Source organism: Sphingobacteruim zhuxiongii (assembly GCF_009557615.1).
Taxonomy (GTDB): domain Bacteria; phylum Bacteroidota; class Bacteroidia; order Sphingobacteriales; family Sphingobacteriaceae; genus Sphingobacterium; species Sphingobacterium zhuxiongii.
Map to the genome: position 1 here is coordinate 3,056,591 of NZ_CP045652.1, position 922,746 is coordinate 3,979,336.

Sequence of the window (922,746 nt, forward strand, 5' to 3'; positions counted from 1 at the left end):
TACGCGATAAACCTGATAAGGATATTGAGCTTTGTCCTCTCCTCCATTCCATTGCGGCAACAATTGCATTTGAGCACATGAAAAATACAAGTACCCATCGGTACCTACACCTAATGAGTCAGGCCAAAGCAGTCTTGGATCCTGAACGATAAGTTCAATTTTTCCTTCGGGAGTAATTCTTCGTATGGAATAGTCAAGGGAATTAGTGAGGTAAACATTCCCAACAACGTCTGCAACAAGTCCATGTGTAACCCCCACTTCAGCTACGGTCTCAATTTTATCCACTAATTCTATATCACGTAAATTCTTATCGGCAAGATATTTCGTCTCAATACGATATAAATTCAACGCATTGATTGGCTTGAAATAAAACCACTTATTGTCTTTTGTTAAAGCTATCCCATTGATGTTGGAAGAAAAGGGATTGCCCTCTTTATCACGCATTTCCTTCCCTTCGTAACTCAACACAATGCTTCGATCAGACAACGTGTATTTGGAATTCGTTAATAGCGTTCTAGAACTTCCGGTTTTCAAATCTAAGACAACAATTCCTGCCTGACCCGGATCCGACAGATAGGCTAAGTCTTTGTCAGTATCTACACGAACATCATTGAGTGATGATCGTGATTTATTTAATCCCTCAAAATTATAGACATGCATTAAGCTATCATTAGATAGATCAAAACGAATTAGTTTAAACTTTCCTTCTTGATCATTTGCAGTGATGTTGGCATTCCCGAAAATAGAGTTTGATGCTGCGGGCTTGCTGTCTAAAATCCAGAGGTGATCATTTATATCAACATAGATATCTTGAACATTGACATAATGTTTCTGCTCATCCCCCATTGATAATTGCCACTTATGGTTCGGATAGGGCTTCATCTTCCCTTCAACAATCTCAGTCATTCCAAATAAATAAGGCTCTCGATGCGGGAAAGAAACAAATATTCGGTTCTTAGAAGAAACGCTCACCCCTATCGGCTGTGCTTTGTCAAAAGAAGCAACAACTTCCAAATTTCTCTGAGACGTACTGTCCTGTGCAAATCCATCTTCCATACTCAATAAACAAACAATGCTAACGTAGATTAATTTTCTCATGTAGTGCGATAAATACCAATTACTAATTAAACGTTTTGAAATGGGAATTTATGATTTACTATTGACTATTAAAATAAATATTGATGATTCCTTCCAATCCATAATACTGCAAACACGTAATGAATCAGCTAGCAACAAAAAAAGGAGCTACTGCAATGTGTAGCTCCCTTCGGTTATCTTATGTTCATTCTGTCGCCTATTTTGCGGGCGTCAGCGTGATCTTTCTGAATTCGATGGCTCCATGGTCACCTTGGATATAAAGTGGCCCTGGCTCGCCTTCTTTACTGTCTAGCGCTCCTCCAGTAATACCAGGAATTTCCTGATTATTGATAATCGTTTTGCCGTTTGCAACAATTGTCACCAGTCGACCAACAAGCGTAATATCAAACTTTTGCCATTCATTGGCTCCTAATGTTGCCATTTCATTTGGCGCAAGGAATCCATAAACACCACCAAAATATAGAGATCCTGGATGTTTATCTTTCGGCGAGTCTTCAATTTGAACCTCATAACGTCCACGTAGGTAAACGCCTGAATTACTTCCTTCAGGATAACGGAACTCCAAACTCAGTTTAAAATCTTGGAAACTTTGCTCGGATACCAAATTGGCACCAGCTCCCTGATTGGTCAAGATACCATCTTTAACAACCCACTGATTCTTTTCATTCGAAGGCTTCCACCCTGTCAAATCTTTACCATTAAACAATTCTACTGCTGTTCCCCATTCTACCGCTTTATCACGCACCAAATACGGTGCTTTTACACCCGTAAAAGTATATTTTTCACCGTTATTGGAAGTAATAGTACCCTTTAATTCACCTCCAGCTAATTCTCCTTCAATAACAAAATCACCTTCGCCACCTTCCCATTGTGGTGGAATAGCAAACGAAAACTTACCGTTCGTTAATTTAATGTGTGATATTGGACGATTACTGCCGCTATCTCCTACCCAAGATCCAACAAGTGTCGTAAATCCAGATAATTTAATTTCGATCCATGAGGGTACCGAAGTTCCTTTCTTATCAACGGTCAAATCCCATCTTCCCAATAACTCTTTCGACTCTTCGGGAATAGTCTGAGACGCTGGATTATGCACCTCCTCTTCTTTCTTCTCTTGAGTTGCATTCTTACAAGAGCTTAAACTCAAACTTAAGATCGTGGTAAAGGCCAGACCCGTTGCAAATTGTTTAATCATTTTTATTTATCTTTTTGGTTCTTTTTAAACTACATAATATTGTTCCCATCCCTTTTTAGGTGGAGGACCAACTAGTAAAGCATTCGCAAATTTATCATTTACAATTTCTTTTTTCACCGGATCGAAATCAAACTTTGTATTTAATCGTTGAGCAATTACCCCTAAACAAAAGACTTGACTCAGTGGTCCTGCAATTTCAAACGATGAACGTGTTTTCTCTTGTCCCTTACATGCTTTCAAGAAGTTTGCAAAGTGATTAGAAGGAGAAGCAGGTACTTCTGGAAGTCTGCTCGCCATATCTTTTGCTTTATCTTCTGGAATGATCGTCAATGTACTACCATGAGATCCTCCTTTGAAGGTTAAGTCTTTTCCATAGATTATTTTACCTGGGTTTAATTTTGCAGGTTCTAACTTTCCTGTACTTGGAGGTGGAATATTTGGATCTAAACCAGAAATACCATAACCAGCAGGAATTGGCGGAAGATTGTCTAATCCATCATACCACATAATATCTAGGGCTGGCATTTTCTTACGTTTTGGAAAACTAAACTTCAATGTCGAAGACATCGGGAAAAAGAACGAATTATGCCCATCTAAACGAATAGCTTCTAAGCGGGTTGGCAATCCTAAGTCCAAAAACTCGTGCGCAGCATCAAGAATATGTGCTCCCCAATCTCCTAATGCCCCCATTCCGAAATCATACCAACAACGCCATTGTCCATTTACAAAATCTTTGTTGTAGTTGTGTCCAAGAGTCTGCATTTGCCATATTTCCCAATCTAGTGTTTCAGGAAGCTTTTCAGGCGCTGGGAAATTTTTCATATTCACATCCCAACCGTGCCACCTGCGCGGCATATTCATATGTCCCACTACCTGTGTAACATCTTTAATAATTCCAGCTTCTTTCCATGCTTTAAACTGAAAATAATTCGCCTCAGAGTGCCCTTGATTACCCATCTGAGTCGCTAGTTTAGGATACTTCTTAGCCTTTTGCATCATTAATTCTACTTCCAAGAACGTGCGTGCCATTGGTTTCTCTACATAGACATGCTTCCCTAGTTCCAAAGCCATCATGGTAATTGGAAAGTGCGAGAAGTCTGGAACACCTACGGATACTGCCTCGATTTGGTTTCCCATTTTATCGAACATCTGGCGGAAGTCTTGAAATCGTGGAACATCAGGAAATTGCTTCAATATAGCTTCAGTATGTTTCGCGCCCATATCCACATCACAAAGTGCTACAATATTACATAGCCCCGTCTTATGAAACTCCATAAGAATTTCAGCAGCACGGTTTCCAATACCTACCGCAGCTAAATTGACACGCTCGTTGGGTTTTGCCATCATAACATTTGCGAAGCTACTATTTGCCAATGCAACTGCTCCTCCGGCCATGACCGACTTCTTTATGAAGCTTCTACGAGAAAAAAAATGATCCATGAAAAAATGATTAGGTTTAAATTTATTAATGATCGTATCCTAAAATTAAAAAAAAATATTAATTTCAACACGATAATCATACATTATCGTTAAACCTGTTACAAAATCAACAAAAACTTTATATGAGAAATTTCTTTAAAAAATCCATCTATTCCCTTTCTTCGTGTGCCTTAAGCTTAATGATGCTGTCGGCATCCTGTCAGAATGCAGATAAATCAGCTGCTTCTGGCGATTGGGACAACCTTTTCAATGGAAAAGACTTGACTGGATGGAAAACGCTTGCTGGCAAAGCGCCTTACACAATAGAAGATGATGCCATTGTCGGAACAATGGTAAAGGGAACGCCAAACAGCTTCCTTGTAACGGAAAAAGAATACGGAGACTTTATCTTAGAACTAGATATCAAACTTGAGGGCGCTACGACAAATTCAGGAATTCAAACACGTAGCCATTATGATGCTTCTGCCAATGATGGTAAAGGACGTGTATATGGTAGACAGCTTGATGTTGATCCAACATCTAGAGCTTGGACAGGTGGCATTTATGACGAAGGCCGTAGACAATGGTTATACCCTTTAGATCTTAATCCAGCAGCTAAATCAGCTTATAAACCTAACGAATACAATAAAATCCGAATCGAAGCCATTGGTAATGAAACCAAAACTTGGGTCAATGATGTTCCATGTGCACACTTAATCGATACCGTCGATGCTTCTGGTTTCATTGCTTTACAAGTACACGCTATTCCAGACTCTTTAGACGGCAAGAAAGTATATTTTAAAAACATTAAGATTCAGACAGAGAATCTAAAACCGGCAGACTTCCCAAGTGATATTTATATTGTTAATACTACCGCAAATAGTGTTAGTGAGGAAGAACAAAAAGAAGGTTATAGCCTACTCTTTAATGGAAAAGATGCGACAGGATGGAAGTCTGCACGTGGTGGAAATTTTCCAGAGAAAGGATGGAAGATAGAAAATGGAACTATATCGGTTCAAGATTCAGACGGTGCAGAATCAACAAATGGTGGTGATATCGTTACTGAGAAACAATACAAAGCATTTGATTTATCGTTCGATTTTAAATTAACCCCAGGTGCAAACTCAGGAGTTAAGTATTTCGTTACACTAAATGAAAAAACCGCAGGATCTGCTATCGGACCTGAATATCAAATATTAGACGATGAGTTACACCCAGATGCTAAATTGGGTAAAGATGGAAATAGAACACTTGCATCACTGTATGACCTGATTACTTCCGATAGAAATCCTCGCGCAAGAAAGCCTATCGGTGAGTGGAATCGCGGACGTTTAGTCGTAGAACCAAATAACAAAGTTACTTACTGGTTGAATGGCTTCAAAATGTTAGAATTCGTTAGAGGATCAGAAGATTTCAAAAAATTAGTTGCAGGAAGTAAATATAAAGATTGGGATAAATTTGGTGAAGCAGAACAAGGACATATCTTACTTCAAGACCATGGAGATCAAGTATCTTTCAGAAGTATTAAAATTAAAGAATTGAAGTAGGACTAAGCATCAATAAAAAAGGGTGGATTAAATAAATCCACCCTTTTTGTTTAAATAAGATCCTATTAGTTACTTGCTAATTGCGGAAAACGCATCCAATTTCTCCTGAAAAACTCGAAGTTCCTCAGTCTGTAAATTAATAAATGAGTTATCGCTCAATTTTCCAACAACAGTATCCATCTCCTCTTCTGAATTATAAACCATCATACGGAAAGGATTACTATAATCTTTAGCTCGTGTTTTTCGAATCTCGTCGCATATCCATTCCTTTACAGCTAAGGCTTCTTCGAATAGTTCATTCCAAAACATAGCATCCCAGCTGCTCGCATTTCGCCCAGTTACTTCTTGTAAAGAGACTAGAGCATGTATTAATTTATCTCCCACATATTCGCTACTTAATGCGTGATATTGCGCATGAACTGCGTCCCACGTAGCTATTTCTCCGATTCGAATATCATTTAGTAATTCGTCTAACTTTCCATTTGGCATTAATTGACCACCAACATTAACGAAAGATACGCGTTCGTTCGTTTCCAAAGAATGGCCAAATAAGCTACTTTCGAAGTCTTCTGGCTTTATATGCTCCAATACTTGACATACAGTGTAATATCGAATCAATTTTTTAAATAAAGCGTAGGATTCCCTAGGCTTTAACAAACAAACTTTACGTTTGGAAAACTCTACATTGGATAAATATATCGTTAAATCCGAATTGGAATCGCCCGTCAACCAGTCGACAGCTGTTAGATTAGCAGACAAACCTTCCCTTTCCAGGGCTGAAGAAACAGCCGACTCAATTTCTTGGAGTCCATTGAACAATTCGTTGACCGTATCCGGTGCAAGAATATCGTATTCAAAATATTGGTTCTTGAATTGACGTTTATCGCGACTTAAGAATTTATTCGTATTACGCATCAATGCGTACATATTATACATAAACCAATATCCAGGAACAATTAGTAGTTGATCATTTTTAACATCATTACTGATCAATGAAAATGGAATACGAATATCCATTTCATGTTGAAAGTCGCCTTTTACGATCAAGCTATAAGACGCAAATCGTGAATTATGTTTTAAGCTAACACAGAGTCCTGGCCAGAATCCTCTTCCCGCAACAATCTCCCCATCAGCACCTCTGGAATTATGATTCGAGCCTACGGTAGCTCCAGCGGCCATATTCGACTGCCCCATAATAAGCGATGCACATAAGAACGAATTGTTATGATGCTGCTCGTGAGCTGGAAAGATAAGAGAGTTTAAGACTTCGCAACAAGAGATAGTCGAATTGTCTCCAAGAAACGAATTAATTAATCGAGCACCATATTTCAGTTGCGAATAGGAAGATAGGATAAAACGTACTGCCTTTACCCCATAGAACACACGACAACCATAACCAATTATCCCGTTAACTAATTCACAACCCTCACCTATTTGAGTGTAGGCGTCCAAAGTCGAATTAACGGTTACATTCTTTAACTTATTTACGCCTTTTATATACGCATCGGAGCCAATCTTCACATTCTTAATCGTGTGCGAATTCTTGATTACCGTTCGATCTCCAATTTCGCTATAGTATCCCCGATCGGAACTAAAGCATTTGTTTGTCATTTCAAAAAAACGATCTTGAAGCGCCTTATCCTGTCGGTTTCTACTCCATAAATAAGCGTCGGCAGCTTGCATCCCATCGAATGGTAATACCCTTCGGTTTCCATTCTCATTGCATACTTCTAGATAGATCCGACTTTCCTCTTGATCGCCATCCTTCAGAATTCCGTTCCCAAACTTCGCGCTTGAACTCGTCTCCATCTCATTAACATTCAAGAGAATCACCTCGTTACCTACGATGAAATGTGCAATATATCGAACTTGATGCAAAGCGATACAATCGCCTAAATCACAGCTGATAATATGCGAATTATAGATACCGCAAGCTAAGCGAATATCACGATATTCCAAGTAAACCTCTTCCATATCGCCGATTCGTACCAATCCATAAAACTTAGATCGCTTGATCTGCTTTGGAAGAAATTTATCTGTCACTAAGACATCATTCCAATTGGTAGATTCATTAGCATTGATTTCTAAAATTGCAATCTCTGCAGCTGTAAGATTCCTATAGATTTTATCGTTCTTTTGTTGTTGAAAGCGATAATAATATTCATCTCTTCCCTCTTTTAAATATTGAGCAGGAACAAAATCATACCCAATACGACTTAAAGGAATTTTATTAACATATCCCATAAGTATATATTATTCTACAGTAACAGACTTTGCTAAATTGCGTGGTTTATCAACATCCAACCCACGATATACACCAATATAATATGAAAGTAGTTGTAGCGGTACCACAGTCAAAATTGGTGCAATAACCTCATCTAACACTGGAACAGTCATCACATCATCTGCAATACTATGTGTCATCTCATCGCCCTCCGATACAACAGCAATAACCTTACCTTTGCGGGCCTTAATTTCTTGCATATTGCTGATGACCTTTTCATGGTAAATATCTTTCGTTGCCACAAAAACCACTGGCAAAGTCTCATCTACCAATGCTATTGGTCCGTGCTTCATCTCTGCAGCTGGATAACCTTCTGCATGTATATAGGAGATCTCTTTCAATTTCAATGCCCCCTCTAGTGCGGTTGGGAAGTTATAACCACGTCCGAGGTAAAGTACATCATGCGCGTCCTTGTATTTATAAGCTATTGCTTTGATGTTATCCACTTCATTTTTCAATACCCACTCTACTTTCTCAGGTACACTATTAAGTTCATGTGAAAGCTCAACGAAGCGTTCCTCTGAAATAGTACCTTTCAATTTCGCTACCTTGAGTGCTAACAACATCAATACCGCAAGTTGAGCCGTATAAGCTTTCGTACTCGCCACCCCAATTTCTGGACCTGCATGTGTATAGCAACCTGCGTGAGAAATACGAGCAATAGAAGATCCAACAACATTTACAATACCAAATATCGTTGCACCGTGCTCCTTAGCGCGCTCTAATGCGACTAACGTATCTGCAGTCTCACCGCTTTGCGAAATCGCGATAATCACATCGTCTTCCGAAATAATTGGATTCCTATATCGGAATTCTGAAGCATATTCTACCTCTACGTTAATTCGACACAATTCCTCAATCACATATTCAGCAACCAAACCAGCATGCCAGCTTGTTCCACAGGCTACGATAATAATCCGGCGAGCATTCAGTAACTTATCCTGAATGGAGTCTATCCCACTTAAGATAATCTTTGAATCGTTCAAAACTAAACGTCCGCGTAAAGAATCTGCGATAGTAGTTGGTTGTTCAAAAATCTCTTTCAGCATGAAATGGTCATATCCACCTTTTTCAATAGCCGCCAATTCCATATCTAACTTTTGTACAAATGGCGTTATGGTTTCATTACCAAGATTTTTCAGAATTAACTCATCCGGACGAACAATAGCTAATTCATAATCGTTGATATAAACAACTTCTTTCGTATAGGCAAGCATAGGTGATGCATCCGAACCCAAGAAATGTTCATTATTTCCAATCCCGATAACCAAAGGGCTACCTTTTCTGGCAGCAATAATCGTATCCGGTTGATCAGCTGATACAATTAAAATCACATAGGCACCAGTAACACGCTTAAGCGCAATACGGATAGCCTCTTCTAAGCTACAATTGTTATTTAATTGAATATCTTCGATAAAGTTTAATAATACTTCAGAATCTGTATCACTCTTAAACTCATATCCTTCTTTAATCAATTCATTCTTTAGAGATGCATAGTTCTCGATAATCCCGTTATGAATCATCGCCAAATTGCCAGATTTGGAGATATGCGGGTGTGCATTTCGATCGGAAGGTTCTCCGTGTGTTGCCCAACGGGTATGTCCAATACCAGTAGTTCCAACGGTTGACTGCTCGGCAACGAATTCTTCTAAGGCAGCGACTTTCCCTTCCTTTTTATAAACCTTGATAGCGTCGCCTGTTTGTAGAGCGACTCCAGCACTATCATAGCCACGGTATTCTAATTTTTTTAAGCCATCAATAACTATTGGATAGGCTTGACGTTTCCCGGTGTAACCGACGATTCCACACATAATTGTTCTCGTTTAATTTAAGTTTTCGTTATAATATTTTTGATAAAGATAGCTATAAAATCTAGCTACGCAATCGATTGACTGCCATAAAAAACAAAAACCGGACCAAGTCCGGTTTTCAATCTTTTAAATATTTTTTTAGTTCAGTTCAAACTTATAACCAACGCCCTTAACGGTAGTGACATAGGTATCTCCTATTTTCTCACGCAGCTTTCGAATGTGTACATCGATCGTTCGGTTTGTAACGACAACAGAATCCTCCCAAATTGCTTTCAGAATCTGTTCCCTTGTAAAAACCTTATTCGGCTTAGACGCCAATAGGTATAACAATTCGAATTCTTTCTTTGCCAAGACAAACTTTTCCTCACCACGGTAGACTAGGAATGAATCTCTATCGATTACTAAATCGGAAATCTCTAATTTATCAGTTGACTGATCATCGATTACTTCTGAGGTATTTCTACGAAGGATTGCGTTAATACGGCTCATTAGTGCGCGTGGTTTAATTGGCTTAGCGATATAATCGTCGGCACCCACATGAAAACCAGCAATTTCTGAATACTCTTCACTTCTGGCCGTCAAGAAAACCATAAAGGTTTGTTTAAACTCCGGCATAGAACGCATTAAACGACAAGCTTCTATTCCATCCATCTCCGGCATCATTACATCCAAAATAATCAAGTCTGGATATACATCTTTTGCCACTTTTATCGCCTCCTTACCGTTTGCCGCGGTGTAAACTTGGTATCCCTCTTTGGTTAAATTATAAGAAATCAATTCAACAATGTCTGCCTCATCGTCAACCACTAGAATTTTCTGCTTACTGGCCATATAATGTCTTTTTTTTGCTAAGTTATGTACTTAATCATAAGATAAAGTTAACCAAATATTATATAATTGTTAACACTTAAATATAACTTAACAATGCATTATTCTTAATTTAAGGTTTTCGTTAAAAAATCTTCTAACTCTTTCCCTCTTAAGTTCTTAGCAATTATCTTTCCTGTACCATCAATTATATAAGATGTTGGAATCCCTTTAATTTGATAGTCAATCACCAACGGCGAACTCCAGGCTTGTAAATCGGATATATTCGTCCATTCCAATTTATCATCTGCAATCGCACGCATCCATGGGCCTGGGTTGTTATCTAGAGATACCCCAAGTACGGTGAAATTTTTATCTTTAAAACGATGGTATTGTTTGACGATGTTTGGATTTTCTTCTCGACAAGGCATACACCATGAAGCCCAAAAATCGATTAACACGGTTTTACCTTGAAAATCCGATAACTTCACCAACTTATTATCCTTTGTATAAGCTTGTAATGCTGGCGCAGGTTGCCCGATTGCCAATTTACGAAGCTTGTTCACTTCCCCTTTAAAATCGCTTACATAACGATTTTCGGTAAATTTATCTTTGATTTGATCAGCATAAGTAATTAATTCCTGCTCAGCCATCTCCGGATCCAGCGTGCTCATCACATAGAATCCCGCCAAGTCCTGATTCTTATCTGCAAAAGTAACCGCCTGTTGTACGTAGTTTTTAAAGAAAGGTTCAAATTTCTGGAGCATCTCCGCACGAAGATTCTGGATCTCATTAGCTCCAAGATCTGTGGTTGCTTTCGTAAACGCTTGCTGTAAAGAATCGCGAACAAAATCTATGCGAACTTTTAGCGGCGCAAAATCTTTCAATTTCGTAGAAAGCTCGGAACCTTCAACCTTATAAGTCTCGGGTTGCTGCATATCAACAGAAAACGTCAATTCGTTTCCTGGCTCTACAATTATTGGATACCTATTCTTGCCTACCGCAATCGTTAATAAACGCTCCTGAGTGGCTGGTCTTTCAAATTTAAATCGATTACCGTCTGCGATAAAAGTAGAATCCAATTTACGATCACCCTCATAAAAACTTACCACCTTCACATTTCCCGGGTTATCAATAACTCCTTTTATCTGGATACTTTCATTGTTCGAGCAAGCGCTAATTAAACTTGACAGGAACAATAAACCACATACATTTAATACGGATTTTCTCATTATATTTTACTTTACAAATTCTCTAGCGCGTTCAATCGCTTTCGGCAAGCCAGCACTATCCTTACCTCCTGCTGTTGCGAAGAATGGTTGACCACCTCCACCACCTTGGATCTCTTTCGCTAATTCGCGAACAATATTTCCCGCGTTCAAATTCTTTTCTTTTGCTAAATCATCTGAAATCATCACTGTCAGACTCGGCTTCCCGTCAAAATCAGCTCCCAAAACTAAGAATAAGCGATCTACAGCACCTTTCAACGCATAAGCTAATGTTTTGACCGCATCTGCATTTGGTAAATCAACAACCATCGATAGGAAGTTGATATCACCAATACGCTCAAATTTAGACTCCAATTCTTCGCGCATTTTTAAGGATTTTTCAACAATGTTGCGCTCAATCTCTTTACGAAGTGCCCCGTTTTCATCAATAACTTTACTTAAAGCGGAAACAAAATCTTTCGGATTGTTTAACATGCCTTTCATGTTGTCTACCAATTCGAAATATTCACGAATAACTTGCTGTGCTTTTGTTCCAGTAATGGCTTCAATACGACGAACTCCTGCTGCTACAGCAGACTCGGAAACGATCTTAAAGAAACCTATTTGACCTGTAGCACGAACATGCGTTCCACCACATAATTCTTTTGAATAGTGATCATCGAAAGTAATTACGCGAACATGATCTCCGTATTTTTCACCAAATAAAGCTGTAACTCCCGATTCAATTGCTTTTTGATAAGGAACATTGCGTTCTTCTTTTAATGGAATATCTTCACGGATCTTTGCATTTACAATATCCTCTACTTGCTTGATTTCTTCATAACTCATCTTTGCAAAATGAGATATATCAAAACGAAGTACATCTGGAGAAACTAAAGAGCCTTTTTGGTTGACATGATCTCCTAAAACTTGTTTTAAGGCAGCATGCAGCAAATGGGTTGCAGAGTGATTCGCTTCGGAGTCTTTTCTTTTTGAAATATCCACGACCGCTTCAAAATCACCCGTTAAAACAGATGGCAATTGATTCACAAAATGAATAATCAATCCATTTTCCTTTTTCGTGTCTACAATTTCAATCTTCTCGCTCGTTTCTAAAGAACGAATGTAACCTGTATCACCAACTTGACCACCTCCTTCAGCGTAGAATGGTGTAACGGATAAAACCAATTGAAACTGCTCTTTTCCCTTCGCAGATACCTTACGATATTTAACAATTTCTGTCTGACTCGACAAGGCATCGTATCCTACAAATTCTGTATCTTGATTCTCGCTAACTAAAACCCAATCACTTGTGTCGATTGCTGTTGCCGCACGTGAGCGTTCCTTCTGCGCTAATAAAGCTTGCTCAAATCCAAGCATATCAACAGTTAACCCCTGTTCGCGAGCAAGTAGATCCGTTAAGTCAATTGGAAATCCATAGGTATCAAATAATTCGAAAGCAAAATTGCCATCGATACTCTTTTGATCAACTACGTAATTTTCAAAACGTTGAATTCCTGTTGTTAATGTACGTAGGAACGAAACTTCCTCTTCCAAAACAACCTTTTCAACAAAATCTTGCTGACTGTAAAGTTCATCAAATACACCTTTAAATTGTTCTGCCAAAACAGGCACTAACTCATGGATAAATGGTGATTTAAAATTTAAAAATGTATATGCGTAACGTACTGCTCTTCTTAATATACGACGGATAACATATCCTGCTTTATTATTGGATGGCAACTGACCATCAGCAATAGCAAAACTAACCGCGCGAATATGATCGGATAATACGCGCATCGCGATATCGGTTTTCTCGTCTGTTCCGTAAACAATGCCAGACTTTGTCGCGATATATTGTATTAAAGGCTGGAATACATCTGTATCATAATTTGACGTCTTTCCTTGAATACAACGCACCAATCGCTCAAATCCCATCCCTGTGTCAACATGTTTTGCAGGCAAAGATTTTAATGACTTATCCTTCAATCTGTTGAACTGCATAAATACAAGATTCCAAATCTCGATAACTTGTGGATCATCTGCATTTACCAATTCTTGACCAGGTACCTTAGCACGTTCTTCATCCGAACGCATATCGTAGTGTATTTCTGAGCAAGGACCACAAGGACCTGTGTCCCCCATTTCCCAGAAATTATCTTTCTTATTTCCTAATAGAATTCTATCTTCCGCGATTAACGCCTTCCAAAGGTCAAAAGCTTCCAAATCACGTTGCAAACCTTCGCTCGCATCGCCTTCAAAAATCGTAACGTATAAACGATCTTTATCTAACTTGAACACTTCTGTTAATAGTTCCCAAGCCCATTCAATAGCTTCCTTTTTAAAATAATCACCAAATGACCAGTTTCCAAGCATCTCAAATAAGGTATGGTGATAAGTATCAATCCCCACTTCCTCTAAATCGTTATGCTTCCCAGAAACACGAAGACACCGTTGTGTATCGGCGACGCGTGGATATTTAATGGCGGCCTCTCCCAAAAACAAATCCTTAAACTGGTTCATACCAGCGTTCGTAAACATTAATGTAGGGTCGTTTTTCACTACCACAGGAGCTGAAGGCACGATCTGATGTCCTTTACTCTTGAAAAAATCTAAAAAAGCCTGGCGTATTTCTCTGCTAGTCATTTATTTCGTAAATATTTTGCTTGCAAACTTACTCAAAATTGACGTTAAAATAGTCTTAAAAACCAACTTTTGTCATATTCACCGATATTTTTAGTAAATTTATCTTCTTAATAAAGAACAACTCAATAAATCAAAAAGATGACTATAATCGTCCCTACCGATTTTTCGAAAAACTCGGAATTTGCGGCTCAATACGCTTGCGAACTCGCTACAAAAAAGAATGCCGATATCTTGTTACTTCATTGTTACACCAGCGCTTCAGTTGGTGAGTCCGACGAGCACAACCTTACAGATCCAATCTTGAAAGCTGATTTATTGATTGCCGAACTAAAAGACAAACTTGTTGATCAATTTCCTAGTGTTGATTTCTATATTGAATGTTCGAGAACCCTCATTATCGAAAAACTTACAGAAATGTCAAATTCTGGAAAGTTTGAGTTAATTATTATGGGGGCTTCAGGTGAAAGTAAAACAAAACCACTTTATTGGGGTAGTACGACCCTTGCTGTTGCAGCGAAGTCAAGTATTCCTGTCGTGGTCGTTCCAAACGAACCATATTCTTTCCAAAGCAATCATATTGCTTTGTTGACCAATTTCAAACATGAGGAGTTAGATACCTTAAAACAATACCTCCGATTAGTGGATCAAACCAATTCACTATCATTAATCCACGTATATAAGGAAAGTCAAAAACGTGAAAACGTATTGGAGAGTTTAGACAGTTGGGCATATAATATTAAAGAGATGACGCAAGTTACCGAAGTAAAAACCTATGCTGAACCAATCCAAAAAAGCGATGAGGAATTAGATACGGTACCAGAGGTGGTGGAGAAATTAATTCAGGATATCAATCCTGATGTGATTCTTGTCACTCCTAGCCGCAAGACTTTTTTTGAACGCCTATTTACGAGTTCCGTATCAAAGGCAATTGCATTGGAGCTTAATAAACCCGCATTTTTCGACAAAATATAAAAACTACATATTGATATCATGAGCAAATTATTAGTACCTATAGACTTTTCTGAATATTCAGCAGTCGCTGTGGAGTATGCTTGCCAAATTGCCCAACAAGCTGGTCAGTCTTTGGACTTGGCACATATATTTTCGGATCACTCCAATATTTATATCAACGCGCAAAACGACCCTTCATTGAAAGACCCTCGTGTGCCAATGGCAGAGCGTGATATGAAGAACTTAGTCGCTGAAATCAGTAAAAAATACCCCAATATTGAAGTGAATACGCTGTTCAGTGATGGTAATCTTTATGACGAGATTAAGAAAATCACAAATGCGAACGAGTATGATGCTGTTGTTATGGGAACAAAAGGTTCTTCTGGACTGGAAGCAATCTTTATCGGCAGTAATACTTACGATACGATATTAAACACCAAAACACCGCTACTTGCAATTCCTTTAGAATCTACCGAACTAAAGAAAGATCGTATCGCATTGCTTTGTAATTTTAAAGACGCCGAACTTACTTGCTTAAGTCAGGCCTTACCATTATTCCAAAAGGATTTTGAATTGGTATTAATTCATGTTAATGCAAAGGACAGGGAGATAAAGGATATCGATTCAGATTTCAAAACTTGGATTAATCGTATAGAAAATGAATTAGGTATATCCGATATTACCTACATTATTAAGCCTCAGTCATTATTTATGCGTCAAAAAGAAAGTGTGGCACAGGCTGTAACTTCTGTTTTAATTGACGAACAGATTGACGTGCTTTTGTTGACCAAGAGTCGCAAGAGTGTTTTCCGCCAACTAACTGAGCCAAACGTAATTAAGAAACTTGCGTTTGACATTAAAATACCGACATTCTTCGCTCGCGTTATCCCTACAAACGGCTAGTTCAGCTACAAGAGCGCTACAAATTTTACAGCATTTGTTGCCAAGGCGAGAGTTTTGGCAACAATTTTGCCTAGCCATTAGCAAGTGTAAAATTTAGTAACATGAAAACAAACTATATTAAAAAAGCTAGCCTATTTGCTATTGCAGGGCTTATTTCCTCGACTGCTTTTGCGCAACAAAACACAACTACAGTAGACGGTACAACGTTGTTAGGTCCTTCATCGGAATACAGAACTTGGTCTATTGGTGTAAACGCAGGTTTACTTAACCAATCAAACATCTTTGGATTTAACAGAGCTGGATTTGATAAACTTGACCACAACGTAGGATACAGCGCCTACATTAAAAAACAAATCTCTCCATCTTTTGGCCTTAAGGCACAATACTTAGGTGGTAAAGTATCTGGCACGAATGAAAATGCTGCAGCTGGTACTGTTTCTGCATTTGAAACAAAAATGCCTTGGTCTGCTGCTTTATCTGGTGAATTCACATTAGCGAATACAAACTGGAGATTTTTCAACAGCATTATTAAGCCTTATGCTTCCATCGGTCTTGGTGCATTAAACTTCGAAACAACAACAACAGTTGACGGAACAGCTTCTACTGCTGATTCTCAAACAAAATTATATGTTCCAATTGACGCAGGTTTCAAATTCGCGGTAGCGAAAGGAATCAATATCGATTTAGGTTACCAATTAAACTGGGCTAACCAAAAATTTGATGGTGTTTCTGGTGGTCAATACAAAAACGACTTATTCTCTTACGCACACGCTGGTTTAGAAATTGCATTAGGTGATGGTAGCAAACCATACTTAGGTAACAGTAACCCGGTTGGTACATTAGTGAAGAAATATGATGAATTAAAAGCTGAACGTGATGCATTAGTTGCGTCAAATGAAGCATTAAAATCTGAAATCGCAGGTATTAGCAGTGATCTAAAGGATGACGATGGTGACGGTGTTGCTAACAAGTTCGATAAGTGTCCTAATACACCTTCAGGAGTAAAAGTTGATGGTGCTGGATGTCCATTACCAGAAGCAAAACACGAAACTAAAGTTGTTGAGAAAATCGTTGTTACCGAAGAAGACAGAAAAGTAGTAGATGAAGCGATTAAAAATCTAGAGTTCGATTTAGGTAAAGCAACTATCCGTTCTACTTCTTATGAATCTTTAAACAGAGTAGCAGCTTTATTAATCGAGAAAAACTTTAGCTTAAAATTAGCAGGTCACACAGATAACACTGGTTCAATGCAAACGAACTTACGTTTATCAAAAGAACGTGCTGAATCAGTAAAAGCATACTTGGTTTCAAAAGGTGCAAACGCTTCTCGCATCGAGGCTACAGGTTACGGTCCTAACCAACCTATCGCTACGAACAAAACTGCAGAAGGACGTCAACAAAACAGACGTGTAGAGTTCACTCTTTACTAGAAATTACTAAAACTACTATAATAAAAGCAAGGGGCTATCGATTAGATAGTCCCTTCTTTTTTTCCTTGTAATCTACAGCACAAAAACTGCAACAATTATTATTGTAACTTCCTATGCCCCGCACTTGCGCTAAGGATATTCATTTTGATTACCAGAAGAACCATTCAATGCCAATCGGTTATTCCGTAGATCGCTTCAGTTCGACATTCTTGGCTAAGGCCTTAAAGCGCACATTATTAGTCTGAGTTACCGTTATCGTCCAATGCCCGGTTTTACTTAGATTTCATTCAGAAAGGAATCCAGACTTCCCCTTATGCGTACCTCCAATAACCAATACGAAGTCTCCTTCTTTCAATTCATTATCTTCCATTGCGTTTATCTTATTGATTGAAATTAAGACTAATTTCTCATTCTTAAAAATTGAATAAATCAAGAATTGCGAGGGTCTACTTCCCTTTCACTTCCCTTTCACATCCCTTTCAAACCCGTTTCAAAGTCGGTTGCAATCGGGTATAAATTGGAATTGAATAACAAGAGAATTGTCCCATATTCGAGCTAGAATAATCTAACATAGATTCTATATAGATAAAATAAGATATCCTATCGTCGGCTTTATCCATCCAAATCTTACATAAAAAAAGGCTGTATTAACGTTCGTCAATACAGCCTTTTTAAGTAATATTTCTATTAGAATAATTTGATTATTCTATGTTTCCGCCGTTAGCTCGTTCCTTTTCTTTACGCAATACAGAATTTTTATATCCGTAAGCAAAATAGAATGCTACGCCAATCGCCATCCAGATAGCCAATCGCTCCCAACTTTCAATCGGTAAAGCAGCCATCATCAACACACACACCAAAATACCTAATATAGGAACCAATGGAACCAAAGGTGTCTTAAATGGACGTTCGATTTCTGGATTAGTTTTTCTCAATACCAAAATACCGATACAAACTAAAGTAAATGCAAACAAGGTGCCGATACTAACCATATGTCCTAAATCCGAAACGGGTACAAATCCTGCAAAGATACTTACGAACACCATGAAGATGAGGTTAGTTTTCCAAGGGGTCTGACGTTTAGATAGATCAGAAAAGAACTTCGGTAATAAACCATCTTTACTCATCGAGTAAAATACACGACTTTGACCCAACAACATCACTAGAATAACCGAAGTGTAACCAGCGATAATCGTCACAATCATAGCCGTATTTAAGAAGTGATAACCTGTTTTTTCAAATGCCGTAGCTACTGGTTTTGCATCACCACTGAAGGCAGTATATGGAGCTAAGCCCGTCATTACGTAAGAGAACAATACGTAAAGGATTGTACAAATGATTAACGATCCAATAATACCAATTGGCATATCTCTCTTCGGGTTTTTAGCTTCCTGTGCTGCTGTACTTACCGCATCAAATCCGATAAAAGCAAAGAATACAACACCCGCTGCTTGAAGAATACCAGTCCAACCATAGTGACCACGGTAATCGGAATTCCAAAAATCCCAGAAACCCATAGTTCCTTGTTTCACCATCTCCTCCCCTTCGTTTGTAGGAATAAATGGTGTATGATTAGCAGGATCGATAAACTGCCAGCCTAGTGCAATAAATAATACAACTACGCCAACTTTTAAAATGACTAATATATTATTAACCGCAGATGATTCTTGCGTTCCACGCATTAATAGAAGCGACAATAAACAAACAATAATTATTGCTGGGAGATTAATCATACCGCCTTCGAATGGACCTGTTAGAAGTTCTGGCGGAATATGTAGCCCCATCATTAAGAGGAGTTGATTGAAATATTGAGACCAACTTACCGCTACTGTTGCGGCTGCAAGCGCGTATTCAAGCACTAAGTCCCACCCGATAATCCAAGCCATAAACTCCCCCATAGTTGCATAAGAATAGGTATATGCACTCCCTGCAACGGGAATCATGGACGCGAACTCGGCGTAACAAAGACCTGCAAATGCACATCCGACTGCTGCAATGATAAAAGAGAGCATAACAGCTGGTCCAGCATGATCGGCGGCAGCGATACCTGTTAAAGAAAAAAGTCCCGCTCCGATAATTGCGCCGATACCTAAGGCAATCAATCCCGTGCTGGACAATGTTCTTTTTAATGTTCCTTCGCCACTCTGTTCTGCTTCGGAAATTAACTTCGCAATTGATTTTTTATACCACATAAATTTAGATAAAATAATTAACGCTCAAACCTACAAAAAAATTAAAGATTTATCCAAATCATTAACAAATTATCAGCTTGTGGCTACAATCATTAAATTATCATCGAAGTTAAGACCAATAGATTGACAATCATTCGTTCAAGACAACATCTATTGAAATCTTATTTTATATATATTAATTTACGCCAAATATTATTTTATTGACTTCCGTCATTTTTCATAATATTAACCCCTATCGACAGTTCTCTATTTTGTGAAAAACATAGTTTAAATGACTTTAAACTATGTTTTTAGCAGGCAAAAATGTAGCACTGAGTATTGACACCTCTATTTTATCCATCCTTTCTACATCTACAAACAATAGATATTCCACTACAAATCAATAATTTATTTTCATAAATCATTGACATATAGGAAATACTAAATATTATTTCTATCTTTGCACCGCCTTAGGCAATTGTGCCTATTGTATATTTTATTTCATGAACCCATTTTTAGAACTGGGGATCCGTCATGAGATTGTTAATGCCATCACTGAGTTAGGTTTCGAAAAACCTTCTCCCATCCAGGAAAAAGCCATTCCTGTGTTACTGACTGGTAACGACGATTTTGTCGGATTAGCCCAAACAGGTACTGGAAAGACTGCGGCATTTGGTCTTCCTCTATTAGAACAACTAGACTTTTCTTTCAATCACCCTCAAGCATTGGTACTTTGTCCGACGCGTGAGCTATGTTTGCAAATCGCAAAAGACCTAGAAAAGTATGCCAAAAATTTAGACAATGTTAATGTAGTTGCCGTTTACGGTGGTGCTAACATTGGCGACCAATTACGTCAGATCCGTCGTGGAGTACAGATCGTCGTAGCAACACCTGGTCGTATGCTTGATATCATCGGTCGTAATGCGATTGACTTCTCGAAAGTGAAGTATGTTGTATTAGACGAGGCTGATGAGATGTTGAACATGGGTTTCCAAGAAGACATCAATAATATTTTATCAGAAACTCCATCTGATAAGAAAACATGGTTATTCTCAGCGACTATGCCTCGTGAGGTTCGTCGTATTGCTCAAAAATACATGACCGACCCGTTCGAGTTGACTGTAGGCACGAAGAATACTGGTAATGAAAACATCGAACACCAATACTTTTTAATTAAAGCAAAAGATAAATACGCTGCTTTCAAACGTATCGTAGATTTTTATCCAGAGATCTTTGGTATTGTATTCTGTCGTACAAAGATTGAAACACAAGAGATTGCTGAAGCATTAATTAAAGACGGTTACAACGCTGACTCTTTACACGGAGACCTTTCACAACAACAACGTGATAAGGTAATGAAACGCTATCGTGAGCGCAACTTGCAATTATTAATTGCTACTGACGTTGCTGCACGTGGTATTGACGTGAATGATGTTACGCACGTAATTAACTATTCTCTTCCTGACGAAGTAGAAAACTATACGCACCGTTCAGGTCGTACAGCTCGCGCTGGTAAAACAGGTATCTCAATTTCATTAATCAATGTGAAAGAGATGAGCAAAATTCGTCATATTGAGAAAATCATTGGTAAATCTTTCGAACGTAAACAAGTTCCACAAGGAACCGAAGTTTGTGAGAAACAATTGTTTGCCTTAGTAGACAAAGTACACAATGTAGAAGTACATGAAGAACAAATCAACACATTCCTTCCTCAAATCTTAGAAAGTCTTCAAGACTTAACTAAAGAAGAAGTAGTGAAAAGATTTGCTTCCTTAGAATTTAATAGATTCTTAAATTATTACAAAGAAGCACCAGATTTGAATATCGAAGCACGTGAATCTTCTAGAGGAGATCGTGATGGAGATAGAGAAGGCGGACGTCGTTCATCTAAAGGATTTACTCGTTTGTTTATCAACTTAGGTTCGGTAGACGAGTTCACCCGCGGTGAGATGCTAGGCTTTATTTGTAACAACAGTAAAATCTCTGGAAAATCAATTGGTAAAATTGACCTTAAAGGTGTATTCACTTTCTTTGAAGTGGAAGACGCTGAAGTCAATAAAGTATTCCAAGGTTTTGAAGGCGTTAATTACAATGGTAGAGGTGTACGTATTGAAGTATCTGGTGAAGGTAGATCTGATAGAGGATCTTCAAACGGCCGTGGCCGCTCAGGCAGATCTTCTGACAGAAACTCTGGCGGAGGACGCGGTGGAGACAGAAGAGATCGTGGTAGATCGAACGGCGGAGGTGGTTTCCGCGACTTCTCTGGAAAACGCAAAGAATCTAAAAGTAGATATTAATAAAAAAGGCTGTTCTTCGGAACGGCCTTTTTTATGCTTTGATGATATATTTGCATTTCAACTCTATCTTTAAAAAAACTGAAGACTCAGCGTTGATTGCGATATCTAGAAATATAAAAAAGCTATTCTTAGGAATAGCTTTTTTATTATATAGTTATTTTTCAGCTTAGCACTAATATGAGATTCTATCATTCGCTAATGCCTAAATAAGTCTCAGCCTATTGACTAGCGATTTTAAAATAAGATTTTACGGTTAATTCTTTACCTAAACACATTGACTTCATCGTGTCGGCTTAAAGCGTCTCTTGAGTTCGCTTCGACGCGATTTGCGAAGTCTCGAAGCCTTTATCGGATAATGCCTCTTCTTGGTAATATTATTAAATAACAGCGCCACGACGAAAAGAATCAAAGCCCCCGTAAATACAGGAGAAAGCACATACATATACCCCATACTTGATATCTTTGTACCCGAACTCACCGCAATAAGCGCAGTTGCTCCGCCTGGCGGATGCAAAGTTTTGGTAATCTGCATAAACACAATTGAAGAGGCGACTGCTATTGGTGCGGTTAGCCAAATAACATCCGGCAAGAGCTTCCCTACAGTCACACCGACTAAGGCCGATACAACATGTCCACCAATAAGATTTCGAGGTTGCGCTAAAGGACTTTGAATGGCGCCATAGACCAAGACAGCCGAGGCACCAAAGGAACCGATTAGAAATAGATTTTCTAAGTTTGGAAGTTGCAACGATTGTAAATACGCAATAATGCCAATACCTACAAATGCGCCAATAAAGGACCAAAAGTGCTCACGCACATCAACCAAGGTCTCCTTATACATAACATAGCGGTAAACCCTGTATTGCCGATTGATTGATCTTCTAAAGCGCTGAACCAAATTAGGATATATTACGTTGTCGAATAGCTTCGTAGATCACGACAGCTGCTGATACAGAAACGTTTAATGAACCAATCTCTCCAAACATTGGAATCTTCGCTAATTTATCTGAAATACGAATTAAATCATCTGATACACCAACATCTTCAGCCCCCATAATAATACAAGAAGGCACAGTATAATCTACATCATAAATCGACTCTTTCGTTTTTTCTGTACTAACAACAAGTTGGATTCCTGATTCGATTAAGAATTTAGCTGTCTTGCTAAGCGAATCATGACGACAAACAGGTATTTTAAACAAAGCACCTGCAGAAGTCTTTATCGCATCAGGATTAATCTCTGCTGATCCTTTCTTAGGAACGATAATAGCATGCACACCTGCACATTCAGCAGTACGAGCAATAGCTCCCATATTACGAACATCAGTAACCCCATCTAACATCAAAAACAAAGGAGTCTCCCCTTTTTCGTAAATCGAAGGAAGTAGATCTTCTACATTTTGATATATGATTGGTGAAATAACTGCAATAATTCCTTGATGGTTCTTACGGGTAATGCGGTTTAATTTTTCAATAGGAACTTGTTGATAAGCTATATTGTGTTCTTTAATAAGCGCTTTGAATTCAGCAAATAGCGTTCCTGACAAACCTCTCTGTACAAACAATGATTCGATTTCTCTACCACTTTCGATAGCCTCCATCACGGCACGAGTACCGAATACCATCTGATTAATTTCTCTTTTTTCAGGTCTATCCCTACGTTGAAATTGTTGCATTTGCTGATTTTTTTAAATATAGTATCCCGACTTAATTGCTATAAAGTCAGGAAAGTACAAAAGTAGAAAAGATATCGGTTAACTAAGTCCTAAATCAAAGGTTTTTCTCAATTCTTCTAACATTGGGTTCTTAGCAACCATTGCTTGATATTTCTCTTGCGCGGTATATGGTTTGCGATCTTTGGTTTTCTCAACCATAACGACATGGAGATCTAAAGAGAAGTTGCGTAGCTCAACACGTAAATAGTTAAGGATATCTATTTTCCCTAACTTTAGCTGTTCCGATTGAACTGCGTTTTCTACTTCAACCTCGATCTTCACCCCATTTAAGGTTGGGGTACTTGCAGTCATGATGGTAAACAAAGTAATTTTATTATCTGCTTTAAGTTTTTCTGCAAAGAAATTCCATTTAGATAAAAACACGTTCTGTGTTACCTCGAGGTATTCCGATCCCTCAACAAGCGCTGGTTCATCCGAATCGCCACCTTTCTTTTCATCGAATATAGTATTCAAATTAGGCAGAGAATTCGCAGTCTTAAAACTACCCCAAGCTTTAAAGGCAGGCTTACTCGTTTCCGGAGCCGTAGGAGCCGATGAAGTACTTGCTGGTGTATTTGTATTGGAAGCTGCTGGATTTGCTTGTGGAGCATTAGAACTCGTTCCACCGGGATGAGTCGTATCCATTTGCTTGGCAACAGGATTTGTAAACTGCGCAACAGCCGGAGGAGTATTCGTCGTTTTATGCGGTTCTATTATCCCTGACTCAGGGAGTTTTTTTTTTAATTCAGCTTGCGCTGGTATCCCATTTTGAGCTAAGGCTATCGCACTCGCTATATGGCACATCTTTAGTAAGGCAAGCTCGACTTGCAAACGTTGATTCTTACTAGTTCGGTAATTCACCTCACATTGATTCGCTATGTTCAAGGCCGATAACAATAGTCCGCTAGAAAGCTGTTGTGACTGTTCTAGATAACGCTTCTTAACATTCTCGCTAACTTCCAACAGTTTCAATGTAGACGGATCTTTGCTCACTAAGAGATTGCGAACATGCCCTGAAAGGCCAGATATAAAATGTCCTCCATCAAAACCTTTATTTAGTATGCTATCAAAGATAAGTAAAGCGTTTGCCGCATCTTGTTTTTGAATAGCATCCAATAGCTGAAAGTAATAGTCATAATCTAATATGTTAAGATTATCAATTACCGCTTTGTAGGTTAATTGCTTATTCGAGAAACTGACGATTTGATCGAACATTGATAAGGCATCACGAAGCCCCCCATCAGCTTTTTGTGCAATAACATGCAAACCATCAGCTTCAAAACTAATCCCCTCTTTATTCGCTATAGAAGCTAAATGACTAGCCATATCTTCTACCTTAATTCTATTGAAATCAAAAATTTGACATCGCGAAAGTATAGTAGGTAGAATCTTATGCTTTTCTGTTGTTGCTAGAATAAATATTGCATAAGAAGGTGGTTCTTCTAAGGTCTTCAGAAATGCATTAAATGCTTGCTGAGAGAGCATATGAACCTCATCTATGATATAGATTTTATATTTACCAGTTTGCGGAGGAATACGAACCTGATCAATTAATGAACGGATATCATCGACAGAGTTATTGGACGCTGCATCAAGCTCATGAATACTAAAGGAATTACCGTTTTGAAAAGACTTACAGCTATCACATTCACCACAAGCTTCATTGGTTTCAGTGATATGCTCACAGTTTATTGTCTTTGCTAGGATACGTGCGCAGGTCGTTTTACCGACACCACGTGGTCCACAGAATAAGAATGCTTGCGCTAATTGATTATTGCGAATAGCATTTTTCAGTGTTCCAGTTATGTGTTGCTGACCGACAACCGAATCAAAAGTAACCGGTCTGTATTTACGTGCAGAAACAATAAAATTATCCATGTGCGAAGATAATCATTTTTGAGGGTAAGAACAATATGATTCAGCATGGTTTAACACCAAAAAAAAGAAGCCTCGCTAGGGAGACTTCTGACAAATATTTTATTGATACAGCAGCCTATGCAGCTGAAGACTCACTATACGTTACTTTCCATAATATGGCTCCGATAATCGCGCCTAAGATAGGTGCAGCAAAGAACAACCATAATTGAGATAAGGCCTGTCCTCCCGCAAAAAGCGCTGGTCCAAAACTACGCGCAGGATTTACAGAAGTCCCGGTAATAGGAATTGCCACAAGATGAATTAACACAAGCGTAAAACCGATAGCAAGGCCTGCCATCGTCCCATTTCCTACTTTAGAAGTCGTTGCAAGAATCACAAATAAGAAAACCGCAGTCATTACAGTCTCGGTAATAAATGCCGAAGTAACATTGTATTCATTCTGATAACCTTTACCCCAACCGTTCGAGCCGAAAGCCCATTCCCCAGACGTAAAACCCGCAAGCTGCCCACTAAGTATGGTCTTTAAAACAAAAGCAGCTATAACGGCACCAATCAATTGCGCAACGATATAGACTACCGCATCCTTTACTGAAATACGTCCGGCGATTAGCACACCAATAGTGACCGCAGGATTAATATGACAGCCAGATATTCCGCCAATAGCATAGGCAAACACAACCACGGAGAATCCGAAGGCGAGCGATATACCTAACAAACCTAATCCAGATGTTTGGGCTAGCGTATCGCCACCAGCAACTGCCGCAGCACCACATCCGAATAAGACTAAACCGAAAGTCCCAATCAGTTCAGCAATGAATTTTGAAGAGATTTTTGTTTCCATAATTTAATTTTTATAACAAGTTAGTGTTTTAATTTAAGAAATAGATGTTGAATTTGTTGAAATACAACAAAGCCTGTTTTTCATTTGAATAGGCCAAGATAAGAATTGGGAATTGTAATTAAAGAGAACAAAAATAGCTTGCTAGCTACAAAAAAGAAAAGAGGCCGATTGGGGGGTCGACCTCTTTTTTGTTTACCTAATAACCTTTAAATCACCAAACAATTTATTGAAACAAATTACTTAATCCAAAGGTATCGCTATGTTGTAAATTTATAGTTAAGAGAAAATTAAATAATAAATCTAGCGCTGACTATCTTGCTTTTGCTGTTGCAAGCATATTTAAAACCTCATCTATTGTGGTTTTAGCAGCATCTTTCATTTTCTGCACGCCTTCATAATCAGCATCCAAAGTGACCGATTTAGATTTCTCTTTATAATTGAATGTTAATTTATAACGAGGAACTTTAGCTTTCGTAGTTCTTTGATCGGCTGGCGTTGTCATGTCGTCTGCAACATTCCAATAACCTAGCTCCATTGCTTTTCTATGCAAGTACAACAAATCGTCATCACGTAGTTTCAATGTATCCTTGATAAGCTCTCCTTGTTTCGTCAAATATTGATAATGATGTGTTTTAGAATCATACTGATTCAACATAGAATCTGGATAACCATATACTAACTCAATAGATTCAAAGTCAGAAAAACGGTAGGGAGCATTCTTAATCATTCCTGCGTAGTAATAGACGCAATAAATCAGGAATGGAACAATGATACAAAGTGCAATAAATATTCGTTTCGTTCTATCTTGCATGATAAATCTTTAAATTTTGGACAAAAGTAAAGATTTGTAGGGACTAAAGCGACCTTTATTTCTAATATGAGAATTCCATTACTTGTCGGTGAAGCAAGGCCAACCTTAAATTAGATTTTTGGAGTACCACAACGCGTAAAATACTTAGCGTACCAAGCATCTTTGAGATTAGAAATAATAACGCCTTTGCGCGTGGAAACGTGGACAAACTTATCGTTGTGCAAATAAATTCCAACATGATCTATATTTCGACCACCAAACGAAAAGAACACCAAATCTCCTTCTTTTAGCTGCTTATCGTATTTACGATTGATTACATCAGCCATGTCTCGCGATGTTCTTGGTAAATCTTTACCATAAGCCTTACGATACAACATACCGACAAATCCAGAACAATCGACGCCTCGTTTATCAAGCCCTCCCATTCGGTGCGGTGTACCCATCCACTCATCAATCACATAATACAAACTTTTATTATCCAGTTCTCGCTCTTTCACGCCCAGCAGTGTGGCATAGTTCGCTAGCTTATCCTTCGAAAACTCCATACCTCGAGAATCACTTGCATCACTTATTGGCGCATTCTTATTCGGGCGGCTTCCAGCAACCAATGGACCATTAGCAGATTTTTTACGAGCGCCACATGATGTTAACAACAAGGTTCCAATTAGAAAAAAAAGTACAGCAAAGGTCAGTCTCATAGCAAAAACATTTTATTCAAAGTATCTCAAAATCAACATTCTTTCCAATTGGATTTTTTCAACAGATGTGATTTAATAATTCTACGCAGCACACAATATAGGCTATAATGATTGATTAGTAAGGTTTTCGTGGAAAAAATGCTTTTTCTTTAACAAAAGAGCACCTTGGCAGATTGCTTACAAAAAGTATTATAATTGTCATATACTGTCAAATGTGGAAAATGTTACTTCAATATTGCCGTACTTTGCACACTATGAATAAGTCAAAGGGAGCAATTGCAGTATTCTTAGGCGCTGCAAGCTTTGGAATCCTCTCTACATTTGTAAAAAAAGCCTATGAACAAGGTTATTCGCTAGGCGAAGTAACAGGAATCCAAGCCTTTCTAGGAGCCCTCTTTTTATGGATCATATGGATTTTCGCATCCCGATCTAAATCTCAACAAAAATATCCTTCTATATCCCCGAAGTGGAAAATTATCCTTTCTGGAATCAGTACAGGAACAGTTAGCATACTCTATTACAAATCCGTACAATTAGTGCCGGCTTCTCTTGCTATCGTCCTACTCATGCAGTATATCTGGATTGGTCAGTTGATAGAATTCATCTTTTTTAAGGTGAAGCCTTCTATTGGACAGATTATCGGCATTGTTGGAATATTAGGAGGAACCATACTTGCAACTGGACTCCTAGAAGAACCATTATCCTCCTTTTCTGTACCTGGGATTATTTTCGGACTATTAGCTGCGACAGCGTATTCAATTTTCATGATTGTGAACGGTCGTGTGGGAACAGATTACCCTCCAATTCAAAAAAGTGCACTCATGATTACGGGTGCTTTTATCTTAATAGCAATCACTTTACAACCTTTCACCTTGCTTAACAGTGAGGTATTCCTTGGAATCCTCCCTTACGGCCTATTACTCGCGTTCTTCGGCACCGTTATACCTCCCCTATTATTTGCTTATGGCTTACCAAGCGTTGGTTATTCACTCGGAGCTGTATTAAGCGCTGTTGAACTCCCTGTAGCCGTTTGTATGTCCTACCTGATCCTTCATGAGCCGGTATCTTGGCTAAAATGGTTGGGTGTCGCATTTATTCTGCTTATCATCGTCTGGAAGAATATCATCAAACAAAAAACAACGAATTAGTCTTTTAAATAAAAGTGCTGTATTTCTTTAGATCTACAAACCCTTTAATTCTACCAAACAAATAACAATTGAACGTGTAATATGGAAAACTACCTATACCTTGTTCTTATCACGCTTGCTGTTCTAGCAATTATAGACCTAATGGTCGGCGTAAGTAATGACGCAGTAAATTTCCTAAACTCCGCTATTGGCTCAAAAGCAATCCCTTTTAAAACGATAATGATAATCGCTAGTCTAGGAATTCTATTTGGATCCATATTTTCGAGCGGAATGATGGAAATAGCACGAAGTGGCATTTATGTCCCGAGTAAGTTTACATTCGATGATGTCATGGCCATATTCCTAGCCGTCATGATTACCGATATCATTTTGCTAGATATCTTTAATTATTTTGGTTTACCTACTTCAACGACCGTATCCATTGTTTTTGAACTGCTTGGTGCGGCGATTAGTCTTGCAATTTTTAAAATTGTAATGACTGACGGTTCATGGGCGAGCCTTCCCGATTACATCAATACGGAGAAAGCATCAGAAATTGTTTACAGTATATTATTATCCGTCGTCATTTCATTTTCCATCGGGATGTTAGTGCAATACATCTCTCGCGTGTTATTTACTTTCCAATTTGAGAAAAAACTAAAGACCGTAGGTGTATTTTTTGGCGGAATAGCGATGGCAGCCATAACGTATTTCATCTTGATCAAAGGCTTAAAAGAAGTGACTTTTCTAGGCGACGATATTAAGCTTTGGATTAAAAATAACGAATTGCTATTGCTCGCGGGAAGTTTTATCGTCTGTACGATAATCAGTTTTATCATCACCCGCTTAGAGATTAATATATTAAAAGTAATTATTGGAATTGGAACATTTGCATTAGCACTTTCCTTTGCAGGAAATGATTTAGTAAACTTTATTGGTGTTCCAGTAGCTGCTATTCAATCGATCGAAATATTTCAAAACAGCCCGGGTGCGAATCCAGATACCTTTACTATGGATGCCCTCGCTAATTCAAATATCGTTGCGCCATTATGGATACTGTTATGCGCAGGTATAGTTATGGTTATAACCCTCTGGACATCAAAAAAAGCAAAAACGGTTATTGAGACGGAAATGAGCCTTTCCAATCAAAGTGACGGTAATGAGAAGTTCGAGCCTAATTTCCTTTCAAGAACGATAGTAAGAGGATTTATTCGCGTAGGTTCTGTACTGAGCTATGTGATGCCCAAAACTTTACAATCGAATCTGGATAAAAAGTTTGAGAACCCAATGATTGCTGTCGCGCAGAAAAAAGCGAAGAGCAAAGATGAGCCGATGTTCGATATGATTCGTGCTTCTGTTAACTTAATGGTCGCGAGCAGCTTAATCGCATTAGGAACTTCAATGAAACTGCCATTATCGACTACCTACGTGACTTTCATGGTCGCTATGGGTTCAGCCTTCGCCGACCGTGCTTGGGGCCGGGAGAGCGCTGTATATCGTGTCTCAGGAGTGTTCCACGTTATTGGTGGTTGGTTCGTAACGGCCGGATGTGCATTTGCGGGTGCATTTGTCTTCGCATATTTTCTTAAAGTTGGTGGAATCGTCACTTTAGTAATTGCTTTAGTGGTCTTAGCGCTTCTCTTATATCGTAACGCAAAGAGTCATGACCGAAAGATAAAAGCCAAAGCGTTGCAGGAGCTTAATTTAGAGAAATCGGATATTATTTCTTTGCAACAAGTGATGGAAACGAGTGCAAACCAGATTTCCGAAACCTTTTCCAAAGCTAACATATTCTATAAAGATGCCATTGACTCATTGATTAAAGAAGATTTGGAATCCTTAAGTCATAACAAGAAGCTGGTGAAAAGATTAATGAATGACCTCAATTCAACGAATAACTCGATGTACAACTTTATTCGGAGTCTTGATGATACATCTGTTAAAGGCAGTCGTTATTATATTATTTCTCTAGGCTATCTGCAAGATATGATTGAAAACTTAGCTGTGATTAATTCAAATGCATTAGATCATGTTGACAACAATCACAAACCGTTGCGAATTAGCCAAGCCAAAGATTTAAAGTACGTTGTGGAACAATTGGGGGCATGGTTTTCCAAAATTAATATGGCCTACAAGCGTCAAGACTTCAGTAAAATGGATTCACTAATTGAAGAAAGAGAAGGCATACAAGAATATATCAACCTTCTACTAGACAAACAAATCGATAGAATTCGTACTTCAGAAAGTAGCCCAAAGAATAGCAGGCTGTATTTCTCAATTCTGTTGGAAACAAATGAATTGCTAAGCTCAACTTATAAACTTTTAAGATTACATAAGGAGTTTGCATCTTTCCGAAGAAGAAATCAGCAATAGCGTCAAACTAGACATAAAAAAAGGAGCGATCAATGATCGCTCCTTTTTTTATGTCTTAATTATCTTTAATGCACTAATACTTCCGGAATTTCTTCGATGTCAACATCACCGTTTTCAGCTAAACTAATAAATTTGACAGGCACGACCTCATTAACAAGTAATGGATCATAGGCTGTACGAACTTTTACATAATTTCTCGAAAATGCGTGCATGTATCCATCCTTTTCATCTCCTTCAAATAGCACCAAATCAGTTTTACCTAATTGCGATTCATAAAATGCACGACGTTTCTTCTCGGAAAGTATATGCAACATTTTACTACGATCGCTACGTTGAGCTCCTGGAACTGCCCCTTCCATTTGTGCTGCAATAGTATTCTCCCGTTCTGAATACGTAAAAACATGCAAATAAGAAATATCCATGTCGTTCAGGTAATTGTAAGTGTCGATGAAATCTTCGCGAGTTTCACCTGGGAAACCTACAATGACGTCAACACCAATACAACAATCAGGCATCAAGGATTTTATCTTCGAGACTCTCTCGCTATAAAGCTCGCGTTTGTAACGACGGCGCATTTTAGCTAATACTGCATTATTACCAGATTGCAATGGCATATGGAAATGAGGAACAAAACGCTTTGATTGCGCGACAAATTCAATAATCTCATTTGTCAACAGATTAGGTTCGATCGATGAGATACGAATTCGGTCAATACCTTGAACTTCATCTAAAGCTTTCACCAGATCCACAAATTTATCTTGACGTTTTCCATCACGCACTCCAAAATCACCAATGTTAACCCCAGTCAGTACAATTTCTTTCACCCCTGAAGCAGCAATTTCCTCGGCTTGCTTAACAATATCTTCAATCTTACCAGAACGACTCGCCCCCCTCGCTAAAGGAATCGTACAGAACGTACAAGAGTAGTCACAGCCATCCTGAACCTTTAAAAAAGTCCTCGTTCTATCTCCGATGGAGAAAGCAGAAACAAACTGATTAGTTTCATCAATTGGCGCATTATGAACAACTGCTTTTTCATTCTTTGTCAGATCATTGATATGCTCTAGGATATTGAACTTTTCTGCCGCACCAAGTACCATATCAACACCTGGAATTTCGGAGATCTCCTTTGGCTTGAGTTGCGCATAACAGCCAACAATCGTGATATAGGCGTTCGGAGAGTATTTTAATGCTTCTTTTACAACCTTTCTACATTTTCGATCAGCATGATCGGTTACCGAACATGTATTAATAACATACACATCCGCTTGACTATTAAACGCTGTTGTCTCATAGCCGGCATCTTTGAAAACACGACCAATAGAAGACGTCTCTGAAAAATTCAGCTTACAGCCCAATGTGTAGAAAGCAACTTTTTTTCCCATGATATTTTGCAAAAATACACAAAAAGACGCAAAATGTGAGTTGTTGAAAAAATCTGATATTCTGATGATTTAAAAAAAGGTATCTTCGTACCTATTATAAAAAAGGAAACGAACCTATGAGACAGTATTTGGATTTATTAGAGCATGTTTATCAGCATGGTGTTGAAAAGACCGATAGGACTGGCACCGGCACGAAGAGTGTTTTCGGATATCAAATGCGTTTCAACTTGAAAGACGGCTTTCCACTCGTTACAACGAAAAAACTCCACCTTCGCTCGATCATTCATGAATTAATATGGTTTTTGAAAGGTGAAACCAACATCCAGTATTTGAAAGAAAATGGCGTCAGTATATGGGACGAATGGGCCGATGCCGACGGAAATTTGGGGCCAGTTTACGGATCACAATGGCGTTCTTGGCCAAAACCAGATGGCGGGCATATCGATCAAATCAGCCAGGTGATTAAACAATTGAAAGAAACCCCAGATTCACGTCGAATTATTGTGTCTGCATGGAACGTAGCGGAAGTGGAAAACATGGCTTTACCTCCATGTCATGCTTTCTTCCAGTTTTATGTAGCGCCTGCGCAACCGGAAAAAGGAATTTATAAGCCTCAACTTTCTTGTCAATTATATCAACGTAGTGCTGATATTTTCCTTGGTGTTCCATTCAATATTGCATCTTATGCCCTATTGACAATGATGGTCGCTCAAGTTTGCGATATGGAAGCCGCGGAATTTATCCATACTTTAGGAGACGCACACATCTATAGCAACCATTTCGAGCAAACCGAATTGCAACTTTCAAGAGATCCAAAACCTCTACCGAAATTGATAATAAATCCGGACGTGCAGAATATATTCGATTTCAAGTTTTCAGATTTCGAACTAGTAGATTACGAATTCCATCCACATATTAAAGCACCTGTTGCTGTATAATTAGTTTTAAGACACACATGAGTTACCCTACTTTGACATTGATCGTAGCTGCTTCGGAGAATAACGCAATCGGCAAGAACAACCAGATGTTGTGGCACTTGCCAAATGACTTTAAATATTTTAAAAGTCAAACCATGGATCATTCGATCGTTATGGGAAGAAAGACTTTTGAATCTATTGGCAAACCGTTACCAGGACGACGAAATATAGTTATTACACGTCAAGCGACTTTTGAAGCTGAAGACGTTGATGTCGCAAACAGTCTTCAGGACGTCTTTTCTTATTGTAGAGATGAACAAGAAGTGTTCATTATTGGTGGTGCACAAATATATCAACAAGCACTACCGTTAGCTTCAAAAGTGCTGTTAACGAGAGTACATGCGACAATCGAAGATGCGGACGCATATTTTCCGGTACTACCCAGCGACGATTGGGAGTTAATTTCTTCAGAGCCACATAGCAAAGATGAAAAACACCAATACGATTACACTTTCGAAGTTTATAATAGAATTAAAAAATAAAGGGAATGCTTCAATAGCTTCCCTTTTCTCATAAAAGATAAAAGTATGAACCGCAGTATCGATTTTCAAATCTCGTTTATCGAGCCACAGGCACATTACGTAGAGGTCGAAATGCAAATTCAAGGATTTGCGAATACCTATTTAGATGTGAAAATGCCTGTTTGGACTCCTGGATCCTATCTTATCCGTGAATTCGCTAAGAATATTGAACAAGTATCTGCGAAGACAGACAATGCGGAGGATTTGAATATCTACAAAGTATCAAAAAACACGTGGCGAATTGATAATCCAAGCAACAATTTAAAGATTAATTACCGCATCTATAGCTTCGAAAAATCTGTTCGCACAAACTTCATTGATGATTCGCATGCTTTCTTAAGCCCTGCTGGAACATTCTTGTATGTTGATGGATATTTAGAGCACGCTGTAAATGTACATATCGATCTGCCGAAATACTGGACGAAGATCTCTACAGGATTGGCGGAGATTGAAGGCCGTACCAATAGTTTTTATGCTGAAAACTATGATATCCTATTTGATTCTCCAATTGAAATTGGCAATCAAGATACGTGGACATTTGATGCCGCAGGTATTCCTCATGAGTTTGCAATGGTCGGTGTTGGAAGCTATGATAAAGATCAGCTTTCGCAAGACATAAAAAAAATTGTAGAAGAAGAGACGAAGTTATGGGGATCTAATCCAAATGACCGATATGTCTTCATTAGTCATAATTATCAGAGTGGGCATGGGGGCTTAGAACATTTAAATTCTACCGTTTTAGCATCAGGAAGAAACGCATACAGCAATTCAATCGGCTACACTAATTTCTTAAGCCTTGTGGCTCATGAATACTTCCACCTTTGGCATGTAAAAAGACTACGTCCAAAAGCTTTGGGGCCATTCAATTACGAGGAGGAGAATTACACAAGCTTATTATGGATATTCGAAGGCTTCACAGCGTATTATGATAATCTGATTACGCGCAGATGTAACTTCCGAGATGAAACCGACTATTTACAAGCATTAGTAAGTGAATTCAATATGGTATTGAACAAACCTGGGCACCTCGTTCAATCCGTTGGATTATCCAGCTTCGATACTTGGATTAAACATTACCGCCCGGACGAGAATTCACAAAATTCAAGTATCTCTTATTACAATAAAGGCGCTATGCTAGCTTGTATGTTAGACTTGAGTATAATTAGCCAAACCAATGGAGAAAAGCGCTTAGACCAAGTCCTACAGGCCGCATATAAGCAATTCTACCTAATTGAAGGTCGCGGAATTGAAGAAGCGGAATTTAAAAAGCTCGCGGAAGATATTACTGGTACTAATTTAAGCCCAGTCTTCGATGCTGTTTATAACTGTGAAGAAATTGATTACAATGCCTACTTCAATTTAGTGGGGTACCAATTTATCGATCAGAATGAAACGACACAAACGGCAAGTTTGGGAGTCAAAGTTACCCATCATGATGGTAGAACAACCATCAAAAACGTTGATAGAAATTCGACGGCTTGGGAATCCGGCCTAAACGTAGATGATGAGATAGTCGCGGTCAACGGGGTTCGAATTGATCCACAGGGGCGTGAATTAGATTTAATCATCAGTAATTCTCATGTTGGGACTGAATTGAATGTAATGATCGCTAGAGAAGGATTAATAAGAGAAATACAAGTAGTATTAAAAGCAAGCGATCGTGTATCTTATTATATTGAACGCAATCCTAATGCAACAGTAGAGCAACGAGCTCTAGGAGATATTTGGTTATCATTGAACTAGAGTCCGAGCAAAGAGAAATATAAAAGGAACTAAAATTCCTTAGAACTTATGATAATAAAAAAAGGCCCGCTAGTGCGAGCCTTTTTTTTTCTGAAAGTTATTATTGTTTTTTTTAGTAATCCAATAAAATGTTAGACCAGTGATTATTCAAGGGTCTATTCTTTTTGTCCGGATAATTTTGTTTCTGTTTCTTGTGTATGATTATTTATGATGAAATGACTTGATTAATAAAAACAAGAGTATAATTTTTTCTACGAGCTCTAAAGGCATCAACTGTTGGTTCTTAACGTCTGATATCAGTTTTATTTCCGGGGAGTCTAACCACCAAAAAAAGGTCGATCTTTTATTTGTAAGACGTGTTTTTAAGGGTACTCAATTGTTTCTGTAATCTGTCAATTCTTTTAAGTCGTCTATTTTCAAGTATTTTCTTATCCTGTGGATGCAATTGATAGGCTTCATTGTCCCTCAGGACATGGTATGCTGCAATCAAGATCTTATGTGCGATGGCTATTGTAGCCTTCTTCTGACCTCTTCGTGCAGCGATTTGATGATGCTTGACCGCAAGTAATGGATTTGCCTTGGATCTAGAGGCCACCCATGCTGCCTCCACGAGCGTCGTCTTGAGATACTTGTTTCCACGTGTTATTTTCGAGGAGTACTTCTTTCCTGCACTCTCATTGTTGCCTGGGCAAACCCCAGCCCATGAAGAAAGGTTCTGATGTGTTGCAAATTGAGCCATGTCCGTACCGATTTCTGAAACGATTCCCAGTGCCACCCTGGAAGATACTCCAGGGATAGATTCCAGTAGTTCCAGCTCCTTGTGCATGATCCTTGCGTACTGTTCCATCTGAGCCTCTGATTGTGCTATTTGTAGATTGATATGATCGATGGATTGCAGTATTAGGTTCAACATGAAGCGGTGATGATCCGTGATCTTGCCAGTAAGTGCCTTAAGTAGCTCTGCGTGTTTCTTGACCAGCGAACCCTTGGCCATGCTTGCCAATAGCAAAGGATCGAGTTGACCTTTGGCCATCGCCCGGACCATTTCCATGGCGCTTACCCCAAATACGTCGCTGACTACGCTCCTCAGTTTGATGTTGGCGGATTCAAGGATGTTCTGTAACCGGTTCTTTTCTGCGGTCCGCATAGCGATAAGCTTACGTCTATGTCGGAAAAGTTCCCTGAGCTCCCGGATATGTTGTGGTGGGATGAAGCTCCCCTTCAGTAAACCGGAAAGAAGCAGTTTAGTGATCCATTCGCTATCCTTCTTGTCGGTCTTCTGTCCCGGAACATTTTTGATATGCCGGGCATTGACCAGTAGGATGTGAAAATAGTCTTCCAGAACCGCGTAAACCGGTCGCCAGTAAACCCCAGTGCTCTCCATGGCAACCTGTGTAATGGAATGGGCCTGGAGCCATTCCACTAAATTGTACAAGTCATCCGTAAAAGTTAAGAAGGTTTTTGTCTCTGTATCAAAATCACTACCTTTAATGGTAGCAACTACTGTGTCTTTGTGGACATCCAGTCCACAACCACGGTCAAGAATAAAGGGTAATCCGCTGACAGCCATAGGTCTTATATTTATTGGTACTAAGATACCGTTTTGGCTAAATGCCTATTGGGACTATGAGCCCGTGACTTTCATGGCTGTTGGTGATACCCGATGTATCATGAACGTTTTATTAGAATGTGTACCTAACGGAAAAGCCGAAGGTGTCAAAAATTTTGAATCCAGAACTTTGTAAAAAGTCAAAGTGAGGTTTAATATCTAGTGAGAGTGCAATTGGAGCAGATGGGATTTTGTATTCCACCCCTGCTATACCATCAACACTTAATGCAAGTTCCGAATATTTATCATATCGGTTTCCTTTATCGTCCGTGTATGCTTTACCAGCGTAAGAGCCAACACTACCCCCAAAACCCCAAAACCATGAGAAATCATTGGCAATTGGCATGTGATATTCATATAATCCTACCAAACGGAATCTACTGTATTTAGAATTACTTTGAACACTCAAAATACCTTCTATGGCATTTTGCTGATTTAAGCTATAACGATACGTCACACCCGTAGCCGACCCGAAACGAGCACCAATAGCGTGTGTACTTGGCAATTGTGCTTGAGCCATATTAAGTCCCGCAAAAACGGTCAAAACTAGAATGATTGTTAATTGTAATGTTTTCTTCATAAATTTTTAAAATATCTGAACGCCCAAATGTAGCATTTATTTTTAAACGGAAAAAACCGGGTTTAGGTATACTGCTTTAAGTAAATCCTCAGGTTAATCTGATAAATCACTCATTTTAAGTCATTAAAATTAGTGGAATGCTTCTCAACCCGTCACGCGACGGGCTTTATAATAAAAGGGCAATATTCAATCAAAAACGCCTAGAATAAATTGAATTATTGAATCAAATTCCTCATGAAATTTGGCTCGATCTTAAAGGAATAGCTGCCTAAGTCGATAGATAGCATTATTAATTGAATGCAACAACTCTTCAAAAACCAGCAGTAAAATCAGAGAATGACAGAACACTGTAGTTTTATCACAAATATTAAACTAGATATCCATTTTTTTCCTAACTTATTAAACTTGCATTAAGGAAATAATTTAGACTTGAAATGAAGCTAACGAAGGTATAACGTTAGATATATTTAGGTTTGAGTTAATTATAAACACATCACCAACATCTTTAAAAAAGATGTTTAAACAAAAAAGATATTCAACTGATTTTAAACATCATGCGGATATACATAGCACAAATATTACTCTGCTAGCATAGTTTTTATTTAAAAAAAACAATATATTAGTCAGACCTAAGCTATGAAAATTATAAACTGTTATTTAAACGAAGGGAATAAAGTATGAATAAGTTCAAAAGATTATTTGATATTATCATAAACTATAAGACAGAATTTGCAAAAGACATCATGGTTGCTGGACGTTCTGGCGACAATTGGAAAACATATTCTACTGCAGACTTTGTTGATATCGTAAATAACCTGAGTAAAGGATTACTAGCTCGAGGAATTAAGAAAGGAGATCGTATCGCTATCATGTCGGGAAACCGTCCTGAATGGAATTTTGTCGATTTTGCTTGTAATCAACTTGGTGTTGCAACTGTACCTCTATATCCAACGCTCTCTAGTCAAGATTTAGTCTACATCATCAACGATGCGGAAGTTAAGATGCTATTTGTAAGTAACGAAGATCTTGCGGATAAGGCTGATATGGCGATGAAAGAGAATAATATCGACATTGAGACCTATACTTTTGACAAATTAGAGGGACGTAAATTATTTCTCGAAGTCGCAGAATTAGGGAAATCACAGGAAATTGATTTACAACCCTATAATGATGCTGTAGACGCCGATGACTTACTAACGTTGATCTACACTTCAGGAACAACCGGAAAACCTAAAGGCGTCTTCCTGTCGCATGAAAATTTACTGAGCAATGTTCAAGCCTGTAATCATTTGATCACCGATGACTACAAGAAGGCGTTAAGCTTCTTACCGCTTTGTCATATATTCGAACGTATGGTTGTATACATGTATTTCTCACGTGGTGTACAGATCTATTATGCTGAAAATCTCGATAATATCGTTGCCGATATCAATGATGTTAAACCTGATTTATTTACAACTGTTCCACGTGTACTAGAGAAGGTTTATGATAAAGTGGTTGCTAAAGGCAAAGACTTAACAGGTATTAAAAAATCACTATTCTTCTGGGCATTAGATCTTGGACTCAAATATCAAGAGCCGCTGAAGAACTCTGCTTGGTATAACTTTCAATTAGGAATAGCAAGAAAACTCATATTCTCTAAATGGCAAGAAGCCCTAGGAGGTAATATCAAAACGATCATATCAGGAGGTGCCGCCCTTCAAGAGCGTTTAGCACGTGTCTTTTGGGCAGCAGGAATTAAGGTTCTAGAGGGCTATGGACTCACTGAAACATCCCCAGTAATTGCTGTGAACTCTTGGAAAGACGAAGATGTGAAATTTGGAACGGTTGGGCGTGTCTTAAAGAATTTGGATGTGAAAATTGCGCAAGACGGCGAAATTATGGTCAAAGGGCCAAGTATTACCAAAGGCTACTATAAAAATGATGAGGCTACAAAAGAAGCATTCGATGAGGCTGGATATTTCCATACTGGAGATATCGGCGAATTGACACCTGATGGCTTCTTACGCATCACCGATCGTAAAAAGGAAATGTTCAAAACTGCTGGTGGTAAATATGTTGCCCCGCAAGTACTTGAAAATAAATTAATGGAATCCACTTTAATCGCACAAGTAATGGTCATCGGTGAGAATCAGCGTTTCCCTGCTGCATTGATAGTCCCTGCTTTCGAGGAATTGGAAAAATATTGTAAACATAAAGGCATCCCATTCAGCTCGAAGCAAGAAGCAATTAAGCAGGGGGAAGTTTTAACAAAATATGAGCAAATTATTTCACAGGCAATGGCTAACTTTGGACATTGGGAACAAGTGAAGAAATTCAAACTTCTCGATAAGGAATGGACCATTGACAACGGCGAGCTAACACCTAAGTTAAGCCTAAAACGCAAGGTTATCCTTCAGAAAAATGAAGAATTAATTAAAGATATTTATAAGGAATAATCGTACCCTATGATAAACACTATTTGGACCAAACTAAAGGAATTTTGGGAGCTATTAGTTAATGCTGTAAATGGGTTTATCGAAGACAATTGCATGAAGCTTAGTGCTTCATTAGCTTACTATACCGTATTTTCAATAGGTCCATTGTTACTGATATTAACGTGGACCTTAGGTTTTTTTTACGGTGAACACCTGGATGGAACAGTTGGAGCGCGTGATCAAGTCATGGACGAACTCAGCGATCTATTCGGACGAGAAATTGCCGCTACCCTTGAATCTACAGTCTCCAAGATATCGCTAGATAGTAAATCCAATATCGGAATTATTATAGGTACTGCGACCTTAATGTTCACATCAACGACAATCTTCGTCGATATCCAAAATTCAATCAACACAATCTGGAAAGTAAAACCAAAGCCTAAAAAAGGTTGGTTAAAACTTATTATCAACCGACTGATTTCTTTCTCTATGATTCTAGGGTTGGTATTCTTGTTAATGGCTTCTTTAATTGTAAGTAGTTTGATCGGAATCATGACAGACTATTTCAATAGATTTATTCAGAACTGGGATATCAGCTTGATCGATATGGTGAACACTACCATTACTTTCGTAGTCATTACAACACTTTTCGGTATTATTTATGCCTTCTTACCAGATGCAAAAGTTCGATTCAAAGACATTTTGGGAGGAGCAATCTTCACTTCTTTGCTGTTCATGTTAGGTAAATATGGTATTTCCGTTTATTTGAGTCAAAACATGACCGCATCATCTTACGGTGCTGCAGGATCAATTATAATCTTATTAGCATGGGTATATTACTCTTCTGCTATCCTATACTTTGGAGCCGAGTTTACTAAGGAATATGCTATCAAATATGGTAAAGGTATCCAACCGTCTTCATTCGCCGTATTAGTTAAACAAACTGAGTTAGAAATTGACCCTGAAACGGGCATTAGAGAAGTCGTAAAAAAACATAACGACCCTGTTCAATAGTTGTGGAAGAAAAAGATAGCATTAAATATATGCTGCTTGCGGGGCTATTCTTCGCCCTGATGAATGTATGTGTTAAGTATGTATCTCACATCCCAACACTCGAAGTTGTTTTCTTCCGATCGTTATTCAGTCTTATCGCCTCTTATGTTATTCTTAAAAGAGACAATATTCCAGTATTTGGAAATAATAAGCCATTACTAATTCTTCGAGGAATCGCAGGTTGCATTGGTTTAGTAGGATCTTTCTACACGCTGCAAAACATACCTTTAGCTTCCGCGGTGACGATAAACTATCTCTCTCCGTTTTTTACGGCAATACTTGGAATCTATATCGTAAAGCAACCCGTAAAGCCAATACGTTTTCTATATTTCGCAATTGCAATTATCGGCGTAATGATGCTGAAGGGATTTGACCCGCGAATTTCACCCTTAGATCTAATTATCGGATTAACCGCCGCATTGTTCTCTGGGCTAGCTTACAACATCATCTCCAAACTAAAAACGTCTGAGCACCCATTAGTTATCATCTTCTATTTCCCGCTTATTACCTTACCCTTTGTTACCGCTTACACCATATTGCAATGGCAAACTCCTATTGGATGGGATTGGGGAATACTATTATTGATTGGAATATTTACCCAAATCGCACAATATTATATGACCCTATCCTACCAAACTGCCAATCTTGCTAAAGTAGCTAGTCTAAATTATCTAGGTGTTGTCTACGCGCTAATATTTGGATATTTTTTATTTCAGGAAACATTCAGTCAATACGCAATACTTGGTTTTATTTTGATACTTGTTGCTGTTGTTCTAAACGTGAGAAAATAGAAATAAAAAAGGTTCGAAGCAGAACTTCGAACCTTTCAATATATTCAGCTAAAATTTAACTTTTAACGTCTATTTCACATTGTAATAGAAGACCTTGCGACCTACATTACCCTGAACATCATTCCCCTCTACAACGACTTTGTATTTCCCAGTACCGTCAGAATTATAGAACTCTAAGTCTATTTCTCCATTCTTACTAACTTGAATTTCTGGATTCCAGTAAACCGTTGTTCTATAGTCATTAATATTCTTGCTATCTGGAGTCGTGTATTTTGGTGTATAAAACACACGTTGTTTAACATATCCTAATGGGTGAAGATCAATTACATTTGATTTAGGAAGCATTGCCTCAATTTGCGCTGCAGTCATACGAGGTTGTTTCTTTTCCTTTTTCGTGATAATCGATACAACTCCATCATTCTGATAAATGTTACGAACAGTCCCTAAATCATCTCTTAAGAAGATTTCAATTCCTTCAATTTCCGAAACAGTAATTGAATTTAAGGAAGGTTCATCAATTGGCATACCGTTCAAAAAGAATTGAACCGGAACACGACTACCGGAGTTATAATTTCTTGTCACATAATACTTCAGGGTATTTACATCATAGGTAACCCCTGTTAAAAGCGTATTTAAACACATCGTAAGAACATTACAACCTTGAAGTCGAGAACCTTCAATACGATGGTCAGGCATTGAAAGTCCAGATAATGCAGAAAAATCTTTACTCGATTGTTTTTTCTCTTGAGTTGCTGTTACAACAACCTCATCAATCAAGATCGATGTACGAAATTCCTTCTTACTATTATCCAGATATGCCGACATGCTTTGATCTATATTCTGAATACCAGAACTAAAATAAGGGCTATTCTGATCTACCTCTGGATAGAATGTTTGATCCATATTGATGACAAGACTACGGAAGTTATCATTTCCACGCGCGTTGATTGTCGCTTTCAATGAATCTTGGAAAACAAGGTTTTCAAATTTAAACGCCCCATTCTTGTCAGTGTAAGTATCTTTCTTAATTGCTGCTCCTGGAATACTTAAAAATAGACCTCCATTAGGCTGCGGACGTCCAGTATTTAAGCGTAAAGTACCACTTAATGTAATACCTAATTCTGGCATAAAGCGCAAAGCTGGTAATTTACCTTGGACCAAATCCTTATAATCAAAGCGTCTGTACCCCTGAGTCATCATTAACGCATCAATAGCATCTTGTCTATTTGTATTCTTTTCGTTGAAGTAGTAATTAGGTTTCTCGACGTATCCTTTTAAATCAGACGTAAGCAACATACTACTCACGATAGTACGCTCATTATCCTCATTAAATGGAACCTTCGACTCATCGATTACGGAAACGGAGTAATTCCCAATCAAACTATCGATCGGACTATTAACATGAAGTTTCATCTTCACCAAGTCTTTCCGTGTATAACTGTCTTTATCTGTTTTCACCTGAATATCAATCAGTTTTTGAGGCTGTATAAAGACTAAACGTTCAGACATCGGTGCACCATCTGGCGACAATAAAGTCATCTGTACAATACCATTCGGCAGTTCCTTAATCGGAATTCGTACAGATACAGCAGCACTTTTCATTGATGCCTGCGCGGCATAAACTAAGTGTCCATTCAACTGTCCAAAAACATAGAATGGCTTATTTTGAATTTGCTGAAAATAACTGTCATTGGTCACAATTCCCAAGTTGATGAAATCACCTTCTTGTTTTACATAGACCAAATTTACCTTGTTATCCACGACAGCTGGTAAATCATATGTCTTTTGCTGACCATTTTCAAAATTAACATGCGCTTGATATTTCTCGCCGCTAACCGGAACAAAAGTAAAAGCACCCATACCAAGACCTAAATCTTCGAAAGTTGCAACCTCTTGCTTCTTACTGTCGATAATCTTACCTTTTACCTTTAAGCCTAAACCTGTTGAATTGACAGCCTTAAATGCAACTTTCTTGGAAATACCAGCTATTAAATCCCCTCCTTCAGGAAAAAATTGAACATCAGCTTCCCAAATTGCATTACGTAGAGGATATTGACCAACTAAAGTCTCTCCATCTTCCAATTTAATCACTAAGCGTCCATTCTGAAACTTCTCCTTTTCTTTCGTCGACAGGTTGACTGTCACGCGACCCAAAGCATCCGTTTCCGCTTTTCCTTTATCGAAAGGATCCCAACCGTCATTGGCTTCCCAACTCAACTTCTTGCGACTCAAAAGCTCGCCATTGCGATTCCTAAACTGAAGTACAGCCTTCGTCTTTGTCCCATCCGGTTCAAAGCTGATATCAGTGCCTAACTTCTTATTAATAGCATCGCCAATTGGAATAACCTTGTTGAAGAAGTAACCCATATCAAAATTCATCATCCACTTCGTATATGCTCGAACACGATAATTATCTTGGGACCAAAATTGCGGATCTAATACCAATTGTCCCTTTCCTGCTCCATCTTTCAATGGCACACGTAAAGTTTGCATTAAGGAGTCACGACTATTCAAGATCTCTACATAAGCAACCTTACTTGGATCATAATTGAATAGATTGGTATTCAGATAGGATTTGAACCACAGGGTATCCCCCACTGCATAGTATGGTTTATCGAAATGAAGGTGTATTTTTTCTACAGGATAAACTGTAAAGAACTTTTGCACATTCTCTACCGCGGTATTAATCGGAATTGCAGGTTTTTCTTGGGCCCTCGTGAAATTGGAAACAGCTAATAGGGTTATAATAAGGATAAGTATTCGATTTATTTTGCTCATTGATTCTTGAGTTTTTCAAAAAGCTAAATATATCTAATTTTTTAAAGAACATCCCCATATACACTGAAATTTAACAGTCTTTAGCCTATAGTAGGGGTGCCAATAAGCGACATAAAGAGTCTATTCCTCGCTTCCATGCTTTTCGCTTCTTCCAATCTTTAAGCGTCACTATTCTGCTATCCTGCTTATCTATTTCAAACTGTTCATCTAATTGCTCGCAAAAACGCTTATTCGAAATTGCTGCAGCGACTTCGTAGTTGATATAAAAACTACGGAAATCTAAGTTTACAGTACCCACATAGGCAATCTTCTTATCGATGACAGAAGTCTTCGCGTGAAGAAATCCCTTCTCATAAAGATAGACTTTTACGCCTCGTTCAAGCAACGGTTTTAAAAATGAGAAAGAAGCATGCTGCACAATCCAAGAATCCCCTGTAGCGGGAATCATTAATTCCACATTAACTCCTGCAGCAGCGGCAGTCTTCAGCGCAGTCGACAACTCTTCTGATGGTATGAAGTAGGGAGTCCAAAGCTTAATACTTTCATTAGCCTCGCCAATAGCTAGAAGCAGTGCCTCCATATTGAATGGCCCCATTGAACCTGGATCGCTGGAAACTAGGGCAACAGCGCTCAGCTGTTCTGCTACCACCGGCATATCCTTTAAATAACCGTCTTCCAAATTAAATGATTCGCCATCCGTCTGATTCCAGGAGTTCCAAAAACTAATTTGAAACATGGTACCAGCGTTCCCGACAACTTTCACTGATGTATCTCGCCAATACAAGCCGAAATTGTTCGGATTGCTATAACGATCAGAAATATTAATCCCGCCAATATAAGCTGTATAACCATCTATAACCGCAATTTTACGGTGATTCCGGTAATTGCTATTCGCTAAGGAAGTAAAAGTTACCGGCAGAAATGCTTGAAATTCAATTTTAGTCTCATTCTTTATCTTCCTCATATGCCGAACCAATTGAGGAGAGCCAAAACTATCGACTATAAGTCGCACCTTTACCCCCTCACTTGCTTTCTGTTCGAGGATATTCAAAACTTTCGTACCGATTTGATCTAAATCGAAAATATAGTATTCTAAGTGAATGGAATGGCTCGCGGACTCCAATGATTCCAAAAAATATTTAAACTTTTCTTCACCATTAACCAATAATGTAACCTCATTATTTAAGGTTGGTGATGAAAGGCGTTCGTTTTTGAGATAGGAATAGACGCGTGCAAAATCGCCTATTTTATTGTGAATATTTTGAATAGACCAAGTCATTAACGGTTCCAAGCGCTGAAATTCTTTTTTCAACCGCAAAGTTTGCTCTTGATTTAGGCGTTTGAGTTTTTTTACTTTTGAAAACTTCTGACCAAATAGATAATATAGAATCACACCGACTAATGGCAAAAAGACGATAACCATCACCCATGAGATAGTCTTCGTCGGATTACGGTTCTCTATAAGAATCGTGATTATTACACCGAGGTAAATAATAGATGAAGGCATCCATCCCCATTGCTCTAGAAATAAAATTACAGGCTGTATATATTCATTCATATGGATATTTCTCGTACTTAATTGGGAGTCCTCCAATTTAAACCAACACAGCTACCAAATGTTTGAGACCCAATAACAAGATAGAAAAGAAAAATCAATAGTAGAAATATAGCTCGTACCTGCTTCGGGAATGCTTCGAATAATAACGAAGCAGTAGAGTAAAAACTACGCGCAATTCATGGCGCCTTCCATATGTAGAAGAGGAGAAAGATAAGGGATATCCAAGTTAGCTCCGCGTAGAATAAACCACACGCCCATGAGGATAAAGAGAACCGGCAGTATGGAACTGAAGCCCTTTTTAAGAACCCGTTTAGGAAAATTCCCAACGAAGGAGAAAATTAACAATAGCGGCAATGTTCCTAATCCGAAGAGAACCATAAACATAAAGCTATTTTGGAGCGAACTCGCGTTGACTGCAGAAGCCAGCGCCATGTATACCATTCCACAGGGTAATACACCATTGAGAACGCCAGCAACAAAACTGCCGCCGGGACGATAGAGCCATTGCCCCATAAATCGAGCGAAAGGCTGTATTGCTTTCGACTGGAAACTAGCCAATTGCTTAGAATGCTTACCAAGCATGTAAAACAATCCTAAAGCCGTTAACACAATCCCCGTAACCAAGCTAAAGGCTTGTTGCCAACCTTGAACTGCTGCAGCATTCCCTATTAAACCTAGTAAGACACCTAGTAAGCCATAGGTCAAAATCCTACCAAATTGATATAGCAATTTATTGAATGTTGTCTTCCATGAAACAGCACTCCCGCCTTGAACGGCAATCAGTAAAGGTCCGCACATCACCGCACAGTGAATACTGCCTAAAAGGCCCATAAAAAATGCAAGGTAATGATAAGTCATGCCCTAATAGTAAACGTGCTGATCAATCAAATAGCTGTCGCCTGCACTAACCCAATCGATTTCGAGATTCCAATTTCCCTTTTTAAAGGTTGTTAAGGGTAATTTAAATAAATCTCCCTTAGTGGCAAATGGCAACGATATATCCAGTTTATTGTTATCTGGTCGCTTAAAATGTAATTGACCTTTATTATCTGCCGCAATAAATTGAATCAATAATGTATCTTGATTAATTCGAATCGTCGGCTTTGCGTGATTTCTATTCAAATTTTCTTTTTTACGATACGTCTCGTCATAATTAAGCCCGCGTTCGTAGTAATCGTCATCTTCCAGCGTATCGGTATTTTGAGAGACCATATAAACAGCCAAACCGACGATGAACAATATAAAGGCACCTAGGCCAAAAACTATTTTATATCCCCAATTCATTCCTTTTTATTTTGAAGGCGGAGCAATAAAGGTGGTCTTCATTGTTTCGATCACTTTACCCTCGGCCACGACATTCAATTTAATATTCGATTTGTATTCCTTTATACTTGATTTTTTAGCTATTAAGAATAAACTCAACTTAGCATTTCCCTCGCGTGGTAAATGAGAAATCGGATTTACAATTTGAATCTGTATATTCTTATCATCGCTTTCCAGCACATAATCAATATCCTTTGTAGTTTTATTGATGAGTTCTAAGGAATATAAATTTGTTACCGTTCCATCATCACGGAACTGATAGGTACTGCCTTTGGCTCGCAAAAGTCGTCCATCGACATCGGTACGACTAAAAATCATAGCACCAAAGATACCCATTAGCACGAGCAATATACAGGAATAGACAATTGCTCGCGTATTTCTTTTCTTTCCTTCAACAACAGTTTCTTTACCCTCAGCCTCAGCTTGTGTATAGAAACCGATTAAACGTTTAGGTTTATTTATCTTATCCATCACCGCGTCACAGGCGTCGATACATGCTGTACAAGAAACGCACTCTAACTGGGTTCCCTTTCGGATATCAATACCCGTTGGGCAAACATGGACACATAAGTTGCAATCGATACAATCGCCTCTAAATTCATCACTATTCTTACGAATCTTACCCCTAGGCTCGCCACGTGAAACATGATACGCCACGGTAACTGAGTTTTCATCTAATAATACGCCTTGCAATCGACCGTAAGGACAAATACGTGTACAAACGATTTCACGCACATAAGCGAATACAAAATAAAACACAAAGGTAAATGCCCATATGGAAGCGAAGCCTCCCAAATGTTGGTCTACAGGTTCTGTAATAATCTTTAGCAGCGCATCTACACCTATAATATAGGCTAAGAATAAATTCGAAATCAAAAAGGAAATCAGGATAAAGACAGCATGCTTCAAGATCTTTCGCCAGGCCTTTGCATCGGTATCTGGACCTTCGTTTAACTTCTTTTGTTTATTCCAGTCGCCTTCAATTAAATACTCGATCCTGCGAAAAATCAACTCCATAAATATGGTTTGCGGGCAAGTCCATCCACACCACACACGACCGTACACTGCTGTAAACAGAACGATACAAACCATGATGATAAGCATACCAAAGAGAAAGATGTGCATATCTTGCGGCAAGAAGATGTTTCCAAAGATGGAAAATTTACGTTCGATGATGTTAAACATCAGGAACGGATTGTCGTTTATTTTGACAAACGGTGCTACAAATAGAAAGAGCAGCAAAGAGTATCCAACAACCTGTCGATAATTGTAAAGCTTTCCGGCAGGCTTTTTCGCATAAACCCACTTTCTCTTCGATTTTTCTGGTTGATTGATATTTTCACTTCCCTTTGCTGCTACTTCCATGACTTGTAATATTTTATTTAATTTGTTGCTGTTGCTGCGCTATCTTGCGCTGCAGGTTCTGAAGAACCACCATCGGCTTGGTAACCTGCGACTTCTACACCTTCAGCTGCTTTTGGATTGGCAGGTTTGGTATCACGTAGCGTCACGATGTAGTTACTCACTTCAGCAATCTGAGCCGGTGTTAAGGTTTGCTCCCAAGGAACCATCCCTTTATCTGGCACTCCGTACTTCACCGTCTTGAAGATGTCTTTAATCTCTCCACCGTGAAGCCAAAATCTATCAGTCAAGTTCGGACCAATTGTACCCTCCCCTGCCTGACCATGACATGCTTGACAATTGGCAGTAAAAATAGCCTTGCCGTTTGCAGCCAATGTACCAGTTGCATCAATCTCAACCGTGTTTTCATCATAAGCATTTGCTGATTTAGATAAAAACTCTGCTTTCTCTATCTCCGCCTTCGCCATCTCTTTATCATATTCTTGATCTTGGTTAAGCCCAATTCCAAACACATGATAGATTAGTAAATAACCAACGGCAAAAACAACAGTTGAATAAAACAATGCATTAAACCATATTGGAATCGGATTATTTAACTCCGCAATTCCATCATATTCATGATCTTCAATTTTTAATGAATCTTCTTGTTCAATTGGCTTTAATCCAAGGAAATTATTCCATTTCTTTTGCCAAGCAACCTGCTTCGCAGATTTACGTTCTGCTTTCAAACGGGATTCCTCTTGAACAAGGTCCGGCATTGTAACCTTCAACATCGTACGTAATGCTCTATTAATCGTAACGGCTGAAAATAATACCGCGATCAACACAAGGAAAACCATGATATAGAAAATATCATTATATAAATTCCCCGTTCCCAATGTCTGTGGTACTGCTGCTGCAACTTCTGTAGCAACAGTATCTTGTAATATCATAGCAATCATAAGTCTTTTCTATTCGGGTAATTTATCTAATCCGTGATCTGACTCTTCCAACGGCAATCCTTTCATGTAGTCCACAAAATTCTTTTTCATCGTGAATAACATCACACTAACGAGGATAAAAAAACCAAGGAAGATGCATAGGGAGACGATTAAGTAAATCTCATCGCCATTTAAGTTTGTTATTTGCTTAAACATAATATGTCCTTTTTTTATGTTTGCTATTAATTATTCTTATCAATTTCCGCCGATTGCGTCTCCTCTTTCGGAGCCGACTTGATATCAGTTCCTAAACGTTGTAGGTAGGCAATCATCGCTATGATTTCCTTTGTCGGTTCTACTTCAACCTGATTTGCTGCTAAATCTTTAGCGATTACAAGCGCCTGCGCATCTGCATCTGCAACAGCATTGTTAATCTCAGCATCCGTATAAGGGACCCCTAGATTACGCATTACACGCATTTTACCAGTTAAATATTTAGTCTCTAAATCTTGATTGATTAACCAAGGATATTGAGGCATTATACTACCTGGAGAAGTAATAGTTGGATCTAACATATGGTCATAGTGCCATTTATTAGGATATTTTCCTCCAATACGATGTAAATCTGGACCTGTACGTTTTGATCCCCATAAGAATGGACGGTCATAAACGAACTCTCCAGCCTTACTATATTCACCATAACGTGCAGTCTCTGATCGGAACGGACGAATAGTTTGTGAGTGACAATTCACACATCCTTCTCGGATATATAAGTCACGACCTTGAAGTTCTAATGCGGTATATGGTTTTACCGAGCTAATTTTAGGAACGTTGCTACTTACCGTGAATGTTGGGATCATTTCAACGATACCACCAATTAATATGGCAAGTAAAGCCATCACTAAGAATAATAGTGGCTTACGCTCTAAACGACGGTGTTGAGAACGTTCTGTTACATGAACAGGCTCTAAAGCAGGTGCTTCTGCAGGTTCGTTCGCAACAAGTGTTCCTTGTTTTACTGTTTTAATTAAGTTGTAGGTCATTAAAATCACACCTACTAGGTACATCAAACCTCCGGCAGCACGCATCATGTGCATCGGTAGAATTTCCAATGTGGTCGCTAGGAAGTTAGGGTATTTCAATACACCTTCAGGAGTAAAGTCTTTCCACATTAATCCTTGTACAACCGCTGCCCAATACATCGGAATCGCATAGAATAAAATTCCTAATGTACCGATCCAGAAGTGGGTATTTGCTAATTTCTTAGAGTATAGGTTAGTTTTGTAAATTCTTGGGAACAACCAATAAAGTACCGCAAACGTCATAAATCCGTTCCATCCTAATGCACCAATGTGTACGTGCGCTGGAATCCAATCGGTAAAGTGTGCGATAGCATTTACTTGTTTTAAGGATAATAATGGACCTTCTAGGGTTGCCATACCATAACATGTCAAAGCAACGACCATGAATTTCAACATCGGCTCTGTACGAACTTTGTCCCATGCGCCGCGAAGCGTCAACAATCCATTGATCATACCACCCCAACTTGGAGCAATTAACATAATCGAGAAAACGACTCCCAATGATTGAACCCAACTTGGTAAAGATGTATACAATAAGTGGTGAGGTCCTGCCCAAATGTAGATGAAAATTAAGGACCAAAAGTGAAGGATACTTAATTTATAAGAATATACAGGGCGGTTAGCCATTTTAGGTAGGAAGTAGTACATCATCCCTAAGAATGGTGTTGTCAAAAAGAATGCAACAGCATTGTGTCCATACCACCATTGCACTAATGCATCTTGAACGCCGGAATACACATAATAGCTCTTCCAGAAACTTACTGGTACCTGAATGGAGTTGACGATGTGTAAAACAGCAACGGTTACGAAAGTGGCGATATAAAACCAAATAGCCACATACATGTGACGTTCTCTACGTTTGATGATAGTACCAAACATATTGATTCCGAACACTACCCAGATTACTGTTAGGAAAATATCGATAGGCAATTCCAACTCAGCATATTCGTGAGATGAAGTAATACCTAACGGAAGTGTAATCGCTGCGGCAACAATAACCAATTGCCAGCCCCAAAAATGAATTTTACTTAGGACATCGCTAAACATTCTTGCTTTCAGTACGCGTTGCATTGAATAATAAGCCCCCATAAAGATGGCGTTACCAACAAAGGCAAAAATTACTGCATTGGTGTGCAAGGGTCGGATACGACCAAAGGTTGTAAATTGGGTTCCGAAATTCAGTTCCGGCCATACTAGCTGCAAAGCTATTAATAGACCCACCGTCATTCCGATGATTCCCCATGTTACAGTTGCGATTCCAAAATCTCTGACAATCTTGTTGTCATAATTAAATTGCTCTACCTGCATTATTCTATTAAATTAAGTTAACCTGATTCAAAGGTACCCCTAACCACATGACATTCGAATGATAAACCGAAGCACTAAAATGTGATATGCATCACAATTGAAAGCTTGTACTCAGAAAATTTTAATAAAGTGCGATAATCGAATCGCCGGAATTGCAAGATGTCTATTTGTCAATTGGCTAGTAAAAGAAACTAGTTGTTATTTTTTATCTCATTAAACAATCTATTTTCTTATTAACATGAAATTTACAAAATATTCTAAAGCTTTTAAAGAGCCATTACTTTAATTAGCATATTTCTGTCAATACAGGGAGTTAAGACAACAGGGGTAAATAAGATTATCCCTATAAAATATGGCTAGTACAGACAAAAAAAAGGGACGTCATTTTCGACATCCCTTTCTTCAAATATTTTAGGTATTATTTTATCTCTACTAACTTGTTTCCAAAATAGTTTTCATAGAGATGATTTTATAAACGTACGCTGCGGTTTCTGCATTAAGCTTCAGGTCGTAATAATTGTCTTTTCCTTGTCTTCTTAACGAAGAACGAAGACTCCCCCCACCAACATTGTAAGCTGCTGCTGCTAATGTCCAATCGCCAAATTCATCATGTAGTGATTTTAAATATTTCGCGGCAGCATGAGTCGATTTAACAAGATCAAGACGCTCGTCTACATTGCCGTCAACACGCAATCCATAAAGTCTCGCGGTAGCCGGCATAAATTGCCAATAACCTCCAGCACCTTTATGTGATGTCGTAGATGGGCTCAAACTGCTTTCTACAACAGCAATATACTTGAAGTCTTCTGGTATACCGTAACTCTTCAGGATTTTAGCGATACGAGGGAGCAATTTGTCCGCTTTCTTGTGAATGTTATTCGAAGGCTTCTTTAAATAGGCAAACTTACTAAGGTATTTATCTAAGCGTTGTCTAAAAAAGCCCTTCTCATGTGGGATCTCTTCGTTTGCAAAGGAGATTTGACTATAGAAATCATCCTTGGAATTCTTTTTTGATAACTCCTCGGTCTCAATAACCTTGGAAATCATCGACTGATCTAGGGCCTTTCTAAAAGGATCAGTCATGGACTCTGGTTGTGGATTCGAGTATAGTTTCGACAGTAACATAACAGTCAAAAGCATACTACTACATAATACTCTTTTTTTTATCATTCATTCCCTTACTGCTACCCTATCCACGATACAAAATCGATCAAAAAATAGCTTGGTTTAAAAAACAGCCTCAAAGATACGGCAAAACAGCACTATGAACCAAATAGTTACAAAGGCAACCGATGTTAAGAAAAGTTAAAACACTTGGAAATCATTGTTTAAGCAACCGATAGCGTCGATTCAACCAATCAGCTAAAATGTAACAATTTGTCAAAAATTTGGAGCTTACTACTTTTTTTATATTACACGCATAATGTCTATTCTTTAGACTACAGAGGGCTCATTTGTCTTTATAATCTAACAATACACACCTAAATGAGATTATCTTACTTCGGTAAGAACTTTTTGACTATCTTTGTAGCTCAATTTTTTCATAATATGCCATTCAGTAGCAACAGGAACAGTCGAGAGGACAACTCCAAAAAACCAAGAAGCAGCTCAGATAGCTTCCGTGGGGATAAAAGATCATCTTTTAACTCTTCAAGAGATTCTAAATCTGGTAAACCAGACCAAGACCGCAAATTCAACAAATTCGATAAATCAGGTTCGCGCGATAATAAATTCGAGAAGTTTCCACGTGAAGGAAAATTCGACAATAGAAATCGTGATGACAAATTTGACCGCTCAAACAGAGACGGAAATTCTGAAAGACCAGCTCGAGATAACAAATTTGAACGCCCGAACAGAGACGGAAAATTTGATAGAACATCTAGAGATAATAAATTCGACAGGTCGTCAAGAGACAATAAATTTGACAGACCAGCAAGAGATAACAAATTCGACAGGTCATCAAGAGATAATAAATTCGACAGACCTGCTAGAGATAACAACTTCGATAGACCTGCTAGAGACAATAACTTTGACAGACCATCTAGAGATAATAACTTCGATAGACCGTCTAGAGACAATAAGTTCGACAGACCTGCTAGAGACAATAAGTTCGATAGATCGTCTCGAGATAATAAATTCGACAGACCATCTCGCGATAACAAATTTGGCAAACCGCAAGGGGACCGTAAATTTGGCAAACCAAGATTTGGCAGTAACGACGACAAAGGATTCGGAGACAAACGCCCTTCTCGTAGATTTGACGAAGCCGGACAAGACAGAGACTCACGCGATCGTAGAGATAATCGTTCAGATGGACGTACAAGAAAGCCAATTTCAGAAAAGAAATATAATGTAGATGCCAACGATGACGGATTAATACGTTTGAATCGTTACATCGCAAATTCAGGAATTTGTTCTCGTCGTAAAGCAGATGAACTAATTGAAGCTGGTGTTATCAGCGTTAATGGTGAAGTTGTGACTGAATTAGGATCAAAAGTAGATCCAGCTACTGATGAAATTAGATATAACGACGAGCGTTTAAAACGCGAGAAAATGGTTTATGTACTTTTAAATAAACCAAAAGATTATATCACGACTACAGACGATCCACAAGAGCGTAAAACCGTAATGCACTTAGTTTCGAAAGCAACAAAAGAACGTATTTACCCCGTTGGTCGCTTAGATAGAAATACTACAGGCTTATTATTATTAACTAATGATGGTAACCTGGCGGAGAAACTTTCTCATCCAAGAAATAATATTAGCAAAATCTACCAAGTTGAATTAAGCAAAAACTTAACACAGGGAGATTTCAATAAAATTCAGTTCGGTATTGAACTAGAAGATGGATTAATCAAACCAGACGACTTAAGCTACGTTGTAGGAGCTTCAAAACGTGAAGTTGGTATTCAGATACATTCTGGCAAAAACAGGATCGTACGCCGCATCTTTGAATCCCTAGGATATGAAGTTGTTAAGCTTGATCGTGTTGTATATGCGAACCTAACAAAAAAAGATCTACCACGTGGTCGTTGGAGATATCTAGAAGAAAAAGAGATTGTTCAATTGAAACATCTTATGAAATAAATGAAAGACGCCAAATGGCGTCTTTTTTATTCCATCGCTTTTCGGTATTTTTAACAAAAAAAAGAAACTATGACAGACCCTAAGTGTTTAAATTCGGTAGCTGAGTTCCATAAAACTTTCAAGCACCCGATTTTAGATTCACCAACCATTCCTTCAGAAGCTAGATGTAAACTACGTGTATCTTTAATTGCCGAGGAATTGAAGGAACTCCAAGAAGCAATTGACGCAAAAGATATCGTTGAAATAGCAGACGCTCTAGCGGATATACAATATGTTTTATCAGGTGCAATTCTCGAATTTGGACTTGCGGATAAATTCAATGATCTGTTTAATGAAGTGCAGCGGTCCAATATGAGTAAAGCTTGTAAAACAGAGCAAGAGGCTATCGCTACTCAAGAACATTACCTTACAAAAGGGGTAGAATCCTACTATAAAGAAATCGATGGAAAATATTTAGTATTTCGTCAAGGAGATGATAAAACATTAAAATCAATAGCATACTCTCCTGCTGATTTAAAATCAATTATTGAACGATAACGAACTAACATTACGAAATACTCTTTCACAGGGTATTACATATAATTAAAAAAGGAGAGTGAAAATCACCCTCCTTTTTTAATTATATGTATTTCATCAAGAAATATCACTCACTAAACCAGCACGTAGTCTGATCCTTGTTTGACACCTCTCAATTCCAAACCTTTGTCAATACGTGTCTGTATCCCCGATTTAGGTAAGCCCCAATTGGGTGCTATCAATAGTTCCTTATCCGCAATACCAAATACGCGCTGAATAATGATATCAGGACGTAAAAGAGGAATGAATTTGCTTAAAAACTCAGTATATTCTTCTAAACTAAATAAGTGAAACGGTTCACGTTTGTATTTAACACCCATAATCGAACCTTCAACAATGTGCAAGTGATGTAACTTTACGAATTTTATCTGTGGGTGTTTATTAATCTCATCAGCATACCGTAACATCATCTCTTCTGTTTCCCAAGGGAATCCAAAGATGGTATGAACACATAGTTCTAGCGAAGTATTCGATAACATCTTCATCGTCGAAATAAACTCATCATGTGAACAACCGCGATTGATACGTTCTAATGTATCGTTATAAATCGACTCCATCCCCATTTCTAAATCCACATCAAATCGATCCGTATAACTCTCCAAAAGAGCAATCTTCTCAAAATCCAAACAATCTGGTCTAGTGCCAACGGATAAACCTAAAGTATGTTCTGGGCAAATACTCAATGCCTCATCATACATCATCTTTAATAGATGCGTAGGTGCATACGTATTTGTATTGGGTTGGAAATAGATAATAAACTTTTCAGCGCCATAGCTATTTCGAGCACGTTCAATACCATTTTCTATCTGTTCCTTAATTGAAGGAATCTTTCTCGCAGTATCGGGGGTAAATGAATCAACATTACAATAGGTGCAACCACCATAACCCTTCGAACCATCACGATTTGGACATGTAAAATTACCATCTACAATAACTTTGAAGACCTTCTGTCCATTATACTTCTCCCTCAAATAAGCACCATAGTGATTATAAGGCTTTATTCCATTGTCAAGTTGCGTCGCCATCAGTTACAAAGGTAAAATTTTAATTAGATATTAGGGATCAAGTACAAAAGTTGTGGAGGGGATAAAAAATAAATAGATATTTGTGCTTTGAACTTTTAGAGAGATGCACGATTCATTTAAAGCTTTAATACCCCTTATCATTCCTGAAGGAGTTTCCAATTATTTTGAGATGACCCACTATTCTCAAGGCGAGGGTCGCTTAGATATTTTCCTAGAAGAGATGATTATTATCCCAGAGGAATTTGAACACAATAAACTAGTTTCAAAAGGCTTTTATGAACCTGTAACCCTGCAAGATTTTCCTATTCGCGGACAGCAGGTCTATCTTCATGTCAAACGACGCAGATGGCTTAACCAGGATACTGATCAAGTGGTTTACAGGAATTGGGAATTAGTAGCTAAAGGAACGCGGATCACACAGGATTTCGCGGCTTTTTTAAAAGGTATCAGCGGACAGCCAAGCACATAGCATCCAGACCATCAGTTCATTTTATGGAATATCAGCCAGTAAATTAAGGAGATATTACCGCAATAAACTAAGCGGTTTCCAGGATTGGGAGCATCGCGAAAATGCAAGGGATGGATTGATCTTCCCCCAAAATATCAGCGGCCATCTTTCCATTGACGAGACCTGCCTATCCCATGGGGAGCTCTATACCGTTGTTACCAACAAAGAAGCACATGGTAAAAAGGGGACTATTGTCGCTATACTAAGCGGCACAAAATCAGAGAACATTATCCCCATTCTTCAAAAGATTCCACATCGATTACGCAATAAAGTTCAGGAGATAACACTTGATCTAGCTGGTAATATGGGACTGATAGCCAAAAGATGCTTTTCCAATGCTGTTCAGGTAATAGACCGTTTCCATGTCCAGCAATTAGCCACTGAAGCGCTTCAAGAAATAAGGATAAAGCACCGCTGGCAGGCAATAGAGGAGGAAAACCAAGCTATTGAAGCGGCTAGGAAAGTGAAAGAAACCTATCTGCCAAAACTATTACCCAATGGAGATACCGTAAAACAAATGCTGGCAAGAAGCCGGTACCTGCTTTATAAGAGTGAACATAAATGGACTTTAGAACAAAGAGAAAGGGCTGGTGTACTATTTGAACGATATCCGGATGTTGAAAAGGCCTATAGGCTAGCTCAGGAACTCTCTTGGATCTTCAACACAACAATTGATAAGATCTATGCCTTTACCAGACTAGCTAAATGGGCGGATAAAGTTGAACAAGCTGGCTTCAGGTCATTCAATACCGTCTCCAGAACCATAAATATCCATCACAAAAAAATATTGAACTACTTCGACAACAGAAGTACTAATGCATCCGCAGAGTCTTTCAATGCAAAGATAAAAGCTTTCAGAAGTCAGTTTAGGGGAGTAGGGGATATCAATTTCTTCCTGTTCAGATTGACCAAATTATTTCCTTAATCCACAGGTTTTGATGCTGATCCGATATTAGACATTAGATGTTAGATATTAGACCGAAGTCCGCTACATATTTACGAGATAAATACGATTTCAAATGAGAAATGAGATTTTAGATATGAGTATTTAGATATAAGATACCAGATTTTAGACCTATGAACCAACATCTCCACTAGGCAGATACCAGCAAACACGTCCTACATCTTATATCTAATGTCTAACATCTAATATCTATAACACAAAAAAGCCCGTCATCTTTCGATAACGAGCTTTTCGTATAAAAATAGGCGCCGACCTACTCTCCCACCTGTTACGGCAATACCATCGGCTCTGGCGGGCTTAACTTCTCTGTTCGGAATGGGAAGAGGTGGACACCGCCGATATAGGCACCTGAATATCTTTATGTTCTATACTTGATTGTTCAAGCACAGTAACAATGACATGTTATTGAAAGAAAAGATTCAAAAAGAGAGAGGACAACAGACTATCTGCATTGGAAAGCTTCGGGCTATTAGTATCACTTGGCTTTGGTCTTTCAACCTTTACACCTATGACCTATCAACGTCGTCATCTACAACGACCCTATAAGGAAGTCTCATCTCGTGGCTAGTTTCGCACTTAGATGCTTTCAGCGCTTATCTATCCCGGACGTAGCTACCCTGCCGTACACCTGGCGGCATAACAGGTTCACCAGCGGTCCGTCCAACCCGGTCCTCTCGTACTAAGGTCAGATCCACTCAAACTTCCAACGCCCACAACAGATAGGGACCGAACTGTCTCGCGACGTTCTGAACCCAGCTCGCGTGCCACTTTAATGGGCGAACAGCCCAACCCTTGGGACCTTCTCCAGCCCCAGGATGTGACGAGCCGACATCGAGGTGCCAAACCTCCCCGTCGATATGAGCTCTTGGGGGAGATCAGCCTGTTATCCCCAGAGTACCTTTTATCCTTTGAGCGATGGCCCTTCCATACAGAACCACCGGATCACTATGTCCGTCTTTCGACCCTGGTCGACTTGTTGGTCTCACAGTCAAGCAAGCTTATGCCATTGCACTCCTCGTACGGTTACCAAGCGTACTGAGCTTACCTTTGAAAGCCTCCGTTACCTTTTTGGAGGCGACCACCCCAGTCAAACTACCCACCAAACAATGTCTCCCGCAATGCGGGATTAGAAACCGAATACAGAAAGGGCGGTATTTCAAGGTTGTATCCACGATTCCTAGCGAAACCGCTTCACATACTCCCGCCTATCCTACACATCCTGTACCCAATTTCAATGTTAAGCTATAGTGAAGGTTCATGGGGTCTTTCCGTCCCGTTGCGGGTAATCGGCGTCTTCACCGATACCACAATTTCACCGAGCTCATGGCTGAGACAGCGCCCAGATCGTTACACCATTCGTGCAGGTCGGAACTTACCCGACAAGGAATTTCGCTACCTTAGGACCGTTATAGTTACGGCCGCCGTTTACTGGGGCTTCGATTCAATGCTTCTCCTTGCGGATGACATCCCCTCTTAACCTTCCAGCACCGGGCAGGTGTCAGGCCTTATACTTCATCTTTCGATTTCGCAAAGCCATATGTTTTTGCTAAACAGTCGCCTGGGCCTTTTCACTGCGGCTTCTCCATCGCTGGAGGAAGCGCCCCTTCTCCCGAAGTTACAGGGCCATTTTGCCGAGTTCCTTAGCCATGATTCACTCGAGCACCTTAGGATTCTCTCCTCGACCACCTGTGTCGGTTTGCGGTACGGGTATTAATAACCTGAAGCTTAGCGGGTTTTCTTGGAAGTCTGCTTACCTGCACTATCAGCGCCCCCGAGGGTTTGCTGTACTATCAGATTTCAGCTAGACCGGCGGATTTGCCTACCAGTCCAATACCTACGTCCTTCAACGAACTATTCCGTCAGTTCGCGGCAGTGTCACTACTCCGTCACCACATCGCAGTTATTAATAGTACGGGAATATTAACCCGTTGTCCATCGGCAATCTCCTTTCGGATAAGCCTTAGGCCCCGACTAACCCTGATCCGATTAGCGTTGATCAGGAAACCTGGGTCTTTCGGTGGGCGGGTTTCTCACCCGCCTTATCGTTACTTATGCCTACATTTGCTTTTCTATAAAGTCCACCACAAGTCACCTTGCGGATTCACCCCCTATAGAATGCTCCCCTACCAGTACAATAAATTGTAATCCATAGCTTCGGTAGTAATCTTGATGCCCGTTTATTATCCACGCCCGGTCGCTCGACTAGTGAGCTGTTACGCACTCTTTAAATGAATGGCTGCTTCCAAGCCAACATCCTAGCTGTCTGGGCAACCGGACCTCGTTAGTTCAACTTAGACTACATTTTGGGACCTTAGCTGATGGTCTGGGTTCTTTCCCTCTCGGCCTTGGACCTTAGCACCCAAAGCCTCACTGCCGGCCATATCTAACAGCATTCGGAGTTCGTCTGGATTTGGTAGGATTTGACTCCCCCGCACCCAATCGGTAGCTCTACCTCTGCTAGACTCAATGCCGACGCTGTTCCTAAAAACATTTCGGGGAGTACGAGCTATTTCCCAGTTTGATTGGCCTTTCACCCCTACCCTCAGGTCATCCGGAAACTTTTCAACGTTTATCGGTTCGGTCCTCCAGTACATGTTACTGCACCTTCAACCTGCCCAAGGGTAGATCACAAGGTTTCGCGTCTACCTCATCCGACTATGCGCCCTATTCAGACTCGCTTTCGCTTCGGCTCCTTGACTTAATCAATTAACCTTGCCGGACAAGAGTAACTCGTAGGCTCATTATGCAAAAGGCACGCCGTCACAGAACTTGTCTGCTCCGACCGCTTGTAAGCACACGGTTTCAGGTTCTTTTCACTCCTCTGTTCGAGGTTCTTTTCACCTTTCCCTCACGGTACTGGTTCACTATCGGTCTCTCAGGAGTATTTAGCCTTACCAGATGGTGCTGGCAGATTCCCACAGGATTTCTCCGGTCCCGCGGTACTCAGGATACCACTATGTCTGTATTCTTTACCTGTACGGGGCTATCACCCATATCGCGCAGTTTCCCACCTGCTTCCAGTTCATAGCACAGTACAATATCGTGGTCCTACAACCCCCATATTGCCGTAACAATATAGGTTTGGGCTCTTTCCCGTTCGCTCGCCACTACTTGGGAAATCATTATTATTTTCTCCTCCTACGCTTACTTAGATGTTTCAGTTCGGCGCGTTCGCGTATTATACAATATACCTTCAGTATATTAGGTTGCCCCATTCGGAAATCTACGGATCAATTCGCATTTGCCAATCCCCGTAGCTTATCGCAGCTTATCACGTCCTTCATCGCCTCTGAGAGCCTAGGCATCCCCCGTGTGCCCTTATTTACTTTCTTCACACTATCACCCCTTTTGCTAAGTGATAGGTTGCTTTTGCTTGTTCTACAAGTAGAACAAACTTCTGTTGTCTTCTCTTGTGTCTCTTTTCTTTCAATATGTCAAAGAACTCTTTGTCTTCATTAGTGATTCAGATCTTAGTAGTTAGATATTAGATATTGTATGTCTTAATAGACCCTCTATCTAATCCCTCTTTGCTAAACACCCTCATCTTTGATGACTCGTGGAGAATAACGGATTCGAACCGTTGACCCCCTGCGTGCAAGGCAGGTGCTCTAGCCAGCTGAGCTAATTCCCCGTCCGTGTGTTGATGGTAGTCCCGAGCAGATTTGAACTGCTGACCCCTACATTATCAGTGTAGTGCTCTAACCAACTGAGCTACGGGACTAGCTTATCTTTCTCATCTTCTCTAGGACCTCATCCCAACCTTACGGTGGGTGGGTACTTTCTTCTAATGTGTTTCTCTTTTTTCTTTTAAACGATCAATTGTGGCGCAGACGAGCCGGAATCAGGCTCTAGAAAGGAGGTATTCCAGCCGCACCTTCCGGTACGGCTACCTTGTTACGACTTAGCCCCAATTACCGGTTTTACCCTAACACGCTCCTTACGGTTACATGCTTTAGGTACCCCCAGCTTTCATGGCTTGACGGGCGGTGTGTACAAGGCCCGGGAACGTATTCACCGCGTCATTGCTGATACGCGATTACTAGCGAATCCAACTTCACGGGGTCGAGTTGCAGACCCCGATCCGAACTGTGAATGGCTTTTCGAGATTGGCATCATATTGCTATGTAGCTGCCCGCTGTACCATCCATTGTAGCACGTGTGTAGCCCCGGACGTAAGGGCCATGATGACTTGACGTCGTCCCCGCCTTCCTCTCTGCTTGCGCAGGCAGTCTGTTTAGAGTCCCCACCTTAAATGCTGGCAACTAAACATAGGGGTTGCGCTCGTTGCGGGACTTAACCCAACACCTCACGGCACGAGCTGACGACAGCCATGCAGCACCTAGTTTCCTGTCCCGAAGGACGGATGCGTCTCTGCATCCTTCAGTAACTTTCAAGCCCGGGTAAGGTTCCTCGCGTATCATCGAATTAAACCACATGCTCCTCCGCTTGTGCGGGCCCCCGTCAATTCCTTTGAGTTTCACTCTTGCGAGCGTACTCCCCAGGTGGATAACTTAACGCTTTCGCTTGGACGCTTACTGTATATCGCAAACATCGAGTTATCATCGTTTAGGGCGTGGACTACCAGGGTATCTAATCCTGTTTGATCCCCACGCTTTCGTGCATCAGCGTCAATAACGGCTTAGACAGCTGCCTTCGCAATCGGTGTTCTGAGACATATCTATGCATTTCACCGCTACTTGTCTCATTCCGCCGTCTTCATCCGCATTCAAGCACTTCAGTATCAAAGGCACTGCGACAGTTAAGCTGCCGTCTTTCACCACTGACTTAAAGTGCCGCCTACGCACCCTTTAAACCCAATAAATCCGGATAACGCTTGGATCCTCCGTATTACCGCGGCTGCTGGCACGGAGTTAGCCGATCCTTATTCTTCGAGTACATTCAGCTATCTACACGTAGATAGGTTTATTCCTCGATAAAAGCAGTTTACAACCCATAGGGCAGTCATCCTGCACGCGGCATGGCTGGTTCAGACTTGCGTCCATTGACCAATATTCCTTACTGCTGCCTCCCGTAGGAGTCTGGTCCGTGTCTCAGTACCAGTGTGGGGGATTCTCCTCTCAGAGCCCCTAGACATCGTTGCCTTGGTGAGCCGTTACCTCACCAACTAGCTAATGTCACGCGAGCCCATCCATATCCTATAAATATTTAACTACTAAATGATGCCATTCTGTAGTCTTATGCGGTGTTAATCCGAATTTCTTCGGGCTATCCCCCTGATATGGGTAGGTTGCTCACGCGTTACGCACCCGTGCGCCACTCTCACCAAATGATAGCAAGCTACCATCTGGATCCCGTTCAACTTGCATGTATTAGGCCTGCCGCTAGCGTTCATCCTGAGCCAGGATCAAACTCTCCATTGTAAAATGAAGTGTAAGATCAAGACTATTTATAAAAAATAGAATTGTCTTTGTATTAATATCTGTTTCCCTGGTTCCGATCTGGTTGAATTGATTTAAAAAAATCTTCTTGTTTCAACTTTCGACTTTCGTCTACTCGCTGCGCTACTTGATCATTATTTCTTAAAGAACTTATCGCTTCCGCATCTCGCTTCTGCTTTTTCTATGTTGTCTGGTGAACGAATTCACTCTTCAAACTTTCATTTTTTGTCGGTGTCAAGCCTTGCGCTTTCCGCCGTTCCCCGTAGTTGGGACTGCAAAGGTAGAAGGTTTTTTTTAATCTGCAAAATTTATTTTAAAATATTTTTTGAGCTTTTTTTTAAGTCACATTTTCTAAAGAATAATACCCTAAAATTTGTCTACCTACCTTCCCGATGTCATGGTTGTTTTAACCGTCCCTCCCTTGCGGAGTGGTGCAAAGATAGGGACTTTAATCCCATACTTCCAAGACCTAACAACGAATATTTTTTAGGCTTTTGCGTAACTCGCTATAGATGTGATGGATAAATTTGAATAAAAGGCCTAAAGGAAAGGGATAATCGGACAGAAACAGCCGTTTTGGATACCTAAAGGCGGATTAGTAGCGCTGTTGTCGCTAAGACTTGTATCCAGCTTTTGCTAACAGAAATTAGTTAAAATAGCCGCAAGATTGTTTTCAGGGTCTTAAAAATAAGGGTTGCATGATCGTTAAGGAGGCTAAAAAACTTAAAGAATATTGCATCGCCGATAAAAAATCGTCCCATTCACTTCTATAAAACATCCCCTACCCGCTTAAGGATTACAAAAATTAGTCACTAAAAGCGGAGGTTCAGTAAAAATCAGTCACAGCTCAAGCCTTGAAACTAATCAATATTGGGTTAAGCTAGGGGTAAGCTAGGCCTAAGGTAGGCTTGAGCTCAATAGGAAACTAGCGAATAAGTAAGGTTGGGGCCAAGGGGAATGCAGTTTTGTTTTCAGCTAACTCATATAATAGAATAAGAATCTCTATTAACTAGTTAAAAGAGTAAGCTAGCTAACACTTCGGAAATGAATTACTCAAAATCAAATTGCAATCACTTGGTATTACAAAGATCCTGCTAATTACAATATACTCGAGGTTGCAACTCAAACTATAAACGGATCTCCTTTGTAAACTCTAGCATCTAAGATATAATGCAAGAGCTTAAACGAAGTGTACGCAAGGAAACTAAGTTGAGTAGGATGCTAGGAAACATCCGAATGATTTCCATAACATATAAGTAGGCTTGTTTTAAATGGAATTCTTAATAAAAAAAATAGGGAGGCTGGCGCCTCCCTACTTAATCTATTCTATTTACCCATTTATTTCCATCCCCCGCCTAAGGCTTTATAGAGAACCACTTGATTAAGCATTTTCTCTTTAAGGATGTCGACTTCAGCAACCTGAGCGACAACCAATCCTTTTTGGGCGCTGATGATGTCCAGGTAGGTGACCCGGCCTGCTATAAAAAGTTCTTCCGCCGCTAAGATTGATGATTCCAAAGCTAAAACTTGCTCCTGCACGTAGTCTTCGCGATTTTGAATAGCTCCATGTGTCTTTAAAGCTAAGGAGACTTCATTAACTGCATTAAGCACCACTTTTTCATATTCTAAGAAACTGATACCGTAGTCTGCTTTCATCGTCTCGTATTGCGACTTCAGTTCTCGTTGTCTAAAGATAGGCATCGTTACCCCAGCAAATAATCCATAGGTAACGGACTTTTCAATATTAAACAGTTTATCTAAACTAAAACCTTGCAGTCCGAGATAAGGACTAATTGCCACGGTAGGTAAGAAGGATAATCTTGAAGATTCCAATTGATGGAAATCAGCTTTTAGATCCATACCAGCTTTTCGAATATCAATTCTGTTATTAAAGAGATCTTCGAAACTTCCCACTGAAAGATCGGCAAATAGTAAATTCTCGCGCAATGGATTATTGAGTCGAACGATTGGCTGATAAACTCGACCAAGAAGTGAATTTATTTGATGCTCATAAGCCAAGATCTCTTGGATTGCATTTTCACGCCCTGCTTTGGATTCAGCCAAAATAGATTTAAACTGTTGAACTGCGAGTTCATCGGCACGACCAGCTTCCTTCTGCGCTTGTACAATCTCCAAGGCACGCTCATGTAAAGTGATATTTTCCTCGTATACGCTGATTTTCTGATCTAGGCTAATCAATTCAAAATAGGCTGATGCTATACTGCTGATTAGTTCGGTTTCCATTAAGCGCTTCATTTCGCTTTCAGACATCAACTGCATAAAGGAAGCCTCTCTCCTATTTCTAAGTTTGCCCCAAAGATCAATCTCCCAAGAAGAACGTACGCCGACAAAATAGTCAGGAATAAAAGGTTCAGGTAACTTTTCATCATCCGTTAAATTATCGGAAAAATTAGAATCATAATTACCAATTCCCGATTCCGTATAGTGCCCATACTTACGAAGGCCAGCTTCTACAGCTGCGTCAACTGAAGGATAAAGGGATGCTTTACGAAATCTAAAATTAGCTTGCGCTTTTTCAATACGCAGTACGGCTTGCTTTAAGTCTTTATTATTCAGTAGCGCCGTATCAATAAGCGCAATTAAATTTGCATCGGTAAATACTTCGCGCCAAGGCAAATCAGCAAGACTGCTAGAATCTTTCAACGCTTGTTGCGCCTCAGTAGCAAGTTTGCTTTCAATTTCCGGATTGCTCGTTTGTTTCGGCACGGTACAAGAACTTATGAAAAGTAATGCGACCACGACTACCGTTGCTTCTTTTAAGCCTTTTTTGTTTTGCTTATCGCCTTTCTTTTTCCTTCTAGAAAATAACACAATCAAACCAGGAATAACAATAACCCCGACAATCGTACCGATTACCATCCCACCGACCGCAGCCGTTCCAATTGTTCGGTTACCAATTGCGCCGGCTCCAGAAGCTAGCATCAATGGAATCAATCCTGCTGCAAAAGCAAACGAGGTCATTAAAATAGGGCGCAAACGTGCTACAGCACCCTCAATCGAAGCTTCCAAGACATCCATTCCTTGTTTACGTTTTAAATTCGCATACTCAACAATCAAAATGGCATTCTTACCCAATAAACCGATAAGCATAACAAGTGATACCTGTGCATAAATATTATTTTCGAGTCCGAATATTTTCAAAAAGAAAAAGGCACCGAATATACCTGCCGGTAAACATAAGATTACTGGGAGCGGAAGTAAGAAACTTTCGTACTGCGCACATAATAGTAGATATACGAAGACTAAACAAAGTAAAAAGATATACGCAGCTTGATTACCAGAGATCTTTTGTTCACGAGTCATACCTGACCATTCGATAACATAACCTTGTGGAAGTTCAGCGGCGATACGCTCTACAGCTTCAATCGCTTGTCCGGAACTAAAGCCAGGAGCTGCTTGTCCAGTTACCATCGCTGATGTAAACATATTGTATCGGGTGATCTGCTCAGGCCCATAGATTCGCTTCATGGTCATAAAAGATGAATATGGCACCATTTCACCGTCAGCAGTCTTAACGTACAAATTAAGGATATCTTCAGGACGCTTTCTTGAGAAAGCATCAGATTGCACCATGACCTTATACATTTGCCCATAACGAATAAAGTTAGTAGCATATTGACTTCCTAGCAAGGTTTGAAGCGTGCTCATGGAGTTTTCAACGGATATACCCTTTTTAGCGGCTAAGTCATAGTCAATTTCTAACATATACTGCGGAAAGTTCACGTCGAATGTAGAACTCACACTCTCGATCACCTCGTCATCAGTTAATTTTGCCATAAAATCTTTGACCACTTTATCTGTTGCTGAAAGATCTTCATTACCCGTTCTATCCAATACGCGCAATTCAAAACCAGACGAGTTACCAAACCCTGGCACGGTTGGTGGCGGGAAGAACTCTACATCCGCATCTGCAATATGTGCTGTTTTTTCACGAAGTACGCGCATGACGTCATCGACAGTTTGATCGCGTTCTTTCCATTCTTTTAAATTGATCATCCCCATACCGTAGGACGCTCCAGAAACCTCCGTCACGATACTATAACCTGCCAAGATTGAAACAGTTTCAACAACGTCCATTTCACGTGCTAAACCATCTACTTCTTTTAATACGGCTTCAGTTCGATCGACCGTTGCACCTGGAGGGGTAGTTACCGCGACATAAATCATCCCTTGATCCTCCGTTGGAATAAATCCAGAAGGAAGGATCACTGCTGAACCCCAAGTCAAGACGAACATAATCGCTAAGGCAGCAAGTGTAACTATCCGACGCCCTGCAATTTTACTTAACGTTCCTTTGTATCCACCGCTAATGCGATCGTATACACGGTTGAATCCTCTAAAGAACTTATCCAACCAGTTATTTGAAGGTTTTTTATCATGTGGCGATTTTAGAATAATCGCACATAGCGCTGGCGTCAAGGTTAAAGCGTTAATTCCCGAAATAACAATTGCTGCTGCAAGCGTTAGCGAAAATTGCCTATAGAAAATACCGACAGGTCCATCCAAAAAGGCTACCGGAATAAATACGGCAGACATCACTAATGTAATCGCAATTACTGCAGATCCTACTTCATCCATTGCTGCAAGCGTTGCGTCCATTGGCGAAAGATGTTCTTCTTCCATCTTTGCGTAGACGGCCTCGACGACGACAATACCGTTATCGACGACAATCCCGATGGCTAATACCAATGCAAATAATGTCAGTAAATTGATGGAGAATCCCATCATCTGCATAAAGAATAGCGATCCAATTAAACATACCGGAACGGCAAGAATTGGAATCACAGTCGCTCTAAAATCTTGAAGGAAGATAAATACAACAAGAAATACAAGTATAAAAGCTTCAATTAATGTAATTAAGACGCTGGATATCGATGCATTCAAGAAACGAGATACATCATAACCCATTGTGTAGGTCATGCCTGGAGGGAAAGTCGCACCTTTAAGTTCCTCCATTCTGTTTTTCACATTTTGGATTACCTCTTGTGCATTGGAGCCTGGCAATTGTTTCAACATGATCGAGGCTGAAGGTCGACCATCTGTTTCCGACACCATTTCATAATCCAATGATCCGAACTCAACGTCCGCAATATCCTTTACACGAATAATCGATCCGTCCACATTTGCACGAATTGGAATATTTTCATACTCGGATACTTCAGTGAACTTTCCTGGGTATCGTAGTACATATTGCTGCATATTGACCGTTTTATCGGAACTAATCCCGGTCTGCCCTGGAGCCGCTTCAATATTTTGTCTACGCAATGCGGTTACAAGTTCTTCAGTAGAGATGGCATATGCAGACATTCGATCAGGACGAACCCAAATACGCATTGCATAATCTTTCATCCCCATAATTTGGGCAAATCCTACCCCCTCGATACGTTTTAACTCCTTTAAGATATTAATATCGGTAAAGTTGTATATAAAGCGTTCGTCAGCTGTTTCGTCATCGGTATAGAGATTTAAGTACATTAACATACTATTCACCTCTTTTTCTGTCGTTACACCGGCCTTAATAACTTCCTCGGGCAATTCGTCGAGCACAGTAGTTACCCTATTCTGCACGTTTACGGCAGCGATATCGGGGTCAGTTCCTACTTTAAAGAATACTTGAATAAGTGTTGTCCCGTTATTCGTTGACACGGTGTTCATATAGGTCATCCCCGCTACACCATTGATGGCTTTTTCTAGTGGAATTGCAACAGCATTTGTACTTACCTCGGCGTTAGCCCCTGTATAATTTGCTGTAACCACCACGGACGGGGGAACAATATCAGGAAATTGGGTAATTGGCAAGGTGAAAAGAGCCAACAATCCCAAGAGGGTAATGAATATGGATATAACCAGTGATAATACGGGTCGTTTTATAAATTTTTCAAACATGAAATAGCCTTCCTCTCTTAGTTATTTACCATTTTTGGTTTAACGATCATTCCATCACGCAATGAGTTTACCCCTTCGAATACAATCTTCGAATCCTTCGGTAAACCATCCTCGACTACATAGTAATGTCCGACACGTTGTCCATTTTGGAAAGGCGTCATTTTTACGGTATCCCCTTTAAGAGTATATACATAGGCCTTATCTTGAATCTCTACGACAGACTTTTGATGCACCATCAATAGATTTCCAGTTTGCGTTGGTACGCCGATTCTGCCCGTTGCACCGTGTTTTAAGATTCCATTCGGATTAGGGAACTTCGCACGAAGCGATATAGACCCTGTGCTCGCTTCAAATTCTGATTCAACAATTTCGGCTTGTCCTCGGTGTGGATAAAGCTGTCCGTCGGCTAAAATCAATTGCACTTCTTTATTAAAATGTGCTCCTTGCGATTCTGGCGCAGTCACAATCGATAGATACTCAGGTTCGGAGATATCGAAATAAACATTGACGTTTTGTAAATCTGAGATGGATGTAATTAATGATCCTTCTTCCAAAAGAGATCCTTCTCTTAATAGAATACGGTCAATTTTTCCTTCAAATGGCGCACGGATTTGCGTATTTGCCAACTTTGTGCGGTTCTGATTTAACACAGCCTCTGCCTCTTTTACCTTCGAATGCGCTGCACGTAGTTGAACTCGTAGCAAATCATACTCTGTTCCGCTGACAATATTTTTATCAACCAACTTTTTGGTTCTTTCCATTTCTAATTCCACTTTCTTCACTTCCGCTTCAGCACTGTTAAGAGCAGCTTGCGCTTGCGCAAAGTCAGCTTTGTATTCATCATCGTTCAACGAGAATAGAACTTGGCCTTTGCGTACATGGGCACCCTCGTCTACATAGATTTTGTTTAAGAATCCAGTAAGTCTAGATCGCAATTCGACATTTTTTTGAGATTGAATGTCGGCGATATATTCTTTATAAATTATGGTATCCATGTGGATTAAGTTGGTAACAGGTACTACCTTAGGTTGTGCGGTAGATACTTTTTCATTACTGTTCGCTGTACAAGAAGCAGCAAGCAATGCCCAGCCCAGAATAGGGAGCAGCATACGATTATTTTTCATAGCAATTTTAAAATGTGGGTATATAAATAAAATAGAATACAAACAAGATTTAGGCGTAGACCGAAAGGCACACCTTATTAAAAAAACTCTAATTTGAGTTTATACGGGAATTAGAATGGGCGGTATCTATACAAAAAGCTATAATAGCCAGGGAGGCATAGCGTTTTAGATAGATAAGATGGATGTTCTTGTTCTTTGACGGGATTTAGTATTCTGGACAATAGCCATGTAAAAATCATGACTAAGGGCAGTAAGCCAATCAATAAGGCGAATATTCGATATTCGTCAAAGATAATTTCAGGAAGAGATTCGGGTAATTCAGAATGGTTGATATTTAAAACTTCACCTAATACAACTTCAACGAAGGTTTCATTGGACTCTTTCGGAGTGAGACCAAAGTAGTCACTTTGCTTGACCTCATAACATAAGATATTGAGGTAACCAAATAAAGCCAAGAAGTGAAGTATTCTGAACATATTTCGCAAAGGTAACGAACCTAGGAGGAGCAGTTGTACTTGGATTGTAAAAAAGCTGTGATAGAAAGGGTTTTAAGCCTTCTTTTCTGTCATCTCTGTGTCCTTATCGGTTAATTCGTCGTCAAATAAGATTCGAACGGACGGCGTATAGGTATCCTCATGTTGTCCATTTTTAGCAGCCCAAAAGAATGCTCCTAAGAAGAACAGTGCGATAATAACGCTACAACCGATCAACATGAATATAATGTCCATAGGTACAAATTTAAATTAATTTTCTTCGCTTTGCATAAGCACGGGTCATCAAACTTGTGAAGGATATAATTGTCACGGTGCTAATAGGCATCAAAATAGCTGCAAATAATGGTGACATCGTTCCTTGAACGGCAAAACTTAATCCGATACTATTGTAAGCAAGGGATATCATAAAGCTCATTTTAATAACTTTTACTGCATCCTTACTGAACTGAAAGAATTTCGGCAGTTTATCAAATGAAGCCCCATCCAAAATTGCATCGCAACCTGGTGAGAAATTATTGATATCATCAGAAACAGCAATTCCCAAATCTGCTTTTCTGAGCGCCCCAGCGTCATTCAGACCATCCCCAAGCATACAAATTTTTTGTTTTTCCTTTTGCCAACCGTCAATCTTATTTAATTTATCGGATGGCGTCTGGTTAAACAATAGGCATGCCTGTGGCGGGAATATTAAACTTAATGCATCCGCGCGTCGTTCATTATCGCCCGAGAGTAGATGTAGTTGGTAATGGTCAGTATTAAGCTTATTAATTACATCTGACAAACCATTTCTCCAAGATTGTTCAAGCGTAAACAAGCCCTTTACTTTACCATTAACACTAATGTAAACGATAGAGCCTTCAAACTCTTTCTTTTCTGTACCTACAAAAGAAGCGGAACCGACTTTCATTTCCCAGTCCTGATAAGTCGCTGACTGCCCCTTTCCTATTATTTCTTGATAGTTTGAAATTGGAAGAATAGTCATTTCGCCCAACCACTTATTGATTTCTCTACTTAATGGGTGATTAGAATTTCGACAGATGGAATAGAGCAGGCTTTTTTCTTGTGTAGACAGCTCCCCTTCGAAATACATACTAGACGCATTCGGAGAAGAAATTGTACCAGTTTTATCGAATACGATGGTGTCAATCGCTGCCATTTGTTCAATCGCCGCTGTATTTTTTATATACAGTTTATTCTTATCAAAAATACTGAGGGCTGCCGATAACGTGAATGGAGAACTTAGTGCTAATGCGCAAGGACAAGCAATAATCAATACGGCAGTAAATGCAGCCCAAGCTTTTTCAGCATTTCCTGTGATACCCCAAAACAAAGCTGCAACGATTGCAATTAGTAGAAGGGCAATCGTAAAGTATTTACTGATGAATCCAATAAAAGTTTCAAATTTCTTTTCTACTTGTTTGAAACTTTCATTGTTCCATAACTTGGTCAAATAACTTTGTGAAACAGCTTTAACGACTTCTAATTCGATTGCCTCTCCAATTTGTCGGCCACCTGCATAGACCACTTCGCCTAACACTTTCTCTACGGGATTACTTTCGCCCGTTACAAAACTAAAATCTACAGCCGCCTTCCCTTTTAATAAAATAGCGTCAGCAGGGATGATTTCATTATTACGCACCATTATTCGATCGCCGACTTTCAAATCTGCAATCTGTGTGGGTTTAGTTGAGTCATTCTCTAACACGGTTACCGCAACAGGGAAATACGAACGGTAGTCACGTTCGAACGAAATATGATGATAAGTTCTTTGTTGAACCCACTTTCCAATTAAAATAAAGAACACCAAGCTGCATAACGTATCCATAAATCCGGGGCCTGTTTGCGTTATAATTTCAAATGCTGAGCGGAAGAACAGTACGAAAATCCCTAACGCAAGTGGAACATCAAGGTTCAAGCGTTTTTGTTTAAGGCTATACCATGCTGATGTAAAATAATCAGCAGCAGAATACAGCAGTACTGGTAAACCAAACGCAAGGTTCATGTACCCGAAAAAACTAGTGTATTGTTGTTCAAATTGTGCCATTCCGAAATATTCCGGAAAAGAAATCATCATTGAGTTCCCGAAACAGAATCCTGCAACAGTTATCTTGGCAACTAACTTATTTTGATTGATTTTCTTACTTTCCTTAATGACATCTTGGAGCGTAATTTTAGGATCGTAACCTATCTGATGAAGCAATTCTACCAATCCACGAAGTGAGATTTCATTTTTCAGGAAGGAAATACTTGCTTGTTTTTTCATGAAATCTACTTGAGAAGACTTCACTCCAGAATTCAGCTTATATAAATTCTCTAGTAGCCAAATACAAGAAGAACAATGTATGGCAGGAACATAGAAGGTAATAATCGCCATATTATCGTCTTGATAATCGACCAATTTCGCGATAATATTAGGTTCGTCGAGGTAAGCGAGGTCTTCTTTTTGAGCGCGCTGTGATTTTCCAGGATGGGTATTATAACGATAATAGCTAGCTAGGTTATTTTCATTTAAGATTTGAAAAACTGTTTGACAACCCAGACAACAGAAGCTATGCTGATCTAATATATAGGAAGTATCTTCAATCTTGTCACCACAATGGTAACAATTGGTATCCAGCTTAATTTCATTTCCTAATTCCATGATTTCACGACTAAATTGCTTGGCTGAAAAGGTTTTCCCTTTCTTGAGTTTCATGTAATCTCAAGTCAAAAGCCATACATACATTTCTAAGGAAAGATTTTCCTATTGTTGTAATCTCTACTTTATTATTGGTTATGGTTACTAAGCCATCTTCAACCATAGGTTGTAATCGCTTAATGATACGTTCATTTTCGTTTACCGAATCTTTAAATATCACCTTTCCTTTACACATCATATCCAAGATATATTGACGAATATGCGTATCCAGCTCTGTTAGCAAGTGTCCTTTGACGACCGGTAATTTACCTTCTGCAATTAATGCATTATACTCCTCCACTGTTTTCACATTCTGAGCAAATGCTGTCCAAGCGTCGCTTATCGATGAAACTCCCAATCCAATGAGTAAAGGAGTATATCGATCTGCATATCCCATAAAGTTACGATGTAATCCACCACTTTTTGCAGCTAAATATAAGGCATCGTCAACTTTAGCAAAATGATCCATACCGACATCTTTGTAACCTGCTTGTTGTATCATTTCTTTCCCCAGTCTATACAAATTTAGCTTATCTTCTCCTACAGGTAAATCATGCTCGGTAAATCTCCGTTGTCCGGGCTTTATCCACGGCACATGGGCGTAACTATAGAAGGATATTCGATCTGGATTTAGTCGAAGTGAATGTTCTATAGTCATTTTCACCGACTCCGCTGTTTGTAGCGGTAAACCATATATCAAGTCGAAATTAATTGAATCATATCCTATTTCACGAGCATCTTTCATCACTCTATCGACATCTTCAACAGTTTGATGGCGATTAATAATAAATTGGACGCGTTCATCAAAATCCTGAATTCCAAGACTAAGGCGCTTAAATCCTAAATCGTATAATGTTTTTAAATGTTCGAAAGTGGTATTTGCTGGATGGGCCTCAAATGAGAATGAAGCTTCCGCCGCTCTTTTGTTACCAGCGAGTAGTCCATTGATTAAACGTCTCAAGTTCTCAGCCTTGAAAAAGGTCGGAGTTCCACCACCCAAATGGATTTCACTAATAAGAAGCTGTTCACTTCCTAGAATACGTTTGTACATATTCCATTCTTTGAGTAAAGATTCGATATAGGGTGTTTCTACACTATGATTTTTTGTGATACGTGTATTGCAACCACAATAGGTACAAAGGCTCTCACAATAGGGAAGATGAATATAGATACTTATACCGTTATGCTTTGAGTTTTTAAAATTCTGAGCGACATTGAATTTCCAATCATGTTCGGTGAAGACTTCATTTTCCCAGAAGGGTACTGTTGGATAACTTGTGTATCGAGGTGCAGCAACATTGTATTTGCTGATCAATTGATTTAACGCTGGATTTTCCATCTTAACTTTGTTTAGTCCTGTTTGCACAGTCCATTCTACATTGACACGCATCTCCTGCGCATCCGCCTACCATCCATTGTGTTAGATTTTGAATAGTTTGCTTAGCAATACTTTCCATTGAAGAGTCGAATGGGACATTCGCAACGTGCATTTTTAGCTCCCCTGCATATTCAAGATCAATATGATCGGTAGCTTTCGAGCGCGTTATAATACTTTTAACTCCCATTTTATACAATTCAAATAGCATTACGCGATCGAGTATATCACGTTCTGAAATTAATACAGCATCTTTTCCTGATGCGAAGTGAATTGTACTTAAATTGAGTTCATTTGAAATCAAAGTCAAATCATGCACTTTGGCATTGGCCTTCGCCAAGACTTCCTTTTCTTGATCTAATATATTGTATGCAATCACTCTCATTCCTAATTGTAGCTATTTAGCTCAAAGGTAGGCTTATTAGCAGCATGAACTAGTGAATGGCATCATGTAAAGAAGTGATATATATCACGAAACTAGGTATGGTGAGAATTGATGATATGATGGTACTAATTGTAGTAAAACAACTGAGCAAGCTGCCGATTTTGAGAAAAATAGCTTATAAATTAATTCACTAGCTATCAAACAAGTACAATGATTAACTGATTTATTATTTGAAGAAAAAGTAGTGCTAAATCTTGAACATTTTTTTAGTTTGATCTCAAATGTTTGCTGACAGCTACTCCCCTCGTTCTACTTAGAATTGTAACAAATCAGACCATATTAAGGTCTTATAAAATTGAAGAAATCATCGACGTATTTAGTTACCTATTAGAGAGATCTCCAGCGTCATAAAAGTTTAATTTGGTGAAGTTGTTTGCGGTATCATTTTAGAAAAAGAGCAGCCTGTGATTGATATACTGGTAATAAATAGAGTTTTCACAAAGGCTAGTAAACAAAGAAGCCCTAAATATTTAGGGCTTTTACTTTAGTATTTTATTTCTCAGTTACTGTTTGATATTTTTCAGCTTGGCTATCGAGTAGATTTTGATAGCGTTCCCTTCTTTTGTCAGAAGACGTTCGTCTTTAAAATCTGCTAACATTCTACTAATTGTCTCGTTTGCCGTTCCTGCCAAAGCTGCCAAATCATCTCTTGAAATCTTGATTGTCACCTCATCCATGTCGGCTTCAGATTTTTCAGCTACGTTAACTAATGCATTCGCAACGCGCTTTCTAACAGAATCATAAGCAAAACCTAGCATTTGTTCTTCTTTATCGCGAATATTCTGCGAAAGCAATTTAATAAGCTTGGTTGCAATTGCAGGTTTTTTATACATCAATTCAAAGAATGCATCTTTATGAATTAATGCGATTTCCGCGTCCTCTAGCGTTGCTGTATTATCGCCGTATTTGATATTCAACAATACAGATTCCAGTCCAAAAAACTGATCTTCAATAAAGATATTCGTTGATAATTCTCGACCATCTTTGTAGTTTAAAAAGCTTCTGACCTTTCCTTTTTTAATATAGTAAACATAAACAGGTGTATCGCCAGCTTCATAAATTGTTTGCTTTTTCTTTATTGACTTGACACGTCCATTACTTGCTAAATCTTGCAAAAGGTATGCTTGTTCCGCTTCATCTAATCTCAAGCTTTCCACACTTGGGGTAGCTTTAGCCTGCAGTTGTTGACGCTTTTTAAAGCGGCTTTCAATCGCATTCAACAATTCCATATCGTCAAAAGGCTTGGTTAAGTAGTCATCCGCGCCCATTTCCATTGCCTTTCTAAGATCAGCCTTTTCTGTTTTAGCCGTTAGAAAGATAAAAGGAATATGTTGTGTTTCTTCATGCTTTCCAAGCATATAAAGCACACCGTATCCATCTAATTCGGGCATCATGATATCACAAAGAATTAAATCAGGATGGTGTTTCATCGCCATCTCTACTCCGGTTTTTCCTTCTTCAGCGACAATGACCGTATATTCGCCTGTTAATTCTAAAATCTCTGCTGTACTCTCTCGGATATCACTATTATCCTCGATAATTAAGATTTTTCTTTTTTCCATTATAGTTGGGTAAAACTCATTTTAAAAATAGCACCTTGGTTAACTTCCGACCAATATTCCATTTCTCCTCCCATTAAGCCTACGTATCGCTTGACAATATTAAGTCCTAAACCAGTACCAGGAATATTCCCCGTATTATTAGCTCTAAAGAATGGTTCAAATAAATTCACTTGCTCTTCCGCCGGAATACCTATACCATTATCTTTGACGGTGACAATTAAATTATCATCATCAATTTCGGTACTGAATTCTATAAATGTATCCTCTCCAGAATACTTAATGGCATTGGAAACAAGATTGATTATACTATTCTTTAAGAGATTGGGATCCACATAAAAATTGGACGATTCGCCAGTATGTTGATAAACAATATGTTGATTTTTCTTACAAATCAACTGCATCTCTTCTGCAATCTCCTCGCCTAATTGAACAATGTTAGCCTCAGTTTTATTGACCACAACAACTCCAGCTTCTAATTTTTCTAACGATAGAAAATCATTTAGAATCGTATTGAGAAGCTGAACAGAGCCTTTGATTCGGGCAGTGTGTTTTTCAATTGGCGCATATTCTGATTTTTCAACATATCGATCGATAAGCGAAGCTGATAATTGCACGGAACTTAACGGTGTTCTAAATTCATGAGAAGCCATCGAAACAAAACGCGACTTCAATTGATTGAGTTCCTTTTCTTTTTCCAAAGAAACGCTTACGTCTGCCTTAGCGCGTTCCAATTCCGAAACGAGTTTAATCAGATCTTTTGTTCTTTCGCGAACTTTAATTTCTAACTCCAAAGCATGTCTTTTGAGCTCATCTTCAGCCTGCTTTTCCTTTGTTAAATCATGTACAACTCCAGTAAAAATCTTACCATTTTTATAAAAGACCTCACTTACAGATAGTCGGAAAGGAAATGTTGATCCATCTTTTTTCAAGCCACGTACTTCGCGCCCAATTCCGATAATCTTCTTATGTCCTGTCTGTTCGTAGGTTTCTATATAGCGATCATGACTGGAGCGATCAGGCTCTGGCATGAGCATCGAAATATTATTCCCAATAACTTCCTCGGCAGTATATCCAAATAACACTAAGGCAGCCGGATTTATACTCTCGACAATACCATGTGGGTCGATGGTTATAATGCCATCAATAGCATTTTCAATAATCGCTTCGAGTAATCTTGATGAGTCCAATTTTGAGGTACTATTTTACTAATTTCTTATATTTCACACGTTTTGGAGCAATATCTCCTAATCGTTTTTTACGATTCTCTTCGTATTCGGTATAATTCCCTTCAAAGAAGTATACTTGCGAATCGCCTTCGAAAGCAAGAATATGCGTACATATTCTGTTTAAAAACCAGCGATCGTGGGAGATTACAACAGCACATCCTCCGAAATTATCTAGACCTTCTTCTAACGCTCTCAATGTATTTACGTCAATATCATTGGTTGGCTCATCGAGCAATAGAACGTTGGAACCTTTTTTCAATGTAATTGCCAAGTGCACTCGATTTCTTTCTCCTCCAGAAAGTACAGCAATTTTCTTTTGCTGATCCCCTCCATTAAAGTTAAACTTCGAGACATAAGCTCTAGAATTGACTTGCTTATTTCCTAACAAGATGTTCTCATTTCCACCAGTTACATTTTCCCATACCGTTTTATTTGGATCTAGGTCGTCGTGCATTTGATCTACATAGCCCAAAACGACTGTTTCACCAACTCGGAATGTTCCCGTATCAGGTTGTTCTTGTCCCGTAATTAAACGAAATAAAGTTGTTTTACCGACACCATTGGGACCGATAATCCCTACGATACCTGCTGGAGGTAAAGAGAAACTTAAGTTTTCAAATAAAATACGGTCACCATAGGCTTTAGAAACATTATCTGCTTCGATTACGACATTACCTAACCTTGGTCCCGGAGGGATAAAGAGCTCTAACTTTTCTTCTCGTTCTTTCGTTTCTTCAGACGCTAGTTTCTCATAGTTATGTAAACGAGCTTTCGATTTGGCATGACGGGCTTTGGGAGCCATTTTCACCCATTCTAATTCTCGTTCTAAAGTCTTTTGACGTTTTGTTTCTTGTTTCTCTTCTTGTGCTAAACGTTTAGCTTTTTGATCTAACCAAGAAGAATAGTTGCCTTTCCAAGGAATACCTTCGCCTCGATCAAGCTCAAGAATCCATCCAGCAACATTATCTAAGAAATAACGGTCGTGCGTTACTGCAATTACGGTTCCTTTATATTGTTGCAAATGCTGTTCTAACCAATCAATGGACTCGGCGTCCAAGTGGTTAGTCGGCTCATCCAATAATAAAACATCCGGCTCTTGAAGTAATAGTCGACACAATGCCACTCTTCTTTTCTCTCCACCTGACAAATTGGCAATAAGCGCATCCGGTTCCGGACAACGCAATGCGTCCATGGCACGCTCCAATTTAGTATCTAATTCCCACGCATTTGTAGCGTCGATAATATCTTGTAATTCACCTTGTCTAGCCAATAACTTATCCATTTCATCGGCGTTCTCGTAAACCTCAGGCAAACCAAATTTTTCGTTGATTTCTTCATATTCTTGAAGAATTGCGGTTGTTTCTGCGACCCCTTCTTCAACGACCTGCTTTACAGTTTTTGAGGCGTCTAATTCGGGTTCTTGCGCAAGATATCCTACAGAATATCCTGGTGAGAAAACGACCTCACCTTGATAGGATTTATCAATACCAGCAATAATTTTCAGCAGGGAAGATTTACCAGAGCCGTTTAAACCAATGACTCCTATTTTCGCTCCATAGAAGAAGGATAAGTAGATATTTTTTAAGACTTGTTTAGATGGTGGGTGTATTTTATTGACCCCTGCCATCGAAAAGATGATTTTTTCGTCAGACATAATAGGAAATAAACTATTTACACAAAGATAATGGAAATACTGACAAATTGGTAGTTTTACGGCTATGGTCTAATTGTTGATAAATAATATCTATAACAAACGACTGTACCGTGTATTTTTATTACATTTATAATGTTTGTCTAACGAACGGTACATTCACTAATTGAGAAAGGTAATTTAAATGGAAGCAAAATTTTCACCCCGTGTAAAAGATGTCATTTCCTACAGTCGTGAGGAAGCGTTGCGCTTACGTCATGATTATATTGGGACGGAACACCTTTTACTCGGATTAATACGTGAGGGCGATGGGGTTGCGATCAAGATATTGAAGAATATCGGTATAGACATGGCGGCAGTTCGTCAGTCTGTGGAGGATGCTGTGAAGGGTTCTTCCGTTTCGCGTTCTCCAGTGAACAACAATATGCCCTTAACTAAGCAAGCCGAAAAGGTTTTAAAAATAACTTACTTAGAAGCTAAGATTTTCAAGAGTGATATCATCGGTACAGAGCATTTATTGCTTGCTATTTTACGCGATGAAGAGAATATTGCTTCACAAATCTTACAACAATATAAGGTTAGTTATAATACCTTCAAGTCTGAAGTTGAACAGAATGCTACAGGGATTACGGATGAGGCATCAAGCACTCCACCGAGTGGTGATGATGACTATGCAGATGAGGATTCTCAATTCTCATCGCCGAAAAAGGTTTCTGATATTAAGTCAAAAACCCCTGTTTTAGACAATTTTGGTCGCGATTTAACTAAAGCTGCGGAAGAAGGAAAACTAGACCCTATTGTTGGCCGTGAGAAAGAGATTGAGCGTGTATCACAAATTCTGTCGCGTAGAAAGAAAAACAACCCGATTCTAATTGGTGAACCCGGAGTTGGTAAGTCAGCGATTGCGGAAGGTTTAGCATTACGTATCATTCAACGTAAGGTTTCACGTGTATTGTTTAACAAGCGCGTTGTTACGTTAGATTTAGCATCTCTAGTTGCTGGCACTAAATACCGTGGTCAGTTTGAAGAGCGCATGAAGGCAGTAATGAACGAATTGGAGAAATCACCAGATGTTATTCTATTTATCGATGAGATTCATACGATTGTAGGTGCCGGTGGAGCTTCAGGTTCATTAGACGCATCTAATATGTTTAAACCAGCATTAGCTCGTGGAGAGATTCAGTGTATCGGTGCAACAACCTTAGATGAGTATCGTCAATATATTGAGAAAGATGGCGCCTTGGATCGTCGATTCCAAAAAGTAACGGTTGAACCTACAACATATGATGATACGATAGAAATCTTAAATCGTATCAAAGATAAGTATGAGGAACACCACAATGTTACTTATACTAATGAAGCTATCGAAGCCTGTGTAGCATTAACGACCCGTTATATTACAGATCGTTTTCTACCAGATAAAGCTATTGATGCGTTAGATGAGTCGGGATCTCGCGTTCACTTAAACAATATTCACGTTCCTCAAAGTATCATTGACATCGAGGAAAAGATTGAAGAGGTTAAGGTCGAGAAGAATAAAGTTGTTCGTAGTCAGAAATATGAAGAGGCTGCCAAACTTCGTGATACAGAGAAAAAACTGATTGAAGAGTTAGAGAAAGAAAAAGCGGTTTGGGAAGCGGAAACAAAAACTACACGCTATACGGTAACGGAAGATAACGTTGCAGAAGTGGTATCCATGATGACAGGTATCCCTGTTCAACGTGTTAGCCAATCTGACAGTCAAAAGCTATTGAATATGGGCGAATCCATGAAAGGCCGTATCATCGGTCAGGATGATGCCGTTCAAAAGCTCGTGAAAGCTATTCAACGTACACGTGCGGGATTAAAAGATCCTAAGAAACCGATTGGTTCTTTTATCTTCTTAGGTCCTACTGGTGTTGGTAAAACGGAACTAGCAAAAGAGCTTGCACGCTTTATGTTTGATTCCGAGGATGCATTGATTCAAATAGACATGAGCGAATACATGGAGAAATTCGCTGTATCTAGATTAGTCGGTGCGCCTCCAGGATATGTTGGATATGAAGAGGGTGGTCAATTAACTGAAAAAGTTCGCCGCAAACCATACGCTGTTGTATTATTGGATGAGATTGAAAAAGCTCACCCCGATGTATTCAACTTACTATTGCAAGTATTGGATGAAGGTCAACTGACAGACAGTCTTGGTCGCAAGGTTGACTTTAGAAATACAATTATTATCATGACTTCGAATATTGGCGCACGCCAGTTGAAAGAGTTTGGACAAGGGGTTGGATTTAATACAGCCGCAAAAGTAGATCAAGCTGATTCTCACTCTAGAGGAGTTATAGAAACTGCATTGAAACGTGCATTTGCTCCTGAGTTCTTAAACCGTGTTGATGATGTAATTGTCTTCAATTCATTAAACAAAGAGCACATCTTCAAGATTATTGACATTGAACTTAAATCATTGTTCACAAGAATTGAAGGTTTAGGACATACGATCTCACTTAGCGAAAAAGCGAAGAATTATATTGCTGAGAAAGGATATGATGCAAACTTTGGTGCTCGTCCATTAAAACGTGCTATTCAAAAGTATCTGGAAGACCCGATTGCTGAAGAGATTTTGAAAGGTGAGCTGAAGACAGGAGAAGCAATTCTCGTTGATTTTGATGAAGAAAAAAGTGAAATCACCGTTTCTCCAGCTAGCAAGAACGAGAACGATGATTCAAATTTAGCATCCGATGTTAAAGACAATAAAAAGAAAGATTAATATCATTTTTTTATAGAAAAAGGGGCTGTCTAAAAAGGTCTCTTAAAGAAAGAACCCCGTCATTAAAAAATGGCGGGGTTTTTCTGTTTTTTTGTCCTTAAGATTTTGTATCTTAAGGTGCACCCAAAAAAACAATATGGCAAACATACAATTCAAAGCGCTTCCATCCAATAGTCCGAGTCTATTTCCTGAGAATATTTTAGATCGTATTCCAATGAACCATCCGGTTCGGTTGGTGAGTCAGGTTGTTGATCAGTTGGATCTAGATCATATTATCCGTCAGTATAAAGGCGGAGGCACCACTAGTTTTCACCCTAGAATGCTCATTAAGGTGCTGTTCTACGCCTATTTAAGCAATATCTATTCTTGCCGAAAAATTGAGCGCGCCTTACAAGAGAATATCCATTTCATGTGGCTTTCGGGCAATAGCACACCTGATTATCGTACGATCAATTATTTCAGAGGAAAGCGTCTTAAAGGACAGATACAAGAGCTGTTTGCAAGTATCGTTCGTATGCTGCATGATATGGAGTATGTTAGCCTGAAAGTTCAATATGTTGATGGTACCAAGATCGAGTCGGTCGCTGGTCGTTATACGTTCGTTTGGAAGAAATCGGTCGAGAAGAATAAGGTAAAGTTAGAAGCAAACATTGCTTCGGTTCTTTCGGAAATCGAGGCTCAGATCGCCCAAGACCAATCTTCATTAGGGCATCAAGAAGTTAGCAAGGCCATTGATAGCAGTCGGTTGAAGGAAAAGATCGAAGCGATCAATGCCAAGTTCAAAGGAGCCAATAAATCTACTGATAAGCAGCTTAAGAAACTTGAAGAGGACTATTTGCCTCGACTAGAGAAATATGAAGAGCAACTGGAAGTACTGGGAGATCGCAATAGTTATAGCAAGACCGATACCGATGCTGTGTTTATGCGGATGAAAGAGGACCACATGAAGAATGGCCAGCTTAAGCCAGCCTATAATACCCAAATCAGCACCGAAGATCAGTTCATCACCCATTACAGCATCCATCAAACAACTGCCGACACCACAACCCTGCCGGAACATTTGGAAGGCTTTGAGTCCCATTACGGAAAACAAAGCGAACAGCTTGTAGCAGACGCCGGTTATGGTAGTGAACAGAACTATGAATTGATGGAAAAACAGGGCATAACTGCCTTTGTCAAGTACAATTACTTTCATGTGGAACAGAAGCGCAAGCATAAACAGGATCCTTTCTCGGTACAGAATCTGTATTACAACCAGCAAGATGACTATTATGTATGTCCGGCCGGACAGAAGCTCAGCTATATCGGTCATGCAACCAGAGTTAGTACCAATGGATATACTGCCCGGGTAAGCTGTTATCAGGCTCAGCGATGCGAAGGCTGCCCAATGCGCAGTGGGTGCCATAAAGCAAAAGGCAATCGTATTATTGAAGTGAACCACAGGCTTGATCAGCTCAAGGCTAAAGCCCGAAAAAGACTGCTATCAGAAGAGGGAATGTACCATCGAAGCAAGCGACCCATAGAAGTGGAAGCTGTTTTCGGTCAGATGAAAAGCAACAACAAGTTTACCCGGTTCACGATGAAAGGACTGGAGAAAGTCGCTGTAGAGTTCGGTTTGATGGCCATTGCTCATAACCTCAGAAAATGGGCAAAAAAGTGGGCAAACGATGTCTTGTTTCGAAATGGTTATAGCGATAAAACACTATATACGATAAAAATTGGAGTCAGGAGCGTTAAAACCACAAAATATAAACTTACTGCTTAAAACTCAAAAATGAAAACAGTAATGGAATCGCAAAAGCTATAAAACAGAAGAAGGTGCCTTTTTAGACACCTTCTTTTTAGTGGCAACATTTTTGCTAAATGCAGTTAAACTATTTAGGATATAGATTGTCTTAAACTTGAAAGGAACAGATTTTTAACAACATAATTTACCAAACATGAAAAAATTATTATTAGCATTTGCTATTGGAACCGCCTCTCTTGTAGGTTTCACTGGATGTACAAAAGAATATATCACCAACTATTTGCCAGGCATAAGTTATGTTGCTGAAGTAAACCCACAAAACTGGTCAAGAACCGGTAACGAGTTCGCTACAACCATTAACATGCCAGAGCTTGATGAGAAGTATTTTCAAGATGGGCATGTAGATATTTCAATTTCTTTCGATAGCAAACCAGAAGTTTATGAAAACATACCTTCTGAAATTGGAAACTATAAATACTCGGCTAACTATGGAGTTGGAAAAGTTAATATCTATGCGGTTTATATTGGATCTGGAGCGCCCGTTGCACCAGAAGGTAGCCTAGTAAAAATTGTACTTACCGACGCTGATAATGGCGATCAATAAGATATAAAAGCAATAAGAAAATAAAAAAAGGAGCTATATGCTCCTTTTTTTATTTTAACATTTCTTCTGCGTGTTTTATCGCGGTTGCTTCTGGATTTGCCCCACTTAACATTTGAGCGATTTCCATAATGCGTTCTTCTTTCTTTAAAAGGACAATGTTGGATTTTGTTTTCTCCCCCCCGTCTTCTTTGTATACTTTAAAATGAGCATTTCCTTGAGACGCAATCTGCGGTAGATGCGTGATGCTAATAACTTGCATATGTTCTGAAAGTTGATGCATAATCTCCCCTACTCTCAAGGCTACTTCTCCAGAAATACCTGTATCAATCTCATCAAAAATAATCGTTGGTAGCGAAGATGATTTTGCAACTAAGGATTTAATGGCCAACATAACACGAGATAGCTCTCCACCTGACGCTACTTTATGAATAGCTTGTAACGTTTGCCCTTTATTTGCGGAGAATAGAAAAGCAACCTCGTCCTGTCCCGACGATTTAAATTCAGCCTTCTTTTTCAACTCTATCTGAAGTTGTGCATTTGGCATACCTACCTTAGCAAGAACAGCCTGTACCTCTTGCTCAATATGCTGCTTTACACTTATTCGGTTTTCTGTTATTTTATTAGCTTGAATTGCTAAGGAAGCATGAAGTTTATCTATTTCAGCTTTTAAGACTTCAATTCGTTCTTCCTGCGAATCAGAATCTTGAAGTTTGTGTGATAGATCTTCTAGAAGATTCAATAAGCCTTCATTGGAATCAACACGATGTTTCTTTTGAAGTGAATACAGTAGTGATAAACGATCGCTCACAATGGTTAAGCGTTCTTCATCCATCGAAACGCCATCCGCAACTTGCTCAAGTTCTGCTGCGATATCTTTCAATTCAATTAAAGTGCTATGCAAGCGAACTTGTATACTCTCTGCTGAAGGTAAATATTTCGTTCCTGTCTGAACAAAAGAAAGAACAGATTTTAGTCCGTCTAAAACATTTTGTTCGTCGGATTGCATTAAGCTTGCAGCGCCATGAAAATACTTTTTAATCTCTTCTGCATTCTCTAATTGATTTTGCTCGGACTCTAAAGCGGCCTGTTCATCCGGTTGAGGATTCGCTTGTTCCAGTTCATTATATATAAACTGATTAAAGTCGTATTCTGCGCGAGACTTTGAAATCTCCTCTTCCAAAGCCTTTAAGGAAGCTATCGCTTTTTTATAAGCTTGATAATTTTCTTTGTATTCATTTAATAAGCTTTGCTGCTGAGCTACCGTATCCAATACCAGTAGCTGAAAGGATTCCGTATTAATTTGCAAAGACGCATGCTGCGAATGAATATCAATTAGTCGTTCTCCTAGCAACTTTAACGTCTGCAAAGTAACTGGAGTATCGTTTACAAAAGCTCTTGATTTACCGTCCGCATGGAGTTCACGTCGAATGATCGTAACGTCCTCGTAATCTAAGTCTAGACTATTAAATAATTCCTTTAAATCGTATGAAGTTACTTCAAAATGCCCTTCGATAACACATTTTGAAGACTCATCGAAGAAATGCTTGGACTCTGCACGGTTTCCCAATATAAGTCCCAATGCCCCCATAATAATTGACTTACCGGCACCAGTTTCCCCCGTAATAATATTTAATTTCTTATCGAATTCTATGTCTAAGGCATCAATTAATGCGTAGTTTTTGATGAGTAGTTTACTTAACATGCTCTATTGAAGTTCAGATACCAAATATAGTTATTTCTACATCCTCCTCGAAATATTGGTTTTCTATTCTGAATTCTGCCAATTATATAATAAGTTTGTAGTGCATGCCTGACTTTAGTAAACAATTAAGCAAGTATATTCCGGATTCTGCGGCTCCAATCATCTCACAGTGGATTAATGATACGGGCTGTCGATTTAAAGTGACTAAATCTCGCGCGTCTAAACTTGGAGACTATCGATCGCCACATCGCAATGAACCTCATCAAATCACCGTAAATCATGATTTAAACCCTTATTCTTTTCTGATTACTACAGTACACGAGTTTGCGCATTTAAAGACGTGGCAACAGTTTAAGAATAAAGTAAAACCACATGGTGGAGAATGGAAGCAGAATTTCAAAGCATTGATGGATCCATTCTTACGCTTAAATATTTTTCCAGCAGATGTAACGCTTGCATTAGTCAAATACATGAATAATCCAGCAGCTTCATCGTGTACGGACCTAACGTTATTTCGAGTTTTGCGATTACATGACAGCAAGCAATCTGAAATCTTCACAATAGAATCTATCGAGATCGATGGTTATTTTTCCATTAAATCAGGTAGAGTGTTCCAGAAACAGGAGAAGCTTCGAAAACGTTACAAATGCTTAGAAGTCTCGACACAGAGGATCTATCTATTTCACCCTATTGCGGAAGTGTTTCCTATCGAGCACGCATAACAGGTTTAAGAACCTTTCAATATTTTAGAAACCAAGAACAACATCAATTCATATGAAGACAAAATTATTTATTGGGACTGCATTTTTACTGAGCTTCGCTTCCTGTAAATCTGGTGACACAGGTTCAAAATACGATCCGAGCACCCTCGATTCAGGAGCAATTAATGCAATCACCGAAGCTGGCTATAAAACCTATGTCGAAAAGTTAGCATCCGACGAATTTATGGGACGCATGCCTTTTACAAAGGGAGATACGCTTACTGTACATTATTTAGAAGAACAATTTAAAGCACTAGGTTTAAGCCCAGGAAATGGGGACTCATATTTTCAAGAAGTTCCAATGGTTGAGATTAAATCCGAGCCTGTTAATCCCAAACTAACTTTTACAGGTAAGAACTCAAACCTTTCGCTAAACTACCTTGATGATTATGTCGTAGGTACTCCGCGCATGAGCAAAGCAATAGATATTAATAATACCGAATTAGTATTCGCAGGCTTCGGAATAGTTGCACCCGAATACAATTGGAATGATTACGCTGGTCTAGATGTAAAAGGTAAGACTGTGGTCGTGATGGTTTCTGATCCTGGTCGTTACGATAAAACTTTATTTAAAGCCGATACGATGACTTATTACGGTCGCTGGACTTATAAGTTTGAGGAAGCCTCAAGACAGGGTGCCGCTGGCGTATTAATTATTCATGAAACTGCTGCTGCTTCTTATCGGTGGAATGTCGTTCGTGGAAGCTGGTCTGGACCTCAATTATCACTCGTTCCAAAAAATAATGGAGCTGATTTAGTAAACTTTCAGGGCTGGTTGACAACCGAATCAGCAAATAAATTATTCCAACTTGGTGGATTAGATCCGAAAGTAATAGAATCAGCAAAAAAACCAGGCTTCAAAGCGATACCAATGAATGTCAAAACGACCATTGCGTTAAAAACTAAATTTAGAGAGTCCAAATCAAACAATGTTATTGCAACATTGAAAGGTAGTAAACGTCCGGATGAAACGGTAATTTACTCTGCACATTGGGATCATCTAGGAATCGGTGAGAAAAGCAATGGAGACTCGATTTTCAACGGCGCAATTGATAATGCGACAGGAGTAGCAGCTTTATTTGAAATAGCAAAGGCTTTCAAGGCAGCCAAAATTCAACCGGAGCGCAGCATCGTATTTTTAGCTGTTACGGCAGAAGAACAAGGTTTACTCGGTTCACAATACTACGCTGAACACCCGATTTATCCGCTATCAAAAACTGTAGCAAATTTAAACATGGATTCATTCAACCCTGTAGGAGCAATGAAAGGATTTCGTGTTGTAGGAACCGGACAAACCGAATTAGAAGACTATGCTATAAATTCAGGCGCTAAATTCAATAGAGAACTTCAGCCAGAGGGAAGTCCAACATCTGGCGGTTTCTACAGATCGGATCATTTTAATTTTGTTAAGGTTGGTGTTCCGGGCTTGTATATGGGAAGCGGAGGCGATTACTTAGATCAAGATACAACAGCATTAAATATTCGCAAAAAGGCATTAGCGGGACGTTATCATGCGGTTACGGACGAACTAGACGAACACTGGAATTTCGATGGGCCAATCGCAGATACGCGTCTATATTTTGATATTGGTTATACGTTGAGTATGGAGAAAACTTTTCCAAACTTTAAATCAAAATCCGAGTTTAAAGAATTAGGCGACAAACGTCTTTCAAAATAGTATATTTGCAAATCATTAATCATGACACTATGCTTACAGGAATGAAACATTTACACTCAACACTTGCTGTGGTGCTTTTAATAGCACTGATCATTGCGATCGTTATTACCCTTGTAAACTACGCTGGAAACAAAGCTTACAATCGTAAAATTGCATTAATCGGTCTTATTTCTGCCCATTTACAATTGGTTATCGGTGCAGTATTGTATTTTACTTCTCCGCTTGGCCTTTCAAGTTTCTCTGGTGAGAACATGAAAAACAGTCTTTCTAGACTTTACTTTCTAGAACACCCGCTAATGATGATTATCGCCATTGTATTAATTACAATGGGCTATTCAAAAGCGAAAAAGATTGCTGACGCAAAGAAAGCAAATCAAACAGTTTTGATTTTTTACATCCTTGGATTAATCTTTATCCTTTCTAGAATTCCTTGGTCTACATGGTCTATCTTGAACTAGATATTAAATCTTAGATGTTTAGATATTAAAAGCCGGCTAATAACCGGCTTTTTTGTTTGTTCATTGTATTTTGGAAATTAATATTCCCCCTATTACACAGATATGAATACTCCTTTTCATTTGGAATGTGCATTCCAGATAAGAATCCCCTCCTATTCTCACCAACCTCACTACAGAGCTTTAAACCCGATATGATTTAAAATAGGAATATTGAATAGATATGTTATCGACACATGTTGAAGGATTTCCTTATAGCATACAGAATTCCAGAAGGGTTATTAAAAATAAAGCACTTCCCCTGTTTATATTTAGAAGATAATAAAGTCTAATAAACAAAAAAACGCTTAGGTATTATACCTAAGCGTTTTCCAAATATTTTATAAGTTCTTAAGAACTATTTTTTGCTAAAACCTAAAATCGCAAAAACTACTTTAAAGGCTAAGAATGCTGCAACAAGAACTGCAATGTTTGCAATCCAAGAGAAAACTGAACCTAGTTGATTTAGCGAAGTAATTACATCTGGTACAAAACGAATAAATACGCCAATTAAACCGATTACGATAGCGATTGTTAAAGAAACATAATATTCTGTACGGTTTGCATTATTATCCGTATGTTTTGCTGGTCTTTCTACAGTTGTATTTTCCATAATGTTAAAATCCTTGTTAAAGCTGCACAAATGTACAAAGTTCTATGTGCTAATTAAAATAATTATTACAATTATTTATCGAGATAGCGCCTGTTCAAGGTCTGCGATCAAATCTTCTGCATCTTCCACCCCAACAGATAAACGAAGAAGATTGTCAACTACGCCGACTTTCTCTCGTATTTCCTTCGGTATTGACCCATGTGTCATCGTCGCTGGATGATTGATTAGAGATTCTACTCCGCCCAAAGATTCCGCTAATGTAAATACATTAAATTGGGACGCGATTCTAAACGTTTCATTCAGGTCGGCTCCTTTTAACACAATAGATACCATTCCGCCAAAATCACGCATTTGCTTTTTGGCAATTTCATGTCCGGGATGATCTGTGAAGCCTGGCCAATAAATCTTTTCTACTTTTGGATGGTCCTTGAGGTATTCGGCTACTTTGCGACCGTTCTCACAGTGTGCTTTCATACGCAAATGCAGAGTCTTGATACCGCGTAAGACAAGGAACGCGTCTTGTGGACCTGGCGTACCACCGCAAGCGTTATAATAAAACCATAGACGCTTATATAAATCTTCATCATTCATCAACAAAGCACCCATCACAACATCTGAGTGTCCGCCAAGATACTTCGTCACAGAGTGCATGACGACATCAGCACCAAGATCTAGAGGGTTTTGTAAGTATGGTGAAGCAAATGTATTATCGACAACATATAGAACTTGCTTTTCTTTAGCCACTTGAGCTATCGCTTCTATATCTGCTAATTTTAATGTTGGATTGGTTGGAGTTTCTACCCAAATTAATTTTGTTTGATCCGATATTGCATTACGGACGGCATCCACATCAGAGGTATCGACGAAGGTGAATTTTATCCCCATCGGTTCGTATACTTTAGTGAAGATTCTGTAAGAACCACCATAAAGATCATCTCCAGTAACAACCTCATCGCCAGGTTTCAATAAACGTAAAACACAGTCAGTAGCTGCCATTCCGCTCGAAAACGCAAGGCCGAACTGCCCGTTTTCTAAAGCTGCCATACAGTCCTCTAAAGCTTTACGTGTTGGATTAGTACCTCTTGAATATTCGAAGCCCTTGTGATCTCCAGGTGCTTTTTGTTGATAAGTAGAAGTTTGGTATATAGGGGTCATCACGGCACCAGTCGTAGGGTCAGATTGTTGCCCCGCGTGGATTGCCTTGGTTGCGAATTTATAAGACATAGTGTATAAATTTAAAAGTTACTAAGTTATCAAAAATCTAACGGTGATCGATATTTATAGGTATAATTGAGTAATGCAGGTAGTTTACTTCCATTTATAATCTTCTGAAACCTCTCTTTTGGATCAAATCCAGCAGGATATTCGAGTAAATACTTTTGCGCAGAACGCATAATGACTTCCTTTTTCGAAGGGTGTTCCGGACAAACAACATTGTAGATTCCTCCAGAAATATGTTGGTCAATTGCAGCTTCGATCAATCCCAAAACATCGTCCAGGTGAATAAAGTTTGCCGGCTGATCACCAGTGGTTACCACTTTATTTTGAAAGTATTTGGCGAAGATTCTTTGTTTACCAAATAAACCTCCTAGACGAAAAACGGTTGTTGAAGGGAGGCTTTGCATACGCTTTTCTGCCAATCTCAACCTGGAAATCATTTGTTCTTCGTCGGCATAGCTTTCATCAAATATTGCGTCAATATCAGGATAAACGCCAACAGAACTTAGATAGAAATGTCGATCATAGGAAATCGTACTTAGTAATTTGAATACCTGATAGAAACGGAACCCCAAATCTTCTATACTATTTTTTGATGTTGCAGGGATTGAATTTAACACGAGATCAAATCGAATTTCAAACGGTAAATCGAGTTCAGCTTCATCATCAAAGTTGTGGGTATAAGCAAAAATACCATCGCCTTTTAAGCGATGGTATTTTTCTTGCTGAGTTGTTGTTGCCCAGACTTGCCACCCCTTACTTTGGTATAGCTTAGCAAGCTCTTCAGCAAACCAGCCACATCCTAATATCAGTAGGTGTTTCATCATATATTAATATGCTTTTGCAAACAATACTCTTTGTTTTGAAGGCTTTCCTGTAAAAATACAGACTCCTTCTTCTTCTTTTGCATCCAAAGGGATACAACGGATGGTTGCTTTAGTTTCTTCTTTAACTCGTTTTTCTGTTTCAACAGTTCCATCCCAATGACAACTCAAGAAACCACCTTTTTCTTCCAACAATGTTTTAAATTCATCATAAGAGTTCACTTCAGTGATGTGCTCGTCACGGAATTTTAAAGCCTTTTGATAGATATTGTCTTGAATTTCATCTAATAACGTGTGAATTTTACCAGCCAAGCCAGCTTGTTCTACGGTTTCCTTAGTTTGCGTATCGCGTCTAGCTAATTCAACAGTTCCATTTTGCATATCACGAGCACCAATTGCTACACGCAATGGAACACCTTTCAATTCCCATTCTGCAAATTTAAACCCTGGACGTTGGGTATCGCGATCATCATATTTTAAAGAGACACCTAAGTTCTTTAATTCAGATGATAAGCCATCCACATAAGCATCTAAATTAGCTTTCTCCTCTTCAGTTTTGTAAATCGGAACGATCACAACCTGTATTGGAGCTAATTTAGGAGGTAAGATTAATCCTTGGTCATCAGAATGCGCCATAACTAAGGCTCCCATTAAGCGCGTGGAAACGCCCCATGAAGACGCCCAAACGTGTTCCAATTTACCTTCTTTAGATGTAAATTTAACATCAAATGCTTTAGCAAAATTCTGCCCCAAAAAGTGAGAAGTCCCTGCTTGTAAAGCCTTTCCATCTTGCATTAATGCCTCGATACAATATGTATCTAAAGCTCCTGCGAAGCGCTCATTCTCTGTTTTTCTACCGCGAACTACTGGGACTGCGAGGATTTTTTCTGCAAATTCGGCATATACATCCAACATTTGTTCCGTCTCAGCAATCGCTTCTTCTGCTGTTGCGTGAGCCGTATGTCCTTCCTGCCATAGGAACTCTGCTGTTCTCAAGAAAAGACGAGTACGCATTTCCCAACGTACGACATTCGCCCATTGATTTACTAAAATTGGAAGGTCACGATATGACTCAATCCAACCACGATAAGTATTCCAAATGATAGTCTCAGACGTTGGACGAACAATTAACTCTTCTTCAAGTTTTGCGTCTTCATCCACGATAATGTTGCCATTACCATCATTTTTCAAACGATAATGCGTTACAACTGCACATTCTTTTGCAAAACCATCAACATGTGAAGCTTCTTTCGAGAAGAATGATTTCGGAATAAAAAGAGGGAAGTAAGCATTAGAATGGCCGGTTTCTTTAAAACGCTTGTCTAGAATGGCTTGCATTCGCTCCCAGATGCCATAACCGTATGGTTTTATCACCATGCATCCTCTAACTGCAGAATACTCTGCTAAATCCGCCTTAATAACTAGATCATTGTACCATTGCGAATAATCTTCGCTACGGCTAGTAATTCCTTTACCCATTCTATAATAACTATTATTTACTAAACAAAAATACTGCTTTAATGCCCTTGAGGAGGGTTTCTATACCTTTACGAAAAATTATTTGTAAATTTGATTGGCAGATTAAACCCTGGGCACTTTGCCGGGTCTAAGATAATAATTAAAGACGTAAAATCGAATTTTAACTGTTTTAGCAACATGAAAAACAAGAAGATATTTTTAGGAGGAGCGGCACTAGGATTACTAGCGTTGATTAGCTCTTGTTCTACAAGTAGCCGTACCGTTTATCGGGATGATGTCTACAACAATCGTGATGCAGGACAAGTATACCAAAGCCCAGACTATTATTACACTGATGGGACAGCTGAAGGCACTACAACAGATGCTGAATATTATGCAGATGACTATAGTGATGACGCTTATGCAGAAGGTGGTTATGAACCATTAAATGATTTGGAATATGCAAACCGTATCAATAGATTCTATTATAACTCTCCGGGTATGATGTATTACGACCCATGGTTCGATCCATGGTATGGCTACAACGGTTTTGGCCTTGGCTGGAACTCAGGCTTCGGATGGTCTGTAGGATTTGGTTGGGGTAGTCCTTACTGGAGCATGGGATGGGGTAGCCCATATTATGGTTACGGTTATGGATACGGTTGGCCTTATTACGGAAACCATTGGGGATATAATAGCTACTACAGCCATTGGGGCAACCCATACTATGGATACGGTTATGGCGGAGGCTATTACAACAACTACAATGATAGAAACCGTCGTGTAGCATCGAATCGTAACGACGTAGCGGCTCGTCAACGTGCAAACTCTTCTCGCAGCTATGTATCGAGAGATGCAAGCGGTAGATTTGTAACAGGTCGTGCAGCGAGCAACCGAAACAGTGCGAATAGAACGTCAAGCGATCGTAACTCTGGCCGAGTAGATAGAGGTTCTACAGTTGACAGAACATCATCGTCAGGAAGAACATCATCATCTCGTTCTCAGGGCACGATTAACAGAAATGGAACTGATCGCAACAATGGTTCGGTAACAAGAAATCCAGCAACAAGATCACAAGGAACTGTTGAGAGAAATCCAGCGACAAGATCGCAAGGTACAATCAATAGGACTCCGAGCAGTAGAAACCAAGGTTCTACGCGTCAAACACCATCACGTTCAAGTGGTAGTAGCGTTGATAGAAGTTCTAGTCGTCCATCATCTAGTAGTGGTGGTTTCAGCAGAGGATCTTCAGGCGGTAGCAGCATGGGAACTAGCGGCGGCGGAGGTCGTGCGAGTGGAGGTTCATCAAGATCATCCGGCGGATCAAGACGTTAATTAATATAATATAGTTGATATAGCCAATATAGAACCTTTTATATTGGCTATATCTTTTAAATAGACCTGTCAATTCATATAATGAAGAAATCTCTACTTACTTTAAGCTTATTAGCTCTTAGCGCGGGCATGTTTAACGTATTTGCTCAAAGCACTCTAAATTATGTTTATGATGTATCCAAAGATGTAACTACTGGTAGTGCGCGATTCAAGGGTATGGGTGGTGTAAACACGGCATTAGGGGGTGATATTAGCTCAATTAGTGGTAACCCCGCTGGTTTAGGTTTTTATGGACAATCGGACATTTCAGTCTCCGTCAATTACCTGAACAACAATAACAAAACGAATTACTTTGGTAATAGCACCAATCAGAACAGTGGAAAATTTGGATTAGAAAATGTAGGAATCGTACTTCACGTTCCATCCGCAAATGGAGGTTACGGTTGGCAAAACTTAAATGTTGGGGTAAGTTACGATCGTACTAATAATTTAAACGATCGTTTGGTGTATTCAGGTGTAAATGATCAAAATACCTTGGTGCAATACCTATCCGACCAAATGTATGAATTTGCAGACTTCGCTTCGGATTTCAGCCGTTCGAATTTAGTGGAGCGCTTTAGTGATCCTTCACTAGGTTACTTCCCTACTGTTTTGGAAAAAGACCCAAAATCTCAACAAGTAGATGTTTTGAGTAGCGGGTATAAAGCAAAAACAACGCTTTCTTTTGGAGGAAATTATAATAACAGATTTTATTTAGGTGGTAGCTTAGGTTTAGTTAGTTACAAGTACGACCGTAACTACAGTGTTTATGAAACAGGATGGACTAAGACCCCAGATGAAATCAGACCAGACTCTGGACCTAATTCCGGCTTTCTAAATCCAACACATCAAAAGAATAAATATACGGACATCAACTACGATCTAACGGATTATGAAGACAACAGTCTTCGTGGAACAGGTGTCAATATTGCGATTGGTATGATTTTTAAACCTACATGGGATTGGAATATTGGTTTACATATCGTCTCCCCTACTTGGACAACAGTTAAGGAAGAACGAAATCTAGAAACAGTAGCTGATTACTATCAAGATGAAAATTCGAGTACTAAACTCCACCCTACTTACAACTCTAATGTCTCTTCAACTTCATATGATTATGGCGTGATATCTCCTCTGAAAGCTTCTGTTGGTTTGACAAAATTCTTTTCACGTGGACTAATTTCCGCAGATTTTGAAATTGTCGATTATAGTAGCATTCAATACCAAGAAACTTCTACTGAAGTTACTGATTTCAGTTTCGAGTCAGATATGAACTACGATATTAAAGATTACTATAAGAGTGCGTTTAACTTTCGACTAGGCGGTGAGATAATCTTTACCGATCGTTTAAGCGGAAGAGCAGGTTACCGTTATTTTAGCAGCCCATTTAAGGGTGTAAATGCTGCTGATCATATGACAAGCATAGGTCTTGGCTATATCATTAATCAAGCTCTTTATGTTGATATTGCAGCCATACAGTTTAAAAAATTGACTTACGATAGTAGTCCATATGGCTTATCAAATCTGTGGCTAAGTTCCCCTCCGACAGCTGAAGTGAAGAATTCGAGAACGAATGTTGTTTTAACTTTAGGAGCGAAGTTTTAAAATACCAGCGATAATTATATAAACGAAAAGAAGGTGTCTAAAAAGGCACCTTCTTCTGTTTTATAGCTTTTGCGATTCCATTACTGTTTTCATTTTTGAGTTTTAAGCAGTAAGTCTATATTTTGTGGTTTTAACGCTCCTGACTCCAATTTTTATCGTATATAGTGTTTTATCGCTATAACCATTTCGAAACAAGACATCGTTTGCCCACTTTTTTGCCCATTTTCTGAGGTTATGAGCAATGGCCATCAAACCGAACTCTACAGCGACTTTCTCCAGTCCTTTCATCGTGAACCGGGTAAACTTGTTGTTGCTTTTCATCTGACCGAAAACAGCTTCCACTTCTATGGGTCGCTTGCTTCGATGGTACATTCCCTCTTCTGATAGCAGTCTTTTTCGGGCTTTAGCCTTGAGCTGATCAAGCCTGTGGTTCACTTCAATAATACGATTGCCTTTTGCTTTATGGCACCCACTGCGCATTGGCAGCCTTCGCATCGCTGAGCCTGATAACAGCTTACCCGGGCAGTATATCCATTGGTACTAACTCTGGTTGCATGACCGATATAGCTGAGCTTCTGTCCGGCCGGACATACATAATAGTCATCTTGCTGGTTGTAATACAGATTCTGTACCGAGAAAGGATCCTGTTTATGCTTGCGCTTCTGTTCCACATGAAAGTAATTGTACTTGACAAAGGCAGTTATGCCCTGTTTTTCCATCAATTCATAGTTCTGTTCACTACCATAACCGGCGTCTGCTACAAGCTGTTCGCTTTGTTTTCCGTAATGGGACTCAAAGCCTTCCAAATGTTCCGGCAGGGTTGTGGTGTCGGCAGTTGTTTGATGGATGCTGTAATGGGTGATGAACTGATCTTCGGTGCTGATTTGGGTATTATAGGCTGGCTTAAGCTGGCCATTCTTCATGTGGTCCTCTTTCATCCGCATAAACACAGCATCGGTATCGGTCTTGCTATAACTATTGCGATCTCCCAGTACTTCCAGTTGCTCTTCATATTTCTCTAGTCGAGGCAAATAGTCCTCTTCAAGTTTCTTAAGCTGCTTATCAGTAGATTTATTGGCTCCTTTGAACTTGGCATTGATCGCTTCGATCTTTTCCTTCAACCGACTGCTATCAATGGCCTTGCTAACTTCTTGATGCCCTAATGAAGATTGGTCTTGGGCGATCTGAGCCTCGATTTCCGAAAGAACCGAAGCAATGTTTGCTTCTAACTTTACCTTATTCTTCTCGACCGATTTCTTCCAAACGAACGTATAACGACCAGCGACCGACTCGATCTTGGTACCATCAACATATTGAACTTTCAGGCTAACATACTCCATATCATGCAGCATACGAACGATACTTGCAAACAGCTCTTGTATCTGTCCTTTAAGACGCTTTCCTCTGAAATAATTGATCGTACGATAATCAGGTGTGCTATTGCCCGAAAGCCACATGAAATGGATGTTCTCTTGTAAGGCGCGCTCAATTTTTCGGCAAGAATAGATATTGCTTAAATAGGCGTAGAACAGCACCTTAATGAGCATTCTAGGGTGAAAACTAGTGGTGCCTCCGCCTTTATACTGACGGATAATATGATCTAGATCCAACTGATCAACAACCTGACTCACCAACCGAACCGGATGGTTCATTGGAATACGATCTAAAATATTCTCAGGAAATAGACTCGGACTATTGGATGGAAGCGCTTTGAATTGTATGTTTGCCATATTGTTTTTTTGGGTGCACCTTAAGATACAAAATCTTAAGGACAAAAAAACAGAAAAACCCCGCCATTTTTTAATGACGGGGTTCTTTCTTTAAGAGACCTTTTTAGACAGCCCCTTTTTCTTTACAGAAATGACGATAAATCATTTGCGTATCAATGCTAATACAATAGTATTCAAAATAGATAATATTCAATATATTTAACTATTGGTTATTTTTATTTCAGCATTAAATTATTCTCAAATGAAAAAGTTTATTTTAACCTCTCTTGGAGCAATGGTCTTGTTCGGAGTGACTTGGTATCTGTACAACAAAAAACACCCTACGGAAGCCGTTTATTGGAAACTCTTATATAGTATTTTTATAACATTTATTTTAGGCGTCTTCATCGTATTTTTGGGAAGTATGTTGAAGAGAAAAAACAGCAAGAACATTTAAAAAGAAAAGCGGCAAAGAATAAACTATTGCCGCTTTTCATTTTAAGCATTACGTTCGGACAACTTGCGAACGAACAGATTATAATTTTCATGCTTCTCAACGTATACTGCTTCTCCAGCGTCGATAAAGCCATCCAAAGCGACAGCATCATACCATACCTGATCTATTTCAATCTTTCCACTAGGACGGAGTACAGTCTTCGCAATTCCTTCTTTGTTAATCAAATTAGACTTTTGTACTGAAGATGTATATCCAACGTCCGCGCGTTGTTCATCCTCTAAGACGAGCTTCTTAAAGCTTGAAGATTGTAATATATTTTTTCCAAAAATAACGGCGAGTATAATTGACCCGACCATCGCAGCAATGACAATAATAAATGAATTCATCAGAAGTCCGGGTTGTGCAAGTTTAAAATCTAAATAATTGTTAGCCACCATGGAAAACGCAAGGCCGCAAAGTACTAATATAATTCCTGAAATTCCGGCGACACCAAAACCAGGTATCACAAATATTTCTAAGACCAGCAGAATGACACCTAGTACAAAGATGGCAATTTCCCAATGATCTGCTAATCCTTGTAGGTATAATGGAGCAAAGAAAAGTGTTGCGCATATTAACGCGACCACTAAAGCAAAGCCAATTCCAGGAGATTGCAACTCAAAATAAATCCCACCGATAATACCCATAATCAATAATCCACTGACCAAGGGGTTGATCAGTAAGGCAATGATTGCATCTACCCAAGTTGTTTGATGAATCTTAACCTCCGGCTTTGTAATTTGTAAATCGGAAAAAACATCTACTTGACTCTTTACATCCTTCTTTGCCAAACCAATCTTCACTGCCTCTTGTGTAGTTAAGGTCAATAGTTTACCATCCTCTTTCAAGTTTGGAATCGAAATACTAGGATCTACAAAGGCCTCGGCAACTTTTGGATCACGTCCTTTTGCCTCTGCAGTAGCACGCATTAAGCCCCTCATATAAGATTGGTATTTTTCCGGTAGAACTTCACCATTTTGATTTACGACTGAAGCGGCCCCAAAGCTAGAACCCTCTTGCATATAAATATAATCAGTCGCTAGTGAGATTAGAGCACCTGCAGACGCCGCATTATTGTTCACGTAGGTAATAGTCTTCATTGGAGCTGCATTTAGCAATGCAGTCCGCATAGAGTCCGCAAAATTCAATGCCCCACCGTAGGTATTTAGTTCCAATAAAAAAAAGGTTGACTTATTTGCTTTCGCTTCTTTCAATGCATTTTTCAATGTTCGCCATGAATTCGGACCGATATCATCCTTAATTTTCACAGTGTAGACAGATTGGCCATAGCTATTCGCTATAGTCATTAAACAAATGACGATAATACCTAAAATGTATTTTGTAAATTTGTTCATATAAATAATTTTATCACCGATCAGCATAGATCATCGGATGACTAAATATACAATAAATAAAGTTTTTGAACGAAGCTTTCCAGCCAATATCTGGAAAATCGAGATTGACCCAGTCCAATCCTTGATTGCTGTGGAGACTCGTGATGTTAACTCTACAATTGCCTCTTTCTCTGTTTTTGATTTCGATGGAAAGATTATTAAGGCTCCTTGTACAGCCGAAGCGAAAGAATGGACACTTGATGCCATCCAAGACGGATACTTAATCCTGAAACGAATCGGCGAACATAACCCAACACAAGAAGGTATACAAATTATTGAAATAGCAACTGAGCGCATAGTATATTCCAGCTACGAATATATATTGCTGGACGTCTACGAGGGTATCATCCATGCGAGACATCGTTCAATTTCTGGAGGTGAAACTATTGTCATTGATATTAGAACAGGGCAACAGAGCAGAGCTATCGACAAGAATTTCCAATTTGCAAACAATAAAATCCTTTATCCTATTACGTACCCTACGAAGCCAGATTTCCTCAGTCATGAGCAAATCGAAGGCCCATTATGGCTCAGCAAATGCTGCCAGCATTACGTTTGGTGTTATCATGTTCGAAATGAAGATAATTTAAATCTCATTTTAACGTTAAGTGATTTAAACCACAAACTAGACCGACAAGTCATAATAGAAGATATGGATAAATTGATTCCGCAACCCTATTTTCAGATTGACAGACAACTATTCTTTATGTCATTCAATAAGCGGAATATTATTTCATATTTAGTATAATTGCATTAAATGAAAAAACAAGCATACAAATTGCAGTCTTTTAAAAAGACTCTTATTATATATTCAACGTGTTTTGTATTGATGGGAGTGGCAACCGCGCAGGCACAAACAACAAATAGCCAGAAAACAGAAACGATCAACGGAAAGGTATTTATTATTCACACTGTTGCTGCCAAGGATACTTATTACCAATTGAGTCGCCAATACGGTGTACCGGTTAAAGCGATCATGACAGCCAACAATCAGAAAAATTTACGCCCGGGAGATTCTGTACGCATCCCATCAACTGCGACGACTGCCGAACCGACAGCTGCGAAAAAAGACAGCACTAAAGAAATAAATAATGCTGTTGTTCCAAATAATCCAACGCCACAATCAGGACAAGTCCTTACGCAGTACAAAGTTGGTTCCAATGAAACACTTTATTCTATCGCGCAACGATTTGCGACTAATGTCGAAAGCATAAAAGCGATGAACAACCTGAATTCAGATATTGTTCGTGAAGGACAGACATTGAAGATCCCAGACGGCAAGATCGCCGTACAAACGGAACCTATCCCACGCGAACCAATTGAATTACCGATTCCTGACGTCAATCGCGAACAGGAGATTGAATTCGAAACAAACCGATATGGAATTCGTGAGAAAAAAGAAAAAGGGATAGGAATATGGATGGACAATCTCGAATCCAAAGGCAAGAGCAATCTTGCATTACATCGTACCGCTCCCGTAGGAACTATACTAAAGATTACAAATCCTTTGACGAAAAATATTACCTTTGCGAAAGTTGTAGGAAAATTCTCCGATACGGCAGACAGCCGAGATGCTATTGTTATTCTTTCAAAGTCAGCAGCATCACATATCGGTGCATTTGACAAACGTTTCTTAATTGAAATTACCTACGGCGCTCCAATAGAAAATTAAGAGTAAGCATGGATAAACCTTACGTAATAGGTATAGCAGGAAGCAGTGGTTCGGGTAAAACCTTTTTCTTAAAAAGCTTTTTAGATCATTTCTCAACGAGTGAAATCACTTTGATCTCTCAAGATGATTATTATATACCCGCAAATACAAAAACGCAAGAAGAGAATAGGCTCTACAATTTTGATCTCCCAACTTCAATTGACAGAAATGCATTTTATGCAGACATCAAAGACCTCTTTGATGGAAAAACTGTCTATAAAGAAGAATATACCTTTAACAATCCAGCTTTAAAGCCAAAGATGTTAGAGATAAAGCCCGCCAATATTTTAGTTGTCGAGGGTTTATTTATATTTCACTACGAAGAAATCAATCAGCTATTAGATTATCGCGTCTTTCTTGATGCTGAAGAGTCTATAGCGCTTGAACGTAGATTACGTAGAGATTTAGTTGAACGTGGATATGATCACGACGATGTCATGTATAAATGGATAAACCACGTTGTTCCCTCCTACAATGAATACCTGTTACCGTTTAGAGAGACTTGTGATTTAGTGATTCATAACAACACTGACGAACCGGCGGTTATTCAGAGTTTTACGAATGACATTGCATCAGAATTACGTCAAAGAATTTACTAGTTATTTTTAATTAATCTAAATTATCTATATTTGTATTATGTTTGAAAGCATGATACGCTTAACGGTAATCGATTCTACTCCCTTTGATCAAAGCAAAGGCCATAATCCATTTCAGGATCATGGGGAAGTTGTATTCAAAAAATGCTGTAAGAAGTACAAACGAGGCAAACGCTGTAAAAATTGTCCCGACCGATAGTATTCCTATTCTTCAATAAAGTTCAAATCCTTATCAAAGCTCTCTTTTAACCGGCTTAAAGCGAATATTGCGATTCCTGAGAGCAGTATAATCATGATTATTGCTGCCGAAATTATTCCAAACCAATCCACGAAAACGCCATAGAGTATAGTTGATGGAATTAACGCTCCTCGAACAAAGTTGGGTGCAGTAGTCGCAACAGTTGCACGAATATTCGTTCCGAACTGTTCAGCAGCAATCGTAATAAATGTTGCCCAATAGCCAACTCCAATGCCCATGAAAAAAGCTAACCACAGAAATTCAGTCTCTGTTATCCCTTGTCTCAACAAATAAATACAAGAAAACAGGAGAATAATTAACTGATAAACCAAAACTACCTTTTTTCTAGATTTGAATACCTGCGCTATCAAACCCGCCATAAAATCGCCAAGGGAAATCCCTAGATAGGTAAACATCACTCCTTTTCCAGCACTCAATACCGTCTCAGCATGTAAGGCCTGTCCAATCTCTGGAGCCTGAGTCACTAATACTCCGACGACAAACCAAATTGGGAGTCCGATACATAGACAGTATAAATATCGAGTGAATCGCTCTCTATTATTGAAAAGGATCGAAATCTGCCCTTTCGCGATCTTCTTATCATTCATTTCGTTGAACATCCCCGACTCAAAGACACCAACACGCATCAGTAAAAGCAATAATCCCATCCCTCCACCAACGAAATAAGCTGTACGCCAACTATACCACTCCGAAATATAATAAGCTAGTATAGCGCCTAAAACACCTACTCCTGCCACAATCATTGTTCCGTATCCGCGCTTTCTTCTATGCATCGCTTCCGAGACTAAAGTGATACCAGCTCCCAATTCGCCAGCAAGCCCAATACCTGCAACAAATCGAATGATCCCGTAACTTGTGACGTCCTGTACGAATCCATTTGCAATATTGGCGATCGAATACATCAGAATCGATCCGAAAAGAACCTTTATTCGACCGTATTTATCCCCCAGAACACCCCAAATAACACCACCGATCAGTAAACCACCCATTTGCATATTGAGGACAAATTCTCCCTTGCTCCGCATCTCTTCTGGCGGTACTCCAATATCCGTAAAGGATTGAATCCTGACAATTGAAAAGATGATTAAATCAAAAATATCCACAAAGTATCCGAGGGCTGCCACGAATACCAATATCCATACATTCTTGTGCATAGGGGCTTGGTTAGTCATAGTACTAAAGTAAGCATGATGATGGCTAATTAAAAGATTTTATTACAATTAAAAAGGAAATATTCTTGTAAATAAGCCTTATTTTTGCGCCATGAGATTATCTCCGAAAACCATGAAATGGGCACTAAGACTTTATCCGCCCTTCTTCTTCCAACGGATTTGGGTGAAAACAATCTTGGATAACTATCTAGGTGCCGACCTCAAGATAAACAAGAGTATTTTCAACATCAATTCGAACGGGACTATATTCGGAGGTACCATCTTTTCTGCAATCGATCCATTCTACCCTATTCTTTTAGATCAATATTTCAAGCATCGAGGTATATTACGTACCGTTGCATGGCTGAAAACGGCACATATTGAGTATAGAAAACCTGGACGTACGAATCTTCAATTTAGCATTCGATTAGATGAAGCTGTTCTTCAGGAAGCGCTCGAATCCATTCGGACGCACGGAAAGGTCGTTAAAACTTTTGCGACGCATGTTTATGACAAGGATGGGACCCTGTGTGCCGTAGCGCATAATGAAATCTATATCCGTAATTTAGACTTTGATTTCGACAATTATTACAAACAAAAAGCTTCTGACGAGGCTATTTCTACACAACAATAATCATATCACATGAAAAATTTAGCTTTTATTGCATTAGGTATTAGTATGATAAGTGTTTCTTGTCAAAATAATCAGGAGACACAGAATCAAAAGCTAGGTGCTGAAGCCATCAGAATACACGATGAAATCATGCCTCAAATTTCAACGTTTGATAAAACGACTGTTAAAATTGACTCAATACTTGCTCATTTGGCAGATATAAAAACATTGAAAGCAGATTTAGATACTACGGCTGCCCGCGTTGAATTGACAAGTTTAAAAGATAGCATCGAAGCCGCAACGGATAATATGATGACTTGGATGAAAGATTACGATGCGACTAGCACAGATGAAACTTATCAACAAAAAGAACTAGATAAGATAACCATTATGCAAAAACAATTCGAATCTGTAAATGGTCAAATCAACAAATCGCTAACGCCTTTTAACTAATAAAGCGCAATGAATAAATTATTCGGCTTTACCTTAATTTCAATACTCTTAAGTGGTTTATTTAGCTGTTCATCAAACGAACGTAAACTACCAATTTATGGAGAACGAACGCCTGTAGAAAAAGAAGTAGATGGTAAAAAGATCGTTGATACCCTGTATCAAACAATACCTAATTTTAGCTTTCTAAACCAAGATAGTGCGCAATTGACGCAAGATTTCTTCAAAGGGAAGATTTATGTTGCTAATTTCTTCTTTACGCACTGTCCAAGTATTTGCCCAACGATGCAACGCAATTTGCTAAAGGCCTATAAAAAATACAAAGGAAATGAGAAAATCGCGTTCTTATCACACAGTATCGACTTTAAATACGATCAACCCTATATTCTGAAGGATTACGCAAATAAGTTAGGCGTAGATAATGACCAGTGGCAATTTGTCAATGGCACAAAAGCAGACATCTACGGGATGGCTGACAAATACTTAGTTTATGCCAAAGAAGATGCAAGTGTACCAGGAGGCTACGATCATCAAGGTTATTTGGTGATAATCGATCCTGAAAAGCGTATACGCGGTGCTTATGACGGAACCGATGAGACACAAGTCAACAAACTGTTGGAAGATTTAGACGTTATTCTAAACGAATACAAGTAATGCTCCAACGATCCACTTATTTGATTTTAGGTTTAATCCTCGGATTATACTTCCTTTTTTCCTGTCAATCGGGATTAAGTGTAGAGACCATGCAATATGCGACTAACGGTCAAAAAGTATATACCGCGAATTGCCAAAATTGTCACGGTGCAAATGGTGAGGGTTTGGGAAAACTTTACCCCCCGCTTAACGACACCATGTTTCTAAACCTCAACCGCGATAAGCTCGCATGCATTGTGAAAGATGGTATGTCAGGAGAAATCACAATCAATGGTGAAAAATATAATCAAGCGATGCCTGGTGTACCACAAATGAATAGTACCGACATCGCCTATGTGCTGACTTACGTCACGACCTATTTCGGAAATAGTAAAACACACTTTACTCGAGAAGAAATTGAAAAATATTTAAAGGATTGTGACTAGTAAGGTATCTCAACGCAAAAAAGGTCTTCGAAATTTCGAAGACCTTTTTTTTTATGATCAACGCTAGAAATAGCAATCTCCAGGAATAAATCCGTCCAAATCAAAATCTATAAAAAAGAAAAATATTTTATTATCGAATTTATATAGTGCCTATAAATAGTTTTACACTTAGCAAAAATCACCAAAAACAGAAAAAGTACGCTTGTACTACACAAGGATGAAACATCTAGAAAAATGGGCTGAGTGGGTCAAAAACGTGGTTTCTTTAAAAAGATAAAGGTTTTCAAACGGGGAGAATGAAAACCTTTAATAACCAATTATAAACCTAAATTATGATACTACAAAGGTAAGTGTAAAAGATACACCTGTCAAGTCTTTTTGTAAAAATTAACAATTTATTAACATTAGAATTAAGTACTGCTCAATCGCTTTAGCATATTATAACGAACATTTGACAAATCTACGGGGATAAAATGCCTACATTTGGCACCGAATGAACATTCAATTAACAGACAAACGAGAGCAAATTTTCCTTAGCACGCTCAGCCTAATCCATCATTATGGTTTTCACGGGACTCCCATGAGTATGATTGCTAAGGAGGCCAAAGTGGCCGTGGGCTCTATATATCATTACTTTCCCTCCAAAGAAGATTTAATCATCGAGCTATACTGGTATTGTAAAGAGAAATTGAATAGCGAGGTATTTTGCGGAATTACTGCAGACCAAGCTTTCGAAGAACGCTTCATTATGGTGTGGAAGCGTTGGATTCGATTTTACCAACAGCATATCGAAATCTTTGGATTTTTAGAACAGTTTTATGGCTCCCCATTTTATGAGGAAGTTCGAAGTAATGTGATCTGCCAGAAAGCAGAACGCAATAAGCTCATTAATTTTATTGATGAGGGTATTCGAGAGAAACATTTAAAGAATTTGAATGTTCGAATAATATTGTCGATCTATCTCGGAGGGGCAATCTCCCTTTTCCGTAACAGCCTCATAACTAAAGAGGAAATACAGGAAGAGGAAATGAATCAATTAGTAGAAATTATTTGGAACGGCGTTAAATTATAAGTAGAAACATGAGATTAAATTTTAAGGACATCTTAGTATTCTTTTCGGTAGCATGTGCTACAGTTGGGATTAGCCAAGCGCAGCAAGCTAATTCATTGAATAGCAATGCGACATTAGATGAGCTGATTAACTATGCATTAGGCAACCAGATTGAGCTTAAACAAGCACAAATTGACAAAGAAATTGGAGAAAGAGAAATTGCTTCCGCACTTTCCGGCTGGTTTCCACAGATTAACGCTTCAGGTAGTTACACCCATAATATTCAACTACCGACAACCAATATTAATGGACAAAACATCACGATGGGGCAAAAGAATACCGCATCGATGGTATTACAAGCTGATCAAGCAATCATAAACCCAGGTTTATTTCAGGCTTCAAGAGCGTCCAAATTTATTCGCGAGCAAAACAACCTAAATATTGAGAGTACTCGTATTAATACGGTCGTTGATGTGAGCAAAGCTTATTATGATATTCTTACTAGTGAAGAACAAATCAATATCATCAATGAGAATATTGCACGCCTACAAAGACAGTATACAGAAGCGAACGCTCGTTATGAAACAGGACTTGTGGATAAGACGGATTACAAACGTGCGCAAATTTCTTTGAACAATGCTAATGCAGAATTGAAGTCCGCAAACGAATTTCGTCGCTATAAATACGATTATCTAAAAACATTATTGGGATTAAATCCATCAGCGCCGATTAGCTTATCCTTCGAAAACCAAAATATGGAATCGAATATCCTACTCGATACGACCGAGTTAATGCAGTATGCGAATCGTGTAGAGATTAAACAACTACAAACAGTTAAGAATCTCCAAAAATTAAATACAGAGTACCAAAAATGGAATTACCTTCCTCGTCTAGGTGCATTTGCAAACTATGGATTAAACTATCGCAACAACCAATTTGGGGATTTATTCAAAGATAACTTCCCCAACTCTAGCGTAGGATTGAGTCTTTCAATTCCAATATTCCAGGGAACAAAACGTGTTCAGGAAATCCGAAAATCTGAATTACAAGAGTCGAGATTAGATTTAGAAATGGAGAACTTGGAGAACCAGATAGGGGCTCAATATTCAGCTGCAATGGCAGGCTACCGCGCTAATATGAATGAGTGGAGAAACGCAAAAGAGAACATGAATTTATCCGAAGAAGTGTACAATACCATCAAACTTCAATATGATGCCGGAGTAAAGACATATTTAGAACTTATGACGGCAGAAACAGATCTTAAAACGAGCCAACTAAATTACTTGAATGCATTATATGCTGTGTTATCAAGTAAACTAGATATTCAAAAAGCACTAGGAACAGTAAATATTAGCAACTAATCAACCAACTATTAATAATTGATATAATGAAGAGAAATCACATATTCACAGCACTATTACTAACTTCTGGCTTATTTGTACAAGCATGTGGAAACAAAGAAGCGGAGAAAAAGGATGCAGGACCTGGAATGCAGGCCCCAGCAACACCTGTAACAACAGCAGTTGTATCTCAAGAAGTCGTAACAGGCATTCGCTCCTACCCTTCCAATGTCGTTCCGTTACAAGAAACAGAAATTCGTGCGGAAGTGTCTGGTTATATTACCAATATCTATGTTGCTGATGGTGCTTATGTCAGCAAAGGTCAGCGTCTTTACGAAATTGATCGTGTAAGATACACCGCTGCTGTAGATCAAGCTCGCGCGAATGTGGAGATTGCTAAAGCAAATCTTGCCCGTGTGGAAAAAGACTTGCAACGTTATGAAAAACTAGCAGATCAGGATGCGATCGCAAAACAAACGCTAGATTACGCATATACGGACGTTAATAATCAAAAAGCACAAGTTCAAGCGGCACAGGCTGCGTTAACAACTGCTAAGACAAACCTTCAACGCTCCGTAATTGTGGCTCCATTTTCTGGAAATATTGGTATTTCTCAAGTGCGTTCTGGTGCATTAGTCAGTGCAGGTACTACCCTATTGAATACGGTAAGTTCGACCAATCCAATTGCAGTAGAGTTCCAAATTAATGAGAAAGAGATCCCTGAATTCACAGGTCTTCAGGCTGGAAAAACATCAACTACTATTAATTTAACATTGCCTGACGGAAGTACTTATGGTTCATTAGGTCGTATTTCGACCATTGACCGTGCAGTTGACCCACAAACTGGAACATTAAAGGTGCGTGCATCCTTTGACAACCCTGCGAACACGTTGCGCGCTGGATTAAACTTGACCTTGAACGTTGCGAGCACAAAAGCTCATGAAGAAATGGTTATCCCTTACCGTGCAATTTTCGAACAGTTAGGAACATTTTCAGTTTATACGGTTAATGACAGCAGTACAGTAGACTTGAAGCAAATCTCTTTAGGTCAAAAGCTTGGTGACAAAGTGGTTGTAGCAAGTGGTCTTCAATTGGGAGAACGCATTGTTGTCGACGGTGTTGCCGCATTAAAACAAGGAGCAAAAATTGTCGAGAACGATAATGCCACTGCTCAACCTAAGAAATAATATTTGCTAGTTTCCAACATATACATACATAATGATTTCAGAAGTATTTATAAAACGACCGGTAACCGCGATGGTTATCTCCATATTGATCACTATCATTGGAGCTATTTCCATCACGACCTTGCCTATCAGTCAATACCCCAATATTGCGCCGCCAACGGTTTCCGTGATGGCAAACTATACGGGTGCTGACGCGCAAACGGTAGAAAAGACAGTTACAACCCCGATTGAGAGCCAAATTAATGGTACTCCAGGGATGATTTATATGAGTTCAAATAGTACTTCAGACGGTGGTTCTCGTATTACGGTCACCTTTGAAGTAGGAACAGATATTGACATTGCAACGCTCGACGTTCAGAACCGCGTGAGTATCGCTGAACCAGTATTACCGGAAGCAGTACGACGCTTAGGGGTAACTACACGTAAAGTCAACACCGACATTTTGATGATGGTTTCTTTGACATCACCGGATGGATCACGTGACGCAAACTTCCTTTCAAACTATGTCAATCTTTACTTAAAAGACGCTTTATTGCGTGTCAAAGGTGTCGGAGACGTACAAGCCTTTGGTCAACCATTCGCTATGCGCGTATGGTTAGACGCTAATAAATTGACTAATTTAGGATTAACACCGTCAGATGTCAGTACAGCAATTGCTGAGCAGAACTCACGTATGGCTGGGGGTAGTGTTGGTGCACGTCCGCAAGAAAATGCACAAGTATTCGAATACCCTATTATCTTAGATTCAGATTTAGAAGAGGTCGAAGATTTTGAAAATATTGTCGTAAAAACAAATACAGACGGTTCGATTGTACTCTTAAAAGATGTCTCTCGTATTGAACTGGGACAATTTAACTATGGTATTACAACGAAAGTGAATGGAGAAACAACATCTGGTATGATGATTTCCCAAACACCAGGAGGTAATGCAGTTGAAACGGCCGACGGTATCTATAAATCATTAGAGGAATTGAAAAAGTCATTCCCTAAAGGTGTAGATTATGTCGTAGCGTACGAGACCGTGTCCGTTGTAAACGCGTCTATCAGTTCCGTTATCCACACGTTGATTGAAGCCCTAATCCTCGTTACGCTCGTTGTATTCTTCTTCTTACAAAGCTGGAGAGCAACGTTAATTCCTTTATTAGCGATTCCTGTTTCCATTATCGGAACGTTTATCTTCTTTACGCTCTTTGGTTTCTCTGTCAACAACTTGACGATGCTTGCCTTCGTACTTGCAATCGGAATCGTTGTGGATGATGCCATTGTCGTCGTGGAGGCCGTACAGCATTATATCGACCATTACAAAATGGATGCAAAGGAAGCAACACGACATGCGATGAAAGATATCACGGCTCCAGTAATTGCCATCGCGCTAATTCTTGCGGCAGTATTTGTACCAGTAGGATTTATTCCAGGAATGGTGGGTCAATTGTACCAACAATTTGCCATAACCATTGCTGTATCTGTTATGCTATCTGCCTTTATCGCACTATCATTAACACCGGCATTATGTTCGATTATGTTGAAACCGACAGCGATCCACAAGGATTCTAAAGGTCTTAATAAGTTTTTCTACAAATTCAATATCTGGTTTGATAAAGTAACGTATCGCTATTCTAAGGGTGTTAAGAAAGTAATAAAAGCCGCTCCTTTGGCAATGATTCTCCTAGTCTGTCTATTTGTCGGCACAGGATTAATGTTTAACAATAAAAAAACGGGCTTTATCCCGGCCGAAGACGCAGGTATATTCTTTATGGGAGTGAACCTTCCAGAAGGCGCGTCAAGTGCGCGTACAGAAGCTGTATTGAAGGAATTATCAGAAGACTTGAGAAAGACCTTCCCTGAGATTCAATATGTGACTGCCATCAATGGTATGAACTTGTTAAATAGGTCTGCAAAACCAAACGGTGCCAGTTTATTCGTTTCCCTCCATCCATGGGAGAAACGTGAAAAAACAGTAAGTGATATCACAGGTGCAATCATGGGCAAATATCGCGGATATACGAAAGCATCGGTAATCGCTGCGACGCCTCCTCCGATTCCAGGATTAGGTTCATCCGGCGGTTTCACCATGGAAATACAGGATAGACAGACTGTCGATATTAAACAATTCGAAGGGATGATTGGCAAGTTCTTAGTAGCTGCAAATCAACGTCCTGAAATTGGCATGGCTTATACCCTATTTAACAGTAATTCGCCGAATTACAAGTTGAATGTAGATCGTGAGATGGCGAAAAGAATGGGTGTTCCTTTAAATACGATTTATAGCACTATTTCTGCCTATATGGGTAGTAGCTATGTAAATGACTTCACGAAATACGGACGTAATTTCCGCGTTGTGACGCAAGCTGATACAAGCTATAGAATGCATATAGAAGATTTAAACAAACTATATGTTAAGAATGTGAAAGGGCAACCTGTACCGCTTACCAACTTAGTTCGTTATGATCTAATTACAAACCCATCGATTGTTAACCACTTTAATATTTTCCGCTCTATTCAACTTTCTGGAGAAGCAGCGCCGGGATATTCATCAGGTGACGCAATCAAAGCCTTGGAAGAAGTGGCTGCGCAAACTTTAACGGACGGCTATTCTTACGAGTTCTCGGGTATTTCTCTTCAAGAGAAACAATCCGGCAGCAAGACCATTCAGATCTTCGCACTCTGTATCCTATTCGTATTCCTACTTTTAGCGTCGCTATACGAGAGTTGGTCAGTACCATTCTCGATTCTGTTATCGGTTCCATTAGGTGTATTTGGAGCGATTCTCGCATTGACCTTATTGCCTAAATTGGATAATAACATCTTCGCGCAGATTGGTTTAGTTACTATTATTGGTTTAGCGGCGAAGAATGCGATCTTAATTGTAGAATTTGCGAAGGAACGTGTAGACATAGGGATGAACTTAGTCGACGCAACATTAGACGCGGTGAAGCTTCGTTTACGCCCTATTATCATGACCTCGCTGGCCTTTATTCTAGGTATTATTCCATTAATGCTATCGACTGGCGCGGGTGCAGTTTCACGTCAAACAATTGGGTGGACTGTATTCGGAGGGATGACTGCAGCAACATTCTTAGCTATATTCTTTGTTCCAGTATTGTTCGTTGTAATTACCCGACTAGCATACGGTAAAAAGAAACTTGCCGAGCTTGAAGCAAATTTCGACGAAGAAAAGAAAAAGAACCTGAGTGCTCACTAGTACTTGTCATCTAGAAAAGTAGATAGACGGCACAAGTGTCGCATACATAAACAAGAGAGGCTGTCCAAACATATTTGGACAGCCTCTCTTGTTTATATTTAAAGAATTCCTTTGAACCTAACGACTTGACTATGCTGTTGCAAACAACCAGAGCTAGTTCCTAAATTGCAGAGTTGCTATTTTAACCAAATTCCTACGGACAAATTGAGACTTTGATGATTCATTTTCTCCCGAAATGCGACGTAATTCAATTGTTGATAGGCGTAGCTTGCAGAGATGGTAAAGTTAGTCCGCTTTTCGTTATCATAAAGATAGAACAAGCCTAATTTTCCCATAGCTCCTTTATCGTAAATTCCGCCGAGTCTAACTGCGTAGCCCGCATTAGCTAGCGCACCAACACGTGAAACATCTCCAATATAAGCGAAAGGCAATCGTGCATCGATAAAAATTGGAAATAGATTGCGATCGTATTTAAGATTTCCGTCTTGACCTTCCTTCGGTTCAGAAAATTTATAATCCCCTCGGAGCACTTCATTTCCTAGTCCAATTCCTAGAAAAGCACGTTCATTGTAATTTCTCCCGAAAATAAAATGTAGCGAATAGCCATTAAAGTTACCATCAAAACCTGGATTTTTCACGCCAATATTTGCTCCTCCTTGCAATAGGGTATAGTATTCACGTTGTGCAAAACTAGGCTTCGCCATCAATAATAAGAGCGCCAAAATAGAAAAAACTGGCTTTAGTTTCATCCGGATTAGTTTAATATTTTATAAATTAATTCACTCATCAAATCCCCATGATTTGTCATAGGTCCTACATTCATTCCTTTGGATTTCAAATCGTATTCTTTAATTAAGTGAATAATATCGAATGTCTTTCTTCGGTTGAAATTCCGCGCAGCGTATTCATATTCTTTAACGAAGAAAGGATGAACACCTAAGGCTTTTGCCGCCGCTGCAGAGGTCTTATCTGGTAAATAATGATATTTAAGAATCTTCGTAAAATAAGTACCTAAAGAACCAATAACGACAGGAATAGGATTTGATTTGGGGTTTGCAGCGAAATAATTTACTATTTGAAAGGCTTTAAGCGAATTACGTTTTGACAATGCGGTATTCAATTCGAACACATTAAAGTCTTTACTAATACCGATGTTACGCTCAATATCTGCAGCACTAATTTCTTGTTCTGCGGATACATTTAGCATCAATTTTTCCAATTCATTGGCCACTTTGGAAAGATCCGTTCCGAGATAATCAGCCATCATTGCTGCGGCTTGTGGATGTATCTTTCGCCCGGCAGCACTCAATTGCTCATTTATCCAGCCAGAAACTTTATCCTCATATAGCTTATTTGATTCGACCACGACGCCAACCTTGTCCAAGGTTTTATAGGACTTTTTCCGCTTATCGAACTTACTGTACTTATGCGCAAAAACCAATACCGTCGTTGGAGTTGGATGCTCTAAGTATTTCTGTAATAATTCATCATCTTTCCATTTTAAATTCTGCGCTTCTTTTACAATAATCACTTGATAATCGCTCATCATCGGATAGCGCTTCGCCATACTAATTAGCGTCGAGAAATCAGTTTCCTTACCGTACACAACAGATTGATCAAACCCCTTCTGCGCTTCATCCAGCACTTGGTGTTCAATAGCATCCGAAATTAGATCGATAAAATAAGGCTCTTCGCCATGCAATAAATAGACAGGACTAAGCTTCTTTTTCTTGATGTCAGTTAAAATGGATTGGGTATTCATGTCCAACGAAATTACGAAAAAATTAACGTAATTGACACCGCAACAACAACTCGAATCAGTCGAATGTCTACCCGATATTGGAATTATCAGTATTGCTAGTACTCATCCTTTCTCTACACCCATTTCAATCCCCTTGCTCATGCCTTTCGGAGCGATTAAGAAAGGGTTTTGAATGGGGTTTGAAAGGGAACTAGAAAAAGATTGACATGGCGCTGTCGCTGAAAAGCGCGGAGGCTCAGAGGCAAAATCTAGATCATAACTGAAATTTGGCAATACGCCTTCATCAAGCATTCATGGATTCTACAAGTCCCTATGCATCTAGCAAATATTTCGTATTTTTGTACATGTTTAGGCCAGTCCCTTTAAATTTACCTCCTTTTCCGGCAAAAATTATTAAGAAAGCTGATCAGTATTTGATTTTTGATGAGTTGCGGAAAAAGCATTTATTACTGACACCGGAGGAATGGGTTCGGCAACATTGGGTTCATTATCTTCATAAGGAAAAAGGATACCCGATGTCATTAATGAAGATTGAAGGGGGTTTGTTACTGAATTCACTTCAAAAACGGAGTGATTTGGTGATTTATAATCGGGAAGGCGAACGTATTCTTTTGGCAGAGTTCAAGGCACCAACTGTCAAAATTACCGAAAACACCTTCCGTCAAATCTCAAATTACAATACTATTTATAAAATTCCGTTGCTTTTAGTCAGTAATGGACTTGAGCACCATTATTGTAGTATTGACTTTAATCATGAGAAATTCACATTTCTAACGGAATTACCAACATTCCCTCATGAGCAATAGGAGAATTTAAAATTAGTATTATATTAGTAAGTCAAAATTAGAAGGAACAAAACATGGATATCAATAAAGACGAATTCAGAAAATACGCGATTAAACATCACCGAATTGGAAGTCAACACGTTGATGGATATATTTCTCGCTTACAACAAAGTATTCCATCAAACCTGACACCTTACATTATTGAAGAGCGTTCATTAAACGTTGCTCAGATGGATGTGTTTTCTCGTTTGATGATGGACCGTATCATTTTCTTAGGAGATGGTATTAACGACCAAGTAGCAAACATCGTACAGGCACAGTTATTGTTCTTACAATCTACTGACGCTCAACGTGATATTCAAATCTACATTAACTCTCCAGGGGGTAGCGTTTATGCAGGTTTAGGTATTTACGATACGATGCAATATATCGCGCCAGACGTTGCAACGATTTGTACAGGTATCGCTGCATCCATGGGAGCAGTTTTACTAGTTGCTGGAGCGAAAGGAAAACGTGCGGCATTAAGACACTCACGCGTAATGATTCACCAACCTTCGGGTGGTGCACAAGGGGTTGCTTCCGATATGGAAATCAACCTACGAGAAATGTTGAAATTGAAAGAGGAATTGTACACGATTATTGCTGAGCACTCAGGTCAGTCTTATGAATGGGTTGAAAAATCATCAGATCGTGATTATTGGATGCGTGCTTCAGAGGCCCAAGAATTTGGAATGATCGACGAAGTATTGCTTCCTAAAAAGGAAACAAAATAAAGGAAATGAGTAAATCGAACAGTAGAGACATCCATTGCTCTTTTTGTGGCATCAGTAAGAATGAAGCCCAAATGCTTATTGCAGGCGATGGTGCCCACATCTGCGACAGATGTGTTCAACAAGCTGGAGAGATTTTGGCGGAAGAATTAAAGCAACGAAAAAACAAGTCTTTACAGACTACGTTGAAGCTTATTCGTCCAAAAGAAATCAAAGAACACTTGGATCAATATGTTATTGGTCAGGATGACGCAAAGAAAGTTATTTCTGTGGCGGTTTACAATCACTACAAGCGTTTAAATCAACGTGTCGATAATGATGAAACGGAAATTGAGAAATCAAACTTAATCATTGTTGGAGAGACAGGTACCGGAAAGACATTGTTAGCTAAAACGGTAGCAAAGATTTTAAATGTTCCGTTCTGTATTGTAGATGCTACTGTACTTACTGAAGCAGGTTATGTGGGCGAGGATGTGGAGAGTATTTTGACACGATTGTTGCAAGCAGCAGATTATGATGTTGCAGCGGCAGAGCGCGGCATTATCTATATTGATGAGATTGATAAAATTGCTAGAAAAAGCGATAACCCATCAATAACAAGAGATGTATCTGGCGAAGGCGTACAACAGGCGTTGTTGAAGATTTTAGAAGGCACGAATGTGAATGTTCCGCCACAAGGGGGAAGAAAACACCCAGATCAGAAAATGATTACTGTAAATACGAATAACATTCTATTTATTTGTGGTGGTGCATTTGACGGTATTCAGAAGAAAATAGCTAATCGTTTGCGCACGCAAACTGTTGGTTACAAGATGAACGATGAGGAACAGGAAATTGATTTAAATAATCTATACAAGTATATTACGCCTCAGGATTTGAAAAACTTTGGTTTAATTCCTGAATTAATAGGTCGTCTACCGGTATTGACTCATTTAGATCCATTGGATAAAGAGACTTTATTGAATATCTTAACCGAGCCTAAGAATGCTTTGGTTAAACAATACAAAAAGCTTTTCGAATATGAAGGTGTAAACTTGAAGTTCGATTCTGCGGTATATGAATTTATCGTGGATAAGGCATGGGAATTTAAATTAGGTGCTCGTGGTCTTCGAAGCATTTGTGAAGCTATTATGCTAGACGCAATGTTCGATATACCGACCAGTAAAGAGCATAGCAATGAGAAGGACTTGCAAATCACGCTCGATTATGCGAAGAACAAATTCGCAAAGACGGATTTCAAGAAGCTCCAAGTTGCCTAATGAATTTGACCCTCGCCTTTCGGCGGGGGTTTTTTATAATAGGTTATTTTAATGAAAGGAAGAATATGACAAAAAAGATTGTAAAAGAAGTTGATTCGCCGGTTAAAGCTGGCTTAAAAACAAAGGAAGATATCGTTAATAATTGGCTTCCACGATACACAGGTCGCCCATTAGCGGAATTTGGTCAATATATAATTTTAACAAACTTCTCGAACTATATTAAGTTGTTTTCACAGATGCATAGCGATGCTCCAATTATGGGTGAAGACAAGCCAATGCAAAGTTGTACAGCAGAAGGAATTACCATAATTAACTTTGGTATGGGTAGTCCAATGGCGGCAACGATTATGGACTTACTATCTGCTATTGCGCCAAAGGCTGTATTATTTTTAGGAAAAACTGGCGGTTTAAAAAAGAAAATTGCCGTAGGAGAATTGATTTTACCGATAGCGGCAATTCGTGGTGAGGGTACTTCTAACGATTACTTTCCATCCGAAGTTCCATCTTTACCTGCGTTTGCTCTGCAAAAGGCGATCTCTACAACAATTCGTGATCACGCTAGAGATTACTGGACTGGTACTGTGTATACAACGAATAGACGTGTTTGGGAACATGATAAAAACTTTAAAAAATACTTGAAGACAATCCGTGCGATGGCTGTTGATATGGAAACTGCAACAATTTTCAGCGTTGGCTTTGCAAATAAGATCCCTACAGGTGCATTATTACTCGTATCCGACCAACCTATGGTTCCAGAAGGCGTAAAGACAGAGATTTCGGATGTGTCAGTTACAAAATCTTACGTAGAGCAACATTTAAAAATCGGTATTGATGCTTTAAAACAACTCATCAATAACGGCTTAACAGTGAAACATTTGAAGTTCTAAAATTTGGCTACCTTTGTCTTAACAAACAAAACAGCACAAATTTTCACCTATGTGGTACAACAACATCTTAGAAACCATTGGGAATACCCCCTTGGTTAAACTGAATATAGTTACCAAACCCTTAAAAGGAACCATACTAGCGAAAATTGAGACGACCAACCCCGGCAACTCGATTAAAGATAGAATGGCGTTAAAAATGATTGAGGATGCCGAACAGGCAGGCTTATTAAAACCCGGAGGTACCATTATCGAAGGTACTTCGGGTAATACAGGTATGGGATTAGCAATGGCAGCGGTTGTAAAAGGCTATCATTGTATTTTCACAACAACCGATAAACAGTCTAAGGAGAAGATTGATGCCCTCCGCGCCTTCGGTGCGGAAGTTATCGTCTGTCCTACGAACGTAGATCCTGAGGATCCCCGCTCCTATTATTCGGTTTCTAGCCGTTTAGAAAAAGAAGTCCCAAACGCTTGGAAAGCAAACCAGTACGATAATTTATCGAATACACAGGCTCACTATGAACAAACTGGGCCAGAAATCTGGGAACAGACAGAAGGCAAGATAACACATCTTGTTGTCGGTGTTGGAACCGGCGGTACGATTTCGGGTACTGCGAAGTATTTGAAAGAAATGAATCCGAACATCAAAGTGTGGGGAATCGACACTTATGGATCTATTTTTAAGAAATATAAAGAGACGGGCATATTCGACAAAAGTGAGATTTACCCCTATATTACTGAAGGGATTGGCGAGGATTTCTTGCCCGAGAATGTAAACTTTGATGTTATCGACCTATTCGAAAAGGTGACAGACAAAGATGCAGCCCTGATGACAAGAGATTTGGCACGTAAGGAAGGTATTTTTGCAGGCAACTCGGCAGGTGCTGCTGTTGCCGGCCTACTTCAACTAGGGAATGAGCTCAAAGATGATGATGTCGTAGTTGTTATTTTCCATGATCATGGTTCACGCTATATGGGCAAAATGTACAATGAGGATTGGCTTCGTGAGCGCGGCTTCCTTAAGGATGAGAAATTAACGGCGAAGTCAATTTTAAAGCGCAGAGCTAACCAAGATATCGTAACAGTTGACGTAAAGCAATCGGTTTTGGAAACGTTTAATATTATGAAGTCCTTAAACATTTCACAAATTCCATTAACACAGCAAGGTATGGTAGTTGGAAAAGTAACCGAAGCCGATATCTTAAATGCTCTACTGGATAATCCATCTTTAAAGTCCGCCGAAGTCGAAAGCATCGCATCAAAACCTTTCCCTTTTGTCGATTTAAATATGTCGATCGATAAGATCTCTACACTAATTGATAAAGATACCCAAGCAGTGTTAGTGGAAGATGAATTTGGAAGAATAAATATTATAACACAATATGATATAATAAGCGCTATTTCAGAGATATAGATTTCTCTATTTTTTCGTTATCTTTAGTAAGATGCTAAAAATATAATGGAAAGAAATAGTACTTTAAAAAGAATAGAATATTGGATTAAAGCTAGAATAGGAAAAATTTCCTTTATAGATATAGAAGAAAAACGAGATAAACAATGGTATGGTAATGGCTATGGCGGTTTCTATGTGGACCCAAGCCTAGTTCCAGAAAATGCCATTGTTTATTCTTTTGGTATCGGAGAGGATATTTCCTTCGATCGCGCTATTATCGAAAAACATCAAGCCCAAGTTTTCGGTTTCGACCCCACTCCAAAGTCGATCAACTGGATTAACAAACAAGAGCTACCTAGCAATTTTCATTTTCACCCCTTTGGAATTGGCGAGAAAACGGGTACGGTGACTTTTCATTTGCCTAAGAATCAAGATCATGTTTCCGGTTCCGTTTATGGACACAAACTCGTTGACGAACGTAATGCTGTAGACGTACTTTTAAAGGAGTTTAAAGAGATTGTGCAAGAAAATGGGCACACGGCTATCGATGTTCTTAAAATGGATATAGAAGGCTCCGAATACGCTGTGATGGAAGGTATACTTAGTAGTGGTATTCCCATCAAGCAAATCTTGGTAGAAACCCACGAGCGTTTCTTCGAGGATGGAAAGATGAAAGGAGATTTATTATTCAAGCAGCTTTATCAGAAAGGCTATCGAATCTTTGCTATATCCGATACTTATCAAGAGATATCATTGGTAAAATCTAAATAAGAAAGCCGCCCTGATAGGCGGCTTTTTTTTTCTGAAAGTTATTATTGTTTTTTTTAGTAATCCAATAAAATGTTAGACCAGTGATTATTCAAGGGTCTATTCTTTTTGTCCGGATAATTTTGTTTCTGTTTCTTGTGTATTATTATTTATGATGAAATGACTTGATTAATAAAAACAAGAGTATAATTTTTTCTACGAGCTCTAAAGGCATCAACTGTTGGTTCTTAACGTCTGATATCAGTTTTATTTCCGGGGAGTCTAACCACCAAAAAAAGGTCGATCTTTTATTTGTAAGACGTGTTTTTAAGGGTACTCAATTGTTTCTGTAATCTGTCAATTCTTTTAAGTCGTCTATTTTCAAGTATTTTCTTATCCTGTGGATGCAATTGATAGGCTTCATTGTCCCTCAGGACATGGTATGCTGCAATCAAGATCTTATGTGCGATGGCTATTGTAGCCTTCTTCTGACCTCTTCGTGCAGCGATTTGATGGTGCTTGACCGCAAGTAATGGATTTGCCTTGGATCTAGAGGCCACCCATGCTGCCTCCACGAGCGTCGTCTTGAGATACTTGTTTCCACGTGTTATTTTCGAGGAGTACTTCTTTCCTGCACTCTCATTGTTGCCTGGGCAAACCCCAGCCCATGAAGAAAGGTTCTGATGTGTTGCAAATTGAGCCATGTCCGTACCGATTTCTGAAACGATTCCCAGTGCCACCCTGGAAGATACTCCAGGGATAGATTCCAGTAGTTCAGCTCCTTGTGCATGATCCTTGCGTACTGTTCCATCTGAGCCTCTGATTGTGCTATTTGTAGATTGATATGATCGATGGATTGCAGTATTAGGTTCAACATGAAGCGGTGATGATCCGTGATCTTGCCAGTAAGTGCCTTAAGTAGCTCTGCGTGTTTCTTGACCAGCGAACCCTTGGCCATGCTTGCCAATAGCAAAGGATCGAGTTGACCTTTGGCCATGGCCCGGACCATTTCCATGGCGCTTACCCCAAATACGTCGCTGACTACGCTCCTCAGTTTGATGTTGGCGGATTCAAGGATGTTCTGTAACCGGTTCTTTTCTGCGGTCCGCATAGCGATAAGCTTACGTCTATGTCGGAAAAGTTCCCTGAGCTCCCGGATATGTTGTGGTGGGATGAAGCTCCCCTTCAGTAAACCGGAAAGAAGCAGTTTAGTGATCCATTCGCTATCCTTCTTGTCGGTCTTCTGTCCCGGAACATTTTTGATATGCCGGGCATTGACCAGTAGGATGTGAAAATAGTCTTCCAGAACCGCGTAAACCGGTCGCCAGTAAACCCCAGTGCTCTCCATGGCAACCTGTGTAATGGAATGGGCCTGGAGCCATTCCACTAAATTGTACAAGTCATCCGTAAAAGTTAAGAAGGTTTTTGTCTCTGTATCAAAATCACTACCTTTAATGGTAGCAACTACTGTGTCTTTGTGGACATCCAGTCCACAACCACGGTCAAGAATAAAGGGTAATCCGCTGACAGCCATAGGTCTTATATTTATTGGTACTAAGATACCGTTTTGGCTAAATGCCTATTGGGACTATGAGCCCGTGACTTTCATGGCTGTTGGTGATACCCGATGTATCATGAACGTTTTATTTATCTGTAGGTTCTACTTCAGTAACGATGTAGACGTCTTCATGGTCTTTTTTCATTTTATACTTCTCTCGAGCAATTCGTTGAATTTCACTAGGGTTGTATTGCACATCCTTAATGGAATTTTCGATATTTTCGATTTCCGTCGTATAATAAGCTTTTTCTACTTCTAGCTTAGTTTTTTCCTTTTGGAAGCTAAACTGTGTTGCGAAATCATATCGATCAAAAAAACACATCCATACCACAAAGGCTACGCCTGCGATTAGATACTTATTACGAATGGTATTGATTACACGTTCCATAGACTTTGATTGCTTTCCTAAAACTTGGATAAAGATAGGGATTTTCTTATAACATTTACAAGCGTGAGGTAGGTCTCGGGTAAACGCAAAAAAAAAGGGAACCTTGAAGGTTCCCTTTTTTAAAAGAGTTATTTCTTAGGAGCGTATTTAAACGCCTTACCAATAAATTTGGCATTGCTACCCAATTCTTCTTCAATACGAAGTAATTGGTTGTATTTTGCGATCCTGTCAGAACGAGAGATAGAACCCGTTTTGATTTGTCCGCAATTTAATGCTACAGCAAGGTCAGCAATCGTATTATCTTCAGTTTCACCTGAACGGTGAGACATTACAGATGTGTAACCATTGGTTTGCGCTAAATGCACAGCATTGATAGTCTCTGTTAATGAACCGATTTGATTTACTTTAACTAAGATTGAATTTCCTGTTGCAGAGTCAATACCTTGTTGAAGGCGTTTAGTATTTGTAACGAATAAATCATCACCTACTAATTGAACGCGATCACCGATCTTCTCTGTTAATAATTTCCAACCTTTCCAATCATCTTCTGCCATACCGTCTTCAATCGAAATGATTGGGTATTTTGCAGTCAATTCAGCTAAGTAGTCAACTTGCTCTTCGATAGTACGGATAGCACCACCTTTACCTTCAAACTTAGAGTAATCGTATTTACCTTTAACGAAGAATTCAGTAGAAGCACAGTCTAATGCAAGACAGATATCTTTTCCTGGTTTGTAACCTGCTTTTTTGATTGCCTCAAGAATAGTCTCGATAGCATCTTCCGTTCCTTCAAAAGTTGGAGCGAATCCACCTTCATCACCTACAGCAGTAGATAAGTTACGGTCGTGAAGAATTTTCTTTAAGTTATGGAATACTTCAGCTCCCCAACGTAATGCTTCTGAGAACGACTCTGCACCTACTGGCATAATCATAAATTCTTGGAATGCGATTGGAGCATCAGAGTGTGCACCACCATTTACAATGTTCATCATTGGTAAAGGCAATGTATTTGCATTTACTCCACCGATATAACGATATAATGGCTGGCGGCTTTCTTGTGCTGCTGCTTTAGCTACTGCTAAAGAAACACCTAAGATTGCATTTGCACCTAATTTACCTTTGTTCTCTGTACCGTCAAGATCTATCATGATCTTATCGATTGCGTTTTGCTCGAATACATCAACACCTTCTAATGCTTTTGCAATTTTAGTATTCACGTTTTCAACGGCTTTCAAAACACCTTTACCTAAGTATTTCTTTTTATCACCGTCACGCAATTCTACAGCCTCGTGTGCTCCTGTAGAAGCTCCAGATGGAACTGCTGCACGGCCTACAAAGCCATTTTGTGTTGTAACATCAACCTCAATAGTTGGGTTTCCTCGCGAATCTAAAATTTGACGCGCATGTACATCGATTATCAAGCTCATTTTTTTCTTTGGTTTATTTTTCTTTTCTGAATACTTAGTGTATTCAGAACACTAATATAGTAATTTATATGTCGACTTCAAAAATAGGTAAAAAACTAGAATGTTAATGCTAAGCAAATAAAAGAATTTTAACGAAGTCTTTGGATAAAAAAAGCCTTAGAAAAATACTAAGGCTCTTTTAAATATTTTGATTATCCTTTAATCATCGCTACGAAATCATCGAATAAGTAACGTGAGTCATGAGGACCTGGAGACGATTCTGGGTGATATTGAACAGAGAATGCTTTCTTACCCTTAACACGAATTCCCTCAATCGAGTTGTCATTCAAGTTGATATGTGTAACCTCCACTTTATCTGATTTCTCGATATCTTCTGCTACCACGCCAAATCCATGGTTTTGAGAAGTGATCTCACATTTGTTAGCGATAATATTTTTTACAGGATGATTGATTCCGCGGTGACCATTGTGCATTTTACTTGTGCGGATATCATTTGCTAAAGCAAGAATTTGATGTCCTAAGCAAATACCAAACATCGGCTTTTCAGCAGCTAAGATTTCTTTTACAGTTTGGATGGCATAGTACATTGCTGAAGGATCGCCAGGGCCGTTAGAGATAAAATAACCATCAGGATTCCATGCTTCCATGTCAGCAAATGTAGTTTTCGCAGGAAATACTTTAGCATATACTTGACGGGAATCAAAATTACGAAGGATATTTCTCTTAATACCAAGATCTAATACTGCAATACGTGTTGGAGCTGACTCTTCACCGTAGAAGTAAGGCTCTGTTGTAGACACTTTAGATGATAATTCTAAACCGTCCATTGAAGGCACTTTCGCTAATTCAGCTTTCAAAGATTCTTCATCTAGATTTTCCGAAGAGATAATCGCATTCATAGCGCCTTTGCTACGAATATGACGCACTAAAGAACGTGTGTCGATATCCGAGATACCCACCAAATTACCGTCTTGGAAATAGTCTTGAATAGACTCATCCGCCATCTTACGGCTATAGTTGATATTGTAATTCTTACAAACTAAACCTGCAATTTGAATCTTATTTGATTCTGCATCCTCTTCGTCGATACCGTAGTTTCCGATATGTGCATTGGTTGTAACCATAATTTGCGCATAGTACGAAGGATCGGTAAAGATCTCTTGGTAACCCGTTGTTCCGGTGTTGAAACAAATCTCTCCCGTTGTGGTACCAATTTTACCCGCTGCTTTTCCATGAAAAACAGTTCCATCCTCAAGGACTAAAATTGCTGGCAATTTGCTGTAGTTGGTCATTCTTATTTCGAGTTAAATTAATTCTTCTTTCAAAAACACCTTTTCTTCGTTACAAGCACAAAAAAAGCCCAAACGGGCTATTATATCAATTTATGAATTGATCTGATTTACAGATGCGATTTGCGACGATATTGGGTAAAAGGTTTCTTTCATTTTATTGGGAGACAAAGGTACAAATAAAAACAAATTACTCGTAAATTTTTATTCAAAAAATTACAAGCGTTTTGACGCTAAGGAAGCGGCATTGACATAATGATTCGATGCTTTCATCTCATCTGCAAATCATTCCCTTTTAAGCGTATATTGACGCTATCCCTTAACTTGATTTGTCTTCTGCGTACCTACAGAATAAGAAATGTAAAAAAAGCCCCTAACGCATTTAATTACGCTAGGGGCTTTTGCAATTGTTATAATATTAATTATTTCGTCAGCTTGAAAATATCATTTCCAAAGACAAAAATCATCAACGCTACCAAGATAAAGAAACCTACCATTTGCGCGCGTTCTAAGAACTTTTCGCTTAATGGCTTTCCTTGTATCATTTCAATCAATAGGAAAATGACATGACCACCATCCAATGCTGGAATAGGTAATATATTCATGAACGCTAAAGCCATCGACAACATACCTACAAGTCCCCAGAAGCGAACCCAATCGACTTCAGTACCAAACATTGTTGCAATACCGACAGGTCCTGATAATGCCTTATCTGCTCTTACTTCGCCTTTGAATATCTTACCAAATCCTTTAATATTATCTGTAATTACTGAGAATGCCTTAGCAGCTCCGATTGGTAAAGCCTCAATAAATCCATATTTCTGTTGAACGAAAGGTATATTGCTAAAACCTAAAGTTCCTGTAGTGTCTGCTGGAGCCTTTAGTTCAATTGCAGAACCCTTACGAATAACGCCTAATACAATTTCCTTACCTTTATTCGCATCCAATTGCTTCTTATATTCATCCAATTGAACAACTGCTGTATGATTCACAGATACAATACTGTCTCCTACTGCCAATCCCATTTTCGCCGCTCTCGACCCCTCTGCAATGGTGTTCACTGGCAGCATTTTGAACATAGGCTCAACAAATTCGTTCTTCTTATGCTCAGAAACATCATTTAAGATATCAGCTGGCATTTTAATCTTCAGCTCTTGACCTGCTCTTTCTACAGTAAGTTCCGCATCGCCCATCAACACTTCAGAAGCCATAATATCCGCGTAGAAAAGTTTTGTTTCCTTTCCATTCACTGCTAGAATTTTATCACCTTCTTGAAGTCCAACTTTTTGGCCGATAATACCTGGCTTAAGACCATACAATTCTTTCGTGTTTAAATCCGTGCTACCGTAGCTGAATGTCAACATCCAGAATACAACAATACCAACAATGACATTGACGATAATACCGCCAAGCATCACGATCAAACGTTGCCATGCTGGTTTAGATCGGAATTCCCAAGGCTGCGGCTCTCCCTTCAATTGCTCAGTATCCATCGACTCGTCAATCATACCGGCAATTTTCACATAACCTCCCAATGGAAGCCAACCCACACCGTATTCACATCCTTTATAATTGAACTTGAATAACTTGAAACCCCAAGCATCGAAGAACAAATAAAACTTTTCTACTTTAATACCAAAAGCTCGGGCAGCTAAGAAGTGCCCAAGTTCGTGTAATATGATTAATAATGACAGGCCTAATAAAACCTGCAATACCATGATGATAATTCCCATCTAATTTGATTTATTATAATTTATATCTTCGTTCTATTAAACTTCGTGCCACTCTTCTACTTTCAGCGTCATAGTGCAGATAGTCTTCAAATTCTAGTTTTTCTTTTTGTTCAACCTGACACATTGTCTCTTCAATGATATCACTCATTCCCAAAAACGACAGTTCATCTTTTAAGAATGAAGCCACGACAATCTCATTTGCAGCATTCAATACACATGCTCGATTACCTCCTTCACGGAGTGCTTGAAAAGCTAAATCGAGATTACGAAAAGTCTGCACATCCGGAGTCTCGAAAGTTAAATTCGGATAGTTTAGAAAATTGAAACGAGGAAATTCGTTTTGTAGCCTATCGGGATAAGTTAATGCATATTGAATCGGTAATTTCATATCAGGTAAGCCCATTTGTGCTTTTAATGACCCGTCTTGAAATTGTACCAGTGAATGTATAATCGACTGTGGATGGATAACAACTTCAATCTGATCAACGTCTAAATCAAACAACCACTTTGCTTCAATGACTTCAAGTCCCTTATTCATCAGGGAAGCAGAATCAATTGTAATTTTCGCTCCCATTGACCAATTCGGATGCTTTAACGCCTGAGCCTTTGTTACGCGTTCCAAATCTGCCCTGCTCTTTCCACGGAAAGGTCCTCCGGAGGCTGTTAGAATAATCTTCTCAATCGGGTTGTTCTCTTCGCCCGGCAAACATTGAAAAATTGCGGAGTGTTCCGAATCGACTGGAAGTAAACGAACCTTGTACTCATCAACTAACTTCGTAATCAATTCGCCAGCAACAACTAAGGTTTCTTTATTGGCAAGTGCAATATCTTTACCCTTTTTAATCGCAGCAATTGTTGGTTTCAACCCTGCAGATCCTACGATCGCTGTCAATACAATATCAATTTCATCCAATTGAACTGCATCAACGAGCGCCTCTTCTCCACAAGCGACTTGCACATCAGTGCCTACCAGCGCTTCCTTAACTTTCAGATAAGCTTGCTCATCAGACAATACAACCAATTTAGGTCGAAACTGTAAAGCTTGTTGAATTAATAGTTCTGCATTACGTCCAGCTGTTAAGACAGAAACTGTAAACCGATCAGGAAAACAAGCGACAACTTCCAGCGTTTGTGTTCCCACGCTTCCGGTTGAGCCCAATACGGCTAAATTCTTTTTTTCCAAGGTAAATTGAATTATATAATATTATCCATTAAAGACGGCTCGGTGTCGCCTTTGTAAGCTTTCATCATGTCGATGTACACGACAGACATAACTATACTTACCACTGGAATAATAATAAATGAATTAACTAAACTTAATATTTTCGATACTAAAGGATATCCTAAATATTCTGCCCCAATTTGTAATAGATGTGTGGATGCGACAGCGACAATGATAATTAACAATCGCATCACATTTCCCTTTGTCATCGCCAAACTGAATTTATAAGACCGAATCGTATTAAAGCCATGTTCAATAATAAAAAATGGATAAAACGTTGTTCTGATTAAAACGAAAAGCATTACCAATCCTGTTAGGAACGGATGGATTTCATAACGCACCGTATCCATACTGAATCCTAGAAATAAAAGAGGAAAACATAGTACGTACATGATCATATATACGACAGCAGCGATGAAACTGTAGATTACAAGACCGAAGATATAGTTTACAAACTGTGAAAATGACGGTACAAATCCCCAGAACCCTGACTTCTTCTCGCCTTTTGCTAAAACAACAGCATTCTTTAGTAATACCAACTGCAAACTAAAGTACAAACCTACGAAGGCAAGTAAAAGCAACACTTTAATGAAGTAATTCGAGGAATCCAAATACATCGCCAGAAAGGTCGATAAGTTTGATGTAACGAATAGTAAAAAACATAAACCGGCAATCGAAACATAATTACGCAATAAAATATCGATCGCTCTAACTACAACATCATTCGCTTTAAAAGTAATGTCTTTGAGAAATTCCAACATGGCCATATTATTATTGCAAATATGGTGATTTTTTTGGTCTAAGCAATTTTTTTATCCCGATAAATCAAAAATAAAAATATGCTTTAACGCCCCTACCACACAGTCAATTGCACAAAAAAGGCTAAGATTTCTCTTAGCCTTACATTGATTATTTTAAATTCTCGGGAACGGGTTTTTCTAATAAATACTGATAATAGAATCGAACACGTTCTTTAAAATCATAGGCTTGCTTACTGCGACCAAAACCATGTCTACTTCCTGGATAAATCATCAGTTCGAATGGAACTTGTCGATCAGTTAATGCATCTACTAATTGAATTGTATTTTGCATATGTACATTATCGTCTAGGTCGCCATGCATAATACGAAGTCTGCCTTTATATTGTTTTACATACGGAAGAATAGATCCATTTTTATAACCTTCTGGATTCGCCTGAGGTGTATCCATCCAACGTTCCGTATAGTGTGTATCATATAGATCCCAACTTGTAACAGGAGCACCGGCAATTCCATAGTCGAAATAATCAGCTCCTTTAGTTAAAGCCAAACAAGTCATATAACCACCATAACTATGCCCTGTGATTAGTAATTTATCCTTTGCAACCCATGGTTTTGCTTTTAACCATTTCGCGATCGTAATATAATCTACTAATTCCCAGTTCCCCAAACTTCTATGCATCCATGCGACTCCCTGCTTACCGAAATGCCCAGAAGCACGGTGATCACATTCTATTTGAATCACACCTTCATTTGCCCAATACTGTCCATTCACACCTTTCCATGTATTTCTAACCGTACCAGCATCCGGACCACCGTAGATTGACATGATAACCGGATATTCTTTCGACTCATCAAAGTCAGTCGGATAAGTGATGATGACAGGCAAGTTGAACTTACCATCTTCTGAAGGAATAGTAAAGAAATCGCGCTTACCTACCTTGTAGTTTGCAAAATCCGCCGATTTACTGTCCGCCAATTCTTTAACCACTTTGCCATTGAAGTCCACTAAAGCAACTTTCGTTGGTGTGTATATATTGGAATATGAGGTGATGAAATATTTGCCGTCAGGAGAAACTTTAACATCATGCGTATAGTCACCAAAAGTTAGTCGTTTAAGATTCTTACCATTGAAATTAACACGATATAAATCAATCGTTGCTGAGTTTTCTTTACGAGCAGTGAAGTATAATACCTTCCCTTTTTCATCGATATGTGCAATTTCTTTCACTTGCCATTCTCCAGATGTTAAGGGGTTAATCAGTTTTCCTGTTAAGCTATACAAATAATAATGTGCCCAACCGGTCTTATCAGACTTTAGAATATAGTGTTTGTTATCCGCTAAATAAGTAATCCTTTCATCGTGATCAAGATTGATCCAAGTTGATTGTTCTTCATTATAGATCTCTGATTTTGAACCATCAGAAGGATTAACAGCATAGAATTTAAGATTCGTCTGATCACGATTCATCCATTGTACCATGATCGATTGGCTATCAAAACTCCAATAAGGCTGACCGAAATATTGATCGTCTTTTTCGTTGAAAGAAGCCCAAACTACCGGTGATCCTTCCACTTTTACAATACCAACTTTCACTTCTGGATTTGGGTCACCAGCTTTTGGATAGCGAGTCTCTTCCAAATATCCGTGTTGTCCCTTCGAAACATAAATTGGAAACATCGGTACATTGGTATCATCAAAACGCATAAAAGCTAACTGTTTACTATCTGGAGACCACCAGAATGCTTTGTAGTTTGTTGGACGACCTAAAATCTCTTCATAGTAAACCCATGATGACCAACCATTGTAGATAACGTCTGTCCCGTCTTGCGTATACCGAATTTCTTTCCCTGTACTTACCTCGAGGCTATACAAATCACTCTTACGTGTAAAAGCAACGTATTTCCCATCAGGCGACAGCGTCGGATTTTGTTCATCAAGCTCTGGCGATTGAGTTAATTGCTTCGCTTGACTTCCCGGATACTGAATATAAATGTCTTTATCTTTTACGAATACTTCGGTCGAAGTACTTGTCGGATAGGTATAACTTTTCTTTTCACCAGACTTAACATTCACTTGAAAAAGTTGATTGCCGTTACTTTCAATGTAGTTTGAAGCATCAGCCCAGCCTAAATATCCACTGATAGATTTCGTTAGTGAAGGAGCTTGTCCCCAAGACTGTTCAAAAGTTAATTTCTGCGCTTGTGCGTTCGCTACGTCCAGCGCTAAAAATAATACGGCTGTTAAAGCAACAGGTAAAATTCTGTTCATAAATAAAATTACTTAGTGAAGCTTCGAAATTAATAAAAACAAATGGTTCTTACCTCTACTCTATGTAACTTATTTAGTTAAAAAGAAAAAAGCCACTTTATGAGTGGCTTCAATTTCTATATCGACAAAATTTAAAAGGAGAAATTATCTTTTTGAATTAATTCTCCATTGCTTTCGTAGTTGGAATCGTCTTGATTAGGTTCATATCTCTTTTCTACTACTTCCTGATTAGATTTGATATATTCTACCACATCTTGCAACCCTTCAGCAAACTTCTCGAAGTCTTCTTTGTACAAAAAGATCTTATGTTTAATGAATTGTCCGTCTTCGAAACGCTTTTTGCTCTCAGTAATTGTCACATAATAGTCGTTGGAGCGAGTTGCCTTTACATCAAAAAAATAAGTACGCTTACCTGCTCTCACCTTTTTTGAAAATACCTCTTCACGCTCTTTGTTATCAAAATCTCCCATTAGATTAGTATAAAATTTAAGTTTAACCCTCTATTTTCAGTCATAAATATATAATAATTAATTTCAATCAACCAAATTTTATTAAAAAAAAATATATTTAAATTAACGGCTTAAATGCCTAGGGCTTAAAACCTTCAGAGACGCTTAAAACTATTTCACCGATTTTTTTCAGTCTTTCACCGAAAAAAAGCCCCCGAAGACCTATTAGCTATGTGCATATCCTTATATTCGCTCTACTTTTGGGTATACTTAAAAATGACGCAAAGCTATGAACACGCAACAAACGAACAACGAAAACGAACAAAAACCACCAAGGAACAATAGTTCTACAACCATGGCCGGAATGTTCATTGTATTCTTTGGAGTAGCCATTCTCTTGAAGAACATGAACATGGGTAGCATTGTACCTTCATGGATCTTTGGTTGGGAAACGATTCTTATTATCATTGGTTTAGTGATCGGAGTAAACTCAAAATTCGAAAAGAAATCATCAATTGTCCTAATTGCAATAGGTAGTATTTTCTTGTTAAAGAATGAGCTTGATCTATCTTTCGGCCGATTTATAGTCCCAATGGCAGCTATTATCCTGGGCGTTTACTTAATCAAGCGCAACAGAGTAGCTCCAAAATTACCTCCTACGACTCCAAGAGATGATGAATACGATTGGGACAAGCGAGTGGGCTATGGAGATCAAACATCCTTAGATGGTAACCCATCTGATGGAAATACAGCAAACACAACAAATTCCTATGCTCAAGCGACAAGCAATGAGCATAGGGATAGTTACTATAGAAACTATTTACCTGACTTTGAAAACTATTTGAAAGTCGATAACTTCTTTTCAGACACGAAGAAAATCATTCTTTCGAAGAACTTCTTAGGCGGAAACATTACGTCAGTGTTCGGAAGCACAAATTTAAACTTCCTACAAGCTGACTTAAAGCAACCTGTCGTGATTGATACTTTCCAATTATTCGGGAGCACGAAGATCATCGTTCCAACAAACTGGCGAATCTCTTCAAATGTCGCATCTGTTTTTGGTGAATTAGATGACCGTCGCCCAATGATCGAAGTAACGACAGACGAGAACAAGAAGATTTATATTACTGGAACTTCAATCTTTGGCGGTTTAACCATTAAGAATAGTTAATACTGATTTATGAGAAAACCGCTCAACGAACAAAGTAAAAGATCAGTAATCCACGCCTCGTCATGGATTATTTGCATTTTATACTTTCTGATAGTATATGGATTATTGTGGTGGTCAAAAGTTGCAAAAGAAGCAGCTATATACGACGCCACAATTTCTGCGTTATCCATAACCGGGATTACTTACCTGGTTTATAGCTCCCTTCAGTACTATCTACCGAATAATAAAAACTTTTGGAAGTTGTTTTCGATTGCTGCGATCTTCACTTTAATCAGCATATTGATTACTCGCTTTCTTATAATCCAGTTTGTACCTGAAGAAAATTTACTCTACCTCACTTTCAGTCTTCCTTTTCGCTTCGTTATAAATTTCTTGATTATCACATGCGTCATGATTATCAATATTTTTTGGAACATTCAAGAGGAATTATTGGAAAATAAAAAGAGAAAAGATGAAAGTGAAAAAATGGTCCGCGATGCAGAGCTCTACAATCTTAGACAACAACTTCAACCACATTTTCTATTTAACAGTTTAAACTCCATTATCGCTTTAATTGGCAGTAAACCAACTGAGGCAAGAAATATGGTCTTTCAATTATCCGATTTCCTAAGAGGTACGATGCGTAAAGATGAGCGCCAATTTAGTAATGTCGAAGATGAGCTAAATCATCTAAAACTCTATTTAGACATTGAAAAGGTTCGTTTTGGACATCGCTTATCGACCGATTTTGATTATACCGAAGAGGTCTTGCAAGCAAAAATCCCGGTCATGATCCTCCAACCCCTAGTGGAAAATGCGATCAAATTTGGATTATACAACGTTACTGATCAGGTTTTAATAAAAATAGACTTAACTTTAACGGAGAATTTACTAACTATACGAATCAGCAATCCTTTTGAAACGGATCAAACCGAACAGAAAAAGGGAACTGGATTCGGATTATCCAGTATACAACGTCGATTATATTTATTATTCGGACGGACAGATTTACTACAAACAGCAACAGAAGACCAAAACTTTATATCTACATTAAGAATACCACAATGATAAAGACGATCCTAATCGATGACGAGCCCCTAGCACGTAGCATGGTGTTAGAATATCTACAACAGCATCCTGATTTTCAAGTGATGGCCGAATGTAACGATGGCTTTGAAGGTGTAAAAGCAATACAACAACATCAACCTGATCTGATATTCCTAGATATACAAATGCCTAAATTGACAGGCTTCGAAATGTTAGAGTTGCTCGACACACATCCCCATATAATTTTCACGACGGCATTTGATGAATATGCCCTTAAAGCATTCGAAAAGAACGCTATAGACTATTTATTGAAACCTATCCGTCCAGATCGTTTCGAAAAGGCTATTGATAAATTTAAATCTGCTTTCCAAAGCAACGCTAATCCGAAGATTGAAACGGAGAAGTTGAAGGAAACCCTAGAAGAGGAATCCTTGGAACGTATCGTTGTTAAAACAGGATCACAGATCAAGATTATCCCTGTTCAGCAAATAAATTATTTAGAAGCTTACGATGACTATGTAAAGATCCATACGAATGACGGCATGTATCTGAAGAACAAAACCATGAGTTCATTCGAGAAGCAGCTCGATGCTAAGCAATTTGTTAGAGTACATCGCTCTTTTATTGTTCGTGTAGATTTATTACAGAAAATTGAACCGATGGAAAAAGATAGCTACATAGCAACCTTGAGTAGTGGAGGAAAAATAAATATCTCTAAATCTGGTTATGCACGTTTAAAACAAGTTATCGGTTTATAATTTGTTTTGTAGATTTGAACATGACTATTAAACAGATAAGCCTTTGTATAGGCATGATGTTCCTTCTGTTGCACACTGTTTTTGCACAATCTGAAGACGAGCGCAAGAATCGCGCAGTATACAACAGAATTGAATTTCTAATTAATACACAACAAGCTGATTCCATTTATGCTTTAGCAGCTCCGTCGTTCCAAGAAGCGATAAGCAAAGAAGCTTTTGTAAGCACTTCAACAAAACTATTTTCTTTAGGAAAAATTGAAAATTCAACACTTGAAAAATACAGTGCTGGAGTCGCGTTATACCGTGTTTCATTCGCAAGCGCCGAGATGGGTTTATCCCTGGCCATTGATTCCACGATGAAATACACCGGACTCATGTTTCAGCCAATCGATGCTAAACAAGGACCTAAAAAAGAAACGGTAATAGCACAAGTAGAAACAAAAAATCCGCTAGATTTTTTTGTTGATTCATTGGCTAGAAGCTATGCTGAACAACAGAATGCACAATCATTGGCCATCGCTGTTATTCACAAAAACAAGCTAAATAAATTCTTTTACGGAGAAACGGCAAAGGGCAACAACACCCTTCCTGACGGTAATACCCTTTATGAAATCGGTTCCGTAACGAAAACAATAACCGCATCCTTATTAGCCGATTTAGTAAATAAGGGTTCCATCTCTTTAGACGATACCATCACCCGATTCTTGCCTGATTCAGTCGCTATGAACCCGGCATTGCAAAAGATAACCTTCAAAACCCTTGCAAATCACACGTCTGGATTACCCCGTCTTGCAGACAATGCTGATAAAGTAGCAAAATTTAATCCCGCGGATCCATACGCTGTGTATGATCGGAAAGCGTTATTCTCTTTTCTCAAGCATGTAAAACCTTTAAGAGCACCAGAAGAAGAATTTGAATACAGCAATGTAGGATATGGTTTACTAGGCGAGCTCATCAGTATCATCAGCAAAAAGCCTTATATGCAATTGCTAAAAGAACAGATGTTAGTTCCTTTAGAGATGTCGAACACAACGGACAAAATAGATCTTAAGAATAAAAATATCGCAAAACCATATAACAAAAACGGAGAGGAAGTACCACATTGGAATTTCCAAGCTTTAGTTGGTGCTGGTGGATTGAAGTCATCATTAGATGATTTATTGCGATACACGATTGCGCAATTAACATTTCCAGAAACAGATATACAGCGTGCAATGCATTTAACTAAACAGTTCACCTATTTTATTCCTCCCAATACGGATATAGGCTTAGCATGGCGTATGAATATGATTGATGATCAAATATACTTTCATCATACTGGTGCTACTGGTGGATACAATAGTTTTGTCGGTTTTGTTCCTGACGAGAAAGCAGTGGTTATTATGTTAGCGAATTCAGAGTTGAGCGTTGGCGATATCGGCAAGAAACTTCTTGAAAAGGTATTGACAACAAAATAAGGTTGATGATGCAGCCTTAAATCGCTGCAAAATAATAGGAGGAAAGTTAAGTTTCATTGGAAGATATTCCAGTGAAACTTATTTTTTTGTAATTAAGTAAGGAAGTAACTTCTTTATTTTACCTTCCCCGTTGAAGTGTTTGATTTCTCTCTTCGTATCACCCGCATAGATATATGTAAACGGGAAATTCTTGGGATTAAAAGCAAGTATAAACTTACCTTCAGGATCATACAGAAAGTGTACGTTCGGTTTATCTATAAGTTCTTTTGCAAACATATTTAACATACCATCTACCTGCCCTTTCTCTTGCATCGCGACAAAGTAGAAATCGGTGCCTTTATCAAATTGATCTAAAGACTTTCCTATTTCCGATGCCAACTCTTGGCAATGTCCGCAGCCTGGATCGTAGAAAATCAACGCATTTATTCCTTTATTACTCAACGAATCCGATGAAAAAGGGGCGTTATTTTCCATTTTAAACATGCCATTAAAATTCGGGAGATTTTCAGGAACTTGAGCCAGCGCAGTAATGCAGGTAAAAATAAATAGGAATTGGCAATATAATATTTTCTTCATAATCGTGTAAAATCCTGTATTTCTTAGCTAAATCTACTGATTTAAGTCCAATTCTGGTGCATTCTAGCCCTTCTTTTCAAAAAAACAGCTATATTTGAATTGATTTCATTTATTAATATATCAATCTTAGAAACATTGTGAGAAAACGCATTGCTATTTTTGCTTCAGGTTCTGGTTCGAATGCTCAGAAGATTATGGAGCATTTTAAATATTCAGACAGTTCTGAAGTTGCCTTAGTACTAAGTAATAATCCTGAAGCCTTTGTATTACAACGTGCAGATAATTTTGAAATCCCAACACATGTTTTTGACCGACATGACTTCTATGAAAGCGATGAGGTTGTCAATCTCCTAAAACGTCTTGATATCGATTTAGTCGTTCTGGCTGGATTCCTATGGTTGGTTCCTGACAATTTACTGAAAGCATTCCCTAATAAGATTATTAATATTCATCCGGCCCTACTTCCTAAATTTGGTGGTAAAGGAATGTATGGAGACAAAGTGCATAAAGCTGTTTTAGCTGCAGGCGAAGAAGAGCATGGCATTACCATTCACTTCGTTAATGAAAACTTTGATGAAGGTGAAGTAATTTATCAAGCAAAGTTCCGTGTGGAACCTGGTGATACCCTAGAAGTGATTAAGTTCAATGGTCAACAGTTAGAGCATTTGCACTACCCGAAGGTTATCGAGAATTTATTGAAAAAATATAACTAAATATTCAGATCATCCCGATCAAAAAAAAGTATACAAATTGTACTTACTGGATGACAGATACATTAAACAAGAAGAGCTGCTCGATTGAGCAGCTCTTCTTGTTTATTCCCTTAAGCGTCGAGTTGACGCCCATACATTTACATTCAAATATCTTGATCACATAGTCGATTTTAAAGGGCTAAGCATCGAACGAAGTCCGAAGCGAGTCCATTCAATCGACTTTTATTCACAAGATTATTTAAAGAGTAAACTGCTAAATTGTATTAGATAATCACGCCAGTTGGACCAAGTATGCCCTCCTTCTGATTCATGATAGGTATACTTCAGGCCTAGATCATCAAGCTTTTTTCGATAGTCTTCACCCGTTTTATATAGAAAATCTGTTTTTCCCATCCCAATCCAGTATAAAGCATAACCATACTTTTTTTGCTGAAGAAGATTTTGATCGATGTTATCATAAACTGGAATACCTTGCTTGTCATTTAAGCGATAGGCCGCGGAAAATAAACCAACATAATCAAAAGTGTTCGGATTAGCAGCGGCGATAAACAATGAATGGGATCCGCCCATGGAAAGGCCAGCTATGGCTCTATTCTTTTTGCCTTTCTTTACTGGATAAGTCTTCTCGACGAATTTGATGATCTCTTGAAAATTAGACTCCATATCCCCTGATCCCACATCAGCGGTTCTAAAATTAACGGCATATTCTCCCTTCTCGGAATAACCTGGAGCAGCAGAATTCGAGCTGTGTCCGTTTGGCATAACAACAATCATCGGTTCTATTCTGCCTGAAGCGATTAGGTTATCCATGATTTGCGATACGCGACCTAAGGTAGGCCAGGCTTCCTCATCCCCACCCATACCATGTAATAAGTATAAAACTGGATAAGATTTTTTAGCACTTCCGCTGCTAGGCGGAATATACACCGTCATTCTTCGTTCAGCGCTATTAATTGATGATTTATACCATACTTTGGTTAAAGTTCCGTGTAAAACCACTTTCGTCTTATACAACTCCGCTTGTCCCCCATTCGTGATAAAATAGTTAAACACATTGCTCACATCACGGATTTGGTAGACATTGAGTGGATCAGCTATACGAACACCATCAACCAAAAAGTTATAAAGAAATAAATCACTACCTAGTTGTTCTTGCTTTGCTGTCCAAATACCATCGGCATTCTTATGCATGATTAATTTATTATCATTCGAAGCCTCCGACATTGGCCAATTGCCAATAACCGCAACTTCCTGCGCTTTCGGAGCGAAAAAATTAAAGGTAACGGTATTGTCCGCAGCTATTTCCGGAGAACGAAGGGCTTCTAACTTCCTTCCTATATTTTCCTGCGCGACGGAAAAATTATATAAGCCAAAAACAAAAAAATAGAAACAAATAATTGGAGTTGCTTTCATAAGCTTTATAATTAGTTTATCATTCTAACAACTAAGTTAAAAATATGCTTGACGATTTTATAGCCCCTAGCGAATAATTCGATATTAATCCACAAATAGTCTTTATAAATTTTTATCTTTGCGGCTCCAAACAAAATACAATGAATCATCCTGTTAAGATAAAAAATGCATTGGTTTCAGTTTACTACAAAGATAACCTTGCGCCCCTAATTCAGTTATTACATAAATACGGTGTTACATTCTACTCTACTGGTGGTACAGAAGCGTTTATTCGCGACTTAGATATCCCTGTAGAACGTGTTGAGGATCTAACAGGCTATCCTTCAATATTAGGAGGTCGTGTAAAAACATTACACCCGAAAGTATTTGGTGGAATTTTATCGCGTCGCCCTCTAGCGGACGACAAAGAACAGTTAACACAATACGAAATTCCAGAAATTGATTTAGTCATTGTTGACTTATACCCATTTGAAGAAACAGTTGCTTCAGGAGCTCCTGAACAAGATATTATTGAGAAAATCGACATTGGTGGTATTTCCTTAATCCGTGCAGCGGCAAAGAACTTCAATGATGTGGTTATTATCTCTTCAAAAAATGATTACCAAGAATTAGAAGAAATATTAAAGAATCAAGAGGGTACAACGACATTAGCACAGCGTAAGTCTTTTGCTAAACGTGCATTCAACACTTCTTCTCACTACGATACAGCGATCTTCAACTACTTTAACCTAGAAGAACCAATCGAAGTGTTCAAACAATCCGAGCAAAAATCGCAAACACTTCGTTACGGAGAAAACCCTCATCAAAAAGGTGTATTCTTTGGAAACTTAGATGCTATGTTCGATAAATTGAACGGTAAAGAATTATCATATAACAACTTGGTTGACGTTGATGCTGCAGTTGCTATAATCGATGAATTCCAAGAACCTACGTTTGCCATTTTAAAACATACAAATGCTTGTGGAGTTGCTTCTCGTAATACAATCAAAGAGGCTTGGTTAGCAGCACTAGCTTGCGACCCTGTTTCTGCTTTTGGCGGAGTTTTAATTTGCAATGCGGAAGTTGATAAAGAAACGGCAGAAGAAATAAACAATTTATTCTTCGAAGTACTAATCGCGCCTTCTTATTCAGAAGATGCTTTACAAGTATTGACTGCAAAGAAAAACCGCATTATTCTTCGTCGTAAAGAGGTAAGCTTACCAACGCAACTATTCAAGACCTTATTGAATGGAGTTATTCTTCAAGATAAAGACAATACGGTAGAAGGTCCTGCAGAAATGACGGCAGTAACGACTGTTCAACCAACTGCTGAACAATTGAACGATCTTTATTTCGCAAATAAAATTGTAAAACATACCAAATCGAACACAATTGTATTCGCAAAAGACGGTACTTTAATCGCTTCGGGTGTCGGACAAACTTCACGCGTTGATGCATTGAAACAGGCTATTGAAAAGGCACAATCTTTCGGTTTTGATATAAAAGGTAGCGTTATGGCTTCCGATGCCTTCTTCCCTTTCCCTGATTGTGTAGAAATCGCTGGTAATGCGGGTGTTGTTGCGGTATTGCAACCAGGTGGATCCATAAAAGATCAATTATCAATCGATATGGCGAATGAAAAAGGAGTTGCTATGGTAACAACTGGCGTAAGACATTTCAAACACTAATTTAACTATCACAGTTTAAATTTGAGATATTAGACCTAACCGGTCAAAAAAAGGGATGCGAAAGCATCCCTTTTTTTTGATGAATAGTTTAAAACTAGCATTTTCTCAGATTTTCAAATTACTAGTAATTGCGCTGTAAGGTAATTTAAGATATCATCACCGAATGAATAAGTGTTGTTGCAGCTATATCTTTTTTCAGCAAGAATTTATAGTCGGGCAAACTTGTTCTAGAATCACAAACGAAACATTCTTCAGCTAGCAACGTTATAAATGCAAAACAAGTCCGCTATGAAAACAAATCTATATCTTCTAATCACCCTATTGATTTTTACAGCATCCTGTCAACAGAGTAGGTCAAAGAATGAAGATAAGAATGAAAATAGTCATATCGACAGTGTAAAGATCGACCATCAGACTGTAGATACCATTCAAAGTATTCGTGATAACTACGATCGAATTCAGCAGCTAAGCGATTGGGATAAGATTGATTCCGCAGAGGTTTTAGGAGAATCTACGGAAGGTGGAATAGCTTATTTCTATTTTAAGAATCAACAGCTGGAGAAAATGGACATTAAATATTACGGCGAAGGAGGGTATACTAACGATTATTACTACTTTAAGAACAATAAAGTATCTTTTGTTCTGGAGGAGATCTACAGCTATAATGCGCATATGTATTCGCCCGAGTTTGATTACGCTAAAACGCAAAAAGCGGAGGAATTTCGATTCTATTATTACGATGGTGTTTTTGTTAAAGGATTACCAGAGCAAAGCGATCCACAATGGAAAGCAGAACTCGCAGATCGAGCAACTGTTTTGATCCAACAAATGGAAAAAATTAGTAAAATGAAAAGATATTAATCGTTTCCATGGAAATAAAGTCATCCTTCCCTCCCATAATCGCTTCTTCAGCTCGATTACTGATCTTAGGAAGTCTGCCTGGCGACTTGTCAATTCAGCAACAGCAATACTATGGGCATCCTCAGAATAGATTTTGGAAACTGATGTATCATCTATTCGCCGAAAACTTCAGTACGAATTATAGCGACAGGAAACGACTGCTAGTAGCTAATCATATTGCATTGTGGGACGTATGCGCGTCTGCTATTCGCCCAGGAAGTATGGATTCGGACATCTCGTCTGTAGAAGTTAATAATTTACCTCAGCTTTTACAGGAGTACCCAGCGATCAAACATGTTTTCTTCAATGGTCAGAAAGCATTAGCACTACACGACAAGCTATTAAAGCGTGCTGAAGGAATTAACTACATTGGGCTACCTAGCACTAGCCCTGCCAATGCGCGGTTTAACCTAGCGCTTCTTAGCGAGCACTGGAAGCAAATTCTAGAAGTGAAGTAAGCCCTTATTCTATTGAATTGGATTTTAAGGAATTTGCTCACGAAAAACTTTCGCAATAATCAAGAGGTTTGCTTATTTTTGCAAGCAAGATGTCAGATTTAAAATACAACCAAAGAGGTGTATCCGCTGGTAAAGAGGATGTGCACAATGCAATTAAAAACATTGATAAAGGATTATTCCCAAAAGCTTTCTGTAAAATTATCCCTGATATATTGGGTGCAGATGAAGCTTGGTGTAATATTATGCACGCCGATGGAGCAGGTACGAAATCATCATTAGCATACGTTTATTGGAAAGAAACTGGAGACATCTCCGTTTGGCGTGGCATTGCCCAAGACGCTATTATCATGAACGTTGATGATTTACTTTGTGTTGGAGCAATCGACAATATCTTATTATCTTCTACAATTGGTAGAAATAAGAACCTTATTCCGGGTGAAGTTATTGCGGAAATTATAAATGGTACGGAAGAAATTCTTGCCGAATTGCGTGAGCTAGGCATGGGAATTTACTCTACTGGCGGTGAAACTGCTGATGTTGGCGATTTAGTAAGAACAATTATCGTGGACAGCACCGTTACATGTCGAATGAAACGTGAAGACGTCATTTCGAATCATCGTATTCAAGGCGGAAATGTCATTGTAGGATTAGCGTCTTATGGACAAGCAACTTACGAGAAAGAATACAATGGCGGGATGGGATCCAATGGATTGACATCTGCTCGTCATGATGTATTCAGTAAATATATCGCGGAAAAATACCCTGAGAGTTTTGATCCAGCGGTTCCTTATGATTTAGTATTTGCTGGCGGAAGAGCTTTGACAGATAAAATAAAAGTGGAGTCTGGAGAGGAAATTACGGCAGGCAAACTTGTATTATCTGCTACACGTACGTATGCTCCAGTTATAAAACAAATTTTAGACAAGTACCGTTCACAAATCGATGGTATGGTTCATTGTTCTGGTGGTGCCCAAACGAAAGTATTGCACTTCGTCGACAATGTACATGTGATTAAGGATAACCTATTCCCTATCCCACCATTATTTGAATTAATCCAAAAAGAATCCAATACGGATTGGCAGGAAATGTATAAAGTATTCAATATGGGTCATCGTATGGAGCTTTATGTACCAGAAGAAATCGCTGCCGACATTATCCAAATTTCAGAATCGTTTGGTATTCCAGCACAAGTTATTGGACGCGTAGAAGCGGCTGAAAATAAGAAAGTGACAATTCGCTCTCCATACGGAGAATTTATTTACGAATAAATTTGAGGTGGACAGCAAAAAGATTATAGGTAGAACAGAAATCATAGATTTACCCGAGTTGGGTCTTTATGATATTGAGGCTAAAATAGATACGGGAGCCGAAACCTCTGTTCTACACTGTGAACAGATGGAGGTGGTTAACAAGAAAGGTCATCTTTATGTGATTGGACATATCCGTCCTAACTTAGAGAGCGAAAAAGTCTTGAAGCTTACCTTCCCTGTACATCGGGAAAGAACGATAAAAAGTTCTTTCGGACAGTCGGAGATTCGTTATATATTCCTAACCAAGATCAGAATGTTCAATGAGCTGTACGATATTAAACTCTCCTTTCGTGACAGATCATCCATGTCCTACCCCATGCTTTTAGGGCGTAATTTTATTACTAGAAAATTCTTAGTGGATGTCTCTAAGAAAAATCTAGCATCCAATTTGATATAAAACATTAGAGCCCGTTTATTCGTTATAGAAAAAAGAAGAAAGTGAAGATAGCTATATTATCGACAAATAAGTCAATTTACTCAACCCGACGCTTGGTTGAGGCGGCCGTATCGCGTGGGCATGAATGTTCGGTGATCGACCACAGTAAGTGTTATGTTGGCATACAGCAAGGGAAACCCTCTATTCACTATAAGGGACAAGATATCGCAGAAATTGACGCTATTGTACCTAGAATTGGATCTTCTGTTACATTTTATGGTTCTGCCATCGTACGTCAATTTGAAGTAATGGGTGTGATTTCGGCTAATCCAAGTCAAGCGATTACGCGTTCTCGCGATAAGCTACGTTGCATGCAGATTCTTTCTGGTGCAGGCTTAGGCCTTCCGATTACAGGATTTGCAAGAACAGCTTCCGATGTAGACGACCTAATCAACATGGTTGGTGGCGCTCCGCTAGTAATTAAATTGTTGGAGGGAACACAAGGAATCGGTGTTGTATTAGCGGAAACGAAAAAAGCAGCATCTTCTGTTATTGAAGCTTTTTACGGATTGGGAAATAACATTCTTATTCAGGAATATATCAAAGAAGCTAAAGGGACTGATATACGCGCTTTTGTCGTTGATGGCAAAGTTGTGGGAGCAATGAAACGCACAGCGAAGGAGGGCGAATTTCGTTCCAATTTACATCGTGGCGGTACTGCAGAGGTTATTAAATTGACCCGCAAAGAAAAAGAAACTGCTATCGCGGCAGCTACAGCGATGGGGCTTACCGTTGCCGGTGTTGATATGCTTCCTTCATCGCGCGGACCATTAATATTGGAAGTTAACTCCTCGCCAGGCTTGGAAGGTATTGAACAAGCAACAGGTAAAGATATTGCTAGTGAGATTATCAAATACCTAGAAAGGCAGCATGAGCAAAAGCAACTTGCAAAACCGACAACAACCAGAACGAAGATTAAGAAACAAAGTAATCTGTAATTAAGTATTAGAAATTTCTAACATCTAGTATGGATTTATAAAACAAAAAAGCCAAGATTTCAATCTTGGCTTTTTTGTTTTTCAATAAGAACTATTATTCGCAATAGGCTCTTAGAGCTCCTTAAACTCTTTTTCTGAATTATCCGCATTGTCAATTCGCTCGCCATCATTTTCCGAGTTTTCCGTCACCGAAATGCTGTTCTGATATTCGATTTCAGCAGCTGGAGATCGGACAACAAATGTCCCCCTCACCCTTTGCGAACGTGCAACATAAATTAGCCAAATAATCGACGTAATGATTCCGCCGACCATTCTAGAACTTTCTTCATTATCGATCAGTTCGGCAGGCAATAAAGTTTCAGAAGCGATTAAATCAACGATTACAAACCCTAAGAGAACGGTTCTGACAATGAAGAAGCTTTGCGGAAACAAGTCCCTTTTTTGAAAAAACAGATAGGCTATTGAGGGTAAAACAATCAAAGCGCCCAATTGAAAAAAAGTTTCAAATACAAAGATCATGCGTATGGCAATCTTCGAATTTTGGTCATAATATTCTGCGGAATTCCAGAAAGAAGTGTACAAGTAAGAATCGGGCGTAAATACTATAATTACCTGAACTATTATCGAAACAATTAATGCTAATCCAAGAAACACTAACCAACCGCCGATAGTATCATAACTTGCTTCTCGATTCATCGCAAACCTTGACAGGGGTTTTGATGGCAGATATTTTTTGATAAACCACCAGTAATAGATGGAACCGATAATTAAAAGTAAACAGAAGAGAATCCAGTTGAAATTTCCAAGACCACCTTCAGTAAGAATCAAACTACCTTGATCATCCACATAGAAAGATTGCATGGCATCATTAATAATTTTATTATAATCGTTATAATATGCCTTGGCGCGATCCGTAGGAATATAGGGGGATGCAATATCGAAATTATAGGAAACAATTAAAGTGTCTTTATGCGTATAAACATTCCTAAGGAAAGAATAATCGATTCCATTGACAATGTCATGTGCCGAATAGTTTGATAATTTCTTCTCATCAGGATTGACCACTTTAATACTGTGCATTACCTGCAGCGGGTAATCCAACGCAACGGGATTGTTAATGTCTTCATCGATAGCCGGTAGGCGTTCGAAAATACTCCTACTATAGGAAGGTATCAAAACTTTATTGGTTACCTCATCGCGATGCCCCACTTCGGTGAGATCATAGGTTTCATACACAGTAAACACGTTATCCGCTAAATTATCTTCGGTTCGGATCTTTTCTTTCGTCTTAACTGCTTTGTAGATATTTTTATAATATGATTCGTACTCTTCCTTGATTTGATTTTTTCCATTGGATTTAAAGTAAGATCGAACTTGATCAGCATGTCCTCCATAGTTGACAGTCTTCACTGTTAGTATTGCTTTATTATTCGATAGCAACTTTAGCACATCGAATATTTCAATTTTTTTAAAATGCTGAGCGGCGTCGGCATCCACAAGCTCTTTTGGAGATGCAAGATTTAACAATTCGCCATAATATGGGAAATACTTGCTTTCCAGTTTCCCCCCTTGATTAGTAGAAGTAGCATCGACATAAGTGTATAGCCCTTTTCTTTTTAAGGCGACAACCATGTGATTAAAAGCATAGGGAGAGGGTAATTGATTTTTAACTTTTGACCGCTGATAGGTATTGGCCAATACGGTAGTTGCATCGATCCCCTTCGCACGCAAAATCGATACTAACAGAACCGATTTATCTTTACAGTCGCCATAACGCTGATTAAATACCTTGTCGGCTGCATGGGCACGATGCGAATGTTGCCCAACTTCGATACCCATATATCGAATCTTATTTTGCACGAAGTCGATCGCCTTTTCGGCATATAAATCTTTATCTCGCTTAGACTCTTGCCATAAACTTTCAACGAATTTCCCAAATTCTGTGGACAGATTAATTTCCTGAATAGGATTCGCTCGTTTTGCCCATTCTCCTACTTCAGCCCAACTGGCATATTCTGAACATTCAATGTACATGTTGGGATCATACCAAGATGGCGCGAAATTACTGTATGATACAGTCTTCTTCGATGCATGCTCCCAGTAATAACTAGTAGATTCTCCCAGTTTAATCGTTTTTTCTGCCGGAGCCTTATTGAAGGTTTTAAACTTTATCTTCCGGCTATTTGGAATTAAATAATTCACATGAACTAACCCAACGGGTTCATAAGACTCCAAGGTGTAGGAGTCTGCAAATTTATTTTCAAAGACAGGGTTAAATCCAATGGTTGAGTAAGCAATGACTAGCTTATCATCTTTTCTTAGATCATCAATAATTAGATAGGCCGTATGATTACCATTGTATATTAGTCTTGATAATTCAGACTCGTTGGCTAACAAACGAAACTTCGAAATATCAAGCTTATTAAGCTCTTTGCCTTCACGAATTACTTTTATCTCGTGTATAACAAGCTTTTGATAGCTGGGATCAAAATTAATGGATACTTGCCCCGTATTCTCAATACCTGAATCTTCAAAAATTACCTTAATTGATTTGTTGTAAATAGATTTCTCACTCAGGTTGACTTGATAATCAACAAGTTCAAAGTAATATCCCAATGAAATATCATCGAGATCAACCTTAGCAGGAACGCCAGTAATTTGACGAATCCAAGTTGGAGTTGGCGCGCTGGAAAGATTAGGTTGTGCAGCTTCCACTCCTGTTAAAAACAACGTTAAGAAGCCCAATAAGAGGGTTAAAAACAATTTCATTAGGGTTAATAATTTAGCATCGAATATAACGAAATTTACAGATTAGTATAGGGTATAATAAAATAAAAAATGCCCTTCAAGAGGGCATTTTTTATTTCATAAATTCTATGTAATCTTCCTATTGAATGGCTTTACTAACTTCGATTGGTAAGTCTGACTCCAAAATAGAGGCACCATCAGCAAATACTGCTCTAAATTTTTCTGCACGTTCACCAACTGTTGGTAATTTATCAAAAGTAGGTGCCGACGAAATCATACACATGACGCCCTTCTCGTGAAAAAATTTATACATAGCTTGATTAGAAGATTTTATATCAGGCCCGATATACACAATCATACGATTGAACGGCAATCCAGATTGTACAAATTTCTCTAAATCCTGTTGAGTCCTAATATGCATCGACATATATTGCTTTGGATTCTTATCTAAATAGAACTTTGCCTGTTCTACATTATGAACAGTCACCCATACCCAAGGATATGCATCATGCTTCTTGATTATCTCGGCGGTCATTTCCATAGGTAAATCTTTCTTATCCAGATTTAATATAGTTTTTCCCTTCGCCCACTTAATCATCTCATCCAATGTATTAATCTTGTATTTTGTGGCTTCACCTTGTTTATCCTTAAGCTTTAGTTTTTTAAGCTCTTTCCACGTGAAATCAGCGACTTTTCCTGTTCCCGTAGTCGTGCGATCTAAAGTAGCATCATGAACCATCACTGGAATGCTATCTTTAGACAATCGAGGATCGATTTCAAATATGGCAATACTGTGTTGCAACACCGCTTTCATTGAGGGAATAGAGTTCTCGGGCATCTTGTTTTCGATCGTACCACGATGACCTGAGATCACTTTCTTTCCAGGAGCATACTCGAAATATGAATACATCTCCTCCGTCGTCTTGAAATTAAGTTTGTGAAGCTTTTGAGCAGATACTTGTAAAGACACTAACAAGATAGCACTGGCGATAAATAGTTTTTTCATTAGGATTTAGTTGACTATGAAATTAAGCATTTAGCTTTAACAAATTAAAACCTTTATGTTTATCTAATGTTATCAACGTTAATGCGGAATTCTCCTGTACAATCTTTCTATAATTTTTCAATGGCATGCCCAATTGATTAGACATAAATAAGCGGTTCACGCCATTATGTCCAACAACTAAAACAGTCTTTCCATCATACTTTTCAAGTAATTCATTGTAAAAACTACTTAAGCGCTCGATCACTTGCGTAGCAGTCTCCCCTGTCCGTCCGGCAGCGTGCTCTTCTGGATTGGACAGCCAATTTTCCCAAGATGCTGGATCTTCAGCGATAAACTCTTCAGAACGCTTTCCTTCCCAATTTCCAAAATCCACTTCGATCAAGCGTTCATCTGTTTGAACTCTTGATTCATCACCGGATGCAATTGCCGCCGTATTTCTCGCCCGCTTCAATGGCGAAGAAAAAATGTAATCGAAAGAATAATCCTTGAGCAATTCGTTCATACGATTCGCTTGTTGAATTCCCTTGTCAGTTAATTCAATATCTGTTCGACCGCAATACTTATTTCCGTCTGCATTAAATGCAGTCTCGCCATGTCTTAATAGACAGATTGTAATCATCTATATATAATTTAAATCGCTTAATTTTTGTTTAAATGCTCGGTATTGAGTTTCATATGCCGAGACTAAGTCTGAGTTCGGCAGGACTTCTTTTTCAATTTGTGTCATAGCCGATGCTGCTTCAATTAGCGAGCTATAAAACGTATTTGATGCCGCCATTATTGCTGCTCCAAATGCTCCGCTAGCCTCCTTGCATTTGTATATCGGAACATTCAGTACCGATGCCCTAGTCTGCAACCAAATATCAGAATTACTACCTCCACCAGCAGAATAGACTGCTTCGACTTTTTCCGAAGATAGATCTTCAATGATCTCATAAGCTAAACGCTCGATAAAAGCGACTCCCTCAAGTCCGGCAGTGAATTGCGCCGCCTGAGACACTCCTTCGGGATAAAACCCACGCGCTTGAGCCGCCATTATAGGATATCGCTCGCCTTCTTGCTTTAATGGCCAGGCAAGTAATCCTGTAGGGACCAACTGCTCCGCTTCTTCATTTAATGCCTGAAGATTATCAGCAAAGTCTAAAGAAATCCAGTCTGCACCTGTATTGCTTGCTCCACCTGGCATCCAATAACCTTCTGGATGACGGTGACTATATAAACGTCCAAGGGGATCAACAACATTAGACTTTGTCACTCCTTTGATAACTAAGGTCGTACCTATCGTTGTATTCCAATTCCCCGGTTTAACTGCTCCTGACGCCATTTGTGTTGCACAACCGTCTGTCATTCCCACGACGATTGCAATCTGTGGAATTCCCCAAGTTGACGCTAATTCAGCGTCCAGCTCCCCAACTATTGTTCCGGAAGGCACCACCTCTTGTAAGCATGAACGCTTTATACCAAGCTCCTTTATGACATATGCTGGCCATTCTAATTTCTCTAAGTCATAAGCAGATTTCAGTACATTCGTGTAATCCGTCGTTTTATAATTAGAACTAAACTTTCCTACGATATAGTCTGATGCGTGAACCCAAAGTTCAATATCTTCGGCTTTTTCAGGATACGTTTCCTGAAACCAGACCATTTTAGATATTCCTGAAGAAGCGTTAAAGCCTGTATACCCCTCTTTCACATATTTCGTTGCCACTTCTTTACAACGCTTCCCTTGCTCAGCGGAACGTGGGTCACTATACATGATTGCATTATGCAAAGGGTCGTAATTTTTATCTAGCGGTATAACGGTTCCTGAAGTTGAAGTCACCGACAATGCTTGAATGCACGATCTATCGATCGAGGAAGGAAGAGAGGCAATTAAATCCGTCATCATTTCTTTGCAGTCTTTCCACCATAATTCAGGAGATTGCTCTTCTCGAAAACAATCGTCTAATTCGAATTTTCTAGCATCAGATGCAATCAGTTTCCCTTCTTGGTTAACTAAAACAATCCTCGCCCCCTGCGTTCCCACATCTACTCCAAAAAAATAATTGTTCATCCTATCCTTGTACTTGTTTAAATGTTTTTCGTGCGTTCTTCCACTCTAAATAAAGTCTTTCAAACTCTTCGTGATTCTGTGGATGAATTTCTTCTAATAATTCTGGGCTAATATTACGAACATGTAATGCATCGTTACATACGAATACGCCTCCTAATACCGATGCTTGACGGAATGTATCTCGAATTCTAATACTCTTTCCGAATAAATTCGCTATGAATTGGCGTAATTTTCGGCTTTCTACACCTCCCCCGCATGCCCAGATATAGGATTCAGTATGCTCCGAAACAGCGCATAAAAACTTGTAGTTTTCATAGATACTGCACGCGATATCCCATAAAATAGCGAATACAAAGCTTCCGCGAGTTAATTGATGTGATACGGGAGCATTGAAGATAAAGCCTCCTTTAGTCAAAGGGACCTCTTCATCTGCAATCAATGAACCCAAAGAGGCAACACATTGTGAATATGTCGCATCCTCTAATTCGCGCTCAATAACATCGTATCCTTCATTTGGATAAAAAATCTCTTTTAAGCGTTGATAATTCAACCCTGTTACACCAGCGTTCGCTTCCAAAATAAAGTTGTGCTCATCGATATGACGACTTGTCCAAGTTCGTTGGTCTTCATCTTTCTCGTAGTTGTCTACGATTTTTATTATTGGTGTTGTTGTACCAGATACAATCACGACGTCATTTGCGGAAGGATCCATACTGCGGATTGCCAATTGCGTATCACCACCACCGACAACTATTGCTGAATTACGATCAATTCCTAAAGTCTTAGCGACCTCTGGAAGTATTGTTCCAAGTACAGTGGTCGCATCTTTTAGTTCTGGCAATATATGCGATGGCAAACTGAATAATTCCAGTAAAGTGTTGCTCCATGCCTTCTGCTCTACGTCATATAATAATGTTTCCGATGCCTGTGAATGTTCGTAGCAGGTCACTCCTGAAAACTTATATTGAATCCAGTCGCTAATGCTCATAAAACAATCTATTTTCTTAAATAGATCCGGATACACTTCGCGTACACCGACCAATTTGAAGGCTGAAAACAATGAAGTTGGATAACGTCCAGATAGGTTATAGACGGTATCTTTATCCAATAAGTCTTTCTCCCATTTACGGCCACGATGATCTATATTTGGCATACCAAGAAGGGAATTCCCTTCGGCATCAATAATGACAATTCCTTCGCGCTGACTTGTGGCAGTAATCGCGTTTATCTTCACTTCTCCAGCTTCAGCTAATGCCTCTTTCGTAAGGTGCAATATCTGACCCCACAACTCATCTGGTTTAAAGTAAATGGATTCTTCGTAGTTTGCATCCGTCTCATAATGTACGTTCTCTCGCTTGATGCTAAGGATTTCACCTGTTGGAGTCGCAACTCCAACACGCGCATTACCTGTACCGATATCTACAACTAAATAGGCTTCTCTTGCTGCCATAATTATCCGATCTGTATCTTTTCTAAAACTGCTTTATTGACCAATTGCTTAATGGATTTATTCCCATTAATAAAAAACTCACGAAGATTATTGTTCATGATAAAGGCATGATGATCTTCTACTTCATGCGTCGCTCCTGCAATATGCGGAGTTGCAATGACATTCTTATTTAAAATCATCTTGTAATCGATTTCATCGGGTGGTTCATTGTAGAAAACGTCTAAGACAGCTCCTCTAATTTTACCATTTTCAATAATATCCAATAGATCATCACGATCAACTACTGTTGCTCGCGCTGTATTGACAAAAACAGCATCAGCTTTCATTAACGACAGGTATTTCTTATCGATCATTCCTTTCGTTTCTGGCGTTACTGGCAAATGAATACCAACAACATCACATTCTGCGAAAAGCTCTGTTAATTCCACCTTCTTAAAGGTCGTATTCTCATCTGTATAATAGGGGTCGAAATAGTAAATCTCACAAGGGAAATTCACCAACATACGCGCAATATGCTGCCCTACCGCACCAAATCCGACCATACCAACGCGTTTTCCCGCTAGCTCATTTCCTTTAAATTGCAGATATGAAGTATGAGCACCTTCACCCCAGTTTTTACCTTCTAACCAGTTAATACCAGGAATCGTATTACGCAATAAGGTGATCACATTAGCGATAAACATCTCAGCGACTGCTTGCGCATTTCTGGCAGGTGTGTTAAACACTGGAATTCCCAGTTCGGTAGCGACAGTTAAATCAATGTTTGAAGGTGTACCACGACAAATTCCAACGAACTTTAAGTCAGGATTTGCACGTAATACTTCTGCAGTAATTTCATCATGTTCAGAAATCAATGCATCAACTCCAGTTTCTTTTATCAGTGCATCTAGTTCTGTAGGGTTATATGCACGTCCATGAGGTTTCCATGAACGGTAAACAACTTCATCAAAAAGGCCTTCCAACTCTTTCAAAGCTTTCTCATTCTCGTAAGGCGCTGTAAGTAATACTTTCATATTTATTCTATATTATTCTAAACTAATTTTTTAATTCTCTAACTCTACTTCTTTTGGAATGGAAATAAATTTGGTAAGGACTGCACTTACAAGATAAAGTCCCGCTAATACCCAAATAACTCCGGCACTTCCAATGGTGCTTATTAATAATCCGACAATCGCCGGACCGACAAACACAGGCAATCCAGCTCCTAAATTTAAGATGGCCATAGCTGCCCCTTTATCTTCTTTAACTAAAGAAGGAACAAGTGCTGACAATGGAACATAGCCTGCTAACAATGCCCCCCACGCGATACCTGCGGCCATTACTGCCCAGTAACTTCCGTCAAACCATATCGGTGAGTAATAAAATAATACCGTCGTGATTGCACAGCCTACGCCACCAAACCACATTATCGTATTCTGCCAACCTAAGCGATCGCCTATAAAGCCGAAGATTAAATTAAATATGATATTGCTCGTGAAAATAGTTCCCCAGATTTGTAACCATTCTTTCGTATCAAAACCATGCTCTGCCATGTAAATCGGTAAGAATACAGGAAAAGCAAATTGTGCTGTCGTATTGATGACACGTACTATACCTCCAATAAAGACTTTAGGTTCTTTTTTAACAATAGTTAACCCATTGATAAGCTCCTGCATTTTGGAGCCTTTAGAAGCTTTGGTTTCAAACTTATCCCGGTTCAGCACTAATGCAAAGAAAGCACCTACTAAGACCCACAGAATCGAACTCCAAAGGGTATTTTCATATCCCCAACGTTCTAATGCCCAACTGGAATAATATGCTCCCAATACATTTAATCCTCCTGTAAAAACAAACCAAAACCAACCAACAGCTCTTCCCAAAGTATCTTGAGGCGCTTTGTAGGTGATCCAGACCATAAATGAATAGGCAAATAAAGGATACCCAAACCCGCGAATAGCATAGAATAATAGCATTGAACTGTAATCTAATTTTGCCATTCCCAGACCAACGAAACCAATCGTACCGATGATATAAAGCAAAAGCCCCATTAACATCGCTTTTCTTGGTCCATAGCTTTCGGCAAGAACGCCAGAAAACCATGATGATATTGCAATAGTTATCCCATATACGGTAAACAGTAGAGATGATTGTTCTATACTCATCCCATGCTCAACAAGGTAAGGACTTAGCCAGCCTTGTTCAACTCCGTCACCCATCATGAAAATAAGAATACCTAAATATCCCCACTTCAACTTACTAGGAATACCTAGCCTGTTCATTAAATTGTCTTGCGCCATTGTGGTTTAGTGTTATAATTGGTTGATGTAAATATCAAATCTAAAATAAATAAAATTTAACAAAATAAAATATATTAAAAGCAATTAAGCCTAAAAAAAGGAAAAGACTGCTTGTCAGCTTGCTTTTCCAATTTTGTATTTTAAAAATTATAGATAAAAAAAGCCTTTTAGGACCTTCTTCACATCAATCCATACGTCTATCCTAGGTATAAAGGACGTCGGCAGAAAGAAACCAATGATCACTCGGAACGACACCTTTCCACAGATCTTTAATGATATGGGATTTATTGGCGGTTAATGGACCTTTAACAAAAATGAAGTCTATCTTTTTCGCTCGCGCGTTTCGCTCGCTATCATCAGGACGGAAAGCATTGGTTGTACCTTCCGGTTTCGCATCGCCGTTGCTTAATACGTAAGTATCCTTCCAACCCGCATCAATGATTTCAGGATACAAACCAGCGGCATATCCATTATTAAAATCACCTGTCATAATCTGAGGGAAATCTGCTTCATACTGAGCCGATTCTGCTAACACTAGCTTAATCTGCCCTAACTTTGCTTCATTGCTGACATGATCTAAGTGCAAGTTTATTAAACGTATTTCGCGCTTAGTTTTTTTATCCAACAACCTCACCCAACTACAATTTCTTGCTCTAGCACTACCCCAGGATATACTACCGGCAATAAGTGGTGTTTCCGACAACCAGTAGCCACCAGCGGTGATCAATTCAAAACGTTTCTTCGAAAATAAAATTGGATTCTTAGCAATGCCATGATATCCCTCCTTGAAACGATCCATCTCTGGACCATCAAATCCAAAAGCAAAGTAATCACTCAACTCACGCTTTAGATCAAGAAACTGGTTCTTTAAAACTTCTTGAAAACCGATAAGATCTGCTTTTTGATTTTTGATCACTTGTAGACAAGCCTCTCTTCGATGCTGCCATCCTAAGCCTTTCGCACTATCTTCAGGTAAATCGACACGAATATTACAGGTTAATACACGAACACTGAGATTTTTATCGGTTTTTTCAGCAGAGAACCCCTTAGCCGAACCCAAGATTGGCAAGCTAGCTAATAAACCAGCTTGCTTTAAAAATTTCCTCCTTGAAGAGTTATAGAAATCGCTCATCATCTTATTTATTAAGCGTTTTGTGTTGATTCTTCACTCAAATAAGCGCCAGCGCTTACCAATTCTGCACGTAGTTCTTCAACATTAACGTCTGCTGGAGTAACTCCATGACGAACTGCCAATTTAGCCGCACGTCCTGCAGCCTCTCCCATCGCCATACAAGGGGCCATCACGCGAATCGCTGACATTGCCTCATGTGTAGTCGAAATTGAACGACCAGCTACTAATAAATTTTTAACGCGTTTAGGAACCAATGAACGATATGGAATATCATAGCTATCACCACACCATGTCAATGTACACCCACCACCCTCAGGATGATGAATATCCAATGGATAACTCGCAACGGCAACGGCATCTTCAAAACGACGACAGCCTAAAATATCATCTGCCGTCATCACATAATTTCCTACAATACGACGAGTTTCGCGGATTCCCAAGAACGGTGCCATCTTTGTGAAATGTGAATCCTCAAATCCAGGAACGTATTCCTTTAAATAACGTTGAATTTCTTCCACTTGCTTACGCCCCTCAATCTCTCCAAAAGTAAGACTCTCTGGATTTGTACCATCAACACCATTAATACGCGACATATTCACCCAAACCTCTCCTTCACGCAATCCAGTAATTAAAATAGTACGCTCTACTGGTAAATGGTATCCCGCCGCTCTAGCTTTTTCCATTACACTTCGTAAACCAACAACTATGAACTGATTGTTTTGTCCAAAGTATTCAGCAGGAATAAAATCGGTTAAATATGTTCTAGGTTCTTCGGCAATTGACATACGTAGTTTATCAGTATCTACATTCGCCATACAGAACATCAAGGTTGGTGGTTGTGCTCCACCGACGTCATTTCCTTGCTCGCATTCAACTCCAGCTTTAAAAGCAACATCCGCATCTCCAGTACAATCAATTACTGTCTTTGCTAATATCACTTCGCGACCCGATTTGCTCTCAATAATAACCCCTTTCAGCTGATCACCTTCCATAACAACGCCTGCTGAAAAGACATATAGCAATACCTTTACGCCGGACTCCTCTAATACTTTTAGTCCAACATTCTTAACCGCTTCCGGTTCTACTAATGTCAAACTCATGTGTAGAGGACATGGACGATGCTCTGATGCGGCATCCACTTCTTTCAAACGTTCAATAAATCGTTGTGGTAATCCTTTAATAATCTGATTCCCCTTTTGACCTAAAAAGCCAAGAATAGGCAATCCGATAGTCATATTTCCGCCAACAAAGCTGCGATTATCAATTAATGCAACTTTTAATCCGTCGGAAGCAGCGGCTTGAGCAGCGATAATACCTGCTGGACCTCCACCAACTACCAATACATCAACTTCCATGCGCACCGGCGTTTCTCTCGCTGGCTCGTGAATAGTCTTTACTTCTCCCATGTCAAATTATTATTATAGTATTTTTATATTTTAATTACGCGCTTATAATTACCGATTCCTCATTCGGCTTTTCTTTTTTCACCATCGTCCAGAGAATCAAAACAGCTACAGGATGCATAAAAGCCATAGCAATAAATATGGTACCTGCCCCAAGAGATCCCATTAATTGTCCGACGAAATAGTTAAATAAAACAGCTCCTAATGCTCCAAATCCTCCAGCAATTCCTAAAACTGAAGCAACATTCTTTACAGGGAATGCCTCTGCGATCACAACGCTCACAGTAAACAACCAACTTAGACATGCAACAGCTACTAACGCAAAGATTGCGATCGTTATATACGGATTACTTACGTAAGCTGTCAAACAACATAATGGCGCTAGTACTGCTATAGTGCTCAACATGATTTTACGCGCCAACAAAGGCTCTTTTCCTTTACGAACCATTTTATCGGACCAAGCGGAAGTAGCAATAGCACCTACATCAGCAACTAAAAATGGAATCCAACCGAACATCCCGATTTTTGCAAGCGTCAAACCACTTTCCTCTTGTAAATAACCTGGCAACCAGAATAAACAGAAATACCAAACGGGGTCACTCACAAAACGAATCAATAAAATACCCCAAAGCGACTTTCTTGACCATAACTGCCCCCACGTAAAAGAACGCTCTTCAACTTGATCCACTGTCGTACCAGCAGCCTCAGCACGAATCTCTGCGGGTGGCTCGGTATATATTAAGAACCAAAGCAAGGCTATGATAAAGCCTACTACCCCAGCGACGATAAATACAGTATGAAAATTATACTGCATAGCTAACCAAGCAACCAGTGGCGGAGCGATAATCGCTCCAATGGAGCTTCCAGCAATACATAGACTATTCGCTGTCGCGCGAAGTTTGCCAGAAAACCAAACTGTAACAACCTTTAACTGTGCGGGAAAATTTGTAGGTTCCGCTGCCCCGAGCATCCCTCTAAAGAATAAAAATGATCCAAAGGTTCTCGAAAATCCGCCTCCTAAACAAGCAATAGACCAACCTAAAATACCACCCAACATGACTTTACGCTCACCAAATCTGTCTACTAACCAACCGGATACAGGATACATCAATGCATAAAATACAGTAAAGACATTAAGTACTAAAGCGTAACCATCATCTCCTAAATCAAACTCTTCTTTCAGCATCGGTTTCAATATCGAAACGATCTGACGATCATAATAATTGAAGACGATAGCTAGAAAAATTACGAATATGATAAACCAACGGCGTTTTTTAGCTGGAATCGGCAGTATAAATTTTGACATAAGGTAAATATGGTTATTGCTGAATCTTAATCTAACAATCCAAATGTAGAAAAAAAGATTATTAATGAAAGCTTTTTAAATAAAAAAAAAGAATTCCAGAAATAGTAAAAGTCATTTATATTTGTTAAACTATTAACTGATACGATGAATTATGAGGAATATTACCGATAGACACGAATTCATTCTACGAAGCTTAAAAGAGAAAGGAAAGATCACAATCGACTGGCTTTGCGAAACGATGAAAGTTTCCAGCGTAACGATCCGAAAAGATTTAAAGCTACTAGAAGAGAAAAATCTCTTATTCCGCATCAAAGGCGGCGCCTCTAACAGCAACCCTTATGCGATCGACCGTCCAATTCTGGTAAAAGAAACAATCAACAACGACGAGAAACAACGTATTGCTCAAGCTGCGTTAAAGCTGATCAAAAACAACGACTCCATTATGATTGGATCTGGCACGACGGTATTTGCGTTTGCCAAAAACCTAGAAACTACACAGGGGCTTACTGTGATTACACCTGCCCTAAAAGTAGGCTTAGAATTAAGCGGGAAGCCAAATATTGAGGTTTTACAGTTAGGCGGATTAATTCGCTCGAACAGCTCGTCTGTTGCAGGGCATTACGCGACACGAATTCTTGAGGAAATCAGTTGCGGCATCCTTTTCTTAGGAGCCGACGGTATTGATTTAGAATTTGGAATCTCCATATCCAACCTTCCAGAAGCAACCTTAAATCAAAAGATGTTACAAACATCACAGAAGGTAGCCATTCTTGCTGACAGCTCGAAATTTGGAAAAAGAGGACTTGGTAAGATCTGCGAACTTATAGACGTAGATTATATTATTACAGACCAAAAAGTATCGCCCGATACGGTCAAAGCAATCGAGGAATTAGGCATTAAAATAATTCTAGCCTAAGACATCTACCCACATTTTTTTCACGGATTTCTAAAAAAAGATTTTTAAACCCTTGTGTTTAAAAATCTTTTTTTTAATTTCGAAACATTGTTTACAAAACAATAACCAATACCAATTTATGGTAAAAGCCATATTATATGTTATTTAATCTTATAATTTAATAAGAAGAAAACACTGTGTTAACATAATGTTAATATTATAAATCTAGTTTCGAAACATTATTTAAGAAATAAAAACAAACCTTTAAAAGGGGATTCTATTTAATACATTTTACCTACGATCATTAACAAACATCTAAATGAAAAAACAATTACAACTCATTTTAATGCTGTTGATTATGCCATTAGGAATGGCATTAGCTCAACAATCATTACAAATAATGGGGAAAGTGACCAATGCAGATGGAACTCCAGTTCAAGGTGTTTCCATTAGTATTAAGGGGCACTTGAATACCATTACAGCTACTGATGAAGCAGGTTCTTATTCCTTAAAAGCCGAAAACAATGATATTCTTGTATTTAAGGGTATTGGTTTTAAAACAACAGAACGAACAGTTACTGGACAATCAACGATCAACATAACACTAGAAAACGACTTAACCAACTTAGATGAAGTAGTTGTCGTAGGTTATGGAACGCAAAAGAAAACAAATCTTACAGGATCGGTTTCAACGATTAGCGCTGCGCAATTGGAGAATCGACCTGCTGTTTCAGCCTCAACGGCATTACAAGGACTAGCACCAGGTGTAACAGTTACTTCACAAACAGGCGCACCGGGTGGTGATCAAGCGTCTATTCGAATTCGTGGTGTTAACTCTTTCTCTTCTGCGAGTGAGCCACTTGTCATTATTGATGGAGTTGCTGGGGACCTAAACTCAATCGATGCAAACTTAATCGAATCGATGTCCGTATTGAAAGATGCGGCATCTGCAGCGATTTACGGTTCGCGTGCTGCTAACGGTGTAATCTTAGTAACGACTAAACGTGCGAAAGATGCATTAAACATTACTTACAAAGGCTATACTGGCTGGCAAGATGCTACTTTCATTCCAGAAGTTACTGACGGTCGTACATTTATGCGCGTATTTAATGAGGCGAGTGTAAATGATGGAGGTAAAGAAGTCTATACGCAACAAAACTTTGATGAATTCGATCAATTATACAGCGAGAATCCAGACAATTATGACTGGCAGAAAGCTATTTTAAATGGCTCAGGTTTCACTCAGAACCATTTCGCGTCACTCTCTGCGGGATCAGGGATTATTCGCGTCAATCCATCCGTAAGTTATGTTAAACAAGACGGATTGATTAAGAACACAAACTTCCAACGTTATACATTCAGAAATAACATGGATATCAATCCGAATGATAAACTTAATATCAAGGTTGATTTATCAGTTATGAATGGTGATCGTCTTCAAATTGCGAACGAAGGAACAATTTGGAATTACTTAGGACGTATGCCGACGAACATTCCAATTCGTTATGGTGATAAATGGTCTGAAGGCTGGGTTAAGAACAATCCGGTAGCATTTATCGAAGAAGGTGGAAACAGAAGACTAAACAATATTGAATTAATCGGTAATCTTTCCTTAAACTACAAGCCAGTTGACTGGTTGTCGGTAACGGGATTAATAGCTCCACGCTATCGCACGAGAAATACACATAATTTCTCGAAAGCTTTAATGACCTACTACTCCGATGGTTCTGAAGCAGGTTCTGCAGCAGAATCAACTGAATTAACTGAGAACGCTTATCGTTATTTCTACGGAAACTATCAATTCCACGCGACAGCAAGTAAAACCTTTAATGATCACAGCCTAAGCCTAATGGTGGGTACATCACGTGAAACGTACGATGAAAAATACCTTATGGGCTATCGTCGCGATTATACGTATGACACCTATGAAGTTTTAAGCGCTGGTGCAGACACAGAAACAAAACGTAATGATGGTACACAAGATCAATGGTTATTGGTATCTGCATTTTCACGTTTCAATTATGCTTTCAAAGATCGCTACCTATTCGAAGCAAACCTTCGTTATGATGGAACATCACGTTTCGTAGGACAAAATCGCTGGGCAACCTTCCCTTCTTTCTCTGCGGGCTGGCGTGTAGACCAAGAACCATTTATGGCAAATCTTCGTTCAAAAATCAATCAATTGAAGGTAAGAGCATCATGGGGTATCCTTGGAAATCAGAACATTGGTAGCACCTACCAACCATTCTCGGAGAATCTTGCCTTGGGCGGAATATCAATGGGCGGAGCGGTAAGCCAATTAGTAACCTTAAATACGATGGCAAATCCTGACTTACGTTGGGAAGAAACGACGGCTTCAGGAGTAGGTTTAGACGCTACGATCTTCGATAAATTTAGTTTCACCTTCGATTGGTATAAAAAACACACCAACGGAATCCTGATGACTTTAAATATCTCTCCACTATATGGACTTAACCCGCCATATCAAAACGCAGCGAAAGTTGAAAACATAGGCTGGGAAGTTGGTGGTCGTTACGACAATAAATGGAACGACTTCAAGTTCGGCTTAGGATTCAACTTCTCGGATGTTAGAAATAAGATTTTAGATATGCGCGGTAGACCTTCAGGAACGTTATTGCGTCAACAAGAAGGCTATGCGATTAACTCTATCTTTGGATACGTATCGGACGGCTATTACCAAACGCAGGAAGAAATTGCAAATGGCCCGACACAATTTGGAACTCTTCAACCTGGTGACATCCTCTTCAAAGATATTGCTGGCGCATTTGATACCGACGGAAATGCAATCCCGGATGGAAAAATCACAGATGCAGATAAACAAATTATTGGCAACACAATTCCTCGCTACACTTATGGAATTAACTTAGACTTAGGTTATAAAGGATTTAAGTTTAGTGCCTTCTTACAGGGCGTAGCAAAAGTTGATGGATATTTAGACTCTCACTATGTTATTCCAGGCGCTAACTCATCTGCTATCAAACCATGGCAATTGGATTACTGGACAACAGAAAACAGAGATGCAGCACTTCCTCGCTTATCAATCACGTCGACGAATAACACTCAAAATTCTGACTTCTGGATGAAATCAGCATCATACCTACGTCTTAAGAATGTTCATCTAGGTTATGAATTCCCGAAAGAATGGTTCCAAAACACCAAGCTTGGCGGAATTTACATATACGCAAATGGACAAAACTTATTCACTAAATCCAATTTCTACGAAGGCTACGATCCAGAGATCAACTACAATGCTAGCGCAGCTCAAAACGTATCCCTGGGTGGAGGAAATTTCTACCCACAAGTTAAAGTGTACACCTTCGGATTAGATATTAAATTTTAAGACATCATGATTAAGCATACAAAAAAAATATTAGGAATTAGCATGTTATGCGCAGCATTGATGACATCATGCGAAATGGATCGTTTAAACTTAAACGGCCCTTCCACAGAAAATTTCCCATTAGACGCAAAAGAAGCAGAATTAGGCTTATTAGGAGCATACAAAGCGTTGACGCTACTAGATGCGTCTAGCACACCGATGTGGCATGTCATGGACAATATTACCGATATCGGCTATGCTCGTCCAGGCAACAACTACACTTCGCCAATTACGAGTTCGATTACCACCGATAATGCGCTTGCAACGAAACCATGGTCAGCCCATTATCAAACTATTGGCCGCGTTCATTTAGTACTCGACAATATGGATGCATTAAAAGCTACCATGGGCGAAACGGCTTACAACACAACAAATGCAGAACTACGCTTTATACGTGCCTACTGCTACTCGCAGCTTGTCGAACTATATGGTGATGTCGCTTTACTAAAGCGCGCATTGAAACTATCCGACGAACTACCGGGCAGAACGAATAAAAATGAAGTGGTAGATTTCATTCTTTCCGAATTGACGGAAATTGCTGACCACCTCCCCGTATCGCAAAAAGCTTCAGGAAATGTTAGAGCGTCGCGTGTCACAGCATATATGTTGAAAGCGCGCGTTGCGTTGAACTTTGGGAAATATGAAATCGCAGCGGAAGCTGCAAAGAAAGCAATTGAACTTTCAAATGGCTTGCACAGCTTAACAGCCTTTGATGCATCCATTGCTTACGTGAACAAAGGACATGCAGATGGTGAGCCGCAATCAGCGAATATCTTCGGACATGCAGGATATGCAAATAGTAAAGAATGGATTTGGGTTGCTGAATACAATAAAGCAATCAGTGGAAATACACACAACCAAACTTACTATATGGCCTCGCGTTTAGGGAAAGGCGTTTGTTACTGGGGACCGACTCAAAACTTTATTGATTCTTTCCAAGATACCGAAGGTAAGTACATCACCGAATCGACCATCTACGATGAAAATAATCCGTTTGCAAATCGTGACCCGCGTTTAGATATGTACACTGCTCGCCCTGGATCACGCTACTTTGGATTTCAATTTGATCCAAATGCAAAATTTGCAAAAGTCAACAATTATTGGCCCATCATTAACGGAACGGGCACAAAGCCAGGTTCACAAAATAACACAGATGCTACGAATGCATATCGTTCGTTCTCGGGTTATTTATGGCGGAAACATACCGATTTATCGGAATATGCAACAACGTCCGTATCTGGCGAATCAGATTTAAACGTCGGGATCTTCCGCTATGCAGAGCTGCTTTTAATTTATGCAGAAGCTAAGATTGAAAGTGGAAGCATAGACCAATCGGTATACGATGCGATTAACGAAATCCGCTCACGCGCAAAAATGCCAAATCTTCCACAGGGACTAACTCAAGTGCAAATGCGTCAAGCTTTACGCTATGAACGTAAAGTAGAACTTGCAAATGATGGCCTTCGCTGGTTCGACTTACGTCGTTGGGGAATTGCGAAGGATGTGATGAACGGACACATTTACTTGAACAGAGATGCAAATGCATGGACGAAAAGTGCCATTCAAAAAATCGATGAAAATGCTAATCCAGTTTACAACCATAGCATTGCCACTAAATCTTTTGGAACGCAACAAGTCAAATATCAAGTAAATAAAGACGAGTACTGGCCAATTGACATCAAAGAAATGGACGCCAATCCAGCAATGACTCAAAACCCAGGATATTAACAATGGATTTAATTCAATCACAATAGTATGTAAATATCAACAAGCGTGGCCCCCTCCAGGTCACGTTTGTTGTTTTCAAGCAACAGCATCATGAAAAACTACAAAAAACTAATCCTTCTCGGCATTGCGGCCCTAATGATTCAACCCAATTTGAGTGTCGCACAGCAGAAGGCTAAATTCCAGCAACCTGAATTAGAAAATCAACAATCTTGGTCGATGATCTTACTTCCCGATATCCAGAACTATGTGAAGTTTAAAAGAAATCAACCTATTCTAGACGTTATGATGAACTGGATTGTCGAGAATGAAGAAAAACTAAACATCAAGATGGTGATGTGTACCGGCGATTTAGTGGAGCATGATGACATTGTTAATCCGGATCGAAATAAAATGGATCAAACCGGAAAACAGCAATGGGAAGCGACTGCTACAGCCTTTGAAAAATTAGATGGAAAAATCCCGTACATAACCGCAACGGGAAACCACGATTATAACATATTCAGCTACACGCACAAACCTAAGACAACTCATTTTCCAAACTACTTCCCCGCCGATAAAAACAGTAAAAATCAACGCTTACTCCGCGATGTTGCTCCCAATATTTATGGAAATCCAAGCTTAGAAAATGCGACTTACGAATGGAAATCACCTCACGGGAAAGACTTCTTGTTTGTCTCGCTAGAATTTGCCCCTAGAGACACGATCTTAGGTTGGGCCAACCAAGTGGTCAATCAAGAAAAATATGCAAACCACAGCGTTCTATTGCTTACTCACGCTTATTTGAATTTTAAGAACGAGCATATAGAAACCGCTAAGTACGACCTCCAAGATGCAAATTACGGAACCGCGGTATTCAACCGTCTGGTAAAGCCATCTAAAAATATTCAAATGGTGTTTTCTGGACATATCGGAGCAGCGAACGATGTTAAAAAACATTTAGGATTTCGAATCGATAAGAATGCTGCAGGAAAAAAGGTTAGCCAAATGACTTTCAACGCGCAAGCACTAGGTGGAGGAACCTATGGAAGTGGTGGCGATGGCTGGCTCAGAATTCTAGAGTTTTTACCAGATGGAAAAACAGTTAGGGTACGAACCTTCTCCCCTTTCTTCGCCCTCTCATCCAATACACAGGATATGGCATGGCGAACTGAAGATTACGATCAGTTCAGTATCGAATTAAACTAATAAAAAAAACCACTCAAATGAGTGGTTTTCTTTATATCTAACAAATTGATAGCGGTTTAAAACTCTATTTTACTGCGTCTACAACTGCTTTGAAAGCATCCGGGTTATTTAAAGCTAAGTCAGCTAATACCTTACGGTTTAAGCCAATGTTTTTAGCGTTTAATTTACCGATCAATTGAGAATATGAAATTCCGTGTTGACGAGCTCCAGCGTTGATACGTTGGATCCATAAAGCTCTGAACTCGCGTTTTTTGGTTTTACGGTCGCGGTAAGCGTATTGTAAACCTTTTTCAACTGTGTTTTTAGCAATAGTATAAACTTTGCTGCGTGATCCATAATAGCCTTTCGCTAATTTAAGGATTCTTTTTCTTCTTCTTCTAGAAGCTACTGCGTTAACCGAACGTGGCATAATTTGTAAATTTTAGTTTGGTATAAGGTGTTACGTTTTTCAGCAATCTTACAACCTGATACCCGGTTAAAAAATATTGTTATTAAAAAAAAATGGTATAAAACTTATTTACCGATAGCAAGCATACGTTTTACGTTGCCCATATCAGCATCAGAAACATAACTAGTTGTTGTCAAGTTACGTTTTTGTTTCGTAGTTTTCTTTGTCAAGATGTGGCTTTTGTAAGCGTTTTTTCTTGCAATTTTACCTGTTCCAGTCAATTTAAAGCGTTTTTTCGCGCTGGAATTGGTTTTTACTTTTGGCATAATACTATAAATTTTATATCAATCTGTTAGATTCTTATTTCTTTGGAGAAGCTTTTGGCGCAATGGTTAAGAACATACGCTTACCTTCCAATTTCGGTAATAATTCAACCTTGCCATATTCCTCTAGAGCTTGAGCGAAACGTAATAATAATATTTCACCTTGTTCTTTGAAGACAATCGCACGCCCTTTGAAGTGAACATAGGCGCGAACCTTTTCTCCACTTTCTAAGAAACGCATGGCATGTTTCAATTTAAATTCAAAGTCATGCTCACTAGTATTCGGTCCAAAGCGAATTTCTTTGATTACCGTTTGCTTAGCATTAGCTTTGATTTCCTTTTGCTTCTTCTTTTGCTCGTAAACAAATTTACTGTAATCTATAATTTTACAAACAGGAGGCGTCGCATTAGGAGAAATCTCTACTAAGTCCAACTCCAACTCATCAGCAAGTTGTAAAGCTTGTCTTGTAGGATAAACTCCGGTTTCTACGTTATCCCCAACTAAACGTACTTCTGGAACGCGAATGTGCTCATTGATACGGTGTTCAGGCTCCTTTTTTCTTATTGGACCTCTGTTACCGAAATTGTTACTTTTTGCCAAATGTTTTTTAAATTAAACAGTTACTTCTTTTATTAATAATTCTTTAAATGCTTCTGGTGTCATCGACCCTAAGTCAACACCACCATGTTTACGAATTGAGATTGACCCACTTTCCATTTCCTTCTCTCCCACAATCACCATGTAAGGCATTTTCTTCACTTCCGCATCGCGGATCTTGCGTCCAACCTTCTCATCACGCAAGTCAATCAGACCGCGAATATCGGAATTATTTAGTGATTCCAAAAGTTTTTGCGCATATTCTTCATATTTTTCTGACACTGGCAAGACGATAAATTGCTCAGGAGCAAGCCATAATGGAAACTGACCTCCGCAATGCTCGATTAACACAGCAACAAAACGCTCAATAGAACCGAAAGGCGCACGGTGAATCATCACTGGACGATGCTTTTGATTATCAGAACCGGTATATTCTAGCTCGAAACGCTCAGGAAGGTTATAATCCACTTGAATGGTTCCCAACTGCCATTTTCTGCCTAAAGCATCCTTCACCATGAAGTCTAATTTTGGACCATAAAATGCTGCTTCACCATATTCAATTACGGTCGGTAAACCTTTCTCTTCTGCCGACTCAATAATCGCCGACTCCGCTAAAGCCCAATTCTCATCAGAACCGATATATTTAGTTTTATTTTCAGGGTCACGTAACGAAACCTGCGCTGTAAAATCATGAAATCCTAAAGCATTGAAAACGTATAAAACCAAATCAATTACTTTTTTAAACTCATCCTTTACTTGATCAGGACGACAGAACAAATGCGCATCATCTTGAGTAAACCCACGAACGCGAGTTAACCCATGTAATTCGCCAGACTGCTCATAGCGATAAACCGTACCAAACTCTGCAAAACGCACTGGCAAGTCCTTGTAAGAACGAGGTTTTACTTTATAAATCTCACAGTGATGTGGACAGTTCATTGGTTTCAACAAGAATTCCTCGCCTTCAACCGGAGTTTTTATTGGCTGGAACGAATCCGCGCCGTACTTCTCATAATGACCCGAAGTGATGTACAACTGTTTATGTCCGATATGCGGAGTAACAACAGGTTCATAACCCGCTGCAATCTGTGCACGCTGTAAAAAGTCTTGTAATTTCTGACGAAGCGCTGTCCCTTTAGGTAGCCATAACGGCAAACCCATCCCCACCTTCTCAGAGAAAGCAAATAACTCTAACTCTCTACCTAATTTACGGTGATCACGTTTCTTCGCTTCTTCGATAAAACGTAAATATTCTGTTAACTCAGATGCTTTCGGGAATGTTACTCCGTAAATACGGGTTAACTGCTTACGCGTTTCATCACCTCTCCAATAAGCACCAGCAACATTAGTCAACTTGATGGCTTTAATAACGCCTGTATTTGGAATGTGCGGACCACGACATAAATCCGTGAAATTTCCTTGTGAATAGAAAGTAATCTTTCCATCTTCCAAATCCTTAATCAAGTCTAGTTTGTATTCATCGCCTTTCTCAGTAAAGTAGGCCAAAGCATCAGCCTTAGAAACTGCTTTACGTTCGAAAACCTCTTTTTGCTTAGCCAACTCAAGCATCTTATCCTCAATCTGCTTGAAATCATCCGATGAAAACTCACGATCTCCAAAATCTACATCATAGTAGAATCCTGTTTCAATCGACGGACCGATACCAAACTTAACCCCTGGATAAAGTGATTCAAGAGCTTCTGCTAGCAAGTGCGCAGATGAATGCCAAAAAGTAGATTTCCCTTTGTCATCATTCCACGTCAATAACTTCACTTGTGCATCCGACTCGATAGCGCGCGACGCATCCCAAACCTCACCATTTACTTCTGCAGCTAAGACATTTCTTGCCAAGCCTTCAGAAATTGATAACGCAACCTGCATAGCAGTTGTGCCTTTTTCATACTGACGAACTGAACCGTCAGGAAGTGTAATGTTAATCATGTACAACTATGATTTTTTATTTGTGTAAAAATTTGTAAGCTCGCCAATGTTCACAATTACATTGAATTTTATAAACTTACCTGAATTAATCGAGGTACAAAAATACGGAATATTTCGGGTTAAAAAAAGAAAACTGAACGGGTATTTAACACCTTTCGAAAAGCTTTAAGAATTATTTTAGCACACTTATTTTCAGACTCCTTTAAATTGGGATCAGCATTATCAAAATACGATCAACGAACCAAATCTTAATCCCCAAAAAGAAGCTAAAAGGAAGGATGCCATAGCTTAAAAAATCTTTGCAAGATCCCTTAGAACCATCTCGAATGACCAAGCAATCCTCCGTCGTGAATTTAGCATTTTCAAATCCTTCCTGTTACAAAAATCTCTATTCGATTACAGTGAAAGCAGTAGGCAAACGAATCTATATGCTACAGATGTTGAAAGGAAACCATTCCGCAATCTTCGAAGGTGTCACGAAGGAAAGTCAAAGAATGCTCTTCCTTAGGCATTAGCGGTCCAAAGTGAACCTTCGTATTTCTATACATTTTTTCTTACTTTTGCAGCTCTATTTCAGCGTTATGTCAAATCAAGTTCCAGAAGATGGCAACATGCTTCCTTTAATGGAAGAATTCTACACAATACAAGGCGAAGGGTATCATACGGGCAAAGCGGCTTATTTTATCCGTTTAGGTGGTTGTGATGTAGGCTGCCATTGGTGTGATGTGAAAGAAAGTTGGGATGCCAATTTGCACCCGCTTACTTCTGCTGAGCAAATCGTTGCAAATGCTTTAAAATATCCTGCAAAAACGGTAGTTATCACAGGTGGAGAGCCATTGCTTTACAACCTAACTTACCTAACGCAGAAGCTTCGTGAAGCAGGAATTCAGATTTTTCTAGAAACTTCAGGAGCATATCCATTGACAGGCTACTGGGATTGGATCTGTCTTTCACCAAAGAAATTCAAAGGACCGCGTCAAGACGTCTTAGCGGCAGCTGGAGAATTGAAAGTGATTGTCTTCAACAAGAGTGATTTTGAATGGGCGGAAGAACATGCCAAATTTGTAGGTAAAAACTGTAAGTTATATCTGCAACCGGAATGGTCTAAAGCAAGCGAAATGACTCCCTTGATTATCGATTACGTAAAGGATAATCCGAAGTGGGAGATTTCATTGCAGACACATAAATACCTTAATATTCCTTAATATTTACGAATAATGCTTAGTTTTAAACTGCTATGCAGCTAAAAAAACTAAGTATTTATTGTTTTCTCTTATTGCTTTTAGCTTTAGGCGGGCAGAGCTATGCGCAAGCGCCTTCTGCCGTCCGGAAGGCTCAACAAGCCTACCTCGAAGCAGGCAAAGCACTTGGTCAAAATCAGCTGGCTCAAGCGGCAGATTGGCTGGAAAAAGCAACAAAGGCAGACCCTTCATTTGCAACCGCCTTTCAACAATTAGGTGATGTTTACAAGAAAATGGAACGATATCAGCAGGCAATTACGGCTTATGAGCACGTCCTATCAGTAAATCCTTCTTTAACTTCATTGACTTATTTTGGCCTCGGCGAATCTTACTTGGTAATAGGCAACTATACCCAAGCGAGCAACAATTTTCAACAATATCAACTGAAGGGCAAGCTTTCAGAAAAAAGCACACAACTTGTCGATAAGTACCTCGCTGATTGTGCCTTCTCCTTAAAACACCTCAACGACGAAAGTTCCGGATTAATTGCGTTATCAACAGCGATAAACACGGATAAAGATGAATATTACCCAAAGCTCACCGCAGATAATGCACGTATTATATTTACTCGGAAAGAGAATAACCAAGAGAATTTCTACGAGAGCCTTTTAACAGGCGATCAATGGAGCGAAGCCATTAAATTGCCAGAACCCATCAATACTGCGAAATTTAACGAAGGGGCTCATTGCATTTCACCTGACGGCAAATACTTATTTTTTACTGGCTGCAATCGTCCGGACGGATTGGGAAGTTGTGATCTATATGTCTCTAAGAAAGAAAACGGAACATGGAGTGATCCATTTAATTTGGGACCAGGAATCAATACACGAGGATGGGAATCACAACCAGCAATATCTGCCGATGGAAAAACCCTTTACTTTGTTAGCAATCGAGCCGGCGGACAAGGCAGTTATGATATCTGGAAAGCAACGTTATTAGCCGATGGTAAATGGTCTAGTCCAGTCAATCTTGGGCCAGAAATCAACTCACCCTACGACGAAGGAGCACCTTATTTGCATGCAGACAATAAAACCCTTTATTTTTCATCCAACGGCTGGCCTGGATTTGGAAAGAATGATATCTTTCAATCGACCCTGAGTAATAACGGCCAATGGAGTACACCCGAAAATCTCGGTCCGGCAATCAATAACTATCTAGATCAGCGATCCTTTCATGTGAGCTTAGATGGAAGCATTGCTCACTTGGCTTCACAAGATCAAGCGCAGCAATGGGATATTTATCGATTTGATTTCCCGAAGGAAAAGCGAGCTCCTGCAATTGCATATATTGCCGGATTTGTCTTCGACAAGGCAAACAAAAAACCATTGGACGCAAGTATTCGTGTGACCAACACCAACACGAAGGAGCTTGTCTTTGAAAGAAAAAGTGATTATCTAGATGGGGGGTTCATCGCAGTCCTGCCGGTCGGATCCAACTATGCTGTACATATTCAAAAAGAAGGCTACTTATTCGATTCAAAACAATACGCTTTAGATAAAGAAGAGTTCGCGAATAAGCATTTTCAGGATAGTATTTTTCTAGAACCTATTCTCGCAGGCGCTATCGCAACCCTTCGGAACATTTATTTCGACGTTAATAAATTTGAAATTCTTTCTAGTTCGGAAAGCGAGTTAGACCTCCTCCTCAAGTTATTAGAAAGCAATCCTAAACTGTCGATTGAGATCGCTGGACATACGGATAACACAGGTAATAAAAATACGAATCAAATACTCTCGGAACAAAGGGCACAGTCTGTTGCGAATTGGCTAAAGGCAAAGGGTATCGCTTCTGCCCGATTGGAGGTAAAGGGCTATGGCGATAGTAAACCTATTGCTCCGAACACTTCTGAAGAAGGAAAACAAAGCAATAGGCGTACAGAATTTATAGTGAAATAATATCGACAATTTAATTAGGTAACATGATCGTGCGTCCGGTCTTCACCGATTCGTCACACGCTACCGCAATTTGCAAACTATTGAGTGCATCTTGCATAGACTTGGATAAATCAAGATTTTCTTGAATCGCTTTTAAGAAAAAGCGCTGCTCTCTGTTACAGAGTTCCTGATGATCGGGCTCATCCGTTAAATCAATCCACTCGTCGGCACGAGTAAACTCGTTTTTTTCATCAATATTGGCGTAGTGAACTTTCAACGATTCCGCTTTTGAGTGTGCATCGATAGAGTCTGAGTTTCCAGCTTTACTACCTTCCTTCGCGACGATAGAAACGCAACCTTTCGGCCCGATAACGTCTTTGACAAAGAATGCTGTTTCACTCACCATTGGACCCCACCCTGCTTCATACCACCCAACACTACCATTATCAAAACGAATTTGCAGTTGACCGTAGTTATAGTTATCGATAGAGATATCGTCGGTAAGACGCGCACCTATAGCTGAAACTGAAATTGGCTTCGCCTCGGTCATTTGACACATCACGTCGATGTAGTGCACACCACAATCTACGATAGGACTTAAGCTTTTCATCAGATTTCTATGCACATCCCACATGTAGCCATGACTTTGCTGATTGAGATTCATGCGCATCACTAGGGGACTACCCATACTTTTGGCTACCTCAATGAATTTCATCCATGAAGGATGATGACGCAATATATAACCTACAACTAATTTCTTATTTGAACGAACAGCGGCATCTAGCACACGTTGCGCTCCCTCAACCGTATCCGCTACAGGCTTTTCGATAAACACGTGGGCACCTGCTTCAAAAGATTTAATTGCATAATCTTCATGCGTATCTGGATAAGTCGATATGCAAACCGCATCTGGTTTCGTTGCAGCTAAAGCGTTCTCAAATTCATCGAAAAGCGGATAGTCTGCTCCTAACTTTGTATTTAATTCTCTTTTGGAATTTCCACGAGACACAAGTCCTACGATTTCAAACCCCTCCATTTCATGATAGGCACGCCCATGAGACGCCCCCATATTTCCACATCCTACAACAAGGATTCTAATTTTTCCCATCAATAATATAATTAACTCTCGTGTCCTGGTCTTGGTATTTTTGCGGTGTCTAAGCCCATCTCCCAATTATAGCCATCGGATTTCGGTCCATAGGTCTTAGTTGAATTTAAGATTTGATCTAATGAAATTGCTTTCCCTGTATAGGCTGCTTCTCTCGCCCAAATAGCGAGCATTGTTGAGTCGGCCATGGTATCGCCATCGTTAATAACCTGCTTGTTGCGAATCGCTGCAAATAGTTCATCATGTTGCGTTTGATACATATTGTTCATCTTCCCTTGGAATTTCCATGGGTTTTGACCGTTTATTACATAGCTACTTAACATAGCAACTTGTAGATTGCCCTTATTTCCTATCGCTTCGACTGTATTTCTACCCTGCGTACCGTTTTGCTGGCGTCCAAAGTGGAAACCTTTTAAGCCATCTCCATAGTCAAACTCTATTGCAAAGTGATCGAATACATTTCCAAACTCGGTCCAAGGCTTACTTTGACGTCCGCCAGTTCCTGTTACAGTCTTAGGTAATTTATCGCCCAGCATCCAAGACATGAAGTCAATACTATGAATGGTTTGTTCAACGATGATATCACCAGAATAACGCTGATAATAAAACCAGTTGCGTAATTGATCTTGCAAATCAGTCCAAGATGCTTGTCTAGGTTTTTGCGTTAATTCGCCTCCTAAACGGAAAGTACTCAACGCGTAAATATCTCCGATATTCCCTGCGTGTACAAGCTTTGCCAGCTCGCGATTGGGCACTGAATATCTGAAGCAAAATCCTGCTACGATATTGAGCTTCTTCTCTTTTGCAAGTTTGACACTTTCACGAACGGAGTGAACTCCTGGAATATCAACAGCCATTGGCTTCTCACAAAAGATGTGTTTTCCTTTTTTTACGGCTTCAGCCAAATGATCGGGACGAAAACATGGAGGTGATGCTAATAAAACTACATCTACATCACTAGCAATTAGATCCTTGTAGGCCTCAAAACCAACATATTTACGCTTTTCATCGACCTTAACCTTGTCTTTGTGACCTTCTTTTAATGCCGCTAAAGCAGTTTCAATTTGGTCAGGAAAGATATCGGCAAGGGCAACAAGTTCAGCATCTGGGTCGGCTGCTAAGGCCTGAAAAGCAGCGCCAGTACCTCGACCACCACAGCCGATTAATCCGACCTTAATTTTCTTCTTAAGTTCAAATTGCGGAGTTGGGAAATCTAGTGTGGAGGTTCCTAGTAGCACACCGCTACTTTTGAGAAAATTCCTACGGTCCATTATGATATTTTTATGTAGATCTAGTTTATGATTAGTTCTTGTAAATTAAGATTTTTTGAACGATTACTCGGTAGAATTATCTAATTTCACAGCAAAATAACAATTATTACAAATTTATGCAAATTTCTACCCCTGAAGCAGAACCTCTTATCACGAACACCGCCGTAGTTTTAGGCCTGTTGATGACGATCTTAGGTCTCGTATTTTACAGTTCAAATCTGTCGAATAAATACATCAAGGGATTTTATAACATCATCCCTCCCTTGTTATTATGTTATTTCCTTCCCGGCTTATTAAACTCATTCAATGTGTTTGATGGGGAGAATTCACCGTTAACATCTATCGGTAGCCGTTACTTTCTTCCTGCATGTTTAATTCTTTTTATCATCAATTTAGATTTGAAGGAAATGTGGGCATTGCGAAAGCGTGCTGGCTTAATGTTTATCACGGGAACCGTTGGTATTGTCCTCGGAGGTCCTTTAGCCGTATTTTTAACCTCGTTGGTCGCTCCACAAGTCGTTGGAGGTGCTGGTCCCGATGAAGTATGGCGTGGTTTAGGTGCATTAGCAGGCTCGTGGATTGGTGGTTCGGCTAATCAAGTGGCGTTAAAAGAAATACTAAAGCCCTCTCCTAATTTGTTTTCTTCGATCATTGCTGTCGACGTATTTGTCGCTTATATCTGGATGGCATTTCTATTATATGGTGCTGGGAAAGTTGCAAAATTCAACGCATTCTTTAAAGCCGATGATGATGACGTCGAACAGTTAAAAGAACGAATGGATGCTAAATCAAAGGCAAACAGTAAAATTCCTGATACTAAAGATTTAATCCTCATGATCGCCATCGCTTTCGGAGGAACAGGCTTGGCAACCTTTATCTCTGAGCCATTAGCGGCCTTCATGAAGACAAATTATCCGCAACTAGAGTCCTTTTCATTGACAAGCGACTTCTTCTGGATTATTTTATTTGCAACTATAATTGGTATCGCAATATCTTTTACACCGGCAAAGAAACTGGAATACGCAGGAGCATCTAAAGTGGGGAGCGTCTTCTTATATGTATTAATTACGACAATCGGTATGCAAATGGATATTCTTGCGATCCTTAGCAACCCGGGATTGTTTGTCGTTGGAATGATTTGGATGTCGTTCCACGCATTACTTCTACTAATCGTTGGAAAAATATTTAAAGTGCCATTCTTCTATTTTGCAGTAGGGAGCATGGCTAATGTTGGTGGTGTCGCTTCCGCATCGGTTACCTCCGCAGCGTTCCACCCTTCATTAATTTCTGTAGGCGTCATACTGGCTGTATTCGGATATGCCATTGGAACCTATGCAGGATGGCTAACAGCAGTATTGATGCAATTAGTATCTCCAATCTAGCATATCAGTTTGTCTATAAATAAAGAGCCTATCTCGAATGAGATAGGCTCTTTGTTTTTACAGAACATCAATCAACATCTGACAGATTGTTTTAGAAGTTACTGAAATAAAAAGATGTTCTACATTTTTAGATAATCTTTTTAATTATTATTTTATTATTTAAGTATTTAAATTATATTTAACACATAAAACGCAAGCTTTATTTAATATACAAGAAATAAATATAGCAATGATAAGAAAATACATGTTAAATAAAACAACTATCTAATTATGCCAAACAGTCAAAAAACAAAGCTTAGTGATAAGAAGAAAAAGCTGCCCTATATAAGTCCCAAAATTACGATGCAGATAGTAGAGACAGAGTGCCTTGATTTCCTCCCATACTTTACTCAAAACAAACATACTTCCTTACGTTCAAGCGAATCACTAAACTCTAACAAAGCAGAATGTACGCTTCAGAAGAAAAAATAGATATTTAAGAACATATCTTGTTAATTGCTGCAGACTCATTCAGCGAAGCGGTAACATTTGTTATTCTAAACTTGGTAGATCTTTCTGTTTTCTAAAATTTCAATGAATTCTTCTAAAAATGGTGTTCAGTTATTGTATTATCCCTGAAAAGAACATTTCAATCACACGACTAAACCAAGTATTAATTCTTACATAATTAAACCAAAACAACAATTACCAACTCAACAGAACAACTTTATTTCTATTAAGTTTAATTTTAAAGAAATTTTTATATATTTGTATTTCTTTAAAAACACACTTATTAACTAACACAAAGTATTTCAAGAATGATTTCAGACATTCTTTACTTGCATACAAGACAACAGACGAATGAGTAGCGATATCTCCGAGATTACACAAGTTTGTAAAAAACGGCTCCAATATACAAAACCATTAATTACCATGGTTATCATAGAGATTGAAGGCAATATTGCAACGTCATCGTCCTTTATTAGTACGGGAGGATCAAAAGGGGCACCAAAAATAGAAGAATGGGTTGATGAAGAGGGTACCAGTTTTGATCTAGAATTTTAGAAAAAAACCTACGCTAAACACATGATTAGACTCTATTCCAAACGAAACCTTGTCGCTTCATTTCCACTAGTAATTCTATTGATCTCGACTGCCTGTGAGAAAGGGCAAATAAAAAATGAAGATATAGCTCCCAGCGATTTCACCTTAAGTTTTCATGTAAATGCTGTCCCATCGTCTGACTATTTTGAACCCATCACTAAAGCTGCTCGCAACCTAGCTGATAGTACATCAGTTATTAGAAGCAATCGGTCAAAACAACAAATTGAACAATACAATAAAAATGTGGCTAGTAAGTCGATTCAGATTGATGGAATCGAAGCTCGGATGACGTTATCAGAAAGCTACAGTACATCAACGTATTCGAACAACAGCTCTACACTAGACAATAAAGCGAAGTATTCGAATAGGAAAAGCGTAAGTAGTCTCCTTCAGATGAGTAATAATCGCAAATATAGAGTACTTATTTACAATACGGACGCTAATGGAAATGCGACAACTTTCGTCACGCAGGGACAAACTACCGCGGGCTCAACTTTAAATCTTCCAGTGAATCGGAACAAGAAATATAGATGGTTCGCTTATTCGTTCAATAAAGAAAATGACATCCCCCCAATAAACATCGGAGACCCCAAGATTAGTGTTAATGTATCAAACAATGGAATTGAAGAAGACTTTTTGTATTCGACCGGGCTGATCGTAACTTCTGATGTATATAATGGGCAAAATCCCATTGCTATTACATTCAGTCGACATCTTGCTTTGATACGACTAGAGATCAATTCTCGAGGTCTTTTTGCTCCCATAAGTGCTGCCGATATTGATATCGAAACCACATCTTCAGGCATTAAAAATGGTTCATTTTCGCTATTAAATGGAAACTACAGTTCGACATCGAGCGCTACGACAGTCAATAACCGGGGTTGGAATAACATAGTAAAGGATACGATACCCCTAAATTGGGCTAAATATCAAGACTTTTATAGTGTCGCAACGTCGACTGCCATGAGACTTCGAATCAAGATTAACGAAATAACTGTTATTTCTGATCGAATACTAGACGATGCCCCGAATACATCTACACAGAAACATAGAACATTTCAGAATGTCACCTTTGATTTTCCGGATTTCATAGCAAAACCTGGTCGGAAATATCAGGCACTGTTACAGTTGATAGAATCACCTATTAAAAGAGGAAGCACCTATTGGGCACGAGGAAATTTATACTATGATCCGAGTACCAAAAAGAATGAATATAGATTTCGGTACGATAACCCTTATTTCCGAAATATTAATGGTGGCATTAATAATATACTAGCGACAGATTATTGGTATGGAGGACTACGTCCAGATTTACCTGCAGACCCAACAGTAGATCCTTGCTCAGAAGTTTATCCGAAGGGCCTATGGCGCTTACCGGAAAGAGCAGAATTCACAGAGTTAATCAATTCTAGAAATCCTAGAGTTATTCGGCTGAACCAAGTTGGCGATCAAGGTTGGTTCATCTCTTGGGCTAACGCGGCAGACATTGGGTTTCCTACACATCCTCACAAACACCTAATTTTTACCGCAATCGGGAATAAGAATGCAAATGGGAAAATTCAAAACTTTAATTACAGACCAGGAAACACTACAACTGGAGTTTGGGGTGCAGTAATGGGTGACAAAGGTTATTATCGAACGAATAGTAGCTTAGATTACTTCATTATGAATTATCGGCGAAGTGTTGGTAATACAAGTCTACAATTGGTCACAGGCACTTTATACGAAATAATAGCAGCCCCCATTCGCTGTGTTAGAGCGGCCCCTCCAAATCAATAATATTGAAAAAGGGCTCGTTAAATCGAACCCTTTCCTAATATCTAATACTTAATATTACTTCTTGACATTGATGCTATCCTGTATGCTACGCCAGTCATAGTAGTGAAATACCTTTCCATTACTCATAGCGACAAGCATTCCTTTTGGAAACTTCCCTCCTATCGGGATTGATATGGCTTCCGCGCCATCACACTCAATCGCGGACACAGGAACCTCAGCAATTCTCTGATGTTGATTAGGGTTTCCTTTCGCACCTTCCCTAGGGTAAATATTGAAAGAATTATTCTGCTGGTTGGAAACAACAATATAACCTGTACTATCAGTTGATTGATAAATAGCAATTCCTTCATGATCTTCTTTAAAATCCTTTGTACCGAATACAGTTAATTCCATATCTCCATGAAATACATCCGCGTAATATTTATGAATTCCAAAGCCTTCATCTGAATAATAAACATATCCTAATTCATCATCAACGGCAATTGCTTCAATTTCTTTACCACCTTCAAACTTACCGAACTCTCTGACCTTCTTTCCAATTACCACTCCTCCTTTATCAATTAAATCATATTGAAACAAATACCTCCCCGACTCTCCGGTTTTACGACCAACAATAGCTTGAATCTTATTACCTACAGAATCAGGTTTAGTGTACAGAGCAATACCCATAGGAGAGCGTTCTTTTTCTCCTTCAAAGACCGGAATACCGCCGTCATCAATAGGTTTCAAGTCTGGAAGTGTAAATACTCGAATTTTGTCTGCTCCGCGTTCCGTAACGACTGCAATATCGACAATCCTTCCATTCAGATTAAAACCATACGCAATATCGACGTTATTTGGTCTATCCAATGGCGTCACTTTATTAACAATTTTGCCGTCCATATCGTAGAGGTACAACCCTCCTGTTTTCTCATGTTTGTCTGTTCCTAGGACAAATACTTCGGTACTGTCTTTGGGATTGACCCAAATTGCTGGATCATCTGTGTCATTTGGAACTTGCTCCGTTGTAACGGTTGGTTTTAATGCATTGGAGGCGACTTCCGCTAGTTTACCCCCTGGAGTGCATGAGTTTAACAGTAACACTAGAAATCCAAGTTTTATGATAGTTACTTTCATTTTAATTAAGGTTAGATTTTATAAGTCGAATTTAAGACCAAGATTATATCGAGGTTTATAATACTCCAATTGTCGCATTAGTCCCTCTTGACCTTGATAATAACGTAAAGGTTGGTTTGTTAAATTATTGGCTTCTGCGAAAATGCGAAACTGTCTTGTAATCTTGTAAGATGCATTTGCATCCAAAAAGAATTGCTTATCATAATAGGCGTCAGAAAATTCATTATCACCAATTTCATCCAAATAGGCCGCGGTGAAGTTTGCTGATACGCGCGCCGAGAACTTGTTATTTTCCCAAGAGAGTGAACCATTGAACATATGAGGAGCCGTACGCGGTAATCCTAAACCTTCACGTAGAACGCCTCCCTCACCTGCAATACCTTTAGCCTTGGAACCCGTATAAGTATAGTTTGTATAAATACCAAAGCCTTTCAAGAACTTGCCAGGTAGAAAGTCCAATTGGCGTTGGAAAGCAACCTCAAATCCATATACGTCTACCTTATCTCCGTTTCTAAATTGCGCAAAGTCCCAAGTCTCACCTGCAGCTATTGGGTTTTTAAGCTCAGGAAATAATGAACTATAGCGTTCCGCATTGAAACTTTGATCGTTGTACATATAGATAAAGTTCTTAAGATTCTTATAGAATAGTCCTCCAGAAATTATTCCTACATTTTGGAAATACTTCTCTACCATGACGTCAAAATTAGTAGCGTAAGTTGCTTTCAAATTGGGATTCCCGGCAAATAGCTCTTTATCTTCCATTAAGGTGTTCACGTAAGGTGCTAGGGCATAGTAATTCGGTCGCGCCAAACCCGTGGTAACCGCAGCTCTCAGAATGAAGTTTTCATTAAAGTTATGCTTCAGATTGATGCTCGGGAGAATATTGGTATAGTTGTTTTTATTTCTGATTTCTCCTACCAATTCTTCCTCATCAACCACGTTATTCCCGGTATAATCTATGCTTGTATGCTCTAAACGAACACCAAGAATCAAAGCAGTACGCTCTGTAATGTTCTGATCCCAACGAATATATTCCGCGATGATTCGTTCTTTAGCATGATAATTTTGAGACAAATATTCGTCCGGTTTATCCTCCTTTTCGAATTTCGATTTATCTGTCAAAACTAGCCCTCCTAAGAAGTCTTTACTAACAAATCCACCTGCTGCATATCGTTCTCCTTGATCCCAATTTTTTGCATCCCAAGTTTGCATTGGTAAAGTCGACAAGGCACCATATTTCGGGATAACCGTATATTCAAAGAAATTATTTTCGCGATCCTTAGACTTTAATCGAATACGAGCACCAATTCTCAAACGCCCCTTTTGCCCGGAAATGACAGACAAAGGCATACGAAAATTAATCTTGCCACCAAACTCGTCCTCATTTGTATTATTTTCATTTTCTGTCAGTTCTTTAAATGCGAACTTCGAATAATCAGTGTATTGATCCTTGATAAAGGGTAAATACGTATCTGAGATATCTTGACCTAATTCAGCCTTCTTTACTTCATAAGCTATATAGCGTTCATTTGGTCTCTTTTCCGACGCTCGCGAGTAAGAAGCTGCCCAATCAAAATCCAGCTTGGAGCTTAATAAATGTTCCCCCGTCAAAGAGAAATTCAAAACATCTTGTCGTTCTAATCTCTTTCCCTTATTCTTATCATTATCTATTCCACCCTTTGTCTGTCGGTTCAATTTACCAACATACATACCTTTATCCTCATCCCATTCCATATCCTTATAAGACACTGCAAAGCGATTTTCCAAATCATCGCGCCAATTATACATGGCGTTTAATGCGATACGATTTCGAGTATTAATATCAAAATCCCATGCTGCTGAAACCGAGCGACGCATTCGGTATACATCATACTTACGAATCTGCATTTCATTCATAAATAGTTTACCAGCATCATCCTTTGCCCACTCCCCTTCGATATTATTCGAACCAAAATCGTTACTCTGCATTGTACCGCTAAGCACTAAGCCCATTTTATTATTTAAAAATCGATTTCCGTAAATAATAGAACCATTATACATTCCTTTTTCTCGAACTGGTGAATATCCAGCTCCGATCGTCGCAGAAATACGTTGTCTATTTGGAATTGCACGGGTAATTAAATTCACACTTCCACCTATAGCATCGGCATCCATATCAGGAGTTAAGGTCTTGTTGACCTCAATAGTCGAAATCATGTCTGAGGGAATCAAGTCCATTTGCACATTTCGATTATCGCCCTCTGCCGAAGGGATACGGTCACCATTCAGGGTAACAGAGTTTAATTCAGGTGACAGTCCTCGAATAATGATATTACGGGCTTCTCCTTGATCATTTTGCATCGTAATGCCTGGTACTCGTTTTAAAGCATCTCCAATATTCTGATCCGGAAAACGTCCGACTTGATCGGAAGATATAATATTTGAAATATTACTGTTATTTTTTTGCTGATTTAACGCTTTTGCTTGACCGCGGGCGATATCGCCCATTACTTGAACCTCATCAATACTTCTTTGTGAAGGCCTCAACAAGACTTCAATGGCCGCTTGCCCAGCGCTAACAGTAATCGACTGCGAGTAATGCTCATATCCTAAATAATCAACCGTCAATTGATAAGTGCCAGTCGGGAGATTCAGAAATTCAAAATTACCATTGATATCAGAAACAGTAAAACGACCACCCTCAGTGATCCTCAATGTCGCTCCAGGCAAAGAGAAATTATCATTCCCATCCATGATCTTACCTTTTAGAATAGTCGTTTGTGCGAAGGAACATAAGCACAAGAAATTAAACAGAGTTAGTAAAAATATTCTCATATAGGTTTTAGTTTTTATCTGCGCCAAAACTAAAGCCACTAAGTAAACCACTAATTAATAAAAGATTATAAAATTGTTAAGAGATCAAACTAAAATTAAAAACACGTACTACAGATAAATAAACGACTATTTTCAAAAGAAAATTTGTTAGCTATTTCGTTACATCCGAATATCATCTTTTGGATTATTTCAATATTAATTCAATCTCTTTAGTATTTTAGGACATAATATTCAGTAAAGGTTACTTATGGAAAACAAGGTATTTTATGAAGGCCAGGTTCTTTGGTCTCAAATTGATGCAAATGTACACCTACGTCATTCTGCCTACGCAGATTTCTGTGCTCAGGCAAGAAGCAACATGCTCAATAAATTGGGTTTATCGCTTACAGATTTCTCAAGAATGAAAATTGGTCCAATACTTTTTCGCGAAGAATTAACGTATTATCGAGAGATTGGACTAGACGAGCATATTCAAGTGACTGTTGAAATCAGCAAATTCAATCGTAAAAATTCTCGATTCTCCTTTCGTCATGAGGTTATTAAAGAAAATGGCGTGCGTGCAGCCGTAGTTGTTGTGGATGGCGCTTGGATGAATCTGGTTGAACGTAAGCTAACCTCGGTTCCTGAAAATTGGCTTTCTGTAATTGATAAGATTCCGCGCTCCGAAGATTACGTCGAAGTAGATGAATAAAACAAATAATGTCTAAACAAATCACAAATCATTCTAACGCATTATTCCTTATCTTTGATCTATGTTATATATAGTCCCTACACCGATTGGAAACTTGGAAGACATGACTTTCAGGGCTATCAATGTATTAAAATCGGTTGATATTATTCTGGCCGAAGATACGCGAACCAGTGCACCTTTATTGAAGCACTTTGGTATAGATAAAAAAGTATTTGCCCATCATCAACATAACGAACACAAAGCTGTTTCTGAGATTATTCGATTAATGAAAGAAGGACAACAGATAGCCTTGATTTCTGATGCTGGAACTCCAGCGATTTCTGATCCCGGTTTCTTACTTGTTCGTGAGAGCATCAAAGAAGGACTGGAAGTACAATGTTTGCCAGGTGCTACGGCATTTGTTCCAGCACTAGTCAATTCAGGACTTCCAAATGATCGCTTCTGTTTTGAGGGATTTCTTCCTGTTAAAAAGGGACGACAAACTCGCCTAAAAGCGCTTACAGAGGAAAAAAGAACCATGATTTTCTATGAGTCTCCGCATCGTATTCTAAAAACGATCGAAGAATTTATGGTGGTATTTGGAGAGGAACGTCAAGCGAGTTTATCCAGAGAGATCAGTAAGCTATATGAGGAAACTGTTCGCGGAACTTTAACCGAATTAAAAGAGCATTTTGAGCAAAACCCTATAAAGGGAGAATTCGTATTTTGTGTCGCTGGCGCAGAATAAAGAAACAATAATTAACACATTCAAATCTTGAATCAATGGAAAACTATCAAATTGACAAGTACATACAAGACGGACAGGATCCGAAAGTCGTAGAAAAGATTCACGGAAAAATTCTCGACATGTTAACACCTGGAGAATCGATTAATTATATCGCATTGCAAAAGAAACCTGCTGTCACCCTATTGCCTGATAGCATTACCGTAAGTAACAAGCGCCTATTTCTTTGCGAATTTACAAAACTAGGGCTTGCTACAAATTTTGAAATCTTCGCTTGGCAAGAAGTCAAAGACATCGCGTTTAAAGAGGAGATATTTGGCTCTAAAGTTACTGTTATCCCTTTCACAGGTGAAAACTTAACAATTGACTATATCCCAAAAACACAAGCTAGAAAGTTATATCAATTGATTAAAGCAGCTTTAGACAATCTTCAAAATCAGAAACAAGAACCTAAAGAAAGTAAGATCATCATTGAAAACAAACCAGTTTACACCAATCCTACTCCGCCGGTGAAAGTCGAAGTCGATAAACCCGTGATACCTGCGGCACCTATTGAAGAAAAGCCTATCATTTTGGAAGAAAAACGTGAAGAAAGAATCGCGCCTGCGCCTTCACTAAATGATACCTTTCAAAAACAGGAACCAAGACCCACTTCCTTCGGTACATCTTCGTCTATTCCTTCGAGCTTTTCCAACCAAGTTGAAAAGCCAACTGAAGAGGAAGACGAAATTACATTGAAATTGAAGAAACTAAAGACACTATACGACAAACAATTGATTACACAGGCCGAATACGAGACAAAGAAAGCCGAGATATTAAGCAAATTATAAGTTCATGAGATCAAATTACCTGTTAGCTTTACTTTCCGCTTTTTTATTATGGCTAGCATGGCCGCCGATCCCTTATACTGCTGTATTATTATTGGTTGCCTTTGTTCCACTTTTGATTGCTATTGAGCAAACGATAAGAGGGGACTATAAGAACAAGGGAAGAAAAGTTTTTACACTAGCATTTTTAACAGGAGTAGTTTGGAATACTGCTTCGATCTACTGGGTATATAATGCAATGAATGCATTCCTAGATGCCATTCCATCTCTCCTTATTTCACTTGTCCCTTATACGCTGGCACCGTTACTTATGGCGCTAGCTTTCCGTCTCTATTATCAATTAAGAAAGAGGAATGGAATCCTTATTAGTTTCATGGGGCTTATATCCTTCTGGATTATTTATGAATACCTACACCAAACCTGGGATCTATCCTTCCCATGGATGACTTTAGGAAATGGATTTGCAAATACACATCAACTTATTCAATGGTATAGCATTACCGGAGTATACGGAGGAACGCTTTGGATCTGGTTAACGAATATTTGCTTGTTCTTATTGATTTGGCAAAAGAGAAATGGTATTGAAGCAATTAACAATAAAGTTCTAATTGGTTCCTTAGCAGGAATTATCTGTATTCCTGCAATTGTATCCATCGTTTGGTATAGCAAATATGAAGAGCATGTGAATCCTTCTGAAATTGTTACGGTACAACCGAATATTGATCCTTTCGGGAAATGGGGACCGATAACGCCTGAAGAGCAGCTATCTGTTCTGACCAATTTATCTCAAAAGGTCGCAAAACTCAATACGGAATTCTTCATTTGGCCGGAGACAGCTATTTCGGATCGCAATGGTGTCAATGAAGAAGAATTCAGAGACTATCCACAATATCAAAAAATTTTAACTTTTCTAGAACCTTACCACAATGGAAATGTGCTATCCGGGATTGAGAGTTATGCGCTCTACTCGGATCAACGGACACCAACCGCGAAGAAAATAGGCAATCTGTTTTGCGACAGGTTCAATGCTGGCGTATTAATCGATGGCAGTAGCAAATTGCAATTCTATCATAAGTCTAAATTAGTGCCTGGAGCTGAGCTTTTGCCATTCGGAAATACGTTAAGCTTTTTAAAACCGTTCTTCGCACATTTTGGAGGAACTACAGGTGGATATGCCAGCCAAGATAAACCCAGCGTTTTCTATTCAGCGAGCGGAATTGGTGCTGCACCTGTCATCTGCTATGAATCTATTTGGGGGAATTATGTGGCTGAATATGTTAAAATGGGGGCACAATTCATTGCTGTCATAACAAATGACGGTTGGTGGGGCGACACTTCCGGAAAAGACCAACACCTGCAATACGCAAAATTACGAGCGATTGAAAACCGTCGTTGGGTTGTTCGATCCGCAAATACCGGGATTTCCGCCTTTATCAATCAACGTGGTGATATTGTTCAAAAATCTTCTTGGTGGGTACCCACAGCTTTATCTCAAGAAATCAATCTGAATGAAGAATTAACGTTCTATACACGCTCGGGCGATCTAATTGTATATTTAAGTTTCTTAACAGGTTTGATATCAATCGGTTTAATGATTGTCAGAAAACGAAATTAATCTGTTTTATTACTATACGTTTTTTTATATTTGCCGTCATGCATGTATATTTTGATAATGCCGCTACCACTGCTTTAGACAAAGCAGTTATCGACGTAATGGTACAAACAATGAACGATAATTTTGGAAACCCTTCATCCATACATGCGCATGGTAGAGAATCCAAAACTATCGTTGAGAAAGCTAGAAGAACTGTAGCTAAATTATTGCACGCTTCTCCAGCAGAAATATTTTTTACCTCCGGTGGAACTGAAGCTGATAATATGGCTATCGTGCGAGCAATAGAGGCCTACGGAATTACTCACGCCGTATCGTCCCCTATTGAACATCATGCGGTTCTACATACGCTAGAAGAATTACAGAAAGACGGAAAAATCCATTTGGATTTCCTTCGTTTAGATCAAAAAGGGAATATTGATTTATCTCATCTGGAAGAGCTGTTAGCGAAAAACCCAAGAACATTTGTTTCGATTATGCATGCCAACAACGAGTTAGGCAATATTACTGACATTCAAAAAGTGAGTGATATCTGTAATCAATACGATGCCGTTCTACATTCCGATACGGTTCAAACTATGGGTCATTATGCCCATGATCTTTCGAAATTAAAAATTGATTTTATAACGGCAGCGGCACATAAGTTTCACGGTCCAAAAGGAGTCGGATTCTTATACATCAATAGCAGAAATAAAATTAAGCCTTTGATTCACGGAGGAGCGCAAGAACGGAATATGCGCGGCGGTACTGAGAACGTGTATGGCATTGTCGGATTAGCGAAAGCTTTAGAGATGGCCTATGAAGAAATGGAAGCGCATCAGCAGCAAATTCAATCGTTAAAAGATTACATGAAAGAGCAACTGATTCAAAATATTCCAGATATTTCTTTCAATGGCGAAACAGAAGCTAACAAGGCACTTTATACGGTGCTTAACGTTTCATTGCCATGTACGGATATGGGTGACATGCTATTGTTCAATCTTGATATCAAAGGAGTATCAGCATCAGGAGGATCCGCATGTAGCTCAGGCTCGGATATTGGTTCTCATGTACTGCGTGGTATAGGTGCAGATCCAAAACGTCCTTCAGTACGGTTCTCATTCAGTAAATTTAATACGAAAGAAGAAGTCGACTTTGTCGTGCAAACACTAAAAGAAATTTGTTCTAGAGATTAAGAAATAAAAAAGGCCATCAAATGATGGCCTTTTTCGTTATCTATCTAAAATATCTGTTACTTAACTTTCATCAAAGTATACTTATCTGCAAGATCACCTTTTATCTCCTTTCCTGACAAATCAAGTTGATTTAGCTGATTTTCAAGGATCTTGTAATTATAATCCACATTCTCTAAGGATAGGATATCTTTACTTACATCCCATTTGCCAGTCTTCTCAAACACCTCTTCACTCTTTCCTACATAAACATATCGCAAGTGGTAGTTTTTGTCTTTATCTAAGCTTAACAAAGTACTAATCATAGTACAATCTGCACAAGGCAAATTGCCCTCATATGTTCCTAGTAATCCGATACCTTTTAATGCATTATCTTCGGACGCAAGCAATTGATTGACGTTGGTCTTGTTGTTGATACAACTTATGGCGAAAATCAGTCCAATTAAAACGGTCAATATGTAAGATAACTTTTGCATAATTTTTTTACAATTATGCAAAACACAAAAAAAATACCACAATTGGCATTTTAAGAAAATTTAACATTATTCGTCTTCGTCGAGCAGACCATTTGCGGCCATATGCGCATTGCGAAGTTCACCTAAAGCATGGAAATTTCGCTTCTGTTGCGCTATTTGCATCCCCTTTTCATAAATACTGATTGCTCGATCCTGTTGATTTTTTCCTTCTAAAAATTTTCCAAAATGATAGTAGGTTCCTACATAGTCTTCATGAACTAGGATTAGATCTTCAAATCCAGCGAGTGCTTGCTCATCGTTACCTAGCTTAACATATTCCATTGTCAGCGCATACTTTAAAAACGGGTCGTTGGGACTTTCTTCTAAAAATGCTTTGAGCTGTGTTAATCTTCCTTCCATTTGACAAATTTAAGGATATTTATCAAGACGTATGCGCACTAGTTTAATTCATAGATTTACTATGCTAGCATAGAATTGACAATACTATGACAATCCTAGTTTTAGAGCGAAACAGTAATACTATCGCAAAAAAATACGCTGCTATCCTATTTTATATAAAAATTTATCAAAAAAGGTCAGGATATTTTAAAAACATTGCATTTAACAGAGTTCCGTTGTGATGTTCGAATCCTGTCATATACGCTTTGAAATACTTCACAAAAAATGTAGGTTTGTGTAAAACGCTAGATTTATGAAGATATTAGTATGTATTAGTAATGTCCCAGATACGACATCGAAAATAACGTTTACCAATGATAACACCTTATTCAACAATACTGGTGTACAGTATATTATTAATCCCTATGACGAAATTGCGCTTTCCAAAGCTGTAGAGCTTGCAGAAGGTGGTAAAGGTACCGTAACGGTTATTAACGTTGGTGACGCGTCAACCGAGCCTACAATTCGTAAGGCTTTAGCAATTGGCGCAGATGACGCTGTACGTGTAAATGCACAGCCACGCGATGCTTGGTTCGTTGCCAATCAAATTGCCAACTATGCAAAAAGTCAAGGTTTTGATTTAATCCTAACAGGACGTGAATCAATAGATTATAACGGAGCTCAAGTTGCAGCGCTATTGGGTGAGCTATTAGATCTTCCTTCCATTTCAATTGCAAAGAAGGTTGATATTCAAGGCACTGAAGCCACAATTGATCGTGAAATCGAAGGTGGTAAAGAAGTACTTAGCGTCTCACTTCCAGTAGTAATCGGTACTGCTGAAGGCGTTGCTGAACCAAAGATCCCAAATATGCGTGGCATTATGGGCGCTCGAAGCAAACCTTTACAAGTTGTGGAGCCTATTGAGGTGAGTGAATTAGCAACGATTGCTCGTTATGAAAGTCCTGCTCCTCGTGGTACTGTAAAATTGGTTGATGATGTTGACCAATTAGTTCAATTACTTCATGGAGAAGCGAAAGTTATCTAATCATTTTTAAGCAAGAAAAACACATGGCAATTTTAGTATATATAGAAAATACAGATGGCGTTTTAAAGAAATCAGCTTTTGAAGTTGCATCTTATGCAAAAGCAATTGCTGATCAGAAAGGCGATACCGTTGTTGCGCTTTCCATTGGAAATGTAGCAGATACTGAATTAGAGAAATTAGGTAAATACGGTGTTTCCAAAGTATTGAATGCAAGTCAAGATAACTTAAAAAACTTCGTCAATAAAGCTTACGCTTCCATTATTGCTGCTGCTGCAAAACAAGAGCAAGCGTCAGTGGTCGTTCTTTCAAATTCATTTAGTGGAAAAGGGTTGGCTCCTCGTATAGCGGCAAAGCTAGATGCAGGATTAGCGGACGGAGCAATTAGCCTTCCAACATGGAATGGTGATAATATTGAAGTAAAAAAGACAGCTTTTTCAAACAAAGCTTTTGCTACAGAGGTAATTTCTTCTTCGACGAAGGTAATTTCTCTTAGTCCAAATGCTTTCGAATTAAAAGAAGCAGCAACAACTGCGAATATTACCCCATTCACTCCAGAAGTTAATGCAAATGACTTCGCTGTGATGGTAAAAGATATTATTCGCGCGACAGATAAAGTTTCTCTTCCTGAAGCAGAAATTGTTGTCTCAGCAGGACGCGGCCTGAAAGGTCCAGAAAACTGGGGTATGATTGAAGAATTAGCAAATGTACTCGGTGCAGCAACAGCATGTTCTAAACCGGTTTCAGACGCAGGATGGCGTCCACATTCGGAGCACGTCGGACAAACAGGGATCGTGGTGAGTCCAAATCTTTACATTGCAATCGGCATTTCAGGTGCTATTCAACATCTAGCCGGCGTAAGTTCTTCGAAAACAATAGTCGTTATTAACAAAGATCCAGAAGCTCCTTTCTTCAAAGTAGCTGATTATGGTATTGTAGGCGACGCGTTTGAGATTGTCCCTAAATTGACAGAAGCAATCAAAAACTTAAAACACAACTAGCGAAACTAAACAATGAACGAGTGGCCTTGGATAAAAATAACAAGGTCACTTTTTTTTTGCTCCGAATATTAGCATCTTTGTAATTCCGTTAACGATTTGTCAATGAAGAAAATCAAGTTAGATATTGTAGGATTATCGTATAGCCAGACACAATCTGGGGCTTATGCGCTAGTGTTAGGGGAAGTTGCAGGGAACCGTCGACTACCAGTCATTATCGGAGGATTCGAGGCACAGTCTATCGCTGTAGAAATTGAAAAAATGACCCCCAGTAGGCCGTTAACACACGACTTATTCAAATCCTTTGCTGATACATTCGACATCAAACTTGTAGAGGTGTTAATTTACAATTTAGTGGATGGCATTTTCTTCGCAAAATTGATATGTAGCAATGAAACTAAAACGGTAGAAATAGACGCGCGTACATCGGATGCTGTTGCTTTAGCTGTCCGCTTCGAAAGTCCAATCTACACTTATGATTTCATCATGAATACCGCAGGCATCGTGATTGAAGGGAATGATTTTGCATTCCTTGAAAACATCGAAAACGTCGGAGCTTATAAGCAAACTGAGACGCCTACGCCGCCGGATCAAGAGCCTGAGCCTAAGCCAGAGCCTGAGCCAAAAGAAACGATTAAGAACAAACCTTCTCCCTATGCCTCGCTCACGATGGAACAATTGGAGAAGACCCTAGAAAAAGCGATTGAAAACGAACAGTATGAAACCGCAGCAAAAATCAGGGACGAAATTGAGAATCGAAAATCTTAATTAATTCATAGCAAATAAATAATCTCACCTAATAAGTATGTCTATTAAACTTAGGTTGACCATTATGAACTTCCTGCAATTCTTTGTTTGGGGAGCTTGGTTAATCACGATTGCCAATTACTGGTTTGGCACTAAACAATGGGACGGAACACAATTTGGTGCTATCTTCTCGACGATGGGTATCGCGTCACTCTTTATGCCCACATTAATGGGTATTATTGCTGATCGATGGGTGAACGCGGAAAGGCTGTACATCGGATTACACTTCCTCTATGCTGTATGTTTAATTTTTCTAGCGCAAGTACAAGATCCAGGTGCATTCTTCAATGTTATGCTACTAGCTATGTGTTGTTATATGCCAACGCTGGCATTATCTAATTCAATTGCCTATACCGCATTAACCCAAGGAAATTACGATTTAATCAAAGCTTTCCCTCCAATTCGAGTATGGGGAACAGTAGGTTTTATCGCAGCAATGTGGATCACAAATTTAAGTGGTAGTAAAGCCAGTGAATTTCAATTTTACATTGCCGCTGGCGGATCCATCTTACTTAGTGTGTATTCTGTGTTTAACCTTCCTAAGTGTCCTCCACAACATCACTCGAAAGAAAATGCAAGTCTTGCGCAAGTGTTAGGTTTAGAAGCCTTTAAATTGTTCGGCAATTTTAAAATGGCAATGTTCTTCATATTTTCCATGTTTCTTGGAGCAGCGCTGCAACTTACTAACGCTTATGGTGATGTATTTTTAGACGAATTTAAGTTCTTCCCGAAATGGGTAGACTCTTTTGTCGTGGAATACTCAACCATCATCATGTCTATTTCCCAAATTTCTGAAACCTTGTTTATTCTTGCCATCCCCTTCTTTTTAAAGAAGTTCGGCATTAAACAAGTGATGTTGATTGCAATGGTGGCCTGGGTGTTACGCTTCGGCTTATTTGCCTATGGAGACCCTTCTGGCGGATTATGGATGATCATACTATCGTGTATCGTATATGGGATGGCTTTCGACTTCTTTAACATCTCGGGATCGCTATTTGTGGAAACGACAACCAACAATCAAATTCGCTCATCTGCACAGGGACTCTTTATGATGATGACGAACGGTTTTGGAGCAGTTTTAGGCTCCCGCGTCTCAGGTTGGGTTATTGATAAATACTATACGCTCTCGTTTAACGATACAAGCTCGCTAGCAGGCTTTTTAGATACGACAACAGATAATCAGTCTCTATTGAAATTCATCGCCTCTCGTGGCGTAGAAATCAGTAATGGAGTATTCGATAAAGTGATTCAATTAAAAGATTGGCAACATATCTGGGTTGCTTTTGCCTTATATACGCTAGTGGTTGCTATTTTATTTGCTATTCTTTTTAGACATAAACATCAAACAGAGTCTAACAACAATCATTAGGCTGAGTTTAATATAAAGTATAAAAACACCTATAGTAACCTAAAACTATAGGTGTTTTTATTTTGACCTAACAACAACGTTCCCTCCTTTTAGCAAGGATCACTCATTGAAATAGAAAATCAGAAAAATAAGGATACACCTATAAACGCGCTTTATTCTAAATTGAGAAAAAGTTTGGGATAGCTCGAGGAAGTGTATTGAGACTCCAACATACCGTTTATGTGCGTGCTAATTCAGTGCAACGACCTGCATAATTACTGAGTATGCAAAGTTTCTTTTTCTGTCAAATAAAAGTATTGTATAGGTCGTCAGACCATTCTAATTGAAACTAAGAATACCCTACTAAATAAAATAAATTGCAATTACACATCTAAAGAATTCTAGATTTCTTTTCAACTTTTACACCTTGAATCTTTAGGACAATTCAATAAAAAAGCCTCCAATTTCTTGGAGGCTCTAAAATATGTACTATGATTAATATTTTTTTAGCTATTTGGTCTTGATTAAAATTTGTAACCAGTCCAAGTGAACGCTGAAACATCTGCACCTTTTAGGCCGTCTTTCTTAGTAATTGTAGCATTCACATCGTTCTTGATTTTACCTTTATCTAAACCGTTAGCAGGATCAATCGTGTACTCAATAGATGTACCACCATTACCCGCTCCTTTAGCATCAGTTAAATCGATTAAATCTGCAACAGTAGTTCCTGCACCGAATTTTGCGTACGCATTTTTAATCGTTGCTTTAGCTCCTCTACGGATTTTGAAGACATCATGCATAGTTAAATTAGCGTCCGCACCTGGCGCATTGTTGATAATCGTGATGCCATTGATCGTGAAATCTGATTGATTGATATCAGTTGGTGTCTCTCCATCTAAATTACCATCTGCTTCTACACCACGTGGATCTACAGTAACTGGCAAATATTTAGCCTCTCTAATCCCATATGCATTCGTAACAGTACCAGTGTAACCTTGAGAAAAATCAAACATATCATCTGTACAGTTTACAACTAAGATGTTTGAAGCATCCACTGTACCACCGAAGAATTCAATTGCGTCATCATCTCCATAAGTTAGATAGATGTTGCTTATTTTTGTTCCCTTACCAACTCCATTTAAAGTTAAACCGTTGTGTTCAGCTTCTTGATCGATACGAGCACCTGTATATTCAATTCTAACATAGTTTAAGATACCTGAGTTATCATTTACATCATCTCCACCGAATTTAATTGCGTTATTGATTTCTGTACCTGCTTCACTCTTAGCACCTTCTTTTCTTGAGATTGGCGCTTTACCATTTAGAATGATACCACCCCAGTCTCCTTGTTTTGGAGAGGATGCACTAGATGTAAAAACGATTGGCTTTGCTGCAGTACCGTCAGCGATGATTTTACCACCTCTTTCTACTAATAAATAGATATCAGTGCCACTAGCTGCTGCCTTAATGGTTGTACCTGCAGGGATAGTTAATGTTACGCCAGAGTTGACTAAAACAGTACCTGATAACGTATATTCTACGTTGGCATCTAAAGTAGTATTTGAAGTAATATTACCTTTTAATTCTGCCTTTCCACCTGGTGTTGGTTTTACTGGCTCATCATCCGTAGAACATGCTGTGAATGCGAATGCTCCTGCTGCTAAAATTGCTAATAACTTTGTTTTCATAATCATTTAATTTCTATACAAAAGAACTTGGTTAACATAACTTACACGTTATCGGTATGTTAACTTTACATTAAAACTTATAAGATAAACCTGCACTAAAATCCATACCTCTACGATAACGCTCAACCATTAACTTAGGCGCGTCATTCGAAAACTCCATTGTTAACTCTCTATATGGATTGATGATGTTTTCCGCCTTAATCGAGAAGCCAATTTTCTTATTCACTGTTCCTCTTAGATTGAAGTCAAACGTCGGAATTCCTTTCTCCATAATATTTCCAAATCCTCTTGTTCCAATAGAGAATATGCGGTCAGAGAAATAGTTGAAAACAAATGTTGGCATAAGTTCAACTTTATTTACGTTCAGCTTATAGGTTAAATCAGCGTTTAACATTAAAGGGGATGCGCCTTCCAATTGATCAGAAGTCTTTGTAAACTGCGCAAGAGGATTTTCTAACTTTTGCTTCGAATGCAAGTAGGATACATTCAATCCAGCAGATAGAACATTCTCACCATTAGCAGTTGCCGTTTTGATCAAATCCTTCTTGATTTCCATTTCGGCACCTATTACATCTGCTGCACCACCAACGTTTAAGAAGGTTAACGTATTACCACCAGATGGGATTGTCGAGCGACCGATAGGATTTTTGATATGCTTATAGAATACGCCAAATGAGATTAATTCACCATTTTCAGGATAAAACTCCCATTTCAAATCGCCATTATAAGATTCCGAAGGAATCAATCCTGAGTTACCTTCTGTATTATTATTCTGACCTGCATATCGCATTGGAGCAATTTCAATAAACTGCGGCAAGGTATATGTCTTACTTCCAGAACCACGTAAGATCATCTTTTCGCCTAAATTATATTTCAAATTCAAACTCGGTAAAAAGAAAGATTTATCAATTTTCGAGGGGCCAATAATATCACTTTGCGTCACATTGGTATAAAAGTCAACATCTTGATTCACCTTATCGTAGCGTAAGCCCAACACAGCTGTGAAGTCAGCATTGAATTGGTAAGTTGCACTCGCGATAGCGCTGTGAATATTCTTTTTACCGTTATAGTAAAATGGAAGAAATGCAAACTCATCATTCTTGCCACGCAGCGTCATTAAATTAAATATCGAACCTAATTGACCAGTATTAAAATATTGATCAGGGTTAGCAACATCTACATTATTATTGTAAGGAGGCAATAATTCATGATTAAAAATAGTTGCCTCAAACGCTCTTTTGGTCATATTAGCATTATAGCCGAAATCAATTTTCCGATCGAATCCTTCTTCATTGTCTATTTTATAGGTTAGAATTGCACGGCTAACAAAACCTTTTTCATTCATCGTCGAAAAATAACGTTCATTGGTACCTGAGGAGTTCGAATTGAAACGATATTTACCAGAATTCTCAATGAAGCTATTCACTCTTCTGTCTGGTTCATTCCCGATAACATAATTATAACCTAAAGCTACATCTGCACTCCAATTTTGATTGAACTCATATTTACCTAAGATTTGAGAGACAGAAATATGGTTATCATTGATTTGTTGTCTGCGTGCAAACTCAAGGTCTCCTTCGACTTCATTTGCATTTTTACCAGAAAACTCAGAAAAATCTTGAGCTTGATCATGAATATAAAGGGAATTAAAACTTACGCTACCTTTATCGAATGCATAACGCAGGTTAACCATTGCATTTTGCGAAACATTGTATTGGTTTTTAACATAAGTTTGATCCTGATAAACTTGGCCTGCAGAAGTTGCAGCACCGATGCGACCTTCGGCAAATCGATATTTAGAGTCCATACCGGCAGTGAAAAATAAACTTAATGTATTCCCACCTAAATTAAATCGACGGTTACCTAAAATCTTAAAATCCGAATTAACTAAGTTATTAATAGGCTTTGCTGTCCAACTATTCTTGAAAGAATAATCTTGTAAGGTGCTAATATGATGTTTTGAACCTCCATTCAGTGTGCCTAACCAGCTTGTTCCATCAATTCTCTTGAAGTTATCTTTTCCAATGGTTTGAGAATTGGCTCCCGCAGAAGCTGCAATTTCTAAACTATTGCCAGTAGCTTCTTTTGTAAAGATATCGACGTTCGCTCCAGCAACGTCTCCTCCGATAAATGGATTAAACGTTTTGTTAACATTGATACTTTGAATAACATCCGAACTGAAGAAATCTAAGGAGATATTTTTGTATAATGGGTCTTCAGAAGGTAAGGGCAATCCGTTTAGAGAAGATGAATTGTAACGATCTCCTAGACCACGAACGAAAACATTCTTCGCTCCTTCTTGTCTCGAAACACCCGCCATTTTTGTCAGTGCAGCGCGTGCGTCACTAACGCCTTTTCTAGATAGCTCTTGTGTTCCAATTGATTCGACCATCAAGTTAGATTTGCGTCTTTCCTCCAAAAGCGCAAGCTCTGTAGCTTTCTCTCTGCGTCGTGTAACAACGACTTCTTCAATCACGGCATCCTTATTTTTAAGTGCAAAAGAAATAAACTCAGTGTCTGAAGCACTTAGCGTAAATTTCAACTCTTGCCCATCATATCCCATAATACTTGCGCGAATTAAATAGTCGGCAGGTTTATTACTAGGAAGTGGAATGTAGAACTCTCCCTTTTCATTGGTAGTAGTTCCTAATTGTGAGTTAGCAATCGTAATGGTTGCTCCCTTTAATGGCTCGTAGCTTTCTACATCAACTACAACCCCTTTTACACCGTATGCTACTTGTTGAGCATGTGCAACAAGCGTTGCAACACATAAGAGCATAACCGTAAATAATGATTTAATACAATTCATAGTATGTTAATATTATGTTGCAAAACTATAAGCTAGTTGTTAGGTGAATATTAAGATTCTATTATCTTAATATGAGTCGTTCGTTAACGAATTGTTAAGCCGTGAACAGTTAGGATTAATCGGGATTAAATTGGGAGAAACGACTAAATAGTCTTAAATTGCAACAAAGTAACATTATGAACGAGTTTGTGCTACACACAGAAAGTTTGTCCTACCAATATCCAAAGGGCTCCAAACTTAACTTTGAAAACCTGAGCGTTTCCAAGCAAAAACACACGCTTATCCTAGGAGAGTCAGGCTCTGGAAAATCAACATTGTTAAATCTGATTGCTGGTTTTTCCGCTCCCACTACCGGAAAGGTTTTTATTCAAGGACAAGATATCTATCAATTACAGGAATCAAATCTAGATCATTTTCGTGCAAAGAATTTGGGCTTTATCTTTCAAGAAGCTCATTTATTGAAAAACCTCACCATTGTCGAGAATATTAAGCTTGCACAATCGTTAGCTAATTATCCCGTTAATGAAGCCGATATTATTGAGCTTTTGAAAAAACTACAATTGGATCAACTTGCCAACCGCAAGCCGAATGAGCTAAGCCGAGGACAAGTGCAGCGTGTAGCAATCGCTAGAGCATTAATTAATAAACCAGCATTACTAATCGCTGACGAACCAACCGCAGCCTTAGATGACAAGAATACTTTTTTAGTCATTGAACTAATCAAAGCCCTAGCTGACGAACAGGGAAGCACTTTGATTATCTCCACTCATGACAAAAGATTAAAGGACGAATTCAGCAATAACTATCAACTATCGCCATTATAAGATGAATACATTTCAACTAGTCTGGAAGAATATCACACAACAATGGGGGTCCACTCTATTAAGCATTATTTTAACCGCATTCGGAGTTGCAATTCTAGTAAGCATATACATAACTAGCGATACTTTCGAGAAGCAACTCGATAGCAATAGTAAACAGGTCGATTTAGTAATTGGAGCGAAAGGAAGTCCATTACAACTTATTTTAAGTACCCTCTACCATATTGACAATCCAACAGGAAACATCAAGCTTGCCGAAGCAGAGAAAATTAAAGACAACCCGTTTATCGAAACTGCCGTTCCAATCTCGCTTGGAGATAATTATAAAGGGCATCGAATAATTGGTACAGACACCAGCTATATGGGGCTTTACGAACTCTCTCTCGCAGAAGGTAAATTATGGACGAAAAGTTTTGAAGTCGTTCTAGGAAGTGAAACCGCTCGAAAGCATCAACTAAAACTCGGCGATGAAATTCAGAGTGCTCACGGATTAGCGGAAAACGCACATATTCACGACGATCATCCATTCAAAGTTGTTGGAATATTAAAACCTTCAGCTACCGTTGTTGACAATTTGATTCTTTGTGACCTCCAAAGTGTATGGGATGTACATGGAATAAAACATGATGAACATGATCACGATCACGATCACGAACATGACCATGCAACACATGAACATACTGAGGAAACGGATGAGCATGTGAACCACAACCATGAAATACAGCCAGCTGAAACCCAGCATATCCACACTAAAGAAGATGAGCACTCGCATGAGGGACATGATCACGCCACAACAGGCCATGAAGAAGCTGAACAAAAAAGCAATTCCAAAACTTCTGATAGTCTAGTAACTGAGCGTCCGCGACCGAATGTCCTGATAAAAAGTATTGCTGAGGATGTGATACAAGATCATAGCTTAGAAATTACTGCGCTACTCGTTAAATACAGCTCACCAGCAGCCATCGGAGTGGTCCCTAAGTTGATTAATCAATCAACAAGTATGCAAGCCGCATCGCCAGCCCTGGAAACTGCACGCTTATTTTCGCTATTAGGCGTAGGTATAGATTCCTTAGAAATTTTAGCTTATGTGATTATGATCATCGCTGGACTAAGTGTATTTATCAGTCTTTATAATGCATTAAAGGATAGGAAATACGATTTGGCGATTATGCGGGCACTTGGTGCTTCAAAGATTAAACTATTCATATTGCTAATTGTCGAAGGTCTGGTGATAACGACTATTGGCGGATTATTGGGATTAGTATTTGGACATCTAGGCTTGTACCTAATCGGCACGCAAACAAGTCAAAGTGCGGATATCATTCAAGCTTTTAGCATTTATAACAAGGAATGGTTAATTTTGCTTACAGCATGCCTTATCGGTGTTATTGCTTCCGCAATTCCAGCAATTAAGGCATATAATACAACAATATCGACGATACTAGGGAATAAATAAAATGAAGAGAATATTATTTACAGTTTTACTACTTACAGCCACTGTTTCTTTTTCAAAGGCACAAATCGGTAATTATAACCAAAATCAGGTTCCTGATCATACTCCAATGATGAACAGTACTTGGGAGGCAATTGACAAGATGATGTATAAAGTATCGACGGTCGGCAATAAAAAAGTCTATACTCCGAGCTATCCCGCTCCGTTGAAAAAACTGGAAAACACGATAGTTGAACTTCCTGGTTATATTGTACCATTGGTAAGTGGTCGTAACCATAGCACATTTATGCTATCAGTTTTACCAATTACACAATGTCAATTTTGCGGAACCAATGGAATTCCACCGATGGTAGAAATTTTCATGAAGAAAGGAACAGTAAAGTTTAGCGATGAGCCGATTAAGATTAAAGGTAGAATGAAGTTTAATGCAGAACCATTAAAAGGAAATGCTGAAATTCAAATTTTCGAAGCCGTATTAATTGACTAATTAACGGTTTAACAACGCAATTTCTAAGCAGGCATAAAGGGCAGCAGTTTCTGTCCGCAGTCTTGCTTCACCAAGAGATACAGGATGGAATCCAGCAGCGAGAGCTTGCTGGATTTCTTTTTGTGAGAAATCCCCCTCCGGTCCAATTAGGATTAAATATTTTTGTGCTTTCGCAAACGACTGGTTTAAATATACCTTTTCATCGTCTTCACAGTGGGCGATTGCTTTATTATAGTCTGAGTCTTTTTGGAGTGAAATAAATCGATCAAAACTAATTGCTTCGTTCAAAACAGGCATATAGGCCTTTAACGATTGTTTCATCGCCGATATAATCACTTTGTTTAACCGATCTATTTTAACATCCTTACGCTCGGAATGCTCGCTTATAATCGGCGTTATTTCTTGAATACCAATCTCCGTTGCCTTTTCTAAAAACCATTCGATGCGATCGATATTCTTCGTAGGGGCAACTGCAATATGCAGATGATAATTTGGCTTTTGGAAATCAAATACTCTTGATTTTATTTCCAGCGTACAACGCTTCGGATGTGCATCGATAATTTCTGCTTGATACATGCCCCCTCTCCCGTCAATCAGTTGAACTGTATCTGTATTCTCTAAACGTAGAACACGGATGGCATGTTTACTTTCCTCTTCGCTCAATTGGTAGTGAGAGGCCTGTTTATCTAGGTCAGGGGTATAAAATAAATGCATCTTTAGCGTCGATTAATCCTCATCATCATCATGCGCGGTTTCAATCAAATCCAATTTAACGAATTCAATATTTTGCTGCGTTTTCTTCATAATGGTAAAGCAGTAGCCAAGCTCTTCTTTACTATCGCCGACATCTGGAATACGTTCGAAAATATGACTAACCAATCCGGCTACCGTATCATAATCTGAACTCTCCGGCAATTCTAACGGTAAATAACCATTTGCATCATGAACACTAGAGCCCGCGTCAACCATGAATTCTGTTTCAGAAATCTGCTCAACAACTGGTGTTTCCTCATCGTACTCATCTTGAATCTCGCCGACTAACTCTTCCACGATATCCTCCAATGTAACCATACCGGCAGTTCCACCAAACTCATCCAGGACAAAAGCAATTTGAATGCGCTTCTGCTGAAACTCCGTCATCAAATCATTGATCTTCTTAGTTTCTGGAATAAAGTAAGGCTTACGCATAATATTCTTCAACACGACCTCCTTACCCTTAACTAATAACGGTAATATATCTTTCGTGTGAACGACACCAATAATTTGATCGATATTTTCGTCATAAATAGGAATACGCGAGTATCCTTCCTCTGTTACTGTTTCTATAAAAGCGTCAGCAGTTTCGTTTTGCTCCACTGCAATGATCTTCGTACGAGGAACCATAATGTTCTTAACAATGCGCTCGTTGAAATCAAACACATTCTTAATTAACTCATGTTCCGAGTTATTCAATGCACCGCTCTCCTTACCTTTTTCCAAGAGATATTGTAATTCTTCCGATGAGTGACTCGCTTCATGCGTACTTACCTGAACCCCAATCAATCGTAACAAGAAATTAGCAAATCCGTTTAATAAAAAGATAATCGGTTTGAAAACATAGTAGAAAAATTGCAAAGGTATAGCCACCTTCATGGTTGTTGCAACCGGCTTTTGTATAGCAATTGATTTCGGTGCTAATTCACCAAAGACAATATGCAAAAAGGTAATTATACTAAAGGCCAGTACATGTCCCAAATTGGTCGCTAATTTACCTGTAAGTTCGACATTGAACCAACCAAATACCTCATGTACAATTTGCGTCATAACCGCTTCACCGACCCAACCGAGTGCTAAGGAAGCAAGGGTAATCCCTAATTGTGTTGCCGCTAAATAACCATCTAGATGATCCGTAATGTTCTTTGCGATCTGTGCGACTTTACTACCGGACTTTGCTTGTAGTTCAATTTGAGAAGCACGAACTTTTACAATCGCAAATTCAGCTGCAACGAAAAAACCATTAGCGAGTACTAAAAAAATAGTCCAAAAAATATCAATTGCCATTTGTTAGGTCTTTATTTCCGAATTGTGTTTTGTAATGTTCTAAACTCTCTAATATAACACTTTGAGCATCAGATTGTCCAGAAATATTTTCAATTTTTACCGACTTACCGTCGATAGATTTATAGGTTTGAAAAAAATGAGAAATTTCCTTCATGATATGGGAAGGAAGATCAGAAAGATCATTGTACTCTTTTAGAATAGCATCCTGATGAGCTACAGCAATAATCTTATCATCTTGATCTCCAGAATCAAGCATACGCATCACGCCAATAACCCTTGCATCAACGAGTGAATAAGGGGCTAAATCTTGTGAACATAATACTAAAATATCTAGGGGATCGCTATCGCCACAGTAGGATTGTGGGATAAAACCATAATTAGTTGGATAGACTACTGAAGCATTCAGCACTCTATCCAACTTTAGAAGACCGGAAGTCTTATCAATTTCATATTTCGCTCTAGAACCCTTAGTGATTTCAATGACAGCAGTTACTACTTTCGGAGCTTCTTTGCCCGGAGAGAGCTGATGCCAAGGATGTTGCTGAGCATTGGCGGAAAAAATCCCGACAAATAGCAACAATGCTATGGTCCAGAGCCTATCGACGTCCATATCTAAGGTTATTTGTTTCGAATTTCTTTGTTGTACAATTCAATACTCTCTAAAATAATGTTTTGAGCGTATGAACGTCCATATAAGTTTTCAATAGATACGTTTTTATCTTCAAGAGCTTTGTAGTCTTGGAAGAAACGAACGATCTCTTTCATAGTATGCGGAGGAAGTTCTGATAGGTCATTGATGTAATTTACTGACATATCATGTTTTGCTACAGCGATAATCTTATCGTCTTGCTCGCCATTGTCGATCATATGCATAACGCCGATAACTTTAGCTTCGATCAAGCTCATTGGATAAACATCCACTGAACATAAAACAAGGATATCTAATGGATCTTTATCATCACAATAGGTTTGTGGAATAAAGCCATAATTTGCAGGATACATTACGGAAGAAAATAGGACACGATCCAACTTGATTAATCCACTATCTTTGTCGATTTCGTATTTCGCTTTTGAACCTTTAGGAATTTCGATAATAGCATTCACGGAATTAGGCAAGTCTTCTCCAGGAGAAACTTGGTGCCAGGGATGTTGTGTACTCATTAAAAATTACTGTTTGTTTATTTCGTCTTTCTTTGATTTTCTGTTAGTCAACCACTTCTTTAATAAAGCAATGACAATAGGTAAGAACGCGATGACGATCAAGCCTATAATGATATACTCTACGTAGTTGATAATGCCGGGGAACTTAATACCCAAATAGTAGCCTGTTAATGTCAATAAGGACACCCATAAAAAGGCTCCAAAGATATTATAGAATACAAATTTGCGGAAGTTAAGTTGCACTACGCCAGCAAATATGGGTGCAAATGTACGAATAATCGGAACAAATCGACCAATTATTAATGCTGTACCGCCATATTTCTGGAAAAACTCTTCAGCCATGATCACGTATTTTCGCTTAAACAAGAAGGAATCCTTCCGTTTAAAGAGCATGGGGCCCGTTCGATACCCAAACCAATAGCCCGCGAAATTACCGAGTATACCGGCCGCTAAAATCCCAAAATAAAGCGTTACAATATCAACATCAATCTTTTGCGCTGCACAGAATAGTCCAGCCAAGAAAAGTAAATAATCACCAGGTAGGAAGAAACCGAAAAATAAACCGGTTTCCGCAAAAACAATAAGACAAACGATGTAGAACCCACCGTGACTTAATAGATATTCAGCATCCAGCAATTGTTGAAAAGACAACAAATATTCTTGCATAATATATTCAATAGTTCCCTCTAAACTTAAGCTAGCCAAGACAGCGCCAAAATGCTATCTAAACTGCGTAAGTCAATATTTTATGGATTTGTAATAGCAGAAATAGCCTCGCGAATATTCTCCGCAATTGACTCCATCAATTCCTTATCCAATGTCAATTTTGGTCTTTCAAAATTCATATCCTGTACCTGATTCAATGGAATCAAGTGAATGTGGGCATGTGCTACTTCTAAGCCTACAACAGCAACACCGACTTTCTTACATGGAAATGCTTTTTTAATACCTTGTGCAACGATTTTCGCAAAAACCCACATACCCATATAATCTTCATCATCGATGTCGAAAATATAATCTGTCTCCTTTTTAGGGATTACTAATACGTGACCTTCTGTTAATGGATTTACATCTAAGAATGCTAAATAATCATTGCTTTCGGCTACTTTGTAGGCTGGCACCTCTCCAGCAACTATCTTAGAAAATATTGTAGACATAAACTTATTCTTCAATCGTTTGAAACAAAGATAATAAAATTCTGCACATATGTACGGTATAATAACCGTCATATTTCCAGTTCTATGGGCAAAAAAAAGCCCCAATCAATGGGGCTATATACTGTAAGGATGTGCGGTTATGGCATCCGCACATAACCTAATATCACTTATCTAGAGATCTCTAGGACTTCTAATTCCATCTCACCCGCCGGGACTGCAACTGTCGCTACATCACCAACTTGTAAGCCTAAAAGACCTTGAGCAATAGGCGATTTAACAGAAATCTTCCCTGCTTTCAAATCGGCCTCCGTCTCTGACACTAATTGATAGGTCATAACGGCTCCATTCTTTTTATTCTTAATCTTTACGAAAGATAATGCTAACACTTTGGAAGTATCCAAGTTCGACTCATCGATGATCCGTGCCGATGCTAATACCTCCTCTAATTTTGCAATCTTTGCTTCGTGAAGACCTTGCGCTTCTTTCGCCGCATCGTATTCTGCGTTTTCCGAAAGATCGCCTTTATCTCTTGCCTCTGCAATAGCTTTAGCTATATTTGCACGTCCTTCTGTTTTCAGGTATTGAAGTTCTTCCTTCAATTTAGTCAGACCCTCTTCAGTGTAATAAGTTACTTCTGCCATAATATTAACCTTTTACGCGTTACTATATTTTAAATTTATAAACAAAAAAAAAGAACAAGACCACACCATCCACAGGGACAACATGGTCTTGTACTTCTTACGAAGTTAAAAAATATTTTCTAATAAAACAAATTTATGAAGCCGCTTCTTCTTCCTCTTCTTCACTGATGAAGCGATACCCCAAACCTCGAACAGTTTGAAGATAATATGGCTTATCGGGATTCGTTTCTATCTTCTTGCGAAGACGAACAACGTGCATATCTAAAGTCCTGGTATTGACATTGGAGCTATATCCCCAAACAACCTCCATCAACTCTTCACGTGTGATATCTTTACCTTTATTTTGCAGAAAATGGAGTAAAATTCTATTCTCCAAAATTGTCAATTCAATTTTCTTACCATCTCGAATCAACGAGTGTACATTCGGATGGTGTTCCGTATCACCGAAATAGTAAACCTCATTTTGCACCTTCGGCACGAAGAAACGAACCTTATTCTCGATCATAGCAACCAAGACGTCCATATTAAACGGTTTGGTGATATAATCTGTTACTCCATAGCTGTAAGCGTCAATCTTATCAATATCTTGAGACTTCGCAGTCATCATGATAATAATATTTTCGAAACCCGCTTTGCGGATGCCTTCGCAAACTTCGATACCTTCTTTCCCAGGCAACATCCAATCCAAAAGAACAATATCTGGTGAGGAGGATAGAATCAGCTTTTCAGCTTCTAATCCGTCGCTACACTGAATGACATTATAATTTTCGGTTTGAAGTCTATGGCTTACAAGGAAACGTAAGTTATCATCGTCCTCTACAACTGCAATAGTTATCTCTTTGTTCATAGTTAAATACTAGGGATTATCGTGGAAATATTAACGTAAATACGGTTCCTTCACCTTCAATGCTACTTACTTTAATTTCTCCGCCCATAAATTCAGTAATCTCTTTACAAAATGCCAATCCTAATCCTACGCTTCCGCTTTGATTAAACTGGTTTTTTACTCTATAAAATTTCTTAAATATATTTTTAAGTTCATGCTTGTTGATTCCAATTCCTTGATCGGAAAACTGAATCACAAAATTCTTTTTATTTTGTTCTACACGAATATCAACAAATTTTCTCGAAACTTCGGAATATTTATAGGCATTATCAATCAAGTTCTGAAACACCGAATTTAATAAGATGGGATCGGTATATATATTACTGTCCACATCTATTTTCGATGTTAGGTTCAAATCAGGATACTTAATCCGTGTTGCCTCAAATATCTCCTCGCAAAAACTGTTCAAATCCACGTATTCTCCCTTAAATTTTAGAGACTTATTTTCTATCTGCGTGAATGACAGCAATTTATTCATCAAATTATTTAGCTTATCAGCTTCTTGATCAAGTATCTTACCATACATGTGTCTTTCTTGATCAGATATCTTTTCGGCACTCTTGATGTTATTTCCAGCAATCTTAATGACACTCACTGGTGTCTTAAACTCATGAGTCAAGTTGTTGATAAAGTCATACTGTAATTGAAATAAGCGACTATTGATCGCGATATTCCGATAAATTAAATAAACTATCAACAACAAAATAGCATACAATAAAGATACGCCTAACACTACGGGAAAGAACTGTCTGTTAATCTCTCCACGCAAGAACTGTTCCGATGAATCAAATTGCAACTTATATTCTGATAAAGCCCCAGGTAATGCCATCTCGGTACGGATGTAACCCTCTTCTTCCGTTAGGTTGGGATCAGCAATCGCAAGAACACTAATCTTCTCGAATAATCGTGGCTGAACGTTCTCAATCTTAATTTTTGCCGGATTTATCTTGTAAACAAATAAATCCTGATCGTAAGCAACAGCCGTCGTAATCGTGTCTTCCATTAGTGTTTTATAAGCACGTAAGGTATTTACACGAGGAATGTTGAGATAAGTAACTTTTCCAGGGACTGTATTATAAAATATACGATAGATGTCATTTTCCGTTAAAGATGTAGAATCATCTAAGACATCCAGAAAGTTCACCATCTTAATGGCCATATTATTGAAATCGTCCGATGTCGGTCGATTCACTGTAGCATCGATTCGATTACGCAGTAATTTATTCTGATTATCAAGTTTAAATGAATAAATAGACTGCGGAAAAATCAATAAGTTTTGAAACCGAACCCCTCGCGCTGCACTATTTTGATTAGTGAATAGTACGTCATAGAAAACAACTTCATCCACAAAAGCATTCTTTCGTAATATCTTTTCCGAATAAGTGACCGCATGCACCGAATCTAAATATCCTTGATAATTCGAAACTTCGGAAATACTATTGTTAAAAAAGTTATTAAAAGGCTTTAGTGTCGCATCAAATACATCGACCTTTCGATTATAGAATTCAGACTCTACATAGTTCGACATCATGACTCGCGCCAAGAAAACAGCAATAATATAAAGGATTGTTAAAAAGGCTACGAAGGCTACCAACAAGCCTAAATTCTTCCGGTATTTACTCGTTTTTTTGATCATGCCGAAGCTATTTCAAATTCTCAGCTAAAAACCGTTCAATCTCTTGGTAGTATTCTACTACATTTTCCTCATTTCTAAATCGCTTTCCTTCATCTTTTTTAAAGATGTAGCGCACTGGGACTTGATTAGATTTCAATTTACTCACAAATTGATTCGCATCGGTCACCGACGTGTATTTATCTTTACCCCCTTGGAAATACAAGATAGGGATACGTACTTTATCCGCATGAAATATCGGAGAGATTGCTTGAAACAATTCAGATTCCTTTTCCGGATTTCCAATAATTCGATAATAAAGCTGAACATAGTGCTTCATATGCGAAGGAATTTCTCGGAAATAAGTAAATAAATTACTATAGCCCGAAGAAGAAATGGCGCAACGATACAAATTGTTAAAGACCGAAGCATACAATGCCGAGTATCCACCGAATCCCGCACCCATAATAGCGATACGATCTTTATCTGCAATTCCTTGATGGATTAACCAAGCAACGCCATCGGAGATATCAGATTGAATCTTCCCGCCCCACTCCTTGAATCCTGCAGTCCAAAACTCCTTCCCATATCCCATCGACCCTCTATAATTGACTTGAAATACAGCATAGCCGCGGTTCGTCAAAAATTGAACTTCCGAATCAAAGCCCCATTCATTCCTCCGATTAGGGCCGTCATGAACCAGAACAACTACCGGACAATTCTTCCTTCCTGACTTGGGGTAAGTAATAAAGGCATGGATGGTTTTGTTATCTCTTGAGAGGTAACTTACCTCCTCCATAGCGTTCAGACTAAGATCTTTCAACTTTGGATTATCTTCAGAAAGCAATTTCAACACTTTATTAGATTTGTTGAAATAATATATTTCGCCGGGATGAACATCACTGTAAACGCGAAAAATATAGCCGTTCAACGATGTATCACTATCGAAAAAATCAACTTCCATTTCTGGAAACTTAGTCTTTAGATAATCGTATGCTTCTTTGTATGAAGAATTTATAATGGATTTTTTATTTCTATCGACGAAGGAACTTGTATAAAGTAGCTCCTGCAAATTGCTGGAGTATCCCTCAATGTTTAGGTCTCCCAGCTTATTTTCATATAATTTCTGCGTTTCATTGCCTTTAGCCGCGTCAAACTCAACCATAGCAAGTTTATCGCGTTTATCATTAGAAAGTGCATATATCAACTCTTTTGACCCTTTTTTAAATCCCATCGGAATAAAGGTAGTTTCAAAGTCGTTTTTCATCACTTCACGGAAAGGTTCTGTTTCAGATGCTCGGTACAAAATAGATTCCTGCACACTATCGCTCGTTAAAGCTAAACGCACAACACCGTCAGGAGATCCAATCCAATTCACTACATTCCCGGGGTTTGTATAGATAAGCTGATTTGGACGCCCATCAAGATAAACTCGATACAAGTCAAACAGCGAAGAATCCCGCTTGTTCATACCTACAACCAAACTCCCATTATTACTACGCAAAGGCCCAATCCACCGTAATTTTACATCATCTGTTTCTACAAGGGGATGTCGCTCTTCGGTATGAACATTGATCCGAAACAAACGTAAGCTGTCAGTCATGGACTGTGTATTCGAGAAAATAATTTGTTGATCATCCGCCCAAAAGAACCCTTGAACATTCAGACTAGATTGATAGGTCAGTTGTTTGGAGGAGTCGGGTTGGATTAAATCGAGAACGAAGATGTTCTTACAATGATCATGAACGCCTAAGTATGCGATTTTACTTCCGTCTGGAGACAAACGGAAATTATTCTTATCAGGTTTTACAAAGAAGTCTTCTATCGGAATAACCTTATCGCGCTTGCTTTGCGGCTTGCAGGAACCTGCCAGCATAAAAACACTTACAATAAGAACCAAAAATCTAAAATCCATATATTAACCAGCCCCTTTTACCAAATATTAGAAAAAAATGTCGGAAAGTACGTTTTGCAACCTTATTTTTACAGCAGTAAATAAATGAACAGCCGTATGTTTTTATATAATGTTTCTATAATCATTGAAGATTCTGTACACCAATCACTATTTGACTGGATCAAACAAGAACTACTATCTAACGCTCACCCCAATCTTAAATTGCTAAAGATGCTCTATTCTCCGCATGAAGGACAGACTTATTGTTTGCAAATCATGTTGGAAGACGAAGAAGCAATTGAAAGCATTAAGAACGGAATCATTCAAGACCTACAGGAACATATCGTGGTTAACTTCAGAGAGAAGGCATTCATATTTGACAGCGTGATGCAATATATCCCACATCAATAACCCATCGTCGACTTACTTTTTTAACGCTGCGTATTTCGGATTGTAGGATACCTTAGGTGATAAATAATGTAAAAGTATAAGCCTCGAATACCGATAATTGAATGGTGCGAAAATAAGTATGGTCGTAAACAACACGCCAATGTACATCCAAGGAGATTCGCTTTTCGTGATCATGGCCGTCAACAAGGCCATGCAGAGCACCTCACCAACGGAAAGTGCATAGCTCACATACATAGCCGCATAGAAATAGCCCGGTTCAATTTCGAATTTAAACCCGCAATGCGGACAATGATCGTGCATTTTCTGACGTGAAAGTCCATAAGCCGTCCCGGTGAACATCTTTCCTGTTCTACAACGGGGACATTTTGACGAAATAACAGCTTGAATTTTCGAAACCGACATTTACTCTTCTACTCCTTTTACCACAGTGAGCGAATTCGATTGATTTGTTTGACGGAACTTCTTATACCATAGGAGTCCAACCCCTGCAGCAATCAAAAATGGCATTGCTAATAGGAATAGGATACCATCATTTAGTCCTTTTCCTTGTGTATTTCCATCCTGCGTACTATTCTCCGCATTTAAAGAACACATGGCACATTGCGCAGTAGCTGTCGACATATTGGCCACATTTGAAAAAAGCAGCACAAAGACAAACAACAATCTGAAGGAATGTTTTCGAATCATATTGCAAAGTTAAGGATTTAATCTAAGAATCTTATACCTGCTCTGTCAGCAAGACATTGAATTTTTCCCAAAACCCATCTACTGGAAGAGGTGCCTTGATTAGCATATCTTCCTCTTTTATAGGATGCTCAAATGCCAACGAGCGCGAGTGTAAACAAATTGTACGCTTCAGACTACCTCTAGGATAACCGTATTTATTGTCTCCAACAATCGGACAACCCATATAAGCTAGTTGACTACGTATTTGATGGGTACGCCCTGTCAATGGATTCACTTTTAACAGATAAAAACCATCTAGCTGCCCAATCACTTCATAGTCCAATTCTGCATAGCTACCGTTCTTCACTTCTCGATTATAAGCCTTAGTAATCATCTTCTTGCGGTCCCGCAACAACCAATTTTTTAATGTTCCTTTTAAATGTTCCGGACGTTCGCGAACAACGGCCAAATAGGTTTTCTTAACTTTTCGGTCATGGAATAAACGATTCATACGATCCAATCCCTTACTAGTTTTTGCGAATAGAATCATTCCACTTACGGGACGATCAAGACGATGTATAACACCAATAAATGCACCATTGGGTTTCTGATATTTCTCAGCAACAAAGTCTTTAACCATCTCCTCCATGGACTTGTCGCCAGAATCATCTACCTGTACAATATCCCCTCCTCGCTTGTTAATCGCTATGTAATGATTGTCTTCGAATAAAACATCATGCTCGGTAATCTTTGTCATATCTCTACTTTCTGGTTTGCAACACAAACCTACCCTAAATAATCAAACAAAAAAAGCGACCAACGGCCACTTTTATAATCTATTGTAAAGCAAGTGAATGCTTATAATCTTTTTAGTTTGCAACGGAATCTTGCGCCTTTTCAGCCTCCTCTTTCGCTTTCTTCTTGAAGAATCCACGTAATAGGAAGTTACTTTGTAGGGCTTCCATATTTTTATCAAGCTTCTCCGTACCCATGTTCAGGTTCTTCAATATTTGCTTGATTTCGTTTGCCGCCTCTGCATCATTCGTCAAAACGCCAATCGCATTATCTTTATCATTTAAACGAGCGGTTGTCTCATTCAAGTTTGACATCAGTGCCGAAGCAGTTTGCGTCACGCCTTGCAATTGTGCAGCCGACTCTCTTAAGCTCGCAAAAACCTGTGTATCTGTCGATAAATCATGAATCAAACCTTGATCACTGTTTAACTTATTAGTTAACGAAACAAGGTTATTAACTGCCGTATTTGCTGTCGACATCGTCGAATTTAACGAAGTAACCGACTTTCTAAGATTATTTGCTATGTCTTCATCAGTCATCAAAGCCCCTACCGTACCTTTTCCTTCAACTAATTGTTTGGAAAGCGTAGCAAAGTTTTTAGTAATCTCCAGGAGATTTTCATTGTTGACTTGCAAAGTCGCAAGCATCGCTTCCATGCCACCTGAAACGCCCGATTTAATCACATCTCCATCCGCAACCGCAGGAATTTTCTCGCTGCCGCCAACCAAACTAATGATTGCATTACCGATTAAACCGTCGGAACTTAAGGTCGCAATGACGTCCTTACGAATAAACTGGCTTGATTTCTCCTCCACACTCATTACTACCCGTACATTCTCTACACTTTCAAACTTAATTTCTTTGATGATACCGACCTTTACTCCGGAAAACCAAACGTTGTTTCCAACTTTTAAGCCCTTTACATCTTTGAAATAGGTAGTTAATGCCAGATTCTTGCTGAATTTATTTTGCTGAGTACCCAACACTAAAATACCAGCTACCAAAATAACCAACCCTATTAAGGTAAATAAACCTACAATAATCGATCGTTTTCTATCTTCTGTTGTTGCCATAAATTGTATTATACAATAAAGTTATAATCATAGAAAGGTTTTACCCTTTCGTCATCTGTATCAAAAATTTCATCAAACTTGCCTACACGTTCAAAACGTCCATCCAAAAGCATCGCTACTCGATCACCGACCATTTTTGCACAGGCTAAATCGTGCGTGATAATGATTGATGAAGTCTTATAACGCTCTTGAACTTCATTAATTAGGGAATTAATATCCAAACATGTTATTGGATCTAATCCAGCTGTAGGCTCATCATACATCATAATATCGGGACGAAGAATTAATGTTCGTGCGATACCAATACGCTTCCGCTGACCTCCGGACAATTCCGACGGCATCTGGTTAATTGCACGTAATAATCCAACCCCCTCAAGAACATCTTCAACTTCTCTATTAATTTCCGCACGTGTTAAATTGCGCTTATTCCGTACCAGAGGAAATTCCAAGTTCTCACGAACAGTCATACTATCATATAATGCTGAGTTTTGAAATGAAAACCCAATACGCAATCGAAGTGCTCGAAGTTCTTTTTCACTCAATTGATTAACAGTCGCACCCAGTACGTTGATATCGCCTGCATCTGGCTTCAATAGACCAGAAATCAGCTTTATCAAAACAGATTTCCCTGTTCCAGAACGACCTAAAACAACTAAGTTCTCACCATTGTATAGTTCTAAATCTACGTTCCGTAATACATGCAAATCACCAAAAGATTTACTTACGCCATCCACATGGATGACAACATCGTTATAGTCAATTTGCGCTAATTTCTTATCTTCCATACCTGATTACCCCACTAAAGCTAAAACTTGAACAATCAGTAACTCTTCGATAAATACGATAAACATCGAAGCAACAACCGCAGAATTGGCTGCTTTCCCGACACCTTCCGTTCCTTTTGAAGAATAATAACCAACATAAGTACTAACGAATCCAATTGTAAAACCGAAAACGACAGCACGGAAAACCATTGCAAACACATCTTTCGGCGCAATTGCCTCAAAGACTTGCGTAATATAACTTAACACACTGAGTTGATCCTTCGAGATAATACTCAAATATCCGCCGGCTAATCCAATTCCCGAAACATAGAAACAAAGAACAGGAATCATAATAGTAGTCGCCAAAATACGCGTACTAATTAGGAATTTAAACGGATTTGTACCAGATACCTCCATCGCGTCAATTTGCTCCGTTACATTCATAGAACTTAACTCCGCTCCAATTTGCGAACCAACTTTACCTGACGCAATTAATGCAGTAACAAGTGGCGCTAAGGCTCGAACGATCGCAATAGAAATTAAATTTGGCAACCAAGAAGCCGCTCCAAATTCTTCTAAGGAAGGTCTCGATTGTTTTGTAAATACAAAACCAACAATAAATCCAGTTAAACTAATTAATGGGAAGGACTTCCATCCAACTTCATAACATTGTCGAATAATTTCTTTGAATTCATAGGGTGGACTTACTACTTCGCGGAAAAAACGCATCAGAAACCGATGCAGCTTTGCAAATTCCAGTAGTAAAGATTCTATCTTCTTCGCCATTAAAATCGTATAGTTTAAAATATTAAGCCGCGTTTCCTTCGGCAAATAACCTGGCAAATGTACAAACTTTTTAGGTATCAGCTGATGTCAACTTTAAATATTAACTGCAACAATTCAAAAGGTCAAAAAGTTTTAGAAAATTATTAATCATTAAACCTTTTGTAATGCTGTCCTGTCATAGAATAAAAATTGGTTGTAAACTTTAACAATTAAGGATATGAAAAACATAAGGACATACAGCATTTTAGCCTCCCTAATCTTAATGATTGCCGGGGTTTTTAAAACCAGCGAAGTATCCGCACAAGGATATGATGATGTCACTTTTGATGACTTCTATGATGAACTGGATCCTTATGGTAATTGGGATGATGACCCTGAATATGGTAATGTATGGTATCCTGATGTAGAAAGAGACTTCAGACCTTACGGAACCAACGGGTATTGGTCAATGACCGAATATGGAAACACATGGGTATCGAGCTACGACTGGGGATGGGCACCATTTCACTACGGTCGCTGGGTACATCGTGGAAACCGTGGATGGGGATGGATTCCAGGCTACGAATGGGGACCTGGATGGGTAAACTGGAGATCTGGTGGTGGATACTATGGATGGGCTCCAATGTCACCTGGCGTAAGTGTCAATGTGTCATTTAATTTACCAATCGATTTATGGGTATTTATTCCTACCGCACGTATCTATGATCATTATATGCCTAGATATTGGTCACATGGTTCTAGATACCATAATATTTACAACAGAACGACGGTGATTAACAACACGTATATCGTGAACAATAATCGCTATTACAGCGGTCCTTCACGCAGGGATGTTGAGCGAAACATTGGTCGTCGTGTTAATGTAAGAAATGTACGTTTCGAAAACAATCGCGGTGCAAGTCGCGCAGATAATCGCAATGTATCTATCTTCCGTCCGAATCGTAACAACATGGATCGTGTTAGAAACGAACGTGGAAACAACGGTAGAAATTCAAGAGTAGACAATAGAGGTAACTCGCGTTCTGACAACCGTGGTAATGCACGTGTAGACAATAACAGATCATCTCGTATGGAAGACCGCAGCAATAGTCGCAATGGTCGTGCAAACGAGAGCCGCGTAAATCGTAATGATCGTTCCAACTCTGATTATAAAATCAGAACAAACGAACGTGGACAACGCGAGATGCATATCGGCAATAATTCTGGCCGAAACGATCGCTCGACTGTAACAAGACAACCGAACAACGAGTCTCGTCCTGATCGTTCAGCAGGAAATATCCGCAATGAGAACAGATCAAACAGACAAAGTGAACGTCAGATTCAAAGAGAAAGACCTACTCGTGAAATAGGTAATTCTCAATCGCGTCAACCTCGTTCATCAGGTCAGGAACGCACTGCATGGGATCGCGGATCTTCATCTTCTAGACCATCTAGATCAGAAGCAACACCGCAACGTATGGAACGTAGTCCAAGACAATCGGCGCCAAGTTCTCGTGAACAAAGAGCACCACAACAACGTGCCCCTCGCATGGAACAACAACAATCACGTCAACAAAGTCGTGTGTATCAAGCGAGCAATAATCAACGCAGTAGTGTTGAAAGACAATCACGTTCATCGTCTGTACAACGTAGTGCACCAAGTGTGAGTCGTCAATCAGGCAACCGCTCAAATACTGGATCAGCACGTGCTGATCGTGGGAACGGAAGAGGCGGACGCAATTAATATTAACATTTAGTCGAAATAAATTTTTCTGAAAGAGCTGCCCAAAAAGGCAGCTCTTTCGTTTTTTGTTTGCGATAAAACCTGCACATTTGTATTTATTTTTTGTTAACTTGATAATTAGCACTAATTCTAGAGACAAATGGCGAGACTCACTTCCATCTTAGATAACGACTTCTATAAATTCACCATGCAATACGCAGTGGTTAAACTCTTTCCGAAAGCTAAGGCCCGCTATCAATTTATCAATCGGGGGAAACATGCCTTTCCCGCTGGATTTGCGGAAAAATTGCGCGAAGCAATTAACCACATGGCCGAACTAAAGCTGAGTAAATCGGAGAAGTCTTTCTTCGCCAAAACATGTCCATACATTGACCCTACCTATTTTGATTTTCTACAAGGCTACCAATACGATCCTGATGAGGTTACGATTACCCAAGACGGACCCAATCTAGAGGTACATATTGAAGGGTATTGGTATCGTACAATTCTTTGGGAAGTACCTGTGATGGCACTAATCTGCGAGTTGTATTACGAAGTTACCGGACAGGAACGTGTTTCGGATAAGGAGGTAGCACAGATTGTTAACGATAAAATGGATAAGTATGACAAGTTGAATATCACTATTGCGGATTTTGGAACGCGTCGTAGACATTCCTACGCTGTCCACGACTTAGTCATTAAAGCACTGCGAGAACATCAATCGAATACCTTTATCGGAACAAGTAATGTCCATTTTGCAATGAAATATAAAACAAAACCTATCGGCACGCATGCGCATGAATGGTTTATGTTTCACGCTGCAAAATATGGTTATAAAATGGCGAATCTTCTAGGATTAGAACATTGGGCAGATGTATATCGTGGAGATTTAGGAATTGCCCTCTCAGACACGTATACAACTGAAGCTTTCTTTAAGCAATTTGACAAGAAATTAACTAAATTATTTGATGGCGTTCGCCATGATAGCGGCGATCCAATCGAGTTTGCAAAAATGACCATCAAACATTACGAGAGCAAGGGTATCAATCCGTTAAATAAGACGATTATTTTCTCCGATGGCCTGGACTATGAGAAAGTCGTCAAGATTGTCAAATTCTGCGATGGGAAAATTGGTCATTCATTTGGTATTGGCACTGATTTCACCAACGATGTAGGGCTAAAACGCATGAATATTGTGTTGAAGATGACAGAAGCATATCCGGATGAAGGTGAATGGACGCCAGTTATTAAACTGTCGGACGAGCCGTTAAAGCATACGGGTGATCCAGAAGAAATCAAGATGGCGATGCGCTTTTTAAACATTTCCGATCATGCATAGAGACGTTTATGGCGAGGCTTTATTCGATTTTCAAGAGAAAGGCGAATTAGCAGAACCTTTATTGCTGCATAGCAGCTATGGCGATATTGAAGAGATGCCGGTCGAAGTATTTTACCGCGAAGAAGAGGATATTCCGGAGATGGAATTTATTGCTCTTTCGCTCTGCGACGGGAAGGTATTAGATGTTGGCGCTGGAACTGGAGTTCACGCGCTCTATTTACAAGAAAAAGCATTTGATGTCACGGCGCTCGAAGTTTCTGAAATTGCCTGCAACATTATGAGAAATCGGGGTGTGCAGCAGGTCAAACATGCAGATTTCTTCAAGTTCCATGGGGAACAGTATGACACCCTACTCTTCTTAATGAACGGGATTGGGATTGCCGGAACATTAGAAGGATTCCGTCTGCTACTCCAACACGCTAAAACATTAATGACCGATCGCGGTCAATTACTGTTCGATAGTTCTAATATTGACTACCTCTATGAAGAATACCGTATCGAGCGCCCTGATCACTATTTTGGCGAAATTAACTTCCAATACGAATATAAATCCCAACGGGGAGAACCCTTCAAATGGCTCTATATAGATCAGGATACACTAATTAAGATTGCGCATGAAGAAGGTTGGGTCGTACAGGTACTCTTTGAAGATGAAAATGATCAATATCTCGTTCGCATGGAACCCAGAATGAAAAGCTTATAAATAAAACACCTTTGTAGAAGCCGATTTAATGTATTATCTCACCCTATAGTGGTCAGTAATAGCAACGATTCTCGATATTTTAAGCTTGTAATCCCACTCGTAAAAACATAAGCATTCAACCCGAATAGTTTAAGACTCTTCTCGAGTTTGGTTTGGACTTTCGTCGGACATCATTCGATAGTTTCCGGCGAAAGTCCAAATATCTACTAAGTAGATCAAACGCCAAATACACCCCTTGTATTTCCAACCGAGGTAAAATCGCTGATTCGTTTTCACTAAATTCTATCTACAATCAAAAAATAATTTTCAGGCAGGTATGGAATTCTATAGTATCTTGCATCAGATAGGAAAAAGTTTAACTATCATATCTCATTAGCATGCTCTATATTATGAAAAGACTCTATTCAATCCTTCTTATGCTTATCCCTGCCCTAGTATTGGGACAATCCAAGCAAGAAAGTGCAGCGATAGCTGATAAATGGAAAGAAATTGATCGATTGATTTCAATTTTGAATTATGAGCAGACCAAGCCTTTGCTCGCAGACGTAAAAGCTTACGCCCTAAAATATAAGGATGACCCTATGTTTGTAAAAGCGTTTTTTGCAGAATCGACAACACTTCGAATTAACAAAAAGGAGGAAGAATTTTTCGAATTGGGACAAAAGCACTTTGAAACAACTATTGAAAAGACGAAAAGTCCATTAATTAAAAGCGTACTCACTAATTTCTATGCTCAATACCTCGAATCGAATATTTATTTTGAGCTCAGTGAAACGAAGAATAGCTTTTTACAGAAAAACAGAAACGATAAGCTTACCCAGATTAATTCCCTTTACGCCCTATCGCTAAAAGAAGAGCAAATCTTATTGAAAGAACCACTAACGGATTGGATTAGTGTACTGTCCCCACAGGATAACAGTTCATTGAGCCCAACGCTCTATCATTATTTAAGCTATGCTTATATTACTTACTTAGGAACGAATGAGGCAGAAAATATCGAAAAGAGGCAGAAGCTAATCGACGAATTGTTAAAGCGAAGTAGAGAAATTAACGCTGCTGATGCTATTTCATATCTGTTGTCAAAAAAAATAGATCCGAATAGAATAAATAGTAACGACAAGTTTGAAAAAGTTTATTTAGATATAATAAATAACAATAAGAGCGACTATAATGCCTATCTCTATTTTGAAATCGCGTCTGCATACCTTTCAGTTGATAATACTCCGAAAGCGCTGAGCATCATTGAAAAAGCGAAAGCTGAGTATCCAAAAAGCAAATGGATAAATGTGGTTAAGAATCTAGAAACAAACATTCTACGACCAGAAATATCCGTATCGCATAAACGTCTAGAGCCTTCTGGATTATACAGTCCTTTCAAACTTAATTACAAGAATCTCAAAACTCTATACATACGAGTTTACCAAACAACAAACACACCGGATAACCTCACGGAATACAAGGTAATTAGGGACAGCTTATCGCAACTAGTATCTGCCAATGGAAAGCTTATTAATGAAGATCAACTTTCACTGGACAAATTTCAAGATTATAAGAATCACTCGACCATATACAAATTAAATCCTTTAGAATATGGCAAATACATCGTGCTGTATTCGAATAATGCAGATTTTAAAGATGATGGTATTCTATCAAAAGTAATTCACTCTGAATTACAAATTAGTGATTTGCTTTTCGCTAACACACAAACATTGGAAAGTGATTCGAAAAACATATATAAAACGCTAATTCTAAATAAAAAAAGCGGATTACCTTACAGTAATAAGCAATTAAGCTTCTACAGTCGCCCGATAGGTGCTTCGAAAGCTAAACTTATCCAAACCCTCAAGACGGATAAAAATGGGGTGATGGAGTACGAATCTGAGGACAACACCAAGACTATTGATTATGATCTCTATGATATCTATTTACCAGAGGAAAAACAACTAATCAACTATAGCAGCTTCCGATCTTACAACGATTATTATCGTTCTGACGAACAAGAGGATGAACCAGAAATCGCTGCGCAGACGCTTTCTGATAGAACGATTTATCGCCCTGGGCAAGAAGTTTTCTTCAAGTCAATCATCTATTTACAGGATCCTCAACATGGAAAAACATTAGCCAATGAATTTGTAGAGGTAAGACTAATCGATGCAAATGGACAAAAGGTAGATTCGCTGCAATTAAAAAGTAATGCCTACGGGTCCGTAAATGGTAAGCTTAAAATACCTTCTGTTACGTTAAATGGAAACTTTACGATTGCTGTTGTTCATAAAAAATCGGATATAGATCATCGATACATTCAAGTTGAAGAATATAAACGTCCTACCTTCAAGGTTACGCTGGATACCATTCGCGAAACATATTCAAAGAAAGACACATTAGAAATTCGAGGGAAGGCATTGATGCTATCGGGGGCTCCGTTGATTGATGCTATCGTTAATTACAAGATAAATGCAAGCGCATACGCTCGTCGATATCGAAACTTTATACTTAGGGACAGCTCAAGTCGAACCGACAGTGATGGGAATTTTGTTATTAAAGTTCCCCTTGCGGACACTGCTCTCGCGGAATTCGACGACTTCAATTTAGGTTTTTCAATCGAAGTTGTTAACCAAACTGGTGAAATGCAAACTGCCGCAGGATCTTACATCTATTCGAGTAAGCCTTGGAGGTTATCTATAGAAACGGCATCACAATCGATAGAAGGTAAATGGAAAAGTTTCCGAATAGGCTCTAAAAATCAAAATGGGCAATTCTTAGCAATGAAGGGTCCGGTCAAGATCTATAAAAAAACTGCTGGAAATAAGGTTATTTCGAATTCGTTTATCCAATACTTTAACGAGGTTGAATATTTAGCATTGAGTGATCAAGAATATGAGCGTTATTTCCCTCAATATTTTGATCAAAGTACATTATCGAAATCCGTTCGAAGAGAACTGATTGCTACTTACGAATTTAATACTGCTGAGAGTGATTTAATAAAATTAGATAGTCAGCTTTATAGCCGCGGGATCTACGAGATCGTCGCTAGTAGCGTCCAAGGTGAGGATAGTATCTCTGCTCAGCGTACAGTTTGGGTAGTCGATGAAAAGACGAAGGAATATTCCGATCATAGTTTTTTCTCGGCTTACTTAGATAAAGCTGTTTATGACGTTGGTGACCGAGTAACGATCCATGTAGAATCGAAGAAAAAAGAAGCTAAGAATGTAGTCTTAGTTTCGTTTGTTGGCAATAAAATGGGGACTCCAATTCACCTGCCTTTGAAAGAAGGGAAAGCAAATTATAGCTATACCATCAATGCTTCAAATATAAATCCGCCACTTCGATGGACAGCGATATTCATGAATGACAATCAATTGGAATACAAAGAACTGGAGGCGAACATAAAAAGAACGGATAAGGAAATTGTTATTAAAACGACGACCTTTAGAGATAAACTATCGCCAGGAAGTAAGGAAAAATGGAGTTTTAGTTTGACATCGAAACAACGAGGATTGGAATCGGAAGTGTTAGCCAGCATGTATGATGCATCGCTTAACCAATTTTCAGAAAATAATTTCCCAAAAGAATTTCAATTAAATTACCGCTATTATGGAAATAACTTGCGATATATCTTAAATACGTTTAATCAAGAAACGCAAGCAAGCCAATCCTTTCCTAATCTGCTTGCATTTCCATATCAAGGCAACGAGTTACCGACGCTGATTAATTATTATTTCTGGAATAACCCTTTAATTCATTTCCCTTCACCTATGCTGTATGGTAATGAGGGTATGGTTTTCGAAGCGGCAGCAGGCATTCGTGGCGTCGCATCGTTAGACTCGCAGCAAAAAAATAGCTTATCCCCAATGCAAAGAAAGAAAGCGGAAGGTTCAGTTACTGGAACGACAAAAGGCTTTGAGGGAAGTGACGTAGAGGTTGCTACTCCTCAACCGAGTGTAAATCTAGAGCTTGTAACTTCGCGTGCGAATTTAAAAGAAACGGCGTTTTTCTTGCCAACGCTATATACCGATGCGCAAGGGAATGTAACTTTTGAATTCGATACTCCGGAGGCATTGACACAATGGAAACTTATGTTATTTGCACATGGAAAGAATTTGGAAGCCGGAACTGCTTCGTTCTATACGCAAACACAGAAACAACTTATGGTACGTCCGAATCTACCACGATATTTGCGTGAAGGAGATGAAATAATAATCAAAGCACAAATTCAAAGCTTAAGTGATGAAGAGCAAACGGGTCAAGCGAAGATTGCATTCATAAATCCTGTTGACAATAAGGATATAAGCGACTTATTTCTGCAAGAGGATTTAATTAAGCCATTCAGAATAGCGAAGAAAAGTAATCAAATAGTCGAATGGCGTATTAAGGTTCCAGCAGAATATTCAAGTATTCAAGTGAAGGTTATTGCCGCTAGCGAGGAGTTTTCAGACGGTGAGATTCAAGAACTTGCTATACTTCCGAATAAAGTATTAATTCTCGAAAGTCAAAAGGTCGCTTTAAAAGGCAATGAATCGAAGACCTTTCCATTGGAAGTTTCTGGTAAAGACAATCTAATGGCAAAAATACAAGTACAAAGTAATCCTATTTTAGAGATTATCTCTGCATTGGATTATCTAAATCAGTATCCATACGAATGTACAGAGCAAAGTAGCAGTCGCTGGTTCGGTTTGAAAATGGTACAGTATATCGGAAATCACTATCCTGCAATTGCAGAATATTTCAAAAAAATAAAAGCGAATGAGACCAAGAGTCGTTTGGAAGAAAATGAAGCACTTCATGAACTGAAGATGCAAGAAATGCCATGGCTTCGCGATATTCAAGGTGACGAAAAGAAATTGAATGCGCTTGCAGAGCTTTTCAATTCCAACATTCAAAGCGACATCAATCTACTGGAAAATAAACTTGCTAAAGCGCAGTTGTCGAATGGGGCATTCCCTTGGTTCGAAGGTGGAAATGCAGACACACATATTTCCATACGAATTCTAGAAATTGTCGGCAAAGTGTTATATCTAGACAAATCGCTGGTAGACGCCGATCTACAGGCGCAAATGAAACGCTTAACAACATACCTAGATGCGGATACGACCATTTTTAAAGAAAAAGCTTCTGCGGAACTTGCGTTAGACTATCTCTATGCAAGACATCTTTGGAATGGCTATTTTAAGCTCTCTAAAGACATATCTAATCAACTGAATAAGAAGATTGCTAAAGCTCCTTTACTTACCGCAGCAGGCCCGGCAGGTTATGCTGCTAAAGCCTGGGTGGTAAATCAATTATATGGCTCTAGCAAAGAAGCCAATGAGTTGAAAAATAGAATTCAACAGGAGGCAATATTCGATAAAGATAAAGGGACTTATTGGCCTTCTAATGATCGTTATAATGATATTAGCTTGCACACTTACATGATCGAAGCCTATAAGAGTTATGACCCTTCTAAACTCATGGAGATTAGCCAATGGTTATATTATAAGAAGGAATCTAATGCATGGAGAAGTACCTGGATGACAGTCGATGCGATTTACGCGCTCTTATATACAAATAATCCACAAGACTTTGCGATGGAAAACACCGTTCAAGTTTTAGTCGATCAACAGTCTGTCGCATTGGAGCAAGCTAGCCTAGGACAAGTGAGTAAGATTTTCAACAAAGAAGAATTGGGACAAAAAAATAGGTCGATTCAGGTTAACAACAATAATGACAGAACTATTTATGGTGGGATATATCATCAATATTTCCTTCCTGTAGAAGCGATCAAATCGAATGCACATGAGCTAAAAGTAAGTAAGGAATATTTGGTGGAGCGGAACGGTAAATGGATTGCTACGAAAGAGGCTAAACTGGGCGAACGTATTAAAGTGCGAATCAAAATTATCAATGATAAAAATTTAGCATATGTACATCTTAAAGATAGTCGACCTTCGGGAGTTGAGCCGGTTTATAAAGCTTCTGGCTATCAATGGGCAAGACCGTATCGTTGGAGCGCAGGCTATTATTTCACATTGAAAGATGCTTCCACTAATTATTTCTTCGATAGCCTTGCAAAAGGTGTTCGGGAGGTAGAATATGAGGTTAAAGCAAATAATGTAGGTGTGTTCAATTCGGGGATTACAACGTTAGAATGCATGTATGACCCAACTGTTAATTCACGGGCAGAGAATATACAACTCATCATTGTTGAATAAGTTGAACAATAAAAAACGCCGCCCAATGGGCGGCGTTTTTATTATTTAAGTTTTGATTGTTGATCGTTTATTACAATAGCTTTTTCTTTCACTTCTTGTTTTTGCTTTTTTGCTTGTTCGGCGAGATGATGTCCACCTAGAATTGGTGCAATGACCAAACCAACTAAACAAGTGAGTTTAATTAGAATGTTCATAGAAGGCCCTGAGGTATCCTTAAATGGGTCACCTACCGTATCGCCTGTTACAGCTGCTTTATGAGCATCGGAACCTTTATAAGTCATTTCTCCGTTAATCATAACTCCGGCTTCAAATGATTTCTTCGCATTATCCCATGCGCCTCCAGCGTTGTTTTGAAAGATTGCCCATAAGACTCCTGATACTGCAACACCGGCCATGTATGCTCCTAAAGCCTCGGCTCCCATTACAAACCCTACGATAATTGGTGTAATGATAGTAATCGCACCTGGCAACATCATTTCACGTAATGCTGCTTTTGTTGAGATATCCACACATTTACCATATTCTGGTTGTGCTGTTCCCTCAAGAATTCCTGGAATCTCTCTGAATTGACGCCTAACTTCATTTACCATATCCATCGCCGCCTTTCCAACAGATTGCATGGCAAGCGCAGAAAATACAACCGGAATCATACCACCGATAAATAGCGCAGCTAATACATCAGCCTTAAAAATATTGATACCATCAATACCTGTAAAAGTTACATAAGCAGCAAATAAGGCCAATGCAGTTAGGGCTGCAGAAGCGATCGCAAAACCCTTTCCTACAGCTGCTGTCGTATTCCCTACAGAATCTAATACGTCTGTCCGCTGTCTAACTTCTTTAGGTAGCTCACTCATCTCTGCGATACCACCAGCATTGTCAGCAATTGGTCCAAAAGCATCGATTGCTAGTTGCATTGCTGTTGTTGCCATCATTGCTGAAGCTGCAATAGCAACTCCGTAAAATCCAGCTAAAGCGTATGAACCCCATATCGCCAACGCAAATAATAAGACCGAAGAAAATGTGGATTTCATCCCTGTCGCCAATCCAGCGATAATATTGGTAGCAGCGCCAGTTGACGAATTCTGAACGATATTTAGCACAGGCTTTTTGCCTAGGCCGGTATAATATTCCGTGAACGATGATATTAATCCGCCTACAGCCAATCCGACAATTGTAGAATAAAAGATATTCATGCGCGGAATTTCTTTAAAGCCCTCTCCGAAAAACTTCATGTGGATAGTTTCCGGAAGCATATATTGGATCAAGAAGAAACATGAAATGACAGTAAGGATTATTGAAGCCCAGTTGCCGGTGTTTAAAGCCCGCTGTACCTGTGCTTCCTTGGCATCATTACTATTCACTTTCACTAAGAAAGTTCCAATGATAGAGGCTAGAATACCGACTCCGGCAATCACAATAGGTAATAAGATTGGCCCCATACCATTAAATGCATCTGTAAAAGTAGTCCCTGTCGCTTCCGACATATCTTTGATTATATAGTTTCCAAGAACCATGGATGCGAGTACGGTTGCTACATAGGAACCAAATAGATCCGCTCCCATCCCTGCAACGTCTCCTACATTATCGCCTACGTTGTCAGCAATGGTTGCTGGGTTACGCGGGTCATCTTCTGGAATACCCGCCTCAACTTTACCTACTAAATCCGCGCCTACGTCAGCAGCTTTCGTATAAATACCGCCGCCTACTCGGGCAAATAAAGCAATAGATTCGGCTCCTAATGAGAAGCCTGCTAGAGCTTCCAATACTACCGTCATTTCATCGTAGAACGAATTAGTATTGGTTACAAACATTTTGAGGAACAATAGAAAAAAGATGCTGAGCCCTAAGACTGCTAAGCCAGCCACTCCTAACCCCATTACCGTACCTCCAGTAAAAGAAACCTTTAGGGCTTGGGGCAATGAAGTTCTCGCTGCTTGAGTTGTGCGCACATTAGCCTTAGTCGCAATGCGCATTCCGATATTCCCAGCTAATGCAGAGAAGAAAGCACCAAAGATAAAAGCGACAACAATAATCCAATGTGTTGTTTCGACTAGGGTAGAAACAATAAACAAAGCGATTGACGCAATGACAACGAAAATGAGTAGTATTTTGTACTCGGCTTTTAAGAAAGCCATGGCACCCTCTTGGATGCTCTTGGAAATAAATTGCATTCGGCTTTCCCCCGCATCTTGTTTCCCAACCCAACTTGCCTTCGAAAGCATGAACAGCAACCCCAATACAGCTAGCGCTGCTGGCAGATAAATTACAAATTGTTCCATATAAAGTCTATTTGGTTTACTTTAAAGGTATCATTTTTTTTATATCTAAAAAAATGCGTTTTAGTACATTTTTAAGTGATATATAGACAGTTATCAGATTGGGGTGATACGAATCTACTGTCTAAAAAACCGGCCAGCTATAAAGGTTGTCTTTCAAGAGAACTTGCTCTGAATCCAATAATTCGCGTAGGACTTCGAGTCTTGTTTCTTCCTTTCCAACGCTTAAACAATCAATTAGGTCATGAAGTGTTCTTGGGTTCGCAAGGAGTATTTGTTGAATTTCTTGGGTGATTTTGCTTCGCTCGTTGTCTCGAAATGCTCGCGTAACACATAGATCGCAGACACCGCAAGCCTCATTCGTTTGCTCCCCAAAATAGTGTTGTAAAGCGAGACTTCGGCACTCTTTGGTATCTAAATAATGGTAGATTGCCTTAACTTGCTCTTGTTTGAAAGCTTTACGAGCTTGAATAAACGGCATATCGATATATAGGTTTTTATAATCTACCCGAGGTTGGAGAAACTGCAACTGTGGTTTGTCAGTTTTCGCTAGGTAAGTTCCCATTTCATATTGCTGCATCATTTTGAGCATATGAATAACTTCGTCAACTGACTTTCCGATTTTTTTGGCCAGCTCAAATTCATTAATTGGTACAAAGTAATCAAATACCCCTCCATATACACGAAGAATTGCTTTGATCAGGTTGTCATAAGCGACACTACTCACCTGAAATTTGTAGAGTTCTTGGAAACCGACTTCAAATTTGAAGCGTGCAGGTATATAGACCGCATCCGAAAGACTTAGCCATTTATCACGTTCAAGAAACTTTAAAGCACTAATGGATTTCAACAATTCCAATTTGTATTTCTTAGAAAATTCAACGACATCAAAATCAAAGACCATCCCCTGTCCTGCTCCTAAAGCAATTTGAAAATAATTACATAAATAGTGATAGCACTGCTGTATAAAGGTAAAATCAGGAAAGCTTAGCTCTACATTTTCCCATAATTCATCGCGATCGGATTGCTGGTAAAGTAATACGGGATAGGCTTTCTTTTCGTCACGTCCAGCTCGTCCAGCTTCTTGATAATACGCTTCCAGTGAATCAGGAATATCGAGATGAATAACAAATCGAACGTCTGGTTTGTCTATTCCCATCCCGAAAGCATTGGTAGCGACGATTACTCGCGTTTTATTTTTTGTCCATGCCTCTTGTTTCTTCATTCGAGAGGACATTTCTAAACCGGCATGATAAAAATCTGCTGGGACACCATGGTTCAATAGATACCGTGCTACCTCTTGCGTTTCACGTCGATTGCGAACATATACAATTCCTGTCCCTCCCATCTTCTTGATAACGCGCAGCATCCGCCCCATTTTGTTTTCCTCATTGAAAACCATGTATCCTAAGTTTTCACGTCGAAAACTTTTCTTTAGAACGTTCTCCTCTTTGAATCCTAATTTCTCCTGAATATCGGACACTACTCTTGGAGTTGCTGTAGCCGTCAGTGCTAAAAAGGTAACATCTGGATGTAATTCACGAAGTTTCGTTAACTCTAAGTAAGATGGTCGGAAATCATATCCCCATTGCGAAATACAATGTGCTTCATCTATCGCGAATAAATTCACCTTCATATGGCGGATTCGTTCTTGAACTAAATCAGAATAGAGTCGCTCGGGAGCTAGATAGAGGAACTTAATATTTCCGAAAATACAGTTATCTAAGGCAATATCGACCTCCCGCTTAGACATTCCTGAGAAAATTGCAATGGCTGGGATATCACGCTTACGAAGGTTTTCAACTTGATCCTTCATTAATGCTATCAAAGGGCTGATGACTATACAAATCCCATCTTTCAATAAACTAGGAACCTGAAAACAAAGCGATTTCCCTCCGCCCGTAGGCATCAACGCAAGCGTATCTTTACCCAATAGCACGTCGTGAATAATCTCTTCCTGCAACGGACGAAATTTCTCATATCCCCAGTATTGTTTTAAGACAGAAAGACTTGTTTGTTCCATGTTTTATCCATCCCAAACATACGCAAAATTATCCTTCAAAATATAATAGGGCTGCGCTAGACCGTCTAATTCTGTCGTATATCGTCGGATTGAAGACCATGAGTTACTCCCATCAAATACCAATAAGCTTGTCCGATTATTGGATATTAATCGGGCATCATTTCTCAGAAGAATAAATTTTGCCTGTGATGTACAATGGCTATTACAAATTGCTAAAGTATGGCGCTCTCCTAATTTCAAACTATAGTTTCTATCCTTTGTCAGCTTACGGTATTTCACCTGTTTTAATCCTGCAAATTGGGAAACATCGCGATGCACATTGAATTTTAAATTAGGTTGATTAATCGTATCCGCTGATCCGAATAAAATGACCTCCCTCCTTTGAATGTATGCTATCGCATATTCTCGACCCATTTGATAAATTCTAAGTCCTTGATAGGTATTCAAAGCTTCATTTTTTTGATAGGAATTCATTCCAAGAATCAGTACCGCGAGCATGCTTGCAAATAGCATCCATTTGTTTTTAAAGCGCAGCGCTATCAGTAAAACCATTAACAAGAAATATATTGCGAAGGTCTCCTTCCAGTTTATTGATATACCTTTAATTGAAGAAAATGGTAACGATTCTATGTACTGCAGCGCCTTATGACTGTATAGTAATACGGATTGAATATTAGTTCCCAGAAAATGGTTGATACTATTAAACGGACTAAGGGATAGGAACATTCCAGCAATTAATATTAAGCTTGAAGGAATCGCCATTATTAGGTTACCAACGAGAAAATAAGTTGGAAATTGTTGAAAGTAATACGTTGCTAACGCAGTAGTACTGATTTGTGCACCCATACTCATGTAAACGATATCAAGTATCTCTTTTACTCCGCTATTAAACGAATAGTAAAATCGTTTGAAGATGGGCATTGTACTCATTATCCCGAAAACAGCGAGGTATGATAATTGAAATCCCATATCAAATAAATTCAACGGATTCGCAATTAGTAATATGAGTGCGGAACCCGCTAAGGAATTCATACCAATTAAATCTCTTCTTGCCCACAAAGCAATTAAGAATAGACTAAACATGACTGTTGCTCTTAATACTGCCGGTACAAGTCCACAAAGCAAGGCAAATAACCAGATCAACAATAACGCTAGTACAATTGCTATCAGTCTTCCATGTTTAATCAAGCGCAACGGCATAAGTACTAAGCTTAAAAACCCAAATAGAATACCTACATGCATCCCTGAAACACTTAAGATATGTATGGTACCTGTTGTGGAGAATGTTTCCATTAGCTTTGAACTTATCTCAGTTCTGTATCCAAATGTAATCGCTGCCGCTAAAGACGCATAGGTCTGATCGGGAATATAATCATGAAATCTTCGATACAGTAATCTTCGTCTATTGGAAATTATACTTTCAAAGTTTCGTTGAGCTTGATTTGCGATAATCTTATAATCATTCGTTCGAAACCAAATTTGATACTGGACACCTTGGCTCTTTAAATAAGCTTTATAATCAAACGCATTAGGATTTCTCATCTTACTTATGTTTGTAATGCGTCCTTTTATAAGGATAGTATCCCCGAGCTCCCCATACTGATTAAGCAGACTATCTTTTTGAAGTAAACCTTGAACAGGTACAGGCTGTGCAAGCTGCTTTACTTTTTGTCGATCAATACGTCCTAGAAGGTTTAGTTTAAACCGAATTACCTTTTCCCGTTCGATTGGTTCTTCTTCCAAAATTGCTAGCCATACTTGATTATTCTCAAGATCTTCGGCATTCAATTGTGGTAGCTGATTCAAAGTCAACTGCATTCCAAAGAATAAAAAACAAATGAATAAATAGCAGGATGTAGCTGGGCTTTGATTTTTTCGATTCAGTAGGAAAAGCACTGGTAGTAAACCCAAGAGAAATGTAAAGAGATGAGTCAGTTCGCTTTGGTTTACATCATTGACGTAGACAATGATAATACCTAAACAAAATGGAATCAATAGCTTAAAGCATGGAGATTTTGCTATGCCTAATTTAAATTCAAATTGGCTCATCATTGATATCGAATTTGAAAACGAATCTCTGTACGACGGTTCTTCTCTACTAAATCAAGGCCGAACCATACGAATCCTGATCGAAATATCTTGTCCAGCCTACCTTCGCCCAGATTGCCCATTTTTTATTTAGTTTGACACGTTGATTGATATAAAGACGAGCCCCTCTATGGTAATAGAATGGAAAGGATAGAGAGTAAAGCATATCGCGTTCGAAACTGTATATTCTAGCATTGTAACTATCTATATCAAAATAGATCATGCGCACACTTGCTTTCCACCGCTTTTCAACATCTTGCCATTGAAAATCCTGATATGCAAGCACACCATTTTGCTTGTGCTCCATTGATTTTGAAAAATGGGTGAATTCAACGCGATTTGCAATCTCCCAATTAGTCGAAATTTTATAATGAAAATTTATTCGTATTTGATCCTTCTTCACCTTTGCTAATTCATCATAAACCTTAAATTTAGCAAGGTAATTCTCCTCGTATTCACGATGCTGATATCGGAGAGCAATAGCACCACGTTTATACCAAATTCTTTGTATTTGGCTATAGAATAAGCTTCCTTGACTGGGTAGCCTTGCTCGATAGCGTAAATCAGGAAATTTGTGGAAATCGATAGCAGTAGATAGATCCCAGCTTCTTGATGGATGGTATCTCAATGCGAAATATACCCCCCTTTCATTGCCGAGTGTTGATAATCTCCCATATCCTTCAGCGTAGAATTGATGATAATTCGACTGATAGTTTCTATAATTTATTCCAACTGAAAACTTTTTCCCCAAGGATACGACAGACCCCATCATATGCGCCCAGCCTGTATTTATACTGTGTGCTGTTTCCCCATAGAAAAAGGTATTGAGGGATGTGTATTGTCCATAAATTCCTAACTGTCGTAAGTGTCTACCTTTAAAGCGATATTCATTATATGCTTGCTGAGACGGCGAAACATCATGTTTAAAGTCAGTTCCTAGATAAGTGATCCCCATCTTGAGGCGAGATTTATCATATTCTGCATTCAAGCCATAGACCCTTTGCTTTACAGCCCTCCTATTCCGCAGTTCGTAGGCAGTTCGATGAAGTCCGGATGCATTGAAACCTGTAATCACCGTTGCTCCTTCCCTCGATGCCAGATTACCTGTCAATGCATTGTAAGACACAAAGGGAGTTAACTTTGTGCGTCGAAATTTTGTCGTTAACGCAATTCCTCTAAAATATCCCGACTCACGCATTCCGGTATGCTGACGAATACCTGCCCCTAAACTGGTTGTTTGCAGCACCGCATTTCCACGTGTAAACTGTCCCCCCGACCAAAGCGTTAATCCTTGTCCAAACTGGAGATTATAATCCCCAATTACGAGCTTCTCCATTCTACCAACATCTTTGGCTAAAAGGGAGCCTGAATAGTAATCAAAGCCATAGCGTTGCTTTCTATTGAAAAATGGCTCTCCGGGATCCTTCTTAGCATTAATCGATAAGTAATATCTGTTTTGAATTTTATGTCGTATTCTAACTAGTATACGATTCGGATCCCCCAAATATCGTGATCGAAGTGTATCTGAAATTTGGAAACCACGTTTGATCTCTAATTGGCGAGCGATGCTGCTCATAATATATCCCTTACCCTTACTTATGGATGAACTTGGCGGGATGAGTCGGGTAGATTCATTAATTGTGACGAGTGGCAGCAGCATTTCTACCGTTTCGATGTCAAAACCAGCAATCGCTTGTAGCTCATAAATGGAAATAAAATCACCAGCGAGCTCTCTGTGTCGTAGAAATTGCTCGATTTGATAAAAACTTAAAAAAGGTATTTTTTGAAGGCTTGCACGATCTACTTGATTTAGATTAATTGGCTTACGTCTAAGTTCTTCAAGATACTCTTGGTGCTCTATCAAACCTTCATGTATTTGCTCTTCCTCGAGACTAGAATTGGCGATATTTTCAACATAATTCTCTTCCGCCTCTTGAGCAATAACAATAGAACTGAGTCCTAAAAATAAGAGTATTAAGCCAACAAAAACTATCATAACCTGTTGATTAAGAAGAAGCAATCTAACACATCGTTTTATTTATTAAGAAATTAATTATCATTAATAATATTTAGATTACATCTCTTTAAAGAGACCATCAGCGTTAGATTTCCTCGATAATTAGGTTATCGAGGAGGATTTGCTACAAATTTTAGGTAATAACCTATAAAATTGAGCACGTTACAAATTTTTAGTACAACTTTTGATAGGTAAAACTGAAGGATTGATGAATTCTAATAAAATACCTGCTAGCTGCAGCAGCTATAGAAGTTAAGTAAAGAAAATATTGGATAGCGATGAAAATAAAAGTTTTGATAACTGGAGCAACAGGAATGGTTGGAGAAGGTGTATTGCAGGAATGCTTACAGAATGATCAGGTGGAAAAAATCTTGTTGATAAACAGAAAATCTTCTGGTTATCAAGACAGCAAAATCGAGGAAGTATTAATTGATGATTTTTTCGACTTAACTGCTATTCAAAATATCGTAAAAGGGTACGATGCCTGCTTTTTCTGCCTCGGCATCTCTTCAATTGGTATGAACGAAGCAGACTATACACGTACAACCTATGATTTGACCCTACATTTCGCTGAGATGCTTGCAAATGTTAATCCACAAATGACGTTTTGCTATGTTTCTGGTGCTGGAACCGACTCTACAGAAAAGAAAAAAACAATGTGGGCAAGAGTAAAAGGAAAGACAGAAAATGATCTTTTAAAATTACCGCTTCAAGTTTATAACTTTCGTCCAGCATTTATGAAGCCTTTCAAAAATGCCAAACATGTAAAACCATCTTTGAAGCCACTTATTGGATTTATGTCTCTTTTTCGTCCGCTTAATCCGAGTTATTTCTTGACTTTAGAAGAAGTTGGTGACGCCATGATCAATGTAAGTTTGCATGGTTACTCTAAAGATATATTAGAGACAAAAGATATCTCATTCATGTCCAGTACAAGATAAAAAAAGAAGGTGTCTAAAAAGGCACCTTCTTCTGTTTTATAGCTTTTGCGATTCCATTACTGTTTTCATTTTTGAGTTTTAAGCAGTAAGTCTATATTTTGTGGTTTTAACGCTCCTGACTCCAATTTTTATCGTATATAGTGTTTTATCGCTATAACCATTTCGAAACAAGACATCGTTTGCCCACTTTTTTGCCCATTTTCTGAGGTTATGAGCAATGGCCATCAAACCGAACTCTACAGCGACTTTCTCCAGTCCTTTCATCGTGAACCGGGTAAACTTGTTGTTGCTTTTCATCTGACCGAAAACAGCTTCCACTTCTATGGGTCGCTTGCTTCGATGGTACATTCCCTCTTCTGATAGCAGTCTTTTTCGGGCTTTAGCCTTGAGCTGATCAAGCCTGTGGTTCACTTCAATAATACGATTGCCTTTTGCTTTATGGCACCCACTGCGCATTGGGCAGCCTTCGCATCGCTGAGCCTGATAACAGCTTACCCGGGCAGTATATCCATTGGTACTAACTCTGGTTGCATGACCGATATAGCTGAGCTTCTGTCCGGCCGGACATACATAATAGTCATCTTGCTGGTTGTAATACAGATTCTGTACCGAGAAAGGATCCTGTTTATGCTTGCGCTTCTGTTCCACATGAAAGTAATTGTACTTGACAAAGGCAGTTATGCCCTGTTTTTCCATCAATTCATAGTTCTGTTCACTACCATAACCGGCGTCTGCTACAAGCTGTTCGCTTTGTTTTCCGTAATGGGACTCAAAGCCTTCCAAATGTTCCGGCAGGGTTGTGGTGTCGGCAGTTGTTTGATGGATGCTGTAATGGGTGATGAACTGATCTTCGGTGCTGATTTGGGTATTATAGGCTGGCTTAAGCTGGCCATTCTTCATGTGGTCCTCTTTCATCCGCATAAACACAGCATCGGTATCGGTCTTGCTATAACTATTGCGATCTCCCAGTACTTCCAGTTGCTCTTCATATTTCTCTAGTCGAGGCAAATAGTCCTCTTCAAGTTTCTTAAGCTGCTTATCAGTAGATTTATTGGCTCCTTTGAACTTGGCATTGATCGCTTCGATCTTTTCCTTCAACCGACTGCTATCAATGGCCTTGCTAACTTCTTGATGCCCTAATGAAGATTGGTCTTGGGCGATCTGAGCCTCGATTTCCGAAAGAACCGAAGCAATGTTTGCTTCTAGCTTTACCTTATTCTTCTCGACCGATTTCTTCCAAACGAACGTATAACGACCAGCGACCGACTCGATCTTGGTGCCATCAACATATTGAACTTTCAGGCTAACATACTCCATATCATGCAGCATACGAACGATACTTGCAAACAGCTCTTGTATCTGTCCTTTAAGACGCTTTCCTCTGAAATAATTGATTGTACGATAATCAGGTGTGCTATTGCCCGAAAGCCACATGAAATGGATATTCTCTTGTAAGGCGCGCTCAATTTTTCGGCAAGAATAGATATTGCTTAAATAGGCGTAGAACAGCACCTTAATGAGCATTCTAGGGTGAAAACTAGTGGTGCCTCCGCCTTTATACTGACGGATAATATGATCTAGATCCAACTGATCAACAACCTGACTCACCAACCGAACCGGATGGTTCATTGGAATACGATCTAAAATATTCTCAGGAAATAGACTCGGACTATTGGATGGAAGCGCTTTGAATTGTATGTTTGCCATATTGTTTTTTTGGGTGCACCTTAAGATACAAAATCTTAAGGACAAAAAAACAGAAAAACCCCGCCATTTTTTAATGACGGGGTTCTTTCTTTAAGAGACCTTTTTAGACAGCCCCTTTTTTCTATTTTATAATCTGATCTCTTTGAATTATACTTAATTCCTAGATATCTATTTTAGCATATTTCGCATTACGCTCAATAAACTCACGTCGAGGAGCAACTTCATCTCCCATTAACATAGAGAAAATGCGATCACATTCTGCTGCATTTTCAATCGTAACTTGACGTAATGTACGACGTTCTGGATCCATTGTTGTATCCCACAATTGCTCGGCATTCATCTCACCAAGACCTTTATAACGTTGAACATGTACACTATCTTCTTTACCAGCTCCTTTTAAACGTTGGATTGCCGCTAAACGCTGATCCTCTGTCCAAGCATATTCAAATTCTTTACCTTTTTTAACCATATACAAAGGAGGTGTAGCGATATAAACATAGCCACGCTCAATTAATTCCTTCATATAACGGAAGTAGAATGTCAATAATAATGTCGCGATGTGAGAACCGTCGACATCAGCATCCGTCATGATTATCACTTTATGATAACGAAGTTTATCCGTATTTAAAGCTTTCGAATCTTCTGCTGTACCAATACTAACTCCTAAAGCTGTAAACATATTCTTGATCTCCTCATTTTCGTAGATCTTATGTTCCATCGCTTTTTCTACGTTTAGAATCTTACCACGTAAAGGCATAATCGCTTGGTACATACGATCGCGACCTTGCTTCGCAGTTCCGCCCGCAGAATCTCCCTCGACAAGGAATAACTCACATTTCGCAGGATCATTGTTTGAACAGTCTGCCAACTTACCTGGAAGACCTGAACCTCCCATAACAGTCTTACGCTGTACTAGCTCCCTTGCTTTACGCGCCGCAGCACGAGCTTGGGCAGCAACAATAACCTTCTGGACGATTAACTTTGCTTCTCTTGGGTTTTCCTCTAAGTAAGAGCTTAAAATCTCACCAACAGCAACGTCAACAGCACCCATTACTTCAGAGTTACCTAACTTTGTCTTAGTCTGTCCCTCAAACTGAGGCTCGGCTACTTTTACAGAAATAACTGCCGTTAAACCCTCGCGGAAATCATCTCCTTGGATATCGATTTTTAGATTCTTCAATAAACCTGAATCATCCGCATATTTTTTCAATGTACGTGTTAGTCCACGACGGAAACCTGCAACGTGAGAACCACCTTCAATCGTATTGATATTATTCACGTAAGAGTGAACATTTTCAGAATACGTATCGTTGTATTGAAATGATAACTCAACGGGTACACCTTGTTTAACACCTTCTACATAAATAGGTTCAGCAATTATAGATTGGCGATTACCATCTAGGAACTTAACAAATTCTTGTAAACCACCTTCAGAAAAGAAGTCATCTCTTTTGAAAGAGCCGTCATCCAATATTTCACGCTCATCAATCAACGCTAAATGAATTCCTTTGTTAAGGAACGCTAGCTCGCGCAAACGATTTGCTAAAGTATCATAATTGTAAACCGTAGTTGTAGTAAAAATCTCTGGATCTGGATGGAATGTAACGATAGTACCATTCTTTTCCGATACTCCTATTTCTTTCACATCAAACTGAGGTTTTCCTTGTGCATATTCTTGAACAAAGATTTTACCCTCACGGTGTACCTCTGCACGTAACTTTGTAGACAAAGCATTAACACAGGATACGCCGACACCGTGTAAACCGCCAGACACCTTATAGGTATCTTTATCGAATTTACCGCCAGCGTGTAATATTGTCATAACCAGCTCAAGAGCTGACTTATTCTCTTTCTTGTTGATACCCGTAGGGATACCACGACCATTATCGCTTACAGAAATCGAATTATCTTGAAAAATTGTGACAATAATATCATCACAATAACCCGCAACAGCTTCGTCAATTGAGTTATCGACGACTTCATATACCAAGTGATGTAGACCTTTCACACCGGTATCACCAATGTACATGGAAGGGCGCTTACGCACTGCTTCCAGACCTTCTAATACTTGAATATTGTCTGCTGAATACGTAGATGCATTTTTATTTTCTTCGCTCATGAAAATACCTTAAAATTACGATGATTAACTTTCAAAAATACGAATTTTTAAGCTAAATATCAAACAATATCACGTTAAAAACGCTCTCAAAAACTTTAGTTTTCATAAACCCCGCAATAGAGATTTTTAACGGCTTTTAACCTTAACAACTAGAAAATTTAAATTTTTTATCTTAGGTTTGTCGTTAATAAAATAGAAATACACTATAGAATGAATAAAATAGCAAAATTGACCCTAGGCCTGTTAGCTACAGCATCAGTGGTTGCATGTAATCAACAAGGTGAAACCAAGTCGACAACTGCTACTCCAGCGGCAACAAATGCCGTAGCAGAAGCAAAAGAAGACAAGATTGTTTATGTGAATTCGGACTCATTATCGGAGCAATATCAATACTTCAAAGATATTCGCGCAAAACTAGAAGCGAAAGTGAAAAAAGCACAAAGCGATTTACAAGCGAAGGGTCAAGCATATCAACGCGAGGTTGCTGAATACCAGCAAAAAGCGGGTACTATGAGTGCTACAGACCGTCAAGCAACAGAAGAACGATTAATGAGAAGACAACAAGAGATTCAACGTTTAGATCAAAATGCTTCTCAATCTATAGCACAAGACGAAAGCACTGAATTCAATAAAGTGTATACGACAGTTACAGACTATTTAAAGAAACACGCAGAAGAAAAAGGATACAAATTTGTATTAACTTATTCTAAAACAAATCCAGCTGTACTTTATGCTGATCCAGCATCAGATATTACGAAAGCTGTAATTGAATCGTTGAATAGCGAATACAAAACAACACAAACTGCTGAAAAGAAATAATAGCACAAATATTTAAAAAAGAAAACGCCGCTAATTTATGTTAGCGGCGTTTTCTTTTTTAAATCAAGTAGAAAATGACTAACCGCTAAAAAAGCTGTTTGAAAAGCATTCAACATGGAAGCCGCTTTGTCGAAGCGTCATTTATAGATCTATCCTTATTTCTCAAAAAAGGCCTTAATTATAAGTGATCTAAAACTTTTGGTATATATATTAAAAACTTAATAACAAATACTAAATTTGATTATGGTAAAACAGATTCTAAGCAAGGAGCAAAACGGATTTGATTGGTTCGATATCAGCAACCCGACTATTGAAGATTTCAAAGAACTTAAAGATAGATACAATCTAAATGACGCTTCAATTAAGGACTGTTTAGAAACCGGACATTTACCTAAAATCGAAGAATTTGACTCTTACCATTTTTTAATTATTCGATTTATTGCAGATGATTTTCCTGAAAATTCCGATCATTTGATCGAAGTAACCAATAGAATCTCCATCTTTTATGATGAGGATTTTCTTATTACTACCCATCGCTATGATATCCCTGTTCTTCAAGAACTTATAGACATGGATAAAAACAATAAGCGATTTAAATCGAGTAAAAGCCTGGTTAACACGCTTGTTTCGTCTTCCATAAAAACGTTTGAAAACTTAGTGGTGAACAGTCTATCGACCAAGCTTGACTTATATGAGGAGATAGTTTTTCTACATAACCGCAGAAAACCTTTCTTGCGCAAGCTGTACTATCTAAAACGACAGATTGACCTTATTCGGATTATCCTCACGTTCTACAAAGATATCGTAGACTACTTTCATATGCCTGAGTATCAAAACATATATACACAGGATTTACGTGATTTGTATGCTAGAACAAATACCCTATATCGGAATATTGGAGAGAACACGGCACAACTTCTGTCGATATATTTCAATATCGAATCAAATCATACCAATGAGATAATGAGAACACTGACCATAATATCTGTGTTTTTTATGCCATTAACATTCATAGTAGGCATATACGGCATGAACTTCAAACACATGCCTGAACTGGAATGGTATTATGGGTACTCCGCTGTTTTAGGCGGTATGGGATTTTTGTCCGTAATTATCTATATCTGGTTTAAAAGAAAACAGTGGTTATAGTAAAGGAGATTTCTTCGGCGCGCTGACTACAAAATCTTTGAGGTAAAAAGGCTCAAAATAAGCGACGTCTTCGAATTGATTCTGTTGAAATTTCTCAAATGAAATCGCATCTTGGAAACTTGCCTTCGTATCGAAACCAACTTGAATTTGGATAGCAGACTGACTACTGAAAAGTTCCTCAAATTTATCCGCTCCGGACCCGAAAAAGATTAAGTTGTTACCATTTTCCAAATAAGTATTGAAAGTATCGGCATCAACTATTAACGCCTTAGTCTCTTCAATTATCTCTCCATTGAGAGAAAAGACCTGCGTATAAACCTCCTGTCTCCTCGCATCTATCATTGGAAAAAACAAGGTTGATTCATCAGCTTTCGTAGATAAGCCCCTAAAACCTGAAAACATCGCCTCTAACGTATTATTTGCGATCATTGGGATATCTAGTGCATAACATAATCCTTTAGCAACAGAAACCCCTATTCGAAGTCCTGTATAAGAACCAGGGCCTTTACTAACCGCTACTGCGGAAAGCTGACTCATATCCACATTCCCTTCTTCGAGCACGAGTTGGACGAACAATGTTAATGAAGAGGCATGCATATTTGGTTCATCGCCAACTAACTCATATACCGTACTCCCATTTTTCGATAACGAAACTGAACAAAGCGGAGTCGCGGTGTCTATTGATAAAATGTAAATGTCTGACATAGTATAATTATGGAACTGGATCATGGCCATGACCACCCCAGGGATTACAACTTGCAATTCGCTTGATCGTCAACCATCCACCCTTAAAAGGGCCATACTTCATGATTGCTTCCTTCCCATATTGAGAACACGTTGGCGTATAACGACAATTGGCACCAAGAAAAGGAGAAATAAATAGTTGATAGAATCTAATGATAATTAAGAAAACCCATTGTAGGGGTTGCTTAATCCCTTTTTCCCAGATTAGACGAAGCAAGTTCATGTGATAGTTTTTCTAGCAATATCTTCATTTTCGCATGAAGTTCGACAAAAGGTAACTCCTCTTTACCGATATACTGAATTGCTAATAACAAATGTAGGGAATAATCGCTCAAATTATCATAGAAAAAAGGCTTTTCTAAACGATAACATTCTCGAAGAAGTCGTTTTAGTCGATTTCGAGTAACTGCATGCTTAAATCGGCGTTTTGAAACCGAAATAATAGCCTGAGCTTTAGAAGGAAGAGTTTCACTTGTGTTACGATACATCAAGCGGAAAGGATACACAACAAAAGAAGAACCATTATGGAAAAGGTCATCTATTAACCTTTTGCTGCATAATCGTTCTTCTTTTGAAAATGTATATTTCTTCATCTCGATGAATAGATCCGGCAGTTTTGCGCTCGGCTCATGGATCACCGGAGACCGAATAGATTACCCTTTGTGACGGCTTTCGTCAGAAACAGTAAGACGTTTTCTACCTTTAGCTCTACGAGAAGCTAATACTCTTCTACCATTTGCAGAGCTCATACGCTCTCTGAAACCGTGCTTATTTCTTCTTTTTCTTTGTGAAGGCTGGAATGTTCTCTTCATGACGCTTTTATGCTTGTTTTAATACTTTGATTCAATTCTTTCCCTCCGAAGAGGAATGCAAAAATAAAGTTTATTTCACAATTCCGCAACACCTAAACAACAATTAATAAAAAAAGCAAATTATTTCAGTCAAATACCGTCATAATTTGCTTTGATATTAGTAAGAATACCCCTATTTATTTTTCAGGATATCACGAATTTCAGTTAATAACGTTTCTTCTTTTGTAGGTGCTGGCGCCTCTTCTGGAGCAGCAGGAGCTTCACGTTTCAAGGAATTGATACCTTTCACCACTAGGAAAATACAAAATGCAACAATGATAAATTGGATTAATACATTAATAAATGTACCATAACCAATTGCAACCTCTGCAACGCCTGCAGCCTCATTACCCTCTTTCAAAACATACTTCATGCTAGAAAAATCAATACCCCCAGTGAGCATACCAATAGGTGGCATAATAATATTATCCACTAAAGACGTAACAATCTTTCCGAAAGCACCACCGATTACAACACCGACAGCAAGGTCGACAACGCTGCCACGCATGGCAAACTCTTTAAACTCTTTTAAAAATCCCATAATTCTAAAATATATTTTAGTGCGAAAAATGTTGAACAGTTTCATTGTTCAACGACCCAATAAACACAAAAAAAAAGTTTTGACATGATATTCTAAAATATTTTTAAGAATATTCCTATTTATTGCAACATAATAATTGCTAAACTGAAAAATATTTCTAATAAATGATGTAGTAAATCGAATAAACCATTATATTTATAGCGAAGATAAATAGCGGAAACCATAAATATCCTTCAACATTATTACGTTTAATGACATTTATTTCTTCTTACTATATATTTCAAAATAAGGATGTGAGGGTGTTAAATTTATTAAATCACAATACATAATTATTCAAGAAAGTAACAGCAGATACATGAAAAAAATACTAATAGCTGATGACCATATCATTGTTCGGTTAGGAGTATCGACAGCAATTAAAGAAACGCTTAAGAACACCGAAATTGTACATGCTGAAACCTATGACGAGGTTTACGAGAAGTTAACAAACGGAAGATTTGATATGTTACTATTGGATATTAATATGCCTGGTGGCAATAATATCAAAGTAATCAAAGAACTTCTAGAAATTCAACCTGATTTAAAGATATTAGTGTTTTCATCTTACGACGAAACGCTTTATGCACTTCGATATATTGAGGCTGGCGCAGCAGGCTATGTCAATAAAACGACAAGTATGACCGAGTTTACAAATGCTATAAATAGCATTTTTGAACGCGGGAAATATATGTCTGACGCCATCAAGGATTTATACGTTCAAAAACTTACGACCAGTAAGTCAAAGATTGACAGCCTAAATCCACTTTACAAGTTATCAAATCGTGAAATGGATGTCGCAAGGCATTTAATTGAAGGACTAGGAATTATTGAAGTTTCAAGCCGTCTAAACTTGAGTTCATCAACAGTAAGTACCTATAAGAGTAGAATCTTTGAAAAACTTAATGTTCACAATATCCCAGACTTAATATCATTATTTAAGATACATGCAGAAAAGGAGTAGTTTACACTACTCCTTTTTTATTTTTCAATTAAATAAAATCGCTCAACTGACTTAAATTACAGTAACTGATCGATACTTAGTACAGGAATATCTTTCTTGTCTTGAACAACCAACTCCTTAGGGTTTACATAAGAATAACCGTCAGAATTCAAATCCCATAATAAAGGCGCTAAGAAATTAATACAGGCCTTAGCCCCTTGATTGATAGCCCCCATATTTTGTGTATCCTTTGAATTCTTCGCCTCATTCTCTATTTCAAACGGTCCGGAAAACTCGCGCTCATGTAAAACACGAACAAATGCGTTCCAATCCATATCATCCGTACCACCAAAACCCGGTAACATCGCTGTATAATGATGCCTATCCCAATCATGCTGTGGTATAGAAACACCTGCCTCCTTAGCTAATTCCGGATTAACGGATTGCATAGGATACATCCCTCCCCACTCTACGCGAGATTTCCCATAGTTTATTTTTGTAGTCTTCACGTGCACACGTTTTAAACGCTCAATGTCCATCGCTTGAATTACATCAACAGGATTTACATTCTGCCAGATATCATGGGACGGATCATAAATCTCACCATGCGCTTTACTTGGGATCATCGCATACATCAACTTACGAGCAGCAAGCACTGCCGGCAGATTATTGTAGGTGCTCGAAAAACGAGATGATCGCCATCCTTCCATTGGACAATTTTCATAAACAACAGTCACACCTAAATCCTCCGCATATTGAATAATCGGAGAAAAAACACGCTTGTACTCATCTAAATTCTTCTGGAAACCATCAATCTCATTACCTAGTGTATGATTATAACCTACAAATGTCCCCACTTTCACATCATTCTCGTCGCCCCCCAATAAGTAAGCAATACGAATAAGCTTTAATAAATGATTTTGATTTTTAATACGCTCAGCTTCATCACCTCCAATCATATTCTCAAAGGCGCCAAGAGATAGCCTCAAACCGGCTGAATTAAAGCGATCTAAGACAACCTTAGCGTCGTCTAACCCAAATCCCTCATAATCCAAATGCGTTGCTGTATGATCTTCTCTAGTGCCGTCCTTTCGGAAAACACAAAGATCAATACCTTGCGCTCCACTCGCCTTCGCAACTTCTAATAACTCAGATTGATTTAACTTTTCATACGCTGAGCTCATCAGCCATATTGGATTCTGTATTACTTTCATAAAATTGAAGATATAAAAAAATTACACATAAAAAAAAGCCCTGACGGGCTTAGAATGTAACAAGGCTTTCAGAATAACCTATTTTTTATTCTTCAAATCTTGAATGCCTAGACGTAGCGACTGCGATAAGGTCTTGATATCCTGAAGACCCTTTCTAATACGCGTACCAGCAGCACTATTGCCTTTTGAGAAAAACTTATCAGCATCTCCTTCTAAACCGTCAATTAGAGATTTCAACTCTTTAAATTTATCAATACTTGCCATAACTGTTAGATTTATTTGTTTAAAATTAGTAACTAGCTTAAAATTAACATCTTTTTCCAAGAATCAAAATCTAAAAACAAAAAAAAGGTGACCTTCACAGGCCACCCTCATTTATTAAATAGGATAAGATTAATCTACATTATCGTGTAAAAACGAATTGTTAGGTCTAATTTCTGTCTCACCATCGTCGAAAGAAAGAGTGAAACGAGAAACTTGGGATTGAGAAGAATGAGGCACATCATCCAATGTTTTTTGCTTTCTCTTGTAAGCAGGCTCATTCTCTAATTCCTGAAGACCGTTTGAAGATTTTAATTTCATGCTCAATTCTTTCAATCGCAAGATTCGCTCTTTCGTTTTCAACAATTGATCCTCAAAATTAATCTCTTCTTTTTTCGCTTCTTCAAGCACATCTTCAGCAACAGGAAACTGCTCTGAAATTTCATTTGCAAAACTTGACTCCTCTTCTTGATCAGCTGCCGGTTTATATGCATCAAACACGGTCGGCAATTTGAATTCAAATAAAGAAGGTGAAGTTTTCAATTCAAAACCGTGTGGATTTGAATCTTCCTCGACCTCTTCAATCTCCGAAGAGTTATCAAATTCCAAAGTATGACGAATGATTTTATCACCATTGTCAGCCACAGCTGCTGCACTTGGCGAAGTCACTGTCTTGTTGGAAAACAAATCTTGAGGAGGCTGAGGCGCCGGATTTTCAACAGATTGAGTAGGCTTTACAAAAGCACTTTGATCAACTGCAGGACGCTCAACAAATTGATTTTGAGAAACCGGTTTTATGAAAGCAGAAGTTTGAACCTCTGGAGTTAAGGGAATAGCAATTTTCTCTTTCTCTTTTTCTTTAACACGCTCCTCAGCTGTTTGGAATCCAGTTGCGATAATGGTAACAGAAAGTTCATCATCATAATTCTCATCGATACAGTTACCCCAAATTAAGTCCGCAGATAATCCTGCTTTCTCTTGGATATAATCTGTAACGATAGCAACTTCATCCATAGTAACTTCACGTTTACCGGAAGTTATGTTTAATAAAATATAGCGAGCACCTTCAATCTCATTATCTTTCAATAATGGAGACGCTAATGCGCCAGTTACAGCATCTAATGCACGTTGTTCACCAGTAGCAATAGCATTACCCATGATCGCAACACCACTATCGTTCATCACTGTGCGAACATCTTTGAAATCGACGTTCACATAACCAGGGATTGTAATAATCTCCGCAATACCTTTCGCTGCTGTTGTCAGTATATCATCTGCTTTAGCAAATGCAGCAGTCATTGTTAAGTTGCCAAAGATCTCACGAAGGCGATCATTTGAAATGACTAAATAAGAATCTACATATTTACGCAATTCACCAAGGCCTTCCTCAGCTTGCATACGACGTCTTTTACCTTCGAAAGTAAATGGAGTAGTAATTATAGCAACCGTTAGAATTCCCAATTCTTTTGCAGCTTTCGCCAATACCGGACTTGCACCTGTACCAGTTCCACCGCCCATACCTGCAGTGATGAAAAGCATCTTAGTATTTGTACCCAACATGCGTTTGATATCCTCAATACTTTCGATCGCTGAATTCTCACCAACATCGGGATCAGCTCCAGCACCCATACCTTCTGTTAGACTTGCACCTAACTGAACCTTATTCGGAATGGGACTAAGCTCCAATGCCTGTGCATCCGTATTACAAACGATGAAGTCTACACCAGAAATTCCTTGCTTATACATGTGATTTACGGCATTCCCACCGCCACCACCTACACCAATTACCTTGATAATTGATGAATTCTCCTTTAACATCTCAAATTGTATCGACATATATGTTATCCTATTTAATTCTTCCTCAAGCAATTACGTTATCGCAATTTGACTCAACAATTCTAAGGTAATATTACCAAAATCTTAACAACAGTTTTCCACATTTGTTAAAATGTGGAAAAAAGAGAGTGATGTTGATAATTATTTTTTGCCGATGAAAGTATCATCGTCTATATCTGCGCCATCTTTGATCCAATCGCCTAAGAAACGTGTTAACCAACCCTCCTTTTTTGATTGACCCTCCGCTATTTCTTTAACGCCTTCTTTAGACTTTTCTTTTATTTGAGGAGACTTTTTAGTTACTTTTTCTTCATTTCGCATCTCCTCCTCTTCGATAGATTGAATCCCCTTAATCAATAAACCAATACCTGTTGCATATAACGGGCTTTTAAGTTCATCAAAAGCTTGTTTATTCAACATCTCAGTTTTTGCCAAGTATTCATTTGGATAGCCAATTCGGCAATCGATACCCGTGATATACTCAACAAGTTGAATTAAATGTTTCAACTGCGCACCACCACCAGTAATAACGATACCTGCAATTAATTTATCCTCATATCCTGAAGATTTGATCTCATAGTAAACATGCTCAATAATCTCTTCCATTCTTGCTTGAATAATGTAAGCAAGGTTTTTTACAGAGATTTCTTTTGCTTCACGACCGCGGATACCAGGTACACAGATCACCTCGTTATCTTTGTTCTCATCAGCTAAAGCAGAGCCATAACGAACCTTTAATTGTTCCGCTTGATTACGTAAAACAGAACATCCTTGACGAATGTCTTCTGTAACAATATTTCCACCCAATGGTATAACCGCCGTATGACGAATAATTCCCTCGTGGAAAATAGCAACATCAGTCGTACCGCCACCAATATCAACTAAAACAACACCAGCAGTTTTTTCCTCTTCATCCAACACAGCCTCGGATGATGCAAGAGGTTCTAAGATTAATTCAGAAACTTCTAAATCCGAATTATCTACACAACGTTTAATATTTTTTATATCCGTTACTCGACCAGAAATGATATGGAAGTTTGCTTCCACACGACGACCTGCCATACCGATAGGCTCTTTAATTCCGGGCTCATTGTCGATAGTAAACTCTTGTGGCAACACATGAATAATCTCTTCGCCTGGAGGCAAAACCAATTTATACATGTCGGAAATTAAACGTTCAATATCTAAACGTCCGATTTCATCATCATCGTTCTTGGTCAAGATACCACGATGCTGAATACTTTTAATGTGCTGTCCAGCTATACCAACATTGACAACTTTAATGTCTACATTGGATTGACCTTCCGCTACGGCTACGGCCTCGCGAATACTTGTAACCGTTTTTTGGATATTTGCTACTACCCCACGGTTAACACCGGCAGATTCAGCTTTGCCTACACCTAAAAGTTCCACCTTATTAACCCCACTACGACGACCAACGGTAACACAAATCTTTGTCGTACCGATGTCCAATCCAACGATTATTGGATTTTCTTTTTCATTTTCTGCAATTCTAGGTTTCATATGCTGTGTTTGATGCTGTATATTATTTCTTCTTTCTGTTTACTTCTTATTCATTTGCATTTGCAGGCTATCGATGAACCAATCACCGTTACGCTCGCAAATAATTTGACCGCCATATTTCACATTTACCTTACTATATGCTCCAGTCCCTACACGAGGCATAATGTGTTTATAGAAGGTGGCCAATCGACTCAATTTATAGTCTAAAGAATCTGCATTCCCAATGATCAGCGTTTGCTCGCCAACTCGCGGAATCAATTCTATATCTCTATCCTCATTAACATAAAGCTGAACGATTTGGTTACTCCACAAATCGTCATGCTTTGTATGCGCTACGACATCTACTAAATCTTTCACAATAGTTGATTGCACAGGCTCAAGCGCTTTTTTATACCCTTCTTTTATATTCCCATTTGCAACCATTACATGCGGAACATATTTCAACGTCACTGGAATTTTTTGATTCTTTGAATCCACATAGAACTCTTGACCTGCCTGATTAATCACTCGTACAACAACTTCTCGTTGCATGACCTGAACTTGCATCGTACCGTCCATATCCATATGCACATCGGCTTCTGAAACATAAGGCGATTTCTTCAACTCGTTCTCTATCTTTTGCAATGGAATTTCGTTTAAACTGCGACCAACGACTCTTCCAAACTTTTCATGTATCATAGAAGAAATATCCTGCTGATCAATAAAAGTCTCTTTCCCTTCCACCAATACTTTTAAAGAAGTACATACTTGGACTTGGTCTTTTTTCGAAACCAAACTCATCAACATAAATACCCCAATCAGGGAAGAAATTCCCAGAAAAAAGTAGCCTACTTGACGCCATTGTATGTTTCTAATCTTATTAAGCATTTGTCAAAACTTCTTTAATAGGTTTCACTAACTTATCAATATCACCCGCACCAACCGTTACAATTAATTCTGGTTGTTCGGTCTTCACGATTGCAAGAACTTCTTCTGGACTTACTAAGCGTTTATTTTCTAGACGAATTTTATCCAGTAGCCATTGCGAATCGACACCAGGAAGAGGAAGTTCACGCGCGGGATAAATCTCCATCAATAGAAGCTCATCAGCAAACGCTAAAACCTCCGCAAATCCATCGACAAAATCTCTAGTGCGCGTAAATAAATGTGGCTGAAAAACAACCGTCAGCTTCTTATTCGGATATAACTTTCGCATAGAAGTCAAAAACGCTCTTAACTCTTCTGGATGATGTGCATAGTCATCTATATAAATATGCTCCGGCGATTTGAATATATATTCAAAACGACGCTTTACACCAGCAAAAGTCGACAATGCATGAACAATCTTAGTGGCCTCGATTCCTAGTAGCTTTGCTACCGTGATTGCAGCAACTGCGTTCTCCACATTATGCAAGCCTGGAATACCAAGATGGATATCCTTAATTGTCAAATCTTCCGAATGGTAATCAAAATAAAACTCACTATCTCGAACATGAACATTTTCAGCGTAAGCATCTGTATGTTCTTCACGCGCATAATTAATATCAGCGGCGAATGGCAAACCATTCTTAACGATTTTTTGTCCATCAGCAACAACTCTATCCAAGAAAAGCTGGAAAGTTTCAGTAAGCTTGCTTGCCTCACCATAAATATCCAAATGATCTGCATCTGCGGATGTCACAATTGCAATGTTTGGATGAAGAGTTAAAAATGAACGATCGTACTCATCAGCTTCAACAACAACAACGTTGTTATCACCGAATAGAACATTATTTTGGTAGTTTGTACTAATCCCTCCTAAGAAGGCTGAACAATCATATCCACTATCTTTTAAAATATGAGCAACCATTGTTGATGTGGTTGTTTTGCCATGAGTTCCAGCAACTGCTATCGTAAATCGGCTTGCCGAAATAAAGCCCAGAACCTGAGAGCGTTTGAAAAGCTCATGACCAGCTTCAATAAAAAAGGCCTTTAGCGACAAATCCGAAGGAATCGCTGGCGTAAAAATGATCAAGGTCTCTTCACCTACTTGACTAAAAGATGAAGGTATTAATGTAATATCATCCGAATAGACAATAGGCATCCCCTCTGCTTCAAGTGTTCTAGTCAACTCTGTCGAAGTGCGGTCATATCCAGCAACCTCACAACCCAATTGACTAAAGTAACGAGCAAGACCACTCATTCCGATTCCTCCGATACCTAGTAAATAAACCCGTTTAATCTTATCGATATTCATCTTTACTTTTTTATTAAATTCAAAACTTCTTGAGCAATGACAACATCCGCATCCGGCAGAGCCAGTTTGTTAATCTCATCTCCCAACGCTTGCATTTTAGACTCGTCTTTCAATAGATTCAATAATGTATCAACCAAAATATTGCGAGCCTCATTATCTTTCACCATCAATGCCGCATCCTTATTGACTAACGCCATCGCATTTTTCGTCTGATGATCATCAGACACATTTGGTGAAGGCACAAGTACAACTGGTTTGCCAATCACACAGAGCTCAGAAATAGTCCCAGCACCTGCACGACCAACAATAACATCAGCGGCAGCATAAGCGTAATCCATGCGATCCAAAAATGCCAACAGCTTAATTCCCGCTGGTAATGTGTCGCCCAATTCTGCTTTCAGTTTGTCATAATAATAGCCGCCACATTGCCAAATAACTTGTACGCCAGCTTCCACAAACTTCGAAATACCCGCTTTAATACAATCATTCAGTGTCAACGCCCCAAGACTACCACCAGTCACTAAAACCGTCTTCTTGTTCAAATCCAAGGCAAAAGCATTCATTCCTTCGGCCCTTTTATTCTCAATAGCAACTGACGATTTACGAATAGGATTTCCTGTCAACAGAATGCGCTCCGAAGGAAAAAAACGATCCATTCCTTCATAAGCCACACAAATCTTTTTTGCCTTTGCACCCAACTTCTTGTTGGTAACACCTGCATAAGAATTCTGCTCTTGAATAATCGTCGGTAAGCCCATCATGTTCGCCATCATCAATAATGGACCAGACGCATAACCTCCGACTCCAATTGCAACCTCCGCATCAAACTTTTTAAGAACACTGCGCGCTTTCAAAAGGCTCTTTAACATTTTAAAAGGAAGCGCTAAATTTTTCAATAGCGATTGTCTGTTAATACCGACAATATCTAAACCCACAATCTCATATCCGGCAGCTGGTACACGTTCCATCTCCATTTTGCCCTCAGCACCAACAAACAATATCTCGGTATCTGGTGCTAATCGCAATAATGCATTCGCGATTGCAATCGCTGGGAAGATATGTCCACCCGTACCACCACCACTTATGATTACTTTATGAGCCATATTTTTATATCGTTCCAACAACCACCTTACTTGAACGCGGTTTTTTTACGACTTCTAATTCTTCTTTATTTTTTAACTCTTCAATGTTACGACTCACACTAAGAATAATACCTAGGGCTACACTCGTAAATAAAATCGACGTACCACCCATACTTACCAAAGGCAACGGTACCCCCGTCACTGGCCCCAAGCCGACAGCAACAGCCATGTTTGCTAAAGCCTGAATTGTCAAACTAAATCCCAAACCCGCCGCCAAGAATGCGCCAAAAGCTCGTGGACTCAGCGTAACAATACGTATGCACCGATACATTAATGCGATATATAAGAAAAGCAATACAGCTCCTCCAATTGTGCCATATTCTTCGATGATAATCGCGAAGATAAAATCTGAATATGGGTGAGGTAAAACATTACGTTGAACAGAATTACCAATCCCTTTTCCAAACATTTCTCCAGTTGCAATAGCTATCTTCGCATTGTTGGCTTGGAAATTCTTATCTTCTTGGAACGAACCTTTCGAATCGTGAACTTCTTCAGTCTGAAAGAAGCCCTGAATACGACTAATGTAAGTTCCACGACGTGGACCTAATAACATAACTAATGTTAAGAGAACCGCCCCGCCCATACATACAACCGCAATTTGCTTAAAATCGATACGACCAATCATTAACAGCAATACACTTACACCAAACAGCATTAATGCTGTGGAAAGGTTAGCTAGCGCAATCAGCACGAAAACAGCACAAACAGCGCCCATGATAGGAATAAACGATTTCTTGACATCTTTAATCTCTTCCTGTTTTCTAGACAACATACGCGCTAGAAATGTAATAAGGGCAAGTTTCGCTAAATCGGAAGTTTGAAATGTTTGATTGATAATCGGAATCGTCAACCAGCGACTTGCTTCATTCACTTTGCTACCAAACAACAAGGTGTAAAGCAACAAAGGAATGGTGATTATCATTAACAATTTTGATATCCCAGCGTAATACCGGTAATCCAATTTGTGTGATAGATACATCAACCCTAAACCAGCAATAACGATAAACAAGTGCTTAAAAAGGTATAATTCAGTACCCTTACCTTCTTTATAAGCCAAGGTACCTACAGAGCTGTATACAGCAAGTAGTGACCATATGGACAACAAGATCACAATGATCCAGATCCACTTATCGCCTTTTAGTTTAGAAAAAATGTATTCCATCGATCCTCCTTAATTATAAAGCCATTACAGCTTCTTTGAACTTATCGCCGCGTTCTTCGTAGTTTTTAAACCAGTCAAAACTTGCACATGCTGGTGACAATAAGACTGTATCGCCTTTTTTCGCTAAATGTGACGCTATTTGAACAGCATCTGACATTGATGCACTATTCACAATAACATCGGTTTCGTCCTCAAACGCTTCATGAATTCGACCTGTATCTTTACCAATACAGATGATCGCCTTTACTTTCGAGCGCACTAAATCACGCAACATATCGTAGTCGTTACCCTTGTCAACACCGCCCATAATTAAGACGATATCGCTAGAAAAACTTTCCAATGCGTACCATACAGAATTTACATTGGTTGCTTTGGAGTCATTGATATAATTTACCCCACCAACGCTAGCCACATGTTCTAAACGATGTTCAATATTTACAAAGGACCCCATACTCTCCTTCATCGACTGATTACGCAATTCTTGAACCTTTGCAATCAATCCCGCCGCACTATTATTGTAAATATTGTGCTTGCCTTGTAATGATAATTCTTCGATATTCATGGTAAAAACTTCTCTATTAGGTACTAAAATGTTCAAATTCTTATTTGCATCTACAAAAGCACCTTGTTCTAATTCACGCTCTTGTGTAAATGGTAAATGAATAGCTTTGGTGGGATGCTTATCCAACGCAGCTACCGTTTCTGGATCATCTAAACAATAGATGAAATAATCAGACTCCCCTTGATTCTGAACCATTCTGAATTTAGAAGCCACATAATTTTCCATCTTATAATCATAGCGATCCAAGTGGTCAGGCGTTATATTTAAAATCACCGCAACATCTGCACGGAAATGATACATGTCATCAAGCATAAAACTTGAAATCTCCAACACATAGCAAGCATGCGGATCACGCGCGACTTGTAAAGCAAAACTGTTTCCTATATTTCCTGCTAAACCGACATCCAAACCTGCATTCTTCAATATTGAATAGGTTAACATGGTCGTCGTTGTCTTGCCATTAGATCCTGTAATACAATATAATTTCGAATCTGTATACTGAGCTGCAAACTCGATTTCCGAAATCAAGGGCTTGTTCAAAGAACGTAGCTGCTTAATCAGTGGCGCTTTTTCAGGAATGCCAGGACTTTTAACTACTAAATCTGCATTCAGAATCAACTCTTCGCTGTGCTTTCCTTCTTCAAAAGGAATTTGCTCTAATTCTAATGTTGCTTTATAAGAGCCCGCAATTTGACCCATATCGGATACAAATACATCAAAGCCTCTATCTTTTGCTAGAATGGCAGCACCTACTCCACTCTCGCCCGCACCTAGTACAACTAGGCGGCCAGATTGAGGATAATAGGTATGTGCGATATTTGACATCTTTATATAATTATCTAACTTTCAATGTAACGATGGTAAGAATTGCTAAGATGATCGAGACAATGACAAAACGTGTCACGATCTTAGACTCATGATAACCCTTCTTTTGGTAGTGATGATGTAATGGGGACATCAAAAATATACGTCTCCCCTCACCATATTTCTTTTTCGTGAACTTGAAATAAGAAACTTGAATAATTACTGACAAATTCTCAATCAAGAAGACACCACATAATACTGGAATCAATAGTTCCTTACGGATTAAGATGGCGAATGCGGCGATAATACCACCGATTGCTAAACTCCCCGTATCTCCCATGAAGACTTGTGCTGGATAGGCGTTGTACCACAAAAATCCAGTACATGCACCAATGAACGCACCAGCGAAAATCACCAGTTCCCCAGAATTAGGGATATACATAATGTTCAAGTAGTCGGAAAAGATAATGTTACCCGATACATAGGCTAATATGGCTAGGGTAATCCCCATAATAGCCGAGGTCCCCGTGGCCAGCCCATCTATACCATCCGTAATGTTTGCCCCATTTGAAACTGCCGTCACGATGAACACGACAACGACTAAGAAAATCATGAAAGTAACCCAAGGATTGGTAATGCCGAAAACATCCAATACTTTCGCGTAGTCGAACTCGTTGTTTTTATAGAAAGGTATATTTGTCTTTGAAGACTTTACATTCTCTGCATAAATTTTCTCACCTGTCGATGGGTTAATAACAACCTCAACTGGTTTCGAAGAACTTGGATTTGTCACCTGTTGACGAACTACAATATCCGGATGGAAATACATCGTAATTGCAATTAAAATACCTAGACCAACTTGTCCAATCACTTTAAAACGACCCGCTAGTCCCTCTTTGTTCTTACGGAACACTTTGATATAGTCATCCAAGAATCCAATTGCACCCATCCAAATGGTTGTGATAATCATCAATATGATATAGATATTATCCAACTTGGCAAACAATAACGTAGGAATTAGAATACCTGCGATAATGATTAAACCTCCCATGGTTGGCGTACCTTGCTTCTTCTTTTCGCCTTCTAATCCTAAATCACGGATCGTTTCTCCAACTTGTTTTTGATGAAGTAAACGAATTAGACGACTACCGTATACCGTGGTAATAATCAACGAAACTATTACAGACATGGCCGTCCGGAAAGAGATATACTGGAACAATCCAGCTCCCGGAATATGAACATGTTCATTAAGCCAAGTAAATAAATAATATAACATCCCCTTTAATTGATCTCGTTAAATATTTTTTCCAATTCTTCCTTATCATCGAAGTGATTTCTCACCCCGTTAACTTCTTGATATTTCTCATGCCCTTTACCGGCAACAAGGACAACATCGCCCGGTTGAGCCAAATGAACAGCAGCACGAATTGCTTCTCTACGATCAGTAATCGAAAAAACATTCTTGCGTTTATCTGCTACCAAACCAGCTTCCATATCCTTTATGATTTGTACTGGATCTTCTGAACGAGGATTATCCGACGTCAAAATAACCTTATCACTTAAGCGAGAGGCAACTTCCGCCATCTCAGGTCTCTTCGTCTTATCCCGATCTCCACCACAACCTAAAACCGTTAAAATCTGCTGACCCGGCTTTCTCAAATCCAATATGGTTTCTAGAACATTCTCAACCGCATCAGGTGTATGCGCATAGTCTACAATCGCAACAATACCTTGGCTTGAGCGAATGGTTTCAAAACGACCCTCTGCCCCTGTAATCTCACTCAAGGCAGTTAATACTTTAATTGTCTCTTGTTCTAATAGAATAGCAGCACCGTAAACCGCTAATAAATTATATGCGTTGAAATGGCCAACCAATTTCACCCATAACTCTTGGGCATCAATTTGCAGCAACATTCCATCAAAGTGGCTTTCCAAAATCTTTGCTTTGAAGTCAGCCATTTGTTGTAAACCGTATGTTTTATGATGAGCGAACGTATTTTGCAACATGACCTGCCCATTCTTATCATCAATATTTGTCAAAGCGAAAGCATAACGATCTAGATCATCAAAAAACTTCTTTTTTGCTTTGATATAGTTCGCGAACGTGCCGTGAAAATCAAGATGGTCATGTGTGATATTCGTAAAAATACCTCCAGCAAATCGCAACCCAGCAATACGCTGTTGAACAATAGCATGGGAGCTCACTTCCATAAAACAATAGTCACATCCATCATCTACCATCGAACGCAATAAAGCATTCAGCGAAATAGGATCTGGAGTCGTATGTGTAGCAGGAATAACGCGATTCCCAATTTGATTTTGAACGGTCGACAGTAGACCTACATGGTAACCTAATTGGCTAAACAAATTAAATAATAGCGTAGCCACGGTAGTCTTACCATTGGTACCTGTAACACCTACCAACTTTAAATCCTTTGAAGGATTTCCGTAAAAATTAGCAGCAAAAACCCCTAAGGCAAAAGAAGAATCATCAACTAAAATATAAGTGACGCCTTCCTTTGTTTCGGACGGATATTCTTCCAATAGAATAACAGATGCTCCAAGTCCAACAGCCTTCTCAATATATAAATGACCATCAGTCTGCTGACCGCGAACCGCTACAAAGGCAGAACCTGCCGCTGCTTTTCTTGAATCCAAGCAAACCGAGCTCACCTCGACATCGAGGGAACCTAGGTAATCTTTTACCGGAATAGCGTGCAACAATTCTTTCAATAACATCTTAATGCAATTCTATTAACACCTTAGTACCAGACTTTAATCGTTGTCCGGCAGCTAGGGATTGATTATAAACTTTTCCTTTACCACGAATAGTGGCTTTAAATCCGGCATTTTCCATAGCAAAAATGGCGTCAACTAGCCCCATCCCTTTGACATCTGGAACAATCCCCTCTTTAAATTCTGTAACCGTAAATGGTAATGCTGTTGTCGAAGAAGCTCCTGAATCCGACTGAACAATTGAATTCCAGTTGACTGACTGAATACCCAATAGCTCATAAACCTTAGCCGTGGCATCTTTTGAACCTTTTAACGTATAAGGAATCTTGGTACCTTTAAAGTTTACCTGACGTTTATCAAGTGTGCTATGTAGCGACAAATCATTTGCATAAACCATATCGGCTAATTCCCGAAATACGGGACCAGCAACCGAACCACCATAGTAACCATTTCGAGGATTACGAATCACCACAATCATCGAATACTTTGGATTCTCTGCCGGAAAATATCCGACGAACGACGATTGGTAACGACGTGCACCATAGCCACGTGAACCATCAGCCATTTGTGCAGTTCCTGTTTTCCCTGCAGAACTATATAAAGGACTACGTAATTTCTTTCCGGTACCTTCAATCATGACACCTTCCATCATTTTACGCATTTTCCCAATCGCCTCTTCTGAAGCCATCTGCTTGTTAATAACGCGAGCGTCAAACTTTTGAACGGTTGTTCCTAAATGTTGGATTTCTTTTACAAAAAGCGGCGCTAACATCCTGCCGTTGTTCGCAACACCATTAACTAATGTCAGCGTTTGAAGCGGCGTCAACTTCAGTTCATAACCATAAGCCATCTGTACGAGTGACAATTTACTCCAAGAGCGGCTATCAGGCATTTTGACCCAAGGCTTTCCTTCCCCTGGGATTTGTAATCCCAGGGGATCATTCAATCCCCATTTATGTAATTTCGAAGTGTATTTCGCAGGATTACTACCGTAATGTTGATTTATCAACTTGGCAACCCCTACGTTTGAAGACTCTTCAAATGCTTCTTTCGCTGTTACACGAGACTTCTTCGGCGGATGTGAATCACGAATGGTATGGCTTGGAACTTTATATGTACCGTTGCCGATATCAACAATTGTATTCGTATCAATTACCCCATCATCAAGAGCGACTAGATAAGAGGCAATCTTAAATGTTGAACCAGGGTCTGCACCCTGTGCTATAGCATAATTAAACTTCTCTCTATAAACACCTTCAGCATCTCTTGTAAAATTCGCAATGGCTCTCACTTCTCCGGTATTCACTTCCATCAAGATCACACAACCGTTATCTGCATTGCTCTGAATCAATTGCTTTTCCAATGCACGTTGCGCCATATCTTGCATGTTCACATCGATGGTCGCAATAATGTCAGAACCATCAGTCGGTGCAACTTCCATTTCTCTATTCACTGGAATCCAAACACCTCCTGCAATTCGCTGCATCAACTGAACACCACTATGCCCTTCGATATAATCGCCATATGCACCCTCTAAACCAACACGAACGGTATCGCCTTTCGTATTTTTATACCCAATTGTACGGGCAGCTAGATTAGTAAAAGGTAAAATGCGCTTGTTTTCACGAACCGCAATTAAACTGCTTGAATAACGCTTTTTATTTTCTTTGAATCCTTTTAGTAAAGGGAACTCTTTCAACACTTTGAGCTGTTGATGAGAAACCGCACGTTTCAACAAAACATAACGTTGTTTTTTTGCACGCGCTTCTTTTAGTTGCCCTAAATATTGTCGAGGCGATTTATCAGCAAAAAACTTCGACAGTTTAATAGCTAATGAATCAACACGAGCATTGAAAACATCATTTTCTTCTGCTGGAATTGCCATCGCGTCGAAACGAACATCGTATTCTGGAACAGATGTCGCCAATAGACTCCCATCATTTGAATAAATATTTCCACGTGCCGCTTCTATAACACGCTCGCGAATAGTCAAACTGTCAGCAATTTCTCTCCAACGTTCGCCGTCAACATATTGTAAGTGCAAAAGCTTTCCAAAAACCAGTAAAGCACCAAATACCATCAGCCCGAACGCCAGGTACACCCGAATCAATATGGATTTCCTAATATTCATGTAATGGTTTCTTCTTTTACTTTTTTACTTCTTTTACAACTTGTAATTTGATCGGCGGCTCGGTTCTTTCTTTTAACCCCAGCGTATCCGCACGTTTTGCTATTTCCGTTTGCGTCGTCAATTTCATCAACTCCGCATTCAAAGATTTATAATCCCAACTCAACTCCTTCACTTCTTTTCCCAATCGATCAATTCGACGAACGGTATTCTCCGCGAGGTGTCGATTTGAAATATAAAGCAATCCCAACAAGGCCAAAAAAGCCACGAACGGAAGGTTCTTGGCAACGAGATAAGTATTGAGTTTTTTTTGAGAAAATACAGACTTCAGAAAGTCCTCCGTCTCTTCAACCTTTTCTTCCAAGGCATCCGACATTTCCTCTTGCACTTCCTCGCTTAGCTCATTGTTTTTGATTGTATTCCTTGCCATTCGATTCCCTTTGCTACTTTACACCTTTTCTGCGATTCGCAATTTCGCACTGCGCGCTCTATTGTTCACAGCCAATTCCTCATCACTCGCAACAATCGCTTTTCGGCTGATTACTTTAAATGGCTTGATTTCATTTCCAAAGAAATCCTTCTCAACCTCACCTCTAAATTTCCCCTTCGCCACAAAATTCTTTACCAGACGATCTTCTAGTGAATGATAAGACATGACCACTAATCGACCAGACTCCTTCAAAACGCCTACAGTCTGCTCTAAAAACTCCTGTAATGCTTCTAACTCTTTATTTACTTCAATACGTAGGGCTTGAAAAACCTGCGCATGATATTTATGCTCTTTACCTTTCGGAACGTGCTTCTTAATCACCTCTTTCAATTCCGCAACGGTATTTATCTCCTGATTCAAACGAGCAGTAACAATCGTCTTTGCTAATGTCTTCGCATTGATAATCTCGCCATACATTCCAAATATGCGATGCAAATCTTCCTCTGCGTATGTACGAAGGACTTTACGCGCATCCAAATCTGAAACTTGATCCATTCGCATATCCAAGTCCGCATCAAAACGGATAGAGAAACCGCGATCAGCGTCATCAAACTGATGTGAAGAAACCCCCAAATCAGCCAATATACCATCGACAGTGCGAACACCGGCTAAGCGTAAATAATTTTTTAAGAACCTAAAATTTTGATGAATCAAAGTGAAACGTGGATCATCCAAAGCATTCTTAACCGCATCCGGGTCTTGATCAAAAGCAATCAATTTTCCTTCCGGACCTAAATGCTTCAATATTTCTTTAGAATGACCTCCACCCCCAAAAGTCACATCAACATAAACACCATTCGGTTTAATTGCTAGAGCGTCAATACACTCTTTCAACATCACAGGCACATGGTATCCGATTTCATTACTCATTCTCTAACCCTCCAAAATCAAAGCCACCCATCACCTCTTCAGCTAAGGAAGCGAAATCGTCTCCCATATCAGCGTCCATAATTGCATCGTACTCGGCTTTCGACCACAACTCTATCTTATCAAACTGACAAGCTAAAACAACATCCGTTTGAATCCCTGCATACTCCAACAATCCTTTCGGCAACAACACGCGACCCGCCGAATCCAAACTTAACTCAGTTGCTCCTCGCATAAACTGACGAATGAAATTTCTATTCTTAGCATTATATTGGTTTAATTTTGCCAATTGTGCCATCTTCTTATTCCACTCATCTCTAGTATAAATCACCAAATTCTTCTCAAATCCTCGGTTCACAACAAGCCCCTCCTGCTCCGCTTCCGGCAGCTGCCGTTTTAGCGAAGCTGGAACCACCATTCTTCCTTTGGTGTCTAGCTTACATTCGAATTCTCCGATTAATTGATTCATTCAGTATACGTCTACACTAATTATAATGTAAAAGTATACACTTTCCCCCACAATCTCCCACATTCCCCCACAAAAAAGTTTTCCACATTCAATAGCCCTCACAAAAACCAGCATAACTACAACAAAAACAAGGGATAATATTGAATTACAATAAATTAAAAATTGTAGCGAATGCGCTAGAAAGACCATAATAAGTCTTACTTTTTACCATGATTTCGTTAAATAAACCACCAAATCACTAGTAAAGTGGTTGAAAGTGGGAGCACTAAATTATGAACCCAAACATCGGATGAATTCCTCGCGTTTTTAACCCCTCAGGATTAAAACCAGAAGTAAAAAAGCTTGATAATAAGCATTCGCTATACCTTATTATATATGTTTACTTTTATCTTGATAGCGACATCTTATCCAAATGATCTAACCCAAAGACCTAATCGAAATCCAATTCTTTATTTTCAATTAAATGCAATAATTTTGTCCTTCTACTAAAAGACAGTAAATCATGCACAGAACACATACTTGTGGCGAACTTAGAATTGAAGATATTGGTACAACCGTAACCTTAAGTGGTTGGGTTCAGAAATCACGTGACTTAGGGGGAATGACCTTCATTGATGTTCGTGATCGATATGGCATCACTCAATTAACTTTTAACAGTGATGATGATGAGACTTTACGTAGCCGCGCACGTGAATTGGGTAGAGAGTTTGTTATCAAAGTTACAGGTACCGTTATTGAGCGTTCGAGCAAGAATGCTAAAATACCTACTGGAGAAATAGAAATCAGTGTCAGCAATCTTGAAATCTTAAACGAATCAAAACTTCCTCCATTTACTATTGAAGATGAAACTGACGGTGGTGATGACATCCGTATGAAGTACCGTTACTTGGATATTCGTAGAAATCCTGTAAAAAACAGCCTACTTTTCCGACATAAAGTAACTCAAGAAGTTAGAAATTACTTATCAAATCTAGACTTCTGTGAAGTCGAAACACCATACCTTATTAAGTCTACGCCCGAAGGTGCTCGTGACTTCATTGTGCCTTCGCGTATGAACCCAGGGCAGTTTTACGCATTGCCACAATCACCACAGACCTTCAAACAATTACTGATGGTCGGTGGAATGGACAAGTATTTCCAAATCGTAAAATGTTTTAGAGATGAAGATTTACGTGCTGACAGACAACCAGAGTTCACACAGATTGACTGTGAAATGTCATTTGTAGAGCAGGAAGATATTCTTAATATCTTCGAAGGTATGACCCGTCATCTTTTAAAGAACATTCACGGAATCGAAATTAATCAGTTTCCAAGAATGACATTTGATGAGGCCATGCGCACCTACGGAAATGACAAACCCGATATTCGTTTCGGAATGAAATTCGGCGAACTAAATGCTGTTGCTCAACATAAAGATTTTGCGATCTTCAATAATGCAGAATTAGTAGTTGGTATTGCTGTTCCTGCTGCCGCTACCTATACTAGAAAACAAATCGACGAGCTAGTTGAATGGGTGAAACGCCCACAAGTTGGTGCTTCAGGCATGGTATATGCCAAATACGAAAGCGACGGAACATTAAAATCTTCTGTCGATAAGTTCTACGATCAAGCTGACTTATTGAAATGGGCGGAAGCGACTTCTGCAAATCCAGGTGACTTAATATTAGTTTTGTCAGGTCCTGCCAATAAAACTCGTGCACAATTGAGCGCTCTTCGTATGGAACTTGGCAATCGCCTTGGACTCCGTAAACCAGATGAATTCGCGCCATTATGGGTTGTTGACTTTCCTCTGTTAGAGTGGGATGAAGATACTTCACGTTATCATGCTATGCACCACCCTTTCACCTCACCAAAACTTGAAGATATGTCTTTACTAGACAGTGACCCAGGTAAAGTACGTGCGAATGCCTACGATTTAGTGCTGAACGGGAATGAAATTGGCGGAGGATCGATTCGTATTCATGATAAAGACATGCAAGCGTTAATGTTTAAGCACTTAGGATTTACGCCAGAACAAGCTCAGGATCAATTCGGATTCTTAATGAATGCTTTCCAATATGGCGCTCCTCCACATGGTGGACTTGCATTTGGTCTTGACCGCTTAACAGCAATACTAGGTGGACAGGAAACAATTCGTGACTTTATTGCTTTCCCTAAAAATAATTCAGGACGCGATGTTATGATCGATGCCCCAGCAACGATTGCCGTTGAACAATTAGACGAGCTAAGCATTTCATTGAAGCCTGTTAGTAAATAAAAGGCGGAACGACGTCTTGAGAACATTATAATTATTATATTTAAAAAGTTGACCATATCCTGGTCAACTTTTATTTTTGTATATATCGCACACATCACCCCTATGGCACAATCAGTAGCAGACAAATTCCTTCAAGAAAGTAAGACGAAATCTTTTGACTTGCGACACCGCCAAATTATCAACAGCAATATTGACAAGTACAACCTTGCTTTTGAGCGTGGTAAGGCTAAATTTCATGACTTGGAGAATTCTAAGCAGAAGGCTAATTTGATCAAATGGAAGGTGATGGAAAACCTCGATCGTTATTTATTGGATTTTGAATCCAATTTCACAAAAAATGGCGGACATGTTATTTGGGCAAACGATGCAGAGGAGGCTCGACAAGAAATCGCTAAAATTATCGAGCAACATCAAGCGAAATCTGTTATTAAGTCAAAATCGATGGCTACAGAAGAGATTGAATTGAATCACTTCTTAGCGGATAAAAACATTGAAACGATCGAAAGTGATTTAGGCGAATTTATCATCCAACTTCTCGACCAAAAGCCTTACCATTTCGTTACCCCAGCCATGCATCTCAGCTTGGAGGATATCGCGAAGCTTTTTCATGAGAAATTCGAAACACCGTTGGAAGCAACCGCGGAAGAATTAACGATGAAGGCGCGTGAAATATTACGTGAAAAATATACGAGTGCCGATATCGGTATTACTGGAGCCAACTTCTTAGTCGCCGATACAGGTAGTATCGCGATTACCGAAAATGAAGGTAATGCCAGATTAACTACCTCCTTTCCTAAGGTTCATATTGCCGTAGTAGGTATTGAAAAAGTTATTCCGAGCATAAGTGACCTTGATTTATTCTGGCCATTACTTGCATCCCATGGTACAGGACAAAACCTAACGGTTTATAACAGTCTGTTAAGCGGGCCTCGAAAAGCTGGAGAAACAGACGGTCCGGAAGAGATGTATGTGATCCTATTGGATAACAATCGAACGAACGTCTTAGAGCAAAAAGATCAACGTCAAGGACTTTATTGTATTCGCTGTGGAGCATGTCTTAATGTTTGCCCGATCTATCAAAATATTGGCGGTCATACTTATGAGACCACCTACCAGGGACCGATTGGCTCTTTAATATCTCCTCACCTGAATGGTATGAAAGAGTTTAAGCATCTAAGCTATGCTTCTTCACTATGTGGTAAGTGCACAGAGGTATGTCCTGTAGGTATTGATATTCAAAAGATGTTACTCATCAATCGTCGTGATTCCGTTCAAGAGAATTTAACCACCTCTACTGAAAAGAGAGCATGGGGACTTTTCACTTGGGCAATCCAAAAACGAAGAATAATCGATTTCTTCGGTGGAAAAACAAAAAATTTCTTCGTTAAAAACTTCTTCAAAAAAGCATGGGGAGAGAACAGAGAACTTCCAAAAATTGCTAATAAATCGTTTTCACAACAATATAAAGAACTAAATAAGAAATAGAATAGTCCCTATTTATTCCTTACCCTAAAGCATATAGACCTTGGTCGAATTGGCACTAGTTTCAATTCAACCAAGGTCCTTTTTTTAGACTTCTGAGCTCAACAACAAACTTATTATCCCCTCCTATTTACTATTGCACTAAACAAATGCTATAAACTTCCCTTCGATCTTAAGCCTACTTGATTCGTATTTTTCGTACTTTCAACGAACGAGGTACGCTTAAGGTAGGCTTCAGGTAGGGCTTAAGTACGAGTAATTTTTAATAATCCACTATCTTTTATCTAAAGCTGCTGCATTTTCTGCTAAGCGTATAAATTCAGCTCTATACCCTTCGTCATCTTTGCCTTTAGCTGATTTCGCCCTAGCGATAAGACTTTTATAACTCGCTTCCTGTTTATAATCTGAATTGCGCAATAACATACCCAACTCAGCTACAGCTGTTGCAAAGCGGAAATCTTCACTCATTTGATCTAAACTAGCAACCTTATTCAAAACAAGCTCTTGTTGCAGTTGGCTTTTATCACCTTTCGGATCCTTATATCGGAATTTTACAGTAGCAAGTTCTCCGTTTAATTCGCCTTTTGCCGCAGATTTATTTTCTTGATATTTTAATGCATCTACTGAACCTATTATACTGCTTTTTACACCCACAGGAACAATTTCATAAAGCGCTGTTACGCTGTGCCCTACCCCCATATCACCGCCCAGTTTGGCATCGTTATTAAAATCTTCAGCTGCCAATAAGCGATTTTCATATCCCACTAAACGGTAGGCTTGAACATAAGCGGGATTAAATTCGACTTGTATCTTAACATCTTTGGCAACCGTAAACATCGTTCCTCCAAACTCCGTCACCATCGCTTTACGCGCTTCAGAAATATTATCGATATAAGCGTAATTTCCATGACCTTTATTTGCTAACAACTCCATTTTGCTATCCTTTAGGTTGCCCATTCCAAAGCCAAGGACTGTTAAATGTACGCCACTTTCACGCTCCTTGCTGATTAAATCCTCCATCGCTTCATCACTTGATGCCCCAACATTGAAATCACCGTCTGAAGCTAAAACGATCCGATTATTACCATCCTTCATCAAGTTTTGGCGCGCAATCTCATAGGCTTTCTTAATGCCCGCTCCTCCAGCGGTACTACCACCGGCCTCGAGTTCGTCAATAGCGCCTTTAATTTTCATTTTTTGACTGCCGGAAGTACTTTCCAGCTTAACCCCAGCATTGCCTGCATAAGTAACAATGGCAACACGATCTTGGTCACGTAATTGATCTACGAGCAGTTTCAATGATGATTTCACTAGGGGTAACTTATTATCCGAGAACATCGAACCAGATACATCGATTAAGAAAACAAAATTCGATGCTGGTAGATTCTCGGATGGTATATCTTTAGCTTTTAGTGCGATTCGAATGATTTGATGCTCTTTATTCCAAGGTGCAACGCCAAGTTCTGTATAAATCTTTACAGGCTCTGCCTTATTAGGAGCTTTCAAGTCGTACTGAAAATAATTAATCATCTCTTCGATACGGACTGCATCTCTATCGGGCAATTGGCCCGCATTTAACATGCGACGAACGTTACTATAGGATGCGCCGTCCACATCAGCAGCGAAAGTTGACAATGGGTCCTTGAATGGTGATTTAAAATCATTCTCGTCGATATTTTGGTAGGTCTCGCTATTTGCAGCCGGTCGGATTCCTCCGATTCTAATTCCCTGCATATTACCCGCCAAACGAGTCTCCGCACGTGCTGTCGCCATTCGCTTATCCATTCTTCCTCTTACATGAACACCCGTCACGACGACCTCTTCTAACAGTTGATCATGTTCTTGCTCCAATAGTTGCATTTCCATATTAACAACCGTCTTGTTTCCTACTTTTGCGCGTTGTTCTTGATATCCTTCAAAGCGAAACAGCAGCTGATCGCCTGGCTCTAGAGTGATTTTGTATTTCCCCTGAGCGTCAGTTAACGTGGCAGCAGTTTTCTGATAAACAGAAACCTCGACCCCTGCAAGTCCCATTTTTTTCTGCCGATCGGTTACTTGCCCCGTTACAACAATCTCTTTTGCCTGAACAACCGCTAGAAAACTAAACAGTAAGATCCAAATTGTGAGTATATTTTTCATATCGTTCGAATTTTGACAAGGGATGCAGTAATTCCATAATTTCCATAAACCAGAAAAAAAATTTATTTTACCGCTTCAATTTGCATTAGGATCTTGTCGAAAAAGATATTACAAACAGACGATGAGTTATTAGATGCCTTCTTAAGGGAGGGCAGTCTCGCGTATCTAGGCGACCTCTATCAACGCCATAGCGAGATGGTCTATTACGTATGCTTACGATACTTTAAAGACACTGAGCGCAGCAGAGATGCTGTCATGCAAATATTCGAGGAATTAATAGGAAAGGTTAAGAAGCAGGAAATTCAAGATTTCCCGCGTTGGCTTTATGTCGTCAGTAAGAATCATTGCTTGATGGCACTACGAAGCGCTAAAAGTAAACCCGAAATTGTTACAAATGATTTTGTGGAATTTGCCGCAAACTTGCATCAGGAAGAAAACTTTCAAGAACGCGAGGATCAATTATCGCAATTAGAACGTTGTATTGATCGGTTGATTGAAAAGCAGCAGCAAAGTATCCGCTTGTTTTTTATTGAGGAAAAATGCTATAAAGAGGTTGCTGAGATTACAGGTTATAGTATGAATGATGTGAAGAGCGCGATTCAAAACGGAAAACGCAATCTTAAAATTTGTATGGAAAGGGCAGAGCATGAGTAATCAATTTGATATCGCTTATTTACGTAGGTATGTGAACGGAGAATTAAGTTCCTCCGAGATGTACGCTATTGAGAAAGCGTCTCATCAAGATGAAATGCTCATGGATCTAATCTTAGGTCTTGAAGAAGAGAAGCGGTCAGGAATTACCGCAGACGCGAAAGACCTTCATGCTGCCATCTACGATCGCAGTCACCCGAATACTACCGTTCGAATGTTTCCTTATAAATCCCTAGGTATCGCTGCTTCGTTGCTCCTTTTCCTAGGAATAGGCACCATCTGGTATTTAAATCGACCAAAAGAGTCGGATGAACTAGATATGGCTGCAGCGGATGTAGCAACTTCAGCACCTGAAGACAGCACATTAAACAGTATTGATTTAGACAGTATTGATTCTGGTGATACAAGTGAAACTTTGATAGCAGCAATACCAGAAATACGCGATGCGCAGGCCACCGAATTGAGCCAATCTAAGCAAGTGCGTTCGAGAGAAAAAACCGAAGCGCAGAAAAAGGATCTCAGTTTAAGTCCAGATCTATTTATTGATACATCACGTTTAGTCCCGGATCAGATGATTGCTAAACGGGACACCAAACTCGCTAAAAAAAGAACACAGCTAGCGTCAGCCAACAATCCTAATGTGATTAACCTGCAAGGGAGCATGGCAAAAATAAGCGTCGCCCCTCAGGCTGAAATCATGGAGGAACGGCTAGCAAGTCCGCAAGATTTCAAACGTATCATTACCGGCGAGGTGATTGACCGAGAATCGGGCTACCCAATTCCCCAAGCGACTGTAAGAAATATAAAAACAAATGAAGTTGTTGTTACGGACTCATCCGGAAGTTTTGTTATGCCGACATCGCTAGAGTCTACTGAACTGGAGATTCTATCTATTGGTTATCAATCAACGCGCATATTAGCGAAGAATCAACAAAGAATTAGCTTATCTCCTGAATATGAAACGCTAGACGAGGTGGTCGTTAGTGGCTATTCAGCCAATAAAAATAAAACAAAATCTGAACCTCTCGTTGGATGGAAAGCCTATAAGCGATACATTAACGACAACACGAAAGAATCCTTATTTGGGAAAGGAAGCGTGACCCTTGTCTTTGACGTTTCGAACTTTGGTCGCCCAATCGACATTAGCGTTGTAAAATCTGCGAACCCATCACTAGACCAACAAGCGGTACAAATCATTAAGAATGGTCCTGATTGGAAAAAAGGCAACGATGGAAAACGTATTGAGATAAAGATATCCTTCAAATAATAAAACAGACAGCTTTCGATCAATGATTTCCAAATCGCTGTTCAATAAATCAAAAAGGATAAAATTGATCATAAAAAAAGACTAACAGCCCTTTCGTTCCTGCTAGTCTATACAATAAGCTATGCTGTTTCTTTTGAGCTAAACATGCATTCTCGCTAATGGCGAAATATCCTGCCCTACAAAGTCTTTTTTTAGGAATTTATGATATCCTGCAATTGCAATCATTGCAGCATTATCCGTACAATATTCAAACTTTGGAATAAAGACATTCCATTTATATTTTTCGCCCATTGCTAATAATGAACTTCTTAATCCAGAATTGGCGGACACACCACCTGCAATAGCGATGTCTTTAACACCGGTTTGCTTGGCTGCCTTTTTCAATTTGTTTAAAAGAATGGAAACAATACGGTCTTGTACGGATGCACATAAATCGTCCATACGTTCCGCAAGGAAGTTTGGGTTTTTCTTTATTTCCGCTTGAACGAGGTATAGAATTGCCGTTTTAAGACCTGAAAAACTAAAATTGAGTTCCGGTATTTGAGGTTCTGGCAATTTGAATGCCGTCGGATCTCCGTCTTTAGCGTGTTTATCAATTAATGGTCCTCCAGGATAAGGCAAATTCAAAATCTTCGCCGTTTTATCGAATGCCTCTCCCGCTGCATCGTCTAAAGTTTCCCCAAGTAGTTCCATCTCAAAGTAATCCTTGACCAGTACAATCTGTGTATGACCACCAGAAACAGTCAAGCATAAAAATGGGAACGCTGGTTTTGGCTGGTCGATAAAGTGCGCTAATATGTGCGCTTGCATATGATTAACCTCAATTAGGGGTACATCCATTGCTAATGCGAAAGATTTTGCAAAGGAGGTCCCAACTAATAAAGCACCTAAAAGTCCAGGTCCGCGAGTAAAAGCCACTGCATCTATATCTTTTTTACTTACTTTTGCTTGAAGAATGGCTTGATCTACCGTAGGAATAATATTTTGTTGATGAGCACGGGACGCTAACTCAGGCACTACCCCTCCGTATTTCGCATGGATTGCTTGACTTGCAATAATATTTGATCGAATTTCGCCGTCTATACAAATAGATGCGGAAGTTTCATCACACGATGATTCTATACCGAGTATGATTGCCATTTTGAGGGATGTATTAAATATAAAGCACAAAAGTATCAAAAAAATACTTAAAATAACGTTGTATAGCTTCCTAGGCTTAATTGCCTTGCTTTGCCTTGTGGTATTCAGTCTGCAATTTGCATCTGTGCAAACATTTGTAACACAACGTGTCGCTAAATATCTCTCTAGCGAACTAAACGCTAAAGTAGAACTCAAGCATATTTATTTTCGCCCATTTGATCAATTATCGTTAACTGAATTCAAGATTTCAGATCAAAAAGGAACACCTATACTTGCTGTAGAGGAGCTCAAAGCTAATTTGATGCTACGCCATTTCCTTCAGAACAAAATCGTTGTGGAAGACTTGGAATTGCATAAAGCATACGTCGACTTCCAGGTGTATAAGGACAGTTCCAATATCAAATTCCTGCTAGATTACTTTGCGCCAAAAAAGAAAAACGTCACAGCTAAGCAAACCCCATTAGAACTACAACTACATAATCTTAGACTGTTCGACAACCATATCAGGATAGTAAATCATAACCAAAAACATCACAACAAAGGGGTTGACTTTTCAGACATTGAACTCAAAAACTTAAATCTTGATCTGGCGAACATCAAGTTTGATTCGACATCCCTTAGAACAGAAATCAAAAGGCTTTCACTCGTTGAAAAATCTGGTTTTGAGATCAAGAAGCTTTCTTCAAAAGCATTCATTAGTGGTAAATCAATGGAGTTTGATCAACTTAATTTACAAACTAATCAATCTAGAGTTGGTCGCTATCTGAAATTCACTTACGATCGATTTAGCGATTTTGGAGATTTTATCAAGAAGGTGCAGATCGCCGGAACGATGGATGATGTTTATGTCGATTCTCGCGATATCGAATACTTTGCTCCTTCGATGAAGTCTGTACAATTTACAGCCTCAGTCCCCCAAGCAACAGTTGACGGAACGGTAGACGATTTAAAAACGACGAACGCATTAATAAAAACTGGGAATGAAACTGTCTTACGTGGTGACTTTCGTATTAAAGGGCTGCCAGACATCAACAAAACGATTTTTGACTTCGATGCTGAAGACCTTCAAACCTCAGCAAAAGACCTTGAATTGATCATCCCTAAACTTGCAAAGCGGAACCGCTTTTCACTGCCTCAGGAACTTCATAAGTTAGGCTTAATAAAATTTGCAGGCTCCTTCAATGGATTATATAATCTCTTTGACGTCAAGGGGAATTTTGACACTAAACTTGGCGCCATACGAACAGAAAGTAAGATTGATATCCAAAAAGACATTCTTTATCAAGGGCATATTGCCTCAAATCAATTTCAATTAGGTGAGCTAATTAAAAGTAAGACGTTAAAATCAACCGCGTTAGCCTTTAATTTTGATGGCAGCAGTTTTGATTTTGATAAAATGAGTCTACAATTAGATGGCGGACTCCGTAATTTACAATTTGGGAATTACCAATATGATAGTATTGAGGTTTCTGGCTTGTTGGATCAAAAATTTGTTGATGTTTCCGGTTTGATTCGGGATTCAAACGCTCAATTAAGTTACGATGCGAAGATTGACTTCCAATCAGATGAAACAAGCTACGATGTGGCGGCGGAAGTAGACTTGATCAATCTAAAGAAAATGGGGCTAGTTGAGAAAGATAGTATTGTCATTTTCAATTCGCAAATTAACACACATCTTAGCGGTAACAACTTAAATAATTTGAACGGCGAGGTTGAAGCCGAGCAAATTAATATGCGTACATCGAAAGGCGACTTTCGAGTAGACGATTTATTCTTTTCGGCAGATGGTACGCAAGCGGATCGGCTTTTGACTTTGCGTTCCAATGTACTCGATGCTGAAATGAAGGGCATTATCGACTTGAATACGTTAATCCCCTATTTCAATGCTTTGGCAATGCGCTATGCCCCAGCGATTGGATTGAATTTAGAGCCTTACAATCCTCAAATATTCGATTTACAGGTTAATGTAAAATCCTTCGAACCCGTTTCAGCATTTTTAGATCCAACATTAACGCTCGACGACGGCGCTTCATTGGAAGCACATTTCTCGTCGGAAGATTTTACCGCCGAATTTACGGCCTTTAGTCCTTTCGTTCGATATCAGGGTATTAATGTACAGAACATTCATGTTCGCGAAAATGCAGATCAGAAGGCATTCTCATTGGATATCACTGCAGACAAGCTGTTCTTGAGTGATAGTTTATTTGTAAATGATATAGAGATTAACAATGTGCTATCCAACGACAGCCTTTTGTTCAGTATAAATGGAGCAAAAGAAACTGACTTGAATTATTTGCGGTTAAATGGTGATATACATTTCGCACACAATAAGCCTGCTTTTATCCATTTCAACAAATCATCAATCGTTATAAATCGCGAATCATGGGCATTGAACACGGATGCTGAGATGCGTGTATCGAAAGGGAAATTCTATTTAAAAAATTTAATCGCCAGTCAGGGCCAACAAAAAGTAGCCTTCAATGGTGTACTATCCAATGAAGACGATAAGCTGGAAGTAAACTTTAGCAAATTTAATTTAACCTCGCTGGAAGCATTTTTAAAACCAATTGGCATACGCCTCATTGGAGAGTTAAATGGGGATATTGAACTCCATTCCGTTTTCAAGAAGCCATACCTCTCTGCCAATGTTCAGACTAGCCCATTGGTATACAATCAAATTCCTATTGGTCAACTGCGTTTAATTGCTGATTTTGACCCAGAAACCAAACAAGCGAATTTGGATTTGCAACTACTTGATGAGCTGAATAAAGGATTGAAGCTTGGAGGAACTTACCAGATCGGTGGAGATGCCCAAGAATTAAATTTAAAAGGCTCCCTCAATCAAATGGAATTGATATTATTCCAACCCTTTGTTCGAAGTTTAACCTCACAACTTCAAGGGAAAATGAATGCTGAAATTCAAATTGGCGGAAGCTTAAAACATCCTGAATTCAATGGGATATCGAAAATAGAATATGCGTCGTTCAACGTTAATTATCTTAAGACTTCCTATAACCTGAGTAATCAAACCGTGTTATTAGACAAGAATAATATTATGCTGAGCAACTTAACGTTCAATGATCACAAAGGACATCAAGCTGTTGCCAATGGTATTGTAAACCTGAATAAACTGAGCAACCCTTACATCGACGTTGACGTGGTAACTAAAAACACCATGATATTAAACACGACTTACAAGGATAATAACCTCTATTTCGGGACGGCTTATGCGACCGGTACATTCCGATTTAAAGGTGCTACCTCGGCAATTGACATTAACATTAAAGCACGCTCAGAAGATAACACGGCAATCACAATCCCTTTCAATTCCGCAATGACCGTAACGGACAGTGATTTTATCTACTTTGTAAGTAATGATTCCAGCAAAAATAAACAGCAGGAATCGAAGTATTTATTGAAAGGAATGACAATGAATATGGACTTAGAGCTAACGCCTACCGCTGAAGTCAATCTACAGACTGACTTGGGTTCATTAAAAGGTAATGGTACTGGGGAGATTACGTTGAAAGTTTCTAGTCTTGGGGATTTCGAAATGTTTGGTGACTACACGGTTAATTCAGGAAAGTTCCACTTTACGGCGCAAGATTTCTTTAACAAATTCTTTGATATAAAGCAAGGTGGTACGATTCGATGGACTGGTTCTCCGTCCGGCGCTAACATCAACATGACAGCGATTTATCAACAAAGAACGTCGATATCACCCTTGTACAATGCGGCGGGTCGCTCGGGTCAAGATGAACGCGTGATGGCGCAGGCCGATATGAACATCAAAGGTACCTTGAGTCAACCTGATGTTTCCTTTGATTTAAATTTCCCTCAAACTCCTTACGTTAAAGACGAATTACAAGCGTATTTGAGTGATGCAAATAACGTCAATCAACAAGCTTTAAGCCTTATTGTACGCCGGAGTTTCACGGCGAGTTCGAACAATGAATTGGGTCGCGAAGTAAATAACACCCTACTGTCTGCGGGAACAGAGATTGCGTTCAATCAATTAAATAACATCTTAGCGCAGTCATTAAAGATTGACTTCCTAGATTTCAATATTCGTTCGCTGAACGACGCGTCTGCGTCATTTAGATTCTTTAATGATCGATTAGTGCTTACTGGAGGTATCGTTGATCGAAGGAACGTGCAGACCACGGATTTAACATTCTTTTCCAACAAAGTTGCTACCGACGCTGAATTGACCTTCAAACTACGTCGCGATGGTAATCTAATGTTTCGCGCATATAATCGCTTGAATACTCGAAACATCTTATTCACCCCTACCGATGATTATATCAATGCGGTTGGATTGATTTATCGTCAGGAATTTAATACGTTGGGAGAGTTCTGGAGAAAATTATGGAATTGGAGTGGAAATCGTAGTGACTTACCATTATCAACAAGCCCATCTTTAGACTCTGTAAAAACAGAAAGAAATTAATTCAACAACGAACGAACAAGTTTCTCCCACTCCTCAGATAAGCTCGCCTTACACTCCACTTGTTTCGCACGACCATACCAATATCTAGCGTTCCACAGATCACCCTCAACACGATGGAAATAGGCATGTACATGAGCTGAGATAGGATCCTCTAAATGGTCGATCAAATCATGTCCTTTTTTCCACTGTCCCTTCCCTTCAAACCAAAGGGCACTTAGCTGAATTGACCAATCCGATTTGGGTTGTGCATCTTCCAATGACTTTTTGAATTCTTCAAATTTCATGTATTAAAGGTACTGGATAGGGAATAAAAATCAAAACCCTTGTTTTATTCAGCAATTTCGATGTAATCATGGTCTAACGATTAGCTAGCTTTTGTTTCTCGATAAATTCTTACAAATGCTTTATTCAATAAATTGCTTAGCAAAAATAAAAACTTGCATAAAATCAAAATAAAGGTCTAAATACTTCATACTAACTACTAAATACTAAAGCAAATACTGCAAAAAATCATTACCTTTATCGGCAAAACAATCGAAACATTTATACTAAAAAATGAGTGCAGATATAAACAAGCTTGAACAGATTGCTTCTCAAGTAAGAAGAGACATTGTTCGCATGGTACATGCATGTCAATCCGGACACCCAGGTGGTTCTCTAGGTTGTACAGATTATTTTGTAGCATTGTACTTCCACGCAATGAAAAACGATCCTTCCTTCAACATGGATGGTATTGGTGAAGACTTATTCTTCTTATCGAATGGGCACATTTCTCCTGTATTTTACAGTACTTTAGCTAGAGCGGGCTACTTCCCAGTGAGTGAATTAGCGACATTCCGTAAACTTAATTCTAGACTACAGGGACACCCTACTACCCACGAGCACCTTCCAGGGATTCGTGTAGCGTCAGGATCTTTAGGTCAGGGCTTATCGGTAGCTCTTGGTGCTGCACAAGCTAAGAAGTTGAATAAAGACAACAGCTTAGTATATGTATTAATGGGTGACGGAGAGTTACAAGAAGGACAAGTATGGGAAGCAGCGATGTATGCTCCACATAACAAGATGGACAACATCATTGCAGCGGTTGACTACAACCACGCGCAAATTGATGGTTCTACAGATACGGTTCTTTCTTTAGGTGATCTTCGTGCGAAATGGGAAGCATTTGGTTGGGATGTGCTAGAAGTAGCAAAAGGAAACGATATGGCTTCTGTTGTTGCTGGTATTGATGAAGCAAAATCACGTACAGGAAAAGGTAAACCAGTGATCATCTTATTACATACCGAAATGGGTAGTGGTGTTGATTTCATGATGGGATCCCATAAATGGCATGGTGTTGCTCCTAATGATGAGCAATTAGCAAGCGCATTGAATCAGATTCCTGCAACCATTGGCGATTATTAAGATAACAAGCTGTTAGACCTAGAATGGCATAGACATTCTGACTGAGACATCACAACATGAAAAAATATACATATACAGAATCAAAAGACACACGCTCAGGCTTTGGTGCCGGCTTACTAGAAGCAGGACAGCAAAACGAAAATGTTGTAGCGTTATGTGCTGACTTGATCGGTTCATTGAAAATGAACGACTTTATAAAAGCTTATCCTGAACGTTTCTTCCAAATTGGTATTGCGGAAGCAAACATGATGGGTATTGCAGCAGGATTAACTATCGGTGGAAAGATTCCTTTCACTGGTACATTTGCAAACTTCTCTACAGGTCGTGTTTATGACCAAATCCGTCAATCTATTGCCTATTCAGGTAAGAATGTAAAGATTTGTGCTTCTCACGCTGGATTAACATTAGGTGAAGATGGTGCAACACACCAAATCTTGGAAGACATCGGTTTGATGAAGATGTTGCCAGGTATGACTGTGATTAATCCATGTGATTACAATCAAACAAAAGCAGCTACTATTGCGTTAGTAGACCATGAAGGACCTGCATATTTACGTTTCGGCCGTCCTGTTGTTCCTAACTTCACACCTGCAGATCAAAAATTCGAAATTGGTAAAGCTGTGATGTTAAACGAAGGCGCTGACGTAACAATTATCGCTACCGGACATTTAGTATGGGAAGCTATCCAAGCGGGTGAAGAATTAGAGAAAGAAGGCATTAATGCAGAAATCATTAATATTCACACGATTAAACCATTGGATGCTGCTGCGATTTTAAAATCTGTTGCAAAAACAAAATGTGTGGTTACTGCTGAAGAACACAACCGTTTAGGTGGTTTAGGTGATAGCGTTGCACAAGTTTTAGCGAAGGAACTTCCAACTCCACAAGAATATGTAGCGGTAGATGATAGCTTTGGCGAATCAGGAACTCCGGCACAATTGATGGAGAAATATGGTTTAACAGCTGCAGATATTGTTAAAGCAGCGAAAAAAGTAATTAGCAGAAAATAATCCAATATGGAAGATTCCCTGATCATTGCGAAGTTCGCCGATGAGAAAACTCGTGAGGAAGCATTTCGCGAGTTATTAAAAAAGTACCAGCAGAAAATCTATTGGCACGTCAGAAGAATGGTTTTAGACCATGACGACGCAGATGATGTTGTGCAGGATATCTTTATTAAAGTCTGGCGGAATCTCGAGAAGTTCAGAGAAGATTCACAATTGTACACTTGGTTGTACAGGATTGCGACTAATGAATGCATTACTTTCTTAAATAAGAAAAAACAAAAGCAGAATGTTTCATTGGATGATGAAACATCTGCTTATTTATCAGAGACTTTAGCTGACGGTTCTTATTTCAATGGAGATCGCGCGCAGCAAAAACTACAAGAAGCCTTATTAACGCTTCCTGATAAACAACGCTTGGTTTTCAATATGAAATATTTTGAGGACTTGAAGTATGAGGAAATTTCGGATGTGCTTGGCACCAGTGTCGGCGCTTTAAAAGCGTCATATCATTTGGCTGTTAAGAAGATAGAGAACTTTTTTGCCAAGAACGATTAAACCTTTTTAGCAAAAACCATTCTATACATGTACTATGAAAGAAAACAACACATATTACGACAACATGGAAGGAAATAACTTACCTGATTCGTTGCGTGTTAACCCTTTCATTGTACCCGACAATTATTTCAATGAACAAACCAATAGGCTATTGTTCTTAACACAATTGGATCGTACAAGCAAGGATCAACGAGCTGGTTTTGAAGTGCCGAATGGCTACTTTGACACACTGAGCGAACAGATTATGTCGCAAGTGAAGATTGACCAGTCACAGCAACATGCAGGTTTTGAAGTTCCTGCGGATTATTTCACAGAATTGAATAATCGCATTTTGCAGCATGTACAATTGGATCAATTGCAGGAAGAACAATTTACAGTTCCTGAAGGATACTTCGAAGATTTAAGCCTTTCTATACTTGCGAAAGTAAGTGAAGGCAACCTTCGAGAAGAAGTACAAGAAAGTGGTTTTGAAGTTCCAGAACAATATTTTGAAACTTCCGCCGATCAAATTATGGCGTCTATAGCTGTAGAAGATTTAAAATCTGAAGTACAGACCGATGGATTTTCAGTCCCTACAGGTTATTTTGAACAGTTGACTACAGGTATCTTGGATCAAATTCAAGATGAGAAGGTTATTCAAATGCCTAAATCAGTACCTGCGGCTACAGTTAAGAAAAGCAGACCTGTGGTATGGATTGGTGCAGCCGCTGCCGCTTGTGTTGCCGCGTTTGTAGGCGTATCAACTTACAACAGTACCCCTACTAATACGGATCAAGCGATAGCAAGTGTGGCAAGTGCTCAACAGGTTTCTCTAGATGAAATCCCAGAAGACGAAATCATTAGTTATCTTGCGAGTCATTCGGATGGTACAGATTTAGCTTATTATGCGGAGTATATCTATGAGCCTGAGGCATCTGAAACTATTGGTAGTCAAATTGAGGACAAAGAATTAGAAGAATACTTAAATTATAATACACTATAATGCTTCGTTTGAAACATATTATTACGACATTCTGTTTGGCTTGCTTATTATGTTTTGTAGCAAATGGACAATCACGTCAAGATAGATTTGAAGCGATAGAGAATCAAAAGGCTGCTTACATCACCAAACAGCTTCGACTGACTCCAGCGGAGGCTCAGCAATTTTTCCCGCTATATAATCAATATACAAAAGAAATAAGAGCGATAAAGACGCAAAAGAGTCGTGGCAACGAACGTAGTCAAGGAAGTTCAAACTCTTTTAGACCAGGCAATGATGCTATTTCCTTCGATGCGAAAGAAGTTGAAATTAAGAAAAACTATAGATCTCGATTTGCTGATGTTATCGGACAATCCCGAGCATCACAGTTCTTTTCTGTTGAACAAGAGTTTATAGAGCTACTCTATAGAGAGCTCAAAGGTCGAAATCACAAAAACTAATAAAAGAAGCTCTAATTTTGAGCTTCTTTTGTTTTGAATAAAACCCACCCATGATAAGTAATAGAGAATTATTCTTAAAAAATACAGCCCAGACTTCAGAGTCACCAAGACTAATTGAAGTTGAGCGAGCAGAGGGCATCTATCTTTACGGTCCAGACGGACAATCCTATATGGACCTGGTTTCGGGATTCAATGTCAGTAATATCGGTCACCGACACCCGAAGGTCTTAAATGCAATTCAGAATCAGCTAGACAAGTTTATGCATGTCACTGTTTATGGAGAGTTTGTGCAAGCTCCGCAGGTACAATTTGCGACTAGTTTGCTAGCGGTTTTACCAAGCTCTTATGAGTCTGTTTACCTTACGAATTCAGGTACCGAAGCGGTTGAAGGATCGATGAAAATCGCTAAGAAATTTACGGGTCGCCGAGAAATAATCGCTGCAAAAGAAGCCTACCACGGTAGCACTCAAGGAGCGCTAAGTTTAATTGGCAATGAAGAATATCGTCAGGCATATGCTCCTCTCCTTCCTGGTATTTCTTTTATTAACTACAATAGTCTTCCTGACTTAGAAAAGATCAGCCAGGAGACCGCAGCAGTAATCGTAGAAGCGATACAAGGGGAAGCTGGTGTTCGTGTCCCAGACAAGACTTATATGCAAGCCTTGCGAAAGAAATGCGATGAGACAGGAGCGCTTTTAATTTTTGATGAGATTCAAACCGGGTTTGGTCGAACAGGCAAACTCTTTGCATTTGAACATTTTGATATCATTCCTGATGTGCTTATGCTAGCCAAAGGAATTGGTGGAGGCATGCCATTAGGTGCTTTCGTAGCCCGTAAGGAAATAATGGATGTCATCAAAAGCAACCCGATGCTAGGTCATATTACGACTTTTGGGGGGCATCCTGTTAGTTGTGCCGCAGCAAAAGCTTCTTTAGAGGTCATTATCGAAGAACAATTGGTTGAAAAAGTAGCCTCCAAAGCTGCATTATTTCGTGAGGAATTAGCGATTCCACAGATCAAAGAAATTCGAGGATTAGGATTAATGATGTGCTTACAACTTGAGAATTTTGATCAGGTCTATGCGGTAAGTAATTACTGTGCGGAACAGGGATTAATAATCGACTGGTATTTACATTGCGAAACGGCTCTTCGCGTTGCTCCACCATTGACGATAACAGAAGAAGAGATTAAACAAGCTTGTAAAATTATTCGTGCGGGAATTGCCAAATATTGCTAGTTTCCTTATCTTGTATAGGTAAAATCAACCTATTATAACAAGACCATGAATTCAAGAAGAGATTTTTTAAAAAAAAGTATATTGACCGTGGGTAGTACTGCCGTTGGTAGCAGTTTAATACATGCAGCCGATTTTTCTTCCTCAAAACCGAGAGCTGGAATACATATTCAGGAGAACGACGTTATTCTTTTCCAAGGTGATTCAATCACAGATGCTGGAAGAAAAAAAGATAATTTAAATCCAAATGAGATGAATGCATTTGGAGGTGGGTATGCAATGATAGCTGGGGGCGTTCTATTGAATAAATGCGCTAGCAAGAATATTAAAATTTATAATCGCGGTATCTCGGGTAACCGTGTTCCCGATTTATTAAACCGATGGCAAGTCGACTGTCTAGATCTTAAGCCAAATATTGTTTCCATCTTAATTGGAGTCAATGATTTTTGGCGTACGAAAGATCGTGGCGCTGTGAATACCCCGGAGCAGTATAAAGGTCAATACAAAGAACTTTTAGACAAGACTCTTAGCGCATTACCAAATGCTAAGTTGATTATTGGTGAACCTTTTGGTTTAAAGAACGTGAAACATATCACGGATGATTGGTTTCCAGATTTTCCAAAATACCAAACCGCGGCACGTGAAATCGCTAAGGAATATAAAACCGCTTTTATCCCTTATCAAGCAATATTTGATGCAGCACTAAAACAAAATAATGGTGCCTATTGGACTACCGATGGTGTACATACCTCTTGGGCGGGATCTAATTTAATGGCGGAGAGTTGGTTATCTCAATTCAAACTCGGCTAGGAAAATCCATACCCTAACAAAAATAGAAAGGGCTGTCTAACCAGACAGCCCTTAGTTGGAACAACATGCAAACTAATAATCTTTAGCAGCTTAGCGAACTGAGCGCTTATCTTAATCTATGCCTTGCGGCTAGTGGAATTAATGATGAGGTAAATATGCGGCATACATAAACATTCTTTAAAATCTCTCACAAACACTATGTAATTCGTTTTTTGAAACATTTTAAAAAGATCTCGACGCATGCCGCGGGTATGAATTATTTAATTCAAATATTAAGCTTTTACACTATAAAGAAAATGATATAAATCATTTTTTAGAAAACTGTAATAACAGCATACAAACAAATCACTGACAAACAACTGGTTAAACCAGTGATCGACTATTATTTTGCAACTACAGCTTAACATCTTGTAGCAGCAATGCTACAAGGTTTAGTCTCACCTTGCGTATATCGATTAAAAAAGGGATTAGCTTGTCTGAGCTAATCCCTTTTTTACACTCTTAAATTCCTCTACGCTATCCTATAACACGCGTACTAGAAGGCCTTTTAAGTATTCTCCTTCATTAAATGATGCACGAACAGGATGATCTTCAGGCTGACAATACTGATAGATAAACTGTATTTCTTTTCCTGCATCCAATGCCGCCCATGCAATTACTTGCTTAAAAGTATCGATATCCATCGCTCCAGAACATGAAAAAGTTGCTAATAATCCGCCAGAGTTCAATAACATTAATCCTCGGCGATTTAAATCTTTATACGCTCTCGAAGCCTTTTCCAGTGTAGATCTCGAAGGTGCATATTTAGGAGGGTCAAGAATAATAAGGTCAAATTTCTCTCCTTGCTCGCCAAGTTCTCGTAAATACTTGTTAACGTCCGATTGAACAGCAACGTGTTTACTCGAATCATAGCCATTTAATTCAATATTTTGTTTCAATGTTTCGATCGCTAAAGCTGAACTGTCTACCGACGTCACTGAACTTGCATTTTCACGAAAAGCATTTAAAGTAAATCCACCTGAATAGCAAAAGCAGTCTAATACTTTTTTATCCTTTGCATATTTGGCTGTAATATATCGGTTATCACGTTGATCGCAATAGAAACCAGACTTCTGCCCTTCCACGATATTGACTTGATAAAGAATTCCATTTTCGATAATATCGACAAAGGCTGGTGGGGTTTCGCCTGATCGCAGTCCATTATCGTCCGGCAATCCCTCATATTCTCGAGATTTTAAATCACTACGTTCATAGATCCCCTTAGGTTTCAAAAGTAGATTTAACTCATCGACAAGAATGGATTTAATACGTTCCATGCCAGCGGCATGCACCTGAATAGAGATGTAATCTCCATATTTATCTGCTATTAATCCGGGTAGAAAGTCGGCCTCAGCAAACACAAGCCGCACGGTATTGTTCTTTTCGTTTAAAAGATGCAACCTATTTTTGACTGCTCGTTGCAATCTATCACGCCACCATGATTCGTTAATTTCCTTTCTGGGATCCCATTCTAACAATCGCACTGCAACGCGAGATTGATTGTTGTACATCCCATAAGCAATAAATTCATCATCGTGGTTGTATACTGAGGCGATATCGCCATTTTGAAGAGTTTCTGAAACGCGGGCAATTGCTCCGGAGAAAATCCAAGGATGTAACTGCCAGGCCGCTTTATCCTTTCCTTTGTTGAGGATTATTTTATTCATCCTTGCAAAAGTAATTAGAATTGAAAAAAAATAATCAGATTATCGAAAAAAAGGACTATCCCTTTTTGAGATAGTCCTTTCCTAACATATAAAATGAATCTATTAGTTATTTACCAAGAGATACGTTTTGAAAGTCTGATAATCTACTGGCATTTCCGTTGCTTGTTTCTCTTTATCAGCCAATAAAGAGGCTCCCTCTGGCAACTTCACATATTGATACACTTCTGGCTTTATCGCCTCTGGAAATTTACATGGATGAGCTGTAGAAAGGAACACAGAAGCATAGTGCCCTGGTTGATCCAAGCGATAGGCTTTCGAAGCCAAATACGCGATTGCCGTATGAGGACAAGCGACATATTTATACTTTTCAAAAAGTTCCTCCATCCCTTGTACAGTTTCTTGATCGTTGTAGGTATACGAAGTAATCTTAGCTTTTAATTGCGCTAGATCTTGATCAAATAAGTCTTGAATTCTAACCCAATTGCTTGGATTTCCAACATCCATAGCATTTGCCAATGTTTGAACGGAAGGCTTGGGTTCATATTGACCGTTTTTCAAGAAACGAGGTACCGTATCATTTACATTAGTTGCTGCAACGAAATGACTTACTGGTAAGCCCATTTTGTAAGCCAACAGCCCTGCTCCAATATTCCCAAAATTTCCACTTGGAACTGTGAACACGATTTCGTCCATTCCTTGTGATTTTAATTGCGCGTATGTCCAGAAATAATAAAACGTTTGAGGAATTAATCGCGCGATGTTGATTGAGTTTGCCGATGTTAATCGCAATACTCCATTCAACTCCTTATCGTTGAAAGCCTGTTTAACAAGTGCCTGACAATCATCAAATGTACCTTCCACTTCCAGTGCGCGTATGTTTTGACCATTTGTCGTCAACTGCTCTTCTTGAACTTTTGATACCTTTCCTTTGGGATAAAGGATTGTTACACGTGTCCCCTCCACGCCAAGGAAGCCTAAGGCAACTGCACCACCCGTATCGCCTGAAGTTGCTACTAACACGTCTAGAAGTTGATCTCCTTTTTGTGAAAAATAGCCCATTATGCGACTCATAAAGCGTGCGCCAAAGTCCTTGAAAGCGTATGACGGGCCGTGAAATAGTTCTAGAACTGCAGTTTCAGCATCTAGAAATCTTACCGGTGCATCAAAATTAATCGCTTCGTTCACAATCTCCTTCAAGTCGTTTTCAGGAATATCATCCCCGATAAACGCTTTTGCAATCGTAAAGGCAATTTCTTGAAAAGAGTATTGTTGTATATTTTTTATGAAATAGGGATCCAATTGAGGAATAGCCTCAGGCATATATAAGCCCTTATCTTCAGGCAATGAATTAAATACAGCTTCTTGAAAAGAAACGCGAAGAGCTTTATTGTTTGTACTATAGAACTGCATATTATTTTATTTTAGGTTGATCACTTTTGGTCCTTGCGCATTTACCGAAGAAACAAATTGCAAACTTTCAATTCCGTGAGCATTTAAGTGTGCTTGAATTTTATCCACTGCTTGTTGTGCTGCCTCTTTACCACGGCTTATTGCGACAACTGAAGGTCCAGAACCTGAAATACCAAAACTTAAGACACCACATGATAGCGCGATTTCTTTCATCGCGTAAAACTCAGGTATTAAGATTGCGCGCGTTGGCTCAATTAGAACATCGTGCATACTACGACTAATCAGATCGTAGTCGCTACGGTATAGTCCTGCTACTAATCCTGCAATATTTCCCCATTGAACGACTGCATCTTTTAAAGACACTTTTTCTTTAATTAATTGACGAGCGTCTCGTGTAGGAACATCCACTTGCGGAAATACGATTCCAGCTACCAAATCCTCAGGAACCGGTAGACTAATCATATCGAGAGGTTCATAGCCGCGAATTAGTGTTATACCGCCCATTAGTGCTGGGGCAACATTATCTGCGTGTCCATGTCCACAAGCAAGCCTTTCACCTTCAACACAAAAAGGCATCAACTCCTCCTTGCTAAGTGGGTCACCCAATAGGCTATTTATTGCAAACAAGCCTGCCACTGTACTTGCAGAGCTTGACCCCAACCCACTCCCAATTGGCATATGTTTGGTCAATTCAATCTCCACTCCTATGCTATCTGCTAATTCTAAATGATTCAAAAGCATTTTAACACAAGCGCTTACCGTATTTTTATCTGGATCTAACGGTAGTCTACCGTCATCACCATGTATTGCTAGGATTGTAACACTAGGCTTTGCTACCCTCCGCATGAATACTTCATCGCCAGGGAAATCGACAGCAAATCCAAGTATATCAAATCCGCAGATCATATTTGCTACGGTTGCAGGAGCAAACACCCTTACTTCTTGCTTTACTTTCGCGAAGTCTATATTTTTCTTTCCTTCCATTAGGGAGTTTTGATTTGTCAACATGTTCTTAAACTTATTTAGCCGCTACATTCACAAGGTCAGCAAAGACACCGCCTGATGTTACCTCAGCTCCTGCACCAGGTCCTTTAACCACCAATGGTCGCTCTTTGTATCGCTCTGTAGTGAAAGAGATGATATTATCGCTTCCAGATAAAGCATAGAAAGGATGTGAGCTATCCACCATCTGTAAATCGATAGAAACTTTACCATTTGTTAGGTTGCCGATGTAACGTATTACTTTGCCTTCATTAGCAGCCTTCAGCTTCAATGCGTTGAAGTAATCTTCTGATTTTAACAATTCTGTATAGAACTCATCGACAGAATTTGCTTTCAAACAATTCTCAGGCAATATATTACCCAATTCAACATCCGAAGATTCAATAACGTTTCCAGCATCACGCGCTAGAATCAACATTTTACGCATAAAATCAATTCCGCCCAAGTCATCACGAGGATCAGGTTCAGTATAACCTAATTCCTGCGCCTTCTTCACAACATCATAAAATGAGGCATCACCATGAAAATTGTTAAAGATATAGGAGATTGTTCCTGACAATATTGCTTCAATTTTCAAAATACGGTCTCCACTTAACATCAAATCTTTCAATACGCGTACTATTGGTAAACCAGCTCCAACATTCGTTTCGTAAAAGAAATCTACACCATGTTTCCTAGCTGTATCATGTAGTAATCTATACTGTTGATAGTCTCCAGAGTTTGCAATCTTGTTACAGGTTACAATCGAAATATTCGATTTAAATATCTCTTCGTAGTAAGTCGCCGGCAATTTACTCGCAGTATTATCAATGAACACACAATTAGGGAGATTCATCGCTTGCATTTTGCTCACGAAAGTTCCTAAATCAGCAACTTCTCCATTCTCATCTAACTCTTGTTGCCAATTCTCCAAATTTACCCCATCAACATTGAAAAGCATGCGACGAGAATTCGAGACGCCTACAACTTTAATCTCAACATCGTTATGATCAAGTAAAAAATCATGCTGTTCATGTAACTGTCTAAATAGTGTAGCTCCTATATTTCCTGTACCTAAATTGAACACATGTAAAGTGCGCTTTAATTCAGCAAAGAATGCATCATGTACTGCATTAAGTGCCTTCGCTAAATCATCCTTATTAATGATAACCGAAATATTAAATTCAGAGGAACCTTGCGCAATTGCTCTAACGTTTATTCCATTTCGACCTAAAGCATGGAATAACTTCCCTGACATTCCAGGGGTACGCTTCATATTCTCGCCAACAATTGCCAGAATAGAAAGGTTTTCTTCAATGACAGGCGTCGATAACTTATTTGCTAACAACTCTAATTCAAATTCATTTTGGATTAGAGAAACTGCTTTCTCCGCATCACTTGGATTAACCGCAAACGTAATGCTGTGTTCTGACGAAGATTGAGTAATTAAGATAACATTAATCTGCTCACGCGCTAATAAAGTAAATAAACGGCCGCTGAATCCAGACTTTCCAACCATACCACTGCCAGTCAAATTAATTACAGATACATCAGCGATTGATGATATACCCTTGATCGGATAAGTAGACTTACCGCTTTCAAATTGAATTACAGTTCCAGCCAAATGAGGTTCAAAAGTATTGCGAATAACGATTGGAATCTTCTTTAAAAAAGCTGGTACCATTGTGGGCGGATAAATTACTTTCGCTCCGAAGTATGATAGTTCCATTGCTTCGGTATAGGAAAGTACCGGTAAAGAGAAAGCCTTCTTTACTATTCTAGGATCAGCCGTTAACATACCATTTACGTCTGTCCAAATCTCAATTGCCGAAGCATTTAAAACAGATCCGAATATCGCTGCTGTATAATCCGAGCCACCTCGCCCTAGTGTAGTCACACGTCCTTGCTCATTAGAACCAATAAAACCTGTTACAAAGAGGAGTTTATCAGCATGTGTTTGGTAAAGCGCCTGTATCAATTGATTCGTAAGGGGTTCATTTAGGTGAGCATTTCCGAAATTCGAATCTGTTTTCACATAATATGAAGCGTTGATATATTCGGACTCAGCAACCTCTTGCTCCATAACTTTGGAGACCAAAAAGTTACTACAACGCTCTCCGTATGAAACGATCAGATCACGACTTTGATTGCTTAGTTCCTTTAGAGCGGAAACACCGAGTAAAAGTTCCTCTAATTCATTAAATAAAAGCTTTAAACGAGTGAGTACCGGATTCTGATACTTCACAGCAATAAGCTTTTTAACAACTTCAAAGTGTCTTTCTTCAAGTTGTTTCAAGCCTTCATCGAAAGGCTTTCCTTCTGCTGCTTCCTCCGCCATCTTCGTTAACAGGTTGGTGACACCTGACATTGCCGATAAAACGACTAAAGGATTTTCGCCTGCGTCAAAGGAAGCTTTAACAATCTTCAATACGGCCTGGATACTTTCTACGGAACCTACGGATGTCCCGCCAAATTTTAATATTTTCATACTGTTTAGTTGGTTGTTTTGCTGTATGTTAATAAAAAAAGCCTTCCCTGGTGGAGGAAGGCTTCTTATATTTGTACTAATTACTATACAATAGACTACTTCCTCCTAAGTTTTATCCCGGTGGTAATAATAATTGTAATAGAAATTGTATTGTTTTTCACTTTTCTTAATTATGATTTCCCAAATATATTACAATTCTTTTTAAAAAAACAAGATTTATTTAAAATATTTTTAATCTGCTTTTTTTTAGATATTGATAACTTAATACCTTGCTTGAATTAAAAGATTCAGGTATTTGCGTCAAAAATTGTTGACGTTCTATTTGTTAAAAATGTTAAAGATTTGTTAAATAGAGTAAAAATTGTTTTGAATTCAAGACAGTATGTATTACATTTGCTTCAGCCTGTTGAAAAAATCCACAAAATGTGGAGAACTCATCAAGCTAATGGTTGTAATAAAAAAGCGATTTAATGAAAACAAAGAAACTAGTGGCAGTAATGCTTCTCATAGGCTTATGTCTAGTCTCGCAGGCACAAACCAATAGTCAAAAGTCATCTGATCCAGATAACCTAGCTAAAGAATACTTCTCTCAGATTATGGGCGTTGCAGCAAATGCAACTTCTAATACAAAACTTTATCAATTTGTTTATGAATGGTTAGGAACTCCTTACCGCTTAGGTGGAGATTCTAAAAGAGGAATTGATTGTTCAAAATTCTCTTTGGCTGTTTATGAAAATGTATTTAATACGACGATTGGATACAATAGCCGTAATCAATACCAAAATGTTACTCCTGTACGTAAGGGCGAATTAGAACCTGGAGATTTAGTATTTTTCAAAATCAGAAGCAGAAGTATCACACATGTTGGTGTTTACTTAGGTGAGGATAAATTTGCTCATGCTTCTTCAAGTCGCGGCGTTATGGTAAGTAACCTAAATGAAGCGTATTGGAAAAGATACTACTACAATGGTGGTCGTCCAAAGGTTGATGAGACGCAAATCATGACTGCGGATGCCAATGCTAGAGGAAAGAATAATTTAAATTAGACCAAACTTTCAAATACTATAAAAGGATCCCAACGTATACACGTTGGGATTTTTTATTTCATCTCTTTTCACTCTTCGAACTAGCGCTTACGATAGATAATTATGTTCAGTCATTAGTATTTAGCATAAGTTTTAGTAAATTTACCCGTAACAAAAGTACTGCAATGTCATCGAAGAAAACACTTATTTTAAACAAGGATCAAATTCTCCAAAAATCGAAGCGTATCGCCTATCAAATCATTGAAGATAATTTTGATGAGCCTGCCCTTGTATTGGTTGGAATTGCCGATAGAGGTTATGTTTTTGCACAACGCCTTCAGAAGTTATTGTTAGAGATTGACCCAAATAGATCTGTGGAATTATTGAAAGTTACGATTCAAAAAACCAAGCGTAGCTTGGAATCGACAACCGATTTGCCAGTTGAAACAGTTAAGAATAAAGTAGTAATCTTGATTGATGATGTTTTAAACAGTGGAAGAACCCTAGCCTATGGTTTAGGCGTCTTTCTGAACGTTCCATTGAAACGGATGAGAACCGCAGTTTTAATTGATCGTAGCCATCATCAGTTCCCAGTCTTTTCCGACTATTATGGACTAAAACTATCTACAATCCTCAAAGAACATGTCGAGGTATTGTTAGAAGAATACGATAATACAGAAGATGCGGCCTATTTATCATAAGCCGCATCTTTTTTTGTTCCAGACAATTCCTTCGAATTAGCCTTTTCCTTTATATATTTTTAATCGTTGCCCTATTTTCAAGTGGCTCCCTCGAATGTTATTATCCGATTTGATTCGACTTACGCTTGCACCACGATGCTTTCCTGCAATATCGGAAAGCGTATCCCCTTTTCTAACGGTATAAGAAACAAATGTCGGATTACTTTTACTTTTCGCCTTTGACGAAGTAGCAGCAACGACATTCTTAACCATTTTAGCGTCCACTCCTTTACTTACAATCAAATTTCGACCAGAGATACTACTTTTTGCAGAAAGTCTGTTCCAGGCTCTTATTTGTTGCTCAGAGACCGCGTATTCTTTAGCAATACCTGCAATCGTCTCCCCTCGCTTAACTTGATGACGTTGTTCTTCTGTATTTTCCGAATTTGCTAAAGCCTGTATCACCTCTTCGCGCTGATTATTCAGTGCTGCATAGATCAATGAATCACTCATCTCCTCATGATAAGGAATGATCAGCCGACGTGGTTTCTCTGGAGATCCAGAAACAATCGCACGCTTATATCCGGGATTCAATTGCTTTAGTAAATCTGTAGAACAGTTTAGACCTTCTGCAATATTCCCAAAACTTAGAGCCTTTTCCACCATCAACACCTTGTGATCTGTCATCAAATCATTCTGTGCAGGAACCAACCCGTATAACTCTGCATGATTTAAGACATACGTCATTGCAATAAATTTCGGAATATAGTTTTGAGTTTCACGCGGCAAGAATGGAGAGAGCTCCCAATAATTGGGGTTCACTAAACCCGAGCGTTGTATTGCTCTTCTGACACAACCACGTCCGCAATTATAAGAAGCTAACGCTAACAACCAATCGTTAAATTCGTCATGTGCTTCTTTCAGATAAGTTGATACCGCATAGGTTGTAGAATAAACATCTTTACGCTCATCCAAATTACCATCCATTGTCAAATTGTAAATCTTCGCTGTTCCGTAAATAAACTGCCAGGGGCCAACGGCACCAGAGGTAGATACAGTATGCGGGTTTAAGGAAGATTCAACGACAGATAAATACTTCACTTCATCAGGAATTCCCTGTTCGGCGAAGATTTGGTCATAGATTGGAAAATAGTAAGAACCTAACCCTAATAATTTCTCCATGTAGGGCTTATAATTTCTCGAAATATATTTATCGAGGTAAGCTTTAACACGATCATTATATTCTAATGGGATTGTTTTTTGAATCTTATTAATACGCTGTGCAATATTAACATCTTCGGCAGAGAACTCTGTGGTTCCCCCCGCCTTTTGTTTAACGGAATCTAGATGAGAGTGAATTTGCTCTCGTTCCTTTTCCACTTGATCAATAACTTGGCTTTGAAATGTATCACTAAACGTATGCAAATCAGTACTGATTTCCTGAGCAACCGTTAATTTCAAAACACTTAGGCCTATTGTAACAAGAAAACTAATTTTTTTGTTCATAAGTAATTAAATACTGTCAAACTACTGGTTAGTTCTTCGCTTATCGTTGGCAAATGGAGCCAAAGCTCTCGGATAGCTTGAATAAAAAAAGTTTCACTAAACTAGGCAAAGCTAGTCTAATGAAACTTTGTAAATTTCTTTAATGTACGATATTAACGTTGATTGTTAACTGTATCATTATTCGCGGTGTTACTTGGATTATTTTCCGCTTCAGGACCATCTTTTTGTCCTTCTTTGAATTCCTTAACACCTCTTCCCAATCCACGCATTAACTCAGGAATTTTTTTACCCCCGAATAATAATAACGCCAATACTACGATAATGATGATCTCGTTAGTACCGATAAATAATAATCCCGATGTATACATATTTCTTTAAATTTCTAATCTTTCAGTTTACTGTATCTAACAAATATAAATATTTATAATGGAAAACCATGTAACTATCTTGCTATCCATGAACTTGGATTCATCGCAGTCTGTCCGCGGAAAATGCTCAAATCCACATAGGAATACCCAGCATCTGGATCCGAATCCGTCGTTCCGATTGCAGTTCCTGTACTAATCTTTTGTCCTTTACGTACAGATACTGATTTTAAGTTTGAATATACCGATAGATATTCACCATGCTGCACGATAACCGCTGACGAACCAATATTAATTACATTAATCACAGTACCTTCGAAAATTGATTTCACGGTAGCATTATCCCCTGTACGAATACGTATATAGTCATAGAAATCGCGAACGCCACGCTCGACAGTAACATTACCATAGTTACGCACAATATTTCCTTGAGACACTGGCCATGGTAGACGACCTCTATTGGAGTTAAAACCAGCAGACAACTTAGTCGCTTCTGGTGTATTATTTAAAACTGAACTACCAGTTTTCTTTTCAATCTTCTTCTCAGCCTCTGCCACAGTAGTACCCGTCTTCTTCGCTTCAGCCTCTGCTAACCTTCTACGGCGTGCTTCCTCTGCCTTACGTGCTGCTTCGACTTCTCGAGCGATTGCTGATTTAATTGCGGCATCTAAGCGACGTTTTTCTTGTTGCTTTTTCGTTAACTGTCCTTTAAAGCCACGCTCCTCTTTTACAATCTGACTTAATTGTTGCGAGTGTGCGGCCTTATCTTTCGCAATGACATTACGCTCAGATTGCTGCTCTTTCAATAAGGATTGTTGGGTTTGTTTATCACGCTGAAGTTGAGCGAGCTTAAGTTCGATTTGCTTTTTATGTCCTTCAATCTCGGATACTTTGACTTTTCGAGCATCTGTAAATTGCTGCAAGTATTTAACGCGCTTGAAAGCCTGATTAAAATCCTTTGATGCAAAAATAAACATCATTTTGTTATAGGAATTCTTATTGCGAAAGGCAAAGAGAATCATCTTCTCGTAATCCTGTCTTAATTTCTCCAATTCGTCTTTAAGCTTATCGACGATTTTATTATTGGATGAAATATTATTATTGATAATTCGAAGTTCACTATTGATTGTCCCAATTTTATCCTCACGTAAATCTAACTGTTTACTCAATGCGGACACCTCACGTTGAGAAAGCAACTTCTCCTGCGTCTTGGCACTTAAAATCTTCTGAAGTTCAGCAATTTCCCTATCAAGTCGTTCTCTTTGTTTTTTTAACTCCAAGCTACTTTGACCATACCCAACACTGACAAAAAGAAATATTGAAAATATACTTAATACGATTTTTTTAAATTCCATGAAACGCTAAATTCTTAATATCGTTTATTTTAAAACGTCCAAAAATAAGGATATACTTAATACGAAGTTAATAAAATAACAATTTTATTTCCGAATGAATCCCCGTAATTATTTGATTTCCTTATATCTTGAAGGCACACTAAACGGCGTTTCAATTGCCGTATTGAACTCAGTCTTATTGTATAACATATCTGCTTTGACTGTAGATCCTGCGCCTTCAATGTTTAACGTGAAACGTTGAGGAAAATTATATCCGCTAATGTCAGCAAACTCGCTATAACTAGTTTCAAGCTTTTGACTTTTCCCTAACTCAATAAAATTAAAGGCAAATGGTCTATTTTTATTATTAACACCGTAATGAAATGTTAATCCATCTTTAATGCCGATCACTTGAACATCTTCTGTACTCGTAGCCACTTGTAATTGATCTGTGCGCAACATATCCACGGTCATATTTCCGACTAAAATATCCTGTAGCATACGGAAAGAAATTCCTTTATTCGTGTAATTATAGATATAAGAAAATGGTTTAGCAATATATTCCCCCTGAATCTTATTCATGATTTTAACGCTATCCGGAGTTATTAACACACGCGCAGCTTCAATACCTAATAAGGCTGTCACAGATATCCATATAGACCTATCTCGATCCATACGTACGTTAACAGTAGCATTATGCGTCTCTTTACCAACCTGAACGTTTGCCTTCGCACGTCCACTGAAAGTATGAAAATTAAGATTACTCAATTCGTAATTCTTCAACAACTCCGCTTCAGTTTCAGCCCTTGGAAGCGTGTTGTCTTTTTTTGCAACCTGCTTTTTACTCGAACAGGAAGCTATTACTAAAGTTAAAATGACTAATAAACTAATACTAGTCCAAATATTTCTTCTCACTGATTTTTCGTTTTAATTTATCTTTGTCTACAGCGCTATTTACATCGTTCAAAGTTTGTGCCTTCTCCCACTGCTTAATCGCCTCTTTGCTCTTGCCACTCTTCATTAAAATATCGCCGTAATGCTCAAACAATACCGCAGAAGGTTCTGAATTTTTCACTGCGCGCTCAATCCAATTAAGCGCCTCTTTGTATTGTCCTTTTTGAAATAGAACCCATGCATATGTATCTTGAAAAGTACCAGAATTAGGTTCCAATTCATTTGCTCGCGCAGCGTATTCAGCCGCTTTATCTAAATTCTCTTTTCTAACAGACAAATAGTAAGCATAATTGTTCATCGCCGTTACATTCGTACTGTCTCTTGTTACAGCCTCCTCATAAGCAACATCAGAAGCCGACTCCATTTTGATTTCATGATACAAATCTCCTAAGCCTGCATAGATCATGGATTGAACAAATCCGTTCTCATTGGCGCTTTGATCTAATGCTCGTTCTAAATATTGACGCGCCTGTTCGTTATCTTTCTTAATAAAATGAGCCATCCCAACAAAATAGGTAAGCACAGGGCTTCCCGGGTTGTGCGATAGCGCTTCATTTCCATGTTGAATAGCTTCATCAAGTTCGTTTAAATTTAAATCGATGTTGATCAGTTTACTCCAAGCATCAATATGTCTAGGATTCATCCCAACAGTAGTTAAGAATAGCGACTTCGCCTGCGCGAGTTCACCCTTTTGCCACAAGATATCTCCCTTAAACATATGTGTATCAGGAATACGTGGATGTTTCAAGACTAACAGATTCGCTAATTCTTGTTTTTGATCAAGCGTTAACTTAGACTTTCCATTCAAAATAGTCATCATCACGCGATGCTTATCTAGAAAGTTAACGGTATTCGACTCAAAAGCCTTCTTCACATAATCAAAAGCCAGCTTATCCTTATCAGCAACATTATATGCATCTGCTAAATCAAGATATAACAAATCATCTTTGCTATTAACTATTCCTCTATCTAAAACCGAAATCGCTTCCTTTGGATTCTTCTCATCCAAATATATATAGCTTAACGTACTATACACTTGACGAATTGGTGAATTCTTTTTATCCCAAACCTGAAGCACTTTCTTCGCTTCTGAAGGCTGCTTTAAGTCCATTAGAATTTCCGCCTTTAAAACATCCAGTGTATCAGACTCACCAAATTTGCCCTTTGTGATATCATATACCTTTAATGCTTCCTCTGACTTCTTGGCAGCATGCAGCAACATAATCTTCTCTCTATACAGTTGACCTCGATCACTGTGTTTGCTAATAACTTGATCAATTAGTCCTACAGCGGCATCAAAATCCCCCTCCGATTTATAGAGTTCCATAAGATGGTTTCCATACACCAAATTAGAAGGATCAATCTCTACAGCACGTTGTGCTGCCGGAATCGCCACTTCGAAATTTCTTGCTTGAGCGAATAATAAAGATTTTGCGTAGAAGACCTCCGAACCCTGCGGATACTTTGCAAGGGTTTCTTCAATACTATTCAGTGCATTCCCGACATCACCACGTTTCAATTGCGTTTCTATAGCTGCGAGACTTTCTTTATATCCTGGTTCCTGTTTTAATTCTTGTTGCCCAAAAACGGACTGCCCTATCAATAAAAACAAACCTGCAAACCAAACCCTACATTTAAACGTTCTTCTCATTTTCTATCAAATATTTTATTAACCTGCATTAATACCTAGGTAGCTTAGGTAAATCAAGGTAATAAATTAATTCTAAAGAGCACAAAAATGCTGAAAAGTTTAAAGGGACGGGGCTTAATTAATGTTAAATTTACTTTAAACTGTCGCAAATACGCATAGTTACACACATTGGCCGATATAAATGCAAGTCAGCAATTCGTCTAACCCGGTTTATTAAATAAAGCCGTGAACTATTGTCCAGATGTTCAAATAGACACTAGCATTCCTAATGTTAGTAAAGAATCCAAGCCTATTCAAATTCAAATAGTTCGCATATAAAAAGCCTATAAAAAAAGATATATCAGATTTTTACGAATCGCTTTGCTAATACAATTAAATTAGTGTACCTTTGCGAACCTAATTGTAGGGATTACAACTAGGATTTAAAACATTATTAATTAATTAATTAAATAAAAGCAAGTGAATACGTTAAGTTACAAAACTGTCTCTGCTAACAAGAACACCGTTAACAAAGAATGGATCGTTGTTGACGCTGAAGGCGAGATTTTGGGGCGCTTGGCAAGCGAGATCGCGAAAGTGATCCGTGGAAAACACAAGCCAACATTTACCCCACACGTAGACTGCGGTGACAATGTTATTGTTATCAATGCAGACAAAATCAAATTGACAGGAAACAAATTAGGCGACAAAGTATATGTTCGCTACACAGGCTACCCAGGTGGTCAACGTTTTGTTTCTCCGAAAGAGTTATTAGCGAAACACCCAGAGCGCATCATTGAGAAAGCGGTACGTGGTATGTTACCTAAAAACCGTTTAGGTCGTCAATTATTTAAAAACCTTTTTGTTTATGCAGGATCTGAGCACAAACATGAGGCACAAAATCCAAAACCAGTTAAATTCTAAGGAGATCAATTATGTCAACAACTAACACTTCAGGAAGAAGAAAAACCGCTGTTGCCCGCATCTACTTAACTGCTGGTAATGGAAATATCATTGTTAATGGAAAAGACTACAAAGTCTATTTTCCAACTTTGCCTTTGCAATACGTTGCTACTCAATCTTTATTGGTAGCAGAGTCCCTAGCAAATTTTGACATCAAAGTAAACGTTCAAGGAGGTGGTGTTAAAGGTCAAGCTGAAGCAGTACGTTTAGCAATCGCTAAAGCTTTAGTAGAGCTTAACCCAGAAGTAAAACCTGCATTGCGCGCGAAAGGTTTAGTTACACGTGATGACCGTATGGTTGAGCGTAAGAAACCAGGACGTCGTAAAGCTCGTAGAAGATTCCAATTCAGTAAACGTTAATTTAAGGAGGGTCAAAAAATGGCAAGAACAACATATCAAGAATTATTGGATGCAGGTGTTCACTTTGGTCACCTTACTCGTAAGTGGGATCCGAAAATGGCTAAGTACATTTTCATGGAACGCAACGGTATCCACATCATCGATTTGAACAAAACCCTAACTAAGTTAGAGGAAGCTGCTTCAGCTATCAAACAAATCGTAAAATCTGGTCGCAAAGTATTATTCGTTGCAACGAAGAAACAAGCTAAAGAAATTATCGCTGAACAAGCGAAGGCTGTTAATATGCCTTTCGTTACAGAGCGTTGGTTAGGTGGTATGCTAACTAACTTCGCAACTGTGCGTAAGTCTATTAAGAAAATGTCGAACATCGATAAAATGCAAAAAGATGGTACTTATGATGTATTATCTAAGAAAGAAAAATTGATGATTCAACGCGAACGTATTAAGTTAGAAAGCCTTTTAGGCGGTATTGCTGACTTAAACCGTTTACCAGCTGCTTTGTTTATCATCGATGTTAAGAAAGAGCACATTGCTGTAGCGGAAGCTTTAAAACTAAACATCCCTACGTTTGCAATGGTAGATACAAACTCTGACCCTACAAACATCGACTTCCCTATTCCTGCGAATGATGATGCTACTAAATCTATCAGCTTAATCGCTGGTGTGATTGGTAAAGCAATCCAAGAAGGATTAGAAGAACGCAAGCGCGATAAAGAAGAGGACGCGGAAAAAGAAGCTGCTGCTGCTAAAGCTGCAGTAGACAATGGTGAAGCTACTGAAGCGACTCCAGGAAAACGCACTCGTAAAGCAAAAGACGTAGAATAATATTCTATACTATTCGACCGGATAGACAAGTGTTGGTTTCTGGAAGTTAGCTTCCGTAAACTGCTCCTGTCTATCCGGTTTTTTTCTGAATAGCTCGTCTATTTAGACTCGAGAGGCATACTAACCTGTTCTTCAGGACGATAGTAAGCCCCTAAAATTTTAAGAATTAACATTCTGTTGTTTTTACAACAAAAGAATGTTAACACATCAATCGTAATTTTAACAAAAAAAATACTATGTCAGTACAAATTTCTGCATCAGATGTAAACAAACTGCGTCAACAAACTGGCGCTGGTATGATGGACTGTAAAAAAGCTTTAATCGAAGCGAATGGTGACTTCGAAGCTGCTGTAGATTACCTACGTAAAAAAGGTGCTAAAGTTGCTGCTAGTCGTCAAGACCGCGATTCGAATGAAGGTGTTATCATTGCTAAAGCTGCTGCTGATGGTAAATCAGGTATCGTAGTAGAAGTAAACTGTGAAACTGACTTCGTAGCGAAAAACGCTGACTTTATCGCGTTCGCTGAATCAGTAGCTGAGGTTGCATTAGCAAATAATCCAGCTTCATTAGAAGATTTAAAAGCATTGGAAATCGGTGGTGTTAAAATCGCTGACTTATTGATCGATCAAACTGGTAAAATCGGTGAGAAAATCGAAGTTTCTAAATACGAAAGCGTAAGCGCTGAGAAAGTTGTTGCTTATATCCACGGTAACTACCGTTTAGGTGTATTAGTAGGTCTTTCTGCTGACGCTGACGGTGTTGAAGATGCAGGTAAAGATGTTGCTATGCAAATTGCAGCAATGAACCCTGTTGCTATCGATAAAGATGGTGTTGATTCAAAAACTATCGAGCGTGAATTAGAAATCGCTAAAGATCAAATCCGTGCAGAAGGTAAACCAGAAGAAATGGTTGAGAAAATCGCTGCAGGTAAATTAAACAAATTCTACAAAGACTCTACTTTATTGAACCAAGAGTTCGTTAAAGATTCGTCTAAAAATATCGCTCAATTCTTAGACTCAGTTTCTAAAGGATTAACAGTTACAGTTTTCAAACGTATCCAATTAGGTGCATAATTTGAAGTTTTAACTAAAAGCTTTATATAAGTCCTGTTCATCTATGAACGGGACTTTTTTTTGTCCCCCGCTGCCAAATAATCACAAATCCTAAGCAAAAATTCGTTAAACTTGTTTAGCGAATAAGATAGCCATGCAATCCAAACAAATCAACAACAATTCCATCAATCAAATTATGCTAATCATCATTATTATTTTGATTGGCATCTTAATATTTACCAACTTATACTATTACCTACCTGGCTTCTTAGGTGCCGTTACATTATATATACTCTATCGTAGTTCTTACAATAAATTAACTGAGCAAAGGCGATGGAACAAAAGCGCAACGTCCCTCCTATTTATCCTCATATCGATTGTATTTATTGTGCTACCTGTCTGGGCAATGGTAGACTATTTGGCACCACAAATCAGCTCTTTATTAGGAAATACCGACAAGATCGTTCAGCAATTTAATTTGCTGAAGGAATATATGAGTGATAAACCTTTATTGAAGGACATCGACATGTCCAACGACTCCTTACTCAACTCATTACAAAGTTTAACGAAATACCTACCCAATATTTTGAATTCCGTTGCAGAAGTCGCAGTTAATATCCTTGTGACATTCTTTGTCCTATTCTTTATGCAGGTCCACAGTAAAAAAATGGAATCCTACATTATCCAAGCTATTCCATTTTCTTTAAAAAGTAAAAATGAAATCTGGACTGAAGTTAATCTAATGGTTCGCTCGAACGCAATCGGTATTCCAATCTTAGGCCTTTGTCAAGGTATTGTTGCCATGTTAGGCTATTACATCTTTGGCGTCGAGAACTTCATCTTAATGGGTATTTTAACTGGCGTATCCTCCATTGTACCCGTACTTGGAACAATGACGATATACATTCCCCTTGCGCTGATTACACTTGCCTCCGGCGACACAGCAAACGGAATTGGTATTTTTCTATACGGTCTACTATTAATCGGTAGTATCGATAATATTCTTCGCTTTACAATCTTGAAAACTTTAGGAGATGTTCCACCATTGATCACCGTATTTGGTGTACTACTCGGACTCAAGCTATTCGGTATGCTTGGATTGATCTTTGGCCCGCTTATCTTATCATCAGTTGGCGTACTGATAAAAGTCTATACAAATGAATATGGGAAGAGTAAGCCTTTGGATTTAGATATATAAAAATCAAAAGGATATCAATCGACTGTCAATATTTACAATACATTTCTACCAAATAATACTGAAACGTTTGCTAATGCTTACGCAAACATCGCATGTCCTAATATTCCATATGGACAAACGTAAAATCTAAGTATTAATTTCATTTGAATGTAAGTTTCCACTATTAATTTCCTATTTCAGTCACAATCCTGGGAAACAGTGATTTCCGTCACAATAGGCTCTCTTTATTATTCGTAAATTAAACTAATTGAGTTAGCTAAACATAAAACGTGAATGAAACAATTAGAAAATAAAGTTGCCATTGTAACTGGGGGAGCCTCAGGTATTGGCAAGGCCATTGTGCATCTTTTCATACAGGAAGGCGCCAAAGTTGTTGTAGCAGATTTGAATGAAAAATTAGGTGATGAACTAATAGATAGCTTAGGCGATAGCAATATCATCTTTGTAAAAGCAGACGCATCTTCTGCTGAGGACAACAAGAAAATTGTCGAAGTTGCCATTGAAAACTTCGGTGCATTACACATCGCAGTCAATAATGCTGGAATCGGAGGCGACTCTGCAACGGTCGGCGAATTAAGCATTGAATCTTGGAAAAAGGTTATCGACATTAATCTAAATGGTGTATTCTATGGCATGCACTACCAGCTTCCCGAGATTGAAAAGGTAGGTGGAAGTATCATCAATATGGCTTCAATATTAGGCCAAGTTGGATTTGCTAATTCATCCGCGTATGTCGCAGCGAAACATGGCGTCGTAGGATTAACGAAAACTGCCGGTTGGGAATATGCTACAAAAGGCGTTCGAATAAATGCTATCGGTCCTGGATTTATAGCAACACCTTTGGTGGATAATGCATTGGATGAAAATGCACTAAAATACTTAGAAACACAACATGCCTTCCAACGCTTAGGCAGACCGGAAGAGGTCGCAGAGTTAGCACTTTGGCTAGCTTCCGACAAATCATCATTTGTTACCGCATCCTATTACCCAGTAGATGGCGGATATTTAGCAAAGTAAGCCCCATAATTTAGTTTATATATAAAAGCATCCGAATTCGTTCGGGTGCTTTTGCTTTTTAAATGAAATCCATCGATTTCATAAAATAATTAAATTATTTTAAAAAGCCTTTGGGGGATAAGACTCAAAATAAGCTCTATTATTAAAAGCACCTCATCTGCTTAACCAATATTTTAACAAAACCTGAACGGTAACTTAAAAAATGAAAGGAGGTAAATTATAGAGCACGTATTTACAATCAACTAGTCTGCTTAATAACCAATGAGCAGCCCAATTATTTCATTCACTAAAATATGATAAACAAAAGCCAAAAAACCTATGAAAATGTCGCAGAATGAGAAACCTATTCGGTTTTTCTTTAAAATCCTAACTGTGATGAAGTTTCTCTTCTTCATGTCAGCATTTACGCTGCTTTACGCCAATTCGGTGCTCAGCCAGCAGTTAAATTTCAAAATGAAAAATGCAAGTATCGATCAGATACTCCTTAAAATAAGTCAGGAAGTAAAACATGACTTAATATACGACTCCAAAATCTTCGCCGGGCAAAAAAAAATCGACGTTGATTTCAAACAAACCACCGTAAAACAAGCATTGACGCAATTGTTTTTCAAAACGCCTTTTGTATTCGAACTAAAGAACGATGTTATTGTTGTTCGCAAAGCATCAAGCCAACCGTCAATTGAAAACCATGGAAATGTAGTACAACAAAAAGTTACTGGTACTGTAAAAGATGAATCTGGAATCGCGTTGAATGCAGTGACCGTATCTGTTGTGAATACTAGTACTGCAACGAAGACTGACGCTAATGGTAATTTTGAACTAACGGTACCTAGCGGATCAAGTTCTTTAAGATTCTCGCTTTTAGGATATGCCGATCAGGAAATTGCGATCAATAACCGCAGCTCAATATCGGTTACATTAGCCACTTCCGTAAGCGACATTGATGAAGTCGTTGTCGTAGGTTACGGCACACAGAAAAAAGTAAACTTAACAGGATCTGTCGCACAGGTATCTAGCAAAGATCTTTTGAAAAGGAATGCCTCAAATACTTCAGTAGCACTTCAAGGTCTAATCCCAGGTGTTTCGGTATCCACCACATCAGGACGACCAGGTTCTGACGGCGCAGGAATTAAAATCAGAGGAACAGGATCCCTTAACTCTGAAAACTCACCTCTTGTCTTAATTGATGGTGTCGAGGGCTATATGAACTACTTAGACCCCAATAGTATCGAGAGTGTCACCGTATTGAAAGATGCAGCCTCGGCCTCTATTTATGGCTCTAGAGCTTCAAATGGTGTAATCCTTGTTACGACCAAGCGTGGTAGTGAAGATGCGCTTCGCATAAACTACAGTGGTTTTGTGGGAACAAATATGCCAACGAACTTCCCGGATCCAGTAAGTGCAATTGAATATATGGAAGCGATTAATGTCGCCCGCGCGAATAACAACCAAACTCCACAGTACAGCGATGACATCATCAACACCTACAAAACGCAAGGCGCTGATAATTTCAATTTCTACGATGCAAACTGGAAAGATCTGCTCGTAAAGAATAATGCATTGACACATAACAATTCCTTGAGTTTTTCAGGTGGCTCAAAACGCATTCGGACATTTGCCAATTTCGCACATTACTCCCAAGACGGAAATCTGCCGAACAATAAGTATACGCGATCAACTTTAAAACTAAACAATGATTTCACGATGACGACCTGGCTTCGCGGGGGTATTGACTTGAATATTCGTCAATCCAAATCAACCGCGCCAGCAGGTGATACGCCGGAATCTATATTCAATAAAGTAACTACGTTCGTCCCTGTATTCTCTGCAATAAATTCCGACGGAACTTGGGGCTATGGTCAAAATGGAGATAACCCGATTGCCTCAGCTAAAGCATCTGGTTTGTCATCAAGTACGACGCCAGAGTTAGCAATCAAAGGTTTCTTATCGTTAACGCCATTGAAAGGTTTGGAAATCTATACAAACTATAGCCAAAACCGCTTGGAAACAAAGTCGGATCAATTCTTAAAACCTTATGACACCTTCGAAACCGGCGTCTACAAGGTAACCTATCCAACGACCGGAAACGACAAATCTGAAAGTTGGGGACAAACAATTATCAACCAATTCAACTTACAAGCGTCTTACGAAAGAAATCTCGGATCGCATTATGTGAAGTTGTTAGGTGGTATGCAAACCGAAGAACTGTTAGGCCGATCTTTTGCTGCTGGAAGAAAATTCTTCAAATATGATGGTTTTGAAGACCTTAACAATGGTGATGTTCTTTCATCAACGAACTCAGGATCGCATTATGAGTGGGCGATGCTCTCTTATTACGGAAGGTTGAACTACAACTTTAAAGAACGCTACCTATTGGAACTAAATAGTCGTTTCGATGCCTCAACACGTTTCAAAGGCAAGAATCAATGGGGTTACTTTCCTTCGGTTTCCGCAGGATGGAGAATATCCGAAGAACCATTCTTTCAACCGATCAAAAGCAGCATCAACGATTTAAAACTCCGTGGATCAATGGGTACCCTTGGTAACCAAGCCATCGGTAGCTTCTATCCTTATGCAGCATCAATCTATGCTGGTCAAGGCTATTGGTTTGACTATAATCAAGGCTCAGGTGTAGCACAAACAGAAGTTGCAAATGAGAACATCTCTTGGGAGAAATCACGTCAATTTAACATTGGTCTAGATGCTCAATTATTAAATTCACGATTAGGATTGACTGTCGATGTATTTCGCAGAAAAACCTTTGATATGTTACAGCGCTTCCCAATTGCAAGCTATATCGGGTTAACACCTCCATGGGAAAACAGAGGCGATATTGAAAATAAAGGATGGGAAGTATCTGCAACTTGGAAAGATAATGTAAACGATTTTAACTATGCAATTACAGCCAATGTATCTGACATCAGAAATAAGGTCTTAAACTTATATGGCAATGAATATATTGGTTCCAATACTATATCAAAAGAGGGAGAATCATTGAATTCATACTACGGGTATGTATCAAATGGACTTTTTCAAACACAGGAAGAAATCGATAACTCAGCAGTATACGGAACAAAGGCGAATACGAAACCAGGCTATGTACGTTATGTTGACTTAAGTGGTCCAGATGCAGTGCCAGATGGCATTATTGACAACCATGACCGTACGATATTGGGTTCCAACATGCCACGTTATGAATATAGTTTAAATTTATCTGCAGAATGGAAGGGCTTCGACTTAACCTTATTTTTCCAAGGGATTGGCAAGAAAGATCTGTTCTATACAGGTTCAGGTGTACGCCCATTCCTTGTGGGACGTTCCATGTTTAAATATCAATTAGACTATTGGTCTGAGGAGAATAGGGATGCTGAATTCCCAATATTATTAATCGATGGTTCTGGAAATAACCCGAACAATATTGCATCCGATTTTTGGATGAAGAGTGGAGCATTCTTACGTCTTAAAAATCTGACATTCGGATATACATTACCTAAAGCATGGACACAACGTATGCAAACGAAAGAATTCCGCTTGTATTTTAATGCGCAGAATTTATTTACCTTCTCAAATGCTTATGAAGGTTACGATCCAGAAAATGCAGTGTCAGGCGGAAGCTTTTATCCACTGATGAAAACATTTACGTTTGGACTAAATGTTAATTTCTAAGCCAATAATTATGAAAAAGTCAAGAATATTTAAATATATATTGGGTGCGCTCATCGTTAGCTCTACCCTTTCTTGTAAGGACTTTCTAGACAGAGAACCTACAAGCTATTCGTCTTCGGGATTTTATAAATCTGAAGGCGCAGTCGAAGATGGTGTATCGGGGATTTACGCCACGCTAAATATCAATTTAGCTTTTAATTTACCCTTTAACATTATGTTAGACCATTGGACCGGATTAGCATTCGAACGAGCTGAGAACACGACCATTGGGGCAGGAGGCGCCCTTAATCCTGACAATACTTCAGTCGCTCAATGGTGGAATGCAAACTTTAGTACCATCTCCCGCGCAAATGCAGTGTTAGTAGGTTCAGAGCCTTACTTAGATAAATTAGAAGGAAGATCAAAGCAGTACTTGGCTGAAGCTCGGGTATTAAGAGCTTTCGCCTATTGCAATCTTTTAACCGCATTCGGCAAGGTACCACTATTTCAAAAACCAGTAACGACGGAAGAATATGATGTCGCTAGAACCAACGAACATGTCATTGTCGACTTCCTATTAACAGATATGGATGCTTGTCTAAATGATTTGCCTTGGTTAGCCGACAGCAGAGGACGTGTAGATCGTGCTGTTGCCTATGGCATCAAAGCTAGATTAGCATTACTTGCCGGGAGTTTAAATTATAATAATAAAGGAACAGATTACTATAAAATTGCAGCAGAAGCAGCTAAACAAGTAATTGGACAACGACAACTGGCTGCAAATTTTGAAGACCTATTCAATAAAGCAGGACAACAAAAAGCCGATGTACGTAATGAATCTTTATTTGAGATTATTTACTCCGATAAAGGTATTAAGAAAACCCATATGATTGGATTTGGACAAGTATCAAGAAACTACGGACAAACTGGTCGACATCCCTCACAATTACTTGCCGACACATACGAATGTAAAGACGGCTTACGGATAGACGAGTCGCCACAATATGATCCAAAGAAACCTTGGGCAAATCGTGATCCTCGCTTTAGCTACACTTTATGGATGCACAAAGACACAGTCGAAGGTAATACAAACGGTACAGAAACTGGACGTGTAAAGATGATCTTAGATGTCTATCAACCAACTACTAAAATTTACAACTTCAACACGCAAACATGGAATGTGGGCGTAAATGCAGATATCAACAGCGGGGCTGCTTGGACAAGTTTTGCAAATGCCGGGGTCGGATATATGTGGAAAAAATATAGCAATGAAAAGATCGAATCCATTGGCGCCCAAAGCTGTAATTCCATCGTAATGCGCTATGCAGAGATACTCTTAACCTATGCAGAAGCAAAAATCGAATTAAACGAACTGGATAATACAGTATATGAAGCAATCAATAAAGTTCGAAATCGTTCGAAGATGCCTAATGTTTCTGCCGACCGTATTGGCAATCAAGAGAAGATGCGTCAACTCGTTCGTCGTGAACGAAAGGTAGAGCTCGCTTTGGAAGGAATTCACTTTTCAGATATGCGTAGATGGAAAATCGGCGATTTAGAAAATGCAGGCCCTTCTTACGGATATCCCCTACCTACACGTGCGGCGAATGGAACAATTATCGAAGAAGGCTATGATATTGCTACGTCTGATATGATTCCGAATTTCAAGAAATCAGCGCGCCATGATCTGAACGACATCGCTAACTATGATACCTATAAATCGAAATTAAAAGTTAGAGATCAAAATAGATTCTGGGACAACAAATTTTATTTATTCCCTGTGCCACAACGTGAGCTTGATTTGGCTCCAGCACTAGGACAAAACGAAGGGTATTAACCCTCCTGAAACCGATCATATGAAAAGAAGAAACTTTTTACATTTAGCTGCCCTGACTGGTCTGGGCAGCTTAAACCTTCCTATAGTATCCGCAGGCAGTATGGAGAGCCAGACTGGCGCGAAAAACTATGCTGGAAACGACGAAATACAAACCGATGTCTGTATTATTGGTGGTGGTTTAGGTGGATGCGCTGCTGCATTAGCAGTTTGTCGAAATGGCCTTCGTGCTATCGTGACGGAAGAAACAGATTGGATTGGTGGTCAAATTTCTCAACAAGGAGTACCGCCAGATGAACATCAGTGGATTGAAACCCATGGCGCTCCGAAATCTTATTTAGACTATAGAGTACGGGTTCGTGATTTCTACAGAAGAAATTATCCGCTCACAGATGAAGCTCGGAACAAAGTAAACCTCAACCCAGGAAATGGATCCGTTTCAAGAATCTGCCACGAGCCTCATGTTTCTGTTGCAGTTCTTTATGAAATGCTACTCCCCTATTTGAGTAATGGCCAATTACAGATTTTCCTTGGTTTTAAAGCGGATACAGCACAACTACAAGGAGACAATGTAAAAAGCATAAGTATTCGTTCCATTGATGACGATAAAAAAATCAATGTCAAAGCTAAGAATTTCGTAGATGCAACAGAATGTGGTGATTTATTGCCGATTACTAAAACGGAATACATTACCGGAACGGAATCTAAAAAAGAAACGAAGGAGCTTCATGCCTCGGAGACGAAAAGACCTCAAAACCATCAAGCCTTTACTGTTTGTTTTGCCATGGATTATCAAGCGGATGTCGATAACACAATCGATAAACCAACCGATTATGATAAATGGAAAAATTACGTCCCTAATATTAGCCCTGCTTGGTCCGGTAAATTACTAAGTTTATACTATTCCAACCCACGGGATCTAAAACCGAAACAACTAGGTTTTGATCCAAGAGGAATTGATACCCCTGGCATGTTGAATTTGTTCAACTATCGCCGATTAATTCACAAGGATAATTTCAAACCTGGTTTCTATCAAAACGATATTACTATAGTCAACTGGCCGCAGAATGATTATATGATGGGCAATCTAATTGACGTTTCAGAAGCTGACTTCAAGAAAACCGTCGATGATGCTAAAAACTTGAGTCGATCCTTATTTTATTGGCTTCAAACCGAAGCACCACGACTAGATGGCGGAATTGGCTGGAAAGGTCTTCGTCTTCGCGGCGACGTAATGGGCACTTTAGATGGTATGGCTAAATACCCATACATACGAGAATCGAGACGAATAAAAGCAGAGTTCACAGTTTTGGAAGAGCACGTTGGTGCAGAGAACCGGATATTAATCGCTGGTGAAAAAGAGGGCAAAAAAGCTTTTCAATTTCATGATTCCGTTGGGGTTGGCTACTATCATATCGATTTGCACCCAAGTAATCAAGGCGATAATTATATTGATTTTCCATCCTTACCTTTTCAAATCCCCTTGGGATCGCTTTTGCCTCAACGCGTCAACAACTTGTTTCCAGCAAATAAAAACATAGGAACAACGCATATCACGAATGGATGTTACCGTCTACACCCAGTCGAATGGAGCATTGGCGAAGCTGTCGGACTGTTGATCGCTTATACTTCAAAAAATAAGTTAAACGGGAAACAGGTTCGATCGGACAAGAACAAACTAAACGCCTTTCAACAATTTATTCAACAGCAGGGTGTAGAAACTGTATGGCGAGGAATTTAATAGTCGACCATTCTAGTTTTTAGATCCCTTTCACATCCCTTTCAAACCCCTTTCAGAGCCCTATCAAATACAATCAATTAAAGGCTTTGATAGGGGTTTGAATTGTATATTAAAAAAGGCCAAAATGTAAATGATCCGACGGATTAGATAGTTCCGATTGATCTATTTACTGTTTGCTCCTACCATCACCTTAACAATGTATCCACAAAATTTTCTAGAGAAAAAGCTTTAACTTAGCAAGAATTGGATTTTACAAAGCTGCTATTCTTCGGATATTTGCGTATGGAAAAGACACAACAAGCCATCAATTACGATCGTATTGCGCAAGCGATACAGTACATTCAGAATAATTTCCAACGTCAACCTAATCTAGAGCAGATTGCGGAGCATGTGCATTTAAGTCCTTTTCATTTTCAAAGAATGTTTACCGAGTGGGCGGGTACCAGTCCTAAAAAATTCTTACAGTATATTCAAGTTGATTACGCAAAAAAACTATTGAAAGAAGAGCAGCGTACATTATTCGACACCCACTTACTCACTGGATTTAGCAGTACAAGTCGTTTACATGATCTTTTCGTTCAGATTGAGGGTATGACTCCCGCCGAATATAAAAATGGTGCTGAGGGGCTTCAAATTAACTATAGTTTTCAAGATACTCCTTTCGGAACCTGCCTAATTGCATCGACGAAAAAAGGAATTTGCCACCTGGCATTTTCGGATAATCCAACTGAGGCACTCCTTGTCTTAAAATCTCAATTTGAAAATGCGAGCTATATTGAACAAGCGGATGATTTTCATCAATCGGCTTTAGCGTTCTTCAATCCACAAACGACGAATCCAATCCAACGCATCAAGTTACATCTTAAGGGATCTCCCTTTCAACTAAAAGTGTGGCAAGCCTTACTGGAAATCCCAAGTGGACAATTGAAAACCTACAAATCGGTGGCGATTGCTATTGAGCATCCAAAAGCCTCCCGTGCTGTTGGGACGGCGATTGGACAAAATCCAATTGCTTATCTCATCCCCTGTCATCGTGTGATACAAACGTCAGGAAAATTCGGAGGCTATCGCTGGCAACCCTCGCGAAAAACAGCAATCATCGGTTGGGAAATTGCAAAACATAACGCTATTGACAACGATGAGACTATTTAATACAGCAGACCCAAACAAGAACTTGCTACCTTATGATGGCACAGTAAACTACTACGGCGTAGTGATTGAACAAACGCCGCAGATTTATCAGGCCTTATTAGCCGAAGTAGAATGGAAAAACGACGAAGCGATCATATTCGGAAAACATATCTTGACAAAACGCAAAGTTGCCTGGTATGGAGATCGCGCATTTGAATATACCTATTCCGGTATTTTAAAGCGTGCACAACCATGGACCGAACTATTGGAGCAATTAAAACGACAGATCGAACTTGTTTCAGGTGAAACATTTAATTCTTGCTTGTTGAATCTTTATCATGATGGAACCGAAGGGATGGCCTGGCATAGCGACGGCGAGAAAGACCTCAAGAAGAATGGCGCAATAGCCTCCCTTACGTTCGGCGCAGAACGAAAGTTCTCTTTTAAACATAAAGAGAGTAAGGAAAAAATCGACATATTACTCGAAGATGGTAGTTTACTTATTATGAAAGATACTACGCAGACTTATTGGATGCACCGTTTACCTCCAACCAAAGTGCAACACGGTCCCCGAATTAACCTCACGTTCAGAACTATTATCGATTAGATCTATTAGCTGCTTCAAAACAAGAAAGCGAAATCATTGGAGCCTCATTCCATATCAACTATTATTAATTCAGAAGTAGCGCGTTAAATATATTGACGTAACTATTTTAATTTTAATTTAAAATTACTATATTTCGATTATGTAGCAATATACGTTGTACAAAGTAGAAATTAACCGATATGAATAATTTGAAAAGTCTCTTGATACCTTTCCTACTTTACGGAACGGCTATGTTTATCTTCTTTTATTTTCAAGGTGATTTGAAAATGGCACTGTTGGGTGCAGGCTGTGCATCTGTGATTTTTTGTTTAGGTCTTTATTTCTTTTCAAAGTCTAAACGGGTAAATAAACAAACAAGCTTAGCGAACGAAGAATATAGCGACCTACTCTATGCAGAACCCGCTAATCACTTTCTAAACAGCGAAGGCGTTGGTGGAAAATTATATTTACTTGTCGGTAAACTAATCTTTAAATCTCATCATTATAATATACAGAATCACTCCATTGAAATACCGCTAGATCAAATCTCCTCGGTACAGTTTTATAACTCGTTAAAACTAATCCCAAATGGATTATCTTTAGTCTTAACAAATGGTAGGACTGAAAAATTCGTTGTTCACAACCGTAAGATGTGGAAAGCGCAAATTGAATCCGCGATGAGCGACCAAGTTGTTATCGATTGATAGGCAAATTGACAATTTCCATTTTTTCTTTATCTTTGTTTCAATCAAAATATAAATAGCCTTATGTAATAGCCCATCTTTCTCATGTTTTATTCCAGAATCGCACGATTCTAATTATGGTTTTACTAACAATGAAAGAGCAATGGTTATTTTACAAAACGCTACATATATACATCCTAATAAAGATGTCCTATTTCAGGATCTTCAGTTCACCTTAAATCAACAAGAAAAGATTGCACTCATTGGTCACAATGGTGTAGGTAAGTCATCTCTTTTAAAAATCATTGGGGGTTATCTGCCCTTGAATTCTGGTATCTTGAGCTGTGACTCGACGCCTTACTATATTCCACAGTTATTTGACGAATATGCAACATCGACAATAGGCGATACCCTAGCGATTGGAGATAAATTGAAAGCGCTAAATGCGATAAGCAATGGTGATGCATCAATTGAAAATTTCGACATATTAAACGATGATTGGGATATTGAAGAACGTGCGATTGAGGCTCTTTCCTCCTGGGGCTTGACGGAAATGCATTTGGATCAGTCCTTCAATTCCCTGAGTGGTGGGCAGAAAGTGAAAGTTTTCCTCGCAGGGATCACGCTACATCGCCCCGAACTTATTTTAATGGATGAACCTAGCAATCATTTAGACACAAAATCTAGGGAACAGTTATATCGCTTAATTCTTGATAGCCAAGCAAGTATGTTGATCGTTAGTCACGACCGTACATTGTTAAATTTATTAGAGTTAACAGCCGAGCTTAGTCCAAAAGGGATTCAGCGTTTTGGCGGAAATTTCCAAGATTTTAGTGAGCAGAAGGATCTAGAGAAAAATGCCTTAGACCAACAGCTTCAGAATAAAGAGAAAGAACTTCGCAAAGCCAAAGATAAAGAACGGGAAGCGGCAGAGCGGCAGAATAAGCTGAATGCTCGAGGGAAGAAAAAGCAGGAAAAAGCGGGTGTTGCACGCATTATGATGAATACCCTTCGCAATAAAGCGGAAGGTAGTAGCGCGAAGTTAAAATCTGTACATCAAGAAAAAATTGGCGGCATTCGCCAAGAACTTCACGAATTGCGCTTGAATCTTTCCGATTTAGATCAAATGAAGTTTGGCTTTGAGCAGTCAGCTACTTATGCTGGTAAAGATTTAGTGGATGTCAAGGATATCAATTTCGGCTACGCGGAAAGGCTGCTTTGGTCTGAAGCTGTCTCTTTTAAAATTCATCATGGCGACCGGATTAACATTCAGGGGGACAATGGTTCTGGAAAGTCAACATTGCTGCGTTTGATATTAAAAGACTTGGAACCTAGCAATGGAATTATCGTCCGCGCGCCTTTTAGTAGCATCTATATTGATCAAGATTATTCTATTATTCAATCCATAAAAAGTGTTTACGAAATGGCTGAATCGTTCAATCAATCCGGGTTACAAGAACATGAAATTAAGATTCGCTTGAATAGGTTCCTTTTCGGAAAGGAGACATGGGATAAATCTTGCTTGGCATTATCTGGAGGTGAGCGCATGCGATTACTACTATGCTGCCTGAACATAGCGAGTCAAGCGCCAGATATTATTATCCTCGATGAACCAACAAATAATCTGGATATTCAAAATATTGAAATACTGACTGCTGCGCTTAATGATTTTCAAGGCACGCTCCTATTAATATCTCACGATAAGCAGTTTATTAGCGATTTGAGGATAGAGGAATCAATCGACTTAAATAAAAATTAAAGGATTTCTTTTGATTTAAAACTTCTTTGATGTAAATTCACAGTGTAATAAGGATTAACCTTTGATCAAACCTATCTAACCCCCTAGGAACCATGAGATTGGCATTGCTTTTCATATTCGGGTTTGGCTTACTCTTCGGATGTAAGGAAGATGATCTATTGCCACAAAATAATTCCCTAGACGTTTCTTTATTAAAAGAATATAGCTGGGAGAATCGTACCGAAGTCGAAGAACAAGCGGTTGATCAATCAGACGTGTATCAATATGTTAGAAACATCACGCTTTCATTTACCGAATCGCAATTTACCCATAAAACAGCCTCTTATTTTTTGAGCAAACCGAAGCAAACTGGCAATGTTAGTTTGTTACCTGCCTTAGATAACGGCGAGTTTTATGGAGCTTATAAGCTTTCTACAGTTGACTCTGTACTGACCTTTAGCTTCAGCTATTCCAATGCTTTAAAAGATCGATGGAATTTACCTAAGGACTCTGTCGTATCGAATATACAATACAAGATCATTCAATTGAACAAGTCGACCCTTGAGATGAGACCCTTATCTGATATTCAAATAAACGGTGCCAGTCAAATACTGACGTTTAAATCCAATCAGAAATAATTTCTAAAATCAGTAGTTGAATGCTATAGGTTCGGATGATACTCCCGATCTATTTGTTCCCGAAGTTCCGGATGTTTCTTTACATACTTCGCGACAAATGGACAGTAGACCATAACCTTTTTATTTTTAGACTTCGCGAATTCAAATGCATGAGCAGCCAATGCAGAGGCTACCCCCTGCCCTTTCATACTTTCTGGAACGACGGTGTGCATCATGGCGATATCGCGCTTGTAAAAACGATATTCTAATCGAGCAACTTCACCATTTAGATGATATTCAAATTGCAGGTTCTTCTCATTGTTGATGATTTCCATAGTAAGCTATTTCGATTTAATAACGCAGAAATTAAAGATGTGTTTTATTATTAAGATGGAAGTGGTGGGTTGCTATTCTATTCGATGATAAAATTGTCTTATATTGAAATGAAATTTAATGTATAACACTTACCAATTGATGGTTAATTTTTTATGAATTTATCCGCGAAAATCATTTCAATCTGAAAGAAGAATTCGAAAGTTTCTTTGTCTCTCCTCGGCGTAATTAACATCAATGTCTCCGTTCGTTGGGTAAGTTAATCTTAAAATTAAATATGAAGTGCATATCTTCTACTATACTATTGAAATTTTATATATCACTGACATTTGGCCAAAGTCATATGAAATCTACTTTAGAATTAATTAACAATGCGGAACCGGGATGGACACTCGTCGACAGTTGGATTAAAAATGCGTCAAATAAAGTTGAAATATTAACAAGGGACTCATTAAAGGCGAATGATGCATTATTCAAGACACAGGTGTCTACACGATCCCCAATGGGCGCTATTGTCTATATGACGGGAGGAATTTTGATTGACGATAGTTGGATCAGAATTTTAGGTTCTGGGAATCCCAAACTTCCGCGAACACTTCCAGATTGGAATAAAAATAAGTCCTTTAATGAATTTGGAGAGAATCCATCATTCTTACTAATTGCTGATGATGTTATAGGCGGTTTTTTCATTCTAAACGGTGGATTTTTTGGTGACGACTTAGGTAAAACATACTACCTATCGCCGGATCTTTTAACCTACGAACCTCTCAATATAACGTATAGTGAATTCCTGCAATTCTGTTTCAACGGAGATTTAGACCGATTTTATGGAGATTTGAGATGGAAAAATTGGCGCGAAGAAGTCTCAAAAATAGACGGCGATAAAGCTTTTAGTTTTTATCCTTATCTATGGACAAAAGAAGGAAAAGACATTAATAAGAATGTACGGAAGGCAATCCCCATTGAAGAACTTTACATGTTTACCATAGAAATGCAGAAACAACTTGGAGATTTGAGATAATCGCTTGCTAAATTAGAATAGAAAGCCAGAAAATTATATACAAAAAAAGCTCATCAAAAGATGAGCTTTTTATTTAGTAGCGGGGAGCAGGATCGAACTGCCGACCTCAGGGTTATGAATCCTGCGCTCTAACCATCTGAGCTACCCCGCCGTTTTTCGGTATGCAAAGATAGTAATAAGGAAGTATTTTCAAAGAAATTTTCGATAAAATAATTGAAAATTCCTACTTAAAACTTTTAGGTATTCACAACCATTTTAAAATCAAAAAGATAGAAAACTGCCTTTAGAGATATATTTTGGGGAACTGTTAAAATTTATGCATTCTTAGGCTTGTTGATAACCGTTCTAATGTGCAAAAAAAGATAGGGGCACGTTTTTGGATTACGGATTTATTCATTAATATTACAAAAAGTAGGTACGTTATCGCGCCTGTAAAAAGAACTTAAATTTGTTAAAGACTTCTACTTAGAATAAATATGTCGGAAAAAATAAAACTTGAATTAGAATATGTACTAAATTCTTCGCCGCGGATTTTATTTCCTTATTTGCAGGAGCCCAATGAACTGGCACAATGGTTTGCTGACGATGTAAACTATCATGATGGTATTTACGAGTTTGTTTGGGATAATGAGTCTCATCGTGCAAGATTGGTGACAGTTAAAGAAAACAAAAGCGTAAAATATAAGTGGATAGATGATGACCCTTATTTTTTCGAAATAGAGATTGTTCAAGATGAACTGACAAATGACGTAGCCTTGAGCATTACTGACTATGTTAAAGAAGACAATTTAGAAGATCGCAAAAAGATTTGGGACAACTCAATCGGTTATCTTCAAAGCGTGATTGGCGCTTAAAAATACAATTAGCACCTTAGTAACCCACTAGGGTGCTAATCCCCTCTATCACATAAACTTACCTCACATTCATTTTCTCTCTAGATTCCTAATTATCATTAACGTTTTTCTAACACATTTCACGTGCTAAAAATTGTATCTTTGCGGTAACTAGGCGAATAAATGATAGAAATCGCTCCTAGTGCGCTTAAGTTTTTATGAAGAAGATACATTTATTAATTCTACAAGCATTTATCAAACCATTCATGGTCACATTTTTCATTGTGATGTTTGTATTATTGATGCTTTTCCTATTCAAATACATCGACGATTTGATTGGAAAAGGCTTTCAGTGGTATGTTATTTTAGAGTTATTGAGCTACCAATGTGCTGTTCAGTTAGCCATGGCACTCCCACTTTCAATGCTCCTTTCTTCAATTATGACTTTCGGGAATTTAGGTGAGAGTTATGAACTTGTCGCTATCAAAGCAGCTGGGGTATCTTTGCGTAATGCAATGGCACCTCTTTTTGTTGTGGTGGCCTTATTTAGTGCAGGATCTTTCTTTTTCTCTGATTACATCTTACCTGTTGTCAATCTAAAGATGGGTTCACTGCTCTACGATGTGCGTAAGAAAAAAGCCGACTTCTTTATTAAACCAGGTGTCTTTAACAGCACTATTCCTGGTTATTCCATTCGTGCAAAAGCAAAGAGTGAAGATGGAACAACGTTGTACAATATGATGATCTATCAACATCAATCTGGCGGTACAGCAAACAACGTCACTTTTGCGAAAGAGGGTTATGTGCAAAACTCGCCGGATAATAGGTATATGGTTTTGAAACTTATTGATGGAGTTCGTTATGAAGATGCTAGCGTAAAAAATGCAAAACGCTACGATCCTAGGCAACAATTCACGCGTTTCCGCTTTAAAGAAACAACGACCAAGTTTGACATGAGTTCATTCGACATGAATAGAACCGATCAAGACTTGTTTAAGTCCCATCATCAGATGTTGAATTTGAAGCAGCTGAAATTATATTCTGACTCCAATCATGTTTATCTGGACAGTCTACAACGTGTAAATTCAATAGAGGGCAAGCGCTATATAAATCTCTATTCAGCATATTTCCAGAATGGTAAACCACACAATCCTAAATCTGATATACATCTAGCGGATATTGCTTCCAAAGAGCAATATCGTATGGCTTTAAACAATGCGTTGAATCAAGCAAGACAAGTCAAAGATTTGGCCTTTAACAAACAAATGGAATATACGCCGTACCGAGAAAAAGACATTCGATATGCAGTTGAATGGCATCGTAAATTCACCCTTGCGGTTTCTTGTCTTTTGTTATTCGGGATTGGTGCGCCATTGGGGGCAATCATTCGAAAAGGTGGATTAGGTCTTCCGGTCGTCATGGCAATTATATTCTTTTTGATTTATCACGTCATTGCTACCTTAGCCGAGAAAGCGGCGAAAGATGCTAGTTTAAGCCCAATGTGGGGTATGTGGATGGCGATTATCGTCCTCACACCTCTGGCTATTTTCCTAACATATAAATCGACAACGGACTCGAAACTTTTTGATGCCGACCAGTATAAGTTGAAAGCAGAAGCACTTTGGAAGAGAATTGTCGAATTTTTTAACAGAAAAAAGAAAACCGATTATAACAAAGGATAACATATTATGACAGCATATTAATAAAAAACTGCATCATATGCTCTACCTTTGTACTGATATTTACAACATAATGGAAATTAAATTAAACACGATAGAAGAAGCTATTGAAGATATCAAAGCTGGAAAAGTTATAATCGTCGTTGATGATGAAGATCGTGAAAACGAGGGAGACTTCGTAACTGCCGCGCGCAATGCAACCCCTGAAGTGATCAACTTTATGGCTACTCATGGTCGCGGATTGGTTTGTGCACCGTTAACTGAAGAACGTTGTCGTGAGCTAAACCTAGGCCTTATGGTTAACAACAATACCGCAGTTTATGAAACTAATTTTACGGTATCTGTTGATTTACAAGGCTACGGCTGTACGACAGGTATTTCTGCATCTGATCGTTCCAAAACAATCAAAGCTTTAATTGACCCTAACATAAAACCGGAAGAGCTTGGTCGCCCAGGGCATATCTTTCCATTAATTGCGAAAGATGGTGGAGTACTTCGCCGCACTGGACACACCGAAGCATCGGTTGACTTGGCGCGTCTTGCGGGTTTTGAGCCTGCTGGTGTCTTGGTCGAGATTTTAAAAGACGACGGAGAGATGGCTCGTCTTCCAGATTTAATCAAAGTTGCTGAAAAGTTTGACTTGAAGATCATCAGTATTGAAGACTTGATTGAATACCGTTTAAAGCATGACACACTGATTAAGGAGGAAGTAAGTGTTGAAATGCCTACAGAATGGGGAAACTTTAAAATGAAAGCGTTTACGCAGAAGAATACAGGCGAACAACACTTAGCTTTGTATAAGGGTGAATGGAACGAGGACGAGCCTGTTTTGGTTCGCGTTCATAGCTCTTGCGTTACCGGCGATATCTTTGGATCCTGCCGTTGCGATTGTGGACCACAGTTGCATAAGTCAATGCAAATGATTGACAAGGAAGGTAAAGGAATTATCGTTTATATGAATCAAGAGGGACGCGGAATTGGTCTTGTCAATAAGCTACATGCTTATAAATTGCAAGAACAAGGTGCAGATACCGTTGATGCGAATTTGGAACTAGGTTTCAAACCGGATTTAAGAGATTATGGCGTTGGTGCTCAAATATTACGTTATATGGGTGTAACCAAAATGCGCTTAATGTCTAACAATCCAAGCAAGCGTGCTGGATTAGTTGGTTACGGATTGGAGGTTATTGAAAATGTGCCAATTGAAATCGAGCCTAACCAATACAATGAAAACTATTTAAAAACAAAACGAGATCGCATGGGGCATACCCTAAGCAACTTGTAAATAGATAAAGAGGAGGATTCATGATCCTCCTCTTTTGTTTCATCAGGATAAAGAAGCAGATTATAGTAAAAGCATACATTTAGCAACCTGAACAAATCTTTGCTTTATATGTTGCTTAAAAAAAAGTGATTATGAAAAACACGCTATTAATAGAGAAGGCCTATTTTAATGGAACTTTTATAACAGCAGATAAGACCTTTGAAATCATCAATCCTTCCACTCAGAAACCTATTGGACGTCTTCCTGATCTGACAGTGAAGGATGCCAAGAAATTTATAAAAGCCGCAAACGATGCTTGGTCAATTTGGCGAGACACTCCCGTTGGAGAGCGCTCAAGAATACTGCGTAAATTATTTGACCTTATCAATGAGCGCCGCGATGAGCTTGCGGAAATTATGACGCTCGAAAGTGGAAAACCTATCAGAGAGTCGCAAACTGAAGTAGATTATGCCAACTCATTTATTGAATGGTTTTCTGAAGAAGGCAAGCGAGCATACGGTGAGACAATTCCTTCGACCGCAGGGAATAACAGGTTGCAAACGATAAAACAAGGTGTTGGCGTTGTAGCAGCAATTACTCCATGGAATTTTCCTTTAGCTATGATTACTCGTAAAGTCGGTCCTGCACTCGCTGCAGGATGTACTGTCGTGCTCAAACCTGCTTCTCAAACTCCATTTTCAGCAATTGCTTTTGCTAAGCTGGCCGAAGAAGCTGGAGTTCCTAAAGGCGTTCTAAATGTTATTACGTCGAAGGATAGTCGTGGTCTCGGGGAAGAGATGGCTAGCAGTCCATTAGTTCGAAAAATCTCCTTTACAGGCTCCACTGCGGTCGGTAAAACCTTAATGTCACAAGCCTCTTCGACGATAAAACGTATATCTTTAGAATTAGGAGGTAATGCTCCATTTATTGTATTCGATGATGCCGATATAGAAAAAGCTGTCGCTGGAGCAATTGCGGGTAAATTTAGGAATACAGGACAAACCTGCGTATCGATTAATAGATTTTATGTACAAGATGCAATCTATGATGATTTCGCCAAGAAACTTACAGCCGCTGTTAAGAAATTAGAAGTTGGTGATGGATTAAAGAAAACTACTCAAGTTGGTCCGCTAATAAATAAAGAAGGGTTAGATAAAGTCATACATCATGTTAACGATGCGACGGAGAAGGGTGCACATGTTGCCACTGGTGGTAAACCTATCAAAGGGAATTTCTATGAGCCGACTGTATTAGTGGAAGTTCCTCACGACTGTATCATTGCCGTTGAGGAAACTTTTGGTCCTATCTGCGCCTTATTTAGGTTCAAAACAGAGAAAGAAGTGATCCAATTGGCAAACAATACACCATTTGGATTGGCATCTTATTTCTATAGTGAAAACGTGAAACGTTGCTTTCGTGTTGCCGAACAATTGGAAGCCGGTATGGTTGGCATAAATGCGGGTTTAATATCGAATGCCGCGGCACCATTTGGAGGCGTTAAAGAATCTGGTCTAGGAAGAGAAGGTTCAAAATATGGTTTAGATGAGTATATTGAAGTAAAATACTTGTGCTTCGGTGAATAAAAAATACCCCTCCTATTGTTTGCGTAAATGCATCGACAGGAGGGGTATCTATTTAATAGAAAATTTCTAAAGACTTCTAATCAATACACCTCATTGCGTTGATCAGCCCCTCTAGATTTTCTATAATTCCATTGAGTATTTAGCGACACTTCGCTTACCAAATATGATATCTTAAGCCAAACATAAGATAGTTTGGATCCACTAATTCATTCTTAAATTGATACTTTAATTTGTAGCCAGCGTATAACGAAAGTTGTACGGGAGCAAAATAATAACTCAGCCCTGCCTGTCCATTTGCAATTGAGAAATTTTCTTTGCTTTGAATCGTATGCTCTTCATCATTTACTAATGTGTAATCGTAAGTATAAAACTCTTGACTAAATCCACCTCCTAGAAACACGTTAAAGTTAGACTTTCTCTTATTTAAAAGATTCACAAGGTAATCGGCCCCTACCCCTACAAAATCTCCACGCCCATGAACCTGAGCCTGCAAGGCTTGAAAGTTTCCGATATCATATTTACCTTGAACACCAAAGCTTGCATCATATGACGCATCCTCTAGTTGTACATCACCATAGAATCCAAAAGCCCAATTATGATCTTGTGCCTTTACAGATGCTAGAAAAAATAAACAGCAAAAAACTAATAACGTATATTTCATAAAACAAAAATTAATCAACTTTTTCACCTTTTCCACGACGGTACTTTTTATAGAACTTAATCAAGATCATTAACAGAATACTCAAGCCCAAAAGACCGGCAACTCCAAATATCCAATTTAGAGACGATTTAAGCACCACTAAAAACACAATAGCAAAGAGTATCAGCGTCGACACTTCGTTCCACATGCGGAGCTTATTTGATGTCCAATCAAGCTTTTCGTCTCGAAGTCTGAACATCATTTGCTGACTCATAAAATGGTATGCAATTAAAGCAGCCACGAACGTCAATTTAATATGCATCCAACCCAAACTCAATAAGCCGGGGTTTAGATACAACATGAATAGCGCAGAAAGCACGGTAATGTACATAGCAGGCGTTGTGATAACCCACCAAAGTCTATTTTCCATGATTGAGAACTGCTTGTGCAAAATTTGATATTCTGCTGGCGATTTAGCCTTTGCTTCTGTGTGATAAATGAACAAGCGTGGCATATAAAATAAACCAGCCATCCAGCAGACTACGAAGATTATATGAATCGCCTTTGCGTATAGATAGAGCATACTAAATTAATATGCTCAAAAATACTAATTAATCAAGCAAAAATTAACAGTGTAACGTAAGGTTTAAAAACAAAGAGGAGCTGTACGACGGTACAGCTCCTCTTTGTTTTTCGTAAAGATCCTTAGTATCGGAACTCTTTAACTAATTCAACAGCATATTTTACGTTGTCAAAAGGAATATCAGGCATAATACCGTGTCCTAAATTGAAAATGAAACCGTCTTCACCACGCATACGTTCAAATAAATCAAGAATCTTTTTCTTAATTACTGGCTTATCCGCATACAATACAAAAGGGTCTAAATTACCTTGAACAGCAATCCCTTCAGGAAGTGATTTTTTGATATTTAATAAATCCGCATTCCAATCTATCGATACAACATCTGGATTCGCCTCTGCCATTAATGGAGCAAAAACAGAGCTTCCCTTACAGAACGAAATTACAGGTACTGTGCGTTTCAATTTAGAAAGGATATATTTATTATACTGGTGCGAGAATTCTTGGTAATCATTCCAAGATAATGCTAAAGCCCAACTATCAAATAGTTGCAATGCATTAACACCAGCATCTACTTGCATGTTTAAGTAAGCAATCGTTACATCAGCAATTTTCTGCAACATGTAGTGTGCAAGTTCTGGTTGGTTATTTAACAAAGTCTTTGTTAATTTGAAATCCTTCGACGAACCACCTTCTACTAAATAGCTTAAGATTGTGAATGGAGCACCTGCAAAACCAATCAATGGAACACTACCATTCAAACGTTGTTGAATAACTTTAATAGCGTCGGCGACATACTGCAATCTATCCAAACAATCTACGTCCAACTTCTCCGCGTCTTGCATGTTTCTAACCGGATTAGCGAATCTTGGTCCAACGCCTTGTTCAAAGGATAAATCCCCGCCCATCGCTTCAGCAGTGACGAGAATATCGGAGAATAGAATAGCTGCATCAACACCTAACAAATCAATAGGCAACATGGTAACATCTGCTGCTATTTCTGGTGTTTTACACATCTCTAGGAACGAATATTTGTTTTTTATTTCCCAATATTCCTTCATAAATCTGCCTGCCTGTCTCATCATCCACACAGGAGGTCTTTCCGTAGGCTGCGATAAAGCAGCGCGAATCAAAAGATCGTTCTTCAATAAATTACTCACTATTTCTGTTTGTTTACTTCGTTTTTAATTTTGTCAAGAATAGCTTGTTGTCTTGCTGTAAGCTTCAATTTTTCAGCCGCAGCAACATAGCCATCTACTCTATCATATTCTTTCTTGCGTAAATTAATGCTTGCAAGATTTATCAATACCATTCCTTTTTCGTTATCACGACGCCAAGGTAGACGCGATGCCAACTGAAAATGATATTCCGCATCGTCAATCTTTTCCTCTTTAAGCAATATGTTGCCCATCATGAACTCGTAGAAATTTCTTCTCCCCTTCCTTAATCGATCGGGATTTTTAATTTCCGCCAACAATCGCTTTACTTTTTCGTAATCCTGTTTATGAAAAGCCTGAGTTGCCAAATAAACTGTACCTTCCTTCAGATAGCTCCATACTAGATAAGCTATACCTCCAAAGATATAGACGGCAATATTATAATGCTTTGCATAAATGGCATACAACAGAAAAGCAATCGCAATTGCGATTACTATTTTTCTTGCTTGATTAGTCATTCTTGTGCTTAGTTCTGGTTATCGGTAAACTTATAGCCTACACCGCGAATAGAATGAAAATAGATAGGATGCTTTTGGTCTGGTTCAAAATACTTTCTGAATGTCAAGATGAAATTGTCTATCGTACGAGTTGATGGATATACATCATAATTCCAAACAGTTTCCAAAATTTGCTCACGCGAAACAGCTTCATTACGACGCTCAATCAAGAGCTTCAATAACATTGTTTCCTTCTTTGTCAACGATGTAATCGTACCATCCGCTTGGTGCAATTCGAACGAGTTAAAATAAATCGTCTTATCACCAATGGTGTAAGAATTTAATTCTTTTAAATCCTCACCCTTCATTCCTCTACGGATTAGATTACTAACGCGAAGGATAAGCTCCTCTAAATTAAATGGTTTCACCAAATAATCGTCGGCACCTTTCTTCAAACCTGTAATACGATCTTCACTACTGTTTTTTGCAGTTAAGAACATGATAGGTACTTCCGAATTTTGCAAACGAATGGTTTCTGCCACTTGGAATCCATCAATTTCAGGAATCATGACGTCAAGAATAATTAAGTTAAATCGCTCTTCCTTAAATATTTTTAATGCCTTTTTACCGTCTGTTGCTGTCGTCACGCGATAGCCTTCAAGCTCTAAGTTGAGTTTGATAGCTTCTAATAGATGTTCTTCATCTTCGACTAAAAGTATACGTTGTTTACTTTGCATAATTTTCAAAAGTTACTTCAAAGATACTACCGGATGGCTTGTTATCTTTCACCCGGATAGAGGCGTTGTGTTTTTGTAAGACAGTCCTCACAATGTATAACCCCAAACCTGTGCCCTTAGTTTTACGAGTAGCTTCACTTCCTACCCGATAAAATTTATTAAATATAAGTCTTTTTTCTTCGTCTGGAATACCAATTCCATGGTCTGCAACTGAAAAGATTAGATTTCCCTCGTCTTCCTTTAGCTTAACATAGATCATTCCACATGCAGGGGAATATTTTACAGCATTTTCTACAAGATTGGTAATCACATTCGTGATAGCAAACTTATCTGCTTTAAGTTTAATATGCTCATCCAATTCCGCTTTGATCACTTGCGTTTTGCATGCGTTCTTTTGTAATCTATCAATAATTTGTTCGACTAATTCCGTCATATCAAATACTTCTTTCGGAAGTTGATATGCTCTATTCTCCAGTTTTGTAGACAACAATACATTTTCTACTAAGTCATCCAGTCGTTCAATATCTTTCAATGAATTAGACAAAAACACTTTCTGTTGTTCCCTATCCAACTCCCGTTTCAATATGGTTTGAATGTAGAGTTTAACTGAAGCCAATGGAGACTTTAATTCATGTGTAACAGCTAACAAGAAATTTTGTTGTTGTAAATTGATCTCATGTTCGCGCTTTACTTGTTTTTTCAGCTTCAAAGCCCCCCAAGTAAAAATGAGCATAAAAATCAACCCTTCACCAATGATCATCCCTTTTCGCTCAGGTTCGAACTTGATAAGTATATACCCCCACCACAATAATTGTGTGATGGCATAAAAAATAAGAAAGTAAAATAGAAATAAGGCTTTTCTCATATGCAATGTTTCCCGTGCAAATGTACTTAAATAGCCCTTTAATAGGAAATACCCAAAACATTATGACAATAAACCGAGAATCAAAATTGTAGGCTGCTATCCTACCCCGTATATTTGCATATGTTCAACGATAAAAAGCATATATTCTTCGATTTAGACCATACCATTTGGGATTTTGACAAAAACGCAGAGGAAACACTTCATGAATTGTATTTCAAATACAAATTCGATTCGCTATTCAATATCGCTACGTCAGATCAGTTTATAGAGACCTATACGATCAATAATCATCGCGTGTGGGATTTATATCATCATGGTAAAATTGATAAAGCTACGCTTCGCTATTTACGTTTTGCAGACACTTTTACACAGCTAGGTGTCGATCCAAAGGAATTTCCAGTTGATTTCGAAGAGGAGTACCTCGCGGTTTGCCCTACAAAGACGAACCTATTTCCTCATGCGCACGAGACGCTATCTTACCTAAAAAACAAGTATTCTCTTCATCTAATTTCCAATGGATTTAAGGAAGCCTGCGAAAAAAAATTAGAGAACAGTAAACTCGCTCCATATTTTGAAACGATCGTGATTTCAGAAATTGTAGGAATTAATAAACCCGATCCTCGGATTTTTGAACATGCCCTTCAAAATGGACAAGCTCAGCCTGAACAAGCTGTGATGATCGGAGACAATCTCGATGCCGATATTCGCGGGGCGCAGAATGCGGGAATAGAAGCGATCTTTTTTAATCCCTTACAGGTTGATAAACCAGGAGATGTTACCTATATGATAAATGATCTGAAAGAATTGCAGGTTTTATTTTAATCGTATTCCTACTTGTTCAACATAAAGAATAAAAAGAGGCTATAGTATTTCAGATTTTTCTCTTTAAAAATTTCTTTCAATGCCTGAATTGCCTTTGATTTAGCAAAATAAACGGTGTTTGGAGTGGTATGAAGTACATCGCAAATCTCTTGCGTATCTAAGCCTTCAAGATACGACATTCTAAATACCTTAGCTTGTGTTTCTGGTAGTTTTTCTAATTCAATAGAAATCTGATTGACCAACTCATTATAAATTATCTGAGCTTCCAGATCCTGATCAGGTTGAATGAGATGCTCTAACGCATCGGGATCATGCTTAATTTTATTGACCTGAAGGTCTACATAATCGTAGCATGCATTCCTTGTTGAAAGGTATAGAAAAGCACGTACATTGACTTCAGTTTTTGTCCGTTCTCTGCCCTTCCAAAGTTTATAAAAACTATCTGATACAATTTCCTCTGCGGCCCCTTTATCCTTTACGATTGAATACGCAAAAAAGCGTAACGAACTCCCATATTTTGACATATAGAAATTCAATCCAGCTTCCTTTCCTGCTCTCAAATCTGATAAAGGCACTGATGAAGGTCTCATAAAATAGTGCTTAGGTTTGTTGATGAAATTACTAAATAGTTTTTATACTAAAAAGCAAATAGCGTCATTTTAGTAAATGACGCTATTTGTATCGTTATTTATATCGAACTATGAATATTGTTCTATTAACTTCGAACAATTTAAAGCCTTTTCAAACAAATCTTGAGGAACATAAAAATAATGATTCGATGCCTCAAAACCGATGCGTGAATCCGACCCTTGAATCGCTGCTAACCGCAACGCTAAGTCTATTTCAGAAGTTAGAATCTTCTTTAATTCTGTTTTCAACTGCGCATTTCCGCCCGACTCTAACGTACGTCTCCCGATGATAAATTTTGCCTGATTTATAATACTTGAATAATGTAAATAAAGTACTTCAGCTACATTAATCTCTTGCTGTAATACTCTACTGATTTTCTTGCCTTTCGTGGTATTCTTTAATAAAGATATCCCTTCAGCGAATCCATCACAAACCTTTTGCAACTGGCCGATGAAAACATCTTCCGGATAAATCACACGCCAACCATTCAAGTCATCATAGGGAAGCCCAACCATAGTCGCTTTGTATTTAGTATCCTTTGCCCAGAGTAGATTTGATGGCCCTGCTTGTAATGGCGCATTATAAACAACACCAATATTGTAGGGAAATTCACGAAACGCTGTGCTAAATAGCCTCCAAGCTTTTGCAACAGTAGCTCCATGTTCAGCATATCTATTATTTGCGACCTTCAATATCGCTTCTTCAAACGGCAACTCTTTATTTTTACCAAGTAAATCAACGAGCTCTAAATTTGGTGAAGGATAGCCCCCTAGACTCCAACCAAGCATAAGCCCCGTTACACCAGCCTTACGGAGATTAGAAATATGTTCACCTACATTATATAAAGCAGGTATATAAGGAATAGCTGCAATTTCCCAAGAATTGTTCGCCTGAATTTTCGCCATGCAAGAAATATTGTTCTGCTTTGCGATCTGCCAGTGTTTGGTTGCACGCGGCCCTGGACCAATACTACTGATAGAATATTCCCCAACGGCACTTTTGATTCCTCCCCTTTCGATAGGTAAACTCCATTCACTTACACTCATAAAGCTTAGCGATTCGTTTTTCAAAAGTGGCAATGTTATTTCAGCAATCCCGTCACGCCATCCCCAATCCCATACGATTAACCTAGGCCTTTCTGAATGTGCAGGACTTGTTTTTTTAGCCTTTGAGAATCCCGCTCCTATCGCATCAATATATAGATTATTCAGTTCGCCAATCACTCGCCCAGCACCCTTAGGTCCACAATCAGGACACAAATCGCCCTTACCATGGGACCAACAATTTGTTGGGTTCTCGGATGCACTAATTGAAAAGAATCCACCCAATCCAGGTACGCGTTCACAAATAATGGAAAGCGAGTCTTTTAAATATTGTTGAACGACAGGTTTACTCGTACATAACGAATTCCCGCTCCCTCTCAATGTTGGATTTTTCGCAAAAAACTCTTCTGTTTGATTCCTAGGCTCATTGAGATACAGAAATATTTTTATGCCCTTTTTATTTGCTCGGTCCGCCAACTTTGCCAAGTTAACTAAGCGCTTCTCCCAGTTCTTACTTTGCTTTTCATCCCAAGGAAATGGCGAAACTTTACTCAGCACAATATGCATCCAAATACTATCGACACCTTTTGCGTGCATTTTATCAAGATAATCATCAGGATACGACTCCGTACTTTCGGAAAGCAAAGGATCACCAAATAAAGCAAAATAAGGATAGGCAATCCGCGGAGAAAACATAGATGAGCCTTCTGCAGTGGTATTCGGACTTGGCGTAGAAAGCTCTTTTACAAAATGAAAGAATGGCTCTTCTTGCTTTGGCAAACCTTTAGGAAATACCGTATTTAAGCGCTTTTTAAATTGCGCTATTTCTGTTTTATCTACTTTTTTAATCGCCGAATTATAATCTATTGTTTGGCACTTCGGTTTTAAATTACCAAGCTTTACATAGAAGAAATCATCCTCAATTAACGTGAATTCAAGATGTTCCTCTGTCCAATCCATCAAGGTCAATAATTGAGATTTTGGCAGCAAATGCCAGTTTCGACGCACCACAGTCAAATAGCTTCTATCCCATTGTGACACGCTCACGGCTTGTTCAGCTGGCAACATCATCTCTTTGGCTAAAGCCCTAATTTGAGCAGCAGTTGCAGAAACAGTTTTTGCCATTCGCTCTGTAGGAACTAAATTCCAATTTCTCCAAACGAATGCGTGAAGAAGGCTTGGAAAATGTGTTGGAATCAGAGCCAACGGACCGTCAGTATCCGGCTCATACCTTGGAAATTCATATGGAATCATACCTAATCCAAGGAATGCTCCGACAGCCATGCCGCTGCTGGCTAAAAACTTACGTCTATTTATTGAGGAAGATAAAGTCATTGGTCTATTTTTTAGCTACACAATCAATTTCTACTTTTATACCTTGCATCAACACCGATTGAACAGTCGTACGTGCAGGCTTAATATTTGGGAAATACGTTCGATAGACAGCATTAAATGCTTCGAATTCGGACATATCCGCAAGATGTACATTGCATTTAACAATGTGTTCAAATCCCATCTCCTCTTGCGATAAGATCATTCGTATATTTTCCATCGTCCGTTTGGTCTCTTCTTGAATGCTATCCAGCATAAAGGTTCCCGTTGACACATCAACCGAGCCTTGCCCGCTTACATACATCCATTGGTCGTCAAATATGGCATCGCTTAAAGGAGGATCAGATTCAGGACTCCGCAAAGGGTGTTTAATACATTTCATAACGTGGTTTTTAAGGTTGAATATTATAAAATTGCTGACAGGTTTTTCCCCAAACATCAGCTTGTTCGTCTGTGGAAAGTTGTGAAATATTTGCTTCAATGATCTCACAAACATCTGCATAAGAACCGCCCAGCAAACACACTGGCCAATCACTTCCAAACATGAGTCTCTTCGATCCAAAGACCGATAAACAAATATCGAGGACCTCTTTAAAATCGTCAATCTTCCATTGTTTCCAATCCGCTTCAGTAATCAATCCAGCCAACTTACAATACACATGATCTAATTTTTTAAATTTCTCTATGTCTTTCTTCCATGCTGAAAAATTCTTGTTTTTAATATCAGGCTTACCGATATGATCGATTAATAACTTTTGGTCACTATGTTCTTGGCAGAATCTATGGGCAACATCCAAATGTCTTGGATAAATTAAAACGTCATAGGTAAAATCATATTTCTTTAACATAGAAATACCATGCGCGAACTGAGGATTTAGTAAGAAATTTGGGTCAGGCTCAGACTGCACAATATGACGAAAGCCTTTCATCAAAGGTTCTGACGCATAATAGGCTAGTCGATCGTCGATACTTTCATTTCTAAAATCGACCCAGCCGACTACTCCCGGAAAGCATTCATGCTCTTTAGCGATATCTAATAGAAATCTATTTTCCTCCTCGCTTTGATCAGCTTGAACGAGTAATCCTAAAGCGAGTCCCGAAGCAGACATATGAGAAAGAAGATCTTCTGGCATAAAATCGGACTTTAAGACATCCATGTCATCCGTAATCCATGCATCTTTCACGGGATGATATTTCCAAAAATGTAAGTGGCTATCTATTTTCATATCTCCATCTTAAGCTAAACAGGAAGGTCCTAAAGGTTCGAAGAACTTATAGCCGAGCGAAAACTCATAATGTCCAAGTTCTTCGGCTTTTGTCCGCTCTCCACGAACAGACGCAGCAATACAATCAATTATCTCATCCGCTATTTCATTCAGACTAGATTCACCAGAAAGAACTTTCCCAGCATTAATATCCATATTCTCTTCCATGCGTTGATAATTCTCTGGATTAGCCATTATCTTAATGACTGGCGAAATAGCAGAGCCAGCAACGGATCCTCTGCCGGTCGTGAACAAGACACACTGCGCTCCCGAGGCAATCAATTCATTCATTTCAGAAATATCGTTGGGATTTGGAAAACCAAAAGTTGGTACGCCATCGGGAACAATATCCATAAGATATAAACCAGATACTGTTGGTTGATCGCAAGGCTTCAAAAGTCCGACAATTGTTGATGATCCGCTTTTGCAATAGGCACCTATTGATTTCTCCTCCAAAGTAGTCAAGCCTCCCTCTGCATTTCCTGGAGCAAAGCTTCCATGCCCCATACTTGCATAATATAATGCTGCTTTTTCGATCGTTTGTTTTAAAATTTCGCCGAGTTCGGGTCTGCTTGCACGCCTTTGTAAATCATCCTCTAAACCGATCATCTCTCCCGTATTTTCAAAGATGCAAGTTGCGCCTTTCTCCACCAGTTTATCAAACGCTAAACCGGCAGCAGGATTCGCTGTTAAGCCACTTGTCGCATCGCTTCCTCCTGAAACAACACCAACAATCAAGTCTTCCCAGCAAATTGAAACTCTTGGCACTTTTTCGAGCTCCGAATTCGCTTCTAAAATAAATTGCCGTCCTTGTTCAATCGCATGCTTCGTTCCGCCGACCCGCTGTATACCAACAAAATGGACAGGACGTTTTGATGCTTCTACCTGCTCTTGTAGGGCTTTCCCATTGAAACTCTCACATCCTAGAGAAACCAATAAAACGGCACCGACATTAGGTTGTGTACAAAGGGCTTGCATCATACGCTCTGCATAGCTATTCGGATAACAGCCACTAAATCCAATGACTTGTACCTGTTGCTCATCAAATTGGGAAGCAATCTTTTGTGCGACGTGCCGCGCGCATTCAACCAAGTAGACAATTAGCGTAATATTTCGAATGCCTTTTCTTCCATCAGATCTCAAGTAACCCTCACCTAAGACCTGGCTTTTATTAACTCTTAAATCTGTCATCTTTGGAATATGTAGGTAAATAATCACTCTTGAGATTATGCAAATGCACATGCTCACCGGCACGAATTGCCTGTGTGGAAGATCCAATTGGAAGCCCAAATTTAATAACCTTCGCCCCTAAAGGGATATCCTTGACGGCGATCTTGTGCCCCCTTCCCAAATCGTAGGGAATGGTGACTATCAAGCCCAACATATCTAACTGTTCTCCCTTAACAACCGGCTCTCGTAATACGTAGACATTGTCTAGTTCATTGATTTTAAATAGCTTTCTCATTGTAATACTTTAACGTGGTCTTAATTTACTCCCCAAAAGCGCATAAAATAAAAGATATAGATATGCTGGTATACACACGATATAAGCCGTTTGATGTCCATATAGATCAGCTAAGTAGCCAAATATCAACGGCAGTACCGCTCCTCCTATGATTCCCATTACTAAGATTGAGGCACCTTGCTTTGTGAATTTCCCCAAATCTCGGAGAGCGAGAGGAAACACCGTTGGCCATAGTAGTGAATTCGCGAATCCTAGAGCAGCAACTAAATAAATAGAAATGGAAGGTTCAGAAAATAACAGAACAAAGGTCGTCGCGATTCCCAATAGTGTACAAATAACCAAACCTTGCCGTTGCGACAATCGTTTTGGGATTAAACTAACGCCACATAAGTAACCTAATACCATCCCTAGCGTGGTGTACCAGACATAGTTTTCAGGTCCTGAGAGACCTAAACTTTTCGCATAGTCATTGATAGATCCCAAGGCTATAATTTCAACGCCAACATCAAAAAAGATTGCAATCGCTCCCAAATAAAGATGTGGTATTTGAAAAATCGACGTCTTTGAATTACCATAGACAGAGTTGTCGAGATCTTCATCCGCAATATCTTCTCCCGGGGCAGAAATCTCTGGTAATGGAGACATATAAACTGCTATCCCTACGATGATTGCTATAACCGCAATGGAATAGAATGGAATCTCTAGATTATTTAGATCAACATCTTGTAAATCAAGAAACAGTGCCAAAATGAAAGAAGCTCCCGCTAATGCCAGTTTATCTGCAATCCCCATGATGCTAATTCGTTTCGCTGCAGAATCTGCGGGACCTAGAATAGTAACATAGGAATTAACAGAGTCTGTTAACAATGTTTGTGCAATCCCCAAAACAAATAAGCCAAGAAGAAAAAGCTCAAATCGAACTGTACTTGCCGAAAAAGCAATGATTGTAAAACCAATGGCAAGAATCAAAAAAGAAGTACAAATGGAATTCTTATATCCGATTCTCTTCAACAGCATTGCGGACGGAATAGCAAACACGACATAAGCAGAAAAAGTGGCCGTCATAATCAAGTATGAGGTTACCCTATTTAATGCAAATGCTTCTTGAACAAAAGGAATAAAATAGGCGTTGATGCCGATTGAAAACCCCAACACAGCATACATAAATCCAATAATAAACAAATACAGCTTTATATTGGCAGGTGTTAATGTTTTCATCGATTATCCTTTTGCGATCTGAGTTAACTTATTACGTAGATGATTTTTTACGCGTTCTAAAACCGTTTTTCCGTAATCTAAGTCAGCTTCTTTTGCAGTTTGTGTATACCACTTTTCATCAGAAAAATGATCCATATAAACGCCTTCTGGACAGACAGCCATCATCAGCCCTGTTTCCAACTTTCCGGCATGATCGATAGGATATTCACTCTGTATGGTATCGGATAGTAAAGGATATGCTTGAATCCAATTAAAAGGATTATCTCCATGTTCATGTCCTTCATAATAACTAGCTGAATCCGCTTTTCCCCACCATCCTTCACCAGATTGTTTCTCTAAGAAATCAAAGATTGTTTGTCTCGCCGCTAACTTAAATGATAGATCTGTAGGCATCCCTGCTGCAAAATTCTCACTTTGATGGTGCACAATAACATGAATATTCCTAAAGCCAATCCTTAGCAAGTTCATAAACAATGAACTTGCAAAAGGATAAAGTACTTCAGGTCTATTATGAATACTGCCATTGGCTTCAGGACCTTCCACTGCATAACTAGCAGCACCATAGTAGAATGCGGGAAGCATAATAAATGGAATTTCACTTTCTAATTGTGCTAAGGTTTCCGTGATCACCAGCGTATCGACTCCTGTACACAGATGTTCTCCATGATATTCTAATACCCCTAAAGGAAGAACAACTGGAATATTGTCAGCAATCGCTTGCCTAATCTGTTTTGGAATCATTAATTCGTATCTCATAATTCGATTTAATTTATTAGCTATTTACCAGCCTGGATTTTGTTCTAGATTGCCATTCTTATCAATTTCTCCTTGAGGAATAGGCATAAAATACATCTTGCTTTCAAATACGATAGGCGTAGCATCTACTTCCGGATAGATATAAGTAAATGTTCCATTAGAATGCTTTGTAATCAATGCACCATGATATTTCTTTCCGTTTAGTACTGACTCCGCCAACTTCCAACGTCTTAGATCCCAATAGCGTTTCTTTTCAAAACAGAATTCTACGTATCGCTCATTGCGAATTAATTCGCGCATTTGAACTTTGCTATGCGAACCAACCACTAAATCAGTGCTAATTCCAGCGCGTCTTCTCAATGTATTTAAGGCTTGATAGATAGATGCATCCGGAGAGGAAAGTGCCTCATTCTGCGCCTCAGCATAATTTAGTAACACTTCGGCATAACGCAATTCGATCCATGGTTGATCACTACCGGTATTTCCTGTATAGATCGTATTGTCAGGATTTATAGCTTTGCGCGTGTAGTAACTTGTAATCGTGTTGTAAATGGTATTTTCCTTGGAAGCATCGTAATCCCTACCCCCAGTATAGGTTTCCAACGTTATTTCGCGAACTGGAGGCCCTGAAGTTGTTCCTTTTACCTTCGATCCATTGAAAGCAATAAATGCATAGAATCGATCGTCACGACCTACATACGGATCGTTAGCATTATAATTGGAACCTGCTTCTTTAATACCTTTTCCATTTTTCATTGGAAAAGCATCCACTAACTCTTGAAGAGGTGATAGTTGACCGGCATTATTATTCGCTAATATTAACGGTCTTAAACCTGCATCCCAACTGTGTTGTTTTTCTGGTAACTTATACTGAATCTCAAAAATTGACTCAACGTGATTATTTGTTTTATCCAACCATATTTTATTTAAATCTGGATATAAACTATAACGATTTAAATCAATCAACTCTTTATTTACCTGAGCTGCTTCCGCCCACAATGTGCTCGTATTGCTCTCATTGTATAATGGACTTGCAGCGTAAAGAAGTGCTCGACCTAACAAAGCCATTGCCGCTCCTTGTGATGCGCGACCTCTCGGCGCCGCTGCAGGTAATTCATCTTTCGCCAGTTTCAGTTCTGCAATGATAAATTCGAACGTTTCTTTTGTTGTAGCACGTTTAACCATTAAGTCATCTGAAATATCTTGAGGACTGGTTATGATTGGAACACCACCGTAACGTTTAACCATATCAAAATATAGGAATGCGCGTAAAAAACGTGCCTCCCCTTTCAAGCGTTTTCTCGTGTCTTCCTCTAAAGTAGCGCCATCTATCTTTGCTAAAAACTCGTTAGCTCGACGGACTTGTTGGTAGGCCCAGAAATCTAATGGATTGTAAGTTTGATCCCACTGACCGCGGAGTATTTGATTGGGAGCATCGCCAGTATAATTACAGCGACCTTCATCGACGATGTTATCTTGCGTATTTGAATACTCATACCCTTGTCTGTCATTATACATCTGATTAACGAGTAACTCAATCAAATTTGCATCCGACCACACATCGTCTTCTGAAATAGCAGACGGGTTTTTAGGATTTAAAAAATCTGTTTCACAGGATGTTAAACCCATTGATAGGAAAATAACAACCGTAATATATTTGGTAATTTTCATAACTTCTTTGATTAAAATGATAGCATAACTCCTAAGTTGTAATTGCGTTGCTGAGGGTAATAATGCCCTGCTCCTGTTGCAGCTTCAGGATCCAACTCATCAATTTGACTAATGGTGAATAGATTGTACCCCGATACGTATACGCGCATTTTATTGACTTTGATTTTTTCAAGCCAATCGCCGGAGAAATTATAACCTAAATCCAATGATTTTAGGCGAACATATCCTGCCTTACGAAGCCAGAAATTAGAATCACGGTTATTGATAGAACGTGAGTCTACCCATGCAAGCGGGTACTTAGCGTCTGGATTTTCTGGCGACCATGAATCAGCGAAATAAGAGAAGTTATTGCTAGAACCACCATTCAGATACATCACACGTCCTGTTGCTGTAAGCATAATATTACGTTGTGAAGCTCCTTGAAAGAAGAAATTCATGTCGATATTTCTCCAAGAAACTGAACCATTGAATCCATACATAATTCGTGGTTCATTACCGTAGTCGGCAATTACTTTTTGGTCTTGTATCGTAATGGTTCCATCCCCATCAATATCAGCATACTTGATATCGCCGGCTAAACTCTGTAAACCAAATTGTTTTCCACCATACCAAGAGTCGGCTTCTTCTTTTGAGCGAAATAACCCTAGTGCCTCATATCCGGCGCGGTATCCGATAGGACGTCCCAATTGCTTGTTAAATTCCATAGCATTTGCAGGATCATCAATCTGTGTCACCTCATTTGTCGCATAAGAACCTACTAAACGGAAGTTATAACTCCAGTCGCTAATCGAGTTTTGGTGCCCTATAGTGAATTCAACCCCTTTGCTCTTTACTTTCGCATAGTTCTCGTTTGGCAATTGACGTCCAAAAGTTCCAGGTACAGATCTGTCCTTACTCCATAAGATATCACGAGTATGACGGAAGAAATAATCTACTTCGAAGTTTAACTTTGAATTCCATAAGCCCCATTCTAAACCAAAATTGGTATTATCTTGCTTTTCCCATGTAATATTAAAGTTCGGGTATACACCATATCCAACTTGTGGAACTGCTTGACCGTCTACTACAGGACCAGCTCCAGTTATAATATTATAACTTTCTAAAAACTGGTATGCATTTACGCGATCATTACCAATCAATCCTTTTGAAACACGTAATTTCAGGTTGTTGATAAAACTTAAACTCTCATTATTCTTGAAGAATGGTTCCTCAGAAATACGCCATCCTGCGGAAACAGCTGGAAAAAAACCAAATCGCTTTGCTTCTGGGAATCGATAAGAACCATCATATCGGAAAGTTCCTTCAAATAAATATTTTCCGGCGAACGCGTAGTTTACACGACCAACAACTGATCTTCGCGCATCATTGATATAACCTCTTCCATCGATCGACTGATTCGTCGGACCGCTTGCAAAAAATTCATCTTTGATGTTGGAAATAAAGTCTTCCTTTCTAGCGTTAAAGTTCTTACCCTTTGCACTATATTGCTCATATAATGCCATTGCAGCAACACTGTGCTTATTGAAATCACGAGCATAGTTTAATGAGATGTTGTATGTCGTGTTAGTTAGTGCATCAAATCCTTCAGAAAGTGAAGTTTTTCCACCTACCATTTTCTCATTTAGAATATTCCCTTGCGCATCCTCATCAAACATGGCGTACGGCATTGCGAACACCTTATTAAATGAATGCTGCTTATAATAAGAGAAGTTTCCATTTAGAGCCAATCCTTGCGTTAATACATCTAGCTTTTGATTGAAAAACAGAGTACCTTGGAAAATATCATATTCTTGGTCTTTATAGCCAGAATTCTTAATCATCTCAACCGGATGTGATCCCGTCGTATTCGCAGGACGTCCGCTCGGATGATAAGCTAAGCGAGTTGGCGAAGCATTGATAACACGGTGAAAAATATCTGAAGCATCCCAGCTTGGAGACTCAAATAATTCTTGTCTTGCTTCTAAATTTAGTCCAACAGTTAAACTGTTCGTGATAGATGCATCTATATTCGAACGAATATTATAACGCTTGAATCCAATATTGTCGTAAAGTCCCCCTTGATTTAAATAACCTAATGAACCGAAATAGCGAACAGATTCACTACCGCCTTGAAGACTTAGGTTGTGCTGATTTTGCGGGCTCGTATTTTTAAAAGTTTCTCCATACCAATCGGTACTGTTTTGTTTAAATCTCTCTAATTCAGCATCAGTATAGAAATTATTAGCTTGAATTGGATTACTAGGATCGTATCCTTGATTATAGAAAGCTTGATTTCTAGCTACACCATAATCGTAGGCGTTCATTAACGTTGGATATTGTGTTGGTTCTTGCAGACCTACCATACCTGAATAGGTTAAGACTGGTTTTCCGACTTTACCTCGTTTTGTCGTTATTAAGATAACGCCATTTGCTGCTCTCGCTCCATATACCGCAGCTGCAGAAGCATCCTTTAGAACAGAGATATTCTCTACTTCATTTGGATCAATGTTACCAAAGCCATCCGAACGAACAACACCATCAACAACAACAAGTGGATTGTTATCATTCAAAGTGCTTAATCCGCGAACTCGAATTGTCGAACCATTTCCTGGACGCCCATCCGAATTGACAGAAGATACTCCTGGCATTCTTCCGCCAATGGCATTTGACAAGTTGTTCGTCGGTGTTTTCGCAATTTCATCTCCACTTATAGTCGCAACAGAACCTGTTAAATTAATTTTCTTCTGTTTACCATACCCAACCACGACAACCTCATCAAGATCATCTACCAATTCCGATAAATTAATATTAACCGTTGTACGATTAGCAACTGCGACTTCTTTACTAGAAAACCCCATCAAACTAACAACGAGAATAGGATTTTGAACCGAATAGGAAAGTGAATACTCGCCCCTTTCATTTGTAGAAATCGCGGCAGCCGTATTTTTTATTGCGACAGTCACTCCAGCTAGTGGTTGACCTGCATCAGAACTAATCACCCCTTGTACCGTTCGCTCTTGTATAGCTACTGGGCTAAGCTCGATATTTTGTGTAGCGACCAATCCTTTTCCAGCATTGGAAGAACTTGGTTTAATAACGATAATATCATCCTGCATCTCCCAAGAAACAGGTTTCCCTTTCAACATCGATTCCAAAGCCAATGGTAGATCCATAGACTTCACGTTTACATTGACACGTAGCTCGGCAAGCTTACGCCCATTCAGAAAAAACTGCTTACCTGTTTGGTGCTGAATACTTCGCATGGCATGCACCAATGTGATGCCCTCTCCTTTTAAGGTAACCTGTTGTGCGAGTCCGTTCCCCATAACGGTGCAGATATTCAAGAAAGTTAATATGACTATTAATTTCATGGCTAGTAAAAATGGCTTTCCTAAAGACCGAATCCGATCTTTAACAATTGAATAAAAAATCATAATTTTAAGTGGTTTAAATTGTTTTATTACTTTTAATTGGCTTTCCTACTGCCCAATTGAGCATGTAATCGATTTAGATAACGTCCAGATAGTGTGGCAGCACTATTTGGACTCTTTTCGAAATCATTACTTTTTCACGACCAACCGAAAACGGTTGTTTTGTTTTTCCATTCTGAACTTTACACCTCCTTTTTCTAATGTCTTTAATACTGTGGATAGCTTATTTGAGCGCTTCATCTCCGCGAAAAACTGCGATTGAGGAATATCGCCTTCATAGAATACATCGAAATCATACCATCTACTAAGTACTTTTAATGCTTGATTAAGATCCGTGTTATTGAATACGAACATATCGTCTTTCCAACCAAGGATGTCTTCCGGATTAAAAGTAGACTTGACGACAGCACCCATTTGGGTAGTAGATTGTTCTCCAGGACTTAAATCCATGCTATTCGCTCGCTTATTTCCATATAGGACACGTACTTTTCCATGCAACAAACTTGTTTTTTCATGTGCATCGTCTTCATATGCTTCAACGTTAAAAGCAGTACCTAAAACTTCGATAACCTGATTCTTAGTCTTAATTGAAAAAGGCGTACGAACTGGAGTCTCAGCTCCCGCAGTTAAATGTTTCTTTGCTTGTACTTCGAAATAACCCTCACCAACAAGTTCAACATGTCGTTCTTCAGATTTAAATTTCAATGGATACCGCAATTTACTACCGGAGTTCAACCAAACCTTCGTTCCATCAGACAAGACTAATTGATATGTTCCTCCCTTTGGTACTTCCAAACTCAACATTTGAACAGTGCCAATACCTTTAGCATCAGAGATAGCAGAGCCATCAACGTAGGATAAATCATCTCCCATCCGCAAGCCAGACTTCTCGGCATTTAACTCAATGATCTTACCATTATCTAATCGAAGAATAGCACGCGACGAGGGGTTAGGAATTTCACTTACGATTTCTATGTTAGAATTAGACTTCTCATTTTGGTAATGAAAAAAAAGATAAGACAATGTACAGATCAATAAGAACGAACATGCTACTTTAAACCATGGAAATCGCAATGTTTTCGTAGGATTTGAAAGCGAATTATCGCTCCTTATCTTTTGCCTCGTTTGTTCTTGTAAGCGACTATCCCAGGATGACTCATCAGATTGATCTAACTCAATCTTCTGCACCAGATCATCCCACAGTTGTCCATCTTCATCAATCTTGTCTAATATTTGTTGAGAATGCGGATTCCCGGCAGCCCAGGCATCAAGTATGGAAGTTTCCTCTTTACTGATGCTGCCGTCAATTCGCTTCTGGAGAAGCAATACTATTTCATCAAGATTATACATTGGCTATTAATAATTTCACTAGAAACGGTATTCATATAGAAACCTTAGTAAAAAAGTAGAATTAATTTCAAATTATATAGACATCGAAGATATAGGCATCCTGCATTGCTTCAAAATGAAATGATAATCAACTGATAACGAACAGTATCGAGATTATCTCAAGAAATTAAATGAACAAAAAAAGACAGGCTCAAACTTGAACCTGTCTTTTTAAACTTTAATATTTAATACGATCTACAGAATCTTTCGAAGAAGTTTTGTGTAGGCATCTGATATTTTCTTCATCCCAATATCATTAGGATGCGCATAATCTACAGTCGATTCGATATCAAAACCAATATCTTGGCTAGAGACCCAATAAATATTTCGATCTCCTTTAACTTTTATTTCTTTGAAAGTTTCAAAGGCAACAACGGAAGAAGATCCATATTCTGAAAGGTTCGTCTTACTCATAATGCCTGGCACCTCACTTGAACTATGTGCCATCAACATGATAGGTGTTTTTGGATGATTCTTACGTAATGTCGCTACAGCATTGATGATAAGCTTCTTTAAGTCATCAGCTGATCGATCTTTTGTTAACGCCAAATTCGGTATGCAATCAAGCAAATAAGCTGCTGCATCAACATCATTGATTAAGTCTAGAATAGGTTGCTCTAGACGACCATTTCCTGAAAACGCCAGATTAATTACAGGTTGTGTAAAATTACGACCAAGCATATTCGTCCATCCTAACCCAGGACGTGTTGCACATGCCCCCTGAGCTATAGAAGTACCATACACAATGATCGGCTTTTCCGTATTTCTCTTAAACTCGAAACTTGCGCCATCCTTCACACCGATTTCCATCCAGTCTACCGCGTTGTACAAAGGAAGATACAGTCTATATTTATTGCCAGCAGACTCAACGGCAAGATTTTCATAGGTGTAGGTAATTGTATCTGCAAACTTGTATTTGCCAAATGACCACTTCCAATTCAGCTTGTTTTTGCCCTGAGCATAAAGATCAACACCACTGACTCCGGTAGTTGGCATATGCGGCATATTTAGCGCATTTTTTACTTTATAACGCACAAACACTTCAGGCGAATTCGAATCGAATTCTATATAAATTCCTGCCGCTTGTTGTCCCAAGTACCAAACGGGTTCACGAACTTCCGATTTCAAATACTGAGGTAATCGTGCATAACCATCTTCTATTTTTAAGGCCGCAGTACGTCCTTGCAAAGCAGTTTCAACTAACGGATTATGCCAACTGATACTTTGTGCCATTAAACTACTTACTGTCACAAGCAAGAAAAGAGAACTTAAAAAGCTCTCTTTCCAAATATGAAGCTGTCTCTTCATTATAATACTTTTACTGTTACATTTCTAAGCCAGATATCATCGCCATGATCTTGAAACCCGATTACACCGGATTTACTCTTCCCTCCAACGTTATTTAACAATTCGAAGGCTAATGGCCATTTCTCTTTACTGAATTTGCTAGTTTGTAATAGTTCTGTCCAAGAAGTTGACCATAAATCGTACTCAACTACTTTTTCATCATTTTGGTAGTGCGTAACTTTTCCTTTATTGACTACAATCTTAGCTCTATTCCATTCACCTGCAGGGAATGCATTTTGCGGTTTTGCAGGAATCATATCATACAAAGAAGCTGATTTACGGTTGCCGTCGACGCCTTGTTTAGCATCAGGATGATTTTGGTTATCCAGCAATTGATATTCAGGAGACGAAATGTAAATAGGTTGATTTTTAACCTCTTTTGCTAGGAAGAATACTCCTGAATTACCTGCATGAGAAATCTTCCATTCGAATTCTAATTCAAAATTCTTAAAGTCATGCGCAAAAATAATATCACCACCTTCAGCCTTCGCATTGCCACCTGGTGCTTTAGAAAATTTCAAAGTACCATTATCAATTGCCCATTTCGTTGGGACATGATCTTTATTGTAACCTCTCCACCCATTTAATGAAGAGCCATCGAATAACACATAGGCACCAGAAGAATTCTTCTTAAAATCTTTAAGCTCTACTTTAGGGAGATTATTCAGTTCATACGCTGGTTGCGCTTGAGGCGCTGTTGTCGTTGATTTAGTAGCACATGAACCTAATGTCAATCCAAGAATACTGATTAACACATACCCAAAATTTCTTTTCATAGTCATTAGTTGATTAAGTTGAAAGGCTAAATTTAGTGAAACATATTGTAAATCCAAGACCTAAAATTGCTGACCTTCCATGTCGCCCATATCATTTTGTTCTCTTTTTTCTTTCTTATTTAGATCTTGAATTCCAAATCGATAAGAGAAAGATAGCGTCACCATTCGACGCATCCAACGGTGAGAAAAATGCATTTGACGATCCGCCAAATAGTTCTTCATTTCAAATTTTCTGGAATTGAAAACATCACGAGCGTTTAAACTCAAAGTTCCCTTTTTCTTTAGAATATCTTTTTTAACCGCTACATCAATACCCTTCATCGCTTCCATTTGCCCTTGCATAGTTTTCATTCCACTGCGATAATCTCCACGTATCTGCGCAGAGAAAGTAGGTGTAAATTTCAAATTGGTTGTCAAATTACCATTCCAACTAAATGACTCTCGTTCGTTCAATCCCAATCCAGGTTTAGGATTAAATTTAATAGATGATAAGTTTAAGTTTCCTGTAACATCCCACCAGTTAGTCAAGTTAACTTTGGAAATTAATTCAAATCCCACAACATCCATATCGGATGCGTTTTCCCATTTAGAATAATTTACATTCGTACGATCACCAACAATGTCAGCAATCATCGACGGATCATAAAGTACAGGTTGTACTTGGTCATTTACATGACGATAGAATGCCGAAGCTACAAAATTCCACTTATCATAGAATTTGGAAAACCCTAATTCCATCGCATGAATATCTTCTGGCAATAAGTTTGGATTCCCTTGCATAAAATTCTGTTCATCCGACATATTGATAAACGGATTCACTTGCCAACCTCGAGGGCGTTGTACGCGACGTGAATAACTTAATTGAACTTTATCTGTCTTTGCCTCTCCAACTGCATAACTCAAAAACACACTTGGATATAGTCGAAAATAATCAAGCTTACCGTCTGCACGGATTGGGATTGCTGGAGCATCCTTATCAAAAGAATAGATACTTGTATTTAAATAAGCTTGCTCGGCACGCAGACCTACCTGTGCACCTAAGCGGCTGGTAATTTTACGTTGATAATTCACATACAATGCGTGAACAGCACTGTTCATATCAAAATCATTAGTTACAGAATAATCGGGAGCAAACTGATTCGTTAAGCTATCTAGCAATTCGGAATATTGGCTCTCATCAGCATAGCGTAGAATAGTGCGATACCCCGCCTCAAACTTATGGTCTTCGCCTAGAGGCAGCGTATAATCTAATTGAAAATTCCAATTCTTACCCAATTCCGATGTAGTATTTTGGCGCCTTAAATCGGCGATTCCACTTGCGTAAGTTTGATGAAAATCATTTGTTCCATCCTCCGTATCGTATCCGAATGATACATTAGCCATAAGCTCTTCCCCTTCACGATTAAAGGTTCTCTTGTAATCTAATTGACCATCTACTCCAAAATCTTGCTCCTCCTGCATCGCATTCCGAAAACTACTTGCTCCATATTGTGGGATATTCCAATATTGATAATTGATCTTTCTATCGCGGTCATTATCACGAATACTCAAATTCCCGGCGATGCTAAGGGAGTTTTTATCATTGATATAATAATCAGAACCTAAGCGAACCGTATGGTTATAACCCAAGCGAGAACTTTCATCTTCGCTTCGAGTTCTAGGACTCAGATCGGTAACTTGTCCATTGATATATTCTGTATTATCGTTAAATCCATCACCCATAGAATTTCTACGCGCAAAATTATAGCTGCCGAAATAATTAACTTTTCCAGGTCTGTAATTTAGAGTCACACCAGCATTTGCGTTTTCATAATTCCCGACAGACGCATTTACAGATCCATTTAAACCTATACGAGCGTTCTTCTTTAGAATAATATTAACGATACCTGACTGTCCTTCAGCATCATATCTCGCAGATGGATTAGTGATAATCTCCACTTTATCAATAGCTTCTGCTGGAAGCGATTGAAGAAATGCGTTGATGTCAGAACCCGCCATTGCAGATTCCTTGCCATCTACTAAGATACGAACGGACGTTGATCCACGAAGGCTAATTGCACCGTCCGACTCTACTTGTAAAGTAGGAACATTGCCTAAAAGCTCTTGTGCACTCCCGCCAATACTAATTGTACTTTGCGAAACATCGAATACCTTTTTATCAATTCCAATTCTCAGATCAGGAACTTTACCCTGTACAACAACTTCCTCGATTTTTTTTCCATCTTCCAAAAGGGTGATCTTTCCAACATTCAAATCTTGATTATTGGAAAGCACGATACTGCCTCGATTATATGTTTCGTGACCTAAGAAACTTATTTGGATACGATAGTTACCAGCGGATAAACCGTCAAAGGCAAAAGAGCCGGCCTTATTGGTCTGTTGTCCTTTGTTGCTTCCTTTGGAGGCTTCTGGTATCAAATTAACGCTAGCACCGATTGCCAAAGTCTTTCCGTCTTGTTCATAAACGGATCCGCGAATGATGCCTTTTTGGGCGAATAAAATAAAGGGAAATAAAAATAGAATGAGGAGTAAATGTGTCTTCTGCATGCAATATGGGCGTTTCTAGTAGTAAGACGCAAAATTGCACAATAAAGCGAGAAGAAAACCTATCGTAACTGTATTATTACGTGGGTTTTATGCCGCTATTCAATACTTACGGTAAGGCCTTCCGATTTTAAGATCTTACGATACACCTCCATCTCAGTATAAGTTCCCTCAAGAATTGCACACTTACCTTTGTTGTGAACGGTCCAAGCAATACGAGCAGCTTCTTCCTCACCATATTGAAGATAGTACATCAAACATTCGATAACGTGATCAAATGTATTGGTATCGTCATTCCATAAAATCAATCGATTCGATTCTTTCGTTACGGCTAGTATCTCTTCAAGTGTAAATGCCTCGGTTTCTACCTCTACGCTCATAAAGCAAAAATAGCTTATTTTTCAAATAATTCCTTAATTTTGGCGAATTGTTTATTTATAAAAACCCTATGTTTCAATCAAAAATAGCTGGACTAGGCTACTATGTCCCTAAGAATGTATATACCAATAATGATATGACACGTTTTATGGAGACCTCTGATGAATGGATCCAGGAACGTACGGGTATCAAAGAACGTCGATTTGCAAATCGAATTGGTGAAACAACGACAAGTATGGCAGTAGAGGCTTCTAAAATTGCAATAGAACGTGCCAATACCACTGCTGAAGAAATCGACTTTATCATTTTTGCAACATTATCACCCGATTATTACTTCCCTGGCTGTGGTGTATTATTACAACGCGAAATGGGAATGAAAGAAATAGGCGCACTGGACATTAGAAATCAGTGTTCCGGATTTGTATATGCCCTGTCTATTGCCGACCAGTTTATAAAAACTGGCATGTATAAGAATATACTAGTGGTAGGCTCTGAGAAGCATTCATTTGCTCTAGATTTTTCAACACGCGGCAGAGCGGTCTCCGTAATTTTTGGCGACGGCGCTGGTGCGGTAGTTCTACAACCTACAACGGAAGCAGGAAAAGGTATTCTAAGCACTCATCTACATTCCGATGGGGCTGATGCTGAAAAGTTAGCGATGTACTATCCTGGAGCTTCTTCGGGCTGTTATTTGGACGAAATGCCAGCATGGCCTGAGCAAGAGCTGGGCGGCATGTTAATGACCAAAGAAATGCTCGAAGACGGATCAGCATTTCCTTATATGGATGGCCAAGCCGTATTCAAAAAGGCTGTTGTGAAATTTCCAGAAGTTATTCAAGAGGCATTAGCTAAGAACGGATTAAAATCTACCGATATCGATATGCTCATACCACATCAAGCGAATTTGAGAATCTCTCAATTTGTTCAGAAGACAATGGGTCTACCCGATGAAAAGGTATTTAATAACATACAGAAATACGGTAATACGACCGCTGCCTCAGTACCCATTGCATTATGTGAAGCTTGGGAACAAGGGAAAATAAAAGAGGGAGACCTCGTTTGCCTTGCAGCATTCGGTGCAGGATTCACCTGGGGCTCAGCTTTGATCCGCTGGTAATAGATCATTCATAAAAAAGCGGGCTATTCCTAGGAATAGCCCGCTTTTTTATGAATGATCTATTGTTTCACCTGTCATCTGCTTTTTGACTTCCGTCTTTGTCGGCTTCTTTATAGGAAAACCAGAGTTAAAGAACACATCCCAAATCGAAGAGCTCACACCAAAACCTTTCTCAGGATCTGAGTAGTGATGTAACATATGATGATCTTTTATCTTTTTAAAGAATCCAGATTTAAAATTAGCATGATGCATGGCATAGTGACTCTCATCGTAGATTAGATATCCCAGTAGAAATCCAGCGAAAAATGCCGCCAAAATGTACTCTGAGAGGAAAACACTAAATAGAATATAAATAATCGCTGCCATTGGAATACTAGCTGATAACGGCATTACTAAACGTAAACGATCTTTGGGAAAATCATGGTGAACACCATGAAAGATAAAATGAATGCGTTGCCCCCAAGCAGACTTAGGTTCAAAATGAAATACCCAGCGATGCAACACATATTCCGCGAACGTCCAAAAGGCTAATCCAAAAATAAAGTGCAAAAACACATCCATGGACGACATCTCACCTTGCACAGAGGCCTTCCAAACATAATAAATGATTACTGGAATCCAGCAAATTAAGGGAACTGTAAAATGAACCTTCGTCAATGACTCTAAAAAGTCATTTTTGAACATTCTCGATGATTCCGTCGAATTAGAAACGTATAACTTCTTCGCCATATCACATGTATTAATAAGAATTCTTTAAACGAGTTAATAACACCGCTGCAACAAAGCATTGGCTAAATAATGATAAAACAAATGTAGTTAAAAATGGTTCTGACAAGCGTCAATAACTGATATTTTGACATTTAATAGATAAAAGTCAGTATGATAGGCAGTGTAGGCGAAGGAACCTACAAGTACTTAGGCTAGACGTGAACATACAAACACGAAGCGATAATCAGAAAATTAATCACTTCCCAAATCAACAAGCTATCTCAATTAAAAAACAAAGTTCTAAAAACGAGATTAATGCCGAATAAACACAAAAAAGCCACTACGTAATGTAGTGGCTTTCCTTATACAAATTTTGTTTTACTTATCCGTTTGAAAGCGCTGCCGCACCAGAAACAATCTCTGTTAACTCGGTTGTAATAGCAGCCTGACGAGCTTGGTTGTAAGATAACTTCAATGAACGTAATAAATCACCTGCGTTTTCAGTTGCTTTATCCATTGCAGTCATACGAGCACCATGTTCTGAAGCATTCGAATCTAATACAGCCTTGAAAAGCTGAATCTTAATTGCTTTAGGAATTAACTCCTCAATAATCTTCTCTTTCGAAGGTTCGATAATGTAATCTAATTCTGCAACATTCTCATTCTTTTCCTCAGGCAAAAGAGGTAATATCTGCTCTGAAGTCAAAATCTGAACAGCAGCATTACGGAATTGGTTATATACAACCTCTACGCGGTCAATATTTCCCTCTTTAAACTGCTCCATAACATATTCAGTTACTTTAGATACATTTTCGAAATCTAAGTTGTTGAACAATTCATTATGGTTTCCAATTACATTAAAGTTACGTCTACTAAAGAAATCATGACCTCTCTTACCGATAGCAATAATACTAACATCGCCTCTTGCAAATTGATCCGCATATTTATTAGCGATCAAATTGTTGGCTGTTTTAATCGCATTCGCATTGAATGCACCAGCCAAACCTCTATTTGAGGTAACCACAATAACCATCACCTTAGTCGGAATACGGTCTTGCGTATAAGGCGAATTATTACCTTCTACAGATGCTGAAACTTGCGCAAGAATATCTCTTAATTTATTTGCATAAGGACGTAATTGCACGATAGCATTTGTTGCACGCTTCAACTTCGCAGCCGAAACCATTTTCATAGCTTTCGTAATCTGTTGAGTCGAAGATACTGAGGTAATACGATTTCTAACTTCTTTTAAGTTTGCCATATTTCTTTTTTAGATATAAGATCTTAGATTTCGAAGGAGTGATTTATCGACCTTGAGTCTTATAAATCACCCATTCTAATTTAATATCTAATGTCTATACGCTAATGTCTAATTAATACTTAGAAGATAATTCTTTAGCTACCTTCTCTAATACATCAGTTAACTCATCAGAAAATTTACCAGCCTTTAATGCTGACAATACTTCTGGATGACGTTGTTCCAATTGAGTTAAGTATTCTTCTTCGAATTGTCTTACTTTATTTACAGGAACAGCACGTAATAAACCTTTTGTACCAGCGTAAATAATCGCTACTTGCTTTTCTACTGAAACTGGTGAATATTGACCTTGTTTCAAGATCTCCACGTTACGAACACCTTTATCCAATACAGCTTTCGTAGCAGCATCTAAATCCGAACCGAATTTTGCGAATGCTTCTAACTCACGGTATTGAGCTTGATCTAATTTCAAGGTACCAGCAACTTTCTTCATGGACTTAATCTGCGCGTTACCACCAACACGTGATACCGAGATACCTACGTTGATCGCTGGACGAATACCTGCGTTGAATAAGTTAGATTCCAAGAAAATCTGACCATCAGTAATGGAAATAACGTTAGTTGGAATATATGCCGATACGTCACCCGCTTGAGTTTCAATGATTGGAAGGGCTGTTAATGAACCACCACCTTTTACTAAGTGTTTAATAGACTCAGGAAGATCGTTCATGTTACGTGCAATCGCATCAGAAGTGTTGATTTTAGCCGCACGCTCTAATAAACGAGAGTGAAGGTAAAATACGTCACCTGGATACGCTTCACGACCTGGAGGACGTTTTAATAATAAAGACACCTCACGGTAAGCCACCGCTTGTTTAGATAAATCATCATAAACGATTAATGCAGGGCGACCTGTATCACGGAAGAACTCACCGATTGCAGCACCCGCCATTGGCGCGTAGAACTGCATTGGAGCAGGATCAGCTGCAGAAGCAGAAACGATCACTGTATAAGGCATAGCACCTCTTTCTTCCAGTGTACGAACGATGTTTGCCACTGTAGAGTTCTTTTGACCTATAGCAACATATATACAGAATACTGGTTGACCAGCTTCGTAGAATTCTTTTTGATTTAAGATCGTATCGATACATACCGCAGTTTTACCTGTCTGACGGTCACCGATTACTAACTCACGTTGTCCACGACCAATAGGAATCATCGCATCAATTGCTTTAAGACCTGTTTGTAATGGCTCAGTTACTGGCTGACGGTAAATAACACCTGGCGCTTTACGCTCGATAGGCATCTCATAAGTCTCTCCAGCGATAGGTCCTTTACCATCAATTGGCTGACCTAACGTATTTACTACACGTCCTAACATACCTTCACCTACTTTAATAGATGCGATACGGTTTGTACGTTTAATAGTATCACCTTCTTTAATTTCATCAGAAGAACCTAAGATTACAACACCAACGTTGTCTTCTTCTAAGTTCATCACGATACCTTGTAGTCCGTTTGCAAATTCAACCAACTCTCCTGATTGAACTTTTGTTAAGCCGTAAATACGCGCAATACCGTCACCTACTTGTAATACGGTACCCACTTCTTCTAATTCGGCCTCTGACTTAAAGCCTGACAATTGCTCTCTAAGAATTGCCGAAACTTCATCTGGTCTTACCTCTATCATTGTTTAAATTCGTATAAGGGGTTTTTTATTCTATTATTTCTTCGATTCGCTAGGCTTAAATTTGGCCAGCGAAATGTCTTTCTAATTTTGCTAATTTACCGTTGATACTTGCATCTACTTGCTTATCACCAACACGAACTACAAAACCACCAATTAAAGATTTATCAACCTTATTAGATAGAATAACTTCTTTATTGATTTGTTGTGCGATAGCCGTACGCAAAGCTTGTAAATTATCGTCGGATAATGGAGCTGCTGAAGTTACTTCTGCTTTCACGATTCCTTTCACCTCATTGTACTCAGCGATGAACTCTTGAGCAGTAGCATATACCAATTCAGCACGTCCTTTTCTCACCATGATTTGAAAGAAACCAATAATCTCTGGCTTCACCTTACCTTGGAATAATGCATTCAAAATCGCCAACTTCTTATCTGCTTTGATAATTGGGTTTTTTAATACAGCTTGCAACTCTGTACTCGATTTAATAATCGACACGATTTCTTCCATGTCGCCTTTAATCTCGTCTAAGTTGTTATGCTCTTTTGACAAATCAATTAATGACTTGGCATATCTTGAAGCTACTTTGAAAACTGACATACGTTAATTCTTAATTTGGTAAGCAATTAGTTTAATTTCACATCCTTCAACAAGTCAGAAACTAATGCTTCTTGCTTGTTTTGATCTTCAAACTCTTTGCTTAATACTTTACGCGCAATATCCAAAGATAATGCAGACACTTGATTTTTAACCTCTGCTAAAGCTTTTTGTTTTTGATCTTCGATCTCACGTTTTGCTTGCTCGATGATTTTACCACCTTCAGTTTGTGCTGCTTCTTTCGCTTCAGCAACGATTTTATCTTTCAATTCCTTTGCTTCTTTCAAGATGATATCACGTTCTTCACGAGCTTGCTTTAATAAAGATTCATTCTCGTTTGTTAAACGCGCCATCTCTAACTTCGCTTTCTCAGCAGATGCCAAAGCATCAGAAATACCTTTCTCGCGTTCCTCTAAAGCATTTACAATAGGCTTCCAAGCAAATTTACCCAAGATAAAGATAACAATCAATAAGATGATCAATTGCCAGAAGAACAGACCGTAGGAAAACTGATTAATTAATGCGTCCATTTATGTATGTATAAAATATAGATGTTAATTTCTTTTTTTTGTTAAAACATAACTTGTAACCAACCGTCACAAGTTATGCTTAATTTTTTGTAACCTTTGGGCTTATTTACCTAAGATTAAAGCACCGAATGCTAAACCTTCTACAAGGGCACCGATGATGATCATTGCAGTTTGAATTTTTGATGCTGCTTCTGGTTGACGAGCGATAGCTTCCATTGCAGAACCACCGATTTTACCTAAACCTAAACCTGCACCAATTACGATTAAACCTGCACCTACTAAATTTGGGATCATAATAATTATTATTTATATAATTTAACAAAAAAATTCGACTAGTGATGAGCGTGTTCTTCAACTGCCATACCGATAAATAACGATGACAACATGGTGAAGATAAACGCCTGTAAAAATGCAACCAATAATTCAAGGAAGAATAAAATCAATGTTAATAACATCGAAACACCAATACTACCTGGAATTGTTAATTGTTGTTGGAATAAATAAACGATTGCGATTAATCCCATTACTACAGAGTGACCCGCTGTAATATTTGCGAATAAACGAAGCATCAACGAGAACGGCTTAGTAAACATACCTAACACCTCGATTGGCGCTAACACAAATTTAAACGGAACTGGAACGCCTGGCATCCAGAAAATGTGTTTCCAATAATCTTTATTCGCTTTAAAGTTTGTAATAACGAAAGTGAATAACGCTAAACACAATGTGATTGAGATATTACCAGTAACGTTAAAACCTAGTGGAGTTAAACCTAATAAGTTCAATGTGAAGATTAAGAAGAATACCGAAAGTAAATACGGCATAAATTCTTTATAACGGTGTCCGATATTAGGAACTGCCATTTCATCACGCACATAAAGTACTAATGGTTCCAATACACGAGCAAAACCTTTAGGGATTGCATTCGCACCATTTTTATACGTTTTGGCTAAGCTGATAAATCCAACGAATAACAACACTGCAGTTAACATTAAACCTACGACGTTTTTAGTAATCGAAAAGTCTAACGGTTTAGCATTCGTAGCATGGTGTTTATCATCATAGTTGATGGTACCTGCTGCGTCAGTCTTGTAGATTTTACCGTGGTAAAGCTTGTAATAATTACCAGCCTTCTCCACTACTTTATCGCCATGTTCAAACTCTGCAGCTGAAAATACATGGAGTCCGTTATCGATCAAAATAACAGGAAGCGCGATACCGTAGTGTTTACCAGCTTTCGCGTCGCTGAAGAACGTCCAATAATAATCATCTTGTAAGTGATGATCAATGTGTTCTTTGATTTCTTGATCTTTTGTTTTTCCCTCAGTTCCATGTGCTTCCTCAGCAGCGAACGAGCGGAATGGGCTTACAGCGATAAATAATACTGTGATAAATAAAAGTACTCTTCTAAGACTCACCATTTTAACTAGTGTTGAATTATGACAAATTTTGCGCAAAAATACAATTTTATTTGGCATTAGTTCATATTTATAAAAACTTTTTGAAAATTTACTTTTCCACATGACGCCCCTCGGTATTAAGCAAACGGAATGCTATGTAGACGTCGAAAAATAGGTATAAAAAGAATACTCCCAAGAAATTCAATTCAATGAAATTATTCTCTAATAAATCTAGGCCAGAATGAATAAAAATATAGCTCGCCACAGACTTCAATAACATCGCTCCTAGGAACACAAAACCAAGTTGTTTTGGCATCGCATATTCTGCTCCATAAAGGAACAAAATCATAATTAATGAAGAGATTGATCCGAAGATATACAAACTCGCTAAACTATAATCTGTACCAATCCACCAGTGATCTTGATCATTAATCTTGAGAACAAAATAATGTAACCCATAGGCAACACCAGTTACTAGAACTAAGTAGATTAAGAATTCGAATATTTTATTCATTTTTATTGATATAGTTTACCTGTCTAATAAATTGGTACATAGAAACCAATACGCCGAGCATCGTCAAACCCTTCATCCACCACTCCCCTTCTACCTGATATTTCCCGTCTAACCATGACCCCACCCAATAAAATGCATAAATGGTCACTCCCATTTGAAAGGGCATACTCGTGAAAACCAACCATTTATTAACTTTACCGTTTGAATTCTCGTTTTTCAATAGCGTCCGATTTCAGCAAATATAAATATTTATAGCTATGCTAGGGCTTCTCGGCCAATATTTCAACATGTCGTTGTGCAATTCTTATCGCGGGATAATCCACGCTTGGCCCCAACATTGTCTTAAGTTCTAAAGTAGTCACCTCCGGATTTTGTTCAATTAATGTAACAATTTTTTGAAGCTCCTGCTCACTAACGAGATCGGTAGCTTCCAGGTCAGTGCCCATAAAATGAATGAGGTGTCCGTAAATAGTTCCAGCCACCATATTGCGTTTCTCGGCTATTTCAGCAATTTCCATCCCATCTTGAAACATCTCCAAGGTGATCGCTTTCGTATCCTGTTCCTTTTCAACGTCTGATTCTTTCGGAATATCATCTTTGGGCTTCGTCCAAGTCAGCAATTCCTCAGAAACTTGATCGTTCGATTTTGTCAATGCTTCTGCAATCGTTAAGCTATGTTTCAATTGTTCAAACTTACGTTTGAAATCTAGCAACAGTCCTTTCAGCAATGTAACGTATTTTTTCGTTCGCTTCTTCACTTTCCAGGCTTCCAAATGCTCCTCTAAAGCTTGTAAACAATCTTTCTCGAAGGTTGGCAAAAACCAATTAACGGCAGCTTTCGAGCGCTCACAAATCAATTCATAATCGATTTGATCTCGCTTACTCAACAAGCCATGTAATTGAGTCATAAATTTATTAGCTACTTGTTCCTGTGTTTTTAAAGCTTTTTGTATTCCCGTTAGAACGCCGATAGCTTCTTCCTTCTGCTCCATCTTCTTCTCACTATATTCTTCGATCAACTTTTCCAACTCGTCGGTTAATTGATGCCAGCGAAAACTATGTAGTAAGATTTGACCTAAATAGTTCTGTCTACTTTTCTGTAAAATATCGTCAAGATCACCCATAGCGGCCGTTTGCTTCATAAAACTGACAACTTGTAGATCTGTACGTATAGCGAAAGGACTAATCTTAGAGCGCAATACTAATCCATCTAGTCCGGTCAATCTACTCAACGCAACATATACCTGTCCAGCAGCAAAGGAAGTCCCAGCATCTACAATCGCCTTCTCAAAAGTCAAACCCTGACTTTTATGAATTGTTATCGCCCAAGCCAAACGCAGTGGAAATTGGGAAAACGTCCCTAATACCTCCTCTTCGATTTTATCATCCCCTTTATTGTAAGAATATCGAATATTCTCCCAAGTCTCCCGTTTTACTGTCACGTCTTCCTCATCATTGGGAAACGAAACAGTAACTTGATGTTTGTCCAGATTAATATCCTTTACGGTTCCTATCTTCCCATTATAATATCTTCGCTCTTCTCCTGTATCGTTCTTGATGAACATCACTTGAGCGCCAATGCGTAGACTGAGCATTTCATCTGCCGGAAACATCGACTGCCCAAAATCATCTTTTATCAACGATTTGATTTGATGCAGTTTCGTATCCAAGCTCATTAACTTCTCTTGATTAATCTGCTCGGCTAGTCTGTTATGAGAGGTTAACGTAATATATTGTTCATCTTTTTCAGGCACAAAATCCGCTTGAAAATGTGAATTTAACTGCTCCAATTCTGCTTCAGTAGTTTCGTTATTGCGAATACTGTTTAAAACACGAATGAAGGCATCATCTTGTTGGCGGTAAATTTTTTGCAATTCAATAACAATTGGCGGATGTTGCTTGAAGACTTTGGCGTCGAAGAAAAACATACTCTGATAATAGTCTTTCAATACCTGCCATTCTCGGTCTTGAACGACCGGTGGCAATTGATATAAATCGCCAATAAACAACACCTGAACCCCACCAAATGGTCTCATATCCCGTCGGACACTTTTTAAAATGGTATCAATAGCATCTAAAGTATCTGCACGCACCATGGAAACTTCGTCGATAACAAGCAGTTCCAACTCCTGAAGAATTGCTCGACGTTGCTTGGTAAGTTTGATTGTACTAAATAAACGATGCTTATTGTAAATAAATTGGTCGGCTTCCCCCCATTGTAATGGATAATCTTCAATGAATACCCCAAAAGGCAACCAGAATAAAGCATGTAATGTCGTTCCACCGGCATTCATGGCCGCGACACCAGTTGGTGCAGTGACAGCCATTTTTTTATAACTATTCTCCCGAATAAACTTTAAGAACGTCGTTTTACCGGTACCCGCTTTCCCTGTTAAGAAAATAGGTTGTTGTGTTTGATTGACGAAGGCAACGGCTTGAGCAAAGATATCGTTATCAGTATCAAATTTTTGAGACATAGCTTATGGAATTTCGATTACAAATATACGTGAATTCGCGTTAAGGACTTTCGTAATATGCTTGTATTAATTCAAAAGATATATTATCTTCACCGTGTAAACGTATATAACCATGGCATATATTGATAAAAATGATTTGTTCCAAGAGGTTGAAACAAAGTTAACCGAGAAAGGCTTTACGATTGAGCGTGTTGATCAAAACAGACCTTGGGGTGGCTTCTTTGTTATCAATGAGGAACAAGCTCAGGACTTCGCGAATGCATACTTTGAAGGCCTTGATGTTCAAGATTTAAAAATATCGGGCAAATTAAGTCCAAAGATTCTAATTGTTGGACCTAATAAACGCCTTTCATGGCAGTACCACCACAGACGTGCAGAGATCTGGCGCGTTATCCGTGGTGAGGTGGGTGTAGTAACCAGCCCGAATGATGAAGAGCATGAGCTAAAAATATTAAAAGAAGGAGAAACTATACGTTTAAGCCAAGGTGAAAGACATCGCTTGGTAGGTATGGAGTCATACGGTGTAGTTGCAGAAATCTGGCAACACACAGATGCAGCAAACCCTTCTGATGAGGACGATATCGTACGCGTACAAGACGATTTTGGACGCGGAGAATAATAAGTCTCTTTAAATAACAAGAAACGAGCTGACTATAATAGTAGCTCGTTTTTTGTTTCTAAAATTTCAGCCCAAAGCCAAACTCTTGTCAAACAAAAGCCGAAGCAGGTACGAACAAGCTCTACAAACAAGAGAAACATATATCCCAAGATTCCTCGTTCGGATACGCAGATCCTATGATTGTGAAGGATGCAAAAATAGCCTGCCCCACAGATAGCAAATACTCTTAACTTTTTTTATATTTTTGCATTGGTTCATTCAACTCAAGAGTAAATTATGACAACATATAACGAAGACAGTATACGATCACTCGATTGGAAAGAACATATCCGGCTAAGACCCGGTATGTATATTGGTAAATTGGGAGACGGTTCTGCTTACGACGATGGTATTTATGTATTGTTGAAAGAAGTCGTGGACAATTGTATCGATGAGTTCGTGATGGGTGCAGGAAAGACGATTGACATCACAGTAAATGACAATAAGGTTTCTGTACGTGACTATGGTCGCGGTATTCCGATTGGATCGGTTGTCGATGTTGTTTCTAAGATTAATACAGGAGGAAAATACGATAGTAAGGCATTCCAGAAATCTGTGGGCCTAAATGGTGTCGGAACGAAAGCCGTAAATGCTTTGTCTAACCAATTTACCGTGCAATCTTACCGTCAAGGACAAACACGTATTGCGCTATTTAGCAAAGGGGAACTCCTAACGGACGAACAAAAAGAGACCACACAACGGAACGGTACTTCGGTTACTTTCTATCCGGATGATTCGATCTTTAAAAACTACAAATACCGTTCGGAATTTGTAGAGAATATGATTTGGAATTATGTTTTTTTAAATTCTGGATTAACGATCAATTTCAACGGTCAAAAGTTTATATCGGAAAACGGCCTAAGAGATCTTTTGGAGCGTAATGTTGATACAGAAAGCATGCGTTATCCGATCATTCATTTGCGTGGTGAGGACATTGAAATTGCGATGACCCATGGGCAGCAATATGGTGAAGAGTATTATTCTTTCGTCAACGGACAACACACTACACAAGGAGGTACCCATCAGGCCGCTTTTCGTGAAGCTTTGGTGAAAACTATTCGCGAATTCTACAAAAAAGAATTTGATGCGTCAGATATCCGTGCGTCCATTATTGGAGCAATCGCTATTAAAGTACAAGAGCCTGTATTTGAATCGCAAACGAAAACAAAACTAGGTTCACAAAGCGTTGGTCCCGAAGGGCCTACAGTGCGTACGTTCATCAATGATTTTTTAAAGAAAGCCCTGGATGATTACCTACATAAGGATGCTGCAACTGCGGATGCCTTATTGAAGCGAATTATGCAATCTGAGCGTGAGCGTAAAGATATTGCAGGTATCAAGAAACTAGCGAATGAACGTGCGAAGAAAGCGTCTTTACATAACAGAAAATTAAGAGATTGTAAAATACACTTCAGCGATAAGCATGAACGTAACTTAGAAACTACCTTATTCATTACCGAGGGGGATTCCGCGAGTGGATCGATTACTAAATCCCGTGATGTGCAAACGCAAGCCGTATTCAGTTTAAAGGGAAAACCATTGAACTCCTATGGCTTAACGAAGAAAATTGTTTATGAAAATGAGGAGTTTAATTTGCTCCAACATGCGCTAAATATTGAGGATGGCATTGAAGGACTACGTTATAATAACATTGTTTTTGCAACAGATGCCGATGTCGATGGAATGCACATTCGCTTACTATTGATGACCTTTTTCTTGCAATTTTTCCCTGAACTTGTCAAAGCGGGGCACGTCTCTATTTTACAAACTCCGTTATTTCGCGTCCGCAATAAGAAGGAAACAATTTATTGCTATTCGGATGAGGAAAGACAGCGTGCTATCGCAAAATTGGGCAGCAAGCCAGAAATTACACGTTTCAAAGGTTTGGGTGAAATTTCACCTTCCGAATTTGGACTATTTATCGGAAATGACATGCGTTTAGAACCAGTTATTTTATCAAAAGACAATAAACTTTCACAGTTGTTGGAGTATTATATGGGTAAAAACACACCTGATCGTCAACAACACATTGTCAACAACCTGAGAATAGAAGTTGACTTAGAGGCCGAATTAGCTAAAGAAGCCTTTTAACCTATAAGGGGGAGGATTCCTCCCCTATTTATATTGCAACCTAACCTAAAATGCATAATCAAACCTTAATACTCATCCAATGTAAGGATGCTGTTGGCCTTGTTGCCATCATATCTAATGTTTTGGCTCAACATCAGCTCAATATCGTTGCTATGCGCGAATTTGTAGATGAAGTCGATCACAAATTCTTCGTACGCGTGGTCTGTACTGGACCGTTAAGTGATAAAGTGAGGTTACAAACTGACTTATCCGCCCAACTGCCAGATAGCACACAAATTACGATTAACCCGGATGTTCAAAAGAAGTTAGTTATTTTGGTTACGAAAGAACATCATTGCTTGGCGGATATTCTGGTTCGCTATTATTTCAAAACTTTACAAGCCGACGTTGCTGCCGTCATCGGTAATTACGATACACTTCAGCAGTTCACTGAAAAGTTCGATATACCATTCCATTATATCTCCCATGAAGGCATAACTAAAGAGGCGTTTGAATCCAACTTAGCAGAGGCAATTAAACCTTACCAACCGGACTATATTATTCTGGCTAAGTTTATGCGAATCCTTTCTCCGAGTTTTGTGAGTCAATTCAAAGGAAAATTGGTCAATATTCACCATTCATTCTTGCCTGCATTCATTGGTGCAAACCCTTATCAACAGGCTCACGACCGCGGTGTGAAAATTATCGGAGCAACCGCCCACTACGTTACGGACGACCTTGACGAAGGGCCAATTATAGTTCAAAACACCAAGTCAATTGATCATAGCTACGATGTACAACGTATGAGAACCGCAGGTAAGGAAATCGAAAAAGCCGTACTTGTTCGTGCAATTCAACTACTTACGGAAGATCGTGTTATGCTGAATGGCAATAAGACGATTGTGTTCAAATAATCGTAAGATTGAAATGGTTGTGGTATTAAATGGAATGTAGATGTATGTTTCTTTGGAGTTCACTAGATTTAAATCTGATGAACTAGCATTGAGCGATTACGCTCTAAATCCAATATATAGCACCAAATCACTCTTTTTCAATTTTCCAAAGTGACTTAAATCACTTTTCCATCTATGCTTCATTACTTTTTATGTGCATAAATATTCGCTATTTGCGACGCACAGATGAAGACGATGACCCACACATTTCACATTCCTGTTTTAGGATTAGCCTATTCCGTAGATACCCCATTAAAAGTAGCACAATACGGTATTTCCTCCGTAGTTTCTATTGTTGATGATGAGTTAGTCGAACGATTAAGAGCTTACTATAGCAGACTGAATAATTTAGGATACGAAGAGATTAAGAAACATGCTACGGATGCTCGCGCAAACCGCATAACTGCATATTTGAACTTATTAAAAGATTTAGTTGAGAAGCAGGTAAACCATATCAGACATAGCAATTGGTTGAAAGACGAACAGGCTGTTCAATATTTTAATCTGTTGCCAGACGGTGGTTTAAAACAGCTTTTTAAGCGCTGGATAAACTTAGAAGCTGGCAGAGAGAAAGAGACGCTTACCCAATCAATTCGGGCACAAATTACCCCTGGGGATATTGACGTTAATATCATGTCTAAAGTTGACAAGATAAACTATGATGCGAAGGGAGTTATGTTGGCGGAGCATTATTCAGATGCTTCTGCTGCGCTACGAGGTTTTGCAAACAGCGGATTACACTCGTCGATGGTTTTATCGGCCGGTATGAATCCCAGATTATATAGTTACCTAGCAGAGTTTCCAGCCTTTATGCCGAATAGCGCTGGGAAATTCGATAAGAAGATTACTTTGAAGGTTTCCGATTATCGATCTGCATTAATTCAAGCTAAGTTTTTAGCGAAGAGAGGTATTTGGATTTCTGAATACCGTATCGAATCGGGCTTAAATTGTGGAGGACATGCGTTTGCCACCGAGGGCTTCCTATTGGGCCCGATTCTAGAAGAATTTAAGACTAATAAACAACATATTATCCAAGAAGTTCTGCCATTGTACCAACAAGCTTTGACAGAACGAGGGATTGCCTTTAACGAGACCCCGGAGCTGAAGATTACAGTTCAAGGCGGTGTAGGCACAAATCGGGAGCACCAGTTTTTATTGAATTACTATGGTGTAGATCAAGTAGGCTGGGGTTCCCCATTTTTATTGGTTCCAGAAGCGACGACCGTCGATGAAGAAACTTTACAAAATTTAGCAAATGCGCAAGCTTCTGATTTTTATATCAGCGACGCTTCACCACTAGGCGTTCCATTTAACAATTTTAGAAAGAGCACAGCCGAAAGAAGCCGACTAGAGCGTATTGAACAAGGTAAACCGGGCTTTCCTTGTACAAAGAAATACTTGGTTTCGAATAATGAATGTGGTGAAGAATTAGTGTGTACGGCCTCCCGTCAGTATCAAAACCAAAAGATTAAGGAATTGAAATCAGCTGAAATTACGGGAGAAGCATATCAGCAAGCTTTCAACAAGATTGTTGAAAAGCAATGTTTATGTGAAGGTCTCGCGACACCTGCCTACCTTAAATACGATATCCTAAAACCTAGAGAGCGACGTGCTGTCGCGATTTGCCCCGGACCAAATACAGCTTATTTCAACAAGGTCTACACATTAAATGAAATGGTAGATCATATATACGGGCGAATAAACGTCTTAAAAAACGTGGAACGTCCTTCGTTTTTCGTAAATGAATTAGAGCTATATGTCAATCATTTGAAAACTTACATCCAAAACAATGTAACGGACCTAGACATTAAGAAGAAGAAATACATCAATAAATTCAATGCGCAACTCTTGGATGGCATTGCCTATTACCGAAAATTGCAAGAGCAAGCTCAACAAGCCTTTGGAGAGTCTAAAGCTAGTTTTTTTGAGCAACTAAGAATTTATGAGATGCAATTAAAACCCCTTGTCGTAGAATAAAACGGAGTTTATTAAGAATAAGATACTGTGAATTTAGAATTGTAGGAATTGGCCATCGTAATTGATGGCCTTTTCTATTTTGCTATTTTTCTAAACTTACCAAAAACTCCCAATGGAAGTTTTGGTCCTGCAGTTGCCTGTAGGAAAAGTTCTCCAATTTCTAAATTTTCTACTTGAGGATAAGAAGTTCGGATTAGATTTTCGACAATGACTGAAGAAAATCCTAAAGAGTATGTATTCAGGATAAGAAAATGTTCTTTCGGATCAAGAAGCTGTACAACATCTTTCATCATCTCCATAATATGATCTTCCAATTTCCACTTCTCCCCTTTTGGACCATGTCCATAAGCAGGAGGATCAAGGATAATCCCATTATACGTATTCCCTCGCTTAAGCTCTCTTTTCACAAACTTTAAGGCATCTTCTACCACCCAACGAATGTCTTTGATTTCCGACAATTCTTGGTTTTCATTTGCCCAGGTAACCACTTGCTTAATGGAATCTACGTGCGTTGTATCAGCACCTGCTGCTTTCGCAATCAATGAAGCGCCTCCAGTATAGGCGAATAAGTTTAAGACTTTCGGTGTTGCAGTTTTAAAAGATTTGATAGAATTGGAAATATAATCCCAATTGACCGCTTGTTCAGGGAAAATACCGACATGCTTAAAAGAAGTTAAGCCTAAGCGAAACCTAATTAATACATCATTATTTTTGTATTCAATATGCCAGCGATCGGCTGTCTTTGGATTCTTTTTCAACCATTCTCCCGACGTTGCGGAGCGTCCCTTAAATTTGATGTGGTATCTCTTATTCCACTCAGCTTCTGAAAGACTCTTTGGCCATACGGCCTGTGGTTCAGGGCGAATAAGAATTAATTCTCCGAAGCGTTCTAATTTCTCAAAATCGCCACAGTCGATTAGTTCATAGTCTTTCCAGTGTTGTGGAGTTAGTAGTTGTATTTGCGTTGAAGTGTTCAAAGTATTAATTTTCTGCAAAGATAGAAATTTAGAGTAAAGAATGACTTTTATTGCTTGATGGTATCTCTTGCTGCTTTCATCAATGGACTTGCAAACACGAAATCATTTAACTCTTTATTATCGGATTTCAACATATCCTGATTCGATCCCTCCCAATATTTTTGTCCTTTAAATAAAAACAAGATATACTCTCCAATACCCATTACCGAATTCATATCATGTGTTACCACAACAGTCGTACATTTGAATTCTTCTGTTAAGTCTTGGATTAATTCATCAATCAATATGGAAGTAGCTGGATCTAAACCTGAGTTCGGTTCATCACAGAATAGGTATTTTGGGTTCATGCTAATCGCGCGAGCGATTCCGACCCTTTTTTTCATTCCTCCAGAAAGTTCAGAAGGAAATAAATCGTTCTTACCAGCAAGATTCACGCGTTCTAAACAGAAATTTGCACGCTCTACTTTCTCCTTACGACTCATCTCAGTAAACATGTCTAATGAGAATACGATGTTTTGCTCTACAGTCATGGAATCAAATAGTGCGGAATTCTGAAATAGCATCCCTATCTCTTTACGAATTGGCACTTTCTCTTCGAAGCTCATTTTAGTAAACTCATCGCCATCAAAGTACACTTTACCCTGAGTCGGTTCATGCAGCCCTACAATACACTTAAGCAAGGTACTCTTTCCTGATCCAGATCCCCCGATGATTAAACTAACTTTACCGGGTTCAAAAACCGCATCAATACCGGTTAATACATGATTACTACCAAAAGATTTATGTATGTTCTTAACTTCAATCATCGTCTTATAACATTAATGCTGTAATAATATAATCACATGCTAGGATAGAAATACATCCTATCACCACTGCACGAGTTCCGGCTTGCCCTACTTCTAAGGCACCACCACGAACATAAAAGCCCTTATAAGCGGGTACTGAAGTAATAATAAAACCAAAGACAAATGCTTTTACCATGGCTACAGCAATCGTAAAACCATTAAAACCACCCTGAATACCTTCAATGTAATCATCTGCACTTACGGCACCTGATAATACTCCACCGAGTAAACCGCCAATCAATGCACAACCGATAGCAATGGTGACAAGAACTGGCACCATAATAGCCCCTGCAAGAATTTTAGGTAGGATTAAGTATCCGGCGGCATTAATTCCCATAATTTCAAGGGCATCAATTTGCTCGGTAACACGCATCGATCCGATTTGCGAAGAAATTGAACTACCAACCTTTCCCATCAGTACTAATGCTGAGATCGTAGGACCTAATTCTAGAATATTGGAATCCCTGTTAATCTGTCCAATAACAGAACTTGGAATAAGATCAGAAACTAATTGAAAGGCAATTTGCATGGTCATTACCGCACCAATGAAAGTCGATATAATGACGATAAGTCCAACCGAACCTACGCCAATCTCGTTCATTTCGTGAAGTATTTCTTTGATGTATATTTTCCATTTTTCAGGTTTCCGGAAAACCTTCTTCAATAGTAACAGGTACTCACCAAAATAGTAAAATATCATACGTTGGAATTATTACGTTTTATTATTCTAAGTCTTTTTTTAACGTGGCGAAGAACAATTTGTTTTCATTTTTTCAATATACAAATTAGTCTCGACTATTTTCACCGACAAATCTAATTGATTTACCGAAAATATCCCTAGCATAACCTATTTTAAGTGATTTAATTTGTATTATCGTAGTAGTTTTGGAAGAACAAAGCAAACTAAAAATGAACAATAAAGTAGCATCAGGTATATGGTTCGTATTCATCGGACTGGTATTATTACTTCACAATTTCCATGTCATCGACTTTCATTTCTTGCAAGTCTTAAAATTCTGGCCACTCTTATTGGTTTCAATTGGGATAAACCTGTTGTTACAAAACAGACCGTACAGCACCTATTTGATCGCCGGAATCAACATCTTATTATGTGGATTTGTATTCTTCAAAGGAATAACTGACAACCCTTCTTCAAGAACCACTATTGAAAGCGTATTTGAGAACAGTATTACGGTTAATAATGGCGAGGAAGATAATCATACTTACAGCAAAAAGGTAAGTGCAGATTTTTCGGACGCTATTGAAGAAGCAAGCCTAACCATCAATGGGGGCGCTGCAAAATATAGATTTACTACGAAAGCAGACTCAAGCATCCTATTTAGTGGCGCAACGAACGCTAATAACATGAAGTTAAACTTAGAGAAAACGGGCTCTGTTAAAAGCAACCTAGAGCTGAATTCTAGCATAGAAGGAACTGGAAAAAGTAATAGTTTTGTTGATTTAATGCTAAACGAGGCTCCAATTTGGAATTTCGAGTTTAACGTAGGAGCCGCTGCCTTAGAGGGAGACTTTAAGAACTTGAAGATAAAACGCCTAGAGTTGAATTCTGGTGCTAGTAAAATGAGTTTGACCTTACCTAATCCTCAAATCGGCACATCGGAACTCGAGATCAATACAGCTGCTTCTCAGGTACACTTGCAAATTCCTAAGGGCGTACCATGCCGCGTAGAATACGATAGTATCATCTCAAACAACAAATTGGAAGACATTGATGAAAAAGATGGCGATGTACGTCAATCATCAGGATATGATCAAGCAGCAAACCGTTATAACATCGTAATCTCTGGCGCAGCAAATTCCTTGACTATCGTTCGCTATTAATAGAAATTAGCTAACTTTGCAAGAGCATGGATAGTATTAAAGCAGCACAATTGGGAGGTAGCTATTGCAACTCCAAAACTACCTATAGTAGATTCTTAACCCGCGAGGTAAATATAGGTGATATTCCTATGGGGGCGCATCATCCGATTCGTATTCAAAGTATGACTACCGTCGATACGATGAACACCTTAGGGTCTGTCGAGCAGACAATCAAAATGGTAGATGCTGGCTGCGAATATGTTCGTATTACAGCGCCAAGCATTAAAGAGGCGGAAAATCTAGCCAACATTAAGAATGAGCTACGGAAACGAGGTTATCAAGTGCCATTGGTTGCTGATATTCACTTTACGCCGAATGCTGCCGAGGTTGCTGCACGCATTGTTGAAAAAGTACGTGTTAATCCAGGTAATTACGCTGATAAGAAGAAATTTGATCAAATAGATTATACGGATCTTGCTTACCAAGCTGAACTAGAACGTATCTACAAAAAATTCGCTCCGCTCGTTAAAATCTGTAAAGAATATGGTACAGCGATGCGTATTGGAACCAATCACGGTTCACTTTCAGATCGTATCATGAGCCGTTACGGTGATACACCCGAGGGAATGGTAGAATCAGCGCTAGAGTTTATGCGGATCTGTGAGGATTTAAATTACTACAATCTTGTTGTTTCGATGAAATCCTCAAATCCTCAGGTTATGGTTCAAGCTTATCGTCTACTTGTGGAAAAGATGGTTGCCGAAAACATGAACTATCCATTACATTTAGGGGTAACAGAAGCAGGCGATGGAGAAGATGGTCGTATTAAATCAGCTGTTGGTATTGGAACCTTATTAGAGGATGGTCTTGGTGATACCGTTCGTGTTTCGTTAACCGAGGAACCAGAGAAAGAAGCTCCTGTTGCTATTGCATTGGTTAATCGCTATGCAAGACGGGAAAAGCAAATTCTGGAGACTCCACAACGTGAAATTTTACGTTTAAACAATCAGATTGATACAAAGGCCTATGAGGCTAAGGAAGTCAATGCATTTATTGGCGGTTCTTTAGTTCCACGTGTCGTTGTTGATATATCACAGAAGAACCTAAAAGATCCTTTTATTTTAAGTGATGTAGGTTATAAATACGATGCGATTTTAGACAAATATCATATGGGCGATCAGTCTGTAGATTTTGTCTATTTGGGCGACGGATTGCCCTCCTTTACAATGCCGGGCAACCTTAAACAACTTTACAATTACGCGACTTGGTTAAAGTTAGCAGATAAAACGAATATTCATCCGGTATTTGCTCTGCAAGAGTATATCGATGCCTCGATTAAAGACCCTGTTTTAAATTTGGTTCACTTATCAAATGATGATTTAGCAGGTGAGTCTTTCTCGCAACTCCCCCTGGACGAAACGATTGTTTTTGTCTTAGAAACTACGCATGTGCATGGAATGGCTGATCAGCGCCAATTCTTTGCAAATTTACAGGAGATTGGATTAGAGAATCCTGTTATCATTAAGCGGAGTTATCCAAAGAGTGAGTTTTCTGGTCCCGTTGGCGATGTCATGAGTCCAGAGGAGCCAATTTCAAAAATCCAGTTGTATGCAGCAACAGATCTAGGAGCATTACTAATTGACGGTTTGGGCTCCGGGATTTGGATTGATAGCGAAGCCACTCCTACCGACAACCTATGCTCTATATCATTTGGAATATTACAAGCGACGCGATCTAGAATCTCTAAAACAGAGTACATTTCCTGTCCTAGCTGTGGAAGAACACTTTTCGACCTACAAGAGACCACACAAATGGTAAGAAGTCGTACCAACCATCTAAAAGGTCTGAAGATCGCTATTATGGGATGTATTGTGAATGGCCCAGGTGAAATGGCGGATGCGGATTATGGATATGTAGGCGCAGGACCAGATAAAATTACTCTTTACCGCAGTAAAGAAGTTGTAAAAAGGAACGTGAGTTCAGCAAAGGCTTTGGATGAACTTATCGATATCATTAAATCGGATGGTCTCTGGATAGAGGAAAACGAAGTAGGGGTCTAAAGAAAATCTCCATCTATGTGGAGCGTTAAAGTTTGCAATGCGAACTTCTTACTATTAAAAAATAAAAAAGACGCCTTCTGGCGTCTTTTTACATATAGTCACTTATTAACAAGTTTAGCAAATATTGTGTTAATTACTCTTTTTAAATCTCATCACAGCAATATCGCCAATAATTAAAGTTAGCGTATTATCGTGCACACTAAGCACATTAACTTTCTGTAGTGTTTCGAAATATAATGCTTCTCCATTTCCCGGACAAGCCATACGAGTCGAAGCTACAGGTCCAAATTTTACATTTCTTCCATTCACTTCTACCGAACCGTTATAGTTATTACAACCGCCTTTTCCATTCACTTTCTTTGCCCCAAGATCAAAATTGATTGTTGGCTTTCCTTGTGGAAACAATTCATTGAATGCGACATTAGATCCGTGAATGTAATCAAGTTCCCAAGTCCCTGAAAGTTCACTTTCGGTCTCTACTGCTTTGAATTTCGCTAATTCAGTCCCGCCCTTGTAAAACACTAAAAATCCATCTTCAACTGTATACTTTGTCGTTGCGTTGATTGCCTTGATTACACGCTGATCAATTTCCATATCATCGCATGCCATCATCGTGGACATGCCTTGTGTAAATTTAATCGCACCGGCCTTCTTACTTAGTGAATAAGCTCCATTTAATGTATTACATCCACCAACAACTGCGTAGCGATTCTCTTCAGGAAGGAAGGAAAGGTGAATAGTTCGCTTAGTGATTTCTGAAATAGCTTTCGATTCCAATTCAATCAGTTGCCATTTATACCCTGTTAATTGCGCAATGTTACGACCATCTTCTGTCATATTTTTACTTGTTGAACAACTTGCAAACAATAATGTAAATACGGCAAGCATGCTTAAAATAGATTGTTTCATATATAACCTTTATTAAATTCTTCTATTAATACCTTAATTGATACGATTAGTTTTAGCAATACGCTACACAAACTTTGTAATTTTGAATAACTAATAGGCGAAATGCAACGATTCTGCCCTATCAGCGTTATGCAAATAGCACGCCAATAAATAATCTACCAAGTTGGTATATTTTTTTATTTAGTATCGCTTATTTGCCTCGATTTACGTATGTTTGTAGCTAATTAAGAATTATTCTAAGAAGCAGCTTGGACTCCTTATTCATTTATATTCTTGTACCTGTAGCCATATTTTCATTTATTGCGCTATTCACGCTTTTTGCAGTTTATGCAGAGCGTAAGATTGCGGGTTTCGTACAAGATCGATTAGGCCCCATGGAAACAGGAAAATATGGTTTACTTCAAACTATAGCTGATATTCTGAAGCTCCTTCAAAAAGAGCTAATCACTCCTGCTGCTGCTGATCGAATTTTATTCGCAATCGCTCCTATCGTTATTTTTGTCGCCGTCTTTATCGGTTTCAGTGTTGTTCCCTGGGCTTCTGACTTTATGCCTTCTAATGTTAACACGGGATTATTCTTTTTAATGGCCGTGGTTTCGATTGATGCAATAGGCATTTTGATGGCCGGATGGGGTTCAAACAATAAGTATTCACTTCTAGGATCAATACGAGCTATTTCTCAGATGATTTCTTATGAATTGCCTGTAGGACTTACATTGATTTCTGCGGTCATGATTACGCAGACACTTAATTTAAATGATATCGCCTTAGGACAGGGAATACTGTCAACACAAGATATATATTTCTTAGGTTTTTGGAAAGTAAATGATGTTGGTGGTCTTTTGGCTTGGAATATTTTTCAAGCACCTCATTTATTGATCAGCTATCTTATATTTTTCATTGCTACACTGGCCGAATGTAATCGAGCACCGTTCGATATTCCAGAGGCCGAAAGTGAACTTATTGGCGGATTCCATACCGAATACGGAGGGATTCGATTTGCATTTATCTTTTTGGCGGAATACGCCATGATGTTTTTAGTTGCAATGCTTGGCGTTGTAATTTTCTTAGGTGGTTGGAATACACCACTTCCAAATATTGGTATAGTTCGACTAGCCGACTGGACAACGGGATTATATTGGGGAATCTTTTGGACCTTGATTAAATCGCTGATCATAGTTGCTATTCAAATCTGGATACGATGGACTCTTCCACGTTTTCGTGCCGATCAATTAATGACTTTGTGTTGGAAAATCTTGATTCCAGTAGCCTTCATTTGTATGGCAATTTCTGGAATTTGGAGAATAATGGTAATGATATAAGGTGATAGTAAAGACGACTATACAAGGACTTTTGACTGCTTTAAAGGGGCTGACGCTTACCATTAAACACCTTTTTAATGCGCGTACCTCTCGGAAAACAAAAGATATTAGAAACCCTAACTATTTTTCTGAGCAGGATGGGGTGACAACTGTTCAATTTCCAAAGGAGAAGATGCCTATCCCTGAAGTTGCTCGCTATCAATTAGAGGTCGAGATTGATGATTGTATCGTCTGCGATCTTTGTGCTAAAGCCTGCCCAGTAGATTGTATTGCAATTGAATCAATAAAAGCAACGGAAGCAATTGGCAAAACTTCGGATGGTAGCGTGAAACGACTATATGCCGCGCAATTTGATATTGACATGGCGAAATGCATGTACTGTGGCCTGTGTACTGTTGTTTGTCCCACAGAATGTATCACCATGACCGATCAATATGACAAGAGCACAACGAAATTAACGGATTTGATATACGGCTTTTCAGAGATGAGCGAAGAAGAAATCTCGAAAAGAAAATTAGAATGGACCAAGTTTCAAGCTGAAAAGGAGGCGGCTAAATCAAAATAATGGAATTAGCTTTTTTTTACGCGTTCGCCGCTTTGGCGATTGGTTCTGCCCTACTCATTGTTAGCTTAAAGAACACTGCACGAGCTTTATTTCTATTTTTTGTGATGTTGTTTGCGATGGCGGGATTGTTTTTATTTGCCCTTGCTGATTTTGTTGCGATCACACAAATCTTAGTCTATGTTGGAGGTGTATTGATCTTAATGATCTTTGCCTTTATGCTTTCCAACAAAGAGCTCCTTGCAGACCTTCAGAATACGAATCGCCAATTCTTATCTCTGCCCAATTGGCAATCACTACTATTAGCAATTGGATTTTTTGCAGTATTGATCTATGGAATTTGGGAGTGGCAACAAAATACACCAATTTGGATAACAGAGAATATTCGTTCAGGCGAAATCATAAAATCTTCAGATAATAATATTCAGAATCTAGGCGTACACTTTATGACGAAGTATTTACTTCCATTTGAAGTAATCTCAATCTTTCTATTAGTTGCCTTAATTGGTGCTGCGCACCTTTCTAGAAAGGAGGATCAGGCTTGATTACCATAACACACTTTCTGATTGTTTCTGCCATTTTATTCAGTATTGGCCTTTATGCTATTATCGCTAAGCGTAATGCTATTATGATATTGATAGGTATCGAATTAATTATCAATGCTGCGATATTGAACTTTGTCGCTTTCGGGAAATATGACAAAGTCAATTATGCTGGACAGATCTTCGCTTTATTTGCTATTGTTTTAGCAGCAGCTGCAGTTGCAGTTGGTTTAGCGATTATTTTGACAGTATATAGAAAATACAAAACTATCAATCCTGATAAAATAACCGACTTGAGAGACTAATGTCTATTTTGGAGAACATATCGCCTATTTATGCCGCTATTATAGTGGTCGCTTTGCCGTTCGCAGCTTTTATCATTCAGGCTATATTGGGTAAAAAATCTCAGTCGGGAAACATATCGTTGATAGCGATATCCTTGAGTACCTTAATCAGTTTGGTTTTTGTATTTGCAGAGATATGGCAGAATATTCCGCGAAGCGCCACACAACCTTGGTTTACTATTGGTGTAAACACCTTTACGGTAGGTATTCTATTAAATAATTTGACGGTGCTAATGCAGCTCATCGTTTGTGTTATCGCATTGCCTGTCCACATTTACTCTCGATCCTACATGAAAGGCGATCCTGGCATACATCGCTATTGGATGTATCTAAGTTTATTTTGCTTTGCCATGCTAGGTCTTACTATTTCCAAGAACCTCTTCATGATGTATATCTTTTGGGAGTTGGTGGGATTTGCGTCTTATTTACTTATCGGATTTTGGTTTACTAAAGAAAGCGCTGTTCAAGCGAATAAGAAAGCTTTTCTCATCAATAGAATTGGTGACCTTGGATTCTTGATTGGAATTGCCTGTGTATTCACCATGTACGGCAGTTTAGATTTAGTGGAATTATTTGGAAAGGAAGGCTTATTTTACGAAAAGCATATTGACAATCCTGTCTTAATAAGTATGGCTGGACTCGGCTTTTTCCTTGGTGCAATGGCTAAATCAGCTCAATTTCCATTACATGTTTGGTTACCCGATGCCATGGAAGGCCCAACAGCGGTATCCTCACTGATCCACGCTGCTACGATGGTTGCCGCAGGTATATTTTTGCTGAGCAGTGTATTTCCGCTATTCAATCAAACCGTCCTACTATGCATAGCGGTTATCGGAGCAATTACCGCTGCGCTATCTGCTTATTTTGCGCTCGCCCAAACCGATATCAAAAGAATATTAGCCTTCTCTACCATATCTCAATTAGGATTTATGATGGTCGCTATTGGCGTAGGCGCATGGGATGCAGCAATGTTCCATCTCGTTACTCACGCATTTTTTAAATGTCTTCTATTCTTAGGAGCTGGTGCTGTTATCCATGAAATGGCGCATTTGAAGCATGATTCTCAACTAGATTTTGATCCTCAAAACATCAACAATATGGGCGGATTAAGAAAATATATGCCCAAAACATTTATCCTGATGTGCATTGCATCTTTAGCGTTAGCCGGTTTTCCATTAACTTCAGGTTTTCTATCTAAAGACGCAATCCTTATTTCGACATTCGAATGGGCAATAGAACAAGGGCCGGCTTATTTGCTTATCCCGATTACTTTAACCCTTGTGAGCATCTTAACAGCCTTCTATATCGGAAGATTGATATTTAAAGTATTCTTCGGAAGTTTCAAGTTGAACTTAGCCCATGTGTCTTTACACGATGCAAATAAAACGATGCTATGGCCAATGACATTCTTAGGTGTATGTTCATTGTTTTTCGTTTTTTCTCTGAATCCGATATCCTATCATGAGGCGAAGATCTTGAATGGCTTCTATGTGGATTATGGGTTTGCAGAAATACATAGCTTACATATCCTTATTCCTATTGGATTAACATTAGCAAGTACGTTAGCGTGGATTATTGGATGGAAGTGGTATGTGAAGGGCAACTACCCGTTGAACGCAAATGGGAAAGCAATAACCTTTTCATTGAATCAAGGATATATCAATCAGTTTTACCAAAACACATTTGTTGAAGGAACGTTGAAATTAAGTAAAGGTTTGTATTGGTTTGACAGAACGATTATCGACGGACTGGTAAATCTTTTAGGAACAGTAGTTCAATCAATGGGGCGAATGTCCGCATGGATTGACAAATACATTGTTGATGGATTCATCAATACGCTTGGGCAAACCACCTACTATATCGGACACTTGCTACGTTGGGTACAAAATGGACGATTGCAAAACTACTTAGGTTTTGCCTTTACGGTTTTATTAATTGGAATAATTTATTTGATATTAACATAAGATGGGACTATTATCCTTACTTATTTTCTTACCCCTATTGGCTGTCGTTGGCATCTTGGTTATACCAAACCGATTCAGTCAAAGCTATAAGTATATTGCGTTGATTATTACGCTTGTTCAGCTAATACTATCTGGTTATATCTATAGTCAATACAATCCGAATATTGCTGGTTTTAATCAGCTCTCAGGTTACCAATTTGTTGAACAGCTACCTTGGATACGTTTGGATCTAGGATCTATTGGCAAGCTGGAAATCGATTATTTCCTAGCGGTTGATGGATTCTCACTACCGCTATTAATATTAAGTTCCTTTGTGATGTTGATGGCCGTTGGTGCCTCGTGGAACATGACTAAAAGTAGAAAGGGATATTTTGCTTTATTAATGCTGTTGAACACAGCGGTTATGGGGATATTCTGTGCGCTAGACTTATTCCTTTTCTATGTATTCTACGAGGTCATGTTATTGCCTCTTTACTTCTTAATTGGTATATGGGGTGGTGCGCGACGCGAATATGCTGCAATCAAATTCTTCCTTTATACCCTATTCGGGTCTGTTTTTATGCTTTTGGTCATCGTGGGACTTTACTTCTCGGTAACCAATCCACATACAGGTGCTCATACGTTTAACATGTTGTACATGATGAACCCAGAGAATTATGTCAATGGTTCATTCTTCGATTTTCTAGCGAATAGTAACGAAGTTTTCGGCATTCCTGCCCGTATGATTGGCTTTATCGTGATGTTTGTTGCGTTTGCCATTAAGATTCCGATTGTTCCATTACATACTTGGTTGCCAGATGCTCACGTGGAAGCACCAACGCCAGTATCCATAATTCTTGCTGGTATTCTATTAAAAATCGGTGGCTACGGTATTATTAGAATTTGTATTGGTATTTTTCCAGATGCAGCTGTTGAAGCGAATTTCTGGCTTGCTTTAATAGGTGTTATTTCTATAATTTATGGCGCTTTAAATGCAATAGCACAAACAGATCTAAAGCGTATGATTGCTTATTCCTCGGTATCACACATGGGATTTGTACTATTGGGAATCTCAGCATTAACCGCAGAAGGTATGTCTGGTGCGATGTTCCAAATGGTTAGTCATGGTTTTCTATCGGCAGCACTATTCTTTCTAGTTGGCGTAATTTATGATCGCGTACATGATCGATTTATATACAATTTCAGAGGTCTAGCGTCTCTAATGCCAAAATATACAGCCTATGTAGCGATTGCCTTCTTTGCGTCCTTAGGATTACCGGGATTTTCAGCATTTATCGGCGAAGCTTTTGTTATCATTGGCACATTCAATGCCGAATCTGTCGGTACCGGTATCCCGCGTTGGATGGCGATCTTTGGATCGATTGGGATCTTGTTAAGTGCGGCTTATTTCTTATGGACTTTACAACGGATGTTTTTTGGGGAGACACGTTTAAAAGGTGGCGAAACATGGGCAAAGGAGTTGACTGACTTAACGCTTAGAGAGCAACTGATACTTTTCCCAGCATTAACTTTAGCCTTATTGTTAGGTATCATGCCTTCCTTAATTTTTGAACCAATGAATAGTTCCGTAATCAGCTTATTAAGCTTGGTATCTAACTATTTCTAGATTTTAGGAATGAACGATTTTACGCCACATATTAGCTCCTTTATCGATACAATTATTGCATCGTTAGACTTCTTTAAGACGGAGTTTGTACTTGCCATAGGATTTCTTCTATGTGTCTTTAGCAGTTTATTTCTGGATAATAAGTGGAAAGATAGTTCTTTCCTCATCGCGTTAATAACCGTTATTCTTGCACTATTTTCAAATGCTTTACAGTTTGAACATCTAGGTTCTGCATTTTTTTCAATGTTGCATATCGATAAACTCGCCCTTCTTTCAAAAACGTTGATCTTGATAGGCCTAATTGTCACTACAATCTTGATTAGGCAACATTTTGCAGCAAACGGCAGTAAGAAAAGAAAAGGTGATTTATATAGCATATTAATCGGATCTTCAATAGGTTTGACTGTCCTACCAATGACGACTAATTGGCTTTTAGCTTTCATTGCAATTGAAATGGTTTCTATTTCATCATATGTATTAGTAGGCTATTTTGCTGAAGATAAAAAGCAAACAGAAGCGGCAATGAAATATGCGCTTTTCGGCTCTGCTTGTGCTGCTATAATGTTATACGGTCTTTCATTAATATACGGATTGACGGGGGTTTTAGACTTCGGCGATATAAAACATATTCAAGGTTTAATTGATGCTCCGAAGGTTATGAGTAGTATCGCTATACTATTCGTGTTAACAGGCATTGGATTTAAGCTCAGCTTTGTTCCATTTCACTTATGGACACCTGACGTTTATGAAGGGGCTCCAACTCCTATTACAGCATTTCTTTCTACAGTTCCGAAAATTGCTGCCATCATCCTATTCGCTAGGCTTGCTCAATCCTATGGTACAACCCTGTTTTATTTCTCAGAAGTGTTTATGCTTTTCCTTGGCATTGTTTCTATTGTCAGTATGTTGGTAGGAAACTTGATTGCGTTGAGACAACAGAATGTTAAACGTATGATGGCCTATTCTTCGATAGGTCATACCGGTTTTTTACTTATGGCTGTAATAGGTTATATGTCAGGTCATCAAGACACGCTCTTGTTTTACCTAATTGTATATACGTTAATGAACTTGGCAGCTTTTGCATTTATTGATATACTTGAACAAAAAGCTGGGGCAACAGAATTTAAAGATTATACAGGATTGGGTAAAAAGATGCCCATTATTTTTACGTTGTTCAGTATCATCGGAATTTCCTTAATAGGATTGCCGCCAACTGCCGGTTTCGTTGGTAAACTCTTAGTCTTCTCAAGTATCTTTGAATCTTACCAAAATACTGGAGACACGTTATTATTGTGGCTATTGATTGTAGGAGCATTGACATCTGTGATTTCCTTATTTTACTACTTTAAAATCCCCCTCTTTGCCTTTCTAAAGAATAAGAATACAGAGGAGTCCATAACATTGCCTAAAATCTCCAGTACTTATTTAATTGCAGTTTTGTTTGGAATTGCAATCATCTTATTGGGAATTATGCCATCACTCATCATGAATTTCTTACAACAATAGAAAATCGCCATTCCCACTATACAGCTTTATTTACAAATAGTAATGTTTTCTTCATTTTAAGCAACTGAACTCATAAAACATCTTTTTATTGTGTAGTTTTGTGTATGATTAGCGAATTAGCCAACCGTATTTTTGATCAAGTTATTGCAGACTATCATATTCATGATGCAATAGATCATCCTATTGAAAATCCCTACGATTCTTCTAGCCTCGAACACCTTCTCTATTTAAAATGCTGGATTGACACAGCTCAATGGCATATGGAAGATGTTATCAGAAATCCAGAAATTGAACCTCGTGAGGGATTATATTGGAAACGTAGAATTGATCGCCAAAATCAAGAGCGTACCGACATGGTAGAATATATCGATGGATATTATCTTCAGAAATTCAATGGTATTATTCCAAACGTTGACGCCCGTGTAAATACCGAAAGTCCCGCTTGGGCGATAGATCGTTTATCCATCTTAGCGCTTAAGATTTATCATATGGCACAAGAGACAATACGTACCGATGTGTCGCATGCGCATATTGAATCTTGCGAGGGAAAACTAAACGTTTTATTGGATCAGCGAAAAGATCTATCGACAAGTATAGATGAATTGCTTGCTGACATTGCCGCAGGAAGAAAGTACATGAAAGTATATAAGCAGATGAAGATGTACAACGATCCGAATTTAAATCCAATACTTTACGGCGTTAAAAAATAAGAACGTAATGAAGCGTATTCTCGTTACTCGATTTTCCGCTATGGGAGATGTGGCTATGGTCGCTTCTGTTTTGCGCGAATTTCAGGAACAGTGTCAAGACGTAGAAATCATTTTGGTTACTAGACCGTTCTTTGCCCCATTTTTCGATGGTATCCCAAATATTAAATTCCATTCTATTTATCCAGATCAACAGCATCGAGGATTAAAGGGTCTCTATCGTCTTTTTAAAGAACTGAAAGCCTATAAACCTGATTCCGTAGCAGATTTACACGACAACCTTCGTTCAAATACACTTAGCGTATTCTTCAAACTCTTCGGGTATAGAGTCCGCCAGATTAATAAAGGTAGGGCTGAGAAAGAAGCATTGACAAGACCCGTCAATAAAATCAAAAAACAATTAAAACTGACGACTGAACGTTATGCTGATGTATTACGCAGTCTCGGATTTCAATTCAACTTAAAACACGAGTTGCAAAAAAATAAGGCGGAGCTTCCAGGCAGCCTTCAATTACATTTTCAAGACGATAAAAAGTACTTGGGGATTGCTCCGTTTGCACAGCATCCTTATAAAGTATTTTCTTTAGAACGAATGGAGCAAGTAATTGCTAGACTCTCAAATGAAAACTTGCAAATATTAATATTTGGAGGAGGCCAAAAAGAAAAGGAAGCCGTAGAAGCCTGGTCAAATAAGTATCCAAATGTCTTCAATACGATTGGAAGATTTAACTTGAAGGAAGAGCTGAATATAATTTCCAACTTGAATCTAATGCTAAGCATGGATAGTTCAGGTATGCATATGGCTTCTTTAGCTGGCACGCGTAGTCTTTCTATTTGGGGTGCGACTCATCCATATGCAGGCTTCTTAGCATATGGACAATCTGAGGACGATTGCATTCAAGTTGAACATACCAGCCGCCCGAGTTCGGTTTATGGAAATAAACCATGTCTATGCGATGGTATTGAAGCGATAGACCTAGTAACGGTCGACATGGTCGTTGAAAAGATTAAACAGGCGACGAAAATTTCAAACTAATAGATTAGTCAACATCCTCATCCATAAAATGATATGGCGAGAATTGCAATGATAACAATTCGGTATGGCGAAGAAATAAACGGTGGTGCAGAATATCACTGTAGAATGCTCGCGGAGCGATTAGCCAATATACACGATATTACTGTACTTACGACGAATACGAATAAATTAGACGACACATCCAGTGACTTCAAAATTGGCGAATCTAACTTAAATGGAGTAAAAGTATATCGATTCTCAACAAACAAGCCTCAATTAAAACTCGCGAAGCAAGCGAGTAAACAAAGTAAAACGGCGAGAAAATTGCGACGAATGATTTATCGAGCAGGCCTTTCCTCATTACTTTTCAAAACCTTCCCTATTTGGAATTTTAAAGTAGATCAGGAGATAGAGTTACTAAGACAACATCGTTTCTACTCTCCCAGCTTATTGACACATATAGAAGACAATAAGGAACACTACGATGCATTCGTTTTCTTTACTTATGAAAATCCACTTACCGTACTAGGAAGTCTAATTATCCCAGAAAAAACGATATTAATCCCAACAGCCCATATGGAAGGGATGTTATTTCGAAGTATTAACAGCTTGGTCTTTTCAAAGGTGCGCCATATTGCATTTAATACAGAGACGGAGTATCAAATGTGTCGTACCATATTTCAACAAGCAATGTCACCGAGCAGCGTTGTTGGAATTGGGGTAGAAATCGCTGAACCTGCTCCATTTAACTTTATAAAAGAGAAATATCAATTAAAGGAACCCTTCCTACTCTATTGTGGCCGGATAACAGAAGTAAAAATCAATTCTTTCTTAGATTATTTTATCAAATTCAGATTAGAAACAGGGCTTAAGGTGAATCTAGTACTAACTGGGGAAGTATTAATACCAAAAGTCGAACACCCTGATATTTCGTACATTGGATATATTAGCGAGTCTGAAAAGATTGCGTTAATGAAAAACAGCTTCGCAGTTGTAAATCCATCAAAGGCTGAAAGCCTTTCCTTACTAACACTGGAGGCGTTATCGCTAGGAAAAGCCGTGATTGCGAATCAAGAAGCTGAAGTGATGGTCGAGCATGAGGAACGTAGTGAAGGTGCGGTTCGATGTTATGCGGATTATGCATCATTTAAAGAAATACTTACCGATCTACTAGAACATCCCCTTCAATTAAAAGACATTGAACAAAAAGGAAAGGATTATGTTGGAAGAAACTACAATTGGGATTTGATTATTCGTAAATTTGAAACTATTCTAAACGAAATCAACTAAAAGTAGCATATGTTAACAATAGGCTTTGATGCTAAACGATATTTCTTAAATCGATCAGGATTAGGTAATTATAGTCGAGACCTTGTTCGTATGCTTGCAAGTAATTTCCCCGATCAAAAATATATCCTTTATAGCCCAAAGCTTAGTGAGTTCTCTTCTGTTGTTCCAAAAGGCGTAGAAGTAAGAGTTCCTTCAAGCAAGATGGATCGATTGATTCCCAATCTATGGCGGAGTAAGACGATTGCGAACGATCTTCGCAAAGATGACGTTAATATTTTTCACGGATTAGCAGGTGAGCTACCACAAGGATTAGTAAAGAAGAACATAAAATCGATCGTGACAATTCATGATCTTATTTATTTACGCTATCCTGAACTCTACAAACCTATTGATCGATTCATTTATAATCAAAAGAGTAAATACGCTGTGGAGAATGCGGATTGTATTATTGCAATCAGCGAGCAAACCAAAAAGGATATTATTCGGTATTATCAAGTACCTGAAGACCGAATCCAAGTGATTTATCAAGGATGCCATCCTGCATTTAAACAAAGCTTTACTTCAGCAGAGGTTAAAGAATTCAAAAAGAAGCTTAATTTACCGGAACAGTATCTATTGAATGTCGGAACTATTGAGCCTCGAAAAAATGCATTTCAGATTATTAAAGCGATAAAGGATATCGACATTCCCCTAGTTATTGTTGGTAGGCCGACTCCTTATGTAGATGGTATTAAAGAATACCTCTTGAAGCACAAAATGGAGGATAGAGTAATTTTTCTGTCGGGTATGTCTATGACTGAGCTCGCTTTAATTTACGCTGGCGCTAGCATTTTTGTATATCCATCTAAATTTGAAGGCTTTGGAATCCCAATCATCGAAGCATTGTTTGCTGGCGTCCCAGTAATTAGCAATAAATTCGGCGTATTTCCAGAAGCTGGTGGCCCCGCATCTTCTTATATAGACCCTGAGAATATTGAAGAATTGAGAGATACGATTCAAAAAGTTTTAGGGAGTGAGGAACTTCGTGAAAAAATGATTACTGAGGGGAAGGCTTTCGTACAGAGGTTCGACGATGAAGTTATCGCTGAGCAGTTAATGGAATGCTATAGCGCCCTATAGATAGATCGTTATTTTAAGAATTTTGAAAGCCCATCATCACAACGAACCAGTTTATTCTCGATAGTCTTATTCAAAAGCTCATCATTCTGAGGCAATGAAGCTCTTGTTTCCTCTTTATGATATAGGTGATATGCTAGTAGCGAAAACTTTAACAGCTTACCTTTTACGCCGGCATTATTTAAACGTTCGACAAATTCACTATCTTCTCTCCCCCAACCTACAAATTCATTATTAAAGCCATTAACACGCAATATATCATCCATAAAAAAAGACATATTACAGGAACGAACTTTTCTTTTATTAGTCAATTTCTGTTGCGTTAGTTGCGCAAGGAAGATCGACCTAAATGCAGTAATCTTCTTTTCCAATCGAGATTCAACTCCTTTTTCAAGATATTGAAATGTCCGTTTAGCATCTAGTACACGCAATAGTTCACGCGTTTTTTCCTCGGTCAACATGACACGCCCCCCTTGTATAAAACGTCCTCTTTCAGCAAAAAATAAATGATCTTGAATGAAATATTTCCCCATGAGCATATCGCCATCAACGATAATGACATATGGACTTTCAACATATGCTAAACCATTGTTCCTTGACTCTGCCGCTCGAAAGCCCTTATCTTCCTGCCATGCATGAACCAACTCGATATCGAAAATAGACTGATATTTCTTAATTAAGGCTGCAGTCTCTTCTCCTGAACCATCATCAGCAACAATGATTTTATGAGGCATAACCGTTTGTCTACCGATAGACATAAATACTGCCTCCAGAGCTTCTGGACGGTTATAGGTAGTAATAAGTAAATCAGCTTCCATTTACGTTGAGACCATTAAATACTGATCTATACCAAATTCACAATAAATAGACTTTCTACGTTTTGCCTGTTCAAACAAGCACACATTATTTTTCAAATTCTCTTTTGGATTGACTTGATGCCACAGATGAAAAGCGATAGCTCCAAACTTCAAAAAATGGCGTTTCAATCCCTTATTCAATAATCGTGCAACAAATTCTTTATCTTCCGGTCCCCAACCCTTGAACAATTCGTTATAACCATTTACAGCGATTGCATCATCGCGCCAATAAGCCATATTGCATCCGTGAATCTCCCACCGTTCATCTCCCTTTTGCTTATACTTATTTGCAAACAGCTGTTGCAAAAACGATAAGCGAAACGCACTCATCCTATTTGAAATTCCTTTTTCAAATGGACTAATCCGCACACGCTTATTTTGAATGAGCGCTCTTGACAAATCTTCATTCATATAAATTCTACTCGCCCGCACAAAAGAACCGCGCTCAGCAAATTCAAGATGATCTTTAATAAAATCTTTATGCAGAATCAAGTCTCCATCAATCTGCACAATATACTCGCCAGAAGATCGTGCAATCGCCTTATTTCTAATCTTGGCTAATTGAAACCCTTGATCTTCTTGCCAAACATGAATCAAAGGAATAGTAAACTGTTCCTGAAACTTATCTATAACCGCAGCAGTTTGCTCTGATGACCCATCATCGGCAATCAAAATTTCTGAGGGCAAAACACGCTGTTGTAAAACACTTCTAAGACATAAATCTAACGCCTCTGGCCAGTTATAGGTAGAAATTATCAATGAAATTTTCATATATAACACTCAATTTATGCCTGTAATTCGAATAATTGCAAAATCCGCTTCCTTCTTTTCTCTAATTGTTTCTTCCGCAATTAGCGTTTAATAAATTTACGATCGAATAGATCCCATTCTTTTTGTTGCGTATAGAATGAATCATAAAAGTCGATTCCTTCTTTACTTATTTGTTGGTATTGCTTTTCATCATTAGCTAATTCCATGATTGCTTGAGCAAAATCCGAACCATCCTCCGCAAGCACACACCCGTTTTGTATTTTATTGACCAAACCATCTACTCCCCTACGATTTGTAACGACTGGAATACCGTATGAAAGCGCTTCTAACACCTTTATTTTGATTCCGGTCCCACTTAACATTGGGCATATTGCTATTTTCCCGTTCTGATAAACCTTATCAAGATCATCAACCATACCGTGTTTTACGATCTGTACATGATCCGGAACAACTCGGCAAATCTTTCCAAAAATATGCAACGTTAATCCGTTAATCTTCGGCAAAACGCTGTCAACAAACCAGAGTATACTCTGTATGTTATGTGGATTATCACTCGCCACATAGATAAGATCGTAAGTCCTCGATTGGTTAATACGAATTGGCTTCGCAAAAGACAAAGGTATTAATTCTACTGCTTGATTTGTGAACTGATTAAAGATATATTGTTCTTCGACCGAATATGTCCAAATCTCATCAAATAGCTGCAATAACTCTATTTCTTCTTTAAAGATCTTATCAAAATGTAGCTGTTTTGCCTCCTCATTTTTCTGCATCTTTTGCAGTGTAAAAAAGTCATGGGTATCCACAATTTTCTTAACGCCATCCAAACCTGCAACTAACTCCGCATACTCCACGTAGCTGATGATTACTTGCTCAAACCCTTCTTCACGGACCAACTGTTGAAACCTCTCTTTAAAACTTTGGGAAACTCGGCTCACTTGAAGATTCCCTAGAAACTTTTTAAGCATCCAAGGTAATTTATCAGTCAGAAAATACTTAATCCTATTTGATTTCGATGATTTAAAACTCTCTACCACAAGTTTTATTGATGGGAAAGTTTTTCTAAACCGCTCCTCGTCTGCTGTATTCCAATTGATACTCGAGAAAAAGGTGACATCCAAGTACGCATTTCTGTCTTCGAAATACGATAACATTTGAAGACATCTCGTTAAATTACCGGCTTTACTCCAAAATGGATTCTCAGCCATATTATAAAGGATCTTGCTCTTTTTTTTAGTCATCTTCTCTTTTCTCAACCAATTCCTCAACAAATGCTAACCATTTATTGATGATTACGTTACTATCAAATTCTTTCATCGCCTCTCTACCATTTGCCCCTATCTCCATTCTCAATTCTGCCGAACGCATCAACATTTCCAATTTAATTGCCATGTCCTCGTTATCATTTGCAAGAAAACCCGAAACAGAATCGCTAATTAACTCATTAACGCCTGAACATGTCGCAAAACCAACGCTAGGTATTCCTAAAGCCATCGCCTCCCCTAATGCCAAACCAAAGCCCTCATATTTACTAGGAAATAAGAATATATCAGCCTGTTTCATCACCTGATCAGGGCTATTCGTAAAACCTTTCAAAAAGACCCGATCCTCCAAACCTAAGTCTTGAATTTTCTGCTTTAAGCGAGATTCATCCTGTCCAACACCCCAAAAGCTTAAATTCCATTTTGGAAATTTCTTATATAACGAGCCAAAGAGGTCAATAGCTACATCCTGTTGCTTACAACTTATATCCAATCGAGCTAAATTTACAATCGTATAGCCTGATTTTACTTGAAGCGGATCAATGCATTCTGACTGTTTATATTGAGGAATCGGATTTCCAATAGTTTTTGATAAACCCTTAAATTCTGCCGGTAGAAAGCTATGGTAACTATCAAATAAGACTTGACATGCGGTTAGCTTTTTAAACGATTCTCGCAGTACGCGTACTTCGTATTCCGGATGATAGCAAACACTGTTTTCAAAGTCGTAGTCTGGGCGTCCATTTACGGAGTTGATCACTGGAACAACTGGCTTTTCAGCATAACTAATTTCCAAAAACGAACTCAGCGACATGCTAATGATTAAATCTGCATGAACGCTTTTTATGTAACTAGACCATTGTCTTGAGCGATGCAGCAAATTTTGGAGGTAGATTTCCTCCTCATTCATCTGTAGAGACTTTCGTCGCTTAGCAAGCTGAACTTTTTGGTACTTTCTCTTAACCCGCGAAATAAGCCATTGAAGAGGATTATTGCCGTTGTATTTTGACGGCAAATTAAATTCAATCTGTGGCACCGTCGAACTATAAATATTATCGATCTGTACTTTAGGATTTAAGGGAAATATTGCTTCTCCTCCTTCCTTCTGATTGACTGCGATTATAACTTCATGTCCATGAGCAGAAAAACCATTCGCTAGGAAAGAACATATTTTCTCAGTACCTCCATGCCCATTTAAAAACGAATTGTGTTGTACAAATAGTATTCTCATTTCCCCAACTCCCTTCTTACTTGATCTCGAAGTTTACGTCGATAGGCTTTAAACGGTATAAATTTACTCAGGAACAAAACCCTTTTCAGGTATTTCTGCCGCTTTGCATGCCAATCTTGATAAAAATTATCAAACTCAGAATGGCTCGAAATATAAAGGAAATAACGAAATGGTTCCGTTAAAGATTGAATCTCTTTCGAACTTAGCTGAGGAAGTATTCGTTGCTTATAAAAATCTTGAATAATCGAAATAAGGCGTTGTTTTTGTGCTGAATTTAGCGTTGTTTTCAAATACCGAAATTCAAAAGGCTCATGCTCAAGAAATCGCGCTAAATGAAGACTCTTTGTATTCCATAAATCACGTCGATCGTAGAAAGCAGCCAAGATTACTAACCAACGTTCCACCAATTCAATGATTCGATCTCCTTCTTTAGTCGCCAAACGATGGCTTTGCTCATCATGGCTCCGGTAAAAGTATTCACCATAAGGATTGGCCGCAATGCGATTTGTTAGCGCAAGCAAACAATGCGAAAACAAGCCATCCTCTCCGGGCTGTACTCCTTCGGGAAACTGAACGTCACTATGCTCGGTTAAAAAAGAACGCTTCCACATTTGCGCACAAGTCGGTAATGCGGTAGGATTAGGTAAACGCGATTCATAATAGGCACCAATGACAACAACATCAGAGTCGTCCATCTTTATCGCGTCATAGGATGTTCTTAAAAAAGAATGATCAATACGATCATCAGAATCTAAAAAATAAATGTAGGTGCCATTAGCTTCTGATAAACCTTTATTACGGGCAGCAGAAACGCCCTTATTTTCTTGGTAAAAATATTTAACACGAGTATCCTTTCCAACAAAGAGATCGGCAACCTCGGCCGAATCGTCTGTACTTCCATCGTCTACTATTATCAATTCCAGGGAATCCAACATTTGAGACAAAACGCTCTCAATCGCTTCCTGAAGATACCTCGCGCGATTAAATACTGGAATTATTACAGAAACTAATGGTAATTGTTTTATCAAATTTATCCTCGTTTAGTTTGTTATTTGTCTTATATCTAACATTTCCTGAAGCTTCGAACGCTTCAATTCCAATTCCGCATACTGAAATATACCAGTTTTATAGGCTAAAATAGCCCCAAAATGAAATGTTTCGGCATTAACACTAGTCGGAAAAACCGCAGAACGATAAGCGCCTTCCTTGATCATCGGATCTGGGCAAACGTAAAAATTCTCTCCATCGGAGGAGAAAGCTAAGTATAACTGCTCAGAAGTATACTGCTTAACATTTCCAACGGCAATACATAAAAAATAGTATCCATCGACGTAAGTTGCTTGCAAATGCCATGGAGAATAATCCCGATCAACACGTATCCAAGGAACGTTCAAGAAATTAATAAGTTTACTCTTTGGAAAAGGCGAAAAATCTAAGCCATTACTTGATTTTCGTTGCACTATGAACGATGGATCGCTACGTTTATAATGTTTAGGGCCAGTATTTAACTCCACCTCATAGCTCACGTATTCGTCCCCAACTTTTACAATCGATGGTGAAAGAATAAAGCTATTCTTTGGAGAATTAGGAGCATTACTATCGAATACGGCTTCCATGGGATCCCAGTTCACCCCGTCGCGCGAGGTTTGATTAACAATGACACGTTGCGCATTGCCAATCAATTTTCGACGATTATTAACCGACTTAGCTCCTCTTCGTTGCAAAGCATTTGAATTGATGCAACTCCCGCGATAATAAAGTTCAAACTGCCCGTTGACAAACGACCAATCTACATCTGACCAAAATCCTTGAATTAATTCCCCATCTTTTTCGCGAAAACTCTCCTTATATCCCGGACAAGATTGAATCGGATTATGCACACCTGGCGGTTCCTCCCAATTGATGCCGTCATTAGAAACAACGACAGTAGGATTTTCATACCGCTTCGCATCTTGATTGATGCCAACGAAACCAAAATAAGGCGTAAATACCATCCAATATTTATACCCGCGAAAGCCATCTGGGAAATACTCCACATCTGGATGACAATAGCTCGTTTTACTACTGGCGATATACTTTAGGAATTCTGGCTTAATTTGCTTTGGATAATTCCCATCCGCTTCAACTTCAATATTTACCTGCTGTTTGTTTACAATTAAAGTTGGAGAAAAGTGCATGTCTTTTCGACCTTCTTTTTTGGGTAATTCTTCAGGAAATAGTTCAATTTCACGGCGCGCACATGACGTAACTGTCCACAGTAGCGCGAGGAAAATCACTTTATTTATAATAATACGCACATGCATAAAGATGCTTCGAAATTTGTATGACCTGAAAACGTCTGACTTAGGAAAGACGCGACAGCAAATGTAAAAATTAACATCAATTTTTCTAATTTATTTTCAATAAGAACTAACAATTTTTTCTCATTTAGAAAACCGGGATAAAAAAAGCTGTTAAAATTCACTTAATCGAAGTTTTTCTCTAAAAATTATTAACATATTAGAAACATAAACTTAATATTGAAAAGCTTAAATTAGTTGACTAAAAAAAAAACTCGGAGGTATGAAAACATTATATTTAATACGTCATGCAAAAGCTGAAGATCATAGCCTTCTAAAAAATGACTTTAATCGCAATATCATTTCTAAAGGAAAAGAACGTGCGATTCGAATTGCACATGAACTTCGTGACGAATTACATGTTGACGAACAAACACTGGTCATCAGTTCATCGGCAAATCGTGCCAAGCAAACCGCAGACATCTTCTGTGAGATATTAGGTTATCCAATTGACCAAATTCAAGAAACTAAAGACATTTACGAAGCACATTTTACTGATATTTTAGCCGTTATCAATTCCGTTCCCGACACGATTGATAAACTCGTTATTTTTGGTCATAATCCAGGCTTATCAAACCTAACAAATTATCTTAGCCATGCCGAAGTAAATTTGGCGACTTCTAATGTTGCGATATTAACCCTAACCGAAGATCTCAACTTTGCAGAGCTTTCCGGCGGTACAGCGGACCTGAAGAATACTATTCAGTAATATTCTTTACCTTCGTATACTATGGCGAACAAACTCCAAGAAGAGCATTCACCCTATCTCCAACAGCATGCGCACAACCCTGTGCACTGGTACCCTTGGGGAGAAGAGGCCCTGATAAAAGCAAAAGAAGAGAACAAACTTATCATTATCAGTGTAGGTTATTCGGCCTGCCATTGGTGTCATGTAATGGAACGCGAGAGCTTTGAAAATGATGCCATCGCGCAAACGATGAATAAATTCTTTGTCTCCGTGAAGGTTGACAGAGAGGAACGTCCTGATATAGATCAAATTTATATGATTGCCGTCCAATTAATGACAAATGCTGGCGGCTGGCCATTAAATTGCATTTGTTTGCCGGACGGACGCCCCATCTATGGAGGCACTTACTTTAAACCCCAGGATTGGCAAAATATCTTATTGCAAATCGCTAAAATGTGGGAAGAAACGCCAGAAGTCGCGCTTGACTATGCAGATCGACTGACAAAAGGCATACAGCAAGCGGAGAAATTACCTATTCAAGAAATTCCAGAAGTCTATACACGGTACGATTTATTAAATGTTGTAGAACCGTGGTTTGAAAGTTTTGATTCCCAAGAAGGAGGCTATCGTCGAACTCCCAAGTTTCCCCTACCGAATAACTGGCAATTCTTTCTACGATACGGTTCATTGAGCAAAGATGAAAGCCTGTTGAAACATGTTCACTTCACGTTGGAAAAAATTGCTAATGGAGGAATTTATGATCAAATAGGTGGAGGTTTCTCGCGCTATTCGGTTGATAACAGGTGGCATATTCCACATTTTGAGAAGATGCTTTATGATAATGGCCAACTCATAAGTCTTTATAGCGAAGCGTACCAACAGAAACCTACCCCACTCTATAAGCGAGTTGTTGAAGAGACAATAGCCTGGGCTGAACGAGAAATGTTAGATCTCAACGGTGGATTTTTTAGCGCACTCGATGCGGATAGTGAAGGTGTCGAAGGTAAGTTTTACAGCTTTGCCTTTGATGAGTTTGATATACTTGCAGAAAAGGCAGATTTAGCGCGTGCATATTTTCATATCACAAAAAACGGAAATTGGACAGAAGAACAAACGAATGTTCCCTACCTAGATCAAGACGATATTCAATTAATTTCAGAAGCTGGATATACTGAAGCAGAGTGGAACGAAGAATTGAAGGATATAAAGGAAATATTACTTGCTCATCGAGAAAAAAGAGTAAGACCTGGTCTCGATCATAAGCAGCTGGTGACTTGGAACGCGCTAATGATTAAGGGTCTTATTGACGCCTATAGAACCTTCGACAATGAGCATTACTTAAACCTCGCCATACAGACTGCAGAATTCATCTGGACAAAATGTCAGGAAAGTGACAGAATCCTTCACCAACCCGCTGACAGTAATCGCAGCATCCCTGGATTCTTAGATGACTATGCGTTTACGATCGAAGCATACCTTGCTCTCTATGAAGCAAGCTTCGACGAGAAGTGGATAACCCGATCTAAAACACTTGCAGATCAATCAATTAACCTTTTCTACGAGCCCGAACAAAAAACGTTCTTTTATACAGGTAAACATGCCGAGGAGTTAATTGCTCGAAAAAGTGAAATTATGGATAATGTGATTCCTGGCTCGGCCTCTACAATGGTACGCCAATTGTATAAGCTAGGCATATTGTTCGATGAGGAGCTTTATACATCAATTGCAGAACAAGTCTTCGCAAATGTATTCCCCCATATCAAATCGTATGGGTCGGCGTATTCAAATTGGGCAATATTATTATTGGAATATCATTACGGTACATACGAAATTGCCCTTACAGGAAATGAGGCTACGAAATGGCGAAAAGAATTAGATCGAAACTATATTCCAAACAAAATAACTTTGGGCGGAACAAAAAGTAGTTTACCCTTGTTAGAACATAAAGGCGGTACGGAATCAAAAGCCTACCTTTGCCAAAATAAAACCTGCAGTCTACCGCAAACGTCGATTGCAAAACTCATAGAATTAATAAATAATAAACAGGGTTAGTCCCCATAAACTAAGTACAATGGCAGTAGAAAACAACAACGTAGTAACGTTGAATTACATTCTTCATACAATTGAAGAAAATGGAGAAAAAACCTTTGTAGAACAAACAACATCGGAGAATCCGTTAACATTTTTATATGGTGTAGGCATGATGCTTCCTAAATTCGAAGAAAATATCGCTGGATTAAATGCTGGAGATAAAACATCTTTTGAATTAGCGGCGAGTGATGCTTACGGTGAACGTGACGATAAAGCAATTGCACAATTACCAGCAGAAATGTTCCAAGAAGTTGGTTTACCTCCAGTAGGTGAAGTAATTCCATTACAAGATAACCAAGGAAATCAATTCCGTGCAGTTGTTATCGAAGTAACGCCAGAAACGGTTGTTGCTGACCTTAACCACCCTATGGCTGGTAAGAAATTAAACTTTGACATCGAAGTAATCTCTTCTCGTCCAGCAACAGCTGATGAGTTGTCTCACGGTCATGCTCACGGCATCGACGGTAATGAAGGTCACTAAATTATAAGAACCTCGGTTCAACAAAAAAGGCTTCCAATTGGAAGCCTTTTTTGTTGCCTTTTATTTGAGTCATCAATATCTTTTTACACATAGTTGCGATAGACCTTCCTCGTACCTAAACCCACTGTCATCGCAAAATTATCGAGTAGTCTATATCGTCTTTAGCAAATTACTTTATTGCTCTAAGCATCTCTCTTTTCCCCGGCGCTCCAGGTGCTTTTTCGAGACTGAATCCCAATGACTTCATAGCCCTTTTTAGATTGCCCGTAATCGCGTAGGTAACAAAGACTCCCCCCGGTTTTAAAAACTGAGAAACATGACGTAGTGTTTCCAAGGTCCACATTTCTGGTTGATGTATTTCGGCAAAAGCATCGAAATAAATTACATCAAACCTTGGCTCGGATTTAAAATCCATTACTTTAAGGTGTGCTATCGATAAGTTTATTTCTTGCCCAAACGCCACTTCCTTTTCTTGCGCAGGCGAATATAGGTCAATAAATGCTTTCCAAACTTTCGGTTGAACGTATTCATTGTAACCCGATTGTTGAATGAGCTCACTTGATAAAGGATATGCTTCAATCCCACAATAGTTCAATTTAACCCCATTTTGATCACAGAAATCGGCGGTCAGTAGAAAGTTTAATCCGGTACCAAAGCCTATCTCTAAAACCGAAGCTTCTTTCTTTTGCTCCTTTTCTAGGAAGAACTGCAATCCGGTCTTTAAGAAAACATGTATACTTTCTTGATGTGCTCCATGTTTAGAGTGGTAATGTTCACCCACCTCAGCATGATAAATTGTTTTGGAGCCATCATCAGTTTTTACAAATTCCATTGTTTATTTTTCGCAAATCTAAAATAAAAACAAGTATTTTAGCCCTTCTCAAAGAATATTTAAATGAACAAGGTTCTACAAAACTATGGAAGCATCATTTGGTTGCTCGTTGGTATTACAATAGGTAGCCTAATTGGGGTTTTTTATCCCCAAGCAGTTGATCTTTTAAAACCTATAGGTGATATCTTTCTTAACCTGCTCTTTGTATCAGTCATTCCTCTACTTTTCTTTGCTATTTCCTCTTCTATCGCCAATATTGAAGACAGTAAAACACTCGGTAAAACAATCAGCATCATGACGATTGTTTTTATTACGACGATTGTTATCGCTGCAGTATGCACTATTTTTGGTCTTTGGACTTTTCCTGTAACGGCGCTTAAAGATAGTAACGCATTAACCGATGCATTACCAAGTAACCCTGAAGACACTTGGGGAGATCGTATCGTTCGTTTTTTATCTGTAGATGAGTTTGCCAATCTATTATCTAGAAAAAGTATTCTTGCCTTCGTCATCTTCTCTTTATTGGTTGGCGTTGCCACTCGCCGCTCTGGAGAAATGGGCAGGCAGTTCACGCAATTTCTAAATGCTGGTAATAAGGTAATGGAAAATCTGTTGACCTTAATTATGAAAGCTGGCCCTGTCGGTCTTGGTGCTTACTTTGCCTTCCAAGTAAAAACATTGGGACCTGAACTCTTTGGTTTCTATGCTAAACCGCTTGGATTTTACTATGTATTCGGAATCATATTTTTCTTAGTTTTTTTCAGTCTATATGCCTTTATCGCTAAAGGCCCTTCAGGGATTCCGCTCTTTTGGAAACATAATATTGCACCATCTTTAACCGCACTTAGTACTTGCTCAAGCTTGGCAACCTTACCTGCCAATTTACTAGCTGCTAAACGCATCGGCATTCCACATAATATTGCGAGTATTATTATTCCTTTGGGAAACACCCTCTATAAAAATGGCTCTGCCATCTCTTCAATTCTGAAGATTTATGTTGCATTCTCAATTCTTAATTGGGATTTCTTTGAACCAGCGACAATGATTACTGCAGTCGGAATCACGGTACTTGTGTCTATGGTTGCCGGAGGTATTCCGAATGGCGGTTTTATTGGTGAGATGCTTATGATTTCGATTTATGGTATTCCAAACGAGGCAGTTCCATCTATTTTAATCATTGGTGCTTTGGTGGATCCATTAGCTACCGTATTGAATGCTACAGCAGATACCGTCGCGGCAATGCTTGTCACAAAATTCTCTGGTGAAAAATTTGAAGCAGAGTCCGCAGAAGCCTAGATCTTTTCGCCGTTTGTTAGTCTAAAATATTTTTCCAGGACTAACAGTGCAATCTTGTCTTCCTGGTCTTGATTTTGAAATTGACGTGTATAGGCATTTGCCTGAGCTATTATTTGTTCCGCCGCTTCAGGATGCGTAATGTAATAGTTTAGTCGTTCTTCTAAATCTGAATAATCTTTCTTGATTTCAATGTAATGAACATTGGGCACCAACTGCCCTTCCATAAACCAGGTTTCATAGGTTGGTCGTGGCATCACGGCAATAGAATTGGAAGACATAATCCATTTTAGATTCGTTGCAACATCATTGCCTTCTATCGCAAGAATAAATTTATACTTCAAATGTTCTGTGATGGATATCTTGGGTTTATTCCATGGACTGTCTTTCATAATATCGCCAAGATCACAAAGTGGATGATTGAAGTACAGTTCGTAAAATTTACGTCGATGTGCCTGTTGAACTGCGGCGCGCCCAATCAGCTTACTTTCCTTTTCCTGAAAAGAAAGATCGTCTTTTATGAAATTAAAATGTCTAACCTTATCTAAGTTTAAAAGTACAGAATTGGCATTATCGCCAGCAATCGGCCTACTCTTAACAATACTCGGTGAATTGGGAATATCAACAACGTCACCGTCTAGCAATTGGAACTTTAATTCTGCGTTAAAGTACCGGATATATTCTTTACTATCGTAGTAGTATACCTTTAAACGCTTAGGTTTTCGGAAGTCACCAATACGAACAGGATTGTCCGATAGGATACTATGCTCCGATAATTTATTATAATAGTTGACACGTTCCAAGATTTCAGCGTTATCGATCTTTTGCAGCTTTCGAAGGACGGCTGCACGTTTGCCCGATAAATCGCCTGCAAACTTCTCACGAAGTTCCGCTTTCAGATAATACCAGGGTTTAAAATTCTTATTCTTAAATAACAGCTTTTTGATATTCATGGCTTGGCAACAAAAAAATAAAATCCGATTCGACAGATCCTTTCGAAGGATTAATTTCAGAATCTAAAGATAGAATTAAAGCGTAAAAATAAATGCAATAATTCAACAATGCCTCCCCGCCTTATAAATTTCAGTAGCCAGGGCGGCCTGGATAGCCACAAACGCAAGCAATACACTTATTTACAAGCGCTTGCATTACAACAAAACATTGATTAGAATAATTCTAAATAACTTCAAATGTTTGTTTAATTCATTCCAGTACATTGTAATTTGTATTTTTGTAGTTGATTAGATTAATTAATAGATAGATGAAGAAAAGCTCGATCATTTTAATTGGTATTATCGCGATTGCGATTGCAATGATTCTGGTGATCTATACCGACTCAAGTACCTATTCCACTTTTTCAGAAGCAAAGGAAAAGAATACCGAATTGTATGTTGTTGGTGTATTAAATAAGGAAAAAGCATTACATTACGACCCTGTGAAAGATGCCAATCATTTCTCATTTTACATGTATGATAATGATAGCACGGAATGTCAAGTGGTATTCAATGGTTCAAAACCTCAAGACATCGAACGTTCTGAACAAATCGTATTGACTGGCAAAATGGAAGGTAATACTTTCCATGCGAGTAAGATTTTGATGAAATGTCCTTCGAAGTATAATCAGGACCAAATGGAGGTTATTGAAACATCTTCCGCAGCCCTTTAGTTTAAAATTCTTTTAAATTCCTTATGGACGTAAATTACGTTGGTGAAAACCTGTTGCCAGGCCAAATAGGACAATTCTTTGTTGTTCTATCTTTCGGTGCGGCTTTATTTTCATTTTTATCTTATTTTTTTTCGAGTAAAAATCCAGATGAGAAATCTTGGAAAACCATGGGCCGTATTGGCTTTGCATTAAATGCACTATCCATTGCAGTTATTGGAGGTACTTTATTTTATATCATCTATAATCACCTCTTCGAATACCATTACGCTTACGCGCATTCATCTACAAAACTTCCGACCCATTATATTATTTCCGCATTCTGGGAAGGTCAAGAAGGTAGTTTTTGGCTATGGATGTTTTGGCAAGCTGTTTTAGGAACTGTTCTAGTTTTTAAAGCAAAAACTTGGGAAAGTCCAGTGATGACCTTCGTTATGCTTTGTCAGATTTTCTTAGCGTCGATGCTATTGGGTGTCGAAGTTTTCGGATCACGAATAGGAAGTTCGCCTTTTATTTTATTGCGCGATGCATTAAACTTTCCGTTTCTGAAAAACGCCAATTACCTATCCATGATACCAGATGGTCGCGGACTGAATCCATTATTACAGAATTATTGGATGGTTATACACCCGCCGACATTATTCCTAGGCTTCGCTTCGATGATTGTGCCTTTCGCATACGCTGCGTCAGGTTTATGGTTAAAGCGTTTTAAAGATTGGATTAATCCTGGCTTGCCATGGGCATTATTCGCCGTTATGATATTAGGTGCCGGTATTATTATGGGTTCTTTCTGGGCTTATGAAGCACTTAACTTCGGTGGTTTCTGGGCTTGGGATCCTGTAGAGAATGTTTCTATCATCCCTTGGTTAACTTTAATTGCTGCGGTGCACGTCATGGTAGCTTTTAAAAATACTGGACATGCATACTTTACAGCAGCATTCTTATGCTTGATTAGTTTTGTTCTCGTTATTTACGCGTCTTATTTAACACGTAGTGGAATCTTAGGCGAAACATCGGTTCACTCATTCACTAGTTTAGGGATGTCTGGACAGTTAATTCTCTTTAATATCACCTTCTTGGCGATTATGATTGCGGTGCTTATATTCCGTAAAAAGGAAATGCCAACGACACAAAAAGAAGAAGATATCTATTCTCGCGAGTTTTGGTTATTTATCGGTGCATTGGTGTTAACAGTTGCTTGTGTTCAAATGATCGCGACAACATCTATCCCAGTCTTCAATGCATTATTTGGCACCAAGGTCGCTCCACCAATTGACCCTATTCCACATTATAATAAATGGCAAGGAGCCTTTGCTGTTGTCGTAATGACCCTAACGGCCTTTACTCAATTTCTTAAATACAAACGATCTGAGCCTAAGAAATTCTGGGCGTCAACTTTAGCGTCGTTAATAATAGCGATCATTCTTTCGGGTGCTGTCGTGTACTTCACAAAAGTATACGGTAATATCATGTATATTCTAATAACGTTCAGTGCTATTTTCGCGATCCTTGCCAACCTACAAATACTTGCGGATTCATTCAAAGGAAAATGGCGTTTAGCAGGCTCTGCCGTTTCACATATTGGTTTTGGATTATTGCTTATCGGCGCATTAATTGCTGCGGCGACGAATGAAGTTATCTCCGTTAACAACAGCAATTATATTGCAGTGGCTGGATTTGATCAAGTTGAGAAACCAGGAGAAAATCTATTCCTTACGGAAGGTGAACCTGTTCAAATGGGCGAATATAAGATTACCTATGTTGGCGACTCTGTTGCTGCACCGAATGTATTTTATAAAATCAATTATCAACGAATTGATGAAGAAACTGGTCAGGTTAAGGAATCTTTCGTGTTGAAGCCATTTGCACAAAACAACCCACAAATGGGTGGTTTAATCGGAACACCGGGTACAAAACATTTCTTAACACACGACATTTATACCCTAATTACAGCAGCAGCTTCCGATTCTCAAGCATCAGTAAACAAGAACGAAGGCGATACAGAACATTCTAGTTTTGAAGAATACGAAGAACCGGCGACTTATGAGGTTAATATCGGCGATACCCTACGTTATAGAAATGGATACTATATCATTGAAGGACTAAATAAGAATGCAACAGTTTCTAAAATACCGAAAGCTGAAGGCGATGTTTTAGTTGGAATGAAGATTCGTGTAGTGGCATCAGATGGTAAAGAATATCAAGCAGAACCTGTATTTATGATCAAGGGCGGCAATACCATGGATTTCCATAAGGATGTAGCTGATCAAGGTCTTCGCTTCCGATTCTCGAATATCATGCCTGATAAAAATAAGTTAGAACTAATCGCTTATCAGAAACCTCTTCCTGAAAAGAAATGGGTCGTATTCAAGGCTATTAAATTCCCTTATATCAATTTCTTCTGGTGTGGTACTATTGTGATGACTATTGGTTTCTGCATGGCGATCTACAGAAGATTGAAAGATTCTAAAATCAGTAAAACAAAAACAGTGTAATGAATATTGTTCTGATCGGCAGCGGTAATATAGCCACAGTTTGGGGAAAGGCGTTTGCACAATTAGGACACAACATTACTCAAGTATACAGTCATAAATTAGCCAATGCTTGCGCATTGGCTAATTTGCTTTCAGCGGAAGGCATTGATGAATTGACAAAACTTAATTTAGAGGCGGAGCTCTATATCCTTGCGGTTAGCGATTCGGCGATTCCAGAGATAGTCGATCAGCTGCCAAAGCAAATCAAAGGTATTCTTATCCATTGTTCGGGAGCAAGCGATATTGCTGTCCTTAATAAATTTGAACAATATGGAGTCGCCTACCCTATTCAAAGCTTTTCTAAAGACGTTGAACTAGATTTTAAGACAATACCATTCGGTATTGAAGCAAATACGAAACAAAACGTTGATTTTTTAACGAAATTGTTCTCCTCGTTATCTGAGAATGTATTCCCTTGTGATAGCGAACAACGTTTGGCTATACATTTAGGTGCAGTCATCGTGAATAACTTTAGTAATGCCCTGTTTCAGATGGCATATGAACTGCTAGCTCAACATCAATTACCTTTTAATCTCTTACAACCAATCATTCTTGAAACAGCGCAAAAGGTACAAAATCGAATTCCTAGAGACGTGCAGACAGGGCCAGCTGTCAGAAATGACGATGTTACGATAAATAAACATTTACAGTTTATTAGCGACAATCCTGAATGGCAATCTATTTACCAACAAATAACCGACCTTATTAAAAAAAGAGGATGAAAGACAATTAAAATTTAGAAAATCACTAAATCTTTTCTGTTATTCCTAAATCCTTCTTTATCCTCGCCGAACTTACTAATTTTGCAGCTTAAACATTCAATCGATTGGTAACGCTTTTAATGTGGCACATTTATAGCGGGCATCAATCGTTGTAGTTTTAATAATAGCTTTTGATCAAATAATAAATCTATCATGCAGGTTAGAAAACTAATTTTAGGGACGATCATCCTAATCAATTTAATCATCATTTCATTTGGTATAATCTTTACACCAAGATGGTTCTGGTTGTTATTAATCCCTTTTCCTCTGTTGGTTATTGCCTTATATCACAGTTTCCAAACGAGTCACGCGATATTGCGCAATTATCCATTAGTAGGATATTTCCGTTATTTTTTCGAATCTATTCGTCCAGAATTGAGACAGTATTTTTGGGAATCGGACACTGACGGACGTCCTTTCAATCGACGTCAAAGATCGTTGGTATACCAGCGTGCGAAGAATCAACGTGAAACGGTTGCATTTGGTATGCAAACTGACCCTCAGGCTATCGGTAACGAATGGGCTGCACACAGTATCTTCCCTGTTCACATTGAGGACCATAACTTGCGTACAATGGTTGGAAATAGTCAATGTAAACAACCGTACAGCTTAAGTGTATTTAACATTTCAGCGATGAGTTATGGAGCATTAAGTCGCACCGCAATTACGGCACTTAATAAAGGAGCAGCCTTACAGAATTTCGCCCACAACACAGGCGAAGGTGGGATTAGTCAATACCATATTAGTGGAGGTGACTTAATTTGGCAAGTAGGTACCGGTTATTTCGGCTGTCGCGATGAAAACGGATTTTTCTCTGAAGAACTATATCGTGAGAAATCGACACGCCCATATGTGAAGATGATTGAGTTAAAATTATCACAAGGTGCGAAGCCAGGCCACGGAGGTATCCTTCCGGCAGCAAAAAACACCCCAGAAGTGGCTGCAATTCGTCACGTCGTTCCTGGAACAGACGTTATGTCTCCTCCTGCACATAGTGCATTCCGCACACCAACTGAGATGATGCAATTTATTCAGAAGCTACGTGAGCTTTCGGATGGTAAACCTGTTGGTTTCAAACTTTGTATCGGCGATAAGAATGAATTCTTAGATATCTGTAATGCTATGCAGGAAACGCAGATATTCCCAGATTTTATTTCTGTTGATGGATCGGAAGGCGGTACAGGTGCTGCACCACTAGAATTCACAGATAACTTAGGTATGCCTTTATACGATGCTTTGGCATTCGTGACAACGACCTTGATTAACTTTGGTTTGAAGAAAAATATCAAAGTGATTGTATCGAGTCGTATCGTTACAGGTTTTGATATCTTAAAGGTTATTGCATTAGGAGCTGATGCTTGTTATAGCGCACGAGGCATGATGTTCGCCTTAGGTTGTATTCAAGCTTTAAAATGTAATGAAGACGTTTGTCCAGTTGGCGTTGCAACACAGCAACCTCACCTTTATAAAGGATTGGATGTACAAGATAAATATGTACGTGTTGCTCAATTTCACAGAAATACACTTCGTGCAACAGTCGAAATCATGGAAGCATGTGGTTTTAAAACTCTTGACGATGTATCTGCAGACAAATTCTTCCGTAAGGTTGATAGTCAAAACACCTTGAGTTTCCACGACATTTACTTTAAAAACACAGGTAAATTAGTGAACAACCGAAGCACCTTTGCTCCGGAAGTGTTCGACTAATATCCTTACAATACGCCTATTTTAGGTTATTAAAAACTATCTCTAGGATTGCTTGGGCTTGTCGCATAGAAGTTGTATCGACGCCCTCCATAGCCTCGGAGATAGTTTTTTCTGCTTGTGTCATACACTTATCTTTAATTCGATGGCCTTGTGCTGTTAAATAAATTTGATTTGTTCTACGGTCCCCCGATCCGCTCACTCGAACTAATAGTTTCTGTTTCTCCAAATTAGAGATCAAACGAGAAATACTCGGCTTGTCACGAAAAGTAAGTCGTGCAAGATCTTGTTGACTCAATCCTTCCGAATCCCATAAGAAATACAAAATACTCCATTGTTCGGCGGTGATATTTAATCCTATTTGTTTAAAATTTCGCTGTAATCGGCGTCCTATTGCGGTTGAAACACGTCCAGTTAAGAACGAATAGAATTCATCCTGATATAGATTTGCAATATCCATTGTAATAATTGGGCTAATATGGTTAAAAGTTGTTGATGCAATTAAGAGATAATATGAGAGAATTGCAAATAAAAAATTACAAAGTGATAATCAGCCAAAAAAATAATTAACTTTAAGGCTATGGAGACTATTTTAACAATACTACTTGTAGTTGGCGGAATCTTATATAAGGTATATGAAAACTATAAGGAGGAAATGGAGAAATCGAAGAAGCGTTTAGAAAAACTACGACAGCCTTCTCCTGTTCCTCAACAGGCTATACCAGCTAAAAAGACTGTAGAAAGGACAAGGATTCAAGAGATTGAACCTATCAATATGCCGACTCACAGCATCCCTACTGGAGAGATCTATAAGATTGAAGCTCAACAAGCTATGAACGAAGTGGAATATGCGCATAAACAAAGAGCCGAGCGACAACTTCGACAAAAGAAGGTTCAGCTTCAAGATGAAGCGAACTATGAAACGCTAGAGCATAGTAAATTTGATCTAAGACGCGCAATTATTCAGCAAGCAATCCTAGAGCGTCCCTATAAAGATTAATTGAACGACTTAAAGAATTTTGAATTGATCTTGATCGTCAAGGAATGGAAATCTATCTCTATTCTCCTCTAGATCTTTCGGATATATGGTAAATGTATACAGATCTTCGTCTTCAGGTTTGTAATACACAACATCCCCATTAGGATTGATACACATTGATCCCCCAGAATAATAAACTTCATTGCCATCATGTCCGACACGATTGACACCAATAACAAATGCTTGATTTTCAATTGCACGCGCTGGAATTAAAGCACGCCAATGTTGTGATCGCTTGTCCGGCCAACTTGCTGTATAAACTAGCAAATCGTAAGCTGCATTTTGATTTCTAGACCAGATTGGGAATCTTAAGTCGTAGCATATCATTGGACAGATCTTCCATCCTTTTAACGGAAGAATTACACGGGATTCACCAGCAGTAAACACTTTATCTTCATTGGCCAAACTGAACAAATGTCGCTTGTCATAATGAACATAACTGCCGTCTGGAGACATCCAAATAAAGCGGTTAAAATACTTACCTTCTTCCTCTATGATTAACGTACCGGCAATAACACAATCAAATTTCTTTGACGTCTCATAAAGCCAGTGCATTGTTTTCCCGGACATCGTTTCTGCACATTTTTCGACATTCGTCGTAAATCCAGTATTGAACATCTCCGGTAAAATGATCAAGTCTGTTTTTTCTCGAAGTGCCGATAAACGCAAAGAAAGGTTTTGCAAGTTTTTATCGACGTTCTCCCAAAAAAGATAGGCTTGAAATATTGTAATTTTTAGAGGCTCCATTTGCTAAAATCCTTTTCCGCTAAGTATTATTCTATTTACCAAATTAGCAAAAAACATGCAAATTTCATAATTACTTAACACGGTTCATCAACATGTCAGCTAAGGTAAAAAGTTCCTTTTTATCAGTTTCGGGAACATCAATATCACTTAATTGATTGTATGCCAACTGCATAAAATGCTCCTTTAACTGATTAGTATATTCATCAACTGCTAGCTCACTATATAATTTTTTCATTCGATTAATCTTCTCTTCGTCACTAACCTGGTTAGGAAATAAAAGATTTTCCAATTCCTCGCGCTTATCGTCTACTGCTAATTGCTGTGTCCGAATTCTCAGAATCGTCTTTTTATCGCTTAATATATCACCGCCAACTTGTTTTCCAAAATTAGAAGGGTCTCCATAGACGTCTAGATAATCGTCTTGCAATTGGAAGGCTATACCTAAGTTTACACCAAAATCATAAATCAATTGTTGTTGCTCGTCGCTAGCATCAGCAAGGATAGCTCCCATTTTCAGTGCACCTCCAAGTAAAACAGATGTCTTCAGTCGAATCATGTTTAGGTATTCATCCTCGGTAACATATTCCGTACTTTCAAAATCCATGTCAATTTGCTGTCCTTCGCAAACTTCCAAAGCGACTTGGTTAAACATTCGAAGTAACGCGGGTATTTTATGTGCTGGGGAATGAGCTAATTCTTCATAAGCTTTGACCAGCAATGCATCTCCTGAAAGGATTGCTACGTTATCATTCCATTTCATATGTACTGTTGGCTTTCCTCTTCGCAGTGGAGCCTTATCCATGATATCATCATGGAGCAGTGAGAAATTATGAAAATATTCAATTGCACAGCTTGCCGGCAACACTTCTTGAAGGTTTTCCTTACCAAACAAGCGCGCCCCCATTAAAACGAGCATAGGACGAATACGCTTACCGGCTAAAGAAAGGATGTAACGTATAGGATCGTAAAGATAAGCTGGGGATTGTGGAAAGCTGCGTTCTTGCAGATATTGACCGACGAGTAGACTGTAGGGATGCTTTTCGAACATAATAATTTAATTAAGCGAAGATACTGATTTTTGAAATGAAACAGACTTTTGTGCTTTTGAATTTCAAGACAGCTTGTGTAACTTGCGTGAATTCACGACCATTCTATGCGCATTCTAATCATTCATAATCAGTACCAACATATTGGCGGCGAAGATTTCGTCATGCGACAAGAAATGGATATTCTGTTGAAAGATCATGAAGTGGAGTTATACTCAGTCAAAAATGTAAAAGGAATAAAAGGATACCTCCAGTATTTGAGCTATCCATTTAATTGGTCTGAGTCAAAAAAAATACGCAGCAAAATAGAAGCGTATAAGCCCGATATTATCCACATTCACAACATGCATTATGCATTAGGTCCCCTTTTTATTCTTCATTTAAAGAAATTAGGCATTCCAATGCTAATGACATTACATAACTTCCGTTTGATATGTCCTTCGGCAACCTTGTTTTACGATGGAAATATTTACTTAGAGTCGATTAAATCAGATTTTCCATGGGATGCAGTGAAGAAAAGAGTTTTAGAAAACTCTTATATCAAGACATTTTGGACGGCCTTTACGTATTGGTTGCATCGAAAGCGCGGCACTTTCGATTTAATCGATAAATATGTTATTCTATCGGATTTTGCTAAGCGAATATTTGAAGAATCAAGTTTCCCAGTTTCAATAGAGAAATTCGTTGTGAAACCTAACTTTGTAGTGCAAAATGAACCAGACAGCATAGTTGACGATCAGTCTTTCATCTACATAGGTCGCCTATCTGAAGAAAAAGGTATTATTCCTTTATTACACGCATGGAAGGCTACCAATTACCCCTTAAAGATCTTTGGTACAGGCCCCTTACAAAGTGAAGTGGAACAGATTTGCAACCATTCTTCAAATATTCGATATATGGGTTTTCAGACGCGCGAGGTTATAAGCCGACATTTATCAGGAGCGAGTGCATTAGTTGTTCCATCTATCTGTTATGAAGCGATGCCTCTGTCCGTATTGGAAGCTTATGCTGCTGGGATACCTGTGCTTGCCAGCAATATTGGTATATTAAGCGAAATGGTTGTACCTTTGTATACTGGATTGTTATTTGATCCGCACCATCATACGGACATAGTTAGAATCCTTTCCGAATGGACTAATCTGGATGAAGAGAAAAAAATAACCATTCGCGCAAATTGTCGAAAAGAGTACCAACTGAAATATGAGCGATCATTAGTTATGAATGAGCTTATTGGCATTTATCAAGAACTGTTGGAAAAGAAAAAAGGAGAATAAGATGAACATCATTATAATGGACAGGCTTGGATTAGCCCCACAAATACAAGATGCTTTAGCGACGGTTTATGACCCTGAGCTGAAGCCAGCAAACATCCTCGATCTGGGTTTAGTTTATGAGATTATTACCAAGGAAAATAGGCAGGCAAAGATCGTGATGACACTAACGGCACCTGGATGTCCTGTTGCAGGTGAAATCATGAATGAGGTCCAGCAAAAAGTAGCGGCTATTGATGGTATTGATGAAGCCTTAGTCGAATTAACGTTCGATCCACCTTGGACTAGAGATATGATGACTGAAGAGGCTAAATTGGAATTAGGACTACTTTAGTCTTTTTCAATAGGATCTTCTACCGTAAAATATTGTCGAAGTGCTTGTATCTGTTTCAGATTAAGCACTTTTTTTAGTTCCTCATCATTCGCTTCTTTCACCTTTTTAACGGACTTAAAAGTCTTTAAAAGCTTTTCTACGGTGACTTTACCAATCCCTGGTATATTATCTAATTCGGATACAAATGTCTTGCGACTGCGCTGGTTTCGGTGAAATGTAATTCCAAAGCGATGTGCTTCATCACGTAAATGCTGAATGATTTTTAGGGTTTCCGACTTTTTATCCAAATAGAGTGGATATTGATCGCCAGGATAGAAAAGTTCTTCCAATCGTTTCGCAATTCCGATGACAGTCACTTTTTTATCGATCCCTAATAATCTTAAACTCTTTAATGCAGCCCCTAACTGTCCCTTTCCTCCATCAATCACAATAAGCTGAGGCAATGGCTGATCTTCATCTAAAAGTCTCCTATAGCGTCTAAAAACAGCCTCTTCCATTGTCGCAAAATCATTCGGCCCTTCAACAGTTTTCACATTAAAATGCCGATAGTCTTTCTTTGACGGTTTTGCATCTCGAAAGACCACAATTGCTGATACAGGAAAATTTCCTTGGATATTCGAGTTATCAAAACACTCGATATGACGTGGAAGAACTGGCAATCGAAGATCCTTTTGCATCTGTTTTAAGACACGCTCTGTTTTTACCTCGGGATTTAACTTCTCATATTGTAAAAGCCGTTCCTTCTTAAAGTAGGCAACATTCTTTAGTGATAAATCTAGAAGCTTCCTCTTCTCGCCCATTTTTGGAACGACGAATCGGTTGTCTTCGTTACCTTCAATATCTAATTCAAATGGTACGATAATCTCTTTTGAATGACTCCTAAATCTAGATCGTATTTCAGGAATTGCAATCGCTAATAACTCCGCGTCAGTTTCATCCAAGCGCTTTTTCATCTCTAAGGTTTGGGTTTGAATAATAACCCCATTTACAACTTTTAAGAAGTTAACGAAAGCGTAATTATCTTCTGATGCGATGCTGAAGACATCTACATTCGTAATTAAAGAGCTTACGACCGTCGACTTACTTTGATAATTCGCTAACTTATCAAGTTTGAGTTTGAATTTCATAGCGCCCTCAAAATCCATCTTTCCCGCGGCTTCTTGCATTTGATCTTTCAAACGATTCGTTACGACTGTTATTTTACCATTTAAGATGTCTTTAATATCGCTCAGATTTTGATTATAGTCTTCTTCGGATTGATAACCCTCACAGGGTCCTTTGCAATTACCGATCTGATATTCTAAACATATTTTAAACTTTCCTTTTGATATGTTCTCTTGACTTAGATTTAAATTACAGGTTCTTAATGGGAAAAGTTCTCTAACCATATCAAGTACAATATGCATCATCCCAACGGATGCATAGGGTCCATAATAGCGAGAGCCGTCTTTGATATATTTTCGAGTCCAGAAGATGCGTGGGAATCGCTCGTGTTTAATGACAATCCATGGATAAGTTTTGTCATCTTTAAGCATGACGTTATAGCGAGGTTGATGCTTTTTAATTAAGCTATTTTCTAATAGCCAAGCGTCAATCTCTGTATCGACGATCGTAAATGCGATGCGATTGATTTTACGAACAAGGACACGAGTTTTACTATTCAATTGATCTGGATTGACAAAATAAGAACTTACCCTATTCTTAAGATCCTTCGCCTTTCCTACATAAATTAAAGTTCCTTCCTTATCGAAATATTGGTAGACCCCAGGTTTATGGGGGATTTTGGTCAGTTCTTTCCTGTAATCAAATTCCATACTTGCATAAAAAAACCAGACCTCAATTTACGTAAATTTTCGATCTGGTAAAGTATTCGTATCGTATAATGACTAGAACCCTAGTCGATCGTCTTCTGTCAATGGAGTTTCTGTTTTACTTGGATCATTCCCATAGAATTGAGAAAAGTTCGAACAGTTCATCTCAAATCGAGTAATCCCTCCTGGCGGCTGCGGGAAATCATCCTGTGTATAATGCAACTCTTTATCTGCATATACACGTTTCATAAATAACCCGAATACTGGCATGGCTGCTGCAGCTCCCTGTCCATATTGCATACTGCTAAAGCTAATTCCTCTATCTTCTGCACCTGTCCATACACCTGTCACCAGTTCTGGCGTAACACCGATAAACCATGCATCAGAGTTATCGTTAGTTGTACCTGTTTTACCACCGATTGGATTCTTTAGACCACCAAAATTGGGATCCCAACGTAATCGATTACCAGTACCTCCGTCAACAACACCTTTCAACATATCAACCATAGCGTAAGCGGTTTCGCTATTTAATGCTTTGGTTACTTTTGGTGCTTTCTCATAGATTGGGGCACCATTCTTATCTTCAACACGTAAGATCATCGTCGGCTCAACCCAAGTACCTTGATTAACAAATGCTGAATAGGCTCCTACCATATCGAACAACGACGCATCGTAAGACCCCAAAGCAATTGAAAGCTCGTTAGGAATATTTGAATTCACGCCCATTCGTTTGGTTAGATCAGCGACATTTGCTGCTCCAACTTCGTTGATCAAATACGCAGACGCATAGTTTTGTGAATATTTAATTGCATTTTTCAAGGTAATAGGATCTCCACCTTGCTGCGTTCCGCGAGGTGTCCAATTTCCATAAGACCGAGAATGGTTAGGAATTGAAACACAAGGCCCATATCCATTATCAATAGCGTATGCATAGACAAATGGTTTCGCTGTTGAACCTACTTGACGTGTTCCTAAGCGAACTTGGTCATATTTGAAATGTTCAAAATTAATACCTCCAACCCACGCTTTAATGTATCCGGTCTTCGGCTCCATCGCCATCATTGCATTTCTTAAAAATAGCTTTGTGAAACGCACGGAGTCCATTGGCGTCATCGTTGTATCGATATTTCCTTTCCAAGTAAATAAGTTCATTTGGACTTTCTTATCGAATTCCTTACGAATATTTTCCTCCGACATGCCTTCCGCCTTCAATGCAATATAACGATCTGAACGCTTCATCCCTTTCACCAAGAGATTAGCATTTTTCCCAGTAAATGCATTTCTACGCTTCCATTGTTTATCGAATTCACGTTGTAAGCGCGCCATCCACTCTTTCTGAGCGTCTTCGGCATGCTGTTGCATATTGTAATTAATCGGTGTATAGATTTTTAATCCATCACGATCTAAGTCATAAGGCGTACCATCTGGTTTAGTAATAGCCAAACGTTGGAATTCCTTCTTGATTTCTTCTTTTAATACCGCACGGAAATATGGTGCAAGCCCCTCACCATAATTTGAGATCGTTAATTTCAACCCTAATGGCTTTTCAGCGGCTTTCGTACATTCTTCCGCAGTGATAAAGTTTTGATCACGCATATTCGCTAAAACGAGATTACGGCGCTGTAAAGCTCTTTCCGCTTGGCGTACAGGAGAATACTGACCTGGTCCTTTTAGCATTCCCACTAGCAAAGCAGATTGTTCAGCGGTTAGCTTATCTGGAGTCGTATTGAAATATGTACGAGCGGCAGATTTGATACCAAAGGTATTATAGGCTCCGAAATCTACCGTATTGAAATACATCATGATGATTTCTTCCTTGGTATAATTTCGTTCTAAGCGTACCGCAGTAATCCACTCTTGAAATTTCTGCATGATCCGCTTAACCGAACTTCTCGCCCGCTGCTCTCCGAATAAATTCAGCGCTAACTGCTGCGTAATTGTACTTCCCCCTTGCTTATTTCCACTAAGGGTTAATAAGACGGTAGATATCGTTCGAGAATAATCAATACCTGAGTGTTCATAAAAACGCTTATCTTCTGTTGACACTAAGGCCTGTACTAAATACGGTGATAATTCAGAGTATTTGACATTCGAACGATTATGTACATAATAGGTTCCTAATATGCGATTATCGTCTGTGATAATTTCTGAGGCTAAATTACTTCTAGGATTTTCTAGGTCTTTAAAGGTGGGTAATTTCCCAAATATACCAATGCGGACGCTGAGTAGAAATAACGCGCCAATCAATACCAGTCCAATTAAGATCTTCCAAAAATTACGCGAATATCTCTTTACGTCTTCTTCGGTAAGATTACTACTTTTTGCTTCTCTCTTCATTTGTTAATTAATGAAACCACGAAAGCTACACCCCTGTGTAATAGTTTCGATTTTCTATAACATCAGTAAGTGTGCCAATTGTTAGATTACTTTGCAAAAGTACCATATTTTTCTGGACCAAACGGAATATAGGAAAAATGAAAATTAATTTTTCTTCATTCCTAGTTTACAGGCCATAAAATTTATATTGTGCCATCTAGCCTGCAAAATGACTAGAGTTAGTCTATCACAGGCCATACGATCCCCTGTTGTAATTCTTCGCTTTCAGTATTCGCAATCAATTACCTACCTTCGCTTCTATATGCTGGCAAAATTCAATTCCAAATCGGGGCTATTTTTTATTTTTTTAACGGTTGTTCTAGATTCAATTGGACTCGGTATTATCATCCCAGTGATGCCAGCGCTAATAAAAGAATTAATTCATGGCGATATTAGTCAAGCTTCATCTTACGGGGGTTGGTTGACTTTCTGTTATGCCTTCATGCAATTTTTCTTTGCAGCGGTATTAGGAAACCTTAGCGATCGATACGGCCGACGCCCTGTTCTTCTTTGTTCGCTGTTTGGCTTTGCTATCAACTATTTATTAATTGGCTTTGCACCCACTATTTTTTGGCTATTTGTCGGCCGAATTGTTGCTGGGATTACAGGAGCGAGCCATACCGTTGCAGCAGCATACATTGCCGACGTAAGTACTCCACAAAATAAAGCACAGAATTTCGGGTTACTGGGAGCAGCATTCGGATTAGGGTTTATCATCGGACCAGTTTTAGGCGGATTGCTGGGGCACTACGGTCCTCGCGTACCATTCTATGCCGCAGCGGGCTTAACTTTCTTTAATTTCCTATATGGTTATTTCTTAGTTCCGGAATCCTTAAAACCGGAAAATAGACGAGCATTTAGTTGGAAGAATGCCAATCCGATTGGCAGCTTTAGACATATCGGCCGCTATGTGCACATACAACCCTTAGTAATTTGTATTTTCCTAATTAATATCGCAGCTCATGCCGTCCAAAGTACTTGGTCATATTATACGATGGAGCGCTTTCAATGGAACGAGCGGATGATTGGTTATTCACTTGGATTTATTGGCGTTTTATTGACGATCGTACAAGCAGGATTAATACGCATTATTATTCCAAAACTAGGCATACCCAAGAGTATTACCTTCGGCATCTTGCTTAGTAGTATTTCTTTTTTAACGATGGCATTTGCTGGATCAAATTTGATGCTATATTTCTCAAGCTTTCTATATGTGTTTTCCGGAATTGCAGGCCCGGCTATTCAAAGTTCGATTTCTAACCAAACACCAGCAAATGAACAAGGTCAAATTCAAGGTGGGCTAACCTGTATTATTAGCCTCACTGCCATTATCGGCCCATTGATGATGACAAGCTTATTTTCGTTTTTTACAAAAAAAAGCACCGTGCTTTATCTGCCTGGTGCTCCTTTTTATTTGGCCAGTATATTAGGCCTAATTGCTGCTATAATTGCAATGCAATATTTTAGAAATCATCGTCAAGACTAACGTTCTTTTTGAATTAGACAAACCGCATAAGCTACGACACCTTCTTGTCGACCGATAAAGCCCATTGTTTCATTTGTCGTTGCTTTAATCGAAACATCTTCCGCAGAGATACCAGCTGCTTCTGCAATATTTATCTTCATTTGCGGGATATAAGGCTTGATTTTCGGAGCTTCTAAACAAAGCATTCCATCAATGTTTCCTAATTCATACCCTTTTTCTTTAATCAAGGCAACGCAGTGCTTTAACAAATCTAAGCTGTTTGCACCTTTCCATCGATCGTCTGTATTTGGAAAATGGTAACCAATATCCTCTAAATTAGCGGCACCTAAGATAGCATCACATATTGCATGAGCTAGCACATCAGCGTCTGAATGTCCGAATGCTCCTGCATGATGATCAAGTTTTACACCGCCAACAATAAAGGGATGTCCCTCGCGCATTTGATGCACATCAAAGCCAAAACCTACTTTTATCTTCATAATGTTACGAAGATACTGCAATATATTTTGTTAAAAAAATGAGTACAAAACGCATTATACGCTCGATTTTTCCAACATTCCGCTACAAATCATTAAAAATCATCCCATACAGTGCAGGAAACTCAATTTCCTCTAATATTTATTTACTACTTTTGGATTTTAAATCCTCATTATTTATGATGTATTCGAAAAAAATATTAATTCCAGCAATTTGCCTAGCCTTCGGTTTATTAATATTTAGCTCGTGTAGTAAAAGCCACAACAGTGATTATTCGTCGAAAACCGGCGTCAAGTACAACGACCCTTATAATGGGGGTCTACAGATTAATCGTAAAGTTAAAGAAGCTCCAGGCCCCGGCCTTGTAGGTATTGAAGGTGGTACCTTTGTTATGGGCGGTAGTTTAAATGAAGATTTAGGCTATGACTATGATAATGCTAAACGCCGCGTTACCGTCGCTTCATTCTACATTGACGAGACTGAAGTTTCCAATGCCGATTGGTTAGAGTACCTACATTGGATTGCGCAAAGCTATCCTGAAGATGGAAAAATGTATTATGATGCACTTCCAGATTCTTTAGTTTGGCGACATGCTCTTTCTTATAATGAGCCTTATGTCAATTTATATTTCAGACATCCTTCATTTCAAGACTATCCTGTCGTAGGTGTTAGCTGGGAACAAGCTAATGCGTACTGTCAATGGCGTACAGATCGCGTGAATGAGCATATTCTTCGCGAGACTGGCGTTCTAATGGATTATAAAACAATGAACGGCCAACAAACTAAGCCTGACGCAGCTTTCAATACGGAACTGTATCTTAATGGTCAAATCCGTGGAGAAAATGTCGACGGAAAGAACATGCCGAAAGATAACAGTATCGGTGCTACAAAAGAGGCTCGCCGTCCAGTGCGAATGGAAGATGGGGTATTAAAACAACCTTATCGTCTACCAACAGAAGCCGAGTGGGAATACGCAGCATTAGGTTTAATTGGAAATTCAATGCAAGGCAACATTCAGACTGCTCGTACTTATCCGTGGGATGGTTTAGGCGTTCGTTCTGCGCATCGTAAAACGCAAGGGAAAATGATGGCTAACTTCAAAATTACCTCAGGTAATAATATGGGAGTTGCTGGAGACTTGAATGATGGTGGTGATATTACTGTTCCTGTCCGTGCTTATATGCCGAATGACTTTGGATTATATAATATGGCTGGAAATGTTAACGAATGGGTAAGTGATGTTTACCGTCAATTATCATTTGAAGACTTCGAAGACTTTAATCCTTATCGTGGACATGTTTTTATGGACAACAAATATGAGGATGCTCAAACTCGCACGCTTGCAAAAGACGAGTATGGCAGACCTATCAAAGTTCCTGCAAAAGCAGCACGCAAACAAACTTGGGAAGAATTGCAGCAAGCAAAGACCATTGATTCAATTAATACGGGTGCAGCAACTGCTTACGATAACGATGTTCGTGGTTATCTAGATGAAGAACAGAAAGCATTGTTTGGAAAGGTTACTTTAGTGAACGATAAGTCGCGTGTCTATAAAGGAGGTTCATGGAATGATAGAGCATACTGGTTAAACCCTGCAACTCGTCGCTTTGCCCAACAAGATCAATCCAGTGCAATGATTGGTTTCCGTTGTGCAATGACAATGGTTGGAAACATCTATGGTCCCGCAGCCAATACGCGTCGTCGTTAGATAGAAAACATAAATATATATAAATAGAAAAGGGCTTTGAATAATTCAAAGCCCTTTTCTATTATGTGAATCCAAAGGAAGTATTATACTGTTACTTCTTCGTTTACAAATTCATCATATAAATCTCCGAATGCTTCGTAATCATCGTCAGATGCTGGAGCAAATAATCGGATATTGTTGTCTTTAATGTAAGACATAATTTCTGGATTGATATTTTCGTCAGATTTAACCACAACGTCAGTAAATGACAATGCTCCTTTTGTTAAATCAACGAAGCTACCCGAGCCATAAGCTGCTAAATCTGCTGCATCGATATCCACCTGTGCGGCTAACTCAGCATACCTACTCCCAACGGATGCATTTGCAAAGTCATCCTCATATAATGAGTAGAATACTTTTGCATCTTTAAATGTTGGATCATCTTTGTAAGCAGTCTTTAAGTACGCCGGCACCATCGCAGTAAACCAACCATGGCAGTGTACCACATCAGGAGACCAACCTAGCTTCTTAACAGTCTCTAAAGCTCCTTTACAGAAGAACAATGAACGCTCGTTGTTATCTTCAAAGAACTTCCCACTCTCATCACGAAAGACCTTCTTCCGCTGGAAATATTCCTCATTATCCAAGAAATAAACTTGCATCCTTGCCGCAGGCAAAGAAGCCACTTTAATAATTAGCGGATTATCATTATTGTCCACCACAATGTTCATTCCCGACAACCTTATCACTTCATGAAGACGATTTCTGCGCTCATTAATGTTACCAAAACGCGGCATTAGAATTCGAATCTCGAATCCCTTTTCTTGCATAGCATGTGGTAACTGGCGTGTTATTTCAGAAATTTTACTTAATTCAAGGAAAGGCGACATTTCATGGGTTATAAACAAGATTTTCGTTTTTGCCATCTCCAAAGTTTTTTTTATTATTGAATAGTAAAATCGGTCTACAAAGGTACTAATAATAAATGAATTTTACAATTCCTTAAAAATCATCATTTTATAATTCAAAGATTATTCCCCACTTTTGTACCTCATTTTAACTAGTATTCGTGAAAATATTCCGCACCAAAAACGAGCTTAAAGAAGCTCTGGCTGAATTGAGAGCGCAAGATAAAGTCATCACCTTAGTACCAACTATGGGCGCCCTACATGAGGGACACATCTCCCTTATCGACTATGCTAAACCTCGTACCGATATTATCGTTTGTAGCATATTTGTTAATCCAACACAATTTAACGATCCAAAAGATCTTGAAAAATATCCCCGACCTATTGAGAACGATATAGCGTTACTAGAAGCCGCTCACTGTGACATATTATTCTTACCATCCGTAGAGGAGATGTATCCACAAAATGATCTGCCTTGGCACATTGACCTAGGTGACTTAGATCAAATTTGGGAAGGAGAACACCGTCCGGGACACTTCCAAGGCGTAACACAGGTAGTTTACAAGTTGTTTTCTCTAGTACAACCTAATCAAGCCTGTTTCGGCCAGAAAGATTTCCAACAAGTCATGGTAATTCAGCGAATGATTGAAATTAAAAAGCTCCCTATCAATTTATTAATCTGTCCGATTATTAGAAACGAAAAAGGACTTGCTTTAAGCTCGCGTAATGCCCGATTATCTAATGATGGAAGAGATATTGCGCTGGTGTTATCGAAAGCCTTAAATCACATTAAAAACAGCAACAAGGAAAAATCTCCTGCTGAGTTAATCGCTGAAGCAAAAGAAATTATTAAATCTGTTCCGCAAGTTGAATTAGAATATTTAGCCATTTGCGAAACGAGCAGCCTACATTCTGCCGATCAATTTGAAGAAGGAAAAGAATATGTAGCCCTAATTACGGCTTGGCTGGAAGGCGTTCGTTTAATCGACAATATACTACTATAGCATTATTAACAACTATCTTTTGGTTTCAAAGGGGCAAACGACAGCAATTTCGAACCAAAGAAAAAAAAAGAAAAACGTAACTTTGCATCATGATGATTGAAGTAATGAAGTCAAAGATTCACCGAGTGCATGTCACACAGGCTGAATTAAATTATGTGGGAAGCATCACCATCGACGAAGATTTAATGGATGCGGCAAATATTATCGCAAACGAACGCGTGCAGATTGTCAATAACAATAATGGAGCACGATTGGAAACATATGTTATTCCTGGAAAACGTGGCTCAGGCATTATTTGTCTAAATGGCGCGGCAGCTCGCTTAGTCCAAGTAGGTGACATTGTCATCATCATATCTTATGCATTGATGGACTTCGAAGAAGCAAAAAAACATAAACCGACGACCATCTTCCCAGATGATCACAATAAATTAATATAAGGCATATATGAAACGGCTATAAAATTTGTAAATTTATAGCCGTTCGCTTTTACGAATATGCACAAACCAACAACATACCGTCTTGCTCTTGCTCGCTTCCTTCTCTTATGGATGTGCAGCATTATCATTAGTGGCGTTGTATTTATGCACAAGGAAGTGACCGCAAGCGGCGAAATCGTCACCCACATCCACCCTTACAATCTTGGCGAGAAAAAACATCACCAGCATCACTCTGATGCGGAGATAAGATATCTCGATATACTATATCAGGGCAGTTACATGGAATGGATTCCATTTGTGTACAGTTCCCCTATCCAAGAAGTCTTATTTGAACTTTCCTATGGCTTTACTACAAGCCAACAATTAAATCGACCGGCATATATTCATGCTGATCGTGGCCCCCCTACATATTTAGCATAACCAGAATTTTTATTTATCGTGTCCTTTATCAGGATACCCGATCGGTTTATTTTTAATAAGTAAGCCCGATTAATGTTGGATTTATAGCTAAATTTCTAATGACATTTTTATACAATAAGTATATCCTATGCCTATTCCTATTTTGGATAGGCCAACAAACTATTTATGCTCAAATAAAAGGGCAAGTGATCAATGATAAGAAGAATCCGATCGCTAACGCAACTGTTCAAATTGAGGGAACTCAAATCGGAACATCAACAGATACCTTAGGTAATTTCGAAATTGACATCAACGGTTTAAAAAAAGTAACCTTAACTGTAAGGGCCGTGGGTTTCCAACCATTGAAGAAACAAATCCTTGCGGATCAATTTGATCAATTTCAAACACTCTCCCTACACGAAGACAATCTAAATCTACACGAAGTCGTTGTCAGTGCATCGCGCTACGGCATGGAGCGAAAAAAAGCGCCAGTTATTGTAAACGTGTTGAGTCCAAAATTATTCAACGCAACGCAATCAGTTGCGATGTCTGAGACCTTAAACTACCAACCAGGTGTCCGTGTGGAAAACAACTGTCAAAACTGTGGTTTTTCACAAGTACGACTAAACGGTATGGAAGGTGCCTATTCACAAATTTTAATTAATAGTCGTTCTGTTTTTTCGGCATTAAACAGTGTCTATGGTCTAGATCAGATTCCTACAAGTATGATTGATCGTATTGAAGTGGTACGCAGTGGTGGTTCAGCATTATTCGGTGCCAATGCAATCGCAGGTACCATCAATATCATTACGAAAGATCCCGTAGAAAATGACTGGCAAATTAAATCGACTAACGCTATCATTGATGGAAAATCATGGGATAATACGATTGACTTTAACACATCCTATATCGATAATGATCTTCGCACTGGAGCGACGTTCTATGGAATGAATAGAAATCGTGAAGCCTATGATGCAAATGGAGACGGCTTTACCGAGATGACAAAGCTTAAGAACCTAACGTTTGGAACCAAAGCATTCTTTAAGCCTACAGAATTCAACAAGATAACCTTAGATTTCAGCGTTTTAAATGAATTCAGACGGGGTGGTGATCGTTTAGATCTTGCTCCCCACTTCACGGATGTTACTGAACAATTGCGGACGAACTCTCTAATCGGAGGGCTAACGTACGACCAATACTCGAAGGATTTTAAACATAAACTCTCGCTATATGCTTCTGCGCAGAAAACCAATCGCGAAAGCTTTTACGGGGGACTTGGCGGCGGAAGAACGGCACAGGACTCTGTACTTGCCTCTAATTCATATGGAACGACGGATGATTTCGCAATGGTAGCGGGTGCTCAGTATACTTACACTTTCCAAAAAGATGTCATTACTGCGGGCGTAGAATACAATGCGAATAAGACCGAGGATCATATCCCAGGATACCAACGCTTGATTGACCAAAAAACTCAAGGACTAGGTACGTATTTTCAATACGAGTGGAATATACTTTCGAACTTGAAATCATTGCTCGGAGCTCGCTACGACTACACTAATGTCGATGGCAAGTACGACTTAGCCGAGTTCCACCGTAGTTCTTCAGAAAACTTTGGAACTTTCAGTCCCCGAATCACGCTCTTATATGATATTACTGACTACCTACAATTCAGAGGTGGTTATGCAAGAGGATTCCGTGCACCACAAGCTTTTAATGAGGATATGCATGTTACTTCGATTGCCGGACAACAAGTTTTCGTATTAATCGGAGAGAACTTAGAAACCGAGTATTCGAATGCTTATACAGGTTCCCTAAATTTCACTAAAAACTTCGGTTCGGTACAAACGAGTTTATTGCTGGAAGGATTCTACACCGATCTTAAAAATCCTTTCACGAATGTAATGACGTCCAATGAAAATGACTTAATCATTGAAGAGATGCGCAATGGCTCTGGCGCAAAGGTATATGGTTCCAATATCGAATTGAACGTGGCTCCTTCTTCAACATTCAGCATACAAGCTGGCGGAACAATTCAACGTTCAACCTACAAAGATGCGCAATTGATATATGAAGGAGACACAGACGCGCAAAACGTAGAATCAAAGCGCTTTGTTCGAACACCAAATATGTATGGCTATTTGAATACCAATTGGAAGCCCCTTGCTCCTTTTAGTGTTGATTTAACGGGTGTCTATACCGGGAGTATGATCGTGCCCCATGTACTGGCGGACCGACAATTTCTTCTGAAAGAATCGCCGCAGTTTGTGGAATTGAACATGCGCTTAGGATATACATTCAATCTGAAGAAAGAATTGAATCTGGAGGTTTTCGGCGGGGTACAAAATATTTTTAATGCCTTCCAAAAAGACTTTGATACAGGTGCACTGCGCGATTCAAAATATATCTACGGACCATCTAGACCGAGAACAATTAGTTTCGGTATCAAAATAGGACATTTTCACTAATGAAACTGTTACACTGCATTATAGCACAACTATTAATTTTTATCTCACTTTCGCAGGCTCAACAACCTGCGAAAGCCGAGATTAATTGGCTAACGTTTGAGCAAATGGACGTACAGTTAAACAACAACCCAAAGCCTGTATTATTGTTCTTCTATACAGATTGGTGTGTCTATTGTAAGAAAATGCTTAAAGAAACATTTCAAGCGACCTCTATCGTTCAAAAATTGAATAAAGATTATTACTGTGTGCTATTCGATGCAGAAACTATTGAAGATGTATATTTTGATGGAATAACCTATACCAATACCAGTAAATCAAAGACAACGGGCAATTATCATAACCTTGCTAAGTTAATCTTAGGTGATAAAAATCAGCAGGTTTTCCCCACTACTTTACTACTAAATTCAGATTTTCAAGTAAAAAATCGCGTCAACAAATACCTAAGTATTAAAGATTTATTAAAAATTTTATAATTTTTTTTGAAGTCTTGTAGCGAAATTCTTAATCCTAACGTTTACTTTAGCATTAAGAATACATTTATACATATTATGAAAAACTTTAAAATTTTACTTATTGCTTTACTCGCGGTTGTTTCTGTAAGTTCTTGTATGAAAGATGACAACACTTATGTTGATGATAGTGCAGCACAAAAAGCGAGAATTGACTCTACTTTGAGAGCTCAAAAAACAATCTTAGCTGAATATGCTCAAGAAAACTTCGAGAACCCTGTTTACAATGACTCATTACAAATGTGGTATGAAGTTATAACACCGGCAACTGATAATTCATTCGAATACGTAATTTCTGGATATTCATTTGTTCCAGTAACAGCTACTGTAAAATACAAAGGTGAACTTCTAAACGGAACAGTATTCGACGAAACTACTACTGCTACAGCAATGACAATAGGAAGAGGAAATTGGATTCAAGCGTTCGAACGTTCTTTTTGGCCTAAAAAAGTAACTATTAACGCAGTAGATTACTACCCTGGTTTAACTCCAGATGGATTGAAAAAAGGTCAAAAAATTAGATTCGTTGCTCCATCTCCATGGTGTTATGATACTGTTGTAAAAGACAAAATCCCTGCAAACTCTCCTTTAGTATTTACTATTGAGGTTATCGATATTAAATCTACTTTGTAAGAATTTATTGAAACAATAATATTTATAATAAAGAAGGTGTCTAAAAAGGCACCTTCTTCTGTTTTATAGCTTTTGCGATTCCATTACTGTTTTCATTTTTGAGTTTTAAGCAGTAAGTCTATATTTTGTGGTTTTAACGCTCCTGACTCCAATTTTTATCGTATATAGTGTTTTATCGCTATAACCATTTCGAAACAAGACATCGTTTGCCCACTTTTTTGCCCATTTTCTGAGGTTATGAGCAATGGCCATCAAACCGAACTCTACAGCGACTTTCTCCAGTCCTTTCATCGTGAACCGGGTAAACTTGTTGTTGCTTTTCATCTGACCGAAAACAGCTTCCACTTCTATGGGTCGCTTGCTTCGATGGTACATTCCCTCTTCTGATAGCAGTCTTTTTCGGGCTTTAGCCTTGAGCTGATCAAGCCTGTGGTTCACTTCAATAATACGATTGCCTTTTGCTTTATGGCACCCACTGCGCATTGGGCAGCCTTCGCATCGCTGAGCCTGATAACAGCTTACCCGGGCAGTATATCCATTGGTACTAACTCTGGTTGCATGACCGATATAGCTGAGCTTCTGTCCGGCCGGACATACATAATAGTCATCTTGCTGGTTGTAATACAGATTCTGTACCGAGAAAGGATCCTGTTTATGCTTGCGCTTCTGTTCCACATGAAAGTAATTGTACTTGACAAAGGCAGTTATGCCCTGTTTTTCCATCAATTCATAGTTCTGTTCACTACCATAACCGGCGTCTGCTACAAGCTGTTCGCTTTGTTTTCCGTAATGGGACTCAAAGCCTTCCAAATGTTCCGGCAGGGTTGTGGTGTCGGCAGTTGTTTGATGGATGCTGTAATGGGTGATGAACTGATCTTCGGTGCTGATTTGGGTATTATAGGCTGGCTTAAGCTGGCCATTCTTCATGTGGTCCTCTTTCATCCGCATAAACACAGCATCGGTATCGGTCTTGCTATAACTATTGCGATCTCCCAGTACTTCCAGTTGCTCTTCATATTTCTCTAGTCGAGGCAAATAGTCCTCTTCAAGTTTCTTAAGCTGCTTATCAGTAGATTTATTGGCTCCTTTGAACTTGGCATTGATCGCTTCGATCTTTTCCTTCAACCGACTGCTATCAATGGCCTTGCTAACTTCTTGATGCCCTAATGAAGATTGGTCTTGGGCGATCTGAGCCTCGATTTCCGAAAGAACCGAAGCAATGTTTGCTTCTAGCTTTACCTTATTCTTCTCGACCGATTTCTTCCAAACGAACGTATAACGACCAGCGACCGACTCGATCTTGGTGCCATCAACATATTGAACTTTCAGGCTAACATACTCCATATCATGCAGCATACGAACGATACTTGCAAACAGCTCTTGTATCTGTCCTTTAAGACGCTTTCCTCTGAAATAATTGATCGTACGATAATCAGGTGTGCTATTGCCCGAAAGCCACATGAAATGGATATTCTCTTGTAAGGCGCGCTCAATTTTTCGGCAAGAATAGATATTGCTTAAATAGGCGTAGAACAGCACCTTAATGAGCATTCTAGGGTGAAAACTAGTGGTGCCTCCGCCTTTATACTGACGGATAATATGATCTAGATCCAACTGATCAACAACCTGACTCACCAACCGAACCGGATGGTTCATTGGAATACGATCTAAAATATTCTCAGGAAATAGACTCGGACTATTGGATGGAAGCGCTTTGAATTGTATGTTTGCCATATTGTTTTTTTGGGTGCACCTTAAGATACAAAATCTTAAGGACAAAAAAACAGAAAAACCCCGCCATTTTTTAATGACGGGGTTCTTTCTTTAAGAGACCTTTTTAGACAGCCCCTTTATTATTTTGAGTACAGTGTCTGTATTTTAATTCCCTTTAAACTTGGAATCCTCCAAAATTTCTTGTGCGTTTTCTGCTTTCAATAAATCTGTCAGCGTTTTCTCAGGATGTTTTTCCATATACTTCCTTACTATCTGCCAACCGATGAAGGTTCCTAACTTTGGTGCAGACTCATTATTCCCACCTAGCTCTGGCGTAAAAGGTGCTTCTGTAAAATATTTCTGCGTCCTTAAATAATCCGTACTATACAATAAATCTTCCTCCAAAAACCATTGCCAAACATCCCTTTGATACTGTTCTGCCCAGGCTAATTGAGCGCTGGTATAGCCTATTTTAAGTGAATCTTGGCAGTCCGTTAATTGATCCATCGCATAAAGTACTTTTCCATGATAGACCATTTGTTGCAGTGTATTTACATCCGCGTCTTTAATTGGATAAAGTTCTTCTCTAATGACCGCTTCGATAACACGGGGAGTAATATTCTCAGGAGTAAAGCGACGTGAAACGTACAAAGGAATAGATCCTATTAATGCCGGATAGAATGGTGAGTTGGTCCCTAAGAACATATCAAGCCCAATACCAATATACTTCTCGCCAATCGGCACTTGCACTTCAAACCCAGAGAAAAAAGAGATTAGTCTCGGAACCTCATAATTTGGAAAGTAATACTTAATATAACTGAAAGCCGCACTCAGCTCGGCTTCTTGTTTTTTCATATCTGGGTATTTTTTCGCTACCGCTGCTGCCAAATCCACAAAGTCTTTTTTCTTAATTACTTCGCTCAAAACTTCGTTAAGATAGATTGAATCTCGAGGATCACTAACCTTTAACATAAACTGCATGTAATCGGAATAAAACGGATTATACTGTTGTTGCCAGCTCTTGTTTTTAGATTGAATATCTTCAGGCTTCAATTCTGCAATTGCACGATCGAATCGTTCAATTTTAATATCGACCGGTACCGAAGAAACATCAGGCTTCCCCTTTTTTGATTGACAGGAAATAAATAAGAAAGACAGAAACAGAAATAAAAATAGCTTGTTAATAGTAGGACTCATCAAAGTATACGCTAGTGATAGACAAAATTAATTAGTAAATTTACAATAAATTCAGGCACATGAAAATTGCTTTATCACAACTCAACTACCACATCGGAAATTTTGAACAAAACAACCATAAAATAATTCAAGCTATCCAAGTAGCGAAAGCATCTGGAGCAGAATTAATTGTCTTTGCAGAGTTGGCAATTGGTGGATATCCCGCCAAAGATTTACTTCGAAATTCATCATTTTTAGATCAGTGTGAACAGAGCGTTCGCGAGATTGCTCAGGCATGCCAGGGAATTGGATGCATTATTGGCGCACCTGTACGAAATAAAGATGCTGAAGGGAAAGCTCTATATAACACCGCACTTCTTTTAGAAAATGGTGAGGTAAAACATACCGTTAAGAAAAGTTTGCTTCCGGACTATGACGTCTTCGATGAATACCGTTACTTCGAGCCCAATAAACACGTGAACTGTATTCAATTTCACGGCAAGACGATTGCCCTAACCATTTGCGAAGACCTATGGGATGATGACGGACCAAACTCCTACGTAGGTGATATCATGCTTGAATTAGCGAAAGAGCAACCAGATTTAATTATAAATATAGCGGCATCTCCATTTTCGTATACGCACTTTGAGAGCAGAAAAAATGTATTGAGCCGTAATGTAATTAAAACCAACGCCCCATTGATTTATGTAAATCAAGTTGGAGCCCATACTGACATTATTTTTGATGGAAGATCCCTTGCATTTAATAAAAAGGCTGAAATTATCGGAGAGTTGGAAGCATTCAAGGAAGACATGGCTTATGTCGAATTGGAAAAGGATTTAACAGCATTCGAAGAAAACAGAGTAGTTAACCATACTGAGATTTCACTAATTCATCAAGCGATCATTTTAGGCTTAAAAGATTATTTTCAGAAATCTGGCTTTAAGAAGGCAGTGCTTGGTCTTTCTGGAGGTCTTGATTCTGCATTGGTTGCAGCCTTGGCCTGCGAAGCATTAGGACCGGAGAATGTATTGAGTGTACTGATGCCATCAATTTATTCGTCTGACCACTCATTGAAAGATGCTTTGGATTTAGTAAAAAACACGGGATGTGAGCATCGAATAATCCCCATAAAAGATATCGCTAATGCATTTGAAGTTGGCTTAGCAGAAAGTTTTGCAGGTAAATCTCCAGATACTACGGAAGAAAATATTCAAGCTAGAACAAGGGGGACTCTTTTAATGGCGATGTCTAATAAATTTGGTAACATCTTGCTAAATACTTCCAACAAGAGTGAAGCTGCTGTTGGATATGGGACATTATATGGGGATATGGCAGGTTCATTAAGCGTTATTGGTGATGTGTATAAAACACAAGCTTATCAATTGGCAAATTATATTAATCGGGATCGCGAAATTATTCCAGTTAATACGATTGTAAAACCTCCTTCCGCCGAACTGAGACCCGATCAAAAAGATTCTGATTCGCTTCCTCCCTATGATACCCTTGATGCGATTTTATTTCAACTTGTCGAGATGGAAAAATCGGCTAGCGAATTGATCCATCTAGGTTTTGATGAGGCACTTGTACAAAGGATTTCGAAGTTGTTAAACAACGCTGAATTCAAGCGTTTTCAAGCACCTCCTATTTTAAGAGTAAGTCCAAAGGCGTTTGGATCGGGAAGAGCGATGCCTTTAGTTGCAAAATATCCTTTTTAAATTATTGAAATTAAACCTTTAACGAAAGACGTCGTCTAATATTAAAATAAATAAAATTATGAAATCGCTTTGGTCAATAATTATCGTCGGGATTGCTTTATTTTTTGCGTCCTGTTCATCCTACAAGTACAATACGACTAGGGTGCAAAATTTAGATTTCTCTCAATATAAAACCTATGGCTGGTTACCTCCAGTAGACTCTCTTTCCAAGAATTATTTCACAAATGATATTTCTAGAAGTAATATTATCTCTTCTGCAAATAAAGAAATTGAAGCTAGAGGTTTGAGTTATTCAAAGGAAAACCCAGATGTTCTCTTCCGTTATGTGACAATCGTAAACAACAAAAGTCGCGTAGTATATAGCCAAAGCTATGGATGGGGCGGCCCATGGGGAATGTATCGCCCTTGGGGATGGGGATGGTATGGAGGCGGTGCTTCTTACCCTGTTGGAAAAGAGAGATTCCGATATGCTCACGTCATCATTGAAGCAATTGATCGTAGATCGAATGCTGTAGTATGGCAAGCTCGTGGATCTGGTGAAATAAAAAGCCCTGAAAAAGCAATCAATAACCTACCTAAAGTTATTCAGGGTATTTTCAAAGAGTATCCAATGAAATAAATAAGGTATTAGAAAGATATAATAAAAAAGGGCTTCCAAATGGAAGCCCTTTTTTTAATTTATAGGAGAGACTCGCATTAAATAGATGGTCTCTGGTTGATGTAGAAAGGAACTTCTACATGATCTTTCGATTTGTTTATGATCAGCTCTGCGGCCATCTTACCCATCATTTCGAAATCCGTAGAAATCGTTGTAATGCCATTAAGAATAAATTTCTTTAACGGCGTCTCGTTATACGAGATGACACCAACGTCTACTCCTATTTTGAGTTTTTTACCTATTATTTTATCCAAGAGTTTGACTAAATCATCCTCAGCAATATTGATATAACAGGTTCCTACGGAAATCCGCTCTTTATCTAAATCACTTACAAGCGAATGGTTAAAAGCATATTGTTGAGCAAACTTATAAAAGCCTTTTATGATCGACTTTGGATAGTCGCTGTTGTCAGGAAAAATCAATTTAATTGTGCTATACTTTGATAAAGCAGGTAGTGCCTCTTCCAATGCGGAGTAAATGTCTTTCTCATAATTCTCATAAACAGCAGCAAAATCCCCCTGTATATCATCGACATATTTCCCCAACAAGACCAGTTTTTCACGTGGAATATATTTATTAATAATCTCCGAAGCTTGATCTCTACCCTCTTTAAAATGAGGAAAAAGAACATAGTAATCATAAGTCTTCGTCAGATTACTCAATAAGGTTCTTAAATAGGTAATATCACTATTGTAAACGAATAAATCCAAGGCAGCTTCATCGGCCAATTCTTTCGCAAATGAGTCGTATACAATCTTCTTATGCGCACTTAGCTTATTCAATAGCAACGCTATTTTATGCCTTTGTTTAACATCTGTTGTAGCAACATAATATCCCTTACCAGGAATAGATGCTATGACATCAGAATTTTTAAGAAATTTATAAGCTTTTTCGACTGTATCCCTTGAAATATCGACATAAACACTAAGTTCATTAATCGACGGTAACATATCATCTTTCTCCAATGTTCCATTCTTAACCGCATCAATTATAGCAGACGCTAGTTGCTGATACTTCGGTGTCGCCGAAAAATCACTTATTTGAATGGTTTTTAGAAAGTCAGTTACCTTACTAGTCATAGGAGCCGCATTATAATTAGTTTGGTGCTCTTTATATTGCATTCTAATATAGATAAAATACTTTACTTCAAAACTATTTTTAAGATTTGACTTTGAAGTCAAATCTTAAAAATACTGTAAGTCATGCAAATTACCGTCCTGTCCCTACATGAACTTAAAATACCTTAAATGCTTTTGCTAGATGAAATCCGATTGCATCGTGCGATATCGGGTAGATACGATGGGTTATTTTGAGCTGTGAATAATACGCATCGACTGAAGAGGAAATTCCTTTAATTGCGATAAGAGAAGAATGTAAGTGCTTATACCAATATAATTGCTGGAATCTACCAGCTAACCCGCTAGCTCACTCAACATGGTTAAAGAGGGAGCAAAAAACAAACTTCCTGTTTTCGCAGTACTAAAATCTAGTATTCGATCGTAATTACCCTCCGGGTTGCCAACAAACATATTTGTCAACATCTTTTCAACTGTACTAAACGTACTGGCGTAACAGATGAAATAAGTTCCCATCTCATTATCACTAACGCTTCCGAAAGGCATATTATCGCGAACGACTTTGAAGTTATCTCCAACATTTGCTAATGCGCTATGCGAATTGGATGGCTTTTCATTGTCACTCATCTCGATATCCATTGCTTTTGAGCGACCAATAACTTTCTCCTGGGCTTCAATTGAAAGGTTATTCCAAGCGCGAAGATCATGGATGTATTTTTGAACAAATAGATAGCTACCACCAGCGTACCTTGGATCGGCATCTGAAACAACTGCGAAATAATCGCGCTCAGGTCCATGTGGGTTTTCTGTACCATCCACGAAACCTAAAATTGAACGACTATCCCAGTATCGAAATCCTTGAACTTCAACAATACAATTACCAATCTCGTTCATCACTAAGCTAATTTCATTTGCCATATCATAAGCCAAACTCCGTTCATCAGCACGTATATGAAAATGTAGATCCGCCGCGGTTGCAACTGCCGTATGTTTGTCTCCTCGAATAGTTTGAAAATTTTTCAGCTCCTTTGGAAGTGGCGAAGGAAGATTTAATTTTCTCCAAGCATCATGACCGATACCCATAACGACGCTAGCTTTTGCGTTGGGGAAACGATTCAGCACAGAATGATTAAGATTAATCACTAGTGCACAAACGCGTTGAAATATAGTCTTTAAGATGGTTGGGGATATTTGAGAGTTGAGCTCCCAAACAAGGAAAAAGGTGTTATTATTCGGATAATCTGTAACGTTCTGCGCCTGATTTGCAACATTGGAATTATTGACAACCATTTTAATTAGATATATAAGTGATGCTTATTCTTCAAAACGAACAATACGCATCACTTGTTTTATCAATCTAACATTTTTTGATTTAACCCATCGGGCCAAATATTTTATTGAGTATTATATCCTTGATGGCAGTTGGCTCCAATGAGCTTTCAAACTTATCTTTACTAATCCAGATAGGGAAATATTGCTGTTCAACGTCGATAATCCCATGAGAGCCTTTCACTAAGTTCGCATCTAAGGGGGTAATATCGAGTGTAGCACGAAATCCTATCTTTTTTAATAGAAGCTTAAAAATTGCTCTCGACTTTGAAGTCATAAACATCTCTACTGGATCGTAGCCCGGTTTTTTATGAATATCAACCATACGCGCATAATCTGGTGCAACGTTGTCATCTTCCCAGAAATAATAGGTAAACCAAGCATTTCTTTTCGCTAAAACTAACAAGTCGCCAGAACGTTCATGATCCATTCCATAAGCCTTTTGTTCTTCTTTATCCAACACCTTATCCACACCGTCTAATTGGCTTAGTGACTTCTTTACTCGCTCCTGAATGCTTCTATTCTTACAGTATACGTGTGCAATTTGATGATCGGAAACCGCAAATGCATCAGACGCAGCGGCATCCAACAATTCCAATCCACGTTCAATACGAATCTCTAAAAAGCCCTCCTTTCGAAGAGCACGATTAATATGAATTGGTTGATCCACTGCCGCAATTCCATATTCAGAAAGTATAACAACCTCTATCCCTCTTCCTTCAAAAAAAGTAACCAGCTCTTTTACCAAGGTATCAATCTCCAACAGTTCAGACTTAATCAATTCTAAATTAGGCCCATGCTTTTGCAAGCAATAATCTAAATGTGGTAAATAGATTAAATTCAATGTTGGTTGGTGCTTCTCTTCGACATACATGGCTGCATCTGCAATCCAACGAGAAGAAGTAATATTCGCATTTGGTCCCCAAAAATTGAATAATGGGAATTTCCCAAACTTCTCTGTAAGTTCATCGCGCAGCGAAGCTGGATATGCATAGCAGTCTGGCATCTTTCGGCCGTCAGCAAGATAGTTAGGGCGCGGTGTAACGGAATAATCCGCATCGTTGTACATATTGTACCACCAAAACATTTGAGCACACGTAAAGGCTGGATTTCGCTTCTTCGCAGTCACCCATATATTCTCCGACTGAACTAATTTATTGGACTGTTTCCAAAACTGGATTTCAGAAGCGGCATGATCATACCAACCATTCGCGACAATACCATGTTCATTTGGATTTTTCCCGGTTAAATATGTCGTTTGCGCAGCGGTAGTAAGCGCAGGCATCGCAGGCTTTATATCGCCTAAATGATGACGTTTAATATATTCATTTAGAAATGGGGTATATTCCCCTAAGACAGACTGCGACAATCCAACAACGTCTATTACGGCAACTCTATTCATATTATCTTTAGTCTTTTAACTCGTTTAACAGCCATTGCAGCTCACGCGAAATGGAGTCTTCAATAGGCATTTGTAGTGATTTAGGAAGAACAGCCCAAGTATAGGTCTCTACTTCGACATGTCTTGTGCGCTCGCGCTGCTTTTGTAAAGCCAAGACTTCTAAAATATCTTGCTGAGTAGATGAAATTACTCCGTACTGTTCTAAAAAGATGGGTACATGGAAATGACTACGCCATTCCACATGTGTTAGATCCTCGATATCAGGTAAAGCATCCATTAAATCAAGATACTTAACCAATTCATTTGACTTGTTTCTTGCGATAACCTGATGAAGATAAATAGGCTCATCAAATTCCTCTAAAATCTTCTTCTTTTCTTGTCTATCTGCAAGATTATCCGTCAGATTCACTTTCAATGCAGAACTAACTTGAAACTTCCCTATCTGAATACCTAATTGCTCAAGGCGATCAACGGCTTCTGAATGATTTTCGTAAGCCAACGCAAAGTGGCAAACATCATAGCAAATAGTAACGTAACGTTTGACGAGCAGCTTCGATTGCTCTTCATCCAAACCTCGTGTTTTTTGGAAAAAGGAAACTGCTAAAGGAAGGAGCTCTTGCTCATACCATTCAATAAACTCATCTACATTTTCCAATACACCATCGGGCTCTGGTTCAATATCAAGATGCATATATTTGCCCGTCTGAACTTCTTTATCGTAAAGGTAAGCCGCAACTTCAAGAATTTGTTGTGTTGACTCACTACGCATCGTAGTCCATTCTTCCGCAGATTCATCAAACCAAAACCTATAGCTCAGCGGTGAAGTTGATATACCCGCCTCTGCTTTATCTGGTATAAGTTCTGCTAAAATATCAAAAAGGCGAATGGTATAGTCTTTACGCTTTCTACTCGTCCAATCCGGAAAGTGAACCATGTCCTTAACTCTTTTCTCATGAAAATCACCAAAAGGAAATCCATTCAATGTAAAGACATAAACATCATGCTCCTTAAGCCATTGCTGAAACGCCAACAACACATCTGGTTTCGATAACTGCTCACTTGCTTCGGCAGAAATGCGCAGCCCTAAACCAAAAGAAGCATCCGGAGAAACCGCACTCTTTATCTTCGGGACATATTGCGCTAACTGATTGAAATGATCTATCCAATCCTGTCCAGGATGTATATTTGTACAGTATGAGATATGCGTATTAGCTAACTTCATCTAATCGGTTATATTCTTTTTCGAAATCACGTAAAATATCAATCGCTTGTAAAACATAGTCGCCATCAATGTGATGATAATCTCTACCTTTCCCAAGTTTCTCTAACAACACAACAGTCAATCTTCCACCTAGATGTTCTTGGAACTCTGTAAGCCCTTTGAGCAATTGCTGCTTTCCTTCGACTTCAGAGAGTATCGGGTGGTAAACTGGTAATCCCAATTGATGAATTAAATTGACAACTGAAAGTGCTTCTGATTCTGTTAGATTACCGATGAGATAAGAATATATGACGTCAATCGCTAAACCAATAGCCACTGCTTCTCCGTGTAAAACTTCAAAATTACTCAGCTGCTCTAATTTATGCGCGCTCCAATGACCAAAGTCTAAAGGGCGAGAAGATCCCAATTCAAATGGATCACCATTACGTATATGCTCTAAATGTAAGTCAGCGCAACGATAAATCAACTCCTTCATTGATTGAGAATCTCTGCGAGGTAAGTCTTCTACTTGCGCTTGAATCCAATTGTAAAAATCTAAATCTTTGATCAAGGCTACTTTTATCGCTTCAGAAATACCTGCCAACCACGAGCGTTTATCCAAGGTAGCTAGAAAGGAATAATCATTGAAAACCGCAACGGGAGGCGTAAAAGTCCCTAAGAAATTTTTCTTTCCCTTATAATTCACACTATTCTTCACACCAACACCAGAGTCATTCTGAGAAAGCACTGTTGTTGGTATTCTAACATGACGAATTCCTCTGTGAGAAATTGCAGCTGCATAACCTACTAAATCTAGGATTGCGCCCCCTCCTATTGCGAAAACATAGGAGTGTCGATCTACAGCATATTCATCAATCGCTTGAACAATTGATTCAAGTGCTTGCGGATCATTTTTACAAACCTCTCCGCCAGTTATTACCAAGGGAGGCCCAGCTAAAACGACATCATTAAGATCTTTAAAATAGTCCTGCAGCTCCTGATTCAAATTCGGATGATGCTTCCAAACCGAACTGTCAACAACAACGAGCACTTTTTGTTTGAAATCTGGATTTCTCCTTTGTTGAAAGAAATCGCTAAGTAATTTATTATGTGGGGCAAAAATACCCTCTGTAAAATAGATATTGTAAGAATAATCTATGTTAAAGCCTTGTTTTAACACACGTTCCATACGTATAATAATAATTAAGTGACAACAAATTTCTTTGCTAAAACAATAGACAGCGGTAAAATACAACAAACGGCAAGTGCAAGCACCCAGAAACCACTGAGGGCAATCCAACTCGCATTCATCAGAATTAATGCTAAAACCCCGAACTTAACTGCTTTACGAATATCCATGGGTTCTAAAGTTTTCAACGCCTTGAATAACGGTTGACTAATCATAAGCACGAATCCGCCAATGAAAATAAATGCATAAAGATGGCCACTTTGCCACGCAAAATAGCTTAAGATTAAAATAACCAAAAGGTAAAGCCCTAAAGATACCTGTAATGCAGTTTTATTATTTCCATACACCTCTCCACGGGAAATATTTGTTACGGAAGCAATATAGATTACCGGCACAAGTGCGATGTACCAATGTGTTAACGAAGCTGGAATAACAGCAAAACCCAACAACAGATTTAAGCCTCGACACATACCCATTGCTATGGGACCCAGAATAAAATGATGTTTTGCTATCCCATTATACAAAATACACATCACGACAATAGCCAATGCTACGTATAAACAGGTCATGTTGACCTGCATCGCTAACCAGCATGCAATTACAAAGGATACGATTCCGAAAATAGAAGCTGACGATATCGCAATCCTTCCCGACGGTATCGGGCGCTCAGGGCGTTCAATTCGATCTAATTTGGCATCAAAGACATCGTTAAACACAATACCTCCTGTATAAAGCAACATACTAGATACGACGATATTAACGATATCCATCCAAGACGGTAAACCTTGGATCATAAACAAACAGGCAATAGCTAAACCTGCCAGCACATCGCTGATCGCTGTCAACACATTTGAAGGTCTAATCAATTGCATCCATGCCTTCATATCTTCTCCCCTCTGTCTTTATGAAATAATAATAGATCCCTTGTTTAGACGGGGTTGTTGTCCTCCACGTAATATCGTGTTACCTTCAAATTTTGCTGTAGGATCAGCATTCAACGTCTCGTTTAAAGACTCTAAGTCTAAATGATTCGCAACTTTGAATGCATCAATTGCATTGCTATAGGTAACTTTTTCCACACTCGCTCGATCAACACCTTTTTGAAGCATTAGCGCCGCAGTTTTTGGAACTGCTAGCGGATCACTAATTCCCCAATCAGCCGCGGAATTAACCATGATATTTTCAGCGCCATAGGTTTTAACGATATCTACCATACGCTCATTACCCATCTTCGTAAATGGATAAATGGTAAAACCTGCCCAGAATCCTCGATCTAACACATCCTTTACTGTCTCTTCAGAGTTATGATCGATAATTACCATTTGAGGATCCAATCCATGCTCTAAAGCAATTTCCATACTACGTAAGGTACCACGCGTTTTATCACGATGTGGGGTATGAACCTGCACTGGAACATTCGCTTCTTTCGCTAATTCCAATTGTGCTCTATAATATTTCTCTTCTGCCGGAGTTTGATCATCAAATCCGATCTCTCCAATGCCCAAAACACCTTCTTTATAAATAAAATGAGGCAGTAACTCCATCACTTGCTCGGCTAAAGGTTCATTATTTGCCTCACGAGAATTTAAACCGATCGTACAAAAATGTCGGATACCAAATTGAGATGCTCTAAATCGCTCCCATCCAATCAAACTACTGTAATAATCTTTAAATGTATCCAGTCCCGTTCGCGGTTGTCCAACCCAAAAGGCAGGCTCTATAACCAATAAAACACCGGCGTCAAACAGTGCTTGATAATCATCGGTCGTTCGGGAAACCATATGGATATGTGGATCAACAAATTTCATCCCTTTAATCACATCCAATTCCAACGGTATAGGCTTACCCATACTGGATAAGTCTCTATTCATTTCAGTACACATAGGCTTTATTATTTATATGCTTCCAATACTTGTTCTATTGGAGAAATTTGTTCCAATTCTTGAGCATGCGCGATCTTAAATGATTCACTCAAATGCGCATGATTAGCCGCTAAAGCCTGAAGAAGGAGTGCTTTCTTCGCTTCATCGTTCTCTAAATTATAGGCCTCAGCCAATATATCTAAAGCTCGGGACGGTAAATAGTCTTTTGCTAAAATCCATAACATGGGATGGATTTCGCGTTTTGCAGAGTGTCGCTCATAGATATAGTCGACAATAGAGTCTGCCAATGGCTTATTGTTTTTATCAAACAAGCCGTAAATATTTAATATCTTTTTACTGGTAAAGAACGCTTTTAGAACCAATTGATTCCACGATTCTTCATCCAAATATAAAAATGGGAACTTATTATGTTCAATCACTGCTTCTTGAACAGTCCCAATATTATTACGTATACCTTCTTTACAACGCTCAATCCATTGCTCTGGATAGTCCAATATGGGCAATGCGGCATACAGCGCTTCGAGTTCATGCATATCGGCGAACTCAAATAACCGATTGATAAATTGTTGATAGGCTTCCTTATCGTCTGCTATTTGACCGAGCAACCAAACTCTAGCCAACTTTAAGACTGTCCAGTTGACTATCAACAAATTATCGGTATCTTCTGGAGAAATGCTAATTAAGGATTCACGAGTTTCGAAAGTTAAACGTCTATTCAGCGTGGAAAATATACGAACAAAGTGCTTCTTATAATCTTCTTGAATTTGTTTACTGCTCAGTGCTAAATATGCTTTCTCATCTTCGGAAAGCAATTGAAATAGTCTTTCACTTACTTTATCGTTCGTTTTCATCGTTTAGGTTTATCCAATAATAGCAATTCTACTCCTTAAATCCAAACTACTTTTGGAATTTGATTTGCATATCTTTGTATTCAATTTTCATTGGAGGACCAACGTGAACTTGGACACCAATAAGGCCCTTGTCACTCTTGTTTTTCGAATCATTGTCGATCACTTCGCTCATCAATTTCCCGTTCACGTAGTGTGACAGTTTATTTCCCTCAGCTACAATTTCGATTTCATTCCAATCTTCCGACTTGATTGCATTTTTTAAGTTGTCAGCGTTATCTAACGTGTCCAGTACATTTCTATTAGTCCAAGCATTTCCTTTCGCTTCCGCAACAACGCCTTCTTTAATCTCGCCTATCTCAGCACGTTCGCCACGATATGCTAGCGTAGTACGCTTACGTTCTTCGTAATTTTGACCCGTATAGTTTTTCTTCCCGTCAATATCTGCTTGATAGCCTTTTAAAGCGTAAGGAAGTTCCGTAAACCGTTCACTGCGATAATTTATACCACTATTTCCTTTTTCTGAAATCTTGAATTTCGCACGTAACACGAAATCCCCAGGCTCTCCACCTTTCCAAATTAGGAAGGTATTATTTTTCAATTCAGCACCAGGCTTAATTTCACCAGTAAGAACACCATCTTTTACAGTCCAAATTGTTGAGTCTCCCTCCCATCCATTTAGCGAATTTTGATCTAACATGGATACGAAAGATTGCTCTCCGACACTTTGAGTCGTACTATCTTGTCCGCCTTCCGCTTTTTTATCGCTTGTATTTCCATTACAAGCTTGAGTAAGCAGCAGTGCGCTTAGGCACATGCTGCTATAGGCTAGGTTTTTTAATTTCTTCATTATGATTTAGAATAGATTGATCTATTACTTATTGTTCCACTCCACGTCGGTATCCTCCCAGCGTCTGTTTTTCGCAGAAGAAATAACCGCCTCACATACTTTCTGCGTCTCGTAAGCGTCGCGAAATGTTGGGTGACATTCTTCAGCTTTTTCAACACTCTCTAGAAAATCAGCAACCTGATGAATAAAGGAATGCTCATATCCTACAGAAAGTCCTGGAACCCACCATTTATTCATATATGGTTGATCTCCGTCAGTTACATGAATAGAGCGCCATCCGCGTACCGTTGATTCATCTGAATTATCAAAATATTCAAGACGATTCAAATCGTGTAAATCCCAACGTAAAGAACCCTTTTCACCGTTGATCTCAAAAGTGAATAATGCTTTGTGCCCTCTAGCGTATCTCGTAGATTCAAATAATCCTAAAGAACCATTATCGAAATGACAGTGGAAAATACAAGCGTCATCAATCTTCACATCTTCCATTTTTCCGGTTTCCTCGTGCATGCGTTGCTTTACAAAGATTTCAGTTACTGAAGAAACATCTTTAATACCTCCGTTTAACCACATCGCTAAGTCAATACAGTGTGCTAACAAATCACCAGTTACGCCTGATCCAGCAGCTTCAGCATCCATACGCCAAAACGCACGCCCACCTTGCGGCAAGTTTTCATTGATCGTCCAGTCCTGTAAGAAATTAGTTCTATAGTGAAAGATCTTACCTAATTTCCCAGAATCAACAATCTGCTTAGCCAAAGTAACTGCCGGCAATCGACGGTAGTTATACCAAACTGTGTTTTTAACACCTGCAGATTCAACTGCTTCTACCATTTGCTTGCCCTCTTCTAAGGTTCTAGAAAGTGGCTTTTCACAAAGCACCATTTTACCAGCTTGTGCTGCGGCAATGGCGATTTCAAAGTGCATATTGTTAGGCGTACAAATATCAACAGCATCAATATCATCACGCTCAATTAACTTTCGCCAATCCGTTTCATACGACTCATAGCCCCACTGTTCTGCAAATGCTTTTACCTTTTCTTCACTACGTGAACAAACCGCTTTCAAAACTGGTGTATAGCCCAAGTCTGGAAAGAAATTAGGCACTCTTTTATATCCGTTGGAGTGGGTTCTTCCCATGAATCCACATCCGATTAATCCTATTCTTAATTCTTGCTTACTCATAATGATCTTCGATTTCTTGACTATTCTGACCAACCATGTTGATCACGTACTTTAATTAGGGTCTCTAAGATAGAGTTCCAAGTTTCTTGCTTATGCATAACCTCATTCGGGAACATACAGCCATCCCAACAGATGTGATTGAAAGCTTTTGTTAAATTCCCTTGCTCGTCACGCAACCAATATCCGGCATCCTTTACGATATCTAAACGACCATTTGGATCCGTTGGCAAACAATGACGACCGGTTTTATCATGTGAACCAGAACCAAAAACGGTCCCATCATTCTGTGCAACGTGGAAGTCAATCGTCCATGGGCGCAATTGGGAGGTGAGGAATTTTAATCCGCGTTCTAATTCTTCACGATCGCTCCATTCAAAATCTTGTTTCAAAATACGATCCTCTGGTGCGTTATACCCTAGTAGGTACAAAAAGGTATGAGACATATCTGCTTGGAAGCCAATATTATCACGATCAACCATTTCCAGCGTATCTAACATTTTTCTCCAACTTTGCATACCACCCCAGCAGATTTCTCCCTCGGCCGCCAAACGCTCTCCATATTCAGAAGCAGCGTCGCAAGCTCTACGAAACGTTTCAGCAATAAGCTTACTATTCTCTAAAGGATTCTTTGCCCAATCTTCAACTCCAGAAGCCGAGTCTATACGAATAACATTGTTTGTACGGATTCCCTGCTTGCGAAGTTTATAACCAAATTCCGCGGCGCGCTTCACCACGTCAACAAAGCGATCACGATCTTCTTGCGATCCCATGGCTGAACCACCATCTGGAGGCCAAATAGGCGCAACCAAAGTTCCAATCTCTAAACCGTAGCCGCCGATTTTATCAACAACCCAAGAAATATGATCATCAGAAGTATCCAATTTTACGTGAGGGTCGAATAGACCTAAGTCTACTCCATCAAATTTAACCCCATTTACATTCGCAGCAGCGGTCTTTTCAAGTAACTCATCTAACGAAATAATCGGCTCATGATCGCCTTTTCCCACGATTCCAGGCCATGTCGCATTGTGTAATTTTGGAAAATTGTTCTTGCTCATAACGTATGTTTTAAAGGTCTTTATTTATTTTTTGATCACTAAGTCCGGATTGTTTGGACCAAAGTGTTTCAACATAACGATTGGATCCACTTGCGAGTGATTTTCAATCCAAACGCCGTTCTTTGCAGCTTCTTCCGAAACGAAATACTCATCATAAGTTAGCTGGCCGTAGCGAATTAAAGATGGTGTTTCAATAGTCCAATCATTTAATTTACCGTATCCTTGCATCATAATCAAACCATAAGCTGCAGCATCCTTAATCAAGACTTTCTGACCTGGAAGTACGGTTAATTCCTTTGCAGAGAACGCTTCAGACTTATAACATATCCATTTTTCATTGTAGCCTTCAGCTTCCATAGCCGCCTCATCCTTAACAGGTAATGGTGCCATAAAGCGATTCTGCATCATATTTGGATCAACGTTTAGATCCCAATCAATGATATCCATTAAGCCATCGTAATTTCCACGTTGATCTTCTGGCAATCCTTTCCATAATAACTCTTCATCGATAATTGCTTCGTTAACCAAAGATTGGTACATCGCGAAAACATCAGAAGCTTTTTGAGGCTCGTAAGTACACATACTTCCTGGAGCGTGTAGCAATCCCGGAGGTACGTCCCATCCTGTTCCTGGCTCCAAGCGGTAAGCTTGCGAGTAATTGGTAATTTTATTATCTCCTTTTGAGAAGTTTTGCAAACACTCTTTGATTGTTTCTTTTGATGTACCTGGAGCAATACCCATAAAAGTGTATGGGAAGTCACCTCCGTGATTATTCAACTGTGGAGGGAAATAATAAGCTTCAGGTTTTCCAGCCTGACCAATCAATGCTGCTTTTTCATCGTTATGATGAATATGATGAGGTAGAGGTCCCATGTTATCGAAAAATTTCGAGTACATCGGCCAACTTTGATATTCATTCCATAGGCGATCGCCAATTAAGCGGCCTTTTAATTCTTCAACGAAGTCTGACAATAAGATTTGCTCGGTCTTGCCATTTTCTTCATATACTACAAAACTGAGGCCTTCGAATTCACCAGTTAAGGGGCCATTTTTCGCAGGTGTAGTTGATGAAAACCAACGTTCATCAATACCACCACGCTCTCCACCTAATACATAGTAATCATCTGGATGAAGTTTGATACGACGACCTGGTACACAAAATGATCGTGGTACCCAGTTCGGTGCTAATCTTAACACTCCCTTTCCTTGCTCAAAAGCCTTTTCAATATTTGCCATTAGATTTATGTTTATGTTGATTAATTCTTGTTTATGATTTCTTGAATACCTGTAGCGGTATCCGTCAGATGAATGGTTAGTTCATAAGTTTTCTTTTCACGCGGTTTCAGTATAATCAGCTCTTTACTTGCGCGAAGTTTCTGCTGTCCAATCGGCGGATTTGTACCGGGTTCCAATCCTGTTACATATTCCCCTTTACCCCAATGCTGCCAATTGGTTAACCAAGGTAATTGACGTTTATCAAAAGAAAGCTCCAACGCCAACCCTAACTTCTTATTATGAATTGCACATCGGCTTATCTGTTGTTCGTCGGCAGCCATATCAATAAATGCTGCTTCCTCACCGTTACCATTGTGATCCTCTCGAGGAGCTTGACATATTTTAAACGCTTCTCCCTCTTTAAATATTTTGTTGGCTTCTCCTTGTTCACGAGCAGTCCACTCGCCATTCCACAACAACTCGGTCCCTTCATCAATTATTGGCCAACCAAAATTGAAATGATATAAAATCATATGGGGAGCATCAATATTTCCAACATTGACGATTTCATCAATGATATGCAATGTTGGCTCACCTAGCGTACAACGGATCGTACGTTTCAGTTCGATATTCGTACCTAGTGGATGACCTTGTTTTATTATCCCTGTAATAAACATTTCTCGATCTCCATTGATCAGGTCGGGCTGTTTTATTTGAATAATCTCAGCCGGTATATTACTAATCTGATCGTGAAGACCGCGACGTCCGTACTCATCTTCTTCTGGACCTCCAACATGTGTTAACCCACAAGTAACTAACATCCCTCCACCGAATGTACGAAGCCAATCTACCCCGCGATCCGATAATGGTTGAGCTGGAGTAACCCCTAAACGGCTAATCCAACTCAAATTGTACTGGTTAAATGAAGCATCAGCAATATCCATCGCACGATCTAGAACGACTTTAAAACGAAGTCCCCCGCCCGTGTTTATCCAGGCAATACGAGATCCACGCCCCAAACCATTGTCTAGCACCGAAGTTTCAATACCTCCGACCTGTGCTGTATGCGATACTTTATCTAACCAGTCCTTATTTGAGTAATCCACTTGATGTATCTTTATTTTTTCTTATAAACTTCTGCGTTCTCATTTCCGCCTGACATCAAGTAAGCCATGATATCTTTCAACTCATCTGGGCTCATCGTGTTTAACGTTCCTGGAGGCATGATAGAAACCTCCGAACGCTTGATATCTTGCACATCTTTCTTCGCTAATTCTTTGGTTATTTGCGGAGCATATGGATTTTGAGAGATAACATAAGCTTTCTCATTTTCACTCATCAAACGTCCTAAAACAGAAGTGCCATCTTTCATGTTGAATACTTTAGATTCATATTGATCAGATATTACTTTACTAGGTTCGATAATCGCTTCTAACATATCACGTTTAGAAAAACGAGTACCTAGCTGCGTTAAATCAGGACCTACAGAACCACCCTCTCCTTTCATCGTATGACATGATCCACATTTAATTGCTAGGAACAACTCTTGTCCACGCTTAAAGTTGCGAACGCCAGCATTTTCATCAATTACTTTCAATGCAGAGTCAATTTCCCATTTACGGCCTGGACCTTTTGGCGGAACAATATTTTCTGCTAAACGATTTCCTTTTTGATTCAATAGCGAGTCACCTGACATTTTGCCGTACATAGCCAACTGATCTTTTGGAACATGCGATAGTGCTTTCTTTCTAGCATTATCAATAAATCCGATGTAGGAATTTCCTCCTTTAAAACCAAACGCCTTATAATACCAGCTAAAATATTGCTCTCTTAATTCAGGAGTCCAACCCGCAGTTGCGTCGCTCAATGTTGTCGCTAAGAAAATTTGCTGTGCAGGAGGGATATTTGCTAACATATTAGCGATATCTAAACCATATTGCGGATTACGTAAAATCAAGTCTGAAGAACTCATGAAGTTAGATTCCGTCGTATCGTCTTTCGCAACGGCTAATAAATCCAACGTTTTCTTAACAGCCCCTTCTGATCCCAAAGCCAACAATAATTTCGACAATTGTCTGTTCAAACTATTTGTTTTCGCTGGATATAATGGTTCTAAACGTGCTGCTAAAGCCTGCGCTTCCGCTGCGCTTGGTTTACCCATTCGCGAAATAACAATCTCATAAACACGGCTTAAGTTTTCCAACATACGAGGAGTTAGTTTTTCCACAGGAATCGTAGCCAACTTTTGCATGATTTGAGGCTGTAAAGTAGAATCAGCTACGTGAGCAACAGCAACCATTGCTTCCGTTAAGCGAACAACATTACGTTCTTTGAACACTAATTCTTTCCAAGAATCGAATGGTTGATGCTCTAAGGCAACGCGTGCCGCAAAACGAATATGTCTATCTTGATGTCCTAGGTATTCCCAAACCTTCTCCGCTGCACCAGGTGTTGATGCTTGGTGATATTGTTCTATTTCACGACGTAATTTGATGTCCGCCGGAAGTTCCTTAGCTTTTACTGCATCTTTAATCTTATCATGATCCTTGTAGTAAACACGGTATAAATCAGATTCCAATTTACGACCGCCAGTTAGGAAGTATAAAGCACCATCCGGACCTACCACACCATCCGTTAATGGAAGTGGAGAACCCGAAATAAACTCTTCAGCTTTCGCTGTATATGAAGCTCCGTTTGGAGTTAAATCTAACGCGTAAATGATACCAAAACTCCAGTCAAATGCTAATAAGCTATTTCTATATTTCTCAGGGAATTTTGCATTTTTAGGATTGATAAAGTTTGTTGGTGAACCTTGACCAATATTCAGAACAGCAGGTAGGTTATCAAGGAAACGAGCATCCCACTTCGCATCTCCTTTTCTCCATCCGAATTCTGAACCGCTAGTCACGTGTAGGATACGCGTAGGACGGTACCAAGGCATTCCAAAATCCCATTCCATGTCGGAGTCATAAGTAAACAACTCTCCTTCATTATTAAATGCGATATCGTAAGGATTACGGAATCCGGAAGAAATTAATTCCCAACGTTTTCCTTCAGGATCTGTCTTAGCGATCCAACCTCCATCCAAATGGGAGTCAGCATCATGACCATGCGTATCTAAAATATAAGGGATTAAGTTATCGACTTTATCACTTGGATTAGAGCGATAGGCATCCATCTTAGGAATCTTTGTAAAGTTACCAGCAACGATATAAATTGCGGAGTCAGGTCCTAAAACGATACTATGGGGACCATGTTCACCATTTCCTTCTAAATGTAGAATCTCGGTGATTTTATCTAATTTATCATCATTGTCTGTATCCTGTAAACGGTAAAGTCCAGAACCCTTTTTGAACTCATCATTCGGGTTATGGTTAACCATCACATATAAACTATTATAAGCCCATAAAAGACCTTGGGCGAAACCCATACCAACTTTCTTTTTAGTTGTATCTGCAAGAGGAGGCCCTTCTGTCGGAAACTCTATCGCTTCGATTTTCGGCTTAACGGTAGAATCGGATCCCATTGGTGGCAGTTCAACGCGGAATAATCCGCCAAACTGATCTGAAGTGATCATTCGACCTTTATCATCAAAAGTCATGGAAACCCATGAACCTTTTTTATCGTCCGAAGGGCTATAGACGTGTTCTATCGCAAAACCTTCTGGCAGCGTAATCTTCTCAGTTTTAGGGTTTGTATCCTTCTCTTCTGGATTCTCGCTCTGCTTACAAGCCCCTGCTGCTAACAGCAAAAACATGGAAAACAAATACAATTGTGCTCTATTAGTTCTAATCATTGTGGTTTAATATGTTGATTAAGTTTATAACAGCTTCTGAGGACAAGCAGGAATAACATTTAATCACTGCTGAATCCCGTTATTCTACATCATGAAGTAGTCTAACTAAAGGTATTAAAATTGTTTAATTGGTTAGCGCTTGACCTATTGTAATAAATAGAGTACAATAAATCCAAAATCTGCAATATGTGTTAAATGCTGGGCGAAAGCAATCGTACATAAATCAGAGAGTTTTGGAAATCTTATCTGAAACGCTACTAAACCAAATATATCAAACCAGTCAAGAATTAGCATCCTGTGCTATCCTGACAGCGACTCGATTAGAAAAACAAGTCACTTTTAAAATAAAACATAGACAATCAGCACATTGAACGTTAAAATTAATTGGAAAATCTAATCTCGGTTTAGCGATTGACATTTCAATATTTTATTGATTTTAGCTCAAGCTCAAGCCTTGCTTAAGCGTAGATGAGTCGTACCTTGTTCGATAAAATAGCGTTTTCTTAGGTTTAGCTACGTATCTTCTCTCTACTAAATAGTATGGCGTTGCCTGCTAGCAACAAAGTGATTTTGGACTTAGCATGTTTTTCTAAAATCGTGCTAATCCCTCACAATAAGACTGTATAAAACACGAAGAGACGCTGTTTTGCAGCGTCTCTTCGTGTTATTCTAAATCAGAATTAAAAGGTATCAATAAAGTCTGTCAATAAATTTGCATAGCCATTAAATTTAGTAAACGGCAATGTTTCATATCGATCATAGATATCATGATATGCTGTTGTTCCGCCCAACGTATAAATAAAAAATGCTGGTACACCTCTTTCGTAAAATGGTGCATGATCACTACGATTCATGGCTCCACGCACTTTAACTGCCGGCAGATAATTTTTTGCATTATTCAGTTTGGTAAGTAAGTCAAACTCCTTAGTGAAGATGCTTCCATTAACCACTTGAATTCCGTCATCCCCAGTTCCAGCCATATCTACATTGACCAAAAATTTGACTTTTTTCAAGTCGTTCAAGGGGTTTGCCGCATAGTATTTTGAACCTAATAGCCCACTTTCTTCGCCTGAGAAGGCTAAGAAAATCATATTGTATTTAGGTCTATTTTTACCGTAATATTGTGCTAAGTAAAGCATTAATGCCGTTCCACTTGCATTGTCGTTCGCTCCGTTAAATACGACTTTCTTTCCAATAACGCCTAAGTGATCGTAGTGAGCTGTAACTAAAATCGTAGAGTCAGAATTGCTTGTCCCTTTTAGAAAACCGCAAACATTCTGCGTTTGATACTTTGGCTGATACTTTGCCGTGATATCAATGCTAACTTGATTTTCACCTTTGTTTAGGTCTACGTCTTTAATGTAAATTGCTGGTTTTGCACTCTGAGTAACAGATGCTCTCCATGTAAATTTACTCGGCGTATTCACGACAATAGCACTATACTCACCTGCAGTCATCAACAAAACAATTGCACGACGTAGCTCCTGCGCATTAATTGATTTTAATTGCTCAGCCTCATCGATGTAAATCGCTTTTCCAGCCAATTCTTTGTCTTGCGCAATATTTTTCAACACCTGATCATCATTCAACTTTCCAGTAACCGCAACCAAATTAAAATCTCCATTTATGCTCGGAGAAGCAGCGTCTACAAGAACATTTACTCCCATTTTCAAGATGCTATTGTTCACTTTAACGATAGCTGCTTTCGGGAAAACATTGGCGCCTAACTCGAATCCTTGCATAAAGGATTTGCCGTCCACAGGTTTTAGTCCCGACTTTTTCATTTCGTTTGCGATATACTTTGCAGCTTTTTTATCACCATCATAAATATATCCGCGTCCCGCGTATTTATCTGATGCTAATACGCTAACCACCTTTCGCGCATAAGCTTCTTGGGCTTCGGCTACTCGACAAACAGTAAATAAAAGGGCTATAAGTGCTATTACTTTATTTTTCATTATTTTTTATTAGGGGTAATATGATACTCGAAGGAAATTGTTGACTAAAATAAACACGTTGATTATGAACTTCGAAGTCAGCCTCATCCGCTTCATAGATATTTACAAACTTTTGCGGATTACGATCGACTAAAGGAAACCATGAACTTTGGATTTGAACCATTATTTTATGTCCTTTCTTAAATACGTGTGCCGCATCCTGCATATCAAACTTCACTTGTGTAACCTCGTTCGGTCGCATGGGTTCAGGCTCGGAAAAGCTATTCCGATACTTTGCTCTCATAACTTCGCCGCGAACTAAAACTTGAGCATCAGATAGCTTTGCATCCTTCTCGAAAGGATGAACATCGATTAATTTCACAATGTAATCCGCATCCGTCCCAGTCGTACTAACGAATAGATTCGCTTGCAAATTACCCATTATCTTAACATCCTCCTGCAATTCCTCCGTTTCAAAAACAAGGACATCTGGGCGACGTGAAGCAAATACTTGGTCTTCAAACATATATTGAAAACCGCGCATTAATGTCTTCTCAGCGGTATAGGGTACTGGTTTGTTTGGATCCGAGCTGTACTCTTCAAAGGCTAGGTTTGAACTATTCGGTTTGGAAAAAGATAATCCCTGATCAGCCTGTAAATAAAGCTCGGTCTCTACGAGCGACTTTGATGGCCACTCGTTCAAATATTCCCATTGATTCGATCCGGTAACAAAGATAGAAACTGGCGCGACTGCGGTTACAGCCTCCGCTTTTAAATGCTTTTTGAAAAAGGCCAACTCGATATCTTGACGGTAATAATCACTCGTATTGGATGCAAAATCCAAGTTGCCTAGCGTTTTGCCTGTTCCTCGTGTCCATGATCCGTGATACCAAGGTCCCATTACAAACGACACCTTATTCTTCCCCGATTTAGCAAGTGCTTCGTAGGTCTTTAATGGACCATAAAGATCTTCTTGATCAAACCATCCACCGACAACAAGCACTTCTGGTTTAACCTGATTTAAATAAGGGGTGTAGCTTCGCTCCTGCCAATAGCTATTATAATCTGGATTATCCATCATCTCATTCCAGAGAATAGATTTACCATTCAAGTAGTTTTTATTAAAATTTTTCAAAGGTCCAGATTTCAGATAGAAATCATAGCCATCGGTTGTATTATAAGCATAGAAACCTCCGGGATGCGTTGTTCCAACAGAATCTCTCATTTTACCAAAAGAAGATAGGAATGAGAAGCTTCCCATCAACATAAAGGCGCCATTATGATGTCTATCATCGCCCATAAACCAATCGGTAACTGGAGCTTGCGGAGAGACTGCCTTTAAGTTAGGATGCGCATTAATTAACGCCATGGAAGCATAAAACCCTGGAGATGACACTCCCCATACACCGACTTTTTTATTGGATTTAATTTTCTTAACTAACCAATCTATTGTATCGTAAGTATCTGTAGTCTCATCGACCTGACCTTTTTTCTTTTTTAAAATATACGGTCGATTTGCAACAAAGGTCCCTTCGGATTTATATTTACCGCGAATATCTTGGTAAACGAAAATAAATCCGTCTTTTGCAAACTCCATGCTAGGACCTATACTCGGTTTGATTTTATCGGCTCCATAGGGGGCGCAGCTGTAAGGCGTGCGAATCATCATAATCGGATAGGATTTTGATTGATCCTTGGGCTCATAAATTACTGTAAATAGCTTTGTCCCATCACGCATGGGAATATAGAGCTCGCGCTTGGTATAATTGTTTTTGACGTAATCAACATCATTTGTTTGTTGTGCAAATAAAGTGTTCACACAACAAACAAATAAGGCTATTAAAAAGTGCTTCATTTTTACAATCGTTATTTCTTCAGTGTCGACTTGTATAAAACTAGCTGTTTTTTCCCTTTTTTATTGGGTTCAATGTACTGTACATTTTTCAGTTCTGCATTCTTAACGTCGTCCATTACGACTGCAGGACGGTATTCTTTATCTTTCGCAGTAAACTTTACGTTTTCAAAAGTCACGCCTTCAACGTGTCTTAGATAAAATGCCCATGCTGGTAATTCTTTAAACTGGGAGAATTCTGGGTAAGCTGCTTCCATTTCAGGAATGCTATCTAATTCCTTAGCGGAGGTTCCTCTAAAGGCATAATTCGGATTCGAGCCGCCAGGATAAACTATCTCCACATTCTTTAACACGACATTCTTCACAGGCTGACCTTTTAAACCGATGATACTCGCGGGTGAAATATTTCTAGGGTTATCCTCTACTGGACCTTCAAAAGCGTAACCAGCATCTGGTTTATCTGCAGGAACCTCTATATAGATATTCTGCATAACCACGCCATCGATACTACCTTGTCTTCCTTTATTCCACCTTGCGCCAATTCGTAAATAGATTGCATTTCCTGTATTGTACGCATAAAGACTATCCACTAATACATTTTCAACTTTACCTCCGTCAGGCGTAGCAATTGTAAAAGCAGAACGGAAAGTATCATAAACGCGATTATTGATGATGCGGATATTTTTATATCCACCTGCTGATACTGTACCGAATTTGATACCGTTAGCGCTAGATCGTGCAACGCAGTTTCTAATCTCAATATTCTCGTTCATTTTGCTGGCATCATGCGATTTCAAACAAATAGCATCATCCGAAGCATCAATATAGGAATTTAATAACTTCAAGTTCTTACAGTCGACGATATCAATACCATCATTATTCCAGAATACTTTACTGTCAACAGTAATGCTGTCAATCAAAACATCTTCACATTGGTCATACGTCTGCACCCAATCGGCTGCGTTTTTAACCGTCACATGTTTAACTGTTACTTGATTACACTCGCGTAAATAAATAGCCTTCGGGCGGTTGCTTCTAGGTCTATCATAATCCAAGGGATCCTTGATAATTCCTTTGTGGATATAATCCATTAAATTATAAGCAACTTCTTTCCCCTGACCGTCAATCACACCTTTTCCGGTGATACCTACATTGTTTACACCTTTTCCATAGATTAAAGCATTATTAGGGGTTCCTACGTTATAATCGTTAATATTTGTTGAGCCTAATAGTACTGCACCTTCTTCTAAGTGAATCGTCACGTTAGACTTCATGTGAATAGTTCCTGTTAGATATCTTCCAACATAAAATTTTAATGTACCACCACCATTTTCGCTAATAAAGTCGATAGCTCGTTGGATCGATGTTGTATTTAGGGTAGTCCCGTTTGATTTAATGCCAAAATAAGAGGCATTATAATCTTTTGCTTGTACGAGTCCAAAGCTGCAAATCGCACATAGCAATAAGGTAAAATATATTTTTAGATTCTTCATTTTGTTTGTCGCTTAGATGGTCTTACCGTCCGGTGTAACACTCTTAATAACTTCTTTGGTTTGACTGGTTTTATCCTTTACCAATGCTTTTCCTGTGGTATCCACGTATAAATTCGCCAATGAAACTTCCTTTGAACCGTTCAATACGATCCCACGAGAGTTAGCATAACCTTTACTACGAATAATTTGGTTTTTGAAGCTTACATTCGAACAATTATCGAGATGTGCAATATCGCCTGCAGCATCTTCCAACATAACGCCGTCAATTTCGACATTCTGGCAATTGTTAAGACCGATTAATGTTGGGCGCGCAGTTTCGATTGTGTAGTTTATTAATCCTTTACTCAATTGACCTTCAATCTTTGCTTTTACCGCAGCAGATTGTCCAAGTACGACTCCTTTTCCAATAATCTTGACATTGGATTGCTGATCAGCATAGATAAAGTATCGCTTTCCATTCTTTTCGATAAAATCATAATAAGTCGGGTTTGCGACTAAAATTGCACCTTCATGCAAATTGATTGTTACGTTAGATTTTAGCTCTAAACCGCCTGTCAAATATCGGCCGACATAGAAATTTAATGTACCTCCCCCTTTTGAAGAGATTAAGTCTATTGCAGCTTGGATTGAGCGGGTGTTATTTGTTTGTCCGTCTGAAACACATCCGAAAGCGGAAGCATTATAGTCTACTGCTTTTGCCTGTCCGATAGTAATCGAAAGGAATAGTATGATATATAGGATTCTTTTCATGAGATTCATTATTTTACGATGTCTACCTTGTTGCTTTTATGCAAGAATATCTGTTCTTTCTTTCCTGCATCTACCTCATCAAACTGTACGTTTTCAAATTTGCCAACGTTTAAATCATCTGTTACAATTGCAGGTCGATAATCACTAGCCAGCGCCTTAAATTTTACATTTTTGAAGGTAACGTTGTTTGCATGACGAATATAGAATCCCCAAGCCGGTAACTCTTTAAACTGGGAGAATTCTGGGTAAGCAGCTTCCATCTCAGGAATTCCATCAAGTTCTTCTGCTGTTAATCCTCTCTTTGCATAGTATGGATTTCCTGCTCCTGGATATACAATCTCTATATTTTCCAAAGTCACATTTTCGATTTTGTAATTTGGTAATCCTACGATACTTGCTGGAGAAATATTTCTTGGTAAATCCTCGATTGGACCTTCGTAACTATAGCCTTTATCCGGTTTATCCATCGGTACTTCAGCATATACATTTCTAATGATGATATTTTTCATCACGGGCTCTTTCCCTTTGCTCCAACGGTTACCAATTCTTAAAAAGAATACATTTCCTGTATTGATTGATCTTACGCCGTCAACAAGAATATTATCAACAACACCTCCATCGACTGCAGCAAATGTAATCGCTGAACGATAAGTGTCATAAACGGTTAGATTTTTAATAACGAAGTTGCGGAAGCCTCCACGTGAAACTGTACCAAACTTCAATCCTGATGCACTAGAACGAGCTGTACAGTTCTCCACTAATACATTCTCACAAATAGCATTTGCATCGTGAGATTTAAAACATATCGCGTCATCAGCTGCGTCGAAATGTGAGTTTCGGATAATAACATCTTTGCAATCAACGATATCGATTCCATCATTATTCCAGTAAGATTTGCTATCTACAGTAATGCTATCAACCAATAAGTTTGTACACTGATCATAGGTTTGATTCCAGCTCGCTGGATCTTTTAACGTAATTCCGATAATCTTCACGTTTTTACATTCGCGGAAATAAACATTTTCTGGTCTGTTCCACTCGCGAACACGATCGTATTTCAATTCATCTTCGATTAGACCGCGGTGAACAAGATTTAAAGTATTCATAGCGTTATCAAAACCTCGTCCATTAATCGTCCCCTGGCCTGTAATACCTATATTCTCCTGCTTTATCGCATAGATTAGTGATTTCCAGTTGATATATGGATCTTTATCGAAGTCAAAAGGATTTAAAGACGCTAAAATTGTCGCACCTCTTTCTAGATGTAGCGTTACGTTTGATTTAATGTAAATCGTTCCGGTGACATAATCTCCTGGACTGAAGACCAAGCGACCGCCGCCGTTTGCATTCACATAATCAATTGCCGCTTGAATACTTTTGGTATTGAGTGTATTTCCATCCCCTTGTATTCCAAAATCTTTGACCGCATAGTCCTTTGCAAATACCTGAAGGCTGCAAAAACAAACGAGTAAGCATAATAATTTCTTCATTATTGTAGTCTTTTTGGTTAGTTATATATTTCTACTGGTCCAACGATACCCATGGACTGAATTTCTTGTTCTCTTCCGGGTCTGTTTACCCAGTATTGCGCATTCTCATTGTCTTTTAGGGTTTTCATAAAGTTCCCCATTGTGGTCGTTACGCGTATTTCAATATCGTTACTTCCGACTTTTAAATACTTGCTGATATCATAGATACGACGTCCAAACCATTTAACGCCGACAGCTTGTCCGTTGATAAATAAGTCAGAGATTCCAAATACTTGACCTAGGTTCAACGTTTGATTTTTAGGATCATTAATCGTTACTTTCTTCCGATAAATTACTGTGCCTGAAAAATCACGTAGTTCATCATCCAATTTCATATCAACTAACTTCGCTAGCTGTTGCTTTTTACTTGTATTTTCTTGACCATGATTCAATTCTAGTTCCCATTGTTCGTTAAGGGTTTGCTTATTCGAACCATCAAGTTTTGGCGCCTGATACCATGTGCCTTCTTTCGCTTTATCGAATACAACTAAAAGCGATTCCGTTGGACCGAAGTTATGTTCAAACCCGTTAGCCGAGTCTAATTTCAATTTGCATCGCTCGCCCGTATCGGCATCCCAAATCCAAGCTTGCTTTCCTTTCCCAATCCCTGACAGGAAATCTATACGAGTCTTATGACTGTTGAAACGATGCGCATTTTGGAAAAAGAAGAACTCCGATTGATCATCACGGATATATCTATTCTGCATAAAAAAGCGATTTGGCTCACTAATTCTTACATATTTTGGAAGCTTATTCGTTTGATGGAAGCTTTGGTACCATTCGAGGAATTTATTATCAGTTGGCTTCTCTACGAATATAAAGTTTGAGCCAAGATTCTTGATTTTATCCATCCAAGCTTGAACTTCTAAATCACGCGCTTGCATGTTCTTAAACCCTAAACTCTTTGAAGGCGTAGTCTCAATGCAAATTAATTTACCGCCTTGTTTCACGAATTCATACAGTTTTTTCGCTGTTTCCACATCTAAACTCTTAACTCCCGGAAGGAATAAGATACCATATGCTTTCTTTCCAAACTTAATCTTGCCATGCTCTACTTTGGCATCTTTCAAGATTAATTCAGTCACATAATCTGCTGCACCCCCTGTCTTATGGATAGCTTCCCATAAGAGTGAAGTATATGGTACGTTTAAACGTTCTGGAAATGGGTCAGTTTGTACGCCTTTTTCTGCCCATAAATCGTAATTGGCAGGTAATATAGCCATGTCAGTATACATATCGGCGTGCTGTAACTGCGACGATAGGCGCGCTTTATAAGTATTTAAGTACTTGAAATATGGCCACCAGTTGTTTTTCTCCGAGTAATACGAACCATACTGTATCCAACCTGGAAATGGCGCCTGTTTCGGCGAGTAATTAAACCCGTGCCAAATGGAATGCGTAATCCCCGATAATAAGCTTTGATCAGAACCTAATTTAAGCAGTTCTAAGGTCGCGTTGAATACTAAATAGGTATTGGTCATCTCCTCACAACTTACAACCCGCTTACCTGTTAAATGAGCCGCAGAAGAAACATATTTGTTGATCATCGTATACCCTCTACCACGTCGATAGTCTTCATCCGACATTTCCTCACCTAATTTATGACGAAGGTAGTTTGTTGTCCAAGATTCACCCTCCGGTATATCATAGCCAAGCGACGTCTCTAACGGAAAGAATCCTCTACCATAAGCCTGCGCTCTAGATTTTACATTTAACCCTTTACACCAAGCTAGATATGTTTCTGTAAATCGTTCGCGCAACAAACACGCTTTAACATATTCAAAATCAAATCTTATTCGGTTTAGTATCTCTTTTACTTCGTCCGATTTCTCGGCTCCGTAATTTTCATCTACAACAGCTCCTAGTCTACCAACTTTGAACATGATGAATGGTAGATAAGGCATTAAGTCATATCCACATCTTTTTTGGAATTCTGCAGCAAAATCATGTGTCCAATTACACCCCTCCAATTCCATACTATCAGAAAATAAGGCGCGCAAATAATTTGACAAGGCACCGATTCTATTTTCCATTGTATTGGACATTCTATTCAGGTAATTTTCAACCGCCTTTTTATCCATGTGGTTTAAAATTGAACCTGATGCACCTGGCGCCCCATTGATTACCTGTGCAAAAGAATTGAATTTAACTACAGCATATAGTACGTGCTTTCCTTCTGGCACATCAACCACGATGCTGACATCATTTCTTTTCGACGATAAATCTTGCGCTTGCTGCAAGTTATTCATCGGATCTTTCGCTAAATGTAAAGAGAGGATCTCCGGCTTTCTTAACGGGTTTTTATCCGTAACTCCCGGATCTACTGCCTGACAGATATTAAACTGTGAAGTTTCAAACTGTATAGGGCCAGTTAACTTTTCAGCATAGACTAGCACAACTTGTGCGCGTTCCTCTTCTTTAAGATCTTCCGAGCCAAATGGCCAGCCTGAGCCGACGATTAAATCACTCGTCATATCTAAAGATTTCGCATCGTCTGCAGCATGCTTAACTAAATCCATCCATTCATTGCTCAACCACTTGACAGATGGGATTCCCATATCATCTGCACGTTTCGGAAAAGAAATCGGGTTGATTTCTACTCCGCCAATTCCAGCATCCTTTAAGAGACGTAGTTGACGGGACAATTCGCCTTTTTCAACTTTATCCCCATTCCACCACCATCGAACAAATGGACGATAATGCATACTAGGGTTTTTGAAAAGGCTATACCAATCCTCTTTTGCTAAATTGGCTGAGTTAGCAAAGGATTGCTCCAAATTTGCTAATGCTAATCCAGCACCTAACATGGAGGTGTTGCGTATAAAAGATCTTCGATTCATCATTTTAAATAGTCTTCAAATGATCCAATAGGTATTTTTTAATCCACAGGTTTTGTCTCCATTGTTCCTGATAGTCAAGGTCTCGATCTCCTGAGCTAATCAGATAAGGCGCTGGTCCGAATTCTGTGGTAAAGGTTAATTTGGTTCTTCCTAATTGGATTTGTGTATTTATATATTGTTGCCAGACCGCTAAATGGGTCTTTACTATATTTTCAAACAAAGGGTTTGTTACGTCTGATATTTGCGATCCTTGTGTATGCCCTACGCGGGTGTGCACATGTCGAACATCAACAAGTAAACTTGATAACAAGTCTTGTTGATCTTCTAGAAAACTCTCCGATACACAATACCAGTGAGAAACATCCAAAGTTAATTTTAACGATGGAAATAGTTCCCTGATTTTCGGAATTCTATGAATTCCATAGGTCCATTTATTGCGATGTGTCTCTTGATAAATGGCGATTCCGGTTTTCTGTTCAACATTAGCACATATTTCTAAACAGGCTAATATTTGCTCTGTCGAATAGAACTCTCGTCCTACTTGTGCAGAAATAAAACGTGGTGCTAATCCAAAATTACCTAAACTAGCTAATTCTGTTAATTGCGATTCTAGCAATTCCAAATAATGTGCAAAGTCTTTTATTTCACCAAATACGGCATACACAATGGTATAATCCAATTGGCGATCGGAAAGACTTTGCAGCATTTCCTGGTAATTATTTTTATTTTTCTCCCCATAGGGATACCATTCAATTCCCCGATATCCTTCGCTCTCCACTACATCCAAAAAATCTGGCCAAGCAATATGCTCAGCACCCCAGCGCGGATAAAAGAATTCTAGTTCTACCATGATTTATGATAGATTAATGGATTTTGTTGATCATCATTTAATACGTCTCCCTCTTTTAAGGTTGACAAATAGTCTGGAGGAAGAATATTCGCTTGACCATTAAATACATTGCCATCAGGCATGTACGCACAAGTCATTGCTCTACGATAACCATTAGTCATATTTGGTCCCGCTCCATGAATGGTTAATCCATTATGGAATGAACAGCTTCCTGCCTTTAATGGTGCTGCTACTGGATTAATTTGTGCTAACTCTGGATATACCTCGAAGATGCCATTCATATTCTTACCGATACCGATATTCGTGAAATTGGTCACTTTGAAAGATCCTGGAACGAAGTACAAACATCCATTCTCTAAAGTCGCGTCATCTAGAGCGATCCAGATTGACAATGCTTCTCTATCTGAAAAAGACCAGAAAGGGGTATCTAAATGCCAAGCTGTAGGATTAGCAAATGGGCGCTTGAATAACGCTTGATCATGCCATATACGAACACCATCAGCTTGTGCCAAATTGCTTACTAATTCGCCTATCCTTGGATCCAACATCAATTCTTTGACTCCCTCATCAGTTTGCCAAAGATTTAACAATTGATCGAATACTTTTCCAAAGTAATCTGCGTCTTTGTTGATCCCATCATCTTCACCAACTTGTGTTTTCTTTCCTGGCATTTTTTGACCTGCACGCTGCTCTACAGCATTGAAAACAACCGTACGCCAGTGCTCTAGCTCTTCGGGATTTAAGAAATCTTCAATAACTAAATAACCGTTCTCACGATAGAATGCAATTTGCTCTGGGCTAACTTGATACTTCATAATAATAGATTTATTTATAATATAGGATAAAGCAAGGTCTGGGCAGACCTTGCTTTATGATTGATTAATTTTGTACCATTCGATCGTTGTACATCATCTCATCCAGTGGTATCTGTAATGTCATTTTAGATACTGGATAAGTAGATTTATCGACATGGTTCTTAGAACTTGCACGATCTACCGCAATATTCCAACGTTTATTGTTATAGAACTCACGTCCTCCTTCTCCCCAAAGTTCAATTCTCGTTTGCAATTGAACCATTTGAAGTGGAGTTAAGCCAGCCATAGTCGGATATGTATCTACTGTTAATGGCGTAGCACCAGCTTTTGTTCTAGCTGCTAAAAGCTTGTTAAGTGTCGCTTTAGCACCAGCCGCGTCTCCGCTTTGTGCTTGCGCTTCTGCTTTCATTAGCAATGCTTCAGCTGAACGGAAATAATAAGCGGTATTTCTACCCACGTTCTTTTTATCATCACTTCCTAAGCCATGCGTTGCGGCAAACTTCAAGTTTGTAAAGGCTGGAATAACGCGTTTGTCACCGTTCGTCGGATAGGTATAATCACCCCACTGAGTTGCCATAAAGGCCTCTTTACGGAAATCATCCGACGCGATTTTATTATATAACCTATCGTCAATACGTTGGAAACCCTCACTCAAGCCACCATAGCTTTCTGCAAAAGGATTCATCAATCTATTGTGCGTTGTTAATGCATCGCCAAGTGGGAATCCGAAGATTACTTCTGGGTTGATAGCATTGTTCAAGAATCCATTTTTCTCTGGTCGCATAATTGGAGCAGCATTTGTACCATCATTGGTAGCACCATATGCAGACTGCGGAATTAGATTTGGATATTTAGCTAAGATATCATTTGTCAATGTGATCACAGACGTCCAATCGCCAGTCCATAAGGATACGCGAGCAAGGATGAAGTTTGCTACACCTAGGTCAAAGTCATTCTGCGCACTAGTATATCCGATTCCTGCATCTTTAAAGTATTGGATTGCCTTATTTAAATCCGCTTTGATAAAGGCATAAGTTTCATCTGCCGTGTAACGAGCTTTACTTTCTTGAATAGGCAAGTAAGTATCATAAAGAGGCATTCCTAACTTATCTTTGCCACCTTGTAAATAGGCTTGCTGATAATTTTCCATCAAGTAATTGTAGGCATAAGCACGCAAGATTAATCCACGAGCCTTAAATTCCTTCAATTTCGCGTTGGTGCCAACTGTTTCATCATCCAAATAGTTCAGCATCTTGTTGGCCGTTGTGATGGCGTTCCATGCGTAGTACCAGTAAGGGGAGTTTTTGTCGGTTCCTTCAGAGATGAAATCTATAAAGCGATACTCATCTGCACCAAAAATATTCAAATTGGTACTTCCAAATACGATATCATTTCCCTCGATATTACGCATAATATCAAGTCCTTGTACGTCATAATAGCGAAGATCTGCACCACCAACTAAATTAATACCCTGAAAATTGAGCATTCGGGGCATATTGTTCGCCATACCACCTAACACAGTATTAATGGTTTCCTCATCACCGCTTTTTAATAACTGTTGGATTTGTTCATCCGTAATGTTATTCGGAGGGGCTACGTCTAATTTCTTACTACATGAAACGAATAACGTTCCACCGATTAAGAATAAAAATATCTTTTTCATAATGTGATTCCTGATTAAAATTCTAGATTAACACCACCAGAGAATGTACGCATCGTTGGGTAGCTGTAAGCACCTACTTCCCATCCACCTACTAATGACATTCTTGGGTCAATACCACTGTGTGAAGTCAACATGAACATGTTATCTCCTGATGCATATACTCTCAACTTCTTAATTTTACTTTTTCCAAGTAATCTCTCAGGAACTGTATATCCAATCGTAATATTCTTAAAGTTCAAGTATGAAGCATTGAACAATGCCATGTCGCTATACATCCAGCTACCGAAAGTAGAACCATTACCATTTGCATTACCATACATAACCATTGGGAATTTAGCCCCTGTATTTTCAGGAGTCCATGTATCTCCAATTAGTTCTGCTGATAGTGCTTTAGCAGGATTTTCTGATACATATAAGCTATTTGCGTACTCTGTACTCAAGAATTTACCGCCCAATTGATAAGCGAAAGCTCCATATAAGTCAAAGTTTTTGTAGCGTAGAGAAGTAGAGAAGCCACCAATCCATTTAGGTACTGCGGAACCCATTTCGTAACGACTTGCTTTAGAGTAGTCTGCTGTTGCAACACTTTCGCCAACCTTTGATCCAGAGAATAACCCTGCGGATAAATCGGCTTCTGTTACTTGGTGGTAGAACATCGGTAAGCCCGAGCTTTGATCTACACCCGCATACTTGAATAAGTACATGTTAAAATAATCCTTATCGATACCACGTAGATAAGCAATATTACCAGATCCACCTGTACCTGCAGCACTCCATCCCTCTACTGAACCGGTCCAATCACCATTCAATGCTGCTGAACCTACACCTGGAGGAACTTCTTTTAAGATTGTCTTATAATGTGTACCATTCGTCGCTAATGTCCAAGTCAAATTTTCATTCTTAATAACATCTACACTTAAATCAACTTCGAAACCTGAGTTGTTTAGGCGCGCTGTATTGGTCGAAATCGAAGATTGTCCTTTGGAATATGAAATAGGTTGAGACCAGATACCATTAGTTGTTGTTCTGTTGTAGTAATCTAATGTTAGACGTACGCGGTTGAAAAATCCTAAATCTAGGCCGGCGTCAAACGTGTTCACTTTCTCCCATGTTAATTGATCATTCACATAGGCATTTTGATTTAACACATACGATGCTGGAAGTCCGACACCACTATTACTTGTTTGATATACCGCTGAGAATCCCCAAGTTTGGTATCCAGAGTAATTTGAAATACCATTTTGGTTACCGATCACACCGTAACTAGCACGAACTTTTAAATTATCTAACCAACTGCTGGTGTTTGCCATAAAGTCTTCAGCATTGATTCTCCATCCACCGCCTACTGACCAGAATGTTCCCCAACGCTTGTCTTTCAATTTAAACTTCGATGAACCATCGCGACGTACGGATACCTGAGCGAAATACTTATCAGCGTAATTATAGTTACCTCGAGCGAAATAACTCTCCATACGACGTGTATCAATACCACCACCTGGATTCGCAAATGTACCTCCATCATAGCGTCCTACATAGTTCGCATAAGAAGGGAAGTTATCAATTAACGAGTAAGATGAACGATAGTTAATCGTTTCAAATTGGTAAGAATCGTATTCATGACCCAATAATGCTTCAATCGAGTGAGATCCAATTGTTTTATTGTAGTTCAATAATTGCTGAGCATTCATAATCGTCACATTCGAGAATACTTTTCCGAATGCACCAACACCTGCTGACTGACCAGACTCTGAGTTCCAGTAACGAGTACGGATATCATTAAACTTATCAAGCGAGAAGTTTGCTGTGAATGTAAAATCGTTTAAGAAATTAACATTTCCGTAAACACGTGTATTCCAATCATCAGAAACACGCTTATCGATATCATTGTCTAATACCGTAAAAATATTCGTTGTACTTAGCGCCGCTGCAGTAGGTCCTACTGGCGACCAAGTATCACCTTGCTTAACATGGACTTTATTCTGTCCGTTTTCTTGGATAATATTCCCGTTTTGATCGCGCGCATAAATTTGCGTTAATGGATTTTGACCATTGATAAAACGAAATACATTAGAAACGGCACTACCTGCATTACGTCCGAAACGTGTTGCTGGTGATTGCGTATCACGGTTTGCATATCCTACGTTTGCACCAATTTTCAACCAATCATAAACCTGTGCATTTACATTCGCACGACCGTTATAGCGTTTGAATGATGATCCGCGGATGTATGATGGGTCTTCTAAGTAACCCCCAGAAATAAAATAATCTATTTTATCTGAGCCTCCTGAGGCAGAAACATTATATTCTTGGCGTGTTCTATTTTCTAATAAATGTGAATCATAGGTTTCGTTGTAAAGAAGATTAGCATTTGGATTTAATTTACCATCCGTATTAACTAAATATGCTCCAGTCATCGTTGAAGAAGCGTTTGCACCAGATCCTGTTGGCGTATATACTGCACCTGGCACATTATACAGCATCCAGTTTCCTAAGTTGTTCGCTTTAAAGTCGGTCATCGAACCTGTGTAGTCGAATATGTGTTTAGAAGCAAATTCAGCTGCATCCTCATGTGACATATTCGGATTTTGCACGTTGGTTGTGTAATTTTGTGCTCTACCAGATCCATTGACACCATAGCGTACCGAGTTGTAAATAGACAACCAAGCGAATTCATAGATATCTTTTGGGTCAGAAATCTTATCGAATTGGTAAGGACCAACTTGATTCATTCCCATTTTACCTTCGAATGCAATTCTCGGCGTACCTTTAACTCCCTTTTTTGTTGTTATCAAAACAACACCATTCGCACCACGAGAACCGTAAAGTGCTGTAGAAGCGGCGTCTTTTAAGATCGTCACGTTTTCAATGTCTTTAGGACTGATCGAAGCTAAAGGGTTTTCGTTTTGTGCTGGAACACCATCGATTACCACTAATGCTCCTGACGTATTCTGGTTTGCAGATCCCAAACCACGAACACGGATACCCATATCCACACCAGGTTGACCATCAACCGCTGATACTTGAATACCTGGAGCTGCGCCTTCTAACGCTCTACTCACAGTCGAATTGGATTGAAGTGATAATGCTTTCGAGTCGATTTGCGAAACCGACCCCGTTAAGTCACGCTTCTTTTGCGTGCCATAGGCTACAACTACAACTTCCTCGAGTTCAGACTCATCTTCCGATAACTGAACGGTAATATTGGATTGAGATCCAACTGTAATTGTTTTCTTCGTATAACCCACGTATTGAAAGGTTAAAGTTGAATTGTTTCTGGTTCCAATTTCGAATGTACCATCAGAAGCTGTTGATGCGGCATTCTTCGTGGCAGCGTCGGAAATGGATACCCCCGCTAATGCGGAACCCGTTGCAGCGTCTACAACAGTACCCCGGATCACTCTATCCGTCTGAGCCATAGTCATGTTAGTGGAAAACATGATGAGTAAACTCAAAACAAAAGAGCAATACCTGCTTAATTTAGATTTACACATAGTTGTTGATATTGATTAATAACTTGATTATCAAATATCATTTTTTTAGGGGAAAAAACCATCCTGTTGCATCCTGTATCGTTTTAGCAAAGAGTTAGCGAATAATTAACAGTATTGTTGATTGTCAACAGAAATTAAATTCTGAGGGGGAAAAATAAGCCCTAGACTAATTGCTAATTTTCAATTATTCACAATAGGAGAATAATCAATTATTAAAAAAGAAAAATAAGTGATAAATATTTAAAAAAAAAGTGAAGATTGTTTAAAAAAGCTAGTCCAGCGACTAGCTTTTTTTGTCATTGAGGTTGGTTGATCACCTTTTGATGATGATCTGATCGAAAGACTCGATCATCAGTTGAACTTGAAAGGATTTATTTTTCACTAAGTACTATTATGCCCTAAAGAACCTAATTTCGATTAAGTCATTAGGTACAGGTTGTTGATTCCAATGCTCATGAATTACTAGCGCCGCGCCTATTGCTGTCGCTTGTGCCATAGAAGCCGCATACACTTCCATTTCCGGGAATTCATGTGCTAGTAAATTCATGTAAATGTTATTCTTACTAAATCCGCCATCGACGAAAATTCGTGTAGTTTTCTTCCCTGCTTGTATCAGCTTTGTTGAAACCACTTGTGCTTTGATCAAATGTAGAATCAATGCATGATACGCGATTTCAAAATCTGCATATTGCCCTAAATCAAGCTTTCCAAACGCATCAAGTTCAACATCAACAGGCTTGCTTTCCAATTCTTTAACGATGTCCCAGTTGATCTCCATGTGTTTAAATCTGGCAGTGGTCACATCAAAATGATCGGCGATTCTTTTCGATTGAATTTCATGCTCTTGTCCTGCGAATAAACGCGACGCTTTCACATGTTTGCCTTGAAAAGAGAGATAAAATAAACAGTCACTCTCAAGTTCAGATTTTGTTAAAGGTTGATCATTGAAAGGATTTATCGAAATACACCAAGTACCCGTTGATATTAGAATAAAGGGTTCATGGAAATTCAATAAATACGGGATTAATGCCGAAGAACTATCGTGTAGTCCGACACCGATCTTAAAAGTACTTCCAGGAAATGTTGCAGGAAACACCGCCGATGCGTCTACTATCGGTGCTAATTTTTTATCGATCTTCTCGTCTTTTACCCATTGATGGTAGTCATGCTTATTATAATCCCAAAGAGCTGTGTGACAGCCTATGCTGGTCATATCTGAATAAGCTTTTCCTGATAATAAGAAACTTAAATATTGCGGTAGATGTAGGGCATATTTAGTTTTCTCAAAAACTTCTTTTTGTTCGTTTTTCAGCCTATAGACTTGTAATCCCGAGTTTAAGCTTCCTAAGGATGGCGACGCCGTATCTAAGCTAAATTGTTCAAGGCCTCCATACTTCTTGTGTAAAGGAGTCGAAAGTGCCTCTGGATATTCTTTTAAGTAATTGTAAAGTGGTGCCAATGGACGTCCATCCTCGTCTATATAAACGAAGCTCGCACCATAGGAAGTAAAATTGATGGCTTTAACATCAAATTCCTCTCTACGAAAAATCTCATGCAACGAGTCAAACACCGATAATCGTAAGCTCTCCAAGTTTTCACAAGGATCGCCGTCTTCATCCAATGTTTCTAAGAAACGCGCAGATTTCTCATATACAATTTGATAGTGTTCATCAAATAAGAACAACTTCTTATTCGTTTTTCCCACATCAAATATGGCTATTACCGGTTTGCGTGTTTTTCCCCTCATACACTTGTTTATAAACCGGTTGCTACCGTATTGTCACCACGTTCTTTAATTAGTTCCTCACGTACTGAAAGCTCATTGTATAAACCTATAGGATCCAATGCTGCACCATCACGTAACCTTGCCTCGGCAACTATAGCACGTAAATCTGTGCGAAATGCATCTTGTAAAATCTGCTGAGCTTTAACAATATCGTTATCACGTTGCGCTTCTTTTAACGCCACTCGATCAACTAAAAGAGCCTGCGCATATGCGATCATGATGGCATCTACAGACTGTAATAAGTCCACCAAAGGATCTTTCAAGTTATGTGAAGCGTCAATCATCCAACCTAAACCCGTTGCATGATCCAATCCGCTGGCGTCCATGCCTTCGACAAGTTCATTGAAGATTAAAAACAACTGATATGGCTTAATGCTACCCGCCGTCAAATCATCGTCAGCGTACTTACTATCATTGAAATGGAATCCACCCAATTTACCTTCCATTAATAATAGAGAAACGATTTGCTCAATATTAGCATTCGGTAAATGGTGACCTAAATCAACCAACGTATAGGCCTTAGAACCTAATTTTGTAGCTAGTAAAAGTGATTGTCCCCAGTCTCCAATGGTCATGGAATAAAAGTGAGGCTCGAAAGCTTTGTATTCTACAAAAAGCTTCCAATCTTCCGGAAGATGAGCATAAATTTCCTTCAAACTCTCCAAGGTATTTTGGAATGCTTCGCGGAAATTCAATTGACCAGGAAACGAAGAACCATCTGCCAACCAAACGGTTAAAGCTTTAGAACCTAATGCAATACCATGATTAATGACATCAATATTATGTTGAACGGCTTGTTTACGCACTTTAGGGTCAACATGATGTAAAGAACCAAACTTATAGCTGTGCTCTTGTCCTTCTTGATCTTGAAATGTATTTGAATTTACCGCATCAAATTGCAGCCCATAGCTTGACGCTAATGACTTAATTTGCTCGGCATTTTGAGGGATGTCCCAAGGAATGTGCAATGAAATAGCACCACTAGAGCGATTTAAGGCGTGTAGTAAGCCAACGTCCTCAATCTTTTGTTCTAAGTTACCAGGTTCGCCTTTTCCGGAGAATCGTCCAAATCTAGTGCCGCCTGTACCTAACGCCCAACTTGGAATGGCAATTTGGAATTGTTGTAACTTATTGATAATTGATTCCACCTCTGAGATATCCTCAGAAATATAATCAAATGCTCGTTTATGTTTCGCTGCTAATCTATTATTATGCTGTTCTATTTGTTCTTTCTCTATTCTCATCGCTTCAGCTTTAAATAATCAAGGAGTATAGCAAGTGCTATACTCCTTGCAAATATCATATTATCTTACGAATGACATGGCAACGCCGCCATCTACATTCAATACATTTCCAGTCGATTTGTTTAGCAAACCTCCGACAAACGCGAAGCATGCATTAGCGATATCTTCTGGAAGAATTATCTCATTTAATAAAGTACGTTTTGCGTAATATGCTGGTAATTCTTCGACTGTTACGCCATAAGCTTTAGCTCTACCTTCAGCCCATCCGCCAGCCCAGATATTACTATCTGAAATTACAGCATCTGGATTTACAACATTAACACGAATCTTTGCTGCACCCAACTCTGCCGCATTTAATCTGCTTAAATGCAATTGAGCAGCTTTAGCACTTCCATATCCCGCATTGTTCGGACCACTTACCAGAGCGTTTTTACTAACAATATTCAAGATATCGCCACCAACGCTTTGTGCTTTCATGATTTTAACGGCTCCTTGGGTCACAAAGAACTGTCCCTTTACTAACACATTGTATAATAAATCTAAGTCTTTTTGCGAATGATCTTCAATAGATTTCGAGATTGATAATCCTGCATTGTTTACAACGATATCTATACCTCCAAACGCTAAGCTAGCTTTTTCAAAAGCTTTCTGAATTTGCTCTTCATTGGTCACGTCTAAAGATACTGAAACAACATTATCTCTACCAAAAAGACCAACAAACTCCTCTTCAGCTCCTGCTAAACGTTCAGCATTCATATCGTTTAAAACCACAACAGCGCCTTCGTTTGCAAATTTCTTCGCGATCGCTTTTCCGATTCCACCAGCACTACCTGTAACCAACGCAATCTTTCCAGACAATGCTTTTGGTTTTGGCATACGTTGAAGTTTAGCTTCTTCTAGCAACCAATATTCAATATTGAATGCCTCTTGACGCGGCAACGAAGTATATTGACTCACTGCCTCTGAACCTTTCATCACATTGATGGCATTGGTATAAAATTCCGCGGCAACGCGTGCTGTTTGTTTATCTTTAGCAAAGGCAAACATCCCTACTCCAGGATAGATAATGATAACTGGATTTCTATCGCGAATTGCAGGACTATTTGGGTGCTTACACGTTTCATAATACTCCGTATACATCGCTCTATATTCTTCGAAAAGCGGTGTAATTTTTTCTCGAATGGCTTCCAAATCACTTAGATCCTCGTTCTTATCTAAATTCAGAATAAGCGGTTGAATCTTCGTACGAAGGAAGTGATCCGGACAACTTGTACCCAATGGCGCAAGTTTCTCTAAATCATTGGAATTGATGTATTCCAACACACGTGAATCATCTGTAAAATGGCCTATCATGTGGCGTTCGCTAGAACAAAATCCTCTCAAGATTGGCGCTAATTTAGCAGCTTGTGCTTGACGATCTGTTTCACTTAGGCTTTCAACTTTTTGACCTCCAAAAACTGGACGTGATTTTCCAAAGTTTTCTTCTAAATAAGTTGCGCAAACTTCGATTACATCCAAAGAATTTACATAGCTCTCGTAAGCCGTGTCTCCCCAAGTAAATAAACCATGAGAACCAAGCATAATGCCTCGTATTCCTGGGTTCTCTTCAAGACATGCTCTCAATTGTAAACCTAAATCGAAACCAGGTTTTTGCCAATCTACCCAGCCGATTGTTCCATTGAATAAATCTTTTGTTATTTGCTTTCCATCCTTTGCTGCAGCAATCGCAATTGCCGCGTCAGGATGCAAGTGATCTATATGCTTAAATGGCAAGAAACCATGCAAAGGAGTATCGATTGAAGGAGCTTTTGAATTGAGATCAAAAATGCAGTGATTAAATAACTCCACCATTTCGTCCTCATGTTCAATACCACGATAGACATTCTCCAGATTACGAAGACGATCGACGTATAAGGCAGCCAATCCGGACTTCTTCAAGGTACCGATATCACCACCAGAACCTTTAATCCACATGACTTCAACTTCCTCACCTGTCAACGGATCTTTATCCATCACTTTGCAAGAGGTATTTCCACCACCATAGTTCGTAATTCTCAAATCTGAACCTAACAGATTTGAACGGTATAACAATAATGCAACCTCATCACCTTCAAGTGATTTTGCTTGCTCATCGTTCCACAAATAGTTGACGTGCTTGTATGTTTTCACTTTCCTAAGTTTTTAAATTTTTCTATTCTAACGTTTTTGCAAAACCCACAATGCAAATCGATAGAATGATGGTTAAAATTCCAGCAATAATGGAAGTATAAGTGGGTTTACTTACACCCTTCCATTCTTTCAAAGCAACACCCCAAGCATTGGATATCAATATGATAAAGGCCATGTGTAAGATCCAAGAACTCGCCCCGTTCCCTAATCTACTCTCGCCCATACCATAGAAGAAGAATTGCAAGTACCAAGTTGTTCCAGCAACGGCACAAAGCAATAAGTTCTTTCCAATTGGAGATGTTGTATTGGTATAATCTTTATATGTTTTGTTCTTTAATAATAAATATGCACACCACAGAAAGTTGGTACAAAAGCCTCCCCATAGAATCACAATGTAGGTCACATTGTTTTGATAGAGAAACTCACCCTGACCAGGGTTTGCGGCTTTCCAGATTTGATTCGCGACTTCTGCCATTGGCTTACCTGCCTCAATTCCGAAATTGAAGCATGCACTTAATACCCCTGACACAATTGCTACAACAATACCTAATCCAAATTTATACTCAGACTGCGCTTCTTCAGATAGAGTCCCAAGTCCTTTTTCTTTCAGCATACCTGCCTTTCCACAGAGACAAATCCCAACAACACAGACCAATAAACCAATCATAACACATATGCCTGCATTCTCCGTAAAAAAGTAGTCTATACCATGCTTCCCCTCTGCCTTATTAAAAAAATAATAAATAGCAGGCATCAATGCCCCAAACACCATACTTAAACCTAGTATGATACTGCTCCCCAGTGAAACGCCTAGATACCTAACGCCGAGGCCGTAGGTCAATCCACCTATCCCCCAGAGAACACCGAATAGAAATGTATATCCTAGAATTGAACTGCTACTTTGCGAAATGATTTCTGCAAAATTTGGAATCGTTAACCATGCCGCGATCGGCGGAACAATGATCCAAGAGAACAAGCCTCCTAAGATCCACATTGATTCCCAAGACCAGCCTTTTACCTTCTTGTAGGGAACATAAAAACTTCCTGATGCAAATCCTCCAATAAAATGAAATAAAACACCCGCAATTGCATTCATATAGTACTCTTAAATATTCGATATAGGTTTCTAATTAAATCGAAGATATTTCAAAAAATAGGTTTAACTGTTATGTACTGTCATGCCAAGAAGTAAAAATGGGACCGTTTGCAGTGCAAAAAAAAGAAGCAAAGAAGTAAAACGCTTTAGTATAATATCGGAGGTATAATTTAGGTTTGGCGAGTGGAAATACAAAACCTAACCCCTCATGCTCATTGGATATTATGTCATTAAATTTTAGCGCTCAAAGGTTTAAAAGAAATATATGCACAGCAGATTTTTCTTACGAATTCGCTGAACGCCCTTACAATAGATAAGGGTCATCTTCCGACGACCCTTATCTATTTTTTTTCAATTTATTAAGTGCTTGTATTTATAGTTTTCTCAATAAAATAATTTCCCGCTGGTGTATTGTTTCACGGTATCTATTGAGACGCCCTCATGCAATTCCACTACTTTAAACCCACCTTCAGGCAGTATATCAAATACCCCGAACTCAGTTACAATTTTCTTAACACAGCGGACGCCAGTTAATGGCAGTGAACATGCTTTCAACAGTTTCGATTCGCCATGTTTATTTACATGCTGCATGGCGACAATTATGTTTTCGGCGCTAGCCACCAAATCCATCGCTCCACCCATTCCTTTTACCATCTTCCCAGGGATTTTCCAGTTAGCGATATCACCATTCTCAGAAACTTCCATTGCTCCAAGAATCGTAAGATCAATTTTCCTCGCTCGAATCATCCCGAAACTCATTGCAGAATCAAAAATCGCAGAGCCAGGTAAAGTCGTGATGGTTTGCTTTCCAGCATTTATATAATCGGCATCTTCCTCACCTTCATAAGGAAAAGGTCCCATCCCTAGTAACCCATTCTCACTTTGTAAAACTACTTGCATTCCATCGGGAATATAGTTGGCAACTAAGGTTGGTATTCCTATACCCAAATTCACGTAATATCCGTCTTTGATTTCCTTAGCAATTCTTTTTGCTATTCCATACTTATCTAGCATATCTAAACTTTCTTTATAATCAATGCAGACGCTCCCCCACCTCCATTACAAATTGCCGCAAGACCTATTCGACCATTTTCTTGTTGTAAAACGCTATTCAAGGTCACAACAATACGAGCACCAGAACAGCCAAGTGGATGCCCTAACGAAACAGCTCCACCATATACATTAATTTTATTTGTTGTAATTTCTAAGATTTGAGCATTCGCTAAGGCGACTACAGAAAATGCCTCATTGAATTCGAAGTAATCAATGTCTTCGATATTTAAGCCCGATTTTTTCAAAACCTTCTGCGTCGCTATCGCCGGAGTCGTGGTAAACCAAGCTGGATCTTGCTCTGCATCAGCGTAGGCAATTATTTCTGCAAGTGGAGTAACATTAAGCTCTCGCACTTTCTCTTCACTCATTAACACGACCGCAGCCGCACCATCACTCAGCGTAGAAGCATTTGCCGCAGTAATTGTTCCGTCAATTTTAAACGCTGGCCTTAATTGGGGAAGCTTCTCAAAATTCACCAATTTGAACTCTTCGTCCTCATCAACTAATATCGCTCCCTTTTTGGAAGCTACCTCTACCGATGCAACTTCTGCATTGAATTTCCCAGTTTCCCAAGCAATTTTACTGCGAGTATAGGATTGAATCGCGTAAGAATCCTGGTCCTCTCGACTAATATTATATTTCTCCGCACATAATTCCGCACAACTTCCCATAGCTACGTCAGAATAAACATCCGTCAATCCGTCCTTTTGAAGTCCATCGACAAGTTTTTGATCTCCATATTTAGCTCCCCAACGAGTTGAACCACTATAGTACGGAACTTGACTCATCGACTCCATCCCTCCTGCCACAACAACGTGCGCATCTCCCAACAAAATTTGTTGTATCCCCAAGCTAATAGCTTTCATTCCACTTGCACAAACCTTATTAATAGTTGTCGCTGGGATATGATCCGGGAGACCGGCAAAACGAGCCGCCTGTCTCGCGGGTGCTTGACCAACATTAGCTTGCAACACACAGCCCATCAAGACCTCATCAATTTGATTATTATCTATGCCCGCTTGTTTGACGACAGCCTCGATTGCCTTTGCTCCCAATTGAGGAGCAGATAAACTTGCAAAAGCACTTCCAAAACTCCCCATAGCGGTTCGCTTAGCTGCTACGATATAAACTTTTCTATTCATTGTCTTCTTTTTTTCTAACGGTTCTTTGCTCTATTCTTTTTTCATAACGTTCTCCCTGGAAAATACGCTGAATAAATACACCTGGAGTATGAATAAAATTTGGATCCAACTCGCCTGGTTCTACAAGCTCTTCGACTTCAGCAATTGTAATCTTTCCACACATGGCAACAGCATGATTGAAGTTCTGTGAAGTTCCTCGATAAATTAGATTTCCTGCTTTATCGCCTTTCCATGCTTTCACCAATGCAAAATCAGGTTCGAATGCATACTCCATTAGATACTCCTTTTCAATTCCATGAAATGTAAATGTTCTACTTTCTTTTCCCTCGGCGACTTCCGTTCCAACTCCCGCAGGTGTATAAATTGCAGGCATGCCGTATCCGCCGGCCATTAAACGTGTCGCTAATGTCCCCTGAGGAATAAGCTCAACCTCCAATTCGCCATTTAACATTTGACGCTCAAATTCAGCATTTTCACCTACATAGGAAGCTATCATTTTCTTGATCTGCTTCTTATGCAACAATAAACCTAAACCAAAATCATCCACTCCTGCATTATTGCTTATGCAGGTTAGCCCTTTAGTTCCTTTCTTTAATAATGCTGCAATTAAATTTTCCGGAATGCCACATAAGCCGAAACCACCTAGCGAGATAGTCATCCCATCTACGACATCACGGATTGCTTCTCCGGCATTAGCAACGCTTTTATCTATCATTGTTTGAAAAGATTTACAATTCCCCAGTTGGAGAAAATTATTAAATGGTTATTTTAATGTATAGTCTCAGTTAACTATCGAATTTTAATCCATGGCAAGTACAGCTTTGAAAAATTCGACTTAAACTAATAAACATTTACTCCTAAAACATCAATTCAGAAGTGAAATAAATATAGGAATATTTTGCTAAGCATTTAAGATTCAGCAATTTTTACCAATAAAACATCAAGTAAACAGAATTATTAAAAAGTTATTAGCGATTCTCACAAATTATTGACTTGTTTATTAAATAAAGCCATCGATTTAATCCATCTTGGCTTGATAAAAATCTTCTATAAGTTAAAGTTGCTTGCAAATTCTACGAAAAATCGCAAAATCAACAAGCCTTAATTTTTAATAATTTTCGCTTTGTCTAATTAAATTGGTAAAATTGGCTAACAAAGCTTAATTAAATCTACTATGCGTGCAATAATTTATATCGTCTTATTTTTTGTATTAGTTCCTTCTGTTCAAGGACAGATGCTGCAACAAAAGTTGAAAACTTCTAGCCTAGATAGCCAGTTTGTCTATTTGAATTTATATTCCAAATCTCAAAGTACAGACTTCAAGGTAATCAGAAAAGCGAATCTTGAAACAGTACGTCAGAATGTACGAGATTCTTTAAGCACTTACAGAAAGAGAATTGCTGAATTATCGACTAGCAACTCCTCTTCGGCTGGGAATATAAAGGGTTTACAAGACTCCGTTAGTTCATTAACTAATCAATTGGAGACAGAACAAAAGAAGACAGACAGCATTTCATTTTTGGGAATTGATTTCGCAAAAGGATCATACCATACATTAGTTTGGGCAATAATCTTAGTATTAGCAGCGGCTTTCGCTGGTACTCTTTTCGCGTTCCGCAAGGCAAAGGTAGATACGCAAGACTCTAAGAAAACGGTTGATGAATTACAGGAAGAACTACAAAGCCTGCGTAAGAAATCAATGGAACGAGAGCAGGCCCTAAAACGTCAGCTACTCGATGAGCAACTGAAGAGAAATTCATAAATAAGAATTCTAGATTATATAATATCATAAAAAAGACGCTACGATGTAGCGTCTTTTTTAATTGGAGTAAACTAAATAAGTTTAACATTCTGCAAGCTTAATCTGCAGAAGTTCATGCAATGCGATCATTTTCGGTTAGCTATCCCTCCTAAATCTAAGCAGAGATTAGTGAAAATCGCCATCTTCTTATTTATATTGGTCAAAAAATCAACACTTTAAATAAACGAAAACCAATTAAACACAAGGCATTGAGCCTTTTTAAAAAATAATATCAATTTATTTGCCAATGCCTTTTGCTTTTAGCTAGATAAAACTTATTTTTGCATTCCAAAATACAGTGTGTAAAAAGCTGTATTAAAATTGAATAATAAATTTTAGTCCCTATAATATGCCCAATATTGGTAAAATAGCGCAGATTATCGGCCCAGTAGTTGACGTCAACTTTGCCGACAATGAAAATCTTCCTAAGATTTATGATGCCTTGTACATTGAGAAAGAAAATGGACAACGCATTGTATTAGAGGTTCAACAGCACTTAGGCGAGGAACGTGTTCGTACGATTGCGATGGATGCTACTGAAGGTTTAGTTCGTGGTATGCAGGTATTCGATACTGGCGCTCCGATCAAAATGCCGATTGGCGAAGAAATTAAAGGTCGCGTATTCAACGTTGTTGGTGACCCAATTGACGGTATTAAAAGTTTGGACAAAGCAAACGGTCGTCCTATCCACAATGTACCTCCAAGATTCGAAGATTTATCTACGGAATCTGAAGTACTTTTCACAGGTATCAAAGTTATCGACTTATTAGAGCCTTATGCAAAAGGTGGTAAGATCGGTTTATTCGGTGGTGCTGGTGTAGGTAAAACAGTATTAATTCAGGAGTTGATCAACAACATCGCAAAAGGACACGGTGGTTTATCTGTGTTTGCAGGTGTAGGTGAGCGTACTCGTGAAGGAAACGATTTACTTCGTGAGATGTTGGAGTCCGGCATTATTAAATACGGAGATCACTTCATGGAAGGCATGGAAAAAGGCGAATGGCCTTTAGAAAGTGTAGACCTAGAATTGATGAAAGAGTCTAAATGTACATTTGTGTTCGGACAAATGAATGAGCCTCCGGGTGCTCGTGCTCGTGTTGCCTTATCAGGTTTAACAATTGCGGAATACTTCCGTGATGGTGATGGTGAAGGTCAAGGTCGTGATATCCTATTCTTTATTGATAACATCTTCCGTTTTACACAAGCAGGATCTGAAGTGTCGGCTTTATTAGGTCGTATGCCTTCAGCGGTAGGTTACCAACCAACACTTGCTACAGAGATGGGTTTAATGCAAGAGCGTATTACATCAACTAAAAACGGATCTATTACATCTGTTCAAGCGGTTTATGTCCCTGCCGATGACTTAACTGACCCTGCTCCAGCGACAACATTTGCTCACTTGGATGCAACAACAGTATTATCACGTAAAATTTCTGAGTTAGGTATCTATCCTGCGGTTGACCCATTGGATTCAACTTCACGTATCCTTTCTCCTGCAGTTTTGGGTAACGAACATTACGATACAGCTCAACGTGTAAAAGAAATTCTTCAACGTTACAAAGAACTACAAGATATCATCGCAATCTTAGGTATGGATGAGTTATCTGAGGAAGATAAATTAACAGTACACCGTGCACGTCGTGTACAACGTTTCTTATCACAACCGTTCCACGTTGCAGAACAATTTACAGGTTTGAAAGGTTGTTTAGTAGACATTAAAGATACTATCAAAGGATTCAACATGATCATTGACGGTGAAGTTGATGAGTATCCTGAAGCATCTTTCAACTTAGTAGGTGGCATCGAAGATGCGATTGAAAAAGGAAAAAAACTATTAGCAGAAGCAGTTTAGTACTTGATACTAGATCATAGACATCAGATTTAAGACTCTGTTTTCCAAGCAGAGTCTTAGATTATTCTAAGCGAGTCTTATATCTAATATCTCCAATCTCATATCTAAACAACAATGAATTTAACAATTATTACTCCAGACAAATTAGCATACGAAGGCCCAGTTACTGCAGTGACAGTCCCTGGTTCTGCTGGTTCTTTTCAAATTTTGAAGGACCACGCTGCTATTGTGTCTACGCTAGATGATGGTAAGGTCATTATTAAAAATAATAATGATGAACAAGTCATTATTATTAAAGGTGGTGTCGTCGAAGTAAAGGATAACAAGATCATCATTTTAGCGGAAGGAATTGCCGGAGAATAGATAGATAGAAATCAAGATTTTGTAGCCCTTAAGACTTCGAGTTTTAAGGGCTATTTTTTTACAAGTATTTTCACCGTTTTAATGATTTTAGGAAGAATTTTCACGCATTTTGCAAAATAGTGAAAATTGAAAAAATGTACCAATTTTCATTTTAGTCTACTAACGTCAAAATTAAAATTCAAAAAATGACTAATATCATAAAATAAAATATTGAATATATCGATTTTATAAAATAATAAACTTTATGAAAATTCTTTGTTTGCCTATTGTAAGAAATTTTAAATCAGAGTAACTTACAAAGTATTAAAATCAAGGTAAGTTAAAACTCAATAGCAAGAGGTATTTCGGGGATCAAAAATAGAAGCGTATGCAGTACTACAATCAGGACACCTTAATCTACTTAAACGATAGCTTCGTAAAGGCTAGCAATGCTGGTGTTGACTTATTTGGTCAATCGCTACATTACGGCTATGGTTCGTTCGAAGGATTACGTGCTTATAGCACGCATAACGGCACACGCATCTTCAAAGCGGAAGAACATTTTGATCGCCTAAAGAAGTCATGTGAAGCAATCGGATTACCTTACACATGGAACAACCGCGAGCTTATCGAGAAGACATACGAATTACTAGAGGTAAACAATCTACGTTCGGCCTATATTCGTCCCTTGATTTACTCAGGATCAAATATGCACCTAACTTCTGCTACCTCCGCAAACATCATGATTGCGGCCTGGGAATGGGGACCATATTTGGGACAAAACCTATTGAAGGTTAATATCTCGAGAATTGAACGTCCAAACCCCAAGTCCTTTCCTGTAGGCGCAAAAGTTTCTGGTCAGTTTATTAACTCCATCTTGGCGACTACCGATGCAATTCAACATGGATTTGATGAAGCACTATTAGTAGATCAAGAGGGCTTCGTCGCACAAGCTTCGAGTGAGAACCTATTCATTGAGAAAGATTTTAAAATCTATACCCCTCCCCTAGGAAACATTTTCCCTGGGATTACACGTCAAACGGTAATCGATATTTGCAAGAGTTTAAACTTTGACATCATCGAAAAGAGATTATCTGTCCAAGACGTTTATACGGCGGACTCCGCTTTCTTAAGTGGTACGGCAGCCGGTATTATCGGAATCAAACAAGTAGACCAAGTTATTTACCCAGAAGCCTGGGAAGATAGTATTGGCGCATCTATCCAGAGAAAATATAAAAACTTAGTATTAGAGCAAGAGAATTATGAAGTCATCATCTGATAACGAAAAGGGAATCAACAAGTACAGCAAGATCTTTACGCAAGATCAGACGCAACCTGCAGCAAAAGCCATGTTATATGGAATCGGCTTGACCGATGCCGATATGGAAAAAGCTCAAGTCGGTATTGCAAGTATGGGTTATGATGGGAACACCTGTAACATGCACCTGAATGATTTGGCGGCAGTCGTCAAAAAAGGAATTTGGGACAGCAATTTGGTGGGCTTAACCTTTGGAACTATTGGAGTAAGTGATGGAATGAGCAACGGTACAGATGGCATGCGCTATTCGCTAGTTTCACGTGATGTCATTGCAGACAGCATCGAAACCATTTGTGGAGGGCAATATTACGATGGCGTTGTTGCTATCCCAGGATGTGATAAGAATATGCCTGGTGCTATCATGGCTATGGGAAGACTTGACCGCCCTGCAATTATGGTATATGGCGGAACCATTGCTCCCGGACATTATAAAGGAGAAGAATTAAATATCGTATCAGCATTTGAAGCCTTAGGCAAGAAAGTAGCGGGTACAATTTCTGACGAAGACTATGATGGCGTTATCAGACATACTTGTCCAGGTGCTGGAGCTTGTGGTGGTATGTATACTGCAAATACCATGGCTTCTGCTATCGAGGCAATGGGTATGAGCTTACCGTATTCGTCTTCGAATCCGGCAACATCAAAAGAAAAACAAGTTGAATGCCTTGAAGTTGGTAAATACATCCGTATCCTTCTAGAAAAAGATATCAAGCCTTCGGATATCATGACTCGTAAAGCATTCGAAAATGCGATGCGTACGATCGTGATCTTAGGAGGTTCAACAAATGCTGTACTACATTTTATCGCTATGGGTAAATCTGTTGGTGTAGATATTACGCCAGACGATTTCCAACGCATGTCTGATGAGACACCAGTACTAGCGGATTTCAAACCATCTGGTAAGTTCTTAATGCAAGACTTACATCAATATGGTGGTATCCCAGCGGTTTTACGTTATTTATTAGACGAAGGTCTTCTACATGGAGACTGTTTAACTGTTACGGGAAAGACAATGGCGGAAAACTTAGCTGAAGTTAAATCTATCATGGATTACAATCAGCCAATAATAAAGCCTTTGGCAAGTCCAATCAAAGCGACAGGTCACTTACAAATTCTTTACGGAAATTTAGCCGAACTAGGTTCAGTAGCGAAGATTTCTGGTAAGGAAGGTGAAAAATTCACAGGTCCAGCACGTGTTTTTGATGGTGAACACGATTTAGTAGCAGGTGTATCAACAGGCAGAATCAAACCAGGGGATGTCATTGTAATCAAGAATGAGGGTCCTAAAGGAGCGCCAGGAATGCCTGAGATGCTTAAACCAACCGCTTTAATTATCGGCGCAGGCTTAGGTACCTCGGTAGCTTTAATTACTGATGGACGTTTCTCAGGTGGAACACACGGATTCGTTGTTGGACACATCACTCCAGAAGCCTATGAGGGTGGACTTATTGGATTAGTTCAAGATGACGATATCATCGAAATTGATGCTGTCGATAACAAGATTAATTTAAAAGTTTCGGATGAAGAAATTGCTGCTCGTCGCGCTAGTTGGACTCAACCCGCATTGAAAGTTAGCAAAGGGGTTTTATTCAAATACGCAAAAACTGTTGCAAATGCATCTGAGGGATGTGTAACCGATCAATAATAAATTGACAAGAGCTAATGAATGTTAAGTTTAAGAACTTAAACTCTCCAGTCGAGATGAACAGTTTGAAAAACTAAACACCAACATTCATAAGACGAAAATAAATAGGATATAAACTATAATTGGAAACAAATTAGGCAAGCATAGACATTCAAACAGTCTTAGTTAATAACAATACTTCGAAAATAATCTTTAAGAGGCAGTTCTTAAATCTATTGTCTAAAGTCTAAAATCTATATACAATGAGTACACTTGAAAAAACGGAAACATTGGAAGCTACTACCATAGCTGCAAACACACAAATCAGTGGTTCGCAAGCGGTATTAGAAGCCTTAATCCACGAGGGAGTGGATACCGTATTCGGGTATCCGGGTGGTGCAATTATGCCAATTTATGATGCGTTGTATGATTACAACGATAAATTGAAGCATATTTTGGTACGTCACGAACAGGGAGGAATTCATGCTGCACAGGGATATGCACGTACATCAGGACGTGTGGGTGTAGCTTTTGCAACAAGTGGTCCTGGCGCAACAAACCTTGTCACAGGTTTAGCGGATGCCATGATTGATAGCAATCCTGTGGTCTGTATTACAGGTCAGGTATTTGCTTCATTGCTAGGAACCGATGCATTCCAAGAAACTGACGTGATTAACATCACTACACCGGTCACCAAATGGAATTATCAGGTAACAGATGCGACCGAAATTCCAAGTGTATTAGCAAAAGCATTTTACATTGCAAAAACAGGACGTCCAGGTCCAGTCTTAATTGATATTACGAAAAACGCGCAACTACAACTTTTCGATTACGAAGGGTATAACAAATGTAACCATGTGCGTTCTTACCGTCCCGCACCTATCGTTCGTAAAGAATATGTTGAGGAGGCTGCACGTATCATTAATGAGGCTAAAAAACCATTCGTACTGTTTGGACAAGGAATTATTTTAGGAAAAGCGGAAGAGGAATTCAAACGTTTTATTGAGAAGAGTGGCTTTCCTGCTGCTGCAACAGTTATGGGCTTAAGCGCGCTACCGACAGATCACCCACTACATGTAGGTATGTTAGGTATGCATGGAAACTATGCTCCAAACGTAATGACAAACGAATGTGATGTTTTAATTGCAATCGGAATGCGCTTTGATGACCGTGTTACAGGACGTTTGGATAAGTATGCGAAGCAAGCGAAAATAGTTCATTTAGACATAGACCCTGCTGAAATCGATAAGAATGTAAAAGCAGCAGTACCGGTATGGGGCGATTGTAAAGAGACGCTTCCTATGTTGACTGCCCTATTAGACAAAATTGATCATACCGCTTGGTTACAGCAATTTCGCGAACTCGAAAAAGAAGAGATAAAAGAAGTTATAAACGAAGAGCTTAACCCAACGACAGACATCATGACGATGGGTGAAGTTATCCGTGAATTGAACGAATTAACCGGTGGAGACGCCGTAATCGTAACAGATGTTGGTCAACATCAAATGGTTGCATGTCGTTACGCAAAATATAATCAATCGAAATCTAGCGTTACTTCTGGAGGTTTAGGAACAATGGGATTTGGTTTACCTGCAGCAATTGGTGCCTGGTATGGTACTCCAGATCGCGACGTAATCGCCATTATTGGTGATGGCGGTATTCAAATGACCATTCAAGAGCTTGGAACCATTATGCAATTTGGTGCTAAAGTGAAGATTCTTATCCTGAATAACGAATTCCTAGGTATGGTACGTCAATGGCAGCAATTGTTTCACGACAAACGTTATTCTTTCGTGAATATCACAAGCCCTGATTTCGTCGCTGTAGCAAAAGGGTATTACATTGATGGAAATAAAGTCACCGAACGGAAGGATTTGAAGTCAGCATTGAAAACGATGCTCGAACATGATGGATCCTATTTATTGGAAGTGATGGTGGGAAAAGAAAACAATGTATTCCCAATGGTAGCACAAGGAACTAGTGTTTCTGAAATTAGATTGAAGTAAAATGGAAAAACAAGAATATACCATAACAGTATATACGGAAAATACTATCGGGATGATCGGACGTATCACGGGGATCTTCTCTAGACGTAAAATCAATATTGAAAGCTTAAACACCTCTCCTTCTGAAGTGGACGGAATACATCGTTTCACGATTTTGATTTCAGAATCAGAAGAGGTTGTTCGTAAACTTTGTCGCCAAATTGAAAAACAAGTCGAAGTTTTGAAAGCATATTTCAATACGAACGATGAATTGATCTGGCAAGAACAGGCTTTATATAAGGTTCCAGCAGATGTTATTGCAGAGAAAGCCTATGTAGAGCGTTTATTGCGTCAATATGGAGCTAATGTCGTAGTAATTCGAAATGATTATATCGTATTTGAGACAGCAGGACATCGTGAAGAAATTGATCGTTTAACCGCAGAGTTAGGTAAGTACAAGTTAATTGAATTTGTACGCGGAGCACGTATCGCGATTATCAAAGATAGCGCGGGCTTTCATGCGAAGCTTAAGCAGTTTGAAGAAGAAGAGCCTGCTCCAGATATCGTAGAAAACGAATTCTTGGATCAACGAGATGATGTATTTACAATGTAATTTGCAAAAGCAGATGGAACATGTATTTAAATTCATTTTCGAGAGTCGTCACGCCTTTATCCAACTGATTGACAGTCTTAGTATCGCCGAGTTAAACAAAGTCCCTGAAGGCTTTAATAACAACATTATTTGGAACTTCGGACATATAGTTGTCAGTACCCAAACATTAAGTTATACACGTACGGGAATTAAGGAAGGAACAAGCTGGGTTAAATATGTCGATGCCTATGCAAAAGGCACAAAACCGAGTTATTTTGTCGAACAAGCAGAAGTAGATGAACTAAAAGCATTGGCAATATCTACTATCGAAGCGATAGAGAATGACTACAAAGCTGGCGTTTTCGACATCATAACAGCATATGAAACCGCAACCTATGGTGCTGTGATGAAAACCATAGAGGATGTTTTAACCACGTCGATAGGTCATGACAACCTGCATCTAGGGTATGCAGTAGCACAAAAACGCATAATCAACAATTAATAATCAATCTGAAAAGAAAAATATTTTAAACAGTACAGCAATGGCAAATTATTTTAACACATTACCTCTAAGAGAGCAATTAAACCAACTAGGTGTAGCAGAATTTATGAATTCAGCAGAATTCAACGATGGCGTAAATGCTCTAAAAGGTAAAAAAATTGTAATCGTAGGATGTGGCGCTCAAGGATTAAATCAAGGTTTAAACCTAAGAGATTCTGGTTTGGACGTATCTTATGCTTTACGTAAAGAAGCTATTGAACAAAAAAGAGATTCTTGGAAAAACGCAACTGATAACAATTTCAAAGTGGGAACATACGAAGAGTTGATCCCTACTGCAGATCTAGTAATCAATTTGACACCTGATAAACAACATACTTCGGTTATTAACGCCGTTATGCCTTTAATGAAAGAAGGTGCAACTTTATCTTATTCACATGGTTTCAATATCGTGGAAGAGGGTATGCAAATCCGTAAAGACATTACTGTTATCATGGTAGCTCCAAAATGTCCAGGATCAGAAGTTCGCGCTGAATATTTAAGAGGATTTGGTGTACCTACGCTAATCGCTGTTCACCCAGAAAACGACCCTCAAGATAAAGGATGGGCTGAAGCAAAAGCTTATTGTGTGGGAACTGGTGGTCATCGCGCAGGAGTATTGAAGTCATCATTCGTTGCAGAAGTGAAATCAGACTTAATGGGCGAACAAACTATTCTTTGTGGTTTATTACAAACTGGCTCTATTCTTTCTTTCGACAAAATGGTTGAAAAAGGAATCGACGCAGGATATGCTGCAAAACTAGTTCAATACGGTGTTGAAGTAATCACAGAGGCATTAAAACATGGTGGTGTTAGCGGTATGTTCGATCGCTTGAGTAATCCTGCGAAAGTAAAAGCATTCCAATTATCAGAAGAATTAAAGGACATTATGCGTCCATTATTCCAAAAACACCAAGACGATATTATGTCAGGTCACTTTAGCAAGACAATGATGGAAGACTGGGCAAATGGCGATGCTAATTTATTGAAATGGAGAGCAGAGACTGGCGAAACAGCATTCGAAAAAACTGCTGCTGGCGATGTTAAAATCGACGAGCAAGCATACTTTGACAACTATGTATTGATGTCAGCGTTTGTTCGTGCGGGTGTTGAATTAGCATTCGAAACGATGGTTGATGCGGGTATCAAACCAGAATCAGCTTACTATGAATCATTGCACGAAACTCCATTAATTGCAAATACGATCGCTCGTAAGAAATTATTCGAAATGAACCGTGTTATTTCTGATACAGCAGAATATGGTTGCTATTTATTCGATCAAGCATGTAAACCTTTATTAAAAGACTTCATGAGCAAAATCGATACAGATGTTGTAGGTAAGAACTACAATGACGGAAAAGATGGTGCTGTTGATAACATTACTTTGGTTCAAATCAACGAAGTATTGCGTAATCACGAAGTAGAAGTCGTTGGTAGAAAGTTACGTAAGGCGATGACCGCTATGAAAGCTATCAAAACTATTTAAATTTTTCGTAATTTAGATAGCTCTCAATGGGGTAAAATTATGATATTCTTAATTTTACCCCATTGAGAATTAAAAAACCAAACAGTTTAATAAAAGAAATGGGAAAAACATTAGTAGAAAAGATTTGGGATGCACATGTCGTCAAGCGTCAGGAAGGGTTTCCAGATATGTTATATATCGATACCCATCTTATCCATGAAGTGACCTCTCCACAGGCATTCGATGGATTACGCAAAAGAGGCTTACCGGTATTCAGACCACAACAAACGGTAGCCACTGCTGACCACAACGTACCTACATTGGATCAGCACCTTCCAATCAAAGAAGAGCTATCCCGCTATCAGGTGGATATGCTGACTAAAAACTGTAAAGAATTCGGAATTGAACTATATGGATTAGGCCACCCATATCAAGGTATTGTGCATGTTATCGGTCCTGAATTAGGAATTACTTTACCAGGAAAAACGATGGTTTGCGGTGATAGTCACACCTCTACGCACGGAGCCTTTGGCGCTATCGCGTTCGGTATTGGTACATCGCAAGTAGAGCAAGTTTTCGCGACTCAATGCTTATTACAACAAAAGCCAAAGACAATGAAAATTGAAGTCAATGGTGAATTAGGCAATGGAGTGGGTGCAAAAGATATTATCCTTTATATTATTTCCAAAATCTCCGCTGCAGGAGGAACAGGTTATTTTGTCGAATATGCAGGTTCAGCTATACGTTCATTAAGCATGGAAGGTCGAATGACTATCTGTAATATGAGTATAGAAATGGGTGCTCGCGGAGGATTAATTGCTCCTGATCAAACCACGTTTGACTATATCGAAGGTAGAGAATTTGCTCCAAAAGGTGAAGCTTGGGATAAAGCGTTAGCATATTGGAAAACTCTTTACTCGGATACCGACGCTCAGTTCGATGAAGTATTATCATTCGACGCTGCCGATATTCAACCAATGATTACTTACGGTACAAACCCAGGAATGGGTATAGGTATCACAGAACATATCCCTACGACCAATTCTCAACCAGAGAGTGAACGTCCTTCTTATCAAAAAGCTTTAGACTACATGGGTTTCCATGATGGCGATTCTGTATTGGGTAAACCTGTTGACTATGTGTTCATTGGAAGCTGTACGAACTCTAGAATTGAAGATTTACGTCAAGTTGCCGCATTTGTTCAAGGTAAAAAGAAAGCTGACAATGTGGAAGTTTGGATTGTTCCTGGATCGAAACAAGTTGAAGCTCAAGCAATAGAAGAAGGTATCGATAAAGTATTCGAAGCGGCTGGCTTTCAATTACGTGAACCAGGCTGTTCGGCGTGCTTAGGGATGAATGAAGATAAAATTCCTGCAGGTAAATACTGTGTTTCTACATCAAACAGAAACTTTGAAGGACGCCAAGGACCGAATGCGCGTACAATGCTTGTTAGCCCGCTAACGGCTGCTGCTGCTGCAGTAACAGGAAAAATTGTAGACGTTAGAGAATTGGTATAACAGAGGAATATCTTTTATGGTGTTGGAAGTTGCTATTTTGAACATTAAGCCCGGTCAATCGGCGGATTTTGAAATCGCATTTGAACAAGCCAAAGAGCTAATACAATCCATAAAAGGCTATATCAATCATGAATTAAAGAAGTGTATCGAACAAGAGGGTCAATATATTCTCTTGGTCAACTGGGAAACATTAGAAGATCACACCGTAGGATTCCGACAATCTAAAGTTTACCAAGACTGGAAGCATCTATTACATCATTTTTATGATCCGTTCCCAGTAGTCGAACATTACATTTAATTCATTATTCCTCAAAAACAATATAATCAAGAGATGAAAAAATTTGAAAAATTATCCTCTCGTGTAGTTCCTCTACCGATAGAAAACGTAGATACAGATCAAATCATTCCCGCGCGCTTCTTGAAAGCGACTACTAGAGATGGCTTTGGTGACAATTTATTCCGTGACTGGCGTTATGATAGTCATGATCAACCAAAAGTTGATTTCGTAATGAATAACCCAACATTTACTGGAAAAATTCTTGTTGCAGGAAAGAACTTCGGATGTGGATCTTCTCGCGAACACGCTGCTTGGGCTATTCAAGACTATGGTTTCGACGTTGTTATTAGTTCATTCTTTGCAGACATCTTTAAAGGAAATGCACTAAACAATGGCGTGTTGCCAATTACTGTAACTGATGAGTTTCTTGAAAAGATTTTTGCTCAAGTCTTTGCGAATCCACATACAGAACTTCAGGTCGACCTTGAGACACAAACATTGACAATTGCTGAAACTGGCGAACAATTCGCTTTTGAGATTAATCCTTATAAAAAATCTTGCTTAATTAATGGATATGATGATATCGACTTCATTTTAAGCCATGTAGCAAATATCGAACAATTCGAATCCGCAAGATAATGCCTGTTGCTGTCCATATCAAAGACTTTACATTAGCATTCGGTCAACAGACCGTATTGCGAGATTTGTCATGGACAATAGAGAAAGGTCAGCACGTTGTTCTAGCAGGTAAATCCGGTTCGGGAAAATCGAGCTTAGCAAAAGCTATTGCAGGACTAACTAAAGGAACTGGAGAGATACAAGTTTTCTATGACTCCTCCAGTTCCTTAGCACCAAAAACTGTTTATATATCAAATTGGTATCAGTTTACCAATCTCGAAGGTGATCGAAACTTCTATTATCAACAGCGCTATAATCGACATCAGGGGCATGATACCTTAACGGTACACGCCGAGTTAATGCACTTTGCTGAAAAGGAAGGTTTAGATTTCGCGGATATCGAAAAGAAGATTAATTCATTCGGATTTGAGAATGTACAACAGTCTCAGTTGATTGAATTATCAAGTGGCGAACACAAGAAGTTACAGTTGGTTAAAAGCCTTTGGCAGAAACCACAGCTGTTAATCATTGATGAACCGTATACCGGACTTGATAAAAAGTCACGCATTGTATTAAACGAATGGTTGGATGAATTAGCGAATCAGGGAGTACAATTACTCCTAATAAGCAATGATCAAATATTACCATCTGTTATTAATTCATTCGTACAGATTATTGATGGCAAGGTTGATCAGGTTGAATCTTTAGCTGATATCAAACAGGATGCTCTTCGCGCGAAAAAAGAATTACCGCTGTTTTTAAAAGCTATCCCCGACACCACTTATGACCATGTAGCAGATCTTAAAAACATTGTCATTCGTTACGGTGAAAAGGAGGTATTGAAGAATATATCATGGTCTGTTAAAGTTGGTGAAAAATGGTTATTACAGGGACCTAATGGTTCTGGAAAATCGACCTTGTTGAGCTTAATAAACGGAGATCACCCGCAATCCTATGGACTAGATATTTCATTATTCGGTAATGCTAGAGGATCCGGCGAAAGCATATGGGATATTAAAGAAAAGATCGGGATGATTTCTCCAGAAATGCACTGGTATTTTGACCAACAAGCAACTGTATGGCATACCCTTGCATCTGGATTTTACGATAGCATCGGTTGGTTTATCGATGTGAAATTCCATGAGAAGAAGCAAATTGAAGAACTAATGGATTTTTTTGATCTTACTGACTATCGAGATCAATTACTCCATACGCTACCCTTGGGTAAACAACGACTGGCCATGTTGGCCAGAAGTATAATTAAAAATCCTCCCCTATTGGTGTTGGATGAGCCTTGTCAGGGTTTGGATACCGTACAGGCAAAATATTTTAACGATGTAGTCGATGAGCTTTGCCAATATGGCAAAACCTTAATTTACGTTGGCCATTATGAAAGCCAATTACCAGACTGCATTGAACATCGAATTGTATTAGAGCGTGGCGAAGTTTTAGCCATTGAACATAAAGTAGAAAACGTTTTATAGTATATGAGAAAGAACATTCTTATTATTCCGGGAGATGGAATTGGACAAGAGGTGACGACTTGGGGAAAACAAGTATTAGAAGCAATAGCTTTGAAATACAATCATGAATTTGCTTTTGATGAAGCAATCATGGGTCATACAGCAATTGAAGCTACCGGAAATCCACTACCAGATGAAACATTAGAAAAAGCTAGAGTATCTGATGCGATTCTATTTGGTGCTATTGGACATGCAAAATACGACAATGACCCAAGTGCGAAGGTTCGACCGGAGCAGGGTCTGTTAAAAATACGTAAGGAATTAGGTTTGTATGCCAATTTACGCCCTATTCTATTATTTGACGAGTTATTAGATGCTTCCAGTTTAAAGCCGGAAGTTTTACGTGGAACGGACATCCTTTTCTTCCGCGAATTGACAGGCGATGTATACTTTGGCGAGAAAAAGCGCAATGAAGACAATACATTCGCATCTGACTTAATGAATTATCACCGTTATGAAGTAGAGCGAATTGCACGCAAAGCTTTTGATGCAGCGAGAACTCGTAATAAAAAACTATGTTCTGTAGACAAAGCAAATGTATTAGAGACCTCTAGACTCTGGCGTGAAGTGGTTCAAGAACTCGCACAAGAATATAGCGATGTAGAAACAGAACACATGTTCATCGATAATGCAGCAATGCAGTTAGTAAAGAATCCGAAAAAATTTGATGTGGTATTAACGGCAAATCTCTTTGGAGACATTCTTACTGATGAAGCGTCTCAGATCGCTGGATCTATGGGAATGTTAGCGTCTGCGTCTATCGGCGATGGTACTGGTTTTTTTGAACCAATTCACGGATCAGCACATGATATTGCAGGTCAAAATAAAGCAAACCCACTAGCTTCTATCCTATCGGCGGCATTGATGCTCGACATCGCTTTCGGCTTACAAGAAGAAGCAAAGACCGTAACGCAGGCTGTTGCAGATACTTTAAAGGCAGGCTGGAGAACTGGCGACATTGCCAATGCGGAAACAGCAAAAGACAAAATATTAGGCACCAACGAAATGGGAGTCAAAGTATTAGAATTCATCAAATAATTAAACCAAGGAATAAACATAAATACAAACGATATGTTACACGATCCTAATCACTTATACATTTTCGATACAACGTTAAGAGACGGAGAGCAAGTACCGGGTTGTCAATTGACCACACCAGAGAAAGTCGAAATTGCCAAAGATTTGGAACGCCTAGGCGTTGATATTATTGAAGCGGGATTCCCTGTTTCTAGTCCTGGCGATTTCCAATCGGTAGTGGAATTATCTAAAGCAGTAAACGACGTAATTATCTGTGCGCTGACACGTGCCAATAAAAACGATATCGATGTTGCTGCCGAAGCTTTGAAATATGCGAAAAGACCTCGTATCCATACAGGTATCGGTTCATCGGACATGCACATCAAATACAAGTTCAATAGCACGCGTGAAGAAATTTTAGCGCGCGCAGTCGAAGCTGTAAAACATGCAAAATCCTATGTTGAAGATGTGGAGTTTTATGCAGAAGACGCCGGTCGCGCTGATCTAGCTTTCCTTGCACAAATGGTTGAGGCAGTAATCGCAGCAGGTGCTACTGTTGTCAATATTCCAGACACTAACGGATATTGTTTACCAGATCAATATGGTTCAAAAATCAAATACTTGAAAGATCATGTTCAAAATATTGATCAAGCAATCATCTCTGCCCACTGTCATAATGATTTAGGCTTAGCGACAGCAAACTCAATCGCAGCGGTACAGAATGGAGCTCGTCAAGTTGAATGTACGATTAATGGAATTGGTGAACGCGCTGGTAACACTTCTTTAGAAGAAGTTGCTATGATCTTGAAGGTTCACAACCAAACATTTGGTGGAATTACTTCCAATATCGACAGTACAATGTTCACTGCACTTTCACGTAAAGTTAGTGAAATGATGAACATGCCTGTACAACCGAATAAAGCAATCGTTGGTCGCAATGCATTTGCGCATAGTTCGGGAATACATCAAGATGGATTCTTAAAACATAGAGAAAACTACGAGATTATTCGTCCAGAGGATGTAGGCCTATTAGAAGCAGATATTATCCTAACAGCACGTTCAGGTCGTCATGCTTTAAAACACCATTTAGAGCGTCTTGGATACAACTTAGACAAAGACACGCTTGCTGATTGCTATCAACGTTTCCTAATCTTAGCAGACGCTAAAAAGGATATTAACGACCAAGATTTACTAACCTTAGTCAAATAATATAAGGACAGAATAAACTTCTATCCTGTCGGTATGCTGTAAACCGTTCCATTTTTCGGCAGCATAGCATACCGACATCTTCTTTTAACTACACAAATTAATACCAACATGAGTTTGGATTTATCAACCTTAACCATAGATAGCATTCAAGCCAAAGAACAGATCAAGGATGTTGTAAAAAGGACTCCCTTAGAATACAATCAACACTTATCTGAGAAATATGGCGCTGAGGTCTATTTGAAACGCGAAGATCTACAAGTCGTTCGTTCCTATAAGCTTCGAGGAGCTTTTAACAAAATTAGCAGCTTAAGCGAGGACGAAAGAGCACGTGGTGTGGTTTGTGCGTCAGCAGGAAATCATGCACAAGGCGTTGCTTTATCCTGCAAGAGACTTGGTATCAAAGGCGTAATCTTTATGCCTGGACCAACACCTCGCCAAAAGATTACACAAACTGAAATGTGGGGCAATGGCACAATTGAGATTGTCCTTACAGGAGATACATTTGACGATTGTCAAAAAGGCGCATTAGTCTATGCAGAAGAACATGGCATGACCTTCATCCCACCGTTCGATGATCTTAAAATCATAGAAGGTCAAGGAACTGTCGCTGTAGAAATATTAGAAGATTTACCAGAGGTTGATGCGATATTTATTCCGATTGGAGGTGGTGGTTTATCCTCGGGGGTAAGTTATCATATGAAAAAATTCGCACCGCAGGTTAAATGTTATGGAGTTGAGCCTGAAGGCGCCGCATCCATGCAAGCTGCTCTGCAAAATGGAGGACCGATTGAACTTTCGCAGATTAACAAATTTGTTGATGGTGCAGCTGTTAAAAAAATCGGTAAGTTGACCTATGATATTAGTAGCCAATTGTTAGACAGTGTAAAATCTATTCCGGAGGGTAAGATCTGTACGACAATATTGGAGCTGTACAATAAAGATGCAATTGTTGCTGAACCAGCTGGAGCACTTTCCATTGCGGCATTGGAATTTCATAAAGAAGAGATCAAAGGAAAGAAAGTTGTGTGTATCGTCTCTGGCGGAAACAACGACATCGACCGAATGAGTGAAATAAAAGAAATGTCTTTGCTATATGAAGGCTTCAAACATTATTTTATTGTTCGATTCCCTCAACGGCCTGGCGCTTTGAGACTGCTAGTAACAGAAGTATTAGGACCGAAAGATGATATCACTCGATTTGAATATATAAAAAAGACAGAACGCGAACGCGGACCTGCTCTTATTGGTATCGAATTAAACGATCCTAAGGATTATACGAGCTTTATTGAACGATTGAAAGCCTACAAATTTGACTTCATTGAAGTTAATAAGGATCAAACATTATTTGAATATTTAGTGTAGCGCATATCGGAAAATAATAAGATAATATAAAGGGGCTTCTGAATGAAGTCCCTTTTTTGGTTTTGAAATCAAATGTCCTATTCATAATCTGAAAAAGATAAAGGATAGCATTTTTATTTCCCCTGAAATAGACCACATAAAAGTGAGTAAAGATTTTCTATGTTTTGGATCGACCCCAAATAACGCCAAAACACTTTAATAATCAATAATTTAACACATAAATCGTAAAACAATTTTTCATTTCATATGTTATAATCACATACTAATCCAAAGGAGGACATATGAAAAATATTGCATTCCTAATAAGCTTTCTGATGCTATTCACGTTCGGATATGCGCAGAAACCGCCCATGCCTAAGGCGACTCCACCGAGTAAGCCAATGTTAAAAGATGGCAAACCTAAGCAAGTCGAAAGTCCATTAGACAGCTCTTCAGTGACAACGAGCGATGGTGTAAAAATAAATATCCGCTATGGCAGTCCATCGTTGAGAGGACGAGAATTGGGGGTAGATTTATTAAAACCAGGAGAACGCTGGCGTACTGGAGCCAACGAAACCACCACGGTTGAATTCGACAAAAACGTAACGGTTAATGGACAGAAATTATCGGCGGGTAAATATGGTTTAAATACAATTCCAGGCGAACAAACAAGTACCTTAATATTCAATAAAAATTGGAAACAATGGGGTGCAAAGTTTGATGAAAAAGAGGACGTTTTAAAGGTTAACGTTCCAAACGAACGGAAATCTGAATCGCAAGAGCGACTTACGATTACAGCAAACGAGTCTGGAAAGATTCATCTCGCTTGGGGAACCTATGGACTTAGCTTAGATATAAAAGCGGATCAATAGAAACGCTATCTAGTTGACGATATTAAGACGCTGCAAAACAGCGTCTTTTTTTTGCTTTCAATTGAGAAGGCTTGGAACTCACAACATCTTTAGGATTTTTCCCTGCAAGTATGCTTTACATCCCTTTCACTTCCCTTTCAGATCCCTTTCAAACCCGATTGACATCCGTTCGATAATGGGTATGATTAGGTGCAGAAAGGTGGGTAAAGCAAAGAGACATTGGAGTATACCAATGTCTCTTTACTATGTAATTCGATTCAGAACTAAGTTCTATTGCTTAGGTTTAAGATATTTTTCCAGAAATTGATCTTGCTCCCAAAGAAGGTGAAAGATGTTCTCCTTCGCTGCATATCCGTGGGATTCGCGAGGGAGTATAACCATTCGTGCGGGAGCTCCCAAATTTTTTAGTGCTTGGAAATACCGCTCGGTTTGAAGCGTAAAAGTGCCGGGGTTATTATCTGCAGCACCATGAACAAGCAACATAGGGGTCTTCATTCGATCTGCGCTCATAAATGGAGACATAGTCATATAAAGTTGAGGATCGTCCCAAAAATTGCGTTGCTCGCTCTGGAAGCCAAATGGTGTTAATGTACGATTATAGGCCCCTGAACGCGCAATACCGGCTGCAAATAATTTTGAATTGCTTAATAGATGTGCGGTCATGAAGGCTCCATAAGAGTGACCTCCCACTGCAACACGATTACGATCGATATACCCTAGCTGATCAACAGCATCAATTGCTGCTTCGGCATTCGAAACCAATTGGGGAATAAAAGTATCATTTGGTTCCGATTTGCCCTCCCCTACGATAGGAAAAGCCGCATTATCTAGAACAGCATAGCCTTTTGTAACCCAATAGACAAATGATCCATAACTTGGAAAAGTAAACTCTTTCGGATTGTTTGTGCTTTGTCCAGCAGTTGTTTTGTCCTTGTACTCCCTTGGATATGCCCAAATTAAGAGTGGTAGTTTCTCTTTTTTCGATTTGTCATAACCCGCTGGAAGATACAAAGTTCCTGATAACTCAACTCCGTCTTTACGTTTATAGGCGAGCACCTCTTTATGAACCGCTTCTAACGATTTAAACGGATTTTGAATCGCTGTAATGGCGGTTTGCTTGTTTGATTTGATATTCTTGCTGAAGAAATTTGGAAAATCCTTCGGCGATTGAAGTGAAACAATGATGTCTCCTTTGTTTATATCAACCACTGATGAAATTCGTTCCTGCATGGCTGAGGCTTTGGCGGTATAAAGTCGTCTTTTTTTCAGGGTCTTTAAATCCAACTCATCAATAAAGGGGAATTCACCTTCTTTGGTATAACCATCGCCAATCCAATAAGTCTTATCCTTGCGGATATACATGCTATAGGTTCCAAAACTATTTTTATCCATATACACTTTTCCAGGATCTGCATAAACGTCTTGGCTATTCCGATCTTCGATGAGCTGATGTTTTCCTGTCGTCGGATTTAATAAAAATGCTTTAACATTTCGAGTATCATACCAACGCGAGTACACCAAAGCATAGGTGTCGTCACCGTAAAATACGCCCCCAAAGCGATCAGCCAGTTTTATTAATGATTTCGGAGATTGATCGAAAGGTGCTTCCCAGTTGTACAACTCGTCACGCCATTCGGCAGGCTTGCTTGCATCTCCTCCATCGATTGCTTCAACATAAGACAGTGTTGCTGCTTTATCTTGACGCCAAGAAAAACTTCGCTTACCGGCTCTAACGGACGAAAAGCCTTTTGGCATCACTTCGTTCAATGGAGTTTCGTTGACTTTTTTAATTAAGTTACCGTTTAAATCATACACATTCGTTTCCTGTGGGAAATTGTAGTAAGGCACAACATAGGAAAATGGCTTCTTCAGCGTGCTCAGTAGAATATATTTTCCATCTGGCGAAAAACTCGCTCCCACGTACAAATCTGCAGCTTTGTAGGCCTGCTCTCTCCCACTTAAGTCGATCCATACTAATTCTGAATTTCCCAATTCTATAAATTGTTGCTCATCCTCGGGAGTTTTCAATAGATCTTGATATGTTCGAAGCTGAGAGATCTTACCATCACTTGAGGAAATGATTGGTCCTTTAGGAAGATTCGCATATTCATCGATCAATTTAACAGGCGCTGGCACGCGTTTGTTTACTAATAGACGATCGGAAGTTCTATTCCAACGGAAGGGCGCATCGAGAACCGAATTCAATACTTCTCCCGTTAATCGATCAATCTGACGCGTTTCTAAGTTTAACATATACAATGCCGTTCCCGATTCTTCTGTAATCGTAAAGGCTACCATTTTTGAATCTGGAGAAAAGCTTAGATTCGAAATTAAAGGATCTTTAGGCAGGTTCAGTTGGTCAAAAACTTGCTTGCCATCGATTGAACGAAGCTCTATTTTGTTGTAGAACAGTTCGTCGCTAGGCATTCCCGTTTTCGCATTCATACGTAGTCCGGCGAGTCGTGTCTCTGCCTGACCAAGATCATATAAGCTTTTATAAGTTGGTCTATACAGAAAGAGTACCCAATTTTTGTTAGGGCTAATAACTACTGCTGGAGGTCTTTGATAATCTGCTAGGGCTAAGATTTCTGCAGATGGTTTTTGATAGTTTAAATTCTCTTGGGCAAAGCCGATAGATTGGCTCAAAAGAAAGGCGACTAAAAAGTACTTTTTCATAATTCAATTAATAATTCGAAATTCATCCTGATTCGGAACCACTAAAATACTGAATTAAAAGTGTTCAGGCTGAATGCTTCCTTTTATTTATCTGTTCGTTTTTTTTGTCCTAAAAATTTTTAATTTTACAACACATTTTCTAATAGCAAATTGGAATAAAACAGCAACTTTTTGCACATAAAATGACACTAAAAAAACCGAACTTTTCGGTGTCAATTTTTAGCCACAATCTGTCTTGGGCAAGTTATCAACATCGTTTAACTACTGTAAATCAACACCTTGCTAATACCTAGGCGTTGCCAAGCGTGTTTTAAGCAGATAGTTGTGGATAATGTGGAAAAGTATCATCTACGTTCTGAAGATTTTAATGGGATATTTGTTCTTGTTGAGAATGTGACCTCTCAAATCAAAACGTTTTTTCATTTACCAAAGTTCCAATCTCCTCAACCGAGCTAGGAATTTCTAACTTAATATAACATGGCAAGAATCATTAAATTCGAAAAAAATGACTGTGCACCATGCGCACAGGTATCGGCATACTTAGACAACAAAGGTATTGCCTACGAAACTATTAATCCATTCGATGAGCCAGAATTAGCTGTTAGGTTTAAAGTTCGCACAGTTCCTACCGTTATCGTTTTGGAGAACGACGAGATTAAAAATCGTATTATTGGATTCAACCCTGCCGAATTGGACCAAATCGCATTGTAATATTAAATCATTTAGCCTATACCTATGATTTATCTATATTATGACTCACGAACAGGTAATGTGGAGCGCTTTATCAACAAAGTCATCCAGATTACAGGATGGACAGCGGTTCGTATTCAAGAGGATACTATAATTACAGAGCCTGGGCATCTCGTAACTTATACCACTAATTTTGGTAAGGTCCCGGATAAAACCGAAAGCTTTGCAAATAAATTTGCCGAAATATTATACTCGGTTACAGCAAGTGGAAACCGCAACTGGGGAAGAAATTATGCTATTGCAGCAGAAAAAATTTCTGACCATTACGCCATTCCTTTGGCTATGAAATTCGAACTTTCAGGCACATTGGAAGATATTAATCAATTTATTGACATCATCAAAAACCAGCACTATGATAGCAAACGAGGTAGCGAAAAATTGGATATTGCTTAACAACGAAATCATGATCAAACATGATGACGAGTTCAGCCTTCACAAAGACAAAGAGGCTGTACGCGCCTATTTCCTTGAATATGTAAATAAGAATACTGTATTCTTTTACACATTGAAGGAGAAAATAGATTATTTGATAGAGAACAATTATTACATTGATTTCTACCAATGGTTTACGTTTGAGCAAATGGAAGAGGTTTACAACTATGTATTCGCTAAGAAATTTCGTTTCGAATCCTTCATGGCAGCCTTCAAATTCTTCCAAAGTTATGCCTTGCGCGATGACTCTGGCGAGAAGTTCTTAGAGCGCTATGAGGACCGTGTAGTCGCTGTCTCTTTATTCTTGGCTAGAGAAGAGGGAGTAAAGAAAGCTATTGAATATGCCGAAATCATGATCAATCAAGAATATCAACCCGCTACCCCGACATTCTTGAACGCTGGAAAAAAACGATCAGGTGAGCTTGTATCTTGTTTCTTAGATGAGATAGGCGATAATTTGAACGGTATCGGTTATGCAGTTGATTCAGCGATGAAACTTTCATCTATCGGTGGTGGTGTATCCTTTAACATCTCTAAAATTCGTGCTCGTGGCGAAGCGATTAAGGGCGTTGAAGGACGTGCAGGCGGTGTATTGCCAATTATGAAAATCATGGAAGATACGTTCTCGTATGCAAACCAATTAGGACAACGTCCTGGTGCAGGTGCTGTATATTTAAACATTTTCCACTCTGATATTGAGGAATTCTTAGATTGTAAGAAGATCAACGTAGATGAGAAAGTGCGTATTAAATCTCTTTCTATCGGTATAATCGTTCCTGACAAGTTCATGGAATTAGCTGAAAAAGATGAACCTTGCTATTTGATTTATCCACATACCGTGATGCAAGAGTATGGAAAATACTTAGATGAGTTGGATATGGATGAGATGTATGATGAATTGATCACGAATCCAAACGTCAAGAAGAAAAAAATCAATGCGCGTCACTTATTAGTTAAGATTGCTCAAACACAAAAAGAGTCCGGATACCCATATATCTTTTTCAAAGAGAACACCAACCGAGAGCATGCATTGAATGGAATCGGAAAAGTTAAATTCTCGAACCTATGTACGGAGATTATGCAAGTATCTGAAGTATCAGATATTAACATCTATGGAAAGGAAGATACAATTCGCTATGGTATCTCTTGTAATTTAGGTTCATTGAACGTTGCTACCGTGATGGACAACAAACGTATCAAAGAAACAGTTAAAACAGCAATGCGTGCATTGACAGTTGTAACTGACGTTACAGATATCGAAATGGTTCCTTCAATCGCTAAAGCAAATAGAGAACTACACTCTGTGGGATTAGGCGCCATGAACCTACACGGATACCTTGCTAAGAGCTTTATCATGTATGAATCTAATGAGGCTTTAGACTTTGCGAATACATTCTTTATGACAATGAATTATTATTCGATTGAGGCTTCTATGGAAATTGCTAAAGAACGCGGAAGAACGTTCGTAGGATTTGAGAAATCTGCATATGCTGATGGAACATACTTCGATAAATACTTAAGCCGCGATTATATGCCTAAAACCGAAAAGGTTAAAGAATTGTTCGCAGGTGTACATATCCCAACTATTGAAGACTGGGATAACTTAAAAGCACAAGTAAAAGAACATGGCGTTTACCATGCTTATCGTTTAGCAATTGCTCCAAATCAATCTACATCTTACATTATGAATGCTACAGCTTCAGTAATGCCAATCGTAGATATCATTGAAGTAAGAGAATATGGAGATAGTACGACCTACTACCCTATGCCATATTTAACAAATGATAATTACTTCTACTTCAAGTCAGCTTATGATATGGATCAAATGAAAGTGTTGAAGTTAATTTCGGTTATTCAACGTCATATTGACCAAGGCGTATCAACGATACTTCACACCAATTCAAAAGATTCGACTCGCGACTTAGCGAAGTATTATATCTATGCCCACAAACTAGGTTTAAAGTCCTTGTACTACACGAGAACTCGTAAATCGACGATTGAAGAGTGTATCTCTTGTTCGGCATAGACTGAGGTCAAAAACACATAAGAAATTTAACAAAGGGCTGAATTGCATGTAATACCTTTTACATCGATTCAGCCTCTTTCACCACGATACTGAATATAATGAGCAAACAATTTACCGCTGTAAACTGGAACACGCCTGACAATGATTATGCGTTGATGTTCTGGGAGCAAAATATTAAACAATTCTGGATTGATACAGAATATATTCCTTCAAAAGATATTGATAGTTGGAAGGGCTTAAGCTGGGATATGAAAGAATGCTATAAAAAAGCATTGGGTGGATTAACCTTATTGGATACTTTACAATCGCATACAGGGATGCCTAAAATTATCGATCATATCGATTCTCTGCAAAACAAAGCGGTATTATCCTATATGTGTATGATGGAAGCAATACATGCTAAGTCATATTCTACCATATTCACAACGGTATCAACAACGAATGAGATTAATGATGTTTTCGGCTGGGTATCTCAAAATAAATTTCTTCAATATAAAGCCGCAACGATAGACAAATACTACCGCGGAATCGACAAAGAAAAAGTGTCGAATGAAGAATTATTTATGGCGATGGCCGCATCTGTATTATTAGAATCTTTCTTATTCTATTCTGGCTTCTTCCTTCCGTTATGGTTGTGTGGACAGGGGCAAATGGTTGCATCGGCGGATATTATCAAAAAGATCGTTGCTGATGAATCTATCCACGGTGTATTTGTAGGTTTAATAGCACAAGAAGTTTTTGCAAAGCTTCCAAACAAAGAGGAAGTAAAACAACGCTTCTTAAATTTGTTAAACGAGCTATATGAGAACGAAATCAAATATACAGAGGAACTTTACACAGTAGTTGGTTTAACAGCAGAAGTTAAAGAATATGTTCGTTATAACGGTAACAAAGCGCTAATGAACCTTGGCTTCGATCCAATCTTTGAAGTTAAACAAGTAAATCCAATTGTTTTAAACGGGTTGAATACAGAAACAACACAACATGACTTCTTCTCAAAGAAATCTACAAACTACGAGAAGTCAATGGAAATTGTTCATTTAAAGAATGAAGATTTCGCTATGGACGCAACAGTAGAAATCTAATCGCTATAAAGCAGTAGCTTTTCGATAAAAGAATGAAAATATATAAAGGCACCAATCGGTGCCTTTTCTGTTTTTAAGCTTATTATTCTCAGTAAATATGTGGCAACTTAATCAGCTCCAATATCAAAATGGTCTCTATCGAGGCAGTAAAAAAGCGAGCTTTTCAAGAAGAAAAACTCGCTTTCAAGATATTTTAAATATGCTTAGATATTTCCTTTTTTCAATTCGTTGACAGCATAGTCCACTGCTCTTGCAGAAAATGCCATATAAGTTAGCGAAGGATTCTGAGTCGAAGTTGAAGTCATGCATGATCCATCAGTGACAAACACGTTAGGACAGCTGTGCACCTGATTCCACTTATTCAACATAGAGGTCTTTGGATCCAGTCCCATACGCACTCCTCCCATCTCGTGAATATCAAGTCCTGGCGCTTGTGACGATTCGTTGCGTTTTATATTAATAAATCCAGCTGCCGTAAACATCTCTTCCATGGTATCGAGATAATCCTTCTTCATCTTGGCATCATTATCATCGTAATCAACGGATATTTTTAATTGAGGGATACCCCAGTCATCTTTCATTGTCTCGTCCAAGGCAACATAATTTGATTCCTTTGGAATCGTCTCTCCCATCATATGGGAGCCTACTCCCCAGTTACCGAGTTTAGGGTTTAGTAAAGAATTCTTCAAATCCTCTCCCATTCCAGACTGATCTGATCCGGAAGAGCGATAAGCTCCAAAACCCGCTGCATATCCTCTTAAGAAATCGGTCTCCTGCTTGTGGAGATTTCTGAATCGCGGAATATAACCACCTCCTGCTGGGTTCTTTCCATCTACTTTATAATCTAAAAGCCCCTCGTATTCCGCAGATATTCTAGCACTGTAATTGTGGAATGCAACATACTTACCTAAAGTCTCACTATCATTGCCCAGTCCGTTTGGAAAGCGTTTTGATTTTGAATTTAACAAAATCAAGTTGCTATTTAGTGCTGCTGCATTTACAAAAATAAGCTTGCCATAAAAGTCAATCTCTTCTTTTGTGTTTCGATCAATTACCTTCACGCCGATGGCTTTACCCTTTTCATCATCATAGAGGATGGAATGAACAACAGAATCCGGCCTTACTGTCAGATTCCCTGTCTTCGCTGCCCAAGGCAACGTCGAAGCATTTGAACTAAAATAACCACCGAAGGGGCATCCTCGCTGACATAATAATCGATTTTGACATTGTACCCTACCTTGATCAATATGAATTTGGTTTGGTTTCGACAGATGAGCACATCGCGCGGAAATGACCTTACGACCAGGATATTTAGTCTCGACTTGTTCTTTGAAATATTTCTCGACGATATTCAATGGAAAACCTGGTAAAAATTCGCCGTCGGGAAGTTCTGGTAAACCATCCTTATTGCCAGATATACCAGCAAATCGCTCTACATGATCATACCAAGGCTTCAAGTCGCCGTATCGAATCGGCCAGTCTACGGCGAAGCCATCTCTGGCAGGGCCATCAAAGTCAAAGTCAGACCAACGCTGGGTCTGTCTAGCCCATAATAAAGACTTACCCCCTACTTGGTAGCCGCGAATCCAATCGAATGGTTTTTCTTGAACATAGGGATGCTCTGTATCTTTCACAAAGAAGTGCTGCGCATCTTCACGAAAGGCATAGCATCTACTTACTACTGGATTTTCTTGTTTGACATCGAACGGAATTTCATTCCTATGTTCGAATTGCCATGGATACATATTCGTGGTCGGATAATCTTTAACATGTTGAACATCTCTACCACGTTCTAACACTAGAGTTTTTAACCCCTTTTCACATAACTCTTTTGCAGACCAGCCACCAGCAATACCGGAGCCAATAACAATAGCATCGTAGCTACGCACTTTCGAAGAATCAATATTTAGATTTGCCATACTTTATACCTTAACTTTCATCGCACCATTATACCGACCAGGGACCAATTCATAGATTAATTTATTCTTCATCACGTACTCTGAATTCAAATAGCCTTGAATTGTACGTCGCTTTAACGTTTGAAAGAATACATCTTCTGCAGGAAGTCCTTTTAGATAAGCTTGAATGTCTGTTGCACCCTTACCTTTTACCGCTTCCGCTGCTTTCAAACCAGCCAAAAAGGCCTTTTGATCTTCAGGGCTAGCGCAATCATCTAACATTTTCATCACGAAAAGATGTAGATTCAGTTCTTTTGCGCCAGGGGTATCAGTTTTCGGAATAAGGGTTTCGGTTAATTCGGCTAGAAAATCTTCATCAGATTTCTTCAGTTTAATATGATTAAGTGCAATAGTCGTCGACTGACTTGTAAAATCACAGGAGGTTGCAATCATCACCCCCCCTGCGACGACAAAAAGCTGCTTAATCGCGGTTCGTCTATTCATAAGTTTATAATCAATAGATTTAAATGTACGAATAAAACCGAGAAATAGGAATGCTAAATCGATTAGAAAAATAAACTTTCTACCTCTTTTAATGTAGAAGCAAGTCTATCCGCGTGAGACAAGCGTTCGCGTTCAACTTCTTGCTTAGAAACACCCACACAAAACAATCCGGCTTCTTTAGCTGCCGTACAGCCTGTACTGGTATCTTCCACTACCATGATATGTTCCGATGGCAAAGCGAGCTTCTTAGTGGCCAACAAATAAGGTTCTGGATTAGGCTTTGGTTGATCAACAGACTCTCGAGTGATAAAGAAAGAGAAATAATCTAGTAGTTTATGTTCCCCGAGAACAATGTCTACTGTTGTCTTATAACTTGAAGTAACTAATGCTGTCGTCAAGCCTTTTGCCTTAACGACTTCCAAGAGCTCTTGTGCATGAGGCATCAATCGAATGCTGCGCATATCAGCATTTGCGTAACTTGCGCGAGTTGCCGTCCACATTTCTTTCTCGTCAACCTTTAAATTAAAGTCCTTATTAAGCATAGCAACATTATGCGCCAACGTATGTCCGGCGAAGTTGGAAATCCAATCCTCGAAGGAGATTTGCAATCCATAAGCTTCCGATAAAATCGGTGCCCAATTACTAAAATAAAAGTGTTCGGAGTCTATCAAGGTACCGTCAAGATCAAATAGTACCGCTTTAAAATTATTCATAGGACAAAGTTACTCATTGTTAGATTAACAAAATGTTAATTACGCCTGACTTAACAAAGCCATTCTATCCCCTGTATTTTGATTTCTCCAAATTACCTTCTCTGCTAAGCAGGAATCATAGAAATCTTGTTATTCCCTGCTAGTTTTCCTAAGTTTGTTCAAGCAATAGGAAATAGCGTTCCTAGTAATACTTCAATCATATAATTCATGAAAATAATAGCGGTAGGCCGAAACTACATAGATCACGCAAAAGAATTAAACAATCCAGTTCCTGAAAAACCAGTTATTTTTCTGAAGCCAGATACTGCTGTCTTAAAAGACAACAAGGATTTTTACTTTCCTGAGTTTTCCAAGGATGTTCATTACGAAGTCGAAGTTGTATTACGCGTTTGCAATGAAGGTAAACATGTATCTAAAAAGTTTGCACACAAATATTATGATGCGATTGGATTAGGAATCGACTTTACAGCTAGAGACATACAAGCAGAACATAAAGCGAAGGGGCTCCCGTGGGAACTTGCAAAAGCATTCGATCACTCAGCAGTGATTAGTAACTTGATACCAAAAGAAGACTTCACAAATATTCAAGAACTATCTTTCTCATTAACAAAAAACGGTGAAACAGTTCAAGCCGGAAACACGAAAGATATGATCTTTGATTATGATAGCCTCATATGCTTTATATCACAATATATTACTATACGCAAAGGTGATTTAATTTATACAGGAACACCTGCTGGTGTAGGTCCTGTACAAATCGGCGACAAACTGGAAGGATTTTTGGAGGGTAAATCCATGTTTGTATGCCAAATAAAATAATATGAGAAAAACGTTAATTGCACTACTACTGGTTTCGACTTTTGGATTTTCTACCCAAGCGCAAAATAAGAATATCTATACATCTCGTGATTACCCTCAAGGATATTTTCGAAATCCCTTAAACATTGCGCAAGATGCATCGGGTACCTTTGGAGAATTACGTTCGACTCATTTTCATGCTGGAGATGATTATAGAACACAACAGAAAATCGGACTTCCCCTACATGCTGCTGCTGCCGGATACGTTTCAAGAGTAAGAGTGCAAATTGGAGGTGGTGGAAATTCAGTTTACATCGCTCATCCCAATGGATTTACTTCTGTTTACCTCCATATGGATGGATTTAATGATGCCTTAACGAATATTATTCGTGCCGAACAATATAAACAGCAGCGTTTCGATGTAGATTTAGAGTTGAAAGAGGGACAGGTAAAATTGACCAAAGGGCAATTCATTGGAAATGCAGGTAACACCGGAGGATCCGCAGGGCCGCATTTACATTTCGAAATTAGAGATACAAAAACCCAAAGACCGTTAAACCCGCAACTATTCGGATTACAGTTTGCAGATTCCTTTGCTCCAACTATTAACGGTGTGATGGTTTACGATCTGAACGACCCTATTTTTAACGAATTCACCGGTAGACGCTATCAAAACATCAAAGCATTAGGCTCTGGACGCTATACGTTAGCCTCCGCTGCTCCTATTTCTGTAAACGGAAAGTTTGGACTCGGCATCAATAGTATTGATAGACATCGAGCAGGTGGCTTCCAAAACGGAGTATACTCGATTGATTTATTTTTAGATGGTCATCCGATATCTACTACAGTCTTCGAAGAGTTAGATTTTAACACCTCTCGTGGCATTCATTCTTATATTGATTACCCACATTGGAAAAAAACTAAGGTTAAGGTGCAAAAAAGCTTTAAAGATCCTGGAAATCCAATTGAAATATTCAAACACCTTGAAAACCAAGGCATCATTGAATTAAAGGATCAAGAAGTTCATGATATCAAATACGTAGTGAAGGACGTTAAGGGCAATTGTTCTGAGCTAAATTTTCAGATAAAAAATAATCCTAGTTACCAACCGAAAGCAAACCCTATAAAGGGTGAACACTTCCTATTTAACAAAGAGAATAAGTTTTCTGCAGATCACTTACAACTTGAAATTCCAACCGAAACGCTGTATGGCGATTTAGATTTTATTTACAAACAAAATGCGCAGATTGCCAACGGTTATTCACACGTTCACCAAATTCAATCTGATCTTATACCGCTCTTTTCATCTTACATGCTTAGCATAAAGCCTACAAATCTTCCTCCACATCTCGAGAGCAAAGCATTAATCGCTTCTGTACAAAATGGAGCTGAGGGTGGAAAATTCGAAGACGGATGGGTTAGTGTTAACACTAGAAACTTTGGATCATTCTATGTTGCTGTAGATAGCATTGCACCAATCATTTCCCCTAGAAATCTAACAAATGGAAAAAATCTCAGCGCACAATCTAAAATAGATTTTACTATCTCGGACAATTTCTCTGGAATACAATCCTTCAATGGCTATATTGACGACAAATGGGTTCTGATGGAATACGATTCTAAGAACAGGCATGTTTGGCATCGATTTGAACCATCACTACCTAAAGGACAACACAAATTTAAACTAGTTGTAAAGGACTGGAAAGATAACGAGAAAATTTACGAAGCAACATTCACAAGATAATTACCATGGCAAAATTAGAAGTTGGCGACAAAGCCCCAGCAATACAAGCAAAAGACCAGCATGGCAAATTGATAAAACTAGCTGATTACAAAGGCAAGAACGTGATCCTATACTTTTATCCCAAAGACAATACACCAGGCTGTACCACAGAGGCGTGTAACTTCAGAGATAATTACCAGAGTCTATTGAAAGATGGTTTCGAAGTAATTGGCGTTAGCATCGATAGTGAAGAGTCTCATCAAAAATTCATTAAGAAATTTGAGTTACCATTCACACTGCTGGCAGATGATGATCAAAAAATTGTGAATGATTATGGTGTGTGGGTCGAGAAAAACATGTATGGCAAGAAATACATGGGCACCGCTAGAACTACCTTTATCATTGATAAAAGCGGCATTATTAAGCATATTATCAAAAAAGTCGATAATAAGAATGCTAGCCAACAAATTCGTGACTTGATGGCAGAATAAGTCATACGAATACATTATATTTGCCTCCTATGAGCAAGCAAACAGAAGATTTTTTTAAAAATATTATTTCGCATGCGAAGGAGTATGGTTTTGTGTTTCCTTCCAGTGAGATATATGACGGTTTAAGTGCTGTATATGATTACGGCCAGTTAGGTTCTGAATTAAAAAACAACCTGAAGTCCTATTGGTGGAAGTCCATGGTACAATTGAATGAGAATATCGTAGGAATTGATGCTGCGATTTTCATGCATCCAACAACATGGAAAGCTTCAGGACACGTAGATGGGTTTAACGATCCTATGATCGATAATAAAGACTCTAAAAAACGCTATCGTGCGGACCAATTAATAGAAGACAAGATTGACCGTTATGAAAAAGACGGAAAAACAGATAAAGCTGCTCAATTACAAAAAGATCTTGACGACGCGTTAAGTGCAGACGACTTAGCTCGTTTGAAAACGATCATTGAAGAGCATAACATTGTATGTCCTATCTCAGGGACTAAAAACTGGACTGACGTACGTCAATTTAACCTAATGTTTGCTACGCAAATGGGCGCAATGGCGGACGGTGCTGAACAAGTATATCTACGTCCAGAAACTGCACAAGGTATTTTTGTTAACTTCTTAAATGTTCAAAAAACTGGACGTATGAAAATCCCTTTTGGTATTGCCCAAATAGGTAAAGCGTTCCGTAATGAAGTTATTGCACGTCAATTCATCATGCGTATGCGCGAGTTTGAACAAATGGAGATGCAATTCTTTGTTCGTCCGGGTTCGGAACTAGATTGGTACGAAAAATGGAAAGAAACTCGTTTGAAATGGCACTTAGCATTAGGCGCTGATCCTGCAAAATACCGCTTCCACGACCACGTGAAACTTGCACATTATGCAAACGCTGCTGTAGATGTGGAATATCAGTTTCCATTTGGTTTCAAAGAAGTAGAAGGTATACACTCACGTACCGATTTCGACTTAAAACAACATCAAGAATTTTCGGGCAAGAAATTACAATATTTTGATCCGGAGATTAACCAAAGTTATATCCCTTACGTTATCGAGACATCAATTGGTTTAGACCGTTTATTCTTAACGGTATTAGCGAATTGTCTGGTACAAGAGGATTTATCAACAGAAGAAAAGCAAGACTCACGTGTTGTATTAAAATTCCATCCGGCAATTGCTCCTGTAAAAGCTGCTGTTTTTCCACTCACGAAGAAAGATGGTTTGCCTGAGAAAGCAAGAGAAATTATGGCTAAGTTGAAGTTGGATTACAATATTCAATACGATGAAAAAGACTCTATAGGAAAGAGATACCGCCGTCAAGACGCGATTGGTACACCATTCTGTATTACGGTAGATCATCAATCGTTGGAAGATAATACCGTGACGATTCGTCATAGAGACAGCATGGAACAAGAACGTGTAAATGCAGATCAATTAGAGAAAATCATAGGTGATTTCGTAAGTATGAGTAGCCTATTAAAAAAAGTATTATAACAGGTCAATTGATCTTTGAAAAGAGGCACTTTCATAGTGCCTCTTTTTTTATGTCATACTGAAATCCATTCGTTGTAGATACTCTTTAGGATTAACGCCGTATTGCTTTTTGAATGCCCTATAGAATCTATACTTACTACTGAAACCGGCTTCGTTAGCTAGACTTAAGATTCCCTTAGCGGTACAATCAATATGTTGGCAATGATCAACAAAATAGCGAATCCTGTGCTTATCTACATAAGCATCGAAACTTAACCCCAATCCGCGTTCTAGCATACTCGACAACTCCTTCGCTTCCAAATCTAATACTACAGCGAGATCGCGAAGCTGAAAATTCTTTGAACGGAAGAGTTGGAATTCCAACATCAGCTTATCCGCAGTCGCTAGATAGTTATTCCAAACGCGAAACATCCGTTGGTCAGCATGACGAACCTGAATCTGATCATTTGATAGTAACTTCCGCTTATATTTTGCCAATTCGAAGGGCAAACTCTTACAATAAAGCATATAATAAATAGCGATAAGACAAAGAACTGCGGCTTCAGAAGCTGGACATTCAACAATCTTATCGAAACCGTACAACAACGCTCGAACGATGATAAAACAAACGAGCAAAAGCTTCAAGATAACGAATAGAAAGGCTAATTGCCCATCAAGGGATGCCAAGAAGTACGATAATTTTTTACGCCTAGAATAAAGTAAACTAATTTCATAAGTTACGACCAAAACAAGCAATATATTCCGACTCTGATAAAACATCCACTTCAAATAATAGTGTACAATGCTATCGGTAATCTGATCTTCATACCCTGCATACAGAAGTAGAAAAACCACAAACAATATAAATGGGAATACCGCCAGTAGAATTAGATATCCAGAGCTTCGACGTTCGACAAAAATATTACGCACAAAGATCGCTGACAGATTGATTATACAGACAGCTAGAGTCCCTGTATAAAAAACTGAAACTAAATTATTTACACTGGATGTAATCAAACTTCCAACGAGAACCGAATAGCTACTAATGATTAATATATTAATTAATTTCCCTCGCTCCTCACGCATCGATCGCTTCATCAGATATACCCAGGAAAACAACAGTTGGAGTGTAAAAACAACCAAGATAAATATCATATAGCAAGTTTACTTTTATCGTATTAACAAATTAAAAACGCTTCATTAAATTTCTCTCAGAATCAATTGACAATCAAAATAAAGAGAAATTTAGCATCTCATTTTCGCTGATAGGGATCTCAGACTTGGACAGATTCCGATATTAATCAGTAATCCTGAAAGCAAAACAACAAGCTAATAATCAGCACACTACAGAAACTTATATATGTCTCAATTCCTAAAACGAACAAACAAGATAGATTGAACAAGATTGGAATAGCTTTTCTTGCTATAATTTTGCGAGTCAAATCAACATCCTATGAAATTGAAATTAAAACTTTGTTCTATTGTTATGGCATGCTGTACACTGGGTGCCTGCACTAGTCCGACAGAGCCAGAACCTGAAATTCTTATCGAAGAAAATGCAGAGCTGGATGAAACCATTCCAGCGAAAATACCACACGTTTATATCACAACGGAAGAGGCCGCTCCTATTCTTAGTAAAGAAGATTATATCAATGCCACAGTTCAAATCAATGGGAATGCCGTTCAACCGGATCTTGCGCAATCAAAAACAAGAATTAAGGGTCGTGGCAATAGCACTTGGGGTTATCCGAAAAAGCCTTACCGTTTAAAACTGGACCAAAATGCAAGTATATTCGGTCTTCCTGCTGCGAAAGACTGGGTTTTATTAGCTAACTACAATGATTACACCTTAATGTGCAACGCTGTAGCGATGAAAATTGGCCAACAATTAGAGATGCCTTTTACGAATAGTATCGTCCCTGTCGATGTTACTTTGAACGGAAAATATATCGGAAACTATATGTTAACACAGCAAATTGAAGTTAAATCCACAAGGGTCAAGATTGGTGACGATGGTACACTTTTAGAGATGGACACTTATTTCGATGAAGAATTCAAATTCAAATCGGCCAACTTGCAATTACCGATGATGATCAAAGCACCAGATATCAAGTCTGACGCACAATTCAACTCCATCAAACAAGAATTTGAGAATTTCGAGAAACTACTTACTGATAGCAAATTTCCAAATAACGGATATGGAAACTTATTTGACAAACAACAATTGGTCAATTTCATTATCCTAAATACCTTAGTAGGAAATTTGGAAATTAATCACCCAAAAAGTACATATATCCACAAAAAATCAGGTGGAAAATATACTATGGGACCCATTTGGGATTTCGATGCTGCTTTCGGATTAGATTGGGAGCAAAAACTATACTTTAACTATGTCGATCTCGATTTACTCAGAACATCGGATTCCAGAGTTGGGAGTAAGTTCTTTAAGATATTTCTCCGTGACCCCGAAATCATTCAAATCTATAAAACCACTTGGACAAACTATAAAAACAACAAGATGGAAAACCTATTACGCTATGTCGAACAACTAGCGGCAAGCATAAGAGAATCAAAGTCGCTAGATTTTGCTGTCTGGCAGAATGGAAGTAATGATCTTCCTAATGCAAAAAAAGACATGAAAGTGTTTTTAAGAAAGCGAGCGGCATATATTGACAAATATCTAAAAACGGTTGACCAATAAAACTGAACTACAACTTTAATCTGGGTGAGTATTTTACTCACCCAGATTCGTTGAAATCGGTTCAACGAAATCAACAACAGTCTCTTTGTCCCATCTATCTCGTATATTAACCAAAAAGCCGCCGGAGCCCATCACAGAGGAAAGTAGATCTCCGCGAAAAGCAAGTTGCATATTGTTACGACAAACTCCTTTTACCTTAAAAGTCCTGATCAAGCGTTCTTCGCCCCAAACTTCCACTCGATAACGCAACTCTTTATCCGCACTGATTAACCCTAAGAATTCATTAAAAACGACATAATCTTGTTTATCAAAATTAAATGGAATAATATACGGCTGCTCTTCCTTCGCTGTAGATTCTGAAATAAGCACAGCAAAAGGATTCCAATAGGAAGATTGATGATCTTTATAAATCCGCAAATAACGTACTTCAAATGGTTTGACGACATCCGTAAACTCCAACCGAATCTGACTATATGCTCGACTTAACGTAATTTCTTTTTTAAAAGTTTGACTAACCTCTAAAGTGTCCAAAGATGAGAATATTCGCCCTTCAGCACCCATGCTATCTTTCAACAGGAATTCTCTTTTATCTTTTATATCTCCAATTAGTGCCGGCTCACTCAGCGTGTTGTTAAACAAGGTCGCGATGTGATACTCTCCAACGGGCAATTCCAAACGAATACCCGACTGTTGGTTCAAAATATTAAATTGACCTTTCCTTCGAAGTCGACTACTGCCGGCATCAAAAACATAATAATGTAAGTCGTTTTTCAATTTCTCATTACCAACCAACCTTATTCCAGTTACCTTGATATTATCGAAACGAATGATAGATTTTTCCTCCGAATACTTAGGATTTTTATCATGATACCCTAAATTGGGATACACAATAAAGATTATAGAATCTTGATTGGTAAAATTAATCTCACTCAAGTCAATTTCCAACGTGTTTTTCTTTAAGTTTAATTGCGACATCGGAAAAGAGACTTCCGAACCCAAAGGAAACTTCTCGAATTTGAAGCCAAAACTATAATGTAAACGGATTGAGGAACCACTGAACTCATTTAATCCAAGATCAAACTTTAGCTTACTAAAGCTTTTGATTCCTTTTGTTGACAGTTTAAATTGAATAGAAGAAAGTGACGTCGCCTCTAACGATTTATCAAAAAGAAGACCTGATTCAAATCCAGGGACAAATTGATATTTAACTCCGGATTTGAATAGATAGGTCAAACCGGGCGTGATTGGATAAACATCGCTTTCTAAGGAAGATTTATCAAAGGACCAGTAGAATAAAGTCACTGGATACTCGTCTGTTGTCGTTCTAGCACCTGTCCGATTGCTAAAGCCATCGCCCGGACCAGCATTATCTAAGGTGCTTTTTCGATAATCAAAGCCCGAAAAATCTAAATCTACAAGATATTGAAGATCCTTCTTCTCATCCTGCAAATCTGTTCTTTTACATGAGAAACATAAAATATAAGTTAGGGAAACTAAGATAGCAAGCAGGAGTTTCTCTCCTGATATTTTCAATATTGATTTCATCTTTTGTCAATTAATATTGAAAAATTAACCTTCCTAGACCAGGAAAAACAGAAAAGCAAAACTTAAATTAAAAGAAATGTCCTCTAAATTTATTGAGTACATCAACGAAATTTAGAGGACATAGATTGCTGTAACACTAGATATTACGATTTATTGACTAGTATTTCTTTCTTAACACCATTTACAAACACATGCACACGTTGAGCTTGGGAACCGGAGATCTTATAGTCAACGACTTTTCCGTTTTTCCAACGGATATCTACAGTATAATTCCCTCGTGCTTTTAATCCCTTCACTTCACCATCCTTCCAGATACTTGGTAGTGCAGGTAGTAAATGTATATATCCATCGTGGCTCTGCAATAACATCTCGGCAATTCCTGCCGAACCACCAAAGTTACCGTCAATTTGAAACGGTGGATGAGCGCAAAATAAATTAGGATAAGTTCCTGCTCCAGAGCCCGAATAAGAGGTCGCACCTATAGACGCTGGTCTTAATAACTGACGCAAAATTTCTAGGGCATGATCGCCATCATGAAGTCTTGCCCAAAATAATATCTTCCAAGCGCGAGACCAGCCAGTCCCCTCATCTCCTCGAACCGCTAATGTTTTTTTTGCAGCTTCCGCCCATTCTGGGGTACTGATTGGCGAGATAAAATTTGCAGGATACAAACCATAAAGATGGGAAACATGTCGATGTTCAGGATCCGTTTCTTTATAGTCTTCCAGCCATTCCATGACGCGTCCTGATTGACTAATTTGTACAGCTGGCGGAACGTTTTCTAAATCTTTTCTTAAACCATCCGCAAACAAGCTGTCTTCTTTAAGCAACTCACTAGCCGAAATAACTGCCAGATAAAGTTCTCGAACGATTTGATTATCGATTGTTGGTCCCATAACGACGGCAGCGCGTTTGCCGTTAGGCATAATAAATCCATTTTCAGGAGAAACAGATGGTGAAGTCACAAGCCAACCCGTCTTGGGATCCTTTACTAAAGTGGCTTGGTAAAAAACCGCAGCCCCTTTGAGTATAGGATAAATTTCTTTGAGATACTCTTTGTCTTGTGTAAATTGATAATGCTCCCATAGATGATTACAAAGCCATCCTGAAGCTGTACTCGCTCCCCAAGATGCGCTTTCTCCTGGAGCGGAAAATCCCCAAATGTTGGTGAGCATATAAACGACCCATCCCGGCGCATTGTAATAGGCTTTTGCTGTCTTCTCACCTCCCTTTGCAATACGTTTAATTAAATTAATGAAAGGTTTATGATATTCGGACAGGTTACTTACTTCTACCCCCCAATGGTTCATCTGAGCATTGATATTGAGGTGGTAATCGCCATTCCATGGGGTTTGAATTTGATGTGCCCATAATCCTTGCAGATTAGGAGGTAAAGCTTTCGACACTTTAGGAGCCGTACTCGACAAACTTAAATAACGACCGTATTGATAATACAATGCTGCTAAATCTAGATCACTTGCTGGATCCTTGTAGAAATTTGCGAGGCGCTGATCGGTTGATGTTAAGCCTTGAGAACGATCGTTCCCCAACTTTAAATCGACGCGAGAAAACAAAGGTGTATATGCTTGTTGATGCTTTTTCAATAGCATATTATAAGTTTTCCCCTTTAGCTTGTTCATCTCTTCGGTGACATAAGCTACGGGATCATGTCCGTAATAATCGGTCGTGGCAACGAATAAAACTAGCGCTTCATCTGCTTTTTTTAAAACCAACTGATTGTCATAGTTCATCAGCGTACCGCCTTTCGAGATCACTTTAATCTTCGCAGCAAACTGCATCCCCGCTCCCCCCTTACCATCCGGCAGGCGTCCTTCTATTGTGATTTCATTGCCCTCAATTTTATACGACTTAATGTTTTCTTCTCTATAAAAATGTAAAGCAAACCCAATCGACTTTTTCTGATCCGCTGATAAGTGAACAATACCTGCATTTTCATCAAATGACGTAAAATACTCCCGTTGGTAATTAATCCCTCCTGCCGTAAAACTAGTGCTTGCAGATGCGGACGATAAGTCTAGGCTTCTTTGATACTTCGTTACGGTCCCGATATCGAAATGTAGAAAATTCAGGAAACCGAAATTCTGAAAACAACCATACGGTTGTATCGCTCCTTTTCCACCACCTGACCCTGCTCCTGTACAAACAAAATTTTTATTAACGAGTTCTTCCGCAAGATCGTTCTGTCCTAGGAACAATAGTTCCTGAATACGAGAAACGCTATGATGCGCATCATAGTTATTTGCATCTTGTGGGCTTCCCGACCAAAGCGAAATTTCATTGAGTACGAGTTGCTCGTCAGTTACTTTGCCATCAGGCATCATACCAATTAAGCCGTTGCCTAAGGGCAAGGTCTCCTCCCACTGCTGTGCAGGTTTGTCGTATCGTAATTTAAGTTCCTGCGCGCTTAATATTGAGGCGCAGGCACAAATCGTAAATAGAAATAAATACCTCACTTTATTTTACAAATAATTCAAATTCTGCAACAGAAAAGGATTTATCCGTACTCAACACTTCCAAAGGCTCAAATCGTATATATCGTGATTCGACTGTACCGTCAAAAGTGATTAACTGTGGCGTAGCATTTACCTTAATATTTGAAAACTCACCAGTAGCAATCGTCTGCCATTGTTTACCATCTTTACTACTATACACTTTGTATTTCGTTGGGATACCCTTTACTTTATTATCCTGTCTTGGCGTGTACTGCATTCCAGTTAATGATTCATTTTTACGTAAGCGTATTTCAATAAATTTTGTCCTGCTGGTTGTTGTTTCCCAGATTGACTTTAAATTATTATCAATCGCATTAATGACATGCTTATCGGCTGAAATAATCGTCAAATCCTGTTTAGCAACGCGTTTACGATCTGTTGATGCAAACTTAAAATTTGAAACCGCTTCTTTGAATAAAGCGAATTCACTTAAGGTCGGTGCTACTGGCGCAAACAATTCAACTTTCAGACGCTGTGCCTCAACTGGGCTACTAAGTTTGATCAATCTATTTGCGCCAATACTTGTTGCTTGAGCAATCGGCTTCCAGGTATTGTTCTCCCATATTGAAACACGAACACTATCTAAGCGTTGACCTAATTTTATGTTTTCACGTAATCGAATTAAATCGAAGGTCTTTGCGCTTGGCAACGAGATCTCGATACTTGGATTCAATACGTTATCATCTGAAGCATAGTAGGAATAGCGATCCCCGTCAAAAAGATTTGCTGTGGAAAACTGCGTGTGATTTTCTCTGACATTGCTCGCCTTCGCCATTGCCCCTGCGGCAAGATCTATTTTAAAAGTTTCTTGGAGCTTTTGCCCAAAGGCTTTTAAGGAAAGGATGTCGTTATCGTGCAAGATTCCCTCAGGCATAGGTGCCAATCCTAGATTCATCCCCCCGCCGCGTCCAACGGATTTCATATAGATTTCGAACAGTTGATCAGGTGTCTTTACGCGATCATTCTGATCTTCATGATAAAACCATCCTGGTCGCTGAGGAACGTCGCATTCTGCCGGAATCCAGTATTTCCCGTCACGATCGCCTGTTGTTAAATTCGAATCATCAACCAATCCTGGTACTGGCGTTGTGCCATCCATACTTCGAGGTGTAATGGTAGACCAAGAAGTCTCCGCCGCAAACCCTTTCTCGTTACCTACCCAACGCATATCAGGACCTATATCAGAAAATATCATAGCCATCGGTTGCAATTTTCTTACGATTGGCCAAGTCTTCTCTGTCCATTCATAATAGGTTGAGCGATCAATCGTTCTTTTTTCGTTCTTACCACCATAGTAACCATCACCACCATTGGCACCATCATGCCATGAAGTAAATAGTTCCCCATAGTTGCTCATTAATTCGGTCAACTGCTCTCTATAGGCATCTGCGTAGGCTTTAGTACCATAACGTGTATCATTACGATCCCAAGCAGAAAGGTATACACCAAAATGTAAACCATTTGCATGAGCCGCTTTTTTGAACTCATTCACCATATCACCTTTTCCGTCTTTCCACGGCGAGCTAGCAACCGAATATTTGGTTGTTGCTGTCGGCCACAAACAGAAACCGTCATGATGCTTTGCTACGGATATTAATCCCTTAAATCCACCTTCAGCAGCGGCAGCCGCGATTTGATTAGCGTCAAATTTAGTCGGATTAAATATTTTAGGGTCAGCGTCACCATAACCCCATTCTTTATTTTGAAATGTCGTCGGTGTAAAATGTATTAAGGTATACATCTCCATCTCATGCCAGCGTAACTGACGTTCAGAAGGAGTTGGCCCAAATGGAGCAGGTTCTGTTTGAGCCATGCTTAGTAATGGGCTTAGAAGCAATAAGGTAATAAGCTTTGATTTTTTCATAAGGTTTATATATGAGCGATCAAGATACTCATTTCGAAATCGAATTAAAAAATAAAGGACGGATTGTTTACCCTCTGTAATGCGTAAGTAAACAATTTATTCTTATCACTTTAACAAATTATTCAGCGCTAGTTATTTTAACTTAATATTTAGACAGAACTACATGATAGAATCGCTCAATATTTTGCTGTATCAGCAGCCACTAGCTCTGATGAACGGGTTCTTTGAAGACTATCCGCGTATCGTTCGCACTTCGTTCGTAGCTTAACCGATGAAACTAAGTGTAATCGGATTTAAGAGGGGAATGTTAGGTATTTATAATATGGAACATACAAATTCTTTGTGCATTGTCCGCCTATCGCATAAATCCAACAAGGAGATTGGACGGGGTAGAACATTATAAACTAAGAAAAACCGCGATGATTCAGAATTTTCTTACGCTATAATAAATGTGTTGTCATTGATTCGCTAAAAAAAACAAAAATAAATGCGACAAGATTAGTAGTTTATGTATAAAAGTAAATAAATTTGTTCATCATGAACAACGAACAATCCAAAATTATACGCGAGCAAGCTCAACGCTCGGCATTACGCGAACACTCTGTACCTCTATACCTTACCTCAAGCTTTATTTTTGACAGTGCTGACCAAGGGCGAGCTGTTTTTGCTGATGAAGAAGAGGGAATGGTTTATTCACGTTATGCAAATCCAAACACCACTGAGTTTATCAACAAAGTATGTTTAATGGAAGATGCTGAAGCTGGATTAGCATTTGCGTCGGGTATGGGAGCTGTGTTTGCAACATTCGCTGGATTTATTGAAAGTGGGGATCATATTGTTTCATCTCGAGCAATTTTCGGTTCCACACATCAACTGTTCACTCAGTTATTTCCTCGTTGGGGTGTAACTACTACCTATGTAGATGCAATCAACCCCGAAGAATGGGAAAAAGCCATTCAACCGAATACAAAATTTATCTTCTTAGAATCTCCTTCCAATCCAGGACTTGAATTAGTCGATTTAGAATGGTTGGGAAGTTTAAAAAAGAAATACCCGAATATCATTTTTGCGATAGACAATTGCTTCGCGACCCCGTATCTTCAAAAGCCGCTACAATATGGATTTGATTTATCGATCCACTCGGCAACAAAATATATGGACGGTCAAGGTCGTGTTTTAGGTGGAGTTGTTGTTGGAAAACAAGAGCTAATCGACAAGATGATGTTTTTAATCCGCCATACAGGTCCTTCCATGTCGCCTTTTAATGCTTGGATATTATCCAAAAGTATTGAAACCTTGGGATTACGTATGGACAGACATTGTTCGAACGCACTAGCATTGGCTCAAACTTTGGAAAAAAACGCTGAAATTGCCGACGTGAAGTATCCATTCTTACCTTCTCACCCACAGTATGAGCTAGCGAAAAAACAAATGAAAGCTGGAGGTGGTATTGTTACTTTCGAAGTAAAAGGTGGAACAGAACGAGCATTCAAGTTTTTAGATGCTCTTAAAATGATAAAATATACTTCTAATCTCGGTGATGCGCGAAGTATTGCGACACATCCTGCAACGACAACGCATTCCAAATTATCCGAAGCGGAACGTGAAAAACTTGGTATTCGTCCTGGTACAGTACGTCTATCTGTAGGAATCGAAGAACAAGAAGATATCATTGGTGATATTTTACAGGCCTTAGAAGCATCTGTTGTTTAGTTATTAGCAATAGGTGGTGCTGGGGGCATCGACATACATACGAAAAAGCAAAAAAGAGCGACAATTGAAATTGTCGCTCTTTTTTGCTTTTGTTTTTTACTAAGTGTAAGATTTGCAAGTTGGCAAATCTAAACTGGGATATGCGCTTCGCTAGAAAGTTCTGATTAAGAACATTTCTTGTCTAATATGACTATTAGATTGACGCAAGAGCCGCTTCATAGTTAGGCTCTTCAGTAGTTTCCTCTACTTGTTCCGTATAAACAACTTGTCCATTTTCATCGATAACGACAACAGAACGGCTTAAAAGCCCTGTTAATGGTCCGTCACTAAATTTAACCCCATAAGCTTTTGCAAATGCGTCATCTTTAAAATCTGATAACGTAATTACATTTTCAATTCCTTCTGCTGCGCAAAAACGTGATTGGGCAAACGGAAGATCTTTAGAGATACATAATACCACTGTATTGTCAAGTCCTGCTGCCTTTTCATTGAATTGACGTACGGACATTGCACAAGTACCAGTATCGATACTAGGGAATATATTTAAAATAACTTTCTTACCTTTGAAGTCACTCAAAGACTTTGATGAAAGGTCGCCTGATGTTAAAGTAAAGTTTGGAGCAGTATCACCAATTTTAGGTAGGTTCCCTTCAGAATGAACTGCATTACCCTTGAATTTAATTTGTGCCATAATATCTTTTAGAATTGTATTTCTAAAGATAACCATTTAATCTGCAAATACGTTCTAACGAAAATCAATTACTTGCAGTTTATTAAATTGTGACAAATATTTTTATTGTAATTAATAAAAAAAATGCTATGTTAGCATATCAAATCTATTTGAAATAACGCTAATCAATATTTATATGAAACGATTATTACTGAGTTTGTTATTAGCTTCCCCTATTCTATTGCATGCACAAGGCTCGCAAGTGAATACGCAAAGTCAGAAAGCAGTTGGTATGGCTGGTGCCGGATCTGCATTGTTCATCGACGAAACATCAATTTTCTACAATCCTGGTGCGCTGGTCAAAATGGATCATAACGCTATTCAAGTTGGTGGTAGTGCAATTATGTATCGTTCTGCATTTCGCGAAGCTGGAAGTACGCAAGTCCATGACACGAAATTTCAAGTTTCTCCGCCATTCGGTGCCTATGCGACGTTTGGCCCCAAAAACTCCTGGTGGAAAGCCGGAATCGGTGTGTATACGCCATTCGGTGGATCGGTAGATTGGGGTAAAGAATGGCCGGGGCGTTTTTCATTGACGCATCTTTCAATGCGTGCAATTTATATTCAACCTACACTTAGCTTTAAGCTGACGGAGCAATTTAGTGTTGGTGGTGGATTTATTTATAACATTGGTCTGGTTGATTTAGGCCGTGCTCTACCAGTATTCTATCCGGATGGAACCGCCGGACAAGCAACATTAAAAGGTACGGGTTCCGGTACAGGTTACAACGTTGGTGTTCATTATAACTTAGAAGATCAATTTGCAATATCGTTAAGCTACCGCTCTAAAGTTGTTACAAAACTGGAAGGTGGAGACGCGACATTCGAAGTCCCAGCTTCTTTAGCTGCTAACTTCCCGAATGGCAAATTTGACGCCGAACTGCCATTGCCATCAACCTTTAATATTGGTATTGCTTTCCCACTAAGTGATAAAGTGAAAGCAGCAATTGATGGTTCATTAATCAACTACGATATCTACAAAGAACTAGTTTTTGATTATGAAACAAATACTCCAGTACTTTCAGATACTCGCTCGGTTAAAAAATACCAAAACGCTTTCTCAGGTAAAGCTGGTATCAACTACGAAGTGAACGATGCATTAGCCTTACGCGTTGGTGCCGGATACGTTTATACACCTGTTCAGGGAAAATATGTTTACCCAGAAACACCAGATAACAATCGCATCATGGCTGCGGGTGGTGTGAGCTACAAGTTTAATCCAAAATGGGAATTGTCTGCGGCTTACGTATTCCAAAAGATCTTAGCTCGTACAACAACTAATGCAGAAACTGCATTGCGCGGAACCTATGAAACCAATATCCATGCGCCAGGTATCTCGGTATCTTATAAATGGTAAGCCTTAATTGATGAAAACAATGAAAAAGAACTTTAAACTATATATCGGACTGGCAATTTTAGGACTTGTCAGCTCTTGTAAACCGGAAATCGATACCCCAACTTTAAGTAAAGGAACTGCAGATTTTTCGAAATTTGTAGCCATTGGGAACTCTTTAACTTCAGGGTATGCTGATAACGGCTTGTATTTGGAAGGTCAAAAAGTAGCCTTTCCTAATTTAATTGCCGATCAAATGAAATCTGTTGGTGGTGGCGAGTTTACTTCACCATTTTTCCCTGCGGATAAAGCAAACGGCTCGGGCTATATTATGCTTGAATCCCTTGTTGATGGAAATCCCGTAATGAAACCTGTAACGGATAACTTAGCTATTCGCGGAGCAAATCCTAAAGGAAAACCTTTATATATCAAGTATACCGACCCTATTCAAAATTTAGGGGTACCAGGCATGCGTTTAGACATGGCTTTTGCTCCAGGAGTTGGTACCGTAATGGGTAACCCGTATTTTGAGCGTTTATTGCCAGACAATACGCCGCAAACAATGACTTACTTCCAATACGCTACTACTCATGATTATACATTTTTCTCCTTTTGGTTAGGAAATAATGACGTATTGGGCTATGCAACTAATGGCGCTGTATCTACTGTGATCGAGGATGGTGTTCCTGTAGAAGACCCTACAAAGCAATTGACGTCTTTACCTTTATTTACACAGCTTTATACTAATTTTATCAAGACGTTAACGACGGGTGGTAAAAAGGGCGTAGTAGCAACAATCCCAGATGTTACTGCCGTTCCATTCTTAAATACAGTAACTACAGCACGCATAAATGCTGGTCTAGAAGCAGCAACAGGGGGCGCGTTCAAGAATGTCTTTATTCAAACGAAAACAGGACCACGTGCAGCTACAGCAAAAGACTTGTTCCCATTAACATTTAGTACGGCAGCATTAGGAAAGCCAAATGCAATTGGCCCAGGATATGGCCTAAGCCCATTAAATCCTGTTGAAGATAACCTAGTTTTAGACGAAGCAGAAATTGTACAAGTTTCAACCCGCGTTGCTGAATTCAATAATGTAATCAAACAAGTTGCGGAGAGTAATAGCGTAGCTGTCGCGGACGTTCATGCATTTCTAAACAAAGTAAAAACAGGCTATGTTTACAATGGTGTTGGCATCAGTTCTGCGTTTATTACGGGGAATGCATTCTCATTAGACGGTGTGCACTTGACGCCAATGGGGAACGCTATTGTAGCCAACTTATTTATTGATGCGATTAATAATAAATATAATGCCTCGGTACCTAAAGTAGACATCTCACTTTACAGAGGAGTAAAATATCCGAATTAATTTTGGAAAACTTAACAGAAGGTTAGGGCTGTCAAATGACAGCCCTTTCTTTTTATCAAGAATTATCCCCGGCCTCCCAAGCGACTCTATACTTTTTAGTGAAATACTAACGACGAAACACTATCTTTGACTATGCTTAAGAAAGACAGGTATAAAGCTTTTGTAGAGTATTTTTCGACTCACAATCCCGATGCACAGACAGAGTTAAACTATAGCAATCCCTTTGAACTATTAGTTGCAGTTATTCTTTCTGCACAGTGTACCGATAAGCGGATCAATCAAATTACCCCAGCACTTTTTGCACGTTTTCCAGATGCAGAAAGTCTCGCGGCGAGTTCAGTTGACGAGGTATTTACATACATTCGATCTGTAAGCTATCCCAACAATAAAGCAAAACACTTAGTCGGCATGGGACAGAAACTATTGAACGAATTCAACGGCATAGTTCCTGAAAAAATTGAAGATCTGGTGAAACTACCTGGCGTTGGGCGCAAAACAGCCAATGTTATTTCCTCTGTAGTTTATCATAATCCGGCAATGGCAGTCGATACACACGTGTTTCGCGTCAGCAACAGATTAGGTTTAACATCGCGAGCGACAACTCCCCTTGCGGTAGAGAAACAACTCGTTAAATATCTTCCAAAAGAAACGATAGCTATCGCGCATCATTGGCTGATATTACATGGACGTTACATCTGTCTCGCAAGGAAGCCGAAATGTGAGCAATGTCCGATTACCTATTTCTGTAAATACTTTGAGAAAACCCATCAAGTAAAAGCGGTGAGCAAGACTTTGAAACAAGAAATCGAACTATAATTTACTTGATCGATTCGCTCAAATATCACACTAAATAAATTAAACTAATTTTTTTAGTAAATAATTTTGATTTATTCCAACATTATATTATTTTTGATCTCGATATACTAAAAATATGAGCAATACAGACAAATTAAAAGCATTACAGCTTACTTTAGATAAATTAGAGAAATCGTACGGTAAAGGTACGATCATGAAATTAGGTGATACAGCTGTAGAACCTATTGAATCGATCTCTACAGGATCATTAGGATTAGATATCGCATTAGGTATTGGTGGAGTTCCAAAGGGACGTATTATTGAAATCTACGGTCCTGAATCATCTGGTAAAACTACTTTGGCGACGCATATTGTTGCCGAAGCACAGAAAAAAGGCGGTATTGCAGCAGTTATTGATGCTGAGCACGCCTTTGATAAATATTACGCTCAAAAATTAGGCGTCGATGTTGAAAATCTATTAATCTCTCAACCGGATAACGGTGAGCAAGCATTAGAGATCGCTGATAACTTAATCCGTTCCGGCGCGATTGATGTTATCGTAATTGACTCGGTTGCAGCTTTAGTTCCAAAAGGAGAAATTGAAGGTGAGATGGGCGAATCGAAAATGGGATTACAAGCTCGTTTGATGTCTCAAGCGCTACGTAAATTGACAGGTACTATTTCTAAAACAAACTGTTGTTGTATTTTTATCAATCAATTGCGTGAGAAAATTGGCGTTATGTTTGGTAACCCAGAAACGACAACAGGTGGTAATGCTTTAAAGTTCTACGCTTCTGTTCGTTTAGATATCCGTCGTACCTCACAAATTAAAGATGCTGATGAAGTAGCAGGTAACCGCGTTAAAGTAAAAATCGTGAAGAACAAAGTAGCTCCTCCTTTCCGTATTGCTGAATTTGATATTATGTTTGGTGAAGGTATTTCTAAGGTGGGTGAAATTATCGACTTAGGTGTAGAATACGGCATCGTGAAGAAATCAGGATCTTGGTTTAGCTATGGCGACACGAAATTAGGTCAAGGTCGTGATGCTGTGAAATCATTATTGCTTGACAATCCTGATTTATCAGATGAGTTAGAAGCAAAAATTAGAGCCGAAGTAACTGGTCAAAATTTGGATGAGACCATCTTACACGAAGACAAATAAGCTTTTTTATTACAATCAAATTCACTCTAGGTTTCAAAAAATGGGAAATATGCAGCAGTTATCTATGATAACTGCTGTTTTTTTTATACGAACTCTCTAAAAAAGAGAAAGGAGGCCAAAGGCCTCCTTCTCTATATTATGCAATTAGGAGTATTGTTATTCCTCGGATAAGAAAGGATATCTGTAATCCGTATCCGGGTTAAAAGTCTCTTTAATAGTTCTTGGAGAAACCCAACGCAATAAATTGATCATCGATCCAGCTTTATCGTTTGTACCAGAGCCTCTAGCTCCGCCAAATGGTTGTTGTCCGACAACTGCACCAGTACACTTATCATTGATATAGAAGTTACCTGCTGCATTACGTAAATAATGCGTTGCTTCTTCTACAGCATAACGATCTTGTGCAATAATAGACCCTGTCAATGCATAGATAGACGTTTCATCAACAAGCTTCAACGTTTCCTTCCATTTTTTATCATCATAAACATAGATGGTCAACACTGGGCCAAATAATTCTTCAGATAAAGTTTCATAATCTCCAGTTTTTGCTAGAATAACTGTCGGGTTAATGAAATAACCTTTAGATTTATCATACTCTCCACCGATAACAACTTCTGCATCTTTTGATTCTTTCGCTCTGTCGATATATTTTGTAATCTTATCAAACGATTTCTCGTCAATTACAGCATTGATAAAGTTGCTGAAATCTTCAGTTCCACCAATCTTGAAAGATTTAATATCTCTCTCCATTGATTTCTTCAATTCGCCCCACAATGATTTCGGTACATAAGCGCGAGAAGCAGCTGAACATTTTTGTCCTTGAAACTCAAATGCACCTCTAACAAGTGCTGTATTTAATACCTGCAAATCAGCTGAAGGGTGTGCAAGGATAAAGTCCTTTCCACCAGTTTCACCAACTATACGAGGGTAAGTTTTATATACATGGATATTTTCTCCAATAGTTTTCCAAATATCTTGGAATACGCCAGTAGAACCGGTAAAGTGAATACCCGCAAAATCTGGATGTTTGAAGATTACATCTCCAGCCTCAGGACCAGAAACATAAACTAAGTTGATAACACCATCAGGAACTCCAGCTTCTTTGAAGATTTGCATAAGCACATTCGCAGAATAGATTTGAGTGTTTGAAGGCTTCCAAACAACTACATTCCCCATCATTGCGGCACTTGTAGGTAAGTTACCTGCAATCGCTGTGAAGTTAAATGGAGTTAACGCGAAAACAAAACCTTCTAGAGGGCGTTGTTCCACACGATTCCATACGTTTTTCGGACTTATTGGAGGCTGTTGTTGATAGATCTCCGACATATATTTTACGTTGAAACGTAAAAAATCTGCGATTTCACATGCTGAGTCAATTTCCGCTTGGTAGGCATTTTTAGATTGGCCTAACATCGTAGCGGCATTCAATTTATAACGATATTTACTAGAAATTAACTCTGCAGCTTTCAAGAAAATTGCAGCACGTTGTTCCCATGGTAAGTTCTCCCAATCAGCTTTTGCAGCCAGTGCTGCATCAATTGCTTGCTTAACATGCTCCTTAGAACCTTGACTATAATAACCAAGAACATGTTTGTGATCATGTGGAGGAGTTAGTTTTGCTTTTTTAGCCGTATGAACTTCTTCAGATCCGATATACATAGGAACATCAATTTCTATTGCTCTTGCAGCAGCGATAGCTTCTTTTAACAAGCTTCTTTCTTTAGTTCCTGGCGCATAACTATAAACTGGCTCGTTTGTAGGCGTAGGAACATTAAAAAATCCTTTTAACATATTATATCTATTTTAAATTGACCAGACTGTTGAATGACATGTTTTTGATCATCTTAGACATGACTAGATCGTCTAGCGTTAATTACTTAGTGAACTGACTAAACAAATATGTAGCGTAAATTGTTTAGCAGCGTCGCTCATTAGTTAAGTGAAACATTCTGAACGTTTTCCAATACGAAATTACTAATTATTAGCGCTTGAAATAAAACCTATCTAAGTCGATTATAAACGTATATTGTCCGAGTTATAGGGATATAACCGCCACTTTTTAATAAAATGAGAATAGAACCAGCAATTTTAGCAAAGTCCATCAAATATTTGCCAATAAAAAAAACGGATAGCTTAAGTCGCTATCCGTTTTCTAAATTATATGTGCTTTAAATTACTTTGCAGCGCTATAACGTTCAGCAACTGCATCCCAGTTAATCACATTGAAAATTGCATCAAGGTATGCTGGGCGCTTATTTTGGTATTTTAAATAATACGCATGTTCCCATACATCAATACCTAAGATCGGTGTTCCTTTTACTTCAGCAACATCCATAAGTGGGTTATCTTGATTTGGAGTTGAAGTAACTGCTAATTTACCATCGGCAGTAACGATTAACCAAGACCATCCTGACCCGAAACGAGTAGCACCAGCTTCTTGCAATTTCTTCTTAAGCTCATCAAATGAACCAAAAGTATCATTAATTGCAGTCGCTAATTCGCCAGTAGGTTCACCACCTTTGTTAGGTCCTAAAACAGTCCAAAACAATTGGTGATTGAAGTGACCTCCACCATTATTGCGTACTGCTGCAGGATATTTGCTAATATTTTTGATAATGTCTTCTAGAGAAGCATTCTCAGCATCAGTACCGGCAATAGCTTTGTTCAAATTGTCTACGTAAGCTTGATGATGGCGATCGTGGTGAATCTCCATTGTATCTTTGTCAATATGTGGTTCTAATGCGTCTGCTGCGTATGGTAACGCCTCTAATTGAAATGCCATAATTTTATTATTTAATGAATGTTATGTTGTTCTAAGTATTATACGAATATAAAACAAAAAGGTCGAAGTATAGTTTGATTATACCTTAATTTTCTAGGCAAAACTAGCGTTTATTACGAAAAAAAGACTTTATTAGATTTGCACACTCTTCTTCAAGCACCCCAGATTGCACGATAGTCTTCGGGTGAATGATTTTATCATGAATACTAGCATATCCACGTTTTTCATCTCGAGCTCCATAAACAATTCGGCTAATCTGCGTCCAATAGGATGCGCCAGCGCACATTACACAGGGCTCAACAGTTACATATAAGGTGCAATCTTTCAAATACTTGCCGCCTAAGAAATTAGCTGCGGCAGTAAATGCCTGCATTTCCGCATGTGCAGTCACATCGTTCAGTCGCTCAGTCAAATTGTAGCCTTTTCCAATAATTTTCCCGCCGGCAACAATAATAGCACCAATTGGAACCTCTTGTTCATCGTAGGCTTGATGGGCTAATTTCAACGCCTCACGCATATATAACTCATCTGAATTTGCTGGGCTTAAATTCAGATCCTCTTCAAAATTATAAACTCTCATTATTTTAGTTTGGAACCATTGGGGACATGACGTTCAACCGTCGTCAAGATAATATCGCCGTTTGCATCTTCAAATCCAGTGACTAAGCACTCTGACATAAAATTAGCGATTTGCTTTCTCGGAAAATTAACAACTGCAACGACTTGCTTACCGACTAAATCAGACTTCGAATAGTGGACTGTAATTTGGGCACTGGATTTCAATACACCGAGTTCATCGCCAAAATCAATTGTTAATTGATAGGCAGGGCGTCTTGCTTTCGGAAAATCCTCTACGGCTAATACAGTCCCTACACGCAAATCAACTTTCTCAAAATCTCCCCAACTAATCAACTCCTCAACCATGTTACAAACTATTAGAGCTTAGATCGGACATTTCTTTAGATAACGTAAAAAGTACATAATCTACATTACGATGAAGTCTCTTCGCCAATCGCTGTAGTAATTCATCTTCCTGCCCTTCATGAAAGGTTAAATCCTCATCCGTTAAACGGTTGTATTTGCGTTGTAATTTTAGCTTTAAAACAGGCCAATCTTGTGCTTGAATCTTGAAATTAATCATGGATATATGCGCTTTATGGATAAAAAATTCTACTTTAGTGAATAGAAACAGTAAATATATAAATTTTTAACATGAAAAAAATTATACTAGCATTTGCTGCACTATTTCTAATGGTGCAAGCTTCACAAGCACAGTTATTACCAAGTTTCAAACTCGGAGTAAAAGGTGCATTAAACTTTTCCAGCTTAAAATCGGAAGGCAAATGGTTAAACTCAGACACTAAAACTGGTTATCAATTAGGTGTTTGGGGCCGTGTTGGAATCGCTGGCTTCCATGTGCAGCCGGAATTATATTATTCACAAAAAACAGCTGGTTTTGATCCAGAAAGTGAATCTGAAAATGGAGAGGTAACATTAAAGAGCATGGACCTTCCTATCCTATTAGGAACAAGAATTGGTTTAGGCCCATTAGGTGTACGTCTTCAAGCGGGTCCTGTATTCTCTTTTGCGCAAGATGGTAAAGTTGATTTGAAATCAGCTACTGATTTTGAAAACTATAAAAAATCATCCACTGGAATTATTGGTGGTATCGGTGCAGATATTCGCAACATCACGATTGATTTGCGTTATGAACATGGTTTAAACAATGTTAGTACGAAGAGCGACCAAAATCAAAAGATCAGCATGTGGTCTATTGGTGTAGGTTATGCGTTCCTATAACAGCAACAATATGAAAAGATTAGGCTCGATTGAATAACATTCGAGCCTTTCTTTTTTACAATTAGATTAGAAACGTTCTAAATTAGTCCTTTTTTGAACATAATTCTCATAAAATTGTCACCAAATAGATAGATTTGCGGAACTAAATTAAATTCATAGTAATAATGAGTAAATCAAAGCCAGTATTAACATCTTCACTAGGGAAGAAACTAATCATGAGCTTGACAGGATTGTTCTTATGTGCCTTCTTGATTGTTCATTTGATTGGTAATTTACAGCTCTTTAAAGATGATGCGGGGTATGCGTTCAACAACTACGCCTATTTCATGACCCATTTTACACCTATTAAGGTCGTATCTTACTTACTTTACGCTTCTATCATTATCCATGCCGTTTATGCTTTAGTATTAAGTACTAAAAATAAAGCAGCAAGACCTATTGGTTACAACCAATATGATGGGAAAGCAAGTAGCGCGTGGAATTCACGTAACATGGGGATTTTAGGTACTGTATTATTAGTTTTCATTGTCACACACATGCAAAACTTCTGGTATCAGTACAAGTTTGGTTCTACTCCTTACGTAGAATACCATACTGAACTAGCAACAGGAAACCAAGAAATCATCTCTCTAGATGAAATTCCTGCTGATTACGACGGGTATAAACTAATTGAGAGTAACGGTATTGAAACTGTTAAATCAAAAGATTTATACAGACAAGTTTCCGTAGCATTTCAAAATCCTTTGTTAGTAGGATTGTACCTATTAGGTATGGCAGCATTGTCATTCCACCTAATTCATGGTTTCCAATCAGCTTTCCAAACTGTTGGTTTTAATCACAGACGTTATGTAGGTATCGTTCGATGGATTGGAATTTGGATATTCGGTATCATTATTCCGATTGCCTTCGCTGCAATGCCGTTGTATTTTTATTTTGTTAAATAGGTTATTTACAGATTAAAGCGTCAGCTAAATCTACTAAATAAAAAAAGGATATGTTAGATTCAAAAGTACCTGCGGGCCCACTGGCCCTTAAATGGTCAAAACATAAATTTGATATGAAGCTGGTTAACCCAGCCAACAAACGTAAATTCACAGTTATCGTTGTTGGTACAGGTCTAGCCGGTGCATCTGCCGCAGCATCCCTAGCAGAATTAGGTTACAATGTAAAAACTTTCTGTTATCAAGATTCTCCACGTCGTGCGCACTCTATCGCTGCACAAGGGGGTATCAATGCTGCAAAAAACTATCAAAACGACGGTGACTCAGTATACCGTTTATTTTACGACACCATTAAAGGTGGTGACTACCGTGCTCGTGAGGCAAACGTTTACCGTTTAGCTGAAGTATCGGTAAATATTATCGATCAATGTGTTGCTCAAGGTGTTCCATTTGCTCGTGAATATGGAGGTTTATTGGATAACCGCTCTTTCGGTGGTGCTCAAGTATCTCGTACGTTCTACGCACGTGGTCAAACTGGACAACAATTATTATTAGGTGCTTATTCTGCACTTAATCGTCAAATTCAAAAAGGAAAAGTACAATCCTATACGCGTCATGAAATGCTAGATATCGTGAAGATTGACGGCGAAGCACGCGGTATTATTACACGTGACTTAGTATCAGGTAAAGTTGAAGCACATGAAGGACACGCTGTATTATTGTGTACAGGTGGATACGGAAACGTGTTTTTCTTATCTACTAACGCAATGGGATGTAATGTAACGGCAGCATGGAGAGCACACAAACGTGGTGCATTCTTTGCGAACCCTTGTTATACTCAAATCCACCCTACTTGTATCCCAGTTACTGGTGACCACCAATCAAAATTAACTTTGATGTCGGAGTCATTACGTAATGACGGTCGTGTATGGGTTCCTAAAACTATTGAATTAGCAGAGAAATTACGTAAAGGCGAAATGAAGCCTAAAGACATCAAAGAAGATGATCGTGATTACTTCCTAGAAAGAAAATACCCATCATTCGGTAACTTAGTTCCTCGTGACGTTGCTTCGCGTAACGCAAAGGAAATGGTAGATGAAGGTCGTGGTGTTGGTAAATCAGGAGTTGCTGTATTCTTAGATTTCGCAGAAGCGATTCAACGTTTAGGAAAAGATACAGTAGAAGCGAAATACGGTAACTTGTTCGATATGTATTATCAGATTACTGATGAGAACCCATATGAGCAACCAATGCGTATATATCCAGCAGTTCACTACACAATGGGTGGTGTATGGGTTGATTACAACTTGATGACTACTGTACCTGGCTTATACTGTTTAGGTGAGGCAAACTTCTCTGATCACGGTGCTAACCGTCTTGGTGCATCTGCATTAATGCAAGGTCTTTCTGATGGTTACTTCGTAATTCCATTCACTGTTGGAGATTACTTAGCAAAAATCGGAAACTTTAAACCTGTTGACAAAAACCATCCTGCTTTCGAGGAAACTCGCAAAGAAGTAGAAGGAAAGATCAACAAGTTATTATCTTTAAGAGGTTCTAAAACTGTCGATGATATCCACAAAAAGTTAGGTCACATTATGTGGGAATACTGTGGTATGGCTCGTACAGCAGAAGGCTTGACAAAAGCAAAAGGCTTAATTCAAGAATTACGTAAGGAATTCTGGTCGGACGCTTGTGTATTAGGCGAGAATGAAGAACTTAACATGTCATTAGAAAAAGCAGGTCGTGTTGCTGACTTCCTAGAATTAGGGGAGTTAATGGTAGATGATGCTTTAAATCGTAATGAATCATGTGGAGGTCACTTCCGTCTGGAATCGCAAACTGAAGAAGGAGAAGCAAAACGTGATGACGATCATTATGCATACGTAGCTGCTTGGGAATACAATGGTGATAACCAACCAGAGACTCTACACAAAGAAGAGTTAGTATTCGAAAACGTGAAGTTAACACAAAGAAGTTATAAATAACAGAAGGCTAGCAATAGCCTTTTGATACTCAATATTACAATTATGAGTGGACATATGAATTTAACGCTAAAAGTTTGGCGTCAAAAAAATATAAACGACAAGGGACAATTCGTGACTTATCAAGCAAAGGATATTGCTGACGATATGTCGTTCCTTGAAATGCTTGATGTCGTAAATGAAGATTTAACTCGTAAAGGTGAAGATCCAATTTACTTCGATCACGATTGCCGTGAAGGTATCTGTGGTATGTGTTCATTAGTTATCAATGGTCGCCCCCACGGTCCTAAATATGGTATTACTACGTGTCAATTACACATGCGTTCATTCCATGATGGTCAAACGATCGTTATTGAACCATGGCGTGCATCCGCTTTCCCTGTATTGAAGGATTTAGCGGTAGATAGAACTGCATTTGACCGTATTCAACAAGCTGGTGGATATGTAAATATCAACACTGGTGGTGTTCCTGATGCGAATACAATTCCTATTCCAAAACGCGTTGCTGATGAGGCTTTCGAATCGGCTACATGTATCGGTTGTGGAGCATGTGTGGCAGCATGTAAAAATGCTTCTGCGATGTTATTCGTTTCTGCGAAGATCTCTCAATTTGCATTACTTCCACAAGGTCAAACAGAGCGTTACGAACGTGCGCAAGCAATGGTTGATCAAATGGATGCAGAAGGTTTCGGTAACTGTACAAATACAGGAGCTTGTGAAGCTGAATGTCCTAAAGGAATTAAATTGACAAATATTGCTAGAATGAATCGTGAATACTTTACTGCGAAATTCTTCCGTCAAGAAGATATCCACGCATAAGGAATCATCAATCTTAATAAAGTCCTCGCAAAGTTTATTTGCGAGGACTTTTTTTTTATATTTACTGTTAATAATCAAATTTTTTAATGGGTAATAGGATACGAATTCTTCTACTGATTCTAACAGTTTTATTCTTAACGACGGCAATTACGATAAATAATATCGTCACTAAAGAAGATATGTTAGAATTGGATACGCGTACCTTGTCCAATAATCTACATAAATCGGAGCATCTGGTCGATGAGTATTTTGCAGACTCTGCAATGATGAAGGCCTTTCAAAATGTAGAGCTCTACCCTACTCAAGTACTTGATGTCACAAAAAAGATCGGAGCAAAAGACCGTATCTTCTTCTTTGTGTACAAAAATCATCAACCAATCTTCTGGAGTACCAATCTTTTCGTCCCGGTAAATGACTTAGGTTTTCAGTCCGACGTTAATTATATAAAAGAAGATAATCGGCATCTAGTCGTAAAGAAGAAAGCATTATCGAATAACAGCTCTTTATTAGCCATTATACCTATTAAGGCTGATTTTCCATTTACAAACCAATATCTGGAAAATATATTCAATGTAACATTACTATCCTCGGAAAACTTATCAATAGCAAATTATACGGATACTGAGAATATCAAAAACATCTACAGCAATAACGGGTCATATCTATTTTCGGTCAAGCTAAGTGAAGGGAAACACGACAATATTTTCATAAATATTCAATTCCTATGCTGGATATTTGCCTCACTCTGCTTCCTGATATTTGTACATAACATTTGCTATATGACAGCGAAGAATGGCAGGCCATGGCCGTCCATTGCTTTCTTCGCCCTCATACTTGTGCTAACCCGGTATGTTGATTTAAAAACAAATTGGTTAGCCGCTCAATCCAGTTTGGGGCTATTTAATCCAAAATATTACGCTTTTAGCCCAATCCTTCCAAATCTATGGGCATTCCTAATGACCACTTTCTTTGTTGTATGGTTTGTGTTCTATCTCCGATCGGTGATCGGTTTCCTCAAGTTTCCGGAAAGTTGGACGAAAACTAGTGTAGCAACTCTTGTATCATTAGGAGCGATATTGAGTATCTACTTTGTTAGTAACCTTTTATTTTACCACCTATCAACGCTAATAACCAATAGTTCTCAAGTTAGTCTTGATTTCACGCAACTACTATCATTCGACACGTATAGCTGGATTAATACCTTGATCTTCTGTATCAACATGGTTATCCTGCTCTATTTCATTGACACCATTGTCGGAGTTCTCAAAAATATATTACCTAATTCGACCTCATTCCTTAATCTTCAATTAATAGCCCTCGTTTCTGCAATTATCCTAAACGCTATTATTGTTGGAGAAAACACCTTCTTTAATATTTTTCTGGCTGGTGTAATTATGCTTCGTGCCTATAGCAATATGCGCATAAGCCTAAATTTCCCAACATTTGTATTGACACTTGTTTTTCTCGCGTTTATGGCGACGTCGGTTTATATGCGTAGTATTCATGATAAAGTGGAGCAAGAAATGAAAGTCACGCTTGGACAACTGGAAGCCGAAGACGACTTCAATGCACTCGCTCTCTTTGAAGATCTCGAGAAAGACATACTTAAAGACAAGCAACTTACCCAGCTATTTGCGATTAGTCTTCCGAATACGCAAACCGATATTATTAATCAATATCTAAAAACACATTATTTTAGTGGATACCTTTCTAAATTCGAATTCAACAGCTATTATTTCTTTGACCAGAAACCGTTAGAAAAATATAATGGTGACAAAATTGAAGAATATAGAGAAAAGGTAATTAACAACTCTACAAAAGTTCCTCAGACCGAAAACTTTTACCGCGTAAGAAGCGATTTAGGAACACACGAATACTTCCTTCAAATCGAACTTCCTATTCTCTACAACGGCGAAGAAAAGCAAGTACAGATTTATTTAAACCTAAAGAATAAAGCGTTTAATGCATCTTTAAACTATCCTGTTATTCTCGCGGACAGCCGTTCAGAGTTTATTAATAAACATAAGCAGCAAGCATCTTCTTTTGCACTCTATCGAGATGGCTATCTCGTTACCCAAAATGGATCTTTTACCTATCCAAATAGAGATGATAACTTTGCTAGTAAGATCGGACAATACAGTAACAATGAGAATTACAACGGATATTTTCATGTTATATATCGACCAGATAACCATACAAGCCTGGTTGTCAGCACGCCACAATTAAACTTTTGGCAGTCAATCGCTATTTTCTCATTCCTATTTTTAAGCTTGTATACCTTCTTTTTGGTATTCAACTTCCTCCGCTATTTTGCGAGTACAGTAACACGTCGCTCGTTTAATTTTACGAGTATTAAATATCACTTTAAGCTCTTAGTAAACCGAGTTCAATACAGTACACGAATTCAAACCATGATTATTGGAGTTGTTATCTTTGGTATTGTAGTCTCCGGATTAATCACATTTGTTAGTATTAGCTATCAATTAGAGAAAGATTCTATAGAACGACGTCAAAAGTACATTTTGGATGTTGTTAATAAGATCGAAGGATTGATGGAAGAATCTCCAAACTTAGATGAGAATCAATTCGACAATATACTTCAAAAACTATCCGAAACATCGGTCACCGATTTCAACCTATACGATAAGAACGGAAAACTACGGTTTACTTCTCAGCCTCGAATTTATGATATGGAGATAATCTCCACATACATCAATCCAACCGCCTTTAACAACTTAAATATTTTGAAGAAGACTGACTTGTTCTTAAAAGAGAAACTAGTCAGATTCGAATATAACTCGAGTTTTGCGGCAATCCGTAATAACGACTATAACACCGTACTATTTTTAAATATCCCCTACTTCACGACAGCGGAGCAAGAAAGTGCTAGCCAAAACTTGTTGTTAAATACCTTATTGAATATATATACCATAATTATCTTAGCATTTGGGTTCTTTACCGTATTAGTAGCCAACTCGATTACTAAACCGCTAAATCTAATTGGTAGAAAATTATCGGAGACAATCTTCAGCAATAAACCCAACGAACCACTATATTGGGAGAGAGACGATGAAATCGGAGCTCTTATTAAAGAGTATAATTATATGATCGTCAAATTAGAAGATAATGCGAAGCAATTGATGAATGCTGAACGGGAGTATGCATGGCGAGAGATGGCAAAACAAATCGCTCATGAAATTAAAAACCCGTTAACACCGATGAAGCTTGGTATTCAACAACTTTCTCGAAGTTACAGGGAGGGCGATCCGCGCTTTGAAGAACGATTCTACAAATTTTCGAACTCCTTTATTGAACAAATTAATAGCTTATCGAAGATTGCAACGGAATTCTCAAACTTCGCTAAGCTTCCTGATACCAACTTGGCAAAGATCAACATCATTGAAAAGATCAACAAGTCCGCAAATGTATATCACAATACACATAACACATATATCAAAGTAATCAATAATACCGACCAGGTAAACATCTATGTCTTGGGCGATAAAGATCAGTTGTTGAGAACCTTTAACAACCTGCTAAAAAACTCTATTGAAGCCTCTATTACGCGTAAAAAACACCTGATTAGCGTATTGGTAGATTATGCAGACGAGAAACACGTTCGAATACTTTTAAAAGATAACGGATTGGGTATTCCAAGCGATGTGATACCGAAAATCTTCCAACCGAACTTTACCACCAAAAGTTCAGGAACAGGTCTAGGATTAGCCTTTGTTAAGAAAACTGTAGAATCAATGAAAGGCGATATTACTTTCAGCACTTTTGAAGGAATCGGAACAACATTTACGATTATACTTCCTCTTTACAATGAGGACATGCTTGACGCATAATATTATTCCTCTTCTCGACTAAATCCTATTTAAAAGATAGCAAATCGTAGCGCCTATTGTTTAAGCACAAAACGCCACTGTAAGGCATTGCATTTGCAACCGGCATCTAGATATATCAAAAGAACAAAGAGTCAATTAGAGAGCCTTTATTAAGGCCGTATTCTTGCGTGCCAATGGAAATGGATCTAATAGGATTCTCTTCAATAACTATATATACAAAAGAAGCGAGCTAGCCGTCCGGCTAGCTCGCTTCTTTTGTATATATAATGCATTTCTATTTTAACACGATAGAGGCTCTACCCATAATCGAATTGTCAGCATATAACAAAATCGTATAGGCTCCTTTTTGAAAGCGTTGACCATTATTGTCCCAATTCATTAAGTACTCTTGTCCGTTATTTGTGAAATTAATACTCTCTTTAAAGCTATATTGAAGTTTTTCACCATGTACGTAGAAGATATCCTCAGAATTAGCTTCTAAATTACCTTTTGGATTAATTACACGAACATAAACATCCTTTTTCCCAGTAGTAGCCAAGGGATTATCCGCAATGGTAAAGCTAACTTGCAATTTATCAATTCGCTTCGATTTTGTCTCTATTTCGATTACTCCTCCCTTTTTCTCCTCTACACCCGCAATATGAATATTGGAAACTTTAATTGAAGACGCTTTATTTACTTTTTCATTTAAAACTTTATGATCTTTTGAAATCTTCTCCGACTTTTGATTACTCGCATTTAACTCGCCTTTCAAATCCGAGTTTGCCTCAGCCAACAGCTCATTTTTTATGCGAAGTTCCGTTACTTCGTCTTTCATTCTTGAAACACTGGTTTTCAGTTGATAAACCTGCTGTTTTGCCGTTTCTATCTGCTGATCAGTAATCTCACCCAGTTCAAGCTTATTTCTCAATTCTTCAATCTTCAACCGCGCCTCGCGTTCTGAAGATAGAAAATCTGGCGTAGAACCATTAGATTGAGACTTGATATTATCCAACTCCGCTTCAATTCTATCAATCTCGGATTGTAAGCTCTCTTTCTGTAAAGTTACAGTATAAAGCTTTTCTCCAGAAGACTTAAACTTAACGTAGAAATATATGTTCGTCGCTAAAAGTGCCGCAATGGCAATGATGAAAAAATAAATTTTAGAGCTATCGCGTTTAACCGCAACAAGCTCCTGATCTTCATTCATCCCTTTATTTTCAATTCCTGTTTTCATGATGCGTTTACGTACTTTTCGTCGACCCTAATTGTATTGAATAGTCAACTAGATATGTACGTTTAATATTATATTAACATTTTCGTAAAACAAATGGCAAAAACTGTTCCAACTATAATTATTCAAAATAATTAAGAGTTTCAAACCCGCCCTTCTTAAGATATTCTTCGCGCTTCATCAATTTCAGGTCAGACAAAACCATTTCGTTCACTAACATATCGAGCGAATACTTTGGTTTCCAGCCTAGCTTCGTTTGCGCTTTACTTGGATCTCCAATTAACAAGTCAACCTCTGTTGGTCGATAATACTGCGGATCAACTTTGACTACAGTTTGCCCTAATTTAATAGCCTCAGCTGTTAACCCAAGCTCTGCAAGTCGTTCCTCATCTCTATCAATGATTACACCTTTCTCCGCCTCACCTTTTCCACTAAATTCAATCTCAATTCCCAATTCTGAAAAAGCCATGCGAACAAATTCCCTTACCGTGGTCGTGACACCGGTTGCAATAACGAAATCCTCAGGCTTCTCTTGTTGAAGAATCAACCACATCGCTTCCACATAATCTCGAGCATGCCCCCAATCCCGTTGTGCTGACAAATTCCCTAAGTACAACTTGTCTTGCAATCCCAACGCTATTTTTGCAGCAGCTCGTGTAATCTTACGTGTAACAAACGTTTCTCCTCGAACAGGACTCTCATGATTGAATAAGATACCATTACAAGCAAACATCTGATAGGCCTCGCGATAATTTACGGTAATCCAATACGCATACATTTTTGCAACTGCATAAGGACTTCTCGGATAAAACGGAGTTGTCTCACTTTGAGGAACCTCTTGTACCAAGCCGTATAATTCTGATGTTGATGCCTGATATACTTTTGTATGCCCAATTAGGCCTAACAACCGAACCGCTTCTAAGATCCGTAGCATACCAATACCGTCGGCATTTGCTGTATATTCAGGTGTATCAAAGCTAACCTTTACATGTGATTGAGCAGCCAAATTATAAATTTCATCCGGTCTAGTTTCTTGAATAACCCGGATAAGATTCGTAGAATCTGTCAAATCTCCATAATGAAGTACAAAATTACGTCCTAACTCATGAGGGTCTTGATATAAATGATCTATTCGATCCGTATTGAAAAGCGAACTTCTTCTTTTCAACCCGTGCACCATATAGCCTTTTTTTAATAGAAATTCAGCTAAATAAGCGCCATCTTGCCCCGTTATCCCCGTAATTAGCGCGACTTTCATTTGTTCTCGATTCATCCCCTTCGTAAAAATTATGCAAATATATTTAAAAAAAATGCAATCGATTGATGTTTAAACAACAAAGCCGCAGAAATTTTCTGCGGCTCATTAAAATTCTTTAGTTTTCCCTAGTTTGCACGAGAGAATTTGAATACTAAATGACCTTCACCTTGATCTAAAGGAATAGGCATGCGCATAGTCATTCCACTCTCATCAGCAAAAGAAAGATCTAAACGGTATCCGCTAGTAACGTTCGCAGCTTTATCTCCAGCATAGACTTTCTTAAATTGAAATGCTGGCTCACCACCTGTTTTACTTGGATTGAAAATAGACCATACGATATTACGAACTGCTCCGTTTGCACATAAGGTACCTTCAGCGTTGAAAGTAATCGTACCGCGTTGCGCGCCACCTGGTAAATCCCATACCGATCCGATGAAACAATCAACAGGAGCCTCGTCAAAAATATTTTTGATCGTATAGTTGCTCGGAATGTTTTCACGTTCTACAGAATTCAACACCCATTTACCTTTAACGCCAGCACGCCATTGAGATGCTGTTGGACCCTGAGAAGATTCTGCACCTCCAGTTGTCGATTTCTTTTGCGCACCACAACTTCCTAAAATTAACACCATCGTTAATAAGGACAAAAAGGATAAAATACGTTTATGCATATTACAAAGTTTAAAATAGTATATTAAATGTATATTAGTAACCTCAAAAATAACACGATATTTTGATGAACATGACATCCAAAAATCATACCATAAGCAAAATCGTTGCCAAGGCGATATTACGAATTGTAATGATTATTCTAATCATTGGAATCGCCTATTCTTTCAGCAAAGATGCTAATTTATTGAAGAACATTTCGTTATATTTTCCACACAAATGGGCTATATTTGCGCCGATTTCATTATTTATTGTTTTTATCATTCTAATGTTGATGATGCTCCGCGAAAAATATAAGCGAACGGATTTCAACTGGCTGTTTGCTTTAGCCGGCGGTTTCCTTGTCATTTATTTAATGATGCTCTTTTCAAGGATCTATCCCCTTCTCTAATTTGATATTATCTTATGCAAGATACCAAGATCTGGAATATCGTTAAGAACCTACTAAAAGTAGTAATCACCTTAGGCGCACTCTACTGGGTAGCTAACAAGATATCGTTTTCAGAATTGAGTCAGGCTTTACGCACCAGCAATCCACTCTATTTGATCCTAGCATTCTTAGCTTATTGCTGTTCTATATTAGTGGCGTCTTCTCGGCTAAATTCTTTTTTTAAGGCTATTGGTCTAGCGCTAACTGAACGCTACAATTTTAGACTTTATCAGCTCGGACTCCTCTATAATTTCTTTTTACCAGGAGGTATTGGCGGTGATGGCTATAAAATATTCTTTCTAAAGAAAACTTTCAATGTGTCCCGACGACAAGTATTGGGAGCTGTTTTTTTTGATCGTTTAAGCGGATTGTGGGCTCTGTGTATCGTTTCAGGGGCACTGGTAATCTTTATGCCTCGATTAGCGATTCCTAATTATATTACCATTGCAGTGCTTGCAATTGGAACGATAAGTTATTTATACGTCCTAAGAACCTTCTTTAGACAATTCTTAAACAACTTTATTGTCACCCATTTTAAAGCATTAGCGGTTCAGGGATTTCAAACCATAACTGCAATTTTGATTTTGTACGCAATGAACTTTGACGGCAAATTCTCCCCTTTTCTATTAATCTTTATGGTTTCCTCGCTCGTAGCAATCGTCCCTTCAATTGGTGGCGCTATCGGACTTCGAGAAACTGTCATGTTTAGTTTAGCAACCTACCTTAAATTAGATCCACATATTGCCGTTACGATTAGCTTGATTTTCTATATTATCTCGCTATTGGTAGCATCCAGTGGAATATATTATATTTTCAGACCTCAGCGTTTAGGAGCCGATAAACTTCCTTCGGCAAAAGAGGTAGAAGAAGAAATCGATAAAGAAGAAGAATAATGGCAAATATTATCGTTACAGGAGCCAGCAGTGGCATAGGATTCGAAGCTGTATTAGATTTAACCGCAAACAAAGCCAATAAAGTAATTGCTTTAGCACGCTCTGCGGACAAACTCCGTAAGTTGCATGAAATCGCAACTTCGCTAAACCACGATGGAGGAACGCTATACCCCGCGCAATTTGACATCGTATATGATAACTATCAGGACTCTCTAGTCCCGTTTATTCAGTCGAAATTTGAAACGGTTGATATTTTAATAAATAATGCCGGCGCTTTAATTAATAAGCCTTTTCTTGAAACGTCAAATGAAGATTTTGCGTCCATGTTGCAATCGAACTTGATTGGTCATATCAATATGATTAAACATATAGTTCCATTGATGAGAGAAGGCAGCCATATTGTAAACATAAGCAGTATGGGCGGATTTCAAGGATCTGCGAAATTCCCTGGTCTCTCAGCTTATTCGTCCAGCAAAGCAGCCCTAGCGTCACTTACCGAGTGCTTAGCGGAAGAATTTAAAGAAAAAGGAATCAAAGTAAATTGTTTGGCTTTAGGCTCTTCGCAAACTGAAATGTTTGAAGCCGCATTTCCAGGTGTCGAAGCAGGGACATTAGCATTTGAAATGGGGCGATACATAGCAGAGTTTGCACAAAATGGACACAAATTTTATAATGGTAAAATACTTCCGGTGGCAAATACCACGCCCTAGTCAATCCGCGATTAAAAACTATTAAATATATCAAAGGAGTCTATAAAAAAATAGGCTCCTTTCTTGTTTTGTATCGCTGTCAATCCAACTATAGAGAATAAGCACCTATGACCGCGACAATCCTTTCCAACCAACTCCCAATTTCAGTCAGATTTCATTAACACCTGAAATATTCACAGAATTTATTTTCGAAATTCAATGACGATCCAATCATTTTTTAATGAAACACAATAATAAATGAGATTTATTTATAAATTTACGCGTACTAAATGCTGAAACTTAACCTTCTTTTGCGGAACCCTAGACATCGAAATCAACTAGCAAAGGATTAATCTTTACTAGTAAAAAGCTTTTGAAACTAAATTAGATTTGGTTAATAACCAAATTTGGAACAACAACAAATTACTAAACTAGAAAACTTAATTATGAAAAGAAATCTACTATTTTTCATAATGCTTTGTTGGCTACCTATCGTAGCATTCGGACAAAGCAGAAAAGTTAGCGGCACAATCACTGATGCCGTTACAAATCAACCAATCGCCGGTGCGACGATTAAAGCGGTTGGTACAAATTTCGTCTCCCAAACTGACGTCAACGGACGCTATGAAATTGGGCTTAACGAATCCACAAAATTCCTATTTTTCACCTACATCGGTTACACTTCTCAACAGATTGCAGTTTCTGGTGGCACTTTAGATGCTCAACTTAGCCCTTCAGCTGCCGATTTAGAAGAAGTAGTGGTTGTTGGTTATGGTACACAAATTAAGAAAGACATGACTGGATCCGTGGCGAGCGTAAAGATGTCTGATTTAGAAGATGTCCCATTGCAGACTGTAGAAGCCGGATTACAAGGTCGTGCACCGGGTGTTTTCGTGAACACAAGTTCAGGAAAACTAGGACAGGCGTTACAAATCCGTGTACGTGGTATCTCTTCAATTTCTGCGGGTACACAGCCTTTGTATGTAATTGACGGAGTACCAATGATGACAAAAGCGATGGGTACGTACGATGAACCAGATAATCCGCTAGCTGCAATTAGTCCCGATGACATCGAATCTATGGAAGTATTGAAGGACGGTTCAGCTTCTGCTATCTACGGCTCAAGAGCCTCAAACGGCGTTGTCTTGATCACAACGAAAAAGGGTAAAGCAGGTAGAACAAAAATCGATCTCAGCTATTTTGCAGGATTTAGTGACCCAACGAATAAAGGTGACTTCTTGAATGCTGATCAATATCGCGAACTTCTATCTGCAGCATTAAATAATGCCGGATATATAGGTCCTGATCCTGACGAGCAATATCCAGATATTAGTTCCTTCTGGGCAGATTGGACAGGAACAGATGACTGGGATAAAAACTACAATACCAATTGGGTAAACGAAGGTATGCGTCGTGGAAATCTTCAACAAGGAAGTTTGAGTATCTCTGGTGGTGATAGTAAAACTAGATTTACAGCATCTGGAAGCTTTTCTGATACCAAAGGTATTATCATCGGAAACCGTTTCAAGAGAACCTCAGGAAGAATTGGTGTTGATCACTCTGCATTCGATTTCTTAGATATCGGCGGAACTTTGAACATCAACAAAGTCGACAATTACCGTGTAAGTAGCGATAATGCCTTTTCAAACCCACTTCAGTTAAACGCATTGCCTCCGATTCAACCCGTACGCGATGAAAATGGTGACCTAAATAATTACACTGTTTATTACAATAACTTAATTGATTTAGAAAACGGAAACAATACTTCGAGTACCTATCGTACTTTCGGTACCGCGTATGCCAACGCTAGAATCACAGAAGATTTAACCTTCCGCTCTGAATATGGTATGGATTTCCAAAACCTGGAAGAAGATTTATACCTGGGTATGAGAACACAAGACGGTGGAGATTCTGGAGGTTATGGATTTAGTTACCAAGCAAGGTCAATTAACTTCAACACCAACAACACGTTATCTTATGCTAAAACCTTCAACGACATCCACAATCTAACCTTATTAGGTGGTATGTCATACCAAGAACAACAGTTTAGATATACGATGGCAGAAGGTAAAAACTTCCCTTCTGACTTGTTTAGAAAAATTACTTCTGCAGCCGTAAAATCAGACGCGAGTTCATCAGCAACTTCTAGAGCAATCGTATCTTATTTTGCACGTGCGAACTATAAATTATTAGATCGTTACTTATTTGAAGCGTCGATTCGTACGGATGGTTCTTCTCGATTTGGAAAAGAATTCAAATACGGTACATTTCCTGCGGCGTCCATCGGATGGGTAATTTCTCAAGAAAACTTCTTGCAGGAAAGCAATACCGTAAACTTCCTAAAACTGAGAGCGAGTTATGGCTTAACCGGAAACGAGGACATTGACGATTTTGCTTCTAGAACACTTTATAGCGGTGCAAATTATGCTGGAACACCAGGTACTGTAGCGTACCGTTTAGGAGACCCTAGATTAACTTGGGAACAAACAGCGCAAAGCAACATTGGTTTAGATTTTGGAATCTTAGCCGACCGCATTTCGGGAACAGTTGAAGCTTACCACAAAAAGACAACAGATTTATTGTTAGACATGCCGATTGTATCGACCAGCGGTTTCACAACCATTTATAGAAACGTGGGTAGTCTAGAAAATAAAGGATTAGAGTTAACATTAAATTCTAAAAATTTCGTAGGCGAATTTAAATGGTCTACAAGTTTTAACATTTCTTGGAATAGAAATAAAATTCTAAAATTAGTTAATGGACAGCCAATCTATCCAGGTGGTCGCTACTTAGGCCGTTTAGAAGAAGGAAAGCCATATGGTTTCTTCTATGGAAAAGCCTATGCAGGTGTTGATCCGGATAATGGTGATGCCCTATATTACAAAGACGCTACACGTAGTACAACAACAAACGTTTATTCAGAAGCTGCAGATCAAGAAATTGGAAATCCAAATCCGAACTTTTACGGTGGTTTTGGAAACAGATTCTCTTATAAAAACTTCGATTTAGACATCCAAACACAATTCGTTAGTGGTAATGACATCTACAATGCTGCAGGTGGTTTCCAATCGGCAAACGGTGATTACTTTGATAACCAAACAACAGATCAAATGAACTATTGGAAGAATCCTGGTGACGTAACAATGGTACCTCAACCGCGTTTCGATTCAGCAAATGGTACTAGACCTTCATCACGTTATGTACAAGATGGTTCATATTTCCGTATTAAGAATGTCGTATTGGGTTACAACTTACCAAATGAAACGGTGAATAAATTGAAAATGCAAAGAGCAAGAGTTTATGTGTCGGCAACTAACTTGTTAACATTAACAGACTACAATGGTTACGATCCGGAAATCAATACCACCTTTGCAGGTGCTGTTCAATTAGGTACAGACTTCTATACTGCACCGCAGCCACGCACAATCACTTTTGGAATTAATGTCGGTTTCTAATCAAAAACGAAAAAGTTATGAAAATCTTAAAAAATCTATCATATTCTGTTTTAGCCTTCTCCTTATTGGCTAGTTCTTGTGGAAAGAAAATAGATATAGAACCCCAGGATGATATCTCATCTGAAAATGCACTATCTAGTGCCGCTGATGTTAACAACGTACTCGTTGGTGCCTACACCGTGTTAGCACATCCAGCATTATATGGCACCAACTTGGTCATGATTCCTGATTTGTATGCTAGTCCAAGCTATTTAAACTGGACAGGTACATTCAGCACCTACCGAGATATTTCTAATCAAAATTTAATATCCACGAATGAGGATGCGACTCGTACATGGACACGTGCCTACCAAGCGATCAATGCGGCCAATACGGTATTAGAATCCCTAGATGTCGTTACTGATCCGGATATGAAAAACGAAATTCAAGGAAAGGCTTTGTTCATTAGAGGAATTATGCATTTCGAATTAGTTAGATTATATGGCCTTCCATATGAAGCTGGAGCTGCAAATTCAAGTTTAGGCGTTCCAATTGCTTTGAAAGCTGTAAAGGCATTTGAAGATATCACATCCGATGTACCACGTAATACGGTGGCGGAAGTTTATACGCAAGCAGAAAAGGATCTTACGGACGCGGTTTCTCTTTTGAGTGACAGTCCAGATCTATATGCAGCGAAAGGAATGCTCGCTAGATTATATCTACAAAAGAGCGATTACACCAAAGCTCGTATTCAAGCAAACGATATTATCGAAAGCGGTGAATACAGTTTGACTGCCAACTTAGAGGATCCATTCCGTGTAAAAAATTCATCTGAAGGCGTTTTTGAAATTCAACAGAATGAGCAAAGTAACGCGGGTTCTTCGAATGATGGTCTTGCAACTTTTTATTCGAGCTATTTAAACAACACAGGTGGAAAAGTAGGTCGTGGCGACTTGAGTATCTTGAATTCTTACGTGAATGGCTACGCAGCGACAGACAAACGTAGAACCCAGATGATCTATGAAGGAACAGGTGCCAAAACCGGATGGTTTACACGAAAATGGTATAATTACTTCGACAATATCCCTGTAGTACGATTAACAGAGCTTTATTTAACACGTGCGGAGTGTAACGCTAGATTAGGTGGTTCTGTTGGTGCCAGCCCTGCGAGCGATATTAACGAATTACGCCAACGTGCTGGACTAGCTGCGTTGGGAACCGTAACGGTTAACGATATACTTGCTGAAAGAGATAAAGAGTTAGCTTTTGAAGGTTATAGAATACACGACTTGAAACGTACAAAAAGAAGTATCGGTGCATTACCGTATAATGCTCCAAAACTTGTTTTCCCGATTCCATATCGTGAAGTATCTGTCAATTCAAAACTGGTTCAAAATCCAGGATATAATTAACATAAATAAAAAAGCCGCCTCAATGAGGCGGCTTTTTTATTTTAAGTTTAAAATCCAATCCCCGATATCTTCCAAGACACGCATATCAAAGGTCTCTTCAATATTCGCATATTCTAAATGCGAACCAGAAGCAGATGTTTGAAATAAATGATTTAAACCTGGATAAATCTTAAGCAGGCTCTTCGGATTCTTAGGTAGATTATCGGTCAAACTCTCCATATTAACCGCAGCTGGAACTTGAACATCGTTACCCGCAAAAGCTGCAAACACAGGAATATGAATACGCTTAATGAATGGGACAGGATCAATTTTTAAGAAGTATCGATACCACGGCGTAACCAATACACCGATTTCATCTCCAAACTTTGCATTTTGACTTTCGGGAATAGAGCGCATATTTGCCATAAGTTCCTCAAATGCCTTTTCTGCAGATAAGCTACTCTTCACAATCTCGTAATTCTTCAGAATAATATTTCTGTCCATTTCGCTCATTTTTTTACCCTGGACTCTCATCACTGCTTCATTCTGTAATAACATCAAGGAATCAATGGGTATAGCAGGTCCGGCAAGATCAACAATAAACTTCAATGAAGGGATACGCTGCCCGGCAAGAATTGTCGCAATTAGTCCTCCTTCGCTGTGACCAATAATACCGACTTGTTTGGGATCTACATCAGCTTGCGATCGTAAGAATTCCAAGACTTCCATAGCATCTTTCCCAAAGTCTCCAGTCGTCGCTTTCGTATAAATCCCTGTAGATTCACCAACGCCACGGTCATCATAGCGGAGCACAACGATCCCACGCTTTGTAAGATAGTCGGCAATCAATTTAAAGGATTGATGTGCAAAAACAGTTGAATTTCGATCTTGGGGACCACTTCCTGAAACTAATATCACGGCCGGGTGCTTCCCTCCTGTTCGTGGACGCGTAATTGTCCCCGCAAGCGTCACATCAGCTAATTTATTAGGTATAGAAACATTTACAGTATCATAACTATAAGGCGGGTTTACTGCTTGTGGGCGCTTATAAGACTTCCAAACACCTTTTTTAAAGTCTAGTGGAGCTTGCATACTTCCTTGCTGTACACGACCAGTAATCGACTGTCTATCATCAGAAAGCTTACCCGCATATCTGACGCCAAATGCTTTTACTTCGACATGAATTGAATCGCCATTAGCTTTAATCAAGGAAAATGGCAACTTTGCTGGACTTTGCGAAGGGCTTTGCATGGTCCCACTCCATTCTCCATCGTATTTAAACTCAAAAACTGTTGGAAGTTTTACATTTGGCAATTCGAGCGTACCTATCCACGTTCCCTCAAACGACTGCCCACAAGCTAACAAGGTGAAGCTTAATCCAATAAGGCCGAGTAGGTATTTTTTTATCATGATAAATAAGGATTTAATATATGTAAAAAGGTATCCAAAAGCATCGTCAATATGATGATTAATATAACATGATACCCTTTTTTACTATTCATGGCAATTTTCATACCCAGAACCAAAAGATGGAAAAAGTAGTAAAGTAATGCTATTGCCAATATGCCAACGATAGATATGATTACTAAGTTAATCTGAGGAACAGTTTTCAGCGTTAAATCACCTCCTAAGATTGCTGTCTCTAGAGGTTTCATGACCCCTTGCATGTAGGGATTGAAGAGCAATAACATAACCATCATTTGTGCAAAGTTGGCAACCAATACGACGCTCAATACATCGATGAGGCGACTCTTTGTATAGATCAGTTTAGCGATTAAAAACATCAGCATACTTAACAAAATGTTGTTCATACTCGTATTCAAGAATACTTTCCATAAGGGTAGCCCTGTGTTATTATGAAGTTGAACGATACCATCGGCAAGAATGTTCCAATGCCAGCTCAATAAAACCATAATCACAAAAACAGAACAGCCAAATATTAAAAGCTTCCTATCTGTACTATTTTCAAATGGATTTAATAAAAACTTAAGCATTCGAATTCCTCCCTTCTCCTGAATAGTAATAATCTATGACGGATTGTACTTCCTTGGGCGTTTGAGTCCCAATAAGCACTTTCTTTCCTGACTTTAATTGAAGTTGCACCCCCATATTCCCACTCGTGCTCATTGCGATGCCTCCCCTTCCGAACCGATATCCCCAACCTCCATAATCGAATAGTGAATATTTTTTTAAGGAAACCTCTTCAATTTCACTCCAGGCATACAACCTGTTAAAAACGAAAGGTACAAAGCGAACATGAATACCTTCGGAATCATATCTTGTCTTTAAACGAATAGAAAACAACAATACGAAAATGATTAGGAATAGAGCTGCGCTTAGCAAAACGGCTAAGTTATTAATAACTGAAGCGCTAAGCACAGTATATAACTTCCATCCGATTAGCAAAACGGATAATAACACAAGCCATTTGGACATAAAACTTTGAGATTCTCGATACACGTTCATAAATTATTCGTTATAAGGTTTTCATTTTTGCAATAAGCTCATCCAGCTTATTCCGTACGGTGGGGTAGCTCTTCCCCATTTTATTGGCCATTTCTTTTAAACTTCCAGAGTTCATAAGAAATTGAATAACGAACTCCTGCTCCTCGGATTCTAATCGCATCAAAGTTGGAAACTTGAAATGACCAGAAACCTCCGTTTCGCAAGACGAACAGCAAAGTTTAACAACAGACATCTCAGCATCACATGCCGGACAGTGAATTGGAAATTTCATATAATCAATATTAAACTTAATAAAGTTAAACATTATTTTAATTTTATTAAACAAAATGTCAACAAATGAGTATTCACAAACGTTACAATGGGCAATTTGACCAATTTCGTATATTTGCACAATTTATGTTGATTATGAGAAAACTATTAGGGTTTATCCTGACACCTATATTCTATTTTTGCTTCGCTTTATCGCTTATCATATTCCATCCTATACAGTGGTTGTGTCTAAAATTAGGAGGCTATAATGCACATAAGAAAAGTGTAGATATACTAAACGGCTTACTGGTTGCTTGCAACTATACACTGTTTAACAGAACTCATTTTATCGACAACAAGAATATCCCTACAGGTAAGCCAATCGTATTTGTTGCTAATCATCAGAGCACCTTTGATATTCCTCCATTAATCTACTTTCTGAGAAGATTTCACGGAAAATTCATTTCGAAATTGGAATTAATGACTGCGCATATCCCAAGTATTTCTTTCAATTTAAAATATGGTGGAGCGGCGAATATCGACCGAAAAGATCCTAAACAATCTATTGCAGAAATCTTAAAATTGGCCAACAATATGAAACAAAATAATTGGTCAGCATTTATATTTCCCGAAGGTACGAGAACGAAGACGGGAAAGATGAAGGCCTTTTCAGTTGGTGGAATAGCGACGCTCTTAAAGAAAAACCCAGAGGCTTTGGTGGTTCCTATCGTCATTAATGGATCCTACAAAATGGTGCAATGGGGCGCCTTCCCATTACGTCCTTTCACATCGATGTCTTGGGAAGTCTTAGATCCGATCGATACAAGCGGCTTAAATGTCGAGGAAATCGTCAAGAAAGCAGAGGACCTAATTCGTGCTAAAGTAATCGAAGAAAAGCCCTAAATTAATTTACAGAGCGACCCTTCCAATCGTATTTTCCGATATTTCCCAATACCCCAATATAAACTAAGTATACCGAATGTAGTATGCTAAGCAATGGAAGATTAAATATCAATGATTTACGCCCGGCGAACGAAAGAACCGGATAGAGGAAAACAAATTCAACTGCGATTTTCAACAATATAGAAAGGAAAATTAATCGCTCGGCTTCTGCATCGGCCCAACAAAAGCAGAGGATGTTAACCAACAAAGCAAAATTAAACAGCCATATCGAAACACCCAAAGCCACCACACGTTTGTCTTTATACTTTGTGCTCTTGGATGCCCATCGGCGACGTTGGTTTAAAAAAGAGGATAGGTTCTCTTTGGCATCTGTATATACAATAGATTCTTTAGCTTTACAGAATCCAATTCGACTAGCATATTGCTCGGCAACCTTATGTAATAATAACTCATCATCTCCCGATGCAAGTTCGTCAATACCTTTAAAACCACCCATTTCGTAGAAAACGGACTTTCTGTAGGCTAAATTTGCACCATTACAAGTCGTAGGATTTCCATTTCCAATACCTGCTGCCCCTAGACCAATGAGGTACAAAAACTCAAGCGTTTGCAGGTTCTCAAAATATGATTTTTCTTCGTGATAACTCACCGGACTAGAAACCATGTAAAGATCATTAGCCTCCATAAAATGGATAATTGTTCTTAACCATTGTGGACCCATGCGGCAATCGGCATCCGTCGTGACTATAATCTCTCCGGTTGATAAATCAATCGCTTTATTGATCGCATATTTTTTATAAGAATTTAGCTTATCTCCAGCCTCTAGACTAATTAACCGAACGCCACGATTTGCATAAGTATTAATAATTTCACTCGTTCGATCAGTAGAATGATCATCCACAACAATTATTTCTAAAAGCTCTTTCGGAAAATCTTGCGCCATTAGGCAATCTAAGGTTCTACCAATGTTCTGCTCTTCATTTCTCGCTGCAATGATGACACTGACCTTGTGCTGTATTGCGGCTTGACTAGGTTTGATTACGGGTAGGCGTGTCCAACCTGCGCGCATATAAAGCACGAGAACCACATACACTACGCACATGATAAATAGAAAAAGACTAAGACTTGTTATCACTGATATAATTCACATTAAATACAAAAAACGCTCCAATGATGGCTGGGAAAATTAAATTCACAAACCATACACAGGAAACAATTGCCATAACCGCCAATTCTTGGGTAGTGATATAGGCAAATAAATTACTAGCAACGAAGCTACGCACGCTAAAATCGAATATATCAAGCGAAGGTACAGCAGACTGTACGAAAAATAAGATAAAAATCATTGGAAGCATCGAAACAATCGATAAATCAGGAAGAAAAACAAACATCAGCAAAATATACTGTGATGTAAAGATCGCAAAACGGCATGTTGAAAGCCATAGTACATACGCCAACTCCGATATGGAATAGTCTTCTAAAACTGCAAAAAATGGCTTTACTTTCTGTAACAGCTTTACTTTTCCCACCAAATAATCAACCCAAGAGACATTGAAAAACAAAATCAAAAATGCTAACGCATAAATTATGGCAAGTAACCAAACACCGAAATCCACGGCAGTTGGCGTATCGATGAAAGTCGTAACAAACCAAGCTATACTTAATGCGCCAAATATCGAGGTCAGGACCAATTGCGCAAATAACCCTACGCCCATCGCTACCGCACCGGAAGCACGATTTTCTGGACGCAAAAGCATGATACGGCCACCGTACTCCCCTATTCTATTGGGTGTAAAGATTGCCCAGGTAAGCCCGCAAAATACCGAACGAATTGCTTTCCATAAACTCAAATGTTCCAAGCGCTTACTCAAAAATCGCCATTTAACAACTTCTAAGAACCAATTAGCAAACATAAGTAAGAAAACGACAGCAAGAACTAAACGGATAGTAAGTGGATCAATGGTTCCTATTAAATGTTTGAATTCAGCTAAGTTCTTTTGATTATTAACCTTTGAAACAACAAACCACATCGCTAATGCAACTATGAGGATCTTGATTAATAGGTTAAGATATTTTTTCTGCGTCTTTGTCAATTTCTTGTTTGAAAGCACAATTTTAACAATTTTTTAATAAATATCAGGCTTTTACGACTGCTACTTTATCGAATTCATCATCTTTCTGTCGATTGCAATAGCAAAACAGATGGCGATAACGAAGTCCACTGTCGACGTGCCGAAAATCCTATAATTAACCGATTTTCACTACTAATTTTAAAAGCAAAGTCAATAGCGAATAAATACTTAGAATTGTGCTTTCTACGGACGTGCTTCGAACCTCATTCGAAGCTCAGCGCGAATTTATTGAAGTAGGTGTATCTAATATTCAAAGTCCAGTTGAACAACGTTTAATTAACAGATTTATGTCTGATGAATAAACTAAAAGGATAAGCCGGTTTCGAAGCGTCTATGATTACAAGGATTTTTGTAATATTGTAAGATGCAGAAGGAAAAAGCAAAGGAGCGAATTATTCTAGGAATTGACCCTGGTACAGTAATTCTAGGGTATGGAATAGTGAAAGAAGTGAATAAAAAAATAACCTTGCTAACGATGGGCGTCATTAAAATGGGACATCTAGATGACCATGCATTAAAACTGCAACGAATATTTAAGAAAGTTTCAGCACTCATAGAAGAGTACCATCCTGACTGCGTTGCCTTAGAATCACCATTCTATGGTAAAAACATACAAGTAATGTTAAAATTAGGTCGAGCGCAAGGTGTAGCCATGGCCGCAGCTTTAAATGCCGACATTCCTATTTCAGAATATGCTCCTAGGAAGATAAAACAATCGGTTACCGGTAACGGTAATGCGAGTAAAGAGCAAGTTGCCGCAATGTTGCAAACCTTATTGAGTTTTAAAGAAACCCCGGAATTTTTAGACGCTACTGACGGCTTAGCGGTTGCCGTCTGCCACGCATTTCAACAAAACTTATCAGGAGAAAAGCAATCCTATAGTGGATGGGAAGCGTTTGTGAAAGATAATCAGAAGCGGGTCCGTTAAAGCTGTACGGATCGTATTACATTTTTCACATTCCGCTCAATAATATCCGTCATGGATTGGCAATTTAAATATTGTGAATCCTCATAGACCTGCGCATGCGCCTCTCTCAGCTTGATGATATTCTCTTCAGTTGATAACTGTTGCGTTTTAGACGCGTCCCGGAGATCCTTTATTCGATGTCTTTCACTCCGTACACGATGCACAATCGAAGATCGCTCTTCCTGCTGATACTGCAAAACAGTTTTCTCTGTCAAATGATCCATCGACAACTTGACGTAGGGATAGTTCTCCTTAAAAAACTGCGGCATATACACTTTAATATTCCCTTCGTAAAATTGCTGATCAAAATCAATCGCTCGTATGCGAAATTGGAAATCATCAAAATCAGGAGTTATTTGCATAACAAAATTGTAAGCTCGCATATCACCCAATAACGAAATAACACATCGTTCGTTGAATTTTACAAATTCCTTCGCTATACGCGTTTGATTATAATCTGGAGAATACATCCGCGACTTCGAAAAAACGTCGCCTGGGATACCGACAATGTGCTCCTCAACTAAGGTATCTCGATCATATAGATAATTGACTTGATTTGGGGATAAAATCTCTTCCAATTCCAAACCATATATACGTGAAGCGTCCGCTTGCTTGATATAAAAATAGTCGTACACATCGTTTAGCCGATTGACAATCTTAATTCTAAAAGGCTTAGTATTTCCAAATGCACAAAACTCGATCCGCTCAATCACCTTATGCTGCACAATCCTAGTGTTTCCTGAGGCTTTTAACTCCGCGTAAACAATCTTCAATTGATCGTATAGATGATCCTGCACGTGCTGCGGGTAGAGAGGAATCTCCCAGTAGGTATCAACTCCATTTTTATCAATAACAGGAACGGTTTCATCAAATTGAAGTAAGTCCGAGTAAGCTAGCGGCAGCTTGCTATCTCGTTGATACATCTTAAGATATTTCAATAGTCCAGATCCTACTGGAAACACAGGTTTCTTCCTAGATATTTTAACGTCTTCAATCTCCATCGTCTCTTATTTATCGTTCAAATCTAATGTACTAATTTTTAAAAGCAAATTATTATCATTTGAAATATAAATATGACAAAAAAATTGATATAATTTTATCATTCAAACATTAAAATACCATTAAAAGTTGTTATTTTTGAAAAATAATCAAATCAATAGGTTTGTTGATTCGGTAAAATGGAAGAAGCTCCTCGGGCGAGGAGCTTCGACGCTAACCAATTATAAACCTATGTTATTTTGAGGGGCTATTCTAAACAAAAACTAGATGTTTTTCCGTTTTTGTTACAACAAATTTACATTTTCATTCAAAAAAATGGAAATTTTTCTGAATTTTTTAGATATTTTTAAAAAATAAACAAATTATACACGCAATAATACCATTTTTATGGAAAAAAACTATTCAAATTACGATTTAGACAACCTGGATGTTCAAATTTTATCCATTTTAATGGAAGATGCATCAATTCCTTATACTGAAATTGCCAAAAAACTGATAGTTTCTGGCGGAACAATCCATGTTCGCATGAAAAAAATGGAAGAATTGGGAATAATCAACGGTTCAAACCTAATAATTAACCCTCAAAAGGTAGGATTTGACATCACAGCGTTCCTAGGAATCTATTTAGAGAAGGGTTCTGAGTATTCAGATGCGGTAGAACAGCTAAAACAAGTTAAAGAAGTGGTAGAATTGCACTATTGTACTGGTCAATACAGTGCTTTTGCTAAAATTATCTGTCGCGACACCTCACATTTGCGTAAAGTTTTAAACGAAGATATTCAAGGATTGAAAGGAATTCAACGTACGGAGACTATAATTTCCCTTGAAGAGAGTATAAAACGTCAGATTACATTATAAAAAAAGCGGGCTAGCCCGCTTTTTTTATATAATATTGTTCAAAAGAGCAATATAGAAAGCTATTCCCTCCTCTATTTCGCTCAAATAGATAAATTCATCCGCTGTATGCGATCTCGCTGAGTCTCCCGGCCCCACTTTAATCGATGGAATTGGCAATAAAGCCTGGTCACTCATCGTAGGACTTCCGTAAACTTCTTTCCCGAGCTTAATTCCCGATTGTACAATGGGATGATCAATTGCTATCGTCGATGGATTCAAACGGGTTGAACGCGCAACGACATCCGACTTCACGTGCTCCTTAATAATATCTAATATTTCTTGATTGCTATAGACATCGGTACTTCTTACATCGACGACGTATTTACAGAGCGCAGGAACAACGTTATGTTGAGATCCCGCCTCGACCATCGTCACGCTCATCTTTACCGGTCCCAAGAAGCTAGAAAGCTTTGGAAATTGAAATGTACGGAACCAGTTGATATCCTCAATTGCTAGATAGATCGCATTGATTCCTTCTTCGCGAGCTGCGTGTCCGGATTCTCCCTGTGCTGCACAATCTAAAACCATTAACCCTTTTTCAGCAACGGCTAAATTCAATAAAGTTGGCTCTCCTACAATTGCGAAGCTACATTCGGTCACATGTTTATAGGCTTCCTCAATACCATTCTTCCCAGAAACCTCTTCTTCTGCAGAAGCAATTAAACAAAGATTGAATGGAAGGTCTTCACGCTCATAGAAAAAACGAAAAGCCGCAATTAAAGACACTAAACAACCGCCAGCATCATTACTCCCCAAGCCGTAGAGTTTTCCTTCTTCAACTAGGGGCTGAAAAGGATCTTTCGTATAACCTGGATTTGCTTTTACAGTATCATGATGCGAATTGAGAAGAACATTGGGTTTGCCTGCATCGCGGAACTTATTGTAAGCAATTATATTATTGCCTACTTGTTCCGATGGTATCTCATGGGTAAGTAAGAATTGACGGATTAAAGCTGCTGTATCTTGCTCTTCACGACTAAGTGAAGGCGTACTGATCATATGCTTTAACAGTGTTATACTATCACCCGTCAGTTCTTGTATATTAGTCATTATATAAACCTCCAGCTTTCTTTGCTGACAATTTTATTCCTTTAATAAATGCTGAACTAAAGCCGTTATGCTCCATTTCATTTAATCCCGCAATTGTGCATCCCTTTGGTGAGGTTACTTTATCAATTTCACTCTCAGGATGACTTTGCATTTGCAATAATAAATCTGCGGCACCTTTAGCGGTTTGAATGGCCATCTTTAACGCATCGTGTGCATGGAAACCAATTTCAACGCCGCCTTGTGAGGCTGCACGGATACTACGTAAGAAAAATGCAATACCACAAGCACACAATGCAGTGGCGGAAGTCATCAAATCTTCGTTAATAAGCACTACAGAGCCTACCGTTTCAAACATTTCAGTAACGGCCTGTATCTGCGACTCATTTGCTTCATCCGTCGCCATGCAGGTCATAGATTGCCCAATTGCAATTGCGGTATTTGGCATGACACGAACAACCGTTTTATCCGTACCAATTGCTTCTTTTATGTCGGCACATGTTACACCCGAAACAACAGAAATTACAATTTGATTCGGTGTTAGCGTATTTTTAAGCTCGTCGAGTACTTTTCGAATCTGTTGCGGAAGAATTGCCAACACAATATAGTCAGCTCCTTGAATAGCATCAACGTTATTTTCGCTTACGCCAAAGCCAGCGTTCTTCTCTTCCTCTAAAGAAGAAAGTGATCGTCTCGTGATTGTAATGTCGCTCGCAAGGCAATAGTCGGCCTTCACCAATCCCTTGGCTAAGGAAAGTCCGATATTACCCCCACCGATAATTGTAATTTTTTGCATGTTGTATAGATTTAGGCAATTAAACAAGTGCCAAATTTACGCTGTTGATACAGATGTAAATTATTGGCATTGCCAATATACACATTGCTCACCCCCTTTGCAATAGCATCAAATGCATTTTGCAATTTTGGAATCATGCCATCATGTATAATCTTATTGTCTTTTAACTGCTCAAATTCTCCTGAGCGAATGGTCTCGATAACAGAGTTCTCGTTATCAACATCTAATAACACTCCGTTCTTTTCAAAACAATAGATTAGGGAGACCTCATAGAGTTTAGAAAGTGCAACAGCTAACGACGAAGCTATGGTATCTGCATTGGTATTCAATAGCTGACCAAGTCCATTATGCGTGATTGCTGAAAACACTGGCGTAAATTCTGCCTCCAATAGTTTTTTGATTGCTAGTGAATTGACGGAATCTGCAAGTATATCACCAGCAAAGCCGTAATCGATTTCACGTACAGGTCGTTTTACCGCCTTAATTACGTTACCATCAGCTCCACAGAGTCCGATTGCATCGCAATCTAGCTTTTGAAGGTTAGCAACAATATTCTTATTGGTCAAGCCAGCGTAAACCATGGTTACCACGTCCAGCATCGGCGCATCCGTAATTCGACGGCCCTCCACCATTTTCGCTTCAATTCCTAAGTCGGCAGCGATGCGTGTTGCAATCTTGCCTCCTCCGTGCACTAAAATTTTTCTACCCTGTAAAGCGGAAAACTTTTCTAAAAATGCTTCCAACTGTTCAGGATCATCGATGATGTTACCACCGATCTTAATAATATTTAAAACAGACATCCTTCTTATTTCAACCCCTCCAATAATCTCTTCAACACAACTTGTGCTGCCCAAACACGATTTCCAGCTTCTTTGATTACCAAAGAATTTGGACCATCTAATATTTCTGAAGATAACTCTAAGTCTCTACGAACAGGTAAACAATGCATTACTTTCGCATCATTTGTAAGCTTCAACTTTTCATTATCCATCATCCAATTTTCAGCTACTGGATAAACTTCTCCATATTCTTTAAAAGAAGACCAGTTTTTAACATACACAAAATCAGCGTCAGCTAATGCCTCGTCCAATTTATTCGTAATTTTTGCACCTTCAGTAAACTCCTCCGATAACTCATACCCCGCAGGGTGTGCAATCGTAAAATCTACTAAATCTTCTTCCTGTGCTTTACACATCCATTCTGCAAACGAGTTTGGAACCGCCTGTGGAAGTGCCTTCACATGAGGAGCCCAAGCTAGTACAACCTTAGGTTTGTTCGTTTTTTTATGCTCCGTAATTGTTATCAGATCAGTTAAACTCTGAAGTGGATGTCGTGTCGCACTTTCTAGGGACACAACGGGTACAGCAGCAAACTTCACAAACTTGTTAAATAAGTCTTCGGTATAATCAGCTTCTTTGTCTTTCAATGATGGAAAAGAACGAAGTCCTAGGATATCGCAATACTCGCCCATAACGGCAGCAGCTTCACGAATGTGCTCTACAGTAGTACCGTTCATAATAACGCCGTCACGAGTCTCTAAAGCCCAACCATCCTTATCCATGTTCATGACAATCACTTGCATTCCTAGATTCATAGCAGCCTTTTGCGTGCTAAGTCTAGTACGAAGACTCGGATTTAGAAATACTAAGCCTATTGTCTTATGTTTACCAAGATCTTCATGACCAAAAGGGTTCGCTTTCAACGATAATGCTTCGTCGACTACCGACTTTAAATTGGTTACGTCAGCTACGGAAAAAAAGTTTTTCATTTATATGTAATTATGCTTTCAAACGCTCTTCAAAAGCCGTCAAAAAGCGATCTGCTATTTCTTTATTAATATTTAATGCTGGAAGTATACGAATCACATTTGGTTTTGCTTCGCCTGTGAAAATCTTGTTAATTGAAAGCAATTCCTTTTTGACTTGACTCAACTCTTCAGGTAACTCGATTCCAATCATCAATCCACGCCCTCTAACCTCGAGTACTTTATCAAATTTCTTCAACTCATCAATTAGATAATTACCAACGTTCTCTGCGTTCTCAATTAATTTATCTTGTTTAATAACATCTAATACAGCAACCGCTGCGGCACATGCTAAATGATTACCACCAAAGGTAGTCCCTAACAAACCATAAGATGCCTTAAATTTAGGAGCTATTGCAATTCCGCCAATTGGAAAGCCATTACCCATACCTTTTGCCATAGAGTAAACGTCTGCTTCTACACCAGCATAATCATGCGAATAGAAAGAACCTGTCCTGCCGTATCCACATTGAACTGAATCTGCTATATAGACTGCTCCATAGGTATCACAAAGTGAACGAATAGTCTTCAAGAAGGATATCGATGCTTCACGAATACCACCAACCCCTTGAATACCTTCGATAATTACAGCCGCGATATCTTCTCCGAAATCTTGAAATGCTTTCGTTAGTGCCTCCTCATCATTAAAAGGTAAGAACACCACGTTATCAGTCTGATTAATCGGAGCAACGATACTAGGATTATCAGTTGCCGCAACCGCAAGTGAGGTACGACCGTGAAATGATTTACTAAAAGCAATAACTTTCTTCCTTCCAGTATGAAACGACGCTAGCTTCAAAGCATTCTCATTTGCCTCAGCCCCAGAATTACACAAAAATAACGTGAAATCAGTCTTTCCAGACACTTCCCCTAACTGTCGGGCAAGCTGCTGTTGAATAGGAATTAAAACAGAATTTGAATAAAAACCAATTTTATCTAACTGGTTTTTTAAGGTCTCTACATAATGCGGATGTGTATGACCTATGGATATTACAGCGTGGCCGCCATACAAGTCCAAATACTCAGTACCTTGTTCGTCCCAAACCAAAGATCCCTTTGCTTTTACAATATTGATAGGATTAACAGGGTAAACATTAAAAAGTTCCATTTATTATGCTTTCGTATGATGTAAATTACAAATATATGGAGTAATAAATTACAAATGCTTATAAAATAAAAAAAGTCCCCTTAGATAAGGGGACTTTTCTATATCATTAGTAAATGATTACTCATCAACTTTTTTACCGCTGTCTAATTCAGCTTTCAATTTTTCCAATTCTTCGAATTTACCGTCAGCAGCTAATTGAGCTTGCTCAGCCCAAGTTGCAGGATCTGCAGTATTGAAATTAGAACCAGCTTCAGTTAAAATTTCTTTAACTTTCTCAGCATCAGATTTTGCTAAATCAGCGTAAGTAGCGATACCAGCTGCAGTTAATACTTCAGCAATTTTAGGACCGATACCTTCTACGATCGTTAAGTCATCAGCTTTTGCAACTGCTGCTTTCGCTTCAGTTTCAGTAGCTTTTTTCTTAGTTGTAGCACGACGACGAGTAGATTTTTTCTCAGTTTTAGCAGTGTTGCCATAAACTTCATTGTAGTCTACTAATTCAATAAATGCCATCTCCGCGTTATCACCTAAACGGTTTTCCAATTTGATGATACGAGTGTAACCACCTGGACGTGAAGCAACTTTCTCAGATACTTCGCGGAACAAGATAGTAACAGCATCTTTATCTTTTAAGTAAGCGAATACCGTACGACGAGAGTGTGTTGTGTCGTTTTTAGATTTTGTAATCAAAGGCTCAACATAAGTACGTAATGCTTTAGCTTTTGCTAATGTAGTAGTAATACGCTTGTGTTTGATTAATGAAGTCGCCATGTTAGCTAACATCGCCTTACGGTGACTGTCAGTGCGGCCTAAGTGATTAACTTTTTTTCCGTGTCTCATTTTTTTAATTTGTTTTTGTGCGTACCGTTCTTTCTTTCAAGCTTGTATGTATAATCAGATTATCTCTACTCCCAAGAGGAATTACGCAACAGGTCGCTTATTATTGTAATTTATTATTCTTCGTCTAGCTTGTACTTAGACAAGTTCATACCAAATGATAAACCTTTCGATTTAACTAATTCTTGAATCTCGCTTAAAGATTTCTTACCAAAGTTGCGGAACTTCAACATATCAGCAACATCATAAGTAACTAATTCTGCTAATGTGCGAATATCAGCTGCTTTCAAACAGTTCAAAGCACGAACTGAAAGATCTAAATCAACTAACTCAGTTTTCAAAATCTTACGCATGTGTAAGATCTCTTCATCAACAACCTTAGTCTCTTCCTTAGTTTGAGATTCCAACAACATGTTCTCATCAGAGAACAACATAAAATGTTGGATTAAGATTTTAGCTGCCTCTTTCAAAGCATCTTCTGGATGAATTGAACCATCAGTTGAAATATCTAACAACAATTTCTCGTAGTCAGTTTTTTGTTCAACACGATAGTTCTCAATGGTATATTTTACATTTTTGATCGGAGTGTAGATAGAATCGATCGCGATAACTCCAACTGGGCCATCAACAACTTTGTTCTCTTCTGCATTCACGTAACCACGACCTTTACCAACAGAGATTTCCACCTCTACAGTAACAGAGTTATCCATATTACAGATAACTAAATCAGGGTTAAGAACTGTGAAATTGTTAGAGAATTTTGTGATGTCTCCTGCTGTAAATTGATCTTGGCCGTTGATAACTACAAAGATTTTCTCGTTATCGCCTTGCTCACCACTCTTTTGAAAACGAACTTGTTTCAAATTAAGAATGATTTCCGTAACATCTTCTACCACGCCTTTAATCGTAGAGAATTCGTGCGAAACGCCTGAAAATCTTACCGACGTAATTGCATATCCTTCTAGAGAGGACAATAAAATACGGCGCAAAGCATTACCAATAGTTACACCAAAACCTGGTTCTAATGGACGAAATTCGAAAGTACCATCAAAATCAGTTGATTTTTGCATGATAACTTTATCCGGTCTTTGAAATGCTAAAATTGCCATTTATGTTCTTTTAAGTTTTAGTACTTGATATGATATAACACTAACATGCACGCTAAAAAAAAGCCTGCATGTTAGTATTATTTATTATTTAGAGTATAACTCTACAATTAAATTTTCTTTAATGTTCTCTGGAATGTCAGCTCTTTCAGGGTAAGTTACGAAAGTACCTTTCAATTCATTTGCATCCCACTCTAACCAGCTAAATTTATTGATTTTTCTACCAGCTACAGAGTTTGAAATCGCTTCTAACGATTTTGAACGCTCACGAACCTCAATAACATCACCAGGGCGAATGCTATATGATGGAATGTTAACTAATTGTCCGTTAACAGTAATATGCTTGTGCGAAACTAATTGACGCGCAGCTGAACGTGTAGGAGCGATACCTAAACGGTAAACGATATTATCTAAACGAGCTTCTAATAATTTTAAGAAGTTTTCACCAGTAATACCTTGTTTTGCTGCCGCTTTCACGAATAAATTTGAGAATTGACGCTCTAATACACCATAAGTATATTTAGCTTTTTGTTTCTCTAATAACTGAATTGCGTATTCAGATTGTTTACCTCTTCTTTTAGATGGTCCATGTTGACCAGGAGGGTAATTTTTCTTTTCTAATGCCTTATCTGGGCCGAAAATTGGCTCTCTAAATTTACGAGCGATTTTGGACTTAGGTCCTGTATATCTTGCCATTTGTTTGTTCTGTTTGAAGTATCATTCAGCCTTTAGCTGACGAATCTTATCTTAAACACTCTATTATTAAACTCTTCTACGTTTTGGAGGACGACAACCGTTGTGCGGTAGTGGAGTAATATCCTTAATCGTCGTTACGTCGATTCCGATTGTTTGTAAAGAACGGATCGCAGACTCACGTCCAGCACCAGGTCCTTTAACAAAAACTTCAACTTTACGTAATCCTAGGTCGTATGCAACTTTACCACAGTCGTTAGCAGCTTGTGACGCAGCATATGGAGTGTTCTTTTTAGAACCTTTGAAGCCCATCTTACCAGCTGAAGACCATGAAATTGTTTGACCTTGATTGTTAGTCAAAGTTACGATAATGTTGTTAAAAGTAGCGTTGATATGAGCTTGACCAACAGGCTCAATAATTACGATACGTTTTTTAGTAACTTTTTTACTTTTAGCCATTTCTTAATTACTTATTATTTAGTAGCTTTTTTCTTGTTAGCAACTGTCTTACGTTTTCCTTTACGAGTACGAGAGTTGTTTTTAGTGCGTTGACCACGAACTGGTAAGTGTTTACGGTGGCGTAATCCACGGTAACAACCAATATCCATCAAACGTTTAATGTTCAATTGAACTTCTGAACGTAAAGCACCTTCAACTTTAATCTCGTCGTTGATGATAGTACGAATTGCTGTCAATTGATCATCATTCCATTCCTGAACTTTCACGTTCTGATCGATACCTGCTTTATCTAAGATATAAGCAGCAGTGGAACGACCAATACCGAAAATATAGGTAAGGCCAATAACACCTCTTTTGTTTTTAGGTAAATCTATACCTGATATCCTTGCCATATAATATTTTAAGCGATTATGTTAATAACTACCCTTGACGTTGTTTGAACTTAGGGTTCTTTTTGTTAATTACAAAAACTTTTCCTTTGCGACGGATGATCTTACAATCCGCACTGCGTTTTTTAATTGATGCTCTAACTTTCATTTTTATAAGTTTTTTATACTGCTACTAATAAACGGAAGCCTACTTATAGCGGTATGTAATTCTTCCTTTGGTTAAATCATAGGGAGACATTTCCAACTTCACTTTATCACCCGGCAGAATTTTAATGTAGTGCATACGCATTTTGCCAGAAATATGGGCAATAATCTCATGACCATTTTCTAGCTCTACACGAAACATCGCGTTTGAAAGTGCTTCCTTAATGATACCGTCTTGTTCTATCGAGGCTTGTTTAGCCATATAAGCTCTATTTTTATGTATAAATTCGCAAAACAGGAGTGCAAAGATAAATAATTTAATTGATAACCAACTACTTTTTATCTAAAACTTTCTCAATTGCATCAAAATTTAATAATACGTCCGGCTTTCCTTTTCTGATTGCAACCATCTGTTCAAAGTGAGCAGAAAGTTTGCCATCGATTGTACTAACGGTCCATCCATCATCCCAAAACTTAACGCCCCCTTTACCTGCATTGATCATTGGTTCAATACAAATAACTAATCCCTCTTCTAATTTAGGACCAGAACCGCGCTTACCGTAGTTTGGCACTTCTGGTTTTTCATGCAAATGAAAACCAACACCATGACCTACAAGCTCGCGAACAATACCATAATTATAACGCGTAACGTATTCTTGAACGGCTGCCGAGATATCTCCAACACGCTTACCTGCTACTGCTTCATCTATACCTTTATACAAAGAAGCTTTCGTAACGTCTAGTAATTGCTGCGCTTCAGAAGAAATCTCACCTACACCAAAAGTATAAGCTGAGTCGCTAATAAAATCATTTAAATTAACACCCCCATCAACGGAGATAATATCCCCTTCCTGCAACACATACTCACTTGGAAAACCATGAACAATTTGATCGTTCACCGAAATACAAAGCGAATATGGAAACCCGTGATAATTTAAGAACGCAGGAGTTCCCTTATGATCTTTGATAAACTCAAATGCAAATTTATCAAGCGATAAAGTCGTTATTCCTGGCTTTACCAACGAAGCAATCTCTGCAAGTAATTGCGAGAGTACATTAGCTGACTCTCGCACTTGCTCAATTTCTTCGTCTGTTTTATAATATACTTTAGACATTCAAAATTAAATTGCTGACTGGTCGTAACCTTCAACTGTTGTTGCAGAACTACGGCCTTTTACTCTACCTGTCTTCATCAATCCGTCGTAGTGGCGCATCAACAAGTGACTTTCAATTTGTTGAATTGTATCCAACACAACCCCTACTAAGATTAACAACGAAGTACCACCATAGAAATGAGCGAATTGGTTATTTACACCAAATAGTGTAGCAATTGCCGGTAATATAGCAATCACTGCTACAAATACTGCCCCTGGGAATGTAATGTGAGAAATCACATTATCGATAAACAAATTGGTTTCATACCCTGGCTTAACACCTGGGATAAATCCACCATTCTTCTTCATGTCTTCTGACATTTGTTGAGGATTAACCATAATCGCTGTATAGAAGAACGTGAATGCGATGATTAACAACGCGAACACGACGTTATACGTAACGGAGGTATAATTACTCAATGAAGTCAAAAAGTCTGACTGGACGTTCGGAAAGAACTGTGTCAGGGACATTGGAAGGAACATGATTGCTTGCGCAAAAATGATCGGCATAACACCCGCAGCATTTACCTTTAAAGGTATGTACTGACGAACACCGCCGATTTGTTTATTTCCAACGATTTTCTTAGCGTATTGTACAGGAATCTTACGAACCCCTTGAACCACAAGAATGGTAAATATTACAACAAAGAATAGGGCTACAAACTCCAATAACAATGGAATCGGACCACCACCACTTGGGCTCATTCTAGAACCCCACTCCGCTGTAATACCTGCAGGAAGCTGCGCGATAATACCTGCCATAATAATAAGTGAAATACCATTACCGATACCTTTATCCGTAATTTTCTCACCTAGCCACATCACAAACAATGTACCTGCTGTCAATACGATTGCTGAAAGAATAGAGAACATCGGATCCGCAATAGTTTTTGCTTCTGGACCGATTTGTGTCTTTACGTAAGCCACTGACTGAACCAAAGTAATCGCTACTGTTAGGTAACGTGTTATTTGAGTCATCTTCTTACGACCAGACTCTCCCTCCTTTTGCATTTTTTGAAAAGCAGGAACAGCTATCCCCAATAACTGCACAACGATAGATGCGGAGATGTATGGCATTACGCCTAATGCAAAAATTGCAGCCCGTGAAAAAGATCCACCGGCAAACATATTGATTAGGTTCATAATATCATTACCACCTTCTCTGTTTACTACCAATGCATCTGGATTAACACCTGGCAACACCACGTGACATCCTATGCGGTATATTAAAAGAAAAAGTATCGTATTTAGAATACGATTACGTAATTCTTCAATCTTCCATATATTGGTTAAGGTTGTGATTAGTTTCTTCATGTATTATTACAGTTTAACGATAGAACCACCTGCTGCTTCAATAGCTTTTTGAGCTGAGGTAGAAAACGCATGAGCTTTAACTTCAACTTTCGTAGTAAACTCACCACGACCTAAGATCTTCACCTTGTCGTTTTTAGAGATTAAACCATGAACCTTTAAAGTTTCAAAGTCTACAGTCGTTAAATTGTGTTTCTCAACTAAACCTTGTAATACATCTAAGTTAACACCTACGTATTCAACACGGTTAATGTTTTTGAATCCAAATTTAGGAACGCGACGTTGCAAAGGCATTTGACCACCTTCGAAACCAATTTTCGTCGAGTGACCTGAACGAGAACCCGCACCTTTGTGTCCACGAGTTGAAGTTCCGCCACGACCAGATCCTTGACCACGACCAATACGTTTTTTACTTTTTGTTGAACCAACTGCTGGTTTTAAATTACTTAAGTTCATTTTAAACTTGATTGTGTTACGCCTTCGCTCTCACTAAACAGGCAATAACATTTTAATATTTAATGAATAAACAGAATGGAAAGGATTGTGAGAAATCCTTTCCATTGTTATTTTTAAACAGTTTCTACTGCTACTAAGTGGTTCACTTTACGAACCATACCAATAATTGCTGGTGTAGCTTCAACTTCTACTGAGTGATTGATTCTTTTCAAACCTAATGCCTCAATAGTTTTCTTTTGGCGCTCGCTTCTGTCGATAACGCTCTTTATCTGGGTGATTTTAATTTTTGCCATGATATTAACCGTTAAATACTTTGTTTAAATCGACACCACGTGTTTGTGCCACTGTATAAGCATCACGCATGTTTGCTAAAGCATCAATTGTTGCTTTAACCACATTGTGAGGGTTAGAAGATCCTAAAGATTTTGCTAATACGTCAGTGATACCTGCAGACTCTAATACTGCACGCATTGCACCACCCGCTAATACTCCTGTACCGTGTACAGCTGGTTTAATTAAAACTGAACCACCAGAGTATTTACCGTATTGCTCATGAGGAACTGTACCTTTAATGATAGGAACTTTCACTAAGTTTTTCTTAGCGTCATCAATACCTTTAGTGATAGCTTCAGTAACCTCTTTAGCTTTTCCTAAACCGTATCCTACGATACCATTTTCGTCACCAACTACAACAATTGCTGAGAAACTAAAAGTACGACCACCTTTAGTAACTTTTGCTACACGTTGGATGCTTACTAAGCGATCTTTTAACTCAATCTCGCTTGATTTTACTCTTTTAATATTGCTTAATGCCATTTCTTTCTTTGATTAAAAGTCTAAACCGCCTTCGCGAGCACCTTCAGCCAATGATTTAATACGGCCATGGTATAGATACCCATTACGGTCAAAAACTACTTTGCTAATTCCTGCTGCGATCGCTTTCTCAGCAACCAATTTACCTACAGCTTTAGATTGATCAACTTTGTTACCTGAAGCAGCAAACTCTTTCGACGATGATGAAGCAGAAACTAATGTTTTGCCAATTGTATCGTCAATGATTTGTGCATAGATACCTTTATTACTTCTAAAAACCGTCAAACGTGGACGTTCTGTAGATCCAGCCAGGTGTTTTCTGATTCCTTTTTTAATTCTCGCTCTACGAGTTGATTTAATTCCTGCCATGGTTATTATTTTTTAGCTGATTTACCTGCTTTTCTTCTTAATACTTCCCCTGCGAACTTAATACCTTTACCTTTGTATGGTTCTGGTTTACGGAAGCCGCGGATTTTCGCTGCAACCTGTCCGATTAATTGTTTGTCGATAGACTCCAATGTAATTGTAGGGTTCTTACCTTTTTCAGCAGTTGTAGTAACTGTAATTTCCTTTGGCAATACAAAAACAATCTGGTGAGAGAATCCTAAAGTCAATTCTAATGTATTACCTGTGTTTGAAGCACGGTAACCAACACCCACTAATTCTTGTGTAGTTTTGTAACCTTCAGTTACACCGATCACCATGTTGTTAATCAAGGCGCGGTATAAACCGTGTAATGCTTTGTGTTTCTTTTGTTCTGTAGGACGCGTAACGACGATTTGACCGTCTTCTTCTTTAACGGTAATGTCGCTGTCTACTTGTTGTGATAACTCACCTTTAGGGCCTTTTACTGTCAACAAGTTCTTGTCTGATACAGTAATTGATACTCCCGAGGGAATAGCAATTGGCGCTTTTCCAATTCTTGACATTTCTTTGTGTGTTTTTTCCTAGATTAATAAACGTAACATAAAACTTCACCACCAACATTTTGAACGCCAGCTTCTTTATCCGACATTACACCTTTCGATGTAGATAGGATAGCAATACCTAAACCGTTCAAAACACGAGGAAGATTGTCAACACTTGCATATTTTCTTAAACCAGGTTTACTCACACGTGTCAAAGTGCGAATAGCCGGTACTTTGCTAATTGGATGGTATTTCAAAGCAATTTTGATTGTGCCTTGAGGACCTTCTTCAATAAATTTGTAATTAGCAATGTAACCTTTGTCAAAAAGAACTTTAGTGATTTCTTTTTTTAGGTTCGATGCAGGAATTTCAACAACCCTGTGGTTGGCCTTAATGGCATTCCTTACTCGTGTAAGGTAATCCGCTATTGGATCTGTATTCATTTTTTATAAAAATTATGATAATGGTTTCCAACCTTTAACATCAAGGCAGACCTATTATCTGTTAACAATATTTGCAATGCAAAAAAAACCCGATAAATCGCATTAAGCGATTTATCCGGGCAAAAGTAAATATTTTTTTTGGTTTACCAAGAAGCTTTTTTCACCCCTGGGATTTTTCCGTCTAATGCCATCTCACGGAATGTTACACGAGAGATACCAAATTGACGCATATATCCTTTAGGACGACCTGTTAATTTACAACGATTGTGTAAACGTACAGGTGAAGCATTCTTAGGCAATTTGTCTAAAGCTGCATAATCACCAGCTGCTTTTAAAGCAGCACGTTTCTCAGCAAATTTAGCAACTAATTTCTGACGCTTTACTTCGCGTGCTTTTAATCCTTCTTTAGCCATTGTTGTTCGAATTTTGATTTTTGAATGGTAAACCGAATTGTTTCAATAACTCTAATGCTTCGATATCATTCTTAGCTGAAGTTACGAAAGTGATGTCCATACCTTGGATCTTGTTGATTTTATCAATGTTGATCTCAGGGAAAATGATCTGTTCAGTAATACCTAAGTTGTAGTTACCGTGTCCATCAAATCCTTTATCGTTAATACCGCGGAAGTCACGGATACGAGGCAATGAAACAGCAATTAAACGATCTAAGAATTCGTACATATTGTTGTCGCGTAATGTTACACGAGCACCAACAGGCATGCCTTTACGCAATTTGAAGTTCGAAATATCTTTTTTAGACTTTGTAGAAACTGCTTGTTGACCTGTAATCAAAGTTAATTCGCCAATTGCATTGTCGATTAATTTTTTGTCAGATGTAGCAGCACCAATACCTTGAGATACAACGATTTTTTCCAATTTAGGAACTTGCATAACGCTCTTGTATTGGAATTTCTCTTTTAGAGCTGCACGGATCTCATCCGCGTATTTCCCTTTTAATCTCGGTGAATAAGTCATTATTTAATCTCCTCCCCTGATTTTTTTGCGTAACGAACAATTTTACCATCTGCATTTGCTTTACGACCAATACGTGTAGTAGTACCCGTTTTTGGATCAATTAAAGCAATATTAGAGATGTTGATTGCAGCTTCTTTCTCAATGATACCACCATTAGGATTAGCTGCACTTGGTTTAGTGTGTTTTTTAACAATATTAGCGCCTTCAACGATAGCTCTATCTGCATCCACTAAAATTTGTAAAACTTTTCCTTGAACACCTTTAGAGTTACCAGCGATAACTTTCACTAAATCTCCTTTTTTAATCTTGATTTTGTGAGTAGTAGTTTTTTTCTTCTGTGCCATAATTATAAAACCTCCGGTGCTAATGATACGATTTTCATGAACTGCTTCTCACGTAATTCTCTCGCAACTGGGCCAAAGATACGTGTACCGCGTGGTTCATCGTTATTGTTTAACAATACTGCAGCGTTATCATCGAAACGAATATAAGAACCATCTTTACGACGAATCTCTTTTTTCGTACGAACTACAACTGCTTTAGAAACTGAACCTTTCTTCACGTTTCCTGAAGGAATAGCGCTCTTTACGGTAACAACGATCTTATCACCGATAGATGCATAACGCTTGCGCGTACCGCCCAATACACGGATTACTAAAACCTCTTTAGCTCCGCTATTGTCAGCTACATTTAATCTTGATTCTTGTTGTACCATTATTTAGCCCTTTCTAAAATTTCAACTAATCTCCAGTTTTTTGTCTTACTCAGCGGACGAGTTTCCATGATTAATACCGTATCGCCGATACCGCAGGTATTTTCTTCGTCATGAGCTTTGAATTTAGTAGTTTTTTTAACGAACTTACCGTAAATAGGGTGTTTCACTTTACGCTCAACAGCTACTGTAATCGATTTGTCCATTTTATTGCTAACTACTAAGCCGATTCTTGTTTTTCTTAAATTTCTTTCCATTTCGACTTAATTTTTATGCCTCAGAGGCTGTTTCAGATTTTGCTGCATTCTTACGCTTTGAAACCTCTGTAGAGATACGAGCGATAGTTCTGCGAGCTGCTTTGATCACGTTAGGGTTCTCAATAGCAGAAACAGCGTGTGCAAATTTCAATTTGTTAAAGGCAGCTTTCTCTTCTGCAAGGCGAGCTGTTAAATCCTCTGTTGATAATTCTACGATTTCTGAATTTTTCATTTTTTTCCAGTGTTGGGTCGGGTTATCTAGCGTTTTAATATTGCCTTACGGGTAACGGCCGTAAGGCTAAATTCTAGACATTACCGACGATTATTATGCTTCAACGTAATCTCTACGTATCACAAACTTAGTTTGAACCGGTAATTTTTGAGCAGCTAAACGTAATGCTTCTTTAGCAACTTCTAAAGGCACACCTTCTGCTTCAAATAACATACGGCCTGGGCGTACTACTGCTACCCAGTATTCTGGAGCACCTTTACCCTTACCCATACGTACCTCTGCAGGCTTCTTAGTAACAGGTTTGTCAGGGAAGATACGGATCCACACTTGACCCTCACGTTTCATGAAACGTGTAACGGCGATACGTGCAGCCTCAATTTGACGGCTAGTGATCCATGCTGACTCCAGTGATTTGATACCGAAAGAACCGAAAGATAACTCCGCACCACGGCTTGCATTACCCTTCATGCGGCCCTTCTGCATCTTTCTGAACTTCGTTCTTTTTGGCTGTAACATGTTCGTATTTTGTTAAAATCTGTTTAACAGATAGTTTCTTAAATCTTAATTAATTAATCTCTTTTTCCACCACGGTTGTTATCACGACGACCACCACCACCGCGATTGTTATCACGACGGCCTCCACCACGGTTGTCACGACGGTCTGAACCACCTTCGTTTCCACCACGTGATTTCACGCCTGAAGCTTGACCAATGTTTGGAGACAAGTCACGTTTACCGTAAACTTCTCCCTTACAGATCCAAACTTTTACTCCGATTTTACCGTAAGTAGTTAATGCTTCTGCTAAAGCATAGTCGATATCTGCACGTAATGTGTGTAAAGGAGTTCTTCCTTCTTTGTATTGTTCAGTACGTGCCATCTCAGCACCACCTAAACGACCTGAACACATTACTTTGATACCTTCTGCACCCATACGCATCGTAGAAGCGATAGAAGTTTTCATTGCACGACGGAAAGAGATACGAGCCTCTAATTGTTTTGCAATACCTTCCGCTACTAACTTCGCATCTAGCTCTGGACGTTTGATTTCAAAAATGTTGATTTGAACATCTTTCTTAGTCAATTTCTTTAACTCTTCTTTGATCTTATCAACTTCTTGTCCGCCTTTACCGATAACGATTCCTGGACGCGCTGTGTGGATTGTAACAGTTATACGTTTTAAAGTTCTTTCAATAACAACTTTTGCAACGCCGCCTTTAGCGATACGTACTGAAAGATACTTTCTGATTTTTTCGTCCTCAACTAACTTATCAGAATAGTTGTTGCCTCCGAACCAATTAGAATCCCATCCTTTGATGATTCCTAATCTGCTACCTATTGGATTTGCTTTTTGTCCCATTCTTAGTAATATTAGTTATTTACGTTGTTTACACTGTCAACTATCAAAGTAACATGGTTTGAACGCTTGCGAATTCTGTAACCACGACCTTGAGGAGCTGGACGTAATCTTTTCAATTGACGACCACCACCTACAGATACTTCTTTTACGAATAAACCACCATCTTCTACTGAAGCGCCTTCATTCTTAGCTTCCCAGTTTTTGATTGCTGATAATAATAATTTCTCAACACGGATAGCAGCTTCTTTACCTGTATGTTTTAGAATGTATAAAGCATTCTCAACCTTTTGACCACGGATAAGATCCACTACTAAACGCATTTTGCGCGGAGATGTAGGGCAATTCAATAATTTGGCAGTAGAAGCTCCTCCTACCTGAGCTTTTAACTGCTCTTTGCGCTGCTTAATTAAAACAGATTTTTTAAGTTTCTTTGTTGCTTCCATTACCTATTATTTTTTCTTTTCTGCGTGGCCTCTGAAAGTACGCGTAGGCGCAAATTCACCAAGCTTGTGACCAACCATATTCTCCGTTACATAAACTGGAATAAATTTATTCCCGTTGTGCACTGCGAAGGTATGGCCAACAAAATCAGGTGAAATCATTGATCTACGAGACCAAGTCTTAATTACTGACTTCTTGTTTGTTTCATTCATAGAAAGAACTTTTCTCTCTAAGTTGTGATCGATATAAGGACCTTTTTTAATTGAACGAGCCATTATTTTTTCCTTCTCTCAATGATGTAACGATTCGATGTTTTCTTCTTGTAGCGAGTTTTGTAGCCTTTAGCTAAAACTCCTGTGCGTGAACGAGGGTGACCTCCTGATGAACGACCTTCACCACCTCCCATAGGGTGATCAACCGGGTTCATAGCAACACCACGTACGCGAGGACGACGACCTAACCAACGTTTACGACCCGCTTTACCTAACACTTGGTTAGATTTTTCAGCATTTGATACTGAACCGATCGTTGCAACACAGGTTAATAAGATCATACGAGTCTCTCCTGATGGCAATTTGATAATTGCATACTTTCCATCACGTGCTGATAATTGCGCGTAAGTTCCAGCAGAACGTGCGATTGAACCACCTTGACCTGGATTCAACTCGATGTTGTGAATGATAGAACCTAATGGAATGTTTGCAAGTGGCATTGTATTACCAACTTCTGGGGCTACTGATTCGCCTGCAATCACTGTTTGACCAACTGTTAATCCAGCTGGAGCAATGATATAACGTTTCTCACCATCCGCGTAGTGCAATAATGCAATACGTGCTGTACGATTTGGATCGTACTCGATAGTAGCTACTGTTGCAGGGATATCTTTTTTATCGCGTTTGAAATCTATTAATCGGTATACTTTTTTATGTCCCCCACCGATGTAACGCATAGTCATTTTACCGGAGTTATTACGACCACCTGATTTGTTTACTTTAGTGACTACTAATGATTTCTCAGGAACGTTTGTTGTAACGTCTGAATAATCAGCACCAACTCTAAAGCGTGTACCAGGGGTTACCGGTTTGAATCTTTTAACTGCCATTTCTTATTATAGTGTACTGTAAAAGTCAATAGTTTCACCATCCTTAACTGTGATGATGGCTTTTTTATACTTAGGGCTTCTTCCAGAAACGAAACCAGCTTTTGTGTAACGGCTTTTTGCTTTACCCGCAACAACTGCAGTGTTTACTGCTACTACTGATACGCCAAACATTTGCTCTACAGCTTGTTTGATCTGGATTTTGTTTGCTCTGTGATCTACTTTGAAAGCATAACGGTTTAATTTCTCCGTTAATAATGAAGCTTTCTCAGTTAAGATAGGTTTTTTAATAATTTCCATATTACTTAGCTAATGCTTCCTCCAAAGTTTTTACAGAATCTGCAGTTAACAATAATTTTGTAGCATTCAATACATCATATGTATTCAATTCTGATGCTACAATAACTTTTGCTTTCTTCAAGTTTCTGCTTGATAAATAAACATTGTTATTGTATGCTGATAATACTAATAAAGTTTTTTCATCAGCAACATTCAAAGCGTTGATTAAAGACACATAGTTCTTTGTTTTGATTGAATCGAAGTTAACTTCGTCCAATACAACAACATTGTTCTCTTGTGCTTTGTAGCTTAACGCCGATTTACGAGCTAATTGCTTTAATTTTTTGTTCAATTTAAAGCTATAGTCTCTTGGTTGAGGACCGAATACACGACCACCACCATTAAACAATGGAGATTTGATAGAACCCGCACGAGCACCACCTGTACCTTTTTGTTTGTGTAATTTACGAGTAGAACCCGCGATTTCATTACGTTGTTTAGATTTGTGTGTTCCTTGGCGTTGGTTCGCTAAGTATTGTTTCACATCTAAATAGATCGCATGGTCGTTTGGCTCTAAACCGAATACTGACTCAGGAAGTTGCACCTTGGCACCTGTTTCTTTACCTGATAAATTTAATACTTTAACTTCCATCTCTACTATTTGTCTACGATTACAAATGAACCTTTAGCTCCTGGAATGGAACCACTAACAACGATTAGGTTTTGCTCAGGGTAAACTTTCAATACTTGTAAGTTTTGAACTTTTACTCGCTCACCACCTGTACGACCTGCCATGCGCATTCCTTTGAATACACGTGAAGGCCATGATGAAGCTCCTAATGAACCTGGCGCACGTAGTCTGTTGTGCTGACCGTGAGTCGCACCACCTACACCACCAAATCCGTGACGCTTCATTACACCTTGGAAACCTTTACCTTTAGAAGTACCAACTACATCAACGTACTCGCCTTCTTCAAATAATGTAACATCCACGATGTCACCTAGTTGTTTCTCATCCTCGAAAGTTTTGAACTCAACTAGTTTACGCTTAGGACTAACTCCTGCTTTTGCAAAGTGTCCTTTTAGAGGAGCCGATGTGTTCTTTTCCTTAGCTTCATCAAAACCAAGTTGAACTGCTGAATAGCCATCTTTCTCTACCGTACGTATCTGCGTAACCACGCACGGCCCAGCCTCGATTACTGTACAAGGGATGTTCTTCCCTTCAGTGTTGAACAGGCTGGTCATTCCTACTTTTTTACCAATAATTCCTGACATGTTATAAATTAATTAATTAATCGTCCATCGAAGCAGTAGGGCTTCGCTCAAGACACAATACCCCCTAAAGGGATTGCAAAATTACAAACTATTTTATAACTATCAAATAATAAGTGAATTATTTTTTTTAAATTTATGGAATGACCAACTTATACATTTACAGAAAGTTTATTCTTTGATTAAAGGTTCGCCAGCAAGTAAGCGTTGGTATCTTACTAATGCTTCCACATAATAGTAGTCAGCATAGGTTAACGGAACGTCAATTTCGGAGTTCAATGACAATGCGCCAACACTATGTTTTAATAGAAATCCGCCATTGTCACCATTCTTTGCAAAATAGATGTCTGAGGACAAGTTCTTGATCATCGTTTCCGCCTTTTTGAAATAATTCTTTGATTCTTTACCCTTTGTGTATTCCGATAACTCCAAAAGTGAAGAAGCAAACAATGCCCCAGCAGACACATCGCGTAGCGCTCTCTGACTGTACATCTTGCTATCTGAAGGAATTTTATCATAATCAAAGTCCCAAACTGGAATTAAATCAGCTGGTAAATTCTTGTGATTTAAGATATACTTCGCAATATTTCTAGCTTGATTTAAATAGGCTTTGTCTTTCGTTTCTCTATACATCATCGTGTAGCCATATAAAGCCCAGGCTTGTCCCCTTGCCCATGCAGATTCATCCGCCGCTCCTTGATGCGTCTTTTTGGCAATGACAGCACCAGTTTCTGGATCATAATCGATTACGTGGAAAGAACTATAGTCTTTACGGAAATGATTCTTAATGGTTGTGTTAGCATGTGTTTTTGCAACATCTGCATACTTTTTATTCCCTGTCATTTTCGCTACCTGCATTAAGAACTCTAAATTCATCATATTATCTATGATTACCGGGAACTTCCATTTGCCATGATCCCAAGAACGAATAGCATGGGTCTTAGGGCTATAACGCGAAGTTAATGATTCTGCACCCGTAGCTAAGATAGGCTTAAACTGCGTGCTGTCGCCTGTCAATCGCAATGCGTTTCCAAAACTACAAAACAACATAAATCCTAAATCATGAGTTCCTTTGTTATATTGCTCTTTTTCCAAATGTTTCAATTTTTGAAGTGCTAGCCCCTGTAATTCTTGATCACCAGTACCCTCAGATAATAACAACAAGGTTCCAGGATAGAAGCCCGAACACCACCATCTTGACCCCGAGAAGACATGAGCGCCCTTTTCAAAAGTTTTGGGAAACTGATCATCAGGCGTCGAAGCAGCCAATACTTTAATTTGTTTTGCCGAAGCTGCAAGTTGCCCATCGATAAAGCTTTTGTCTAAAGCTAAATCATGTTTTGTCTGTCCGATCGCCGCGCTTGCACTCAGCATAAATAATACCGAAGAGAATAATAAGGTTTTTCTGTTCATAGATGTATAATTAGCAATTATTATAAGGTTTTTTACAAATGGTTTTCGCATTGTACGAATTTTGAAAATAAGTATAGTTTTCCAACATAAACTATTAAAAAACCGAAATCGATTTCGCAAGACAGCAAGAAACGCCTAAAACAAAAAGAGGCTATCTGTTTAGATAGCCTCTTTTAAATCTCTTCAATACGCTTAATATTGACCGGTATTCAACATCACTAAAGTACAAGCTTCTACAACCTCGATACCTTGTGCTCTTGCTTTCTCGGCTAAATCCGCATTTTCAGCACCCGGATTAAAAATAATACGTTTTGGATTCGTCTTTAAAATATAATCGTAATAAGGCGCTTGATTCTGCGGCCCTACATACAAAGTAATCGTATCGATATCCTGATGAATATTTTCCGCAGGCTCAATCTCTGCTCCAGCAACAGTACCAACCTTTCTGCCCACATTCACGATAGGATACCCTTTCCTTGCCAACTTATTTGCCACTAAATAGGAGTATCTCGCAGGATTTGTACTCGCTCCTAATATCAAGGTTTTTTTCATATGTTACTGAGTTTATTAATGAACAAATTCACCACTTGCATTGTATGCATTTTGTCTCAAAATAGGAATTTCTAAGATCTTATACAAATTATCTAGATTATTCAAACTGCCGTTCGCCATATTCGTGAGCAACACGATTGTCACGTCATTCTTCAAGTCCCGAACAAACAAACTTTTAAATCCATGCCACCATCCTGTATGGTATACGATTGGATTACCCGGCGGATTAAAAGTTCGCCAGCCATAACCATAACTAAACAAACTACGCTTTGCATCGCTCCGTGGAATAAATGAAGAGTCTTGCATTGCCTTACCTAAGACACGCCCGTCGCGTAGTGCCAAATCAAGCTGATAGAGGTCACGTACCGTACTATATATACCTTTATCACCCACAGGCCCATCTAAATAATTCTGTACAACAGAGCGTCTCCAAACCTTATCATGTCCAACTACATTCGTAGGAATTTTATCATAAACAGCTTTTGAATAGACATTTGTGTTTTTCATCCCCGCAGGATCAAAGACATTTTCTTTCATGAAGACTGCGAAATCCTTTCCACTCACCTTTTCAATAATCGAACCCAATACCATGAAATTAGAGTTGTTGTAATGAAATCTACCATCAGGCGCGCCATAACGACCAGGGTGATGCTGAATTAGTAAATTCATTGCATCTTGATTCGTCATGCCTTTCTTTTTATCTGGCCAAACGGTTTCGGCAAAATAAACATAGTTCGGAAGTCCGGAACGATGGGAAAGCAATTGTTGAATCGTAATACCTTTATAGGGAAAATTAGGATAATACTGCTCTACTGAATCTGTAAGTTTTAACTTACCTTGTTCTGCAAGAATCAACACCCCTATTGCTGTCATTGGCTTCGAAACGGAAGCTAATTCAAATTGCGAATTGATCTTCAAGCTATCTTTCAGCAGATAATCTGCCCAACCAAAGGAATTCTGATAAAGAATCTTCCCCTTTTTAGCCACTAACACATTCCCGTTGAAACCAGACCTTTTATGCAAATTCTGCATGAATGAATCAATTTGTGGATCTGCTTCCGCAGGATTATAAATTAAACTTACACTGTCTTTTTTTTCTTGCTTTTCGCGTTCCTGCGCTTGCTTTGCTTCGGGTGAACCTCCACAAGAACTTAATGCAATTACTGCAACCCCAAGGGCTATACCAAACTTTTTAAAAATCACGCTCAATCCGTTCTAAGTCTATTCTGTTGATTTAATTGTTAATGCTAGACAAAATAGTTTTTTTTGAGTGAAAAAACAAAATCCGATGGACTAGAAATTAGACTTTAACATGAACACATTACTCCAAACATTATAATCATCATATTACATGATAAGCTAACACTAGAAAATACTAAAAATACAATATCCAAATACCATTTTAGCTACGATAACCCTAAATTGAAATAACGTACAGAAAGGGAATAAAATAATCTTAGCACTTGACTCTTTAGACTCATCGAGATAGCATTTACACAAGTTCAACTTACCACAATCTCAAATACACGATCAAAAAAAGAAGGTGTCTAAAAAGGCACCTTCTTCTGTTTTATAGCTTTTGCGATTCCATTACTGTTTTCATTTTTGAGTTTTAAGCAGTAAGTCTATATTTTGTGGTTTTAACGCTCCTGACTCCAATTTTTATCGTATATAGTGTTTTATCGCTATAACCATTTCGAAACAAGACATCGTTTGCCCACTTTTTTGCCCATTTTCTGAGGTTATGAGCAATGGCCATCAAACCGAACTCTACAGCGACTTTCTCCAGTCCTTTCATCGTGAACCGGGTAAACTTGTTGTTGCTTTTCATCTGACCGAAAACAGCTTCCACTTCTATGGGTCGCTTGCTTCGATGGTACATTCCCTCTTCTGATAGCAGTCTTTTTCGGGCTTTAGCCTTGAGCTGATCAAGCCTGTGGTTCACTTCAATAATACGATTGCCTTTTGCTTTATGGCACCCACTGCGCATTGGGCAGCCTTCGCATCGCTGAGCCTGATAACAGCTTACCCGGGCAGTATATCCATTGGTACTAACTCTGGTTGCATGACCGATATAGCTGAGCTTCTGTCCGGCCGGACATACATAATAGTCATCTTGCTGGTTGTAATACAGATTCTGTACCGAGAAAGGATCCTGTTTATGCTTGCGCTTCTGTTCCACATGAAAGTAATTGTACTTGACAAAGGCAGTTATGCCCTGTTTTTCCATCAATTCATAGTTCTGTTCACTACCATAACCGGCGTCTGCTACAAGCTGTTCGCTTTGTTTTCCGTAATGGGACTCAAAGCCTTCCAAATGTTCCGGCAGGGTTGTGGTGTCGGCAGTTGTTTGATGGATGCTGTAATGGGTGATGAACTGATCTTCGGTGCTGATTTGGGTATTATAGGCTGGCTTAAGCTGGCCATTCTTCATGTGGTCCTCTTTCATCCGCATAAACACAGCATCGGTATCGGTCTTGCTATAACTATTGCGATCTCCCAGTACTTCCAGTTGCTCTTCATATTTCTCTAGTCGAGGCAAATAGTCCTCTTCAAGTTTCTTAAGCTGCTTATCAGTAGATTTATTGGCTCCTTTGAACTTGGCATTGATCGCTTCGATCTTTTCCTTCAACCGACTGCTATCAATGGCCTTGCTAACTTCTTGATGCCCTAATGAAGATTGGTCTTGGGCGATCTGAGCCTCGATTTCCGAAAGAACCGAAGCAATGTTTGCTTCTAACTTTACCTTATTCTTCTCGACCGATTTCTTCCAAACGAACGTATAACGACCAGCGACCGACTCGATCTTGGTACCATCAACATATTGAACTTTCAGGCTAACATACTCCATATCATGCAGCATACGAACGATACTTGCAAACAGCTCTTGTATCTGTCCTTTAAGACGCTTTCCTCTGAAATAATTGATCGTACGATAATCAGGTGTGCTATTGCCCGAAAGCCACATGAAATGGATGTTCTCTTGTAAGGCGCGCTCAATTTTTCGGCAAGAATAGATATTGCTTAAATAGGCGTAGAACAGCACCTTAATGAGCATTCTAGGGTGAAAACTAGTGGTGCCTCCGCCTTTATACTGACGGATAATATGATCTAGATCCAACTGATCAACAACCTGACTCACCAACCGAACCGGATGGTTCATTGGAATACGATCTAAAATATTCTCAGGAAATAGACTCGGACTATTGGATGGAAGCGCTTTGAATTGTATGTTTGCCATATTGTTTTTTTGGGTGCACCTTAAGATACAAAATCTTAAGGACAAAAAAACAGAAAAACCCCGCCATTTTTTAATGACGGGGTTCTTTCTTTAAGAGACCTTTTTAGACAGCCCCTTTTTGATTATATCTTAATTACGCCAACAAACGAATTGGTGCTTCTAATAATCCTTTTAATGTTTGTAAGAATTGTGCTCCGGTAGCACCATCTACTACACGGTGATCACAACCTAGCGACAATTTCATTACATTTCCAGGGACAACAGCTCCGTTTTTCACAACAGGAACTTGTTGAATTGCACCTACAGAAAGAATAGCGCCGTCAGGAGAGTTGATAATAGATGTAAACTCATCGATACCAAACATTCCTAGGTTAGACACAGTGAATGTCGATCCTTCCCAATCAGAAGGTTGTAATTTTTTAGATTTAGCTTTTTGAGCGAAGTCTTTTACTTCCGCAGAGATGTGTGATAAAGATTTACCATCAGCAAAACGAACAACTGGAACTAATAAACCGTCTTCAACAGCGATAGCAACACCAATATTTGTATGCTCATTGTATCTAATTTTATCACCTAACCATGAAGAGTTCACCGCAGGATGTTGTTTCAATGCAACAGCAACAGCTTTAATGACGATATCATTGAATGATACTTTCACTGGCGCAACTTCATTGATTTGAGCACGAGCAGCGATGGCATTATCCATATCAATGCTAATATTCAAATAGAAGTGAGGCGCTGTAAACAATGACTCCGATAAACGACGAGCAATTGTTTTACGCATTTGGTTCACAGGTTTCTCTGTGAAACGCTCTTCACCAATATATTGAGGTAAACTTACAGTCTTCACTTCCGACTCTGCCGCTTTCGCAGGCGCAGACGCTGGTGCAGCAGCAGCTGCCGAAGGCGTAAAGTTCTCTACATCTTTCTTAACAATACGACCACCTTCTGCTGATCCTTTTACTTGTGAAAGGTCAATACCCTTATCCTTAGCAATTTTCTTCGCTAATGGGGATGCTTTCACGCGAGAATCCGAAGAATTACTTGCCGAAACAGCTTCTGGAGTCGCAGCTACAGCAGGTGTATCCGCATTCTTTTCTTCAGTTTTAGCTGCAGACTTAACTGGAGCTTTTTGGTTCAATAATGGCGTAACGTCAGTTCCTGCAGGACCAACGATTGCAATAATGTCATTAACCTTTGCCGCTTGTCCAGCTTCTAATCCAACATACAATAAAGTACCATCAGCATACGCTGTAACCTCCATTGTTGCTTTATCAGTCTCTACATCAGCAATAGCATCGTCAGACTTAATTGTATCACCAACTTTGAAATTCCATTGAGCGATAACACCTTCAGTCATCGTATCACTCAATAAAGGCATCGTGATTACTGTTACGCCTAAATCTTCAGCCGATACTTGCTCACCTGCAGGAGCAGCTTCCTCCGCTTGCGCAGCAGGAGTAGCTTCTTCTTTGGCAGGCTCCGCTGTTTTCGCAGCAGGAGCAGCACCGCCTTCTAATACGGCTTTATAATCCTCACCCTCTTCTCCTAAAACAGCGATTACTGCATCAATTGCTACAGCCTCACCCTCTTTAGGACCAATATACAACAAGGTTCCTTCTTGATAAGATTCGAAGTCCATTGTCGCTTTATCTGTTTCGATCTCTGCAACTAAGTCGCCAGAGTTCACTTTATCACCAACTTTTTTGTGCCATTTCGCGATAACACCTTCGGTCATGGTGTCGCTCATTTTTGGCATTCTTACTACTTCAGCCATTGTTTAGGTATCTTCTATTTAGTTAAAGTAATTCTAATTAATCCATTACAAAAGGATAGTCCTCTTGTACATATACGTCTTTGTAGATCTCATCCGCTGTTGGGTAAGGAGATTCTTCTGCAAACTTAACTGAATCATCAACAATTTTCTTGATCTCTGCATCTAAAGCAGCAAACCAAGCATCATCAGCATATTTATTTTCAACAATAGCGTGTTTAGTTGCCAACAATGGATCTCTTCCTTTATATTCTTCTAGTTCTTCTTTTGTACGGTATTTCGCAGGGTCAGACATCGAGTGACCTTTGTAACGGTAAGTACGAATCTCTAAGAACGTTGGACCTTCACCCGCGCGAGCACGTTGAACAGCCTCATCCATTGCATTGTGAACTGCAACGACATCCATACCGTCAACTGGTGCACATGGCATATCGAATCCAAGACCCATTTTGTAAATATCAGTCATGTTTGTTGTGCGTTGTACAGAAGTACCCATTGCATATCCGTTGTTTTCACAAACAAAAATAACAGGTAATTTCCACAACATCGCCATATTCAATGTTTCGTTGAAAGCTCCTTGACGTACTGCACCGTCACCCATATAGCATATGTTCACGTTGTTTGTACCTAAGTATTTTTCAGCGAATGCGATACCAGCTCCTAATGGAATTTGGCCACCTACAATACCGTGTCCACCCATAAACTTATGCTCTTTCGAGAAAAAGTGCATGGATCCGCCTTTACCTTTTGAACAACCAGTAGCTTTACCAAACAATTCCGCCATACAAGCGTCCGCAGAAACTCCCTTTGCTAATGCATGGGCGTGATCACGATAAGCTGTAATTAACGAATCCGCTGGTTTAATAACTGACATCGTTCCAGCTACTACTGCTTCTTGCCCAATATATAAGTGACAAAATCCGCGTATTTTTTGCTGTCCATATAACTGGCCAGACTTCTCTTCAAACTTGCGCATGAGTAGCATTGATTTATACCACTCTAAATAGGTTTCTTTTGTTATAGGTGTTGAACTCATTTGTACGAATTGAATTTCTTTACTTAACTGACTACAAATCTAATCAATATTAACGAGATTTCGGATAATTTTTAGGTGACATTTAACGGATTTTGTCATATGAACAACAAAATTATAGACCGTTATTAATAACAAACGACCTTATACAAGGTCGTTCGGATTTATGCTAATATATTCAATAGATTCTCGATAGAGACTTTCTGCTGATCTCCGGAATCCATATTCTTCAAACTTAACTGCCCAGTTTCAACTTCTTCTTCCCCTACCAATAGAACAAATGGGATTTGTTTAGAATCCGCATAGCTCATTTGCTTCTTCAGCTTGACAGACGAAGGATACAGTTCGGCAGCAATACCTGCCTCTCGTAGTTTGTATAAAATCGGCAAAGTAGAGCTCTCTAAGGCCTTATCAAAATTGATAATTAGAACTTTCGTACGATCTGCATTACTCGGCGGAAAGAGATTTAATTCTTCCAAAACGTCAAATATACGATCCGCTCCAAAGGAAACCCCAACTCCCGTTAAGTCCTTTAATCCGAACATGCCCGTCAAGTCGTCATAGCGACCTCCTCCCCCTATACTTCCCATTTGCACTTCGTTAGTCTTCACTTCAAAAATACAACCGGTATAATAGTTCAATCCGCGCGCAAGCGTAATATCAACTTCTAATTCCTTAGCTAATACAGCAGTTTGTCCAAGTTTTTCCAAGTAGTCGAATACAGTTTCAATTTCTTCAATCCCTTTCAATCCTATCGCAGAATTTGATAGCACCGATTTCAACGAATTCAACTTCTCTTGATTTGAACCACTTAGCTCGATTATAGGCTTCAACACGCCTAAATCAGCCTCTGTAAAACCACGCTCTAAAAGCTCTTTATTTACACCCTCTAAACCTATCTTATCTAGCTTATCAATTGCAACGGTCATATCGACAATCAATTCCGGCTTTCCAACGACCTCCGCGATACCGGATAGAATTTTACGATTATTTAATTTGATATTGAAGTCCTTTAAACCCAATTTGGTTAATGCTTCATGATAAATCAACACAAATTCCGCTTCATTCAACAACGATTCGGACCCAACGACATCGACATCACACTGATAGAACTCTCTGTATCTTCCGCGTTGAGGGCGATCTGCGCGCCATACGGGTTGAATTTGAAAACGCTTGAAAGGTAATGCGATGTCATTCTGATGCATAACCACATATCTCGCAAAGGGAACTGTCAAATCATAACGTAGTGCTTTTTCAGAAATTGAAGATATTAAAGCCGTAGAATTCTTATCCTCTAGCAGCTTCTCTGGAGCCTTCGACAAGTAATCTCCAGAATTTAGAATCTTAAAAATTAACTTATCACCCTCGTCTCCATATTTCCCAGTTAAGGTGCTTAAATTTTCGAATGAAGGAGTCTGAATCTCGCTATACCCGTATTTCTTGAAAATAGTCTTTAACGTATTATAAATATGATTACGTTTCTCCATTTCAACAGGAGAAAAATCACGTGTTCCTTTAGCTAATGATGGTTTAATTGATGCCATGCCGCAAAGGTAGTAATTTTTAGTATTTAGTAATGAGTAGTTAACATTTAGGACAAGAAAAGACTTTTTGAGGAGCAAAAAGAAACAATAATCAGGAATCGTAAATAAAAATGGTTATTGGTTGCTCAGTAGAAGAACTCAGTTTTCCGCCGTCTTAAGCCTAGCGACTTAACGAGGAAATACCATTATGCCTTATTCAAATATCTTTAAATATTCACAGGCTTTCTCGGCAGCCATTTTCTCGGCGCTTTTCTTATTGAAGTCGCGGCCAATTCCACAATCCTCACCATCGACAACCACTTTGACAGAAAACATCTTCGCAGACTCGCCTTCGGTATTATCAATTTGAATGAAGGCAACATCCTTTCCGCTATGTTGACACCACTCGATTAAACGGCTTTTAAAGTTTGTTTCCGTGATCTCTAAGGTATGAATATCAACATGTGGCTTTATGATCCTCGATAACAAAAACTCACGGGTAAAATTATAGCCCTTATCCAAGTATACGGCCCCTATCAATGCTTCAAAAGCATCTCCTAATAAAGAACCTTGCTTGTTTGGATAGCTAATCATGCGGGCATCAAACTCGATAAGTTCATTGAAACCCAGTTTACGTGAAAGCTGATTCAAGTTAGCACGTGAAACAATCTTCGAGCGCATCTCTGTCAAGAAACCCTCGTCTTTGTAAGGATACAACTTAAATAACAATTCAGCAACAACGGAACCAAGTACCGCATCGCCTAAAAACTCCAAACGTTCATTGCTATTTTTTACACCCTCTTTAATCGGTTTGGCAACCGATTTGTGCCGAAATGCCATTTGATACAACCTGACATTCCCCGGAACAAAACCTAAGATGTTCTTTAACTTCTTAAAGTAGGCTTTCTGAGGGGATAAATACAGTTTATAAACACTTAACGGCATACCAACATCTTTAAGAAGAAATAGGTAGTTTTGGAGAAAACTACCTATTCAATTCCTTTTTCTTCCCTTTCAATCAACACTATGCTTTGTATTTCTTTACAATCAAAGAAGCATTATGGCCACCAAATCCAAAGGTATTGCTCAATGCAGCATTGACAACACGTTTTTGAGCCTTGTTGAAAGTAAAGTTCAATCTATTATCAATTTGTGGATCATCGGTAAAATGATTAATTGTAGGAGGTACAATGTCATTCTGCACAGCAAGAATCGATGCGATTGACTCGACCGCTCCAGCAGCACCTAACAGGTGACCCGTCATTGATTTTGTAGAACTAATATTCAAATTATATGCATGTTCACCAAATTGCTCAATTATAGCTTTGGTTTCACTCACATCTCCAACAGGAGTTGAAGTTCCATGCACGTTGATGTAATCAATATCTGTTGCTTCTAAATTTGCATCAGCTAAAGCTTTACTCATTGCTAGGCGAGCGCCTAATCCCTCGGGATGTGAAGCCGTGATATGATATGCATCAGCACTCATACCGCCACCTGCAATCTCCGCATAGATTTTTGCACCACGCGCTAAGGCATGTTCTAAACTTTCAAGGATGATAGCACCTGAACCCTCGCCGGATACGAATCCGTCACGATCCTTATCAAAAGGACGTGATGCCGTTTTCGGATCATCATTACGAGTGGACAAGGCATGCATTGCATTGAACCCTCCGATACCAGCTTCATTGATTGTCGCCTCCGACCCACCACTGATGATTACATCGGCTAGACCCATGCGGATATAGTTAAATGCATCAATCATCGCGTTGGTCGCTGACGCGCACGCTGAAACCGCAGAAAAGTTAGGACCTCTCAAGCCATGACGCATTGAAATATGTCCCGGAGCTAAATCAATCAACATCTTCGGAATAAAGAACGGGTTGAAACGTGGTGTACCATCGCCTTTTGCAAATCCCGCAACTTCATCTAAAAACGTAGTCAAGCCCCCAATACCTGACCCCCAAATTACACCAATACGATTGGTGTCTAGTTTATCAAACTCTAATCCCGCATCTTTGACAGCTTCATCTGTCGATGCAATTGCATATTGAACGAAAGGGTCGATTTTACGAGCCTCTTTACGGTCCATATAATTATGTGGATCAAACCCTTTTACTTCACAAGCAAACTGGGTTTTGAATTTTGACGCATCAAAATGCGTAATAGGAGCGGCACCACTTACACCATTAATTAACCCATCCCAGTATTCTGCGACGGTGTTACCTACGGGTGTAAGTGCACCCAATCCTGTTACAACTACTCTTTTAAGCTCCATTAATATGTTTGGCCTAATAAAATTAGTTAGTTAACGTTTTTTTCTAAGTAAGCGATTGCTTGACCAACTGTGGCAATGTTCTCAGCTTGGTCATCTGGAATAGCAACGTTGAATTCTTTTTCGAATTCCATGATCAACTCAACTGTATCAAGTGAGTCTGCACCTAAATCATTCGTGAAAGAAGCTTCTGGTGTTACTTCGTTTTCATCTACACCTAACTTTTCAACGATAATAGCTTTTACTCTTGATGCGATATCTGACATGATTTTCTAGTTTAATTGTTTAATAAATCTGTGCAAAGAAAAAATAAATTTCCCCAAAAATCAAATCTTTTTGACTTTTGAAAACAAATAAAGAACAAAGTTACCCCCAGAAAGGTTTTTGAACCTGCTAAAAACTAACTCTATTCAATAATAACAAAAGAAATATAGTTTTACAAACTTAATCCTTATTTAATGATATTTTTACGTTAAGCCCCCTGCATAATCTCGAGAAAAGCGTATTTTTGCTATCTGAACAGAAATATCGTAGCTTGAGTAAAATAACTTTTAAACTTGAAACTGACTTTGACCTCGAACTGGATTTTATCCTGATTGGCTTAAGCTCTGTCTTGAGAGATTACCGGCTTTGTCACTTTATCAATAAACATACAGGATTAAAACTCGTCCATGGGAAAGAGGATTACATCGACCATAATGGCAATAAAAAAGACAAACCTCAAAATGAGCTCGATTACCATATCATTTTCGAAACCAAAAAAAACAAGCCTAGCACACAACATCACTTCATTACTTATCGTTACAACAATCAGACTTACGACTTTGAATTCTATTTACTTAGTAATAAATCGATTGAAGGCGGTACACTTATTCCTGAAATAGTTAGTTTTGACTACTTTCTACTGATTAAACATTACATTGACGAGGAAGATCTCGAGGCACTAATCGACAACTTAAAATCGATACCAGAAGTGCTATTAGTAAAAGAAATCGACCCAACTGTATTGAAATCTAAAGAAAATCTGATATTTTAGCGAACTATTTAGATAGTGTATTATATACACCCCATAAAAACCTAAATGGACTACCCTCTGGGGAGAAGCGTAGTTCAGCATATATTAAAATTGATTAAAACATTAAAAAAAACATTTACATGGATAAACTTAAAAAGCGGACGAAAATCGTAGCTACATTAGGCCCTGCTTCTTCGAAGAAAGAGGTATTAACCCGAATGATTGCTAAAGGCGTTGATGTTTGCCGTTTGAACTTCTCGCACGGAAGTCAAGAAGATCACTTGAAAGTAATCAACACTATTAAAGAAATCAACCAAGAATTCCCGTTCAAAGTTGGTATCCTCGCTGACTTACAAGGTCCGAAAATCCGTATCGGAAAAATGAAAGAAGGCGGAGCAATCCTAGTAAATGGTAGTCAAGTTGAAATCACAACCGAAGAATTAATCGGCGATGAAAACAGAATCTACATCACATATGAAAACTTCCCGAACGACGTGCAAGATGATGAAATCATCCTTTTAGACGATGGTAAATTACAATTGCGCGTATTGAGCACAAACCATAAAGACTCTGTAAAATGTGAAGTAGTACACGGTGGTATCCTTACGTCAAGAAAAGGAGTTAACTTACCAAACACCAAAGTTTCTATCCCTTCGTTAACTGAAGAAGATCTAGATAACTTAAACTTCGCGTTAGATCATGGTGCAGACTGGATCGCTATGTCATTTGTTCGTTCTGCGGAAGACATTATACAATGTAAAGAAATTATCAAAGCCAAAGGTTCTCATGCTCGCGTTATTGCGAAAATTGAAAAACCTGAAGCAATCGACAATATCGATGCGATTATCGAAGCTACAGATGCTGTGATGGTTGCTCGTGGAGATTTAGGTGTGGAGATGCCAATGGAAGAGGTTCCAGGCTTACAGAAAATCATCGCTCAAAAATGTCGTAACCTTGCAAAACCAGTAATCATTGCTACACAGATGTTAGAAAGTATGATTACTACACCTCGTCCGACACGCGCTGAAGTAAATGACGTAGCAAACTCGGTAATTGACGGTGCTGATGCAGTTATGTTAAGTGGCGAGACATCTGTAGGTGAGTTCCCTGAGATTGTTATCGAAACAATGGCAAAGGTTATTACGCATGTGGAAAGCACGTCATACCCTTACTACAGTGAAAAAGAAACGTTAGGTACAGTAGAAGTTACACGTATCCCTGATGCAATTTGCGGATCGTCAATCTTCTTGGCAGAAAAAACACAAGCTTCGGCAATCGCTGTAATGACCGCATCTGGTTATACAGCTCTTGAGATTTCTAGCTTTAGACCTAATGCAGATATTTATGTGTTTACAGGTAATGACAAATTGTTAACACAATTAAGTCTTGTTTGGGGCGTTCAATCGTTTATCTATGATAAATACGAAAGTACAGACGGAACAATTCAAGATGTAAACGGTCTATTAAAGAAATACCATTTGGTAGAACCAGGTCAAATTGTAATCAATACATCGTCTACACCACTTCATGCGAAAGGTAGAACAAATACCATTCGTGTTTCAGAAGTAATGTAACAATACAGAACTAGTAAAAAAAAGGCCTTCCGCACGGGAGGGCACTGAAAAAGCCTCAACTTTCTTATGAGACTTAAAGAAATGACTGAGTATAGGTTTTCCCTTACTCGGTCATTTTTGTTCAAAGGATTTCTGGAAGTTTATTTTTTAATGGTCTTGTTGAAGGTGTAAGCGACTAGGACTTGCTATTTGAGTTTTTAGCATCCTCTTGAGATTGTTTTTGGGGAAATATCCCCTTTTTTAGATCAATTTCAGGATTCTTTTCAAGTTTACGGTGAAGATGGCCATTGCGCCCTGCATTTCCATATTGTGGATTCCATAAGCATCAGCCCTGCCATAGCCATGGACATTCTTGAGCTCACTGTTCTTGGCCTCGATCTTATACCTTTGCTTAGACTTGCTTCGATAATAATCGGTTTGCTGGAAAGCCATCTGCTCCCTATGGAGTTCGGATTTTATGGAGACTGAATAGGATTTGGTTCTGGCCCCTTGCTTGTAACATCCTTCCCTAAGAGGACAGACCTTACATTTCTCCACATCAAAGTAATAGGTCTCCGTTTGATTTGTGCCTTGTTCCTTCTTTCCCTGACGCGCCTTGCGGATGGCCAAATGTCCTGCGGGACAAACAAACATATCCGCATCTTTATTATAGTCAAACTTGTCTTTATCTTTCCTAAAGCCTTGGGTAATGGATGGATTTAATTTAGCGATGATATCAATGTTTTGTTCTTTTGCCAACTGAAGATTTTCTTTTCCCCAATACGCGGCATCACCTATTATCGTATCCACTTGCATTCCATTCTGCTGGCTAATCTCCAATAATCTGGGTAGTTCAGGGCCATCACCTTTCTCCCCCGTAGTAACGACTGCCGCTGTTATAATACGTTCCTCGCTCATCGCCAGATGTGTTTTATAGCCAAAGAAATTGCTGTCCACTGACTTGTGTCCAAGCCGAGCCTCATCATCCTTAGAGAGCAGATAGTATTCCTTTGTGTCCTCAATGGTTTCCTTCAACAGATTCAACTTCTCTTTAACAGCCGGTATTTCACTGATAGATTGATCTTGATCAAGGACCCTCTGTAATTCCCTGCAATATGCAAGCTCTTGATCCAGGTCGTTGGATTCGTTATTGTGCGGCAGATTCCTCTTGTATTCCTCATCGATCTGATATATCGCTTTTCTTAATAGCTTGGAGCGATCCTTGAGGACTTCCAATGCTGTGTATGGATTCGATCTGGAATGGGTATGGGTCGCGTCTACGATGATAGACTTTGATTTTATAATGCCTTTTTCAAGAGCAATCGTTACGGTCTTATTGATCAACAGGTTCAATAGATCCATATCTTTTAATCGTAGTTTGCGAAACTTGGTCAGGGAACTTGAATTGATCACATCCTCCTCGGGAGCCATTTCAAGAAAGTATTTAAAGGACATATCATATCTGGAGCGCTCAACGACATCTACATCCGAAACGGTGTAGATCGTCTTTAACAGAAGGTATTTGAACATCTTGATAGGGCTCTCCGCTGTACGGCCATTCGTATGGCAATACTTAGCCAAAAGCTCGTCATAGATAAAACTGAAATCGATAAGATCGTTGATTTTTCGAAGTAGGTTATCTTTTGGAACGATGATATCGTACAATCCTGAGTAGGAACTGAACTGTATTTTTTGTTGGGTAGTGAGCATCCTGATCTCCGTTAAAGGCTGCTTTAAAATACGAAAAAGGGAGCAGAAAACTGCAATTTTCCACTCCCTTTTTTAACCTTTTTTCTAAGGGGACTTTTTCAGTGCCCTCCCGCACGGAAGGCCTTTTTTTTACTCTATTTAAGCCAATTTCGTATTCCTCTTCGCTGAACCTCAAGCCTAGCTCGAACTTAGTTTAAGCCTACCTTAACCCATCAATACGTCATTCTTTCGGCAAAGGTACGCCCGAGACCACCTATAGATAGGCCTCTATTATTTCAAACATAACCTAAAGAAGGTAGCTTATCTTTTCTTATTCAGGAGCTCCGTGCCGGGCATTGGCGAATTCTTACTTCCGTCTAAGGGTTTGATTAAAATAATCGAATCATCTTTTCCGATCATCCGCCTATTGTTAAAACTATTAGGGATTTCAACAGGGTTCGTCTTCATGCTATCATTGCTCTTCATATTAGGGGTTGCTGTCGACATGATTTTGTATTTGGGAATATTTATCTTAACACTATCTGCCCAATGAGGCAGTTTCTGTTGTGTAGGGAGGATATTTTCCTTATTTTGTGCTTGGGAGTTAGTGAGCAAACCAAACATCAGTACTAGTGAAGCGACAAATGTTTTCATAACCGTTAAGTTTATTTATTCAAATTTACTCAATGTCCGATCGATATTTCCTAAGATTCCGCTTTGATCGCTGTTAAATTGTGTTAAATGGAGAAATAGACTTAAATCCCTTATTACTTTTGTAACAAATGAAGAAAAGAAGTATTACGTTGATAATCGGATTGATGTCTATTGCACTATTAGGTGTAATGGCCATGCAGTATTACTTCGTACGTGAATCTTTCAAACAGAAATCTAAATTATTTGATGAAGCCGTCAAAGCGTCCCTAACTGCTGTTGCCAACAGAATCGAGCGAATTGAGATTTACGAATTTGCGCGTCAGCAAGAGCGAGAGAATCAAGAGAAATTTCGACAGGATCAAGAGCAGTTGAAAAAAAACGAAGAAAGCTTAGGACTCCAAGTCAAATATCAGGATAGTATAAAGTTACTACAGCGTTTAGCGTTCTCCCATACCCAACGCTTTAACGAAATGGAAACTCGTTTAAATCAACAGTACCCAACGGTATTGATTACAAATGAGTTTTATGAAACCTATATACGTCGCAAAGAATATAGTAACTATGTTCGCATTACCTTAGAACAAGGTTATACAAGCGAAAATACAATCGGAGAATTTGCTAGAGTTTATGCTGTTCGAGAGATTAAAGAGGTAAAGGCAAAAGATGATAGTGCTCGATATTTGATCCCTATTTTCGGACCGAATTCTTCGCTTACTGCGACCTATCAAATTCGTACCTTACCCCCACCGGTTAATACACGTTTACTCGGACAGATTGATTTATTAGAGAAAAAGCTGAATAAGCTTAGAAATCAGAAATTAATTGGTGCAGCGACCTTGTTCGACTCGTTAAAAATAATGGGAGGTAAACAAAGTGCAATCATGGAAGATGTCGCCATTGGGATGCAACTCTCTAAAAGACCATTAGAACAACGTATTGATAAAACGCAGGCCGTCGACTTGTTGATTAATGAACTAGATCAACGCGGAATCAATTCTTCCTTCGTAATGCAGGTTCGTAATTCCGAAAACAGCCCGTTAATCTTTCAGGCAGTGTTTAATTACAATAATGAAACGATTGAAGAAAGTAAAAATCCACCGATGGTTTATAAGGCTCGCTTATTTCAGAGTGACGAGGGTAAATCGCCTGGAGAACTAAGAGTTTACTTCCCCAATAAAGGCTCCATCATTGCAGGTACGATGGGCTATTGGTTGCTCCCTATTTTGACCTTATTGGCATTACTGATTGGTTGTTTTGCGTATACCTTGACAATCATCTTCCGTCAGAAAAAGATCTCGGAAATGAAAACCGATTTTATCAATAATATGACGCATGAGTTTAAGACGCCAGTAGCGACGATTATGATTGCCTCCGAGTCACTGAAAGACCCTGAAATATCGGCAGATGAACGTCGAGTAAGCAAATTAGCTAACATCATATACGATGAAAATGTGCGGTTAGGATCTCATATTGAGCGTGTGTTAAACATTGCAAGACTTGAAAAAGAAAATTTAAAGATTGAAAGAACAAATGTTCAAATCAACAATTTGGCAAATGCAGTGTTAGAAAGTATGAAGCTTCAGTTAGAAAAAGCTGAAGGAATCTTAAACGTTCACCTGGATGCTACCAATGATTTGGTGATTGGAGATGAACTTCACCTATCAAACGTTATGTATAATTTGGTAGATAATGCAATTAAATATAGCCAAGAGAAGCCAGAAATAACATTCAAAACTTTTAATCGCGGCAAGAGTATCGTTATTTCTGTCGCCGATAAGGGAATTGGAATGACGAAAGACCAAGCGGAAAAGATATTTGATCAATTCTACCGTATCCCTACAGGGAATATTCACAATGTGAAAGGTTTTGGATTGGGTCTAAGCTATGTGAATGACATTATAAAACGCCTGAATGGAAAAATCACTGTAAAAAGTGAAAAAGACAAGGGCACGCAATTTGAAGTAACTTTACCATTAAAGCATTCCTCGAAAGAGGTTGCTTAATAAATAGCAAAGGAAATATATGAATCAAAAAATATTATTAGCGGAAGATGATCCAAATTTGGGCGATCTTTTAAAAGACTACCTTGAATTAAAAGGCAAATTTGATGTTGTATTGAGCAAAGATGGTCAAGAAGCGTTAGAAGCCTTTAGAAAGGATAATTTTGACTTATGCATCCTGGATGTTATGATGCCTAAAAAAGATGGTTTTTCTTTAGGAAAAGATATACGTAAGATTAATCAAACCATTCCCATAATTTATGCAACAGCAAAAGGAATGATGGAAGATAAGACACAAGCTTTCGAACTTGGAGGTGATGATTATATCACGAAACCTTTTCGCGTCGAGGAGCTTCTTTTGAGAATTAATGCACTTTTAAAACGTGCAGCAAAAGATAAAGAAGAAGAGCTTGCAGACAAATTTGAAATTGGCGATTACTTTTTCGACTATACCAGTCAAATCATTTCGTACAAAGGTCAACAACAAAAGCTTTCTACGAAAGAAGCCGAGTTATTGCGTCTTTTATGCCTAAAGAAAAACGACGTGCTAACACGCGAAGAAGCTTTAGTCAAAATTTGGCATGATGACAATTATTTCACAGGTCGTAGTATGGATGTATTCTTGAGCAAATTAAGAAAATACCTAAAAGAAGATCCAAATGTGGAAATTGTAAATGTTCATGGTAAGGGTTATAAGCTATTGGTCAGCTAATTCGACATTGATTATCGCGACAATGTGCATATTAGATTCACCTTTTGCTCAGTCGCAAGCTTTCTAGACAAAATGCTCTCTTAAGAGACCGACAGTATAAGAATAAGCAATCAGTTACAAATCTGATTGCTTATTCTATTTAATGATGAGCGCTTAAATTACTTCGATTGAAGACGTGGTGTTAGCCTCGTAAATACTCCTTGCTTTTTACCAAAAAATCGACATCCGCGAGCTAGTTGGTAATTACTAAATACTTTTTTTGTTTTTTCCATTTCTTCTCCATATCTTAGCCGTCGCTTATAGAGAAAGGCAGAGGGAATAGACCCGATGAAGCCTTAGCAACCTGTCTCTTGACAAGGTGCTAAATTCTACCTTTAAAAAGGAATGATAAGCCAAGCTCACTAGTCCTAAGTGGCCTTCTCTAGCAAAGTAAAATAGTATATTAAATTTATTCAATACTGTATGTTATTAACAAACAACTTAGGTTACCCGCGTGTGGGTGCATTCCGCGAGCTAAAGAAAGCTAACGAAGCTTACTGGGCGAAAAAAATTAGCGCGGAAGAATTATTGCAAGCTGGACTGAAAATCCGTGAAGGCAACTGGAAGACTCAAAAAGATGCAGGTATCGATTTGATCCCATCGAATGATTTTTCTTTTTATGATCAAGTACTAGACTTATCTTTAACAGTAGGCGCTATCCCTGCTCGTTACAATTCATTATTAAATAAAATCGATCGCCAATATAACTTAGATTTATATTTTGCAATGGCGCGTGGTTTCCAAGAAGGCGGCGTAGATGTTACTGCCATGGAAATGACAAAATGGTTTGATACTAACTATCACTATATTGTTCCTGAGTTTGTAAAAAACCAAGAATTTAAATTGACTTCAGAGAAGTTCTTAAGTGAATATAATGAAGCAAAAAAATTAGGCATTGAAACTAAACCAGTTTTCATTGGCCCAATCTCTTATTTATTATTAGGTAAAGAAAAAGAAAACGGATTTAATCGTATCGATCTAATCGACAACTTACTTCCGGTTTACGAAGAAATCCTATCTAAACTTGCTGATGCAGGTGCTCAATACGTTCAAATTGATGAGCCATTCTTGGCATTAGATATTGATGATGCGACTCGCGCTCTATACGGTAAAGTTTTCGAAAAACTTGCTGCTGCTGCGAAAGGCGTTAAATTAATCGTTGCAACTTACTTTGAAGCTTTACGTGACAACGAAGACACAGCAGTTAGTCTTCCTGTACATGCACTTCACCTTGACCTTGTTCGTGGTGAAAAACAGCTTGACACTATATTATCAAAAATCCCAGCTTCATTAACTTTATCATTAGGTATTGTTGAAGGTAGAAATATCTGGAAAAATGATTACGAAAACTCTTTATTAAAAATCAAACAAGCAGTAGATGCTTTAGGTAAAGACCGCGTATGGGTTGCTCCTTCTTCATCTTTATTGCACGTTCCTTTTGATTTAGATAATGAGCAAAATGAAGAATCTCTTCCTGCAGAAGTTAAAAATTGGTTGGCATTCGCTAAACAAAAATTAGCGGAAGTAAAAGACCTTGCTGTATTGGCAGAAGGCGAAGTTGACGCAGCGACACAAGATCGTTATGCATCAAACAAAGCAGCTGCTGAAAGCCGTCGTACATCTCCATTAATCCACAAACCAGAGGTTAAGGAACGCGTAAGTAATATTACAGATGACGATGCTAAGCGTACTTCAAATTTTGACGCACGTAAAGCTGCTCAACAAGCTAAATTTAACTTACCAGGTTTTGCGACTACAACAATTGGTTCATTCCCTCAAACAAAAGATGTTCGTAAGTGGAGAGCTGATTTGAAAAAAGGCGCTATCTCTCAAGAACAATACGATAAAGAGATTGCTGAAGAAACCGAGAGAACTATTCGTTTACAAGAAGAATTAGACATCGATGTATTAGTACATGGAGAATTCGAACGTAACGATATGGTTGAATATTTTGGTGAGCAATTAGCAGGATATGCATTTACGCAAAACGGATGGGTTCAATCATACGGTTCTCGTTGTGTTAAACCGCCAGTAATTTATGGAGATGTTTACCGTCCAGAAGACATGACTGTTCGTTGGTCTGCATATGCGCAATCATTAACAAATCGTCCTGTAAAAGGAATGTTAACGGGTCCAGTGACTATCTTACAATGGTCTTTCGTACGTAACGATCAACCACGTTCAACAACTACTTACCAAATTGCTTTAGCAATCTTAGACGAGGTTCAAGCATTGGAAAAAGCAGGTATCAAAATTATTCAAATTGATGAGCCAGCTATTCGTGAAGGATTACCATTGCGTAAAGCTGATCAACAATCATACTTAGATTGGGCAGTTCGTTCATTCCGTGTTTCTTCTTCAAATGTTGACGATGATACGCAGATCCACACACACATGTGTTACTCGGAATTCAACGATATTATCCAAGATATCGCAGCAATGGATGCTGACGTAATTACTATTGAAACTTCACGTTCTCAAATGGAATTATTAGATGCTTTCGCTGACTTCAAATATCCAAATGATATCGGTCCTGGTGTATATGACATCCACTCACCTCGCGTGCCTAGCACCGAAGAAATGGTAAACTTACTTCGTAAAGCGAAAGCAGTAGTTCCTGCTGAGCAATTATGGGTAAACCCTGACTGTGGTTTGAAAACACGTGCATGGCCAGAAACTAAAGCAGCTTTGGAATCAATGGTCGAAGCGGCTAAGATTTTAAGAGCTGAATAAGCTAAGCTTACAGTAATATAAAATATCAATAAAAAGGGTCTGCATTTAATATGCAGACCCTTTTTGTTTAGCTTATATGGTTATCCTTGCTCTCTTTCCTTTTACCTAAATAATAAATTGGGATACCTATTAGGATTAGAATAAATCCTGGCCAGGTATAATTAGGCTTAAATAAAATTAAGAGGACACAGAACACCGTACCTATCAGTAGATATATTAACGGCGTTACAGGATAAAGAAAGGTCTTATAACTACGCTCTAATTCTGGTTTTTTCCAGCGTAGATAAATGACTCCAAACACCGTAATCATGTAGAATATGACAATGACGAAAGAGACCATATCCAATAAGTTCCCATATTGTCCACTTAGACAAAGTAAGGATGCCCAGATTCCCTGTAACCATAAGGATCGTTCAGGAACATCATATTTGTTATTCGCAATTGCCTGTTTTAGAAACAAACCATCCTTCGCCATCGTTTGAAAAACGCGAGCGCCAGAAAGTACAATTCCATTTACACAACCGAAGGTAGATATCATCACTAAGATCGCCATAGCGATCGTTCCAGTGTTTCCAAGAAGTTTCTCTGCGGCAGCAACCGCAACACGATCATTAGCAGCAAAAGCAATCTCATCACGGCTTAACGCGGAAAGGTAAACATAGTTGATTAGCAAGTACAACAACATCACTAAAGTCGTCCCTATTACCATTGAACGAACGACATTGCGTTTCGGATCTTTCATCTCACCAGCAACAAAGGTCACGTTTTCCCAAGCGACACTACTAAAGATAGAGCCTACCATTGCCGCCGCTATCGCACCTAAGAGAGCCGTTCCCGATATACCTGTCCAACCCTCTCCTTTTAAATTCTGAAACGCGTCCCATCCGAAAGCAATATTCTCGGAGAATAAGTTTGACTTGATGAGATAGATCCCTCCAATGACGAGAAGAATCAATGCGATAATCTTTGATGAAGTGAAAAAGAGCTGAACTATCTTTCCGCTTTGAATCCCTTTCGTATTTATGAAAGTGAGGAGTAAGATGACAGCGATTGCAAGAATCTGCATCCATGTAATCATAAAGTTTCCATTCTGATAGAGCGGAGCCGCATCATTCAATTCGGGAAAGATATAGCCTGTAAATTTACCAAATGCAACGGCAACCGCAGCGATTGTCCCAGTTTGTATTACCGCAAAGAGACTCCAGCCATATAAGAAGCCTGTCATTTTACCAAACGTCTCTGTCAAATATGTATACTGTCCTCCCGCCTTAGGAAATAAAGAAGACATTTCACCGTAACAAATAGCCGCAGCTATGGTTGCAAAGGTTGTAATCAACCAAACAGCAATTACCCAATAGCCCGATCCAAGCTGTCTCATCATATCCGAGCTAACGATAAAGATACCACTGCCTATCATGGATCCCATGACAATCATAATGCCATCCCAAAGGCTTAATTGTTTTTTCATTTTTAGGTTTTTATAAAATAAACCTACGAATAAAAAGAAAAATAATGAGTTCATCGTAAAAAAAATAGCACACTGATTTACATAACCTTACAATTATTGAACTCTTCAATGGCGGTTTAAGTAAAAAATTAAGCAAACTATTTTAGATCAATCTTGTTTTTAAGAGAAAAGAAGATGATTATGAACAGATTTGGAATAGGATTTTTAGTTTTCGCTGCAACAACGCTACTGAGCAGTTGTTCTGTAATTGAGGGTATCTTCAAGGCTGGTGTTTGGTCTGGAATTATTGTCGTCGTTATTGTCGTCGCTCTGATCGTTTGGTTGATATCAAGATTTACAAATAGAGGTGGTGGCGTCAATTAATATTTTTTACTAAAACTTTACGTTCTCTTAATCTAATTTGCTGTAACTTGATAGCAAATTGAATCACACATGAAGCAGACTTGGCTATTACTATGCTTTATTAGCTTTATTTTCCCCGTATCCGCACAGCAAGGATATCCTACACCTACGAATATGCAGAATGTATTATTTTATATTCAGCATAATCGAGGTCATAATACCTATATCTATTCGATTAATAAATCCGACAATGGTACCCTTGATAGCAATAGCCCCATAAACGTCTATCGTCAATTATTTGATGATGGAGGAAAGATTAAACCCTTAACGGCTATTCAACGCAAATTTGCTTACGGTATCTCAACCGAATCAATAGATTCGGACTCCTATGAAGCTTCGATAGTGTCACTCCCGACCCAGAAATTTATACTTCATGTGAAACCCAAGAATGGGTCTTATGTTGAAACGACAGTAAATCAAGTTAAAATGCATGTACAACGCATTTTCATCCAACAGAAAGAGGGAACATCTGGCTTAACTACTAAAGTAGATTATATCCTATTTTACGGAAAAGTAGGGCAAAAGGCAGTTGTAGAACGACTAGAAATAACCGACTAGAATAAGACCTGTCATTCGGCCTGATCGGTATAGCAATACATCAAAGCACAGGACAGTTTTACCAAAAAATAAGATTAAATTGGAGACCTAATATGCTAACCGATCAATCTAGTATTCATGAGTAAAAAAATAGTATTCAAATACAATTCAAAATATCCCTCAGTTGCCGACTTAAAACGCAAAGCAAAATGCCGAATTCCCAAATTTGCATTTGATTATCTCGAGGGAGGTTGTAATGAAGAGTTAAACCTCGCAAGAAATGAGAATGATTTCGACGATATTCTTTTAAAACCACAATATTTACACGTTGCTGGTGATATCGACATGTCGGTCAATCTGTTTGGACGTACTTACAGTGCACCGTTCGGTATCTCGCCAATAGGATTGCAAGGTTTAATGTGGCCAAATGCACCAGAAATACTTGCAAAAGCTGCCGCAAAACACGACATCCCTTATACGCTAAGTACAGTATCTACAAGCTCCATTGAGCGCATCGCTGATGTCTCTGATGGAAAGGCTTGGTTTCAACTTTATCATCCCACAGAAGACCGCTTGAGAGATGATATTCTACGTCGTCTGAAAGATGTAGAATGTCCAGTCTTAGTGGTTTTGGTTGATGTACCTTCATTTGGACTTCGTTATCGTGAGATAAAAAGCGGGCTTTCGATGCCGCCTAAGATGAATATTCAGAATGTCCTACAAGCAATGGTATGCCCGACTTGGGGTATTAAAACCTTGCAACATGGCATTCCTTCCTTTGCAACGTTAAAGCCTTATATGGAAAAAGGATTAGACTTAACGCAATTGGGACAGTTTATGAATAAAACTTTCACTGGAAAAGTGAATGTTGAGAAAGTAAAAGCTATTCGAGATATTTGGAAAGGGCCTTTGGTATTGAAGGGCGTGACAACCGACGAAGATATGCAAGCTGCCATTGAAGTGGGTGCCGACGGAGTGATAGTCTCTAATCACGGCGGGCGTCAAATAGATGCGGGTGAATCTTCTATACACTCATTGATAAAACTGGCTTCCAACCCGATTTACAAAGAGAAAATAAAGATCATGTTAGATGGTGGAATACGTTCTGGAGTAGATTTAGGTAGAGCTTACGCCGTTGGTTCTGATTTTAACTTTATGGGTCGTCCTTTTATGTATGGGGTCGGAGCTCTTGGTGATGAAGGTGCTGACCATACTATTACTATGTTTAAAGCACAACTTTATCAGGTAATGCAACAGTTAACATTAGAAAACATTACGCAGTTTCCCGGGAGACTGATTAAATAGAAAAAGGGGCTTCAGATGAAGCCCCTTTTTTTTATTATTTATTTTTTCTTGTTGAATTTATCCTCATATATTTTTTCCAAAGCGAACATCTCATCGCGAAGCTTAGCTGCTTCTAAGAATTCCATTTCTTTTGCAGCCTTTTCCATACGCTTACGCACCGTATCAATCGCCTTCTTCATCTCATTATCGCTCATATACTCGATCAATGGATCTGCGGCTACGGACGCTGCTGCATCTGGTTCAATGTAAGCTTTTGCCTCCACTCCCATGTCTGCTACGGAAGTCTGTTCTAAGATTTCCTCTCTCGTCTTACCGACTGTTCTCGGAGTAATACCATGTTCTAAGTTATAGCTAATCTGCTTTTCACGCCTTCTATTCGTCTCATCAATCGTTATGCGCATACTGTCGGTCATCTTATCAGCATACATAATCACGCGTCCTTTTTCATTACGCGCCGCACGTCCAATCGTTTGTATCAACGAACGTTCCGAACGCAGGAAACCTTCTTTATCAGCATCTAAGATCGCTACCAACGTTACCTCCGGTAAATCCAAGCCTTCACGCAATAAGTTTACTCCGACTAATACATCAAATTCCCCAAGTCGTAAACCTCTCAATATTTCCACACGTTCCAAAGTCTTTACTTCGGAGTGTATATACCTTACTTTGATATTTAATCGCGTCATATATTTGGTAAGTTCTTCAGCCATACGCTTCGTAAGCGTAGTCGCAAGAACCCTACCCCCATCTTTGATTGCCTTGTCGACCTCTTCTAGAAGGTCATCGACTTGATTAATCGCTGGTTTAACTTCAATAATTGGATCTAATAAACCCGTCGGACGAATGACTTGCTCTACGACAACTCCTTCTGTTTGTTGTAATTCATAATCACCAGGCGTTGCCGACACATAAATAGTCTGATTCGTTAAGGATTCAAATTCTGGAAAGTTCAAGGGACGATTATCCAATGCTGCAGGCAAACGAAACCCATGCTCTACTAATGCAATTTTTCGAGAACGGTCACCTCCGTACATCGCGCGCAATTGAGGTATTGTTACATGGCTTTCATCAATTACCATCAAGTAATCCGTAGGAAAATAATCTATTAAGCAAAAGGGACGCATACCTGGTTGTCTGCCGTCAAAAAACCGAGAGTAGTTCTCGATTCCCGAACAATAGCCCAGTTCGCGCATCATCTCTAAATCATAATTTACTCTTTCCTCGAGTCGTTTGGCTTCCAGCATCTTTCCCTCCTCTTCTAACTGCGTTTTACGTTGCATCAACTCCTCTTGAATTCCCCAAATAGACTGTGTAAACTTCTCTTTTGGTGTTACGAAGAGATTTGCTGGATATAAAGCAAGCGTCTCATGCTTCTGAATCGTACGCCCAGAAACAGGATCTATTTCACTAAGTTCATCAATATCATCACCGAAGAAAGAAATTCTGTAAGCGTTATCCATATAAGCTGGATACACGTCCACTGTATCGCCCTTCACTCTAAATGTTCCGCGTTTGAAATCCGATGTTGTTCGCGCGTACAGAATCTCGACCAATTTATGTAAAAATGCATTTCTACTAATAGTCGTACCTACCCCGAAGCGAAAAATAGATTTTGAGAAATCTTCTGGATTTCCCATACCGTAAATGCAAGAAACCGAAGAAACAACAATAACATCTCTTCTTCCAGACATCAATGCCGAAGTTGTCGCAAGACGTAACTTTTCGATTTCCTCATTGATGGCCAAATCCTTTTCGATATAGGTATTTGAGGAAGCGATAAAGGCCTCCGGCTGATAATAATCGTAATAAGACACAAAGTAATGCACGGCATTATTCGGGAAAAACTGCTTAAACTCACCGTAAAGCTGGGCGGCTAAGGTCTTATTATGACTCAATATTAGCGTAGGTTTTTGCGTCTCTTGGATTAAATTCGCGACGGTAAATGTCTTACCGGAGCCTGTAACCCCTAATAAGGTTTGGTAATTTTCCCCCTGTTCGACGCCTGCAACCAATTCCTTGATTGCTTGAGGCTGATCGCCAGTCGGTTTATATTCAGATGTTAGTTCAAATCTCATGTTTGCCTTTCCATGGCTAATTTATCAAATATTATTCCGTTTCCATAATAAGTGATTAACGCACTCAATTGCCGAAAAAAATTATTAAATTGCTTTACAACAAGACTTTTTGTCATGATAACGATCTTAACAAAACAGAACAGTATAGCCAATCACTTCTTGGCTGAATTAAGAGACGTCCGGATACAACAAGATCGAATGCGGTTTCGCCGCAATCTGGAACGCCTAGGTGAAGTAATGGCTTATGAAATTAGCAAAACATTAGAATACTTCAGTGCTGATGTCGAAACACCTTTAGGCGTTGCCAATACTCACCTGCTGCATCAGCAACCCGTGATAGCGACTATTATGCGCGCAGGACTACCATTCCATCAAGGCTTATTAAATGTATTCGATCGAGCAGATAGTGCCTTTATCGCTGCCTATAGACATACCAAAAAAAGCGGAGAATTTGAAATTCATAAGAAATATCAGAATACGCCTAATTTAGATGAGAAGGTTGTTATTATGGCTGATCCAATGCTCGCTACTGGCAAAAGCCTAGTTCTTTGTTGTAAAGATCTACTAAGTGAATACAACATCAAAGAGCTGCATATCGCAACAGTCATTGCCTCTGAAGAAGGATTACAGCATGTACAAGCATTCTTACCAGACGTACAAATTTGGGTAGGCGCCGTTGATAATGAATTAACAAGCAAATCCTACATTGTTCCCGGTCTAGGCGATGCTGGCGACCTTGCTTTTGGCAATAAAGAATAAGCTTAGCACAAAAAACACACAAACATTTAGCAATTAGTTAATATATAATAAAAAGATAATGAACAGTTTATCAGTAATTTTAGAAAACAAAACCTTTGTATATGGAATGGCAAAAATACAACGGAGAACTATTAAAGCTCCCTATCCTATCCGCAGTTGAGGACACGATTATCCGCGAACAGAACCTTGGAAACAAATTAAAGGTATTTATCGGTACCGACTCACAAGTTAAAAGAGGTATAGTCGAATTCGCAACAGTCATCGTCTTCCTACGAGAACATCGAGGCGGCTTTATGTTTATCCACAAAAACCGCAAAACACACAACATGAGCATCAAAGAAAGAATGCTCCTTGAAGTACAACAATCAATCGAAACAGCCTACGAACTCTGCCCCTTATTAGATAAGTACTCGGTTGATCTTGAAGTCCACGCTGACATTAACACTAATCCCAACTTTCAATCCAATACCGCACTTAAAGAAGCCATGGGCTATATCTTGGGTATGGGATTCATTTTCAAGGCGAAACCAGAATCTTTTGCCAGTACTAATTGCGCCAATAAATTGGTTCAATAGCCTGTAAAAGGTATTTCTTTCTTATTTATTGCTACCTTTAGTTATCCTTAATAACTGAAGAATGCAGGATTTTCTCTCTCAACTTTACCAACAATTCCTAAATACAAGCATTATTGAATGGTTTGCAACCATCTCTGGTTTTCTTTGTGTATACCTCGCTGCGAAGCAAAATATATGGAACTGGCCAACAAGCATTATCAGTGTTTGCCTCTACTTATATATCTTCTACCATGCAAAGCTTTACGGCGACTCCACTCTTCAGCTTTATTTTCTCGGGACTGCAATTTATGGCTGGTACTATTGGAATAAAAGAGCGAAAACGGATGACAAACCCATCAGCTCATTAAATAGCCGTCAACTCTTTTTAACTATTCTCAGCATCTTAATCATCGCAACAGCTATCGGATATCTGCTAAGTCAGTATACCGACACTGATGTTCCGTATATAGACGGGTTCTGCACAGCAGTCAGTCTAGTTGCTCAATTCTTGATGACACGTAAAGTCTTAGAGAATTGGATTCTTTGGGTCTTTGTAGACATCTGCTACGTTCCACTTTACCTCCACAAAGACTTAGTCTTAACCGCCGTACTCTATATTGCATTTGCTATTATTGCATGGAATGGATATAGAGATTGGCGGAAAACCTATCTGAATTTTCAGTAATTTTGTGCTTCTATGTCGGATATGGAAATTAAGACAATCAAAATTGCTGTCGTTGGACCAGAATCAACTGGAAAATCAACCATGGCGAATTTCTTAGCGAAGGAACTCAAGACGGTAGCCGTTCCAGAATATGCGCGTTATTATTGCAAAATCCTAAACCGCGATTATACTCTTCAGGATGAAGTTAATATGTTCTATGGACAAATAGCTCTCGAAGATGCTTTTCTTGCAACAGACCCACCTATAATCGTCTGTGACACGACAATACTCACGGTTAAGATTTGGTGTGATCACCTTTTCCATGAAACACCAAAGGAAGTGACAGATGAAATCAAAAATAGATCCTACGATTTCTTCCTTCTAATGGATATTGACCTTCCCTGGGAAGACGATCCCTTACGAGATTTCCCAACAGAAAGAGCACACTTTATGCAGGTATGGAAAACGGAGCTTGAAGCAATAAATGCTAAATACGAAGTCATATCAGGACTCGGGGAAGAGCGCCTTAATAATGGGCTGAATGCTATCTTAAGGCAAGGGTATAAATGATAACGACCTATATCGTCAATTATAGTTTCTAAAGCATCAAACGAACACTTTTCAGTAATATTTAGCACATTCCAAAACAATCGCCAATGACAACGCGAATTCGATAAAGGGATATACGAGAGATCATGCCGAAAAGCAAGATATAAGAAAAGGGTTTGAAGTTAAACTTCAAACCCTTTTCTTATATCTTATCTTCGCCTAAATTGTATGCAATAGCCTGCATTTAACCAATGAAAGTCAAGATTATGCTAGTAGCGGTATGCTTCAGGTTTATAAGGACCATCAACCGTTACACCAATATATTCAGCTTGTTCAGTCGACAACACTTCTAATTCCACTCCGATATGAGCTAAGTGCAAACGAGCTACTTTCTCATCTAAGTGTTTAGGAAGTGTATAAACCTCTTTCTTGTACTGATCCGTATTCATCCATAACTCTAATTGAGCTAAAGTTTGATTTGTGAAAGAGTTAGACATCACAAATGATGGGTGTCCTGTCGCACAACCTAGATTTACTAAACGACCTTCTGCAAGTAAGATAATGTCCTTACCATCGATCGTGTACTTATCTACTTGTGGTTTGATTTCAATTTTCGTAGAACCGTAATTATCATTTAACCAAGCAACGTCAATTTCATTGTCGAAGTGACCAATATTACAAACGACTGTCTTATCTTTCATCGCTTTGAAGTGCTCTGGACGAACGATATCTTTATTACCTGTCGTCGTTACAACAATATTAGCTTCAACGATAGCATCAGCCATTTTCTTTACTTCAAAACCTTCCATTGCTGCTTGTAAAGCACAGATTGGATCGATCTCAGTAACAATCACACGTACCCCGGCGGAACGTAATGACTCTGCTGATCCCTTACCAACATCACCATAACCCGCAACAACAGCAACCTTACCGGCTAACATTAAATCTGTCGCGCGACGAATAGCATCTACTAATGATTCACGACAACCGTACTTGTTATCAAATTTTGATTTAGTAACAGAATCATTAACATTGATTGCTGGTAAGTGTAACGTACCATTTTTCATACGCTCATATAAGCGATGAACACCAGTAGTCGTTTCTTCAGATAGACCTTTGATACCTTCAATCAATTCAGGGAACTGATCAAACACCATATTCGTCAAATCACCACCATCATCTAAAATCATATTCAATGGTTGGCGATCTTCACCAAAGAACAACGTTTGTTCAATACACCAGTTGAATTCTTCTTCATTCATACCCTTCCATGCATATACTGGAATCCCTGCAGCAGCTATCGCAGCAGCAGCATGATCTTGTGTTGAGAAGATGTTACATGATGACCATGATACATCCGCACCAAGTTCAACCAACGTTTCAATCAATACAGCAGTTTGAATGGTCATGTGCAAACATCCAGCAATACGTGCTCCTTTTAAAGGTTTAGACGCGCCAAACTCTTTACGAAGGCTCATTAATCCTGGCATCTCTGCTTCTGCCAATTCTATTTCTTTACGACCCCATTCTGCTAAAGAGATATCTTTCACTTTGTAAGGTACGTAGGTAGTTTCTAATGATGACATAAATAATCTTTAATTTAGTTTCTGCGCTACAAAATTACTTGATAGCCAAGTCAATTCAAAATGCAATAGCATTATACCTTAGAAATTGACATTAACTTGAGGAACCTTGCTTGACGTAACTCACTTTTAAGCCTATATTTGCATAAACTAAAAAAAGTAAAGAAATGTACCCAGAATATCTAGTAGCTCCAATGCGTCAAGAACTTGTAGACGCGGGATTCCAAGAATTAAAAAGTGTTGAAGAAGTCGATGCAGCGATTCCTGCTGAGGGAACTGTATTTGTGGTAGTAAATTCTGTATGTGGATGTGCGGCAGCAAATGCGCGCCCAGCAGCAAAAGCAGCAGTAAAAAACGAAAAACATCCTGATAAATTAGTTACTGTATTTGCAGGTATGGAAAAAGATGCGGTAGATAAAGCACGTCAATATATGTTGCCTTATCCTCCATCATCTCCAGCAATGGCATTATTTAAAGATGGAAAATTAGTCCATATGATAGAAAGACACATGATTGAAGGCCGTCCAGCGCAAATGATTGCTGATAACTTAGCAGCAGCATTTGACGAGTACTGCTAACAATACTTGTATTTTGAATTTTGAATACCGAAAAAGCTTCTTTTAAAATTAAAAGAAGCTTTTTCTTCTTACAGACTTTTCTTTGTACTTTTAACCATCAACCAAGAGTTATGAGAAAGGCAGGCCTTTATATTTGGATTCTACTAAGCACTTTATCCTTTTTTTCGTGTACGACAAATCAACAGATTGACTTAATCGTGTACAATGCGAAGGTATATACGGTTGACTCCTCTTTTCGAACCGTTGAAGCGATCGCTATTAACAACGGTGTATTCATCGATCGTGGAAATTCTCAAGATTTATTAAACAAATACACAGCAAAAGAGAAGATTGACGCGCAAGGTAAATTTATTTACCCTGGCTTCTACGACTCTCATGGGCACTTCTTTCTATTGGCAGATGCTATGGATGAAGTAAATTTATTAGGAACAGCATCTTACGATGACCTCCTTGATCGACTTAGAAAATACATTGCAGCAAATCCAGAAAAAAAATGGATTGTTGGCAATGGTTGGGATCAAAATCTTTGGCCCGACAAAAAATTCCCAACCAAGGATTCCCTAGACAAATATTTCCCCGAAATCCCAATATTTCTATCTCGTGTTGACTATCACGCGGCCCTCGTAAACAGTAAAGCGCTAGCTGCTGCATCGATTGATAGTGTTTTTATGGTTGATGGCGGACTTATATCTTCTAATGAAGAGGGTAAACTGGACGGTATATTAGTTGACAACGCGATGAAACTCGTGAGTGAACATATCCCTTTAGAACATAAAGATGTTCTTGTCAAAATGCTACAACGTACACAAGACTCCCTTTTTTCTGTTGGTCTAACATCTATCGTCGACGCTGGCCTAACAGAACAACAAATCGATTATTTAAAAGTCTTTTACAATGCAGACTCGCTTCAGATTCGCAATTATGCCATGGTTGCAGCTAATCCGAAGAGCGTGAAAAACTATTTACGGTCAGGTACATTCGAATCAGAACGTTTGACAGTTCGTTCATTCAAGCTTATGGCCGATGGTGCCTTAGGCTCCCGTGGGGCTTGTTTATTGCATCCCTATCATGATGCTCCGACCAATGGATTTCTATTACAGAGTCCTGAGGAGTTTGATAAACTGATAAAAGAGTTAGCCAACAGCAACTTTCAAGTTAATACGCATGCGATCGGCGACTCTGCCAATCGCCTCATCTTAGATACCTATGGAAAATATCTAAAGCAGGGAAAAGACAGAAGATGGCGCATAGAACATGCGCAAATTATTGCTCCCGAGGATTTCAAGAAATTTAAACAATTTGCAATAATACCATCTGTTCAACCTACCCATGCAACCTCTGACATGTATTGGGCAGAAGACCGCCTAGGGCACGATCGAATGAAGGGTGCATATGCTTATCGAGATTTACTAGAACAGTATGGCCTACTAGCTTTAGGAAGTGATTTCCCCGTGGAACATTACAATCCTATGTATGGTTTCCACGCAGCTGTAGCGCGTGTTGATAAAAACAATTTCCCAAAAGGCGGGTTTCAAATTGAAAATGCAATAACGCGAGAGCAAGCACTTCGCGGCATGACGATATGGGCAGCGTATGCTTGTTTTCAAGAAAAGAAGAGAGGAAGCATTGAAAAAGGTAAAGATGCTGATTTCGTATTGCTCGATGAAGACATTATGCAGGTTGCACCCGAAAAACTACGCAACATAAAAACCCTACAAACTTTCGTAGCCGGAGAATCCGTATTCAAAAGGAAATAATAATCAGTATTTACAGTTTGGTTAATGGTTCGTTCCTTTTGTGTATCCAAAGAAGTATTCCACTGGCAATTAACGCTATGGGCAATGCTACAATTAAATATAGAAAAACACTAAATTTCAAGTAATACATCGATAGGACATCCCGTTCTACCTCTTGCCCTATAAAAACATTATCGTAGGCACTTGTATAAAAAGTATGCGCAGCCGCTAGCTGTTGAAACATCCCTCTAACTTTATTCTTTGGAAGAGCCTCCAAGTAGGCGAAGTCACCGATATCACGCTTTTGAAAATGGCTATAAGAACGACGTAAGTGCTCTTCAGCGTCTTCTTCGTTTCCGCGAATTACATCCATTAAAGAAACATAGTCCGTATACTTAAAGCCCATCCATGCCTTTGCCGTTGTCAGATAGGGATCTTTCTTCGAGAATAAGGGAACAACAAAAAGTGTATTTAACTCGACTTGGCCTATACGCGAGCCTCCTGCAAATTCAAAATAAGAAAAAGGCATCACCCGCATCCTATCGACATGCCAGTCATCGAGTTCTAAGAAATCAATAGATTGATAGGGTTTTATATTGTTCACCGACTCAAGCCGCGTCACCTTTGCTAAATTATACCGAATACTTTTACTCAGCGGTATAAACATAAACACCGAGATCATTCCTAACGATAGAAATAAACAGAACACAGCCGGGGTAATAAAATTAAACCAGGGACTACCTAAATATTGTGATTTAAATAACCGATCGCAGAGAAACCAAATTCCGATGATCGTGAACAAGAGTGGAACTAGCCACATTGCCCAAAACGGCCAATTTGCATTTCCACTTCGCGCGAAGACTGCATAAAATAAACCCAAGGCAAAAAGAATAGAAAAGCTTAAAAGTATAAAAGGTAAGAAAACATGCTTCCAAAAAGAGTGTTTCATAATGTGTCGGATTGGTTATCCTAAAATAAGAAAACTTCGGCAAGCTATGCAAGTTTATAAAAACAAGAAAGCCTTAACTTTCGCTAAGGCTTTTCTTTATGCTATTGCATATCAAACAAATGTTTCTCTGCATGGTAAGATGAACGAACCAACGGTCCTGATTCAACATATTTGAATCCCATCTTTAATCCAATTTCTTTATATCTCTCGAATGTTTGTGGAGTAATCCATTCCACAACAGGGTGATGCGCTTTAGTCGGCTGCAAATACTGACCAATTGTCAAAATGTGTACGCCAGCATCGTATAAATCCTGCATAGTCTCCACCACATCTTCTTCGGTCTCCCCAAAACCTAGCATAATACCAGACTTTGTTCTTAGACCAGCAGCAGAAATTCTACGCAAACACTCCAATGAGCGATCATACTTCGCTTGAATACGAACTTCTCTAGTCAATCGGCGAACCGTTTCAATATTATGCGAAACCACTTCCGGACGAACAGCAATCACACGGTCTAAATTATCCCACTGTCCCTTAAAATCTGGAATTAAAGTTTCCAATGTAGTTTCTGGACTTTCTTTGCGAATTGCTAAAATTGTTTCTGCCCAAATTGTTGAACCTCCATCTTTCAAATCATCACGATCGACCGAAGTGATGACACAGTGCTTAACTTGCATCAATTTCACGGAGTTCGCAACACGATTCGGCTCATCTAGATCAACCGCTAATGGGCGTCCAGTAGAAACCGCACAAAACGAACACGAACGTGTACAGATATTTCCTAGAATCATAAACGTAGCAGTTCCCGCTCCCCAACATTCACCCATGTTCGGACAGTTACCACTCTCGCAAATCGTATGTAATTTATGCTCGTCAACCAGGCCCCTAACATGGCGATATTCTTTACCCACAGGTAACTTAACACGCAACCAATCTGGCTTACGTTGGGTTTGGTTTGCTGGAATAACCGGAAGTTCAATCATAGTACAAAGGTAAACATATTTAATTTATTCCTTAAACAACTTTGTTTAGATAATATCATTTTGTATACCCATCGATCCATGCGCATTCCCTTCTAAAAAAAAACAAGGAGCTGGTACACTTTAGATCCCTTTCACATCCCTTTCAAACCCAATTCAACTCCCTTATTCGAGCGCTCCATATCGGGTTTGATAGGAGTTTGATAAGCTTTCAATTGAGGAGCAATTTAGTGTTGATACAAAGAATCATTGAAAAAACCGAAGTGAAGCCTTGTCGAAGTCAGCAGTCGATAAATTGTAAAATTCTCTACATTTATTCATTCATTATTAAAATAAAAAATGTAACTTTGCACTCCGACAAAGCAGTCGGAATTCCCTCTTTTTATCAGACATTTTCTTGTCTGTTTTGTCGGCAACAGTTTGTGTATTTAACAATTGAAATAAATAATAATGCCTAGAAACACCTCCATTAATTCGGTATTAATCATTGGATCTGGACCAATTGTCATCGGTCAAGCTTGTGAATTTGATTATTCAGGATCTCAAGCAGCCTTATCTTTAAAAGAAGAGGGTATTTCAGTTTCCATCATCAACTCAAATCCTGCAACGATTATGACTGATAACGTTGTAGCTGATCATGTTTATCTACTTCCATTAACTTGCGAAAGCATTGAGCAAATTTTACAAGAAAATCAAATCGACGCTGTTCTTCCAACGATGGGTGGACAGACCGCTTTGAACCTTTGTATTGAAGCTTCAAATCGTGGTCTATGGGAAAAATATAATGTGAAAGTTATCGGAGTTGACGTTGCTGCTATTGAAAAGACAGAAAACCGCGAGGAATTCCGTCAATTAATGGTTGACATTGGCGTAGGTGTCGCTACTTCAAAAATAGCGAACTCTTTCTTAGAAGGTAAAGAAGCTGCTCAAATCATTGGTTTCCCATTGGTTATTCGTCCTTCTTACACATTAGCAGGAACCGGAGGTGGTTTCGTTCATAAGAAAGAAGAATTTGATGCCGCTTTAAATCGTGGATTACATGCTTCTCCAACACACGAAGTATTGGTTGAGCAAGCCGTTTTAGGCTGGAAAGAATTTGAGTTAGAGTTATTACGTGACACAAATGATAACGTGATTATCATCTGTACCATCGAGAACTTTGACCCTATGGGTATCCACACAGGTGACTCAATCACTGTAGCACCGGGCATGACGTTATCTGACAAATGTTACCAAGACATGCGTAATCAAGCAATTAAGATGATGCGCTCGATCGGTACATTTGCAGGTGGTTGTAACGTTCAGTTTTCTGTAAATCCAGAAAATGAAGAAATCATTGCAATTGAGATCAACCCTCGTGTATCGCGTTCATCAGCACTTGCATCAAAAGCAACAGGTTATCCTATCGCAAAGATTGCAGCCAAATTAGCAATCGGTTACAACTTAGATGAGCTTCAGAATCAAATTACAAAAACAACTTCCGCATATTTTGAGCCGACGTTGGATTATGTAATTGTTAAAGTTCCTCGTTTTAACTTTGACAAATTCAAAGGCGCTAATAAAGAACTAGGCTTACAAATGAAAGCTGTTGGTGAGGTTATGTCTATCGGTCGTACCTTTATCGAAGCGCTTCAAAAGGCCGCACAATCATTAGAAACTGGACGCGCCGGCTTAGGTGCAGATGGTCGCCAATCTAGAAACTTAGAAGAGATTATGCATAGCTTGGAGCATCCAAGTGCAGATCGTCTTTTCCATATTAAAGACGCTTTCGAATTGGGAGTTCCATTGGAATCCATCCGTAAAGCAACATTAATCGACAAATGGTTCCTAGTTCAAATTCAAGAATTAGTTTACCTTGAAAATGAATTACGCCGTTATCAATTGAATAATATCCCTCGCGACTTCTTTATGACCTTGAAACAAAAAGGTTATTCTGACTATCAAATCGCTTGGTTATTATCCAATGTAACCGAAGACGAAGTATATGCCCGTCGTAAAGAATTAGGTATTAACCGCGTGTATAAGATGGTTGATACTTGTGCTGCGGAATTCCCTGCACATACACCATACTATTATTCAACTTTCGAAGAAGAAAATGAATCTATAGCTTCTGATCGTAAGAAAATCATCGTTTTAGGTTCGGGTCCTAACCGCATCGGTCAAGGTATCGAATTCGATTATTCTTGTGTACATGGTTTATTAGCTGCAAAAGAATGTGGATACGAAGCAATCATGGTTAACTGTAACCCTGAAACTGTTTCTACCGACTTTAACATGGCAGATAAGTTATATTTCGAGCCTGTATTTTGGGAACATGTTCGCGAAATCATTGAATTAGAAAAACCTGAGGGTGTTATCGTTCAATTAGGTGGACAGACTGCATTAAAAATGGCGGAACGCTTAGAAGCATTGGGTGTTAAAATCATCGGTACTTCTTTTGAGAACATGGACTTAGCAGAAGATCGCGGTCGTTTCTCAGACTTATTGAAAGATTTAGACATTCCTTACCCTAAATATGGTGTAGCGACTTCAGCTGAAGAGGCATTAGTTGTTGCTAAAGAAGTCGGTTACCCTGTACTTGTTCGTCCTTCATACGTACTAGGAGGTCAAGGCATGAGTATCGTTATCAACGATGAGGATTTAGAAAAAGCTGTGGTAAACCTATTGAAGAACCTTCCTGGTAACCATATCTTAATTGACCATTTCTTAGATAGAGCTGAGGAAGCAGAATCAGATTCAATAAGCGACGGTGAAGATGTGCACATTATCGGTATGATGGAACATATCGAACCTGCAGGTATTCACTCGGGTGACTCGTCTGCAGTACTTCCTCCATTCAGTCTTTCTGAGGCGGTACAACAAAAAATGGAAGAATATTCGATTAAATTAGCGAAAGCTTTGAACGTAAGAGGTTTATTAAACATTCAATTTGCGATTAAAGACGAGAATGTGTTTGTAATCGAAGCCAATCCTCGTGCATCACGGACTGTTCCTTTCATCGCTAAAGCATACGATGTGCCTTATATTAATATCGCTACAAAAGTTATGCTTGGAGCAAACAAGTTGAAAGACTTCACTATTGTTCGTAAGTTAAAAGGATACGCGATTAAAGAGCCTGTGTTCTCGTTCTCGAAGTTCCCAGAAGTAGATAAGCAATTAGGCCCTGAAATGAAATCAACAGGTGAAGCAATCCGATTCATCAAAGATCTTAATGATCCTCACTTCAGAGAGCTATATAGCCAAAAATCAATGTTCTTGAATGCCCAATAGGGATACAAGTTCGGAGACATTATATTATTAGAGAAAAAACCTGCAGAAATGCAGGTTTTTTTCGTTAAGGCTGAATGCTAGTAAATTGAGCCGCTCAACCTTGCGGTGTGACACCAAATAGTTGTACCAATTTTGAAGATGGATGTTTGAGTTTATCTGAAATGAAACTAACAAGCCATAAAAAAAACTCGACTTGCGAGTTCTTGTATTTAGATTTAAAAAATATTCCTAAATATCCTTAACACACCTAAACCCGACATTATTAGTTGGTGAGTTAACTTCTCCCTTTCCTCTACTTCCTGCTTTATACCGTTCGCAATATTGATCATTGCATAAAAATGAGCCCCCTCGTTGAACACGTTTTACAGCTCCAGGTTCTTGTGGATCAAAAGAGTCTGCAGGTCCCTTGGGGTTATCTGTTGGGCTATTCTGATAATAATCCGGACGGTAAAAATCTGAACACCATTCCCACACATTACCCTCCATATCAAATAAGCCATATCTGTTGACTGGAAAAGACTTTACAGGAGCGGTGGTTTCAAACCCATCCTCTTTGCTGTTGTGGGTTGGGAAAGCTCCTTGAAAGATGTTTGCCATCCATTCCCCATGCGGTGTCTTGTCATTACCCCAGTAATACGTTTCATCCGTATGTCGACCTTCCTTTGCCGCATACTCCCATTCTGCTTCGGTAGGCAAACGCTTACCCGCCCACTTTGCATAAGCTTCAGCGTCTTCGTAGGCAAGTTGAGTGACTGGATGATTCTCTTTACCTTCAATAGTACTCTCTGGGCCTTCAGGATGCCTCCAATTTGCTCCCGGAATATAATCCCACCATTGTAAATGATTCTGCATTCCCTGCACTTGATTTGGAGCTTTAAATACCGCAGATCCGGCCACAAGGACTTTAGGATCGACGCCAGGAAAGTCTTTTGGATCAAGCGGTCGTTCTGCCACAGTAACGTATCCTGTTGCTTCTACAAATACGGCATACTGCGCGTTGGTAACTTCATGCTCATCCATATAGTAAGAATTCAAGCTAACTTCATGTATAGGACTTGCATCTTGGAATTTGCCTGAACCCATCTTGAACTTCCCTCCTTCTATTAACACCATCTTCACGGTATCAAGCCCTTTTTCCTTAATAATCGCCTGTTTGATAGCCGATGCTCTCGACGGAACGGCCTCTGCATGACAAACCATTGCTGAAGAGTCGACGATAGTTGCCTGCTGTGCATGAGCGACAGAAACGATAAATAAAGTCGGAAATAAAAGGGATACTGGAAAGCGCATGTATATTGAATTTTGAACGTTACTCCTACAAATATAAGAGGCTTTTTGATATTGCAAAGAAATAGTCTACCATTTTAGTAGTTTTAATTTCATCTACTGCGAATTAACATTGTATGATAAGTTGCCTCATTAAATACAATGCTCTTCACAGGACAGTAAAAAAAAGAGCCTCCATTGCGGGAGGCTCCTTCTTGAAAATATGGGTTTAACTTATACCCTATTGAACGTTCAATTGAACATCTTTCTTAGTTTCTACCTTCGCACGGATACCAGTATTACCGCCACCGTTTAAAGTCATGTCATGTGGTTTATTTGTTTTCCAGTTACCACGAGTAAAGTCTGGGATATCAACAGTTCTGCTATTCTTAGCAACTGAATCCACACTTAAAGGAACGACTGCACTCCAAGAAGCGCCATCATATACTGTTTGATCTAATGGCAAGCCGTTACGTAGACAGTCAATCATTCTCCAGTCCATCATAAAGTCCATACCACCATGTCCACCAACTTCTTTCGCTTGTTCACCAATGAATTTCACCAATTCAGGTGTGTATTTTTCATATAGTGCTTTCAATTCCTCTGGTTTGATATAACTATGTCCAAATGCAATTCCTTCTTTCGGATATTTCTGTGCGAATCCTTTCGTACCACTCAATAAGTGAATACGTGAATAAGGACGCGGAGAAGTTACATCATGTTGAATCATCATTGTCTTTCCTTTTTCAGTCTTGATCAATGTAGTATCCATGTTACCTCTATAACGTTTACCAACAAACTCTTGGAAGAATGAGTCTTTACCCGCTAATTCACGAGCCTTATCACCCATCATAAAATCGTTTGATTGCATTGCTACTAGGTGATTCATTTTATCACCACAGTTGATATTCAAACATTGAGCAATTGGGCCGATACCGTGTGTAGGGTATAAGTTACCATTCATCTTAATGTTTTCACGCAATCTCCACATGTTGTCGTATCCATTTTTATTGAAGTTTAAGTCCAATAAATCGTGAATATACGCTCCTTCAGCATGCACTAATTCACCAAACATACCCTGACGAGCCATATTTAGTGTTAACATTTCGAAGAAGTCATAACAACAGTTTTCCAACATCATACAATGCTTTTTAGTAGCCTCTGAAGTTTTTACAACTTCCCAGATTTCCGAAATCGTTAATCCGATTGGCACTTCTGTTGCTGCGTGAGCACCTGATTTCATGGCTTCAATCGCCATTGGCGCATGGTACTGCCATGGTGTACAGATATACACTAAATCTAACTCTTCGTTTTTCAACATGGTTTTCCAACCATCTTCGCCCGAATAAGATTTAGCTTCTTTAAGACCTTTTTTTGTAAGGATAGTTTGTGCTTTAGTCACACGGTCAGCATGTCGATCACATAGCGCAACAATTTCTGCTCCTTCAATATATGAAATACGATCCACAGCTCCGGGACCACGCATTCCTAACCCAATTATTGCCACCTTAACTTTATCAATCTTCGGAGCAGCAAAGCCCGACATATTGAAGTTTTGGGAAGCAAATACTTCGTTTTGCAAAGACGGCAATGTGATCGCAACACTCGATAACAATCCAGCCTTCTTCAAGAAATCTCTACGCGAATTATTCATGGTAAATATTTTAATAAGATCTAAGTTACAAAATCTTCGGTTTACATAATAAAGGGGGATATAGAAATCCCCCTATAAATCACCTATTTTAAAACAAACTAAACAGTCAAATTGAAAATACTATCAAATTAATGAACGGTATAATTTGGTTCAGGAGTTATATGCGTAACTCCTAATACAATGATATAACGAATTTTGAAGAAACAAAAATGATTTCATAATGCAAACGTTTGTCCTATTTACACAACCGATTGCTTTTCTGTCAAAATCTTGTTATAAAGGAAATTAGAGTAGAAAATAGATAGAAATACTGCGTTTTTTTGAGATCGCATAGAATTTTCGTTCCTCCGTCAAATCAGGGTCAATAGCGCGGCAAGCATGAGATAATCCTACAGAAAATAGCTATTTTTGAATTAGACAATTATATAAGTAATGAAAATAGAATTAAACCGGAAAAATAAAGCGGTACATTTTGAAGCATCAGCCGCTTCTTCAAGCGTGAAAGTAAATATAGACGGTCCAGAATCGATTGGTGGCGAGGGAAAAGGCGTACGACCTATGGAATTGGTACTAATTGCATTAGGCTCATGCAGCGTATTTGACTTATCCAGCATTTTAGAAAAACAACGTCAAGAAATTGAAGATATTCAAGTCGAAGTCGAGGGACAAAGACGTGATGAGATTCCTAATATTTTCACTAAGATTCATATCACATTCAAGTTGAAAGGAAATATTGATGAAGTAAAAGCACAAAAAGCAGCTGAACTTGCCGTTAAAAAGTATTGCTCTGTACATGATATGCTAGCCGCAGGAGGTGTAGATATCACATACAGTATTCAAATTGCTTAATCTATTTCAATACTAATTTTGAAGGGAATACAACTTCTTGAGGAGTCTCTACGTATTCTTTCTTATCTATACAATCGAATAATATCTCGGCAGCACGTTGCGCTTGTTGTTCGGGATATTGCTCGATACTACCCATCGGAGGATTATCCATATATTTCCAGAGCGGATAGTTTGCATAGCTTATAAAATACATATCTTGATTGAGTACGATACCGCGTAGCTTTGCATAACGAATAAGATCTAATGTTACGAAGTCGTTAAAGGACACGACAGCAGACGGTCGGTCGGCTAATGAACATAATTTCTCCATTGCATCCTCATTTCCTTGCTCTGTCAAATCCGTGTTCACGATGTAGTTACTGTCGAATGGAATATTGTATTTAGCTAAGGCTTCTTTGTAAGCAACCGTACGGTCTTTACTTGCTAATAAAGATTCAGGCCCGTTGATAAGTGCTATCTTATGATGTCCACGTTCGAAGAAAGCACTGATAGCCTCTTCCATTCCTGAAGAAAGATCACAATATACTTTATGCACATTCGGTAAATCTGGCACACAGTCAAAGAAGACAACCGGAATTTCCGTCTTTGCTAACACAGACATAAAATCTGTATCTCCTGTATTTTTCCCTAGAGAGACTAAGATACCATCGACACGATGCTTCTTAAAGGTTTGCACAATGTTTAATTCGCGTTGCTCGTCATCTAATGACTGTCCTAAAAGAACAGTATATTTCTTCTCCTCTGCGACGTGTTCAATGACAGAAATTGCTTCAGAGAAAAAGGGTTCGGACAATTTGGATAATATTACCCCAATAGTAAAGGTTTTACGTTGTTTAAAGAAGATAGCGGTTTGATTTGGCTCGTAAGACATCTCTTCGGCCATTTTCTTAACACGCATAGTCGTTACCAAACCGATACTAGGATGGTCATTTAACGCTCTTGATACCGTTGAAGGTGAGATCTTCAGTTTTCGTGCGATTTCTTTTATTGTGGTCGGTTTATTTCCTGCCATGGGGTAAAGTTAATAATTTAATAACGAAGTTTTAATTCTTTATTAAATCCCGTTCACGCAAGTTATTAATTCTTTTGAGCGGCGTATTGAATGATGAATTCAAGTTTGTTGATGATCTAGCCACTCTCGCACTCGCCGTTAAAGAACCCGTAGACAAATAATTTAGGGCCGCTGCAATCATGTTTTCTTTCGTATTACCGAAATCAAGGGTTACATTATCAGTGACATTCCGAATATCTGCAGGTATTCCATCCCAATAATCAGAATAGCCAGAGGCGTTGATTATTTTAAAAGATGCAGCCCACAGGCCAATTTTATCCATAATATCCTGACGGAAAAAGCCAACCGGCTTCCCGTACGTTGCAGACTTTTCAGCAACAAGCTTCACATCCATATACGGTTTCAACACACTAATAACAATTTCGGCAGCCGAGGCTGTATAATCAGTGACCAAGAAAACGACTTTTTTGACTTCTAGATTTTGTGTTCTCTTCGAAAACATAACATCTGCAAATTGCGCTCCCCTACCCGTCTTATACTTTTGCATATTCTTGTTCATATCATAGGATAGCATCAACTTGTTGTTTCCGCTACTGTTTATGATTTTATCCGCTAAATAAATGGCTGTACTCACATATCCGCCTGTGTTGACGCGAAAGTCAAGAATTAGCTCACTTACATTGTTGTTCTCAAAATTTGAAAACGCTTGATCGATATCGTTCAACATGGCAGTGCTATTTCCGCCATCGTCTGTCATTTCTTCAAAGGATGATAAAGCTAGGTATCCGTATTTCTTGCCATTCACCGTTAGTACGGAGTCTTTTGTTACCGGATTAATATCGTAGCTTGTGTAAGTCATTTCTGGTACTGTTACTTCCTTAGCATCGCGCAAGACTTTCAATTTCAATTTCGAACCGTCCAGTGCGGCCTGAATGAAATCTGTATTGTTTTCGCTCATGTCGGTATTGCCATTAACTTCAATAATCCGATCTCCTCGACGCATACCTTTACTTTCTGCTGGCGACCCGCCTTCAATAAAGTAAGCATATAAGTATACTGTACCATTAACGCGTACAAAAGTTAAATAAATACCATAGCCATCCGCTAGGTCAGCGCGCTTCGCACGACTTGAACTTTCAGAACTAATATCTTCAATCCTTGAGAAGCGGTCAATCGGTCCATTGTAACCAGCATGTACAGGCGTTTGCTGCATTAAAGCAGTCAACACATTATCATAAGAATTGTATTTATCTGTAAAGGAGAAAATGGGATCGTAAGTCCCTATCGATTCGGTCCAATAAGACTGCTCTTTATAATAGTAATAAACGCTGTCTTTCAGTTTTTGATCATCTGTTCTTGAGGCAACAGGGGGCTCCGGCTTTGGCGGAGAAGTAATTTTTGTTATATCTTTTTTGCAGCTAAATAAGATTAGCAAAGCAAATAGGGGTAGTAATCTTTTCATGCGAGGAATGCTATTGTTTCTCAGTTTGGTAAAATCCACGAATTAAACTTACCAAAATTCAGACCATTCCTAGTCAAAAAAGATTAATACCCCAATAAATTATTTTATCTGTGGAACTTCCTTGTCATGTGAAAACTTAAACATCCCCATTTCTATATTGCTTTTAACAGGCATATTGAAAGTCTTTGGTCTGATAATCTGTCCAGAACTTGTTCTTCTTGTTGATGCCGAAGCCGATTGGTAGTTGTTATTTACAATATGATAAATCGCATCAGCAAACATTCGCTCTGTGGGATCACCCAATTGCTTGCTCACATCATCATAAGAGTTTTTCTTAGTGCCAACTAAGCCATTAAAGTAATCACCCTGGCCAGCGCTATTCAGAGTCTGAAATGATGTAATATATAAATCAGCATATTCATCAACTACAGGAAGTCCAAAGAATCCAACTGGCTTTCCATAAGAACCGGTGTTATTCTCACTGATGATCTCCACCTGCATATGTGGCTTCAGCGAGTTCATCAAAAGCTCACTTGCTGATGCCGTGCTCTTCGTTACTATGAAATAGATCTTCGATAAATTAAGACTATTGGTCTTATTAAATTTGACAGACTTGAATGGAGCCTCTGGATCATTCTCGTCATCCCATCCCCATCCTTTCAGGTACTGATTAATTTTATAGCTATACATTGTACCCTTTCCAACGTTGGTAGGAGCCAATAAATTAATCAATAACTCAGCAGCATTAGTCGAACCGCCTCCATTATAGCGTAAATCAACTACCAATTCATTAATTCCTTGTGATTCTAATGTCTTCACCGCCTGATTCAGTGCCGTATGATAACCCGTAACTCCACTTTTTGAAAGTACTTCAACAAATGAAGTATAAGCTAAGTATCCAATCTTCTTCCCTGATCGCTCAATCACCTTATTCGCTAAAATCGGTTGTATATTATATGATCCTGCGCTTAAACTCACCGTAGTTACCTGAGAACTAACTGGATGCTTCACTTGGACACTAATCTTCTCTGGCCCTCCGAATAATTTGTTCACCAAATCAAAATCTTTTTCACTCTGACTGATATAATCAATTTTAGTATTACCATCAATCGCTAAGACTTCCATCCCACGCACAATACCAGCAGCCTCTGCTGGCGAATTCTTCTGTACCAACTTAATGTATAATTTCGCATTTTGAGCAGTTTGATCCGGAGAGAAATAGTCAGGAACAAGACCAAACTCTTTATGAATCCCTTCGCCGATTTCTTCACCGACAACACCTGCTCGGTCAATAAAACTAAAGCGGTCTAGCGTAGTATAGGTCTTTACTTTCTTTAAAACATCCTCAGCTGTCGAGAGATTGCCTGTAAACGCTCTCAAATCTATTTCATCATTATTTTTCATCTTCGGTTCTGGAATTTGATCTGTCCAAAGCGAAAGGAGTATGGAATAATAATATGTGGAGTCGCGAAGTAGTGTTTCTTTTTCAACCGTCGGATCTGGACTTTTGTCTTTCTTACAGGATGTAAATGCAAAAGCACATACGCAGAAGGCAAGGAAAATTCTCGTTTTCATATTCTATTTAGTCAATTTGGTTTTCGTAAAATGTAAATCTTCCACATTTACATTGTTTTCTGAAGCAATATAAGTAAACGGCTCAATATTTCGGAATGCTAACTCATCAACAAAATAAACTTTCAGTTTCCTATCGTAACCTTCCCAGTCGATATGACGCAATTTGTTTAACTGTAATGCAGGGTTACCCTTAGTTAATACCGCAATCTGCACATCAACTGTAGAAAGCTCTTTGAAAAGAGTTTTTATCTCATCAAAAAGGAATAGCTTTAAAGGTAAATGCCCATTAACCTGCAAACGTTCAAAGTTTTCACGGTATTCCGCTTTCAAATTAAACTGAGTAAGCGTCTCATCAAAAACCGCATCCTCTCCTTTTTCAACCAACGTTTCTTTCATAAAAGAGACCATTTCTGCAGATATTGGCCTTGCTTCAGTAAATTCTAAAAATTGAGCAAATAGATAATATACTTGTAACAAGAAATCTTGCTTTGGATATAAAACATTATCCAGTTCAAATAAATAAACTTTCTTGTCTCTTGGGAATTCAGAAATTTTCATTTTCTTATTTAGATTGTACAAAGGGCATACTCCTCACCCTCATCCGAAAATACGATGAGGCCGGAGCCATTTAATTCAACTGCTTGTCCGTCGATCAAATTAACGCCTCGATCAACTACCATATATTCCAAATCTTTATTAGGGTTTGATAGGACAAAAATTTGCTTCAACTCTTCTGCATCAGGTCCGATCAACAATATATCATACTCTTCGAAAAGCAACTTTGCTTCAGATAAAGATTCTAGTTCTTTAAATCCTAATGGAAGAAGATAGTCAATCTGATTATCCAAACATAGCTTTAGCAACTCATGGGAAAATGTTGGGTTCGCAGCATTTGGGATTGCATAATACTGCTGCATTAATACAGATGGCACCGATTCTGAGGTAGCAAACATCACTTCAAATTTATCGCCAAGCGACTTTGCAACGCGTTGAGCTAATGGACGCGTTCCGTAGGTAATTAAGATCTTCTTCATATTAATAAATTAGTCCATCACGCATATGGATGGTACGATCAGAAATGCGCGCTAATTCTTCATTGTGAGTAACAATTACAAAGGTCTGTTGCATCTTGTCGCGAAGATCAAAAAACAATTGATGTAACGAGGCTGCATTTTCGGAATCGAGATTACCTGAGGGTTCATCGGCTAAAACAATGGTTGGCTCATTAATTAATGCTCGAGCAACAGATACTCGCTGTTGTTCACCACCTGACATGGCTGATGGTTTATGCTTGGCGCGATGAGCAACCCCTAAAACCGATAAGAGCTCCATTCCGCGTTGTTCTGCTTGTTTTTTATCTAGACCAGCAATATAAGCTGGAATACATACATTCTCTAATGCCGTAAATTCTGGCAAGAGATGATGAAATTGAAATACAAATCCAATATGCTTATTTCTAAAATCACTGAGTCCCTTTTCGCCTAATGCAAAAACATCTGTCCCTTCTATCATTAAAGTGCCCTTATCCGGTTTATCCAAGGTCCCCATGATATGTAAAAGGGTACTCTTTCCCGCGCCAGAAGCTCCGACAACAGAAACAATTTCACCCTTATTAACCGATACGCTCACACCCTTTAGTATAGGAAGATCGCCGTATGATTTAAAAATATTATTGGCATTTAAGATCATAATGCGAAAATAGTAAAAAAAATAGCAGCTCACTTTCGGTAAAGGGTAAACTTACTTGAGAAATAGACATTTTGTCAAAATAATATCTTGTCCCTTCCGAATAAATACGCTATTTTTACATCAAATTTTTTTATCAATGAACATTCACGAATATCAAGGAAAAGAAATACTTAAGAGTTTCGGAGTAAGAGTACAAGAAGGTATTGTTGCTGAAACCCCAGAGCAAGCTGTTGAGGCTGCGAAAAGAATGAAAGAAGAATTCAACTCGGATTGGGTTGTGGTCAAAGCACAAATCCATGCGGGTGGCCGTGGTAAAGGTGGTGGTGTGAAATTAGCTAAAAACCTAGATGAAGTATTACAACGTTCTACTGACATCATCGGTATGCAATTAGTAACTCCGCAGACTGGTCCAGAAGGTAAAAAAGTTAATAAAGTTTTAGTCGCTCAGGATGTTTACTACCCTGGTGAGAGTGAAACTAAAGAATTCTATGTGTCTGTATTGTTAGACCGTGCTACTGGTCGCAACATCATTATGTACTCAACAGAAGGTGGTATGGACATTGAGGAAGTCGCTGAAAAAACTCCACATTTAATTTTCAAAGAAGAAATTGATCCTAAAGTAGGTTTACAAGGCTTCCAAGCTCGTAAAATTGCATTCAACTTAGGATTATCAGGCGCAGCTCACAAAGACATGGTGAAATTTGTTGCCGCTTTATATAAAGCATACGATTCTATCGATGCTTCCATGTTTGAAATCAACCCAGTATTAAAAACTTCTGACGATAAAATCTTAGCAGTAGACGCTAAAGTAAACTTAGATGAGAATGCTTTATACCGTCATGCAGATATCGCTGCATTACGCGACGTTACTGAAGAAGATCCTACAGAAGTTGAAGCTGGTGAATCAAACTTAAACTACGTTAAATTAGATGGAAACGTAGGATGTATGGTAAATGGTGCTGGTCTTGCGATGGCAACTATGGACATCATCAAAATCGCGGGTGGTGAACCTGCAAACTTCTTAGATGTTGGTGGTACTGCTAATGCTGAAACAGTGAAAGCTGGTTTCAATATTATCTTAAAAGACCCTAACGTAAAAGCAATCTTAATCAATATCTTCGGTGGTATCGTTCGTTGTGACCGTGTTGCTCAAGGTGTGATTGATGCTTACAATGAAATCGGAAATATTCCAGTGCCGATCATCGTTCGTTTACAAGGTACAAACGCTAAAGAAGCGAAAGACCTTATCGATGAATCAGGTTTAAAAGTATACTCAGCAATCTTGTTAAAAGAAGCAGCTGAATTAGTAACTAAAGTTTTAAAAGAAGGAAAATAATCCTCCTTTACTGAACTAATAGTACAAAGTATTTAGACTTATTGTCTAACATTGTTTTAAAGAAGGCCGCCAATATGGTGGCCTTCTTATTTTATGTAAAAAAACAACTTAAATCTCCTCCTTTTTCCTGACCATCCATCTATATTTTAACTACTAAATAGTATTTAAGTATATTTGTCTACTTAACAAAAAATTGAATACAATGACAACAACTGTTTCAGATATTTCACGTGAGAAGTCGGCCGAGTTATTTGAGAAAGCTAAGCAATATTTCCCTGGAGGCGTAAACTCTCCTGTTCGCGCATTTAAATCGGTATATGGTACTCCTTTGTTTATTGAACGAGGCGATAAAGCCCGTCTATGGGATGCAGATGGAAATGAATTTATTGACTATTGTTGTTCTTGGGGTCCATTGATCTTAGGACACAACAACGAAGAAATACGAGAAGCTGTACAAAACCAATTGGGAAAGGGCCTAAGCTTCGGAGCACCGACAGCGTTAGAGAATGACCTTGCGGAATTAATCTTAAAGAATAACAGCAAAATTGAGAAAATTCGATTTGTAAGTTCAGGTACGGAAGCTGTTATGTCAGCTATTCGCTTAGCAAGAGGTTATACCAAACGCGATAAGATTGTCAAATTTGAAGGCTGTTACCATGGACACTCCGATTCTTTATTAGTAAAAGCTGGGTCTGGACTAGTAACCTTTGGAGAGACTTCTTCAGCCGGCGTTCCTAAAGCATTTGCAGACGAAACAATTGTCATTGCTTTGAATGATAAAGAAGCTTTAGAACAAGTCTTCAAAGATTTCAAAGACCAAATTGCTGCCGTAATTATTGAGGGAGTTCCAGCGAATAATGGACTACTTATTCAAGACAAAGATTACATTCAATTCCTACGCGAAATTACAAAGCAAAATGGATCCCTTTTAATATTCGACGAAGTAATTACAGGCTTCCGTTTAGGTTTCGAAGGTGCTTCAAAATACTACGATATTCAACCGGATATCCTAACCTATGGTAAAATTATCGGGGGTGGGATGCCAGTCGGTGCTTATGGTGCTTCAAGAGAATTAATGTCATGTATCTCACCAGACGGAGCAGTATATCAAGCTGGGACATTAGCTGGCAATCCAGTAGCTATGGCTGCAGGCATTGCTGCGCTATCCATCTTAGCAAAAGAAGGTTTCTATGAAAAGCTAGAACAGACAACAGGAGCATTCGTCGATGAACTACGTAGCTTTATTGCCGAGCGCAATTATCAAATCAAAATATTCACAATCGGTTCAATCTTTTGGTTTGCATTTACAGATCAAGAAAAAATTCAGCGCGCTGATCAAATTGATCCTGCGTCCATGGAATTCTACAAGAAAATGCATAGAGAACTATTGAATCGTGGAATCTACTTCGGTCCTTCGGGCTATGAAGTAGGTTTTATATCAGCAGCACACACGCAGGAAGACCTAACACATACATTATTAATGATTAAAGAATCAATAGATGTTGTTTATCAATAAATAAAAAACTTTTATTGATTATACTTGTTCTATAATAATATACATTTATCGACTAAATAATTTAATATGAGAACTATGAAAACAGTATTTGCATTGTTAGCCGCGACAGCTATTCTTGCATCTTGCGATAACAAATCCACCAAAAATAAAGATGGAGAAGTAAAAGATTCGACTGCTTTGGCTGACTCTGTAGGTGCCATTGCCGTGAGTCCACTTGCGCATGCTAAAGATTTTCCTGGAGCAACTTTAAAAGTAGCATCGATAACATCTGAGAAACTAGGAACCGACTCTGCTAAAATTACCGTAAAATACGACGTACAGAACTTCAAACTTACTGAGCAGACCGAACACTCCCACCACATGGCAAACTCCCATGACGGGCAGCATATACACTTCATTTTGGATAATAAACCATACGTGGCTTTATACAAACCGGAGCATACGTTCACTGTACCAGTAAACTCAGAACATTATTTATTGTCATTCCTATCACGTTCTTTCCATGAATCAATTAAAACAGCTGACGCTTCAAAATTACTTAAGTTCAAAATCGGAGCAGATGCTAAATTAACGGAAGAACCTACACCAAAAGAACCTTCATTGTTCTACAGCCGTCCTAAAGGCGACTACAAGGGTGAAGAGACGAATGTGTTATTATTAGACTTCTTTATCAGCAATACAACCCTTTCTGCTGATGGAAATAAAGTAAAGGCAGACATAAACGGTCAAGAGTTTATTTTAGATCAATGGACACCATACGAAATTCTTAACCTTCCAAAAGGCGAAGCAACCGTTAAACTTACATTGATTGATAAAGATGGAAATGCCATCACTGGAGACAATGTGTCTGTTGAGAGAAAAGTAAATCTACTCGAAAAATAGAAATAGTATTTAGCTATCGTATTTCGAACGGAAGCTATCAAATAAAAAAGGAACTCGTTATGCGAGTTCCTTTTTTATTTGATAGCTTGTCTCGTCCTGAAATAGCGATACATAAAAAGAATCGTTATGAAAGAAATATCCAATTATGTAAAACGTACGCAGCGTGATTACACTTTAAGCTTCAAACTGAATGTTGTCAGAGAAGTTGAATCCGGAGAATTGACAAGCACACAAGCACAAAGAAAGTATGGTATCCAAGGAGATAGCACAATTCGTAACTGGTTGAAAAAATATGGTAACTTTGATTGGGAGAATCAAATACCATCCAGTATGGCAAAGTCACCAGAACAACGCATTTTAGAATTAGAAGCCAAAATCAAATTGTTGGAGAAGCAGAAAGCGCAGCTTGAGCGACAGAATTACATTGCTGATTCCAAAGCGATTATCTTTGATATGATGATCGATATTGCCGAACAAGAATATAAAATAGACGTAAGAAAAAACTTCAAACCCGCACAATCGATTGTTTCCGACAAGAAAAACAAAAAAGCCTAAGTTTTACTTGTGGGTTGTTCGGGTTAAGTAGGCAAGTGTATTATCGAAGAATCAGACGAACTAAAAGAAGTCAAAATATAGCGAGTAAAGTTGTGAGCTTAGTCCAGGAACTACGCGCTGTTCAGCCAAGAATTGGTACACGGAAACTCTATCATTTATTGGTCCAAGAGCTACAGGTATTAAAAGTTGGCAGAGACAAGTTTTTTGATATTTTACGAGCCAATCACTTATTAATTATTCCAAAACGGAGTTATCGTACCACGACCATGTCACATCATCGATTTAAAAAATATCCTAATATTATTAAAGAAATGAATATTTATCGTCCCAATCAAGTTTGGGTGAGTGACATCACTTACATCGGAAAGCGAGAAAAACCTTGTTATCTAAGTTTGATTACAGATGTATATTCTAAGAAGATAGTAGGCTTTGAAATCTCAAGCACAATGTGTACAAGTCATGTTGTAAAAGCATTGAAAATGGCTCAAAAACAAAGAAAAATAAAGGAATCATTAATCCATCATTCCGACAGAGGTATCCAATATTGTTCAGACGAGTATCAATATTATCTAAACAAATACAAGATTAAGTGCAGTATGACAGAAAACTCTGATCCTTATGAAAACGCCATTGCTGAACGTATAAACGGTATTCTGAAACAAGAGTTCATGATTGATACCTATCATTTAGATCTAACTTTGATGAAGCAAATTGTAGAGGAAGCAATCAATATCTACAACAATGACAGACCACATTGGTCTAATCATATGCTAACTCCCAATCAAATGCATCTCAAATCAAATATGAATTACAAAACTTATAAAACAAAAAGCAGTAGAAACCTCTCGGCTACTACTGCATAAAATTATGTATTTTTAATCACTGAAAAACTGTATCTATTTTTCAGGACTAGTCAGCTATTTAATACCAGAAGTTTCGAGGCGTATAGCGCAAATACTATGCAGCGATGTATAAAGCATACCTAAATTTGAATTTCTTCGTATTATTCACTTTTAGATAGGTCTAATCGCTAAACTAAATAACATAGCCAAGGCTAACTTAAAATCCAACAGACTTTAAGTTTAGACCAGCGCGCTCTTCCAATCCAAACATCAAATTCATATTTTGAACAGCCTGGCCGGATGCTCCTTTTAATAAATTATCGGTAGCATTTAAAATCAAAAGCTTACTACCATGTTTTTCTAGGTGAATAATGCTTTTATTGGTATTCACAACTTGTTTCAAATCTATGTTAGCCTTCGACACATGTGTAAACGGATGAGAGGCATAATATGATTCATATAAATCATAGGCTTCCTCTTCAGTTAGATCCGAATCAACATAGATTGCAGAGAAAATACCTCTAGCAAAATCACCACGCTGCGGAATAAAATTAATCTTCTCTGCAGCACGAGCTAAAAGAGAACCCTCTCCAGCTGGCAAAAAGCCATTTTGCAACTGGTCTAATGATTCTGAAATTTCTTGAAGATGCTGATGATCAAAAGATTTATAAGCAGAAAGGTTGTTATTCCGCCACGAGAAATGCGTTGTCGCCGATGGCTTCTGCCCCGCTCCTGTTGACCCAGTCGTTGCGTTTACATGTATTTGACTCGGCAATAAGCCTTGACTTGCAAGCGGTAATAAGGCAAGTTGAATATTCGTAGCAAAACATCCAGGGTTTGCAATATATTGTGCTGCTATAATCTTTTCTCTATTGAGTTCAGGTAAACCATAGACGAAGTTATTCCCTTGATACTCCGTGTTAGCTCGTAAACGGTAATCTTGTGATAAATCAATAATCTTGACCTTGGAATCAACTGGATTAGCGTCTAAAAATTTCTTCGCGTCACCATGTCCAACACATAAAAATAAAACATCAATATTGGAATGAAAATCAGAGGAGAACGTCAAATCGGTATCCCCGAAAAGATCATTATGAACATCCGATAATTTATTCCCCGCATTAGATGCACTATTTGCAAACACGATATCCACGTTCGGGTGGAAAATTAAAATACGTAATAATTCGCCTCCAGTATATCCTGCGGATCCAACAATCCCAACTTTTATTTTTCCTATCATATAATCTTCAATTAAAACGGGCACAATAATCCTATTGTGCCCGTCTATTTATGTTAATTTCTTAAATAATAAAAACTCTTGATCTGGTTTTTGAAGTTCAAATCCCACTTTATCGTACAGAGCCTGGGCCGTTAAATTTTCAACCTGAGTCTCGAGCTGGACGAAATCAGCACCCTGTTGCTTAGCGAACTGCATCGCTTCCTCAATGAGCTGTTCTCCAATTCCCAACCTTCGGAAGTCTTCGGCAACATAAAGATCGTTTAGAATCCAGTTTTGAACTAATCTTGCAGAAGAATACTTCGGATAAAGCTGCGTGAAACCTGCCGGGACGGAAGCTCGATAAGCAATAAATATGTGCGACTCGTTCCGCTCCAATCTAGCCTTCAGAAATTCTCTTCCCAATGCTAAAGCAGACTCTTTTTTGTAGAAAACACGATAGGCATCAAACAGGCCAACTAAGTCGTCTAGCTCTTTTAGAGTCGCTTTAATAATCACCTTATCCCTTACTATTAACTTTATGCCAAATGATTGTTTGATTACCAAAGATTTTTGAGAATCCTTTTACGTCATCTCCAGTATACCCTTTGTTCATCTCACCGTAACTACCAAATTTGTTAGACATCAAATCATGCTCCGATTCAATACCAATAACAACAAAACGATAAGGGTGTAATTCTACAAATACACGACCGCTAACCGTTGCTTGCGAACTTGATAAGAATGCTTCCATATCACGCATTACTGGATCATGCATTTGTCCCTCATGCATATAGTTACCATAGAAAGCCGATAATTGGTCTTTCCAAGACAACTGCCATTTTGTTAGGGTATGTTTTTCTAGTGTATGATGCGCTTTTATTAAAATAACAGATGCCGCTGCTTCGAATCCAACCCGCCCTTTAATACCAATAATCGTATCTCCAACGTGAATATCACGTCCGATACCATAAGGTTGAGCAATAGCTTGTAGCTCTTGGATAACTTTTACAGCGCCAATCTTCTCACCATTTAAAGCAACAGGCTCTCCATTTTCAAAATCAATTGTGATTTGACGAGGCTCTGTAGAAGATACAGGAGTCGGCCATGCCGATTCTGGCAAGTATTGGTTGGAAGTCAATGTCTCTACTCCACCAACCGAAGTACCCCATAAACCTTTATTAATTGAATATTTTGCTTTCTCCGCAGAATACTCAACACCATGTTTATTTAAATATTCGATTTCATCCTCGCGTGACAATTGAAGATCACGAATTGGAGTAATGATTTCAATTCCTGGGATTAAGGTTTGGAAGATCATATCAAAACGAACTTGATCATTTCCTGCACCTGTAGAACCATGTGCCACACATTCAGCACCAATTTTCTTACAGTAATTTGCAATAGCTGTTGCTTGACAAACGCGCTCTGCAGATACCGAAAGTGGATATGTTGCATTTTTCAACACATTCCCGAAAATTAAATACTTAATTGTATCGCGGTAGTAATCTTCAGTTTCATCAATAGTGGTATGTGATTTTACACCTAACTCATACGCTCTTTTTTCAATAGCTTGCAACTCTTCATTAGAAAAACCACCTGTATTTACAATAACGGAATGTACTTCTAATCCTAAGTCACGAGAAAGATAGATACAACAAAACGACGTATCTAATCCACCACTAAACGCTAAAACTACTTTTTTCATCTTATAATGATTAATATGCTGATAATTACAAAAATAACAATTTAAAATCCTTTTACAGGCTTTACACCTACCGGAATGACACTAGCCACAATTTTCTTGGTCGATTTCCAAAGCTTTGCTTCGATTCGTTTAAGCAAAGATTGCTTCTTTGAAATACGATCCAAACGTTCTTTCGCTTCTGCGCGACGTTGAATCTTTTCTTTCAATTCCCTTTCTTTCTCCTCCGGATCCCAAAGCATCGCTGTACACATACAATTCTTACGGTCCTTAGACATTAAGATATCATAGTTAACACATGATTGACATCCTTTCCAGAATTCTTCATCCTGTGTTAATTCCGAATAAGTTACAGGTTCATATCCCAAATCGGAATTAATCTTCATCACTGCCAATCCAGTTGTTAATCCAAAGATCTTAGACTTTGGATATTTCTCTCTCGACAATTCGAATACACGTTTTTTGATGGCTTTCGCTAAACCTACTTTTCGAAACTCCGGATTGACGATAAGCCCCGAGTTCGCTACATAATCACCGTGACTCCAAGTCTCGATATAACAGAACCCAGCCCAACGACCGTCTTTGTGTAACGCAATAACCGCTTTACCTTCATCCATCTTACGGGCTACATACTCCGGCTTACGACGTGCAATACCTGTTCCGCGAGCCTTTGCAGACTCGAACATTTCATTACAAATAGCCTCCGCGTACTCTACATGAGCAGCAGTTGCGGGAATAATCAAAAAATCTGAGATTGTCATTAATAATGTCGACCTAAAAAATAAATACCGAAGTATTTTAAAAAACTATAAATAAAATTTTGATCACATTCCATCGAGCTTGATGGAAATAAAATTGGAGTTTGCCTGCCTCAGAATCAAGCTCGAGGCAGAATAGGTCGTCGGAATCGTAGAAGCGGACAATTAAATGAACGTAGCGCATAAAATACCTTAGCACCAAGCTTGTGTAAAGCTCGGTCGAATGTATTCATATGTACCTTTTTATAGTTCATTTTATTCCGTTGATCGCTGTAATCAGACTGCGCAAAAGTAAACAAATATTTTTTTCTTTTATGCAATATAATTGTAGATTTTTTATTTTCTATCCAATAAGGCAATTCTATCATTGCCAGACTCCTAATAAGACTATCAATTCGTTAAAACGTTTAAAAAAAACAAACTTTTGTCAGAATTTACGCTTATCACAAACCCAATTTTCTGAAGAACAAATAAATCAGTAGTTTTGTTCCAAATTTTAAAAATACCATGGTAGGTCCAAGCATCTTTTTCTTTGTCATCTTTGTAATTCCCTATGTATACTTTATGTATTGGCTTGTTAAACAAGACAAGAAAAAACACGTTTGGGGAATAATTGTTGTGACCGTGATTACTATCATAGGTTTCTTAGTCTCTCAAACAGCGAGTAAAAATGCAGTGAGAAACTATAAACAACATCAAATCGATTCTCGAGAAATCGAACATCAAGAACATTTAGACTCAATTAAATAACAAAGAGCGGCCCTAAAAGCCGCTCTTTCTATGTTCCAGCTTATTAAAAGACTTTCCTGGTCTCGAAATAATCAATAAAATTGACTGGATTTTAATCTTCTACAATTTCATCAAGCCATAGAACTTCGATAAACATGCTTCGTCCCTTATTCGAAGAATGCGGAAAGTGTTCCGTCTATGATTGATTGAAGCGCTTTACATTTGGAATTACGATCCTTAAAGGATCAATAGAATATATTTATATTAAAAAAGGCCGACTTAAAAGGAGGGCACTGAAAAAGTCCCCTTAGAAAAAAGGTTAAAAAAGGGAGTGGAAAATTGCAGTTTTCTGCTCCCTTTTTCGTATTTTAAAGCAGCCTTTAACGGAGATCAGGATGCTCACTACCCAACAAAAAATACAGTTCAGTTCCTACTCAGGATTGTACGATATCATCGTTCCAAAAGATAACCTACTTCGAAAAATCAACGATCTTATCGATTTCAGTTTTATCTATGACGAGCTTTTGGCTAAGTATTGCCATACGAATGGCCGTACAGCGGAGAGCCCTATCAAGATGTTCAAATACCTTCTGTTAAAGACGATCTACACCGTTTCGGATGTAGATGTCGTTGAGCGCTCCAGATATGATATGTCCTTTAAATACTTTCTTGAAATGGCTCCCGAGGAGGATGTGATCAATTCAAGTTCCCTGACCAAGTTTCGCAAACTACGATTAAAAGATATGGATCTATTGAACCTGTTGATCAATAAGACCGTAACGATTGCTCTTGAAAAAGGCATTATAAAATCAAAGTCTATCATCGTAGACGCGACCCATACCCATTCCAGATCGAATCCATACACAGCATTGGAAGTCCTCAAGGATCGCTCCAAGCTATTAAGAAAAGCGATATATCAGATCGATGAGGAATACAAGAGGAATCTGCCGCACAATAACGAATCCAACGACCTGGATCAAGAGCTTGCATATTGCAGGGAATTACAGAGGGTCCTTGATCAAGATCAATCTATCAGTGAAATACCGGCTGTTAAAGAGAAGTTGAATCTGTTGAAGGAAACCATTGAGGACACAAAGGAATACTATCTGCTCTCTAAGGATGATGAGGCTCGGCTTGGACACAAGTCAGTGGACAGCAATTTCTTTGGCTATAAAACACATCTGGCGATGAGCGAGGAACGTATTATAACAGCGGCAGTCGTTACTACGGGGGAGAAAGGTGATGGCCCTGAACTACCCAGATTATTGGAGATTAGCCAGCAGAATGGAATGCAAGTGGATACGATAATAGGTGATGCCGCGTATTGGGGAAAAGAAAATCTTCAGTTGGCAAAAGAACAAAACATTGATATCATCGCTAAATTAAATCCATCCATTACCCAAGGCTTTAGGAAAGATAAAGACAAGTTTGACTATAATAAAGATGCGGATATGTTTGTTTGTCCCGCAGGACATTTGGCCATCCGCAAGGCGCGTCAGGAAAAGAAGGAACAAGGCACAAATCAAACGGAGACCTATTACTTTGATGTGGAGAAATGTAAGGTCTGTCCTCTTAGGGAAGGATGTTACAAGCAAGGGGCCAGAACCAAATCCTATTCAGTCTCCATAAAATCCGAACTCCATAGGGAGCAGATGGCTTTCCAGCAAACCGATTATTATCGAAGCAAGTCTAAGCAAAGGTATAAGATCGAGGCCAAGAACAGTGAGCTCAAGAATGTCCATGGCTATGCCAGGGCTGATGCTTATGGAATCCACAATATGGAAATGCAGGGCGCAATGGCCATCTTCACCGTAAACTTGAAAAGAATCCTGAAATTGATCTAAAAAAGGGGATATTTCCCCAAAAACAATCTCAAGAGGATGCTAAAAACTCAAATAGCAAGTCCTAGTCGCTTACACCTTCAACAAGACCATTAAAAAATAAACTTCCAGAAATCCTTTGAACAAAAATGACCGAGTAAGGGAAAACCTATACTCAGTCATTTCTTTAAGTCTCATAAGAAAGTTGAGGCTTTTTCAGTGCCCTCCGCACTAGCGGGCCTTTTTTAATAGTTCAATTTAACTGTCCTTATTCGGATATCCCTTCTAATTTTAGCAGGAACGAATAATTAAGTGCTAGGTCTTTCAAATAGTCAAAACGACCAGATGCACCACCGTGACCATAATCCATATCGGTTTTCAATAAGATTACATTATTTCCTTTTTTCACCTTTCGCAACTTAGCAACCCATTTGGCTGGCTCAAAATATTGCACTTGGGAATCGTGCAATCCCGTAGTAACTAATAAATTTGGATATTCCTTTGCTTCGATATTTTCATAAGGCGAATAGGATTTCATATACGTATATGCTTCCTTATCGTTAGGATTTCCCCATTCATCATATTCATTGGTTGTCAGAGGAATCGTTTCATCCAGCATCGTATTGACTACATCGACAAACGGAACCTGCGCGATGACGCCATTCCAAAGTGTTGGAGCCATATTGATAATTGCCCCCATCAATAAGCCACCAGCGCTTCCCCCCTGTGCATATAAATGCGCATTCGATGTGTATTTCTCATCAATTAAGAATTGTCCACAATCGATGAAGTCTGTGAAAGTATTCTTTTTCTTCATCATCTTACCATCCTCATACCATTGACGCCCCATCTCTTCACCACCACGAATATGAGCGATTGCATAGATAAAACCCCGATCTAGTAAAGATAAACGCGAAGAGTTAAACGTCGGATCCATCGAGCTCCCGTATGATCCATAAGCATAAAGCAACAAAGGAGCTTGACCATCCTTTTTAACTCCTTTTTTATAGACGATCGAGATCGGTACTTGAGCACCATCTTTCGCTTTGGCCATAATACGTTCTGTCACGTATGCTTTCGAATCGTAGCCTCCTAATACTTCCTGCTGTTTTAACAAGGTTTTCTCCTTCGTTTTCATATCGTAATCAAAGGTTGAAGATGGTGTTACGAGCGACGTATATCCATAGCGCAACACTTCAGAATCGTATTCAGCATTCGTACTCGGGTAGACCGTATAAGCTGCTTCACCAAAATCTAAATAATGTTGTGAGTTATCTTTTAAATTGCGAATGGCCAAATTGGTCAATCCATTCTTTCTTTCTGAAATCGCAATATAATTCGCAAACTCATCTATCCCCTCAATCAATACATCCTCACGATGTGGGATATATTCTTTCCAATTCTCCTTTCCTGGCTTATCCAAAGGAGCCTCCATAATTTTGAAGTTCTTCGCCTGATCATTGGTATGAATTAAGAAGCGATCCCTTAACGGAGTCACATTGTATAGCACATCCTTCATGCGCGGTTGAAACACTTGAAAATTGGCTGTTGCTTGATCGGCTTTAATAAAACGCGTTTCAGAGCTTAGTGTTCCACCAGAGTAGATAAAGATGTATTGATCGTCTTTAGACTTCCACACACCAATATAATTTGTATTATCTTTTTCTTCATAAACAACAGCATCCGAGATACTAGGCGTACCAATTTTATGGCGCTTTATCTTCTCGCTCAACAAGGTTACGGGATGTTTCGCTGTATAAAATAATGTTTGATTGTCGGCAGCCCATACAGGGTCACCAGAGGTCTGCGAAATTCTGTCCTTTAAAATCTCTCCAGTTTCTAAATTCTTAATGTGAATAACATATTCTCTTCGAGAAACCGTATCCACACCATAGGCTACTAATTTATTGTCCGGACTAACTGACACACCGGAAACAGCGTAATAAGGAAATCCTTCAGCCATTTCATCAACATTCAAAAACACCTCTTCTGGCGCGTCCAAACTGCCCTTCTTCCGACAATACTTATAATATTGCTTTCCTTCCTCGGTTTTTCTGTAATAATAATACCCGTTCATTAAATAAGGAACGCTTTCGTCGGCTTCTTTAATTCGATTTTTCATCTCCGTGAACAACTTCGCTTGAAGTGTCTCGGTATCCTTCATCATTGTATTTGTGTAGGCGTTCTCTGCATTTAGATAGGCAACAACATTCGAGGAATCCGCTCCCTTTTTAAAATAGTCATTTAACCAGAAGTAAGGATCCTCAACGGTATCTCCATGAATGACACGTTGATGTGCTTTCTCTGCTGCAACTGGCGTTGCTGCATCTGGCCAATTTATGGCCTTCTTATTGCTATTCTTATCTGTTGAACAAGAAGAAATCATAGTAGCTAAAATTAAACTTATTATCAATTTTTTACTCATAATTAGGAAAAGCTTTGTTTTGCAACGATAAAAATACTCAAAAAATGCTGCTTTTTAGATTTATTAACAAATCGCTAGCGCTTAATAAATTATATTTGCTTAAACATAAATTTTGAAACATGCATAAAACGAATAAACTATTATGCTATTTGGCTTTCGGTATATTACCAACATTAGGTTTTGCTCAAGAAAAGCAAGATAAGGATGCGCCTCCGGCAAATTGGTACAACCTTGATTTCCAAAAAGACGGTGTCATGGGAATTAGCACAGAAAAAGCATATGAACTATTAAAAGGTCGAAAATCGACTCCTGTTGTCGTGGCTGTATTGGATAGTGGGGTTGATATCAAGCATGAGGATTTAAAAGATGTACTTTGGACAAATCCGAAGGAAATTCCAGGCAATGGCAAAGACGATGACGGTAATGGTTATATCGATGATATACACGGCTGGAACTTTTTAGGAAATGCTAATGGAGAAAACGTTGTTTATGACAATCTCGAAGTAACCCGTTTAATTCGATTATACGAGCCGAAATATATTTCTGTCCTACCCACTACTCCGCTTTCAGAAAAAGAACGTCGGGAGTTTGTAGCTTACCAGAAGATGATTACCGAATATACATCGAAGATGGATGAAGCACAATTCGGCAAGTTGAATTATGTTCGTTTGAAGGAAGAGTTTGATAGCATTCTCAAGGGATTGAATAAAGAGCCTAAGGATATTACTAAGGCAGACTTAGACAATCTACAGACAACTTCTGATCGTCAAAAAATGGCTATTCGCATCGCGAAAAAAGAAATGGATAAAACTTCATTTGAAAAGTTCTATGAGGATTTAAAGGAAGGTGCGACCTATTTCGCTGATCAAGTAGACTATCATTTGAACAAAGAATATGATTCTAGAAAAATCATTGGTGACAATTATGATGACGCAACTGAACGTAACTATGGCAATAGCCAAGTCACTGGCCCTGATGCTGAACATGGCACCCACGTTGCGGGAATTATTGGTGCGAAGAGAAACAATAAAGTCGGGGTAAATGGTGTCGCAGACAACATCCAAATCATGACCGTTCGCAATGTCCCTAATGGTGATGAACGTGATAAAGATGTAGCGAATGCAATACGTTATGCCGTGGATAATGGTGCTCGCGTGATCAATATGAGTTTTGGTAAAGGGTATGTTTACAATAAGAAAACAGTAGATGAAGCAATTAAATACGCTGCTACTAAAGATGTTCTATTAGTACATGCTGCGGGTAATGACTCAAAGGATAATGATATCGTTAAGAATTACCCTATGAAATATTATACCGATAGCCTTGATGCTGTCGTGGGCGAAGCTAAGAATTGGATTACCGTAGGCGCTACGGGTTGGAAAGTCGATGGTGATCTATTAGCAGAATTTTCGAATTACGGCTATCGTAGTGTGGACGTCTTCGCTCCAGGCGTAAAAATAAATTCAACTGTCCCTGGTTCAAAGTACAAAGACCAACAAGGTACCAGTATGGCTTCGCCGGTTGTGGCAGGTCTTGCTGCGTTAATTCGCTCTTATTACCCGGAACTTTCAGCTGAACAGGTTAAAGATGTTATCTTGAAAAGTGTAACAAAAGTTGATCAAAAAGTAAAAATTAAGAGTGAAACAGGTTCAAAACGTGTTTATCTAGATGAGATAAGTGTTAGTGGAGGCATTGTAAATGCATACAAAGCCGTGGTAGAAGCTAACAAACTATCTCCAAAGAAAAAGTAAAAAAATGTTAATTTTTTCACAATAATGCTTTGTATCTTGCGTTTACATAGTAAACATAAATCAAGATGCTTATGGTGGAAAATTCTACTCCTGTAAAAAATGTAAATTACGAAGGTCTTGGTACAGACTTAAATGAAGATACTCAACTAGAGGTTTTTGCTGAAAAGATCAAAAATTGCATTCAACAGATTGCAAAAGATCCAAACGAAAAAACGATAGAAAACATCCTCAACTACTCAAAGACATTTCGTAACTTATAAGACAAAGCCGTTCTAGAAAGAACGGCTTTGTTGCTTGTATGAGATGTCGGATTGTTCTATTCTTAGCGAGACATATCGAATACAGTCGATTAACCGCTCTTGCTTCGCTACGTTAAAACGCCAACTTCTAAATATTTCTTGACACTTAGTTTAGATCAATATTTCCAATAATCTCTTTTAGTTGCAACTCGGAAAGCTTGGCTTGCAATTTTGAAGAATTAAAACGCGACACTGCATTTATAAAGTTCTCCTGGGCATCGCGAAATTCTACCGCGGATATCGTTCCAATTTTATATTTCTCTAAGGTAATATTCAAGTTCTGTCGCGCAATTTGCTCGTTGGTTTCCTCCAGTCGTGCAAGCGATAGATTGGTTTGATACGTTTGAAACGCAGTTGCAATCGCAGTATTTATAGTCAAATTTTGCTGTTCAATAAGAAGATCGGAACTTTCGATCTGAATCTTTGCAACGCGTTCGTTTCTCCGCTGATTAAAACCATCAAATATATTCACAGAGGCTGTCACACCATAGTTTAAACCGCGCGCGTTGGATTGCGACACAAATCCTAGACTCGACTCCGTTTCAGAGAAATTATAACCTGTATTTAAACGAACAGTCGGATATCTAGCGGCTCTGACACGCTTTAACTCCAATTCTGCCATACGTTTATTAATCGCAATGAGTTGAAGATCTGGATTATGCTTCTTCGCTTTCTGCATTAGCTCGTCTAAAATAAGCGTATCATCGTATTCTACATCGGGTTCAACATCGAATATGATACTTAAATCCCGCGCCATCAAACTATTCAGCGTGATCTTTAAGTTCCTAACAATATTGGCCTGTTTCAATCGATTGGATTCATCTTCATTCATGTTCACCTGTACATTTAAAACCTCCAGCTTGGATGCTTTTCCGATAGAAAATCTATTCTCAGCGGTTTGAAGACGTTCCTTCGAGATCGTTATACTAGAATCTATTGCCTGTAATAAATTATTCTGTTCAACGATAGTGAAATAAGTAGAAATAACTTCAGAAACTTTATCTAAAACTGTGCGTTTCAATTCTAAGTCACTAAGCTTTTCATTCTCCTTTAATAAATCATAACGAGAAAACATTGCTAGCCCATCGAAAATAGTCCACCCCACACTTACGCCATAATTCATACTGTTGTTCTTCGCGTTTTTCAAAGACCGCTTCTCTCCAGAAGCTTGAGTTTGCGTCGAATTCTGAAGATTGTTATTTTGAGAAAAATTCCCAGTTACAGCTGGCAACATGCCTGCATTTCCGTAAGTGACATTTTCCTTAGCGACACGTAAGTCATTTTGCGAGAGCTTGATTTCAAAATTGTTCTCCAATGCAGTTTCTACAGCTTCCCTAACAGTCAACAATCCCTGTGCTTGGGTTGTTGAAACCAAGCCAATAATAAAGGAAATGACAGCAACTATTCTCATATTCTTATTCTTCAATGTTATCAAAATCTGGATGCGGCTTTTTATTTCTCGAAAGCATTAAGTAAAATGCAGGGATAACAAATAAGGTTAGTATGAGGGAGAACATTGTTCCACCAACAATAACAACTCCCATTCCTATCCGACTAGTAGACGCGGCACCTAATGACAATGCAATAGGCAATGCACCAAGAGCAATAGCCAAGGAAGTCATCAGGATTGGACGTAATCTTGATTCCGAAGCCAACACAGCAGCTTCATACTTCTCATGTCCCTCTTCACGCAATTGATTGGCAAATTCTACAATTAGAATTCCATTCTTTGTCACTAACCCGATCAACATGATTGTTCCAATTTGGCTAAAAATATTCCATGATTGACCAAATAGCCACAATGAAAACATGGCTCCGGCAACTGCCATTGGTACAGTAATTAAAATAATAATCGGATCTATAAAACTTTCAAACTGTGCAGCAAGAATCAAGAAGATCAACAAGACCGCTAGTCCAAATGCAAACATGGTATTCGATCCACTCTCTACAAAGTCACGCGACTCGCCACCTAAATCTGTAGTGAATGTTTCGTCCAATACTTTCTCCTTCACACGCTCCATAGCCTCAATACCGTCCCCCATACTCTTGCCTGGTGCAAGACCAGCTGAGACTGTAGCGGCCATATACCGGTTGTTATGATACAGCTGTGGCGGACTGCTACGCTCTTCCAACTCGACAATATTATCGAGTTGAATTAAATCTCCCCGATTATTCTTCACAAAAATTGCAGCTAAATCCATTGGCGTTGCTCGATCTTTCCGATCAAATTGCCCCATCACTTGATATTGCTTTCCATTCATCATAAAATAACCAAAGCGTTGCCCTGATAAGGACATTTGTAAGGTCTGAGCAACGTCCAAAACCGACACACCTAATGTTTGTGCTTTCTCCCGATCAATCGTTACGTAAATCTCTGGTTTGTTGAATTTCAAGTTAACATCCGTTATAGAAAACGTATTATCGTTCGCCAGTTCATCCATAAACTCTGGAATCTTCTCTTCTAGTTTTTGGAAGTTTGGTGCTTGGATAATATATTGTATTGGTAGTCCTCCTCTTCGATTTACTGAAATCGTCGGTTGTTGTGATACGGCAACGCGGCCTTCTGAATAACCACGTGTCAAGCGCGATAAGTCATCCGCGATTTCAGCCTGACTACGCTCGCGCTCATCCGGCTGTACTAAACCTAAACGTACCATCCCTGAATTCGAGGATGCTGAACCAAAGCCAGGCGAAGTAATAACGAGACTCACCTTTTTTTCGGGAACAGAATCATTAATTAGCATCGTTAAATCAGTCATAAAACGATCCATATAATCATATGAAACACCCTCTGGAGCTGTCACCCTCAAACTGATAAAACTACGGTCGTCATATGGCGCCGTTTCTTTTGGCAATAGTTGATAAAAAATATAGATCAGCGCAAAGCAACCAATAATTGTCGCAAAACTAAGCCATTTATATTTCAAGAATCCCTTCAAGGAACTCGCATATTCTGTATTTAACTTTTCGAAATAGGGTTCTGTACGCAGATAAAATTTTGATTTCTTTTGTTCTCCTCCCTTCATCAAATAGGCATTTAACATCGGGGTTAGCGTCAATGAAACGAATGCCGATATCAATACTGCTGCCCCTATGACGACTCCAAACTCTCGAAATAAGCGCCCAACGAAGCCTTCTAAGAAGATTACAGGTAAGAATACAGCGGCTAGTGTGATGGAGATAGAAATTACCGCAAAGAAGATCTCATTGGATCCTTTGATCGCAGCTTGAATCGGAGACATTCCTTCTTCCACCTTTTTAAAGATATTCTCCGTAACAACGATACCATCATCAACAACCAATCCGGTTGCAAGTACAATAGCCAATAGCGTTAATACATTGATTGAAAAACCACAGAGATACATAATAAAGAATGTAGCAATTAGTGACACAGGAATATCTATCAACGGTCGAAAGGCAATGGACCAATTACGGAAGAAAATGTAAATGATAAGAACAACGAGCACAATCGCAATAAGAAGGGTCTCAACGACTTCCAATACGGCTTTCTTTACGAATAATGTATTATCAATCGCGATATTGAGTTCAAATCCTTCAGGTAGTTCATTCTGAAGTTTATCGTATTCTTTATAAAAATTCTCGGCAATTTCTAGGTAGTTGGTACCAGGTTGCGGAATGATTGCTAAGCTCACCATAGGAAATCCAGAATCAGACATCTTTGTTTCGAAATTCTCGGCTTCTAAAGCTACCTTTCCAACATCCCCTAGTTTAACGACTTGATTATTGTCTGCTCGGATAATTATATTGCTAAATTCTTCCTCTGATGCGAGATTTCCGATAGTCTTAATCGCTAATTCAGTGTTTGCTCCTGTTAACTTACCAGAGGGCAATTCAACATTCTGAGTGTTTAATGCAGTTCTTACATCAAGTACGGTCAGACCATAGGATGCTAATTTATTGGGATCAATCCACAATCGCATTGCATACTTGCGTTGTCCCCAGATTTGTACAGAACTAACGCCTGGAATTGTCTGCAAACGCTGAGAGATCACATTCTCAGCATAATCTGATAATTCCAATACATTGCGCGTAGCACTCTGCATCGTCATCGTAATAATCGGTTCTGAATCCGCATCAGCTTTAGACACTACCGGCGCAGCATCAATATCCTGCGGTAAATTCCGTAAAGCCTGTGAGACCTTATCACGAACATCATTAGCAGCCTCTTCTAGATTCTTACCTAAGTTAAATTCGATTGTAATATTGCTGGATCCTTGATTAGAGGAAGAAGATATATTTCGTATACCATCGATGGAATTAATTGATTTCTCAAGAGGTTCAGTGATTTGCGACTCAATAATATCCGCATTGGCACCTGCATAACTTGTACGCACTGATATTTGCGCAGGATCAATAGAAGGATACTCGCGAACACCAAGAAAAGTATAGCCAATTATTCCAAAGAGAATAATCACAAGGTTCATCACGATGGCCAATACTGGCCTTTTAATACTTATGGTAGATAAACTCATGTTTCTTTTTTTAACGAAGCGTCACATTTACGGGCGTTCCATTACGTAATGCCATTACTCCTGATGTCAACACTGTATCTCCTGCACTAATCCCTGACGTGATCAATATATCCTCTTCTGTACGCGCACCAGTTTCCACGAGAACCTCTGTTGCCAACCCTTTTCTCATAACAAATACTTTCTTGCCGTTCTGAATTGGAATTAATGCCTCCGCTGGAACTAATAGGCCATTATCAATAGTTTCTAATGGAAATACAATATTGGCAAATGTTCCAGGTATCAACTGATTCCCAGAATTAGCGGAAATTGCCTTTACTAGAAGTGTACGAGTGTTAGCCTCTACTGATGGCTCCGTTGCATATATCTTCGCCGAGAAGTCTGCATCCACACCTTGTACATCGAACTTTATTTGATTTCCAACACGAACTTTATTTGCATACTTCTCTGGAATAGAGAAAGAGACCTTTAGACGGCTCGTATTTACTAATTTAGCAATACTAGTAGCCGGGGTAATATAGCTTCCTTTGGAGATATTTCTAAGACCAATCGTCCCAGAAAAAGGAGCTCGAATAACTGTTTTACTTAACTGCGCTTGAATAAGTTGAATTTGAGACTGTGCTGTTCTAAAATCAGCACTCGCAATATCATACTCTTCCTGACTTATCGCTTCTTTCTCTAGCAACAACTTGGCGCGTCGTTCATTTTCTGCGGCAAGGTTATTCCGAGTCTTAGCTTGAGCTAACTGAGCCTGAAGTTCCGCATCATTTAAAGTAATTAAGACTTGTCCCTGACCGACACGACCACCTTCGGAGAAATTAATCGACTCTACAATGCCAGATATCTCGGTATGTAACTCAATTTGCTCATCCGCCTCAATAGAACCAGATAAAGTTAGAAAATCAGAAAATTCTTGACCTTGAATTACCTTTCCGTATACCTTCGCTGCGGCACGCCCCCCTGCCCTAGGTCCAGAATTCTTTGCGTCTTTCTCTTTATTGCTATTAATCCTATAGATAACCATAGCAGCTAGTACCGATAGAACTAACAGTACGATAATCAATGTTTTCTTCTTCATAAGTCTTGGAATAAGTATTCCGTGGAGTTGAAATTAAGTCTTCTTTACTTTAGTAAATTAGGAAAAATAGCAATACAGTTGTGTAATAATGTTATTATAGACTTGTAAATACAAGTAATAAGATGCCAAATACCCCAATAAAAAAATAGGTCAGTAAATAAATACCGACCTATTTTAATATATAAACTTAATATTTAATTGTTGCAATTAGCAATAATCTCCGCCGCTAGCTTAGATTGCACTGTGTTTTTAATAACATAACTTGTTGCCCCTCGATCAATGCAATTTTGCTTCACTTCCGGATTCTCTACATCGGAAACCATAATGATTGAACTGGAAGGAAATAAATTCTGAAGAATTGGAATACCAGTAACACCATCAATCTCAGGCATCATAATATCTAACAAAATGACATCTAATTCATCTTGAAAGTCAGCATTCTCCTCAATACCAACCAGCGATTCCGCTTCAAATAATATATTAAATTCGTAATCAGGCACTGCACGTAAGACCATCTTCAAGAGCTCTCGGCAAATAGCATTATCGTCGATCAGTGCGACATTAATTGATTTCATAAAGACCTAGACTATATAGGAACTGAAGAGTAACAAAGACTTTTGACCTAAACTTTATGTATATTATTACCCTTAACGGTAGGCAATATACAAAAAATGAAACGAATTATTTACAAAATCATTAATTTCTTAATAATATCTGAACTTACATTATTAAAATAAAATTATCGAAATCATTTATTCGTTAACTGTGAAAAACAATATTTAGAATAGAAATAAAGATTATAGATAGCTTCAAATAAAAATAAATAAACATTAACCAGCACGTAGTAAATCTTCAATGAGCGATAGCCCCTACTATCGCAACGTTTTAACACATCTCATTTTCTACGTAACAAAACTAATCGAAACCGATCAATAAAAGGTAGAAATCAAGTAGAGCATTCTGCTTTTAGATTTTAGATATTAGATGTTAGTATTTAGATATTAGATATTAGACCGAAGTCCGCTACATATTTACGAGATAAATACGATTTCAAATGAGAAATGAGATTTTAGATATGAGTATTTAGATATAAGATACCAGATTTTAGACCTATGAACCAACATCTCCACTAGGCAGATTCCAGCAAGCACGCCCAACATCTTATATCTAATGTCTAACATCTAATGTCTAACAAACAAAAAAGCCCGTCATCTTTCGATAACGAGCTTTTCGTATAAAAATAGGCGCCGACCTACTCTCCCACCTGTTACGGCAATACCATCGGCTCTGGCGGGCTTAACTTCTCTGTTCGGAATGGGAAGAGGTGGACACCGCCGATATAGGCACCTGAATATCTTTATGTTCTATACTTGATTGTTCAAGTACAGTAACAATGACATGTTATTGAAAGAAAAGATTCAAAAAGAGAGAGGACAACAGACTATCTGCATTGGAAAGCTTCGGGCTATTAGTATCACTTGGCTTTGGTCTTTCAACCTTTACACCTATGACCTATCAACGTCGTCATCTACAACGACCCTATAAGGAAGTCTCATCTCGTGGCTAGTTTCGCACTTAGATGCTTTCAGCGCTTATCTATCCCGGACGTAGCTACCCTGCCGTACACCTGGCGGCATAACAGGTTCACCAGCGGTCCGTCCAACCCGGTCCTCTCGTACTAAGGTCAGATCCACTCAAACTTCCAACGCCCACAACAGATAGGGACCGAACTGTCTCGCGACGTTCTGAACCCAGCTCGCGTGCCACTTTAATGGGCGAACAGCCCAACCCTTGGGACCTTCTCCAGCCCCAGGATGTGACGAGCCGACATCGAGGTGCCAAACCTCCCCGTCGATATGAGCTCTTGGGGGAGATCAGCCTGTTATCCCCAGAGTACCTTTTATCCTTTGAGCGATGGCCCTTCCATACAGAACCACCGGATCACTATGTCCGTCTTTCGACCCTGGTCGACTTGTTGGTCTCACAGTCAAGCAAGCTTATGCCATTGCACTCCTCGTACGGTTACCAAGCGTACTGAGCTTACCTTTGAAAGCCTCCGTTACCTTTTTGGAGGCGACCACCCCAGTCAAACTACCCACCAAACAATGTCTCCCGCAATGCGGGATTAGAAACCGAATACAGAAAGGGCGGTATTTCAAGGTTGTATCCACGATTCCTAGCGAAACCGCTTCACATACTCCCGCCTATCCTACACATCCTGTACCCAATTTCAATGTTAAGCTATAGTGAAGGTTCATGGGGTCTTTCCGTCCCGTTGCGGGTAATCGGCGTCTTCACCGATACCACAATTTCACCGAGCTCATGGCTGAGACAGCGCCCAGATCGTTACACCATTCGTGCAGGTCGGAACTTACCCGACAAGGAATTTCGCTACCTTAGGACCGTTATAGTTACGGCCGCCGTTTACTGGGGCTTCGATTCAATGCTTCTCCTTGCGGATGACATCCCCTCTTAACCTTCCAGCACCGGGCAGGTGTCAGGCCTTATACTTCATCTTTCGATTTCGCAAAGCCATATGTTTTTGCTAAACAGTCGCCTGGGCCTTTTCACTGCGGCTTCTCCATCGCTGGAGGAAGCGCCCCTTCTCCCGAAGTTACAGGGCCATTTTGCCGAGTTCCTTAGCCATGATTCACTCGAGCACCTTAGGATTCTCTCCTCGACCACCTGTGTCGGTTTGCGGTACGGGTATTAATAACCTGAAGCTTAGCGGGTTTTCTTGGAAGTCTGCTTACCTGCACTATCAGCGCCCCCGAGGGTTTGCTGTACTATCAGATTTCAGCTAGACCGGCGGATTTGCCTACCAGTCCAATACCTACGTCCTTCAACGAACTATTCCGTCAGTTCGCGGCAGTGTCACTACTCCGTCACCACATCGCAGTTATTAATAGTACGGGAATATTAACCCGTTGTCCATCGGCAATCTCCTTTCGGATAAGCCTTAGGCCCCGACTAACCCTGATCCGATTAGCGTTGATCAGGAAACCTGGGTCTTTCGGTGGGCGGGTTTCTCACCCGCCTTATCGTTACTTATGCCTACATTTGCTTTTCTATAAAGTCCACCACAAGTCACCTTGCGGATTCACCCCCTATAGAATGCTCCCCTACCAGTACAATAAATTGTAATCCATAGCTTCGGTAGTAATCTTGATGCCCGTTTATTATCCACGCCCGGTCGCTCGACTAGTGAGCTGTTACGCACTCTTTAAATGAATGGCTGCTTCCAAGCCAACATCCTAGCTGTCTGGGCAACCGGACCTCGTTAGTTCAACTTAGACTACATTTTGGGACCTTAGCTGATGGTCTGGGTTCTTTCCCTCTCGGCCTTGGACCTTAGCACCCAAAGCCTCACTGCCGGCCATATCTAACAGCATTCGGAGTTCGTCTGGATTTGGTAGGATTTGACTCCCCCGCACCCAATCGGTAGCTCTACCTCTGCTAGACTCAATGCCGACGCTGTTCCTAAAAACATTTCGGGGAGTACGAGCTATTTCCCAGTTTGATTGGCCTTTCACCCCTACCCTCAGGTCATCCGGAAACTTTTCAACGTTTATCGGTTCGGTCCTCCAGTACATGTTACTGCACCTTCAACCTGCCCAAGGGTAGATCACAAGGTTTCGCGTCTACCTCATCCGACTATGCGCCCTATTCAGACTCGCTTTCGCTTCGGCTCCTTGACTTAATCAATTAACCTTGCCGGACAAGAGTAACTCGTAGGCTCATTATGCAAAAGGCACGCCGTCACAGAACTTGTCTGCTCCGACCGCTTGTAAGCACACGGTTTCAGGTTCTTTTCACTCCTCTGTTCGAGGTTCTTTTCACCTTTCCCTCACGGTACTGGTTCACTATCGGTCTCTCAGGAGTATTTAGCCTTACCAGATGGTGCTGGCAGATTCCCACAGGATTTCTCCGGTCCCGCGGTACTCAGGATACCACTATGTCTGTATTCTTTACCTGTACGGGGCTATCACCCATATCGCGCAGTTTCCCACCTGCTTCCAGTTCATAGCACAGTACAATATCGTGGTCCTACAACCCCCATATTGCCGTAACAATATAGGTTTGGGCTCTTTCCCGTTCGCTCGCCACTACTTGGGAAATCATTATTATTTTCTCCTCCTACGCTTACTTAGATGTTTCAGTTCGGCGCGTTCGCGTATTATACAATATACCTTCAGTATATTAGGTTGCCCCATTCGGAAATCTACGGATCAATTCGCATTTGCCAATCCCCGTAGCTTATCGCAGCTTATCACGTCCTTCATCGCCTCTGAGAGCCTAGGCATCCCCCGTGTGCCCTTATTTACTTTCTTCACACTATCACCCCTTTTGCTAAGTGATAGGTTGCTTTTGCTTGTTCTACAAGTAGAACAAACTTCTGTTGTCTTCTCTTGTGTCTCTTTTCTTTCAATATGTCAAAGAACTCTTTGTCTTCATTAGTGATTCAGATCTTAGTAGTTAGATATTAGATATTGTATGTCTTAATAGACCCTCTATCTAATCCCTCTTTGCTAAACACCCTCATCTTTGATGACTCGTGGAGAATAACGGATTCGAACCGTTGACCCCCTGCGTGCAAGGCAGGTGCTCTAGCCAGCTGAGCTAATTCCCCGTCCGTGTGTTGATGGTAGTCCCGAGCAGATTTGAACTGCTGACCCCTACATTATCAGTGTAGTGCTCTAACCAACTGAGCTACGGGACTAGCTTATCTTTCTCATCTTCTCTAGGACCTCATCCCAACCTTACGGTGGGTGGGTACTTTCTTCTAATGTGTTTCTCTTTTTTCTTTTAAACGATCAATTGTGGCGCAGACGAGCCGGAATCAGGCTCTAGAAAGGAGGTATTCCAGCCGCACCTTCCGGTACGGCTACCTTGTTACGACTTAGCCCCAATTACCGGTTTTACCCTAACACGCTCCTTGCGGTTACATGCTTTAGGTACCCCCAGCTTTCATGGCTTGACGGGCGGTGTGTACAAGGCCCGGGAACGTATTCACCGCGTCATTGCTGATACGCGATTACTAGCGAATCCAACTTCACGGGGTCGAGTTGCAGACCCCGATCCGAACTGTGAATGGCTTTTCGAGATTGGCATCATATTGCTATGTAGCTGCCCGCTGTACCATCCATTGTAGCACGTGTGTAGCCCCGGACGTAAGGGCCATGATGACTTGACGTCGTCCCCGCCTTCCTCTCTGCTTGCGCAGGCAGTCTGTTTAGAGTCCCCACCTTAAATGCTGGCAACTAAACATAGGGGTTGCGCTCGTTGCGGGACTTAACCCAACACCTCACGGCACGAGCTGACGACAGCCATGCAGCACCTAGTTTCCTGTCCCGAAGGACGGATGCGTCTCTGCATCCTTCAGTAACTTTCAAGCCCGGGTAAGGTTCCTCGCGTATCATCGAATTAAACCACATGCTCCTCCGCTTGTGCGGGCCCCCGTCAATTCCTTTGAGTTTCACTCTTGCGAGCGTACTCCCCAGGTGGATAACTTAACGCTTTCGCTTGGACGCTTACTGTATATCGCAAACATCGAGTTATCATCGTTTAGGGCGTGGACTACCAGGGTATCTAATCCTGTTTGATCCCCACGCTTTCGTGCATCAGCGTCAATAACGGCTTAGACAGCTGCCTTCGCAATCGGTGTTCTGAGACATATCTATGCATTTCACCGCTACTTGTCTCATTCCGCCGTCTTCATCCGCATTCAAGCACTTCAGTATCAAAGGCACTGCGACAGTTAAGCTGCCGTCTTTCACCACTGACTTAAAGTGCCGCCTACGCACCCTTTAAACCCAATAAATCCGGATAACGCTTGGATCCTCCGTATTACCGCGGCTGCTGGCACGGAGTTAGCCGATCCTTATTCTTCGAGTACATTCAGCTATCTACACGTAGATAGGTTTATTCCTCGATAAAAGCAGTTTACAACCCATAGGGCAGTCATCCTGCACGCGGCATGGCTGGTTCAGACTTGCGTCCATTGACCAATATTCCTTACTGCTGCCTCCCGTAGGAGTCTGGTCCGTGTCTCAGTACCAGTGTGGGGGATTCTCCTCTCAGAGCCCCTAGACATCGTTGCCTTGGTGAGCCGTTACCTCACCAACTAGCTAATGTCACGCGAGCCCATCCATATCCTATAAATATTTAACTACTAAATGATGCCATTCTGTAGTATTATGCGGTGTTAATCCGAATTTCTTCGGGCTATCCCCCTGATATGGGTAGGTTGCTCACGCGTTACGCACCCGTGCGCCACTCTCACCAAATGATAGCAAGCTACCACCTGGATCCCGTTCAACTTGCATGTATTAGGCCTGCCGCTAGCGTTCATCCTGAGCCAGGATCAAACTCTCCATTGTAAAATGAAGTGTAAGATCAAGACTATTTATAAAAAATAGAATTGTCTTTGTATTAATATCTGTTTTCCTGGTTCCGATCTGGTTGAATTGATTTAAAAAAATCTTCTTGTTTTCAACTTTCGACATTCGTCTACTCGCTGCGCTACTTGATCATTATTTCTTAAAGAACTTATCGCTTCCGCATCTCGCTTCTGCTTTTTCTATGTTGTCTGGTGAACGAATTCACTCTTCAAACTTTCATTTTTTGTCGGTGTCAAGCCTTGCGCTTTCCGCCGTTCCCCGTAGTTGGGACTGCAAAGGTAGAAGGTTTTTTTTAATCTGCAAAATTTATTTTAAAATATTTTTTGAGCTTTTTTTTAAGTCACATTTTCTAAAGAATAATACCCTAAAATTTGTCTACTTACCTTCCCGATGTCATGGTTGTTTTAACCGTCCCTCCCTTGCGGAGTGGTGCAAAGATAGGGACTTTAATCCCATACTTCCAAGACCTAACAACGAATATTTTTTATGCTTTTGCGTAACTCGCTATAGATGTGATGGATAAATTTAAATAAAAGGTTTACAGGAAAGGGATAATCGGACAGAAACAGCTGTTTTGGATACCTAAAGGCGGATTAGTAGCGTTGTTGTGGCTAAGCCTTGTAGTTAGCTTTTGCATCCAGAAATTAGTGAAAATAGCCGCAAGATTGTTTTCAGTGTCTTAAAATTAAGGATTGGCTTCGTGTTAAGGAGGCTAAAAAAGTAAAAGAATATTGCATCGCCGATAAAAAATCGTCCCATTCACTTCTATAAAACATCCCCTACCCGCTTAAGGATTACAAAAATTAGTAGCTAAAAGCAGAGGTTCAGTAAAACTCAGCCACAGCTCAAGCCTTGAAAATAATCAATATTGGGTTAAGCTAGGGATCAGCTAGGCCTAAGGTAGGCTTGAGCTCAATAGAAAACTAGAGAATAAGTAAGGTCGAGGCCAAGGGGAATTTAGATCGAATTAACAAACGCTATATATAAAGGTAAGGTACTATTGTATTTCGAGCTGTTGGAAAACTTGAAAAGTAAGTATACAAAAATAGGTAGTTATTATATAATAAGATGTAGGTAGCAGGTATAAAACAAACGGCTATGCCGAACACATCTGCTATTGTTGTCACATAAGGACTGGCTAAACTATTAGCCAGTGAGCTGAAGGCAATATTTATTATCACCTTAATTCTAGCGGCAACAAAACCGTTGCCATCCATACTTACTTAAGTCCAGCGTTCCAGGCTCCAATTATATCCGCCTCCTTAAAAGGAATTATTAGAAATGAAAACGAGAGTTCAACATGTCACCTTATATATAGTACTGTTTGGCAAATAGTGCCTACACTGTTTTTAGCTGTATGAATTCCAGATCGGAGGTCATGCGAAGATCATCGCGTTACCTCAACTGCTGCCTTAGCAAGGCGTATTGAATCTTAAATAAAGTTAAAACAGCAAAATCTATAACTTATTAAAAAGTGCAAACTCTATATTTATTAAGTATACCAACCAAAATATGCACACTAAAGACGATAACACCTCCGCTATGATGTTTCCAAAACAAGCTATATTATTTAGATTTTGCTTTTTAATGATTGGCCTCTTTATTCTGCTCCTTAACAACCACACCTTTTTATTCCTTACACCAATTTTCCCATTCATCCATAAAGTACTGACAGTAGTAATCGAATTTCTCACTGCTGACTTAATAAAAATCGATCAAACGATACCTTATTATAAGAATGGAAGTGGGGACACGACGATGCATTGGCTAATTTTATTATTTATAATCGGCGTATCACTTATTGGCACATTAGTTTGGTCACTATTCGATAGGAGAACCACGCAGTATCCAAAACTATACTACTGGTTGACGGTATCTGTGCGATATTACGTAGGTATCACTATGTTCAATTATGGCATCATCAAATTATTTCATGGACAATTTCCCTTTCCCTCCTTATATAAATTAACAGAACCGTTATACCTCTTCTCTCCTATGGGATTAGCCTGGACATTTTATGGGGCCTCTCCCGCTTATAATATTGCAATAGGAATTGCGGAAATACTAGGCGCACTTTTATTGTTTAGGAAAACCGCAACAATTGGCGCCATGATCAGCCTCATTGTCTGTATCAATGTTATGGCAACAAATTACTTTTATGATGTCCCCGTCAAGATGCTATCAACGGCCTTGGTCATCCTATGTATTTATCTCCTCGGGCCAAACCTTAAACAACTTTACCTTTTATTTATAGCGAATAAAGAAATAAGGCTGATTCCAAATCCCCATTTGCATGCTACCAAGCCTTGGCAAAAGATTGTACTCATAAGCCTTAAGAGTTTGCTAATTTTTGGAACCTTAATATTAGCGCTACACAGCGTACTTCGAACGAATGAGTTTTTAAAAACGCATTTACAAAAAGAAAGTGAGTTATATGGTGTCTATTACATTCCCGTTAATGAATATGAGAACCGTAAAAAATTAGGCATTCCCGATCAGTGGCATTTATTCGTTTTTATAAATAATCATTCGATTATGATTCGTGATCAAGAGCAGAACGGTCAACTATATCAAATCGTAACTGACAGCAGCAAGAAAGAGCTAAAAATTATTGGCAAGCAAAACGAAAGAACGCAGTATTTTCAATATGAAGTACGTAGCAATGGGATTATGCTAAAGGGGTTGGAACGGATCGACTCCATATCTATCTTTATTAATAAGATAGATATGGAAAACATTGATTTGAAGAATCGAGGGTTCCGTTGGATAAGCGATATGTCGTATAATAGATAATTTTCTATTCAAAAGCGCTGATGCCGGTAATATCTTGTCCTGTTATTAAGAGGTGTACATCGTGCGTCCCTTCGTATGTAATAACTGACTCTAGATTCATCATATGCCTCATAATCGGATAATCGCCGACAATTCCCATCGCGCCTAATATCTGTCGCGCCTCTCGTGCTACTTGAAGAGCCATGTTCACATTGTTCCTCTTTGCCATTGAGATTTGCTGTGGAGTCGCTTTGTCTTCATTTTTCAATACCCCAAGTCTCCAAGAAAGCAGTTGTGCTTTTGTAATTTCTGTTATTATTTCAGCCAACTTCTTTTGTTGCAATTGAAACGAAGCAATGGGTTTACCAAATTGCTGTCTTTCTTTTGCGTACTTCAGTGCGACTTCATAACAATCTATAGCCGCTCCAATCACGCCCCATGAAATCCCGTATCTCGCAGAATTAAGACAGGAAAGCGGACCGCGCATGCTTTTTACATCAGGAAGCACATTCTCCTTCGGTATAAAAACTTGATCAAATACCAATTCACCGGTTTTCGATGCTCTTAATGACCACTTATTTAAGGTTTCTGGAGTAGAAAACCCTTTCATCTCTCGTTCAACGATTACCCCACGAACCTGATTGCTTTCATCCCTCGCCCATACGACTGCAACATCACAAATGGGTGCATTGGTAATCCACATCTTCGCACCATTTAAACGAAAGCCATCGCCATCCTTCGTCAAACGAGTTTCCATACTCGCAGGATCCGACCCATGATTTGGTTCCGTCAATCCGAAAGCGCCAATCAGACTACCACTCGCTAGCGCCGGCAAGTATTTCCTTTTCTGCGCTTCAGAGCCGAAGTTGTATATAGGATACATCACCAACGAGGACTGTACAGATGCCGCAGAGCGAACAGCAGAATCACCAGCCTCTAGTTCCTGCATGATTAAACCATAAGCTATATAATCCAAGCCTGCACCGCCATAGGATTGCGGGATAAATGGACCGAGCGCCCCAATCTCCCCCAATTTCTTCATTAGATTAGGAATTTCCTGATGATCTTGCGCGAAAGAATCGATACGAGGACGTACCTCTAGGTCAACGAAACCACGAATTGCATCGCGGACTATAATCTGTTCCGTTGACAAAAGGGATTCTATATCAAAATAGTCTGCCATAATTTCTTTTTATTATTCGATGTGAGAAGCACGCGCCAAAAAGATTAATCTAATAAAGTTAAGATTTATCATCCGATTCCTACTTCATACTATTTCATGAGTTCATGTGCTGTTAATCCGAACACTACTCAACAGCTCACTCGTAAACTTAAAGATAAGAGATACTTAAATATCGAGAAATGACTGCAATCACTTAATTTCTGACAACCAAAACCTTCTTGGTTGCTATTTTAATTTAAACTCTCCCTTTCTATCACTGTTTCAACATCTTAGCTAGTGAAACAAATAATTAACAATGTACAAAAACTGATGTAATAAAATTTATATAATTCGATTTATTCGTATATTTAATAAATAATATTCTATATATTTAGTAGAAATTCGAATAATATAAACCATAATATGACATCTAAAGAATTAAAAGCATTAGGAATTGAGGCAGACAACTTAGGCACATCTACTGGGAGCAAATGGTTTTCCAAAGGCAGTCTGATCGAGTCATACTCACCCAGCAACGGTAAACTGATCGCTAAGGTTCAGAGCAGTACGAAAAAAGAATATGAGAAAGTTATAGAAGAAGCGGAGAAGGCACAGCTCATTTGGCGAGATATCCCTGCCCCTAAGCGTGGCGAGATTGTCCGTCTTTTGGGTGAAAAACTTCGAGAATTAAAGCCAATTCTTGGAAAACTGGTTTCCTATGAGATGGGTAAATCGTATCAAGAGGGAATGGGCGAAGTACAGGAAATGATTGACATCTGTGATTTCGCAGTGGGACTTTCGCGACAACTATATGGCAACACGATACATTCAGAGCGTCCTGGTCACCGGATGTACGATCAATATCATCCTCTAGGGATTGTTGGTATTATTACCGCCTTCAATTTTCCTGTCGCGGTTTGGTCTTGGAATGCGGCTTTAGCATTAGTTTGTGGCGACGTTGTTGTTTGGAAAGCAAGCGAGAAAACGCCACTCTGTGCGGTAGCTTGTCAGCACATTATTGCGGACATTTTAAAAGCGCACAAATTACCCGAAGGTATCTCATCTATCGTAACTGGCGATAAAGAGGTTGGTGAATGGATTTCATCCGATGAACGTATTCCTTTGGTTTCGGCGACAGGCTCTACACGTATGGGAAAAATTGTTGCTACTACTGTTGCACAACGTCTCGGTAAATCATTGTTAGAGCTTGGCGGAAATAATGCAATTATCGTTACACCAAGTGCAGATTTGAAGATGACAATTATAGGTGCCGTATTTGGAGCTGTAGGAACTGCAGGACAACGTTGTACAAGCACTAGACGATTGATTATTCATGAAAGCATTTATGAAAAGGTTAAGAAATCATTAGTTGACGCATACAAACAGATTAAGATTGGAGACCCATTGGATGTTAAAAACCATATGGGACCTTTGATTGACACCGCAGCGGTTGACATGTACCTCAATGCACTAAACAAAATCAAAGAACAAGGTGGTAAGCTATTGACGAAAGGTGAAGTTCTGCATGGTAAAGGTTATGAAAGTGGCTGTTATGTCACTCCTGTAATTGCCGAAGTAGAGAACCACTATGAGATTGTTCAACACGAGACCTTCGCTCCTATTTTATACCTTATTAAATACAGCGGAGAACTTGAGGAGGGTATCAAACTTCAGAACTCGGTAAAACAAGGGTTATCATCCGCGATTATGACAAATAGCTTGCGCGAGTCGGAGCTTTTCTTAAGCCAAAATGGATCCGACTGTGGTATTGCAAATGTTAATATCGGAACATCGGGCGCCGAAATTGGAGGAGCATTTGGAGGAGAAAAAGAAACCGGCGGAGGCCGAGAGTCTGGTTCTGATGCATGGAAGGTATACATGCGCCGCCAAACAAATACGATTAACTATACTGCGAACCTTCCTTTGGCACAAGGGATTAAATTTGATTTATAAGCTTTATGAGAGAAACACATCAAAGATTATCGAAACATATATTGGCAGATGGGCTACCAGTTGTCATTGACTTGGAGAAATCGCACGGTTCCTACATTGTGGATGTCGATGGAAATGAATACTTGGACATGTTTAGCATGTTCGCTTCCTCCCCCGTTGGTTATAATCATCCGCATATTTTGAAGAACGCTGAGGCCCTGAAAAATGTTGCTATTAATAAACTTGCTTTATCGGATGTTTATCCTAGAGAATATGCAGATTTTTTAGATACGTTTGAGCGTGTTGGCATTCCCAAAGAATTGAGTTACTGTTTTTTTATCGACGGTGGCGCATTGGCTGTGGAAAATGCACTAAAAGCAGCGTTCGATTGGAAAACTCGATTAAACATTAGTCAGGGTGTCAATCATGAAGCTAGTCAGGTCATCCACTTTAAACAGGCCTTTCACGGCAGATCAGGATATACACTATCCCTAACCAATACAAAAGACCCAAGAAAGTACATGTACTTTCCGAAATTCAACTGGCCTCGCATCAGTAATCCGAAGCTGAATTATCCATTGACGGAAGAATCTATCAATGAAACGATCAAAAGCGAACAAGTTGCCATTAATGAAATCGAAGCTGCGATTGCGAAAAATCCACGCGATATCGCTAGTTTGATCATAGAACCTATTCAAGCAGAAGGTGGAGACAATCATTTTCGAAAGGAATTTTTCCAAAAATTACGTGAGCTATGTGACCAATATGATATTCTGTTGATTTTGGATGAAGTACAGACGGGGATCGCTATGACCGGAAAGATGTGGTGCTATGAGCATCTAGGCATTCTGCCAGATATCATCTCATTTGGAAAGAAAACTCAGGTGTGTGGCATTTTGGCAAATCGCGAGAAATTTGACCGTGTTGAGCATCATGTTTTTAAAGAGTCAAGTCGCATCAATTCGACCTTTGGTGGTAACCTGGTTGATATGGTAAGATTTCGTTTAATTTTAGAAATCATTGAGCAAGAAGATCTGGTTGCTAAGGCTGCTGTCCTCGGCGACTATTTAATAGAACAATTACAGCTATTATCAAATAAACACGCGCACATCACCGCAGTTAGAGGAAAAGGGCTGTTATGTGCTTTTGATTTGCCAACAGATAAAGATCGTGATGCCTTAGTTGCGAAAGCAATGGAGGAGAAAATGTTGATTTTAGGCTGTGGCGAGCGGAGTATTCGATTTAGACCGCATCTTACCGCCTCCAAAGCAGAGATCGATAAGGCTATTGCCATTGTCGATAAGCTATTGAGTTAACAAGAACCTGTCAAAAGCTTTGCTTAAGACAGGAACTTAAATCATTTTAAAAGCCTTAGAAAGAGTCGCTTCAACTAGCGACTCTTTTCTTTTACCAAACTGTCAATGCGTCAGTAATAAAAGAACATATTTACCTGCTTTGATGTTATACCAAGAAAGGCAATAAATTGTAATTCAAGCGGAAAGGGATATGCTTTACGTATGGGGTATGATTAGCATCATTTTTGTTAACTTTGTAGACTATGTCGGATATTATTCAATTGCTTCCAGATTCAGTAGCTAATCAGATTGCCGCCGGAGAAGTTGTTCAACGACCAGCTTCAGCGGTTAAGGAGATGATGGAGAATGCTATAGATGCTGGAGCAGACCATATAAAACTTATTGTCAAAGACGCCGGGAAGACATTGATTCAAGTAATTGACAATGGCTGTGGGATGAGTGTTACGGATGCGCGTGTATGTTTTGAACGACATGCGACTTCAAAAATCCGTAAGGCGGAGGATTTATTTGCCATCCGTACGATGGGTTTCCGCGGGGAAGCGATGGCATCGATTGCTGCGATTTCGCACGTGGAACTTCGCACTCGCCGTCATGAAGACGAGTTGGGTACTGTCGTAGAGATTGAGGGTTCGGAGGTTGTACAACAGTATCCCGATCAAGCACCAGCAGGAACGAGCATTTCAGTAAAGAATCTATTTTACAACATACCAGCGCGACGCAATTTCTTAAAGAGCAATTCCGTCGAATTGAGACATATCCTCGATGAGTTTCAACGCATCGCATTGGCACATCCTGAGATTTTCTTTTCCTTACATAGCGACGGTAATGAGTTATTTCATTTACCGAAAGAAACCTTAAAGCAACGTATTGTACATCTTTTCGGAAACAGCTACAATCAACGCTTGGTCCCCGTTGAAGAGACTACAACAATTATTACAATTAAAGGCTACATTGGAAAACCGGAGTTTGCAAAAAAAACTCGTGGAGAACAGTTTTTCTTCGTTAACAATCGTTTTATTAGGGATCATTATCTTAATCATGCTGTTCTCAATGCGTACGAGGATATTCTTCCTGCCGATCTATTTCCGCTATATGTTTTGTTTATCGATATTGATCCTTCAAAGATTGATATCAATGTACATCCCACAAAAACGGAAATCAAGTATGAAGACGAGAAAGCCATATACGCTATTTTGCGATCCGCAGTTAAGCGTTCTTTAGGTCGTTTCAATATTACGCCATCTTTGGATTTTGAACAAGAAACAGGTTTTGATAATCTCATTACGCCAAAGCCTTTAGATGAGATCCAGGTTCCTACGATTAACTTTAATCCGAACTTCAATCCATTTGATGATGGCAACCCTCGATCGAGATCAGCGGTTAGTCGTTCTTATAGTTACCCAGAAGCTTTGGAGCGAAAATCAAGCATTCCTCAGAATTGGGATACCCTATATCAAATCAGCGAACAAGAAGAAGCAATACAACTACCATTGATCCCGGAAGATCCAGCTAAAGAGAACTCTTTCATTCAACCGTCAGATCAACCTAAAAAGCAGTTCTTCCAATTACATAATCGTTATATTGTATCGCAGATTCACTCTGGCTTTATGCTAATTGATCAGCAAGCAGCACATGAGCGTATTTTGTTTGAGCAATTTCAACAGCATCTCAAGAGCAATCAGGGTTCTAGCCAGCAAAGTTTATTTCCACAAACCGTGGAGTTGAACGCTGCAGACTTTGCTTTAATCCAAGATATGTTGCCTGAGATTCACTCTTTAGGATTCCAGCTACGCCCTTTTGGGAAGTCGACCTTTGTGGTAGATGGCATTCCTGCGGATTTAGACAATGTTAACGAAGGTCAGATTATTGAGCAATTGCTGGAAGATTTTAAAAACCAAAGCGATTTGCGTCTGAATAAGCGGGAGAAATTAGCCAAGAGTTTAGCAAAAAATGCGGCTATTAAAGCGGGCACAAAGCTCGACAATCAGGGGATGGAAGATTTAATTGATCGTTTATTCGCCTGCGAATCGCCGAATATATCGATTCAGGGTAGACCAGTTATTATAACGTACACACTACAAGAGCTCGCAGAGCGTTTTGCAAGAAATATTTAGCGCACTATTGAAATATGAATAATCTATTAGGAAATTTACCTCCAGTTGTTAAGAATCTATTGATCATCAATGTGGTCTGTTTTATAGGCTCTTTAATATTTACGCAGGCACCCATTCTATTTGGTGTATTTTACCCAGACTCTCCTTACTTCCATATCTGGCAGCCGATCACCTATATGTTTATGCACGACAACAATGGGTTTGCACATATATTCTTCAATATGTTCTCGTTGGTCATGTTTGGACCTATCGTAGAGCGTGTATTAGGATCAAAACGCTTTCTAAACTATTATTTAATCTGTGGTCTAGGGGCTTTGGTTTTACAGTATGGCGTTCAGGCTTGGGAAGTTTACGATATCACAGGAACCATACGAGCTTCAACGTTGGGGAATCTCAATATATCAGCAGCTGATTCCCAAACCATTGGTTCCATTTATGGCACGCCTTTGGTAGGAGCATCGGGAGCTATATATGGCTTATTGTTGGCTTTTGCGGTTTTATTTCCAAATATGGAATTAATGTTAATGTTCATTCCTGTACCGATTAAAGCTAAATACTTTATTCCCATTTTAATAGTCATTGAAATATACTTAGGATTCTCTAGAGGAGGTTCATCGATTGCACATCTCGCGCATGTCGGTGGCGCATTATTCGGATTTATCCTACTTAAGGCCTGGGGCATTCGTCGCAGCAGTTATTAGAATAAGAATGATGAAGAAAGATAACGCTCTGAAAGATTTTCTTAAAACTACTTACAGTAGCCGCTCACCGATACCTTATATTCTTTCGGTACAAGTCCTTCTATTCGTTATTATTCATATTTGTGATTTATTAGTTGAAGTAAATATTACGAATTACCCGCTATACGACAAGCTCTTAAGTACACTAAGTTTGCCAGGCAATTTCTTTAGATTTATTCAACAACCCTGGTCGTTGATCAGCTATCCATTCTTATATACTGGACTATTCAATATTTTATTTGATTGTCTGTGGATCTATTGGTTGGGTAACGTGTTTCTCAACTTCTTGAATAACCGTCAATTTCTAACCATTTTTATTAGTGCTATTTTTATCGGTGGGCTTTCTTACTTAGGATTGTCGCAAATTCCGATCTTTGCTAAGAATCCACAAGCTTACTTACATACAAACGCAATGAGCATTGCGGCATTAATGGGCAGTTTATTGATCTTAGTTCCTAAGCTCGAATTTCGCATGTTCTTGTTTGGCAATATTCGTTTCCAAACGATAGCCTTTATCTTTTTGGGACTTCAGTTTATCTTTATGTTCTTAATTAACAAACCTGCGGCATTGGCGCTTCTTGTTAGTGCATCATGGGGTATGTTGGTGGTTTATCAGCTTAGAAAAGGGAATGACTGGAGTTTATTGTTTGTACGGAAGGAGAAAAAGAAACTTCGTGTTGTTCGCACAATAAATAACGCGCCTATTTACAAGAGTTATAAAGGAGACCTACCTAACCAAGAAGTTATCGATGAAATCTTGGATAAAATTTCTCAATATGGTTATGAAAGTCTATCTTCACGGGAAAAAGAAATACTGTTTAAAGTAAGTAGAGAAGAGCAAGAGTAATGTTAATTAATAAAAAGAACTTAGGTTTTTTCAGTAAGACGGTAATGCTATGCAATTTCCTAGCTATTGCCGGTTTGCTTTTAAGTTACTCCGCCTCTTTCATCAATCCTAAATCTTTCTGGGGCATCGCTTTCTTAGGGCTTGGCTATTTACCAATCCTCCTAATTAATTTAGGCTTTATATTCTATTGGATATTACGTAAGCCTAGATTTGCTTTATTCTCATTGATTGCCATCTTAATCGGATGGAATTTAATGACTCAGCACATTACTTTTAGCAAGCAAGTTGATCTAGCACCTTCTGACACATCTCTTCGAGTAATGTCATTCAATGCACATATGTTCTCCCCAATAAAGGATTCAGAAAAAACACCCAAACAAGAGTTTATTGAAATCGTCAATGAGACTAAACCCGACGTATTATGCGTACAGGAATTCTATAGCACGATTAAAGGAAATAAGCGCTTTAGCGAGACTGTAAAGAATGAGGCTAACTTCGACACCTATTACTTCGCTCCTTCGAGACAGAACGATTATATGGCGTACGGGCAAGCTATTTTCTCAAAATATCCAATCATCAATTCTGGCTTAATTAAAAAGAACGAATACGGTATTAACCGTATTATTTATGCAGACATTGTTAAGAATGAAGATACGATTCGCGTTTATAATGTTCATTTAAGATCATTTGGTTTACAGAATGAGGATAAGGAATTTATTCAGAACCCTGGTGGATCTTCTGGTGAAGAAGAAACAGCTACGCGTCGTGTCGGTCGAAAGCTAAAGTGGGCATTTGAACAAAGAAGTAATCAAGCGGAGTCATTATATGAACATATGGCTGAAAGTAATCTTCCAAAGATTATCATGGGTGACTTCAACGATACCCCGATGTCGTATAGTGTTAACTTGATAGGTAAAGACATGAAGAATGCATTTCAGGAAAAGGGGAATGGATGGGGAGTAACACACTTTGAAATGCTTCCTATTTTACAAATTGACTACATCTTTGCCGGCAAGCAATTCGCTGTCAACAATTATCATATCATTAAGAAAAAGTTATCGGATCACTACCCGATATGGGCAGATCTAAGTATGCACAAGGAGAACTAAGATTCAATATTTAATTGCTGAAAAGCTCTTTGTATAAAAAAATCATAGCGATTCTTCACTTTGAAATAAGCCTCCCTTCCGAAATAGTACCTTCCTAATAAAGCTTCAATATCACTCTGTATTAAGTCATGTAAATCTATTTGCTTTCGGGGAGAAAGCGATAGCCCCTTTTGACCTAAGAAGTTAATAAAGCTCATGTATTCTGAATTTGGAAGTGTATATCCCTGTAGGAAGTTCTCAATAGAGTATGCGGGTAGCTTTTTAGTAAACCTACTATAGACAAACTGTTCCACAAGACTGGATTGAACTAAGTCTTGATAAATCATACTTACTTCATTAGAGTCAATTGGAATCAATAAATCTGGCACTATACCTCCGCCACTGAACAATTTCTTACCGAGGCCTGTCTGGAATGACTTCGCATGGGCAAAGGTGGTATCTAATGACCATAATCCACTGTACATCGAAGCGTAGTCTTGCATGTTAGACCAGTTGGGACTGTATTTACGTTGAATACTACGTCCAAGTGGCGTATAATACTTCGCAATACTCAAGTTAATAGTTGAACCATCCGAGAAGTCAAATAACTCTTGAACGATACCTTTACCATATGTTCTCCGTCCTATTAAGATCCCTCGATCCCAGTCTTGAACAGCTCCAGCAACAACTTCACTTGCTGAAGCGGTACGCTCATTTACTAGAATGACCAACTTCCCGTTGGAATAATTCCCTTTACTTTCGGAGAGATAGTCCCTGCGCGTTTCATGGGCCCCTTCGGTGTACACAACAAGACGTTGATCAGCAAAAAATTCACTTGCCATCTTAATTGCAATGTGAAAATAGCCCCCTCCATTATCTCTAAGGTCAAGAATTAAATTTTTCGCACCTTGCTTTTTCAATTCAATGATTGCATTTCTAAATTCTTCGGCGGTCTTTAATCCGAATCTACGAATACGGACAAATGCAACCGTCGGTTTAATCATGTAAGCTACATCTAAGGAGCTTACGCTAATTTGATCACGCTTAGCTTTTAACGGAAATGGTAGCGCAATAGAGTCTCGCTGAATAAACATCTCAACCTCTGTACCTCGCTTTCCACGTATTAGCTTTTCTACTTCTTCTTTTGAAACCGAATTACCGGCGACCGGCTTATTTGCGATTTTCAAAATACGATCTCCAACTTTAAAACCAGCCCTATCGGCAGGTCCATGTGTTATTACGCCAACAACAAGTAATGTATCGTTTAGATTGAAGTACTCCATACCAATTCCCTCGAAGGTTCCCTCAAGAATCTCAGTTTGAGTTTGTGACTCATTGGGCATCAGGAAGAGTGAATAGGGATCTAAGTGAGATATGATGTGATTGATAGCACCATTCTGTACAGAATCCATGTTAATACTATCCACATAACGTGTGGAAATCAAATCAACAACCTGCTGTACTTTGTAGGCATTATCAGACAGACCAATAGGCATAAGGGAACCACCAGAACTGATTCGCTCTTGATCAGCATAGTTCTGACCAAGGATCAATCCTAATATTAACGTTGCTGCATATGTTGCTGCAACAAAAATGTTCCTTTTTCTTCCTTTTTGCATCGATGGTCTGGTGTGCAAAATTAATACTTAACCTTTTGTTTATAAAGAATAATAAAATAAATAATTTATCAACAATTAACAGTCCAAATGCCCCTTGTAACGGTAATATTTCAGCAATTTTCAATATTTTTACACAGTCATGCATGAAATAGAACCCTTTTACAATTGGCGAGACGACTATATTGCGTCTGAAGATGAGCTGAGCCCTTTTTTTGGCACTGTTCATTCGGAATTTGAATTCGATAAGAAGATCTATAACTTCCTATTACATCCTCAATGGGATGAATTCGGTTCATTGACTCTTTATTTAAAAGTACTTTATGCAGATTATGATAAAGGCTTTTGTATTATCGAGTTCATTGGCGAATGGAATGATGCCATTTATAATGATATCATGATCCTTAAAAGAGAAGTCATTGACCTAATGATTGGCGAAGGTATCAATAAGTTTATACTTATTGGAGAGAATGTTTTGAACTTTCATGCTTCCGACGACTCTTATTATGAGGAGTGGTTTCAAGATATTGAAGATGGTTGGATTGTAGGCATTAACTTCCGCGACCATGTCATTCAAGAATTTGAATCCAACCATATTGATTATTACATCAATTTTGGTCAGTACCTCAACGACTTCCCTTGGCGTACTTTAAAACCTAAACAATTATATCATCATATTGAAGAACACATGCAGAAAAGGTTGAATTAACCTTAGGGTTGATAGCCTTCATATTTCTTAACACACAAATATCCACATGAACGTAAGATCTATCAACTACCACAACCGAAAATTCCGCACATTGAGCAACAGTAATAACGGAGAAACATCCGCAGAAACTGAATTTCACTATAAACATATTGGTAACATTGTATTTGCCGACTATTTAGGCGGCTCCATCAAGTATGGCCATCTGATTGGCATCGTCAATGAATATGGAACTATCGATATGCGCTATCATCAAGTTAACCTAGCGGGTGAATTGATGACTGGTATCTGCCAATCGCATCCCGAAATCCTTAGCAATGGCAAAATTAGACTTCATGAAAGTAGGCAATGGACATCGGGCGATTTAAGCAGGGGAGAAAGTGTTGTTGAAGAGGTTTAACCTAGCAAATAGCTAAACATTAAATACCATATAATACAGGTTGTCTAACCATACAATCGTCTTACCGTTGATTATGTGGCGAAACGCAATAAATTCGGCATTTTTTGAGTATCTTTAGCCTCATATTAAATTCATTAGAAATAAATCCAATCATCTATGTTAGGTTGAGTCGCCGATTGAATTAGAGGGAACTTAAATCAATTATATACCGCTATCGGAATAAGATTTGGATATCCGTTTAGACAGTCCTAAATTTGCCTAACAAAATTTTGTAATTATGTCATTCAGAATAGAAAAAGACACCATGGGCGAGGTTCAAGTACCTGCCGACAAATACTGGGGTGCACAAACTGAACGTTCAAGAAACAACTTTAAAATTGGTCCGGCAGCTTCTATGCCACATGAGATCGTAGCAGGTTTCGCTTATCTAAAAAAGGCGGCTGCTTATGCAAACCACGAATTAGGCGTATTACCTGTTGAAAAGCGCGATGCTATTGCAGCAGTATGTGACGAAATTCTTGCAGGTAAACTAGACGATCAATTCCCATTAGTTATTTGGCAAACAGGATCTGGAACACAATCAAATATGAATGTGAACGAGGTTGTAGCTAATCGTGCGCAAGTACTTGCTGGCGGTAAAATTGGCGAAGGCGAGCCTGTGTTAAAAGCTAATGATGACGTAAATAAGTCTCAATCTTCAAACGATACTTTTCCGACAGGAATGCACATCGCTGCTTACAAAGCAGTCGTTGAAATTACGATTCCTGGAGTTGAGAAACTTCGTGACACTTTAAAAAGTAAGTCAGAAGCCTACATGAACGTGGTTAAGATTGGTCGTACACACTTAATGGATGCAACTCCGCTAACATTAGGTCAAGAACTATCGGGTTATGTAGCTCAATTAAATTATGGTTTAAAGGCCTTAAAAAATACATTATCGCATTTATCGGAAGTAGCTTTAGGCGGTACCGCAGTAGGTACAGGCTTAAACACACCTAATGGCTATGATGTTGTTGTTGCAAAATATATTGCTGAATTCACTGGACATCCTTTCGTTACAGCAGAGAACAAATTTGAAGCATTAGCAGCACACGATGCTATCGTTGAAACGCATGGCGCTTTAAAACAACTTGCTGTATCATTAAATAAGATTGCTAACGATATACGTATGTTAGCTTCGGGTCCACGTTCAGGAATTGGTGAGATTATCATCCCTGAAAACGAACCAGGATCTTCTATCATGCCAGGAAAAGTAAATCCTACTCAATGTGAAGCCTTAACAATGGTTGCGGCACAAGTAATGGGTAATGATGTTGCGATTACAATCGGTGGTACTCAAGGACATTACGAGTTAAATGTATTCAAACCATTAATGGCTGCTAATTTCTTACAATCAGCTCGATTAATTGGTGATGCATGTGTGTCTTTTGAAGAGCACTGTGCTATTGGTATTGAACCAAACTATACGCGCATTAAAGAATTGGTTGACAATTCATTGATGTTAGTAACGGCTTTAAACACTAAGATCGGTTACTACAAAGCTGCTGAGATTGCTCAAACAGCACATAAAAACAATTCTACATTAAAAGAAACAGCTATTTCATTAGGTTACGTGACTGCCGAAGAATTCGACGAGTGGGTAAAACCTGAAGAAATGGTTGGTAGTTTAAAATAATCGAGTGGATAAACACTTAAAGAAACATATTTCCATGAAAGCATACCTTGGCATCTTGCTAGGTATGCTTTTTATTGGCAGCAGCTGTCAACGACATTCGGATATGCAAGACGAAGGAGCCGATTGGTTTCAAGGAGTATGGGTGCAAGACAGCATTCCTAATGCTTCTAGCATGTTAAACTATACCCTACACGAATTCCGTGTTACTTGCGACTCTATTTACACAACAATGAAAGTGCATAACAAGGTGAAGACCATGCCTGACAGTTGTTTTAAGAACGGTGAGTGGACAGAATATGCTAAAGCGGTCTATGTATTACGCGGCGACAGTATGATAGTTGAAGGCGTTTACACCAAAGATAATTGGAAACAAAAGATTTCCGGATGCTATAAACAAGGAGAATATCTTCCTCGTTATAAAGTAGCCTACAAAAGCAAAGATAGCGTGATCTTAGAAAACAAATTTGACGCGCGCCCCGTTGTGCTAAGAAAGATAAAAGACATTACTTGCGTTCCTAAGAAACGCTGGGAATTATAAAAAAAAGCCGCAATTAGCGGCTTTTTTTTATATCTAGTTAATCAATCTAGTCTCGTCCGAAGACTTCAAGATATGATTCTTTAATTCAGTTTCAGCCTGCAATAAATCAGCCTCTGCTACTTTACGTTTCTCCCTTCCCTCCTTCTGGATTCGAAGCACTTCCTCTATTGTTGTAATAATATCAGTATTTGCCTTCTTGATTGTTTCAATATCAATAATTCCGCGTTCAGTTTCTTTTGCAACACTAATTGTCGCCTCTTTCAACATTTCAGAATTACGCTTTAACAACTCGTTCGTTGCATCGGTTACTGCACGTTGAGCCTCCAATGCACTTTGCGCATGTGCAATCCCTAAGGTTAACACCATCTGATTCTTCCATAATGGTAGCGTGTTCACAATACTCGATTGAATCTTCTCCATTAAAGAACTGCTGTTACTTTGAATCATGCGTATTTGGGGAGCAGTCTGCAATACGACCATACGCGTCAACTTCAAATCATGGACCTTCCGCTCGAAACGCACAACATGTTGCTCCATATCTTTATATTCTTGAATCTTATGCTGATCGCCGGTAGATTCAGCGTCCACCTTCATTGCTGGCAATGTTACAGTCAACACCTCGTGCAACTTCTCCTCACCTGCTTGAATATGTAATGAAAGATCTTTAAAATATTGTTGATTCTGCACAAAAAGCTTATCGAAAATATTGACATCTTTCGCTAAGTTCTTATAATGCCCTTCCAACTTCAACTCAATGGTATGAATATTTTTTTCTACAGATGCGTACTCCGTACGAAGCCTTCCAATCTTCTTCTTAATATTGTCGAAGAATGGAATTAAAGGCTTCTTATTCAACTTCTCGTCAAAGTTTCTAATCTCACCACGAAGGTTTAACAAAATATCCTCAGCACCCCCTAAATCTTTTGCACGAACCTGTTTTAAAATCTCATTCGAGAAATTACTGACATTCGACTGGCTACCAACACCAAACTGGATGATATCAGTTGTCGATTTTAAGTTAATCTTATCCTTATATTGTTGAATTAAACCCTTCTCCTCCTCTGTAAAATTTACAGCAATTTCGCCAGGCTTATTCTTGTTCTGGTCATCGTCCAAATTAGTCAAATCTAAATTTGCCATATTATCTTAATCTTTTAATAGGTTTCTACTTTTCAAAGTTTGTAAATAGACATCCGTCTCCGCAGAAACATCTAACATGCCCATTTTGAAATGATTCGTCACTTCTTGTTCTATAGCGACAGATGCTTGGCGTATAACGCTCTCCAACTTCCGCTTAGAATCCAAGGTAATCGTGTTATTCAGATTCGCATTTTCCAATTCGTCGTATTGCATCAATACATTGACAACGGTAGAATGTCGTACTAAAAACTTCTCCGCTTCGCGAACATCTTTCTTCTCTAACAATTGGAACAAACGGATAATTTTATCAATATCAGTCTGAATACTTCTATTGTCAATTTGCTTCCTCCAATGTAACAATCTTTCCACGAAAAACTGTGGTGTATCGATTGACGTAGTTTTCAATTCTAAGTACTTCTGCGCTGATGGAGTTGATATCCATGTCAATGGACGTACCTCTCCCAATTCCAATCGTTGCAAATATGGTTTCGCTTGATTCAGCAACATTCCATTTCCAACAATATAGGAAACCACTGAACCTCCCATCGTTAGCAACATAGCTTGACTTAATGTGCCAAAGAAATATATAAAAGATACCAATAGCGCAATCTCCACCGCTAACAAGGTTATGCCAGCAACATACCAAGAACGAATCTTGGTTTTCTTAGCTTGCGCCAACATGACGAAAGGATGTATATGTATAGGCAATGGAATGATCATTAATACAGACAGAATCGTCCACATCAATTGTCTTATCTCCCACGGTCTACTTTTCTTAGTTGCCCAACCCATTTTGCAATTTAATTATTTTTATAAAAATACACCAATTCTTATTCCAATGCATACTTTCTCCCTAAAAACTAGGTAATTGGCATATAAACACCTGTCATTACGTCATTTTTATCGGTAAAAATTCCAAAGCCCAAATTCGCTAGGCTTACACTGTTTCAATAAGCGACAAAGTAATCTGATAAGGCGTTCTCTTCTCCCATTTTGCCATTAACCAGCCTATGAAACTCAAATTAAAAATATCCTTATTGGCATCAATTTCAAGCATGGAATGAACTGCCATTTGATAGGACGGATCCCTGACAATGTCAGGTTTTAGAATGGAACGCTCAACCATCGTTAAAAAAAACAGCACTCGATCCTCATCTATACTCAACAAATATTTCTTATACCGGCGTTTAAAACTATTCAGACGCGACATCGCTAATTCTGTATTCTCAAATTGCAGATGAACTAAAATTTCCATTAAGTTCTTACGAATAGTCCATAGCATACCCAACTTCTTTTCGTACCAATGATCCGTGTGGCCAAGTTTTGCTAAATAACTAAGGCTTTTGAGATTATTTTGTTGCGCGTAAAACATGGACAAGCTCAAATACAAATCATCAATATCCTCTTGATTTGATTTCCTATTTATTGCAGATAAACCATCTTTAATAGCTTGTATTCCTTCTTCAGATTTTCCCGAAAAATGATAATTCAAGCCAACCAAGAGTTGTCGACGAAGCTCAAATTGCTCGCGATAAGGATTGTTTTCTAACATCAGCTCATTCATCTGTTCTAGATAAACAATACTTTCATCAAAACGTTTATTCCGAAGATTGAAATTTGCGAGGTAATAAAGAATATAAAGGTGATAATACAGATGTCTTTCCATCGGTTTATCCAGATTCTGAATATATTGATATGTTTTTCGAACATAACGTTCTATTAATCCATAATTCTGATTAATGGCAGCATATTCATTGGCGATGTATAAAATTTGATAGAGTGACTTATAGTTCATTAAATCCAACACCGCGATTTGATATTTCTTGAGCGTGCTTTCGATCAGCTCTGTGAGATTAACAATCTTTCCTTTCAAGTGTATATTCTGGAGCTCCCTTCGTAGGGTCGCATAGGCCACATGCATCTTAGCTTCTCGTTGCATTTGGTTCTGATTGAGAACAAATCGATCTAATAGACGATCAAACACCAACTCCTGATCAAGATGCGCATACTGCATGCGCAGCAGCAAAACCTCATTTAGTAGTCCAAATTGCTCTTCACTCAAGGCTGCCCGTTCGGCACGCTCAAGGCATCTCCAACCAATTTTCTCCAAATTATTTTCCAATAAAAACCGGGCAACAACTAAATTTCTAAGAATATCATAAACTGCATGATCTTTACTCTCAAAAGCGCGTTGAGAAAGAAATTGAAGCAGGTTATCCTGCAATCTTTTTCTCAAAGCATGATAAGCATCCCTGTTTTTTTCTGTCTGATATAATTTATTTATTGATTTTATATCGTCAGTTTCTAAGAAATTAAACAAGCGAATATTCTTAACATCCTTTCGCTTATTTTTCCGCGTTAGGAATGCTTTAAATTCTAATTTATCTTGATTACCAAGTAAGCCTATTAACTGCGACAGATCGTCCATACCTATAATTATACTTATAAATATAGTAAAAATCGAAAATTATATCGTCAGTATTTTAACAAAAATTGATTGACTAGCCGCTAAAGTCCCACGATCTTTACATCGTATTAATCAACAAAAATTAAAAAATATGGAACCGCTAAATATCCAAACTGAAGAAAACAATTTGACTTCTAAGAAGTCAGAAACAACGAAAAATCCGTACAAACCAACCGCAGCCTTTGTTGGCGCCTCTTGGTTAGCCTTAGTAACAGGTACTGTTGCTTTTTGTATCGGATTGTGGAATGCCGACATGGCACTTAACGAAAAAGGCTATTATTTTACCATTTTACTATTCGGACTATTTGCTGTAATCTCAGTACAGAAGAGTGTACGAGATAAAGCAGAAGGACTGGCTGTCACTGAGCTTTATTATAGCTTGAGTTGGTTTGCAACAATTGCCGCCATCGTTCTACTTATTGTAGGTCTGTGGAATGCAGACCTAACACTAAGCGAAAAAGGATTCTATGGAATATCATTTGTGCTCAGTGTATTTGCTGCAATCGCCGTTCAAAAGAACACCAGAGACGCTAAGCTGGCAAGCGAGAAGACCTTATAACTTAGCGGTTTCCCCGCAGACCTTGATTCACAAGGCTGCGGGTTGTTTAAATAATTTGGTATCTTAATCTTTCAAATACTATTTCATGAAAACGATCAAACGCGAGGATATACATATTCTTGCTAAACATAGTAAATTATCAGAACCGCAAATTGATAGGGCTTTAAAAAACGAAGTTTTTCATGATGAGGCAGACTGGTCTAATTTCTTAAAATATGCCCTTTTAGCCCTTGGAATTGGCTTCTTCGCTGCAGGCGTTATATTTTTCTTCGCATATAATTGGGATGAGCTTGATAAATTTGCAAAACTTGCGTTAACGCAAATTATTGTTATCATCATCTGTGTTCTCGCACTATTACCAAAGCTTAACCCGACAACACGAAAAATATTGCTTACTGGCGCATCTCTTCTTGTCGGCGTAATGTTCTCTGTCTTTGGGCAAATCTATCAAACCGGAGCCAATGCCTACGACTTTTTTCTTGCCTGGACACTCTTTATCGGCATATGGGTATTGATTAGTAACTTTCCTCCCCTTTGGTTATTATTTTTGGGCCTTATCAATACCACATTAATTCTCTATTCAGTACAGGTAGCTAAACATTGGGACGACTCGCTGATATTCAGCATTCTGTTCGTTGTGAATTTAATTCCACTCGTGTTTACACATTTATTGAATCAATCACCAATCAAAATTTCAATTCCAACTTACTTTAGCAATATCGTAGCACTTGCCGCCCTAACCTTTGCGACCATCGGTAATATCGTTTGTATCTACGATTCGAGCACAGGCTTTCAATTTATCCCCGTATTAACAACTGTCTTCTACGGAATAGGTATAGGATATGGCATCAAGCATCGAAGTATTTTCTACCTTTCTGCTATACCGTTAAGCATAATTATCATTTTAAGCGCTTTACTTCTAGAAAAGCTCGGCTGGGAAGAATCATACCTATTGGTAAGCCTCTTTATCCTCTTGAGCGTGAGTGCAGTGATTTACAATTTAGTAAACATGTTAAAACAAAAGCGAAATGAAAGATAGATTAAATATTGATGAGCTATCGCAGCATCTAGGATGGGATGAATCAGAGATTGATTTAGATCGAAATGCGATAGAAACAGAACTACACGAGCGAGAACAAGCGCAAAGCCTGCCCATCAAAATCCTATCGATCTTCGGTGGCTTTATGGCTAGCATAACCTTCTCCGGAATCTTATTTACCTTAGGCATTTTTGACAACGAAAGCACGCTATTATTTTTTGGACTGCTTTTTCTAATTGGATCAGTTGTTTTTAGTCGAAAAGTGAACACAATGCTGCTCGATACCATGTGTGTGTCAACCCTCTTGATTGGATTCATTCTCTTTGGAATCTCGCTAGAACAATTTCACCTAGCGGATGAAACCTATCTGCTTATCATTTGTAGCCTAGCAATAATTTGTATCAACTTGGTGCGAAATTATATTATGATTTTTGTCTTGGTATTAGTTTCATGCGGGACGCTGCTTGCTGCAATCGTGGAATTTGGATTCAACAATCTTGCACAGCTATATATACCAAGTATTGGAATCCTCTTAGCTTATCTGTATCTCAAAGAAGGGAAGATTATTAGTCAGCGAAATTTCCTATCGATTCGATATAACCCAATTCGTATTGCATTGACGTTCTGCCTATTGTTTGGATTAGCATTTTTGACTTTCGATGAGCACAGCAGCTTACACAATTATTTCAGTTGGGCGGGTTCTATCATATTCATCGGCTTATGCTTTGTTGTTTTACATCGCATCTTTGAAGTATTGTCCATAAACAATCGAAAGAATAGGTTTCTGCTATACTTACTTAGCCTATGCTGCCTGCTACCCTGTATTTTGTACCCTGCCTTGTCGGGTGCCATATTCTTAATACTGCTGAGCTTCCTAGTAAATTACAAAACGGGCTTTGTCCTTGGAATTCTATTTCTATGCTACGCGGTATCAAGATTCTATTACGATCTAGACCTTACTTTACTTACGAAATCTATTATGATGATGGTTTCGGGTGCATTCTTTCTTATTCTATATTTCGTTAGTCTAAAAATAAGCAATCATGAAAAAAATTAGTATTGCGCTAATCCTTATTAACTTATTGATTTTGTTGATATACTTTAATTATAGTGTTGTCAAAAAAGAAAATATGTTGAATGACGGTCAACTCATTTTATTAGAATTAGCACCGGTCGACCCACGTTCTCTAATGCAAGGAGATTATATGCAGCTAAACTATCGTCTCACGGAAGAGCCAGATTTATCAAAACTGCCACGCCGTGGTTATTGTGTACTTCAAATCGACAAGCAACATGTTGCGAAAACAGCACGACTTCAAGCAAATAAAACACCCTTGAACCCTGGTGAAATTCTGATTGCCTACACTCGCCCGGATGAATGGCGTCTCAACATCGGAGCCGAATCATTTTTCTTTCAGGAAGGTACAGGCGAACGTTATGAACAAGCAAAGTATGGCGCATTAAAAGTTGATCAAGATGGGAACAGCCTATTGGTCGGCCTATATGATCAACACAAAAAACAAATTAAATAATATTTCCTTTTAGTTTAGTTGCACTTGAACCATAACGAACTCGTTCAAAGCCAAGTTTTATCGCTTAAGGTAGGCTTCAGCTAGGCTTGAGCAAGGCTTAAGGTCCGAGCTAATATTAATTGAAACATAAATTCATCAAGTTAGTCAAATGCACACCGTTTAACTATTATATTATTTACTTACTTTTCTGATATTCATCATTTATTTTCAGTTTATCCAGCAATATATTTGTTGCATAACAAACCGTTATTGCAATGAAAAAACTATTATTATCAATTGCCGGCCTATTTGTAGTAGGCATGAGCTTTTCGCAAGCACAAACAACTGATTACAACAAATGGCAAGTGCGCCTTCGTGGAGTAGCCGTAATCCCCAATCCATCTGCTGATATTGCAACGATTGGTGGAGACGTTGACATCAACACAAAATTTATCCCTGAGTTGGATTTTACTTACTTTTTCACAAAGAACATTGCAGCAGAACTGATCTTGGGTACGACAAAACACAACGTAAAAACAACTGGATCTAATTTGACCGCGATTGGTGGGGCTTCCTCAGCAGAAGTAGATTTAGGGTCAGTTTGGTTATTGCCGCCAACGTTGACAGCACAGTATCACTTTTACCCAGGCAACATCTTTAAACCGTACATCGGTGCAGGGGTAAACTATACGATTTTTTATAGTGTAGATGAGGGTAATACCGTAAAAGGTGTGGATTACAAAAACAAATTTGGTTTTGCAACACAGATCGGTACCGACATTAACATTACAGATAAATTCTTCCTTAACGTGGATGCGAAATACATCTTCTTGAAAACAGACGTCGATGTAGATGCTTCAAACTTAGCGGCAGGTTTAGCCATTCCTGCAACAGTTGACATCAATCCATTCCTTGTAGGATTCGGTATTGGATATAAATTCTAGTAGCATATTATCAAAAAGAACTTCGGCAACGACTAGCTCTCAGTTGAAGCCGGAGTATTTTTACCCAAAAAAGGGGACTTCAATTGAAGTCCCCTTTGTCTTATTTTTCGATTTTCTATTAGAAAGGTAAATCGTCATCATCTGCTCCTGAAGACGAAATGTCTACTGGGGGCATATCTGCATAACCTGGAGCTGGAGCCGAAGCAGCCGTATTTGCTAACTTCGTAACACGCCAAGCTACTAAGGAGTTGAAGTAAGTCGTTAGACCATCTTTATTTGTCCAAGGACGACCACGAAGGTTGAATGAGATCTCGATATCCTCTCCTACAGCTAGGTTGTCAAATATATTAACGCGGTCTTGAGTTGCCTCAAAGCGGATGTATTCTACAAATTGTGGGTTTTCAGCGTAAGCAACAATTAAATCTCTCTTTTTGAAAGACTCAGTAACTTGTTGGGTAGCGCCTACTTCATGTACTTTTCCTCTTATTTCCATAACTAAACTATTAAACCGTAAAATTAAACAATTTTTGCTAAGAGAATAAGTAACTTTGTAGAAATATGGCAGAAGTTTTCAACACCCAAAGCAAGGTGATCATCACCTGCAACCGTCGCTTATCTCCTTATCTGGAGCAAGAAGTTAAAGATTTAGGATTCGAAATTAAGCGTGCATTTAATACTGGCGTAGAGATCAAAGCGTCTGTAAATGAGTGCATCAAGTTAAATCTTAATCTACGTACCGCAAGTCAAGTACTGTATGAAATAAAATCATTCAAGGCACAAGATGCGAATGAACTTTATAAGCAATTATTAGGTATTAGCTGGGAAGATATCATTCCTTTCGATGGCTATTTCTCCGTAACATCGAATGTTCATAATGACACGATAACAACCCCTTTATTTGCAAATGTAAAGGTAAAGGATGCTATTGTCGATCGAATTAAAGATAAGAAAGGCATGCGTCCGAATACTGGACCAGATTTATCGAAAGCCGTTATCCACTTACATTGGATGGAGGAACGCGCAGAGATCTTTGTTGACACCTCGGGCGAGACACTCGCGAAACATGGCTACCGTAAACATCCTGGTAAAGCGCCAATGCTAGAGGCTTTGGCAACTTCGACGATTATGGCAACACAATGGGACGGTAAAGTACCGTTTGTAAACCCAATGTGTGGTTCGGGTACCTTAGCTATAGAGGCTGCTTTAATGGCACAAAATCGTAAACCCGGTTTGCAACGTATGAATTATTCTTTCATGCACTTTATAGGTTATAATGAAGAAGTATTCTTCGAAGATCGTCGTGTACTGAAAGACATCACGGATAAGCAAAATTTACCACATATCATTGCTTCGGATATTTCTGCCGATGCGATTGAAATTGCAAAATTAAATGCGCGTACTGCTGGCGTAGAACACTTAATTGAGTTCGAAGTCTGTGATTTTGCAGAGACAACAATTCCTGAGGGCGATGGTGTTATTATGTTCAATCCTGAATATGGTGAACGTCTTGGAGTCCATAGTAAGCTAGAAATTACCTACAAACGGATGGGCGACTTCTTGAAGCAAGATTGTAAGGGCTACCGTGGATATATCTTTACAGGTAATCCTGAACTAGCAAAGAAAATCGGTCTTCGAGCTTCTAGAAGATTTGAATTCTTCAACGGAAAATTAGATTGTCGATTATTGCAATACGAGCTTTATGAAGGAACTAAAGAAAAATAAAGAAGAGATCCTGGAGCTGACGGCAACGTTTGTTCAAAACACCTTGAAAGATGCCGAGTCTGGTCATGACTGGTGGCATATTCAACGTGTTTGGAGTAATACCAAGCATATATTGCAACATGAACAAGCAGATGAATTAGTTTGTGAATTGACGGCTTTACTACATGATATCGCGGACAGCAAGTTCCACAACGGCGATGAGACCATCGGACCCCGTATTGCTGGCGAATTTTTAAAGTCAATTGAAGTCGATCCGAATGTTATTGAACATGTACAAAAGATTATTTTAAACATGTCTTTTAAAGCTTCACTGGGTGATGTCACGTTTCATTCAAAAGAATTAGAAGTCGTTCAAGATGCAGATCGATTAGATGCAATTGGCGCTATTGGAATTGTTCGTGCATTCACTTATGGCGGCTTTAAAAACCGGGAGATTTATAACCCTAATATTCCTCCTGTGGTTCATCAAGATAAAGAGGCGTACAAAAATACTACTGCCCCAACGATCAATCACTTCTATGAGAAATTGTTATTGCTGAAGGACAAGATGAATACACCAACCGCAAAAGCGATTGCTGCAGAAAGACATGCCTATATGGAAGACTTTCTAAAACAGTTCTATGCAGAATGGAATGGCGATAAATAGAAAATAAAGATATCAAAGTGAAACGGCTCGTCTCTAGGGATTAGCCGTTTTCTCTTTTACTAGCATTTGGCTTCGTGAGTTCCTCAAACCACAATTTGATCTAAAATCGCACCAGCTATCGCCTATGGTTTTGCAACAATTTTATGAAGAAAAGATTACTTAAAAGTATTTTTAATATTACTTAACATAAAAAAGGTAAATTCGACAAAATGATCTAAACCATGTATCGAAATTATTTTTTCAAGTTAAGCCAACTGATACTTTTCTTCCTATTCTTTATCAACGTGCATGGATATGCACAATCCAAGGATTCCATTACCGTCGTCCAAAAAAAGTGGACCAGCAAGAAGGTCGCAAAGGGAATTCAATGGAAACAAGGACATTTCGATGATCTCTTTAATAGTGTACAAGAGGTCAACTGGGTTGAAATTGACCTTAAACGTCACAATAAAAACCTATTTCTCGCTGCTGATGCGAAAACACTTAAACCGACATCTCAATTTGCTGAAGAAAACAATGCACTCGTTGCTATCAATGGGGGCTTTTTCAATATGAAAGATGGCGGTGCCGTCGATTATATTAAAGTAAATCGACAAGTGATTAATGAAACCGTTAAAAAATCGGATCGTGCAAACGCTGTATTATCGATTGATAATAAAAAGGTAAACATAGAAGCGGCGAGTAGCGCGAACGTTGAAGAATCAGCTTTTCGTGATGTGATGCTTTCCGGCCCACTTTTAATTCAAGGAACAGAGCGTAGCGTGAAGAGTAAAAATCCGTTTAACGACAATAGACATCCACGAACAGCAATTGGCATTACTAAAAAGGACAAGCTTATACTACTTGTTGTTGATGGTAGAAATGCCCAGGCACAAGGCATGAGTTTATATGAGCTTGCGTCGTTACTAAAGTGGATTGGCGCTAAAGACGCGATGAACTTAGATGGCGGTGGCAGTTCAACTTTATATATCAAAGGAGCGACCCCGAACAACATCGTTAACTACCCTACGGATAATAAAAAATTTGACCACGAAGGCCAACGTGATGTGGCCAATATCATCTATATTAAAAATTAATTTCTTCAAAAAATGAAAAAAATCTTTTTATTAGCTGCTATGACTTTCATATTTCATGTCGGACTAATCGCGCAAACATCTATCATCGCCCACCGAGGCACTTGGAAGAACAGTGAACTTCCGCAAAACTCCATTGCTTCATTGAATGCTGCAATCGAGCAGAAATTATGGGGATCTGAATTCGACGTTCATTTAACGAAAGACGATGTGTTAGTTGTTTGCCATGATCATGATTTTTATGGATTAGACATCGAACAGCTTACCTACAATGAACTTCTTGCTAAAAAACATCCAAATGGGGAGTCTATCCCGACTGCTGAAGAATATATATTAGCAGGTTTGAAACAGAAAAAAACAAAGTTAATCTACGAATTAAAAACAAGTAGAATTAGCAAAGATAGAACAAAACAAGCTGTAGAACTATCCCTAGCATTAGTAAAGAAATTAAAGGCTAATAAAATGGTCGAGTTTATCGCCTTTGATTATGACGCATGCTTAAAGTTTAGAGAATTAGATAAAAAGGTTAAAATTCACTATCTAAATGGTGATAAGTCGCCGGCAGAAATCAAAGAAGTAAAACTGAGTGGAATTGATTACAATTTAAATGTTTTCAAAAAGAATCCTACGTGGATTAAAGAAGCTAAAGACTTGAAACTAAAAGTGAATGTGTGGACGGTAAATAAGGAAGAAGATATGAATCACTTTTTAAATGAAAAAGTTGATTATATTACAACCGATGAACCAGAATTATTGGTAAAGATAATCAACAAATAAAATGAAAAGAATCCTAATCAGCCTTACCTTATTATTATTTATCAGCTTTTCTTATGCTCAAAAGTTTAAAGTTGCAACATTTAACGTTGCAACCTTCAATATCCGGATGAAAACAAAAGCGGATACGGGGAACCTTTGGGACGTACGAAAAACTGCCGTAAACAACCTTATTAAATATCATGAATTCGACATCTTTGGCGTTCAAGAAGCGTTCAAAGAACAACTAGACGACATGCTTGCTGGACTTCCAGATTTTCAATATGTTGGAGTTGGTCGTGATGACGGTTCCAACAAAGGAGAACACTCAGCAATCTTATACAATGCCAAGCGCTTCAAAGTACTGAAGAATGGTACATTCTGGTTATCTGGAACGGATACCGAGAAGCCTAATAAAGGATGGGATGCCGCTTTACCTCGCATTTGTACTTGGGGCGTGTTTCAAGACAAAACCAATGGCAAGAAATTCATTTTCATGAATACACATTTTGACCACATTGGAACGGAAGCACGCGTAGAGAGTGCCAAGTTGATGTTATCGAAAGCTAAGGAATTTGCGAAAGATTTGCCTTTAATCGTCACTGGAGATTTCAATGTTGATGAAAACAATCCCGCTTATTTCACATTAGCTAAAAGTGATGTCGTTCAGGATGTGTACGATTTATCACCTATCATCTATGAGCCAAACTCAACATTTAATGCATGGGGAAAAGATATTAAAGCAAAAGGACGCATAGATCACATCTTTATTACTAAACCATTTAAAGTATTAAAGTATGGCGTCTTGACAGATACCTATCTTGGTAGATTTCCGTCAGACCACTTCCCTGTCGCGACTACTTTAAGTTGGAAATAATAAAATTTTAAATATTAAAGTAAAGGAGCCTATTCATTATAGGCTCCTTTTTTTTGGTCTATTACAGATTGATTCATTTTTAATGGAATCGAAAAATTACTCACATCTTAAACCTTTTCGCCCTTCGGATGGTTAAACATCTATATTTTTACAAAAAAATAGAACTATGAAGAATTCATTCAAAATAATACTAGGTGCGTCAGTGCTTTTCCTATCTGGTTGTGAAAGTTTAAACACTGGTGGTTTTACACTTCCTCCACAAGGTACAGGTACTACAGGCACTGGATCCACCACTACACCGACTGGTAGTACAGGAACAATCACGCAAACCGAAGCTAGTCAAGGTGTAAAACAAGCACTTAACAATGGCTTAAATGAAAGTATTCGTGTTTTATCGCTTAAAGATGGTTTCCTTGGGGATGCCGCAGTAAAGATATTGATGCCTGATGAAGCGAAGAAAGTGGAGTCGGCATTACGCGCCGTCGGAATGGGGAGTCTTTGTGACCAATTTATCACCAGCATGAACCGAGCTGCAGAAACAGCAGTAAAAGAAGCTTCTACCGTTTTTGTCAATTCACTATCTAGAATGACGGTTACGGATGCGTTTAATATCCTTTTAAGCAGTCAACAGGATGCAGCAACGCAATTCTTCAAGAAAAGTACAACAGCAGAACTGTCGTCCAAGTTTAGTCCAATCATCCAATCGGCAATGGGCAAAAACAATGTCTCCACCTATTGGAATCAGTTAACTTCAGCATACAACAAATTACCGTTGGGCAATAAGATTGAAACAGATTTAACCTCTTACGTTACACAACGCGCTATCAGTGGTCTTTTTGTAAAAGTAGCCGATCAAGAGTTGAAGATCCGTCAGAATCTTGGAGGATCTAGAAATACAAACATCCTAAATAAAGTATTTGGTTGGGCTGATCAACAAAAATAAGATCCCTAATAAATTTGTAGATTTGCCTTTATGGAAATTAATGATATTAGAGATTTTCAGGTTGCTGAAAATTTCACTAGATACGTTCAGATTGACACACAATCTGATGTAAACTCTAAGACTGTACCTTCTACTTTAAAACAAAAAGATCTAAGTCGTTTGTTAGTCGAAGAACTACTGTCTCTGGGCATATCAGACGCACATCTGGACGAACAAGGTTATGTATATGCTACAATTCCTTCAAATACAGAGAAGAAAGTCCCTGTCATTTGTTTTTGTTCGCACGTCGATACATCCCCTGACTCTTCGGGTACAGATGTTAAGCCTTTAATTCACAAGAATTACCAAGGTCAGAATTTAGTTCTTCCTGATGATAATAAAATCATTATCCGCTTATCCGAACACCCCGATCTAAAGGATCAAATCGGCAACGATGTGATTACGGCTAGCGGCAAGACTTTATTAGGCGCCGACGATAAAGCTGGTGTTGCAGAGATTATGGATGCTGCGCGCATTTTAATGCAAAACCCTGCGATTAAACATGGCGATATTAAAATTCTTTTCACTCCCGATGAAGAAATTGGGAGAGGTGTCGATGAAGTCGATATTAAGAAACTAGGGGCTGAATTCGGCTATACGATGGACGGTGAGCGTGCCGGAACGTTAGAGGATGAAACCTTTTCAGCAGACGGGGTTCGTATTAAAATTGACGGGATCTCTATTCATCCTGGTTATGCCAAAAATAAGATGGTTAATGCATTAAAAATTGCTTCAAATCTTATTGATAGTCTTCCAAAAGACCGATTGTCGCCAGAAACAACTTCTGGAAAAGAGGGTTTTGTTCATCCTGTGAACATGTCCGGTTCTGTTGAGGAAGCAACAATTGATTTTATCATTAGAGACCATGACACTAGCAAACTTGCTACTCACGAGGCGGAATTAGAAAGTATCACCAAGGCTGTCGTTAGTCAGTATCCGGGCGCAAGTTATACCTTCACAATAAACGAACAATACCGCAACATGAAGGAAGTGTTGGATAACTACCCGCGTGTTGTCGATATTGCGATGATTGCTATTGAGCGAGCAGGCATGAAGGCAGAAAAACGTAGTATTCGTGGCGGTACTGATGGATCTAGATTATCGTTCATGGGTTTGCCATGTCCGAATATCTTTGCCGGCGGACATGCTTTTCACGGAAAACAAGAGTGGGTTTCGGTACAAGATATGCAAAAAGCCGTCTTAACGATATTACATATTGCTGCACTTTGGGAAGAAGTCGCTTAATTGAAATGACGAAGTAAAGACAGATAATAAGATTGTAATTCTCTATCTTTAACCGAGTTCACAGTACAAACTAAGATATGCAAAACAACGAAATATTAAGAGCAATTCAGACAAGAAGATCGGTATTCCAAGCTTCTTTTACAGATCAAGAAGTTAGCCGAGAAGATATATTAACCATTTTGGAAGCTGCTAATGCTGCCCCTACACACAAACGTACTCAACCATGGCGCTTTACTATTTTCCGCAATGAAGGTTTAGTACGCCTTGGAGACGAGCTAGCACGCATTTATAAGAGCGTTACGCCGGCAGAGAAATACACGGAAGCAACGGAACAGAATATGGCGAAAAAAGCAACGCAATCAAAAGCGGCTATTGCTATTATTGTCAACTATACAGGTGAACTTCCGGAGTGGGAAGAGTTATGTGCTACAGCTGCTGCCGTAGAAAACATGTGGCTTGCTGCACATTCCATTGGACTTGGTGGCTACTGGGCTTCCCCAGGCCTAATCAATCATATTGGGCAGTTTTTAAATTTAGAGCCAAATCAGAAGTGTATTGGTTTCTTTTATTTAGGTCATCATCAATCAGAAGAACGCGAACCAGTTCGCTCATCAATTGAAGAAAAGATTAGATGGGAAGAATAATTCCTAAAAAAAAATAGGTGCTCATCTGAGCACCTATTTTTTTGAATCTAAACGTATATCCAATTTTCCCACTTTCCCTTTCCATCGAACCTTTTCTTGAAGAAAATTAGCTATTGTAATTGCCATCGTATTATTCGTGTTTTTCACAAACTTGATATCACTTGCCTCACCACTATCTAATTGAAATTCAACAGCAATTTCTCCTTCTCCTACAATATCTCTTAATTCGGCATTCAATTCCTCGTTAAACATATCCCAGCCTTGCAATGGTACGGCATCAGAACCTTCTTGAGCACTTGTCGTTAAGCGCAATTGCTCTTCCATTAACATCACCTCATTCGTCTTCTCCCGATCCTGATGAATTAAATATTTAAAGAACACCAAAGAACAGGCAGTTAAGAACAATACCGCTGCAGCAGTACCAATCGTAAGTCTTTGCCATCCATAAAAACGTTTGTCACGCTCTGCCCCTTTTGTTTCTAAGCGCTGCGCCAGTCTTTGTTGCAAAAGACTTAATTGATGCGCGTCTACCCCTTGTTGTAATTTATATCCATCAATTGCATCTTGTAAGAAAGGATCGTTCAACGCCTCGCGCTCCATCTCATACATCTCCTCTCTACTCATGAGACCCATGACGTAATTATGAATTCTAGATAATTGATAATTATTTTCCATTACTTCTTCTCCATACAAATTTTTAGATTTCGTCTCCCGTTCTGAATATAGCTCTTCACCTTTGACAAGTCAAAACCAGTCAAATCGACGATATCTTTATAACACTTCTGTTCCAAATAGAATAAACGGATACATTGCTCCTGTTCATTCACTAAACCAGCCATACAAGTCTCCAACTTACTAAAATCCTGTTCTTCCCAACGCTTCTCCTCTTTATAATTTAGCTGCTGCTCACTCTCATAGAGATGATCCTCGATGTCAACTTTTGTAACTTGCTTATCTTTACGTAATTGCATTAAACAATAATTACGCGCATAGACATATAGCCAGCTCTTAAAGTTATCGACCTCGTAATTGCGCAGTTTCACAATTAACTCGTCGAATATTTGCATGACAGCATCTTGGCTCTGGTCTGCATCCTGAAGGTATTTAAAACAAACACCATACAGCAGCGACATATAAGGGGAATATAACTTCCCCAGGCTATCCAGATTGCCTGTTTGTTTGTAGTGTTGTAGCAGCTCTTTCTCGTTCATACTTGTGTGCCTTCACCTATAAGATGATTCAAGGTACATAATTCCATAAATTAATTCACAAATTGTCTTATAAGTATTTGGCCAATTACCACACATTCGAATCAAGCAGCATAATCTTCATCCTACATGAATAAAAAAAGGGATCGTATCGGTGTACAACCCCTTTTGCTCTAGTAAATATTGAACCGAACACCGTTTGGCATGCTTGTAAAATGCTATAAAACTAACATCTTACCTTTATCAACGTTATTGATCGGTCTAATTAGCTTTTCTATAACTTGCTCTAAAGTAGGCTCCTGTAGTACTTCCTGAGTCCCAAGAAATGACTAATTCACTGTCATTCAGTCTTTCAACCTTACGAACATATTCCCCCGAATAGTTTGTATACGTATAGGTGATACTACTTTGATCAGAAGATAGTTTCCAAGTTCCATTAATTCCAGCGGTAGAGCCTGAACATGCACCTGAAATCTGAGAAAACTGTCCGCCCTGACCATAGGTTTGCCTTTCTTGCATTCTGCAGCTTAAATCACTTACCGCAGCCCAAGTACCATTCACACCAGTCTTTCGCTCATAGTTAACCACTTGCCAAGTTCCTACAATTGGCGAGCTCTCGCCTTCCTCATCATCTTTATCACAAGAGGAAAAAACACACAGCATGCTGAGCATTATTAGAAGATTTATTACTTTCATTTCATTACCATTTAGGGTTTAATAATGAAGTAAAACTATCGAAACGCTCCATGCATGACAATACCGAGCAATCGGTATTTTTACGAGTATAGGCACGCCTAGACACAGAAAAAGGGGATAACCATCGGCTTCCCCTTCTATATTTCATTACATTTTTCGCTTAACTATTAAAAAGAACCATTGCAATAATCAAAGTGACTATGATATTGAATGTTTGGGCAATTAAGAAGGCATAAAGCGGCTTTTTATTATCTTGTTTAAAAAGATCTTTAAAGTTTGTTTCTAATCCAATCGATGTAAACGCTAGTGCAAACCAAAGGCCTTGAATGCTTTTTAAGCTATCTTTTACCATCGCATTGGCCTCCGGAGTAACGACAAATGAAAACAACAAGGACACGAATACAAATCCTATAACAAATTTAGGGAACCGCTCCCATATCAATTTTAATGTAGGCTTATCCTTCTTTGTTTCATCATCAACGGATTTGGAATAACTCCAATATACGCTGATAAAAAAGGCCGCAATTCCTAATAATACATTCTGAGAAAACTTCACAATCGTGCTTATCTCCAATGCCCGCTCACCTACTAAGGATCCGGATGCAACAACTGCTCCAGTAGTATCAATACTTCCACCTAACCAAGCTCCTGTGACTTCTTGCGAAAGATTTAACCATTCAGCGATATAAGGCATAAAGATCATCATCGGAATTGCAGTAATCAATACCAACGATATTACATACGAGAGTTTTTTACTATCCCCTTTAATTGCACCTGACGTTGCTATCGCGGCGGAAACACCACATATAGACACGGCACTTGAAAGCATTAAGGACATCTCTTTATCAATCTTAAGCTTTCGACAAACCCAATAAGCAAAATACCAAACGGACACAACCACCAAAAGTGCTTGGACTAATCCCAGCATACCTGCTTTTAAGATATCCCCAAAAATGACAGTAGTACCAAGTAAAACTAAACCTATCTTAACATAGAGTTCTGTGCTTAATGCATCTTTAAACCATTGGGGCAGCTTAAAACAATTGCTGATGATCAAGCCGATCGCCAATGAAAATATTACCGCTTCTAGATTATAGTTCTTTACTGATTCATTCCCTGCAAGTATCAACGCAAATACCGTAAGTATCATAACGATTGGAAATACAATAAGTAAAGATTTAAGGTTTTTACCGAGTAAGAGTGCACCAGCAATCGCAGTGACATAAACTAAAGCAAATTGAGCACCGATACTTTTTAGATTTTCAAGGCTAAGCACTTTAGCACTTAGATCTTCAACATTAGCCCAAGTAAATGATGGTTTAGGAATAATAACTCCTGAAAGAGCAAGAATAATAATCGTAAGACCAAGGATTACAACTACCCAATCTTCCGACAAAGCAAATGATTTATTAGACATGAAAGTTTAAACTGATTATTTTATCAAAGTTTTTATAGCGTCATGAAGATAGGGAAAATTAAATTTAAAGCCGTTTTTTAGCGTAACAATTGTTGTTACAGGCACTGTTTCTAGCAGTAAACTGGAATCTGTACCTTTTACTAACGCTCCTAGTTTTGCTAGCGGAGTAGGCAGTGGCAACCCAAATGACCGACCTACTGCTTTTCTTAAAACTTCCATGAAATGCTTATTCGTTTCAGGATTTGGGCTGCAAGCGTGAAAAATCTCTGCTGGGTCCTCTTGTCGTATTATCCAATCGATTAATCGAACAAAGTCTTCCTCATGAATCCAGGGCATCATTTGATTACCCGATCCAATTGTCCCAGCAAGGCCTAACTTTGCTAATGGTATTAATTCTTCCAATATCCCTGAATTCTTTGATAACAAGGGACTCATACGGAGGATAACTTTCTTCGTATTTGGGGTAGAGGAATGCAGACATGCAGCCTCCCAATCTTGCGTCAGTTTCGCTAAGAAATCTTTCCCGTATGCAACACTTTCTTCATCTTGAAGACCACTTGCTCCATTAAAAATAGAGACCCCCGAGAAATTAACCCATAACTTGGGCGGATTCGAATGTCTTTCGATTACTTTTGCCAAGAGCTTCGTTGGCTGTATTCGTGAATTATAAAGTATTTCTCTATTTTTCCTATTAAACCTCCGATTTATCGAAGCGCCAGAAAGATTAATCAAAACATCGGCATCATCGAGAGACTTTGTCCAATCACCTTCAGTCAGGCCATCCCAGACTATGAATTCGACGCCTGGGTGATGTTTTATCATTTTCTTCCTAGAAAGGATGACAATTTGATCATCTTTCTCCTTAAAATAAGGAAGGAGTAAATGTCCTAAATTACCCGTCCCGCCTGCTAATACAATTTTTGCCATTATAGAGTTACCTTAATTTGGAAATGATCCGCTAATGCGATCCTTGCTGCGTGGAAACCACACATACCGTGTACTCCTCCACCTGGAGGAGTTGATGAGGACGTTAAGTATACCTTGCTATTGGAGGTTCTATAGGGAGTTAAAGAGAAATTTGGTCGTGTATAGAGCTGTCCCAAATCCATCAATCCGCCATTGATGTCTCCCCCAACATAATTAGGGTTATAACTTTCCATCTGCTGTGTATTGAAACTATGTCTTGCAAGAATCGTATCCTTAAATCCTGGAGCAAATCGTTCAATCTGGTTTTCAATAATCTGCGAACAATCGGCTGTTGATCCATGTGGAACATGACAGTAAGCCCAAGCTGTTTGTTTCCCTTCAGGTGCTCGCGAAGGATCAAATACACTTTGTTGTGAAAGTAAAACATAAGGTCTGTCTGGTATTCTTCCTAAGCCGGTTAGATACTCAGCGGAAGCAATCTCTTCCAATGTTCCTCCCAGATGTACTGTCGAGGCTTTTCCGACTTCAGGATTATGAAAAGGAATAGGATCAGACAATGCCCAGTCCATCTTGAACACCCCCATACCTTGTCGATACCTAGACAATTGATTTCGATATCCACTTCTGAGATTTAAACCTTTAATTGCCAATAACTGTTTCGGGGTTAAGTCCAAGAGCAAGACACGATGCTTCGGTAGTTGTGCCATATCTTCTAGCCATATGCCAGTCTGTACTTCGCCTCCGATTGCCCTAAATAAAGACGCTAGCGCATCTGCTAGTGCCTGGGAGCCCCCTTGAATCATTGGCCAGCCGTATCGATGCCCTATCGTTCCTAAAACCATCCCGACAGCTGCTGTAGTAAGATTATCTAGCGGTTGAATGCCGTGTGCACAAAGTCCTGCCCACAGTGCTTTTGCTTCTTCCGTTTTAAACGTCTTCGCAATGCTTGAAGTTGAAGGCAATGCCTTCAAACCAAACTTTGCCATTAATAAAGGGTTTCTCGGAATTCTTAACGGGCCGAGTATATCGTTAGCCAATTCTTCCCATTGATCAACGAACGGTTGAAAAAGAGTTTGATAAGCCCTACTATCCTTTCCAAGAAGTTCGGCAGTATGTTTTAAATCCCGATGTAGTATTGCAGCATGTTTAGGATCTATAGGATGAGCAACCTCGTAAGGAGCATAAATAAACTTTAAACCGTGCTGCTCTAAGGGAAGCGAAGATAAAAAGGGCGACGCAAGCGCCATAGGATGTACGGCCGAACAAATATCATGTTTGAAACCAGGAAGAGTAAGCTCCTTCGTTCGCATTCCACCACCTAGGGTATCCGCTCCTTCCATCAGAAGCGTCTTCAAACCCTGTTGCTGAAGTAATATTGCAGCGGCAAAGCCATTTGGCCCAGATCCTACAACTATGGCATCGTATGCATCCAAATTGGTTGTCTTTGTTGAATTATAAAGATAAGAAAAAAGCCCCGATCTCTCGGGGCTTCTCCATAATCAACCTTAATACTAGAAACAGTATTTATTTTCTTCAATAAGCTTTTTCGCAATGCGCTGACGAGCCTCTTTGACATTGAATGGCTGTGCTTTCGTAAAGCGACGTAAGCCGACTAACATCATGTTTAACTCATCCCCTTCTGCGAAAGAATATAACGCTTCTTTTCCTGCAATGTTTACTTTATCAACGGCAGAATATAAATATACTTTAGCCATGTCTGCCGCATAAGCCGCTTTATCACCTCCTACGCTGTAATGTAATTTCTCTGCACGTAGCAAAGCAGACTCAGCAACATATACATAACCTATAATATCGGAGATATTCATCAGAATCTCTTGTTCCTTGGATAGCGACATCATTAATTTCTGAACAGCAGCTCCTGCAATCATCAAACCTGTCTTCTTTAGATTAGCGATAATTTTCTTTTCTGTAGCAAAAGCTGTTTCATCTTCTTCTCCGAAATCAGGAATTGACATTAACTCGCTCGCAACGGCAGTCGCTGGTCCCATTAAGTCGATTTCTCCTTTCATTGCACGCTTCAATAACATATCAACTACTAATAGACGATTTACTTCGTTTGTGCCTTCAAAGATTCGATTAATACGTGCATCACGATAAGCACGCTCCATTGGCGCTTCAGCTGAATAGCCCATACCTCCGTAAATTTGAACACCCTCGTCTACTACGTAATCCAACATCTCTGAACACCACACTTTGATGATCGCACATTCAATCGCAAATTGTTCTACCGATTTCAATTTTGCTTTTGCTTGATCCATGCCCCCTTCAATTAATGCATCGTATGCATCATCGATATTCTGTCCCGCGCGATAAGCCGCAGACTCATTGGCAAACAAACGAATCGCTGATTCTGCCATCTTATAACGAATCGCTCCAAATTTTGATATCGGCAAATTAAATTGTACACGTTCGTTAGCATAATTAATTGCTGTGGATAATACCGAACGTGCAGATCCAATCGTAGCTGCACCAAGCTTAATGCGGCCGATATTTAGAATATTTACGGCGATTTTAAATCCATTTTCACGTTCAGAAAGCATGTTCTCTACCGGAACCGCACAGTCATTAAAGAAAATCTGGCGAGTTGAAGAACCTTTAATCCCTAATTTATGCTCTTCTGGGTTCATCGTTATTCCGCCAAAGTCCTTCTCAACAATAAAAGCTGTTAGATTTTTATCGTCATCAATCTTTGCAAATACGATATATATATCGGCGAATCCACCATTTGTAATCCACATCTTTTGACCATTGATCAGATAATGTGTTCCTTCTGCATTTAATTTCGCGGATGTACGGCCAGAGTTGGCATCTGATCCTGAGTTCGGCTCTGTTAAACAATATGCCGCTTTCCATTCGCCTGTACCTAATTTTGGAATATACTTCGCTTTCTGCTCTGCATTTCCGTAATAAAGAATAGGCAATGTTCCGATTCCTGTATGTGCAGACAGGGCTACTGCGAAAGAAAAACCACCACCTACAGCATCTGCAACAAGCATTGAAGTGTTGAAGCTTTTACCGAAGCCACCATATTCCTCTGGAATAGATACGCCAAGCATGCCCAACTCACCCGCTTTGTCCATCAGACCTTGCATTAAACCTTCCTCTTGCGCATCAATACGATCTAATTTGTTTAATACTTCAGTATCTAAAAAGTCTACACAAGTCTGGCGAATCATTTGCGCCTCTTCGTCGAACTCTTCAGGAATGAATATATCCGTATAAGGTGTTTCTCTGATAACGAACTCACCACCTTTAATTGCTTTGTTTTTAATTTCTTCAGACATCGTATTCTATTTTAAGTCTAATACTTCTTTCAATTTTATAGTAACTCGAAAATACCTGCAGCACCCTGACCGGTACCAACACACATAGTCACCATACCATATTTTTTATCTTGACGCTTCAATTCGTTTAGAACTTGAACCGTTAATTTAGCACCGGTACATCCTAGTGGATGTCCTAATGCGATTGCACCACCGTTCACATTAACTTTTTCTTCTGGCAATCCTAACTCACGTATAACCGCTAGTGATTGCGATGCAAAAGCCTCATTCAATTCGAACAAGTCAATATCTTCCTTTTTCAGTCCTGCTTGTTCTAAAGCTTTTGGAATAGCGTAAATTGGACCAATCCCCATAATTCGAGGAGGAACACCAGCGACAGCATAGCTGATCAACTTAGCAATAGGTTTAAGACCAAGTTCATTCATTTTTCGCTCAGACATCAACAAAACGAACGCTGCCCCATCGGATGTTTGCGAAGAATTACCCGCAGTTACAGAACCATCCGCTTGAAATACCGGTCTTAATTTCGCTAAAGCATCTAATGTACTATCCGCTCTAGGACCTTCATCCGTATCAACGACATATTCACGAGTTGCCATTTTGCCATCTTTCAAGTAGTTTTCTTTAACCGTAATCGGTACAATTCCATCTTTTAAATGACCATTTTGAATGGCTGCGATTGCTTTCTGATGAGATTTCAAGGCGAAGGCGTCTTGATCTTCACGTGAAACGTTGAAGTCATGCGCAACAGCTTCAGCTGTTAAACCCATTCCCCAGTACCAATCAGGATTTTCCTTCGCTACCACAGGATTCGGGACAATCTTCCATCCTCCAAAAGGCATCCCAGACATCACTTCAACACCCCCAGCAATAATAACATCCGCCATTCCAGCTTTAATCTTTGCTGTTGCTGTTGCAATCGTTTCTAATCCTGACGCGCAGTAACGATTTACCGTCACCCCAGGGACTTTGTCCGTCTCCAATCCCATTAAAGAGATTAGACGAGCGACATTTAAACCTTGCTCCGCCTCAGGCATCGCATTGCCGACGATCACATCGTCGATTTCCTCTTTATTTAAATTTGGAACAGATCCCACCAGATGTTTGATGACATCGGCCGCCAAATCATCGGCACGCATAAAGCGAAAACCACCTCTTGGGGCTTTGCCCACCGCTGTACGAAATCCTGCTACAATGTATGCTTCCATTTTTTATAGTATTTAGTAATGAGTATTTAGAAGTTAGACTGATTGACGTAGTTTCTTTTGCAAAGCATAGTTCATTTTCTGAACTTCATATAAGTTGCAAAGTATTCCTGACAAGTCTTCCTGTTCTAAATAGCCTAAATTTCTCGATATTATTAACTGTGTTTCTACTTCGTATGTCGACGCATGTGCTATTGACAAATATTGGATAAATTCCTTATTCGAATTTCTTCCTGCCCCTTCGGCAATATTGGAAGGGATGGATACCGCTGCCCTATTTATTTGACTAATCAAATTAAATTGCTCTCCTTTCGGAAAAAGGCAAGTGACCTTATAAATATCAGACACTAATTCGATAGCTTTTTGCCATATTTTCAACCGCTTATAATCGTGCATTTATATTTAGTATTGTATAGTGTGCTTTTATTCCTAAGCTAAAAAGCTGATGAGACTTTATCTTAACTCCCAAAACAACATTTTATTAATATTTATAGACTGCTTAGATCTAAATACCTACTACTCAATACTAAATACTAATGCTAATTCCTCAAAGCCTTCCCTTTGGTCAACATATGTTGAATACGTTCTAAAGTTTTGCGCTCGCCGCAAAGCTCTAGGAATGCTTTTCTTTCAAGATCTAAAAGGTATTGCTCGGATACTTCTGTTGGTGCGGACAAATCACCGCCACACATGACCCAACCTAATTTCTCAGAAATTTTCTTGTCATGATCGGAGATGTAATTCCCGGCACGCATAGAAGAAGCTCCAACGTATACAATCCCTAAACCTTGATTACCCAGCACTTTGATATCATTTCTTGGTGCTGGTTGGATGTAACCTTCATCGGCCAACTCGATAGCTTTCGCTTTCGCATCCGCTAACAGTCGCGCACGATTCATCGTAATTGCATATTTACCTTTTTCCAAATAACCAAGTTCATACGCCTCTACTGCTGAAGTAGATACTTTCGCTTGTCCGACAGTAAGAAAACGATCTTTCAACGTATTTTGTGTAATCTGATCCTCTTTGTATTCATCCGATGCGCGCAAAGCAAACTCTTTCGAGCCTCCACCACCTGGGATAACTCCAACTCCAAATTCCACTAAACCCATATAGGTTTCCGCATGCGCTTGAACAAAATCAGCGTGCATAGAAAACTCACATCCACCACCTAGTGCCAATTGGAATGGCGCAACAACCACTGGAATTGATGAATAACGTATGCGCATAGAGGTATTTTGGAACATACGGATTGCCATGTTCAACTCATCGTAGTCTTGCTCTACTGCCATCATGAAGATCATTCCGATATTAGCTCCAGCGGAGAAGTTTTTACCATCATTGCTGATCACTAATCCGCGATATTCTTTTTCGGCTAAATCGATCGCTTTATTGATCCCCTGAATGACATCACCACCAATTGTGTTCATCTTTGTATGGAATTCACAATTGATAATACCATCACCTAAGTCGATAATAGACACCCCGGAATTTTTCCAGATTGTTTTTGTATCTCGGATATGATCCAAGACGATCAAATCTTCCGTTCCTGGAATAGGTTTGTACGATTTGGAAGCAATATCATAGAAGTGACGAACGCCATTTTCTACTTTATAAAACGATTCGAATCCTGCGGCTAACATATCATGAACCCAACTAGCGACTTCACCATCTTGACCTGGAAGACGTTTCTCTTCTTTCTTAATTTTTTCAATCGTTTCTCGAACGCCTAGTGCATCCCATACTTCGAATGGACCAATTTCCCAACCGAATCCTGCACGCATAGCGTCATCGATACGGAAGAAATCGTCAGTAATTTCTGGAACACGTTTAGAAACGTATTCAAACAAAGGATAATGCATTGCACGGAACAGTTCTGCAGCCTTGTCTGTACCTTGCTCATAGACTTTCATTCTTTTACGAATGTCTTCTACGGCTTTCGTTGCCTCCAATGTAGCAGATTTAACCTTTTGCTGTGTTCCAAATTCAAAAGTCTTTAAGTTCAATGAAAGGATTTCGGAATTCCCATTTGCATCCTTCACTTTCTCGTAAAAGCCTTTCTTTGTTTTCTCACCTAACCACTTATTTTCTACCATTTTGGTGATAAAGGCAGGCAATTGAAATACGCCTTTTGCCTCATCATTGGGAGCGTTCTGAGCAAGACCATTCGCAACATTGACCAACGTATCTAAACCAACAACATCTGCCGTACGGAAGGTTGCCGATTTAGGATGTCCCATTGCAGGGCCAGTATATTTATCGACCTCTTCAACCGTCAGGTTCATTTTCTCCACTAAGTGCGTAAGTGCAAGCATAGAGTAAACACCGATACGGTTACCAATAAATGCTGGTGTATCTTTACATAAAACTACTGTCTTACCTAACATCTCATCTCCAAACTCCATTAAGAAATCAACAACTTCTTTCTTGGTGTTTGGCGTTGGGATTATCTCTAATAATTGTAAATAGCGTGGTGGATTGAAAAAGTGGGTTCCACAAAAGTGGGTTTTAAAATCTTCCGAACGTCCTTCCTCCATTAAATGGATTGGTATACCTGAGGTATTTGATGTAATCAACGTCCCTGGCTTGCGGTATTTCTCGACTTGGTCGAAAACTGATTTTTTGATATCCAACCGTTCTACAACAACTTCAATAACCCAGTCTACCTGCGCAATCTTATGCATATCATCCTCGAAATTTCCAGTAGAAATCCGCTTTACAAAAGACTTGCTGAATAAAGGCGCTGGATTCGACTTGATAGCCGTGTCCAATGAGCTGTTTACAATACGATTGCGAACAACTGGACTCTCGAAGGTCAAGCCTTTGGCCTCTTCGGCAGGCAAAAGCTCACGTGGAACAATATCCAATAATAAAACCTCCACACCTATATTAGCAAAGTGGCAAGCAATTCGCGATCCCATTACCCCGGATCCTAATACAGCTACTCTTTTAATATGTCTATTCATATCTTCTTATTTTTTTATGACTTATTGCGCTACTTTACTTTCTGGCGCATAGTTTATTGCTAATTCATTAATCTTAGCCAAAGCTTTGATTAGGCTCGTACGCTCTCTGTCTGAAAATGAATTGTTCAGAAATTCATTAAACTCGCGAACAACATCTTTGGCAACGCCACGCTTCTCCCTGCCCAATTCGGTTAAGAACACTTTGACAGAACGCTTATCGGTTTCGCTGGTTTCTCGATAGATGAACCCTAGGCTCTCTAAATTGTTCAACACACGAGAAAGTGAGGTTGTCTTCACCCCTGTTGAATTGGCAATTTGAGAAACCGGAGTACCCTCACGATGAATATTAATTAAAATGTATCCAGCAGCTTGCGTAAAGCCATGCTGTGAAGCAATGACATTATATTTATTCGCAACCGTCTGCCAGGCTGTCTTTAAAAAATAATCTATGGTATTATCTTGGCTCATACTTGGAAAGCTTATTTATTATGCAAGCATAACAAATTTAACAGATTGATTTTAAAAAACAAACTCTTTTGTGATTTTTTAATAAATCTTTGACACAGTTGAATTAATTTATATTAAACATGGTAATCACCATGTAAGTTTTAAAAATGTGGAAAACTTTTACAATCTGATTTTCAGTTAATTATATAATATTTAAAATGGGTTATAAACAGCGAGGCGCATTTTCCACTTTTTATTACATTAACTTTGTACACAAATTAAATTAACATGGCATTAGTAAATATCCCAAGATTAGATTTAACGCATTATACCGCGGGTACTCCAGAGCAACGTGCTCAGTTTGTGCAAGATTTAGGTAAGGCCTTTAATGAAACTGGCTTTGTAACCATTGCAAACCATGGTCTTTCTGACGAACTAATCGACAGTCTTTATGACAATGTAAAAACGTTTTTTGGCCTAGCAGAAAATATTAAACGCCAATATGAGTTTCCTGAATTAGCGGGACAACGTGGATATACTGCAAAAGGCAGAGAGAAAGCGAAGGATTCTACAACGCCCGATTTAAAAGAATTTTGGCAACGTGGTCAAACGATCGTTGGCGAGGAATACTCAAAAACAGATTTCCCCGACAATCCTGAGGTGACGGAACTTCCATCCTTCAATATAACAACTGCAGAAATCTACAAGAAATTGGAAGATGCAGGCCGTAATCTATTAAAAGCAATCGCGAATTATTTAGAGCTTCCAGAAGATTATTTCGAAAAATATGTAGTGAATGGTAATTCTATTTTACGCGCAATTCACTATTTCCCTATTGAAAACCCAGACGCTATATCGCCAGAAGCGGTACGTGCAGGTGCGCATGAGGACATCAACTTAATTACCTTGTTAATCGGAGCAAGCGCCGACGGTTTAGAGGTATTGACAAAAGACAATGAATGGTTCCCAATTAGAGCGAAAGGAAAAGATATCGTTGTAAATGTTGGTGATATGTTGCAGCGCTTAACAAATAATAAACTTAAATCAACAACCCACCGAGTTGTAAATCCACCAAGAGAGCATATGGGTACTTCTCGCTTTTCAGTTCCTTTCTTTTTACATCCGAAAGCGAGCATGAGTTTAGCAAGTTTAGAATCTTGCATAGATGCAGAACATCCTAAAGCGTATGAAGATTACACCGCAGGACAATATTTAGACGAACGTTTAAGAGAAATTGGCTTAAAAATGTAAATTAAGCTCCCTACATAATAAAAAAGGACAATCTGAGAAAGATTGTCCTTTTTTATTATCCTTCAATAGCAACATGAAGATTATTTAGAACTACTCTTCAATCTGAAGTCTAACCGATTTGGGAAGCGCTTTTACAATCAATTCGTAGCTATGATCAATAAGTTCTATAAGTTGCTTATCATTTAATTGCCGATTCGCATGCACAGTATTCCAATGCTTCTTATTCATATGATAACCCGGCTTTACAGTATTTTCATATTTCTCGCGAAGCTCAACAGCGTATTCAGGATCACATTTAACATTGAAGCTTAACTCTTCAAATTGATCTAAACCCACCAGCAGAAACACTTTGCCCATCACCTTAAAGACTAGCGTATCCGGCCCAAAAGGTGTTTCTTCGGTCGCTGCATTTTTGGAAATACAGTAATCTCTCAATTCTTCAATATTCATACAGCCAAAACTTTCTGATTAATATAGGTTAAAAGTAAATTATTAAACGAGTGTCTCCAACAATTGGTTTTTATTTTTTTTTAATCAGAGACAATTCGAATCAAAATCAAAAACAGACCAAACGCTTTTCAGTCCCAACACCTGTTGGTTCTGGAAGGGGACTGATTCGGAGCTTATTCGGAAGTGAAAGGGATGTGAAAGGGATGTGAGCGAACTAGGCCCGAGTAAAAATAATATACTAGACCTTACAAAAAAAGAGATCTTGTAAACAAGATCTCTTCTAAAATATTTAAACTAAATAGTTACTGCCCGCTGCCGAACCTTTATTCAGCCAAGGCTGCTTGTAACTCTTTCTGAATTTCTTCGCCTTTATCGTCATTGTACCAGCGTTGAATAGCCTCTTTAATTTCTGGGAAGGGCTTTCCATCTGCTTTCATCTCGTCAAAAATTGTCTGCAAAGCCAATGGTCTAGGTCCCCAAACAATTTTATCATGTCCAACGTCATTTCGAATAATCAATTTAGGAATTGATTTGCCGCCGTTTGTTAAATACTCATCGATCAGAAAAGGTTCTGTATCGCGCAATTGAATATCTAAGTCAATAAACGGATTGTCTTTTACTATATTATAGATTTGCGCTACCGAATGGGCAGCATCACCACACCAAGGTTCAGTGATCAAAATCCAATGTTGTTCATCTTTGATGCGCTGAATACAAGCTTTCATCTCTTCCGATGGCTCAAATTTCTTCAACCATCTATTCATTCTCGACCAGTTTAACTTGGTGTAATTTAGATATTCAGCATCATTATGGTAGACTTCGTATTTTTCAGTATTTTCTAAAATATCCTCGAAGTACCTCTGGTATTCATCAAAATTCATTTTGGACTAATTTTCATCAAAAATACAGAATAATAATATAATTCAGAAAAAAGCTGACGAAGGTCATGGTTTTATACAAATAATATGAGGCAAAGATGACTGCTTTTTTGGGTATTGAGCCCTTCAAAAATGACATATTGTCACAGAACCATGACAATTAACTGTCGGAATGCACGTTTTCTAGGCAGAAAATGTTAAAACAATCCTTTGGCATAAGCGTTGATGAGTATAGAGAAATTAACAACGTAAAAAAGAAAATATATATAAGATATGTCAAAAATTATAGGAATCGACTTAGGAACTACCAACTCATGTGTTGCTGTAATGGAAGGTAACGAACCGGTAGTTATTGCAAACAATGAAGGGAAACGTACTACGCCTTCGATTGTGGCATTTGTAGATGGTGGCGAACGTAAGGTTGGTGACCCTGCAAAGCGTCAAGCTATCACTAATCCTCACAAAACGGTATATTCCATTAAACGTTTTATGGGTACCTCATACGACGAGGCAAAAAATGAAATTTCACATGTACCATACAAAGTGGTAAAGGGCGACAACAATACACCTCGTGTAGAAATTGACGACCGTAAATATACTCCACAAGAGATTTCTGCTATGATTCTTCAAAAAATGAAGAAAACAGCAGAAGATTACTTAGGACAAGAAGTATCACGTGCAGTAATTACAGTTCCGGCATATTTTAACGATGCGCAACGTCAAGCAACAAAAGAAGCTGGTGAAATCGCTGGTTTAAAAGTAGAACGTATCATTAACGAACCTACCGCAGCAGCGCTTGCATATGGTCTTGACAAAGCAAACAAAGACATGAAAATTGCGGTGTTCGACTGTGGTGGTGGTACACATGACGTTTCAGTATTAGAATTAGGTGACGGTGTATTTGAAGTTAAATCTACTGACGGTGATACTCACTTAGGTGGTGATGACTTTGACAACGCAATCATCAACTGGTTAGCGGCGGAATTTGCTGATGAAAACAATGGCTTCGAATTGAAGAAAGATGCGATGGCATTGCAACGTTTGAAAGAAGCAGCTGAGAAAGCGAAAATTGAGTTATCAAGCACAACGTCAACAGAGATCAACTTACCATACATCACTGCTGATGCGACAGGTCCAAAACACTTAGTACGCAATTTATCACGTGCAAAATTTGAAAGCTTAGTAGCGCCTCTAATTGAACGTACAATCGAGCCTTGTCGTACAGCATTAAAGAACGCAGGTTTCAGTACTTCGGATATTGATGAAGTAATCTTAGTAGGTGGTTCTACTCGTATCCCTGCTATTCAAGATGCGGTTAAGAAGTTCTTCGGAAAAGAGCCTTCAAAAGGAGTTAACCCAGATGAGGTTGTTGCATTAGGTGCTGCAATCCAAGGAGGTGTCTTAACAGGAGAAGTGAAAGATGTATTATTATTAGACGTTACTCCACTTTCTTTAGGTATCGAAACTATGGGTGGTGTTATGACTAAATTAATTGAATCAAACACAACGATCCCTACACGTAAGTCTGAGACTTTCTCGACAGCGTCAGACAACCAACCTTCTGTAGAGATTCACGTATTGCAAGGTGAACGCCCAATGGCTGGACAAAACCGTACATTAGGACGTTTCCAATTGACAGATATTCCTGCTGCTCCACGTGGTATCCCTCAAATCGAAGTAGTATTCGACATCGATGCGAACGGTATCATTAAAGTATCGGCAATTGATAAAGCAACTGGAAAAGAACAAAATATCCGTATTGAAGCTTCATCAGGTCTATCTGACGAAGAAGTAAAACGCATGAAACAAGAAGCAGAAGCAAACGCTGAAGCAGACAAAAAAGTAAAAGAAGAAGTTGATAAGTTAAATGCTGCAGATGCATTAGTTTTTTCTACGGAGAAACAACTGAAAGAATACGGTGAAAAGATTTCAGCAGATAAGAAAGCGCCAATTGAAGCAGGTTTAGAGAAATTAAAAACTGCTCATGCTGCTAAAAACTTTGAGGAAATCGAAACAGCATCAACTGAGTTACAAAACGCTTGGAATGCTGCATCTGAAGAAATGTATGCTGCATCACAACAAGGCGCAGGACAAGAGCAAGCACAAGGTCAAGATAACGCAGGACAACAAGCCAATAATGGTGGAAAACAAGGCGGTGCAGACGATGTGCAAGATGTAGACTTCGAAGAAGTAAAATAAAAAAATAGTACAATACGAAAAGGTCCGATTCAGTTGAATCGGACCTTTTTGTATTATATAACGCCAATGTTCTGATAGTGTTTTACACGCATACTTCTAATGGCAATATGCATACTGGATTTGCTGATAAGCCGCATATATGTCCACCTAACAACTAATCAACCACCACTCAGCAGGCTCAGCTTGATCAAGCGAAAAATCTACTTCTGTTCATCTTTACGATAATGTCTTAATATACCTTTATCGAATACCGTCCATAGACCACTTGGCATATTTGCTTTTTTAAGACCTTTATTCGCCCAAGTATTGCAAGAGAAGAATAGGTTGTAAGCTCCCTTTGCTTCATAAAATGCATCATCCTGACCGTATTGAGCCTTCGTATCAATTAAAATTGATTTGCCTAGTTCATCTTTATCGATTGAATTAATAATATAGTCACTTAATGCCTTAAATTGGGCACTATCAATCATGACTTTATAACAATGATCATTTTCAATCATTACATTATAGTAGGTAACATGTAGAGCTGTTTCTCCAATCCCTAAACCAGCTACTAATGCCGTCTTTAAAGTCAAATCTTTCCATTCTGGCGTATGGAGATAAAATCCCTTATCGCCCCACCCGATAGAAACATATTGTTGAATTTGATTTTTGCCTCGTGTATTGGCTATCGGAAAGATCGTGTTCCAGTCTTTGAATTCATTTTTTATCGGCAATACAATATCAGTGTGTACACCATTCGATAAGACATATACTTCGATATTTTTTGGTAATGAAACGCTTTGCGATCTGGGGGAAGGTATACGAGAAAACAGGGCGTCGGCAGCGAAATAAAGTGCTGCAAATCCAATAAGGCCAAGAATCGTATAAACAATGGCTAGCATAATTTTTTTCATAGTGCGATGAATATTATGCTAATATTGGGAAAAGAGATGTAAAAAAATAATGGCAGGTTAAAAACCTGCCATTAAATAGCTATGTAATAACTTTTCTTAGAATAGTTTTTCAGGATAGACTCCATCAGCAACTAACTTTGAAATGCTCTCTTGTACAATTGGTTTATCCTCAACATATGTTACGCCGAACCATTTTGAGGAAGTTGGTATCACGCGGTAATCTGCTATTCCTTCTTTAACCATGTAATCTGGAATCGTAGGAATGAAGAACTCCGATTTCGGATTTTCAGCATTATCTTCTACAAACTTTGGAAACAACCCTAAAGCAATATCAAATACTTTCGGTGTGAAGCCCCAGAAATTCATCGAAACACGTGTATCAGCAGCTAACTCAGACTCTACTCCGTTTTCTTCATAAACGATTTTCTTATTTCCTGCATCATCAGTTTTATAAAAAATGTTTACTCGCTCTGTAACTGATTCCATGTGACCTTCAGCGTTTACTTCGCAAACTCCTCTAGATACATATCCATAATCAGACATCGTATTACCTAATTCAAACCCCATTAGCGACATATGCGTATCGTTAACATCATTTGTCAGGAAGTTTGCCATTTTTTGAAATGCATCGTAACCATAGAAATCATCTGCATTGATTACACAGAAAGGTCCGCTAACCTTATCCTTTGCGCTCATCACTGCGTGGGCGGTTCCCCAAGGTTTGGTACGCTCAATCACGCGATCTACACCGAATTTCTTAAGATTAAAATCTTGGAAGGCATAATCGACTTCGATTTTACCACTTAGTTTAGCGTCAAATTTTTCGCGCATTACTTGCTCAAATTCTTCGCGAATAATAAATACTACTTTTCCAAAACCAGCTCTAATAGCATCATAAATGGAATAATCGATAATCGTTTCGCCGTGTGGTCCGAAGCCATCAACTTGTTTTAATGAACCATAGCGGCTAGCCATTCCTGCTGCCAGAACTACCAAAGTAGGTTTTCCCATAATTAACTTGTTTTATGTTTAGTATTTTAATAGCGTTGCAAATATAGTATTTTATCTATTTCTTTTTGAAAATCGAATTAAGGATTCCTGTAGCAATTTTCCCTAACAATTTTGCGCCCTCTCTTGCTAACGTTCGCGAGGCCTGATTTTGGGCTGCTTCTAGCGGGGTTTGTCTACGCGAACCTGACGAAGATTTTGATTTACTAGCCTTCTCCTCTTCTTTTCGAGCCTCTTCCGCAGCTTCTTGTTGTTGAAACTGCCCCATTCGTTCTTCAATTATTTCTGATGCCGTACGTCTTTCAACACGCTCTTGGTATTTTGCGGCATAGTCAGAACCGTTCACCAAGTCCGTATAAACTTGCGGTGCACAGGGACCCATGACCGCTCTAGCAGGAACGAGATGCGTAGCAACAACTTCTGTCGGAATACCTTTATCGTTTAAGACAGTTACTAATGCTTGTCCTGTTCCAAGTGACGTTAACACCTTGTCAATCTCATAAAACTCGGAGGTAGGATATGTTTTCACTGTTTTGCGAAGATTCTCGGCATCGTTCGGCGTAAATGCGCGCAACGCATGTTGAATTCGATTTCCTAACTGTCCTAACACACTTTCTGGAATATCCGTCGCCGCCTGCGTACAAAAGAAGACGCCTATCCCCTTTGAACGAATTAAACGGACAATCTGTTCAATTTGCGTTAGAAATGCTTTAGAAGCGCCGTTGAATAGCAAATGTGCTTCATCAAAGAAGAACACCAATTTAGGTTTGTCGAGATCTCCAACTTCGGGAAGTTGTTTGAATAATTGCGCCAGTAAACTAAGTAGGAACGTAGAAAACAACAGTGGCTGATCTTGTATGTCAGAGATATTCAAGAGCGTAATGACGCCTTTCCCATCTACTTTTCCAAATAAATCATTAATATCGAATTCCTTTTCACCAAATATATGTTCCAAGCCTTGTTGCTCTATAGCTACGATCTTGCGAAGGATGGTACTCGCCGATGCGGCGCTAATTTTTCCATAATCTGCTTTGATTTCATCCGCCCCCGGGCCTTCAGACAAATAGCTTAGCAATTTCTTAAGATCCGGAAAATCAACGATAGGAAGCTGGCTGTCATCAGCATATTTAAAAATGGCACTTAGTACGCCAGACTGTGTATCATTTAAGTCCAGTATTCTAGACAGTAAAACCGGACCAAAGTCCTCCACAGTCACACGCATTGGTGCACCTAGCTTACCACTTAAGGAAAACAATTCAATTGGAAAACTTGCTGGTACGAACGGGATACCAACCGCGTTACCACGCTCGATTAATGCATCATTGGTTTTCCCAGGTTCGGCAAGACCAGAAAGATCACCCTTTACATCTAACATCAATACTGGAACACCGGCATCTGACAGCTGTTCTGCCATCAATTGCAGCGTTCGCGTCTTTCCCGTACCTGTTGCACCGGCAATCAAACCATGTCGATTCATCATCTTCAACGCCAAATTCACTTTGGCATCAGTAACTACTTCACCATTTAATATACCAGACCCGAGTTGTATAAATGCTCCTTTAGGGCTATACGAACTGCTAATTTTATCGATAAACTGTTGTGTTATCATAGATATTTTATCAAAAAAGATCGCAATAAATAAAGATAGTATTCTAATTATAAACTTAAGTAGAATTCTAATATTAACAAATTGTTAGCCAATCAGGATTAAATACATAGTTTTGTCATCATTTCACAATTTAATTCCAAAAAAAGTGGTTTTTTAAAATTTAATTTTATTTTTGTGGAGTTTATGATTGCAAGGGCACATTTTTTTTCGAAGGCACAACGCATTTTAGCGGCGAAGTTATGCTTCTTTATCTTCTTCACGAAGATGCTGATTAGCATGACGCCAATCTTCGTTGATGTGCTAGACAAAGGAACTGTATTGCAAGTCGTGATGCAATTAGAAATTGAGAATACGGCTAAAGGCAATAACAGTAACAATGAAGACTTGCATGAGCATAGTATCAAAATTTTCAAACCTGACGCTATTGATTTCCTTAGCTTCAACCCTACGGTAGAAAATTCTGGACGTACAAAACATTATCTTAGAAATGAAAGGACAATCTGTGCCTTCCATCCACGCGTACCAACTCCGCCTCCTAACGCGTAATTCAACATTCATTTTCTTAAAATCGCCTTTCTGACCCCGTTTTGCTAGGTCTTAATGGCAGTATTGGCGATCTATTACATCGTTTAATGTTGAATTTTAAAAGCTTATTTAATTATGTTAGGAACACGTGTGTCTGCTTTTCTCAAACTATCGAAAAGAGACTTAAAATATGACTTACCTGCAAGTATTGTAGTATTTTTAGTGGCATTGCCACTATGTTTAGGAATTGCCATGGCTTCTGGTGCACCATTATTTGCTGGTGTGTTAACTGGAGTGATTGGTGGAATTGTCGTTGCATCGATTTCAGGATCCGCGCTGAGCGTGAGTGGTCCAGCGGCGGGATTAACCGTTATTGTATTAGGTGCAATACAACAATTAGGCGCTTATGAGACTTTCTTATTAGCTGTAGTGTTAGCCGGTGTTATTCAACTAGTACTAGGTGTATTGAAAGCTGGTATGATTGGAAACTACTTCCCTTCATCGGTTATTCTAGGTATGCTAGCGGCAATTGGTATCACCATCATCTTAAAGCAAATTCCTTTGGCTTTTGGGATGACTGAAACACATGCTTTTGAAGTCGAAGACGGCGGAGGAATTGCAGCGTTTACAAATACCATCTTCTCGAGTATCAACTGGGGAGCAACAATTATCTGTTTGTTGTCACTTGCGGTCTTAATTTTCTGGCCTTCGTTCAAGAAGCTTAGCAAAATTCCTGCACCACTAATCGTTGTTATTTTAGGTGTTGCATTAGGATTTGCTTTCCAAGGGACAAGTTTTGCTTTGAACCCAGATCACTTTGTATCCATTCCTGTGGTATCTTCATTTGCTGAATTCAAAGGCTTGTTCATATTCCCTGATTTCACACAAATCGTGAGTAAAGATGTATGGGTAGTAGCATTTACAATTGCTATTATTGCAAGTTTGGAAACCCTTTTAAGTATCGAAGCGGTTGACAAAATTGATCCTTTCAAGCGTAACTCTCCAACCAATAGAGAATTAATAGCTCAAGGTATCGGTAATATGTCAAGTGGTTTATTAGGAGGCTTACCGTTGACTTCGGTAATTGTACGATCATCGGCTAATGCAAACTCAGGTGGTAGAACGAGACAATCGGCTATATTACATGGTATTTGGTTGTTAGTTGCACTATTGGCTATTCCAACAGTAATAAATTTGATTCCTTTGGCAGGTCTTGCTGCTATCTTATTACACACAGGTTTTAAATTAGCAAAACCAGCGTTGTTCAAGCAGATTTATAAAAAAGGGTTAGATCAATTCATTCCATTCTTCATTACAGTTGCAGCAGTCGTATTTACTGACTTATTAACTGGTGTTGGAATTGGTATTGTAGTGGCGACCTTCTATATCTTGAAGGCGAATATGACCAATGCTTATCAATTTAATATTGTTCAAAAAGAAGAAGCTGATATGGCCGTGCTAACGCTAGCAGAGGAAGTTACATTCCTAAACAAAGCGCCTATCCAACAAAAGCTATATAACTTACCAAAAGGTGTAAAGTCTGTTGTCATCGATGGTCATAAGAGTAAATTCATTGACAAGGATGTTATTGACGTAATTAAGGATTTCGAACAAAATGCATTAAGTAAGGGTTTATCGATTGAACTAAACGATGTGACCTATAAGCAAAAGCCGTTGAATGGTAATTTTCGCTTAAAAAAACAAAAACTTCAAAAAGTAGTTTAATTAATTCAAAGAAATGCTGAAACTTGTGCAATCCTTTCGGGTTGCCATAAAATCATATTGACAAAAAAACATGGAAAATAAAGTATTAGAAACTGGGTTCAACGAGATTAAAGACGGAAACAAAGAGTGGGTTGAGTTCGTTAAGAATGACGAAACTGGCAGATTCCAACAATTGGCAAAAGGACAAAGTCCTGAAGTTTTATGGATTGGTTGTGCTGATAGCCGTGTTCCCGCAAATGAGTTGACAGGAAAGAAACCAGGTGAAGTATTCGTACATCGTAACATTGCAAACATGTGTGTGCATTCTGACATGAGTATGCTTTCGGTTCTTGACTACGCGGTCAATGTATTAAAAGTAAAACACGTGATTGTAGCAGGTCACTATGGTTGTGGTGGTGTTGCAGCTTCATTAAGTTGTACACAATACGGAATTATCGACAACTGGTTATGTCATATTAAAGATGTATACCGTCTTCACGCTGAAGAAATAGACGCCATCGCTGATCAAGAAAAGAAAGCTGATCGCCTTGTAGAATTGAACGTAAAAGAACAAGTTTTCAACCTTTGTAGTACATCAATTATTCAAAATGCTTGGAAACAACGTGATGATCTAGCGGTACATGGAATGGTAATCAATATTGGTACTGGTGAGTTAATCGATCAAGGTTGCACTTTCACTGGTTCGGATTCCCTAGGAAATGTGTTTGCTTACAAATAGGCGATAATAATTTTTAAAATTCAACGGCAAAAGCCTGCTCTAACCAGCAGGCTTTTACCGTATCTATACGTTATAATATCTACGCTTTAAAATTTTACTTTCCAAATTGCCCCTCTACATTAATAGCTTTGGCAAAAGAAGTCGAATACAAATCGCAAACAACCGCCAATTGTCCACGAGTGACGAACGCTTCTGGATCATAAGCCCCTTCAAACTTACGTTTAGTCGTCCACTCTTTGATCAGCTGCTGTTCGACCTCGTCGCCTTTCAACGAAATAAACTTGATCAAACTGACTAAATCCTTCCAACGCATACCTTCATTTCGATAGTTATCTAAAAACCATAGCTGACTACGCGAATAAAGATCATTCAACACGGGCTTCACGTCATCAAATTTCACGATCGCATCCTTTTGTAGATACATCCCACCATCTTTAATTTCTCCGAGAAAAAAACCAGTTAGGTAAAACTTCTGAATGGAAGCGAAATGTGGATCATCGACACGAATATCCACGTAAGGATTTAGCCGAGCATTGAAGGTTAGCAATTCGGATTGTATTTTACGAACATCAACTTTATCAGCCTTTGTTTCGAAGAATGCACAGTAGCCAGCGACAGCGCCAAGTGCTTGTCCTAAAGAAATACGCATTGGAATATCATTCGGCGAGTCAGTCAAGTGCAGGTTAGGCCCTATACTAAACATATTCTCGTATTGAGCATTTAGAATAGCTTGTATACCCAGCAATTTAACCTGATGATCCAATTCCTCGACAGCAACAGTCGTCCGGCTCAGAGGTATTGTAATCGCGTTAATCGGGGTGAATTCACTTTCCCTAGCTGCCAAACTATCTGGGATTGTAAGTTTACTATATAATTCGCTTTTTTGAGTTGCATCAATTATCACTGGAACAGTATACTTTTCTTTATTGGAGAGGGTTATCTGCCAGCTTTTCCTATTTCTATCGAATTGGATTACCTTTTCACTTACAATCAAAGTTACTCCTTGCATTTTGGCTTTAAATCGATCGATACTGTTTGCCGCTAATCTAGGATTTATATCGCTCATCACCGTTTCTGCAAGTGTTTGATCCCTTGTTTTACTTAACGCCATATCCATCAGCAACTCCATCCAGATACCACCATTAAGTTTAAATTTCTGATCAATCACCACTTTTTCTCCTTCAGATGTCTTTAAGAAATCAAGATTATCGATAACTAATATTGTCTCCACGTTAGACTTACTAGCTTGTACCGCTGCCGCCCAACCGACGAATCCATCTGCATAAATAAGCAATTTGGGCTTCACCCTTTTTTGAGCAGAAACAAGGCTTGGAAGGGATAAGCAAATCAGAAGAAAAAGTGTAAATCTCATATGTAAGTTTTAATATTTCGAAAATAAGTAAAAAGCATTAAGTATTCGGCAGCTTCTCATCCAATATATCGATGAAATAGCTAACTTTGCTACATGGTAGAAGAAGAAAAATCATTGAATTTTATTGAAGAGATTATCGAAGAGGATCTTCGAAATGGGAAGAATGATGGGCGTGTACTGACACGTTTCCCTCCCGAGCCAAACGGCTATCTTCATATCGGACATGCAAAATCCATCTGTTTAAACTTTGCTTTAGCGCAAAAGTACAACGGAAAAACAAACTTACGTTTCGATGATACCAACCCGGTAACCGAGGATGTAGAGTATGTGGATAGTATTAAGAAAGATATTCAATGGTTGGGATTCCAGTGGGCTGAAGAATTGTATACATCTGATTATTTCGATACACTCTATGCTTATGCAGTCGAGTTGATCAAGAAAGATCTCGCCTATGTTGATGATAGCACTGCCGAAGAAATTGCAGCTGCCAAAGGAACACCGACAGAACCAGGAAAACCTACGCCTGCCCGTAGCAACAGTGTTGAAGAAAACCTTCAACTGTTTGAAGATATGCGTGCCGGAAAATACCCAGATGGCGCCAAAGTTCTTCGCGCTAAGATAGATCTTGCAAGTCCTAATATGCACATGCGTGATCCCATTATCTACCGCATAAAACATGCAAATCACCACAGAACAGGCGATAAATGGTGTATTTATCCGATGTATGATTTTGCTCATGGACAATCTGATTCAATTGAAAAGATTACACATTCGGTATGTACATTGGAATTTATTCCACACCGTCCATTATATGACTGGTTAATCGACAGATTAGAGATATTCCCTTCAAAACAGTATGAATTTGCACGCTTAAACCTGAATTATACAGTGATGAGTAAGCGTAAATTACTGCAATTAGTCAACGAGCAATTCGTTGAAGGTTGGGACGATCCTCGGATGCCTACGATTTCTGGACTAAGAAGACGCGGATATACCCCAGCAAGTATTCGTAATTTTTGTGAACGCATTGGTATTCAAAAGCGTGAGAACATGATTGATGTAAGTCTTTTAGAGTTCTGTATTCGCGAAGATTTAAATAAGACTGCATGGCGAAGAATGGCTGTTCTTGACCCTATCAAGTTGATTATCACAAATTATCCAGAAGGTCAAGTTGAAGAACTTCACGGTGAAAACAATCCTGAGGTAGAGGGCGGAGAAGGATCTCGTATGATTCCATTTTCTAAGGAGTTATGGATTGAGCGCGATGACTTTATGGAAGATGCGCCTAAGAAATTCTTCCGTCTTGGACCAGGCTTATCTGTACGTTTAAAACACGGTTATATTGTTACATGTACAGACTTCAAAAAAGATGAACATGGCAATGTAACAGAAGTTTATTGCGAATATGCTCCGAATTCTAAATCTGGAGAAGATACTTCTGGTATGAAAGTTAAAGGTACAATCCACTGGGTTTCTGTTGCACATGCAAAAGAAACTGAGGTAAGACTGTACGACCGTCTATTCCATGATGAAAACCCTGCTGCCGCTGAAGATTTCAAATCTTCAATCAATAAAGACAGCTTGCACATTATTGAAAAAGCTTATATCGAACCTGACTTAGCAAATGCAGAAATTGGAAAAGGCTATCAGTTCATTCGATTGGGTTATTTTACGCCAGATAATCGTGCGTCTAGCGCTGAAAAACTAGTCTTCAATAGAACCGTTACTTTGAAAGATTCTTGGGCTAAAGAAGCTAAAAAATAAAATATAACGAACAAAAAAATAGGGGCTATATCGTAGCCCCTATTTTTTTTACTATTTAATCAATACTAGCTTCCTTGCAACCAAGCCTGCTCATATTTGCTCCAAACGCGATTCCCCTCAGCAATTAAAGCTGCATCGCCAATATCTTTCAAAATTGCTTGATATTTCTCTAAAGCGCCTAAACCCAATTGGATACTATATAAATCGTAAGGCGCTGCCGCTTTCATGATTCCCAATTGATAATTTAGCTGTTCATCAATTGCATTTATATTCTTTGCTGCCATTTCCTTCGCTTTATCAAGCTCTTTGACCCTTACTAGCGTATCCGTAAGTATAGTATTTAAATAAGTCTGACGCATCGATTTCGGCTCTTTAGGTTGATGACTATAAGCTACCAAAGCTAGTTTTTTTGCCTCAGAGAGCTTTTTCTGTTGAACTAAATTTTCAAGACCCTGCGCATATAAATTTGGCTGAATATAGGACTCGTAGATAAAATTCGAATCTGTATCGAAATGATCAAGGGATTTGATATCTTTCCATTTAAACTTTTCAACCGCATTGCTGTAAATCGCATCTGTATTCAACAAACTTGGATGGTCAGTCTTTTGCCCGACCTCCACTGGCATTAGACGATAAACTAAACCCTCTGAAGCTAAGTACTTATCCATGCCCATGAAAATATCATTTGGAGCCTGCTTCACGAAATAAATCGGTCGCTCCCAGTTATTATGCTCTAATAAACCCATCAAACTCAATTCTGCACGAGATACATAACTCTGATTATAGTCCCATTGCATGTATTCAGGAATTGAATCTTTCCAAGCATCTGGAACTACATTGTTCTTCAATACTTGATCTTTATTAATTTTAAGTTGCAGTTTCTTAGTCGGCATCACATTGACATACTCTCCACTTTGTAATTGCATCATATTTTGCTGGTTATCAGAAAGCATGATATCCAACACCGTTTTCACATCAGTATATCCCTCGACACCCATATCATAAACTTGAATGCCATCGCGAATTCCGCGCTTCACTTTGTCATAGCTAAAGCCTAATGGTAATGCTTTCGACTCATTCATATCGGTTAGCGCTTGCTCAACATACCAATCTGATTGCAAGTATCCATAATTCAATATTCGTACATCGGGCCTAACACCCTCCGTTTCTTGCAAATACCATAGGGGAAAAGTATCGTTATCCGCATAGGTAAATAGAATGGCATTTGGTGCACAAGAGTTCAACATGTTAAGTGCAAAGTCCCGAGTCATTAAACGTTCGTCTCGGTTATGATCATCCCAATTCTGCTTTAACAGCAAAGTGGGCACCGCGAGTAAACAAACAACACTAGTTGATAATGCTAGCGTTCTTGCCGGTAGTTTCACAAACTTTTGTAGGATGTCTACCATCCCGATCACTCCCAAACCAATCCATATAGCAAATACGTAAAAAGAACCAACATAAGCATAGTCTCTTTCTCTCGGCTGAAGAGGAGTCTGATTTAAATAGATTACAATGGCTAAGCCTGTTACAAAAAATAGCATACCTAGAATTGCCGTGTCTCGCTTACTTTTCTTCAACTGCCAAAATATTCCTATAATCCCTAGTAAAAGCGGCAAAAAGAAATAGGTATTGCGACTAGGATCTTTCAACATACGCTCTGACAAGTGGTCTTGTCCTGCAAGTCGAATATTATCGATAAAGGTAATTCCAGATAGCCAGTTTCCTGCATAGACTTGTCCTTGACTAGGTGTATCATTTTGTCTTCCTACAAAATTCCATAAGAAATAACGCGTGTACATATGATTAAATTGATAATTGAAGAAAAACTTCAGATTATCGGCCATTGTTGGCGATTGCCCTTCTGGAATATTCAAATACTGGCGGTAGAAATCGGTATGCTTATCGGAATAAATTCTAGGGAATAGCATTTCTTTATCGTATACATAACGAACATTGCTACTGATTTCCCGATAGCGATCTTTGTCTTTTCTATAGGTACTACCTTCTTTGACATCAATTCGTTTGGCATCAAATGTCTGTCCTTTAAAAAGGGGTTCTGATTGATATTGTTCGCGACTAAGGTAGCTTAGCAAATTGAAAGCGTTGTCGGGGTCGTAGTTATTTAATGTAATATTGGTCTGAGAACGAATGAGCAACAAACTATAAGAACCAAAGCCAAGAAGAATAAAACTCAAGCTCAGTAAACTTAAATTAAGAAGCACTTTCGAATGACGAACCGAATAATAAAGTCCATAAACAAGGCCCGCGACGATTAGTACAATAAAGACTGTCACACCGGTGCCGAAAGGCATACCTAGCGTATTAACGAAGAATAAGTCAAAATTTGCAGCAAACCGCACACTATACTGAATAACTCCCCATAATACAAAGGCTAGAGCGGATACACCAATCGCTAATGATTTGGATATGCCCTTCCAGTTAATCACTGTTGCTTTTCGGAAGTATATCATTAAAGCAATTACAGGAATAGTCAATAGATTTAATAAATGTACACCAATAGACAGGCCCATAACATAAGCAATTAATATTAACCACTTATTGCTATCTGCTTGATCAGCCCTTGCGTCCCATTTAAGCGCCAACCAGAAAACCACCGCTGTACACAAGGATGACATTGAATAAACTTCCGATTCAATTGCTGAATACCAAAATGAATCTGTAAAGCTATATGCTAATGCCCCCACAATACCAGCTCCAAACACTTGATACAGTTTCGACGAAGTCCATTCTGATTTATTTAATACTAACTTCTTTGCAATAGCTGTAATTGTCCAGAACAGGAATACGATTGTTAATCCGCTACAAATTGCTGATCCTATATTCATCCAATAGGCAATTTTCGAAACATCGCCCATTGCCAAGTTCGAGAACACATTTTGAAGCATTAAAAATAGAGGAGCACCAGGTTGGTGAACAACTTCTAATTTGTACGCAGAAGCGATAAATTCTCCGTTATCCCACCAGCTGCTTGACCTTTCGACAGACATGATATAGATCAAAGTCGCAAGTATTCCACAGCTCCAACCAAGTAGATTGTTTAATTTATTATAATTCATAGCTAGTACAGGTTAGTATTAAAGAAATAAAGATAAATCGAAATTAAGTATCAATGGCTTCCTTAACAAAATTTAACAAGTACCAGTACAGCAGTCATTATAATTGGAATACTACTATGAAAAACAAAAAGAGAACCTCTGCTATAGGGTTCTCTTTTTGTTAAATCTTATATTTAGAAATTGCTCTACACGAGCTTTTCAACTATTTTCTTGGTAGGTCCAGGGTTACTCATTGTATAGAAGTGAAGAACTGGCGCTCCAAATTCAATAAGTTCTTTACACTGTTGAACCAACCACTCCTCACCCACTTGACGTACATCGGCATTGGTTTTACAAGCGTCTACAGCCTCGCTAAGCTCCTCAGGGATATCTAGGTGAAAGATACGAGGTAGCGTGATCAGCTGATTCTTTGTTGTTAGTGGTTTTAAGCCTGGGATAATAGGAACATTGATTCCATGCTCTCTACATTTGGTTACAAATTCTTTGTATTTATTAACGTTGAAAAACATCTGAGTTACAATAAACTCAGCCCCCATTTCTACTTTCTTTTTCAACCATTTGAAATCAGTATTGAAATTTGGCGCTTCAAAATGCTTTTCTGGATATCCCGCTACGCCGATACAAAAATCAGTTTTTTCAGAGAATTCAATATCTTCATGCAAGTAACGTCCATTATTCATATCGACAACCTGCTCCAATAAATCAGTTGCGTAAGCATGCCCACCAACTGTTGGAATAAAGTCTGAATCTCCCTTTCTAGCATCTCCACGTAATACTAACACATTATCTATACCCAAAAAGTTTAGATCTATCAAAGCATTCTCAGTCTCTTCTTTGGTAAATCCACCACAAATTAAGTGCGGAACCGCATCGACTTTATACTTACTCATGATAGCTGCACAAATAGCAACAGTTCCGGGACGCTTACGATAAGCTACGCGTTCCAACAAACCGCTAGAATGCTGCTTATAAAGGTAATCTTCACGATGGTATGTAACATCAATAAATGGAGGTTTGAATTCCATTAGTTCATCCATCGTCTTGAATATACTTTGAATCCCCTGGCCTTTTGCTGGCGGCAATAATTCGAATGAATATAGGGGCTTTCCCTTGGCGTTCTTAATGTGCTCTACGATTTTCATAAAATATTGTTAGGCTTAGAGAAAACACAGCGATATCTGAGTTTCAACTTATCTTTCCCATTGGGGTAGAATTTAGCACCTTGTCAAGGGACAGGTTGCTAAGGCTTCAGCGGGTCTAGTCCCTCTGCCTTTCTCTATAAGCGAGGGCTAATATCGCTAATAGAAGCAAGAACTCAAAATGAAAACCATAAAATAAAAATGAATACGGTAGAAAAGATGTCTTTTACTGCTCGAAATACATATCTATCAGTCCTTCAGGAAGTCGAAGTACAACGACTTGTTCTTCAGGATCAATGCCGACAATAAACTTTTCGTTCAATGGGAACATCACCTCTGTTCCATCCATATCCACTGTTGCAATAAATTGCTGTGGCATTTCTTGAACCTGTGTGATTTCGCCCAACTCTCCTTCTTCTTCCTCTACCGCAAGATAACCGACAAGATCGGTATATCTAAAATCGTCAGGATCACGTTCAGGCTTTTGTGCTAATGGGAGATACATTTTCTTACGCACCAATACTTGCGCTTTATCAATATGATCGATGTCTTCAAATGTAGCATAGGCTGTACTGTTGTTGTGCATCTTTATCTGATCGACAAAATACGGCACAAGTTTCTTATTCACCTCCAAAAAAAGCACATCAAAATCGAGTTCCATGTAGTCTTCAAATTCGAAGAACAATTGTACTTCACCTTTCAAACCGCGGGTTTTACTAACGTAGCCAATATAGAAGCTTTGATCGATTGTCATATGATAAATTTGAATGCAAAAGTACACAAATAATTGAGAAAATAAGTCGCAATGAGCGGTCTTAGACTCCCGTATCAATTTAACAATTAGGAAAATTGAAGATAGGATAAATATTAAAAAATCTTTCCACTATAAGCTGCTGACCTATAGTTGTTGAGCAAACTTATTATGCAATAATATTTAAAGAAAACACTAAAAAAGGCATTTACATGGAGTTGCATATGCAATCGGTTGCATAAAAATGCGCAAACGTTTGAGTTAGAAAAAGGTCGAGTATTGTATTTACAAAAAGTTAATATTGTCGTAACAAGACTAAATTGTGGTAGCCAAAACTACTCATACTAAACACAACAATTATGTGCAAAAAAAGATTTAAAAGAGCCTTTCTTGCCAGTACATTTTATCCAATCACATCGGTACTGACATTAGCTCTACTTACTCCAGATGCTGTTTTAGCGTCAAACCTCAAGGAGTCAAGTTCAATTCATGCTGTTGCTTTTCAGGAAGTAATTTCCGGAACAATCAAAGGTGCCTCAGGACCTTTAAGTGCTGTAACAATTAGCGTCAAAGAAGATCCTAAGACCGTCTCTTCTACTGATGAGAATGGTGCGTTCTCAATCAACGCTAAAGTAGGTCAAACCTTGGTAATCTCTGCAGTAGGTTATGAAAAGGTAGAACGTAAAATCGAGTCAAACAACATGAGCATCGACTTAGAAGAGTCGGTCAATTCATTAGATGAAGTTGTTGTTGTAGGGTACGGTATTCAACAGAAAAAAGAAAGTTTAACGGGTGCATTACAAAATGTTAGTGGACAAAAACTTAGAGATGTAACAACACCATCGGTTGAAAACATGTTAAATGGTAAGGCAGCCGGTGTATATGTTGCTCCAGGAACAGGACGTCCTGGTACGCGTGGCGCCGTTGTTATCCGTGGACAAGCATCTGTTAATGGTGTTACAAGTCCGTTATGGGTTATTGATGGGGTTATCGTTGGTTATTCGCCGGGCGACTTGAATCCAGATGATATCTCCAACTTAACCGTATTAAAAGATGCTGCATCAACATCCATCTATGGTTCTCAAGGTGCCAACGGTGTTGTTGTCGTAACTACAAAAGCGCCAAGAGCACAAAAAATGCAGCTTAGCTATTCGACAAAGCTTGGTTTCAACCAATTGACGAATGGTAATCTTGAAATGATGAATGGTAGCGAGCTATATGATTACTTCGCTTCATTTCAAAATGCAAGTGATATCAAATTTCCTAGATGGAATGAAGATTTAAGAAATTCAAACTTCGATTGGTGGGATGTTGCAGTTCGCAATGGTTTCACTCAAAACCACAATGTTTCATTACAAGGTGGTAACGAGACATTGCAATCCTATTTATCATTAGGGTACTATAATGAGCTTGGAGCTGTTAAAGGATTCAGCTATGACCGCTATAATGTACGTTTAAATACAGTTTACAAACCATTCGAATGGTTAAGTATTAAACCTTCAATCGTTGGAGCGCTAAGAGGTACTGACGATAGACAATATAGCACAGGTGCTATGGTTACCAACCTTCCTTGGGATAGCCCTTACGATGCAGAAGGGAAATTAGTACCACATCGCTACAGTGGATGGGTAAATAATGCGAGTACAAACTATCTTTATGACTTGCAATGGAACCATTCGGATACTAAAAATTACGAGCTACAAGGTAATTTTGACTTCGATGTAAGACTAACCGACTGGTTGACATTTTCATCTGTCAATAGCTACCGTACGAACCTTTACTCATCAGCAGGATATACAGACCCTCGCTCGAACGCAGGAGAAAGTGTTTTAGGACGTATTGCTGAGTATCGATTAGATAACACACGTCGTTATACCAACCAATTATTGAGATTTAACAAAACATGGGACAAGCATTCCTTGAACGGTATTGTGGCTTATGAATTCAATGATTTCAATGAAAAAATAATTGATATATACGGAACAGGCTTCTTACCTGGCTTCGAAGTATTGGACGTTGTTGCAAGACCAGAACGCACAAAAGGTTCAATTACAGAGTGGGCTACACAATCCTACCTTTCAAATGTTAACTATGCATATGACAACCGATATTTAGCGCAAGCATCTTTCCGTAGAGATGGTGCTTCAAACTTCGGTTCAGATGTTAAATATGGTAATTTCTTCTCTATCAGTGGTGCATGGAATATCCACAATGAGAGTTGGTTTGATGTAGAGAAAATCAATAGTTTAAAACTTCGTGCAGCGTACGGGTCGGTAGGTAATAAACCGACTTCATTATACCCGCAATACGACCTTTATTCTATTAGTACTGGATCAGGTTATAATGGTACTCCTGGAGCATTGATTACACAAATTGGTAATCCAAATCTACAATGGGAGAATACATACACTGCTGGCTTCGGCTTAGATGCAGCATTCTTCAATAACCGCTTGCGCTTAACTGCAGATTACTACAACAAAACAACAGACAATGTATTGTTCCAAGTTCCTGTTACGGGTCTAATTGGTGTTAACTCAATCTGGAGAAACGTTGGAGAGATGCAAAATAAAGGTTATGAATTAACTATCGGTGGTGATATCATTAAAAAAGGCGATTGGTTATGGAGTATGGATGTTAATCTAGGTCACAACAAAAACAAACTAACCGAGCTTTACAAAACGTTAGTTAATGGTCAACTTGTTGCTAAGCCAATTATCGCTTCTGATAACTCGGGTATAGCAGGATCGGCACAACGATTATTAGAAATCGGATCTCCGGTGGATACGTATTACATGATCGAATGGGCTGGCGTAAATCCGGATAACGGTAAACCAATGTGGTATAAAGACGATCTTGATGCCGAAGGAAATGTAATCGGAAAAAGCACAACAGAAAACTATGCTGCCGCAAACTACAGAAAAGTAGGAAATGCAGCTCCTGATTTATTTGGTGGTTTCAGTACTTTCGTTGCGTACAAAGCTTTCGACTTATCTGCAAACTTTGGTTTTTCTCTAGGTGGTCAGAAATACAACTATGCACGTCAAGAGTTAGATGCTGACGGAACATATGTTGATAGAAATCAAATGAAATTACAGGATGGTTGGAATCGTTGGGAAAAACCAGGTGACATCGCAACCCATCCAGTTGCACGATACAACAATTCGTACAATGCAAACAAAGCATCTACTAGATATTTAGAAAGCAATGACTTCTTACGATTAAGATCATTAGCTGTAGGTTATTCTATTAAATTACCTCAATACCACTTAAGTAATGTAAGAGTATTCTTATCGGGTGAAAACCTTTTCACTTGGACAAACTACTCGGGTGTAGATCCAGAGGCGACAATCAATCCGGATAACGGAAAGTTATTGGAAACTGCGTCCCCATCGGTCTATCCGGCTACGCGTAAGTTTATGTTTGGTTTAAATGTTACATTTTAATTGAGGGAGATTACCATTATGAAAAAGCTATTATTTTTACTATCAGCAACTGCTTTAATCTCCTCATGCGAGATTGACCGATTGCCTAAAGGTTCCATGGATACAGATGGAGTTGCGGAGAATCCGCAAGCCTTAATTACTGGAGCATATGCACAATTAAAAGCATGGTCGGATCCCATGCACCGCGCTGGTGAATACGCAGGCGACAATATGATGATTCGTGGATCATCTACTGATGCGTTCTATGAATTTATCTCATTCTCACGTACACCAAACAATTATCGCTTATCGAATTTCTGGGATTACAGTTATAAGGCAATCGCGCAAGCGTCAAATGCAATGAAATTTTTGAAAGAAGGTGAAAGTGTTGATGTAGACAATCAAATTGGAGAGTGTTACTTCATTCGTGGATTAATGTACTTCTACTTAGTGCGTGCTTATGGACGTCCATATTATCAAAGCCCTGAGACAAACTTAGGATTACCAATCGTGAACGGGACTCCCGAGGATCCACTAGGTGATTTGAATTTCCCAGACCGCGCTACGGTAAAAGAAACCTATGAGCAAATCATTGCAGACCTAACAAAAGCGGAAACCTTGTTAACATTAGGCAAAGGAAATATCTACGCTACGAAAGAAAGTGCACAAGCAATTCTTTCACGTGTATACTTATACATGAGCGGAACATATGAAAAACCTAACACGCAATACGCTAAATTATCTGCTGAATACGCCGATAAAGTGATTAACTCCGGAAAATTCAATCTTCTATCACGTGCCGAATTCATGCGTTACAATACCTTTACTCCAGAGAACAACAAAGAGACAATATTCGCAGTTAAACGCGTAGCGTCAGAATTCTCAGGTAGTGATCACTACTATGGTGTTGGAGGGATGTATGCGAACATTGGTGGACAAGGTTGGGGTGAAATGTATGCTAGTGCAAAATACATAGATTTGTTAAACGAAACAGGAAGAAATGACTGGAGACCGGACAACCAAAATATAGTAGATGCGCGTGCGGCATTCATAGAGCCTACCTACGATCAAAATGGCGGAAAGTATACCGAAGTATTCCGTTATATAAAACAAGATAGCGAGACCTCTAAAAACTATATGCAGGACACGATTATTCGTAGCGGAAGCACTTTGATAGCAAAAGAGGTAACAACGGTGAATAAAAAACCTATTGTTGACCGCTATACTATGACCCCTGTAGACGCTTCACAAGGAATCTATTCAATCAAACATAAAGATGGAAGAACTTACACAGGTGTTTTAGATTACTACATTTCGCTGAACCGTGCATATCCACAATTCTACATTGTTAAAGCTTCTCGCGAAGGAGAAAACTCTCACTTACATTCTCCAGTAATTACTCGTTTGGGTGAAGTTTATTTAAACCGCGCGGAAGCAAATGCTAAACAAGGTAAATATGCTGAGGCACTAGCTGATTTAAATAGAATTCGCACACGCTCCATTGAAAAAGGAGCATATACCAGCTTAAGTGCTGCGAATGCGAGTGAAAGAATTGATAAAGAACGTCAGTTAGAGTTAGCATTCCAAGCAGAACGTAGTTATGATGTATTCCGTAACGGAGCTTCTTTAACACGTGATTACCCAGGTCCACAAGAACAGAAAGCTGTGATTGCACCTACTGATTACCGTGTAATTTATTACATTCCTCAAACGGCGATCGATGCATACCCTGGTCAATTAACTCAAAATCCTACACAGTAGGTTAGAATTAAAGAGGAAATATTTGAAATATTAAGCTCCTTATCAGGTGTATTGATATACATATCAAATAATGATTCTCGGTTAATATATAAAAAAGCCAACCCAATGGGTTGGCTTTTTTATATTGCTATAGATAGTAATCTTTGAAACTCAGAGGACATCTGTTATGCCTAGCATTTATAAAGGCCCTATAATGTCTCCATTTAATATCCCTTACACCTATCTAGCAGAAAAGGCCAAAATGCAGTGCAAATTGGCCTTTTCTTTAGAATTTTCGAAAGGATTAACCTTCTGTTTCTTCTGTGTTTTCTTCAGCAGCAGCTTCTTCGATAGCTTCTTCTGCAGCAGCTTCTTCAACTGGAGCATTTTTAGCAGCGATAGCAGCAGCTTTGTCTTCTTTTTTCTTAGCTTCAGCAGCTAATGCAGCTTTTTTAACTGCATCTTTAGATTGTGCTAAGCCAGATTTTTTACCTTCGATTTTCGCGTCGTTTCCTTCAGTCCAAGCAGCGAATAATTCTTCTGCTTTAGCCTCATCGAAAGCACCTTTTTTCACACCACCTTGTAAGTGTTTTTTGTAAAGAACACCTTTGTAAGAAAGGATAGCGCGAGCTGTGTCAGTAGGTTGTGCACCATTGTTCACCCAATTTAATGCTCTATCGAAATCTAAGATGATAGTTGCTGGGTTAGTGTTCGGGTTATAAGAACCGATACGCTCAATAAATTTACCATCACGTGGAGCACGTGCATCTGCTACTACTACATGGTAAAAAGGTTTTCCTTTTTTACCGTGTCTCTGCAATCTGATTTTAGTTGCCATGTTTTTATTTTATTTTATGTATTCAACATATCCCCCGTTGCTACATGCAGGAAGGGACGCAAAGATACAAATATTTTATTTACTAAAAAGCTAAATATCAAAAGATTGTTATATCTAAGTCGCTCGTTAACACCAGCATAGCGATGCTTAGATCCGATAGGCAGCCTATTTCGTAATTAATTTGAGGATTAAAGCGATATTGACGATATTCAACCTCATTAATCTGCATTCATTGCTATGTCAGGAAAAGCACCTCTAAAAATCGTAAAGGCTTCTGCCGGATCGGGAAAAACATTCAGTCTAACAGTTCATTACCTTAGTTTATTACTTGCCAAGGAAAGCAACTATAGAGAAATCTTAGCTGTCACTTTCACCAACAAAGCGACAGCGGAGATGAAAGATCGAATCCTAAGTGTACTCCATGGATTAGCAATCGCAGCCCCTCACCTCGACATAGAAAGCTACCGCAGCCAAATATTGTCCCAATTTCCAGAATGGGATAGGAACACCTTACAAGAAAAAGCGTATCGTGTATATCGGCGCATCCTTCATGACTACAGTCATTTCTCTGTAAGTACCATCGATGGGTTCTCTCAAAAAGTAATCCGCAGCTTTACATACGAGCTCAATCTGGATGCAGCTTATGCTATAGAAATGAATACCAACAAGGTAAAGAAGGATCTGACAATCATGCTAAACCAGCTATTGGACGAAAAACCAGAACTCTTGGAATGGATTATTTCTTATGCCGAGCAAAAGATCGCGAACAATGAGAATTGGAACTATAGGCAGCAATTGATGTCGCTTGCTGGACTAATATTCTCAGAGAATTTTCAGGAGTTCGATGCCTATTTGTTAGCTGCAGATACGAATCAAGTCTTTAATTTATTACAGAAAGAAATCGGCGAGAAATCGCAAACCTTTATAGCCGCCTTCTCACAAGCAATAGAAGCTTTCAGAACCACTTTCAATTCCTTGGGTATTGATGAGTCAGACATGAAAGGAAAGTCACGAAACAAGCTTGTATCAGCCGCTAAAACGGATAGCAACCTCCATAAGGTCAATGAAGGTGAATTACAAAAGATCTTTGATAAGTACCTACTTCTTCTGGACAATGATGAGGCTTTTACAGACCAAAACAAGGAAGTACGATATGATTTGCAAATCGGTATCCAACCAGCACTTCAAACTATCTTCAATATACACCAATTGTTTCCAAGCTTTATCGCTTATAAAGCGGTTGAAGCAAACTTGTATTTCCTACGTCTACTAAAGGAAATGAGTGACTTACTAAGCCTTTGGCGCAAAGAACATGCATCGCAACTTATTTCAGACTCTCAAATTCTACTCAATAAACTAGGGCTTGATGAAAACAATGATCCAACGTTTATTTGGGAGAAGATTGGCAATCGATATAATTATTTCTTGTTCGATGAATTCCAAGATACGTCAAGAATACAGTGGAAAAACTACAGTCCGCTCTTGCTTAACGCTCTTGCAAATGCGCAAGGTAAAATTAGTGAACACCTTATCGTAGGTGATGTGAAACAAAGTATTTATCGCTGGCGAAATGGAGATTGGAGAATATTATTGCAGCAAGTAGAACAACAAGTCAGTGATTCGTTTCACTTGAACGAGCAGTCCAAGCTACAATTTATTGAACAGGGCGCTTTATTGACCAATTATCGAAGCCTTCCGAATATTGTTAAGCTGAATAATTACTTATTCAGTAGTATACCAAACCTAATGCAGCAAGTACTAAACGAGCAAGTGCTAAGCACATTGAATAATGAAGGTAAAGCATGGTGGCATTCGACAGGCAATGATCAAATGTTGATAAAAGCATACGAGGGAAGCCAACAAGAATTACCAGCACATTTATTGAATGAATCAGCAAATCAAGGCTCTATCGAAATCTCTCTTCTTCCTGTTGAAAACGGCATGAGACGAAGAAACCAAGTGGAAGAAGCATCAATTGAAGCGCTTTGTGAGAAAATTGCTGAATGGATAAGCACCGGGCGTTATAAAGCATCTCAAATTGGAATTCTTGTTCGCAGCAATGCACAAGCGAGAATTTTAATACAAGAGCTGATGGATTATAAGAATACACATCAACTAACTTATGAAGTGATTTCCGGTGATGCTTTAACACTCGTGTCCAACCAAGCCATTTTGTTACTCATTGAAACTTTTAAAGCATTAGTATATCAATCAGATAAGCATGTTGTTCAACTCGCTAATATTGCTTACCTATTTCAATTAAGTAAGGGGGAGTCTACTTTCAATCAAAGCTATTGGTTGAAATTTAGACATAACGAAATTGAGGAACTACGAGGTTTAATTCCCGACGAATTAATCGACCAATGGGATGCTCTTCAAAAGATGCCATTGATTCATCTTTCTGAAAAACTAATTGAGATTTATTCTTTAACAAAGGACAACAGCATACACCTTCCCTATCTACTTGCCTTCAAAGACATAATCAGTTCTTTTTCCGCAATGGGTGAACGCGGCCTTATCCAATTCTTAGAATATTGGTTAGAGGATGGCGAAAAGGCTGTGCTACCTAGCAATGGAAAAGTTGATGCAATTGAAGTAACAACGATACATAAGTCAAAAGGACTTGCTTATGATGTTGTCATGCTACCATTTTGTTCTTGGAGCTTGGATGGTATGACTCGAGGCGACTTTTGGATCAATGTAGATAATAGCCCATTCGCTATGCTCGGAAAAATTCCAATCAAATACAGTAAAACACTTGGAAATTCTATCTTCTATCAGCAGTACTATGAAGAAATGCTTTTTAATTATATGGACGCTCTTAATACCTTTTATGTCGCCAACACGCGAGCGAAGCAACATCTTTACCTGTCAGCGCCACAGTTTAAGCCTGATGTAGATAAGAAAACGGGAGAAATAAAAGGATATATCGCTAGCAACGAATACATTTCTGATCTTTTAATCGAAGCGCTGACAGCGGATGAGGCGGTTTTTAAACTTGAGAACAATCAGATTAATATCCAAAACATTATTTCTGAAGATAAAAAAAGCAACAAAAAAGACAGCGATTTTATTGCCTTGAATCATTACCCAATTTCAAATGTTTTAGAAAAGGAATGGGAGCACGCGACTAGCCGTAGTATAAACAATATTCTCATGATGGAGAAAGCTGCCCAATATGGTGTGCTAGCCCATGAAATTATTTCAGAGGCCGCTCAAGAAGAAGATATCGATCGACTCGTAGACAAGTTTATACAAGAAGGTATTCTACCAATAAGCGATAAAGAAGCCTTACTTCTTGAGATTCACGAAGTCTGGAATCAACCATTAATCAACTCTTGGCTAAAGGGAGACTATAAAATCTGGAATGAAGCAAGTATCCTAACAGCAGAAGGAGAAACAATACGTCCAGATAAAGTTTTTACTAGCCCAACAAGTACCATTGTGTTAGATTTTAAATTTACACAAGGCGACTACGTAGGCCACAAAGCCCAAGTGGACAAATACATGAAGGCTATTCGTAATGTTGGTTATGAAAATGTCAAAGGTTACCTATACTACGCCAAATCAAAAGAATTAGTCGAAGTAATTTAAAAATTAGCACGATGAACAAAGCATTTCTACGTTTAGTAGCAGAAGATATTCAGCATCGATTCGATAAAGACATCAGTGATATTGCGGTAGTCTTCAATAATAAAAGGCCGATAACCTATTTGAAAAAGCATCTAGTGGATGTTTATCAACAGGCTATTTGGTCACCCCAATTCTATACTATTCAAGAATTTTTGAGCCTTTCAAGTTCTAAGATACAAGCATCGACAATTAGTCAATTCTTCTATTTATATGAAATTCATAATGGTATGTTAGCTCAAGAAGGACTTGAGCCCGAGACATTAGAAGAATTTTATCCAATTGCTGAAATTATATTAAGTGATTTCAGCCAATTAGACTACGACTTAGTAAATATTAGCCATATATTTTTGGAATTGTCGGACAATACGGAAATTGAACTCGCATTTCAACATTTTACACCCGAGCAGCAATCCTTTATTCGACAGTTTTGGCAATCTTTTAGCATACAAGGGCATACAAGTGTTCAAAAAAGGTTTTTACGTCTTTGGCGAAGACTGCCAAGATTATATCAAGCCTTTAAAGAACGCATGCACTCGGAAGGACAAACGAATTACCCCACTATTTATAGAGATTTAGCCGATGCAAAGGCCGAGAATAACAACTTTGTTGACCAGTTCAAACAGGTGCTATTTGTTGGCTTTAATGCGCTAAATAATGCTGAAGCAAAACTCTTTAAGCAATGGCAAGAGCAAGAAAAAGCAATCTTTTACTTTGATGCGGATGCGCATTACCTAGATGACAAACTGCAAGAAGCGGGTCTTTTTATCCGACGTAATATATATCAATCTGGCCTAACCAATGCTTTTGGCGATGTACCTAATATCCTGGGTAACCGTCGAGACGATGTCCATGTTTATCAGAGTTTAGGCAAGATTAGTGAAACGAAATTACTTTACGACCTTCTTCTCAAGAACCAAGATGACTCAAAGACTTCTGCAATTCTTCTAGCCGATGAGGGTTTACTCGTACCTCTACTACAAAGTCTTCCCTTTACCGATGTTAATATAACGACTGGTTATCCCCTGATACAATCTCCAATTTATGGCTTGCTAGATCTTTGGATGAATGTTCAGATCTTAATATCCCAACAGAATAAAGAAAAGATCCCCTATCAGCTACTTGAAACCTATTTAACACATCCGATGAGCAAAGTTGCCAAACAGCAAAGGCAACTTATTCAATCCGAATCTGCAGAAAAACAACTGTTTGAAATTGATGTCAAAGATATTGATGTCAGTAGATCCATTCTTCCTCACTTTTTCAGAAAATTACCGAAGGCGGAACAAGTAATTCCTAGCTTAATCACTATAGTAGACAATCTACTGCTTTCATTAGCAGAAAACGACCGAATACGACAAATCGAATCTAACTTACTGATGGAAACGAAGAAAGTACTCAATCAGCTATTATTAGGATTCAGCAATTTGGGGCAACTCAGTATTGGTTTTCAAATTGGATTAATTCGGAAAGCATTAAGCCCAATTAGCTCAGCTATTGAAGGTAACCCATTAAAAGGTTTACAAATTATGGGACTGTTAGAGAGCCGATGTTTAAACTTCGATCAAGTCTATATATTGGGTGCAAATGAAGGAATTCTTCCTAAAACATCAAACTCACCAACATTTCTACCAAATAATCTTAGGAAAGCATATGGGCTTCCAATCTTAGAAAATCAAGATGCGCTGTCGGCCTATTTATTTTATCGCCATTTTCAATACAGCAGCGATATCAACCTTTTCTATAATGCCGTTGTCAATGAGAGTAGTTCCGGTGAAGAGAGCCGCTTTATCAAGCAGTTGGAATTTGAAACAAATTTTAATTTTGTCAAGTATACGCAGCAGCAACCCTTACAGTTTCCGACTCAACCGCAAGAATTGATTATTTCTAAGGATGGCGAGATCTGGAATAAATTGTATAGTAGCTTTATCAAAAATGGGAAACGCATCTCTGCATCCGCATTTACAAGCTACCTTCAATCCCCGCTACAGTTTTTCTTAAAATATGTCGCCGATATTAAAGAACCACCTTCCATCAGTCAGGAATTCGAAATGAATAAACTTGGAACAGTTATTCACGAAACTATGGAAGAGCTATTGACACCATTAAAAGCAGCGAACGACTTCGTATCCACCGAATGGTTAAAGGACAAACTTGAGATCGCCGAACAGGTTGTATTAAAACAAATTGGAAACGAATATTTGAGCAGTTTCAACGCAATCGAAGATCTCAATAGCTTACAGAGAATCATGCATAAAATTGCTACGGAATATGTGAAAATGTACTTACAATATGACATCGATCAATATCAAGCTATTCGAATTGTAGAGCTTGAAAATACGGAGGATTATATTTTAGATTTTCCAATTTCTATTAATGGGAAAATAGAAACAGTAAGCTTGTATGGGATTATTGACCGAGTTGACGAAGTATTGACCTATGATGGACAAACTAAACTACGAATTGTCGACTATAAGACTGGATCCGACACCGTTTCTTTTCGTAATATGGATGTTGTCTTTGCGGCAAACACAGAAAACAAAGCGCTTGTACAGACCTTGTTTTATGCATTCGTGTATGAGCAAGTAAGCGGATTAAAAGACCTTGAACCCCATTTGTATGTTGCGCGTCGTATGCGAGAAGATGGAACGTTATTTAGAAATAACAATGGAAGCCTAGTACTTAGTGATCAAACCCTGTCTGAGCAAAAAGAAGCTTTTGTAGCTTTCTTAAGATCAACTTTAGAGGAATTATTTGATCAAAACGTTCCTTTTAAACATAATCCGAGTGCTACAGTTTATCCGTCCGATCCATTCACACTTTTCTACAAGTACAGTGTGAAAGAATCTGCTGTCGAAGATGAGTAATGGCCTGTCTAATTTTTAAAACTATGGAATTGAAACTCCATAGTAACAAAATAGGCTGTCGCAACGACAGCCTATTTTGTTATTTCCTATATTTCTTAATAGCACGATTTGCTCGTGTTTCAGCAGTTTTTATTTTATAATCTAACCATTTGTCTTTAAATATTTTACGCATGGTGTCATCAAAATGACGCGTTACAAAAAGATTCCTTGCGCCTTTTAATTTTTCTGCAAATGAGTTTGCTAGGGCACGTACGGAAATCGAATAGCCTTCTGTTTCGTATTGAATATAATGCCACCATCCAGCTGGCATATATAACGTTTCACCAGGACCAATAAGCGCCTCATAACCATCTAAGTATTCAATACCTGGATAGTCTGACACATTGCTTTTCTTCAAGTTTGCAATGCTATGGAAATTATAAGGTAATTTATACATTAAGTCTGATTGATCATTCGGGAATAACCAAATACGCTTTTTACCCTGAAATTGAGTAATAAAGACATGCGACATATCAATATCGAAGTGATTACGAGTTGCAGACCCCTCCCCTCCAAAGAACATATATGGCAGCCATTGCAAAACCTTGCCTCCAGTTACGTCATTGTAGATAACATCCTTTTTAAGCTCCGGTCTCAATTTCATCAAATTGAACAAAAACAGACGCAATTCAGTAGGTTCTTTGCTGATGGTATCCAAGTATTGGCCAAAGCTCATTCGACCGATAGGAGGACTCGCAGCATGATTTTGAGACTCTTCCTCGCGTCCATAAACATCGATTTGCTCGTTGCCGGCTATTTCTTTGAAATAATCATAGCTCCATTTGGTCCAACAAGGGCTATCCTTGCTTACGAAATCCTTGATGATAACTGGCTGACCATTGTTCAAATAATCTTTTACAAAGTCATTTGGAGCAATCCCAGAGATACTATTTACAGGTTTTAATTTCACAAGTTTACCATTTACGTATTAGTACAAACATAAAAAAAATATTTCTACAATAAATATTCCCAAAGTATCGCAATTAACATTTTTATCACGATTATTCGGCAAATTATGTAGAAATATTTTTCTAAAAAATGATAACCGTCAGATTCTTAGTACGACCAAAGGTCTTGTTCGTAGTCCATTAGCGACTTTTTTATTCTTTCTGATTCAAACAGGCGCTCCATGTCATCTCCGATATAATCTTTGATGCGTAAATCCTCAGGATTGGACTGTTTGACAATATAACTCGTGAACATACGCTTGATAAAAATATCATCATAACTAAGTCCAGTTGCATCATTGTGCCTATTCATCACCTCTTTATTCACGAGCACATGGCGTGCTTCTGGGAAGTAAACCCAAAAGGCAGGTGTCGCGTCGATTGACGGCATGAAACTAGCTTCTCCAACTGGAGGTAATGCAACATCTGTTTGAGCAGCCGCATTGGTTGTCGTTTCGGTATTATTCTGTGCTGGTGCTGCAAATGGATCAAATGGATCCGCAGCTGTATTAGCACCGCTATTGCCTTCCGTTCCTCCTATCGGCATCGTAATATCTGATGCCCCAGGAATTTGAGGTACAATTAAGGGAGCAATTCCCACAATACGTGCCTCGAAAACTGATCGCTGTTTATCAAAAATCCAATCTTCTTTAATACGGAATTTGACTACTTGTGTCGCATCGAAATCACGTGATTGATAACTTGAGCCAACAACTTCATTATTTTCGTTGAATTCTTCAACCAAAATAGAATCGCCACCAAAACGTGCCATCACTTGATCTGGCGCTAAACGCGTTTTGAAAGAATCGCCATTTGGATCATCTTTCGTAGGTGTTGGGTCATACGCTCTTAATTTACCCGCTTGGATCGCTTCTAAGAGAATATTTATCAAACTGGACTTAGGGGAAGCGAACGCTTGATTCATCTTCTCACGCAGGTCCATTTCGCGCCATACGCGCTTAGAAAATACGATATCCGTTTGACGAATATTAGCATATGGCACCACCTTCCGATTTTCGAAATCCGATTTCACTACATAGCCGTCTACTGGAGGCAAGGTATCAACTGCCTGGATAGGATCAACACTATTATTCAGGTTCTCTTGCTGAGCGGATGCCTGCAAGGAAAAAAATACTGTTGCTGCTAATATTATCTTTTTCATGATACTAATCATCTATATTGATTAATTGGTCACTTGGAAAGTAATCGGATCCAAGTTTTGAGCAACACCGTCAGGACCTACCCCTACGATGTCATAGATCATAACCACTGATCCACTTGTCACTCCAGAAATACCAGTTTTCATCTGGCCACTGAACGTTGCTCCACTCGTTGAGTAAGGTCCAATTGGATCTACACGAGGTTTTGCGATATACATATTGAATTTAGAGATGCTAAACTTCGCATCAAATTCGAAATTATCTAACGAAGCAGCCACAACATTTTGTCCACGAAGTTGTGCCGCAGAAATTCTACCCCCAGTTTTACCCGCAACACGTGCTGTAGGTTTCGGAATACGTTTCACACGGAACTTGGTGCTACTTAACTGTTGCGTCTTATCTCCAATCTTTGCTGATACATTTACTGTTGCCTCACCTGTTGCAGAAACCCGCGCATTATATTTGCCACCAGAACCTGAAATAGAAACCCCAGAGCCCGAAACAATAAGATTCTCACGAGCGATACCTGGTGCAGAAACTGAAATAGGGTTATCAACACCAATATACAATACATTCATTTTATCAGGAGACACAACCGCTGAAGGTCGCGCAACTTGATAAGAGATTGGCTCAGTCTCATAAGTCTTCACTGTACCGTCTGTTTGTTGAACACTCACTAAACCCTTCCAACTAAATACACCTTCTGATGAAGTATTTACAGAATACATACCTTGTCCATCAACAACCTGTAATGCGCTTCCGTTTACAGAAATCTGTGGAGTCGATTTAGAATCGTATGCAGTTAAGAAAACTTTTGCCGTATAAGGCTGTCCTTGAATCAAATAAGAAGTCGGAGCCACTGCTACTGCAGAGAAACGATCTAAATTAACGACCGCTTGATCCATCTTTCCGAAGATATGTTTTACAACTGCCGATTCAGCATTCTTAGCATCAGCACTAATTTTCTCTAAAGCTGTAATCGCTGCCGTCAATGGAATACCATCGCCAAAGTTTGCCTCTTCCCATGTTTTCTTAACGCCACCTCTAGCTTTAGGATCCTCAGCCAATAAGGCAAAATTAACCTCATTGTTTGTAAGTTTCTTTAATTCCGCAGCTGTTTTATTAATTAACTCACGTAAGTCTTTTCCACGACCTTGATTGATCATCAATCTTGGTGCGATATCGACATTACTGCGCTTGCTTACATCCCCAGTACTTTCCTCTAAACCTCCACCCTCTTCTGTAAATAAACGATTATATTCTGCGAGCTTATTCGTTAAGTTGGAAACAAGCTTCTGCGCTTGCTCCGCCTTATCTAAAAGTGGTTTTGCACGTTCAGGGTTCTCTTTCATTTTCGTCTCGCGGAAAGAAAGGAACATATTGTCAATACCAGTCTGTGTATTCTCAGTCGATGTCTTTAAACTATCGCCTAAATTCTTAAAAGCATCCAACAAAGAATCACTTACATTTAATGCTACTAAACCTAGTAGGACTAAATATAAGATTCCGATCATCTTCTGCCTTGGTGTTTCTTTTCTACCTGCCATAAGTCAGTTTGCTATTTTTTTAAATGGTTAAAAATCTAGTTTAAACTTATTATGATCTGTTACCAGATGCAGGGTTCATTGCAGAAAGCATTCCTCCGTAGATGGAATTCAATGATGATAGGTTCTTATTGAACGTGTTTACTTGCTCTTTAAATTGTTGCATATCTGTTGCAGACTCATTAAATGTTTGCAAATCCGCTGCAGCACGCTCAAAAGCATGACTTAATTGCGATGCTCCTGTAGCAGCAGCATTTAATTTATCGGCAAATTGATTCGTCGCCGTAGCTGTGTCTGCTACTTTAGAAATCGCAGCAACCTTATCACCAAAAGAGCGAAGTCCATCACCCAAATTACCTATTAGGTTCTCATCGATCTTTGCGTCTTGCAACAATCTATCTAATGCCGCGGTATTACCAATTGCCGTAGGTTGCGCTAATTGCACCTGTTGTACACTACGTGTTGGCAATTCACCTTTAAAATCTTCGTCTAACTCCGGATAAACGCGCGTCCAATCCACATCCTCTTCGGCAGATAGAAAGCCCATGATAAAGAATAATACAGCTTCTACGGCTAATCCTACGCCGATCATCCATTCCCCACCTTTAAAGTGAAGAATCTTGAACATAAGTCCAATAATCACGACTGAGGCACCCCAGTTGATAAGTGTGTTAATACCGAATCCGAATCTTTTCTTTCTTGCCATCGTTTAAATTGTTAGTAGTTTATGTAGTTAGTTTTGATCTTGTCTTTATCTGCTCAATACTCCTTTATAGGCCAGTACTGTTCTGAAGCCTAAATAAGCTTTCGCAGTATCTTGATATTCATACTGACGTGTTGAATTCTGTAAAAAATAACCAACGTCTTTCCATGAACCACCACGAATAACCTTTCTTTTCATAGTCTCGTGATCTGAAGGCGACGCGTGGTACGTATAGGTCGGGTTCATATCATGAACAAAGGAGTACGCCGATTCATTATAGCTCGACTGCGTCCATTCCGCAACATTCCCCGCCATATTGTATAAGCCATAGTCATTCGGAAAATACGAATATACCGGAGCTGTATAAGCAGCGCCATCATCGATATAATTACCGCGTCCTGGTTTGAAGTTCGCCATTAAACAACCTTTCGCATTACGAGCTGTCGGGCCACCCCAAGGAAATTGAGTTCCAATTTTTCCACCTCGGGCAGCATATTCCCATTGTGCCTCTGAAGGCAATTGATAAGGCGCACGCTCTTCGCGACGCGCATTCCCAGCATTGTTATTGAATAATAATGTTCTCCAAGTATTAAAAGCTTGAGCTTGTCTCCATGTCACTCCAACAACTGGATATTCGTCGTAAGATGCATGTGAGAAATAACTTTCCACTAAAGGTTCATTTTGTGCATACGAGAAATCCGTTAACCAAACCGTTGTATCCGGATAGATTAACATGGTATCTCTTAAGATGAAATCAGAACGTTTCTTCGTGCGATCATTTTTCGCAGCGACAGCCGCTCGTAGATCGTACCACTCGTAATGATAAGTCAACTGACGAACATCTAGTTCACTTTTTCCAAAGATTTTATCCTCACCTTGGTAATACATGTTGTTCAAGCGATCTTGCTGCTCTTGCGATTGTGCATTCCATGGAGAATTTTTTCGCACTTTCTCCCAATCAATATGACGAGCCTCTCCATTTTGTGAGTTCACAAAATAAGATGGATCATTTAAATGATTATAAATCAAAATTGAATCACGAACCCAATTAACAAATTGTCGGTATTCACTGTTCGATATCTCAGTCTCGTCCATGTAAAATGGAGCAATCGTTACCTGTCTGTTCTGTGAGGTTTGCGAGAATGTGATATCTTCATCAGACTGCCCCATGATGAAAGTACCTCCTGGGATCAGTACCATACCATATGGTGTTTTATTTTCTTTCAACCGGTTTAAACGAGTACCAACCAATTCGCCAGAGCTATCTGGTCTATTACATCCAGTGAGTGCAGCCGTTAGAAATAATGCAACCTGGAATAGGCGTTTGAAAGGTTTAAATATCATTATATAATATTATTCAATATAAATTTCAGTAATGAAGATTTGGATAGTATCGCTATCACGAAAGCCAAAAATCTTAAATGGAATCTTATTAAACAAGAAAAATCCAATTCTTTTTCCATTTTATTCATTTGGATATCCAAATAATTAATAATTTGATTCACAGCAAAATTAAACCGATTCGCCTAAAAATCAACTAATATCCTCAATAAAACAACATATTGTAGCGGAATGTTTATACAAATATTCTGCCTAAAAAGAGATATCGAGAATTAATAAAAAGCGAATATACGATTACTGGAAAGGTCGGTTTTGTCACAGAAATCGCATAAATACGATCACAAGTCCAACTATCCCCTTTTTTTCTACTTTCATAAAAAAGGCCTCAAGCTATTCCGCTCGAGGCCTTTTCTAATATTTAACTAAAAAATGCATGATTTGCATTTATTTGCAATGTATCTTATTTGTTCACCATCTTAATATACTGCTCAATTGCCATTGTCATACTTGGTGCATTCGGCGTTGGAGCTGGTATGTCGAGAATCAGGTCATGCTCTAATAAAGCTTGTTGTGTACTTGACCCAAAAGCCGCAACTCGCGTGTTGTTCTGAACGAAATCAGGGAAGTTTTCATATAAAGACTGAACACTCGAAGGACTAAAGAAAACGATAATATCGTAAAATACATCTTTTAAATCCTTAATATCGCTTATCACAGTCCTAAATAAAACTGCGGGCGTAAAGTCATATCCATTCTCCTGTAACCAACGTTGCGTTTCCTCGTTAGCCACATCCGAACATGGAAATAAGAATTTCTCTTTATTATGCTTTTTCAATACGTCTTCAAGATCTTTTGCAGTTTGTTTTCCGAAGAAAATCTTGCGCTTACGATATTGAATATACTTTTGTAAGTAGAGTGCAATCGTTTCAGAGATACAGAAATATTTCATTTCTGCGGAAACTTCAAAACGCATCTCTTCACAGACCCTAAAGAAGTGATCTACAGCATTTTTACTCGTAAAAATAACTGCCGTATGGTCAGAAAAATTTACCTTATCTTTTCGTACATCTTTTGCTGGAACGCCTTCAACATGAATGAATCCTCTGAAATCCAGTCGAAGATTGTATTTCTCAGCTAAGGTGAAGTAGGGAGATTTATCGTTTTCAGGCTTTGGTAAAGTAACAAGGATGCTCTTTACTTTCTTGGATCTTTCTACATCAATCTGCATAAATTCTGTCTTATTTACTAAGTGCTCTAACTAATATTAAAATAGGTGCTAGTTCGAGACTGCAAAGATAAAGAATTAAATAAAAAATAGAAAACTTGAAATTTCCGAACAGGTGGAAAGCAGTCCTGAAAAAGCGGTAAGCGAATAAAATAATTATTAATACAACGTAAACTATTGTAATAATCTGGAAATATGCTACTGGTACAAACAGTAATGCCAAGAGGAAAGGCATTAATAAAAACATACTATTAAAATACACTAAGTACAACACGGCAACATATTCACGCACAATCTTTTCCAACGAAAATATAAAGGAAACAAATCGAATAATTAAGATCTTCGCAATAAATAATACGGCTACGAAAATTGCATTCTTAATAAAATTCTCAAAAGTAAGATAATTTTTGTCGCTAAAACTCGACATAACGAGTACAATAAACAATCCAAGTGAGAGACTAAACAAAGCATAAAGGAAGATATATGGCCAAGAAGTCGCAAGATTATCTTCTTTACTAACCTGTAGCAAAAGTCGCTCTTTATAATACGCATCAACGATTGTACGCAGCTCCATTGGGAATATTATGCGTAAAATCGCTAAAACTAGGAATAAGAAAAAAGCAATACCCAATACCCAAATCGGGCGTTCACTCTTTAGCTTCCCTGTTTGAATAGGCTCCTCTACATCAATTCTTGGAGCACGTTCGACCCCATAAAATAGATCATGTCGGCCGACATGGAGCTGTTTGAAAAGACGCTCTGTTAAGAAATTATTATCTTTTTTTAATCCGGGAATGATTTCAGTATATTTAAATGCCGAATCGAGCGAATCGAGCGCCGTAGGCTGCCTTGCACTCGCACTAACTAACAGTGTATCAGTAGATATCCCTTCTTGATTCGGTAAAGCAGGTAGACTAGCATCAACTTGCTGCGCTGTGCTAAAGAGGACAGCAAAAAAAAGACAAATACTTAATAGCACAACATGTTTCATGAGTGCGTAAAGTTAGAATAAAATAATCGCTTTAGAAATTGAAAAATGAGCAATAAAGAGCTAATACGATGTGGCTGGTGTGGTCACGACGCAGAATATCAATCCTACCATGACGAAGAGTGGGGAAAGCAAGTGAAGGATGATAAAACGCTTTTCGAATTCTTAATTTTAGAATCAGCACAAGCAGGACTTAGTTGGATTACCATTTTACGACGAAGAGCGAACTATCGAAAAGCATTTGCCGATTTTGATGTCGAGAAGGTTGCCCAAATGACCGAGAAAGATCAAGAACGTTTACTTCAAGACAGCGGTATCATCAGAAACAAACTTAAAATTAAGACAACGATAAGCAACGCGCAAATATTTATAAGCATCCAGAAAGAGTTTGGGAGCTTTTACAAGTATCTCTACAGTTTTATGCCAGAGCAAAAGCCGATCGTCAATGCATATGAGGATTACCGCCAAGCACCTGTTTCAACTAGCATTTCCGATGCAATTTCAAAAGACTTAAAAAAACGAGGAATTCGATTTTTTGGAACCACCATTTGCTACGCTTATATGCAGGCCGTAGGAATGGTCAATGACCATATGGTTAGTTGTTCTTTTCGATAAGTTGCGGATCAAACTGCTTATAAATATGTTGTAGGTTACGACATTGACCATTGTAATCAAGGCCATAGCCTACGACAAACTCTTTCTCAATTTCAAAACCTACATACATAATATTATCAAAGGTATACAATAGGCATGAAGGCTTCATTAACAGCGTCGCAACAGAAATACTTGCTACATTCAGGCGCTCTAAAGCCTCAATTGTATGCACTAACGAATTTCCTGTATCGACTATATCTTCTACAATGACAACGTGTCTATCTGTTAAATCCATCCCTACTCCTAACAGTTCTGACACCTTTCCTTGTTCTGTCCCAGAATAAGATGCAAGTTTTACAAAAGACATTTCACAGGGAATATGAACCTGCTTCATTAAATCGGCCATAAACATAAAACAACCATTCAAAACACCAATAAACACGGGATGCTTGTGTTCATAACGAAGATTGATATCGATTCCAATTAATCGAATACGCTTTTGAATTTGATCATAATCAATCATTAATTCAAAATGCAAATCATCTATTACAATATTCTTCATAATTAGTTCTCTTCTTTCTTCTCTATTGGACCAAATAAACGTTCACGAATCGAACGACGCAATTGTTCTTCCATATCCATCTCTTCTGCCATATCTTTAATATCATCAAAAGAGGCCGATGTATCGACAATCCCTTTAGGTCGAGGAGGACGTAAATTCGGCAACAATTCAACCTGGTAAAAGCCGTAATTTGCTGGCACATTCTCGTTATCTAATTGCTGCATCTTATTCATGATATACCCATAAGTATTAAAATGACGTAAAACCCAAGGTTTAAGATGCCCCGTATAGTCAAACGATGAAAGCCCCGTTTTGGGTCTAGGGATTATACTAGATAAGAATAAACTCTCCCCGATGGTAATTTCGGAAGGTTTCTTCCCAAAATAGTAGTTTGACGCTTCTGAGATGCCATAAACGTTTTTACCCCATTCAATCACGTTAAGGTAAATTTCCAACAGCCGATCTTTGCTCACCTGTCCGGATTGCTCCATTAGCCAGACTAATAGTATCTCCTCAAACTTACGCATCATGGTTTTATTACGATTTAGAAACACATTCTTAACCAGCTGCATAGAGATCGTGCTCGCTCCGCGTTTAAACTTTTTCTCTTTAATATTCGTAACAATTGATAATTGGAACGCCTCTAATTCAAATCCTTTATGCTTATAGAAAAATGGATCTTCCGTATTTAATACCGTCTTTTTTAGAATCGATGAGATTTGATTCAATGGTGTGAACTGAGGATTACTTGGACCCACCATAATATCGCGCATTTTTGTCGTATCATTATAAGCCTCATAGATAAACGGTTGATTTAATGCGGCGATATCTGCTCTACCCCACTTCACAATTTTTAGGCTCGAATCGTCTATCTTAGAATTAAACTTTAATTGATCAGGATCATTTAAATCGACTTCGAAATCCATATCATATTGGATATCCCCATCAACCTGCAACCCATCTAGTTGATCAAATAATCCCTTTGGAATTGCATCAAAAAAGTTCTGCGCTTTGAACTTTCCGGTATGAACCGCCAAACTCAGTAATTTTTTCGGCTTACGCGTAAACTTAACGAGTGGTTCAAAAGTGAAGTCCTTTACTTGAACCTTCGTCCCCTCGACAAGCTGAACTGTATTCTCGGAAACATGAAATCCACCAAGCGCAGAAGCTGCCGGCAATATAATTTGCTCCGCAGATAAGCGTCGTTGAAAGACTTTTAAATTCTTGGTTGACCAACCTCCCAAAACCTCCAAAACATCCTTGCCCTTGCGAGAAACATCATCTAAATGAAAAGAAAGCTCATCGAAACTGACCCTCAATCCGAACTTCTTACGTAAGAAAGGGAGTTCTGCATCTTTATTATCGGAAGTGATTTTAACACTCAAGGTTTGTCGGTCAGGATCGACTTCACCACTAAAATTCCATTTAGCATCCTGCTCGTTTAAAAAAACATCAACATCGTAATCTCCGTTATTAATCTCTCCAACAGGAATTCGAACAATTTGTCTTCCTGAACTATCCTGATACGATAAGTTAACGTTGTTTAGGCTTAAATCGCTAGGAACTTTTAGAAAAACTTGCTTGATAAGCCCATCTACAGTTTCCGCTAGCGTTCGACTGCTGCTATCAACTTTCGTAGAATCATTCGCCTTTTTTCTGAATAGAAAATCGTAGTTTGAGGTACTATCTTCTTTGACCAAAGAAATATCCGCATTCTCCATCTCAAGCGAACCAATTTTAATTGTCCCCGAGATTAACGGAAATAATTTAATCGAAACTTTGAACTTATCCATAGCCGCAAGTTGATCTGCAGAATCGGGCACAACGCGGACCTTTTGAAATTCCACGGTTGTCAAACCTGCAAAATCATAGCTCCCGATACGCAAGTCGAGTTGGTAATCCTCTTTCAAATTCTTCTTCACTTTCACTACCGCTTGATCTAACATTTTGCCACGAACTGACAGTCCCCAGAATAATCCGATCATTAAAATCGCAATGATAGAGCCACTGCTAATTAAAAACCATCTCTTTTTGAGGAACGAAAAATCAAGCCTTTTGAACCTTTCTTTTACCAGCATAAATAGAGCGTTACTTCCTTAATAATTCGATAAAAATAGATAAAATTCATTAAAAACATCTTTATGACATGATATTGTCCTTCTTTCCTTAAGTTTGTAGGAATATTATGAAACCATGATTACAAAACAACAAATATTAGATGCTTTGAGTAATGTGGAAGAGCCCGATCTAAAGAAAGATTTAGTGACTCTAAACATGATTGAGAACATCGAAATTCTACCTAATAAGATTAAATTCGACGTCGTACTTACCACTCCTGCTTGTCCTTTAAAAGGGCATATTGAACATGCTTGTCGTAACGCCATTGCATTTTTTGTTTCGAAAGAAGTGGAAGTTGAAATCAATATGACCGCTCGCGTCAAAGCTTCCGAAAATGAACAATTAAAGAATATTAAAAATATTGTTTTAGTTTCTTCGGGCAAAGGTGGTGTAGGGAAATCGACCGTTGCGGCAAATCTTGCTTTAGCACTTTCGCAAACAGGCGCTAAAACAGGTTTATTAGATGCCGATATTTATGGACCATCGGTTCCAATTATGTTTGGTTTAGATGGCGCTCGTCCAGAATCAACACAAACTGCTGATGGAAAAACGAAGATTGTACCCATTGAGAAATTCGGTTTGAAACTTTTATCGATTGGATTCTTTACTGACCCGAATCAGCCCATTCCTTGGCGGGGGCCAATGGCAACATCGGCGATTAAACAGTTATTCAATGACACCGATTGGGGTGAATTGGATTACTTAGTAGTCGACATGCCTCCAGGCACTGGAGATATCCATATTACGGTCGCACAACAGTACCCAATTTCTGGTGCGGTGATTGTAACGACGCCTCAACAAGTAGCCCTAGCAGATGCTATTAAAGGCATGGCGATGTATCAAATGGAAGGTGTAGAAGTTCCAATTCTTGGCGTCGTTGAAAACATGGCATACTTTACGCCAGCCGAACTACCTGACAATAAATATTACATTTTCGGAAAAGATGGAGGGAAACGCCTTGCAGAACAGAACAACGTACCTTTCTTAGGAGAGATAGCACTAGTTAAAGCAGTGGCGGATGCAGGCGATAATGGTTTCCCTGTCTCTCTAGACGGGGACGACCCTGTATCAACATCGTTTAATGAAATTGCAGGCCGCGTGGCGCAAGAATTAAGCATTCTCGCCGCTCGAGCATAAAGTTATAGATTCAAAGAAACAACTGATGGCGACCTAACTGGTCGCCTTTTTCATGTCCAAATTTTCACAAAAAAGTAAAGTGCCTTTTTAAAATGTCCAAGTCTCTTCCATTCTACATCCCTTTCACTTCCCTTTCAAACCCAATACAGATCCATACTTTAACCGATAAGGATAGGACATGAGTCGGATATGATTAAGCTTATGAGTGAACGTGCACAATGTAAATTGCGCAGCTCTACCCAACAAAAAAAGGCCCTGCATAAGCAAGGCCTTTTCTAAATGTTTAGGAAGATTCCTTATTTAACATCCCACCAAACTGGTTTATCAACTGTGATAGAACCTGGGAAATTAGCATTCGTAGTAATTTCACTATTAGGATAAGGTAAACGCAAAGGTTTTAACCCAGCACCTAAAGTACTTGCTACCGACTGAACAAAGAATGTAGGATAACCTGTTCTTCTCCATTCTGTCCAAGCTTCGAAACCTTGGAAACCACACATTGCAAAATACTTCTGTGTGATAATTGCTTTTGTGTTATCTGCAATACTAGTTCCGAATTTCGCATCTGGAGCTGTAGCGATGTAAGCTTTAGCAGCATCAGCAGTTAAACCAGTAGCGTGGAAACTTTCTTCGATACCCGCGTTATAAAGCGCTTCTGCTGATCCTGATCCCCATCCGCGAGTTACCGCTTCAGCTTGTAAGAAGAAGCTTTCTGCAGCAGAGATTAATTTTGCAGGAGCAACTGCTGAGTTGTTATCAGCGCCATTAGCACCAACAAGTGCATTAGGAGCAGATGAAACGTCTTTAGTTACATTGTAAGAACCTTGAGGAATTGAGTTAATTTCAGTAGCCTCTGGTCTTAGTTGATAGAATTTAAAACGACGTGGATCTTTATTAGCAATAAAGGCAGACACTGCAGTGCTACTTGCAACCGCATTTTGTGTTCTTCCTAATCCAAGCATTTCATTATACATCGGGTTCTCATTACCACCAGTGTTCGTATAAGTAATGCTTGCATCTTGCGTTAAGAAAGGAGCTTTAGCAGCATATAATGCTTTAATTCCATTTGCAGCTTTTGTTGAATTAACCGAAGATAGACGCAAATAAGCACGTAAAGCTAAAGTATTTGCAAATGCTTCCCACTGCGCTTTATCACCACCGAAGATCATATCTTGAGATGTTACTTGTTCAGCAGTCTTCGTTTTCAATAATGCTTTACCTTTATCAAGGTAACTGAAGATAGAATCATATACTTCCGATTGTTGAGAATATGAAGGATTCATATATTCTTTACCTTGTAATGCTTCTGACAAAGGAATATCTCCAAACGCATCAGTCGCCATTTGAAAAGTGTATGCTTTCATAATGTAAGCAATACCTTTATAGTATTCTTGACCAACAACTTCACTATTAATAATTTGTTCCGCATTTACCAATGCACTACGGTAGATAATAGACCATGCTCTATCAGTCGCTGTTGTCAATACACGGTACTGATCAATCGTTCTGTATTGAGAAGAAGATGGGTTTTGCGTCCAAAATTGAGCCCAAAAGTTACCATACACTTGAAATGCATTCCCTGTAACTTGACTAGCAGCTGCTTGCACACTAGGCAATAACAAAGATGGAGTTGCTTTATCAGGATTATTCGGATTCTCATTGATATCCAAAAACTTGTTACAGCTAGTGAACGCTAATGTGCTCACTACTGTTAAAACAAGGATCCTTTTAATATTTTTAATATTCATCTTGATTGTAGAATTTAAAATGACACTTTAAGATTGATACCGTAGTTTCTCAAAGATGGTTGCGCAGTAAAGTCAAAACCTTGAGCATTACCAGCACCAGCAGAGTTTACTTCCGGATCTGCATATTTGTTTTCGCTAGGCGTCCAAATAAACAAGTTGTTACCGAATAGACCAATTGAAGCCGCTCCAAATGGAGTTTTGGCTAATTGCTCTTTAGTGAATTTATAGCTAACAGTTAAGTTACGTAGTTTTACATAGCTACCGTCAATTACGTTCACACCTGCTTCCATCGATGGATAGTAATCTTGTTTTTCGTAAGTAACATCTGTATTTACTACTGAGTTACCATTTTGATCAAGAATAACTGAGTTCGGGAAAATTTGACCAAAACGATCACCACCAGTTTCAGCTGATGTACCCACAAAGCCCATAATATCTTTTGTACGAGAGAAGAATACTCCTCCTTGTTTCGTATCAAATAATGCGCTCAATGACCAGTTTTTGTAATTTACATTAGTACCTAAAGATGCCTGGTATTTCGGATTGTATGAACCTAAGTATTGTGCATCATCAGTTACTAAAGGAAGACCCGTGCTACTGCTTACGATTGTACGACCTTGATCATCAGTTTGATTAGTTACTGCGTATAATTGACCGTAAGGTTTACCTACCGCTGCAACGATTGACATTCCAGAGAATCCACCTACACTAACCTGATCGATACCATCTAACAATTCAACAACATTAGAGTTATTCTTAGTGTACGTTCCGAATAATTCCCATGAGAAATTATCTCTTTTAATTGGCGTACCTCTTAATGTTAATTCTACCCCTTTGTTTGTGATTTTACCAGCATTTACTACTGCAAAACCATAACCTGTAGAGTTTGCGATTGGAATTGGTAAGATTTGATTTCTTGACTCATTAGCATAGTATGTGAAATCAACAGATAATCTATTTCTGAAAAATCCTAATTCTGTACCGATTTCAAAAGACTGCGTAATTTCAGGTTTAAGTTCCGCATTTCCGATTGTTGATCCAGCCATCAATGCTGATACATTTCCGAATGGGAAAGTTGTGTTACCAAAACCAGCGTTAATTTCACCTCTTAAGAAGCTACTTACTGTTTGATATGGATCAGTGTCGTTACCTACTTGCGCCCAGTTCGTACGGAATTTACCATAGCTTAGAATATCTTTGTTCTCGATTAACTCAGAGAAAACAAATGATCCACTTACGCTCGGATAGAAGAATGATCTCGCTTTCTTAGGTAATGTTGACGACCAGTCATTACGAGCTGTTGCTTGTAAGTACAAGAAGTTTTTGTAAGCAACATTTAAGTCTGCGTAAACACCAACTAATCTTCTATTTGAAATAAAGTCAGAAATGTTGTTTAATGGACCATTACTGTTATCCAAGTTATATAATCCTGGAACAACTAAACCACCACTTTCGTTAGTCGCAACGTTATTTGTTGTCGACTTACGTTGACGAATATTGTTACCCAACATGATTGAGGCATTCCAATCATCATTGAAATCATGTGTAGCAGTTACCATAAAGTCATGAACGATCTCATTCACATTCATTTGATCAATACGGTATTCACCATTACTTGATTGAATATTATCTTCTGAATAATTACCTGTTACATTATCAGCTGGTAAGAATGAATATCTTGGAGATTCAGTTCTTCTGCGATCAGAATAATTATCTAAACCTACACGTTCTTGGAATGTTAACCATTCTAATGGTTTGTAAGTTACGTTGAAGTTACCCGTGATACGGTTAACATCATTGTAGTTGTTGTGGTTTTCCAATACCCAATAAGGGTTCATCGAATATGCACCGTAATATCCGTACACGTCATTATGAGCAATACCATTAGCATCTACCCATCCGTAAGCATTGTATGGATTTGTTAGGTCTTTTGCACCTACGATATCAATATCGCGAGGAGTTTGCAATAAGTTATTGTAAACAGAACTACCTCCTTGACCACCTCCAACATTGTTAGAGTTAATGCGGCTGTAGTTTACCGAAATTCCTGCACTGAATTTATTCGAGAAATCTGTGTGACCGTTAAAACGAACACCATATTTATTGAAATTATCTTTTTTACCAGGGTAAACACCGTCAGAGTTTAACGCGTTTAAACCTAAATAGAAAGATGATTTATCTGTACCACCTGAGAAACTTAAGTTGTTATCAGACGCAATACCTAAGTCAAAGAAATCACGAACGTTGTTTTTGATTGCTGAGTATGGTTTTTCTTGACGAACACCGTTTATAGATTGTCCCCACTCTTGCATCTCACCTGTGAAAGGAGCACCCCATGACCAGTTTTCTTTAGGATCATTATCAAAAAGCAAATCACCTGCTTTGTTGTAGTATGAATAACCTTGACCGTATTCATTCTGCATTTCAGGTAACTTCAAAATTGAAGACATCGTGTTTGTTGAACTGAAAGTGATTTCGTTCTTAGCACCTTTTTGACCGCTTTTTGTAGTGATGATTAATGCACCATTCGACGCACGTGATCCATATAATGCTGCAGCAGCAGGGCCTTTCAACACCGTTACTGAAGCAATATCATCAGGATTGATATCATTACCACGGTTACCAAAGTCTACACTTGACAATGAAGATGCACCACCAATAACACTTGAGTTATCAATAGGAGTACCATCCACAACGATTAACGCTTGGTTGTTACCAGCGATAGATGAACCACCACGTAATACTACGCGAGAAGAACTACCTGGAGAGTTAGAAGTAGATGTAATGTTTACACCTGCAACTTTACCAGCTAATGAGTTTAAAGCACTTGCATTCTTACCGTCTGTTAATTCATCAGAATTTAACGTAGGCGCCGAATAACCTAAAGCTCTTTTCTCTCTTTTAATAGCATTTGCAGTAACAACAACCTCATCTAGAGACATTTGATCTGCAACTAATTGCACATTAACATTAGTTTGTCCTGCAATCTTAACTCTTTGAGAAGAGTACCCAATGTACGAGAAATTTAACACTGCGTCCGATGCCGCTGAAAGAGTAAATCCTCCATCAACATCAGTCTGTGTAGCGGTATTTGTTCCAACAACAGATACAGACACCCCCCCAAGAGCTTGTCCATCTGTAGATGTAACTTTACCACTCACTTGACGATTTTGTGCAAACGCTACCCCTACCAGGCAGGTAAACACAAAAATAAAGCTGAGTAATTTTTGTTTCATTTTGATTGTAATAATTAAAGTCGTTCGCCGTTAACTGTTAAAAATTGTTAAACGGGGAGCAAATATATATTTTCAATAAAGATTGAACAAGCAAAATGAATTGTTAATCAATTTTTTACGATTTATTCAAAATATCAGCAATTTTTTAAGGTTTTATTAAATATGGTATTAAAAACGGGGGTATTATTGTATTTATGAATAATTACATGGCTTAATTGGATATATTCCGTTTTATCAAAAGTTAAAAAACAGATTAATATAACTACTGATTATCAATACTTTGTGTTTATAAAAAGAAATTGATTAATAAATTCGTAAGAAATTGAGAGATTTAGTGAGATATGCAACTAATTGTAAAAATTAATAGTTTTATACATCCTATATTAATTAATGGAAATTTGGTTTCAGTACTCATTAACCGAATAAAAAACAGAAGGAGACAAAACCTTCCATATAATATTTGTTTTCAACGTATATCTATCGAATTAAGGAAGTTTTACAAAAAAGTGAGAAGAAAAAATTATAAAATCATCGAGTCGAATCGACAACACAAAGCAAAGTAAATAATTGGTACAATGGGAATTAACGGGATCAAGTCAGAACTTAACAAACGCTAGAATTCGTAAAATATCTAAAAGTTATAGTTCTTCTGTAACATTTAAGATTAAATGGATGCATATGTAACAATGATAATTCTTCAAGTGAGGGAAAAAAGTCATGTTAGATAGTACCGCAGATGTATTGCAATAAAATTAACTGATACTTGACTATCGGTAAAAAGAAAAAAGGGATGTCAATAAAGACATCCCTTTTTAAAAATCTAAAATATTTGGTTATCCTTACGGAAGGGTAATTATCTCTTGTCCAGCGCCAAAAGAACCTGCGGAAACAGTATATGCTCCAACATCAATTGTAATTGTCTTCCCAACAATTGTACCAGTAACCGAAGTCATTGATACAGCTCCATATGTAGAATGATTTGCACAAATTTGGTTAGGAAACGTCAATGTTTTACCATCAGACTTAACCGAAAAAGCTATACTATTGGCATTAAATGGACTAACAATTTTATATACATTGGCAGTCTTTGCCTTTTGAACCTTTACAGCACCAATTGCACCAGACCATCCATTAGTAGAATTTAAAGTAGCATTTCCTAAATCTGCAAACTCCAAGATACTCGATGCATTAACATCAATCTTTTTCTTGTTTCCATAAGAAACATCCTCAGGTGCGATGTTTAGAGAAATTGGAAAAGCTAACCCTACTCGAACGTCGTTATTTGCAATTGCAGTTATTGATAAAGAACTAGGATCAATTTTTGAAATATCACCATATTTCACTTTTGCATATGACTTTCCTTCTCCAGCATTAAATTGAACAGGACCATCGACAGTGAAAATATTTGTATAACCGACACCAGATGCTGTTAATGATACATTAAACGTATTCGAAGCAGAAGTATTGGTCCTACCAACTGGCACTAAAAATGATCCACCAGACATCGGTAAACTTGTAGTAGTGCTTAAAAAGCTAATTTTATCGGATGTATCGTCTAATAACGGTCCTTCTGTCTTATCACATGAAGTCAAACCCAAGAAAAGGGAAGAAACCATTAAAGCGTTTAAAAAATATTTTTTCATTTCAATAGTTTTAAAAAATTACATTGGGTTTTGATCCTTGGTTGCGTCTAGAGCTTCGTTACCATCAAATTCTTTTTGAGGAATCGTCAAAATAAACTCTTTGTTTGCAGGCTCTAATGTGTTGAAAACAGGTTTAAATGAGTGATTCGAATTTCCTGCATTTCTGTCAAAACCAGTTTTTAGACGTAAAATATCATAAATTCGCTCAGACTCACCCCATAATTCAATACGACGTTGAAGGATAATATGATCCATCAATGTAGTAGGAGCTCCAATTGACCCCATTTTCAAGTCTTTCGACATTACAACATTTCCTAATGTCGTTTGGTAACCAGTAGGATTTCTGAGCTTCATCAATGCTTCTAACGCAGCTTTTGCATCAGCTAATTTATTATCATTTGCCAAAGCTTCTGCTTTAACTAACTGCATTTCTTCGGCACGCATAAAAACATAATCCCCTAAATCTGCGGCGATATCAGAGTATCTAAATTTAACTTGGTTGTAGGGCTTTGTTGTCGTAGTTCCACCATCTGTTGGACCATTCCACCATTTTTTACGCAAGTCTGATGCTGGAATCTGATTATACAGCCAGTTGTAAATACATTTACGTGACGATCTAGCATAACGATCTGCTTCAGCATCCATGTGCGAGAACCAAGAGCTATAAATTGTGGATTGATCTGCGATCACTTCAGCTCCCCACATAACGTTTTTCGCGCTAATACTATTAAACCCATCATAAATCTCTTCACCAGTCATCATTGACAATCCTGGTTTTGATAATGCGTCAGTGGCGAATTTAGCCGCATCAGCCCATTTATTTTGAACCAAAGCGACATTAGCTTTCATTGCCGACGCTACATAGAAGTCGATGTTTGACTTATGCGATTGGGACCCTTTGTCTGAAGAAAACAAAGTGATTGACCGATCTAAATCCTCGTTTATCAACTTATAAACATCTTCCACAGTTCCTCTCGGTTTACCTTCGGTAGCTGATGTTGTAGGCTCAGTATATAATGGTACCCCAGGAGATGTTTGATGACCCACGTAAGTTTGTTGAAAGCCTTGAATTAATTGAAAATAAGCATAAGCACGAATTGCTAGCGCTTGCGCAATTACTAAATCAACTGCTTCCTTTTCTCCCTGCATTGTCGATTCAGCTCCAATGATATAGTTAGCGTTAGAAACCAATGTATAATAAAAATTCCATGTCGCATAAGGGCGCCATGTTGTTGCCGTGAAACGACTACGAACATCATACTTGTAATCAAAATAGAACCAGCCACTACCTTGGGCATCTTGCAACAAATCCTCACCCATTACAGATGTATATAATTTAGTCGACATGATTCCAAAATTTTGCCCAGTGTTACCTGTACTCCACCCGGAGCTATAAAGCATACGATAAATACCATTCATCGCAATTTGTGCCTTATCAGCACTCTCTAAAATAGTCCCAGCATCTACTTTATCCGTCGGCACCGTTTCTAAGAAATCTTTCTTACAAGAGGTCATGCCTAAAGTAAGTGAGATCACCGATGCGTATATAAATTTTTTCATTTTTTCCAGTATTAAAGATTAAAATCTAACATTTACGCCGCCTGAAATCGTCTTGTTTGGTGAATAAACGAAGTCAGAAGTTCCTGTAAAATTGTATTGTGGATTTAGTCCCTGACGAGCAGAGAAAATTGCTAAGTTATCGCCTTGTGCAAAAACTCTGATTGACTGCAACCCAAATTTCTTCATATCAAAAGTGTAGCCAATAGCAATATTTTTAATCGCAAAATATGAAGCATCTACTAATGCACGATCAGTAATAGTATGGGTCTCTTCTTTTTGAAGACGTGGCACATCTGTAATGTCGCCTGGTTTCTGCCATGCTCTCAACACTTCTCGAGAGAAATTATTACCGATGTAAAGTGGATTATAATAACCATATCCTACGTTATCATAAATCTTACCACCAATCGAATAAGTAGTCATCGCAGAAAAATCAAACCCTTTGTAAGTCACTGACGTCGACAATGAACCATTCAAATCAGGGATGCGTGAGCCTAGCATTACGCGACTTGCCGCAGCTTTGTTTTTATCGCTAGAGATGTAGTGCTTACTTTGGTCAAATTCATCAGCTTTATTGTCGTATACCCAATATAATTGGCTTCCTGTCGCAGGATCGACACCAGCACTTCTAGTTATATAGAAAGAATTGATTTCTTCACCAACACGATTAATACGTGTAGAACCATCGATTATCTCATTTTGAGAATCTGTTAATTTCAAGATCTTATTTGAAACTTTAGATGCCATAGCTGTAATATTCCAAACGATTTCATCGTTTCTAATCACGTCATAACCTAAGCTCAAATCGAAACCGTTATTTTTCATATCCCCAATATTTGAGTTTACCCCCTCAAAACCAGAAGACATTGGCAATGGTCTAAATAGCAATAAACCAGTCGTTTTACGAGACCACCAATCAAAAGCTAATGATAATCTATTATCAAGGAAACGACCGTCTAAACCTGCATTAAACGCCACGTTTTTCTCCCAAGAAACTAACTTATTCTCTACTGATGTAACTGCCGCTCCGTTGTTGTTTGCATTATTGTATGTCAAATCATAGAATGCTTGCCAAGCGTAATAGTTCGAAGTTCCATCAGAATTTAATAAAGCGTTATTACCTTGAGAACCATAACTAGACTTCAACGTTAAACTATTAATCCAAGAAACATCTTTTACAAAATTCTCTTCAGAAATTTTCCAAGCAGCTCCAATAGAATAGAATTTACTCCATCTAGAATCCTTCTCAAATCTAGAAGAACCGTCAGTACGGAAACTACCAGACAAGAAATATTTTTCATTGTAATTATATTGAATACGAGACAAATATGACTCAATCGTTTCATCTAATTGGTAAGATGTCGCATCGGCAATTGAAGCTCCTGGAGCTAACTCATACAAACCTCCAAATGGGAATCCTGTCTTTTGTGCTGATAAGTTATTGAATTGAAAACTATAATTCTCATGACCAGCAAGCACATCAACATTATGTCCATTGAACGTCCTATTGTATGTCAATAATTGGTTAAATGTATACGAAAACGATTTTGTAAATTGCTTGTTTAGGCGGCCAGAACCAGCAGCATTACCAAAATAAGGGTTATAGTAGTAAGTATAAGCGTTTGAAATGTAGTCTGTACCTAAGTTTACATTAAAAGCAAAACCTTGCAATGCACCATACTTTTCATCACGCGTGTTGAATTCAATTCCCCCACGTGCGCCTACGTTATCTCTCAAATCGAAATACTTATCATCATAAAGTACAGCAATAGAGTTAAAGTTTTGTTGCGCACCCGAAGCTCTGTCACGACCGTAATCGAACACTCTATCTCCACTTGCATCTAAAACATAATCACCATCTGCCTTTCTCTCCCAAATAGGATAAATTGGAGCCATCTGTTCTGCCGAGTACCAAACATTCGACGTCGACGAGCCGGTTGAATTCAACATATTAGATGTAGATTTAGCGAAATTAGCAGACAAATTTGCCTTAAACCAATCGGTTGGATTCGCCTCGTTACTAACGCGTCCTGAATAACGATCAAAACCTGTTGTTTTTAAAAGACCTTTTTCTTTTGTCGCATTCATTGAAGCCATACCTCTAAATTTCTCCGTACCACCATTAATATCGAATTGATACTCTTGACGAACAGGATTTTTAGCCATTACTTCATCTAACCAGTTATCTTCCCATTTCAATTTTGCATTAGAATTGATTTTACCAGTTGCTAAATCAAATAATTGATTGACAGGAACATCATATGGGTTATATTGTTCATTAACACCAAAAATAGGATCAACTGTTCCTTTCATTTTATTGATCGCGTTTTGAGCCGCATCAGATTCAGGAGTACCTAATTGAAAAATCTCTCTGTTTTTGTAAGACTGGAAAACCGTCTCCAAATACTCTCTAGTATCCATTACATCATAACGTTTAATAGCTCTAGAGTTTACACCTACATTTGCTTTGAAATTTACATCAATCTTACCATTGCTATTTCTACCTGATTTGGTCGTTATCATTACAACACCATTTGCAGCTCTTGAACCGTATAGTGTAGAAGCAGATGCATCCTTCAAAACAGTTAAGCTTTCGATATCATTCGGGTTGATTGAGTTTAAATCACCATCGAAAGGAACACCATCAACTACGTATAATGGGTTTTGTGATGCATTGATTGACCCAAAACCACGAACACGAACAGCTGCATTCGAACCAGGCTGTCCAGAACCTAAAGTCGCAGACACACCAGGAGCAGCACCATCCAATGCTTTTGTGATTGAAGTGATTGAACGATTTTCAATTACATCCTTCTTAATAGTAGATGCAGAACCTGTAAATGCAGATTTCTTTGCAGTACCATAGGCAACGACGATAACCTCGTCTAATTCTTGGTCGTTACTTGTTAATTGAACATTAATAGTACTTCTATTTAACACAGCTAGGCGCTGAGAGGCGTAACCCATAAAGCTAACCGAAATGGTTGCATTCGAGCCAACAGAAATACTAAAATTTCCGGAATTATCCGATTGAGTAGCATTGGAAGTTCCTACTTCTACTACAGATGCACCAGCAATTGGTGATCCATCAGTAGCTGAAGTCACTTTACCACTCACTTGACGATTTTGTGCATACGATACCCCGACGAATAAAGTACACAGCAAAAAAATACTGAGTAATTTTTGTTTCATGTTTGTTGTTGTTTAGTTAATCGCTTTTTGGTTTCGAACCTAACAAAATGTTAAAATTTTGTTAAATCTGCACGCAATATATAATAGCAAAGTTGTTGCGGCAAATATTTAGAGTTTTTTTTAGTCATATTTCACTCTTTGTAAGTATATTTACATTTACATGACATTATTTTACTTGAAACGATGCCATTGAAAACATTTCAACGTTTAGAAACAAAACTTATAGATTTACAAACGAACAGATAAACTTCAAGTTATAGTTTATAAAAATTATAATTAATTTCTGCCAAATATTATTTCAAAATAGACTGCATAGACAACTATTTTTATTGTATTATTCAGTAATAATTTCCAAACAACTCAAACCCTGCACTTTTCAGCCATTCTTCCTACCTTTGCAGCTATGAGATTCGATATCATTACTGTATTACCAGACTTATTACAAAGTCCATTTGCCCATTCAATACTTCAAAGAGCGCAGAAAAAGGGCATTGCCGAAATCCATGTACATAACTTACGCGATTATAGCGAAAGCAAACAGAAATCGGTAGATGACTATCCTTATGGTGGTGGCTCAGGAATGGTAATGCAGATTGCGCCCTTCGCAGCATGCATAGAAAAGCTGCAATCGGAGCGAAAATATGATGAAGTCATCTATATGACGCCAGATGGCGTTACGTTAAACCAAGATATTGCGAATTCATTATCAACCATTGAGAACGTTATCATTCTCTGCGGCCATTATAAAGGCATCGATCAACGTATTCGCGACATCTATGTAACTAAAGAAATATCAATTGGCGATTATGTCCTATCAGGGGGAGAATTACCTGCCGCTATTCTTGTTGATGCAATCATTAGACTGATACCAGGTGTATTGTCTGACGAAACATCTGCCCTTTCAGATTCCTTTCAAGACGGATTGTTAGATGCTCCAATTTATACACGTCCCGTAGAATGGAGAGGACATAAAGTACCCGATATCTTATTAAGTGGTCACGAGGCAAAAATCACCGCCTGGCGCCATGAACAACAACTTATCCGAACGAAAGAAAGACGCCCCGATTTGCTAAATGATTAACAAAAACAGCTTTTTTTTATTTTTTCTTTAAATAAACTTTGATATTTCAAAATTTCCTTTAAATTTGTGTGTTAATAATGAGAGCATTTCAATATACAAACCGTTGGTGGCTTCTGACTAAATAAGTCGGGAGGGTGGTATATTTTACAATAAGAATTTCATAATCAACCAAAACCACTGAATGGTAAGCCCGACGTAAAGTACGTTGGGCTTTTTTTATTTTTGACACAATTTATTATAAATCAAATATGAACTATACGTTTAAAACGAACCATAAAAACATACTCGCTGACACAACGACGCCTGTAAGTATGTATTTAAGACTTCGTGATACTTTCCCAAACAGCTTACTGCTGGAAAGTTCAGAATACCATAGTCGAGATAATAACATCAGTTATATCTGTTGTCAACCCATCGCAGGTATTGTTCTTGAAGATAAGACATTGAATATTTCTTACCCCAATGGCGAAAGAATCAGCAAAAGCGCGGAAAATCTAAATCTTCGCGAAGAAGTATCCAACTTTAGAAAATCGTTTCATACGGAAAACGCACCAGAGGTTAATGTTATTTCCAATGGACTATTTGGCTATTTCACCTTCGACGCAATTAGTTATTTCGAAGATATTGAATTGACAACAGCAAAACATCCAGAAAAGAGCATCCCTACGCTTCAGTATCATGTTTACAAGTTTGTCATTGCTATCGACCATTTTAGAAATCAATTACACATCTTCGAAAACTTATTGGAAAATGAAGAAAGCGAGCTAGATCGTATGCTATTCCTTATTCAGAACAAGAATTTTCCAGAATATACGTTTCAGAAAAAAGGAGAAGAATCATCAAACATGAGTGACGACGATTTTAGAAACCTGGTATTGAAAATGAAAGAACATATTCAACGAGGCGATGTCTTTCAAATCGTACCATCGCGTGGATTCAAAACTTCGTTTTCTGGCGACGAATTCAATGTTTACCGAGCTTTACGCTCTATTAACCCCTCCCCTTACTTATTTTACTTTGATTATGGGGATTTCAAACTGTTCGGATCATCCCCGGAAGCCCAACTCACTATCAAAAAAGATGTAGCAAGTATATATCCAATTGCAGGAACGTTTAAGCGAACAGGCAATATGGAACAAGATGAAAAAATTGCAGAGGAATTAAAAAATGATCCAAAGGAATCTGCCGAACATGTAATGCTAGTTGATCTAGCAAGAAATGACTTAAGTCGCCATTGCACGCAGGTAGAAGTAAAATCATACAAGGAAGCGCAATATTATTCGCATGTCATCCATCTTGTTTCTAAAGTCAGTGGGAAACTGAATGCAGACGCAAATCCATTCGATGTCGTTGGTGATACATTTCCTGCCGGTACACTGTCAGGCGCACCAAAACATATGGCATTAACACTAATCGATCGATATGAAGGGTTTCAACGCTCGTTCTACTCAGGCGCGATTGGCTATATGGGATTTAACGGAGACTTTAACCATGCAATTATGATTCGCTCTTTCCTAAGCAAGCAAAACAACTTGCATTATCAAGCCGGAGCAGGAATTGTATTAGACTCAGACCCGGAGAAAGAACTACAAGAAGTAAACAACAAAATATCGGCCCTTCGCAGAGCCTTAGAATTAGCGGAAACAATTTAACATGAGCAAGCCAGTCTTAGTAATCGACAATTACGATTCATTCACATATAACCTCGTTCACCTACTACAGGAACTAAACAGTCCTTATGTTGTTGTTCGAAATGACAAGTTTAAGTTAGAAGATGTTGAACAATACGACAAAATTCTCCTTTCACCAGGACCCGGTATCCCAGAAGAAGCCGGACTATTGATGGACGTTATTCGCACCTATGCATCTAGCAAAAGCATATTGGGAATCTGTCTTGGCCAACAAGCAATCGCCGAAGTGTTTGGAGGAACCCTCTACAATATGCCAAAACCTTTACATGGTGTAGCAACACCTATAAACATCATCGATAAAGAAGAAAAATTATTTCAAAATTTCCCGCCGAATTCGATGATTGGCAGATACCACTCTTGGGCAGTAGAGGATAAAACTTTACCCAACTCTTTAAAAGTAACTGCAGTTGACCCTGCTGGCGTAATTATGGCTATTTCTCATAAAGAATACGATGTAAAAGGCATGCAGTTCCACCCAGAATCGATCTTAACGGATAATGGAAAAATCTTAATAGAAAACTGGTTAAAATAGAAAAACAACTAAAGTAATCTTCTAATTCAAAAAGAAAATCAAACATGACTATTTTAGATAAAATCGTTGAACGAAAAAGACAGGAAGTAGCGGATGCAAAAGAAAAAACCAGTTTAGATGAGCTAAAATCTTATCCTCTTTTCGAACGCACATGTTACAACTTAAAAGACTCCGTATTACATCCCGATAGATCAGGCATTATTGCAGAATATAAGCGTGCATCGCCATCAAAAGGGTTAATCAACGGACGGCATAGCGTTCAAGAAGTTGTTCAAGGCTATCAAAATGCAGGAGCTTCAGCTATTTCAGTATTAACCGACAAGGATTTCTTTCAGGGAGATTTAGCAGACTTAACAGCAGCGCGGGAAGTTCTAACTATTCCCTTATTAAGAAAAGAATTTATCATTGATGAATATCAAATTGCGGAAGCGAAAGCTTACGGAGCAGATATCATTCTATTGATCGCGGCCTGTCTTAGCAAGGAGGAAATCAAAACGCTTTCGAGCTATGCAAAATCATTAGGCTTGAATGTGCTTTTAGAAATCCACAATGAAGAGGAATTAGGCAAAAGTTTATTTGACACCATTGATGCCATTGGCGTGAACAACCGAAACCTAAAGGATTTCGTCGTATCCCTAGATCATTCTTATGATCTCGTTGAAAAAATACCAAATCAGTATATCAAGGTATCGGAGAGTGGAATTTCAGATCCCAACACGATTAATGAATTGAAGAAAGCCGGATTTCAAGCCTTTCTTATTGGTGAGAACTTTATGAAAACTGAAGACCCAATGCAGGCAATTCAAGACTTTACTGACCAAGTCAATAAGGCATAAAAAGTAAATTAAACGAAAGAATTAAGAATGGACAATCAGTTACAATTACCTTACAGTAATTAGAATATTCGACTGTTTCATTCTTGCTTTGTTTAAAATAAAGCTTGCCTCGAGACCTTCTTCGAAACTATTGAACATCCAACAATTCAGTGTCGAAGAAGGTCCGAAGCAAACTAAACAATAAACCTAGAAGAACGCACAGCATTTCACTTGATTGTCACTTGAATCTACAATCTCACATCCCAAAGAGCTACTACATTTGAAAATCAGAATTTTGCGTACCTTTGTAAAAATTTTTGAATAGCATGTCGGTAAAGATTGGTGAACATATTGATTTAGGGGAGTTTCCATTGCTTTTAGCACCTATGGAGGACGTTAGTGATCCCCCTTTCCGTTTTGTTTGTAAACAAAATGGGGTTGATATGATGTACACTGAATTTATCTCTTCGGAAGGGCTTATTCGTGATGCAGCGAAGTCGAGACAAAAATTAGACATCTTTGAGTATGAACGACCTATTGGTATTCAAATCTTTGGATCTGATATCGAGCACATGCGTCAATCATCAGAAATTTGTTCAGCTGCAAATCCAGACTTAATTGATATCAATTACGGTTGTCCTGTAAAGAATGTCGCTTGTCGCGGAGCAGGCGCGAGTTTACTACAGGATATTGATAAGATGGTCGCTATGACCAAGGCAGTAGTCGAGGCAACTCACCTGCCTGTTACTGTAAAAACTCGTCTAGGATGGGATGATAGCACCAAGAATGTTTATGAAGTTGCCGAGCGACTTCAAGACATTGGCATTAAAGCACTATCTATCCATGGAAGAACACGCGCACAAATGTATAAAGGTCAGGCCGACTGGTCGATGATTCGCGATGTGAAACGCAATCCGCGCGTTAAGATCCCCATTTTCGGAAATGGAGACGTGGACTCTGTGGAAAAAGCAGCAGCTTGGCGCCAGGAATATGAAGTTGATGGCATTATGATTGGTAGAGCGTCAATCGGTTATCCATGGATTTTCCGAGAAGTTAAACACTTCTTTGCTACTGGGGAACGCCTAGAAGGGCCTACCATTGCAGAACGTGTAGAAGTTTGCCGAACACACTTAACGAAATCTATCGAATGGAAGGGTGATAAGACCGGAATTTTCGAAATGAGACGACATTATGCCAATTACTTTAAAGGCATTCCAAACTTTAAGGAATATAGAATGAAGCTCGTTGAGCTAATGCAATTCGATGACATTATCGAGGTTCTCGAAGAAATAAAACATAATTTTACTGAGGAAGTCGCTTAAAAAGCGACTTTTTTATTTCCCTCTTTTTAGAATACTCAGGATAACGCCTTTCTCCAAATAAGCGACGATTGCCAAGAAAGCGATAAAGAGTAAATTTCCGAACCAAAAATGTAAGTGGAAGGCTGCAAAAGCGAGCGCTACGGCGCCTATCATATAGATAGAAATCTTCTTAACATTGTAAGGAATGCTATAGTTTTTCTGTCCCCAGAAATAAGAAAGACCGACCATCAGTAGATAGGTGATTGTCGTAGACAATGCCGCACCTACGTAAGAATAAGTCGGAATCAACGTGAAATTCAAAATGATTGTTGCGATAGCCCCTATACCAGAAATGTATAAAGCATATCGAGTTTGGTCTGACAATTTATACCAAACCGATAAATTCATGTATATCCCTAACAAGACATAGTTTAACAACAATACCGGTACAATAAATAACCCTGACCAATAATCCTGATCTCCGCCTTTACCACTCGGTATAAAATGTTTCAACCAGTCTATATTTGCACACAGCCCCACCATCACTAGCAACATGACAATAACAAAGTATTCCATGATCGTCGCATAGGTTTTCCTAGCATTCTCGTTTTTCGAATAGCTAAAGAAAAATGGCTCCGCTCCTAACCGAAAGGCGGTCACAAAGAGATTTAGAAATACAGCAATCTTTGCTACGGCACCATAAATACCCAAATCACTTTCCCCTCGTTCTCCAGGAATTAATCGAGGTAGCATCATCTTATCTAAATTCTCATTGATGATGAAGGATATATTTGCAATTAAGATCGGAAAGGTATAGCTGAGCATCTGTTTTATCAGTGTCTTATCGACATTAAATCGAAAACTAATCATCTGTGGAATCAGCATAATCAGTGTCACGACAGAAGCGATCAGATTTGCGATAAACACATTCCCTAACCAACCTTCTCTAAACCAACCGGACGTAAGAGCTTTCCAACTCGGATATTCCTCAACCAGATAAGGCAATAAATAAAGGAAAAACAGCACGAAAAACACATAAATTAAGATATTGCCAACTTTAATTAAGCCATACTTAATCGGTCTACCTTCTGCTCTAAGCTTAGCGAATGGTACAACTGCCAGTGCATCTGCAGCAAGAATTACAGCAAAATACTTAACGTACATGGCATAATCAGCAACATTCTCTCCCTCACTTAACCAATACCCAATGGGATTCGCAAAGGTCAATACTGTCAATACAAATAAGGCACTGCTAATAATTGTTATAAAGAAACTGGTGTCAAACACTTTTTGCTTGTCCCCTTCCACTTTTTGGAGATAGCGGAAATAGGTGGTCTCCATACCAAACGCAAGGATGGCATTGACAAGGGAAGCATATGCGTAAAGATTGGTGAATACCCCATATACTGCTGTAGCGAATTTCTTCGTCAGAAAGGGGGTCATGATAAAACCAAGCATACGGGATAATATGGTTGTTAATCCATATATCGCAGTATCGCTTATAAATCTCTTTACTACCGACACCTTATTTCACTTTTTTGATGGCTTCGAAATTCGAAAAGCCTTTAAGTTCTGTAGACTCTGTAACCTGTACTTCTTCTACTTCTGCATCGTAAGGGCCTTCTTTACAGAAATCCAAAAGAAAATCTAAAGCTAAGGCATCTCCTTCGGCCTCTATATAAACTGCCCCGTCTGCTTGGTTAAAGACAAAACCTTTAACCCCTAACTGATCGGCAACTGCTTTTGTAGAGGCACGAAAGTACACTCCTTGTACTTTACCCTTAACCAAGATGTTCAAATGCTTCATGGTTACAAAGGTATAAGAAGAAATAGAAAAATCTATCGGATTCGCTTAACTTTAATTTTAGGATCCAATTTAAAGCTTTCCATCCCCTCAAGTAGTACTAAGCCTGGTTTTTTACCTTCTTCTAGCGACCCTAATTCATGATCGATATTTAGGGCTTTGGCACCATTGATAGTCGCCCATTTGATCGTTTCATTGAAATCAAGATGTGGATATTCAGCATGAATAACTTTCAACTCATCCAAGATATCTAAAGAAGTGTTGGAAGCTAAGCTATCTGTACCGATAATAATTTCATGACCTCCCAAAAGGAAGTTTTCCACCTTTGGTAGCTTGTTCTCAATATAAAGATTCGCTTTTGGGCACAAGCAGAAATATACTTTACGGCCCATACGATCTACAAAGTCAAGATCTTTGATTGACGTATAGGTATTATGAACTAAGATTAGTTTGTTTTTCGTTGGTATATACGGTAAAAAGGATTGCAATGAGTTTCTAGCTTGAGCACGGAAACCATCAACAGACAGCTTCATTTGCTTATAGAAATCTAGAAATTCACCCTTATTGTATCGGAACAATTTGTTCTCCTCATCGCTCTCCTGGTTATGGATACTAATGATATTATCCTCGCCAACGACCTTCTTAAAGGTTTTAAAAAGAGTTTTTGAGCAAGAGTAAGGTGCGTGAGGTGTAATTGAAGATCGTTTGTAGTCAAAATGGAATTCTATTTCTTTGGCTTGATCGATACGTGATTCTACATCAGCATCAGCCAATGCCATCACTTCCACAAAGGTATGATACTGAATTGGGCTGTTTTCTTTGACTTTCGCAGAGACCGCCGAATTTGCATGATCACCAACAGCCTGAATACCGTTTTCATACATGGCTTTATCTGCCGCTTCCATCGCCTTGTCAACCGATTTCTCTTTCGCTCCGCGCTCATTCATCACTTTCATCAGGAATTGAGGCAAGCCTGTATGTTGAGGAACAAGTCCTTCCATATGAGAAAGTTCAAGATGACAGTGTGCATTTACGAAGCCAGGAATGAGGGCTCCTTTTAAGAATTCTACTTTTGAATCGTCGACTTCACCTTGGTTGTAAATCCCCTTAATTACTCCATGGTCGTCCATTGCTACGATTCCTTTTTTTATTGCAGGGCCAGTTACTGGAAATACAATATCAGCAGCATAATACTTCATAAATTTTTAAAAACCGTTTTTTAAGTTAGCGTAATTCACCCCTGAGGGTTGTATTAGAGCCAATTTACAAAAAAATCAATATATGTTAACTAATAAAATAATAATTACAAATTTGTTACAGTATCGCTTATATTTTGTTTAAAGCTAATAAAAGGTTAGTTTTGTATTATCAATTAGGGGTGCCTTGTTGTTCGACAACACAAATAAAGGCTGAGAATATACCCAGCATACGGTTCCATGAATCGTTGCGTACCTGATCTGGATAATGCCAGCGTAGGGAAAAGGGAGGTTAAATAAATGCTATTGTAACCCCTTGCAATAGTGAGGTTTAACTCATTTACACACAAATTAACATGTTAAAAAAGGTATGGGCAACAATCGCCTTTTGCCATCTGATTATGTGGAGCTTTGCTCAACATGCATTGACTGTAAGAGTCATCGACAAAGATCAAATCCCGTTAGCTGGAGCTACCGTTAAATTAGGCGAACAAAGCGGCACAACGGACCCAAATGGAACACTCGTTTTTAGAAATTTAACGACAAAAAAAAATTTATTACAGGTAACATATATAGGTTATCAAAATTATGTTAAGGAGGTCAGTGCTAGCGAACAATCCCAAATTATCGTTCATCTAAATGAGTTCTCCTATGTTGCGGAAGAAGTTTTTGTGACTGCCACTCGTGCCAAAGAAAACGCAGCAACAACTTTTAAAAACATTAGTAAAGAGGATATTCGCAAGAATAACCTTGGTCAAGACATTCCTTTCTTGATTAACCAGACACCTGGCGTCGTTGTAAGTTCAGACGCTGGCGCTGGAATCGGTTACACCAGCATGACTATCCGAGGCTCGGATAATGAGCGCATCAATATTACCTTAAATGGTATTCCCTTAAATGACGCAGAAAGCATGGGTAGCTTTTTCGTGAATCTACCGGATTTCGCATCTTCTATTCAAAGCATCCAAGTACAACGTGGTATTGGTACATCGACAAATGGAGCCGGTGCATTTGGTGCTTCCCTGAATATCCAAACAGATGCCATGGAACCGGAGCCCTATGCTGAACTAAACAACGCATTCGGATCATACAATTCTTGGAAAAACACCTTAAAAGTAGGTACTGGATTAATTAATAATAAATATGCATTTAATGCACGCTTATCCCGTGTCGTTTCTGATGGTTACATCGAACGCGCTAGTTCGAACTTAAAATCCTTCTATGTTGATGGAGGACTCTATACAGACAAGCACATCTTAAAAGCTACTGTTTTCTCTGGAAAAGAAAAGACCTATCAATCATGGTATGGAACACCTGAACCTTTAATTACTGGCGACTATAGCCGACTGGAAGATTACGCTGCAAACATGGGACTATACAGCCCGGAAGAGATCAGCCGACTAAAAGATGAGGGAAGAAAATACAATTACTATACTTACGATAATCAAACGGATAACTATACGCAAACCCATAGTCATTTACAGTATACCTATGCTGCGAATGATAAGCTAAATTTAAATGGAGCGCTACATTACACACGCGGAGCAGGATATTATGAGGAGTTTCGTCCAGATGATAAATTAGCTCATTACGGCATGGCGGATGTAACGATCGGCTCAAATACAATTAAAAATTCGGATCTAGTTCGTCGCAGATGGTTAGATAATCATTTTTACGGGTTAACTTACTCGGCAAATTATAAACCAAGTAGTGCGCTTAACTTTATTTTTGGGGGCGCATATAATCAATATCGCGGTAAGCATTATGGCGAGGTAATTTGGGCAAAGTATGCGTCCGACAGCAATCTTGGTGATCGTTATTATTATAATGAAGCTGATAAAAATGACTTCAACTTTTTCGCAAAGGCAGATTACAAGTTGGAAAAATGGTTATTCAACATTGACTTACAATATAGAAACCTTTATTATCTTGGTGAAGGAGATGATGACAAAGTCAAAAACCTATACTTTAAAGACAATCTCAACTTCTTTAACCCCAAAGTTGGTGCTACGTTCTTTTTAAATTCGAACAGCAATTTGTATGCTTCTTACGCCTATGCTAGCAAAGAACCTAAGCGCTCCGACTATGTAGAGAATCCTTTAAATGAATTTCCAAAGCCTGAGAAAATGCAGGATATTGAAGCGGGCTATCGCTTCAGGAATCAACAATTTAATATTGGTGCGAACGCTTATGCGATGTTCTATAAAAATCAATTAATCCCAACCGGTGCGCTGAACGACGTTGGTGCCGCCTTGCGTCAGAATGTTGACGATAGCTACCGAATTGGCTTTGAATTAGATGCCTCCTGGAATATCAGTCCTCAATTCGTATGGGGAATTACCGCAGCATTGAGCCAAAATAAGATTAAGAATTTTAAAGAGAAAATCTTAGTCTATGACAATGAAAATGATTGGAACTATGTTGGTGAAGAGGAAATCTTTTATAAGTCGACGACAATAGCGAAATCACCTTCAACCGTCCTGTCAAATATATTCACCTACAAACCAACAGAAGAACTTTCCTTTAGTTTATTAAGTAAATATGTTTCTAGAATTTATCTAGACAACAGCACTGCCAAGGAAAGAAGTATTGACCCTTCATTTGTGAACAACTTCCGGGGTATTTATACCTTCTCTGCATTTGGAATTGAAAGAATAGACTTAAACCTAGCTGTAAATAATATATTCAACAGTAAGTATGAGACAACGGGATATACTTGGGGACAAAAATTCGAAAGTAAAGGAACCCGAGATTATTATAATTTCTACTATCCACAAGCGGAAACTAATTTTATGTTAGGCTTGAATATTCGTTTTTAAGGATTGGGAATTCGCTTTAAACTTTATATTTTTAGCGAATGCGAGCAGTAATACAACGAGTAAGCCATGCTAGTTGCACGGTAGATGATCAAATCACGGGCAAAATTGAGCATGGCTTGCTTGTACTTATAGGTGTCGAAGATGAAGACTCCACAAGCGATATGGAATGGTTGGCTCAGAAAATAGCTAATCTGCGTATCTTTTCCGATGAACAGGGATTGATGAACAAATCCGTTCAAGATATTGACGGAAACATCCTTCTGATTTCACAATTCACCTTATTTGCGCAAACAAAAAAAGGTAATCGTCCTTCTTTTATTCGAGCGGGAAAACCGGAAAAGGCAAAACCAATGTATGAGGCCATGGCTCAGTATCTACGCGATTTGCTACGGAAAGAAGTTCAACTAGGGATATTTGGCGCTGACATGAAAATCGATTTACGCAACGATGGTCCAGTGACAATTATGATGAATACAAAAGACAAAGACAACTATTAATAACCTCGATATGACAATAGCAGAAGCACAAACAACCGTTGATAATTGGATTAAAACAACTGGAGTTCGTTACTTCCATGAATTAACCAATACCGCCATGCTGATGGAGGAGGTCGGAGAAGTGGCTAGAATAATGGCGAGACAATATGGTGAACAATCGTTCAAATCGTCTGATAAGGAAGTAAATTTAGCCGATGAGATGGCAGACGTTTTATTTGTTTTGATTTGTCTTGCAAATCAAACTGGAATTAACCTCACAGATGCTTTAAATAAGAATCTCGACAAGAAAACAAATAGAGATGGAGAACGACATAAAAACAATGAGAAGCTGAGATAGCTTCTCATTGTTTTTATGCCTATTTGAACTCTATTTCTGCGAACAATGGTAGATGATCCGAAGCTTCGTTTTCTTTACCTCGCTTATAGCTTTTCCATTCGAAATCCACATTATCCAAAAGCATAATGTAGTCAATCTCGCTGTGCGGATTTATATTAGGGAATGTCGGCCCGTTCGAACTTACATTCCTTTTGAAAAACTGCTCTAATACTTTAATAGATTCTGAATTAGGCTTTGCATTTAGATCTCCAACGAGAATTAATGGGCTACTATAAAGCTCCGCTAACTCATTGATAAAATGCGCTTGAGCAACTCTATTCTCTTCATGCAAATCAAGGTGTGTATTCGCTAAAGAAACACGTTTACCGTTCGGAAGTTCAACATCAATAATGGCTAAAGAACGGTTTTCACTTGCAACAGGCATTGGAAGATCATATCTCCTCTTCCCAACAATCTTATGCTTCGATAGAATTAAAGTACCGTAGTATCCTTTCTCTAAATTGATTCCCTTAGAAAAGTAGTAATCCATATTGGTTAATTCAGCTAGCTTTTCCGCCTGATTGACCATCTCTGAACGAGATACATTGATATCAACCTCTTGAATCCCTACAATATCTGCTTCAGATTCGATAATCACCTTAGCTATCGCTGGCAAATCAATTATATTTGGTTTGGCTGGTGGATTCCCATGATGGATATTATAACTTAAGATTTTCACAGTCTGTGCGGTACCTCCTAAGGATAGGCTTGCAAGGATAAATAGAAAGAAGTATTTCATATTTTTTGATAAAGTCTGAAGGTAATTATATTCAAGTAATAATGCCAAATTTAATATCTTTAACACATGAAACTATCGAATATCTTTTACTTATTATTCATTAGCTTTTTTCTTAGTTCTTGTGCGTCAAAACAAAATACGGTCGAAGAACAACAGGAATTTAGCAATGGTGCTGTAGTGACCGCACATCCTATCGCGTCTGAAGTTGGAGTTGCTATTCTGAAAAAAGGGGGAAATGCAGTAGATGCGGCTATTGCCGTTAAATTTGCACTTGCTGTAGTTTATCCAAACGCCGGCAATTTGGGTGGCGGAGGTTTCATGGTTTATCGCGATAAGTCGGGGTTTGTCAATTCCTTAGATTTCCGTGAAAAAGCTCCTCAGAAAGCTCATCGAGATATGTACTTAGATCAAGCTGGAAATCCTATTACGGATTTAAGTCTTTACGGTCAATTAGCCTCTGGTGTACCGGGCTCGGTTGCTGGTATGGACGAAGCTTATAAGAAATACGGCAAATTACCTTGGAAAGAATTACTTCAACCAGCTATAGAACTCGCATCAAAAGGATTTCCAATTACTGAACAACAAGCCGGAGAATTCAACCGCTATCAAGAACGGTTTAAGAAGCATAATCCAAATGGCGCAGCAATCATTCGCGAAGCTTCGTGGAAACCTGGGGATTTGTTTATTCAATCAGCACTGGCTGAAACTTTAAAGCGAATTGCAGAGCAAGGTCGCGATGGATTCTATAAAGGCAAAACTGCAGACTACATTGTTGCAGAAATGAAACGAGGTAATGGAATCATTAGTTTGGAAGATTTAGCAAATTACCAAGCGGTATGGCGTATTCCTATCGTTGGAACATATAAAGGCTATAAAGTTACTTCAATGCCTCCCCCATCTAGCGGAGGAGTTGCATTAATGGCCTTATTACAATCAGTAGAAAAATATCCATTAGCAAAATGGGGCTTCCAGCATGACAGCACCGTTCGCGCGATGGTAGAAGCAGAACGCCGCGTATATGCTGATCGCGCAACTCACTTAGGAGATCCTGATTTCTATCGTGTACCAGTTAACGAACTGACAAATGCGAAGTTTAATCAAGAACGAATGGCGAAAGTAAGTTTAAAGAAAGCAACCCCTAGCGATCAGGTAAAAGCATCAAAATTCCCTGGATATGAATCAGAGGAAACGACACATTATAGTATCGTTGATAAAGAAGGAAATGCAGTCTCATTAACAACAACGATTAATGGTTCATATGGATCTTTAGTTTGGGTTGAAGGAGCAGGCTTTTTATTAAACAATGAAATGGATGATTTCTCTGTTAAACCAGGCACACCAAACATGTATGGTTTATTGGGCGGAAAGGCAAATGCTGTAGAACCTGGAAAACGTATGTTGAGTGCAATGACGCCAACAATCATTGAAAAAGACGGCAAGTTAAAGATGGTCGTAGGAACACCGGGCGGATCAACTATTATTACATCCGTATTCCAAACTATCCTCAATGTACTAGAATTTGACATGACTGCTCAAGAATCTGTTAGCGCTGCGAGATTCCATCATCAATGGAAACCCGAATACATTGATGTTGAAGAACAAGCAATCGACTCGAAGACTAGAGCAAGTTTAGAAAAAGATGGTTATAGTTTAAACAAAAGAGGTCCTATTGGACGTGTAGAGAATATTGTAGTATTGCCAAACGGTAAACTACAGGCTGGAGCTGACCCTAGAGGTGATGATAAGGCCGCTGGTTATTAAAGAATAAAGGGCTGTCAATTGACAGCCCTTTATTCTTCTAGAAATTTATCATTTATCTGCTTATTTGCCTTAGCTCCTAGTACTTTTAAAGATTCAACTTTCTTGATTACATTTCCAGGCCCTGAGGATAGCTTCTTCATTGCATCCTCATGTTTCCCAGATGCCTTTTGAAGGAAAAGCTGGAGTTGATCCATATCATCTAAAAAGCCAACAAACTTGTCGTAAAGTAATCCTGCTTCCTTGGCAATTTCCAATACATTCCTATTTTGTCTTTCTTGTTTCCAGATGCTAGCAATTGTTCTCAAAGTCGCTAATAATGTAGATGGACTTACAATTACGACACGCCTATCCCAGGCATCCGAAAACAGTTCAGGTTTATGATTAACAGCTAAACTCAATGAAGACTCTATCGGAATAAACATCAGCACAAATTCAGGAGATACAATCTGATATAAAGATTGATAATCCTTGGCGGAAAGCTCCTTTACATGATTCTCGATAGATTGAATGTGTTGTTTGATAAATAGAGATCTATCTTCATCTGTATCTGCATTAATAGCACGTTCATAAGCAACTAACGATAACTTTGAATCAATGATCAAGTGCTTTTCATCAGGAAGATGTATTACCGCATCTGGCTGAAGTCGCTTTCCCTCACCATCAATAATAGCAGCTTGCAGTTTGTATTCTTGATCTTTCAACAAGCCTGATCTTTCCAAGACACGTTCAAGAATCACTTCTCCCCAATTCCCTTGTCTCTTATTATCCCCTTTTAGCGCTTTTGCGAGATTATTTGCTTCATCCTTAATCTGCATACTCTGCTGCATCAATTGCTCCACCACACCCTTTAAAACACTCCGCTCAGCAGACTCTTGCTGGTAGGTCTTCTCTACTTTCTCCTCAAAAGATTTAATCTTCTCTTTTAAAGGGTCTAAGATTAAGCTGATATTCTCTTGATTTTGCTGAGTGAACTTTAACGTCTTTTCTTCAAGAATTTTGTTTGCTAAGACTTGGAACTCGATATTGAACTGTCTTTTCAGATTCTCAATCTCCACTTTCTGTTCCGCGAATTTATCTTGCTGCGCTTGCAGATAAGCATTCGTACCTTCTAGTGTTCGTTCAATTGCTTGACGATTACTAACTTCTAAAGACAACTCCTGAAGCAATCTATCTCTCTCTCCAGTAATTATCCGTTCTCTTTCCTGTAGTCTTCCCTGCTCTATTTGCAATTGTTGCTGGTCATACACGATCTTTTCATGAACAGGCTTACTAATCGACTGTCCATTACGCCAAAGCGCATAGGCAATGATGACCAGCAAAATAAAGATGATCACTAAATACAAACTCTCCATTTCAGTTAATTAAATAAGGCTACTATTGTAGTTTTTGATGTGTTTTCCACCATAAGTCTGGCATTTCGCCTGACACGGCTAATTGGTAATCCTCATATCGACAAGGAACTAGATAAAAGCGTTCATTGACTGATTTTGAACCAAAATATGGGACCTGCATCCACCAACGATCTGACTTTTTACTTTTAACAAAGACCAACTCATAGTCTTCGGCCTCTAAAGTCGTACGATAGATCATGTAATTTGATTTAGGATACATTGGAGCATCCTTTTTACGACCATAGTAACCATCGACAAAACACCAAATCATTTGGGAAATCAACATTGCTGTTTGTCCCATTGGATCGAAGCTTGGATTGTATTCGTAAAAACCTACCGAAGAACATTTATCCGACATACCTGCATATCGTGCTAACTGGCAAGCTTCATCACCATATAGTCCATTTGGACCCGCGTTCGCATTTCCACCTGCCTCAGACGCACGGATAGCACTAATATCGAAGCTAACCATATCCGCAGATCTTATGATGGGTTCCGCTTGATCCAATTTACCTGAAAAAGCCCCTAAGCGCAAAGCGCTAAAAAACAGCTTATCATACATATTGATCGATTCTTTGCTCACCAAATATGTCTGATAGCCAATATTGCTTAGGTTAAAAAGATAATCTGGTTGGTGTAGAATGATATGATTCAGAAAAGTATTTGAATTTAGACTGGTATTTTCACTATAGTCCTGATCTAAATCGAATTTTGAATCAATGATAGCGACTTCAACCCGCTGCTCTAGATTTTCGTAGGCAGTATATTGTGCATAAGTCAAATCATGCCCTCCTCCAATAAGGATCGGTAGGATATCATGTTTGATTAATTCCTCTAAGACTAATTTAACCGCAACGTAAGTATCCTTTATTGTTGCACCTGCTCTGATGTTTCCTAAATCAACAACCTTAACCGGGTAATCGCCTTGATAAAGTTCATATAAATGGCGTCGAACTTGATTTGCTCCTTTAGCAGCCCCCTTGTTATTCACTGCAGCACGATCTTCCTCTATTCCGATGATGGCCATATTAGGCTTTTCATCGGCATCAAAGAGCTCAGGAAAACTATCGATATATTTTTCGATGGTCTTACCAAACTGAGAATTATAGTAAGTCGTTTCTTCACCTAGATCAGCTAGGGAGATGGGGCTTAGAAAGTCTGCTAATGTCATATATTGCGCTATTGCTGAAAGTATTTGTTTCTACTTCCTTGGATTTTAACAAAGATGCATTTAATAAATAAAAATTACTATGATGAATTTATCAACAAAAAGTTAGGAAGTCTGTTCTTTAAAGAGAATTCCCGGATAAAATAATTACTCGAAAGTCAGAGGTACGTCCCAAAAGGACTTGCATAGGACTATTCAATAGATTATCTTTGAGTTCAGTAATTTTCAACAATAAGTTAGGCGTGATTTTAGTTACAGGTGGCACAGGATTTTTAGGTTCAACAGTTTTAAAACACCTTATTGACGGCGGTGAGAGTATTATAGCATTAAAACGTGCTACTTCAATTATTCCCGACCACTTAAAGTCCTCTTCTTTAATACAATGGGTAGATGCAGATATTACTGATTATTTTGCGCTGGAAGATATATTCCCTACTATCCAACAGGTATACCACTGTGCCGCGAAAATCTCTAATCATAAGGAAGACGCACAGGAAATGTTTCAAACAAACATTGAAGGCACTAAACACATCGTCAATCTATCCTTGCTATATCAAGTTCGTTTAGTTCATGTAAGTTCGATCGCTGCCTTAGGCACGAATAAACTCGGACTACCCGTTAAAGAAACTGACAAATGGGAATACAACCGAAAAACTTCTAACTATACCCAGGCGAAATACGACAGCGAAATGGAAGTATGGCGTGGTATTGTTGAAGGGTTAAATGCTGTTATCGTCAATCCTTCAATCATTATGGGAGTTGGTCCTGGAGAAAATGGCTCAAGAAGTATCTTTGAAGTTGTAAAAAAAGGTAACAAGATTTATCCATTAGGATCTGTTGGTGTTGTAGACGTCGATGATGTCGCACAAATAATGATCAAGTTGATGAACAGCAATATCTCTGGTGAACGTTTCATCCTTAATTCCGAAAACATAAGTAATCAAGCATTACTTACCAAAATAAGCGATTACATGCAGAAGCCTCGGCCGAGTATTGCTGCTAGTCGTATGCTTCTTTCGATGGCCTGGCGACTTTCGAAACTAGCATCTTATATAAATGGTAAGCGACCGACCTTAACCAAGGATGCGGCAAGAGCAGCCAATAAAAAGCTTGAATATGACAACTCTAAGATTACTAAGACGCTAGGTATTACATTCAAACCTTTGGATACGACCTTGAAAGAAGTAATCGACACCTATTACTCGAAAACAATCTAAACAACAACAAAAACCGTGAAAAATTACTACATCATTGACTTCGACAGCACATTTACGCAAGTTGAAGCTCTAGACGAATTAGCACGAATTTCATTAGAAAACAATCCCAATAGGGAGGCTATCTACGAGGAAATAGAACGTTTTACCAACCTAGCTATGGAAGGTAAGATTTCATTTCGTGAGAGTCTTGCAGGGCGTGTAAAATTATTGGAAGCAAATCGCGATCACCTAGCTAAATTAATTGTGCATTTGAAGAAGAAGGTTTCCAAATCCTTCAGCCGTAACAAGGAGTTCTTCAAGGACAATTCAGATACTGCTTGGATTGTATCCGGTGGATTTAAAGAGTTTATTACGCCAGTAGTAATGCCTTATCATATTAAAAAGGAAAACATCTATGCCAATACTTTCAAATTTGATGAAGAAGGGAATATTGTCGGTTATGACGAACACAATCCACTTTCCGATGAAGGGGGTAAGGTTAAGCTCTTAAAACAATTAGAAATTCAGGGCCGCATATTCGGTATAGGTGACGGTTACTCTGACTTCCAATTGAAAGAATCCGGATTGATTGAAAAATTCTATGCATTCACTGAAAATATAGCAAGACAGTCTGTTACTGATAAGGCAGATCATATTGCACCTAGTTTTGATGAATTTTTATACGTAAATGACCTACCAAGAGCTATCTCTTACCCTAAGAATCGCATATTATGTCTTATTGTAGGTGATGTTCCTGAAATTGCTGCTCATATCTTAAAAAGAGATGGATTCTCAATCCGTGTAAAGGAAACGTTTGAAGAGAAATATACAAAAGATGTCGGAATGATCTTATTAGGTTCAGATATCAGTATTTCTGACGATCAATTGGCAAGGGCAGATAAGCTGAAAACCATTGGTTTTTTAGGCGATGTTAAAGGACATGTTTCAAAAACAATCTGTAATGAAAAAGGGATTGTTGTATTCGATGATAAGAAATTGAAGAAAAGGAACTCTGAATTTATACCACGTCGTATGGCAGATTTCATTAATAATGGAGATACAGATCAAAGCCGTAACTTCCCTAATATGTTATTACCAAAGCTTACGCGTGCGCATCGCTTACTGCATATTCACAAGAACGTTCCAGGAATCATGGCACAAATAAACAATGTGTATGCAGAGAATAACATTAATATATTCTCACAGTTCTTAATGACACGTGGTGATATCGGTTATGCAGTTACCGACATTGATGCCGCATATGACAAAAAGATTCTGAAGCAGTTGAAGCAAATTGAAAATACGATAAAATTTAGAATACTTTACAAGTAAAAAATAAAGGGGCTTTCCAATCGGATAGCCCCTCTTTTTTAACCATTTCTAGTTAAGGTTATATGAATGAATCTTCCTTCTATGATTCTCGAACTTTAAGAAAGAACGTGTCTAAAAAGCTAGTGTTAATCTTTTGACCAATAATCTATATCATTAGCCAGTTATATGCTTGATTAAGCATTACAGGGAGTAAATAACGAAATTGAGTTAATCATAGCTTCTTAGACAACGTAATTTCCATTATGTTAGAGATCTACGATCTGTTACTCCATCAACTTTTCAATGCAAGCATTTAAGTTACCTTACGTTAATAAAACGTGCAATGCAGGGCTAAATTATTTAGATAGAGATCCAATTTGCAATTTGTGGACTATATTAGCCTAGTAAATAAAATGTTTTACCTGGAGTAAACAGCAAATCGATCGGTACATCCCATTCGTTTACATCCTCAATAATTTCCACAGGTTCAAAATATGCGATCCCTAATTTGATAACTTCCGCTTTACAGGTTGCCAGAAAACGATCGTAAAAACCTTTCCCATAGCCCACACGGTTACCCTTAATGTCAACCAACAACAACGGAGTCAACACGGCATCAATTTCCTTAGCCTCGATTTCTTTTGCTCCGCTAGGCTCTGGAATACCCCAGTCATTAACCAAAAGCACAGTGTCCGGTTCAAGTTGATAATGTCGAAGCTCATTGGTTTGAAAGTTGGATATGGAAGTTACCAAATTGATTTCTGGATATTGCTTCCAAATCCACTTAATAAACGGCCATGTATTGTATTCTTTAAATTTTTCGATAGCTAGATACAGATGTAGATAGCGAATACTTGTCCAATCGTATTGCTGCAGTTGTTCCAAAAGTTGATGATCCATTAAGGTCAATTCATCTTTTGTTAAGGAATTACGTTTCGCTTTATAGATCTCTCTTAATTCTTGCTTCTTCATCATTATCAAAAAAAACGGCCTTGAAGCTGGAGAGCTAACAAGACCGAATAATCAACCTAAACCTAAATATTATTTTACACGTTCGATGTAATCTCCGGTACGTGTGTCAACTTTAACTTTATCACCTTGATTAATAAACAAAGGCACATTGATTTCAACCCCTGTCTCCACAGTTGCTTTTTTCAAGGCATTTGTTGATGTATCACCTTTCACCGCTGGCTCTGTGTAAGTAATCTCTAATTCCACGTTTTGAGGAGCTTGCGCCATAATAGGCTCATCACTTTCAAAAGCAACAATTACATTCATACCTTCTTTTAAGAAACGAGCAGTACCACCAAATAGCAATTTAGGAATATTGAATTGTTCGTAGGTCTCATTATCCATCACCACGAAAAAGTCTGCATCATCATATAAATATTGGTAGTCATTAGTCTCTACACGTGCAATTTCAACCTCTTCATCGGTTCTAAATCTGTATTCCACTAATTTACCGGTCTTCACATTACGCATCCTAGCTTGGTAGAATGCACGTAAGTTTCCTGGTGTACGGTGGATAAACTCCTCTACCGTTACTAATTCACCATTAAAACGAAGGACGTTCCCATTCTTTACGTCTGAAGCTTTTGCCATAGTCTATATAAATTATTGGTCACAAAAATATAAAAAGTAACCCAAATTGTCTATTTAAAATCCATTATTTCAAGATATGCGTTGCAAAATGCATACTCATGTTCTTGATTGGATCCAATGATTAACAGGCGATCTTTTGAAGTAGCTTCAACAAGATCTAAATACCAACGTTCACCTTCCTTGTCCAAATTACTTGTAGGCTCATCGAGAAAAAGAATCTGACTATTCGCACAACAAGCTAAAACCAATTTAACACGCTGTTTCATCCCCGAAGAAAAATGACGAATTTCCTTTTGGAAAACCTGTGAACCAAAGCCCAAACGTTCTTTGACAAGCTCCATGTTAAATCCTTCCAAATAAGGTTTAAATTTAAAGTGAAAATCAATCAGCTCAAGCAGAGTAAACTCTTCTATCATTTCGACATAAGGAGCCGCAATACCGGTATGTTGGTAAATATCTTCTACATCAATTGGAGAATTCACTGAATGATAGGCCAACGTCCCTTCGCTCGGGGTTAAAGATCCAGATAATACTTTTAATAAAGTAGATTTACCCGATCCATTAGGACCTAAAATAGCATAACGATTTCCAAAAGAAAAGGTATAATCGACATGCCTAAAAATCCATTCTCGATTATACCTTCTACCAATATCTTGTAGAGTTATTTTCAAATAATCACAATATAAATTAAATGCCTGATCGACCTTGTCCAAAGCCCTTCACAACACCACGGTTGGATGCTCTAACAAAACCTAAAATTTCATCTCTTAATTCCGTTGCCTCGAATTCAGCTTCAACGATATCTAAGGCTTTACCTAAGTTACTATGTTGAACAAACAACACGCGGTAAATGTTTTGAATTTCATTGATTTGCTCATTGCTGTAGCCTCTTCTTCTCAAACCAACAGAATTGATTCCTGCGTAAGATATTGGCTCACGCGCAGCTTTAATATACGGAGGAACATCCTTCCGAACGAGCGTACCACCCGTCACAAAAGCATGTGAACCGATCTTACAAAACTGGTGTACCGCAACCATACCTGCTAATACCACATAGTCTCCTACAGTGATATGTCCGGCAAGTGTACTTGAATTTGAAAAAATACAATTGTCGCCGATAAAACAGTCATGTGCGATGTGGCTGTAAGCCTGAATCAAACAGTTCTTTCCGATTACCGTTTTAAAACGATCTTTCGTTCCTCTATTGATTGTAACACACTCGCGAATGGTCGTATTATCACCAATTTCCGCTGTGGTAACTTCACCTTCAAATTTTAAATCTTGAGGTTCACCAGAAATAACCGCCCCTGGGAATATTCTACAATTCTTGCCGATGCGTGCACCATTCATGATGGTCACGTTCGAGCCAATCCAAGATCCCTCGCCGATTACCACATCTTTGTGGATCGTGCTGAAAGGTTCAATGACAACATTCTGTGCTATTTTCGCCTCAGGATGTATATATGATAAGGGTTGAATCATTACTTTATTATTATCCTTTTACCTTCACGATTTGAGCCATTAATTCAGCCTCACTCACCACTTTGTCGCCAACCATTCCAACACCTTTCATACGCGCAATACCGCGACGAATGGGCTCTAACAACTCACAAGTGAAGATAACTGTATCACCAGGGACAACTTGATTCTTGAATCTTGCATTTTCAATCTTCAGGAACAAGGTCAACCAGTTTTCCGGATCAGGTACCGTATTTAAAACCAAAATTCCTCCTGTTTGTGCCATTGCTTCAATTTGCAAGACTCCAGGAAATAATGGCGCACCAGGGAAATGCCCCATAAATAAGTCCTCATTCATCGTCACATTCTTTAAACCAACGACGTTCGTTTCAGAAAGCTCTAAAATCTTGTCGATCATTAAGAATGGTTGACGGTGCGGAAGGATATTCATAATCTGAACCGTGTCATATACCGGAGGCGTATTCGGATCATAAACTTTCACGTGTTTTTTGTTCTTCTCGCGCTTCATCTGTGCCTTAATACGTTTTGCAAATGCCACATTTGCAGCGTGTCCAGGACGAGCCGCCATAATATGTCCTTTAATCGGCTTGCCAACTAGGGCTAAATCACCAATCATATCTAACAATTTATGACGAGCAGGCTCATTTTGATGACGAAGAGAAATATTATTTAAGATACCTTCTTGAGCAACCTCCACGCGTTTATGGAACAACACCTGTAGTTTCTCTAATTCGCTATCTTCAATTTCCTTATCAACAATGACAATGGCATTTGACAAATCACCACCTTTAATTAGGTTTTGACTAACTAAAGCTTCTAGTTCATGTAAGAAACAGAATGTACGAGATGAAGCAATTTCTTTACTAAACTCATCAATATTAGTAATCGAAGCATGTTGGCTTCCCAATACTGGCGAGTTAAAATCAATCATACAAGTGATACGGTATCCATCAACAGGCATTGCGACGATTTCTACTTTATTCTCGGCGTCGTTGTAATGAATATTATCGGTTACTTCAAAATAATCACGATCAGCGTCTTGATCTTGAAAACCAACCTCTTGTATTTTATCAATAAAGATCGCTGAGCTACCATCTAAAATTGGTACTTCAGGACCATCAATTTCAATCAATACGTTATCCAACTGCAAACCAACTAGAGCGGCCATTAAGTGCTCTATTGTACTTACAGATGCTCCATTTTGCGAAATGGTTGTTCCCCTAGCTGTGTTTGTTACATTATCTGCATCGACATTCACAACAGGCTGACCATCTAAATCCACACGTTTAAATTTATACCAGTGATTTTCCGGAGCAGGCTTCAATGTAAGTTGCACTTGCTTTCCCGTGTGCAACCCAACACCTGAAAATTCAACATCGGATTTAATGGTTCTTTGTTTAACGTTCATATCTATCATTATAGTTTTGCGTAATTCGGGTAAAGTTAGGGATTATTTTTATCTTTTAATTGCTTCTCGAGTTGCGCTAATCGACGTTCTAGCTCCGGTAATTTGGAATACAGGACTTGCGAACGCAATTCATTATTATATGGAAATGCAGGACTTCCACCCCACTTTTTATTCTCTTCTACGATTGATCGGTTAATCCCAGATTGCGCTTGTACTTGCGTACCTTTTGCAATGCTAATATGACCAACTACACCAACCTGTCCTCCCAGTATAACGTGTTCTCCAATCTTAGTGCTACCTGAAACTCCAGTTTGTGCAGCTATTACTGTATTTTGCCCAATTTCCACGTTATGAGCAATTTGAATTAAGTTATCTAGCTTGACACCATTACGAATGACAGTCGATCCCATCGTTGCACGATCGACAACTGTATTGGCACCAACCTCCACTAAATCTTCAATTATTACATTCCCGATTTGAGGAATCTTGTCATAAGTACCATCTTCTTTCGGAGCAAAACCAAAGCCATCGCTTCCAATCACCGCACCTGAATGAATGATAACAGACTTCCCAATAACACAATCTTCGTATACTTTAGCTCCAGGAAAAAGGATAGATCCATCGCCTATTTGTACATTATCGCCAATATAAACTTGTGGATAAATTTTCACCCTATCCCCTAATTTGACATTCTTCCCGATATAGGCAAAAGCACCAATATAAGGAGATTCGCCGATCTGAGCACTTTCATGGATATGTACACATTCGTCAATACCCTTACGCTCATTGCGGAGTTCACTATATAATTTAAGCAATTCGGTAAAAGCAGAGTATGCGTTCTTAACACGAATTAAAGTTGATTTTACGGGCTTTTGTAAGACTAAATCCTCGTTGATGACAATAATACCAGCTTCGATTTCATAGATGAAATGCTCGTATTTAGGATTTGCCAAAAAGGTTAGGCTCGAGGAGTTGGACTCCTCAATTTTGGAAAGTGTATCTACCAATACGGCAGGATTCCCTTCCACTGTTCCCTTCAATAATGTTGCTATCTGTTCAGCGGTAAATTGCATTGGGTAATTATGTGTTATTTTTTTAACAATCTTCGAGCATCTCTATATTTACATACCCTATTTCTTTAGGATAAGTCACAGCATATTTCTCTACGCGTTTCGCCAACGCCTCTATGTTAGATAAATCAGATGCCTCGGCTATATCACATAGGCGACCATCCTTCTCTAACACTCGAATACTGTTTACTAAACTGTCGTAAGCACTATTTACAACAACCTGTTCATATAAAAAATAGCCTAAATCTTTCTCTTCTATATCAAACTTGTCTAGAATCCGTTCCTTTATTTCCTCCAAAAATTGCGGCGGAAACGCTGTTTTGCTCATCTCTGTCCTAAACAATTCGCGATGAATAATTTTTGAACATAAAAAGCTTAGAATCGGATCTTCATGGTCTGCCCAAATCTTAATTGCCGACATAATATCGGTGTCATCTAGACGGGTAAACCAAGTCAAATGCGACTCATTCTCAAGAAAGGTATCCCTGTTGATTTGATTCTTCAGGAAATGAGCTAATGCGGGTGTTGCAAACAAGCTAAACCCCTTATTACTTAACTCTTTTGCTCGGGCCAATGCTTTGATCATCATCTGTTCGGCACTAATAACCGTTTTATGCAGATAAACTTGCCAATACATTAACCTACGTGCAATCAAAAACTTCTCTACTGAGTAGATTCCTTTACTCTCTACAACCAATTCATTGTCCTTTACGTTCAACATCTTGATTATCCGATCGAAAGAAATCACCCCCTCTGATACACCAGTAAAAAAGCTATCCCTATTTAAATAATCCATCCGATCAGTATCAAGTTGCCCAGAAACCAATTGATGTAAAAATTTGCGATGATACTTATTATTAAATATGGTAATAGCCAAGTCTAAACGGCCATCAAATTCCTTATTTAATTTATCCATTAATAGAGCCGAGATGATTTCATGTGAAACTCCTTCGACTAAGGTATGCTCCAATGAATGCGAAAAAGGACCATGTCCGACATCATGGAGCAAAATAGCGGCTAAAACCGCTTCCTCTTCTTCAACAGAGATCGCTACATCTTTGCCACGAAGCGTTTCTATTGCAAGACCCATCAAATGCATCGCGCCAATGACATGCTGAAAACGTGTATGCAATGCCCCTGGATATACTAAATGTGTCATGCTTACCTGCTTTATATAGCGTAAGCGCTGTAGAAACGGGTGTTGTATGATGTCGTAAATGAATCCCGACGGAATTGTTACAAATCCGTACACCGGGTCATTTATTATTTTCTTCTTATTCAAGTGACTAATAACTAGATCTTTAAAGCACCTAGAATTTACAATATACCATATACTACTAGGCTAAGATACGTGCAAAGATACATAGATGGTACTTAATTAATGTTAAAAAAAACGCAAAAAAGACAGTTTTAAGACCTTTTCCACCATTATCCTTTAAATATAATTCTTAAAATTTATTTTCGAGTCTAGCCTGAGTAGATAAATGCCCAAAAAAAATGAAAATGCAACCGATTGATTTAACCTAGATTTTAAATCCAACTACCTATATTTCCATGGAATTAAACTACTAATTAATTTCTGCCAACAATTTTCTGTTTTTTCTTGAACTTCCTTCCGAATCAAGAAGTTAATTTCCTCGCTTAATGTTAAGCAAAGTTAATATTCGCTTATTCGATAAAAAAAAGGCGTAAATTAGCGATAATAATCAGGAAACTTCCATGCAAAAAACACATATACTTTGGGCTGATGATGAAATCGAGTTCTTGAAACCTCATATTTTATTATTAGAACAGAAAGACTATAAAGTTAAAACGGTAAACAACGGATCTGACGCGGTCGAAGCCTTCAAAAATGAGCCTTTTGATTTAGTATTCTTGGATGAAAACATGCCTGGTCTAACTGGTCTTGAGACATTGAACATCTTAAAATCTATTAATCCTTCGATTCCAACAGTTTTAGTGACTAAAAACGAAGAAGAACATTTAATGGAAGATGCTATTGGCGCCAAGATTGATGATTACTTGATTAAACCGGTCAATCCTAAGCAGATTCTGCTCACAATAAAAAAATTCACTGAAAACAGACGTTTGGTTAGCGAACGAACTTCCATGGCCTACCAGCAGGATTTTCGACAACTAGGTATGCGAATGAACGATGACCTCGACCATAATGAGTGGGTCGAAGCATACAAAAAGCTATTATACTGGGAGCTATCATTGGAGAAACTCGAAGATGCAGGCATGCACGAAATATTGACCATGCAAAAATCCGATGCGAATCTACTATTCTCAAAATTTATTGAGAAAAACTACCTCAATTGGATGAAGAACCCAGATAACGGCCCGACTTTATCTCATCAACTGTTTAAAAAGAAGGTATTCCCAAAAATGGAAGCAGAAAAACCGACCTTCTTTTTCCTGATTGACAATTTAAGGTACGATCAGTGGAAGGTCATCAATGAAGTCATTTCTGATTATTACCGCGTCGAAGAGGAAGATAGTTATTATAGCATTCTCCCGACTGCAACGCAATATGCGCGAAACGCCATCTTCTCAGGTTTAACGCCATTGGAAATGGAAAAAAGATTCCCCAAAGAATGGCAAAATGACGACGACGAGGGCGGAAAAAACCTCTATGAGGATGTTTTCCTAGCCGATCAAGTTAAGCGGATTTACCGCCGTGATATAAAACATAGCTATACTAAGGTCATCACACTCGAGCAAGGACGAGAAGTTTTAGAAAACATTAACAAGCATATGCAAATTGATTTAAACGTATTCGTTTACAATTTTGTTGATATGCTGTCGCATGCGCGAACAGATATGGCTATGATTCGAGAGCTGGCGAATGATGAAGCCGCTTATCGATCATTGACCTTATCTTGGTTTGAGCATTCACCTCTGCTAGAAGTACTAAAATGGTTGTCTCAAAAAAATGTACGTGTGATTATTACGACAGACCATGGTACGATACGCGTACGCAAACCAAGCAAGATTATTGGCGACCGAAATACCAATAGTAATTTACGCTACAAACAAGGTAAAAACCTCAATTTTATAGACAAGGATGTCTTTATGATTAAGAATCCGCTCGATGCGCAACTTCCACGCATAAATGTGAGTTCAACATTTGTATTCGCCAAAGAGGACACCTACTTTGTGTACCCAAATAATTATAATCATTTCGTTAATTACTTTGGCGGAACCTTTCAACATGGGGGAATTTCACTTGAAGAAATGATTATTCCATTTATTACGTATTCGCCAAAAGCTTTTTAGCGCTACAGCGGTTTAATCCAAAAATTTATAAATGCATTTTTTGAATTAACTTCAAGAATTGAGATTTTCACTAAAGTGATTCCATCTTTATTCTTGAAGTGTTCGGAAAGCCTTCCAATGATTTTCTCTTTTCAATCATCCTAAAGATACTTTCCCCTATCACAAAGCAAAAAAAGCCGATATAGAAAAACAATTTCTCGTTTTTCTTTTAACAAACCAATCTACAATCGTACAGCTTGGATGATGTCTTTCTTAATCTACTTCCCTTTCACCTCCCTTTCAAACCCAATTCAAACCCCTTTCTTAACCAATCGTATTCGGACATGCAAAGCAATTGATTCGGAATTGGTTCGGTTCGCCGCACTACCATTTGTAAGAAAATACTAAGCGTTATTTATTAATATTTCTCTAATTTTGGACATGGAATATTTGGTAAACTCGACAGATGATCTATCTGCAGCCGCTCAATGGCTGTTGAATCAAAAACCTAACTCGAAAATCTTTCTCTTTCATGGCCAAATGGGTGCTGGAAAAACAACATTCATTAAAGCAATTTGCGAACAGTTGAATGTAGAAGACAGTACATCAAGTCCCACTTTTTCCATTGTAAATGAATATCAATCGACCAACGGAAAGATTTATCACTTCGATTTCTATCGATTAAAGGATGAACAAGAGGCCTATGATTTAGGCTACGAGGAATATTTTTACTCGGATGCCTACTGCTTTATCGAGTGGCCAGAAAAAATTCCAAGCATAATTCCTTTAGATGCGATTAATGTTGAAATTGAAGTCATTGATAGTCAGAGCCGAAACATAAAAATCAAATAATTTTCTTTCCTGCTGCAACCCTTTCCGCGCCATTGGCGTCTTTATAATAAACCGAACATCAATTGGAGCCAGAGAAAATTATACATATTTGGGATCGCTGTAAAAACAACGATCGTAAAGCACAGGCTGAACTGTATCAGCTCTTCGCGCCAAAAATGTATGCTATCTGTCTACGATATGCTCGAGATACTTTTGAAGCTGAGGACATGCTTCAACAAGGTTTTATTAAGGTGTTCACAAAAAGTGCACTTTTTGATGGCACAGGCGTTCTTGAAGGGTGGATTCGTAGAATCATGGTGAATACTGCAATTGAAAGCTATAGAAAGAATAAATTAAGTTTTATTTCTACCGATCAGGTTTCAACGACAGAGCTAGCTGGACATGCGAGCCTCCAACTCAACAATTTGGATTATAAAGACCTATTGAGGTTGATTAAAGATTTGCCTTTAGGCTATAAAACGGTCTTTAATCTCTATGCAATAGAAGGATATAATCACCGAGAAATTGCGGAATTGCTTCAGATATCGGAAGGAAATTCAAAGTCTCAATTGTCGAGAGCGAGGCAGTGGCTTCGAGAACGCATATTAAAAATGGAGGAACTAGGCATATGAAAGATCAAGAATTAGATGACTTGTTTGCCAAGCGCTTAAGTAATTTTGAGGCTGACCCCCCTGCTGAACTATGGGATAAAATTGCTTTAGAACTACCTGACGAAGGAATCAATAAAAAGAAACCCATCGTTTTATGGCGCTATTTTGCGGCCGCAGCTGCACTACTCATGTTTTTCGGTATTGGTTTATCGATGTTTTTATCTCGAGAGACAAGTAAACCAACGAAAGACAACATTAGAACAGAGGTGGTACAGGAGACAAACATCCCGCAAACAAAAACTGAGGCCGACGCGCCTAAAGAGGAAGCACTTGAAAGCATCGTTGTTTCACAAGAAACATTGAAAAATGTGCCTGTTGCCAAATCACAGAAGCGTTTAGCAAGCGTAGATAGGAATAATAGGCTAGGTAAAACCTCCGCAGAAAAGAAAGAAATAGTCGAAAAGCCAAGCATGACACATCAAGTTCAACCCATCAAGGCTATGGAAAACCTAGTTCAAGTAATTGAAATTAAACCAATCGAAACTGAACTTCAGTTGAGCCATCGTGAAGTAGAGCCTATTCAACCTCTTGTGAATATTATTGAAAATGAAGAGATCATGTATGCTCATAAAGTCGATGAACCAAAAAAACAAAAACAAAGTATTATAACAAAAGTATTGAATGGTATTGCTGACAATATTAATATCGGCAACAAAGACGTATCCTTCAGCAACGACGATGAAGGAAATTTACGAATTGATTTAACAAAGAGTTTAGCACGAAATAGAAGATAACCTATGAAACCAAAATTTACCCTAGTATTAGCTGCGATCCTATGCTTTGGATTACAGTTTTCGAAAGCACAGATTACTATCAAAACTGATTCAAAATCTGATTCTTCAGCTAACAAATCACGTACTGAAATTGACATTAACGTTGGAAAAGACGATAAAGACGATATTAAAAAGGTTCACTACCCACGCACTTTTGGTGGGATAACCTTTTCTAGAATCGACTGGGGCTTTTCTAGATTAGTAGACAATGGAAGCTTTACGCTCTCTGAGGAGAACAAGTCTTTGGACTATAAGAAAGCATCAAACTTCGGTTTCGATGTGGCTCAATTCGGTGTACGCTTTAGTGATGTGTTTAAAGTTTATGCTTCTGCTGGTTTTGAATGGAATTACCTACGTTTAGAAAATGATGTGCTATTGCGTAAAGATGTTACGCCACTGGAATTTGAAGATCTGGACCCTAGTTCGAACTACAAAAAGAATGTTTTCACATCAACTTACCTTCGCCTACCGCTAACATTTGAATTGAGAAGTCATAAATTAAGCAATGGTAAGCGTTTAAAATTCGCTTTCGGGGCAATGACAGGGGTATTATTAAAAGGTACTCAACGTTTAAAAAGTGAAGAATTTGGAAAACAAAAATATAAAGACACTTATAACTTGACAACTTTCCAATACGGAGGATTTGCTCGAATTGGGTATGACAACTTCGGATTATTTACAAAATATTACATGAATGATATGTTCGAGAAAAGTCCAGCACAAGACGGTCTAAGAAATCTAACCTTCGGGATAACACTGGGTTTTTAATAGTAATTACAAATTGTAAAATGTATTTTTGTGTCGGGTTGTCAAGCCCGACATTTTTTTTATGAGTCAGAAATCTACTTCTTGCCAATACATATTTTCCGATGTGCAACAACCAAACCTCCCCTTAATAAATGGGAAGGACGTTTCTTGTATCTTCGATGGGAACCAACAAGTTGTCGCCGTTAACCATGTTAATTTTGGAATAGAAGAAGGAAAGATCACTGCGATTATTGGCGAATCGGGAAGTGGAAAAAGTACTTTGCTTCGCTTGATTTATGGGTTAGCCGAACCTGCGACAGGTGAAGTTCGCTATCGAGGTTGGCTTGTTCCTACTCGTAAGGATAAATTAATTCCAGGTCACGATGCGATGAAACTTGTATCTCAAGGCTTCGATGATTTGAATCAATACGCTAAAGTTTGGGATAATGTGGCTTCACAGTTACCAAATACGGATCTTGACAGAAAAAGAAATAAGACTCAAGACGTCTTAGCAAAATTACGCATCGATCATTTAGCACAAAAACGCGTTGCCGACCTAAGTGGAGGAGAAAAACAACGTGTAGCCATCTGTAGAGCATTAATTAATGATCCAGAAGTGCTGTTAATGGACGAGCCTTTCAATCAGGTAGATGCTGCTTTTCGAGACGATTTACAACAGGATATTCAACAAATTGTTCTAGACACTGGACTAACCGTGGTGTTGGTATCTCATGACCCTGCGGAAGTACTAGCAATGGCAGACTATCTAGTGGTTATGAAAAACGGTCATATCGTAGATCAAGGTGATCCAACAGATTTATATTATCGTCCGCAGAATCCTTATACTGCTAGATTATTAGCAAAGAGTAATGTACTAACTGCTGATCAGGCCTCAGATTTAGGAATTGAATCAGACGGATTAGTTTCCATTCATCAAGAAGCTATACAATTTAAGGAAGTTGAAAACGGTAGATTTTGGGTGAAAGAGAGTCGTTTTCGAGGAATGTTTACCGAAATTATTCTAGGAAATGACAAACTCGACTTGCACGTAGTTCAATTCCCTGCGAAAACGATCAAAAAAAATACGAGAATTGATATTCTCGTATCTTCAGTACATTATTTTGAGAGTAAGTCTTAATTCAGCTTAGCATTTACATTCTCTATCCATTTAATCATTGCATCGAACCAATCTCTGGAATCGGTTTTGTTTACCATTCCGAAACCGTGTCCACCCTCTTCATAAGTAAAAAGCGTGTTTTCCACCTTATTCTTATTCAAAGCAGCTTGATAGCGATAGCTGTTTTCAATCGGTACGCCTTTGTCATCTTTTGCACTCATTAAAAAGGTAGGTGGTGTACGCTGATCTACTTGCTTTTCTAAGGAGAACAATTCAACGTCTTCCTCTGTTAAATTGGGACCAATTAGATTGTTTTTAGAGCCTTTGTGGGTAATTGCATCATCCATGCTGATAACTGGATAGCACAATACAGAAAAGCTTGGTCGCAAATTGGTATCCTTCAATTCATCTGTTTGAGGTCGATCATAAAGATTGCTAAGACTTCCTGCGAGATGTCCCCCAGCTGAAAACCCTAATACAACAACCTTTTTACCAGGATTCTCTATACTTGCTGTCCTTAAAGCATATTGTGCGTCTTGCAAAGGACCGAACCGCTTGTCTTTCATCGTCTCAACCTTGGGAAGGCGATATTCTAAAACATAAGCATTATAACCTAAATCATTTAATCGATTTGCCACATCGTGACCTTCATGGTTCATCGCTACGTTGGCATATCCTCCTCCCGGGATAACTAAAAACACTAAGTCTTTATTATTTTGTTTTGCCGGATGAGCATAAAGTTTTGGAATCTCTTTTCCCGTTAATTCTTTTGTTGGTTTTGTTGCTCCAGGAATCATTTCCCCTGAATACAAAGGTCTTACTTCGCCTTGATCTTGGGCAAATGCTGCGCTCGATAACATAACAGATAATACAATAAATAAATTTTTCATGGTTTATAGGTTGGCCATTACAATAAGATCGAGATCTTTGCATGGCAGGTTGAATTTCTCACTCATATCCTTACTGGTCAAATTACCATGATAAAGGTAGATGGCACTGCGAATACCTTGGTTTGCCCATATCATCGAATTCATCCCCCCAGATTCCCCAATCTCTAACAAAATTGGTGTGAAGATGTTCGTTAGTGCGTAAGTCGCTGTACGGGCTACTCTTGAGGCTATATTGGGTACACAGTAGTGAATAACATCATATTTCTTAAAAACTGGCTTATCGTGATTGGTTACCTCTGACGTTTCGAAACAACCGCCTTGATCTATACTAACGTCAATTAATACGGAATTAGGCTTCATTTTCGACACGGTTTCTTCTGAGATTAGACATGGGGTCCTGCCGTTTTTAGCACGAACGGCACCGATAACAACATCACATGTTCGAACAGCCTTATTTAGAATAATCGGTTGGATAACCGACGTAAACACACGACTACCAACATTACTCTGCAACCTTCGTAATCTGTAAATCGAGCTATCAAACACTTTAACTTGCGCTCCTAAGGCAATAGCTGTTCGGGCGGCAAATTCTCCAACCGTGCCCGCTCCGATGATTACCATTTCGGTCGGTGGAACACCTGTTACTCCTCCTAACATTAATCCTTTGCCATCAAAAACATTGCTTAAGTATTCTGCAGCGATTAACACAGAAGTTGCTCCTACGATTTCACTCATCGCTCGAACAACAGATAAATGACCTCCCTCGTCTTGCAAATATTCGTACGATAAGGCTGTGATCTGTTTCTTCATTAACGCTTTGAGCGTCTCAATACTCATCAAGGAAGGTTGTTGGGAACTAAAAAGTACTTGACGATTTCTCATCATATCGACTTCCTTTAATGTAGGGCTTGATATCTTGATAATGATATCGGCTTTGAACACTTCTTTTGCATCGTATACAATTTGTGCACCTTGCTCACTATAATGGTGGTCGAGAAAGTTAGACTTGTTACCAGCTCCACTTTCCAGGATGATTTCATGACCATTCTCGACCAATAGGCCAACAGACAATGGAGTTAATGCAATTCTATTTTCTTGAAAAGAGGTTTCTTTTGGTATTCCTATGGTTAATCTTCCCTTTTTCCTGCCCGTTTTCAGCATGGCTTCCTGTGGCTGCAACACACCTTGCTGAGCAATCTTCGACACGTTTATCATTTACGAATTAATAAGTTAACCTAAAAATAAGCAATAATCTTTCAATTAAACAGCGTTTTAAGATTATATTTACTAAAAAAATAGGGAGATCAACGCTTAAAATAATGTAAGTTTGCACTCTAACCGGTCACTATGAAGATTTTTAAACCACTAAATCATATAAGAATAGTTCCTAGATGGATCATATTCATGTTTGATATAGCCGTATCCGCCATTGCTTTTATATTTGCTTTTACGTTATACAACAATTTCAAACTAGAAGCTTTTTCTAGAGTCGATTTTGCTACTTCGTTCTTATTCTGCATCAGCATTACGGCAATTTCTTTCTTTGTGTTTAGGTTGTACAGTGGTATCGTCCGCTACACATCTGCCGTAGATTCTATTCGAATCTTATCGACAATTGTGTTTACTTCCATCATCATGTTCTTGGTTAAATTGGTGTTCATCGCATTTGATCTGCACCTTACCGTGCCGACCAATTTGATTATCATCTATTCGCTATTTGCATTTACTGGTTTAACGACCTACAGAACTTGTATAAAGATCTTTTTTCAGTATACAAAATCGGCTGGCAATGGTCGTAAAAGTGCGGCGGTTTATGGAGCAGGGGATCTCGGAATTGCGGTAAAACGTACTTTTGAACATGACTTTCGCTCGGATAAAACAATCGTAGCCTATATTGATGATAATGAGGAGAAAATTGGAAAATCTATTGATGGATTGAAGATTTTCGCATCGAAAGACTTTCAACGTATTATTGATAAATATGGCATTGATGAATTAATTATAGCTTCCTCACGCATTGATATTGAGACAAAGAATGCGATTATTGATCAAGCGTTAGAGCATAATGTCAACGTCTTGACGCTACCTCCTGTAAATAAGATTATGAATGGAGATCTCTCTCCAAGTCAAATAAAGAAAATAAAGATTGAGGATTTATTAGAGCGTGCGCCGATTCAAATTTCAAATGAGAAATTAATGGATCAAATAAAAGGCAAGCGCGTGCTAGTCACTGGTGCTGCAGGATCTATTGGTAGTGAGATATCAAAACAATTAGGCCGTTATGAGCCTCAAATGATAATCTTATGTGATCAAGCGGAATCTCCGTTGCATAACTTACAATTAGATTTACAAGATCAGTTTAAAAATCAAATATACCACAGTTATATTGCCGATGTTCGAAACGAAGAGCGTATGCGTGAACTGTTTCAAACTTTTAAACCCCACTACGTTTACCATGCCGCTGCATATAAACATGTTCCAATGATGGAAAACCATCCGAGTGAGGGGGTAAAAACGAATGTATTCGGCACATATCTATTAGCGAACCTCGCTGTAGAATTCGAAGTGAGTAAGTTTGTATTTGTTTCTACTGACAAGGCCGTTAATCCAACCAATGTCATGGGTGCGACGAAACGGATTGCGGAGAAATACGTACAAAGCTTAAACAATTATTTGTCCAATATCAATGGCGGTCGCGGCACTAAATTTATTACAACACGATTTGGTAACGTGCTGGGTTCGAATGGGTCAGTTATTCCACGATTCAAAGATCAGATTGACAAAGGTGGCCCTGTAACGGTGACTCACCCTGATATCACGCGTTATTTCATGACGATTCCAGAAGCCTGTCAATTAGTATTAGAGGCTGGAAATATGGGAAATGGTGGCGAGATCTTCGTGTTTGACATGGGTAAATCAGTCAAAATTGTTGATTTAGCAAAAAAGATGATTAAACTATCTGGACACACACCATTCAAGGATATTGAGATCAAATTTACAGGACTACGCCCTGGAGAGAAACTCTATGAGGAGTTATTAAACGACTTGGAGAACACGGTGAACACACACCACGAGAAAATCATGATTGCCAAGGTTCGTGAGAATGATTTTGAGCTGGTAAAAACCGAGATTTCAAACCTTTCAACAGCCTTAAATCTCCAGAATAACATGAACATTGTAAGGCAGATGAAAGTGATTGTACCAGAGTTTAAGAGTCAAAACTCGATATACGAACAACTGGATAAAGAAACCTTGGAAGTAACTAATCCTCAAACCACTTAATTATTTTCGGGAAATTATTGCAAGTATTCTATAAAAGTGTATTTTTGCGTTCCGTAATCTATTCAAACTAAGAATGTCACAAAATAATCAAAACGTTTCTTCAACGACTACTGGCGGATCGAAGAAATCTTTTTTTCAGGAAAACGAAAAGAGCATCATCTTTATTGTAGCTGCTATTATTGTATTAATTTTATTATACATCGGCTACCAAAAATTATATCTAGCACCTAGAGCTGAGAAAGCATCTTCTGAAATGTATCAAGCGGAGCAATACGCAATGATCGATTCATTACAGAAAAAAGCAATTGACGGCGATGGGTCATTTGCAGGATTCAAAGAAATCGCTGATGAATACAGCAACACAAAATCGGCTAATATTGCTAATGCGTACCTAGGTGGTTTGTATTTACGTCAAAAGAACTTCCAAGAAGCAATCAAATATTTGGAACAATACTCTGAGACTGGCAGTGCTATTTTAGACCCTTTAGTGATTGGCTTATTAGGCGATGCTTACTCCGAAGAAAAGATCTATGATAAAGCAGCTAATTTTTACAAAAAAGCAGCGGATAAATCATCAAACACATTTACTACACCAGTATTCTTAAAGAAATTAGGTCTAGTATACGAAGAGCTTCAAGATTACAAAAATGCGGAAGCTACTTATGAAAAGATTCGTAATGATTTCCCTGAAAGTGCTGAAGCAACAACTATTGATAGCTTCATCGCAAGAGTACAGGCGAAACAGTAATAATAAAATTTTAGTAACTTTGAGGGCCCCCAACAGGTGGCCCTTTTTTTTAGGATAATATTTTTATTTATGTCAAGCAGTTTAAAGAACCTTTCGGATTTTTCCCATATTCAAGTTGGTAGTGCAGCGGAGCTGAAATTTGCAATTGTGGTATCGCAATGGAATGCAAAGATTACTGGTGCTTTATTAAATGGAGCGTACAAAGGTTTATTAGATCACGGAGCAAAAGAAGAGAATATCGAACTTATTGAAGTTCCAGGAAGCTATGAATTAATCGCAGGAAGCGACATTGCTTTACGCAATCAGGAACTTGATGCTGTTATTGCATTAGGTTGCGTGATTCAGGGTGAAACAAGACATTTTGATTTCATTTGTCAGGCGGTGGGAACCGAGCTTGCTCAGGTAGGATTAAAACATAGTAAACCTGTTATTTTTGGCGTGTTAACAACCGACAACTTGCAACAAGCGATTGACCGCGCTGGTGGTAAGCATGGGAATAAGGGCGAAGAAGCCGCTATTACAGCCATTCAGATGGGCTTAATTCACAAAACTCATTAATGGTATTGTTTTTGATTAATTAGGAATATGAAGCGATATCTATTTATAGTTCTAGGTGTTGTGTTCCTTGGATCCAGCATCTTATCTTCATGTGCATCTCAAGCGTGCGCTGCCTATGGTTCATATCCCAAAAAGAAATATAGAAGCAGGTAATCACAAAGCAGGGGGTGTCCTAGTTTCACATTAAATTTCAGTATAATGAAAAATAAGAAGAATATAGTTCTCTATATCTACATGTTTCTTATTGTAGCAATAATTCCCTCGCAGCCTATTTTTGCGCAGAGCGGTTCCATCAGTGATAAAATATGGAATGCTGTGGGAGGAAAGAACAAATGGGACGACACAAACTTCATGATGTTTACCGTTTCCGGCAATAGTAAATTCAATACTATTAGTACCGAGCGTAAGTTCCTTTTGGATAAAAAAACAGGGGATGTTCGCTTTGAGGGAAGCATTAAGAATGAAGCAGTCGTACTTTTATTCAATGTTCGTACGCAAAAGTTATCAGCAGTATTCAATGACAACGGAGCAAATTTGCCGATTCAAGAGTATAAAGATGACTTACCCAACATCATTGAACAATACAATCAAGATTTGAAGGTATTGTCCCTTCCTGTGACGCTATTGTCTAATTCGACTTTAAGTGATCAAACAGAAAGTAAGATTATTAATGCCGAGCGGTTGAAAAAGATTAACTTCAATAACTTCTTAGGAAAAGCAGGAAGCATCTATGTCAACGAAGAAACGGGCTTAATTAAGCGAATTGACGTCGACAGCAAGAGTTATACAGTCAATGGCTATAAGGATATCGGAAGTGGACTTGTGCTCCCTACGAGCTTTAAAGGCAGCTCAGACAGCATCACTTATCAGAAGGTTGCTTCGTTCACAGACATGGAACGACAAAAGTTTAAAACATTTTAATAAAAAAGCCCGCTTATCGCGGGCTTTTTTATTATTCCTGTATATATTCACTTACTCGTCCTACCCTTCCATTCTTCGAAATAGCAGCCAACTTGATACGCTGACCTTTCGTAACCTTAATTCCCTGTTTCGGAAAAACTAGACTATGTAAAGTAGGCTCACTATTATCGGTGGTGTAGTGAATAACAAAACCTGGGTATTCAATATTGGCGAGCAGTTTATTCCCTTGTGCTTTAACGCCTACCGATGGTAATCTATATTGAAATCCTCCGGCAAGTTTATCTAGTTTTGGTAGTTCCTGTATTCCGACCTTTCTAATAAATGCGGTATAGGTATTATCAAATTCTCTCTTGTCAAACCTACTATCGTCTTCCCAGTGATGTGCCGGTCTCCAAGCGCGTTCAGCTAATGCAAATAAACGCGGAAGAAGCATATAGTCCATTCGATCAGCCGAAAGTACCGTTTCTTGCCACAGTGCAGCTTTTAATCCAATTAAATTAGATTTCCCCTGTTCTGTTAATCTAGTTTTTTGACTAATATACTTGGGATCTAACTTTGCGCCCGCATCTGTATATTTCATATTAGCAAAGAATGCCTCAGGCAATAACGCAAAGGACTGGTACAAATCAGAGATTGATGCCCACTTTAGTCCAGGTTCACGAAAGTCCTTATCCCATACCATGTCTAAGTAGTAGTTTGCACAGCTTGCAAAAATAGTTTTGTAACCTGCATTAGCCAGTTTATAAGCTAAGTCTTCTTGTCCCCCGCCGATGACATTATTCCAAACATCTAACAACATGCCCTTGTCTGCTAACTTATCATTAACAACCATACCGTCGCCCTTATTAACCATACCTATCTCTTCCCATCCAGCCATTTCTAAGCCTTTAGACTCGCATAGCGCCTGAATCTTGGAGATATAGTAAGGCCAAACTTCATAAACAGTCTTAAAGCCTTCTCTATTCATCAATTCTTTAACCTTAGGAGAATTCTCCCAAGAGCCCGCGGGAACCTCGTCACCGCCTAAGGAAATCGTCTTTAACGTCAATCCTGCATCGGAATACATCTTTTGAATATCTGTAATAACGACATCTAAAAATCGATATACAGAAGGAAGTGCAGGATTCATTACGTTATCATCCCAGTATTGCGCTGAGCTATATTTTGATTTATCTTCAGCTTCATAGAGTAAAAACTCTTCTGCTTCCTTTTGTTTACCCTGCGCCATCAAACGCATAAATCGGTGCTCCATGGATTTAATTGCCGCTCGAGCATGTCCAGGAGTTTCAATTTCTGGAATTACCGTAATATAACGCGCGGACGCATAATTTAAGATTTCTAAAAAGTCTGCACGTGATAAGTAATGTCCCTTCGTTTCGGATACTCCCGAGCCATAAGCGGGCTGCAAACTATGACCATCTTTAAAATACGGAGACCTGACAGAGCCAATTTCTGTCAATTCAGGTAATGTTGGAATCTCTAAACGCCAACCTTCATCGTCAATCAAGTGTAAATGCAGTTTGTTGAGCTTATATTGCGCCATCAAATCAAGATATTTCAGGATAACTTCCTTGTCCTTGAAATTTCTAGCGATATCGATCATCAACCCTCTGTATGAGTAACGCGGCTTATCATGTACTTCAACATATGGTAAATTTACATTTCCAATTCCCAGCAATTGGTCAGCAGTCAATAGTGATTTAATAGATTGTAAGGCATAGAATATCCCCGAGGGCTTCCCTCCTTTTATTTCAATTCCATTAGCGTTGATTTTGAGTTTATACTCCTCTTCCCCCATCCCTTCATCGAATAAGACTTTAAATCGCGCTGAACGCACATCAGCATTCGTAAACTTTATTTGTGACAATTGGTCTGCGAAAGCATTCCACATTGACAGGTCGGTTTTGAAAGCATCATCGACGTAATAGCCTACCGAAACTGATAAACGCAAATTCCCCTTCCCCTCTTTCATTGCATATGGAGTAGGTAAGATTAATTGATTTCCCTCACCTTTTCTAAGAGCTGTTTTCTCATAAAGGTTAGTAAGAAACTGATTTTGTTCTGTTGCAGATATCTTTAGCGGAGCTATTATGGGATCATTTATAGGGATAATGTTCTTATTATCTATGTTATGTTGAAGATAGAAACCATTTGGAACGAGAGAAGAATGCGCTATAGGATACGGCGATTGATATTCAATTCGCAATGAGTCCTGCGCTAATATCGTTCCTCCATCGAAATCTATACTATAAAGATTACCATTTCGATTATGAATATTATAATTTCCAAAACTACCCTCTTGGATTGGGTACATTGAATTAAACCATAAAGAATAGTTTTTCAATTCAAGATTACTGCTCCCTTTATTTATTAAAGTTAACTGAAGCCCAAGGCTATCTTTACCATTGTATTGGGCACTATAATCCCATTTCACTTGGAAATCTTGCTTCTGTGCAAAAGCACTGGTCATACTTGACATGAGAATAACTAAAGCCATTTTCGTGAATATTCGCATATTTTAATTATAGTTAAAGCTTAAAAGTAGCGAAAAAAGACGTTTTTACAATTTTTCAAAAAATATTTTGTAGATAAAAAACTAAATTCTATATTTGCACACCGAAACACAATAAGGCCCGTTCGTCTAGGGGTTAGGACGTAAGATTTTCATTCTTGAAACAGGGGTTCGATTCCCCTACGGGCTACGAAAAGCGACTTTATCAAGTCGCTTTTTTTTGTTTTATAGTGAGTAAGAGAAATCTCTATCTTTATTTACAAATATCTGCATGCTTAGTTTAAGCATCGGAGTACTTTAGAAAACGAAACAAAATGAAATTCGGAAAAGTAGAAGATCCTTCAAATATCGATTTTAACATTCCTACAACACCAACGGAAACGACGAGTTTATTAAATAAATATAAAGTCGACAAACCTATGGAAGTTTATGTTGGTTGTGCGAAATGGAATCGAATTGATCTGAAAGGATTCTATCCGCGTGGTACAAAAGATGAATTGAGTTACTATTCAACACAGTTCAATTCGATTGAGCTAAATGCTACCTTTTACAAATCGCCAACAAAACAACAAGTTGAAACGTGGAAAGCCAAAACAAGCGAACACTTTAGATTCTTCCCGAAAATACCGCAATCCATAAGTCATTTTGGACGTCTATTAAATTTCGAATCAAAAGTAGACGCGTTTGTAGACTCCACGGTTTTGTTTGAGGAAAAATTAGGCATGGCATTTCTTCAGATGATCAATAATTTTAAACCAAAGGATTTTGATAGAGTTGTGCATTTCCTAGAAAGTTTTCCTAAAGGCTATCCATTGGCGGTAGAAGTTCGTAATGAGGAATGGTTTGAACCTGAGATAGCAGAAAAGCTCTATCAATTGCTCGAGCGCACCGAAATGACAAATATCATCGTTGATACGCCAGGACGTCGCGATATGATGCACATGCGACTAACAACACCAACGGCATTTGTCCGATATGTAGCCTCATACCATCCCTCAGACTATGAGCGATTGGATCAATGGGTGGAGAGAATTGTTGAATGGAAAACAGCAGGCTTACAAAACTTATATTTCTTTATTCATCAGGCGATGGATGTAGAAACCCCATTATTAGCTAGTTATTTTATTAAAAAACTGAATAAAGCAATCGGAACAGATTTAAACATACCTTCTAAGGCAAGTTTGCTGAAATAACCATATCCTTTATTGGGCGCCGTAAAAGTTAGCGGAAAAATAAAAAGGCCATCTTTTCGATAGCCTTTTTTATGTCGTAGGTGTGAAAAGATTAAATCTTTTCAACTTCCGTAATTTGATTCCCTTGTTTCGAACGCGCGTATTTATACTTCACGGCTTGATTTAACCCTAAAACCATTCCCGCTAAATTATCATTAAAATAAACGGTATCTCTCGTTTCATTATCGCGAATAAAGCCATAGTGTCCGATTTCGTTATAGAAAGACACTTTGCCAAAGCGATATTCTTCGGTTGGATCAGCAGGACGTTGCAAGTCCTCTTCTTTGAACTTGTACTGCTGCGTTGGTGGGGTATCGGAAATATTCCCAAATTCGTCAACATAGGCAAACATTTCTTCTAAAGATTTCCCTTTATTGTTGTTTGACTTGTTAACTTCTCTTCTTTCTTGTTTCTCTTGTTTCTTCTGAAGTTTTTTCTTTGCGGTTTCTTTTTTCTTAAAGGTGAGTTGACTTTTAGCCATTAAATCGTATTAAGGGTGAATAAATAAGGAAGATTGATATCTTAAGAAGGGAGTTGCGCCTTGGATATAAGAGATATGATCCTTTGTGAATGTTCCAAAGATACGAATAATAACGTAATATCCCAAGTGAATAAAAGTGAGTTAAGGTGATGGTTTTGAGAGAGAAAATCTAAGCATTTCTTAAAATATCCACTATAGAAATCCCCTATTCGGATAACATCGATATTATGCTTATAAATTCTAAAATCTATGTTTAGCTGTACCACTCATTACAGCGCAATCAATACAACAAGAATTTAGCTTTATCCAAGCTCGATAAAATGATATAAGATGCTTTGTAAATCACCCTTCGGCGACTAATTCCCATCCATTTGTAAACAAAAGATAAGTCCCATCAAATCATTGGCGATTATGCGCTTTGAAGGGACCTACTGGAATTTGATTGTTTGATTAAACAAGGGCTGTTTTTAAGGCAAAAGGCATCCAAAATTAAACGATGTGATTTTACTCTTCATACAAACGTTCTGCATCCAGTCCGAGTGCCGAGATACAAGTTAAGATGTTTACAATTTGCATATTGACTCCTTGTAAAGACACTAAATAACCATTGACGTATGGAGCAATTTTCCATTCATTGATTGAATTCACCTCGTTCAAGACTTCCTGTACTCGTTGCAATTGTTGTTGCGTCGCGGTGCTGATTTCGAATTTTAAGCTTTCCATGATGTTAATCCTCCTATTTAATAATGTGTATAATTAAAGAATATAAGTCTTGAAGACCCTCAGTTTAAACGAATGGAGATTCGTTAAGCATTCGACCTATACCTATCAAATGCTTAATACAATTTAACAACTAAATTGTTGATTAACAAATCATTGCGAAAATAATGTAATAAATACGTGTTATTATGTAATGAGAACTGATTTTTCAATTACAGTGCGAACCAGTAGTTCATTTTTAACATAATCGTGTTCACACCTTGAAAGCCGAACATACGATCAATATTATTCCCCCAAGTAGGATAGTATCGAGGATCTTGACGCGAGCGATTATGTTCCCATACTAAGTATACTGTAGATCCTGGTTTATATTCCCAACGTGCTACAAAATTTGAACGGAACTCGTTGAAACTGAAGTTAGGATCTTTAAAGCTGTATGTTTTTCCGTCTTTATGGACATCATACTCTTCCGCACTACTTGTCAGCTCCTGCTCAGTAATGCTAGAAAAACGATCCTCATATTCCCTCGATTTAGTATCCATTGCCGTTTTAAAGCGATCATATCGAGCTGTTGATGTAAATGGTGATCCATAGTACTGAATAGAAATATCCGGCGTTAAATTAACCTGCATGTTCATCGTAATACCGTAAGTCCGCTGCTTCATCCGACCTAATATGTATTCGATGCTCTCTTGGTTATTTTCTATCGCCTTAACCGTACTTACATATTGCAATTCATCCGTATTATTTGCATAGTTGAATTGCGTGGTCAACTTAACATGCCTACCTAATCGGAAGATAAAGCTTGGCTGCAACATGTTGTAGGAAGTATTTTCAGAAATATAATGTCGACCGTTATAAAGCATTTTAAACACAACACGTTTCGCGCGATCTGTACTTAAATCAACATTGGTTTCAAAATTAGAACCATAACGCATATCAGGTCCTCCACGTAACCGACGACTATCTACAGTATTCCAGCTAAAAGACTCTTTCAGATCCATTTCAAAACGATGCGTCGTACTTAGACTTCTCCAACGGATAGCCACATCATTATTGATAGGCTGTCCACCGAAGTTCCATATATTCTTTTGTGTCAAGTTAATTCCTGCAAATCGAAATGGCCCCCAGGGGTCAGTTTTTCGAAAAGCAATCTCCGACTCATTCAAAAGATAGTCTGACTCCTTGTTATAGCCGACATCATTCAAGTCAAAGCCTGGTGAGGACCAGTTAAATGTTTGTGAATAGTTCCATTGCGCATTACCTTTTTTACCAGCTTTAACATAACCTCCAGTTCCCGATAAGGAAGTAGCGTCAGGATCAAGATGAAGATAATCTTGAGCAGATTCACGGTGATAATAGTGAGTCGCATTTCTTTTCTTCTGTAGAATCGCAGTCGATGAACCATTTAAGGTACTATACATTGCTTTTGCATCTATATAATACAAACGGTTAACAAAATATTGAGTAAAATCCAAACCGGCCGTTAACGCGTTTTCGACTAATACTTCCTTCAAATGTACTTCATCTAACTTTCGATTTACAGAAGTAACCATCCCGCCGAAGAGGGTATTACCATTCCAATTTTTCTGTAATCGCGCTACCGTATAATTTGTCAGAGGCTCAGTGACCTCCTCACCCCGGATGCCCTTTCTAGATGTCTGCGATTGCGTTTTAGCGGTGATACTTTCTAACAGTCCAACAGTAAGTCCATTTTTATTGGTCCCCGTTAGCTTCATGGCTCCAAGGATAGGTATAAAACTAGGCGTGCTAGCAAAGTTTTCGATGTTGTCAATTCCCTGTGGCTTGTACGCCGGCATAGCACCAATCCGGCGAGAATAAAACATTTGACCGCGTTCGTTATTATCAAACTCAAGAATATGCTTTCCCTCGAGAAAAAACGGACGCTTTTCATCGTAAAAGACCTCATAGGCGGTCAAATTCATAACGGATGGATCCAATTCAACCTGCCCATAATCTGGGTTAACAGTCATATCGACGGTATAGTCGCTCAATGAAAATTTCGCATCTAATCCTCCATTCAATTGGAATTTCTGACCTTTTTGAAAGGGGCTGTTCTGTATTTTTGGTGAATTGACATACTTTGTCATTGCATACGGAAGAAACTCTACTCCCCTAGGTTTGGGTAAATCATCCATGCCATGCATCTCTCCAAAAGAAAAGACGTGACCGTTATTTTTTATAGGGATTAAACTCCAATTCTGGACTTCATTATTTCTACGGATAATCCGACGAACATGTAATCCCCAAACTCCATCAGAATTCTTTTGATTATACCGTAGTTGACTAAAAGGAATTCGAAGTTCGGCGGTCCAAGAAGAATCCTGCAGATTAATATGTGTACGACCTTCCCAAACGGCATTCCAACTTAAATTTACGGATAGCTTGTCTGTTACGGTAAGATCTGTTTTATTGCCTCCTAAGTTTATATTAAACTCAGGTGCTACTCGATAATCGTGATACGTATCAAATGCTATACTAATTAAATCACCATTCGTATTATCATCCCGATTGCCGATAAAGGAGTTCATGGTTTCCGGATGAGCGTCCTTACAATAAACCCCGACGTAAATATTTTTGTCATCATAAAATAGCTTAACCCGCGTCCAAGAGTCCGTATGCACGCGCTCAAAGGGAATAACTTGCGAGAACTTCTCCGACCAGCTGCCCTCATTTTGCCAGATTCCCTCATCGAGCTTCCCGTCAATACTTGGTTTTTGATCAGTTAGCTTGCTAATATTATACTTTCTTTTATAAGCATCTTCAAAGGTGACCACTTCTTTCCGTGCTTCTTGAGCTCGTAAAACTGTGCTAACACTGAATAGCGATAGAAGGGCAAGCCCCATGATCAAATTTTTCAAGGCAATGTAGGTTTTGTTGACAGCCTCAAATGTATTAAAAAATTAAAGATCAAAAGATTTGGCGGAGTAACTTAATTGTAACATCGGTTACACCTATCGATTTCCGATACGCCTCGTTTTAAAGAATTTGTACTCTTATTGAAAAGTAGAAATTAGGCATATGCGCGCCTCAAATCTGTCCGACTCTCTACTCCTAACGTATCGTAAATTTGTTTAAGATGGTATTTCACTGTGTTTTCGGAAATAAATAAACTATTCCCTATTTGTTTATTGGTCATCCCTTGCTGAACAAGCTTGACGATCTCTTGCTGCCGCTCAGTCAGCCCGACAGATGCAATATCTATTTTAACAAGCCCTAGGGAATCCCGTTCATTGGTTAGCTTCTCAATCTCCAGTCGAATATGATTGTTTTCGCGCTCCACCAATACGCGTTTTTGTTTACTAACGTTAAGCAGCTTTCCGAGACTCAGAATTAACAACAATAAAATGATTGCAATAACATATAAATAGAGCTTTGAAGATTTCTCGTGTGCTAATTCTATATTCTTCCTTTGATCCAAGAGTTCCTTTTCCAACTCCGTTAATTCACCGCTAACATTATTTGCATTGTATTTCGTGCGAGCATCGCTGACTTTGAGTTGATAGTAAAATGCATTTTTATAGTCCCCTTGATCCTTATAATATTTGGTAATCGCTTCGAACATGACAATACGATATATATCCATCTTATATTGCTCTGCATATTCCAACCCTTTTTCGTAGGCTTTCAATGCATCTTCATGACGATTCATTTGACCGTACAAAGCCACTTTAACGCGATATATATTCGGCAGATTTTTCGGACTTTCGTTCTTTAACAAAGCAATTGCCTTATCCAAATAAGCTTCTGCGGATTCAAAATCATTCTCTCGTTTGGCGAGGATTCCCAAAATACTCGTGTAACATGCCAGTGTTTCTTGATCAACGTGTTGTAGATTCTTATCCGTGACCTGCTTCAGAAGCTTGTCAAATTGGTCATGCTCTTGGAGATCAAAATAAATAAAAAGGCGCTCTAATAAGACTCTACTCTTAATCTCTTCTGCATTCAGACTATCATTTCGCGCTTCATCCCATGCTAATGTCAGATTATTTAGTGCAACGGTGTAATTGAAAAGTCGTTTATAGGTTAACGATTTTTGAATATATGCTTGAAATCGATCGTAAGCGGTCGCTTCATCATTATTTAAGATCTCCTCCAATTTAAGAATTGACTTATCATATTCATGTTGATCATTAAGATTCGAAATACTTCGCTTTAGTTGAAGGGGATCGATGGATTGCGCAGTTGAATACAATACACAACAATGTAAAAAAAGTACTAAAAAAGCCTTTTGCATGTTCTTAAAAAAAGTAAAAACGTCTCCTACGTTTTAGGTCGTAGAGTTGTTTTTCGTAGGGTAATAAAAGATGTTCATTGCAAAAATACCTTAAATTAAGAGCTTTTTGAAGCTTTAAGGATTGAAGACGGTCGATTTTATTGACTTTGTTTTTCCAATTTTAGAAAACGCGCCCAGCATTTGATAGCGGATAATCTGAAAACAAGTCCTATCAAAAACAACATACAACACTCATTTTTAAAGACTTAAACTACACTACCCATCGGGTAATTAAAGCCCAATCCGGCAGGTAGGAATCAATACTATCCGCGAAACTATCCCCACGAGATTTGCACTGAAAACAGGAATTAACGGATTTTTGGGGCTTAAAATTTATTAATCTAATTCAAGTTTTGACTATGAAATCATCAAAATTAACACTTGCCATCGCTGCTTCTGGCTTATTGTTGAGTTCCTGCGGATCATCAAAAAACATAGAAAACAGCATTAATTCGCAAACCACACAAGTCAGCAATACGCTGAAAAGAAATGAATATTCGATTCTAGATAAGGATGCTATTTTCACTGTAGAAAACAAAAAGCAATTCAAAAAATACACCTTGGAACAATTAAAACAGGCTGCATTATTAGCTGCGGAACGTCAAGCAATTGAGAGTGGCGCCGATGGGGTATTGAATCCTAGATACATCGTGGACCAAAAGAAGAAGAAATTCAAAGTTACAGTACGTGCTAAGTCATACCGATTAAAGAGCGACAGTGAGTATATCGATATGGAGAATAAGTTGAAGCATAACCCAACTGGAAATTAAAGGTCCATTCAAAGTATAACATTTCCTGCAATGAACAAATCAGTTCTTCTTCTTGCTATCGTCATTTCTCTGTTTACTACCGCTCAGGCTCAAGTTATCAACTTGAACGAGCTAAAGCAACTCAGAACAATGCCGATAAGCAAAGTCCAACAAACTTTATTTAATAAAGGATATTCGCTCTATAAGACATGGAAGAATGAAGATTTGAAATTAGACTCAGTAATTTATCAGAACAGTCGCGGGCAAATTCTAGGGACCATTAACTTTAAGAAGCACAAGAACAACAGGATATTCTTAGAGTCTTCCGAGGTAGCGTTTTACGAACAAATTCTTCAGGAACTCAGAGATGCTGACTATCGTTTAATTAATACTGAAGTAGGGCAACAAAACTCATTAACCAATTCTTATATCTTGCCAGATACAGATGAGCTTGTTCAGATTATAATCAGCAATGATCCCACTATTTTGAAAAAAGGAAATCAATATCGCTTACTGATCCGTTTAAAAGAAAACAGCGGTCTAAAGAAGCGAATATTGGGTAACTATTGAAGTACAAAAAATCCTCCCCATAATTGTTAGACTCCGAACGCAATCTCCCCGATTTCGTATTGTCAACACTATTAAGTTTGAAAATGAAGAAGGGTTGTCTGTGCAGACAACCCTCTCGATTAATTAGCAATCTTGCTTATTTAATCATATCTAACCATGTATTTTTCATTAGCCCAAACCTAATAGCCAGCGTTTTGTGGCAATAGATTCTCATTTCTATTGATCTCATCTTGAGGAACAGGTAATAATTTATGATATTCTTTCACATTCGGTTGTTTCTCTAATGCATCCGCTTTTGTGAATGATTCAACAACAATATTCCAACGTTTAATATCATACCATCTTTTCCATTCAAAGGCTAATTCTACACGACGTTCTTCACGAACCGCAGCACGGAATTGTGCTTGATTCATGCCCGCCGCATCTGCTGGATAGGCCTGTTGACCTTGCGGTGTATAGCGAGCACGCGCGCGAACAGCATTTAAATAACTGTAAGCTTCGGCAGTAGGCCCCCCTTTACTCTCATTAATAGCCTCAGCAGCCATTAATAAAACTTCAGCATAACGGAAAATAACATGTTTTATATCCGAATCCGCACCGTCGCCACCTGCATTCTCTCCAGGAAACAAACACCATTTAGCCGTGTGAATCTTTGGCCAACGAAACTTCGTATAAGGCGTCATAACTCCTTTAATTGGCGTTTCTGTCAGATAACTTATTTTCTTACGATAATCTTGATCAGAGAAACTAGTATACATCCCGTTGGAAGGCACTAACACACTCCAACCTTGCATATCAGCATCACGAACACCAGTCATGGGAGCGGTATAATCGACGTTCGAACTATTCTCTCCAGTTATACTTCCTGCAAAATCTGCTACCCAAACATGTTCACTCTGAAATCCTAAATCAGCTTTCCAAAGATCTTGAAAATCTCTAACCAAGGCATAGTTGTAAGTACTTGCTGCTTTGATAACCGCTTCAGCCTCTGTCGCAGCCTCTGCCCACTTCCCTTGAATCATATAAATCGAAGCAAGTAAAGCTTGTGCAGCCCCCTTTGACGGTCTCGCTCGGTTATTACTAGCATATGTATTGGGAAGATTTGAAATACCAAATTTACAGTCTTCAATAATATGCCCATACACCTCATCCGCTTTCGTTCTTGCAACATCGGTAACCGTTGCAGGATCTGTTACACTCGCGGCCATATACGGCACATCCCCGAATAACTGCACTAAGTGCGAATAGAAAAGCGCTCTTAACACTCTTGCCTCTGCGATTAAGGCATTTTTCTTTTCGTCACTCATTTGTACTTTCGGAATTCCATCAATTGCAGCATTCGCAGCGCCAATTCCTAAATAAGCGGTACGCCATACAGCTAGAATATCTTGATTACTGGCATCATGCGCAAAACTATTTAATTGGATACGACTGGATTGTGTGCCGATATCGGCAATATCCATATCATCACCTAATAATTGCAATACCATGGTTAAACGACGACCATAGCCATCACCATTAGACACTAAACTATAAATACCCATCACTGCAGCCTCGGCGTCGGCCTCTGTATTGAAATATTGTGAGGGCACTAATATACTGGTTGGTTCTTCATCCAACTTCGTACAGGAAGCAGATACAACACACAAACCAGCAATAACAAAAAACTTAAATATCTTTTTCATAACTTAAAGAATCGAATTAAAACCTTGCGTTAATACCAAATGTAAATGACTTGATGTTTGGATAACCCATGTAATCCAAGCCAATATTACGGTTAGAATCTTGGAAACTTACTTCAGGATCGAAGCCAGAGTAATTTGTCCAAGTCCATATATTTTGCGCACTCGCAAAGAACCGAAGTTGATCAATACCCATCTTCGCAATCGCTGTCTTTGGAACATTATAGCCTAAGGCTAAGTTCTTCAAACGCAAGTAGGATCCATCTTCGACCCATCTTGAGGATACTTCTGGATTATTCGAAGCACTCGCACGTGGTACATTCGTGTTCGTATTGGTTGGTGTCCATCGATTTAATGCCTCTTTCGTAGCATTACCTTTTCCTGCCATCCAATCTAATTCCATCCTTGTAATGTTTAACATATCATTACCGTATGAGCCTTGGAAAAAGATATTTAAATCGAAATTCTTGTATCGAAAATCATTATTGAAGCCGAAGATAAAGTCTGGATGAGGATTCCCGATAATGGTTCTATCATCAGCATTTACCTTCCCGTCCGCTCCAGCGACTAAATGATTTGAAGCATCACGACCGAAAATATCCTTATATTTCACATCCCCTGGTTTCTTACTTGGTTGCGGACTAAAATCATCACCTTGTTGATAAACTCCATCAAATTCCCATCCGTAGAATGCGCCCACCACTTGTCCTTCGCGTAAGATTTGCGAATCTGTTGAAAGCATATGTCCAGGAATCGTATTGTAAAGAATATCGCCACCTGGAAGTTCTAAGATTTTATTTCTGTTGAACGTAATATTGAAATCGGTATTCCATTTTAATTCCTTATCAATATTTGTCGTTCCTAAGGAGAATTCCCATCCTTTATTTTCTACACTTCCGACGTTTTGGAGAGATCCCGTATAACCCGAATAAATAGGTAAAGGCACCGAGTAAAGTAAATCAACTGTTTTTTTGTAGTAATAGTCCACCGTTAAGTTGATACGGTTTTTTAAAAACCCGATATCAATACCTGCGTCCGTTTGCTTCGTAGTTTCCCACGTTAAATTGGGGTTAGCTACGTTGGTTGGGCGCACAGCATTAACAGGAACACCGCCCATCGTTGTCAACGTCGCTGAATAGCGCGCTAAAGATTGATAAGACCCAATCTCGGAATTCCCTGTTTCACCATAACTGGTTCTCACTTTTAAGTTAGATATCGCTTCGACCGATTCCATAAAAGGCTCTTGACTAACATTCCACGCAAATGCAGCGGATGGAAAGAATGCCCATTTATTATTTTCACCGAATCTCGAAGAACCATCATAACGTCCTGTCGCCGTAAATAAATACCTTCCTAATAAATTATAGTTGATACGTCCGTAGAATGAAGACATAACCCAATCTTCCAAATTCGATGATGCATTTTGGTAGTTTGAACCTGCGCCTAAATTCCAATATGAAAAGCTATCGGAGATAAAGTTTCTATTATTGGCTTGCCAAGTTTCATTTCTAGAGCTTTGGTAGGAATATCCAACCATGGCATCCAAATTATTTGCCTCATTAATCTTTAAATTATAGTTCAAGTAATTCTCACTGATGACATTCGTATTTTTATGCGATGCTATCGATCCGATACCTCCAGCATTTCTTCCTTCAACTAATAATTTAGAAACATAGTTACCTGTGCGTTGATTACTTACTTGTAATCCCAAAGTACTACGGAAAATCAAATCCTTGAGAAGGGTTAGTTCTAAATATCCGTTACCTTGAAACAAATCTGTTTTAACCTCGTTCTGACGCTCTTTCGCTGCCGCTACGGGATTATCATGCGGATCCCCAAACTTCTTTATAGTATACTTCCCTGCGTCGTCATACACTCCCTGAGTAGGCTCAAAGCGCAAAGCACCTGATATTACGCCGGCCGCTGTCGTACCACTACTACTTTCCTGAGTTCTTACACCATTGAGGAGATTACGGTTGTAGAGAAGTCGAGTTCCAATCTTAATACGATCCGAAACTTTCATGTCCAAATTCGAAGTAGCGGAGAAACGGCGGAAGTCAGATTCTATCACAGTACCTTTTTGACCATAGTGATTTACCGCAGTATAGTAGCGAATATTGTCGCTTCCTCCAGACACGGACAATTGATTACTCAATAAATTTCCATTTCTAAAAACTAAATCTTGCCAATCAGTCCCCTCGCCCAATGACGATGGATCAGCAAACGGAACATTATTGTTACCGCCATTGACGTAAACGTCATTGATATAAGCCGCAAATTCTGATGCATTCAACAGATCAAGTCTTTTGCCGACTTGTTGTGTCGCGACAGAGTTATTGAACTCAACCATTGGTTTTCCAATTTTCCCTTTCTTGGTCGTAATCATAATTACGCCATTTGCTCCCCTTGAACCATAGATTGCAGTTGCGGACGCATCCTTCAATATTTCGATAGATTCAACGTCTTCAGGTGCTGGTGGGGTACTACCCGGGAAACCGTCCACTACATATAATGGATCAGAACTAGCGTTGATGGAAGTACCTCCACGAACACGAACTCTCGGTGCTTTACCTGGTTCTCCGTTTACACTGGATACAGAAACACCCGGCGCACGCCCTTGTAGTGCTTGAGCAGTTCCTGCTAATGGAAAGGCATTAATCTTTTCAGAACCCACTGATGATACAGAGCCTGTTAAATCACTTTTTTTCTTGGTACCATATCCAATTACGACAACTTGTTCGATATCAGTATCGGCAGAAGATAAATTAACATTGACATTACTTTGCCCTCTTAACGGCACTTCCTGTGTCGTAAATCCAACCATTGTAAAAACAAGCGTTGCATTTGGATTATCGATTTGAACGCTAAACTCCCCGTTTGCGTCTGTAGTCGTTCCAGCCCCTGAAACACCTTTCACAGCAACAGAAACCCCGCGAACAGGACCATTGCCATCTGTTACCTTTCCACTCACGGTGGTTTGCTTGCTAATCGTGTTGTAAATACTGCTTTCAGAACTAGGAATTGCGGTATTAGCATGCGCTGTTCCCATCACGAGGAATGACGCAATGATCGACAGGATTTTACTGTTCATCCTACAGGATGCCAGATTACTTAAACCTGGCCGCGAATCATAATTGTTGTACATGGTCGTTTTGTATTTTGTGTTTTGTGATTAAATTTTATTGATTGCATAAGTTTCTAATCAATGTACAGACTCAGAAATAGGGAACCTCAAAAGCACATGGCGCTATGAAGAACCTTGAACACTAATTCTAATACAGATAATTATTAACTAAGGATTCCCTTTGGTTAGCAAGGGATCATACATGCCTTAGCATGCGAACTGTTTATATCGGTTAAAACCTAACGAACAAACAACTGGCTTATTCGTCAGGTATAGATTTCTTGTCAAGAGCGACATGGCATACTTGGAGAAATCAGTTTCTCTCACGAGAATCAAATAGGAGCTACATGCTGATTCATACTCGCAACTCTTATATTATTTTAAGCATTGGAGAAAGCGTAAACTATCTCCCCATCCAGCCCCCATCAACAGTCAGGATTGTACCGTGTACATAATCCGCTGCTTTCGAAGCAAGAAATACTGCCGGACCTTTAAAATCTTCCGCTTCGCCCCATCGACCCGCAGGAATGCGATCAAGAATCGATGCAGAACGATTTGCGTCATTACGTAACGCTTCTGTATTATCTGTCGCGATGTATCCTGGAGCGATCGCATTAACGTTAACCCCTTTACTTGCCCATTCATTAGCAAAAGCCTTCGTTAAGGAAGCAATTGCTCCTTTAGATGCAGCATATCCTGGCACGTTAATACCTCCTTGAAAGGATAGTAAAGATGCTGTAAAGACAACTTTTCCAGCGCCTCTTGCTACCATATCTTTCCCTATTTCACGAGTCAGAATAAACTGTGCATTCTGATTAATTTCAATGATTTCATCCCAATATTCATCTGGATGCTCCGCTGCAGGTTTTCGTAAGATATTCCCCGCGTTATTGAACAGAATGTCAATTACTGGATGATCAATCTTTACTTGTCGTATAAACGCATATAATGAATCTCGCTTAGAAAAATCACATTGATACGCGTAAAACTTTCTTCCAATGGCTTCAATCGACTTCTGCACCGCAGAATCTTCCAACTCCAAGCTCGCAGATACACCGATAATATCAGCACCTGCTTCTGCAAGACCCTCTGCCATCGCTTTCCCAATTCCACGCTTACAACCCGTAACGATTGCCACTTTACCACTTAAATCAAACGTATTTAAAACATTCATCATCTCTTATTTTAAAACCACCTTTAAAGGTTTCTTCAAATTGTTCTTGTATTGATTGACTGCCTCATTCCAAGACTGTGCACTAGTCACCTTCCCAGCACGATCCCATGCCGCACCATTATAGTAAACATAATCTTTCCCGCTCTTTACTGAGCTGATCAATAGCGCTTGTTCAGGACGATTGTTCTGATAGGAAACTTGCTGATCAGGAATAATAACAGCAATTGCTGACTTTCCACTCGCATTTATCTCCGGTTCAAAATACGCCAAAGAATTATTTTTAGGTCCAATCGTTAACAAGGGTGCTTCCTCTTTTCTTTTTACAATACCGATAGCAATCGGTGTTGCTTTGTTTTCTGAGTTCTTGAAATGCAGCACGATTTTATTGAAATTACTTCCTGCGTCTAAACTAATTGTCTTACTTAAAACAATTTGCTGTCCATCAACCTCTTCAGGATCAAAGTCCAGTCGGAAAGTTGTTCTCAGAGGTCCATTATCTAGTATTTGATAGCGACGATAGTGCTTCGTATAACTCAACTCATTGTTAAAGTAAAGGCCAACATCTCCTGCCCCTAAAGTTTGCCCTACTGAATAATAATCTAAGCCTTCGCCATGGTCTTTGTGATAGTCTTCGGTCTTGTACCACTTATTGATGACCAATTGATTCGTCCGCTTTGCCCAATAATCCATCCCTTGTGCATCATCTTTCCTGCCTTCCAATGCCTTCCCATACATGCGGAAAGCTACCACATCATTCTCCCATGCAAAGTCATCAAAACGTTCAGGCACGTAACGTGCATACGCCTTCGATTCAATCATTGAAGATTTACTGTCGACAACGTTCAAAGCCACCTTTTCTTTAGGTTCAACGAGCACTTGTAACAATACATTAATTGCTGTTTGGCCGCCCAATTTTTCAAGTTGATGAGGGATGATCTTACCAGATGCGTCTTTTACCGTAAAAGTAGTATCTAGTTTAAAATGCTTATTAAATTTCGCATAAGGTATAGAAATGAGCTCTTGCCGATTTTGATTAGTCGGGTTGCTTACAACAATCTGCTGTTGAGCACGACCATTTTGAATTGTACCAGCGCTCAAAAGCATGAAGAATAGTAGCTTTTTCATATTATTTCAGTTCAGTAATCGGACTTTTGTCCATATCATCGTAATCCATGTTTTCGCCGGCCATTCCCCAAATAAAAGTATAGTTACTCGTTCCCGCACCTGCATGTATCGACCATGGTGGAGAAATGACTGCTTGCTCATTCTGCATCCAGATATGTCTAGTTTCGTCTACTGGTCCCATAAAATGAGAAACAGACTGCCCTTCTGGTAAATCAAAATAGAAATACACCTCCATTCTACGGTCGTGTGTATGTGCAGGCATCGTATTCCAAACAGAACCTGGTTTCAATTCGGTCATACCCATTTGAAGTTGACAAGTTTCAATCACCGTATGCAGTAACATTTGGTTAATAACACGATGATTGGCAGTTTCCATTGTTCCCAATTCAATCTTATTTGCTTGCTCTTTCGTTACTTTTTTTGTCGGAAAACTACGATGGGCTGGAGTGGAATTCAAATAGAATTTTGCCGGTGATGCAGGATTTTTACTGCTGAAATAAACTTCCTTAGCACCCTTCCCTATATATAAAGCCTCTTTCGTCCCCAAATCAATCAGCTCACCATCAACCTCGACTTGACCTGCTCCGCCAACATTGATAATTCCTAATTCACGACGACTTAAAAAGTATTCCTCCTTTAATAAAGGTTCAATCGTTTCCAATTTCAACTTTTTGTTTACTGGAGAAGCACCTCCCGCCATGTAGCGGTCGAAATGCGTATAAACAAAGTGGATACGATCTTCCCAAAATAATTGATCGATTAAGAAGTTTTCACGAAGCCCTTTGGTATCTAAAGTTTTGGTTTCATTTGGTCCAATAGCATACCTGCTTTCATAGGTAATTTCCATAACATAGTTTGTTTTATGTGCTTAATATAGGACTAACAATTATGGAACGCCTCTATTATCTGCGAAATCGATTTCGACTACATCTTGTATTTTTAACCATTCGACCAAAACTCAACTGGCAAATTCTTTAGCATAATAGACTTTCGCTCAATTTCTTTTTTTGATAAACAATACTCTTCGAAAACGATAGCGTAACTAAAGTTTTCAAATACCAGAGATATTTAATAAAATTGGGAATATTATAAACGCTATCACTCTAGGTCATCCTGCAAGCACAACCATCAACCTAAGTAACAAACGGTTCTTGCCCAGTATTGCCTAAAGCAATTAACCAATATCATAGAACTAATGAACGAACAGAAAGCAGGAAAATACAGGTGGACCATATGTTCTTTACTATTTTTCGCAACAACGATCAACTATCTTGACAGACAGGTACTATCCCTAACCTGGAAAGACTTTATTTCGCCAGAGTTCCATTGGACGAATAATGATTATGGACTTATTACTGCATTATTCTCGATTTTCTATGCCGTAGGGATGCTTTTTGCGGGTCGTTTTGTCGATTGGCTTGACACCAAGAAAGGTTTTCTATGGGCGATCGGCATCTGGTCTATTGGAGCGATTTTACACGCATATTGTGGTATTGCTACGTCCGGTATACTTGCTGGGGAATGGTTTGTTGGATTTGAAGGCGCTAAGGAAGCCATCGCTAAAGTCCATGATGTTGCTCGAGTGGTGAATGTATCGGTTGTATTGTTTGTGTTCGCTCGCTTTGTACTTGCAATTGGAGAAGCAGGAAACTTTCCAGCAGCAATTAAAACGACGGCTGAATACTTCCCAAAGAAAGATCGTGCATTTGCGACTAGTATTTTTAATGCTGGTTCTACCATTGGCGCATTAGCTGCTCCGCTCACCATTCCAGTTATTGCAAAGTGGTATGGATGGGAAATGTCGTTCATCATTATTGGTGCACTTGGTTTTGTATGGATGGGCTTTTGGATTTTTATGTATGATAAACCCGAGGTACATCCTAAAGTAAATGAAGAAGAGTTAAAATACATACAGCAAGATGATATCTTAGAAAAAGAACTAGCCGGCGGTGTTGAACAGGCTCCAACTGGTAAAGTCACTATTCAAAACTGCCTGAAACATAAGCAAACTTGGGCATTTGCCATTGGAAAATTTATGACAGACGGAGTTTGGTGGTTCTATTTATTCTGGATGCCTGCCTATTTAAGTTCCGTTTATGGTATTAAATCATCTGATCTAAATGGCCAACTAGCGTTGTTTGTGCTTTATAGTATTACGATGTTATCGATTATTGGCGGATGGTTGCCATCTTATTTTATTAGTAAAGGTATGAACGCCTATGCAGGTCGTATGCGTGCCATGCTAATCTTTGCATTCTTTCCACTACTCGTATTACTAGCCCAACCCTATGGACATGTCTCTTTCTGGGTTCCGGTTTTACTTATCGGTATCGGTGCTGCGGCACATCAGTCCTGGTCCGCAAATATCTTTTCTACCGTTGGGGATATGTTTCCAAAGAAAGCGATTGCGACTGTTACAGGTATTGGTGGACTAGCAGGTGGTCTAGGTTCATTTTTCATCAACATTTATTCTGGAAAGTTATTCGATTACGCAGAAACAAATTGGAGCAAAGTAAATGGCGAAGAATTAGTATCCCGGTATCCCGAATTGGCCGATGGAGCCACTAAGAAAGCATTCTTTGAACAAAATGGCGTAGGAAATATTGAAGAGTTCTTAAAACAATTGACAGCCCAAGGTGAAACCGTTGTAAACGGAATTGACAAAGGCTATATGATTATCTTTAGTTTTTGTGCGGTAGCCTACTTAATCGCCTGGACAATCATGAAATTATTAGTACCGCGCATGAAACCCGTTAAGCTTTAGACGAGCGACGTTGAATAATGGTGGTATCCAAAATGGTCGTGTCGAAATCAATCTGAAAACGGTTTTTTGACTCGACCATTTGTATTAATTTCTCAACACCCTTGTACCCTATTTCAAATGCTGGTTGAATAATTGTTGAAAGTGATGGGTTCAGTGATTCAGCAATCTCCGTATTTGCAAAACCGATAACAGCGACTTGCGCGGGAACGGAAATCTCCAATTTCGAAAGAATACCTAAAGCATTTACGGTCAATGTATCGGTCGTTCCAAGCAAACCTATTGGATTGTCGTGCTCTTTCAACTTGTTGGCCAACAGATTGGTCAAGTTTTTAATCAGATCTTCTCTCGACTGCCCATAATCTACTTGAATAATATTCTCTTCTTTTGCCGTGATATAGTTTGCCAATAACGCTTTTTTATAACCCGCTATCCGCTTCTGACTCACGCCGATATTCTTTCCGCAAAGCACTAGAATATCCGTTCTGCCCATATCAATCAAATGTTGGGTGGCGTCGAAAGCTCCTTTTTCATTATTTACACCAATCTTAAAAGTAGGCAAATCAAAATCAATTCGATCCACTAAAACCAACGGACAAAGCTGATGAAATTGCTTTAAGTATTTTAGATTGGAGTCCGCGGAGGGCGTTATGATGACACCATCGATGTTTTGTTGATGTAAGGTACGTAACGAATCTGCTTCCAATTCTGCATTTTCGCGGCTTTGCATAAAAACCAACTTATAATTGCGTTCATTGGCCGCCTGTTGCGCGCCTTCGAGTATTTGAGATTGAAATGGGTTTGCCAGGTAAGGAATGATAACAGCAATGGTATTGCTACGCCCCGTTTTTAAGCTTTTTGCCAAAATATTGGGACGATAATTATATTCATCGGCCATGTCGCGAACACGTTGCTTCGTTTCATCACTAATTTCAAAACTATCGTTCAGAGCTTTCGATACGGTAGATACCGAAATCCCTAACTTCATCGCCAACTCCTTAAGGGTAATATTACTCATCCTAAACTTATTCCTATTAAAACGCTAACAAGTCATAAGCTCCAATTTAAATCGCTCATGTAACATGTGGATTATGGAGTCGAAGTACTTGCTTCGACTAAAATAGGAAATATATTTCTATAAAGGCAATCTGCTGAATTTGCTTGAACTTTTAATAGTCACTCGCTGAAACGATATTTCTTAGTTCCCTTTCACATCCCTTTCAAACCCAATTCAAATCCGATCCAAACCCAATAGCAAAGGTTATTGCTATGGTTTTCAATTGCATGAGAATAAGTAAAAAGTAATTGGAGTTTAAAAGATCTATAATTCCTTAAAATAGAAGAAACAGGTTCTCGATATGACCTAGTTCGGGACTCTATCGGGCGCGATAGTCGATTTTATTTTCTTTAGCAAAAACTGTAGCAACAGCTATCATATTATTCTGTTTAGTCAAAAGCTCTGTTTCTGTACTTTTAAACATCTGATCTATAGCAGTTTCAATTTCTTCAGCGCTTTTTCCCGCATCAATCAGCTCGGCAATTCGTAGGTATTCTTTAGCAAAAATTACACGACCAGCTTCCATATAATCCAATGACGAGCTAATTAATTCTTGCGCATCGCGCGTCTGTTTAAGGTTCTTAACCTTCCCTATCGCATCATCGAGCGGGTTAATCGTACGAGTCTTTACATAATCCTTGGCTGTCATTTTTAAGGTATTTTTTGCCTTATGCTCTAGTATTTCACGAAAATAAGCTGGACGATAGGCCGCAGAAACCAAATTGCTGTTAAGTGCTGTCTGTTGAAATACCTGCTCTTTGCTCGGTGAGGCACATGCGTAAACGACAATTGTGAACAAGAAAAATGGCAATAGCTTGAGTAGGTTATTCATTTTATGTTTCTGTGTAATAGGCGATTTGATGAAATCGAGCAAAACTCGATTTATCTTTAATCCTACAATTTTCTAGCCAAAAATCTTCTATCATTTGGACTATTCGATACAGAAGCAGCACTTTTTATCGGAAGAAAATCTCGAGAATAACTTTAGAATATTGGAAAGTCGCATTATAAACGCGCTAATATAGTGCGCATTTTATTGAAAAATATAATTTATTAACCTATAATTAATAAACAAATTTTTATATATTATTTGTTATTTTTACCATTTTAGCAAAATGTCTAACGAAGAGTCTCATTCCTATGTCCAATTATTGGAGGCAATCAGTCATGGTAATGAGCGTGCTTTTTCTACATTATATGACTTATTTGCTACCGAACTGTCTAGACATATTTTGTCGAAAGTAAATGATAAACAGGTTGCTGAAGACATCCTACATGATCTTTTCTATACCCTTTGGAAAAATAGATCTCGCTTAACAGAAATAAAATCCGTTCCCGCATATCTTTACTCATCTTGTAGGTACATGATTCTGGCCTACTATAGAAAGCGCGACAAATCCATGATTTCTGAAATCGATCTTTCCAACATTGATATCTTAGCTGATGAAATCGCAATTGAGGATCGTTTATACTATCGATACACCTTAGATATTATTGCCACAGAGATTGAAAATCTTCCTGAGAAGTGCCGGCAAATATTTAAGCTGAGTAGAATTGACTACCTCTCTAACAAAGAAATCGCCGAAAAACTGTCAATTTCAGAATCAACAGTTGAAAAACACATCAACAAGGCTATCAGTCGTTTACGAGTAATATCAAGACCATATCTACTTTTTTTATAATTTTTTTTCAAAACCGAGTAGAAGCTAGGGCTCTTTCCTATCACTTGTTATATACGGTACTTTGATAAAAATCCGGATGCAAGACAATAAACCACCAAAAGAGACAACCAAATTTCTTCAGCACTCTTCCAACCAAGAAGAGAATGCACAAGTACTTTTTTGGTATGACCAGCTTGGCTTTAACACAGAAAATTCCGATGAAATAGCCGATCAGATTACGTTTTCGGCTAAGGAAAGATTAATGCAACAATTGATTCTTGACAAGAAACGAAGAACTTTTCGGTTGTGGTCGCGAATTACCGCAGCAGCCGCTATACTGTTAGTTGGTTTCTTCGCTTGGAAAACAAATTACAGTCCTCAAAGCACTTTAAAAGATGCGACAGATGCTCAACTCGCTGCCGTAAAACCCGCTAAAGAGCACGCCATTATTACATTGGAAACCGGAGAAGAAATTGATTTAGATCAGCTTGCCATCAATGAGTCAATACAAATTGGCGAAATCAAGATTATTAAGAATAGTAAGGGCGAGGTTAGCTACATAAACAGTAAGACAGGCGAAGCCCAAATGAATACCATTCGAGTTCCAAAAGCCTCGATATATAGTTTGACGTTGAGCGATGGTAGTAAAGTCACGCTTAATGCAGAGTCAAAACTAACTTACCCCAGTGCATTTGCAGGAAAGGACCGAACCGTAAAATTAGAGGGTGAAGGCTATTTTGATGTCAAACATACATCAACTGACAGTCGCTTTATTGTCGAGACACAAAAGCAAGAGATCGAAGTTCTGGGTACTAAGTTCAACATTAAAACTTTCCAAAAAGAAGAAAATAGCTATACGACCTTGGCATCTGGCTCCGTTCGCGTCAAAAGTAACGTGCAGGATAATCTGCAAATCTTAAAACCTGGACAACAAGCACGCACTGATAATGGCGGAAAATTGACTGTTAAGAATGCCGATTTAGAAAAGGTACTGGGATGGACAAATGGACAATTTGTTTTTGATGGAGAAAACAATGGCGAAACTTTCGAAGAGATTTCGAGATGGTACGATGTTGACATTTCCTATCAGCGAAACAGCAAGAATATCGAGTATGTCGGAAAGATACCAAGAAACCTCACCTTAGATAAGCTTATAGAACTCATGAGCTATGCGGGACTAGAGGTCGATGCAAATATAGATCATCACAATCGAATCAAATTACAAATCAAATAATAACCAACCAAATATTACCCTTGATCATGAAAAAATATAATAGCAGTTAAATTCCCGCACTGGCCATAAAAAAAACGAACCCTGTTGACGCAGGATTCGTAGTAAAAATAGGCTGCCCAATGCGGTTAAAAATTACCAGTTTCTAATCATTAACAACCAACTACTAATTTAATGAATTTTTACTTATATCCATTCTTGGGTAAAGAAGAGAATTCGGCCTGTGTCTCAAACCAAACGAATATGCCGAAGAATCGAACTTCTTGGAACTACTCAAGACATCTACCAAACATTATAATGAGATTAAATATCATCTTACTGTTGTTAGGACTCGCGCTTTCTCAAGCCATGGGACGCTCTATTGCACAAGAAATAACGCTCAACAAGAAAAGCACCACGCTATCTTCTATTTTAAAAGAGATAGAAAAGCAATCGGGCTACAGTTTTTTCTACAATAAAAATGACATCAATGCCGAAAAGAAGATCAATTTATCGGTCAAAAAAATGCCATTAAAAGAGGTCCTGAATAATATCTTAAAACCCGAGAATCTAACATTTGACTACTTCGACAAAACGATTGTAATCAAAAAACCATCTCAACAATCTCGCAATAACAGCAGGACTCAGGTTATACAAACGGAAATTCCAGCATCCAAAGTTCAGCAAATGGTTCGCGGCTTTGTGCTTGACAGTGATGGTAAGGGAATCGTTGGGGCATCGATACGCTTGAAGTCAGATCCTCGAAAAGCAGCATTGAGTGGCGAAAATGGGGAATTTACACTTCCGATTACCTCGCTAAATGAAATACTCGTTTTTAGTTATTTGGGTTTTGAGAGTAAAGAAGTTAAAGCAAGCTTGAATCAAGCGCAAATGCGCATCATCCTCCAGAAACGCGAGAATACGGTCGATGAGGTTATTGTTACGGGTATGATGAACTTTAAGCGAGAATCGTTCTCCGGAGCAACAGCTACCTTCAAACAGGAAGAGTTAAAACAAGTTGCGAATACCAATGTTATTCAGGCTATAAAGAGCCTAGATCCATCGTTTTTGGTGATGGAGAATAATTTATCAGGGGCAAATCCGAACATCCTTCCGAATATAGAACTTAGAGGAACAACCAGTATTTCAAGCGACAATCTTCGTGATGAATTTACGGATGATCCGAATCAACCATTATTTATATTAGACGGTTTTCAAACCAAGTTGCGCAACATATTGGATCTCGATATGAACCGAATTGCGTCAATAACAATTTTAAAGGATGCTAGTTCCACCGCAATTTATGGTTCTAGAGCATCGAATGGTGTTGTCGTTGTAGAGACGATTAAACCACTCCCTGGAGAAGTGCGCTTAAGTTATACGACAGATCTAAACATGGATATTGCGGACTTAGGCAGCTATAACATGATGAATTCGGCAGAAATCCTAGAGTTTGAGAAGCTTTCTGGTGCATACAATGCAGCAATTGGGCAACCGGAAAATCAATATACCTTCTGGGATCAGTTATACAACGAACGTCTTCAGCGCGTGAAATCTGGAGTGGATTCATACTGGTTAAGTGAGCCTATTCGCACTGGATTTTCTAATCGACACTCACTTTACGCAGAGGGTGGATCAGAAAATGTGATTTTCAACGTCGGCGGAAATTACAAGAAAAACAATGCCGTCATGAAGAATTCCGGACGCGAAGAATGGGGAGGTCGCCTAAATCTAACTTATAGAAAAGATAAACTAAGCGTCAATAACAACTTTAGTATACAAGGCTACAAAGCTAACGAATCAAATTATGGAAACTTCTCTACTTGGGTCAATACCAAGCCATACTTTGAGAAGTATGATTCGTCTCAGAAATACCTAGAAGAAATTAAGGGAGATGGGTCTAAGACGATTACGACTATCATTCCGAATCCTTTGTATAATGCCGGCTTAAATAGCTTTGATAACAATAAAAGTTGGGGCATCACCAATAATCTACAAATTATATACAAATTAGATAACGCATGGCGCTTTGAGGGGGGACTTCAACTTAACAAAGAAACAATTGACTACGCAGCCTTTATATCGCCTTTAGATAGTCGATTTGATCAAGTAAATGCCTTGCAAAAGGGACAATATACGTCCAAAAAAAGAAATCAGTTTTCTTATACCGCCAATGCGATGGCAACCTATTCAAAAAGTTTTAACAAACAGACTTTCACAGGAAATATACGCCTTGAATTCGAGGATAAGCAAAACGACTTATTAGGATTCGTCGCTGAAGGGTTCCCTTTAACGAGTAATGGTAATCCAGCATTTGCTTATGCCTACAAAGCGAATGGATCGCCTTCGTCGGCACAGTCTATCTCTCGTAGGAATTCAATTGTTTCTGCTGCCAATTATAGCTATGATAATCGCTACAATGTGGATGCATCCTTCAACTATGACGGATCCACCTCCTTCGGGAGAGCGAATTCTTATTCTCCATTCTTTTCATTCGGGGGTAGTTGGAATATACATCGAGAATCCTTCTTTAGAAATAACCCAAAAGTGAATTTACTTCGCATACGCGCAAACTATGGGGTTACGGGTAATCAAAACTTTAACTCAGCGACGTCGATCTCCACGTATTCCTATCTGACGGCCTATAATTATTCGGGTCAAGGGGTACAGTTAGCGACTTTTGCCAATGAAAACTTGAGATGGCAGAAAACAAAACATTTAAGTGGAGGAATTGATGCTGCTCTTTTTGACAGTCGCTTAAACATGACCCTAAATCTGTATCAGAAAGAGACAAATGACTTAGCTGTTGCCGTCGATCTTCCTGCTTCAACAGGTCTATTAGCGTATCCTTTTAACGCTGGAGATTTAATGGTCAAAGGTCTTGAGCTTATCGTAAAGTATAACGTTATTCAACGCCCTGAAGAGCGTTTCTTGTGGAACATCGGTTTAACTGGATCCAGAGGTTCTCAGACCTACGACAACTTCAATGATCGCTTAGAAAGTCTTAACGCTTCATTACAGAATTCGAACGCCTTAGTACGCTATCGTGATGGGCGCTCGCCAAATGATCTATGGGCGATGCAATCTGTAGGAATCGACCCTGCGAGCGGCAGAGAAATTTACTTGACGAAGGATGGCACGCAAACCTTTGACTATAATGCTAAGGACATTAATGTAGTTGGCAATGGAAGCCCGCTATTCCAAGGGATATTAAGCACGAACTTAAACTATAGAGGATTTACGCTATCTGCATACCTGCGTTATATTTGGGATCAGGATATTATGAACACCGCTTTGTTTAACAAAGTCGAGAATATTAGCCGTACCGACATCACGCAATACAACCAAGATAAGCGCGCTTTGTATGATCGCTGGAAACAGCCAGGAGATCAAGCTCAATTTCGTGGGATTAGTTTCAGCGATGTCACGCCAATTTCCTCTAGATTTATTCAACAAGAGAATACCCTCTCCCTAGAATCCTTGTCTTTAGGATATGATTTTCGCGATCATGCATTGATTAATAAATTGGGATTGTCAAATCTAAAAATTACGGCTATTGCAAATGAAGTATTCCGCAGCTCTACTGTGCGTAGAGAGCGTGGATTAAACTATCCATATGCAAAATCTTATTCACTATCTATTAATGCTAGATTCTAATCTTATGAACACAAGCACAAATAAAAGCTTACTTATTACATTCTTCACGGCCTTTTCATTACTTGCTGCTTCTTGTCAGAAGTGGTTAGATGTAAAACCGGAAGATAAGTTTACGAAAGAACAAATATACCAGACTCCCGAAGGCGTCAAGGAAGTCATGAACGGAATATACCTTCGCCTTGGCAGCGAGAAGCTTTATGGCTCATATTTGAGCATGACGGTCCTTGACGTTATGGCTCAACGCTACCGAATAGGTTCTGACAAGAATCCATATTATTACTACAGCAATTACAGCTTTAATGAGAAGAAAGTTCAAGATGGGCTTGCTGATATTTGGACAGACATGTATGTAACCATCGGTAACATCAATGATTTTATAAAAATCCTTCCTACTGTAAACAATGGCTTAACCCAAGAGCAAAAAGATCAATACATCGGAGAAGCCATAGGTATACGTGCATTTTTGCATTTCGATTTACTACGTATGTTCGGTAATTATTACGACGAAACCACAAAAACGGAAGAAGCTATCCCGTATTATCGTACATTATCAACGGATATTGAGCCTTTTTCCAGCTCTGAAATGGTTATCAGCTACATTCTTGAAGATATTGCCGAAGCCGAAAGATTAATGGCCAAAGACCCCATCATTGGGAAAACAGGGCTTGATGATTTAAATAATAATCGATTCCATCTCTATGCTGCCAAAGCATTGAAAGCTCGTGTCTATCACTGGGCAAACGAAAAAGGTAAGGCCTATCAAACTGCCAAAGAAGTGATCGCCCTACAAGATGCCTTTCCATGGGTAAAACATGCAGACATTACTATCTCCGGTAAAGACACCGATAGAAAGTTCTTTTCAGAGAATATCTTTTCCGTTTTTAATCCAGACCTATACGATATACAGCTCAATACATTTGATGGAAATTTATTGGAGGGAGACTTACTCGCGACAGGCTCCTCAAATGCTATCAGCAAAGTCTATGAGAACAACGAAAGTGACTATCGCTACACCTATTTATGGCCTTACGCAACAGCCGGAATTGGTTACCGGACTTTCATAAAATATGTGGATTTGGTTAACAAAGACAATTTAAGTCGCTATATGGTTCCATTGATTCGGATTTCCGAGATGTATTACATTGCTGCTGAATGTGCCGAAAACCCTACAGAAGGTTTAACGTATTTGAATACGGTTCGTCAGCACCGAAATATTATTACGGATATCACAAATCCTTCAATTTTAAAGAATGAACTTACTAAAGAGTACCGCAAGGAATTCTATGGTGAAGGGCAACTGTGGTATTACTACAAGCGTAGTAAAATTACAAGTATCATGAGTATGACTGCAAATGGAAGTAATACGACCATTTCTTTAACCAATTATAAATTACCGATTCCACAAGTTGAATTAAACGGACGTTAAAACAAGAAATATGAAATATTTACCTATCTATATTTTATTCACCTTGATCTTTCTTTCTGCATGTAAGGAAGAAGGCTTGATGACTTACAGCGTTGAAGACAGTGGATCCAGTCTGTATTTTACGGAAAAGATAAATCGCAGTTCAAAAGACACATTAATGAAAGTGATTTCATTAGGACGAACGCCAGAGGATATTAAGGACAGTATCATCTTCATTCCTGTTAGTATTATTGGCCCAGTAGCTAATCAAGATCGACCAATCCATATCGATATCCCTGATTCAGCGACAATGAAAGAAGGTTTACACTTTGATTTTATCAATCGACCTATGATCAGAGCAAACCATGTCGTCGATACAATTTATCTCAAACTTCATCGAACTCCTGATTTGCTAAAAAATCGGGTTTATCTAAAGTTGGATCTCAAGTCGAACGAATACTTTGATACACGGATTACAACTAAGATAAATAGCAAAGTCGAGCAAGATATTATTAGCTACTCTTTGTCCTATGATGACATGTTTCCAATTCCACATTTATGGACGACATGGCCAAGTAAACCAACCTTCATCGGCTTTTTTGGAGAATACTCGAGAAGAAAGGTTGAATTACTTATTGAGGTGTTAAAGATCGACCCTGAAATGCTTTACAATCCAGAAAGAATACCAAAAATATCACAAATAGTGAATTGGTCAAGCTATATGAAGTACTGGCTGAATAAACAAAAGGCAGAAGGCAATACTCAATTTGATGAAAACAATAAAGAAATTACGATGGGGCCATCCGCTTAATCTATAAACGTTATGAAAAACACTATATACATCCTTATATTTTCATTCATTACACTCTTATCAAGTTGTAATAAAGATTTGGGTCACTATGATTATGTCGATGTTGACTCTTTGCAATTGTCAAATTTCCCAGATACATTGGAAATCAAAGTTGGCGATGCGTTGAAATATTCACCAACCTTGCAGTCTTCCCTAAGCCCAGTTGACGAATCTGTATTGGCATTCGAATGGGTGATTTTTGATCGATCGAACCCAAATGCAAGCGAGAAGAAAAAAATCTTAGGGAAAACGCGCGACTTGGACCTTGTTCCTCTTCTAGTCGCGGGTACTTACCCTGGCTACTTAACCATTAACAACAAAGAAACAGGAAACATCTGGACTTACTCATTCACTTTAAATATCACTGGAGCATTTGGGAAATATGGCTGGTTTATCTTAAGTGATACGGATGAGCAAGCGCGTCTAGATTTTGTACAAGACGACCCAAAAAACTGGCATTCTTATCCGATTATGTATCGAGATTTAAACAAGCTAATTCCTAATGCGGTAGACGGATCTCCCTTAGAATTTGTGGGAAAACCGCGCTCATTAGCGAGTATATATAATCAGGATGTCGTAGCGACTTTGGCTAAAAATTACTTATATATCAACACCGATATTAATACCTACAAAATCAATGTTTCGGATGGAATGTTATATAATACGACAACGTACAATTTCCTAAATGAAACCGCTTCCGGCTCACCGAAATCTGCGGATAAAATGATTGGAATTGGAGCTGGAAAATCGTTTGCTATCAAAGACAATAACATTTACTCGCTGTACTATGTGATGCAAAAGTATTACAATGTTCCTATTAACAGTGCTTTAAGTGGCGAAACTTATCGGATTTCAGACATGGTTGCCATGCCGATGGGAAATACCAACGGTAATATGATTACGTTTGATTTGGATAATCGGCGGTTGATGAAGCTCAACTTGCAAAGTGCGAATGCCGTCCCGCTTACTTCTGAAGGACAGGCTGCTGACGTTTCTGATTTGAAGAAAGATTTAGTTTGGTTAGGTCAAACCTCCGCATTTGGAGGACAGGCGATTGCTATTTTGAAAGACGAAAACAAATACTTTTTACTTAGAATGACTTTTACAGAAAGTGCTGGGTTTTCAGTAAGCTCGATGAAAGACATTACGGATACGTTCACCGATATTTCCAATGCAAAACACTTCGCAGTTGATAACTTGTATGGTTATGTCTTCTACGCGACGGATAACAAAGTATATCAATATGATATGGATGCTAACCTCCTCAAGGTTGCAAAAGATTTAACAGGTAGAAAAATAACATTAATCAAATTTGCCACATTCTCTAGCAACTTGACAATTGGGGGCCCTGGCTTTAATAATCAGCTTCCACGCTTAGAGCCTGCTGCCTACAGTCTTATTATCGGTTCTCATGATGCAAACTCTCCCAATACATCAGGTAAAGTTGAGTTTTGGCGTGTAAATGGATTAATGGGCGCATTGACGGAATCTTTCAAACCGTTTGAAGGCATGGGTAAAGTTGTTGACGTTGTCTATTCCGATGTTTATTAGTAAAAATAATCTGGAAGTATCCGTACTTCCAGATTCTATTCTCAAAAAAATGCCTTCTATAAAATCCGCTTTTAAAATTATTCTTTGCATCAGTATTTTAATCTCGAACTTCAATGTTTATGCACAGAATCAATTAAAAGCCCTTCAAAACGCTTTTGACAGGAAGGATACGTCTATGCTTACGCATACGCTTTCGGATCGCTTTTCTATAGCGGGATTTACGGATCAATCGGCAAAGTTTTGTCTTCAACAAATCTTAAATAGACATCCAGTTACTCAAATTGAAGCTGTCGAAGAAAACAGTAAAAGACTGATTGCACTATTCAAAGACGACAAGGGTAAAATAGACAGCTCTAAGATCCAATTAGACGAGAACGGAAGGATTAAGCAGGTTGAACTATTCGATCGTCTATATGGCGTAAAAAGAGCTCAAAATCCAAAGCTTATCGCGAAGATTCCTTTTGAAAACAAAAATGGATCTATTCTATTAAAATTAACCATCAATGGCCATCAGAAACCATTGAAACTATTATTTGACACCGGTGCTGATGGCATGGCTTTAAACGAAAGCGTTGCGAATCAGCTTGGCTTACTTGCCAATAGGACAAATAGTGCATCAGTCGTTGGAGGTACCCAGCAAATTAAAGTTTCAGAGGGTAATTTCGTTGAGATTGCAGATTTGAAATTGGAAAACATGTCTATCGCTATCTTCCCAAATAGAACAGATGAATCTAGCGACGGGATTTTTGGCAACGCTATTTTAAGGCGGTATATTACCCAGATAGACTATGACAAGAGCGAAATATCGCTTTACGAATTTGGAGACTTCAAATATCCTGGAGATGGCAAACTGGTACCTATAACATTTCCTTCTGGTGTCATCCATTTAAAGGCTAGCTTATCTGTCGCTGGTGAAACAGCCGTTCCTAGTGATTTTATTTTTGATACGGGTGCAGGATACTCCCTAATAGGGTTTAGACCTTATGTTAAGAAACATAAATTATTGGTTTCTGGTTTCAAATCTGAAGTTTCCTCAACAACGAGCAGTCTAGGCATCGTCACACCGACTTTTACAGGTTATGCACAAACACTGCGATTAGGCTCTCTTGATGCGATCTCCAATTTCCCAATAAGTTTAATGGGTGGAAACTCTGCAAATAAAAACTGGAACCCTGGAGCAGATGGTTCGATCGGTGTTCGCGCTATCAGTCGCTATAACCACATCATTAATTTAGTAGATGGAGAGATTTATATGAGCCCGAATAAACTCCACGAATACCCTCAAGATTTTTTAATACAAACCTATCTTTTCGGCTGGAATAATAGCGGACAACTCTTATTACTTGATCAAATTGGAGCTCCCGATAGTGATAAGAAAGGAAAAATCGTCCGAGCAATTAATGGTGATTTAAGCGCAAAGATTGCAAAAAACGAAAAACTAATTACCAAGTACAAAAGCACGAAAGATAAGTCCGTGCTTATCACTTTTGAAGATCAATCAAACTTGACGATTGACTAATTATTAAACGTTAAAATAAAGAAAAAATATAATGAAAAAGACCATTTCACTACTGGCGTACCTCTTTCTATGTATGTTGGTATTTGCCCAAATAAAGCCTGCAAATATTACTGGAACAGTTGAAAAAAACGACATCAAACGTGTTTCTCTATTTAAAGTATTAAACGGCCGTCTTGTCGAAGTTGCGATGAGTATACCTGATGAGGAAGGACGCTTCGGCTTTCGTTTTACTCCCGAGTACGAGGGTTTTTATATGCTTGGAAGCGGGACGAATGTACGATTACAGGGAAATTTCAAATTTTATTTTCGAGGTAATGAAGATCTTGTCATAAAATTAGGAAGAGAGAATTATGAACTCGTTAGTTGCAATAGCAAAGAAATTAAGGCCCTTAACGCATGGGATATTGCAAGCGCAGATATTTATTTGAAATCATCGAGATTAGGCGGACAAAGCACTTATGTAGACTTCTTTCCACAAGTTGAAGAGATGGCCAAGAACTTAGCTAATGTGAAGAAAGATCCTAAAACCGGCAATAAAGTATTCGACAAACTATTTGCAACGATTGTCGATTACGACTTTGCGTATTATGCTGTAGGATTTAACTTCCTTCCTAGATCTACGCATCCGGATGAAGATGAATTCACTCCATATTACCAAAACTTCAATCCAAACGACTACTTGAATGATTTCCTTCTCCAATTACCTTATGGTGATCGTTTTTTGAACAACTTAATTTTGTTAAAAAATAAAGGAAAAAACATGAGCGACGAGGCGGCCATGATTGCAAGTATTCCTTCAGATATTTTGAAGGGGCAGTTTATTGTTGCAAAAATGGAAAGAAGTCGTTCGATGGAAGACTTGCTATCAACGAAGAAGACTTATAAGCAATATATTACGCTTCCAGAGCAACAAAACCGTGTTGCTGTAATGGAATCGAAACTTGCAGAATCTAAAACCGGTGCTGCGGCGGTAAATTTTACGTTTCCTAATATCGCTGGAAAAACAATCGGATTAAAAGATTTAAGAGGCAAAGTAATTCTAATTGACATGTGGGCCACTTGGTGTGGACCTTGTCGTGCAGAAGAGCCACACTGGGAAAAATTAAATGAGCTATTCGCTGGCAAAGAAGTGGCTTTCGTGGGGGTTTCGGTAGATAAAGAGAAGGACAAATGGGAAGCTTATATTAAAGAAAAAAATCTAAAAGGAATTCAACTTCACGCAGGTCCAGGCAACATATTATCATCAGCTTACAAAATTGATGGAATTCCAAGATATATTTTAGTTGATAAACGAGGTAATTTGATCACTGCAGACAGTCCAAGACCTTCAGATCCTAAACTTAAAGAGATCCTTGAGCAAGAGCTTGCAAAATAAATGAATAAAGAAGGCTGTCAATGTTGACAGCCTTCTTTATTCATTGCTAAAAGAACTTCGAGAATAGGCCTGGTTTCTTCCAGCTATTCTTGTATTCCTTTGCCAAAGCGCTGTGATCATCGAATGCCAATACGTAATTTAATGTTTTATGCGCTTCTTTTAAATCGCCAGCCTGATATTGCGCATGCGCCTTGGCTAAATATACTTCCTCGGATAGTTCGTCGTACGACCAGCCTTCTTGATCATAAATCGCTTGGAACTGATCTACGTATTGATCAACGAGACTTCTATTGTTTAGTTTATCTTGAAGCTGAATCCCATAGCTTAGCCATAAAGAATATTCGGTAGGCTCCAACGCTAAGCCAACAAATTGATTGTATTCCTCAAACATCGCTACCCCCTCTCTATATTGTTGTAATAGGAAATGGCTCTTCACAATCATGTATATTGTTTTTGCTTTGTCGAAATCATTTAATAGAAATGATCGCTTATTCTCCATATAAAGTCGCGCTGTCTTATTCACTTCTTTATAGTTCTTTGCTTCATTATGTATTTGCATCAAGTTGTACTGCGGATTCGCCTCATCAGGAAAACGCTTCGCTAAATCAGCATAATAAGCAAGTCTAACTTCCTGCGGTTCTTCGGCATAGAGATTATATAGTACACCCTCAACTAAGTTTTTAGCATATTCAAAGTCTCTGAAATCATAGTCTGATATATCAGGATTATCATTATAGTGGCCGTAAATTTCAAACAACAGTTCTTCTGCTTCTGCTTTAATATCTTCTGATAATCCTAACTTATCATGTACAACGATTTGCGAAGCTCTATGCTGAATATAGTTGTAGTAGTAGACCATATCCTCGTTATACACGCCAAAAAAATTGTGAATAGCTACGTTGGCTCCTTCATAGTCCTCCCCTTTCATCAACGAATCGACTAACGTATGATGTAACTCCGGAAATTCGGAGTATTGAAGACCTTCCTGTGCGATTTCGGCAGACTCTGCATATCGACTAAAAGCGGCTAGGGTTATCGCGTAGTTATTGCAGCACATCGCCATATTGTGTCTATCTCCCAACGTGTCGCTCTCGAACTCTGCTTTATCAAAGTAACGATGGAAAGCATCATAAGATTGTTGATACAGCGCGAGTTCAATCATCCGAAACTCTAATTTTGTTTCGTCAGCAACGTTGAGCTCATTGATAAAATTAGCTATGTTAACAGCCTCATTATATAAGTCTCGAGGTTTATCAGGAAATGTAGGGATTGACGTGCTAATCATTTGATGCGCCAAAAATATAGATTCTACCATCCGTCTCCAACTACAAGCATTAGGCTGTAATTTATTCGCATTTTCCAACAAATCGATCGCTTGTAAACAATCTCCTTGCTCATATAAATATGTTCCCGCAAAATGAAAACTCGCGTAATCTTTAGGATTGCTCTTCATCAAGGCACCGGCATGTTTAAAGTAGAAATCATCTTCTTTTCCTAGCAAATTCGCATAATTACGTTCTATAATCAGTTGATAATACAAAACGTCAGGGTTGCTATAAGACTGATTGATTAGCCCCTCGAAGCGATGATACCATTTAACAAGACCTTCTTGAATATAGGTCGCTGTATTGTCTCCTTCGATTAATTTCATCATAATCTTCAGCGAAAGATCAATCGCTTGATTTTCATAAGCAATTTCTGCCAAATCCAAATAACTCTGTTCATTGGAGCTCACATAACGCTCAATCTGTTCAGCGATGAGTTTGACTAATTCAGCACCACTGCTGAGTTTGGAATAGTCTAGAACATAAATCTTCTTCAGCCAGAAGTAAGAAACATTTTTATCAAGTAAATCTCTATTGTCAATGAATTCCTTTCTGAAATAAGCTATTCCCTGATCTATTGTATCCAGTAGAAGTTCATTTTCCCCTAAAGACTCATATATTTTCACCAAAAAATCAAAGCCATAAACTGCCGATTCGGATTGATCAATCAGTCGCTTTGCGTAAGAAACAAATTCATCTCTATTGTCTGTTGTAATGTGTTTCTGAGGTCTTCCTATCTGCCAAAGAACATACTCATTACTCAAAGTATAATTTAAAATATTATAAAGTGCTTTATTGTTATTAGGTTCAATGGCCAAAATCCGTTGCAAATATGGAATAACGTATGCCTGTATAGAAGTAAAGGTCTCTTCATGTCCTTCACGGTAAGCTAGATCATGATGCGCTACAGCCATTAGAAATAATGTATCAAGGTCTGTCGGCTGTTCAACCAGCAAGCGCTCGCCTTCCTTTATACATTCTTCAATCTCATTTGCATAAAATAATTGTTCTAATTCTTCGTAGTTCATACTCATATCGCGTATTGGGTAAAATGTATTTGGCAAGAAAGCAAACTGAAAACATAGCAATCTTTGCCTTTACAACGGCAAATTACAAAACTTCTTGTCATCTTGTAATGGTAGTTTTCAGGGATAATTGTTAATCAGCAACATACTTTTATTATTTATTCACAATAAGTGATATTCAATATTTACAAGGTCGAATGCGGTTAGCCTATCCTACTTGCTAAACGTTCTTTGCCTCAGTTGAATTGTTTTGCTGTAAGATATTTTACACCTCATAATCTATTCCTATCTTTATTTAGAAACTGACTATAAAATCATTGCAGAACGCGTTAGCTTATGAATACAAGAGAAGAAATTATTCGAAATTATATTGACGGTTACAATCGTTTCGACATCCCTAAAATGCTTAAAGATTTTGCTGACGACATCGTTTTTGAAAATATCCAGAATCATGTAACAACCGACTCCCTTGAAGGAATAAATGCATTTCAAGAACAAGCAGAAATGGCGAAAGAATATTTTTCCAATAGGACACAAACGATTATTGCGTTTCATCATCATATCGATTATACGGAGATTGAAATCGATTATGAAGCAACACTCGCATTCGACTTTCCGGGAAGCCTAAAAAAGGGCGATAAAATTCAGTTGAAAGGCAAGTCAATCTTTACATTTTCCGACGCTAACAAAATTCAAAAACTTTTAGACATCAGCTAGTTATATAAAAACTTTTTACTCGAAATAAGCCTTTAAAATAAAAGGAGCCATTTTGATAAAATGGCTCCTTTTATTTTATATTATTGTCTCGTCCTGAAATAGCGATACATAAAAAGAATCGTTATGAAAGAAATATCCAATTATGTAAAACGTACGCAGCGTGATTACACTTTAAGCTTCAAACTGAATGTTGTCAGAGAAGTTGAATCCGGAGAATTGACAAGCACACAAGCACAAAGAAAGTATGGTATCCAAGGAGATAGCACAATTCGTAACTGGTTGAAAAAATATGGTAACTTTGATTGGGAGAATCAAATACCATCCAGTATGGCAAAGTCACCAGAACAACGCATTTTAGAATTAGAAGCCAAAATCAAATTGTTGGAGAAGCAGAAAGCGCAGCTTGAGCGACAGAATTACATTGCTGATTCCAAAGCGATTATCTTTGATATGATGATCGATATTGCCGAACAAGAATATAAAATAGACGTAAGAAAAAACTTCAAACCCGCACAATCGATTGTTTCCGACAAGAAAAACAAAAAAGCCTAAGTTTTACTTGTGGGTTGTTCGGGTTAAGTAGGCAAGTGTATTATCGAAGAATCAGACGAACTAAAAGAAGTCAAAATATAGCGAGTAAAGTTGTGAGCTTAGTCCAGGAACTACGCGCTGTTCAGCCAAGAATTGGTACACGGAAACTCTATCATTTATTGGTCCAAGAGCTACAGGTATTAAAAGTTGGCAGAGACAAGTTTTTTGATATTTTACGAGCCAATCACTTATTAATTATTCCAAAACGGAGTTATCGTACCACGACCATGTCACATCATCGATTTAAAAAATATCCTATTATTATTAAAGAAATGAATATTTATCGTCCCAATCAAGTTTGGGTGAGTGACCTCACTTACATCGGAAAGCGAGAAAAACCTTGTTATCTAAGTTTGATTACAGATGTATATTCTAAGAAGATAGTAGGCTTTGAAATCTCAAGCACAATGTGTACAAGTCATGTTGTAAAAGCATTGAAAATGGCTCAAAAACAAAGAAAAATAAAGGAATCATTAATCCATCATTCCGACAGAGGTATCCAATATTGTTCAGACGAGTATCAATATTATCTAAACAAATACAAGATTAAGTGCAGTATGACAGAAAACTCTGATCCTTATGAAAACGCCATTGCTGAACGTATAAACGGTATTCTGAAACAAGAGTTCATGATTGATACCTATCATTTAGATCTAATTTTGATGAAGCAAATTGTAGAGGAAGCAATCAATATCTACAACAATGACAGACCACATTGGTCTAATCATATGCTAACTCCCAATCAAATGCATCTCAAATCAAATATGAATTACAAAACTTATAAAACAAAAAGCAGTAGAAACCTCTCGGCTACTACTGCATAAAATTATGTATTTTTAATCACTGAAAAACTGTATCTATTTTTCAGGACTAGTCATATTTAATAATATGATTTTAAAAAGCATCTACTACAGCACTTACAAACTCTATTTCGTCAGCCGTTAATTTAAGATCAATAGCTTTCGCATTTAAAATAGCTTGCTCAGCATTTCTCGCCCCCGCTAGTGCTACAGTAATACCAGGACGTTCAATTGTCCAACGTAAAACAAGCTGACTCAGTGTCGCATTCTTATCATCAGCAAGGGGTTTAATACGTTCCAATAATATATTGGCCTTTTCAATAAAATCGGGCTGGAAATGCGGTAAACTAGCTCGATGATCCCCATCTTGGAAAGTATATCCCGCATGAATCTTCCCGGTTAACAAACCACGTTCAAGCGGACTATAGGCCAACACAGACTTTTGATGATGGATACAGTAAGGTACCGTTTCATCCTCAACAGAACGATTAACCATGCTAAATGGAATTTGATTAGAAACAATAGAGATGGTTTTTTCTGCTTCTTCCATTTGACTAACATTATAATTACACACGCCTACGTGAAGTACCTTTCCTTGTTCAACTAATCTCGTAACGGCTTCAAACGTTTCATCAATTGCTGTTGTTATATCTGGCCAGTGTATTTGATATAAGTCTATATAGTCAGTACCCAAGCGTTTCAAGCTTTGCTCACACTCGTAGATTACAGACTCTTTGCCTGCATATTTATATATTTCGATCGGATCCCCATTGTTATTTTTGCTATGAAAGCCAAAATCTCCCTTATCTAAATCCCATCGCATTCCAAATTTCGTCAAGATCTGAACCTTATCTCTAGGTAATCCACGAATCGCCTCACCGACGATTTCTTCCGAGGTTCCTTGGCCATAGATTGGTGCAGTATCAATTGAAGTTACGCCTAAATCATATGCTGCCTGAATAGCTGCTATGGCATCATTTCTATCAGTAGATCCCCACATCCAGCCTCCGGCAGCCCACGCACCAAAGGTAATCGCCGACACGTTTAAATCACTGTTTCCTAATTTTCTATATTCCATAAGATTCTAGATTATATAAATAATTAACATTCCGTATCCGAAACGTTTTACTAGTCACGCTTCAAATCCACATACTTCTTTTCAAAATATACTGTCTTTTGTTCAGCAGTACTTATATACCTCGCTTGGATATAATTTCCTCTCGTTTTCACGTAATAAATGCTACCGTCTTCGAGACCTGTCGTTGCATAATAGTTCCCTAATGGTAATTGTGTTTTACTCTCAACGTCCTTCGTAAACACACTAAAAAGTATTAGTGGCTTTGACTTGAGACTTGGACTGCTGTAACCAACAATCCTGTAATCACAGCGAATTCGAGCAACCAACAACATTTCATTGTTATCTGAAATTAGAAATTTGTTACAATTCTCTTCCATTTGCACTTCATCATCTTTCGAAGAATTTTCAGCCTCTTGAGCCTTAAGATGGTTGACATGGAACAAGAACATCAAGAAAATAGGAAGGGAGTAAAGTAGGTTTTTCATTCTAAAATCAATTATGTAGTGTAGAAAACAAATTTCAGTAAGCTGCCTAGATGTTAAACTTTTGGGTATACAGCTTTTAGTCTAAACAAATTTATCTATAAATCATTGCCTATCCAAACTAATCATTTCCCATCATTTAAATATCCATTTCAAACGAATAATTTAGAAAAACTATATTTACTAAGTAAAATCAAATCTAATTAAAGGATGAGAACACTATTACTAACTATTTCAACAGCAATATTTTTAGTTACATCTTGTAACAATGCACCGAAAGAAAACCAGCAAAATCAATCGGATAGTCTTGCAACAAATCAGCTTCAGCATACAGATAAGGAGCCTATTCCTTATATTTTAGCAAAGAATTACTTTGTTAAGAATACAGTTGGAGAAGAAAAAAACGGAGTACATAAGTTAGAATCACAAGCTGATTTTGATAGTCTTTTTTCTGCCGCGGCAACTATGGGGAAAGATGGGATGCCAACGGAGATTAATTTTGATAAGCAATTCGTGATCGCCATTATCACTTCAACTTCAGATCTAACACCAACAATCGACAGTATTATTTTAGAAAAACAAGGACAGGAAATCGCAGTCACCTATAAAGAAGTATTGGGTGAAAAGCAAAGTTACCAAATACGTCCGGTCGCTATCTTAATCATTGATAAACAATATCAGGGGCCTTTGAAATCCGAGATTCAAAAAGAAATCTAAGGATTATCGTAAGTCCTTCTTATCATTATAGATTTCATCGAGAAGTTCATATAGTTCAGGATGGTCTTCTCTTAGCAACTTTGGTTTTTGAAAGAAATACTCAGAAACAACGGCAAGAAATTCCGCTTGATTGGTAGCTGCATAGTCTCGAATATCTGATTTATCTCGCTTAATCAGGGAAATAGTTTCATGCATTTCTTTCAACCAAGGTTCAACCAATTCTTTTGGGATTAAATATTCTGGAACGCCATCTACTTCGCCATCCGCCTTGTCAATGAGGTGTACAAACTCGTGTATTGCTGTGTTGTTTGTAGAATTCTGTTGAAAGCCTGCAAGCAATGCAGGAAGTGACAAAATCATCTTTCTATTCATTGCACCATCCCCAACCATGCCTAGTATATTTCGACCGTTATCTTCTGTATTATACTTCTCATTGAACACTTCTGGATATATCAATACTTCGTCTAAATTCTCATAAGACCAGGACTTGAAATGAAACAACGGAATCGTTGCACTTGCTGCAACCAAAACTCTATGCTCATCATTGATTTTAACACCCTTTTCCGGTGTTATCTTAGTTGTTTGAAGAAAGTATTCCACTCTATCCACAAACGTCTCCTGCTGCTCGTGATTTAACTGTATAAAGAACTTCACGTCGTCCGTTAATACTTTTAAAATCGTTTCTCTGGTTGGAATGACAGAATTTACAATCTTTTTGTTACTCACCTTATTCCAAACGAGGTATATAAGGACAGTTCCGACTAAGAAAATGATAATGGTAATTAAGATTGGAGAGTATTCCATTTTATTTATGTTTATCGATTAAGTGTGAACTTTCTTTGAACAAAATCTATGCTAAAATAGCAATCAAAAAAAAATAGCTGTCCTTTTGAGACAGCTATTTTTTCTAAATATTGTTCAGCTTACATCATGCCGCCCATACCGCCACCCATTGGAGGAGCACCAGCACCACCAATATTGTCTTCTGGATCGTCTGCAAGGACACATTCTGTTGTTAATAACATAGAAGCTACAGAAGCTGCATTTTCTAAAGCAACACGAGAAACTTTAGTAGGATCAATTACACCTGCTGCAATTAAGTTCTCATACTTATCAGTACGTGCATTGTAACCAAAGTCAGCTGTTCCTTCTTTTACTTTTTGCACAATTACAGCACCTTCGATACCTGCGTTTGCACAGATTTGACGTAAAGGCTCTTCGATTGCACGTTTGATAATATCAATACCGATTTGCTCATCTTCATTATCACCTTTAAGGTCCGCTAATGCTTCTGTTGCACGAATGAAAGCAACACCACCTCCAGCAACAATACCTTCTTCTACTGCCGCACGTGTCGCGTGTAAAGCATCGTCAACACGATCCTTCTTCTCTTTCATTTCAACTTCAGTAGTTGCTCCAACGTATAATACAGCAACACCGCCAGATAATTTAGCTAAACGTTCTTGTAATTTCTCACGATCATAATCAGAAGTTGTAGTTTCAATTTGAGAACGGATTTGAGCAACACGAGCCTTAATATCATCAGCTACACCTGATCCGTTGATAATCGTAGTGTTATCTTTATCGATTAAAACTTTCTCAGCTTGTCCTAGGTATGATAATTCAGCATTTTCTAATTTATATCCTCTTTCTTCAGAGATAACTGTTCCACCAGTTAAGATTGCGATATCTTCTAACATCGCTTTACGACGATCACCGAATCCTGGAGCTTTTACAGCTGCAACTTTCAGTGAACCACGAATCTTATTTACTACTAATGTAGCCAAAGCTTCACCGTCTAAATCTTCTGCGATAATTAATAATGGTTTACCAGTCTGAACTTGTTTCTCCAAAATTGGCAACAATTCTTTCATGTTACTAATTTTCTTGTCGTAGATCAAAATGTAAGGACTGTCTAATTCAGCCTCCATTTTGTCAGAGTTAGTCACGAAATATGGAGATAAGTAACCGCGGTCGAATTGCATACCTTCAACAGTTTTTACTTCTGTTTCTGTACCTTTTGCTTCTTCGACAGTAATTACTCCGTCGTTTCCAACTTTTTCCATTGCTTCAGCGATTAAAGAACCAATGATTTCATCATTGTTCGCTGAGATAGAAGCAACTTGTTTAATTTTATTATTGTCAGCACCAACTACTTGAGATTGTGCCTTCAAGTTATTTACAACTGCGCTTACCGCTTTGTCAATACCACGTTTCAAATCCATTGGATTAGCACCCGCAGCAACCGATTTGATACCTGGAGCAACAATCGCTTGTGCCAAAACAGTTGCAGTAGTTGTACCATCACCAGCTTGATCTGCTGTTTTTGAAGCTACTTCTTTTACCATTTGTGCACCCATGTTCTCTAAAGCATCTTTCAATTCGATTTCTTTAGCAACTGAAACACCATCTTTTGTAATTGCTGGAGAACCAAATTTTTTCTCGATGATTACGTTACGACCTTTAGGTCCTAATGTTACCTTTACTGCATTTGCTAATGTATCAACACCTTTTTTCAGTGCGTCACGAGCCTCAACGTTATATTTTACTTGTTTTGCCATTGTTGTTAAAATTGTATTCAGATAGTGTCTGCCGACTATAGGTCAATGCGTTCACTATTGTTTGATTGTTAAAATTAGATTGATTGAATTACAGAACTGCGTAGATATCAGCCTCACGCATAATTAAATATTCTTTACCTTCATAAGTAATCTCAGTTCCAGCGTATTTACCGTATAATACTTTGTCACCAACTTGAACAGTAAGAGGTTCTTCAGGTTTACCAGTACCAACTGCTACGATGGTTCCTTGAGATGGTTTTTCTTTCGCAGTGTCAGGAATGTAGATACCTGATGCTGTTTTTTCTTCTGCTGGAGCAGGCTCTACTACTACTCTGTCTCCGATAGGTTTAATACTTAAAGCCATAATTGTATATCAGTTTTTTATATTTTTAATTCACTTCTTTGACCTAAAGCATCAGTAACTATGCCAATTAGAAATGGCTACTTTTTTTTGTCATTATTACCATTTTCAAGACAAAATCCTGACAAAATATAAATAATGACTGTGTCATGTTGTCAAAATGACTATATCGGTAAGTGGCTCAGGTATGGTTAACGATATAAGAGGAAAAAGAAAAAGCCTTGTCCAAAGGAACAAGGCTTTCAATATATTTTATCGACTTATCTTATTTTGTTGAATCTGTCGCCGCTGGCGCTTGCGTAGCAGGAGCTGTCGTTCCTGTTGCTGGCGTTGTTGTACCTGTTGGATTAGCGTTAGGATTCAAGTTTAAATTAGGGCCTTGTGCTGGCGCTTCAATTTGATCACTTAAGCCACCTGATGCCGAAGCCGATGGACCAACGATGTTGATCGCTAAACTAAATACCATCAAAGCAATGATTAAAATCCAAGTTCCTTTTTCTAAGATATCTCCAGTACGTTGAACTCCCATTAAGTTAGCTCCGCCTGAAAATCCGGAAGATAAACCTCCACCCTTTGGATTTTGTATTAATACAAAAAACGATAATAATAAGCTCACTAAAATGATAAGGATAATAAATAAGGTTGTCATTTTTATATTTCTATTTATAACTTTTGTTCTAATTCTTTAATTCGGGTCGCAAAATACAATTTTTTTTCTGGATTCTCGGAAATTAATTTTTTAAATACTTGAATCGCTTTTTGATACATTGCTTGCCCTTCGTATATGTTTGCTAAGGTCTCAGTCACAACAGACAAATGGTCTTCAGAACTTCGACGAGCTTTATTCTCGTTATTTATTTCTTCAGCTTTTGGAGGTTGAATTTGAGGTTCCTCACGAATAAATTTATCAATTACTTCGTCGCTCTCTTGAACAGGATTAAATTCAACTGTTTCTTTTTTGAATCGTTCACTCAATTTATCCTCGGGATTCTGAAGATGAAATATGTTCTCACGAATTTGTTGATCTAATATCGCTTCATCTAACTTCTGTGGATCAAACTGCCCTTTCTGAGGCTTTGGCAGCACTGGCTGAGCAAACGGCTGATAAGTGTCAGCATGTTCTAAACGTGTCTTATAAAGCCACCAGCGGAAACTATAAGGCATTAACTCATCATTATATAAGCTAATGTTCTCTTCCGAATTAGCTTCCTCTTCTATTTTTACGCTTGGGAGAACAACTTCTACCTTAATAGTAGACTCCTGTAAAGGCTTTTCTTCGTCCCTTGTAAGGTGCTTTGAATTCTGTCGAGGTTTTGCCCCTAAAGCATAGCGCTCATAATCAAAAAGCTGACTTGCATCGATTTCATCATCAACTATTTCCTCATCGTCAGCAATCGCATTCTGCTCAACATTTGTAGATTGATTTGTTTGATCGATATTCTCATCTGGAGTAGGGAGTTCTGTCGCAATATCTTTATTATCGAAAGATTCCTCGTCAATCGAAGAAACAGCTTCCGCCTCGATAGCATCAGGATGACTAGCTAATTCCTCGAAACTAATATACTCATCAGAGTCGACTTCGATTTCAGGGATATCATTTACAGGTTTTTGTAAATAATCTCGAAGCCAAAAAGCATTGTAAGCATACAAAAGAGTTCTCTGCTTATCAACAGACTGTTCTGCTAATTGCTTACGACGTTCATTCGCAAAAACTATAGGTTGGGAATACGGATATTTGGAAAGTAAAAATTGAAAATCCCCCTCATTCACTTCTAGTGGATTTTCTAATGCCTTTCTAAATATATTAAGTTGATCCATTGTGTTCTATAAGTAGATTACCAATTGTTAAACGCCTTGTTAAAGATATCTTCAGCGAGCATTTTTACGATCTCTTGAGAAAGTGAATTCTCTTGTCCAGTAAAATCTCCACGAAACTCCTTAAACTGAGTAAATGATTCTTCAAAATCGCTATTCCCCGTATCGTCCTTGGTATTTTTATATGTCACCTTTACAGTGACAGTCAACCGACTTAACGCTGCCATGTCGGTATTTGACTCAACAGCAGCAGCAGTAATTCCATAGTTAGTAATAACTCCTTCGAATGTAGCGTCCCCGTCCTGATTAACTTGACTCAACCTAGACTGCGTACGAATCGTTTCTTTCAATTTCTCTGTAAACGTTTGACTCAATGAAGGATTTACAATTGGCGAGATATTCTCAAAAAATGCAACAGAATAAGTCTTTAGATTTTCCGGAATTGCACCTCCTGATAAACTATAGTTCACACCACAACCTTGTACTAAACAGATCATTAAAATAGCCATTAAGCTAGCAACGGTGATTCCTCTTATCTTAAACATCAATTTAATAGATTAGTCGAGATTTAAATCTTTAATTTTCCTATATAATGTACGCTCAGAGATTCCTAATTCTTGAGCCGCTGCCTTTCTTTTTCCCTTATGCTTTCTGAGGGCCTTTTTTATCAAATCTGATTCCTTGTCGACCAAAGATAGTGATTCTTCCACTTCCTCCACATCCTGTGTGTCGTAAGTTAAATAATCATTATTATTACTATTTGGTTGGGTTGGATTATGAATCGTCAGTGTCGCTGGCTGTGCTATTGCATAATCATCGCTAACAACGTTCGAGTTTGCAGGACGAACTTCCTGATATAACTGGTTAATATAAGGGGAGTTCTGCTCGATAGTGCCTGGATTAAATCCATTCTGGATCAATTCAACGACTAATTTCTTTAAATCAACCATGTCCTTTCGCATATCGAAAAGCACCTTATACAATAAATCTCTTTCAGAAAAGTTTTCCTTATTTGCCTCCTTAACTGGCATTGGCAAAGTTGTTTGAGATTCAACCGGAATATAATTACTCAATATTGGCGCATTAACAATACGTTCCTTTTCAAGAACCGCAATTTGCTCAGCAATATTCTTTAGTTGGCGAACATTTCCTGGCCAAGAATAATTTGTCAATAATTCCTGCGCATCTGGAGTTAACTGAATACCAGGTGTTCTGTATTTATCCGCAAAATCGACAACAAATTTGCGAAATAATAGATAGATATCTTCTTTACGCTCACGAAGCGATGGAATTCGCAATGGAACAGTGTTCAAGCGATAGTACAAATCTTCACGAAACTTCCCCCTTTTTACGGCTTCATAGACATCGACATTCGTTGCAGCAACCACACGAACATTAGTCTTTTGTACTTTCGAAGATCCGACACGAATATATTCTCCACTTTCTAAGACGCGAAGTAATCGAGCTTGGGTTCCTAATGGCAACTCTCCTACTTCATCTAAAAAAATAGTACCTCCATCAACTACCTCAAAATATCCTTTACGAGATTCATGTGCTCCAGTAAAAGACCCTTTCTCGTGACCAAATAACTCAGAATCAATAGTTCCTTCAGGTATTGCCCCACAGTTCACCGCTATGAATGGTCCATGCTTACGACCACTTAACTGATGAATAATATGTGAAAAAACCTCTTTTCCAGATCCACTCTCTCCTTGAATCAAAACCGATATATCGGTAGGTGCTACTTGGCGCGCAATATCAATCGCACGATTCAATAAAGGGGAATTTCCAATAATCCCAAACCTATTCTTGATATCCTGATGATCCATTTAAATCTTTATTTTTTGAAATAAATATTAGTCTACGATCTTTCCAATTAATGTTGCTGAAGTACAGCTCACGCCCAGTACATTAACGTAATCTCCCACCTTATAGCGTTCATCTACTGGAAAAACAGCCATTGTATTTTGATCATTTCTACCACAAAAATCTTTATCGGAACGTTTCGAAAAGCCTTCAATCAAAACACGATGCACTTTTCCAACGAAATTCTCAACACGATACAAGCTGTGCTCTCGTTGTAGATCAACAACCTCAGTTAATCGACGTTTTTTAACGTCTTCCGGGATGTCGTCAGCGTAACGCTTTGCAGCCAATGTACCTGGACGCTCAGAATAAGCAAACATATACGCGAAGTCATACTTCACATATTCCATCATTGATAACGTTTCTTTATGCTCTTCCTCTGTTTCTGTACAGAATCCGGTAATCACATCCGTAGAGATGCCGCAAGTAGGAATAATGCGACGAATAGCATCAACTCTTTCCATGTACCATTCTCTATCGTATGTTCTGTTCATTAACTCCAATACTCTACTATTCCCCGATTGAACAGGTAAATGAATGTACTTGCAAATATTCTCATAACGAGACATGGTATGAAGAACTTCGTCTGTGATATCTTTTGGGTGAGAAGTGGAAAAACGAACGCGAAGTTCCGGACTGACGTCAGCAACGAGCGCCAATAATTGCGCAAAGTTTACAGTTTCTTTAGGAGTTTCACCTTCCGAAACTGGCGCAGTATATTTATAAGAATCAACATTTTGCCCCAATAAAGTAACTTCTTTATAACCGGCATCGAATAACCCCTGTGCTTCCTTTACAATTGATTCAACATCTCTACTTCGCTCTCTCCCTCTAGTAAAAGGGACTACACAGAAAGAACACATATTATCACATCCACGCATAATGGAAATGAAAGCAGAAATACCATTTGAATTTAAACGAACAGGACTAATATCGGCATATGTCTCTTCACGAGATAGCAATACATTCACTGCACGCCCACCCTCGTCAACTTTTTCAATTAGATTCGGTAGATCCCGATAGGCATCTGGACCAACAACTACATCTACCAACTTCTCTTCTTCTAAGAACTTTGCTTTCAAGCGCTCTGCCATACAACCTAAAACACCGACAACCATCCCTGGATTCTTAGCTTTGGCCGACTCAAACTCTTTCAACCGATTACGAACGCGAGTCTCTGCATTTTCGCGAATAGAACAGGTATTTATAAAAACCACATCCGCATCCCTAAAATCTCGAGTTGTTTCATATCCCTTTTCCATAAGAATTGAAGCAACAATCTCACTATCTGAAAAGTTCATTTGGCAACCGTAGCTTTCTATATAAAGCTTACGACCATTCGACAATCCAGTAGGCACCAACTCCAAAGCTTCCCCTTGGCGCGTCTCATCATGTGTTTTCGTAGTATGTGATAACTCTAGCATAGTCATTTTTCAAAGAATACAAAGTTACTAATAAAAACGAAAAGAAATGACAGTTTGTCAGCAGTTGACTAAAATTTAACAAATAAATTAGTGAGATAAATGAGGGATAGCCCCGCCACAAATCTTCAAATTTCCACACAGCATTTTATGTGATGTTTGCTAACGCTTTTTCTTCAAAATAGAGCTTTTCAAAGTGTTGTAAAAGTCGACTCCCAACAATTTCCTTAAGCTATTACGCATGACCAATTTATAATAATCGTTTTTGGTTTTAGTTCGAACGCGACTCGCAAAAAAAGCACTATTACCATCATCCTCCGCCTTGTCGTGCATGATATAAACACTATCTTTATAAAGATGAGCTAGAGGTGTTATTATCGATTGGTCGTGTTTATGATAGGCTAGAGTTGCACTCTCGGCTTTTTTTTCCTCTTCTGTCGGATCAATTATTAGTTCAGGATGTTCCAATGTGATAGATAGCCAACGCCTAATAAATTCATTCGATTTGCCTCTAACAAGAAAAACACCGCCCATGATTTTATTATATTTGAAACCGTAATCTTGATCTTTGAGAATCTCTTTAAAGAAATTTTGAGTTGACTGCTTTGTCCAATACCCAATTTTAGTTGAAGACTGACCAAATTTCTCCCATTCAAGCATAACATCTTTATATGCAAAACAAACTGTATCAAACTTATCAAGCAATTTAAAATACTCCTCCCACTGATCCGATTTACAAATAGTATTTCCAGCGTCAGAATATACAACAACAGTTCCTTCTTCAAATTTTTGTAAAGTCTCCCAAATTATAGCCGGTTTCCAGGCCCAATAACCAGCACCGCGTCGATAACTTAACAAGGGAGAGTCCTTAATTACTTCCGGCAAAGTATTGGGTGTATACAAAATAACATCAGTAAACAAACCTGTATCTCTTGCCAATTTCCCAACTCGCTTCAACGAATACGCCATCGCATCATCAGCAAATGAAATAAAAACCTTTTTCATCAAAACAGTTTTAGTTAATATTTAGAATCCAAATTACAAGCATCAATGTGGTTTGAAGAGACTGCGAATTAGAAATCAGAGTAAAATACATTTTTTTAAGGAAATAAATTGAATGTAAAAATATGGACATAGCTCAAATGTGGCAAAAAGAAGAATCACTTAATCTTAATAATGTAGCCCTGAAACCACAAAAAAAAGATCGAGCGAGCTAAAATTAACTTTAGCTCGCTCGATCGAAAATATCTCGAGAAACAATTAAGCTTATTGACCGGCTTCTTGTTTCGCTTGTTCTTGCATTTTCTTACTTGCAACAATCACAATCTCTACACGACGGTTTTCCGCTCTACCAGTTTCAGTATCGTTAGATGAAATTGGCTCTGAATAATTCTTACCTTCTGTTCTGATACGGCCACTCGCGATACCCTGAGATACTGCATATGACTTCACAGACGCGGCACGACCATCAGAAACCTTTTGGTTTGCTTGTAATGTACCTACATTATCAGTATGACCTAAAACAAGAATTTCAGTATCTGGTTCTTTGTTTAATGTTTCTACTAATTTAGCAATGTTGGTTTTCGCAGTAGATTTTAACGCTGTACTGTTGAAATCAAATAAGATTCCTGAATCAAACTTTACTAAAATACCCTCACCCACTTGCTCAACCTCAGCTCCAGCAACCGTATTCTCGATTTCTTTCGCTTGTTTGTCCATTTTCTTACCAATCAATGTACCTGCCGCACCACCAATTACAGCACCAGCAATGGCACCAACTGCCGTATTACCAGCTTTGCCACCAATTAATGCACCAATAGCACCACCAGCAGCAGTACCAACTACAGCACCTTTTGTTGTGCTACTTGTATTTTGAATAGTTGAACAGCTAGCAAACAACATCGCTGAAGTCGCAACTGTCAATCCATAAACCGCTAATCTTTTATTCATTTTCATAACCACTAATTTTATTCTTAATATTTCTAATTTGTTTCAGTAACAGATATTTTGCAAAGCCAATGCCAAAGTCAATAACAACTAAACAAGCGATATTCAATCTGCTGACTGTCAGCTATTTATTTTTGTTGCTCAGGGATTTCCAGCTTTGGAAGACGCGTAGACTTTGGACGCCCTTGTGCATCCCAAGATTTAAATGAGTTGGTAATATAGGTCATAATATCATATTGCCCCCAATGCTGCGCTGTGCTGTAGGAAGGTCTATATAAATCCATGAAGGACTGCAGATCATCGCCCTCTAATTTTGTCAATTGAGTAACTAATGTTCTGTTGAAAATACGATCCACTTTAGTTGCTTCCACTTCTTGGTTCATATATTTTTCAAAACGCTTTGCATTCTTCGCTTCTTGCCCAAATAGATTATAAAGTGCAGTGGCAGGACTCGCTAGATAAGTTCCGAATTTATTATGGCCTCCGTTGTAAACTCCCTTCTTTTTATACTCGTCCAAATAACCGCGCATTTCAGCTTCTTTCGAACTACGAGTTACAATAACGGTCTCTATTGTTAGGCCAGATTGAAGATCAACTAAAATATCCTCTAAAGTTCTAACAACGGTCTTCGTTGGCCCGAACCCCACTTTATTAAAAGATAATGTATCACCTACAGATGCAAAAATGGTAAATACTCCATAAGCATTTGTCCGAGTTGACTGCCCGTTTTTTAAATTGTTAATATTAACATCGACAATCCTTGAACTCGTCCCCTTTTCTAGCACTAAACCGGAAATCGATCCAGCCTCTTGCGCACGTAAGGAGAACGCACAACCAAAGCTTAGCAATACACTTAAAAGGATAATATTTTTTATTTTTCTATACATATAATATGCTAAAGGTAGCAATAGTTTAGACTGGCAAATGTTAAATAGTTTAAAAAAGAATCCACTTAATAGGGATAAAACACGAAATTAGCCCCTTCTGGAACGACTACAAACAGACACATAAACTCATTTGCTGGCTTAAAGCTTTTTTCAAAATAAGCACGCTTGTCTTCCTCAATCAAGCCCTTCTCGATAAACTCTTCTAAGGAACTTGCATGAACTGTCCAAGCTGTATTTAATTCAGCGCGATCTAAAATAACTTCTCCCAAATCCACCTCATGCTGATGTGCAACAAAAATAGGATATAGGGTATAGCCTTCGGCCATTAATTCAACCGCAACTTCCTGAATAGCTTCTTTGTAAAAATCTAAATCAGCTTTTAAGCTAACTAAGGGACTCTTTGCCTTTGGGCTTTGATTGTCTCCTTCTTGCTTATTTAGCAAATCTTGTAAATCCATTATTTTCTTAGCTTTAATAAGACCACATTTTCTACGTGTTGCGTATGCGGAAACATATCCACAGGTTTGATACGAGAAACTTCATACTTGCTTTGCAACATTTCAAGGTCGCGTGCCTGCGTTGCAGCATTACAACTCACGTAGACAACTTTTTCACTTTCCATTTCCAATATACGCTCTACAACATCAGCGTGCATGCCTGCACGTGGAGGATCCGTGATTACAACGTCAGGTTTTCCATGTTCTTTAACAAAATCACTCGTCAAAACATCCTTCATATCACCGGCAAAAAACTTTGTATTAACAATACCGTTAATCTGCGAGTTAACCTTAGCATCTTCGATTGCTGTTGGCACATACTCGACTCCAACAACTTCTCTAGCAGTCTTCGCAACGAAATTTGCAATTGTTCCTGCACCAGTATATAAGTCATAAACCAACTCATCACCTTGTAAATCAGCAAATTCACGTGTAATCTTATACAACTCATAAGCTTGACGTGAATTCGTTTGATAAAAAGACTTAGGACCTACTTTAAATTTTAAGCCTTCCATCTCTTCATATATAAAATCACGACCCGAGAAAACCTCAATATCCTGGTCAAAAATAGTGTCGTTTCGTTTTTGATTGATTATATATTGTAAAGAAGTAATACTCGGGAATTTATCTTGAATAAATTTCATTAATAAATCAACCTGTTCTTCTTCAGGATAAGCAAAAACAACAATTACCATCAATTCTCCAGTAGAAGAAGTTCGGATAATTAGATTTCTTAGGGCGCCTTCATGTTGTTTTAGGTCATAGAATGAGATCTCATTCGCCTTCGCAAATTCAAAAATCGAATTACGTAAATCATTTGAAGGATCTTGTTGAAGATAGCAATGATCAACTGTCAAAATCTTGTCGAAGCGTCCTGGCACATGGAACCCTAGGGCATCCATGGAATCACCGGGTTGCACATCGTCAAGATCTGTTAACCAACGCTTATTAGAAAAAGTATACTCTAATTTATTACGATAGTAACTAGTTTGTTCTGAAGCTAAAATTGGCTCCATATCGGAGACATCAACTTTACCTATACGGGAAAGTGCATTACCAACATATTGTTCCTTAAACTTCAGCTGTGCATCATAGGTCATATGTTGCCATTTACAACCTCCACATACTCCAAAATGAGAACAAAAGGGATCTACGCGATATTCCGACGCTTGCTTAATTGCAGTAACACGCCCTTCTACAAAACTCTTCTTCTTGCGCATTAACTCCACGTCAACCACATCCCCTGGCACAGCGCGCTCAATAAAATAAACTAAATTATCTTGCTTAGCTACACCTTTTCCCTCTTCTGCAATATCAATAATTGACAGATCGGATATAAACTTTTTATCTTGAGCGATTCTTCTTCCCATATTGGCTGCAAAAATACGGATTAGATATGAGATTTTTTACTGCCTATAAAAGACAAGACAGGGGTCAATATGTTTTGGAACTTGGGGTGAAATAGAAGCCGACTTTTGAAAGCTTAAACTGTCCGCTTGCTACATACTTATCATAGGAAAAAAGTATGTTTTAAATCTTTCGACAAAACCGCAACTACGTCGGTTAGAACGCAATAATTTAAAGCAATGTAGCCTCCACCAAATATGGGAGCATATCTTTTTGAAATGAAATAAAATTTTTACGAACATCCCCCACAGAAACAGCTGTAAATGCGAAGGAGAAGACGATATTTTTACTACACTTAATTAAGAACGTGAGACGTTCTTCAGGAATCGTTGCACTGATTGTTTCATTCTGCATAAATGAACGAAGCAAAAGGAACTCCAAATCGTCAGAAAGAATCTTTAAGTACTCTTGAGCGTTCGCCGACTCACGAAGAAACTCCCAACCAACAAATTCATTACAGACTGTATAAGTAACACGACTTACTTTCAAAATTGTATTTGCTAAAAAAGTCGCCAAATCCTTCTCGTTGACATGTTTATTCAAGATATCGGATACATTCTCTTCAATGTAGTCCATTAGGACCGCATGCAGAATTAACTCTTTACTAGCAAAATATTTATAAAAGGTAGCTTTAGCTATACAAGCATTTTTCGCAAGTTCATTTACACTAGTTTTATTATAGCCATACTTTCTAAAAAGTTCGCGTGCTGACTTCTTTATTGCTATGACTATTTTATCTTCCATTAACTAGTTTAAAGATTATAATTCTATGTTGCTCATGAGTGGAGCAACATAGAATATGTATTTCGTTCCTTAAATGATTTCCGTCTCAAACTGAGACAAGAAACGAACATCATTTTCAGAGAATAACCTTAAATCCCGAATTTCGTATTTAAGGTTTGTAATGCGTTCGATACCCATACCGAAAGCAAAACCAGAATATTTTTTACTATCGACCCCACAGTTTTCTAACACATTAGGATCAACCATTCCACAGCCTAGGATTTCTACCCAGCCAGAATATTTACACATCTGACAACCGGCACCTTTACAAATTGTACAAGAGATATCCATCTCTGCAGAAGGTTCCGTAAATGGAAAGTATGAAGGACGGAAACGTACTTTTGTATCATCACCATAAAGTTCCTTGACGAAATGGTAAAGTGTCTGCTTTAAATCTGCAAACGAGACTTCCTCATCCACATACAATCCCTCCACTTGATGGAAGAAACAATGTGCACGAGCAGAAATCGCTTCATTGCGGTAGACACGACCAGGCATAATCGCACGAAACGGCGGCTGACCTTGCTCCATTAGTCGAACTTGTACGGATGATGTATGCGTACGCAACACAACATCGTTACCATCCTGTTTCTTAATAAAGAATGTATCCTGCATATCGCGCGCTGGATGTTCAGGCGCAAAGTTTAATGCAGAGAAATTATGCCAATCATCTTCAATGTCATTTCCTTCAGCAACAACGAAGCCTAATTTCTTGAAAATCTCTACAATTTCCTTACGAACCAATGACAACGGATGTCTCGACCCTAAAGTGAAACCTTGACCAGGAAGCGTTAAATCGCCTTCTTTCTTATTTTGACTACTATCAGCTTGACTCGCAAATTGCTCTGAAGCTTCTTGAAACTTGTTTTCTGCTAATTGCTTGAACTCGTTCAATACTTTTCCCAATACACGTTTCTCTTCCGAGGAAACTGTTTTGAATTCTTCGAACAAACTCTTGACGATGCCCTTCGACACCAAAAACTTAAGACGGAATGCCTCCACGTCTTGTACTGAACTTGGAGCAAATGCTTCAATCTCTTGGGTATACTGCGTTATTTTATCTTGCAACATGCGCCAAAGATACAGCAAATTTTAAAAAGTTTATGATAAGGTTTGGTAATTAATTTAGGCAAATGTTAAAATGGCAAGCCATCATTATCATCATTATTCTCCGTGAAATCAACAGATTGTTCTTTTTCAACTTCCACAGTTGAGGCATTGGTAGATGTTCCTTGTGGATTTTGCGGTTCAAAATCTGATCGACGACCTAAAAGGTTAAAACTCTCAGCGACAATTTCTGTCGTATATCGACGGATCCCCTCTTTATCCTCATAGGATCTGGTCCTCAACTTTCCTTCGATATAGACGAGCTTACCTTTACTCAGGTATTTTACAGCAACGTCTGCCAAGCCTCGCCAAAGGACAATATTATGCCACTCTGTTTGCTCTATTCGCTTGCCGTCTTTACTAAAGGTTTCGGAAGTGGCCAAGGGAAAACTTGCCACACTTACATTCCCTTCCAGATAACGGATTTCAGGGTCCTTACCCAAATGTCCTACTAAAATAACTTTGTTTACTCCAGACATACAATAATCAATAATTTAGGATTAGTTAGCACTAAAAATGTCGCTCAATGAAGGAGCTAATCAGTTTATGTTTAGCTAATTTATCTAAATTTCCCAACAAATAATAATTCCAACTGTTTTTTTTCGGCAAATCAACACCGGAATAATCCATTCTATAGAAGCTTGCGTAAATATTCTGATGACTGAGCACATGCTTTTGTAAACCACCAATCGGATAAATCGTTGAATTCCCAAATAGTTCGTAGAATTCGCTGGATATTTGTAAGTCCTCTATCGAAAGAGCGTTCGCCGTTTCTAACATGGGAAACTCAAACAAATTTGTCCAAACATCTCCATCTGGACGTTGCGACATTAACACTTTTCCATCTTGTTCAATAATGAAGTAATGAAAATATCGATCCCTACTTTTCTTCCCTTTAATTTTCTTAGGTAATTCCGCCTGCAAACTATTTGCATAAGCGACACAGTCGACACGCAAAGGGCAGACACTACAATCGGGATTCTTTGGCTTACATTGCAATGCTCCAAAATCCATCATCGCTTGATTGTACTCGCCTGGGTGATGCTGATCTAATAATTCATCCGCAAGCTTCGAAAACAACTTCTTACCAATGGTAGAATTAATTGGTTCTTCGATCCCAAAATATCGCGAAAGAACTCGAAAGACGTTACCATCTAATACTGCATGCGCATGATTCTCGGAGAATGACGCAATCGCAGCAGCAGTGTATTCGCCAATACCAGGGAGCGATAAGAGCGTACTATAATGCGTTGGAAAGACGCCATCATAAAGATCAACAACTTGTTTTGCAGCCTTATGCATATTTCGCGCACGTGAATAATAACCCAACCCTTGCCACAAGCGCAAGATATTATCCTCTTCTGCTTCGGCGAACTTTGTTACATTTGGATATTCCTCTACAAATCGAAAAAAATATGGAGTTCCTTGCTCAACTCTTGTTTGTTGAAGAATAATCTCTGATAGCCAAATTACATAAGGATTCTTAGTTTCTCGCCATGGCAGAGCTCTTTTATGCTGTTGATACCAATCAAGGATACGTGCTGAAAACGACATGATACAAAGATGAAAATTATTCTAAAATTCAATCCATCTGGAGTTATTAAATGTTAAAAAATCATTAAATAAACTTGACTTACTATAAATTAGCAATTCGACTAGCAGTATTTAGAGAAGTAATTACTATGATTAAACAAAAGACTTCCGTTGTCATTCTAGACGCCAACGGAGATTCTGATCGCAAGATTCAAGTTCCAACTTTTATCGTAAAAAACTGGAAACGAATTCTTGGCTTAGGTGTAATATTGATATGCCTAGCCTGCGGTACTATTGTATATCTCGCAACAAAAAACACCAGCGAGCGTTACGAAAAAGAGTTAACTCAAAAAGTGAAAGCCCTAGAAGCGGCAAAACAATCGCTTGCAACCGAGGAAGCATCCAATCAAATGAGTATGGAGCAAGTCCAAAAATCCTTTGACGCCATTGATAGTACACTCAACCAGATTAATACCAAAATGCGTAAAAGAGGGTTAAAAGATATTGCCCCTAAAATTAAAAACGTTGGTGGTCCAGTAGAGGAGGAATTAAACTTAGAAGAGTTAACCAAATTTTACAAAAAAGAGTTAAAAAATCTGGACAAGAAGTTAGAAGGTATTCCACTTGGAATCCCTCATCACGGAAAGATAACATCCCAATTTGGTTATCGTCGTAACCCATTTACCAATAAAGGTAGAGAAATGCATTCTGGTATTGACATCAAAGGAAATACAGGAGAGGCTATAAAAGCAACCGCTGCTGGCAAAGTAGTTCATGCAGGATACAAAGGGCAATACGGTCGAGTGATCATAATTGAACACAGCAATGGTTGGGAGACGAGATATGCACACCTTTCAAGAACAAAAGTTCGTGAGGGGCAACGCGTCGAAGCCGGTCAAACCATTGGAAGCTTAGGCAACACAGGAAGGTCGACTGGACCACACTTACATTACGAGCTATTAAGCCACGGCACTAAGATCAATCCAGAGAAGACGTTAAAATTTTAGTAAGAGACGAATACTAACCACCTATCATAATTTATCAAAAGTAAAAAGCATTGAACCTCCAGTTCAATGCTTTTTTATTCTATTCCTATCGAATAAGACTGCTAAAAAGCGATACTTATTGATACAAACCAAACGGCTGAATCACCCGTTAATCAATCTATACTCCATTGTTAATAAAATTCACGATTCTCTTTTTGCAGAATCAAAAAAAACAGGGACTTTTGAGCAATAATTAACGACAACATGAAATTAGCGACCGCTTTAACGCTCTTTTGTTTATTGGGACAGAGTGCTTTCGCACAAGAAGAAGAATCAACGGAGATAGAAATCGTACAAGAATCTAGTGATATCGAACTTGGCGAAGGTTTTATTGCCTATCACGATTCCTCAACTTTTAATTACGGATTGAAAACATCCGATGGACAAATTATCACACAACCCATTTATTCCTCAATTGGTGAATACATCGACGGCTGCTTTATTGTTGTGAATGAAGATTACTTAAGTGGCATAATTGACGTTAATGCAAATCCACTAGTCGAATTAAGTTATGATGAGCTGCTGTACGACGCTACTGTCAAAGCATACATTTACAACAAAGAAGGCAAAGCGGGTTTAATGAGCAAAAATGGAAAACCACTCTGGAACGTAAGCTACTCTTCACTGGCCCCATTTATCGACAACTATGCAGTCTTTTCTACAGAAGACAGGTATGGATTGGTTGATCAATCTGGTCATGTTGTTGTTCCTGCAAATTATGAAAGCATTATGCAATTCGACTCAAAATACTATGTTGTATTAAGCGGGCAGCATATGCAAGTCTATAATCTAAAAGATCAATCTTTGATTATTGGAGATTATCAGTATCTATTCCTATCCTTTATTGACGACCTATTTATTGCAAGTAAAGACGGTTTAAGCTACGGGTATGTAAATGGAAATGGAGAAACCGTTATTCCTTTTCAATATAGCTTTGCCGGTCAATTTATTGATGGTGTAGCTTCAGTTATAAAAACTGGAGAGGAAGAAATGATTAATATTAACCCTAAAGGAGAAGAATTAAAAAATTCACAGAATTACTAGTCTGAATGACCTATAAAATACACACCTTACATCGCGGAAAATTCATTTGGATTCTACTCGGCGGCTTATTTGCAGCAGGATTTGCCCTGTCTTACTTTGATATCCGTGAAATAATAAAAATTATTGTTCTCTTATTTTGTATTCCTGCAATCATGTTCTTGGCGGCAAAGTTAAGCTACCAGGAATCTCTTTGGACGATTGATGGTGATCTTTTAACTATTCACAAATCAGGAAAAACAACGGAGATAAACATCTCTCAAATCGAATATATCAAAAACCATATGCGTTCGGGAGGCAATCTTCTGGCGATCTACAAAAAAGGAAAGTCAAGTCCGAATCGGATCTGGCGAAACAAACTATTTGTAGACACGGATCAATTTGAAGAATTAAGTATGCAGCTAAAAGAACGTGGGATTGAATTTATCATAGCCTAAACCCAATACGTATCGATATCGCTACAGCCGGCAGAATCAATCAATCAAACATTTTTGTACTTTTGGGTTATGAAACTTAAATATTTTATAACCGTTTTACTCTTATCAGTAGTTTCGTTTGCAGGTTTTGCACAGCGTAAAGGCTATTGGCAACAAGGCGTTGATTATACAATGGATATTGACGTCAACGAGAAAACCTTCCAGTACGAAGGAAAGATGACCTTGAAATACAGCAATAATTCTGGTCAGTCATTGAATAAAGTCTATTTCCATCTCTATTTTAATGCTTTTCAACCGGGTAGTATGATGGATGAACGATTAAAAGTGATTCCAGATCCTGATCGCCGTATGATGCAGAATACGGGTACGAAGGAAAAACCAAATCTGCAGAGTAGAATTTCTACTTTGAAACCGCAACAGATCGGGTATCAAAAAATTAAAACGCTTAAGTTTAATGGACAAGATGCAAGCTTCAAGATTGATGGAACAATCTTAGAAGTAACATTGCCTACCGCAATTGCAGACAACAGTACTGGGACATTCGATTTAACATGGGATGCACAAGTTCCGGAACAAATCCGTCGCAGTGGACGCAATTCTTCGGAAGGTGTTGCTTTTTCCATGACACAATGGTATCCTAAAATGGCACATTTTGATGAGTTTGGATGGCATCTTGATGAATACGTAGGCCGAGAATTCGTTGCTCCTTTTGGCAATTTCGATGTTACTATTCATATTGACAAGGACTACGTAGTAGGTTCCTCCGGCAAATTGCAAAACCCAATGGAAGTCAAGGGCTACTTTAAAAATGCCAAGATCAAAGCGAAAAAAAATAAAGCAACATGGCACTATAAAGCACATAACATTCATGACTTCGCATGGGCATCTGACCCTAAATTTGTCGTAGACTCTGCCAAGTCGAAAGGTGGAATTACAGTGTATACCGTATTTCTTCCAACAGATAAAACAGTGACTTCGAATTGGAAGACAGCCTTAGGTATGGCAACTGAATTCTTCGACTTCACAGCTACGAAATTTGGAGCGTATCCATGGCCAACTTATACAGTTATACAAGGTGGTGACGGTGGTATGGAATATGGTACAGCCACTTTGGTGACCGGAGGACGTGACCTAAAAGGTTTAGTAGGTGTTATTTTTCACGAAGCTGCCCATTCATGGTATCAGCACTTATTCGGCATAAACGAAACCGTAGATGAATGGTTCGATGAAGGATTTACTAGCTACATCGAAGATCTAGCCTACCAAGAATTATTCCTAAGACCAACTGCTCGTGCTTTAAATCCAATCGGAGCAGCTTATAATTCCTATTATCGTTTGGCACTTTCTGGCAAAGAAGAACCAATGAGCTTATTGGCGGATTACTACAATACAAACTTTGCTTACAGTTCAGAAGCCTATAGTAAAGGAGCTGTATTGGCTGAACAATTGGGATATATTATCGGGAAAGATAACCTACACAAAACGTTTCTATCATTTTACGATAAATGGAAATTCAAACATCCAACACCAAACGATTTTAAACGCACAGCCGAAGAGGTATCTGGGATAAACCTAAAATGGTATTTCAATCTTTTCTTGAATACGACACGTAAAATTGACTATGGAATATCAAATATTTCCGAAAACGCCATTGTCATCCGCAACAATTCAGACTTCGCAATGCCGCTAGATATTTTAGTGACTTATGAAGATGGATCCAAGGAATTATTTTATATCCCTTTACGCGAGATGCGAGGCGAGAAAAAAGCAGAAACGTCGTTTGATATATACCAGAACATCAAGCGAACAGTATTGGACGATTGGTTTTGGACAAAACCAACCTACACGATATCCATTGCAAAAAAAGTGAAAGAAGTTATCATCGATCCAACGCAGCGATTAGCTGACGTAAAACAAGAGGACAATATTTATAAACCATAAGTAAGTAAAGACGATAAAAGGTCTAATCTTACATTGACGTTTTTTAATAAAAAGGAGAGCCATTTATACAAAAATGGCTCTCCTTTTTATTTAACTCAAAATCTTTTTATCCGAAAACTAAATTCACTCCAATAATGCTCACTCAACTGCAAAAAAAGCATTTAATTCACTTAGCGTTTCTTCAGTTTTGATCGAATCCTTGACGATAATGCCTTTATTCAAAGCAATAATACGGTCAGCTGTATCCACCGTATGCGACAAGTCATGACTGGAGATGAGAAGCGTAACTCGATGCTCATTCTTCAATTTCAGAAGTAAACTTTTTAAGCGAAACTGCGTTGTTGGATCCAAATTAGCAAATGGCTCATCCAAGATAACCAATTCCGGTTCACCAATTAATGCACCGATAATACCTACTTTCTTTTGGTTACCCTTTGATAAATCACGGATATAAACCTTCCGATTAAGAACCTCTCCATTAAAAAACTCTGCAAATTGCGAAACAAATCGATCGACATCCTCTTTATTCATACCTCTAAGTTCACCGAGAAAATAAAAATATTCACCCGGACTCAAATAACCGATCAAGAAACTCTCATCAATAAATGCGGTAGTGAATTGCTTCCATCCTCCATCGCCCTGCACTTGGATACCTTTTAATTTAACATTCCCAAAATCAGGCTGTATTAAATCCAATATCAAGCTAAATAAGGTTGTTTTACCGGCTCCGTTATTCCCTACTAATCCAATACTCTCTCCTTCATTAATATTCAATTCAGGAATATTTAACACCTGAACTCCATTGTAATGCTTACTCAAATCTTTTATCTCGATCATAACCTTATGTTATACAATTGATTGTCGTTAATTATTTACTTCCTTAAAGCCTTTTAACATGATGTACTTCTTGCGAGTATAAAGGGTTGCAATGTAGTTTAATAGAGGTCCTTTCAGCAAAAATCCTATTACACCGATTGCGACCAGTGCGGCATTTGCAGCAGCAAGCCCAACAGTAGCTTTCATTACAGACCAGACGGCGATAGGAATCAAAAGCAGTGGAATACCCACCAACCACTGAGCGACACCCATTCCTTGATAGTTGAAAGCGCTTCCATTATCAAGATCTATACGCTTTCGATTCATCGATCCAAAATAAAGAATCAACGGTACATTGATGCCTAAATTATAAACAGCACAAGATATATTAATCCAAAAAATATCCCACCCAAAGTACAGATAAGGTGTACTCAATATGGCTAAAATTGCTACCGATACATACATCAAAATAGCCTTCGATTCCAAATACTGCCGCATGGTCATATTTTGACTCATCAGTAGTGGGTAATAACTGCTATCCCAGGCCGGCACAAACTGTCCAAAATTAATAATGAAGATACCCGATAGAAAAACCCCTACGAATATCAACATACTTGATCCACTTAATTTATCATTACCGTAAAATAGAAGACCATATCCGAGAAAAACAACACAGACGATTAAGACATTCTTTGCACGCTTCGCACGCCAAAGGAGTTTCAAATCCAATTGTAAATATGGCGCAATTGCTCCAAAACGATTTGTCCAAGACAAATCGTAGGTTTTAAATTCTTTCCTTTCTTGTTGTAGGTAAGCGTCTAAGTACAAGTTCTGTGCTACATTTTTATATAACATAAAATAGGTTAGAGCGACCAATAGTAATGGGATAATAGCAATAAACGGATATAATAAAAATAGATTCAGAATTGCGCCAAATAAATTCGTAACCGAAAAGACAGCAAAATGTTCCAACGCATATAAAACCAATACCAATAGTAAAAATGGTACTATCTTCTTAAAGTTCGAAGTGAAATTTTTCGATACGTATAGATTTAAATAATTTATGATGAATTCGCATCCAACAACGCCAACAAACCAAGCCAACATTTGAATGCCACTATAGTCTCCGACTTTTAAAGTAAATAAAGTGAAAGGAATAATAGCCACCAAGAACAACAAGTTCCAAAATGAATAAATAGTTTTCAGAAGGGCGTAGTGAACAATTGCACCGCTACTGACATTTTGAATTAGCAAAGGTTTGCTGTTTATCAGAGGCAAATTTTGAAAAATCAGGCGTAAAACGAAACTTAGGCAAAACCAAACTAGCAGGAACTTATTTACAATTTGGATTGGCTCCTGATCGGGGAATGATTTTTTTAAGAGAGGATATAGAGACACACCAAATAAGAAAAATGCTGTAAGAAAATAGAGCGCGAGAAAGCCCATAAGTAATTTAACGGCAATTCCTTTTCCAAACCCCGCGGATCGGAAAAATGATTTCCATTCCAAGACTAATAATCTGATGAACATATATATAGTTAGTTTCTTAAAAAAAATGGCTAGTAGCGAGTATAAGTAAGCAACTACCTCGTCTTTAAATTAAGAAAAAATAACGGAAACAACAGGATATGAAATTATTATTACGGATCGGGATCGATCTATTCCGTTTTTAAGGATATTTTCAACAAATCATAAGACGCTTGCCAACGCTCACGCTTTGCCTGTTGAAATGCAGCATGAGATTGTAAAAGTTCAACTAGTAATATTCTACCTGCTTCAAATTCCTTTTCTTTGATACTCTTGTTTTCGATCGAAAGTTTCTCTATTGCTTGATAGGAGGCCAATTTCTTCACTGCTGCTTCAATTTTAACTGCTTTCTGACGACCCCTAATTTGATCATCATACTGTTCTTCAACCAATTGAAGCTCCGTTAATTGTTGTTTCAATGCACTTTTACGCAGACTTGGCTGTATTGAAAGATAGGTACTTAATGGAATTCTAAGCGCTAGATTGATAAAGCTATTCCCAAACCAATCTGCCCCTCGGTCTAAGCGAAATTCATTGCTATAAAACTGCTCACCCAGATACGCGTTAACCTTTACCGTTGGCAATAGACCTTTCTTTAATTCTCGCTGCTGCAACTCATTCATTTGTTGATCTAGTTGCAGCGTTTCTAGCTCATAGTTGTTCACTCGTAATGCATGCGCAAATGAGCCGATATCATTCATATTTGAACTCAGCACTTTGGTACTATCTAAGTTTACAAAACGACGGAGCTCTAAATCCGAATCAACCAACACTGACCAGGCTTCATATAAATTAATTCGCCTACGCTCTAACTCTTGCTGAGCTTGAACATATTCTGTCCCCCCTTCTCTTCCTTCATCATAACGTTTTTTGACAATGGTCAATATTTTTTGATAGCTAATAGAATCTTCAACCGCCAACGCATATTGCTCGGTCGCCAACACAACTGCTGCGTATGCTAACGTCGCATCTATTTTCCATTCTTGAACCTGTTTTTCTAAATTAATGCTTGCCCTGTCGATATCCAACCTTTTCTGCTGCTCCTGAATTCCTCGTTTTGGGTCAAAAAGATCCCATTCCATCTGTACACCAACTTTAGAAGACCATTTTGTAGCAAATTTGAGTGGAATGATGGCTCCATCCGCCGCTGTCGGATCAAAGGCGATAGCTGGAACAGGTGTTGTTGGAATAATAAGGTTTCGTTGCAGATTCGCATCGAGATAGAACACAGGAATTCGATTAGAACGGAGTTCCTGCAAATCTTCATTTTTTATTGATTTCTCGATTTGTTTTTGTTGATAAGCATTCCCTTTTGTCATCTCAGCCCACAACTGCTCGACACTCAAAGATTGAGTATAGCCTAATACCGGCATTAAACAGCACATATAAAACAAAATCTTTCTCATATCAAAATACGGAGGCAGGTTCAAGCTTAGAAATCCTACGAACGGCAAATAACGAACCTCCAATGGAAATTAGCAAAGTAAGAAATAATAAAAACAGCGCAAAACCTACAGAAATATGAATAACAAGGCCTGAGCTCGCAACGCCAAATTTAAAACCAAACAATAATAATAATGCAATTATGTATCCTATAATAGCGTATAGGAACGCTTGTGCTACAATAAGTTTATTGACATAACCTTTCTTTGCGCCAATAGCTTTAAGTGTCCCATAGTCCTTAATTCGATCTAAAGCCGATGAATACAATGTCAATCCGATAATGAAGAAACCGCTAATCATAGCAAATAGGACTAATGTCCCAAAACTCATCCCCATGTTAGAACTAATCAAGATCTCCTTTACCGTAGAACTTTGTAGTTTCTGGGGATCCCAAGCCTGCAAATGTGGGAACAGTTGCTGAATATCTGTTCTTAATTGTTCTTTATCAGCTCCCTCACGCAACTTAGCGATCACAATACTCACTTTTGACGGATCCGCATTTCCCAGTATTCGAGCATTATCTAAGGATGTATACATTAAACTAGCACCAAAAGCTTGCGCATTTTTTGTAAGTAAACTGATGGTTGCTCCTTTCCCATTCAACTCAATTGCTTTACCAACCTGTAATTCCGTATTCCAAGTTTTAGCACTAAATATTTCCGCAGAGACAGCATTTGGCTGCATTAAAGAATGTTGATCCCCTTGCAAAATGCGATCGGCATTTGGCCCCATGACAAATTCCGGTGCACTAGCACCAACTAAAGTCACTGCAGCGGTTTTCCCATCTAGAAAAGTCGCCTGTGCAGGTGCTAATACAACAGGGTAAGCTATGTCGACCGCAGGAAGACTCCCTATTTCTTGGACTAGCCGTTGATCAATACTATTGACGGCATTGATATTATTGCTCTGTGCTTCAATAATCCACAGTTCGTTTTCCTGAATTGGAGCGTTGCCTACTAAATTGCCCATTAACCCCATTAAAAAAAATAATAGGCCTAATTGTTGGCCAATAAGGAAAATACTAATCACTATCGCGACAATAATTCCAACACTTTTAGCGCGGTCGAATCGAATAAATTTAAAGGCCAATTTTAACATTTACCGTATTTTTATCGTGCAATCCACCTTCGAATTGATCGTCAGTTTACTCCCTTCATCTACAGTTATCTTTACTCTCCTTACCCGACGATCCTGGCCTTCATTTGCCGTTTCATAGAGTATAGACTTCTCGGATAAGACAGGACTCAAATATGAAATATGCCCCTTTGCAGCATGATCTTTACGACCGACCGGAAATATTAAAACTGACTGATTCAGCTGAACATCATTCACAAAGAGCTCATCAATTTCTGCTTCAATCATGGTCTGTTCAACATCGATTATTTTACCCAATTCCATAGCGCTTTGTATACTCTGCCCTAATTTAGCGTTCAAATCTGTCAATATCCCCGAGGAAGCCGCCCTTATCTCAAAATCAGTTTTTTCATTCTTGACCTTTTGAATTTGAATCTTTTGCTCATTCGCCCTGGCTTGCTGCGCCTGAAGTTTTTGACGCAAGCCACGAACGGTCAATTCCTGCTGTTGCCAATTGGAGCGATCAGTATTCAAATGCTCTCTAGTCTCGGCCTCTTGATCAAAAAGACGCTTGGAGACCTCGTATTTTTCCTTTAACTCATTCGCATAAATCTGCGCCTTTTCAATGTCAGCACGAAGCGTATTATTTTCTTTCGTCAAGCTATTCAACTCGGCTTGCGCCTGTTCTACATCCAAGTCAGCATTACCCGGCTCCAATTGCATGATCAGCTGCCCGACTCCTAAAGTATCACCTTCTTGAACATACAATTGTTTTATTCGCGCAGAGATATTGGAAGAGATGACAGTCCAATCTTTAGCACTCACAACTTTACCTATTGCCTTAATTTCTTTGACAGCTTCCAAGATTTGCGCATTTGATTGCTGCTTTTCTTCTTTCTTATTCGTGCAGGAATAAGAAGCAAGTAATAGCAATATTATTGGGAAACTAGATAAGATCCTATTTATAGTCTTCTTCATTTTTAATCGTATTGGATACAATCCCTTCTTCAACAAAAATCACGCGATCAGCAAATTTTCTAAGTCGCAAATCGTGAGTTACAATAATTACAGCCTTTCCGGAATTCGCTAAAGCTTTTAGTTCATTCATTATTGTCTCTGCGCTCTTTGCATCTAAGGATGCTGTTGGTTCATCACACAGAATCATTGCGGGTTCAGTAACAAGTGCGCGTGCAATAGAAACACGTTGCTTTTGCCCTCCACTTAATTTCTTCGGCAAATTCTTATAACGGTCTGCTAATCCGACCTCATCTAAAGCCCTTTTTGCCTTCTCTGAAGCCTGTGAAGAAGAAAGACCTTGAAGAATTAGTGGTTGCATGACGTTTTCTAATGCCGTTAACGGCTCAATAAGGTTAAAGTGCTGGAAAACAAAGCCTATCTCCTTCAATCGCAAGTCTGCCAAAGCATTTTCTTTTAACTGGGTTACCGCCGAGCCCTTATAAAATACAGAACCCGATGTCGGATAAATGACAAAACCTAATATTGATAATAGGGTAGTTTTCCCACTGCCGGATGGGCCCATAATTAACGTAAGCTCGCCACTATTAAAACCGATATCTGTCTTATCGAGCGCAGTGATGCTCGTATCGCCAGTTTTATAAATTTTATTTACAGCAACTAACTTGACAATTTCTTCTTTCATAAACTATGGCAATATAACAGCTTTAGCCTTTCAAAGTTTGTAATCCGCTCGATTTTCGATAAAATCGACTTTGATCCATTAAAAGGAAATGTCGAAAACAATATAGTATTATAGGTTATGCTATACAAACAGGCTTTGTTTAATGCCTATGCGACAACTGCATATGAAACATTCTCTTCCCTAGCAATGCTTTTTCAGTAACGGTCAGAAAACCTAATCGCTCGTATAACTTTTTCGCACTAGGGTTCGATTCATCAACTAATAAACCAAGCACATTACCCCCTTTATGCACATATTCATCAATTAGGAAGTTCAGAATCGTAGTTCCAATACCTCTTCCTTGTTGATTCGGATCTACGGCAAGACAATCAATATAATATTCTCCGGCTTGCGTTTCATCCTCTGGATTAAAGTCTAACTCATAAGCATCCTTAATTAATCGACCAACCGGTGCACGTAGCTCTTCCAATCTCCCGCCATCGTAAACTAAAGCAGTGCCGATAATCTGGCTATGCTCTACTAGAACCCAGTTATTATCATAAGAATATTGATTCCCTTGATGTTTCACCAATGTTGATAGAAAGCGATAAGCTTCATCATAATTTTTCTCTCCAATAAATTGATAGACGATATCTTCCATAGCCAACAAAAGATGCGTTGCAATCGTCTCTGCATCTTTAAGCTCTCCTCTTCGTATCTGCATAATATAATAACGAGTTTACAAACTAACCATGATTAGCTTAAATCCCTCTTTCGTTCTTAAAAAATGTAAGTGAGTTTGCCGCTTAGAAAAATCCTTGGACTGATTAATCACGAAATTAACGGAAGGATATTTCCAATCATTGGAAAATCCACAAGGATCATAATATTCTTTGTATAAAGCCGATTCAAAAATAAATGGATTTAAGCCATCAAGCGTAAAAAAACATTGATCACGATTTGCCGTTAATTTCTGTAATTCCTTCTGAACAGCTTGATAAAAACGGTAAACAAATTCTTCCTTTGGAAGGGCAATCCACCCTAACTTATCATCCGAATATGTAACTTCCTCAAAACAGAAACTCGCTAACTTTTCCGGGCTTAGCCCCGTGCTTAGTAAGGTTGCAATTTGCTGTTCGAGTTCTAACTCATAATTTATAAAACTATAATATTTTCCATTGACCCCTTTAAACGAATTCCTTGTCGGATCAGCAGAAGGTTCTTCACTAATCGAAACGCTATAATAATTTAGATCGTCATTATAAGGAAACCGTTCAACAAGTACTTGATTCAGCGTGTCGATCAATACCTCCTGCCCTGCCTCCCAAACATAATGTTCATCAGTTTGATTCCCTTGATTATCCTTGAGGTACCTTTTTTTTGCCCCTTTCAATCCGATGATCAATCCGTTCCTAACTTTCGTTAGTCCATCGTACTCAGCAGGTATCTGAATCTCACCACGGGAATTAAAAATCCCTACTTTATCACTTTTCTTATCCCTAAATCTGATAAATCCTTCATTTTCACAATCGGGTGTATTATCAAAAAAATATATACTATCATGTCCAACGATGTTCCCAGACTTTGTTAAGAAATATCCGTCCCAGATATCTCCATCTGCCTTTCCAATCGTCATAATACTTTCAAAACTTCTAGCAACATTCAAATATGGCAGATAAATCGAATCCAAGCGGATTTGACCATGCTGGTCTTTAAAACCTACTGCAGTACTATCTTTGTTATAAAAGCTTTCCCATCGATCAATCTTCTCCTGTCCATTTGCTAGCTGTACAAAAAAGAAAAGTCCAAATAGGATTAAACAAATTTGATGTCTTAAACTCATTAACCTAAAGTACTCAAAAAATATGAGTAAAATAAAAAAGCCAGATCATCTGAGGAGAATCTGGCTTTTAAATATTTTAAATCTCTTTCTACTATCCCTTCTTCTTCTTTCCTTTTTTCTTTCCCATGGCTTCAATATATTTGTTCAACGCATTGATTGTCATTTCCTGAGAATTTATCGTTGTCTGTTGCGCCGAAATAACCTTTTCTAAGGCTTCAATGACCGCATTACTTTGTTCAATTTCGTCAATTTTCGATGGCAGCGTTAAGGCTTGATGATCTGCGTCTGCAGTGCTTCCACGAAACATCCCACCAGCGCCATTCAATAACCATTCTGGATCAATATCCGAGTGTGAAGCTAAAATACTAGCCACCGCGTCAGAACCTAATGCAGATGTTTTTTGAATACCTTTGAAATTAGCGTAGGATAGCCCCAAATCTCGAAAAAATTCAATTTTTGAGATTCCTTTTACCTCTGCGATATGGAGAACACGTTCTTTAATATTGGTCATTTCCTAGTCGATTATTAATATTGGATAAAATTAAGACTTATTCTCGATAAAAGTTAAAAGTATTAAATAACTAACGAAAAATTAATATTAAATATCAGGAATTATTACTAGTGTTCTGAAAAACCCCTTAATTTTTTACCTTTTTGTAGACATAACGCACATTGCAGTACATGACGGTATCCGTTTTCTCTGTCATATGTTTAATCGTTGGAAAATGATATTCATTACCCCAGAAGAAATCATCCTTACTCGCATATCCCTCACTATCGTCGCTTAAATCGAAGGAGATATTTGGACGTTTCTTATGCAAAGTCGAAAAATTACGCTCATAATAAATATGTTGTCGATCAGACGGAAATCTACCATAGTACTGCCAAAAATTAGCATAGATATTCCACCGAAATAAAGAATCACTTTGTCCGACTTTAAATTGAAATTTGTTAGCCTCGTATTGCTCAGGATATTCTGTCAGGACATCTTTAAATACCCTCAACGAATCTTTAGCACGAGACTCTATTGCATTTATCCCACCCAATTTAACCCATAAATAATCGCGAACAGGGCGCTTAAGCCGTTCTTCAACCCCACCATCTTTTGAACCAACGAAGAGCTTGCTCTCAACGATTTCGATTTTTTCAAGCTTGTAAATCATAACCTCTTTAGCTGTAATAACGGAACGGACCTTATCATCCTTACTACAAGAAGAATTAACAAACAGACACAAACCAGTAATCAGAAAGAAAACACAACAAGAAACACGGCTCATAACGAAAAATATAATGCGCCTAAATATACGCAATATTTCGCCTAAAGAAATCTAATTCACAAAAAGGTAACACAAATAAAATATTGAACTAATTAAAAATTGACTAGAAGCGGAGTTTTATTATTGAAACGATAACCAATGCCCAACATGAGATAATTGGGATCTCTAAAATCTTTAATACTATAGCCAATATGTAGAAAGGTACTGCGCGTGACCTTCGTTTTAAGCGCTAAACTCTGATATGTACCGCTAAAATCGCCGCCGCGATGAAGAATATGCGTACCAATGCCAACGCTTATGGTAAAAATTGGCATCGTGAAATCTGCTCTACCAGACAAACCAAGCGCAAGTTGTTCTTTCCAATGTGGTTTATAAAACGGCTGTTCTGTTCCAACAATATAATCCTCAGTGTAGACATTCCCACTGCCATCATAGAGCATATCGATGGAAACACCCGCACGCATTCTATACCCTAAATTGTACATCGGCGCAAAATATGCACCAACAACGGGGTATTTGTCTGGAGACGCCACTTGGGTATTTCCAAATTCTATCCCTTTTCTACGCCAGGATCCGAACAAAACGAAATCATAACTTACATGTCTTGGGAAAGAGGGTACAAGTGCTGTTTCCACAATTTCTCCCTCTTTCGGGCGATGCTCTGTTAGATTATAAGCCAATCCGAGCTTCGCACCAATCATATTTAGCCCCGCATTAGGATATTCTGTATTACCATTCGAGAAATGTGTAAAATCTGCTCCGGTCATCATATTCCATTGCTTATTTAGACGCCATTTAAAAAATAAGCCCAAGTTAATATATGCATTGACCTTAGATCCCATGACCATATTCATAGGATTACTAACGGGATTATAGGGTCGCCAACCACTGGAGAGCCCAAAATTCCATTCATAATGCAGCGAACTTAGTTTACTAAGTCTTAATATTTCGGCATTTTGAAATAGATAACTCGCAATTGGAGTTCCTAATTCTCGATCGTTTCCAAAACTGAAAACCGCCACCCCAATTCCTTGCTGGGTCTTGGAAAATATCTGATTCCCTAGGCTTCCTTTTGGGAGCGCAAAAGAATACCGCACATGCCCAGCAATTGCTTGCTTTGTAAGGGCATCATTTGCAATCTCACTCTTATAAAAGGGTGATGTAGGAAAAACATAAGCCGAACGGACCTCTGCAGAAAAGTGATGTGAGAATTTAGTAAATGGAATTCGAGTACTGTCTCCATTTGACATTAACGCTCTTTCTTGTCCATAGCAAACGGAAACAAAGTAGAAGATGGCCGTTAACAAGAAAAAGCCCTTGCTAAATACAAATTTGCAGCGGCAGCTTCTATTACGTATCTGAATCAAAGGCTTCAATACAATTGGTATTTCCTGATAAGAAATAAAACTAAGAAATTATACGCTCATTACCAAAAATTCTATTTCACAACTTAGAGCTAGATTACCTATAAAAATCTAGGTCATTTAAGAAAGTCGAATTACAAAAAACAACATTCAAAATTGTTAACAAATTCGCGTCATTCGCTAGATTAATAATAGTTCAACCCCAAGAATGGCATAAGCCTGCTTCGAGAATGGTTCGAGAATGCTTCGAAGAAAGTCCATGATTATCGAAAGCAGTATGTTCAAAATCTAAGTCAATCTATTAGCTTGAAAATAAAAAAAACATACTGAATATTAACTTAATATTAACAACCAGAATTTCTATCTTCCTAAATTGACCGTATTAAATGTAAAGCACTCAGAAGTCACTTAATTTTGAGAATTGTTTACAGATTCGATTATACGACTGTTCGCAGTTGATAACCCAAATTTTCCTATTAACCGCAGCATGAAATTGCCTCAATGAAAAACTGAAACTACCTTCTTCCAATATCAATGAGGAAGCTCTTTGACCGTATACATGATTAATTTATTTTGTATAGAATCTTTCAATCCCTCATTATTCAATTTGTCAAGTGCTATTTCATAAACATAGCCTTTCTCCAACTGATCTAATTTCAGATTTAATTTTCGTCTTGAATTTGACCAATCTGCTTTTTCAATTGGAATCGCGGCAACATCGATTTGATCGGATCCATATTTTTTATGGTAATGGTATTTGTATCGTCTAATTTTTACTAAGCTGTCAATCGGCAATACAGCTTCCTCAGCGACCTCCTGTGTAAAATTGAGTTCAAACCCATCTTTCTTTATCTTTACATCTTTGACGTCGAATGCTGGCTTTCCCGTAAATCGTATCCGCTGTATTCCGCGATCACCGAGCCAGCCATGATCAGCTTGCCCAATCCATAAGTCTCCGTTTGGAGAAAAAACTAACCTATTGTTACCTTTCCTTAAACCATTTCCTTCAATAAAAATAGTTGCCGCCCCTTGCATTACACCATTAACTTCTTCAAGCATCACCCGAACCAAGCGTTCACTACTCATCTCGCCGATAATAAACTGCCCTTCGAAATCCTTCAATTTCTGGTTGTTTTTAATCAGTATAGGTTGCGTAGGTGAATTCGCTAGTAAATTATGAGGAAATATGATTGTCGGCTTTACACGCATGGAATCCAACTGGTCGACTGAAAGCTCAAACGGATTTCCGCTATCCCAGCCCTTTGACCACACTAAACTTGCAGGATGACCATAATGCTTTCCTTCTTCTACATGATAGAGTGGACTCGATGCTACCCAGTCTCCTTGATTTTCTGTGACGTACAGCCTATCCTTGGCGTCTAGCGCTATTCCATTTGGTGAGCGAAATCCCGAAGCGAATGGCGTAACATTAAGTTGTTTATCTATCTTCATCACCCAGCCTCTGTATGGAACTACGGAGAACATGGCAATATCCGTTTTGGATTTACCAATCATCAAGGTATCGCCACGCAATTCATTTGATATTCCCCCGCCAGAAGACGATGAATTTAAAGCGATATACAGATTCCCGTTCTTATCTTCAACAGGTCCATACGTAAATTCATGGTAATTACCTGTCATCCCAAACCCGTCATAAACTGTCTGAAATTCGTCGGCAAGCCCATCAGCATCGGTATCTTTAAGCAGGGTCAATTCTGGCAGTTGCATCACCAGCATTTCTTTATCATTAATCACTTTGATCCCTAAGGGTTCATGGAGTCCGGAAGCGAACAATTTCCACTCTTTTGTTTGGGGATTATAGATCATAATTTCTCCTCGCATAAAGCTCGCAACAATACGTCCGTCAGGCATGGCGTCTAACGCTGCGACTTCTGCCGTTAGGCCCTCTGGTGTGCTGATAGAGTCAATATAGTAAACTTCGCTTTCATCAGAATAGTTTTCTCCACATGAAGCCAATAGTGTAGTCACACATAGAAGATAATAGTATAACGATTTCATTATTTGTTAATTTTATATTCTACACTAAAAACTCGTCCTTCCGAAGAGCTTAATTTTAAGGTCTCTGTCGTTAGTGGCTTCCCTTTAAAGAAACATTGCACTCCGTCTGTTTTGGTATAGTTGAATTGTAAATCCGAACTTAATTTAGGAATTCGAAAAGAGCGTACAATCCCCTTTCGATCGGGCGTTTCTCTAATCGTTTCGTAGATGTCTAATTCGTTCAACTGATAATGAAACTCTAGATATTTATCTTTTAACACCTTATAGCCTTTAAATTTTCGCTTGACAATACTATTTACGCCAAGGAGAGAAAGGCTAGGAAGTCGCTTCTCTTGGTAGAAGATGTCTCCTAAAATCTTTGCTTTCGCATCTTTATGTCCCTTCCACAACGCGGCATTATCAACAAATTCACCTTTCCACAGAAACCTCAGGTCGGATAACGATGCATCCCAGCAATAAGAAAGTTGACCTGGTAGGTGAACTGCAATTGCTGCTGGACTCGCTCCTTCAATATAGAGCCGATAATAATATGGAGGGACTAATTCATAGGGATGATTTTTATGCTGATGCTGTTGGTGATCACTGTGGCTGCTCTGTTTTGGGATGTTAGGATCATGCGCTAATTCTGGTAATTTCTCAACTTTGCTGACGTACATTGCGCCATACATTACATGCCCATGCCCTGGGAATGTACAGACATAAGGATAGATACCCTCTTCCTTTGGAGCCGTAAAAGACAGCCGTTCTTTTTGTCCGCCATGCAATATTTTTGTATGCCAAAGAATTGATGAGCTCTCCGGCACGTAAGACTTTGCCATACCTTGCGCGCCTAATTTTGCTGCAAGATTAACAATCTGTTCTCGCGTTCCAGGCTTTAGGACCAGTAGATTATGGTCCATATCATCTGTATTTTCGAAATTGATATGAACTTGTTGTCCAGGTTGCACATGAAACCTCGGGACATCAAATCTAAGCCCGGGAAGTACCGTCATCTTAATTTCTTTAGCAGGCACCCGCTTCGCTTGACTTAAACATTTATTACTACCTAAGAGTAATATGACTAAGCAAGCGATAATACTTAAACTTACTTTTTTATACATGATTCGGTTTAGGATTCAATGTTTTCTAATTTATTTGATGTGCAACAATTGCTTATAATGATCGGAAACGGTGAGTATCCCTCCCATTCGATCAAAGAAATCTTGATTTAGATAATATTTACCTGCTTTTACTTTCGTCCATTCCGCATCAGGATAAGGATGTCGAAGTTTCATATCTTCCCATTTTTGATAGTTCATATCACCATTGGTCTCCATCAAGCCTGTCCCGAGAATGGGGAATGGTGTGAGGCTCGCCGCAATCATCTTATTCCATTCCATCAGAACGGGATTTACGGTCAAGTCAGAACATAGACAAGGAATTTTATTTTCATGTGCAATTTTTGCGATTTTCATCGTTAAACTGAGTGTTTTAGCAATGCCCTTTAAGATAAAAGCATTGTATCCTAGTTCAATTTTTCGATAGGCATCCTGTTCGCTATGTATACTTTCATCGGCCCCGACCAATACGCCTAAATCTTCGACGCGCTCTTGATTGGCCTCAACAAAGGGCTCTTCATACAACAGAATGCGCTCAAAAGCACCAATCTCTTTTGCATAATCCAGATAATTAATAAGATCTTTTTTGCGTTCGTATCGGCCGTTAGCATCCATTGTGTAATAGATCGGGATCTTGGAATTGGAAGCGGCCAGCCTTTCATTGATAACATCATGTATTACCTTTAAGCGCGCCTTATCTTGATTCAACATTTCCTGCTGATTTCCGGGACTTCCTGTTTTGATTTTAAACACATAGTATCCTTGGTCAACAGCATTGGCAATTTCTTGTAGCGGCATACTGTAAGAAATTTGAAACATGACCGCAACTTCGCGATTCTGGTTTGCGAAGGCCTCACGGTATTTCTCAGGTATTAGCTGTTGAAAACTCTTCACTCCCCGCTTATTTCCATATAACATCCACAGAGCGTTGTCTACAGAGACTAGCGCATTGAAGATAAAATTGATGTGCAAAGCTGCACGTCCAGTAATATGTTTGCCTTTTCCCTCCAAATAAGGAACAAGTTGATCCATTGCTTCTACAGGATTAGAAAACTTTTTATCACACAACCAGGCTAATGCGGCTTTACTTACTTCAAACATCCATGTATTTCCCGTAGCTTCATCCGTTGACGCAAATGCCTCCGCATCGGCATACAATACGCTTTGTGTACCCATCCCTACGCCGTAATGGCCGTCAGCATCCTCCACGTATGCTATAGCTTGCCATAACTCGGTGAGGTATGCTCCTTTAAATCCAAAGGGAAATCGCAGCTTTTCCTTTTCGATAACTGCATGAACCTTAGAGACTGATAGTTGATTAAACATAGGTTTTAGTTTATTCGTTGATCTGTTCAAGAGGCTTGTTTGAGAAACTGCGAGCATATAGCTACAGTGCTCAATAAACGTTCGTCTATCCATAAAATTACGTTCACCTCCTTAACATCGTTTACGTTCACGGTAATTGATTATAATGTATGATGAATTGCGTTAATTATTATTCATCATGTTTTTCGAGATGTGATTTGGTTAATATTTACTAATCTAATTGGATAAATTGTAAAAAACAAATACAAGTAGATAAAACAGTACTATATGTTCATTGAATGTGCTAAGCCAAATCGCTAGGGCATATGATTAATGCATACAGCAAATGAGCAATTCCAATAAACGTATGAACGCGTAAATCTAGCATGACACCCCATGACAGTTAAACAACTGTGTCTTATTAACTTGTATTATGCGCCTAACCATTTTACTAACCTATGCACTTGCGTGCGTGTTTACCAGCCATGCACAAACAAAGAATCCATCGTCTCCCGTTGGACCTGTTGAATTCCGTAAGATGAAAGTCTCGTCGGAGACCTATGAATCTGTTGGAGTTGCCGATATAAATAATGATGGACATCCAGACTTAGTCTCTGGTGCTTTTTGGTATGAAGGTCCTCACTTTGTGCAACGTCATTTCATTGCGGAGATCAATCGCGTTCAGGAATATTGGGATGACTTCTCTACCATTCTCTTAGATGTGAATAAAGATGGAAAGATTGACATTGTTACTGGCGGCTGGTTTGAGGCCACACTCTATTGGCTAGAGAACCCCGGAAACAATAAAGCATGGAAACGACATGTTATTGATAAAACCGGCAATATCGAGACAGCACGTGGTTTTGATTTAGATGGAGATGGAATTGTTGAGATTATCCCTAACACGCCGAATCAACCTTTAAAATATTATAAGCTACAAGCAAATACAAGTAATAATTCAGATGCACAATTTACAAAAGTTGACGTTGCCCCGACTCATGGGCATGGACTTGGATTTGGAGATATTAATGGCGATAAACGCATCGATATCGTTATAGATAAGGGTTGGCTCGAAGCTCCAAATCAACCCAATGGAAAATGGATACTACATGAAGATTTTGACTTTGGACATGCGAGTATTCCTGTTTTAATTGTTGACATTAATAAGGATGGATTAAATGATCTGATTGTTGGACAAGCGCATGGATATGGTTTAGATTGGTATGAGCAACAGACATCTAGCAAAGGAAAGCGATCATGGAAAAAACACGTTATCGATGCAAATAATTCGCAATATCATACAATGGAATGGGTTGATATAGATGGAGATGGGGAAATGGAATTGGTAACAGGAAAACGCTTCAGAGCACACAATGGCGGTGATCCAGGTGCTAATGACCCCTATGGTTTATATTATTTTAAATGGAATGGTGAATCTTTCACAAAGGATATCATCAGCTATGGTCCTGTTGGTGAAGGGAAAGGCGCAGGTATCTATTTCTCCCTAGCCGATTTAAAAGGGACAGGTCGCCAAGATGTAATCGTTGCAGGAAAAGATGGACTTTACATATTCTTTAACGAAGGGACGAAATGATCATGTCAGAAAACTGACTTTGCTTTTTACTAGCGTCATATGATGTCTTATTTGCGCGTTATATGTGATAAGTTTACAAAGACAATCTAGTAGATACCATATCAAGTTTTTGCCCGCGGAAAAACCTAGAACAAACAAAATATCCATGTACTCTGATGCACGCTTTTCAATAAGATAATCATGGCTTTACCCTTTACAAACTAATTGCCGAAATAAGGGATTAATGTATCGGCGTCAAAGAAAGGTTTACTTGATTTAAATAAATCGAGCATTATAGCAGTGAACAACCAAGGAGAAACTGCTAAAAAAGAAAAAGCACCGTACGGATACTGTGCCTTTATGATGCGGATTATTTTATGATCTAATCTTCTTTAGAACCGTCATCTGCCATTCGTACAATTTTAGGATGAAATGTAGCAATTGTATCTACTAAATCACGTTGTGCTTCCATAACGGTATGAATATCCTTATATGCCATTGGAGCCTCATCCATTCCAGCGCCCAATAAAGTAACCCCATGATCAGAAAGCATAGCTTTCAAATCGTACTTATTAAGAGTTTTGACAGCTTTTGTTCGGCTCATCAATCGTCCAGCGCCATGCGAAGCCGAATTAATTGATGCCTCCTCTCCTTTTCCTCTAACTAAGAATCCAGGAGTCGCCATTGAACCTGGGATAATACCCAATGTCCCCTTCGAAGCTGGCGTAGCACCTTTTCTATGGACAATAACTTCTTGATTGTTCCATTTTTCCTTCCAAGCGAAATTATGATGATTTTCAATTTTCGCTAACAATTCTGCGCCTACCGCTTTTCTGATCTTTTCATGAATAATCTCATGACAGGCTGACGCATAGTCTCCCGCTAAGTTCATCGCCAACCAATACTCTTGTCCTGCCTGCGAATCTAAATCTAAATAAGCAAGATGGCGAGCCATATAAGGCAACTTACAATTATCCATAGCAACTTTAGTATAATGGTCTGCAATTGTTGCACCAAGGCCACGTGAGCCGGAATGTGTAAGCAAAGCAAGATATCTTCCTTTTTCAATAGCGAGATCTGCGTCTCCCTGATCAAATTCCATAATTCCAAACTCTACGAAGTGATTCCCTCCCCCAGAAGATCCCAATTGGGTCCATGCTTTATCTTTCAAAGTAGAAACAAACGTATTCTCTGTAAAAGCTGCATGATCCAAAACGCTATGATTCGATCTTTCATTTTTCAAGAAACCATGACCTGCACCAAATTTTGTGTTATCCATCAATATTTGTTTAAGCACATCATGATGGGTTAACAAATAAGACTCAGGTATATCAAAAATAGATAAAGCCATACGGCATCCAATATCTACTCCTACACCGTAAGGAATAACAGCGTTCCGAGTCGCTAGCACACCACCAATTGGTAATCCATACCCTTGATGTGCATCAGGCATTAAGGCGCCAGCAACAGCTACAGGAAGACGCATGGCTGTATTCATTTGATCCCTTGCTCCTTGTTCAATATGCTCCTCACCAAACACAACGTATGCGTCATTGCTATCTTTCAATGCAATTAGCTCTTCGCTTTGAGCTGCCATATTTTGTAAGAATTCCGCAAGCGGTTTAAATATATTGTCCGTCATGAATTCCGCGGGATTTTCTAAAACCGCTTTATACTTAGCCAACATTTCCTCTCTTGAGAAACCTAATCGCTGCTTGTTGATCTGTAGTGCAATCCCTAACGAAATGTTTTCGGGAAACCCTAATTCAATCAAATCATATCCATTTATTCTCTTATTTTCCATTTTAATTCATTCTAAATGCAAGAGACAATTACACTCCATCGTCTCTTGCGCCTCTTTATACCTCTTATTATTTTACGAACAATTGCTTTAATTGATCGACTATTTGCCCATTACCAGACACCGAAATGCTATTGATTTTTTCCGCTATTTTCTCAACATACTCCATCTCTTTCAACTTGAATAGCATCGCATTATCTTCCATCAACTTCGCAGTATTCATCAAACTTCTAGTCGAAGCAGTCTCTTCTCTTCGAGTGATAATATTGGCTTGAGCTCTTTTCTCAGCAAGCAATACTTGATTCATTATCTCTCGAATATCGCCTGGAAGAATAATATCTTTGATACCAGCAATCATAACTTTTACACCTAACAAATCCACTTGATCTGCTGTCGAAGAAATTACATGCTCTGCGATTTCAACCTTATTCTCCATCAACTCGTCTAAAGTTAATTGCCCAACGAAAGAGCGCAATGCTAACTGCATCAATACGTAAAGCTGCTTTTCAAACTCTTTATTATTTAACAAAGCTTTTATGATATCCAGCACTTGGTATTGCGCCGAAAAGTTTATACGAATTTGAGCTTTATCCTTTGTTAATATCTCTTGTCCAATAATCTCCAAATTAATCAGACGCATATCTGCCTTAGCAATATCAATCTTTGTACTGTTTTTCCACCAAGTGTACTCACCAGCTTCCAAAATTTGATTGAACTTTCCGTCAATAAACATCAAAGCCCTTTCAGATGGCGCGACTGTGAAGCGTCGCACGTAGTTTGAAAATACAGCAAAGTTCAACCAAACTTTACTAACGCGTTCTGAAATTTCAATCGCTGAAAGATCTTCTATTTGAAAAGTGTATTCATAAATTCCTTTCCAAAATATATAGCGTCCAGGACCAAGTATTTCCTTAAAATTATGATTCATGGCGACAATACAGATCTCCGAATCACCAACTTCTACCGGGTGAACTCTTTCTTTAAATCCTTCAATTTGCAATAATAAATCTATCTCAAAGGCTGACCGAAAAGGTTTAGTAATATCATAGATTTCGTATTTTTTGCCAAAGCCAATCCAATGCTTACCTGTAGTCAAGACGCGAATTGGCGCCTCATCTTTTATCAACAACCCAATTTCATTTCCGTTTATTGTAATCCTTTTCATAATATCTTTATTTAAATTTTTATCTATTTATGTTTAATAAAGCTTTTCATTTTTTCAATCTTCAATCTAAGTCGGAACGCAAAAGGAACGATTGACTCAAGTGGAATTTACGGTTATGACTAAAGTTTAGTTTCGAATTGAAATAACCTTTTATCACAAAAGAGTTTCCGATGGAATCAGTCATTTGTCTTGCATTGCTAAGACTTAAATGGAATGTTATCGAGATTAAAAAAAATCATCTCCTAACTGATTAAAAAAAGAAAAGCTTGAATACGAGACTTTTTGGAAGAAAGTCATAACTTGAAAAGCTTTCGCTTTTCCAACCGAAGACACATAGCATTGATGTGTGTGGGACTCGAACCCACCATTTTTAGAGCCACACTCAATCCAGAACTACCTTTTTAAGGGAAGCAGGAATCGAACCTGCGAGTGCAGCGGTGTACTTTTAAGACCGAAATATCGTATCAGTATATTGTATTCAAAAGAATCAATACTATCCTGCTATACAGAAACAAAAATCTAGGATAGATAAATGACTTAAAAGTTTCTTTTTGCTTTTTCTGAAGCAAATATCTTTAAGCTTTTACTGTGAATCAAAGAACAATGTCATTGCTGACAATACAAAGATGCACAGCTATGTGCGCAGCATATTTGCGCAGATAAAGAAGCATAATAAAAAGACAAAAATTAATCATAACACCCTTATTATCAAATACATTAATTTCCACACAAACGAACATAAAATAACAAATCAACCATATACGCAAATCTATTGCGCAGTAAACTTGGTTTAACTATCTTTGGTATATTCATAAATTTCATGCTTTAAGGATGTCCGTTAATAAACTCGCATTAATTCGATATAAAATAATAGACAAATGTCTTCGTCAAAGCCATCGAAAATGGACTTTAGATGATCTTATTGAAAAGGTTTCTGATGAACTTTATGAGTTAGAAGGCATACACTCTGGCATTAGTAAGCGCACGATTCAGGGGGATATTCAAATTATGCGCAGCAACAAATTAAGTTATAATGCTCCAATTGTTGTGACAGAACGAAAATACTACAGTTATTCGGATCCGAATTACAGTATCAGCAACTCTCCAATATCTAATCTAGATATTGAAAAAATCAAGGAGGTCGTGGATGTTTTAAAACACCTTAATGGCTTCGCCTATTTTGAGGAAATGAGCGACCTGATTGTACGGCTTGAAAACAACCTCAGCAAAACTGAGGGGAAACAGAAGTCTGTTATACAAATGGAAAGCAACAAGTTACTAAAGGGCTTAGAATGGATAACTCCACTTCATAAAGCGATTCGGGAAGAGATACCTCTTCTTATTACCTATAAGTCGTTTAAATCGAAAGAAAGTATCGATACTGTATATTATCCTTATTTACTGAAAGAATATAGAAATCGCTGGTTTGTCATTTGCTTACCGAAGAGATCCGACACATTAATCACACTAGCGCTTGATCGTATCGTTGAAATTCAAGAAATGGCAAAAACTGGATTTATCTCCTATGAAGGCGTAGATTTCGAACGTTATTTTGATGATACAATTGGTGTCAGTAAAAGTCCCAGGGATAGAGGACAAAGGGTGATCATCGAAGTAGATACGAAGAATGCCCCTTACGTGGAGACAAAACCTATACATCATTCCCAAACAATTGTTAGACGGAGAGAGAATGGCAATATCGTGATTAGAATAGATGTTGTGCTAAATTATGAATTAGAGCGAGAGATTTTAGGATTCGGAGAAAACATGACGGTAATCTCACCTTCGATTTTAAGGAAACGAATTAACAGCCGACTTCAAAGAGCACTCAAACACTACGACGACCCAGACATCGAACCCATGCGACGATAGCGCTTAGTCTTTTAAGGCGAATTAAACGCCGTTGTTACGAAAGCTCGTAAAATCCCCTCGGAGATATCTGTTCAAAAATACACTTGCTTTGATAGGAATAAAAAGAAGACGGGCTACTAACTTAATAGAGCCCGCCCCAGTATAGCATCTTAATCTTCTAAAAGAACGTATTGATGTGGAGAACTGACAAATAAACCCCTATATCATGAAACGCCCTTTATCAAGATTCTGATTGTTCTGTCCTATTTCATAGTCTTGTAGGAGTCCGGCAATGACTTTAGATAGGCCATCAAATCAGACAGCTCTTCATTACTTAAACTCTTTTCCAGCCCTGGTGGCATCATGGACACAGCATGCTGTTCCGAGGAAATGATTTCAGACCTTGGAATTCTCACTTCAGCCCCTGGGCCAACCGACAGGATAACGAGATCTGGAAGTTGTTCTTTTATCACACCTAGATAAGTTTTCGTTTTTGTCTTTATCTGATAGGTATCGTATTCCCTAGCAAAACTCACGCTTGGGTAGACGATTGCTTCCAAAATATCATGGCTGGATCTGATTTCGCCAATATTGCTTAAGTCAGGTCCAAAATGAGCTCCTTCTAAACCTACAGCATGACAGGTAAAACAAGCGGCCTTCCCAAAAAACAACTTACGCCCGCGATCGAGATCTCCGCGACTTAAGGTTGCTTCTAATTTCTCTAATTTTGCTAGACGCTCTGCATGACGTGTTTTCAAAGCTTCCATTAATGGTTTCCCTTCCTTCTGAACCTTTTCAGGAAAATTTGCCAATAGTTTTTGCATATCTTGCTCTGAGAGATTATCCAATCGGTCTGTGGTCTGACTTAGCGCTTTTATAAGCGCGGATCCGACAACTTCACTATTGCTTCCTTCAAATGCTGTCATCAAACTTGGGAGAAGAAATAAATCTACCGATGCAACATATTGCTCAGCAAGAACCTCGAGCTGTGCTTCGTTAAGTTTAGACCGAGCTATTAGTCGGGAAGCAGACTGACGGATTGGAGATTCCGCAGGAGGCTTTAAGAATCCCGTCAATATTTGAAACTCCTTATCGGAAAGCTCCGGCTTACTCATTCCGCGTGCAGCCAGTGCCCCTATCCTGAAATCAGCATCCACAGAACTATCCTCAATAATTTTCGACAGCTCTTGATTGAGTGACGGCAACCTTCGAGATTCAATCAAATTCAGAACACTTCGTTTCAATACATCATCTTTTGACCGAAGCAGATTCCCCAACTGCATTGTCCAGATCTTCGGCAACTCTTTCACCGGACTTTCTGAAATAACAGTAAGCAGCAATTCTTTCCAAGATGTAGAAGCTTCACCATTCGCTAGCTCCTTCGCCATATAGCTTTGAATTTTCTCATTTTGACTGAATGTTATCAATAACTTTTGAATGGAATTGAGCTCTTCCTTGTCTAGCGCTTCGATGTTCAGCCCGGTTTGGAGGAAAGTAATCACCATATCAGCCCATTTGGGGCGATGGGAAGCAACCCATATGCCGGTATTTCGTAAAGTCTTCTGATTACTTTGTAAAAAAGCCAATAGCTGTTCCTGTCTTAGTGGCGATTCATCCATTTGATCAAGAGCAATAAGAGCAGCCTTCCGGGTACCTTCTCCTCCACTAGTCAATGCAGGAATCAACAGGTCTGGTTTTTTAAGTATAATTAAACTGTGAATAATTGAGTGTTCAACAAAACGATCGTTTGGATTGTCAGCAGCTTTTAATAATGCTGGTATACATCGCGGATCTCCAATTTGTCCGAGTGCGGTCGCAGCTTGACGACGAACGGATGCTGAATCTCGTTCAACCATTTGCATAAGCACATCTACGGACTCCCGATCTCTAGCAAGACCGAGACTACGTACGGCGGCCACCCGAACCATTGCGCTCTTATCCTGGAGCGCTGTACGAACCGCGGCGATCGCTTCCTTAGTTGCAATGCGCGCCAAGGCAAAAACACTCGAAATTCTATTTCCTTCCACCTTATCACCAAGCATCCCGACTAAAGATGGTACAGCGTTAGGTCCCGCTGCAACTAATCTTTCAACAGCTGCATCCCTAACCATGACACGCTGGTCATTTAAATATCCAACAAGATCTTCAGGCTTGCGCTTATCGAGTTCAAGTTCTTTTCCCCATGGATCGTTAACGGGTTTTGCGTCCTTTTTTCGAATCCTATAAATTCCACCTCGAACGTCTGGTTTGGCGACACGCGATAAAGGACATCCTTCGATAAACCAACCTCCAGTAATGATTACTAATAAACTTCCATCGGCATCTTGAAGAACATCGGTAGGATGTGTATCTGGATTTTTTGAGGTCATAAAATCCTCCTCCACTGTCTTGAATGTAGCACCTGTTGGCGTAATCCGATGTCTCGTGATTTTACCGGTATTGAACACAGCACTAAATAAATCACCATCATAATCCTGTCCGAGACCATCCCCTCGGTATCGCAATAAACCCGAGTGTGCTATTCTTGGTAATTTTGTCATAACTGGCATTAACTCTCCAGTCAATTTTAATTGATCTTCGTCGATAACACTATTATATTTCGGATACACTCCGCCTTCAACCCAATGCATAAGGGCATCTCGTTGTCCATTTTGTGGATCAGTGAAATATGTCATCGTTCCTATAGTCTCACCTCCAGGCATGAAGACCATCTCAATCGTATTGTCAAATCCTCCACCAGCAACTGGCTCTAGTCCAGTTCCATCCGGACGACAACGCCATATTCTCGCACCTTTACCTTTTAGCTGAGTTCCTTCTTTGGTTTTAATATCAAAACTGCGACGGGCGTCACATAGATACAGCCATCCATCAGGGCCCATAAATGGCCCATGCAAGGTAGCAGCATTGGCATTGAGTACCCACCCGTTTAGAATGACCTCTTTTTTATCTGCTTTTCCATCATTCTCTGTGTCGGTATAACGCATTAAATTTGGAGGTGCCGCAGCATACAAACTCCCTTGATAGAAAGTTCCACCCATTGGTAGCGGTATACTATCTACGTAAATTGTACTTTTATCAAATTTCCCATCTCCATCCGAATCCTCCAGAAGGCGGATATGATAGCTTGGTTCAGCGAGCATTTTTTCCGTTCCCATCGTATTTACGCCCGTCGATTCGAACACAAACAATCGACCCTGATCGTCAAAGCTTGCGAACATTGGAAAGGAAATAAGATCTGGCGATACAGCCTCTTCTATTACAAAACCATCTGGGACATTTAGATAGGACATTAACTCCGTGGTCTTCTCAGATTTTTGTCCACAGCTGGAAAGCATTGACAAACAGAATCCCATTGCAAGGAATAAAATTGTTGAAAAAATTGAGCTTACCTTAGGCGATTCATTTATCGTCGCCGAATTCAGTATAGACTTCTGGTCTATCTCGGTCGGGATAACACTTTTAAAGAATCGCTGACCAACAATATTATTCTTTCTAAAACTCATCATCTTCTGTTTTTTCAAATAAGCTGAAAATCTTACATAGCACTTTTGAGCATGTATCAAATTGGAGATAATAATTATCACATTACAAGGGATATTCTCTCGAATGGTACCTGAACAACAATTCACGAATCATTCATTAATAACAATATGTTTCTAAAGCAACTCGATAAACTGGCAGACACATCCTAATTGATTAGGACTATTATCTTGAACGACATCCATAGCTTTTTCTTCATTCTCGATAATCTTAAATGCATGTATAAACAAGACGCTCCAATACCGTTCATAAATCTCCGTAAAAGCTGCATGATCATCAGTTTTAACACGAGCAAATAACTGTGCATCAGTATACTCACTTAATAAACTCATTATGAAAAATTTAGGTCCTCTCCGAGAGCTTGTGTACACAAGGTAATCAAATATAGTAAAATCATTTTTATTATCAATAGCTCTGAATTAGAGATTCACAAGGCAGAAACTAAAACGGTATATTCTCTTTTAGCTTAAATTATGAGCAAGTGCGACTAAATTTTTAATTTTAGTCGACCTTGTTTGAGCGACTTCCTTTTAAATTAATATCGGGGAGAAAAAGGCGATCAAAACATACTTTAGCATAGTGTTTTATTTACTTAAAAATACTAATACGGATCAGTATAAAACGTTAAATAATTATAATTATTGATTTTCAAATATGTTTGTTTTAAGCCAAACTGTTATACGAATCCTACCTTTGCGCCACAACAACTTAGGGGGCACATCGAGGGACCAATATTATTAAAAATCAACGAGTTGTACTTTTGAAGTAAACTATAAAAAACGTATAGAAATGTATGTTCTATAACAATTGCGCTATAATTATTTCGTTAAACAGAATTCAAATAGGCCTTTTGAAATAACAAATGAATAATTAGTCAATCTTACAACTGATGTTATAAAAGATAGAACGGGGAAAATTTATAAAATCAGTGAAGGTATAATGCCAGATGTAAAATTTGATATAAATCTGAATAGCGTAGCACAGAAAGATAAACTTAGTCGTAAAGAAGAATTGAATCTAATAATAGGACTAAAAGAATTATATATTCATAATGCTGTAGAAGCGATTAAAAATTTGGAAAAGCACAAAAAATAGATTAGTATCTTTGCCTCACAACAACTAAGCGAGCACCCAGAACGTGTAATTACTCTAAAAATCAAGCAGTTAAATTTTACAAGTAACAAATAGAAAACATAGAATTTTCTATTCTTTTTGACATTTGGATTGCAATTTAAACACGAACAAGTTTCATTAGAGGTTCAAAAGAATATAAAGCTGGTCTTCGGCCTGATGCTTCTTCTATTATTTCTATAAGATTGTTTTCAGCCAACGTTCTTGTAAAACGCTGTGCCGTTGCAGGAGGAATACCGCTTTTTGATGTAAAATTACTATTTCTAAATATTGGGTTAGTGAATATATAATCTAAAGCTATTATACAATATTTCGAAGATAGCAAATCTGAAAAAACTGTTTTCATATTTTCATACAATTCAGTTATTGATTCTGCTATTTCAAGATTTCTATTCGCTTGCTCTTCTATTCCTTTAAAAAAGAATTTACACCATTCTTCCCAATTTCCATTTGACGAAACTGATCTCATCGTGTCAATGTATTCATCTTTATTTTCTTCAAAATACTCACTTATATAAAAATGAGGAGCAGTTATGAGTCCATCTGACCATAAATACAAGGTAATTAGCATTCGTCCTATTCTTCCATTACCATCCTTGAAAGGATGAAGAGCCTCAAATTCTAAGTGCATTAATGCTGTTTTAATCAATGGCAAATCATTGGAATTATTTAGATAGTCAAAAAGAATCTCCAACCCTTCTTCTAATCTTTCTGGAGAAATAGGTGTAAATAGTATCTTCTGCTTTACCTTATCAGCTAAATAATTCTGCTCTGACTTAAATTGCCCTGGAGATTTATTTGCACCTCTACCAAAAGACAATAATTGTTGATGAATTTTTTTTACAGTACTTGAAGAGATCTTATAACCATCTTCCAATGCCTTTTGTGCATTAATTAATGATCTTTGATATAATAAAGTTTCCAATACATCTCCTCTATACGAATTAATACTATTTGGGTCGTTAATTTCGTCAGCTTGATATTTTAAAATCTCATCCATTGTACTCACAGTGCCTTCCATACGAGAAGAAATGACTGCTTCTTGATTTCTCAATGGCGCTAACAAAATCTCGCTATTATGCATGTTCTTTAAAACTTGATCATATCTTGCAAATGCTGCTGTCGCTCCTAACAATTCACTAATAAAAATATTTAAATCAATATTTTGTGGAGGAAACTTATCATAATGATATGAAACTGATTCATCGAAATTAATAGACTTCATTTGTACAATTATTAATTAACAAATATACAAATCAAAATCAATTGTCAATCATATTTGGTTGTTTTTGATTATCTAACAGGTTTGTTGTGCAAAAATTTATGCTAAATAGGTTTATTAATCAATTTTGCTATTTTTTGATTGCCTAAGGGGTTTCATGTACATAAATTTATACGAAACAGATTTGTTAATCATTTTTTATAGTTTTTGATTATCTAGAGGGTTTGATGTGTATAAATTTATAACAAATGGGTTTGCTAATCACTATCGATAGTTTTTGACTAACTAAGGAGTTTGATGCTCATAAATTTAAATCAAATATCTTTTCCTATCAGCTTCTGTGGTTTTTGATTATCTAACGAACTACGTTCAAATAAATTTATAGCAAATCTATCTGCTAAATAACCTTACCTTTGCCTCATAACAACTGAGCGGGCATCCATGATCTACTTCCATATTCCTTTCTGTAAACAAGCATGTTACTACTGTGACTTCCATTTCAGCACTTCCATGCAGTACAAAGAGGAAATGCTTCAGGCGATGCATAAGGAACTTGAGCTCCGTTCAAATTATTTAGAGAACAAAGCAATCGATTCAATCTACTTTGGTGGAGGCACTCCTTCCGTACTTACTGCTGATGAAATAGCGCGCTTGATAGGGAAAGTTAGTGAACTCTTTGAAATCAATCCGCAAGCGGAAATAACGCTAGAGGCCAATCCAGATGATCTAAATCAGCAGCAAGTGAACGCCTTAAGACAAACGCCTATTAATCGATTTTCTATAGGTATCCAATCCTTTTACGAAGAAGATTTACGTTGGATGAATCGTGCACATAATGCAGAAGAAGCAAAATCGGCGATTATGCGTGTTCAGGATGCTGGATTTGAAAACATAACTTGCGATTTGATCTATGGATATCCCCTACTCACCGATCAAAAGTGGACAGCGAATATGCAGCAATTAGTTGACTTCGAAATACCACACATATCATCCTATGCGATGACTGTAGAGAAGAAGACCGCCCTACAGCATATGATTTCCAAGGGAAAAACAGCACCAATGAATGAGTCGCAGAGTGCCGAGCAAATGCTGATGCTCATTGACTTTCTTACAACAAAAGGATACGAGCAATACGAAATCTCCAATTTTGCAAAGCCGGGTAAACATGCTATACACAATAGCAATTATTGGAAAGGTAAACACTATATGGGAATTGGTCCTTCCGCACACTCTTTTAATGGACATTCTCGATCATGGAATATTGCAAACAATGCAAATTACATCAAAGCGCTATTCAAAAATGAACTAGCCCTAGAAACCGAAGAGTTGAGTACAGACAACCGTTTTAACGAATATGTGATGACATCGTTAAGGACGAAATGGGGGGTAGATTATGAGTTTATCAAAAACAATTTCGACAGTGACTACCTATCCTATTTGACAAAAGAAGCAAAAATCTATTTGTCAAATCAGGAGCTTACCCTAAAAGAAGAACGCTATCTCGTATTAACAGACGCAGGCAAACTTCTTGCTGACCAGATCGCATCTGATCTATTTATTGTTTCATAATTTTAGCTTACAGCATTAGCTTTATGTCAAAAATTAGCGAGAATCCTTAGGAAATAAAATAGTTTAACTTTCATTCATTAGCAATTCCCTAAATCTCTAACAGGAGACTGATTAGCAGCATTATAATTCCTAATTTTGGACCTAAATAATCTATTATAATTGTTATGGTACAATCGTCTACTTTTGAGTCTCAAATCAAAAGTTACAAATTGAAGCAGAACGCTTGCGTCAAGCTTATCCAAGTCGTTAGCGACCTATGGTTCAATCAATCCATTGAACTTGTATTATTCCGCAATCAATTAATTGATCGACGGGTCAGCTTCATCCTTAATCTGCATCAGAAAACAAAAGAGCTTGCCGAAAAAGAAATTAGCATTGATGAAACGCTCCAAATTGCTGAAATCATTCAAGGTCTAGAACTAACGCCTTCGAGGATAGATATTGGAAAACTAGCGCTCGAAGTTCGTAAGCAAAGTATTCAATCTGAAGACCTTTTCGAATTCATTTCAAAAGAACTCGCCCCAGCGCACCAACATGAAACTTTCGAACCTAGAGATGTCATTCTTTACGGTTTTGGTCGAATTGGAAGACTGTTAGCGCGTGAGCTGATTAGCAAAGCTGGAGGAGGACGACAATTACGCCTAAGAGCGATCGTTACCAGAGATCAGCTCGATGCTAAAACTTTGGAAAAAAGAGCCAGTTTATTACGTCAAGACTCCATTCATGGTGATTTTGAAGGCCAAGTTGAAGTGGATGTAGAAAAAGGAGCGCTGATCGTTAATGGAGTTCCCGTTTACATTATTTCAGCTAAAACACCCGAAGAAATTGACTATTCGCAATACGACATCAAAGAAGCCTTAGTAATTGATAATACAGGGGCATTCCGCGATCGAGATGAGCTTTCAAGACATTTATCATCTAAGGGCGTTAGCCAAGTTTTATTAACGGCCCCAGGTAAAGGCGTTCCTAACATTGTGTACGGTGTCAACGAATTTGATGCGGATCGCAAGAAGGATAATATTTTCTCCGCGGCGTCCTGTACGACAAATGCGATAGCACCTGTACTTGCAGTTCTTCAAAAAAGAATTGGAATCGTCAAGGGACATATTGAAACAATTCACTCCTATACCAATGACCAGAATCTAGTCGATAACTTCCATAAAAAAGAAAGAAGAGGACGTGCTGCAGCCTTAAATATGGTGATTACAGAAACTGGAGCCGGAACCGCTGTCGCTAAAGTGTTACCCTCATTAGCCGGAAAACTAACTTCAAACGCCATTCGTGTACCTGTACCTAATGGATCTTTAGCTATTCTAAATCTAGAGCTTTCTTCAATTACGACAGTCGAAGAAATAAATGGCCTTTTGAAAAAAGCAGCATTAGAAGGTGAATTAGTAGAACAGATTCAATATTCAAATAACAAAGAACTCGTTTCCTCCGATATTGTGGGCACAACAGCAGCATCTGTCGTCGATACGCCAGCTACGATTGTGTCACCTGATGGTAAGAACGTAGTAATTTACGTATGGTATGACAATGAGTATGGTTATACGCACCAAGTGATGCGCCTTGCTAGACATATCGCAGGAGTAAAAAGATACTGTTATTACTAAACCATAACGCATTAGTATGGCACAAAAAAGGGATTGTTGAACAACAATCCCTTTTTTATTTTTCGATCTCGAAATTAGATTCGATTGATAGAACTTAACCAATCAACTTCTCCGTTTCCAAGTATTTCATTATAATCTGCGTAGCGCCAGAACGTGTGTTTACATATTTTTTAGCCGAAGCACCAGCAATCGATAATTTATTGACATCTTGCAACGCTCCAAAAATCTGATTTAATTCTTCCTGCGTACTGATAGGAAAACCTGAACCAAGTTCTACTAAATCCATTGCCTCCTGGAACTTCTCATACTTAGGCCCAAATATTACGGGCATACCGTAAGTAGCTGCCTCTAAGGTATTGTGAATCCCTGCACCAAATCCGCCACCGATGTAGGCTATTTGACCGTAGAAATAAAGCGAAGATAACATCCCGATATTATCAATAATCAACACTTGTTCTTTCGATATCTGTTCAAGACTATAGGATGAAAATTTGGAAAACCGCAATGCGCTTGGAAATGTCTTTTCCAATTGCTTCAGATGATCCTCATGTATTTCATGTGGAGCTAAGACAGCTTTCCATTTCGAATGATTCGCTAGCAAACCCTTCAACAATTCCTCATCCGCCGGCCATGTACTTCCAGCCACCAATACCTGTTGCCCAGCGACAAAGGACTCAACAGCATCAACAGATTTATGTGTTTTAGGAAGTTCAACAACTCGATCAAATCGGGTATCGCCGGCCAGTCCAGCTTTAGTAATGCCAATCCATTTCAACATATGGACACTTTCCATATTTTGTGTAAAGAAGAAAGAAACCTTCTTTAAAAGATTGCGATAGAAACCTCCGTAACGTTTAAAAAACAATTGATCTTCACGGAAAATCGCCGAAATCATCAGTAAGCGAACGCCGCGCTTTTCCAATTGATCAAAGTAATGAAACCAATACTCGTATTTCGTAAAAATGGCTAACTTCGGATTGATAGCGTCGAGAAACTGATTCGCATGGCGCTTTGTATCTTCTGGCAAATAAAACACATAATCCGCCAAACCCGTGTTTTTACGTATCTCATAGCCTGAGGGCGAAAAAAAAGTTACAATAATTTTTTCTTTTGGATAGCGTTGTTTGATCTGTTCCATAACCGATCTTCCTTGCTCAAATTCTCCGAGCGACGCAAAGTGAAACCAAATGTGTTTTTGATTGGAATCAACCGTTTGACTGATTTTTTTCATTAAGCCTTTTCGACCCTGCACCCAAAACTTCGCCTTCGCATGAAATGGGGCTATCAGACGCAGCAAAACCCCATATAGAAAGATGCCCAGATCGTAAAGTAAACGCATAATGTTAAAATAATGATTATCTTCGTCAAAGATATTAAACCTTTTCAAATTCACCATTGTGCGAGAAGAGAAGCCCAAACGAATATTAATAACTGGTGCGGCAGGATTCTTAGGTTCTCACCTATGCGACCACTTTATCAAAGAGGAATTTCATGTAATTGGCATGGATAATTTGATTACGGGGGATATCAAAAATATCGAACATCTATTTCATCTTCCGAACTTCGAATTCTACCATCATGATGTTAGTAAGTTTGTCCATGTACCTGGGGAATTACACTACATCCTTCACTTTGCTTCACCTGCAAGTCCTGTAGATTACTTAAAGATACCAATTCAGACTTTAAAAGTTGGCTCACTCGGCACACATAATCTATTAGGCTTAGCCAAAAGTAAGAAAGCGAGAATTTTAGTTGCTTCGACTTCTGAAGTATATGGCGATCCATTAGTTTCTCCGCAGCCGGAAGAGTATTGGGGCAATGTGAACCCTGTAGGACCCAGAGGAGTCTACGACGAAGCAAAACGTTTCCAAGAAGCCATCACAATGGCCTACCATAACACCCATCAGTTGGAAACTAGAATTGCTCGTATCTTCAATACGTTTGGACCTCGAATGCGCTTACATGATGGTCGAGCACTACCCACATTCATTTCCCAAGCTTTACAGAATAAAGATTTAACGGTCTTTGGAAACGGTTTACAAACGCGCTCCTTTTGTTATGTCACTGACCAAATTGAAGGAATTTGTAAGCTTCTGTTTAGCGACTATCCATTGCCAGTAAACATTGGCAATCCCGATGAGATGACCTTGCTAGATATGGCTCATGAAATTATCCAACTAACAGACAGCAAATCGAGCATTATATACGAAGATTTACCGATCGACGATCCGAAACAACGTCGTCCAGATATACGAAAGGCTAAAGAATTACTAAAATGGGAACCCAAAATTAGCCGACGTGAGGGATTAGAAAAAACGATAGCGTACTACAAGTCAATGTTTAACAATTAGCAGAAAACACATAGCATATTATACAACTTATGAGTAAAATATTAGTAACCGGCGGAACAGGATTTATTGGATCTCACACCGTAGTAGAATTGCATAATGCAGGATACACACCCGTATTAATTGACAACCTTTCGAATTCAAACATCAAGATTTTAGGTCAGATCGAAAAAATCATTGGTGTAAAACCAGAGTTTCACCAGTTCGACCTTTGTGATAGCACTAAAGTAAATGAATTTGTTGCTTCTAATCCTGACATTAAGGGTATCATACACTTCGCAGCTTCCAAAGCAGTAGGTGAATCTGTGCAAGATCCATTGAAATATTACCATAATAACTTCTACTCATTAATAAATTTGTTAGAAGCATATCGTCAAAAACCTATCAACTTTGTATTCTCTTCAAGTTGTACCGTTTACGGAGAGCCAGACGTACTACCCGTTAATGAGGCAGCTCCGGTAAAACGCGCAACTTCGCCTTACGGAAATACAAAGCAAATCGCTGAGGAGATTTTAGAAGAATCAGCGTCTGCATACGACAACTATCAGGTTATCGCTTTACGTTACTTTAACCCAGTGGGTGCGCATAGCTCTGCACTTATTGGTGAATTGCCGATTGGCGTTCCACAAAACCTATTGCCTTTCATTACGCAAACGGCAATCGGAAAGCGCGAAAAGTTAACGGTATTTGGTAACGACTACGACACTCCAGATGGATCTGCTGTTCGCGATTACATCCATGTAGTTGATCTTGCAAAGGCACACGTTGCTGCGATTAAACTCCTAGAAAAAGGAAATCCAAACGGTAACTATGATGTATTCAACGTCGGAACTGGAAACGGGTATTCGGTATTGGAAGCAATTGCAGCTTTTGAAAACGCTTCTGGACAAAAGTTAAATTACGTAATCGGTCCACGTCGTGAGGGAGATATTATTAAAGTATGGGGTGATGTCACCAAATCTGCAGAGCAATTGGGATGGAAAGCAGAATTAGGAATCGAAGAAATGATGGCTTCAGCTTGGGCTTGGGAAAAAAACCTGAGTGAAAACCCAATCCAATAAAAAATAAACATAGTTAGAAAGTAATATACGAGTAATTTGAAAGCTCAAGTTCAGTATTACGACAATAAAAAGGCTGTCAAGACATCATACTTGGCCGCCTTTTTTTTATAATAATTCCGATTTGAACATCGTGATAATCCCAAAGGATCTCGATTGTTCTACTTCCCTTTCACCTCCCTATCACTTCCCTATCAAACGCCTACTTGAACCGAGCCAGATGGTTACTGATTCGAACTTGTATCGAACAAGAATCGAACAAGATCTAGTTTTGAAAAAGATTTAGCTTAGATAAGACACAAAAAAAAGGGTTCCCTGATAGGATCCCTCTTTCTTGGCTATTTGTTATTTTCTAATTCTTTTTATCGAAATCTTTGACCTCTTGGTAAATCTTTGGATTGAACTTGAACTGAGGCGTCATCCAATACAAAAGGATAATTCGCGAGTAGCGATTGTTAAAAGGTGCAAAGATCAATGTTGCCGATAATGCTACAATTACATAAAGCCACGGGCTTTCCATATTTCCGGTAAGAACGTATGTTGCGACGCAAGAGGCTATCAGTTCAGCCACACTCATGGCATAACTAATATACATAGCGACATAAAAGTAGCCCGGCTCTTTTTCGAACTTTAAATCGCAGGCTGGGCATTTGACGTTCATTTTTTGAGATTTGAAGCTCAGTAAAGGAGCTGCAAACATCTTTCCTGTTCGGCATCGAGGACACTTGCCATCGACTGCACTTTTTATCTCTGAGGGGATTTGATAATTCGTATCCATTTTTGCATTTACTTCCATTGTGATTTCCTAAATTCTTCAGGTGTAATACCTTCGACTTTTTTAAAGAATTTGGTGAAATATGAGTTATCGCTAAATTGCAGCTCATACGCCACCTGTGATATTGTCCAGTCAGGCAAAATTAATAAACGTCTTGCCTCTAAATGTATTCGATTACGTATAACTTCTCCAGCCTGTAGTCCTAAATACTCCTTGCAAACTCCATTTAAGTGATTCGGAGTCACAAATAGAAGCTCTGCATACTCCTTAGGTAGATGTAAGTCTTTGTATCGCAAATCAACAAGTGCGATAAAGTTTTTTATCAGTAACATTTGATAATCCATCGCTTTTGTTGGAAAGCTAGGACGATAATCCTGTTCCAGTTTCAATAAAATATACAGCAAGAGGGTCCTTTTTAAATCATCTTCCGAGGGACTGTTCTTCAGGCCGACCAGCTGCTCAAATAGCGGAATAACTTGCTTCAAAGTCTCCTCTGTCAATGAGAAAACGGATTCATTCAGGCTAGAGAATATTGATAAATTTTCTATATAATCCGATCGAAGTAATAGGGATTTGAAGTAATCAATATCAAAATTTACGATATACCCTTGCATATCACCCTCGAACATCCAAGAGTGAACTTGACCGGGCCCCATACAATAAACTTGACCAATTGATACGGAATATGTTTTAAAATCAATCTCGTGAGAACCGCCACCTTGTAAAAAAAGCACTAAATGGTAAAAATTATGTCTGTGTGGAAAAACCAGATTACGATTATTTACCAAATAGACATCAAGTTGATCCGCCAGGAGATGCTTATCCTCTTTATACGAAACCGTACATTGCTCTATTACAGGTATTTTTGCCATACTGTACAAAAGTAAACAATAAGTACCACTAGCTATGGTATAAAAACACTACTTAGTGGTACTTTTTATCTATACGCATAAATCAGGAAACGAATAGTACCAGGATATATTAAGCTCAGTGCATTCTGTATTACCTTTAAAACTGATATTCATCTATCATATTCGCGTAATTTTCAGCATTTAAAGCGCTCCTTTATTTATATTATTTTACTTTCGCGTTCAAATAGTCAAAACATGAGTAAAATAGGACCCTTTTTAACAATAATTATTGGATTAATGCTGCTAAGCAGTTGTGATTTGTTTGACGTACATCCCTATGATGGCGACATTAAAGGAAAAAGAAATATCAATCAAACCAACATCGAGAAAATTGAAAGGGACCTAAAAAATCAAGATACTATTCGCTATGCGCTTATTAGTGATTCACAGCGATGGTATGATGAACTAGACGATTTCGTGGACTTTGCCAACAATCGAGATGACTTAGATTTCATCATACACGCTGGCGACCTATCGGATTTTGGTTTAACAAAGGAATTCCTGATTCAACGTGATATCCTCGAAAAACTACATCAACCATATGTTGCACTGATCGGGAATCATGACGTCTTAGCCAATGGTGAGGATATCTTTCGCATTGTATTCGGACCGCTTAACTTTAGTTTCATTGCTGGTCGAACGAAATTTGTATGCTTAAATACAAATGCCTTAGAATCCGATTATTCAAGCCCAATCCCCGACTTTTCCTATATACAATCTGAAAGAGAAGCCAGGAAAGACGAATTTAATCAGACTGTTTTCGTAATGCATGCGAAGCCAACCTCAGAACAATTTAACAATAATGTAAACGAAGTCTTCCAATACAGCATCAAGCAATTTCCAAATTTACTTTATGGGAATCATGGTCATGACCACCGCTATCAAAATGAAGATATCTTCAAAGATGGCATCTATTACTATGGTACGCCAAACATAGGCAAACGTCAATTCCTCCTTTTCACCGTTACTCAGAACAGCTATACCCATGAAATTATTTCATTTTAATTGCCGATACCTAACTTCAATTGTCGCTTGCTTATTTTTTTCTATTGCCAGTTATGCTACAACCACTGACAGCACCCATATCGATAGTTCGGAAGTGACTATCAAACATAAAAGACTACTAAAAAAAGCTAGTTTTTCCTTAGTTCCTTCGAATTATCAAACGCAAATTGCAGGATCAATTGGTCTTGTCTCTCTTGGTGCAGGATGGGACTATGGCCGCAAAAATCAATGGTCGACAGAGTTTCTAACAGGTTTCGTTCCTCGGTATGATACGGATCGTGCGAAGATCACCTTTACGCTAAGACAAGCCTACACACCGTGGTCTATTCCCTTGAATAAGCATTTTTCTTATAATCCTTTAAGAACGGGATTGTATCTCAATACGATCGTAGGTAATCAATTCTGGTTCGACGCCCCAGATAAATATCCAAAAAAATATTACACATTTTCCCCTAAACTCCGTTTCAATATATTCCTAGGGCAAGAATTTGAATATAAAATACCATCAGACAATGCCTACTTTGAAGGGATCAAATTCTATTATGATTTACATACCAATGATTTGATGTTAATCAGTAGAATCCAAAATTCATATTTAAAAGGAAAAGACTATTTAGGCCTTTCTCTGGGGTTAAAGCTTCAAATTCGACGACGTTAGCGAAAAAAAATGTATTTTTAGAAATGTCATTATACAAAGATGAAACCCTGAAAGAGGCTGTTCTTAATCTCTCCCAAAAAGAGAAAGATAAGTTGCTCATCCGCCTAATCAATAAGGATAAGATGCTTATAAAGCAGCTTCACTTTGAGTTATTAGAAGATGAAGTTGACTTAGAAGATCGGATTACAGAGCTTAAAGCTAAATTAGATGGGGATTTTGATGTTTCGCAGGCGACGATTAAGAACCTTCCAATGTATCATAACTACAGGCAACTGCATGCCTTTTTGCGTCATGAATCAGGAATTGTAAATGAGCATGAAAAGATCACAAAAGATAAACTTAGCGTTGTTGAATGTAGGTTAATTATCTTGGAGGAAGCTTTTACACGTTTTCCACGTCTTTTTGAACCTTCTGCATTGGCTCCAGCGCTCAAGCTTCATAAATATATTCAAGGACGCATGAAAAATCTCTTAACCGCGTTCGACAAATTGCATGAAGATCATCAGTTCGACCTTCAAAATCAGATGGATTATGTGCTATCCTTCGCTCAAGAACACCGATTAACCCTCTCTTAGCACTATTTAAATTTTTGTAACTTTGGAAAAATACTCGCACAGTGAACGTCCAAGACCTCTTAGAAAAATATAGACAATCTGAACAAGTAAATTCCCTAAAGGAAAGAATTCAAGCGCGTAATCCGAAGATTCAACTTAAAGGATTAATTGGTTCCTCCGACGCGATGCTCGCAGCGGCGCTTTATACCGAGGAGAAAAGAATGAATGTCTTCATCCTTCCAAATCATGAAGATGCCTCTTTCTTTTTGAGCGACCTTGAAAGCTTGTTTGATAAACAAATATTATTTTTTCCATCATCCTACAAAAAGGCTTTCGATATCAGTCTACTAGATAGTGCACATGTACTACAGCGTGCTGAGACGCTCAGTTCACTGAACCACAACTCGGAACTGCCGCGTATTGTTGTCACCTATCCGGACGCAATTTGTGAGAAGGTGATCAATAAACAGGACCTAGAGAAAAACACACTCGAGATTACCCAGAATATAAAACTCAGTATAGATTTCATTAATGAATTTCTCTACGAGTATGATTTTGAGCGTGTAGATTTCGTCTATGAACCTGGACAATTTGCTATTCGTGGAGGAATCGTAGATATCTTTTCGTTTTCAAACGATTTACCCTATCGTATTGAATTTTTTGGCGACGAAATTGAAAGTATTCGAACTTTTGACATTGAGTCGCAATTATCGGTCAGCAAGATTCATACAGTAACTATCGTTCCGAATGTACAAGCAAAGTTTCTTTCTGCAAATCATATATCATTACTGGAGTATATCGATAAAAATGCGCTGGTTTGGATTAAAGATGTGCAGTACACTTTGGAGATCATTAAAGAGGGCTACAGCAACAGTTCTAAATTCTGGAAAGCACTATCTGAACAAGATTTAAAGCGCAATCCCGATTGGATTGACCCGCGTTTTACGTTTACAGATGAGAAGAATTTCGCAGCAATGCTCTTTGAATTTGCTGTAATCGAATTTGGAAAACAATTCTATTACAAACCAGACCTGACGTTAAGTTTCGATATACATCCACAGCCATCTTTCAACAAAGACTTTAATTTGTTGATTCATAATTTCCATGAAAATGAGAAGCATGCGATTAAGAATTTGATATTCTCGGATTCGACGAAACAAATCGAGCGAATCTATGCCATTCTCGATGATCTGGATAAGAGCATTACCTTCACTCCAATATATAAAGCACTTCGGGAGGGATTTCGTGATGACGAACGAAAATTAGCTTGTTATACAGATCATCAAATTTTTGATCGTTACTACAAATATAAACGTCGTAAAGGTTATGAGCGTTCGCAAGCAATCACGCTAAAAGAACTTAGTGAGTTAAAGCCTGGTGATTACATTACACATATCGACCATGGAGTTGGTAAATATGCCGGCTTGGAGAAAGTGGATGTCAATGGGAAAACCCAAGAGATGATCCGCCTAATGTATGCCGATAGTGACTTATTATATGTAAACATAAACTCGCTAAACCGCATCTCGAAATATTCGGGTAAAGAAGGCACAGTGCCTAAGATGAATAAATTAGGGACGGACACTTGGGAGAAACTAAAGAAAACAACGAAGAAAAAGGTTAAAGATATTGCCCGCGACCTCATTCTTTTATATGCCAAGCGTAAAGCGCAAACGGGTAATGCCTTTAGCCCAGACACTTACTTACAACGTGAATTGGAGGCATCATTCATTTATGAAGATACTCCAGATCAAGAAAAGGCGACCAACGATGTCAAGAAGGACATGGAATCACCACACCCTATGGACCGTCTTGTCTGTGGTGATGTAGGATTCGGTAAAACCGAAGTTGCCATTCGAGCGGCATTTAAGGCTGTTGCTGACAGCAAACAAGTTGCTGTATTGGTACCAACAACTATTTTGGCTTTGCAGCACTTTAGAACCTTTTCTGAACGAATCAAAGGACTACCAGCGAACATCGACTATATCAACCGATTCAAGTCTTCAAAACAGATTAAAGATACCTTAAAACGACTAGAGGAAGGAAAGATTGATATTATTATCGGCACACATCGACTAGTGAGTAAAGATGTCAAGTTTAAAGATCTAGGTTTGATGATTATCGATGAGGAACAAAAGTTCGGTGTTTCTGTTAAAGAGAAATTAAAGGTTATGCGCGCAAACGTTGACTCATTAACTTTAACCGCAACACCAATCCCTAGGACTTTACATTTCTCTTTAATGGGTGCTCGAGATTTAAGTATTATATCAACTCCTCCACCCAACAGACAACCAGTTCAGACTGAATTGCATGTTTTCAACGAGGAACTGATTAAGGAGTCTGTGAGCTATGAGATTGACCGTGCAGGTCAAGTATTCTTTATCCATAACCGGGTTGCAGATTTACCGCAATTGGGACTACTTATTCGTAAGTTGGTTCCTGGCGCTCGCGTTGGTATCGCTCATGGGCAGCTCGAAGGAGATGAACTCGAAGACGTTATGTTGAAGTTCATCAACCACGAGTACGATGTATTAATTGCGACTACAATTATTGAAGCTGGATTAGATATACCGAATGCAAATACGATTATCATTAATCAAGCACACATGTTTGGCTTGAGCGATTTACACCAAATGCGTGGTCGTGTGGGCCGTTCAAATAAGAAAGCATTCTGCTATTTGCTGAGCCCTCCTTTATCGACATTAACAAACGAAGCATATAAGCGACTTTCGGCTATTGAAGAGTTTGCAGAATTGGGTTCGGGTTTCAATGTAGCAATGCGCGATTTGGATATTAGAGGATCTGGTAATTTATTAGGTGCTGAGCAATCTGGTTTTATTGCCGAGATTGGTTTCGAAATGTATAACAAGATTCTCGATGAGGCCGTTCAAGAGTTGAAGGATGATGAATTTGGAGAATTGTTTGCAGATGATAAAGACCGAAAATATGTATCCTTTACGCAAATTGACACCGACTTGGAAGTCCTTATACCTGATGAATATGTGACAAACATATCCGAACGTTATAACTTGTATAATGATATTGCGAAGTTGAAGAACGAAGGCGAACTTCAAGTATTTGAGAAAGAAATGATTGATCGATTTGGTCCAATTCCTGCGCCAGTATTTGAGCTTTTCAACACCCTACGATTGCAATGGCTAGGGAAAGAAATAGGTCTTGAGAAAATTTCTTATAAGAAAGAAACGTTAAAAGGCTTCTTCGTTAGCAATACCAAATCTAGTTACTATCAATCTGAACAGTTTGGAAAAGTATTAACTTTTGTTCAAAACCATGCTAGCATTAGTAATCTAAAAGAAGTGAAAGGGCAGTTACGCATCGCTATTAGCAATGTCAATAGCATCGAATATGCCATTCATTTACTTTCAGAAATAAAATAGTTAAGGCTTAATCGCGGTATTGTATAAAAATTTAAAATAGCCCAAACTGAACTTAATTGCTGCGTATATCTTTCCGCCGAGTTTTCTCGATTGGGAGCTGTTTTTTTTCAAAATAAAATGTTCTATTGAATAGCTAAATTACTATTCAATAGAACATCAAGAAATCCCTGTTTATAGGTATATTTAATCTGCCGTTAGGAAAACTGCATTAGCCATGATCACCTTTCCGTTCTCCCAAAAATTACGGAATAACACATTATCCGTTAAGTAAATTACAGTACCCTGTCCTACTTTTTGTTCCGCAAACAGTAATCCATTCTTTAGTTTTTTGGCTAGCGTGTTTCCAACAAAACCACTCATTTTGGCATTTTCACCGATATAACCAATATTCCACCCCTTACTATCATCTAGATACTGGTATAGATTGGCATCTTGCTTTAATGTGAAATAATCCTTGATTCCAAACATCAAAGGATGTGATTGATCGAAAGTAACCTTATAGATCGCTCCAGCAGTATATTCTTTCAAAGACTCGCGCTCACGATCACCATATTTTTTAAGCGGGCTTGATTTCGACTGGCCTGCACTATCTTGTTTCAACGTTTTCAAATTGCTCCACTCTTGCGAAGCCAACTGTCCGACTGCCGATTCTAATGCGATCACTTTCCCTCCTGCATTTAACCAAGATGCAAAAGCAGCTGATTGTGCCTTATCGCGTAAAAATGGATAACTACCATTAGACATTACTAACACATCGATTTCATTCCATTTAACGCGTGAAAAATCCGCTGGATTCACTAATGCGATTGGGTAATCTAGTTGCTCATCAAAATAATGCCATACTTCTCCAACATTCGTTGCACGCAATCCTTCGCCAGCAAACATCATTACTTTAGGTGCTTTTAAGGTTTTTACGTCTGAGCTCCCTAAATCTTTACCGCCTTCAACTATCCCTGAACTCAGATTATAGACTTTCACTTGCAAGCGATCCGCCTGTTCTTTCAGTATCTTTTCTAAATTAACCGCTTGATTCGCATTTTTCATAATCAGAATGGAACCTTTAGGAAACTCTTCATTAGCGATTTTAAAAGATTGCTCTGAAGATTTGATTTTAACTTTATTCTTCAATAACGCAGCTGTTAATTGGGCTGCAGAAAAGCCATTCCATTTAATTGCATAACCGAAACCAGCACTCAACGTATTATTCACATTGGGCAGCTGATAGGCTTTTAAGTTTGTTAGTTTATTCTGTGAAGCAATTGCCGGAACTCCATAAACATAAGGTAGTGACCATGCAGTTATATCATAGGTTACAGAATCCGTTAATTTAGCATCCGGTTCAAATAGAACGCGAATTAATGCTGCCTTAGCTTGGCTTCCAGGAATAACTAAATCATTCTCGGTTAAATTATACGATTGTTCTTTCTTGCTAAAATAATCCAGCCCTTTAATTCCTCCTGTAGCAGAATAATAATTAATTTTATTCTTATCCATCAGATTCATTAATGCTCTAATTCGGCCTTCATTATTAGAATCGTATTTGATTACATAGGTGTGGTAGGACGACAATTTCCCTGCTACAGCATCATTTGCAAACTTTTTAAACTCTTCGACTACTTTATCGGCATGGGCAGACACGACATCCACTACATTTAGTCCGGATGCATGATGTTGAATCGCGCGATCGACTAGCGTTAAAGTATCTCGATTATCTAAATACACGCCCAAGCCAGCTGATCCATTTCCTGCCTTTTCGTAGGTCATACCAATCGCACCAGAATAAAGTGGATAAGTATCCCCGTAAGAAGGATAGAATAAATCGAAACGTTCTTTCGTAAAATACAACCAGCCTTTTGAGTCGAAATATTGTGCATTGTGCTTACCAATAGTCGTTTGAAACTCTCTTTGCCATGGCGTGATTACCTCATGGAAAGGCTCTGCTGCCGGAGGAAAATAATATGGTGAATTGATCCCTTGTTCGTGGAAATCAACATGAATATGCGGTAGCCATTTATTATAAATCACAGCGCGCTGCGTACTCTCTGCTTGCGTCTGCCAAGCCCAATCACGATTTAAGTCAAAATAATAATGGTTATATCGTCCTCCGGGCCATGGTTCCCGATGCTCGCGGGCATAAAGGTCAGGATTGTAATTTTTCCCAATAACCCCATTATGAAAGTTCGCATATCGGTCTGTACCATCTGGATTCAAGCTAGGATCAATAATGACCAATGACTTTTCCAACCAACCCTTCGCTTTAGCGTTTGCTGGATTAACAAGTTCATATAAGGTCATCATAGCAGCCTCCGCCGATGAGGTTTCATTTCCATGTACATTATTACTCATCCAAATAATTGCTGGGGTTGTTCCTTGCGCATTACCATCTATTGCATGGGCAAGACGTAGATTATTTGTACGAATCTCTTCCAATCGACTGATATTTGCCGCTGAAGAGATGTAATAAACGCGCATCGGTCGCCCTTCAACTGAGGTGCCGTAGTCTTCAGATTTCACTTGATTTGGAAATTGACTGGCGATGTGATCAAAATAGGTTAAGATCTTCCAATGAGGTGTTACTTTTGTTCCGACTTGATAGCCTAAAAACTCAGCAGGACTCTTTATTTGTGCATAACTAGTAGAGTAACATACACATAACAGGAAAAGTAGTAATTTCTTCATACGATTAGGTTAATAAACAATATCTATTGATTATTTAGGAAATGAAATTAAGGAATTGCGCGCTATTTTTGCTAATTTTCAGTTCATTTATTTCATTCTACCGATCATGTCACATTTAGAGACCAACCTTATACATCAAGGGAAACAGTTTAACGAGAGTAAAGCTGTGGTTACCCCCATATATCAGACTTCAACTTATTTTGCCGACGAAGATTTACAACAATACATCGTTGCCGCAACGGAAACAAAGCACCCTACTTTTTATCATCGTCATGGCAATCCTACGAATTCACAAGCAGCGGCAATCATTGCTGGTTTGGAAAAAACGGAAGATGCATTGCTGTTGGCAACAGGAATGGCAGCAATAAGCACGGCAATTCTGGCGGTTGTAAAAGCTGGAGATCATATTGTAACCCAAAACTCGCTGTATTCTGGTGCTATGCTCTTCTTTAAAGAATTCTTGAGCGACTATGGCGTTTCAGTAACACATGTCGATCAGAAAGACAATGAAGCATTCGAGCGCGCAATTCAAGAAAACACAAAACTTATATACATTGAAACCCCATCCAATCCGAATTTAGATATTACGGATTTGGCTTTTATTGGTGAACTCGGAAAGAAGCATCACATTATGACGATGGTCGACAATACCTTCGCCTCTCCTATCAATCAAACACCCAAAGATTTTGGAATTGATGTCGTTGTTCATAGTGCAACAAAATATTTAGGTGGACACTCTGACCTGACTGCAGGTGCAATTTGCGGTAGTAAAGATTATATCCACAGTGCATGGAGAAGATCTTTAGTATTAGGTGCGTCGCTAAGTCCTTTTGACTCTTGGTTACTTCTCCGAGGGTTAAAAACGCTTTCCATGCGTGTCAAACAGATTAACAGCAATGCTTCTGAGTTAGCAAAATGGTTTGAACAGCAGCCTGCAATAAAACATGTTGCTTATATCGGACTTAACTCCCATCCTCAATATGAACTTGCACAAAAACAAATGCGTGGTGGAACAGGAATGTTATGCATCGAAGTCATTGGTGATGAAGAACAAGCTTACATTCACGCGCAATCGATATTGAATAAGTTACAAATCTTTGCGAACGCAGCGAGCCTAGGTGGTGTCGAATCTCTAGTTGTTCACCCTGCAAGCATGTGGGGAAGTCATCATGATAAAACACAAAAGAAAACTTCTGGGATAACGCCCGGTATGCTCCGAATATCAGTTGGAATTGAGCATATCGACGATTTAATAGCTGATTTTGAGAATGCTTTAGCTGAAATAAAATAGAAAAATTATGATTTAGAGAGCGGTTCGTTTACTGACGAACCGCTCTCTTTTTGTTCCAGGAGATAATATTCTTTGCATTTTATTAAAATTGAATTAACAATTCGTTTATCTTTAAAATGTTTCTTTGACCAAGAATAGCCTATCATCCTATGAACGCACATGAATTAGATCTTAATATGGATCAGTTTGAACTTTTTCAAGCCGGTGATGAGAAAGTATTCAAATTAGTATTTGATCGATATCATAAGATTCTATTCAGATATTCCAACGCTATTTTAAAAGATGTTGAAAAAAGTGAGGAATTAGTACATACGGCTTTCATTCAACTTTTTAAATACAAATCCCGTATTGTTGGCCCCTCCGAGTTATATCCCTACATATTTGTCACTACAAAAAGACTGCTAGCTCGCACCTTTAGAGATAAGGTACAACTACTTCACGCACAATTTGATCAAGGATACAACTTCGACATTCCCTGTGATAAAACTGAACAAGAAATACAATCCCGTGATTTAAAAGGTATTCTCAATAAGTTAATTGATCAACTTCCACAGAAGCAAAGCGAAATCTATAGGTTAAGCAAAATTCAAGGCTATTCTTACGATGAAATCTCATCAATGACTGGCAGTTCTAGAAACACGATCAAAAATCAGCTAATCAGCGCTTCCAAGAAAATAAAAAGTAGTATTGAAAAATTCTACTTCCTCATTATCTACTTTTTTTTCTTCTAGACTAGTCCTAATCTTTTCCTTATGCCTTTATAGGGTTAAAAGAAATAAGGATTGAAAAAAGAACAGCTTAAATATCTCATTGAAAAATATCAGCAGAATCAATTAACTGCTGCTGAGCTTCGATTGCTAAAAGATTTTACTCAAGAGGATCAGTTTATGACCCTATTTGAACAAGTTGCCGAAGAGCTCTATCTAGAACAAGGAAATATAGAGATTGGCGTCGACTCAGAAAACCTTTATCGTAATATTTCTCAAGAGATTTATTTAAAAAAGCGTGAACCGAAACCTATCAAAAGTAAGATAGTTCTATTAGTCGCTTCAGTAGCTGCATTAGCCTTAATAGCTTTCTATTTTGTGCAAAAACAAAATGATCTGCATTCGAAAGAACTCGCGATAGCGACAGATCAAAACATGCCGATTCTTCCTGGAGGAGCAAAAGCAAGGCTAGTCTTAGAAAATGGTGATGAAGTTGATTTGGCTAGTTTAGCATCTGACACGACCCTACAGCTTGCTGGTTATAAAATTCATAAAAACGCTCAAGGAGAATTAATATACTCGCTCGATAATCCAGCTTCTGAAGGGTTATACAATACAATTGTAACTCCGAAAGGCGGAGAATATAATCTAAACCTGCCCGACGGTAGTCGAATCTTTGTCAATGCATCTTCTAGAATACGTTACCCTTTAAAGTTTGATAAAAATAAGAGAGAAATTGAGCTTGACGGCGAGGCATATTTTGAAGTAAAACGAATGACACAAGGCAATAATGCGATTCCTTTTATCGTCAAGACGCGAGAACAAACGCTAACAGTTCTCGGCACCTCATTTAACATTAACTGTTATCATGAAGCTATTGAAACGACACTCGTAGAAGGTAAAGTACAGTTAAACTATCCGAACGACAAACGCAGCTTACTCTCACCCAATCAACAAGCGCGTTATGTCGCTAAAAAGGATCTATTGAATATCAAAGAAATCGACCCTTTCTATACCATCGCTTGGAAGAATGGGACTTTTGCATTCGAAAACGCCACATTAAATACGGTGATGTCTGATTTAGCGAGATGGTATGACGTAGAGATTGATTATCGTGGTAACGTGTCTAACATTCGCTTTTCAGGAACCATCTCTAAGTATGAAAACATAGAAAAAGTTTTAAAAGCAATTGAACTTACGGGGACTGTGAAATTTAAAATTCAAGAAAGGAGGATAATTGTGATGAGCTAAACTTACTTTTTCACATTTGTCAAAAAACAGGAGCGTTTAGGACCGCCCCTGGTAATTTGATAAATAGTTCGACTGATAGTACGCTAAATATTAACTAATCAACCGATTTACAAATGTATAAAAAAAACAAAATTATCTCCTCACTAGGGGATATTGTGCATCGAAAACCTAATTATCTATCGATGAAACTAGCCCTTGCCCTAATGTTTGCCAGCGTGTTTCAAGCGAGTGCATTCACCTTCGGCCAAACTATTACACTAAAGAAAAAGAACGCTAAGGTTACAAACGTTCTAAAAGACATTCAAAAACAGAGCGGATACAATATTTTTTATGATAGCTCTTTCTTTCCATCTAACCGAGTTATCACGGTCGATTTTAACAAAAAACCGTTCGAGAAAGCCTTAGAAAGCATCTTGGAAGATTATGCGATCGATTACAATATTGTAGACAAGAACGTAATTCTCAAACGTAAGGCAAACGCGGTACGTTTAGAAAATGCCTCCTCCTCAGCTGTAAAGCTTGTCCAACAGACCCAAATTACGGGAACGGTAAAAAACACAGAAGGAGAATCCCTTTCTAATGTTTCGATCACTGAAAAAGGGGGTACAGCGAGTACCATGAGTGACAGTCAAGGGAATTTTCAAATTACTGTTTCTAAACCCGATGCAATCCTAATCATCAGTAATATAGGTTACGAAAAGCAAGAAGTCTCCGCCGCAAACAAAAGTAGCATTCAAATTACTCTGCATCCAACACTTACAGAAGTGGATGAAGTTGTTGTTGTCGGCTATGGAGAACAAAAAAAGGTGAATCTTACCGGAGCCGTAAGTCAGATTTCCGGCGAAGAATTTGAAGATAGACCAGTTACTCAGCTTACACAAGCTTTACAGGGTAATGTACCAAACTTGAATATCGTCTTCGGATCAGGTAAACCTGGAACTAGTGGTTCAGTTAACATCCGGGGGAATACTTCGATCAATGGAGGCGATCCGCTGATCTTAATCGATGGTATACTCGGAACTTTGGACCGTGTCAATGTTAACGATGTAGAATCTGTAACCGTATTAAAAGATGCATCTGCTGCGGCTGTATACGGTGCAAGAGGAGCCTTTGGAGTAATATTAGTAACCACCAAAAAAGGGAAAGTTGACGGAAAAGCAGCAATCGACTACTCGACCAACTACGGCTTTACAACGCATTCAACCAATACAGACTTTATTACCACAGGATACTGGAATGCTAAGATCAATGATGATGCCATGTATAATGCTTTAGGTTATCGAACAACTCGATATACAGATGAAGATTATGAAGAGCTTTTAGCACGTGTCAATGATAAAACAGAAGACCCGTCACGACCATGGGTAGTGACTAAAAAAGATGCTAGCGGAAATGATATCTACAGATATTACGGCAATTTCGACTGGTTTAATTACTTGTACGACAATAATCGCCCTAAATCTGACCATAACCTCAGCTTAAGTGGGATGTCCGGAAAAACGAGCTATGCGCTTTCTGGAGCCCTATCAAATGAGCAGGGTATCTTCAATATTCAACCTGATAAATTCAAACGATATAATTTACGAGCGAATATATCAACAGAAATTAGACCATGGTTAACCGTAAGTAATGGAACACACTTTTTTAAATCATCTTATGATTGGAATGGTCTAGAAAACAATTTCAGTCAGGTAGCGAACAATGTAAGTAATAGCCCTACTTATCACTACCATGCTATGTATGTTCCTAGAAACCCTGACGGGACTTTGACAGGATATTCAGGAATTAATAGTTATCCAATAGGTTACGGTCTTCATAATGCCTTAGAGAGTGGAACCATGAGAGGCTATGACAATGGCACTGAATTTACAAATAAGACAGAAGCTATTGTCAATTTTGGAAAAGGACTAACCTTGACGGGAAACTACTCTTATCGAGAATACCGAGGTGAATACAGCTATCGCCAAACCAGACAATATTATTCTAAATATCCCGGTGTGATGGAACTATCATCACTAGGTGCTTTAAACCAAGATAAGCTTACCGAGCGCATGACGAAATACTCATGGCATTTCATTAACATTTTTGCTAACTATCAAAAAAGCTTTGGAGACCATAATATCGTTGCCATGGCCGGATTTAATCAGGAAGATAGAATTTACAAACGCGTTGGTGGAGTTGGTCAAGATTTATTATCGGAGAACTTGAACGATCTGGATCTCGTGATTGGGGAGAAACAATTCAACGGAGGAGCGGATGAATGGGCCGTTCGAGGTGGATTCTATCGCTTAAACTATGATTATAAAGGAAAATACTTATTTGAAACCAGCGGTCGATATGACGGCACTTCTCGTTTTCCTAAATCAAGCCGCTTTGGATTCTTTCCTTCATTTTCTGCAGGTTGGAGAATTAGCGAAGAGAAGTTCTTTGAACCTGTCAAAAGTAGCATCAATAATTTGAAGCTTCGTTATTCATACGGATCACTGGGTAACCAAGAAGTTGATACCTATGCTTATATCGCTTCTATGGGTACGGGCCAAATCAATTACCTAGTCGATGGACAGAAACTCAATGTCACTTACAATCCGGCTCCAGTTGCTCGATCGCTAACTTGGGAAAAAATCACAACAAGTAACGTCGGCTTAGATTTTTCTTTATTAAATAATCGCCTGAATGTAGAGTCTGATTATTATATCAGAAACACCATAGGTATGCTAAGTGTTGGCGAGACGCTTCCGGATGTTTTTGGAGCTAACGAACCAAAAGTGAATGCTGCCGATTTAAGGACAAAAGGATTTGATCTTTCGTTAACATGGCGTGATCAGTTGAATTTAGCAAGTAAACCATTTAACTATTCCGTACGTGCAATCTTATCCGACTACACCTCCGAAATCACGAAGTTTAGCAACCCTGCTGGTTTATTGAACACCTATTACGAGGGCCAGCAGTTAGGTGAGATTTGGGGCTACCGCTACGATGGATTCTTTAAAACAACCGAAGAGGCACAAGCATATGCAAAAACCGTAAATCAAGATCAAATTAACCGAAGACGCGTTCAAGCGCCAACCGAAGATCTTCGTAGGCTGCAAGCTGGTGACATCAAGATCTTAGACCTGAATGGGGATGGAATTATTAACGCAGGAAAAAGTACGCTAGAAGATCCGGGAGATCGTGAAATTATTGGAAATAGCCAACCGCGCTATTCTTACGGACTGACGTTCAGTGCGAATTGGAATGGAATTGACGCATCAATTTTCCTTCAGGGAATAGGACGTAGAAACTGGTATCCAAATCTAGAAACACAAGCCTTTTGGTCTGTATACGCGAGACCTTACGATTCATTTATACCAAGTGATTTCCCTGATAAAATATGGTCTCCAGAGAATCCAAATGCATATTTCCCATTTCTACGCGGATATACAGCGCAAAACTCTGAACTCTCGGTCAACAATGATATGTACCTACAAGATTTAGCTTACTTGAAAATTAGAAATCTAACAGTAGGTTATACTTTCCCTACAAGTTTGACGAACAGAATTCATGTGAATAAGTTCCGATTATTTATGAGCGGCGAGAACTTGGTGACATGGACTAAATTGAAATCAGACTACATTGATCCAGAACAGGTGATGACAGATAATACAGGAAGAAGCTATCCGATGGGTAAAGTGGTATCATTCGGAGCACAATTATCCTTTTAACCATTAATGATTTGATCAGTATGAAAACTAAAAAAATATTACCGTTTATAACGCTTTTCGGATTATTGGCGGCTTGTAATGACGATTACCTAGAGCGATACCCATTATCTGAATTGGCTCCAGAAAACTATTTCTTAACCGCAGCAGAGCTTCAGAACTATACAAACGCATTTTATTCAGAATTGCCTGATGCCTTAGAAATACACTACAATAACCCAACACAAGCGGATGATGAAGCTCGCAATACGCTTGCCGCCGAAATTCAAGGAACGCGCGAAACGCCTTCATCTGGTGCCGGATGGGATTGGACCGAATTGAGACAGATTAACTTTTTCTTAGAAAATTCTCATAAATGTACCGATGAAGCTGCTCGCCTTAAATACGAAGGGGTTGCTAGATTCTTCCGAGCATATTTCTATTTTGATAAAATCACCCGATTCGGCGATGTACCATGGTATGATACAGTACTAGAATTAGATGATGAAGGCCTATTAAAAGCTAGAGACTCCAGAAAGGTTGTATTTGCTAAGATGCTTGAAGACATTGACTTTGCCATCGCAAATTGCCAAACGGAAAAAAGCACTCAATTGATTACTAAATGGACTGCATTAGCCTTTAAAGCAAGAATTTGCTTATTTGAAGGTACTTTTCGTAAATATCACGCATTGAATGATTGGGACGAACTACTGAAAGAATCAGCTGCCGCTGCGGAGGAATTGATGAACACCGGCCCGTATTCAATCCATAAAAGCTCGACAGATAAAGCGTACCATGAATTGTTTATCGCGGAGGATGCTATTCCAACAGAGATGATATTAGCGCGCCAATATGATGCATCGGTTCCATTTGTGCATTCAGCTAACTTTTACATCCTTTCCGCATCTTATGGAAGACCTGGCATGCAGAAATCACTTGTGAATAGCTACTTAATGAAAGATGGATCGCGCTTTACGGATATACCAGGATACCAAACCATGCAATTCTATGAAGAAACGCAAAATAGAGATCCACGTTTAGCGCAAACTATCAGAACCCCTGGGTACAAAAGAATCGGAAGCAATAACACAACACTTCCTGACTTTGCAACCTCAGTGACTGGCTATCAATATATTAAATACATTTTAGCTCCTGCATTCGATGCTGGTCAATCGACAAATGATATGCCTATCTTCCGCTTCGCTGAGGTGTTATTAAATTTTGCTGAAGCAAAAGCCGAACTAGGAACATTAACACAAGCAGATATCGATAAAAGCATTAAGCTAATTCGCGATCGTGTTGGTATGCCAAACATGAACTTGCAATCTGCCAATGCAAACCCCGACCCATACCTCCTTTCAGAATATCCAAATGTTACTAAAAACAGCTTCACTGGCGCTATATTAGAGATTCGACGTGAAAGACGGATTGAGCTAGTTAAGGAAGGACAACGCTATCATGATTTAATGCGTTGGAAAGAAGGTGCCCGATTAGCACAGAAATTCTACGGCATGTATTTCCCTGGTGCTGGCGAATACGACTTAGATAAGAATGGAACAGTCGATTTGGTAATCTATGAAGGTACAGCACCGACTAGGAAACCAGGCGTACAATATCAAAAACTCGGAGAGCTAGTCTTGGAAAATGGGAATAAAGGAGGTCGTATTGTGAACCTTCCAGACATCATCAAAAAATGGACGGAGCCGAAGGACTATTTGTACCCAATTCCTACACAAGAGCTTGAATTAAATCCAAACTTAAAACAGAACACTGGATGGGCGACCTCTGGAACTTAAACGCTATAACATGAAAACTGTATTTAAATACTTATCCATCTTAGCTATTGTATTCATATCCACACATGCAATCGCACAAAAGAAAATTAAAATCTTATCATACAATGTGTTGTTTGGTCTTCAGAAAGACTCGACGGCCAACATTGATCGATATGTAGAACTTGTCAAAGAACTCGATCCTGATATTGTGGCAACACAAGAAATGAATGGATGGAAACAAAAGTCTTTAGAAGAACTTGCCAAGAGATATGATCATCCCTATGCATTACAGTCTAAAGAGGAAGGTTTTCCTACCGCTTTGACTACAAAGAAGCCCATGACCAATTTTCAAAAAGTAACAGAAAACATGTGGCATTCATACATCTATGCGAAAGTTGAGGGTTTGCATATTTTTGTTATTCACTTTTCTCCATTTAGCTATAAAAAGCGTTTAGAAGAAGTGGAAAACATCATTGCACAGACCAAAGAGTTAAATCCGAAAGAGCCGATTCTCATCATGGGCGATTTTAACTCTCTTTCACAATCAGATAGTAAGAACTACGATGATAAAGTACTTGCATCGATGAAAGAGCAAGAGCTGAAGCGTGAAATAGTTCGCAATTTAAATAATGGTAAGATTGACTATTCAGTCTTAGGAAAGTTGGAAAATGCTGGGTTTTACGACTCGTATAAAGTCTTAAACAAAACATTTGAAAGTTCCGTACCTACCTACAAGAGCGGAGAAGCAAAAATCAAAGAATCGAATGCCGGAATAGGAAAACGCATTGATTTTCTATGGGTTAACGAAACAGCTAAAAGCATGTTAACCAAAAGCATCGTCCTTAAAAACGCGAAAACTGATATCATTTCAGACCACTATCCAGTTTATGTTGAATTAACTATTCGATAAAAAGAGGTCGTCTTAAATTTGCAGCTTCCTTTGGATTATCCCAAAAAGGAAGCTGCTTTTTTATTCCACAAAAAGTGCCCAAGGAATATCCTTGAGCACTAAAAAAAATATAACTATTAACTTTATGTGTTCGATAAATCTATCTATTTATAGGCAGTGGTGCCCAATAGAAAGTATGGCTCGCGTCGCTAGGCTGACCAACCAACGGTAATTCCTCACTCTTACGTGCTTTCGCAACCTTTTCTACCGTCTCTGTACGAATCAAATCATACCAGCGCGCAGCAGGTTCAAATCCCGCAAATTCCCAACCGCGTTCTTCAATAACGGCCGCTTGAAATTGCCCAGCCGATAAACCCGACGTTAAATTCGGAAGACCAGCTCTTTTACGAACCTGATTTACCGCATCATAAGCCGATGCATCAACACCTGAGGACATCGCTTTCGCTTCCGCATAGGTCAATAAAACTTCCGAATATCGAATCATATAGACTGTAGCATTTCCCCACCAGTCATTCATTTTATGAGTCGCCGGATCGTAAGAAGCATCATCTCTATATTTCATAAAATAAGGATGCTTATGCGTTAACCCCTTATAGTCAACAACCTTATTGGGATCATTGCCCAAGAAGTACTCCTTTTGGTAAGTCGCATCTTTCCTTGGTCCAGCAGGGAATCGATTATAGAAATCAATTTCGCCGAATGCTTCATCCCATCCACCCTCTTCTCCGGGCGCAAAGTTTGGAGGCCCTAACTGACTTCCGTTACCCCAGTTGTCACCATAAGTCCAAATTGTAGGCGTATTTTTATTGAAATACACGCCAAATACAGCCTCTTTATTGAATTGGTGATCCTTATCCCATAAATCAGCGAAAGATGGCAACAAATCATAGCCCCAAGTCGCTTTTTGATCAATAACTTCTTTTGCTTTCTGTGCCGCTAACGCATAATTTGCTGTTATTTTCAACGGCCAGCCTGCAGAAGTCAAATAGACATTGGCTAAAAGTGCCTTTGCAGATCCTTTCGTCGGCATAATGTCTACATTTTCTTGACGACGTGGTCCTGTCCATCTATCGGGAAGCATCGATTCTGCTTTCTTTAAATCTTCAATCACCTGAGCGTATACCTCAGCAGGCGTTGAATTCTCCTTCTCTTCTAAACTAAACTCTAATGGCATCGGTACATCTCCCCAAGCACGTGTAAGGAAGAAGTAGTTTAAAGCTCTATAGAAATAAGCGACACCAGCAGCATTATTACGCTGTTCTTCGGATGCCTTTGTAGCTTTACTGTAGTTTGAAATTAAAGAGTTCGAAGATTTAATCGTCTTATAAAAATAAGTCCACCAAATGGCCATACGGTCATTTGAACTCGTCGCTTGAAAGGTATCAAAATCAGAAAATCCTTTTTTATTTCCACCCGCATGGGTTGTTATATCATCGGAACCGAAAGTAATTGCCATACCTCCAGTTTGATTCCATGCAAGGTTGTAGGTAAGTGCAATACCGACCATCGCTGAATTCAAATCTTCTGCTGAATTATAAAAGGTTACGGGTGTAATACTCCCTTTGGGATCTTCGGTTAAAAAATCACTACAAGAAGCAAATACGATACTCGTAGATAGCAATGCGAATATGATGTTTTTTTTCATGAGTCAGTTTAGAAAGTTAAGTTTAAACGAACCGAATATGTTTTCGGCGATGGATAAGCGCCAAGATCAATTCCAACATTGGTATCTGAACTAGCAGATGTTGTTGAAGCCTCAGGATCTAATCCTTTATATTTTGTAATAGTCAGTAGATTTTGCGCACTCAAGGTTACGCTAGCTCCTGCAAACTTCATAAATGTATTCGGAAGTTTATAGGTTAAGCTTAAGTTCTTCAAACGCGCAAAATCAGCATCTTGAAGGAATTGCGTCGATTCAACAAAAGCTTTTGCTGTGCTGCCTGGAGACGCCCATTCATTACTAGGATTTTCTGTTGTCCAATAGTTGCTTACATCAGCCAAAGTTGGATAGAGCACATCGGAAGAAACGATTGATGCTGCAGCATATGTGGCATTAAAAATTTGATGACCACCTGCCCCTTGAATAAAGATGTTTAAATCGAAATTTTTATACGTTAAATGGTTGTTGAAACCCCATTGTAAAGTTGGAGTAGCATTACCAGCGATGACCATATCTTCATATCCGATACTACCATTTCCGTCAACATCTTTATATTTATAGTCACCCGCCTTACGACCAGTTGAAGGATCATCAACTTGATGAACACCCTCCCAAGGAATTAAGTAGAAAGAACCTAATGACTCCCCTTTCTTAACAACTTGGAAATCTGCATTGATTAATCCGCCACCAAGGCGTGGTAACTTAAACATGTCTTCGCCATCACGAAGGCTAACAACTTTATTTTTGTTAAAGCCTGCGTTTAGTGACGTCTCCCAACGGAAATTCTCTTTTTCAATAGGAGTCGCACTAATACCTAAGTCAAAACCGCGGTTGTTAATTTCCCCTACATTACTCAACAGCTCACCACCACCTAGGTATCGTAATATCTGTGTCGGTAACAATAGATCGACTGTGTTTTTATTATAATAATCAGCCGTAATGTTTAGGCGATTGTTAAACAATCCTACGTCTAAACCTACATCCACTTGTTCTGTTGTCTCCCAACGCAAGTCTGTTGCTGCTGGATTCCCAATCGAATAACCTAAGTATGAACCTGTTGTTCCATAAGCGTAGTTTAATGGGCTCATTAAACCTAAGGTTTGGTATGGACCGATGGCTTGATTACCAGTCTTACCCCAACCACCACGAAGTTTTAAGCTTGAAAATGTGTTTAAATCTTTGATAAATTGTTCTTCAGCAAGATTCCAACCTAAACTAAATGATGGAAAGTTACTCCATCTGTTATTCGGCTGAAACTTAGAAGAACCATCACGGCGAAATGAAACGGTTGCTAAGTATTTTCCTTTATAGCTATAATTCGCACGACCCATAAACGATAGTAAGGACCATTTTGAATAGCCAGAATTGATACTTTGCGACGTATTTAAAGCAAGGTTATAATAACCATTTGACAACGATGTCAATCCAGAGCCTGCCGCCAAGAAATTATTCGATGTGCTAACTGTACTTTCTTCCACAGCAGTAACTGTTAGTTCATGCGCATCGTTAAAGCGTTTATTGAAGGTTAATATATTACTATTTTGGAACGCATAGGTCTCTGAATAAGATTGCGAAGAACGCATATTTCCTGGCGAAACCCAATCATTACCCAAGCTTGCGGCTTTAGATAGATTCATATCTAAACCCACATTTGAGGTAAAAGTCAACCAATCTGTAATTCTATATTTCACATTACCATTTAAATTAGCTGCATTTCCGAAATTATCTTCATTCGTTTCCATCGCAGTTAAATATGGATTTACCCAAATAGGTGAGATTCCTGTGCGGTTATAAAGTCCGTTCGCCTCATCTTCCCAAATACTCTCTGTAGGTGCCCATACAACGGATGCCATAATTGGATTTCCTTTGGCGAACAATTGTGCGTTGTTGTGATTCTCTGTACGCTGTCCAAAAAGATTGATTCCAACAGTAACTCGGTCGTTAACCGTTATATCAGTGTTCGAACGAAGTCCGAAGCGTTTCTGACCAGTGTTGACAAGTGTTCCATTTTGATCCATCAAAAATCCGGAAACAAAGAATCTTGCTTTCTCTCCTCCTCCACTTAAAGAAACTTGATGATTTTGTGTACTTGATTTCTTAAACAACTCACTTTGCCAATCGGTAGTTGGACCCTGATAATTATTAGCATCAGGAAACACGGTCTTGCGGGCAAATAGATTAGCCATATTAGCATATTCTGACGCACTCAACAAATCATATTGTTTTGGTGAGGCATTGAAATTTACGAATCCATCATAGGAAACTTTTGTTGCTCCGCTTTTACCTTTTTTAGTGGTGATAATTACGACGCCATTAGCACCTCTTGAACCGTAAACCGCGGTTGCCGAAGCATCCTTCAATACGTCCATCGTTTCAATATCATTCGGGTTCAACGCTTGTAAGCTAAAAGAGATCATCGCAACTCCATCTACAATATAGAGCGGATCATTACTTCCACTAATGGAGTTAGATCCTCGAATTCTAATCTTGGCCTCACCGCCTGGTGCACCGGAATTCTGTGAAACAGAAACCCCTGCGACACGACCTTGAAGTGCTGATGCGGCTTGAAGTATCGGCTGATCCTTGAAACTCTCAGATTTTAAAGTAGCAATGGCTCCGGTTAAATCCTTCGCTTTCTGTGTACCATAACCAACGACCACCACTTCATCAATCTCCGCTTCATCAGCATTCAGTTCAATTCGAACTGTCGACTGTGATGGATTAAGGGTTAGCTCTCTTGTTTGATACCCTACATATGAAAATGTAAGCGTTGCCCCAGCGGATGCCTCGATTGTAAAATTACCCTCATTATCAGTTTGAGCAGCAGCTTGTCCCCCCTTCACTTTAACGACAACTCCTTGTAGATTGCTCCCTTGCGAAGTTACCTTCCCCGAAATTTTTTGCTGAGCGAAAACCTGAAACTGCACGAATAAGAATAGCAGGCAGATCCAAATAGAAACTCTCCCCCCGGAGAATTTAACATGTTTGTTCATCATAAATAGTTAACTAAAATTGTTTATTTTCTTTACAAAACTTGAAAAGAGAGACACTCCTTTTAAATCCATCTAACTATAAAGCTTTAGTTGTATTAAAAGCGTAAAAATGTCTTCTTCCCTCGTTTTATGGTGATTTATTAAAGCTAAGCTACTTGTAAAACAGGCGAGAAAAAGGGGGGAAATCGATAATATTAAAGGGGGAAATATGCATTTGATGTTAAATATGTCTAACATAATCCCTATTTTTAATTTACTCAAAAATAACGCAGTTGATTTTATACACTTTCCGATGGCTTTGTTATGTGCTGTTGATCTTCTCCCCGATTATCCTTAATGCTCAAGGCATCACGCATTCGAGACTTGATTATTTTGGCGTTGAACAAGGCTTATCAAACAATGATATTCATTGTATTCATCAATCAAATGACGGTTTCATATGGATTGGTACAACGGATGGATTAAACAGGTTCGACGGACATCGCAATCTTATCATTCGACGACAACCTGAAGAGGAAATCTCGCTTCCAAGCAATCGAATTAAGGATATAATACAGAGTGAGAATCTCCAAATGATCATTAGTACATCCGCTGGCGTTATCCGCTATGATCCGCTCCGAAAAACATATAGCAATCTCTATAATAACGACTCAGATCCGGCAATCAAATCCGCGCTAAATGATGAAGCTATCCTAAAGAAAAGCGGTAAAGACATTCTTATTGGAACAAGTCATCAAGGTCTACTCCGCTATACTGATCAGTCGAATAAAATCGAACAAATCCCTTTAATTCAACAAGGAAAAATAAGCTACCAATATCCGGTTGCAGACATCTTTGTGAGTCCGAACAAGCAAACTTGGATTTTAGTTTCAGGATTGGGAATCGCAACGTATGACGACAAAACACAGCGCTTACTCTTGGTCAATGCGGCATACCCCAATGGGAAATCAATCGCACTAGATTCGCAGAATCGATTAATCATAGGAACAGACCAGGAAATAATTACACTCTCAATTAACTATAGTACGCTTAAACGTCAGAAAATTGGTAAAGAAATAATCAATATCGATCGTCTGAATGAACACGAACTTTGGGCAAGCAGTGATGGTGGAGGACTGTGGGTACGGCAAGGCGCAAGTTTAGATTTCCAAAAGTTAGAGACTATAAATCCCGCCGTTGCATTACAACTAAGCAGCAATTCCTTCACACAAGTTTATTTAGATAGAAACAACAATTATTGGCTTGGTACAGTAAGAGGAGGTGTAAACCTATTGAAGGGTGACAAGCGTTTATTTCAGCCAATTATTGTCCCTCGAAGTGAATGGGCGAAAATTAATGCTCCTTACCTGAGTTCATTTTGCGAAATATCAGCAGAAGAACTTTGGTTTGGCACAGACGGACAGGGGTTATTTCGCTTTAACAGAAAAACCAATGAGATCGGTCCGCTAAAAATCAAAGGTCTCCGCAGCAATCATTTGACATCGCTATTAAAGGATTCTAAAGGTAGGATTTGGGTTGCGGCATGGTCCGGTGGGGTACATCGCATTGATAGTCAACACAACGTTGCTCAACCAATTATCTTCGAAAACGAGGCATCTATTGCTAAACCTCAAAATATTTGGAGGCTTTATATGGATCGTTCCAAAAACATTTGGGCTAGCAGTTACGGCGACCAGGGGTTGTTTCTTTGGGATGAGTCTAAGCAGCAATTTATCTCTTATTCTAAAGAACTCAAAAATATCTTGTGCTTCGCCGAAGATGACAAAGGCAATTTATGGATGGGGTCAGACGATTATCTAATCAAGCTCAACCTTTCTAATCGGAAGTTTCAACAGTATCAATTTGCTGTACGAATTCGAGCATTACATGTGGAAGATAAAACCCTTTGGGTGGGAACAGAGGGTTCAGGACTTTTAGAATTTAATACAGAAACTGCACAGTATAAGACCTATAATGCGCATGCAGGTTTTTCAAATGAAAATATTTTAAACATCTTAGCAGATAGTCAAGGTAATCTTTGGTGTAGTACTTTCAATGGTCTTCATAGATTTAACAAGCAAAATAGATTAGCGACTGCATTCTTCAAAAAAGATGGACTACAAGACAACCGTTTCACGTACCTTTCTGCACTCAAACTGGCTGACAATCACTTAGTATTTGGCGGATCTGAAGGATTCAATATTTTCGATCCTCCAACGATAGAAATACCTGAAATCCCCTTCCATTTAGCGATCACAGACATCAAAATCAACGGAGAAGAAGTAAGTTCCAAAGAAAACTGGCCCTTTGTTAAAGATGTTGAGCAAGGACAAATTCAAACGATTGTACTTCCATACAATAAACGTTCAATAGAAATTGATTACGCAAGCTTCAACTTCGCTAACACAGGTGATGTTACATATGAAGCTAAATTAATCGGCTTCGATTCAAATTGGAAAGCCTTAGACAACACGCAGACTTTACAGTTTTCAAACCTTCCTCCAGGCACTTATCAACTCCATATCCGTGGAATTGGATCAAAACAAAATAACACTGACCTCGAAGTCCTTCGTATTGAAGTTCTTCAACCCTGGTATTTTCAGCCACCTAGCGTATTCGCCTTCCTTATTGTTTTGCTAATTATAGGTATCCTCTATCGCCGTATAAACCAGCAGAAAAAGAGATTAAAGGAAGAAACGAATATGACCAAATTGCAAAGGCAAATGGAAAAAGAGTTTGGAGAGAAAAAACTATCATTTTTTGCGCAGATACTTCAGGATTTACGCGCACCAATTACATTAATCATTAATCCGATTAATGAGTTAATGAAAGACAAGGAATTGCAGCAGAATAGCAATCTTCTGTTAGCTCAACGAAATACCAATAAGCTAATCCTCCTCACAGAGCAATTTGAGTACATGCAGGGTAGAAATAAGCCTGTTAGCATCAGTAAACTCCAAAATTTAGACCTCATGGGTTTACTAATTAATGAGTTTGAAACTTTTAAAAATTTGGCTTTGTTAAAAGATGTCGACTTCTCTATTCATTATCAAGCCAAAGAATTAATGATTGTCGCGAACTCGCAACAAGTTGAATTGATCCTTTACAATCTAATGTTGAATGCAATAGAGCAGGTTTCTACTGGTGGAAAAGTAAGCATTCTAGTAAAGGAAATGACACAATCCGTTCAGCTGAGTATCCGTGATTCTGGCAAACCTCTATTCAACGACTATTCGCATCAAGATTTATATAGCTTCTATGAGCATGCAAAAGCCGCAGATAAACCGTTCCGCCTCGAGTTATTAATGGTATTTCAGATGATACAGGAACACCGCGGCACTGTATCTCTTGAAAGCAATGAAGATGGGAATATGATCACGATTACATTTCAAAAAGGCGAATGGAATACCGCAGAGAGTAGCCTTGGCGACAACTCACAGGTCTCGTCCGACGAACCTAAATATCATGGTAAAGAAGAGGCATTTCAAAGCATTGTCAAACCTTTACAACTTGGAGGAAAGAAAAAGATCTTAATCCTTGAGAATGACCCAGAAATGCGAAGCTTTTTAGTTTCTCTATTTAATTCAGACTACCATGTTTCCTCTTGTAAAACGGTCAATGAGGCTTGGGAACTCGTAGAAATGGTACAGCCGCATATTATTATTACGGAACTCTTTGTTGACAAAAGTGGATTAACCTTTTGTCGGCAGATTAAGAAGGACGCTCGATTTATGCATTTACCTATTTTGATTATAAGCAGCTCTGTCGCTCCAGAAGATCAATTGGAGTCTATTGCATTGGGAGCGGAAGAATTTATCAGCAAACCGTTCGATCAGGCCTATCTCCTACTCAAAGTACAGTCGGTATTTGCAAATAGGTCAAATATTCAACAGCATTTTCTAGAGGATATTTCTTGGGGAAGTTTAGTGATTGGCGGCTCTGAAACAGATCGTCAGTTTTTAGAAACCTGTATCAAATATGTCGAGCGAAACTTCAGCAACAATAGTTTTAATGCGACTAAACTGGCAGAAGATTGCCATATGAGCTATTCAAACTTATTCAAAAAGATTCGAGCATTAACAGGACTTAGCATCAGTGCGTTTATCCGATCGGTTCGATTAAAACGGGCCGCTGAATTGATGTTCAGTACCGACCTAACTATACATGAAATCGCCTATCAAGTCGGGATTCTAGATATCAAATACTTCCGGGAAAAGTTTAAGGATAATTATTCGATGACTCCCTCTCAATTTATCAAGAAGTATCGGCCGATCTTTAATTCGATGCAGGTAAAGTCCTAAAAAAAGGTTCAGAATTAATGATTCTGAACCTTTTTTATACTGATCAATTTAACAGCAAAGAACGCTATTTTGAGAATTTGATGTCTTTGGATTCCGGATTTATAAACACTTGCCCTTGAATATTCTTGATCTGACCAGCAAGAATCGGAGCCTCACAGTTTAAAGTCTTGCTATCGCTTTCGTTACTAACCCCTTCTATCTTAATATTTTTGAAATTACCTAGATTAAACCCATTACCGTAACCCGTGTGGATTAAAACCACATTGATATTCGCATTCCCCTTAACATTAGTAATTGATATATTATGAATATTGGGACTCGTTGTTAGCAATCGAACATTGTTGTGATCACTCGTTGCAGCAATATTGTTTATTCTGATGTTTTCAATTCCTGCTTCTGCTTTTCCTTTATATTCATAGCCCATCGTCTGCATTGGCCAAACGTAGTTCTCTCCTCGCTTTCCCTCCATAACACTTGCATTCAATGCGGTACATGCAATTGTATCATCTCCTGTCTGCCCTTCAATATTCTCGATGAGAATATCTTTACATCCATTCCTCAAATTAATGCCGTCTCCATTCTTGATTCCTGCAGTTGAAAACTTTAGATCATGTAGATAACCATCTTGACAGCCCCATTCATGCGATATAGCCCAACATTTCGTCTTACTTATAGCGAAGTTCCCTATTTCAAAGCCCTTCACATTGGATAGCAAAATAGTTATCGTTCGCCACCCATAAAAGTCACCAATAAAGGATTCTTGTTTTCCTGTTTTTGGATTCAATCCTAGAAAAGCTATATCAGAACCTTCGAGGCTCGCTTGCTCCCCGATTCCAAGAATTTTAATATTCCTAGTTTCTTTCAAGTCGGCACAAACTCCATTTGGATTCTTAGCATCAACAATTACTCCGCCAATGCGAATCATGTTATCGAAAACGCCGTCTTTCATCTTGATTTTACCACTAAAGTGCAATTCTACATCACTATACATGATAATGGCTTGATCGATCAACACGTCGCGTGTAATCTCTACAACCCCTCCTTTCGAACGACTGACAAATTGGATAGCCTCATTTATTTTATTGATATCGGATCCTTTAAAATCATCAATATTGACCTTTAACTTGCTCGTACTCGTGGAAACGACTTGACCAGCCCCTGCAAATGAAGAAACTAAAATACTACAGGGAACTAGAAAACAAACTAACCACAACGCACTATTCTTCTTTAGCTTCCTCAAAAGCTCAACAATTACCATAGAAATCTTCATTCTTCAATGTAAACAATAACGATAGTATAAATTAAACTACCAGAAAATAGTGTATAATGCAGCTGTTATTCCTAAAACTAACAAAGCTCCAACAGCGAATCCTGTTTTCGTTTTAAACATATTCGTGTCGATTTCTAAGCCATTTGGTACAACACCCCGCTTGTTTTCATATATACTGATAATATACATACCGAGTACACAGAACAGGAATACAAAACCTACCCGATCGATAAATGGGATTTCATAAACTCCATTAACTGGGATTGAGAACCCACTTGAAGCTAGGAATGATAAATCCATAAATTTCGGCAAAAACTTAAGCACTATCGACATCAGGAATCCGCCAATTGTAGCAAATAATGCCGCATTCGAGGTGGTTTTCTTCCAGAAGAAGCCGAGTAGGAACATCGCAAAGATACCTGGCGAAACAAATCCTGTATATTCTTGAATATATTGGAAGCCACCTTTCTTATCAATACCTAAGTGTGGTGCAATGATAATTGCTAAGATCATCGAAACAATGATGGTTATCTTCCCAACATTTACTAATTTCTTTTCCGAAGCCTGCTTATCAAATATTTTTTGATAAATATCTAGCGAGAAGATTGTTGCTACAGAATTTGCCTTTCCAGCCAGTGAAGCAACAACGGCAGCAGTAAGGGCTGCAAAAGAAAGACCCTTTAATCCTGTTGGAAGTAAGTTCAATAACACTGGATATGCACGATCGGGATTTAATTCACCACTTGCCATCATCTCTTGTTGGAATAACCCGTCGTTATACAACACATAGGCTGCAATACCTGGTAGCACAACGATAATTGGCATTAATAATTTCAAAACCGCAGCAAATAACAAACCGTTTCTTGCAGTTCCCAAATCGGCACCTAAGGCACGCTGCGTAATGTATTGATTACATCCCCAATAGCTTAAATTTATTACCCACATACCACCGATGAGTACACTCAATCCTGGTAAATCTATATAATTAGGATTCTCCGGTTTTAGAATCATATGAAAATGATCTGCCGCCTTTTCATGTACAATATTGAATCCGTTCAACACGCCTTCACCTCCAAAATGATCTGAGACTAAGTTTAGTGCTAGATAAGTGGTAGCAAGCCCTCCAAGGATTAAGAAAAATACCTGAATAACGTCAGTATATCCGATTACCTTCATACCCCCTAGCGTTATGATAACAGCAAATACTGCTAGTCCGATCATACAGAGCTGAAAGTCCAAACCAGAGATACTGGAGACCGCTAAAGCTCCTAGAAACAAGATAGACGTTAAATTAACTACGATGTAAAGCAATAACCAGAAGACCGCCATGATCATTGATACGGTGCCATTGTAGCGTACATTCAAGAACTGTGGCATCGTAAAGATTTTATTCTTGAGGTACACCGGAAGGAAGAATACGGCTACTACGATTAGCGTGGCAGCTGCCATCCACTCATATGTAGCAATTGCCAAGCCTATCTTGAAGCCCGACCCACTCATACCGATGAATTGCTCGGCGGAAATATTCGAGGCTATTAATGATGCGCCAATCGCCCACCAAGTCAATGATCCTTCTGCAAGGAAATAATCCTTGGAATCTCCAGAGGCTGACTTCTTTTTATAATAAATATAGAGTCCATAGCCTGCAACTATGACGAAATAGCAGAGGAATACAATATAATCTTTAATTTCCATGGCTTATTGAACTGAGAATTTGTAAATAGATTTAGTTGAATAGGTTTCTCCCGGCTTTAGGATAGTGGACGGGAAGTTGGGTTGATTTGGAGCATCTGGAAAGTGTTGTGGCTCTAAACAAAAGCCTGTACGGAAACTATCTTTATTTCCATACTTCAATGTGACCTTTTCTGCCATGAAGTTACCTGAGTAAAACTGTATACCGGGCTCTTCGGTATAAATATCCATAAGGATTCCACTTTTATCACCCAATACTTTTGCCGCATGATTTAGGCCGTTCTCCTTAGTGCCATTCAGCACGAAATTATGATCATAGCCTTTACCGTAGCGAAGTTGATCGTCTTGCTGCTCTATATCCTTTCCAATCTTTTTTGCCGTAGTGAAATCAAATGCCGTTCCTTTTACTGAGGTAAGTTCTCCTGTTGGGATCAATGTACTATCAACTGGCGTGATTTCATTCGCAAATAAGGTTAATTGATGATCGGTAATGGTGCCCGATCCCTCGCCGTTCAAATTAAAGTAGGCGTGATTCGTAAGGTTGATTACCGTCTTCTTGTCGCTTGACGCTTTGTAGGCGATCGTTAATTCATTATTATCGGATAAACTGTAACTGACTTCCATTTGAATATTTCCCGGAAAGCCTTCGTTTTTATCAGGAAGAGTATATGAAAAGACGACTGATTTTTCATCCAATTGCTTCGCATTCCAATTTGCAAAGTGTACACCTTTAAATCCGCCATGCAAGGTATTCGGACCATTATTCGTTGGCGTCGTAAAGGTCTCTCCATCTATACTAAATTTCCCTTTTGCAATACGGTTTCCAAAGGGACCAACGATTGGGCCGAAATAAGGCTCTTCTGGGTTATTGTATAGTGATGCTTTATTGAATCCTAATACAACATCTGTCAACGCTCCATCTTTATTTGGAACTAGCAGGCCGACAAGACGGGCTCCAAAGTCCGTCAAATAGACCGTGGCTCCTTTAGCATTTTTTAATACATAGAGTTTTGCGAGCTTGCCTTCTATTTCTTCATTAAATTGAGCGGTATCCAACAAATCTTTACTCGTATTGGAAGAAGGTCCACTCTTATCTTGTTTTGTCCCTTGTTGGCAGGATAACATAGCCAGCAAAACACAACCTAAGAGTAGATTGGTTAGTTTACTATTCATAAGATTGTTTATAATCGTGTATCTAATATACTAATTCCGTCCCATTAGCAATGGAAACAAAAATAGGTGTTAATTCTAAATTGAACTGAGCTTTGTAACTCGGGCTTATTATCTCAACCAATTGTGCTGCAAACCCTTTTTCAACAATATTGATTGTACAACCTCCAAAACCTCCACCCATCATTCGCGCACCTTTCACTTGCGAAAAGCTTTTTGCCTGTTCAACAAGAAAGTCTAATTCCGGACAACTGACCTGGAATTCTTCGCTAATAGCCGTATGAGCCAAAAACATCTGTCTTCCTAACTCCTCAATATCCCCCTTTTCGAGTGCTTGACAAGCTTTACCTAAACGCTCGTTCTCCTCAATTACGTATTTAGATTTGACATACGCCTCTGGATCAACAGGCTTTACATACAACTCCAATTGATTCAAATTGACGTCGCGCAGACTCTTTACCTCAGGATACTCGGACTGGATAAGCTTAACAGCATGCTCGCATGCGTTTCTTCGATCGTTGTAGGCGGAAGAAGCTAAAGCATGTTTTACATTGGTATTTAGTAATACAATCTCATAATTCCCCAAATCTAGAGGAACGTAAGTATAGCTTAAATCACGACAATCCAATTTAATAACATGATCGGCTTTACTTAAAACAGATGCAAACTGATCCATAATACCGCACATTACACCCGCATAAGTATGTTCTGCTAATTGGCCTATTTTAGCGATCGTAACGCGATCAAGATCCAAGTGAAACAAAGAGTTAAGCGCGTAACCAGTAGCGCATTCTACAGCCGCAGAAGACGATAATCCTGCACCTAAAGGAATATCACCATCGATGTATAAATTAAACCCTCCGATAGATAGTCCTTTGTCTTTAATTTGTTGAACGACACCTAATATATAATTTGGCCATCCTTCCGATGTCGGCGCAATATCGACTAATTTAACTGAATAAGACTGTTTGAAATCTTCGGCAAATAAACTGATTAAATCATCATCTCTTTTTCCTACTGCCACATAAATCGCCTTATCTATTGCTGCAGGCAAAACAAAGCCCTCATTATAATCCGTATGCTCACCAATAATATTAATTCGTCCTGGTGATTTCACTAACAACGCGGCTTCTTGACCGAATATTTCTTTATAACGTTCTTTTAAAAGATTGGTATCTAACATTTACTGGGCTTTATAATGTATTGTGGATTGTTGTTTTATCATTTCAGCGGCACGTTCAGCCGTAATATCGCGTTGAGGATTTGCAAGCATCTCATAACCAACCATGAATTTCTTCACGCTCGCTGAACGAAGCAATGGTGGGTAAAAATGCATATGCCAGTGCCAATGCTTTTGTTCTCCTAAATTCACAGGAGCTTGGTGCATTCCTGCCGAATAAGGAAATGAGGTTTTAAAAATATTATCGTAACGAACTGTTAGTTCTTTTAGCGTTTTTGCAAAGTCAATTTTTTCATCTTCGGTAAACTGACTAATATCTTGCACATGACGCTTGGAGATAATCATCGTTTCAAATGGCCATGCCGCCCAAAATGGAACTAAAGCCACAAAAAACTCATTGTTAACAACTATGCGCTCATCTTTTTTGAGTTCTAGCTCTAGATAGTTTGATAACAAGCTTTTCTGATGTTTCTCAAAATAAGCTTGTTGTTGCCTATTCTCTTTCAATATTTCTACGGGCAGGCTACTCTCGGCCCAAATTTGTCCATGTGGATGCGGATTACTACAGCCCATGATAGCACCTTTGTTCTCAAAGATCTGAATATAGTTAATCCAGCTTTCTTGACTAAGTTCTATAAACTCCTTTTGCCATAAATCAACAACCTTTTTGATATCATCAGTTTCCATCTCCGGAAGCGTAAGATCATGTCGCGGACTGAAAGCGATAACCTTACAAATTCCTCGTTCGGTTTCGGCTATAAGCAAATCTTCTTCGTTCACTGTGGCCTTCTCCGTGTCCACTAGTAAAGCAGAAAAGTCATTTATAAAAACAAAACTATCTGAGTATTTAGGATTTAAAGTGCCATCAGCACGCTGATTTCCAGGACATAAATAACAGGATGGATCATAAGCTGGGCGGCTATCTGTTGCCGTTTCTTCTATTTGTCCTTGCCAAGGACGCTTACTGCGATGTGGAGACACTAAAATAAACTCCCCAGTAAGTAAGTTTAACCTCTTATGAGGATGCTCGTTTATTAATGGTTCAGGCATAGGTTTTTTGCTCTTCGTTAATCTAAAATACAAAATACAATGGTAAACTAAAGGACTAGGTGTAATTTTTACACTTTATTCGGATATATTCATTTAGTTTTAGAAATGAAAAACAACAGCGATAAAAACCATCAAACAGGCATTACAACACTATGCATGGCTATTGCTGCTGTTTAACGAATGGATAAAGAAATAACGTTTCGATAAATTACTTACGCTCTAAATTATTGAGTTCAAAGAAAATTTTCCTATATTCAACTCAACTAAATAGAGTTAGCAAAGGAATTGCTAGTTCGTTAAACCTTATTTCATCTACATCCTTAATCGAATGAGTGCTTTTCAAATTAAAGAAAATCCAGAAGTTTATGATGCTATCGTGGTGGGCTCGGGAGCCGGAGGAGGCATGGCAGGATATATTTTGGCAAACGCAGGACTTAAAGTCTTGATGTTAGAGGCAGGTCCCTTTTTTGATCCTGGAAAAGATGCTTTACAAATGCGTTGGCCATGGGAATCTCCGCGACGCGGCGCTTCAACCACCCGTCCATTTGGCGACTTTGACGCTGCTTACGGCGGCTGGCAACTTGAAGGGGAACCTTACAGCAAAGTTGATGGAACTGAATTTGAATGGTTTCGTGCGCGAATGCTTGGCGGAAGAACCAATCACTGGGGGCGCATTTCATTACGTATGGGACCAGATGATTTTAAACCTACTGACGGGATTACCGATCCATGGCCGATTAGCTATGAAGAAGTGAAACCTTTCTATGACCGTGTCGATCGTATGATAGGCATTTACGGTACCGTAGAAGGAATTCGTAATGAACCGGATGGTATCTTTATGAAACCACCGAAGCCTCGACTTCACGAGCTTTATATTGCTAAATCAGCGCGAAAAGCAGGCGTTCCTGTTATTGCGGGTCGCGGAGCGGTATTAACGGAGGCTTCTCCAGAAATAAAAGGCCGAGGCACCTGTTTTTATTGTGGACAATGCGGTCGTTCCTGTAAAGTATATGGAGATTTCTCATCTTCCTCTTGCCTCGTTATTCCAGCAATGAAAACTGGGAATCTAAAAGTTATTGATAATGCAATGGTTCGCGAGGTTCTTACCAATGACGAAGGTATTGCAACAGGCGTATCTTATGTAAATACAAAAGATCTTCAAGAATACACGGCAAAAGGCAAAACGGTAATCTTAGGTGCCAGTGCCTGTGAATCAGCACGCCTGATGTTGAATTCAAAATCTGCTTCCCATCCTTCAGGCGTAGGAAACAGTAGTGGTTTGGTTGGAAGATATCTACATGACTCTACCGGCGCTAGTTTGTCGGGATTTATACCAAGCTTGATGGACCGAAAACGATACAACGAAGACGGTACAGGAAGCGTGCATATCTATTCACCTTGGTGGGGTGATCACAGCAAACTCAATTTCCCTAGAGGCTATCATATCGAATATTGGGGAGGTATGGGCATGCCTGCTTATGGCTCCTTCAATGGTATCCCAAGCCTTAATGGTAAAGTTCCGGGACCAGATGGACAAGCGAAGGCTGCTGGAGGTTACGGAGCTTCGCTAAAACAAGATGTTCGCCGTTTCTATGGCGCCTCGGTTGGCATGGCCGGTCGGGGAACAGCTTTAGCTCGCAAAGATAATTACTGCGAAATTGATCCATTAAAAGTGGATAAGTTTGGCATCCCTGTTCTTCGCTTCAACTACAAATGGGCTGACGAGGAAATCGCACAGGCTAAACACATGCAAGAAACTTTTCAATCTATCATGCATGAAATGGGTGCAATTATCACCTCTACCATCCAAGGCCCAGAAACACTTTATGGCCTAGAAGCTCCCGGGATGATTATACATGAAGGTGGCACAACACGAATGGGAGATGATGCTAAGAAATCAGTATTAAACCGCTGGGGACAAGCACATGATTGTAAAAACCTTTACGTTGTTGATGCGGGACCATTTGTACAGCAGGGTGATAAGAATCTAACTTGGACAATTCTTGCCCTTTCCATGCGTACAGCAGAGTATATTTTAGAAGAAAAGAAAAAACTAAACAGCTAAATTAGCGATGAACAGAAGAGATTCACTAAAAGCCCTAGGGCTTATTGCTGCCGGTTCTAGCGTAATTGCCGGCGCCTGTAAAGATGATAAAACAATAGTCAAGAAAGATGCTTCCGCGAGCGGCGACAAGTTACCAGGGGTTCAAGACTTTGAACACGAACGGACACAAGAACTTCTCAGCGAAACTTTCTTTACAGAACATGAAATAGCGACCATAACCGTCCTTGCAGATATCATTATCCCGAAAGATGAAGTTTCTGGGAGTGCATCAGAAGCGGGTGTTCCAGCTTTTATAGAGTTTATGGTTAAGGATATTCCAAGCAACCAAGTTCCCATGCGTGGCGGGCTTCGTTGGCTTGATTTGCAATCGCAAAAAAGATTCAAAAACCCATTTATTAAATGCAAAAGTGAAGAACAACTAGCATTAGTCGATGAAATCGCCTATCCCGAAAAAGCGAAGCCTGAGATGATGCAAGGAGTGGCATTCTTCTCGCTGATGAGGAACTTCACGACCTCAGGTTTTTTTACTACCGAAATGGGAATAAAAGACTTAGGTTATGTGGGTAATCGTCCAGGAGTATGGGCTGGTGTTCCTGCAGATGTACTCAAAGCGCATGGCTTTGAACACAACGACTTGAAGACTTAATAAAGAGATTTGTTAAATCTTCTTCTTGATGGGGATTTGCGAGATTTGTGCAAGACCCGATCTTTTAATGGACACCTTGATTCAGGAGAGCAATTGACGTGCAAGCTTACCTATTGGGAAGGGATCCAAAATTGGAAAAAACCTTTAATCCTTGGTTGCATCAACATAACGATAAATGTTTCAATTCGATCAGTCTGTTGGCTGATGTTAAGTTGCTATAGGACTTGGAAAAATATATCTATGCATAAACTATTTTATCGTCCATTTAGGGAAACCTCCACGAACCACTATTTAATTTGTTAGCTTTGCTGTGCGAGCTGAATTTCTCGTTCGAGTCGTATCAAAAATTTCAGACATCATCAAGTTGCGAACGCTGGACAGGCTATCAAGCTAAAGTGAAATTGTGCGGCATTTGAAGCGTGCCTCTATACAAAAAAGTCAACTTATCACTCGGTTCTTTCTCCCCTATGGAGCCTAAGCAATCAAAATTTCAAACAAATTTATCTTTTATTTTTTTGGAAATCCAAAGGTGGTTTTCTAAATTCGAACTCACAAACACTGTATTTAGCAGCCTTTGTCTCACAATTTGAAACTATCATAGTGTATGAAAATATATTTTAGTTCTAAATTCTGTTATGAAAACTATTATCTACAAAACAAAAAACAACCTTAACCGATTATTAATTTGTGCATTTTTTTCCTTAACAATTATTGCGAATACGCGAGCAGTTTGGGCCCAGCACAGTTCATTGAGTGCCAATCTTATAAATTTAGAGGCAACCAGTACGGAAGTTTTCCGATATCAGTTGGAATTACGCCACCAAGGGGAGGGACCGCGCGACTACGATCTTAGTGCTGAACTACCGAGCGGCTGGCAGGCTAACTTTACAGCGCTGGGAAGCGCCGTCCGTGCAGTACAGGTAAAAGCTAATGAGCCCTACGCTATTACTTTAGAAATTCATCCATCTCCGCATACCAAAGCGGGAAAATTCCCGATTGCAGTATATGCGAAAGCTGCTAATGATAGCCTACAAGTAGCACTTCAGGCGGTTATAAAAGGGACATATAGGTTAAGTATCCGCACACCTGAAGAACGCTTGAATGAAACGATTGTCGCCGGGGGATCTAAAGTGCTTAAGTTGCTGGTCAAAAATGAGGGCAGCTTGGATTTGAAAGATTTGGCAATTTCCTCCACATTGCCCACAAATTGGGAAACACAAATCAATCCTGCCAAACTAGAGTATTTACGTTCTGGCGATTCTCACGAGTTTACTGTTAACTTGAAAGCGCCTGAGAAAAGTATTGCAGGAGATTACATGACAACCTATGACGTCAAGAGCTCGCAACTTAGCGAAAAAGCGGATATCCGTATAACCGTTAAAGCCTCCCTATTATCGGGATGGCTAGGAATTTTAGCGATATTCGTGGCCCTATCGCTGGTGTTTTATCTGTTCCGAACGTACGGTCGTCGCTAGCAATTTTTCACGTCTATTTCGGTTTACTTTAATAACGGCAAATTACAACATGAAAGAGACCCTTATTGAGCTCCACTCCGTCAGCAAAATTTACGGAGATCGCAAAGCGGTAGATGAACTTAATTTAAAAATTTTTCAAGGCGAAATTTTTGGTTTGCTGGGTCCTAACGGCGCAGGGAAGTCCACCACAATGCTGATGATCTTAGGACTGACCGAAGCATCCGCTGGAAACATTTACGTTAACGGATTATCTCCCTATCACTCTGCGATAGCAGTGAAGCGCGAGATTGGCTATCTTGCAGATGCAGTTGGCTTCTACGATCACATGACGGCGCATGAAAACTTAGCTTTTTTCGCATCACTAAACCAAATCCCTCGGCCTCAGGTTGGAGAAAGAGTCGATCAGCTATTAAAACTTGTTGGGCTTTCTTCGGTTTCCCACAAAAAGCCCTCCACTTTTTCTAGGGGTATGAAGCAGCGATTAGGTATTGCTCAAGCATTGGTGAAGCGCCCGAAAATATTAATCCTTGACGAACCCACTTTGGGTCTTGATCCGAGCGGAGTAGAAGAACTATTACAACTAGTCAGGGACCTAAACGCACTATTCGGCATCACGATAATCATCTCATCGCACCAATTAGATCAAGTACAGAAAGTCTGTCACCGTGTTGGACTATTTGTTGAAGGCAAAATGGAAGCAGTGGGAAGTATCGCTGATTTATCACACCAACTCATTAGCAAACTCGGCCACCAAAGCAGTATTTGGTGGCATGGCGAATTCAATAGGGGCAAGTCTGTTTTGACCGAGTCAATTATAGCGCAATGGCCCTCAGCGACGTTAAGTTGGACAGATCAGTCTGTAAAAATTTCAACTCCCCAATTCTCTACCCCACAGCTTGTAAAACTGTGCGTAGAGCATGGGATGTCTATCAAACAAGTTCAAAGTAATGATTTAACATTAGAGGAAATTTATGGCAAATATTTTACCCCTGAAAAAAACGAACCAAAAAGCAGCGGCGTTTAAACATGCACCTTTCGCTAAGGTAGGTGACTTTTGGCATGCCCCAGTGACGGGAAGAGACACCAATTCAGCGTTCATTACCCTTGTAAGTAAAGAAATGCGCGCAGCGGTCCGCAGCTGGAAGTTTACCATTTTAATTCTATTAGTCACGCTTATTTTCATCGCATCGAGCTATGTTTCCATGCTGGCCCTTTCCAACTTGCGGGACGCCGTCACGAGTGAAAAATTTCACTTATATTTAAAACTTTTCACCACAAGTGAACAATCGATCCCGCCATTTTATGTTTTTTTAAACTTTTTAGCGCCTTTACTTGGAATATCCCTTGGCTTCGACTCGATTAATTCAGAGCGGAATAATGGCACCTTAATGCCCTTACTCTCTCAAGCTTTGTTTCGCGACGACGTATTGCTCAGTAAATTTATCGGTCCACTGAACGTCGTAGCGATTCTTTTTTTGTCAATCACACTGATGATGCTGGGTACCGTCATGTTAATAACTGGAGTGCCGCTTAGCCCAATGGAGTTCACACGCATTATTCTATTCGTTCTTATTACGATATTGTATGTAGGCTTTTGGTTGAGTTTCGCAGTTTTTTGCTCGATTGTTTTCAATCAGCCTTCGACATCGGCTCTGGCAGCTATAGGCCTATGGCTTTTTTTCACTGTATTTTATCCCATGTTGGTGAATTTACTGATGACTATGCTTGTTGCTAATCCCGGAAATCTGCAAGAGTCGGAATATCTTCAATATGCTGACATAGCGATTAATTTATCGAGGATCTCGCCGAGTCAACTATATAACGACGCAACTGCGACTTTATTGATTCCTTCGGTACGAACCTTGGGGCCAATGAGTCTGGAACAAACTTTTGGTGCAATACCGTCAGATCTAACTGTTAGTAATTCATTGACAATAATTTTCCCACAACTAAGTGGATTACTCGCCAGTTCGGTGACGATATTCGCATTGTGCTACTTCTTGTTTATGCGAAAGGAAATACGTGCATAAATAATAATCGAATAACGATACTATTTGAATAAGTGGCGTAGATGGGGCCACTTATTCTGGTTAATCGAATGTCAACATTCCCGGTCATTATTTCGAATTTGAATAACTCCAAAGACATGCCACTCGATTTTTATTTATAGCCAGAAAGGCGGGAGTTGCTCTAGCAGCGCTTCAGTCCGTATCATCGTTTTAGATGAACGATTTCGAACTCCAACGCGCGCTTTAAAAATTTTGGAACGTTCCAAGCGATTTCTCGAGTGATCTTATCCTCTGAAATTCTGGTAATCGATACGAATAGATCGACCTGAGCATTCAAGAGTCGTTTAGGGTAGCGACTGATTCGCATGAAACGACAGTTTCATGATCACTGTGAAATTTGATGAGAATTTTGCCGAAAGTCGTTGGAACTGCGCATGATTTTCTGAATCATAGCATTTCAACCTACTCAGGGAAAACTTAAAATCAGGTGGTTTGAAGGAAGGCCGATATTTCAGCCATCACGCTAAGACAAACCCCTTAAAAATAGATGTACCGTCAAGCGATCGCTATACACTCATTACGTATCGGCATCTTGCCCCATCATCAGTGGCATTGATCACTACTGCTGTTGAAGTTTCTAATTCGAAAATCTCTATATCCAGTCTAAGCAACCGGATTGTCATAGCATCGCTTACTTGAAACCGCAGAGGATACCATTAGCGATGAAGTTGGCCGAAAACGGTCCGCAATACGATCCCTATTAACGTTCATTAGGATTGTCATTAGGCGTTTATTCCTCAAAAAATCAGTTTTGTGCTCAGCGATCGCAGCAGCTAATATGAGACGGCGTGGGGATGATAATTTTCATAAACGTTTCCTAACTCGCAGCAGAAAGTAATGGTATTTAGCATCCTAGATATTTGTTACTTGCTCCAGCAGGCAAGAATCGCTAACTGTCAATTAAATAATAAAGCTGTCTACTTTGCAAAATGCCCTTGGTTATTCATTGTGGAGGGAACAGCAGCAATGCATGAAGATATCAGGCTTAGCGCGTAATGTGATACTGTTGGATTTTTTATTTCCTCTGTTCGAGTTGAAAGGAAATAGACAGTGGTATTTGTTTAACCAAATAGCGGATAAATTGTCGAATGCAACAGCAAACTGCCAGCTCAATCAATTATCCTACAGCATTCACGCTAAACACTAGTCAGTTCGAAAACAGTAATTTCTGGAGCAATCCCCACTCGGCCAGGATATCCTAGGAATCCATATCCAGTGTTGACATATAATTGACTTTTCCCTTCGGTATAAAGCCCCGCCCACTCTTTATAGATGTATTTCGCTGGCGACCATTGAAAGTTTTCGCCACGAACACCAAATTGCATACCATGTGTATGTCCAGCAAACATAGCGTCTACATCTGTATCCAACACCTCAGCACGCCAGTGTGAAGGATCATGTGATAATAATAATTTTACTGGCTTATCTTCAGTTCCCATCAAGGCTTTCTTTAAATCACCTTTCTTCGGAAAACGTCCGGTACCCCAATTCTGGACACCAACAATGGATAACTCATCAGCACCCATTTTAAGTGTTCTATTTTCGTCCATCAGTAAATCCCAACCCATTACTTTATGGGTATCGATTACATCTTGAAGATTTTTACGTTTAGCTGCAGAATCTTCCTTACCATAATAGTAATCCCCATAGTCATGATTTCCTAAGGTGGAGTAAACACCTAAATCGGCATGTAGTTTAGAGAAAATATCTTGATAATCTCTCATCTCTGAGGCCACGTTATTGACTAAATCACCCGTAAAGAAAATCATATCAGGCTTTTCGCCTAATAGCATTTCGATTCCACCTAAAACTGCTTTTTTGTTATAAAATGAGCCTGAGTGGACATCGGAAATCTGGGCAAGTTTCAAGCCATGGAAGGCCTTCGGAAGATTTGGTAAAACTAGTCGTTGACGACGTATTCTATAATCATAAGCTGTCGAGATTACGCCCCAGGCCAACGGTAGCATAGGCAATGCCGCGACCAAGATTCCTGATTTCATTAAGAAATCAGATCTTGATATGCCATTTTTAGGCACTTCAGGAAGCGGTTTCTCTAATTCTTCAAAATTCTCTTCAATGTGTGTCTTTTTGGTTGCACTAAATAAGCGTGAAAGCCATACCCCTCCTCTTCGAATATCATCGATAATCAATACTGCTGCAAATATAAATTTGCTAACTGCAGTCATGAAAAAAGCGACTAGGATGATGGAACGATACATCAAGGGTATGCTGTACTGGAAAGAAATATACAGTCCTACTAGCAGTGCGATAGAATATCCCCACCACAAATAGGTGAACCATTTGGTCTTGACAAACTTGATATTAGTCGCACGAAGCGCGAAGAATATGTAAAAGTCTAGAATAAATAATAATACTGTATTTAACTGTAACATGCTTAATTATTGTTTGCTATAACCATTCTGCGAAGCGCTTCAATCCATTTCGGATTTCTATTCAAACTTTCGACCATATGCACTTCTTCACCTCCCAAATCTTTAAACTCATTTGCGTATTCCACCTGAATTTCATCAATGGTCTCGATACAGTCCGCGACAAAAGCCGGACTAAATACCAAAATACGCTTAGCACCACTTTCTGCTAACTTATGAAGGGTATCAGAGGTATAAGGTTGAATCCAAGGAGTTTTGCCTAAACGGGATTGAAAACAAACCGTAAATTTATCTTTCGGAAGATTTAACTTTTCTGTTATTGCTTTTGTTGTTGCATAACAATGTGATAAATAGCAATATGGATTCGCTTCCGTTCTACACTGATCACACCCGAAATCAGGACATTTCACCTCAGCATTGGCATGTACTTTTCCCAACTGCCTTACAGGAAGACCATGATAACTGAACAAGAAATGGTCGAAAGACGCTAAATCATGCTTCAAAGCGTGCTCCGCAATTACTTCAATCATCAACGGATCGTCGTAATAACTACTAACAAAGTTTATCTTTGGTATGAACTGCCAAGTACGCATAATCTCCATTACTTTATCAATAACAGAGCCAGTTGTTGCGGAAGCATATTGTGGAAATAATGGAATGACGGTCAATGATTCTAACAGCATACCTTCCATTTTCGATAAGGCATTCTCAATCGACGGGTTTTGGTACCTCATGGCTAGCTCGACATGATACTCTTCCCCAAGCACTTCTTGTAATTTTTCTTGCTGATACAAGCTGTAGGTCATTAAGGGCGACCCCGCTTCGTTATCCCAAATACTCGCATAAGTTGCTGCAGAATTACCGGAACGCTTCGGCACAATGATACCTTTTACTAATAGTGATCTAGAAATATAGGGAATATCCATAACGCGCGGATCCATCAAAAACTGTGTTAAATAACGTTTAACATCACTTTTAGCAGGCGAGTTAGGCGTCCCCAATTGCACTAACAGCACCCCCTTTTTAGCTTTATTCCTCATATGTAGAGCAAAAATAAACATTAATTATAGCAAAAGAGGCTCTGCTATAGAATTTTAAAATAAGATGACGATTAATAGGACGAGATGGTCTCTTTCACTTTTTTCATTAACCACATCGGAGTAGATGTAGCTCCACAGATTCCAACGGTATCATTTTCAGCAAATAAACTGCTATCTATTTCCGCGGGGTCTGAGATAAAATGAGTTTCAGGGTTAACCTGCTTACAAACTTCGAATAATACTTTCCCGTTTGAGGATTTCTTGCCTGATACAAAAATGATCTTATCGTATTGTCTCGCAAAGTTACCAAGATCTTCGTATCGGTTTGAAACCTGACGACAAATTGTATCATTTGCCTTGACTTCATATCCTCGTCTTAATAACTCGTCCTTGATTTGATAAAAACGATCTACAGATTTTGTGGTTTGACTATATAGCGTAAATTTCGCCGGTAATTCTACCGCATCTAATTCGTCTATATCTTGAAAGACAATGGCTTCATTATTTGTCTGCCCTTGCAAACCAATCACTTCCGCATGCCCATGTTTTCCGAAAATAAGAATCTTTTCGTCATCGTCATGTGAAGTCTTAATACGGTTTTGAAGTTTTAATACGACCGGACAAGAAGCGTCGATCAAAGTAATATTGTTTTCTAAGGCAATGCGATAAGTTTCAGGAGCCTCTCCGTGAGCACGAATAAGAACCTTTTCATTTTGAAGTGTTTGCAAATCACTGTGCGCAATAATGCGAAGTCCCTTGGCTTTTAGCCGAGCGACTTCCTCATCATTATGCACAATATCTCCCAAGCAATAAAGATATCCCTCTTCATCCAGAATCTCCTCAGCCATATCAATGGCATAAACGACTCCGAAACAAAATCCAGAATCTTTATCTATTGTCACTTGCAAGTTCTTTGCCATATTACAAAGTTAAGGTTTAGCGAGTACTAAACAATATTTTGAAACATAAATAAATATGCTATTTCAATACAAATTTGAATCCTAAGGAGAATCTACCAGGCTCAAAATGTGAACTATGCGAAAGATTCCACCATGGTTTCCAGTCAAAATGCATCGCTAGCGGCGTAGAAGGAATTCTGAACTCCAATCCTACAGCTGGACGAATTGCGACATCAACATGTGAATCATCGTCCCAATGATCATCGTCATCATACCAATCTTTATCCCATTTTCCATGATCAATAAATGATAACTGAGGACCGATACCTACATACCATGATAGTCCACGAGCACCGGATATACGTTGATTATATGAATAATCTACACCTAACACGGTAATGTTGTCGCCGAATAATACTTGCGCATTACCTGCATTGAAGCCCCCAAAATTGTGTTTAATTTGCGGACCGAATAAAGTTTGTCCATCTCCGGCATCAATACCTAATCCTAATGCGGTACGATAAGGAGTTTGTGCTTGTACCCCCGTAGAAGCGATAAGAAATCCAAATGCCATTAAAATAGGCAGAATAATCTTTTTCATAGTAATTATACTGTTTGTGATAATTCAAACTTTGTGAGTCAAAGTTTTCGCTGTTTAAACAAATAACTTGCCAAAAAAGGTTAAAATCCGCATCTAAATCATAAGACTACGTTAAAACACTGTGTCTAAGAGATGTAAGGCTTCATCCTTTTTCGTATTCTCAAAGAGGTTCAAATAGACTTTTTCCTGCTATTTCTATTTTCCCAATAAGATCTCAAAACAAAATGAAGTTTTTTTTAGTTGCATTACTAATAATTTATTCAATTGAAAACGTAACTTTGCAAAAAATTCTTAGAGTAAAATGGCTACAAACAGAACATTCACAATGATTAAACCAGATGCAGTTGCAAATGGTCACATTGGTGCTATCTTAAATGACATTATTGCTGCCGGTTTCAAAATCGTAGCGATGAAATACATCCACTTGACAGATACTTCTGCAGGTAACTTCTATGCAGTACATAAAGAACGTCCTTTCTATGGTGATTTAGTAAGCTTCATGACTTCAGGTCCTATTGTTGCGGCAATCCTAGAAAAAGAAAACGCTGTTGAAGATTTCCGTACTTTAATTGGTGCTACTGACCCTGCAAAAGCTGCAGAAGGTACAATCCGTAGTAAATACGCAAAATCTATCGACGCAAATGCGGTTCACGGATCAGATTCTGATGAGAATGCGGACATCGAAGGTAACTTCTTTTTCAGTCAATTCGAGAGATTTTAATCGACATTGAGATAATATAGAAAGGGGACCTACGGTCCCTTTTTTTGTGCATTTAGTTTCAGACAGGCTTGCACGCTAGAATGTTATATTATCATGTAAATCATTCATTTAAATGATTTATATTTGGATATAAAGATGACGAAAAGGAAAACAAAAACACCCATGAAAACAAATCAACTATCTTATTTATTCGCATTCCTCTTGTTTTTTATCTTCCTTCCAGGAATAAGTCAAGCTCAATTTGGCGGCTTGCTAGACAAAGCTGCGAAAGTAACCGGTGCTAAAGGCGCTAAAGTACTTGGTCTTGATAAAATATTTAAAGAACCAGAAGCCATCAGCACTAACTTTGATGATGTCAACCGCGATGGTCAGCAGATGCCTGATTTTCAAGCAGACGCAACTTTCAAAGCTTTAACCTCATTGCCAAAAAACACAGCAGGTGGATTTATATTAGCTGCAGGTCATTATGAAATTGATAACAAAAGCTATTGTTTGAAGGCCGGAACATTCGCTCCTTCGTCTGGTGATGGCTATATGTATGCTCCAACTTTAGGTAAG

Annotated in this window: 756 protein-coding genes, 6 tRNA genes, 6 rRNA genes, 7 pseudogenes and 3 riboswitches (2 of these 778 only partly in view); of the genes and pseudogenes, 328 read left to right on the forward strand and 447 right to left on the reverse strand. The window is 38.8% G+C overall.

The features are described from left to right. The 3 genes from GFH32_RS12930 to GFH32_RS12940 form a co-directional block, all read right to left on the reverse strand. Nucleotides 1-1,098, reverse strand: partial view of an SMP-30/gluconolactonase/LRE family protein gene (locus GFH32_RS12930; RefSeq protein ID WP_153511996.1) — the 5' portion only. 12 nt of this gene lie to the left of the window's left edge; 1,098 of the gene's 1,110 nt are visible here — the first part of the coding sequence; it begins with the start codon at nucleotides 1,096-1,098; its stop codon lies beyond the left edge, outside the window. Nucleotides 1,099-1,294: 196 nt separating this feature from the next. Beyond that, nucleotides 1,295-2,293 carry a 3-keto-disaccharide hydrolase gene (locus GFH32_RS12935; RefSeq protein ID WP_153511997.1) on the reverse strand — a complete coding sequence of 333 codons (999 nt, stop codon included), beginning with the start codon at nucleotides 2,291-2,293 and terminating at the stop codon, nucleotides 1,295-1,297. Between the two features lie 24 nt (nucleotides 2,294-2,317). Then, on the reverse strand, nucleotides 2,318-3,733 hold the full coding sequence (locus tag GFH32_RS12940) for a Gfo/Idh/MocA family oxidoreductase (RefSeq protein WP_153511998.1): 1,416 nt from the start codon (nucleotides 3,731-3,733) through the stop codon (nucleotides 2,318-2,320). Between the two features lie 122 nt (nucleotides 3,734-3,855). Here GFH32_RS12940 and GFH32_RS12945 point away from each other — a divergent pair, with 122 nt between their 5' ends. Next, the gene (locus tag GFH32_RS12945) at nucleotides 3,856-5,259 is read left to right on the forward strand and encodes a 3-keto-disaccharide hydrolase (protein ID WP_194285642.1); all 1,404 of its coding nucleotides are present in this window, start codon (nucleotides 3,856-3,858) and stop codon (nucleotides 5,257-5,259) included. A 69-nt stretch (nucleotides 5,260-5,328) separates the two neighbouring features. Here the strand turns inward: GFH32_RS12945 and GFH32_RS12950 are convergent, their stop codons facing one another. From GFH32_RS12950 to alaS, 5 genes are all read right to left on the reverse strand, one after another. Then, nucleotides 5,329-7,503: a DUF4954 family protein gene (locus tag GFH32_RS12950; RefSeq protein ID WP_153511999.1), complete on the reverse strand. Its 2,175-nt coding sequence runs from the start codon at nucleotides 7,501-7,503 to the stop codon at nucleotides 5,329-5,331. Between the two features lie 9 nt (nucleotides 7,504-7,512). Next, complete coding sequence (gene glmS, locus GFH32_RS12955; protein ID WP_153512000.1) at nucleotides 7,513-9,354, reverse strand: glutamine--fructose-6-phosphate transaminase (isomerizing); 1,842 nt, start codon at nucleotides 9,352-9,354, stop codon at nucleotides 7,513-7,515. Nucleotides 9,355-9,492: 138 nt separating this feature from the next. Beyond that, nucleotides 9,493-10,185: a response regulator transcription factor gene (locus tag GFH32_RS12960; protein ID WP_153512001.1), complete on the reverse strand. Its 693-nt coding sequence runs from the start codon at nucleotides 10,183-10,185 to the stop codon at nucleotides 9,493-9,495. A 104-nt stretch (nucleotides 10,186-10,289) separates the two neighbouring features. Continuing rightward, nucleotides 10,290-11,393: a TlpA disulfide reductase family protein gene (locus tag GFH32_RS12965; RefSeq protein ID WP_153512002.1), complete on the reverse strand. Its 1,104-nt coding sequence runs from the start codon at nucleotides 11,391-11,393 to the stop codon at nucleotides 10,290-10,292. Between the two features lie 6 nt (nucleotides 11,394-11,399). Continuing rightward, the gene (gene alaS / locus GFH32_RS12970) at nucleotides 11,400-14,015 is read right to left on the reverse strand and encodes an alanine--tRNA ligase (protein WP_153512003.1); all 2,616 of its coding nucleotides are present in this window, start codon (nucleotides 14,013-14,015) and stop codon (nucleotides 11,400-11,402) included. A gap of 138 nt (nucleotides 14,016-14,153) precedes the next feature. Here alaS and GFH32_RS12975 point away from each other — a divergent pair, with 138 nt between their 5' ends. The 3 genes from GFH32_RS12975 to GFH32_RS12985 all read left to right on the forward strand — a co-directional run bounded on the left by GFH32_RS12975 (nucleotide 14,154) and on the right by GFH32_RS12985 (nucleotide 17,299). Then, a complete protein-coding gene (locus GFH32_RS12975) occupies nucleotides 14,154-14,987 on the forward strand; it encodes a universal stress protein (RefSeq protein WP_153512004.1) in 834 nt (277 codons plus the stop codon). A gap of 18 nt (nucleotides 14,988-15,005) precedes the next feature. After that, nucleotides 15,006-15,869: a universal stress protein gene (locus GFH32_RS12980; protein ID WP_153512005.1), complete on the forward strand. Its 864-nt coding sequence runs from the start codon at nucleotides 15,006-15,008 to the stop codon at nucleotides 15,867-15,869. Nucleotides 15,870-15,970: 101 nt separating this feature from the next. After that, entirely contained in the window at nucleotides 15,971-17,299 is a 1,329-nt protein-coding gene (locus GFH32_RS12985; RefSeq protein ID WP_153512006.1) for an OmpA family protein, read from the forward strand. Between the two features lie 283 nt (nucleotides 17,300-17,582). Here the strand turns inward: GFH32_RS12985 and GFH32_RS18450 are convergent, their stop codons facing one another. Both GFH32_RS18450 and GFH32_RS12995 read right to left on the reverse strand, forming a co-directional pair. Then, entirely contained in the window at nucleotides 17,583-17,732 is a 150-nt protein-coding gene (locus GFH32_RS18450; protein ID WP_202111300.1) for a hypothetical protein, read from the reverse strand. Between the two features lie 268 nt (nucleotides 17,733-18,000). Continuing rightward, entirely contained in the window at nucleotides 18,001-19,491 is a 1,491-nt protein-coding gene (locus GFH32_RS12995) for an amino acid permease (protein WP_153512007.1), read from the reverse strand. Nucleotides 19,492-19,973: 482 nt separating this feature from the next. Here GFH32_RS12995 and GFH32_RS13000 point away from each other — a divergent pair, with 482 nt between their 5' ends. Further along, entirely contained in the window at nucleotides 19,974-21,767 is a 1,794-nt protein-coding gene (locus tag GFH32_RS13000) for a DEAD/DEAH box helicase (protein ID WP_153512008.1), read from the forward strand. Nucleotides 21,768-22,047: 280 nt separating this feature from the next. Here GFH32_RS13000 and GFH32_RS13005 read toward each other — a convergent pair whose 3' ends face one another. The 6 genes from GFH32_RS13005 to GFH32_RS13030 form a co-directional block, all read right to left on the reverse strand. Next, nucleotides 22,048-22,608: an HPP family protein gene (locus tag GFH32_RS13005; protein ID WP_153512009.1), complete on the reverse strand. Its 561-nt coding sequence runs from the start codon at nucleotides 22,606-22,608 to the stop codon at nucleotides 22,048-22,050. Nucleotides 22,609-22,666: 58 nt separating this feature from the next. Then, nucleotides 22,667-23,443, reverse strand: coding sequence for a 23S rRNA (guanosine(2251)-2'-O)-methyltransferase RlmB (gene rlmB, locus GFH32_RS13010; RefSeq protein ID WP_153512010.1), 777 nt, complete (start codon nucleotides 23,441-23,443; stop codon nucleotides 22,667-22,669). Between the two features lie 78 nt (nucleotides 23,444-23,521). Next, a complete protein-coding gene (locus GFH32_RS13015) occupies nucleotides 23,522-25,360 on the reverse strand; it encodes a DNA polymerase III subunit gamma/tau (RefSeq protein ID WP_153512011.1) in 1,839 nt (612 codons plus the stop codon). Between the two features lie 115 nt (nucleotides 25,361-25,475). Continuing rightward, complete coding sequence (locus tag GFH32_RS13020) at nucleotides 25,476-26,201, reverse strand: MIP family channel protein (RefSeq protein WP_153512012.1); 726 nt, start codon at nucleotides 26,199-26,201, stop codon at nucleotides 25,476-25,478. Between the two features lie 310 nt (nucleotides 26,202-26,511). Further along, entirely contained in the window at nucleotides 26,512-27,012 is a 501-nt protein-coding gene (locus GFH32_RS13025) for a hypothetical protein (protein ID WP_228384134.1), read from the reverse strand. Nucleotides 27,013-27,122: 110 nt separating this feature from the next. Further along, nucleotides 27,123-27,710 (reverse strand): C40 family peptidase, encoded by a 588-nt coding sequence (locus tag GFH32_RS13030; RefSeq protein WP_153512013.1) that lies wholly within the window; start codon nucleotides 27,708-27,710, stop codon nucleotides 27,123-27,125. Between the two features lie 254 nt (nucleotides 27,711-27,964). Between GFH32_RS13030 and GFH32_RS13035 the strand changes: the two genes are divergently transcribed. Continuing rightward, nucleotides 27,965-28,858, forward strand: coding sequence for an EamA family transporter (locus tag GFH32_RS13035; RefSeq protein ID WP_153512014.1), 894 nt, complete (start codon nucleotides 27,965-27,967; stop codon nucleotides 28,856-28,858). Nucleotides 28,859-28,939: 81 nt separating this feature from the next. Continuing rightward, nucleotides 28,940-31,210: an inorganic phosphate transporter gene (locus GFH32_RS13040; protein ID WP_153512015.1), complete on the forward strand. Its 2,271-nt coding sequence runs from the start codon at nucleotides 28,940-28,942 to the stop codon at nucleotides 31,208-31,210. A 65-nt stretch (nucleotides 31,211-31,275) separates the two neighbouring features. Here the strand turns inward: GFH32_RS13040 and mtaB are convergent, their stop codons facing one another. Next, nucleotides 31,276-32,595: a tRNA (N(6)-L-threonylcarbamoyladenosine(37)-C(2))-methylthiotransferase MtaB gene (gene mtaB / locus GFH32_RS13045; protein WP_153512016.1), complete on the reverse strand. Its 1,320-nt coding sequence runs from the start codon at nucleotides 32,593-32,595 to the stop codon at nucleotides 31,276-31,278. Nucleotides 32,596-32,711: 116 nt separating this feature from the next. Between mtaB and GFH32_RS13050 the strand changes: the two genes are divergently transcribed. Genes GFH32_RS13050 through GFH32_RS13060 form a run of 3 tightly spaced genes read left to right on the forward strand, consistent with a single transcriptional unit; the run spans nucleotide 32,712 to nucleotide 35,836 of the window. Then, nucleotides 32,712-33,533 carry a thymidylate synthase gene (locus GFH32_RS13050; RefSeq protein WP_153512017.1) on the forward strand — a complete coding sequence of 274 codons (822 nt, stop codon included), beginning with the start codon at nucleotides 32,712-32,714 and terminating at the stop codon, nucleotides 33,531-33,533. A gap of 17 nt (nucleotides 33,534-33,550) precedes the next feature. After that, nucleotides 33,551-34,054, forward strand: a complete 504-nt coding sequence (locus tag GFH32_RS13055; protein ID WP_153512018.1) for a dihydrofolate reductase — start codon at nucleotides 33,551-33,553, stop codon at nucleotides 34,052-34,054. A gap of 45 nt (nucleotides 34,055-34,099) precedes the next feature. Beyond that, on the forward strand, nucleotides 34,100-35,836 hold the full coding sequence (locus GFH32_RS13060; protein ID WP_153512019.1) for a M61 family metallopeptidase: 1,737 nt from the start codon (nucleotides 34,100-34,102) through the stop codon (nucleotides 35,834-35,836). Between the two features lie 343 nt (nucleotides 35,837-36,179). On the opposite strand, the gene GFH32_RS13065 is transcribed toward GFH32_RS13060, so the two are convergent. Both GFH32_RS13065 and GFH32_RS13070 read right to left on the reverse strand, forming a co-directional pair. Then, entirely contained in the window at nucleotides 36,180-37,406 is a 1,227-nt protein-coding gene (locus GFH32_RS13065) for an IS110 family RNA-guided transposase (RefSeq protein ID WP_153509794.1), read from the reverse strand. 112 nt (nucleotides 37,407-37,518) lie between these two features. Beyond that, nucleotides 37,519-38,025, reverse strand: a complete 507-nt coding sequence (locus GFH32_RS13070; protein ID WP_153512020.1) for an outer membrane beta-barrel protein — start codon at nucleotides 38,023-38,025, stop codon at nucleotides 37,519-37,521. A gap of 677 nt (nucleotides 38,026-38,702) precedes the next feature. Here GFH32_RS13070 and GFH32_RS13075 point away from each other — a divergent pair. Genes GFH32_RS13075 through GFH32_RS13085 form a run of 3 tightly spaced genes read left to right on the forward strand, consistent with a single transcriptional unit; the run spans nucleotide 38,703 to nucleotide 42,286 of the window. Then, nucleotides 38,703-40,463: an AMP-dependent synthetase/ligase gene (locus GFH32_RS13075; protein ID WP_153512021.1), complete on the forward strand. Its 1,761-nt coding sequence runs from the start codon at nucleotides 38,703-38,705 to the stop codon at nucleotides 40,461-40,463. A 9-nt stretch (nucleotides 40,464-40,472) separates the two neighbouring features. Then, nucleotides 40,473-41,456, forward strand: coding sequence for a YihY/virulence factor BrkB family protein (locus tag GFH32_RS13080; protein ID WP_153512022.1), 984 nt, complete (start codon nucleotides 40,473-40,475; stop codon nucleotides 41,454-41,456). Nucleotides 41,457-41,458: 2 nt separating this feature from the next. Next, nucleotides 41,459-42,286: a DMT family transporter gene (locus GFH32_RS13085; protein WP_202111311.1), complete on the forward strand. Its 828-nt coding sequence runs from the start codon at nucleotides 41,459-41,461 to the stop codon at nucleotides 42,284-42,286. 69 nt (nucleotides 42,287-42,355) lie between these two features. Here GFH32_RS13085 and GFH32_RS13090 read toward each other — a convergent pair whose 3' ends face one another. The 9 genes from GFH32_RS13090 to GFH32_RS13130 form a co-directional block, all read right to left on the reverse strand. Further along, the gene (locus GFH32_RS13090) at nucleotides 42,356-45,064 is read right to left on the reverse strand and encodes a carboxypeptidase regulatory-like domain-containing protein (RefSeq protein ID WP_228384135.1); all 2,709 of its coding nucleotides are present in this window, start codon (nucleotides 45,062-45,064) and stop codon (nucleotides 42,356-42,358) included. Between the two features lie 85 nt (nucleotides 45,065-45,149). Continuing rightward, nucleotides 45,150-46,622, reverse strand: a complete 1,473-nt coding sequence (gene cls / locus GFH32_RS13095) for a cardiolipin synthase (RefSeq protein ID WP_153512023.1) — start codon at nucleotides 46,620-46,622, stop codon at nucleotides 45,150-45,152. A 165-nt stretch (nucleotides 46,623-46,787) separates the two neighbouring features. Beyond that, nucleotides 46,788-47,480 carry a sulfite exporter TauE/SafE family protein gene (locus GFH32_RS13100; RefSeq protein WP_153512024.1) on the reverse strand — a complete coding sequence of 231 codons (693 nt, stop codon included), beginning with the start codon at nucleotides 47,478-47,480 and terminating at the stop codon, nucleotides 46,788-46,790. A gap of 3 nt (nucleotides 47,481-47,483) precedes the next feature. After that, nucleotides 47,484-47,906: a FixH family protein gene (locus GFH32_RS13105; RefSeq protein ID WP_153512025.1), complete on the reverse strand. Its 423-nt coding sequence runs from the start codon at nucleotides 47,904-47,906 to the stop codon at nucleotides 47,484-47,486. Nucleotides 47,907-47,912: 6 nt separating this feature from the next. Beyond that, the gene (gene ccoG, locus GFH32_RS13110; RefSeq protein WP_153512026.1) at nucleotides 47,913-49,310 is read right to left on the reverse strand and encodes a cytochrome c oxidase accessory protein CcoG; all 1,398 of its coding nucleotides are present in this window, start codon (nucleotides 49,308-49,310) and stop codon (nucleotides 47,913-47,915) included. Nucleotides 49,311-49,327: 17 nt separating this feature from the next. Beyond that, nucleotides 49,328-50,248: a cbb3-type cytochrome c oxidase N-terminal domain-containing protein gene (locus GFH32_RS13115; protein ID WP_228384136.1), complete on the reverse strand. Its 921-nt coding sequence runs from the start codon at nucleotides 50,246-50,248 to the stop codon at nucleotides 49,328-49,330. A gap of 9 nt (nucleotides 50,249-50,257) precedes the next feature. After that, nucleotides 50,258-50,443, reverse strand: a complete 186-nt coding sequence (locus tag GFH32_RS13120; protein WP_153512027.1) for a hypothetical protein — start codon at nucleotides 50,441-50,443, stop codon at nucleotides 50,258-50,260. A gap of 26 nt (nucleotides 50,444-50,469) precedes the next feature. Further along, complete coding sequence (gene ccoN / locus GFH32_RS13125; RefSeq protein ID WP_153512028.1) at nucleotides 50,470-52,617, reverse strand: cytochrome-c oxidase, cbb3-type subunit I; 2,148 nt, start codon at nucleotides 52,615-52,617, stop codon at nucleotides 50,470-50,472. Between the two features lie 432 nt (nucleotides 52,618-53,049). Then, nucleotides 53,050-53,787 (reverse strand): lytic transglycosylase domain-containing protein, encoded by a 738-nt coding sequence (locus tag GFH32_RS13130; RefSeq protein WP_153512029.1) that lies wholly within the window; start codon nucleotides 53,785-53,787, stop codon nucleotides 53,050-53,052. Nucleotides 53,788-54,102: 315 nt separating this feature from the next. On the opposite strand from GFH32_RS13130, the gene GFH32_RS13135 reads away from it, so the two are divergent. Together GFH32_RS13135 and GFH32_RS13140 are read left to right on the forward strand one after the other, a co-directional pair. Next, nucleotides 54,103-55,704 carry a pseudouridine synthase gene (locus GFH32_RS13135; RefSeq protein ID WP_228384137.1) on the forward strand — a complete coding sequence of 534 codons (1,602 nt, stop codon included), beginning with the start codon at nucleotides 54,103-54,105 and terminating at the stop codon, nucleotides 55,702-55,704. 69 nt (nucleotides 55,705-55,773) lie between these two features. After that, nucleotides 55,774-56,241 (forward strand): pyrophosphohydrolase domain-containing protein, encoded by a 468-nt coding sequence (locus tag GFH32_RS13140; protein WP_153512030.1) that lies wholly within the window; start codon nucleotides 55,774-55,776, stop codon nucleotides 56,239-56,241. A gap of 113 nt (nucleotides 56,242-56,354) precedes the next feature. On the opposite strand, the gene GFH32_RS13145 is transcribed toward GFH32_RS13140, so the two are convergent. Further along, the gene (locus GFH32_RS13145; RefSeq protein WP_153512031.1) at nucleotides 56,355-57,305 is read right to left on the reverse strand and encodes a TIGR01212 family radical SAM protein; all 951 of its coding nucleotides are present in this window, start codon (nucleotides 57,303-57,305) and stop codon (nucleotides 56,355-56,357) included. Nucleotides 57,306-57,408: 103 nt separating this feature from the next. Here GFH32_RS13145 and GFH32_RS13150 point away from each other — a divergent pair, with 103 nt between their 5' ends. Both GFH32_RS13150 and GFH32_RS13155 read left to right on the forward strand, forming a co-directional pair. Beyond that, nucleotides 57,409-57,774, forward strand: a complete 366-nt coding sequence (locus GFH32_RS13150) for an ISAon1 family transposase N-terminal region protein (RefSeq protein WP_153512032.1) — start codon at nucleotides 57,409-57,411, stop codon at nucleotides 57,772-57,774. A 28-nt stretch (nucleotides 57,775-57,802) separates the two neighbouring features. Further along, nucleotides 57,803-58,738: an ISAon1 family transposase gene (locus tag GFH32_RS13155; RefSeq protein ID WP_458296205.1), complete on the forward strand. Its 936-nt coding sequence runs from the start codon at nucleotides 57,803-57,805 to the stop codon at nucleotides 58,736-58,738. 279 nt (nucleotides 58,739-59,017) lie between these two features. Here the strand turns inward: GFH32_RS13155 and rrf (GFH32_RS13160) are convergent. The 15 genes from rrf (GFH32_RS13160) to ettA all read right to left on the reverse strand — a co-directional run bounded on the left by rrf (GFH32_RS13160) (nucleotide 59,018) and on the right by ettA (nucleotide 80,640). After that, nucleotides 59,018-59,129, reverse strand: a 5S ribosomal RNA gene (rrf, locus tag GFH32_RS13160). A 98-nt stretch (nucleotides 59,130-59,227) separates the two neighbouring features. Next, nucleotides 59,228-62,109: ribosomal RNA gene (locus GFH32_RS13165) — 23S ribosomal RNA — on the reverse strand. Nucleotides 62,110-62,334: 225 nt separating this feature from the next. Next, nucleotides 62,335-62,408: transfer RNA gene (locus tag GFH32_RS13170), tRNA-Ala, on the reverse strand. Nucleotides 62,409-62,421: 13 nt separating this feature from the next. Then, nucleotides 62,422-62,498 (reverse strand) — tRNA-Ile (locus tag GFH32_RS13175). A gap of 131 nt (nucleotides 62,499-62,629) precedes the next feature. Then, nucleotides 62,630-64,158, reverse strand: a 16S ribosomal RNA gene (locus tag GFH32_RS13180). Together the 16S, 23S and 5S rRNA genes with 2 tRNA genes alongside form the textbook arrangement of a ribosomal RNA operon. A 1,356-nt stretch (nucleotides 64,159-65,514) precedes the next feature. Then, nucleotides 65,515-70,083 carry an efflux RND transporter permease subunit gene (locus tag GFH32_RS13185; RefSeq protein ID WP_153512034.1) on the reverse strand — a complete coding sequence of 1,523 codons (4,569 nt, stop codon included), beginning with the start codon at nucleotides 70,081-70,083 and terminating at the stop codon, nucleotides 65,515-65,517. A 17-nt stretch (nucleotides 70,084-70,100) separates the two neighbouring features. Beyond that, nucleotides 70,101-71,207: an efflux RND transporter periplasmic adaptor subunit gene (locus GFH32_RS13190; protein ID WP_153512035.1), complete on the reverse strand. Its 1,107-nt coding sequence runs from the start codon at nucleotides 71,205-71,207 to the stop codon at nucleotides 70,101-70,103. A 110-nt stretch (nucleotides 71,208-71,317) separates the two neighbouring features. Then, nucleotides 71,318-71,683 (reverse strand): hypothetical protein, encoded by a 366-nt coding sequence (locus tag GFH32_RS13195; RefSeq protein ID WP_153512036.1) that lies wholly within the window; start codon nucleotides 71,681-71,683, stop codon nucleotides 71,318-71,320. Between the two features lie 72 nt (nucleotides 71,684-71,755). Next, on the reverse strand, nucleotides 71,756-71,935 hold the full coding sequence (gene ccoS / locus GFH32_RS13200) for a cbb3-type cytochrome oxidase assembly protein CcoS (RefSeq protein WP_153512037.1): 180 nt from the start codon (nucleotides 71,933-71,935) through the stop codon (nucleotides 71,756-71,758). Between the two features lie 10 nt (nucleotides 71,936-71,945). After that, nucleotides 71,946-74,342: a heavy metal translocating P-type ATPase gene (locus GFH32_RS13205; RefSeq protein WP_153513088.1), complete on the reverse strand. Its 2,397-nt coding sequence runs from the start codon at nucleotides 74,340-74,342 to the stop codon at nucleotides 71,946-71,948. A 10-nt stretch (nucleotides 74,343-74,352) separates the two neighbouring features. Next, the gene (gene hemN / locus GFH32_RS13210; protein ID WP_153512038.1) at nucleotides 74,353-75,717 is read right to left on the reverse strand and encodes an oxygen-independent coproporphyrinogen III oxidase; all 1,365 of its coding nucleotides are present in this window, start codon (nucleotides 75,715-75,717) and stop codon (nucleotides 74,353-74,355) included. A 1-nt stretch (nucleotide 75,718) separates the two neighbouring features. Then, nucleotides 75,719-76,138, reverse strand: a complete 420-nt coding sequence (locus tag GFH32_RS13215; protein WP_153512039.1) for a Rossmann-fold NAD(P)-binding domain-containing protein — start codon at nucleotides 76,136-76,138, stop codon at nucleotides 75,719-75,721. A 563-nt stretch (nucleotides 76,139-76,701) separates the two neighbouring features. Further along, the gene (locus GFH32_RS13220) at nucleotides 76,702-77,760 is read right to left on the reverse strand and encodes a response regulator (protein WP_153512040.1); all 1,059 of its coding nucleotides are present in this window, start codon (nucleotides 77,758-77,760) and stop codon (nucleotides 76,702-76,704) included. Beyond that, a complete protein-coding gene (locus GFH32_RS13225) occupies nucleotides 77,760-78,947 on the reverse strand; it encodes a PAS domain-containing sensor histidine kinase (RefSeq protein ID WP_153512041.1) in 1,188 nt (395 codons plus the stop codon). The genes GFH32_RS13220 and GFH32_RS13225 overlap by 1 nt, the downstream gene beginning before the upstream one ends. 10 nt (nucleotides 78,948-78,957) lie before the next feature. Continuing rightward, the gene (gene ettA, locus GFH32_RS13230; protein WP_153512042.1) at nucleotides 78,958-80,640 is read right to left on the reverse strand and encodes an energy-dependent translational throttle protein EttA; all 1,683 of its coding nucleotides are present in this window, start codon (nucleotides 80,638-80,640) and stop codon (nucleotides 78,958-78,960) included. A 181-nt stretch (nucleotides 80,641-80,821) separates the two neighbouring features. On the opposite strand from ettA, the gene GFH32_RS13235 reads away from it, so the two are divergent. From GFH32_RS13235 to GFH32_RS13245, 3 genes and pseudogenes are all read left to right on the forward strand, one after another. Further along, nucleotides 80,822-83,386 carry an ATP-dependent Clp protease ATP-binding subunit gene (locus GFH32_RS13235; RefSeq protein ID WP_153512043.1) on the forward strand — a complete coding sequence of 855 codons (2,565 nt, stop codon included), beginning with the start codon at nucleotides 80,822-80,824 and terminating at the stop codon, nucleotides 83,384-83,386. Between the two features lie 136 nt (nucleotides 83,387-83,522). Continuing rightward, nucleotides 83,523-85,043: pseudogene (locus tag GFH32_RS13240) on the forward strand (IS1182 family transposase); the annotation flags it as partial. Between the two features lie 283 nt (nucleotides 85,044-85,326). Further along, on the forward strand, nucleotides 85,327-85,737 hold the full coding sequence (locus GFH32_RS13245) for a hypothetical protein (protein WP_153512044.1): 411 nt from the start codon (nucleotides 85,327-85,329) through the stop codon (nucleotides 85,735-85,737). A gap of 49 nt (nucleotides 85,738-85,786) precedes the next feature. On the opposite strand, the gene recN is transcribed toward GFH32_RS13245, so the two are convergent. Beyond that, the gene (gene recN, locus GFH32_RS13250; RefSeq protein ID WP_153512045.1) at nucleotides 85,787-87,439 is read right to left on the reverse strand and encodes a DNA repair protein RecN; all 1,653 of its coding nucleotides are present in this window, start codon (nucleotides 87,437-87,439) and stop codon (nucleotides 85,787-85,789) included. A gap of 104 nt (nucleotides 87,440-87,543) precedes the next feature. Between recN and GFH32_RS13255 the strand changes: the two genes are divergently transcribed. Genes GFH32_RS13255 through GFH32_RS13265 form a run of 3 tightly spaced genes read left to right on the forward strand, consistent with a single transcriptional unit; the run spans nucleotide 87,544 to nucleotide 90,336 of the window. Further along, nucleotides 87,544-88,161, forward strand: a complete 618-nt coding sequence (locus GFH32_RS13255) for a SprT-like domain-containing protein (RefSeq protein WP_153512046.1) — start codon at nucleotides 87,544-87,546, stop codon at nucleotides 88,159-88,161. A 52-nt stretch (nucleotides 88,162-88,213) separates the two neighbouring features. Beyond that, nucleotides 88,214-89,878: a M28 family metallopeptidase gene (locus tag GFH32_RS13260; protein ID WP_153512047.1), complete on the forward strand. Its 1,665-nt coding sequence runs from the start codon at nucleotides 88,214-88,216 to the stop codon at nucleotides 89,876-89,878. 41 nt (nucleotides 89,879-89,919) lie between these two features. Further along, a complete protein-coding gene (locus tag GFH32_RS13265; protein WP_153512048.1) occupies nucleotides 89,920-90,336 on the forward strand; it encodes a hypothetical protein in 417 nt (138 codons plus the stop codon). A gap of 394 nt (nucleotides 90,337-90,730) precedes the next feature. On the opposite strand, the gene GFH32_RS13270 is transcribed toward GFH32_RS13265, so the two are convergent. The 4 genes from GFH32_RS13270 to proS all read right to left on the reverse strand — a co-directional run bounded on the left by GFH32_RS13270 (nucleotide 90,731) and on the right by proS (nucleotide 94,506). Continuing rightward, nucleotides 90,731-90,985 carry a hypothetical protein gene (locus tag GFH32_RS13270; RefSeq protein ID WP_153512049.1) on the reverse strand — a complete coding sequence of 85 codons (255 nt, stop codon included), beginning with the start codon at nucleotides 90,983-90,985 and terminating at the stop codon, nucleotides 90,731-90,733. Nucleotides 90,986-91,060: 75 nt separating this feature from the next. Then, nucleotides 91,061-92,209, reverse strand: a complete 1,149-nt coding sequence (locus GFH32_RS13275) for a cystathionine gamma-synthase (RefSeq protein ID WP_153512050.1) — start codon at nucleotides 92,207-92,209, stop codon at nucleotides 91,061-91,063. Nucleotides 92,210-92,238: 29 nt separating this feature from the next. Next, entirely contained in the window at nucleotides 92,239-93,030 is a 792-nt protein-coding gene (locus tag GFH32_RS13280) for a Rossmann-fold NAD(P)-binding domain-containing protein (protein WP_228384139.1), read from the reverse strand. Nucleotides 93,031-93,033: 3 nt separating this feature from the next. Then, on the reverse strand, nucleotides 93,034-94,506 hold the full coding sequence (proS, locus tag GFH32_RS13285) for a proline--tRNA ligase (RefSeq protein ID WP_153512051.1): 1,473 nt from the start codon (nucleotides 94,504-94,506) through the stop codon (nucleotides 93,034-93,036). A gap of 177 nt (nucleotides 94,507-94,683) precedes the next feature. Here proS and GFH32_RS13290 point away from each other — a divergent pair, with 177 nt between their 5' ends. Next, a complete protein-coding gene (locus GFH32_RS13290; RefSeq protein ID WP_153512052.1) occupies nucleotides 94,684-95,820 on the forward strand; it encodes a hypothetical protein in 1,137 nt (378 codons plus the stop codon). Nucleotides 95,821-95,901: 81 nt separating this feature from the next. After that, entirely contained in the window at nucleotides 95,902-97,464 is a 1,563-nt protein-coding gene (locus GFH32_RS13295; protein WP_153512053.1) for a hypothetical protein, read from the forward strand. 210 nt (nucleotides 97,465-97,674) lie between these two features. On the opposite strand, the pseudogene GFH32_RS13300 reads toward GFH32_RS13295, so the two are convergent. Beyond that, a pseudogene (locus tag GFH32_RS13300) lies at nucleotides 97,675-99,194 on the reverse strand (IS1182 family transposase); the annotation flags it as partial. Between the two features lie 241 nt (nucleotides 99,195-99,435). On the opposite strand from GFH32_RS13300, the gene GFH32_RS13305 reads away from it, so the two are divergent. Further along, nucleotides 99,436-99,630 (forward strand): hypothetical protein, encoded by a 195-nt coding sequence (locus tag GFH32_RS13305; protein ID WP_153512054.1) that lies wholly within the window; start codon nucleotides 99,436-99,438, stop codon nucleotides 99,628-99,630. 41 nt (nucleotides 99,631-99,671) lie between these two features. On the opposite strand, the gene GFH32_RS13310 is transcribed toward GFH32_RS13305, so the two are convergent. After that, the gene (locus tag GFH32_RS13310; protein WP_153512055.1) at nucleotides 99,672-101,024 is read right to left on the reverse strand and encodes an NfeD family protein; all 1,353 of its coding nucleotides are present in this window, start codon (nucleotides 101,022-101,024) and stop codon (nucleotides 99,672-99,674) included. Between the two features lie 37 nt (nucleotides 101,025-101,061). On the opposite strand from GFH32_RS13310, the gene GFH32_RS13315 reads away from it, so the two are divergent. Genes GFH32_RS13315 through GFH32_RS13325 form a run of 3 tightly spaced genes read left to right on the forward strand, consistent with a single transcriptional unit; the run spans nucleotide 101,062 to nucleotide 103,373 of the window. Next, nucleotides 101,062-101,811 carry a hypothetical protein gene (locus GFH32_RS13315; RefSeq protein WP_153512056.1) on the forward strand — a complete coding sequence of 250 codons (750 nt, stop codon included), beginning with the start codon at nucleotides 101,062-101,064 and terminating at the stop codon, nucleotides 101,809-101,811. Between the two features lie 9 nt (nucleotides 101,812-101,820). Continuing rightward, complete coding sequence (locus GFH32_RS13320) at nucleotides 101,821-102,735, forward strand: LysM peptidoglycan-binding domain-containing protein (RefSeq protein ID WP_153512057.1); 915 nt, start codon at nucleotides 101,821-101,823, stop codon at nucleotides 102,733-102,735. An 8-nt stretch (nucleotides 102,736-102,743) separates the two neighbouring features. Further along, nucleotides 102,744-103,373: a uridine kinase family protein gene (locus GFH32_RS13325; RefSeq protein ID WP_153512058.1), complete on the forward strand. Its 630-nt coding sequence runs from the start codon at nucleotides 102,744-102,746 to the stop codon at nucleotides 103,371-103,373. 201 nt (nucleotides 103,374-103,574) lie between these two features. On the opposite strand, the gene GFH32_RS13330 is transcribed toward GFH32_RS13325, so the two are convergent. Next, entirely contained in the window at nucleotides 103,575-104,801 is a 1,227-nt protein-coding gene (locus tag GFH32_RS13330; RefSeq protein WP_153512059.1) for an MFS transporter, read from the reverse strand. Between the two features lie 112 nt (nucleotides 104,802-104,913). Here GFH32_RS13330 and GFH32_RS13335 point away from each other — a divergent pair, with 112 nt between their 5' ends. From GFH32_RS13335 to GFH32_RS13370, 8 genes are all read left to right on the forward strand, one after another. Next, on the forward strand, nucleotides 104,914-105,414 hold the full coding sequence (locus GFH32_RS13335) for a hotdog fold domain-containing protein (protein ID WP_228384140.1): 501 nt from the start codon (nucleotides 104,914-104,916) through the stop codon (nucleotides 105,412-105,414). Nucleotides 105,415-105,423: 9 nt separating this feature from the next. Then, nucleotides 105,424-105,846 carry a transposase gene (locus GFH32_RS13340; RefSeq protein WP_153512061.1) on the forward strand — a complete coding sequence of 141 codons (423 nt, stop codon included), beginning with the start codon at nucleotides 105,424-105,426 and terminating at the stop codon, nucleotides 105,844-105,846. A gap of 9 nt (nucleotides 105,847-105,855) precedes the next feature. Beyond that, the gene (locus tag GFH32_RS13345; RefSeq protein WP_153512062.1) at nucleotides 105,856-106,497 is read left to right on the forward strand and encodes an SCO family protein; all 642 of its coding nucleotides are present in this window, start codon (nucleotides 105,856-105,858) and stop codon (nucleotides 106,495-106,497) included. Beyond that, complete coding sequence (locus tag GFH32_RS13350; protein WP_153512063.1) at nucleotides 106,497-106,922, forward strand: c-type cytochrome; 426 nt, start codon at nucleotides 106,497-106,499, stop codon at nucleotides 106,920-106,922. The genes GFH32_RS13345 and GFH32_RS13350 overlap by 1 nt, the downstream gene beginning before the upstream one ends. A 493-nt stretch (nucleotides 106,923-107,415) precedes the next feature. Further along, on the forward strand, nucleotides 107,416-107,994 hold the full coding sequence (locus GFH32_RS13355) for a TetR/AcrR family transcriptional regulator (RefSeq protein WP_153512064.1): 579 nt from the start codon (nucleotides 107,416-107,418) through the stop codon (nucleotides 107,992-107,994). A gap of 8 nt (nucleotides 107,995-108,002) precedes the next feature. Then, nucleotides 108,003-109,334, forward strand: a complete 1,332-nt coding sequence (locus GFH32_RS13360) for a TolC family protein (protein WP_153512065.1) — start codon at nucleotides 108,003-108,005, stop codon at nucleotides 109,332-109,334. A 26-nt stretch (nucleotides 109,335-109,360) separates the two neighbouring features. Next, entirely contained in the window at nucleotides 109,361-110,500 is a 1,140-nt protein-coding gene (locus GFH32_RS13365; protein WP_153512066.1) for an efflux RND transporter periplasmic adaptor subunit, read from the forward strand. A 31-nt stretch (nucleotides 110,501-110,531) separates the two neighbouring features. Then, nucleotides 110,532-113,702, forward strand: a complete 3,171-nt coding sequence (locus GFH32_RS13370; RefSeq protein ID WP_153512067.1) for an efflux RND transporter permease subunit — start codon at nucleotides 110,532-110,534, stop codon at nucleotides 113,700-113,702. Between the two features lie 176 nt (nucleotides 113,703-113,878). Here the strand turns inward: GFH32_RS13370 and GFH32_RS13375 are convergent, their stop codons facing one another. The 3 genes from GFH32_RS13375 to GFH32_RS13385 all read right to left on the reverse strand — a co-directional run bounded on the left by GFH32_RS13375 (nucleotide 113,879) and on the right by GFH32_RS13385 (nucleotide 115,755). Beyond that, nucleotides 113,879-114,451, reverse strand: a complete 573-nt coding sequence (locus GFH32_RS13375) for a hypothetical protein (protein ID WP_153512068.1) — start codon at nucleotides 114,449-114,451, stop codon at nucleotides 113,879-113,881. A gap of 5 nt (nucleotides 114,452-114,456) precedes the next feature. Beyond that, entirely contained in the window at nucleotides 114,457-115,464 is a 1,008-nt protein-coding gene (gene holA, locus GFH32_RS13380; protein ID WP_153512069.1) for a DNA polymerase III subunit delta, read from the reverse strand. Nucleotides 115,465-115,566: 102 nt separating this feature from the next. Beyond that, the gene (locus GFH32_RS13385) at nucleotides 115,567-115,755 is read right to left on the reverse strand and encodes a hypothetical protein (protein ID WP_153512070.1); all 189 of its coding nucleotides are present in this window, start codon (nucleotides 115,753-115,755) and stop codon (nucleotides 115,567-115,569) included. A 2-nt stretch (nucleotides 115,756-115,757) separates the two neighbouring features. On the opposite strand from GFH32_RS13385, the gene GFH32_RS13390 reads away from it, so the two are divergent. The 6 genes from GFH32_RS13390 (at nucleotide 115,758) to GFH32_RS13415 (ending at nucleotide 121,329) form a co-directional block, all read left to right on the forward strand. After that, nucleotides 115,758-116,270 (forward strand): type I restriction enzyme HsdR N-terminal domain-containing protein, encoded by a 513-nt coding sequence (locus GFH32_RS13390; protein WP_409994060.1) that lies wholly within the window; start codon nucleotides 115,758-115,760, stop codon nucleotides 116,268-116,270. A 53-nt stretch (nucleotides 116,271-116,323) separates the two neighbouring features. Continuing rightward, the gene (locus GFH32_RS13395; protein WP_153512072.1) at nucleotides 116,324-117,022 is read left to right on the forward strand and encodes an ATP-dependent Clp protease proteolytic subunit; all 699 of its coding nucleotides are present in this window, start codon (nucleotides 116,324-116,326) and stop codon (nucleotides 117,020-117,022) included. Nucleotides 117,023-117,027: 5 nt separating this feature from the next. Next, complete coding sequence (clpX, locus tag GFH32_RS13400) at nucleotides 117,028-118,278, forward strand: ATP-dependent Clp protease ATP-binding subunit ClpX (protein WP_153512073.1); 1,251 nt, start codon at nucleotides 117,028-117,030, stop codon at nucleotides 118,276-118,278. 65 nt (nucleotides 118,279-118,343) lie between these two features. Then, on the forward strand, nucleotides 118,344-119,165 hold the full coding sequence (locus tag GFH32_RS13405; RefSeq protein WP_153512074.1) for an AMP nucleosidase: 822 nt from the start codon (nucleotides 118,344-118,346) through the stop codon (nucleotides 119,163-119,165). 49 nt (nucleotides 119,166-119,214) lie between these two features. Further along, complete coding sequence (locus GFH32_RS13410; protein WP_153512075.1) at nucleotides 119,215-120,579, forward strand: pyridoxal-phosphate dependent enzyme; 1,365 nt, start codon at nucleotides 119,215-119,217, stop codon at nucleotides 120,577-120,579. Nucleotides 120,580-120,624: 45 nt separating this feature from the next. Further along, entirely contained in the window at nucleotides 120,625-121,329 is a 705-nt protein-coding gene (locus tag GFH32_RS13415; protein ID WP_153512076.1) for an FkbM family methyltransferase, read from the forward strand. Nucleotides 121,330-121,613: 284 nt separating this feature from the next. Here the strand turns inward: GFH32_RS13415 and GFH32_RS18455 are convergent, their stop codons facing one another. From GFH32_RS18455 to GFH32_RS13460, 10 genes and pseudogenes are all read right to left on the reverse strand, one after another. After that, nucleotides 121,614-122,045: a transposase gene (locus GFH32_RS18455; protein WP_262884782.1), complete on the reverse strand. Its 432-nt coding sequence runs from the start codon at nucleotides 122,043-122,045 to the stop codon at nucleotides 121,614-121,616. A 56-nt stretch (nucleotides 122,046-122,101) separates the two neighbouring features. Beyond that, nucleotides 122,102-122,839, reverse strand: a pseudogene (locus tag GFH32_RS18460) (IS110 family RNA-guided transposase); the annotation flags it as partial. Between the two features lie 109 nt (nucleotides 122,840-122,948). Further along, nucleotides 122,949-123,251: an FtsB family cell division protein gene (locus GFH32_RS13425; RefSeq protein ID WP_153512077.1), complete on the reverse strand. Its 303-nt coding sequence runs from the start codon at nucleotides 123,249-123,251 to the stop codon at nucleotides 122,949-122,951. Nucleotides 123,252-123,379: 128 nt separating this feature from the next. Then, nucleotides 123,380-124,678 (reverse strand): phosphopyruvate hydratase, encoded by a 1,299-nt coding sequence (gene eno / locus GFH32_RS13430; protein WP_153512078.1) that lies wholly within the window; start codon nucleotides 124,676-124,678, stop codon nucleotides 123,380-123,382. 191 nt (nucleotides 124,679-124,869) lie between these two features. Continuing rightward, the gene (gene carA / locus GFH32_RS13435; RefSeq protein WP_153512079.1) at nucleotides 124,870-125,970 is read right to left on the reverse strand and encodes a glutamine-hydrolyzing carbamoyl-phosphate synthase small subunit; all 1,101 of its coding nucleotides are present in this window, start codon (nucleotides 125,968-125,970) and stop codon (nucleotides 124,870-124,872) included. A gap of 419 nt (nucleotides 125,971-126,389) precedes the next feature. Then, entirely contained in the window at nucleotides 126,390-127,700 is a 1,311-nt protein-coding gene (gene rseP / locus GFH32_RS13440; protein ID WP_153512080.1) for an RIP metalloprotease RseP, read from the reverse strand. Nucleotides 127,701-127,713: 13 nt separating this feature from the next. After that, a complete protein-coding gene (locus tag GFH32_RS13445; protein ID WP_153512081.1) occupies nucleotides 127,714-128,883 on the reverse strand; it encodes a 1-deoxy-D-xylulose-5-phosphate reductoisomerase in 1,170 nt (389 codons plus the stop codon). Between the two features lie 11 nt (nucleotides 128,884-128,894). Further along, nucleotides 128,895-129,683 (reverse strand): hypothetical protein, encoded by a 789-nt coding sequence (locus GFH32_RS13450; RefSeq protein ID WP_153512082.1) that lies wholly within the window; start codon nucleotides 129,681-129,683, stop codon nucleotides 128,895-128,897. A gap of 148 nt (nucleotides 129,684-129,831) precedes the next feature. Beyond that, nucleotides 129,832-131,952, reverse strand: a complete 2,121-nt coding sequence (locus tag GFH32_RS13455; protein ID WP_153512083.1) for a S9 family peptidase — start codon at nucleotides 131,950-131,952, stop codon at nucleotides 129,832-129,834. 131 nt (nucleotides 131,953-132,083) lie between these two features. After that, complete coding sequence (locus GFH32_RS13460; RefSeq protein WP_149525193.1) at nucleotides 132,084-132,422, reverse strand: DUF3276 family protein; 339 nt, start codon at nucleotides 132,420-132,422, stop codon at nucleotides 132,084-132,086. Nucleotides 132,423-132,690: 268 nt separating this feature from the next. Between GFH32_RS13460 and GFH32_RS13465 the strand changes: the two genes are divergently transcribed. The 4 genes from GFH32_RS13465 (at nucleotide 132,691) to GFH32_RS13480 (ending at nucleotide 136,813) form a co-directional block, all read left to right on the forward strand. Beyond that, complete coding sequence (locus GFH32_RS13465) at nucleotides 132,691-133,572, forward strand: LiaF transmembrane domain-containing protein (RefSeq protein WP_228384141.1); 882 nt, start codon at nucleotides 132,691-132,693, stop codon at nucleotides 133,570-133,572. A 390-nt stretch (nucleotides 133,573-133,962) separates the two neighbouring features. Further along, nucleotides 133,963-134,619, forward strand: a complete 657-nt coding sequence (locus GFH32_RS18465) for a sensor histidine kinase (protein ID WP_228384142.1) — start codon at nucleotides 133,963-133,965, stop codon at nucleotides 134,617-134,619. Continuing rightward, a complete protein-coding gene (locus GFH32_RS13475; protein ID WP_153512085.1) occupies nucleotides 134,616-135,356 on the forward strand; it encodes a LytR/AlgR family response regulator transcription factor in 741 nt (246 codons plus the stop codon). The genes GFH32_RS18465 and GFH32_RS13475 overlap by 4 nt, the downstream gene beginning before the upstream one ends. 20 nt (nucleotides 135,357-135,376) lie before the next feature. Beyond that, entirely contained in the window at nucleotides 135,377-136,813 is a 1,437-nt protein-coding gene (locus GFH32_RS13480; protein ID WP_153512086.1) for a serine hydrolase domain-containing protein, read from the forward strand. A gap of 78 nt (nucleotides 136,814-136,891) precedes the next feature. Here the strand turns inward: GFH32_RS13480 and GFH32_RS13485 are convergent, their stop codons facing one another. Then, nucleotides 136,892-137,389 carry a peroxiredoxin family protein gene (locus tag GFH32_RS13485; protein WP_153512087.1) on the reverse strand — a complete coding sequence of 166 codons (498 nt, stop codon included), beginning with the start codon at nucleotides 137,387-137,389 and terminating at the stop codon, nucleotides 136,892-136,894. Nucleotides 137,390-137,526: 137 nt separating this feature from the next. Here GFH32_RS13485 and purN point away from each other — a divergent pair, with 137 nt between their 5' ends. Continuing rightward, nucleotides 137,527-138,102 (forward strand): phosphoribosylglycinamide formyltransferase, encoded by a 576-nt coding sequence (gene purN, locus GFH32_RS13490; protein ID WP_153512088.1) that lies wholly within the window; start codon nucleotides 137,527-137,529, stop codon nucleotides 138,100-138,102. Nucleotides 138,103-138,336: 234 nt separating this feature from the next. Here purN and GFH32_RS13495 read toward each other — a convergent pair whose 3' ends face one another. Continuing rightward, complete coding sequence (locus tag GFH32_RS13495; protein WP_153512089.1) at nucleotides 138,337-139,515, reverse strand: esterase; 1,179 nt, start codon at nucleotides 139,513-139,515, stop codon at nucleotides 138,337-138,339. 140 nt (nucleotides 139,516-139,655) lie between these two features. Here GFH32_RS13495 and purH point away from each other — a divergent pair, with 140 nt between their 5' ends. From purH to rimK, 6 genes are all read left to right on the forward strand, one after another. Further along, nucleotides 139,656-141,182 carry a bifunctional phosphoribosylaminoimidazolecarboxamide formyltransferase/IMP cyclohydrolase gene (purH, locus tag GFH32_RS13500; protein ID WP_153512090.1) on the forward strand — a complete coding sequence of 509 codons (1,527 nt, stop codon included), beginning with the start codon at nucleotides 139,656-139,658 and terminating at the stop codon, nucleotides 141,180-141,182. A 288-nt stretch (nucleotides 141,183-141,470) separates the two neighbouring features. Then, nucleotides 141,471-142,043, forward strand: a complete 573-nt coding sequence (locus GFH32_RS13505; protein ID WP_153512091.1) for a hypothetical protein — start codon at nucleotides 141,471-141,473, stop codon at nucleotides 142,041-142,043. An 8-nt stretch (nucleotides 142,044-142,051) separates the two neighbouring features. Next, complete coding sequence (locus tag GFH32_RS13510; protein ID WP_153512092.1) at nucleotides 142,052-142,540, forward strand: DNA-deoxyinosine glycosylase; 489 nt, start codon at nucleotides 142,052-142,054, stop codon at nucleotides 142,538-142,540. Nucleotides 142,541-142,629: 89 nt separating this feature from the next. After that, on the forward strand, nucleotides 142,630-143,808 hold the full coding sequence (locus GFH32_RS13515; RefSeq protein ID WP_153512093.1) for an AIR synthase related protein: 1,179 nt from the start codon (nucleotides 142,630-142,632) through the stop codon (nucleotides 143,806-143,808). Nucleotides 143,809-143,815: 7 nt separating this feature from the next. Further along, nucleotides 143,816-144,247 carry an ATP-dependent zinc protease family protein gene (locus GFH32_RS13520; RefSeq protein ID WP_153512094.1) on the forward strand — a complete coding sequence of 144 codons (432 nt, stop codon included), beginning with the start codon at nucleotides 143,816-143,818 and terminating at the stop codon, nucleotides 144,245-144,247. Nucleotides 144,248-144,288: 41 nt separating this feature from the next. After that, entirely contained in the window at nucleotides 144,289-145,224 is a 936-nt protein-coding gene (rimK, locus tag GFH32_RS13525) for a 30S ribosomal protein S6--L-glutamate ligase (RefSeq protein WP_153512095.1), read from the forward strand. Between the two features lie 111 nt (nucleotides 145,225-145,335). On the opposite strand, the gene GFH32_RS13530 is transcribed toward rimK, so the two are convergent. The 10 genes from GFH32_RS13530 to GFH32_RS13575 all read right to left on the reverse strand — a co-directional run bounded on the left by GFH32_RS13530 (nucleotide 145,336) and on the right by GFH32_RS13575 (nucleotide 158,598). Next, a complete protein-coding gene (locus GFH32_RS13530; protein WP_153512096.1) occupies nucleotides 145,336-147,993 on the reverse strand; it encodes a DUF3857 domain-containing protein in 2,658 nt (885 codons plus the stop codon). A gap of 118 nt (nucleotides 147,994-148,111) precedes the next feature. After that, nucleotides 148,112-148,978, reverse strand: a complete 867-nt coding sequence (locus GFH32_RS13535) for a glycerophosphodiester phosphodiesterase family protein (RefSeq protein WP_153512097.1) — start codon at nucleotides 148,976-148,978, stop codon at nucleotides 148,112-148,114. A gap of 22 nt (nucleotides 148,979-149,000) precedes the next feature. Continuing rightward, nucleotides 149,001-149,597, reverse strand: coding sequence for a histidine phosphatase family protein (locus GFH32_RS13540; protein ID WP_153512098.1), 597 nt, complete (start codon nucleotides 149,595-149,597; stop codon nucleotides 149,001-149,003). Next, the gene (locus GFH32_RS13545) at nucleotides 149,598-151,031 is read right to left on the reverse strand and encodes an FGGY-family carbohydrate kinase (RefSeq protein ID WP_153512099.1); all 1,434 of its coding nucleotides are present in this window, start codon (nucleotides 151,029-151,031) and stop codon (nucleotides 149,598-149,600) included. Between the two features lies 1 nt (nucleotide 151,032). Beyond that, on the reverse strand, nucleotides 151,033-152,481 hold the full coding sequence (locus tag GFH32_RS13550; protein WP_153512100.1) for an FGGY-family carbohydrate kinase: 1,449 nt from the start codon (nucleotides 152,479-152,481) through the stop codon (nucleotides 151,033-151,035). Between the two features lie 2 nt (nucleotides 152,482-152,483). After that, nucleotides 152,484-153,494: an NAD(P)-dependent oxidoreductase gene (locus GFH32_RS13555; RefSeq protein ID WP_153512101.1), complete on the reverse strand. Its 1,011-nt coding sequence runs from the start codon at nucleotides 153,492-153,494 to the stop codon at nucleotides 152,484-152,486. 30 nt (nucleotides 153,495-153,524) lie between these two features. After that, complete coding sequence (locus GFH32_RS13560) at nucleotides 153,525-154,757, reverse strand: MFS transporter (protein ID WP_202111267.1); 1,233 nt, start codon at nucleotides 154,755-154,757, stop codon at nucleotides 153,525-153,527. A gap of 202 nt (nucleotides 154,758-154,959) precedes the next feature. Further along, nucleotides 154,960-155,892, reverse strand: coding sequence for an endonuclease/exonuclease/phosphatase family protein (locus GFH32_RS13565; RefSeq protein ID WP_228384143.1), 933 nt, complete (start codon nucleotides 155,890-155,892; stop codon nucleotides 154,960-154,962). An 8-nt stretch (nucleotides 155,893-155,900) separates the two neighbouring features. After that, a complete protein-coding gene (locus GFH32_RS13570) occupies nucleotides 155,901-157,295 on the reverse strand; it encodes an FAD-dependent oxidoreductase (RefSeq protein ID WP_153512102.1) in 1,395 nt (464 codons plus the stop codon). A 34-nt stretch (nucleotides 157,296-157,329) separates the two neighbouring features. Continuing rightward, nucleotides 157,330-158,598, reverse strand: a complete 1,269-nt coding sequence (locus GFH32_RS13575) for an MFS transporter (RefSeq protein WP_153512103.1) — start codon at nucleotides 158,596-158,598, stop codon at nucleotides 157,330-157,332. Nucleotides 158,599-158,749: 151 nt separating this feature from the next. Here GFH32_RS13575 and GFH32_RS13580 point away from each other — a divergent pair, with 151 nt between their 5' ends. From GFH32_RS13580 to GFH32_RS13595, 4 genes are all read left to right on the forward strand, one after another. Next, nucleotides 158,750-159,514 (forward strand): DeoR/GlpR family DNA-binding transcription regulator, encoded by a 765-nt coding sequence (locus tag GFH32_RS13580; RefSeq protein WP_153512104.1) that lies wholly within the window; start codon nucleotides 158,750-158,752, stop codon nucleotides 159,512-159,514. A gap of 298 nt (nucleotides 159,515-159,812) precedes the next feature. After that, nucleotides 159,813-162,854: a SusC/RagA family TonB-linked outer membrane protein gene (locus GFH32_RS13585; RefSeq protein ID WP_153512105.1), complete on the forward strand. Its 3,042-nt coding sequence runs from the start codon at nucleotides 159,813-159,815 to the stop codon at nucleotides 162,852-162,854. 6 nt (nucleotides 162,855-162,860) lie between these two features. Next, nucleotides 162,861-164,621 (forward strand): RagB/SusD family nutrient uptake outer membrane protein, encoded by a 1,761-nt coding sequence (locus tag GFH32_RS13590; protein ID WP_202111268.1) that lies wholly within the window; start codon nucleotides 162,861-162,863, stop codon nucleotides 164,619-164,621. A gap of 90 nt (nucleotides 164,622-164,711) precedes the next feature. Beyond that, nucleotides 164,712-165,806, forward strand: coding sequence for a metallophosphoesterase (locus GFH32_RS13595; RefSeq protein WP_153512106.1), 1,095 nt, complete (start codon nucleotides 164,712-164,714; stop codon nucleotides 165,804-165,806). Between the two features lie 64 nt (nucleotides 165,807-165,870). Here the strand turns inward: GFH32_RS13595 and rplT are convergent, their stop codons facing one another. From rplT to thrS, 4 genes are all read right to left on the reverse strand, one after another. After that, nucleotides 165,871-166,215, reverse strand: coding sequence for a 50S ribosomal protein L20 (rplT, locus tag GFH32_RS13600; protein WP_093098929.1), 345 nt, complete (start codon nucleotides 166,213-166,215; stop codon nucleotides 165,871-165,873). A 104-nt stretch (nucleotides 166,216-166,319) separates the two neighbouring features. After that, nucleotides 166,320-166,520 (reverse strand): 50S ribosomal protein L35, encoded by a 201-nt coding sequence (gene rpmI, locus GFH32_RS13605; RefSeq protein ID WP_153512107.1) that lies wholly within the window; start codon nucleotides 166,518-166,520, stop codon nucleotides 166,320-166,322. Nucleotides 166,521-166,554: 34 nt separating this feature from the next. Next, complete coding sequence (gene infC, locus GFH32_RS13610) at nucleotides 166,555-167,118, reverse strand: translation initiation factor IF-3 (RefSeq protein WP_202111269.1); 564 nt, start codon at nucleotides 167,116-167,118, stop codon at nucleotides 166,555-166,557. Between the two features lie 12 nt (nucleotides 167,119-167,130). Continuing rightward, nucleotides 167,131-169,056 (reverse strand): threonine--tRNA ligase, encoded by a 1,926-nt coding sequence (gene thrS, locus GFH32_RS13615; protein WP_153512108.1) that lies wholly within the window; start codon nucleotides 169,054-169,056, stop codon nucleotides 167,131-167,133. Between the two features lie 326 nt (nucleotides 169,057-169,382). Between thrS and GFH32_RS13620 the strand changes: the two genes are divergently transcribed. From GFH32_RS13620 to GFH32_RS13630, 3 genes are all read left to right on the forward strand, one after another. Then, on the forward strand, nucleotides 169,383-169,571 hold the full coding sequence (locus tag GFH32_RS13620) for a hypothetical protein (RefSeq protein WP_153512109.1): 189 nt from the start codon (nucleotides 169,383-169,385) through the stop codon (nucleotides 169,569-169,571). Between the two features lie 66 nt (nucleotides 169,572-169,637). Then, the gene (locus GFH32_RS13625; protein WP_153512110.1) at nucleotides 169,638-170,261 is read left to right on the forward strand and encodes a 7-carboxy-7-deazaguanine synthase QueE; all 624 of its coding nucleotides are present in this window, start codon (nucleotides 169,638-169,640) and stop codon (nucleotides 170,259-170,261) included. Between the two features lie 32 nt (nucleotides 170,262-170,293). Then, nucleotides 170,294-172,192, forward strand: a complete 1,899-nt coding sequence (locus GFH32_RS13630) for an OmpA family protein (RefSeq protein ID WP_153512111.1) — start codon at nucleotides 170,294-170,296, stop codon at nucleotides 172,190-172,192. Nucleotides 172,193-172,202: 10 nt separating this feature from the next. Here the strand turns inward: GFH32_RS13630 and GFH32_RS13635 are convergent, their stop codons facing one another. Then, a complete protein-coding gene (locus tag GFH32_RS13635) occupies nucleotides 172,203-173,279 on the reverse strand; it encodes a Gfo/Idh/MocA family protein (RefSeq protein WP_153512112.1) in 1,077 nt (358 codons plus the stop codon). Between the two features lie 11 nt (nucleotides 173,280-173,290). After that, nucleotides 173,291-174,550, reverse strand: a complete 1,260-nt coding sequence (locus GFH32_RS13640) for a Gfo/Idh/MocA family protein (protein WP_153512113.1) — start codon at nucleotides 174,548-174,550, stop codon at nucleotides 173,291-173,293. A gap of 116 nt (nucleotides 174,551-174,666) precedes the next feature. Here GFH32_RS13640 and GFH32_RS13645 point away from each other — a divergent pair, with 116 nt between their 5' ends. The 3 genes from GFH32_RS13645 to GFH32_RS13655 all read left to right on the forward strand — a co-directional run bounded on the left by GFH32_RS13645 (nucleotide 174,667) and on the right by GFH32_RS13655 (nucleotide 178,794). Next, nucleotides 174,667-175,932: a DUF819 family protein gene (locus GFH32_RS13645; protein ID WP_153512114.1), complete on the forward strand. Its 1,266-nt coding sequence runs from the start codon at nucleotides 174,667-174,669 to the stop codon at nucleotides 175,930-175,932. 840 nt (nucleotides 175,933-176,772) lie between these two features. Then, nucleotides 176,773-176,976 (forward strand): hypothetical protein, encoded by a 204-nt coding sequence (locus tag GFH32_RS13650; RefSeq protein WP_153512115.1) that lies wholly within the window; start codon nucleotides 176,773-176,775, stop codon nucleotides 176,974-176,976. A gap of 21 nt (nucleotides 176,977-176,997) precedes the next feature. Next, nucleotides 176,998-178,794, forward strand: coding sequence for a hypothetical protein (locus GFH32_RS13655; protein WP_153512116.1), 1,797 nt, complete (start codon nucleotides 176,998-177,000; stop codon nucleotides 178,792-178,794). Between the two features lie 54 nt (nucleotides 178,795-178,848). Here GFH32_RS13655 and GFH32_RS13660 read toward each other — a convergent pair whose 3' ends face one another. Then, complete coding sequence (locus tag GFH32_RS13660; protein ID WP_153512117.1) at nucleotides 178,849-179,910, reverse strand: phytase; 1,062 nt, start codon at nucleotides 179,908-179,910, stop codon at nucleotides 178,849-178,851. A gap of 18 nt (nucleotides 179,911-179,928) precedes the next feature. After that, the gene (locus tag GFH32_RS13665) at nucleotides 179,929-182,724 is read right to left on the reverse strand and encodes a TonB-dependent receptor (RefSeq protein WP_153512118.1); all 2,796 of its coding nucleotides are present in this window, start codon (nucleotides 182,722-182,724) and stop codon (nucleotides 179,929-179,931) included. A 247-nt stretch (nucleotides 182,725-182,971) separates the two neighbouring features. Here GFH32_RS13665 and GFH32_RS13670 point away from each other — a divergent pair, with 247 nt between their 5' ends. The 5 genes from GFH32_RS13670 (at nucleotide 182,972) to GFH32_RS13690 (ending at nucleotide 187,753) form a co-directional block, all read left to right on the forward strand. Next, nucleotides 182,972-183,415 (forward strand): acyl-CoA thioesterase, encoded by a 444-nt coding sequence (locus GFH32_RS13670; protein WP_153512119.1) that lies wholly within the window; start codon nucleotides 182,972-182,974, stop codon nucleotides 183,413-183,415. Between the two features lie 61 nt (nucleotides 183,416-183,476). Beyond that, nucleotides 183,477-184,142 (forward strand): 16S rRNA (cytidine(1402)-2'-O)-methyltransferase, encoded by a 666-nt coding sequence (gene rsmI / locus GFH32_RS13675; protein WP_153512120.1) that lies wholly within the window; start codon nucleotides 183,477-183,479, stop codon nucleotides 184,140-184,142. 35 nt (nucleotides 184,143-184,177) lie between these two features. Continuing rightward, nucleotides 184,178-184,969 carry a PH domain-containing protein gene (locus GFH32_RS13680; protein ID WP_153512121.1) on the forward strand — a complete coding sequence of 264 codons (792 nt, stop codon included), beginning with the start codon at nucleotides 184,178-184,180 and terminating at the stop codon, nucleotides 184,967-184,969. A gap of 4 nt (nucleotides 184,970-184,973) precedes the next feature. Continuing rightward, the gene (lnt, locus tag GFH32_RS13685) at nucleotides 184,974-186,581 is read left to right on the forward strand and encodes an apolipoprotein N-acyltransferase (protein WP_153512122.1); all 1,608 of its coding nucleotides are present in this window, start codon (nucleotides 184,974-184,976) and stop codon (nucleotides 186,579-186,581) included. Nucleotides 186,582-186,619: 38 nt separating this feature from the next. Then, nucleotides 186,620-187,753: a cysteine desulfurase family protein gene (locus GFH32_RS13690; protein ID WP_153512123.1), complete on the forward strand. Its 1,134-nt coding sequence runs from the start codon at nucleotides 186,620-186,622 to the stop codon at nucleotides 187,751-187,753. A 56-nt stretch (nucleotides 187,754-187,809) separates the two neighbouring features. Here GFH32_RS13690 and GFH32_RS13695 read toward each other — a convergent pair whose 3' ends face one another. Further along, nucleotides 187,810-188,226, reverse strand: a complete 417-nt coding sequence (locus tag GFH32_RS13695) for a copper resistance protein NlpE (protein ID WP_153512124.1) — start codon at nucleotides 188,224-188,226, stop codon at nucleotides 187,810-187,812. Nucleotides 188,227-188,292: 66 nt separating this feature from the next. Next, complete coding sequence (locus GFH32_RS13700) at nucleotides 188,293-188,625, reverse strand: tetratricopeptide repeat protein (protein WP_153512125.1); 333 nt, start codon at nucleotides 188,623-188,625, stop codon at nucleotides 188,293-188,295. 292 nt (nucleotides 188,626-188,917) lie between these two features. Here GFH32_RS13700 and GFH32_RS13705 point away from each other — a divergent pair, with 292 nt between their 5' ends. From GFH32_RS13705 to GFH32_RS13720, 4 genes are all read left to right on the forward strand, one after another. Continuing rightward, nucleotides 188,918-189,649: an electron transfer flavoprotein subunit beta/FixA family protein gene (locus GFH32_RS13705; RefSeq protein ID WP_153512126.1), complete on the forward strand. Its 732-nt coding sequence runs from the start codon at nucleotides 188,918-188,920 to the stop codon at nucleotides 189,647-189,649. 23 nt (nucleotides 189,650-189,672) lie between these two features. Further along, a complete protein-coding gene (locus GFH32_RS13710) occupies nucleotides 189,673-190,647 on the forward strand; it encodes an electron transfer flavoprotein subunit alpha/FixB family protein (RefSeq protein ID WP_153512127.1) in 975 nt (324 codons plus the stop codon). A gap of 102 nt (nucleotides 190,648-190,749) precedes the next feature. Beyond that, nucleotides 190,750-191,412, forward strand: coding sequence for a bifunctional nuclease family protein (locus GFH32_RS13715; RefSeq protein WP_153512128.1), 663 nt, complete (start codon nucleotides 190,750-190,752; stop codon nucleotides 191,410-191,412). 37 nt (nucleotides 191,413-191,449) lie between these two features. Next, a complete protein-coding gene (locus GFH32_RS13720) occupies nucleotides 191,450-192,820 on the forward strand; it encodes a nucleoside permease (protein WP_153512129.1) in 1,371 nt (456 codons plus the stop codon). A 503-nt stretch (nucleotides 192,821-193,323) separates the two neighbouring features. On the opposite strand, the gene GFH32_RS13725 is transcribed toward GFH32_RS13720, so the two are convergent. Both GFH32_RS13725 and GFH32_RS13730 read right to left on the reverse strand, forming a co-directional pair. Then, nucleotides 193,324-194,487 carry a hypothetical protein gene (locus GFH32_RS13725; RefSeq protein ID WP_153512130.1) on the reverse strand — a complete coding sequence of 388 codons (1,164 nt, stop codon included), beginning with the start codon at nucleotides 194,485-194,487 and terminating at the stop codon, nucleotides 193,324-193,326. 70 nt (nucleotides 194,488-194,557) lie between these two features. Continuing rightward, nucleotides 194,558-197,296, reverse strand: a complete 2,739-nt coding sequence (locus GFH32_RS13730) for a TonB-dependent receptor (RefSeq protein WP_153512131.1) — start codon at nucleotides 197,294-197,296, stop codon at nucleotides 194,558-194,560. Between the two features lie 176 nt (nucleotides 197,297-197,472). Here GFH32_RS13730 and GFH32_RS13735 point away from each other — a divergent pair, with 176 nt between their 5' ends. From GFH32_RS13735 to GFH32_RS13745, 3 genes are read left to right on the forward strand one after another with little or no spacing between them, the layout of a single operon-like run. Next, nucleotides 197,473-198,120 (forward strand): ABC transporter ATP-binding protein, encoded by a 648-nt coding sequence (locus GFH32_RS13735; RefSeq protein ID WP_153512132.1) that lies wholly within the window; start codon nucleotides 197,473-197,475, stop codon nucleotides 198,118-198,120. Between the two features lies 1 nt (nucleotide 198,121). Next, on the forward strand, nucleotides 198,122-199,573 hold the full coding sequence (locus GFH32_RS13740) for an ABC transporter permease (RefSeq protein ID WP_153512133.1): 1,452 nt from the start codon (nucleotides 198,122-198,124) through the stop codon (nucleotides 199,571-199,573). A gap of 1 nt (nucleotide 199,574) precedes the next feature. After that, nucleotides 199,575-200,057 (forward strand): hypothetical protein, encoded by a 483-nt coding sequence (locus tag GFH32_RS13745; protein ID WP_153512134.1) that lies wholly within the window; start codon nucleotides 199,575-199,577, stop codon nucleotides 200,055-200,057. Here the strand turns inward: GFH32_RS13745 and GFH32_RS13750 are convergent, their stop codons facing one another. The 10 genes from GFH32_RS13750 to GFH32_RS13795 all read right to left on the reverse strand — a co-directional run bounded on the left by GFH32_RS13750 (nucleotide 200,058) and on the right by GFH32_RS13795 (nucleotide 209,469). Beyond that, nucleotides 200,058-200,771, reverse strand: a complete 714-nt coding sequence (locus GFH32_RS13750; protein WP_153512135.1) for a 16S rRNA (uracil(1498)-N(3))-methyltransferase — start codon at nucleotides 200,769-200,771, stop codon at nucleotides 200,058-200,060. 12 nt (nucleotides 200,772-200,783) lie between these two features. Beyond that, a complete protein-coding gene (locus GFH32_RS13755; protein WP_153512136.1) occupies nucleotides 200,784-202,097 on the reverse strand; it encodes a hemolysin family protein in 1,314 nt (437 codons plus the stop codon). Next, nucleotides 202,087-202,707: an inorganic diphosphatase gene (locus GFH32_RS13760; protein ID WP_153512137.1), complete on the reverse strand. Its 621-nt coding sequence runs from the start codon at nucleotides 202,705-202,707 to the stop codon at nucleotides 202,087-202,089. Before GFH32_RS13760 ends, GFH32_RS13755 begins: the two co-directional genes overlap by 11 nt. A gap of 8 nt (nucleotides 202,708-202,715) precedes the next feature. Continuing rightward, entirely contained in the window at nucleotides 202,716-203,258 is a 543-nt protein-coding gene (locus tag GFH32_RS13765) for an inorganic diphosphatase (RefSeq protein ID WP_153512138.1), read from the reverse strand. 6 nt (nucleotides 203,259-203,264) lie between these two features. Continuing rightward, nucleotides 203,265-203,924 carry a DedA family protein gene (locus tag GFH32_RS13770; RefSeq protein WP_153512139.1) on the reverse strand — a complete coding sequence of 220 codons (660 nt, stop codon included), beginning with the start codon at nucleotides 203,922-203,924 and terminating at the stop codon, nucleotides 203,265-203,267. A gap of 80 nt (nucleotides 203,925-204,004) precedes the next feature. Then, nucleotides 204,005-204,415, reverse strand: coding sequence for an HIT family protein (locus GFH32_RS13775; protein WP_153512140.1), 411 nt, complete (start codon nucleotides 204,413-204,415; stop codon nucleotides 204,005-204,007). A 167-nt stretch (nucleotides 204,416-204,582) separates the two neighbouring features. Further along, on the reverse strand, nucleotides 204,583-205,056 hold the full coding sequence (greA, locus tag GFH32_RS13780) for a transcription elongation factor GreA (RefSeq protein WP_153512141.1): 474 nt from the start codon (nucleotides 205,054-205,056) through the stop codon (nucleotides 204,583-204,585). A 133-nt stretch (nucleotides 205,057-205,189) separates the two neighbouring features. Beyond that, nucleotides 205,190-205,903 (reverse strand): response regulator transcription factor, encoded by a 714-nt coding sequence (locus GFH32_RS13785; protein ID WP_153512142.1) that lies wholly within the window; start codon nucleotides 205,901-205,903, stop codon nucleotides 205,190-205,192. A 16-nt stretch (nucleotides 205,904-205,919) separates the two neighbouring features. After that, entirely contained in the window at nucleotides 205,920-207,578 is a 1,659-nt protein-coding gene (locus tag GFH32_RS13790) for a sensor histidine kinase (RefSeq protein ID WP_153512143.1), read from the reverse strand. Between the two features lie 7 nt (nucleotides 207,579-207,585). Continuing rightward, nucleotides 207,586-209,469 carry a S9 family peptidase gene (locus tag GFH32_RS13795; protein WP_153512144.1) on the reverse strand — a complete coding sequence of 628 codons (1,884 nt, stop codon included), beginning with the start codon at nucleotides 209,467-209,469 and terminating at the stop codon, nucleotides 207,586-207,588. 96 nt (nucleotides 209,470-209,565) lie between these two features. Between GFH32_RS13795 and GFH32_RS13800 the strand changes: the two genes are divergently transcribed. Next, on the forward strand, nucleotides 209,566-209,859 hold the full coding sequence (locus GFH32_RS13800) for a DUF4286 family protein (protein ID WP_160366875.1): 294 nt from the start codon (nucleotides 209,566-209,568) through the stop codon (nucleotides 209,857-209,859). Nucleotides 209,860-209,871: 12 nt separating this feature from the next. Here GFH32_RS13800 and GFH32_RS13805 read toward each other — a convergent pair whose 3' ends face one another. The 6 genes from GFH32_RS13805 to GFH32_RS13830 all read right to left on the reverse strand — a co-directional run bounded on the left by GFH32_RS13805 (nucleotide 209,872) and on the right by GFH32_RS13830 (nucleotide 213,943). Continuing rightward, nucleotides 209,872-210,261, reverse strand: a complete 390-nt coding sequence (locus tag GFH32_RS13805; RefSeq protein ID WP_153512146.1) for a DUF983 domain-containing protein — start codon at nucleotides 210,259-210,261, stop codon at nucleotides 209,872-209,874. Next, complete coding sequence (locus GFH32_RS13810) at nucleotides 210,262-210,546, reverse strand: hypothetical protein (RefSeq protein ID WP_153512147.1); 285 nt, start codon at nucleotides 210,544-210,546, stop codon at nucleotides 210,262-210,264. It lies immediately after the preceding gene. A gap of 31 nt (nucleotides 210,547-210,577) precedes the next feature. Next, the gene (locus GFH32_RS13815; protein WP_153512148.1) at nucleotides 210,578-211,282 is read right to left on the reverse strand and encodes an RluA family pseudouridine synthase; all 705 of its coding nucleotides are present in this window, start codon (nucleotides 211,280-211,282) and stop codon (nucleotides 210,578-210,580) included. Nucleotides 211,283-211,394: 112 nt separating this feature from the next. After that, nucleotides 211,395-212,393 (reverse strand): MlaD family protein, encoded by a 999-nt coding sequence (locus GFH32_RS13820; protein WP_153512149.1) that lies wholly within the window; start codon nucleotides 212,391-212,393, stop codon nucleotides 211,395-211,397. 8 nt (nucleotides 212,394-212,401) lie between these two features. Beyond that, the gene (locus tag GFH32_RS13825; protein WP_153512150.1) at nucleotides 212,402-213,178 is read right to left on the reverse strand and encodes an ABC transporter ATP-binding protein; all 777 of its coding nucleotides are present in this window, start codon (nucleotides 213,176-213,178) and stop codon (nucleotides 212,402-212,404) included. Between the two features lie 6 nt (nucleotides 213,179-213,184). Further along, nucleotides 213,185-213,943: an MlaE family ABC transporter permease gene (locus GFH32_RS13830; RefSeq protein WP_153512151.1), complete on the reverse strand. Its 759-nt coding sequence runs from the start codon at nucleotides 213,941-213,943 to the stop codon at nucleotides 213,185-213,187. Between the two features lie 217 nt (nucleotides 213,944-214,160). Between GFH32_RS13830 and GFH32_RS13835 the strand changes: the two genes are divergently transcribed. The 4 genes from GFH32_RS13835 (at nucleotide 214,161) to GFH32_RS13850 (ending at nucleotide 223,875) form a co-directional block, all read left to right on the forward strand. Continuing rightward, complete coding sequence (locus tag GFH32_RS13835; RefSeq protein ID WP_153512152.1) at nucleotides 214,161-215,666, forward strand: DUF6600 domain-containing protein; 1,506 nt, start codon at nucleotides 214,161-214,163, stop codon at nucleotides 215,664-215,666. 139 nt (nucleotides 215,667-215,805) lie between these two features. Further along, nucleotides 215,806-216,984, forward strand: a complete 1,179-nt coding sequence (gene pncB, locus GFH32_RS13840) for a nicotinate phosphoribosyltransferase (RefSeq protein ID WP_153512153.1) — start codon at nucleotides 215,806-215,808, stop codon at nucleotides 216,982-216,984. Further along, the gene (locus GFH32_RS13845) at nucleotides 216,977-217,687 is read left to right on the forward strand and encodes a class I SAM-dependent methyltransferase (protein ID WP_153512154.1); all 711 of its coding nucleotides are present in this window, start codon (nucleotides 216,977-216,979) and stop codon (nucleotides 217,685-217,687) included. Before pncB ends, GFH32_RS13845 begins: the two co-directional genes overlap by 8 nt. A gap of 389 nt (nucleotides 217,688-218,076) precedes the next feature. Continuing rightward, entirely contained in the window at nucleotides 218,077-223,875 is a 5,799-nt protein-coding gene (locus tag GFH32_RS13850) for an alpha-2-macroglobulin family protein (RefSeq protein ID WP_160366876.1), read from the forward strand. Between the two features lie 41 nt (nucleotides 223,876-223,916). Here the strand turns inward: GFH32_RS13850 and GFH32_RS13855 are convergent, their stop codons facing one another. The 4 genes from GFH32_RS13855 to GFH32_RS13870 all read right to left on the reverse strand — a co-directional run bounded on the left by GFH32_RS13855 (nucleotide 223,917) and on the right by GFH32_RS13870 (nucleotide 232,261). Continuing rightward, a complete protein-coding gene (locus GFH32_RS13855; RefSeq protein WP_153512156.1) occupies nucleotides 223,917-226,157 on the reverse strand; it encodes a sodium-translocating pyrophosphatase in 2,241 nt (746 codons plus the stop codon). Between the two features lie 121 nt (nucleotides 226,158-226,278). Continuing rightward, on the reverse strand, nucleotides 226,279-228,177 hold the full coding sequence (locus tag GFH32_RS13860) for a RecQ family ATP-dependent DNA helicase (protein ID WP_153512157.1): 1,899 nt from the start codon (nucleotides 228,175-228,177) through the stop codon (nucleotides 226,279-226,281). A gap of 3 nt (nucleotides 228,178-228,180) precedes the next feature. Further along, nucleotides 228,181-230,229 carry a ComEC/Rec2 family competence protein gene (locus tag GFH32_RS13865; RefSeq protein WP_153512158.1) on the reverse strand — a complete coding sequence of 683 codons (2,049 nt, stop codon included), beginning with the start codon at nucleotides 230,227-230,229 and terminating at the stop codon, nucleotides 228,181-228,183. 46 nt (nucleotides 230,230-230,275) lie between these two features. Next, nucleotides 230,276-232,261: a ComEA family DNA-binding protein gene (locus tag GFH32_RS13870; protein ID WP_153512159.1), complete on the reverse strand. Its 1,986-nt coding sequence runs from the start codon at nucleotides 232,259-232,261 to the stop codon at nucleotides 230,276-230,278. 299 nt (nucleotides 232,262-232,560) lie between these two features. On the opposite strand from GFH32_RS13870, the gene GFH32_RS13875 reads away from it, so the two are divergent. Then, nucleotides 232,561-233,223, forward strand: coding sequence for an NAD-dependent epimerase/dehydratase family protein (locus GFH32_RS13875; protein ID WP_153512160.1), 663 nt, complete (start codon nucleotides 232,561-232,563; stop codon nucleotides 233,221-233,223). 186 nt (nucleotides 233,224-233,409) lie between these two features. Here the strand turns inward: GFH32_RS13875 and GFH32_RS13880 are convergent. Next, nucleotides 233,410-234,930, reverse strand: a pseudogene (locus tag GFH32_RS13880) (IS1182 family transposase); the annotation flags it as partial. A 160-nt stretch (nucleotides 234,931-235,090) separates the two neighbouring features. Beyond that, nucleotides 235,091-237,049 carry a DNA topoisomerase (ATP-hydrolyzing) subunit B gene (gene gyrB / locus GFH32_RS13885; protein WP_153512161.1) on the reverse strand — a complete coding sequence of 653 codons (1,959 nt, stop codon included), beginning with the start codon at nucleotides 237,047-237,049 and terminating at the stop codon, nucleotides 235,091-235,093. A 210-nt stretch (nucleotides 237,050-237,259) separates the two neighbouring features. Between gyrB and GFH32_RS13890 the strand changes: the two genes are divergently transcribed. Together GFH32_RS13890 and GFH32_RS13895 are read left to right on the forward strand one after the other, a co-directional pair. Further along, nucleotides 237,260-237,868 (forward strand): OmpH/Skp family outer membrane protein, encoded by a 609-nt coding sequence (locus GFH32_RS13890; protein WP_153512162.1) that lies wholly within the window; start codon nucleotides 237,260-237,262, stop codon nucleotides 237,866-237,868. A gap of 243 nt (nucleotides 237,869-238,111) precedes the next feature. After that, nucleotides 238,112-239,017 (forward strand): magnesium transporter CorA family protein, encoded by a 906-nt coding sequence (locus GFH32_RS13895; protein ID WP_153512163.1) that lies wholly within the window; start codon nucleotides 238,112-238,114, stop codon nucleotides 239,015-239,017. Here GFH32_RS13895 and tsaB read toward each other — a convergent pair. From tsaB to mscL, 5 genes are all read right to left on the reverse strand, one after another. Beyond that, the gene (gene tsaB, locus GFH32_RS13900) at nucleotides 239,012-239,722 is read right to left on the reverse strand and encodes a tRNA (adenosine(37)-N6)-threonylcarbamoyltransferase complex dimerization subunit type 1 TsaB (protein WP_153512164.1); all 711 of its coding nucleotides are present in this window, start codon (nucleotides 239,720-239,722) and stop codon (nucleotides 239,012-239,014) included. The genes GFH32_RS13895 and tsaB overlap by 6 nt on opposite strands. A gap of 7 nt (nucleotides 239,723-239,729) precedes the next feature. Continuing rightward, nucleotides 239,730-239,984, reverse strand: a complete 255-nt coding sequence (gene yidD, locus GFH32_RS13905; protein WP_153512165.1) for a membrane protein insertion efficiency factor YidD — start codon at nucleotides 239,982-239,984, stop codon at nucleotides 239,730-239,732. Next, nucleotides 239,947-240,354 (reverse strand): ribonuclease P protein component, encoded by a 408-nt coding sequence (locus GFH32_RS13910; RefSeq protein WP_153512166.1) that lies wholly within the window; start codon nucleotides 240,352-240,354, stop codon nucleotides 239,947-239,949. Before GFH32_RS13910 ends, yidD begins: the two co-directional genes overlap by 38 nt. A 60-nt stretch (nucleotides 240,355-240,414) precedes the next feature. After that, complete coding sequence (gene rpmH / locus GFH32_RS13915) at nucleotides 240,415-240,573, reverse strand: 50S ribosomal protein L34 (RefSeq protein ID WP_153512167.1); 159 nt, start codon at nucleotides 240,571-240,573, stop codon at nucleotides 240,415-240,417. A gap of 172 nt (nucleotides 240,574-240,745) precedes the next feature. Further along, on the reverse strand, nucleotides 240,746-241,153 hold the full coding sequence (gene mscL, locus GFH32_RS13920; RefSeq protein ID WP_153512168.1) for a large-conductance mechanosensitive channel protein MscL: 408 nt from the start codon (nucleotides 241,151-241,153) through the stop codon (nucleotides 240,746-240,748). A gap of 355 nt (nucleotides 241,154-241,508) precedes the next feature. On the opposite strand from mscL, the gene GFH32_RS13925 reads away from it, so the two are divergent. Next, on the forward strand, nucleotides 241,509-242,153 hold the full coding sequence (locus tag GFH32_RS13925; protein ID WP_153512169.1) for a response regulator transcription factor: 645 nt from the start codon (nucleotides 241,509-241,511) through the stop codon (nucleotides 242,151-242,153). Between the two features lie 56 nt (nucleotides 242,154-242,209). Here the strand turns inward: GFH32_RS13925 and GFH32_RS13930 are convergent, their stop codons facing one another. The 15 genes from GFH32_RS13930 to mraZ all read right to left on the reverse strand — a co-directional run bounded on the left by GFH32_RS13930 (nucleotide 242,210) and on the right by mraZ (nucleotide 259,545). Next, nucleotides 242,210-243,346, reverse strand: coding sequence for a sugar phosphate isomerase/epimerase family protein (locus tag GFH32_RS13930; protein WP_153512170.1), 1,137 nt, complete (start codon nucleotides 243,344-243,346; stop codon nucleotides 242,210-242,212). 78 nt (nucleotides 243,347-243,424) lie between these two features. Then, nucleotides 243,425-243,610, reverse strand: coding sequence for a histone H1 (locus GFH32_RS13935; protein WP_153512171.1), 186 nt, complete (start codon nucleotides 243,608-243,610; stop codon nucleotides 243,425-243,427). Between the two features lie 129 nt (nucleotides 243,611-243,739). Next, complete coding sequence (gene ftsZ, locus GFH32_RS13940; protein WP_153512172.1) at nucleotides 243,740-245,443, reverse strand: cell division protein FtsZ; 1,704 nt, start codon at nucleotides 245,441-245,443, stop codon at nucleotides 243,740-243,742. Between the two features lie 141 nt (nucleotides 245,444-245,584). Continuing rightward, nucleotides 245,585-246,967 carry a cell division protein FtsA gene (ftsA, locus tag GFH32_RS13945; protein WP_153512173.1) on the reverse strand — a complete coding sequence of 461 codons (1,383 nt, stop codon included), beginning with the start codon at nucleotides 246,965-246,967 and terminating at the stop codon, nucleotides 245,585-245,587. 39 nt (nucleotides 246,968-247,006) lie between these two features. Then, nucleotides 247,007-247,834, reverse strand: coding sequence for a cell division protein FtsQ/DivIB (locus GFH32_RS13950; protein WP_153512174.1), 828 nt, complete (start codon nucleotides 247,832-247,834; stop codon nucleotides 247,007-247,009). Continuing rightward, complete coding sequence (gene murC / locus GFH32_RS13955; protein ID WP_153512175.1) at nucleotides 247,827-249,182, reverse strand: UDP-N-acetylmuramate--L-alanine ligase; 1,356 nt, start codon at nucleotides 249,180-249,182, stop codon at nucleotides 247,827-247,829. The genes GFH32_RS13950 and murC overlap by 8 nt, the downstream gene beginning before the upstream one ends. Before the next feature lie 2 nt (nucleotides 249,183-249,184). After that, nucleotides 249,185-250,285 (reverse strand): undecaprenyldiphospho-muramoylpentapeptide beta-N-acetylglucosaminyltransferase, encoded by a 1,101-nt coding sequence (gene murG / locus GFH32_RS13960; RefSeq protein WP_153512176.1) that lies wholly within the window; start codon nucleotides 250,283-250,285, stop codon nucleotides 249,185-249,187. A 4-nt stretch (nucleotides 250,286-250,289) separates the two neighbouring features. Beyond that, entirely contained in the window at nucleotides 250,290-251,489 is a 1,200-nt protein-coding gene (locus GFH32_RS13965; protein ID WP_153512177.1) for an FtsW/RodA/SpoVE family cell cycle protein, read from the reverse strand. A 13-nt stretch (nucleotides 251,490-251,502) separates the two neighbouring features. Continuing rightward, complete coding sequence (gene murD, locus GFH32_RS13970; protein ID WP_153512178.1) at nucleotides 251,503-252,876, reverse strand: UDP-N-acetylmuramoyl-L-alanine--D-glutamate ligase; 1,374 nt, start codon at nucleotides 252,874-252,876, stop codon at nucleotides 251,503-251,505. A 10-nt stretch (nucleotides 252,877-252,886) separates the two neighbouring features. Continuing rightward, nucleotides 252,887-254,131 (reverse strand): phospho-N-acetylmuramoyl-pentapeptide-transferase, encoded by a 1,245-nt coding sequence (mraY, locus tag GFH32_RS13975; RefSeq protein ID WP_153512179.1) that lies wholly within the window; start codon nucleotides 254,129-254,131, stop codon nucleotides 252,887-252,889. 5 nt (nucleotides 254,132-254,136) lie between these two features. Next, nucleotides 254,137-255,594 carry a UDP-N-acetylmuramoyl-L-alanyl-D-glutamate--2,6-diaminopimelate ligase gene (locus GFH32_RS13980; RefSeq protein WP_153512180.1) on the reverse strand — a complete coding sequence of 486 codons (1,458 nt, stop codon included), beginning with the start codon at nucleotides 255,592-255,594 and terminating at the stop codon, nucleotides 254,137-254,139. 1 nt (nucleotide 255,595) lies between these two features. Next, nucleotides 255,596-257,722, reverse strand: a complete 2,127-nt coding sequence (locus GFH32_RS13985; protein ID WP_153512181.1) for a penicillin-binding protein — start codon at nucleotides 257,720-257,722, stop codon at nucleotides 255,596-255,598. A gap of 16 nt (nucleotides 257,723-257,738) precedes the next feature. Continuing rightward, nucleotides 257,739-258,149, reverse strand: coding sequence for an FtsL-like putative cell division protein (locus tag GFH32_RS13990; protein ID WP_153512182.1), 411 nt, complete (start codon nucleotides 258,147-258,149; stop codon nucleotides 257,739-257,741). An 18-nt stretch (nucleotides 258,150-258,167) separates the two neighbouring features. Further along, nucleotides 258,168-259,079, reverse strand: coding sequence for a 16S rRNA (cytosine(1402)-N(4))-methyltransferase RsmH (rsmH, locus tag GFH32_RS13995; RefSeq protein WP_153512183.1), 912 nt, complete (start codon nucleotides 259,077-259,079; stop codon nucleotides 258,168-258,170). Continuing rightward, complete coding sequence (mraZ, locus tag GFH32_RS14000) at nucleotides 259,072-259,545, reverse strand: division/cell wall cluster transcriptional repressor MraZ (protein WP_153512184.1); 474 nt, start codon at nucleotides 259,543-259,545, stop codon at nucleotides 259,072-259,074. Before mraZ ends, rsmH begins: the two co-directional genes overlap by 8 nt. Before the next feature lie 502 nt (nucleotides 259,546-260,047). Here mraZ and aspS point away from each other — a divergent pair. Together aspS and GFH32_RS14010 are read left to right on the forward strand one after the other, a co-directional pair. Continuing rightward, complete coding sequence (gene aspS, locus GFH32_RS14005) at nucleotides 260,048-261,802, forward strand: aspartate--tRNA ligase (RefSeq protein WP_153512185.1); 1,755 nt, start codon at nucleotides 260,048-260,050, stop codon at nucleotides 261,800-261,802. Between the two features lie 102 nt (nucleotides 261,803-261,904). Then, entirely contained in the window at nucleotides 261,905-263,287 is a 1,383-nt protein-coding gene (locus GFH32_RS14010; RefSeq protein WP_153512186.1) for a LutB/LldF family L-lactate oxidation iron-sulfur protein, read from the forward strand. 270 nt (nucleotides 263,288-263,557) lie between these two features. Here the strand turns inward: GFH32_RS14010 and GFH32_RS14015 are convergent, their stop codons facing one another. Further along, complete coding sequence (locus GFH32_RS14015) at nucleotides 263,558-265,423, reverse strand: vWA domain-containing protein (RefSeq protein WP_153512187.1); 1,866 nt, start codon at nucleotides 265,421-265,423, stop codon at nucleotides 263,558-263,560. A gap of 93 nt (nucleotides 265,424-265,516) precedes the next feature. On the opposite strand from GFH32_RS14015, the gene GFH32_RS14020 reads away from it, so the two are divergent. Together GFH32_RS14020 and GFH32_RS14025 are read left to right on the forward strand one after the other, a co-directional pair. Continuing rightward, a complete protein-coding gene (locus GFH32_RS14020; protein WP_202111222.1) occupies nucleotides 265,517-266,077 on the forward strand; it encodes an RNA polymerase sigma factor in 561 nt (186 codons plus the stop codon). Next, a complete protein-coding gene (locus GFH32_RS14025) occupies nucleotides 266,070-267,341 on the forward strand; it encodes an energy transducer TonB family protein (protein ID WP_153512189.1) in 1,272 nt (423 codons plus the stop codon). Before GFH32_RS14020 ends, GFH32_RS14025 begins: the two co-directional genes overlap by 8 nt. Nucleotides 267,342-267,479: 138 nt before the next feature. Here the strand turns inward: GFH32_RS14025 and tsaD are convergent, their stop codons facing one another. Further along, a complete protein-coding gene (gene tsaD / locus GFH32_RS14030) occupies nucleotides 267,480-268,481 on the reverse strand; it encodes a tRNA (adenosine(37)-N6)-threonylcarbamoyltransferase complex transferase subunit TsaD (RefSeq protein WP_153512190.1) in 1,002 nt (333 codons plus the stop codon). A gap of 85 nt (nucleotides 268,482-268,566) precedes the next feature. Between tsaD and GFH32_RS14035 the strand changes: the two genes are divergently transcribed. Continuing rightward, nucleotides 268,567-272,931 (forward strand): translocation/assembly module TamB domain-containing protein, encoded by a 4,365-nt coding sequence (locus GFH32_RS14035; RefSeq protein ID WP_458296206.1) that lies wholly within the window; start codon nucleotides 268,567-268,569, stop codon nucleotides 272,929-272,931. On the opposite strand, the gene GFH32_RS14040 is transcribed toward GFH32_RS14035, so the two are convergent. Further along, on the reverse strand, nucleotides 272,928-273,215 hold the full coding sequence (locus GFH32_RS14040) for a hypothetical protein (RefSeq protein WP_153512192.1): 288 nt from the start codon (nucleotides 273,213-273,215) through the stop codon (nucleotides 272,928-272,930). The genes GFH32_RS14035 and GFH32_RS14040 overlap by 4 nt on opposite strands. Before the next feature lie 271 nt (nucleotides 273,216-273,486). On the opposite strand from GFH32_RS14040, the gene GFH32_RS14045 reads away from it, so the two are divergent. From GFH32_RS14045 to GFH32_RS14075, 7 genes are read left to right on the forward strand one after another with little or no spacing between them, the layout of a single operon-like run. Further along, the gene (locus tag GFH32_RS14045; RefSeq protein ID WP_153512193.1) at nucleotides 273,487-274,335 is read left to right on the forward strand and encodes a transketolase; all 849 of its coding nucleotides are present in this window, start codon (nucleotides 273,487-273,489) and stop codon (nucleotides 274,333-274,335) included. Between the two features lie 56 nt (nucleotides 274,336-274,391). Next, on the forward strand, nucleotides 274,392-275,345 hold the full coding sequence (locus GFH32_RS14050; protein ID WP_153512194.1) for a transketolase family protein: 954 nt from the start codon (nucleotides 274,392-274,394) through the stop codon (nucleotides 275,343-275,345). A gap of 6 nt (nucleotides 275,346-275,351) precedes the next feature. Next, nucleotides 275,352-275,897 carry an RNA polymerase sigma factor gene (locus tag GFH32_RS14055; RefSeq protein ID WP_153512195.1) on the forward strand — a complete coding sequence of 182 codons (546 nt, stop codon included), beginning with the start codon at nucleotides 275,352-275,354 and terminating at the stop codon, nucleotides 275,895-275,897. A gap of 34 nt (nucleotides 275,898-275,931) precedes the next feature. Beyond that, nucleotides 275,932-276,879, forward strand: coding sequence for a hypothetical protein (locus GFH32_RS14060; RefSeq protein ID WP_153512196.1), 948 nt, complete (start codon nucleotides 275,932-275,934; stop codon nucleotides 276,877-276,879). Further along, entirely contained in the window at nucleotides 276,879-277,316 is a 438-nt protein-coding gene (locus tag GFH32_RS14065) for a hypothetical protein (RefSeq protein WP_202111221.1), read from the forward strand. Before GFH32_RS14060 ends, GFH32_RS14065 begins: the two co-directional genes overlap by 1 nt. Nucleotides 277,317-277,366: 50 nt before the next feature. Continuing rightward, complete coding sequence (locus GFH32_RS14070) at nucleotides 277,367-278,554, forward strand: aspartate aminotransferase family protein (protein ID WP_153512198.1); 1,188 nt, start codon at nucleotides 277,367-277,369, stop codon at nucleotides 278,552-278,554. A gap of 45 nt (nucleotides 278,555-278,599) precedes the next feature. After that, a complete protein-coding gene (locus GFH32_RS14075; protein ID WP_153512199.1) occupies nucleotides 278,600-279,361 on the forward strand; it encodes an SGNH/GDSL hydrolase family protein in 762 nt (253 codons plus the stop codon). Nucleotides 279,362-279,882: 521 nt separating this feature from the next. Here GFH32_RS14075 and GFH32_RS14080 read toward each other — a convergent pair. The 4 genes from GFH32_RS14080 to thrA form a co-directional block, all read right to left on the reverse strand. Then, nucleotides 279,883-281,067: a class I SAM-dependent rRNA methyltransferase gene (locus tag GFH32_RS14080; protein WP_153512200.1), complete on the reverse strand. Its 1,185-nt coding sequence runs from the start codon at nucleotides 281,065-281,067 to the stop codon at nucleotides 279,883-279,885. Nucleotides 281,068-281,169: 102 nt separating this feature from the next. Further along, nucleotides 281,170-282,477: a threonine synthase gene (gene thrC / locus GFH32_RS14085; RefSeq protein ID WP_153512201.1), complete on the reverse strand. Its 1,308-nt coding sequence runs from the start codon at nucleotides 282,475-282,477 to the stop codon at nucleotides 281,170-281,172. 6 nt (nucleotides 282,478-282,483) lie between these two features. Next, on the reverse strand, nucleotides 282,484-283,485 hold the full coding sequence (locus GFH32_RS14090; protein WP_153512202.1) for a homoserine kinase: 1,002 nt from the start codon (nucleotides 283,483-283,485) through the stop codon (nucleotides 282,484-282,486). A gap of 10 nt (nucleotides 283,486-283,495) precedes the next feature. After that, nucleotides 283,496-285,946: a bifunctional aspartate kinase/homoserine dehydrogenase I gene (gene thrA / locus GFH32_RS14095; protein ID WP_153512203.1), complete on the reverse strand. Its 2,451-nt coding sequence runs from the start codon at nucleotides 285,944-285,946 to the stop codon at nucleotides 283,496-283,498. A gap of 470 nt (nucleotides 285,947-286,416) precedes the next feature. Here thrA and GFH32_RS14100 point away from each other — a divergent pair, with 470 nt between their 5' ends. Together GFH32_RS14100 and GFH32_RS14105 are read left to right on the forward strand one after the other, a co-directional pair. Further along, entirely contained in the window at nucleotides 286,417-286,992 is a 576-nt protein-coding gene (locus GFH32_RS14100) for a C40 family peptidase (protein WP_153512204.1), read from the forward strand. A gap of 164 nt (nucleotides 286,993-287,156) precedes the next feature. Further along, a complete protein-coding gene (locus GFH32_RS14105; RefSeq protein ID WP_153512205.1) occupies nucleotides 287,157-287,672 on the forward strand; it encodes a phosphoribosyltransferase family protein in 516 nt (171 codons plus the stop codon). Between the two features lie 36 nt (nucleotides 287,673-287,708). Here the strand turns inward: GFH32_RS14105 and GFH32_RS14110 are convergent, their stop codons facing one another. The 5 genes from GFH32_RS14110 to GFH32_RS14130 form a co-directional block, all read right to left on the reverse strand. Continuing rightward, a complete protein-coding gene (locus GFH32_RS14110; RefSeq protein ID WP_153512206.1) occupies nucleotides 287,709-289,157 on the reverse strand; it encodes a lytic transglycosylase domain-containing protein in 1,449 nt (482 codons plus the stop codon). Nucleotides 289,158-289,309: 152 nt separating this feature from the next. Further along, the gene (locus tag GFH32_RS14115; protein WP_153512207.1) at nucleotides 289,310-289,525 is read right to left on the reverse strand and encodes a Sec-independent protein translocase subunit TatA/TatB; all 216 of its coding nucleotides are present in this window, start codon (nucleotides 289,523-289,525) and stop codon (nucleotides 289,310-289,312) included. Between the two features lie 74 nt (nucleotides 289,526-289,599). Continuing rightward, nucleotides 289,600-290,877 carry a murein hydrolase activator EnvC family protein gene (locus tag GFH32_RS14120; protein ID WP_153512208.1) on the reverse strand — a complete coding sequence of 426 codons (1,278 nt, stop codon included), beginning with the start codon at nucleotides 290,875-290,877 and terminating at the stop codon, nucleotides 289,600-289,602. A 108-nt stretch (nucleotides 290,878-290,985) separates the two neighbouring features. Next, nucleotides 290,986-291,771, reverse strand: coding sequence for a DUF4292 domain-containing protein (locus tag GFH32_RS14125; RefSeq protein WP_228384144.1), 786 nt, complete (start codon nucleotides 291,769-291,771; stop codon nucleotides 290,986-290,988). Next, complete coding sequence (locus tag GFH32_RS14130; protein WP_153512209.1) at nucleotides 291,749-293,461, reverse strand: tetratricopeptide repeat protein; 1,713 nt, start codon at nucleotides 293,459-293,461, stop codon at nucleotides 291,749-291,751. Before GFH32_RS14130 ends, GFH32_RS14125 begins: the two co-directional genes overlap by 23 nt. A 459-nt stretch (nucleotides 293,462-293,920) precedes the next feature. On the opposite strand from GFH32_RS14130, the gene rplM reads away from it, so the two are divergent. The 14 genes from rplM to GFH32_RS14200 all read left to right on the forward strand — a co-directional run bounded on the left by rplM (nucleotide 293,921) and on the right by GFH32_RS14200 (nucleotide 310,850). Next, nucleotides 293,921-294,364, forward strand: coding sequence for a 50S ribosomal protein L13 (rplM, locus tag GFH32_RS14135; protein WP_153512210.1), 444 nt, complete (start codon nucleotides 293,921-293,923; stop codon nucleotides 294,362-294,364). An 11-nt stretch (nucleotides 294,365-294,375) separates the two neighbouring features. Beyond that, entirely contained in the window at nucleotides 294,376-294,762 is a 387-nt protein-coding gene (gene rpsI / locus GFH32_RS14140; protein ID WP_149525067.1) for a 30S ribosomal protein S9, read from the forward strand. 18 nt (nucleotides 294,763-294,780) lie between these two features. Further along, nucleotides 294,781-295,587, forward strand: a complete 807-nt coding sequence (gene rpsB / locus GFH32_RS14145) for a 30S ribosomal protein S2 (RefSeq protein WP_153512211.1) — start codon at nucleotides 294,781-294,783, stop codon at nucleotides 295,585-295,587. A gap of 236 nt (nucleotides 295,588-295,823) precedes the next feature. Next, on the forward strand, nucleotides 295,824-296,660 hold the full coding sequence (gene tsf / locus GFH32_RS14150) for a translation elongation factor Ts (protein WP_153512212.1): 837 nt from the start codon (nucleotides 295,824-295,826) through the stop codon (nucleotides 296,658-296,660). 133 nt (nucleotides 296,661-296,793) lie between these two features. Continuing rightward, nucleotides 296,794-297,837 carry an AI-2E family transporter gene (locus GFH32_RS14155; RefSeq protein WP_153512213.1) on the forward strand — a complete coding sequence of 348 codons (1,044 nt, stop codon included), beginning with the start codon at nucleotides 296,794-296,796 and terminating at the stop codon, nucleotides 297,835-297,837. A 273-nt stretch (nucleotides 297,838-298,110) separates the two neighbouring features. Beyond that, on the forward strand, nucleotides 298,111-298,854 hold the full coding sequence (locus GFH32_RS14160) for an SDR family NAD(P)-dependent oxidoreductase (RefSeq protein ID WP_153512214.1): 744 nt from the start codon (nucleotides 298,111-298,113) through the stop codon (nucleotides 298,852-298,854). A 318-nt stretch (nucleotides 298,855-299,172) separates the two neighbouring features. After that, nucleotides 299,173-302,520 (forward strand): TonB-dependent receptor, encoded by a 3,348-nt coding sequence (locus GFH32_RS14165; protein WP_153512215.1) that lies wholly within the window; start codon nucleotides 299,173-299,175, stop codon nucleotides 302,518-302,520. Between the two features lie 10 nt (nucleotides 302,521-302,530). Continuing rightward, nucleotides 302,531-304,336 carry a RagB/SusD family nutrient uptake outer membrane protein gene (locus tag GFH32_RS14170; protein ID WP_153512216.1) on the forward strand — a complete coding sequence of 602 codons (1,806 nt, stop codon included), beginning with the start codon at nucleotides 302,531-302,533 and terminating at the stop codon, nucleotides 304,334-304,336. Between the two features lie 19 nt (nucleotides 304,337-304,355). Further along, nucleotides 304,356-306,074, forward strand: coding sequence for an FAD-dependent oxidoreductase (locus GFH32_RS14175; protein ID WP_153512217.1), 1,719 nt, complete (start codon nucleotides 304,356-304,358; stop codon nucleotides 306,072-306,074). 282 nt (nucleotides 306,075-306,356) lie between these two features. Continuing rightward, a complete protein-coding gene (locus GFH32_RS14180) occupies nucleotides 306,357-307,226 on the forward strand; it encodes a methylated-DNA--[protein]-cysteine S-methyltransferase (RefSeq protein WP_153512218.1) in 870 nt (289 codons plus the stop codon). Next, entirely contained in the window at nucleotides 307,213-307,812 is a 600-nt protein-coding gene (locus GFH32_RS14185) for an alpha-ketoglutarate-dependent dioxygenase AlkB family protein (protein WP_153512219.1), read from the forward strand. The genes GFH32_RS14180 and GFH32_RS14185 overlap by 14 nt, the downstream gene beginning before the upstream one ends. 179 nt (nucleotides 307,813-307,991) lie before the next feature. Next, on the forward strand, nucleotides 307,992-308,495 hold the full coding sequence (locus GFH32_RS14190; RefSeq protein WP_153512220.1) for a hypothetical protein: 504 nt from the start codon (nucleotides 307,992-307,994) through the stop codon (nucleotides 308,493-308,495). Between the two features lie 142 nt (nucleotides 308,496-308,637). Further along, nucleotides 308,638-310,233 carry an ABC-F family ATP-binding cassette domain-containing protein gene (locus GFH32_RS14195; protein ID WP_153512221.1) on the forward strand — a complete coding sequence of 532 codons (1,596 nt, stop codon included), beginning with the start codon at nucleotides 308,638-308,640 and terminating at the stop codon, nucleotides 310,231-310,233. A 92-nt stretch (nucleotides 310,234-310,325) separates the two neighbouring features. After that, on the forward strand, nucleotides 310,326-310,850 hold the full coding sequence (locus tag GFH32_RS14200; protein WP_153512222.1) for a hypothetical protein: 525 nt from the start codon (nucleotides 310,326-310,328) through the stop codon (nucleotides 310,848-310,850). A gap of 23 nt (nucleotides 310,851-310,873) precedes the next feature. On the opposite strand, the gene GFH32_RS14205 is transcribed toward GFH32_RS14200, so the two are convergent. After that, nucleotides 310,874-311,164, reverse strand: coding sequence for a GNAT family N-acetyltransferase (locus GFH32_RS14205; RefSeq protein ID WP_153512223.1), 291 nt, complete (start codon nucleotides 311,162-311,164; stop codon nucleotides 310,874-310,876). 341 nt (nucleotides 311,165-311,505) lie between these two features. Here GFH32_RS14205 and GFH32_RS14210 point away from each other — a divergent pair, with 341 nt between their 5' ends. Beyond that, on the forward strand, nucleotides 311,506-312,183 hold the full coding sequence (locus tag GFH32_RS14210; protein WP_153512224.1) for a DUF2625 domain-containing protein: 678 nt from the start codon (nucleotides 311,506-311,508) through the stop codon (nucleotides 312,181-312,183). A 77-nt stretch (nucleotides 312,184-312,260) separates the two neighbouring features. Here the strand turns inward: GFH32_RS14210 and GFH32_RS14215 are convergent. Continuing rightward, nucleotides 312,261-312,334 (reverse strand) — tRNA-Met (locus GFH32_RS14215). A gap of 325 nt (nucleotides 312,335-312,659) precedes the next feature. On the opposite strand from GFH32_RS14215, the gene GFH32_RS14220 reads away from it, so the two are divergent. From GFH32_RS14220 to GFH32_RS14235, 4 genes are all read left to right on the forward strand, one after another. Next, complete coding sequence (locus tag GFH32_RS14220) at nucleotides 312,660-313,037, forward strand: START-like domain-containing protein (protein ID WP_153512225.1); 378 nt, start codon at nucleotides 312,660-312,662, stop codon at nucleotides 313,035-313,037. A 197-nt stretch (nucleotides 313,038-313,234) separates the two neighbouring features. After that, nucleotides 313,235-314,698, forward strand: coding sequence for an LptF/LptG family permease (locus tag GFH32_RS14225; protein WP_153512226.1), 1,464 nt, complete (start codon nucleotides 313,235-313,237; stop codon nucleotides 314,696-314,698). A 70-nt stretch (nucleotides 314,699-314,768) separates the two neighbouring features. Then, on the forward strand, nucleotides 314,769-315,980 hold the full coding sequence (locus GFH32_RS14230; RefSeq protein WP_153512227.1) for a bifunctional 3,4-dihydroxy-2-butanone-4-phosphate synthase/GTP cyclohydrolase II: 1,212 nt from the start codon (nucleotides 314,769-314,771) through the stop codon (nucleotides 315,978-315,980). A gap of 131 nt (nucleotides 315,981-316,111) precedes the next feature. After that, entirely contained in the window at nucleotides 316,112-317,542 is a 1,431-nt protein-coding gene (locus GFH32_RS14235; RefSeq protein ID WP_153512228.1) for an NAD-dependent succinate-semialdehyde dehydrogenase, read from the forward strand. A 154-nt stretch (nucleotides 317,543-317,696) separates the two neighbouring features. On the opposite strand, the gene GFH32_RS14240 is transcribed toward GFH32_RS14235, so the two are convergent. The 6 genes from GFH32_RS14240 to GFH32_RS14265 all read right to left on the reverse strand — a co-directional run bounded on the left by GFH32_RS14240 (nucleotide 317,697) and on the right by GFH32_RS14265 (nucleotide 322,018). After that, entirely contained in the window at nucleotides 317,697-318,203 is a 507-nt protein-coding gene (locus tag GFH32_RS14240; RefSeq protein ID WP_153512229.1) for a hypothetical protein, read from the reverse strand. A 10-nt stretch (nucleotides 318,204-318,213) separates the two neighbouring features. Next, entirely contained in the window at nucleotides 318,214-318,765 is a 552-nt protein-coding gene (locus GFH32_RS14245) for a CopD family protein (RefSeq protein WP_153512230.1), read from the reverse strand. 122 nt (nucleotides 318,766-318,887) lie between these two features. After that, nucleotides 318,888-319,910, reverse strand: coding sequence for a uroporphyrinogen decarboxylase (gene hemE, locus GFH32_RS14250; protein WP_153513096.1), 1,023 nt, complete (start codon nucleotides 319,908-319,910; stop codon nucleotides 318,888-318,890). Between the two features lie 11 nt (nucleotides 319,911-319,921). Then, nucleotides 319,922-320,437 carry a hypothetical protein gene (locus GFH32_RS14255; RefSeq protein WP_153512231.1) on the reverse strand — a complete coding sequence of 172 codons (516 nt, stop codon included), beginning with the start codon at nucleotides 320,435-320,437 and terminating at the stop codon, nucleotides 319,922-319,924. A gap of 8 nt (nucleotides 320,438-320,445) precedes the next feature. Then, on the reverse strand, nucleotides 320,446-321,153 hold the full coding sequence (locus GFH32_RS14260; protein ID WP_153512232.1) for a response regulator transcription factor: 708 nt from the start codon (nucleotides 321,151-321,153) through the stop codon (nucleotides 320,446-320,448). After that, nucleotides 321,143-322,018: a sensor histidine kinase gene (locus GFH32_RS14265; RefSeq protein ID WP_153512233.1), complete on the reverse strand. Its 876-nt coding sequence runs from the start codon at nucleotides 322,016-322,018 to the stop codon at nucleotides 321,143-321,145. The genes GFH32_RS14260 and GFH32_RS14265 overlap by 11 nt, the downstream gene beginning before the upstream one ends. A gap of 120 nt (nucleotides 322,019-322,138) precedes the next feature. On the opposite strand from GFH32_RS14265, the gene GFH32_RS14270 reads away from it, so the two are divergent. Further along, nucleotides 322,139-322,840 carry a YjjG family noncanonical pyrimidine nucleotidase gene (locus tag GFH32_RS14270; RefSeq protein ID WP_153512234.1) on the forward strand — a complete coding sequence of 234 codons (702 nt, stop codon included), beginning with the start codon at nucleotides 322,139-322,141 and terminating at the stop codon, nucleotides 322,838-322,840. A gap of 8 nt (nucleotides 322,841-322,848) precedes the next feature. On the opposite strand, the gene GFH32_RS14275 is transcribed toward GFH32_RS14270, so the two are convergent. The 15 genes from GFH32_RS14275 to GFH32_RS14345 form a co-directional block, all read right to left on the reverse strand. Next, complete coding sequence (locus tag GFH32_RS14275) at nucleotides 322,849-323,430, reverse strand: RNA polymerase sigma factor (RefSeq protein ID WP_153512235.1); 582 nt, start codon at nucleotides 323,428-323,430, stop codon at nucleotides 322,849-322,851. Between the two features lie 108 nt (nucleotides 323,431-323,538). Further along, nucleotides 323,539-325,848 (reverse strand): hypothetical protein, encoded by a 2,310-nt coding sequence (locus GFH32_RS14280; protein WP_228384145.1) that lies wholly within the window; start codon nucleotides 325,846-325,848, stop codon nucleotides 323,539-323,541. Nucleotides 325,849-325,852: 4 nt separating this feature from the next. Next, a complete protein-coding gene (locus GFH32_RS14285; protein WP_153512236.1) occupies nucleotides 325,853-326,227 on the reverse strand; it encodes a RidA family protein in 375 nt (124 codons plus the stop codon). 10 nt (nucleotides 326,228-326,237) lie between these two features. After that, entirely contained in the window at nucleotides 326,238-327,071 is an 834-nt protein-coding gene (locus tag GFH32_RS14290; protein ID WP_153512237.1) for an amidohydrolase family protein, read from the reverse strand. Between the two features lie 9 nt (nucleotides 327,072-327,080). After that, nucleotides 327,081-328,301, reverse strand: coding sequence for a UxaA family hydrolase (locus GFH32_RS14295; RefSeq protein ID WP_153512238.1), 1,221 nt, complete (start codon nucleotides 328,299-328,301; stop codon nucleotides 327,081-327,083). Further along, a complete protein-coding gene (locus GFH32_RS14300) occupies nucleotides 328,282-328,575 on the reverse strand; it encodes a UxaA family hydrolase (RefSeq protein ID WP_153512239.1) in 294 nt (97 codons plus the stop codon). Before GFH32_RS14300 ends, GFH32_RS14295 begins: the two co-directional genes overlap by 20 nt. A 9-nt stretch (nucleotides 328,576-328,584) precedes the next feature. Next, on the reverse strand, nucleotides 328,585-329,793 hold the full coding sequence (gene gluP / locus GFH32_RS14305; protein ID WP_153512240.1) for a glucose/galactose MFS transporter: 1,209 nt from the start codon (nucleotides 329,791-329,793) through the stop codon (nucleotides 328,585-328,587). A 3-nt stretch (nucleotides 329,794-329,796) separates the two neighbouring features. Further along, nucleotides 329,797-330,549 (reverse strand): creatininase family protein, encoded by a 753-nt coding sequence (locus tag GFH32_RS14310; protein WP_153512241.1) that lies wholly within the window; start codon nucleotides 330,547-330,549, stop codon nucleotides 329,797-329,799. A 24-nt stretch (nucleotides 330,550-330,573) separates the two neighbouring features. Continuing rightward, nucleotides 330,574-332,220, reverse strand: coding sequence for a RagB/SusD family nutrient uptake outer membrane protein (locus GFH32_RS14315; RefSeq protein WP_153512242.1), 1,647 nt, complete (start codon nucleotides 332,218-332,220; stop codon nucleotides 330,574-330,576). Between the two features lie 11 nt (nucleotides 332,221-332,231). After that, nucleotides 332,232-335,570, reverse strand: coding sequence for a TonB-dependent receptor (locus GFH32_RS14320; RefSeq protein ID WP_160366833.1), 3,339 nt, complete (start codon nucleotides 335,568-335,570; stop codon nucleotides 332,232-332,234). A gap of 189 nt (nucleotides 335,571-335,759) precedes the next feature. Beyond that, on the reverse strand, nucleotides 335,760-336,980 hold the full coding sequence (locus tag GFH32_RS14325) for a FecR family protein (RefSeq protein WP_153512244.1): 1,221 nt from the start codon (nucleotides 336,978-336,980) through the stop codon (nucleotides 335,760-335,762). A gap of 234 nt (nucleotides 336,981-337,214) precedes the next feature. Further along, nucleotides 337,215-338,327, reverse strand: a complete 1,113-nt coding sequence (locus GFH32_RS14330; RefSeq protein WP_153512245.1) for an SGNH/GDSL hydrolase family protein — start codon at nucleotides 338,325-338,327, stop codon at nucleotides 337,215-337,217. Further along, nucleotides 338,327-339,142 carry a 3-keto-disaccharide hydrolase gene (locus tag GFH32_RS14335; protein WP_194285644.1) on the reverse strand — a complete coding sequence of 272 codons (816 nt, stop codon included), beginning with the start codon at nucleotides 339,140-339,142 and terminating at the stop codon, nucleotides 338,327-338,329. Before GFH32_RS14335 ends, GFH32_RS14330 begins: the two co-directional genes overlap by 1 nt. Nucleotides 339,143-339,202: 60 nt before the next feature. Continuing rightward, entirely contained in the window at nucleotides 339,203-341,689 is a 2,487-nt protein-coding gene (locus GFH32_RS14340) for a TonB-dependent receptor domain-containing protein (protein WP_153512247.1), read from the reverse strand. A 95-nt stretch (nucleotides 341,690-341,784) separates the two neighbouring features. Continuing rightward, nucleotides 341,785-342,066 (reverse strand): ATP-dependent Clp protease adaptor ClpS, encoded by a 282-nt coding sequence (locus tag GFH32_RS14345; RefSeq protein WP_153512248.1) that lies wholly within the window; start codon nucleotides 342,064-342,066, stop codon nucleotides 341,785-341,787. A gap of 68 nt (nucleotides 342,067-342,134) precedes the next feature. Here GFH32_RS14345 and GFH32_RS14350 point away from each other — a divergent pair, with 68 nt between their 5' ends. Further along, a complete protein-coding gene (locus GFH32_RS14350; RefSeq protein ID WP_153512249.1) occupies nucleotides 342,135-343,181 on the forward strand; it encodes a 3-oxoacyl-ACP synthase III family protein in 1,047 nt (348 codons plus the stop codon). Nucleotides 343,182-343,229: 48 nt separating this feature from the next. On the opposite strand, the gene GFH32_RS14355 is transcribed toward GFH32_RS14350, so the two are convergent. The 10 genes from GFH32_RS14355 to GFH32_RS14400 all read right to left on the reverse strand — a co-directional run bounded on the left by GFH32_RS14355 (nucleotide 343,230) and on the right by GFH32_RS14400 (nucleotide 352,353). Continuing rightward, a complete protein-coding gene (locus GFH32_RS14355) occupies nucleotides 343,230-343,910 on the reverse strand; it encodes a sterol desaturase family protein (RefSeq protein ID WP_228384146.1) in 681 nt (226 codons plus the stop codon). A 361-nt stretch (nucleotides 343,911-344,271) separates the two neighbouring features. Further along, nucleotides 344,272-345,150: an ATP synthase F1 subunit gamma gene (gene atpG, locus GFH32_RS14360; RefSeq protein WP_153512250.1), complete on the reverse strand. Its 879-nt coding sequence runs from the start codon at nucleotides 345,148-345,150 to the stop codon at nucleotides 344,272-344,274. 112 nt (nucleotides 345,151-345,262) lie between these two features. Continuing rightward, on the reverse strand, nucleotides 345,263-346,837 hold the full coding sequence (gene atpA, locus GFH32_RS14365) for a F0F1 ATP synthase subunit alpha (RefSeq protein WP_153512251.1): 1,575 nt from the start codon (nucleotides 346,835-346,837) through the stop codon (nucleotides 345,263-345,265). Nucleotides 346,838-346,892: 55 nt separating this feature from the next. Beyond that, nucleotides 346,893-347,435 carry a F0F1 ATP synthase subunit delta gene (locus GFH32_RS14370; protein WP_153512252.1) on the reverse strand — a complete coding sequence of 181 codons (543 nt, stop codon included), beginning with the start codon at nucleotides 347,433-347,435 and terminating at the stop codon, nucleotides 346,893-346,895. Between the two features lie 26 nt (nucleotides 347,436-347,461). After that, entirely contained in the window at nucleotides 347,462-347,962 is a 501-nt protein-coding gene (locus GFH32_RS14375) for a F0F1 ATP synthase subunit B (RefSeq protein ID WP_153512253.1), read from the reverse strand. A 102-nt stretch (nucleotides 347,963-348,064) separates the two neighbouring features. Next, nucleotides 348,065-348,256: an ATP synthase F0 subunit C gene (gene atpE / locus GFH32_RS14380; RefSeq protein WP_099367593.1), complete on the reverse strand. Its 192-nt coding sequence runs from the start codon at nucleotides 348,254-348,256 to the stop codon at nucleotides 348,065-348,067. Between the two features lie 38 nt (nucleotides 348,257-348,294). After that, nucleotides 348,295-349,383: a F0F1 ATP synthase subunit A gene (atpB, locus tag GFH32_RS14385; RefSeq protein WP_153512254.1), complete on the reverse strand. Its 1,089-nt coding sequence runs from the start codon at nucleotides 349,381-349,383 to the stop codon at nucleotides 348,295-348,297. An 88-nt stretch (nucleotides 349,384-349,471) separates the two neighbouring features. Further along, nucleotides 349,472-349,876, reverse strand: a complete 405-nt coding sequence (locus GFH32_RS14390) for a hypothetical protein (protein WP_153512255.1) — start codon at nucleotides 349,874-349,876, stop codon at nucleotides 349,472-349,474. Further along, entirely contained in the window at nucleotides 349,869-350,096 is a 228-nt protein-coding gene (locus GFH32_RS14395) for an AtpZ/AtpI family protein (RefSeq protein WP_228384147.1), read from the reverse strand. Before GFH32_RS14395 ends, GFH32_RS14390 begins: the two co-directional genes overlap by 8 nt. 40 nt (nucleotides 350,097-350,136) lie before the next feature. Next, nucleotides 350,137-352,353: a helix-turn-helix domain-containing protein gene (locus GFH32_RS14400; protein ID WP_153512256.1), complete on the reverse strand. Its 2,217-nt coding sequence runs from the start codon at nucleotides 352,351-352,353 to the stop codon at nucleotides 350,137-350,139. A gap of 112 nt (nucleotides 352,354-352,465) precedes the next feature. Between GFH32_RS14400 and GFH32_RS14405 the strand changes: the two genes are divergently transcribed. The 4 genes from GFH32_RS14405 to GFH32_RS14420 all read left to right on the forward strand — a co-directional run bounded on the left by GFH32_RS14405 (nucleotide 352,466) and on the right by GFH32_RS14420 (nucleotide 358,011). Then, the gene (locus tag GFH32_RS14405; RefSeq protein WP_153512257.1) at nucleotides 352,466-352,972 is read left to right on the forward strand and encodes a cupin domain-containing protein; all 507 of its coding nucleotides are present in this window, start codon (nucleotides 352,466-352,468) and stop codon (nucleotides 352,970-352,972) included. A 276-nt stretch (nucleotides 352,973-353,248) separates the two neighbouring features. Then, on the forward strand, nucleotides 353,249-355,102 hold the full coding sequence (locus GFH32_RS14410) for a DNA topoisomerase IV subunit B (RefSeq protein WP_153512258.1): 1,854 nt from the start codon (nucleotides 353,249-353,251) through the stop codon (nucleotides 355,100-355,102). 50 nt (nucleotides 355,103-355,152) lie between these two features. Continuing rightward, a complete protein-coding gene (purU, locus tag GFH32_RS14415) occupies nucleotides 355,153-355,995 on the forward strand; it encodes a formyltetrahydrofolate deformylase (protein ID WP_153512259.1) in 843 nt (280 codons plus the stop codon). Nucleotides 355,996-356,229: 234 nt separating this feature from the next. Next, nucleotides 356,230-358,011 carry a hypothetical protein gene (locus GFH32_RS14420; protein ID WP_153512260.1) on the forward strand — a complete coding sequence of 594 codons (1,782 nt, stop codon included), beginning with the start codon at nucleotides 356,230-356,232 and terminating at the stop codon, nucleotides 358,009-358,011. A gap of 74 nt (nucleotides 358,012-358,085) precedes the next feature. Here the strand turns inward: GFH32_RS14420 and GFH32_RS14425 are convergent, their stop codons facing one another. The 3 genes from GFH32_RS14425 to GFH32_RS14435 are packed head-to-tail and all read right to left on the reverse strand — an operon-like array spanning nucleotide 358,086 to nucleotide 360,533. Then, nucleotides 358,086-358,988: a class I SAM-dependent methyltransferase gene (locus GFH32_RS14425; RefSeq protein ID WP_153512261.1), complete on the reverse strand. Its 903-nt coding sequence runs from the start codon at nucleotides 358,986-358,988 to the stop codon at nucleotides 358,086-358,088. Between the two features lie 47 nt (nucleotides 358,989-359,035). Further along, nucleotides 359,036-359,794: an ABC transporter ATP-binding protein gene (locus GFH32_RS14430; RefSeq protein ID WP_153512262.1), complete on the reverse strand. Its 759-nt coding sequence runs from the start codon at nucleotides 359,792-359,794 to the stop codon at nucleotides 359,036-359,038. A gap of 4 nt (nucleotides 359,795-359,798) precedes the next feature. Beyond that, nucleotides 359,799-360,533 (reverse strand): MlaE family ABC transporter permease, encoded by a 735-nt coding sequence (locus GFH32_RS14435; RefSeq protein WP_153512263.1) that lies wholly within the window; start codon nucleotides 360,531-360,533, stop codon nucleotides 359,799-359,801. Nucleotides 360,534-360,742: 209 nt separating this feature from the next. Here GFH32_RS14435 and GFH32_RS14440 point away from each other — a divergent pair, with 209 nt between their 5' ends. Together GFH32_RS14440 and ispG are read left to right on the forward strand one after the other, a co-directional pair. Next, entirely contained in the window at nucleotides 360,743-361,675 is a 933-nt protein-coding gene (locus GFH32_RS14440) for a LiaI-LiaF-like domain-containing protein (RefSeq protein WP_153512264.1), read from the forward strand. A 26-nt stretch (nucleotides 361,676-361,701) separates the two neighbouring features. Continuing rightward, the gene (gene ispG / locus GFH32_RS14445) at nucleotides 361,702-363,714 is read left to right on the forward strand and encodes a (E)-4-hydroxy-3-methylbut-2-enyl-diphosphate synthase (RefSeq protein WP_153512265.1); all 2,013 of its coding nucleotides are present in this window, start codon (nucleotides 361,702-361,704) and stop codon (nucleotides 363,712-363,714) included. A 129-nt stretch (nucleotides 363,715-363,843) separates the two neighbouring features. On the opposite strand, the gene GFH32_RS14450 is transcribed toward ispG, so the two are convergent. After that, nucleotides 363,844-364,623: an META domain-containing protein gene (locus GFH32_RS14450; RefSeq protein ID WP_153512266.1), complete on the reverse strand. Its 780-nt coding sequence runs from the start codon at nucleotides 364,621-364,623 to the stop codon at nucleotides 363,844-363,846. Between the two features lie 248 nt (nucleotides 364,624-364,871). On the opposite strand from GFH32_RS14450, the gene nuoH reads away from it, so the two are divergent. The 11 genes from nuoH to GFH32_RS14505 all read left to right on the forward strand — a co-directional run bounded on the left by nuoH (nucleotide 364,872) and on the right by GFH32_RS14505 (nucleotide 376,600). Continuing rightward, nucleotides 364,872-365,945: an NADH-quinone oxidoreductase subunit NuoH gene (gene nuoH, locus GFH32_RS14455; RefSeq protein WP_153512267.1), complete on the forward strand. Its 1,074-nt coding sequence runs from the start codon at nucleotides 364,872-364,874 to the stop codon at nucleotides 365,943-365,945. Between the two features lies 1 nt (nucleotide 365,946). After that, nucleotides 365,947-366,510 (forward strand): 4Fe-4S binding protein, encoded by a 564-nt coding sequence (locus GFH32_RS14460; protein ID WP_228384148.1) that lies wholly within the window; start codon nucleotides 365,947-365,949, stop codon nucleotides 366,508-366,510. Beyond that, on the forward strand, nucleotides 366,510-367,052 hold the full coding sequence (locus GFH32_RS14465; RefSeq protein ID WP_153512268.1) for an NADH-quinone oxidoreductase subunit J family protein: 543 nt from the start codon (nucleotides 366,510-366,512) through the stop codon (nucleotides 367,050-367,052). Before GFH32_RS14460 ends, GFH32_RS14465 begins: the two co-directional genes overlap by 1 nt. Then, entirely contained in the window at nucleotides 367,049-367,354 is a 306-nt protein-coding gene (nuoK, locus tag GFH32_RS14470) for an NADH-quinone oxidoreductase subunit NuoK (protein ID WP_153512269.1), read from the forward strand. The genes GFH32_RS14465 and nuoK overlap by 4 nt, the downstream gene beginning before the upstream one ends. Further along, on the forward strand, nucleotides 367,354-369,357 hold the full coding sequence (locus tag GFH32_RS14475) for an NADH-quinone oxidoreductase subunit 5 family protein (protein ID WP_153512270.1): 2,004 nt from the start codon (nucleotides 367,354-367,356) through the stop codon (nucleotides 369,355-369,357). The genes nuoK and GFH32_RS14475 overlap by 1 nt, the downstream gene beginning before the upstream one ends. Nucleotide 369,358: 1 nt before the next feature. Continuing rightward, the gene (locus tag GFH32_RS14480) at nucleotides 369,359-370,963 is read left to right on the forward strand and encodes a complex I subunit 4 family protein (protein ID WP_153512271.1); all 1,605 of its coding nucleotides are present in this window, start codon (nucleotides 369,359-369,361) and stop codon (nucleotides 370,961-370,963) included. Nucleotides 370,964-370,972: 9 nt separating this feature from the next. Then, nucleotides 370,973-372,469 (forward strand): NADH-quinone oxidoreductase subunit N, encoded by a 1,497-nt coding sequence (locus tag GFH32_RS14485; protein ID WP_153512272.1) that lies wholly within the window; start codon nucleotides 370,973-370,975, stop codon nucleotides 372,467-372,469. A gap of 104 nt (nucleotides 372,470-372,573) precedes the next feature. Continuing rightward, nucleotides 372,574-373,179 (forward strand): DUF4254 domain-containing protein, encoded by a 606-nt coding sequence (locus GFH32_RS14490; protein ID WP_153512273.1) that lies wholly within the window; start codon nucleotides 372,574-372,576, stop codon nucleotides 373,177-373,179. Between the two features lie 7 nt (nucleotides 373,180-373,186). Beyond that, a complete protein-coding gene (locus GFH32_RS14495) occupies nucleotides 373,187-374,212 on the forward strand; it encodes a glycosyltransferase family 9 protein (RefSeq protein WP_153512274.1) in 1,026 nt (341 codons plus the stop codon). Nucleotides 374,213-374,245: 33 nt separating this feature from the next. Further along, on the forward strand, nucleotides 374,246-375,481 hold the full coding sequence (locus tag GFH32_RS14500; protein ID WP_153512275.1) for a glycosyltransferase family 4 protein: 1,236 nt from the start codon (nucleotides 374,246-374,248) through the stop codon (nucleotides 375,479-375,481). Nucleotides 375,482-375,490: 9 nt separating this feature from the next. Beyond that, on the forward strand, nucleotides 375,491-376,600 hold the full coding sequence (locus tag GFH32_RS14505) for a glycosyltransferase family 4 protein (protein WP_153512276.1): 1,110 nt from the start codon (nucleotides 375,491-375,493) through the stop codon (nucleotides 376,598-376,600). A gap of 8 nt (nucleotides 376,601-376,608) precedes the next feature. On the opposite strand, the gene GFH32_RS14510 is transcribed toward GFH32_RS14505, so the two are convergent. From GFH32_RS14510 to GFH32_RS14535, 6 genes are all read right to left on the reverse strand, one after another. Then, nucleotides 376,609-377,415: a glycosyltransferase family 2 protein gene (locus GFH32_RS14510; protein ID WP_153512277.1), complete on the reverse strand. Its 807-nt coding sequence runs from the start codon at nucleotides 377,413-377,415 to the stop codon at nucleotides 376,609-376,611. Continuing rightward, entirely contained in the window at nucleotides 377,416-378,225 is an 810-nt protein-coding gene (locus tag GFH32_RS14515; RefSeq protein WP_153512278.1) for a glycosyltransferase family 2 protein, read from the reverse strand. An 80-nt stretch (nucleotides 378,226-378,305) separates the two neighbouring features. Beyond that, entirely contained in the window at nucleotides 378,306-379,466 is a 1,161-nt protein-coding gene (locus GFH32_RS14520) for a glycosyltransferase family 4 protein (RefSeq protein WP_153512279.1), read from the reverse strand. Next, nucleotides 379,459-380,718: a glycosyltransferase gene (locus tag GFH32_RS14525; protein WP_153512280.1), complete on the reverse strand. Its 1,260-nt coding sequence runs from the start codon at nucleotides 380,716-380,718 to the stop codon at nucleotides 379,459-379,461. Before GFH32_RS14525 ends, GFH32_RS14520 begins: the two co-directional genes overlap by 8 nt. Beyond that, nucleotides 380,715-381,746, reverse strand: coding sequence for a glycosyltransferase family 2 protein (locus GFH32_RS14530; protein ID WP_160366832.1), 1,032 nt, complete (start codon nucleotides 381,744-381,746; stop codon nucleotides 380,715-380,717). The genes GFH32_RS14525 and GFH32_RS14530 overlap by 4 nt, the downstream gene beginning before the upstream one ends. Nucleotides 381,747-381,758: 12 nt before the next feature. Next, nucleotides 381,759-383,015, reverse strand: a complete 1,257-nt coding sequence (locus GFH32_RS14535) for a hypothetical protein (RefSeq protein WP_228384149.1) — start codon at nucleotides 383,013-383,015, stop codon at nucleotides 381,759-381,761. Nucleotides 383,016-383,280: 265 nt separating this feature from the next. Here GFH32_RS14535 and GFH32_RS14540 point away from each other — a divergent pair, with 265 nt between their 5' ends. The 3 genes from GFH32_RS14540 to GFH32_RS14550 are packed head-to-tail and all read left to right on the forward strand — an operon-like array spanning nucleotide 383,281 to nucleotide 386,317. Continuing rightward, nucleotides 383,281-383,766 carry a SixA phosphatase family protein gene (locus GFH32_RS14540; protein WP_153512282.1) on the forward strand — a complete coding sequence of 162 codons (486 nt, stop codon included), beginning with the start codon at nucleotides 383,281-383,283 and terminating at the stop codon, nucleotides 383,764-383,766. Nucleotides 383,767-383,787: 21 nt separating this feature from the next. Then, the gene (locus tag GFH32_RS14545; RefSeq protein WP_153512283.1) at nucleotides 383,788-385,797 is read left to right on the forward strand and encodes a thioredoxin domain-containing protein; all 2,010 of its coding nucleotides are present in this window, start codon (nucleotides 383,788-383,790) and stop codon (nucleotides 385,795-385,797) included. 19 nt (nucleotides 385,798-385,816) lie between these two features. Beyond that, nucleotides 385,817-386,317, forward strand: coding sequence for an FKBP-type peptidyl-prolyl cis-trans isomerase (locus GFH32_RS14550; RefSeq protein ID WP_153512284.1), 501 nt, complete (start codon nucleotides 385,817-385,819; stop codon nucleotides 386,315-386,317). 169 nt (nucleotides 386,318-386,486) lie between these two features. Here GFH32_RS14550 and mnmD read toward each other — a convergent pair whose 3' ends face one another. Then, nucleotides 386,487-387,149 carry a tRNA (5-methylaminomethyl-2-thiouridine)(34)-methyltransferase MnmD gene (gene mnmD / locus GFH32_RS14555; protein WP_153512285.1) on the reverse strand — a complete coding sequence of 221 codons (663 nt, stop codon included), beginning with the start codon at nucleotides 387,147-387,149 and terminating at the stop codon, nucleotides 386,487-386,489. Nucleotides 387,150-387,212: 63 nt separating this feature from the next. Between mnmD and GFH32_RS14560 the strand changes: the two genes are divergently transcribed. Further along, on the forward strand, nucleotides 387,213-388,445 hold the full coding sequence (locus GFH32_RS14560) for a dicarboxylate/amino acid:cation symporter (protein WP_153512286.1): 1,233 nt from the start codon (nucleotides 387,213-387,215) through the stop codon (nucleotides 388,443-388,445). Here the strand turns inward: GFH32_RS14560 and GFH32_RS14565 are convergent. Then, nucleotides 388,442-389,395, reverse strand: coding sequence for a glycosyl transferase family 90 (locus tag GFH32_RS14565; protein WP_153512287.1), 954 nt, complete (start codon nucleotides 389,393-389,395; stop codon nucleotides 388,442-388,444). The two genes, GFH32_RS14560 and GFH32_RS14565, sit on opposite strands and share 4 nt — an antisense overlap. 308 nt (nucleotides 389,396-389,703) lie before the next feature. Here GFH32_RS14565 and GFH32_RS14570 point away from each other — a divergent pair, with 308 nt between their 5' ends. The 4 genes from GFH32_RS14570 to GFH32_RS14585 all read left to right on the forward strand — a co-directional run bounded on the left by GFH32_RS14570 (nucleotide 389,704) and on the right by GFH32_RS14585 (nucleotide 395,107). After that, nucleotides 389,704-390,108 (forward strand): cytochrome c maturation protein CcmE domain-containing protein, encoded by a 405-nt coding sequence (locus GFH32_RS14570; RefSeq protein ID WP_153512288.1) that lies wholly within the window; start codon nucleotides 389,704-389,706, stop codon nucleotides 390,106-390,108. 23 nt (nucleotides 390,109-390,131) lie between these two features. Then, nucleotides 390,132-392,600: a cytochrome c biogenesis protein CcsA gene (gene ccsA, locus GFH32_RS14575; protein WP_153512289.1), complete on the forward strand. Its 2,469-nt coding sequence runs from the start codon at nucleotides 390,132-390,134 to the stop codon at nucleotides 392,598-392,600. After that, the gene (locus tag GFH32_RS14580) at nucleotides 392,600-393,361 is read left to right on the forward strand and encodes a Rossmann-like and DUF2520 domain-containing protein (protein WP_153512290.1); all 762 of its coding nucleotides are present in this window, start codon (nucleotides 392,600-392,602) and stop codon (nucleotides 393,359-393,361) included. Before ccsA ends, GFH32_RS14580 begins: the two co-directional genes overlap by 1 nt. Before the next feature lie 192 nt (nucleotides 393,362-393,553). After that, nucleotides 393,554-395,107 carry an FMN-binding glutamate synthase family protein gene (locus tag GFH32_RS14585; protein WP_153512291.1) on the forward strand — a complete coding sequence of 518 codons (1,554 nt, stop codon included), beginning with the start codon at nucleotides 393,554-393,556 and terminating at the stop codon, nucleotides 395,105-395,107. A gap of 16 nt (nucleotides 395,108-395,123) precedes the next feature. On the opposite strand, the gene GFH32_RS14590 is transcribed toward GFH32_RS14585, so the two are convergent. Beyond that, complete coding sequence (locus GFH32_RS14590) at nucleotides 395,124-395,564, reverse strand: MarR family winged helix-turn-helix transcriptional regulator (RefSeq protein WP_153512292.1); 441 nt, start codon at nucleotides 395,562-395,564, stop codon at nucleotides 395,124-395,126. 120 nt (nucleotides 395,565-395,684) lie between these two features. Between GFH32_RS14590 and GFH32_RS14595 the strand changes: the two genes are divergently transcribed. Beyond that, complete coding sequence (locus GFH32_RS14595) at nucleotides 395,685-396,104, forward strand: hypothetical protein (protein WP_153512293.1); 420 nt, start codon at nucleotides 395,685-395,687, stop codon at nucleotides 396,102-396,104. Between the two features lie 9 nt (nucleotides 396,105-396,113). Here GFH32_RS14595 and GFH32_RS14600 read toward each other — a convergent pair whose 3' ends face one another. Together GFH32_RS14600 and GFH32_RS14605 are read right to left on the reverse strand one after the other, a co-directional pair. Continuing rightward, nucleotides 396,114-396,890 (reverse strand): amidohydrolase, encoded by a 777-nt coding sequence (locus tag GFH32_RS14600; RefSeq protein ID WP_153512294.1) that lies wholly within the window; start codon nucleotides 396,888-396,890, stop codon nucleotides 396,114-396,116. Nucleotides 396,891-396,960: 70 nt separating this feature from the next. Continuing rightward, nucleotides 396,961-397,938: a polyprenyl synthetase family protein gene (locus GFH32_RS14605; RefSeq protein ID WP_153512295.1), complete on the reverse strand. Its 978-nt coding sequence runs from the start codon at nucleotides 397,936-397,938 to the stop codon at nucleotides 396,961-396,963. 105 nt (nucleotides 397,939-398,043) lie between these two features. Between GFH32_RS14605 and GFH32_RS14610 the strand changes: the two genes are divergently transcribed. Both GFH32_RS14610 and GFH32_RS14615 read left to right on the forward strand, forming a co-directional pair. After that, entirely contained in the window at nucleotides 398,044-399,210 is a 1,167-nt protein-coding gene (locus GFH32_RS14610) for a glycosyltransferase family 4 protein (RefSeq protein WP_153512296.1), read from the forward strand. 1 nt (nucleotide 399,211) lies between these two features. Beyond that, a complete protein-coding gene (locus tag GFH32_RS14615) occupies nucleotides 399,212-399,541 on the forward strand; it encodes a metal-sulfur cluster assembly factor (RefSeq protein WP_153512297.1) in 330 nt (109 codons plus the stop codon). Here the strand turns inward: GFH32_RS14615 and uvrC are convergent. Together uvrC and GFH32_RS14625 are read right to left on the reverse strand one after the other, a co-directional pair. Then, complete coding sequence (gene uvrC / locus GFH32_RS14620; RefSeq protein ID WP_153512298.1) at nucleotides 399,538-401,355, reverse strand: excinuclease ABC subunit UvrC; 1,818 nt, start codon at nucleotides 401,353-401,355, stop codon at nucleotides 399,538-399,540. The genes GFH32_RS14615 and uvrC overlap by 4 nt on opposite strands. Nucleotides 401,356-401,427: 72 nt before the next feature. Continuing rightward, on the reverse strand, nucleotides 401,428-403,689 hold the full coding sequence (locus GFH32_RS14625; protein WP_153512299.1) for a penicillin-binding protein 1A: 2,262 nt from the start codon (nucleotides 403,687-403,689) through the stop codon (nucleotides 401,428-401,430). A gap of 208 nt (nucleotides 403,690-403,897) precedes the next feature. Here GFH32_RS14625 and GFH32_RS14630 point away from each other — a divergent pair, with 208 nt between their 5' ends. Then, nucleotides 403,898-405,214: a TCR/Tet family MFS transporter gene (locus tag GFH32_RS14630; protein WP_317162862.1), complete on the forward strand. Its 1,317-nt coding sequence runs from the start codon at nucleotides 403,898-403,900 to the stop codon at nucleotides 405,212-405,214. Here GFH32_RS14630 and ispF read toward each other — a convergent pair. Next, nucleotides 405,211-405,693, reverse strand: a complete 483-nt coding sequence (ispF, locus tag GFH32_RS14635; protein WP_153512300.1) for a 2-C-methyl-D-erythritol 2,4-cyclodiphosphate synthase — start codon at nucleotides 405,691-405,693, stop codon at nucleotides 405,211-405,213. The two genes, GFH32_RS14630 and ispF, sit on opposite strands and share 4 nt — an antisense overlap. A gap of 176 nt (nucleotides 405,694-405,869) precedes the next feature. On the opposite strand from ispF, the gene GFH32_RS14640 reads away from it, so the two are divergent. Beyond that, the gene (locus GFH32_RS14640; protein WP_153512301.1) at nucleotides 405,870-407,399 is read left to right on the forward strand and encodes an SUMF1/EgtB/PvdO family nonheme iron enzyme; all 1,530 of its coding nucleotides are present in this window, start codon (nucleotides 405,870-405,872) and stop codon (nucleotides 407,397-407,399) included. A gap of 83 nt (nucleotides 407,400-407,482) precedes the next feature. Here the strand turns inward: GFH32_RS14640 and GFH32_RS14645 are convergent, their stop codons facing one another. Beyond that, entirely contained in the window at nucleotides 407,483-408,304 is an 822-nt protein-coding gene (locus GFH32_RS14645; RefSeq protein ID WP_153512302.1) for a glycogen/starch synthase, read from the reverse strand. Nucleotides 408,305-408,447: 143 nt separating this feature from the next. On the opposite strand from GFH32_RS14645, the gene panC reads away from it, so the two are divergent. From panC to GFH32_RS14675, 6 genes are all read left to right on the forward strand, one after another. After that, nucleotides 408,448-409,290 carry a pantoate--beta-alanine ligase gene (panC, locus tag GFH32_RS14650; RefSeq protein WP_153512303.1) on the forward strand — a complete coding sequence of 281 codons (843 nt, stop codon included), beginning with the start codon at nucleotides 408,448-408,450 and terminating at the stop codon, nucleotides 409,288-409,290. 89 nt (nucleotides 409,291-409,379) lie between these two features. After that, the gene (gene panD, locus GFH32_RS14655; RefSeq protein WP_153512304.1) at nucleotides 409,380-409,727 is read left to right on the forward strand and encodes an aspartate 1-decarboxylase; all 348 of its coding nucleotides are present in this window, start codon (nucleotides 409,380-409,382) and stop codon (nucleotides 409,725-409,727) included. A gap of 111 nt (nucleotides 409,728-409,838) precedes the next feature. Beyond that, nucleotides 409,839-410,147 carry a hypothetical protein gene (locus GFH32_RS14660; protein ID WP_153512305.1) on the forward strand — a complete coding sequence of 103 codons (309 nt, stop codon included), beginning with the start codon at nucleotides 409,839-409,841 and terminating at the stop codon, nucleotides 410,145-410,147. A 98-nt stretch (nucleotides 410,148-410,245) separates the two neighbouring features. Then, entirely contained in the window at nucleotides 410,246-412,591 is a 2,346-nt protein-coding gene (locus GFH32_RS14665) for a TonB-dependent receptor (RefSeq protein ID WP_153512306.1), read from the forward strand. After that, complete coding sequence (locus tag GFH32_RS14670) at nucleotides 412,591-413,064, forward strand: thioredoxin family protein (protein ID WP_153512307.1); 474 nt, start codon at nucleotides 412,591-412,593, stop codon at nucleotides 413,062-413,064. Before GFH32_RS14665 ends, GFH32_RS14670 begins: the two co-directional genes overlap by 1 nt. A gap of 75 nt (nucleotides 413,065-413,139) precedes the next feature. Then, complete coding sequence (locus GFH32_RS14675; protein ID WP_153512308.1) at nucleotides 413,140-413,733, forward strand: FKBP-type peptidyl-prolyl cis-trans isomerase; 594 nt, start codon at nucleotides 413,140-413,142, stop codon at nucleotides 413,731-413,733. 213 nt (nucleotides 413,734-413,946) lie between these two features. On the opposite strand, the pseudogene GFH32_RS14680 reads toward GFH32_RS14675, so the two are convergent. Continuing rightward, nucleotides 413,947-415,467 (reverse strand): annotated as a pseudogene (locus tag GFH32_RS14680) (IS1182 family transposase); the annotation flags it as partial. Between the two features lie 144 nt (nucleotides 415,468-415,611). Further along, the gene (gene gldB, locus GFH32_RS14685; protein WP_153512309.1) at nucleotides 415,612-416,643 is read right to left on the reverse strand and encodes a gliding motility lipoprotein GldB; all 1,032 of its coding nucleotides are present in this window, start codon (nucleotides 416,641-416,643) and stop codon (nucleotides 415,612-415,614) included. Between the two features lie 59 nt (nucleotides 416,644-416,702). Here gldB and GFH32_RS14690 point away from each other — a divergent pair, with 59 nt between their 5' ends. Further along, entirely contained in the window at nucleotides 416,703-418,340 is a 1,638-nt protein-coding gene (locus tag GFH32_RS14690) for an NAD+ synthase (RefSeq protein WP_153512310.1), read from the forward strand. A gap of 58 nt (nucleotides 418,341-418,398) precedes the next feature. Continuing rightward, nucleotides 418,399-418,959 carry a DUF4136 domain-containing protein gene (locus GFH32_RS14695; protein ID WP_153512311.1) on the forward strand — a complete coding sequence of 187 codons (561 nt, stop codon included), beginning with the start codon at nucleotides 418,399-418,401 and terminating at the stop codon, nucleotides 418,957-418,959. Between the two features lie 77 nt (nucleotides 418,960-419,036). Here the strand turns inward: GFH32_RS14695 and GFH32_RS14700 are convergent, their stop codons facing one another. The 31 genes from GFH32_RS14700 to GFH32_RS14850 all read right to left on the reverse strand — a co-directional run bounded on the left by GFH32_RS14700 (nucleotide 419,037) and on the right by GFH32_RS14850 (nucleotide 462,455). Beyond that, a complete protein-coding gene (locus tag GFH32_RS14700; RefSeq protein ID WP_153513103.1) occupies nucleotides 419,037-420,077 on the reverse strand; it encodes a GntR family transcriptional regulator in 1,041 nt (346 codons plus the stop codon). Between the two features lie 333 nt (nucleotides 420,078-420,410). Further along, nucleotides 420,411-421,364: a Dyp-type peroxidase gene (locus GFH32_RS14705; RefSeq protein WP_153512312.1), complete on the reverse strand. Its 954-nt coding sequence runs from the start codon at nucleotides 421,362-421,364 to the stop codon at nucleotides 420,411-420,413. Between the two features lie 82 nt (nucleotides 421,365-421,446). Beyond that, complete coding sequence (locus tag GFH32_RS14710) at nucleotides 421,447-422,805, reverse strand: alkaline phosphatase family protein (protein WP_153512313.1); 1,359 nt, start codon at nucleotides 422,803-422,805, stop codon at nucleotides 421,447-421,449. 7 nt (nucleotides 422,806-422,812) lie between these two features. Beyond that, complete coding sequence (gene eboE, locus GFH32_RS14715; protein WP_153512314.1) at nucleotides 422,813-424,027, reverse strand: metabolite traffic protein EboE; 1,215 nt, start codon at nucleotides 424,025-424,027, stop codon at nucleotides 422,813-422,815. Beyond that, entirely contained in the window at nucleotides 424,014-425,195 is a 1,182-nt protein-coding gene (locus tag GFH32_RS14720; RefSeq protein ID WP_153512315.1) for a 3-dehydroquinate synthase, read from the reverse strand. Before GFH32_RS14720 ends, eboE begins: the two co-directional genes overlap by 14 nt. Nucleotides 425,196-425,209: 14 nt before the next feature. Further along, on the reverse strand, nucleotides 425,210-426,079 hold the full coding sequence (gene eboC, locus GFH32_RS14725; protein ID WP_202111248.1) for a UbiA-like protein EboC: 870 nt from the start codon (nucleotides 426,077-426,079) through the stop codon (nucleotides 425,210-425,212). Between the two features lie 18 nt (nucleotides 426,080-426,097). Continuing rightward, nucleotides 426,098-427,066 (reverse strand): TatD family hydrolase, encoded by a 969-nt coding sequence (locus GFH32_RS14730; RefSeq protein ID WP_228384150.1) that lies wholly within the window; start codon nucleotides 427,064-427,066, stop codon nucleotides 426,098-426,100. Between the two features lie 20 nt (nucleotides 427,067-427,086). Further along, the gene (locus GFH32_RS14735; RefSeq protein WP_153512317.1) at nucleotides 427,087-427,929 is read right to left on the reverse strand and encodes an EboA domain-containing protein; all 843 of its coding nucleotides are present in this window, start codon (nucleotides 427,927-427,929) and stop codon (nucleotides 427,087-427,089) included. 46 nt (nucleotides 427,930-427,975) lie between these two features. Beyond that, nucleotides 427,976-428,776, reverse strand: coding sequence for a 3-keto-disaccharide hydrolase (locus GFH32_RS14740; RefSeq protein WP_153512318.1), 801 nt, complete (start codon nucleotides 428,774-428,776; stop codon nucleotides 427,976-427,978). Nucleotides 428,777-428,800: 24 nt separating this feature from the next. Further along, nucleotides 428,801-429,961: a Gfo/Idh/MocA family protein gene (locus GFH32_RS14745; protein WP_202111247.1), complete on the reverse strand. Its 1,161-nt coding sequence runs from the start codon at nucleotides 429,959-429,961 to the stop codon at nucleotides 428,801-428,803. 20 nt (nucleotides 429,962-429,981) lie between these two features. Next, nucleotides 429,982-431,019, reverse strand: coding sequence for a sugar phosphate isomerase/epimerase family protein (locus GFH32_RS14750; RefSeq protein WP_153512319.1), 1,038 nt, complete (start codon nucleotides 431,017-431,019; stop codon nucleotides 429,982-429,984). Nucleotides 431,020-431,043: 24 nt separating this feature from the next. Continuing rightward, complete coding sequence (locus tag GFH32_RS14755) at nucleotides 431,044-432,255, reverse strand: cupin domain-containing protein (RefSeq protein ID WP_153512320.1); 1,212 nt, start codon at nucleotides 432,253-432,255, stop codon at nucleotides 431,044-431,046. Nucleotides 432,256-432,275: 20 nt separating this feature from the next. Then, complete coding sequence (locus tag GFH32_RS14760) at nucleotides 432,276-433,340, reverse strand: aldose 1-epimerase family protein (RefSeq protein ID WP_194285645.1); 1,065 nt, start codon at nucleotides 433,338-433,340, stop codon at nucleotides 432,276-432,278. An 11-nt stretch (nucleotides 433,341-433,351) separates the two neighbouring features. Continuing rightward, nucleotides 433,352-436,030 (reverse strand): c-type cytochrome, encoded by a 2,679-nt coding sequence (locus tag GFH32_RS14765; RefSeq protein WP_153512322.1) that lies wholly within the window; start codon nucleotides 436,028-436,030, stop codon nucleotides 433,352-433,354. A gap of 680 nt (nucleotides 436,031-436,710) precedes the next feature. Beyond that, entirely contained in the window at nucleotides 436,711-437,988 is a 1,278-nt protein-coding gene (locus tag GFH32_RS14770) for a M28 family peptidase (protein ID WP_153512323.1), read from the reverse strand. Further along, nucleotides 437,978-439,822: a CocE/NonD family hydrolase gene (locus tag GFH32_RS14775; RefSeq protein ID WP_153512324.1), complete on the reverse strand. Its 1,845-nt coding sequence runs from the start codon at nucleotides 439,820-439,822 to the stop codon at nucleotides 437,978-437,980. Before GFH32_RS14775 ends, GFH32_RS14770 begins: the two co-directional genes overlap by 11 nt. Nucleotides 439,823-439,833: 11 nt before the next feature. Next, entirely contained in the window at nucleotides 439,834-441,312 is a 1,479-nt protein-coding gene (locus tag GFH32_RS14780) for a glycoside hydrolase family 28 protein (RefSeq protein WP_153512325.1), read from the reverse strand. 12 nt (nucleotides 441,313-441,324) lie between these two features. Continuing rightward, nucleotides 441,325-442,062, reverse strand: coding sequence for a glycosyl hydrolase family 28 protein (locus GFH32_RS14785; protein ID WP_160366855.1), 738 nt, complete (start codon nucleotides 442,060-442,062; stop codon nucleotides 441,325-441,327). Nucleotides 442,063-442,070: 8 nt separating this feature from the next. Next, entirely contained in the window at nucleotides 442,071-443,552 is a 1,482-nt protein-coding gene (locus GFH32_RS14790) for a glycoside hydrolase family 28 protein (protein WP_153512327.1), read from the reverse strand. Between the two features lie 17 nt (nucleotides 443,553-443,569). After that, a complete protein-coding gene (locus GFH32_RS14795) occupies nucleotides 443,570-446,434 on the reverse strand; it encodes a glycosyl hydrolase (RefSeq protein WP_228384151.1) in 2,865 nt (954 codons plus the stop codon). Nucleotide 446,435: 1 nt separating this feature from the next. Then, the gene (locus tag GFH32_RS14800) at nucleotides 446,436-447,281 is read right to left on the reverse strand and encodes an apurinic/apyrimidinic endonuclease family protein (RefSeq protein WP_153512328.1); all 846 of its coding nucleotides are present in this window, start codon (nucleotides 447,279-447,281) and stop codon (nucleotides 446,436-446,438) included. Further along, nucleotides 447,275-448,096, reverse strand: coding sequence for a phytanoyl-CoA dioxygenase family protein (locus tag GFH32_RS14805; RefSeq protein ID WP_153512329.1), 822 nt, complete (start codon nucleotides 448,094-448,096; stop codon nucleotides 447,275-447,277). Before GFH32_RS14805 ends, GFH32_RS14800 begins: the two co-directional genes overlap by 7 nt. Nucleotides 448,097-448,160: 64 nt before the next feature. Beyond that, complete coding sequence (locus tag GFH32_RS14810; RefSeq protein ID WP_153512330.1) at nucleotides 448,161-449,759, reverse strand: RagB/SusD family nutrient uptake outer membrane protein; 1,599 nt, start codon at nucleotides 449,757-449,759, stop codon at nucleotides 448,161-448,163. Nucleotides 449,760-449,773: 14 nt separating this feature from the next. Then, nucleotides 449,774-453,175 carry a SusC/RagA family TonB-linked outer membrane protein gene (locus GFH32_RS14815; RefSeq protein ID WP_228384152.1) on the reverse strand — a complete coding sequence of 1,134 codons (3,402 nt, stop codon included), beginning with the start codon at nucleotides 453,173-453,175 and terminating at the stop codon, nucleotides 449,774-449,776. Between the two features lie 466 nt (nucleotides 453,176-453,641). Beyond that, nucleotides 453,642-454,997, reverse strand: coding sequence for an FGGY-family carbohydrate kinase (locus tag GFH32_RS14820; RefSeq protein WP_153512332.1), 1,356 nt, complete (start codon nucleotides 454,995-454,997; stop codon nucleotides 453,642-453,644). 8 nt (nucleotides 454,998-455,005) lie between these two features. Then, on the reverse strand, nucleotides 455,006-456,280 hold the full coding sequence (locus GFH32_RS14825) for a TIM barrel protein (RefSeq protein ID WP_153512333.1): 1,275 nt from the start codon (nucleotides 456,278-456,280) through the stop codon (nucleotides 455,006-455,008). A gap of 60 nt (nucleotides 456,281-456,340) precedes the next feature. Continuing rightward, nucleotides 456,341-458,449 carry a bifunctional aldolase/short-chain dehydrogenase gene (locus GFH32_RS14830; RefSeq protein WP_153512334.1) on the reverse strand — a complete coding sequence of 703 codons (2,109 nt, stop codon included), beginning with the start codon at nucleotides 458,447-458,449 and terminating at the stop codon, nucleotides 456,341-456,343. Nucleotides 458,450-458,471: 22 nt separating this feature from the next. Further along, on the reverse strand, nucleotides 458,472-459,545 hold the full coding sequence (gene rhaT / locus GFH32_RS14835; RefSeq protein ID WP_153512335.1) for an L-rhamnose/proton symporter RhaT: 1,074 nt from the start codon (nucleotides 459,543-459,545) through the stop codon (nucleotides 458,472-458,474). Between the two features lie 384 nt (nucleotides 459,546-459,929). Continuing rightward, on the reverse strand, nucleotides 459,930-460,559 hold the full coding sequence (locus GFH32_RS14840) for a 3-oxoacid CoA-transferase subunit B (protein ID WP_153512336.1): 630 nt from the start codon (nucleotides 460,557-460,559) through the stop codon (nucleotides 459,930-459,932). A gap of 2 nt (nucleotides 460,560-460,561) precedes the next feature. Further along, nucleotides 460,562-461,740 carry a thiolase family protein gene (locus GFH32_RS14845; RefSeq protein WP_153512337.1) on the reverse strand — a complete coding sequence of 393 codons (1,179 nt, stop codon included), beginning with the start codon at nucleotides 461,738-461,740 and terminating at the stop codon, nucleotides 460,562-460,564. Beyond that, nucleotides 461,733-462,455 (reverse strand): CoA transferase subunit A, encoded by a 723-nt coding sequence (locus tag GFH32_RS14850; protein WP_153512338.1) that lies wholly within the window; start codon nucleotides 462,453-462,455, stop codon nucleotides 461,733-461,735. Before GFH32_RS14850 ends, GFH32_RS14845 begins: the two co-directional genes overlap by 8 nt. A gap of 459 nt (nucleotides 462,456-462,914) precedes the next feature. Here GFH32_RS14850 and GFH32_RS14855 point away from each other — a divergent pair, with 459 nt between their 5' ends. The 17 genes from GFH32_RS14855 (at nucleotide 462,915) to GFH32_RS14935 (ending at nucleotide 481,631) form a co-directional block, all read left to right on the forward strand. Continuing rightward, nucleotides 462,915-463,502: a hypothetical protein gene (locus tag GFH32_RS14855; protein ID WP_153512339.1), complete on the forward strand. Its 588-nt coding sequence runs from the start codon at nucleotides 462,915-462,917 to the stop codon at nucleotides 463,500-463,502. Between the two features lie 388 nt (nucleotides 463,503-463,890). Further along, nucleotides 463,891-465,393, forward strand: a complete 1,503-nt coding sequence (atpD, locus tag GFH32_RS14860) for a F0F1 ATP synthase subunit beta (RefSeq protein ID WP_153512340.1) — start codon at nucleotides 463,891-463,893, stop codon at nucleotides 465,391-465,393. Between the two features lie 114 nt (nucleotides 465,394-465,507). Then, nucleotides 465,508-465,756 (forward strand): ATP synthase F1 subunit epsilon, encoded by a 249-nt coding sequence (gene atpC / locus GFH32_RS14865; RefSeq protein ID WP_153512341.1) that lies wholly within the window; start codon nucleotides 465,508-465,510, stop codon nucleotides 465,754-465,756. Nucleotides 465,757-466,123: 367 nt separating this feature from the next. After that, entirely contained in the window at nucleotides 466,124-467,014 is an 891-nt protein-coding gene (locus GFH32_RS14870) for a branched-chain amino acid transaminase (RefSeq protein WP_153512342.1), read from the forward strand. After that, nucleotides 466,998-468,698 carry a dihydroxy-acid dehydratase gene (gene ilvD, locus GFH32_RS14875; RefSeq protein ID WP_153512343.1) on the forward strand — a complete coding sequence of 567 codons (1,701 nt, stop codon included), beginning with the start codon at nucleotides 466,998-467,000 and terminating at the stop codon, nucleotides 468,696-468,698. The genes GFH32_RS14870 and ilvD overlap by 17 nt, the downstream gene beginning before the upstream one ends. A gap of 242 nt (nucleotides 468,699-468,940) precedes the next feature. Continuing rightward, the gene (gene ilvB, locus GFH32_RS14880; RefSeq protein ID WP_153512344.1) at nucleotides 468,941-470,683 is read left to right on the forward strand and encodes a biosynthetic-type acetolactate synthase large subunit; all 1,743 of its coding nucleotides are present in this window, start codon (nucleotides 468,941-468,943) and stop codon (nucleotides 470,681-470,683) included. Between the two features lies 1 nt (nucleotide 470,684). Further along, a complete protein-coding gene (ilvN, locus tag GFH32_RS14885) occupies nucleotides 470,685-471,275 on the forward strand; it encodes an acetolactate synthase small subunit (protein WP_153512345.1) in 591 nt (196 codons plus the stop codon). 13 nt (nucleotides 471,276-471,288) lie between these two features. After that, a complete protein-coding gene (locus GFH32_RS14890) occupies nucleotides 471,289-471,756 on the forward strand; it encodes a DinB family protein (protein ID WP_153512346.1) in 468 nt (155 codons plus the stop codon). Nucleotides 471,757-471,796: 40 nt separating this feature from the next. Continuing rightward, complete coding sequence (ilvC, locus tag GFH32_RS14895) at nucleotides 471,797-473,278, forward strand: ketol-acid reductoisomerase (protein ID WP_153512347.1); 1,482 nt, start codon at nucleotides 471,797-471,799, stop codon at nucleotides 473,276-473,278. 98 nt (nucleotides 473,279-473,376) lie between these two features. Then, a complete protein-coding gene (leuC, locus tag GFH32_RS14900; protein ID WP_153512348.1) occupies nucleotides 473,377-474,774 on the forward strand; it encodes a 3-isopropylmalate dehydratase large subunit in 1,398 nt (465 codons plus the stop codon). Between the two features lie 16 nt (nucleotides 474,775-474,790). After that, a complete protein-coding gene (locus GFH32_RS14905) occupies nucleotides 474,791-475,072 on the forward strand; it encodes an antibiotic biosynthesis monooxygenase family protein (RefSeq protein WP_153512349.1) in 282 nt (93 codons plus the stop codon). A gap of 33 nt (nucleotides 475,073-475,105) precedes the next feature. Next, nucleotides 475,106-475,690 (forward strand): 3-isopropylmalate dehydratase small subunit, encoded by a 585-nt coding sequence (leuD, locus tag GFH32_RS14910; protein WP_153512350.1) that lies wholly within the window; start codon nucleotides 475,106-475,108, stop codon nucleotides 475,688-475,690. Further along, entirely contained in the window at nucleotides 475,690-477,153 is a 1,464-nt protein-coding gene (locus GFH32_RS14915) for an ATP-binding cassette domain-containing protein (protein ID WP_153512351.1), read from the forward strand. Before leuD ends, GFH32_RS14915 begins: the two co-directional genes overlap by 1 nt. Nucleotides 477,154-477,156: 3 nt before the next feature. Next, entirely contained in the window at nucleotides 477,157-478,230 is a 1,074-nt protein-coding gene (gene leuB, locus GFH32_RS14920; RefSeq protein WP_153512352.1) for a 3-isopropylmalate dehydrogenase, read from the forward strand. A 33-nt stretch (nucleotides 478,231-478,263) separates the two neighbouring features. Next, nucleotides 478,264-479,418: a 2-isopropylmalate synthase gene (locus GFH32_RS14925; protein WP_153512353.1), complete on the forward strand. Its 1,155-nt coding sequence runs from the start codon at nucleotides 478,264-478,266 to the stop codon at nucleotides 479,416-479,418. 108 nt (nucleotides 479,419-479,526) lie between these two features. Beyond that, nucleotides 479,527-480,780: a threonine ammonia-lyase IlvA gene (gene ilvA / locus GFH32_RS14930; protein ID WP_153512354.1), complete on the forward strand. Its 1,254-nt coding sequence runs from the start codon at nucleotides 479,527-479,529 to the stop codon at nucleotides 480,778-480,780. Between the two features lie 281 nt (nucleotides 480,781-481,061). After that, complete coding sequence (locus tag GFH32_RS14935; RefSeq protein WP_153512355.1) at nucleotides 481,062-481,631, forward strand: DUF2911 domain-containing protein; 570 nt, start codon at nucleotides 481,062-481,064, stop codon at nucleotides 481,629-481,631. A 270-nt stretch (nucleotides 481,632-481,901) separates the two neighbouring features. On the opposite strand, the gene GFH32_RS14940 is transcribed toward GFH32_RS14935, so the two are convergent. Then, nucleotides 481,902-484,307, reverse strand: coding sequence for an alpha/beta hydrolase family protein (locus GFH32_RS14940; protein ID WP_153512356.1), 2,406 nt, complete (start codon nucleotides 484,305-484,307; stop codon nucleotides 481,902-481,904). 477 nt (nucleotides 484,308-484,784) lie between these two features. Between GFH32_RS14940 and GFH32_RS14945 the strand changes: the two genes are divergently transcribed. The 4 genes from GFH32_RS14945 to nrdF all read left to right on the forward strand — a co-directional run bounded on the left by GFH32_RS14945 (nucleotide 484,785) and on the right by nrdF (nucleotide 488,600). After that, nucleotides 484,785-485,018: a glutaredoxin family protein gene (locus GFH32_RS14945; protein WP_153512357.1), complete on the forward strand. Its 234-nt coding sequence runs from the start codon at nucleotides 484,785-484,787 to the stop codon at nucleotides 485,016-485,018. Nucleotides 485,019-485,042: 24 nt separating this feature from the next. Then, nucleotides 485,043-485,450 carry a class Ib ribonucleoside-diphosphate reductase assembly flavoprotein NrdI gene (nrdI, locus tag GFH32_RS14950; protein ID WP_153512358.1) on the forward strand — a complete coding sequence of 136 codons (408 nt, stop codon included), beginning with the start codon at nucleotides 485,043-485,045 and terminating at the stop codon, nucleotides 485,448-485,450. After that, complete coding sequence (gene nrdE / locus GFH32_RS14955) at nucleotides 485,410-487,515, forward strand: class 1b ribonucleoside-diphosphate reductase subunit alpha (protein WP_153512359.1); 2,106 nt, start codon at nucleotides 485,410-485,412, stop codon at nucleotides 487,513-487,515. Before nrdI ends, nrdE begins: the two co-directional genes overlap by 41 nt. Nucleotides 487,516-487,613: 98 nt before the next feature. After that, nucleotides 487,614-488,600, forward strand: a complete 987-nt coding sequence (gene nrdF, locus GFH32_RS14960; RefSeq protein ID WP_153512360.1) for a class 1b ribonucleoside-diphosphate reductase subunit beta — start codon at nucleotides 487,614-487,616, stop codon at nucleotides 488,598-488,600. Between the two features lie 203 nt (nucleotides 488,601-488,803). Here nrdF and GFH32_RS14965 read toward each other — a convergent pair whose 3' ends face one another. The 3 genes from GFH32_RS14965 to GFH32_RS14975 form a co-directional block, all read right to left on the reverse strand. Continuing rightward, nucleotides 488,804-490,519, reverse strand: coding sequence for a GMC oxidoreductase (locus tag GFH32_RS14965; RefSeq protein WP_153512361.1), 1,716 nt, complete (start codon nucleotides 490,517-490,519; stop codon nucleotides 488,804-488,806). Between the two features lie 3 nt (nucleotides 490,520-490,522). Then, a complete protein-coding gene (locus GFH32_RS14970) occupies nucleotides 490,523-491,002 on the reverse strand; it encodes a gluconate 2-dehydrogenase subunit 3 family protein (protein ID WP_153512362.1) in 480 nt (159 codons plus the stop codon). 62 nt (nucleotides 491,003-491,064) lie between these two features. Beyond that, on the reverse strand, nucleotides 491,065-491,715 hold the full coding sequence (locus tag GFH32_RS14975; RefSeq protein WP_153512363.1) for an HAD family hydrolase: 651 nt from the start codon (nucleotides 491,713-491,715) through the stop codon (nucleotides 491,065-491,067). A 207-nt stretch (nucleotides 491,716-491,922) separates the two neighbouring features. Between GFH32_RS14975 and GFH32_RS14980 the strand changes: the two genes are divergently transcribed. Genes GFH32_RS14980 through GFH32_RS14995 form a run of 4 tightly spaced genes read left to right on the forward strand, consistent with a single transcriptional unit; the run spans nucleotide 491,923 to nucleotide 496,226 of the window. Next, a complete protein-coding gene (locus GFH32_RS14980; RefSeq protein WP_153512364.1) occupies nucleotides 491,923-492,534 on the forward strand; it encodes a fumarylacetoacetate hydrolase family protein in 612 nt (203 codons plus the stop codon). A gap of 1 nt (nucleotide 492,535) precedes the next feature. Next, entirely contained in the window at nucleotides 492,536-494,257 is a 1,722-nt protein-coding gene (locus GFH32_RS14985; protein ID WP_153512365.1) for a M23 family metallopeptidase, read from the forward strand. 5 nt (nucleotides 494,258-494,262) lie between these two features. Then, entirely contained in the window at nucleotides 494,263-494,727 is a 465-nt protein-coding gene (gene bcp / locus GFH32_RS14990) for a thioredoxin-dependent thiol peroxidase (protein ID WP_153512366.1), read from the forward strand. A gap of 29 nt (nucleotides 494,728-494,756) precedes the next feature. Beyond that, complete coding sequence (locus GFH32_RS14995; protein WP_153512367.1) at nucleotides 494,757-496,226, forward strand: glycine--tRNA ligase; 1,470 nt, start codon at nucleotides 494,757-494,759, stop codon at nucleotides 496,224-496,226. A gap of 48 nt (nucleotides 496,227-496,274) precedes the next feature. On the opposite strand, the gene GFH32_RS15000 is transcribed toward GFH32_RS14995, so the two are convergent. Beyond that, a complete protein-coding gene (locus GFH32_RS15000) occupies nucleotides 496,275-497,360 on the reverse strand; it encodes an AraC family transcriptional regulator (protein WP_153512368.1) in 1,086 nt (361 codons plus the stop codon). 298 nt (nucleotides 497,361-497,658) lie between these two features. On the opposite strand from GFH32_RS15000, the gene GFH32_RS15005 reads away from it, so the two are divergent. After that, a complete protein-coding gene (locus tag GFH32_RS15005; RefSeq protein ID WP_153512369.1) occupies nucleotides 497,659-498,906 on the forward strand; it encodes a CotH kinase family protein in 1,248 nt (415 codons plus the stop codon). Nucleotides 498,907-498,939: 33 nt separating this feature from the next. Here the strand turns inward: GFH32_RS15005 and GFH32_RS15010 are convergent, their stop codons facing one another. The 3 genes from GFH32_RS15010 to GFH32_RS15020 form a co-directional block, all read right to left on the reverse strand. Then, nucleotides 498,940-500,451, reverse strand: a complete 1,512-nt coding sequence (locus GFH32_RS15010) for a hypothetical protein (protein ID WP_153512370.1) — start codon at nucleotides 500,449-500,451, stop codon at nucleotides 498,940-498,942. Nucleotides 500,452-500,594: 143 nt separating this feature from the next. Beyond that, nucleotides 500,595-502,925, reverse strand: a complete 2,331-nt coding sequence (locus tag GFH32_RS15015) for a glycoside hydrolase family 95 protein (RefSeq protein ID WP_153512371.1) — start codon at nucleotides 502,923-502,925, stop codon at nucleotides 500,595-500,597. Between the two features lies 1 nt (nucleotide 502,926). Beyond that, a complete protein-coding gene (locus tag GFH32_RS15020; RefSeq protein WP_153512372.1) occupies nucleotides 502,927-504,828 on the reverse strand; it encodes an alpha-L-fucosidase in 1,902 nt (633 codons plus the stop codon). 537 nt (nucleotides 504,829-505,365) lie between these two features. Between GFH32_RS15020 and GFH32_RS15025 the strand changes: the two genes are divergently transcribed. Beyond that, complete coding sequence (locus GFH32_RS15025) at nucleotides 505,366-506,541, forward strand: trans-sulfuration enzyme family protein (protein ID WP_153512373.1); 1,176 nt, start codon at nucleotides 505,366-505,368, stop codon at nucleotides 506,539-506,541. Between the two features lie 193 nt (nucleotides 506,542-506,734). Here GFH32_RS15025 and tpx read toward each other — a convergent pair whose 3' ends face one another. Beyond that, the gene (gene tpx, locus GFH32_RS15030; RefSeq protein ID WP_153512374.1) at nucleotides 506,735-507,232 is read right to left on the reverse strand and encodes a thiol peroxidase; all 498 of its coding nucleotides are present in this window, start codon (nucleotides 507,230-507,232) and stop codon (nucleotides 506,735-506,737) included. Nucleotides 507,233-507,407: 175 nt separating this feature from the next. Here tpx and GFH32_RS15035 point away from each other — a divergent pair, with 175 nt between their 5' ends. The 4 genes from GFH32_RS15035 to recA all read left to right on the forward strand — a co-directional run bounded on the left by GFH32_RS15035 (nucleotide 507,408) and on the right by recA (nucleotide 511,930). Next, the gene (locus GFH32_RS15035) at nucleotides 507,408-508,628 is read left to right on the forward strand and encodes an OmpP1/FadL family transporter (protein ID WP_153512375.1); all 1,221 of its coding nucleotides are present in this window, start codon (nucleotides 507,408-507,410) and stop codon (nucleotides 508,626-508,628) included. Between the two features lie 19 nt (nucleotides 508,629-508,647). Beyond that, nucleotides 508,648-509,973, forward strand: coding sequence for an SGNH/GDSL hydrolase family protein (locus GFH32_RS15040; RefSeq protein WP_153512376.1), 1,326 nt, complete (start codon nucleotides 508,648-508,650; stop codon nucleotides 509,971-509,973). 132 nt (nucleotides 509,974-510,105) lie between these two features. Beyond that, nucleotides 510,106-510,789: an endonuclease III gene (gene nth / locus GFH32_RS15045; RefSeq protein ID WP_153512377.1), complete on the forward strand. Its 684-nt coding sequence runs from the start codon at nucleotides 510,106-510,108 to the stop codon at nucleotides 510,787-510,789. Nucleotides 510,790-510,904: 115 nt separating this feature from the next. Beyond that, nucleotides 510,905-511,930 carry a recombinase RecA gene (recA, locus tag GFH32_RS15050; protein WP_153512378.1) on the forward strand — a complete coding sequence of 342 codons (1,026 nt, stop codon included), beginning with the start codon at nucleotides 510,905-510,907 and terminating at the stop codon, nucleotides 511,928-511,930. A gap of 156 nt (nucleotides 511,931-512,086) precedes the next feature. Here recA and pruA read toward each other — a convergent pair whose 3' ends face one another. The 5 genes from pruA to GFH32_RS15075 form a co-directional block, all read right to left on the reverse strand. Beyond that, nucleotides 512,087-513,721, reverse strand: coding sequence for an L-glutamate gamma-semialdehyde dehydrogenase (gene pruA, locus GFH32_RS15055; protein ID WP_153512379.1), 1,635 nt, complete (start codon nucleotides 513,719-513,721; stop codon nucleotides 512,087-512,089). A 382-nt stretch (nucleotides 513,722-514,103) separates the two neighbouring features. After that, nucleotides 514,104-514,712 carry a superoxide dismutase gene (locus GFH32_RS15060; RefSeq protein ID WP_153512380.1) on the reverse strand — a complete coding sequence of 203 codons (609 nt, stop codon included), beginning with the start codon at nucleotides 514,710-514,712 and terminating at the stop codon, nucleotides 514,104-514,106. A gap of 103 nt (nucleotides 514,713-514,815) precedes the next feature. Further along, nucleotides 514,816-515,292: a nucleoside deaminase gene (locus GFH32_RS15065; protein ID WP_153512381.1), complete on the reverse strand. Its 477-nt coding sequence runs from the start codon at nucleotides 515,290-515,292 to the stop codon at nucleotides 514,816-514,818. Beyond that, nucleotides 515,292-515,636 carry a tRNA-binding protein gene (locus tag GFH32_RS15070; protein WP_153512382.1) on the reverse strand — a complete coding sequence of 115 codons (345 nt, stop codon included), beginning with the start codon at nucleotides 515,634-515,636 and terminating at the stop codon, nucleotides 515,292-515,294. Before GFH32_RS15070 ends, GFH32_RS15065 begins: the two co-directional genes overlap by 1 nt. A 1-nt stretch (nucleotide 515,637) precedes the next feature. Further along, complete coding sequence (locus GFH32_RS15075) at nucleotides 515,638-515,853, reverse strand: CsbD family protein (protein WP_153512383.1); 216 nt, start codon at nucleotides 515,851-515,853, stop codon at nucleotides 515,638-515,640. A 71-nt stretch (nucleotides 515,854-515,924) separates the two neighbouring features. Here GFH32_RS15075 and GFH32_RS15080 point away from each other — a divergent pair, with 71 nt between their 5' ends. The 5 genes from GFH32_RS15080 (at nucleotide 515,925) to GFH32_RS15100 (ending at nucleotide 524,105) form a co-directional block, all read left to right on the forward strand. Beyond that, a complete protein-coding gene (locus GFH32_RS15080) occupies nucleotides 515,925-516,512 on the forward strand; it encodes a porin family protein (protein ID WP_153512384.1) in 588 nt (195 codons plus the stop codon). A 164-nt stretch (nucleotides 516,513-516,676) separates the two neighbouring features. Beyond that, entirely contained in the window at nucleotides 516,677-517,456 is a 780-nt protein-coding gene (locus tag GFH32_RS15085; RefSeq protein WP_153512385.1) for a succinate dehydrogenase cytochrome b subunit, read from the forward strand. Between the two features lie 50 nt (nucleotides 517,457-517,506). Then, on the forward strand, nucleotides 517,507-519,441 hold the full coding sequence (locus GFH32_RS15090) for a fumarate reductase/succinate dehydrogenase flavoprotein subunit (protein WP_153512386.1): 1,935 nt from the start codon (nucleotides 517,507-517,509) through the stop codon (nucleotides 519,439-519,441). Between the two features lie 42 nt (nucleotides 519,442-519,483). After that, the gene (locus GFH32_RS15095; RefSeq protein WP_202111246.1) at nucleotides 519,484-520,257 is read left to right on the forward strand and encodes a succinate dehydrogenase/fumarate reductase iron-sulfur subunit; all 774 of its coding nucleotides are present in this window, start codon (nucleotides 519,484-519,486) and stop codon (nucleotides 520,255-520,257) included. Between the two features lie 86 nt (nucleotides 520,258-520,343). Continuing rightward, entirely contained in the window at nucleotides 520,344-524,105 is a 3,762-nt protein-coding gene (locus tag GFH32_RS15100) for an ATP-binding protein (RefSeq protein WP_153512387.1), read from the forward strand. A 274-nt stretch (nucleotides 524,106-524,379) separates the two neighbouring features. Here the strand turns inward: GFH32_RS15100 and GFH32_RS15105 are convergent, their stop codons facing one another. From GFH32_RS15105 to GFH32_RS15115, 3 genes are all read right to left on the reverse strand, one after another. Further along, a complete protein-coding gene (locus tag GFH32_RS15105) occupies nucleotides 524,380-525,321 on the reverse strand; it encodes a hypothetical protein (protein ID WP_228384153.1) in 942 nt (313 codons plus the stop codon). Between the two features lie 118 nt (nucleotides 525,322-525,439). After that, a complete protein-coding gene (gene gmd / locus GFH32_RS15110; protein WP_153512388.1) occupies nucleotides 525,440-526,576 on the reverse strand; it encodes a GDP-mannose 4,6-dehydratase in 1,137 nt (378 codons plus the stop codon). A gap of 125 nt (nucleotides 526,577-526,701) precedes the next feature. Then, nucleotides 526,702-527,247, reverse strand: coding sequence for a hypothetical protein (locus tag GFH32_RS15115; RefSeq protein ID WP_153512389.1), 546 nt, complete (start codon nucleotides 527,245-527,247; stop codon nucleotides 526,702-526,704). A gap of 71 nt (nucleotides 527,248-527,318) precedes the next feature. Between GFH32_RS15115 and GFH32_RS15120 the strand changes: the two genes are divergently transcribed. The 5 genes from GFH32_RS15120 to GFH32_RS15140 all read left to right on the forward strand — a co-directional run bounded on the left by GFH32_RS15120 (nucleotide 527,319) and on the right by GFH32_RS15140 (nucleotide 534,103). Beyond that, complete coding sequence (locus GFH32_RS15120; RefSeq protein ID WP_153512390.1) at nucleotides 527,319-527,636, forward strand: hypothetical protein; 318 nt, start codon at nucleotides 527,319-527,321, stop codon at nucleotides 527,634-527,636. A 14-nt stretch (nucleotides 527,637-527,650) separates the two neighbouring features. Continuing rightward, the gene (locus GFH32_RS15125; protein WP_153512391.1) at nucleotides 527,651-528,568 is read left to right on the forward strand and encodes a lysylphosphatidylglycerol synthase transmembrane domain-containing protein; all 918 of its coding nucleotides are present in this window, start codon (nucleotides 527,651-527,653) and stop codon (nucleotides 528,566-528,568) included. Further along, a complete protein-coding gene (locus GFH32_RS15130; protein WP_153512392.1) occupies nucleotides 528,568-529,278 on the forward strand; it encodes an SDR family NAD(P)-dependent oxidoreductase in 711 nt (236 codons plus the stop codon). The genes GFH32_RS15125 and GFH32_RS15130 overlap by 1 nt, the downstream gene beginning before the upstream one ends. A 425-nt stretch (nucleotides 529,279-529,703) precedes the next feature. Next, the gene (locus GFH32_RS15135; RefSeq protein ID WP_153512393.1) at nucleotides 529,704-532,712 is read left to right on the forward strand and encodes a SusC/RagA family TonB-linked outer membrane protein; all 3,009 of its coding nucleotides are present in this window, start codon (nucleotides 529,704-529,706) and stop codon (nucleotides 532,710-532,712) included. A 17-nt stretch (nucleotides 532,713-532,729) separates the two neighbouring features. Further along, on the forward strand, nucleotides 532,730-534,103 hold the full coding sequence (locus tag GFH32_RS15140; protein ID WP_153512394.1) for a RagB/SusD family nutrient uptake outer membrane protein: 1,374 nt from the start codon (nucleotides 532,730-532,732) through the stop codon (nucleotides 534,101-534,103). Nucleotides 534,104-534,139: 36 nt separating this feature from the next. Here the strand turns inward: GFH32_RS15140 and GFH32_RS15145 are convergent, their stop codons facing one another. The 4 genes from GFH32_RS15145 to GFH32_RS15160 are packed head-to-tail and all read right to left on the reverse strand — an operon-like array spanning nucleotide 534,140 to nucleotide 536,819. Continuing rightward, complete coding sequence (locus GFH32_RS15145) at nucleotides 534,140-535,492, reverse strand: alpha/beta hydrolase family protein (protein ID WP_153512395.1); 1,353 nt, start codon at nucleotides 535,490-535,492, stop codon at nucleotides 534,140-534,142. Then, a complete protein-coding gene (locus tag GFH32_RS15150) occupies nucleotides 535,489-536,076 on the reverse strand; it encodes a hypothetical protein (protein WP_153512396.1) in 588 nt (195 codons plus the stop codon). The genes GFH32_RS15145 and GFH32_RS15150 overlap by 4 nt, the downstream gene beginning before the upstream one ends. After that, on the reverse strand, nucleotides 536,069-536,518 hold the full coding sequence (locus GFH32_RS15155) for a hypothetical protein (RefSeq protein ID WP_160366853.1): 450 nt from the start codon (nucleotides 536,516-536,518) through the stop codon (nucleotides 536,069-536,071). The genes GFH32_RS15150 and GFH32_RS15155 overlap by 8 nt, the downstream gene beginning before the upstream one ends. A gap of 40 nt (nucleotides 536,519-536,558) precedes the next feature. After that, nucleotides 536,559-536,819 (reverse strand): DUF2089 family protein, encoded by a 261-nt coding sequence (locus tag GFH32_RS15160; protein ID WP_153512398.1) that lies wholly within the window; start codon nucleotides 536,817-536,819, stop codon nucleotides 536,559-536,561. 134 nt (nucleotides 536,820-536,953) lie between these two features. Between GFH32_RS15160 and GFH32_RS15165 the strand changes: the two genes are divergently transcribed. Beyond that, nucleotides 536,954-537,700: a lysophospholipid acyltransferase family protein gene (locus GFH32_RS15165; protein ID WP_153512399.1), complete on the forward strand. Its 747-nt coding sequence runs from the start codon at nucleotides 536,954-536,956 to the stop codon at nucleotides 537,698-537,700. A gap of 1 nt (nucleotide 537,701) precedes the next feature. On the opposite strand, the gene GFH32_RS15170 is transcribed toward GFH32_RS15165, so the two are convergent. Both GFH32_RS15170 and GFH32_RS15175 read right to left on the reverse strand, forming a co-directional pair. Next, entirely contained in the window at nucleotides 537,702-538,802 is a 1,101-nt protein-coding gene (locus tag GFH32_RS15170) for a glycosyltransferase family 2 protein (RefSeq protein ID WP_153512400.1), read from the reverse strand. A 16-nt stretch (nucleotides 538,803-538,818) separates the two neighbouring features. Beyond that, entirely contained in the window at nucleotides 538,819-539,811 is a 993-nt protein-coding gene (locus tag GFH32_RS15175; protein WP_228384154.1) for a hypothetical protein, read from the reverse strand. 385 nt (nucleotides 539,812-540,196) lie between these two features. Here GFH32_RS15175 and ruvC point away from each other — a divergent pair, with 385 nt between their 5' ends. Beyond that, a complete protein-coding gene (ruvC, locus tag GFH32_RS15180; RefSeq protein WP_153512401.1) occupies nucleotides 540,197-540,760 on the forward strand; it encodes a crossover junction endodeoxyribonuclease RuvC in 564 nt (187 codons plus the stop codon). Here ruvC and GFH32_RS15185 read toward each other — a convergent pair. After that, nucleotides 540,757-541,800: a hypothetical protein gene (locus tag GFH32_RS15185; protein WP_153512402.1), complete on the reverse strand. Its 1,044-nt coding sequence runs from the start codon at nucleotides 541,798-541,800 to the stop codon at nucleotides 540,757-540,759. The two genes, ruvC and GFH32_RS15185, sit on opposite strands and share 4 nt — an antisense overlap. A 385-nt stretch (nucleotides 541,801-542,185) precedes the next feature. On the opposite strand from GFH32_RS15185, the gene GFH32_RS15190 reads away from it, so the two are divergent. Continuing rightward, a complete protein-coding gene (locus GFH32_RS15190; RefSeq protein ID WP_153512403.1) occupies nucleotides 542,186-542,656 on the forward strand; it encodes an Lrp/AsnC ligand binding domain-containing protein in 471 nt (156 codons plus the stop codon). A gap of 24 nt (nucleotides 542,657-542,680) precedes the next feature. Here the strand turns inward: GFH32_RS15190 and GFH32_RS15195 are convergent, their stop codons facing one another. From GFH32_RS15195 to GFH32_RS15410, 44 genes and pseudogenes are all read right to left on the reverse strand, one after another. Beyond that, complete coding sequence (locus GFH32_RS15195) at nucleotides 542,681-543,745, reverse strand: M20 family metallo-hydrolase (protein WP_153512404.1); 1,065 nt, start codon at nucleotides 543,743-543,745, stop codon at nucleotides 542,681-542,683. Beyond that, nucleotides 543,738-544,538, reverse strand: a complete 801-nt coding sequence (proC, locus tag GFH32_RS15200) for a pyrroline-5-carboxylate reductase (RefSeq protein WP_153512405.1) — start codon at nucleotides 544,536-544,538, stop codon at nucleotides 543,738-543,740. Before proC ends, GFH32_RS15195 begins: the two co-directional genes overlap by 8 nt. Nucleotides 544,539-544,549: 11 nt before the next feature. Beyond that, on the reverse strand, nucleotides 544,550-545,338 hold the full coding sequence (gene argB / locus GFH32_RS15205) for an acetylglutamate kinase (RefSeq protein ID WP_153512406.1): 789 nt from the start codon (nucleotides 545,336-545,338) through the stop codon (nucleotides 544,550-544,552). 5 nt (nucleotides 545,339-545,343) lie between these two features. Continuing rightward, nucleotides 545,344-546,306: a Rossmann-fold NAD(P)-binding domain-containing protein gene (locus GFH32_RS15210; RefSeq protein WP_153512407.1), complete on the reverse strand. Its 963-nt coding sequence runs from the start codon at nucleotides 546,304-546,306 to the stop codon at nucleotides 545,344-545,346. Nucleotides 546,307-546,316: 10 nt separating this feature from the next. Next, nucleotides 546,317-547,450 carry an aspartate aminotransferase family protein gene (locus GFH32_RS15215; RefSeq protein WP_153512408.1) on the reverse strand — a complete coding sequence of 378 codons (1,134 nt, stop codon included), beginning with the start codon at nucleotides 547,448-547,450 and terminating at the stop codon, nucleotides 546,317-546,319. Between the two features lie 117 nt (nucleotides 547,451-547,567). Beyond that, the gene (gene rplQ / locus GFH32_RS15220; RefSeq protein ID WP_153512409.1) at nucleotides 547,568-548,290 is read right to left on the reverse strand and encodes a 50S ribosomal protein L17; all 723 of its coding nucleotides are present in this window, start codon (nucleotides 548,288-548,290) and stop codon (nucleotides 547,568-547,570) included. Between the two features lie 113 nt (nucleotides 548,291-548,403). Beyond that, nucleotides 548,404-549,396 carry a DNA-directed RNA polymerase subunit alpha gene (locus tag GFH32_RS15225; RefSeq protein ID WP_153512410.1) on the reverse strand — a complete coding sequence of 331 codons (993 nt, stop codon included), beginning with the start codon at nucleotides 549,394-549,396 and terminating at the stop codon, nucleotides 548,404-548,406. An 84-nt stretch (nucleotides 549,397-549,480) separates the two neighbouring features. After that, complete coding sequence (rpsD, locus tag GFH32_RS15230; RefSeq protein WP_153512411.1) at nucleotides 549,481-550,089, reverse strand: 30S ribosomal protein S4; 609 nt, start codon at nucleotides 550,087-550,089, stop codon at nucleotides 549,481-549,483. A gap of 66 nt (nucleotides 550,090-550,155) precedes the next feature. Further along, on the reverse strand, nucleotides 550,156-550,545 hold the full coding sequence (rpsK, locus tag GFH32_RS15235; RefSeq protein WP_153512412.1) for a 30S ribosomal protein S11: 390 nt from the start codon (nucleotides 550,543-550,545) through the stop codon (nucleotides 550,156-550,158). Nucleotides 550,546-550,559: 14 nt separating this feature from the next. Continuing rightward, a complete protein-coding gene (gene rpsM, locus GFH32_RS15240) occupies nucleotides 550,560-550,937 on the reverse strand; it encodes a 30S ribosomal protein S13 (protein WP_153512413.1) in 378 nt (125 codons plus the stop codon). A 28-nt stretch (nucleotides 550,938-550,965) separates the two neighbouring features. Continuing rightward, the gene (gene ykgO / locus GFH32_RS15245) at nucleotides 550,966-551,082 is read right to left on the reverse strand and encodes a type B 50S ribosomal protein L36 (protein ID WP_013665024.1); all 117 of its coding nucleotides are present in this window, start codon (nucleotides 551,080-551,082) and stop codon (nucleotides 550,966-550,968) included. A 39-nt stretch (nucleotides 551,083-551,121) separates the two neighbouring features. After that, entirely contained in the window at nucleotides 551,122-551,340 is a 219-nt protein-coding gene (gene infA, locus GFH32_RS15250) for a translation initiation factor IF-1 (RefSeq protein ID WP_021071231.1), read from the reverse strand. A gap of 70 nt (nucleotides 551,341-551,410) precedes the next feature. Continuing rightward, a complete protein-coding gene (map, locus tag GFH32_RS15255; protein WP_153512414.1) occupies nucleotides 551,411-552,193 on the reverse strand; it encodes a type I methionyl aminopeptidase in 783 nt (260 codons plus the stop codon). A gap of 6 nt (nucleotides 552,194-552,199) precedes the next feature. Further along, entirely contained in the window at nucleotides 552,200-553,546 is a 1,347-nt protein-coding gene (gene secY, locus GFH32_RS15260) for a preprotein translocase subunit SecY (RefSeq protein ID WP_153512415.1), read from the reverse strand. A gap of 6 nt (nucleotides 553,547-553,552) precedes the next feature. Then, nucleotides 553,553-553,999 (reverse strand): 50S ribosomal protein L15, encoded by a 447-nt coding sequence (rplO, locus tag GFH32_RS15265; protein ID WP_153512416.1) that lies wholly within the window; start codon nucleotides 553,997-553,999, stop codon nucleotides 553,553-553,555. A 113-nt stretch (nucleotides 554,000-554,112) separates the two neighbouring features. Next, nucleotides 554,113-554,292: a 50S ribosomal protein L30 gene (rpmD, locus tag GFH32_RS15270; protein WP_153512417.1), complete on the reverse strand. Its 180-nt coding sequence runs from the start codon at nucleotides 554,290-554,292 to the stop codon at nucleotides 554,113-554,115. Between the two features lie 4 nt (nucleotides 554,293-554,296). Further along, entirely contained in the window at nucleotides 554,297-554,815 is a 519-nt protein-coding gene (gene rpsE / locus GFH32_RS15275) for a 30S ribosomal protein S5 (protein WP_149524840.1), read from the reverse strand. A gap of 12 nt (nucleotides 554,816-554,827) precedes the next feature. Continuing rightward, a complete protein-coding gene (gene rplR, locus GFH32_RS15280) occupies nucleotides 554,828-555,181 on the reverse strand; it encodes a 50S ribosomal protein L18 (protein ID WP_153512418.1) in 354 nt (117 codons plus the stop codon). Between the two features lie 5 nt (nucleotides 555,182-555,186). After that, on the reverse strand, nucleotides 555,187-555,741 hold the full coding sequence (rplF, locus tag GFH32_RS15285; protein ID WP_153512419.1) for a 50S ribosomal protein L6: 555 nt from the start codon (nucleotides 555,739-555,741) through the stop codon (nucleotides 555,187-555,189). A 23-nt stretch (nucleotides 555,742-555,764) separates the two neighbouring features. Continuing rightward, nucleotides 555,765-556,163, reverse strand: a complete 399-nt coding sequence (rpsH, locus tag GFH32_RS15290; protein ID WP_153512420.1) for a 30S ribosomal protein S8 — start codon at nucleotides 556,161-556,163, stop codon at nucleotides 555,765-555,767. Nucleotides 556,164-556,306: 143 nt separating this feature from the next. After that, complete coding sequence (gene rpsN, locus GFH32_RS15295; protein WP_093100399.1) at nucleotides 556,307-556,576, reverse strand: 30S ribosomal protein S14; 270 nt, start codon at nucleotides 556,574-556,576, stop codon at nucleotides 556,307-556,309. Next, the gene (gene rplE, locus GFH32_RS15300; protein ID WP_153512421.1) at nucleotides 556,569-557,138 is read right to left on the reverse strand and encodes a 50S ribosomal protein L5; all 570 of its coding nucleotides are present in this window, start codon (nucleotides 557,136-557,138) and stop codon (nucleotides 556,569-556,571) included. The genes rpsN and rplE overlap by 8 nt, the downstream gene beginning before the upstream one ends. Further along, nucleotides 557,138-557,482, reverse strand: a complete 345-nt coding sequence (gene rplX / locus GFH32_RS15305) for a 50S ribosomal protein L24 (RefSeq protein ID WP_153512422.1) — start codon at nucleotides 557,480-557,482, stop codon at nucleotides 557,138-557,140. The genes rplE and rplX overlap by 1 nt, the downstream gene beginning before the upstream one ends. 2 nt (nucleotides 557,483-557,484) lie before the next feature. Continuing rightward, complete coding sequence (rplN, locus tag GFH32_RS15310; protein WP_037498951.1) at nucleotides 557,485-557,853, reverse strand: 50S ribosomal protein L14; 369 nt, start codon at nucleotides 557,851-557,853, stop codon at nucleotides 557,485-557,487. Next, nucleotides 557,853-558,107, reverse strand: coding sequence for a 30S ribosomal protein S17 (rpsQ, locus tag GFH32_RS15315; protein WP_149524834.1), 255 nt, complete (start codon nucleotides 558,105-558,107; stop codon nucleotides 557,853-557,855). The genes rplN and rpsQ overlap by 1 nt, the downstream gene beginning before the upstream one ends. 13 nt (nucleotides 558,108-558,120) lie before the next feature. Beyond that, entirely contained in the window at nucleotides 558,121-558,339 is a 219-nt protein-coding gene (gene rpmC / locus GFH32_RS15320; RefSeq protein WP_149524833.1) for a 50S ribosomal protein L29, read from the reverse strand. A gap of 93 nt (nucleotides 558,340-558,432) precedes the next feature. After that, the gene (rplP, locus tag GFH32_RS15325) at nucleotides 558,433-558,855 is read right to left on the reverse strand and encodes a 50S ribosomal protein L16 (RefSeq protein ID WP_153512423.1); all 423 of its coding nucleotides are present in this window, start codon (nucleotides 558,853-558,855) and stop codon (nucleotides 558,433-558,435) included. A gap of 53 nt (nucleotides 558,856-558,908) precedes the next feature. Then, complete coding sequence (rpsC, locus tag GFH32_RS15330) at nucleotides 558,909-559,697, reverse strand: 30S ribosomal protein S3 (RefSeq protein WP_153512424.1); 789 nt, start codon at nucleotides 559,695-559,697, stop codon at nucleotides 558,909-558,911. An 11-nt stretch (nucleotides 559,698-559,708) separates the two neighbouring features. Then, nucleotides 559,709-560,140: a 50S ribosomal protein L22 gene (gene rplV, locus GFH32_RS15335; protein ID WP_153512425.1), complete on the reverse strand. Its 432-nt coding sequence runs from the start codon at nucleotides 560,138-560,140 to the stop codon at nucleotides 559,709-559,711. Nucleotides 560,141-560,146: 6 nt separating this feature from the next. Further along, nucleotides 560,147-560,413, reverse strand: coding sequence for a 30S ribosomal protein S19 (gene rpsS, locus GFH32_RS15340; RefSeq protein ID WP_002997495.1), 267 nt, complete (start codon nucleotides 560,411-560,413; stop codon nucleotides 560,147-560,149). Continuing rightward, nucleotides 560,413-561,240 (reverse strand): 50S ribosomal protein L2, encoded by an 828-nt coding sequence (gene rplB / locus GFH32_RS15345; protein WP_153512426.1) that lies wholly within the window; start codon nucleotides 561,238-561,240, stop codon nucleotides 560,413-560,415. The genes rpsS and rplB overlap by 1 nt, the downstream gene beginning before the upstream one ends. Nucleotides 561,241-561,246: 6 nt before the next feature. Continuing rightward, on the reverse strand, nucleotides 561,247-561,537 hold the full coding sequence (gene rplW, locus GFH32_RS15350) for a 50S ribosomal protein L23 (protein WP_153512427.1): 291 nt from the start codon (nucleotides 561,535-561,537) through the stop codon (nucleotides 561,247-561,249). Between the two features lies 1 nt (nucleotide 561,538). Further along, on the reverse strand, nucleotides 561,539-562,168 hold the full coding sequence (gene rplD / locus GFH32_RS15355; RefSeq protein ID WP_153512428.1) for a 50S ribosomal protein L4: 630 nt from the start codon (nucleotides 562,166-562,168) through the stop codon (nucleotides 561,539-561,541). A gap of 5 nt (nucleotides 562,169-562,173) precedes the next feature. Next, entirely contained in the window at nucleotides 562,174-562,791 is a 618-nt protein-coding gene (gene rplC, locus GFH32_RS15360; protein ID WP_149524826.1) for a 50S ribosomal protein L3, read from the reverse strand. A 168-nt stretch (nucleotides 562,792-562,959) separates the two neighbouring features. After that, the gene (locus GFH32_RS15365; RefSeq protein ID WP_153512429.1) at nucleotides 562,960-564,201 is read right to left on the reverse strand and encodes a glycoside hydrolase family 88 protein; all 1,242 of its coding nucleotides are present in this window, start codon (nucleotides 564,199-564,201) and stop codon (nucleotides 562,960-562,962) included. A gap of 192 nt (nucleotides 564,202-564,393) precedes the next feature. After that, nucleotides 564,394-564,753, reverse strand: a complete 360-nt coding sequence (locus tag GFH32_RS15370) for a CoA-binding protein (RefSeq protein ID WP_153512430.1) — start codon at nucleotides 564,751-564,753, stop codon at nucleotides 564,394-564,396. Nucleotides 564,754-564,768: 15 nt separating this feature from the next. Further along, nucleotides 564,769-565,956 carry a serine hydrolase domain-containing protein gene (locus GFH32_RS15375; RefSeq protein WP_153512431.1) on the reverse strand — a complete coding sequence of 396 codons (1,188 nt, stop codon included), beginning with the start codon at nucleotides 565,954-565,956 and terminating at the stop codon, nucleotides 564,769-564,771. A gap of 517 nt (nucleotides 565,957-566,473) precedes the next feature. Further along, nucleotides 566,474-567,994, reverse strand: a pseudogene (locus GFH32_RS15380) (IS1182 family transposase); the annotation flags it as partial. A gap of 133 nt (nucleotides 567,995-568,127) precedes the next feature. After that, nucleotides 568,128-569,771: a pyruvate dehydrogenase complex dihydrolipoamide acetyltransferase gene (locus tag GFH32_RS15385; RefSeq protein ID WP_153512432.1), complete on the reverse strand. Its 1,644-nt coding sequence runs from the start codon at nucleotides 569,769-569,771 to the stop codon at nucleotides 568,128-568,130. Between the two features lie 37 nt (nucleotides 569,772-569,808). Further along, nucleotides 569,809-570,804, reverse strand: a complete 996-nt coding sequence (gene pdhA / locus GFH32_RS15390) for a pyruvate dehydrogenase (acetyl-transferring) E1 component subunit alpha (protein WP_153512433.1) — start codon at nucleotides 570,802-570,804, stop codon at nucleotides 569,809-569,811. A gap of 161 nt (nucleotides 570,805-570,965) precedes the next feature. Beyond that, nucleotides 570,966-572,345, reverse strand: a complete 1,380-nt coding sequence (gene hisS, locus GFH32_RS15395) for a histidine--tRNA ligase (RefSeq protein ID WP_153512434.1) — start codon at nucleotides 572,343-572,345, stop codon at nucleotides 570,966-570,968. Between the two features lie 192 nt (nucleotides 572,346-572,537). Then, nucleotides 572,538-573,269: a ribonuclease III gene (rnc, locus tag GFH32_RS15400; protein ID WP_153512435.1), complete on the reverse strand. Its 732-nt coding sequence runs from the start codon at nucleotides 573,267-573,269 to the stop codon at nucleotides 572,538-572,540. Nucleotides 573,270-573,348: 79 nt separating this feature from the next. Further along, nucleotides 573,349-574,602 carry a beta-ketoacyl-ACP synthase II gene (gene fabF, locus GFH32_RS15405; protein WP_153512436.1) on the reverse strand — a complete coding sequence of 418 codons (1,254 nt, stop codon included), beginning with the start codon at nucleotides 574,600-574,602 and terminating at the stop codon, nucleotides 573,349-573,351. Between the two features lie 26 nt (nucleotides 574,603-574,628). After that, the gene (locus GFH32_RS15410) at nucleotides 574,629-574,865 is read right to left on the reverse strand and encodes an acyl carrier protein (RefSeq protein WP_153512437.1); all 237 of its coding nucleotides are present in this window, start codon (nucleotides 574,863-574,865) and stop codon (nucleotides 574,629-574,631) included. A gap of 269 nt (nucleotides 574,866-575,134) precedes the next feature. On the opposite strand from GFH32_RS15410, the gene GFH32_RS15415 reads away from it, so the two are divergent. Together GFH32_RS15415 and pyk are read left to right on the forward strand one after the other, a co-directional pair. Next, nucleotides 575,135-575,635 carry an IPExxxVDY family protein gene (locus GFH32_RS15415; RefSeq protein ID WP_153512438.1) on the forward strand — a complete coding sequence of 167 codons (501 nt, stop codon included), beginning with the start codon at nucleotides 575,135-575,137 and terminating at the stop codon, nucleotides 575,633-575,635. 119 nt (nucleotides 575,636-575,754) lie between these two features. Then, nucleotides 575,755-577,188: a pyruvate kinase gene (pyk, locus tag GFH32_RS15420; protein WP_153512439.1), complete on the forward strand. Its 1,434-nt coding sequence runs from the start codon at nucleotides 575,755-575,757 to the stop codon at nucleotides 577,186-577,188. Between the two features lie 240 nt (nucleotides 577,189-577,428). Here pyk and GFH32_RS15425 read toward each other — a convergent pair whose 3' ends face one another. Next, nucleotides 577,429-578,877 carry an IS1182 family transposase gene (locus GFH32_RS15425; RefSeq protein WP_153512440.1) on the reverse strand — a complete coding sequence of 483 codons (1,449 nt, stop codon included), beginning with the start codon at nucleotides 578,875-578,877 and terminating at the stop codon, nucleotides 577,429-577,431. Between the two features lie 300 nt (nucleotides 578,878-579,177). Then, nucleotides 579,178-579,510, reverse strand: coding sequence for a hypothetical protein (locus tag GFH32_RS15430; protein WP_153512441.1), 333 nt, complete (start codon nucleotides 579,508-579,510; stop codon nucleotides 579,178-579,180). A 128-nt stretch (nucleotides 579,511-579,638) separates the two neighbouring features. Here GFH32_RS15430 and GFH32_RS15435 point away from each other — a divergent pair, with 128 nt between their 5' ends. The 3 genes from GFH32_RS15435 to metE all read left to right on the forward strand — a co-directional run bounded on the left by GFH32_RS15435 (nucleotide 579,639) and on the right by metE (nucleotide 584,994). Continuing rightward, nucleotides 579,639-581,513: a sensor histidine kinase gene (locus GFH32_RS15435; RefSeq protein ID WP_153512442.1), complete on the forward strand. Its 1,875-nt coding sequence runs from the start codon at nucleotides 579,639-579,641 to the stop codon at nucleotides 581,511-581,513. A 19-nt stretch (nucleotides 581,514-581,532) separates the two neighbouring features. Beyond that, complete coding sequence (locus GFH32_RS15440) at nucleotides 581,533-582,222, forward strand: response regulator transcription factor (protein ID WP_153512443.1); 690 nt, start codon at nucleotides 581,533-581,535, stop codon at nucleotides 582,220-582,222. Nucleotides 582,223-582,516: 294 nt separating this feature from the next. Then, nucleotides 582,517-582,616: riboswitch (SAM riboswitch) on the forward strand. A 68-nt stretch (nucleotides 582,617-582,684) separates the two neighbouring features. Then, nucleotides 582,685-584,994, forward strand: a complete 2,310-nt coding sequence (gene metE / locus GFH32_RS15445) for a 5-methyltetrahydropteroyltriglutamate--homocysteine S-methyltransferase (protein ID WP_153512444.1) — start codon at nucleotides 582,685-582,687, stop codon at nucleotides 584,992-584,994. 67 nt (nucleotides 584,995-585,061) lie between these two features. Here metE and GFH32_RS15450 read toward each other — a convergent pair whose 3' ends face one another. Then, nucleotides 585,062-586,462 carry an APC family permease gene (locus GFH32_RS15450; RefSeq protein ID WP_153512445.1) on the reverse strand — a complete coding sequence of 467 codons (1,401 nt, stop codon included), beginning with the start codon at nucleotides 586,460-586,462 and terminating at the stop codon, nucleotides 585,062-585,064. Between the two features lie 180 nt (nucleotides 586,463-586,642). Here GFH32_RS15450 and GFH32_RS15455 point away from each other — a divergent pair, with 180 nt between their 5' ends. From GFH32_RS15455 to GFH32_RS15465, 3 genes are all read left to right on the forward strand, one after another. Continuing rightward, on the forward strand, nucleotides 586,643-586,825 hold the full coding sequence (locus tag GFH32_RS15455) for a hypothetical protein (RefSeq protein ID WP_202111301.1): 183 nt from the start codon (nucleotides 586,643-586,645) through the stop codon (nucleotides 586,823-586,825). A 69-nt stretch (nucleotides 586,826-586,894) separates the two neighbouring features. Next, nucleotides 586,895-587,422: a DUF4833 domain-containing protein gene (locus GFH32_RS15460; protein ID WP_153512447.1), complete on the forward strand. Its 528-nt coding sequence runs from the start codon at nucleotides 586,895-586,897 to the stop codon at nucleotides 587,420-587,422. 117 nt (nucleotides 587,423-587,539) lie between these two features. Further along, nucleotides 587,540-588,706 carry an alpha-hydroxy acid oxidase gene (locus tag GFH32_RS15465; protein ID WP_153512448.1) on the forward strand — a complete coding sequence of 389 codons (1,167 nt, stop codon included), beginning with the start codon at nucleotides 587,540-587,542 and terminating at the stop codon, nucleotides 588,704-588,706. Nucleotides 588,707-588,744: 38 nt separating this feature from the next. Here GFH32_RS15465 and uvrB read toward each other — a convergent pair whose 3' ends face one another. Beyond that, on the reverse strand, nucleotides 588,745-590,781 hold the full coding sequence (gene uvrB, locus GFH32_RS15470; RefSeq protein ID WP_153512449.1) for an excinuclease ABC subunit UvrB: 2,037 nt from the start codon (nucleotides 590,779-590,781) through the stop codon (nucleotides 588,745-588,747). Nucleotides 590,782-590,895: 114 nt separating this feature from the next. Here uvrB and upp point away from each other — a divergent pair, with 114 nt between their 5' ends. The 4 genes from upp to GFH32_RS15490 all read left to right on the forward strand — a co-directional run bounded on the left by upp (nucleotide 590,896) and on the right by GFH32_RS15490 (nucleotide 593,328). Next, nucleotides 590,896-591,540, forward strand: a complete 645-nt coding sequence (gene upp, locus GFH32_RS15475; protein WP_153512450.1) for a uracil phosphoribosyltransferase — start codon at nucleotides 590,896-590,898, stop codon at nucleotides 591,538-591,540. 101 nt (nucleotides 591,541-591,641) lie between these two features. Continuing rightward, nucleotides 591,642-592,115, forward strand: coding sequence for a ribonuclease H-like YkuK family protein (locus tag GFH32_RS15480; RefSeq protein WP_153513110.1), 474 nt, complete (start codon nucleotides 591,642-591,644; stop codon nucleotides 592,113-592,115). A 61-nt stretch (nucleotides 592,116-592,176) separates the two neighbouring features. Continuing rightward, nucleotides 592,177-592,779: a nicotinamide riboside transporter PnuC gene (pnuC, locus tag GFH32_RS15485; protein ID WP_153512451.1), complete on the forward strand. Its 603-nt coding sequence runs from the start codon at nucleotides 592,177-592,179 to the stop codon at nucleotides 592,777-592,779. A gap of 21 nt (nucleotides 592,780-592,800) precedes the next feature. Then, on the forward strand, nucleotides 592,801-593,328 hold the full coding sequence (locus GFH32_RS15490) for an ATP-binding protein (protein WP_317162864.1): 528 nt from the start codon (nucleotides 592,801-592,803) through the stop codon (nucleotides 593,326-593,328). Between the two features lie 248 nt (nucleotides 593,329-593,576). On the opposite strand, the gene ahcY is transcribed toward GFH32_RS15490, so the two are convergent. Beyond that, nucleotides 593,577-594,893, reverse strand: coding sequence for an adenosylhomocysteinase (ahcY, locus tag GFH32_RS15495; RefSeq protein WP_153512453.1), 1,317 nt, complete (start codon nucleotides 594,891-594,893; stop codon nucleotides 593,577-593,579). A 164-nt stretch (nucleotides 594,894-595,057) separates the two neighbouring features. Here ahcY and GFH32_RS15500 point away from each other — a divergent pair, with 164 nt between their 5' ends. Both GFH32_RS15500 and GFH32_RS15505 read left to right on the forward strand, forming a co-directional pair. After that, entirely contained in the window at nucleotides 595,058-595,468 is a 411-nt protein-coding gene (locus GFH32_RS15500) for a BrxA/BrxB family bacilliredoxin (RefSeq protein WP_153512454.1), read from the forward strand. Nucleotides 595,469-595,578: 110 nt separating this feature from the next. Next, on the forward strand, nucleotides 595,579-597,225 hold the full coding sequence (locus GFH32_RS15505) for an amidohydrolase (protein WP_153512455.1): 1,647 nt from the start codon (nucleotides 595,579-595,581) through the stop codon (nucleotides 597,223-597,225). Between the two features lie 10 nt (nucleotides 597,226-597,235). Here the strand turns inward: GFH32_RS15505 and GFH32_RS15510 are convergent, their stop codons facing one another. Together GFH32_RS15510 and lipA are read right to left on the reverse strand one after the other, a co-directional pair. Then, nucleotides 597,236-598,153 (reverse strand): hypothetical protein, encoded by a 918-nt coding sequence (locus tag GFH32_RS15510; protein ID WP_153512456.1) that lies wholly within the window; start codon nucleotides 598,151-598,153, stop codon nucleotides 597,236-597,238. 101 nt (nucleotides 598,154-598,254) lie between these two features. Further along, nucleotides 598,255-599,136, reverse strand: coding sequence for a lipoyl synthase (gene lipA / locus GFH32_RS15515; protein ID WP_153512457.1), 882 nt, complete (start codon nucleotides 599,134-599,136; stop codon nucleotides 598,255-598,257). A 447-nt stretch (nucleotides 599,137-599,583) separates the two neighbouring features. Here lipA and carB point away from each other — a divergent pair, with 447 nt between their 5' ends. After that, complete coding sequence (gene carB / locus GFH32_RS15520) at nucleotides 599,584-602,403, forward strand: carbamoyl-phosphate synthase large subunit (RefSeq protein WP_153512458.1); 2,820 nt, start codon at nucleotides 599,584-599,586, stop codon at nucleotides 602,401-602,403. A gap of 228 nt (nucleotides 602,404-602,631) precedes the next feature. On the opposite strand, the gene GFH32_RS15525 is transcribed toward carB, so the two are convergent. Next, nucleotides 602,632-603,693: a formylglycine-generating enzyme family protein gene (locus tag GFH32_RS15525; RefSeq protein WP_153512459.1), complete on the reverse strand. Its 1,062-nt coding sequence runs from the start codon at nucleotides 603,691-603,693 to the stop codon at nucleotides 602,632-602,634. A gap of 217 nt (nucleotides 603,694-603,910) precedes the next feature. Further along, the gene (locus GFH32_RS15530; RefSeq protein WP_153512460.1) at nucleotides 603,911-605,323 is read right to left on the reverse strand and encodes a Gfo/Idh/MocA family protein; all 1,413 of its coding nucleotides are present in this window, start codon (nucleotides 605,321-605,323) and stop codon (nucleotides 603,911-603,913) included. A gap of 432 nt (nucleotides 605,324-605,755) precedes the next feature. Between GFH32_RS15530 and GFH32_RS15535 the strand changes: the two genes are divergently transcribed. Continuing rightward, complete coding sequence (locus GFH32_RS15535) at nucleotides 605,756-606,172, forward strand: OsmC family protein (protein WP_153512461.1); 417 nt, start codon at nucleotides 605,756-605,758, stop codon at nucleotides 606,170-606,172. 1 nt (nucleotide 606,173) lies between these two features. On the opposite strand, the gene GFH32_RS15540 is transcribed toward GFH32_RS15535, so the two are convergent. The 6 genes from GFH32_RS15540 to GFH32_RS15565 all read right to left on the reverse strand — a co-directional run bounded on the left by GFH32_RS15540 (nucleotide 606,174) and on the right by GFH32_RS15565 (nucleotide 611,910). Next, nucleotides 606,174-607,184, reverse strand: coding sequence for a LacI family DNA-binding transcriptional regulator (locus tag GFH32_RS15540; protein WP_153512462.1), 1,011 nt, complete (start codon nucleotides 607,182-607,184; stop codon nucleotides 606,174-606,176). Between the two features lie 31 nt (nucleotides 607,185-607,215). After that, nucleotides 607,216-608,646: a S41 family peptidase gene (locus tag GFH32_RS15545; RefSeq protein WP_153512463.1), complete on the reverse strand. Its 1,431-nt coding sequence runs from the start codon at nucleotides 608,644-608,646 to the stop codon at nucleotides 607,216-607,218. Nucleotides 608,647-608,745: 99 nt separating this feature from the next. Beyond that, nucleotides 608,746-610,221 (reverse strand): S41 family peptidase, encoded by a 1,476-nt coding sequence (locus GFH32_RS15550; protein ID WP_153512464.1) that lies wholly within the window; start codon nucleotides 610,219-610,221, stop codon nucleotides 608,746-608,748. Between the two features lie 3 nt (nucleotides 610,222-610,224). After that, nucleotides 610,225-610,779 (reverse strand): HAD family hydrolase, encoded by a 555-nt coding sequence (locus tag GFH32_RS15555; RefSeq protein WP_153512465.1) that lies wholly within the window; start codon nucleotides 610,777-610,779, stop codon nucleotides 610,225-610,227. A gap of 8 nt (nucleotides 610,780-610,787) precedes the next feature. Continuing rightward, nucleotides 610,788-611,255 (reverse strand): hypothetical protein, encoded by a 468-nt coding sequence (locus GFH32_RS15560; protein ID WP_153512466.1) that lies wholly within the window; start codon nucleotides 611,253-611,255, stop codon nucleotides 610,788-610,790. A 1-nt stretch (nucleotide 611,256) separates the two neighbouring features. Beyond that, on the reverse strand, nucleotides 611,257-611,910 hold the full coding sequence (locus tag GFH32_RS15565) for an ABC transporter ATP-binding protein (RefSeq protein WP_153512467.1): 654 nt from the start codon (nucleotides 611,908-611,910) through the stop codon (nucleotides 611,257-611,259). A gap of 136 nt (nucleotides 611,911-612,046) precedes the next feature. On the opposite strand from GFH32_RS15565, the gene sucC reads away from it, so the two are divergent. The 5 genes from sucC (at nucleotide 612,047) to GFH32_RS15585 (ending at nucleotide 617,062) form a co-directional block, all read left to right on the forward strand. Then, nucleotides 612,047-613,246 carry an ADP-forming succinate--CoA ligase subunit beta gene (gene sucC / locus GFH32_RS15570; RefSeq protein ID WP_153512468.1) on the forward strand — a complete coding sequence of 400 codons (1,200 nt, stop codon included), beginning with the start codon at nucleotides 612,047-612,049 and terminating at the stop codon, nucleotides 613,244-613,246. 202 nt (nucleotides 613,247-613,448) lie between these two features. Next, nucleotides 613,449-614,762 (forward strand): glutamate-1-semialdehyde 2,1-aminomutase, encoded by a 1,314-nt coding sequence (gene hemL / locus GFH32_RS15575; RefSeq protein WP_153512469.1) that lies wholly within the window; start codon nucleotides 613,449-613,451, stop codon nucleotides 614,760-614,762. 75 nt (nucleotides 614,763-614,837) lie between these two features. Next, a complete protein-coding gene (locus GFH32_RS15580; RefSeq protein ID WP_228384155.1) occupies nucleotides 614,838-615,644 on the forward strand; it encodes a hypothetical protein in 807 nt (268 codons plus the stop codon). Between the two features lie 126 nt (nucleotides 615,645-615,770). Continuing rightward, on the forward strand, nucleotides 615,771-616,199 hold the full coding sequence (locus tag GFH32_RS18470; protein ID WP_228384109.1) for a helix-turn-helix domain-containing protein: 429 nt from the start codon (nucleotides 615,771-615,773) through the stop codon (nucleotides 616,197-616,199). 14 nt (nucleotides 616,200-616,213) lie between these two features. Continuing rightward, nucleotides 616,214-617,062 carry an IS3 family transposase gene (locus GFH32_RS15585; RefSeq protein WP_262884785.1) on the forward strand — a complete coding sequence of 283 codons (849 nt, stop codon included), beginning with the start codon at nucleotides 616,214-616,216 and terminating at the stop codon, nucleotides 617,060-617,062. 196 nt (nucleotides 617,063-617,258) lie between these two features. On the opposite strand, the gene argC is transcribed toward GFH32_RS15585, so the two are convergent. From argC to GFH32_RS15605, 4 genes are read right to left on the reverse strand one after another with little or no spacing between them, the layout of a single operon-like run. Beyond that, entirely contained in the window at nucleotides 617,259-618,278 is a 1,020-nt protein-coding gene (argC, locus tag GFH32_RS15590; RefSeq protein ID WP_153513111.1) for an N-acetyl-gamma-glutamyl-phosphate reductase, read from the reverse strand. Between the two features lie 51 nt (nucleotides 618,279-618,329). Then, entirely contained in the window at nucleotides 618,330-618,776 is a 447-nt protein-coding gene (locus tag GFH32_RS15595; RefSeq protein WP_153512471.1) for a GNAT family N-acetyltransferase, read from the reverse strand. Between the two features lies 1 nt (nucleotide 618,777). Further along, nucleotides 618,778-619,965 carry an argininosuccinate synthase gene (argG, locus tag GFH32_RS15600; RefSeq protein WP_153512472.1) on the reverse strand — a complete coding sequence of 396 codons (1,188 nt, stop codon included), beginning with the start codon at nucleotides 619,963-619,965 and terminating at the stop codon, nucleotides 618,778-618,780. Nucleotides 619,966-620,006: 41 nt separating this feature from the next. Further along, nucleotides 620,007-620,723 (reverse strand): GNAT family N-acetyltransferase, encoded by a 717-nt coding sequence (locus GFH32_RS15605; RefSeq protein WP_153512473.1) that lies wholly within the window; start codon nucleotides 620,721-620,723, stop codon nucleotides 620,007-620,009. A gap of 504 nt (nucleotides 620,724-621,227) precedes the next feature. On the opposite strand from GFH32_RS15605, the gene GFH32_RS15610 reads away from it, so the two are divergent. Together GFH32_RS15610 and GFH32_RS15615 are read left to right on the forward strand one after the other, a co-directional pair. Then, nucleotides 621,228-621,470 carry a hypothetical protein gene (locus GFH32_RS15610; RefSeq protein ID WP_153512474.1) on the forward strand — a complete coding sequence of 81 codons (243 nt, stop codon included), beginning with the start codon at nucleotides 621,228-621,230 and terminating at the stop codon, nucleotides 621,468-621,470. A 374-nt stretch (nucleotides 621,471-621,844) separates the two neighbouring features. Further along, entirely contained in the window at nucleotides 621,845-623,293 is a 1,449-nt protein-coding gene (locus GFH32_RS15615; RefSeq protein WP_153512475.1) for an IS1182 family transposase, read from the forward strand. Nucleotides 623,294-623,537: 244 nt separating this feature from the next. Here the strand turns inward: GFH32_RS15615 and GFH32_RS15620 are convergent, their stop codons facing one another. After that, nucleotides 623,538-625,694, reverse strand: a complete 2,157-nt coding sequence (locus tag GFH32_RS15620; protein WP_153512476.1) for a S9 family peptidase — start codon at nucleotides 625,692-625,694, stop codon at nucleotides 623,538-623,540. Between the two features lie 119 nt (nucleotides 625,695-625,813). Here GFH32_RS15620 and GFH32_RS15625 point away from each other — a divergent pair, with 119 nt between their 5' ends. Continuing rightward, nucleotides 625,814-627,445, forward strand: a complete 1,632-nt coding sequence (locus GFH32_RS15625; RefSeq protein WP_153512477.1) for a S8 family peptidase — start codon at nucleotides 625,814-625,816, stop codon at nucleotides 627,443-627,445. 405 nt (nucleotides 627,446-627,850) lie between these two features. Here GFH32_RS15625 and GFH32_RS15635 read toward each other — a convergent pair whose 3' ends face one another. The 9 genes from GFH32_RS15635 to GFH32_RS15675 form a co-directional block, all read right to left on the reverse strand. Next, nucleotides 627,851-629,155, reverse strand: coding sequence for a TolC family protein (locus GFH32_RS15635; RefSeq protein WP_153512479.1), 1,305 nt, complete (start codon nucleotides 629,153-629,155; stop codon nucleotides 627,851-627,853). A gap of 4 nt (nucleotides 629,156-629,159) precedes the next feature. Next, complete coding sequence (locus GFH32_RS15640; RefSeq protein ID WP_153512480.1) at nucleotides 629,160-632,237, reverse strand: efflux RND transporter permease subunit; 3,078 nt, start codon at nucleotides 632,235-632,237, stop codon at nucleotides 629,160-629,162. Nucleotides 632,238-632,247: 10 nt separating this feature from the next. Next, nucleotides 632,248-633,312, reverse strand: coding sequence for an efflux RND transporter periplasmic adaptor subunit (locus GFH32_RS15645; protein ID WP_153512481.1), 1,065 nt, complete (start codon nucleotides 633,310-633,312; stop codon nucleotides 632,248-632,250). 194 nt (nucleotides 633,313-633,506) lie between these two features. Further along, nucleotides 633,507-633,887, reverse strand: coding sequence for a response regulator (locus tag GFH32_RS15650; protein WP_153512482.1), 381 nt, complete (start codon nucleotides 633,885-633,887; stop codon nucleotides 633,507-633,509). A gap of 664 nt (nucleotides 633,888-634,551) precedes the next feature. Next, a 5S ribosomal RNA gene (gene rrf / locus GFH32_RS15655) occupies nucleotides 634,552-634,663 on the reverse strand. A 98-nt stretch (nucleotides 634,664-634,761) separates the two neighbouring features. Next, a 23S ribosomal RNA gene (locus GFH32_RS15660) occupies nucleotides 634,762-637,643 on the reverse strand. A gap of 225 nt (nucleotides 637,644-637,868) precedes the next feature. Continuing rightward, a tRNA-Ala gene (locus GFH32_RS15665) sits at nucleotides 637,869-637,942 on the reverse strand. 13 nt (nucleotides 637,943-637,955) lie between these two features. Beyond that, nucleotides 637,956-638,032: transfer RNA gene (locus GFH32_RS15670), tRNA-Ile, on the reverse strand. 131 nt (nucleotides 638,033-638,163) lie between these two features. Then, nucleotides 638,164-639,692 (reverse strand): 16S ribosomal RNA (locus GFH32_RS15675). A 1,533-nt stretch (nucleotides 639,693-641,225) separates the two neighbouring features. On the opposite strand from GFH32_RS15675, the gene GFH32_RS15680 reads away from it, so the two are divergent. After that, nucleotides 641,226-642,506, forward strand: a complete 1,281-nt coding sequence (locus GFH32_RS15680) for a hypothetical protein (protein WP_153512483.1) — start codon at nucleotides 641,226-641,228, stop codon at nucleotides 642,504-642,506. 4 nt (nucleotides 642,507-642,510) lie between these two features. Here GFH32_RS15680 and GFH32_RS15685 read toward each other — a convergent pair whose 3' ends face one another. Next, nucleotides 642,511-643,668 (reverse strand): acyl-CoA dehydrogenase family protein, encoded by a 1,158-nt coding sequence (locus GFH32_RS15685; protein WP_153512484.1) that lies wholly within the window; start codon nucleotides 643,666-643,668, stop codon nucleotides 642,511-642,513. A 402-nt stretch (nucleotides 643,669-644,070) separates the two neighbouring features. On the opposite strand from GFH32_RS15685, the gene amaB reads away from it, so the two are divergent. The 6 genes from amaB to GFH32_RS15715 all read left to right on the forward strand — a co-directional run bounded on the left by amaB (nucleotide 644,071) and on the right by GFH32_RS15715 (nucleotide 651,705). Beyond that, on the forward strand, nucleotides 644,071-645,600 hold the full coding sequence (amaB, locus tag GFH32_RS15690) for an L-piperidine-6-carboxylate dehydrogenase (protein WP_153512485.1): 1,530 nt from the start codon (nucleotides 644,071-644,073) through the stop codon (nucleotides 645,598-645,600). Nucleotides 645,601-645,605: 5 nt separating this feature from the next. Next, nucleotides 645,606-646,895, forward strand: a complete 1,290-nt coding sequence (gene lat, locus GFH32_RS15695) for an L-lysine 6-transaminase (RefSeq protein ID WP_153512486.1) — start codon at nucleotides 645,606-645,608, stop codon at nucleotides 646,893-646,895. Between the two features lie 242 nt (nucleotides 646,896-647,137). Next, entirely contained in the window at nucleotides 647,138-649,009 is a 1,872-nt protein-coding gene (gene mutL / locus GFH32_RS15700) for a DNA mismatch repair endonuclease MutL (RefSeq protein WP_153512487.1), read from the forward strand. Between the two features lie 14 nt (nucleotides 649,010-649,023). Next, nucleotides 649,024-649,710, forward strand: a complete 687-nt coding sequence (locus GFH32_RS15705; RefSeq protein WP_153512488.1) for a rhomboid family intramembrane serine protease — start codon at nucleotides 649,024-649,026, stop codon at nucleotides 649,708-649,710. Nucleotides 649,711-649,717: 7 nt separating this feature from the next. Beyond that, a complete protein-coding gene (locus GFH32_RS15710; RefSeq protein WP_153512489.1) occupies nucleotides 649,718-650,596 on the forward strand; it encodes a rhomboid family intramembrane serine protease in 879 nt (292 codons plus the stop codon). After that, nucleotides 650,596-651,705 (forward strand): endonuclease/exonuclease/phosphatase family protein, encoded by a 1,110-nt coding sequence (locus GFH32_RS15715; protein ID WP_153512490.1) that lies wholly within the window; start codon nucleotides 650,596-650,598, stop codon nucleotides 651,703-651,705. The genes GFH32_RS15710 and GFH32_RS15715 overlap by 1 nt, the downstream gene beginning before the upstream one ends. On the opposite strand, the gene GFH32_RS15720 is transcribed toward GFH32_RS15715, so the two are convergent. Next, on the reverse strand, nucleotides 651,702-653,303 hold the full coding sequence (locus tag GFH32_RS15720) for a S41 family peptidase (protein WP_153512491.1): 1,602 nt from the start codon (nucleotides 653,301-653,303) through the stop codon (nucleotides 651,702-651,704). The genes GFH32_RS15715 and GFH32_RS15720 overlap by 4 nt on opposite strands. Nucleotides 653,304-653,442: 139 nt before the next feature. On the opposite strand from GFH32_RS15720, the gene GFH32_RS15725 reads away from it, so the two are divergent. The 4 genes from GFH32_RS15725 to GFH32_RS15740 all read left to right on the forward strand — a co-directional run bounded on the left by GFH32_RS15725 (nucleotide 653,443) and on the right by GFH32_RS15740 (nucleotide 656,619). After that, nucleotides 653,443-654,009, forward strand: coding sequence for a hypothetical protein (locus GFH32_RS15725; protein ID WP_153512492.1), 567 nt, complete (start codon nucleotides 653,443-653,445; stop codon nucleotides 654,007-654,009). Between the two features lie 46 nt (nucleotides 654,010-654,055). Then, nucleotides 654,056-654,406: a n-acetylglutamate synthase gene (locus GFH32_RS15730; RefSeq protein ID WP_153512493.1), complete on the forward strand. Its 351-nt coding sequence runs from the start codon at nucleotides 654,056-654,058 to the stop codon at nucleotides 654,404-654,406. A 277-nt stretch (nucleotides 654,407-654,683) separates the two neighbouring features. After that, nucleotides 654,684-656,081: a class II fumarate hydratase gene (gene fumC / locus GFH32_RS15735; RefSeq protein ID WP_153512494.1), complete on the forward strand. Its 1,398-nt coding sequence runs from the start codon at nucleotides 654,684-654,686 to the stop codon at nucleotides 656,079-656,081. 34 nt (nucleotides 656,082-656,115) lie between these two features. Beyond that, nucleotides 656,116-656,619, forward strand: coding sequence for a fumarate hydratase (locus GFH32_RS15740; RefSeq protein WP_202111228.1), 504 nt, complete (start codon nucleotides 656,116-656,118; stop codon nucleotides 656,617-656,619). Nucleotides 656,620-656,652: 33 nt separating this feature from the next. Here GFH32_RS15740 and GFH32_RS15745 read toward each other — a convergent pair whose 3' ends face one another. The 3 genes from GFH32_RS15745 to GFH32_RS15755 all read right to left on the reverse strand — a co-directional run bounded on the left by GFH32_RS15745 (nucleotide 656,653) and on the right by GFH32_RS15755 (nucleotide 660,187). Further along, nucleotides 656,653-657,759 carry a toxic anion resistance protein gene (locus tag GFH32_RS15745; protein ID WP_153512496.1) on the reverse strand — a complete coding sequence of 369 codons (1,107 nt, stop codon included), beginning with the start codon at nucleotides 657,757-657,759 and terminating at the stop codon, nucleotides 656,653-656,655. A 6-nt stretch (nucleotides 657,760-657,765) separates the two neighbouring features. After that, a complete protein-coding gene (locus GFH32_RS15750; protein ID WP_153512497.1) occupies nucleotides 657,766-658,551 on the reverse strand; it encodes a hypothetical protein in 786 nt (261 codons plus the stop codon). A 145-nt stretch (nucleotides 658,552-658,696) separates the two neighbouring features. Further along, a complete protein-coding gene (locus GFH32_RS15755) occupies nucleotides 658,697-660,187 on the reverse strand; it encodes a hypothetical protein (protein WP_153512498.1) in 1,491 nt (496 codons plus the stop codon). Between the two features lie 130 nt (nucleotides 660,188-660,317). On the opposite strand from GFH32_RS15755, the gene yiaA reads away from it, so the two are divergent. The 5 genes from yiaA (at nucleotide 660,318) to GFH32_RS15780 (ending at nucleotide 664,279) form a co-directional block, all read left to right on the forward strand. Then, on the forward strand, nucleotides 660,318-660,785 hold the full coding sequence (yiaA, locus tag GFH32_RS15760; protein ID WP_153512499.1) for an inner membrane protein YiaA: 468 nt from the start codon (nucleotides 660,318-660,320) through the stop codon (nucleotides 660,783-660,785). 85 nt (nucleotides 660,786-660,870) lie between these two features. Next, nucleotides 660,871-661,824, forward strand: coding sequence for a DUF2157 domain-containing protein (locus GFH32_RS15765; protein ID WP_153512500.1), 954 nt, complete (start codon nucleotides 660,871-660,873; stop codon nucleotides 661,822-661,824). Then, complete coding sequence (locus GFH32_RS15770; protein ID WP_153512501.1) at nucleotides 661,814-662,881, forward strand: DUF4401 domain-containing protein; 1,068 nt, start codon at nucleotides 661,814-661,816, stop codon at nucleotides 662,879-662,881. Before GFH32_RS15765 ends, GFH32_RS15770 begins: the two co-directional genes overlap by 11 nt. Then, the gene (locus GFH32_RS15775) at nucleotides 662,868-663,356 is read left to right on the forward strand and encodes a GDYXXLXY domain-containing protein (protein ID WP_153512502.1); all 489 of its coding nucleotides are present in this window, start codon (nucleotides 662,868-662,870) and stop codon (nucleotides 663,354-663,356) included. The genes GFH32_RS15770 and GFH32_RS15775 overlap by 14 nt, the downstream gene beginning before the upstream one ends. A gap of 254 nt (nucleotides 663,357-663,610) precedes the next feature. Continuing rightward, on the forward strand, nucleotides 663,611-664,279 hold the full coding sequence (locus GFH32_RS15780) for an OmpW/AlkL family protein (RefSeq protein ID WP_153512503.1): 669 nt from the start codon (nucleotides 663,611-663,613) through the stop codon (nucleotides 664,277-664,279). Between the two features lie 118 nt (nucleotides 664,280-664,397). On the opposite strand, the gene GFH32_RS15785 is transcribed toward GFH32_RS15780, so the two are convergent. Continuing rightward, the gene (locus GFH32_RS15785; RefSeq protein WP_153512504.1) at nucleotides 664,398-664,772 is read right to left on the reverse strand and encodes a DUF3127 domain-containing protein; all 375 of its coding nucleotides are present in this window, start codon (nucleotides 664,770-664,772) and stop codon (nucleotides 664,398-664,400) included. Nucleotides 664,773-664,837: 65 nt separating this feature from the next. Between GFH32_RS15785 and GFH32_RS15790 the strand changes: the two genes are divergently transcribed. The 8 genes from GFH32_RS15790 (at nucleotide 664,838) to GFH32_RS15825 (ending at nucleotide 672,221) form a co-directional block, all read left to right on the forward strand. Then, nucleotides 664,838-666,001: a THUMP domain-containing class I SAM-dependent RNA methyltransferase gene (locus tag GFH32_RS15790; protein WP_153512505.1), complete on the forward strand. Its 1,164-nt coding sequence runs from the start codon at nucleotides 664,838-664,840 to the stop codon at nucleotides 665,999-666,001. After that, complete coding sequence (locus tag GFH32_RS15795; protein WP_153512506.1) at nucleotides 665,979-666,647, forward strand: HD domain-containing protein; 669 nt, start codon at nucleotides 665,979-665,981, stop codon at nucleotides 666,645-666,647. The genes GFH32_RS15790 and GFH32_RS15795 overlap by 23 nt, the downstream gene beginning before the upstream one ends. 221 nt (nucleotides 666,648-666,868) lie before the next feature. Further along, nucleotides 666,869-667,723 (forward strand): phosphodiester glycosidase family protein, encoded by an 855-nt coding sequence (locus GFH32_RS15800; RefSeq protein WP_153512507.1) that lies wholly within the window; start codon nucleotides 666,869-666,871, stop codon nucleotides 667,721-667,723. Between the two features lie 12 nt (nucleotides 667,724-667,735). Further along, nucleotides 667,736-668,497: a glycerophosphodiester phosphodiesterase gene (locus tag GFH32_RS15805; protein WP_153512508.1), complete on the forward strand. Its 762-nt coding sequence runs from the start codon at nucleotides 667,736-667,738 to the stop codon at nucleotides 668,495-668,497. 1 nt (nucleotide 668,498) lies between these two features. Further along, nucleotides 668,499-669,350: an endonuclease/exonuclease/phosphatase family protein gene (locus GFH32_RS15810; protein ID WP_153512509.1), complete on the forward strand. Its 852-nt coding sequence runs from the start codon at nucleotides 668,499-668,501 to the stop codon at nucleotides 669,348-669,350. 166 nt (nucleotides 669,351-669,516) lie between these two features. Next, entirely contained in the window at nucleotides 669,517-670,293 is a 777-nt protein-coding gene (locus GFH32_RS15815; protein ID WP_153512510.1) for a DUF4197 domain-containing protein, read from the forward strand. Between the two features lie 30 nt (nucleotides 670,294-670,323). Further along, nucleotides 670,324-671,577, forward strand: coding sequence for a peptidase T (gene pepT, locus GFH32_RS15820; RefSeq protein ID WP_153512511.1), 1,254 nt, complete (start codon nucleotides 670,324-670,326; stop codon nucleotides 671,575-671,577). 77 nt (nucleotides 671,578-671,654) lie between these two features. Then, nucleotides 671,655-672,221 carry a nitroreductase family protein gene (locus GFH32_RS15825; protein ID WP_153512512.1) on the forward strand — a complete coding sequence of 189 codons (567 nt, stop codon included), beginning with the start codon at nucleotides 671,655-671,657 and terminating at the stop codon, nucleotides 672,219-672,221. A 33-nt stretch (nucleotides 672,222-672,254) separates the two neighbouring features. Here the strand turns inward: GFH32_RS15825 and GFH32_RS15830 are convergent, their stop codons facing one another. The 11 genes from GFH32_RS15830 to GFH32_RS15880 all read right to left on the reverse strand — a co-directional run bounded on the left by GFH32_RS15830 (nucleotide 672,255) and on the right by GFH32_RS15880 (nucleotide 684,413). Next, nucleotides 672,255-672,896 (reverse strand): hypothetical protein, encoded by a 642-nt coding sequence (locus tag GFH32_RS15830; RefSeq protein WP_153512513.1) that lies wholly within the window; start codon nucleotides 672,894-672,896, stop codon nucleotides 672,255-672,257. Further along, nucleotides 672,896-673,432 carry an RNA polymerase sigma factor gene (locus GFH32_RS15835; protein WP_153512514.1) on the reverse strand — a complete coding sequence of 179 codons (537 nt, stop codon included), beginning with the start codon at nucleotides 673,430-673,432 and terminating at the stop codon, nucleotides 672,896-672,898. The genes GFH32_RS15830 and GFH32_RS15835 overlap by 1 nt, the downstream gene beginning before the upstream one ends. Before the next feature lie 258 nt (nucleotides 673,433-673,690). Beyond that, a complete protein-coding gene (locus tag GFH32_RS15840; RefSeq protein ID WP_153512515.1) occupies nucleotides 673,691-674,125 on the reverse strand; it encodes a lipocalin family protein in 435 nt (144 codons plus the stop codon). A gap of 160 nt (nucleotides 674,126-674,285) precedes the next feature. Continuing rightward, nucleotides 674,286-675,542: a YeiH family protein gene (locus GFH32_RS15845; protein ID WP_153512516.1), complete on the reverse strand. Its 1,257-nt coding sequence runs from the start codon at nucleotides 675,540-675,542 to the stop codon at nucleotides 674,286-674,288. A 15-nt stretch (nucleotides 675,543-675,557) separates the two neighbouring features. Continuing rightward, entirely contained in the window at nucleotides 675,558-676,469 is a 912-nt protein-coding gene (locus GFH32_RS15850; protein WP_153512517.1) for a TIGR01777 family oxidoreductase, read from the reverse strand. Further along, nucleotides 676,469-677,902, reverse strand: coding sequence for a phytoene desaturase family protein (locus GFH32_RS15855; protein ID WP_153512518.1), 1,434 nt, complete (start codon nucleotides 677,900-677,902; stop codon nucleotides 676,469-676,471). Before GFH32_RS15855 ends, GFH32_RS15850 begins: the two co-directional genes overlap by 1 nt. A gap of 78 nt (nucleotides 677,903-677,980) precedes the next feature. Beyond that, on the reverse strand, nucleotides 677,981-679,774 hold the full coding sequence (locus GFH32_RS15860) for an acyl-CoA dehydrogenase family protein (RefSeq protein WP_153512519.1): 1,794 nt from the start codon (nucleotides 679,772-679,774) through the stop codon (nucleotides 677,981-677,983). Between the two features lie 35 nt (nucleotides 679,775-679,809). After that, nucleotides 679,810-680,982 carry an acetyl-CoA C-acyltransferase gene (locus tag GFH32_RS15865; protein WP_153512520.1) on the reverse strand — a complete coding sequence of 391 codons (1,173 nt, stop codon included), beginning with the start codon at nucleotides 680,980-680,982 and terminating at the stop codon, nucleotides 679,810-679,812. A gap of 33 nt (nucleotides 680,983-681,015) precedes the next feature. Then, complete coding sequence (locus GFH32_RS15870; protein ID WP_153512521.1) at nucleotides 681,016-681,375, reverse strand: four helix bundle protein; 360 nt, start codon at nucleotides 681,373-681,375, stop codon at nucleotides 681,016-681,018. A 143-nt stretch (nucleotides 681,376-681,518) separates the two neighbouring features. Next, the gene (locus GFH32_RS15875; protein WP_153512522.1) at nucleotides 681,519-683,945 is read right to left on the reverse strand and encodes a 3-hydroxyacyl-CoA dehydrogenase/enoyl-CoA hydratase family protein; all 2,427 of its coding nucleotides are present in this window, start codon (nucleotides 683,943-683,945) and stop codon (nucleotides 681,519-681,521) included. A 21-nt stretch (nucleotides 683,946-683,966) separates the two neighbouring features. Then, a complete protein-coding gene (locus GFH32_RS15880; protein WP_153512523.1) occupies nucleotides 683,967-684,413 on the reverse strand; it encodes a MarR family winged helix-turn-helix transcriptional regulator in 447 nt (148 codons plus the stop codon). A 267-nt stretch (nucleotides 684,414-684,680) separates the two neighbouring features. Here GFH32_RS15880 and GFH32_RS15885 point away from each other — a divergent pair, with 267 nt between their 5' ends. Next, entirely contained in the window at nucleotides 684,681-685,643 is a 963-nt protein-coding gene (locus GFH32_RS15885; protein ID WP_153512524.1) for an isopenicillin N synthase family dioxygenase, read from the forward strand. Nucleotides 685,644-685,733: 90 nt separating this feature from the next. On the opposite strand, the gene GFH32_RS15890 is transcribed toward GFH32_RS15885, so the two are convergent. Both GFH32_RS15890 and GFH32_RS15895 read right to left on the reverse strand, forming a co-directional pair. Then, entirely contained in the window at nucleotides 685,734-686,093 is a 360-nt protein-coding gene (locus GFH32_RS15890) for an MmcQ/YjbR family DNA-binding protein (protein WP_153512525.1), read from the reverse strand. A 323-nt stretch (nucleotides 686,094-686,416) separates the two neighbouring features. Continuing rightward, complete coding sequence (locus tag GFH32_RS15895; RefSeq protein WP_153512526.1) at nucleotides 686,417-686,974, reverse strand: thioredoxin family protein; 558 nt, start codon at nucleotides 686,972-686,974, stop codon at nucleotides 686,417-686,419. 270 nt (nucleotides 686,975-687,244) lie between these two features. On the opposite strand from GFH32_RS15895, the gene dnaK reads away from it, so the two are divergent. Next, complete coding sequence (gene dnaK, locus GFH32_RS15900) at nucleotides 687,245-689,170, forward strand: molecular chaperone DnaK (RefSeq protein ID WP_153512527.1); 1,926 nt, start codon at nucleotides 687,245-687,247, stop codon at nucleotides 689,168-689,170. A gap of 200 nt (nucleotides 689,171-689,370) precedes the next feature. Here the strand turns inward: dnaK and GFH32_RS15905 are convergent, their stop codons facing one another. The 3 genes from GFH32_RS15905 to GFH32_RS15915 all read right to left on the reverse strand — a co-directional run bounded on the left by GFH32_RS15905 (nucleotide 689,371) and on the right by GFH32_RS15915 (nucleotide 692,683). Continuing rightward, the gene (locus GFH32_RS15905; protein ID WP_153512528.1) at nucleotides 689,371-690,066 is read right to left on the reverse strand and encodes a TIGR02117 family protein; all 696 of its coding nucleotides are present in this window, start codon (nucleotides 690,064-690,066) and stop codon (nucleotides 689,371-689,373) included. Between the two features lie 96 nt (nucleotides 690,067-690,162). Further along, nucleotides 690,163-691,077, reverse strand: coding sequence for a nucleotidyltransferase family protein (locus GFH32_RS15910; protein ID WP_153512529.1), 915 nt, complete (start codon nucleotides 691,075-691,077; stop codon nucleotides 690,163-690,165). Between the two features lie 55 nt (nucleotides 691,078-691,132). Further along, nucleotides 691,133-692,683 carry a helicase HerA-like domain-containing protein gene (locus GFH32_RS15915; protein WP_153512530.1) on the reverse strand — a complete coding sequence of 517 codons (1,551 nt, stop codon included), beginning with the start codon at nucleotides 692,681-692,683 and terminating at the stop codon, nucleotides 691,133-691,135. A gap of 183 nt (nucleotides 692,684-692,866) precedes the next feature. Between GFH32_RS15915 and GFH32_RS15920 the strand changes: the two genes are divergently transcribed. The 3 genes from GFH32_RS15920 to GFH32_RS15930 all read left to right on the forward strand — a co-directional run bounded on the left by GFH32_RS15920 (nucleotide 692,867) and on the right by GFH32_RS15930 (nucleotide 695,651). Beyond that, nucleotides 692,867-693,229 carry a hypothetical protein gene (locus GFH32_RS15920; RefSeq protein WP_153512531.1) on the forward strand — a complete coding sequence of 121 codons (363 nt, stop codon included), beginning with the start codon at nucleotides 692,867-692,869 and terminating at the stop codon, nucleotides 693,227-693,229. A gap of 114 nt (nucleotides 693,230-693,343) precedes the next feature. Continuing rightward, nucleotides 693,344-694,933: a SulP family inorganic anion transporter gene (locus GFH32_RS15925; protein WP_153512532.1), complete on the forward strand. Its 1,590-nt coding sequence runs from the start codon at nucleotides 693,344-693,346 to the stop codon at nucleotides 694,931-694,933. Nucleotides 694,934-695,003: 70 nt separating this feature from the next. After that, complete coding sequence (locus GFH32_RS15930) at nucleotides 695,004-695,651, forward strand: carbonic anhydrase (protein WP_153512533.1); 648 nt, start codon at nucleotides 695,004-695,006, stop codon at nucleotides 695,649-695,651. Nucleotides 695,652-695,745: 94 nt separating this feature from the next. Here the strand turns inward: GFH32_RS15930 and GFH32_RS15935 are convergent, their stop codons facing one another. After that, nucleotides 695,746-697,023: an FAD-dependent oxidoreductase gene (locus tag GFH32_RS15935; protein ID WP_153512534.1), complete on the reverse strand. Its 1,278-nt coding sequence runs from the start codon at nucleotides 697,021-697,023 to the stop codon at nucleotides 695,746-695,748. A gap of 93 nt (nucleotides 697,024-697,116) precedes the next feature. Here GFH32_RS15935 and GFH32_RS15940 point away from each other — a divergent pair, with 93 nt between their 5' ends. Continuing rightward, nucleotides 697,117-698,787 carry a glutamine--tRNA ligase/YqeY domain fusion protein gene (locus GFH32_RS15940; protein ID WP_153512535.1) on the forward strand — a complete coding sequence of 557 codons (1,671 nt, stop codon included), beginning with the start codon at nucleotides 697,117-697,119 and terminating at the stop codon, nucleotides 698,785-698,787. Between the two features lie 65 nt (nucleotides 698,788-698,852). Here the strand turns inward: GFH32_RS15940 and GFH32_RS15945 are convergent, their stop codons facing one another. The 3 genes from GFH32_RS15945 to rimM form a co-directional block, all read right to left on the reverse strand. Continuing rightward, entirely contained in the window at nucleotides 698,853-701,867 is a 3,015-nt protein-coding gene (locus GFH32_RS15945) for a glycosyltransferase family 117 protein (RefSeq protein ID WP_153512536.1), read from the reverse strand. A 185-nt stretch (nucleotides 701,868-702,052) separates the two neighbouring features. Continuing rightward, nucleotides 702,053-703,009 (reverse strand): methylenetetrahydrofolate reductase, encoded by a 957-nt coding sequence (locus GFH32_RS15950; protein ID WP_153512537.1) that lies wholly within the window; start codon nucleotides 703,007-703,009, stop codon nucleotides 702,053-702,055. 45 nt (nucleotides 703,010-703,054) lie between these two features. Further along, nucleotides 703,055-703,152, reverse strand: a riboswitch (SAM riboswitch). 80 nt (nucleotides 703,153-703,232) lie between these two features. Next, nucleotides 703,233-703,760, reverse strand: coding sequence for a ribosome maturation factor RimM (rimM, locus tag GFH32_RS15955; protein WP_153512538.1), 528 nt, complete (start codon nucleotides 703,758-703,760; stop codon nucleotides 703,233-703,235). A 356-nt stretch (nucleotides 703,761-704,116) separates the two neighbouring features. Between rimM and GFH32_RS15960 the strand changes: the two genes are divergently transcribed. Further along, nucleotides 704,117-707,200 carry a SusC/RagA family TonB-linked outer membrane protein gene (locus tag GFH32_RS15960; RefSeq protein WP_153512539.1) on the forward strand — a complete coding sequence of 1,028 codons (3,084 nt, stop codon included), beginning with the start codon at nucleotides 704,117-704,119 and terminating at the stop codon, nucleotides 707,198-707,200. Between the two features lie 18 nt (nucleotides 707,201-707,218). Continuing rightward, entirely contained in the window at nucleotides 707,219-708,940 is a 1,722-nt protein-coding gene (locus tag GFH32_RS15965; RefSeq protein WP_153512540.1) for a RagB/SusD family nutrient uptake outer membrane protein, read from the forward strand. Between the two features lie 283 nt (nucleotides 708,941-709,223). Here GFH32_RS15965 and GFH32_RS15970 read toward each other — a convergent pair whose 3' ends face one another. Beyond that, nucleotides 709,224-709,757 carry a 30S ribosomal protein S16 gene (locus tag GFH32_RS15970; RefSeq protein WP_153512541.1) on the reverse strand — a complete coding sequence of 178 codons (534 nt, stop codon included), beginning with the start codon at nucleotides 709,755-709,757 and terminating at the stop codon, nucleotides 709,224-709,226. Nucleotides 709,758-709,994: 237 nt separating this feature from the next. On the opposite strand from GFH32_RS15970, the gene GFH32_RS15975 reads away from it, so the two are divergent. Both GFH32_RS15975 and GFH32_RS15980 read left to right on the forward strand, forming a co-directional pair. Beyond that, complete coding sequence (locus GFH32_RS15975) at nucleotides 709,995-713,351, forward strand: UvrD-helicase domain-containing protein (protein ID WP_153512542.1); 3,357 nt, start codon at nucleotides 709,995-709,997, stop codon at nucleotides 713,349-713,351. 11 nt (nucleotides 713,352-713,362) lie between these two features. Continuing rightward, a complete protein-coding gene (locus GFH32_RS15980) occupies nucleotides 713,363-716,254 on the forward strand; it encodes a PD-(D/E)XK nuclease family protein (RefSeq protein ID WP_153512543.1) in 2,892 nt (963 codons plus the stop codon). A gap of 79 nt (nucleotides 716,255-716,333) precedes the next feature. Here GFH32_RS15980 and GFH32_RS15985 read toward each other — a convergent pair whose 3' ends face one another. From GFH32_RS15985 to GFH32_RS16015, 7 genes are all read right to left on the reverse strand, one after another. Next, nucleotides 716,334-717,203 (reverse strand): cupin-like domain-containing protein, encoded by an 870-nt coding sequence (locus GFH32_RS15985; RefSeq protein ID WP_153512544.1) that lies wholly within the window; start codon nucleotides 717,201-717,203, stop codon nucleotides 716,334-716,336. Between the two features lie 146 nt (nucleotides 717,204-717,349). Then, nucleotides 717,350-718,402, reverse strand: coding sequence for a gliding motility protein GldN (locus GFH32_RS15990; RefSeq protein ID WP_153512545.1), 1,053 nt, complete (start codon nucleotides 718,400-718,402; stop codon nucleotides 717,350-717,352). A gap of 21 nt (nucleotides 718,403-718,423) precedes the next feature. Further along, a complete protein-coding gene (gene porM / locus GFH32_RS15995) occupies nucleotides 718,424-719,947 on the reverse strand; it encodes a type IX secretion system motor protein PorM/GldM (protein ID WP_153512546.1) in 1,524 nt (507 codons plus the stop codon). Between the two features lie 49 nt (nucleotides 719,948-719,996). After that, nucleotides 719,997-720,650, reverse strand: a complete 654-nt coding sequence (gene porL / locus GFH32_RS16000; RefSeq protein ID WP_153512547.1) for a type IX secretion system motor protein PorL/GldL — start codon at nucleotides 720,648-720,650, stop codon at nucleotides 719,997-719,999. Nucleotides 720,651-720,695: 45 nt separating this feature from the next. Beyond that, nucleotides 720,696-721,991: a T9SS ring complex lipoprotein PorK/GldK gene (gene porK, locus GFH32_RS16005; protein WP_153512548.1), complete on the reverse strand. Its 1,296-nt coding sequence runs from the start codon at nucleotides 721,989-721,991 to the stop codon at nucleotides 720,696-720,698. Nucleotides 721,992-722,448: 457 nt separating this feature from the next. Then, complete coding sequence (locus GFH32_RS16010) at nucleotides 722,449-723,216, reverse strand: uroporphyrinogen-III synthase (RefSeq protein WP_153512549.1); 768 nt, start codon at nucleotides 723,214-723,216, stop codon at nucleotides 722,449-722,451. 10 nt (nucleotides 723,217-723,226) lie between these two features. Further along, entirely contained in the window at nucleotides 723,227-724,204 is a 978-nt protein-coding gene (locus GFH32_RS16015; RefSeq protein WP_153512550.1) for a DUF4271 domain-containing protein, read from the reverse strand. Nucleotides 724,205-724,249: 45 nt separating this feature from the next. Here GFH32_RS16015 and GFH32_RS16020 point away from each other — a divergent pair, with 45 nt between their 5' ends. Further along, nucleotides 724,250-724,816 (forward strand): DNA-3-methyladenine glycosylase I, encoded by a 567-nt coding sequence (locus GFH32_RS16020; protein WP_153512551.1) that lies wholly within the window; start codon nucleotides 724,250-724,252, stop codon nucleotides 724,814-724,816. Here GFH32_RS16020 and GFH32_RS16025 read toward each other — a convergent pair. Together GFH32_RS16025 and GFH32_RS16030 are read right to left on the reverse strand one after the other, a co-directional pair. After that, nucleotides 724,797-725,357 (reverse strand): phosphoribosyltransferase, encoded by a 561-nt coding sequence (locus GFH32_RS16025; RefSeq protein ID WP_153512552.1) that lies wholly within the window; start codon nucleotides 725,355-725,357, stop codon nucleotides 724,797-724,799. The genes GFH32_RS16020 and GFH32_RS16025 overlap by 20 nt on opposite strands. Before the next feature lie 2 nt (nucleotides 725,358-725,359). Then, the gene (locus GFH32_RS16030; protein ID WP_228384156.1) at nucleotides 725,360-727,342 is read right to left on the reverse strand and encodes a transglycosylase domain-containing protein; all 1,983 of its coding nucleotides are present in this window, start codon (nucleotides 727,340-727,342) and stop codon (nucleotides 725,360-725,362) included. A gap of 208 nt (nucleotides 727,343-727,550) precedes the next feature. Here GFH32_RS16030 and GFH32_RS16035 point away from each other — a divergent pair, with 208 nt between their 5' ends. Next, a complete protein-coding gene (locus tag GFH32_RS16035) occupies nucleotides 727,551-728,612 on the forward strand; it encodes an Mrp/NBP35 family ATP-binding protein (RefSeq protein ID WP_153512553.1) in 1,062 nt (353 codons plus the stop codon). A 296-nt stretch (nucleotides 728,613-728,908) separates the two neighbouring features. Here the strand turns inward: GFH32_RS16035 and GFH32_RS16040 are convergent, their stop codons facing one another. The 5 genes from GFH32_RS16040 to GFH32_RS16060 form a co-directional block, all read right to left on the reverse strand. Beyond that, nucleotides 728,909-730,360 (reverse strand): SusD/RagB family nutrient-binding outer membrane lipoprotein, encoded by a 1,452-nt coding sequence (locus GFH32_RS16040; RefSeq protein WP_153512554.1) that lies wholly within the window; start codon nucleotides 730,358-730,360, stop codon nucleotides 728,909-728,911. A 14-nt stretch (nucleotides 730,361-730,374) separates the two neighbouring features. Beyond that, on the reverse strand, nucleotides 730,375-733,596 hold the full coding sequence (locus tag GFH32_RS16045) for a SusC/RagA family TonB-linked outer membrane protein (RefSeq protein WP_153512555.1): 3,222 nt from the start codon (nucleotides 733,594-733,596) through the stop codon (nucleotides 730,375-730,377). 839 nt (nucleotides 733,597-734,435) lie between these two features. After that, the gene (locus GFH32_RS16050; protein ID WP_153512556.1) at nucleotides 734,436-735,239 is read right to left on the reverse strand and encodes a hypothetical protein; all 804 of its coding nucleotides are present in this window, start codon (nucleotides 735,237-735,239) and stop codon (nucleotides 734,436-734,438) included. Nucleotides 735,240-735,257: 18 nt separating this feature from the next. Then, the gene (locus GFH32_RS16055) at nucleotides 735,258-736,799 is read right to left on the reverse strand and encodes a RagB/SusD family nutrient uptake outer membrane protein (RefSeq protein ID WP_153512557.1); all 1,542 of its coding nucleotides are present in this window, start codon (nucleotides 736,797-736,799) and stop codon (nucleotides 735,258-735,260) included. An 18-nt stretch (nucleotides 736,800-736,817) separates the two neighbouring features. Beyond that, a complete protein-coding gene (locus tag GFH32_RS16060) occupies nucleotides 736,818-739,991 on the reverse strand; it encodes a SusC/RagA family TonB-linked outer membrane protein (protein ID WP_153512558.1) in 3,174 nt (1,057 codons plus the stop codon). A gap of 403 nt (nucleotides 739,992-740,394) precedes the next feature. Here GFH32_RS16060 and trmD point away from each other — a divergent pair, with 403 nt between their 5' ends. The 5 genes from trmD to dusB all read left to right on the forward strand — a co-directional run bounded on the left by trmD (nucleotide 740,395) and on the right by dusB (nucleotide 745,432). After that, a complete protein-coding gene (gene trmD, locus GFH32_RS16065; protein ID WP_153512559.1) occupies nucleotides 740,395-741,072 on the forward strand; it encodes a tRNA (guanosine(37)-N1)-methyltransferase TrmD in 678 nt (225 codons plus the stop codon). Between the two features lie 248 nt (nucleotides 741,073-741,320). Beyond that, on the forward strand, nucleotides 741,321-742,724 hold the full coding sequence (locus GFH32_RS16070) for an anthranilate synthase component I family protein (RefSeq protein ID WP_153512560.1): 1,404 nt from the start codon (nucleotides 741,321-741,323) through the stop codon (nucleotides 742,722-742,724). Nucleotide 742,725: 1 nt separating this feature from the next. After that, a complete protein-coding gene (locus tag GFH32_RS16075) occupies nucleotides 742,726-743,295 on the forward strand; it encodes an anthranilate synthase component II (RefSeq protein WP_153512561.1) in 570 nt (189 codons plus the stop codon). A gap of 44 nt (nucleotides 743,296-743,339) precedes the next feature. Beyond that, nucleotides 743,340-744,131: an indole-3-glycerol phosphate synthase TrpC gene (gene trpC / locus GFH32_RS16080; RefSeq protein WP_153512562.1), complete on the forward strand. Its 792-nt coding sequence runs from the start codon at nucleotides 743,340-743,342 to the stop codon at nucleotides 744,129-744,131. Between the two features lie 305 nt (nucleotides 744,132-744,436). After that, nucleotides 744,437-745,432, forward strand: a complete 996-nt coding sequence (gene dusB / locus GFH32_RS16085; protein WP_153512563.1) for a tRNA dihydrouridine synthase DusB — start codon at nucleotides 744,437-744,439, stop codon at nucleotides 745,430-745,432. Between the two features lie 12 nt (nucleotides 745,433-745,444). Here the strand turns inward: dusB and GFH32_RS16090 are convergent, their stop codons facing one another. The 3 genes from GFH32_RS16090 to GFH32_RS16100 are packed head-to-tail and all read right to left on the reverse strand — an operon-like array spanning nucleotide 745,445 to nucleotide 748,414. Further along, the gene (locus GFH32_RS16090) at nucleotides 745,445-746,935 is read right to left on the reverse strand and encodes an oligosaccharide flippase family protein (protein WP_153512564.1); all 1,491 of its coding nucleotides are present in this window, start codon (nucleotides 746,933-746,935) and stop codon (nucleotides 745,445-745,447) included. A 1-nt stretch (nucleotide 746,936) separates the two neighbouring features. After that, nucleotides 746,937-747,218: an acylphosphatase gene (locus tag GFH32_RS16095; RefSeq protein ID WP_153512565.1), complete on the reverse strand. Its 282-nt coding sequence runs from the start codon at nucleotides 747,216-747,218 to the stop codon at nucleotides 746,937-746,939. Nucleotides 747,219-747,250: 32 nt separating this feature from the next. Next, complete coding sequence (locus GFH32_RS16100) at nucleotides 747,251-748,414, reverse strand: amidohydrolase family protein (RefSeq protein WP_153512566.1); 1,164 nt, start codon at nucleotides 748,412-748,414, stop codon at nucleotides 747,251-747,253. Nucleotides 748,415-748,579: 165 nt separating this feature from the next. Beyond that, a riboswitch (TPP riboswitch) is annotated at nucleotides 748,580-748,711 on the forward strand. Between the two features lie 56 nt (nucleotides 748,712-748,767). Here GFH32_RS16100 and GFH32_RS16105 point away from each other — a divergent pair. From GFH32_RS16105 to GFH32_RS16115, 3 genes are read left to right on the forward strand one after another with little or no spacing between them, the layout of a single operon-like run. Then, on the forward strand, nucleotides 748,768-751,230 hold the full coding sequence (locus GFH32_RS16105) for a TonB-dependent receptor (protein ID WP_153512567.1): 2,463 nt from the start codon (nucleotides 748,768-748,770) through the stop codon (nucleotides 751,228-751,230). A 38-nt stretch (nucleotides 751,231-751,268) separates the two neighbouring features. After that, nucleotides 751,269-751,727: a D-aminoacyl-tRNA deacylase gene (dtd, locus tag GFH32_RS16110; RefSeq protein WP_153512568.1), complete on the forward strand. Its 459-nt coding sequence runs from the start codon at nucleotides 751,269-751,271 to the stop codon at nucleotides 751,725-751,727. 10 nt (nucleotides 751,728-751,737) lie between these two features. Then, the gene (locus GFH32_RS16115; RefSeq protein ID WP_153512569.1) at nucleotides 751,738-752,064 is read left to right on the forward strand and encodes a nucleotide pyrophosphohydrolase; all 327 of its coding nucleotides are present in this window, start codon (nucleotides 751,738-751,740) and stop codon (nucleotides 752,062-752,064) included. Nucleotides 752,065-752,083: 19 nt separating this feature from the next. On the opposite strand, the gene GFH32_RS16120 is transcribed toward GFH32_RS16115, so the two are convergent. Beyond that, entirely contained in the window at nucleotides 752,084-752,842 is a 759-nt protein-coding gene (locus tag GFH32_RS16120) for an endonuclease/exonuclease/phosphatase family protein (RefSeq protein ID WP_153512570.1), read from the reverse strand. Between the two features lie 66 nt (nucleotides 752,843-752,908). Between GFH32_RS16120 and ggt the strand changes: the two genes are divergently transcribed. Next, complete coding sequence (ggt, locus tag GFH32_RS16125; RefSeq protein WP_153512571.1) at nucleotides 752,909-754,603, forward strand: gamma-glutamyltransferase; 1,695 nt, start codon at nucleotides 752,909-752,911, stop codon at nucleotides 754,601-754,603. A 29-nt stretch (nucleotides 754,604-754,632) separates the two neighbouring features. Here the strand turns inward: ggt and GFH32_RS16130 are convergent, their stop codons facing one another. Together GFH32_RS16130 and GFH32_RS16135 are read right to left on the reverse strand one after the other, a co-directional pair. Further along, nucleotides 754,633-755,955, reverse strand: a complete 1,323-nt coding sequence (locus GFH32_RS16130) for a DNA recombination protein RmuC (RefSeq protein ID WP_153512572.1) — start codon at nucleotides 755,953-755,955, stop codon at nucleotides 754,633-754,635. A gap of 22 nt (nucleotides 755,956-755,977) precedes the next feature. Then, nucleotides 755,978-757,165, reverse strand: a complete 1,188-nt coding sequence (locus GFH32_RS16135) for a formimidoylglutamase (protein WP_153512573.1) — start codon at nucleotides 757,163-757,165, stop codon at nucleotides 755,978-755,980. A gap of 206 nt (nucleotides 757,166-757,371) precedes the next feature. Here GFH32_RS16135 and GFH32_RS16140 point away from each other — a divergent pair, with 206 nt between their 5' ends. Both GFH32_RS16140 and GFH32_RS16145 read left to right on the forward strand, forming a co-directional pair. After that, entirely contained in the window at nucleotides 757,372-758,379 is a 1,008-nt protein-coding gene (locus tag GFH32_RS16140) for an NAD-dependent epimerase/dehydratase family protein (protein WP_202111229.1), read from the forward strand. 15 nt (nucleotides 758,380-758,394) lie between these two features. Then, nucleotides 758,395-759,690 (forward strand): HAD-IB family phosphatase, encoded by a 1,296-nt coding sequence (locus GFH32_RS16145; protein ID WP_153512574.1) that lies wholly within the window; start codon nucleotides 758,395-758,397, stop codon nucleotides 759,688-759,690. A 375-nt stretch (nucleotides 759,691-760,065) separates the two neighbouring features. Here the strand turns inward: GFH32_RS16145 and GFH32_RS16150 are convergent, their stop codons facing one another. The 7 genes from GFH32_RS16150 to GFH32_RS16180 form a co-directional block, all read right to left on the reverse strand. Continuing rightward, the gene (locus GFH32_RS16150) at nucleotides 760,066-760,644 is read right to left on the reverse strand and encodes a 5-formyltetrahydrofolate cyclo-ligase (RefSeq protein WP_153512575.1); all 579 of its coding nucleotides are present in this window, start codon (nucleotides 760,642-760,644) and stop codon (nucleotides 760,066-760,068) included. A 66-nt stretch (nucleotides 760,645-760,710) separates the two neighbouring features. After that, complete coding sequence (gene efp / locus GFH32_RS16155) at nucleotides 760,711-761,271, reverse strand: elongation factor P (protein ID WP_153512576.1); 561 nt, start codon at nucleotides 761,269-761,271, stop codon at nucleotides 760,711-760,713. 50 nt (nucleotides 761,272-761,321) lie between these two features. After that, nucleotides 761,322-761,984: an ABC transporter ATP-binding protein gene (locus tag GFH32_RS16160; RefSeq protein ID WP_317162865.1), complete on the reverse strand. Its 663-nt coding sequence runs from the start codon at nucleotides 761,982-761,984 to the stop codon at nucleotides 761,322-761,324. Beyond that, on the reverse strand, nucleotides 761,959-762,753 hold the full coding sequence (gene lpxA, locus GFH32_RS16165; protein ID WP_153512578.1) for an acyl-ACP--UDP-N-acetylglucosamine O-acyltransferase: 795 nt from the start codon (nucleotides 762,751-762,753) through the stop codon (nucleotides 761,959-761,961). Before lpxA ends, GFH32_RS16160 begins: the two co-directional genes overlap by 26 nt. A gap of 10 nt (nucleotides 762,754-762,763) precedes the next feature. Beyond that, nucleotides 762,764-764,158 (reverse strand): bifunctional UDP-3-O-[3-hydroxymyristoyl] N-acetylglucosamine deacetylase/3-hydroxyacyl-ACP dehydratase, encoded by a 1,395-nt coding sequence (locus GFH32_RS16170; protein WP_194285646.1) that lies wholly within the window; start codon nucleotides 764,156-764,158, stop codon nucleotides 762,764-762,766. Nucleotides 764,159-764,193: 35 nt separating this feature from the next. Further along, nucleotides 764,194-765,231: a UDP-3-O-(3-hydroxymyristoyl)glucosamine N-acyltransferase gene (gene lpxD, locus GFH32_RS16175; RefSeq protein WP_153512580.1), complete on the reverse strand. Its 1,038-nt coding sequence runs from the start codon at nucleotides 765,229-765,231 to the stop codon at nucleotides 764,194-764,196. A 22-nt stretch (nucleotides 765,232-765,253) separates the two neighbouring features. Further along, nucleotides 765,254-766,510, reverse strand: coding sequence for an HD domain-containing protein (locus GFH32_RS16180; RefSeq protein WP_153512581.1), 1,257 nt, complete (start codon nucleotides 766,508-766,510; stop codon nucleotides 765,254-765,256). Between the two features lie 437 nt (nucleotides 766,511-766,947). Here GFH32_RS16180 and porX point away from each other — a divergent pair, with 437 nt between their 5' ends. The 6 genes from porX (at nucleotide 766,948) to GFH32_RS16210 (ending at nucleotide 772,646) form a co-directional block, all read left to right on the forward strand. Next, the gene (porX, locus tag GFH32_RS16185) at nucleotides 766,948-768,507 is read left to right on the forward strand and encodes a T9SS response regulator signal transducer PorX (protein WP_153512582.1); all 1,560 of its coding nucleotides are present in this window, start codon (nucleotides 766,948-766,950) and stop codon (nucleotides 768,505-768,507) included. A gap of 420 nt (nucleotides 768,508-768,927) precedes the next feature. Further along, complete coding sequence (tsaE, locus tag GFH32_RS16190) at nucleotides 768,928-769,338, forward strand: tRNA (adenosine(37)-N6)-threonylcarbamoyltransferase complex ATPase subunit type 1 TsaE (RefSeq protein WP_153512583.1); 411 nt, start codon at nucleotides 768,928-768,930, stop codon at nucleotides 769,336-769,338. A 62-nt stretch (nucleotides 769,339-769,400) separates the two neighbouring features. Next, nucleotides 769,401-769,949 carry an RNA polymerase sigma factor gene (locus GFH32_RS16195; RefSeq protein WP_153512584.1) on the forward strand — a complete coding sequence of 183 codons (549 nt, stop codon included), beginning with the start codon at nucleotides 769,401-769,403 and terminating at the stop codon, nucleotides 769,947-769,949. Further along, nucleotides 769,946-770,722: a hypothetical protein gene (locus GFH32_RS16200; protein ID WP_153512585.1), complete on the forward strand. Its 777-nt coding sequence runs from the start codon at nucleotides 769,946-769,948 to the stop codon at nucleotides 770,720-770,722. The genes GFH32_RS16195 and GFH32_RS16200 overlap by 4 nt, the downstream gene beginning before the upstream one ends. Nucleotides 770,723-770,725: 3 nt before the next feature. Beyond that, complete coding sequence (locus GFH32_RS16205; RefSeq protein WP_153512586.1) at nucleotides 770,726-771,529, forward strand: outer membrane beta-barrel protein; 804 nt, start codon at nucleotides 770,726-770,728, stop codon at nucleotides 771,527-771,529. 61 nt (nucleotides 771,530-771,590) lie between these two features. Further along, complete coding sequence (locus tag GFH32_RS16210) at nucleotides 771,591-772,646, forward strand: ABC transporter ATP-binding protein (RefSeq protein ID WP_153512587.1); 1,056 nt, start codon at nucleotides 771,591-771,593, stop codon at nucleotides 772,644-772,646. Here GFH32_RS16210 and GFH32_RS16215 read toward each other — a convergent pair. Together GFH32_RS16215 and GFH32_RS16220 are read right to left on the reverse strand one after the other, a co-directional pair. After that, complete coding sequence (locus tag GFH32_RS16215; protein WP_153512588.1) at nucleotides 772,643-773,515, reverse strand: alpha/beta hydrolase; 873 nt, start codon at nucleotides 773,513-773,515, stop codon at nucleotides 772,643-772,645. The genes GFH32_RS16210 and GFH32_RS16215 overlap by 4 nt on opposite strands. A 3-nt stretch (nucleotides 773,516-773,518) precedes the next feature. Further along, nucleotides 773,519-774,730 carry an alanine dehydrogenase gene (locus tag GFH32_RS16220; protein ID WP_153512589.1) on the reverse strand — a complete coding sequence of 404 codons (1,212 nt, stop codon included), beginning with the start codon at nucleotides 774,728-774,730 and terminating at the stop codon, nucleotides 773,519-773,521. A 132-nt stretch (nucleotides 774,731-774,862) separates the two neighbouring features. Here GFH32_RS16220 and GFH32_RS16225 point away from each other — a divergent pair, with 132 nt between their 5' ends. From GFH32_RS16225 to GFH32_RS16240, 4 genes are all read left to right on the forward strand, one after another. After that, the gene (locus GFH32_RS16225) at nucleotides 774,863-776,797 is read left to right on the forward strand and encodes a nucleoside-diphosphate sugar epimerase/dehydratase (RefSeq protein ID WP_153512590.1); all 1,935 of its coding nucleotides are present in this window, start codon (nucleotides 774,863-774,865) and stop codon (nucleotides 776,795-776,797) included. 73 nt (nucleotides 776,798-776,870) lie between these two features. Further along, nucleotides 776,871-777,545, forward strand: coding sequence for a tetratricopeptide repeat protein (locus GFH32_RS16230; RefSeq protein WP_153512591.1), 675 nt, complete (start codon nucleotides 776,871-776,873; stop codon nucleotides 777,543-777,545). A gap of 69 nt (nucleotides 777,546-777,614) precedes the next feature. After that, complete coding sequence (gene ribH, locus GFH32_RS16235; RefSeq protein WP_153512592.1) at nucleotides 777,615-778,103, forward strand: 6,7-dimethyl-8-ribityllumazine synthase; 489 nt, start codon at nucleotides 777,615-777,617, stop codon at nucleotides 778,101-778,103. A gap of 198 nt (nucleotides 778,104-778,301) precedes the next feature. Next, nucleotides 778,302-779,024, forward strand: coding sequence for a hypothetical protein (locus GFH32_RS16240; RefSeq protein ID WP_153512593.1), 723 nt, complete (start codon nucleotides 778,302-778,304; stop codon nucleotides 779,022-779,024). Between the two features lie 31 nt (nucleotides 779,025-779,055). Here the strand turns inward: GFH32_RS16240 and GFH32_RS16245 are convergent, their stop codons facing one another. Then, nucleotides 779,056-781,539, reverse strand: coding sequence for a family 20 glycosylhydrolase (locus tag GFH32_RS16245; RefSeq protein ID WP_153512594.1), 2,484 nt, complete (start codon nucleotides 781,537-781,539; stop codon nucleotides 779,056-779,058). A 115-nt stretch (nucleotides 781,540-781,654) separates the two neighbouring features. Between GFH32_RS16245 and GFH32_RS16250 the strand changes: the two genes are divergently transcribed. Beyond that, nucleotides 781,655-781,726: transfer RNA gene (locus GFH32_RS16250), tRNA-Glu, on the forward strand. Nucleotides 781,727-781,850: 124 nt separating this feature from the next. Next, nucleotides 781,851-782,729 carry a DUF72 domain-containing protein gene (locus GFH32_RS16255; protein WP_153512595.1) on the forward strand — a complete coding sequence of 293 codons (879 nt, stop codon included), beginning with the start codon at nucleotides 781,851-781,853 and terminating at the stop codon, nucleotides 782,727-782,729. A gap of 91 nt (nucleotides 782,730-782,820) precedes the next feature. Here the strand turns inward: GFH32_RS16255 and GFH32_RS16260 are convergent, their stop codons facing one another. The 4 genes from GFH32_RS16260 to GFH32_RS16275 all read right to left on the reverse strand — a co-directional run bounded on the left by GFH32_RS16260 (nucleotide 782,821) and on the right by GFH32_RS16275 (nucleotide 788,227). Next, nucleotides 782,821-783,249: a cold-shock protein gene (locus tag GFH32_RS16260; protein ID WP_228384157.1), complete on the reverse strand. Its 429-nt coding sequence runs from the start codon at nucleotides 783,247-783,249 to the stop codon at nucleotides 782,821-782,823. Nucleotides 783,250-783,753: 504 nt separating this feature from the next. Next, a complete protein-coding gene (locus tag GFH32_RS16265) occupies nucleotides 783,754-783,972 on the reverse strand; it encodes a hypothetical protein (RefSeq protein ID WP_153512596.1) in 219 nt (72 codons plus the stop codon). A 209-nt stretch (nucleotides 783,973-784,181) separates the two neighbouring features. Then, the gene (locus GFH32_RS16270; RefSeq protein WP_202111230.1) at nucleotides 784,182-786,851 is read right to left on the reverse strand and encodes a DUF5916 domain-containing protein; all 2,670 of its coding nucleotides are present in this window, start codon (nucleotides 786,849-786,851) and stop codon (nucleotides 784,182-784,184) included. A gap of 152 nt (nucleotides 786,852-787,003) precedes the next feature. Next, nucleotides 787,004-788,227, reverse strand: coding sequence for a LuxR family transcriptional regulator (locus tag GFH32_RS16275; protein WP_153512597.1), 1,224 nt, complete (start codon nucleotides 788,225-788,227; stop codon nucleotides 787,004-787,006). Between the two features lie 398 nt (nucleotides 788,228-788,625). Here GFH32_RS16275 and GFH32_RS16280 point away from each other — a divergent pair, with 398 nt between their 5' ends. Further along, complete coding sequence (locus GFH32_RS16280; RefSeq protein ID WP_153512598.1) at nucleotides 788,626-789,036, forward strand: hypothetical protein; 411 nt, start codon at nucleotides 788,626-788,628, stop codon at nucleotides 789,034-789,036. 30 nt (nucleotides 789,037-789,066) lie between these two features. Continuing rightward, nucleotides 789,067-789,585 carry a hypothetical protein gene (locus tag GFH32_RS16285; protein ID WP_153512599.1) on the forward strand — a complete coding sequence of 173 codons (519 nt, stop codon included), beginning with the start codon at nucleotides 789,067-789,069 and terminating at the stop codon, nucleotides 789,583-789,585. 179 nt (nucleotides 789,586-789,764) lie between these two features. Here the strand turns inward: GFH32_RS16285 and GFH32_RS16290 are convergent, their stop codons facing one another. From GFH32_RS16290 to kduI, 5 genes are all read right to left on the reverse strand, one after another. After that, on the reverse strand, nucleotides 789,765-791,270 hold the full coding sequence (locus GFH32_RS16290; RefSeq protein ID WP_153512600.1) for a RagB/SusD family nutrient uptake outer membrane protein: 1,506 nt from the start codon (nucleotides 791,268-791,270) through the stop codon (nucleotides 789,765-789,767). Between the two features lie 16 nt (nucleotides 791,271-791,286). Next, entirely contained in the window at nucleotides 791,287-794,358 is a 3,072-nt protein-coding gene (locus tag GFH32_RS16295; protein ID WP_228384158.1) for a SusC/RagA family TonB-linked outer membrane protein, read from the reverse strand. Nucleotides 794,359-794,794: 436 nt separating this feature from the next. Then, entirely contained in the window at nucleotides 794,795-795,565 is a 771-nt protein-coding gene (locus GFH32_RS16300) for an SDR family oxidoreductase (RefSeq protein WP_194285699.1), read from the reverse strand. 6 nt (nucleotides 795,566-795,571) lie between these two features. Continuing rightward, nucleotides 795,572-796,690, reverse strand: a complete 1,119-nt coding sequence (locus tag GFH32_RS16305; protein WP_153512603.1) for a DUF4861 family protein — start codon at nucleotides 796,688-796,690, stop codon at nucleotides 795,572-795,574. Nucleotide 796,691: 1 nt separating this feature from the next. Further along, complete coding sequence (gene kduI / locus GFH32_RS16310; protein ID WP_153512604.1) at nucleotides 796,692-797,537, reverse strand: 5-dehydro-4-deoxy-D-glucuronate isomerase; 846 nt, start codon at nucleotides 797,535-797,537, stop codon at nucleotides 796,692-796,694. Between the two features lie 348 nt (nucleotides 797,538-797,885). On the opposite strand from kduI, the gene GFH32_RS16315 reads away from it, so the two are divergent. Continuing rightward, on the forward strand, nucleotides 797,886-799,454 hold the full coding sequence (locus GFH32_RS16315; protein ID WP_153512605.1) for an MFS transporter: 1,569 nt from the start codon (nucleotides 797,886-797,888) through the stop codon (nucleotides 799,452-799,454). On the opposite strand, the gene GFH32_RS16320 is transcribed toward GFH32_RS16315, so the two are convergent. Both GFH32_RS16320 and GFH32_RS16325 read right to left on the reverse strand, forming a co-directional pair. Then, nucleotides 799,444-800,469, reverse strand: a complete 1,026-nt coding sequence (locus tag GFH32_RS16320) for a LacI family DNA-binding transcriptional regulator (protein WP_153512606.1) — start codon at nucleotides 800,467-800,469, stop codon at nucleotides 799,444-799,446. The genes GFH32_RS16315 and GFH32_RS16320 overlap by 11 nt on opposite strands. A gap of 358 nt (nucleotides 800,470-800,827) precedes the next feature. Continuing rightward, nucleotides 800,828-801,340 (reverse strand): hypothetical protein, encoded by a 513-nt coding sequence (locus GFH32_RS16325; protein ID WP_153512607.1) that lies wholly within the window; start codon nucleotides 801,338-801,340, stop codon nucleotides 800,828-800,830. Between the two features lie 283 nt (nucleotides 801,341-801,623). Between GFH32_RS16325 and GFH32_RS16330 the strand changes: the two genes are divergently transcribed. From GFH32_RS16330 to GFH32_RS16365, 8 genes are all read left to right on the forward strand, one after another. Continuing rightward, entirely contained in the window at nucleotides 801,624-802,190 is a 567-nt protein-coding gene (locus GFH32_RS16330; protein ID WP_153512608.1) for an RNA polymerase sigma factor, read from the forward strand. Between the two features lie 76 nt (nucleotides 802,191-802,266). Then, the gene (locus GFH32_RS16335) at nucleotides 802,267-803,403 is read left to right on the forward strand and encodes a FecR family protein (protein ID WP_153512609.1); all 1,137 of its coding nucleotides are present in this window, start codon (nucleotides 802,267-802,269) and stop codon (nucleotides 803,401-803,403) included. Nucleotides 803,404-803,574: 171 nt separating this feature from the next. Then, nucleotides 803,575-807,036 carry a SusC/RagA family TonB-linked outer membrane protein gene (locus tag GFH32_RS16340; protein WP_153512610.1) on the forward strand — a complete coding sequence of 1,154 codons (3,462 nt, stop codon included), beginning with the start codon at nucleotides 803,575-803,577 and terminating at the stop codon, nucleotides 807,034-807,036. A 4-nt stretch (nucleotides 807,037-807,040) separates the two neighbouring features. Next, entirely contained in the window at nucleotides 807,041-808,462 is a 1,422-nt protein-coding gene (locus GFH32_RS16345) for a RagB/SusD family nutrient uptake outer membrane protein (protein WP_160366836.1), read from the forward strand. 10 nt (nucleotides 808,463-808,472) lie between these two features. Beyond that, entirely contained in the window at nucleotides 808,473-809,252 is a 780-nt protein-coding gene (locus GFH32_RS16350; protein WP_153512612.1) for a DUF4843 domain-containing protein, read from the forward strand. A gap of 12 nt (nucleotides 809,253-809,264) precedes the next feature. Then, on the forward strand, nucleotides 809,265-810,842 hold the full coding sequence (locus GFH32_RS16355) for a PKD-like family lipoprotein (protein WP_153512613.1): 1,578 nt from the start codon (nucleotides 809,265-809,267) through the stop codon (nucleotides 810,840-810,842). 49 nt (nucleotides 810,843-810,891) lie between these two features. Further along, entirely contained in the window at nucleotides 810,892-812,361 is a 1,470-nt protein-coding gene (locus GFH32_RS16360; RefSeq protein WP_160366837.1) for a retropepsin-like aspartic protease, read from the forward strand. A gap of 31 nt (nucleotides 812,362-812,392) precedes the next feature. Continuing rightward, on the forward strand, nucleotides 812,393-813,736 hold the full coding sequence (locus tag GFH32_RS16365; RefSeq protein WP_228384159.1) for a TlpA family protein disulfide reductase: 1,344 nt from the start codon (nucleotides 812,393-812,395) through the stop codon (nucleotides 813,734-813,736). A gap of 46 nt (nucleotides 813,737-813,782) precedes the next feature. On the opposite strand, the gene GFH32_RS16370 is transcribed toward GFH32_RS16365, so the two are convergent. Further along, nucleotides 813,783-816,095 (reverse strand): hypothetical protein, encoded by a 2,313-nt coding sequence (locus GFH32_RS16370; protein WP_153512615.1) that lies wholly within the window; start codon nucleotides 816,093-816,095, stop codon nucleotides 813,783-813,785. A 327-nt stretch (nucleotides 816,096-816,422) separates the two neighbouring features. On the opposite strand from GFH32_RS16370, the gene GFH32_RS16375 reads away from it, so the two are divergent. From GFH32_RS16375 to GFH32_RS16380, 3 genes and pseudogenes are all read left to right on the forward strand, one after another. Further along, entirely contained in the window at nucleotides 816,423-816,803 is a 381-nt protein-coding gene (locus tag GFH32_RS16375) for a nuclear transport factor 2 family protein (protein WP_153512616.1), read from the forward strand. 123 nt (nucleotides 816,804-816,926) lie between these two features. Beyond that, nucleotides 816,927-817,190 (forward strand): annotated as a pseudogene (locus GFH32_RS18690) (transposase); the annotation flags it as partial. 179 nt (nucleotides 817,191-817,369) lie between these two features. After that, on the forward strand, nucleotides 817,370-818,218 hold the full coding sequence (locus GFH32_RS16380) for an IS3 family transposase (protein ID WP_262884786.1): 849 nt from the start codon (nucleotides 817,370-817,372) through the stop codon (nucleotides 818,216-818,218). 70 nt (nucleotides 818,219-818,288) lie between these two features. Here GFH32_RS16380 and GFH32_RS16385 read toward each other — a convergent pair whose 3' ends face one another. Continuing rightward, a complete protein-coding gene (locus GFH32_RS16385; protein ID WP_153512617.1) occupies nucleotides 818,289-819,272 on the reverse strand; it encodes an aldo/keto reductase in 984 nt (327 codons plus the stop codon). A gap of 50 nt (nucleotides 819,273-819,322) precedes the next feature. Next, entirely contained in the window at nucleotides 819,323-819,757 is a 435-nt protein-coding gene (locus tag GFH32_RS16390) for a hypothetical protein (protein ID WP_153512618.1), read from the reverse strand. A 207-nt stretch (nucleotides 819,758-819,964) separates the two neighbouring features. Here GFH32_RS16390 and GFH32_RS16395 point away from each other — a divergent pair, with 207 nt between their 5' ends. After that, complete coding sequence (locus tag GFH32_RS16395) at nucleotides 819,965-820,471, forward strand: hypothetical protein (RefSeq protein WP_153512619.1); 507 nt, start codon at nucleotides 819,965-819,967, stop codon at nucleotides 820,469-820,471. A gap of 3 nt (nucleotides 820,472-820,474) precedes the next feature. On the opposite strand, the gene GFH32_RS16400 is transcribed toward GFH32_RS16395, so the two are convergent. The 17 genes from GFH32_RS16400 to mutY form a co-directional block, all read right to left on the reverse strand. Further along, entirely contained in the window at nucleotides 820,475-821,275 is an 801-nt protein-coding gene (locus GFH32_RS16400) for a M90 family metallopeptidase (protein WP_153512620.1), read from the reverse strand. 119 nt (nucleotides 821,276-821,394) lie between these two features. Beyond that, complete coding sequence (gene groL, locus GFH32_RS16405) at nucleotides 821,395-823,032, reverse strand: chaperonin GroEL (RefSeq protein ID WP_153512621.1); 1,638 nt, start codon at nucleotides 823,030-823,032, stop codon at nucleotides 821,395-821,397. Between the two features lie 88 nt (nucleotides 823,033-823,120). After that, nucleotides 823,121-823,396 (reverse strand): co-chaperone GroES, encoded by a 276-nt coding sequence (locus tag GFH32_RS16410; RefSeq protein ID WP_153512622.1) that lies wholly within the window; start codon nucleotides 823,394-823,396, stop codon nucleotides 823,121-823,123. Between the two features lie 262 nt (nucleotides 823,397-823,658). Beyond that, nucleotides 823,659-824,042, reverse strand: coding sequence for a preprotein translocase subunit SecG (secG, locus tag GFH32_RS16415; protein ID WP_153512623.1), 384 nt, complete (start codon nucleotides 824,040-824,042; stop codon nucleotides 823,659-823,661). A 14-nt stretch (nucleotides 824,043-824,056) separates the two neighbouring features. Continuing rightward, entirely contained in the window at nucleotides 824,057-825,211 is a 1,155-nt protein-coding gene (locus GFH32_RS16420) for a hypothetical protein (protein ID WP_153512624.1), read from the reverse strand. Nucleotides 825,212-825,228: 17 nt separating this feature from the next. Then, nucleotides 825,229-825,753 (reverse strand): LptE family protein, encoded by a 525-nt coding sequence (locus tag GFH32_RS16425; RefSeq protein WP_153512625.1) that lies wholly within the window; start codon nucleotides 825,751-825,753, stop codon nucleotides 825,229-825,231. A gap of 12 nt (nucleotides 825,754-825,765) precedes the next feature. After that, complete coding sequence (locus tag GFH32_RS16430; protein ID WP_153512626.1) at nucleotides 825,766-827,037, reverse strand: sigma-54 interaction domain-containing protein; 1,272 nt, start codon at nucleotides 827,035-827,037, stop codon at nucleotides 825,766-825,768. A gap of 27 nt (nucleotides 827,038-827,064) precedes the next feature. Next, nucleotides 827,065-828,498, reverse strand: a complete 1,434-nt coding sequence (miaB, locus tag GFH32_RS16435; RefSeq protein WP_153513117.1) for a tRNA (N6-isopentenyl adenosine(37)-C2)-methylthiotransferase MiaB — start codon at nucleotides 828,496-828,498, stop codon at nucleotides 827,065-827,067. Nucleotides 828,499-828,657: 159 nt separating this feature from the next. Beyond that, nucleotides 828,658-829,500, reverse strand: a complete 843-nt coding sequence (locus GFH32_RS16440) for a hypothetical protein (protein WP_153512627.1) — start codon at nucleotides 829,498-829,500, stop codon at nucleotides 828,658-828,660. Nucleotides 829,501-829,761: 261 nt separating this feature from the next. Beyond that, on the reverse strand, nucleotides 829,762-830,445 hold the full coding sequence (locus GFH32_RS16445) for an OmpA family protein (protein ID WP_317162866.1): 684 nt from the start codon (nucleotides 830,443-830,445) through the stop codon (nucleotides 829,762-829,764). A 125-nt stretch (nucleotides 830,446-830,570) separates the two neighbouring features. Further along, the gene (locus GFH32_RS16450) at nucleotides 830,571-831,329 is read right to left on the reverse strand and encodes a hypothetical protein (RefSeq protein ID WP_153512629.1); all 759 of its coding nucleotides are present in this window, start codon (nucleotides 831,327-831,329) and stop codon (nucleotides 830,571-830,573) included. 65 nt (nucleotides 831,330-831,394) lie between these two features. Beyond that, nucleotides 831,395-831,787: a hypothetical protein gene (locus tag GFH32_RS16455; protein ID WP_153512630.1), complete on the reverse strand. Its 393-nt coding sequence runs from the start codon at nucleotides 831,785-831,787 to the stop codon at nucleotides 831,395-831,397. Next, on the reverse strand, nucleotides 831,787-833,196 hold the full coding sequence (rlmD, locus tag GFH32_RS16460) for a 23S rRNA (uracil(1939)-C(5))-methyltransferase RlmD (RefSeq protein ID WP_153512631.1): 1,410 nt from the start codon (nucleotides 833,194-833,196) through the stop codon (nucleotides 831,787-831,789). The genes GFH32_RS16455 and rlmD overlap by 1 nt, the downstream gene beginning before the upstream one ends. Nucleotides 833,197-833,404: 208 nt before the next feature. Next, the gene (locus GFH32_RS16465) at nucleotides 833,405-833,977 is read right to left on the reverse strand and encodes a TetR/AcrR family transcriptional regulator (protein ID WP_153512632.1); all 573 of its coding nucleotides are present in this window, start codon (nucleotides 833,975-833,977) and stop codon (nucleotides 833,405-833,407) included. Nucleotides 833,978-834,046: 69 nt separating this feature from the next. Beyond that, nucleotides 834,047-835,087, reverse strand: a complete 1,041-nt coding sequence (gene pheS, locus GFH32_RS16470) for a phenylalanine--tRNA ligase subunit alpha (RefSeq protein ID WP_153512633.1) — start codon at nucleotides 835,085-835,087, stop codon at nucleotides 834,047-834,049. Between the two features lie 65 nt (nucleotides 835,088-835,152). Next, nucleotides 835,153-835,602: a single-stranded DNA-binding protein gene (locus GFH32_RS16475; RefSeq protein ID WP_153512634.1), complete on the reverse strand. Its 450-nt coding sequence runs from the start codon at nucleotides 835,600-835,602 to the stop codon at nucleotides 835,153-835,155. 31 nt (nucleotides 835,603-835,633) lie between these two features. After that, a complete protein-coding gene (mutY, locus tag GFH32_RS16480) occupies nucleotides 835,634-836,677 on the reverse strand; it encodes an A/G-specific adenine glycosylase (protein ID WP_153512635.1) in 1,044 nt (347 codons plus the stop codon). 128 nt (nucleotides 836,678-836,805) lie between these two features. On the opposite strand from mutY, the gene GFH32_RS16485 reads away from it, so the two are divergent. The 4 genes from GFH32_RS16485 to GFH32_RS16500 all read left to right on the forward strand — a co-directional run bounded on the left by GFH32_RS16485 (nucleotide 836,806) and on the right by GFH32_RS16500 (nucleotide 841,121). Continuing rightward, a complete protein-coding gene (locus tag GFH32_RS16485; RefSeq protein ID WP_153512636.1) occupies nucleotides 836,806-837,663 on the forward strand; it encodes a M23 family metallopeptidase in 858 nt (285 codons plus the stop codon). Nucleotides 837,664-837,906: 243 nt separating this feature from the next. Further along, entirely contained in the window at nucleotides 837,907-838,746 is an 840-nt protein-coding gene (locus GFH32_RS16490; protein ID WP_153512637.1) for a WG repeat-containing protein, read from the forward strand. A 5-nt stretch (nucleotides 838,747-838,751) separates the two neighbouring features. Continuing rightward, entirely contained in the window at nucleotides 838,752-839,180 is a 429-nt protein-coding gene (locus GFH32_RS18680) for a hypothetical protein (protein ID WP_153512638.1), read from the forward strand. A gap of 69 nt (nucleotides 839,181-839,249) precedes the next feature. Beyond that, entirely contained in the window at nucleotides 839,250-841,121 is a 1,872-nt protein-coding gene (locus GFH32_RS16500; RefSeq protein ID WP_153512639.1) for a M1 family metallopeptidase, read from the forward strand. 138 nt (nucleotides 841,122-841,259) lie between these two features. Here GFH32_RS16500 and GFH32_RS16505 read toward each other — a convergent pair whose 3' ends face one another. The 14 genes from GFH32_RS16505 to GFH32_RS16570 all read right to left on the reverse strand — a co-directional run bounded on the left by GFH32_RS16505 (nucleotide 841,260) and on the right by GFH32_RS16570 (nucleotide 856,546). Beyond that, entirely contained in the window at nucleotides 841,260-841,958 is a 699-nt protein-coding gene (locus GFH32_RS16505; RefSeq protein ID WP_153512640.1) for an ATP-binding cassette domain-containing protein, read from the reverse strand. 27 nt (nucleotides 841,959-841,985) lie between these two features. Continuing rightward, the gene (locus tag GFH32_RS16510) at nucleotides 841,986-843,467 is read right to left on the reverse strand and encodes a DUF5687 family protein (RefSeq protein ID WP_153512641.1); all 1,482 of its coding nucleotides are present in this window, start codon (nucleotides 843,465-843,467) and stop codon (nucleotides 841,986-841,988) included. Between the two features lie 128 nt (nucleotides 843,468-843,595). Further along, the gene (locus tag GFH32_RS16515) at nucleotides 843,596-844,870 is read right to left on the reverse strand and encodes a TolC family protein (protein WP_153512642.1); all 1,275 of its coding nucleotides are present in this window, start codon (nucleotides 844,868-844,870) and stop codon (nucleotides 843,596-843,598) included. A 1-nt stretch (nucleotide 844,871) separates the two neighbouring features. Continuing rightward, nucleotides 844,872-846,005: an ABC transporter permease gene (locus GFH32_RS16520; protein ID WP_153512643.1), complete on the reverse strand. Its 1,134-nt coding sequence runs from the start codon at nucleotides 846,003-846,005 to the stop codon at nucleotides 844,872-844,874. Beyond that, nucleotides 846,006-846,959 (reverse strand): HlyD family secretion protein, encoded by a 954-nt coding sequence (locus GFH32_RS16525; protein WP_153512644.1) that lies wholly within the window; start codon nucleotides 846,957-846,959, stop codon nucleotides 846,006-846,008. Next, complete coding sequence (locus GFH32_RS16530) at nucleotides 846,940-847,641, reverse strand: ABC transporter ATP-binding protein (protein WP_153512645.1); 702 nt, start codon at nucleotides 847,639-847,641, stop codon at nucleotides 846,940-846,942. Before GFH32_RS16530 ends, GFH32_RS16525 begins: the two co-directional genes overlap by 20 nt. 139 nt (nucleotides 847,642-847,780) lie before the next feature. Then, nucleotides 847,781-848,344, reverse strand: coding sequence for a GNAT family N-acetyltransferase (locus tag GFH32_RS16535; RefSeq protein ID WP_153512646.1), 564 nt, complete (start codon nucleotides 848,342-848,344; stop codon nucleotides 847,781-847,783). Between the two features lie 15 nt (nucleotides 848,345-848,359). Further along, on the reverse strand, nucleotides 848,360-849,463 hold the full coding sequence (locus GFH32_RS16540; RefSeq protein WP_153512647.1) for a hypothetical protein: 1,104 nt from the start codon (nucleotides 849,461-849,463) through the stop codon (nucleotides 848,360-848,362). A 91-nt stretch (nucleotides 849,464-849,554) separates the two neighbouring features. Then, entirely contained in the window at nucleotides 849,555-849,974 is a 420-nt protein-coding gene (locus tag GFH32_RS16545) for a hypothetical protein (RefSeq protein ID WP_153512648.1), read from the reverse strand. Between the two features lie 127 nt (nucleotides 849,975-850,101). Then, the gene (locus GFH32_RS16550) at nucleotides 850,102-850,626 is read right to left on the reverse strand and encodes a hypothetical protein (protein ID WP_153512649.1); all 525 of its coding nucleotides are present in this window, start codon (nucleotides 850,624-850,626) and stop codon (nucleotides 850,102-850,104) included. A gap of 206 nt (nucleotides 850,627-850,832) precedes the next feature. Continuing rightward, complete coding sequence (locus tag GFH32_RS16555) at nucleotides 850,833-851,990, reverse strand: acyloxyacyl hydrolase (protein WP_153512650.1); 1,158 nt, start codon at nucleotides 851,988-851,990, stop codon at nucleotides 850,833-850,835. Nucleotides 851,991-852,635: 645 nt separating this feature from the next. Further along, nucleotides 852,636-854,123 carry a DUF7133 domain-containing protein gene (locus GFH32_RS16560; RefSeq protein ID WP_153512651.1) on the reverse strand — a complete coding sequence of 496 codons (1,488 nt, stop codon included), beginning with the start codon at nucleotides 854,121-854,123 and terminating at the stop codon, nucleotides 852,636-852,638. After that, a complete protein-coding gene (locus GFH32_RS16565) occupies nucleotides 854,123-855,223 on the reverse strand; it encodes a plastocyanin/azurin family copper-binding protein (RefSeq protein ID WP_153512652.1) in 1,101 nt (366 codons plus the stop codon). The genes GFH32_RS16560 and GFH32_RS16565 overlap by 1 nt, the downstream gene beginning before the upstream one ends. A 30-nt stretch (nucleotides 855,224-855,253) precedes the next feature. Next, nucleotides 855,254-856,546, reverse strand: coding sequence for a mandelate racemase/muconate lactonizing enzyme family protein (locus GFH32_RS16570; RefSeq protein WP_153512653.1), 1,293 nt, complete (start codon nucleotides 856,544-856,546; stop codon nucleotides 855,254-855,256). A gap of 412 nt (nucleotides 856,547-856,958) precedes the next feature. Here GFH32_RS16570 and GFH32_RS16575 point away from each other — a divergent pair, with 412 nt between their 5' ends. Further along, complete coding sequence (locus GFH32_RS16575; RefSeq protein WP_153512654.1) at nucleotides 856,959-858,119, forward strand: FG-GAP repeat domain-containing protein; 1,161 nt, start codon at nucleotides 856,959-856,961, stop codon at nucleotides 858,117-858,119. A 361-nt stretch (nucleotides 858,120-858,480) separates the two neighbouring features. Here the strand turns inward: GFH32_RS16575 and GFH32_RS16580 are convergent, their stop codons facing one another. Beyond that, nucleotides 858,481-859,902: an RtcB family protein gene (locus GFH32_RS16580; RefSeq protein WP_153512655.1), complete on the reverse strand. Its 1,422-nt coding sequence runs from the start codon at nucleotides 859,900-859,902 to the stop codon at nucleotides 858,481-858,483. A 67-nt stretch (nucleotides 859,903-859,969) separates the two neighbouring features. Then, on the reverse strand, nucleotides 859,970-861,064 hold the full coding sequence (locus GFH32_RS16585; RefSeq protein ID WP_153512656.1) for a slipin family protein: 1,095 nt from the start codon (nucleotides 861,062-861,064) through the stop codon (nucleotides 859,970-859,972). Between the two features lie 831 nt (nucleotides 861,065-861,895). Here GFH32_RS16585 and GFH32_RS16590 point away from each other — a divergent pair. Then, nucleotides 861,896-862,936: a helix-turn-helix transcriptional regulator gene (locus tag GFH32_RS16590; RefSeq protein ID WP_153512657.1), complete on the forward strand. Its 1,041-nt coding sequence runs from the start codon at nucleotides 861,896-861,898 to the stop codon at nucleotides 862,934-862,936. A 242-nt stretch (nucleotides 862,937-863,178) separates the two neighbouring features. Here the strand turns inward: GFH32_RS16590 and GFH32_RS16595 are convergent, their stop codons facing one another. The 3 genes from GFH32_RS16595 to GFH32_RS16605 form a co-directional block, all read right to left on the reverse strand. Next, nucleotides 863,179-866,421 carry a PVC-type heme-binding CxxCH protein gene (locus tag GFH32_RS16595; RefSeq protein WP_153512658.1) on the reverse strand — a complete coding sequence of 1,081 codons (3,243 nt, stop codon included), beginning with the start codon at nucleotides 866,419-866,421 and terminating at the stop codon, nucleotides 863,179-863,181. A gap of 150 nt (nucleotides 866,422-866,571) precedes the next feature. Beyond that, on the reverse strand, nucleotides 866,572-866,787 hold the full coding sequence (locus tag GFH32_RS16600; protein ID WP_153512659.1) for an RNA polymerase sigma factor: 216 nt from the start codon (nucleotides 866,785-866,787) through the stop codon (nucleotides 866,572-866,574). Nucleotides 866,788-867,686: 899 nt separating this feature from the next. Further along, nucleotides 867,687-868,811: a Fic family protein gene (locus tag GFH32_RS16605; protein ID WP_153512660.1), complete on the reverse strand. Its 1,125-nt coding sequence runs from the start codon at nucleotides 868,809-868,811 to the stop codon at nucleotides 867,687-867,689. 438 nt (nucleotides 868,812-869,249) lie between these two features. Between GFH32_RS16605 and hemW the strand changes: the two genes are divergently transcribed. Next, nucleotides 869,250-870,377 (forward strand): radical SAM family heme chaperone HemW, encoded by a 1,128-nt coding sequence (gene hemW, locus GFH32_RS16610; protein WP_153512661.1) that lies wholly within the window; start codon nucleotides 869,250-869,252, stop codon nucleotides 870,375-870,377. Nucleotides 870,378-870,541: 164 nt separating this feature from the next. Further along, nucleotides 870,542-871,990: a glyceraldehyde-3-phosphate dehydrogenase gene (locus GFH32_RS16615; RefSeq protein WP_153512662.1), complete on the forward strand. Its 1,449-nt coding sequence runs from the start codon at nucleotides 870,542-870,544 to the stop codon at nucleotides 871,988-871,990. 94 nt (nucleotides 871,991-872,084) lie between these two features. Here the strand turns inward: GFH32_RS16615 and GFH32_RS16620 are convergent, their stop codons facing one another. Further along, the gene (locus tag GFH32_RS16620; protein WP_153512663.1) at nucleotides 872,085-873,329 is read right to left on the reverse strand and encodes a 3-deoxy-D-manno-octulosonic acid transferase; all 1,245 of its coding nucleotides are present in this window, start codon (nucleotides 873,327-873,329) and stop codon (nucleotides 872,085-872,087) included. 58 nt (nucleotides 873,330-873,387) lie between these two features. Here GFH32_RS16620 and GFH32_RS16625 point away from each other — a divergent pair, with 58 nt between their 5' ends. Beyond that, nucleotides 873,388-874,341 (forward strand): UDP-glucuronic acid decarboxylase family protein, encoded by a 954-nt coding sequence (locus GFH32_RS16625; protein ID WP_153512664.1) that lies wholly within the window; start codon nucleotides 873,388-873,390, stop codon nucleotides 874,339-874,341. Nucleotides 874,342-874,370: 29 nt separating this feature from the next. Further along, nucleotides 874,371-875,399 (forward strand): UDP-glucose 4-epimerase GalE, encoded by a 1,029-nt coding sequence (gene galE, locus GFH32_RS16630; protein ID WP_153512665.1) that lies wholly within the window; start codon nucleotides 874,371-874,373, stop codon nucleotides 875,397-875,399. Nucleotides 875,400-875,748: 349 nt separating this feature from the next. On the opposite strand, the gene GFH32_RS16635 is transcribed toward galE, so the two are convergent. Together GFH32_RS16635 and GFH32_RS16640 are read right to left on the reverse strand one after the other, a co-directional pair. Beyond that, nucleotides 875,749-876,192: a DUF983 domain-containing protein gene (locus GFH32_RS16635; protein ID WP_228384160.1), complete on the reverse strand. Its 444-nt coding sequence runs from the start codon at nucleotides 876,190-876,192 to the stop codon at nucleotides 875,749-875,751. Further along, on the reverse strand, nucleotides 876,183-877,043 hold the full coding sequence (locus GFH32_RS16640; protein ID WP_153512666.1) for a helix-turn-helix transcriptional regulator: 861 nt from the start codon (nucleotides 877,041-877,043) through the stop codon (nucleotides 876,183-876,185). The genes GFH32_RS16635 and GFH32_RS16640 overlap by 10 nt, the downstream gene beginning before the upstream one ends. Before the next feature lie 234 nt (nucleotides 877,044-877,277). Here GFH32_RS16640 and GFH32_RS16645 point away from each other — a divergent pair, with 234 nt between their 5' ends. Genes GFH32_RS16645 through mfd form a run of 4 tightly spaced genes read left to right on the forward strand, consistent with a single transcriptional unit; the run spans nucleotide 877,278 to nucleotide 882,697 of the window. Next, nucleotides 877,278-878,087 (forward strand): metallophosphoesterase family protein, encoded by an 810-nt coding sequence (locus GFH32_RS16645; RefSeq protein WP_153512667.1) that lies wholly within the window; start codon nucleotides 877,278-877,280, stop codon nucleotides 878,085-878,087. Continuing rightward, nucleotides 878,068-878,745, forward strand: a complete 678-nt coding sequence (locus tag GFH32_RS16650) for a hypothetical protein (protein WP_153512668.1) — start codon at nucleotides 878,068-878,070, stop codon at nucleotides 878,743-878,745. Before GFH32_RS16645 ends, GFH32_RS16650 begins: the two co-directional genes overlap by 20 nt. A 23-nt stretch (nucleotides 878,746-878,768) precedes the next feature. Next, nucleotides 878,769-879,320 carry a hypothetical protein gene (locus GFH32_RS16655; protein ID WP_153512669.1) on the forward strand — a complete coding sequence of 184 codons (552 nt, stop codon included), beginning with the start codon at nucleotides 878,769-878,771 and terminating at the stop codon, nucleotides 879,318-879,320. A 41-nt stretch (nucleotides 879,321-879,361) separates the two neighbouring features. Beyond that, nucleotides 879,362-882,697, forward strand: coding sequence for a transcription-repair coupling factor (mfd, locus tag GFH32_RS16660; RefSeq protein WP_153512670.1), 3,336 nt, complete (start codon nucleotides 879,362-879,364; stop codon nucleotides 882,695-882,697). A gap of 183 nt (nucleotides 882,698-882,880) precedes the next feature. Here mfd and GFH32_RS16665 read toward each other — a convergent pair whose 3' ends face one another. Beyond that, nucleotides 882,881-885,376, reverse strand: a complete 2,496-nt coding sequence (locus GFH32_RS16665; RefSeq protein ID WP_153512671.1) for a M14 family metallopeptidase — start codon at nucleotides 885,374-885,376, stop codon at nucleotides 882,881-882,883. Between the two features lie 106 nt (nucleotides 885,377-885,482). On the opposite strand from GFH32_RS16665, the gene GFH32_RS16670 reads away from it, so the two are divergent. The 6 genes from GFH32_RS16670 (at nucleotide 885,483) to GFH32_RS16695 (ending at nucleotide 894,987) form a co-directional block, all read left to right on the forward strand. Further along, nucleotides 885,483-886,667 carry a trans-sulfuration enzyme family protein gene (locus GFH32_RS16670; protein ID WP_153512672.1) on the forward strand — a complete coding sequence of 395 codons (1,185 nt, stop codon included), beginning with the start codon at nucleotides 885,483-885,485 and terminating at the stop codon, nucleotides 886,665-886,667. 149 nt (nucleotides 886,668-886,816) lie between these two features. Further along, the gene (locus tag GFH32_RS16675) at nucleotides 886,817-887,398 is read left to right on the forward strand and encodes an RNA polymerase sigma factor (protein ID WP_153512673.1); all 582 of its coding nucleotides are present in this window, start codon (nucleotides 886,817-886,819) and stop codon (nucleotides 887,396-887,398) included. A gap of 51 nt (nucleotides 887,399-887,449) precedes the next feature. After that, entirely contained in the window at nucleotides 887,450-888,625 is a 1,176-nt protein-coding gene (locus GFH32_RS16680; RefSeq protein WP_153512674.1) for a FecR family protein, read from the forward strand. A 182-nt stretch (nucleotides 888,626-888,807) separates the two neighbouring features. Continuing rightward, nucleotides 888,808-892,326: a TonB-dependent receptor gene (locus GFH32_RS16685; RefSeq protein WP_194285648.1), complete on the forward strand. Its 3,519-nt coding sequence runs from the start codon at nucleotides 888,808-888,810 to the stop codon at nucleotides 892,324-892,326. Between the two features lie 20 nt (nucleotides 892,327-892,346). Next, nucleotides 892,347-894,098 carry a RagB/SusD family nutrient uptake outer membrane protein gene (locus tag GFH32_RS16690; RefSeq protein WP_153512676.1) on the forward strand — a complete coding sequence of 584 codons (1,752 nt, stop codon included), beginning with the start codon at nucleotides 892,347-892,349 and terminating at the stop codon, nucleotides 894,096-894,098. Between the two features lie 10 nt (nucleotides 894,099-894,108). Next, nucleotides 894,109-894,987 carry an endonuclease/exonuclease/phosphatase family protein gene (locus tag GFH32_RS16695; RefSeq protein WP_153512677.1) on the forward strand — a complete coding sequence of 293 codons (879 nt, stop codon included), beginning with the start codon at nucleotides 894,109-894,111 and terminating at the stop codon, nucleotides 894,985-894,987. Nucleotides 894,988-895,126: 139 nt separating this feature from the next. Here GFH32_RS16695 and GFH32_RS16700 read toward each other — a convergent pair whose 3' ends face one another. Further along, complete coding sequence (locus tag GFH32_RS16700) at nucleotides 895,127-896,632, reverse strand: RagB/SusD family nutrient uptake outer membrane protein (protein ID WP_153512678.1); 1,506 nt, start codon at nucleotides 896,630-896,632, stop codon at nucleotides 895,127-895,129. A gap of 8 nt (nucleotides 896,633-896,640) precedes the next feature. Beyond that, a complete protein-coding gene (locus GFH32_RS16705) occupies nucleotides 896,641-899,643 on the reverse strand; it encodes a SusC/RagA family TonB-linked outer membrane protein (RefSeq protein ID WP_153512679.1) in 3,003 nt (1,000 codons plus the stop codon). 269 nt (nucleotides 899,644-899,912) lie between these two features. Here GFH32_RS16705 and GFH32_RS16710 point away from each other — a divergent pair, with 269 nt between their 5' ends. Further along, complete coding sequence (locus tag GFH32_RS16710) at nucleotides 899,913-903,920, forward strand: hybrid sensor histidine kinase/response regulator transcription factor (protein WP_153512680.1); 4,008 nt, start codon at nucleotides 899,913-899,915, stop codon at nucleotides 903,918-903,920. A 64-nt stretch (nucleotides 903,921-903,984) separates the two neighbouring features. Here GFH32_RS16710 and GFH32_RS16715 read toward each other — a convergent pair whose 3' ends face one another. The 5 genes from GFH32_RS16715 to GFH32_RS16735 are packed head-to-tail and all read right to left on the reverse strand — an operon-like array spanning nucleotide 903,985 to nucleotide 910,282. Next, nucleotides 903,985-905,190: a glycoside hydrolase family protein gene (locus tag GFH32_RS16715; protein ID WP_153512681.1), complete on the reverse strand. Its 1,206-nt coding sequence runs from the start codon at nucleotides 905,188-905,190 to the stop codon at nucleotides 903,985-903,987. Between the two features lie 36 nt (nucleotides 905,191-905,226). Beyond that, on the reverse strand, nucleotides 905,227-906,885 hold the full coding sequence (locus GFH32_RS16720; RefSeq protein ID WP_153512682.1) for a sodium/sugar symporter: 1,659 nt from the start codon (nucleotides 906,883-906,885) through the stop codon (nucleotides 905,227-905,229). A gap of 3 nt (nucleotides 906,886-906,888) precedes the next feature. After that, nucleotides 906,889-908,055: an aldose epimerase family protein gene (locus GFH32_RS16725; RefSeq protein ID WP_153512683.1), complete on the reverse strand. Its 1,167-nt coding sequence runs from the start codon at nucleotides 908,053-908,055 to the stop codon at nucleotides 906,889-906,891. Nucleotides 908,056-908,077: 22 nt separating this feature from the next. Then, entirely contained in the window at nucleotides 908,078-909,235 is a 1,158-nt protein-coding gene (gene galK, locus GFH32_RS16730) for a galactokinase (RefSeq protein WP_153512684.1), read from the reverse strand. After that, nucleotides 909,236-910,282 carry a UDP-glucose--hexose-1-phosphate uridylyltransferase gene (locus GFH32_RS16735; protein WP_153512685.1) on the reverse strand — a complete coding sequence of 349 codons (1,047 nt, stop codon included), beginning with the start codon at nucleotides 910,280-910,282 and terminating at the stop codon, nucleotides 909,236-909,238. 328 nt (nucleotides 910,283-910,610) lie between these two features. On the opposite strand from GFH32_RS16735, the gene GFH32_RS16740 reads away from it, so the two are divergent. The 5 genes from GFH32_RS16740 to GFH32_RS16760 all read left to right on the forward strand — a co-directional run bounded on the left by GFH32_RS16740 (nucleotide 910,611) and on the right by GFH32_RS16760 (nucleotide 916,498). After that, nucleotides 910,611-912,347 (forward strand): GMC family oxidoreductase, encoded by a 1,737-nt coding sequence (locus tag GFH32_RS16740; RefSeq protein ID WP_153512686.1) that lies wholly within the window; start codon nucleotides 910,611-910,613, stop codon nucleotides 912,345-912,347. 7 nt (nucleotides 912,348-912,354) lie between these two features. Further along, nucleotides 912,355-912,993, forward strand: coding sequence for a gluconate 2-dehydrogenase subunit 3 family protein (locus tag GFH32_RS16745; protein ID WP_153512687.1), 639 nt, complete (start codon nucleotides 912,355-912,357; stop codon nucleotides 912,991-912,993). 635 nt (nucleotides 912,994-913,628) lie between these two features. Then, the gene (locus GFH32_RS16750; protein ID WP_153512688.1) at nucleotides 913,629-914,468 is read left to right on the forward strand and encodes a COG1470 family protein; all 840 of its coding nucleotides are present in this window, start codon (nucleotides 913,629-913,631) and stop codon (nucleotides 914,466-914,468) included. Nucleotides 914,469-914,517: 49 nt separating this feature from the next. Continuing rightward, the gene (locus tag GFH32_RS16755) at nucleotides 914,518-915,492 is read left to right on the forward strand and encodes an ABC transporter ATP-binding protein (protein WP_153512689.1); all 975 of its coding nucleotides are present in this window, start codon (nucleotides 914,518-914,520) and stop codon (nucleotides 915,490-915,492) included. After that, nucleotides 915,440-916,498 carry an ABC transporter permease gene (locus tag GFH32_RS16760; protein ID WP_153512690.1) on the forward strand — a complete coding sequence of 353 codons (1,059 nt, stop codon included), beginning with the start codon at nucleotides 915,440-915,442 and terminating at the stop codon, nucleotides 916,496-916,498. Before GFH32_RS16755 ends, GFH32_RS16760 begins: the two co-directional genes overlap by 53 nt. Nucleotides 916,499-917,673: 1,175 nt before the next feature. Here GFH32_RS16760 and GFH32_RS16765 read toward each other — a convergent pair. From GFH32_RS16765 to GFH32_RS16780, 4 genes are all read right to left on the reverse strand, one after another. Continuing rightward, a complete protein-coding gene (locus GFH32_RS16765) occupies nucleotides 917,674-918,930 on the reverse strand; it encodes a metallophosphoesterase (RefSeq protein ID WP_153512691.1) in 1,257 nt (418 codons plus the stop codon). 2 nt (nucleotides 918,931-918,932) lie between these two features. Next, nucleotides 918,933-919,967 carry a ferrochelatase gene (gene hemH / locus GFH32_RS16770; protein ID WP_153512692.1) on the reverse strand — a complete coding sequence of 345 codons (1,035 nt, stop codon included), beginning with the start codon at nucleotides 919,965-919,967 and terminating at the stop codon, nucleotides 918,933-918,935. A 71-nt stretch (nucleotides 919,968-920,038) separates the two neighbouring features. Further along, nucleotides 920,039-920,887, reverse strand: coding sequence for a 4-hydroxy-3-methylbut-2-enyl diphosphate reductase (locus GFH32_RS16775; RefSeq protein ID WP_153512693.1), 849 nt, complete (start codon nucleotides 920,885-920,887; stop codon nucleotides 920,039-920,041). 58 nt (nucleotides 920,888-920,945) lie between these two features. Next, complete coding sequence (locus GFH32_RS16780; RefSeq protein ID WP_153512694.1) at nucleotides 920,946-921,467, reverse strand: hypothetical protein; 522 nt, start codon at nucleotides 921,465-921,467, stop codon at nucleotides 920,946-920,948. A gap of 301 nt (nucleotides 921,468-921,768) precedes the next feature. On the opposite strand from GFH32_RS16780, the gene GFH32_RS16785 reads away from it, so the two are divergent. Together GFH32_RS16785 and GFH32_RS16790 are read left to right on the forward strand one after the other, a co-directional pair. Then, nucleotides 921,769-922,188: a nucleoside-diphosphate kinase gene (locus GFH32_RS16785; RefSeq protein WP_153512695.1), complete on the forward strand. Its 420-nt coding sequence runs from the start codon at nucleotides 921,769-921,771 to the stop codon at nucleotides 922,186-922,188. Nucleotides 922,189-922,350: 162 nt separating this feature from the next. Beyond that, nucleotides 922,351-922,746, forward strand: the start of a protein-coding gene (locus tag GFH32_RS16790; RefSeq protein ID WP_153512696.1) for a hypothetical protein. It continues 582 nt past the right edge of the window; only the first 396 of its 978 coding nucleotides appear in the window; its start codon is at nucleotides 922,351-922,353; its stop codon lies off the right edge, out of view.

Excerpts from the sequence above, each read along its gene's own strand:
- GFH32_RS12935 (WP_153511997.1), bottom strand. The coding sequence starts at position 2,293 with ATGATTAAACAATTTGCAACGGGTCTGGCCTTTACCACGATCTTAAGT.
- GFH32_RS12940 (WP_153511998.1), bottom strand. The coding sequence starts at position 3,733 with ATGGATCATTTTTTTTCTCGTAGAAGCTTCATAAAGAAGTCGGTCATG.
- GFH32_RS12945 (WP_194285642.1), top strand. The coding sequence starts at position 3,856 with ATGAGAAATTTCTTTAAAAAATCCATCTATTCCCTTTCTTCGTGTGCC.
- GFH32_RS12950 (WP_153511999.1), bottom strand. The coding sequence starts at position 7,503 with ATGGGATATGTTAATAAAATTCCTTTAAGTCGTATTGGGTATGATTTT.
- glmS (WP_153512000.1), bottom strand. The coding sequence starts at position 9,354 with ATGTGTGGAATCGTCGGTTACACCGGGAAACGTCAAGCCTATCCAATA.
- GFH32_RS12960 (WP_153512001.1), bottom strand. The coding sequence starts at position 10,185 with ATGGCCAGTAAGCAGAAAATTCTAGTGGTTGACGATGAGGCAGACATT.
- GFH32_RS12965 (WP_153512002.1), bottom strand. The coding sequence starts at position 11,393 with ATGAGAAAATCCGTATTAAATGTATGTGGTTTATTGTTCCTGTCAAGT.
- alaS (WP_153512003.1), bottom strand. The coding sequence starts at position 14,015 with ATGACTAGCAGAGAAATACGCCAGGCTTTTTTAGATTTTTTCAAGAGT.
- GFH32_RS12975 (WP_153512004.1), top strand. The coding sequence starts at position 14,154 with ATGACTATAATCGTCCCTACCGATTTTTCGAAAAACTCGGAATTTGCG.
- GFH32_RS12980 (WP_153512005.1), top strand. The coding sequence starts at position 15,006 with ATGAGCAAATTATTAGTACCTATAGACTTTTCTGAATATTCAGCAGTC.
- GFH32_RS12985 (WP_153512006.1), top strand. The coding sequence starts at position 15,971 with ATGAAAACAAACTATATTAAAAAAGCTAGCCTATTTGCTATTGCAGGG.
- GFH32_RS12995 (WP_153512007.1), bottom strand. The coding sequence starts at position 19,491 with ATGTGGTATAAAAAATCAATTGCGAAGTTAATTTCCGAAGCAGAACAG.
- GFH32_RS13000 (WP_153512008.1), top strand. The coding sequence starts at position 19,974 with ATGAACCCATTTTTAGAACTGGGGATCCGTCATGAGATTGTTAATGCC.
- GFH32_RS13005 (WP_153512009.1), bottom strand. The coding sequence starts at position 22,608 with ATGTATAAGGAGACCTTGGTTGATGTGCGTGAGCACTTTTGGTCCTTT.
- rlmB (WP_153512010.1), bottom strand. The coding sequence starts at position 23,443 with ATGCAACAATTTCAACGTAGGGATAGACCTGAAAAAAGAGAAATTAAT.
- GFH32_RS13015 (WP_153512011.1), bottom strand. The coding sequence starts at position 25,360 with ATGGATAATTTTATTGTTTCTGCACGTAAATACAGACCGGTTACTTTT.
- GFH32_RS13020 (WP_153512012.1), bottom strand. The coding sequence starts at position 26,201 with ATGGAAACAAAAATCTCTTCAAAATTCATTGCTGAACTGATTGGGACT.
- GFH32_RS13025 (WP_228384134.1), bottom strand. The coding sequence starts at position 27,012 with ATGCAAGATAGAACGAAACGAATATTTATTGCACTTTGTATCATTGTT.
- GFH32_RS13030 (WP_153512013.1), bottom strand. The coding sequence starts at position 27,710 with ATGAGACTGACCTTTGCTGTACTTTTTTTTCTAATTGGAACCTTGTTG.
- GFH32_RS13035 (WP_153512014.1), top strand. The coding sequence starts at position 27,965 with ATGAATAAGTCAAAGGGAGCAATTGCAGTATTCTTAGGCGCTGCAAGC.
- GFH32_RS13040 (WP_153512015.1), top strand. The coding sequence starts at position 28,940 with ATGGAAAACTACCTATACCTTGTTCTTATCACGCTTGCTGTTCTAGCA.
- mtaB (WP_153512016.1), bottom strand. The coding sequence starts at position 32,595 with ATGGGAAAAAAAGTTGCTTTCTACACATTGGGCTGTAAGCTGAATTTT.
- GFH32_RS13050 (WP_153512017.1), top strand. The coding sequence starts at position 32,712 with ATGAGACAGTATTTGGATTTATTAGAGCATGTTTATCAGCATGGTGTT.
- GFH32_RS13055 (WP_153512018.1), top strand. The coding sequence starts at position 33,551 with ATGAGTTACCCTACTTTGACATTGATCGTAGCTGCTTCGGAGAATAAC.
- GFH32_RS13060 (WP_153512019.1), top strand. The coding sequence starts at position 34,100 with ATGAACCGCAGTATCGATTTTCAAATCTCGTTTATCGAGCCACAGGCA.
- GFH32_RS13065 (WP_153509794.1), bottom strand. The coding sequence starts at position 37,406 with ATGGCTGTCAGCGGATTACCCTTTATTCTTGACCGTGGTTGTGGACTG.
- GFH32_RS13070 (WP_153512020.1), bottom strand. The coding sequence starts at position 38,025 with ATGAAGAAAACATTACAATTAACAATCATTCTAGTTTTGACCGTTTTT.
- GFH32_RS13075 (WP_153512021.1), top strand. The coding sequence starts at position 38,703 with ATGAATAAGTTCAAAAGATTATTTGATATTATCATAAACTATAAGACA.
- GFH32_RS13080 (WP_153512022.1), top strand. The coding sequence starts at position 40,473 with ATGATAAACACTATTTGGACCAAACTAAAGGAATTTTGGGAGCTATTA.
- GFH32_RS13090 (WP_228384135.1), bottom strand. The coding sequence starts at position 45,064 with ATGAGCAAAATAAATCGAATACTTATCCTTATTATAACCCTATTAGCT.
- cls (WP_153512023.1), bottom strand. The coding sequence starts at position 46,622 with ATGAATGAATATATACAGCCTGTAATTTTATTTCTAGAGCAATGGGGA.
- GFH32_RS13100 (WP_153512024.1), bottom strand. The coding sequence starts at position 47,480 with ATGACTTATCATTACCTTGCATTTTTTATGGGCCTTTTAGGCAGTATT.
- GFH32_RS13105 (WP_153512025.1), bottom strand. The coding sequence starts at position 47,906 with ATGAATTGGGGATATAAAATAGTTTTTGGCCTAGGTGCCTTTATATTG.
- ccoG (WP_153512026.1), bottom strand. The coding sequence starts at position 49,310 with ATGGAAGTAGCAGCAAAGGGAAGTGAAAATATCAATCAACCAGAAAAA.
- GFH32_RS13115 (WP_228384136.1), bottom strand. The coding sequence starts at position 50,248 with ATGATTGCTATGATATTACAAGATACTGTTGCTACAGAAGTTGCAGCA.
- GFH32_RS13120 (WP_153512027.1), bottom strand. The coding sequence starts at position 50,443 with ATGTTTAAGCAAATAACAAACTTAAATGGCGATGAGATTTACTTAATC.
- ccoN (WP_153512028.1), bottom strand. The coding sequence starts at position 52,617 with ATGCAGGTAGAGCAATTTAATTATGACAACAAGATTGTCAGAGATTTT.
- GFH32_RS13130 (WP_153512029.1), bottom strand. The coding sequence starts at position 53,787 with ATGATAAAAAAAAGAGTATTATGTAGTAGTATGCTTTTGACTGTTATG.
- GFH32_RS13135 (WP_228384137.1), top strand. The coding sequence starts at position 54,103 with ATGAGATTATCTTACTTCGGTAAGAACTTTTTGACTATCTTTGTAGCT.
- GFH32_RS13140 (WP_153512030.1), top strand. The coding sequence starts at position 55,774 with ATGACAGACCCTAAGTGTTTAAATTCGGTAGCTGAGTTCCATAAAACT.
- GFH32_RS13145 (WP_153512031.1), bottom strand. The coding sequence starts at position 57,305 with ATGGCGACGCAACTTGACAATGGAATAAAGCCTTATAATCACTATGGT.
- GFH32_RS13150 (WP_153512032.1), top strand. The coding sequence starts at position 57,409 with ATGCACGATTCATTTAAAGCTTTAATACCCCTTATCATTCCTGAAGGA.
- GFH32_RS13185 (WP_153512034.1), bottom strand. The coding sequence starts at position 70,083 with ATGTTTGAAAAATTTATAAAACGACCCGTATTATCACTGGTTATATCC.
- GFH32_RS13190 (WP_153512035.1), bottom strand. The coding sequence starts at position 71,207 with ATGAAAAATAATCGTATGCTGCTCCCTATTCTGGGCTGGGCATTGCTT.
- GFH32_RS13195 (WP_153512036.1), bottom strand. The coding sequence starts at position 71,683 with ATGTTCAGAATACTTCACTTCTTGGCTTTATTTGGTTACCTCAATATC.
- ccoS (WP_153512037.1), bottom strand. The coding sequence starts at position 71,935 with ATGGACATTATATTCATGTTGATCGGTTGTAGCGTTATTATCGCACTG.
- GFH32_RS13205 (WP_153513088.1), bottom strand. The coding sequence starts at position 74,342 with ATGGAATTAGGAAATGAAATTAAGCTGGATACCAATTGTTACCATTGT.
- hemN (WP_153512038.1), bottom strand. The coding sequence starts at position 75,717 with ATGGAAAATCCAGCGTTAAATCAATTGATCAGCAAATACAATGTTGCT.
- GFH32_RS13215 (WP_153512039.1), bottom strand. The coding sequence starts at position 76,138 with ATGAGAGTGATTGCATACAATATATTAGATCAAGAAAAGGAAGTCTTG.
- GFH32_RS13220 (WP_153512040.1), bottom strand. The coding sequence starts at position 77,760 with ATGGAAAAAAGAAAAATCTTAATTATCGAGGATAATAGTGATATCCGA.
- ettA (WP_153512042.1), bottom strand. The coding sequence starts at position 80,640 with ATGTCTGACGAAAAAATCATCTTTTCGATGGCAGGGGTCAATAAAATA.
- GFH32_RS13235 (WP_153512043.1), top strand. The coding sequence starts at position 80,822 with ATGGAAGCAAAATTTTCACCCCGTGTAAAAGATGTCATTTCCTACAGT.
- GFH32_RS13245 (WP_153512044.1), top strand. The coding sequence starts at position 85,327 with ATGAAAAAATTATTATTAGCATTTGCTATTGGAACCGCCTCTCTTGTA.
- recN (WP_153512045.1), bottom strand. The coding sequence starts at position 87,439 with ATGTTAAGTAAACTACTCATCAAAAACTACGCATTAATTGATGCCTTA.
- GFH32_RS13255 (WP_153512046.1), top strand. The coding sequence starts at position 87,544 with ATGCCTGACTTTAGTAAACAATTAAGCAAGTATATTCCGGATTCTGCG.
- GFH32_RS13260 (WP_153512047.1), top strand. The coding sequence starts at position 88,214 with ATGAAGACAAAATTATTTATTGGGACTGCATTTTTACTGAGCTTCGCT.
- GFH32_RS13265 (WP_153512048.1), top strand. The coding sequence starts at position 89,920 with ATGAAACATTTACACTCAACACTTGCTGTGGTGCTTTTAATAGCACTG.
- GFH32_RS13270 (WP_153512049.1), bottom strand. The coding sequence starts at position 90,985 with ATGGAAAATACAACTGTAGAAAGACCAGCAAAACATACGGATAATAAT.
- GFH32_RS13275 (WP_153512050.1), bottom strand. The coding sequence starts at position 92,209 with ATGTCTTATAAATTCGCAACCAAGGCAATCCACGCGGGGCAACAATCT.
- GFH32_RS13280 (WP_228384139.1), bottom strand. The coding sequence starts at position 93,030 with ATGATGAAACACCTACTGATATTAGGATGTGGCTGGTTTGCTGAAGAG.
- proS (WP_153512051.1), bottom strand. The coding sequence starts at position 94,506 with ATGGGTAAAGGAATTACTAGCCGTAGCGAAGATTATTCGCAATGGTAC.
- GFH32_RS13290 (WP_153512052.1), top strand. The coding sequence starts at position 94,684 with ATGAAAAACAAGAAGATATTTTTAGGAGGAGCGGCACTAGGATTACTA.
- GFH32_RS13295 (WP_153512053.1), top strand. The coding sequence starts at position 95,902 with ATGAAGAAATCTCTACTTACTTTAAGCTTATTAGCTCTTAGCGCGGGC.
- GFH32_RS13305 (WP_153512054.1), top strand. The coding sequence starts at position 99,436 with ATGAAAAAGTTTATTTTAACCTCTCTTGGAGCAATGGTCTTGTTCGGA.
- GFH32_RS13310 (WP_153512055.1), bottom strand. The coding sequence starts at position 101,024 with ATGAACAAATTTACAAAATACATTTTAGGTATTATCGTCATTTGTTTA.
- GFH32_RS13315 (WP_153512056.1), top strand. The coding sequence starts at position 101,062 with ATGACTAAATATACAATAAATAAAGTTTTTGAACGAAGCTTTCCAGCC.
- GFH32_RS13320 (WP_153512057.1), top strand. The coding sequence starts at position 101,821 with ATGAAAAAACAAGCATACAAATTGCAGTCTTTTAAAAAGACTCTTATT.
- GFH32_RS13325 (WP_153512058.1), top strand. The coding sequence starts at position 102,744 with ATGGATAAACCTTACGTAATAGGTATAGCAGGAAGCAGTGGTTCGGGT.
- GFH32_RS13330 (WP_153512059.1), bottom strand. The coding sequence starts at position 104,801 with ATGACTAACCAAGCCCCTATGCACAAGAATGTATGGATATTGGTATTC.
- GFH32_RS13335 (WP_228384140.1), top strand. The coding sequence starts at position 104,914 with ATGAAATGGGCACTAAGACTTTATCCGCCCTTCTTCTTCCAACGGATT.
- GFH32_RS13340 (WP_153512061.1), top strand. The coding sequence starts at position 105,424 with ATGAAAAATTTAGCTTTTATTGCATTAGGTATTAGTATGATAAGTGTT.
- GFH32_RS13345 (WP_153512062.1), top strand. The coding sequence starts at position 105,856 with ATGAATAAATTATTCGGCTTTACCTTAATTTCAATACTCTTAAGTGGT.
- GFH32_RS13350 (WP_153512063.1), top strand. The coding sequence starts at position 106,497 with ATGCTCCAACGATCCACTTATTTGATTTTAGGTTTAATCCTCGGATTA.
- GFH32_RS13355 (WP_153512064.1), top strand. The coding sequence starts at position 107,416 with ATGAACATTCAATTAACAGACAAACGAGAGCAAATTTTCCTTAGCACG.
- GFH32_RS13360 (WP_153512065.1), top strand. The coding sequence starts at position 108,003 with ATGAGATTAAATTTTAAGGACATCTTAGTATTCTTTTCGGTAGCATGT.
- GFH32_RS13365 (WP_153512066.1), top strand. The coding sequence starts at position 109,361 with ATGAAGAGAAATCACATATTCACAGCACTATTACTAACTTCTGGCTTA.
- GFH32_RS13370 (WP_153512067.1), top strand. The coding sequence starts at position 110,532 with ATGATTTCAGAAGTATTTATAAAACGACCGGTAACCGCGATGGTTATC.
- GFH32_RS13375 (WP_153512068.1), bottom strand. The coding sequence starts at position 114,451 with ATGAAACTAAAGCCAGTTTTTTCTATTTTGGCGCTCTTATTATTGATG.
- holA (WP_153512069.1), bottom strand. The coding sequence starts at position 115,464 with ATGAATACCCAATCCATTTTAACTGACATCAAGAAAAAGAAGCTTAGT.
- GFH32_RS13385 (WP_153512070.1), bottom strand. The coding sequence starts at position 115,755 with ATGCTTGATGAAGGCGTATTGCCAAATTTCAGTTATGATCTAGATTTT.
- GFH32_RS13390 (WP_409994060.1), top strand. The coding sequence starts at position 115,758 with ATGGATTCTACAAGTCCCTATGCATCTAGCAAATATTTCGTATTTTTG.
- GFH32_RS13395 (WP_153512072.1), top strand. The coding sequence starts at position 116,324 with ATGGATATCAATAAAGACGAATTCAGAAAATACGCGATTAAACATCAC.
- clpX (WP_153512073.1), top strand. The coding sequence starts at position 117,028 with ATGAGTAAATCGAACAGTAGAGACATCCATTGCTCTTTTTGTGGCATC.
- GFH32_RS13405 (WP_153512074.1), top strand. The coding sequence starts at position 118,344 with ATGACAAAAAAGATTGTAAAAGAAGTTGATTCGCCGGTTAAAGCTGGC.
- GFH32_RS13410 (WP_153512075.1), top strand. The coding sequence starts at position 119,215 with ATGTGGTACAACAACATCTTAGAAACCATTGGGAATACCCCCTTGGTT.
- GFH32_RS13415 (WP_153512076.1), top strand. The coding sequence starts at position 120,625 with ATGGAAAGAAATAGTACTTTAAAAAGAATAGAATATTGGATTAAAGCT.
- GFH32_RS13425 (WP_153512077.1), bottom strand. The coding sequence starts at position 123,251 with ATGGAACGTGTAATCAATACCATTCGTAATAAGTATCTAATCGCAGGC.
- eno (WP_153512078.1), bottom strand. The coding sequence starts at position 124,678 with ATGAGCTTGATAATCGATGTACATGCGCGTCAAATTTTAGATTCGCGA.
- carA (WP_153512079.1), bottom strand. The coding sequence starts at position 125,970 with ATGACCAACTACAGCAAATTGCCAGCAATTTTAGTCCTTGAGGATGGA.
- rseP (WP_153512080.1), bottom strand. The coding sequence starts at position 127,700 with ATGGGAATTATCATCATGGTATTGCAGGTTTTATTAGGCCTGTCATTA.
- GFH32_RS13450 (WP_153512082.1), bottom strand. The coding sequence starts at position 129,683 with ATGTTGGAATTTCTCAAAGACATTACTTTTAAAGCGAATGATGTTGTA.
- GFH32_RS13455 (WP_153512083.1), bottom strand. The coding sequence starts at position 131,952 with ATGAACAGAATTTTACCTGTTGCTTTAACAGCCGTATTATTTTTAGCG.
- GFH32_RS13460 (WP_149525193.1), bottom strand. The coding sequence starts at position 132,422 with ATGGGAGATTTTGATAACAAAGAGCGTGAAGAGGTATTTTCAAAAAAG.
- GFH32_RS13465 (WP_228384141.1), top strand. The coding sequence starts at position 132,691 with ATGAACACGCAACAAACGAACAACGAAAACGAACAAAAACCACCAAGG.
- GFH32_RS18465 (WP_228384142.1), top strand. The coding sequence starts at position 133,963 with ATGATTATCAATATTTTTTGGAACATTCAAGAGGAATTATTGGAAAAT.
- GFH32_RS13475 (WP_153512085.1), top strand. The coding sequence starts at position 134,616 with ATGATAAAGACGATCCTAATCGATGACGAGCCCCTAGCACGTAGCATG.
- GFH32_RS13480 (WP_153512086.1), top strand. The coding sequence starts at position 135,377 with ATGACTATTAAACAGATAAGCCTTTGTATAGGCATGATGTTCCTTCTG.
- GFH32_RS13485 (WP_153512087.1), bottom strand. The coding sequence starts at position 137,389 with ATGAAGAAAATATTATATTGCCAATTCCTATTTATTTTTACCTGCATT.
- GFH32_RS13495 (WP_153512089.1), bottom strand. The coding sequence starts at position 139,515 with ATGAAAGCAACTCCAATTATTTGTTTCTATTTTTTTGTTTTTGGCTTA.
- purH (WP_153512090.1), top strand. The coding sequence starts at position 139,656 with ATGAATCATCCTGTTAAGATAAAAAATGCATTGGTTTCAGTTTACTAC.
- GFH32_RS13505 (WP_153512091.1), top strand. The coding sequence starts at position 141,471 with ATGAAAACAAATCTATATCTTCTAATCACCCTATTGATTTTTACAGCA.
- GFH32_RS13510 (WP_153512092.1), top strand. The coding sequence starts at position 142,052 with ATGGAAATAAAGTCATCCTTCCCTCCCATAATCGCTTCTTCAGCTCGA.
- GFH32_RS13515 (WP_153512093.1), top strand. The coding sequence starts at position 142,630 with ATGTCAGATTTAAAATACAACCAAAGAGGTGTATCCGCTGGTAAAGAG.
- GFH32_RS13530 (WP_153512096.1), bottom strand. The coding sequence starts at position 147,993 with ATGAAATTGTTTTTAACCCTCTTATTGGGCTTCTTAACGTTGTTTTTA.
- GFH32_RS13535 (WP_153512097.1), bottom strand. The coding sequence starts at position 148,978 with ATGAAAAAACTATTTATCGCCAGTGCTATCTTGTTAGTGTCTTTACAA.
- GFH32_RS13540 (WP_153512098.1), bottom strand. The coding sequence starts at position 149,597 with ATGATTACAATCTGTCTATTAAGACATGGCGAGACTGCATTTAATGCA.
- GFH32_RS13545 (WP_153512099.1), bottom strand. The coding sequence starts at position 151,031 with ATGAACAATTATTTTTTTGGAGTAGATGTGGGAACGCAGGGGGCGAGG.
- GFH32_RS13550 (WP_153512100.1), bottom strand. The coding sequence starts at position 152,481 with ATGGCAGCAAGAGAAGCCTATTTAGTTGTAGATATCGGTACAGGTAAT.
- GFH32_RS13555 (WP_153512101.1), bottom strand. The coding sequence starts at position 153,494 with ATGAAAGTATTACTTACAGCGCCTTACGAGAATGAGAAAGCTTTGAAA.
- GFH32_RS13560 (WP_202111267.1), bottom strand. The coding sequence starts at position 154,757 with ATGGCGCAAGACAATTTAATGAACAGGCTAGGTATTCCTAGTAAGTTG.
- GFH32_RS13565 (WP_228384143.1), bottom strand. The coding sequence starts at position 155,892 with ATGATGAGCGATTTCTATAACTCTTCAAGGAGGAAATTTTTAAAGCAA.
- GFH32_RS13570 (WP_153512102.1), bottom strand. The coding sequence starts at position 157,295 with ATGGGAGAAGTAAAGACTATTCACGAGCCAGCGAGAGAAACGCCGGTG.
- GFH32_RS13575 (WP_153512103.1), bottom strand. The coding sequence starts at position 158,598 with ATGTCAAAATTTATACTGCCGATTCCAGCTAAAAAACGCCGTTGGTTT.
- GFH32_RS13580 (WP_153512104.1), top strand. The coding sequence starts at position 158,750 with ATGAGGAATATTACCGATAGACACGAATTCATTCTACGAAGCTTAAAA.
- GFH32_RS13585 (WP_153512105.1), top strand. The coding sequence starts at position 159,813 with ATGAAAAAACAATTACAACTCATTTTAATGCTGTTGATTATGCCATTA.
- GFH32_RS13590 (WP_202111268.1), top strand. The coding sequence starts at position 162,861 with ATGATTAAGCATACAAAAAAAATATTAGGAATTAGCATGTTATGCGCA.
- GFH32_RS13595 (WP_153512106.1), top strand. The coding sequence starts at position 164,712 with ATGAAAAACTACAAAAAACTAATCCTTCTCGGCATTGCGGCCCTAATG.
- rplT (WP_093098929.1), bottom strand. The coding sequence starts at position 166,215 with ATGCCACGTTCGGTTAACGCAGTAGCTTCTAGAAGAAGAAGAAAAAGA.
- rpmI (WP_153512107.1), bottom strand. The coding sequence starts at position 166,520 with ATGCCAAAAGTAAAAACCAATTCCAGCGCGAAAAAACGCTTTAAATTG.
- thrS (WP_153512108.1), bottom strand. The coding sequence starts at position 169,056 with ATGATTAACATTACACTTCCTGACGGTTCAGTTCGTCAGTATGAAAAA.
- GFH32_RS13620 (WP_153512109.1), top strand. The coding sequence starts at position 169,383 with ATGACCAAGCAATCCTCCGTCGTGAATTTAGCATTTTCAAATCCTTCC.
- GFH32_RS13625 (WP_153512110.1), top strand. The coding sequence starts at position 169,638 with ATGTCAAATCAAGTTCCAGAAGATGGCAACATGCTTCCTTTAATGGAA.
- GFH32_RS13630 (WP_153512111.1), top strand. The coding sequence starts at position 170,294 with ATGCAGCTAAAAAAACTAAGTATTTATTGTTTTCTCTTATTGCTTTTA.
- GFH32_RS13635 (WP_153512112.1), bottom strand. The coding sequence starts at position 173,279 with ATGGGAAAAATTAGAATCCTTGTTGTAGGATGTGGAAATATGGGGGCG.
- GFH32_RS13640 (WP_153512113.1), bottom strand. The coding sequence starts at position 174,550 with ATGGACCGTAGGAATTTTCTCAAAAGTAGCGGTGTGCTACTAGGAACC.
- GFH32_RS13645 (WP_153512114.1), top strand. The coding sequence starts at position 174,667 with ATGCAAATTTCTACCCCTGAAGCAGAACCTCTTATCACGAACACCGCC.
- GFH32_RS13650 (WP_153512115.1), top strand. The coding sequence starts at position 176,773 with ATGAGTAGCGATATCTCCGAGATTACACAAGTTTGTAAAAAACGGCTC.
- GFH32_RS13655 (WP_153512116.1), top strand. The coding sequence starts at position 176,998 with ATGATTAGACTCTATTCCAAACGAAACCTTGTCGCTTCATTTCCACTA.
- GFH32_RS13660 (WP_153512117.1), bottom strand. The coding sequence starts at position 179,910 with ATGAAAGTAACTATCATAAAACTTGGATTTCTAGTGTTACTGTTAAAC.
- GFH32_RS13665 (WP_153512118.1), bottom strand. The coding sequence starts at position 182,724 with ATGAGAATATTTTTACTAACTCTGTTTAATTTCTTGTGCTTATGTTCC.
- GFH32_RS13670 (WP_153512119.1), top strand. The coding sequence starts at position 182,972 with ATGGAAAACAAGGTATTTTATGAAGGCCAGGTTCTTTGGTCTCAAATT.
- rsmI (WP_153512120.1), top strand. The coding sequence starts at position 183,477 with ATGTTATATATAGTCCCTACACCGATTGGAAACTTGGAAGACATGACT.
- GFH32_RS13680 (WP_153512121.1), top strand. The coding sequence starts at position 184,178 with ATGGAAAACTATCAAATTGACAAGTACATACAAGACGGACAGGATCCG.
- lnt (WP_153512122.1), top strand. The coding sequence starts at position 184,974 with ATGAGATCAAATTACCTGTTAGCTTTACTTTCCGCTTTTTTATTATGG.
- GFH32_RS13690 (WP_153512123.1), top strand. The coding sequence starts at position 186,620 with ATGCATGTATATTTTGATAATGCCGCTACCACTGCTTTAGACAAAGCA.
- GFH32_RS13695 (WP_153512124.1), bottom strand. The coding sequence starts at position 188,226 with ATGCAAAAGTTATCTTACATATTGACCGTTTTAATTGGACTGATTTTC.
- GFH32_RS13700 (WP_153512125.1), bottom strand. The coding sequence starts at position 188,625 with ATGGAAGGAAGATTAACACAGCTCAAAGCATTTTTAGAAGAAAGTCCC.
- GFH32_RS13705 (WP_153512126.1), top strand. The coding sequence starts at position 188,918 with ATGAAGATATTAGTATGTATTAGTAATGTCCCAGATACGACATCGAAA.
- GFH32_RS13710 (WP_153512127.1), top strand. The coding sequence starts at position 189,673 with ATGGCAATTTTAGTATATATAGAAAATACAGATGGCGTTTTAAAGAAA.
- GFH32_RS13715 (WP_153512128.1), top strand. The coding sequence starts at position 190,750 with ATGAAGAAAATCAAGTTAGATATTGTAGGATTATCGTATAGCCAGACA.
- GFH32_RS13720 (WP_153512129.1), top strand. The coding sequence starts at position 191,450 with ATGTCTATTAAACTTAGGTTGACCATTATGAACTTCCTGCAATTCTTT.
- GFH32_RS13725 (WP_153512130.1), bottom strand. The coding sequence starts at position 194,487 with ATGAAAACAAAGTTATTAGCAATTTTAGCAGCAGGAGCATTCGCATTC.
- GFH32_RS13730 (WP_153512131.1), bottom strand. The coding sequence starts at position 197,296 with ATGAATTGTATTAAATCATTATTTACGGTTATGCTCTTATGTGTTGCA.
- GFH32_RS13735 (WP_153512132.1), top strand. The coding sequence starts at position 197,473 with ATGAACGAGTTTGTGCTACACACAGAAAGTTTGTCCTACCAATATCCA.
- GFH32_RS13740 (WP_153512133.1), top strand. The coding sequence starts at position 198,122 with ATGAATACATTTCAACTAGTCTGGAAGAATATCACACAACAATGGGGG.
- GFH32_RS13745 (WP_153512134.1), top strand. The coding sequence starts at position 199,575 with ATGAAGAGAATATTATTTACAGTTTTACTACTTACAGCCACTGTTTCT.
- GFH32_RS13750 (WP_153512135.1), bottom strand. The coding sequence starts at position 200,771 with ATGCATTTATTTTATACCCCTGACCTAGATAAACAGGCCTCTCACTAC.
- GFH32_RS13755 (WP_153512136.1), bottom strand. The coding sequence starts at position 202,097 with ATGGCAATTGATATTTTTTGGACTATTTTTTTAGTACTCGCTAATGGT.
- GFH32_RS13760 (WP_153512137.1), bottom strand. The coding sequence starts at position 202,707 with ATGGACGTCGATAGGCTCTGGACCATAGCATTGTTGCTATTTGTCGGG.
- GFH32_RS13765 (WP_153512138.1), bottom strand. The coding sequence starts at position 203,258 with ATGAGTACACAACATCCCTGGCACCAAGTTTCTCCTGGAGAAGACTTG.
- GFH32_RS13770 (WP_153512139.1), bottom strand. The coding sequence starts at position 203,924 with ATGCAAGAATATTTGTTGTCTTTTCAACAATTGCTGGATGCTGAATAT.
- GFH32_RS13775 (WP_153512140.1), bottom strand. The coding sequence starts at position 204,415 with ATGTCTACAATATTTTCTAAGATAGTTGCTGGAGAGGTGCCAGCCTAC.
- greA (WP_153512141.1), bottom strand. The coding sequence starts at position 205,056 with ATGGCAGAAGTAACTTATTACACTGAAGAGGGTCTGACTAAATTGAAG.
- GFH32_RS13785 (WP_153512142.1), bottom strand. The coding sequence starts at position 205,903 with ATGAACAAAGAGATAACTATTGCAGTTGTAGAGGACGATGATAACTTA.
- GFH32_RS13790 (WP_153512143.1), bottom strand. The coding sequence starts at position 207,578 with ATGATCAAAAAAACGAGTAAATACCGGAAGAATTTAGGCTTGTTGGTA.
- GFH32_RS13795 (WP_153512144.1), bottom strand. The coding sequence starts at position 209,469 with ATGGATTTTAGATTTTTGGTTCTTATTGTAAGTGTTTTTATGCTGGCA.
- GFH32_RS13800 (WP_160366875.1), top strand. The coding sequence starts at position 209,566 with ATGTTTTTATATAATGTTTCTATAATCATTGAAGATTCTGTACACCAA.
- GFH32_RS13805 (WP_153512146.1), bottom strand. The coding sequence starts at position 210,261 with ATGTCGGTTTCGAAAATTCAAGCTGTTATTTCGTCAAAATGTCCCCGT.
- GFH32_RS13810 (WP_153512147.1), bottom strand. The coding sequence starts at position 210,546 with ATGATTCGAAAACATTCCTTCAGATTGTTGTTTGTCTTTGTGCTGCTT.
- GFH32_RS13815 (WP_153512148.1), bottom strand. The coding sequence starts at position 211,282 with ATGACAAAGATTACCGAGCATGATGTTTTATTCGAAGACAATCATTAC.
- GFH32_RS13820 (WP_153512149.1), bottom strand. The coding sequence starts at position 212,393 with ATGGCAACAACAGAAGATAGAAAACGATCGATTATTGTAGGTTTATTT.
- GFH32_RS13825 (WP_153512150.1), bottom strand. The coding sequence starts at position 213,178 with ATGGAAGATAAGAAATTAGCGCAAATTGACTATAACGATGTTGTCATC.
- GFH32_RS13830 (WP_153512151.1), bottom strand. The coding sequence starts at position 213,943 with ATGGCGAAGAAGATAGAATCTTTACTACTGGAATTTGCAAAGCTGCAT.
- GFH32_RS13835 (WP_153512152.1), top strand. The coding sequence starts at position 214,161 with ATGAAAAACATAAGGACATACAGCATTTTAGCCTCCCTAATCTTAATG.
- pncB (WP_153512153.1), top strand. The coding sequence starts at position 215,806 with ATGGCGAGACTCACTTCCATCTTAGATAACGACTTCTATAAATTCACC.
- GFH32_RS13845 (WP_153512154.1), top strand. The coding sequence starts at position 216,977 with ATGCATAGAGACGTTTATGGCGAGGCTTTATTCGATTTTCAAGAGAAA.
- GFH32_RS13850 (WP_160366876.1), top strand. The coding sequence starts at position 218,077 with ATGAAAAGACTCTATTCAATCCTTCTTATGCTTATCCCTGCCCTAGTA.
- GFH32_RS13855 (WP_153512156.1), bottom strand. The coding sequence starts at position 226,157 with ATGGAACAATTTGTAATTTATCTGCCAGCAGCGCTAGCTGTATTGGGG.
- GFH32_RS13860 (WP_153512157.1), bottom strand. The coding sequence starts at position 228,177 with ATGGAACAAACAAGTCTTTCTGTCTTAAAACAATACTGGGGATATGAG.
- GFH32_RS13865 (WP_153512158.1), bottom strand. The coding sequence starts at position 230,229 with ATGATGAGCCAATTTGAATTTAAATTAGGCATAGCAAAATCTCCATGC.
- GFH32_RS13870 (WP_153512159.1), bottom strand. The coding sequence starts at position 232,261 with ATGATAGTTTTTGTTGGCTTAATACTCTTATTTTTAGGACTCAGTTCT.
- GFH32_RS13875 (WP_153512160.1), top strand. The coding sequence starts at position 232,561 with ATGAAAATAAAAGTTTTGATAACTGGAGCAACAGGAATGGTTGGAGAA.
- gyrB (WP_153512161.1), bottom strand. The coding sequence starts at position 237,049 with ATGAGCGAAGAAAATAAAAATGCATCTACGTATTCAGCAGACAATATT.
- GFH32_RS13890 (WP_153512162.1), top strand. The coding sequence starts at position 237,260 with ATGAATAAAATAGCAAAATTGACCCTAGGCCTGTTAGCTACAGCATCA.
- GFH32_RS13895 (WP_153512163.1), top strand. The coding sequence starts at position 238,112 with ATGGTAAAACAGATTCTAAGCAAGGAGCAAAACGGATTTGATTGGTTC.
- tsaB (WP_153512164.1), bottom strand. The coding sequence starts at position 239,722 with ATGTCAGACATTTACATTTTATCAATAGACACCGCGACTCCGCTTTGT.
- yidD (WP_153512165.1), bottom strand. The coding sequence starts at position 239,984 with ATGAACTTGCTTCGTCTAATCTGGGAAAAAGGGATTAAGCAACCCCTA.
- GFH32_RS13910 (WP_153512166.1), bottom strand. The coding sequence starts at position 240,354 with ATGAAGAAATATACATTTTCAAAAGAAGAACGATTATGCAGCAAAAGG.
- rpmH (WP_153512167.1), bottom strand. The coding sequence starts at position 240,573 with ATGAAGAGAACATTCCAGCCTTCACAAAGAAAAAGAAGAAATAAGCAC.
- mscL (WP_153512168.1), bottom strand. The coding sequence starts at position 241,153 with ATGGGATTTTTAAAAGAGTTTAAAGAGTTTGCCATGCGTGGCAGCGTT.
- GFH32_RS13925 (WP_153512169.1), top strand. The coding sequence starts at position 241,509 with ATGAAAAAAATACTAATAGCTGATGACCATATCATTGTTCGGTTAGGA.
- GFH32_RS13930 (WP_153512170.1), bottom strand. The coding sequence starts at position 243,346 with ATGAAAGTAATACAGAATCCAATATGGCTGATGAGCTCAGCGTATGAA.
- GFH32_RS13935 (WP_153512171.1), bottom strand. The coding sequence starts at position 243,610 with ATGGCAAGTATTGATAAATTTAAAGAGTTGAAATCTCTAATTGACGGT.
- ftsZ (WP_153512172.1), bottom strand. The coding sequence starts at position 245,443 with ATGTCGATACAATTTGAGATGTTAAAGGAGAATTCATCAATTATCAAG.
- ftsA (WP_153512173.1), bottom strand. The coding sequence starts at position 246,967 with ATGAAACCTAGAATTGCAGAAAATGAAAAAGAAAATCCAATAATCGTT.
- GFH32_RS13950 (WP_153512174.1), bottom strand. The coding sequence starts at position 247,834 with ATGCTTAATAAGATTAGAAACATACAATGGCGTCAAGTAGGCTACTTT.
- murC (WP_153512175.1), bottom strand. The coding sequence starts at position 249,182 with ATGAATATCGATAAGATTAAACGGGTTTATTTACTAGGTATCGGAGGA.
- murG (WP_153512176.1), bottom strand. The coding sequence starts at position 250,285 with ATGGCTCATAAAGTAATCATAAGTGGTGGTGGTACGGGTGGACATATC.
- GFH32_RS13965 (WP_153512177.1), bottom strand. The coding sequence starts at position 251,489 with ATGGAATACATTTTTTCTAAACTAAAAGGCGATAAGTGGATCTGGATC.
- murD (WP_153512178.1), bottom strand. The coding sequence starts at position 252,876 with ATGTCAAATATCGCACATACCTATTATCCTCAATCTGGCCGCCTAGTT.
- mraY (WP_153512179.1), bottom strand. The coding sequence starts at position 254,131 with ATGTTATATTATTTATTTACTTGGCTTAATGAACATGTTCATATTCCG.
- GFH32_RS13980 (WP_153512180.1), bottom strand. The coding sequence starts at position 255,594 with ATGTTATTGAAAGAATTGTTGCACGCTATTCCGGTAAAAGATTACCTA.
- GFH32_RS13985 (WP_153512181.1), bottom strand. The coding sequence starts at position 257,722 with ATGAATATTAGGAAATCCATATTGATTCGGGTGTACCTGGCGTTCGGG.
- GFH32_RS13990 (WP_153512182.1), bottom strand. The coding sequence starts at position 258,149 with ATGGCAAGGAATACAATCAAAAACAATGAGCTAAGCGAGGAAGTGCAA.
- rsmH (WP_153512183.1), bottom strand. The coding sequence starts at position 259,079 with ATGAGTAATGAAATCGGATACCATGTGCCTGTGATGTTGAAAGAGTGT.
- mraZ (WP_153512184.1), bottom strand. The coding sequence starts at position 259,545 with ATGAATCAATTAATCGGAGAATTCGAATGTAAGCTAGACACCAAAGGA.
- aspS (WP_153512185.1), top strand. The coding sequence starts at position 260,048 with ATGCACAGAACACATACTTGTGGCGAACTTAGAATTGAAGATATTGGT.
- GFH32_RS14010 (WP_153512186.1), top strand. The coding sequence starts at position 261,905 with ATGGCACAATCAGTAGCAGACAAATTCCTTCAAGAAAGTAAGACGAAA.
- GFH32_RS14015 (WP_153512187.1), bottom strand. The coding sequence starts at position 265,423 with ATGAAAAATATACTCACAATTTGGATCTTACTGTTTAGTTTTCTAGCG.
- GFH32_RS14025 (WP_153512189.1), top strand. The coding sequence starts at position 266,070 with ATGAGTAATCAATTTGATATCGCTTATTTACGTAGGTATGTGAACGGA.
- tsaD (WP_153512190.1), bottom strand. The coding sequence starts at position 268,481 with ATGGCAATCATACTCGGTATAGAATCATCGTGTGATGAAACTTCCGCA.
- GFH32_RS14040 (WP_153512192.1), bottom strand. The coding sequence starts at position 273,215 with ATGAAATTTGAAGAATTCAAAAAGTCATTGGAAGATGCACAACCCAAA.
- GFH32_RS14045 (WP_153512193.1), top strand. The coding sequence starts at position 273,487 with ATGAGTGCAGATATAAACAAGCTTGAACAGATTGCTTCTCAAGTAAGA.
- GFH32_RS14050 (WP_153512194.1), top strand. The coding sequence starts at position 274,392 with ATGAAAAAATATACATATACAGAATCAAAAGACACACGCTCAGGCTTT.
- GFH32_RS14055 (WP_153512195.1), top strand. The coding sequence starts at position 275,352 with ATGGAAGATTCCCTGATCATTGCGAAGTTCGCCGATGAGAAAACTCGT.
- GFH32_RS14060 (WP_153512196.1), top strand. The coding sequence starts at position 275,932 with ATGAAAGAAAACAACACATATTACGACAACATGGAAGGAAATAACTTA.
- GFH32_RS14065 (WP_202111221.1), top strand. The coding sequence starts at position 276,879 with ATGCTTCGTTTGAAACATATTATTACGACATTCTGTTTGGCTTGCTTA.
- GFH32_RS14070 (WP_153512198.1), top strand. The coding sequence starts at position 277,367 with ATGATAAGTAATAGAGAATTATTCTTAAAAAATACAGCCCAGACTTCA.
- GFH32_RS14075 (WP_153512199.1), top strand. The coding sequence starts at position 278,600 with ATGAATTCAAGAAGAGATTTTTTAAAAAAAAGTATATTGACCGTGGGT.
- GFH32_RS14080 (WP_153512200.1), bottom strand. The coding sequence starts at position 281,067 with ATGAATAAAATAATCCTCAACAAAGGAAAGGATAAAGCGGCCTGGCAG.
- thrC (WP_153512201.1), bottom strand. The coding sequence starts at position 282,477 with ATGCAGTTCTATAGTACAAACAATAAAGCTCTTCGCGTTTCTTTTCAA.
- GFH32_RS14090 (WP_153512202.1), bottom strand. The coding sequence starts at position 283,485 with ATGTTGACAAATCAAAACTCCCTAATGGAAGGAAAGAAAAATATAGAC.
- thrA (WP_153512203.1), bottom strand. The coding sequence starts at position 285,946 with ATGAAAATATTAAAATTTGGCGGGACATCCGTAGGTTCCGTAGAAAGT.
- GFH32_RS14100 (WP_153512204.1), top strand. The coding sequence starts at position 286,417 with ATGAAAACAAAGAAACTAGTGGCAGTAATGCTTCTCATAGGCTTATGT.
- GFH32_RS14105 (WP_153512205.1), top strand. The coding sequence starts at position 287,157 with ATGTCATCGAAGAAAACACTTATTTTAAACAAGGATCAAATTCTCCAA.
- GFH32_RS14110 (WP_153512206.1), bottom strand. The coding sequence starts at position 289,157 with ATGAACAAAAAAATTAGTTTTCTTGTTACAATAGGCCTAAGTGTTTTG.
- GFH32_RS14115 (WP_153512207.1), bottom strand. The coding sequence starts at position 289,525 with ATGTATACATCGGGATTATTATTTATCGGTACTAACGAGATCATCATT.
- GFH32_RS14120 (WP_153512208.1), bottom strand. The coding sequence starts at position 290,877 with ATGGAATTTAAAAAAATCGTATTAAGTATATTTTCAATATTTCTTTTT.
- GFH32_RS14130 (WP_153512209.1), bottom strand. The coding sequence starts at position 293,461 with ATGAGAAGAACGTTTAAATGTAGGGTTTGGTTTGCAGGTTTGTTTTTA.
- rpsI (WP_149525067.1), top strand. The coding sequence starts at position 294,376 with ATGTCAACAACTAACACTTCAGGAAGAAGAAAAACCGCTGTTGCCCGC.
- rpsB (WP_153512211.1), top strand. The coding sequence starts at position 294,781 with ATGGCAAGAACAACATATCAAGAATTATTGGATGCAGGTGTTCACTTT.
- tsf (WP_153512212.1), top strand. The coding sequence starts at position 295,824 with ATGTCAGTACAAATTTCTGCATCAGATGTAAACAAACTGCGTCAACAA.
- GFH32_RS14155 (WP_153512213.1), top strand. The coding sequence starts at position 296,794 with ATGCAATCCAAACAAATCAACAACAATTCCATCAATCAAATTATGCTA.
- GFH32_RS14160 (WP_153512214.1), top strand. The coding sequence starts at position 298,111 with ATGAAACAATTAGAAAATAAAGTTGCCATTGTAACTGGGGGAGCCTCA.
- GFH32_RS14165 (WP_153512215.1), top strand. The coding sequence starts at position 299,173 with ATGAAAATGTCGCAGAATGAGAAACCTATTCGGTTTTTCTTTAAAATC.
- GFH32_RS14170 (WP_153512216.1), top strand. The coding sequence starts at position 302,531 with ATGAAAAAGTCAAGAATATTTAAATATATATTGGGTGCGCTCATCGTT.
- GFH32_RS14175 (WP_153512217.1), top strand. The coding sequence starts at position 304,356 with ATGAAAAGAAGAAACTTTTTACATTTAGCTGCCCTGACTGGTCTGGGC.
- GFH32_RS14180 (WP_153512218.1), top strand. The coding sequence starts at position 306,357 with ATGGAAAAGACACAACAAGCCATCAATTACGATCGTATTGCGCAAGCG.
- GFH32_RS14185 (WP_153512219.1), top strand. The coding sequence starts at position 307,213 with ATGAGACTATTTAATACAGCAGACCCAAACAAGAACTTGCTACCTTAT.
- GFH32_RS14190 (WP_153512220.1), top strand. The coding sequence starts at position 307,992 with ATGAATAATTTGAAAAGTCTCTTGATACCTTTCCTACTTTACGGAACG.
- GFH32_RS14195 (WP_153512221.1), top strand. The coding sequence starts at position 308,638 with ATGGTTATTTTACAAAACGCTACATATATACATCCTAATAAAGATGTC.
- GFH32_RS14200 (WP_153512222.1), top strand. The coding sequence starts at position 310,326 with ATGAGATTGGCATTGCTTTTCATATTCGGGTTTGGCTTACTCTTCGGA.
- GFH32_RS14205 (WP_153512223.1), bottom strand. The coding sequence starts at position 311,164 with ATGGAAATCATCAACAATGAGAAGAACCTGCAATTTGAATATCATCTA.
- GFH32_RS14210 (WP_153512224.1), top strand. The coding sequence starts at position 311,506 with ATGAAATCTACTTTAGAATTAATTAACAATGCGGAACCGGGATGGACA.
- GFH32_RS14220 (WP_153512225.1), top strand. The coding sequence starts at position 312,660 with ATGTCGGAAAAAATAAAACTTGAATTAGAATATGTACTAAATTCTTCG.
- GFH32_RS14225 (WP_153512226.1), top strand. The coding sequence starts at position 313,235 with ATGAAGAAGATACATTTATTAATTCTACAAGCATTTATCAAACCATTC.
- GFH32_RS14230 (WP_153512227.1), top strand. The coding sequence starts at position 314,769 with ATGGAAATTAAATTAAACACGATAGAAGAAGCTATTGAAGATATCAAA.
- GFH32_RS14235 (WP_153512228.1), top strand. The coding sequence starts at position 316,112 with ATGAAAAACACGCTATTAATAGAGAAGGCCTATTTTAATGGAACTTTT.
- GFH32_RS14240 (WP_153512229.1), bottom strand. The coding sequence starts at position 318,203 with ATGAAATATACGTTATTAGTTTTTTGCTGTTTATTTTTTCTAGCATCT.
- GFH32_RS14245 (WP_153512230.1), bottom strand. The coding sequence starts at position 318,765 with ATGCTCTATCTATACGCAAAGGCGATTCATATAATCTTCGTAGTCTGC.
- GFH32_RS14255 (WP_153512231.1), bottom strand. The coding sequence starts at position 320,437 with ATGACTAATCAAGCAAGAAAAATAGTAATCGCAATTGCGATTGCTTTT.
- GFH32_RS14260 (WP_153512232.1), bottom strand. The coding sequence starts at position 321,153 with ATGCAAAGTAAACAACGTATACTTTTAGTCGAAGATGAAGAACATCTA.
- GFH32_RS14265 (WP_153512233.1), bottom strand. The coding sequence starts at position 322,018 with ATGAGAAAAGCCTTATTTCTATTTTACTTTCTTATTTTTTATGCCATC.
- GFH32_RS14270 (WP_153512234.1), top strand. The coding sequence starts at position 322,139 with ATGTTCAACGATAAAAAGCATATATTCTTCGATTTAGACCATACCATT.
- GFH32_RS14275 (WP_153512235.1), bottom strand. The coding sequence starts at position 323,430 with ATGAGACCTTCATCAGTGCCTTTATCAGATTTGAGAGCAGGAAAGGAA.
- GFH32_RS14280 (WP_228384145.1), bottom strand. The coding sequence starts at position 325,848 with ATGACTTTATCTTCCTCAATAAATAGACGTAAGTTTTTAGCCAGCAGC.
- GFH32_RS14285 (WP_153512236.1), bottom strand. The coding sequence starts at position 326,227 with ATGAAATGTATTAAACACCCTTTGCGGAGTCCTGAATCTGATCCTCCT.
- GFH32_RS14290 (WP_153512237.1), bottom strand. The coding sequence starts at position 327,071 with ATGAAAATAGATAGCCACTTACATTTTTGGAAATATCATCCCGTGAAA.
- GFH32_RS14295 (WP_153512238.1), bottom strand. The coding sequence starts at position 328,301 with ATGACAGATTTAAGAGTTAATAAAAGCCAGGTCTTAGGTGAGGGTTAC.
- GFH32_RS14300 (WP_153512239.1), bottom strand. The coding sequence starts at position 328,575 with ATGAGAAAGCTATTTAAAATCAATGAACTAGACAATGTCTACGTATTA.
- gluP (WP_153512240.1), bottom strand. The coding sequence starts at position 329,793 with ATGAAAACATTAACACCTGCCAATATAAAGCTGTATTTGTTTATTATT.
- GFH32_RS14310 (WP_153512241.1), bottom strand. The coding sequence starts at position 330,549 with ATGAGATACGAATTAATGATTCCAAAACAGATTAGGCAAGCGATTGCT.
- GFH32_RS14315 (WP_153512242.1), bottom strand. The coding sequence starts at position 332,220 with ATGAAAATTACCAAATATATTACGGTTGTTATTTTCCTATCAATGGGT.
- GFH32_RS14320 (WP_160366833.1), bottom strand. The coding sequence starts at position 335,570 with ATGAAATTAATAGTCATATTAACTTTCTTGAATATCTGCACCGTTATG.
- GFH32_RS14325 (WP_153512244.1), bottom strand. The coding sequence starts at position 336,980 with ATGTATAATCTTGATGAAATAGTATTGCTTCTCCAGAAGCGAATTGAC.
- GFH32_RS14330 (WP_153512245.1), bottom strand. The coding sequence starts at position 338,327 with ATGAAGAGACAGCTTCATATTTGGAAAGAGAGCTTTTTAAGTTCTCTT.
- GFH32_RS14335 (WP_194285644.1), bottom strand. The coding sequence starts at position 339,142 with ATGAAAAGAAATTTTGGGTATGTGTTAATCAGTATTCTTGGATTGACA.
- GFH32_RS14340 (WP_153512247.1), bottom strand. The coding sequence starts at position 341,689 with ATGCAGAAGACACATTTACTCCTCATTCTATTTTTATTTCCCTTTATT.
- GFH32_RS14345 (WP_153512248.1), bottom strand. The coding sequence starts at position 342,066 with ATGAGCGTAGAGGTAGAAACCGAGGCATTTACACTTGAAGAGATACTA.
- GFH32_RS14350 (WP_153512249.1), top strand. The coding sequence starts at position 342,135 with ATGTTTCAATCAAAAATAGCTGGACTAGGCTACTATGTCCCTAAGAAT.
- GFH32_RS14355 (WP_228384146.1), bottom strand. The coding sequence starts at position 343,910 with ATGGCGAAGAAGTTATACGTTTCTAATTCGACGGAATCATCGAGAATG.
- atpG (WP_153512250.1), bottom strand. The coding sequence starts at position 345,150 with ATGGCAAACTTAAAAGAAGTTAGAAATCGTATTACCTCAGTATCTTCG.
- atpA (WP_153512251.1), bottom strand. The coding sequence starts at position 346,837 with ATGATAGAGGTAAGACCAGATGAAGTTTCGGCAATTCTTAGAGAGCAA.
- GFH32_RS14370 (WP_153512252.1), bottom strand. The coding sequence starts at position 347,435 with ATGTCAGTTTTCAAAGTAGCTTCAAGATATGCCAAGTCATTAATTGAT.
- GFH32_RS14375 (WP_153512253.1), bottom strand. The coding sequence starts at position 347,962 with ATGGACGCATTAATTAATCAGTTTTCCTACGGTCTGTTCTTCTGGCAA.
- atpE (WP_099367593.1), bottom strand. The coding sequence starts at position 348,256 with ATGATCCCAAATTTAGTAGGTGCAGGTTTAATCGTAATTGGTGCAGGT.
- atpB (WP_153512254.1), bottom strand. The coding sequence starts at position 349,383 with ATGGTGAGTCTTAGAAGAGTACTTTTATTTATCACAGTATTATTTATC.
- GFH32_RS14390 (WP_153512255.1), bottom strand. The coding sequence starts at position 349,876 with ATGAATAAAATATTCGAATTCTTAATCTACTTAGTTCTAGTAACTGGT.
- GFH32_RS14400 (WP_153512256.1), bottom strand. The coding sequence starts at position 352,353 with ATGTCTCAAAAATTTGATACTGATAACGATATCTTTGCTCAAGCCGTT.
- GFH32_RS14405 (WP_153512257.1), top strand. The coding sequence starts at position 352,466 with ATGGCATATATTGATAAAAATGATTTGTTCCAAGAGGTTGAAACAAAG.
- GFH32_RS14410 (WP_153512258.1), top strand. The coding sequence starts at position 353,249 with ATGACAACATATAACGAAGACAGTATACGATCACTCGATTGGAAAGAA.
- purU (WP_153512259.1), top strand. The coding sequence starts at position 355,153 with ATGCATAATCAAACCTTAATACTCATCCAATGTAAGGATGCTGTTGGC.
- GFH32_RS14420 (WP_153512260.1), top strand. The coding sequence starts at position 356,230 with ATGACCCACACATTTCACATTCCTGTTTTAGGATTAGCCTATTCCGTA.
- GFH32_RS14430 (WP_153512262.1), bottom strand. The coding sequence starts at position 359,794 with ATGATTGAAGTTAAGAACATACATAAATCTTTTGGTAGTAATCATGTA.
- GFH32_RS14435 (WP_153512263.1), bottom strand. The coding sequence starts at position 360,533 with ATGATATTTTACTATTTTGGTGAGTACCTGTTACTATTGAAGAAGGTT.
- GFH32_RS14440 (WP_153512264.1), top strand. The coding sequence starts at position 360,743 with ATGAACAATAAAGTAGCATCAGGTATATGGTTCGTATTCATCGGACTG.
- ispG (WP_153512265.1), top strand. The coding sequence starts at position 361,702 with ATGGATAGTATTAAAGCAGCACAATTGGGAGGTAGCTATTGCAACTCC.
- GFH32_RS14450 (WP_153512266.1), bottom strand. The coding sequence starts at position 364,623 with ATGAAACAATCTATTTTAAGCATGCTTGCCGTATTTACATTATTGTTT.
- GFH32_RS14465 (WP_153512268.1), top strand. The coding sequence starts at position 366,510 with ATGGAATTAGCTTTTTTTTACGCGTTCGCCGCTTTGGCGATTGGTTCT.
- GFH32_RS14475 (WP_153512270.1), top strand. The coding sequence starts at position 367,354 with ATGTCTATTTTGGAGAACATATCGCCTATTTATGCCGCTATTATAGTG.
- GFH32_RS14480 (WP_153512271.1), top strand. The coding sequence starts at position 369,359 with ATGGGACTATTATCCTTACTTATTTTCTTACCCCTATTGGCTGTCGTT.
- GFH32_RS14485 (WP_153512272.1), top strand. The coding sequence starts at position 370,973 with ATGAACGATTTTACGCCACATATTAGCTCCTTTATCGATACAATTATT.
- GFH32_RS14490 (WP_153512273.1), top strand. The coding sequence starts at position 372,574 with ATGATTAGCGAATTAGCCAACCGTATTTTTGATCAAGTTATTGCAGAC.
- GFH32_RS14495 (WP_153512274.1), top strand. The coding sequence starts at position 373,187 with ATGAAGCGTATTCTCGTTACTCGATTTTCCGCTATGGGAGATGTGGCT.
- GFH32_RS14500 (WP_153512275.1), top strand. The coding sequence starts at position 374,246 with ATGGCGAGAATTGCAATGATAACAATTCGGTATGGCGAAGAAATAAAC.
- GFH32_RS14505 (WP_153512276.1), top strand. The coding sequence starts at position 375,491 with ATGTTAACAATAGGCTTTGATGCTAAACGATATTTCTTAAATCGATCA.
- GFH32_RS14510 (WP_153512277.1), bottom strand. The coding sequence starts at position 377,415 with ATGGAAGCTGATTTACTTATTACTACCTATAACCGTCCAGAAGCTCTG.
- GFH32_RS14515 (WP_153512278.1), bottom strand. The coding sequence starts at position 378,225 with ATGAAAATTTCATTGATAATTTCTACCTATAACTGGCCAGAGGCGTTA.
- GFH32_RS14520 (WP_153512279.1), bottom strand. The coding sequence starts at position 379,466 with ATGACTAAAAAAAAGAGCAAGATCCTTTATAATATGGCTGAGAATCCA.
- GFH32_RS14525 (WP_153512280.1), bottom strand. The coding sequence starts at position 380,718 with ATGAGAATACTATTTGTACAACACAATTCGTTTTTAAATGGGCATGGA.
- GFH32_RS14540 (WP_153512282.1), top strand. The coding sequence starts at position 383,281 with ATGAAAACATTATATTTAATACGTCATGCAAAAGCTGAAGATCATAGC.
- GFH32_RS14545 (WP_153512283.1), top strand. The coding sequence starts at position 383,788 with ATGGCGAACAAACTCCAAGAAGAGCATTCACCCTATCTCCAACAGCAT.
- GFH32_RS14550 (WP_153512284.1), top strand. The coding sequence starts at position 385,817 with ATGGCAGTAGAAAACAACAACGTAGTAACGTTGAATTACATTCTTCAT.
- mnmD (WP_153512285.1), bottom strand. The coding sequence starts at position 387,149 with ATGGAATTTGTAAAAACTGATGATGGCTCCAAAACAATTTATCATGCT.
- GFH32_RS14560 (WP_153512286.1), top strand. The coding sequence starts at position 387,213 with ATGAACAAGGTTCTACAAAACTATGGAAGCATCATTTGGTTGCTCGTT.
- GFH32_RS14565 (WP_153512287.1), bottom strand. The coding sequence starts at position 389,395 with ATGAATATCAAAAAGCTGTTATTTAAGAATAAGAATTTTAAACCCTGG.
- GFH32_RS14570 (WP_153512288.1), top strand. The coding sequence starts at position 389,704 with ATGAAGAAAAGCTCGATCATTTTAATTGGTATTATCGCGATTGCGATT.
- ccsA (WP_153512289.1), top strand. The coding sequence starts at position 390,132 with ATGGACGTAAATTACGTTGGTGAAAACCTGTTGCCAGGCCAAATAGGA.
- GFH32_RS14580 (WP_153512290.1), top strand. The coding sequence starts at position 392,600 with ATGAATATTGTTCTGATCGGCAGCGGTAATATAGCCACAGTTTGGGGA.
- GFH32_RS14585 (WP_153512291.1), top strand. The coding sequence starts at position 393,554 with ATGCAGGTTAGAAAACTAATTTTAGGGACGATCATCCTAATCAATTTA.
- GFH32_RS14590 (WP_153512292.1), bottom strand. The coding sequence starts at position 395,564 with ATGGATATTGCAAATCTATATCAGGATGAATTCTATTCGTTCTTAACT.
- GFH32_RS14595 (WP_153512293.1), top strand. The coding sequence starts at position 395,685 with ATGGAGACTATTTTAACAATACTACTTGTAGTTGGCGGAATCTTATAT.
- GFH32_RS14600 (WP_153512294.1), bottom strand. The coding sequence starts at position 396,890 with ATGGAGCCTCTAAAAATTACAATATTTCAAGCCTATCTTTTTTGGGAG.
- GFH32_RS14605 (WP_153512295.1), bottom strand. The coding sequence starts at position 397,938 with ATGTTCGAAAAGCATCCCTACAGTCTACTCGTCGGTCAATATCTGCAA.
- GFH32_RS14610 (WP_153512296.1), top strand. The coding sequence starts at position 398,044 with ATGCGCATTCTAATCATTCATAATCAGTACCAACATATTGGCGGCGAA.
- GFH32_RS14615 (WP_153512297.1), top strand. The coding sequence starts at position 399,212 with ATGAACATCATTATAATGGACAGGCTTGGATTAGCCCCACAAATACAA.
- uvrC (WP_153512298.1), bottom strand. The coding sequence starts at position 401,355 with ATGGAATTTGATTACAGGAAAGAACTGACCAAAATCCCCCATAAACCT.
- GFH32_RS14625 (WP_153512299.1), bottom strand. The coding sequence starts at position 403,689 with ATGAAGAGAGAAGCAAAAAGTAGTAATCTTACCGAAGAAGACGTAAAG.
- GFH32_RS14630 (WP_317162862.1), top strand. The coding sequence starts at position 403,898 with ATGACTAGAGTTAGTCTATCACAGGCCATACGATCCCCTGTTGTAATT.
- ispF (WP_153512300.1), bottom strand. The coding sequence starts at position 405,693 with ATGAAGATAAAAGTAGGTTTTGGCTTTGATGTGCATCAAATGCGCGAG.
- GFH32_RS14640 (WP_153512301.1), top strand. The coding sequence starts at position 405,870 with ATGATGTATTCGAAAAAAATATTAATTCCAGCAATTTGCCTAGCCTTC.
- GFH32_RS14645 (WP_153512302.1), bottom strand. The coding sequence starts at position 408,304 with ATGGCAAAAACGAAAATCTTGTTTATAACCCATGAAATGTCGCCTTTC.
- panD (WP_153512304.1), top strand. The coding sequence starts at position 409,380 with ATGATGATTGAAGTAATGAAGTCAAAGATTCACCGAGTGCATGTCACA.
- GFH32_RS14660 (WP_153512305.1), top strand. The coding sequence starts at position 409,839 with ATGTGCAGCATTATCATTAGTGGCGTTGTATTTATGCACAAGGAAGTG.
- GFH32_RS14665 (WP_153512306.1), top strand. The coding sequence starts at position 410,246 with ATGACATTTTTATACAATAAGTATATCCTATGCCTATTCCTATTTTGG.
- GFH32_RS14670 (WP_153512307.1), top strand. The coding sequence starts at position 412,591 with ATGAAACTGTTACACTGCATTATAGCACAACTATTAATTTTTATCTCA.
- GFH32_RS14675 (WP_153512308.1), top strand. The coding sequence starts at position 413,140 with ATGAAAAACTTTAAAATTTTACTTATTGCTTTACTCGCGGTTGTTTCT.
- gldB (WP_153512309.1), bottom strand. The coding sequence starts at position 416,643 with ATGAGTCCTACTATTAACAAGCTATTTTTATTTCTGTTTCTGTCTTTC.
- GFH32_RS14690 (WP_153512310.1), top strand. The coding sequence starts at position 416,703 with ATGAAAATTGCTTTATCACAACTCAACTACCACATCGGAAATTTTGAA.
- GFH32_RS14695 (WP_153512311.1), top strand. The coding sequence starts at position 418,399 with ATGAAATCGCTTTGGTCAATAATTATCGTCGGGATTGCTTTATTTTTT.
- GFH32_RS14700 (WP_153513103.1), bottom strand. The coding sequence starts at position 420,077 with ATGACTAGTAAGGTAACTGACTTTCTAAAAACCATTCAAATAAGTGAT.
- GFH32_RS14705 (WP_153512312.1), bottom strand. The coding sequence starts at position 421,364 with ATGGTTGTCAATAATTCCAATGTTGCAAATCAGGCGCAGAACGTTACA.
- GFH32_RS14710 (WP_153512313.1), bottom strand. The coding sequence starts at position 422,805 with ATGAATAGAGTTGCCGTAATAGACGTTGTTGGATTGTCGCAGTCTGTC.
- eboE (WP_153512314.1), bottom strand. The coding sequence starts at position 424,027 with ATGAAGTTAGCTAATACGCATATCTCATACTGTACAAATATACATCCT.
- GFH32_RS14720 (WP_153512315.1), bottom strand. The coding sequence starts at position 425,195 with ATGGAACGTGTGTTAAAACAAGGCTTTAACATAGATTATTCTTACAAT.
- eboC (WP_202111248.1), bottom strand. The coding sequence starts at position 426,079 with ATGAAGGCATGGATGCAATTGATTAGACCTTCAAATGTGTTGACAGCG.
- GFH32_RS14730 (WP_228384150.1), bottom strand. The coding sequence starts at position 427,066 with ATGAATAGAGACTTATCCAGTATGGGTAAGCCTATACCGTTGGAATTG.
- GFH32_RS14735 (WP_153512317.1), bottom strand. The coding sequence starts at position 427,929 with ATGAAAACGAACGATAAAGTAAGTGAAAGACTATTTCAATTGCTTTCC.
- GFH32_RS14740 (WP_153512318.1), bottom strand. The coding sequence starts at position 428,776 with ATGAAGAAATTAAAAAACCTAGCCTATAGCAGCATGTGCCTAAGCGCA.
- GFH32_RS14745 (WP_202111247.1), bottom strand. The coding sequence starts at position 429,961 with ATGAGTAAGCAAGAATTAAGAATAGGATTAATCGGATGTGGATTCATG.
- GFH32_RS14750 (WP_153512319.1), bottom strand. The coding sequence starts at position 431,019 with ATGAGCAAGAACAATTTTCCAAAATTACACAATGCGACATGGCCTGGA.
- GFH32_RS14755 (WP_153512320.1), bottom strand. The coding sequence starts at position 432,255 with ATGGCAAATATTGAAAAGGCTTTTGAGCAAGGAAAGGGAGTGTTAAGA.
- GFH32_RS14765 (WP_153512322.1), bottom strand. The coding sequence starts at position 436,030 with ATGATTAGAACTAATAGAGCACAATTGTATTTGTTTTCCATGTTTTTG.
- GFH32_RS14770 (WP_153512323.1), bottom strand. The coding sequence starts at position 437,988 with ATGAAAAATAAAGTAATAGCACTTATAGCCCTTTTATTTACTGTTTGT.
- GFH32_RS14775 (WP_153512324.1), bottom strand. The coding sequence starts at position 439,822 with ATGAAGCACTTTTTAATAGCCTTATTTGTTTGTTGTGTGAACACTTTA.
- GFH32_RS14780 (WP_153512325.1), bottom strand. The coding sequence starts at position 441,312 with ATGAAGAATCTAAAAATATATTTTACCTTATTGCTATGTGCGATTTGC.
- GFH32_RS14785 (WP_160366855.1), bottom strand. The coding sequence starts at position 442,062 with ATGAAAAGAATCCTATATATCATACTATTCCTTTCGATTACTATCGGA.
- GFH32_RS14790 (WP_153512327.1), bottom strand. The coding sequence starts at position 443,552 with ATGAAGAAATTATTATGCTTACTCGTTTGTTTTTGCAGCCTTCAGGTA.
- GFH32_RS14795 (WP_228384151.1), bottom strand. The coding sequence starts at position 446,434 with ATGATGAATCGAAGATCTTTTATACGCAACACCTCCATGTTAGGTGCT.
- GFH32_RS14800 (WP_153512328.1), bottom strand. The coding sequence starts at position 447,281 with ATGGTAGAACTAGAATTCTTTTATCCGCGCTGGGGTGCTGAGCATATT.
- GFH32_RS14805 (WP_153512329.1), bottom strand. The coding sequence starts at position 448,096 with ATGAAGTATCAAGTTAGCCCAGAGCAAATTGCATTCTATCGTGAGAAC.
- GFH32_RS14810 (WP_153512330.1), bottom strand. The coding sequence starts at position 449,759 with ATGAAAAAGATATTTTTATTCTTAATCGGTGGAACGTTATTCGTTTCA.
- GFH32_RS14815 (WP_228384152.1), bottom strand. The coding sequence starts at position 453,175 with ATGGCTCAGACGGATAGAGTGATCCGGGGTACTGTTGTAGACGCTGCA.
- GFH32_RS14820 (WP_153512332.1), bottom strand. The coding sequence starts at position 454,997 with ATGAGGGGAAAAACACGCAAACCGGTAATAGCCATATTTGATGTGGGA.
- GFH32_RS14825 (WP_153512333.1), bottom strand. The coding sequence starts at position 456,280 with ATGAGAATAGAGAAAGAACAAATAGAACAGCATAATAATAGATTAGCA.
- rhaT (WP_153512335.1), bottom strand. The coding sequence starts at position 459,545 with ATGAATGCAATTGCGGGTGTTTTATTTCATTTTATTGGAGGATTTGCA.
- GFH32_RS14840 (WP_153512336.1), bottom strand. The coding sequence starts at position 460,559 with ATGCTAGATAAGTATGGAATAGCAAAAAGAATTGCTAAGGAAATCAAA.
- GFH32_RS14845 (WP_153512337.1), bottom strand. The coding sequence starts at position 461,740 with ATGAATAGAAAAGTTTATATCGTAGCAGCTAAGCGAACCGCTATGGGG.
- GFH32_RS14850 (WP_153512338.1), bottom strand. The coding sequence starts at position 462,455 with ATGATAGATAAAAGCGTTGCTAATGCCGGAGAAGCAATCCGTGATGTC.
- GFH32_RS14855 (WP_153512339.1), top strand. The coding sequence starts at position 462,915 with ATGCGTGCAATAATTTATATCGTCTTATTTTTTGTATTAGTTCCTTCT.
- atpD (WP_153512340.1), top strand. The coding sequence starts at position 463,891 with ATGCCCAATATTGGTAAAATAGCGCAGATTATCGGCCCAGTAGTTGAC.
- atpC (WP_153512341.1), top strand. The coding sequence starts at position 465,508 with ATGAATTTAACAATTATTACTCCAGACAAATTAGCATACGAAGGCCCA.
- GFH32_RS14870 (WP_153512342.1), top strand. The coding sequence starts at position 466,124 with ATGCAGTACTACAATCAGGACACCTTAATCTACTTAAACGATAGCTTC.
- ilvD (WP_153512343.1), top strand. The coding sequence starts at position 466,998 with ATGAAGTCATCATCTGATAACGAAAAGGGAATCAACAAGTACAGCAAG.
- ilvB (WP_153512344.1), top strand. The coding sequence starts at position 468,941 with ATGAGTACACTTGAAAAAACGGAAACATTGGAAGCTACTACCATAGCT.
- ilvN (WP_153512345.1), top strand. The coding sequence starts at position 470,685 with ATGGAAAAACAAGAATATACCATAACAGTATATACGGAAAATACTATC.
- GFH32_RS14890 (WP_153512346.1), top strand. The coding sequence starts at position 471,289 with ATGGAACATGTATTTAAATTCATTTTCGAGAGTCGTCACGCCTTTATC.
- ilvC (WP_153512347.1), top strand. The coding sequence starts at position 471,797 with ATGGCAAATTATTTTAACACATTACCTCTAAGAGAGCAATTAAACCAA.
- leuC (WP_153512348.1), top strand. The coding sequence starts at position 473,377 with ATGGGAAAAACATTAGTAGAAAAGATTTGGGATGCACATGTCGTCAAG.
- GFH32_RS14905 (WP_153512349.1), top strand. The coding sequence starts at position 474,791 with ATGGTGTTGGAAGTTGCTATTTTGAACATTAAGCCCGGTCAATCGGCG.
- leuD (WP_153512350.1), top strand. The coding sequence starts at position 475,106 with ATGAAAAAATTTGAAAAATTATCCTCTCGTGTAGTTCCTCTACCGATA.
- GFH32_RS14915 (WP_153512351.1), top strand. The coding sequence starts at position 475,690 with ATGCCTGTTGCTGTCCATATCAAAGACTTTACATTAGCATTCGGTCAA.
- leuB (WP_153512352.1), top strand. The coding sequence starts at position 477,157 with ATGAGAAAGAACATTCTTATTATTCCGGGAGATGGAATTGGACAAGAG.
- GFH32_RS14925 (WP_153512353.1), top strand. The coding sequence starts at position 478,264 with ATGTTACACGATCCTAATCACTTATACATTTTCGATACAACGTTAAGA.
- ilvA (WP_153512354.1), top strand. The coding sequence starts at position 479,527 with ATGAGTTTGGATTTATCAACCTTAACCATAGATAGCATTCAAGCCAAA.
- GFH32_RS14935 (WP_153512355.1), top strand. The coding sequence starts at position 481,062 with ATGAAAAATATTGCATTCCTAATAAGCTTTCTGATGCTATTCACGTTC.
- GFH32_RS14940 (WP_153512356.1), bottom strand. The coding sequence starts at position 484,307 with ATGAAAAAGTACTTTTTAGTCGCCTTTCTTTTGAGCCAATCTATCGGC.
- GFH32_RS14945 (WP_153512357.1), top strand. The coding sequence starts at position 484,785 with ATGGCAAGAATCATTAAATTCGAAAAAAATGACTGTGCACCATGCGCA.
- nrdI (WP_153512358.1), top strand. The coding sequence starts at position 485,043 with ATGATTTATCTATATTATGACTCACGAACAGGTAATGTGGAGCGCTTT.
- nrdE (WP_153512359.1), top strand. The coding sequence starts at position 485,410 with ATGATAGCAAACGAGGTAGCGAAAAATTGGATATTGCTTAACAACGAA.
- nrdF (WP_153512360.1), top strand. The coding sequence starts at position 487,614 with ATGAGCAAACAATTTACCGCTGTAAACTGGAACACGCCTGACAATGAT.
- GFH32_RS14965 (WP_153512361.1), bottom strand. The coding sequence starts at position 490,519 with ATGGCAAATCTAAATATTGATTCTTCGAAAGTGCGTAGCTACGATGCT.
- GFH32_RS14970 (WP_153512362.1), bottom strand. The coding sequence starts at position 491,002 with ATGAATAGACGAACCGCGATTAAGCAGCTTTTTGTCGTCGCAGGGGGG.
- GFH32_RS14975 (WP_153512363.1), bottom strand. The coding sequence starts at position 491,715 with ATGAATAATTTTAAAGCGGTACTATTTGATCTTGACGGTACCTTGATA.
- GFH32_RS14980 (WP_153512364.1), top strand. The coding sequence starts at position 491,923 with ATGAAAATAATAGCGGTAGGCCGAAACTACATAGATCACGCAAAAGAA.
- GFH32_RS14985 (WP_153512365.1), top strand. The coding sequence starts at position 492,536 with ATGAGAAAAACGTTAATTGCACTACTACTGGTTTCGACTTTTGGATTT.
- bcp (WP_153512366.1), top strand. The coding sequence starts at position 494,263 with ATGGCAAAATTAGAAGTTGGCGACAAAGCCCCAGCAATACAAGCAAAA.
- GFH32_RS14995 (WP_153512367.1), top strand. The coding sequence starts at position 494,757 with ATGAGCAAGCAAACAGAAGATTTTTTTAAAAATATTATTTCGCATGCG.
- GFH32_RS15000 (WP_153512368.1), bottom strand. The coding sequence starts at position 497,360 with ATGATATTTATCTTGGTTGTTTTTACACTCCAACTGTTGTTTTCCTGG.
- GFH32_RS15005 (WP_153512369.1), top strand. The coding sequence starts at position 497,659 with ATGAAATTGAAATTAAAACTTTGTTCTATTGTTATGGCATGCTGTACA.
- GFH32_RS15010 (WP_153512370.1), bottom strand. The coding sequence starts at position 500,451 with ATGAAATCAATATTGAAAATATCAGGAGAGAAACTCCTGCTTGCTATC.
- GFH32_RS15020 (WP_153512372.1), bottom strand. The coding sequence starts at position 504,828 with ATGAAAAAATCAAAGCTTATTACCTTATTGCTTCTAAGCCCATTACTA.
- GFH32_RS15025 (WP_153512373.1), top strand. The coding sequence starts at position 505,366 with ATGAACAACGAACAATCCAAAATTATACGCGAGCAAGCTCAACGCTCG.
- tpx (WP_153512374.1), bottom strand. The coding sequence starts at position 507,232 with ATGGCACAAATTAAATTCAAGGGTAATGCAGTTCATTCTGAAGGGAAC.
- GFH32_RS15035 (WP_153512375.1), top strand. The coding sequence starts at position 507,408 with ATGAAACGATTATTACTGAGTTTGTTATTAGCTTCCCCTATTCTATTG.
- GFH32_RS15040 (WP_153512376.1), top strand. The coding sequence starts at position 508,648 with ATGAAAAAGAACTTTAAACTATATATCGGACTGGCAATTTTAGGACTT.
- nth (WP_153512377.1), top strand. The coding sequence starts at position 510,106 with ATGCTTAAGAAAGACAGGTATAAAGCTTTTGTAGAGTATTTTTCGACT.
- recA (WP_153512378.1), top strand. The coding sequence starts at position 510,905 with ATGAGCAATACAGACAAATTAAAAGCATTACAGCTTACTTTAGATAAA.
- pruA (WP_153512379.1), bottom strand. The coding sequence starts at position 513,721 with ATGTTAAAAGGATTTTTTAATGTTCCTACGCCTACAAACGAGCCAGTT.
- GFH32_RS15060 (WP_153512380.1), bottom strand. The coding sequence starts at position 514,712 with ATGGCATTTCAATTAGAGGCGTTACCATACGCAGCAGACGCATTAGAA.
- GFH32_RS15065 (WP_153512381.1), bottom strand. The coding sequence starts at position 515,292 with ATGAGAGTTTATAATTTTGAAGAGGATCTGAATTTAAGCCCAGCAAAT.
- GFH32_RS15070 (WP_153512382.1), bottom strand. The coding sequence starts at position 515,636 with ATGGTTGAGGAGTTGATTAGTTGGGGAGATTTTGAGAAAGTTGATTTG.
- GFH32_RS15075 (WP_153512383.1), bottom strand. The coding sequence starts at position 515,853 with ATGATTAATTTCAAGATTCAAGCACAAGATTGGCCTGTTTTAAAGCTA.
- GFH32_RS15080 (WP_153512384.1), top strand. The coding sequence starts at position 515,925 with ATGAAAAAAATTATACTAGCATTTGCTGCACTATTTCTAATGGTGCAA.
- GFH32_RS15085 (WP_153512385.1), top strand. The coding sequence starts at position 516,677 with ATGAGTAAATCAAAGCCAGTATTAACATCTTCACTAGGGAAGAAACTA.
- GFH32_RS15090 (WP_153512386.1), top strand. The coding sequence starts at position 517,507 with ATGTTAGATTCAAAAGTACCTGCGGGCCCACTGGCCCTTAAATGGTCA.
- GFH32_RS15095 (WP_202111246.1), top strand. The coding sequence starts at position 519,484 with ATGAGTGGACATATGAATTTAACGCTAAAAGTTTGGCGTCAAAAAAAT.
- GFH32_RS15100 (WP_153512387.1), top strand. The coding sequence starts at position 520,344 with ATGGGTAATAGGATACGAATTCTTCTACTGATTCTAACAGTTTTATTC.
- GFH32_RS15105 (WP_228384153.1), bottom strand. The coding sequence starts at position 525,321 with ATGAAAACAGGAATTGAAAATAAAGGGATGAATGAAGATCAGGAGCTT.
- gmd (WP_153512388.1), bottom strand. The coding sequence starts at position 526,576 with ATGAAAGTCGCGCTAATTACGGGGATAACGGGGCAAGATGGCGCTTAT.
- GFH32_RS15115 (WP_153512389.1), bottom strand. The coding sequence starts at position 527,247 with ATGCATAAACGTATTTTATCCTTTTTGTCCTTATTAACGATGGTGTTA.
- GFH32_RS15120 (WP_153512390.1), top strand. The coding sequence starts at position 527,319 with ATGACATCCAAAAATCATACCATAAGCAAAATCGTTGCCAAGGCGATA.
- GFH32_RS15125 (WP_153512391.1), top strand. The coding sequence starts at position 527,651 with ATGCAAGATACCAAGATCTGGAATATCGTTAAGAACCTACTAAAAGTA.
- GFH32_RS15130 (WP_153512392.1), top strand. The coding sequence starts at position 528,568 with ATGGCAAATATTATCGTTACAGGAGCCAGCAGTGGCATAGGATTCGAA.
- GFH32_RS15135 (WP_153512393.1), top strand. The coding sequence starts at position 529,704 with ATGAAAAGAAATCTACTATTTTTCATAATGCTTTGTTGGCTACCTATC.
- GFH32_RS15140 (WP_153512394.1), top strand. The coding sequence starts at position 532,730 with ATGAAAATCTTAAAAAATCTATCATATTCTGTTTTAGCCTTCTCCTTA.
- GFH32_RS15145 (WP_153512395.1), bottom strand. The coding sequence starts at position 535,492 with ATGATAAAAAAATACCTACTCGGCCTTATTGGATTAAGCTTCACCTTG.
- GFH32_RS15150 (WP_153512396.1), bottom strand. The coding sequence starts at position 536,076 with ATGCTTAAGTTTTTATTAAATCCATTTGAAAATAGTACAGATAGGAAG.
- GFH32_RS15155 (WP_160366853.1), bottom strand. The coding sequence starts at position 536,518 with ATGTCCAAATGGCTTGTGTTATTATCCGTTTTGCTAATCGGATGGAAG.
- GFH32_RS15160 (WP_153512398.1), bottom strand. The coding sequence starts at position 536,819 with ATGAAATTTCCAATTCACTGTCCGGCATGTGATGCTGAGATGTCTGTT.
- GFH32_RS15165 (WP_153512399.1), top strand. The coding sequence starts at position 536,954 with ATGAGAAAACTATTAGGGTTTATCCTGACACCTATATTCTATTTTTGC.
- GFH32_RS15170 (WP_153512400.1), bottom strand. The coding sequence starts at position 538,802 with ATGTGCGTAGTGTATGTGGTTCTCGTGCTTTATATGCGCGCAGGTTGG.
- ruvC (WP_153512401.1), top strand. The coding sequence starts at position 540,197 with ATGCAGAAGGAAAAAGCAAAGGAGCGAATTATTCTAGGAATTGACCCT.
- GFH32_RS15185 (WP_153512402.1), bottom strand. The coding sequence starts at position 541,800 with ATGGAGATTGAAGACGTTAAAATATCTAGGAAGAAACCTGTGTTTCCA.
- GFH32_RS15190 (WP_153512403.1), top strand. The coding sequence starts at position 542,186 with ATGGAAAAAAACTATTCAAATTACGATTTAGACAACCTGGATGTTCAA.
- GFH32_RS15195 (WP_153512404.1), bottom strand. The coding sequence starts at position 543,745 with ATGACTAATATACAAGAACTGACGGGTGATAGTATAACACTGTTAAAG.
- proC (WP_153512405.1), bottom strand. The coding sequence starts at position 544,538 with ATGCAAAAAATTACAATTATCGGTGGGGGTAATATCGGACTTTCCTTA.
- argB (WP_153512406.1), bottom strand. The coding sequence starts at position 545,338 with ATGTCTGTTTTAAATATTATTAAGATCGGTGGTAACATCATCGATGAT.
- GFH32_RS15210 (WP_153512407.1), bottom strand. The coding sequence starts at position 546,306 with ATGAAAAACTTTTTTTCCGTAGCTGACGTAACCAATTTAAAGTCGGTA.
- GFH32_RS15215 (WP_153512408.1), bottom strand. The coding sequence starts at position 547,450 with ATGGAACTTTTTAATGTTTACCCTGTTAATCCTATCAATATTGTAAAA.
- rplQ (WP_153512409.1), bottom strand. The coding sequence starts at position 548,290 with ATGAGACACGGAAAAAAAGTTAATCACTTAGGCCGCACTGACAGTCAC.
- GFH32_RS15225 (WP_153512410.1), bottom strand. The coding sequence starts at position 549,396 with ATGGCAATTTTAGCATTTCAAAGACCGGATAAAGTTATCATGCAAAAA.
- rpsD (WP_153512411.1), bottom strand. The coding sequence starts at position 550,089 with ATGGCAAGATATACAGGACCTAAGTCCAAAATCGCTCGTAAATTTAGA.
- rpsK (WP_153512412.1), bottom strand. The coding sequence starts at position 550,545 with ATGGCTAAAAGTAAAAAAGTTACTAAAAAACGTATCGTAATTATTGAG.
- rpsM (WP_153512413.1), bottom strand. The coding sequence starts at position 550,937 with ATGGCAAGGATATCAGGTATAGATTTACCTAAAAACAAAAGAGGTGTT.
- ykgO (WP_013665024.1), bottom strand. The coding sequence starts at position 551,082 with ATGAAAGTTAGAGCATCAATTAAAAAACGCAGTGCGGATTGTAAGATC.
- infA (WP_021071231.1), bottom strand. The coding sequence starts at position 551,340 with ATGGCTAAACAAGCCTCGATAGAACAAGACGGTATCATTAAGGAAGCA.
- map (WP_153512414.1), bottom strand. The coding sequence starts at position 552,193 with ATGTCTAAAGTATATTATAAAACAGACGAAGAAATTGAGCAAGTGCGA.
- secY (WP_153512415.1), bottom strand. The coding sequence starts at position 553,546 with ATGAAGAAACTAATCACAACCTTAACCAATATATGGAAGATTGAAGAA.
- rplO (WP_153512416.1), bottom strand. The coding sequence starts at position 553,999 with ATGAACTTAAGTAATTTAAAACCAGCAGTTGGTTCAACAAAAAGTAAA.
- rpmD (WP_153512417.1), bottom strand. The coding sequence starts at position 554,292 with ATGGCAAAAATTAAAATCACCCAGATAAAGAGCGTTATCGACAGAAGC.
- rpsE (WP_149524840.1), bottom strand. The coding sequence starts at position 554,815 with ATGGCATTAAGCAATATTAAAAGAGTAAAATCAAGCGAGATTGAGTTA.
- rplR (WP_153512418.1), bottom strand. The coding sequence starts at position 555,181 with ATGGCAGGAATTAAATCAACTCGTAGAGCGAGAATTAAAAAAGGAATC.
- rplF (WP_153512419.1), bottom strand. The coding sequence starts at position 555,741 with ATGTCAAGAATTGGAAAAGCGCCAATTGCTATTCCCTCGGGAGTATCA.
- rpsH (WP_153512420.1), bottom strand. The coding sequence starts at position 556,163 with ATGAATACAGATCCAATAGCGGATTACCTTACACGAGTAAGGAATGCC.
- rpsN (WP_093100399.1), bottom strand. The coding sequence starts at position 556,576 with ATGGCTAAAGAAGGATTAAAAGCACGCGAAGTAAAGCGTCAGAAATTA.
- rplE (WP_153512421.1), bottom strand. The coding sequence starts at position 557,138 with ATGACTTATTCACCGAGATTAAAAGGGAAATACGCGGATGAGATCCGT.
- rplX (WP_153512422.1), bottom strand. The coding sequence starts at position 557,482 with ATGGCACAGAAGAAAAAAACTACTACTCACAAAATCAAGATTAAAAAA.
- rplN (WP_037498951.1), bottom strand. The coding sequence starts at position 557,853 with ATGGTACAACAAGAATCAAGATTAAATGTAGCTGACAATAGCGGAGCT.
- rpsQ (WP_149524834.1), bottom strand. The coding sequence starts at position 558,107 with ATGGAAAGAAATTTAAGAAAAACAAGAATCGGCTTAGTAGTTAGCAAT.
- rpmC (WP_149524833.1), bottom strand. The coding sequence starts at position 558,339 with ATGAAAAATTCAGAAATCGTAGAATTATCAACAGAGGATTTAACAGCT.
- rplP (WP_153512423.1), bottom strand. The coding sequence starts at position 558,855 with ATGTTACAGCCAAAAAGAACGAAGTTCAGAAAGATGCAGAAGGGCCGC.
- rpsC (WP_153512424.1), bottom strand. The coding sequence starts at position 559,697 with ATGGGACAAAAAGCAAATCCAATAGGTAGCAGATTAGGAATCATCAAA.
- rplV (WP_153512425.1), bottom strand. The coding sequence starts at position 560,140 with ATGGAAGCAACAAAGAAACTTAAAAAATCTGTTTTAATTAAGCAGCGC.
- rpsS (WP_002997495.1), bottom strand. The coding sequence starts at position 560,413 with ATGGCTCGTTCAATTAAAAAAGGTCCTTATATCGATCACAACTTAGAG.
- rplB (WP_153512426.1), bottom strand. The coding sequence starts at position 561,240 with ATGGCAGTTAAAAGATTCAAACCGGTAACCCCTGGTACACGCTTTAGA.
- rplW (WP_153512427.1), bottom strand. The coding sequence starts at position 561,537 with ATGGAAATTATTAAAAAACCTATCTTAACTGAGAAAGCTTCATTATTA.
- rplD (WP_153512428.1), bottom strand. The coding sequence starts at position 562,168 with ATGGAAGTTAAAGTATTAAATTTATCAGGTAAAGAAACAGGTGCCAAG.
- rplC (WP_149524826.1), bottom strand. The coding sequence starts at position 562,791 with ATGTCAGGAATTATTGGTAAAAAAGTAGGAATGACCAGCCTGTTCAAC.
- GFH32_RS15365 (WP_153512429.1), bottom strand. The coding sequence starts at position 564,201 with ATGAACAGAAAAACCTTATTATTCTCTTCGGTATTATTTATGCTGAGT.
- GFH32_RS15370 (WP_153512430.1), bottom strand. The coding sequence starts at position 564,753 with ATGAAAAAAACCTTGATATTAGGAGCGAGTACAAATCCTGCGAGATAC.
- GFH32_RS15385 (WP_153512432.1), bottom strand. The coding sequence starts at position 569,771 with ATGGCTGAAGTAGTAAGAATGCCAAAAATGAGCGACACCATGACCGAA.
- pdhA (WP_153512433.1), bottom strand. The coding sequence starts at position 570,804 with ATGAGTTCAACACCTATAACAAAAGAAACCTATTTAGAGTGGTATAAA.
- hisS (WP_153512434.1), bottom strand. The coding sequence starts at position 572,345 with ATGGCATCAATTAAACCATCATTAGCTAAAGGAACACGTGATTTTTCT.
- rnc (WP_153512435.1), bottom strand. The coding sequence starts at position 573,269 with ATGCCGTTAAGTGTTTATAAACTGTATTTATCCCCTCAGAAAGCCTAC.
- fabF (WP_153512436.1), bottom strand. The coding sequence starts at position 574,602 with ATGGAGCTTAAAAGAGTAGTTGTAACAGGATTGGGTGCACTTACACCC.
- GFH32_RS15410 (WP_153512437.1), bottom strand. The coding sequence starts at position 574,865 with ATGTCAGATATCGCATCAAGAGTAAAAGCTATTATCGTTGAAAAGTTA.
- pyk (WP_153512439.1), top strand. The coding sequence starts at position 575,755 with ATGGATAAACTTAAAAAGCGGACGAAAATCGTAGCTACATTAGGCCCT.
- GFH32_RS15425 (WP_153512440.1), bottom strand. The coding sequence starts at position 578,877 with ATGCTCACTACCCAACAAAAAATACAGTTCAGTTCCTACTCAGGATTG.
- GFH32_RS15430 (WP_153512441.1), bottom strand. The coding sequence starts at position 579,510 with ATGAAAACATTTGTCGCTTCACTAGTACTGATGTTTGGTTTGCTCACT.
- GFH32_RS15435 (WP_153512442.1), top strand. The coding sequence starts at position 579,639 with ATGAAGAAAAGAAGTATTACGTTGATAATCGGATTGATGTCTATTGCA.
- GFH32_RS15440 (WP_153512443.1), top strand. The coding sequence starts at position 581,533 with ATGAATCAAAAAATATTATTAGCGGAAGATGATCCAAATTTGGGCGAT.
- metE (WP_153512444.1), top strand. The coding sequence starts at position 582,685 with ATGTTATTAACAAACAACTTAGGTTACCCGCGTGTGGGTGCATTCCGC.
- GFH32_RS15450 (WP_153512445.1), bottom strand. The coding sequence starts at position 586,462 with ATGAAAAAACAATTAAGCCTTTGGGATGGCATTATGATTGTCATGGGA.
- GFH32_RS15455 (WP_202111301.1), top strand. The coding sequence starts at position 586,643 with ATGAACAGATTTGGAATAGGATTTTTAGTTTTCGCTGCAACAACGCTA.
- GFH32_RS15460 (WP_153512447.1), top strand. The coding sequence starts at position 586,895 with ATGAAGCAGACTTGGCTATTACTATGCTTTATTAGCTTTATTTTCCCC.
- GFH32_RS15465 (WP_153512448.1), top strand. The coding sequence starts at position 587,540 with ATGAGTAAAAAAATAGTATTCAAATACAATTCAAAATATCCCTCAGTT.
- uvrB (WP_153512449.1), bottom strand. The coding sequence starts at position 590,781 with ATGAGATTTGAACTAACATCTGAATATAAACCGACTGGCGATCAGCCT.
- upp (WP_153512450.1), top strand. The coding sequence starts at position 590,896 with ATGATAACGATCTTAACAAAACAGAACAGTATAGCCAATCACTTCTTG.
- GFH32_RS15480 (WP_153513110.1), top strand. The coding sequence starts at position 591,642 with ATGGAATGGCAAAAATACAACGGAGAACTATTAAAGCTCCCTATCCTA.
- pnuC (WP_153512451.1), top strand. The coding sequence starts at position 592,177 with ATGCAGGATTTTCTCTCTCAACTTTACCAACAATTCCTAAATACAAGC.
- GFH32_RS15490 (WP_317162864.1), top strand. The coding sequence starts at position 592,801 with ATGGAAATTAAGACAATCAAAATTGCTGTCGTTGGACCAGAATCAACT.
- ahcY (WP_153512453.1), bottom strand. The coding sequence starts at position 594,893 with ATGTCATCATTAGAAACTACCTACGTACCTTACAAAGTGAAAGATATC.
- GFH32_RS15500 (WP_153512454.1), top strand. The coding sequence starts at position 595,058 with ATGTACCCAGAATATCTAGTAGCTCCAATGCGTCAAGAACTTGTAGAC.
- GFH32_RS15505 (WP_153512455.1), top strand. The coding sequence starts at position 595,579 with ATGAGAAAGGCAGGCCTTTATATTTGGATTCTACTAAGCACTTTATCC.
- GFH32_RS15510 (WP_153512456.1), bottom strand. The coding sequence starts at position 598,153 with ATGAAACACTCTTTTTGGAAGCATGTTTTCTTACCTTTTATACTTTTA.
- lipA (WP_153512457.1), bottom strand. The coding sequence starts at position 599,136 with ATGATTGAACTTCCGGTTATTCCAGCAAACCAAACCCAACGTAAGCCA.
- carB (WP_153512458.1), top strand. The coding sequence starts at position 599,584 with ATGCCTAGAAACACCTCCATTAATTCGGTATTAATCATTGGATCTGGA.
- GFH32_RS15525 (WP_153512459.1), bottom strand. The coding sequence starts at position 603,693 with ATGCGCTTTCCAGTATCCCTTTTATTTCCGACTTTATTTATCGTTTCT.
- GFH32_RS15530 (WP_153512460.1), bottom strand. The coding sequence starts at position 605,323 with ATGAATAATTCGCGTAGAGATTTCTTGAAGAAGGCTGGATTGTTATCG.
- GFH32_RS15535 (WP_153512461.1), top strand. The coding sequence starts at position 605,756 with ATGAAAATAGAATTAAACCGGAAAAATAAAGCGGTACATTTTGAAGCA.
- GFH32_RS15540 (WP_153512462.1), bottom strand. The coding sequence starts at position 607,184 with ATGGCAGGAAATAAACCGACCACAATAAAAGAAATCGCACGAAAACTG.
- GFH32_RS15545 (WP_153512463.1), bottom strand. The coding sequence starts at position 608,646 with ATGAAAAGATTACTACCCCTATTTGCTTTGCTAATCTTATTTAGCTGC.
- GFH32_RS15550 (WP_153512464.1), bottom strand. The coding sequence starts at position 610,221 with ATGAAAACGAGAATTTTCCTTGCCTTCTGCGTATGTGCTTTTGCATTT.
- GFH32_RS15555 (WP_153512465.1), bottom strand. The coding sequence starts at position 610,779 with ATGAAAATTTCTGAATTCCCAAGAGACAAGAAAGTTTATTTATTTGAA.
- GFH32_RS15560 (WP_153512466.1), bottom strand. The coding sequence starts at position 611,255 with ATGAAGAAGATCTTAATTACCTACGGAACGCGTCCATTAGCTCAACGC.
- GFH32_RS15565 (WP_153512467.1), bottom strand. The coding sequence starts at position 611,910 with ATGATCTTAAATGCCAATAATATTTTTAAATCATACGGCGATCTTCCT.
- sucC (WP_153512468.1), top strand. The coding sequence starts at position 612,047 with ATGAACATTCACGAATATCAAGGAAAAGAAATACTTAAGAGTTTCGGA.
- hemL (WP_153512469.1), top strand. The coding sequence starts at position 613,449 with ATGACAACAACTGTTTCAGATATTTCACGTGAGAAGTCGGCCGAGTTA.
- GFH32_RS15580 (WP_228384155.1), top strand. The coding sequence starts at position 614,838 with ATGAAAACAGTATTTGCATTGTTAGCCGCGACAGCTATTCTTGCATCT.
- GFH32_RS18470 (WP_228384109.1), top strand. The coding sequence starts at position 615,771 with ATGAAAGAAATATCCAATTATGTAAAACGTACGCAGCGTGATTACACT.
- argG (WP_153512472.1), bottom strand. The coding sequence starts at position 619,965 with ATGAAAAAAGTAGTTTTAGCGTTTAGTGGTGGATTAGATACGTCGTTT.
- GFH32_RS15605 (WP_153512473.1), bottom strand. The coding sequence starts at position 620,723 with ATGACAATCTCAGATTTTTTGATTATTCCCGCAACTGCTGCTCATGTA.
- GFH32_RS15610 (WP_153512474.1), top strand. The coding sequence starts at position 621,228 with ATGGTAGGTCCAAGCATCTTTTTCTTTGTCATCTTTGTAATTCCCTAT.
- GFH32_RS15615 (WP_153512475.1), top strand. The coding sequence starts at position 621,845 with ATGCTCACTACCCAACAAAAAATACAGTTCAGTTCCTACTCAGGATTG.
- GFH32_RS15620 (WP_153512476.1), bottom strand. The coding sequence starts at position 625,694 with ATGAGTAAAAAATTGATAATAAGTTTAATTTTAGCTACTATGATTTCT.
- GFH32_RS15625 (WP_153512477.1), top strand. The coding sequence starts at position 625,814 with ATGCATAAAACGAATAAACTATTATGCTATTTGGCTTTCGGTATATTA.
- GFH32_RS15635 (WP_153512479.1), bottom strand. The coding sequence starts at position 629,155 with ATGAGAATAGTTGCTGTCATTTCCTTTATTATTGGCTTGGTTTCAACA.
- GFH32_RS15640 (WP_153512480.1), bottom strand. The coding sequence starts at position 632,237 with ATGAGTTTATCTACCATAAGTATTAAAAGGCCAGTATTGGCCATCGTG.
- GFH32_RS15645 (WP_153512481.1), bottom strand. The coding sequence starts at position 633,312 with ATGAAGAAGAAAACATTGATTATCGTACTGTTAGTTCTATCGGTACTA.
- GFH32_RS15650 (WP_153512482.1), bottom strand. The coding sequence starts at position 633,887 with ATGAAATCAATTAATGTCGCACTGATCGACGATAATGCTATTTGCCGA.
- GFH32_RS15680 (WP_153512483.1), top strand. The coding sequence starts at position 641,226 with ATGCACACTAAAGACGATAACACCTCCGCTATGATGTTTCCAAAACAA.
- GFH32_RS15685 (WP_153512484.1), bottom strand. The coding sequence starts at position 643,668 with ATGGCAGACTATTTTGATATAGAATCCCTTTTGTCAACGGAACAGATT.
- amaB (WP_153512485.1), top strand. The coding sequence starts at position 644,071 with ATGACATCTAAAGAATTAAAAGCATTAGGAATTGAGGCAGACAACTTA.
- lat (WP_153512486.1), top strand. The coding sequence starts at position 645,606 with ATGAGAGAAACACATCAAAGATTATCGAAACATATATTGGCAGATGGG.
- mutL (WP_153512487.1), top strand. The coding sequence starts at position 647,138 with ATGTCGGATATTATTCAATTGCTTCCAGATTCAGTAGCTAATCAGATT.
- GFH32_RS15705 (WP_153512488.1), top strand. The coding sequence starts at position 649,024 with ATGAATAATCTATTAGGAAATTTACCTCCAGTTGTTAAGAATCTATTG.
- GFH32_RS15710 (WP_153512489.1), top strand. The coding sequence starts at position 649,718 with ATGATGAAGAAAGATAACGCTCTGAAAGATTTTCTTAAAACTACTTAC.
- GFH32_RS15715 (WP_153512490.1), top strand. The coding sequence starts at position 650,596 with ATGTTAATTAATAAAAAGAACTTAGGTTTTTTCAGTAAGACGGTAATG.
- GFH32_RS15720 (WP_153512491.1), bottom strand. The coding sequence starts at position 653,303 with ATGCAAAAAGGAAGAAAAAGGAACATTTTTGTTGCAGCAACATATGCA.
- GFH32_RS15725 (WP_153512492.1), top strand. The coding sequence starts at position 653,443 with ATGCATGAAATAGAACCCTTTTACAATTGGCGAGACGACTATATTGCG.
- GFH32_RS15730 (WP_153512493.1), top strand. The coding sequence starts at position 654,056 with ATGAACGTAAGATCTATCAACTACCACAACCGAAAATTCCGCACATTG.
- fumC (WP_153512494.1), top strand. The coding sequence starts at position 654,684 with ATGTCATTCAGAATAGAAAAAGACACCATGGGCGAGGTTCAAGTACCT.
- GFH32_RS15740 (WP_202111228.1), top strand. The coding sequence starts at position 656,116 with ATGAAAGCATACCTTGGCATCTTGCTAGGTATGCTTTTTATTGGCAGC.
- GFH32_RS15745 (WP_153512496.1), bottom strand. The coding sequence starts at position 657,759 with ATGGCAAATTTAGATTTGACTAATTTGGACGATGACCAGAACAAGAAT.
- GFH32_RS15750 (WP_153512497.1), bottom strand. The coding sequence starts at position 658,551 with ATGGGTTGGGCAACTAAGAAAAGTAGACCGTGGGAGATAAGACAATTG.
- GFH32_RS15755 (WP_153512498.1), bottom strand. The coding sequence starts at position 660,187 with ATGGACGATCTGTCGCAGTTAATAGGCTTACTTGGTAATCAAGATAAA.
- yiaA (WP_153512499.1), top strand. The coding sequence starts at position 660,318 with ATGGAACCGCTAAATATCCAAACTGAAGAAAACAATTTGACTTCTAAG.
- GFH32_RS15765 (WP_153512500.1), top strand. The coding sequence starts at position 660,871 with ATGAAAACGATCAAACGCGAGGATATACATATTCTTGCTAAACATAGT.
- GFH32_RS15770 (WP_153512501.1), top strand. The coding sequence starts at position 661,814 with ATGAAAGATAGATTAAATATTGATGAGCTATCGCAGCATCTAGGATGG.
- GFH32_RS15775 (WP_153512502.1), top strand. The coding sequence starts at position 662,868 with ATGAAAAAAATTAGTATTGCGCTAATCCTTATTAACTTATTGATTTTG.
- GFH32_RS15780 (WP_153512503.1), top strand. The coding sequence starts at position 663,611 with ATGAAAAAACTATTATTATCAATTGCCGGCCTATTTGTAGTAGGCATG.
- GFH32_RS15785 (WP_153512504.1), bottom strand. The coding sequence starts at position 664,772 with ATGGAAATAAGAGGAAAAGTACATGAAGTAGGCGCTACCCAACAAGTT.
- GFH32_RS15790 (WP_153512505.1), top strand. The coding sequence starts at position 664,838 with ATGGCAGAAGTTTTCAACACCCAAAGCAAGGTGATCATCACCTGCAAC.
- GFH32_RS15795 (WP_153512506.1), top strand. The coding sequence starts at position 665,979 with ATGAAGGAACTAAAGAAAAATAAAGAAGAGATCCTGGAGCTGACGGCA.
- GFH32_RS15800 (WP_153512507.1), top strand. The coding sequence starts at position 666,869 with ATGTATCGAAATTATTTTTTCAAGTTAAGCCAACTGATACTTTTCTTC.
- GFH32_RS15805 (WP_153512508.1), top strand. The coding sequence starts at position 667,736 with ATGAAAAAAATCTTTTTATTAGCTGCTATGACTTTCATATTTCATGTC.
- GFH32_RS15810 (WP_153512509.1), top strand. The coding sequence starts at position 668,499 with ATGAAAAGAATCCTAATCAGCCTTACCTTATTATTATTTATCAGCTTT.
- GFH32_RS15815 (WP_153512510.1), top strand. The coding sequence starts at position 669,517 with ATGAAGAATTCATTCAAAATAATACTAGGTGCGTCAGTGCTTTTCCTA.
- pepT (WP_153512511.1), top strand. The coding sequence starts at position 670,324 with ATGGAAATTAATGATATTAGAGATTTTCAGGTTGCTGAAAATTTCACT.
- GFH32_RS15825 (WP_153512512.1), top strand. The coding sequence starts at position 671,655 with ATGCAAAACAACGAAATATTAAGAGCAATTCAGACAAGAAGATCGGTA.
- GFH32_RS15830 (WP_153512513.1), bottom strand. The coding sequence starts at position 672,896 with ATGGAAAATAATTATCAATTATCTAGAATTCATAATTACGTCATGGGT.
- GFH32_RS15835 (WP_153512514.1), bottom strand. The coding sequence starts at position 673,432 with ATGAACGAGAAAGAGCTGCTACAACACTACAAACAAACAGGCAATCTG.
- GFH32_RS15840 (WP_153512515.1), bottom strand. The coding sequence starts at position 674,125 with ATGAAAGTAATAAATCTTCTAATAATGCTCAGCATGCTGTGTGTTTTT.
- GFH32_RS15845 (WP_153512516.1), bottom strand. The coding sequence starts at position 675,542 with ATGTCTAATAAATCATTTGCTTTGTCGGAAGATTGGGTAGTTGTAATC.
- GFH32_RS15850 (WP_153512517.1), bottom strand. The coding sequence starts at position 676,469 with ATGGCAAAAATTGTATTAGCAGGCGGGACGGGTAATTTAGGACATTTA.
- GFH32_RS15860 (WP_153512519.1), bottom strand. The coding sequence starts at position 679,774 with ATGTCTGAAGAAATTAAAAACAAAGCAATTAAAGGTGGTGAGTTCGTT.
- GFH32_RS15865 (WP_153512520.1), bottom strand. The coding sequence starts at position 680,982 with ATGGAAGCATACATTGTAGCAGGATTTCGTACAGCGGTGGGCAAAGCC.
- GFH32_RS15870 (WP_153512521.1), bottom strand. The coding sequence starts at position 681,375 with ATGCACGATTATAAGCGGTTGAAAATATGGCAAAAAGCTATCGAATTA.
- GFH32_RS15875 (WP_153512522.1), bottom strand. The coding sequence starts at position 683,945 with ATGAATAGACATATTAAAAGAGTAGCTGTATTAGGATCCGGGGTAATG.
- GFH32_RS15880 (WP_153512523.1), bottom strand. The coding sequence starts at position 684,413 with ATGAGCCAAGATAATACCATAGATTATTTTTTAAAGACAGCCTGGCAG.
- GFH32_RS15885 (WP_153512524.1), top strand. The coding sequence starts at position 684,681 with ATGGCATTAGTAAATATCCCAAGATTAGATTTAACGCATTATACCGCG.
- GFH32_RS15890 (WP_153512525.1), bottom strand. The coding sequence starts at position 686,093 with ATGAATATTGAAGAATTGAGAGATTACTGTATTTCCAAAAATGCAGCG.
- GFH32_RS15895 (WP_153512526.1), bottom strand. The coding sequence starts at position 686,974 with ATGAATTTTGATGAATACCAGAGGTACTTCGAGGATATTTTAGAAAAT.
- dnaK (WP_153512527.1), top strand. The coding sequence starts at position 687,245 with ATGTCAAAAATTATAGGAATCGACTTAGGAACTACCAACTCATGTGTT.
- GFH32_RS15905 (WP_153512528.1), bottom strand. The coding sequence starts at position 690,066 with ATGAAAAAAATTATGCTAGCCATTGTTTATACGATTCTTGGCCTTATT.
- GFH32_RS15910 (WP_153512529.1), bottom strand. The coding sequence starts at position 691,077 with ATGGGAAAACCTACTTTGGTAGTTCTGGCAGCAGGAATGGCTAGCCGC.
- GFH32_RS15915 (WP_153512530.1), bottom strand. The coding sequence starts at position 692,683 with ATGATAACACAACAGTTTATCGATAAAATTAGCAGTTCGTATAGCCCT.
- GFH32_RS15920 (WP_153512531.1), top strand. The coding sequence starts at position 692,867 with ATGATTGCAAGGGCACATTTTTTTTCGAAGGCACAACGCATTTTAGCG.
- GFH32_RS15925 (WP_153512532.1), top strand. The coding sequence starts at position 693,344 with ATGTTAGGAACACGTGTGTCTGCTTTTCTCAAACTATCGAAAAGAGAC.
- GFH32_RS15930 (WP_153512533.1), top strand. The coding sequence starts at position 695,004 with ATGGAAAATAAAGTATTAGAAACTGGGTTCAACGAGATTAAAGACGGA.
- GFH32_RS15935 (WP_153512534.1), bottom strand. The coding sequence starts at position 697,023 with ATGAGATTTACACTTTTTCTTCTGATTTGCTTATCCCTTCCAAGCCTT.
- GFH32_RS15940 (WP_153512535.1), top strand. The coding sequence starts at position 697,117 with ATGGTAGAAGAAGAAAAATCATTGAATTTTATTGAAGAGATTATCGAA.
- GFH32_RS15945 (WP_153512536.1), bottom strand. The coding sequence starts at position 701,867 with ATGAATTATAATAAATTAAACAATCTACTTGGTTGGAGCTGTGGAATA.
- GFH32_RS15950 (WP_153512537.1), bottom strand. The coding sequence starts at position 703,009 with ATGAAAATCGTAGAGCACATTAAGAACGCCAAGGGAAAGCCCCTATAT.
- rimM (WP_153512538.1), bottom strand. The coding sequence starts at position 703,760 with ATGACAATCGATCAAAGCTTCTATATTGGCTACGTTAGTAAAACCCGC.
- GFH32_RS15960 (WP_153512539.1), top strand. The coding sequence starts at position 704,117 with ATGTGCAAAAAAAGATTTAAAAGAGCCTTTCTTGCCAGTACATTTTAT.
- GFH32_RS15965 (WP_153512540.1), top strand. The coding sequence starts at position 707,219 with ATGAAAAAGCTATTATTTTTACTATCAGCAACTGCTTTAATCTCCTCA.
- GFH32_RS15970 (WP_153512541.1), bottom strand. The coding sequence starts at position 709,757 with ATGGCAACTAAAATCAGATTGCAGAGACACGGTAAAAAAGGAAAACCT.
- GFH32_RS15975 (WP_153512542.1), top strand. The coding sequence starts at position 709,995 with ATGTCAGGAAAAGCACCTCTAAAAATCGTAAAGGCTTCTGCCGGATCG.
- GFH32_RS15980 (WP_153512543.1), top strand. The coding sequence starts at position 713,363 with ATGAACAAAGCATTTCTACGTTTAGTAGCAGAAGATATTCAGCATCGA.
- GFH32_RS15990 (WP_153512545.1), bottom strand. The coding sequence starts at position 718,402 with ATGAAAAAGATAATATTAGCAGCAACAGTATTTTTTTCCTTGCAGGCA.
- porM (WP_153512546.1), bottom strand. The coding sequence starts at position 719,947 with ATGGCAGGTAGAAAAGAAACACCAAGGCAGAAGATGATCGGAATCTTA.
- porL (WP_153512547.1), bottom strand. The coding sequence starts at position 720,650 with ATGGCAAGAAAGAAAAGATTCGGATTCGGTATTAACACACTTATCAAC.
- porK (WP_153512548.1), bottom strand. The coding sequence starts at position 721,991 with ATGATATTTAAACCTTTCAAACGCCTATTCCAGGTTGCATTATTTCTA.
- GFH32_RS16010 (WP_153512549.1), bottom strand. The coding sequence starts at position 723,216 with ATGCAGATTGATGTAGAAAGATCCAAGAAAGTAAAGAGCATCCTTGTT.
- GFH32_RS16015 (WP_153512550.1), bottom strand. The coding sequence starts at position 724,204 with ATGAAACATGTTGTGCTATTAAGTATTTGTCTTTTTTTTGCTGTCCTC.
- GFH32_RS16020 (WP_153512551.1), top strand. The coding sequence starts at position 724,250 with ATGAGCAATAAAGAGCTAATACGATGTGGCTGGTGTGGTCACGACGCA.
- GFH32_RS16025 (WP_153512552.1), bottom strand. The coding sequence starts at position 725,357 with ATGAAGAATATTGTAATAGATGATTTGCATTTTGAATTAATGATTGAT.
- GFH32_RS16030 (WP_228384156.1), bottom strand. The coding sequence starts at position 727,342 with ATGATCGGATTATTCTGGGGACTGTCAGTTCGTGGCAAAATGTTAGAT.
- GFH32_RS16035 (WP_153512553.1), top strand. The coding sequence starts at position 727,551 with ATGATTACAAAACAACAAATATTAGATGCTTTGAGTAATGTGGAAGAG.
- GFH32_RS16040 (WP_153512554.1), bottom strand. The coding sequence starts at position 730,360 with ATGAATATTAAAAATATTAAAAGGATCCTTGTTTTAACAGTAGTGAGC.
- GFH32_RS16045 (WP_153512555.1), bottom strand. The coding sequence starts at position 733,596 with ATGAAACAAAAATTACTCAGCTTTATTTTTGTGTTTACCTGCCTGGTA.
- GFH32_RS16050 (WP_153512556.1), bottom strand. The coding sequence starts at position 735,239 with ATGAAAAAATATTTTTTAAACGCTTTAATGGTTTCTTCCCTTTTCTTG.
- GFH32_RS16055 (WP_153512557.1), bottom strand. The coding sequence starts at position 736,799 with ATGAAAAAATTTATATACGCATCGGTGATCTCACTTACTTTAGGCATG.
- GFH32_RS16060 (WP_153512558.1), bottom strand. The coding sequence starts at position 739,991 with ATGAAACAAAAATTACTCAGTATTTTTTTGCTGTGTACTTTATTCGTC.
- trmD (WP_153512559.1), top strand. The coding sequence starts at position 740,395 with ATGAGATTCGATATCATTACTGTATTACCAGACTTATTACAAAGTCCA.
- GFH32_RS16070 (WP_153512560.1), top strand. The coding sequence starts at position 741,321 with ATGAACTATACGTTTAAAACGAACCATAAAAACATACTCGCTGACACA.
- GFH32_RS16075 (WP_153512561.1), top strand. The coding sequence starts at position 742,726 with ATGAGCAAGCCAGTCTTAGTAATCGACAATTACGATTCATTCACATAT.
- trpC (WP_153512562.1), top strand. The coding sequence starts at position 743,340 with ATGACTATTTTAGATAAAATCGTTGAACGAAAAAGACAGGAAGTAGCG.
- dusB (WP_153512563.1), top strand. The coding sequence starts at position 744,437 with ATGTCGGTAAAGATTGGTGAACATATTGATTTAGGGGAGTTTCCATTG.
- GFH32_RS16095 (WP_153512565.1), bottom strand. The coding sequence starts at position 747,218 with ATGAAGCATTTGAACATCTTGGTTAAGGGTAAAGTACAAGGAGTGTAC.
- GFH32_RS16100 (WP_153512566.1), bottom strand. The coding sequence starts at position 748,414 with ATGAAGTATTATGCTGCTGATATTGTATTTCCAGTAACTGGCCCTGCA.
- GFH32_RS16105 (WP_153512567.1), top strand. The coding sequence starts at position 748,768 with ATGTTAAAAAAGGTATGGGCAACAATCGCCTTTTGCCATCTGATTATG.
- dtd (WP_153512568.1), top strand. The coding sequence starts at position 751,269 with ATGCGAGCAGTAATACAACGAGTAAGCCATGCTAGTTGCACGGTAGAT.
- GFH32_RS16115 (WP_153512569.1), top strand. The coding sequence starts at position 751,738 with ATGACAATAGCAGAAGCACAAACAACCGTTGATAATTGGATTAAAACA.
- GFH32_RS16120 (WP_153512570.1), bottom strand. The coding sequence starts at position 752,842 with ATGAAATACTTCTTTCTATTTATCCTTGCAAGCCTATCCTTAGGAGGT.
- ggt (WP_153512571.1), top strand. The coding sequence starts at position 752,909 with ATGAAACTATCGAATATCTTTTACTTATTATTCATTAGCTTTTTTCTT.
- GFH32_RS16130 (WP_153512572.1), bottom strand. The coding sequence starts at position 755,955 with ATGGAGAGTTTGTATTTAGTGATCATCTTTATTTTGCTGGTCATCATT.
- GFH32_RS16135 (WP_153512573.1), bottom strand. The coding sequence starts at position 757,165 with ATGACATTAGCAGACTTTCTAAGCCCCATCTCCCTAGCTGATCTAGGT.
- GFH32_RS16150 (WP_153512575.1), bottom strand. The coding sequence starts at position 760,644 with ATGATGAAGAAGCAAGAATTAAGAGAGATCTATAAAGCGAAACGTAAT.
- efp (WP_153512576.1), bottom strand. The coding sequence starts at position 761,271 with ATGGCAAAAGCTTCAGACGTAAAGAATGGGAACGTCCTTCGTTTTAAT.
- lpxA (WP_153512578.1), bottom strand. The coding sequence starts at position 762,753 with ATGATTCAACCCTTATCATATATACATCCTGAGGCGAAAATAGCACAG.
- GFH32_RS16170 (WP_194285646.1), bottom strand. The coding sequence starts at position 764,158 with ATGAACGTTAAACAAAGAACCATTAAATCCGATGTTGAATTTTCAGGT.
- lpxD (WP_153512580.1), bottom strand. The coding sequence starts at position 765,231 with ATGCAATTTACCGCTGAACAGATAGCAACATTATTGAAGGGAACAGTG.
- porX (WP_153512582.1), top strand. The coding sequence starts at position 766,948 with ATGCAAAAAACACATATACTTTGGGCTGATGATGAAATCGAGTTCTTG.
- tsaE (WP_153512583.1), top strand. The coding sequence starts at position 768,928 with ATGGAATATTTGGTAAACTCGACAGATGATCTATCTGCAGCCGCTCAA.
- GFH32_RS16200 (WP_153512585.1), top strand. The coding sequence starts at position 769,946 with ATGAAAGATCAAGAATTAGATGACTTGTTTGCCAAGCGCTTAAGTAAT.
- GFH32_RS16205 (WP_153512586.1), top strand. The coding sequence starts at position 770,726 with ATGAAACCAAAATTTACCCTAGTATTAGCTGCGATCCTATGCTTTGGA.
- GFH32_RS16210 (WP_153512587.1), top strand. The coding sequence starts at position 771,591 with ATGAGTCAGAAATCTACTTCTTGCCAATACATATTTTCCGATGTGCAA.
- GFH32_RS16215 (WP_153512588.1), bottom strand. The coding sequence starts at position 773,515 with ATGAAAAATTTATTTATTGTATTATCTGTTATGTTATCGAGCGCAGCA.
- GFH32_RS16220 (WP_153512589.1), bottom strand. The coding sequence starts at position 774,730 with ATGATAAACGTGTCGAAGATTGCTCAGCAAGGTGTGTTGCAGCCACAG.
- GFH32_RS16225 (WP_153512590.1), top strand. The coding sequence starts at position 774,863 with ATGAAGATTTTTAAACCACTAAATCATATAAGAATAGTTCCTAGATGG.
- GFH32_RS16230 (WP_153512591.1), top strand. The coding sequence starts at position 776,871 with ATGTCACAAAATAATCAAAACGTTTCTTCAACGACTACTGGCGGATCG.
- ribH (WP_153512592.1), top strand. The coding sequence starts at position 777,615 with ATGTCAAGCAGTTTAAAGAACCTTTCGGATTTTTCCCATATTCAAGTT.
- GFH32_RS16240 (WP_153512593.1), top strand. The coding sequence starts at position 778,302 with ATGAAAAATAAGAAGAATATAGTTCTCTATATCTACATGTTTCTTATT.
- GFH32_RS16245 (WP_153512594.1), bottom strand. The coding sequence starts at position 781,539 with ATGCGAATATTCACGAAAATGGCTTTAGTTATTCTCATGTCAAGTATG.
- GFH32_RS16255 (WP_153512595.1), top strand. The coding sequence starts at position 781,851 with ATGAAATTCGGAAAAGTAGAAGATCCTTCAAATATCGATTTTAACATT.
- GFH32_RS16260 (WP_228384157.1), bottom strand. The coding sequence starts at position 783,249 with ATGGCTAAAAGTCAACTCACCTTTAAGAAAAAAGAAACCGCAAAGAAA.
- GFH32_RS16265 (WP_153512596.1), bottom strand. The coding sequence starts at position 783,972 with ATGGAAAGCTTAAAATTCGAAATCAGCACCGCGACGCAACAACAATTG.
- GFH32_RS16275 (WP_153512597.1), bottom strand. The coding sequence starts at position 788,227 with ATGCAAAAGGCTTTTTTAGTACTTTTTTTACATTGTTGTGTATTGTAT.
- GFH32_RS16280 (WP_153512598.1), top strand. The coding sequence starts at position 788,626 with ATGAAATCATCAAAATTAACACTTGCCATCGCTGCTTCTGGCTTATTG.
- GFH32_RS16285 (WP_153512599.1), top strand. The coding sequence starts at position 789,067 with ATGAACAAATCAGTTCTTCTTCTTGCTATCGTCATTTCTCTGTTTACT.
- GFH32_RS16290 (WP_153512600.1), bottom strand. The coding sequence starts at position 791,270 with ATGAAAAAGATATTTAAGTTTTTTGTTATTGCTGGTTTGTGTGTTGTA.
- GFH32_RS16295 (WP_228384158.1), bottom strand. The coding sequence starts at position 794,358 with ATGAACAGTAAAATCCTGTCGATCATTGCGTCATTCCTCGTGATGGGA.
- GFH32_RS16300 (WP_194285699.1), bottom strand. The coding sequence starts at position 795,565 with ATGAATGTTTTAAATACGTTTGATTTAAGTGGTAAAGTGGCAATCGTT.
- GFH32_RS16305 (WP_153512603.1), bottom strand. The coding sequence starts at position 796,690 with ATGAAAAAGCTACTATTCTTCATGCTTTTGAGCGCTGGTACAATTCAA.
- kduI (WP_153512604.1), bottom strand. The coding sequence starts at position 797,537 with ATGGAAATTACCTATGAAAGCAGGTATGCTATTGGACCAAATGAAACC.
- GFH32_RS16315 (WP_153512605.1), top strand. The coding sequence starts at position 797,886 with ATGAACGAACAGAAAGCAGGAAAATACAGGTGGACCATATGTTCTTTA.
- GFH32_RS16320 (WP_153512606.1), bottom strand. The coding sequence starts at position 800,469 with ATGAGTAATATTACCCTTAAGGAGTTGGCGATGAAGTTAGGGATTTCG.
- GFH32_RS16325 (WP_153512607.1), bottom strand. The coding sequence starts at position 801,340 with ATGAATAACCTACTCAAGCTATTGCCATTTTTCTTGTTCACAATTGTC.
- GFH32_RS16330 (WP_153512608.1), top strand. The coding sequence starts at position 801,624 with ATGTCTAACGAAGAGTCTCATTCCTATGTCCAATTATTGGAGGCAATC.
- GFH32_RS16335 (WP_153512609.1), top strand. The coding sequence starts at position 802,267 with ATGCAAGACAATAAACCACCAAAAGAGACAACCAAATTTCTTCAGCAC.
- GFH32_RS16340 (WP_153512610.1), top strand. The coding sequence starts at position 803,575 with ATGAATTTTTACTTATATCCATTCTTGGGTAAAGAAGAGAATTCGGCC.
- GFH32_RS16345 (WP_160366836.1), top strand. The coding sequence starts at position 807,041 with ATGAACACAAGCACAAATAAAAGCTTACTTATTACATTCTTCACGGCC.
- GFH32_RS16350 (WP_153512612.1), top strand. The coding sequence starts at position 808,473 with ATGAAATATTTACCTATCTATATTTTATTCACCTTGATCTTTCTTTCT.
- GFH32_RS16355 (WP_153512613.1), top strand. The coding sequence starts at position 809,265 with ATGAAAAACACTATATACATCCTTATATTTTCATTCATTACACTCTTA.
- GFH32_RS16360 (WP_160366837.1), top strand. The coding sequence starts at position 810,892 with ATGCCTTCTATAAAATCCGCTTTTAAAATTATTCTTTGCATCAGTATT.
- GFH32_RS16365 (WP_228384159.1), top strand. The coding sequence starts at position 812,393 with ATGAAAAAGACCATTTCACTACTGGCGTACCTCTTTCTATGTATGTTG.
- GFH32_RS16370 (WP_153512615.1), bottom strand. The coding sequence starts at position 816,095 with ATGAGTATGAACTACGAAGAATTAGAACAATTATTTTATGCAAATGAG.
- GFH32_RS16375 (WP_153512616.1), top strand. The coding sequence starts at position 816,423 with ATGAATACAAGAGAAGAAATTATTCGAAATTATATTGACGGTTACAAT.
- GFH32_RS16385 (WP_153512617.1), bottom strand. The coding sequence starts at position 819,272 with ATGGAATATAGAAAATTAGGAAACAGTGATTTAAACGTGTCGGCGATT.
- GFH32_RS16390 (WP_153512618.1), bottom strand. The coding sequence starts at position 819,757 with ATGAAAAACCTACTTTACTCCCTTCCTATTTTCTTGATGTTCTTGTTC.
- GFH32_RS16395 (WP_153512619.1), top strand. The coding sequence starts at position 819,965 with ATGAGAACACTATTACTAACTATTTCAACAGCAATATTTTTAGTTACA.
- GFH32_RS16400 (WP_153512620.1), bottom strand. The coding sequence starts at position 821,275 with ATGGAATACTCTCCAATCTTAATTACCATTATCATTTTCTTAGTCGGA.
- groL (WP_153512621.1), bottom strand. The coding sequence starts at position 823,032 with ATGGCAAAACAAGTAAAATATAACGTTGAGGCTCGTGACGCACTGAAA.
- GFH32_RS16410 (WP_153512622.1), bottom strand. The coding sequence starts at position 823,396 with ATGGCTTTAAGTATTAAACCTATCGGAGACAGAGTAGTAGTAGAGCCT.
- secG (WP_153512623.1), bottom strand. The coding sequence starts at position 824,042 with ATGACAACCTTATTTATTATCCTTATCATTTTAGTGAGCTTATTATTA.
- GFH32_RS16420 (WP_153512624.1), bottom strand. The coding sequence starts at position 825,211 with ATGGATCAACTTAATATATTTAGAAAGGCATTAGAAAATCCACTAGAA.
- GFH32_RS16425 (WP_153512625.1), bottom strand. The coding sequence starts at position 825,753 with ATGTTTAAGATAAGAGGAATCACCGTTGCTAGCTTAATGGCTATTTTA.
- GFH32_RS16430 (WP_153512626.1), bottom strand. The coding sequence starts at position 827,037 with ATGGATCATCAGGATATCAAGAATAGGTTTGGGATTATTGGAAATTCC.
- miaB (WP_153513117.1), bottom strand. The coding sequence starts at position 828,498 with ATGCTAGAGTTATCACATACTACGAAAACACATGATGAGACGCGCCAA.
- GFH32_RS16440 (WP_153512627.1), bottom strand. The coding sequence starts at position 829,500 with ATGAAAAAGGTTTTTATTTCATTTGCTGATGATGCGATGGCGTATTCG.
- GFH32_RS16445 (WP_317162866.1), bottom strand. The coding sequence starts at position 830,445 with ATGAATAAAAGATTAGCGGTTTATGGATTGACAGTTGCGACTTCAGCG.
- GFH32_RS16450 (WP_153512629.1), bottom strand. The coding sequence starts at position 831,329 with ATGTATAGAAAAATAAAAAATATTATCCTTTTAAGTGTATTGCTAAGC.
- GFH32_RS16455 (WP_153512630.1), bottom strand. The coding sequence starts at position 831,787 with ATGGATTTACAAGATTTGCTAAATAAGCAAGAAGGAGACAATCAAAGC.
- rlmD (WP_153512631.1), bottom strand. The coding sequence starts at position 833,196 with ATGGGAAGAAGAATCGCTCAAGATAAAAAGTTTATATCCGATCTGTCA.
- GFH32_RS16465 (WP_153512632.1), bottom strand. The coding sequence starts at position 833,977 with ATGGAAGATAAAATAGTCATAGCAATAAAGAAGTCAGCACGCGAACTT.
- pheS (WP_153512633.1), bottom strand. The coding sequence starts at position 835,087 with ATGTTGCAAGATAAAATAACGCAGTATACCCAAGAGATTGAAGCATTT.
- GFH32_RS16475 (WP_153512634.1), bottom strand. The coding sequence starts at position 835,602 with ATGTCTGGAGTAAACAAAGTTATTTTAGTAGGACATTTGGGTAAGGAC.
- mutY (WP_153512635.1), bottom strand. The coding sequence starts at position 836,677 with ATGTCGTTTTCAGCACGTATCCTTGATTGGTATCAACAGCATAAAAGA.
- GFH32_RS16485 (WP_153512636.1), top strand. The coding sequence starts at position 836,806 with ATGATTAAACAAAAGACTTCCGTTGTCATTCTAGACGCCAACGGAGAT.
- GFH32_RS16490 (WP_153512637.1), top strand. The coding sequence starts at position 837,907 with ATGAAATTAGCGACCGCTTTAACGCTCTTTTGTTTATTGGGACAGAGT.
- GFH32_RS18680 (WP_153512638.1), top strand. The coding sequence starts at position 838,752 with ATGACCTATAAAATACACACCTTACATCGCGGAAAATTCATTTGGATT.
- GFH32_RS16500 (WP_153512639.1), top strand. The coding sequence starts at position 839,250 with ATGAAACTTAAATATTTTATAACCGTTTTACTCTTATCAGTAGTTTCG.
- GFH32_RS16505 (WP_153512640.1), bottom strand. The coding sequence starts at position 841,958 with ATGATCGAGATAAAAGATTTGAGTAAGCATTACAATGGAGTTCAGGTG.
- GFH32_RS16510 (WP_153512641.1), bottom strand. The coding sequence starts at position 843,467 with ATGTTCATCAGATTATTAGTCTTGGAATGGAAATCATTTTTCCGATCC.
- GFH32_RS16515 (WP_153512642.1), bottom strand. The coding sequence starts at position 844,870 with ATGAGAAAGATTTTGTTTTATATGTGCTGTTTAATGCCGGTATTAGGC.
- GFH32_RS16520 (WP_153512643.1), bottom strand. The coding sequence starts at position 846,005 with ATGTTAAAATTGGCCTTTAAATTTATTCGATTCGACCGCGCTAAAAGT.
- GFH32_RS16525 (WP_153512644.1), bottom strand. The coding sequence starts at position 846,959 with ATGAAGAAGACTATAAATAGGATCTTATCTAGTTTCCCAATAATATTG.
- GFH32_RS16530 (WP_153512645.1), bottom strand. The coding sequence starts at position 847,641 with ATGAAAGAAGAAATTGTCAAGTTAGTTGCTGTAAATAAAATTTATAAA.
- GFH32_RS16535 (WP_153512646.1), bottom strand. The coding sequence starts at position 848,344 with ATGCAGATACGAAGAGGAGAGCTTAAAGATGCAGAGACGATTGCAACG.
- GFH32_RS16540 (WP_153512647.1), bottom strand. The coding sequence starts at position 849,463 with ATGAGTTTAAGACATCAAATTTGTTTAATCCTATTTGGACTTTTCTTT.
- GFH32_RS16545 (WP_153512648.1), bottom strand. The coding sequence starts at position 849,974 with ATGACCAATATTAAAGAACGTGTTCTCCATATCGCAGAGGTAAAAGGA.
- GFH32_RS16550 (WP_153512649.1), bottom strand. The coding sequence starts at position 850,626 with ATGATTTACAAGCTTGAAAAAATCGAAATCGTTGAGAGCAAGCTCTTC.
- GFH32_RS16555 (WP_153512650.1), bottom strand. The coding sequence starts at position 851,990 with ATGTCAAATGGAGACAGTACTCGAATTCCATTTACTAAATTCTCACAT.
- GFH32_RS16560 (WP_153512651.1), bottom strand. The coding sequence starts at position 854,123 with ATGAAATCGTTATACTATTATCTTCTATGTGTGACTACACTATTGGCT.
- GFH32_RS16565 (WP_153512652.1), bottom strand. The coding sequence starts at position 855,223 with ATGTATAAAAAAGTAAGTTTAAGTATTATCGCTTGCTTAGTCATATTA.
- GFH32_RS16570 (WP_153512653.1), bottom strand. The coding sequence starts at position 856,546 with ATGTTTAATCAACTATCAGTCTCTAAGGTTCATGCAGTTATCGAAAAG.
- GFH32_RS16575 (WP_153512654.1), top strand. The coding sequence starts at position 856,959 with ATGCGCCTAACCATTTTACTAACCTATGCACTTGCGTGCGTGTTTACC.
- GFH32_RS16580 (WP_153512655.1), bottom strand. The coding sequence starts at position 859,902 with ATGGAAAATAAGAGAATAAATGGATATGATTTGATTGAATTAGGGTTT.
- GFH32_RS16585 (WP_153512656.1), bottom strand. The coding sequence starts at position 861,064 with ATGAAAAGGATTACAATAAACGGAAATGAAATTGGGTTGTTGATAAAA.
- GFH32_RS16590 (WP_153512657.1), top strand. The coding sequence starts at position 861,896 with ATGTCCGTTAATAAACTCGCATTAATTCGATATAAAATAATAGACAAA.
- GFH32_RS16595 (WP_153512658.1), bottom strand. The coding sequence starts at position 866,421 with ATGATGAGTTTTAGAAAGAATAATATTGTTGGTCAGCGATTCTTTAAA.
- GFH32_RS16600 (WP_153512659.1), bottom strand. The coding sequence starts at position 866,787 with ATGAGTTTATTAAGTGAGTATACTGATGCACAGTTATTTGCTCGTGTT.
- GFH32_RS16605 (WP_153512660.1), bottom strand. The coding sequence starts at position 868,811 with ATGAAGTCTATTAATTTCGATGAATCAGTTTCATATCATTATGATAAG.
- hemW (WP_153512661.1), top strand. The coding sequence starts at position 869,250 with ATGATCTACTTCCATATTCCTTTCTGTAAACAAGCATGTTACTACTGT.
- GFH32_RS16615 (WP_153512662.1), top strand. The coding sequence starts at position 870,542 with ATGGTACAATCGTCTACTTTTGAGTCTCAAATCAAAAGTTACAAATTG.
- GFH32_RS16620 (WP_153512663.1), bottom strand. The coding sequence starts at position 873,329 with ATGCGTTTACTTTACGATCTGGGCATCTTTCTATATGGGGTTTTGCTG.
- galE (WP_153512665.1), top strand. The coding sequence starts at position 874,371 with ATGAGTAAAATATTAGTAACCGGCGGAACAGGATTTATTGGATCTCAC.
- GFH32_RS16635 (WP_228384160.1), bottom strand. The coding sequence starts at position 876,192 with ATGGAAGTAAATGCAAAAATGGATACGAATTATCAAATCCCCTCAGAG.
- GFH32_RS16640 (WP_153512666.1), bottom strand. The coding sequence starts at position 877,043 with ATGGCAAAAATACCTGTAATAGAGCAATGTACGGTTTCGTATAAAGAG.
- GFH32_RS16645 (WP_153512667.1), top strand. The coding sequence starts at position 877,278 with ATGAGTAAAATAGGACCCTTTTTAACAATAATTATTGGATTAATGCTG.
- GFH32_RS16650 (WP_153512668.1), top strand. The coding sequence starts at position 878,068 with ATGAAATTATTTCATTTTAATTGCCGATACCTAACTTCAATTGTCGCT.
- GFH32_RS16655 (WP_153512669.1), top strand. The coding sequence starts at position 878,769 with ATGTCATTATACAAAGATGAAACCCTGAAAGAGGCTGTTCTTAATCTC.
- GFH32_RS16665 (WP_153512671.1), bottom strand. The coding sequence starts at position 885,376 with ATGAAGAAATTACTACTTTTCCTGTTATGTGTATGTTACTCTACTAGT.
- GFH32_RS16670 (WP_153512672.1), top strand. The coding sequence starts at position 885,483 with ATGTCACATTTAGAGACCAACCTTATACATCAAGGGAAACAGTTTAAC.
- GFH32_RS16675 (WP_153512673.1), top strand. The coding sequence starts at position 886,817 with ATGAACGCACATGAATTAGATCTTAATATGGATCAGTTTGAACTTTTT.
- GFH32_RS16685 (WP_194285648.1), top strand. The coding sequence starts at position 888,808 with ATGAAACTAGCCCTTGCCCTAATGTTTGCCAGCGTGTTTCAAGCGAGT.
- GFH32_RS16690 (WP_153512676.1), top strand. The coding sequence starts at position 892,347 with ATGAAAACTAAAAAAATATTACCGTTTATAACGCTTTTCGGATTATTG.
- GFH32_RS16695 (WP_153512677.1), top strand. The coding sequence starts at position 894,109 with ATGAAAACTGTATTTAAATACTTATCCATCTTAGCTATTGTATTCATA.
- GFH32_RS16700 (WP_153512678.1), bottom strand. The coding sequence starts at position 896,632 with ATGAAAAAAAACATCATATTCGCATTGCTATCTACGAGTATCGTATTT.
- GFH32_RS16705 (WP_153512679.1), bottom strand. The coding sequence starts at position 899,643 with ATGATGAACAAACATGTTAAATTCTCCGGGGGGAGAGTTTCTATTTGG.
- GFH32_RS16715 (WP_153512681.1), bottom strand. The coding sequence starts at position 905,190 with ATGAAGATTTCTATGGTAATTGTTGAGCTTTTGAGGAAGCTAAAGAAG.
- GFH32_RS16720 (WP_153512682.1), bottom strand. The coding sequence starts at position 906,885 with ATGGAAATTAAAGATTATATTGTATTCCTCTGCTATTTCGTCATAGTT.
- GFH32_RS16725 (WP_153512683.1), bottom strand. The coding sequence starts at position 908,055 with ATGAATAGTAAACTAACCAATCTACTCTTAGGTTGTGTTTTGCTGGCT.
- galK (WP_153512684.1), bottom strand. The coding sequence starts at position 909,235 with ATGTTAGATACCAATCTTTTAAAAGAACGTTATAAAGAAATATTCGGT.
- GFH32_RS16735 (WP_153512685.1), bottom strand. The coding sequence starts at position 910,282 with ATGCCTGAACCATTAATAAACGAGCATCCTCATAAGAGGTTAAACTTA.
- GFH32_RS16740 (WP_153512686.1), top strand. The coding sequence starts at position 910,611 with ATGAGTGCTTTTCAAATTAAAGAAAATCCAGAAGTTTATGATGCTATC.
- GFH32_RS16745 (WP_153512687.1), top strand. The coding sequence starts at position 912,355 with ATGAACAGAAGAGATTCACTAAAAGCCCTAGGGCTTATTGCTGCCGGT.
- GFH32_RS16750 (WP_153512688.1), top strand. The coding sequence starts at position 913,629 with ATGAAAACTATTATCTACAAAACAAAAAACAACCTTAACCGATTATTA.
- GFH32_RS16755 (WP_153512689.1), top strand. The coding sequence starts at position 914,518 with ATGAAAGAGACCCTTATTGAGCTCCACTCCGTCAGCAAAATTTACGGA.
- GFH32_RS16760 (WP_153512690.1), top strand. The coding sequence starts at position 915,440 with ATGGCAAATATTTTACCCCTGAAAAAAACGAACCAAAAAGCAGCGGCG.
- GFH32_RS16765 (WP_153512691.1), bottom strand. The coding sequence starts at position 918,930 with ATGTTACAGTTAAATACAGTATTATTATTTATTCTAGACTTTTACATA.
- hemH (WP_153512692.1), bottom strand. The coding sequence starts at position 919,967 with ATGAGGAATAAAGCTAAAAAGGGGGTGCTGTTAGTGCAATTGGGGACG.
- GFH32_RS16775 (WP_153512693.1), bottom strand. The coding sequence starts at position 920,887 with ATGGCAAAGAACTTGCAAGTGACAATAGATAAAGATTCTGGATTTTGT.
- GFH32_RS16780 (WP_153512694.1), bottom strand. The coding sequence starts at position 921,467 with ATGAAAAAGATTATTCTGCCTATTTTAATGGCATTTGGATTTCTTATC.
- GFH32_RS16785 (WP_153512695.1), top strand. The coding sequence starts at position 921,769 with ATGGCTACAAACAGAACATTCACAATGATTAAACCAGATGCAGTTGCA.